The sequence below is a fragment of the Pseudomonas sp. 2957 genome, assembly GCF_031456345.1.
Classification (GTDB): domain Bacteria; phylum Pseudomonadota; class Gammaproteobacteria; order Pseudomonadales; family Pseudomonadaceae; genus Aquipseudomonas; species Aquipseudomonas siliginis.
In genome coordinates this window covers 1-915088 of the sequence record NZ_JAVDUL010000003.1, presented here as the reverse complement: position 1 = coordinate 915088, position 915088 = coordinate 1, and the positions used below count along the sequence as shown (strand labels likewise).

Genomic DNA, 915088 nt, shown 5'->3' with positions numbered 1-915088 from the left:
TTTGATCTGGGCGGACTTCAGGTTGAGCTTGAAGACCTGCTGGGTGTTGCGGTCGAGGTGCTGACCCCCGGCGACCTGCCAGTGAAATTTCGTCAGCAGGTGCTTGATCAGGCGCGACCCGTCTAAAGCAGCGATCAAACCAAGTTTTGAGAGCACCTGCCCTTGAGCAGGTGCGTTTTTATCGACTTACGGCATCACCGGCGGCGTATACGCCAATGTCGTCCCCAGCGCCCACAACAGCAGCAGCACCAGCGGCGTGTGCACCAGCAGTTGCACAAACGAGAAGCCTATCAAATCCCGCGCCTTCAACCCGAGCACGCCCAGCAGCGGCAGCATATAGAACGGATTGATCAGGTTCGGCAGGGCTTCGGCGGCGTTGTAGATCTGCACCGCCCAGCCGAGGTGGTACTGCAGGTCATTGGCGACTTGCATCACGTAGGGCGCTTCGATGATCCATTTGCCGCCGCCGGACGGGATGAAGAAACCGAGAATCGCCGAATACACGCCCATCAGCAGCGCATAGGTGTCGTGGGAGGCGATGCTGACAAAGAAAGTCGAGATGTGATGCGCGAGGGTTTGCGCATCGGCGCCTTTGACCGTGGTCATCAGCGCGGCGATCGAGCCGTACAACGGAAACTGGATCAACACGCCAGTGGTGGTCGGCACCGCACGGGCCACCGCATCGAGGAAGCTGCGCGGGCGCCAGTGCAACAGCGCGCCGAGCATGATGAACAGGAAGTTATAGGTGTTCAGGCCGGAAATCGCGGTAATCGCCGGCTTGGTCGAGAACTCGTGGAATAGCCAGCCCGCTGCCAGCAGCACCAGCACAATGATCAGCAACGGGCTGTGTTCCAGCCATTCACCGGGGCGAGTGCGCGGTTGCAGCGGCGGCAGGTTGAACGCCGGGTCGATGCCGCAGGCCTTGGCGTCGCGTGCCGAGTTCGGCCCGGGCGCGGTGGCGTAGGCGATGATGATCGAGATCACGATCAGCGCCAGCAGCATGACCCCGGATTGCCAGAGAAAAATGGTTTCGGTGAACGGGATTACGCCAGTGATCGACAGGATCGACGGCGGCAGGCTGCCCGGGTTGGCCTGCAACTGTGCGGCCGACGATGACAAGCCCAGCGCCCACACCGCGCCGAGGCCCAGGTAAGCAGCGGCACCGGCGGCGCGGTAATCCATCTTCAGATCGGTGCGGCGGGCGAGGGCGCGTACCAGCAGCCCGCCAAATACCAGCGACAGACCCCAATTGAGCAGGGAAGCGACCATCGAAATCAACGCTACCCAGGCCACGGCGGAGCGGCCGTTTTTCGGGATGCGTGCCAGTTTGTCGATCAGTTTGACTGCGGGCGGAGAGCTGGCGACGACGTAGCCGCCGATCACCACGAAGGCCATCTGCATGGTGAACGGGATCAGGCTCCAGAAGCCGTCGCCGAAGGCCATCGCTGCAGCGGTGGGTTTGGCGCCCATGGCCAGAGTGGCCAGCGCAACGATGATCACGGCCAACGCGGCGAATACCCAGGAATCGGGAAACCAGCGTTCGGCAAAACTGGAACAGCACAGGGCAAAGCGCGCGGAGCGGCTATCTTCGATATCAACGGCCACGGGAAGTACCTCGGATTTTTTATGGTTATTTTGATCCGTGGGAGCAGTCGCCCGGCTCGACAGCCACAGAGAACCCTGTGGGAGCGAGCCTGCTCGCGAAGACGTCGGCACATTCAGCATCAGGTTGTCTGAACTGACGCTTTCGCGAGCAGGCTCGCTCCCACATGGGCGGCTGGTCGGTGTTGGCGTGGTCCCTTGGACAGGCGCTAACAGTAAATCAAGCGCCGCCCTTTTGTTGAGCAGGTTTTCGCAAACCGAGACTATGGTCTGACGGGTTGTCGATCCGTGCTTTTGCGTAGACCATGGGCGCCTTGGTTTTTGCCGATGCCTGAGTTCTTTGTCATGACTGCCAACTCCCCAGCCCGACCGGCGCCGTTCAGCCGCTCCGACTACAAGACCCTCGGCCTTGCGGCGCTTGGCGGGGCGCTGGAAATCTACGATTTCATTATCTTCGTATTCTTCGCGCTGACCCTGAGTCAGTTGTTCTTCCCGCCGGAAATGCCGGAGTGGCTGCGTTTGCTGCAAAGCTTCGGCATCTTCGTCACCGGTTATCTGGCGCGGCCTCTGGGCGGGATTCTGATGGCGCATTTCGCCGACCGTCTGGGCCGCAAAAAGGTGTTCAGCCTGAGCATCCTGATGATGGCGCTGCCGTGTCTGCTGATCGGGATCATGCCGACCTACGCACAGATCGGCTATTTCGCGCCCTTGCTGTTGCTGGCGCTGCGCATCCTGCAAGGCGCAGCGGTGGGGGGGGAGGTGCCGAGTGCCTGGGTGTTCGTCGCCGAGCATGCGCCGACCGGCCATCGCGGTTACGCCTTGGGCTTTCTGCAGGCCGGCCTGACGTTCGGTTACTTGATCGGCGCACTCACTGCGACCTTCCTGGCACAGATTTTCACGCCTGCCGAAATTCTCGATTACGCCTGGCGCTATCCGTTTCTGCTCGGCGGCGTGTTCGGCGTGGTGGGCGTTTACCTGCGCCGCTGGCTCAGCGAAACCCCGGTGTTCATGGCCATGGAAGCGCAGCGCGAGGCGCGGGTCGAACTGCCGTTGCGCACGGTGCTGCGTGAACATCGTCTGGCCATGCTGCCGGCCATGTTGCTCACGTGTGTGCTGACCTCGGCGGTGGTGGTGTTCGTGGTCATCACCCCGACGATGATGCAGAAAACCTTCGGCATGACCGCCAGCCACACCTTCGGCCTCAGTGCCTTGGGCATCGTTTTTCTGAATATCGGCTGCGTGATCGCCGGACTGCTGGTCGACCGCATCGGCGCCTGGCGCACGGTCATGCTCTACAGCTTGTTACTGCCGCTGGGCATTGGCGTGTTGTATGGCTGTCTGATCATGGGCGGGCATTGGATCGGCATGGCCTATGCGGTCGCCGGCCTGGCTTGTGGGGTAGTAGGTGCGGTGCCTTCGGTGATGGTCGGGTTGTTCCCGGCGCGGATTCGCGTGTCGGGCATTTCCTTCACCTACAACATTGCCTACGCCGCCTGGGCAAGTATCACACCGCTGTTGCTGATTGGTCTGATGCCGTGGAGCCCATGGATCTGCGTGATCTTCTGTGCAGTGATGGGCGCGGTGGGGGGTGTGACGGCGGCGTATTTCGGTGCGCGCATGCCACGTACCGGACCGTGTCAGGCGGCCGGCGCTGCCTGATCCGCAAGCGCCGGATTATTTTCGACTGACGGGTCTGGAGCTGGCTTCAGAAAAGCTGCGCAAGGCCGATGGCAAGGTTGTATCCGCTAACTACCCTGCCATCGGTGCTTTCCCATGTTCAATAAACGCTTGAAGCAAGAGCTGGCCGCTCTGCGCGAAGAACTCTCCAGCCTTGTACAAGTGAAGGAAAGCCTGGAAAGCGAAATGCTCGCGCTGACCCTTGAGCCCGACGGGCGGATTCGTTCGGTCAACCAGAATTTTCTCGATGAAATGTTCTACAAGAGCCAGGACCTGATCGGCCGGGCAATCGAAGACATCGTGCCGGCCCACGTCAAAACCGACGAATTCCATCAGCGCTTCAAAAACTCGATGAGCCGTGGCGAGCACTTCGCCGGCGCCGTGCGCCTGTTGCGTGGCAATGGCGACGAGGCGTGGCTGCGTTCAATCGTGCAACCGGTGCGCTCGTCTGATGGGCGGATCAGACACATCTCCTTCTACGCCAGTGACCTGACCCGCACCATCGAAGCCTCCCGCGAGCATGAGAACCTGATCGGTGCGCTGGTGCGTTCCACCGCCGTGATTGAATTCGACCTCAACGGCAATGTGCTCAGCGCCAATGATCGCTTCCTCAACGGCATGGGTTACAGCCTGGCGCAGATCAAGGGTAAACATCACCGCACGTTTTGCGCCCCGGAAGAGTACAACAGTGCCGAGTACCAGAACTTCTGGCGGCGCTTGAACAGTGGCGAATTCGTCGCAGGCCGCTTCAAGCGTATCGACAGCCATGGTCGTACGGTGTGGCTGGAAGCGTCCTACAACCCGGTGGTCGATGCCAACGACAGACTGTACAAAGTGGTGAAGTTCGCCACGGTGATTACTGATCAGGTCAACCGCGAGCAGGCGGTTGCCGACGCGGCCAGCATCGCTTACAGCACCTCGCAACAAACCGACAGCACCGCGCAACGGGGCACCACGGTCGTCACCGAAGCGGTGAACGTGATGCGTGATTTGTCGTTGCACATGCAAGCCGCTGGCGAAGGTATCGAGGCGCTCAACGAGCAGTCGCTGGTGATCGGCACGATCGTCAAAACCATCAGCGGCATTGCCGAACAGACCAACCTGCTGGCGCTCAACGCCGCGATCGAAGCCGCCCGGGCCGGCGAGCAGGGCCGTGGTTTTGCCGTGGTCGCGGACGAGGTCCGGCAACTGGCCTCGCGCACCAGCCAGGCGACGGACGAAATCGTCGGCGTGGTACGGCAGAACCAGGAAATGGCCCGCAATGCCGTGGCTCTGATGACCGACGGCAAGCTTCAGGCCGAACAGGGCCTGGCGCTGGCGGCGGAGGCGGGCACGGTGATTGTCGAGATTCAGGACGGTGCGCAGAAAGTGGTGGATGCGGTGGGGCAGTTTGCCAATCAGCTCTCTCACTGATACCGCACTGATCGTTCCCACGCTCTGCGTGGGAATGCCGCCCGGGACGCTCCGCGTTCCTTCGCTGGCGTGACGCAGAGCGTCACAGGATGCATTCCCGCGCAGAGCGTGGGAACGATCACCGAGGGGCAGCGCCGCATCTGCTCGCTCCCACAGGTTCTGTGTTTCGCCAGTGACAGCGCTACAATCGGCTCCTTTTCCCCCGGAGCAGATCCCCATGAGCGACTCCCAACGCCGTCCGGTACCCCTGAACAAAGCCTATCGCCTGCTCAATCACGGGCCGACCGTTCTCGTCAGTGCCGCTCACGACGGGCAGCGCAACATCATGGCCGCCGCCTGGGCCATGCCGCTGGATTTCGAACCGCCGAAAGTCGCCGTCGTCCTCGACAAATCCACCTGGACCCGCCAGTTGCTCGAAGCCTCCGGCACCTTTGTGCTGAACGTGCCTTGCGTCAATCAGGCCGATATCGTGCAAACCGTCGGCAATACGTCCGGCCTGGAAATCACCCGTAACCAGGGGCACGACAAATTTCAGGCGTACGGCCTGCACACCTTTGCCGGCGAACAGGTTGAAGCGCCGCTGCTCGAGGGTTGTGTTGCCTGGCTCGAATGCCGCCTGCTGCCAGAGCCGCGCAATCACGAGCAATACGACCTGTTCCTCGCCGAAGTCATCGCCGCCCAGGCCGATGAGCGTGTGTTCAGCGATGGGCGCTGGCATTTCGAAGGGCAGGATGGATTGCGCACGCTGCATCACGTTGCGGGCGGGCATTTCCTGAAGATTGGGGATGGGGTGGATGGCAAGACGTTGGCGGTCTGATTTATTCCTGGGAGAAGGCCTGCTGCTCGACAGGCCTTTTATCAATGCAGTGTTTCAGTCCCCCAACGCTTCTCCCTCACGCCGAGGATCGGCACCCCCCGTCAAGGTCGCTTTGCCCTGCGCATCCTTCACCCGCACGATCGCTTGGGTGCCGCTGGTCATGTCGATTTCGCTGAGCGTGTGGCCCTTGTCCTTGAGTGCCTGGATCAGCGCCGGGCTGAACTGTCCCTGTTCCAGTTCGGTGGGGCCATTGCGGCTGCCGAAGTTGGGCAGGTTGATCGCACTTTGTGCATCGAGGTTCCAGTCGAGCAGGCCGATGGTGGTTTTGGCTACGTATTCGATGATTTGCGAACCGCCGGGCGAGCCGACCGTGGCGACGAATTCACCAGTGTTGCGATCAAAGATCAGTGTCGGCGCCATCGACGAACGTGGGCGTTTTCCGGGTTCGACGCGGTTGGCGACTTTCTGCCCGTTCTCTTCGGGGATGAACGAGAAGTCGGTCATCTGGTTGTTCAGCAGAAAACCCTGAACCATCAGGTGCGAGCCGAACGCGGCTTCGATGGTGGTGGTCATCGATACTGCGCCGCCGAGATCATCCACCGCCACCACTTGCGAGGTCGAGATGCGCAACGGCGAGCGGTCCGGTGCGTAGGCAACCTGCACGCCCGGCGGTGTGCCCGGTTTGGCGCTGCCCATGCTGCGCTCGCCGATCAGGCTGGCGCGGCTGGCCAGGTAGGCCGGATCGAGCAGACCTTTGACCGGTACCGGGACGAAGTCGGTGTCGGCCACGTATTGCGCACGATCGGCATAGGCCAGACGTTCAGCCTCGGCGATCAGGTGCACTGCTTGCGGCACCGGTTCGATGCCGGCCGGCTTATCGGTTTTCGTTGGTTTGAGCGGGGTCAGCGACAGGCGTGGGGCGCGAGTCTCCAGCGCCTGCAACGTGCCGAGAATCTGCGCCACGGCGATCCCGCCCGACGACGGTGGCGGCATGCCGCAGACCTGCCAACGCTTGTAGTCGGTACACAGCGGCGCGCGCTCCTTGGCCTGATAACGCTGCAAATCGTTCAGCGACAGGCTGCCGGGGTTGGCGTGCTGTTGAACCCTGGCGACGATCTCTTCGGCGATCGGACCTTTGTACAGCGCATCGGCACCTTCGCTGGCGATACGTTTGAACACGGCAGCCAATTTCGGGTTTTGCAGGCGTGTGCCGACAGCTTTGACGCTGCCATCGTCATTGAGGAAGTACGCGGCCATGTCTGGCGACTGGCGTATCAGTGGATCGGCAGTCAGCAGCGAATGCAGGCGCGGGGAAATCGCAAAGCCTTGCTCGGCCAGTTTGATCGCTGGCTCAAACAGCTTCGCCCAAGGCAAGCGACCGTGTTGTCGATGCGCCAGCTCCAGCGCCCGCAATACCCCGGGCGTACCGACCGAGCGCCCGCCGATCTGCGCTTGCGTAAAGGCCATCGGTTTACCGTCAGCCTTCAGGAACAGCTTCTCGGTGGCCCCGGCCGGCGCCGTTTCGCGGCCGTCATAGGTGCGCACCTGCTTGCCATCCCACAACACAATCATCGCCCCGCCACCGATCCCGGAAGACTGCGGCTCAACCAGCGTCAACACCGCCTGCATCGCAATCGCCGCATCAATCGCCGAACCACCCTGACGCAACATCTCCCGCCCGGCTTCGGCCGCGAGTGGATTGGCAGCAGCGGCCATGTGTTTATTGGCATGACGGGTTTGCAGATCAGTGCGGTAACCGGAAGCGGCTTCCGGTGCCAGCGGCAACGAAGAAGAGGGCGGGGCGTTGCATGCGGTGAGGGTCAGAGCGCTGACAAGCAGTGTCAGGGCTGGCAGGTGAAAGCGCTTCAAGGGCTGGGCTGGAAACACGCGGGCTCTCCGTCCGTGGGGTAGAAGTCTTCGGGGACTTTATCGAGTGGGCCGGCGGGGTGCAAACTGCGTGGGGATTACAGCCCTCCCGCTCAGCGGCCGCGCCAATCGATCGGCCGAAAACGATGCCCTTGTGGGAGCGAGCCTGCTCGCGAAAGCGGTAGCTCGGGTGGTGCGATCTTCTTGAGAGTGATGCAGGGTTAGTGAGTCAGAAACTCATTGCTTGAAGCCCGGCAGACCATGGGTAGATCGCCACTTTTTCACGATTTCGGTAATGCTCTCGGCTGTTTGTTGTTTCATATCCTCGGGCCAATAGATAAGGTCAGTGCCCGCTGGGTGCTCACACAGACGTACAAATTCAAACAACAGCGGATCGAGAATCTCGTCTGGGCTTGTGTTGGCTGCAAGAACAGATTGCACAAATTTCAAGAATTCTGCTTCGGTGTAGTCGGATATGTTAGTCATAACGTTCTCAAGTTGAAGTTCCACAGTTCAAATGAAACGGGCGGCAGGATTCATGTCTTGAACCCAGGTAGTCGATTCGCTTCGCGCCATGCCATGACTGTACGAGCTATTCCGGCAGATGTTGTATCTGCTCCGGGCTCGGGGTAGTAGATCAGATCCATCCCGCTCGGATGTCCTACTATCTTGTTGAAGTGCATAATCAATGCATCTGCACGGAGATCTGTCGGCGCTATATCCTCCTTTCTTATTTCATCTATGAGATCAATGAAATCCTGCTCGGTATAGTCGGAAAAGCTGCTTTTGATGAATGGGTCGCTCATGCTATGCCCTTATTTACGGTGTACGTCGACATGGTTTTTGGGTGTGTAGACCCTTAGGTTATCTACGTTGTAGATATCACCACCTTCGGATATCGGTTCCACATGATGAATCTCATGAGAGATCCTTTTCCCTGCTGCATCACCTAAGCGGGCGCGGGGCGCATTTCCGTTGCGCATACGTCGTAGATTATCTTCGCTGACCTGTTGTGCCACTGCGCTGTCTTTTGAGGCAACGGCCCAAAAAGCCCGCCTAAACGAATCAAAACTAGAATATTCGCTCCCTCTGAGTTTATCCGCGATGCTGGTCGGAATAGGGGCGCCACCCTGAGCTTGAGCATGGTCAAGCCAAATACCGCCCACATCCTCACCCACCCCCGTAACGATCCCAGGCGTCTGCCTCGCCGGCCTTGAATAAACCACATACAACGACTTCAGCCCGGTGTCCGCCGGGAACACCAGAATACAATCCTCGGCCGTTACATCCTCGCCCGGCAGTCCCTCAATCTGGCTATCGGTGTTGTCCGGGATCGGGTGGACGAGGATCGGGTCGAGTGCCTCACCGTGGTCGGGATAAACCAGCGGAGGCATCGATCCCAACGGCCCGCGTTGCGGCGTCCAGAGAATGGTGATGCCGTTGAGCTTGGCCTCCATGGCGGTCTTGTCGGCGTTCCACTTGACGTTCACCGTGCGTACGGCGTCGTCGCCAGAGGCGCCGGAGTGGATGCCGTAGACCCGCAGAACACCTTCGGCATCACGACGAAACTGGAAACGCACGCGCGTGGTGGCGCGGCTCATGCGGCGTAGTTCTTCGTCGGTGTGAAGCGTGCCGTCGGCCATTTTGCTCGGCAGCATTCCCAGCACAAACACGCTGGCCGGCCCGCCGGCGCCACGGATGGCCCAGTTCAGGCGCTGTTGCAAAATCCCGCCGCCGGCCAGACGCCCCAAAGCCAGGTCGGCACCTATCGCCGTCGCTACAGCGGTACTGGCGGAGGGCATGAGCATGGCGCCGGCGACCATGATCTTGCCGAAGTTGCTGGCTGGCTCCTTGGCAGTGCCAGCGTCCGTGCGACACCAGTTGTCCGGCGTGCAGGACTTGGCAAAGACCCTGTCTTCGCGTGGCTTGGGCGCAGGCCACTCATCCTTCTCGATGTACACCGGCTCCGGTGCTTTCGGTGGAAGCAAAGTAAACCAGGCCCTGCCACCGCTATACGGATTTAATAACCAGTCATCGTCGAGAAGGTATTTGTATTGAGGCATGCCAACTCCCTGTATGGCGCTGAGTCGAGCCAGGGGAGCTTGTCGGTATAGGAGCGATTCGGGGAGAGAGCGACAGGTGGCTGATGCTACGAAAGATCCGTTTCGTACCAGAGATCTACTTTTTTCTTACGGAGGCATCTGAATTGCATGCAGGGAGCGGGAGGAAAAGGACTTTTCTCGAGGCATAAAAAAACGGCCTACCTTTTGGTAAGCCGTTTTTAGTACTTGGTGGCTACACAGGGACTTGAACCCCGGACCCCAGCATTATGAATGCTATGCTCTAACCAACTGAGCTATGTAGCCAAGTGGCGCGCATTATTCCCCTGAAATGGCAAAGCGTCAAGCGTAAATCGAAAATATTTCTTCCTGTTTTCAACTGCTTATCCTCCAGCCCCGAAAATCGGGGCCGGGGAGGGCGTCAGCGCAGTTGGAATCTGGCGGTATTGGCGCTCAGGGCCTCGCTACCCTGGCTCAAGGTGTCCGCCGCTAGGTTTACGGCGCGTGCGCCTTCGAGCAAACGCACCGCCGCTTGATCGACCTGCTGGATATTGCCGCTGACTTCGTCGGCAGTGCTGGCCTGTTCTTCAACCGCTGTGGCGATTTGCGCCAGGGTGTCGGTGACACTCTGTACGGCGCTGGCGATTTCTCCCAGGCGTTCGCCGAGTCCGGTGACCGCTTCGGCATCCGATTGCGCCTGACCACAGGCGGCTTCCATCAGGCTCACCGCTTCGTTGACCGTGGCGCGCAGGCTGTCGACGGTGCCGGCGATCTGCGCGGTGGACGATTGCGTGCGTTGCGAGAGGCTGCGCACCTCGTCGGCGACCACGGCAAAGCCGCGACCCTGTTCGCCGGCGCGGGCGGCCTCGATGGCGGCGTTGAGCGCGAGCAGGTTGGTCTGCTCGGCGACGCCGCGAATGGTGTCCACGACCAGTTGAATCTGCTGGCCTTGCTCGCTGACCCGGCCGAGCGCGGCGGCGGTGTCGTTCAGGCGCTGATTGAGCTGCTGAATGCTCGCCGTGGTGCGCTGGCTGTCGCGGCTGCTGTCGGCGGCGATGCGCCGGGTTTGCTGGGCGCTGCCGGAGGCCTGTTCGCAACTCTGCGCGACGCCTTGCGAGGTGGCGGCCAATTGCGTGGCGGCAGCGGCGATCTGGCTGATCTGCAATTGCTGCGCTTCGACTTCGCTCAGGGCGCCGCTGGAGTGTTGGTTGAGGCTGCGCACCGCGTTGCTCAACTGCGAGGTCTCGTGGTCGACGCCGAGCATGCTGCTGCGCAATTGCACCACAGCGACGTTGAGCGCGGTGCTGATCGCTGCCAGCTCATCGCGCCCCACCACCGGCACTTGCAGGCTCAGGTTACCGTCGCGCAAGGCTTCGGCTAGCAAGGTGATGCCGCTGGCGCTACGGCGGATCGAGGCTTGCAGGCAAACGAACAGGTATAACGCGGCCAACAGCAGGCAACCGAAGATTGCGGCGACAACAATGAACTGGCGAATCGCCGAGCTGTAATACGCATCGAGCCGCTGATCCAGCGCGACCAGGGATTGCTGGCGCAGGGAAGCGAGGTCGGTGAGCAGCGCGTCGAGGCTGCGTTCGAAGTCCTCTGGCTTGAGGTTGATGCTGCCGCCAAACACACCGTCGTCGAGGACTTTCAGGCCGCTGTCGAGGTGTTTCAGGCTGTCGTGATACTGGCCGGCCCAGGCTTGCAGCTCGGCTGGCAGACGCGCCTCCAGCAGGCCGGCGGTTTTCACCAGTTGCTCGCGGGCGTCCCCGATGCGGCTGCGCAGGTCGCGCAACTGCAGGCGGCTCTGCAGGGTGAACTGCCCGGAGACCACCGAAGCCTGGCCGACCGCGGCGAGACGGCCGACCCGCTCGATCAGGTCCGGTGCGTGTTGCGTGGAAATCTGCGTCAGCAGGTAGGTTTCCAGCCACGGCGCGAGGGTCAGGCGATTGTCCATGACGATCTGCTCGCGCAAGGCTTGCAGCGCGCCCAGGGCATTGGTGAAGCGGTCATAACCGTCCGGCCACCAGCCGACACTGCTGAGGCTTTTCGAATCAAGGCCATTGAGTGCGGTTTGCAGCGCCTGAAAGCGTTCGAGGATTGCGCCGTCGGCGCCTTGCTGGTTCAGGGCATTGCCCAGCTCTGTGGTGGCTTGCAGCACTGCCGGTTGCACGCCGTCGAAGGCGGCCATGGCGGCGAGGGTGGCCGGTGTAGGCTGACGATTGGTCTCGGTGGCGCGCCAGCGGGCGGCGCGGTCGCGTTGAGCGGCGAGCAGGTTGTCCAGCGCATCCAGCGCGAGCAGCTGACGCACGCCGGCACGTTCGCCCGAGATCAGATTGAGCTTCTCGCGATAGTCATGGCCGATCATCAACAGGCTGCCGGCCAGCGGCAGAATGAACAGCAGAAACAACAATTGGAATTTACCTGCGAAGCCAAACCGCCCCAGCAATTTGATCCCCGGTGAAAGGAAAGCCTGCATGCCTCATGACTCCTCTGGACACCACGCACCATTGGCGTGCATCGCGAGCTGTTGGCTCACGACCCGTGCCCTCTAAAAGGCCTCGAAAGTTCACCCTCGCCCGCTCTGTAGGCCGGCTCTGTAGCGAAACTTCCCATTGTCGAGCGCCTTTGTAAGGCGATCGTGTTCAAGGGCAGAAGCAAGGCAAGATTCAGACCATGGCGTTGAGCTATCACCTTCGCCACCAGCGATCCCCTGTAGGAGCTGCCGAAGGCTGCGATCTTTTGACTTTGATGCTTAAAAGCAAGATCAAAAGATCGCAGCCTTCGGCAGCTCCTACGCGAGATAGGAATGTTGGTTAGTTAGCTGGCTAAGGGGATAGCGCGAGCGCACCGAAAAATGGCACATTGACGCACCTGCCTGCGGGCACCCATCTGCTGTCCGGAATTTTCCATGGCTATCAGCAACGTCCAGACCGCCGCTGCCTCGGCGACCGCTGCTCCGCAAAGCAGCCCCTTGGTGATGCGCATCATCGGCGCGGTGGCGCTGGCGCATCTGATCAATGACCTGATCCAGTCGGTGCTGCCGTCGATCTACCCGATGCTCAAGGCCAACTATGGCCTGACCTTCACCCAGGTCGGCCTGATCACCTTGACCTTCCAGTTGACCGCATCGCTGTTGCAGCCGTGGGTCGGTTACCACACTGATCGCCACCCCAAACCGTGGCTTTTGCCGGCGGGCACCGTGTGTACCTTGATCGGCATTCTGATGATGTCGGTGGTCGGCAGCTTCCCATTGATTCTGCTGGCGGCGGCGCTGATTGGTATCGGCTCGTCGACCTTTCACCCGGAAGCCTCGCGTGTTGCGCGGCTGGCCTCGGGCGGCCGGTTTGGTCTGGCGCAATCGACCTTTCAGGTCGGCGGCAATGCCGGCTCCGCGTTCGGCCCATTGCTGGCGGCGGCGATCATCATTCCCTTCGGCCAGGGCAATGTGGCGTGGTTCGGTCTGTTCGCGGTGTTTGCGCTGTTCGTGCTGTACCGCATCAGCCGCTGGTACGCCAATCACCTGAACCTGTTCAAGCTCAAGGCCGGCCAAGCCGCGACGCACGGCTTATCGAAGGGCAGGGTGACCAGTGCGCTGGTGGTGCTCGGGCTGCTGGTGTTCTCCAAGTATTTTTACATGGCCAGTTTCACCAGTTATTTCACCTTCTACCTGATCGAGAAGTTCGACCTGTCGGTGGCGAGTTCACAATTGCACTTGTTCCTGTTTTTGGGCGCAGTGGCGGCGGGGACGTTCTTCGGCGGGCCTATCGGCGACAAGATCGGGCGCAAGGCAGTGATCTGGTTTTCCATCCTGGGGGTGGCGCCATTCACCCTGATCCTGCCGCATGTCGATCTGTTCTGGACCAGCATTCTCAGCGTGGTGATCGGCTTCATTCTGGCGTCGGCATTCTCGGCGATCGTGGTGTACGCGCAGGAACTGGTGCCGGGTAATGTCGGGATGATTGCCGGGATTTTCTTCGGCCTGATGTTCGGTTTCGGCGGGATTGGCGCGGCGCTGCTCGGGCATCTGGCGGATGTGCACGGGATTGAGTACGTGTATTTCCTTTGCTCATTCCTGCCGTTGTTTGGTGTGTTGGCGATCTTTCTCCCGCGTACTAAAAAAGCTTGAGATCAAAAGATCGCAGCCTTCGGCAGCTCCTACAGGGGATAGATGTACATCTGTAGGAGCTGCCGAAGGCTGCGATCTTTTAACAATCTTTCGGGCACAAAAAAGCCGCGTATCAAACGCGGCTTTTTCTTGTGCGGCTGTTGGTTAGACGTTGAAGCGGAAGTGCATCACGTCGCCGTCCTTGACGATGTAATCCTTGCCTTCCAGGCGCCACTTGCCGGCTTCTTTGGCGCCGGCTTCGCCCTTGTACTGGATGAAGTCGTTGTAGGCGATGACTTCGGCACGGATGAAGCCTTTTTCGAAGTCGGTGTGGATCACGCCGGCGGCCTGTGGTGCGGTGGCACCGACCTTGACGGTCCAGGCGCGGACTTCTTCGACACCGGCGGTGAAGTAGGTCTGCAGGTGCAGCATTTCGTAACCGGCGCGGATCACGCGGTTCAGGCCAGGCTCTTCCAGGCCCAGCGCTTCGAGGAACATGTCCTTCTCTTCGCCGTCGTCGAGCTCGGCGATTTCCGCTTCGATCTTGTTGCACACCGGAACCACCATGGCGCCTTCTTCTTCGGCAATGGCCTTGACCACGTCCAGGTGCGGGTTGTTCTCGAAACCGTCTTCGGCAACGTTGGCGATGTACATGACCGGCTTGGTGGTCAGCAGGTGGAAGCCCTTGATCACGGCTTTCTCGTCCGCGCTCATGTTCTTCATCAGGCTGCGTGCCGGTTTGGCTTCGGTGAAGTGCGCGATCAGTTGCTCGAGCAGAGCCTTCTGAACCACGGCGTCCTTGTCACCGCCCTTGGCGTTGCGCGCGACTTTCTGCAGTTGTTTCTCGCAGCTGTCGAGGTCGGCGAAGATCAGTTCAAGGTCGATGATTTCGATGTCGCGTTTCGGGTCGACGCTGTTGGACACGTGGATCACGTTGTCGTCTTCGAAGCAGCGCACCACGTGAGCGATAGCGTCGGTTTCGCGGATGTTGGCCAGGAACTTGTTGCCCAGGCCTTCACCTTTCGAGGCACCGGCGACGAGGCCGGCGATGTCGACGAATTCCATGGTGGTCGGCAGGATGCGCTTGGGATTGACGATGGCCGCCAGCGCTTCCAGGCGTGGATCAGGCATCGGCACGATGCCGCTGTTCGGCTCGATGGTGCAGAAGGGGAAGTTCTCGGCCGCGATACCGGATTTGGTCAGGGCGTTGAACAGGGTGGACTTGCCGACGTTAGGCAGGCCGACGATGCCGCAATTGAATCCCATGGTGTTTCCCCTCGGGTAAAAGTCAGGCCTTCTGGCTGTGCAGGTTTTTCATCGCGCGGTTCCATTCCCCGGCGAGGATATCCGGCAGCACGCCGAGGGCAAAGTCGATGCTGGCATCGAGTTTTTCCTGTTCGGCGCGTGGCGCACGACCCAGGACGAAATTTGAAACCATACTGGCAACGCCCGGGTGGCCGATGCCAAGCCGCAGGCGGTAGAACGTATTCTGATTGCCCAGTTGCGCAATGATGTCGCGCAACCCGTTGTGACCGCCATGGCCGCCGCCCTGCTTGAGCTTGGCAACGCCCGGAGGCAAGTCGAGTTCGTCATGCGCCACGAGGATTTCTTCAGGCTTGATGCGGAAGAAACCGGCGAGTGCCGCCACGGCCTGGCCGCTGCGGTTCATGTAGGTGGTGGGAATCAGCAGACGAACATCCTGACCCTGATGCGAGTAGCGCCCGGTCAGGCCGAAATATTTGCGATCGGCCACGAGATTCACATTCTGTGCGTGGGCGATGCGCTCAACAAAAAGGGCCCCTGCGTTATGCCGGGTCTGTTCGTATTCAGCGCCTGGATTTCCCAGGCCAACGATCAGTTTGATGGCAGTCACGATAGGGGCCCTTCCTTGGAGTGGTGGATAACATCGCCGCGATCGGGGAAAGCGGCGAAAGTGGACGAAAAATGCTCATTTACCATGGATGTAAACTCCGCGTTCTCGCCCGCTTTCTCGCTACGTTCCAGTCCGCGATGTTACTTGCTCACTCCCCGGCATGACAGAGTGAATTACTCTGCTTCGCCTTCTTCGGCAGGTTCTGCAGCAACACGTGGAGCGTGGACGTTGGCAACAGCCTTGTCATCGCCGTGTGCCAGAGCAACGAACTCAACACCTTTAGGAGCTTTGAGGTCCGACAGGTGAATGATGGTGCCGATTTCTGCTTTCGACAGATCGACTTCGATGAACTCAGGCAGATCTTTTGGCAGGCAGGTCACTTCGATTTCAGCAACAACGTGCGAAACTTCGCCGCCTTTCTTCACTGGAGCTTCTTCGCCAACAAAGTGTACAGGCACGATGGCGGTCAGTTTCTGGCCGGCAACAACGCGTACGAAGTCAGCGTGCATCACGTGGCCTTTGGCCGGGTGACGCTGCAGCGCCTTGATGATGACGTTCTGCTTGGTGCCACCAACGTTCAGCTCGATGATGTGGCTGTAAGCCGCTTCGTTTTCGAGCAGTTTGGCAACTTCTTTGGCCAGCATGCTGATGGATTCAGGGGCTTTGTCGCCACCGTAAACAACAGCTGGAACCAGAGCGGCGAGACGACGCAGGCGGCGGCTCGCACCTTTCCCCAGGTCGGAACGCACTTCAGCATTCAGAGTAAAATCGTTCATTTTGTATCTCCAAAATAGCCATGACCGAGTGGCGTTTGCGACCAGCGCCGAACACGGTATGGGCAAAAAAGCCCCGCCCCGACAGGAATGCCGGGGCGGGGCGCTTTTCGTCAACGAGACATTTCGCGAAGGGCAGGGCCCTTAACGGAACATCGCGCTGATCGATTCTTCATTGCTGATGCGGCGAACCGCTTCGGCAACAACCGGTGCGATATCCAGTTGACGGATACGTGCACAGGCTTGTGCTGCAGCGGACAGCGGGATGGTGTTAGTGACCACCAGCTCGTCCAGCACGGAATTTTCGATATTCTCGATGGCCCGGCCCGACAGCACAGGGTGTGTGCAGTAGGCAAAGACCTTGGCTGCGCCATGCTCTTTCAGGGCCTTGGCCGCGTGGCACAGGGTGCCGGCGGTATCGACCATGTCATCGACCAGAATACAGGTACGCCCTTCGACATCACCGATGATATGCATCACTTCAGAGTGATTGGCTTTCTCACGGCGTTTGTCGATGATCCCGAGATCGACGCCCAGCGACTTGGCAACAGCCCGTGCACGCACGACGCCACCAATGTCCGGAGACACGATCATCAGGTTTTCGAAGCGCTGATCTTCGATGTCATCCACCAGAACCGGGGAGCCGTAGATGTTATCTACCGGAATATCGAAGAAGCCCTGAATCTGGTCAGCATGCAGATCAACCGTGAGAACACGGTCGATGCCGACTACGGTAAGCATGTCAGCAACGACTTTCGCGCTGATAGCCACACGTGCGGAACGCGGACGGCGATCCTGACGGGCATAACCAAAATAAGGAATAACAGCAGTGATACGAGTAGCTGAGGAGCGGCGGAAGGCATCAGCCATCACTACCAGTTCCATCAGGTTATCGTTGGTCGGAGCGCAGGTCGGCTGAATAATGAAGACGTCTTTACCGCGAACGTTTTCATTGATCTCGGCTGTGATTTCGCCGTCGGAAAACTTGCCGACAGAGATGTCACCGAGAGGGATATGCAGCTGACGTACGACACGCCGAGCCAGATCGGGGTTGGCATTCCCCGTAAAGACCATCATCTTGGACACGCGCAGTACCTAGAGGCTGAGGGTAACCTGGATGAGTAGAGAAAATGGCAGGGGCGGCTGGATTCGAACCAACGCATGGCAGGATCAAAACCTGCTGCCTTACCGCTTGGCGACGCCCCTGTATCTGTTGCTTTCAAGTGCCGGGCACTTGATTCCTTTAGAGCAGACTTTGCAGCTTGCGATGCAACATCGAAACGTTGCTTCCTTTCGCTACAAACCCTGTAAGGGTCTCTGTCAGAAGGGCCGAGACTTTATCAGCTTCAGCTTTGCTTGGGAAGCCCCCAAACACACAACTTCCAGTTCCGGTGAGCTTTGCTTCGGTAAATTTACCTAACAAATCCAATGCGTTACGTACCTCTGGATAACGCCTTGCGACCACCGGCAAGCAGTCATTTCGACTGTTTCCCTCGGGAACGGGGCGCACTTTAATGGGCGGTGTGTTACGTGTCAACAAAGGATCGGAAAAAATTTCTGCCGTACTAACAGCGACTTGCGGCACGAGCACCAGATACCACGGTTCTTCGGGGTCGACCGGGGTCAGTTTCTCGCCGACGCCCTCGGCAAATGCCGCATGGCCACGGACGAACACTGGTACGTCGGCACCGAGTGACAGGCCCAGTTCCGCCAGACGATCTTCATCCCAGCCCAACTGCCAGAGATGGTTGAGGCCGAGCAAAGTCGTCGCCGCATTCGAACTGCCGCCACCGATGCCGCCGCCCATGGGCAGCACCTTGTCGATCCAGATGTCGATACCGAGCGCGCAGGCGGACTGTTGCTGCAACATCTTCGCCGCGCGCACGATCAGGTTGCTGTCGTGGGGCACGCCGGCGAACTCGGTGTGCAGCTGAATCACGCCGTCATCGCGCACGGCGAAAGTGATTTCATCGCCATAATCGAGGAACTGAAACAGCGTCTGCAATTCGTGATAACCGTCTTCACGGCGACCGAGAATGTGCAGCATCAAGTTGAGTTTGGCCGGCGAGGGCAGGGTCAGGCGTGCAGCGGTCATGCTTTATTGCCCCAACTTGCGCGGTTGCCAGGTTTTGATCACCAGCGTCACGTCAAGGTCGGTGCCGTGCAGCTTGATGCGCTCGGGCAGCCAATAACCATTCTGTTCGGTGTAGGCGGTGTATTCGACTTTCCAGCCGTCCTGCTCAAGGCTGGCCAGACGGCTGTCGGCGTCCAGATTCAAGCGACTCTTGCTTTCCGGGGCTGGCAGGCCGCGAACCCACCAGGCCAGATTCGACACCGGCAGTTTCCAGCCCAGCTGTTCTTCGAGCAGGGCTTCAGGAGATTGCGATTCGTAGCGGCCCTGGTTGGCGACTTCCAGTGATACTTTGCCCGGACGCCCGGTCAGGCGTGCCGCACCACGACCCAGCGGGCCGGACAGGCGAATGTCGTAGTAGTCCTGACGCTGCAGCCAGAACAGCGTGCCGCTGCCGGAATCTTTCGGCGCGCGGATGCCGATCTTGCCGTCGATCTGCCAGCCATCGAGGCCGGTCAGTTGCTGTTTATTCGCCGCCCACTGGGCCGGGCTGCCGTGGCCCTCGACCGATTCGCGAGTGCCGAAACCCGAACAGCCGGCGAGCAGGGCGATGAAGCTGAAAACAATAACGTGGCGCAAAAGCATGGTTTAAAGATTCTCGGATCCGGTCAGGCGCTTGATGGTGCTGCGCAGAATGGTGCTGTCGGGCTGATCCTTGAGGAACTTGCCCCACACTTGTTTGGCTTCGCGCTGATTGCCCTTGGCCCAGAGGACTTCGCCCAGGTGCGCGGCGACTTCGTGGTCAGGGAAACGCTCGAGCGCCTGGCGCAGGTATTTCTCCGCGTCGTCCAGATTGCCCAGGCGATAGTTCACCCAGCCGAGGCTGTCGAGTACCGCCGGGTCTTCCGGATTGATCTGGTGCGCCTGCTCGATCAGCGTTTTTGCTTCAGCGTAGCGGGTGGTGCGATCGGACAAGGTGTAGCCCAGCGCATTCAGCGCCATGGCGTTGTCCGGGTCGCGCTTGATGATCAGGCGCAGGTCTTTCTCCATTTGCGCCAGATCATTGCGTTTTTCCGCGAGCATGGCGCGGGTGTAGAGCAGATTGAGATCGTCCGGGTATTTCTGCAGCGCTTGTTGCAGAACTTTCCAGGCCTTGTCGTCCTGTTTATTGGCCGACAGGGTTTCCGACTCGATCAGATACAGCTGGATCGCGTAATCCGGTTGCTCGTCACGCTCGGCCGCCAGCTTGCTCTGCGCTTCGACGGTTTTGCCGTTGCTCATCAGGATATCGGCCTGACGCAGCTGTGCCGGCAGATAGTCATTGCCCGGGCCGACCTGGGCGTATTCGATGAGCGCGCCTTGCGGGTCATTGCGTTCTTCGGCAATCCGGCCGAGATTCAGATGCGCTGAATCGACGTGGCTTTCGCGAGCGATCAGGTCTTCCAGATAGCCCTTGGCCTCATCCCACGCCTTGGCTTCCAGGCACACCAGTGCCAGCGAGTAACGCAGTTCATCGTCTTCCGGGTATTGCTGAACGAGCGTGGAGAATTCTGCCTTGGCGTCGTCCATGCGGTCCTGTTCAACCAGCATGCGCGCGTAGGTCAGGCGCAGGCGCTTGTCTTCCGGGTATTTTCTGATGCTTTTTTGCAACAGCGGCAGCGCTTCGTCGCCACGGTTGAGCAATTGAAGCAGGCGCGCACGCAGCAGGATCGGTGCGATCTCGCCATCTTCCGGAGGATTGTCTTCAAGCAGAGTCAGCGCACCTTGATTGTCGCCGTCTTGCTGGAGCAGCAGAGCCTTGCCGAAAATCAGCTGATTGTTGTTCGGGTGGCGCTCAAGCAAACGGTCGAAGCTTTTCATCAGGCCGTTGCGGGTTTCCTGATCGGTGTCGGCGGCCGACAGCGCGAGGAAATCGAAATGGGTGTCGCCCTTGCCCTGCAGGACTTTCTCCATGTAGACCATGGAGTCGTCGTAACGCCCGGCGCGGGCCAGTTGCACGGCGGCGGCGCGTTGCGCTTCGAGATCGTCCGGGGCATTGCGGGCCCAGATCAGCGCGGTGTCGAGGGCCGGTTGATCGGCGCCCAGATATTCGGCGATGCGGAACGCACGCTCGGAAACGCCCGGATCCTGGGTGTTGATGGCCTGGGTCACGTAATTGTCCAGGGCAATGTCGAAACGATTGCGCTGGCCAGCGAGTTCGGCGCTCAGCAGACTGAACACGGTTTCCTCGCTGAACGAGCCGTAAACCTTGGGCTTTTCAGGCGCGGGCGTGGTGTCTTCGACCGGCGGGGTGCCGTCCGGCGCAACGGGCGCCATGGCCTGGCAGCCGCTGAGGAAGACAAAAGCGAGGAGCAACGCGGAGGATCTATTCATATAGGAAGAGGACGACTAACCTGCGGTCGGATCATCATGACACAAGCCTTCGGCCAAACATAACCGAGACTCAATTGTGGCCATTATAGGGGCTGACGATTGGGACAATAGTCAGCGGTAGTTGTTCTGAATCTTTCGAAGTAGGACAATTGCCGGCTTCACGTCACCACCAGCGACCTTGAATGGCCTTCCTTGCACTCGGTATTAACCACAAGACTGCTTCAGTAGACGTCCGCGAGCGCGTGGCCTTTACCCCTGAGCAGCTGGTGGAGGCCTTGCAGCAGCTCTGCCGACTGACCGACAGCCGCGAAGCCGCGATCCTCTCCACCTGCAATCGCAGTGAGCTTTATATAGAACAGGATCAGCTGTCGGCCGATGTCGTGCTGCGCTGGCTGGCCGATTATCACCATCTGAGTCTCGACGAGCTGCGCGCCAGTGCTTACGTGCATGAAGACGATGCGGCTGTTCGTCACATGATGCGCGTCGCCTCCGGGCTCGACTCGCTGGTGCTGGGCGAACCGCAGATTCTCGGTCAGATGAAATCGGCCTACGCCGTGGCCCGCGAGGCCGGCACCATCGGTCCGCTGCTGGGGCGGTTGTTTCAGGCGACGTTCAATGCCGCCAAGCAGGTGCGTACCGATACTGCGATTGGCGAGAACCCGGTGTCGGTGGCGTTTGCTGCGGTGAGCCTGGCGAAACAGATTTTCAGCGATCTGCAACGCAGCCAGGCGCTGCTGATCGGTGCCGGCGAGACGATTACGCTGGTCGCGCGCCATTTGCATGAGCTGGGGGTCAAGCGCATCGTCGTCGCCAACCGCACGCTCGAGCGCGCCAGTCAGTTGGCCGAGCAGTTCGGCGCTCACGCGGTGCTGCTCTCGGACATCCCGGCGGAGCTGGTGCGCAGCGACATCGTCATCAGTTCGACCGCCAGCCAGTTGCCGATCCTCGGCAAGGGTGCGGTGGAAAGTGCGCTGAAGCTGCGCAAGCACAAGCCGATCTTCATGGTCGACATCGCGGTACCACGAGATATCGAGCCAGAAGTCGGCGAGTTGGACGACGTTTACCTGTACAGCGTCGACGATCTCCACGAAGTGGTCGCCGAGAACCTCAAGAGCCGTCAGGGCGCTGCGCAAGCGGCGGAGGAGATGGTCTCGGTCGGCGCCGACGATTTCATGGTGCGCCTGCGCGAACTGGCGGCAGTCGATGTGCTCAAGGCCTATCGTCAACAGAGCGAGCGCTTGCGTGACGAGGAATTGCAAAAAGCCCTGCGTCTGCTGGCCAACGGCGGCAACGCCGAAGACGTGCTCGGGCAACTGGCCCGTGGCCTGACCAACAAACTCTTGCATGCGCCCAGCGTGCAATTGAAAAAGCTGTCTGCCGAAGGCCGCCTCGATGCGCTGGCCATGGCCCAGGAACTCTTTGCCCTTGAGGGCTCACCGGATAGTTTTTCGGATAAAAAACCGCAATGAAAGCGTCACTGCTCAACAAGCTGGACATTCTCCAGGACCGTTTCGAGGAACTGACCGCGCTGCTCGGCGACGGTGAAGTCATTGCCGATCAGGCCAAATTCCGCGCCTATTCCAAGGAGTACGCCGAACTCGAGCCGGTAGTGGCCGCCTATAAAAAGCTGCTCGGCGTACAAAGCGATCTTGAAGGCGCGCAGGCGCTGCTCAAGGACAACGACCCGGACATGCGCGAAATGGCCGTGGAAGAAGTTCGCGAAGCCAAGGAGTTGCTGGTCACGCTGGAATCCGATCTGCAGCGCATGTTGCTGCCTAAAGATCCGAATGACGGGCGCAACGTCTTCCTCGAAATCCGCGCCGGCACCGGTGGCGACGAGGCGGCGATCTTCTCCGGCGACCTGTTCCGCATGTACTCGCGTTATGCCGAGCGGCGTGGCTGGCGCGTCGAGATCCTCTCGGAAAACGAAGGCGAACACGGTGGCTATAAAGAAGTCATCGCGCGCATTGAAGGCGACAACGTTTACGGCAAGCTGAAATTCGAGTCCGGCGCGCACCGCGTTCAGCGCGTACCCGCCACCGAATCCCAGGGTCGGATCCACACCTCGGCGTGCACCGTGGCAGTGTTGCCGGAGCCGGACGAGCGCGAAGCGATCGAGATCAACCCGGCGGATCTGCGTGTCGATACTTACCGTTCCTCTGGCGCTGGTGGTCAGCACGTCAACACCACCGATTCGGCGATCCGCATCACCCACATCCCGACCGGCACCGTCGTCGAGTGTCAGGAAGAACGTTCCCAGCACAAGAACCGTGCCCGGGCGATGGCGTGGCTGTCGGCGAAACTCAACGATCAGCAGAACGCAGCGGCGGCCAACGCGATTGCCAGTGAGCGCAAGTTGCTGGTCGGCTCCGGTGATCGTTCCGAGCGCATCCGCACCTACAACTACGCTCAGGGCCGGGTCACCGACCATCGCGTCAACCTGACCCTGTATTCCCTGGATGAAATTCTCGCCGGTGGCGTTGAAGCCGTGATCGAGCCATTGCTGGCTGAATATCAGGCTGACCAACTCGCAGCGATAGGTGAATAAATGACCATCATCGCCAGCCTGTTGCGCGCTGCCGAGTTGCCGGACTCGCCCACAGCGCGTCTGGACGCTGAATTGCTTCTCGCCGCCGCACTGGGCAAGTCGCGCAGCTTCCTGCATACCTGGCCCGAGCGCATCGTGCCGAGCGAGGCTGCGCTGACCTTTGCCGAGTATTTGCAACGGCGGCGTAGCGGTGAACCGGTGGCCTACATTCTCGGCCAGCAGGGCTTTTGGAAGCTGGATCTGGAAGTCGCGCCGCACACGCTGATCCCGCGTCCTGACACCGAATTGCTGGTGGAGGCAGCCCTTGAGCTGCTGCCGGCAACTCCGGCCAAGGTTCTTGATCTGGGCACCGGCAGTGGCGCGATTGCTTTGGCCTTGGCCAGCGAACGGCCGGCGTGGAAAGTCACCGCCGTGGATCGTGTGCTTGAAGCTGTGGCCCTGGCCGAACGCAATCGCCAGCGTCTGCACCTGAACAACGCTACGGTGCTGAACAGCCATTGGTTCAGCGCACTTGCAGGCCAGCGCTTTCAACTGATCATCAGCAACCCGCCGTACATTGCCGCCGCCGATCCGCATCTGGTCGAAGGCGATGTACGCTTCGAACCGGCCAGTGCGCTGGTCGCCGGTGAAGATGGTCTCGATGATCTGCGCCTGATTGTTGCGCAGGCGCCGGATCATCTTGAAACCGGGGGCTGGCTGATGCTCGAACACGGCTATGATCAGGCCGAAGCCGTGCGTGATCTGCTGCTCACTCGTGGCTTTGAAGAAGTCCACAGCCGCACCGATCTGGGCGGCCATCAACGCATCAGTCTGGGGCGCCTGCCGTGCTGAATGATCAGGAATTGCTGCGCTACAGCCGGCAGATTCTGCTGCAACACATCGACATCGGCGGGCAGCTGAAGCTCAAGGCCAGCCGCGTGCTGATCGTCGGCCTTGGCGGCCTCGGCGCGCCGGTGGCGTTGTATCTGGCGGCAGCGGGCGTCGGCGAGTTGCATCTGGCGGATTTCGACACGGTCGATCTGACCAATCTGCAACGGCAGATCATTCACGACACCGACAGTGTCGGCATGTCCAAGGTCGACTCGGCGCTCAAGCGCCTGGGCGCGATCAATCCCGAGATTCAACTGGTCGCCCATCGCCAGGCGCTGGACGAGGATTCTCTCGGTGCAGCGGTGGCGGCGGTGGATCTGGTGCTCGATTGTTCGGACAACTTTTCCACGCGCGAGTCGGTTAACGCCGCTTGTGTTGCCGCGCGCAAGCCACTGGTCAGTGGCGCGGCGATTCGTCTGGAAGGGCAGTTGTCGGTGTTCGATCCACGGCGTGCCGACAGCCCTTGCTATCACTGCCTGTACGGTCACGGCAGCGAAGCCGAACTGACCTGCAGCGAGGCCGGCGTGGTCGGGCCACTGGTCGGTCTGGTTGGCAGCTTGCAGGCGCTGGAAGCGTTGAAGGTGCTGGTCGGCTTTGGTGAACCCTTGGTGGGGCGACTGTTGTTGATCGATGCCTTGGGCTCGCGCTTCCGTGAATTACGGGTCAAGCGTGATCCGGGTTGCAGCGTCTGTGGCCCGCGCCATGCGTGAAGCGCCGATCGGCGTGTTCGATTCCGGGGTCGGCGGCTTGTCGGTCCTCGGCGAAATCCAGCGCTTGCTGCCCAACGAATCGCTGCTTTATGTCGCCGATTGCGGGAACATTCCTTACGGCGAGAAAACCCCGGAATTCATCCGCGAGCGTTGCAGCGTGATGGCTGGGTTTTTTCGCGAGCAGGGGGCCAAAGCTTTGGTGCTGGCGTGCAATACCGCGACCGTAGCGGGGGTTGCCGATCTGCGTCGCGATTTCCCCGACTGGCCGATTGTCGGCATGGAACCGGCGGTCAAACCGGCCGCAGCGGCCACACGAAGCGGCGTGGTTGGCGTCCTGGCCACGACCGGCACGTTGCAGAGCGCGAAGTTTGCCGCGTTGCTGGATCGTTTCGCGGCTGACATAAAAGTCATCACCCAGCCCTGTCCGGGACTGGTCGAACTGATCGAAACGGGTGATTTGCACAGCGCCGAATTACGCACTTTATTGCAAGGTTACGTCGCTCCATTGCTGGCGCAAAACTGCGACACAATCATTCTTGGCTGCACCCATTATCCCTTCCTCAAGCCGTTACTCAGGTCGATGATCGCCGACGATGTCAGCCTGATCGATACCGGAGCTGCCGTGGCCCGGCAGTTGCAGCGCTTGCTCGCCGAGCGTGATCTGCTGGCGCAACGTCCGAGCCAGCCGGTGAAGTTCTGGACCAGCGGCGATCCGCAATCTCTCAGAAAAATCCTACCGTTGCTGGGCCAAACTGCGTCGAATGTGCAAAACTTCGACTTGTAAAAAAAATGTGAAATAACTAAAAAAACGCTGAACTTCTGACCAAGCGCGGATTTCTATAGCGACAGCAGCAACTAAAAACCAAACGATCGTTCCGGAAAAGGAAGTTTCAAAGTGAAGCGACTATTCTGCTTGGCCGCGATTGCGGCCGCACTGATGGGGCAAAGCATTACTGCACAAGCCGCTGGCGTTGAATTCGCCGTCGGCGGTACCAGCGATTCGACAATGACGTATCGCTTAGGCATGAATTTCGACTGGGACAAGAGCTGGCTGCAGAGCGACGTGGGTCGCCTGACCGGCTACTGGAGCGGTGCCTACACGTACTGGGAAGGTGACAAGACTTCCAGCAACAACAGCCTGTCGTTCTCGCCTGTATTCGTTTACGAGTTTGCCGGTCAGTCGGTCAAGCCATACGTGGAAGCGGGTATCGGCGTGGCGTTCTTCTCCAACACCGAATACGAAAGCAACAACCTGGGCGGCTCCTTCCAGTTTGAAGACCGCATCGGTGTCGGCCTGCGTTTCAACGGCGGCCACGAAGTCGGCATCCGCGCCACGCACTACTCCAACGCCGGCCTGTCCAGCGACAACGATGGTGTAGAAAGCTACGCGCTGCATTACACAATGCCGCTGTAATCCGCCTACGCGGAACCAACGTGGGAGCGAGCCTGCTCGCGAAAGCAGAGTGTCAGTCAATTCAAATGGTGGCTGACACACCGCCTTCGCGAGCAGGCTCGCTCCCACAGTTGTTTCTGCGCCGTCAAAGAAATCAGCGGTAGGCTGTAGCAATTCCCCGGCGCTCTTCGATGCACTCCGGCGCGCCCATTTCAAACTCGCGGCAAATCAGCGGGCGTCGTTCATAGATCGTGCACATCATGCTGTCGCGATCCAGCGCCGCGCACCAGCCGTCGTCCAGACGCAGCATCACTTCGCCGCCCCATTCATCGGTATCGATAAAGCGATCAGGCACGCCGGTGTCGGTGATCAGCATCACTTCGAGCTGGCAGCAGCACGCCGCACAGGTCGAGCAGGTGACCGCCGGTTCGGCGATTTGTGTGTGTGGGATGGTTTTCATCGGGGCAGTGTAAGGCAGTGATCGCGGTGGGTGTGAAAGCGCTGACGGACGCTCACGGCGCCAGACGCCGTGCCATCAAGTGCAACAGCGGGAACAGCCCTGCCCAGAGCAGTCCGATGACGATCAGCGTCGACACTTCGCCGTAAGGGAAATGCACGCCGGCCAAGCGTCCGCCACCGTAGTACGACAATGCCCCGCCCACCGCGCCAAGTCCGCTGGCCAGCCACCATGGCCGCGCGCTCCAGGCCAGGCAGTGGCGCAACGTGGTGGCGAGCAGTGCCCATAGCAGCATCAGCCACAGCGGAATCAGCGGCGAGGCGTCTGCAAAGCGGAACACGCCGAGATAACGCAGAACACTGTCCACCGCCGTGCCGACAATCACCACGCACAGTATCAAACGACCTTCCGCCGCCCAACTGCTGATCCAGCGCAGATGAATCACCAGCGCCGCCAGTGCCAGCAACAGCCATAAACTGTTGCCGCCGAGCACGCAGGCCAGCCAGCCGAGCTGAAACAGCACGGCATTGGCGATTCGCTCACGCATCGAAGCGTCCGAGCAGCGGCGCGGTCATCGCCGCCGGTTTGGCCAGCAGCAATTGCGCGGTGCCGATGGTGCGTTCGAGGAACCCGCCCTCGCAATAGCACAGGTAAAACTCCCACAAACGCAGGAAATAATCGTCGTAGCCCAGCTCGCTCAGGCGACCATGGGCGAGGCGAAAGTTCTCGTGCCACAGGCGCAGTGTCTTGGCGTAATGCAGGCCGAAATCTTCCATGTGCAGCAGGTTCATGTCGGTTTCGCGGCCGACCACATCGAGCATCTTGTGCACCGAGGGCAGGGCGCCGCCGGGGAAGATGTAGCGCTGGATGAAGTCTACGCTGCGCTTGGCCTGTTCGTAGCGTTGTTCGCGAATGGTGATCGCCTGGAGCAGCATCAGGCCGTTGCTTTTGAGCAACTGCGCGCATTGCTTGAAGTAGGTCGGCAGGAACCGATGGCCGACCGCCTCGATCATCTCGATCGACACCAGTTTGTCGTACTCGCCGCTGAGGTCGCGGTAGTCCTTGAGCAGCAGGGTGACGCGATCCTGCAAGCCGAGTTGTTCGATGCGCTTGGCAGTGAACGCGAACTGCTCTTTCGACAGCGTCGTGGTGGTCACGCGGCAACCGTAATGCTGTGCTGCGTAAAGGGCCATGCTGCCCCAACCGGTGCCGATTTCCAGCAGGTGGTCGCTGGGTTTGAGCGCGAGTTTCTGGCAGATGCGCTCGAGTTTGTTCAGTTGCGCCTGTTCCAGGGTGTCGCTCGGCGAAAGGAACTGGGCGGCGGAATACATCATGGTCGGGTCGAGAAACTGTTCGAACAGTTCATTGCCGAGGTCGTAGTGCGCGGCGATGTTTTTCTGCGAACCCTTGCGCGTGTTGCGATTGAGCCAGTGCAGCCCTTGTACGAAGGGCCGGCCCAGACGCGCCAGGCCACCTTCCATGGCGTCGAGTACATCGAGATTGCTGACGAACACGCGCACCACAGCAGTCAGGTCCGGCGAACTCCAATAGCCGTGGATGAATGCTTCGCCGGCGCCGATCGAGCCGCTACTGGCGACCATGCCCCACAGGGCCGGGTCGAGTACATGGACTTCGCCGAGCAGGGCGCTGCCCGGAGTGCCGAAAAGCATTTGTTCGCCATCCTCGACGACCATCAATTGTCCGTGTTTGAGCTGGGCCAATTGGCGCAACACGCCACGGCGCAGCAGCGAGCCGGTCAAACCGTTGGTGCTGAAGCGACCGAGCGGCAGGCTAGAGGATTTCATGGTGCGGCTCCTTCGGAGGCACAGTGGCGGTTTTAAAGCTGCCGTCGGCAGCCTGGTGAGGGAAGATCGGCGCGCGCTTGAGCAGCAGTCGCAGTGCTTGCCAATAAATCGCCAAAGCGGTTTTTGCGGTCATCCACGGGAAGCGCCGCAGATAGCGATGCAGGCTGCGACGATCGAGCGGTTCGCGGCGCAGATTCAGTGTGGCGTCGAACAGTTTCTCGTTGCCCTGCCAATCGGCCATGTGCACGCCAAGGCTTTGCGCAGCCGGGCTGAAGCTCATGCGGTATTCGAGGTCGCGGGGCAGAAACGGTGAAACGTGAAACGCCTTGGCTACAGCAAAATGTTGGTGGAAATCCACCAGACTGGTCGGCGTCTGCGCCGGCAACACGTAATGAAAACGCTCGCGCCATGGCGTATTGGTGACTTCACAAACGATCGCCGCCAGTTGTCCGTCGGCTTCATGGCAGTAGAAGAAGCTCACCGGATTGAACGACAGGCCCCAACTGCGCGGCTGAGTCAGCAGGCATACCGCGCCTTGTGGTTCATGACCGATGGCTGCACCGACCTGCTGACGCACGGCGTCGATCAGGCGCATGCCCTTGCCGGTGAAGGCTTTGAGGTAATCGGTTTCGCGAAACGAGAAGGGCGCGAAACGACTGCGCCCCGCCAGCGGCGACAAGGCCAGCACGGCGTCCTGTTCGCTCAGGTCGAGATAGAGCAGGCCAATGCGGTAGCGGAATTCGTGGCGGCGCGGCGAAAAACGTCGGTGGCCAATCATGCCGCTATACAGTGCGCTGTTCACAGGGTTTCACCGAACGCGGCGGCCACGCGCAAGCCGCTGACCACGCCATCTTCATGAAAGCCGTTGGCCCAGTAGGCGCCGCAATAATGCGTGTGCTGCTCGCCATCGAGTTCGCCCCAACGGTTTTGCGCGGCCGCTGCGGCGAGGGTGTATTGCGGGTGGGCGTAGGTATAGCGGGCCAGCACTTTATCCGGGCTGATGCCGGCAGTCTGGTTGAGGCTGACGCAGAACGTGGTGTCGCTTTCGATGCCCTGCAGGATGTTCATGTTGTAGGTGACCGCCGCGCGGGTATGGCCGGCGCCGCCGAGGCGATAGTTCCAGCTGGCCCAGGCCAGTTTGCGCGTCGGCAGCAGGCGCGTGTCGGTGTGCAGCACGACGTCGTTGTCGGCGTAGAGCAGGGCACCGAGAATCGAACGCTCGGCGTCGCTCGGGTTGGCCAACAGCCTCAGAGCCTGATCGCTGTGACAGGCGAACACCACCTTGTCGAAATGTTCGAGGCCGGCCGGGCTGTGGATAACCACACCATGCTGATTGCGCTCGACGCGGCTGACCGGGCAGGTCAGGCGAATCCTGTCGCTGAACGAAGCGGTCAGCGGCGCGACGTAGGCACTGGAACCGCCTTCGATGACCTGCCACTGCGGCCGATCACTGACCGACAACAGGCCATGATTCTTGAAAAAACGCAGGAAGAATTGCAGCGGGAAATTGAGCATTTCCGCCATTGGCATCGACCAGATCGCCGCGCCCATCGGCACGATGTAGTGCAGGATGAAGCGCTCGCCGTAGCCGCCGGCCTTGAGGTAATCATCGAGCGTGGTATCGGCGGCGATGCGCAGTTCCACCAGGTCGCGCTGCGCTTCTTTGTTGAAGCGCAGAATGTCGCGCAGCATGCCCCAGAACCCCGGCGACAACAGATTGCTGCGCTGGGCGAACAGGCTGTTGAGGTTGTTGCCGTTGTACTCCACGCCAGTGTCCGGGTCGGTTACCGAAAAGCTCATTTCGGTCGGCTTGAACGCCACGCCGAGCTGGTTGAGCAAGCGAATGAAGTTCGGGTAGGTCCAGTCGTTGAACACGATGAAACCGGTGTCGATGGCGAACGATTCCCCGGCCACGCTGACCGGTACGGTGTGGGTATGCCCGCCGACCCAGTCACTCGCTTCGAACACGGTGATGTCGTGGCGGCGGTTCAGCAGGTAGGCGCAGGTGAGCCCGGCGATACCACTGCCAATTACGGCGATTTTCATATCGGGTCCCGCTGCGGTGGGTTCTTGCGCACCATGCGTTTGCCGATCGCCAGCTGCGCGCGAGCGGGCAGCTTGGACAGCGGCCACAGCGCGGCCATGAACAGCCCCGGGAAGGCAATTTCCAGCGGACGGTCCTTGAGTTTGGCGAAGATGTGCCGCGCCGCTTTATCCGCAGGCCAGCTCAGCGGCATCGGGAAATCGTTCCTTTCGGTCAGCGGCGTTTCGACAAAACCCGGGCTGATGATGGTGACTTCAATGCCTTCATCCGCCAGATCGATGCGCAGCGATTCGAACAGGTAACGCAGCCCGGCCTTCGATGCGCCATAGGCTTCAGCCCGTGGCAGCGGCAGGTAAGTCACCGAGCTGGCCATGCCGACCAGATGCGGCGCGGTGCCTTTGCGCAGCAGCGGCAGGGCGGCTTCGATGCAGTAGCTGCTGGCGAGCAGATTGGTGCGCACCACATGCTCGATGATCGACGAATCGAACTGGCGTGCGTCGACATATTCACAGGTGCCAGCGTTGAGAATCACGCTGTCCAGCGATCCCCAGGCGTCGGCGATCTGCTCACCGATTTCGCGCACGGTCTGACTGTTGGTCAGATCGCCGGGCACCACCAGCACCTGGCCCGGGTAGCGCTGGGACAAAACCTTGAGCGGCGCGGCCGAGCGCGAGCTGACCGCCAGGTGTGCGCCGCTTTTCAGAATGTCCTCACACAAGGCTGCACCGATGCCACTGCTGGCGCCGGTCAACCAATACCGCCGTGGAGGTGTACGACTCATCCCATTCTCCTTTTCAGCCAGGCAATCACCCGGCCCAATATTGGCAAGTGTTCATACAGCAGCGCCCCGGCATCGAAATAATCCCGATGGCGATAAACCTTGTCGCGCCAGAGCAGGTGCGAGCAGCCACCGACCCTGATTTCCCGACCGTTGGCCAGGCGCGGATGGCGATAACTCATGACCCAGCGCAGGTAACCCTCACCTTCGCGGATCTGGTCGAAACCATGAAAATCGAAACGCAGATCGCTGACGTTGGCGTACAGCTCACTGAAGTAATCCCGCAGTTGTGCCAGGCCCTGAACTTCGTGCAGCGGATCGGTGAAATGAATGTCGTCGCTGTACAGCTCGCCGAGGCGATGCAGGTTGTCTTTGTTCAACCCGCAAAACTCGCGGGCGAAGCTGCGCAGGAATTCACTCATCGCTGCCGCCCACAGGCTGGCGCGACGGCAGGTTCTTGAACGCCGTCAGCGCACGCTCGCGTGAAGTGCTGAGATTAACGATCGGCGCCGGATAACCGGACACGCCGAACAGTCCTCCGGCTGCCGCCGGATTGTGCACTTCCTTCTTGTTGAGCCCGGCCAGTTCCGGCAACCAGTGCTTGATGAACACGCCTTCGGCATCGAATTTTTCCGACTGGCTCAACGGGTTGAAGATACGGAAGTACGGCGCCGAGTCGGTGCCGGTCGATGAGCTCCACTGCCAGCCACCGTTGTTGGCCGCCAGGTCGCCGTCGATCAGGTGGCGCATGAAAAAGCGTTCGCCCTCGCGCCAGTCGATCAGCAGGTTTTTGGTCAGGAACATCGCTACGACCATGCGCAGGCGATTGTGCATCCAGCCGGTTTCCAGCAGTTGACGCATCGCCGCGTCGATGATCGGCAGCCCAGTGCGTGCCTCTTGCCAGGCCTTGAGTTCTTCCGGCGCATCGCGCCAGGCCAGCGCTTCGGTTTCCGGGCGAAAGGCGCGATGCCGGGAGACACGTGGGTAGCCGACCAGAATATGTTTATAGAACTCGCGCCACAGCAGCTCGTTGATCCAGGTCACTGCGCCGACCTTGCCGCTTTCGAACTCGCCCTGATTGCTTTGCAGTGCAGCGTGCAGGCACTGGCGTGGCGAGATCACGCCGGCGGCAAGATACGCCGACAATTGGCTGGTGCCAGGTTTGGCCGGGAAATCGCGTTCACTGCGGTAGTAGTCGATCTGCGCGTCGGTGAAGGTATCGAGGCGGCGTCGCGCCTCTTGCTCGCCGGCCGGCCACAGGGCGCGCAGGGATTCGCTCGGTGTGGCGAAACCTTTTACCGCCTCCGGAATTGCATCGCTGGCGATATCCAGCGCGGCCTGCTTGCCGGGTGCCTTGACCAGTGCCGGCATCGAGCGATGCAGGCGTTCGTAGCAGACTTTGCGAAACTGACTGAACACCTGGAAGTAGGTGCCGGTCTTGGTCAGCACTGTGCCGGGTTTTAACAGCAACTGATCCAGGTAACTGTGGAATTCGATGCCTTCGGCTCGCAACGTTTCGGCCACGGTTTCATCACGGCGGCTTTCGTGAACGCCGTATTCCTCGTTGGCGTGCACCGCCTCGACCTTCAAATGCCGGCAGAGTTTGAGCAGCTCCGCCGGTGCCTGATCCCAGTGCGGTGCGCTGCGAATCAACAACGGGATGTTCAGCGCGCCGAGGCTCTGACTCAGTTCGCGCAGGTTGCGCAGCCAGAAATCCACTTTGCACGGCGCATCGTCGTGCTCCAGCCATTGCTGCGGACTCAACAGATACACCGCCACGGTCGGGCCGCGCGCTGCGGCGGCCGCGAGGGCTGTGTTGTCATGTAGGCGCAAGTCGCTGCGCAGCCAGATCAGTTGCATGTGATTAAACCCATCATCAAATCAATCCGCGCTCGAGCAGCGCCTGGTGTGCGGCAAGCGGATCTTCAGCCAGGAACAGATCGGCAGTCTGGGCGGTGCGTGCGGACAACTCGGTGTGGTGGATGTGCACCGTGGGGCCAGCAATCAAGGTCGGGCAATTGACGTTTGCCAACAGCTTGGGCAACTGCGCCAGTTGCATGGCTTTGCTCGAATACAGCAGCACGCCACGGGCTTGCAGATGCTCGACGGTCAGCGCCAGTTCACCGGCCGGCAGTGGCCAGTCGAACACTTGCACCGGGCAATCGGCACTGCTGATCAGCCATGCGCACAGCCACAGATGCGGCTCCAGCGGCAGGTCGGAATGATTGATCAACAGCAGCGGCGCCGAATGCAGCTGACGGTTGTTATGGTAGATGCGTGCGCCGAATTTGCTGCGCAACCAGGAAAAGAAAAACGTCCGTTCCATCTGCGCGCCGAACTGGCCCTGCCAGCGCTGTTCGAGCTCGGCCAGCAGCGGCATCAGCAATTGCTCGCACAACGTCCGTGGCGGATACAAGGCGATGGCCTGATTGACGCTGTCATCCAGCGCGCGCTCATTGAGTGAGGTGACCGCCGACAGCAACGTCTGATGCAGACGCTGCCAATCGTTTTCCACGGTTTCCGTGAAGGCCTGCGGCGCGTCGAGGAGAGGCTTGACCTGACTGACCGCAACGCCACGGTTGAGCCAGGTAAGGATGGCCATGATCCGCTGCACATGTTCAGCGCTATACAGTCGATGGCCCTTGGGCGTGCGCTGGGGCACCACCAACCCATAGCGACGTTCCCACGCGCGCAGGGTGATGGCGTTGACGCCCGTCTGCCGCGCGACTTCGCGAATCGGCAACCAGCCCTCGTCGAGGGCTTTCTTGAAGTCGGCGCCGAGGTCTTCCCGGGCGCTGCTGTCGGTTTTATCGTTCATTAGATCGCGTTTCGCAGACTGAGGTTTTCCGGATGCGGCTGCAGGTAAACCTGCTGCGCGATGTACGGGTCCGGATGGAGTCGAAAGTGATGTTTGAGCAGCGTCAACGGCACCACGAGCGGCACGATGCCCTGGCGGTACTGGCCGATGATCTGCTGCATTTCCTGTTTGTCTTCGGCGCTCAGCGATTGTTTCAAATAACCGCTGAGGTGCAGCAGCACGTTGCAATGGGTGCCGCGAGTGGCGCATTTCTTCAGCGCGGCCATCAGCTCGCTGAAATAGCGCGGGCCGAGTTCGGCGGGATCGCTGTCGGCCATGTTGCCGAGCATCTTGCCGAGGTTTTTGTATTGCAGCGGGTTGTGCGCCATCAGCAGGTACTTGTAGCGCGAATGGAACTCGGTAAGGGCGCGGCGGCTCAGACCCTCGGCGAGCACTTGCTGCCAGGCGCTGTAGGCCAGCACGCGGGTGATGAAGTTTTCCCGCAGCACCGGATCGTTGAGGCGTCCGGCTTCTTCCACCGGCAGATCCGGATGCTGTGCACAGAATGCCTGCGCATAGATCCCGCGTCCGCCACCATTCACTGGCGCGCCGTTGTCGTGATAGACCTTGACCCGTTCCAGCCCGCAGGAGGGCGACTGCTGCATGAAGATGTAGCCGGAAAGGTCCCGCAGCTCGGCGGCCATTTTCTCGCCGTACTCGGCCAGCGGCCTGGTTACGTTGATGGTCCGGTCAACGGTGCCGACTGCCTCGGGTTGTTCAGGGTCGCCGACCAGCCGAATCGGCTCACGGGGAATGCCCATGCCGATAGCAACTTCCGGGCACAGCGGGACGAAATCGAAATATTCGGTAAGGGTGCGGCTGCACAGCCGCGATTCCTTGTGCCCACCGTTGTAGCGCACTTCTTCGCCCAACAGGCAGGCGCTGATGGCGATCTTCGGCTTGGACAGGGAAGCAGTAGACATGAGCACCTCGAATCTATACCTGTACAGAGAGTTATTGCTGTACAACTTTTCCTCAGCATAGATCGATGGATGTACAAGTCAAATGATTTGTATAAGATTTTTGTGCGGCGTTGATCTGTGGGAGCGAGCCTGCTCGCGAAAGCGGTGGGTCAGCAAAGGAATTTGTATCTGATACAGCGCTTTCGCGAGCAGGCTCGCCACCACAAGGGAAATCTATTTCCAGCCGAGTAACCAGAGCTTGCTGTCTTTGAGCACCTGCCAATCCAGCCGCTCGCTACGCTGGGTCAGCACAGCCTGCAATTCAACTTCCAGCACCGTACCTTCCTCGTCGCGGATCAGTTCGGTGACCAGAAAATGTTTTTCGCGATTTTGCGGATGGGCTGCTGTCCACTTCGACAGCAGCAATTTGCGCGGGTTGATGCGATTCATTGCAGGTGTTCGTGCAAGCGACGTGCAGCCTCCTGACCACTGAGCCAGGCGCCTTCAACGCGGCCCGACAGGCACCAGTCGCCACAGGCGTACAGGCCCAGATCAACATCGGCAAGTGTGGTCCATTCATGGCCGGTAGCGGGGCGGGCGTAGAGCCAGCGGTGGGCGAGGCTGAAGGTCGGCGCAGGCATGGCGCTGTGCAGCAGTTCGGCGAACGCACCGTGCAAATGCTCGATCACGGCTTCCTTGGAGAGGTCGATGTGTTGCCGGCTCCAGGCGCTGGTTGCATGCAGCACCCACGTGTCGAGAGTGCTGTCGCGCCCGGGTTTGCTGCGGTTGCGCGCCAGCCAGTCGAGTGGGCTGTCCTGTACGAAGCAGCCTTCGATTGGCGTATCCAGCGGGGTTTCGAAGGCGAGAGCGACGGCCCAGGTCGGCTCCATTTTCACCCCGGCAGCGACGCCGGCAAGTTTCGGCGCGGCGGCGAGCAACGCGGTGGCTTGCGGTGCCGGTGTGGCGATCACCACATGGCTGAAGGGGCCGTGGGTGCAGCCATCGGCGTCCTGCAGATGCCAGTGTTCTTCACCGCGATAGACCTCGGTGATGCGGCAGGCAAACCGCACGTCCAGGCCATCGAGCAGGCCGCGGGTGATGGCGCTCATGCGCGGCGTGCCGACCCAGCGGGTCTGCTCGTCCGGCGACATGTTCAGTTGGCCGCCCTGGAAGGTGTACAGCTGCGGCGCCCACTCGGCGGCCCAGCCCCGGCTCTGCCAGCGCTGCACTTCGGTAACGAAGCGCCGGTCACGCGCGGTGAAATATTGAGCGCCCAAGTCCAGCGAGCCGGCGTCGCTGCGCTTGCTCGACATGCGCCCGCCGCTGCCGCGGCTTTTATCGAACAGTTGAACGGTATGCCCGGTCTCTGTCAGAGCCTGGGCGGCGGAGAGCCCGGCGATGCCGGTGCCGATGATTGCGATAGGTACAGTCATAGGGGCCTCGTTTACCTTTCTGTACAGACTACGCCGTCGATCAAACCTGTACAATTCTGTTTTTTGGTATAACTTCTAGCGTTCTCGTTCTGACAGCTTGGCCTATTGTTAAACCATAGAGCCTGCCCGATCGAAAAGATCCCTGCCTATAAAAATAGACTAGTGATCCGGGTTAAACGCCACGCGAGGAAGATGTCATGCACATATTGCTGACCGGCGGTACTGGTTTGATCGGACGTCAGCTCTGCCGGCACTGGCTGGAGCAGGGCCATCGGCTGACGGTGTGGAGTCGCCGCGCGGAAAAAGTCGCGCAGATCTGCGGCGCGCAAGTGCGCGGGATTGCCCGTCTGGAGGACCTCGGCGAAGAGCCGCTGGATGCGATCGTCAATCTCGCCGGCGCGCCGATTGCAGACCGCCCCTGGACCCATCGTCGCAAGGCGTTGCTGTGGAGCAGCCGCATCACGCTGACGGAAACGCTGCTGGCGTGGCTGGAAACTCGCGCGCAGAAACCGTCGCTGCTGATTTCCGGCTCGGCGATCGGCTGGTACGGCGACGGTGGCGAACGCGAGTTGACTGAAGAATCACCGCCGGGCATCGACGACTTCGCCAGTCAGTTGTGCATCGCCTGGGAAGAAACCGCCCTGCGCGCCGAAAACCTCGGCATCCGCGTGGTACTGGTGCGAACCGGTCTGGTGCTGTCGGCTGAGGGCGGCTTTTTGTCGCGGCTGTTGCTGCCGTTCAAGCTCGGGCTGGGCGGGCCTTTGGGCAATGGTCGGCAGTGGATGCCGTGGATTCACATCGACGATCAAATCGCCCTGATTGATTTTCTTCTGCACCGGAATCAGGCGAGCGGTCCTTATAATGCCTGCGCGCCGAAACCTGTGCGCAACCGCGAATTTGCCAAGACCCTGGGCAGTGTGTTGCACCGCCCGGCGTTCATGCCGATGCCGACCCTGGCGCTGAAAGTCATGCTCGGCGAGCTGTCACTGTTATTGCTCGGCGGCCAGCGTGCGACGCCGGCACGCCTGGTGGAAGCGGGGTTCAGCTTCCGCTTTACGGATTTACGCGCGGCTCTGGATGATCTCTCCAGCCGCCTCTGAAATAGGACGTTGCATGACCGATCACGCTTTGCTTCTGGTCAACCTGGGCTCTCCGGCCTCCACCTCGGTGGCCGATGTGCGCAGCTATCTCAATCAATTTCTGATGGACCCCTACGTGATCGACCTGCCATGGCCGCTGCGGCGGCTGCTGGTGTCGCTGATCCTGATCAAGCGTCCCGAGCAATCGGCACACGCCTATGCCTCGATCTGGTGGGAAGAGGGTTCGCCGCTGGTGGTGCTCAGCCGCCGCTTGCAGGAGCAGATGACCCGGACGTGGAAACACGGCCCGGTGGATCTGGCGATGCGCTATGGCGAGCCGTCGATCGAAACCTGTCTGCTGCGTCTGGTCAAAGCGGGACATAAGAAGATCACTTTGGCGCCGCTGTACCCACAGTTCGCCGACAGCACCACGACCACCGTGATCGAAGAAGCCCGGCGCGTGTTGCGCGAGAGGAAGCTCGACGTGCAGTTGTCGATCCTGCAACCGTTCTACGATCAGCCTGAATACATCGAGGCACTGGCCGCCAGCGCGCGTCCGCATCTGCAGCAGGACTACGATCATCTGCTGCTGAGCTTTCACGGCTTGCCTGAGCGCCATCTGAGCAAACTCGACCCGACGGGCAATCACTGCCTCAAGGGCGCCGATTGCTGCCAGACCGCCTCGCCGGAGGTATTGGCGACCTGTTATCGCGCGCAGTGTTTCCGTACCGCCGCCGCCTTCGCCAAAAGCATGGGGCTGGCTGACGGCAAATGGTCGGTGTCGTTTCAGTCGCGCCTGGGCCGGGCGAAATGGATCGAGCCGTACACCGAAGCGCGGCTGGATGAACTGGCCAAAAGCGGGGTGAAAAAGATTCTGGTGATGTGCCCGGCGTTCGTCGCCGATTGCATCGAGACGCTGGAAGAGATCGGCGATCGCGGCAAGGAACAGTTCCGCGAAGCGGGGGGCGAAGAGTTGGTGCTGGTGCCGTGCCTGAACGACGACCCGCAATGGGCCAAGGCGTTGGCGACCCTCTGCGAACGAGCGCCGCTGGCCCTTTAAAAACTTCGCGAGCAGGCTCGCTCCCACAGGGGAAATACATTCCAACCTGTGGGAGCGAGCCTGCTCGCGAATGCTATCTGTCAGGCGATGAAGATCTGAAAGCCTTAGATCAGCGGCTCATCCGCCTTCTTCTGCTTCCAGCCATCATTGCCCGGCAGGATCAGGTTCAGCGCAATCGCCACCACCGCGCACAGCGCGATGCCTTTGAGGCCGAAGTCATCAGGACCGGTGCCGGTGCCAACCAGCACGCCGCCGATACCGAACACCAGCGTCACCGAAACAATCACCAGGTTGCGCGCTTCGCCCAGGTCGATCTTGTGGCGGATCAGGGTGTTCATGCCCACTGCCGCGATCGAACCGAACAGCAAGCACAGAATCCCGCCCATTACCGGCACCGGAATGCTTTGCAGCAGCGCGCCGAACTTGCCGATGAACGCCAGGGTGATGGCGAAGATCGCCGCCCAGGTCATGATTTTCGGGTTGTAGTTCTTGGTCAGCATCACCGCGCCGGTCACTTCGGCGTAAGTGGTGTTGGGCGGGCCACCGAACAGGCCGGCGGCCGTGGTGGCGATGCCGTCACCGAGCAGGGTGCGATGCAGGCCTGGCTTCTTCAGGTAATCGCGGCCGGTCACGCTACCGACGGCAATCACGCCGCCGATGTGTTCGATCGCCGGGGCCAGCGCTACCGGAACAATGAACAGAATCGCCTGCCAATTGAACTCGGGCGCGGTGAAGTGCGGCAGAGCGAACCATGGCGCTGCAGCAATTTTCGCCGTATCGACCACGCCGAAATAGAACGACATGGCAAAGCCCACCAGCACGCCGGAAATGATCGGCACCAGACGGAAGATGCCCTTGCCGAAGACCGCCACGATCAGCGTGGTCAGCAGCGCCGGCATGGAAATCATCATCGCCGTCTGATAGTGGATCAGCTCGCTGCCGTCGCCGGCCTTGCCCATCGCCATGTTCGCGGCAATCGGCGCCATGGCCAGGCCGATGGAGATGATCACCGGACCGATCACTACCGGCGGCAGCAAACGGTCAATGAAGCCGGTGCCTTTGATCTTCACGGCGAGGCCGAGGAAGGTGTAGACGAAACCGGCCGCCATCACGCCGCCCATGGTCGCGGCGAGGCCGAACTGGCCCTTGGCGAGGATGATCGGCGTGATGAAGGCGAAGCTCGACGCGAGGAACACCGGCACCTGACGCCCGGTGACGATCTGGAACAGGATCGTCCCCAGACCCGCGGTGAACAGTGCCACGTTGGGGTCGAGGCCGGTGATCAGCGGCATCAGCACCAAGGCGCCGAAAGCCACGAACAGCATCTGCGCGCCGGACAGCACCGTGCGCCAGAGCGGATCGTTGAACTCTTGCTGCATGGTCACGCGTCCTTCTGCTTGGTGCCGAAGATCTTGTCACCGGCGTCGCCAAGCCCAGGAATGATGTAGCCGTGCTCGTTCAAGCGTTCATCGATGGACGCGGTGTAGATGGTGACGTCCGGGTGCGCCTGTTCGACGGCAGCAATGCCTTCCGGCGCGGCCACCAGGACCATGGCGCGGATGTCGCGGCAACCGGCCTTTTTCAGCAGGTCGATGGTGGCAACCATGGAGCTGCCGGTGGCGAGCATCGGGTCGATGATCATCGCGAGGCGCTCGTCGATTTCCGGTACCAGTTTTTCCAGATAGGTGTGCGCTTGCAGGGTCTCTTCGTTGCGGGCAACGCCCACAGCGGAGACCTTGGCGCCCGGGATCAGGCTGAGCACGCCTTCGAGCATGCCGATACCGGCACGCAGGATCGGCACGACGGTGATCTTCTTGCCGGCGATTTTCTCCACCGACACGGTGCCGCACCAACCGGCAATGTCGTAGGATTCGAGCGGCAGATCTTTTGTAGCTTCATAGGTCAACAGGGCGCCGACTTCCTGAGCGAGCTCGCGGAAATTCTTGGTGCTGATGTCTGCGCGGCGCATCAGGCCGAGTTTATGACGGATCAGCGGATGGCGGATCTCGAGGATGGGCATGGGAAAGGCTCCGGCGGCGGGCAAAAAAACCGGCCTAGATTAATCTATCCGAGGGTGATGTCCTATAGGACATTCTGTACGTTAGTCCATAAGAGCTTGATTCGACCTCGCGGGATGCGTACCTTTGCCCGCTTTTCCAATTCCGCCAACCCCTGGAGAGCGCCATGTCCGCTGATCTCGAGCATATCCGTCAAATCATGCGAGAGGCTGACTGCCTGTACACCGAGTCTGAAGTCGAGGCGGCCATCGCTCGCGTCGGTGCACAAATCAACGAACAACTGGCTGACAGCAATCCGGTGGTGTTCTGCGTGATGAACGGCGGCCTGATCTTCTCCGGCAAACTGCTGACGCATCTGCAATTCCCGCTGGAAGCGTCCTACCTGCACGCGACCCGTTATCGCAACGAAACCAGCGGCGGCGACCTGTTCTGGAAAGCCAAACCGGAAGTCTCGTTCATCGACCGCGATGTGCTGATCATCGACGACATCCTCGACGAAGGTCATACCCTGGGCGCGATCATCGACTTCTGCAAACACGCCGGCGCACGCAAAGTGCACACCGCCGTGCTGATCGACAAGGACCACGACCGCAAGGCACGTCCTGACCTGAAAGCCGATTTCGTCGGCCTGCCGTGCATCGACCGCTACATCTTCGGTTATGGCATGGACTACAAAGGCTACTGGCGCAACGCCAACGGGATTTACGCCGTTAAAGGCATGTAAGAACCTGCATTGCCCCCTGTGGGAGCGAGCCTGCTCGCGAATGCGATGTGTCAGTGACATTAATGTTGACTGACACGACGCTTTCGCGAGCAGGCTCGCTCCCACAGTTGTTTTTGTGTGTGCTGATCCCTGCGCGACAGCCATGCTAGAGTGCTCGGCCCCGCCCCCCGGAGCCTGTCATGCGCCTCTTGATCCGCAGTCTCGCCGCCCTGTTGCTGTCCCTCAGCCTGCCGCTGTCCGCTGCGCCGATGCACAGCCAGTTCCTGCCGCCGGACGATCTGACCCTGCGCGACGCTGAACCCGAGCAGCAGCAACTGCTGCAGGTCAGCGAGTATTCGGTGGTGGTCGGTGCGCAGCGCCAGTCCAATCAGCAGCCGATTCCGGTCACCTCATCCTTGTTGATCCGCCTCAAGGGCAAGTCTCTGAACAAAGGCGCGAACATCAACCAGGTGCTGGTGAGTTTCGACGGCGAAAGCAAAAGCCTGAAAAAACCGGCCTACGACGACAAAAGCAAAACCCTGACGCTGTTCTATCCGCTCGCTCAGTACCGCGTGGTGATGGATCTGCTGCGCAACGACACGGTGTATGTGCAGTTCCTCAGTTATGCCAATGGCCATATCTGGGCCGATCTTCATACCGGGGCGATTCGTCCGCGTTGAGCCGGGCGGTCGGGCAGGGGTAAACTGCCCGCCCCGTGTCATGTCTACGAGCTGGAGTCGGCAATGCGTAAAGATAAGAAACAAGTGATTGGTGACGAGATCGGCGATGAGCAGATCAAGCTGTTCCTCGATTTTGAGCCGGTCGACGCCACTTCGCCGTCGCTGCACAAACTGATCAAGGCCTATCGCGGTTTGCGCATCGATGATTTCGAGCGCTTTCTGGGCTTCTTCGTTGCGGCGGGTTATGACGTTGATGGCAAGGATGAGCAGGGCAAGACCTTTGTTGACCTGATCGCCGATCAGCGCAACGCCCCGGACTACATCGAGCTGATCGAAAAGTCCCGCTCTTAAGATCAAAAGATCGCAGCCTGCGGCAGCTCCTTGTATCTCGACTAACGCTCCGTCAGGAGCGATAGTTCTCGACTGATCATCGAGGGAGGGACTTGGAAGCCGCGCAGCTCCTTAGGCTTTTTGCCTGTGACGTAGATCGTGCTCCAGCCCTCCACACTCACTCGTACAGTTCGCACGGTATCTTGGGCCCGCCTGCGGCGAGAGCCCGCATTCGCAAGGTTGGACAGAGTGACGTGATGATCGCAACAGGGAACAAGTGGAGAATCAATCATGTCCGGTTTCGTTGGCGTCGACATCGCAAAGAACACCTTTGATATCGCTACACACCAGCCCAACGGCAAGCACAAAACCAAGGCCAAGCTGGCCAACGATCCAAAGGGCTTTAAAGAGTTTGAGGCGTGGCTAGAAAAAAACGCCGAGCGTTCGGCCCTGATCGTGATGGAAGCCACCAGCGTCTACCATTTGGAGCTCGCGGAATTCGTTTACAACAAAGGCTTCCGGGTCTGCGTCGTGAACCCGGCTACGACCAAAGCGTACGCTGACAGCGAACTGCGCCGCATCAAGACTGATAAAAGCGATGCCAAACTGATCGCCGACTTTGCCCGGGAAAAGGATCAAAAACTTCACCCATGGGCGCCTGAGCCGCTGAAATACCGCCAGTTAAAAGCAATGGTGCGCCGCCTGGATGACCTTCAGGAAATGGAACAAATGGAGCTCAATCGTCTGGACGTTTCCGACGAAAAGGTCAAAGACTCGATCAACTCCGTTCTGCGCCATATCGAAAAAGAGATCGTAGAAACGCATAAGGCGATCAAAAAACACATCGATGACGACCCGGATATGCGTCAGATGCGGGATCTCATCGTAACCATCGACGGCATCGGACAAAAAACGCTTGAACGATTGCTTGCCGAACTGGGTGACTTGCGCAAATACAGTGATCCTCGCCAACTGGTCGCTGCTGCAGGGCTCAATCCAAAGCTGCAGGAATCAGGAAAGCTCAAAGGTCACACCCTGATCTCAAGAGTAGGGTCAGCACGGCTGCGTGCAGGCCTTTACATGCCTGGCATGGTGGCGCTGAAACACAATAAAGCGATCAAGGCGATGAAAGAACGCTTGGAAGCCAATGGCAAGGCTCCCAAGCAGATCATCTGCGCAGCAATGCGCAAGCTGCTGCACTTCGTTTACGGAGTGCTCAAGTCAGGACTGCCATATGACCCGAAACTTGCGCTTGCCCGGTGAGGCTCAAGACGGTATCTACAGGGTGTAAATCAATCCCGTGTAGGAGCTGCCGAAGGCTGCGATCTTTTGCTTTTCAAGGCCATGAAAAAACGCCCCGATCGGGGCGTTTTTTCATGCCGCAAGATCAAGCGAAGCTTGGCGTCTCGCTGCTTTCTTCAACCAGTTCCAGGGCGATGTTGTTCTGCGTGTTGATCTTGCGATACAGCGCAGCATCGGTTTCCAGAACCTTTTCACGGGCCGGGAAGATTTCCGCGAGTTTGCTTGCCCACTCGCCTGACGCCTTGGCCGGGAAGCACTTCTCGATCAGTTCGAGCATGATCGAAACGGTCACCGACGCGCCTGGCGATGCGCCGAGCAGCGCGGCGAGGGAGCCGTCTTTCGCCGCGACCAGTTCGGTACCGAACTGCAGGATGCCGCCCTTTTTCGGGTCCTTCTTGATGATCTGCACCCGTTGCCCGGCCACTTCCAGGCGCCAGTCTTCGGCTTTCGCCTGCGGGTAGAAACGCCGCAGCGATTCCAGGCGCTGTTCCATCGATTGCATCACTTCGCTGACCAGGTACTTGGTCAGGTCCATGTTGTTTTTCGCCACCGCCAGCATCGGCCCGATGTTGCCGGCGCGCACCGACATCGGCAGGTCCATGAAGGAGCCATGCTTGAGGAACTTGGTGGTGAAACCGGCGTATGGCCCGAACAGCAGGGATTTCTTGCCGTCGACGACGCGAGTGTCGAGGTGCGGCACCGACATCGGTGGCGAACCCACGGCCGCCTGGCTGTAGACCTTGGCCTGGTGGTGCTTGACCACTTCCGGGTTATCGCAACGCAGCCACTGGCCACTGATCGGGAAGCCGCCGAAGCCTTTGCTTTCTTCGATGCCCGAAGCCTGCAGCAACGGCAGGGCCGCGCCACCGGCACCGAGGAAGACAAACTTTGCGTCGACTTCGCGGGTGTTGCCGTTGTTGACGTCCTTGATGCTGACGGTCCAGCCGGCGCCGTTACGCTTGAGGCCGGTCACGCGCTTGCAGTATTTGACCTGGGTGTCCGGGGCACTGCTCAGGTGCTTGAGCAACTGATTGGTCAGGGCGCCGAAGTTGACGTCGGTGCCGTTCATCACACGGGTGGCGGCGAGGACTTCGTCGGGCGAGCGCCCCGGCATCATCAGCGGCATCCACTCGGCCATCTTGCCCTTGTCTTCGGTGTATTCCATGTCGGCAAACGCGTGGTGCTTGCTCAGGACATTGAAGCGTTCCTTGAGGAACGACACACCGCTCTCGCCCTGAACGAAACTCAGGTGCGGTACCGGGCTGATGAAGGATTTGCACGAGCCGAACGTGCCCTTCTTGGTCAGGTACGACCAGAACTGCTTCGACACCTCGAACTGGGTGTTGATGTGCACGGCTTTCTTGATGTCGACGCTGCCATCGGCAGCCTGCGGGGTGTAGTTCAGCTCGCACAGGCCGGCGTGACCGGTACCGGCGTTGTTCCACGGATTGGAACTCTCGGCGGCGCCGGAATCCATCAACTCGACGACTTCCAGCTTGATCGCGGGGTCGAGCTCTTTGAGCAGTACGGCCAGGGTGGCACTCATGATGCCGGCCCCTACCAGAACTACGTCGACTGCTTCGTTATGCGCCATTTAACGCGTCTCCCAAATCTGCAGCACCAAATTGTCGGCATGGCTGCCAGGCGTTCCAGGGCAGGTCAGTGGGCCCGGGCTATCCGTGGTCAGGTGGGCCATGTCCGAATCTTCGCAATTTTTCGCAACTTCGACGGATGCGTGCGGCCTGGTTTCAAGCGTTCCATGAACGCATTTTCGCGCAGGGCTGGCAATTCGACTTATGGTCGAGTCATCCGTTTTCGTGCAACCAAATCCGTAGCGGACAGGCTTCAGGCTCCGATGTTCGAGGTATACCCGGTCCTGTGTCGTTGGGCTGTTTCAGACGCTAATGGTGCATGTTCAGACGCAAAACTATTCATTTGCTCGCCACACTCTTGTGAAGTTGTGAAAACCCGTTTTTTTCACGCTCTTTTGAAGACGTGAACCTCAAAAAAGGGCTGCCTTGGCCTGGCACCTGCCCGCTAGGGCAAAACAACGCGGTGGCCGAGCGAATGACAGCTCTGCAGATTCGCGAAAAGCGGGTTTTTGCCGGAAGAACAGGCAAGCGCGCCAACTTCACTCGATCTGTGTGGGCGGCTCTCTGTGGGCGATTTTGATGTCGATGCATGCGCATTGACGGTGTTGCGGGGCCCGATCAGGAGACGTCCTTATAATCGGGGGGAGATTGTAGCGAAGAAATGCGCGCAGTTGCTCGTGTTTAATGACTTTTATTAGGCATCCGGTCAGATGCTCAACTGCACCTGACCCCGTGCGCGCATTTGTCGCGGTACGACCCGGGCGCTGGCGGGCAGCGGCTGGTTCAGCCAGGTCAGGCGGATTTCTTCGATTTCCACCCAGCCGTCGCCCATCGGTTGCAGGCTGCACTGCTTGAAGGCCTGGCAATGACCGTTGCGGTCGAGCAGGGCAAAGCTGCGATGCAGCGGGCGTGGGGCGAACAGCGAGATCAGATAACGCATGGCAGAGTTCCTTGAAGGAGGACTGCTGTGAAGCTTGCCGGTGGGCCGTGACGTCGCGGTGTATGGACGGTGAAGAATGTGTGACAGGAACCGCTTTCGGCGGGGTTTGTCAGACATTTCAGTATTCACTGTGCGACGCTGGTTACGCGCAGTGGCCCACCGCTATACTGCCGGCCTGTTTGTGCCTGATTCTGGAGAGAAGAGCATGTTGCAACGCCTGTTGTTCGGTTTGATTACTGTCGCCGGTTTGACCCTCGCCGGCTGCGCCCACAGCCCGCAACAACTGAATCCGGAGCCGAAGCTGACCACGCAATTGCCAGCGGTCGGTCGCGGCCAGCCTGTCATCGTGCGTGTGGTCGACGGTCGTCCGTCGCCGACCCTCGGTACCCGTGGCGGTCTGTATCCGGAAACCAGCGCCATCACCGTGCAGCGCGAGCAGATCCTGCCGAAGCTGCAGGCCCAGGCCGAAGCTGCCGTACGTCTGCTCGGCTTCACCCCGACCACCAGCGCACCTAACGCGCCGCAGCTGACCGTGACCTTGGCCGAGCTGAAATACCAGTCGCCGAAAGAAGGCATGTACGTGACCGAAGCCACCATCGGCGCGACCTTCCGCTCCGACGTGCAGAACGCCAACCGCCGTTACAGCGGCCGTTACGGTGCGTCCCTGGACCAGCGCTTCGGCATGGCGCCGAATCAGGAGACCAATACCAAACTGGTCAGCGATGTATTGAGTGACGCACTGACGCGTCTGTTCAAGGACCCGACCGTGGGTCAGGTTCTGGCTGAGTAAGTTTTCCGTAGATGTGAAAAAGCCCGGGGCCAGTGATGGTTCCGGGCTTTTTTGTGGATCTGGGATTTGTGTCGTATGGGAAATCGATTCCCCTCACCCCAGCCCTCTCCCGAGGGAGAGGGAGCCGATCGCGTGTGCTTCAAAACCTGAATTCGGCGCGGTATCTCAAGTCGGCGTATCTACCGCAAACACCTCGGTCAGTCCCCTCTCCCCAAGGAGAGGGAGCCGATCGCGTGTGCTTCAAAACCTGAATTCGGCGCGGTATCTCAAGTCGGCGTATCTACCGCAAACACCTCGGTCAGTCCCCTCTCCCTCTGGGAGAGGGCTAGGGTGAGGGTGCTTTTGACGTTCAGGCAGCCTGAGAATAAAAATCGAGCACGCTCACTCCGGTCAGCAAATCCGTCTCGGGCAAGTCCGCATGCTGATGCCCGCCCAGCGCGCAATACACCAGCCAGTGCCGATCCTGCACGTTGAAGGCAAGGCTGCCGATCAGGCTTTGCTGGTCGTCGTAAGGAGTGATGAGGTACAGGCGATCCTGGTTTTCCGCGTGCAGCATGTCGCATTCCATTCGAGTTTCGAGGCGCGCAGGGTGAAGCATCCACGTGACGATGCCATGACACAGGACAGCCATCGGTCGATTGTCAGGTTATTTGTCGCAAAGGCTGGGGCAGGGCGTCAGGGTTTGGGTAGAATTCGCGCCGCGGTCGTCGGTCTGGCGTCTGCCACACCGGTTAAGTTCGAGGTCTGTGATGTCGCTGCACTTGATGACGCTGTTTACCGCCCATCCCGCCAAGTTGATCAACCTGCTGGCCTTGCTGCTGGCCTTTCCGGGCAGCTGGCTGCTGCACGCGACCCGCCGCCGTGAGCAACGCGCCCAGGCCAGTCTCGCCGCCCAGCGCCAGGCGCAGCCCAATGCCGAGCCGATGCTCGATTGGGCGACGTTGCGCATGAACCGGTTTTTCTATCGCTTTGGATTTGCTTGCCTGGGCCTGGCTTTGATCGTCTCCTGGATCAGCACCCGCTTTTAAAAGCAAAAGATCGCAGCCTTCGGCAGCTCCTACAGGATGTACATCATTCCCATGTAGGAGCTGCCGAAGGCTGCGATCTTTTGATCTTGCTATTGCTTTACAGCGGCAATCCAGCCTTGACCCGATACTGATTACGCACCGGCGTCGCATATTGCAGCACCAGGTACGGCCGATGCTCAGCGGGGCAGGCATCCAGTCGGCTTTGCCACTCATCCTGCGCCTTGGCCAGTTCGTCAGCCGGGAACACCTCGGCCGCCGTCGGCACATTCAGTTGCGGATCGGCATCCGCCCACTGCGCGTACGCCAGATAATGCACCGGGAACAGCCGGTAGCCGCCGAGAATCTGCTTGTCCATCTCGATCGCCAATTGCTTGGTGTCCTCGAACACCTCAGTGATCGGCGCGGCAAAGTTCACGTGGACCCGGCCCTTGTAGCCGGTGATGCCCTTGGCAATGCTCACGTCATCCTCGCCCGGCGCCTTGGCGTAGGTGCCGGTGGTGGCGCGGATGTAGAGTTCGCGGGCCTTGGCCTGGTCGCAGGGGTCGTACTCATAGCTGATCGACACCGGCGTCACGTTGAGCGAGCGGATCACTTCGCCGAACGGCTCGTCCTTGCGGCTCATGTGGAACATCTTGAGGATCGCCGACTCGGTGCGGTCGTCGCCGTCCTTCGCCCGACCTTCAGCCTGAGCAATCCAGATCGACGCGCAGTCGTTGCGGATCGAGTGGTTGATGTACGCCGACAGCAACTGATAAGCAGCCATCTTCTCGCGGCGGCCGGTGATCGAGCGGTGGACGATAAAGCTCTTGTTCAAGCGCATCAGGTCACTGACAAACGGCTTTTGCAGCAGGTTGTCGCCAATCGCGATGCGCGGCGTCGGCAGGCCGGCGTGGTACACGGCGTAGTTGACGAAGGCCGGGTCCATGACGATATCCCGGTGGTTGGCGATGAACAGGTAGGCGCTGCCGGACTTGAACTGCTCGACACCGGTATAGGTCACGCCGTCGGTGGCGCGCTCGATGGTGTGGTCGACGTAGAACTCGACTTTGTCCTGTAAGGTAGCCACGGAATTCACGTCGGCAAACTCACGACGCAGCCGATGGGCTATAAGAGGTTTGAGCATCCAGCCGAAGGCACCGGCAAAACGCGGGAAGCGGAAGTGGGTGAGGATATCTAGAAACGCCTTGTCGCCGAGCAGCCTTGCCAGTACCGCAGGTACTTCGCTGTCGTCGTAAGGTCGGATGGCATCGAATTCGCCCATCATGCTCTCTTGTTGGAAACGGCTAGGGTAAGTAAAGGGTTTGATCGAAAACCCGCAGGGCACGGTCTGAAAAGTAGTCAGACAAAAATAGCCCTGCAAATAGACCGGCGATTATACGCACAAGTCACTTGGGAGACCGCGATGCTGGAAGATGCACGGTATGAATGTCCGTATTGCGGTGAGGAAGTCGAGACCACGCTGGATTTGTCCGGCGGCGATCAAACGTATATCGAAGACTGCCAGGTGTGCTGTCGTCCGATCACCTTTGTCCTGCAAGTCCATGAAGACGAGTGGCATCTGGAAGTCTTCAGCGAAAACGAGTGAGGGCCGCGTATGCAGCGCATCTACGAACCGGCGAACCTGATGGAGGGCGAAATGCTCAAGGGCATGCTCGCCACCGAGGGGATCGAGGCGCATCTGATTGGCCGTGATCTGGTGGGCGGTGCGGGTGAATTGCCGATCTTCGGCCTGCTCTGGCTGTCGGTGGATAACGATCATGCCGAATACGCCCGCGAGCTGATCACCGCGTACAATGCCGCGCTGCCGTTGCCTGGCGACGAACCGGAAAGCTTTCCCGGCACGCTGGTCTGTTAGGCTGGCCTTCGTTTTATTCAGAGTCGTGTTGCCCCATGTGTGGACGTTATGCCCTGTTTCGCTGGAACCGCGACTTCGCGGCCCTGCCAGGTTTTCCCGCCGATCAACAGGCGCAGTGGAACATTTCCCCCAATGATTCGGTGTTGATGCTGCGTGCCGACGAAGACGGCCAGCGCACGTTGGCCCGTGCGCGCTGGGGCCTGACACCGCCGTGGCTGACCGATCTGTCGAAGACCCCGGCCCATGCTCGCGCCGAAACCGTGGCCGAGCAGCCGATGTTTCGTGAGGCGCTGCGTCTGCGGCGTTGCCTGCTGCCGGCCAACGGTTTCTACGAATGGCGCGGCACTCAGCGCAAGCGGCCGTACTGGTTGACGCCGGGGGAGGGCTCGTCGTTGTTTTTCGCCGCGATCTGGGAAGCGTATCCGGTGCAGGAACAGGTCTGGCTGAGCACGGCAGTGATCACTCAATCGGCGGCGAGTCAGCGGCGACCGTTGATTCTCGATGAAGCGGGGCAGGCTGCCTGGCTTGATCCCGAAACGCCGCTGCATGTGTTGCAGGGTTTGCTCGCCAGTGAACCGGCGGCGCTGCGTGAGCGGGTGTTGGCGAATCTGGTGAATGATCCGAAGTTGAATGGGCCGGAGTGTTTGACCCCGGCTTGATTTGCGTGGATCAAAAGCCCCTCACCCCAGCCCTCTCCCGGAGGGAGAGGGAGCCGAATGGGGGATGCTTGAGAGGTACACCGACCTGAACGATCTGTTGTGAATCCATAATCGACTGTTTTTTTCAGGTCGATGTATAGCGCAAGACATCGCGGTCGGTCTCCTCTCCCTCCGGGAGAGGGCTAGGGTGAGGGGCTCTTGATCTTTCAGACCTTGAATTGATTGATCAACCGCCGCTGCTGTTCCGCCAGTTTGGTCAACCCGGCGCTCGCCGAGCTCGATTCATCCGCACCGCCGGCCACTTCATTCGCCACCTGACCGATATTGATCACATTGCGGTTGATGTCGTCGGCCACTGCACTTTGCTCTTCCGCCGCACTGGCGATCTGCGTGTTCATGTCGTTGATCACCGACACCGCTTGAGTGATCGTTTCCAGCGCTTCGGCCGCTTTCGCCGCGTGTTGCACGCTTTCGTCGGTGCGGTTCTGGCTGTCTTCCATGACGCGCACCACATCGCGGGTGCCCTGTTGCAACTGCTGGATCATGCTCTGGATTTCTTCGGTGGCCTTCTGGGTTTTCTGCGCCAGATTGCGCACCTCGTCGGCGACCACGGCAAAACCGCGACCCTGCTCGCCGGCGCGCGCGGCTTCGATTGCCGCGTTCAGTGCCAGCAGATTGGTCTGTTCAGCGATGCCGCGAATGGCAGTGAGAATGGCGTTGATGTTTTCGCTGTCCTTGGCCAGCGTCTGCACCACCTCGACAGCCTTGCCGATTTCCACCGCCAGTACGCCAATCGAATTCGAGGTGTCGCGGACGATCTGCATGCCCTGGCTGGCGGCCTGATCGGCGTGGCTTGCCGCTTGTGCTGCCTGGGTGGCGTTGCGCGCCACGTCCTGGGCGGTAGCGGTCATTTCCTGCACCGCTGTCGCCACTTGATCGATTTCGGCCATTTGTTTCTGCACGCCGATGTTGGTGCGGATGGCGATGTCGGCGGTGTGTTCCGAGGAATCGCTGACGCTCTGCACCGAGGTCACCACCTGGGTGATCATCGCCTGCAACTTGCCGAGGAAGGTGTTGAAGCCTTTGGCAATCGAGCCCAGTTCATCGCTGCGGTCGCTGCTCAAGCGCCGGGTCAGATCGCCTTCGCCCTGAGCGATGTCATCGAGCATGGCGACCATTTGTTTGAGTGGCCGCGCAATGCCGTGGCCCACCAGCCAGATCACCAGCAGGCCGATGCCGGCGATGATCAGGCCGACCATGGCCATGCCGAAGGTGTCGGATTTGCGCTGGGCATCAAGATCAGCCTGGAGGTTTTGCAGATCGGCCATGACCGCGTTGAGCGGCAATTGCAGCATCAGTGTCCAGCGTGCGTCGGTCTGGCCGATGCCGAACGGCAGGTACAGTTCGATGCGGCCCTTGGCCTGATTCACCGAATAGGTGACCTCGTCGCGCTTGAGGTTGGCGAGATTGCTGGCCTGTTCGGCGTCGAGGATGTCGCTGACTTTTTCACCGAATTTGCTCGAGTCCTTGGTGTAGGCAACGATCCGCCCGTTGCCGCCGACCAGCGCCATTTCACCGGCGCCGCTGTAAAGCTTATGGTTGGCGGCGAGGAGCATGTCCTGAATGAAGTTCACCGAGAGGTCGGCGCCGACGATGCCCTGGAACGCGCCGTTGACCATGATCGGTTCAATGAACGAGGCGAGCATGACGATCTTGTCGCCGACCTTGTACGGTGCCGGGTCGATCACGCAGGCTTTCTTCGTCTCTTTCGAGCACAGGTAGTACTCGCTGGCGCGCACCCCGGTGGACAAGGTTTTCTGATCGTCGACATCGGCCAGTTTGTCCACGCCCAGACTGCCGTCGGTATTGCGGAACCACCACGGCAGGAAGCGCCCGCTGGCCGGATCGATGCCGACCACGGCGCTGCCGATGTAGGCCGCGTCATTGTGGTCCAGTGCGTTTTTTTCCCAACCGATGTAGGTGCCGAGAACCTTCGGGTTCTTTTCGACGTTTTCCTTGATCAGGCTGATCAGTTGCTCGCGGCTGACGCTCAGGCGCGGCTGGCCATCGGCGGCGGTTGTGCCGAGCAGGGCGTTGACCCGTACCAGACCGCCGGCAATCAGCAGCGGCGCTTCGAGTTCGCGCTGGATCTGGCTGACCTGGGTCTGCGCCAGCGAGGTCAGGCGCTGTTCGATGACTTGCTCGAACTGCGCCTGGGTGCGCTGTTGCACCATTTCTTGAGTGCGAGCGCCGGAGAACAGCGCGTACAGCACCAGCGCCGCGACCACGCTGAGGACGATGGCGCCGGCCAGAGCGGCGACGGAAAACTGGATCGACTTGAACTTCATGGGAGCTCCGCACGCAAGAGGACAATCTGCGAGGGATTTATCGGCGGGGTGTGCGGGGCCATGAGAGACGTTGGTCGGAATCGCCGCGCGATGTCGCTGATGGATCGGTGCACGGCGGATTCAATGCGCGTCGAGGAATTTCCAGCCAGTCTTGCGGCCTTAGGTGGATGTACGCGCAATGCGTCCGTTGTATCTGGCGCCAATACAATTAGCCGCCTAGGATACGCCTCAGGTTTTCAGGGAGCTTTTGAATGAACAAGACATTAGTGGTAAGTGCTTTGAGCGCAGCGCTGTTGCTGGCCGGTTGTCAGTCGGTCAACACCACCAGCGGCGGCGCCGTGGGCGTGGAGCGCAAGCAGTACATGTTCAGCATGCTGTCCTCGCAAGAGGTCGACCAGATGTACGCGCAGTCGTATCAGAAAACTGTCGGCGAGGCGTCGAGCAAAGGTGTGCTGGACAAGACCAGCCCGGAAGCCAAACGCGTGCAGACCATCGCCAACCGTTTGATCGCCCAGGCGCCAACCTTCCGCCCGGACGCGGCGCAGTGGCAATGGGAAGTCAATCTGATCAAGAGCGATGAGCTCAACGCCAACTGCGGTCCCGGCGGCAAGATCATTTTCTACACCGGGCTGATCGACAGCCTGAAACTCACCGACGATGAAATCGCTGCGGTCATGGGCCATGAAATCGCCCACGCCCTGCGCGAGCACGGCCGTGAGGCGATGTCCAAAGCCTATGGCATGGAAATGGCCAAGCAGGGCGCCGGCGCTTTGTTCGGTCTGGGTCAGGACAGCCTGGCGCTGGCCGACACCGTGGCCAACTACGGCATGACCTTGCCCAACAGTCGCGCCAACGAAAACGAAGCCGACCTGATCGGCCTGGAACTGGCCGCCCGCGCCGGTTACAACCCGAACGCGGCGATCACCCTGTGGGACAAGATGAGCAAGGCTTCCGAAGGCGCGCCACCGGAATTCATGAGCACTCACCCGGCATCGAGCAGCCGCATTGCTGCGTTGCAGGCAGCGATTCCGAAGGTGATGCCGTTGTACGAAAAAGCCCCGAAGTCCTGAGCCAATGATCGTTCCCACGCTCTGCGTGGGAATGCAGCCCGGGACGCTCTGCGTCCCATTGGAACGCGGAGCGTCCCTTGAGGCATTCCCACGCAGAGCGTGGGAACGATCCTTCAAATCCCCTCACCACAGGTTTTGGGTAGTTCAGTAGACGGGGTTAAACCCAGCCACTGCTCTGCATCGCTTTATAAACCGCAACAATCGCCAGAATCATGAACGCCGAAGCCGCGAGGCGGCGGATCAGGGTCAGCGGCAGTTTCTCTGCGGCAAAGTTACCCGCCAGTACCACCGGCACGTTGGCAATCAGCATGCCCACGGTGGTGCCGATAATCACCAGCCAAAGTTCCGGATATTGCGCGGCGAGCATCACCGTGGCGATCTGGGTCTTGTCGCCGATTTCCGCCAGGAAGAATGCGATCAGCGTGGTCAGGAACGGCCCGAACTTGCGCGCCGTGCTGGCTTCGTCGTCATCCATTTTGTCCGGGACCAGCGTCCACAGTGCCGTGGCGGCGAAGCTGGCGGCGAGGATCCAGTGCAGAACGGCGTCGGAGAAGAAACTGCCGACCCAGGCACCTACCGCACCGGCTGCTGCGTGGTTGGCCAAAGTCGCGGCGACAATCCCGGCGATGATCGGCCAGGGTTTGCGGAAGCGAGCGGCGAGAATCAGCGCGAGCAGTTGCGTCTTGTCGCCGATTTCGGCCAAGGCAACGATAGCGGTGGGAACGAGTAGCGAGTCCAGCATCAGGGATTTCCTAAGGGGCGGGTCGACACGGCTATGACACGTACAGCCTTCCCGCCCCGGGTAAGGTGTGCGTGTCATAGGTCTTGTCAAACCCTGCGATCCGTCTGGTGCGGACGCTTGGGTCGCATACGCCATGATCTGAGGATCAAGTATGTTGACGTATGCCGGACGAGCATGGCGCTCGTGGGAGACTACTCCCCTAGGACGGAGCGGATTCTGCCTAGGCAAATCCGATTGGGCAAGAACAAATTTTCAGCCGCGCTTGGCCCGGTAGATCCGGAAACCATTGCCTTCAGCCTTGATCGCACACACGCCCAGGTGCTCCTCGATCAACGGCTGATACTTGAGAAAGCTGTTCGCCACAAGGCGCAGTTCGCCACCGTTTTTCAGATGTTTGGCCGCTTTTCGCAGCAGGTTCTCCGTAGCGAAATAATCGGTGTGCACGCCGACATGGAACGGCGGATTGCTCAGAATCGCGCTCAAACCCATTGGCGCGGCATCGATGCCGTCGCCGGTCAGCACTTCCGCCTCCAGGCCGTTGGCGGCCAGGGTCAGACGGCTGCTGGCGGCGGCGAACGCGTCGACATCCAGCAACGTCACCTGATTGTGCGGATAGCGACGTTTCACCGCAGCCCCGAGCACGCCGGCGCCGCAACCGAAATCGAGCAGATGGCCGCTCGGCAGTTTGTCCAGATGCTCCAGCAGCAGGGCGCTGCCGCGATCCAGTCGACCGTGGCTGAACACGCCCGGCAAACTGATGACTTTCAACGGCCCTTCGGCCAGCGGCAGTTCGTAAGTCTGCGCCAGGCTTTCCAGCGGTTTCGCTTCAGGCGCATTGGCCACGGTGACTTGCCAGAGCTGGCAGTGGCGGGCGCTGTCGAGTTTGCGCGGCTTGCCGAACGGATTGAGCTGTTTGGACGCGCCTTCGATGCCGCTGCGTTTTTCCCCGACCAGAAACACTTCACGCCCGGCCAGACGCGACGCCACGGCGTTAAGAATGTAATCGGTGAGGTCCTTGGATTTGGGCAGGAACACCACCGCGCTATCGAACTCACGCTCGGGCACGTTTACGCCGAACTGGCTGCGGCCCTCGAAACGCGCGTCCAGTGCGGCTTGATCGCCAGCGTGCCAGCACCAGCCGAACGCATTGGGCAGACGCCCGAGCAGATCGTCGGCGGGCAGGCCGGCCAACAGCAGCGAACCCTGGAATAACTCGGCCTGACGAAGCAGTACTTCACTGCGCGGATCCATAACTGCTCCTTGAAAAAAAGTGCCGCAGTTTATCAACTGACGACCCGCAGCGCCTCACCGCTGAAGAACGCCTGGGCGTTTTCGCTCAGTTGGCCGACGATACGCTGGCGTGCCTCGCGGCTGCCCCAGGCGTTGTGCGGGGTGACGATCAGGCGCGGGATATCGGCGGCGAGCAGCGGATTGCCCTGGGTCGGTGGCTCGACACTCAACACATCGGTCGCCGCACCGCCGAGGTGACCGCTGCGCAAAGCGTCGGCCAGCGCCTGCTCATCGATCAGGCCGCCGCGTGCGGTATTGACCACAAATGCGCCAGGCTTCATCGCGGCCAGTTGGCGGGCACCGATGAAATGCCGGGTGTGCTCGTTGAGCGGGCAGTGCAGGGTCAGGGCGTCGATCTGCGGCAGCAGTTCTTCCAGCGGCAAGCGATCCGGTCGAGCAGGGCGCCCCGGAATCTGCCCGAGCAACACACGCATGCCGAACGCTTCGGCCAATCGCGCCACGGCGCCACCGAGCTCGCCATGGCCGAGCAGGCCGAGGGTTTTGCCTTGCAGTTCGACGATCGGGTAGTCGAGCAGGCAGAACTGTTTCGCCTGTTGCCAGCGGCCTGCGCTCACAGCTTTCTGATAGTCGGCCAGGCGCGTGGCGAGGTTGAGCAACAGCATGATCGTGTGTTGCGCCACCGACGGCGTGCCGTAAGCCTGGCAATTGCACACGGTGATGCCGTGGGTGCGGGCGGCAGTGAGGTCGACATTGTTGGTGCCGGTGGCGCTGATCAGGATCAGTTTCAGTTGCGGGTTGGCAGCCATGGCAGCAGCGTCGATCACGACCTTGTTGGTGATCGCCACTCCGGCGCCTTGCAGGCGTTCGCTGACCTGTTCCGGCAGTGTCTGGGCGAACAGCTGCAAGTCGCTGAAGCATTCGCGCAACGGACCGAGGTCCAGATCGCCGAGATCCAGCGAAGGGTGATCAAGGAATACCGCGCGGCGCGTGTTCGTCATCAACTGTACCTTTTGTGCTGTGAGCGGAGGGCGTACTCTGCCGAGCCTACCAGATGAAACAATTGGTTACTCGACACCGAGATGCCTTGAACTCTTGTGGGAGCGAGCCTGCTCGCGAAAGCTCTGGCCCAGTCAACATCTCTGTTGGCTTACCCAGCGCTTTCGCGAGCAGGCTCGCTCCCACAGGGAAAGCATTCGGCAATGAGCCCAGTGTGAACATTCGAATCCTGAGGAGCCCCCATGTACTGGACCGAGTTCTTGACCGTTGCCCTGATCCACTTGCTTGCCGTGGCCAGCCCCGGCCCGGATTTTGCCGTGGTCGTGCGCGAGAGCGTGACCCATGGTCGCCGCGCCGGTACCTGGACCGCGCTGGGCGTGGGCTCGGCGATTTTCCTGCATGTCGGCTATTCGTTGCTCGGCATCGGACTGATCGTGTCGCAATCGATCGTGCTGTTCAACGCGCTGAAGTGGGCCGCCGCCGCGTATCTGCTTTACATCGGCTTCAAGGCCTTGCGCGCGCAACCGGCGAAAACCGTCACCGATGACTTGCACCGGGAAACCGGCGTACGCACCGCGCGGGGCGCGTTTACCTCGGGCTTCGTCACCAACGGCCTGAACCCGAAAGCCACGCTGTTTTTCCTCTCGCTGTTCACCGTGGTGATCAATCCGCACACGCCGCTGGCCGTGCAGGCCGGTTACGGCGTTTACCTGGCGGTGGCGACGGCGATCTGGTTCTGCCTGGTGGCGATGCTGTTCAGCCAACACCGCGTGCGCGCCGGCTTCGCGCGCATGGGCCACTGGTTCGACCGCACCATGGGCGCGGTGCTGATCGCTCTCGGCGTGAAAATCGCGTTCACCGAGATGCATTGAGAACTGGAACACATCAATCCCTGTGGGAGCGAGCCTGCTCGCGAAGCGCCAGTCCAGTCACCAAAAATGTCGACTGACCCGACGCCTTCGCGAGCAGGCTCGCTCCCACCGGTCGTGTTTTCTTCAACTTCGGCCCGAAATGCTGGCGCAAAGCTAGCATTTGTACAGCTCTGCAAATCATTCCTTTGGCTGATTTGACTGTCATGCTGGCGCGCTAGAGTACGAATCTCTCCGCCAACACCGTGCAGTCAGAAAAGGGATTCTTATGTTGCAGACTCGGGTCATTCCGCCGGCCGATGGGGCCTACCAGTATCCATTGCTGATCAAACGGCTGCTGATGTCCGGCGCCCGTTACGAGAAAACCCGCGAAATCATCTACCGCGACCAGTTGCGCTACAGCTATCCGACCCTGATCGAGCGGGTTGCGCGGCTGGCCAACGTGCTGACGGCTGCCGGCGTCAAGGCCGGTGACACCGTGGCGGTGATGGACTGGGACAGCCACCGTTACCTGGAATGCATGTTCGCCATTCCGATGATCGGCGCGGTGATCCACACCATCAACGTGCGCCTGTCGCCGGAGCAGATCCTCTACACCATGAACCACGCCGAGGACCGCTTCGTGCTGGTCAACAGCGAGTTCGTCGGGCTGTATCAGGCCATCGCGCCGCAGCTGACCACGGTGGAGAAAACCCTGCTGCTGACCGATCTCCCGGAGAAAACCGCAGAGCTGCCCAACCTCGTCGGCGAATACGAGCAACTGCTGGCCGCTGCGAGTGCGCAATACGATTTCCAGGACTTCGACGAAAACTCGGTCGCCACCACGTTCTACACCACCGGCACCACGGGCAATCCGAAAGGCGTGTATTTCACCCATCGGCAACTGGTGCTGCACACCATCGGCGTGGCGACGATCATGGGTTCGATCGACAGCGTACGGCTGCTCGGCACCAGCGATGTGTACATGCCGATCACGCCGATGTTCCACGTCCACGCCTGGGGTTTGCCGTACGTGGCGACCATGCTCGGGCTCAAGCAGGTTTATCCGGGGCGCTACGATCCGGAGTATCTGGTGGAGTTGTGGCGCAAGGAGAAGGTCACCTTTTCCCATTGCGTGCCGACCATCCTGCAGATGCTGCTCAACGCCAAAGCCGCGCAGGGTGCCGACTTCGGCGGCTGGAAGATCGTCATCGGCGGCAGCGCACTCAATCGCAGTCTTTATGAAAACGCCAAGGCCCGTGGCATTCAGCTGACGGCCGCATACGGCATGTCGGAAACCGGGCCGCTGGTGTCTTGCGCGCACCTCAACGACGAACTGATGGCCGGCAGCGAAGACGAGCGCACCACTTACCGGATCAAGGCCGGTGTACCGGGGCCGTTGGTCGAAGCGGCGATTGTCGACAGCGACGGCAACTTCCTTCCGGCCGACGGCGAAACCCAGGGCGAACTGGTGCTGCGCGCGCCGTGGCTGACCGAAGGCTATTTCAATGAACCGCAGAAGGGCGCCGAGCTCTGGGCCGGTGGCTGGTTGCACACCGGTGACGTCGCCACGCTCGACAGCATGGGCGTGATCGATATTCGTGATCGCATCAAGGACGTGATCAAGACCGGCGGCGAGTGGATCTCCTCCCTCGACCTCGAAGACCTCATCAGCCGGCATGCGGCGGTACGCGAAGTAGCAGTGGTGGGCATCGCCGATCCGCAGTGGGGCGAGCGCCCGTTTGCCTTGCTGGTGGTCCGCGAAGGGCAGGTGATCGGTGCACGGGAACTGAAGGAACACCTCAAGCCGTTCGTCGAGCTGGGACACTTGAGCAAGTGGGCGATCCCCAGTCAGATCGCCCTTGTTACCGAAATTCCCAAGACCAGCGTCGGCAAGCTCGACAAGAAGCGCATTCGCCTCGACATCACCGAGTGGCAAGCCAACAACAGCACCTTCCTTTCCACACTTTGAGTGCCTGCTGGCGCGCCGAAACCGGCGCGCCAGACCCACCAAGCAAGCGCTTGGCTTGTGAAATCGAAAAAATCAGCCATCCTTGCCCTGCCGACGTGTGTCGGACTGGCGAAAGGACTGTTCCAGAGTGGTTGGCGGCTGCAAATCACACTTTAGAGGGATCAAGCACTACCACCCGCTGGATATAGTCCGCTCAAGGACTTTTTAGAAACGGAGCACACGCACTGATCGGGGCGAGCAACTCTGGAGCGATTTCGGGCAGCCTTGGCGCCCGGTCCTCCACAGCGTTTTTAAAAGTACTCACTGCCATAACAATAATGCACATGGAGTAGCGTCGATGACCTCAGTAAACCAGTTCTGGCGCCGGGCGAAACTGCCTCTGGCGGTCAGTCTTGCCTCCTCGCTCGCCGGGCCTGCATTCGGCGTCAGTTTCAACGTCGGTGAAATCGAAGGCCAGTTCGACTCGTCCCTGTCGATCGGTGCCAGTTGGTCTACTCAGAGCCCGAACAAGAACCTTATCGGCGTCAACAACGGCGGCCGTGGCCTGTCGCAGACTTCCGATGACGGGCACGCCAACTTCAAGAGCGGCGAAACCTTTTCGAAGATCTTCAAGGGCATCCATGACCTTGAATTGAAATACGGCGACACCGGCGTGTTCGTCCGTGGCAAATACTGGTACGACTTCGAACTGAAGGACGAGAGCCGCGAATTCAAGGACATCAGCGACAGCAACCGCAAAGAGGGCGCCAAGTCCTCCGGCGGGCAGATCCTCGACGCCTTCGTCTACCACAACTACGCGATTGCCGATCAGCCGGGCTCCGTGCGTCTGGGCAAGCAGGTAGTGAGCTGGGGTGAAAGTACCTTCATCGGCGGCGGCATCAACTCGATCAACCCGATCGACGTCTCCGCGTTCCGTCGTCCGGGCGCCGAGATCAAGGAAGGCCTGATTCCGGTCAACATGTTCTACGTGTCGCAGAGCCTCACCGATAACCTCTCGGCCGAAGCGTTCTACCAACTGGAATGGGACCAGACCGTCGTCGACAACTGCGGCACCTTCTTCTCCCAGCCGGACATCGTTGCTGACGGTTGCGACAGCAATCTGCGCGTACTGAACAAGCGTTCGCAGATTCCGGCGATCGCTTTGGGGCCGTTGGCCGCCAACGGTGTGAACGTCGACCAAGAAGGCGTGCTGGTGCGCCGTGGGCCGGACCGTGACGCGCGCGACAGCGGGCAGTGGGGCGCGTCCCTCAAATACATGTTCGAGCCACTCGACACCGAGTTCGGCGCCTACTTCATGAACTACCACAGCCGTGCGCCGATCTTCAGTGCAACCGGCGCACCGCAGTCGGTCTACAACACTGCCGCCGCGCTGCCGGGGCCGTTCGCCGCACTCGCACCGCTGCTGGTCGCGGGCAATTCGAATTACTTCATCGAATACCCGGAAGACATTCGTCTCTACGGCCTGAGTTTCTCCACCACCCTGCCTACCGGTACGGCGTGGAGCGGTGAGATCAGCTACCGTCCGAACGCGCCGGTACAACTGAACTCCACCGACATCCTGTTTGCCGGCGTGCGTCCACTGGGCGGCGCGCTGACCAACGCTTCGCTGCTCACTGGCGTGCCGGGTCAGGATCTGCATGGTTACGAGCGCAAGGAAATCACCCAGATCCAGACAACGTTCACGCACTTCTTCGATCAGGTCATGGGCGCCAGCCGTCTGACCCTCGTCGGTGAAGTCGGCGCGACCTACGTAGGTGGCCTGGAAAGCCGTTCCGACAAGCGTTATGGCCGCGATCCGGTCTACGGTCCGGGTGAGTTGCCGGCTACTGGCACAGTCGATACCTGCGCCAACATCCTCAACAACAGCACCATCAACGGCGCAGGCCCGGGTTCGCCGCAGAACAACCGCAGCCGCAATTGCGAAAACGACGGCTTCACCACGTCGATGTCGTGGGGCTACCGTGGTCGGGCGATCTGGGAATACAACGACGTGTTTGCCGGTGTGAACCTGAAGCCGAACGTGGCCTGGTCCCACGACGTGAGCGGTTACTCGCCAGGCCCTGGCGGCAACTTCGAGGAAGGTCGCAAAGCGGTCAGCCTGGGCGTCGACGCCGAGTACCAGAACACCTACACCGCGAGCCTGGCCTACACCAATTTCTTCGACGGCAAGTACACCACCGTGGATGACCGCGACTTCGTGGCGCTCAGCTTCGGCGTGAACTTCTAAGCACTGCATTTCAGGACGAACGAATTTATGAAAATAACAAAGAGTCTGTTCCACGCCGGTGTTCTGGGCCTGTCGCTGCTGGCGACCAGTGTCATGGCGGCGGTGCCTGCTGCCGAAGCGGATAAACTGGGCAAGAGCCTGACGCCGATGGGCGCGGAAATGGCCGGTAATGCCGACGGTTCGATCCCGGCCTGGAAACCGCTGCCGAAAAATGCCGGCAGCGTCGACAGCAAGGGCTTCCTGTCCAACCCTTACGCCAGTGAGCAGCCGCTGTTCACCATCACCGCCAAGGATGTCGACAAGTACAAAGACAAGCTTGCCCCGGGCCAGTACGCGATGTTCAAGCGCTACCCGGAAACCTTCAAGATGCCGGTCTATCCGTCCCATCGCGGCGCCACCGTGCCGGATGACGTGTTCGCCGCGATCAAGAAGAACGCCACCAGCACCAACCTGGTGTCCGGCGGCAACGGTCTGGAAAACTTCGATACCGCCGTGCCGTTCCCGATCCCGAAAACCGGTGTGGAAGTGATCTGGAACCACATCACCCGTTATCGCGGCGGCAGCGTGACCCGTCTGGTGACCCAGGCCACGCCGCAACCGAACGGCTCGTACAGCCTGGTGTACTTCCAGGATCAGTTCGTGTTCCGCGACAAGATGAAGGATTACGATCCGGCGAACCCGGGCAACATCCTGTTCTACTTCAAGCAGAAAGTGACCGCGCCGGCGCGTCTGGCCGGTGGCGTACTGCTGGTGCACGAGACTCTCGATCAGGTCAAGGAGCCGCGTTCGGCGTGGGTCTACAACGCCGGGCAGCGTCGTGTGCGCCGTGCACCGCAAGTGTCGTATGACGGCCCGGGTACTGCCGCCGACGGCCTGCGTACCTCGGACAACCTCGACATGTACAACGGTGCGCCGGATCGTTACGACTGGAAGCTCGAAGGCAAGAAAGAGATGTACATCGCCTCCGACAGCTACAAACTCGACGATCCGAAACTGAAGTACTCGGACATCATCAAGGCCGGTCACATCAACCAGGACCTGGCACGCTACGAGCTGCGCCGCGTCTGGCACGTGGTCGCGACCCTGAAGGAAGGCCAGCGCCACATCTACGCCAAACGTGACTTCTACATCGACGAGGACACCTGGCAGGCAGCGGTCATCGACCACTATGACGGTCGTGGCCAACTGTGGCGTGTAGCCGAGGCACATGCCGAGAACTACTACGACAAGCAAGTGCCGTGGTACGCCCTCGAAACCCTCTACGACCTGCAGTCCGGCCGTTATCTGGCACTGGGCATGAAGAACGAAGAGAAGCAGGCGTATGACTTCGGCTTCACCGCCACCACCAGCGACTTCACCCCGGCCGCTCTGCGTCAGGATGGTGTTCGCTAAACCTGCGTAAACCCGAGGCCGCATCCTCGTGAAAACGCCCCGACCGGTTCGGGGCGTTTTTGTGTCTGTAGCCTTTTTGTAGCCATTTGTAGCAGCGACCTTCATTACCTCTTCGTTTAAGGCTAGGCTGCGGACATCTGCAACGCCGCCAATCGCCTTCGAACAAGAGCCGGCCATGACTGATCTGTCCCCACTTCCGGGTCCCGCAAGCATCACCGTCGCAGCACTGGACGGGCGTTTTTTTCGCCCGCCGCTGCCTGATGGCTATGTCTTGCGGCCGCGCCTTTGCCAGCGTCTGCAGGCCGGGCTCGGAGGTCGGTTGCTGCTGGTCAGCGCCCCGGCCGGGTTCGGCAAAAGCTCGCTGGCAGTGGAGTTCTGTCAGAGCCTGCCGGCGCATTGGCAAAGTCTCTGGCTGGGCTTGAGTCCGCGTGACAATGATCCCGGACGTTTTCTCGAGCGCTTGCTCGAAGGTCTGCAGGACTACTTTCCGGCCTTGGGCGCTGGCGCTCTTGGTCTGCTGAAAATGCGTCAGCGTCATCAGCCATTCGCTTTTGAAGAATGGCTCGACGGTCTGCTCGATGAGCTGGCGCTGCATCTCGATCCTGCCGCGCCGTTGCTGCTGGTCCTCGACGACTACCACCTCGCCCAAGGGCCGGTGCTGGATCGTTGCCTGCAATTCTTCCTCAATCATCTGCCCGATGGCTTGCTGGTGATGGTCACCAGCCGTCAGCGCCCGGACTGGCATCTAGCGCGTCTGCGCCTGTCGCGGCAGTTGCTCGAGCTGCACGAACAGGACTTGCGCCTGACCCACGACGAAGCCCTGACCTTGCTCGACCGCCACAGCAGCTCACTGCGCGGCGAAGCACTGGAAAGCCTGATCCAGCGCAGCGAAGGCTGGGTCGCCGGCCTGCGCTTCTGGCTGCTGGCGGTGGCTGAGGCGGGCAACGATGCCGCGCTGCCGCAAGCGCTGAACGGCGGCGAAGGGCTGATTCGCGACTATCTGCTCGAAGAAGTCATCGATTGCCTGCCCGCCGAAGTGCAATCCTTCCTCTACGAAACCGCTCCGCAGGAACGCTTTTGCAGCGAGCTGTGCGACGCCGTCCGCGAAGCCCATGACAGCGCGGAGATCCTGCGCTTTCTGCTCGCTCACCAAGTGTTTCTGGTGCCGCTGGACGAGCACGGTCACTGGTATCGCTATCACCATTTGTTTTCTGACTTGTTGCGCAGCCGGCCGATCGCCCAGGCGATGGTGCCCAACGCCACCCTGCATTTGCGCGCCTGCCGCTGGTTCAATGCGCAAGGCCTGCTCGACGAAGCGGTGGAGCAGGCCTTGCGTGCCGGGCATCTCGATGTCGCGGCGAATCTGGTACAGAACCTGTCCGAAGAACAACTGCTCGCCGAGCAGAACGTCGGCATGCTGCTGCGCTGGAAAATGGACTTGCCCGACAGCCTGCTGATCAGCACGCCACGGCTGATCGTGCTCTACAGCTGGGCGCTGGGGCTGGCCTGTCAGCTCGACGCCGCTGAAGAGCTGGCCAGCCATTTGAGCCGTTTCCTGCCGGCGCCTTCGGCCACTGCGCAGAAATCCATGCTGGCGCAATGGCTGGCGCTGAGCGGGATCATCGCTCGCGGACGCGGCCATCGCGAACTGACCCTGCGCTATTGCAGCGAGGCGCTGGAAAGCCTGCCGGCCAAGCGTTATGGTCAGCGGCTGATGTGCCTGTCGACCTTGTCCAATCTGGCGATCGCCGACGGCGATCTGTGGCGCGCCCGTGGCCTGAACCGTGAATCCCTCGAGCTGGCGCAACGGGTCGGCAATCCATTATTCGAAGCGTTGGCTCACTACGACAGAGCTCGAGTCTTGCAATCGAGGGGCGAGATTCTGCGTGCGCTCGATGAAGTGCATCAGGGCCTGGAGCGGCTGCGCGGTCTGTCGCCGCAACGCCTGTACGCCGTACGCGCGCGGCTGACGTTGTACGAAGGTTTCCTGCTGGCGATGCGTTTGCAGCCGCAGGCTGCACGCGTACGCCTACTCGCCGGCATCGGCGAAGCGCGGGCCTGTCGCGACATCAGCGTGCTGATCGGCCACTGCGTGATTGCCCGCCTCGACGGCGCCAGCGGCGAGTTCGCCAAGGCCTTCGCCGAACTCGCCGAGGCCGAACGCCTGATGCACATCTGGGACGTGCCGCCGATCTACTACCTGGCGATGATCACCCTGGTCAAATGCGAGCTGTGGCTGGCCCAGGGCCGCATTGATCTTGCCGAGGCGTGGCTTGCACGATTGGGCCAGACCTACACCGGCGAACACGCTGCGGCACCACCGGAATTCCATCCGCAACTGCCACTGCATGTGGAGCTGCAACAGGCGCTGCTCGATGTGATTCAGGGGCAACCGATGCTCGCCGAAGGGCGGTTGAACGTGTTGCATGAAAACGGCCAGCGGACCGGGCGGCAGTTGCTCAGTGTGATGGCGTTGACGCAGAAGGTGGCTCTGTTGCTGTCGAGTGGGCGCGAACCGGAAGCACGCAAAACGTTGAGCCAAGCTCTGGAAGCCGCTGCCGGCGGCGTCTTCCAGCCCTTCGATGCGCTGCTGAAAATTCATGCCGACTGGATGCGCGGGCAATTGCAGGCGCTTTCCTGCAACGCCGTCAGCCAGCAATTGCTTACGCATTTTCCAACAGCCGCGCCGCGCCCGAGCGTAGAAAACTCAACTACCGAACAACTCAGTAGCCGCGAACTGGCGGTGCTGCGCCTGATCGCTCAAGGCTGTTCCAATCAGGAAATCAGCGAGCAGTTGTTCATTTCCCTGCACACGGTGAAAACCCACGCCAGCCATATCAACAGCAAGCTGGGGGTCGAGCGGCGTACGCAGGCAGTGGCGCGGGCGAAGGCGTTGGGGTTATTGCTCTAGCGACGGTAAAATTCGCCATCGGCCGTTGCCAACGGCGTTGACCCTGTCCAGGATTTTTCCATGACCACGCCCAGCCCTGCACTTATCCGCGAAACCTTCCCCGTCGGCCCATTGCAGTGCAACTGCACCATCATCGGCGACCCGATCACGAAAAAGGCCATCGTCGTCGACCCGGGCGGCAACCCTGACCTGATCATGGCGCGCCTCGATGCCCATGGCCTCAAAGTCGTCAGCATCATCCACACCCACGCGCATCTCGATCACTTTCTCGCTTCAGGGCAGATGAAGGAGAAAACCGGTGCGACCCTGCATCTGCACAAGGAAGACCAGTTCCTCTGGGACAACCTTGAAATGCAATGCCAGATGTTTGGCGTGCCTTACACCCCGGTGCCGTCGCCGGATCGCTGGTTGAGCGATGACGAAGAACTAGCCTGCGGTTGCGGTGTGGCACTGCACACGCCGGGACATACACCCGGGTCCATGAGCTTTTGGTTTTCCGAGGCTAAGCTGTTGATAGCCGGCGACACGCTGTTTCGTCGCGGGGTAGGGCGTACGGATTTGTGGGGTGGCGATCAGGCGACCATCGTGCGTTCGATCAAGCAGCGGCTGTATACGCTGGACGAGGACGCAACGGTTGTCACCGGGCACGGCCCGGACACGCGTCTGGGTGATGAGATGCGCGAGAACCCGTTTGTGCGTGCCTGAATTTTTTGTCACGGGCAGCGGGCGGAATTTTTAGGCATTGTCATGATCCAACGCCCGCGCAGGTCCATTGATTGATCAGTGGCCGCTGCACCACAGAATGCAGAAAACCAGGAGCTCTCCATGTTCACCACGCGTCGTTTGATTATTGTCGCTACTGCCGTGGCCGTGCTGTCCGGCTGCGCCTCGCCTAATCCGTATGACAATCAGGGTCAGGCCGACGGTGGCTCGCAAGGCATGAGCAAAACCGCCAAATACGGTGGCCTTGGTGCACTGGCCGGCGCACTCGCCGGTGCCGCCATCGGTCACGACAACCGTGGCAAGGGCGCCTTGATCGGCGCTGCTGTCGTCGGTGCCTCCGCAGCAGGCTACGGCTACTACGCCGACCAGCAGGAAAAGAAACTGCGCGCGAGCATGGCCAACACTGGCGTTGAAGTGCAGCGGCAGGGCGATCAGATCAAGCTGATCATGCCGGGCAACATCACCTTCGCCACCGATTCGGCGAACATTGCCCCGAGTTTCTACCAGCCGTTGAACAACCTGGCCAACTCGCTGAAGGAGTTCAACCAGAACCAGATCGAAATCGTCGGTTACACCGACAGCACCGGCAGCCGCCAGCACAACATGGACCTGTCACAACGTCGTGCGCAGAGCGTGGCGACCTACCTGACCTCGCAAGGTGTCAGCGGTGCCAACCTGTCGGCCCGTGGCGCCGGCCCGGATAACCCGATTGCCAGCAACGGCGACGTCAACGGCCGCGCGCAGAACCGCCGCGTTGAAGTCAACCTGAAGGCGATTCCGGGCCAGCAGTATGGTGGTCAGCAGCAACAGCCGGGCACGGTGCAGCAGTATCCATAAGCGATTGCCTGAATGAAGAAATGCCCGATCCTGTGATCGGGTATTTTTTTGTTTCATCGGTGCCGCCCCTTTCGCGAGCAGGCTCGCTCCCGCATTTGAAATGCATTCCCCCTGTGGGAGCGAGCCTGCTCGCGAAGAGGCCGACGAGCGCAGCGAAGATTGCAGATACAAAAAAGCCCCCAGACACATCACTGTCCGGGGGCTTTTTGTTCGCAGCGAAGACTGCTTACTTCTTCAGACCATAATGCTCATCGAGCATGCCCGGCGAGTTTGGATTCTTCGGTGCATAGTCACGCGGTGGTTCCTGATCGCGCGGTGGCGTCAGGCGTTCGCGTGGTGCCTGCGCTGCGTCGGCGTGCAGGGCGGCGATCAGGCGCTGGCGGGTCTGCTCGTCCAGGGCCAGACGATTGGCGCCCTCGGCGAGGTGGTCCTGCACTTCCTGATAGCTCTGGGTCAGTTTCTTGACCAGCATCGCGGTGCTGTTGAAGTGGGTGACCACTTCGTTCTGATAACTGTCGAAACGCTCCTGGATATCATCCAGTTGACGCTGCGTGCGGCTCGGTGCGGCGTTCGGCGCAACGCGCGCGATCAGGAATCCAATGGCGACACCCACAACCAGGGCAAGAGTCGGTAACAACCAAACTAAGAGCGAGTGTTCCACGAGTCCTTCCTCTATAAACGGCTTTGCTTTACGTTAACGGCTCGAACCTGCGCTGTATACCGCGATTCACTCGCAATAGATTGGCACAGACAATTTGCTAGACGAGTCGACCCGATTCGAGGTCACGGAGTTCCTCCCTTGCTGATGCGTGAAACCCCTGTAGTGATTGACGGCCCTGTCGGCCAAATTGAGGCTTTGTATCTGGATAACGAGCAGCCGCGCGGCATCGCGCTGATCTGCCATCCGAACCCGGTGCAGGGCGGCACCATGCTCAACAAGGTCGTCTCGACCCTGCAGCGCACCGCGCGCGATGCAGGCCTGATCACCTTGCGTTTCAACTATCGCGGCGTCGGCGCCAGCCAGGGCACGCACGACATGGGCACCGGTGAAGTCGACGACGCCCAGGCCGCCGCCACATGGCTGCGGGAAAAACACCCGGATCTGCCGCTGACCCTGTTCGGTTTCTCCTTCGGCGGATTTGTTGCAGCAAGTCTCGGCGGCCGTCTCGAAGCCCAGGGCGTGCAGCTTGAGCACCTGTTCATGGTTGCCCCGGCGGTGATGCGTCTGGGTGAACAGGATCAACTGCCGCAGCACGGCGGGTTGACCGTGATCCAGCCGGAAACCGATGAAGTCATCGATCCGCAACTGGTCTACCAGTGGTCGGAACAACTCCAGCGCCCCCATGAGCTGCTGAAAGTGGCAGAATGCGGACACTTTTTTCACGGCAAGCTGACCGATCTCAAGGATCTGCTGCTGCCGCGTCTCTCGAATTGATTGCAGTCTGACAAGCGATTACCCATGACCAACCGTACCCGCATTCTCACCGGCATCACCACCACCGGCACGCCGCACTTGGGCAACTACGCTGGGGCCATTCGCCCGGCAATCCTCGCCAGCCGCGACAGCCAGGCCGATTCGTTCTATTTCCTGGCCGACTACCACGCCCTGATCAAATGCGATGACCCGCTGCGCATCCAGCGCTCGCGTCTGGAAATCGCCGCGACCTGGCTGGCCGGTGGCCTCGATGTCGACCGCGTGACGTTCTACCGCCAGTCCGACATCCCGGAAATCCCCGAGCTGACCTGGCTGCTGACTTGCGTCGCCGCCAAGGGCCTGCTCAACCGTGCGCACGCTTACAAGGCGTCGGTGGACAAGAACCTCGAAACCGGTGAAGACCCGGATGCCGGCATCACCATGGGCCTCTACAGCTACCCGGTGCTGATGGCAGCGGACATCCTGATGTTCAACGCGCACAAGGTGCCGGTCGGACGCGATCAGATTCAGCACGTGGAAATGGCCCGCGATATCGGTCAGCGTTTCAACCATCTGTTCGGCCAGGGCAAAGAGTTCTTCACCATGCCCGAAGCGCTGATCGAAGAAAGCGTGGCGACCTTGCCAGGCCTCGACGGTCGCAAGATGTCGAAGAGCTACGACAACACCATTCCGCTGTTCAGCAGCGCGAAAGAAATGAAGGACGCGATCTCGCGGATCGTCACCGACTCCAAGGCCCCGGGCGAAGCGAAAGATCCGGACAACTCGCACCTGTTCACTCTGTTCCAGGCCTTCGCCACTCCGGCGCAGGCTGACGAGTTCCGCAGCGAACTGCTCGGTGGTTTGGGCTGGGGTGAGGCGAAGAATCGCCTGTTCCAGTTGCTCGACAATGAGCTGGGCGAGGCGCGCGAGAAGTATCACCAGTTGATCGAGCGTCCTGCGGATCTGGAAGACATTCTGCAGATTGGTGCGAAGAAGGCCCGCGCCGTGGCCACGCCGTTCCTCAATGAATTGCGTGAAGCCGTTGGCCTGCGTTCTTTCGTCAATCAGGTTCAGGTCGCCGCGACCACCAAGAAGAAAGCCGCGAAAGCCGCACGTTTCGTCAGCTTCCGCGAGGACGACGGCAGCTTCCGTTTCCGTCTGCTGGCGGCCGATGGCGAGCAATTGCTGTTGTCGCGCAACTTCGCCGACGGCAAGACTGCCGGCCAGGTGACCAAACAGTTGCAGTCCGGCGAGTCGCTGGATGTGCGTACTGATGACCTGAGCTTCAGCGTCTGGCTGGCCGGTGAGTGCGTGGGCGACAGCCCGGCCTTCGCCGACGCTGCCGCGCGAGACGCCGCCATCGAGGCGTTGCGCGTCGCGCTGACTCCAGCTCAAGACTGATAGGCGGCACGACCCGACCAAGGGCCGATTGCCATTCCCACAGGCCGTCGCTACAGTGACGGCCCGTTTTTGTTGCCTTGCTAACGAATTATGACGCCCCTAGAACGATATCAAGCTGATCTGAAACGCCCGGACTTCTTCCATGACGCCGCGCAGGAAACTGCTGTGCGTCACTTGCAGCGTCTGTACGACGACTTGATCGCCGCTGACCAGAACAAGCCGGGTTTGCTCGGCAAGCTGTTTGGCAAAAAGGATCAGGCACCGGTCAAGGGCCTGTATTTCTGGGGCGGCGTCGGTCGCGGCAAGACTTACCTGGTCGACACCTTCTTCGAAGCGTTGCCGTTCAAGGAAAAGACCCGCACGCACTTCCACCGCTTCATGAAGCGTGTGCACGAAGAAATGAAGACCCTGGGCGGCGAGAAAAACCCGCTGACCATCATCGCCAAGCGCTTCGCGGCCGAGTCGCGGGTGATCTGCTTCGATGAATTCTTCGTCTCCGACATCACCGACGCGATGATCCTCGGCACGCTGATGGAAGAGTTGTTCAAGAACGGCGTGACCCTGGTCGCGACGTCGAACATCGTGCCGGACGGCCTGTACAAGGATGGCCTGCAGCGCGCGCGCTTCCTCCCGGCCATCGCGTTGATCAAGCAGAACACCGAGATCGTCAACGTCGACAGCGGTGTTGACTATCGTCTGCGTCACCTCGAGCAAGCCGAGCTGTTCCACTATCCGCTCGACGAAGCCGCGCACGAAAGCCTGCGCAAGAGCTTCAAGGCACTGACGCCGGAGTGCACGGCAGCGGTGGAAAACGATGTGCTGATCATCGAGAACCGCGAAATCCGCGCTCTGCGCACCTGCGACGACGTGGCCTGGTTCGACTTCCGCGAACTGTGCGACGGCCCGCGCAGCCAGAACGACTACATCGAACTGGGCAAGATCTTCCACGCCGTGCTGCTCAGCGGCGTCGAGCAGATGAGCGTCACCACCGACGACATCGCCCGGCGCTTCATCAACATGGTCGACGAGTTCTACGATCGCAACGTCAAGCTGATCATTTCTGCTGAAGTCGAGTTGAAGGATCTGTACACCGGCGGACGCCTGACCTTCGAGTTTCAGCGCACGCTGAGCCGACTGCTGGAGATGCAATCCCACGAGTTTCTGTCGCGGGCGCACAAGCCTTAAGCGGAGTCTCGGCGACAAAAAAGGGCCTGCGATTGCAGGCCTTTTTTTATGGGGCCAGTTCAGCGAGGCAGGTTGCCAACGTTGATTGCTGTTGGCAGCCAACCAGAAGCCAGAGCAGAATTCTTGCTTTGCGCGGGCATAGGAACCCAGCCATCACGGCACCTTTACGCGTCATATCGATTTCACTGCCGACGAAGCCATAGGTCACTTGCGCCGTCGCGCCACAACCGGTGCGGGTGGCGATGATCACCGGAATATGTCGGGCAATGCCTTCGATGACGTTGGCCCAGTCCGCTGAAACATGGCCGGCACCGAAGCCAGCGATCACTAGGCCGGCGTAACCTAGCTCCACAACCTTCTCTAGCAGCAGACTGTCTGCACCGAGCGAAGCTTCCAGCAAAGCAATATTCTGGCGGGTGTCTCGGGGCATCGGCAAAACATGGCGCGCAACCGGCGCATGGAAGTAGCGCGGAGCGCCTTCCACTATCAAGCCAGCAGGGCCGGTCAAGGGCGAGGCGAAGGCGTGCATGGCCATTGAATCGACTTTGCGCACGCTACTGGCGCGGTGAATCTCGCCGTTGATAACCACCTGTGCTCCGCGCCCATGACTGCATGCCGCCAACGCAACGCGACCGGCATCCAGCAGGTTTGCCGGGCCATCAGCCCCCGCTTGCATGGCAGAGCGCATGGCGCCAGTCAGCACCAGTGGCTCGTCGTGCGCCCACAGGTAATCGAAGAAAGTGGCGGATTCCTCCAAGGTGTCCGTGCCCTGAATGATGATGACTGCGGCCACGCCTTGGCTGATCTGCGCGTTGGCCCAGTTCAATACGTCCAAGAGGTATTCGAAATCCAGCGAAGCGCTGGGTAACAGACCGAAAGTCTCGACGGTTGCTCGTGCGAGCATATTCAACTCCGGCACGGTGTTCAGCAACGCTTCGCCGGACACCGCCGGAACGACGCCTTGGCCGTTTTGCGTCGATTGCATGCTGACAGTACCGCCGAGCGCGGCAATGGCCAGTTTTGGCAGTTCCATGTGATACCTCGCGAAGAAAGACCGACTGTACCGGGGACTATCCAGATGCCAGCCGGGGCAGGGGAAAGATCAGTGGCTGGCCAGCCATCCGACGATTGGCAGGATCAATAGCGTACTGAGAGCCATCGACAACACGTTACCGATAAAGCCATGCATGAAGCCTGGCAGCCGCTGCGCGAGGGCGCAGGCCAGTGGCGGGGCGATCAGGGCGCCGAGCAGCGCACTGGAGATGATCACTTGCCAAGCGCCGCCGAAGGTAAGGATCGCAGCCGGAACAACGGACACCAGCGGCACATAAGTCGGATACCAACCGCGCTCCATCCACTGCCTGCGCCAGATCACCACGCCCAGTGCCGAGGTCAGCGCCTGACCGACCAGCAATTGCGGCAGCAGACCAGTGCCGTAGACCGGGCTCATCGGGTTGAGTGTAAATGCGAGCAACGCACCGACAATCAGTCCCAGACTGGCCCACTCATTGCCGAAGAAAGGTGCCTCGGAGAAATCCGCCAAGACCCGGCGCATGCTCCATACCACGCCATAATCCGGCGCCTTGCCGGACACGGTCATGCTGACTTCCTCGGCAGCCGGCTCGGGCTCCGCTGGTCTCACCAGGCTTGGCACGTAGCGACAAAGCACGAAGGCGCCGATGCTGGCGATGGCCATGCCCGAAACATTGCCAATCACCACGGGCAGACCGAGTGGGTTGCATACGTAATTGACCATCAGCAGACACAGAGGTGTCACGAACAGGGCGCCCATGATGGCTCCGTTGATCGCGACCTTCCAGCCTGCACCGAACATCAATACCATTGCGGCAGGCAACGACACGAATGCCGCGAAGGTGGGCTGCCAACTGGTCGCGGTGACGGTCCAGCCCCACAGCAAATTGCTCAGCACCAGACCCAGTAGTGAGCTTGTCACCAGCCACGGCCAGAGCCCGCTGCCGTAACAGATCGTGAAGCCTTGCCAGGCTTTTCCCGTTCGATTAGCCCAATAGCCCAGATATGCACCGGCCAGAAGGCCAATCGAGGCAAACTCGTGTTTATAAAACGCCACCTCGCTGATATCTCCAAGCACCCAACGCAGCCAGGCAGCAGCGTCGGGAAAACTCGAAACCATATGGCTGTAGTCCGGCCAGCGCGCCGACCACAACGAATGATGGGTGAGCGATAGCCAGCCAATCAAAACCGTCGCACCCAGAATCAGGCCGATAATGGTGCTGTCCATCGCGGTTCTGGCCACGATTGTTTTGCGTTGCTTTGCGTGAATGTCCATAGCCCGGCCTCCGGTTAACGCGGCAGGCACGGATGCTGGGTGTAACCGAGCATTCGATCGTAGACATCACAGCGCCGATCACGGTGCAAATCGTTCAGGTCGTTCCAGATTGGCGCACTGCGCGAGCTGGTCAGGTCGATATCGGCGTAGAGGATTTCCTGCTGGTCGGCGGACGCCACGCGGCCAATCGGCCAGCCGTTAGTGCCAGCAATCAAAGAGCATCCAAGGTAACGAGCGCCACGCTCTTCGCCGATTCGGCTGGCCGCCGCAATGAACACATTGTTGACGTGCGCCGCGGTCATGGTCAGGTACGAAGCCATGCACTTGCCGGCGTCATCGAACAAGGGAGGTGGTGTCCAGACCCAGTTGTTCAGGCTGCAGATAATGTCCGCGCCCTGCTGGCTGAGGATTCTCGGGACCTCGGGAAACCAGATGTCCCAGCAGATCAGCAGACCGATACGACCGATCGGCGTTTCGAACACCGGGAAACCGCTATCGCCTGCGGTGAACCAGAGCTTCTCCAGATTCCACAGGTGCGCCTTGCGGTATTTGCCGATGAAACCGTCAGGTCCCAACAACACGGCTGTGTTGTACAACCGTGCCCCTTCGCGCTCGGTCAGCCCTGCTACCAGATACACCTGATGCTGGCGGGCAAAATCCTCCCATCGGCTCACGCTCGGCCCATCCGGAACCGATTCGGCGTGATCGAACGCATCCTGTCGAGTGCGAAAGAAATAACCGGTGTTTGTCAGCTCGGGCAAAACGATGAGGTTGGCACCGCCATTGACCGCCTGCAGTGCCAACTCCAGGCTATTACTCAGATTCGCTGCACGATTTTGCGTACCGACCTGCGGATCACATTGCACAACCGCAACACGAACAGGGCTTGTTGACTCACTCATTTTTCATGATCCCTTATTGTTGTTTTCACGCCATCGGGTGGCGGGGAACATAAGAGTCGAGTCAGCACTGGAAGGTAAGTCGGCGCTTTCCGGTTAAGTTGTAGTACGCCTCCTAGGACGATTAAACACATATCGACGATGCACGTTCAGGACGCTGAATTGCGTGACTGAAAACTTCATGGTCCGGCCTGGTAGTGTGGATAGTCGGTTATCTGGAAGCCGCCATTGAACTGCGCCGAGGTTTTTTCGCAAATATGAATCACCGCATCGATGGCACCGCGAAAGCAGGGCTCGGTCCAGCCGGCATCCACTGAAAACGACTCGCCAGAAAGATACAGCCCGGAAACACTGGAATAGTCGCGGTTGTATTTCATCAGGCTTACAGCGTCGTAGTAGGCGCCGGGGCGGTAAAGTTTGGCGCACCCCAGTGAGTTCTTATCGGTGATCCAGCGCTGTACGACGGCCTGATTCAGGCCAATGAAAGGCGAGATGCGCTGCCCGATATTGCTGCAGTTCATCAGGATTCGATCAAGTTCTTCGGCACATTTGGCGACCAGCTCCTTGTCGCTGAAACAGCAGAGTTTGGTAGCGTCATCTTCCCAGGTGTAACTGAGAAGAATGCAGTCGTAGCTGTAGTGATCGTTATAGCGGTAGGTATAAACATCGTGGATAAAACTGTCCGTGACGATCGCTTGGGGGATGGCGGTATTGCCGGACAGGAAGGATTTCTTCAGCGGCGCGAACACTTTGCAGCTGGTTTCCCAATGTGCAGTCTTGTACGCATTGATCGTTTCGAACGGCAGCATTTGTGCCGTGAAGTTTTCAAGCCTGATTCGTGTTTCGATCAACCACGAAGGCAGCGTCATGATCACGGAGTCATAATCGCTGAAATGTTCCTGGGCCTGATGGGGGCGACTTTGCTTCCAGTTGTAGTAGACACGGGTTTTACCGCTGTCGAGCTTTTTCAGCCGAGTGACGGCGCTATCAGTCAGCAAACCTTCGCGGTATTGCAGGCTGTGTTCGTGGAAAGACTTCGCTGTTTCATCAGGTTTGATGAACATAAGGCTTTCACTCAGCGCCGCGAGACCGAGGTAGCGCGGGCCTTCGAACTGCAGCCCGGTTGAATCGAAAACCGCATTGCTGCGGATATGCGGTGAGTCAGGCAGAGGATCGCCTTTTTCATCTACCCGACCCAGCACCAGTTGCAAGTGACTGCTGAACCCGAATATGGCAGTGCGCAGCGGGTACAGTGCACAGACATCATAAAATGCGCCCCAGCTGCCGTCACCGATGCCGATGGCATAAAAAATGGCCGATTCCTCTGGCGACATTCCCATCCCGCCAAAATCGCCCGGCGCGTCTTTTTCCCAGCGTTGCAGCACCGGCATGCTCACCAGATCACGGAAGGAAATGGCGTGATACCTGGCGACAATAGCTGCCCACACGGACTCCCATTCCTCGCTCGCATAACTGTCGCAAACGTGCCGGGTCATGCGGTCGGCGAACGCTCTCCATTTTGCATACACCGCTTGCAGCTTCTCGCCGGGAGGACGGGTCTGACCGTCGGCGTTTTTCCAGATAAGCATTTGCGGCGTAGCCTGCTCTGACAGGCTGCCCTCGCGCAGATAGATGCCGGTTGATTTGACCCATTGGCTGCCGGGATTGGCAAAGTCTGAAAGGGCCAGGTCGAATATCGTCGCGTAGTAGGCCATCATCGAACGACCGTCCTTCGGCGATTCTCCTTCGCGATTGAACAAAGGCATACGCATCGCACCCATTTCGAACGGGGTATGGCTGGCCTTGGATTGAGGACTGCCGGGAACGGTCAGGTGCCTGCCGCCGATTCGCGAGGACTGTTCGATCAGCGTGATCTGGGTGAAGCCGCAGCGCAGCAATTCTCTCGCTGCCGTCAGGCCTGTGATGCCTGCGCCGATGATGCAGATTCGATGGCTCGAATCAGTCGCTCGGGCGATTCCGCCTGGCTGCTCCAGTAACGCGCGGTAGTCAAAACACAGGTCCGGCGGATTGGGGAAACGGGCTTTCCAGTTGTCCTGTGGCGAACGTTTTTTGCGTTTTTCAAGGCCAGGAGCCTGTGAGGGATAGTTGTAGCTGGAGCCGATGGTCACTGTTGATCTTCCCTGATGCGATGTGCTTGGGAAGTAGTCTGGTCGGCGCAGGCACGTCCGAACAGTCGTAAAACACAGCCAGACGCTGTTCTGTTTTCGTTCATTTGTGTCGGACGAATCACAACTTACAAGCCGGTCCCCGTGGAAGGACTACACCCACAGGGACGTCAGTCTGGCGGAAGTTTACGCAGCCTGCTGAAACTGTTGACGATACTGGTTAGGCGACAGTTCGGTGTGCTGGCGGAACAGTCGCGCGAAGAAGCTCGCATCGTCGTAACCGACCTCATAACTGATGGTCTTGATGCTCTTGCGCGTGCCCGAAAGCAGGCCCTTGGCCGTCTCGATGCGCAGGCGCTGCAAGTAGTGCAGCGGTTTGTCGCCGGTGGCGGTCTGGAAGCGGCGCATGAAGTTGCGGATGCTCATGCCGTGCTCGCGGGCGACGTCTTCGAAGCGGAATTTGTCGGCGAAATGTTCTTCGAGCCATTGCTGGATCTGCAGGATGATCACGTCCTGATGCAGCTTCTGCCCACCAAAACCGATACGTCCCGGCGAATAGCTGCGCTGCACTTCGTAGAGAATGTCGCGGGCCACGGCTTGCGCCACGTTCGCGCCGCAGAAGCGTTCGATCAGATAGATATAGAGATCGCATGCCGAGGTAGTACCGCCGGCGCAGTAGAGATTGTCGGCGTCGGTCAGGTGCTTGTCCTGATTCAGATAGACCTTGGGGAAGCGCTCGGCGAAGGCATTGAAGAAGCGCCAGTAGGTGGTCGCTTCCTTGCCGTTGAGCAGCCCGGCTTCGGCGAGCCAGAACACCCCGGTAGCTTCGCCGCACAACACCGCACCGCGCGCATGCTGTTCGCGCAGCCACGGCAGGATTTGCGGGTAACGGCCGCACAGCGTATCGAAGTCGTCCCAGAACGCCGGGAGGATGATCACATCGGCGTTTTCCAAGCCACCGTCGACTGGCATGACCACGTCGCTGAAGCTTTTTACCGGTTTGCCATCGGGGCTGACCAGACGCGTTTCGAACGCCGGTGTCAGGCCGTGGCCCAGTTGTTTGCCGTAACGCAGGCTGGCCACGTGGAAAAAATCCTTGGCTTGCATGAGGGTGTAAGCGAAAACCCGGTCGATGGCCAGGATGCTGACGCGCCGCAAGGGCGGGGAGACGTGCTTAGACATAATTCAACTTTTGTTTTGTTTTTATAAGGGAAAGTGGTCACCAGACGGCTGGATCGTCTTATTTTTTGTCGGATGTGTCCAGTGTCCCGTAGCGGAAGCGGGGCTTAGTCTCTGAGAGCCGAATCCCTCCAACAACAAAGAAAGGTGCCGCATGATCCCTAGAACCCTGTTCAGCCCCGAACACGAATTGTTCCGCGACAGCGTGCGAACTTTCCTCGAGAAAGAGGCCGTGCCGTATCACGCGCAGTGGGAGAAGCAGGGGCACATCGATCGCGCGCTGTGGAACAAGGCGGGGGAGGCGGGGATGCTTTGTTCGCACCTGCCGGAAGAGTACGGCGGGCTGGGCGCGGATTTCCTCTACAGCACCGTGGTCATTGAGGAAGTCGGGCGCCTGGGACTCACCGGCATCGGCTTTTCCCTGCACTCGGATATCGTCGCGCCGTACATCCTGCATTACGGCAGCGAGGCGCTGAAACACAAATACCTGCCGAAACTGGTCTCGGGCGAAATGGTTACGGCGATTGCCATGACCGAGCCTGGCGCCGGTTCCGACCTGCAAGGGGTGAAAACCACGGCGGTGCTGGACGGTGACGAATATGTGATCAACGGCTCGAAAACCTTTATCACCAACGGCTTTCTGGCTGACCTGGTCATCGTGGTGGCCAAGACCGACCCGAAGGCCGGGGCCAAGGGCACCAGCCTGTTTCTGGTGGAGGCGAATACGCCGGGCTTCGAGAAGGGCAAGCGCTTGGAGAAGGTCGGCATGAAGGCGCAGGACACCTCGGAACTGTTCTTCCAAGACGTGCGCGTGCCGAAGGAGAACCTTCTCGGCCAGGCGGGGGCCGGGTTTGCCTATCTGATGCAGGAGTTACCGCAAGAGCGCCTGACCGTGGCGATTGGCGGCCTGGCTTCGGCTGAAGCGGCGTTGCAATGGACGCTGGATTACACCCGTGATCGCAAGGCGTTCGGCAAGTCGATTGCCGATTTCCAGAACACCCGCTTCAAACTGGCCGAAATGGCTACAGAGATCCAGATCGGCCGGGTTTTTGTCGACCGCTGCCTGGAGCTGCATCTGCAAGGCAAACTCGATGTGCCGACGGCGGCGATGGCCAAATATTGGGGCACCGACCTGCAATGCAAAGTGCTCGACGAATGCGTGCAACTGCATGGCGGCTACGGCTTCATGTGGGAATACCCGGTGGCCCGGGCGTGGGCGGATGCGCGGGTGCAGCGGATTTATGCCGGCACCAATGAAATCATGAAAGAGATTATTGCGCGGTCGCTTTGATGATCGTTCCTACGCTCTGCGTGGGAATGCCGCCGGGGACGCTCCGCGTTCCGCTGTTGAGGTAATCCGACTGGCCTCTTCGCGAGCAGGCTCGCTCCCACAGGGGATCACCGTACCTGTGGGAGCGAGCCTGTTCGCGAAGCTTTTGGCGGTCAGTTATGGCGCGGGATTCGGATGATCCTTGTGAATCGCCTCGATCCCGGCCAACACTTCATCGGACAGTTTCAGATCAAAACTGGCAATGTTGCTGTCCAGTTGCTCAAGCGTCGTCGCGCCAATGATGTTGCTGGTGACGAACGGTTGCTGGGTCACGAAGGCCAGTGCCATTTGCGCCGGGTCCAGACCGTGTTCACGGGCCAGGGCTACGTAACGGCTGCACGCCGCTTCGGATTGCGGGTTGAAATAGCGGCTGAAGCGGCTGTAGAGGCTCAGGCGTCCTTTCGCTGGACGGGCGCCACCCTCGTACTTGCCGGAGAGGAAACCGAACGCCAGCGGCGAATAGGCGAGCAGGCCGCACTGTTCGCGGATGGCGATCTCGGCCAAGCCGACTTCGAAGCTGCGGTTGAGCAGGTTGTACGGGTTCTGGATCGACACTGCACGCGGCCAGCCACGAGCTTCGGCCAGAGCCAGAAAGCGCATGGTGCCCCACGGCGTCTCGTTGGACAGGCCGATGTGGCGGATCTTGCCGGCCTTCACCTGCTCGTCGAGGGCTTCGAGGGTGTCTTCCAGTGGCGTCAGGTTCGCTTCGATCTTGTGCTTGTAGCCCAGCTGTCCGAAAAAGTTGGTGCTGCGTTCCGGCCAGTGCAATTGATACAGATCGATGTAATCGGTCTGCAGACGCTTGAGGCTGCCGTCCAGTGCTTCGGTGATGTGCTGGCGGTTGTGGCGCAGGTTCTTGTCGCGGATGTAGTCGATGGTGTTGCCGGGGCCGGCGATCTTGCTGGCGAGGATCCAGTCGGCACGGTCACCGCGACTCTTGAAGTAATTGCCGATGTAGCGCTCGGTGGTGGCGTAGGTTTCGGCTTTGGGCGGCACCGGATACATTTCAGCGGTGTCGAGGAAATTGATCCCCGCCTCTTTGGCCCGTTCAATCTGGGCGAAGGCTTCAGCTTCAGTGTTTTGCTCGCCCCAGGTCATGGTGCCGAGGCAGATTGCACTCACGTTCAGGTCGGTACGGCCTAGCTGGCGATAGTCCATCGGGTGCTCCTTGGGCAAAACAATCATAAAAGCAGGTTGAAAAATTTTTCGCAATCTGCATAATTGCCGACCTCTTTCTGCAGTGGAAGTGATGCGCCGCCGCCGAAGAATCTTGCCGTTGAACGGACGCGCCGACCCGAGCCCCCGAAAGCGTCTGTATCCGGCTGCCTTTGACTTGTCAAAGTACGCACTATTCAGTAAGATCCGCCGTCTTATTTACAGGCGGCCCCTGAGGCTATAAAGAATGAAAACTTTTACTGCTAAACCGGAAACAGTAAAGCGCGACTGGTTTGTCGTCGACGCTGCTGGTCAGACCCTGGGTCGTCTGGCCACCGAAATCGCGAGCCGTCTGCGTGGCAAGCACAAGCCTGAGTACACTCCTCACGTTGACACCGGCGACTACATCGTCGTCATCAACGCCGAGCAGATCCGTGTTACCGGCGCTAAAACCACTGACAAAATGTACTACTCCCACTCCGGTTTCCCGGGCGGCATCAAGTCGATCAACTTTGAAAAGCTGATCGCCAAAGCCCCTGAGCGCGTGATCGAGACCGCGGTTAAAGGCATGCTGCCTAAAAACCCACTGGGTCGCGACATGTACCGTAAGCTGAAAGTCTATGCGGGCGCTGCACACCCTCATACTGCTCAGCAGCCCCAAGAACTGAAGATTTAACGGAATAGTTCATTATGTCGGCGACTCAAAATTACGGCACTGGCCGTCGCAAGACCGCAACCGCACGCGTTTTCCTGCGTCCGGGTACTGGTAACATCTCCATCAACAACCGTTCGCTGGATAACTTCTTCGGCCGCGAAACTGCCCGCATGGTAGTTCGTCAGCCGCTGGAGCTGACCGAGACTGTCGAGAAGTTCGACATCTACGTCACCGTGATCGGCGGTGGTGTAAGTGGTCAGGCTGGCGCAATCCGCCACGGCATCACCCGCGCTCTGATGGACTACGACGAAACCCTGCGTAGCGCTCTGCGCAAAGCTGGCTTCGTTACCCGCGACGCCCGTGAAGTTGAACGTAAGAAAGTTGGTCTGCGTAAAGCGCGTAAGCGTCCGCAGTACTCGAAGCGTTAATTCCGCTTCCACGTTCAAAAAAGAACGCCCGCCTCCTCACGGAAGCGGGCGTTTTTTTATGCGTGCGATTTATCAAAGAATTGCGTTGTGACAACTTGCCACAGCCGTAGACCCCCTATACTCCAAGGCTTGAGGGGTTGATCCCCGGGGAATTAACCTTGTCAGAATTGGGGGTTTTCATTACCATTCGGGCAAAATTTTTATAAGTAACATTTGATTTATTTAGTAGACGCCTGATTTAACAGGCCAAAAAAGCTGATGGGAGAGGACTGAATGAGCAATGACGGCGTGAATGCAGGCCGGCGTCGCTTCCTGGTGGCAGCCACATCCGTGGTGGGTGCTGCAGGAGCGGTGGGGGCTGCGGTCCCGTTCGTGGGGTCATGGTTTCCCAGTGCCAAGGCGAAAGCCGCCGGTGCACCGGTGAAAGTGAATGTCAGCAAAATCGAGCCAGGCCAGCAGATGATTGCTGAATGGCGCGGCCAGCCGGTGTTCATTGTCCGCCGTACCGAGGAAATCCTGGGGAATCTCAAGAAGATCGAGGGTCAGCTCTCCGATCCGACCTCCAAAAACTCCACGCAACCCACTTATGTCGACCCGGAAGTACGTTCGATCAAGCCGGAAATTCTCCTGCTGATCGGGATCTGTACGCACCTGGGTTGCTCACCGACCTTCCGTCCCGAAGTGGCACCTGCGGATCTGGGCAAGGACTGGGTAGGCGGCTATTTCTGCCCGTGCCACGGCTCCCACTACGATCTGGCTGGCCGCGTCTACAAGTCGCAACCTGCGCCTTTGAACCTGCCAGTTCCCCCGCATTCCTATGAGACCGATGACCTGATTGTCATTGGCGTCGATACGGAGAAAGCGTGATGAGCAAGTTCATGGATTGGGTTGATGCGCGCTTTCCCGCGACCAAAATGTGGGAAGACCATCTCAGCAAATATTACGCACCAAAAAACTTCAACTTCTTCTATTTCTTCGGCTCGCTGGCACTGCTGGTGCTGGTCAATCAGATCGTCACCGGTGTCTGGCTGACGATGAGCTACACGCCGTCGGCAGAAGAGGCCTTCGCTTCCGTCGAATACATCATGCGCGACGTCGAGTACGGTTCGATCCTGCGTCTGCTGCACTCGACCGGCGCTTCGGCGTTTTTCATCGTCGTCTATCTGCACATGTTCCGCGGCCTGCTCTACGGCTCGTACCAGAAACCGCGCGAGCTGGTCTGGGTGTTCGGCATGCTGATCTACCTGGCACTGATGGCTGAAGCGTTCATGGGTTACCTGCTGCCTTGGGGCCAGATGTCGTACTGGGGCGCCCAGGTGATCATCTCGCTGTTCGGTGCGATTCCGCTGATCGGCGATGACCTGACCCAGTGGATTCGTGGTGACTACCTGATCTCCGGAATCACCCTGAACCGCTTCTTCGCCTTGCACGTTGTCGCGCTGCCGATCGTGATTCTCGGTCTGGTGGTGCTGCACATCCTGGCGCTGCACGAAGTGGGCTCGAACAACCCTGACGGCGTCGATATCAAGAAGCACAAAGACGAAAACGGCATCCCACTGGACGGCATCGCCTTCCACCCGTACTACACGGTGAAGGACATTGTCGGCGTTGTGGTGTTCCTGTTTATCTTCTGCTTCATTGTGTTCTTCTTCCCGGAAATGGGCGGCTACTTCCTCGAAAAACCAAACTTCGAGCCGGCTAACCCGTTCAAGACGCCTGAGCACATTGCCCCGGTCTGGTACTTCACTCCGTTTTACGCAATCCTGCGTGCGGTGCCGGACAAGCTCATGGGCGTTATCGCCATGGGCGCGGCGATTGCGGTGCTGTTCGTGCTGCCATGGCTGGATCGCAGTCCGGTGAGATCGATGCGCTACAAGGGCTGGATGAGCAAAATCTGGCTGGTGGTGTTCTGCATTTCTTTCGTGATTCTCGGCATCCTCGGCGTTCTTGCGCCGACGCCGGGGCGCACATTGCTGTCGCAGGTCTGCACCTTCCTGTATTTCGCCTACTTCATTCTGATGCCGTTCTACACCCGGCTCGAGAAGACCAAACCGGTTCCGGAAAGGGTGACTGGCTGATGAAAAAGTTATTTCTTGCTCTGATTTTTACTGCGCTGCCTTCCCTGGCTTTTGCTGCCGGGGGCCATGGTCCGGAACTGGAAAGTGTCGATATCGACGTCTCCGACAAAGCCGCCCTGCAGGATGGTGCACGGACCTTTGCCAACTATTGCATGGGGTGCCACAGCGCCAAGTTCCAGCGTTACGAGCGCGTTGCCGATGACCTCGGCATTCCGCACGAGTTGATGCTGGAGAAGCTGGTATTCACCGGTGCCAAGATTGGCGACCACATGAACATCGGCATGCAGCCGGCCGACGCCAAGACCTGGTTCGGCGCAGCGCCGCCGGACCTGACGCTGGTGGCACGGGTACGCGGCACCGACTGGCTCTACGGTTACTTGAAGTCGTTCTACGAAGATCCGGCGCGTCCATGGGGCGTGAACAACAAGGTCTTCCCGAACGTCGGCATGCCTAACGTGCTGGTCGGCCTGCAAGGTCGGCAGGTCGTCGGCTGCAAGCAGGTGCAGATCGTCGAGGACGGCAAGAAGCAATACGATCCGCTGACCGGCACGCCGCTGACTCATGAAGCGTGCGATCAGTTGACCATCGTGCCGAAGTCCGGTGCTCTGAACGAAGAGCAGTTCGATGAGAAGGTCAAGAATCTGGTAACCTTCCTGGCTTACTCGGCTAACCCGGTTAAGCTGCAACATCAGCGCATCGGTACTTATGTCTTGCTGTACCTGGCGTTCTTCTTTGTGTTCGCCTACCTGCTCAAGCGTGAATACTGGAAAGACGTGCACTGATACGCTTCAAGCATTGCTGTTAATCGCGCGCGCCCAAGGGCGCCTCCGCTAAAGCAGGGTCTGCTCAGTCAGACCCTGCGGGAGGTGCCCTCTGGGCGCGCGCGTTTTTCCGGTTCCGACAAATTCAACAAGCGAGGAGGATCGCCATGGGCGTGACCAATCGGTTGGCCTGTTACTCCGACCCCGCCGACCACTATTCCCACCGAGTGCGCATCGTGCTTGCAGAGAAGGGTGTCAGCGCCGAAATCATCTACGTGGAAGCGGGCCGCCAGCCGCCTAAACTGATTGAGGTGAACCCTTACGGCAGTCTGCCGACGCTGGTCGATCGTGACCTGGCGTTGTGGGAGTCGACCGTGGTGATGGAGTATCTGGATGAGCGTTACCCGCACCCGCCGCTGATGCCGGTTTATCCGGTGGCGCGGGCCAACAGTCGTCTGCTGATCCACAGGATTCAGCGTGACTGGTGCGGGCTGGTGGATCTGATTCTGGATCCCAAGAGCAAAGAGGCTGCACGGGTCGTGGCGCGCAAGGAATTGCGCGAAAGCCTGACCGGCGTTTCGCCGCTGTTCGCCGACAAGCCGTTCTTCCTCAGTGAGGAACAAAGTCTGGTGGATTGCTGCCTATTACCCATACTCTGGCGTTTGCCGATTCTGGGTATTGAACTGCCGCGGCCGGCCAAGCCGCTGCTTGATTATATGGAGCGTCAGTTTGCGCGTGAGGCTTTCCAGGCAAGTCTGTCTGGTGTCGAACGCGATATGCGCTAAGGCTTAAGGAGCCGCTATGAACTCCAGTCGACCTTATCTGGTCCGCGCGCTCTACGAGTGGATTGTGGATAACGATTGCACCCCGCACATGCTGGTCAACTCCGAGTACCCGGCGGTGCAGGTGCCACAGGGTTTTGCCAGTGACGGCCAGATCGTCCTGAACATCTCGCCCAGTGCCGTGCGTCATCTGCACATGGATAACGACGTGGTGACGTTCGAAGGCCGCTTCGGCGGTGTTCCGCACAGTCTCTACGTGCCGATCAGCGCGATCCTGGGCATCTACGCCCGGGAGAACGGCCAGGGCATGGTGTTTGACCTCGAGTTGCCGATGGACGACGAGGAAGACATTGATCCGGATGACGACTCGCCGCCACCGGGCAGCGAGCCGCCACGTCCGAGTGGCCGGCCAAGCTTGAAGGTTGTGAAATAAAAAAAGGCGATCCGGATGGATCGCCTTTTTTGTGTCTGCATTGGTCGTGTAGGAGCTGCCGGAGGCTGCGATCTTTTGATTTTTAAAAGCAAGATCAAAAGATCGCAGCCTCGTTGCACTCGTCAGCTCCTGCACAACTCCTGCGTAATCAGATCAGTCGATGTATTCGAACAGCTTCACGATCTTCTGCACACCGGACACACCCTGAACCAGATTGGTTGCCTGAGTGGCTTCCTGTTTGGTCAGCAGGCCCAGCAGATAGACGATGCCGTTCTCGGTCACGACTTTGATGCGCGAGCCAGGAATGCTGGCGTCGGTGAGCATCTGGGTCTTGATCTTGGTGGTCAGCCACGCGTCGTTCTGGCGCGCGAGCAGGGAGGACGGTTGCAGCACTTGCAGTTCGTTATGCACCTTCTTCACGCGCTGGACATTGGCGGCGGCCTGTTCGGCTTTGGCCTTGAGGTCTTCGCGTGGCGTCTGGCCGGCGAGCAGGACCACGCCGTTGAAACTGGTGATGACGATGTGCGAGTCGTTGTCCAGTGCCGGATCGGCCTTGGCGATGTTCACGCCTGCTTTGGTTTCGATCAGCGAGTCGTCGATCTTGCTGCCGAAGGTGCGCGTGCCACGGTCGTCTTCGATCGGCGCTTCACGGCTGGCATTTACCACCGAGGTGCAGCCGCTGATGCCGAGGCACAGGGTCAAGGCCAGAAGGCCAAGGCGATTAGGGGTCATTCTTCACTCCCGAACAGTTGGCTGTCGATCAGATCGCAAAGGCAATGGATCGCCAGCAAGTGGACTTCCTGAATACGTGCAGTGACGTTGGCCGGTACGCGAATCTCGACGTCCTCGGGCAACAGCAGCGACGCCATGCCGCCGCCATCGCGTCCGGTCAAAGCTACGACAATCATTTCGCGATCATGTGCGGCCTGGATCGCTTGAATAATGTTCGCCGAGTTGCCGCTGGTCGAAATCGCCAGCAGTACATCGCCCGGCTGGCCGAGGGCGCGGATCTGCTTGGAGAACACTTCGTTGTAGCTGTAATCGTTGGCGATCGAAGTGATCGTCGAAGTGTCGGTGGTCAGTGCTATTGCCGGCAGGCTCGGACGCTCGCGCTCGAAGCGGTTGAGCAGCTCCGAAGAAAAATGCTGGGCATCGCCGGCCGAACCACCGTTGCCGCACGAGAGCATTTTGCCTTCGTTGAGCAGGGCGTTGACCATGATCTGGCTGGCTTGCTCGATGTGCGGTGCAAGTACGTCCATCGCCTGTTGCTTGGTGTCGATACTGGCCTGAAAAAGCTGGCGAATTCGGGATTGCATGTCCATCTGTGTGACCTTAAGTGGCGCGGCTGTTCGGCACGTGAATGTGCAGCCGGCAAAGCAAAGAGCAAAATGTGTCGGACGAAAACAGGGCAGGGTGCAGGCGATCAACTGTCGAAAGCATTCTGCAACCAGTTCAGCTGATTCGGGTGGCTGTCGATCGCCACCACATCGAAGCGGCAGGGGGAATTGGCCCAACGCGACTCGCGCTGAAGAAAATACTGTGCTGCAAAGATCAGTTTCTGCTGCTTGCGCTCGTCGATACTGGCGAGCGCGCCACCCCATTGAGTGTTTTTTCTGTAGCGAACTTCAACGAATACTACTGTATCGCCATCAAGCATGACCAGATCAAGCTCGCCGCGTTTGCATAACCAGTTCTGCGCCAACAGGCGCAGACCTTGTTGTTGCAGATGTTCGAGCGCCTGGCGCTCGGCATCCTTGCCGCTTTGCGAGCGTGACCTGTCGGGCATCAGCGCGGGGTGTCCGGCAGGCGCTGCACCTGACCGCTGACGAACTGTGCCCACGGCAACTGGCGCACAACGCGCTGGGTCTGGGTCATGCCGAGGCTGCCCGACTGACCTTCGATGCGGCTGTCCGGCAGGGCCTTGAGTTGACCCAGGCGTGGTGCCAGGCGATAGGCATCGGCGCCCATGGCGTACAGGCGGCCGAGGCTGCCATTGGCTTGCGGCCACTGCGCGGCCACTTGCTGGCGCAGCGGATCGCTGGTTTCCAGCAGCCATGGGGTTTCGCAGAAGCGAATGCCGTTCATGTCGTTGTACTGATTGACGTCGCCGCTGGCGCTGTAGACGTGGGAGGTCGCGTAGACCGGCACGTCACCGGCGTACTGGAAGTTCAGGGTCGGCTTGATCTGCTGGGCCTGTTGCGGCGTGGCGGCCAAGAAGATGAATTCGATGTCCTGACGACGCGAAGGCTGCGCGGCGACATTGGTGCCGGCAACATTCTGCAGGCTCTTGGCGCGGGCTTCGCTCTGGCGCAGCTGGAACATGTCGGCAATCTGCTGGGCCAGTTGCACCGGCTGATCGACACGCTCGGTGGCAACGATGCTGCCGCCATTGGCTTGCCAGTCCTGGCTGAAGGCACGCAGGACGCGATCGCCCCATTCGCCCTTCGGTACCATGATAGCGGCGCGATGCAGGCCGTCGGCACGAGCGCGACGGGAAACTTCGCGAGCTTCGTCTTCAGCCGCCAGGCCGAACTGGAACAACTGCGCCGGGCCTTGCTCGCCTTCGCTGTAGTTCAGCGCCAGGGTGGTGATTGGCAGTTGCGGGCGAGTGCTCAGTTGCTTGACCAGTGGTTTTTCCAGCGGGCCGACTACCAGTTGCACGCCGTCAGCCTGAGCCTTGCGATAGAACTCGTCCATCGAAGTCAGCTTCGAGCTGTCGTAGAACTCGATGGCAGGTGGGTTCTGGCCGGCCTGTTGCGCCTGATAATGCGCGGCCATGAAGCCTTCACGCAGCGCTTTGCCGACCGACGCCAACTGGCCGTCCTGTGGCAGCAGCAGGGCGATTTTGCTCAGTGGCTGGCTGGCCAGTTCCTTGAGCTTGGTCAGCGGCAGCGGCAGGTTGATCGCCGCCGGGTGCTTTGGATTCTGCGCACGCCAGTTGTCGATCGCGGCTTGTTGCTGTTCCAGCGTGCCTGCGGTTTTCACCGCTTGCGCCAGTGCCATCCAGCCGCCGAGATCGTCGGTGTTGTTCGGTTGCAATTGATCGGTTGGCAGCGAAGCGATCAGGGTCCAGATCGCTTCGTGGTTCTTGCTCGCCGCTTCGCCTTCCAGCATCGGTGCAATGAACACACGCTCACGGGCAGCGGCCAGCGTCTGGCCATCGGCTTCAAGGGCGCGGGCGTGAACAGTGCCAGTGCGCACTTGCTGCTCTTCCGGCATTTCCCCGAGCTTCTGGAAGCTCGGATGGCTCAGGGCGGTCAGCGCAGCTTTCGGCTGATTGCGCGTCATGGCCAGTTCGGCGGACAGCGTATTGGCGAAAATCTGCTGGCCTGGCTTGAGTTGCTCCACTGGCACTTGTTGCAGGATTTGCGCGGACTGGCCGGCATTGCCTTGGCGGTAGGCCTGGTCCGCCGCGCTCAGGCGCAGCAGGGCGGCTTGTTCCGGGGTTTTAGCCTGCGCAGCCTGTTCGAGTAGTTGCTCGATGCTGGCGTCCGGAGTCCGTGGAAGTTCGCCAAGGCTGGAGGAAGGGGAGCTGGCACACGCGGCCAACAAGGCAGCGAGGCAGAGGGCAGTGAACAGCCGCAGGCAAGCGATCATGTAAGTGTTCCTGATACTCGATCAAATTAGCGTGGAATTGTACCCAAGCACTGGCCGGGGCGCGATGTTACTGGCGTGAATCGGTCAATTTAGCTGGAGTAAATGTTGCGGCAGCGCACAACCGGGCGAAAAACCGCACTCGGCCGGAGCGCATCGCAAGCCTCATGACGCGCTACAATGGCCGCTTTTACCGATCACGAGGTGTGCGCTTTGACTGCTCCAGGTCCTTTGAATTCCGCTGCTGGCTCGCTTTATGTGGTGGCGACGCCCATCGGCAACCTGGACGACATCAGCGCCCGGGCCTTGAAAATCCTCCGTGAAGTGGCCCTGATTGCAGCGGAAGACACCCGGCATTCGGCGCGCCTGATGCAGCACTTCGGCATCGGCACGCCCTTGGCCGCATGTCACGAACACAACGAACGGGATGAGGGTAGCCGCTTTATTACGCGGTTGTTGGCGGGCGACAACGTCGCGCTGATCTCCGATGCCGGCACGCCGCTGATTTCCGATCCGGGTTATCACCTGGTGCGTCAGGCCCGTGCGGCCGGGATCAACGTGGTGCCGGTGCCGGGTGCCTGTGCGTTGATCGCAGCGCTGTCGGCGGCGGGCTTGCCGTCCGACCGTTTTATCTTCGAAGGCTTTCTGCCGGCCAAGTCGGTCGGACGCAAGGCGCGTCTGGAAGCGGTTAAAGAAGAGCCGCGCACATTGATTTTCTATGAAGCGCCGCATCGCATTCTCGAATGCCTGCAGGATATGGAAGCAGTGTTTGGCGGCGAGCGTCAGGCTCTGCTGGCGCGGGAAATCACCAAAACCTTCGAAACCCTTAAAGGCCTGCCGCTCAGCGAGCTGCGCGCGTTCGTCGAGTCCGACAGCAATCAGCAGCGCGGCGAGTGCGTGGTTCTGGTGGCCGGCTGGACGGCGCCGGAGTCGGAGGACGCGGTCAGCAGCGAAGCCATGCGCATCCTCGATTTGCTGCTTGAGGAAATGCCGCTCAAGCGCGCCGCCGCACTGGCAGCGCAAATCACTGGCGAGCGCAAAAACGTGTTGTATCAGGTGGCGCTGGATAAACAGAAAGGCGTGTAAGCCGTCGCCCATGGCGTTCCTGAGGGTTTTAGCGCTTGTTCTTCCGGCGCTCTGCCGTTAACCTTCGCGGCGGAGAGTCGATCGGACAGTCGCTGCCCTCTATGAAAATTAGGGGGGGGAGGAAAGTCCGGGCTCCATAGGGCGAAGTGCCAGGTAATGCCTGGGAGGCGTGAGCCTACGGAAAGTGCCACAGAAAATAACCGCCTAAGCGCGCAAGCGCCGGTAAGGGTGAAAAGGTGCGGTAAGAGCGCACCGCACGGCTGGCAACAGTTCGTGGCTAGGTAAACCCCACTTGGAGCAAGACCAAATAGGGTCCCAAGGCGTGGCCCGCGCTGGGACCGGGTAGGTTGCTAAAGATGTCCAGTGATGGCCATCGTAGACGAATGACTGTTCAAGACAGAACCCGGCTTACAGATCGACTCTCCACCTTTTTCTTTCCCTGCTTGAAACAAAGAAGACGCGGCTGTGTAATATCAGCCGGCCTGGTCTGAAATTCCGGCAGCGGCAAACGCGGTAATAGCCTTTTCCCACCCTGCTTCAATCAACAGCCGAAGCGCCTTTGTAATACCGAAAAAATCTTACTCTTAACAAACTACTTTAACTTTCGAGCGCAGCTTTCAGTGCTGCATCAAGTTATTGACCAAAACTTCACGTCAGATTCTCGTTAAGCCTCCTTTTACGTCGCTAAATCTCCGTTCTGTAAGGCTTTTCCTTTAATCCGCGCCTTGACGGTGTGGTGGGCGCATTCCTATAGTGTGCGCAAGTGGCGGAAAGTGGCATGAAGTGGGTTTTTTGAGCTCAAAACGATAAAAATTGGAGAAACGCTGACGTGTTTCGCGGAGCTAACGCTATCAGTCTCGATGCAAAGGGCCGTCTCGCCATGCCGAGCCGGTACCGTGACGAGCTCGATTCGCGCAGTTCCGGCCAATTGATCGTGACCATTGATGCCGTTGATCCGTGCCTGTGTGTCTATCCGCTCGATGAGTGGGAAATTATTGAAACCAAGTTGCGCGCACTCCCTTCGCTTCGCGAAGAGAACCGTCGCCTGCAACGTTTATTGATTGGTAATGCCGTCGACCTCGAACTCGATGGCAGTGGTCGTTTCCTGGTTCCGCCGCGTTTGCGCGAATACGCCAAGCTCGATAAGCGCGCGATGCTGGTCGGCCAACTGAACAAGTTCCAATTGTGGGACGAGGATGCATGGAATGCGGTATCTGCCGCTGACCTTGCTGCTATTCAACAACCGGGCGCGATGCCTGATGAACTGCGTGATTTGATCCTGTGACTATTGATAGCGGCTTTAACCACATCACCGTACTGCTTGACGAAGCCGTCGAGGCTCTCGCCGTACGTCCTGATGGCTGCTATCTGGACGGCACGTTCGGGCGCGGCGGGCACAGTCGGCTGATCCTCAGCCAGCTCGGGCCGGACGGTCGACTCATCGGATTCGACAAGGATCCTCAAGCGATTGCCACCGGGCAAACGCTAGCGGCCGAAGACGGCCGCTTTGTCGTTGTGCAGCGCAGCTTTGCCGAGCTCGGTTCGGTGGTTGCCGAGCAAGGCCTGACCGGCAAGGTCAGCGGCATTCTGCTCGACCTCGGCGTGTCGTCGCCGCAGCTCGATGATGCCGAGCGCGGCTTCAGTTTCCTCAATGACGGTCCACTTGACATGCGCATGGACCCGTCCCGTGGCATCAGCGCTGCCGAATTCGTCAACACCGCGCCGGTGGAAGAAATCGCCCGGGTGTTCAAGGAATACGGCGAAGAACGTTTCTCCGGGCGTATGGCCCGTGCCGTCGCCGAGCGCCGTGACATCAAGCCGTTCGAGCGCACCGCCGATCTGGCCGAAGTGCTGAAAGTCGCCAACCCGGCGTGGGAAAAGGGCAAGAACCCAGCTACCCGCGCGTTCCAGGGTTTGCGCATTCACGTCAATAACGAACTCGGCGATCTGGAAGCCGGCCTCGACGCCGCGCTGGAAGCGCTGGAAGTTGGCGGCCGTCTGGTGGTCATCAGCTTCCACTCGCTGGAAGACCGCATCGTCAAACTGTTCATGCGCAAGCTGGTGAAAGGCGAGGCCGACAACCTGCCGCGCAACCTGCCGGTTCGCCACGTCGCCTTCGAACCGAAAATCAAAATCCACGGCAAAGCGCAGACGGCCTCCGACGCCGAACTCAAAGCCAACCCACGTTCCCGTAGCGCCGTCATGCGTGTCGCGGAGAAGTTGCGGTGAGCAAGCTTTTCGCCAAACCACTGCCCGGCGGCAGCTTTCTGATGCTGCTGCTGTTTATCGGCGTGCTGTTTTCGGCCATTGCCGTGTCGTACAGCGCGCACTGGAACCGGCAGTTGCTCAACACCCTTTATAACGAACTGAGCGTGCGCGACAAGGCGCAGGCCGAGTGGGGCCGCTTGATTCTCGAGCAGAGCACCTGGACTGCGCACAGCCGCATCGAAGTGCTGGCCACCGAACAACTGAAGATGCACATACCTGGCGCGGCTGACGTGAAGATGGTGGCGCCATGATGAAACTCGAAGGCGCGCTGTTCCCATGGCGCTTCCGCCTGATGGTGGCGCTGCTCGGTCTGATGGTCGCAGCGATCTGCTGGCGCATCATCGACCTGCAAGTGGTCGACCGTGACTTCCTCAAAGGGCAGGGCGATGCGCGCAGCCTGCGGCATATTCCGATTCCGGCGCACCGTGGCCTGATCACCGACCGTAACGGCGAGCCTCTGGCTGTCAGTACCCCAGTGACCACGCTGTGGGCCAACGCCAAGGAAATGCAGTCGGCCAAAGAGAAGTGGCCGGCACTCGCCGCCGCGCTGGGCCAGAACCCGAAAGCGCTGAGCGAACGCCTCGAAGCCCAGGCCAACAAAGAATTCATTTATCTGGTGCGCGGGCTGACCCCCGAGCAGGGTCAGGCTGTGCTCGATCTGAAAGTGCCGGGCGTCTACGGCATCGAAGAATTCCGCCGCTTCTACCCGGCCGGTGAAGTCACCGCGCACATGGTCGGCTTTACCGACATCGACGATCACGGTCGCGAAGGCGTCGAGCTGGCCTATGACGAATGGCTGGCCGGGGTGCCGGGCAAACGACAAGTCATCAAGGATCGCCGTGGCCGGTTGATCAAGGATGTTCAAGTCACCAAGAACGCCAAGGCCGGCAAGCCCTTGGCGTTGTCGATTGACCTGCGTCTGCAATACCTGGCCAACCGCGAGCTGCGCAACGCGATCATCGAAAACGGCGCCAAGGCCGGCAGTCTGGTGATCATGGACGTAAAGACCGGCGAGATCCTGGCCATGGTCAACCAGCCGACCTACAACCCGAACAACCGTCGCAACCTGCAACCGGCGATGATGCGCAACCGCGCCATGATCGACGTGTTCGAGCCGGGTTCGACCATGAAAGCCATTTCCATGAGCGCGGCAATCGAAACCGGCCGCTGGAAACCGAGCGACACCGTCGAGGTGTATCCGGGCTCGTTGCAGATCGGCAAATACACCATTAAAGACGTGTCGAAGACCGAAGGGCCAGTGCTCGATCTGACCGGCATCCTGATCAATTCCAGTAACGTCGGCATGAGTAAAGTCGCCTTCGATATCGGCGGCGAAACCATTTTCCGTCTCGCGCAGAAAGTCGGCCTCGGTCAGGACACCGGCCTGGGCTTCCCCGGCGAACGCGTCGGCAATCTGCCCAACTACCGCGAATGGCGCAAGGCTGAAACTGCAACCTTGTCTTACGGCTATGGTATTTCCGTGACCGCGATCCAGTTGGTGCACGCGTTCTCGGCACTGGCCAACAACGGTCGTCTCGCGCCGCTGACGCTGATCAAAACCGACAAGATGCCGCAGACCACCCAAGTGCTGCCGGAAGCCGTGGCGAAAACCATGCAGGGCATGTTGCAGCAGGTAATCGAAGCGCCGCGCGGCGTGTTCCGTGCGCAGGTGCCGGCTTATCACGTCGGCGGCAAGTCGGGTACCGCGCGCAAGACTTCGGTCGGCACCAAGGGCTACGCAGAAAACTCCTACCGTTCGCTGTTCGCCGGCTTCGGCCCGATGAGCGATCCGCGTTACGCCATTGTTGTGGTGATTGATGAGCCAACCAAGGCCGGTTACTTCGGTGGTCTGGTGTCGGCGCCAGTGTTCAGCCGTGTGATGTCCGGCACCCTGCGCCTGATGAACGTGACCCCGGACAACCTGCCGACCACCCAACAGGCCAACGCCACCCCGGTCGTTCCGCTGAAAGCCAATGGAGGGCGCGGCTGATGTCATTAAGTCTGAACAAGATATTTCCCCACGCCGGCCACGATCTGTTGATCCGTGAACTGGCGCTGGACAGCCGCAACGTGCGCGCCGGCGACTTGTTTCTTGCCGTGCCCGGCGGCCGTTTCGATGGCCGTGCGCATATCGCCGATGCCTTGCAACGCGGCGCGGCTGCCGTGGCTTATGAAGTCGAAGGCGCCACCGTGCTGCCGATCACTGACGTGCCGCTGATTCCGGTCAAGGGTCTGGCGGCGCAACTTTCGGACATTGCCGGGCGTTTTTACGGTGAGCCGAGTCATCACCTGAACCTGATCGGTGTCACCGGCACCAATGGCAAGACCAGCGTGACCCAATTGGTCGCGCAGGCGCTGGATCTGCTCGGCCAGCATTGCGGCATCGTCGGTACGCTGGGTTCCGGTTTCTACGGCGCGCTGGAAAGCGGCCTGCACACCACGCCGAATCCGATTGCCGTGCAAGCGACCCTGGGCGACCTGAAAAAGGCCGGCGCGAAAGCCGTGGCCATGGAAGTGTCGTCCCACGGTCTGGATCAGGGCCGGGTCACCGCGCTGGCCTTCGACGTGGCGGTGATGACCAACCTGTCCCGCGATCACCTGGATTATCACGGCACCATGCAGGCGTACGCCGAGGCCAAGGCCCGGCTGTTCGCCTGGAATGACCTGAAGTGCCGCGTGGTCAACCTCGACGACGATTTCGGCCGGCAACTGGCGGCGGAAAAACGCGTGTCGCGTTTGATCACCTACAGCCTGCTGGATAGCAGCGCCTACCTGTTTTGCCGCGAAGCGCAGTTCGACGATCATGGCGTGCGCGCCACGCTGGTCACGCCGCAGGGCGAGCATCACCTGCGCAGTACGCTGCTTGGTCGTTTCAACCTGAGTAACGTACTGGCCGCAGTCGGCGCCTTGCTTGGCCTGGATTACGCCCTCGACGAAATTCTCAAAGTGCTGCCGAAGCTCGAAGGCCCGGCCGGGCGCATGCAGCGTCTGGGTGGCGGCACGCAGCCGCTGGTGGTGGTCGATTACGCCCACACGCCCGATGCGCTGGAAAAGGTTCTCACTGCGCTGCGCCCGCACGTCAAAGGCCAACTGCTGTGCCTGTTCGGCTGCGGCGGTGATCGCGATCGCGGCAAACGTCCGTTGATGGCCGAAGTGGTCGAGCGTCTGGCTGACCAGGTGTTGGTCACCGACGACAACCCGCGCACCGAAGATCCTGCGGTGATTTTCGACGACATCCGCGCCGGTTTCACCGCTGTGGATAAAGTCACTTTCGTCGCCGGTCGCGGCCAGGCCATCGCGCAACTTATCGCTGGCGCGACCGCTGACGACGTGATTGTTCTCGCCGGCAAAGGTCACGAGGACTATCAGGAAATCAACGGCGTGCGCCATGCCTTTTCCGATCTGGTCGAGGCCGATCATGCCCTGACCGCGTGGGAGGTGGCCCATGCTTAAGGCCCTGAGCCTCAGCGAACTGACCAATGTACTCGAGGCCCGCCTGATTGGCGCTGATGCCAGTTTCGACGGCGTCAGTATCGACAGTCGTGCAATCCAGCCCGGCCAGTTGTTCATCGCCCTGACCGGCCCGCGTTTCGACGGTCATGACTACCTGAACGACGTTGCCGGCAAAGGCGCCGTGGCGGCACTGGTCGAGCGCGAAGTCGCCGACAGCGCGTTGCCGCAATTGCTGGTCAAGGACACCCGTCAGGCGCTGGGCCAACTCGGCGCGTTGAACCGTGCTGCGTTCACCCAGCCAGTGGCGGCGGTGACCGGTTCCAGTGGCAAGACCACGGTCAAGGAAATGCTCGCGAGCATCCTGCGCACGCGCGGTCCGGTGCTGGCGACCCGTGGCAATCTGAACAACGACCTTGGCGTGCCGCTGACCCTGATCGAACTGGCGCCGGAACACACCTCGGCTGTCATCGAACTGGGAGCTTCACGTCTGGGCGAGATCGCTTACACCGTCGGCCTGACCAAGCCGCACGTAGCGATCCTGAACAACGCCGGCACCGCTCACGTCGGTGAGTTCGGCGGTCCGGAAAAAATCGTCGAAGCCAAAGGTGAAATCATCGAAGGCCTGGCCGCCGATGGCATCGCCGTGCTCAACCTCGATGACAAGGCTTTCGGTATCTGGAAGACCCGCGCGGCCGGCCGTCAGGTGCTGACCTTCGCCCTGAGCAACAGCGAGGCGAATTTCCACGCCAGCGATCTGGCCACTGATGCCCGCGGTTGCCCGGCGTTCAATCTGCACACGCCTGAAGGTAGCGAGCGCGTGCAACTGAACCTGCTCGGTACTCATAACGTCGCCAATGCCCTGGCTGCCGCCGCTGCTGCTCACGCCTTGGGCGTGTCGCTGTTCGGCATCGCCACCGGCCTCGGTGCGGTGCAACCGGTCAAGGGGCGCACCGTCGCGCAACTGGCAAAAAACGGCATGCGCGTGATCGATGACACCTACAACGCAAACCCCACCTCGATGTGCGCGGCCGTTGATATACTCGCCGGCTTTTCCGGCCGCACCGTCCTGGTGCTCGGCGATATCGGCGAGTTGGGCGACTGGGCGGAGCAGGGGCACCGCGACGTGGGCGAGTACGCCCGAGGCAAGGTTTCTGCGCTTTACGCGGTCGGGCCGAACATGGTCCACGCGGTAAACGCTTTCGGTGAGCAGGCGCAGCACTTCGGCACCCAGGCCGAGCTGATCCAGGCCCTCGCCGCCGAGCAGGACACAAACACCACCATTTTGATCAAGGGTTCGCGCAGCGCAGCGATGGAAAACATCGTTGCGGCTCTGTGCGGGTCCAGTCTGGAGAAACATTAATGCTGCTGCTGCTAGCGGAGTATCTGCAACAGTTCTACAAAGGCTTCGCGGTCTTCCAGTACCTGACCCTGCGCGGGATTCTCGGTGTGCTGACCGCGCTGGTCTTGTCGCTGTGCTATGGCCCGTGGATGATCCGTACTCTGCAGAACCGTCAGATCGGCCAATCGGTGCGTAACGACGGTCCGCAATCGCACCTGTCCAAATCCGGTACGCCGACCATGGGTGGCGCGCTGATTCTGTCTTCGATCGGCGTCAGCACCTTGCTCTGGGCTGACCTGAGCAACCGCTACGTCTGGGTGGTGCTGCTGGTGACCCTGCTGTTCGGCGCCATCGGCTGGGTCGACGATTACCGCAAAGTCATCGAGAAGAACTCCCGTGGCCTGCCGAGCCGCTGGAAGTATTTCTGGCAGTCGGTGTTCGGCCTCGGCGCTGCGATCTTCCTTTATATGACTGCCGCGACGCCGGTGGAAACCACGCTGATTCTGCCGATGCTCAAGGACTACAGCATCCCGCTGGGCGCCGGTTTCATCGTGCTGACCTACTTCGTCATTGTCGGTTCGAGCAACGCGGTCAACCTGACTGACGGCCTCGACGGCCTGGCGATCATGCCGACGGTGATGGTCGGCGGCGGCCTGGGGATTTTCTGCTACCTGTCGGGCAACGTGAAGTTCGCCGAATACCTGCTGATTCCTTACGTGCCGGGCGCAGGCGAATTGATCGTGTTCTGCGGTGCACTGATCGGTGCCGGCCTCGGTTTCCTCTGGTTCAACACCTATCCAGCGCAGGTGTTCATGGGCGACGTCGGTGCCCTGGCACTCGGCGCGGCACTGGGCACCATCGCGGTGATCGTCCGTCAGGAAATCGTCCTGTTCATCATGGGCGGCGTGTTCGTGATGGAAACCCTGTCAGTGGTCATTCAGGTTGCCTCCTTTAAGCTGACCGGTCGCCGCGTGTTCCGCATGGCGCCGATTCACCACCACTTTGAACTCAAGGGCTGGCCCGAGCCGCGCGTGATCGTCCGTTTCTGGATCATCACCGTGATTCTCGTCCTGGTCGGCCTTGCCACCCTGAAGCTGAGGTAGAACGAGTGTCTCTGATCGCTTCTGACCACTTCCGCATCGTTGTCGGCCTCGGCAAGAGCGGCATGTCCCTGGTTCGCTTCCTGGCGAACCGGGGCACGTCGTTTGCTGTGGCCGACACGCGGGAAAATCCACCGGAACTGGCCACGCTCAAGCGTGACTATCCGCACGTGGAAGTGCGTTGTGGCGAGCTGGACGTCGAATTCCTCTGCCGTGCCGACGAGCTCTACGTAAGCCCCGGCTTGGCGCTGGCGACTCCGGCCCTGCAAGCCGCCGCTGCCCGTGGCGTGAAAATGTCTGGCGACATCGAGTTGTTCGCGCGTTACGCGCGGGCGCCGATCGTCGCGATCACCGGCTCCAACGCGAAAAGCACCGTGACCACGCTGGTCGGTGAGATGGCGGCTGCGGCCGGCAAGCGCGTCGCCGTTGGCGGCAACCTCGGCACGCCAGCGCTGGACCTGCTCAGCGATGACGTCGAGCTGTACGTCATGGAGTTGTCGAGTTTCCAGCTGGAAACCACCGACCAGCTCAACGCCGAAGTCGCCACCGTACTGAACATCAGCGAAGACCACATGGATCGCTACAGCGGTCTGCCGGCCTATCACCTGGCCAAGCACCGGATCTTCCGGGGCGCGAAGCAGTTTGTGGTCAACCGTCAGGATGCCCTGAGCCGTCCATTGATCGGTGAAGGTCAGCCATGCTGGACCTTTGGCCTGAGCAAACCGGATTTCAAAGCGTTCGGCATTCGCGAAGAAGACGGCGAGAAGTACCTCTCCTTCGAATTCCAGAACCTGATGCCCGTGCGTGAACTGAAGATTCGCGGTGCGCATAACCAGTCCAACGCGCTCGCCGCATTGGCACTGGGTCACGCTGTGGGTCTGCCGTTCGACGCCATGCTCGCGGCGCTGCGCACGTTTGCCGGGCTCGAACACCGCTGCCAGTGGGTGCGCGATCTCGATGGCGTGGCCTATTACAACGATTCCAAAGCCACCAACGTTGGCGCCGCTCTGGCGGCCATCGAAGGCCTCGGTGCGGACATCGACGGCAAGGTCATTCTGATCGCCGGCGGTGACGGCAAAGGCGCCGAATTCAACGATCTGCGCGATCCGGTGGCGGCCAACTGCCGCGCCGTGGTGCTGATGGGGCGTGACTCCGACAAGATCGGCGAGGCCATTGGCGATGCCGTGCCGCTGATCCGCGCGACCTCGCTGGTCGACGCCGTCGCGCAATGCCGCGCAGCTGCCCAGCCGGGTGACGTGGTGCTGCTGTCTCCGGCCTGCGCCAGTTTCGACATGTTCAAGAATTACGAAGACCGTGGTCACCAGTTCGTCCGCGCTGTGGAGGAACTGGCATGAACTTGAGAAACATCATCAAGCCGTACCCGTCGCCGCTGATCACCGGGCGTGGCATCGACCTCGACTTCCCGATGCTCGCCGGTTGCCTGGCGCTGCTCGGCCTGGGCCTGATCATGATCGCTTCGGCGTCCACCGAAGTGGCGGCGGCGCAGTCGGGCAGTCCGCTGTATTACATGATTCGCCACCTTATCTATGTGGTGCTGGGTCTGGGCGCGTGCATTGTCACCATGATGATCCCGATCGCCACTTGGCAGCGCCTCGGCTGGATGATGCTGATCGGTGCGTTCGGCCTGTTGGTGATGGTGATCATCCCCGGCATCGGCCGCGAAGTGAACGGTTCGATGCGCTGGATCGGTTTCAGCTTCTTCAACGTGCAGCCGTCGGAAATCGCCAAGGTGTTCGTGGTGATCTACCTCGCCGGTTATCTGGTGCGCCGGCAGAAAGAAGTGCGCGAGAGCTGGATGGGCTTCTTCAAGCCGTTCATCGTCCTGCTGCCGATGGCGGGTCTGTTGCTGATGGAACCGGACTTCGGTGCCACCGTAGTCATGATGGGCGCGGCGGCGGCGATGCTGTTCCTTGGCGGGGTCGGGCTGTTCCGCTTCTCGCTGATGGTGGTGCTGGCGGTTGGCGCGGTGGTTCTGCTGATTCAGATGCAGCCGTATCGAATGGCGCGTCTGACCAACTTCGCCGACCCGTGGGCCGACCAGTTCGGTGCCGGCTATCAGTTGTCGCAGGCCTTGATCGCTTTCGGTCGCGGCGAGTGGCTGGGCGTCGGCCTGGGCAACAGCGTGCAGAAACAGTTTTATCTGCCGGAAGCGCACACCGACTTCGTGTTCTCGGTACTTGCCGAAGAACTGGGCGCCGTGGGTTCGTTGTGCACCGTCGCGCTGTTCGTGTTCGTGTGTATTCGCGGCATGTACATCGGCCTGTGGGCGGAGAAGGCCAAGCAGTTCTTTGCCGCTTACGTGGCTTACGGCTTGTCGTTCCTGTGGATTGGTCAGTTCCTGATCAACATCGGTGTGAACGTCGGCCTGCTGCCAACCAAGGGTCTGACCTTGCCGTTCCTCAGTTACGGCGGCAGCTCGCTGGTGATCTGCTGCGCCTGTCTGGGCCTGTTGCTGCGCATCGAGTGGGAGAGTCGAACCCACCTGGGCAGCGAAGAGATGGAATTCCAGGAGAGCGACTTCGCCGAGGAGCCGACTCATGGGCGCTAACGTATTGATCATGGCCGGCGGTACCGGCGGCCACGTGTTCCCGGCGCTGGCCTGTGCCCGCGAGTTTCAGGCGCGCGGCTACACCGTGCACTGGCTCGGCACGCCACGGGGGATCGAAAACGAACTGGTCCCGGCGGCAGGGCTTGAACTGCACCGGATCAACGCCAGCGGTCTGCGTGGCAAGGGCAAGCTGTCGCTGCTCAAGGCGCCGCTGATGCTGCTGAAATCGGTGTGGCAGGCGCGGGCGATCATGCGCCGTCTGAAGCCGGTGTGCGTGGTTGGCTTCGGCGGTTATGTGACCGGCCCTGGTGGTCTTGCCGCGAAACTGGCTGGCGTGCCGGTGATCGTTCACGAGCAGAACGCTGTCGCCGGCACCGCCAATCGGTTGCTGGTGCCGTTCGCCGCCCGAGTGTGTGAAGCGTTCCCCGACACCTTTACTCTGTCGGACAGCCGCCGTACCACCGGTAATCCGGTGCGCAGCGAGCTGTTCCTCGACACATCGCGACCGGCGCTGGCCGGGCGCAAAGCGCGTTTGCTGATCCTTGGCGGCAGCCTGGGCGCAGAACCGTTGAACAAATTGCTGCCTGAAGCCCTGGCCCAAGTCGCTGCCGACCTGCGCCCGGAAGTGTTTCATCAGGCCGGCAAAAACCACGATGAAGTGACTGCCGAGCGTTACCGCGCCGTGGGTGTGGAAGCGCAGGTGCAGCCGTTCATCAAAGACATGGCCCAGGCCTATGGCTGGGCTGACCTGGTGGTGTGCCGCGCTGGCGCGTTGACCATCAGTGAGCTGGCGGCCGCCGGTCTGCCCTCGATGCTGGTGCCTTTGCCCCACGCGATCGACGATCACCAGACCCGCAACGCCGATTATTTGGCCCGCGAAGGCGCTGCCTTCCTGATGCCGCAAAGAACGACTGGTGCCGCGGATCTTGCCGCGCGCCTGACAGAGGTCTTGATGCAACCGCAACGACTCGAAGCAATGGCCCAAGCGGCCCGCCGACTGGCCAAACCCGATGCCACCCGTAGCGTGGTCGATACCTGTCTGGAGGTGGCCCATGGTTGAGAATCAGAAAGCCATGCCACAACCGGAAATGCGCCGCATCCGTCGCATCCACTTCGTCGGCATCGGCGGCGTGGGCATGTGCGGCATCGCTGAAGTGTTGTTGAACCTGGGCTATCAAGTCTCCGGTTCCGACCTGAAAGCCTCGCCGGTCACCGAGCGCCTGGAAACCTTCGGCGCGCAGATCTTCATCGGTCACCGTGCCGAGAACGCCGCTACCGCCGACGTGCTGGTGGTGTCGAGCGCAGTGAACACGTCCAACCCGGAAGTGGCGACTGCCCTTGAGCGCCGCATTCCAGTGGTGCCGCGTGCAGAAATGCTCGCCGAGCTGATGCGCTATCGCCACGGCATCGCCGTCGCCGGTACCCATGGCAAAACCACCACCACCAGCCTGATCGCTTCGGTGTTCGCGGCCGGTGGTCTGGACCCGACATTCGTGATCGGTGGTCGTCTGAACGCGGCGGGCACCAACGCCCAGCTCGGCACCAGCCGTTACCTGATCGCCGAAGCGGACGAAAGCGATGCGAGCTTCCTGCATCTGCAGCCGCTGGTGGCCGTGGTCACCAACATAGACGCCGACCACATGGCGACCTACGACGGTGACTTCAACAAACTGAAGAAAACCTTCGTCGAATTCCTGCACAACCTGCCGTTCTACGGTTTGGCGGTGATGTGCCTGGACGATCCGGTGGTGCGCGAAATCCTGCCGCTGGTCAAGCGTCCGACCGTTACCTACGGCTTCAGCGAAGACGCCGATGTGCGCGCGATCAATGTCCGTCAGCAGGGCATGCAGACCTTCTTCACCGTCCTGCGCCCGGATCGCGAGCCGCTGGACGTGTCGGTGAACATGCCCGGCAACCATAACGTGCTCAACTCGCTGGCGACCATCTGCATCGCCACCGACGAAGGCGTCAGCGATGAAGCCATCGTTCAGGGCCTGTCAGGCTTCCAGGGCGTCGGTCGACGCTTTCAGGTCTACGGCGAGCTGCCGGTGGACGGCGGCAACGTGATGCTGGTCGACGACTACGGTCACCACCCGACCGAAGTTGCTGCCGTGATCAAAGCCGTGCGCGGTGGCTGGCCGGAGCGTCGTCTGGTGATGGTCTACCAGCCGCACCGCTACAGCCGCACCCGTGATCTGTACGACGACTTCGTCAATGTACTGGCCGACGCCAACGTGCTGCTGCTGATGGAAGTCTATCCGGCCGGCGAAGAGCCGATCCCTGGCGCCGACAGCCGCAAGCTGTGCAACAGCATCCGTCAGCGCGGTCAGCTCGACCCGATCTACATCGAGCGTGGCGTTGACTTGGCGCCGTTGGTCAAGCCGCTGCTGCGCGCCGGCGACATTCTGTTGTGCCAGGGCGCTGGTGACATCGGCGGTCTCGCGCCGAAGCTGTTGAAAAGTGAATTGTTCGCCGGCGCCGTGGCGGCGCCGGTCGAGGGGAAGTTGAAATGACTGCTGCCTACGCCAAGCTGTTCTCCACCATCGCGCCGAAAGACTTCGGCCGCGTCGCCGTGCTCTTCGGCGGCCTGAGTGCCGAGCGTGAGGTTTCGCTGAAATCCGGCAACGCCGTGCTCGAGGCGCTGCAAAGCGCTGGCGTCGATGCGTTCGGCATCGATGTCGGTGAAGACTTCCTGCAGCGTCTGCTCAGCGAAAAGATCGACCGCGCGTTCATCATTCTCCACGGTCGCGGCGGTGAAGACGGCAGCATGCAGGGCCTGCTCGAGTGCGCGGGCATCCCGTACACCGGCAGCGGCATCCTCGCCTCGGCACTGGCGATGGACAAGCTGCGTACCAAGCAGGTCTGGCACAGCCTCGGGATTCCGACGCCGCGTCACGCCGTGCTGTGCAGCGAAGCCGATTGTATTTCCGCAGCGACGGAACTGGGCCTGCCTTTGATCGTCAAACCGGCGCATGAAGGTTCAAGTATCGGGATGGCCAAAGTGAATTCTGCGTCCGAGTTGATCGACGCATGGAAAGCGGCCAGTACCTACGATTCGCAAGTGTTGGTCGAGCAATGGATTCAAGGTCCGGAGTTCACCATCGCCACCCTGCGTGACCAGGTGTTGCCTCCAATCGCCCTGGGTACACCGCACACATTTTACGACTACGACGCCAAGTACATCGCCAACGATACCCAGTACCGCATTCCGTGCGGGCTGGACGCGGCCAAGGAACAGGAACTCATGGAACTCACGGCCAAGGCCTGTGAGGCGCTGGGTATCGCCGGTTGGGGTCGGGCGGACGTGATGCAGGACGCCGACGGGCAGTTCTGGTTCCTCGAAGTCAATACCGCACCGGGCATGACCGATCACAGCCTGGTGCCGATGGCGGCGCGGGCTGCCGGTCTGGATTTCCAGCAACTGGTTCTGGCCATTCTGGCCGCCAGCGTTGAAGACGCAGGCGCAACAGAGGCGCGAGGTTAAGACCATGCAAGGCGCTCATCTCAGACATCAGCCACCCGCACCCGGCCGCAAGCCGGTGCCGCGGGGTGCCAGCCGAATGGTGGCGAAAGAGCCGATGTCCGCGCGCCTGCCGAAAGCCAATTTCAGCTTTCTGAAAAGTCTGTTCTGGCCGGTGCTGCTGGTGGCGCTGGGCTTTGGTACGTACGAAGGCGCGCAGCGTTTGCTGCCGTACGCCGACCGGCCGATCAGCAAGATCGCGGTGCAGGGCGACCTCAGCTACATCAGCCAGCAGGCGGTGCAGCAGCGGATCGCGCCGTTCGTGGCGTCGAGCTTCTTCACCATCGACCTCGCCGGTATGCGTACCGAGCTTGAGCAGATGCCCTGGATCGCCCACGCCGAAGTGCGTCGGGTGTGGCCGGATCAGGTGGTGATCCGCCTCGAAGAGCAATTGCCGGTGGCGCGTTGGGGCGACGAGTCGTTGCTCAACAACCAGGGCCAGGCGTTCACGCCCAAGGAACTGGCGAACTACGAACACCTGCCGCAGCTGTTCGGCCCACAACGGGCTCAGCAGCAGGTGATGCAGCAGTATCAGGTGCTGAGCCAGATGTTGCGCCCGCTGGGTTTTTCGATTGCACGCCTGGAATTGCGTGAACGCGGCAGCTGGTTCCTGACCACCGGTGCCGGCAGTTCCGGCCCCGGCATAGAGTTGCTGCTGGGACGCGGCAACCTGGTGGAAAAGATGCGCCGCTTTATCGCCATCTATGACAAGACGCTGAAAGAGCAGATTACGAACATTGCGCGCATCGATCTGCGCTACGCCAACGGCCTCGCTGTTGGCTGGCGGGAACCCGTAGCGCCGACGACAGCCCAACCCGCTGTCGCAAAGAATTAAGAAGAGGCAGGACCCATGGCAAACGTGCAAAGCGGCAAAATGATCGTCGGTCTGGATATCGGCACCTCCAAAGTGGTGGCGCTGGTAGGCGAGGTCGCGGACGACGGCCAGCTGGAAATCGTCGGGATCGGTACGCATCCGTCCCGCGGCCTGAAGAAGGGCGTGGTGGTCAACATCGAATCCACCGTGCAGTCGATCCAGCGCGCGATCGAAGAAGCCCAACTGATGGCCGGCTGCCGCATTCACTCGGCGTTCGTCGGCGTTGCGGGCAATCACATCCGCAGCCTGAACTCCCACGGCATCGTCGCGATCCGTGATCGCGAAGTCAGCTCGGCTGACCTTGAGCGTGTGCTCGACGCCGCCCAGGCCGTGGCGATCCCGGCTGACCAGCGCGTGCTGCACACCCTGCCGCAGGATTACGTGATCGATAACCAGGAAGGCGTGCGCGAGCCACTGGGCATGTCCGGCGTGCGTCTGGAAGCCAAGGTTCACGTGGTCACCTGCGCCGTCAACGCTGCACAGAACATTGAAAAATGCGTACGCCGCTGCGGTCTGGAAATCGACGACATCATTCTCGAGCAACTGGCCTCGGCCTACTCGGTGCTGACCGACGACGAGAAAGAACTGGGCGTGTGCCTGGTCGACATCGGCGGCGGCACCACCGACATCGCGATCTTCACCGAAGGCGCGATCCGTCACACCGCCGTGATCCCGATTGCCGGTGATCAAGTGACCAACGACATCGCCATGGCGTTGCGCACCCCGACCCAGTACGCCGAAGAGATCAAGATCCGTTACGCCTGCGCCCTGGCCAAACTGGCCGGTGCCGGTGAAACCATCAAGGTGCCGAGCGTTGGCGACCGTCCACCGCGTGAGCTGTCGCGTCAGGCCTTGGCCGAAGTGGTCGAGCCGCGTTACGACGAACTGTTCACCTTGATCCAGGCCGAGCTGCGTCGCAGCGGCTACGAAGACCTGATCCCGGCGGGCATCGTGCTCACCGGCGGTACTTCGAAAATGGAAGGCGCCACCGAACTGGCCGAAGAAATCTTCCACATGCCGGTGCGCCTCGGGGTACCGCATGGCGTGAAAGGTCTGGATGACGTAGTGCGCAACCCGATTTATTCCACTGGCGTCGGTTTGTTGATGTACGGCCTGCAAAAGCAGTCCGACGGAGTTTCGTTCTCCGGCATCGGCAGCCGCGACAGCTACAGCAGCGAAGAGCCTCAGGCGCCGCTGCTGGACCGACTGAAAAAGTGGGTTCAGGGCAATTTTTAAAAGCTTTACCGCAACACCGCTACAAACAGCAGTAGGCGAAAAAACTAGAGAATGTAAGGAGAGGGAAAATGTTCGAACTCGTAGACAACATCCCCGCAAGCCCGGTAATCAAAGTTATCGGTGTCGGCGGTGGCGGCGGCAACGCTGTCAATCACATGGTCAAGAGCAACATCGAAGGCGTTGAGTTCATCTGCGCCAACACCGATGCTCAAGCGCTGAAAAACATCGGCGCGCGGACCATCCTGCAACTGGGCACCGGCGTGACCAAGGGCCTGGGTGCCGGCGCCAATCCTGAAGTCGGCCGTCAAGCCGCTCTGGAAGACCGTGAGCGCATCGCTGAAGTGCTAGCCGGCACCAACATGGTGTTCATCACCACCGGCATGGGCGGCGGTACCGGTACCGGTGCAGCGCCGATCATCGCCGAAGTGGCCAAGGAAATGGGCATCCTGACCGTTGCGGTCGTGACCCGTCCGTTCCCGTTCGAAGGCCGCAAGCGTATGCAGATCGCCGACGAAGGCATCCGCATGCTTTCGGAAAGCGTCGACTCGCTGATCACCATTCCGAACGAAAAACTGCTGACCATCCTCGGCAAAGACGCAAGCCTCTTGTCGGCTTTCGCCAAGGCTGACGATGTACTGGCCGGTGCCGTTCGCGGTATCTCCGACATCATCAAGCGTCCGGGCATGATCAACGTCGACTTCGCCGACGTGCGCACCGTGATGAGCGAAATGGGCATGGCGATGATGGGCACTGGCTGCGCCAGCGGTCCGAACCGTGCACGTGAAGCTACCGAAGCGGCAATCCGCAACCCGTTGCTGGAAGACGTCAACCTGCAAGGCGCGCGCGGCATTCTGGTTAACATCACCGCCGGTCCTGACCTGTCCCTGGGTGAGTACTCCGACGTGGGTTCGATCATCGAAGCCTTTGCTTCCGAGCACGCGATGGTCAAAGTCGGTACCGTTATCGATCCGGACATGCGCGACGAGCTGCACGTGACTGTGGTTGCCACCGGTCTGGGCGCGAAAATCGAGAAGCCTGTGAAGGTCATCGACAACACCGTTCACACCTCCATGGCCTCGGCGCAGGTGCAACAACCGGCTCCGGCCCGTCAGGAGCAGCCAGCGGTTAACTACCGTGATCTGGACCGTCCGACCGTCATGCGCAACCAGGCTCAGGCCGGTGCTGCGGCTGCCGCGAAGATGAATCCGCAGGATGACCTGGACTATCTGGACATTCCGGCATTCCTGCGTCGTCAGGCCGATTGATGGAATGTATCAGGGCTATGAAGGTGATTGGTGTTCAGCAAAGGCATGGTCTGCTATCATCGCCAGCCTTTGTTGATACCAGTTCGCAATTTGCGCTGAAGCGGCCCAAGCCATGATTAAACAACGCACACTGAAAAATATTATCCGTGCCACAGGTGTAGGCCTGCATTCCGGCGAGAAGGTCTATCTGACCCTCAAGCCTGCGCCTGTCGACACTGGCATTGTGTTTTGTCGCGCTGACCTCGACCCTGTGGTGCAGATTCCTGCCCGCGCGGAAAACGTCGGTGAAACCACTATGTCGACGACGCTGATCAATGGCGACGTCAAAGTGGACACGGTAGAGCACTTGCTCTCGGCCATGGCTGGCCTGGGCATCGATAACGCCTACGTCGAGCTCTCCGCGTCCGAAGTCCCGATCATGGATGGCAGCGCTGGACCCTTCGTATTCCTGATTCAATCGGCAGGCCTGGAAGAACAGGACGCCGCCAAGAAATTCATCCGCATCCTGCGTGAAGTGACAGTGGAAGACGGCGACAAGCGCGCCACTTTCGTCCCTTTCGAAGGCTTCAAGGTGAGCTTCGAGATCGATTTCGATCACCCGGTATTCCGGGACCGCACCCAGAGTGCAAGCGTGGATTTTTCCAGCACTTCGTTCGTAAAAGAAGTCAGCCGCGCCCGTACCTTTGGTTTCATGAGTGACATCGAGTACCTGCGCAAGCACAACCTCGCACTCGGCGGCAGCGTGGAAAACGCGATCGTGGTCGACGCTGATGGCGTGTTGAACGAAGACGGCCTTCGCTATGAAGACGAATTCGTCAAACACAAGATCCTCGACGCGATTGGCGACCTGTACCTGCTGGGCAACAGCCTGATTGGTGAGTTCAAAGGCTTCAAGTCCGGTCATGCACTGAACAACCAGCTGCTGCGCAAATTGATTGAGCAGACAGACGCTTGGGAAGTGGTGACGTTCGAAGACGCCAGCACCGCACCGATCTCTTACATGCGCCCGGTTGCTGCGGTGTAAGTAAAAAACCTCTCTAGTTTTTTGAAGGCCATCCTCGGATGGCCTTTTTTTATGCCCTTTAAAAGATCAAAAGATCGCAGCCTTCGGCAGCTCCTACAGGGATACCGCATTGCAGATGTAGGAGCTGCCGAAGGCTGCGATCTTTTGACTTTAAATTGACACTACAACGCGATTGCGCCCGCCTTCCTTGGCCTGATACAGCGCCTTGTCCGCTGCAAACAGCAGCTGCTCAAGTGTCATCTCGCTCGCCGATGTCCAGGTGGCGATGCCGATACTCACCGTCATCGCCCGCTCAGCGCCTTCAACCCATGGCAAGTTTTCCACAGCCCGGCGAATCTGCTCGGCGATCTGCTGCGCCCCGGCGCTGTCGGTCTCGGCGAGAATCACCGAAAACTCTTCACCGCCATACCTCGCGACCAGATCCGCCGGGCGCCGCACGTTCGCGGTGATTACCTTGGCCAGTTCGCGCAACACCTGATCCCCGGCCTGATGGCCATGGCGATCATTGAAGGCCTTGAAGTGGTCAGCATCGATCATCATCACCGACAGCGGCTGGCCGGAGCGCTGGGCGCGGAACCATTCGTGGCGCAGGGTCTGGTCGAGCAGGCGTCGGTTGGCAACGCCGGTCAGATCATCGGTGGCAGCCAGTTGCGCCAGTTCGCGTTCGGCGCGATGGCGCAAACGCAGTTCCCGGGCGAGCAGCCAGGTCAGCCACAACAGCCCCAGGCACAACACGCCGGTGGCGCCGCTGATCAGAATCGCTGTGCGGCGCCAGGTGCCGAACACCTCCTCGCTGGACAGCGCGACCATCACCGTCAACGGCAGATTGCCCACCCGCGAGTAGGTATAGAGCCGGCGTTGTTTATCCATGCTCGAGGTACTGGTGAAACTGCCGCTGCCATCGCGATCGTTGAGAATCCGCACGACGTTGGGGCGGTTGCCGAAACTCTTGCCGACCGAATCGCTTTGCAAATAGGGCTTCTGCGCGAGCAGCACGCCATCGCTGTTGATGATGTTCAGTGTGCTGTCGGTGCCGATGTCGAGGCTTTTGAACAGGTCGTCGAAGTAGTCGAGTTTCAGCGACGCCACTGCTACGCCGAGGAATTCGCCGGTCTGCGAGGAGATGCGCCGGCTGAAGCTGATGCGCCACTGATCGGCTTCTTCACAATCGCAACGGGTCTTGAACGGGCGGCTGATGAACATGCCCATGTCACGGTTGAACGCATGGGCGAGGAAATAATCGCGGTCGGCGAAATTGCCCGGTTTCGGTTCGATGCGCGAGGAGTCGGCGATCACCTCGCCATGCTTGTCGAGCAGGAGGATGTCGCCCTTGAAACGCGCGGTGGCAGAGCGATCGAACAGTGCCAGATGACGGATCTGCGGCGAGACGTTCTGCAGGTCGTCACGCTGAGCGGCGGCGATCAGGCCTTGCAGCGTCAGGTCGTACAGCTCGACGGTGCGCAGCACATCGGCGTCGATCAATTGCGCGATGGTCGTGGCGCGGCGCGTGGCGACTTCCTGCGCACTGGCGTACTCGCGGATCAGCAGGAAGGTGACGATGCACACCATCGCAATCACGGTCAACAGGCTGCCAAGGATCAGCAGGCGCTCGGGGCGACCGGTAAGGCCTGTGACGGAAGGCGTGCGGCTGGTGATCATGATGGGCTGTCGGTAGGAGTGGTTTCGTAAGCTTAGTAGGGCTGACGCCGGACAAACTTGTGGGAGCGAGCCTGCTCGCGAAAGCGGTGTGCCATTCAACATCAATGTTGATGGATCAACCGCGTTCGCGAGCAGGCTCGCTCCCACAGGGTAGATCACAGGATCTGAAAAACGCAGCGCCGATCTTAGAAGACGTTGACCGGGTAGTCGATGATCACGCGGTATTCATCTGTATCCGAATCAATCGCGCCGTAGCCGTTGCCGCCACGGTTGGTCGCCCATTGCAGGCGTACCGCGAGATCCTTGGCCTGGCCGCTTTGCACGACGTACTGCAAATCGATGTCGCGTTCCCAATGCTTGGCGTTATGGCCGTCGGCGCTGTACCAGCTGGAATAGCCTGCGCTGTTCGGGTCGGCTTTGGTCAGGTCCACCGTGCCGCGTGAATAGGACAGCGCCGAGGTCAATCCGGGCATGCCGAGGCCAGTGAAGTCGTAAGCGTACTTGAGCTTCCAGGAGCGTTCGTTCGGACCGTTGAAGTCCGAATACTGCTGCGAGTTGTCGAGGTAAACGCTGTCGCCCTGGCTGATGTAGTCGAACGGCGTGTTGCCGTTGACCCGCTGATAGGCGGCAGTGACGCTGTGGCTGCCGATGCCGACGGTGAGATGCGCGCTCCAGGTGTTGTTGTCGATATCGCCGAGCAGCGCATCACCGGTGTCTTGCGTGTGATAGAAGTGCACGCCCGGGTTGAGGCTTATCACATCGTTCAAGTGCCAGGTGTAGTCGAGGTCGTAGTAGTACTGGTTCCAGATGTCCTTGAGCTCGGACGCGTAAAGGCTGCTCGTCAGGCCTTCAACGCCGCTCCAGGCCACTCCGGCCCAGTTCAAGTGTTGGCTGTCATCGCCATCGGCGAGCGTGCCGTAGGACGTGCCGATTCGGGTATGACCGCTCTGGTTATACGGCTTGGTGAAACTGGCCTGGCCACCTTCGATCAGCCAGCCGTCGAAGCTGCGGTTACTCAGGCTGATGCCACGAAAGGTCTGCGGCAGCATCCGCGTGTCGCCGCCGGCAATCACCGGGTTGGTGAGGAACAGGTCACCGGCCTTCAGTTCGGTATCGAATGCTCGCAGCTTCAGGGTCCCGCCGGCGGTTGAAAACGAGCCCGGCGCTTTGCCGTTGCCGTCGCTGATCGGCAGGATGCTCGAACCGTCGGTACCGCCTCCGCCATCGAGTTTCAAGCCGAGCATGGCATGAGCATCGACGCCGAAGCCGACCGTGCCTTCGGTATAACCCGATTCGAAAACCCCGAGAAAACCTTGCCCCCATTCAATGTTGTCGTCCGCTTTCTGCAAGCGGTTGCGATTCATGTAGTAGTTGCGGGCATTGAGGCTGAGGCTTGAGCCTTCGACGAAACCTTGTTCAGCGAGCTCGTCGGCGTGGACAGCGGGGGCAATCGTTGCGGCAATTGCAATGAACAGCGGGGTGAGGCAGGCAGGGTAAAACACGTGCGGTGGGGCTCCTTGGGTCAGCGGGCGGCTCTGTTTCTTGAGCGGCTTGATGTTTCTTGTTGTTACAGACGCAGCAGACGGCTTTCAGACCACAACGAAAAAAGGCCGCTGAATGGCAGCGGCCTGGAGTGACGACGGTTGAACGGGAAGAGCCAAACAACCGCGTCGAGGGAAACCTTTCGCGGTGCGACTCAGCTGTCTTTCTCGAGCGCTTGAGCCTGGGAAGTGGCGGCCTGCGGGGATTGCGTCGCGTCTTGAGCCTTGGCCATCACTTCGGCCTGATGCTGATCGAATGCCTGTGCGCGCGCGACGTTGTGCGCCACGAACGCTTGCGATTCTTCAGCCATCGCCATCGGCGACAGGATCAATGAGGACAAAACGAATGCGCTGGCAATACCCATACTGTTGGACATCTTGAAAACCTTCTCGCTTGGCGAGTGCTGTTTGGTGCGGGCAAAGATAAGGTTGCCGAGGGTTGGGAAACAGCGCGATTTTCATAAATGACTGTTACAGCAAAAGCAAAGATCGGCACGGGTAACAACCCGGTCTGTGCGTGATGGTGGCCTGTGGCGAGGGGATTTATCCCCGTTGGGCTGCGAAGCGGCCCCAAGAATTCCAGCCTCAAAGATTCTTAGAGCTTGTGCACAGGATTTGCGACTGCTGCGCAGCCGAGCGGGGATAAATCCCCTCGCCACAGGGCTTGGCTGAGCATTCAGACCGGGAGATGGATGCCAAAGGTGTTCATGCCCCGATCACTGCGCACAAACACATCCCCGCCATGCATCAGCGCAATCGCCTTGACGATGGCCAGCCCCAGCCCGTGGTTATTGCCGCTGTTGCTGCGCGAAGCATCGACCCGATAAAACCGTTCGAACAACCTCGGCAGATGCTCGCTGGCAATCGGAGTCCCGGGATTGGCCACGCCAATGCTCACCTGGTGTTCTTCAACCTCGATGCGCACCTCGATCACCTGGCCCGGTTCGGTATGCTGCACAGCGTTGCTCAGCAAATTGATCAGCGCCCGGCGCAGATGCGCGACCTCGATTTGCACTTGCGCATCGCCGCTGACCTGCACTTCAACCTGCGCGTCCTCAAGAATGAAATCCAGATAGTCCAGTGTCGTCGCCACCTCATCAGCCAGTGACGTCGAGGTCAGTTTGGTCGCCTTGTTGCCCTGATCGGCGCTGGCCAGAAACAGCATGTCGTTGATGATCGAGCGCAGTCGCTCAAGCTCTTCGAGATTGGATTGCAGCACTTCGAAATAGTGTTCGGCGGAGCGCCCGCGAGTCAGTGCGACCTGGGTCTGGCCGATCAGGTTGGTCAGCGGCGAACGCAGTTCATGGGCGACGTCGGCGTTGAACGATTCCAGCCGCGAATAGGCCAGTTCAACCCGTTCCAGAGTTGAGTTGAACGATTCGACAAACTGCTCCAGTTCCGGCGGCAGCGGCGACAGACGCAAGCGCCCGGCGCGCAGTGGTGGTGCCAGACGCTGGGCTTCCTGCGACAGTTTGATCAACGGCTTCAGACCGATTCTTGCGACCCAATAGCCCAATGCCGAGGCCAGCAGCACCCCGACAATCGCCAGACTGATCAGGGCGATGAGCAAGTGATGCTGGGTCTGATGCAGCGTCTCGGTGTCGATGCCGATCATGAAACGCAACGGCGGGCGCTGATCCTTGGCGGGGAACTGACTGACCAGCACTTTCAGTGGGTAGGGTTGATCGGGCAGTTGCAGATCGTGCATGCCCAACGGGCCATTGATGGCGGCACGAATCTGCGGGGTGAGATTGCCGTATTCGTAGCGCGGATCACCGCTGCTGATCCAGAAACTGATGCGCTTGTCTTCCTCACCGAGCAGTTTGAGCTTGTTGTTGATCTTCACCCAATGCTCCGGCGTGCCGTAACGGCCAACGGTGGATTCGAGCACGCTGTACCGCGCATCCAGCTCGGCTTCGGGCAACAATCCCAAGCCCTTGTCGACCTGTTGATACAGCGCGCCGCCAATCAACAGAAACACCACCAGCGCCACCAGCGTGAACATGCCGCTGAGGCGCAAGGCAATCGAGTTACTGGACACCACGGCTCTCCAGCACATAACCCATGCCGCGAATGGTGTGCAGCAGTTTTTCGTTGAACGGCCCGTCAAGCTTGGCCCGCAGGCGTTTGATCGCGACTTCGACGACGTTGGCGTCACTGTCGAAATTGATGTCCCAGACCATTTCCGCGATGGCGGTTTTCGAGAGAATTTCGCCCTGGCGCCGGGCGAGCACGCTGAGCAGGGAGAACTCTTTCGCCGTCAGGTCCAGGCGCGTGCCGGCGCGGGTGGCCTTGCGGCTGATCAGGTCGATCCACAGGTCGGCGATGGTCACTTGTACCGGTTCGTGGCCGCCACTACGGCGAGTCAGCGCTTGCAGGCGGGCGACCAATTCGAGAAAGGAAAACGGTTTGCCGAGGTAATCGTCGGCGCCGTCGCGCAGGCCCTTGATGCGATCTTCGACGCGCTCGCGGGCGGTGAGCATGATCACCGGGGTTTGCTTGCGCGCACGTAATGCGCGCAGTACGCCGAAGCCATCGAGCCCCGGCAGCATGACGTCGAGCACGATCACGGCGTAGTCGCATTCCAGTGCCAGATGCAGGCCTTCGACGCCGTCGCGGGCAAGGTCCACGGTGTAGCCCTGTTCGGTCAGGCCACGGTGCAGATAGTCCGCGGTTTTTTCTTCGTCTTCGATAATCAGAACGCGCATGACCGCCTCAGTCTGTGGTCGCCAGTGCCGTTGCGGGCGTTGGGGCTGGTGGGTGTGAGTGCCGGTGAAACAGCCGCTCGAGCCATAAGTATATGACCGGCGTGGTGAACAGCGTCAGCATCTGGCTGACCAGCAAACCACCGACCACGGCAATGCCCAACGGCTGGCGCAGTTCGGCGCCGGTGCCGTAACCGAGCATCAGCGGCAATGCGCCGAGCAGGGCGGCGAGGGTGGTCATGATGATTGGCCGGAACCGGGTGATGCACGCTTCGAAAATCGCCTCCTGCGGCGCCAGGCCGCGCTGGCGCTGCGCCTCGAGCGCAAAGTCGATCATCAGGATGCCGTTCTTTTTGACGATGCCGATCAGCAGCACCAGACCGATCAACGCCATGATCGAAAAGTCCTGGCCGCAGATCCACAGCATGATCACCGCGCCGAGGCCTGCTGCCGGCAGGGTCGAAATGATCGTCAGCGGATGCACGAAGCTTTCATAAAGCACGCCGAGAATGATGTATACCGCCACCAGCGCCGCCAGAATCAGCCATGGCTGGCTGGCCAGCGAACTCTGGAACGCCTGCGCCGCACCCTGGAAATTGCCGCTGATCGCGGTGGGCATGCCGATCTCGGCCTTGGCCTGATTGAGCTGAATCACCGCATCGCCCAATGCCACGCCGGGGGCGAGGTTGAATGACATGTTGGCGGCGGGGAACATGCCGTCATGGGCAATCGACAGCGGGCCGATGGTCGGCGCGTCGAATCGGGCCAGCGCCGACAGCGGCACCATTTCCCCACTGAGCGGCGAGCGCAGATAGAAATAGTTGAGGCTTTCGGCCTTGCCGCGTTGTTTGGTATCCAGTTCCAGAATCACGTTGTACTGATTGACCTGAGTCTGGAATTCATTGATCTGCCGTTGGCCGAACGCATCGTACAGCGCCTCGTCGACATCGCTTGCCGTCAGGCCGAAACGCGCCGCTGCGCTGCGATCGATGCTGATGTGGGTGATGCTGCCGCCCAGTTGCAGATCGTTGGAAATGTCGCGAAACGCCGGGTTGCTGCGCAGTTTCTCGGTCAGGCGCTGGGTCCAGGTGGCGAGGGTCGCGCCGTCGTTGCTCTTGAGTACGTATTGGTACTGCGCACGGCTAGGGCCGGAGCTGAGGTTGATGTCCTGCCCGGCGCGCAAATAAAGGACGATGCCGGGCACTTTCATCAGTTGCGGGCGGATGCGATCGATGAACTGGCTGGCGCTGACATCGCGATCGCCACGTTTTTTCAGGGCGATCCAGAAGCGCCCGTTGGCGATTGTCTGGTTGCTGCCTGAAACACCCACCGAGTGCGAGAACGCCTGCACCGCCGGATCGGCTGCAACGATTTCGGCCATCGCCAAGTGTTTTTTCACCATGTCGCCGTAGGAAATATCCGCAGCGGCTTCGGTGGTGCCGAGGACAAAACCGGTGTCCTGCACCGGGAAAAATCCCTTGGGAATGAAAATGTAACCGGCAACAGCCAGCGCCAGCGAGAGACCGAACACACCAATCATCAGTTTCTGATGATCGAGGGCGCGGCGCAGGCCTTTTTCGTACCAGCCGAGCAAGCGCTCGCTGAAACCCGGTTTGGCGCTGGCGTGATGCACCGGTTTGCGCATGTACAGCGCAGCAAGGGTTGGCGCCAGCGTCAGCGACACCACCACGGAAATCATGATGGTGGACGTCGCGGTCAGGGCGAATTCCTTGAACAGGCGCCCGACCACACCGCCCATGAACAGCAGCGGAATGAATGCCGCCACCAGCGAGAAACTGATCGAAACGACGGTGAAGCCAATCTCGCCGGCTCCCTTGATCGCCGCCTCGCGCATATCGTCACCGGCCTCGAGATGGCGATGAATGTTTTCCACCACCACGATCGCATCGTCCACAACGAAGCCGACCGCGACGACGATCGCCACCAGCGTCAGGTTGTTCAGGCTGAAGCCGAGGACGTACATCAGGGCGAAACTGGCGATCAGCGAGACACCGAGCACCGCCGAGACAATCAGCGTCGCCGATAACTGCCGCAGGAACAGCGCCATGACCGCGACCACCAGCAGGATCGCGATCAGCAAAGTGATTTCCACTTCATGCAGCGAGGCGCGGATGGTCTGCGTGCGGTCGATCAGGGTTTTCACCTGCACCGAGGCCGGCAGCATCGCTTCGAGGCCGGGCAGGGCGGCCTGGATGCGGTCAACGGTTTCAACAATGTTGGCGCCGGGCTGGCGGAAAATCACCAGATTTACGCCGGGGCGATCTCCGGCCCAGGCCTGCACGTAGGCATTTTCCGCACCGTTGACGACTTTGGCGACATCGCGCAGGTGAACCGGGGCGCCATCCTTGTAGGAAACGATGAGCTCGCTGTAGTCCTCGGGGTGGAACAACTGGTCGTTGGTCGACAGCGTGGAAATGCTCGATTCGCCGTACAACGCACCTTTGGCCAGGTTGAGGCTGGTCTGCTGAATCGCCAGCCGAATGTCGGCCAGCGTCAGGCCAATCGCCGCGAGTTTGTCCGCCGAGGCTTGCACTCGGATCGCGGGGCGTTGCTGACCGGTGATGTTGATCTGGCCGACGCCGTCGATCTGGCTGATCTGACGCGAGAGCAGGGTTTCCACCAGGTCGCTGAGTTCGGTGCCGGGCATTTGCGTCGAGCTGACGCTGAGGATCAGCACCGGGCTATCGGCCGGGTTGACCTTTTTCCATGTGGGCAGCGTCGGCATGTCTTTGGGCAACTTGCCGGCGGCGGTATTGATCGCCGCCTGCACTTCCTGGGCGGCGGTGTCGATGCTTTTGTCGAGAGTGAACTGCAAGGTCAGCAGGGTTGAGCCCAGCGCGCTGCTCGAGGTCATCTGGGTCATGCCGGGGATGGCGCTGAATTGCACCTCCAGCGGCGTCGCCACCGAGGAAGCCATGGTGTCGGGGCTGGCGCCGGGCAACTGTGCAGAGACCTGGATCGTAGGAAATTCCGCTTCCGGCAGTGGCGCAATCGGCAAACGCGGAAAGGCAATTACGCCGACCAGTACCAGAGCGAACGTCAGCAAAATCGTCGCTACCGGGTGATCGATGCACCAGGTCGAGATGCCCTTGTGCGAGTTCATGGCTTGGGCTCCCCCTGCACCACTTGCGGCGGCTCGCTCATGATTTGCACGCTCGCCCCGGGCTTGAGCCGCGACTGGCCGTCGGTCACCAGTACGTCACCAGCGTTGACGCCTTTGATGATGTCCTGACCGCTGCCCTGATAAACCATTTGCACCGGCACTGCCTCGACCTTGTCGTCCTTCACGCGGTAAACGAAGTGTTGTTCGAGGCCACGCTGTACGACGGTGGGCGGAACGACCAGCGCATCTTTATCCACAGCCGTCTGGATTTTTACCGTCACCAGCAAACCCGGCCAGAGCTTCTGGCTGGCATTGGCGAACTCGGCCTTGGCGCGGATGGTGCCGGTGTTGGCGTTGATCTGGTTGTCGATCAGGGTCAGCTGACCTTCGCCGAGCAAATTGCCGGTTTCGCCATCGGTGTCGGCGCCGATGTAAGCCTTGACCGGGGCGCGTTGCGGGTCGCTGATCAGGCTTTGCAGGGTCGGCAGCATCTGCTGCGGCAGGGAGAACTCGACGGCGATCGGGTCGATCTGCGTGACGGTGAACAGGCCCTGGGTGTCGGTCATGCGCAGGAAGTTGCCTTCATCGACCGTACGAATACCGACGCGCCCAGTAACCGGAGAGCGAATCTGCGTGTAGGACAGTTGCACCTGCGCCGCATCGATCGAGGCCTGATTGCCTTGCGCAGTGGCTTTGAGCTGATTGACCAAGGCCTGTTGCTGGTCGAAGGTCTGTTTCGATACGCCGTCGTCGACGCTGAGCAGTTTGTAGCGCTTGAGATTGACCAGCGCGACCTGCAACTGCGCCTGACTCTCGCCCAACTGCGCCCGGGCCTGGTCGAGGCTGGCGCGGATCGAGCGGTCGTCAATGGTCGCGAGCAGGTCGCCTGCTTTGACCCGTTGGCCTTCCTTGACCAGAATTTTCGTCAGAATGCCGTCGATCTGCGAACGCACCACCACGCTGTGCAGCGAAAGCACCGAGCCGATGCCGCTGGTGTAGCGCGGCACGTCTTTGGCGCTGACCGTTACGACGCGTACCGGGATGGCGGTCGGTGTAGCCAGTTTGGCCGGCGCCGGTTTCAGCGCGAACCACAGGCCGGCGGCTGCCAGCAGAATCAGGAGAGTGGCCAGCAGGATTTTGTTTTTCTGGATGGACATGCGCGGCGCCGAAGTCTGGAGTTTGGGCAGATTGACCAGTTATAAACCGGTCAGGCGGTCGGCAGGGTGACGGCTGGCTGTCAGGATTGTCAGTTTCGTTTGTATAGATGGGGAGTAGCAGTGTGCGGCGATGGTCTTGTGTTGGATTCGCCCCTCACCCCAGCCCTCTCCCCAAGGAGAGGGAGCCGATTTGTGGGCTTTTCGAACCTGAGTTCGACTCGGTATCCCATGTCGGCGGACCTCGAGTAAACACCTCGGTCTGTCCCCTCCCCAGGGCGAGGGTTACGGTGAGGGGAAACCATTCAGCGCACCGTGCAAATCTTCAGATGCCGAGCCACAGCGCACAGGTATACTGCGCGCCTTTGCGGCTCACTGATCGGGCCGACTTTATGTTCCCGGAGCTTTTATGACTTCCCCGACCCAACCGCCGGTTGACGACGCTGTGAGCGACGTCCCGGCTGAAGTGGCTGACGCCAGCGAAACCAAGGCCGAGATCCCGGCGTTCAAGTTCCCGTTCAAGCCGGGCGAGCTTGCCTCGGCGAAAGGCTCGAATCAGCCGTGGTACAAGAATGGCGCGAAGAATGGCCACACCAAAACCCCGGGCATGGCGCCGCCGGGGACGCGTCGGTCGATGGGTAAGCGCTGACATCGGAAAGTGATGGTGCTTGTGCTGGCCTCTTCGCGAGCAGGCTCGCTCCCACAGGTTTTGTGTTTGGCGCAGATCCAATGTGGGAGCGAGCCTGCTCGCGAATGCGACAGCCGCTACAGCACAAATGTCAGATCAAGCCGCGCGCAATGAAATAAACGCATAAGTCTGCGCCGGTTCGGTCACCACCTGCCCACCCGCAGCCAGTACCTGTCCGGCCACGTCATCGCCGGACAAATGAAACAGCCATTCACTGGTTCGCGCCGCCAGCGGTTGCGCGCTCACTTGGTCAATCACTGCCGCAAAGGCATCCATGTTCGGCAAGTACGCGGTGAACCCGTCGCCCTTGAGCGCCGTGGTGCGAATTCCCAGGGTTGCGCAGATCGCATCCTTGAGTCTGATGTCATCCCGATCCGCCTGACGTGAACGCTGAATCAACTCAACCAGTTCCCGATCAACCAACTCGCCCCCCACAATCAGCTCCGGTCCCTGTTCCCAGGACTGCGGTGGGCAATCCTTGGCAGCAGGATTGAGCGGGATGTGCGGATTGATTTCCGCCGGGTAAATCCGGCACACCAGCGGGCGACGCTCGTAGATCCGGCAGCGCTTTTCGTCGTCAAGATTCCGGCAGGGGCCGACGTTGTAGGCGGCAAAGGTGATCGCCACGTGAGCATCAGTAGTGCCGCTGCGAACCACCGCCGAACGGCGCTCGGCATGTTCGCGCTGTTGCGCTGGCAGCCCCAGGCCATTGCCGAGAAACGCCTCGACCAGCACGATCACCTGACCGCCATCCGCCGCCCACATGCGGGCTTCGGCGAGCGTCAGTGGGACATGGTGATCGGTGCAGCATTTGCCGCAACCTACACAGGAAAACGTCGTATTCATTGAGCGATCTGTCTTCAATCAGGGTGTGAAACGGTGGCGGAAAACCACCGCACAGGGCCGGGTCGAAGCAAGTTGTGCGCCATTCACTGAGGTTTGGCGGTCGGGCGAATCGAATCCCACTCGGTGACGTACGCGGTTTTCGACTGTTTGTTGTACAGGCACAGCTCGCTGCCTTGCTGGCCTTTCATGTGTTTCTGCGGGTATTGGCCTTGCAGCAGAACGGCGGTGTAACCGACGCGGTCGTCGAATTGCGCCGGTGTGCCGACCGGTTTGACGTTTTTCAGACCGCTGGCCTTGGTGCAGCTGGCGAGGACGGTCTTGTCATAGGCAGCCCAGGCGTCGGGGCTGGAGGCATGGGCCTGGGAGGCGAGGGCGGTGAGGCTGAGCAGCGCCAGGGTGATGGCTTTCATGGTTGGGGCATCCTTGGTTATGGCCAAGGTTGGAGTCTGTCGGATAGCGGAAGTTGCCAGTGCTGCCCTTCGCGAGCAGGCTCGCTCCCACAGTTTGAAATGCAATCCACCTGTGGGAGCGAGCCTGCTCGCGAAAGCGGTAGATCAGTCGGGCACAGGCTCGCGCCGAACCACAACCATCCCGGCATTTTCATACAACCGCCGCGCCCGCAGGTTGTCCTCCAGAACCCGCAAATCGACAAATCCCTCGCGCCGCTGTTGAAAGACGCTGAAGGCATGCAGCAACAACGCGCGTCCAAGCCCCCGGCCCTGCATTCGCGGGTGCACCACCAGATTCTTGATATACGCACTGGTCCAGCACTGCGCCACGCCCACCACACCCTCGGCATCGCAGGCGACGAAACACAGCGCTGGATCGTATTCAGGGTCGCTGGCAAAGCGCCGCTGCCAATCGTCCAGTGACGGCACTCGACCGCCACCTTCCAGATGTCCGAGGTACATCAACTGATGCACCGCCGGCGCCAGTTCCTCGCGGTAGACGGACAGCTCAATCCCGTCCGGCCGCTGAGCATCCGGCAGAGGTCCACTCAAGTCGCGGCGCAGCAGAAAGCAAAACGTCTCGGCCAAGACTCAGTGCCCGTTGGCCGCGACGTGCTTGGCGGCTTCGATCAGACGTTGGGTCAGCTCCGGCGAGGAGAACTTGGTCAGCACCGCGTTGGCACCGGCCAGGCGAGCTTTTTCACTGTTCATCGCGCTGTCGAGCGAGGTGTGCAGCAAGACGTACAAGTGAGCGAAGTCCGGGGTTTCACGCAGGGTGCGGGTAAAGGCATAGCCGTCCATTTCCGACATTTCGATGTCAGAGACGATCAGATTGATCTGCTGCGCGGTGCCTTGCAGGTCGAGCAGGCAGTCGATGGCTTCCTTGGCACTGCGCGCGGTGTGGCATTGCAGGCCGAGGTTGCGCAGGGTGTGCACCGATTGCTGCAGCGCCACCTGGCTGTCGTCGACCACCAGAATGCGCGCGTTGCCGAGCACTTCGGCGTCTTCCATGGTCAGGTCGGTCGGCGCCATTTCGATCTGCGCCGGGGCGATGCTGTGGATGACTTTTTCGATATCCAGCACCTGCACCAGCGTGCCGTCCACCGAGGTCACGCCGGTGATGTAGGCGCGCGAGCCGCCGGAGCCGAAAGGTGGTGGCTTGATGTCGGTGGTCAGGCAATGGACGATCTTGCTCACCGCCTGCACATGCAGACCCTGCTTGGAACGGCTGACATCGGTGACGATCAGGCAGCCACCGTTGGGATCCTCCAGCGGCCGTTCGCCGATCGCGCGGCTGAGGTCGATCACCGACAAAGAGGCACCGCGCAGGGAGGCGATGCCTTTGACGTGCGGGTGCGACTCCGGCAGCTTGGTCAGCGGCGGGCAGGGGATGATTTCACTGACTTTCAGCAGGTTGATCGCCATCAGCTTGCCGCTGCGCAAGGTAAACAGCAGAAGCGAAAGTGAATCTGCGCGGGCTTTGGTGGAGGACATAAGAACCTTCTGTGGGGCGAGAGTGGAAATCGCCAGAAACCTTTGATGCCGTGTTATCGGCGTTAAAGGGGTGGGCTTTAGGTTAGTTGTCGGCTAGTCGGCTTGAGTTGATCGCTGTTCTCTCTATCACTGCCCCTCACCCCCAGCCCTCTCCCAGAGGTAGAGGGGGCCGACGGAGGTGTCTGGCGTTTTACACCGACCTGAACGACCGAGTCGATTATGGATTCGGAAGAAATCTTTCACGTCAGTGGAATTCTTCAATATCCCCCGATCAGTCCCCTCTCCCAGAGGTAGAGGGGGCCGACGGAGGTGTCTGGCGTTTTACACCGACCTGAACGACCGAGTCGATTATGGATTCGGAAGAAATCTTTCACGTCAGTGGAGTTCTTCAATATCCCCCAATCAGTCCCCTCTCCCTCTGGGAGAGGGCTAGGGTGAGGGTGTGCTTTTAGCTCTTCATGCCTAGTCGTTTGGCCATGCGCCCAAGATTCGCCCGATCCACCCCCAACTCCCGGGCCGCACTTGCCCAGTTATCCTGATGACGCTCCAGCGCTGTACCGATCAACCGCCGCTGAAACTCATCGGTGGCACTGCGCAAATCACCACCGATCATCGGCATCACACTGGCCAAGTCTGCATTGGCAGGCGCAACCACGTTATCCACAACCTCACGGGGCAAATCCAGATCCGCCGCGCTCAGACTCAAAATCTTCGGCCGCACTTTGCAGTTACCCAGCGCCTTCAGCGCACTGCGCCCGATCAAATGCTCCAGCTCCCGGACATTCCCCGGCCAGGTGTAGGCGAGCAGCGCTTCCTGAGCATCACTGTTCAAGCGCAGGCTATTGAGGCCCATGCGCGAGCGGTTCTGTTCCAGAAAGAAGCCACTGAGTAGCAACACATCACGCCCACGATCGCGCAGCGCCGGCACTCGCAGCGGATACACGCTCAAACGGTGATAGAAGTCGGCGCGGTAGCGACCGCTGCGCACTTCTTCGGCCAGATCGCGATTGGTCGCGGCAATCAGACGCACGTCGACCTGGTGCTCCTTGTCCGAGCCCAAGCGCTGCAATTGACCGCTCTGCAATACGCGCAGCAACTTGGCCTGGACTGTCAGCGACAGCTCGCCGACTTCATCAAGAAACAGCGTGCCGCCATTGGCCAGTTCGAACTTGCCACGCCGATCGCTGGTGGCGCCGGTGAAGGCGCCGCGCACGTGGCCGAACAGTTCGCTTTCCACCAGCGTGTCGGGCAGGGCGGCGCAGTTGAGGCTGATGATCGGTTTGTCGGCGCGCGCGGAGGCGGCGTGAATCGCTTGGGCTACCAGCTCTTTGCCGACGCCGGTTTCGCCGGTGATCAGAACAGTCAGATCACTGCCGCCGACCAGATTGATTTCTTCCACCAAGCGTTTGTGCGCTTTGCTCTGGCCGATCATTTCGCGGTGCTGCTGACCGCTGGCCTGACGATAGACCTCGGCGCGCTGATGCTCGTCTTCGGCGCGGGTGGCCAGCCGCTCGATGCGTTCGGCCGCATTGACCGTGGCCGAGGCGAGGCTGGCAAAGGCTTGCAGGGCGTCGAGTTCGATCGGCTCGAAACGCTCCGGGTCCAGCGCGTCGAGGGTGATCAGGCCCCAGAGTTTTTCATCGACGAATAAAGGACAGCCGAGGCAGTCGTGAACTTCAAGATGATCGTCGAGGCCATCGACCAAACCGTCATAAGGATCGGGCAAGTCGCTGTCGGCGGCAAAACGCGTCGGCCCGGCGCCGGCCAGCAGGATTTCAAAACGCGGATGCTCGCTGACCTTGAAGCGGCGGCCGAGGGTATCCGTACTCAAACCATCCACCGCCAGCGGCACCAATGATTCGCCATCCAGACGCAACAACGCGGCGGCATCGCAAGGCAGCAAAGCGCGCATGGCTTCGAGCAGGCGCCGGTAGCGCTCGCCCTCGGGCAGTTCGCGGGAGAGGTCGGCGACCAGAGGCAGCAGGGCGGTAAGCAGGGATTTAGCGGTCATGGTTATGTAGTCAAAGAGACAAGGTGTAGTCGCGATGACTATACGTTCATTTGTGTCGAAATGACTATGAAGGTTTCAAGCTATTGAATTTAAAAGATTAATTAGTTGGCATGAAAGCTGATATCCCTAAAGCAATCTTTCCAGAAAGCCCAGGAGTCACCTTATGCTTAGCGTCCAGGATCGTGCCATCGTCAAATCCACCGTGCCTCTGCTGGAAAGCGGCGGCGAGGCGTTGATCACGCATTTCTACCGCATGATGCTCTCCGAGTACCCGCAGGTGCGCCCGCTGTTCAACCAGGCGCATCAGGCCAGTGGCGATCAGCCGCGTGCCTTGGCGAACGGCGTGCTGATGTACGCGCGGCACATCGATCAGCTCGACCAGTTGGGCGATCTGGTGGCGAAGATCATCAATAAACACGTCGCCCTGCAGATTCTGCCGGAGCATTACCCGATCGTCGGCAGCTGCCTGCTGCGCGCCATTTCCGAAGTGCTCGGCGAAGAGATCGCCACGCCTGAGGTGATGAGTGCCTGGGGCGCTGCGTACGGGCAACTGGCCGACATCCTGATCGGCGCCGAAGCCGCGATCTACGACCAGAAGGAACACGCCGTCGGCGGCTGGCGCGGTGCGCGGGAATTCATCGTTGCGGCAAAAGTGCAAGAGAGCGCGGAAATCACCTCGTTCTACTTCGAACCGGTGGACAAAGGGCCGATTCTTGCGGCCGAACCGGGTCAGTACATCGGCATGAAGCTGATGCTCGACGGCGAAGAAATCCGTCGCAACTATTCGCTGTCGGCACTGGCCAATAACGGTCAGTACCGCATCAGCGTCAAGCGGGAACCGAATGGTCGCGCGTCCAACTATCTGCATGATCAACTGCACGTCGGCTCAAGCATTCAGCTGTTCCCGCCGTCGGGCGAATTCACCCTGGCGGCCAGCGACAAGCCGCTGGTGCTGATCAGCGGCGGCGTCGGCATCACCCCGACGCTGGCGATGCTGGAAGCAGCGCTGGCAACCGAGCGTCCGGTGCACTTTATCCACTGCGCGCGCAACGGCAGCGTCCACGCGTTCCGCGACTGGGTCGATGGGCTGGCGGCGCGTCATCCGCAACTCAAGCGCTTCTATTGCTACGCCGAAGAAGATGGCGTCAGCCCGGCGGCGGACAAGGTTGGCCTGCTCAACGAAGAACTGCTCGGCCAGTGGCTGCCGGTACAGCGCGATGTCGATGCGTACTTCCTCGGACCGAAAGGCTTCATGGGCGCGATCAAACGGCATCTGAAAGCGTTGGGGGTGCCGGAGAAGCAGAGCCGTTACGAGTTCTTCGGGCCGGCTGCTGCTCTGGAGTGATCCGAGACCGAGTTGTCTCGTTCGCGAGCAGGCTCGCTCCCACAGGATTGGTGTCCGACGCAGATCCATTGTGGGAGCGAGCCTGCTCGCGAATCTTCTGCGCGCCGCAAAGCCATGTTGGTTAATCATTCCTTAACCGCTCTATCGTTTATTGCCCCGGTGTAGACTTGCGACAATTTCAGCCGCCGGCCGGCTGAACCATGGACTTACAAAGGAAAGGCAATGAGCGAGGAAACGATGCGGTTGGGGCGTGAGCGGCGCTATCTGGTGTTGCTGGGGATCATCTGCCTGGCGTTGATCGGCGGCGCACTTTACATGCAGGTCGTGCTCGGCGAAGCACCTTGCCCACTGTGCATTCTGCAGCGCTATGCACTGTTGCTGATTGCAGTGTTCGCCTTCATCGGTGCGGGCATGCGCAGCCGTCGCAGCATCACCGTGTTCGAGACGCTGGTAGTGATCTGTGCGATCGCCGGGGCTGGTGTGGCCGGGCATCACGTCTATACGCAGTTCTATCCGGCGGTGAGCTGTGGCGTCGATGTGCTGCAGCCGATTGTCGATGATCTGCCGCTGGCAAAGATCTTCCCGCTGGGCTTCCAGGTCGACGGTTTCTGCTCGACGCCGTATCCGCCGATCCTCGGCCTGTCGCTGGCACAGTGGGCGCTGGTGGCGTTCGTGCTGGTGGTGATTCTGGTGCCGTTGCTAACCTCGCGTAATCGAAAAGCGCTGCGCTGAGTCAACTTCTCGGCAGAGCTGCCGATAAACAAAACGCCCCGATTTTCGTTGATGAAAATCGGGGCGTTTTGCATTTCAGAGCGTTTGTGAAAACACCGTGACGAACGGCAATGAAGCGTGCGGCAAATGTGCGACATGTTGTCACACAGGGGCTGTCGCAGGGACTCGGGATGCGGCGGATTGGCCGCCTGTTACATAAAAACATTGGCCAGTTTTAGTGTTTTCGGGCTTGAGCACGGACGTACCAGAGCAGGCAGTTTTAACAGGCGCCGGCAGATGGACGAAGCCCTTGGAACATCGGGCTTTGCGCCGCTCCAGCGTTTGTAGATCGGGTGCAGAGCTGTCTGATTTGAGGCGGTTACGCTGGCAGATTTTGCCGCTTTTATTGAGAAACGCTTTCGATAACTTGCGCAACTTTTGCAAAAATGGCGATGGATTGTTGCTCTGAGTGATAAAAATTATTTCGGGATAAGACATGGTGTATAGGGCGCTACCTATCTACAATCGCCCGCACTGAATTCCCGACGCTGTTCAGCCTTTATCAAGGAACTGATCAGGAGGTCGGGTGTCGAGCGAGCCGCGAGGCTTTCGAGACACCCTGGTGTCGGTGCCTTTCCAATTTTCCGCACCAAATGGAATTGGTCTGTAACAAGGCCTTTGACCACGAATTCGAATAAGAACTGAACGCTGTCCCAAGGTTTTGTCGAGCGTCAGACGCGCGACGGGCGGCCCTTATTCAATCCAAAGAAAATGCCAACCCTTGGCAGGGTGAAGTGTTGGCGATCAAAACCCAACTGCATTGCGCAAGCTGCTTTAGAGGTCGTGAGATGAGTAAAAACAGGTACCCCAGATTACTAGGCCTAGTGCCGCTGCTCGGCACGTTGTTGCTGGGAGGCTGCAACATGACCTTGCTCAATCCAACGGGCCAGGTCGGCCTGGAACAGCGCAACCTGATCATCACCGCCACGCTGCTGATGCTGTTGGTCGTCGTGCCGGTCATCGTCATGACCTTCCTGTTTGCCTGGAAGTACCGCGCTTCGAACAAGAACGCCGTCTACACGCCGAAGTGGTCGCACTCGACCAAGATCGAAGTGGCCGTCTGGACCATCCCGGTGCTGATCATCATCGCCCTGGGCTACATCACTTACATCTCGACTCACGAGCTGGACCCGTATCGTCCGATCGAGTCTGACGTCAAGCCTGTGACCATCGAAGTCGTCGCGCTGGACTGGAAGTGGCTGTTCATCTACCCGGAACAAGGCATTGCCACGGTCAACAAGATCGTGTTCCCGGCGCACACGCCAATCAACTTCAAGATCACCTCCGACGCCGTGATGAACTCGTTCTTCATCCCGGGCCTGGGCGGCCAGATCTACGCGATGGCGGGCATGCAGACCAAGCTGCACCTGATCGCTGACCGCAACGCTGAAATGGACGGTATCTCCGCCAACTACAGCGGTGCCGGTTTCACCGGTATGAAATTCAAGGCTATCTCCACCACTCAGGAAGATTTCGACGCCTGGGTAAGTGAAGTCAAGAAGTCGCCTAAACAGCTTGATCAGGCTGAATACGCGGCCCTGGCCAAACCGAGCCAGAACAACCCAGTCGAACTCTACTCGTCGGTCACGCCGAACCAGTTCCAGATCATCGTCGACAAGTACGAAGGTATGAAGCCGGGCAAGCCGCTGAAGCACGAGAAGAAAGAGAAAGAAGTGGCGGCCACGGATATTGACGCGGGTTCGCATTCAGCTGCCGGGGCAGAGGAGTAAACGATGTTTGGTAAATTAAGTTGGGAAGCAGTCCCATTCCACGAGCCGATCGTGATGGTGACCATCGCCATGATCGCCCTCGGTGGTCTGGCGCTGTTCGCTGCGATCACTTACTTCAAGAAGTGGACGTACCTGTGGACCGAGTGGCTGACTTCGGTCGACCACAAGAAAATCGGCGTGATGTACATCATCGTCGCCATGGTCATGCTGCTGCGCGGCTTTGCCGACGCGATCATGATGCGTACCCAGCTGGCCATGGCCACCGAGGGTTCGCCTGGCTACCTGCCACCTGAACACTATGACCAGATCTTCACCGCTCACGGTGTGATCATGATCATCTTCATGGCGATGCCATTCTTCACCGGCCTGATGAACCTTGCAGTGCCGCTGCAGATCGGCGCGCGTGACGTTGCGTTCCCGTTCCTGAACTCCCTGAGCTTCTGGCTGCTGGTGTCCGGCGTTGTGCTGATCAACCTGTCCCTGGGCGTCGGCGAGTTCGCCAAGACCGGTTGGGTTGCGTATCCGCCACTGTCGGGTCTGCAATACAGTCCTGGCGTGGGTATGGATTACTACATCTGGGCGCTACAGCTATCCGGATTGGGTACGACGTTAACCGGGGTCAACTTCCTCGCGACCGTACTGAAAATGCGTACCCCTGGCATGAAACTGATGGACATGCCGATCTTCACCTGGACCTGCACCTGGGCAAACGTTCTGATCGTGGCTTCGTTCCCGATCCTGACCGCTACCCTGGCACTGCTGACCCTTGACCGTTACATGGATTTCCACATTTTCACCAATGAACTTGGTGGCAATCCAATGATGTACGTCAACCTGTTCTGGGCCTGGGGCCACCCTGAGGTTTACATCCTGATCCTGCCGGCATTCGGCATCTTCTCGGAAGTGATCTCGGCGTTCACCGGCAAGAAACTGTTCGGCCACCACTCGATGATCTACGCCTCGGGCGCGATCTCGGTACTGGGCTTCATGGTCTGGCTGCACCACTTCTTCACCATGGGTTCGGGTGCGAGCGTCAACGCCTTCTTCGGTCTGGCGACGATGCTGATTTCCATCCCGACGGGTGTGAAGCTGTTCAACTGGCTGTTCACCATCTACCAGGGCCGTCTGCGCTTCACCAGCCAGGTAATGTGGACACTGGGCTTCATGGTGACCTTCGCCATCGGCGGCATGACCGGCGTACTGCTGGCCATCCCGGGTGCTGACTTCGTGCTGCACAACAGCCTGTTCGTGATCGCGCACTTCCACAACGTGATCATTGGCGGTGCGGTATTCGGTTACATCGCTGGCTTCGCGTTCTACTTCCCGAAAGCGTTCGGCTTCAAGCTGCACGAAGGCTGGGGTAAAGCAGCGTTCTGGTTCTGGATCTCGGGCTTCTTCGTCGCGTTCATGCCGCTCTATGCACTGGGCTTCATGGGCATGACCCGTCGTCTGAACGCCACCACCAACCCTGAGTGGGTACCGTACCTGTACGTTGCCATGTTCGGTGCGGTGATGATTGCTGTGGGTATCGCCTGCCAACTGATCCAGCTGTACGTCAGTGTGCGCGACCGCAACAAGCCAGAGAACGTTTGCGATCACGGTGACCCGTGGAATGCACACACCCTGGAATGGTCGACCTCGTCGCCACCACCGTTCTACAACTTCGCTGTGCTGCCTAAGGCTGACTGCATCGACCCGTTCACCGAAGCCAAGGAAAACGGTACTGCGTACCAGCGTCCGGCCAAGTACGAGCCGATCCACATGCCGAACAACACCGCCACTGGCGTGGTGATGGGCGCGCTGTTGACCGTCTTCGGTTTCGCGATGATCTGGCACATCTGGTGGCTGGCGATCGCGAGTCTGGTGGGCACCGTCGTTTACTTCGTGATCCACGCTGCACGTGACGACCAGGGCTATATGGTTCCGGTTGAAACGATCGAGCGTATCGAAGCCGAGCAGCACAAGCGTCTGGTCGCGGCAGGGAAAATCCCGGCCAATGCCACCCGTGTTGAAACCTCGTTGGAACAGGCTTAAACCATGTCGAACTTAGTGACCAATGTTGGACACGCCCATGGTGACCATGGGCACGATGACCATCACCACGACTCGGGCGAGATGACCGTATACGGTTTCTGGCTCTACCTGATGACCGACTGCATTCTGTTTGCGTCGATCTTCGCGGTGTACGCAGTACTGGTAAACAACGTTGCCGGTGGCCCGTCGGGCCACGAGATCTTCGAACTGCCTTACGTGCTGGGCGAAACCGCTCTGCTGTTGTTCAGTTCGATCACCTACGGCTTCGCCATGCTGGCGTTGTACAAGGGCAAGAAGCAGGCGGTCCTGGGCTGGTTGTTCATGACCTTCCTGCTCGGCGCGGGCTTCATCGCCATGGAGATCAACGAGTTCCACCTGCTGATCTCCGAGGGCTTCGGTCCTAGCCGTTCGGGCTTCCTGTCGGCGTTCTTCACCCTGGTCGGTACCCACGGTCTGCACGTTTCGGCCGGTCTGATCTGGATGGGCATCATGATGTATCAGGTCAACAAGCATGGCCTGACGTCGACCAACAAGACCCGTCTGAGCTGCCTGAGCCTGTTCTGGCACTTCCTGGACGTGGTCTGGATCTGCGTCTTCACCGTTGTTTACCTGATGGGGACTCTGTAATGGCTAATGCACACTCCCATGACAGCCACGATGCTGGCCACGGCAGCGTCAAGTCGTACGCCATCGGCTTCATCCTGTCGGTAATCCTGACCGTCATTCCGTTCGGTCTGGTGATGTACCCGACCCTGCCGAAGTCGACGACGCTGGCAATCGTTCTGCTGTTCGCAGTGATCCAGGTGATCGTTCACCTGTATTACTTCCTGCACCTGGACCGTTCCATTGCACAGCGTAACAACGTGATCGCGTTCGTCTTCACGGCGATTGTGATCGTGCTGCTGGTTGGCCTGTCGCTGTGGATCATGTTCAGCATCCACACGTACATGATGGCGAAGTGAGGTAGACCCGATGTCGCTCAAGCACTTTATCCAAATCACCAAACCGGGGATCATTTTCGGTAACGTGCTTTCTGTGGCAGGCGGGTTCTTCCTGGCCTCGAAAGGGCATGTCGATCTGGCGGTGTTTCTGGCCGCCATGATCGGTACTTCCCTGGTCGTGGCCTCCGGTTGCGTGTTCAACAACTGCATCGACCGCGACATCGACCTGAAGATGGAACGCACCAAGAACCGTGTGCTGGTCCAGGGCCTCATCTCCCTGAAACTGGCCCTGGTTTACGCGACCATTCTGGGTGTTCTCGGCGTTGCCTTGTTGTACAAGGTAGCCAACCCGTTGGCTGCCTTGTTCGCAGTAATCGGCTTCATCATCTACGTTGGCTTCTACAGCCTGTACCTCAAGCGCAAGTCGGTTCACGGCACGCTGGTGGGCAGTCTGTCGGGCGCCATGCCGCCAGTGATCGGTTACGTTGCCGTGACCAACAGCTTCGACATGGCCGCACTGACCCTGCTGGTGATGTTCAGCCTGTGGCAGATGCCGCATTCCTACGCCATCGCGATTTTCCGTTTCAATGATTACCTGGCCGCATCGATTCCGGTGCTGCCAGTGAAACGCGGCATTCAAGTGGCGAAGAAGCACATCCTGCTCTACATCCTGGCGTTCCTCGTGGCGACCTTGATGCTGACCTTCAGCGGCTACGCCGGCATGAGCTACCTCGCCGTCGCCGCCGCCATGGGCATGTACTGGCTGTACATGGCCTGGACCGGCTACAAGGCAGTCGATGACACCGTCTGGGCACGCAAGCTGTTCGTGTTCTCGATCTTCACCATCACTGCGTTGAGCGTCATGATGTCCCTGGACTTCAAGGTGCCGACAGAGCTGTTGCTGACGTACGCGCCGTAAGGTCTGCAAGCTTCAGGAAAAACCCCGCACGTTGAGAGATGTGCGGGGTTTTTTGTTTATTCGAGCAGCGATTTGTTGATAGGCTGTCTATAGTCAAGCTGCTTATAGTTTGGCTATGCGAACAATCTTTTTTGAAACAACGATATTTACCAAAAGCGTTGGCCGCTATCTGACGGACGACGAATATCGAACATTGCAGAACTACCTTCAGAGCAATCCGCTTGCGGGCGATGTAATGCCTCGAACGGGTGGCTTCCGTAAGCTGCGCTGGGCTGATTCTCGCCGTGGCAAGGGAAGACGAGGCGGCTTGCGGGTTCTCTACTATTGGCTTATGAATGATGGTCAGTTCTGGATGTTCGCCATTTACGACAAAGATGAGCTTGAGAAGCTGACTGCCGAGCAAGAGAGGGCACTCAGGACAGCCATTGATAAAGAGTTGAAAAAACGAGGTACCCCATGAAAAAACGCGACCTGTTTGCAGAGTTAATGCAGGGCGTTGATGAGATGGCGGCTCAACGCGAGGGCAAGATCACACTGCGCAATACAGTGCTTGAGGACAAGCCTGTACCTGAAGTGGGCGCACAGGAAATTGTTGCTCTTCGAGAAAAACTGCATATGTCTCAAGCTGTTTTTGCCAGTCGAATCAGGACAAGTCCAAACACCCTTCGAAATTGGGAGCAGGAAAAGTCGAAGCCCAATGCTCAAGCAGCCTTATTGATACGACTGGTTGAAAAATTTCCAGATATGGTTGAGCGCTTGAACACTGTTTGAGCGCCGCTGAAGACCAGCTTGTGGTCCGGGGCATCCGAAAGGTTTAGGGCCTATTGTTCCATCTACGCTGGTTGCACAACTTAGGCAAACGCCATAGATTTGGATCCAACCCCGACAGTAGTAGCTCCAAGCCATCCTTCGGTGCTCGACTGTCCTAACCCGTGCATTGATCAAAAGGCTGGGCGCAATGACCGAACGGATGACCTGCGATGAGCGCTTTATCGCCCTGGCCGAAGAACTCAACTATGACATCTATGGCGAGAACACCGCCGGTGGCAATTACGCGCCGCTGATCCGTCATCACGACGAGCTCTACATCAGCGGCATGGTGCCGCGGGTCAATGGCAAGATTCTCTATCCCGGTCGCGTGGGGCTGGAATTGAACCTCAAGGATGCGCAAGCCGCGGCGAGCATCAGCGCCATGCGTTGCCTGGCGCTGATTGTCGATGCGGTGGGTTCGCTGGACAAGATTCGTGCGTTGTTGCGTGTCACGGTGTATGTGAAGTCGACTGCTGACTTTGTGGACCTGAGCGAAGTGGCCAACGGCGCTTCGGATGTGTTCAGCCATGTGCTGGGCGATGCCGGACGGCATACGCGCACGACCATCGGCGTGTATCAGTTGCCGAAGAATGCGGCGATTGAAGTGGACATGATTGCGGCGTTGCATCCTTCGGCTTGAGGGGGGGGGTAGCGGTTTGCCCTCACCCTAACCCTCTCCCGGAGGGAGAGGGGACTGACTGAGGGGCTTTCAAGATATACGCCGACCTGAAATACCGAGCCGAACTCAGGTTTGAAAATCACACAAGTCGGCTCCCTCTCCCTCGGGAGAAGGGACTGACTGAGGGGCTTTCAAGATATACGCCGACCTGAAATACCGAGCCGAACTCAGGTTTGAAAATTACACAAGTCGGCTCCCTCTCCCTCGGGAGAGGGCTGGGGTGAGGGGCGACGATTTTCGCCTCCTCACGAATCACAAGCCGGACAACAAAAAGCCCCGCCTGAATCTCAGTGCGGGGCTTTTTCGTACAGCGGCTGCGCTATTACTGCGCCGCGATGCTGTACCCGTCAAACGCCGTCTGCTGCTGCAGCGCGGTGATGATGTTCTTGCGGTTCACCGCCTGTTCGGTACCGGCGTTATCGACGAAGGTTTCGCTTTCCAGCTCGGCTTCATCGCCTTCACCCACGAAGGTGAAACCGAGGAATTCCAGTGCCTCACGATCTACGTTCAGACGCGAACGCGGGGTGCGCATCGGCAGGGTCACGCTGGCGCCGTCCTTGCTGATGGTGAAGATTTCCACTTCTTTTTTCTTCGCAGCTTTGCTCTTGCCGCCGCTCGGATTGCTGATCGCCTGATGGGTCTGATTCAGCACCTTCAGCGCCAGGCCATAGACGATTTCCTGGAATGCCGGATCGTCCTTGAAGCTGGACAGAATGCGTCCGATCGAGAACTTGCTGCTCAGGTCTTCCAGCGCGGCAATGTCGGCTGCCTCGGCGTCTTTCAGGCGCTTGAGTTCGCCCATCAGCTCGTACGCCTTGTCGTCATCAAAACTGTCATGAGCCTGACGGATCGCCGCACGCAATTCGCGGATCTGGTCGCTCTCGCGGGTCGACTGGAACGCGTCCAGGACCATCTCGCTGATGATTTTGGCTTGAGGCAGGTGTTGTGAAAGATTGATGGAGTTTTCGTATTCCGCTTTGGACGACTGGGTGACTACGGATTCAGCGGTGTTGAAATCGGACATTGAAATTTCACTACTTTTTAACTTGAGTTGAGGCGAGAAAGCACGAGGTCTTTTTCAGGCCGACTAATTTAGGGGAGCGGGGCGGCGTTGTCACGGAGCAACGGTCTGGTGGTCGGGATTTTTCCCAGCGTGCGTTATTTTCCGAGCATGGCGTCAGCGGGTTTCCCCCAAGTACGCATCGCAAACTCAACAAACCGTCTCAGCTTCGGCAGTCGATAGCGATCCTGCGCATACAGCAGATGCATCGGCCTGCTCGGCGGTTGGTAGTCCGTCATTACCCTGACCAGTTTGCCGTCGCGCAGATCCTGCTCCACCAGCGCGTCGGGCAGCATCATGATGCCCATGCCGTTGCGCGCTGCCTGGTGCAAACCGGCGGAGCTGTTGATCAACATCGGCCCGCTGACGTCGACGAGGACTTCGCCTTCCGGGCCACTGAGACGCCAGCGTTTTTCCACCGATTGCCAGTCATCCCCAGCCGGGTAGGCGAAGGACAGGCAATCGTGTTGCTGCAAATCCTGTGGCGTATGCGGCATGCCGCGCCGCGCGATGTAATCAGGGGAGGCGCAGACCGTCAGGGTGTAGTCGATCAAGGGCCGGGCGATCAGGTTGGATTGGTCGAAATTGCCCAAACGGAACGCGACATCGAGGCCGTTTTCCAGCAGATCCGGACGGCTGTTGGTCAGCACCACGTCGAGTTTCACTTGCGGATACAGCAAGGAATATTCGCTGAGAGCCGGGGTCAGTCGTTCGACGCCGAAGGTCAGCGGCGCGGTGATACGCAGCAAACCGCGCGGCTCGTCCGACGCTTGTTCGGCAAGGCGTTCTGAGTCGGCCACCAGGCCAAGCACTTCCAGGCAGCGTTGATAATAGACGCTGCCGAATTCGGTCAGGCGCTGGCGGCGCGTGGTGCGTTGCAGCAGTTGCACGCCGAGCCGTTGCTCCAGCGCGCGCAGATGATTGCCCACCATCGTCGTCGACATTTCGCACTTCGCCGCGGCGGCCGTCATGCTCCCGGTTTCGACCACTTTGACGTACACGCCCATCGACTGAAACAAATCCATTATCAAGCTCGGCTTTTAAATGATTGAAGTTTTTCCGGGTTTATCCAGCTCAGGTGGCTAACCATACTGCAAAAACACCGACCTGCAATGGAGTTTCACGTCATGACCGCCGCCCTGATGAACACCTACCAACCACTGGCCCTGAGTTTCACCAAGGGCCTGGGCACGCGCCTGTGGGATCAGGCGGGGCGCGAGTATCTGGATGCCGTTGCCGGTGTGGCAGTGACCAACGTCGGCCACTCGCATCCGCGTATCGTCTCGGCGATCAGCGAGCAAGCGGGGCTGCTGCTGCACACCTCAAACCTGTACAGCATCGACTGGCAGCAACAACTGGCCAAACGGCTGACGGTGTTGTCGGGCATGCAGCGCGCGTTCTTCAACAACTCCGGCGCCGAAGCGAACGAAACGGCGCTGAAACTGGCGCGTCTGTACGGCTGGCGTAAAGGCATCGAAGAGCCGCTGGTGGTGGTCATGGCGAACGCTTTCCATGGCCGCACCCTCGGCACGCTGTCCGCCAGCGATGGCCCGGCGGTGCGGCTTGGCTTCAACGAACTGCCGGGGGACTTCGTCAAAGTGCCGTTCGGCGATCTCGCCGCGCTGGAGCAAATACAGCGCAAACACGGCGCGCGCATCGTGGCGATTCTGGTCGAGCCGATTCAGGGCGAAAGCGGCGTACAAGTCGCACCGCCGGGTTATCTCAAGGCCCTGCGCGACCTGTGCAATCGCCACGCGTGGCTGCTGATGCTCGATGAAATCCAGACCGGCATTGGCCGTACTGGGCAGTGGTTTGCATTTCAGCACGAAGGCATCGTGCCCGATGTCATGACCCTCGCCAAAGGCTTGGGCAATGGCGTGCCGATCGGCGCCTGCCTGGCCCGTGGCCGCGCGGCCGACCTGTTCACCCCGGGCAGCCATGGCAGCACTTTCGGCGGCAATCCACTGGCCTGCCGGGTCGGCTGCACGGTGCTGGACATCATCGAAGAACAAGGCCTGCTGGCGAATGCGCGGGTGCAGGGCGCACGGCTGCTGGAACGCTTGCGCGCCGAATTGGCAGACAACCCGAACGTGCTGGCAATCCGGGGGCAGGGCCTCATGATCGGTATCGAACTGAAACAACCGGTGCGCGACCTGACGCTGATCGCTGCGCGGGATCACGGCTTGTTGATCAACGTGACTCGTGGCAAGACCATCAGGTTGCTCCCGCCGCTGACGATTGATGAGCGCGAGGTGGGGATGATTGTCAGAGGGGTTGGGCGGGCTCTGGCCGCACATTGATTGGTCTGCGCAAAACCCTGTGGGAGCGAGCCTGCTCGCGAAAGCGGTCGACTATTCACAGTAGATGTCGACTGAAATTGCGCCTTCGCGAGCAGGCTCGCTCCCACAGATCAGCGCATGGCTTTAGTCCGGCACATCTTTAAACTCCGGCGCCAGCATCCTCGTCTTCTCCGCCCCATTCGAGTTGTGCTGAACAATCTCGCTCGGCTGCCCCTGTTCATTGAAAAACACCTGTCCGATCCCCGCCGAATTCCACAACCGTTCCCCGGCCTCGGCATGTTCCGGCGTATACGGGACGATGCGCATCAGGCGGCGTTTGGTGAACCAGTTCAATGGCGAGCGCGGTGAGTAGAGCCAGCGGTTGAGGCGGTCGAACCATTCCAGCAGCGTTGGCGGGAATTCGTTCTTGATGCCGCTGCTGGTGATCTGCCAGATCCGTGGGCCGGCCTTGCGGTGGCGGATCAGGACTTCGTAGACGAAGGAATAATGCACATCGCCGGACAGCACCACGTAGTTTCCGGGTGTGCGCGAGTGTCGGAAAATGTTCAGGATCACCTGCGCCGCGCCGCGATGGGCCATCCAGTTTTCCGCGTCGACCAGCAGCGGATAACCGCACCAGCTGAACACTTTCTGCACGGTTTCAATCAGCTTCACGCCAAAGATCGGCGCCGGCGACACGATGATTGCCGAAGGGTGATCGAGCAGTTCCTGTTGCAGTTCGCTCAAGGCTTCCCAGTCGAGCAGGCCCGACGGTTGCTTGAGGGCCATCTCGCTGCGCCAGCGCCGGGTGCGCGTATCTATCACCACCAGTGCCGGACTGCTCGGCAACACAAAATGCCACTGCTGAAAACGCAGCAACTGATCAATCAGATCGTCCTGCACCGGCATGTCCAGATAGCCGTCGTCACCGCTGGCGCTCAGTCGTGCGGTCTGCTCCAGCACGTCCTTGAAGGCATCAGGATTGTTGCCCCAGCCCTGACACAACAGATAAGCAATCAGCGCGTTGCCGATGATGCGTTTGGAGAACGGATGGCCGTAGGCGGTTTCCTCCCACTGCGCAGAAAGATTCCAGTCATCGGTGATGTCGTGGTCATCGAAAATCATCAGGCTCGGCAGATGCGCCAGCACCCGCGCGACGTTGCCCAGGCCCGTCTTGAAGGCATCGATGCGCGTCTGCTCGAGGTGGTAGCGCTTGCGGCGTTCCGGCGTCAGCGTCGGCGCGTTCGGATTGATCAGCGACCACGGCGTCGGCGACCACACCAGCATGTACATGGCCATGACTTCGGCGAACGTCACCAGATGGTTGTCGGCACTGCTGCTGGTGAAAATCGGCTTACGCGCGCCACCGAAAAATCGCTCGCGCAAGGTCTCGTTGCTCTCTAGCGCCGGTAACAAATCCGCACGGTGGTAGTAGCTGGCCGGGTGTTGGTAGAGCTTGGCGCTGTCGCTGACCACGGCACCGTCAAGGTGCTCATCGAACAGACCCAGACGCTCGATCAAGCCATGAATCGCCCGCAGCATCGGCCCGGCAACATCGTCGGCATAGACCTGATCACCGCTCATCATCAGCAGCGCCGGGCGCCGTTGCGCATCGGTTTCGTCGGCCAGCAATTGATCGACGCAGAGCAAACCGTCGGTTGCCGGATGATGTGGCTTGCGGCAGGAACCGTGGAGCAATTGATCGATCCGCGAACGCACGACGAGGTTCGCGCAGCTGGCACCAGGGTAAAGCAGATGAGGCGCCCACTCAGCCATACCGATGGCGTCGTCGATCAGCAGGTCGTAAGCGATAAACGTGTCGCAGGGCAGGGCGCTTTCAAGTTGAACGTCTATCAGATGCACGAACGCATGACGGCCTACGGCAATGACCGTGCATTTCTCTGAGTCGAGCGGAATATCTCCTACACCTTGCAGGTGCAAGGTCAGCGACAGTTCACGCGAGCCCACCAGCCACAGCACCACGCGCGTCGGCTCCAGCCGCCGCAGCAGCGGGCCGGCTAGTACAGGAGGCAGCGAGGTGAGGTCATCAGGTGTTGAAAACATCGAGGGCAAGGTTCAAGGCGCACAGGCCGGCGATGATAGCGCAGCCGGCGCCTTGATCCCTTAAATGAGTCTTAAGAGTCGGCTTTTTGCAGTTTCAGCGCCAGCAAACGCCATTCCCCAGCCGTCGCATCAACCCGTGGCAATTCCTGCACGGAGCAATCGAAACGGTAGGTGATATCGTCGCCATTCATGTTGCGCGCAGTGACGCTGTTGCTGAAGCTGTAGACCTGATCCTTGTAGCGATGACTGACCAGCGCTTTGCTGTCAGCAAAACGCGCCGAAGCGGGATAACGCAGGGTGCTGGTGACAAACGGGCTGCACATGACATACGCGATCATCGACTTGTCGGCCTGTGCGTCGCCGCGCAACTTCTTGTTCAGCGCGGCGAGGGCCATGCGACCCTCGTAGTCGCTTTGATTCAGCACCGTCTGTACCGCCATTGATTTCGGTGCCCGGCTGACGTTATTCGGCAACAGTGCGGAGTCCGGGGGGGAAGGCTTGTCATCCGCTTCGATGGCAGCAAAAACCGGCGCATCTTTCAGTTCGGTGGCGGGCGTGACTGCCTCGGCTTCAGGCAGTACAGAGGTCGACTCGACGACTGGCGTGTTTTGCGCCTGCGCCTCGTGATCGAACGACGAAGGAAACAGCGAAAAGGTGATCGACAACATCACCAGCCCGACAATGAACCCACCCGCCGCGCCAACGATGTTGCCGTAGAAAATGTTCCAGCTGCCGCGGTTCTTCACCACCCAGCGCCACATGAAACCCCAGACAGCGACGAACGCCAGAAAACGCAGAAACTCCATTTGATCCTTTCCTTACCTTTCAACAATCCAAGCGCGGCGCGAGACGATCAGCGAGCACCGACGATGCGCGGCAAGATAGCAAAATAGACGCGCCGTCCGGCTACGGTTGCGGAAAATAATTCGCCGCCAGAAAAATCAACGTGACCATGCCGGCGGCAACGCCACAGGCGCCCGCGAGCAGTTGACGTGCAACCGGATGCGCCGGCTGTCGACGCTTGGCGATCCACAACCACACACCCGCCAGAACGCCCGCGCTGGTCATGAACACCACCAGGCTGTTATGCAGTCCCGGCGCTGCCATGGTGGTGCCGAACAGCCCGTCATAAAGCAGTGTGAAGACAATGCCCGCTACCACAGCGCTGCCCGCTCCGGCGAGGTTTGCCAACCATAGATTCCAGTGCCCACGCTGGCGCACCACCCAGAACCACATTGCCGCCATGACCACTAAACACAACACAGCATCCATCGGATTTCTTTCCTTGCCACGAGACAGAGGCGACAACTTGGTCGCCCGTTGAGAGTGGACGGAACGATAGCAAAATAGTAGCGTCGCGCCATGCCTTCTCTGTAATGGACTACCCATGTTTTCCACAACCCGTTTGCTGCAACTGCTCGGCGCTCTCACCCTTGCCGTCTCCATTACCCCAGCCTTCTGCTTCGCGAAAGAACACCCGCAAGCCAGCTGGGATTACTACCTCGCCAATTGCCAGCGGATGCAGGAAACAATCGCCGACGTCCAGAGCGGTCGCGTCTCCGCTGCCTATGCACTAACGTCCGGCCTGCAAGACAGCCTCGCCTCCATGAACGAGCGCCGCCTTAACCTGCTACCGCAACACCTCGACTCCAGCGAGTATGCCCACTGCGAAAACGTCGCGGCCCATGCCGAGGCAACCCTGGCCCAAGGCAAAGCCGAGTTCGCCGCGCAAATGCAACGGGGTGTGGAGGAGGGCCGTATTGCGCACCAGAACTCCCCCGCCTACCAACGCGCCCGTTCCCTCGGCTACAGCGACGTCGGCGACATCTCCTTCCTGAAACTGCACGAAGACACTGACGGCGAAGCCCGTCTGAAAACCATGCTCATCACCGTCGACGAAATCTGCGGCCAATACTTCCGCGCCACGCAATACGTGAAGCCGTATGTGATCTACACAGTGCGACCGTCGGATGGCGGCTGTGGCGAAGTGAAGCGTGTTGCGATAGTTGGCGGAGGGCAGCCAGAGAAGGGCGACTACATTGATCCCAATGGCGAATTTCAATACATGGGCTGGAAAAAACTGGTGGGCGCTGACGGCTTCCCAACGGATATTCGAGTGCTGAAAGCACGTCGCTGACAGGAGAGATACCGGCATGGTTGTAGCGCGGCACTCAAAGAATGTCGCGCAGATACCCTTTCAGCGCGAGCAGCGGCTGACCCAGCTGCTCCACCGACCGCGCCTGAGCCAACTCCGCCGACAACTTGCGCAACTCCCGCCCCAACGGCTTCTCGACCCCACCCAAGGCATCCAGCGCCAGGTTCAGGCATTCGTTCATCTTGAACTGAATGGCCTCGACATCGCCGCGTTTCACCAGTAACTCGAAAACGTCTTTCTGATAATCGCCCATGACCATGTCATCGCGCAGGATCGGGCTCAGGCCTTCTTCTTCGTAGGCGAGTTTGAGGGAGAAAAGGGCGACGGTTTCCAGTGAGGTTTCCATGGGGATGTCTGTCAGTGAAGTGAAGGGCTTGAGCCCGATGCGCGAAGTACCAGCGGAAGTCTATTTTGCGGGCGCGATTATACGGGCGGTCATCGCATGCGAGGCAACCAGCAATCGGCCATCTAAACTCTCAAGCTCGCGCAGCATTGACATCCACTTTGATACGACGCTTTGATTACAAAAACTGAACATCAGCGGAGTGACCATCATGGAATACGACATGAAACTGATCGACGACGCCGTCCTTGCTCTCCTGGCTGCCTATAGCTCCGACGACGGCAATGCGTGGAAGGGCTATGACTTCGAAATCATGAACCGCTTGCACGAACAGGGTTTGATCAGTAATCCGGTGAACAGGAACAAGTCGATATGGTTGACGAAGGAAGGGATGGAGCGGGGGCGGGAGATTGCTGGGCGGATGTTTGGGGCTAAGGAATAGGTTGGGCAAGCGTCCGATTCTGGACTTGAGCTGTTGCTCGGCAAAATGACGTCAGTTTTGGCCATGGCTCGCCATAGCGATATGCATACGATTGTCGTCGGTGCGGTTACACGCAGATCTGCAGACGAAACGGTAGCGAGTTACTGGATAAGGAATCGGAGGATTTTTGCATTGGGACATCATCTGAATGAACCACAACTGACTAGGGTCAGAGATGCCTTATCGGAGCCTTTCAATCATTTCCCCACTGATTACGACTACGTCGTTCGTCAGCTCAAGGGCGTTGATCCAGCGGTGCTCTACAAGATTTTTTATTCAGAAGTAGCACCAGTGTGTTTCACAAACATTGCTGCAGTTCTGCCCACTGTATGGACTGGGTTCGACCCTGATTGGCTCAGATCCGAGATAGAGGAGAGGCTCGCGGCGCGACGGCGCAATTGGTTTCGCAGGCAGTACGACAGATTATTGGTGCGTTGGTTGGAGTACAACTATGACTACATGTGGAAAGAGATAGCGTCCAGGCTATGAGGCCGGTCACGTGTTAAGTAGGTACGTTTGGTGTCGCGTGATTGGGGGGAACAGCACCTTAGGTGTCTGCGATGCAGCGATTCCGACTGTTTCAACTGCTCCCCAGTCAGTACGAGGCTTGAATGATCAGCATTGCACCAACCACTTTTCTCCAGAGGAAAAAAAGGCCCTGCTTTCGCAAGGCCGTTTTCTCTGTGTTGGAGCCCGAGGGAGACCGTAGTAGTCCAGCACACTCGTGGTCTCCAGAGAGGTTTGAAAAGCGTCGGCAAAGGGGGATGCTATGGCGATTAGTATGTCCGCGATCTTCACTCCGGATTTGGAGTATTGATTCGATTCCTTAGATAGAAGGATGAGCCTGCTATGATCAGTGCGCTCACGGAGATCAGCGTAGCTAAAAAATATTTATTCATCCCGACCTGTTGCCCATGTGTCATAAGCAACTTTAGTCCGGTCAGAGTCGCCAGATATAGGGTGGCGGAAATGCAGCCATATACGGCTTTGCCCAGATACTTGTCAGTAGCAATGGCTTGCGCTGCATTTATCAAAGTGCCCAGGAGAGAAGCGATAGAGCCAAGAATTATAATTGATAGGGGTATAGAGAATATTTGTTTTTCCATTGTTCTTCCGAAATCAACGGATGATACATATTTCACGTAAACACCATTCCGCTCGACCTGTTTTACTTCAGTAACCTCAGAAATCCCAGAAACCCTTGCTGTCACGTCTAGTATTTTCAGTGGGGCAATCGAAAATATCTGGAGTAAGAAACCTTCTCCGGGGTTTAAAAGTAGCTTGTCGACCCCTAGGCCTTCCTTAACCGTGCTAACGGTGACGCCAAGATTCGCCGGTGAACTGTCAAGCACCTTGTATGAGATTATTGAGGAAGCATCCAATACATGGATGATTATCGAGCTATCGAAATCAACACGTTGTATCGGAACCTTACCTGTGTTAGAGATTTCGAGTGTCAGAACTGACCCTTTGCTAACATCTTTCCCTTCGTAGGAAATAGCGATGCCTGGCCATTGTTCCGATATCTTCTCATCAGCTGAAATATCGCGTTTCAGAAGCGTTTGATAGCTAAGCTCTTTTTTGTCCGTAAAAAAAGCTCCCCACCATGGGCTGGCAGTAAACAGGATCAAAGGAAACAATACTGAGAGAAACAGCCAACTGTATTTTTTATGCATTTCCATATCACCACGAGACTTTGACTGTCTAGATTCCGTCTTCTTGCCGTCTTCTTGCCGTCTTCTGCGAAAAGCGGGTTACGCCGCCTTTACGCCAAGCAAAAAAAAGGCCTTGCTAAGCAAGACCTTTCTTAATGTTGGTGCCCCGAGGGAGACTCGAACTCCCACTCCTTTCGAAAACGGATTTTGAATCCGCCGCGTCTACCAATTCCGCCATCAGGGCTCAATGGCGGCGAAGTATAGAGAGGTGATTACCGTTGGTCAATCACGTTTCATGGTCAATTTTTGATATTTCCGCTAGACTTTCCGGCCCTGCTAGACGAACCCCATCATGCGCGTTGCTGACTTTACTTTCGAGCTTCCTGATTCGCTGATCGCCCGCCATCCGTTGGCCGAGCGTCGCGGTAGTCGCCTGCTGACCCTTGATGGGCCGAGCGGCGCCCTGGCACACCGTCAATTCACTGATTTGCTTGAGCATTTGCGCCCGGGCGATTTGATGGTGTTCAACAATACCCGGGTGATTCCGGCGCGGCTGTTCGGGCAGAAAACGTCCGGCGGCAAGCTGGAAATTCTCATCGAGCGCGTGCTCGATACGCACCGCGTGCTGGCCCATGTGCGCTCCAGCAAGTCGCCGAAGCCGGGTTCGAAGATCCTTATCGACGGCGGTGGCGAAGCCGAGATGCTCGCGCGTCATGATGCGTTGTTCGAGCTGGGTTTTGCCGAGGAAGTCTTGCCGCTGCTCGATCGCGTCGGGCACATGCCGTTGCCTCCTTATATAGACCGCCCGGATGAAGGCTCGGATCGCGAGCGTTATCAGACCGTGTATGCCCAGCGTTTGGGCGCGGTGGCGGCGCCGACGGCGGGGCTGCATTTCGATGAGCTGTTGATGCAGGCGATTGCTGCCAAGGGCGTCGAGACTGCGTTCGTGACGTTGCACGTCGGCGCGGGGACGTTCCAGCCGGTGCGCGTCGAGAAGATCGAAGATCACCACATGCACAGCGAGTGGCTGGAAGTCGGCCAGGATGTGGTCGATGCGGTCGCTGCGTGCCGTGCGCGGGGCGGTCGGGTGATTGCGGTTGGCACCACCAGCGTGCGTTCGCTGGAAAGTGCGGCGCGCGATGGTGTGCTCAAGCCGTTCAGTGGCGACACCGACATCTTTATCTATCCGGGCCGGCCGTTTCATGTGGTCGATGCCCTTGTGACCAATTTCCATTTGCCGGAATCCACGCTGTTGATGCTGGTTTCGGCGTTTGCCGGTTATCCCGAAACCATGGCCGCCTACAAGGCCGCCGTGGAAAACGGCTACCGCTTTTTCAGTTACGGGGATGCGATGTTCATCACCCGCAATCCCGCTCCAACTGCCCCTGAACAGACAGGCCCAGAGGAAACAGAATGAGTCGCGAATGTCGAATGTCCTTTGAGCTGCTGGCCACCGATGGCAAGGCTCGTCGTGGTCGCCTGACCTTCCCCCGTGGCACCGTCGAGACCCCGGCGTTCATGCCGGTCGGCACCTACGGCACGGTCAAGGGCATGCTGCCGCGCGACATCGTCGCCACTGGCGCGGAAATCATTTTGGGCAACACCTTTCACCTGTGGTTGCGTCCCGGCACTCAAGTGATCAAGGAGCACGGCGACCTACACGATTTCATGCAGTGGAAAGGCCCGATCCTCACCGACTCCGGCGGCTTCCAGGTGTTCAGCCTCGGCGCGATGCGCAAGATCAAGGAGGAGGGCGTGACCTTCGCTTCTCCGGTCGACGGCGCCAAAGTGTTCATGGGCCCGGAAGAGTCGATGCAGGTGCAGCGCGATCTCGGTTCCGACATTGTGATGATCTTCGACGAATGCACGCCGTATCCGGCTGACGAAGACGTCGCGCGGGTATCGATGGAATTGTCGCTGCGCTGGGCGCAGCGTTCGAAGAATGCCCACGGCGACAACACCGCGGCGCTGTTCGGTATCGTCCAGGGCGGCATGCATGAAAACCTGCGCATGCGCTCGCTCGAAGGCCTCGACAAGATCGGCTTCGACGGCCTCGCCATCGGCGGTCTGTCGGTGGGCGAACCGAAGCACGAAATGATCAAGGTGCTGGATTATCTGCCGGGCCAGATGCCCGCTGACAAACCTCGTTACCTTATGGGCGTTGGCAAACCGGAAGATCTGGTTGAGGGTGTGCGCCGCGGGGTGGACATGTTCGATTGCGTGATGCCAACCCGTAATGCCCGCAATGGGCATCTGTTCATCGATACCGGTGTGCTGAAGATCCGTAACGCGTTCCATCGCCATGATGAATCGCCGCTGGATCCGACCTGCGATTGCTACACCTGCCAGAACTTCTCGCGCGCTTATCTGCATCACCTGGACAAGTGCGGCGAAATGCTCGGCAGCATGCTCAATACCATCCATAACTTGCGCCATTATCAGGTGCTGATGGCTGGTTTGCGCGAGGCTATTCAACAGGGTACATTGGCCGCCTTTGTCGATGCCTTCTACGCCAAACGCGGACTTCCCGTTCCGCCTTTGGACTGAGTTTTCTGACCCCAAGATTCAACATTTGCAACTGGAGTGCTAAATGAGCTTTTTTATCTCTAACGCCATGGCTGACGCAGCTGCACCGGCTGCTGCAAGCCCAATGGGCGGCGGCTTCGAGTGGATTTTCCTGGTCGGCTTCCTGGTCATCTTCTACCTGATGATCTGGCGTCCACAGGCCAAGCGCGCCAAAGAGCAGAAGAACCTGCTGAGCAGCCTGCAGAAGGGCGACGAAGTCGTGACCACTGGCGGCATCGCCGGCAAGATCACCAAGGTTGCCGATGATTTCGTGGTTCTGGAAGTTTCCGACACCGTGGAAATGAAGTTCCAGAAAGGCGCCATCGCCGCCACGCTGCCAAAAGGCACGCTGAAAGCGATCTAAGAGCAACAACTTCTACTCAATCGACGGGGCGCGCAAGGCGCCCCGCGTTCATAACGGGCGGCGTGATGCTGAACAAATACCCTCTGTGGAAATACATTCTGATCCTGGCGGTGCTGGCGATCGGTCTGATTTATTCCGCTCCCAATCTTTACCCCGATGACCCGGCGATTCAGATCAGCGGCGCCAGCACGGCTCTGCAGGTCAATGACGCCGATCTGGCTCGCGTCAGCACAGCGCTGAAAGAGTCCGGCATCAACGTCAAGGCGGCAACGCTGACGGCGGGCGGCAAGGGCGGTCTGATCCGTCTGAGCAAGGCTGAAGACCAGCTGCCGGCCAAGGACGTAGTACGCAAGGCATTGGGTGATGACTACGTCGTCGCGCTGAACCTGGCACAGACCACTCCGCAATGGCTGCGCAACCTCGGTGCGCACCCGATGAAGCTGGGTCTGGACTTGTCCGGTGGTGTGCACTTCCTGCTCGAAGTGGACATGGACAAAGCCCTCGATGCGCGCCTGAAAGTCTACGAAGGCGACGTCAAGAGCCTGCTGCGCAAAGAGAAGCTGCGCTATCGCAGCCTGCCGCAACTGGGCGGTGCCATTCAGTTGGGCTTCAGCGATGAAGATTCCCGCGAACAGGCCCGTGCGCTGATCCGCAAGAACTTCAACGATTTCGACATTGTTCCGGCCGACCTCAACGGTCAACCGGTGCTGCGTCTGGCGATGACCCCGGCCAAGCTGGCGGAAATCCGTGAATACTCCATCAAGCAGAACCTGACCACGGTACGTAACCGCGTCAACGAGCTGGGTGTTGCCGAACCGATCGTGCAGCGTCAGGGCGCCAACCGCATCGTGGTTGAGCTGCCGGGCGTGCAGGACACTGCCGAAGCCAAGCGTATCCTCGGCAAGACGGCCAACCTTGAGTTCCGTCTGGCCGCCGAGCCGGGCGCTTCGAAAGCCACTTCCGAGTCGTTCGAATTCCGCGAAGGCAACCGTCCGCCAGCGCAGATCGAGCGTGGTCTGATCATCACTGGTGACCAGGTCACCGACGCCAAGGCCGGTTTCGGCGAGCACGGCACGCCTGAAGTGAACATCCGTCTGGATGGCCACGGTGGCGAGCTGATGAGCCGCGCGACCCGCTCCAACGTCGGCCGCAGCATGGCGGTGATCTTCATCGAACAGCGTCCGGTCACCACTTACACCAAGCAAGTGGTTGATGGCGTCGAGAAAGACGTTGCGGTGCAGACGTTCAAGGAAGAGAAGAAGATCATCAGCCTGGCGACCATTCAGTCGCCGCTGGGTGCGCAATTCCGCATCACTGGCCTGAACGGTCAGGGCGAGTCGTCCGAGCTGGCGCTGCTGCTGCGTGCCGGTGGTCTGGCTGCACCGATGTACTTCGCTGAAGAGCGCACAATCGGTCCGAGCCTGGGTGCTGACAACATCACCAAAGGTATCGATGCTTCCCTGTGGGGCATGCTGTTCGTGTCGCTGTTCATCATCGCCATCTACCGCTTCTTCGGCGTCATCGCCACCGTCGCGCTGGCGGTGAACATGGTGCTGCTGCTGGCATTGATGTCGTTGCTGGGCGCCACGCTGACCCTGCCGGGTATCGCCGGTATCGTCCTGACCATGGGTATGGCGGTCGACGCCAACGTACTGATCTTCTCGCGGATTCGTGAAGAGATCGCCGCCGGCATGACTGTGCAGCGGGCAATCAACGAAGGCTTCGGCCGGGCATTTACTGCGATTCTCGACGCCAACCTGACCACCTTGCTGGTCGGCGGTATTCTCTTCGCCATGGGCACCGGCCCGGTGAAGGGTTTCGCAGTGACCATGTCCCTCGGGATCTTTACCTCGATGTTCACGGCCATCATGGTGACCCGCGCAATGGTCAACCTGATCTTTGGCGGACGTGACTTCAAGAAGTTGTGGATTTAAGGGGCTGCCATGTTACGTACAATCAACTTCATGGGCGTTCGCAACTTCGCGTTCGGCGTCACCGTGTTGCTTACCGTCATTGCCTTGTTCAGTGTCGCCACCAAGGGCATGAACTGGGGTCTGGACTTCACCGGCGGTACGCTCATCGAGCTGACCTACGAGCGTCCGGCCGATGTCACCAAGGTGCGCGAGCAACTGGCGACTTCCGGTTATCACGAAGCTGTGGTGCAGAACTTCGGCGCCACTACTGACTTGCTGGTGCGCATGCCGGGTGAAGACCCGCAGCTGGGCCATCAGGTCGCAGACGCATTGCAGAAGGTCGGCGGCGACAACCCGGCGACGGTCAAGCGCGTCGAGTTCGTCGGCCCGCAGGTCGGTGAAGAACTGCGCGACCAGGGCGGCCTCGGCATGCTGCTGGCGCTCGGCGGCATCCTGATCTACCTGGCGTTCCGCTTTCAGTGGAAGTTTGCGGTCGGCGCCATTGTGTCGCTGATCCACGACGTGATCGTGACCGTGGGTATCCTCTCGTACTTCCAGATCACCTTCGATCTGACGGTGCTGGCGGCGGTGCTGGCGATCATCGGTTATTCGCTGAACGACACCATCGTGGTTTTCGACCGGGTACGTGAGAACTTCCGTGTGCTGCGCAAGGCGACGCTGATCGAGAACATCAACATCTCGACCACCCAGACCCTGCTGCGCACCATGGCGACGTCGATCTCCACGCTGCTGGCCATCGCGGCACTGTTGTTCTTCGGCGGCGACAACCTGTTCGGCTTCTCCATCGCGCTGTTCATCGGTGTACTGGCGGGCACCTACTCGTCGATCTACATCGCCAACGTGGTGCTGATCTGGCTGAACCTGACCACCGAGGATCTGATTCCTCCGGCCAACACCGAGAAGGAAGTCGACGACCGTCCATAACGGCCAGCGATTTCCCGGCTGTCAGCCAACAAAAGGCGCGAGTTGAACTCGCGCCTTTTTTTGTGCTCCAAGGCTGGGAGAAGCGCGGGCGCGTCCCGCATGTGATGGTCAGGAGGTTCATGTGAACAAGTCGTTGCTGGTTGGTGCGGTATTGGGTGCTGTCGGTGTCACAGCCGGGGGTGCTGTTGCCACCTACAGCCTGGTTAAAAGCGGCCCTGAGTATGCGCAAGTATTAGCCGTTGAGCCGGTCAAGACACAGATCAAGACTCCACGTGAAGTATGCAAGGATGTAACCGTGACCCGGCAGGCGCCGGTCAAGGATCAACACCAGATTCTCGGCACGGCGATCGGTGCCGTAGCCGGTGGTTTGTTGGGTAATCAGGTGGGCGGCGGTACCGGCAAGAAGATTGCCACCGTGGCCGGTGCAGTTGGCGGCGGTTATGCCGGTAACAAGGTGCAGGAAGGTATGCAGAACCGCGACACCTACACCACCACGCAAACCCGTTGCAACACGGTCAATGACATCAGCGACAAGGTCGTCGGCTACGACGTGCGTTACTCGCTCGATGGCAAGGAAGGCAAGGTACGGATGGATCGTGATCCGGGTAACCAGATTCCGGTCGACAAGGAAGGCAAGCTGATCCTGTCGCAGAATGAGCCGGGACAGTAAGGCTCCACAGTTGTGAAAAGAAGCACCCTGCGGGGTGCTTTTTTTGTGCTCGCGATTCAGGGCAGCGCGCGATTCTCACCTGTGGGAGCGAGCCTGCTCGCGAATACGGTCTAACAGTGGATATTTTCTTTGCTGACACGCCCCATTCGCGAGCAGGCTCGCTCCCACAGGGAATTGTGCTGTTTGGAATTGCAGACATAAAAAAAGCACCCCGGAGGGTGCTTTTTGGTTTCGCGGAAAGCTTAGCGCTTCAGCGAGGCCGGCAGGTGCGGCTGGATCGCCGTCAGCACTGCCTTGAAGCATTTGGTGTTGCCGGCAACGATGTGGCCTTTCTCAAGGAAGTCGTGACCACCGGTGAAGTCGCTCACCAGACCGCCGGCTTCTTGAATCAGCAGGGCGCCTGCAGCCATGTCCCACTCGGACAGGCCCGATTCCCAGAACGCATCGAAACGACCGGCAGCTACGTAAGCCAGGTCCAGGCTCGCCGAACCGGCGCGGCGGATGCCGGCAGTCTGGCCAACCAGGGCGCGGAACATGCCCAGGTAGTTGTCGAGGTTGTCCATCTGATCGTCACGGAACGGGAAGCCAGTGCCGAGCAGGGCGCCGTCGAGGCTGGTGCGACCACTGACGCGCAGACGACGACCGTTCAGTTGAGCGCCGCGACCACGGCTGGCGGTGAATTCTTCCTGGCGAACCGGGTCCAGAACCACTGCGTGCTCCAGGCGGCCACGATATTTGCAGGCAATGCTCACTGCAAAGTGCGGAATGCCACGGAGAAAGTTGGTGGTGCCGTCCAGCGGATCGATGATCCACAGGTACTCTTCGCCTTCGATGCCGGTGCCAGCGTGCAGGCCGGTTTCTTCACCCTGAATCGAGTGATTCGGGTAAGCCTTGCGCAGGGCATCGATGATTTTCTGTTCAGCGGCGCGATCGACCTCGGATACGTAATCCTTGGCGTCTTTTTCGTCGACCTTGATGGTATCCAGGCGCTCGATGGAGCGGAAGATCAGTTCACTGGCGCTGCGGGCGGCGCGCAGCGCGATATTCAGCATGGGCTGCATGGATGTGTCACCTAAGGTTGTTAAAGAAAGCCGCGCATTCTATCAGAACTTTTCTTCAGGTGAAGGACGCTGTTCGCTTTCATAGCTTAACGGTAGGCTGTTCTGTAAGATTTGCCCCCCCCTTTCCTGTGTCCGAGAGCGCCTCCCTTGCTGCAGAACATTCGTGTCGTCCTGGTCAACACCAGCCACCCCGGCAACATCGGCGGGGCCGCGCGCGCCATGAAAAACATGGGTCTGTCGCGACTGGTGCTGGTCGATCCGCGGGTCTTCCCGCACCACGAGGCCGATGCCCGCGCCTCTGGTGCCGGTGACATCCTTGAAAACGCGCAAGTCGTCGCCACCTTGGAAGATGCTCTGGTCGGCTGCAATCTGGTGCTCGGCACCAGCGCCCGCGACCGGCGTATTCCCTGGCCGCTGCTGGATCCGCGCGAATGCGGCAACAAGGTGGTCGAGGAAGCCGGGCAGGGCGCCGAGATTGCTTTGGTGTTCGGTCGTGAAGATTCCGGCCTGACCAATGAAGAGCTGCAGCGATGTCATTTTCACGTGCACATCCCTTCCGACCCGACGTTCAGTTCGCTGAATCTCGGGGCGGCGGTGCAGGTGTTGAGTTATGAAGTGCGCATGGCCTGGCTGGCCGCACAGGGTCAGCCAAGCAAGGTCGAGAAAGAAGAAGTGGCCTCGGTGAAAAGCGCCGAGCTGGCGACCATGGATGAGCTGGAGCGATTCTATGAGCACCTGGAGCAGACGCTGGTCGCCATCGAATTCCTCGATCCGGAAAAGCCACGGCACTTGATGGCGCGCCTGCGCCGGTTGTACGGACGCAGCTCGGTCAGCCGGGCGGAAATGAATATTTTGCGTGGCATCCTCACGGAAACCCAGAAAGCGGCCCGTGGCGAGCTTCTAAAGCGGAAGGATTGAATGATGTTTGAGCGTTTGCGTGAAGATATCCAGAGCGTATTCCATCGAGACCCGGCGGCGCGTAACGCTTTTGAAGTCCTGACCTGCTACCCCGGCATGCATGCAATCTGGATTCATCGTCTGGCCGGCATGCTCTGGCGCAACGAGCTGAAATGGCTGGCGCGGCTGGTGTCGAACTTTGGTCGCTGGCTGACCGGGATCGAGATTCATCCGGGCGCCAAGGTCGGTCGGCGTTTCTTCATCGACCACGGCATGGGCATCGTCATTGGTGAAACCGCCGAGATCGGCGACGACGTGACTATCTATCAGGGTGTGACCCTCGGCGGCACCAGTTGGAACAAAGGCAAGCGTCACCCTACGCTGGGTGATGGCGTGGTGGTCGGCGCTGGCGCCAAGGTGCTTGGCCCGTTCACGGTGGGTGCCGGTGCCAAAGTCGGTTCCAATGCTGTGGTCACCAAAGAAGTGCCACCGGGCGCCACGGTGGTGGGGATTCCGGGGCGGATCATCGTCAAGACCGATGAAGAGCAGGACGCCAAGCGCAAAGCCATGGCGGAAAAGATCGGTTTCGACGCCTACGGTGTCAGCGAAGACATGCCTGACCCGGTGGCTCGCGCCATCGGCCAGTTGCTCGATCATCTGCAAGCAGTGGACGGGCGCCTGGAAGGCATGTGCGGCGCACTGAAGGATCTGGGCAGCAATTACTGTGCGAAAGATCTGCCTGAACTGCGCGAAGAAGACTTCGCTTGCGTCAAGGGCAAGGACGAATCGAAAGCCGGCTGAACCGCGGCGCTGCTTTTCGCGAGCAGGCTCGCTCCCACAAGAGCAATGCATTCCAATGTGGGAGCGAGCCTGCTCGCGAAGAACGATCACGCGGTTCCGCTGGCTGTCCGCAGCCCGTCTTTGCTATAGTGCGCGCGCTCTTTTGCGGGTAAACCCGACTAAAGCACTAGGTCTTATAGTTGACTTAAATGCTCGGGAATTGCATACTCCCGCCCATTCCGAACTCCGTGGTAACTGTCCATGCGACTGACTACAAAAGGCCGATACGCCGTGACCGCCATGCTTGACCTGGCGTTGCACGCGCAGCACGGGCCGGTGTCTCTGGCCGATATCTCCGAGCGCCAAGGCATCTCCCTGTCCTACCTCGAGCAGCTGTTTGCCAAGCTGCGCCGCAGCAACCTGGTTTCCAGCGTTCGCGGTCCGGGTGGTGGCTACCAGTTGTCCCGCGACATGCAGGGCATCCAGGTCGCCCAGGTGATCGATGCGGTGAACGAATCGGTCGATGCCACCAAGTGCCAGGGCCAGGGCGATTGCCATTCCGGCGATACCTGCCTGACCCATCATCTGTGGTGCGATTTGAGCCTGCAGATTCACGAATTTCTGAGCGGTATCAGCTTGGCCGACCTTGTGACTCGCCGTGAGGTACAAGAAGTGGCCCAGCGTCAGGACCAGCGCCGTTGCAGCAGCAAGGCGCCACGCCTGGACAAGATTGAAGCGTCCGCCGTCGAATGACAGCCGAAGAGCTACCCGCGGCACGCCAGCCCTGATTTAGGAGATAGTCCATGAAATTGCCGATTTACCTTGATTACTCTGCAACCACCCCGGTTGATCCGCGCGTTGCGCAGAAAATGAGTGAATGCCTGCTGGTCGACGGAAACTTCGGTAACCCGGCGTCCCGTTCCCACGTGTTCGGCTGGAAGGCTGAAGAGTCCGTCGAAAACGCTCGTCGTCAGGTGGCCGATCTGGTCAATGCCGACCCGCGCGAAATCGTCTGGACCTCCGGTGCCACCGAATCCGACAACCTGGCGATCAAGGGCGCGGCACATTTCTACGCCTCCAAGGGCAAGCACCTGATCACCAGCAAGATCGAGCACAAGGCAGTCCTCGACACCATGCGCCAGCTGGAGCGTGAAGGCTTCGAAGTGACCTACCTCGAGCCGACCGAAGACGGTCTGATCACCCCGGCAATGATTGACGCCGCACTGCGCGAAGACACCATTCTGGTGTCGGTGATGCACGTCAACAACGAAATCGGCACCATCAACGACATCGCTGCCATCGGCGAGATGCTGCGCGCCAAAGGCGTGCTGTTCCATGTCGACGCGGCTCAGTCCACCGGCAAGGTCGAAATCGATCTGCAGAAGCTGAAAGTCGACATGATGTCGTTCTCCGCCCACAAGACTTATGGCCCTAAAGGCATCGGCGCGCTGTACGTCAGCCGCAAGCCGCGTGTGCGCATCGAAGCGACCATGCACGGCGGCGGTCACGAGCGCGGCATGCGTTCCGGCACCCTGGCGACCCACCAGATCGTCGGCATGGGCGAAGCGTTCCGCGTAGCCAAGGAAGACATGGCCGCTGAAAACGTGCGCATCAAAGCCTTGAGCGATCGCTTCTACAAGCAGGTCGAGCACCTGGAAGAGCTGTACGTCAACGGCAGCCTGACCGCCCGCGTTCCGCACAACCTGAACCTGAGCTTCAACTACGTTGAAGGCGAGTCGCTGATCATGGCGCTCAAGGATCTGGCGGTATCGTCCGGTTCGGCCTGCACCTCGGCGTCGCTGGAGCCTTCGTACGTACTGCGCGCCCTGGGCCGCAACGACGAACTGGCACACAGCTCGATCCGCTTTACCTTCGGCCGTTTCACCACCGAAGAAGAAATCGACTACGCCGCGCAGAAAGTCTGCGAGGCCGTTACCAAGCTGCGCGCTCTGTCGCCGCTGTGGGACATGTACAAAGACGGCGTCGATATCTCGAAAATCGAGTGGGCGGCACACTAACTATAGAAGCCGCCGGATACAGATCCTGTAGCGACGCGGCGTTAACGCAGCGCAGTTGCAGGGTCTCAAGAGCGGCCCTGATGAGTGAGGATTGAGAATCATGGCTTACAGCGAAAAGGTCATCGACCACTACGAAAACCCGCGCAACGTCGGCAAGATGAACGCGGAAGATCCTGATGTCGGCACCGGCATGGTCGGCGCTCCGGCGTGCGGCGACGTGATGCGTCTGCAGATCAAGGTCAACGATCAGGGCGTTATCGAAGACGCCAAGTTCAAGACCTACGGTTGCGGTTCGGCAATCGCCTCCAGCTCCCTCGCCACCGAGTGGATGAAGGGCAAGACCCTGGACGAAGCCGAAACCATCAAGAACACTCAGCTGGCCGAAGAACTGGCTTTGCCGCCAGTGAAAATCCACTGCTCCGTGCTCGCTGAAGACGCTATCAAAGCGGCTGTTCGCGACTACAAGCAGAAGAAAGGCTTGATCTGAATTTCAAGATTCGGCGACGAGTAAGGAGTCAACGATGGCTATCAGCATGACAGAAGCGGCTGCTCGACACGTGCGGCGCTCCCTCGATGGGCGCGGCAAAGGTGAAGGGATTCGTCTGGGTGTTCGCACCACAGGCTGTTCCGGCCTTGCCTACGTGCTGGAGTTTGTCGACGAGGTGGTGGCGGAAGATCAGGTGTTCGAGAGTCACGGCGAAAAAGTGATCATCGACCCGAAAAGCCTGGCCTACCTGGACGGCACCGAGCTCGACTTCGTCAAGGAAGGGTTGAACGAAGGCTTCAAGTTCAACAACCCCAACGTGCGCGGTGAATGTGGCTGCGGCGAAAGCTTCAACATCTGAGGCTGGTCGTGGGTATTCCTTGTCATTTCGCTTTATTCGAGCTGCAACCGAGCTTCCGCCTGGATCTCGAGCAGTTGGCCACGCGCTACCGTGAGTTGGCGCGCGGCGTCCATCCTGACCGTTTTGCCGATGCATCCGAACGCGAGCAGCGCTCGGCGCTCGAGCAATCGGCGCGGCTCAACGACGCCTACCAGACGCTCAAGAGCCCGGCCCAGCGCGCACGCTACCTGCTGAAAATCAGCGGGCATGAAGTGCCGATGGAAGTCACCGTCCACGATCCCGAGTTTCTTCTGCAGCAGATGCAATGGCGCGAAGAGCTCGAAGATCTGCAGGACAGCGCCGACCTCGACGGTGTCGCGGTATTCAAGCGTCGTTTGAAGACGGCTCAGGAACAGCTCAACGAAAGCTTCGCAGCCTGTTGGGATGATGCAGTGCAACGTGAACAGGCCGAACGCCTGATGCGGCGCATGCAGTTCCTCGACAAGCTCACCTACGAAGTGCGCCAGCTGGAAGAGCGCCTCGACGATTAACCCAGTGCTGCCCTGATTGCACGCTGACAGACAGACAAGACCTGATCACCATGGCTCTACTGCAGATCGCCGAACCCGGCCAAAGTCCTCAACCGCACCAGCGCCGTCTGGCTGTGGGCATCGACTTGGGTACTACCAATTCGCTGGTCGCTGCGCTGCGCAGTGGTCTTTCCGAACCGCTGGCCGACGCCAACGGGCAGGTCATCCTGCCGTCCGCTGTGCGTTATTACGCCGACCGCGTTGAAGTCGGTGAGTCCGCCAAGCTGGCGGCAGCCTCCGATCCTCTGAACACCGTGCTCTCGGTCAAGCGCTTGATGGGCCGTGGTCTGTCCGACGTCAAGCAATTGGGCGAGCAACTGCCGTACCGCTTTGTCGGCGGCGAATCGCACATGCCGTTTATCGATACCGTGCAAGGCCCGAAAAGCCCGGTTGAAGTCTCCGCGGATATCCTCAAGGTCCTGCGTCAGCGCGCTGAAGCGACCTTGGGTGGCGAACTGGTTGGCGCGGTAATCACCGTTCCTGCCTACTTCGACGATGCGCAGCGTCAGGCCACCAAAGATGCGGCCAAACTCGCCGGTCTGAACGTGTTGCGTCTGCTCAATGAGCCGACCGCTGCTGCTGTGGCGTATGGTCTGGATCAACATGCTGAAGGCCTGGTTGCAATTTATGACCTTGGCGGCGGTACCTTCGATATTTCGATTCTGCGTCTGACTGGCGGCGTCTTTGAAGTTCTGGCCACTGGCGGCGACAGCGCGCTGGGCGGCGATGACTTCGATCATGCGATTGCCGGCTGGATCATCGAGAGCGCTGGCCTGTCCGCCGATCTCGATCCGGGCGCACAGCGCAATCTGCTGCAAACTGCCTGTGCGGCCAAAGAAGCTTTGACCGACGCCGCCAGCGTTGAGGTGGCTTACGGCGACTGGAAAGCCCAGTTGACCCGTGAAGTCTTCGATGCGCTGATCGAACCGATGGTCGCGCGCAGCCTGAAAGCCTGCCGCCGCGCCGTTCGCGATTCCGGTATTGAACTGGAAGACGTCCACGCTGTGGTCATGGTCGGCGGTTCGACCCGCGTGCCACGCGTTCGTGAAGCCGTTGCCGAAGCCTTCGGTCGTCAGCCATTGACGGAAATCGACCCGGATCAAGTGGTGGCCATTGGGGCCGCGATCCAGGCCGACACCCTGGCTGGCAACAAGCGCGATGGCGGCGAACTGCTGCTGCTCGACGTGATTCCGCTGTCCCTGGGGCTGGAAACCATGGGCGGGCTGATGGAGAAGGTGATTCCGCGCAACACCACCATCCCCGTCGCGCGCGCTCAGGATTTCACCACGTATAAAGACGGCCAGTCGGCCATGGCGATCCACGTCTTGCAGGGCGAGCGCGAGCTGATCAGCGATTGCCGCTCTCTGGCACGGTTCGAATTGCGCGGCATTCCGGCGATGGTGGCCGGTGCGGCGAAAATTCGCGTGACCTTCCAGGTCGACGCCGACGGTCTGCTCAGCGTGTCTGCCCGTGAGTTGGGCTCGGGCGTTGAGGCGAGCATTCAGGTCAAACCTTCCTATGGTCTGACCGATGGCGAAATCGCCAAGATGCTCAAGGATTCGTTCCAGCACGCCAATGACGACAAGGTCGCCCGCGTTCTGCGTGAGCAGCAAGTCGATGCCCAGCGCCTGCTCGAAGCGGTGCAGGGCGCGCTGGAGGCCGATGGCGAGCGATTGCTCGACGCCGAAGAGCGCATGGTCATCGAACTGCAAATGCAGGAACTGGCCGAACTGATGAAAGGTACCGATGGCTACGCCATCGAGCAGCAGACCAAGCGTCTGTCGCAAGTGACCGATGCTTTTGCTGCCCGCCGCATGGATCTGACGGTGAAAGCCGCTCTGTCGGGGCGCAACCTGAATGAAATCGAGGATATCTGATGCCGCAGGTCATTTTTCTGCCCCACGAGAAGTTCTGCCCTGAAGGCATGGTGGTCGAGGCTGCGCCCGGCACATCGATTCTCGAACTGGCCCACGAACACCATATCGAGATGGAAAGCGCGTGCGGCGGCGTCTGCGCCTGCACCACGTGCCACTGCATCATCCGCGAGGGTTTCGACTCGCTGGAAGAGGCCGATGAGCTGGAAGAGGACTTCCTCGATCGCGCCTGGGGCTTGGAAGCGCAATCGCGTCTGGCTTGCCAGGCCATCGTCGGTGAGGAAGACCTCACCGTCGAGATTCCGAAATATTCGCTTAACCATGCGGCCGAAGCGCCGCACTGACTGGTAAGACTGTCATGAGCTACGGTTGGAATGATGTTCAACGCATTGCAGAAGAGCTGGCCGAGGCCCACCCGGGTACCGATCCGTATTCTGTTGGTTTCGTCAAACTGCAGCAGATGATCAAGTCACTCCCCGATTTTGACGACACCTCTGGTCGCGTTGGCGAGAAGGTGTTGGAAGCGGTCCAGACCCTTTGGGCCGCAGAATTGGACTGATCGTCTCGCAGGTTAGGCAATACCCAAGAACCCGCGTATAATTCGCGGGTTTAATTTTTCGCAAATTACCGTTTCTGGAGTTACACCATGGCTGTTCAACGTACTTTCTCCATCATCAAGCCTGACGCCGTTGCTAAAAACGTGATCGGCAAGATCACCACTCGCTTCGAAGACGCTGGCCTGCGCGTTGTAGCTTCGAAACTGAAGCAACTGTCCAAAGCCGAAGCCGAAGGCTTCTACGCTGAGCACAGCGAGCGCGGTTTCTTCGGTGACCTGGTTGCTTTCATGACTTCCGGTCCGGTTGTCGTTCAGGTTCTGGAAGGTGAAAACGCTATCGCTCGCAACCGTGAGCTGATGGGCGCTACCAACCCTAAAGAAGCTGCTGCCGGCACCATCCGTGCTGACTTCGCTGAATCGATCGACGCCAACGCCGTTCACGGTTCGGACTCCGAAGCTGCTGCCGCTCGCGAAATCGCTTACTTCTTCGCAGCTACTGAAGTAACCACTCGCTAAGCATTGCTTGCAGAGTGAAGGTGAATCCATGACTACATCGACTGTTAAAACAAACCTGCTGGGTCTGACCCAGCCGGAAATGGAAAAATTCTTCGACTCAATCGGGGAGAAGCGTTTCCGTGCCGGTCAGGTAATGAAATGGATTCACCACTTTGGCGTCGATGATTTCGACGCCATGACGAACGTCAGCAAAGCCTTGCGCGACAAGCTCAAGGCCATTGCTGAAGTGCGTGGTCCGGAAGTGGTCAGCGAGGACATCTCCAGCGACGGCACCCGTAAATGGGTGGTGCGCGTGGCGTCCGGCAGCTGCGTCGAGACCGTGTACATTCCCCAGGGCAAGCGCGGCACTCTGTGCGTTTCGTCCCAGGCAGGCTGTGCCCTGGATTGCAGTTTCTGCTCCACCGGCAAGCAAGGCTTCAACAGCAACCTCACCGCCGCCGAAGTCATCGGTCAGGTGTGGATTGCCAACAAATCTTTCGGCAGCGTCCCGGCCACCGTCGACCGCGCCATCACCAACGTGGTGATGATGGGCATGGGCGAGCCGTTGCTGAACTTCGACAACGTCGTCGCCGCCATGCATCTGATGATGGATGACCTCGGCTACGGGATCTCCAAGCGCCGCGTGACCCTGTCCACCTCGGGTGTGGTGCCGATGATCGATGAGCTGGCCAAGCACATCGACGTATCCCTGGCGTTGTCCCTGCATGCACCGAATGACGCATTGCGTAACCAATTGGTGCCGATCAACAAGAAATATCCGCTTAAGATGCTGCTCGAGTCGTGCCAGCGCTACATGTCCGCCCTTGGCGAGAAACGTGTGCTGACCATCGAGTACACCTTGCTCAAGGACGTCAACGACAAGCTTGAGCACGCAGTGGAAATGATCGAGCTGCTTAAAGACATCCCGTGCAAGATCAACCTGATCCCATTCAACCCGTTCCCGCACTCCGGGTACGAGCGGCCGAGCAACAATGCCATCCGCCGCTTCCAGGATCAGTTGCATCAGGCCGGTTTCAACGTCACCGTGCGCACCACCCGTGGTGAAGACATCGACGCCGCATGTGGTCAATTGGTAGGGCAGGTGCTGGATCGCACCCGTCGCAGCGAACGTTACATCGCCGTGCGCGAGTTGAGCGCCGACAGCGATCTGGCACAGAACGCCGCGAACACTAACTAAGAGAGGATCTCTATGTCCCTGCGCTTTGCGCTGCTGTTGCTGTTGGCCAGCCTGTGCGCTGGCTGTGTCCTGTCGGGTGACTACAACCCGATGAAGACCAGCAAGGGCCGCGATGAAGCGCGGGCTGCCTACGTTCAGCTGGGGCTGGGCTACCTGCAGCAGGGCATGACCGAGCGCGCCAAGGTGCCATTGAAGAAAGCGCTGGAACTGGACGGTTCCGACCCCGACGCCAATGCGGCCCTCGGTCTGGTGTTTCAGGCCGAGATGGAGCCGGCACTGGCCGACGAGCACTTTCGCAAGGCCTTGTCCTCACGTCCTGCCGATGCCCGCATCCTCAACAACTACGGCAGTTTTCTCTACGAAGAACAGCGCTACGAGGAAGCCTACGAGCGTTTTGAACAAGCGGCCGCCGATACCCTGTATCCTGAGCGCTCGCGGGTCTTCGAAAACCTCGGCATGACCGCCGCTAAGCTTGGCCAGCGTGATCTGGCCCAGCAACAGCTGGAAAAGGCGCTGCGCCTGAATCGCCAACAACCGCGCGCATTGCTGGAAATGGCTGAGTTGTCCTTCGAAGACAGGCATTATGTGCCCGCGCGTGACTATTACGACCGTTTCAGCCAGCTCACCGAACAAAATGCACGTAGTCTATTGCTCGGCGTTCGGCTGGCAAAAGTGTTTGAAGATCGCGACAAGGCAGCCAGTTACGGTCTGCAATTAAAACGACTCTATCCCGGTACGCCGGAATATCAGCAATACCTGTCGGAGCAATGATGAAAGCGGCGCATCCCGAAGTTGTAGCAGCGAATCGCGTAAATCCCGGTGAGACCCTGCGCCAGGCCCGCGAAAGCAATGGCTGGTCGCTGGCCGAAGTGGCCCTCAAGCTCAACCTCACCGTGACGTCCCTGAGCAATCTTGAAGCCGGCGCTTTCGACAAGCTGCCGGGGCATACCTTCGCTCGCGGTTACATTCGCGCCTATGCCAAATTGCTCGGCATGGACCAGACCGTTCTGGTTCAGCAGTTCGACCAGTCCACCGGCACCGACTCCCAGGGCAGCAACGTTCACGCCCTCGGTCGTATCGAAGAGCCGGTGCGGGTTTCCCACACCATTTTGCGTATCGTCAGCCTGTTGCTGCTGATCGCGGTCATCGGCGGCGGTTTCGTCTGGTGGCAGGATCAGACCTCGCAGCGCACCCGCGATCTGACCAGCCTGGCGCCGGAACACGTCGAAGTCGAAGGCGCGGACGGCACCACGCAGATCCACCCGATCGACGAGCCGGAAGACCAGGCTGTCGCCGAAAATCAGGCTGACAATTCGACATCGCTGGCCTTGCCGCAGTCGGAAACCAGTGCTGAATCGACCGGCGCCGAATCTGCTGCGCCAGCGACCGAGCCAGCTGCCCCGGCAGTTGCGCCAAGCGCACCGGCACAGACGCCTGCGCCAGTGGTGGCGGCTCCGGCCACTCCAGCGCCGAGTGTCCCAGCGACACCTGCCCCGACCGCGCCGGTTGCTCAAGCGCCAAGCGCTGAAGCAGCTGCGCCGGTTGCCGGCGAAGGCCAGGTGCAGTTGCAGTTCACCGGCGATTGCTGGGCACAGGTGACCGATGGCCGTGGCAAAGTGATTTTCAGCGGCCTGAAGCATAAAGGCGACAGCGTGAGTGTTTCCGGCAAGCCGCCGCTCGCCGTACGTCTGGGCGTTGCCCGCGCGGCACAGGTCAGCTACAACGGCCAACCGGTCGATATCGCTCCGTTCACCAGTGGCGAGACTGCTCGCCTGAAGTTGGGTCAATAAGTCATGCACGGCGAATCTCCAATCAAACGTCGCGAATCGCGCAAGATCTGGGTCGGCAACGTACCGGTGGGCGGCGACGCGCCGATCGCTGTGCAGAGCATGACCAACAGCGACACCAATGACGTCGCCGCGACCGTGGCGCAGATCAATCGTCTGGAAGCCGCCGGCGTCGACATCGTTCGCGTCTCGGTGCCGGACATGGACGCCGCCGAGGCGTTCGGCAAGATCAAGCAACTGGTCAAAGTGCCGTTGGTGGCTGACATCCACTTCGACTACAAAATCGCCTTGCGCGTGGCCGAACTGGGTGTGGACTGTCTGCGCATCAATCCGGGCAACATCGGTCGCGAAGACCGCGTGCGTGCCGTGGTCGATGCGGCGCGTGATCGCGGCATTCCGATCCGCATCGGCGTCAACGCCGGTTCCCTGGAAAAAGACCTGCAAAAGAAATACGGCGAGCCGACCCCAGCCGCATTGGTCGAATCCGCGCTGCGCCACGTTGAACACCTCGAACGCCTGAATTTCCAGGACTTCAAGGTCAGCGTGAAAGCCTCCGACGTGTTCATGGCCGTCGAAGCCTACCGTTTGCTGGCGAAAGAAATCGTCCAGCCGCTGCACCTCGGCATCACTGAAGCCGGCGGTTTGCGATCGGGCACGGTGAAATCCGCCGTGGGCCTAGGTATGCTGCTCGCCGAAGGGATTGGCGATACTATCCGCATCTCGCTGGCGGCCGACCCGGTCGAGGAAGTGAAGGTCGGTTACGACATTCTCAAGTCTTTGCATCTGCGTTCCCGTGGCATCAACTTCATCGCCTGCCCGAGCTGCTCGCGGCAGAACTTCGATGTGGTGAAAACCATGAACGAGCTGGAAGGGCGCCTTGAAGACCTGCTGGTGCCGCTGGATGTCGCGGTCATCGGTTGCGTGGTCAACGGCCCCGGCGAAGCCAAGGAAGCCCATATCGGCTTGACCGGCGGCACGCCAAACCTGATTTACATCGACGGCAAGCCGTCGCAGAAGCTGACGAATGACAATCTGGTGGACGAGCTGGAAAAGCTGATCCGCCAGAAAGCGGCCGAAAAGGTCGAAGCTGACGCTGCCGTTATCGCGCGCGGCTGATCGAACGAATTAAGGAAATTTTGTGAGCAAGTCTCTGCAAGCCATTCGTGGCATGAACGACATCCTGCCCGAACAGACCCCGCTGTGGCGTTATTTCGAAGGCACTGTGGCGCGTCTGCTGGATAACTACGGTTACAAGCAGATCCGCATGCCGATCGTCGAGTTCACCGAGCTGTTCAAGCGCTCGATCGGCGAAGTCACCGATATCGTCGAAAAAGAGATGTACACCTTCGAAGACCGCAACGGTGATTCCCTGACCCTGCGTCCGGAAGGCACTGCGGCCTGCGTGCGCGCCGTGCTTGAGCACGGCATCACCGGCGGTGGTCAGGTGCAGAAACTCTGGTACATCGGCCCGATGTTCCGCCACGAGCGTCCGCAGAAAGGCCGTTATCGTCAGTTTCACCAGATCGGTCTGGAGGTGTTCAACCTCGACGGTCCGGACATCGACGCCGAGCTGATCATCATGACCTGGCGCCTGTGGGGCGAGCTGGGCATTCGTGATGCGGTCAAGCTCGAACTCAACAGCCTCGGCACCAGCGAATCCCGTGGTCGCTATCGTGAAGCCCTGGTCGAGTACCTCTCGGCGCACCACGACAAGCTCGACGAAGACAGCCAGCGTCGCCTGAAAACCAACCCGCTGCGCGTGCTCGACACGAAAAATGCCGACACCCAGGCCGTGCTGGTCGATGCGCCGAAAATGGCCGATTACCTCGACGACGAGTCCCGCGCTCACTTTGAAGGCCTGAAGGCGCGTCTGGATGCCGTCGGCATTCCTTACGTGCTCAACCCGAAACTGGTGCGTGGCCTCGATTACTACAGCAAAACCGTTTTCGAATGGGTCACCGACAAGCTCGGCGCCCAGGGCACCGTGTGCGCGGGCGGCCGTTACGACGGCCTGGTCGAGCAGATGGGCGGCAAGCCAACCCCAGGCGTCGGTTTCGCCATGGGCATCGAGCGTCTGGTGTTGATGCTCGAAACCCTTGAGCAGATTCCGGAAGAAATTTCCCGTCAGGTCGACGTCTACCTCTGCGCCTTCGGTGAAGAGGCCGAGCGGGCCGGTCTGGCCCTGGCCGAACGGGTTCGCGATCAACTTCCAAACCTGCGCCTGCAAGTCAATGCCGGCGCCGGCAGCTTCAAAAGCCAGTTCAAGAAGGCCGACAAGAGCGGTGCGCTGTACGCATTGATCCTCGGTGACGACGAAATGGCCCAGCAAGTGGTAGGTTTCAAACCCCTGCGTGGCCAGGGCGAACAACAAAGCATTGCCTGGGATGCGCTTGCCGCTCACCTGGCCACCTGCGTCGTGCAGGGTTGAAGCTGTCTTAACAGCCGATTTAGCGATTAAGGAGTATTGGGGTGTCGAGTACCGAAGACGAACAGTTGGCGGATTTGAAGGACTGGTGGACACGCAACGGCAAACCTCTGGTCACCGGCGGCCTGTTGGCGCTGGTCATCGTGTTCGGCTGGCAGGCCTGGCACAAGTACCAGAGCAACCAGTCGCAAGGCGCCTCGGTGCTCTATCAGCAATTGCTGGAAACCACGCTGACGCCTGACGGCAAGCCTGATGCCGCCCGCGTTGCGGATCTGGCCGGCAAGCTCAACAGCGAGTACGGCGGTTCTGCCTATGCGCAATACGGCAGCCTGTTCGTCGCCAAAGTGGCGGTCGACAGCGGCAAGCTGGACGACGCGGCAACCGAACTCAAAGCCATCGTCGACAAACCGGCCAACCCGGCGCTGGGCGAAATCGCCCGTCAGCGTCTGGCGCAGGTGCTCGGCGCGCAGGACAAGGCCGAAGACGCCCTGAAACTGCTCGACGGCGATGCCGACAAAGCGTTCCTGGCCACTCGCGAAGAACTCAAGGGCGACCTGCTGGTGCGCTTGGGCCGTACCGATGACGCGAACAAGGCGTATCAAAAAGCCAAGGCGGCACTGTCGGATGAAGCGGCGGTCGGTGGCCTTCAAATCAAGCTCGACGACCTGGCCAAAGGGGATGCGTGACGTGATCCGTTGGAAGCATGCAGCATTGCTGGCTCTGGCCCTTCTGGCCGCGGGTTGCAGCAGCAACAGCAAGAAAGAATTGCCACCGGCCGAACTGACCGACTTCAAAGAAGAAGTCGTTCTGCAGAAGCAGTGGAGCCGCTCGATCGGTGACGGTCAGGGCGAAACCTACAACATGCTGGTGCCGGCGATCGACGGTGACACCATCTACGCCGCCGATGTGACTGGTGTGGTGATGGCGCTGGATCGCAGCAACGGCGACGTGAAGTGGGACCAGGATCTGGAACTGCCTGTCTCCGGCGCCGTCGGCGTGGGTTACGGTCTGGTACTGATCGGTACGCTGCGTGGCGAAGTCGTCGCTCTGGACACCAGCAACGGTGAAGAGAAGTGGCGTGCCCGCGTCAACAGTGAAGTGCTCGCGCCGCCGGCCAACAATGGCGACGTGGTCGTCGTGCAGACCCAGGACGATCGTTTGATCGGTCTGGACGCTGCCACCGGCAACCAGCGCTGGGTGTATGACAGCACCCCGGCGGTCCTGACCCTGCGTGGCACCAGTGCTCCGCTGGTCACCAACCGCCTGGCCGTAGCTGGCCTGTCGACCGGTAAAGTGGTCGCGCTGGACATCTCCAACGGCGTGCCGGTGTGGGAACAACGCATCGCCATTCCACAAGGTCGTTCGGAGCTGGAGCGCGTCGTCGACATCGACGGCGGTCTGCTGCTGTCGGGCGGCACGCTGTACGTGGCCAGCTATCAGGGTCGCGTTGCGGCACTGGACCTGGAAAGCGGTCGTCAACTGTGGCAGCGCGATGCGTCGAGCTACGCGGGTATCGCTCAGGGTTTCGGCAGCGTCTACGTGAGCCTGTCCTCGGGCACCGTTGAAGGCGTCGACGAGCGTTCGACCACCGCACTGTGGAGCAACGATTCGCTGGCTCGCCGTCAACTGTCGGCACCGGAAGTGTTCTCCAGCTACGTAGCTGTGGGTGACCTGGAAGGTTATCTGCATCTGCTGAGTCAGGTCGACGGTCGTTTCGTCGGCCGTGAGCGCATCGACAGCGACGGCCTGCGTGCTCGTCCGCTGGTGGTGGGCGACACGATTTATGTGTATGGCAACAGCGGCAAACTGGAAGCCCTGACCATCAAGTAACAACTATGCTTGGGGTTCATCCCCAAGCGGCCCTGCATCAGCAGGGTTTGCAGCGCCCCCGGGTGTTGCCCCGAGCACCAGCCGCTGCCTCGCAGCGGCTTTTGTATTTTCTGAAATAACGAAGTGGAGAGCCGCATGGTTCCCGTAATCGCCCTGGTGGGCCGACCGAACGTCGGCAAGTCCACCTTGTTCAACCGCCTGACCAGGACTCGTGACGCCATCGTCGGCGACCTGTCCGGTCTGACCCGTGATCGCCAGTACGGTGAGGCCAAGTGGCAAGGGCGTTCCTACATTCTGATCGACACCGGCGGTATCTCCGGTGACGAACATGGTATGGACGAAAAAATGGCCGAGCAGTCGCTGCTGGCCATCGAAGAAGCCGATGTGGTGCTGTTTCTGGTAGATGCCAAGGCCGGTTTTACCGCTGCCGACCAGATGATCGCCGAGCATTTGCGCAAACGTAACAAGCGTTCCCACGTGGTTGCCAACAAGGTCGACAACATCGACCCGGAAATGGCCCGCGCCGAATTCGCCCCGCTGGGCATGGGCCACGCGATCCCGATCGCCGGCGCCCATGGCCGTGGCATCACGCAATTGCTGGAAGCCGCTCTGAGCGAATTCCCGCGCGATGATGACGAGCCGGCTGAAGGCGAAGAGGAAGAAGTCGTTGCCGAAGGCGAGGAAGCCAAGCGTATTCCTGGCCCGAGCGAGAAAGACGGGATCAAGATCGCCATCATCGGCCGTCCGAACGTCGGCAAGTCGACCCTGGTCAACCGCATGCTTGGTGAAGACCGGGTCATCGTGTACGACCAGCCGGGCACCACCCGCGACAGCATCTACATTCCGTTCGAGCGCAATGAAGAGAAGTACACGCTGATCGACACCGCCGGTGTGCGCAAGCGCGGCAAGATCCACGAAGAAGTCGAAAAATTCTCCGTGGTCAAAACCCTGCAGGCGATCAAAGACGCCAACGTGGTGATCTTCGTGATGGACGCCCGCGAGGGTGTGGTCGATCACGACCTGAACCTGCTGGGCTTCGCGATCGAATCCGGTCGTGCGCTGGTCATCGCGATCAACAAGTGGGATGGCATGACGCCGAGCGAGCGCGACTTCGTGAAAGTCGAGCTGCAACGCCGGCTGTTCTTCGTCGACTACGCCGACATTCACTTCATCTCGGCGTTGCACGGCACGGGCGTGGGCAACCTCTACGCTTCGGTGCAGAACTCGTTCAAGTCCGCTGTTACCCGCTGGCCGACCAACCGCCTCACCCAGATTCTCGAAGATGCGGTGGGCGAGCACGCGCCGCCGATGGTCAACAACCGCCGGATCAAGCTGCGTTACGCTCACCTCGGTGGTGCGAACCCGCCGATCATCGTGATCCACGGTAACCAGATCGAGAAAGTGCCGAAGTCGTACGTGCGCTATCTGGAGAACACTTACCGTCGTGTACTCAAGCTGGTCGGTACGCCGATCCGCATCGAGTTCAAGGGCGGCGAGAACCCGTACGAAGGCAACAAGAACACGCTGACCGACCGCCAGGTCAACAAGAAGCGTCGCTTGATGTCGCACAACAAGAAAGCCAGCAAGAAGCGCCGCGACAAGAAGTGATCCGAGGCCCTGCACAATTTTGTGTGGGGCTTTTGTGGCGAGGGGATTTATCCCCGATGGGCTGCGCAGCAGCCCCAAAACCTGTGTCCGCGGTGTATCAGTCAAACCGCATTCAACGGGTTTGCGACTGCTTCGCAGCCGGAACGGGGATAAATCCCCTCGCCACAGGATTGGGTTTGTTCAATGAGAGAAGGGCGCCGTTTGGCGCCCTTTTTTTATGGGCGCCGGATGGGCTATCCTCGGGCTCTCCCGCGCCGTCGTCAGAGCCGGGTGTTGAGCAGAGAACCCCCGATGATCACCAGCAAGCTGCCGAATGTCGGCATCACTATTTTCACGCAGATGTCTCAGCTCGCGGCGCAGACCGGCGCGATCAACCTGTCCCAGGGTTTCCCGGATTTCGACGGCCCGCAGTCGTTGCGTGATGCGGTCGGGCGGCATATCGCCAGTGGCCATAACCAGTATTCGCCGATGACCGGTTTGCCGGCGTTGCGTCAGCAGATCGCGGCCAAGATCGCGCGCAGCTATGGCGTGACAGTCGATGCCGATCATGAAGTGACGGTAACGCCCGGTGCGACTCAGGCAATCTTCTGCGCGATTCAGGCAGTGATTCACAGCGGCGATGAAGTCATCGTCTTCGATCCGTGCTACGACAGCTACGCACCGGCGACGGAATTGGCGGGTGGTCGTTGCGTACATGTGCAACTGAATCCGGACGATTTCTCCATCGATTTCGATCAACTCGCAGCGGCCCTCAGTCCGCGGACGAAAATGATCGTCATCAACACCCCGCACAACCCCAGCGGCGCATTGATCAGCCGCGACGAGCTCGATCAACTGGCGGCGTTGATCCGTGATCGCGACATCTATCTGATCAGCGACGAAGTCTACGAACACCTGGTCTTCGACGGCGTGCCGCATGTCAGCGTGCTGGCCCATGAAGAGCTGTATCAGCGCGCGTTCGTGATCAGTTCGTTCGGCAAGACGTACCACGTCACCGGCTGGAAAACCGGCTATGTCGTCGCTCCGCCGGCCCTGACAGCCGAACTGCGCAAGGTGCATCAGTACGTGAGCTTCTGTGGCGTCACGCCGCTGCAATACGCGCTGGCCGATTACATGGCCGAGCACCCGGAACACGTTGAAGAGCTGCCGGGTTTCTATCAGGCCAAGCGCGATCTGTTCTGCGATCTGCTTGCGCCATCGCGCTTCAGCTTTACCCGAGTCACCGGCACCTATTTCCAGTTGGTCGATTATTCGCAGATTCGTCCGGATCTGAACGATGTCGACATGGCCATGTGGATGACTCGCGAGCACGGTGTCGCGAGCATTCCGGTGTCGGTGTTCTACCAGAATCCACCGCAAGGCCAGCGCCTGATACGCCTGTGCTTTGCCAAACGCGAGGAGACGCTGCGTGAAGCGGCGGCAAAACTATGCGTGATCTGAGTGCATTGCCAGACCTGACCCTGGCGCTGATCCAGACCAGCCTGGCCTGGCACGACCGCCGGGCCAATCTCGAGCATTTCGAGTTGTTGCTGGAACAGGCCCGGGGCGCCGATCTGATTATCCTGCCGGAGATGTTCACCACCGGTTTTTCCATGGAGTCGGAAACCCTCGCCGAAGCGGAAAACGGCCCGACCAGCAAATGGCTGCGGGCGCAGGCGGCCAAGTTCGATGCGGTCATCACTGGCAGCGTGATCATCCAGGCGGCTGACGGCAGCCATCGCAACCGCCTGCTCTGGGCGCGGCCGGACGGCGAAGTGCTGCATTACGACAAGCGTCACCTGTTTCGTATGGCCGGCGAGCACAACCATTACACGCCGGGCGAGCGTCAGGTGCAGTTCGAGCTCAAGGGCTGGCGGATTCGTCCGCTGATCTGCTACGACCTGCGTTTCCCGGTGTGGAGCCGCGACGCGCAGGACACCGATCTGCTGCTGTACACCGCCAACTGGCCGGGCGCACGGCGTCTGCACTGGAACCGCCTGCTGCCGGCACGAGCGATTGAAAATCTCTGCTACGTGGCAGCGGTAAATCGGGTGGGCAGCGATGGCAAAGGCTTCGCGTATACCGGCGACAGTCAGGTGCTGGATTTCCAGGGCGAGACGTTGCTGGCGGCGGGGGAGGCGGATGGCGTGTTCAAGGTGATTCTGGAAGCGGCGCCGTTGGCTGCATATCGCGAGCGCTTTCCGGCGAACCTGGATGCCGACACTTTCGAGTTCACCTGATACTCCCAGCGCCTGTCAGGACGCCTTCGCGAGCAGGTTCGCTCCCACAGGGAAATGCATTCCAAATGTGGGAGCGAGCCTGCTCGCGAAGGGGCCATAAAAGTCAGCCAGAAACCTGAAGGCAAAAAAAGGCCCCGGAGCTCACACTCCGGGGCCTTTCGCATTTCAGCAGTCGGATTACGCCGCTTTCGCCTCTGGCTGGCTCAGCGAGCGGTTCAGCGCGCTGAACAATGCCTTGAAACTCGCCGTGGTGATGTTTTCATCGATACCCACGCCGTGCACTGCACGTTCACCGTTCACCCGCAATTCGATATAGGCCGCCGCTTTGGCATTGGTGCCTGCGCCGATCGCGTGTTCGTTGTAGTCCATGATTTCCACCGGAATCGGCAGGCCGGCGACCAGGGCTTCCAGCGCGCCGTTGCCCTTGCCGCGCCAGTGCAGGTTGGTTTCGCCCTGACCTTTGCTGGCCACTTCCACTTCGACGGCGCTGTTGCCGTTTTCTTCCTGCAGACGATGGCTGACCAGCGCGTACGGGGTGTTGGCCTGCAGGTATTCGCTGATCAACAGCGAGTGAATCTGCTTGGCCGTCATCTCCAGGCCCAAACGGTCGGTCTCACGCTGCACGACCTGGCTGAACTCGATCTGCATGCGCCGTGGCAGGCTGATGCCGTATTCCTGCTCCAGCAAGTAAGCGATGCCGCCCTTGCCCGACTGGCTGTTGACGCGGATCACCGCCTCGTAGCTACGACCGATGTCGGCCGGGTCGATCGGCAGGTACGGCACTTCCCACAGGGTGTCCGGTTTCTGCTGGGCGAAGCCCTTGCGGATTGCGTCCTGGTGCGAGCCGGAGAATGCGGTGTGCACCAGGTCGCCAACATACGGGTGGCGCGGGTGGACCTGGATCTGGTTGCACTCTTCGACGACCTTGCGCACGCCGTCGATGTCGGAGAAGTCCAGCTCAGGGTCGACGCCCTGGGTGTACATGTTCAGCGCGACGGTGACGAGGTCGACGTTGCCGGTGCGCTCGCCGTTGCCGAACAGGCAGCCTTCGACGCGATCGGCGCCGGCCATCAGGCCCAGCTCGGTGGCCGCGACGCCGGTGCCCCGGTCGTTGTGGGTGTGCAGGCTGATGATCACGCTGTCACGACGGTTGATGTTGCGACCAAACCATTCGATCTGGTCGGCGTAGACGTTCGGCGTCGCGCATTCAACCGTGGCCGGCAGGTTGAGAATCATCTTGTGCTCAGGCGTCGGGTTCCACACCTCGATCACGGCGTCGCAGACTTCCTTGGCGAATTCCAGCTCGGTAGCGCTGAAGGTTTCCGGCGAGTATTCGAAGGTCCACTCGGTTTCCGGCTGCATGGCTGCGTATTTGACGAACAGCTTGGCAGCGTTGACGGCGATGGCCTTGATACCGTCCTTGTCCTGGTTGAAGACGATGCGACGGAAAGAAGGCGAGGTGGCGTTGTACAGGTGAACGATGGCTTTCTTCGCCCCGCGCAGGGATTCGAAGGTGCGCTCGATCAGGTCTTCACGGCCCTGGGTCAGTACCTGAATGGTGGTGTCGTCCGGGATGTGGCCTTCTTCGATCAGCGTGCGCACGAAGTCGAAGTCGGTTTGCGACGCGGCCGGGAACGACGCTTCGATCTCCTTCACGCCCACCTGCACCAGGGTTTTCCAGAAGCGCAGCTTCTTCGCCGCGTCCATTGGCTCGATCAGCGACTGGTTGCCGTCACGCAGGTCGGAGCTGCACCAGATCGGCGCGGCGTCGATGGTCTTCGACGGCCAGGTACGATCCGGCAGGTTGATGACGGGAAACGCGCGGTATTTCGAAGACGGGTCTTTGAGCATGCTCATCGGGAAATTCCTTGTTGTCTGGGCCGAAAAGAGGCGGCCTGCCGGTTGAACGAATGTTCTTGGAAAAGCGTGGGACGAGGCGCAGCGATTCAGCCTGGCAGTCGTGCGCTGACGAGGCACAGGCTGCGGTGCTGGCGAAGCTGAATGAGGGTGTGAGAGGTTTTCATGGCTTCAACCCTAACCGCGAGGGGAAAGGATGGCAAGCAGTCGGAAAAAATTGAGAGGAATACCCGAAAAGCGGGGTTTTGCAGGAATTTATTGCGCTTTAGGCGGTGGAAGTTGTTGATGTTTGCGTAAGGCTAGATTGGGGCGCAATTGAGTTTTAGGAGATTCATTGAGTATGGCGGTGTTTTATAGGCCGCCTTCGCGAGCAGGCCGGTCGCCTCAACCCATATTCAAGGTTGGAAAGCCCCAATGAAAATCGCCGGATCCACCCGCGCGTCATTCAGGCTGACGTTCCAGTGCATATGCGGCCCGGTCGCGCGGCCGGTCGCGCCGACCTTGCCCACCACCGCGCCACGGGCCAGTTGCTGGCCGTTTTTCACGTCGATCTTCGACATGTGGCAGAACATGCTGATAAAGCCTTGGCCGTGGTCAACGAACACCGTGTTGCCGTTGAAGAAGTAATTGCCGATCAGAATCACCTTGCCCGCCGCCGGGGTCTTGATTGGCGTGCCCGCCGGCACTGCGAAATCGAGGCCGGCGTGAGGATTGCGCTCTTCGCCGTTGAAGAAACGACGCACACCGAACTTGCTCGACAGCGGCCCGTTGACCGGTTTGTCCAGCAGCAGATTGCTCGGCGTGTTCGGGCTGAAACTGCGATAAGCCGCGATCTGTTCCGCCAGTTCGCCTTCAATGCGCTTGAGGTTGTCGGCGTTCGGATTGACCTGCTGTTTGTTCTTCAGGGTGATGTGCTGTTCCGGGTATTTCTTGCTGCCCACGGTAAACGGCAGGTTACGCCCGCCACTGCTGATCTGCTGCGCGCCAGGCTTGACCGTCAGCGGCACGCCGACGATCGCCAGCCAATTGTTCTGCTCTTTGACCACCAGCACCGGTTTGCCTTGATAGGTGGCTTTCGGCGCCTGCGCGGCGGTGCCCAGATCCACCACGGCGACGCCGCCCGGCACCGGTTTGTTCAGCAGCCGAGTGATGTAACTGTCGGCGTGGGCGTTGAAGGTCAGGCAGAGCAACAGCAGCGGAGCGAGAAAACGCGGCATGGATCAGTCCAGTAAAGAGAGGGTGACGGGCGTCAGGTGATTGTCCTCGACGCGCACTTGCAGTTCGCCTTCGCCGAGCTTGGCTTTCAGGCGCTGGCCGGTGTGGGTCTGCGCAGCGTTGCGGATCGCGTGGCCACGCTCGTCGAGCAGGATGCTGTAACCGCGACCGAGGGTCGCCAATGGACTGACCACGTGCAGGGTCTGCATCTGACTGTGCAATTGCTGCCGACGCTGTTTCAGAGCATCGCGCATGGCCCGGGGCAGACGTTCAGCGAGGCTGTCGAGGCGCTGGCGAAGCATCGCCAATTGGCGTCCCGGATGTTGCCCGGCGAGGCGGGTTTCCAGACGGATCAGGCGTTCGCGGCGGGTATTGAGATGGCGTTCGAAGGCCCGGCGCATGCGCATGTCCAGATCATCCAGACGCTGAGCCTGCTGGCGCAGACGTTCGCCGGGATGCCGCAACCGTCGGGCCATGCCTTCCAGACGCAGGCGATCACGCATCAAGCGGTCACGCATGCGCATCACCAGACGCCGGTGCAGGCTCTCGACCTGACGGATCAGATGGCTGGAATCCGGGGCGAGCAGTTCGGCGGCGGCCGAGGGCGTGGGGGCGCGGACGTCGGCGACAAAATCGCTGATCGAAACATCGGTTTCATGGCCGACGGCGCTGACGATCGGCGTGACACAGGCATCGACCGCGCGCGCCACCGCTTCTTCGTTGAAGCACCAGAGGTCTTCCAGCGAGCCGCCGCCACGGGCGAGGATCAGCGCGTCGAAGCCACGGGCATCGGCCATTTTCAGCGCGCGGACAATCTGCGCGGTGGCCTCGCGGCCCTGCACAGCGGTTGGAATCAGGGTCAGTTGCACCTGCGGCGCACGGCGGCGGAATACGCTGATGATGTCGCGAATCACCGCGCCGGTCGGCGAGCTGATGATGCCGATGCGCTGTGGATGGGCGGGCAGCGGCACTTTGCGTTCGGCACTGAACAGGCCTTCGGCGCTGAGCTTTTCCTTCAGCCCATCGAAGGCCAGACGCAGCGCGCCGTCACCGGCCGGCTCCACGGTGTCGAGGATCAGCTGATAGTCGCCACGGCCTTCGAACAGCGAAACCTTGCCGCGCACCTTGACCGCCAGACCATCCTTCAACGCCTGACGTACGCGCGCGGCGTTCTGCCGGAACAGCGCGCAACGCACCTGCGCGCCGCTGTCCTTGAGGGTGAAATAGACGTGGCCGGACGCCGGGCGCGCGAGGTTGGAGATTTCGCCCTCGACCCAGATGTTGCTGAACACGTCTTCAAGCAACACCCGCGCGCGGCCGTTGAGCTGGCTGACGGTCAGGACTTCACGGTCCAGGCCAAGTCTTGCAAAGGGATCTTTAATCATGGGGCGCAGTTTAAAGGCATTTGCCCGCCAATCACCATGACGCCGCACAAAACCCTGTGGGAGCGAGCCTGCTCGCGAAAGCATTGTGTCAGCGGACAACAACGGGAATGACACTCCGCCTTCGCGAGCAGGCTCGCTCCCACATGGGATCAATTTGATATCTGGTCGTGCTGCCCGCTACTGGCTACAGTCAGCGCGGTCTTATAAAGGATGCGGACGATGAGCGTGATGGAGCTGTTGGGGGCGTGGTCGTGGGGCGCTGGCGGTTGGGCGGTCATCGGGTTGGCCATTGCCCTGGCCTACATCGTCTTCGGCATCGCCGGTTTCGGCACGGCGCTGGTCGCGGGGCCGATGCTGATTCTGTTCATGCCGCTATCGAAAATCGTGCCGCTGCTGGTGCTGCTGGATTTCGTCGCGGCATTCGGCAATCTGCTGCCCTCGCGGCGCGACGTCGCCAAGCCGGAATTGCTCAGGCTGCTGCCGTGCATGGCGATCGGCTGCACGTTGGGGGTGATCTTCCTGCTGAATCTGAAATCCGATCTGTTGCTGTTGTTGATGGGGCTGTTCATCAGCGCCTATGCGGTTTACAGCCTGTGGGTCAAAGCGCGGCCGGCACAGTTGTCAGCGGCGTGGGCGGTGCCGATGGGCACGGTGGGTGGGTTGTTCGGCGCGTTGTTTGGCAGTGGCGGCTTTCTTTACGCGATCTATCTGAACAGCCGCCTGCCCAAGGAAGCGGCGCGGGCCACGCAAAGTGCGTTGATCAGTTGCAGCACCGTGGTGCGCTTGAGTCTGTTTGTCATCGCCGGTGTGTATGCCGAGCTACCCTTGTTGATGCTGGCGCTGTGTCTGTTGCCGGCCATGGCGCTGGGCTTGTGGATCGGCCGGCGGCTTACCATGAGATTGTCGCGCGAAGCGTTTGTGCGGCTGGTGACGTGGCTGGTGCTGGCCAGCGGGATCGCGTTGATGGTGCGCTATTTCAGCACTTGACCGGATTTCTTCAGGGATTAAGCTGCCGGCCGCAGTTCCTTGTGGGAGCGAGCCTGCTCGCGAATGCGGTGGGTCAGCAACAAAAATGCAGCCTGACACTGCGCTTTCGCGAGCAGGCTCGCTCCCACATTGGAAATCTTAAATACTGGCAGCAGGCTCCACCATGAACTCGCAAAGCATTATCGTCCCGAAAATCTCCACCCTGCCGGTGCACGAGCCCCGGGCGCGGGCGATCGTGCGCTGGCTGGTGCGCAAGAATATCATCGAAGAACAGCTGACTACCTGCGGCCGCACCGGCAACCGTATGGCCCACGCCATCGCTGATGGGGCTCGCGCCGTGGTGCTGCACCCGCAAGCGCTGCCGTTCGGCGAGCCGGTCAATGGCCTGGAGATCGTCACCAAACGCTGCATCTACACCCCGGCCAAGGGCTTTCTCGAAGAGGCGGGTTGCGCCGAATGTCGCCGCGAAGTGGGTGAGGCGCTGTTCGAGAGTCTTGAAGACTGGTTTCCAGGCCGCACCGACAATTTCACCTGCCCCGAATGCGGGCATGAGGACGACATCAACGGCTTTCTGTTTTTGCAGGAATGCGCGTTTTCCAACCTCGGCTTCATTTTCAACAATTGGCTGGAGGCGGGGTTCAAGCAGAGCTTTATCGACGAGTTCGCCGATTGGCTCGATCAACCTGTCTCTTGGGTCAAGGTGGAGCTGTAGGGCCGGGCTTTTCCATCTATCAATTAGGCTGAGTTTTACATTGAACAGCAGGGGGTGTCTGACTATAATGGCGCGCTTCCATTTTCCCGCTCGGGAGCCCCCGCGATGCTGCGTATCAGCCAAGAAGCTCTGACATTCGACGACATTCTCCTAGTGCCCGGTTATTCCGAGGTACTTCCCAACGAAGTCAGTCTCAAGACCCGTCTTACCCGTGGCATCGAACTGAATATTCCTCTGGTTTCTGCCGCCATGGACACCGTTACTGAAGCCCGTCTGGCAATCGCCATGGCTCAGGAAGGTGGCATCGGCATTATCCACAAGAACATGACCATCGAGCAGCAAGCTGCCGAAGTGCGCAAGGTCAAGAAGTTCGAAGCCGGTGTGGTCAAGGATCCCATCACCATCGAGGCCGATGCCACGGTGCGTGATCTGTTCGAACTGACCCGTCTGCACAATATCTCCGGCGTTCCGGTCCTGCACGATGGCGACCTGGTCGGCATCGTCACCTCCCGCGACGTACGTTTCGAAAACCGTCTGGAAGCCACTGTCCGCGAAGTGATGACGCCTAAAGAGCGTCTGGTCACGGTCAAGGAAGGCGCCGACAAGAACGACGTACGCGAACTGCTGCACAAGCACCGCATCGAGCGCGTGCTGATCGTCGACGACAAATTCGCCCTCAAAGGCATGATGACCGTCAACGACATCGAAAAAGCCAAAGCCTACCCGCTGGCCAGCAAGGACGATCAAGGTCGTCTGCGCGTTGGCGCTGCGGTCGGCACCGGTAAAGACACCGGTGATCGCGTGACTGCACTGGTCAATGCCGGCGTGGACGTGGTGGTGGTCGACACCGCACACGGTCACTCCAAAGGCGTGATCGACCGCGTACGCTGGGTCAAAGAGAACTTCCCTGAAGTGCAGGTGATCGGCGGCAACATCGCCACCGGCGCTGCCGCCAAGGCCCTGGCCGAAGCCGGCGCCGACGCAGTCAAGGTCGGTATCGGCCCTGGCTCGATCTGCACCACCCGTATCGTCGCCGGTGTCGGCGTACCGCAAATCAGTGCCATCGCCAACGTCGCCGCTGCCCTTGAAGGCACTGGCGTACCGTTGATCGCCGACGGCGGTATCCGTTTCTCCGGTGACCTGTCCAAGGCCATCGTGGCCGGTGCGTCCTGCGTGATGATGGGCTCGATGTTCGCCGGTACCGAAGAGGCCCCGGGCGAGATCGAACTGTTCCAGGGCCGTTCGTACAAGGCTTATCGCGGCATGGGTTCGCTGGGCGCCATGTCCCAGGCTCAAGGTTCGTCCGACCGTTACTTCCAGGACTCCTCGGCAGGCGCCGAGAAACTGGTTCCGGAAGGCATCGAAGGCCGTGTGCCGTACAAAGGCACCCTGAGCGCGATCATTCACCAGTTGATGGGCGGTCTGCGTTCCTCGATGGGTTACACCGGCAGCGCCAACATCGAAGAAATGCGTACCAAACCCGAGTTCGTGCGGATCACCGGTGCCGGCATGGCCGAGTCCCACGTTCACGACGTGCAGATCACCAAGGAAGCGCCAAACTACCGCGTAGGTTGAGGCTTCCAGCAAAACGTTAAATCACCGGGGCTGTTCATTCAGCCCCGAGTTGTTTCTGATTCACTACATGAGAATGAGTCATGGCCCTCGACATTCACGCTCACCGCATCCTGATCCTCGACTTCGGTTCGCAATACACCCAGCTGATTGCCCGCCGCGTGCGCGAGATCGGCGTGTACTGCGAACTGCACCCGTTCGACATGGACGAAGATGCGATCCGCGAATTCGCCCCTAAAGGCGTCATCCTCGCCGGCGGCCCCGAGTCCGTGCACGAAGCCAACAGCCCTCGCTGCCCGCAGGCGGTGTTCGACCTCGGCGTTCCGGTGTTCGGCATCTGCTACGGCATGCAGACCATGGCCGAGCAACTGGGCGGCAAGGTTGAAGGTTCCGAACTGCGTGAGTTCGGTTACGCCCGCGTTGACGTGGTCGGCAAGAGCCGCCTGCTCGACGGCATCGAAGACCACATCGACGCCGACGGCCTGTTCGGCCTCGACGTGTGGATGAGCCACGGTGACAAAGTCACGAAGATGCCGGAAGACTTCCACATCCTCGCCAGCACCCCGAGCTGCCCGATCGCCGGTATGTTCAACGACGACCGCGCTTACTATGGCGTGCAGTTCCACCCGGAAGTGACCCACACCAAGCAGGGCGGGCGCATCCTCTCGCGCTTCGTGCTCGACATCTGCGGCTGTGAAGCCCTGTGGACGCCGTCGAAGATCGCTGAAGACGCCATCGCCAACATCCGCGCTCAGGTCGGTACCGACAACGTGCTGCTGGGTCTGTCCGGCGGCGTTGACTCCTCGGTGGTTGCCGCGCTGTTGCACAAGGCCATCGGCGATCAGCTGACCTGCGTCTTCGTCGACAACGGCCTGTTGCGTCTGCACGAAGGCGAGCAAGTGATGGCCATGTTCGCCGAGAACATGGGCGTCAAGGTGATCCGCGCCAACGCTGAGGAGCAGTTCCTCAACAACCTGGCCGGCGAAGCCGACCCGGAAAAGAAGCGCAAGATCATCGGCCGTACCTTCATCGACGTGTTCGATGCCGAATCCTGCAAGCTGGACAACATCAAGTACCTGGCTCAGGGCACCATCTACCCGGACGTGATCGAGTCGGCTGGCGCGAAAAGCGGCAAGGCCCACGTGATCAAGTCGCACCACAACGTGGGCGGCCTGCCGGAAGAGATGAACCTGAAACTGGTCGAGCCACTGCGCGAACTGTTCAAGGATGAAGTGCGTCGTCTGGGTCTGGAACTGGGCCTGCCGTACGACATGGTCTACCGTCACCCGTTCCCGGGCCCGGGCCTGGGTGTGCGCATCCTCGGTGAAGTGAAAAAGGAATACGCCGACCTGCTGCGTCGCGCCGACCACATCTTCATCGAAGAACTGCGCAAGGCCGATTGGTATCACAAGGTCAGCCAGGCGTTCGTAGTGTTCCAGCCTGTCAAATCGGTCGGCGTGGTCGGCGACGGCCGTCGTTACGCCTGGGTCGTGGCCCTGCGTGCCGTGGAAACCATCGACTTCATGACCGCGCGTTGGGCACACCTGCCTTACGAACTGCTGGAAACCGTTTCCGGCCGCATCATCAACGAAATCGAAGGCATCTCCCGCGTCACTTACGACGTGTCGAGCAAGCCGCCGGCGACGATTGAGTGGGAATGATCCTGCTGCGGTTCGAATAACGAAAAACCCTTGGCGTGAAGCCAAGGGTTTTTTCGTTTCAGGGCCCTGAAAACAGGTCAGGCGGGTAAACGACTTTGCAGGGTCATGCCGAGCTCGATCAGGCGCTCGGCTACTGCGGCGATGTCGCGGAAGACCATGCCGGTGATGCGACGCATCGACTGGTCCCAGATATAAAACCGGCCATCTGCGGTGCAATGCACCCTTGTTTGCACGATGTTGCTGGCGCTGTTGCGCCGCACGAGTGTGTATGTGCTTGGTTCTGTTTTCCGTATCACGAACATGCCATTGCGAGGCAGAAGCTTTTCCAGCGTTGCATCATTCCATGGCGGCACGGGGGCCTTGACCTGCAATCGCAGGTCAGCGAACAGAGGATCGAAGGCGCTGTTTGTCGTCGCCCCGTTGTAAAACGGGCCGCGAGCGACTTCCACTCCCGGGTCGATCCTGAGGTCGGCCACCTCGTCGGGCCAGACTTCTTCGATGCGCAAACCGATGCCGCCCCGGAGTTCGCTTATGCCTGCCAGATCTCTGAAGGTATTGGTATTCGTGGCATCGACCAGAGCCACCCACTTGCCGGGTCTGTTGAGGAGCTTGTCACGCTCCATGATCTGCGTTGCGAGGCGCGCCTTGATCATCTGCTCTTCGATCGACGTGAGCGGGACTTTCAGCGTGCAGGTTTCTGCTGCATCCAGTCCATGAACCCGGACGCCATTGGCTTGGGCAGCCCGGATCAATTCGAGCATGTTGAACCGGTTCTCAGGGTCGGTACCCAGGCTGGACAAATAGGTACTGAGGTCCTCTGACATGTCTCCCGACAGGTAGAAATGGTTGAGGTCATCCTGGGCGAAATCACTCAGCAACCCACGCACGTAGAGCGTTTTGATATGCCGCGCGAACTTGGGCATGTTCTCGATCATGAAACGCGTGCTGGCGATGCGATCGAGGGTTTCACCGACGGCCAGTCCATCGGTACTGGCAAAGATGAGATCAATCAACTCATTGATCTCCATCTGCGGACTGACGGGCGGAATGACCGGGCGCTGGGGCAGGTTGATCCATTTCAACTCCCGATAGAATGCTTCGGCGTCGTTCAGCAGAGCCGTGCGTTGTTCTCCGAAATGGGCCACGTAGCGGTCGGTCGCCAGCAGATAGCGGCGCCCGGCGCTTGTGGTCTCGGCGGAGGCGTTGGGCAAGTTCATTGCCCATCTTCTCATTCCGGGTATTTCCGTCTCTGAGATACCCTTGAGCTTCGTAACCGGGCGTAGCGGACACGGAACGCCTGGAAGCGGTTCGACGCGTGGCAGGTCCACCGACGGTGTTGCCTCGGTTGAGCTCACATCAGTCTCCGGCAAACATGCCTTGCCCACGCATTGACCGCCTCCGCGCAGCCGCAGCGCTGGCATGCGCTCCCACTTGCCGGCGCTTCCCAGGCGGACCGGCAACGAATAAGCGAACTGATTGGGGCGCTCGGGATTGATGATTGCCCAGTTGCCACTGTCCTGCGAGTCGGCGAAGTAGCGCACGTAATAGGCGGCGCCATCCATTTCGATGGCATGACCCGGTTCTTTGTCGAGGCGGTAGATGCCTTCGTATTTCCCCGGCGTCGCCTCTACAGCGTGTTGCGCAAGTAACTCGTTGCATCGATAGCTGGCAGGTACTTGCGCAAAAGTCGAACCTTGCCGCGGAGCAGGCGTAATCAATGGCTCAGTGACGTCGACGAATGTCGATTCGCCGGGGATTTCGTTTGCCAATTCGCTGGCAGTTTCGTTGGACGACCTGACGGGCGGGGGATCCAGAGGCGGCAATAACCGTGAGTCAGCCGAAGTAAGTTCGATCAGCCCGCGCATCTCTTCAGCCTCGGCATACTCGACCTGTGGCCCAACTTCCAACTGCGCGCCAGTGCCAATCAGGAACGGAATATTGAATACGGTTTCGATCGCGCTGAGCACCGCACCGATAACCCCGGCTCTACGCTCGGTCGCCGTAATGCCGTTGATCGCCTGATCGATGTTCAGCCCCGTGTTGACGACGCCCGCCCCAATCAACGGCAAAGCTGCAGGCCAGCCCACGGCCGCCATCGGGCCGAACACTTTCAGCCCGGCGCTCAGATAGCCGGTCCAGAGTTTCTTGCGCAGGTCACTGTTGGACGTGAGCACCAGATGCGCCTCGGCAACCATGCCCGTGCGGGTCGACTCGCTTAACCACGTGAAGGCGTCACCGCTGATCGCAACGTTGCTGCGGTTGATCATTCGATGATCGCTGTGGCCCCAGGTGCTCACCAAACGGTTCATCAGATCAGTGAGGTTCTCGGTGATGTGATTGCTGTCAGCCAGCGAGAAGTGCTTGAGAAACAAAGAGCGTTTCTGCTCTGAATTCATCTGCTCAAGCATCCACCAGTGCAGATCCGCGGCAGTGTCCATCAGCCGAAAGGCCTGGGCCTGTCCCGGCAGGTAAAGGGTCTGCCGGCCACTGTCTTCGACCAGACGCAGCACGTTGGTGGCGACGTGACCGTCCAGATCCAGCGTGCGCACTTGCGCGCCGACCGGGTACGTCGATCGGAGCATTTGCAGGGTTACCGGCCAGCTTACGGGGCCGATCAGCGAGGTGACGATGCGTTGAAAATCATTGCCGTCAACGTCCCCCTGTTGCAGCGCCTGCACCGCCTGACTGAGGAAGTTGCACTTGGCCAGGGCGCGGAAATCGTCCGACGAGGTTTGCCAGAATTTGGTCAATTGACCGCTGTAACGCGTGCTGAAATCAACGGCCCAGAATGCCTTCAGCACATCGCTGCCAAGCAGTCGCACTTCGTTGCTCTGATTGAAATTCTCCGCGCCCGGGCCATCCGAGTAGAAGCCGCAGTAAAGGCCCAGCAAATCTGCGTTGTCTTGGTCGGTGGCGCGAAATCGATGGACGACCAGTTGCGTGAGGGTGAGCGTTTCATAAGGCTTTTCCAGCAAGTGCTCCCAACCGGTAAAGGTCAGCGTGCTGCTTTGCGCCGTTTTGAAACGATGGAAATAAACCTGGTCGGGATCAAGGCCAGATAGGCCCTTGGCGGCCAGCAGTTCGATCGCGACTAGCCGAGCCTCATTCAGCAGGCTTGGGCAGTTCTGCACAATGGTAGTGGCGATGGCTTTGAGGGCGGTTTTGTCCGCTGCGTTTGGCAGCAGACGACGTTCGGCAGTGGTCATTCGGGTGTTCATCCTTGAGACACAAAGGCAGAAGATGGCCCATGCGCTCAAGGGGAGGGTGTTAGCCGGTTATCGCGTGTTGTCCTTTTGAAAGTGAGCCAATGCCTTCGCAGATATCAAAGATATTCAGACCGAATAAGATCCGTATCGAACGGAGTCAGCCCTTGTTCAGGTGCGAACACCCTCTGCGCCTGCTCTGCAGAGGCCACTCGTTCGCCTCGTGCTCGCACGTGTAAATCGAAAAGCGTGTGCAGGTCCGGCCTTGGTGTATGCACCAGGGCGCGCAGCATCAACGAAACTCCGCTGAGGTTGTTGTCGACGTTGTTCCAGCGGGGCGATGAAGTCAGCCCCAGATCGGCCCAGATCATGCGACGTTCCACCAGGTCCATCACGAATGGCAGGCAGATACTCGTGTCGGAGGCGATATCGATGCGGTCGACTACGGTGCGCGGCTCGAACACTTCGCCAGATGCCGTATCGGCGCGGGCCATCCAGCCCGCGAAGCATTCAGGAAGGTCACAATATGGCTGCCAGGTAAATGAGTTGAGGGACGTGACGACATAGCGGACGCCCTTTTTGACGAGAGCATCAAGGTCGAGGTCGATGAACTCGGAAGCGCCATTAGGCGCGTCGACGATGTCGCCGCTGTGGTAACCGCCATAACCTTTCAGGTTGTAATAGGCGACCGCTTCCTTGAAGACGAAGTCGCTGTCGAAGAAGGCGGCGGACAAGTCGATGTCCGTGCGGTCACGACCGTTCTTCCACCACAGGAATAGGCGAATGAATCGCGTATCGGGCATTGGCAAGCGACTGCCGCGTACAAGTGTTCGCAGTGACTTCGCTGCGGCGCGCTGTGCCAATGGCACCCGGTATTCGCGCAATGCCGGATCGACAAAGCAGCGGCCCAGCGGTGGCAGCGACGCGAAACGTGCGATCAGGGCGTTCTCGCAAATCTGTGCGGCACGTGCCAATACCTGCGGTGCGATCGACTCTCGACGATCAGCAGTGCCGAAGACTTTCGCCAGCGCTCCTTTAGGTGTGAACGCTCGCAAGGGCAGGGGGCGCGGGGCATTTACCTGGGCCAGTAATTGCAGCAGCACAGGTGAGGACACTTGCGCCGCGACAGCCGCAAAGGCGTCGAGCACCGCGTCCGGTTCTGTGGCACGCCGTAACATCACGTCCAGACGGCGCGCGAATTCTCCGGGACGATCCTGCAGCACCGACGTAAGCGCGGCGATCTGGCGTTGGGCAAGCATGGTTTCGACACGCGACCCGAACGAGGCCGGCGGATCATTGCGTCGCGCTGCGGTGATGGCCGCAAATGCTCGCGGATACTTCTCAGCGTAATCGCCTGGATGCAGGACTTCGGCCAGACGTTTCCAGCGTTCGGCCTGGCGCATCACATCCTCGGTAGCGTTGGGCATGCGGTCGAGCAGGCGCAACAGCTTGCGACGCATCGAACGTTTCATTTTGCTAAAGCGCGTCAACGCTGTCGCCAGCGACACGTCTCCACCATGCAGTGCGATCGCCACGCGCAGCACGTCCGTCGCCGTTTCGACATTTTGCTCAAGGAAAGCCTCAACCTGTGCATCGTCGCCGATATGCAGGATTAGCGCGCCGCCAACGAGCGCGCGAATCTCGCGAAACGGAACGGTCTCGGGCAGTAGACGGAACACACCGCTTTTGTACGTTCGGATAAACCAGCTGACATCCGCAGCTTCCTCTTCGGACAGCGAGGTGCGCGATGAGACCAGCGGCTCGAGCAATGCCTCGAACTCGCTGACACTTCCCGGTTCGATGACCCAATGGATGAAGTTGCCTTCAAGCATGGCTGGCCGAACCTGTTCGCTGGGTGGCAGGCGCCGAAGTGTGTGGTAGTGAATGACGGCGTTGAGATACAACTCCGCCTCTGTCGCTTCGAGGACTTGATTGGGGAAGTCAGGATAAAACGGTCGGTGATGTACATGAGCACCGCTGAGACGGCGCAGGACTCGAATGACTTCACGCAGCCAGTTCTTGAGTTCTACCGCAGAGAGCATGCCGATTCGCTCGATCAGCGGTTCAGAGAGTACATATCGAAACGCCGCGACTTCTTTGACCGCTGATGCGACCTGCGCGCGCGTGGCTCCGCCAGAGCCGGCAGGGACGTGAAGTTTTGTACGGCGCCGCAGGAACAGCTCCTGATTGATCATGATTTCTTCCTTGGTCGCCGTTTCCAGTGAGCTGATGCTCACCTGTGCAATCGATACGAAAACGCCTGCAATAAGCAGGCGCGGTGTGGAGAGCGGAACCCCTAGTTCATGGAGGATAGAAGGAAGGTGTTCCATAGCCACGGCGGCATACTATCGGAGGTCATCGCGGCTTGTCAGCCAATCACATATTTTGAAATGGGCTCGCCTGTTGGCGAACGTCAGCGCCGCGCCACATCGGAAAAATAGAACTTGTCCAGCGTATGCCGCGATTCGGTGTACTCGAACTGGCGGCCGTCCTGCAGGAAGGTCTGGTTGCTGACCACGATGACATGGCTCTGGCCGTCGAGGTCCAGATGGTGGTGGTCGTCCTTGCTGCACGGCATGGCTTCGATGGTGCGCTGGGCGTAGGCGATCTGCAGTTGCAGGGTCTGTTCGATGTGGGCGTAGATCGAATGTTCGGCGATGTCTGCAGACAGGTCGGGAATCACCTCGCTGACGAAGTGGTTGATGTCGAGGATGACGCGTTTGCCGTCGATGCGCCGCACCCGTTTGATCCGGGTGATCGGGCTGCCGGGCTCGGCATTGATGTGTTCGAGCAGCGCACCTTCCAGCGGCACCTGACACATCTCGACCACTTCGGTGCTGACGTCGTTGCCCAGTCGCGGGTGGGTCTCCTGGAAACTGACGATGCCGCCGAGCTGGAATTCGATCGGGTTGGTCGCCAGCACGAACGCGCCTTTGCCGTGAATCTTCTGAGCGAAACCGCGTTCCTGCAACTGGTCGATGGCCTTGCGTACCGTGCCACGGCTGGCCTGATAGGTGTCCATCAGCTCGGTTTCGGAAGGCAGCCGGGCGCCGCGCTCCAGGCGCTGCGTGGTGATGCTGGCAAGCAAATCGCTGTAGATCTGGTTGTATTTGCTCATGGCTGGACTCTGTGCCGACGGTGCTCAAAACCCCGAACCTTAAGGGCAGGGTAGGGGTTTGTCCATGCGGACGAAGGAAAACATCTTAGGTCAGAGTAGGAAGAATCCGCATTTTTCTGATGTTCATCCACGGACGCAAACTCGTACAGACGAGTTGTTGCATTAACTCGTACAGACGAGTATTTTTCCTCTCGGCGTGCTGCCAATAACAACAATCCACGACGGAAGAACAAGCATGAGCCATGACTACCCGAACATCGCCAAGGAGCTGCTGGAAAGCCTCGGTGGCCGCGACAACATCGAGCAGGCGGCGCATTGCGTGACGCGTTTGCGCCTGGCGCTGAAGAACCCCGCGCTGGTGAATGTGGCCGCGCTCAATGGCGTCGATCTGGTCAAGGGTTCGTTCTTCACCGGCGGCTTGTATCAAGTGGTCATCGGCCCGGGTGATGTTGAAAAGGTTTATGCCGAACTGCGCCAGCAGACGGGCCTGGCGGCGTCGACCATCGCCGACGTTAAACAGAAAAGCGCCGAGAAGATAAACGCCATGCAGCGGCTGGTGCGGGTGTTTTCCGATGTGTTCATGCCGATCCTGCCGGCGCTGATCATTGCCGGCCTGTTGATGGGCATCAACAACCTGCTTGGCGCCAAGGGCATGTTCATCGAGGGCCAGACCCTGCTGGATGCCTATCCCAACCTCGACGGGTTGTGGAGCCTGATCAATCTGATGGCCAACACCTCGTTCGTGTTCCTGCCGGCGCTGGTCGGCTGGTCGGCGGCCAAGCGTTTCGGCGGCAGCGAAATCCTCGGCATTGTCCTCGGTCTGATGCTGGTACACCCGGACCTGCTCAATGCCTGGAATTACGGCAAGGCCGTGGCCGGGCTGGACGGGCAGCAACTGCCGTACTTCGACATCCTCGGCCTGTTCCAGGTGGAAAAGGTCGGCTACCAGGGGCAGATCTTGCCGATCCTGCTGGCGGCGTACGTGATGAGCGTCATCGAAAAATGGCTGCGCGCGCGAGTGCCCAACGCCGTGCAATTGCTTGTGGTGCCGATCACCACCATCGTTGTCACTGGTGTGCTGGCGCTGGCGATCATTGGCCCGGTGACCCGGCATATCGGCATCTACATCACCGAAGGGCTGGTGATGCTGTTCGATCTGGCGCCGTTGGTGGGCGGTCTGATTTTCGGTTTGCTGTATGCGCCGCTGGTAATCACCGGCATGCACCACATGTTCCTCGCCGTGGATCTGCAATTGATCTCGAGCCAGGGCGGCACCTTCATCTGGCCGATGATCGTCATGTCCAATTTGGCGCAGGGCAGTGCGGCCCTGGCGGTGTTCTGGATGACGCGCAATGCGCGGGACAAGAGCATGGCCTCGACCTCGGCGATTTCTGCGTATTTCGGCATCACCGAGCCGGCGATGTTCGGTGTCAACCTGCGCTACAAGTTTCCGTTTTACGCCGCGCTGGCCGGTTCGGCGCTGGGCTGCATGTTCCTCTCGCTGAACAAGATCCAGGCCTCGGCCATCGGCGTCGGTGGCCTGCCCGGTTTCATCTCGATCATTCCGCAGTTCATCCCGATGTTCGTCATCGGGATGCTGATTGCCATGCTCGTGCCGTTTGCCCTTACCTGCGTGCTGAGCATGAAGATCGTCCGCCCGGGTTACCGGGTTGCCTGAAATTGAACTGTAGGAGCTGCCGGAGGCTGCGATCTTTTGATCTTGCCTTTCAAAATCGAAAGATCGCAGCCTCCGGCAGCTCCTACAGAGATCGTAAAATTCAAGAGGGAAATCCGCCATGCAAGACTGGCAACGTTCGGTGATCTACCAGATCTACCCGAAGAGCTTTCACAGCCATGCCGGCAACGCCACCGGCGATCTGCTCGGCATCGTCGCCAAGCTCGATTACCTGCAATGGCTGGGGGTCGATTACCTGTGGATCACGCCGTTCCTGCGCTCGCCGCAGCGCGACAACGGCTACGACATCAGCGACTACTACGCGGTCGATCCGAGCTACGGCAGCATGGCCGACTGTGAACTGCTGATCGCCGAAGCGGGCAAACGCGGGATCAAGTTGATGCTCGACATCGTGGTCAACCACACCTCGATCGAGCATGTGTGGTTCCAGCAGGCGCGCAGCAGCCTCGACAACCCTTACCGCGACTTCTATATCTGGCGCGACCAGCCGAACAACTGGGAATCCAAATTCGGCGGCTCGGCCTGGGAGTACGAAGCGCAGACCGGCCAGTATTATCTGCACCTGTTCGACCACACCCAGGCGGATCTCAATTGGGACAACCCCAAGGTCCGCGACGAAGTGTTCAAGATGATGCGCTTCTGGCGCGACAAGGGTGTGGGTGGTTTTCGTCTGGACGTGATCAACCTGATCTCCAAACCGGCGGACTTTCCCGAAGACGACAGCGATGGTCGGCGCTTCTACACCGACGGGCCGAACGTGCACACCTACTTGCAGCAGATGCACCGCGAAGTCTTCGAAGGGCATGAGCTGATCAACGTCGGCGAGATGTCTTCGACACGTCTGGAACACTGCATTCGTTACTCCAATCCGCAGTCGAAAGAACTGTCGATGACCTTCAACTTTCATCACCTGAAGGTCGATTACCCGAATCTGCAGAAATGGGTGCGCGCCGATTTCGATTTCCTCCAGCTCAAGCAGATTCTCTCCGACTGGCAGACCGGCATGCAGGCGGGTGGCGGCTGGAATGCGCTGTTCTGGTGTAACCACGATCAGCCACGCGTGGTCTCGCGGTTCGGCAATGACGGCGAATACCGCGAGCTGTCGGCGAAGATGCTTGGTACCGCGCTGCACTTTCTGCAGGGCACGCCTTTCGTCTATCAGGGCGAAGAACTGGGCATGACCAATCCGGGGTTCGAGAGCATCGAGCAATACCGTGACGTCGAGACCCTGAATATCTTTCGCCTCAAGCGTGAAGCCGGGGCAAGCGACCTCGACAACATGGCGGCGATCATGCAGAAGTCCCGCGATAACGGGCGCACGCCGATGCACTGGCACGCCGGGCACAACGCCGGCTTCACTCGCAGCGAACCATGGATCGGTGTGCCGGCCAATGCCGCACAGATCAACGTCGCGCATCAACTGCACGACCCGGAATCGGTGCTGCATCACTATCGGCGCCTGATCGCTTTGCGCCGCACTGAAGCGTTGATCTCCGACGGCGTCTATCGCCAACTACTGCCGGAGCATCCACAGGTCTGGGCGTACCTGCGCGAGGGGACGGGAGAACGCTTGTTAGTGGTGAACAATTTCTATGGCACTGCCTGTGAGGTCGAGCTACCGGCGCTGATCGACGAAGCCCAGGAGCAGCGCCTGCTGATCAGCAACTACCCGGACTGCCCGCAACGCACGAGTTTGCTGCAGTTGGGACCTTACGAATCCTTCGTGCTGCACCTGACCGACCCCTGATTTTTTAACTGAATAACAACCTTTGAAAAAACACGCAGAACGCTGCGCGGGGGATTTGTGCGCGCTGAATTCCTGCAACCACACAATAAAAACAACGGGTGGCATATATGAGAGCAACCATAAATTACAGCCTGGCAGTCGCGGGGATTTGTCTGGCAATGCCCGCGTCCTCACAGGCGCTGGAGTTCGGCGGCTATCTGCGCAGCGGTGTCGGTACTTCGGTCAACAGCAGCAGCCAGTCGTGTTTCCAGTTGCCCGGCGCGCAGACCAAATATCGCCTCGGTAACGAGTGCGAGCAGTACGGTGAGCTCGAGCTGCGCCAGGATCTGTACACCCTCGACGACGGCTCGGTGCTGAGCGTCGACGGCATGGCATCGCTGTACAACCGTTACGACCGCAGCCTGACGTTCAAGGAAGACAACGGCTCGATTCGTTTGCCGCAGGCTTACGCGCAATGGTCGGCGATGCCCGCGCTCAACGGCGGCTCGCTGTGGGCCGGTCGGCGCTACTACAAACGTAACGACATCCATATTTCCGATTTCTATTACTGGAACCAGAGCGCCACCGGTGCAGGCATTGAAGACGTGTTGCTCGGTGGCCTGAAATACAGCTACGCCTTTTCGCGCAAGGACAACCTTTACCAAAAGGATTACATCAACCGCCACGACTTCAACGTCGGCGGTTTCAACAGCAACCGCGGCGGAGAACTGGAGTTCGGCCTCAGCTACATCGACAAGCCCGACAGCCGCGACGCCCACCGTGGCTGGGCGATTACCACTCAGCACGTGCAGCAGGACTTTCTCGGCGGCAAGAACAAACTGGCGCTGCAATACGGCGAAGGGCCGGGCACCGGATTGGGCTATACCGGTAACGTCAGGCTTGATGACCGCAACAAGAGTTATCGGATCGTCGAGTTCTTCGACTGGCAACTGACGCCACGTTTTGGCGGACAATTCCAGGCGGTGTATCAGAAAGATATTCGTCAGGGCGGCGCCGATCAGAACTGGCTGTCACTCGGTGTGCGCCCGGCCTATGCGCTGAGCGAGCAGTTCAAACTGGTGACCGAACTGGGGCACGATCAGGTCGAGGCGGCAGACGGCACGCGCAAGCTGAGCAAGTTCACCTTTGCACCGACCTGGTCACCGAAAGGCCCGGAATTCTGGGCGCGGCCCGAGGTGCGTCTGTATTACACCTATGCCAGCTGGAACCAGGCAGCCAAGCGTGCCGCCAACCTGTTGGCCAAAGGTTCGGCGCTGTCCGACACCGGCGTCTTCGGCAACGCACGGCACGGGGCCAATGTCGGGCTGCAGGTTGAATACTGGTGGAAATAAGCAAAGCGGCTGCGACCGCTCATTCAATCAATACACGCTCAGGTGATGTCATGGCCACACCCCAACAATTGCAGCTGCTGGCTCCTTTATCCGGCGTGCTGATGGCGCTGGACCAGGTGCCCGACCCGGTGTTTGCCGGGCGGATCATCGGCGACGGTTTGTGCATCGACCCGACTTCGTCAACGCTCTGCGCACCGCTTGCAGGTGTGGTCAGCGACGTGCAGGCCAGCGGGCATGCGCTCACCATCACCAGTGATGCGGGTGTTCAGGTGTTGATGCATATCGGCCTGGACACGGTGAATCTCGCCGGCGAAGGATTCACCCGCCGCGTTGAAGCGGGGCAGCGGGTCGAAGCGGGGCAGGCGCTGATCGACTTCGATGCTGACTACATTGCCCTGCACGCGCGCAGTTTGTTGACCTTGATGCTGGTGGTCAGCGGTGAGCCGTTCGATTCACTCGTTGGCTCAACCGGGTTGGTCGAGGTGGGCCAGCCAGTGCTGGACGTCGTGGTCGGCGCAGCCGCCGGCGAACATCCTGCGCCGGTGCCGGGCGACGCGGTGTTCTCGCAGCCGATCCATCTGCCCAATCCCAATGGCCTGCACGCGCGCCCGGCAGCAGTATTCGCCCAAGCGGCCAAAGCATTTTCAGCGACCATCCATCTGCACAAGCTGCAAGCTCAAGCCAACGGCAAATCCCTGGTGGCGATCATGGCGTTGCAAACGGCTCATGGCGACAGTGTGCAGGTCAGCGCCGAAGGCGAAGATGCCGTAGCCGCCGTCGATGCGCTGACACGCTTGCTGAGCGAAGGCTGCGGCGAAGCGGTGACAGCGCCCGCACCGGTCGAAGCCGACGCAGCAGAAATGCCGAACATCCTGCGCGGTGTCTGCGCCTCGCCCGGTTCGGCGTTGGGACAAATCATGCAGATCGTCGAAGCGTCGCTCATTGTCAACGAGTTCGGCGCCGAGCCGCCAGTTGAACTGGAGGCGTTGAGCCAAGCCCTGATCGAAGCCGACATGGCCCTGCAACATCTGCGCGACACCGCCAGCGGCCAGGCGCAGGCGGAGATCTTCAAGGCGCATCAGGAACTGCTCGCCGACCCGAGCCTGCTGGATCAGGCCCGGGCGCTGATCGACGCGGGCAACAGCGCGGCGTTTGCCTGGAAGACCAGCACCGACGCAACGGCGGCGATGTTTCGCTCGCTGGGCAATGCCTTGCTGGCCGAGCGCGCGGCGGATCTGGATGATGTCGGCCAGCGCGTGCTGAAGCTGATCCTCGGTGTTCACGAGCAAGCGCTGGAGTTGCCGGACGACACCATTCTGATCGCCGATCAGTTGACCCCGTCCCAGACCGCCGGGCTCGATACGCGCAAAGTGCTCGGGTTTGCCACCGTCGGCGGTGGCGCCACCAGCCATGTCGCGATCCTCGCGCGAGCCTGCGGTTTACCGGCGATCTGCGGCATGCCGGCGCAAATGCTCGGGCTCGGCAACGGCACGCGGGTGCTGCTCGATGCCGACAAAGGCGAATTGCAGTTGCACCCGGACGCCGAGTCCATTGATCAATTGCGCACGCGGCATGAGCGCCAGCGCCAGCGTCATCAGCAGGAACTGGCGCAGGCCAGCGAGGCGGCCTGCACCCGTGACGGTCAGCACATCGAAGTCACCGCCAACGTTGCCTCGCAGCAAGAAACCGCCCAGGCCATGGAGCTGGGCGCGAATGGCGTGGGGCTGTTGCGTTCGGAATTTCTCTACCTGGGCCGTCAGCAGGCGCCGAGCCATGACGAACAGGTGGCCACTTACAGCGCCATCGCGCGCACCATCGGGCCGGCACACAATCTGGTGGTGCGCACCCTCGATGTCGGTGGCGACAAACCGCTGGCTTATGTGCCGATGGACAGCGAAACCAATCCTTTCCTTGGTTTGCGCGGCATTCGCCTGTGCCTTGAGCGACCGCAACTGTTGCGCGAGCAGTTCCGTGCAATCCTCGCCTGCTGTGAACTGACGCGTCTGCACATCATGTTGCCGATGGTCACGAATTTGGCCGAACTGCGTCTGGCGCGGCAGATTCTCGAGCAAGAAGCGCGGGTGCTGGGCCTGGCGCACCTGCCAAAGCTGGGAATCATGATCGAAGTGCCTGCCGCTGCGCTGATGGCCGATGTGCTGGCGCCGCACGTGGATTTTTTCTCCATCGGTACCAACGACCTCACCCAATACACCCTGGCCATGGACCGCGATCATCCGCGTCTGGCCAGTCAGGCGGACAGCTTTCACCCTTCGGTGCTGCGCCTGATTGCCATGACGGTGAAGGCTGCGCATGCCCACGGCAAATGGGTCGGCGTCTGCGGTGCGATGGCGTCTGAACGCCTTGCCGTGCCGCTGCTGCTGGGGCTGGGAGTGGATGAGCTGTCGGTGAGCGTGCCGTTGATTCCGGCGATCAAGTCGGCGGTCCGCGAAGTGGATCTGGCCGACTGTCGAATCATCGCCGAACAGGTTTCGAACCTGGAAAGCGCCGCCGACGTGCGCGCAGCCTTGCAGCAGTTTCATGGGGCGAAAGTCGATGCCTCGCCGGTTATGGAGAATTGAACATGTTCGACAAATTGCAGCAGGCATTCTGGAAAGCGCTGACGCCGGATCTAGTCCCGGATGAGGTGAAAGCCGTCGCCGAACCGATTGCCGGCCTGAGCGCCGAGATTGTTGCGGCGCTGGGCGGTGTGGATAACCTCAAGTCGCAGCAACCGGTGGCGCTGACTCGGGTGCGCGTGGCGCTGCACGACGCGGCCTGTGTCGACCGTCAGGCGTTGAGTCTGGCCGGTGTGGCGGGCGTCATGCCGCTTGAGGGCGGCGTGCTGTACCTGATTACCGGGCTGCGCGTATAAGGCCGACAAGACGTGCGGCCGCAGGTCGCCCTTACTGTTTCTCAACTGCGGGTGTATCGTATTCGCCTTTTGCGGATCCCTCGGGGTCTGTCGCTGATACGTGAGGTAGTTGAGTTCATGTCCTTTACCCGTCGCCAAATCCTCGGTGGCCTGGCCGGTCTTGTTGTCGTTGGCGTGGGCGCGGGAGGCGCGTCGCGTTACTGGCTGGGCAAGATGGCCGACGCCGAGGCCGGCCACGACTATGAACTGATCGCCGCGCCGCTCGATGTCGAGCTGGTGCCGGGCCACAAGACCGAAGCCTGGGCGTTCGGCCCGTCGGCGCCGGGCACCGAGTTGCGTGTGCGTCAGGGTGAATGGCTGCGGGTGCGTTTCATCAATCACTTGCCGGTGGCGACTACCATTCACTGGCACGGTATCCGCCTGCCGCTGGAAATGGACGGCGTGCCTTACGTGTCGCAACTGCCGGTGCTGCCGGGCGAATACTTCGACTACAAATTCCGTGTGCCGGACGCCGGCAGCTACTGGTATCACCCGCATGTCAGCAGCAGCGAAGAACTCGGACGCGGGCTGGTCGGGCCGCTGATCATCGAGGAACGCGAGCCGACCGGTTTCAAGTACGAGAAAACCCTGAGCCTGAAGAACTGGCATGTCGACGAGCAAGGTCAGTTCGTCGAATTCAGCATCCCCCGCGAAGCGGCCCGTGGCGGTACCGCCGGGCGCTTGTCGACGATCAATGGTGTGCCGCTGCCGGTGATTGATCTGCCGGCCGGGCAGGTCACTCGGGTACGTCTGCTTAACCTCGACAACACCCTGACCTATCGCATCAACATTCCCGGTGTCGACGCGAAGATCTACGCGCTGGATGGCAACCCGGTCGAGCCGCGCCCGTTGGGCAAGGAATACTGGCTCGGCCCCGGCATGCGCATTTGCCTGGCGATCAAGGCGCCGGCGGCCGGTGAAGAGTTGTCGCTGCGCAACGGCCCGGTGCGCCTTGGCACGCTACGTTCGGTCGCCAACACCGACGCGCCGACGGACTGGCCGAAGGCCCTGCCGGCCAACCCGGTGGCCGAGCCGGATCTGGCCAATGCCGAGAAACTCAACTTCAATTTCGAATGGGTCGGCTCGGTCTCGGTGAACACCGAAAACGGCAAGCCGCCGAGCCTGTGGCAGATCAACGGCAAGGCCTGGGACATCACCGACAAGACCTGTGCTGACCGACCGATTGCCAGCCTGAAACTGGGCCAGAGCTATATTTTCGAATTGAAGAACATGACCCAGTACCAGCACCCGATCCACCTGCACGGCATGAGCTTCAAGGTGATCGCGTCGAACCGGCACAAAGTCGTGCCGTATTTCACCGACACCTATCTGCTGGGCAAGAACGAGCGTGCGCAAGTGGCGCTGGTGGCGGATAACCCGGGGGTGTGGATGTTCCACTGCCATGTCATCGACCACATGGAAACCGGCCTGATGGCCGCGATCGAGGTGAAGTGATGCGCCAGATCCGCCCGGCGGCGATCATCGACCGCAGCCGCGACCGCGACTTCATGCGCGAAGCCCTGACCCTCGCCGCACAGGGCGCCGCCCTCGGTGAGGTGCCGGTGGGCGCGGTGCTGGTGCAGGATGGCGTGATCATCGGTCGCGGCTTCAATTGCCCGATCAGCACCAGCGACCCGAGTGCCCACGCCGAAATGGTCGCGATCCGCGCCGCCGCGCAGGCAGTGGATAACTATCGCCTGCCGGGCAGCACGCTGTATGTGACGCTGGAGCCTTGCAGCATGTGCGCCGGGCTGATCGTGCATTCGCGGGTGGCGCGGGTGGTGTACGGCGCGCTGGAACCCAAGGCCGGGATTGTGCAGAGTCAGGGACAGTTTTTTACCCAGGGCTTTTTGAATCACCGGGTGTTGTATGAGGGCGGGGTGTTGGCTGAAGAATGTGGTGCGGTGCTGACCGAGTTTTTCCGCGCCAGACGCACTAAAAACCCCTCACCCTAACCCTCTCCCAGAGGGAGAGGGGACCGACCGAGTTGGATGGACCAAATCCGCCGACCTGAAATACCGAGTCGGACTCAAGTTTTGAAAAGCTCAACAATTAGCTCCCTCTCCCATGGGAGAGGGCTGGGGTGAGGGGTAGGCCCACCGCGGTCATGGGAAAATACGCTTACTTCCTGGCGACGATAACTGCCCGCATCGGCGCCGGCAGCCCTTCAATGGTTTTGCTGTGGTCCTCGGGATCCAGAAAATCACTCAGCGACTGATACTTCATCCACTCGGTCCCGCGTTGTTCTTCCACCGTCGTGGTACTGACATCCACACAACGAATATCGGTGAACCCGGCGCGCCGCAGCCACAATTCCAGCGCCGGCACCGACGGCAGAAACCACACGTTGCGCATCTGCGCGTAGCGATCTTCCGGCACCAGCACCTGATGCTTGTCGCCTTCGACCACGAGGGTTTCCAGCACCAGTTCGCCGCCCTTGACCAGGCAATCCTTCAGCGCCAGCAAATGCTCGATCGGCGAGCGACGGTGGTAGAACACGCCCATGGAAAACACCGTGTCGAAGCCTTCCAGATTTTGCGGCAGGTCTTCAAACGGGAACGGCAGGTGCCAGGCATTCGGCTCGGACAAGTAACGCTGCACCGCCTGGAACTGGCAGAAGAACAACCAGTTCGGGTCGACACCGATGACGCTGTCGGCGCCGGCGCCGAGCATGCGCCACATGTAGTAGCCGTTGCCGCAACCGACATCAAGGATGCGTTTGCCCTTCAGGTCGAGGTGCGGGGAGACCCGCGACCACTTCCAGTCCGAGCGCCATTCGGTGTCCACATGCACACCGAACAGATCGAACGGCCCTTTGCGCCACGGCGACAGACCCATCAGCGCGGTGCGCATCTGCGCGCGAGTGTCGTCGTCGCAATCGGTGTCGAGTTTCAGGCCGTTGAGCAGGTCGACTTCGCTTGGCTGGATCTTCGGCAAGGCGTCCAGCGCACTTTGCCAGCGCTCCAGATCGCCGTGGCCTTTGTCCATTTTCTTGTCGAGTTGCGCTTGCAGCGTGTTGGCCCATTCGGCCAGCGGAGTACCGGCCAGACGGCGGGCGAGGGGGGACAGGTCAATCATGGCAAGGCAATCAACGAGGCAAAGTTAAGACACTGGAACCACGGCACGACTTTCGAGAACCCGGCGGCCAGCAGGCGTTCGCGGTGTTCTTCGAGGCTGTCGGGCTTCATGACGTTTTCGATGGCGCTGCGCTTCTGGGCGATTTCCAGTTCGCTGTAGCCGTTGGCGCGTTTGAACGCCACGTGCAGGTCGGTGAGAAGGGCGTGTTCTTCGGCATCGTTGAAGCGCAGCTTTTCCGAGAGAATCAGCGCGCCGCCGGGCAACAACGATTGGCGAATCCGCGAGAGCAACGCGGTGCGCTGGTCCGGGGCGATGAATTGCAGGGTGAAGTTCAGCGCCACCACCGACGCGGGTTGAAACTCCAGCGCGAGGATATCGCCCTCGATGACTTCGACCGGCAGCAGTTCCTGAAACATCGAATCCTGACCATTGAGATACTCGCGGCAACGCTCGACCATCGCCGCCGAGTTATCCACAGCGATGACCCGGCAACCGTCGGTGCGCACATGGCGGCGCAGGGCTTGAGTCACTGCGCCGAGCGACGAGCCGAGGTCGTAGAGCACGCTGTTCGGCTGGGCGAACTGCGCCGCGAGCACGCCGAGGTTTTCGACGATGGTCGGGTAACCCGGCACCGAGCGCTTGATCATGTCCGGGAACACCCGCACCACGTCTTCATTGAAGGCGAAGTCAGGCACCTGGGCCAAAGGCTGGGCGAATAGGCGATCGGGTTCTTTGCTCACGGCGGCGTCCGGCGGTGTCGGTGGAAAAGGCCGGCATTTTAGCCAAAGTGGCGCGGGGATGCTTGGGTTGTCTGATAAAGCACCGAACCGGGTGTAATTCTCGCCGTCTGGGATATGGCTTTCGCGAGCAGGCTCGCTCCCACAGGGGGGGCGCGGTGATCTGTCGGAGCGAGCCTGCTCGCGAAGAAGCTGCAGTCAGTTCACCGAAATGGCGCAGTCGAAGGTCTCAACAGGCAGCACTTCCGGAGCCCACGGTTGTTGCGAGGTCAGGCGCAAACGCCCGGTGCCTGCTGCGAAGGCCTGGAAGCGCCAGGTCGAAACCCCCGCTGCGCCAACCACGCCGGCATCTTCCGGATTGCTGTAAACCTCGGGGCTGAGGGCGCGCAACACGCCGCCAGCTGAATCCTGAATCGCCCAGCGGTAGCCGGTGGTCGGGTTGCTTGGCAGGCTGATGATCAGGTTTTGCCCGACGTTGAGCCGCACGGGACATTCGCTTTGTTTTTCCACAGTCACGTTGTGTTTCGGTTGCGTGGCGCAGGCCGCCAGCAAGGAAAGGGCGAGGGGGAGAAACAGGCGAATGGGGGACATGAGGTCAGCAGCTCCGGCGGTTACGACGAACGGCGAGCATAACTGAAGATGGGACAAAGTGTGACGGTCAGGGAGTTCCGTGTTGGCAGCACTGAAGCCATCGCTGGCAAGCCAGCACCCACAGGTTTCTCGGTTGACCACAAGATTTGTGGGCACATTGAACATTGTGGGAGCTGGCTTGCCAGCGATAGCGGTACATCAGGCACTAGATGATTGTCAGAAGAGCACCTTCGCCACGTCCGCAAACCGCTTGGCAAAGTGCACGGTAATCCCTTCCTTCAGATAATCCGGCAGTTCCTCAAAGTTACCCCGGTTCGGTTCCGGCAGAATCAATTCGAAAATCTTCTGCCGGCGCGCTGCGATTACCTTCTCGCGCACGCCGCCGATCGGCAATACATGCCCGGTCAGGGTCAGTTCGCCGGTCATCGCCACGCCTTTTTTCGGCGGTTGATTGCGTGCAAGCGAGAGCAGGGCGCTGGCCATGGTCACGCCGGCGCTCGGGCCGTCCTTCGGTGTTGCGCCTTCCGGTACGTGCAGGTGGACGAAGGCTTCGTCGAAGAACTTCGCATCACCACCAAATTGCTTGAGGTGCGAACTGACGTAGCTGTAGGCGATCTCCGCCGACTCTTTCATCACATCGCCCAGTTGCCCGGTGAGCTTGAAGCCCCGGTTAAGCGTATGAATCCGCGTGGCTTCGATCGGCAATGTCGCGCCGCCCATGCTGGTCCAGGCCAGACCGGTAATCACGCCGGTGCCAGACAGCACTTGTTCGTTGCGGAACACCGGATGGCCCAGCGAGGCTTCGAGGTCTTTCGGCCCGAGTTTGATCACCGCTTTCGGATCGTCGATCAGCTTCATCACCGCTTTGCGCACCAGTTTGCCCATCTGCTTTTCCAGCTGCCGCACGCCGGCTTCGCGGGCATAGCCATCGATCAGTGCTTTGAGCACGCTGTCGCTGATGCTCAGGCTGCCTTTCGATACGCCGGCCTTTTCCAGCAGTTTCGGCCACAGGTGACGCTTGGCGATGGCGACTTTTTCTTCGGTGATGTAGCCGGACAGGCGAATCACTTCCATCCGGTCCAGCAGTGGGCCGGGAATTGAATCCAGGGTATTGGCGGTGCAGACGAACAGGACTTTCGACAAGTCCATGCGCAGGTCGAGGTAGTGGTCGAGAAATTCGACGTTCTGCTCCGGGTCGAGAGTTTCCAGCAGCGCCGAGGCCGGGTCGCCCTGGTAGCTCTGGCCCATCTTGTCGATTTCGTCGAGCATGATCACCGGGTTCATCACTTCGACGTCTTTCAACGCCTGCACCAGTTTGCCCGGTTGGGCGCCGATGTAGGTGCGGCGGTGGCCCTTGATTTCGGCTTCATCGCGCATGCCGCCGACGCTGAAGCGATAGAACGGCCGCCCGAGGGATTCGGCGATGGATTTGCCGACGCTGGTTTTACCCACGCCCGGTGGGCCGACCAGCAGCACGATCGAGCCGCTGATCTCGCCTTTGTACGCACCGACGGCGAGGAATTCGAGGATGCGATCCTTGATGTCGTCCAGACCCGCATGGTGCTTGTCGAGGATTTTGCGTGCGTGCTTGAGGTCGAGTTTGTCCTCGCCGTACACGCCCCACGGCACCGATGTTGCCCAGTCCAGATAATTGCGCGTGACGGCGTATTCCGGCGAGCCGGTTTCGAGGATCGACAGTTTGTGGGTTTCTTCCTCGAGGCGTTTCTGCACCTGGGCCGGCAGGGTTTTGCCTTCGAGGCGCTGCTGGAACTGTTCGAGGTCGGCGCTGCGGTCGTCCTTGGTCAGGCCGAGTTCCTGCTGGATGACCTTGAGTTGCTCCTTGAGGAAGAACTCACGCTGATGCTCGCCGATCTTGCGGTTGACTTCGGCGGAAATTTCTTTCTGCAGGCGCGCGACTTCGACTTCCTTGCGCAGCATCGGCAGGACTTTTTCCATGCGCTTGAGCATCGGCACGCAGTCGAGCACTTCTTGCAGCTCGGGGCCGGTGGCGGAGGTCAGCGCGGCGGCGAAGTCGGTCAGCGGCGACGGGTCGTTGGGGCTGAAGCGGTTGAGGTAGTTCTTCAGCTCTTCGCTGTACAGCGGGTTGAGCGGCAACAATTCCTTGATCGCATTGATCAGCGCCATGCCGTAGGCCTTGACCTCGTCGGTCGGCTCGGTCGGCTGGTGCGGATATTCGACTTCGACCAGGTAAGGCGGGCGATGGTGCTTGAGCCAGGTCTTGATGCGCACGCGGCTCAGGCCCTGGGCGACGAATTGCAGTTTGCCGTTTTCGCGGCTGGCGTGGTGCACCTTGACCAGCGTGCCGTATTCGGGGAGGGCGCCGGTGTCGAAGTGGCGCGGGTCTTCCTGGGGCGTGTCCATGAAGAACAGGGCCAGGGAGTGGTGTTCGGATTTGCTGACCAGTTCGAGGGTTTCGGCCCACGGTTCTTCGTTGACAATGACCGGCAGGACCTGGGCCGGGAAGAACGGACGGTTGTGGATCGGAATGATGTAGACCTTGTCCGGCAGGTTTTGCCCGGGCAGCGCCAGGCCGGTGCCGGAGGAGGTGTGTTCGATGTGGTCGGTTTCGTAATCGTCGTGGTTGTCCGGGCGATCTTGCTGGTCGGTCATGGGGCACCTGCGCAATGGGGTATGGGGTGTTAGATGGGGCAGGGGTGGGGTGGTTTCAATGGGGCGGGTGTGTTTCTGCGTGTGTGTTCAGGTTTGCAAAGTTTTTGACCTTGTTAACCTTGGCGGCCGTTGGGCCGGTGGCAAGATCCTTCAGGTCGGCACGGATGCCTAGTGGAATCTAACAATGTCTGTGCATAACTAGCGAAAAACGCGAGTGTTGGTTAGCTTTAACTATTAAATGGAGTTTTGATGGATTCCGTTCGGCTTATTTCGAACTGGCCTTGAGTCCCTGTAATTTCTGACAGTAGACAACTGACTCAATCGGCCGAAGATTGCGGTTCAATCTCGAACGACAGAGAGGTGTTCGAGAATTTACCAACGTCAAGGAATCGAACCATGAGTCATACCGATACGAAATACAGGGATTTCATCATTCGCGAATATTCTTCCGACACGCCGGGTTTGCGTTTCCAGGTGATCTACAGCGAAACGGAAAAAAGTTTGTTGCTGGAAACCCGCAAGCATGCCGAGCAACTGATCATCGATCGATTGCAACGGATGGCAAATGGAGGAAAAGCCTTTTGATTCTGTCGGGTCACGCTGACGACAAGCGTTCGAAGGTTGCGATCTTTTGATTTTTTCTTGAAAGCACCGAATTGCCCAAGGCGAAGTGGACAGACTTCATTGATGCCATACACCTTGGTGCGAATGGAGCATGTTGGGCACGCCTCCATGCAAAAAGGCGCCACCCCTCACAGGGTGGCGCCTTCTTTTTTTACCGCCGCTACCGCTTATTCCGGCAGTTTGTACGCAATGATGTAGTCACCCATCTTGGTGCCCAGCGAGCCGTGACCGCCAACAACGAGCAGCACGTATTGCTTGCCGTCCTTGCCGGTGTAGGTCATCGGAGTCGCTTGGCCGCCTGCTGGCAGGCGCGATTTCCACAGTTCTTTACCGGTATTCACGTCATAGGCGCGCAGGTACTGGTCGAGGGTGCCGCTGAGGAAGCCGACGCCGCTGGCAGTGACCATCGAACCGCCCATGCTCGGTACGCCGAGGGTGAAGCCGATCGGGATTGGCGAGCTGTCGCGGCTGGTGCCGTTCTTGCGTTTCCACACGACTTTGCCGGTGGTCAGGTCGATACCGGCGACGTAGCCCCAAGCCGGGGCCTGGCACGGTACGCCCAGTGGCGACATGAACGGGTGCATGATCACCGCGTATGGCGCGCCAGTGTTTGGCTGCACGCCCGAGGTTTCGCTCTCGCGCTTGCTGCCGGCTTCGACTTGCTCGCGTGGCACCATTTTCGAGACGAAGGCCATGTAGTTCGGGCTGGTGAACAGCAGTTGGCGAACCGGGTCGACCGAGACGCCGCCCCAGTTGAACACGCCGACGTTACCCGGATAGATCAGGCTGCCCTGTTCCGATGGCGGGGTGTACTGACCTTCGTAACGCAGTTCCTTGAACTGGATGCGGCACAGCATCTGGTCGAACGGGCTGGCGCCCCACATGGCTTTTTCGGTCAGTTCCGGGGCCAGCAGGTTGAGGTCCGAACGGGCCTGGGTCGGTGCGGTGTGGTCGCCTTTCACGGCGCCCTGCGGAACCGGGATTTCCTTGATCGGAATGATCGGCGTGCCGTCACGACGGTCGAGGACGTACAGGCTGCCCTGTTTGGTCGGGGCGATCAGCGCAGGTTTCACGCCGTCGGCGGTTTTCATGTCGAGCAGGGTTGGCTGGCTGCCCACGTCCATGTCCCACAGGTCGTGGTGGGTGAACTGGTAGTTCCAGCGCACTTTACCGGTAGCCAGGTCCAACGCGACGAGGCCGGCGCTGAATTTCTCGGCGCCGGGGGTGCGATTGCCGCCCCATTGGTCAGGGGTCTGGTTGCCCAGTGGCAGGTAGACCATGCCGAGTTTTTCATCGACGCTGGCCAGCGACCACATGTTCGCCGAGTTGCGGCTGTAGGTTTCGCCCGGGGCCAATGGCTCGGTGGCGTCCGGCTTGTCGCTGTCCCAGTTCCATACCAGGTGCCCATCGCGCACGTCGAAGGCGCGGATCACGCCCGATGGCTCGTTGGTCGACTCGTTGTCGGTGACGTGACCGCCCATGATCACCAGATCACGGGTAATCGCTGCTGGCGAGGTGGAGTAGTAGCCGCCGGCGGTGAACGGGCCGATGCCTTGGGTCAGGTCGACCACGCCGTTGGTGCCGAAGCCTTCGCAGATCTTGCCGGTGTCGGCGTTCAGTGCGATCAGGCGGGCATCGGCGGTTGGCAGGTACAGGCGACGCGGGCAGGCCTGAGCAACGGCCTGGCCGGCTTCGGAGATAACAGCGGAACCGGCGTTTTCAGACTTGGCATAGGCGGCTTCGTCGTAGTACGACACGCCACGGCAGGTCATGTGGGCGAAGCCCTTGAAGCCGACCGGGCTCTTGATCTGTGGATCGAAGCGCCAGATTTCCTTGCCGGTGTCCGGGTCCAGTGCCAGCACTTTGCTGTGCGCGGTGCAGGCGTAGACCATGCCGTTGGCTTTGAGCGGGGTGTTTTCGTTGGTCAGCTCGACCGGGTCATCCGCAGTTGGCAGGTCGCCGGTCTGGATGCGCCAGGCTTCTTGCAGCTTGCCGACGTTTTCCGGGGTGATCTGCTTGAGCGGCGAGTAGCGGTCACCGAACTCGGTGCGACCGTACGCTTGCCAGTCGCCATCCGGCATGGCCGGTGCGGTGCTGGTCATGTCGGCGGTGTCGCGGCCCAGTTCACCGAAGGTTTCGCCCGGGTGGGTGAAGAGGCTGGCCAGAGCGGTAACGCCGGCCAGGATCACAGCGACGGTCAGGCCGCCAGTGCCGATTTTCGCCGGGCCGTTGAGCAGCAGCGGACGACGGAACCACGGCAGCAGCATCACGAAACCGAGGACAAACCACAGCGCCAGACGCGGCACCAGTTGCCACCAGTCCAGACCGACTTCCCACAATGCCCAGACAGTGCTGGCAAACAGCACGATGGCGTACAGGCCCAGTGCCGCGCGGCGGCGCATCAGCAGCAGAATGCCGCTCAGCGCGATGCCGATACCGGCCAGCAGATAGTAAAGCGAGCCGCCGAGCATGCTCAGCTTGACTCCCCCGGCCAGCATGGCCAGGCCCATCAGTAGAAGCAGGATGCCGAGCAGGCCCGGTAGCAGACGGCCCCGACTCGAAGCACTTTCGGTGCTCATAGTGTGATTCTCCGTGACGTTTATGTAGTCCCGCGCTGTAGTCACTTTAGATGACGATCTGGCGCAGGCATGGTTCAGATAAAAACTTGTTCGGCTAACGAAATGCATTCCTGTGGGAGCGAGCCTGCTCGCGAAAGCGGTGTATCAGGCAACACTGCAGCGACTGACATGCCGCCTTCGCGAGCAGGCTCGCTCCCACAGGGGTTAGCTGTGATCTTTAGAACGACGACTGGATCTTGATCCCGCCGATCAGGGCGTCGTCGACGTCGTTCACGCCACCTGGGTGGCGGATGTATTGCAGGTTCGGGCGCACGGTCAGCCAGTTGGTCACGTGCACGCCGTAATACAGCTCGGCGCTGTATTCGGTGTCCTGCGGTGGCAGGAACGCCGGATTGTCGTAGTCGTAGACGGCGTTGGCGCGGTTGCTCGCCTCGGCGTTCTTGCGATAGGCCGGGTTGACGTGCACACGAGCGAGGGCAAAACCGATGTCGTCCTTGGCGCGGGCGTCGAACGGGCCTTTGTAGGTCAGGCCGGCCTGCACGTAGTTGTCGATGGCATTGGTTTTCTTGTCATGCATCGTCGCGTTGGCGAACAGGCTCAAGCCGCGCGAGTGGTCGCTGGCGATGCTGGTGACCTGCTGCTGAATGCCCAGCCATACGCCGTGCTTGCTCGAGGCACTGCGATAGGCTTCGCCGCTCAGCGCTGCCGGTTGGTCATTGCGGTCTTTATAGACGTCAGAGGCCTTGGCATTGCTGTAGTAATAACCGGCGCGGTATTCGCCCGGCAGGCCGTTGAGCTTCGGCGTCCACACCAGTTCGACCGGCAGGATCGCGCCCTGGGTGCCGCTGCCGCTGAGTTTGAAACCGTTGCCGCGATCGAGGTTCGACGGGTTCTGCTCGTAGGCGCCGACCTGCGCATACAGCTCGGGCGTCAGGTGATATTTGACCCGCAGCGCCCATTGGCTGACCGGCCAGTTGTACCAGATGCCGCCGACCCAGTTGCCGACCTGCGAGCCGCAGAAGGCCAGGTTCTGGAAGTCGCAAGGGAAGCTGTTGAAGTCTTCGCCTTCGCCGAAACGGCCGACCTTGATATCGAGCTTCTGATCGAAGAATTTCTGCTGATACCACATCTGCGTCAGGCGAGTGGTCTGGCCACGACCCCAGACTTCCTGGGCGGAAGTGAAGCCGCCAACGCGCGGGTCGTTGATGCGGTCGTTGCTGATGTTGTTGCCGCTGCGCTTGGTGATGGTCAGCTGAAATTCAGCGTCGTTCCAACCGAGGATCTTCTGCAGATCCAGATGCGTGCCGAGGCCGAACTGGTCGCTGTAGCGCGCAGTGCGGCCGTGGTCATAGCCGCCATGCAGGTTGCTGCCCATTTCGCCGGTGTAATCGAGTTTGAAGTCGTAGCCTTTTTCCGCAAGTTCCGTGCGCGTGCCGTTCCAGTCACCGAGCATGTACGGTGATTCACTGTCGAAGGCCGGCGCCGCGTGGGCGCAAGTGGCAAGGCCGAGGGCGGTGCAGCCGCCAAGGGTGCGCAGGGCAGAGATAGCGCTGTCTCGGGAGAAGGAAAAGTCAGGCATGAAGAAGTCTTTTTTTGATGTTTTCAGGTGCAGGCCGAGCGCTTCAGATTGTCGCAGGCAGTGAAGCGTTTCAGCGGAAGGGCGGCAGGATAATGATCTGTAACAAATTGAGAAAGCGCTTTTGCAGACATGCAGCGTTTCGGATTCGGTAACAGTGCGGCAAACGGGCGCATTGTGAGTCGGGCCACAGCCTGCGATCTTCCCGGGTTGGCCTACATTTGCAGGAAGGCCTTCCACCTGCTCTGCCCCTCGGCTAAGGTGCGCGGCTTCTGCATATCACTTCGCCCAAAGGCCCGGCATGAACGAACAATCCCCCGATCCGCTGCACGGCGTGACCCTCGAACAGATCCTCAATGCACTGGTGACTCACTACGAGTGGTCGGGGCTGGCCGAGCGTATCGACATCCGTTGCTTCAAGAGCGATCCGAGCATCAAGTCGAGCCTGACCTTCCTGCGTAAAACCCCGTGGGCGCGGGAAAAGGTCGAGCGCCTGTACGTTAAGCTGATGCGCACCAAGCGACCGCTCTGAGATGGACAGCGCGAGGCGCCGACGCCTGATCACCGGCCTGGCCGTGTTGGGCTGGGCCGGATTGACGATTCAGCTGTACCTCATCTTCTTCGCACGATTGAGCATCGGCGCCAGCCTGCTGGGCGGGCTGGTGAGTTTTTTCAGCTACTTCACCATATTGACCAACACACTGGTGGCGGCGGTGTTGACCTGCGCGGTCACCGAGCGCGAATCCGCCGCACGGCGCTGGTTTCTGCAACCGTGGGTCAGCAGTGGAATCGCGGTGAGTATCGCCGTCGTCGGTCTGGCCTACAGCATCCTGTTGCGACACTTGTGGCACCCCGAAGGCTGGCAGTTTGTTGCCGATGAGTTGCTCCACGACGTCATGCCATTGCTGTTTCTCGGCTATTGGTGGCGCTGCGTCCCCAAAGGCACGTTGCGCCTGTGGCATCTGCCGCTGTGGCTGATCTATCCGCTGGTGTACTTCATCTATGCCTTGCTGCGCGGGCATCTGCTCGGCGCCTATGCGTACCCGTTCATTGATGTAGCGGTGTTGGGTTATCCACAGGTGCTGGCGAATGCCGGGGGGATATTGGTGGGGTTTGTGTTGGTGGGGTTGCTGATTATCGGCCTCGACCGCAAATTGTCCGCACGAAGTTGAGATCCAGTGTGGGAGCGAGCCTGCTCGCGAATGCGGTGCGTCAGCCAGCAAATCTTTCGACTGTGCCGATGCCTTCGCGAGCAGGCTCGCTCCCACAAGGGTGATATGGGTCAGGAAGAGATCACTCTTCCTCAGAGCCCTCGGCGCGCCAGTAGCCGACCGCCTTGATGAACTGTTCATCGAGCCCATGCTCATCGATCAGTACCCGGCGGATCTGCCGTGAGACCTTGGTTTCGGTCGCCACCCATGCGTACAGATTGCCCTTGGGCACCTGCAATTGCTTGACGGTAGCCAGCAGGTTGTCCTTGCCGCCTTCGCGCAGGACCCAGATCACATTGAACGGCGCTGCGCTTTCCAGCACTTGCTGCTCAGCGCCGTTTTCCACTTCGATCACCACCAGCGCCTTGCGATTCGCCGCGAGGTGTTCGAGGCGGCGGGCGATGGCGGGGAGGGCGGTTTCGTCGCCGATCAGCAGATAGCTGTCAAAGATGTCCGGCACGATCATCGACCCGCGTGGCCCGCCGATGTGCAGGAACTGCCCCGGTTGTGCCTGCTCGGCCCAGGTCGAGGCAGGGCCGTCGCCGTGCAGGACGAAATCGATGTCCAGCTCCATTTTTTCCAGATCGTAACGACGCGGCGTGTAGTCGCGCATCTCGGGCATCGGCCCGTTGTCCTTGCCGGCGCCCAGTTGCATCGTCTCCAGCGCCGCCGCTTGTTCGGCGTTCTGCGGGAACAGCAGTTTGACGTGATCGTCCGTGCCCAGGCTGATGAACCCGGCCAGTTCCGGCCCGCCGAGGGTGATGCGGCGCATGCGTGGGGTCAGGTCGGTGACGCGCAGCACTTCAAGCTTGCGCCGTTTGATTTCGTGCATCACGCGGTGAATGGTTTGAGTATCGACTGCAGTCATTCGGCTTTCTCCGGGGCAGGTTGAACGGCAGGGCCGTCGACGATGGCTTTGGCGGTGTCGTTGAGCAGGTCGCGCACGCGCAGGATTTCCTCGGCGCTCCAGCGCCCGTGGTGCAGCTGCAAGGCATGGCGCAGGTTGTGCACCGCTTCGTGGATTTCCGGCGGACGATCATGGCCGCGCAGCGAGCGCTTGCTGACGTCAATGCGCATGCGTACGCCGTCGAGCGCCACCGCTTGTTCACTTAAAGACAAACGACCAGCGTCGGTGACGCTGTAACGCTTTTTGCCGGCCTCGGCATCACCGGCAATCAAATCGCTCTCTTCCAGAAAGGTCAGGGTCGGGTAGATCACCCCGGGGCTCGGGCTGTAAGCGCCATCGAACATGCCTTCGATCTGGCGGATCAGGTCGTAGCCGTGGCAGGGCTGCTCGGCGATCAGCGCCAGCAACAGCAATTTCAAGTCGCCGGGGGCAAAAACTCGCGGGCCGCGACCGCCGCGTTCGCGACCGGGGCGTTTCTCGAAGCCGTCGCGGCCATCGCCGTGCTCGCGATGGGGGGAATGATGGTCTCTCATTTCGCTTCTCTCTCGTCGTATTTAGATACAACTTAAGATATATCTTAAGCGTTACGCAAGACGTTTTTGGCCTTGTCCTGAGCTTGACGGACGAGCGGTCAAAGCGAAAAAGAGCCGGAAAAAGTTTTTTGATCAATAAATCAAAGCGGTGACCGTAAAGTTAAAGTTATCGCTCTAGTTGTACTTGAGTATATGTTCTAATTCCTCGCAAGTTGCCGCGTTAAAGCGGCCAAGTTGCTGTATGGTTTTTTGCCTGTAACTGTGTGTAGGGCGCAACTTACAGCGAATGTTGCAAGTATCTGTTTTTTGTTCTTTTTTCTGGCGGGGTGTGAGGTTGTTTAACTACGAGTTTGTCGGAAGTTGCCTGCTTACATTCCAGAGGCAACAGCCGATGATGCCCGCCATTGAAAGTTCAAGTTGCTCTGGCGGTCGATGAGCAAATGGTTTGTGAACTTTCAATGACACCCCCTATATAAAGCAAACAGGTACTGAACGATGTTCAAGAAAATCGCAATCGCTGCTCCACTGGCTCTTCTGGCAATGTCCTCCACTGCCTTCGCTGCGGGCGAAGCGTCGCACTCCATCAGCCTGATCGCTCATGTGCCAACCAACGGTTTCTATGTGGTGCCGACTGATCCGGATCTGGTCAACAAAGACCAGGACATGAGCTATCAGCCGACCACCGGCAAGATGGCCGACGTCAACGGTTTCTTCGATGTGCGCAATAACAACGGTTCGGTTCACGCCAGCCTGGAAAGCCTGCCGAAACTGGTTGCCGGCAATACCTCGATCGACCTGCAGGTCATGCTCAACAACAAGGAACTGACCCTGACCCCGCAAATGGTCGTCGGTGAATCCGAGTCGGATGTGAACTACCGCGCCCCGCTGAAAATCTCCGCCAAAGGCAGCAACTTCCAGCCGGGTGACTACACCGGTTCCGTGGCGATGATCTTCGACGCCGTGCCACCGGTTGGCGGCAACTGATCGACTGATCAGGTCCAAAACGCTCGCTTTTCAGCAGTGGCGTCAACCGACGGGGCAGGCAGTGATGTTTGCCCCGACGGACTTTCATTGTCAGTCAATCAGAGTACGAGTTCATGTTCCCGATGACACCCATCGCGGCTGCGCTTGCGCTGTTGTTTTGTGCCAGCGCAGCCGTCGCATCCAACACCGCCGGTACGACGCCACGCAGTTTGCTGGCGCAGGCCAAAGGCTTGCCAGCGGATTTCGAGGAGCATTTCTTTGATGTGCCTCTGGCGGTGCGGGTCGAAGTCGACCAACAGCCGTTGGGTGAGGCCATGGTGGTGTTGTCCCGCGATGATCGCATCACCCTTCTCGAATTCACCGACACCAGCGAAAACCGCTTCGGCCCCGCTGAACGGGAAAAATGGGCAAGCTACCTCAAACCCGGCGTGCCATTAGGTGCGTGCAGCGGTTCCTGCCCCGACCAGTTTCTCGCGGTGCATTACAACCTGGAAAGTTCGCTGGTATCGATCGTCACCGAAAACGCCGAACGCGACCTTCAAGCCAAGCGTTATTACGAGCAACCGAGCGGTGGTAGCAGCGGCCTGATGGTGCGCAACCAGCTCAACCTGAACGGTGGCCAGGATCAGGACCTCGGCGGACGCTTCGGCCTGGAAGCCAGTTCAAGCCTGGGCAACTGGAGCCAGACGCTGAATCTGCAATTGGCCCGGCTCGGCGGCCCCGACGACAAGCTCTACCACGCCGTGCACGAGCTGCACACCCAGCGCGAACTGCAAGGCAGTTTCTTGCGCCTGGGTTATTTCACCCCCAATTCCGAAGGGCTGACGCGCCAGCCGCGCACGTTTGGCACCAGCCCCGATACGGCGGTCGGCCTCATGTACGGCAGCTCCGACAGCCTCGCGATCAACAGCCCGATGCCCAGCGTTTACCCGATCTACGTGACAGCCAACCGGCAGGGTTCGGTGGAGATCTGGCGCGACGGTCTGTTGATCAATACTCAATCGGTGCCGGCCGGTTTGCAGACCCTCGACACCCGGCCGCTGCCCGGTGGTATTTATGAAGTGGAAGTGCGCCTGATCGAAGACGGCCAGATCACCTCCACCACCCAGGAGTTGGTGTACAAGCCCAGCAACTGGCGCAACCTGGACGAACGCTGGCGCTACAACGTGTTTGCCGGTGAAGAAAGCAAACTGCTGAGCAACTGGGACACGCAATCGAGCGGCAGTCCCACCGCCGGTGCTGCGCTGAACTACCTGCTGCACCCACGGGTGATTGTCGGCGCTTCGGCGCGGCAGATCCGCGAAAAACTGCAATACGGTACTTCCATCGACTGGACCCTGGCCAACCACGTCAGCCTGTATGCCAATGTCTACAAGACCGAGGATTACGGCACCGGTCTGGACCTGCAAAGCCTCTACAACTATGGCGCGGGCAGTCTGGTGATCAGCCACAACCGCAGCTGGCTCGACACCACCAACACCTACGACACGCTGCCGGACGGCACGCGCGTTCGTCCACGTAACGTGTTTGTCGGCCAGACCAGCAATTCGTCGCTGGCGCTCAACCATCGGCTGAGCAGCAAGAGTTCGGTCAATGCCCGGGTCTCGCATAGCGAAGGCAATGTCGAAGGCGTGGGCGTGGATCTGGGCTGGACCCAGCGCGCCGTATTGCTGGGCAGTGATGCCAGTTGGCGCCTGTCGGTCTTTGATCGGCCGGGCAGTTTCAGCAGTGGCGATGCGCGCAATCGCGGCGTCGATCTGAGCATCAACCTGGCGTTGGGCGCTCCCGGTCAGCAGCTCACCGGCAGCATCGGTTCACGCACGGCCCGCGACGGCAAACGCGACAACAATGCTTCGCTCGGCTGGCGCAAGGATTTCAAGGATCACGTGCTGCAAAGCGTCTCGGTGACGGCGCTTACCGACACTTACGGCCTGGGCATGTCGAGCCTGACCAATTTCCGCACCGACGCGGTAAACGGCGACGCCTTCGTCCAGCGCTCTTCCTACAACGGCAACTTCACTGGCGGGCTCAACCTCGACAGCACACTGGTGGTCGGCGGCGAAAAGATGCTCCTGACCAGCCAGAGCGACGTGCGCGGTGCGGGAATGATCGTCGACGTCGAGTCGGATATCGACGACATCGTCCTGCGCGCCGACGACTACAGCGGCGGCGGTGCCGCGCTGAAGCCGGGGCGCAATTTCATTCCGATCACCGCTTATCAGAACAGCTCGGTGAGCTTCGACTTCGAAGGCAACACCGTACCGGCCGCCACCATCGAACCGGCGCGAACCCGCTATCACCTGAACAAGGGCGGCATCGAGTATCGCAAGGTTCGCGTGATGAAAACCCTCACCGTGCTCGGTCGCCTGGTCGATGCAAGCGGGCGGCCGCTCAAGGGCCACCACGTGATCAACCACGCCAGCCGTGGCGTGACCGAAGTCGACGGTTTCTTCTCGATGGAAATGAACGCCGGTTCACCCACCCTGGAAGTGCGCCAGGGCAACCAGTTGTTGTGCCAGTTCCGCTTGAACGAGGCCGACCACCGCAGCGAAAACGACGTGTTGATGATCGGCGATCTGCGTTGCACCCCAGACACCCTCGCCGACGTCACTACCACCGAAATGAAGGCAGGCTGAGCATATGAAAATCTTCCAGGCAGGCTGCGCGCTGACGCTGGCGTTGGCCATGTCCACCGCCCATGGGTTCAATCAGGAAATCCGTGCGACGTTTCAGCCTGACCCGACGCAGCCAGGCAAGAATCTGTTCGTGAACAAAACCCCCAACACCGGCTACTGCGCAAGCTACCCGGCGCAATGCGCCGACCACAACATTTTCAGCATCGAGATGCCTGTACGGTTCGACTCCACACGCTTCATCTCACGTGGTGAACCGATGCTGGTGAAAGCCCCGGCCGACTGGCGACAATTGACAGTTACCAATATGCAAACGCAGGAAACCGAAACCGTCGAAGTGCGCATCATCGGTATCGGCTCCACGTACATTCTGGGCGATACCGCGACCAACATCACCGGCGTGTCAGACGACGCTCAAGCGCATGACAAATTATGGGACTCCAGCGGTTGGGTGTATGTGCCGGAACCCTGCCGTTACAGCGGTGTGGCGTCCTATGGTCCTGACAGTTATCGCTTCTTCTGGAAGACCCCGGTACAAGCTGGCTGCTCCAAAAACGCCGCTTACCGTCTCCCGTCAATAGCTTTCGACAAGATGGATTTTGCTTATGAATTAAGGACTCCCAATCCGTTGGGCATGTCTACCGGGCAATATACCGGCTCGGTTACTTACACCTTGGGAGGCGGCCGCGATTTTGTTCTGGGCGGCCTCTTGCTGCAGCCCGACGACCCCACGCTGACCCTGGATTTCGTCCTCGACGTGCAACACACCCTCAAGGTCGACCTGCCCCCCGGCGGCACTCGGGTCACGCTTGAGCCCGTAGGTGGCTGGGAGCCATGGATCAACAGCGGCCGCAAACCCACGCGGATATTTGCCGACCAGGTCTTCTACATTTCGGCCTCGTCGCGTTTCAAGGTCATGATGTTGTGCAATTCCTACGGCGGAAACGTCTGCAACCTGGGTAGCCCGAAGGGCGATACGGCCCCGGTTCAGGTCTCGATGAGTTTGCCGTCGGGCATCAGCGGCCCCGGCGGCGGTCCGGTTAACCGGATTTCCCTGAATTTCAATCGCTGGTCAGCGCCGTTTCAGCCTGGAGTGTATGTCGAGCGCAAGCCTGGCTATCTGCATTTTGATATGGCATCGAAAGACATCGACTTCCTGCTCAGGCCGGGCAAGAACGACCGTTTGCGCGGCAACGTCACCATTATCTGGGATTCGGAAGTATGAGCGTCCTGGTCCGCTTTCACTCAACGTTCATGGAGTTCAACACGATGAACCGTGGTCTTTTGCTGGGCCTGCTCAGCGTTTTTTGCCTGACGGCGCAGGCCGGGCCGCAGATCAATGTCGGCACCGTTTACGACTATCTGGAAGCCGACAAGAGCACCTATCTCAAACGGGTTTTCAACAGCGGCGACGCCACCGCATTCGTCAAGATCAATGTGCTCGAAATCGTTTACGACGACGCCGGCACGCCCAAGGAAATTGCTGTCGAGAACGCCGCCGATGGCGCCTCGCGCAACGGCCTGATGGCCAGCCCGGCGCGGCTGATCGTCCCGGCGCAAGGCATGCAGGGCACACGCTTGCTGTACATGGGCGAACGGGATCGAGAACGCTATTTCCGCGTGCGCTTCGTGCCCGTGGTGCCGGAAAAGGAAGACGATTTTGTCGTCACCGGTGAAGAGCGGGAGGATTACAAAAAGTCGTTGTCGGCCGGCGTCAACGTCATGACCGGGTTTGGCACGATCTTCTTTGTCCGCCCCAGGGAAGCGCGTTACGCCACGGCGATCAACGAAACCGAGAGTCGCTACGAACTGCGCAACAACGGCAATACCGTGGTGATCGTCGATGAGTTCAAGAGCTGTTCGCTGAGCAAGGAAAGCGATTGCGGGGCGACCACCAAACACCATGTGCTGGCGGGCAAGTCCTTTGCCTTCAACAAGGAAAAGGGCCGTGAGTACCGCTTCTTTCTGATCGAAGGCAGCGACAAGAAAACCATGAAAGTCGCCAGCCGCTAGGCCGGTTTTCCATTCACGCATCAGGTAGCCAACATGATCAAGCAATGCACCGCCGCCCTGCTGGCGGTCGCCGCCGCGTTGACCGCGGCAGTGACGTGGGCCGCCCGGGAGGAGCACACCTTCGAAGTGTCGCTGACCATTCCCAGTCGGCCCTTCTACATCATTCCGGCACAACCGGACTGGATTCACCGTCCGCAGGTGCTGGCCTGGCAACACGCCACGGACAGCCTGGGCAATCTGGAAAAATCTTTCGACATGCGGCATGACAGCAGCGCCATCGAGGCGCGTCTGGCCACCGAGCCATTCCTTGATACCGGCACAACGGGTGAAGTGATTGAGCTGCGGGTGACGTTCAATGACGTCGTGCTGAGTTCGATCATTCCGCAACAAGTGCTTTCGGAAGAAGAGGCGGCTGTCGGTAAACGTGTGCTGCTGAAAATCGAACCCATCAAACCGCCGGGTGGCTACCGCCCCGGTCATTACAGCGGCAACGTCGTGCTGTTGTTCAGCGCCAGCGCGCCAAACGGCAATGACGCTGATGCCTGAATGTCTTACGCGGTGGGTATCGCAAGCACGACCAGGGTCCGTCGGCAGATTCGGCCAGCCTGAAACGCTCGCCGAATGCCGTGTGATGGTTTCAGAGTCCGGCCCTGTCGAGGGCTTCGCGACTCAAGGCGCGGGATAGCTCGTTGCGCTCGTAGCTGATTTTGTCGACCAGCTTCCTGTACTCCCGGTCGCTGCTGAACACCTGGCTGTCGAGCTGACGGAATTTTTCTTCGTACAGGCGCAGGTTCTCCTGATAACGGTCAGGATAGGTATTGCGCAGGTAATCCTCCCAGAAAGGATCGGTATAGAGATCGATCATGCCGTTGACCAGGCCATCCCCCTGTTCGCGCTGGATGATTCTCTGGTAAGCCGCGTTGAGCTTTTCCTCGCTTACCCCGGCCCGAGGCTGCACAGGCATGCCCTCCGCTTGCCAGGGCAAATCCAGACGCTCGCCCAGGCCCGCTTCGAACGCCCGATGAATCTGGATTTCGTCCGGCGCCGGCAGGCGCGGATCGATCAGGTGTTGCTGCTGCTGACGACTGACCTCCATGGCGGCCTCATCGCTGACCCGATCAAGGCGAGCCGCGCTGCGCGCCAGACGCACGAGTCTGTCTTCCAGCTGCGAGGCCGATGCCGTTTCGTTGTAGGCCTTGGATACCAGGACTTTGAGCCCCAGTGAATTGAACAGCTGCTGGCCCAGATCAGCGCAGTCCTGTGCAGACACGTTCTGCTCGAAGAGCTTTTTGCGCAGATGTTCGTCGAGCGCCGCCGCATCGACCATGTCCCAGACCCGTGCGGTCAAATTCCGCCGCCCCGCGTCAGTCCCGTAATCGGCGGATTCGCGTTGCTTGCGGATCACGCTGAAAAAGCCGGCGGAATCAGGCTCGGCCATCAGGTCATGCCAGGACTGCTCGCGGTATCGGCTGAAGGCTGCCGAAGGGTGGGACGGATCCGCATTGGCGGGCATCAACTTCCAGTAATCAAGCTCATCGGCGGCGGCGGATGAATAACCGGGCACGACGCTCAACCCTACCGACTGGCGATACTCGCCAAGACGCCGCAACTGGTCACTGTCGAATTTGGCAACACTGATCCGTGCGCGAGCCAGCAGGCGCGCCTGATCGCTACCGGGTTCGACCCGGGGCAGGGTGTCCAGCGGATTGTCTCGCATGTCCAGGTAGAAGCCTTTCGGGCGCTGCCGTATCTGTCCATCGACTTCAAGCCATCCTGCCGGCCAATCGCGAATGCGCGTATTGACCAGGTTCAGTTCGACCAGTTGCTCCATGCGCCCGATATCCGGCGGCACACGCAGGTTGTTGCCATTGAGATTCAGGCTGTGCAAGCGGGTGAGATTGCTCAGGCGCGTGCTTGAGTCATAGGTCAGTTCAATGCTGTTGTGCGACAGATCCAGCGTCTGCAACTGATGCATTTTCCCGAGGGCAGCCGGCACCTCCTTGAAACCGCAGCGTTGGGCGCTCAATTGCCGCAGATTCGGGAAACTCGCCAGCAGGCTGTCCGGTGTGGTTGAAAGCGCAATGTTGGTGATGTTCAGTCCGGTAATCCGCTCGAAGTATTGCTGCATCCCGGGACGCCGTCGCAAGTCGCGCCACCATGACTCAAGGTTCGGTAGCGGCAGTTCGGCTGAAAGGTCCAGCGTATAGCCGTGTTCCGGATGGGGATTGCGTGCGCCGGGCCGTTCGTTCTCGCGTTTGAAGCACTTCCTCAACTGCTGCTCGATGTACAAGCCGCCCTCGCGGACGAAATCCGTTGGCAGCGCGATCAGTTCCCCGTTGTCTTCAATGACGGGGGTGTAACTGCTGCGCCAGCTGTCGAGGGCGTTGTCGAGCACTTCGCGTTCGCGCTCAAGGTCGGCGATGGCGCGTTCGCTGTTGCCCTTTTTTTCCAGCGCCGCCAGGAAACCCGCGACCTCTCTGTCGTTGAGTTTCGGGTACAACTGTCTGAGCCGCTGTTCCGGGGTCTTTGCCGCCCAGGGCCAGCCGCGTAGAAGAATCTCCGTCTCGCGGGGGGCGACCGTTCGGATCGGCGGTTGCGCCAGAGCAATACGGCGTTCGGCTGGCGGGGCGCTTTGTTCCATGATCCACAGTTTCAAGGCGCGGCCCTGACCGCGCTGATAACCGGTACTCGCCAGCGTTTCGAGCGGTACGGCGCGCAGGATGGCTTCGTGGAAATCGCTACTGTCATGCAGCACCTGACCCTTGGCGTCGCGCACTTCATAACGGCCTTCGCCACGCCTGAGCAGTTGCCTTACGGTGCTGGCGTCCTGCGGCCCGACACTGCAGCGCAACGGACCGTGCGGGCTGCCGTCGAACACTTCGATGCGCAGGTCGGCAAAGGTGTCGGTGTGGATTTTCAGCGTATTGAGCGCCAGGCGTTCGGTTTGTTCGGTCATCAGATCGTCCCGATAAAAACCGTCGTACGCGCGACTGGCCGACGCCTCGAAATCCAGCTCTCGGGCCTGATTCTTCAGGCGTAGCGGCAAATGCTGTTCGTCGCTGATGCGTTGCCGTTCGGCGACGCGAGCCTGGCTCAGAACCGTCTCGGCCAAGGGCAACGGCAGATCCGGAAACGACTGTCTGATCACCGCTATGTCGGCGTCGCCGCTGCGCTGCCCGGCCTGGTACAGATGGCGGGCGACGGCGCTGCGCTGCTGATTGAGTGCGTCGGCCAGTTGACCGCGCAGGACCTCGACCCGTTGCTCGGCAGTGACCATCGGGCCGAGCAGATGATTGAACTCGTCGTCGCGCAGGAACCCGGCGACCCGCTCGGGCAAATGTCCGGCGTTGAGATCAGCCTGGCTGATGCGCAACGTGTCGGCTTCGGACGCCAGCGCGTTGCCGTATTTATGCGAGTAGCCGGTCAGGTCCTGACGCGCGAAAACCTCCAGCGCGCGTCGCGGCGGCCAGCCCGGCAGGCTGGTCAGCATCGGCTCCAGCCATACCGCATCGGCATCGATCGGTTTGCCGTTACGCAGGTTCTGCGCAGCCTCGATGACATCCTCGTATGCACTGACGCGCCTGACCGTGTCGGCCAGCAGCGGCGGTGGCGGGCTGTTGTCGCTGTGCATGCGACGCAGTTCATCGTGGCTGGTGCCGCTGCTGCGCCGGATGTCCTCCAGTTGCACAGGCGTAAAGCGCTCGACGCTGTGGCCCAGGCGAGGCATCAGCCGGGCGTCGGGCCAGTCGCCTGGCGATTCTGCTTCATGCAGCCAGGCGCCGTGACCGTTGTGTTCGATCCTTGGCTGGTAGGCATTTTCTCGATTCGGATGTTTGATCCGGTGGGTTTTGCTGGTGGCATCGGCGGAGGCTTTTTCCACCACATAGAGCTTGCCTTCCAGCGGCAGGACGCTGGCGCTGGCATGTTGATGCAGGCCGTGACGATTGGGCTTCGATTGCGCTGCCAGGCTCAGCTCGTCGCGTGCATAAGGGCTTAGGTCGCGATGCCACAGGCTTGGTTTGCCGTCGGGCAATTTGACCTGTTGCATGGCATCGACCTGCGGTGAGAGTTTTATCCGCAACGTTTCGCCAATCTGCGCGCCGGCGCCGAACGCCGCCAGTTGAATGACATCGGTCACCACACTGATGACATGTCCGGCAGCTTCCTCCCAGACGGCTTCGGCCAGATCGACGATGCCTTCAATCACATCGCTGGTCAGTTGATAGGCGGTATAGGCCATCATCACCTCGCCGAGACCAGGCACAAAGGGCGTGGCAATCAGCAGGGCGACGTTGAAAATGTCCGAGACGATCCGCTTGAAGTTGTCCCACCATGCCCAGCGTGCGTTGCTGTCGGCATCGGCGGTCGAGACAGCGATTTGCCGCGCATCGTTGATGATCTTGTTGAGTTTCTGCTGATAGACGTGCCGCCAGTAATCGCCCTGCAACGGCAAGCGGGTGAATTGCAGCCTGGGCTTTTCCACCGGGTCCTTGCGCCACACCGGGCGCTGGTCGGTGCTCTGCTCGCGTTCGTGATGGCGGACGACGAACAATCGCTGTTCGAGTTCGGCAAAAAAATGCCCACGTTGCTGCTGATCGACAAACTGGCTGAAGAATTGCCGGTACGTATGCCCGGTCGAGGCGCTCAGGCGGTCCTCGCGCAACTGGCGGGTCAGTTCTTCACGAAACGCAGCCAGCGACTCGTACTCCTTGAGTGGATGATCCGGATCGTGCGGCACGTAGACGATCAGGCGTCGAACGCCACGACTGTCGGGGTGGCCATGCATCAGCAACAGAATGCCGGTCAGGCGGGTACCGAGCATGGACAGGTCATTGCAGCGAATCGAACGGTTGTTGAGACGCAAGCGCGGGTTTTCCTCTGTGCTGAAGCTGAGCACCATCCTGAAGGTGTCGTACTGGATCTCTGCCTTGAGCAAGGCGATGTGCGCCGCGACGGCGAGGGCATCTTTGAGGCTGGCGCCGACCTTGTATTGCAAAAGGCTCTCGGCCAGCGCTTCGCCGGGCAGCAAGTAGCCCTGCAAGTGCCTGGCATATTGCCCGCCCAGGTCGAGGTCGCGGCACAGTGTCTGGAACTGGCTGATGGGCATTTGGTTTTTGAGCGGCAAGACGTCGAAGTGGCCGCGCGCATCAGGCTGGCTGATGTAGTCCGAGCCTGCGCCGACTGTCTCGTTGGCGGCAAAGTTGTGCAGAGCGGCATCGAGCAGTGAGACCGTACGGGTCGTCGAACCGTCGACCACGTCGATTGCATACCAGGGACTGCTGGCGGGGATATACAGGCGCAGCCAGGTCTTCCTGACGTCCGGCTCGATGCCATGGCATTGCTTGATCCTTGCTTTGAGCAGCGGCTCGGCGAAGGCGTACAGGTCGGTCCTGGCCAGCAGATGATCGACCTTGTTCTGCGAGTCCCAGGCCTTGAGATTGGCGGCGGCGAGTCGGCTCGCATACGTACCGGGTGCGCTGTACCAGGGTTCGCGCTTCAGTGGCGTGGCGGCGAGTGCCAGGCTGCGGCTGAGCGTTGCAGTTTTGAACGGCGCGCTGACAGCCGATTCGATGAACGCGTAATGCCGCCCTTTGTCGGCGGCTGCGGCAGGCTGAGGGGAGTCAGACATGGCCAATCATCCTTGATTGTTTGAGGAATGATCAGCGTACCGGCGGCAGGGCAAAACAAAAGTTCAAAGATCGGGAGACAATCGTGTGATCGCCTCAGCGATGCGACAAGAATTCGAATCGGAACAATGCACGAATACCACCTTTTGCGCCGATGGCCTTCGGCGCGACGTGCAGACCACGTTCGGTCAGTGCAGCGCCGATGCCACCACGGGCGCCTGTGGCGGTTGGCACTGTGAGTCGCTGCCCGGTTGCAGATACGGCGTGAGAATCGGCGCCATGCCTTTGAGTACCTGCGTGGGCAGAGCCGAGGTGAACTTGAAGTTCTCCGCCGAGCGCCCCGGGACGAACGCGGTGAGGGTGCCGAAATGGTGGTCGCCGATGTAGAACACAAAGGTCGCCGTGCGGTTGATCGACTTCGAACTGATGATCCGCCCGCCAGACCCGATCGCCGCAATGCGGTTGTCGCCGGTGCCGGTCTTGCCGCCCATGGCCAGCGGTGTGCCATCGGGCAGTTTGAAACTGCCGGACAGCCGTTTGGCGGTACCGGCGTCGACCACTTGCGACAGCGCCTCGCGCATGGCTCGGGCCACTTCCACCGGCATCACGCGTTTGCCCACGTGCGGGTCGTTGATCAGCCTGGTTTCATACGGCGTATCGGCAGCAAAGTGCAGGCTGTCGATGCGCAGCGTCGGCATGCGCACGCCGTCATTGAGAATGGTGCCGATCAGCTCGGCGAGCGCGGCGGGACGGTCGCCGGAACTGCCAATGGCCGTGGCCAGTGACGGCACCAGGTGATCGAACGGGTAGCCGACTTTCTGCCAGCGCTGATGAATGTCGAGGAACGCTTCGATCTCGAGCATGGTGCGAATACGACTGTCTCGCGCACCCTTGTGCCGGCTCTTGAACAGCCAGCTGTAGACTTCCTGGCGCTCGAAATGGCTGGCCTTGACGATCTCGCTGAAGGTCGCTTCCGGGTGATGCAGCAGATAACCCATCATCCACAGGTCCAGCGGATGCACCTTGGCGATGAAGCCTTGGTCAGGCAAATCGTAACTGCCGGGGCCATAGGAATCGTAGAGGCGGATCAGACGGTCGTCGGTGAGATTTTCGTTGAGCTTGGTGCCCTTGAGGTGCGAGCGCACGAAACGGTTGAAGTCTTCCTGACTGGCCTCCGGCAGCAGATAGCGATGCACCGCCGCCATGCGGATCGGCGTCGGGCGGATGCTGTCGAGGAAGGTTTCCAGGCGCGCCTGGGTGTCCTTGTTCTTGTACTTTTTCCAGAACTTGAGCAGGAACGAGGTGCCTTCGCGGTCGGCGAAACTGGCCAGGTATTCCTGACGGCGCGGATCGCGATCATCCTTGAGCAATTCGCCGTTGGGGCCTGAGTAGGTGGTGTAGCGGACGATGTCGCGCATCAGGCGAATGAACGGCAGGTTGATCGACTCGCGCAGCGAATCGCGCAGGGTCGGCAGGCGACCGTTGTCCTCTTTGCGGAAGTTGTTGAATCTGTGCAGCCCACCGCCGGTAAAAAACGCCTCGCCGGGGCTGGCCGAGTATTTGCGATCCAGCGCGGCGCCGAGCAGCTTCGACAGGTCGTGATCCTTGTTCTGGATCAGGTAGTCGATGACCCAGCGGCTGAGGCGGTCCTGATCGGGCACTTCGACTTTTTTCAATTCTGCCACGCCCATCGCGCCGTATTTGTCGTGCAGCTCGGCGACGATTTGCAGGTACGTGGTCAGCACACGCATTTTCGCCGTCGAGCCGAGTTCAAGCTTGCTGCCTTCGTTGATGTCGAACGGCTGATCAGTGCTGTCGGTCTGCACGCGCACCCGCGAGCCGTCCGGGGTCAGTTCAAACAGGGTGAAGCTGTAACGCACTTGCGTGGTGCTGGTCGGCGTCAGCAAGCGTTCGCCGAGCAGACCGATTTCCGCGGCATAGGCCGGGTCGGCAAGTTTCTTCAGATAAGCCGTGGCCTGCGTTTGCAGGTCGCCCTGCAGGGTGCTGGTGGCCGACAGGTCGAGGCGATCGAGGTCGTACAGCGGGCGATTGAGCATGCTCGCCAAGCGGCTGCGGGCAACACTGATGCCCTTGTTGGTTTCAATCGGCTGCATCGTTGGCTGGGTCTGCCAGTCGCGATACGACACGGTGCTCGCCAGCGCAGCGTCAGCGAGGGCGCTGTCGATCACGCCGTTCTGCTTGAGCAGGCGCAGGTGGCTGTCGGTGAGGCTGGCCAATTCGTCGCGACCCTTGGTCAGGTAATGCGAAGGGCGGCGCTGGGCGATCATCAGCGAGAGCATTTCACGCAAGGCCAGGCCTTTGGCGGCCATGGACTGCGGATCGGTCGCCGGGCTGTTCAATTGCTCGTTGGCCTTGTTGAAATCGCTGCCGTACCAGACCCGCAAACCTTCGGCCATGCCGTGCACTTCACCGTGGCCGGGCACCGCCGAGAGCGGCACGCTGTTGAGGTAGTCGCGCACGATGTTCTGCCGCGAACCGAGGGTCTGCGGGCCATCCTGATAGGCGCGCACGCTGGCGGAAATCATCTGGCGGATCTTCTCCGCGCCCGACACGGTGAGGCCGTCGGGCGAGTGGCGATACTTCTCCAGTTGCGTTGCCAGGGTGCTGCCGCCGGCCGATTGCCCGGGCAGGTGCAGCAACTTCGCCACTTGCGACCACGCGGCCATGCCGAAACGCGGCCAGTCCACCGCCGGGTTGGCCAGCGGCTGTTTCGGGTCGAGGAGAAAGCGGTTTTCGATGAACAGCAGGCTGCTGACCACCACCGGCGGAATCGCCGCGAAGTCGGCATACAGTTGCTGCGGATAGTTGTATCGATACAGCGGCGCGCCTCGGCAGTCGGTGATCGACAACCCCGCCTGGATCTTTTCCGAATACGGCACGAACAGGCCTTTGTCGGTGTAACCGAGCAGGGCGGGGGAGAAGCGCGTCTGCTCGGTGATCACGTAATTGCGCTTGAGCAGGCGCGGGAGGAATTCGTCCAGAGAGCTGTAACCCAGGCGCAGATCGAAAGGGCCGTTGCCCGGATAACGAATCGCTTCGCTGGGACCGGGTTCCAGTTTGTAGGTCAGCGAAGCGGCGTACTGGCTCAGCTCCCGCGCCTGAAAGCGCGAAGTGCGCATTTCCTTGGACGCGGCGAGTCCCACCACCACCGCAATGATCAAAAACAGCAACCAGAAAGCCTTCCACCCGTGCCGCTGACGACGGGGTTTTTCAGGGACAGGCGCTTCATTCACACGTTCAGTCTGAACCACGGTTTTACTCGAATCGGTTTGCCACAAAGCGCCCATAGTCGACTGATCCATTCACGCAGATTGATCGGACTTGTCTGAAGCTTAGACGGTGGTTGGAGCCGGTGAAGAAAATGTGCAGAGCGGAGGAGACGGCTTGTCTGAATAACTGGAACACACACTGTGGCGAGGGGATTTATCCCCGCTAGGCTGCAAAGCAGCCCCAAAACCTGCCAGCACGGTTTCTACAGGCCCACCGCGTCTGAGGAAGTTGCGCCTGCTGCGCAGCCGAACGGGGATAAATCCCCTCGCCACAAGGATGCACTTATTCCAGAGAGCTGTTGCGCTCAGAGCCAGCAGGTATCCCAAAGCGGGTAATCACCGAGGTTATCGACCAGCCCGGCTCGCAAGGGATTATTGATGATATAGCGGGCGATGGGCTCCAGGTCCTCGCCGTCACGGATCGCTCGGTCATGGTAGCCGGTTTGCCACAGCGGTCCGTGACGTCCGGTTTTTCTGTTAACCGCATGCGTACAGCGAGCCTTTACACCGCCAATGACTTCACCAAGTGAGCCGCGTTGCAATTGCATCAGCCAATGAAAGTGGTCAGGCATGACAACCCAGGCGATGGATTGCGCGACTCCTTGCTCATGAGCCCGGCGCAGTTCTGCAACCAGTAATCGGCCTGTCTGCCAATCTGCAAATACAGGCTGGCGTTCGTGGATGACAGAGGTGATGAAGTAGGCACGACCGTTTTCCGAGAAACGACCTTGGCGCAGGCGGTGGGAATTGGGGCGGACTGGCATGTGAGCTTCCTTGCATGTGCTCCTGGCTTTTTCAAAGGTTAGTGGTTGGCCGCTCCGGTCGGCGCTGCAACTGTTGAGCGAAATTTCCGAATCCGCCGGGCGATTTATCCGTGATCAAGCGCGAGGGGAGGCATCGCGCAGTGAATCAAATGCACCGGGGGCTGGAACATGACGCTGCACCATGTCTGTGCAATACTTCGCGGCTTTTTCAGTGGCGACTTTTCCTACGTAATGCAGGTAATGCCTCTCCGCAGAACCCACTATTGCCGAGAGTTGTCGCTGAATGTTGTGACTTTTAGAGTGAAAATTCCTGCCCTGAGCTTTTTATACTGCACGCCCCGCTGATCTTTCAGGCCTGCCCTGCAAGACGCGTCTGCCCACGAAGCCGACGCGGTTTCCTGCCCAGCCAAGGCCTATCGGCCGATGCTTCGAAACCCGGTGGTCATATCCAATAACAAGACGAGGTTGTACCCCTATGCCAGTTGGCAATCCTCTGCCGCACGGCGACACCGCTTCGGGCGGTCCGCTCAAACGTGAACTCGGCGAACGGCATATCCGCCTGATGGCGCTCGGTGCCTGTATCGGCGTCGGTCTGTTTCTCGGTTCGGCCAAAGCCATCCAGATGGCCGGGCCGGCGATCATGCTCTCTTACATCCTTGGCGGTCTGGCGATCCTGGTGATCATGCGCGCCCTCGGTGAAATGGCCGTGCATAACCCGGTGGCCGGTTCGTTCAGCCGCTACGCGCAGGATTATCTCGGTCCGCTGGCCGGCTTTCTCACCGGCTGGAACTACTGGTTTCTGTGGCTGGTGACCTGCGTCGCGGAAATCACCGCCGTGGCCGTGTACATGGGCATCTGGTTCCCCGATGTGCCGCGCTGGATCTGGGCCTTGGCAGCGCTGATCAGCATGGGCTCGATCAACCTGATCGCAGTCAAAGCCTTCGGCGAATTCGAATTCTGGTTCGCCCTGATCAAGATCGTCACCATCATCGCCATGGTCATCGGCGGCGTCGGCATCATCGCCTTCGGTTTCGGTAACGATGGCGTGGCGTTGGGCATTTCCAATCTATGGGCGCACGGCGGTTTTATGCCCAACGGCGTGACCGGTGTGCTGATGTCACTGCAAATGGTCATGTTCGCCTACCTCGGTGTCGAGATGATCGGCCTGACTGCCGGTGAGGCGAAGAACCCACAGAAGACCATTCCTGACGCAATCGGCTCGGTGTTCTGGCGGATCCTGCTGTTCTACGTCGGCGCGCTGTTCGTCATCCTGTCGATCTACCCGTGGAATGAAATCGGCACCCAGGGCAGCCCCTTCGTGATGACCTTCGAGCGTCTGGGCATCAAGACCGCTGCGGGCATCATCAACTTCGTGGTGATTACTGCGGCGCTGTCGTCGTGCAACGGTGGCATCTTCAGCACCGGGCGCATGCTCTACAGTCTGGCGCAGAACGGCCAGGCCCCGGCGGGCTTCGCCAAGACCTCGAACAACGGTGTGCCACGCCGGGCACTGCTGCTGTCGATCGCGGTGTTGCTGCTGGGCGTAATGCTCAACTATCTGGTACCGGAAAAAGTCTTTGTCTGGGTCACCTCGATCGCCACCTTCGGTGCGATCTGGACCTGGGTGATGATCCTCCTCGCCCAGCTGAAATTCCGCAAAGGCCTGAGCGCCAGCGAACGTGCCGGGCTCAAGTACAAGATGTGGCTGTACCCGGTCAGCTCGTACTTCGCGCTGGCGTTTCTGGTACTGGTGGTCGGCCTGATGGCGTACTTCCCGGACACCCGCGTGGCGCTGTATGTGGGACCGGCGTTTCTTGTGCTGCTGACGGTGTTGTTTTACGTGTTCAAGTTGCAGCCGACGCAAGTGACGCAAGGTTCGGTGCGTTCGGTTTCTTGAACCTTAAGTGCGTAAACAACGAAGCCCTGATCGAGAGATCGGGGCTTTTGGGTTTTATGGGCAAGGCGATTAACGGTCAACGCCTTAAAATCGCACGGGAAGAGCTATTGACACGTGAGTACGACAAGATGACCGCTGGTCGGATAAAGCCCTCGACCTGTAATTTCTGACAGTAGACCGTCTTCAAGCTCTGGCCTAGTTTGGAGGTCCGTCCTCTGGCAGCGGCTGGCCCTCACCATGAAAGGATTCTCTGCAACCACCGCCATCGGAGTGGCCGATGCGCTCATCCATTGGCAGATATTTTTCGTGCTCTGTCAGGCGGCCGCCCTGAGTCAGGCGGCCAGCAACTTTGCGGCGTTCTGCGTAGCTGCTGCGCTCTCTTTCTATCTGAACATGCTTTATATCTTTGAAAGGGAAACGCCGGTATTTCCCTATCTGATGTTCATCGGCCTGATGGGCGGCGTGAGTTTTGGCGTGGGTGTCATTGGGGATGTCTGGCGCTTGTCGGGGCTTGTGACGGTCGCTTCGTTTTCGCTGGTGAATATTGTTTTAGGGTACTGCGTTTTCCGCTTTGTCCTTTTTCCAGGGCGACGGGCATGAACGTCTCTCCGCCTGACGTACTGCCGATGTCAGCGTCCTGCGCTGCTTCAATGCCCTTCGTAGTTGATCTGGACGGTACCCTCGTCAAATCTGATCTGCTGTTCGAATGCGTGATGTCCTTTGTCCGCAGCAAACCATTGCACTGCCTGAAACTCTTTCCCTGGCTCTGGCACGGCAAGGCGTATCTGAAAGATCGACTGGCAATGACATCGGACGTCGATCTCGCGACTTTGCCCTATGATCCCGACGTACTCCGGATGATCGAGGAACAGCGCAACGCCGGTCGGAAAATTGTTCTCGCCACAGCCAGTCATTACACATTGGCAGTGCGGATCGCCGAGCATCTGCAGGTGTTTGATGACGTTCTGGGTTCAACCCTCGAGCAGAACCTTTCGGGAACGAACAAACGTGATGCGCTGGTGGCGTTATATGGGGAGAAAAGTTTCGATTACATCGGCAATTCGCTGGACGATCTGCCGATCTGGCGGTCGGCCAGGCAAGCTTATATCGTCAATCCGCTAGCGGGCGTCCAACGTGCCGCCCGGCATCTGGATAACGTAGCCCAGGTGGTTCACTCTCGCGTTACGTATTTCAGAAGTTTGTACAAAGCCTTGCGCATTCATCAATGGATGAAGAATGTGCTGATTTTCGTTCCCCTGCTTGCAGCGCATCAAGTGGCCAACCCGCTGCTATTGGGTCGCGGCTTGCTGGCCTTCATGCTTTTCGGCTTGTGTGCATCCAGCGTCTATCTTCTGAACGACTTGCTCGACCTGAACGATGATCGCAGGCACCCGAGTAAACGCAATCGACCCTTCGCCAATGGTTCGTTATCCATCCAGTCCGGTCTGCTGATTTTCCCCCTGCTGTTGTCAGTGTCGTTCATCGGCGCGTGGTTGTGGCTGCCTCACCCATTCATTGCCGTGCTGGCCTGCTATTACGGCCTGACGCTGGTGTATTCGCTGGTGCTCAAGAGGTTGATGGCGCTGGATGTCATCGCTTTGGCGCTGCTTTACACCTTGCGCATCATTGCCGGTGGCGCCGCTTTCGGGCTCGACCTGACGGGGTGGATGCCCGCTTTTTCCATGTTCATGTTTTTGAGCCTCGCGCTGGTCAAGCGCTATGCCGAGCTGTTGCTGGCGCTGCACGGCGGCATCACCGGTAAGACCGGCGGCCGCGACTACTTTCCTGCGGACCTGGCAATGCTCTCCTCTTTGGGGGCCGCATCCGGTTATCTCGCTGTCCTGGTGCTGGCGCTTTACATCCATGACAGCGCAACTACCGAGTTGTATGCATATCCCCGATGGCTCTGGTTTGCCTGCCCATTGATGCTGTTCTGGATCACTCGTATCTGGCTGCTGACGCATCGCGGCCGCATGAATGAGGATCCGGTGGTTTTCGCACTGCGTGATCGCTTGAGTCTGGTGATGGGAACAGTGTTCTGTCTGATTTTCTGGGTGGCGGCATGATGGCCTCGCTGGCTTCCTGGGGAAACTATCCCTATGCCCCGCAGAGTGGTCGTCCCTGCCACTGGCAAGCGGATATCGGACCGCAGTGGCAGCAGTTGATCGAATCACACGGGACAACTTTGCCGTTTGGCAATGGGCGCAGCTATGGCGATAGCTGCATGGCCGCAAGCGATCATGTGCTGCAATTACGTCCCCTGAACCGCTTCATCGAAGCCGACTGGGAAAAGGGTGAGATCTGCGCTGAGGCCGGCGTGACACTGGGCGAGATTTTACAACTCGCCATTCCCCGTGGCTGGTTTTTGCCCGTCACACCCGGTACGCGGCATGTAACGCTGGGTGGGGCGGTGGCCAATGACGTCCACGGGAAAAATCACCATCGCTGCGGCACGTTTGCCCATTCGCTGGTGTGTTTCGGGCTGCACCGTTCCATGCAATCGCCGATGGTGTGCTCGGCGACGCTAAACCCACAGTGGTTTGCCGCCACCATCGGCGGGCTCGGCCTGACGGGCGTGATTACCTGGGTGCGCATTCGTCTGCGCAAGATCCAGTCCAGCCTGATCGACAGCACACGGGTGCGTTTTGACTGTCTGGATGACTTTTTTGCCCTGTCGGCCGACATGGATGCGCGGCATGAATACAGCGTCGCGTGGATCGATTGCCTGGCCAAGGGCAATGCGCTAGGGCGCGGATGCTACACGGCTGGGGATCATTGCGAGGCGGGGCCCCTTGAGGTCGCTGCACCACGTTCTCTGTCTGTCCCGATCCGCCCTCCGGTATCGCTAATCAATTCGCTCACCTTGAAACTGTTCAACTATCACTACTGGAAACGGCAGCCAACGAACGGACAACATCAAAAGGTTGCCTACAGCTCGTTCTTCTATCCGTTGGACCGTATCGAAAACTGGAATCGCATCTACGGACGCAGAGGTTTCCAGCAATTTCAGTGCGTATTGCCGGCCTCGGTTGCAGCCGTGGCACTGGCCGAATTACTCAAGTCGATTGCGCGTAGCGGCAGTGGCTCCTTCCTCGCGGTGCTCAAGCGTTGTGGCGACATTCCTTCGCCGGGATGGCTTTCCTTTCCTATGCCCGGTACTTCATTGGCGCTGGACTTTCCACACGACATAGATCTGCCGAAAAAACTTCTGCCGCGTCTCGACGCCATCGTGCGGGAAGCAGGCGGTCGTTTGTATCCAGCCAAGGACGCTCACATGAGCGGCAGCGATTTTCGCCAGGCCTATCCCGCCTGGGAGCAGTTGGAAGCGATGCGCGATCCGACCCTGATGTCCCGTTTCTGGCAGCGAGTCACTCGATGAAAAAAATACTGATTGTGGGCGCCACCTCGGCGATTGCCTGCGCTTGCGCACGATTGTGGGCGGCTGATCGCAGCGAATTGTTCCTGGTCGGCAGGGATGCGCAAAAACTCCAGCAAACCAGCGTCGATCTTCAGGTTCGAGGTGCCAGAGCCGTGACCACGTACGTCATGGACGCCAGTGATATCGCGGCACATCCGGTCATGTACGAGAAATGCCTGGCGACGTTGCAGACGGTGGATATCTGTCTGATTGCCTATGGCTCGCTGCCAGATCAGTACGCGTGCGAACAACACGTTGAACAGGCTATGGAGCAGTTCGCCAATAACGGCAGTTCAATGATCGCGCTGTTGACGCTGTTGGCAAATCGCATGGTTGTCCAGCAGCACGGCACGCTGGCGGTCATTTCCTCGGTTGCCGGGGATCGAGGACGACCTTCCAATTACCTGTACGGCGCGGCAAAGGCGGCCGTTTCCACGTTCTGCGAAGGCTTGCGGGTACGCTTGTTCAAAGCGGGTGTGCATGTGATCACGATAAAGCCTGGGTTAGTCGACACGCCCATGACGCGAGGGTTGGCGCTGCCCTCCGTGCTTGTAGCGCAACCGGATACGGTTGCCCGGCGAATAGTCAGAGGGATCAATCGACAGGTGGCGGTGCTGTATGTGCCCGGCTTTTGGGCGGTGATCATGTGGCTGATTCGGGTGATGCCGCAGCCGCTGTTCAAGAGGCTGAACCTGTGAATCAGACACTGATGTTATCCGGGTGGCGTTACCGCGTTTTGATTGGCTCGGTGATCTGCTCCGCCCTCGCTTATCTCGCTGTTTCCCTGTGGGGTGGGTGGTCGGCGGTGAGCGCGGCGGTCAGTCGAGTGGGTTGGTGGCAGTGCGGGCAAATCGTCTGCGTGGTTTTGCTTGGATACGGTCTGCGTTTTTTGCGTTGGCAGGGTTATCTGTCTGCCCTGGGCCACCGGTTGCCCTGGCGGGCGAGCTTGAACATCTACCTGGCCGGATTCGCCCTGACGACTACTCCCGGCAAGGCCGGGGAGGCGTTGCGCGGTGTTTTGCTCAAACGTTTGGAGGTGCCTTACGCACAGAGCTTTGCCGCGCTGTTCAGTGAGCGGCTTGCGGACCTGCTGGCGATGACGGGCCTGGCGTTGTTCGGCTTGAGCGCGCATCCGCAATGGTTGTCGATGGTCGTTGCCAGTCTCGTCCTCCTGGCATGCGGTGCATCGATGATGTTTTCGCCAAGCCTTGCCAGCGCGATTGATCGTCGCACTGAGCAACGGCACGACAGATTCTCGCGGTTGCTGGGGCATGCCGTTCAGGTATTGCGTCAGTCGCGCCGCTGTCACTCCCCTCGTCGCGTCATGGGCGCAACGCTATTGAGCCTGCTGGCCTGGGGGCTTGAAGCATTGGCGTTTTACTGGATTTTGCAGGCGATGGGCGCGGACGTGAGCCTGACGTTAGCGATCTTTATTTATGCGGTGGCCATGTTGGCGGGGGCTCTGAGTTTCATGCCGGGCGGTTTGGGCAGTGCCGAAGCAGCGATGCTAGCGCTGCTGGTTTCAGGCGGAGTCGGGTTGGCAGATGCGATCGCGGCGACGGTTTTGTTACGGCTGGTAACGTTGTGGTTGGCGGTCGGGGTGGGAATGCTTGCACTTTTATGGAAGAGGTCGGTAGCCGGTTTTGATCATGGCTGAGTAACTACTGAGGAGATGACAATGGACACTGCGTCGCGAAAGTACAAATTGGCAATGTACCTGTGTCTGATTGGCGCAATTGGATTTGGCCTGTATGTAAGGTTGCGCAACATCGATGCTACTGGCCTGTGGCTGGATGAGGCCTTCAGTGTATCGGTAAGCGATCCGCAAAATGGATTCTTTGACGTGTATCGAACTACATTGAGTGACGTTCATCCTCCCTTTTATCAGATTTTACTGTGGACTTATTATCAGGCTGTCGGGTTTGGCGAACACACAGGGCGGTATCTCTCTGCGGTAATCGGCGTGCTGTTGATTCCCTCTGTATTCCTCCTCGGGCGCAAATTGTTTGATGAACAAGTAGGGCTCATCGTTGCGTGGTTGGCAGCGGTCAATAGTTTCTTGGTTCAGTATTCGCAAGAGACTCGCTCTTATGCGCTTCTGTCGTTGCTTACCGTTTTGTCTTTTGTGATCTTCTTGCGCTGCTTAAGTCGAGGCAGAGGGCAGGATTTTTTTTGCTATTGGCTGACTTCCGCCGCGCTGATAAATACTCATTACTTCGGTTATCTGCCGGTCTTTGCTCAAGTGCTTGTGTTGCTTCACATGATCTTGCGCAGCGAGGTCCACAGCCAAGTTATATACAGGTTCATTTGCGCCGGATTTTTTGCCGCATTAACCGTAATTCCTGGTTTATCGTACGCTGAGAGTAGCTTTTTACGGGATTTCTGGATTCAACCACCCGAAACTGTTTTTTTCTTCAAGGTTTTCCTGTTGTATTTCGGAGATACGTTTCTGGCCGCTTTGCTCGCTGTAATTTTAATTTCAGGGCTGGCGTCGATGGCTCAAAATCCTGAAAGCGCAATTGCTTGCAGGCTGATTGTGTTCTGGGGGGTAGTAGGAATTGTGGTGCCCTATGTCTGTTCTGTTTACTTACGCCCGGTGACAACTCAACGCAATTTTATTTTTCTTCTGCCCGCCGTATTGCTGGTGGCTGCGTACGCAGTTGGCAATATAAGAGATGTGCCAGTAAAAGTGTTAATGCTGGTGGTATTGATGACATTTTCTGCTACGCCTTTATTCAGGGATATCAGTTATCTGAGGGATCCTGAAAATCCGTACTCACGCGAGACGCACATGAGAGATATCGTCATCTCTGTAATGAATAAGTCAAACGCGTTGCCAATCTATTCGCTTGATGCGATTCAGTTTGGTGTCTATTTCAAGTTGCTGGGATCTCCGCTGCTTGTTAGTAATTTAGAGAAGCTGAAAACTGATTTGTCGTTGCCCAGTCACCCGAAAGAATTTTATGTTCTGGAGACGAACTATGGTCCTGGTTTTGCTCAGGGAATCAAAAATCTAGAAAGGTACGAAGCAAAAATTATCGATAAGGAAGAAATAGGTCATGTGCGATTATTCAAGATCCGTACATTTGAACCATGATCGGTAGCGGTGGGCATTCCGAATGGAAATGCACACCTTTGAGCAGTTACGCAGCGACGACCTCGCTCGGCTCAAAACTATCCGCCCGCGCCATCTGCCACATCCGCGAATAGAACTCGCCATTCACTTCACCGGTGAGCAATTCCCCCGGTTTCAAAAACACGTGCAACTGCGAGAACAGTTTGATCTCGGTCGCCGACATGCGTCGTACCAGATGCTTGGCCGACAGTTGCGAGGGATGCTCAAGGCCTGCTGCAGCGAGCATTTCCGCCAGTGCTTTGAGCGTGCTGCGATGGAAGTTGTAGACGCGCTGGGCTTTGTCCGGTACCACCAGAGCGCGTTGGCGCAAGGCGTCCTGGGTGGCAACGCCGGTCGGGCATTTGTTGGTGTGGCACGACTGCGACTGGATGCAGCCGATGGCGAACATGAAGCCGCGCGCGGAGTTGGCCCAGTCAGCGCCGATGGCCAACACGCTGGCGATGTCGAAGGCGCTGACGATCTTGCCGCTGGCGCCGAGTTTGATCTTGTCGCGCAGGTTCAGGCCGACCAGCGTGTTGTGCACGAACAGCAGACCTTCGCGCATCGGCACGCCGATGTGGTCGGTGAACTCGACAGGGGCGGCGCCAGTGCCGCCTTCCTTGCCATCGACGACGATGAAATCGGGAAGGATGCCGGTTTCCAGCATGGCCTTGGCAATGCCCATGAACTCCCACGGATGGCCGAGGCAGAATTTGAAGCCCACCGGTTTGCCACCGGACAATTCGCGCAGTTGCTGGATGAACTGCATCATCTCGATCGGCGTTGAAAACGCACTGTGGCGCGACGGCGAGACGCAGTCCTCGCCCATCAGGATGCCGCGTGTTTCCGCAATCTCCCTGGTGACCTTATGCTTGGGCAAGATCCCGCCATGGCCGGGTTTGGCGCCCTGGCTCATCTTGATTTCGATCATGCGCACTTGCGGATTCTGCGCCTGCACGGCGAAGCGCTCCGGGTCGAAACGGCCGTCGCTGGTGCGGCAGCCGAAGTAGCCGCTGCCCAGCTCCCAGGTCAGATCGCCGCCGTGTTCGCGGTGATACGGGCTGATGCTGCCTTCGCCTGTGTCGTGGGCGAAGTTGCCGAGTTTGGCGCCTTGGTTCAAGGCGCGGATGGCGTTGGCACTGAGCGAGCCGAAGCTCATCGCCGAAATATTGAAGATCGACGCCGAGTACGGCTGCGTGCACTGCGGACCACCGACAGTGACGCGGAAACCGTTCGGGTCACTCAACGGCGCCGGGCGCATCGAGTGGCCGATGAATTCGAAGCCGGACTGGTAAACGTCGATCAGCGTGCCGAACGGTTTGTCGGCAGTTTCGTTTTTCGCTCGCGAGTACACCAGCGAACGCTGCGCGCGGGAGAAGGGCAGGGCATCGCTGTCGGACTCGAGCAGGTACTGGCGAATCTCCGGGCGGATGCCTTCGACCAGATAACGGATGTTGCCCAGAATCGGATAATTGCGGCGCACTGCATGGCGCGTCTGCAACAGGTCGAACACGCCGAGCAGGCTCAGCACAGCGGTGGCGGCGGTGATCGGCCACAGCCAGTCATGTTCGAGAAAGGGCAGGCTGGCGAGGGTGAAAATCACGCAGACGGCAAAGAAGGCGTAGCGGCTCAGCAGCGACAGGCTCATACGGTTTCCTTGGTTCGGATTGTTTGTGGCTGGCAGGCATATTGCGCCAACGACGGAACCGTGAACAGGCAGATTTCCCTCTCCTCGCCTACATCGGAGCCGTCTCGCTTACGATGCCAGTTGACTTGGCTGTTGAACGCGAGAAGCAGCCATGCAGCAATACTGGTGGGCAAACTTGTGGCATTGACGAACGCCTTCGCGAGCAAGCTCGCACAAGGAATTGCAGTGAAAGGTGGAAGCGAACTTGCACGCGAAATCGACGATTACCTTTTTGTTTATGCCGCGACTGATTCCTGAGGGCGTTTGCCGTTTCTGGTCATGTTTGTGCTTGGCCCTGGCCATATCGTTGATGCAGTAATTGATGTGATAGAAGGTGAACAGGACTGAATACAAGCGGTTCATTCGTGGTTCGAAGTTGTGTTTGGTCAGCGTGTAGGCGCGCAAGGCTCTGCGAACTCGAAAGCACCAAGCAATGGCGATGAGCTGGGCAATGACCGTCATCGCATACCCCGTGGCTATGAACCGCGGATCAGATACGGTGAAAAAGATCCCTCCGATACCACAGAGCGCCAGATAAACGACCAGACCGGTCTGGCTCAGTGTCTTGATTTGAGTGACCTCCTCAACCACGGTTGTTGTTTTGTGCAGCCATACAACCGAGTAGAGACCCATGGTGACTACGGTCAGGAGAATGAAATGGAGCGTCTTGAGATTGTTCTTTTCCTTGAGCGTCGAAATGTCAGACATGCAGCGTTTTCCCTCTTAGGCGATGTGGCGAATGGCTGCCGGGCAGCGATGAATAACGCTACCAAATTCGCGAGTGGGAAATTTCCGAGCCTTTTGGCGGACTTGTCGTCAGAGTCAGGCTGATCACGGATGCTTCTTGTAGGGATCTTCTGATGACGCAGGCGCGTCGGGCGTGGGATCCTGCGATCTTTTCGCACAAGGCATTTTTCGACTCATGACGCCGACATCCGCCGTTTCGCCCTGCATCATCCATATCGCCGCCGCCCTGTTGCTCAACGCCCAAGGCCAGACCCTGCTGGTGCGCAAGCGCGGCACCACGGCCTTCATGCAACCGGGTGGCAAGATCGAAGCCCACGAGTTGCCAGTACACGCATTGGCCCGTGAGCTGGAAGAAGAGCTCGGGTTGCAGATCGACCCGGCGCAGGCGATTTTCCTCAACAGTTTTTCCGCCCCCGCAGCCAACGAGCCGGGCTTCATCGTGCACGCGGAGATCTTCCAATTGACCATCGATACTGACGTGTGTCCGGCGGCGGAAATCGAGGAAGTCATCTGGGTCGATCCGGCCACTGATCCGGCGCTCGAGCTGGCGCCATTGACACGCGAACACATCCTGCCGTTTTATCGCCGTTCACTGACTGCACTCGCCTGATCATTCCCGCAAAGGACGTTGCCATGATCCCGTTGCAAGACCTGCTGATCTTCGCCGCCGCCGCGTTGCTGATGGTGCTGACACCGGGGCCGAACATGATCTATCTGATCTCGCGTTCGATCTGTCAGGGACGCCGCGCGGGGGTGACGTCGCTGCTCGGCGTGGTCGGCGGGTTCTTCGTGCATATGTTCGCTGCGGCGGTCGGTTTGACGGCAGTGTTTCTTGCCGTGCCGATGGCTTATGAAGTGTTGAAATGGGCCGGTGCGCTGTACCTGCTGTGGCTGGCCTGGCAAGCGCTGAAACCCGGCGCGCGTTCACCGTTCGAAGCGCAGCAATTGCCGCCGGACTCGTCGCGCAAGCTGATCACCATGGGCTTTCTCACCAGCGCGCTGAACCCGAAGATCGCCGTGTTCTATCTGTCGGTGTTTCCGCAATTCATCAGCCCTGAGCACGGCTCGGTGTTCGCCCAAAGCATCGTCCTCGGCCTCACGCAGATCAGCGTCAGCTTCAGCGTCAATCTGTTGATCGCGCTGTTCGCCGCAGGCATCGCTTCGTGGTTCGTGCGCAACCCGACGTGGCTGGCGATGCAGCGCTATTTCATGGGCATGGTCCTCGGTGGCCTTGCCGTACGGCTGATGCTCGAACAACGGCGGACTGCCTGACATGTGGATCGAACGGCTGGACGCCAGCCATGCCCTGGCTTACCGCGAACTGATGCTGCAAGCCTACGACCGGCATCCGCAGGCGTTCACCTCCAGCGTGCGCGAACGCGCGGTGATGCCATTGAGTTGGTGGGAAGGGCGCCTGACCAGCAAGCTCGATGTGGTGCTGGGGGCATTCGATGCCGGGACGTTGGCCGGGATTGTCGGCCTGGCCTTTGAACCGCGCGAGAAGGCACGACACAAGGCCACGCTGTTCGGCATGTATGTCTCGGCGGATTTTCGTCGCAAGGGGCTGGGCTTTGATCTGGTGCAGGCGGCACTGGTCGAAGCGCAAAAGCATCCGGCGCTGAAATTGCTGCAGCTCACCGTGACTGCCGGCAATGACGCGGCTTTTCAGTTGTACCAGCGTTGCGGCTTCATTCAGTACGGCCTCGAACCACTCGCCGTGCGGGTGGGCGAAGACTACTTCGACAAGATCCACATGTGGCGCCAGCTCTGACCCACCACGACAATCCTTGTGGGAGCGAGCCTGCTCGCGAAGGCGTCCGTCCAGCCGACATCATCGCTGAATCATCCACCGCTTTCGCGAGCAGGCTCGCTCCCACAGGGGGAACTCTTGCTCGGAAAAATCAGCGTACGGCACTGACCCCATCGAGGGTCGAGAACGAGGTGTCCTTGGCGGTCAGCAGGAAATCGCGCATGTACGGCGCGTCGAGCATGTCCGTGCGAATCGCCGCGTACAGCGTCGCGAACAAGCCTTTCTCACCCAACCGTTTGCCCTTCACATAGCCGCGCGAGCTGTATTCATGCAGCGCCCAGTGCGGCATCCCGCAGACGCCACGGCCGCTGGCGACCAGTTGCATCATCATCACCGTCAGTTCCGAAGTGCGCACCAGCGCAGGTTCGATGTCGGCCGGTTCGAGGAAGCGGGTGAAGATGTCCAGACGATCACGCTCGACCGGGTAGGTGATCAGCGTTTCGGTCAACAAATCTTCGGGAACGATGTACGGCTTGCTCGCCAGCGCATGCTGATTGGCCACCGCGAGCATGGCTTCGTAAGTGAACAGCGGCACGTAAGTGATGCCGGCAATTTCCAGCGGATCGGAGGTCACCACCAGATCCAGATCGCCGCGCGCCAGTGCCGGCAGTGGGGCGAAAGCGAAACCCGAAGCCAGGTCCAGCTCGACCTCCGGCCAGGCATCGCGGAACTGGTCGATGGTCGGCATCAGCCACTGGAAGCAGCTGTGGCATTCGATCGCCATGTGCAGACGCCCGGCGGTGCCACCGGCCAGCCGACCGATGTCCCGTTCAGCGGCGCGCAACAGCGGCAGGGTGGCGTCGGCCAGTTGCAGCAGGCGCAAACCGGCGCTGGTGAAGCGCACCGGTTTGGTCTTGCGCACGAACAACTGCATGCCCATGCGCTCTTCCAGCTCTTTGAATTGATGCGATAGAGCGGATTGCGTCAGATGCAGGCGATCAGCGGCATCCACCAGGCTGTCGGCTTCGCGCAGGGCGTGCAGGGTTTTCAGATGTCGGATTTCAAGCACCGGCGGGCTCCATGAAGAAAACTTGTGACGAATGCGTGGAAGGTGAGTTTGTCTCATGAAGCACGCTTTGTCGATCTGCCGGCCAGGATCCGGCGATGCATTCGACAGACGACCGCTCGGCACTCTTCATCAAACTGTCATGCAACTGTGGCAGCGCGCTCGCACGAACTTCATCAGACTCGCGCTCTACTGGGGTGCTGCGTTTTGGTATTTTTCATGTTCAAGAGAGTTTTTTCAGTCGCGGCCGCGTTGGCCGCGCTTTTGTTCGGGGCCGGCTCGTTTGCAGCCGGACGCTGTGATGTCAACGTGCCGACCGAGCACGCCGAGCTGGCGCAGGTCAGTCTTGCCTATCAAAGTATCGGCCGCGCATCGGACCCGGCGCTGTTGCTGGTCATGGGCCTGGGTGGGCAGTTAATCCACTGGCCGGACGAAGTCGTGGTCGCGCTGTGTCAGCAGGGTTTCCGGGTGATCCGCTATGACAACCGCGACGTCGGATTGTCGACCTGGCGGCAAGCGCCGATCGAGGCCAACCTGACCTTCGAAGTGCTGCGTTACAAACTCGGTTTGCCGGTTTCGGCGCCCTACAGCCTGACTGACATGGCCGACGATGCGCTGGGTTTGATGACGGCGCTGAAGGTTGAGCAATTCCACGTGCTCGGCGCGAGCATGGGCGGGATGATCGCTCAGCACATGGCGGCGATGGCGCCGCAGCGGGTGGAAAGCCTGACGCTGATCATGACCACTTCCGGCGCTGAAGGCCTGCCGGCACCAAGTGCGGCGCTGGTGCAGTTGCTCTCGCGCCGAGGTGCGCCGAACCGCGAAGTGGCGTTGGAGCAACAGGCCGATCTGCTTGCGGCACTCGGTAGCCCGGCGGTGACGGATGATCGCCAAGCGCTGTTGCAACAGGCGGCGGCGTCCTACGACCGCGCGTTCAACCCCGAAGGCGTCAAGCGCCAGATCATGGCAATCCTTGCCGAACCGAGCCGGGTGGCATTGCTCAATCAGCTGCGCGTACCGACCCTGGTGGTGCACGGCACGGCAGATCCGCTGCTGCCGGTGATGCACGGCGTGCATCTGGCGGCGCACATTCAGGGCAGTCAGTTGAAACTGATTCCGGGACTGGCGCATCGCTTTCAGGAGGCGTTCAAGGAGCCGTTGCTGGCGGCGGTGCTGCCGTATTTGCAGGCGCATCGCGAGGACACTTCGCATTGGGCTCGGGTCGATCCGCCGGCGCCGAACAATCTGCTGTAAGAGTGCGCCAGCATCCTGTCGCCAAAAAAATATCAATGTGCCACTATTGTTTGCCGCGTTGTTGCCGATAAGGCGCAGGAACGTTTTCAGACATAGGGACTTGATCCATGATTTTTCGCGCTACACGTCAATGGGCCGCGCTGGCTCTGCTCGCCGTACTGACTCTCACCGGCTGCGCCCATGTGCAACCGCCCGTGGCCCTGGACAAACAGTTCTGGGATGCCAAAGAGCCGACCATCGGTGTGGCCATTACCGTCGTACCGTCGCCGGTGCTGGCGCTGACCGGCAATCAGGGCATCCTCGATTACGCCATCAATGCCGGCGTCAACAGCAAGCTCAGCGCCAATGTCGAGACCTGGCAGGTGCGCGACCTGGAAACCCTGCCCGACGCCATCGTCGCCAAGCTGCAAGCCAAGGGCTACAAGGCCAAGCGCATTGATGAAAAGGTCGATCTGAAGACCTTCAAGGAAGTCGATTTCCGCGAGGGCTACATGACCAAGGACCTGTCGCCGATGAAAGCTGCCCACGGCATCGACCGTCTGTTGCTGGTGTCGATTTATGCCACCGGTGCCACCCGCAGCTACTACAGCATCGTGCCCACCAGCGTGCCGATGGCCCAGGTCGGCGGCCAGGGCATGGTGATCGATCTGTCGGACAACAGACTCTTGTGGTACCAGCCATTCGCCGCTGTACAAGCCGCGCAAGGTGAGTGGGACGAGCCGTCTTACACCAACCTGTCCAACGCGTTTTATCAAGCGATGGATAACAGCCGTCAGCAAATGATCGCCCCGTTCGCGCAATGAAACGTCTGGCGCTGACCCTCGCGGCGATCTCGCTGCTGGCGTTGCCTGGCTGTGCGCAGAAACCGGCACCCGAGGCCGGTTTCAAGGATCAGGCGGCCATGAGCTATGTGCAGGCACACGGACTGAAGGTCGACGTGCAACTGCCGGCGGAGTTTGTCGGCGCCAGCACGGTCATCGACAGCAAGGCGGCAGTGAACGCGGCGAATTCCAGTTACACGCTGGTGTCGAGCTCCGGTGCGGGCGCCGGGCTGGCGGGCATTCTGGTGGCCAGTCTGATCAATACGCAAATGGGTTCCGGTACGTTACAGCGCGATGCCGAAAAAGCCGCGCTGAACGAATCGCGGCCGCTGGCCGACCTGCTCGCCGGCGTGCCGTTGCAGGAGCGCTTGCAACAGCGTTTTCAGGCGGCGTCGCAAGTCTCCGGATTCAAGCAGGGGGCAGGTGCGGTCACGGCACGGTTGCTGATCGAACCGAAGCTGATGCTGACGCCCGATCGCGGCAGTTTCGTGCTGGTCAATCAGGTGCAATTACAGGATATCGCCGGCTCGCCGCTGTACCGCATGCGCATCGAAGTGGCCAGTCAGCCGATTCGTCGTTGCGGCAAGCAATGTATCGATGACGGCGCCCTTGACCTGGCCAAGGTCACCGCCGTGCTGGATGAATGCATTGACGAATCCATGCGCGTGTTGAGCGCCGATCTGATGCAACCGACGCCACCGCCCGCCGCGCAGGAAACCCTGCGTTACGTGCTCGACGGCCAGCGTGTGGTCGAGCGCGGTTATCAACTGGCGCAGAACGGCAACTACTGGCGCTACCGCAATCTTTACGGTGCGGTGAAGTCAGTGCCAGTGCCGTTCGAGGATGCTCTGTCGTCCGCGCAACTGGCCAGAGTCTACGATCGCTAGTGGCTGATGCGCGTGGGTTCAGGCATGCAGCCGGACCCACACGCTCACCAATACCGTCGCCGCCATCAGCCACGCCACCGCCGCCACGGCCAGCGACGCTTCCAGGCGCATGCGGTCGACCATCACGTACAGCGTCGCCAGATAGATAAAGTAGGGAATGATCGACCACATCCCAAACACGATCGTGGTTTTCAGATCGTCGACCGAGCGGCCCTTGCCGACGATGTAGTGCGCAATCAGGGCAAAGGTCGGGAACAGCGGCACCAGACCGGCGATGTAGTAGTTTCTGGTCTTCGACAGCGCAGCGAGGATCAGCACGACTGCGGCGCCGATAGCGGCTTTGAGAATCAGATCCATCAGTGGCTCAGCCCGTACTTTTTGACTTTATCGAACAGCGTGGTCTTGGCCATGCCCAATTCCTGGCTGGCCTGGGTCAGGTTGCCGCCGCTGCGTTGCAAGGCGTCGACCAGCAGATTGCGCTCGAACGCTTCCACCGCTTCGGCAAACGCCAGACCCTGGCCGGCGCTGGCCCCGGATTTCTTGAAAGCCGGCAGGCCGAGGGCGAAGCGTTCGGCGACGTTGCGCAGTTCGCGCACGTTGCCCGGCCAGTCGTGGCTCATCAGGTTCGACAGGGTCTGGTTGTCCAGCTCCGGCAGCGCGCGGTCGAAGCGCAGCGCCGACTGCTGGGTGAAATGCTCGAACAGTTGCAGGATGTCTTCGCGGCGTTCGCGCAGCGGTGGCAATTCCAGGGTCACGACGTTGAGGCGGTAGTACAGGTCGCTGCGAAATTCCCCGGCCTTGCTCGACTCATCAAGGTCGGATTTGGTCGCCGCAATCACCCGGCAATCCACGGCCACGCTCTGGTTCGAGCCGAGGCGTTCAAGGGTGCGTTCCTGCAGTACGCGCAGCAACTTGATCTGCAACGGCAGCGGCATGCTTTCCACTTCATCGAGGAACAGCGTGCCGCCGTCGGCGTGCTCGATCTTGCCGATGCGCCGTTTGCCGGCGCCGGTGAAGGCGTTGGCTTCGTGGCCGAAGATTTCGCTTTCAAAAAGGTTTTCCGGCAGGCCGCCGCAGTTCAGCGCGACGAACTGTTTGCTGTGGCGCCGACTGAAATCGTGCAGGCAACGGGCGACCAGTTCCTTGCCGGTGCCGGTCTCGCCTTCGATCAAGACGTTGGCCGAGGTGTCGGCGACGTTGGCGATCAGCTCGCGCAGGTTCTGCATCGCTGGTGAGCGGCCGATAATCCGCCCTTCCAGCGAATCGCGTTCGGCCAGTTGCCGACGTAGCGATGACACTTCACGGGCGAGGCTGCGTTGCTCCAGCGCCCGCCGCGCGACATCGACCAGGCGTTCCGGCGAGAACGGTTTTTCCATGAAGTCGTAGGCGCCTTTCTGCATCGCGCCGACGGCCATGGAAATGTCGCCGTGGCCGGTGATCAGCACCACCGGCAGGCTGCGATCACGCTGCTTGAGGCGGGTGAGCAATTCCAGGCCATCGATGCCCGGCAGGCGGATGTCGCTGATGACGATGCCGGCAAAGTTGTCGCCGACCTGCGCCAGTGCTTCTTCGGCACTGCCGACGCCGATGCACGGGATGTCCTCGAGGGTCAGCGCCTGTTGGCAGCCGAGCAGCACATGGGGGTCGTCTTCGACAATCAGCACACTGAGTTCAGGGTTCATATTGGCTCGGCAGAAAGAGGGCTTACCAACGGTAAACTGAGGACGAAAGTGGTGCCACCGCCGGCCGGGTGTTCGACACCCAGGTGCCCGCCGGTGGCGGCGGCGAGGCTGGCGGACAGGGTCAGGCCCAGTCCCAGGCCTTGCTCGCCGGGTTTGGTGGTGAAGAACGGTTCGAACAGATGCTTGCGCGCTTCGGCGTCGATGCCGTGGCCGTTGTCGCGCACCCGCAAGCGATACTTGCCGTTGAATTCTTCACCCTCCAGCCACAGCTGCGGCTGCGGTTGCGCGTGCATGGCGTCGAGGGCGTTGCCGATCAGGTTGACGAGGATCTGTTCGAGACGGGTCTGATCGATCAGCAACTGCACATCGGCAAACTGCCGGTGAATCTGCAGCGCGGTGTTTTCCACGCGCGCGCCGAGCACTTGCAACGCGGCGTCGACGGCTTTGCCGAGACTGGCCTGACCCTTGTTGTCGCCGCGCCGGGCGAACGAACGCAGGCTGGCGGTGATCCGGCCCATGCGGTCGATCAGGTCGTTGATGGTCTTGAGGTTGGTGCTGGCGACGTCGAGCTGGCCGCGCTCGAGAAAGCGCACGGTGTTGCCCGACAGCGTGCGCATGGCCGCCAGGGGCTGGTTCAATTCATGGGCAATGCTGGTCGACATCTGTCCGATAGCCGCGAGTTTGCCGGCCTGAACCAGTTCATCCTGGGCGCGGCGCAACGTCTCCTCGGCCTGACGGCGCTCGCGGATCTGACTCTTCAGCCGTTCGTTGCTGGCGCGCAGATCGGCGGTGCGTTCGGTAATCCGACGCTCCAGTTGGCTGTTGGCTTCCTGCAGCGCTTCGCGGGCGGCGAGGCGGGTGGCGAGGACTTTGCGCCGCTCGTTCCAGGCAATCAGCAGGAAGGCGAACAGGGCAAACGCCACCGCCACCAGAATGCCTTGGTTGATGGCTTCGCGGCGCAGGTCCTGCAATGGCGTGAGCAGGGTGAAATTCCACGGCGTGTCGCTCAGCAGTCGGGTTTGCGCCAGATAACTGATGTCGTCTTCGTCGGGCTGCAATTCGCTGTTGGCCGGGAAAGTCAGTTTCTCCACGCCTTCGGCCAGCGTCTCGCGGGCCAGTGGTTGCAGTTCGTTGAGCGGGAACCAGTAATACTGCAGGCTGCGAGCGAGTTTTTCCTTGACCTCATCGCTGAGCGGGATCACCGATTTCAGCCGCCTGGCAGGATCGCTGGACAGAATGATGATGCCGTTCTCATCGCTGACGAACGCTTCCAGACGCGCCCGTTGCCAGCGCTCTTCCATGGCTTCCAGACGCACCTTGACCACCGCGACACCGATGATCTTGCCGTGCTCTTCGAGGCCGTGGGCGAGGTAGTAACCGGGTTCGCCATTGGTGCTGCCGATGCCGTAGAAGCGCCCGGGCTGGCCGCGCACGGCGTCTTTGAAATAGGCGCGGAAGGACAAGTCTTCACCCAGATAACTGTCGACATCGCGCCAGTTGCTGGTGGCCATGACCCGGCCGGTGGTGTCCATCACGTAGATGGCGCGGCTGCGGCTGCGGCGGTTCAGGCCTTCGAGGTAATCGTTGACCGTCTGCCGGTGCTCCGGGGTCGGATCGGCCAGCAACTGCGGCACACTGGTTTCGAGTTCCAGCAGGCTGGGCAGGTAGGTGTATTTGCTGATCTCGCTTTCGACCGCGCGGGCGTGCAGTTCCAACTGACGCTGACCGTTCTCGCCGAGGCTGCGGATGCCGAAGTGTTCACTGGTCCAGAAGCCGATAAAACCCAGTCCGACCATCAGGGCGATGATCAGCGGCGGCAGGAACAGATGACGGATCAGACGGGGCTTCACGGCAAGTGATGGCTCTGCAGCGCGATAAAGAGTGGGGTCGCATTTCATCACAGATGCCTTGGGTCAACCACAACACTTGTTTGTGCCTGTGGCGAGGGGATTTATCCCCGTTGGGCCGCGAAGCGGCCCCAAAACCATCACTGCGGTTTAACTGAAAGACCGCATGCACAGGTTTTACGACTGCTGCGCAGCCGGACGGGGATAAATCCCCTCGCCACAGGGGATCTCATTGTCAGGCTGCCCGCACCCCACAGACAGGGTGCGGGTGTGTTGCTTTTAGTGCTGCAGGATTTTCTCGAGGAAGTGCTGCGCGCGTTCGGAGCGGGCGCTGATGTCGCCGAAGAATTCCTCTTTCGGGCAGTCCTCGATGATCTTGCCTTGATCCATGAAGATCACCCGGTCGGCCACTTTACGGGCGAAGCCCATTTCGTGGGTCACGCACATCATGGTCATGCCTTCGTGGGCCAGTTGCACCATCACGTCGAGCACTTCGTTGACCATTTCCGGATCGAGCGCCGAGGTCGGTTCGTCGAACAGCATGACGATCGGGTCCATCGCCAGCGCACGGGCAATCGCCACACGCTGTTGCTGACCACCGGACAGTTGCCCCGGATGCTTGTGGGCGTGCGCCGACAGGCCGACGCGCTCAAGCAACTGCAGACCTTTTTTGGTCGCCTCTTCCTTGCTGCGGCCGAGCACCTTGATCTGCGCGATGGTCAGGTTTTCGGTGATGGTCAGGTGCGGGAAAAGCTCGAAATGCTGGAACACCATGCCCACGCGCGAACGCAGTTTCGGCAGGTTGGTTTTCGGGTCGGCGATCGACGTGCCGTCAACCACGACATCACCTTTCTGGAACGGCTCCAGGGCGTTGACGCATTTGATCAGCGTCGACTTGCCGGAACCCGACGGGCCGCAGACCACGATCACTTCGCCTTTCTTGACCTCGGTGCTGCAATCAGTCAGCACCTGGAAGTCCCCATACCACTTGTTGATGTTTTTGATAGAGATCATACGGCGAACCTTTTTTGCAGACGCTTGACCAACCGCGAGGCGGCGAAGCTGATGATGAAGTACACGAGACCGGCGAAGATCAGGAACTCATTGGAGCGGCCGATGATGTCGCCGCTGGCACGCGAGGCGTTGAGGAAGTCAACCAGGCCCACGGTGTAGACCAGCGAGGTGTCCTGGAACAGGATGATGCTCTGCTGCAGCAACAGCGGGGTCATCTTGCGGAACGCCTGCGGCAGGATGATCAGGCGCATCATTTGCCCGTAGTTCATGCCCAGTGCCTGAGCAGCACCCATCTGGCCCTTGGAAATCGACTGCACACCGGCCCGGACGATTTCGCAGAAGTACGCCGCTTCGAACATCATGAACGCCACGACGCACGAGGTGAACGCGCCGATCGGCGTGTCTTCGCCGGTGATCCAGCGCAGCACGAATGGCACCGCCAGGTAGAACCAGGTGATCACCAGCAGCAGCGGAATCGAGCGGAAATAGTTGACGTAGGCGCCGGCTATGCTCGACAGCAGCTTGTTGTGCGACAGACGGCACAGCGCGAGGATCGTGCCGAGAATCATCCCGCCGATCACGCCCATGGCCATCAGCTTGAGGGTCATCACCATGCCGTTCCACAAACCGGGAATGGCCGGGACGATGCCACTGAAATCGAATTCCATTATTTACCCCCCACGGAGATCAGGCCGGGCACCGCGACTTTCTTCTCGACCAGGCGCATCAGCAGCATCAGGCTCATGTTGAGGGTGAAATAGATCAGGGTCGCCAGGGTGAACGCTTCGAACAGGTTGGCCGAGAACTCGGCGGTCTGTTTGGTCTGCGCCAGCAATTCCATCAAACCGATCAGGGACGCCACGGAGGAGTTCTTGAACACGTTGAGGAATTCCGAGGTGAGCGGCGGAATGATGATCCGGTAGGCCTGGGGCAGCAGCACGTTCCAGTAGATCTGCGGCAGCTTGAAACCCATCGCGCGGGCGGCGGATTCCTGACCCCGAGGCAGTGCCTGGATACCGGTGCGCACTTGCTCGCAGACACGGGCGGCGGTGAACAGACCGAGGCAGACGACAACGCTCAGGTAGGCCGAGGTGGTCGGATTGAGGTCCTGCTTGTACCACTCCTGCAGATCCGGCGGCAGCAGATCGGGTACCAGGAAGTACCAGATGAACAGCTGCACCAGCAGCGGCACGTTACGGAACAGCTCGACGTAGCAGGTCGCGATGCCCGATACGATGCGGTTCGGCACAGTGCGCATGATGCCCAGCAGCGAGCCGAGCAGCAGGGCGATGATCCACGCCACGACGGCGATGGCGATGGTCCAGCCCAGACCGGAGATGAACCAGTCGAGATAGGTCTCGCTGCCCACACCGGTGGACTTGAAGAACACGCCCCAGTCCCAGTTGTAATTCATTAGGGTCTCCCCTCGATTCGATCGATGTACAAGTGCCCGCCTGGGGAACTCCGTTCCCTCCCCAGTCTTTTTTCAAAGACCGGGCACACGCGATCGGCTCGACAGCCACCGGTTCGAGTGTTTCCAGAAAAATGCCAGCAGGGAGTGACCATCCCCTGAAAAGGCAGGCGCCTCCTCAGGGGATAAGGTTAGTCAGAAAATCAGGACTTCTTGTCGTCAGCCGCTTTGTCGGTCGGATTGGCGATCAGGGTCTTGAGCTCGTCGCTCATCGGGAAGTTCAGGTTCAGGCCTTTTGGCGGAATCGGCTGCATGAACCACTTCTCGTAGATCTTGTTGATTTCGCCCGAAGCGTAAGTGGCCTTGATCGCGTCATCCACAGCCTTTTTGAACGGCTCGTCGCCTTTGCGCATCATGCAGCCGTAGATTTCGTACGACTGTGGCGTGCCGGTCACTTCCCAATCGGCGGCTTTCTTGGCCTTGGCGGCTTCGCCGGCCAGCAGTGCGTCATCCATCATGAAGGCAACGGCACGGCCCGATTCCAGCATCTGGAAGGACTCGCCGTGGTCTTTGGCGGAGATGACGTTCATGCCCATCTGCTTGTCGGCGTTCATCGCCTTGAGGATGCGCTCGGAGGTGGTGCCGGCGGTGGTCACGACGTTCTTGCCTTTCAGATCGTCGAAATCCTTGTACTTGGAGTCTTTCTTGGACAGCAGACGGGTACCGATTTCGAAGATGCCGACGGAGAAGTCGACCTGCTGCTGACGCTCGACGTTGTTGGTGGTCGAACCGCACTCGACGTCCACGGTGCCGTTCTGCACCAGCGGGATACGGGTCTGCGAGGTGACGAGGTTGTATTTGACTTGCAGGTTCGGCAAATCGAGGTCTTTCTTGATCGCTTCGACGATCTTCAGCTGGATATCGTGCGAGTAGCCGACCGGCTTGCCGGACGCATCAGCGATGTAGGAGAACGGAATGGAGGCGTCACGGTGGCCCAGGGTGATGACACCGGACTCTTTGATCTTCTTCAGGGTGCCGGTGAGTTCGGCGGCGAAAACTGGCGTGCTGATCAGAGCGGCAGCAATGGCTGCGCCCAGGATATGGGGAACGATGCGCATCAAATTTTCCTCGACATTGTTTTTTTTATGGAGCCAGTTTGTCGGCCCTTTTTGTGCTTCGAATGCCTGACGGCTCCTGAAGTGCTGGCACAGCAGGCATTCGTCGAGAGAGTGTAGAGCATGACTCGTGCCAGAGCAGTCGAACTCAGTTAAGCGGTTGTTTTATAACGTTATTAAAGTTTTATGGCGGTAATGTTATGAACGCATGATCCGGTTAACCGAATCGACTGTGGAGTCGCGTTCGGAAAACCGAATATCTTGTGGCCTGGTCTCAGACTTGCCGGCTCAGTGGCGTTTCATGCAAATACACCCACTTCACCCCTTCAGGTTGTCCGCTCAGGATCGCCACTGCGACCCGCGAGTGTTGAGCGCCGTCCAAGCGTTGGGTTTCGACGTAGCTCACAGCCAGCATGTCGTCCTCCTGCCACACCGTGTGCAAATCGCTGATCTCGATATCGAGTCCCGCCTTGGCGCCTACGGCTCCTTTGAACAGTTGTTCTACTTCGACGCGGGTCAATGCGTCCCCCGAAATACCAACCATGCTGAAATCCTCAGCAAATGCCTGCATCAACGGCTCGATGCTCGCGGCGCCAGCGCCGTCGGCATCAGTGAATACCCGAAGGATCAGCTCGTGGACGTGGTGGATACTGTGTTCGGCTTGTTCGATCAGATCGTATGTCATGGGCGTTCCTTCGCAGGGGGCAGTTGATTCATCTGCAGCAACGGCAGCAGCCCGACCAGCGCGGCAATTGCGAAGGTCGCGTGATAGGCCGGCGTGGTGCCGAGCGTCGGGAGCAGCACGTTGAAGATCATCAGAAACAGTGCGGCGCCGAGGCTGAAAGACATCTGCCGATTGATGTTCCAGATGACACTGGCCTTGTGCGTATCGCCGCCGGTGAAGTCCATCAGTGAGGTAGTTTGCGCGGTATTGGCACCGATGCCACCGCCAATGCCCATCAGGCTGTAGGCGATCATGATGAGCCAAAGATCAGTTGGCGCATTGACCAGCACCAGGGTGGCGATGCCGGCGCTGTGCAACAGCACGCCGAGGGTGAACAGGCGTCTGGCGCCGATCCGGTTGTAGACGCGACCGCAAAGGATCATTGCGATGAACGCACCGATGGCATAGAGGATCATGAACATTCCGGTCAGCCGGGCGCTGAAGTGCAGGGTGTTCTGCAAAAAGAAAATACTCATCAGGTTGACACCGGTGAACACCCCCGGAATTGCGTAATAGATGAAGATCGAGGTGCTGAGTTTTCTGCTCCTGAGCAGGCTCAAGTCGATGATCGCGTTACTGCAGCGGCGGTAATGCAGCAGATACAGCGCGATGAATGTCAGGCCCGCGATGACAAAACCCAGCGCTGCCAGCGGTGGGTAATCGCCGCCGTACAGCGACATACCCATCAGCAAACTGGCGAGCACCGCGCTGACCAGCAACAGGCCTTTGATGTCCGGACGCTGAAGCTCGGCGGGTTTGCCTTCCCTGATCCACCACCACGACAGCCCGGCGGCAAGCAGCGAAAACGGGAGGGTGCTGTAGAACACCCAGCGCCAGGAGCTGATGTCGACAATGAGGCCGCCGACGGTGGGTGACATCGCCGGGGCAATCAGGGCGACGGCCATGATCAGCATGGATATTTTCGCGCGTTGCTCGCCATGAAAAAGATTGAACGTCAGTGCCTGTCCGACCGGGATCAACAAGCCGCCGCCGATGCCCTGAACGAAGCGCCAGATCACCAGTTCATGGAAGCTGTCGGCCTGGCCGCACAGCCACACCGAGCCACTGAATACCAGCATTGAAGCGGTGAGGATTTCACGACTGCCAAAACGCGCGGCCAGCCAGGTGCTCAGCGCAATGATCAACGTCAGTCCGAGGATGTACGCGTTGGCGACCCACGCCACCGAAGCGCTGCTGACCTGCAAGGTAGCTGACAGACTGGGCAGCGCCACCGCCGACATGAAGATGTTGATGCAATCGATAAAGAAGCCGAGCAGGAAAATCGACGCGACTTTATAGCGGTAACTCATGGTGTTTCCCCTTTGTCGTCGAGCATAGGGGCGATAGACTCCGATCGTCGATGCAATGGAGCTGAACACAATGTTTGAAGGGATTGAACCGTGACTCAGGGCGCTCTGCACACGCACTTGAACCGGGTGCAGACGTTTCTGGCGATTGCCGAACTGGGTTCTTTTACCAAGGCTGCCAGCCATCTGAATCTCAGCCGGGCCATGGTCAGTCTGCACATCAAGGCCCTGGAGGCAGCGTTGTCGACCAGCCTGTTGCTGCGCAACAGTCGTGCCGTGACCCTGACCGAGGCCGGGCAAAGCTTTTACAACGAATTCAAAACCATCGTTGCCGATATCGACACAGCGTTTGACAGGGTACTGCACCGCACAAACCGCGTTTCGGGAACGCTGCGGATCAGTTCCACCAGTGAATACGGCGAGCGATTCATCCTGCCGCTGATTCCGCTGTTCGCCGAGCGTTATCCCGACATCCGCCTGTGCTACGACTTCAACTCCTCGCTCAATGATCTGCTTGCCGACCGGCTCGATCTGGTGGTTCGCCTGGGCAACCTGGCGGACTCGGCTTTCAAGAGCCGGAAACTGGCCGACTATGAAATTGTGCTGGTGGCTACTGAAGGTTTTCTGCTCCGCTACCCGGTAAAAACACCGCAGGATCTCAATGCCGTGCCGTGGATTGCCAACAGCAATCTGTTGGCGCCGACGCAGTGGGTTTTACGCGATGGTGTGGGGGAAGCAGTCGAAATCAATGGTAGCCGTCATTTCCAATCGAATTCATCGACTGCGATTCGTTCGATGACCTTGTCGTCGCTGGGCGTGTCGGTGCTGCCGGCGTGGATGGTTGAAGACGATAGGGACCGTGGGCATCTGGTACGTGTGCTGCCGGAATACTCGCTGCCCTCACAGCCGATCAGCCTGGTGTTTGCGGACACGCCGCACCTGCCGCCCAAGTCGCGGGTGTTTATCGATTTTCTTTTGGCACATTTAGGGTCGTGAGGGAGTGGAGCCGGGCCTTGCGGGCTTAGCAAAAAGCCCCTGAATCTTGCGATTCAGGGGCTTTCGTTTGAACGGTGAGATCAAGCCGCCTCGATCTTCCGGCTCTGCTCAACCTTGCCCAGATACGTCGACAGCGTCTGCTGTTCCTCCGGTGTGGTGAACAAGCCTAGCTTGGTGCGGCGCCACAGGATGTCGTGCGCCGTAGTGGCCCACTCTTCGCTGCACAGGTAATCGACTTCGCGGGTGTAGAGCCCGCCGCCGATGTGCTCACCCATGTCGGCCAGGCTTTCCACGCCTTCAAGCATGCGCCAGGTGCGGCTGCCGTAGGTGACGGCCCAGCGCCGGGCGATTTCGGTCGGGACGAAATCGAACTTGTCGCGAATCCGCGCGCTCAGGGCCTCTGGCGTGGTCATGTCTTCGCCGCCGGGCAGGGTGGCGGTCGCGGTCCAGCTCGGGCGCATCTGGGTGAAGAACGGCATCAACTGCGCCATCGCCGACTCGGCGAGCTTGCGGTAAGTGGTCAGCTTGCCGCCGAACACCGACAGTAGCGGTGCTTCTTCGGCGTTGCCCGACAGCGCCAGAGTGTAATCGCGGGTGACCGCAGACGGGTTGTCGGATTCGTCGTTGCACAGCGGCCGAACGCCCGAGTAGCTGTGCAGGATGTCTTCGCGGCTGAGCTGCTTCTTGAAGTGGGCGTTGACCACTTTCAGCACGTAATCGGTTTCGCCTTCGGTGATCGCTACTTTCGCCGGGTCGCCGGTGTATTCGCGGTCGGTAGTGCCGATCAGAGTGAAGTGGTTCAGGTACGGAATAGTGAAAACGATGCGCTGATCTTCGTTTTGCAGAATATGCGCATGTTCGCCTTCGTACAGTTTCGGCACGATGATGTGGCTGCCCTGGATCAGACGGATGCCATACGGCGATTCCATCTTCAGGTCGTCACGGATGAACTTGGCCACCCATGGGCCGGCGGCGTTGACCAGTGCTTTGGCGGTGATCGAAAACAAACTGCCGTCGGCGCGCTCCAGATGCAGATGCCACAAACCTTTGGTGCGGCGGGCACTGACACAGCGGGTCTGGGTATGCACATGCGCGCCTTTTTCACGGGCGGCCATGGCGTTCAGGACCACGAGGCGGGCGTCATCGACCCAGCAATCGGAGTATTCGAAGCCTTTCTTGATTTCGCTTTTCAGCGCGCTGTCGGCGCCGAACTTCAGGCTTTTCGAACCTGGCAGCTTTTCACGTTTGCCGAGGTTGTCGTAGAGGAACAGGCCGGCACGAATCATCCACGCCGGACGCAGGTGCGGGCGGTGTGGCAGTACGAAACGCATCGGTTTGACGATATGCGGCGCCTTGGCCAGCAACACTTCACGCTCGGCGAGCGCTTCACGCACCAGACGGAATTCGTAATGTTCCAGATAGCGCAGGCCACCGTGGATCAGCTTGCTGCTGGCGGACGAGGTGTGGCTGGCCAGGTCGTCTTTTTCGCAAAGGAACACCGAAAGACCGCGACCGGCGGCATCCGCTGCGATCCCGACGCCGTTGATCCCGCCGCCAATCACGGCAACGTCATAGATCTCGGAGAGAGGGGGCGTACGCAAGGTAGAGGTGGACATCGGCTGGCCTCGGTTCTTTTGATTTAGTCTTGGAAATCGAACATAAATGTTCATTTGCGAAAATGGTAGCCCATAAACACGCGCGCAGCCAGTCGCGTTCGATTGAAAAAACTCATCGAAGGGCGATTAAAAGAAAATTTTCGAACATGAACGCGCGCAGGGGCGCAGAAGATGTGTTGTTTGATCGATTGTTTTCGCGAGCAGGCTCGCTCCCACATTTTGCAATGCATTCCAAGAGTGGGAGCGAGCCTGCTCGCGAAAGCGTCGGTTCGGTCAGCGAGGGAGAGGAATCAGACGACTTCCAGACGAATCTTGTGCTGACTCAGCAATTGCGCCAGCGCCGGTACCGGCTGCTGATCGGTGACAAGGCAATCGATCAGGCTGATCGGCCCCAGTCGAATCATCGCATTACGCCCGAACTTGCTCGAATCCGCTGCCAGAATCACCTGTCGCGCGTTGGCGATGATCGCCTGGCTGACCCGGACTTCCTGATAATCGAAGTCGAGCAGGCTGCCGTCCTCATCGATCCCGCTGATGCCGACCAAGGCGAAATCGACCTTGAACTGATTGATGAAGTCCACGCTCGCCTGACCGACCACACCGCCGTCGCGGCGCACGTTGCCGCCGGTCAGCAGCACATCGAAATCATCCTTGGCGCTGAGCATCGAGGCGACGTGCAGGTTGTTGGTGATGATTTTCAGGTGGCTGTGATTGAGCAGGGCGCGAGCGATCGATTCGGTGGTGGTACCGATATTGATGAACAGCGAGGCGTGATCGGGGATCTGCGCGGCAATGGCTTCACCGATGCGTTGCTTTTCATCACGCATCTGATCGGCACGCATGGCATACGCGGTGTTTTCAACACTGGAATCGTAAGCGGCGCCACCGTGGTAGCGACGCAGCAGATTGGCTTCCGCGAGCTGGTTGATGTCGCGGCGGATTGTTTGCGGGGTGACAACGAACAGCGTGGCCATTTCCTCGATGCTCACATAGCCGCGTTCGCGGACCAGCTCGAGGATTTGCTGCTGACGGGGAGGCAGATTCATGGGGCTTCCTTTGGGCTGCCGTGCAAAATTTGCCCATGATGCCGCAGGAATCCGCTCCCGACCAGTTAGATGCCTATGTGTATCTCAAGGCTGGCTTATTCAGCGTCCTCGCGCGCCCAGTCACGGGTGCGGCTGACGGCTTTTTTCCAGCCTTTGTAGAGTTTCTCTTTCTCGGTTTCGTCAAGGCTCGGTTCGAACTCGCGCTCGATCACTGCCTTGCCGCGCAATTCTTCCAGGCTGCCCCAGAAACCGCAGGCCAGGCCGGCCAGATAAGCCGCGCCGAGTGCGGTGGTTTCGCGCATTTGCGGGCGTTCGACCTGGGTGCCGAGGATGTCGGCCTGGAACTGCATGAGGAAGTTGTTCGCCACCGCACCGCCGTCCACGCGCAGAGCTTTGAGGCGTTCGCCGGAATCCTGTTGCATGGCGTCGAGTACGTCGCGGGTCTGGTAGGCGATCGACTCCAGCGCGGCGCGGATGATGTGATCCACACGTACGCCGCGCGTCAGGCCGAACAGTGCGCCACGGGCATACGGGTCCCAGTACGGCGCGCCGAGACCGGTGAACGCCGGCACCAGATACACGCCGTTGCTGTCCTTGACCTTGTTGGCAAAGTATTCGGTGTCGTGGGCGTCGTTGACGATTTTCAGTTCATCACGCAGCCACTGCACGGTCGAACCGCCGTTGAACACGGCACCCTCCAGTGCGTAGGCAACTTCGCCGCGCGGGCCGCAGGCGATGGTGGTGAGCATGCCGTGCTGGGATTTCACCGCTTTGTCGCCGGTGTTCATCAGCAGGAAGCAACCGGTGCCGTAGGTGTTTTTCGCCTGGCCCGGCTCGACGCACATCTGCCCGAACAGTGCTGCCTGCTGGTCGCCGGCGATACCGCCGATGGCGATGCCGCTCTTGGTGCGGCCGTATATTTCCGAGGACGCTTTGACTTCCGGGAGCATCTCGCGGGGGATGTCGAGGATCTCCAGCATCTTCGAGTCCCACTCCAGCGAATGGATATTGAAGAGCATGGTGCGCGAGGCGTTGGTGTAATCGGTGACGTGCACCTTGCCGCCGGTGAATTTCCAGATCAGCCAGCTATCGACGGTGCCGAACAGCAGCTCGCCGTTGCGCGCACGCTCGCGGCTGCCTTCGACGTTATCGAGGATCCACTTCAGTTTGGTGCCGGAGAAGTACGGGTCGGTGACCAGGCCGGTGGTGTCACGGATGTAGTCTTCGTGGCCATCGCGCTTGAGCTGCTGGCAGATCTCGGTGCTGCGGCGGCACTGCCAGACGATCGCGTTATACACGGGGCGGCCGGTGGTCTTGTCCCAGACCACGGTGGTTTCACGCTGGTTGGTGATACCGATCGCGGCAACCTGGTCATGGTGCAGGCCGGCTTGCGCCAGCGCTTCAACCATCACCGCGCTCTGGGTGGCGAAAATTTCCATCGGGTCGTGCTCGACCCAACCGGCCTGCGGGTAATGCTGAACGAATTCGCGCTGCGCGGTGCAGACTACGTTCGCGTCGCGGTCGAAGATGATCGCGCGCGAACTGGTCGTACCCTGATCAAGGGCAATGATGTAGTTCTTGTTCTGAATGTCGGTCATGTCGATTGCCTTGGACGAAAAAAACGAGAGTGGGCCGTGGCGCCGGCTCGGATGGGCAGGAGCCGGCGCCGACTGTTTCAAGAAGTTCTTGGTTTGCCGTCAATGGCCGGTTCTGCATCCTTTGTAGCAGGTGTGGCGCCGGTCAGGTGACGGGCGATGAGCCCGCGATACCCGGCAGCGCCGAGGCAGGCACCGACAATCGGTGCAAAAATCGGAATCAGGAAATACGGAATATCACGACCACCGGTGAAGGAAATTTCACCCCAACCGGTAAAGAAAGTCATCAGTTTCGGACCGAAGTCACGCGCAGGGTTCATCGCGAAACCGGTCAGCGGACCCATCGCACTGCCGATCACGGCAATCAGCAAACCGATCAGCAGCGGCGCCATCGGGCCGCGTGGCAGGCCGTTGTTGTCATCGGTCAGGGCCATGATCACGCCCATCAGGATCGCGGTGATGATCATCTCGACCAGAAATGCCTGGGCCGTCGACAGCACCGGGTTCGGGTAGGTGGAGAACACCGACGCCAATTCAAGGCTGGCGGCCGAGCCACGAATCATCTGGTGGGTTTGTTCGTAATCGAAGAACAGATTGCTGTAGAGCGTGTAGACCAGCAATGCGCCGCAGAAGGCGCCGGCAATCTGCGAAAGGATGTAGAACGGCAGTTTGCGCTTTTCGAAGTCAGCGAAGATTGCCAGAGCAATGCTCACTGCCGGGTTCAGGTGCGCGCCGGAAACCCCGGCGGTGAGGTAGATCGCCATGCTCACGCCGACGCCCCAGATGATGCTGATCTCCCACAGGCCGAAGCTGGCACCTGCGACTTTGAGCGCGGCGACACAACCGGTGCCGAAGAAGATCAGAAGGGCGGTGCCCAGAAACTCGGCCATGCATTGGCCGGAAAGCGATGGTTGCGGTAAAGCAGCTGTCATTGAAAACCTCGGTTCTTTTTCTTGTGTGGCGCCTTGCCAACGGAGCAGGGCGCGATCTTCACCGGGTCGGAATCCCCATTCGGTTCCCGGGTTACTGCTGGGTACTGCGTTGAGCATGATTCTTACATTATTCAGATTCGAAAAAATATAGACAAGAAACAAACCTGTCAAAGGTCGAAAGTGAACTGTCGGTCACAATAAAACTATTCGCCATGTGAATGATCAGCGCGGCGATCAGCTTGAATGCAGCGCGAAGCTACGGGATTCGCGGCTTGGAATAGAGCCTTTTGCCCAACGATGACCTAGAATCCGCCGCAGGTTTTTTCAAAGATTGCCGAACCCGGAGCTGCCATGACCCCAGCGTTGGACTTGTTGAAAAAAGTTCGTGCCGAACATCGCGTGCACAGTTACGAACATGATCCGAAGGCCGCGTCCTATGGGCTGGAGGCGGCGGAGAAGCTCGGGCTCGCACCGGCGCAAGTGTTCAAAACCTTGCTGGCCGCCAGTGAAAAAGGCGAACTGCTGGTGGCTGTGGTGCCGGTCGTCGGAACGCTTGATCTCAAAGGGCTGGCCCATGCCGCGGGAGTGAAGAAAGCCGAAATGGCTGATCCCGCTGCCGCGCAACGCTCCACCGGCTACCTGTTGGGCGGCATCAGCCCGCTCGGGCAGAAGAAACGCCTGCGCACCTTCATCGACAGTTCCGCTCAGAGGTTCGCGACTATTTATGTGAGTGCCGGGCGGCGAGGACTGGAAGTGGAATTGGCGCCGGCAGTATTGGCTGAGCACACCCAGGCGCAGTTCGCCGATATCGGCCGGGCTTAAAATGCGCGCCAGCTGTATGAAGAAAAAATTGCGCTTCTGTCACTGGCACTGATCCGGGCCGCCGTTGCATGCTCGGTCGACCAATTCAGGGAGAAAATCATGCAGCTTGCGTTTCATCAGGTCGACGCGTTCAGTGATCGGCCGTTCAGTGGCAACCCTGCGATGGTCTATCGGCTCGACAGCTGGCTGGCCGATGACTTGATGCAGAAGATCGCCGCCGAACACAACTTGGCGGAGACTGCGTTTCTGGTGCGCGAAGGTCAGGCCTGGCATATCCGCTGGTTCACTCCGACTACTGAAGTGCCGCTGTGCGGGCATGCGACCCTGGCCAGCGCGTTTGTACTGTTCGAAATCCATAAGGAAAGTGCCGAGCGCATCGACTTCATCTGCAAGTCCGGGCCGCTGAGTGTCAGCCGCGAAGGCGACCGCTTGTGGCTGGATTTCCCGACCATCGTGCCTTCGGAAATCGGCGTGACGCTGGATGTCGAGCGGGCGCTGGGTGTCGAGGCTGTTGATGTGCTCGGCTCCAACGAACTGTTCGTGGTGCTGGAATCGGAGCAGGCCGTGCTCGACTGCAGACCGGACATGGCGGCACTGGCGAAACTGCCATGGCTGGGTGCAATCGTCACCGCGCGTGGCAATCAGCACGACTTCGTCTCGCGCTATTTCGCCCCGGCCATCGGTATCAATGAAGACCCGGTGACCGGCTCGACCCATTGCAGCCTGATTCCGTACTGGGCCAAACGTCTGGGCAAATCGAACCTGACCGCGTGCCAGCGCTCGGCGCGGGGCGGGGAGTTGTTCTGTCGGCTGGAAGGTGAGCGGGTGAAGATTGGCGGCAATGCGACGCTTGTGGCCAGCGGTACCCTGTTTTTAGGCTGAGGCAATACCAACTGTGGGAGCGAGCCTGCTCGCGAAAGCGCTCTTCAGTCAACATCTTCGGCGACTGAAACACCGCATTCGCGAGCAGGCTCGCTCCCACAATTTTTATCCAGTGCGGATCAAAGGCTGGTGCTGAACCGACGGACGCCGTTTTCCACCGCCGGAATCTGCGCCGCCGTGCTGCCGGATGCCTGGAACAGCACCAGGTGATCCGCCGCTACGCGAATCCCGACCTGCGCGCCAACCAGATGATCGGCGTGGCTGGGGAAGATCGATTCCAGCTGCGCGCCGGTCGGCAGTTGCAGGCGATACAAGGTCGCCGCGCCGAGGAATGTCTTGCCGACAATCTGCGCCTTCAATGGGCTGTCCGGTGCATAAACAATGTCATCCGGACGCAACAGCACATCCACTGCACCGCCAATCGGCCAGGTGTAAGCGCGGTTGCCGCGCAGTTCACCCAGCTCGGTCTGCACCGATTCCGGGGTGACGAGCTGGCCGCGAATGAAATAGCCCTGACCGATGAAACTGGCGACATACGGCGTCGCCGGTTCGTGATAGAGGTTGTAGGGCGTATCCCACTGTTCCAGCCGACCTTCCTTGAACACGCCAACATGATCGCTGACGGCAAAGGCTTCTTCCTGATCGTGGGTGACCAGAATCGCGCTGGTACCACGGGCCTTGAGGATGTCGCGCACCTCATGGCTGAGCTTGCGGCGCAGTTCGCCATCGAGATTGGAGAACGGCTCGTCGAGCAGCAGCAACTGCGGCTCCGGCGCCAGGGCGCGGGCGAGGGCGACGCGCTGTTGCTGACCGCCGGACAATTCGTGGGGGAAGCGCTTGCCGAGGTTTTTCAGGTTGACCAGTTCCAGCAGCTCTTCGACCACGCGCGCCTTGTTCGGGTGCTTACGAATGCCGAAAGCGATGTTGTCGGCCACGCTCAGGTGCGGGAACAGCGCGTAGTCCTGAAACACCATGCCGATCCGGCGTTTCTCCGGCGCCAGGGTGAAACCGGCACTGGACAGGGTTTCGCCACCGAGGGTGATTTCGCCTTCATGCACCGGTTCGAAACCGGCGATTGCGCGCAGGGTGGTGGTCTTGCCGCAGCCGGACGAGCCGAGCAGGCAGCCGATGTCGCCGGCGTTGAGGTGCAGATTGAGGTTCTGCACCACGCGTTGATCTTGGTAGCCGCAAGCGAGGTTGCGCAGGTTCAGCAGTAATTCATGGCTCATGCGTGGTGATATGCCGGTTCGACGAGGAACTCGAGCAGGGCCTTCTGTGCGTGGAGACGGTTTTCTGCCTGATCCCAGGCGACGGAGCGCGGGTCATCGAGCAGGTCGAGACTGATTTCTTCGCCACGGTGCGCCGGCAGGCAGTGCATGAACAGCACGTCCTCGGCAGCGAGGTCGAGCAAGGCACGGTTGACCTGAAACGGCGCGAACAGCTTGAGGCGCTTGGCAGTTTCCTCTTCCTGACCCATCGAAGTCCAGACATCGGTGCTGACCAGATGCGCGCCACGCACGGCGTCCTGCGGATCGCGGACGATGGTCACGCGATCACCAGCCTGGGCGACGAATTCCGGGTTCGGCTCGTAGCCTTCCGGGCAGGCAACGCGCAACTGGAAGTCGAACTGGATCGCCGCTTCTATATAGCTGTTGCACATGTTGTTGCCGTCACCGATCCAGGCCACGGTCTTGCCCTGGATCGAGCCACGGTGTTCGAGGAAGGTCTGCATGTCGGCGAGCAACTGGCACGGGTGCAGATCATCGGACAGGCCGTTGATCACCGGCACGCGCGAGTTGGCGGCGAATTCGGTGAGGGTGCTGTGGGCGAAGGTGCGGATCATCACCGCATCGAGCATGCTCGACATGACGATGGCGCAATCGCTGATCGGCTCGCCACGGCCCAGTTGGGTGTCGCGCGGGGACAGGAAGATTGCCTGGCCGCCGAGCTGGATCATGCCGGCCTCGAAGGAGATCCGGGTACGGGTCGAGGATTTTTCGAAGATCATCCCCAGCACGCGGTTTTTCAGAGGCTCGAACAGTACGCCGCGGTTACGCAGGTCTTTGAGCTCAACGCCTCGACGGATCACGCTGACCAGCTCTTCGGGCGTGCAATCCATCAGGGAGAGAAAGTGCCTTGCGCTCATCATTGACTACCTTTTTGCTACAGACCGCAGATGCTCAAAGCCTTGTTTAACGGAACAACGGGCGAGACCTGCGGCGTAAGCCGCACGGGGCGACGAAATAGGGGAAGGCGCGATATTGACACTAAATGTCGCGTTTTTCCAATAGGGTACTTTTGTCAGCGGGATTCGGAGCGCGGACCGAGCATTTCGATCACGCATATTGAAGCCGGATTCAGTACAGCGGTGAGCCTCTTTGTACACTGGCGCCGCCGCGCTTGGCAATGCGCCGCGACGGCAACGCAGCGGTCCTGGTCGGTTTGCGAACGCTGCGCCACCGATTCGCTTGGTCGGATGTTCAGACTGAAACATTTGCTAAAGCAAAGTGCTGGGTTATAAATAAGTTTCGAGCGACGCAGGAAGCCTCCGCATGGAATCGAAAGAACAACTGTTAATGGAGCTGCTGGGCCACACGGCTCGCTCTCTGACCCATCTCACCGCGTCAGTCACCTCGATGTCTTTCGAGTTGCTGCGCAGTGACGACGAAGTGGTCAAATCCGCCGGCCGACACATGATCGATCGCATGGCCACCATCAGCGCCGGGCTTGATGAGCACTGGCGGTTGATCGGCGAGCTCACCGGCGTGCACGTCGCCCACGAGCAGATCGAAACCATCCAGGAAATCCAGCTGGCCGCACCGCCGCAGTTGCCTTCGAACTGATCGCGACGGTTTATCGGCTGCCCTGATAACCGTCGATTCACGAGACGAACGTCGCTGGCGCCTGCTCCGCGCACGGGCCATAGTTTTGTTCCCGCGGGCGTGATTGCCTGCCCCCGAACAAGACAGAGACTGGCCATGACCAAGACTCTTCACCACCGTGCGTGCCACCTGTGCGAAGCCATTTGCGGGCTGACCATCGAAACTACGGAAACCGATGGCGATGTCGCGATCACCTCGATCAAGGGTGATGCCCTCGACACCTTCAGCCGCGGCCATATCTGCCCGAAAGCCGTGGCCCTGCAAGATATTCAGAACGATCCCGATCGCCTGCGTCAGCCGATGCGCCGCGTCGGCAGCGAATGGCTGCCGATCAAGTGGGACGAGGCGTTTGCCTTGGTGGCCGAGAAACTCGCGGCGATTCAGGAACGTCACGGCCAGAACGCCGTTGCGGTGTATCAGGGCAATCCGAGCGTGCACAACTACGGCCTGATGACCCACAGCAATTACTTCCTGGGGTTGCTGAAAACCCGCAATCGCTATTCGGCAACGTCGGTCGATCAACTGCCGCACCACCTCAGCAGCTATCTGATGTACGGCCACGGCTTGCTGTTGCCGATTCCGGACATCGATCACACCGATTTCATGCTGATCCTCGGCGGTAATCCGCTGGCGTCCAACGGCAGCATCATGACCGTGCCGGACGTCGAGAAGCGCCTGAAGGCGATTCAGGCGCGCGGTGGCAAAGTGGTGGTAGTCGATCCGCGCCGCAGCGAAACCGCAGCGATGGCCGATCAGCACGTGTTCGTCCGCCCGGGCGGCGATGCGGCGTTGCTGTTCGGCATGCTCAATACGCTGTTCAGCGAAGGCCTGACCCGCGACAGCCATTTGCCGGTCGATGGCCTCGACGAAGTGCGAAACGCCGTGGCTGAATTCAGCGCCGAAGCGATGAGCCCGCTCTGCGCGGTGCCTGCCGAACAGATTCGCCAACTGGCGCGCGACTTCGCTGCCGCACCGAGTGCCGTCTGCTATGGGCGCATGGGCGTCTCGACCCAGGCCTTCGGCACTCTCTGTCATTGGGTGGTGCAGTTGATCAACCTGGTCACCGGCAACCTCGACCGCGTTGGTGGTGCACTGTGCACCGAACCCGCTGTGGATCTGGTGGCGTCGACCTCGGGCGGGCATTTCAACAAATGGCAGAGCCGCGTTTCCGGTCGTCCTGAATACGGCGGCGAGTTGCCGGTCTCGGCGCTGGCCGAAGAAATGCTCACCGAGGGCGAGGGGCAGATCCGCGCGCTGATCACCGTCGCCGGCAACCCGGTGTTGTCGACACCCAACGGCCGGCAACTGGAACAGGCGCTGGACGGCCTCGACTTCATGCTCAGCATCGACCTGTACATCAACGAAACCACGCGCTATGCCGATCTGATCCTGCCGTCGACCTCGGCGCTGGAAAACGATCACTACGACACCACTTTCAACCTGTTTGCGGTGCGTAACGTGACCCGCTTCAATCGCGCGATCCTCGCCAAGCCCGAGGGTGCGCTGCACGACTGGGAGATCTTCGTCGGTTTGGCCAAGGCCTTCGCCGAGAAAACCGGCAAGGAGCTGAAACCGACGATGCCGCCGGCGAAGATGATCGACATGGGCCTGCGCATGGGCCGCTACGGCGATGCGTCCGAGCACAAGTTGTCGTTGGCGACGCTGTTCGATCATCCGCATGGCGTGGATCTGGGTGCGCTGAAGCCGAATCTGGCATCACGTCTGAAAACGCCGAATCAGCGTATCCAGGCCGCACCGCCGGAAATTCTCGCTGATCTCGCACGCTTTGCCGCGTTGCAGGCGCCGGCTGCCGATGAGTTGTTGATGATCGGCCGCCGCCATGTGCGCAGCAACAATTCGTGGATGCACAACTTCCATCGACTGGTGAAGGGCAAGCCGCGGCATCAGTTGCTGATGCACCCGGATGATCTGGCCAGCCGTGGCCTGGCCGACGGGCAACGGGTTCGGGTGAGTTCGCGGGTCGGGCAGATCGAGGTGGAAGTGCTCGCCAGTCTCGACATGATGAAAGGCGTGGTCAGCCTGCCGCACGGCTGGGGCCATGCGCGCCCGGGCGTGCAGATGGCGATCGCCAGCGGCCAGCCGGGGTCGAGCGCCAACGACCTGACCGACGAGTGTCAGCTTGACGAACTGTCGGGCAACGCGGCGTTGAACGGTGTGCCGGTGACAGTGGCGGCGGCTTGAGCGGGTCTGTCGGGGAGACCGAGCATGGCGCTCGGGATTCCGTTACAATGCGCCACCGTGCCGACCTCTGAGTCGGAAAGTTCAGCCGAGGTGCTCCATGGATATCATCGAAACGATTAAAGAGCAGATTGCCAACAACACCATTCTGCTTTACATGAAAGGCTCGCCGAATGCCCCGCAGTGCGGCTTCTCCGCAAAAGCTGCGCAAGCCGTGATGGCCTGTGGTGAAAAGTTCGCGTACGTGGACATCCTGCAGAACCCGGAAATCCGCGCCAACCTGCCAAAGTACGCCAACTGGCCGACTTTCCCGCAACTGTGGGTCGGCGGTGAGCTGGTCGGCGGCAGCGACATCATGACCGAGATGGCTGCAGACGGTTCGCTGCAAAGCACCATCAAGGCGGCTGTCGAAGCGGCAGCGGCGAACAAGTCCGAAGCCTGATTCTACGTTCATAGAGTTTCGCTCGACGACGCGTCTCCCGTAGGAGCTGTCGAGTGAAACGAGGCTGCGATCTTTTGATCTTCGGCCAACAAAAAGCCCCGCACCTCGAAAGAGGGCGGGGCTTTTTGTTGGTTATATGAGTTGACTGAGTATCAAGGCTGAAATCGATAAAGATCGCCGCCTCGTTTCACTCGACAGCTCCTACTCTTCGCCCATCTGCGACTGCAGATAGTTTTCCAGGCCGATCTTGTCGATCAGGCCGAGCTGGGTTTCCAGCCAGTCGATGTGTTCTTCTTCCGACTCGAGAATGTCTTCGAGCAGTTCACGGCTGCCGAAGTCGCCAACGGTTTCGCAATGGGCGATGGCGGCTTTCAGGTCAGCGTGGCCGGTCTTTTCGATGCGCAGGTCGCATTCGAGCATTTCGCGGGTGTGTTCGCCGATGTGCAGCTTGCCCAGGTCCTGAACGTTCGGCAGGCCTTCAAGGAACAGGATGCGCTTGATCAGCTTGTCCGCGTGTTTCATCTCGTCGATGGATTCGTGATATTCGTGCTTGCCGAGCTTGTTCAGACCCCAATCTTCATACATGCGCGCATGCAGGAAGTACTGATTGATCGCGACCAGCTCATTGGCAAGGATCTTGTTGAGATGCTGGATGACTGTAATGTCGCCTTTCATGATCGGAGTCCTGCCCTGTATTAACTGTATATAAGGCGGAGTTTGAGCTTGGTGTTTATAAGTGTCAAACCTAAGTTATTGAATAATAAATGAAAATTAATCGGAATAAGAATGTTTGTGTTCCGCGTCTGGACGCTAAGCAATTGATTTTCAGGCATAAAAAAACCGGACGCGAAGTCCGGTTCTTTGAAATGGGGGCATTTACGCAGCAGTAAATTCTACAGGGTAAGGGATCGCGGCCTGGGCGGTTTGCAGCTTGGTCAGGGTTTCGCGGACCACTTCCTTGGCAAGGCAGGCGCATTTGCCGCACTGGCTGGCGACGCCGGTGGCCTGGCGAACTTCTTTGTAGCTGCAGCAACCTTCATAGATCGCTTCGCGGATCTGTCCGTCGGTGACGCCAGTGCAGAGGCAAACATACATAAGTAAGAACCGTCGCTGGTTGTGACTCAATTGCGATGGATCTTAATGTTAACGAGAATGATTGTCAAAGTGCTTTCGGAACGCTTCGCAGCCAATTTCCCAGCGACTGACGAACGGTATTTTCCAAATGCGCGTCTGACCCCATGAATACGCAGTGGATAACCGAACAGGGAAAATCCGTTACGGACAGGCCAAACACGCAGTGTATGATGGTCGTCCCTTGCGAAGAGGGTTCGTGTCACAGGGCTGTCGCCTGAGGGTGACAGGCTGGCCCGGACCCTGAACTTCAAGTTTCTACACCAGGAGATATCAATGAGCGTACTCGTAGGCAAACAAGCCCCAGACTTCACCGTCCCGGCCGTACTCGGCAATGGCGAGATCGTTGACAGCTTCACCCTGTCCTCGGCCATCAAAGGCAAATACGGCCTGGTGTTCTTCTACCCGCTGGACTTCACCTTCGTCTGCCCGTCCGAGCTGATCGCTCTGGACAACCGCATGGCTGACTTCAAGGCGCGCAACGTTGAAGTGATCGCTGTGTCGATCGACTCGCACTTCACCCACAACGCCTGGCGCAACACTCCAGTGAACAATGGCGGCATCGGCCAGGTGAAATACACCATGGCTGCCGACATGAAGCACGACATCGCCAAGGCTTACGACGTTGAATCCGAAGGCGGCGTGGCTTTCCGCGGCGCGTTCCTGATCGACGACAAAGGCGTGGTTCGCTCGCAGATCATCAACGACCTGCCGCTGGGCCGTAACATGGAAGAGCTGATCCGTCTGGTCGACGCGCTGCAATTCCACGAAGAGCACGGCGAAGTCTGCCCGGCCAACTGGAAGAAAGGCGACAAAGGCATGAACGCTTCGCCAGAAGGCGTTGCGGCTTACCTGACCGAAAACGCTGCTGCCCTGTAAGGCGCAACGTCGAGGTAGAAAAAAACCGGCCCATGTGGCCGGTTTTTTTATGCGCGGGATTTGTTCGCCGAGGATCAGTCGTCGAAGTCTTCCCAGCCGCCCATCTGTTTCCAGCGATTGACGATGCCGCAGAACAGCTCAGCGGTCTTTTCGGTGTCGTAGCGCGCCGAGTGCGCCTCACGACCGTCGAAATCGATGCCGGCGGCCTGACAGGCTTTCGCCAGCACTGTCTGACCGTACGCCAGACCCGCCAGAGTCGCCGTGTCGAAACTGGAGAACGGGTGGAACGGGTTGCGCTTCATGTCCAGGCGCGCAACTGCTGCGTTGAGAAAGCCCAGATCGAAGCTGCTGTTGTGCCCGACCAGAATCGCCCGCTTGCAGCCGTTGGCTTTCAGGGCCTTGCGGATGCCACGGAAAATATCGGTCAGCGCGGTTTCTTCACTGACGGCCATGCGCAGCGGGTGATCGAGCTTGATCCCGGTGAACTCCAGCGCTGCCGCTTCAACGTTCGCACCTTCGAATGGCTCGACGCGGAAGAAGTAGGTGTGATCCGGGTAGACGAAGCCCTTTTCATCCATGGCGATGGTGGTCGCGGCAATCTCCAGCAGGGCATCGGTGGCTGCGTTGAAGCCACCGGTTTCTACGTCGACGACAACCGGCAGGTAGCCGCGAAAACGCGCTGCCATCGGGTGACGGGAACCGCCGCCACCACTTTGACCGTCCAGCTCATCGTCGAAATGCTCTTCACTCACGCGTGTTCCTCCAGCAGGCGCCAGCGCAGTTTTTCACCGGCGCGCAGCGGGATAACGGTCAGCTCGCCAAATGGCAGGCTGGTTGGGGCGGTCCATTCTTCGCGAACCAGGGTGATGCGATCGGTGTTTGCCGGCAGGCCGTAGAAACGCGGGCCGTTGAGGCTGGCGAAGGTTTCGAGCTTGTCCAGCGCATTACGCTGTTCAAACGCTTCGGCATACATCTCGATGGCGGCGTAGGCGGTGTAGCAACCGGCGCAACCGCAGGCGGCTTCCTTGGCGTGCTGGGCGTGGGGCGCCGAGTCGGTGCCGAGGAAGAACTTGGCGCTGCCGCTGGTGGCGGCATCGAGCAAGGCTTCCTGATGGGTGTTGCGCTTGAGAATCGGCAAGCAGTAGAAGTGCGGCCGAATCCCGCCGACCAGCATGTGGTTACGGTTGTACAACAGGTGGTGCGCGGTGATGGTCGCGCCGACGTTGGCCGATGCCTCGTTGACGAATTGCACGGCGTCACCGGTGGTGATGTGCTCGAACACCACTTTCAGCGTCGGGAAGCGCTCGACCACGCGGCGCATGTGCTCATCGATGAAGATTTTTTCGCGGTCGAACACATCGACGTCGCCACGGGTGACTTCACCGTGGATCAACAGCGGCATGCCGACTTCGGCCATGGCTTCGAGCGCCGGGAAGATCTTGTCGATGCTGGTCACGCCGGAATCGGAATTGGTGGTCGCGCCGGCCGGGTAAAGCTTGGCGGCGTAGACGAAACCGCTGGCCTTGGCCTGACGAATTTCTTCCGGTTGGGTGCGGTCGGTGAGGTACAGCACCATCAACGGCTCGAACTGACTGCCGGCCGGGCGGGCAGCGAGAATGCGCTGACGATAGCCGTCGGCTTCAGCGGCGTTGCGCACCGGCGGTACCAGGTTCGGCATGATGATCGCGCGCCCGAAGGTGCGGGCCACATCGGCAACGGTATTGGTCAACACGGCACCATCGCGAAGATGAATGTGCCAGTCGTCGGGACGCAGCAGGGTCAGGCGGTCGGACATGAGGGGATTCCAGGCGGGTCAAACTGAGGCGAATGCTACCGGAAAAGACTCTTGCAGGCACCCGCTATCAAGTTTTGCCACAAGCGTCCGATATCCCGAAGGTATGCCGTAAACATTGTGTGAATCGGTGTTTGTGTTTCACAAGCCAATGGAGCCTCCCGTGCGCCAGCGTTATTTAGCCCTGCTCAGTGTGTTTGCCAGCCTTCCCGCGATGGCGCTGACTTACCAGACCCGTCTGGAGAACATTGAGTGGACGGTCGCCGGCGACCAGTTCGAATGCCGCCTGACGCAACCGATCACTGATTTCGGCTCGGGCGAGTTCGTGCGCAAGGCCGGTGAGCAGGCGATCTTTCGCCTGAACGCCTACAACGCCATGCTTGGTGGCGGCTCGGCGACGTTGCTCGCTGCCGCTGCACCGTGGCAGCCGGGGCGAGGCGATATCAATCTGGGCTCGGTACGGCTGGGCAGTGGCAATGTGTTGTTCAACAGCTCGCAATCCCAGGCCGGTGGGCTGATCAGCGGTCTGCTGGACGGCCGTAGCCCGGTAGTTCGCCGTGCGTCTGGCGATGGCCGGGTGTCGGAAGTGCGTTTGTTGCCGGTGAAATTCAGCAAGGCGTTCAACGACTATCAAGGCTGCGTGGCGAAATTGCTGCCGCAGAATTTCGACCAGATCAAGCAGTCGCAGATCGGCTTTCCCGGCGAGGGCGTCGAGCTGGACCCGGCTGCCAAGGCCAAGCTGCAAGTGATGCTCGAATACATGAAGGCCGACCCGACGGTGAACCACATTGACCTCGACGGCCATTCCGACAACAGCGGCAATCGTCTGACCAACCGCGAATTGTCGCGCCGCCGCGCGCTGGCGGTAGTCGATTTCTTCAAGGCCAACGGCATTCAGGAATCGCAGATCACCGTGCGTTTCCACGGCGAGCAGTATCCGATCGTGCCGAACACCAGCAAAGCCAATCGTGCGAAGAATCGCCGGGTCAACGTGAAACTGTCGCGTGTGGCTCCAACCACAGCTCCTGCGCCAGCGCCGCAAGCGAGTACGCCAGCCACCGCCGCAACGACTTCCTGACTCGCCGGTCATCGTCGCGCTCTCGACAGATTCTGTCGCTTTGTCGTCTTAAGCTGTCGCGCCTCTGTAAATTATCGCGTTTGAGCGGTAGACTCCCCGGCTTTCCGTAGAACCCCGTGGAGTGATGGCATGGCGGACGTAAACAAGGTCGTTCTGGCGTATTCCGGCGGCCTGGACACTTCGGTGATCCTCAAGTGGCTGCAGGATACTTATAACTGTGAAGTGGTGACTTTCACCGCCGATCTCGGTCAAGGCGAAGAGGTCGAGCCGGCCCGCGCCAAGGCTCAGGCCATGGGCGTCAAAGAAATCTACATCGACGATCTGCGCGAAGAGTTCGTGCGTGATTTCGTGTTCCCGATGTTCCGCGCCAACACCGTTTACGAAGGCGAGTACCTGCTGGGTACTTCCATCGCCCGTCCGCTGATCGCCAAGCGCCTGATCGAAATCGCCAACGAAACCGGCGCCGACGCCATTTCCCATGGCGCCACCGGCAAGGGCAACGACCAGGTGCGCTTCGAACTGGGCGCCTACGCGCTCAAGCCAGGCGTGAAAGTCATCGCCCCTTGGCGCGAGTGGGACCTGCTGTCGCGCGAGAAGCTGATGGACTACGCCGAGAAGCACGCGATCCCGATCGAACGCCACGGCAAGAAAAAATCTCCGTACTCGATGGACGCCAACTTGCTGCACATCTCCTATGAAGGCGGCGTGCTGGAAGACACCTGGACCGAGCACGAAGAAGACATGTGGCGCTGGACCGTCTCCCCGGAGAAGGCTCCCGACACCCCGCAATACCTGGAACTGACTTACCGCAACGGCGACATCGTCGCGCTGGACGGCGTCGAAATGACCCCGGCCACCGTACTGGCGACGCTGAACAAGATCGGCGGCGAGCACGGCATCGGTCGTCTCGACATCGTCGAAAACCGTTACGTCGGCATGAAGTCCCGTGGCTGCTACGAGACCCCGGGTGGCACCATCATGCTGCGCGCTCACCGCGCCATCGAATCGATCACTCTGGACCGCGAAGTCGCTCACCTCAAAGACGAGCTGATGCCCAAGTACGCCAGCCTGATCTACACCGGCTACTGGTGGAGCCCTGAGCGTCTGATGCTGCAACAGATGATCGACGCTTCGCAGGTCAACGTGAACGGCGTAGTGCGCCTGAAGCTGTACAAGGGCAACGTCATCGTCACCGGCCGCAAGTCCGACGATTCGCTGTTCGACGCCAACATCGCCACCTTCGAAGAAGATGGCGGCGCTTACAACCAAGCCGATGCGGCGGGCTTCATCAAGCTCAACGCGCTGCGCATGCGCATTGCTGCCAACAAGGGCCGCAAGTTGTTCTGAGTGGCTCAGACCGACGCGCAATAAAAAAGGCGGCCTGTTGAGGGCCGCCTTTTTTTATCTTTTTTTTCTGGTTCATCAGGCTCCCTCGTGTATCTGCGCGCAGTCTTGACCCGGTTCAACTGGTTCGTCCCAGTAATGTCACCGTCTGCGAACACAGGTTATATACGATGCACAGTGTGGCTCCTGAGCCTTTCTTGGCCTGCCTGATCTGTTGCAATGCGGAGTGGGCAAGCGCGTCCGACGCATGATTACAAAGAAATACGAGAACCCGCGCGTGCTTTTTATCGACGCCTTTTAGCGTTTCGAAGATGGCATCGAATTCCTTCGCTGCATCAACTTCTCTTGCGTCAATGATGTTCAGTTCACTTACCCAGGGTGACAGCTTGATATTCTGCATAACCGGATGGGATGGGTCGCGTGGACCGAGCGGTGGGTCCGGCGCGTTGTGAACTCTGCAGGGAATCGGCACTCGGCCTGGCCCGGTTTTACCCGACACGATGCAACTGGTCAGCTCAAAAGCACAACGCTCGCCTGCTTCGCGAAAGGATTCGTCCCTCTGGTTATTTTGAGTGGTTTTCAAAAAGCTTTTGTCTTTGCCGAAGTCTGAAGGCGAGTAAAGCGAGCGATGATTGAAGTTGAGAGTGATAAAGAACAGGAATAACAAGTAAAAGGGGAAACTGATCAGAAACCAGACGTAAATTTCCCGGTCCTTGTTATCGAGAAATGGTAACGATACCGCCGCCGAGGTTTCCGAAAGAATTGCAAATATGGCGATGACTGTCATGGGGTTGGTGATTTTGTTTTTTATCTTTAGCATTGTTTTGCTTCTACATGGTTTGTCTAGTTTAAGTTGGTTGTTTCAGCGATAGTAAAGGCGCTTGTGTAAGTGCGCGGCTGTTAACTAAAGTTTTATAGAATCAACGATGTTGTGTCGAACAGGTGGTTGTGTCGGTTCGTTACGTCGTATGTCCCAGTGCTTGCCCAAGGCCAATTTGACAGGTAAATCATCGTGTATGAAGGTTCGTAATTGCGCCTGTTGAAGTTTTCCAACGACCCACCATGGCGTAGGACTCGACTGCATGAAGATCAAACTCCGCCGGTGTATGAAAGATCGGAAGGCGGTTGCAATGGGGCAAGGGCAGCGAATTTGTGGGAATTATCCTCAATGCCTGTAGGGAATGTCTCTGGATGCAAATGCGTGTAAAAGTTGCCATGCCTTGAAGCAAGTGACTGGGATATCGTGCGTGTTCTAAAAATTCGAACAGCGAAAACTGGACTTGCCCATGAATAAAGTGCTGATCGTGGATGACCACCCCGTCATTCGACTTGCGGTACGTATGCTGATGGAACGGCATGGCTACGAAGTCATTGCAGAAACGGATAATGGCGTTGATGCACTACAAATTGCTCGTGAACAAATACCCGATCTTGTCATCCTGGATATTGGAATACCCAAACTCGACGGGCTGGAAGTTATTGCGCGCCTGACCTCCACTGCCATGCCGGTGAAAGTGCTGGTGCTGACTTCCCAGGCTCCCGGCCATTTTTCAATGCGTTGCATGCAATCGGGCGCAGCGGGTTACGTGTGCAAACAGCAGGATCTGACCGAATTGCTCAGTGCGATCAAGGCAGTACTGTCCGGCTACAGTTATTTTCCCAATCAGGCGCTGCACACTGTGCGCACCAGTCTGGGCAATGCGAGTGAAGCGGACATGGTTGATCGTCTGTCCGGGCGGGAAATGATGGTGTTGCAGCAGTTGGCGCGCGGCAAGACCAACAAGGAAATCGCCGATGGCATGTTTTTAAGCAACAAGACTGTGAGTACCTACAAGACTCGCCTGTTGCTGAAACTCAATGCGCGCTCTCTGGTTGATCTGATCGAGCTGGCGCAGCGCAACGGCCTGGTTTGAACGATTCGACAGCTGAGAACGTCATGGGCCGATCAAGCTCGGTTGTCGCAGAAAATGAAAAGCCTCCGTCTAGGGAGGCCTTCAGATATCACAGATCATAATCGTAGTCGGCCAATTGCCTTTGCAGTCGGCGCTCCTCAAGCAGGTTGTCGATTGTGCGACGCTTGCTAAGGTTGGTCTTGGCCACTTCAACCACCGGTTCGACCTCATCGGCGTCGGTGGCAATAAGATCCTCTTCTACATCCAGTTGCTCTGTGTCGGTACTCATGAAGTCAACTCCCGGCTAAGACTGCCTTTGGCGCTCCTTATATCGACATTACTGCGGCGGGTAAAAAAGATTTTTTCAATCGATGGATGCGAAAAACCGATGACCGCTCAATCGTCAGAAGTTTTATGTTTGTATTCGCATAGATCTTCGATGCGGCAGCTGCCGCAGCGCGGTTTACGCGCCAGGCAAACATAACGACCGTGCAAAATCAGCCAGTGATGAGAGTCGAGCAGGAATTCTTTCGGTACAAACTTCATCAACTTCATTTCTACTTCCACCACATTTTTCCCCGGCGCGATGCCGGTGCGATTGCTGACGCGAAAAATGTGCGTGTCGACCGCCATGGTCAATTGGCGGAAAGCGGTGTTGAGCACCACGTTGGCGGTCTTGCGCCCGACGCCCGGCAAGGCTTCCAGTTCTTCCCGGGTTTGCGGGACTTCACCGCCATGACGCTCAACCAGCAAACGGCAGGTTTCAATGACGTTTTTCGCCTTGCTGTTGTAGAGGCCAATGGTCTTGATGTACTCGGACAGCCCCTCGACACCCAGCGCATGAATCGCGGCGGGTGTATTGGCGACGGGAAAGAGTTTGGCAGTCGCCTTGTTGACGCCGACATCGGTGGACTGCGCCGAAAGAATCACCGCAATCAGCAGCTCGAACGGCGAAGAGTAGGCCAGTTCGGTTTTCGGCTCGGGATTGTCTTCGTGCAGTCGGCGAAATATCTCAAGACGTTTTGCAGCATTCATGGGCGATGCGTTTCCTTGATGACAGAATTGCGGCGTGTCCACGCCTGACGGGCGGCGAGAAGCAGGCCCAGTAAAACCAAAGCGCCGGGAACCAGCGTAATCAGACGCAGCCCTTCGGGGAACAAAACCAGACCTGGCCAATGCCCCGAAAGGCCTCGGCCAAGGCTGCCATAACCGATAATCTCGCGCAGCCCGCCGACTACCAGCATGAGCGAGCCGAACATTGCGCAGCGTTTGAAGCTGACAGCGACGGGCTCGCGGAAGGCACCGTGGTATTCAAACACGACGCAGTGCAAGGCGATCAGCCCTATGTAGAGCTCAGACGTCTGCTGCCATGGCAAAAACCAGCGTTGCGCCACAATATCCGCGCAACTGGTCAACGTCGCGGCGATTATCAGGCTGGCGAGCAATGCACGGGTGCCCGTGAGGCGCTCGCGCAGCGGCGACATGCAGACGGCAAATACACCGAGTACCGCGCTGAGCATCAAGGTTATCCCCAGTGCAGCGCTGAATGTTGGTGTGGCGCCCAGTAGGGGCACCAGCATCAATAAATTCACCGTGCGCTTCATGGGCCAGTCCCCAAGAGCAGCGCCCGATGCTCATCGAAATAACGCAGTGCGTCATGAATTGCGTCAATGGCGGCACGGGAGGTAATGGTCGCGCCAGCGATCTGATCGAACTCCCCCTGATCCTTTTTCAGCGCCCAGCCGGCGTCTGTGGGCTCAGTACGGGATTTGCCGATGAAGGCCTGAAGCCAGGCATTCGGCCATGCACCGATGTGACCACCCAATCCTGGCGTTTCGCGCTGCTCAAGGGTTTTCACGCCTAAAAGTTTGCCATTAGCATCAATGGCAATCAGCAGTTCCAGAGTACCTGCGTAACCTTCGCTGCGACTGCGCAACAGCACCGCGACTGTCTGACCGGAGCGGGTCGCTCGATAGCCGCCCGACAGCGTGCTATGGCGCAAAGCAGGCTCGGCGAGCGTCAGCGGTTGCTCCAGCGGCTGATTGTCGTAGAGCGCGGCAGGCATGACATCAAGCAATTTGCGGCTGTCGAGCAAGCGCTGCTCGCTGGCAATCTGCGGTGCACTGCTGCGCTGCAACACGTATGTCGCACTCATGCCAACGAGTGCCAGCAGCACCACCGTCGCGACACTCGCTGAGCGGTTCACGCGTTCACCTTCGACTGGCGGCTGAGGGCGAAGCGTTCGAGTGCCGGCACCAGAAGATTCATCAGCAATACCGCAAACGCGACGCCGTCCGGGTAACCACCCCACGTGCGAATCAGATAAGTTAGCAGGCCGACGCCAACACCGAACAGCAGGCGGGCAAGGGCGCTTTTCGCGCCGGACACCGGCTCGGTCACAATAAAAAATGCACCGAGCATGGTCGCGCCGCTGAGCAGGTGAAACAGCGGCGAACCATGGGAATCCGACCCCGAGCCGTTCCAGCACAACAGGCTGATGACGAACAGACTGGCGAGCATCCCCAGCGGTGCGTGCCAGGAAAAGATCCGCCGCTGCAACAGCCACAGGCCGCCGAGCAGAAACGCCAGATTCACCCATTCCACACCGCGCCCGCCGAAACGGCCGAAGGCCGGGTTGCTGGCGAACAGCTCCTGCATGGTCAGGCTTTTATTGATGCGCAGACTGTCCAGTGCCGTGGCTTGCACCCAAGCGTCCGGCGCCTGCGCTGGACTGAAAACCTGTTGCAGCGCCGCAAGAGAATCCAGGCCATGAGCGGGCCAATGGGTCATCGCTTGCGGGAACAGCACCATGCTCAGGACAAAGCCAAGCATCGCCGGGTTGAACGGGTTTTTGCCGACGCCGCCATACAGATGTTTGCCGAACAACAGACCTGAAGCGGTCGCAATGACCGTCAGCCACCAAGGGCAATAAGCCGGCAGCGCGGCGGTCAGCAACATCGCACTGACCAGCGCGCTGCCATCAAGCATTGCCGCTTGCACCGCTTGCACCGCTTGCCGACGCAGACAGGCGACGCCCGCTTCGACGAGCAAAGCACTGACAACCGCCAGGGAAAGGTTGATCAACACGCCCCAGCCATACAGCCAGAATAAAGCGAGCAGACCCGGCACAGCTGCCAGCAGCACGGTGTTCATCGCCTGTTGCAGGCGATCGTCCACTGGCTCAAGGGGCGGCATGGTCTTGCACCCGGCGCTCGGCGTCACTCACGGCTTGCTCCAGTGCTGCGATCTGCTCCGGCGCAGCCTCCGCTGCCTGAGCCTTTTTCAACTCGGCGCGGCGCATGGCCAACTGGATCTTGGCTCGCTTCAGTTCGGCGTCGTTGGTAGTTGCGGGAACGGCGGGAATTGCCGGTTGGCTGCTTTCCAGGTTCGCCAGCGCTTGCTCGGCGGCTTCGAATTGTTGCTGCAGGACGATCAATTGCGACTGCTGCTCGAACGTCGGCGGGTGACCGAAGGCTTTCAGCGATTTGTGCAGTTGCGCTCGACTCATCGCCACATCGACCTTGGCCTTCTTCAGCGCCGCATCAGCGTTCGCGGCTTTTTGTGCACGCACCCGCTCCAGCGCAGCCTGCACCGGGTCGGCGGTCGATACTTGCGGTTGTGCCGCACGCGCGGCTCGCGCTTCACGTTCAACCTGCTTTTGCTGTTCTTCATGCAGCAAGCGCTGGTTGCGTCGCTCGAAACGCTGGCGCGCATGGTCACGCTTTTCAGCGCGGGCGCGCTGTTCTTCGAGATCGAATGCGAGACCGCCAACCACTGGTATCGTGTTCGCAGGCAAAGGATGCATTTCGATGCAGTCGACAGGGCACGGCGCAACGCACAGATCACAACCGGTGCACTCGTCGATCAGCACCGTGTGCATGAGTTTTGCCGCGCCGACGATGGCGTCGACCGGGCAGGCCTGAATGCATTTGGTGCAGCCGATGCATTCGGCCTCGCGGATGAAGGCGATTTGCGGCGGTGCCGGGCCACGGCTGATGTCCAGTTCCAGGACCGGTATTTTCAACAGCTCGGCCAGGGCGGCGATAGTCTCCTCGCCGCCCGGCGGGCACTTGTTGATCGGCTCACCGTCAACAATGCCTTGCGCATAGGGTTTGCATCCGGGATGGCCGCACTTGCCGCATTGGGTCTGCGGCAGCAGGGCATCGATGCGTTGAATCAGACTCATGTTTTGATCAATCCACTGAATCCGAGAAAAATCACTGCGACCAGTCCGGCGCTGATCAGATCGATCGGCAGGCCGCGAAAGGGCAGGGGAATATCGTTGTCGACCGTGCGCTCGCGCAGGTCGCAGAACACACTCAGCACCAGCCAGAAACCCAGCCCTGCACCCAGACTCAAAGCTGTCGCGTGCAGCAGGCCATGATCGTTTTGCGCATTGATCAAGGCCAGCCCGAATACCCCGGCATTGCCCAGCAGCAGCGGCCACAATCCAGCGAACGGCCAATCGGGCAGGCCGCGCGCCAGCAGTTTCAGCAGCGGCGCGATCAACAACACACTCAATGGCAGAAACACGAACAGGCGCAGCGCTTCAAGCTGCAACGGCACCAATATCCACTGCCAGATCGCCTGACCGATAACGCCGACCACCACCATCAGGCACAACGTCGCCAACCCCAGCGCATGGACCTGGCGTCGGCTGCCCGCCAGCAGCGGAGCGACGCCCAGCGGCCAGTGCAACACGAAGTTGTTGAGCAGCGCAGCACTGATCAGCGTTAACACGAGTTCGGTCATGGTTCTGCCAGCGAAACGGGCGGGTGTCTCTTAAGGGTAGGCACTATCGGGCCAGATATGAAAAATCCCACCGGCATGCAGAGCACGTCGGTGGGATCGTTTTGCGGCAACGTCTTACTTGATGCGCTGACCCGGCTTGGCGCCGCTGTCCGGGCTCAGCAGGTAAATCTCTTCACCACCAGGGCCCGCCGCCATCACCATGCCTTCGGAAATACCGAACTTCATTTTCCGTGGCTTGAGGTTGGCGATCATCATGGTCAGGCGACCGTCGAGCTTGGACGGGTCCGGGTAGGCGCTCTTGATCCCGGAGAACACGTTGCGTTGCTCGTCACCGATGTCGAGGGTCAGGCGCAGCAGCTTGTCGGCGCCTTCGACGTGTTCGGCCTTGACGATCAAAGCGACGCGCAAATCGATGGCGGCAAAGGCGTCGAAATCGATTTCCGGCGACAGCGGATCCTTGGCCAGTTCGCCGTTGCCCGCAGGCTTGGCTTCGCCAGTGTCGGTCTGGCTGGCGGTCAGGTCTTCTTTCGATGCGTCGGTCATGGCTTGCACTTTTACCGGGTCGATGCGGGTCATCAACGGCTTGAATTCGTTGAGCTGGTGATTAGCCAGCAGGGTGGTGTGGTCATTCCAGGTCAGCGGCGCGACGTTGAGGAACGCCTCGGCATCTGCGGCCAGCAGCGGCAGTACCGGTTTGAGGAAGATCACCAACTGGCGGAAAAGGTTGATGCCGGTGGCGCAGATCGCCTGGACTTCATCCTGCTTGCCTTCCTGCTTGTTCAGCGACCACGGCGCCTTGTCGGCGATCCACGCATTGGCACGGTCAGCCAGGGCCATGGTTTCTCGCATGGCGCGGGCGAAGTCGCGGGCCTCGTAGGCGTCGGCAATGCTCGGCGCGGCGGCGAGGAAAGCCTCGGTCAGCTCCGGCGCGGCATTGTTGCCGACCAGCAGGCCGCCGTTGCCCTTGTGGATAAACCCGGCGCAACGGCTGGCGATGTTGACCACTTTGCCGACCAGGTCGGAGTTGACCTTCTGCACGAAGTCTTCGAGGTTCAGGTCGAGGTCGTCGACTCCACGGCCAAGCTTGGCCGCGTAGTAGTAGCGCAGGTATTCCGGCGACAGATGATCCAGATAAGTGCGGGCCTTGATGAAGGTGCCGCGCGACTTGGACATTTTCTGGCCGTTGACGGTCAGGTAGCCGTGCACGTTGATGCCGGTCGGCTTGCGGTAGCCGGCGCCTTCGAGCATGGCTGGCCAGAACAGCGCGTGGAAATTGACGATGTCCTTGCCGATGAAATGATACAGTTCGGCGGTCGAGTCCTTGCCCCAGAACGCGTCGAAGTCCAGCTCCGGCGTACGGTTGCAGAGGTTCTTGAAGCTGGCCATGTAACCGATCGGCGCATCCAGCCAGACGTAGAAATACTTGCCCGGCTCGCCCGGGATCTCGAAGCCGAAGTACGGCGCATCGCGCGAGATGTCCCACTGCTGCAGGCCGGCATCCAGCCATTCGGCGATCTTGTTGGCCACGGCGTCCTGCAGGGTGCCGCTGCGGGTCCAGGCCTGAAGCATTTCCTGGAAATCCGGCAGCTTGAAGAAGAAGTGCTGGGAATCCTTGAGCACCGGGGTGGCGCCGGAGATGGCCGACTTCGGATCCTTCAGATCGGTCGGCGCGTAGGTCGCACCGCATTTTTCGCAGTTGTCACCGTACTGGTCTTCAGTGCCGCATTTCGGGCAGGTGCCCTTGATGAAGCGGTCGGCCAGGAACATTTTCTTTTCCGGGTCGAAATACTGGGTGATCGAGCGCTGGGCGATGTGCCCGGCGTCACGCAGCTTGAGGTAGATCTGGCTCGACAGCTCACGGTTTTCTTCGGCGTGAGTGGAGTGAAAATTGTCGAAATCGACAAGGAAGTCGGCAAAGTCGGCGCTGTGTTCAGCCTGCACGTTGGCGATCAGTTGTTCCGGGGTGATGCCTTCCTTTTCCGCGCGCAGCATGATCGCCGAACCGTGGGCGTCGTCGGCGCAGACATAAATGCATTGGTTGCCGCGATGCTTCTGGAAGCGCACCCACATATCGGTCTGGATGTATTCCAGCATGTGGCCAAGGTGAATCGAACCATTGGCGTAGGGCAGGGCGCTGGTGACGAGGATCTTGCGTGGCTCGGACATGGGGCTTCGCTACTTGATGAAACGGAGGTCGGCCACTATAAAGCGCCGGCGCATATTTTTCACCCCTGCGCCACTGGGTACTTTGAGAGCTCTTGTGGCGAGGGGATTTATCCCCGCTGGGTGGCGAAGCCGCCCCAAAACCGCAAACTTCGATGTATCAGATAGTCCGAGTGCAATGGCTTTACGACTGCTGCGCAGCCGAACGGGGATAAATCCCCTCACCACGGTGGCTTTTCAGCGCAAGTAATCTGTTCGCCTCAAATCGGTGTCCAGCGTACGATAGCCGCCATTCTTTCCAGTCTTGTTATCGGAGTTGCCCATGAGCGCCGTCACTCGCGCAGCGGTGGAAGCCGTCCTCAGCCAATACACCGACCCTTACCTCAACCAGGACCCGGTCAGCGCCGGTTGCGTGAAAAACATCGAGATCATCGGTGACCGCGTCAATGTGCAGCTGGAAATCGGCTACGCCGCCGGACTGTTCAAGAGCGGTTGGGCGCAATTGCTGCAACTGGCCATCGAAAACCTCGACGGCGTGGTCATCGCCCGTGTCGAGGTCACCAGCGTGATCGCCGCGCACAAGGCCCAGGCTCAGATTCCGGGGCTGGCCAACGTCAAGAACGTCGTCGCCGTCGCTTCCGGCAAGGGCGGCGTGGGCAAATCCACCACCGCTGCCAATCTCGCGCTGGCGCTGGCCCGGGAAGGTGCCAAGGTCGGCATCCTCGACGCCGATATCTACGGCCCGAGCCAAGGCATCATGTTCGGCATTCCCGAGCGCACCCGTCCTGAGGTCAAGGATCAGAAGTGGTTCGTGCCGCTCAAGGCCCACGGCGTGGAAGTCATGTCGATGGCCTTCCTGACCGACGACAACACGCCGATGGTCTGGCGCGGGCCGATGGTTTCCGGGGCGCTGCTGCAACTGGTTACGCAAACCGCGTGGGGCGATCTGGATTATCTGGTCATCGACATGCCACCAGGCACCGGCGACATTCAACTGACTCTGGCGCAGAAAGTCCCGGTGGCCGGTGCGGTGATCGTCACCACGCCGCAGGATCTGGCGCTGCTTGACGCGCGCAAAGGCGTGGAAATGTTCCGCAAGGTCAACATTCCGGTGCTGGGCGTGGTGGAAAACATGGCCGTGCACATCTGCTCGAACTGCGGGCATGCCGAGCATCTGTTCGGTGAAGGGGGTGGCGAGAAACTGGCGACCCAGTACGGCGTCGAATTGCTGGCCTCGCTGCCGCTGTCGATGCTGATCCGCGAACAGGCCGATGGCGGCAAGCCAACCGTAATCGCCGAGCCGGACAGCCAGATCGCCATGGTCTATCAGGAACTGGCCCGCCACGTCGGCGCGCGCATTGTCTTGCAGGAAGCGGCCACGCCGGCGATGCCGAATATCACCATCAGCGACGATTGATCCATCGGCAGCGCTGAAAAACCTGTGGGAGCGAGCCTGCTCGCGAAAGCGGTGTGTCATCCAACTCATCAGTTGCCTGATACGACGCCTTCGCGAGCAGGCTCGCTCCCACATTGGCTTGTGTAATGGGACTTAGATACGCAACCCGCCATCCATCTCCAGAATCCGCCCGGTGTAGTAGTCGTTCTCGAAGATATACGCCGCCGAATGGGCGATCTCCTCAGGCTTGCCCATGCGCTTGAGCGGAATGCCCGACGTCATCTTCTCCAGCGCTTCCGGCTTCATGCCCAAAGTCATTTCGGTTTCGATGAAGCCCGGTGCGATGCCCGCCACGCGAATGCCGTAACGCGCCAGCTCCTTCGCCCAGGTCACGGTCGCCGCTGCGACGCCGGCCTTGGCTGCGGAATAGTTGGTCTGGCCGACATTGCCTGCGCGGGAGATCGACGAAATATTGATGATCGCGCCGCTGTTCTTCAGCTCGACCATCTTCGCTGCGACTTCACGGGTGCAGAGAAACACGCCGGTCAGGTTGACGTCGATCACCGCCTGCCACTGCGCCAGGCTCATCTTGGTCATCTCGCCGTCCTTGACCTTCAACAGCAGACCATCGCGCAGAATCCCGGCGTTGTTGATCAGGCCGTGGATGGCGCCGAAGTCTGCGGCCACTTGCGCGACCATGTGCTCGACCTGTTCTTCATTGGCGACGTTGCACAGGTAGCTGCGCGCTTCGACACCTTTGGCTTTGCAGGCGGCCACGGCGTCGTCGAGTTTTTCCTGATTCAGATCGACCAAGGCCAGCTTCGCGCCCTTGCCGGCGAAATACTCGGCCATGGAACGGCCCAAACCCTGGCAACCGCCGGTGATAATGATTACTTTGTCGTTGAGTTGCATTCGCATGTCCCGCTGGCAGGTCTGAGTTGTTTTTGTTGTCGGCAACGCTCGATCGGCACCGGTCAGGCCTGGTTGCACACGAACATTTGCCCGATGCGCGCCGGTTACTTTTCGCTGCGCGCCTGTCCGTTTTCTAGACGGAACCCATTTAAGGAGTCACAAATTGAGCGCTGAAGTGGCGAAGAATGCCCGAGAATTGCTTCTCAAGGAATACCGTGGAGTGCTGTCGACCCACTCCAAATCGATGCCGGGTTTTCCCTTTGGCTCGGTTGTGCCGTATTGCCTGGACGAGCAGGGTCGGCCGCTGATCCTGATCAGCCGCATCGCCCAGCACACGCATAACCTGCAGAAAGATCCGAAGTGTTCGATGCTGGTGGGCGAGCGCGAGGCCGACGATGTGCAGGCGGTCGGGCGGCTGACTTATCTGGCCGAAGCGCAGAAGCTCGCAGAACCGGCAGCGATTGAGGCTGCCGCCGAACGCTACTACCGCTATTTCCCCGACTCGCAGAATTATCACCAGGCCCACGACTTCGACTTCTGGGTGCTCGATCCGGTGCGCCATCGCTACATCGGCGGCTTTGGTGCGATCCACTGGATCGACGATCTGACCTTGGCCAACCCGTTCGCCGGCAAGGCTGAAATCAGCATGGTCGAGCACATGAACAGCGATCATGCCAAGGCCATCGCCCATTACGTCGAGCTGGCCGGGCTGCCGAACAGTGTGCCGGCGCAACTGGCCGGCATCGACAGCGAGGGCATGCACCTGCGCATCGGTCAGGCCGTCTACTGGTTGCCCTTCGCGGCGCCATGTAATACGCCGACACAAGTGCGCGAGGCCTTGGTTTCTCTGGCTCACGCCCAGTCCTGGCCGAAAAAAGCGCAAAGTTAAGCTTGAATTCACGCAAGGGCGACGTCATCTAGGGCTTACTGCAAGGCATTTCTTGCGTTGAGGAAACTTTGATGCGCCCTTTTCTGTTGCTCTTTCTGCTGTTTCCAGTGCTGGAGCTGTTCGTATTCGTCAAAGTGGCAGGCTCTATCGGGTTCTTCCCGGCCCTGCTGCTGATCATTCTCGGCTCGATGTTCGGTGTGTTCGTGCTGCGCGTCGCCGGTCTGGCCACCGCATTGCGTGCCCGGGAAAGCCTGAATCGCGGCGAGTTGCCCGCGCAGACCATGCTCGAAGGCCTGATGCTGGCACTGGCCGGTGGCCTGTTGATCATTCCCGGCTTCATCAGTGACGTCGTCGGTCTGGTGATGCTGTTGCCGGTCACCCGTCGTCTGCTGGCGAACAAGATGCGCCAGCGCGCCGAAGATCAGGCCATGCGTCAGCGCGCCTTCGCCGACGACCTGCAACCCCGCGGCGGCCCGGCCCCGCGCGAGCCGCTCGGTCGAGAGCCGAATGTGATCGAAGGCGAGTTCGAACACCGCGACAACAAGTGATATCAGCATCGACACGGCACCCTCGGGTGCCGTGCTCGTTTATGGCGCTTTTTTACTGGGTGGCGATGAAAATTTTTTTCCGCCAGCCCTTGTAATCGGCTTGTACGCCCCTATGTATCGGTCACCGAAAGGTTTCCGGTATTCAAACCGGACAGACTTGCGCGGTTCGCTCGACGGACCGCAACCGGCGCAGGCCGGATTCGTTAAACCCGCCGGGACTACACCGGCCGATGAAAACCACAATTAGGAGAGATCGACAATGAAGCTTCGTCCTCTGCATGACCGCGTCGTCATCCGTCGCAGCGAAGAAGAAAAGAAAACCGCTGGCGGTATCGTCCTGCCAGGTTCGGCTGCTGAAAAAGCCAACCACGGTGTGATTCTCGCTGTAGGCCCGGGCAAAGCTCTGGAAAACGGTGAAGTGCGTGCACTGTCCGTGAAGGAAGGCGACAAGGTTGTGTTCGGTCCTTACTCCGGCAGCAATACTGTGAAAGTCGATGGCGAAGACCTGCTGGTAATGAGCGAGAACGAAATTCTCGCGGTTATCGAAGGCTGATACTCCCGTTCATTTTCCCGTTACTACAAAGTATTTAAGGAATATCGATCATGGCTGCTAAAGAAGTTAAGTTCGGCGATGCCGCCCGCACCAAGATGCTCAAAGGCGTCAACGTTCTGGCTGACGCGGTAAAAGCGACCCTGGGCCCGAAAGGCCGTAACGTGGTTATCGAGAAGAGCTTCGGCGCTCCGACCATCACCAAGGACGGCGTTTCCGTTGCCAAAGAAATCGAACTGGATGACCGCTTCGAAAACATGGGCGCGCAGCTGGTCAAAGACGTTGCCTCCCGTGCCAACGATGACGCTGGTGACGGTACTACCACCGCTACCGTTCTGGCTCAGTCGATCGTCAACGAAGGCCTGAAAGCCGTCGCTGCCGGCATGAACCCGATGGACCTCAAGCGCGGCATCGACAAGGCGACCATCGCCATTGTCAAAGAACTCAAAGCCCTGTCCAAGCCATGCGCTGACTTCAAAGCCATCGCTCAGGTAGGCACCATCTCGGCCAACTCCGACAACTCCATCGGCGACATCATTGCCGAAGCCATGGAAAAAGTCGGTAAAGAAGGCGTGATCACCGTTGAAGAAGGCTCGGGCCTGGAAAACGAACTGTCGGTTGTAGAAGGCATGCAGTTCGACCGTGGCTACCTGTCGCCATACTTCGTCAACAAGCCGGACACCATGGTTGCCGAGCTCGACGGCCCGCTGATCCTGCTGGTCGACAAGAAGATCTCGAACATCCGCGAAATGCTGCCAGTGCTGGAAGCCGTTGCCAAAGCCGGCCGTCCGCTGCTGATCGTGGCCGAAGACGTTGAAGGCGAAGCCCTGGCGACTCTGGTTGTGAACAACATGCGTGGCATCGTCAAAGTCGCTGCCGTCAAGGCACCGGGCTTCGGCGACCGTCGCAAGGCCATGCTGCAGGACATCGCTGTTCTGACCGGCGGTACCGTTATCTCCGAAGAGATCGGTCTGAGCCTGGAAAGCACCACCCTGGAGCACCTGGGTAACGCCAAGCGCGTAACCCTGTCCAAGGAAAACACCATCATCGTTGACGGTGCTGGCGTGCAGGCAGACATCGAAGGCCGTATCGCCCAGATCCGCGCCCAGGTTGCCGAAACATCCTCGGACTACGACCGTGAAAAACTGCAAGAGCGTCTGGCCAAGCTGTCCGGCGGCGTTGCAGTGATCAAGGTTGGCGCTGGTTCCGAAGTTGAAATGAAAGAGAAGAAAGCCCGCGTTGAAGACGCCCTGCACGCAACCCGCGCAGCCGTTGAAGAAGGCGTGGTACCTGGCGGTGGCGTGGCGCTGATCCGTGCTCTGGAAGCACTGACCGAGCTGACCGGCGACAACGCTGACCAGAACGTCGGTATCGCTGTGCTGCGTCGCGCTGTTGAAGCGCCGCTGCGTCAGATCGCTGCCAACTCCGGTGACGAGCCAAGCGTAGTCGTCAACGAAGTGAAGAACGGCAAAGGTAACTTCGGTTACAACGCTGCTTCCGGCGAATACGGCGACATGATCGAAATGGGCATCCTGGACCCAACCAAGGTAACCCGTTCGGCTCTGCAAGCTGCAGCCTCGATCGGCGGTCTGATCCTGACCACCGAAGCAGCGGTTGCCGACGCACCGAAGAAAGAAGGTGCAGCTGGCGGCGGTATGCCAGACATGGGCGGCATGGGTGGCATGGGCGGCATGATGTAAGCCAGCCCTGGCCCTGTAATGCAAAACCCCGCTGGCGAAAGTCAGCGGGGTTTTTTATTACCCGGATTTCGAAGCTCACTGGTAGCCCCTGTGGGAGCGAGCCTGCTCGCGAAAGCGGTCTGTCATCCGACATGCAATCCAGTTGAGCCGACAATTCGCGAGCAGGCTCGCTCCCACAGGTGCTTTATTTCAGGCATTGATCGGCTGTGTGTTCATCGCCGTCGAAGTCTTGCCAGCCGGGCGATACAGCACCCAGTAATAAGCCCCCAGGCAAATCAGCCAGCAGAAAATCGCCGTCCACACGTTGTGCGAGAAGAAGTGCGCGCCCTGCATCATGCGGCTGATCGAGAACACCGAGCCCAGTGCAAAGGCGAACACAAACGCCTGCCGCGCCAGTCGCGGGCGGCGGTCGCGCAGCACGAAGAACAGTGCAAACAGGGTGAACCCGGTCGCCGCATGGCCACCCGGCCAGCAACGTCCCGGCTTGTCCGTGGCGGGGCGATGTTCCATGAGTTTGCTGTAGGTCTCGTGGCCGCCGAATTGCTCCAGGCTCCATGGGCACTGCACAGCGGTGACGGCTTTGACCGGAGTGACAAATGAAGTCGCCAGCCCCAGCGACAGCACCAGGCAGCCCAGTTCGCGCTTGAACGGTTTCAGCCTCGAAATAAAAAACGCGCCGATGAAACCCAGAATGGCAAACACCGAGAAGCCGATCACCAGCTGTTTTGCCCGGTCATGCAGGATGTCTTCAAGCACATAGCTGTGCCGCCCGATGAAATCCCCCGCGACCGGGTCGTAGAACATTTGCGCCAGAACCATGTCCAGATCGGTCAGTTCGAGCAACAGCAGAATGATCGCCGCCGCTGCGGGAATGCCCAGACACAACCACCAGTTCAGCGGTCTTGAAGCGGGAAGGGCAGAGGTCGACACCATGGCAGGTTCCTTGGTCGATGAACGGAGGAGAGAGCGTAATCGCGCGGAGTCTGCGCGCGCTGGCGTCGGCGATTTGTTAACCGAAAGTGAAAAAAACGTCGCAGCGCGCAGCGCAGGTTTATCAAAAAACGCCCCTAGCCCTGAGCCACACTTGGCCGTAAGCTGCGCGGGCCAAGACGGCCGTTACCACGTTCGGAGGAGATGTCCATGCGAATTCTGCTGGTCGAAGACAACCGTGACATCCTGGCCAATCTGGCCGATTACCTGGGCATGAAAGGCTATACCGTCGATTGCGCCCAGGATGGTCTGTCCGGTCTGCATCTGGCGGCGACCGAGCATTACGATCTGATCGTGCTCGACATCATGCTGCCCGGCATCGACGGCTACACCTTGTGCAAACGCCTGCGCGAAGACGCCCGGCGTGACACGCCGGTGATCATGCTGACCGCCCGTGATCAACTCGACGACCGTCTGCAGGGCTTCAAGTCCGGCGCCGACGATTACCTGATCAAACCGTTCGCCCTGTCCGAGCTGGCCGCCCGCGTCGAAGCGGTCATGCGCCGTGCTCAGGGCGGCGGTCGCCGGGCGTTGCAGGTCGGTGACCTGAGCTACGACCTCGACACCCTGGAAGTGACCCGCGAAGGCAAGCTGCTCAAACTCAACCCGGTGGGTCTCAAGCTGCTCGCGGTGTTGATGCAGAAGAGCCCGCACGTGCTGCGTCGGGAGATTCTCGAAGAAGCGCTTTGGGGCGATGACTGCCCGGACAGCGACAGCCTGCGCAGCCATGTTCACCAATTGCGCCAGGTGATCGACAAGCCATTCGCCAAGCCACTGCTGCACACCGTGCACGGTGTCGGTTATCGCTTGGCCGAGGGGCGAGATGGAGTTTAAGCAGAGTCTTTCCCAGCGGATCATCATCGCCTTTGCGCTGATGAGCGCACTGGTCGCCGGCGCTTTCGCCATGGGCATCGTTGCGACGGTGCACCTGGTGGAAGAGAAACTGATTTCGGCGGGATTGGGCGGCGACCTGCAACGTTTGCTGCTGATGGACAATGTCTCCGACTGGAGCCATCGGCCCGAGCCGGATCAGTTGTTCTACTTCAGTGGCGGGCCGGGTGATTTCGACCTGCCCAAGGATCTGCGTCACCTCGATGCCGGTTTCCATGAGGTCTTTCGCGAGCAGCTGTCCTATCACGCCATGGTCGAAGTGGTGGATGGTCGGCGTTATGTCTTGCTTCAGGACCAGAGCGATTTCGAAGAGCGCGAGCGCGTGCTGTTTGCGGTGGTCCTGGTGGGCTTCGTGCTCAGCCTGGCCTTGGCGGTATTTCTCGGCTGGGTGCTCGCGCGCAAGGTGATGGCGCCGGTGGTGCGCCTGGCGCGGCAGGTCCGGCATCGCGACCAGCTGCTCGGGCTGGCGCCACCCTTGGCGCCGGACTACGCGGCGGATGAAGTCGGTGAACTGGCGGTGGCGTTCGATGCCACCCTGGGGCGCTTGCGTCAGGCACTGACCCGCGAACGTCTGTTCACCAGCGACGTCAGCCATGAATTGCGCACGCCGCTGATGGTCCTGGCCAGTTCCTGCGAACTGCTGCTGGAAAACCCCGGAATCGATCAGCGCGGTCGCGCCCAGGTCGAGCGCATTGCCCGGGCCAGCGAGGAGATGCGCGAACTGGTACAGACCTTCCTGATGCTGGCGCGCACGCAGAACGAAGAGGCCGCAGCGGCGCCCCAGCAGAACCTCACACAAGTGGCCGAGAGCCTGCTGTGCCTGTGGCGTGAGCCGATCGAGCGCAAGGGGCTGACACTGATATTCGAGCCGGGCACACCAGCGGATACTCGCTACAACGCGACCTTGCTGAACGCGGTGATGGGTAACCTTCTGCGTAACGCACTGCATTACACCGAACAGGGTTTCATTCGCCTGACGCTCACCGCCAACGGTTTCGTCGTTGAGGATTCGGGCGTGGGCATTCCCGAGGAAAAACGCGAGGCGATGTTCGAGCCCTTTGTGCGCGGCAGCGAGAAGCGTGGCGAAGGGCTGGGCCTGGGTTTGTCGCTGGTGCAGCGTATCTGCGAAAACCAGGGCTGGACGGTCAGCTTGAGCACGATGGACCCCAATGGCTGCCGATTCGAGGTAGATCTTGGCGTGAATGCCGGCAAATAGTGGCTCGAGGCTACTCCCGTACAGCTGTCTGAATCCTGTATAACGTTGTAATAATTTACGGATTTACCTGACAGATTTTTCACAATTGGATGACCTGACGCTGACACGCCGCTGTTTAAGGTGGCGTCATCAGAACAGGAGTCCAGATGATGGCCGGCCCGATCAAGCTCGATTTTTCCGAAAAGTACGACGACCAACACGCACAACGATATCTGCGCAAGCACCAGCAAAGCCTCGGTCGCCGCCTGTCGCACTTGCGCGATGAGCAAGTCGGTCGCAAGGCCTTGGCGCTGGCGGGAGATCCCGGGCTGGTGCTGGATCTGCCCTGCGGTGCCGGGCGTTTCTGGCCAATGCTCGCGGAGAAGCCCAACCGGGTGATCATCGGCGCGGACAATTCCGAGTCGATGATCAAGACCGCGATGCAGGGACAACCGGCCGAGGTGGTCAAGCGTGTACAACCGCTGCACACCTCGGCATTCGATATCGCTCTGCCGGATAACTCGGTCGACAGCATCTTTTGCATGCGTCTGTTGCACCACATCGGCGAGGCCGAGCACCGTCGGGTGATCCTGCGCGAGTTCGAGCGGGTGACCCGCGACAGCGTGATTGTTTCGTTGTGGGTCGACGGCAATTTCAAGGCCTGGAAGCGCAAGCGTGCCGAGCGGGATCGGCCAAGTCATGATTACCAGAATCGGTTTCTGATTCCGGCGGCGACGATCGAGAAAGAATTTGAACAGGCGGGTTTCCGCATTCAGGAACAACTGGACTTCATACCGCTCTATGCGATGTGGCGAGTTTACGTATTACGCAAGAGGTAGAGGATGGCAGTGCAAGCAGCGGTTGAAGCGGATGTCGCTCCCCAGGATCGTTTCGATTATTACTGGAACCAGCGCGGCGAATGGGTTGAAGAGCCCAATGTGCGCCGTGGTGGCGAAAGCGGGGTGCAGCGCATCGTCGACCGTGACGGGCAGCTTTTGTACGCCAAGCGCCAGACCGGGCACATCTATCGCAGTTGGTTGCACCCCTTCGGTCGCCCGACCGTATTGCGCGAACTCGACGCCCTGACTGGCGTTAGCAAACTCGGCGTGCGCGTACCGCAGATCGTCTTTTGCGGCGCTCAGCCTGATCCACAACACAAGTGGCGCGCACTTCTTGTCACCAAATCCCTCGACGGTTTTCAGGAACTGGAACACTGGCTGGCCGCTGCCGGTGGTCGCGATCAGTGTGGCGACGTGGTTTACGAAAAAGTCCTCAAGGACCTTGCCGAAAATCTGGCGCGCATGCACAAAGGTCGCTGGCAGCACAGCTGCATTTACATCAAGCACGTTTTCGTTCGCGTCACCGGCGAGGGCGAAGCAGCGCAGGTTGAAGTGGCGTTGATCGATCTGGAGAAGTGCCGCCAGCGTCTGACCCCCTATCGCGCCGCGCAGCATGACATGAAGCAACTGCGTCGCCATTCGTCGTTCCGCGATGCCGACTGGAAGAAACTCGTCTACTTTTATGAGACGGCGTTTGGCAGCGCTATCAAAGGTTTATAGCGATGAAACTCGAAATTGCACGAGGTTTGTTCCTGATCGGGGCCTTGGCAGTTGCTTCACTGGCGGTGGCTGCCTGGGAGCAGCCGCGCATGCAGGTCATAGGGGCGTCCGGGAACGACGCTCATTGTTCGGTTCCACGGGTGGCGAAAGCCTCTGTGGCAACCCAGCCCGATCATGATCTGCTGTTGTTCATGTTCGGACTGTCCCAAGGGATGAGGCCAGCCAGTTGACACGATTCAAGCCCAAATAAAAGGCCTCGCAATTGCGAGGCCTTTTTTATTCCACAACTTTCAAGATACATATCGTCCTCTGTGGGAGCGAGCCTGCTCGCGAAGGTGTGTCAGTCGACATCAATGCAACTGAAATACCGCATTCGCGAGCAGGCTCGCTCCCACAGGGAAATGTGCTTATCTGGCATCTGGCTTAGCAAGGAAGGTATAAACACACGGCAGCACGAACAGCGTAAACAACGTGCCAATCGACATCCCCGTGGCAATCACCATGCCGATATCAAAGCGGCTCACGGCGCCCGCGCCGGTTGCCAGAATCAGCGGCACCATGCCGAACACCATTGCCGCCGTCGTCATCAGCACCGGGCGCAAGCGAATTGCTGCCGCTTCCTCCACCGCGTCACGGGCGCTCAGGCCCTTGTCCTTACGCAACTGGTTGGCGAATTCGACGATCAGGATGCCGTGCTTGCTGATCAGGCCGATCAGCGTCACCAGCCCCACCTGGGTGTAGATGTTCATGCTCGACCAGCCGAGGAACAACGGGATCAGCGCGCCGCAGATCGACAGCGGTACGGTGACCAGAATCACCAACGGATCGCGGAAGCTTTCGAACTGTGCGGCCAGCACCAGAAAGATGATCGCCAGCGCCAGAGCGAATGTGACCCACAATGCGCTGCCTTCCTGCACGTACTGGCGCGAGGCACCACCGTAATCGAAGGCAAACCCGGCCGGTGCTTCTTCGCGGGCAATCTGCAGCACGGTATCGATGGCTTCGCCCATGCTCACCAGCGGGAAACCGGAAATCTTCGCCGCGTTGAGCTGCTGGAACTGATTGAGCTGGCGCGGCCTTGCGCGGTCGCTGACCTTGATCAGCGTCGACAGCGGCAGCAATTCGCCCTGGGTGTTTTTCACGTAGTAATTGTTCAGCCAGTCCGGGTTGTCGCGGTAGGCCCGTTCGACCTGGGCGATGACCTTGTAGCTGCGCCCGTCGATGGTGAAGCGGTTGATCTCCGCCTCGCCCAGCAAGGTCGCCAGCGTGCTGCCGAGGTCTAGCATCGACACGCCCATCTGCGCAGCCTTGTCGCGGTCGATATCGACCACTACTTCCGGCTTGTCGAACGCCAGATCGAGGTCGACGAAGGCGAACTTGCCTGACTCCATGGCGCGTTTCTCGATGCGCTCGGCGACTTGCAGCAGCAGTTCATAGTCATTGGCGGTGTTGACCACGAATTCGAAGGGCAGGCCTTCACCGGTGCCGGGCAGGGAGGGCAGGTTGAAACCGAAGATCTGCAGGCCGGGAATGCTCTCCAGTTTGCTCTGCACCTCGGGAAGGATTTCCATCTGCGTGCGGCTACGCTCATTCCATGGCTTGAGCAGGAAGCCGCCGATACCGGCCTGCACGCCGTTGTAGCCGTTGATCTGGAACGAGGAGTAGTACTCGGGAAACTCCTTGAAGATGGTGATGAATTCGTCGGTGTAGGTGCTCAGGTAGTCGAGGTTGGTCGGCTGCGGCGCGCTGGCCATCATGAAAATGATGCCCTGGTCTTCGTCCGGGGCCAGTTCCGACTTGGTGAACTTGAGAAACACCGGAATCAGGCACAGCACGATCACCGCAAACACCAGCACCACCGGCCGAGTATTCAGCGTGCCATGCAGCATGCTTTGATAACGGCGCTTGAGGCCTTCAAAGACTCGGTCGAGACGATGGGCCAGGCCGCCGGGATTCTCTTCGTGGCGCAGCAGAAACGCGCACATCATCGGCGACAGCGTCAGGGCGACGACGCCGGAGATCACCACCGCGCCGGCCAGGGTCAGGGCGAACTCCTTGAACAGCGCTCCGGTCAGCCCGGTGAGAAAACCGATCGGCGCATACACCGCCGCCAGGGTGATGGTCATCGACACCACCGGCATCGCAATTTCCCGGGCGCCTTCCAGGGCTGCGTCGAACGGCGTCTTGCCTTCCTCGATGTGCCGGTGGATGTTTTCCACCACGACGATCGCGTCGTCCACCACCAGACCGATGGCCAGCACCATCGCCAGCAGCGTCAGCAGGTTCATCGAGTAACCCATCATCTGCATGAAGAACATCACGCCGATCATCGACAGCGGAATGGTCACCACCGGGATCACCACCGAGCGCAACGCGCCGAGGAACAGGAACACCACGACGATGACGATCAGTACCGCTTCGAACAAGGTCTTCACCACCTCGTCGATCGAGGCCTGAATGAACAGCGTGGCGTCGTAGGCGATCTCGCTTTTCAGATTCGGCGGCAGCTGCGCTTCCAGCTCGGGCATCAGCTTGCGCACTTCCTTGATCACGTCCAGCGGGTTGGCGCCGGGGGTGGCCTTGATGCCGATATACACCGACGGCGTGCCGCCGAACGAGCTGATCGAATCGTAGTTTTCCGCGCCCATTTCCACCCGCGCCACATCACGCAGTAACACGCGGCTGTCGCCATCGACCTTGAGCGGAATCGCCGAAAAGGCCTCGGCGGATTTCAGTTCGGTGTTGGCGTTGATGCTGGTGACGGTGTACTCGCCTTTCACTTCGCCCGCCGCCGAGAGAAAGTTGTACTGGCGCACTGCAGCGGTCACGTCGGCGGCACTGAGACCGAAGCCGGCGAGTTTCACCGGGTCGAGCCACAGGCGCATGGCGAACACCTGATTGCCGAGAATCTCCGCTTCGGCCATGCCCGGCAGCGTCGCCAGTTTTGGCTGGATGACCCGCGACAGATAGTCGGTAATCTGCGGGTTGCTCAGGTCCTTGCTGAAGAAACTGATGTACATCAGCGCCGAAGCGTCGGCGGATTCCTTGCTCAGCACCGGGTCTTCGGCGTCCTGCGGCAGCTTGTTCTTCACCTCGTTGGCCTTGGCCAGCAGTTCGGTGAACAAGCGGTCGGTGTTGGCACCGATGCGCGCGTAAATCGAAATCACCGAGAAGTTCTGCCGGCTGACCGAGGTCATGTAATCGATGCCTTCGGCGCTGGCCAGGCTCTGTTGCATCGGCTGGGTGATGTAGCCCTGAATGGTTTCGGCGTTGGCCCCGGGATAAGCGGTGGTCACCGTGATCAGGGCGTTTTCCATTTGCGGGTACTGGCGCAGCGGCAGCTTGCTCCAGGCCTGAAAGCCCAGCAGCACAATCAGCAGGCTGACCACGGTGGCGAGCACCGGGCGGCGGATGAACGGATCGGTAAAAGCCATGGGGATTCCTTGATCAGTCGGCGCGAGGCGGACTGTTCTGCTCGCCGAGGGTCTTGTCGTCGCTGATGGCGATAGGGGCACCGTTGTCCAGTTTGATCTGGCCAGCCGTCACCACTTGTTCGCCGCTCTGCACGCCCTTGTTGATCATCACCAGGCCATCGCGGCGTTCGCCGGTCTCGACGAAGCGTCGCTCGGCAATCAGCAGCGGTTGGCCGTTGTCATCCTTGGCGACGCTGCCGTCCTCGGCTTTCTTTTTCCCGACCACGTAAACCGAGTTGCCGTACAGGGTGTAGGTGATCGCGCTTTCCGGCACGACGATGTGCTTCTGCGGATTTGGCAGCAGCACTTCAAGGCTGGCGAACATCCCCGGCAGCAGCTTGCCGTCGGGGTTGGCGAGGGTGGCGCGGACCAGAATATTACGCGTGGTGCTTTCGACGATCGGGTTGATCGCGCTGATCTTGCCGGCAAAGTTCTGTCCCGGATACGCGGCGACAGTGAACTGCACGGGCTGGCCGATAGCGAGTTTCGGCACCGCTTGTTCGGGCACGTAGAAGTCGGCGTAGAGGCTGCTCAAGTCCTGCAACGTGGCGATTTTGGTGCCACTGGCGAGGTAGTCGCCGACGTCGACCTGGCGGATGCCGATGGTGCCGCTGAACGGCGCGAGGATGCGCTTTTTCGCCAGCGATGCGTTGAGCTGATTGACCGTGGCCTTGTTCTTTTGCAGCACGGCGGAGAGGCGGTCGTACTCGCCTTTGGAGATCGCGCGGCTGTCGACCAGTTGCGCGCCACGGCCGAAATCAAGCTGCGCTAGACCGAGGTCGGCGCGGGCAGTTTCCAGCAGAGCGGTCTCGACGGCGCTGTCGAGCTGCAGCAGCGGTTGGCCGGCCTTGACCTTCTGCCCGGATTCGAATTTGAGTTCAGTGACGGTGCCGGCGACTTCCAGACTCAAGTCGACACCTTGCAGGGCCTTGAGCGTGCCGACGGTGGGCAGGCGCATCTGCCACGGCTGTTCGCCGGCAGTGGCCACGGCGACGCTGATCGGCGGCTTGGGCTTGGAAAAGCCCTGGATCATCGTGTAGATCGAAAAGGCTTTGTATCCGCCCAGTACCAGGACGATCAGCAAAACAACACCCAACATGATCAGCATGCGGCGACGCAGCATATTTCCATTTCCTTGGATAAATCATGAGACAGGCGGGCACATTACTCCGAGTCAGGTGGGGATTCCAACTGGCAGTTATTACGTGAAGGCCGGATATGAACCCTGTGGCGAGGGGATTTATCCCCGCTGGGCTGCGAAGCGGCCCCCTGAATCCTTCAGTCATACCGCAATTGCAGTTTTAAGGGCGGCTGCGCCACCCAACGGGGATAAATCCCCTCGCCACAGGATGGGGGGCCATCTCAAAAATGGGGGGTATCAGGCCATCAGATGAAGATGGTTGTCCCAGAGCCCCGCCGGCAATTCCAGCGGCTTGGCCAGCAGTTGTTCCTGGCGGCAATCGTAGTAACGGCAACGGCCCTGCCCCGAGGTCACGACAAAGCCATCCTTTACCGCACCAACGCCGGCGCAATCAGGCAAAGGCGCATCGAGGCGCAGTTCGCCGCTGTCCAGATCCCAGATAAAGAAGCGATTGCCGCGCGGCGCCGTCAATGCGACCAGACGCAGATCGCTGTGCACCGCGACGCTGGCGGTGTAGTGCCCCATCGCCTGCAACTGCTGCTCGGCCACCGGGAACGCCACGAACGCTTGTCCCGGTCGCTTGATCGCCAACAGCTCCGAGCGCTCGTGGGACGGCCCCATGAATTGCTGACCGGCGACGATGGTGCCGTCACTGGCGATGCCCAGGTGGCGGACGCTGTTCATCTGCTGGGCGAGGGTTTCCTTGCTCAGCAACGTGCCGTCGCGCTGCATCAACACCAGGCTCGGTTCCATGGCGTTAAGGTTCATGTCGACGCGGCTTTCCGCCTCGGTGCGAATCCCACCGTTGGCCACCACCAGCGTCTCGCCGTCGGGCATCCACGACACCTGATGCGGGCCGAGACCGTGAGTGGAAATCTCGCCCGTGTGCACCAGCCGTTCGCCTTCGAACTTGTACACACCGAGCAGGCCACGGCCGGGATCGCTCGTGTCATTCTCGGTGGCGTACAGGTATTCGCCGTCCTTGTGCACCACGGCGTGGCCGTAGAAGTGCCGGTCCGGCTGCGAGGTCACGGTCTGCAGCAGCTTGCCGTCGCGCAGGTCGATCAGGTAACTCTCGGTTCCCGGACGCCGCGCGACGAACAGCGCCAGCGGCTGCGTCGGATGATTGATGATGTCGTGACAACGCTGGCCGACGTGGGTGGCGAACACCCGCGTACCGTCGAGCCGATAGCCGACGGCGTAATGCTTGCCGTCAGTATCGTCGCGCGCCGACAGCAACAGCGGGCTCTGATCCTTGCGTTTGAACAGCGTCCAGCCGCCCAGCGTCACTGCTCCCAGCAGTGCACTACCTAAAGTCAGAACCTGACGTCGCAGCATGGCACTCGCCCTCATCAGTCACCGTCGTTGGCGTTGAAGCCCAGTTGGATGCCCAGCGCCTTGGCCAGCTCGCCTTCATGCAGGCGATGGACGACGTTGAGGCTGTCGTAGATATCGTTGAGTTGCTGGCGCCCGGCGTCGTCTTCGAGCATTTCGCCGAGCGAAAGCTGGGTGCTGTCGAACAGCTTCAGCGAGGCGGCGTAAGCAGCATCGATCTTGTCCGCCAAGGGTTTCTGCTCGGCCGGCAGCAGACCGCGCAGTCCTTTGTTGTCGACGCCTTCCCAGACGGTTTTGGCTGCGGCAAGGCTGGCTTCCAACGCCGACAGCGACGACTGGCTGCGCCACGCATCCGCCTGGAACGGCTGCGGCACGCCCTTGCTCTGCCGGCCCATCGGCGTGCCGAGTTTTTTCTTCAGGGTATCCAGTGCAGTCACTTGTACGCGCAGCAGATCGGCGATCGCTTCGTGGGAGTCGGCGTAGCGCTGGTTAGGGAACTTGCTCATCTGCGCGAGCATGCCGTCAGTGTTGTTCCAGCCCTGCAGGATTTCTTCGGCCAGTTGCTTCTGGCGTTCGCCGATGGCGATCAGCAGCGGGCAGTACTTGGCTTTCTGCGCATCGTTGGCGACGTCAGGCTTGGCGTCGAAGAGGATGTATTCGTAAGCCGACAGGCCCTGCACCACGACGCTGGATTTGGCCAGCGCGGCGGCGTCGATCTGCGGCTGGGCGACTACCAGTTGCTCGACCTGACGGCCGACGAGGTTTTTCTTGTCCGGCCAGAACTGCACTTGCCACGAACGATTGCCTTCGGCCAGCGGACCGATCAGCAGCGGTTGCAACTCGGCCCAGGCTTTCTGCGCGTGAAGGAAGTCGGCACGGGCGGTTTCCAGGGTCTCTTTGCCCTGGCAGTAGGCGAGGGCGCTGACCGCCAGTTGCCGGTCGGCTTCGACCCAGCGAGTGTAGGTCGGCAGGATCACCGATTTGGCGATCGCCGCCGAAGTGACCGCTTGCGGGTCCTGCGGCGAGCAGGCGCCGAGGGCGAGCGCGGCAAGGCTGGTGAACAGTAACTTGGGACGGAACATGTCGGGCTCCCGATGCTTTTACAGTATTTAAAGTGAGTTCAGAAAAGCCAGCAACGCAGCGCGCTGCTCGGCATTGAAAGACAAAACCTGTTGCTGCGCCGCCGTCGCCTCGCCGCCATGCCAGAGCACCGCTTCGAGCAGGTTGCGTGCGCGACCGTCATGCAAAAACTGGGTGTGACCGCTGACCGCTTGCGTCAGACCAATCCCCCACAACGGCGGCGTGCGCCAGTCGCGGCCGGAGGCCTGAAATTCGGTGCGGTTGTCCGCCAGGCCTTCGCCCATGTCATGCAGCAGCAAGTCGCTGTATGGACGAATCACCTGATTGGCCAATTCCGGTTCGGCGGCATCGGCGGCAGTGGTGTATTTCGGCGTGTGGCACGACTGGCAACCGGCCTGGAAAAACAGATTCTTGCCGGCCAGCACCTGTGGATCGTTGACGCCACGGCGCGCCGGCACTGCGAGATTGCGGCTGTAGAACAGCACCAGCCGCAGGATGTTGTCGCTCACCTCCGGTTCACCGTCCGGGCCATTGCCGTTCGGCGCCTGTTTGCAGGCAGTCTGCGCCTCGGTGCAATCGTCGAACGGCCGCAGGCTGGTGGTCAGGCCCATGTCCCCCGAGAACGCATGAACATTCTGTTGATTGAGATTCGGTTGCCCGGCTTTCCAGCCGAACCGGCCGATGACGGTTTTCTGCAACTGGTCATCCCAGACCTGGTTGGGTCGGCCATTGATGCCGTTGCTCTCTTTCGCCTGGGCGGCGGCGTTGGCGAGGATCGCCTCTTCGGGGATCGCTTCGAGCAGGCCCAGACCAATCATCGGCGGCGCCACCCGCGCGGAAAAACGCGTGTCCGGGTGCATCGGCCCGTAACCGAGTTGAGTGATCTGCAAGGTCGGTTTGCGCAGCTCGACTTCAGTGCCGTCCTTGAAGCGTACGGGCACCGGCGTGTAGTCCACCCGCACCTTGCCTTCCGGGGCAACGCCGGGCACGGCCATATCCTGGAACTGCCCGCCATATACCGGCTCCGGCACCACGCCGAGCTGTTCGATGACTTTGGCGTATTGCGGCGCGTCGGGAATCGACAGGCGCACCAGCATCGACACTGCATTGGATGCATCAGGTGTCGGCGGATGGCCGCGACCGTCCTTGATGTGGCAATTCTGGCAGGCGTTGGTATTGAACAACGGGCCGAGACCGTCGCGGGCCGTGGTGGTCGACGGCGCGATCACCCACGGGCTGCGAAAGAAACTGTTGCCGACACTGAAGTCCACCCGCCGCGAGGGCGGCAGGTTGGCCGATGGCAGGGAAAAGGCGTTCTGATCGCTCTTGCGCACAGTCGCAGCACCGCCTGAACGCGCTTCCCCCGGCTCGGCCTTGGTGAAACGCGGGGCGTCATCGCAGGCACTCAGGCCCAGGGCCAGCAACAGTGCGGACAAGCGAAGAGGCAGCGAGGGCATCAGACATCCTGCGGACGGGCAAAAATGAAGGCGCAAAGTCTAACAGGGCGGGGGAGTTTGAATAAGAGGAATTATCGTTTGCTTGATACAGCGCAAATCTGCAGAGCGATGCAAACCCCCTGTAGGAGCTGCCGAAGGCTGCGATCTTTTGATTTTGATCTTCAAAAATCAAGATCAACAGATCGCAGCCTTCGGCAGCTCCTACAGGGGACTGTGAACATGGGGTATGAAAAAGGCGACCCGAAGGTCGCCTCTTTTTGACGCGGACGCTGCGATCAGAATTCGTGATCGGCGCTGTCCGGGTTCAGGTCGCTGATGCCCAGTTTGCCCGCAGCGGCTTCGATCGAGCCGGTCTGCTTGACCAGCGCGGCGATGGCGTCGCGAACGACCTGGTTGCCAGCGGTGTTGCCGGCAGCGATCAACTGGTCGTAGTGCTCACCCTTGTTGGCGTGATCGACCATGACCTGGATCTTCGCTTCGGTCGCGGCCAGATCGGCTTTCAGCGCGGTGTCGGCAGCCGGATCGGCCTTGGCCACCAGCGACGACAGGCTGGCGCCGGTCATCTTGGTGCCGTCAACACGGGTGTACTCGCCCAGGTAAACATTACGAATGCCTTTGGCGTCGTAGAAGTGCGAGTAGTGGGTGTTGTCGCTGAAGCAATCCTGCTCGTCTTCAGGGGAGTTGGCTTCCAGGGAAACCTTCATGCGCTCGCCCGCCAGTTCACCCAGGGACAGGCTGCCCATGCCGAAGAGCATTTTGCGCAGGCCGGTTTCGCCTGGCTCGGCTTCCAGGGTGGCGCGGTAGTTGTCGGCCACGTTCGGCTTCCAGTTGGCGACCATTTCTTCCAGATCGCTGACCAGCAGTTGGGTCACGGCTTTCAGGTAGGCGCGACGACGCTCGTTGTGACCACCGGTGGCGCCGGCGCCTTCCAGGTAGTCCGAGGCCGGACGGTTGCCAGCGCCAGGGCCGGTGCCGTTCAGATCCTGGCCCCAGAGCAGGAATTCGATCGCGTGGTAGCCGGTGGCGACGTTGGCTTCGGAACCGCCCAGCTCGTTGAGGCTGGCGAGTTTTTCCGGGGTGATTTCTTTCACGTCGACTTTGTCTTCGCCGACCTGCACTTCGGTGTTGGCAATGATATTGGCGCTGGCGCCCGGGTTACCCAGTGCGTGCTCGTAGGATTTGTCGACGTAGTCGATCAGGCCTTCGTCCAGCGGCCAGGCGTTAACCTGACCTTCCCAATCGTCAATGATGGTGTTGCCGAAGCGGAACACTTCGCTCTGCAGGTACGGCACGCGCGCGGCGACCCAGGCAGCCTTGGCTGCTTTGAGGGTGTCGGCATTCGGCTTGGCGAGGAACGCGTCGACCGCAGTTTGCAGGGTTTTCGCAGTGGATTCGGCATCGCTGTAAACGGCGAAGACCATGTCGGCATAGTGCGCGACCACGGCCTTGGCGGCAGCATCGTCAACTTTACCGGCAGCAGGAGCCGGTGCAGCGGCAGGGGCTGGAGCAGCGCTGCTGGAAGCCGGAGTCATTTCGGAGGCTTTTTCTTTGTCCTTGCCTTCGCCGCAACCGGCGAGGGAAATAGCGATGGCCAGCAGACTGGCGGTAGCCAGAGGCATACGAATCATGGCGAACATCCTGCTTCGGTAGTTGAATGGACTGGCGCCGGGGGCGCGCAAAACTGCGACATAATGCAAATCTTTCGCATTATGTGTAAAGGCGTGCTTGGAAATATTTCTTATTTGCGCATGAAGATCAAAAGATCGCAGCCTCGTTGCACTCGTCAGCTCCTACAGGAGGAACGCATTTCAAATGTAGGAGCTGCCGAAGGCTGCGATCTTATAAAATAGCCGCGTTGCTGCGTTGCGCCTGCTTGAGGTAAATACCCAGCTCCCGCGCCGGCAGCGGTTTGCTGTAGTGGTAGCCCTGACCTTCGTGGCAACCCTCTGAAATGATGTAGGTTTCCTGCTCGGCGGTTTCCACGCCCTCGGCAATCACCTGCATGCCAAGGCTCTTGCCCAGCTGGATGATCGCCCGAACGATGGTCGCGTCATCGTCGTCATCGAGCAGGTCCTGCACGAAGCTCTTGTCGATCTTGATCTTGTCCAGCGGCAGGCTTTTCAGATAGCTGAGGGACGAGTAGCCGGTGCCGAAGTCGTCGATCGCGATCAGCGCACCGGAGCGGCGCAGGCTGAGCAGATGCTGGGCGGCGGTGGTGATGTCTTCCATCAGGCCGGTTTCGGTGACTTCCAGTTCCAGACTGCGCGGCGGCAGGCGGTACATCTGCAACAGGTTGTTGACCACCCGTGGCAGCTCGGCGTGGTGCAGTTGCACGGTGGACAGATTGACCGCCATGCGCAGATCGACGAAACCCTGATCGTGCCACTCGCGCAATTGCTTGCAGGCCTGATCGAGCACCCACTCGCCGATGGCGATGATCGTGCCGTTCTGTTCGGCCAGCGGGATGAACAGGTCCGGCGGCACCAGACCGTGTTCCGGATGTTGCCAGCGAATCAATGCTTCGACGCCGACCACGCGGTGATCGCGATAACTGATCTGCGGTTGGTAGACGAGGTAGAACTGGTCGCGGATCAGCGCATCGCGCAGGTCTTTTTCCAGTTCGCGACGACGGCGCATCTCGCTGTCGACGCTGGCGATGTAGAACTGATAGCGATTGCGCGAGCGGGTCTTGGCCAGGGTCATGGTCTGCTCGGCTTTCTGCAACAGCTTCTCGGTGCTGTCGCCGTCCTCCGGAAACAGGGTGATGCCGATGGTCGCGCGCAGGCGGATTTCCTGATCGTCGAGGGCGAAGGGTGCCTCGAGGTCATCGAGAATGCTCTGCGCCAGTTCTGCTGCTTCGTAAGGCTGTTCAATGTCGGCCTGCACCAGCGCGAACTGATCGCCGCCCAGGCGGGCGAGGGCGCCGAGACGACCGCTGTGGGCACGTAAACGATCGGCCAGGGCCAGCAGCAATTGGTCGCCGGTCTGGTAGCTGAATTGCTCGTTGATGCCCTTGAAGTCATCCAGGCCGACGCACAACACCGCGACGCGGCGCTGCAATTTGCCGGCATCGACGAGAATCTTGTCCAGTTGCTGCTGCAATTGCTGGCGATTCGGCAGACCGGTGAGGAAGTCGTACTGGGCCATGCGCAGCAGGCTGTTTTCCGCTTCGTGGCGCAGGTGGGTGTTGCGTTCGATGGACTCGAGCAACTGGTTGGCAGTGTTGATCCACAGGCCCAGTTCGTTTTTTTCGTGGCCCTTGATCTGCGGAATCTTGTGCTCGCTGGGACGATCCGGGTTGATTTCGGTGAGGTGCTCGATGATTCGCGACAGCGGTTTGGTCAGCAGCCAGTGATAGACCAGATACAGCACCAGCCCCAACGCCAGTGCGCGCAACACCCCGGAAATGAAAATGATCACTGAGCTGACGATAAACCCTTCGCCATAGGTGGCGGTGTCGAGGGTGATGCTCAGGTCGCCGTAGTATTCGCTGTAGGGGCCGCGGCCGACCAGTTGCGTGGTGAAGGTGCGTTCCTGACCGAGAATCAGGTCGGTCAGCCAACGGCTATTGGAATGCTGCAGTTCGCGGGATTTCTGCGCGAGCATGGCTTCGTTGGGGTGGCCGATGGAGGCCTGACGCACGGCGTCGTCCTGGAACAGCCCTTCGATCACCTGCATGCCCATTTCCCGGTCCAGGCTGTACACGGCCTGGGTCGATGGATCGCGGAACATGTCGAGGATGCGCTCGGCGTCGCCGGCAACCGCCTGACGGGTCTTGTAGGCATCGAAGACAATCTGCGCGCAGCTCAAGACTACGCCTACGATCAATGCCGACAGGAGCACGACCCGGAGCAACTTCACCGACAAGCTGTTCTTGAGTTCCAGCTTCAAAGGGTTATTCCTTGTTCCGTGCGGGTAGCGTCAAGTTGCCATGAGTATTGGCAATCCCGGGTTGGCAGTCAAAGGGACAATCGGGCACGGGAAAAGTCGCCGTGATCCTGGCCGCAATGTCGTCATTTGAGTAATAGCTCTGAATTAACTGTGTCGGTTGCAATTGCCTTCAACTTGAGCACTGGGCCAAAGATTTTTTCCTGTCTGTGATGGTAGACCGCTGGGGGCTGGCGGCAAACGGCGCGAAGCTGCTTTTACCGTGCGAGAAACGCCATGCGCCAGGCATAAAAAAACCCGGCCGAAGCCGGGTTTTTCATCTGGCGCGCAGCTTAAGCGGTGAAGGTTTTGCCTTCGAACTGCTCGGCCACGAACTTCCAGTTGACCAGGTTCCAGAACGCTTCAACGTACTTCGGACGCAGGTTGCGGTAGTCGATGTAGTAAGCGTGTTCCCAGACGTCGCAGGTCAGCAGCGGGGTGTCGCCGCTGGTCAGCGGGTTGCCGGCGCCGATGGTGCTGGCCAGGGCCAGGGAACCGTCAGCTTTTTTCACCAGCCAGCCCCAGCCGGAACCGAAGGTGCCGATCGAGGTTTTGCTGAATTCTTCCTTGAACTTGTCGAACGAACCGAACGCTGCGTTGATGGCATCTGCCAGGGCGCCGGTTGGTTGACCGCCGGCGTTTGGCGCCAGGCAGTTCCAGTAGAAGGTGTGGTTCCAGACCTGAGCGGCGTTGTTGAAGATGCCGCCCGAAGAAGTCTTGACGATTTCTTCCAGGGTCTTGCCTTCAAACTCGGTGCCTGGCACCAGGTTGTTCAGGTTCACGACGTAGGTGTTGTGGTGCTTGTCGTGGTGGAACTCCAGGGTTTCCTTGGAGATGTGCGGCTGCAGGGCATCGTGTGCGTAAGGCAGCGGCGGCAATTCGAAAGCCATGATGATTCTCCTAATCAGGTCTGTTGCGGTGAGCGCAAGGCCGATCACGGGCGGCCGGAAATGCACCGGCGAGTTTTTACTCTTTGCGGCGCAGGGTTCGGATCATAGCACCGGGGTCGCGCCTTAACCACGCAACAACTGTGTGGGATAGAGGTTCCAGAGCCTTTGGCAATTATTCATCCGGCGATGATCAACTGCGCGGCGACGGTGAACATCATTAACGCCACCACCAGATCGAGAATGCGCCACGTGCTCGGGCGGGCCAGCCACGGTGCCAGCCACGCCGCGCCTAGGGCCAGGGTGAAAAACCACAACAGCGAGGCACTCGCGGCGCCGACCACATAAGCGCCCGGCACCGATTGCTGCGCGCCCAGCGAGCCGATCAGCAAAACCGTATCGAGATAAACGTGGGGGTTGAGCAAGGTCACCGCCAGCGCGCTGAGCATCACTGCGCGCAGCGAACGCACGGTCTGGTTTTCGCCTTGCTCAAGGCTCTGTTTCGAGCAGGCCCGGCGCAGCGCCTGGCTGCCGTACCAGATCAGAAACGTCGCACCGCCCCAACGGGCGATCGCCAGCAGGGTCGGGTTCTGCGCGAGGATCGTCGCCAGGCCGAACACCCCGGCCGCGACCAGAATTGCGTCACACACCACGCACAATGCCGCCACCGGCAAATGGTGTTCACGGCGCAGGCTTTGCGCCAAGACAAAAGCGTTCTGCGTGCCGATCGCCATGATCAGGCCGAACGCCACCAACAGGCCGTTTACGTAGCTTTGCCACATGGGAGAGATCCTTGAAAGAGAGTGCTTGCTGGCTATTCTCCGGTGTGACGCTGTATAAGAAAAACCAATAGTGCTGATCGCCCATTAGGAAAACTGATGTTCGACTATAAATTGCTTTCCGCGCTCGCCGCTGTGGTCGAGCAGGCCGGATTCGATCGCGCCGCACAGGTGCTCGGCCTGTCGCAGTCGGCGATTTCCCAGCGCATCAAATTGCTTGAAGCGCGGGTCGGCCAGCCAGTGCTGGTGCGCGAAACACCGCCATCGCCGACCGAGATCGGCCGACGCTTGCTCAACCATGTGCAGCAGGTGCGTCTGCTGGAGCGCGACTTGCAATCAGTGGTGCCGGCGCTGGACGAAGAAGGCCTGCCCGATCGCCTGCGCATCGCCCTCAACGCCGACAGCCTCGCCACTTGGTGGGCCGAGGCCGTCGGCGATTTCTGCGCCGAGCAGCATTTGTTGCTCGACCTGATCGTCGAAGACCAGACCGTTGGCCTCAAGCGCATGCGTGCCGGTGAAGTGGCCGCATGCCTGTGTGCCAGCGAGCGGCCGGTGGCCGGCGCACGCAGCGTATTGCTCGGCGCCATGCGTTATCGGGCGCTGGCCAGTCCAGCCTTCCTCGCTCGGCATTTTCCCGAAGGCGTGCGCGCCGAACAGCTGCCGCGCACCCCGGCGCTGGTGTTCGGCCCGGACGATTTCCTTCAGCATCGCTATCTGGCGCTGTTGGGCGTCGACGGCGCGTTCGAGCACCATTTATGCCCGTCCTCCGAAGGCTTCATTCGCCTGACCGAAGCCGGTCTGGGTTGGGGGCTGGTGCCGGAACTGCAAGTGCGCGAACAGTTGCAACGCGGGGTGCTGCGCGAATTGCTGCCAGATAAACCGATCGACGTGCCGCTGTACTGGCATCATTGGCGCAATGGCGGCCAGTTGCTCAATCTACTGACCGAGCAACTGCTGCGCTCGTCAAAGCAATGGCTAGTGGCTTGAACGCAGCATCAAGCGTCAAGCTGCAAGCGGCAAGAACACGCACCGTTTCAACTTGCAGCTGAAAGCTTGAAGCTTGCAGCTGCTTCCCTGGAGTTTTTGATGAAGATTTTGGTTACCGGCGCCAGTGGCTTTATTGGCGGGCGCTTTGCGCGTTTCGCCCTGGAGCAGGGCCTTGAAGTGCGGGTCAACGGTCGCCGGGCCGAGAGCGTCGAACATCTGGTGCGCCGGGGCGCGGAGTTCGTACCGGGCGATCTGAGCGACGCCGATCTGGTGCGGGATCTGTGCAGCGATGTCGAGGCCGTGGTGCATTGCGCTGGTGCTGTCGGTGTGTGGGGGCGTTATCAGGACTTTCATCAGGGCAACGTCGAAGTCACCGAAAACGTCGTCGAAGCGTGCCTCAAGCAGCGGGTGCGGCGGCTGGTGCATCTGTCGTCGCCGTCGATCTATTTCGATGGCCGCGACCATGTCGGCCTGACCGAAGAGCAAGTGCCCAAACGCTTCAAGCATCCCTACGCCGCGACCAAGTATCTGGCCGAGCAGAAAGTCTTCGGTGCCCAGGAATTCGGTCTGGAAACCATCGCCCTGCGCCCGCGTTTCGTCACCGGTGCCGGCGACATGAGCATCTTTCCGCGCCTGCTGAAGATGCAACGCAAGGGCCGGCTGGCGATCATCGGCGACGGCTTGAACAAGGTCGATTTCACCAGCGTGCAGAACCTCAACGAAGCCATGCTCAGCAGCCTGTTGGCGCAAGGTTCTGCGCTCGGCAAGGCTTACAACATCAGCAACGGTACGCCGGTGCCGCTGTGGGACGTGGTCAATTACGTGATGCGGCGGATGGACGTCGATCAGGTGCGCAAATATCGCTCCTACGGTCTCGCGTACAGCGTCGCGGCGCTCAACGAAGGCGCGTGCATGCTCTGGCCGGGACGCCCGGAGCCGACCCTGTCGCGCCTGGGCATGCAGGTCATGAAAAAAAATTTCACCCTCGACATCAGCCGCGCCCGGCATTATCTCGACTACGATCCGAAAGTCAGCCTCTGGGCTGCCCTCGATGAATTCTGTGCGTGGTGGAAAGCCCAGGACATCCGTTGAAACGATTCGGCCGGGCGGCAATGAACCGCCTTGCGGGTTGAGGGTCAATGCCTGCGGCTGCGGCGGTTATACTTCGCAGCATTTAGCCATCACCGCGTTTGCCAAAGGTTGCCTCAATGTCCATGCGAAACGATGCCCACGACGACGATTTCGATAACGTGCCAAGCCTGCGCGCTGACCCGTTCGACGACGATGACATCGCGCCCGGCCCCCGCACTTCCGTGCATTCGCGCACGGCGCCAGTGGTCAAGGTCAGGGCCGCCAGCACCGGGCCGCTGTGGGCGCTGGTCGGTGCGTTGTTTTTCGCCTTCATCGGTCTGGCCTGGTGGAGCTTCCAGCAGATCTCGCTGATGGAACAGCAACTGGTCGCCACCCAGGAAAGCTTCGCCCGCATCAGCGAAGAAGCGGCGGGGCGCCTGCAGGATATTTCCGGCAAGGTCGTCGCCAGCCAGAGCAACGTCAACAGTGACAGCGAAGCGCTGAAGCTGCAGATCAAACAACTCGAAGGCAAGCTGCTCGACCAGAGCAAGCAGCAGCAAGGCGTGGCCGGGCAGACCAGCGAGCTGGACAAGCGGCTGGCGCAAATGACCGCGCAGACCACCGAACAGCAGAACGCCAATACGCAGTTGCAGGCTCAGGTCAAAGCCTTGAGCGCCGAGCTGGCGACCATCAAAAGCACCCCGGCCGATACCAGCAAGGTCGATGCGCAGTTGAAAGCCTTCGACGCCCAGTTCAAAAGCCTCGGTGCCGATATCGCCGCGCTGAAGAAACAGGGCAACCCGAGCGCGGCGATCGATCGTCTGGAGCAGGACATCGTCGTGCTGAAAAGTCAGCAGGACAATCGCCCGGCAGTGCCGCAGGGTGGCGGCAATACCGCCGAGTTCGATGCGTTCCGCGCGCAGATGACCCGCAACCTCAACACTTTGCAGGCGCAGATCCAGAACCTGCAGCAGCAGATCAATTCCCGCCCGTAGCGACTGATCTGTTGTCCGGAGGGCTTTGTCCCTACACCACAGGGGTCTGTAATCCCCTGCATCATTCTGAATACTCGTACATCAGCCCAAGCCGTCTACGCTCTTGAGACACCAAAAAGAACGAGGGATGCGCTATGGGGTTTTTGCATAAAGTGGCCTGGCTCGGCCTGATTCTGCTGGCCGGTTTCGGCCAGGCCAGCGCCGCCACCGCCGCCAAGGATGACAGTCAGGCGGCCATCGCCCTGCTGGAAAAAGCCTTGGCCTACTACCACGACAATGGCGACAAGGCCTTCGCCGCCTTCAGCCGCCAAGGTGAGTTCGTCGACAAGGATCGCTACGTGTTCGTCCTCGACACCAAAGGCGTCATGCTTGCCAGTGGCGGGCCGTCATCGGCGCTGATCGGCCGTGATGTCAGCGAAGTCCTCGGGCCGGATCTGCAGAAGGCGTTCAAGGATGCGCTGAAAGTGCCGGAAGGCAACGGCATCCAGCAGGCCGAATACCGCTGGCAGAACTGGGCCGACGGCAAGGTCGAGCGCAAGCATGTGTTTTATCAGCGCGTCGGGCAGCGGATTCTCGCGGTGGGTTACTACTTGCCACGGGCGTCGGCTGAGCAGGCCAAGGCCTTGCTGGACAAAGCCGCGACGGATCTGGGCAAGGACGAGAAGGGCACGCTGGTTGCGATCAACTCGCTCAAGGGCGGATACCTGCAGGATGACCTGTATGTCTTCGTGGTCGATCTGAACAACCAGCGTTATGTCGCCCACGGCACCAATCTGCGCTTGATCAACACTGATTTTGGCAAGGTCAAGGACCCGGAAGGCAAGCCAGTGGGCGAGCCGATTCTGGCGCTGATCGGCAAGCAGGATGAAGGCGAATACGAATACCGCTGGAAAAACCCGGTGACCGGCAAGATCGAGGACAAGCATGCGTACCTGAAAAAGGTCGGGCACTTCCTCGTCGCGGTGGGTTATTACAGCCCTTGAGCGAACACCGTTCCCTTGTGGGAGCGAGCCTGCTCGCGAAGCGGTGTGTCATTCAGCTATGTGTCGGCTGACACCGCGCATTCGCGAGCAGGCTCGCTCCCACAGTGGTATTTGTTGCGGCAATTATTTCGCGCCGTGCTCCCGTCCGCGCAGCAGGTTGTTCGGCATGGCAATCGCCGCTGCCAGCCCCAGCAACGACACTGCCGTGCTGACCCAGAGCAAGTGGCGGAAGGTCACCAGCAGCTCCGCGCGCAAAGCGTTCTGCGCTTCACCGGGTGCGGCGTTCAGGCCATCGAGCAGGACGTTGCCCGAATGCCCTTCGCTGATCAGCGAACTGTTCGCCAGGTGGGCGAAACTGGAATCGTGCAGCAACGCCAGCAGCAGCGCCGACATCAACGCCACGCCCACCGCGCCGCCCAGTGAGCGGAACAGGTTGGTGGTGCTGGTGGCGACGCCGATGTCGCGTTGTTCCACCGAGTTTTGCGTGCCGACCAGCGAGGTCGGGAACTGCATGCCGCCGGCGATGCCGCTGAGCAGCATGAACAGACCGCTGAGCAGCGTTGCTTGTGGCGGACTGAAGGCCATGCCGAGAATCGAGATCGGCATGAGGATCGCCCCGGTGAGAATCTGCGGTTTGTAGCGTCCGGTAATCGAGGTGCGGCGGCCGGCGAAATAGGCACCGATCGGCAAGCCCATCGCCAATGGCAGCAAGTGCAGCGCTGCGCTGTCGGCGCCAGCGCCGGTGACGCTTTGGAAACGCAATGGCATCAGCACGATCAGCGAGATGGCCTGGAAACTGGTGAAGAAGATCGTGCACCAGCACAGCAGCGCGCTGCGATTGGTGAACAAGTGCATCGGCAGCAATGGCTCACGTGCACGGCGTTCATGCCAGACGAACAGCGCCAGCACCACCACGGCGCAGGCGAACAGGCCGAGCACTTCGCCGCTGCGCCATGAATGACCCTGGCCGACTTCGGTGATGCCGAGCAGCAACGCCGTGAGACCAATGATCATCAGCACCGTGCCGAGGTAATCGATCACCGGTTTGCGCTGCGGAATCGGCAAGCCGCGCAGGTTGCGCCGTGCCACCCACCACGCGCCAAGCCCCAGCGGCAGGTTGATCAGAAACACCCAGCGCCACGACAGGTATTCGGTCATGTAGCCGCCGAGCACCGGGCCGGCGACGCTGGCCACGGCGTACATGCTGCTGAAGTAACCCTGATAGCGCCCGCGTTCACGTGGCGGGACGATGTCGCCGATGATCGCCTGACTCACCGAGATCATGCCGCCGGCGCCGATGCCCTGAAGGATCCGCGCCAGCACCAGTTGCTCCATGCTCTGCGCCATGCCGCAGAACAGCGAGGCGAGGGTGAACAGGCCCATGCCGAACAACATCAGTTTGCGCCGCCCGTACAGGTCGCCGAGTTTGCCGTAGATCGGCACCGCCACGGTCATCGCCACCATGTAACCGGAAATCACCCAGGCCAGCAGGCTGACGTCCTTGAATTGCGCGGAGATCGCCGGCATCGACACGGCGACGATGGTCTGGTCCAGCGCACCGAGGAAGATCGCCATCATCAAGGCGACCAGCACGCTGCGAATGGCCGGTTTGGGCGTTTCAGGTTGATTGAGAGTGGTCACGGGCGAGCCTGCGGGCATTGATGGACCCGCGCGGCCATCGCGCGCGGGTGGATGCTCGCAGTGTAAGTCGGTAGGAAGCTATTCGATAGCCTCGTACGGAAGCCCGACGTAATTTTCTGCAATGGTTTTTTGCCCGGCTTGCGAGCTGACAAAATAGTCCAGTTCCGAAGCGCAGATGCGCTGGCTGAATTCATCGTGCTCGTCGAAGCGATGCAGCATCGACGTCATCCACCAGGAAAACCGTTCGGCTTTCCACACCCGGCGCAGGCAGATTTCCGAGTATTTTTCCAGCAGATCAGTGCGGCCTTCGCGATAGACCTTCAGCAGAATATTGAACAACGTGCTGACATCGCTGGCCGCCAGGTTCAAGCCCTTGGCGCCAGTCGGCGGTACGATATGTGCGGCGTCGCCGACGAGAAACATGCGCCCGTACTGCATCGGCTCGACGACAAAGCTGCGCAACGGCGCGATGCTTTTTTCGATCGAAGGGCCGGTCACCAGTTTTTCCGCAAGAGCAACCGGCAGGCGTTTCTTCAGTTCATCCCAGAAACGCTGATCGCTCCAGTCATCGACGTTTTCATCCGCCGGGACTTGCAGGTAATAGCGGGTACGGGTGGCCGAACGCATGCTGCACAAAGCGAAGCCGCGCTCATGGCGGGCGTAGACCAATTCGTCGTGGACCGGCGGTGTGTCGGCGAGAATGCCCAGCCAGCCGAACGGGTAGACCCGCTCGAAGATCTTCAGGCAATCGGCCGGAATCGACTGCCGCGCGACGCCGTGGAAACCATCGCAACCGGCGATGTAATCGCAATCGACGCGCCAGCTTTCACCGTCCTTTTCGAAGGTGACGAAAGCTTCGTCGCTTTTCATGCCGTGGGGAACGACATTGCTTGCCTGATAAATTGTCGGCGCCCCCGCATCCCGACGAGCGGCCATCAGGTCGCGGGTGACCTCGGTCTGACCGTAGACCATTACTGTTTTGCCGCCGGTCAGAGCGTGCAGATCGATGTGCACCTGACGCCCTTCCAGCGCCAGATCGAAGCCGCCATGAACCAGACCTTCGGCATCCATTCGCTGACCGACGCCGGCCTCACGCAGCAGCTCTACCATGCCTTGTTCAAGCACACCGGCACGGATGCGCCCAAGAATGTAATCAGGCGTCTGGCGTTCGAGGATCAGGTTTTCGATGCCAGCGTTGTGCAGCAACTGGCCGAGGAGCAGTCCGGAAGGACCGGCGCCGATAATGGCGACTTGGGTTTTCAGGGTTTTCATTGTTTTTATGGCTCGCAAGCTTCACGCAGCAACAGCCGGTGAATGATTTTATGGATCGAGTGCTTGCATTTTTCCCTTGCGGGTCTGTCAATTGAAGGTGAAAACTGAGCCGATACCTGTACATTCTGCCAATCGGTGCGATTATCGCCCAAAAACCAGAGGCCTGGATTGAAGTATGAACAAGCCTGCCCTGCCTTCTATTCCGGTGTTCAAGCTCTACGGTGAAAGCCTGGACTGGCCGACCCCGGACTTGCTGCACTGTGAAACCATTTCCTCGCGCAGTCGCGAACATCAATGGGAAATCAAACCTCACCGCCACGCGGATCTGTGCCAGCTGCTGTTCGTTTTCAAAGGTCAGGCAGAGCTTGAAATCGAAGGCCAGCGCACGCAACTCGAGACGCCAGCGATTCAGGTGCTGCCACCGTTATCGGTGCACGGGTTTCGTTTTTCCGAGGATGTTGAAGGCTTCATCGTCACCTTGGCCACGCCGCTGATCAATCATTTGCAGGCGCAATTGGGTGATTCGGTACACGCCTTGGCTCGGGCGGAAAACTACCCGGCTGGGAAGGATGGCGATTATCTCAACAGCCTGTTTTCAGCCTTGCAGGCCGAGTACAACGGCCATCAACCGGCGCGGGAAATGCTCATGCATTCGCTGGTCAGCGTGATCATGGTCTGGGTCAGCCGCCAGGCGATCGTTCGGCACAAGGCCAGCCAACGGCCGCAACGCCAGCGCGAATACCTCAACGGTTTCATTCAGTTGGTGGAAGAGACTTACCGCCAGCACGTCAAGGTCGAAGACCTCGCCCATCGCCTGGGCATCTCCGTGTCGCATCTCAATGGCACCTGCCGTGAACTGGCCGGGCAACCGGCGTTGCAGATCATGCACGAGCGTCAGTTGCTGGAAGCCAAGCGCCTGCTGACCTACACCAGCATGACGATTTACGAGATGTCGGAGTTGCTGGGGTTTTCCGACCCGACCAACTTCACGCGCCTGTTCCGCCGCCGCGTGGGGATTTCACCAAAGGCATTCCGCGACCGCTTGAAGGCCGAGCAACAATCCTGATGCGCTGATGAGCCCTGTGGGAGCGAGCCTGCTCGCGAATACGCTCTTTCATTCAGCAACTAGGCTGGCTGACACAGCGCATTCGCGAGCAGGCTCGCTCCCACAGCAGTTGCATTCCAGCGCAGGTCTATCAGCGCAATGCGTTCAGCGTGGCATTGTGCGGAATACACCGCTCGTAGTTGCAGCTCGCATACTCGCGCGGCAGCTGGCGCAACTGCTCGACCCGCCAGGCAGCGGTGCCGTACAGCGCCAGCGTGGCGGCGCAGGTGATGAAGATGGCGGCGTATCTTTTTGTTTTGATGTTCATGGTGTTCGACCTCTGAACGTCTACCTTGCGGTATTACTTTGAGCATAGGTCAGCGGCGCGTACTTGCCAGCGAGTGCGCTTGAGGATTTAGCCGGCCATTCAGCGAATTGATGCCTATGTGGGAGCGAGCCTGCTCGCGAAGGCGGTGGTCCAAGCGACATCAATGTTGAATGTACTGGCCTCTTCGCGAGCAGGCTCGCTCCCACAAGGGATCGGGTTTACAGGCCGGCATCCCAGGCCGGGGCCTCGGGAAAACGCTGCACAAGAAAGTCGAGCATGCTGCGCAGTGCCGCCGGCATGTGTTTGCGTGAGGCGTACACCGCGTAGATATTCATCTGGCGCGGTTCTGCGTGTGGCAGCAAACGCAGCAGTTCGCCGCTGTGAATATGCACGCCAGCCTGGTAGGTCGGCAGCATCGCCACGCCCGCGCCGGCCAGGGTTGCGCGCAGGAGGGTGCTGGCCTCGTTGGCGCTGATATTGCCCTGCACCGGCACCGAAACCGGTTCGCCATCCTCCTCGAAATGCCACAGGCTCTTGCCGAAATAGGAATGGGTCAGGCAGTTGTGTCGGCTCAGTTCCTCCACCCGCAACGGCGCCGGATGCTCAAGCAGATACGCCGGTGCTGCGCAGACCACCGAACGGCACACGGTCAAGCGTCTGGCGATCAGATTCGGATCAAGATCATTGCTGGTGCGAATCGCCAGATCGATGCGTTCATCGACCAGATTCACCGTGCGGTCGAGCATTTGCAGATCGATGCTCACGCCGGGGTAAAGCCTGACGTACGCCGCGACCGCATCGGCCAGTTGCGCTTGGCCAAACGAGGTGCTGACGCTGATCCGCAGCAATCCGCGCGGCGCGTCATGGGGTTCGCTGACGGCGGCCTTCATGTCGTGCGACAGGTCGATCATCTGCCGGCAGCGCGGGAGGATTTCACTGCCGGCGGCGGTCAGGCTCAATTTGCGCGTGGTGCGGTGCATCAGTCGCGCACCGACCCAGTCTTCCAGCTCCGCCAGATAGCGCGACACCACCGGCCGCGACAGGTCGAGGTGGTCGGCCGCCGCCGACTGGCTGCCAAGGTCCACTACCGTGACGAATACCCGCATTGCTTGAAGCCGATCCATGATTTGCCCGCTTTCAGAAACAAACTATGTCCAAGCATCGCATTTTTTGTACTGAGTCTGGCAACTAAGCTCTGTTGCATCGCCAGACTGGCATTCGCAATCCGGAGCAACACATGATCGGCTTTACCCCCTTCAAACGCGTTCTGCTCGCCGCAGCATTTTTCGGCTTTGCCGCCCATGCATCCGCCGCCGAGCTGAGCCTCGATGTCTACAACCCGGGCACCCAGGCGATTTTCCCGGTCAGCTCGGTGCTGGTCAGCGGTGAGAAAGAAGCGATTCTGGTCGACGCGCAATTCGGCAAATCCCAGGCTGAGCAGGTCGTGGAAAAGATCCGCGCCAGCGGCAAGCAATTGACCACCATCTACATCAGCCATGGCGACCCGGATTACTACTTTGGCCTCGACACCCTGACCAAGGCATTCCCGCAGGCGAAAGTGCTGGCTTCGCAGCCGACTGTCGATCACATCAAGCACACCGTCGACGGCAAACTGGCCTACTGGGGGCCGAAAATGGGCGCCGACGTGCCGGCGAAAACCATCGTCCCGGACGTGCTCAAGGGCGACAGCCTGACCCTCGAAGGCAAGCAATTGCAGGTGATCGGCCTCGACGGCAAGCAACCGGATCGCAGCTTCGTATGGATCCCGTCGCTCAAAGCAGTGGTCGGTGGCGTAGTGGTCGCCGAGAACATTCATGTGTGGATGGCCGACACCCAGACCGCGCAATCCCACGCCGACTGGCTGCACACCCTGCACACCATCGAAAGCCTGAAACCGCAAACCGTGGTGCCCGGTCATTACCTGGGTGACAGCAGCCGCTCGCTTGCCAGCGTGAAATTCACCGCTGATTACATCAAGGCCTTCGATGCCGAAACCGCCAAGGCCAAAGACTCTGCTGCACTGATCGCTGCGATGAAAAAACGCTACCCGCAACTCGGCGAGGAAAGCTCGCTGGAACTCAGCGCAAAAGTCGCCAAGGGCGAGATGCAGTGGTAAGCCGAACCTGAACACGCAGCATTTTCAAGCCAACTGGAGAATGTCATGAGCAAGATCGCAATCATTGGTGCCACCGGCCGTGCCGGTAGCCAATTGCTGGAAGAAGCCCTGCGTCGCGGCCACAGCGTCACCGCCATTGCCCGCGATACCTCGAAGATCGGCAGCCGTGCCGGTGTCGTCAGCAAGAGCCTCGACGTACTGGATTCGGCAGCGTTGCAAGCGGCGGTGGCCGGTCACGACGCAGTGATCAGCGCAGCGCATTTCGCCTCCGTCCCGGCCTCGGCGATTGTCGGACCGGTGAAGCAGGCGGGCGTGAAGCGCTTGCTGGTGGTCGGCGGCGCCGGTTCGCTGTTGCTGCCGGATGACACGCGGGTGATCGACAGTGCCGGTTTCCCGGCCGAATACAAAGCCGAGGCGAGCGCAGGTGCTGAGTTTCTTGATGCGTTGCGTCAGGAGCAGGAACTGGACTGGACCTTTTTGTCGCCGTCGGCGGAGTTCGTCGAGGGTGAGCGCAGTGGCACATTCCGCGTCGGCAAGGATCATCTATTGGTCAGTGCCGAAGGACGCAGCTGGATCACATTTGCCGATTACGCGATTGCACTGATCGACGAAGTGGAAACGCCGAAGCATTTGCGCCAGCGTTATACCGTCGGGTATTGAGTCAACCCTTTTCCCCTCACCCCAGCCCTCTCCCGGGGGAGAGGGAGCCGACCGAGTTGTCTTGCGTCACACATTGACCTGAACGACCGTGTCGATTATGGATTCGGCGTGGCTGTGTCAGGTCGATGAATTTCTTGAGTATCCCCAATCAGTTCCCTCTCCTTGGGGAGAGGGAGCCGACCGAGTTGTCTTGCGTCACACATTGACCTGAACGACCGTGTCGATTATGGATCGGCGTGGCTGTGTCAGGTCGATGAATTTCTTGAGTATCCCCAATCAGTTCCCTCTCCCTGGGGAGAGGGCTAGGGTGAGGGGAGAGGCCTCAGCGCAAATGAGCCTGCTCAACCAGCCAGAGCATCAGTTCCTCAAGTTGCGGCGAGGGTTCGGCTCCAGCAGGCACCACCACGTAATACGCCAACCCCGTCTTCACCTTCAACGCAAACGGCATCACCAGTCGTCCAGCGTTCAGATCATCACCAATCAGCGACCAGTCCCCGATGGCCACCCCCGTGCCGTGCGAGGCCATCGACATCGCCTGATCCAGCGTTTCGAAATGCTGCCCGCTGCCAAGGTTGCCCAGTCGCAATCCCGCCGCGTCGAGCCACACCGACCAGTCCTGAATGTCGTGGGTCGGGTGCAATAACAAGTGTTCCTGCAGGTCCTTTGGTGAATTCAGCGCCGGCGAGCCTTTGAGCAGTTGCGGCGAGCAGACCGGTGTCAGTTGCTCGTCGAACAGATGCAGTGCGCCTGGCGAATTGTCCGGCGGCGGACCGTAGATCACCGCGGCGTCGAATTGCTCGCGCTGGAAATCCACACCGTGTTGCAGCGAGGCCGTCAATTTCACCGGCACGTCCGGGCGTTCCTTCTGCCATTGCAGCAGACGCGGCAGCAGCCAACGCATCACGCAGCTTGGGGCCTTGAGTTGCAACGTCTGGTGTTTGAGCCCGATCTGCTCGGTCGCTTCACTGATCAGCCCGAAAACCTTCTCCACTTGTGGCAGCCATTCGCGGCCTTCGGCCGTCAGCGCCAGACCTCGGGCCAGACGGATGAACAGCGGATAACCGAGCTGTTCTTCCAGCCCGGCGATCTGCCGGCTCACCGCGCCCTGAGTGATGTGTAACTGCTCGGCGGCGCGAGTGAAATTGCAGCATTGCGCGGTGATCCAGAACGTATGCAGAGCGGGCAGGGGTGGCAGGCGTTTCATGGCGATCCGAGGTATGACGTGGCGACATGGCTAGTATGACTTTTAATCGATTGTTGCTGCCAGTTGCGCACCGTTCCAATGGGCACTCCACGGACCCTGTGGGAGCGAGCCTGCTCGCGAAGACGGTTCAAGGTTCGACACGGATGTTGGCTGGACCGCTTATTCGCGAGCAGGCTCGCTCCCACAGGGAGTGTTCAGTGAATGAAAGGGCAATCAACATGGCAACGTGCGGCGAAGTATTGGTCAGGCTGTTGGAAAATTACGGGGTCGAGCAGGTGTTCGGCATTCCCGGTGTGCATACCGTTGAGCTGTACCGAGGCCTTGCCCGCTCAAGCATCAACCACGTCACGCCTCGTCATGAACAGGGCGCCGGGTTCATGGCTGACGGCTACGCGCGTACCAGCGGCAAACCCGGTGTGTGTTTCATCATCACCGGCCCAGGCATGACCAATATCACCACGGCCATGGGCCAGGCTTACGCCGATTCGATTCCGATGCTGGTGATCTCCAGCGTGCAGTCGCGCAGTCAGTTGGGCGGTGGGCGCGGCAAGTTGCATGAGCTGCCGAACCAGAGCGCACTGGTCGGCGGCGTCGCAGCGTTCTCGCACACGCTGATGTCGGCTGCCGAATTGCCGGTGGTGCTTGCTCGCGCTTTCGCGCTGTTCCAGGCCGGGCGACCGCGTCCGGTGCACATCGAAATTCCGTTGGACGTGCTGGTGGAAGAGGCCGATGAATTGCTCGCCAGCCTGCCGGTGAATATCGATCGCGCCGGCGCCGCACCGGCTGCCGTGCACCGCATGAGCGAAATGCTCGCCAGCGCGCAACGTCCACTGATTCTCGCTGGCGGCGGTGCTATCGACGCGGCGCCGGAGCTGACCCGACTCGCCGAATTGCTCGACGCTCCCGTGGCGCTGACCATCAACGCCAAAGGCATGCTGCCGACCAGCCATCCGTTGTTGATCGGTTCGACGCAAAGCCTGGTCGCCACGCGCGCACTGGTCGCTGAAGCCGACGTGGTGCTGGCGATCGGCACGGAGCTGGCCGAGACCGATTACGACGTGACCTTCGCCGGCGGCTTCGAGATTCCCGGCAAGCTGCTGCGCATCGACATCGATGCCGATCAGACCGTGCGCAACTACCCGCCGCACGTCGCACTGGTCGCTGATTCGCGCAATGCCGCGCAAGCATTGCTCAGCGCCTTGTCGCACCAACCTCTGGCCGAGCGCCGCAATGATTGGGGCCAGGTTCGCGCCGCGCGTCTGCGTGATGAATTGGCGGCGAGCTGGGATGCGCCGACGCTGGCGCAGACGCGTTTCCTCGAAACCGTGCTGCACGAGCTGCCTGACGCGGTGTTCGTCGGCGACTCCACGCAACCGGTGTACACCGGCAACCTCACTTTCAACCCCGAGCGTCCACGTCGCTGGTTCAACGCATCCACCGGTTACGGCACCCTCGGCTATGCGTTGCCGGCGGCGATCGGTGCGTGGCTCGGTGGACAACTCGATAACGGCGCGCGCCCGCCGGTGGTGTGCCTGATCGGTGACGGCGGCTTGCAATTCACCCTGCCGGAACTGGCCAGCGCCGTTGAAGCACGGGTGCCGGTGATCGTGCTGCTGTGGAATAACCAGGGTTACGAGGAGATCAAAAAGTACATGGTCAACCGCGCCATCGAACCGGTTGGCGTGGACATCTACACCCCGGACTTCGTCGCCGTGGCCAAGGGCCTCGGTTGCGCCGCGCAAGCCATCAGCAATATCGACGAATTGCGCGCAGCGCTGCGTAAAGCGACGGACCGGCAAGGCCCGACGCTGATTGAAATCGACCAGAACCAGTGGATGCAGGCGGTGGCCCAATGATCAGCTTTCCAACCACACTCGACGGGCTCTACATCAACGGTCAATGGTCGTCGGGCCGCGAACATCTGCGGGTGATCAACCCCGCTACCGAAGCGCTGCTGACCACCGTCAATGGCGGCGACGAACAGGCCGTCGACCAGGCGATCAGCGCGGCGACCGAGGCGTTCAAACACTGGTCGACAACCACCGGCGCCGAACGCGCTGCGATCCTGCGCAACATTGCCAACGGCGTGCGCAACGGTCGCGATCACTTGATGAACCTGCAGTCGAGTAATAACGGTAAACCGCAGTTCGAAGCGGCCATCGATGTCGATGACGTGATCGCCACTTTTGACTATTACGCCGAACTCGCCGAAGGCCTCGACGCCGGGCAGGACAGCAACGTGCCGCTGCCCAGCGATGACTTCAGCGCACGCCTGCGTCGTGAGCCATGCGGTGTGGTCGGGCTGATCGTGCCGTGGAATTTCCCCATGGTCACCACCGCTTGGAAGCTCGCCCCGGCGCTCGCCGCCGGTTGCTGCGTGGTGCTGAAACCTTCTGAAGTGACGCCGTTGCCGGAGCTGGAACTGGCCGCGATCATCGCTGCATCCGGTTTGCCCGACGGCGTGTTCAATCTGGTCTGCGGCACTGGTCTGGCGGTGGGCGCGCCGTTGTCGGCGGATCCACGCATCGCCAAGATTTCCTTCACTGGCAGCAATGCGGTTGGCGTGCAGGTAATGCAACGCGCTGCTGAAACCGTGAAGGGTGTGAGCCTGGAGCTGGGTGGCAAATCGTCGTTGCTGGTGCTGGCGGATGCTGATCTGCAGCTGGCGGTGGAACTGGCTTGTGGCGGGGCGTTCTTCAACGCCGGGCAGATGTGCTCGGCCACCAGTCGGGTGCTGGTTGCCGAGGAATTGATGGATGAGTTTCTTCAGCGTCTGCAAAAGCGCGCAGAGGCGATTCGAGTGGCCGATCCGTTCGATCCGGACGTGGAGATGGGCGCGCTGGTCAATCAGGCGCAGTACCAGCGGGTGCTTGGGCATATTGATCGCGGTTTGAGCGCCGGGGCGAGGTTGGTGTGCGGCGGTAATCGTCCGGCGCATTTGCCGCGCGGTTATTTCCTGCAACCGACGGTGTTCACCGACGTGCCGCTGGACAGCGCGTTATGGCGTGAAGAGATTTTCGGCCCGGTGGTGTGTGTGCGCGGTTTCGCCAGTGAGAACGAGGCGATTGCGCTGGCCAACGACACGCAGTTCGGCCTGGTCGCGAGCGTAGTGACACGCGATGCCACAGCGGCGGATCGTGTGGCCAATGCCTTGCAGGCAGGGCTGGTGTGGATCAATGCACCGCAGGTGATTTTCCCGCAGACGGCTTGGGGCGGTTACAAGCAGAGCAGTGTCGGCCGCGAACTGGGGCCTTGGGGGTTGGCGGCGTTTTTGGAGATCAAGCACGTCGTGCGAGCGGTGTAGAAGCCTGCCCTCACCCCAGCCCTCTCCCGGGGGGAGAGGGAGCTGACCGAGGTGTCTTGCGTTCTCCGTCGACCTGAAAAACCGAGTCGATTATGGATTTGAAGGTCATCAACCCAACGCCGGGTTGGCCTGGCTTGGCTGATTCCGGATTCAGCACCGATATCGCAAGTCGATGAACCTCTCCAATATCCCACAATCGGTTCCCTCTCCCTCTGGGGAGAGGGAGCTGACCGAGGCGTCTTGCGTTCTCCGTCGACCTGAAAAACCGAGTCGATTATGGATTTGAAGGTCATCAACCCAACGCCGGGTTGGCCTGGCTTGGCTGATTCCGGATTCAGCACCGATATCGCAAGTCGCTGAACCTCTCCAATATCCCCCAATCGGTTCCCTCTCCCTCTGGGAGAGGGCTAGGGTGAGGGGCTTCTATGGAGTTACACCGACAGCCGCAACCGCGCCAGGTCCCGCAACGGTGGCGCACCAAACAGTCGGCTGTACTCACGGCTGAACTGCGACGGACTTTCATAGCCCACCCGATACCCCGCCGCCGACGCTTCCAGCCCTTCGGTCAACATCAGCCGACGCGCCTCTTGCAGGCGCAACTGTTTTTGATACTGCAACGGACTCATCGCAGTCATCGCCTTGAAGCGATGATGCAACGTCGACACGCTGAGGTTCACTTCCCGCGCCAGATCATCGATGCGCAGTGGTTGCTCGAAATTGCCGTTGAGCCATTTGATGGCCTGGCTGATGCGATGGCTCTGACTGTTGGCAATCGCAATCTCATACAGACGATGGCCCTGTGGGCTGCGCAGCAGGCGATAGAGAATCTCCCGGCGAATCAGTGGCGCGAGCATGGCGATGTCTTTCGGCGCGTCGAGCAGCCGCGCCAGCCGCAGCACCGCGTCGAGCATGGCGCTGTCGATTTTTTCCACGTACAGACCGCGTCCGGTCGGCCGCGTCGGTACGCCCATCGGGCCGGCGTCGGCGATCAGCGCGGTGATTTCGGTCGGATCAATGTCGAGGCGCACGGCGAGGATCGGTTCTTCCGGCGAGACATTGACCACGCGCCCGCTGAGCGGCATCGAGACCGACACCACCAGATAATTCAGCGGGTCGTAGTTGAAGAACTCGTCGGCCAGGCGCACCTCTTTGCGCCCCTGCGCCATGATGCACAGCGCCGGCTGCGCGAGCACCGGGGCAAAGTCATGGGACTGGGTGTGGCGCGACATCACCAGCGAACCGATCGCGGTCTGGTAGCTGCCATCGTCGCTGGTGTTGCGGCGGATGATCGCGGCCAGCTCCGCGCGCTGCTTTTCCATGTCGGCGCTGGGTTCGGCTTGAAAACGATCGAATGACGTCATGCACGGCATCCTCGGCAAGTGAGGGGGAATGCAGCAGAGCATATGTTTGTGCAAGCGGCGGCGGTAGACACATTCTGCCAAATGCTTGCCTGATTCTGCCCGCAGGTGCGCACAGGTCTCCCGCCATACGATTCTGTAGGAGCTGCCGAAGGCTGCGATCCGTTGATCTTCAAGGCAAAAGCAAAAGATCGCAGCCTTCGGCAGCTCCTACACAAAACGCGTATGACAGACGTGTTGCGCGGGTTTACAGGTTGTTACAGGTCGTCTGCGCAGTCTCGCAGGATTGTGCAACGCGAAGGCAGGAATCGACTAACGGCGCAGCCGCCCCGGCCCTTAACCTTTGCTTCAGTCGCAGCCCGTCCCCCGGCTGCCACGCGATTTCATGGAGGGTTGATCATGTCCAAGCAAATGCCTGTCAGTCATATGGCCTTCGTTCGTGCCCAGGCCGGGCGCTCGGCGGAACTCGGTGTGCGCCTGAGCGCTTTGATCGAGGTCTCGCGCGCGGCGCCCGGCTGCCTGAGTTTTTCCTTGCAACAATCGCAGTGCGACGCCGACCTGTGGCTGGTCAGCGGCTACTGGAGCAGTCAGCAAATGATGACGGCGTATTTCAACAGTCCGTCGATGGAAGTCTTCGCCGAGCTGGTCCAGGACCTGGTGGTCAACAGCCTCGACTTCCACACCTTCAGGGACGTTTCCGCCGCGCAGGCCCTCGGTCAATGCGCGGCGCCGATACACAAACTCGCCGGTTGAGGGTTTAATGTCCGGCTTATTTGATTGAGCCAGGATCCGCGACATGGCACGTAAAGAGTTTGAACGCTTCGAAGCAGTCTCCGCAGTCGTCCCCGTCGAGCTGGGCGGCAACAAGGGTTATTACGCGGCGATCGCGGTCAAAGCCCTGGTCGATGGCGGCGCCCCACGCTTTCACAAATTGCTCAATGAGCAGGTGTTTCCTGGCGCCATTGCTGCCGATGATGCGGCCATCAACGAACTGGACAAACTCAAGGGCGTCACTGACGACGCCGAGCTGATCTGGTAATTACTTCTGCGCCCCCGGGCGCCACATCTTGAACAGAGCCTCAGGCCCCAGCTGGAAATAATCCGCCGGCCCGCCGCCGCGCAGAATCGGTTGTGCGGCGGCGGTGTCATAGATGCCGTCCTTCAGCAGCCATTTGGCGATGTGCACCGCGACCACCTCGCCGAGGATCAGCCAGCTCGGCACGGTTTCGCCATCGGCGCGTTGCAGCTGGATGATCTGCGTGACCTTGCACTCGAAGGACACTGGACTCTCGGCGACCCGGGGGACCGAAATCACCTTTGACGCCACGGTCGTCAGCCCCGCCAGTTCAAACTCGTTGACCTCAGGCGCGACCATCGCGCAGCTCTGGTTCATCTGCTCGGCCAACGGGCGGGTGGCGAGGTTCCAGACGAACTCACCGGTCTGCTCGATGTTGTTCAGACTGTCTTTGCGCCCGACACTGGAAAAACCAATGATCGGCGGCACGTAGTTGAAGGCGTTGAAGAAACTGTACGGCGCGAGATTGAGTCGGCCTTCGGCATCCTGCGAGGAAATCCAGCCGATGGGGCGCGGGCCGACGATGGCGTTGAACGGATCGTGAGGCAGGCCGTGGCCGTTGGCGGGTTCGTAGAAGTGGATGTCATCGGGCATGGGGAGCGGATTCCTGAGCTGCATTCGGATGCAGCCATAGTGCAAGGACCCAGCGCATATTTCCAGCCAGACGCGAGACCCCGTAGGGTTCGTGGCAGGACACAGATTTTGTGGCCTGCCAGCGATGCGGTGCGATCAGTCAGTGACGATCCGCGAATGCTTCTGGGTATCTTTCATGGTGATGTACACCAGCAGCGACACGGCAATGCACGCGGTGACGTACCAGTAGTAACCGGTTTCCATGCCGATGCTCTTGAACCACAGCGCGATGTATTCGGCGGTGCCGCCGAAGATCGACACGGTCAGTGCGTACGGCAGGCCAACGCCCAGGGCGCGGATTTCGGTCGGGAACAATTCGGCTTTGACCACCGCGTTGATCGAGGTGTAGCCGCTGACGATGATCAGCGCCGCCATGATCAGGAAGAACGCGCCCCACCAGGTCTGGATGGTGTGCAGGGTCATCAGGATCGGCACGGTGAAGATCGTACCGAGCACACCGAAGGCGATCAGGATCGGGCGACGACCGATCTTGTCCGACAGGCCACCGATGATCGGTTGCAGGCACATGAACAGGAACAGCGTGGCGGCGGAAATGGTGGTCGAGTCGGAGATGCTCATGCCGACCGTGTTCACCAGGTATTTCTGCATGTAGGTGGTGTAGGTGTAGAACGCCAGGGTGCCGCCCATGGTCAGGCCGACCACGGTCAACAGCTCTTTCGGGTGGCGCATCAAGGTGCGCATGGCGCTTTCCTTGGATTTCTCTTTTTTGGTGAACGACTCGGTTTCTTCCATGCCGCGACGCAGGTACAGCGCCACGACCGCACACAGCGCACCGATGGCGAACGGGATACGCCAGCCCCACGCGTAGAGCTGTTCGGTGGTCAGCATGTTTTGCAGCACGATCAAGACGCCGAGGGCGATGAGCTGCCCGGAGATCAGGGTCACGTACTGGAAGCTGGAGAAGAAGCCGCGACGTTCCTTGGTCGCCATCTCGGACAGATAAGTCGCCGAGGTGCCGTACTCGCCGCCGACCGACAGGCCTTGCAGCAGGCGGGCGAACACCAGCAGGATCGGCGCGCCGATGCCGATGGTTTCATAATTCGGGCTCAGGGCGATCAGCAGCGAGCCGAAGCACATCAGGTACACCGAGGCCATCAGCGCTTTCTTGCGCCCGACCTTGTCGGCGTACATGCCCATCAGCCAGCCACCGATCGGACGCATCAGGAAACCCACGGCGAAGATCGCTGCGGTGTTCATCAGTTGCGCAGTGGTGGAGCCGGCGGGGAAAAAGGTTTTCGCGAAGTACAGGGAGAAGGCGGCATACACATACCAGTCGTACCACTCGACCATGTTGCCGACAGAGCCGCTGAAGATCGATTTGATCCGGCTGGCGGTGGTTCTCGGTTTGGCCGGCACGGCAGCCGACCCAAGGGGCAGGGCGTTGGAGTTATCCATTGAAGGATCCTTCGTTTAATTGTTTTTGTGGAGCGCGTCGGAACGCAGCCTGCCAGGGCTATAGCAGGAGGTGTGCCAAGGGGTGAGGGGCCGGTTTAGAGGGGGTAGCGGGGAGGAGTGAGCGGATTTGTGCCGACTGATTGGGCTGAGTGAGCGGATTTCCGCTTACCGCGTGAAGATCAAAAGCCCCTCACCCTAGCCCTCTCCCAGAGGGAGAGGGGACTGACCGAGGTGTTCTCGTGGGTTACATCGACCTGCAATATCGAGTCGAATACAGATTCGGGAAAGCATGGAGATCGGCTCCCTCCCCCCTCGCCCCCTTGGGGGAGAGGGCTGGGGTGAGGGGGATGGATTGCAGCTACACCACAAATCTCTGCCTCACTCCGCCAGAAACATCTCCCGACTCAACCCATGCCGCTGCATCTTTTCATTGAACGTGCGGCGCGGCAGTTGCAGTTCTTCGAGCACGGCTTTGACATCACCTTTGTGCCGGGTCAACGCCGCGCGCAGACATTGCGCTTCGAAGGCTTCCTGCTGCGCCGCCAGTGATTGTCCCGGATCGATTCCGGCGACCGGTTCATCCAGCCCCAATACCTGACGTTCCGCGACGTTGGCCAGTTCGCGCACATTGCCCGGCCAGTCATGGCTGAGCAGGTGACTGAGCTGCGCACCGGTCAACGGCGGAAAGGTCCGGCCCAGACGCTGAGCGGCATTCTGCGCGAAGGTCTCGAACAGCAACGGAATGTCTTCGCGGCGATCGCGCAGCGGCGGCAGGCGCAGTTCGGCGACGTTCAGGCGATACGCCAGGTCCTCACGAAAACGTCCGGCGCGGGCTTCGTCGAGCAGGTCCGGTTTGGTCGCCGCGACGATACGCAAATCAACGCGAATGCTCTGGTTCGACCCCAGCCGCTCAAGCTTTTGCTCCTGCAAGACCCGCAGCAACTTCACCTGCTGGGCCAGCGGCATGCTTTCGATCTCATCGAGAAACAGCGTGCCGCCATCGGCATATTCCAGCTTGCCGATGCGTTTGCCCGAGGCGCCGGTAAACGCGCCGCTCTCATGGCCGAACAGCTCGGCCTCGAACAGTTGCTCCGGGATCGCCGCGCAGTTCAGCGCCACGAAAGGTTTGCCGGCGCGCGGGCCGAAATCATGCAGGCAACGCGCGACCAGTTCCTTGCCGCTGCCGGTTTCGCCACGGATCAGCACGTTGACCGGCAACGTCGCCAGATCCAGCACTTGCCGACGCAATGTCTGCAAGCCGCGGGACACGCCAAGCAGCGTCGCATCGAGCTTTGCGCGGTTGTCGGCCAGTTCGTGCAGGGCGCGGTTTTCCAGGACCAGGCGGCGTTTGTCCAGCGCCCGGCGCAGGCTGCCGAGCAGGGTTTCCGGGCTGAACGGTTTTTCCAGAAAGTCGTAGGCGCCATCGCGCATGGCTTCGACCGCCATCGGCACATCGCCATGGCCGGTGAGCAGAATCACCGGCAGATCGCTGTCGCGCTTTTGCACTTCGGCGAGCAATTGCAAACCGTCCATGCCGGGCATGCGCACGTCGCTGAGGATCACCCCGGCAAAATGTTCCGGGAGCGCGGCGAGGCATTCTTCGGCACGGCTGAACAATTGCACCTGAAACCCCGACAGGCTCAGCCACTGTTCAACGGCGTCGCGAATGCTGCTTTCGTCGTCGACCACCATCACCGAATTGAGCATCAGATATGTGCCTCCAGATCGATTGGCAGGGTCAGGCTGAACACCGCGCCGTGGTCGCCATTCTCGACGCTCAGGCGTCCGCCGGATTCATGCACGATGGCGAAGGATACTGCCAGCCCCAGGCCCAGACCGTCACCCACCGGTTTGGTGGTAAAGAACGGATCGAACACCTGGCCGAGATGTTCCTCGGCAATGCCGCCGCCGTTGTCGCTGACGCTCAGCCGCCACAATTGTTCATCAGCCTCCAGACGGATTTCCAGACGCTTGCAGGCTTTGCCGTGCATCGCATCCAGCGCATTGCGCAGCAGGTTGATCAGCACCTGTTCCAGACGAATCGCATCACCGCGTACCCACGCCGGGCGGGTCAGATGCAGCACCAGACTGACCTGTTCGTCACGCAGTCGCGCATCGAGAAGTTGCAGCGATTGATCGACCACCGTCGCCAGATCCAGACGTTCGCGCAAGCCGCTCGGGCTTTTGCGGGCGAAGGTCTTGAGGTGGCCGGTAAGGGCGGCCATGCGCGTGAGCATGTCGTCCACCGGTTTCAGCGCCTTGTAGGCGTCATCGACGCGGCCATGTTCGAGCAGCAGGCGCAGGGTTGCCAGTTGCATGCGCTGGGCGGTCAGCGGTTGATTGATTTCGTGAGCCAGCGCCGCAGACATCTGCCCCAGCGCGGCGAGTTTGGCCGACTGCACCAGACCTTCCTGCGCGGTACGCAAGTCGCGGGTGCGCTCCTCGACCAGGCGCTCGAGTTCTTCACGATTGCGCTGACGGACCTTGGCCAGCCGCCAGCGCTGATTGAGGAACAACAACAGGAACACCAGCGCCAGCCACACGCCAGCGGCGGCCAGCGCGGCGTTGCGCAAATCCTCGAAGGCCACTTGCGGACGGCGCAGCAGGTGCAGGGTCCAGCCTTCGGTCGCCAGCGGCAGTGATTCCCACAGATAGTCCGCCGTGCCTTGTGGACCTTCGACCCGGCGCAGATCGCTGTTGTCATCGAAGCGCCGCAGCGGCAAATGGGTCAGCGGAACCAGCGATTGCTTGTCGTACTGGCGGGTGGTTTTGATCTCGGCCAGATCATCAGCGCTCAATGCTCGCAAGGCGCGATAACGCCAGCCCGGCTGATTGGCGATAAAGATGATCCCGCGTGCATCGCCGACCAGCAGCGTGTCGCTGCCCTGGCTCCATTCGCGCTCCAGTTCGGGAAACTCCAGCTTGACCACCATCGCGCCGAGAAACTCGTCGTTGTCGCCAAGTACGGCGCTGGAAAGGAAATACCCGGGAATGCCGCTGGTCACGCCTACCGCGTAAAAACGCCCGGTGCCTTGGGTGCGGGTCTGGCTGAAATAGGGGCGGAAGCCGTAATTGTGGCCAACGTAACTGCTGGGCAAGCGCCAGTTGCTGGCGGCCACGGCCAGGCCGGTGCGATCGAGCAGTTCAAGGGTCGAGGATTGCGCGGCGCCATTGATCTTTTCCAGCTTCACATTCAATGCCGCTTGCTGCGCAGCATCGACCGGGCCGGCCAGGGCCGAACGCAATTGCGGATCCAGCGCCAGTACGGCGGGCAGGGCGCGATAGCGGTCGATCAGGGTGTGCAAGGAGTTGGCGTACAACCCCAGTTGCTGATTGGCGCGGGCGGCGTCTTCTTCCAGCGCCTGACGTTCCGCGTGGCGCATCGCGAGCGTCGCGGCAATGACCGTGCCGGCGATGATCAGCAGGGAATACAACGACAGACGCAGGGTACGGGAAGTCGGCAGCATGCTGGATGAAAGGTCGGCAGGACGGGCGGGCACGATAGCATGGGCCGAGGTGGCCGGGCGCGCTGTTCGCGCCGGCCGTGTCTGCTAGACAGCTGTCTCCTGTACCTGACGTCGATGCACAAGATTCAACCTCGGCTTCGGCACCGGTCTTGCCTTAGGTTCGGCAGCGAGCGAGCGCTCCAGTTGCTGCAGGCGTTCTGTCACGCCTTGCGCCTCGCTTGGCGCTTCGATAGTCGCCTGGGCGGTTTGCATGACCTTGTCGATGGCTTCGAACGGGTCTACACCATTCCTGGACAGCTTCATGACCTGACGCTGTTTTTCTGCATCCAGTGCGTCCAGTTGGGCGTAGAACATCTTCTGGATGTGCTCGGAGTAGCTGTTGAGGTTATCCGTGAAAGTCTTGATGCTGTCGATAAGCGCAGCACCTCCATCGAGAAGAGCCCTCGCGCCGTCTACGGCTTTTGCAGCGCCGTCGCCCAGCGTTTTCAGCCCGTCCTTGAGCTCTTGGGTGTGCAGTGTCTGCGCTGCTTTCAAACCCTTCTTGAAAAAGTGGTAACGCAATACCGGAAACACTATTGCCCCCGCGATTGCCCCTGCGCCGGAACCGATGGCGTTGCCGATTCCGGGTACCACGGTGCCGATGACACTGCCGATGGCGATGCCTTTGCCGATACCGTAAAAGACCGATTTGATGCCGGCCCGTGAGGTGATGAATTTGCCGAACGTCATGCTTTTGCGCACCTCCTCGATGTTCTGGCCTTCAGGAATCAGGCCATCGAACTCGGTAGTCAGGTTGTGCAATTGCTCCGCCGCAGTTTGCGCTTGATCAAAGATACCCACCGCTTTTCTGATCAGGTCAAACACCACTTTGAAGGCACCGGTCTGGTCGACATGGACGATCGGGGTGTTACCGACAAAACCATACAGATTCAAACCGTCCACATCCCCCGCCGGATCCGCACTGACCCAGCGCTGCAACCACGGCGCGTAATAACGGGCGCCGTAGTAGTACAAACCGCTGACATCCATTTCCTTGCCGGAATAACGGATAAAGCGGTATTCGATTTCCGATTCCGGCGCCATCCATGCGGTTTCGCCGAACGGGTAATAGCCTTCTGCGCTGGTGACCACAGCGTCTTCATTGAGCTCCATCACGCAAGAGCCTAGGTGGTCTTCGAGGGTGTAGCGCATCTGGTCGTCTATCGGCGCTGAACGTTGCGCCCAATGCAGGCAGCGCGCGTTACCGAGGCTGATGATGTGCAGCTCTTCGCCGTTGTCCTTGCTGCGAATTTCCAGCCCTGGCAGGTAACGCACCTGGTGGAAGTGGCGGACCTTGTCGGTGAACCATTCATGACATTTGAGGACCCGCTGGCCCGCGCTGTACTGGTAATACTCGGCATCGTTATCGCTGTCCTGACGGATAACCAGATCCACGCGCTCCAGCTCGTCACGGCTGTTCCAGTGCAATGACGGACCGTGGCGCAGCTTGCGTTGATTGCCGTGCGGGTCGAACCAGATGTCGAAGTCCGGCGGCTCGTCATCTGTTAGCCAACGCACCCCGCGATTGCTTTTGTCGTCGATGCGCATCGTGCGGGTGCGACTGTTGCCGTCGCGCTGATGACGCAACTCGGTCAGATTGCCGCCATCGTCGTAGCTATACGTCTGGGTGTAATTGAGGCGGTTTCGCTTGTCGGGCGGTCGCGGCAGGCCGGGAATGTCCGGGGGCAGGGCGTCGTCATGACCGGTCGCACGAATCAGGCGATACAGGGAGTCGTAGTCGAATTCACGGTGGCCGTCGACCCGTTGATTGGCGAACCAGGTTGGCTCGAAGGCGTGGTCTTCGATGCGGATGATATTGCCGACGCGATCGTAGAAATATTGCAGATCCTGCAATCTGGGGTGAGCGGTTTTCTGACTGGTGCGCGTATGCAGGCGTCCATCGGCCGGGTCATACGTCCACTGACTCAGGACACCGTTACCGGCCAGTTGCGAGATGATCTGATTGTTGGCGTTGTACTGCGCATCCAGCAAGACCTGCGTGACTTTCGTCTCGACTTGCAGCTCCATTTGCCTGAGTTGCCCGGCCAGCCCATAGCGCGATGCTCTGCGATGGCCGCCGGCATCGGTTTGCTCCAGCACCGTGCCCAGCGGGCTGAACACCTGATGGCTGGTGAAAGCCTGTGTGTCCTGGAAAGTTCGGGTTTCCTGCATCGGCTGGCCGGCGAGGGAATAGCTGGATATCGCCAGAACACCAGACGCATCGGTTTGCTTGATCAACCGTCCGCGCAGGTTGTGGTTGGTGGTGTCGGCGCCACCGGCGTAGAGGAAGGTTTCGACCTCTTCCTCTTCCTCCTCATCCTTTCTGGTGACCTGGAGTCTGACGACACGCAGCTGGTCGTCAAAGGTCGATCGCCAGACATGGCCGCGCTCGTCCCAACGTTGCCGAGGCTCACCGGCCAGTCCCGGCAGTACCAAACGCCAGCCGGCATCGACGCTGTCGATTTTCAACACGGTGCCGTTGAGCGAGTAGTGAGTAGTGAGGTTGGGTGCAGATAAGCGCGGATCCCGTTTTTCTAGCAGGCGCCCGGCAGGGTTGTGAGTCTGGCAGGTGATCAGGGGCTTGATTTCTCCATGCGTCGTTGCACACAGATAGGCAATATGCCTGACAACCAAAGCCCGAGGATCCTTGACCTGCACGCTTGGCGTATGGATATGCGTTGATCTATTCAAGGGCCAGGTGCTCATGATTTATCCAGGCGCAGAACCACGGCAAAACTGCCTGAAGGTAGGCGAACTTGTTTACGCCGTCTTTTGACCGCTGTATTGGCGATATCTGCCAATCAACTCAATACCGCGCCTTGCTTCAGCCATGCGCACGGAAATTTCTTTCTTGATCCGATCCCGGCTGATTGAGCTGGAGTTCTGGGTTCCGACGCTACCTTTTGCAAGGTCCAGCGCAAAACCGAATGAGCCCACCAGGCCTTGGTCATAAAATTCGTTGACTCCGATTTCACTGAAAGCCGCATTGATGTCGCTTTGGTCCTGTTCAAGCATGTCGATAATCAAACCCAACGCTGTCTCGAGGTCATCAATTTCGATATCCCTTAAACCGGCCAGCGCTGTGGCTGTGTCCTTCCCCGCGTAAGCAATGGCCATCATGTCACTCGCAGCGGGTACCTGCGCAAACTTGCTGAGCGTTTTCTCGGCTACTGTTCCGATCAGCTTATTTGCTCCCTCGGAAGTCCGAGGATCATAAGATCTGGCTATTTTTTTTGCGTATCTCAGAGGGGTTAAAATGCTTGTTGTGGCATTGCTGTGAATGCTCTCGGGGTTCAGTTTTTTGGCATCGGGCAGGACGGGAGTGGAAACAGTTGTAATTTCGCCGAGTTTGTCGATTGCCGCGCCGGAGATTTTTGAGGCGACGATCCCTCCGATAAATGTCCCGACTCCGGGCAATATCAGCGTCCCAAGTGCTTCGCCGCCTTTCCCTGCTGTCGTGGTGGCAACTCCCTTGCCAATGTTGAAGCCGGTGTTTATGGCCATGCGTTTGGAAATGTCCGTAGCGCTGAACAGTCCGTTCAATTGCCGATTGTACGTTTGCAGCTCATTGCCCAGGTTATCCAGGACTTTTGCGTAGGTCGCGATGTCCTGCCTGACGTCAGACGGCAAGTCTTTTTTGTTACCGTCGTTATCGATGAACAGAATCGGGTTGTTACCGACAAAACCATACAGGTTCAACCCATCCACATCCCCCGCCGGATCCGCACTGACCCAGCGCTGCAACCACGGCGCGTAATAACGGGCGCCGTAATAGTACAAACCGCTGACATCCATTTCCTTGCCGGAATAACGGATAAAGCGGTATTCGATTTCCGATTCCGGCGCCATCCACGCGGTTTCGCCGAACGGGTAATAGCCTTCTGCGCTGGTGACCACAGCGTCTTCATTGAGTTCCATCACGCAAGAGCCTAGGTGGTCTTCGAGGGTGTAGCGCATCTGGTCGTCTATCGGCGCTGAACGTTGCGCCCAATGCAGGCAACGCGCGTTACCGAGGCTGATGATGTGCAGCTCTTCGCCGTTGTCCTTGCTGCGAATTTCCAGCCCCGGCAGGTAACGCACCTGCTGGAAGTGGCGGACCTTGTCGGTGAACCATTCATGACATTTGAGGACCCGCTGGCCCGCGCTGTACTGGTAATACTCGGCATCGTTATCGCTGTCCTGACGGATAACCAGATCCACGCGCTCCAGCTCGTCACGGCTGTTCCAGTGCAATGACGGACCGTGGCGCAGCTTGCGTTGATTGCCGTGCGGGTCGAACCAGATGTCGAAGTCCGGCGGCTCGTCACCTGTTTGCCAACGCACCCCGCGATTGCTTTTCTGGTCGATGCGCATCGTGCGGGTGCGACTGTTGCCGTCGCGCTGATGACGCAACTCGGTCAGATTGCCGCCATCGTCGTAGCTATACGTCTGGGTGTAATTGAGGCGGTTTCGCTCGTCGGGCGGTCGCGGCAGACCGGGAATGTCCGGGGGCAGGGCGTCGTCATGACCGGTCGCGCGGATCAGGCGATACAGGGAGTCGTAGCTGAATTCACGGTGGCCGTCGACCCGTTGATTGGCGAACCAGGTGGGCTCGAAGGCGTGGTCTTCGATGCGGATGATATTGCCGACGCGATCGTAGAAATATTGCAGATCCTGCAATGCGGGTTGACCGGGCTTATGACTGATCCGCGTGCGCAAGCGTCCGTCGGCTGGATCGTAGGTCCATTCGCTGAGCACACCGTTGCCGTCCTCTTGCTCGATGAGCTGGCCATTGGCGTTGTAGTGCGCATCCTCCAGGACTTGCGTGATGTTTGCCTTCACTTGCAAGTGCATTTGCCTGAGTTGCCCGGCAAGACCATAGCGCGAGGTTCTGCGATGGCCGCCGGCGTCGGTCTGTTCAAGCACGGCGCCAAGCGGACTGAACACCTGATGGCTGGTGAACGCTTGGTGATCATCAAATGTGCGCTTTTCCACCAGTGCCTGTCCGGTGAGGGCATAGCTGGTGATATCCAGCGAGCCTGACGGATCTGTCTGCTGGATCAACCGGCCGCGCAGGTTGGAGTCTGCTCCGGCGGAGCCGGGGGCGTAAGTGAAGGTATCGAGCTGATTTTCGCCGTTTCCCGACACTTCGAGCTGCACCACGCGCAATTGCCCGTCAAAGGTCGATTGCCAGACATGGCCGCGCGCGTCCCATTGCTGCCGAGGCTCCCCGGCCGGCCCCGGCAGCAGCAAACGCCAGCCGCTATCGACACTGTCGGTGAACACCGCATCGCCATTGATGGAATAAACAGTGGTGGTGTTTGCAATGGGCAGGCGCGGATCCTGTTGCGCGACCGGACGTCCGGCCACATCGTGTTCCTGAAACGTCACAACAGCGCTGACTGCGTCCTCTGCCACGGTACGCAAATAAGCGACCTGACGGACTGGCAGGCCACGTCCGTCGCTGACGGTCAGCGAAGGCGTGCGCCAATGTGTGGAGGCGCTCATGCGCCTGACCCACGCGTAGACACCACCTCTTCAGCGGTGTCGTTGAAGTCTTCGCTGGTGTGATACCAGGGATGATACGTCTCGCGGGAAAAGTCGCCCTTGGCGTTGATCAGCTTGATCGGACGCCCCGTTGCGTCATAGAACAGCTGATCGAAGAGCCCGAGTTGGCGCAGCGATTGATCATTGACGTAGCGGTGCGTGTTGGCGAAAAACGGCCGGTATTGGCGCTGCGGCAGACCTTTGTTGTTGTATTCGACGCGTTCACTGATGCGCCAGCGTGTCTGCGTCGGTTGCTCACCTTCTTCGATCAGCAATTGACCATCCTCACCCACCACATAAGCCAGCCCGGGGTCGACCTTCTGCTGGGTTTGCAGTACCCGACCAAAGCCATCGACGCAGGTTTTGACAATCTGGATCTGTGCCTTGACGGTGTCGTAGGGATAGCGGTCGGCGCTGAGCACCACGGTGTGTACCGGCTCCCGGTACGCCAGTTCAATGGCCTCGAGCAATTGCTGGTCTTCAGGCGTCAGATTGAGGCTTTGCGCGAGCCGGCGACGTGCGCTGGCGCGGATCTGCCCGCCGGGCAACAGATCGCCCTGCTTGATAGACAGGGTTTGAAGCGTGGAGGCGGGTATCAGGCCCATCCAGCTGAACAGGTTTTTGTGCAGGGTGCTGGCTGCGTTTTTTACAGTGTCCTCCGGATACTGGATGGCCTGTTCCGGACTGGGGGCCGGCAAGGTCCAGTCATCGGTCAGCTTGTCGAATCCGGCAGGTTGGCCATTCTCGGTACCGTGAAAGCTGATGACCAGCGGCTGGCCGGAAGGCTCATGGATGACTTCTTCAGTGTTGTCGTTGGCGTCGGTGATTCGCTTGGGTTTCAGGGCGTGGTAATCGAATTCCGCGACCTGCACGGCACAACCGTCGGGCAACTCCATGCGCATGACCGTCAGCCAGTGTTGATCGTATTCGGCTTTGGTCACGCCATGGCTTGGCGTTTCGTTGAAATCGAGCACTTTATAGAACGCTTGCAAGTCGCCGTACCGAGCCAGATTGAACCGCGATGACCAAAGGTTTTGTTCTTCGCTCGGCGGCGTTTCGAACAGCCGCGGCATGGGTGAGTAACCAATTGCCTCGAGGGCTTCGCGAATGTTCAGATCCGGCACAATGCTGTAAGCGTCCAGCGCGTTCTTGTCCAGCAAGGCAAGCTCCAGAGAATGCGACAGGGCTTCGAATCCGGCGACGCCGTCCTCCAGTTCAATACCCTCTACGTCCACATAACGCTGTATGGATTGGGAAGTCAGTACCCGTTCGATGGCCCATTCTTGCGAATCCTGCAGCGTTCTCAAGGATTCAAAAGACACCTGTGCCGGGTTCAGCTCGCCGGGTAGCGTACCTTTGGCCAATTTCAGCGCATCGCCCCGTTCCTGATAGGGCAAGCCCAGTCGCCATTGCTGCGGCTCTGGCAGATTGATCAGACGCGCACGGGTCTCACTGATGTAAAAGTATTGCTGCGCCTCGTCGTGAGCGTCGGACCACCATTGATTCAGGTGGTCCTCGGTGAAGGGTGGCGGGCTCTGGGCGGTCAACCTGCGTGCATAGCTCACCGTCAGCGCATGGGTCGCGGCGCCATAAGCGTCCCAGCGCAGGCTGACATCGTGGCGGCACAGCGGGTCATTGATAAAGCCGTCGTACTGATAACTGATTGCTTCAGCCTGAAGGGGCAGCAGAACGGCTGCGGCATATGGCCCCTGGGGCCGCACCTCGCGCACCAGATAACGCTTTTCCTCTACCGAGTACAGCATGGCAGCGCCAGGTACCTGCGAATCTTCCTGGTAGGCAAGCGTCTCCGTTCGGGCGACCGAGCCGACCAGTGCCTGCGCAATCCGATAGCGACTGTCGGCATCTTCCGGGGTCACAGGCTCATCGATTTCACCCTTGGGGTGATAACGACTGAACAGGGTTTCGCCCAACGGGCAGGCGTCCACGTCCGCGTTGAAATAATCCTCGCGGGAACGATTCATTTCCTGCCCGTTGTGAAACCAGGTGCATGTTTGCACCGGCTCGTTGAAGCCAGGCTCTGAAGGATCGGCTCCAATCGCGCAGTCAAGTTGCTGCAAATAGCCGAACCCGCGAAACTCCCGTTCCCTGCCGTCGTAGAACCCTTCGCGCCAGGTGAATGACTGGGTCAACCGGTTGTCGGTGATCTCGTCGTGTTGCTCCTGTTTCTTCACCACGGGCAGCGGAAACGGCAGATGACATACCGGTGCACGCGCAAGTGCCAGCAGCCGCTCCTTTTCATCCAGCCATTCCTGAGCCGAACTGCGATAAGTCACGCTGCTGGAGTAACCCATGTTGTTGTTGCTGTTGACCAGCAGATAGGGCTTGGCTGCAACAAAATCGTAGCGCCAATGCCGAGGCTGGATATGCGGCACCGTCAGAATCAGGCTGGCGCAACCGAGGCCTTGCAGGTCGGCGAAACTGACCTGGCACAAGCGGTCATAGTGCACCTTTTCGGGCCACGGCACGCTGACGGGAATCTGCTCCAGACCGTTGCCGCCCCGGTTCAGGTAGATGTCGAACCCTTCGGATCGCAGATAGATCAGCGCGGGTGCGCCGGAGCCATCGAGGTCGGCCAGACGCACTCGTGCGGCGTCGAATTCGTCGTAGGTGAAGGGCAGGGCACTGATCTTGCGACCTTGACCGAATTTGCCATGACCAAGATTCGGCCAACAGCGGACTTCGTCATGGCGGATGCGACACAGCTCGGGCATGTCGCTGCCGAGCAGATTGCCCAGAAGCACCAGTTCGGTTCGCGAGTTGCTGAATACCGGCAGACGGTCGTCTTCGTATGCATGGGGGATTTCCTGTGCGGCGGCAAAGCCTTTTTCGCGCAGGCTGGCATAGAGCCTCACACGATCGTGGCTGATGCTGGCCGCTGACATCAGGCCGTCGCCGCTGAAATCCCCCATGGTCAAAGTCAGATCCTGGTGTTCCCGGGGAAACGTGTCGAACGCGCTGAACAGTTCGAATTGGCGCTGCGCATTCAGCGCATGGAAACCGCAGTAACCCAAGCGGGCGATGATCAGGTCCAGGCGCCCATCGCCGGTCAGATCCAGCAGTTGCGCCACGGCGCGGTTACGATCTGCCACCGGGATCTTGTCCAGCAGAGCCCATGGGCCGTAACCGATCAGTTCGGTACCAGGCGCCGCGCGCAGCGGCTCGCGGTAGTACCAGGCGTTGTCATAGCGGCAGAGAAAACCCGGCACGCCCTCGCCATACAGATCGACACATTGGTAGAACCCGCCGTCTTCGATGCCCGGTTGAGTTTCGTTTTCCAACAGGCGTGCAGGTGTCTTGTTGATCTCGAAGGGCGAGTATTCGAACTCTAGCGGCGGTGAATGCTCGACATTGCCTTGCGCATCGAAGGCCTGATAGTGCGCCGCGCTGATCTGGCTGTAGGCCCACGGCGTAGAGTTCTGGATAGGTCGATATTCCAGCAGCAGGCGACGGGCAAGTTTCGCCTCTGTCGCCAGGCCCTCGGGGAAGTGATGAAACATCAACACCTGCTGGCACAGCCTGCGGGTGCTCAGCTCAAAACCCTGGCCATAGGTGGAAAACGGATCCGGTCGCAGCCGCCAGCGGTTCACTTCTTCGTAGCTCGGGGTCTCCGTCAGCGAACTGCTGCGTTCGCCGTAATCGAACACCAGTTGAAAATGCCAAGGCAAATCCGTCGGCCGGTCGGTGTCCCAGCTATAGAGACGGTCGCTCGCCGTGGCATTGCCATAACACACCCGGCGCAGATAACGCTGGGCGCGGTAGTCGTGAATCGGGTCGTGCTCGTCAGGCTGATCGTCGGGCTTGTACTCGTAGCAGATGTGTTCGCCATGGGCGTTCATGCTTTCACACAGCAGCCAGCTACTGATGCGCGATTCGTCGTCGGGGTCGGCACGGCGTGAGGCGCTGGTTTTGCCGTAGACATGCAACGTGCCGTCGGCACCGTGGACCAGCCAGAAGGGGGCTCCACCGTCAGCCGGATGCCAGCATTCGCGCAGGGAAAAAATCGCTTTCGATCCGCGTCCAGTAAGACACGACGTTGTGTTCGGGAATGGGGCGGTCTCTGTAGCTGTGTTCCGTGCGTGACTTCAAGTCTCCGGCATCATCGAGCTCCGGCATCCACACCTCGCCGTCATGCCCGATGATTTCATCGTGCTCGGTATAACGTGGAACACCTTTGTTGGTGCGGCGACTGATCTGGCTCAGGCCCAGGTGGCAACCAAGGCCAAACGGACCGTTACCGCTCTGGCTGTTGATTGCCAAGGGTATTTGCGGGTCGTAGCCACGACCGCTCGATAGCGGGATCAGCAATTCGCATCCAGCCGAGGCGGTCGGCCCGACGGCGCTCCAGCTTTTGCCGATGGTGGCGATCGATGAGCTCTTGGCGATGGAAGGAGCTGTGATGCTGAGGTCTTGATCGGCCATGGTCGAATCCGTTCGCGCTACATAGGGCGTATGGACAGACGCTAACAGGAGTGGGCCAGAGATGGACCTGTCAGATCTGACAGGTGCGCAAGATCATTTTCTGTGCATGGGAAATTCTGTTATCGCGATTGGTTTGAACAAGCAAAAACGGCCGGGGCATCTTTGCGGATGCGCCGGCCGTTTTCATACGCCTGAGGCTTACTGCACTTCTACCGCCAGGCTTTCGCTGATCTTCTGTTGCCAGATCGCCGGGCCAGTGATGTGTACCGACTCACCTTTGCTGTCCACCGCTACGGTGACCGGCATGTCCTTGACCTCGAACTCGTAGATCGCTTCCATGCCCAGCTCGGCAAATGCCAGCACCTTGGACTTCTTGATCGCTTGCGCAACCAGGTACGCAGCGCCGCCGACTGCCATCAGGTACACGGCTTTGTTGTCCTTGATCGCGTCGATCGCAGTCGGGCCGCGCTCGGACTTGCCGATCATGCCCAGCAGGCCGGTCTGCTCGAGGATCTGGCGGGTGAACTTGTCCATCCGCGTTGCGGTGGTAGGACCCGCCGGGCCAACCACTTCGTCACCGACCGGATCAACCGGGCCGACGTAATAGATGAAGCGACCCTTGAGGTCGACCGGCAGGGTTTCACCCTTGTTGAGCATCTCGACCATGCGCTTGTGCGCGGCGTCGCGACCGGTGAGCATCTTGCCGTTGAGCAGCACGGTTTCGCCCGGCTTCCAGCTCTGCACGTCTTCCGGGGTCAGGGTGTCGAGGTTGACACGACGCGCCGACGGGCCGGCTTCCCAGACGATTTCCGGGTAGGCGTCCAGCGGTGGCGCTTCCAGCGAGGCCGGGCCGGAACCGTCGAGCACAAAGTGTGCGTGACGGGTGGCGGCGCAGTTGGGGATCATGCACACCGGCAAGGATGCGGCGTGGGTCGGGTAGTCCATGATCTTCACGTCGAGCACGGTGGTCAGGCCGCCGAGGCCCTGGGCGCCGATACCCAACTGGTTGACCTTCTCGAACAGCTCCAGACGCATTTCTTCGATGCGGTTCTGCGGGCCACGGGCCTTGAGCTCGTGAATGTCGATGGATTCCATCAACACTTCCTTGGCCATCACCGCGGCTTTCTCGGCGGTGCCGCCGATGCCGATGCCGAGCATGCCCGGCGGACACCAGCCGGCGCCCATGGTTGGCACGGTTTTCAATACCCAGTCGACGATCGAGTCGGACGGGTTGAGCATGGCCATTTTCGACTTGTTCTCGGAACCGCCGCCCTTGGCCGCCACGTCCACTTCCACGGTGTTACCCGGGACGATGGAGTAGTGGATCACCGCCGGGGTGTTGTCCTTGGTGTTCTTGCGAGCGCCTGCCGGGTCGGCAAGGATCGAGGCACGCAGGACGTTTTCCGGCAGGTTGTAGGCGCGACGCACGCCTTCGTTGATCATGTCGTCCAGGCCCATGGTGGCGCCATCCCAGCGCACGTCCATGCCGACACGGACGAACACGGTGACGATACCGGTGTCCTGGCAGATCGGGCGATGGCCGGTGGCGCACATGCGCGAGTTGATCAGGATCTGCGCCATCGAATCACGGGCCGCTGGCGATTCTTCGCGCAGGTAGGCTTCGTGCATCGCCTGGATGAAATCCACGGGGTGGTAATAGGAAATGAACTGCAGGGCGTCGGCAACGCTCTGAATCAGGTCATCTTGCTTGATCACGGTCATGAGTCGCGCTCCTCTGAAACACGGGAACATTCTATGGGGCAGCTTGAGGCTTTCGGCTCACAGCTGATCCTCTGGCACGCCGGGGCTGCTGGCGCGACGCTAAAAAGGCGCGGCAGTATACCGCGCCTCGGTGGGGCGTACACGCGCCGGCAGTCATTCGTTGGTCGCATGGGTGGGCGAATATCGGACAGCGGGTTTGCACTTCAGGATCGCCCCCCTCACCCCAGCCCTCTCCCCCAGATGGGGCGAGGGGGAAAGGGAGCCGATCTTCATCTTGTTCAAAAACTAAGTCCGGCTCAGGAAAATGAAGCTGTTTTGTGCCGTTTCCAGACTCGAGTTCGGCGCGATGTTTGAAGTCGGTGTAACTCGGATAAACAACCCGGTCAGTCCCCTCTCCCTCTGGGAGAGGGCTAGGGTGAGGGGCTTTTGGCGGTGTCAGTAGGCCACACTTTTGACGTCAATTTTCGAGCCCGAAAATCGGTGGTCATTTAGCGACCGGCCCTCTAAAGTGGCATCCGGTCTGTAGAGTAGGACACTCGGTCAGCCTCCTATCGCACGGTGAGTCAACGATTGACCCATAACGCCATTCAACGCCTTTTGCTCAAACGCTTCGCCCTCGCTGCGGCCACCTACGGATTGGCTCTGCTGCTGCTGTGGCTGGCGTTTTTCACCGGGCATTACCAGCAATCGCTCAGTGGCGTGGCCATCGGCAGCGCGCTGGTAGTGATCAGTCAGGCGAGCCTTTTCGCCATGTTCTGGAGCGGGCGCAACCAGCGCTTCGCCGACCCGAGCCTGACCGAAGCGCAAGTGCTGATGGGCCTGGGCTGGCAAACGTGGCTGATCGCCCATGTCGACGAAGCGCGCGGCGCGTTTCTGGTGTTTTACGTGCTGATCCTGCTGTTCGGCCTGTTCCATCTCACCCGACGGGTGTTCATCCGCTGTGCGCTGTTGGTGTTCTTCAGTTTTTCCGCGATTACCCTGTGGGACGCCTACCACTTCCGCTTGGCCGAGCCTGCGCTCGCAGCGTTGCAGGTGTGCATTCTGGCGATGGTCTTGGCGTGGCTGGTGCTTTACGCACGTTTTGTCCAGGTTTCCCGGCAACGTCAGCGCCAGCGTCGGTTTGCCTTGCAGGCGCATCAGGACACCCTGCGCGGGATGATGCGCCAGCTTGAAGATCTGGTCGCCACCGACGAACTGACCGGGCTGTTCAATCGCCGGCATTTCCTGCGCATCGCCTCGCGCGAGCTGAACGCGCTGGACAGCGACGTGATGCACGGGCTGGCGCTGATCGATCTGGACCACTTCAAGCGCATCAACGACCTGCATGGCCACGCCGCCGGCGATCAGGTATTGCAGGCGTTTGCCGGGGTGGCCCAAGCCTGTCTGCGCGACGGTGACGTGCTGGCGCGTTATGGTGGCGAGGAATTCGTCGTGCTGGTGCCCGACTGCGATGCCGAACGCCTGACCGCGTGTTGCGAGCGTTTGCGCATCGCCTTCAGTGAGGTGGAATTAATGGGCCTGCAAGTGCGCAACCTGAGCCTATCGGCGGGCATGACCCTGCTGTCCGTTGGCGATGATCTGGATGAGGCGTTGCAGCGTGCCGATCAGGCGCTGTATCGGGCCAAGCGTGACGGGCGCAATCGTTGTGCCGCCGCGTGGGAGAACGTCGATGCCTGAATTGCGTGTCGGTGATCGGCAGTGGACGGTTGAAGCGGGCAGCAACCTGCTCGACAGTCTCAATCAGAACGGCGTTGCCGTGCCCTACAGCTGCCGCGCCGGCAGTTGCCATGCCTGTCTGGTGAAATGCATCCGAGGTGTGCCCACCGACAATCGTCCGGATGCCTTGAGTGCCGAGCAACGTCAGGACGGTTGGCGCCTGGCTTGTCAGTGTCAGGTGGTCGAAGACTTGCAGGTACACACCTTCGACCCGATCAGCGACGGCCGCCCGGCCGTGGTCGAAGCGCTGGACTGGCTCAGCGACAGCGTCCTGCGCCTGCGCCTGACCCCGCAGCGGCCATTGCGCTACAGCGCCGGCCAGCATCTGGTGTTGTGGATCGGCCACATCGCCCGACCGTACTCGCTGGCGAGCCTGCCGCAAGAAGACCGCTTCCTCGAGTTTCACCTCGATTGCCGCCAGCCCGGCGAATTCATCGATGCCGCACGCCAGCTGCAGATCGGCGACTCGATCCGCCTTGGCGAACTGCGCGGCGGTGCCTTGCATTACGATCCGGACTGGCACGCCCGGCCGCTGTGGCTGCTGGCTGCCGGCACTGGTTTGGGGCCGTTGTTCGGGGTGCTGCGTGAGGCCTTGCGTGAGGATCACCAAGGCGCCATCCGCGTCATTCACCTGGCCCATGACGAACGCGAACACTATCTGGCCAAGCCCCTTGCCGCACTGGCCGCGCAGCGCGAGAACCTCAGTGTCGAGCTGTGGGCAGCGGCCGACTCGGCCGCCGCTTTGGCACAACTGCGCCTTGTTTCCCGGCAGACCCTGGTCTTAGTCTGCGGCTCGACGACCAGTGTCGACGCATTCGCCAAGCGTCTGTATCTGGCCGGATTGCCGCGCAACCAACTGCTGGCCGATGTGTTTGTGAGCCGTGGTTGAGCGCTGATTTTCAGACGCGAGACTCGCCATGACCGAAGCCATCCTGCTGGAACGCGAGCGCGGTTTGCTGACCCTGCGCCTCAACCGCCCGGACAAGAAAAACGCCCTGACCCGCGCCATGTACAGCCGCCTCGCCGAAGCACTTAAACAGGCCGACAGCGACCCCGGAATCAACGCCGTGCTGATCAGCGGCAGCGCCAAATGTTTTACCGCCGGCAACGACATCGCCGACTTCCTCGAACAACCGCCGAGCGACCTGGACAGCCCGGTGTTTCACTTCATGCTCAATCTGCTCGAATGCCGCAAACCGGTGATCGCCGCCGTGGCCGGTGCCGCGGTGGGTATCGGCACGACCCTGCTGCTGCATTGCGATCTGGTCTATGTCAGCCGCGACGCCCGGCTGCGCATGCCGTTCGTCAACCTCGGGTTGTGCCCCGAATTCGGTTCAAGCCTGATCCTGCCGCGTTTGCTCGGGCAAGCGAAAGCGGCTGAGTTGTTATTGCTCGGCGAAGGCTTTAGCGGCGCACAGGCTGCGCAATGGGGAATTGCCACAGACGCGCTGGACAGTGGCGCGGCTGCGTTGAGCAAGGCCCGGGAAATGGCGCTGCGGTTTGATGAGCTGCCGGCCGAAGCGGTGCACATCAGCAAGCAACTGATGCGAGCGCCCGATCGCGAGCTGCTGCGCAAAGTGATCGAGGAGGAGGGCGCATTGTTTACCCAGCGGCTGCGTTCGCCAGAGGCGGTGGCGGCGTTGAGCGGGTTCTTTCGCTGAGTGTCAAGACGCCTTCGCGAGCAGGCTCGCTCCCACAGGAGATTGCATTTCAAGTGTGGGAGCGAGCTTGCTCGCAAAAGGGCCTTACCAGACAAAATATCTGTTGAATCATAAGCAAAAAAGCCCCGCCATTCACATGGCGGGGCTTTTGCGTTTCAGCTGCCGGTCACTCAGACCTGCGGATCACCGACATGCAGGATCTTCATGCCATTGGTGCCGCCAGTGGTGTGGTAGCTGTCGCCCTTGGTCAGGATGACCCAGTCGCCTTTTTCCACGACGCCGCGCTTGGTCAGCTCGTCGATGGCTTTCTGGCTGACTTCGTGCGGTTCCAGCGAGGCCGGGTCGAACGGGATGGTGTAGACGCCACGGAACATTGCTGCGCGGGCCTGGGCTTCGCGGTGCGGGGTGAACGCGTAGATCGGCACCGAGGAGCGGATCCGCGACATGATCAGCGGGGTGAAGCCGCTTTCAGTCAACGCGATGATCGCTTTGACGCCCGGGAAGTGGTTGGCGGTGTACATGGTCGCCAGCGCGATGCTCTCGTCGCAGCGGCTGAATTCCTTGCCGATGCGGTGGCTGGAGGTCTTGCCGGTCGGGTGTTTCTCGGCGCCGACGCAGATGCGCGCCATCGCCTGCACGGCTTCCAGCGGGTAGAGACCAGCGGCGGATTCGGCCGAGAGCATCACGGCGTCGGTGTAGTCGAGCACGGCGTTGGCCACGTCGGATACTTCGGCGCGGGTCGGCATCGGGTTCTGGATCATCGACTCCATCATCTGCGTCGCGACGATCACGGCCTTGTTGTGGCGACGTGCGTGCAGAATGATTTTCTTCTGAATGCCCACCAGTTCGGCATCGCCGATTTCCACACCGAGGTCGCCACGGGCAACCATCACCGCGTCGGAGGCCTTGATCAGGCCGTCGAGGGTTTCGTCGTCGGCCACGGCTTCGGCGCGTTCGATCTTCGCCACCAGCCAGGCAGTGCCGCCGGCCTCGTCACGCAGTTGACGGGCGTATTCCATGTCGGCGGCGTCGCGCGGGAAGGATACGGCGAGGTAGTCGACTTCCATTTCGGCGGCGAGCTTGATGTCGGCCTTGTCTTTTTCAGTCAGGGCCGGCGCGGTCAGACCGCCACCGCGACGGTTGATGCCTTTGTGGTCGGACAGCGGGCCACCGATGGTCACCACGCAATGCAGTTCAGTGGCGGTGGCGGTTTCAACGCGCATCACCACACGGCCGTCGTCGAGCAGCAGCTCGTCGCCCACGCCGCAGTCCTTGACCAGATCCGGGTAGTCGATGCCGACCACCTGCTGGTTGCCTTCGGTCAACGGATGGCTGGTGGAGAAGGTGAACTTGTCACCGATCTTCAGCTCGATCTTTTTGTTGGCGAATTTGGCGATACGGATTTTCGGGCCTTGCAGGTCACCGAGCAGGGCGACAAAGCGGCCGTGCTTGGCAGCGAGGTCACGCACCAACTTCGCGCGAGCCTTGTGCTCGTCGGGGGTGCCGTGGGAGAAGTTCAGACGGGCGACGTCCAGACCAGCCAGAATCAGCTGTTCGAGAACTTCCGGCGAGTTACTGGCCGGGCCAAGGGTAGCGACGATTTTGGTACGACGGACGGACATGCAAAGACTCCTGAGTTCAAGCGCAGGCAGAGGCTACTATGCTCGAAGGGTGTAGTCATTGTTCGAATGCACTACTTATCGTTTTCTTTATTGAACGCGGCAACTTTGCGACCAGCGCGTCTGAAGTTTTCCGACCTGGGGTCGATACAGAGCACAAGACAGGAGAACCCCCATGCGATTGTTGCCCATTGCCGCCCTTGCCCTCAGCGCCCTCGCCGCGACGGGCTGCACCCGTTGGTCGATGAACCACCATTTGAACAACGCCTACAGCGCCTATGAACGCGGCAATTGCGAGCAGGTCATGCTCGAACTGTCCAAGGTCGAACGCGCCAGCCGCGCCCGCCCGTACGTGTGGCCGGAAGTGTCGATGATGCGCGGTCAGTGCCTGGAACGACAGAAGCTCTACATCGACGCGGTGCAGACCTACCAGTTCATCATCGCTTCGTACCCCAACAGTGAATACGCCTACCGCGCCCGCGCGCGTCTGGAAACGTTGCAGAGCCTGGGCCATTACCCGACACGCAGCGCCGCTGCGGTGGTTCGGCCGACGCGCTTCTGACGCGGTTTTCGTACAAAATCTGGCCGTCTGTACAAGCTCCGCTATAGTCAAGGAAACCGTTTCGAGCCGTGTCTCGATAACGGCGCAACACCTGCGACTGGCAGTTACAAGGTGACGGCGATTGTCGCGACCGTCACACCGGAAGCGGGGAGAGCGGGCCTGTCGCACAGGTTCGTTCCGAAGCACAGGTGCGGCTCCGTGACGGAGCCCTGCATGGCGAACAGCACATCATGTTTACCGACCGCCGGATCGAACGGCATCAATTGCCGTATTACCTCAGAGTGTTCAACAGCGTCACCGACAAACCCGTCGGCTTTCTCGGCAATGTGTCTACGGACGGGCTGATGCTGATCAGCCAGTTGCCGATGATGATCGGGGTGGATTTTCAGTTACGCCTCAAGGTCCCCGCCCGCGATGGCAGCCAGCAAGTCATCGATTTCAGCGCCTGTTGCGTGTGGTGCCATGAAGACGCCACGCCGCTGCATTACGACGCCGGTTTCATCCTGCGCCGCGCTCCCCCGGAGTTCGGCCAACTGGTGCTGGCGCTGAAGCAGTATTTCAGTTTTCAGCCGTTGCCCGCTTCTGCCTGAACAGCAAAAGATCGCAGCCTTCGGCAGCTCCTACAGGGGGAGCGCATTCCAAATGTAGGAGCTGCCGAAGGCTGCGATCTTTTGATTTTTACGTCACGCCACCGCGATCGCCCGCTCCTGATCCAGCGCCTTTTCCGCCAGCAATAGGCCCATCTCGCTCAACTGATAGATCGCCATCGCCAGATGTCGCGGCTTGTCCTCGAGGCTGTCCGCCAGGTCGAGCAGCAGAATGCTGACCGAAGAAAAGGTTTCGTAGGTTTGAATGGCCATCGCTTCGGGGTTGATGTCGGGCGCGACCATGAACATCTGCATGCCGCGATCGACGGAATTGCACGACGGCGCAGCGGCGGGTTTTTTCAGGTAGTGATCGAGGGCTTTTTCAGCGGCCTCGTGGAGTCTGGTGGAATCGGGGGAAGCGTAGGGGGAGGTCGAGTCTTCGATTTCGGGGGGATTGGGTGTTGGTTTGATCATGGTGATAACCCTTGGTTGGGGCCTTCACCCCTCGCGACTAAACGAAAGGGTGGCGGCTGGACGCAGGTTAGTCGACCGGGGGTATCACCAAAAACCGGCGCGCCGAAGCGCCCTGCGTACAGCCACCATCGAGTGCGGGGATAGGGATTACCCGACTGGATGACGCTTATACACCTTGATGACAAACCCCCGGGCGACTAAACCCGACCACTGATTGGCAGCGGCACGGATCACGTTACGGGGCAGCTTCAAAGCGCACAAGCCGGCGGATTCTGAGTGATGTGTAGGCAACGGCGCAAGCCGATGTAGCCGCGTGTTAATGACTGAAGGACGTCTGCATGTTGCAGCGTGGGAATAGTTACCGCTGATCGGGACTGTCAGGTTTTACAGGTGTCATTTCGTGCTTACGGTTCTTCAATGAGGCACCCAGGTACCGACGGTATAAGGAAGCTCGATCATGTCCGACCATGAGAACCCAGGCTCCAATCCTCCAGAAGATGGCCCGTTTCCTGAGGACCATCGCCCTTCCCAAAAATCCGATGATCCGATTTCCGAAGAGCCGGGAATCCTGGTCGCGGATTTGGAGTATGAGGCCGGCTCCGAGTCACTGTTAGTAGATACCACGATGGACTTCAAGTTTCGTATACCGGTAAACGATGGCCGTTATCACAACGTTCATCTGGATTTTCACGGAGCCGATAATTACTACCGACGTATCACTGAAAGTGCATGGTTGGGGGGCGTCTGGCACAGTATTCGAGTCGAAGACCTTCCCGAGAGTGACCTGCAAGTCAGAGTTGATGGAAGATGGGATTACATTGATCAATGGTCAAGGTGGACACCGCGGACTTTGCTGGTCAGAAAGGCTGCTCGCATTGCCAGCAATCGTACTGTGACTACAACGGTTCCAGGCCTCGCCGGTAAAGGCAGCAAAATCACGCTTGTGCGTCCCAATTCAGGCACTGTACTGAGCACAACGGCCATTACCAATGGCTACGGAAATTGGACTGTCACGCTCCTTGATAATGTCCCCCAGGGTTTACAGGATTTCATCATCCGTGAGGAGTATGGAAATACGCAGGGGCGCTACGCGGGGAAAGCGTCACTGACCGTACTCAAGCCTGTAACGCTCAGGCCGTTGCCGCAGGTTATAAGTACACAAACGCCGCAATTTGCGGGTACAGGCGGTCTGCACCAAGAGTTGACAAGAGTGGATGTTTACATCAAAGACACATCGATCAAAGTATTGGCCTACGCAAAGATCGAAATTGATGGGTCATGGGGTGGTACCAGCACTTATAAGTTTGCGTTCGGCAAAAATTATTCTCTAGTCGCCAGTCAAAGATACGATGGCGCAACATCTGTGCCGTCAGTCCAACGAAATTTTTATGTCATTGACCCCCCCCGAATAACGTCTCCTGGATTGACGCAGACGGTGGACATGACATCGACGTTCACAGGCACTGTCGTCGCCGGGATCTCCAGTGCTGTAGCTGTGCGTTCGGAAAACACCCAAGCTCAAATCAGCACCCCAACCGATGCCGCCACAGGCGCATGGTCTGCATCTTTCACGCTGACACCTGGTCCGCATTCAATTGTCGGCACGCATACCTATTTGGGAACGACATCACTGACCAGCCAACCCTTCGGCATACGGGTACGCACGGGCAAGCCGACGGTCACATACACGCAAGCCAATGAAACGATCACATTTTCCGGCACCGGACATTTCGACGAGAAGCTCAGAACCGAAATCGAGTTCACTATCCTCGAAAGTCCAGCCGACCCAATGCCGGTCGCGCCTCCAAATGCACAAGTACAGCGCAACGGCACTTGGAGCACCACCGTAACGGGCTGGAAATTTGGCACCTATAAAATCAACGCCGTCCAGAAGATCAGAGACAACGCCAGCGGCTGGATCGACTCGCTGCCGCTGACCTTCGAAGTAAAAAATATCCTCCCCGATGTCAGTGATGTGCAATTCACCAACGACTACCAACCGACCTTCAGCGGCAAAGGCTTCAACAGAGCCTTGGTTCAGCCACGCAGGCCCAATAGCCCATATCTTGAAGCGCCTGAAGTGGAGGTCGTCGGCGGGCGGTGGTCCACCCAGGCTTCGAGCGTTTGGGGACCCTCGTTCGAACGTGAAGTACACATAAAGCAATTTCTCGACGGGCACCAGTCGCCAAACTGGTTTGTCCTCAAAGTCACCATCCCGCCGCAGGCACCTGGCCTGAACGAGCCTGAGGATGACGGACTTTCACCCAGGTTCAGCGGCACGTGCTGGCCGGGTGCAACCGTGAACATTGAGTACAGCGACGAAACCGGCATTGTGCACAAGGGCATCGTCAGTGCTGACACGTGGCAGTTCAGGCGCGACAAAGAGTTTGCCATGGATATCACACATACCGTCACGGTAACCCAAGTCGCCGCGCAGCAAACTTCGCAGCCGACGTCCACGACCTTCATAGTCAGGAGAGCGATGGTCACGCCAGTGATTACCCAGCCGCCGGACGGCTCGGAAGTCGGTCGTGCTGTAACGGTCGAGGGCACGATGGGGATGGTGGGCGCCACTTTGCAACTGCGCGACAAGCAGTTTGATCGTCCCTTGGGCGATCCGAAAATATTGAGCCAGGATGGCGACTGGTCGATTGACCTGAGCCTCGAGCAATTCAGGCTCTACACCTTTGACGCCCAGCAGACACTGGACGGTCGACCGTCGCTACACAGTGACGAGCATGAATTGACGGTGGTGCTGCTACCGCCAGAATTTCTCCAGCCGATACAACACGGCAAGTTGCCACGAACCGCGTTGCTCAAGGGTACGGGCATGAGGGGCGGGGTTGTCGACGTCTGTCTGCAAGGGCTTGCCGAACCTCTGCTCAGTGATGTCATTGTGGATTGGGCGGGCAATTGGCAAGCCGAAGTGACGTTGCCGGTGGGCAGCAAAACGATCTGGGCCCGGCAAAGTTTCATGGATGAAAGCGGCAAACTACAAGAGTCGAAAGACAGCGAGCCGCTGCACTTTGACATTGTGCCAGCGGCACCCTTCATTGAAACCCCGATCGAGGGCGATGCCATCGGGCAGCAGGTGGTGGTGTGCGGTTTTGGCGTGCCGGGCGATACGGTTACGGTGACCCTGGTCGGTGCCGCGCGTTCCGAGCCGGCAAGCGCCGTCGTGCAGGAAAATCGCACCTGGTCAGTGATGCTCGATGCAAGTCTGCTCGGCGGGGGGCTTTACCGGCTCGAGGCAGTCGCATCTCTGGACGGGTTCGAATCATTTGAAACCCTGCGCTCGGTCATTCTGGGTACTTTCCGACCTGTGCTCGACGGGCCTGCAGCCGGACGCTGGGTCAGTCATCCAGTGCAGTTCAGCGGCAAGGGCCGTCCGGGCGTGGGCGCCATCGCGAGTTGGTACAACCCGGATGTTCAGTGGCTGGCTCAGGTACCCGTGGTCGATGAGCACTGGCGCGGGGCGGCGACAAGGGCACTGCCTCTGGCGGGCAACTGGTACCGATTCCGGCAGACGCTGACTGACGCGGCGGATGACGCAACGATATCCGATTGGGCCGACAGTGCGCGTTTTGAAGTCGAAGCTGCGCGCTTGCCCCACGCCGACTCCTGAAGTCCGGCTTCCGACGAACGGCTATCAAAACTGTCAGAAATGACAGTGGACTTGACGGCGTTCGAAGCGCTCAATCGTACTCACTGAATGTGCAGCCTGACGAAGGACGTCAGGTTGCGCGGGCCAGTTGTCGCCTAAAGGAATCTGATCATGGTTGATTCGCGCCGTCCCGCCCTGCAACTGTTCGATGAGTTGTTCAGCGAGGAACAACGAGCACAGAACGTCGGACTGCAGAACCTCGAGACATACCTGCAAAACGGTGGATCAATTTATCCACTGGTTGAAAGGGGTGTTCAATGCATGGTCCAAGAGCATCAGCTCAGCGTTGAGCAAGCGCAACAATATTGGCGCGGCGCCAATAGCATAGCCACGTCTCAGCGGCGCCAATTTATCGAGCAGACGCTGCGGGGCACCAGGCCCGCGCCAAAGCGCAGCTCCAGCGGTTTGTTATCAATCGTGGACGGTCCCAATTATCACGCTCTGATCGGTACCGATTTTTCCGCGTTGTGCCCGCCAGATGCACTGGAGTCCATCTGGTCGCCAGTGGCGTATCTGATCGACTTGTTGCGCTGGGTTCGTGACCGTCTGGAGGGTATCAGAGAGGAAGACGATTTCTCGCTGCATAACCGGCGCACAGATCTCTTGGCACTGAACGTCGACTTCAATGCGGTTTATCAATCGATCTCTTCTGTGGACATCATCGTTGAGGTGCTGGAGAAATTCATCGCGGCGCAAACGGATATCGAATCCATCGAAGACGCGCTGATCGCAGCCCGCTACCCCAATGGTCTGCCTTATTACCAGCATTGGGTCACAATTGATGGTATCGCGCAGTTTCATGGCCTGTCGGTGGGCGACTTCGAGCACCGGGTCGACCTGGCTTATCCCTATTTTCTGCAAGCCAATGCTCGAGGTGCCAATACTGCACAGGGTTTCGCCCATGCCTCGCGGCTTGGCCCTTATCAGCGCCAGTTGCTGACCGAACCGCGTGCGGATTTCGCCCTTCGCGAAGATTTTTTTGCGCACAACTTTGGTACCTATACCGAGATGTATTCGAATCTCAATCAGGTGGAGTTTTTCGGTCAGCGCACCAAGCTCGACAGCCGACAGATCGAGGCGCTTCTGTCGATCGGCGACTTTGCTCCTGTGCGCTCGGCCAATGTGACCTACCCGGATGAAACGCCCAAGCAGCCTGAAAGCGAGCGCTCGGGTTCGGTTTACATCAATGACGGTACTGCGCCGGCGGTGGGTTTCGATCCTGCAACCAAGCCTCGCATTCGAATGACGGCAAACCCCGACGAACTCATCGGGTTCAACCGCTATACCCGGATGAATCAGATGGTGCGTCTGGCCAACTGGACAGGATTGCCGTTCGAACAGCTGGACGCAGTGTTGACATCGGTCATCCGGGCAACAGGGCGCGGCAATTCAACGAAAGGTCACAGCAACGAGATGGACATCTCCAGTGGCGCGGTTCATGCGCTTGGGTTGTTCCAGACGTTGCGCGAGCGCTACGAATGCACCGCCGCGGACTTTGCTGTGTTTGTGGGTGAGCTGTCGGTTTATGGCCGCGGTGAAGCGCTCTCGCAATTCGATCAGGTGTTCAATTTTCAAACCGGTTATCGCGAGCCTTTCAAGCTCGACAACGATGAGTTTGCGGTGGCGCCGATACCGGGCGTGGTGGATCTGACGATCAGCCAGCTCTGCAGTGGTCTGGCGATTGATCCGCAGACTTATTACGTGCTGGCGAACGCTGTGGCCAAGGCTCATGGCTTGACCGACAAATTGAAGCGCAACGCAGCGATCATCTCGAGCTTCTACCGTTTGGTGAGGCTGGCCCGGCTGTTGAACATCACTCCGGTTGAAGGCGTGCTGATGCTATCGATCCTGGGCGGCGATGACTGGGTCAATGGCTTGGCCGGTACTCCTGTCATCCACGATGTACCGGACGGTTCACCGGATGCGCTGGAACTGATCGAGGCTATGCAAAGTTGCGTGCAGTGGTGCGCGCAAAACAATCTGCCGGTGTTGTGGGTGTTGCAGCATGCGGTCGCTGCGCCAGCGGCTCAGGATCCATCCGAACAGGATGAGCAGTTTTTCGAGCAGGTTCGCAATTTGCTGCCGACTGCACAGTTGTCCAATAGTACGTTTCTCATGGCAGGCGTTCCGGCAGCCGGGGCCGCGGACTGGATCGAATTTCTCGCGACATCCGCCGACAGCCTGGGGCCGATAACCGACGGGCATGGTTTGATCCTGCCTCCGGAGGGAAGCGCTGAGATGTATCTGGCCTCCGTCCATAAAAAAATCACCTGGGCGGTCGACAGCGCCTTGGGTGAGATCGAGCCAGCGTTGCGGCAGAGCATCATCGACAGCATGGTCAGCGCGTTTTTACAGATGCGCGATGCGCAGACTTCGCTGGTCAAGGAGACGCTGGCGGCATACGCCGGCGTTGGCGTGGATCAGGCATTGCCGGTCCTGAACTGGGCAGACGTCACGGTGCATCAGTTACTGCTGCATGTGCTGGAGCAAGCGGATGCGGGGAGCGAAGGGGGCGGCCGAATTCGCCCCCGAGTTGCCGACACATCATTCGATCTACTGGCTGAAGTTCGCCGGCGCAGTGAGGTGGTGTCGACCCTGGGGTTAAGCGCGGCGCTGTTGCAGGATTATCTGGATAGCGGCTACAAGGACTGGCTGGTTCAGGACGACAAACATGCGTTGACGGTGCGCACTCTTTATTACCTGACCACGCTCACTCGCGCTTTTGCCATCGCCTCAGCCTCGAGCGGCCAAGCGCCAGAGAAGCTGTTGGACTACCTGCGTCAGGTCAACGCATTGCCGGATGTCACCGGAGATGCGAGATGGCTGGCACAACAGGCGGCTGCCATCAAACTGGCCGACTTTTTTGGCTGGAGCGTTCAGGAAGTGCGCGAATGTGTCAGCCGCATCGATCCCGACCTGAAGGTGTTGAAAAACCTTGCCCAGCTCGATTTGTTGATGCGCGTTCTGGCGCTGTCCACCGAGACCGGCATGGATGCGTTAACGATTTTTCTCATTGGCAATCTGCCCGAAACCGTCGACAAAAAATCCTATGCCGATGCCGCCGAACATGCCCTGCTCGGCGAGTCCGATACTCGTGCCCCGATCGTGCATGTTCCAGGCGACGTCAACGGGCTGGTCACAATCACGTGCGAAGTGGTGGGTGACAGCACCGTCGTGGCTAACAAGCCAGACGAAAAAGTCATTTATAAAGTGACCCTCAAAGACGCCAATGGAAAGTCGCTGAGTGGCGTCAATGTTTATTGGCGCGCGACATTGGGCACCATTGAATACAAGGCGACGGGAACGGACGGAACACTTTTGGCCGAGTTTATCCCCGGCAAGGTCATGGGCCGCGACACGCCACTGCTTTGGTTGGATTTGTTCGAGCCGCAATACGCCCCTCCCATAGAAGTCACCGCCGACTTCAGTACGTTGTCGTTCCCTATTGCAGAACTTTCACCTACGCCTTTGGAAACAGTGAAACACGGTCATGAAGTAGAACTGTATGCGGTGCTGGAGGACAACTACGGAAACCGCGGACAAAACTCGCTCGTGGAGTGGTTCGGCAAGAACGTTCCGCCCGCGAAGATGGATGCCGTCACCATTCGGCCGGCGCAGGGGTTCACAGATCAGCAGGGGCTTACCCGGGTTTTTGTCTCAAGCAAGACGGGCGGCACATTCGTGTTCAGCGTTCGCTCTCAGTCTGGGGAAAACGAAAGAATATTCCCCCATGCCATTACCTTTGCCAGGGAGTAGCGGCAGGGCGTTGCGTACTGCCTGGCGAACGTTTTTCCCCGGGCCATATTCCAAGGAGCAAGATCATGGCACTGAGTAATATTGGCGGGCTGCTGGAAAAACGTCGCTCGGCACTTCTTGAGTACTGCATCGGTCAAGTGGCCAATGATAAATACCCTTTTCTGAAAACACCTGAAGACTTGTTTGAATTGCTGCGCATGGATCCTCTGGATACTTATCAGGTCAAGAGTTCCAGAGTTGCCGAAGCGATAAGTTGTGTGCAGCAGTACATCCATGCGGTGTATCGAAAGCTGGAACCAGGATTCCGGGATCACGAGTTCGACAAGCGTCATCTGCGCGAATGGGAGATTTTCTCCAATTATCCCGACTGGACCGTGATCCACCAGATTTCATGCTATCCGGAAAACTTCGTCGTTCCATCGGTGCGATTGCGCAAAACCAATCTGTTCAAGAATCTGGAAAACAACCTGAACCAGGCCCGTCTGGACAAAGATACCGTGCAGGCGGCACTGCAGGATTATTTGCAGGCATTCGAACAAGTCTGCGATCTCGATGTGATCAGCTGTTTCATGGACGGCGTGACACCGGCCAAAGCTGATTACTACTTTCTGGGGCGGCAGCGGGTGCAGCCGTTTCAGTATTTCTGGCGTAAGGCCGAGATCGAACTGGGCGCAACCAGCGTTTCAGTCAATCCGGCGGTCTGGAGTGAATGGCAAGCCTTGGAAATCCCGACCGCCGATCAGGTGCTGGATATCCGCCCGGTGTTCTGGAATGGCCGGTTGTGTGTGGTCTGGGCCGAATGGCGGGACGCGGTAGTCGCTAGCGCAGCGGAGTCGCTCAGCCCGAGCAAACTGGTGATCAATCTGGCATTCATGAAGCAGAACGGGCAGTGGTCTGCGCCGTTGTGTGTGCACAGTTCAGAACACAAGGACGAGGGTTTGGCGAGCTCCAGACTGATTGCGACGGTGCAGGTCGATTATCTGAATCCGAAGGGCAAGTTGGGGATTTTACTGACGGGCAACCTATCTTCGCCATCCGGCAGTCTGCGGGTGCATGGTGTCTACGACGTTCTGATGCGCCCCCTTCTGGACGGTGGCGCATGGCTGGATCTGGCGCTTGAGGAGCGATTCGTCAGCAACGATACGGTTCAGCACCCACTGAACAGTCAGGTGACTGTTGTCACTCGCATAAAGACCCATGGTTCCCTGACGCCCTATCTCGACCTGCACGTTATGGCAACGCGCGCGGATGACAAAGATGTGCTGACGGTGCAGGGTTTTTGCAGCCCCACGGGCCTGGACAGCGCTCGGTTGAAAATGGAGCTGCAAATTGCAGGTCTGCCTTCTGATAGTGACCCGCCACCGATCCTCGAAGAACAGGATGCAGGCGGGGGCTGGGTAACTCAGTCGTGGACTTCCTCGCGGACGAAAGGCACCTGGCCCACGCCAGTCACGTTTTCATTCGCCTCTCCCACTTCCCCGACAGGACAGAAAGAGTTCGACCTGACGATTGTCGATCTCATGGATTTCGTCCCGCCAACTCTGCACAAGAACAGTACCGACGGGGCACAGTTTCTTTCATTCAACCAAGCTGGACTGGCGTTGAAATTCATTCGGCTCAATTCCTTGTTTGGCTCGGAACTGGTGAGATGCTCGAATATTTCCGTGGACGCCGTGCTGGACTGGTCCAACCAGTTCATTCGCGAACCGTCGCCGACCGGCGCAGAGTTCGTTGAACCACCCAATGGTGCCTTCGACGGTGCCAATGGTCTGAACTTCTGGGAGCTGTTTTTTCACCTGCCGCATTTGATCGCCACCCGGTTGCGCGACGAAGAACGCTTTCAGGAAGCGCAGAGCTGGCTGCATTACGCATTCGATCCACAGGCCACCGCAGATCCGGCCAATCCCCCGGTTCCGATCGCGAACCCGAAACCGGCGTATTGGCGTTGCCGGCCTCTGGATATCGCAACAGCACCGGGCAATCCAGGGTGGGAAATCCAGAATCCCCTTGATCCGGATGCCATTGGCTATGCCGCACCCGCACATTTTCAGATCCTGATGTTCACCGACTACGTAGAAAACCTGATGGCGTGGGGCGATTGGTATTACCGACAATTGACCCGTGACAGTCTGGTGGCCGCCAAGCTTTGCTATGTCCAGGCCGGGTTTTTGATGGGCAAGGCGCCCACTGCTGACACAGCGACTCGTTGGCAGACCGACACCGTTGAAAAACTCTTGGACAAGTGCGAATCGCGCCCCCTGCTTGAAGCGCTTGAAAAAACGCTGGATTTCAACCTGGCGGATTACCCGATCGCTTCCGATACCCCGCCGATCCTGGGTTTGTTGGCCTGCGGACCTTTTGAAGTTCCGATCAACCAATCGCTGCTCGACCTGTTTGCAAAGCCGCAGCAACGCCTTGATAACCTGCGCAACAATCTCACGATCGATGGCAAACCGCTGGACGTGTTGCTGTTCAGCCCGATGACGGATCCCAGGCAATTGCTCCGCGATCTGGCCGCTGGTAGCGCGGCCGGGCCCAGACCGATGGGGGGGCGGCTGGTGGTCAATGCGTATCGCTGGCGGGTCACGTTCGAAGTCGCGTTGCGCGGGGTACAGAGCCTGCGGGATTTCGGCAGTCTGGTGCTGCGTCTGCTTGAGCAACGCGACCGTGCCGAGCAGGAAGAATCGCAGCAGAACCATTTGCTCGAGCTGGGTCGCTATGCCGAAACGGTGCAGGAACAATCCATCGCTCAATTGGAGGCGAATGTCACAGCGTTGAAGCAGAGTCGGGCAATGGCGCAGGACCGGGCCGACGCCTATGCAATGCGTTACAGCGAAAACGTTTCGCCGATCGAATATCAGGTCATGGCCAGTCTGCAGCAGTCGAAGACATCAGCACTGCAGGCCAAAGTTGTCAGGGTGGCAGGGGGCGTCATCGCGGCGTTGCCAAAAATCTATGGTACTTCCAACGGTGGCTTCAAACCCGAACACACTTTCGATGCGGTGGCTTTCGGCCTGGAGGTTTCTTCGTCATTGCTGCAAATCGACGCCGACCGACAGGCCACCACTGAAGGTTATCGCCGTCGCCGCAGTGAGTGGGCGCTGCAACGCGATCAGGCGCTGGCGGAGGTGGGCGCAATCGATGCGCAGATCGAAGCGCAAAGCCATGCGATCAACGCGGCGAGATCCAGCCTTGAACAGACGCTCAGGGCCAACAGCCAAGCGTTGACCATGTACAACTTCCTTAAAAAACGCGCGAGCAATGCCGAGCTGTTCGGCTGGATGCTTGGCCAGCTCAAGGCTCTGCACTATCAGGCGTACGACGCAGTCGTCAGCCTGTGCCTTAGTGCTCAGGCTTCACTGGCTGCCGAAACCGGGGATTATGATGCCCCCGTCCCTTTGCCTCAGGCCTGGCTCGATCACCGTTATGGTCTGGGCTCGGGTGAACAACTGCATATGTACCTGCTGGACCAGGAGCGCAGGCGCTTGCAAAGCTACGAGCGGCGGCCGGAACTGATCAAAACCATTTCCTTGCGGCAGTTGTTCGACGACAGAATCGAGCCTCAAGAGGGCATAACCAGCTGGGCAGATGCACACGCGCAATTGATGGCAACAGGTGTGTTGGAGTTCAGACTGACCCAGTTGTTGTTCGACCGTGATCATCCTGGCCATTTCTGCCGGCAGATCAGTTCGGTGGAAGTCGATCTGCCTGTGCTGGCCGGTCCCTACGAGGATGTGCGGGCAACGTTGCTGCAGATCAGTAGCGTGACCGCGACCCGACCGACCACACAGTCTGTGCAGTATTTGCATAAGCCCACCGCAGTCGCACCTGGCGATTTGCTTTTCAATCTGCGCAGCGGTCAGCAGATCGTTTTGTCGGGCGGGCTTGCCGATAATGGCCAGACCCACCATAAACCCGACGAAGGATTGCTCAACCCGTTTGAATACACGGGTGCAGTTTCCCATTGGCGGCTGAGTTTTCCTCGCCCCCTTAATCAGCCGCAAGCTGCAATGCTCAAATCCTTGACCAATATCATTCTTCGCGTGCGGTACTCCATCAAGGCCGGCGAGCCGACGTACGTCCAAAAGGTCACAGACCTGGTGACCGAGGCTGAAAACACCTACCTGGCGCGCCAACGTAACGGAGCCAGCGATCATGAATGAGCCCGTCGTGCAAAAAAATGAAAGCCTGCTGCTCAATGGTGACTTCAATGATCGGCTCAAAGAGTGGCGTACCAGCGGTAGGGTTGGCCTGGCGAGCGAGTTTTATGATGGCGAGTTAGTCAATTTCATGGAGGTCGGTGTCGGGGCTTCGGCCACACAGGAAGTCAAAGCTCCCAAAACCCCCGGTGCACAAGCCGGTTACGAACTGACGTTTTTATGTGAACTGCGGCCCGGCGTTTCATGGTCGGGCGAATCGGGCTGGTTGCACATCCGCAAGCGCGGTGAAGTGTTGATGAGCATCGAGCTCACGGCGCAAGAAGGTCGGAATCCGGAGCTCGAAAACGCCCGACGGCTGGCGGGACAGCCGCTTGAATTCAAGCCGCGCGCGTATCAACGGTCGCTGGATCAATTGGAATTCGTGAGCGATGACGCATTGAGCTTCGAGGTCAGCGGTGTCCCTGACAACACGGGTGACAATCGTTCGGCAATCTGCATCACTCGAATCGACCTGCAACTGAAGCTTGAACCGCTGCAACTGCAGACGGTGCGACTGGATAGCGAAGATCTGCCACCAGGCCAGACGTTATACCTTTGCCTGGGCGCTTCCCTTGGCGATGACCCGAATGACTCTCTGTTCATTCCCCACGGCCTGTCTTTTATTCCGGCAGACGGCAGCGCCTGGCTGGATACGAATATCGCATTGATCATTCACGGCAACCCGATGGAGTCAGTCAAGGCGACCCCCGACTGGGGCGCCTATCAACCGCTATTGTCGCAGTGGTCGCTCGATTGCCCGGATATGCAGGAGGAAAAGGCTCATGACTTCACGATAAGTCTGGTGAACCAGTACAACGCCGAGCCTTACACGATTGACGTGTCGTTGGGGCATCACCGATTAGCGCTTCGCGAAGTACAGAGCGCGGCTTATTACCCTGTCCTGGATTGTGCGCAAAGCGTCCGTTTGGGTGTGCAGGTTCTCTCGTACTACACCGGCCAGGCGATTGATGGCAGAGAAGTCAGGTGGACGACTGCCGGGCAAGGTGTGCTGGGCACCGGCACTACCGATGAACAAGGCTTGGTCTACTTCGATTTCGTTCCTGAGCAAGCAGGCGATTTCATTCTCACAGCTTCGGTCGACAGTCCTTATTACCCAAGTGGCGAGGTGACTCTCGAGTTTTCGGTCACGGTGCTGGCGACCGATCCCTGGATGGACTTGCGTTGCGTTGTCGAAGGGCAGGTAACCCAGTGGAGCGCGACCGGTTATCCCAATCGCGGCACTGATTACCCCTTCATTGTGCGCTGCCCGCCGACAGCCCTTTGCTGGCGACTGATCTATCGCTGCACTGGAGCGGCGTCGGGCATGAAGAGCTGAAGGTCACGGTCAACCCGCCACTCCAGCAACCGGTCGCTTTCGATGGGGACGATAGTCTCTGGACGCTGGCCTGCGAGGACTGGCTGGACGGTCGCTTCGAACTGTCATTGGTCTGCTCGAAGCTGTTACTGCCATCGCCGCGTAAACCCATGTCGCTGGCGCGCAACAAGGTCAGGATCGCTGACACGCGCGGCCCGAATATTTCACCGGTTGTCGAGGACTCCGAAAAGACGTTGATGCGGGTGCAGGTGGTGCATGTCACTGACAAAGGTGCCGGTGAGCCAGTGATTGATGCGATCGTCGACTGGCAAACCCCCGAGGGCATTGTCGAGTCTCGTACCGGCAGTGGGGGCTGGGCCAGCCTGTATTACCGACCGTTGACGGCTTTGAGCAACGAGACGATTACCGCCAGTGTGAGTGCCTACGAAGGCGGGCCGGCAGATGAACACTCATTTTCGGTCACGGCGTTTGCACGAGACGAATGGAAGGACAAGGTCAGCATCACGTTTGATGCCGTTCCGATTGCCCATGACGGAATCGCATGCAAGCGCGGCCAGAGGCATATCCTGACGGTCCGGGCATTAGCGGGCAGCCCGTTGATTGGCGAGGCAATTACGCTCGGATGGCGGAACGAAAATCCAGAGAACGGTCTGGCGGTGAGCGACCTTGACGTACCGAGAATATTGCGCGAAGGGGAAGATCTGAGTTGGTTGTTCAGCTCTGATCGTATCGAAAGTACCAGCAGTATTTTCGAGGTGAGTTTGCGCACCGACACTCTCACGAACAAGGATTTTTCTTGCCGACTGTTATCACCTGACCTCCATGAAGAAATGACCGTGGTCCTGGATCAGATGACCGATCTCAGGGGCCAGCCACTCTTTCCGTGTATCGGCGCTGTACATCGCTATATCTTCCGCACCAATGCGCTAAGCCCTTTAGTGGGTATTGCCATGGATCTGGTATGGAGTGGAAGCCCGGGGGCAGAGCTCGGAATCGAATTGAGTCCACCCCGCGGAAGCGAAAATTTTGTGGATGACAGCGGGTTTATCTGGACGCTGGACTGTTCAAAAAGTACCAAACCCGGTGTCTTCGCACTTCGGTTCGTTATCGATACCCATGGTTTCAGCGACATCAATACGATGACCTTGGGCCACAATAAAATCACTATCGAAGACGTCCGTGCATCTGCGGTGGATCCGGTCATTGGGCAGGATCCTGCGTGGATGTGGCTGAAGGTACGCTCCCCTTATCGTCCCGACCTCGCTCTGGATCAAGTGCCTGTTCAATGGACAGGCGACGGCAGCACCGAAGAGCACAGGACGGCTGCCGACGGCTGGAGTGGTTTTCCCTTTGCGCCAGCCACTGCAGGTGAACATGTGGTGACAGCGGCGGTTATCAGCCCTTATGACCGTTTTGAAGAGCGCCGAACCATGAAGGTTCTAGCCCTGGAAGGGGATCCCTGGGCCGGATTTGAATACAGTTTCGACTCCCAACCGTTTCAGCCACTGGGTCAAAGCGCTGAGTTCCCTCGGCGCAAGGGGCAGCACCAATTGCGCGTGAGTGCCCCGGCGGGCAGCGCGTTGTTTGACCAGCACCTGACGCTGGGCATGACCGGCACCGGGCCGACGGAATTGGGCATGCGCTTCGAGGAGCCACGTCTGGGTGACCCCAGGCTTTTCTCGAGCGCTGGAATGACCTATCGGTTCAACGCGGGCGACCTCAAGGACGGGCGTTTCGGCCTGCGCTTTTCCTCGGCGCGGTTGGCCAGGCTTTCTCCGGTTATTGCAATGTCGCTGGGGCAAGGCGCGCAGGTGGTAAAAATTGCGGATCGTTCACGCAGCAGTCAGACGCTGTTTTGGGGCGAGGCTGTATCTGAGCAGATCACCATTGTGTCGGGCATCAGTGGCAGACCGATGGTGGGGATGAAGGTTGTCTGGAGCAGTCCGGATCTTGGTGAGGTGACCACCACTACCAACTTCTACGGTGAAGCGCGGATACGGTTTGTGCCGACAACACCGGGTGCGGCGCAACTGACCGCCACGGTGGGCGATGCGCTGTATTCGGAGTCGATTTCTTTACCGTTTGTTCTGCACGAGCCCCGGGAGATCAAGGAACTGATCAGCGCTGATCCGAGCGGGTATCCGGGGCAGGTGATGACCGCGCAAGTCCTGGTCGTTTCAGCCAGTACCGCGCAACCCTTGGCCAATGTCGAAGTGATGTGGGAGTACGACCGCACCTCGCTGCCGACAACCCTGACGGATGCCGAAGGCAAGGCAACGGCGCGCATTGTCTTGGGAGGAGCAGGCGAGGCTGCATTGCGGGCGTCGGTAAAGGGTGGTTTGGCTGGCTGGGTGGTAAAAACGCTCTGGTTGACCGTCACTGAGTGTCCAGCAGCGGTGGAATCCGTTGTTGCGTCGCCTAATCCGGTTCCCTTGCAGAACTACGTCTCCATGACCGCGCTGATTGTGGCCAAGGAGGGGCGAGAGCCCATGCCCAGACGGAAAATCCTTGTTTCCACTAATGGAGCACCGTTCACTGAGTCGTTTACCGATCACAAAGGGCGATACCAGGCTCACTGGCGGCCGATGAACCTTACGGAGCAGATTTCGCTGGTCGTCAAAGTAGAAAACAGCGACGGCACTTCGGACAGCGGCGCTGTGTATGTTGCAGTCACCAACTGATCGAAGCTGTCAGATCGCAGCGGTCTTTTTCCAGCTCATGTAATTTGTCACCAGTCCGGCCCCCAACTCGGCGGGCCGAACATCCATCACTGCAACGCCATGAGCAGTCAGCCGCTCATGGAGTTGCGAGCGGGCATTGAGAAAATCGATGGTGCCGCAGTAGGCGAGTGCCTCGGGCAACGTTTGCACCGTGGTCTGGCGCAATGTATCCAACGCCTGTTCACGCAGGCTCGCCACCAGCACCCGATGTTGTGCGCTCAGGCGTTTGACTGCGGCCAGCAGTTGCTCGTCTTCATCGCGCAAATTGGTTACCAGCACTACCAGCGCCCGGCGCTTTTGGCGGGCCAATAGCTGGTTGGCGGCAGCCTGATAATCGGCGGGGCGCTGAGTGCTCTCGAGGTCATAAACAGCGTTGAGCAGGACATTCAGTTGGCCGCTGCCTTTAACCGGCGCGACATGGCGCGGCTTATCACCGGCAAAGGTACTCATGCCCACCGCATCCCCTTGGCGCAACGCCACATAACTGAGTAACAGGCAGGCATTGAGCGCGTGATCGAAGTGCGACAGCTCACCGTCCTGGCTGCGCATCTGCCGGCCGCAGTCGAGCATGAAAATGATCTGCTGATCTCTTTCGTCTTCGTACTCGCGGGCAATCGGTGTGCGCTGGCGGGCGGTGGCTTTCCAGTCGATCTGGCGCAGGCTGTCGCCCTCGCGAAATTCGCGCAACTTATGGAATTCCTGACCCTGACCGCGACGTTGTCGCTGGCGCACGCCGAGCTGGCTGAGCCAGTTGTCGACGGCGCGCAACTCGCCGCCGTAAAGCCGGGCGAAGTCCGGGAAGACGCGGGTCTCGTCGCGGACGCTGAGCAGGCGTTTGCCGGACCATAATCCCAAAGGGCTGGGCAGGTTGACTTCGCACTGTTCGAAGCTGAAATGCCCGCGTTCGAGAGGACGCAGACGGTAGCTGATCTGGCTGACATGGCCGGGTTGAAGCTCGACAAGCATCGGCAGATGTTCAAACGCCAGGCCGTCGGGAACGTGGTCGAAGAGTCCAATGGCCAGTGGCTCGGCAAATTCATGGGCCACCTCCAGCTTCACCTCCGCCCAGCGCCCCAATGCCAGGCTGCCGGGCATCTGTCGCTTGATGCGCGGCGAGGGCAGGCTTCTGAGGCGCAGCGCGTCAATAACTGCCAAGGCCAGCAGCGCCAGGAGCAAACCCCAGTTGATCGAAATCAGGCTGGACGGGAGGTCGATCTGCAACGCCTGCAACGCGCCGAGCACGATACTGACAACCACCAGCAGGGCCAGCCAGATCAGCAGCAGCCGAGACGGTTTCACAGGCGCGGCGCCGGCACTTGATCGAGCAATTGCGTGAGCACCTGATCGACCTGCAGGCCTTCGATATCCAGCTCCGGCGCGATGCGCACGCGATGACGCAACACCGCCAGCGCGCAGCCTTTGATGTCATCCGGGATTACAAACTCGCCGCCGCGCAACAACGCCCGGGCACGGGCACAGCGAACCAATGCAATCGAGGCGCGTGGCCCGGCGCCGAGAGTCAGCCCCGGCCAGGTGCGCGTGCTGCGCGCCAGGCGCACGGCGTAATCGAGGACCTGATCGTCCAGCGGCAAGTCACTGGCGATGCGCTGCAAGGCTTGAACATCCTTGGCTTGCAACACCGTGCGCAGCGGTTGCACATCGAGCATGTCGGCGCGGGTCGAACGACAGACCTGACGGACCATGTTCAGCTCCTGATCGGCGTCGGGGTAATCCATGCGCACCTTGAGCATGAAACGGTCAAGCTCGGCTTCCGGCAGTGGATAGGTGCCTTCCTGTTCGATCGGATTCTGCGTCGCCAGCACCATGAACGGTTGCGCGATGGGCAGGGCGCGACCTTCGAGCGTCACCTGGCGCTCCTGCATGGCTTCGAGCAGCGCTGCCTGGGTTTTCGCCGGCGCGCGGTTGATCTCGTCGGCCAGCAGCAGGTTGGTGAACAGCGGGCCTTTGCGCAACTTGAACTGCTCGGTCTGCAAGTCATACACGGCGTGACCGGTGACGTCGCTGGGCATCAGATCAGGGGTGAACTGGATGCGCGCGAACTCGCCGCCGAAGCATCGCGCCAGTGCCCGCACCAGCAAGGTCTTGCCCAGGCCGGGCACGCCTTCAAGCAGCACGTGGCCGCCGGCAATCAGCGCGGTCAGGACAGCGTCGACCACCGCATCCTGGCCAATCAGCGCCTTGTTCAATTCGTTGCGCACCGCTTGCGCCAACTGGCTGGCACGCTGGCGCTGCTGGGCGGCGTGCGTCGCGCTGCCGGGCTCGATCTGTTCAGTCATAACGCGTTCCTCAAGGTTTGCAGATGAGCGACCTGACGGCTGAATTCGGCGCTGGACAAACGCTGCTTCGGTCGTGGGCTCAGGGCCTGGCTGATGGCGCGGGTGGGTTGCCGGGTCAGACGCGATAACGCCAGCCATTGTTCGGCGACATTCAATTGATCGAAACCGGGATGGCGGCGGCGCGCGCGGCGCAGGATGTCTTGTTGCAAGGCTTGGAGCAGCGCCTGCTGGCCGTTGTGGCGCAGGAGGAAATCGGCACTGGCACGCAGATGCTCCAGCAGTTGGCGGCGACCCGCTGGCGCCGGCATTTGCACCGGGCCGTGACGCACGCCGGCCTGCCACAACCACAGGCCGATCAAGGCGAGCAGGGCGACGATGGCCTGCGCAAAGTAGCGCCAGAGCAACGTCCACAGACCATCGTGTGCAGTGTTGTAAACCAGCGTGACGTCGGTGTCGGCGCTCAGATACCAGAGCAGCCAGGCGTTGTCGTATTTGCCGATAGCCGGGGTTTTCCACAGCTCGGCATCGGTGACCACGGTGATCGTGCCGAGGCCGTACACCCGTTGCATCATGTGCGTGGCTTTGGCGCTGTTGGCCCAGGCTTGCGCGACATTGTTCGGGTCGTCGAGGTGGAAGTCGGTGTCGAAACCGGCGTAGGCCGGCGCGTCTTCATCTTCCAGATACAGTTTGGTCAGTTTCGGGAAGCGGTCCTTTTCCCCGTCCTCGGGAGGATCTTTCAATTCCTTGCTCAGCGATTGGTGCAGTTGCACCTTATCGAGCAGCAGATCATTACTTTGCCCGGTTTGCGCATCCCACAACGATTCGGCGACGAACACCAGACGTCCTCCGGCGCGAGTCCAGTTCAGCACCTGATCGACTTCACGCGGCGTCATCCGGGCGCGCTCGCCGAACAGCAACAAGGTGTGGCTGTGCGGATCAATCTGCGGCAGCACCGTCAAGGTCTCGGCGTGGCTGACCGCGAGGCCGCGCTCGCGCAGGAACATTTCCGCCGCCAGATAAGGATTGGCTTGCGCGGCAGGCGAGGGGCCGTGATCGATGACTTCCTGATAAGGACGGGCTTTGAGGTAGAGGAACAGACTCAAGCCGCCAAGCAGCAAAAACGCCAGCGCAGCCAACGACCCGCCAATGCGCCGGTTCAATGCCCGGACCCTTTGCTGAACAATTCACGCCAGCCGTTACACAGCTCTGCTTGCAGGTGCGCGGCTGGAAGTCGGTGCCCGTAGGCCATGTTCTGCCAGTGAACAGTGAGGTTGCGGCTGTAGGCGAGCAGGTCCGGGCGTTGCAATTGCTCGATGCGGTTGAGGATCTGGCTCTCGGTGTCGGCGGCTTTGAGCGTCAGGTTGAAATCATGCAGCAGATGGCTGAGCAGGCCGCGATAGAGCAGGCCCAGCGCGGCGCGAGGTTCGCTCAGCCACAATTGTTCGGCACTGGCGGCGATGTCATCGGGAAGGGTTTCACGGTTCAGATCCAGCCCGAAGACGTGTGGCGGCGCCGGTGGTTTGCTGCGCGAGGGCAGGTTCGGGCGACGACTGACGAAGGCCCGGAGAAATTCGCGATAACGCCAGACCAGCCAGCCCAGCGCGGCAATCAGCGCGCCCCACAACAGCACTTCAATCACGTTCGCCAAGGCATCAAGGTGTCGACCGTCGAGCCAACCGAGAAGGGTTTTCAGCCACTGCGGAGCCTCACCCGGTTGCGCGTCCTTGGCCGGGCTTGCCGGGTCGTCTCCGAAGCGATAGCGGGTGACGCTTTCCTTGTTCTTGAACGGCGGTTGTTCGAGCAGCGACTGGATGCTGTCGCGCGATGCCTGACTGGTCAGCGGCTGATTGAGCAACCGTGGAGCATCCGGCGTATCGCTGGCCCATACCGGTTGCAGGTTCGGCAGCAGCAGACACGCCGCCAGCAACACACCGAGCACGCTGCTGTTCAAACGCTGGCGCAAACGGCGGAAAACCAGCTCGATGTCCCAGGCTTCCAGTTGCGTGCGACGGTTCAGGTACAGGCTGAAGCCGCAGGCGACATACACCGGTCCCCAGGCCACCAGGATCAGCGCATAAAAAACGTTGGTCAGGTGCTCCAGCCAGCGCCAGTCCTGATCGGCGGCGAGCAGCAGCGACTGCCAGTCCCAGTCGGTCTCGATCTGCTGCGGCAAGAGCATGTAGAACAGCAGCATCAAGCCGATCCACAGTGCGGTTTCCAGATGCACGCCGATAATCGTCAGCCATTGCGCGGCGCCACCGTTGCGTTGCAGCAGCACCTGCAGACGTTGTTGTCTGGCCTCGCCGTCGAGCCCTTCGAGTTGGGTCACTGGCAGCACAAAGCTGCGACTCAGGCTCAGCCGTCGCCAGGTCAGACTGGCCAGCAGTTGCGGCTTGAGCAGGCGCGGCCACTCGCGCAAGGCTTGTCTGAGGGTTGGCGTTTCACCGAACAGCGCTTTGGAGAGGATGTACAGCGGCAGGCGTTCGTAGGCCGGTTTCAGCCACCAGAAAATGAACACCGCCAGTGATGGCCAATCCCACAGCAACAGGCTGAGCAGGGCGAACAGCGGCAGGGTGACGATCGCCCAACTGGTCATCAACAACCGGCGATGCTGCTGGCTCATCAACACGCCCAGGTCCATGGCTTCCCAGGTCGTGCGCGGGCGGATCACTACGCTGGCGTCACTCAGGCGCATGACGAATCCTTCCGGCCAACGACAGATAAACCGCGACGGCCAACCATAGCGCGGCGCCGACTGCGTATTTGGTCAGCGGCGTGACACTGGTTTTCGACGACCAATAAGCCTCGATGAATGCTGCGATCAACAGGAACAACATCGCCCCACACACCAGCAACACGCTTTTGCGTGCGGCCAGACGCAGCGCCTCGCCCCATGTCAGACGTCCGGGGGCGATCAGTGCCCAGCCCAGCTTCAGGCCCGCCGCGCCGGCGAGGGCTATGGCGGTCAGTTCGAACGCACCGTGACCGATCACGAACGACCAGAAGGTCTGGCCGAAACCGATCTCGCTGAGATGCCCGGCCACCGCGCCGATGATCATGCCGTTGTAAAGCAGGAAAAAACCGCTGCCCACACCCATCAGCAAACCGCTGGCGAATGTCTGAAAGGCGATGCCCGTGTTGTGCATCACGTAATAGCCGAACATTACCCAGTCTTCGCTGGCCGCCCGTTCCGCCGAGCGGCCGAGGTGGCCGGCAACGGGGTCGTACATGCCTTGCATCTCGCGCACCTGTTCGGCCGGGATCAGGTTGTAGATCAGTTCCGGGAACAGATAAACCAGCACGCCAAAACCGATCAGGCTGCCGAAAAACAACAGGCTGGCGGCCGCAACGAAGCGCCATTGTTCGCGCACCAGTCGCGGGAAGTCGGCGAGGATAAAGCTGATGATTTGCGCCCCGAGCCGACTGCGATGCCGATAGAGCTGTTGATGGCCGCGCAGCACTTGTTGTTGCAATGAATCGATCAGAAAACTGCTGTAGCCGCGCGCCTGGGCCAGAGCCAGATGTTGGCAGAGACGCCGATAGGCCTTGGGGAAATCGCTGACTTGCGGCGTCTCCTTGCCTTGTTCGAGGCGTTCGAGCGCCACGGCGAAGCGCTCCCATTCGGCCTTGTGGCGACTTTCGAACAGGCTCTGCTTCATGGGGTCGGCCCCAACAGGCCGCGCGCGATGCCGTTGAGTTCAGACACGGCTTTGGGCGCAGAGATGTGCAGCGGCTGCGCCAGCAATGCCGCCAGCTCGTTGATCCGTGCGGGAGAGAGCTCGGCCTGACGCTCGGCGAAACCGAGTACCGCGCGTTGTTCACTCAAGGTCAGTGGAACGGGGCAGCGGCGAGGTTCAGCGTCAGGCAGTTGCGGGCGGCTCAGCGGGCGTTCGCTGTAAACCACCAAGGTGCCGGCGGCAATGTCGCCGAGGCGTTTGAAGGTTGGGTGTTGCAGGCAACTGAGCGCACCGAGGAAATAGCCGAAGGGCAGTAGATCGACAAAGCGCAGCAGGTTGCGCAATAGCGAGGCCGACCAGCCGATCGGCGTGCCGTCATCGTGCACCACGCGCAAACCCAGCCATTGCTTGCCCGGCGAACGGCCCTGACGCAGCACCTCGAACAGCACCATGTACCACCAGCTGATGGCAAACAGCAGCAAGGAACCGAGGCCCATGCCGAGCTTGCCGAGAAATGCCAGCGCGATAAACAGCACGCCGAGGATCAAGCCGCGAATGCCTAGATCGATGGCAAACGCCACGGCGCGCACCATCAACCCGGCGGGGCGCAGTGGCAGGTCGATGCCTTCCGGCGTTTCGACCTGATGCCGGGTATCCAGCGGTGCTTTCCTTCGCGGTGCTGTGGGCTCGAGCATGGGCTACCTGATGTTCGCCTGTTCGGGATGCAAGTGCGCCTGATGCTAGCAGCCTCTCGGGTGTGGGAGCGAGCCTGCTCGCGAATGTGGTGGATCAGTCAGCCTATGTGCACCTGACGGAAAGCCTTCGCGAGCAGGCTCGCTCCCACAAGGGCAATGCATTCCAGTTGTAGGAATCTGGAGAAATTGCTGTTCGAGGGCGACCAGGCTGGCCGTGGCAACCCTGAAACGCCTAGACTTCGCCGATCTTCTGTTCAGGATTCGCCCGTGACTTCAATCTTCTGGTACGACTACGAAACCACTGGCATCAATCCGCGCAACGACCGTCCGCTGCAGGTGGCCGGGATTCGCACTGACCACGCGCTCAACGAAATCGACGAGCCGGTCAATCTCTATTGCCAGCCCAGCGAGGACATCCTGCCGCACCCGGCGGCGTGCGCGATCACCGGCATCACCCCGGGCCAGCTCGCTGAAAAAGGCTTGAGCGAAGCCGATTTCATGACCCGCGTGCATGCGCAACTGGCCGCTCCGGGGACCTGTGGCGCCGGTTACAACACCTTGCGTTTCGACGACGAAATGACCCGCTACAGCCTGTATCGCAATTTCTTCGACCCCTATGCCCGTGAATGGCAGGGTGGCAACAGTCGCTGGGATCTGATTGATGTGGTGCGCGCCGCTTACGCATTGCGCCCCGATGGTCTGGTCTGGCCGACCGATGATGAAGGCCGCGTGACCCTCAAGCTCGAACGTCTCACGGCGGCCAACAATATCGATCACGGCCATGCCCACGAGGCGCTGTCGGATGTGCGCGCCACCATCGCGTTGGCGCGGCTGATTCGCGAGAAACAACCCAAGCTCTACGAGTGGCTGTTCCAGTTGCGCAGCAAACAGAAGGTGATGGATCAGATCCGCCTGTTGCAGCCACTGGTGCATGTGTCCGGGCGTTTCTCGGCGGCGCGCAGTTATGTCGGCGTGGTGTTGCCGCTGGCCTGGCACCCGAAAAATCGCAACGCCTTGATCGTCTGTGATCTGCATCTTGATCCGCAGGGGTTGCTGGACCTCGATGCGCAAGCCTTGCGTCAGCGTCTTTATACCCGTCGCGATGAGTTGGCCGAAGGTGAGTTGCCGGTGCCGCTCAAACTGATTCATATCAATCGCTGCCCGGTTGTAGCGCCGCTGGCGGTATTGCGCGCACAAGACCAGCAGCGCCTTGGGCTGGACATGGCGCTTTATCATGAGCGGGCAGTGCGACTAACTGACGCACAACAAGTCTGGAAAGATAAAGTCGCGGCGATTTATGCCAGCGAAGATTTCACGCCCAACGAAGATCCCGAGCAGCAGTTGTACGATGGATTTATCGGTGATCGAGATCGTCGTTTATGCGAACAAGTTCGAACGGCGGATCCTGCGCAGTTGGCGCAAGAGCAGTGGCCTTTCGATGATGAACGTTTGCCTGAATTACTTTTTCGATATCGAGCACGCAACTTTCCGGACACCCTGGACGTGGCCGAGCAAGAGCGCTGGAAATTATTTTGTCAGCAACGCCTGACGCAACCTGAGGCCGGTGCGCCGAATACCGTGCAGTCATTTATCGAGGCGGCAGAGCAATGGTCGCTTAGTGCGTCACCGATGCAGCGAGAGGTACTCAATGACTGGCAGAATTATGTACAGGCATTACGCAAACGTTTGAATCTGTGAAATCGAACATACCCGTAATTAATCTGCGGGCATAAAAAAACGCCAGCGCTAGCTGGCGTTCTTTTGTTCGCGGATCGCTCTGCGAAGGTGTTGCGGCTTAGCCCAGCAGGGTAGCCCAGCCTTCAACCACGTCGCCGCCCCACTTGGCTTTCCACTCTTTCAGAGTCTTGTGGTTGCCACCTTTGGTTTCGATGACTTCACCGTTGTGCGGGTTTTTGTATTGCTTAACTTTGCGTGCACGCTTGGTGCCGGTAGTTTTCACTGCGCCGCCGCGTGGAGCCTTGGATTTGGCTTCCGGATCCAGCAGCGCGATGATGTCACGCAGGGACTTGGAGTATTCACCCATCAGCGTGCGCAGTTTGCCTTCGAATTCCAGTTCGGCTTGCAGTTTGTCGTCTTCGGACAGGTTCTTCAGACGGGCTTGCAGCTCTTTGATGGCTTCTTCGGTGGCGCGATATTCGTTGATCAAGGACATGAGTACTACCTTTTGTAGAATGCTGAATGACAGGGGACAGTGCCGCAATAATAGTCAGGCTGTTTCATCAAGTAAACATTTAGATCGGCTTTTTATTTAAATGAGTTACAGGAATTAGCCGCGCTTTGAATGTTCCGTTAAATAATGTGATGCAGTCAGCACAGATATTTACAGTTGTCTGACAAAAGCCCCGCTAAAGCGTCACTGTCTTGACGTAAGACCTGCGCCAGAAAGCCGTTTGACCATGCTTTGTCCCACCCGGCGCGTATGCGTACTGCAGTTTTCCTGCGCAGTCGCTAGAATGGCGGCCTTTGTGAAGTTCTGGAGTTTCCCCCTCATGCGCACTTTTCGGCTGGTGATCTCTTGCCCGGACCGCGTTGGCATCGTTGCCAAAGTCAGTAATTTTCTGGCCTCTCATAATGGCTGGATCACCGAAGCGAGCCACCACTCTGACAATCAAGTGGGCTGGTTCTTCATGCGTCACGAAATCCGTGCCGATTCCCTGCCGTTCGGTATTGAAGAGTTGCGCGAGAAGTTCGCGCCGATCGCCGAAGAGTTCTCGATGGACTGGCGCATCACCGACACCGAGCAGAAAAAACGCGTGGTGCTGATGGCCAGCCGCGAATCCCACTGCCTGGCCGACCTGCTGCACCGCTGGCACAGCGATGAACTGGATTGCGAAATCGCCTGCGTGATCTCCAACCATGACGACCTGCGCAGCATGGTCGAGTGGCACGGCATCCCTTACTACCACGTGCCGGTCAATCCGCAGGACAAGCAGCCAGCATTCGACGAAGTATCGAGGCTGGTCAAACAGCACGACGCCGAAGTGGTGGTGCTGGCGCGCTACATGCAGATCCTGCCGCCGGACATGTGCCGCGAATACGCGCACAAAGTCATCAATATTCACCACAGCTTCCTGCCATCGTTCGTCGGCGCCAAGCCGTATCATCAGGCGTCGCTGCGTGGTGTGAAGCTGATCGGCGCGACCTGCCACTATGTCACTGAAGAGCTGGACGCCGGCCCGATCATCGAGCAGGACGTGGTGCGTGTCAGCCACAGCGACAGCATCGAAGACATGGTGCGTTTCGGCCGTGACGTCGAGAAGATGGTGCTGGCCCGTGGTCTGCGTTATCACCTGGAAGACCGCGTGCTGGTGCACGGCAACAAGACGGTTGTGTTCTGATCGAGCACGACACGCTTGAAAAACCAGGGGCCTGGGCGTTGAATCGCTCAGGCCCTTGTCATTTGAGCCCGAGGAAAAGTCATGAGCGATCCGCTGGACAAAGCCACTTCCAAAGCGCCCGCCACTCTCGGCGAGGGTTGCCTGAGTCGTTACGACCCGGATGACATGAGCCCGGACGACGGCACCGAATTCCCCGGTGCCGCCGAGCTTTGGGAGCAGCTCCAGCAAGAGCAGGACGAACCTAAGAAGCCTGCCTGACGTTCATCAACTTCTTCAGCAACGGCTTGCCCAGCATCAACACGAACACCGGGCCGCCAACCAGCAGATAGAAGTAATACGTCACCACGCGCCAGATCAGGATCGCCGCCGCTGCGGTGGATTTGCCCACCATCGGCGCGAGCAGCGCAGCCGAGGTCAGCTCTGCCGCACCGGCACCGCCGGGTAACAGACTGAACTGGCCGGCGCCCAGCGAGAGCATCTGCACCAGAAAGCTCCACGCCCACTGCAAATCCGCGCCGAGCCCGCGCAGGGCCAGATACAGCACGCTGTAGCGCAGCAGCCAGTGCACGCAGGTCAGGGCGAACACCTGAACCAGCGTCTGCCAGGGCAACTTCAAGGTATCGGTAAACGCTGCGAGAAAGTGCAGCAACTTGCGCGCCCAGCGTCGACGAGTGCGTGCCGTCACGTTCATTCCTGCCAACAGCCGCCCGCTCAGGCGAATCAACGCTCGGTGATAACGCGCGATCAACACGCAACTGAACAACCCCCCAAACAACGAAACGGCGCTGACGGTCAGCAGCCACTCGAGGCGATCGCTCAGGTGCTGGAACAGCGCATAGATCAGAATCCCGCTGAGTGCGCAGAGAAAGAACAGCAGATCGCTGAGCTGATCCATGGCAAACACCGCGCTGCCCCGCGCCGGACGCACGCCGCACCGGGCGAGCAATGCCATGATCGTCAGCGGTCCGCCACTACCGCCGGGCGTGGCGCAGTACGCGAACTCGGCCGCCATCACCACGCCGAGGCTTTTCAAGGGCGCGACTTTTTCTCGCTGGTCGGCGAGCAACAAACGCAAGCGCAGCGTATTGATCCCCCAGCAGAGCAGAATCATGCCGAACATGATCAACAGCCAGTTCAGCGGAAAACTGCGCAGGCGCGACCAGGTCTCGCCGCCGCCGAGCAGTACCGGAATCAGTACCGCCGCCAGCAGGCCGATCAGCAACAACAGGCTGCGCTTCATGCTGCGCGTTCCAGCTGACCGCGCTGTCGGGCCAGCCAGTCGATCTTGGTCAGCGGCACGCGTCCCTCCGCCAGCAGGCGTTGCAGCGTGTGCAACCAGTAATCGCGAGAAAAGCGGTGACGCATGTCCACCGGATGCAGGCCCAGACGAATCACCGATGCCTCGCGCCAGCGCTGTTCACGCTGGTCGCTGACGATTTTCGACAAGCCACGACGCCAGGCACTGCGCGCACTCCACACCAGCCCCGGTGCATCTATGGCGCTGAAGTCGGGCAAGCGATAAAGATGCTGCGGATCGCTGGTGTAACTGAGCGGTAATTCGCGCAAGGCCTGGCGGGTGCCGTCGCTCATCAGCCAGGCCGGGGCGACGAAACCCTGCACCGGCCAGTCGAAGCGCTGAAACATGTCCAGACCTGCGTGCAGGCGGGCAAGGGCAGCTTCGCGGGACAGGCGGTAAAACTCGCCTTCGTGGGTGTAGACCCGGCGCATGAACCAGTCGCGCGGGGTGTTTGGCATGGGTTCCTGATCGTCGTGGTAGTAGCCGTGCAGCGCCAGTTCATCGCCTCGGGTGACCCTGGCATCGAGCACTCGGCGAAACGCCGGGTTGGCGTCAAGGGCATCGTGGCGATGGAAATCCGGCACCACCAGCCACGTCATCGGCACATCACCCAAGGCATCGACAGCCTCGACGAAGGGCTGGTAATCCGCCCACGTCGAGGGCGCCACATCATGCAACACCAGGCAAACAGCTTTCATTTCTTCAACCATTGGCCACCCGTGGCAGCGTATGGCCGAGCACGGCGTGATAGTGGCTGAGCAGGCTGTCGACCACGGTGTCCCAGGCATAATGCCGTTCGACGTGCTGGCGCGCCTGTTGACCGAGGCGGGCGCAGCCGCGACTGAACAGCTCGCGCACGGCATTGGCCATGGCCTGCGGATTATTCGGTGCGCAGAGCAGGCCGCAGGAATCTTCGACGATCTCTTCAAACGCCCCGGCCGCCACCGCCACCACGGGAATGCCGCAGGCCATGGCCTCAAGGATGACCAGGCCGAAGGTTTCCTGGTCGCCGGCATGCAGCAGCGCATCGGCGCTGGCCATCAGCCGCGCGACTTTCGGCGCCGGGCAGAATTCGTCGATGACGCTGACGTTGTCCGGCACCGCCGCAGGCATCGACGAGCCGACCAACAACAAGTGATAACGCGGACCAAGGCGCTGCATGCACTTGAGCAGCACCGGCAGGTTTTTCTCCTTGGAACCGCGCCCGGCAAAGATCAGCAGGCGCGTGTCTTCGGCAATGCCCAGCTCGGCCCGCAGCCCGGGGTCGCGGGCGTCGGGATGGAAGGTGTGCAGATCCACGCCCAGCGGTTGCACATGGACATTGCGTACACCAAGCCCGATGAGCTTGTCGGCCATGACCTGGCTCGGCGCGAGAACGCGGTCGAAATTGCCGTACAGACGAGTCACGTAAGCCTCGACATTCGGTGTGACCCAATGGCCCATGCGATTGCCCGCCAGCAGCGGCAGATCCGAGTGATAAAAGCCGATCACCGGAACGTCCAGCTGCCGCCGCGCATCCAGCGCTGCCCATGCGGTGAGGTAGGGATCGCCGACTTCGATCAGATCCGGCTGCAGATCCTGCAGGACGTTTCGCCATGGCGCCAGCCGCAGCGGGAAGCGATAGCCTTTGCCAAAGGGCAGGGCGGGCGCTGGAACCGTATAAATGCCGTCATGTTCACCCAGTCTCGCGCCGGGGATCAGCAGGCTGTGGCGAATGGCGTTGCGCTCGCCAAGGCGACGGTGTTTGGCATCCAGATAAGTCCGCACGCCACCGCTGGCCGGGGCGTAGAACATGGTGATGTCGGCGATATGCACGGTGAGCAACCCTCCGCTGTGTTGTTCTCCCTTGATTGACCTTTATCCAGAATAGATGTTCGGTCGGGATTGCGCGGTGGGGTGTCACTCGGGTTTTGTTGGAAGGTAGATATTCGCGAGCAGGCTCGCTCCCACAATGGAATGCATTTTCCCTGTAGGAGCGAGCCTGCTCGCGAAGTGGCCAGTCGCCGCAGCTTAAATCCTGAAGCTGCCCACCAATTGCTTGAGACGCGAAGCCTGCTGCTCCAGATCCGAACAAGCGCGCAACGTCGCTTGCAGGTTCTCCACGCCTTCCTGGTTCAGCGTGTTGATCTCGGTGATATCGACATTGATCGACTCGACCACAGCGGTTTGTTCCTCGGTCGCCGTCGCCACCGACTGGTTCATCCCGTCAATCTCGCCAATGCGCAGGGTCACGCTGTTCAGGCGTTCGCCGGCGAGGTTGGCGATCTCGACGCTGTCCTGGCTGTGGCGCTGGCTGTCGCTCATGGTGCTCACCGATTCTCGAGCGCCGACTTGCAGCTCCTCGATCATGGTCTGCACCTGTTGGGCCGATTCCTGAGTGCGGTGCGCGAGGTTGCGCACTTCGTCGGCCACCACGGCAAAACCACGACCGGCCTCACCGGCGCGCGCCGCTTCGATCGCCGCGTTCAGCGCCAACAGGTTGGTCTGCTGGGAAATGCTGGTGATCACTTCGAGAATCTGGCCGATGTTGACGGTCTTGCTGTTCAGCGACTCGATGTTGGTGCTCGACGCACTGAGCATGCTCGACAGCTGGTTCATCGCTTTGATGCTGCGCTCCACCACTTGCTGGCCATCTTCGGCCAGACCCCTGGCATCGCTGGCCTGATTCGACGCTTGCGCGGCGTTGCGGGCGATTTCCTGGGCGGCGGCACCGAGCTGATTGATCGCGGCAGCAACGCTGCTGGTGCGCGAGGCTTGCTGGTCGGAGTTGTACATCGACGAATTCGACGCAGCGACCACGCGCAGCGCGACTTCGTTGACCTGGCCGGTGGCCGAGGACACTTCGCGGATCGAACCGTGAATACGCTCGACGAAGCGGTTGAATGCGGTGCCGAGGATGCCGAATTCATCGTTATTGACGATGTTCAGGCGTTTGGTCAGGTCGCCTTCGCCGTCGGCGATGTCTTCCATGGCGCGGGTCATCACGTGCAGCGGCTGGATCAGCAGGCGGATGAGCATGCCGAGCAGGGCAATGATGATTACCACGGCAATGATGGTTGCGATCACCGCTGAGGTGCGGAATTCGCTGAGCATCGCGTAGGCCTGGTCTTTATCGATCGACAGACCGATGTACCAGTTCACCGACGGCAGGCCTTTGATCGGAGCGAAGGTGACGATGCGGGTTTTGCCATCAACTGTCACTTCGCTGAAATCGCTGCTGATGCGCGGCGTGTCTTGTGGGTAGGCTTCTTTGAGCGACTTCATTACCAGGGCCTTGTCCGGGTGGACGAGGATCTTGCCGTCAGCGCTGATCAGAAACGCATAGCCCATGCCGTCGAAATCCCGCGCGGCGAGGGTGTCGATCAGCGATTGCAGGCTGAGGTCGCCGCCGACCACGCCGACGCTCTGCCCGGCCTTTTTCGACGCGGTGGCGATGGAAATGATCAACTGGCCGGTGGCCGCATCGATGTAGGGTTCGGTCAGGGTCGAGGTGCTGCTGCTTTCGGCACCTTTATACCAAGGGCGTACGCGCGGATCGAAACCGTCCGGCATCTTCACGTCCGGGCGGATGGTGAAATGCCCGGTGGCATCGCCCAGGTAGGTGGCCATGAACGTCGAGGTCAGGCTTTTCTGTTCCAGCAGGCTGGCGACCGTGGCAGGTTCCGGGTTGATGGCGATGTTTTGCGCGGCGTTCTCGATCAGCAGAATGCGCCCGCTGAGCCAGGTCTGGATGTTGCCGGCGGTGACCTCGCCCATTTCATTGAGGTAGTTGTTCAGATCATCGCGGATCGCATTGCGCTGCAGCCAGTCGTTGTACAACGTGAACGAGGCAAAAGCGGCAATGACGATGAGAGCGGCGGCAAGCAAAATCTTATGGCTGAAGCGCAGGTTTTTGTTCATGGCTTGGGGTTCCGCTAAGGTCTTAATGTCCTGGGCGTGCTTTGATAGAGACGCGCACTATGGGCAAGGTTGAAAAATTGATATTTCCGGCTCTCCTTAGGGAAATGTCCGACCCGGTTTTCTGGCGGGTCTGTCCAATTTATGTATCGGCCATGTGTCATCAAAGATTAACCATTGGGTGAGAAAATGCCTGACTCCTCGCAACTCGTTATCGGCGCTGATCCGGCCGCGCAACCCATCGCTCAGGCCATGCGCCTGGCCAACCGCCACGGCCTGATCGCCGGCGCCACCGGCACCGGTAAAACCGTGACGTTGCAGCGCCTGGCCGAAGCCTTCAGCGACGCCGGTGTGGCAGTGTTCGCTGCCGACATCAAGGGCGACCTGTGCGGCCTCGGTGCTGCCGGCAACCCGCAGGGCAAGGTGGCCGAGCGCATCGCCGGCATGCCCTGGCTTGGTCACACGCCGCAGGCTTATCCCGTCACGCTGTGGGACATCCACGGTGAATCCGGTCATCCGCTGCGCACCACCCTGAGCGAAATGGGTCCGCTACTGATCGGCAGCCTGCTCGAGCTGACCGACAGTCAGCAGTCGGCGCTGTACGCGGCCTTCAAGGTGGCGGATCGCGAAGGGCTGTTGCTGCTGGATCTCAAGGATCTGAAAGCGCTGCTCAATCACCTCAAGGACAATCCACAGTTGCTCGGCGAAGACGCCGCGCTGATGACCACCGGTTCCAGCCAGGCGCTGCTGCGCCGGTTGGCGACGCTGGAACAGCAGGGCGCCGAAGCCCTGTTCGGCGAGCCGGCGCTGCAACTCGAAGACATTCTGCAACCGGGCGCCGATGGCCGTGGACGTATCCATCTGCTCGATGCCAGTCGGCTGGTGCACGAGGCGCCGAAGGTTTACGCAACGTTCCTGCTGTGGCTGCTGGCCGAGTTGTTCGAGCAACTGCCCGAGCGCGGCGACGCCGACAAACCGCTGCTGGCGCTGTTTTTCGACGAGGCGCACTTACTGTTCGGCGACACGCCCAAAGCTCTGCAGGAACGGCTTGAGCAAGTGGTGCGCTTGATTCGTTCCAAAGGCGTTGGCGTGTATTTCGTCACCCAGTCGCCAGCGGACTTGCCGGATGACGTGCTGGCGCAGTTGGGCTTGCGCATTCAACACGGTCTGCGTGCGTTCACCGCCAAAGAGCAGAAATCTCTGCGCGCCGTGGCGGATGGCTTTCGGCCGAATCCGGCGTTCGACAGTCTGTCGGTACTGACTGAACTGGGGATTGGCGAGGCGTTGGTGGGCACCTTGACCGAGAAGGGCACGCCGGAAATGGTCCAGCGTGTGTTGGTGGCGCCGCCGCAATCGCGGATCGGCCCGCTGACTGAAACCGAGCGCACCGTGCTGATCGCCGGCTCGCCGTTCAAGGGCCGTTATGACAAGCCGATCGATCGCGAATCGGCCTATGAAATCCTGATGGGACGCAAAGGGCTGGCGCCCGAGGCTGAAACACCAGCGGGCAAAGCTGCGGCCGAAGAGCCGAGCCTGGCTGACCGCGCTGGCGAATTCCTCGGCACGGCGGCAGGGCAGGCGTTGAAGTCGGCAATGCGCCAGGCGGCCAATAATCTCGGCAAGCAGTTGGTGCGGGGGTTGATGGGTTCTTTATTGGGTGGCAGCAAGCGCCGCTGATCTCAGGCGAATCGAAGATCAAAACTGTGGGAGCGAGCCTGTTCGCGAAAGCGCTGTGTCATTCAACATCAATGTCGTCTGACACGGCCTCTTCGCGAGCAGGCTCGCTCCCACACGGAATGGTGTGCGCGGTCAGGTCTTGCTTTTGGCATGCGCCGCCAGCCGCTCCAGCGCCGCGCGCAATCCCGGATCGCTGATCCCGTCGGCCGTCGACTGAATCGTCTCTGCCGCACTGCTCGACAGATCCATGGTGTGCCCAACCGCCCGATGCTGCACGATCGGCGGGCGTACGCTGAATTTGATCCGCGTCAGGTTGGCGAACTCTTCGAACAGTTGCAGTTGCCGTTGCAGGCGTTTCTGCTGATAGCGCAGGCGCGTCGCCCAATGGCCGTCAGTGACCACCAGTGACAGCTCGCCTTCGCGCCACTTGGCCACGCGGCAATGCTCGCGGGCGGCCGGTTGCAGCTGGCTTTCGAGCAGGCGCTGCAAATGCTCCAGGCGCTGGGCATGGCCGAGGATGGCTTTCAGCGGTTTGGCTTCACGTAACAGAACGGCGGGTGCTCTGGCCGTGAGAGGGCGAAACGCCATGATCGAACACCTGAAGGAACAGAGGCGCCATGGTAGCAGAAAGCTGCGGAACCTCTGGGCCATTGCTTTTGTCCCTGATTTGCTCATTAAATCAACGCCTGACTTCTTTCCCTCGACGGGTTGAAGTTGAGCAAAACGCCCCTATTTTAAGTGAGCCCCGTCAAAGCGCAGTGCCAGCATCGTGGAACATCGCCACTTTCCTCACCACCGTTTCCGGGTAGAATGCTCGTTCGCATGCGGCCATGAGGGCTGCACGGGCGACTCACGGGGCCGCCCTCCATCCCTTTAGTGTGGAAGATCCTGCCGATATGTTTGCGCCTTTGTTAAAGAAACTTTTTGGAAGCAAGAACGAGCGTGAAGTCAAACGCATGCTCAAGACGGTGCAGCTCGTCAATGCCTTCGAAGAGCAAATGGTGGCCCTTTCGGACGATCAATTGCGCGCCAAGACCGCCGAGTTCAAGGCCCGTATCGCCAAAGGGGAAACCCTCGACAAGCTGTTGCCTGAAGCCTTCGCCGTAGCCCGCGAGGCCGGCAAGCGTGTGATGGGCATGCGCCACTTCGACGTGCAACTCGTCGGCGGCATGACTCTGCACGAAGGCAAGATTGCCGAAATGCGCACCGGTGAGGGCAAGACCCTCGTGGCCACCCTGGGTGTTTACCTCAACGCACTGTCCGGCAAGGGCGTGCACGTTGTGACCGTGAACGATTACCTGGCCCGCCGTGACGCCAACTGGATGCGTCCGCTGTATGAATTCCTCGGCCTGACTGTCGGCGTCGTGACGCCGTTCCAGCCGCCGGAAGAAAAGCGTGCCGCCTACGCTGCCGACATCACCTACGGCACCAACAACGAATTCGGTTTCGACTACCTGCGCGACAACATGGCGTTCAGCATGGATGAAAAATTCCAGCGCGAACTCAATTTTGCCGTGATCGACGAAGTCGACTCCATCCTCATCGACGAAGCGCGTACCCCGCTGATCATTTCCGGTCAGGCCGAGGACAGCTCCAAGCTGTACATGGAGATCAACAAACTGATCCCGCAGCTGGAACTGCATGTCGAGGAAGTCGAAGGCCAGGTCACCAAGGCCGGTCACTACACCGTTGACGAAAAGACCCGTCAGGTCGAACTCAACGAAGCCGGTCACCAGTTCATCGAAGAAATGCTCACCCGCGTCGGCCTGCTGGCCGAAGGCGAAAGCCTGTACTCGGCGCATAATCTCGGTCTGCTGACCCACGTCTATGCCGGTCTGCGTGCGCACAAGCTGTTCAATCGCAACATTGAATACATCGTGCAGGACGGTCAGGTCGTACTGGTCGACGAACACACCGGTCGTACCATGCCGGGTCGTCGTCTGTCCGAAGGCCTGCACCAGGCTATCGAAGCCAAGGAAGGTCTGAACATCCAGGCCGAGAGCCAGACCCTCGCCTCGACCACTTTCCAGAACTACTTCCGTTTGTACACCAAGCTGTCCGGCATGACCGGTACCGCCGACACCGAAGCGTTCGAATTCCACCAGATCTATGGTCTGGAAGTCATGGTCATTCCGCCGAACAAACCGTTGGCGCGTAAAGACTACAACGACCTGGTGTTCCTCACCGCCGAAGAGAAATACGCTGCGATCGTCGCGGACATCAAGGAAAGCATGGCCGCCGGTCGTCCGGTGCTGGTGGGTACCGCGACCATCGAGACGTCCGAGCACATGTCCGAATTGCTCGTCAAAGAAGGCATCGAACACAAGGTTCTCAACGCCAAGTTCCACGAAAAAGAAGCTGAGATCATCGCTCAGGCCGGTCGTCCGGGTGCGCTGACCATCGCCACCAACATGGCCGGTCGTGGTACCGACATCCTGTTGGGCGGCAACTGGGAAGTGGAAGTCGCTTCGCTGGAGAACCCGACTCCTGAGCAGATCGCGCAGATCAAGGCCGACTGGCAGAAGCGTCACCAGCAAGTGCTGGAGTCCGGCGGCTTGCAGGTAATTGCTTCCGAGCGTCACGAATCGCGCCGTATCGACAACCAGCTGCGTGGCCGTGCCGGCCGTCAGGGCGATGCCGGTTCGAGCCGCTTCTACCTGTCGCTGGAAGACAGCCTGATGCGCATCTTCGCCTCCGACCGCGTGAAGAACTTCATGAAAGCCCTGGGCATGCAGCCGGGCGAAGCGATCGAGCACCGTATGGTGACCAACGCGATCGAGAAGGCGCAGCGCAAGGTTGAAGGCCGCAACTTCGACATCCGTAAGCAACTGCTCGAGTTCGACGACGTCAACAACGAACAGCGTAAAGTGATCTATCACATGCGTAACACGTTGCTGGCCGCTGACAACATCGGTGAGACCATCGCCGACTTCCGTCAGGACGTGCTCAACGCTACCGTCAGCGCGCACATTCCGCCGCAATCGCTGCCAGAGCAGTGGGACGTGGCCGGTCTGGAAGCGTCGATCGAAAGCGATTTCGGCGTGAAACTGCCGATCCAGCAATGGCTCGACGAAGACGATCACCTGTACGAAGAAACCCTGCGCGAGAAGCTCATGACCGAGCTGATGGCGGCTTACAACGAGAAAGAAGATCAGGCCGGTGCCGAGGCGCTGCGCTCGTTCGAGAAGCAGATCGTCCTGCGCGTACTCGACGACCTGTGGAAAGATCACCTGTCGACCATGGATCACCTGCGTCACGGCATTCACTTGCGTGGCTATGCGCAGAAGAACCCGAAGCAGGAATACAAGCGCGAGTCGTTCACACTGTTCTCCGAGCTGCTGGATTCGATCAAGCGCGACTCGATCCGCGTGCTCTCGCATGTTCAGGTTCGTCGCGAAGATCCGGAAGCCGAAGAGCAACGTCTGCGTCAGGAGGCCGAAGCACTGGCGGCGCGCATGCAGTTCGAACACGCCGAAGCGCCTGGCCTGGATCAGCCGGAAGCGTTGGGTGAAGAGGTCGATGTGGCTCTCGCCACTGCCGCTGCCCCGGTTCGCAACGAGCAGAAGCTGGGCCGCAACGAACTGTGCTACTGCGGTTCGGGCAAGAAATACAAGCATTGCCACGGGCAGATCCAGTAAAACCCGTTTCAATCGCTGAACACCCCGCGCCGCGACCGGCTCCTGCCGTCGCGGCGTTTTGCCATTTATCCCACCGTCCTTTCCCGTGGCGGTGCTGACATCATTGAGTAAGGAGCGCATTCATGGCTGTTGGTCTTGGTCCTTTGCCAACGTTGCACCCGGTTGCCGGTTTTGAACTCGGTATCGCCTCGGCCGGCATCAAGCGCCCGGGGCGCAAGGATGTAGTGGTGATGCGCTGTGCTGAAGGTTCCACCGTGGCTGGCGTGTTCACCCTGAACGCGTTCTGCGCCGCACCAGTGATCCTGGCGAAAAAGCGCGTGCACAATGCCGTGCGTTACTTGCTGACCAATACCGGCAATGCCAACGCCGGTACCGGCGAGCCTGGCTTGGCGGCTGCCGAGCGCACCACCGCTAAGTTGGCCGAGCTGACCGGCGTCGATGCCAGCCAGATTCTGCCGTACTCCACTGGCGTGATCGGCGAGCCGCTGCCGGTCGAGAAGATCGAAGGCGCACTGCAAGCCGCGCTGGATGATCTGTCGGAGAACAACTGGGAAGCCGCGGCCACCGGGATCATGACCACCGACACCCTGCCCAAGGGCGCCAGCCGCCAGTTCGAGCATGACGGCGTGACCATCACTGTCACCGGCATCAGCAAAGGCGCCGGCATGATTCGCCCGAACATGGCGACCATGCTGGGTTACATCGCCACCGACGCCAAAGTCTCCCGCGAGGTGCTGCACAACCTGATGCTCGACGGCGCCAACAAGTCGTTCAACCGCATCACCATCGACGGCGACACCTCGACCAACGACTGCTGCATGCTGATCGCTACAGGCAAGGCCGCGCTGCCCGAGATCACTCGCGCTGAAGGCGAGCTGTTCGCCAAGCTGAAACAAGCGGTGTTCGAAGTGTGCATGGACGTCGCCCAGGCCATCGTGCGTGACGGCGAAGGCGCGACCAAATTCGTTACCGTTGAAGTGAATGGCGGCGGCAATCATCAGGAATGCCTGGACGTCGGTTACACCGTGGCCCACTCGCCGCTGATCAAGACCGCGCTGTTCGCCTCTGACCCGAACTGGGGCCGTATCCTCGCTGCCGTGGGTCGTGCCGGCGTGCCGGATCTGGACGTGAGCAAGATCGACGTGTTCCTCGGTGACGTGTGCATCGCCAGCCGTGGCGCTCGCGCAGCGACCTACACTGAAGCCCAGGGCTCGGCGGTGATGCAGCAGGAAGAAATCACCATTCGCATCGAACTGGGTCGCGGCGATTGCAGCGAAACCATCTGGACCACCGACCTGTCGCATGAGTACGTGAAGATCAACGCTGAATACCGTACTTGATTCAAGGTGTGGGAGTGGGCTGCCGGCCTCTTCGCGGGCAAGCCCGCTCCCACAGTGATTGCGGTCGTTCACAAATGCCGTGTACACCACCAAAACCTGTGGGAGCGGGCTTGCCCGCGATGACGGACGACCAGACGCCAGACATTCTGGATTGTTTCCCTGACGAAAAGGCGCCACACCATGTCCCTGCACCTGATCATCGGCGACAAACTGCTTTCCTCCTGGTCCCTGCGTGCGGCACTGGCGCTGGACCTGACCGGCGCACCCTACAGCGAAGAGCTGATCAAGCTCGGCAAGCCCGACACCCGCGAGCGCCTGCTCAAGCACTCGCCGACCGGCAAGGTGCCGCTGCTGCAAACCACCCGTGGCACCATCGCCGATTCGCTGGCCATTGCTGAGTACCTCGCTGAGCAGTTTCCGTCCGAGCAACTCTGGCCGAGCGATACCTTTGCCCGCGCGCAGGCCCGCTCGGCCTGCGCACAAATGCACAGCGGCTTCTTCGCCATGCGTAACCACATGCCGTTCAACCTGAGCCAGGACGCACCGCTGAATCCTGTGCCGCCAGAAGTGAAGGTCGATATCGAACGCATGCTCGCACTGTGGGCCGAATGCCGCGCGGCAGCGACGGAAGAGGGGCCGTACCTGTTCGGTCGTGTCAGCCTTGCCGATGCCTTTTTCGCGCCGATCGCCGTGCGCTTGCGCACCTATCAGGTGAAGCTGCCGGCGGTCGACGAAGCCTATGTTGAAACCATCTACCAATGGCCCGCCTTCAAAGCGTGGCAAAAGGCTGGACTGGAGGAATTGAACCCGTGAAACGCGTCCACGTCGCCGCTGCCGTCATTCGTGACGGCGCCGGCAAAATCCTTATCGCCCGCCGTGCCGACACCCAGCATCAAGGCGGCTTGTGGGAATTTCCCGGTGGCAAGGTCGAGGCTGACGAATCGGTCGAATCGGCGCTGGCTCGCGAGCTGCACGAAGAGCTGGGCATCGTCGTTGATGCTGCCCGGCCGCTGATCAAGGTTCGCCACGATTACCCGGACAAACAGGTCTTGCTGGATGTCTGGGAAGTCTCGGCGTTCAGTGGCGAACCCCACGGCGCTGAAGGCCAGCCACTGGCCTGGGTCACTGCCAGGGAATTGATCAACTACGAGTTCCCGGCGGCCAATCAGCCGATCGTCGCGGCGGCGCGCTTGCCTGCCGAATACTTGATCACTCCCGAAGATCTGGAAGGCCCGGCCTTGTTGCGCGGCATCCAGAAAGCGATTGCCGGCGGAATCAAATTGATCCAGCTGCGCGCACCCAACGGCTACGACCCGAAATACCGTGATCTGGCGGTCGACGCGGTGGGCCTGTGCGCCGGCAAGGCGCAGTTGATGATCAAAGGGCCGTTCGAATGGCTGGGCGATTTCCCGTCTGCCGGATGGCACATCACCGCTGCCCAACTGCGTAAATACGCAGCGGCAGGACGTCCGTTGCCGGCTGAGCGCTGGCTCGCGGCGTCCTGTCATGACGCTGAAGAGCTGGCGCTGGCCGAGCAGATGGGCGTTGATTTCGTCACTCTGTCGCCGGTGCAGCCGACGTTGACGCACCCGGATGCGCAGCCGTTGGGGTGGGAGCGAGCACAGGCGTTGATTGACGGTTTCAGTAAACCGGTGTTTCTGCTCGGTGGAGTAGGGCCGGCGGAACGCGAGAAAGCCTGGAGTGCTGGGGCTCAGGGTGTGGCGGGGATTCGGGCGTTCTGGCCTGATCCAGTGTAAGGGCTACCGACCTCTTCGCGAGCAGGCTCGCTCCCACAGTGGATTGCATTTCTCCAGTCAGAATGCAGTCAAATGTGGGAGCGAGCCTGCTCGCGAAGGCGCCCTGACAGGCGCTACTTTCCTCCAGGTTTCGCAGCCGGCTGCCACAAAATCTCCGCCACCCCTTGCCGCCGCGCAATCAACCGCGCCACAACAAACAGCAAATCCGACAACCGATTGATATACGCCAGGCCAACCCCGGCCAATGGCTCAATCGAGTTCAAATGCTGACACCGCCGCTCGGCACTGCGCGCCAGACTGCGGCAGACATGTGCCTGCGCAATCAACATCGAACCACCCGGCAAGATGAAATTCTCCAGCGGCCCCAGCTCTTCATTCCACACATCGATGGCCGCTTCCAGCCGCTCTATTTCGGCCTCGTTCAACGCCTGATATTCCGGCATCGCCAATTCGCCACCGAGGTCGAACAGGCGGTGCTGACACGGCGCCAACACGTCGATGATTTCATTCAGCGCCGGATGCACTTCGCGCTCGGCGAGCAAACCGGCGAGCAACACGCCGACCTGACTGTTCAGCGTATCGACCTCGCCGATCGCCTCGATGCGCGGGTGATCCTTGGGGACGCGACGGCCGTCACCGAGGCCGGTTTCGCCTTTGTCGCCGGTGCGGGTGTAGATCTTCGACAAGCGAAAGCCCATGGGTTACCTCGGTAGTGAATTGGTTTCGGTGGTCAACGGCGCAGGCTGCACCAGCGGCAGACGCAGAGTGAAGCAAGTGCCCTGGCCGGGCGCCGACTGCACTTCCATCTGGCCTTTGTGATTGTTGGTGATGATGAAGTACGACACCGACAGACCAAGCCCCGTGCCCTGGCCGATTTCCTTGGTGGTAAAGAACGGCTCGAAAGTGCGCTTGCGCACGTTCTCGCTCATGCCGATGCCGTTGTCCTCGACCTGAATCTCGGCCCACGGCGGATTGAGTCTGGTACGCAAAATGATCCGGCCCGGCTCGCTGTCGTCTTCGCGCTGATGAATCGCCTGCGCGGCATTTTTCAACAGATTGAGCAGCACCTGTTCCAGTTCGTTGGCGGTGCCCGGCACCGGACCCAGGGCCGGGTCGAACTGGCGGATGATCGCCTGGCCCTTGAAGTCGAAACCGATGGCCAGATCGAAGTCGTTACCGGCGATTTCCACGGCTTGATCGATCAGCGCCGGCAGATCGCACGGCGCCATTTGCCGGGTGCTGCGGCGGCTGAAGCTGAGCATGTGCGTGACGATTTTCGCCGCGCGGGCGCCGGCCTGTTGAATGCCGTCGAGCAGTTGCGGGACTTCGCGGCCTTGCAGGTAGCGGTTTACAGTGTCCAGTTCGATGCCCAGTTGTTCGGCAGTCTCGATGTTCTTCGGCAGATCCGCCGACAGACGCCGGCGAATGTTCTGCACGTTGTGCAGGATCGCGCCGAGCGGGTTGTTGATTTCGTGGGCCATGCCGGCCGCGAGGCCACCGACCGAGAGCATCTTCTCCGACTGCACCATCATTTCTTCCAGCGACAGACGCTGAGTGATGTCATCGATACGGATCACCACGCCGCGCCCGGCACCGCCCATCAGCGGATAAAACGTCAGCGCATAATGCTTGGGTTCATCGTCCTTGAACCAGGTTACCCGGTCGACTTTGGCCACGGTGTGCTGTTCGACGGTGGCCTTGAGCTGCGGCAAAAACGGCTTGAGCGGTTCGAAGGCGAGGAAGATCGGCTGGTTCAAAGCCTCATCCAGGCGTGTACCGGAGAGCGCGCTGGCCTCTTGATTCCATTGAGTGACGTAGAGCTGCTCGTCGAGGGCGATCAGCGCCGAGGGCATCGAGTCGATGATGCTGTTGAGGTAATTCTGGAAGCCGGTGAGCTTCTTCTCGATCTTGCTGCGCACCTGGACTTCGAGTTCCAGTTTGCGGTTGGTGTGGCGGGTTTCCTCGGCCAGCCCCTGCGCCTGATCGTAGGCGGCCTGCGAGTCGTCGCGGGCGCGTTTCAATTGCTGCTCGCGGGCTTCGATGCGCGAAAGCATGGTGTTGAACGCCTCGGCCAGACTGCCGATTTCGTCGTGGTTGCCGCGCGCGGCGCGCAGGGCGTAGTTCTCTTCGCGGGTGACCTGCCGGGACAATTCCTCCAGCTGATGAATCGGCCGGGTAATCAGGCGCTTGATCTGCCGGGCGATGACCAGCCACAGCAAGACGCTGAAGATCAGGATGCCGAGGCTGGCGGTCAGGGTGCCGGTGTAGAACGCCATCGGCAGTTCGCTGCTGGCCACCAGCAACAGATGCCCAGGTGCGGCGCCGGGGCGGGGCAGGGTGATCAGTTGATTGCTGCGAAACTCGGTGAGTTGCCAGGCTTCGACATGGCGGTAGCGCTCGGGGAGGCTGAGTTTTTCGCCGCGCTGCACTTGCGCCAGGCGTTCACCCTTGCCGTCATACAGGGCGGCGGCGCGCAGCGGTGAATAACTGTCGAGTTCCTTGAGCAGGCGCTCGGCGCTGCGCGGCGACTCCAGCGCATCGCTGACCAGACTCGGATTGGCGATCAGCCGGCCGATGGTCTGCAGGGCTTGTGGCGCCATGCTTTCCTGAGAAATGTAGTAGGCGGCGCTGATAAAGGTCAGGTTGGCGACGAGCAGAACCGTGGTCAACAACACCAGCAGGGCGGCCAGCAGTTTCTGGCCGACCGGCAGGTTTTCAAGGCGCTGGCGCAATGGCATCAGGTTTATCGCAGCAGGGGAACAAGTCGTCAGCCTAGCGGCTGCTCAGTCGCTGGGCAATCCACGCTTGTGCAGATGAGCGATCAGGCGTTGCTGCAACTGCTGCAGATGCGGCAGGTTCAACTGATGGCGCTCGGCAACTTTGCAGGCGTGGCCCAACAGATAGCTGATCTCGGTGCGGCGCTGGTTGGCGACGTCCTGATACATCGAAGAGTAATTGGCGGCGGTGGCGTGGATCACTCGTTCGACTTCCGCTTGCAGATTGTCCGCCGCAGCGGGTTGGCCGCAGCGTTCGAGCAGTTCGGTCAATTCGGCACAGAGTGTGGCAACTTCGCAGTGATGCTCGCTCAGCCCGCCGTTGCGGCAATCGTGGAGCACGGTCAGCGGGTTGATCGCGCAGTTCAGCGCCAGTTTGCGCCACAGTCGGGTGAGGATGTCAGCGCTCCATTCATGGGGAATGTTCGCCGCTTGCAGATCGTCCAGCCAGACCGGCGCCAGCGGATTTGCCGCATCGCCCAGCCAGTTGAAACCGTGACCGGCAAACACCACGCGCCAATCGCCATCGCGGAACGCGCCCTCGGTGCTGGACGCGCTGATGCAGCGCGCTTGCGGTACCCGCGCGGCCACGGCGTCCTGACTGCCAAGGCCGTTTTGCAGGAGGATCAGTTCGGCGTCCGGAGCGAGGCGTGAAGCGAGGCGGGCGACGGCCTCTTCGGCGTCATAGGCCTTGCACGCGACCAGTAAACGGCGAATTGGCTCGGGGCTGTCCGGGGTTTCGCCGGGAACTGCATAGGTATGAGCTTGTCCGTTTTCTACCAGGGTCAAGCCGCCCACTGCCTCGTAGCTGTGCAAGCGCGCGGCATCGCGCAGGATCAGTTGCACAGGCAAGCCGGCCCGGGCCAGACGTGTCGCCCAGAGTGTGCCGAGGCTGCCGGCGCCGAGTACATGCCAGGTGGTCGACATCAGTTTTTTGCTCGATTGCTTGCAGGCATGTGAGGCTCGCCGTATCGGTAGGAAAAGACCCGTTATAATGAGCCCGATTTTAACCGCAAGCCAAGCGCGCTCCATCCACATCGAGCGCGCCTTTTATTGGAGAGATTACATGCCGTCGTTCGACGTGGTATCCGAACTGGACAAACACGAACTCACCAACGCGGTCGAGAACGCCGTGAAGGAACTCGATCGTCGTTATGACCTGAAAGGCAAGGGCAGCTTCGAGTTCAAGGAAAAAGACCTGACCGTCAGCCTCACCGCCGAAGCTGCTTTCCAGCTCGAAGCGATGATCGAAATCCTCAAGCTGGCGCTGACCAAGCGCAAGATCGACGTGCAGTGCCTTGAGGTCAAGGATGCTTACGCTTCGGGCAAACTGATGAAGCAGGACGCCATCCTCAAGGAAGGCATCGACAAAGAGCTGGCAAAGAAAATCGTCGGCCACATCAAGGAAGCCAAGCTCAAGGTCCAGGCCGCCATTCAGGGCGAGCAGGTGCGTGTCACTGGCAAGAAGCGCGACGATTTGCAGGAAGCCATCGCGGCCCTGCGTGCCAGGGAATTCGGCATGCCGCTGCAGTTCAACAACTTCCGCGACTAAGCTTGGTCTGAAGGCTATGTGGGAGCGAGCCTGCTCGCGAATGCGGTGTTTCATTCAGCGAAAAGTTGACTGACACGCCGCATTCGCGAGCAGGCTCGCTCCCACAGTTGTTTTGAATACCCCGGGAAGCCGGAAATCAGGAGATAGAACATGGATTTGAATGCGGAAGTGGACCACCTGGTCAAGGCGTCCCAGGCGTGGATCCCGATGATCATGGAATACGGCAGCCGCGTACTGCTGGCAGTGATTACCCTGGCCATCGGCTGGTGGCTGATCAACAAGGTCACGCAAAAACTCGGCGGTCTGCTCGCTCTGCGCAATGCCGATCTGGCACTGCAAGGCTTTATCAGCAGCCTGGCCAACATCATTCTCAAGGTGCTGCTGATTGTCAGCGTCGCGTCGATGATCGGCGTCGAAACCACCTCGTTCGTCGCGGCCATCGGTGCTGCCGGTCTGGCGATTGGCTTGGCCTTGCAGGGCAGCCTGGCCAACTTCGCTGGCGGCGTGCTGATTCTGTTGTTCCGCCCGTTCCGTATCGGTGACTGGATCGAAGCCCAAGGTGTAGCGGGTACTGTCGACAGCATCCAGATTTTCCACACCGTGCTGCGTACCGGTGACAACAAGACCATCATCCTGCCCAACGGCAACCTGTCGAACGGCATCATCACCAACACCAACCGCCAGCCAACCCGCAAAGTCGTGTTCGACGTGGGCGTGGATTACGAAGCGGATCTGCAGAAGGCCCGTCAAGTACTGCTGGATCTGGCCAAGGATCCCCGCGTCATGCAGGACCCGGAGCCACAGGCAGTGATTTCGACATTGGGTGACAGCTCGATCACTGTTTCCCTGCGCGTATGGGTTAAAACTGCGGACTATTGGGATGTGATGTTCATGTTTAATGAACAGGCGCGAGATCGTTTGAAGGCTGCGGGCATTGATATTCCATTTCCGCAGCGGGTTATACGTGTGGTGCAGGAATCTGCCACGCAGTAAGCGTCTTGGAAGTTGGCTTGGCAGTCAGCAACTAATATAAAACCCGAGCAGTGTGTGCACTCTCGGGTTTTTTATCGGCGCGATGAAACTATGCTGGCTAATAAGTAGCTAGCTAATGTTTGTCTGTTTGATCAGTTATTCATCCATAAAAAAACCGCCCACCTGATACAGGCGGGCGGTTTTGTTAGACCAGAGCTCTACAGTACGTCAGCTTCGCATCCTTATTAGAGGATGTTCAGTGGGTACTCGATGATCAGACGGGTGTCGTTGTTATCAGACGAGTAACCGCTGTAGGCACCGTTGGAGCGGTACATGGCGTAACGCAGACGGAACGACAGGTCTTTGGCCGGACCTTCCTGAACCACGTACTTGGACTCGGCGTTCCACTCGTTCTCTTTACCTTCACCCAGACCGTTGGTCTTGATGTTGTCACCCATCACATAACGGGTCATGAAGCTCAGGCCAGGTACGCCGTAAGTCTTCATGTTCAGGTCATAGCGAGCCTGCCACGATTTTTCTTCGCGGCCCACGAAGTCGGAAATCTGGATGGAGTTGGCCACGAAAATTGTACTGTTGCCGTCAACGCCATAGTAGTAAGCGTTGTCGCCGCTCGACTGCTGGTAAGCAACGGTGAACTTGTGGGCGCCCAAGCTGTAAGCTGCTGCCAAGGACCACAGGTTGTTGTCTACGCCACGGGTATCGTTGTCGTCGGTCTCGTCGCCAATTGCACTGACCAAGTCGCCGCGTTTGTCGCCTTTGGTGTGGTAACCGTTGAAGTCGAAGTTCAGCGACTGCTCGTCGTTGATCGGCAAGGTGTAGTTGAGGTTGACGTAGTACTTCTTGAAGTAGTCTTCAGCGTCGGAAGCAGCCAATGCACCGGTGAAATTGTCTGTGAAGGCGTAGCTGGCACCGAAGATGTTGATGCTGGTCAGGCCTTTGCCGCCATTGCCATCTTCATCCGGCAGACCGGCGATGCTGTCGCGGCCCATGCCGGTCTGCTTGCTCAGCGCTGTGAAGCGACCTGCGCTAAGTTCCAGACCTTTGATCTCTTTGGAAGTGATCAGGGTACCGGTGGCGACTTCTGGCAGCAGACGGCTGTCGTCAGTGGCGAAAACCGGGCTGGCAACGAATTGCTGACCGTATTTCAGAACGGTGTCGGATACACGGAATTTGACTGCGCCGCCGACCTTGCCCTGGGATTTCTCAGGGTTGCCATCGCTGTCGTTGGCGAACAAGCCGTTACCCCGACGACCCGAACCGCCGTCCAGTTTTACCGAACCCATGGCCATGGCGTCGAGACCGAAGCCTACGGTGCCTTGAGTGAAGCCCGACTCGTAAGTCAGCAGTTGGCTGAGACCGCTATCCTGGCGATAGCCACTTTTGAAAGTGCCGTCACCGTTGGAAACGTTGCCCGCGCCATTTTTGTAGTCGCGGTTCATGTATTCGAAACGAGTCTTCAGTTTCAGGCTCTGATCTTCCAGGAAACCTTTGGCTTCATCCTGAGAAGACGCCATTGCGAACTGCGAGGTGCCTGCTGCAACAGCCAGGGCGATCATGCTCCACTTCATCACGCGCATCGTGATTTGCTCCTTTGGTTTTTAGAAGAGTACTGCCGTCCCACCTGTTTTATTATCTGGGCGGCTCTTTCTTTTTGTGTCGGCGCAAACTTATATCACGCCGACATTGTTGGCGATACTTGCGAAATCAACCTTTCAGCTTCTTTACGGCGTTGTCGCAAAAGGAGCGCTGGATGTCGCAAATTCACAGTACCGATGCAGCCGGACTGACAACTTTATCGCTGTTTCCGGGCCTTTTTTGCATCGCTAAAAAAGAGTCCCTGGCAAAACACTTGAATCTCCATCGGGCAACCCTGCCACTGTTTTTATTGGCTTCAAGCGACCACTTCCAGCGGTGCGCTTATAGTCCATACGGTTACTAATGCAACAAGCGTGCACAAACCGCGAAAACGCTGCGGTTATTTTTCTGTGGGCCGCTCGCAGATGTGAAAACCGTGTGAAAACGGGGCTCCGGAGCCTTTTTTTCTGCGGGCTTGACGAGGTTCTCCCAATGGTGTTGCAGCGCACCCAAGGTGCGCAGGACAGCAAAAAACGTTACCGGTTCACCCCGTACTGAGTATTTAGCGGATGCCCGACCCAGTGAGCGTAGTCGTGTTGTGCAGTTTTGGTGCAAAAAAATCATGAATCCAGCCTTGGCCAATCTGGCGGCGATTGACCTGAGGTACGGCAGATCAAGGATTTTCGTGCAGCTCTTCACGTCAAGGCTCATGTCGGGGCCTGTGTTGGTGCGCGGCCGGGATAAATGTTTCATGTCGGAGCGCCTGGCGATTTACTGCCGGCAGCGGCGTGAAGCTCGCTGCATTCGCAGGTATGCTGCCGTTCTGTCGCTTGGCGCGCTGCTTCGAATGGGCCGCCGCTAAGCTGAGTTAGAGGATCAGCGGGAGTGCTCACAGTGTTTGCTTTGGATTCACGACTTCAACAGGACGCCCTGGTCATCGGCGACTTTCCGTTGTGCCGGCTGTTGCTGTCCAACGACAGCAATTACCCTTGGTTCATCCTGGTACCTCGTCGCGAGGATATAAGCGAGTTGTTTCAGTTGGATGTCGCCGATCAGCAGCAACTGTGGCAGGAAACCACCACCCTTGCCGAGTTACTCAAGGATTCGTTCGACGCGGACAAGCTGAACGTGGCAACCCTGGGTAACGTTGTCAGCCAGTTACATATGCATGTGATCGTGCGTAAGCGTGACGATGTCGCCTGGCCGGCTCCGGTCTGGGGCAGGCACCCGGCCAAGCCGTACAGCGCGGAACAGGTAGCAGCCATTCGCGAGCGCTTGCGTCTGGTGCTGACCGATGAATTCACTTTTTTGGAGGGCTGAGTCATGAGCCTTGAAGGACGCGTTACCGATCTGGAAAGCCGTCTGGCCTTTCAGGATGACACCATTCAGGCATTGAACGATGTGCTGGTGGCGCAGCAGAAGGTCATCGAGCGCTTGCAATTGCAGATGGAAGCGCTGATCAAGCGTCACGAAGAGATGGTCGGGCAGTTCGGTGCTTTTGAGGAAGATGCACCGCCGCCGCATTATTGAGCCATTCGGCAGGCATAAAAAAACCGCGAACAGACAGGCTGTTCGCGGTTTTTTTTTGCTTTGGATCAGCGACGCGGCAGAGCGGCGATCACGTCCTCGGCTTGCAGGCCTTTGTCGCGGTTCATCACCGAGAACTCGACGCGCTGGCCTTCGACCAGAACACGGTGGCCTTCGCCACGAATGGCGCGAAAGTGCACGAAAATATCATCGCCGGAGTCCCGGGAGATAAACCCGAAACCCTTGGAAGTGTTGAACCACTTCACGGTGCCGGTATCGCGATTGCTCATGTCATAGGTGGTCGGCGCAGCGGCCGGTGACGATTTGTAAAAGCTCACGGCCAAATGCAGCAGCACGGCAACCAGGGCGATCACCAGACTGAACAACACCGCCGGTTGGCCAGCGATGACCGGCATTGGTGCGATCAGCGTCAGGGTTTGCAGGACGACAGTCAGCACCAGCAGGGCGCTGACCAGATTTTGCAGATGCTGGCGCGGGCCTTTGTTCCAGTACGGAATCACTGGAGCGATGACCAGGTTCAGCAGGCCGAAAAAGGCCAGGTAAAGTGCATCGGGCTGTTGCAGGTAAGGAACGGCTTCGGCTTTCAGGCTGGGTATGAACGACAGCAGCAAGGCTGCTGCGCCCATTAGCAGGTGGACGATTTTCAACATTTTGATTGGCTCACGTTATGACGGCTCACAAGGAAGAGCTGAAGGCGCACGGTTCGCTTCAGGACAAAATAAGAGGCGGTGGACACGTACACGGCATCAGCCTATGCGCAACACCCCGGAAAATAGGGCATGGCGACACACTGCCTATTTAACAGCAAAGCCTGCGGCTACTCAAATCAGCCCGGCCAGCGGCAGAAAAACGGTCGATTTGTCGCAGTCTGACCACGGATTCATAGCTGCGAGCCGGCTCTTGCCTTGCTACAGTGGGACCGAACCTGCTGGATGAATTCAATCACTGTTAGGGGGCAAGCATGGCAATTGATATCGGTATCAGTGAAGAAGACCGCAAATCCATCGTCGAAGGGCTGTCGCGACTGCTGTCGGACACCTACGTGCTGTATCTGAAAACCCATAACTTCCACTGGAACGTCACTGGCCCGATGTTTCGCACGTTGCACCTGATGTTCGAAGAGCAATACAACGAGCTGGCGCTGGCCGTCGATTTGATCGCCGAGCGTATCCGTGCGTTGGGCTTCCCGGCGCCGGGTGCCTACGCGACCTACGCGCGTCTTTCTTCTATTAAAGAAGAAGTCGGTGTGCCGAGCGCCGAAGACATGATCAAGCAACTGGTCGAAGGCCAGGAAGCGGTGACCCGTACCGCGCGCGGCATTTTCCCGCTGCTGGACAAGGTCAGCGATGAGCCGACCGCTGACCTGCTGACCCAGCGCATGCAAGTGCACGAGAAAACTGCGTGGATGCTGCGCGCGCTGCTCGAGGAATGACCCGGCCGCTGCGGACGGCGTGAGGTCGTCCGCATGCTCTCCAGACTCTTACCGTTGTCGTTGGCTTATCCTACGAGGCTGGTCAACAAGTCGTATGGCGCGAACTTTGTTACTGGGTTTTTATGAAGGCGCAGGATGTTGCCTTATAAATCAGCAGTCATGGCAAAGGAGTGTCAACGCTATGGTAGAAGGAGACAGGCGAAGCGACAGGATGTCGGCTTCGCGGCATGTAATAAAGGTCGATCCGTTTGTCAGCGAGTTCGACATGAACCTGATCCGGCCGCTGTCGCGGTCGATTCGCCTCAATGGTTTTGCGACCTGCCTGCGACTCGAGCAGGTCTACTGGAACATACTCGGCGGCATGGCCGAGGACAATCATTGCTCGATCAGCACACTGCTATCCCACGTTGATCGTGAGGTGCATCTGCGTTACGGCGGAGTGAAGAATTTCAGTGCGCTGGTGCGGGTGGTTTGCGTCATGAACGGGATCAAAGATCTCGCACCCGCAGTTTCGCGCTGAAACGGCGGTTGCAACGAGGTTGCGGGCTGTGCAGCGTTACGGCTGCACAGCCCGCATTTAATCGATATAATCCCGCGCTTTCGCCGCAAAGCCCTGCGCGCGGCAGCAATCTGATCGCCGAGACACCTCCATGCCAATGTACGATTACCTATGTGCTTCCTGTGGTCATCAGTTGGAAGCCATTCAGAAGATCAGCGACGCACCGTTGGTCGATTGCCCTGCCTGCCAGGCGCCCGAACTGAAGAAGCAGCTGTCCATGCCGGGTTTTCGCCTCAGCGGCAACGGTTGGTACGAGACCGACTTCAAGACCGGAGCCAAGAAAAATCTGGCCGGTGGCGACAAAGCTGACTAGGGTTCCAACCCTGAACGAACGACACGCGTGAGTTTCCGCCCTGCTTGATCGCGGCCGGATCTCCACCGAATTTCGAATTACGAGAAGCGAACCACACCATGATGCGCAGCCACTATTGCGGCCAACTGAACGAAAGCCTGGAAGGCCAGGAAATTACCCTTTGCGGATGGGTTCACCGTCGCCGCGACCACGGCGGGGTGATTTTCCTCGATATCCGTGATCGTGATGGTCTGGCTCAGGTGGTGTTCGATCCGGATCGCGCCGAGAGCTTCGCCGCCGCCGACCGCGTGCGCAGCGAATACGTCGTGAAGATCACCGGCAAGGTGCGTCTGCGTCCGGCCGGCGCGACCAACGCCAACATGGCCTCGGGCATGATCGAAGTGCTGGGTTATGAACTGGAAGTGCTGAACGAGTCGGAAACCCCGCCGTTCCCGCTCAACGAGTTCTCCGACGTCGGCGAAGAAACCCGCCTGCGCTATCGCTTCCTCGACCTGCGTCGTCCGGAAATGGCCGAGAAGCTGCGCCTGCGTTCGCGCATGACCACCAGCATCCGTCGCTTCCTCGACGAGAACGGCTTCCTCGACGTCGAAACGCCGATCCTGACCCGGGCCACTCCGGAAGGTGCGCGTGACTATCTGGTGCCGAGCCGTACCCACGCCGGTTCGTTCTTCGCCCTCCCGCAATCGCCGCAGCTGTTCAAGCAACTGCTGATGGTGGCCGGCTTCGACCGTTACTACCAGATCGCCAAGTGCTTCCGTGACGAAGACCTGCGTGCCGACCGTCAGCCGGAATTCACCCAGATCGACATCGAGACCAGCTTCCTCGATGAAAAAGAGATCATGGGCCTGACCGAGCAGATGATCCGCAACCTGTTCAAGGAAGTGCTGAACCTGGAGTTCGGCGAATTCCCGCACATGACCTTCGAAGAAGCCATGCGCCGCTACGGTTCGGACAAGCCGGACCTGCGTATTCCGCTGGAACTGGTTGACGTTGCCGACCAGTTGAAAGAGGTCGACTTCAAGGTGTTCAGCGGCCCGGCCAACGATCCGAAGTGCCGCATCGCCGCACTGCGTGTTCCAGGCGGGGCGAGCATGCCGCGCAAGCAGATCGACGACTACACCAAGTTCGTCGGCATCTACGGTGCCAAGGGCCTGGCGTACATCAAGGTCAACGAGCGTGCCGCCGGTGTTGAAGGTCTGCAATCGCCGATCGTGAAGAACATCCCGGAAGACAAGCTCAACGTGATCCTCGATCGCGTTGGCGCAGTCGATGGCGATATCGTGTTCTTCGGTGCCGACAAGGCCAAGATCGTCAGCGAAGCCCTGGGCGCGCTGCGTATCAAACTCGGTCACGACCTGAAGCTGCTGACCTGCGAGTGGGCGCCAATGTGGGTCGTCGACTTCCCGATGTTCGAAGAGAACGACGACGGCAGCTTCTCGGCGCTGCACCACCCGTTCACTGCACCGAAGTGCACCCCGCAGGAGCTCGAAGCCAACCCGGCCGGCGCACTGTCCCGTGCGTACGACATGGTCTTGAACGGCACCGAGCTGGGCGGCGGTTCGATCCGTATCCATCGCAAGGAAATGCAGCAAGCGGTATTCCGCCTGCTGGGCATCAACGAAGCGGAACAGGAAGAGAAGTTCGGCTTCCTGCTCGACGCGCTGAAGTACGGCGCACCGCCGCACGGTGGTCTGGCCTTCGGTCTGGACCGTCTGGTGATGCTGATGACCGGCGCCCAGTCGATCCGTGAAGTGATCGCCTTCCCGAAAACCCAGAGTGCTGCCGACGTGATGACGCAGGCTCCGGGCGTAGTGGATGCCAAGGCATTGCGCGAGCTGCACATTCGCCTGCGCGAAACGCCAAAGGCTGAGTAAGACGGGCCTGAAGGCGCATCTTCGGATGCGCCTTTTTTCTTTCTCAGGTCGAATTTTTCAATTGCCGGCCGCTGCCTCGGCGGGGCGGGCAAGGTTTCAAAGAGCATTCGGAGCAAGTTATGGCAGGTCATTCCAAGTGGGCAAACATCAAGCACCGCAAAGAACGTCAGGATGCCAAGAGGGGCAAGATCTTCACCAAGTGGATCCGTGAACTGACCGTTGCGGCCCGTCAGGGTGGCGGTGATCCGGGTTCCAACCCGCGTCTGCGTCTGGCTCTGGACAAGGCGTTGAGCGCGAACATGAGTCGCGACATCATCGACCGTGCCGTCGCGCGCGGTGCCGGCGCCACTGAAGCGGACAACGTTGAAGAACTGACCTACGAAGGTTACGGCCCGGGCGGTGTGGCGGTGATGGTCGAGTGCATGACCGACAACCGCAACCGCACTGCGGCGGCTGTGCGTCACGCGTTCAGCAAGTGTGGCGGCAACCTCGGCACCGATGGTTCGGTGGCGTATCTGTTCGAGCGCAAGGGCCAGATCAGCTTCGCTCCGGGCGTCGATGAAGACGCACTGACCGAAGCGGCGCTGGAAGCCGATGCCGATGACGTGGTCACCCACGAAGACGGTTCGATCGACGTGTTCACCTCGTTCACCGGTTTCTATGCGGTGCGCAACGCGCTGGAAGCGGCCGGGATCAAGGGTGACGATGCGGAAATCGTCATGCAGCCGACCACCAGCGCCGAGCTGGATCTGGAAGGCGCGGAGAAGGTGCTCAAGCTGATCGACATGCTTGAGGACCTGGATGACGTGCAGAACGTCTACTCCAACGCGGACATCCCGGAAGACGTCGCCGCTCAGCTTGGCTGATAAGCGACTAGTCTTCCTTGTGGGAGCGAGCCTGCTCGCGAAAGCGGTGTGTCATTCAGCACCTGTATCTGCTGACATACCGCCTTCGCGAGCAGGCTCGCTCCCACATTTGCTATTGGCTGTCAGGTAAATCGTTTTATGAATCTGCAGGCGTTATGACTTTAATCCTTGGTATCGACCCCGGTTCGCGCATCACCGGTTACGGGATCGTTCGCGATACCGGGCGGGGTGGCTGCATCTATGTGGCCTCGGGCTGCATTCGCACCGGCTCCGGCGAGCTGCATGAGCGTCTGCAGATCGTCTATCGCGGCGTGCGCGAAATCATCAAGACCTACGGCCCGGTGACCATGGGCATCGAAAAGGTGTTCATGGCGAAAAACGCCGACTCGGCGCTGAAGCTCGGGCAGGCGCGCGGCGCTGCGATTGTCGCCGGCGCCGAAGAGTGTCTGGAAATCGCCGAGTACACCGCCACGCAAGTCAAACAGGCGGTGGTCGGCACCGGTGCGGCCAATAAGGAGCAGGTGCAGATGATGGTCATGCACATGCTCAAGTTGACCAGCAAGCCGCAGATCGACGCCTCCGACGCCCTCGCGATTGCCATTTGCCATGCGCACACGCGCTCAAGCCTGCTGCCGCACGGGCTGGGAACCGCACGCAGTCGTGGCGGGCGCCTGCGTCTCTGATAGCATCAGCATCAATTTTCTCGAAAGTGACTTCGCGGTGCCTGTGTTGTCGGCGCGCAAGCCACCTTCAATCGTCGCCAGCCCACGGCTGGCCAGCGCTCAAGGATTCAAAACGTGATTGGACGCTTGCGCGGCACCCTGGCTGAGAAACAGCCGCCGCACCTGATTCTCGATGTGAACGGCCTTGGCTATGAGGTGGAAGTGCCCATGACCACCCTTTATCGTCTGCCGTCGGTCGGCGAACCGCTGACCCTGCACACCCATTTGGTTGTACGCGAAGATGCGCAATTGCTCTATGGTTTTGCCGGCAAGCGTGAGCGAGACTTCTTTCGCGAGCTGATCCGTCTCAATGGCGTCGGACCGAAACTGGCGCTGGCGTTGATGTCGAGCCTGGAAGTCGACGAGCTGGTGCGCTGCGTGCAGTCTCAGGACACTTCGGCGCTGACCAAGGTGCCGGGGGTTGGCAAGAAAACCGCCGAGCGTTTGCTGGTGGAATTGAAAGATCGCTTCAAGGCCTGGGAAACTTCGCCGGCGATGTTCGCGCTGGTGCCGAATCAGCCGGACGGCCCGGCGCCGGTCAACAGTGCCGAGACCGATGCGGTCAGCGCGTTGATCTCCCTGGGCTACAAGCCGCAGGAAGCGAGCAAGGCGATTTCCGCGATCAAAGACAAGAACCTGAGCAGCGAAGACCTGATCCGCCGCGCTCTGAAGGGAATGATTTAAGTGATTGAAGCTGATCGTCTGATCGCCGCCGCGCACAGCCCGCGCGAGCGCGAAGAAGTCCAGGATCGGGCCATCCGCCCGGTCAGCCTGGCCGACTACATTGGCCAGCCGACCGTGCGCGAGCAGATGGAGCTGTTTATCCAGGCCGCCCGTGGCCGCAGCGAATCCCTCGATCACACCCTGATCTTCGGCCCGCCGGGGCTGGGCAAGACCACGCTGGCGAACATCATTGCCCAGGAAATGGGCGTGTCGATCAAGAGCACCTCCGGGCCAGTGCTGGAACGCCCGGGTGATCTGGCCGCGTTGCTGACCAATCTTGAGCCGCACGATGTGTTGTTCATCGACGAAATCCATCGTCTGTCGCCGATCGTTGAAGAAGTGCTGTACCCGGCGATGGAAGATTTTCAGCTCGACATCATGATTGGCGAGGGGCCGGCGGCGCGTTCGATCAAACTCGATCTGCCGCCTTTCACTCTGGTCGGCGCCACCACCCGCGCCGGCATGCTGACCAATCCGTTGCGTGATCGCTTCGGTATCGTCCAGCGCCTGGAGTTCTACAGCACGGCGGATCTGGCAACGATCGTCAGTCGTTCGGCGGCCATTCTCGGTCTGCCGCTGGATCCGGAAGGTTCGTTCGAGATCGCCCGTCGCGCTCGTGGCACGCCGCGAATTGCCAACCGTCTGCTGCGGCGGGTGCGCGATTTCGCTGAAGTACGCGCCAAGGGCCACATCACCAAAGCGGTGGCGGATCTGGCGCTGAACCTGCTGGACGTCGATGAACACGGTTTCGATCACCAGGACCGGCGTCTGCTGCTGACCATGATCGAGAAGTTCGACGGCGGTCCGGTTGGTATCGACAGTCTGGCGGCGGCGATCAGTGAAGAACGCCACACCATTGAAGACGTGCTCGAACCGTATCTGATTCAGCAGGGCTATATCATGCGCACGCCACGGGGCAGGGTGGTGACGCGGCATGCCTATTTGCATTTCGGTTTGAATGTTCCGTCACGCATGGGCGAGATGCCCGTGGCAGACGAGTTTCTCGACGCCGTCGACGATTGATACACATTTGCTGGTGATTTATTCAGGGTTTGTACTGTCAGACGACGGTACTTTTGCGTTAAAGCTTTGAAACCACGAAAAACAGTTGTCTGGCCGGATTGGCAACCTGAGGAGTAAGCACTAGAGTATGCGCGCGCAAAACGGGCTTGAGCCGTTCGCACATCGTTGTCGCGTTTATTACGAGGACACCGATGCGGGCGGCATCGTGTATTACGTTAATTACCTCAAGTTTATGGAACGGGCTCGAACCGAGCGGCTACGGGAACTGGGTTTTGCCCAATCTGTGCTTGCCGGAGAGGACCTGTTGTTCGTCGTGCATTCCAGCGAAGCGCGCTACTACGCGCCGGCGCGACTGGATGACGAACTGCTGGTAAGCGCTGATGTAATCGAATTGAACCGTGCCAGCCTGCGCTTCAAACAGCAGGTCAGGCGGGCCACGGATAATGTGCTGCTCTGCGAAGGGCAGTTTTTGGTGGCCTGCGTGCGCACCGACAGTTTGAAACCCCGGGCCCTTCCCGAAGACCTGCGTGCGGCCTTCGCCGACGCGGTCGGCCCGGGTACACACTCAAAGCAGGAGATAAAGCGTGGAAGCTAACGTCGTCGACCATTCCTCCATGTGGAGCCTGGTCAGCAATGCCAGCATCGTGGTGCAGTTGGTAATGTTGACCCTGGTGGCCGCATCGGTGACCTCATGGATCATGATCTTTCAGCGCAGCAACTTGCTGCGTGCCGGTCGACGTGCCCTGGAGAGCTTCGAAGAGCGCTTCTGGTCGGGCATCGACCTGTCCAAACTGTACCGTCAGGCTGGCAGCAACCCTGATCCGGATTCGGGCGTGGAGCAGATCTTCCGTGCCGGCTTCAAGGAATTCTCCCGTCTGCGTCAGCAGCCAGGTGTCGATCCTGAAGCCGTGATGGAAGGTGTCGCTCGTGCGATGCGCGTGGCCATCTCGCGCGAAGAAGAGAAACTCGAGCAGAGCTTGCCGTTCCTCGCCACCGTCGGTTCGGTCAGCCCTTATATCGGTCTGTTCGGCACCGTGTGGGGGATCATGAACTCCTTCCGCGGTCTGGCCAGCGCCCAGCAAGCGACCCTGGCCACCGTTGCCCCGGGTATCGCCGAAGCCCTGATCGCCACCGCGATCGGCCTGTTCGCTGCGATCCCGGCGGTCATCGCTTACAACCGTTTTGCTGCGCGCAGCGAAACCTTGCTGGGCCGCTACTACACCTTCGCCGATGAATTCCAGGCGATCCTGCACCGCAAAGTGCACACCAGCGAAGAATAAGCAGGTATTTCCCGATGGCTTTAATCGCTCGAGCTCGCAAAAAGCGCAAGCCGGTCGCCGAGATGAACGTGGTGCCCTACATCGACGTGATGTTGGTGCTGCTGGTCATCTTCATGGTGACCGCGCCGATGCTCAATCAGGGCGTGAAAGTTGATCTGCCCAAGGTTTCCAGCGAAGCCTTGCCGCAGGACAACAACACTCAGGTCCTGACCATTTCGATCAAGGCTGACAAGACCTACTACTGGAACCTTGGCAGCGAAGTCGACACCGAGAAGCAACAGGACAGGGCCATGACCCTGCCACAGATGACTGACGCGGTGACCAAGATCATCCGCGCCGGCACCGAGGGCGGCAAACGCACCCAGGTGTTCATTCGTGGTGACAAGACTGTCGACTACGGCGCCGTCATGGGTGCCATGGGCGGGTTGCAGAAAGCCGGGGTCGGTAACGTTGGTCTGATTACCGAGGCCCCCTGATGCAGCAACAGCGAGAGCCGTCCGCCTCGGAAAGCTACTTCTGGCCTAGTGTTCTGGCAATCGTCCTGCACGTGCTGGTGTTCGGCATGCTGTTCGTCAGTTTTGCCTTCACGCCCGAACTGCCGCCGGCCAAGCCGATCGTCCAGGCGACTCTGTACCAGCTGAAATCGAAAAGTCAGGCGACCACCCAGACCAATCAGAAGATTGCGGGTGAGGCGAAGAAATCCGCCGCGCGCCAGACCGAAGTCGAACAGATGGAACAGAAAAAGATCGAGCAGGAAGCGGTGAAGGCGGCGGAACAAAAGAAAGAGGAAGCGGCTCAAAAGGCCGAGGAAGCCAAGAAGGCCGACGAGGCGAAAAAAGCCGACGAGGCGAAAAAGGCTGATGAAGCCAAGAAAGCCGACGACGCGAAGAAAGCCGAAGCGAAAAAGGCCGAAGAGAAGCAATTGGCTGATATAGCCAAGAAGAAGGCCGAAGACGAAGCGAAGAAGGCTGCTGAGGAAGAGGCGAAGAAGGCCGCTGCCGAAGAAGCCAAGAAGAAGATCGTCGAAGACGCGAAGAAGAAAGCCGCCGAAGACGCCAAGAAGAAAGCTGAAGCTGAAGAGGCGAAGAAGAAAGTCGCCGAAGACGCGAAGAAGAAAGCTGCTGCCGATGCTGCGAAGAAGAAAGCGCAGGAAGCGGCACGCAAATCCGCCGAAGACAAAAAGGCCCAGGCCCTGGCAGATCTGCTTTCCGACACGCCGCAGCGTCAGCAGGCCCTGGCAGATGAGCAGGGTGACGAAGTTGCCGGCAGTTTCGATGACCTGATTCGCGCTCGTGCAGCGGAAGGCTGGGCTCGTCCTCCTTCGGCGCGCAAAGGCATGACGGTCGTGCTGCAAATCGGCATGTTGCCGGACGGTACAGTGACCTCGGTCAGCGTGGCCAAGTCCAGCGGTGACGGTCCGTTCGATGCTTCGGCGGTCGCGGCAGTGAAGAATATTGGACGTTTGACAGAAATGCAGGGAATGAAGCCGAGCGATTTCGCTCCGTATCGTTCATTCAAGATGACATTCACACCTGAGGATCTAGCCTTGTGAGAAACCTTCTTCGAGGAATGCTGGTCGTGATCTGCTGCATGGCAGGGATCGCGACGGCAGATGAAAAGAACATTCTGGTCACCAGCGGCAGCGATCGGGCCACTCCGATCGCCGTCGTACCGTTCGGCATGCAGGGCGGCGCCGTGTTGCCTGACGACATGGCTGAAATCATTGGCAACGATTTGCGCAACTCGGGCTATTACTCGCCGATTCCGAAAGCCAACATGATCAGCCAGCCAAGCCAGCCGAGCGAAATCATCTTCCGTGACTGGAAGGCGGTGGGTGCTCAGTACATGATGGTCGGCAGCATCGCTCCAGCGGGCGGTCGTCTGCAGGTGCAGTGGGCGCTGTTCAACGTCGCCACCGAGCAGAAAGTGGCGGACGGCAGTGTTTCCGGTACGACCGACCAGATCCGTGACATGGCGCACTTCATCTCCGATCAGTCGTTCCAGAAGCTGACCGGCATTGAAGGTGCCTTCTCGACGCGCCTGCTGTACGTGACGGCCGAGCGTTTTTCCGAGAAGAACACGCGCTACACCCTGCAGCGCTCCGACTATGACGGTGCCCGCGCAGTGACTCTGCTGCAATCGCGCGAGCCGATCCTGTCGCCGCGTTTTGCACCGGACGGCAAGCGTATCGCCTACGTGTCGTTTGAGCAGAAGCGTCCGCGTATCTTCATGCAGAACATCGACACCGGTCGCCGTGAGCAGATCACCAACTTCGAGGGCCTCAACGGCGCGCCAGCCTGGTCGCCGGATGGCAATCGCCTGGCGTTCGTTCTGTCGAAAGACGGTAACCCGGACATCTACGTGATGAACCTCGGTTCGCGTCAGATCAGCCGCGTAACCAATGGTCAGGGCATCAATACCGAACCGTTCTGGGGCAAGGATGGCTCGACCATCTACTTCACCTCCGACCGTGGCGGCAAGCCGCAAATCTATAAAACCAGCGTCGGTGGCGGTGGTGCCGAGCGTGTGACGTTCGTGGGCAACTACAACGCCAACCCGAAACTTTCGGCTGATGAAAAGACTTTGGTGATGATTCATCGTCAGGATGGCTTCACCAATTTCAAGGTGGCAGCTCAGGATCTGCAGCGAGGTAGTGTAAAGATCCTCACTGATAGCACTCTGGACGAGTCACCTACTGTTGCGCCCAACGGCACCATGGTAATCTACGCCACCCGCCAACAGGGCCGGGGAGTCTTGATGCTCGTGTCCATTAATGGACGCGTGAGGCTCCCGCTTCCTACCGCTCAAGGCGAAGTCAGAGAACCGTCCTGGTCCCCTTACCTGAAGTGAGCGGGCGCTACACGTTTTACTTAACACACTGGGGTTCATTAGGAGTTTCACGATGGAAATGCTGAAGTTTGGTAAATTTGCTGCGCTGGCTCTGGCCATGGCTGTAGCTGTAGGTTGCTCGTCCAAAGGCGGCGACAACGCCGGTGAAGGCGCTGTTGATCCAAACGCTGGTTACGGCGCAAACACCGGTGCCGTTGACGGTTCCCTGAGCGAAGAAGCTGCTCTGCGCGCAATCACCACCTTCTACTTCGAATACGACAGCTCGGACCTGAAGCCAGAAGCCATGCGCGCTCTGGACGTTCACGCCAAAGACCTGAAAGCAAACGGCGCTCGCGTTGTTCTGGAAGGCAACACCGACGAACGTGGTACTCGTGAGTACAACATGGCACTGGGCGAGCGTCGTGCGAAAGCCGTTCAGCGCTACCTGGTACTGCAAGGTGTTTCCCCAGCTCAGCTGGAACTGGTTTCCTACGGCGAAGAGCGTCCAGTTGCTACCGGCAACGACGAGCAGTCCTGGGCCCAGAACCGTCGCGTCGAACTGCGTAAGTAATTCGATATGCGAACGTGCCGTCGTGCTGTAACTGTTCTGGCTCTCAGCCTTGCGCCGCTTGCGGCGTGGGCTGCGGTTCCTGTGGTCGATGACAACTCCGGTTATAACAATAGCGGGAGCAGTTATCCGCCTGCGGGTTACGGTACGAACGGCGCCTATGCCGGGGGAGCGGCTTCGGCCCCTGCCTCGGCACAAGGCATGCTGTTCAACCAATTGCAACAGATGCAGGACCAGATCTCGCGCCAACAGGGCGTGATCGAAGAACTGCAGAATCAGGTTTCGCGCATGAAGCAGGAATCCCTGGAGCGATACCAGGATCTTGATCGGCGCATAGGATCCGGCGTTGCACCAGCCGCGACTCCCGAGAATTCTTCTGCCGGTGGCGATGCAAGTGCTGCTGCCGGTGCTGCCGCAGGCGCGGGTGCTGCTGCGGCAGCCCAGGCCCCTGCTGCGGGTAGCGAACCGGCTGATCCGGCCAAGGAAAAGCTGTATTACGATGCCGCTTTCGACCTGATCAAAGCCAAGGATTTCGACAAGGCCAGCCAGGCCTTCGCCGCTTTCCTGCGCAAATACCCCAACAGCCAGTACGCGGGCAACGCTCAATACTGGTTGGGCGAAGTGAACCTGGCCAAGGGTGATCTGCAAGGTGCAGGTCAGGCCTTTGCCAAGGTTTCGCAGCTGTATCCCAAGCACAACAAAGTGCCGGATTCGCTGTACAAGCTGGCTGACGTAGAACGCCGCCTCGGTCATACCGACAAGGTCAAAGGCATTCTGCAGCAGGTGGTGTCCCAATATCCGGGCACTTCCGCCGCGCAGCTGGCCCAGCGTGATTTGCAGCGCATGTAAGCCTGTTCATCCGTGTTTTGAAGAAACCCGCGCTTGTCGCGGGTTTTTTCGTTAGAATTCACGCCCTTTTTCTGAAACACGCTTCTTGTGGTCTACGCGTTGGCGGGATTGCCTGAAGTGCCTGACGGAGGCGGACAGCCTGTTTAGCTGTTACGCCCGTGGCGACTATGCAAGACACATTGAGAATCACCGAAGTTTTCTACTCGTTGCAGGGGGAAACTCGGACTGCCGGGCTGCCCACGGTTTTCGTGCGCCTGACCGGTTGCCCGTTGCGTTGCCAATACTGCGACAGCGCTTATGCGTTCAGCGGCGGCACCGTCCGTACCCTCGACGACATCCTTGAGCAAGTGGCCGGATATCGTCCGCGCTACGTCTGTGTCACCGGCGGTGAGCCGTTGGCTCAGCCGAACGCCATTCCTTTGCTTGAACGGTTGTGTGATGCCGGTTACGAGGTGTCGCTGGAAACCAGCGGCGCCCTCGACGTGTCCGCCGTCGATCCGCGTGTCAGTCGCGTCGTCGACCTGAAAACGCCGGGCTCGAAAGAAGCCCATCGCAACCGTTACGAGAACATCGAACTGCTGACCCGCAACGATCAGGTGAAATTTGTCATCTGCTCGCGGGAAGACTATGACTGGGCGGTATCGAAACTGATCCAGTACGGGCTTGATAGACGTGCGGGTGAAGTGCTTTTCTCCCCAAGTCATCATGACCTCAATGCCAGGGATCTGGCGGATTGGGTGGTGGCAGATAACCTGCCAGTGCGGCTGCAACTGCAGTTGCATAAATATCTATGGAATGATGAGCCGGGGCGCTGAGATGATTGAACAACTGAACACTACCGAAAAACGTGCCGTTATCCTGCTTTCGGGCGGCCTCGACTCGGCCACCGTCGTGGCGATGGCACGCGCCGAAGGCTACGCCTGCTACACCATGAGCTTCGATTACGGCCAGCGCTCCCATGCTGAATTGCATGCCGCCGCCCGCGTTGCTCGCGATCTGGGAGTGGTCGAGCACAAGGTCATCGGATTGAACCTCAATGGCATGGGCGGCTCGGCGCTGACTGACACCAGCATCGATATTCCGGAAGAGCTGGGCGAAGGCATTCCGGTGACTTATGTGCCGGCGCGCAACACCGTGTTTCTGTCGTTGGCGCTGGGCTGGGCCGAAGTGCTCGGCGCGCGCGACATCTTCATCGGCGTCAATGCAGTGGATTATTCCGGCTACCCGGACTGCCGTCCCGAGTTCATCGAGTCGTTCGAGCGCATGGCCAATCTGGCGACCAAGGCTGGCGTGGAAGGCAATGGCTTCCGCATTCAGGCGCCACTGCAAAACCTGAGCAAGGCGCAGATCGTCCAGGCTGGCGTGAAGCTGGGCGTGGATTATGGCCTGACGGTTTCCTGCTATCAGGCAGACGATGACGGCCGCGCCTGCGGCAAATGTGACAGCTGCCGCCTGCGTGCTGAAGGCTTCGCGGCGGCGGGTGTGAGCGATCCAACTCCTTATTTTTAATCTTTTTCAAAAAAAGGTGTTGAATAGTCCTTAAAAATCAGTATTATACGCGCCACCACACAGCGGGTCGTTAGCTCAGTTGGTAGAGCAGTTGGCTTTTAACCAATTGGTCGTAGGTTCGAATCCCACACGACCCACCATATTTGGCGGTTTAGAAAATCCGGAAGGCCCACGAAAGTGAGGATTTCCGGGTTTTTTTTTGCCTGCAATTCGGGCGTTCGATGTTTCAGTGCGACCCGACCTGATACAGGTCAGAATCATCTTTTGTCTCAACGGGATATTCTGTAGCCTTGCGCAGCTTCAACGCTGTCCCGTGCCTGATGATACTCACTCTCCCGGCGGTACCCTCTAGCGGTCCGGAGCCGGGTGTATACTCGACTTTCGCGCGAATGCGCCTGCAGGTCTTGCGAACATGACGCAGATTTCCGAACGCCTTCTGGTTCAAGCCCACCTCGACGCCAAACAGCCCAAACCGCTGACGGCAGAAGAGGAGGCTTATTACCGTTCCGCCATCGCCGCCGAGCTCAAGGCTCAGGACGCGGTGCTGGTTGCCCACTTTTATTGCGATCCGGTGATTCAGGCCCTGGCCGAAGAGACCGGCGGCTGTGTATCCGATTCCCTGGAAATGGCCCGCTTCGGCAATGCCCATCCGGCCAAGACCGTGGTGGTCGCCGGCGTGAAGTTCATGGGCGAGACTGCAAAGATTCTCAACCCGGAAAAACGCGTGCTGATGCCGACCCTGGAGGCGACGTGCTCGCTGGACCTGGGATGCCCGGTCGATGAGTTCTCGGCGTTCTGCGACCAGCACCCGGAACGCACCGTGGTGGTTTATGCCAATACTTCCGCCGCCGTGAAGGCGCGGGCTGACTGGGTGGTGACTTCGAGCTGCGCACTGGAAATCGTCGAAAGCCTGATGGACAACGGCGAGACGATCATCTGGGGCCCGGACAAGCATCTGGGCACCTACATTCAGCGCAAGACCGGCGCCGACATGCTGCTGTGGGACGGTGCTTGCATCGTCCATGAAGAATTCAAGTCCAAGCAGCTCGAAGACATGAAGGCGCTGTACCCGGACGCGGCGATTCTGGTGCATCCCGAGTCGCCGACTTCGGTGATTGAGCTGGCGGATGCCGTCGGTTCCACCAGTCAGTTGATCGCGGCCGCGCAAAGCCTGCCGAACAAGACCCTGATCGTCGCTACCGACCGTGGCATCTTCTACAAGATGCAGCAGCTGTGCCCGGACAAGGTCTTTATCGAGGCGCCTACCGCCGGTAACGGCGCCGCGTGCCGCAGTTGTGCACATTGCCCGTGGATGGCCATGAACACCCTTGAGCGCACGCTCAAGAGCTTGAAAGAAGGCACCAACGAGATCTTTGTCGATCCGGCGCTGATTCCCCAAGCGATCCGCCCGTTGAAGCGCATGCTCGACTTCACCCAGGCAGCGCGGATGAAATTGGCCGGTAACGCCTGAGTGAACCCCTTGTATGAGTGAGCCCTGTGGTGAGGGGATTTATCCCCGTTGGGTGGCGAAGCCGCCCTAAATCAAACACCGCGGCGTATCAGGGATACCGCGTGGGCTCCTTTACGACTACTACGCAGCCGGACGGGGATAAATCCCCTCACCACAGGCCGACTCTTGAGCATGGAAATTATTTGCTCTTCTTCGGGATCCGCACCACACGCGTATCCGAATAGATGTCGTGCCAGGTGCGTTTCTGCTTGTCGAACAGCGACCAGAAGAACCCCAGCCCGATACACAACCACGACGCGATCGACACCATAAAGCGCAGCAGCGCCTGCCACAGGCTGATCGCTGTGCCGTTGGCGTTCTGCACGCGGATCCCCCACACCTGCATACCGAGCGTCTGCCCGCCATGGGTCCAGAACTTGGCGAAGAAGCCGAACAACACCAACAGCAGCACCGTGGAGTAGAGTGGATCGCCATCGAGCTGGCCGGCATCGGTCATCACTCGCAGACGCTCTTCGCCAATGATCGCCGCCTGGATCAACTTGTAGATGAATCCGGTGACAATCAGCAGGGCGGTGCACAGCAGGAAGTCGTAGAACATTGCCGCCAGACGACGACCGAGAGCAACGGGAGGAAAGTCCCCTTGCGGCGTGAGCAGGTGTTTCGACATGGCAGCCTCGGGACGCGAATGGAAGCGCCATTTTACGGATTAGCGCGTACAAAAAAGCCCCTGATATCAATATCAGGGGCTTTTTCGTATCAGAAGATCAGGCTTCTGCTTGTACTTCGTCAGCCTGCATGCCTTTCTGGCCTTGCACGGCAACGAAAGTCACCTTCTGGCCTTCTTTCAGGCTCTTGAAGCCGTTGCCCTGAATGGCGCGGAAATGTACGAACAGATCCGGACCGCTTTCTGGAGTGATAAAACCAAAACCTTTCTCGTCGTTAAACCACTTGACGGTACCGCTCTGACGTGTGGACATTTCTTATTTCCTTTGACGCATAAATTGATGACAGCCCCTTTCACATGAAAGAGTACTGGAGCTGGTTGCAAGGAGTAAGAAGACGTCGAGCGGGATGTAGCTAACTTGTAGGCTACTGCCCAGGTCACGATTCCAAGCTGACCCATGCAAACACAGTGGACAAACTCTACGCCAACTACGGGAGAAAAAACAAGCCCTGCGAAGGCCCCGGTTTTACTGCTCTTCATGGCAGTTCGTCAGTTAACTAGTTGAGTCTTAGACGATTGCCTGGTTGTATTTTCAGCAAACGTTATAAGCGACGTTCATATCCGAAAAAGATGTTAAAAAACGCACTGTTTTATGGCGATTGCGTTACACATTAGTGCACGCATAACGCAATCGCGTTACTTATAGAAACAGTCGATCAACCGCGATAGTAGCGTTGTGGAACAAATGGCATTTTGCTTACAAGCATTTGCACCTTTTTCCCACGGACGATGGCCCATACGGGCGTATCGAGCGTGACGTAGGCGCTGTCGAGGTAACCCATCGCCAATGGCCCGCCCAAGGTTGGACCAAAGCCGCCGCTGCAGACGCTGCCGATGATCTCGCCGGCCTCGTTGACGATCTCTGCGCCTTCACGCACCGGGGTACGCTCCTGTGGCAGCAGGCCGACGCGTTTGCGTGCGACGCCGTTCTGTTGCTGCGCGAATATCTGCTCGGCGCCCGGGAAACCGCCGGCCCGCGCGCCATCGGCGCGGCGGGGCTTGGAGATCGCCCAAAGCAGGCTGGCTTCGATCGGCGTGGTTTCGGTGTTCATGTCATGGCCGTACAGGCACAGGCCGGCTTCCAGACGCAGCGAGTCGCGGGCGCCAAGACCGATGGCCTGAACCTCTGGTTCGGCGAGCAGGGCGCGGGCGAGTTTCTCCGCTTCAGCGGCCGGTACAGAGATTTCGAAACCGTCTTCACCGGTGTAGCCCGAACGGCTGACAAAGCAGTCCACGCCCAGCAACGACACACGGTTGAACTGCATGAAGGTCATCTTCGTCACGTCCGGCGCAAGACGCGCCAGCACCGTGACGGCTGCCGGACCTTGCAGGGCGAGCAGGGCGCGCTCTTCGAACAGCGCCGTAATGGTGCACTGATCGCCGATGTGTTTTTGCAGATGCGCGAGATCCTGATCCTTGCACGCGGCGTTGACCACCAGGAACAACTCGTCATTGCCCAGATTGGCAACCATCAGGTCGTCGAGGATGCCGCCGCTTTCGTTGGTGAACATCGCATAACGCTGCATGCCCACCGGCAGGTCGATGATGTCCACCGGCACCAGGGTTTCCAGGGCTTTGGCCGCATTGGCACCGGTCAGACGAATCTGGCCCATGTGCGAGACGTCGAACAGCCCCGCCTGTTCGCGGGTGTGCTGGTGTTCTTTCATCACCCCGAGCGGATATTGCACGGGCATGTCGTAGCCGGCGAACGGCACCATGCGCGCGCCGAGTTCGAGGTGCAGTGCGTGCAGCGGGGTTTTCGAGAGTTGTTCGGTGGACATGCGTGGCTCCTTTGAATTTGGGTTGCGGGTGAGAGGCAAGATCAAGAGCCCCTCACCCCAGCCCTCTCCCGGAGGGAGAGGGAGCTAGTTACGTTTGGCTGAGTTGGTAATCAGCATTCGATAATGTTGACCGCCAGGCCGCCGCGGGCGGTTTCCTTGTATTTGCTTTTCATGTCGGCGCCGGTCTGGCGCATGGTGCGAATGACTTTGTCGAGGGAGACGAAATGCTGGCCGTCGCCACGCATGGCCATGCGCACGGCATTGATGGCTTTCACCGAACCCATCGCATTGCGCTCGATGCACGGGACTTGTACCAGGCCGCCGATCGGGTCGCAGGTCAGGCCGAGGTTGTGTTCCATGCCGATTTCCGCGGCGTTCTCGACTTGTTGCACGCTGCCGCCGAGCACTTCGCACAGAGCGCCGGCCGCCATTGAACAGGCCACACCGACTTCACCCTGACAACCGACTTCGGCGCCGGAGATCGAAGCGTTTTCCTTGTAAAGAATGCCGATTGCGGCAGCGGTCAGCAGAAAACGCACGACACCGTCGTCATTCGCCCCGGGGATAAAACGCATGTAGTAATGCAGCACCGCCGGAATGATCCCCGCCGCGCCATTGGTGGGCGCAGTGACCACGCGTCCGCCATTGGCGTTTTCTTCGTTGACCGCCAGTGCATAAAGATTGACCCAGTCGAGCACCGACAACGGATCGCGCAGGGCCGATTCCGGGTTCTTGCACAATTGCCGATGCAGCGCCGCCGCCCGGCGTTTGACCTTCAAACCGCCCGGCAAGATACCTTCGTTACGACAGCCAGCAGCGACGCAGTCCTGCATCACCTGCCAGATTTTCAGCAGGCCGGCACGGGTTTCGGCTTCCGGGCGCCAGGCGCTTTCATTGGTCAGCATCACCTGGCTGATCGACAGCCCGTACGTAGCGCAATGAACGAGCAAGTCCTTGGCGCTTTTGAAAGGGAAGGTCAGTGGCGTGGCGTCTTCGACGATGCGATCGGCACCGGCCGCATCTTCATCGACGACAAAACCACCGCCAACCGAGTAGTACTCGCGACTGCGAATCTGAATCCCCGCCGCATCGAAGGCGCGAAAGATCATGCCGTTGGGGTGATAGGCCAACGGCTTGCGGATCATCGCCAGATGTTCTTTCTCGTTGAACGCAATGCAGTGTTCGCCGAGCAGGTTCAAGCGGCCGTTGCCGCGAATTTCCTGCAGGCGCGCGGCGACGGTTTCGGTGTCGACTGTGTCCGGGTGCTCGCCTTCAAGGCCGAGCAGCACGGCTTTATCGCTGCCGTGACCTTTGCCGGTAGCACCGAGCGAACCGTACAGCTCGACACGCACGCTGGCGGTGCTGGTCAGCAGGTTTTCACGGCGTAAGCCCTCGGCAAAGCGCGCAGCCGCGCGCATCGGGCCGACGGTGTGAGAACTGGAAGGACCGATGCCAATCTTGAACAGGTCGAACACGCTTAACGACATGAGTGGTTCTCCGGTTTCTTGTTATAGGGATTGGCGCAGTTTTTGAGATCGGTGCAGATCCCTTGTGGGAGCGAGCCTGCTCGCGAAAGCGTCGGATCAGCCACCATTTACGTTGACTGAAATGGCGCCTTCGCGAGCAGGCTCGCTCCCACAGGGGGATCTAGGGTATTGCTGAAATCGGGGCCGATATTCAGCCCCTCATTCCATTAAGCGTAGCTTTCGATCGACGGGCAGGCGCAGACCAGGTTGCGATCGCCGAAGACGTTGTCGACACGGCCGACCGGCGGCCAGTATTTGCCTTCGATCAGCGACGCGACCGGGTAAACGGCTTGCTCACGGCTGTACGGGTGGGTCCATTCGCCGACCAGTTCCGCTGCGGTGTGCGGGGCGTTTTTCAGCGGGTTGTCTTCCTTGTCCAGCGTGCCGTTTTCCACTGCGCGTATTTCCTCGCGGATGCGGATCATGGCGTCGCAGAAGCGGTCCAGTTCTTCCTTGGATTCGCTTTCGGTCGGCTCGATCATCAATGTGCCGGCGACCGGGAACGACATGGTCGGCGCATGGAAGCCGAAGTCGATCAGGCGCTTGGCGACGTCATCGACGCTGATGCCGCTGCTGTCTTTGAGTGGACGCAGATCGAGGATGCACTCGTGCGCCACCAGGCCGTTGCTGCCGGTGTACAGCACTGGGTAATGCTCTTCGAGGCGGCGGGAAATGTAGTTGGCATTGAGGATCGCCAGCTGCGAAGCGCGTTTGAGACCGGCGCCACCCATCATGCGGATGTACATCCAGGTGATCGGCAAAATACTTGCGCTGCCGAACGGTGCCGCGCAGACCGCGCCTTCCTTGCGTTCCATCTGGCCGTGGCCCGGCAGGAACGGGGTCAGGTGCGACTTGACGCCGATCGGGCCAACGCCCGGGCCGCCACCGCCGTGCGGGATGCAGAAGGTTTTGTGCAGGTTCAGGTGCGAAACGTCGCCGCCGAACTTGCCCGGTGCGCAGAGGCCGACCATGGCGTTCATGTTGGCGCCGTCGATATACACCTGGCCGCCGTTGTCGTGAATGATCGCGCAGATTTCGCGGATGCCTTCTTCGAACACGCCATGGGTCGACGGGTAGGTGATCATCAGCGCGGCGAGGTGTTCGCGGTGCTCGATGGCTTTGGCGCGCAGGTCTTCGATGTCGACGTTGCCACGGGCATCGCACGCGGTGACGACCACACGCATACCAGCCATTTGCGCGGTGGCCGGGTTGGTGCCGTGGGCCGACGACGGGATCAGGCAGATGTCGCGGCGCTCATCGCCACGGCTCTGGTGGTAGGCGCGGATCGCCAGGAGACCTGCGTATTCACCTTGCGAACCGGCGTTCGGTTGCAGCGAGATCGAGTCGTAACCGGTGGCGGCGCAGAGCATCGCTTCCAGCTCATCGGTCAGTTGCTGGTAACCGGCGCTTTGTGCGGCCGGGGCGAACGGGTGCAGTGCACCGAATTCGGGCCAGGTCACCGGGATCATTTCACTGGCGGCGTTGAGTTTCATGGTGCACGAGCCTAGCGGAATCATGGTGCGATCCAGCGCCAGGTCTTTGTCCGCCAGTTTGCGCAGGTAGCGCATCAGCTCGGTTTCCGAGTGATAACGGTTGAACACCGGGTGGCTGAGAATCGGCGACTGGCGCACCAGCGCAGCAGGGATGGTGCTCTGCACCGAGGCGGCCAGCGCAGCGAAGTCCGGCAGGGCCTTGCCGTCAGCGAACAGGCCCCACAGGGTTTCGATATCAGCCTGAGTGGTGGTTTCGTCGACCGACAGGCCCAGACGTTCGGCGTCGATCACGCGCAAATTGATCTGCTCAGCATGCGCCTTGTCGTGCAGCGCGGCGGTGTGCGCGCCGGTGGCAACGGTCAGGGTGTCGAAGAAGTTTGCCTGCTCGACTTGAGCGCCCAGCGCGGTCAGGCCCTTGGCCAGAATCGCGGTCAGGTGATGCACGCGGTTGGCGATCTGCGTCAGGCCTTTCGGGCCGTGATAGACGGCGTACATGCTGGCGATGTTGGCCAGCAGCACTTGAGCGGTGCAGATGTTCGAGGTGGCCTTTTCGCGGCGGATGTGTTGCTCGCGGGTCTGCATCGCCAGACGCAGGGCCGGCTTGCCGAAACGGTCAACCGAAACACCGACCAGACGCCCCGGCATGTCGCGCTTGAACGCATCTTTGGTGGAGAAGTAAGCGGCGTGCGGGCCACCGAAGCCCAGCGGCACGCCGAAGCGTTGCGCCGAACCGATGGCGACGTCGGCACCGAATTCGCCCGGTGCGGTGAGCAGGGTCAGGGCGAGCAGGTCAGCGGCCACGGCCACCAGAGCGTTGGCGGCGTGGAAGCGCTCGGTCAGTTCGCGGTAGTCGAACACATCACCGTTGCTCGCCGGGTATTGCAGCAGCGCGCCGAAGAACGGCGTGACGTCAGTCAGTTCGCGCTCATCGCCCACGACCACGTCAATGCCGAGCGGCTCGGCACGGGTGCGCAGCACGTCGAGGGTCTGTGGATGGCTGTGGATCGAGGCGAAGAACTGGTGGCTGCCCTTGTTCTTGCTCAGGCGTTTGCAGAAGGTCATGGCTTCGGCAGCGGCGGTGGCTTCGTCGAGCAGCGAGGCGTTGGCGATCGGCAGGCCGGTGAGGTCGCTGATCATGGTCTGGAAGTTCAGCAGCGCTTCGAGACGGCCCTGGGAAATTTCTGGCTGGTATGGGGTGTAAGCGGTGTACCAGGCCGGGTTTTCCAGCAGGTTGCGCAGGATCGGCGACGGCGTGTGGCAGTTGTAGTAGCCCTGGCCGATGTAGGTTTTGAACAGTTGGTTTTTGCCAGCGATGGATTTGATCATCGCCAGGGCGTCGGCCTCGCTGAGGCCGTCGTCCATGCCCAGCACGCTGGTGCCCTTGATGCTTTCCGGGATGACGCTGGCGCTCAGCGCTTCGAGGGAATCGAAGCCGAGGCTGTTGAGCATGGCTTGCTCGTCACCGGCGCGCGGGCCGATGTGACGGGCGATGAATTCGTTGGCGGTGCCGAGATTGATGGCGGTCATGGGGTAATTCCTCAGGCTTCGGCTTGGGCTTTGATCAGGCGGTCATAGGCGTCCTGATCGAGCAGTTCGCCGACAGCGGCGGCGTCGCTTGGCTGGAAGCGGAAGAACCAGCCTTCGCCCAGCGGATCTTCGTTGACCAGTTCCGGGGCGTTTTCCAGCGCCGGGTTGACTTCCAGCACGTCGCCATCGAGCGGCATGTACACGCCGCTGGCGGCTTTCACCGATTCCACGGTGGCGGCTTCAGCGCCTTTTTCGTAAGCCTGCAGCTCAGGCAGTTGCACGAACACCACGTCGCCCAAGGCGTTCTGCGCGAATGCGGTGATGCCGACAGTGACACTGCCGTCGGCTTCGGTGCGCAGCCATTCGTGATCTTCAGTAAAACGCAACTCGCTCATGGAAACTCCTCAGGGGCCAGACTCGTCTGGTGGACGCGGTGGAAAGCTTGGGGCGGGGAAGCCCTTAATACATGAGGAGGCAGGTAGCAAGAATGCGGCCAAGGTTGATTTATCTATATAAATCAATGGCTTGGAGTTTTTAGGTGGGTGTCGGCAGGTTGCGCCTGTAGCGAAATCGCTACAGCTTGGGGCGAGGAGAAAAGCTTAATCGGATCAAAGCGTTGCGCAGCGCTGGTCACAGGCGGGTGTAGCGATATCGTTCCGCTGTAGCGCTTTCGGTACAGATAGAGGTCGTTTTTGAACGGATTTTGAATCCGCCATAAAACCTTGTGGGAGCGAGCCTGCTCGCGAAGACGGTGTGTCAGGCGCCAGCTATTTCGCTGATAGACCGCTTTCGCGAGCAGGCTCGCTCCCACATGGGGAATTTCCTGCAATAGGGATGCGCGGTGAGTCAGGGTTTATTGGGAATGCCGTATTTGCGCAGGCGATGGGCGATGGCGGTGTGCGAGGTTTGCAAGCGGCTCGCCAGTTGCCGGGTCGAGGGATAGCTGACGTAAAGCTTTTCCAGCAGCGCCCTTTCGAACGATTCGACCGCTTGTTCGAGACTTTCCACCTCAGTGTCGGTCTGGCGCGCGACGGAGGTGCCGGCGATGTCGAGGTCGCCGATATCGACCAGGCTGCTCTCGCAAATCGCCGCCGCACGGAAAATCACGTTCTGCAGTTGCCGCACGTTGCCCGGCCAGCGATTGCCGAGCAGCGCCGGATAAGTGCCGGGCGCCAGGCGGCAGACCGGGCGCTGGATCTGCGCACAGGCCTGCTGCATGAAGTAGCGCGCCAGCAGCAAAATGTCCTGGCCGCGTTCACGCAGCGGCGGCACTTCGACGTTGAGCACGTTGAGGCGATAGAACAGGTCCTCGCGGAACAGGCCTTCGCTGACCATTTTTTCCAGATCGCGGTGGGTCGCGCTGAGGATGCGCACGTTGACCTTCACTTCACGATCACCACCGACGCGGCGGAAGCTGCCGTCGTTGAGAAAACGCAGGAGTTTGGCCTGCAAGTACGGCGACATCTCGCCGATTTCATCGAGGAACACCGTGCCCTGGTTGGCCAGTTCCATCAGCCCTGGCTTACCGCCACGCGCCGCACCGGTGAAGGCGCCGGGGGCGTAGCCGAACAGTTCGCTTTCGGCGAGGTTCTCCGGCAGCGCCGCGCAGTTGAGGGCGAGAAACGGAGCGCTGTGCCGTGCACTGATGGCATGGCAAGCGCGGGCGACGAGTTCTTTACCGGTACCGGTTTCGCCTTGAATCAACAACGGTGCATCAAGGGCGGCGACGCGTTGCGCGCGGGCCTTGAGTGTGCGGATCGCCGGAGACTCGCCGAGCAGCGCGTCGAAGCCTTCGGCGTGATCGTGGTGCAGTGCCGAGAGTTGTTCGCCGATGCGGTTCGGTTGATACAGGGTCAGCAGGGCGCCGGCGTCGGTGATCGGCGTGGCGTCGAGCAGCAGGGTCTGGCCGTTGACGGTGATTTCGCGCAGCGGCAGGCGAAAACCGTTTTCCAGCAGGGTATCGAGCAGGCCGGGATCATTGAACAGCGCCGAGACGCTTTCACCGGCCGGTTCGCGACCGTACAGGGCAATCAACGCCGGGTTGGCCAGCAGCACCTTGCCGGCGCTGTCGAGGGCCAGCACCGGGTCGGTCATCGCCGCGAGCAGGGCATCTAGCTGCAAGTGCCGGCGCTGGCCGGGGAGGATATCGACCACGGTCACCGCTTCCACGCCGAGCACGCGAAACAGCGCATCTTTCAGTTCTTCGAGCACTTGCGGGCTGAGGGTCGGCGCGTCGATGTAGACGTTCGGCGGGATCATCTCCACCGCATCCAGATTGAGATTGCGCCCACCGAGGATAGCCAGGACTTCCTGGGTGATGCCGACGCGGTCGATGAAGCTGACGTGGATACGCATGGGGGCGGTTCAGTGATCTGTAGTGCGGAGGGGGGCAAGTATGCCTTAAATCAAAAGCCCCCTCACCCCAGCCCTCTCCCGGAGGGAGAGGGAGCCGACCGAGGTGTCTGGGGTTATGCATCGACCTGAAAGTACCGGGCGATTATGGATTCAGTGATGCAGGATCAGGCCGACGCAATGCTGCAGCATCCCCCAATCAGTCCCCTCTCCCTCCGGGAGAGGGCTAGGGTGAGGGGCTTTTGATTTTTATTCGAAATGCTCGAGGTTCACCGGATCCCCCGACTGCATATTCAACTTCTGCCGAATGTCTTCAAACATCAGATCGTAATGCTTGTGCACCGAGCCGATCTGGCTGTGGGTCTTGGGTATGCCGTACTTCTCGGCGATCCGCGTGACATCGCGGGCGAAGTTGTAGGCCTCTTCCTTGGGCAGGAAAAACGCCTCCTTCATGTCCTTGCCCTGCATGCTGCCGTGCAGGGTGAACTGAATCCCCTTGCCTTTCTGCGGGTCGGTGAACACTTCATAGTCCAGATGCACGTTGTAATTGACGTCATCGTCGGTCAACGCGTGCCGCTCGATGTGCAGATGACCAGGTTCGAACTGGGCCATTGAGCTACTCCTTTCAAGGCATGGAAGCGGAGCAGGCCTTGAGCCTGCCCCGGCGTTTATTGTTATCGGTAGCTGATCCCCGGCTTCGCCGTGCTGACCCGCGTACCGGCGGTGCCCTGGACGATGGCTTCGATATCGGCCAGCGAACCGATCACCGCGACCTTGCCAGTATGGCGCGCGAATTCGCAGGCTGCCTGCACCTTCGGTCCCATGGAGCCGGCGGCGAAACCAAGGCGTTCGAGTTCGTCCGGGTGGGCTTCGGCGATGGCTTTCTGCGTCGGCTTGCCGTAATCGATGAACGCTGCGTTGACGTCAGTGGCGATCACCAGCAGATCGGCTTCCAGTTGCTCGGCGAGCAACGACGAGCACAGGTCCTTGTCGATCACCGCCTCGATACCCTTGAGGTTACGGTTTTCGTCATACATGGTCGGAATGCCGCCGCCACCAGCGCAAATGACGATGCTGCCCTTGTCCAGCAGCCACTTGATCGGGCGGATTTCGAAGATGCGTTTCGGCCGTGGACTGGCGACGACGCGGCGGAATTTGTCGCCATCCGGGGCAATCGCCCAGCCTTTTTCGGCGGCGAGTTTTTCCGCTTCGGCTTTCTCGTAGACCGGGCCGATCGGCTTGCTCGGCTTCTTGAAAGCCGGGTCGTTGGCATCGACTTCAACCTGAGTCAGCAGGGTGGCGAACGGCACTTCGAAGTCGAGCAGATTGCCCAGTTCCTGTTCGATGATGTAGCCGATCATGCCTTCGGTTTCGGCACCGAGCACGTCCAGCGGGTATGGGGTGACAGAGGTGTAGGCCGCCGCTTGCAGCGACAGCAGGCCGACTTGCGGGCCATTGCCGTGGGCGATGACCAGTTGGTTGCCGGGATGGATCTTGGCGATTTGCTCGGTGGCGATGCGGATGTTGGCGCGCTGGTTGTCAGCGGTCATCGGCTCACCACGGCGGAGCAGGGCGTTACCGCCCAGGGCTACGACGATACGCATGGTGCAATCCTTCTAAGCAGAGGAATGACAAACGATTCGATCTCCCTGCTGGAACCGATATCCCTGTGGGAGCGAGCCTGCTCGCGAACGCGTCAGATCAGTCGACATCGCTGTTGAATGACCCACCGCTTTCGCGAGCAGGCTCGCTCCCACATTGGGTTTCCGGTTCCTTCAGTGGGAGCGCTGTGGCGTCAGAGATCAGCCAGGGTCGAGACCAGAATCGCCTTGATCGTGTGCATGCGGTTTTCCGCTTGCTCGAAAGCGATGCAGGCCGGCGACTCGAACACGTCGTCGGTCACTTCAATACCGTTTTTCAGGTGCGGATATTGTTCGGCGATCTGTTTGCCGACCTTGGTGTCGCTGTTGTGGAACGCCGGCAGGCAGTGCATGAACTTGGTACGCGGGTTGCCGGTGGCCTTCATCAGCTCGGCGTTGACCTGATACGGCAGCAGTTGCTGAATGCGCTCGGCCCAGGCTTCCACCGGTTCACCCATCGATACCCAGACATCGGTGTGAATGAAGTCCACGCCCTTGACCGCTTCTTTCGGATCTTCGGTGAGGGTGATGCGTGCGCCACTTTCCTCGCCGTATTTTTTGCAGCGCGCGACCAGATCGTCCAACGGCCACAGCGCTTTCGGCGCGCAGATGCGCACGTCCATGCCCAGTTTGGCGCCGATCAGCAGCAGCGAGTTACCCATGTTGTTGCGCGCGTCGCCCAGGTAGGCGTAGCTGATTTCATGGATCGGCTTGTCGGCGTGCTCACGCATGGTCAGCACGTCGGCGATCATCTGGGTCGGGTGATATTCATCGGTCAGGCCGTTGAACACCGGCACGCCGGCGAACTTGGCCAGCTCCTCAACGATTTCCTGCTTGAAGCCACGGTACTCGATGGCGTCGTACATGCGCCCGAGCACGCGGGCGGTGTCCTTCATGCTTTCCTTGTGGCCGATCTGCGAGGAGTTCGGGTCGATGTAAGTGACGTTGGCGCCTTGGTCATAGGCCGCCACTTCGAAGGCGCAACGGGTGCGGGTCGAAGTTTTCTCGAAAATCAGGGCGATGTTGTTGCCCTTCAGGTGTTGTTGCTCGGTGCCGGTGTATTTCGCGCGTTTCAGATCGCGGGACAGATCGAGCAGGTAACGCAGCTCACGTGGGGTGTGGTGTTCCAGGCTGAGCAGGTTACGGTTGTGAATGTTAAAAGCCATGATGGATCTCCTTGGGTTTCGGTTATCCCCTTGGCCGCGCTCGATAAGTCGCGGCGAAGGCTCAAAGATTAGTAATCGATCGGGTCGCGGATGATCGGGCAGGTCATGCAGTGACCGCCGCCACGGCCCCGGCCGAGTTCGCCGGCGCTGATGGTGATGACCTCCACGCCAGCCTTGCGCAGCAGGGTGTTGGTGTAGGTGTTGCGGTCGTAGCCGATGACCACGCCCGGTTCCATCGCCACCACGTTGTTGCCGTCGTCCCATTGCTCGCGTTCGGCGGCGAAGCTGTTGCCGCCGGTTTCCACCACGCGCAGTTTCGGCAGGTTGAGCGCCGCAGCGACGGTGTCGAGGAAGCTGCCTTCTTCGCGGCGGATGTCGATGCCACCCTGTTTGCTTTCGTCAGGGCGCAGGGTGAAGGCGACGATCTGGTTGACCACTTCCGGGAAGATCGTCACCAGGTCGCGGTCGCAGAAGCTGAACACGGTGTCCAGGTGCATTGCTGCGCGGGACTTCGGCAGGCCGGCGACGATGACTTTTTCCACCGCTTTGTTGTTGAACAGGTTCAGCGCCAGTTGGCCGATGGCCTGCCGCGATGAACGCTCGCCCATGCCGATCAGCACCACGCCGTTGCCGATCGGCATGACGTCGCCGCCCTCAAGGGTGGAGTTGCCGTGGTCCTTGTCCGGGTCGCCGTACCAGATCTCGAATTCGGCGTTGGTGAATTGCGGATGGAATTTGTAGATGGCGGTGGTCAGCAGGGTTTCCTGACGGCGCGCCGGCCAGTACATCGGGTTCAGCGTCACGCCACCGTAGATCCAGCAGGTGGTATCGCGGGTGAACTGGGTGTTGGGCAGCGGCGGCAGGATGAAGCTGGAGTGGCCGAGGAAGTCGCGGAACATCTGGATGGTCTTGCCACCGAAGCTGTCCGGCAGATCATCGGCCGAGACGCCGCCAATCAGGAATTCGGCGATGTGGCGTGGCTCGAGGCTTTTCAGCCAGGATTTCACTTCGCTGATCAGGCCCAGGCCCACCGAGTCGGCAGTGACTTTGCGCTCAAGAATCCAGTCCAGCGCTTCGGGGATGGCAACGATGTCGGTCAGTAGGTTATGCATTTCCACCACGTCGATGCCGCGCTCGCGCATCTTGGTGACGAAGTCGAAATGATCGCGCTTGGCCTGCGCCACCCACAGCACGTCATCGAACAGCAGTTCATCGCAGTTGTTCGGGGTCAGCCGCTGATGGGCCAGACCTGGGGAGCAAACCATGACTTTACGCAGTTTCCCGGCTTCGGAGTGGACGCCGTACTTCACTTTTTCCGTGGTCATTTCTGTGTTCCTCCAGATGACAATTCAATCAGGGGTTACAGCGTCAGGAAGCCATCGTAGAGACCATAGGCCGCCACCACGGCACCCACGACCACTGCGGCGAAAATCAGCTTCTCGACGTTGGTGAAAACCGGTTGTTTGAGTTCCAGCTTGGCCTTGGCGAACAGGATCGCGCCGGGCGCGTAGAGCAGGGCCGACAGCAGCAGGTACTTGACCCCGCCGGCATACAACAACCACACCGCGTAGATCAGGGCGATACCGCCGATGATCAGATCCTTGCGCCGCTCGGCGGCGAAGCCTTCGTAGCTCTCGCCGCGCACCGCCAGCAGCAGGGCATAGGCCGCTGACCACAGGTACGGCACCAGAATCATCGAGGTGGCGAGGTAGATCAGCGACAGGTAAGTGCTGGCCGAGAACAGGGTGATGATCAGGAACACCTGCACCATCGCGTTGGTCAGCCACAGGGCGTTGACCGGCACATGGTTGGCGTTTTCCTTGCGCAGAAACTCCGGCATGGTGTGGTCTTTGGCGGCGGCGAACATGATCTCCGCACACAGCAGCACCCACGACAGCAGCGCACCGAGCAGCGAGATGATCAAGCCGACGCTGATCAGCACCGCCCCCCAGTGACCGACCACATGCTCAAGCACGGCGGCCATCGACGGGTTCTGCAGTTTCGCCAGTTCCGGCTGGGTCATGATGCCCAGCGACAGCACGTTCACCAGCACCAGAAACAGCAGCACGGTGATGAAGCCGATCACGGTGGCCTTGCCGACGTCCGAACGTTTCTCGGCGCGGGCAGAGAAGATGCTCGCGCCTTCGATGCCGATGAACACCCAGACGGTGACCAGCATCATGTTGCGCACCTGGTTCATCACACTGCCCAGATCGGGGTTTTTCACGCCCCAGATGTCGGCGGTGAAGATGTCCAGTTTGAACGCGAAGACCGCAATCAGCACAAACAGCAGCAGCGGTACGACCTTGGCGACGGTGGTCACCAGGTTGATGAACGCCGCTTCCTTGATCCCGCGCAACACCAGGAAATGCACGCCCCACAGCAGCAAGGACGCGCCGATCACCGCCGCCGGCGTGTTGCCTTCGCCGAAGATCGGAAAGAAGTAGCCGAGGGTGCTGAACAGCAGAACGAAGTAGCCGACGTTGCCCAGCCAGGCGCTGATCCAGTAACCCCAGGCGGATGAGAAACCCATGTAGTCGCCGAATCCGGCCTTGGCGTAGGCGTAGACCCCGCCGTCCAGGTCAGGCTTGCGATTGGCGAGGGTTTGAAAGACAAATGCGAGGGTGAGCATGCCGACTGCGGTGATGGCCCAGCCGATCAGCACTGCACCGACGTCGGCGCTGGCGGCCATGTTTTGTGGCAACGAAAATATCCCGCCACCGATCATTGAACCGACTACCAGTGCAACCAGTGCACCGAGTCTTAGTTTTCCGGGCGCTTCAGACATTTGCATGACTCCATTGCAGGAAAGGAGAGCTCACAGCCTAGTACCGTTGTCTGTTCGAATAGCTGACTTGGATCAGTGCATGGCCACATTCCATTGTTAATGAATGACTTATCCACCCGTTGCGGGCATAGCACTGTGCTCTGGAAGGCCCGTCCCAGAGCCGTTTCGCTTACGCAATTGGGAATAGCAATTAATGCTTTCGAACTATGACGCTAGTTGCTTTTCCGCGTTTGGCAAATGTCCGTCATCTGTTTTCAGTACAGAATTGAATAATCAAGATTGGCGCACAAAACTGACTTAACGTGCTAAGCGTTATCGTGGTCGGCTATATATAACGGTGCGAAATTGGCCATTACCTGATAAACGTCATCTACCCTTAGGCTTTTAGTCGGCTGTTGTTACAAATAAACAACAACGGCTCTTTCAAGGAGATCTGCATGTCGCAACCGACGCAAAAGCTGCGCCTTGGTGCGTTGATCGCGCTGGTGGTGGGGTCGATGATCGGCGGGGGGATTTTCTCGTTGCCGCAAAACATGGCGGCGCGCGCCGATGCCGGGGCGATCCTGATCGGCTGGGGCATCACCGCAATCGGCATGCTGACGCTGGCCTTCGTCTTTCAGACCCTGGCCAATCGCAAACCGGAGCTGGACTCGGGCGTCTACGCCTACGCCAAGGCCGGGTTCGGCGACTACATGGGCTTTTCGTCGGCGTGGGGTTACTGGATCAGCGCCTGGCTGGGCAACGTCGGCTATTTTGTGTTGCTGTTCAGCACCCTCGGTTATTTCTTTCCGGTATTCGGTCAGGGCAACACGCCGATCGCCATCGGCTGCGCTTCGCTGCTGTTGTGGGCGGTGCATTTTCTGGTGATGCGCGGGATCAAGGAGGCGGCGCTGATCAACCAACTGACCACCGTGGCCAAGGTCGTGCCGCTGATCATGTTCATCGTCATCGCTGCCGTGGCATTCAAGGCTGACATCTTCACCCGCGACATCTGGGGCCGCAGCAACCCGAACTTCGGCGGGGTGATGGACCAGGTGCGCAATATGATGCTGGTCACCGTGTTCGTGTTCATCGGCATCGAAGGCGCCAGCGTCTATTCGGCTCGCGCAGAAAAACGCAGCGACGTCGGCCGTGCCACGGTCATCGGTTTTCTCGGCGTGCTGGCGCTGCTGGTGCTGGTCAACGTGCTGTCGCTGGGCATCATGAGCCAGCCTGAACTGGCCAATCTGCAGAACCCTTCGCTGGCAGCGGTGCTCGAGCACATCGTCGGGCCGTGGGGTGCGTTGCTGATCAGCGTCGGGCTGGCGATTTCGCTGTTGGGCGCGTTGTTGTCATGGGCCTTGCTGTGCGCGGAAATCCTCTTCGCCACGGCCAAAGACAAAACCATGCCGGCGTTCCTGAAGAAGGAAAACAAGAACCACGTGCCGGTCAACGCGCTGTGGCTGACCAATGTGATGATCCAGATTTTCCTGCTGATCACATTGTTCTCGGCGGGCACTTACACCAGTCTGATTTACTTGGCGTCGTCGATGATTCTGGTGCCGTATTTGTGGTCGGCGGCCTATGCGGTGCTGCTCAGCGGGCGCGGCGAAACCTACGAACACGCCTCGGCGGAACGTACCAAGGATCTGCTGATCGGCGGCATCGCCCTGGTTTACGCGGTATGGCTGTTGTATGCCGGGGGAGTGAAGTATCTGCTGCTGTCGGCGCTGCTGTATGCGCCGGGGGTGATCCTGTTTGCCAAGGCCAAGCGTGAACAGGGGCAACCGGTTTTCACTACGGTGGAAAAGGGGATTTTTGCTTGCGTGGTGATCGGGGCGGGGCTGGCGGCGTATGGGTTGTATAGCGGGGTGTTGTCGTTGTGATCTGAAAAGCAGCCCCTCACCCTAGCCCTCTCCCAGAGGGAGAGGGGACCGACCGAGGTGTCTGGCGCTATACGTCGACCTGAGCGATCGAGTCGATTATGGATTCGACGAAAATCTTTCACGTCGGCGTAACTCTCCAATATCCCCCAATCAGTCCCCTCTCCCTCTGGGAGAGGGGACCGACCGAGGTGTCTGGCGCTATACATCGACCTGAGCGATCGAGTCGATTATGGATTCGACGAAAATCTTGCACGTCGGCGTAACTCTCCAATATCCCCCAATCAGTCCCCTCTCCCTCTGGGAGAGGGCTAGGGTGAGGGGCTTCTCATGGCCAACACGGAGGATGCGAGCCCAACTCCGTCGCCGGCCAATTCCACCGCATCGCCGTCCCGCTGATCTGCAGCGGCACGCGCAACCTCCGCGCCGGTCCCCACGCGGTGTGTTCAATCGCCGGATCCTGATCCAGTGCGTCTTCAGCCCGCAGCGGGTCAAGCATCCCCGGCCCATGCTCAAGCAACAGCTTCGCCGTCCGTGCCAGCGACAACCGCGCCGAACCCCCGCGACCGCTGGCCAGTCGTTCAGTCAGCAGCCTTATTGCACTCGCCGCCATCAGATACCCGGTCGCATGATCCAGCGCCTGCACCGGCAGTGGCGTCGGTTTATCGCTGTGCCTCCAATGCTGCCCGGCCTCGGCGATGCCGCTGCTCATCTGCACCAGGCTGTCGAAGCCCCGGCGGTTCTGCCAGGGGCCGCTCCAGCCGTAGGCATTGAGGCAGACGTCGATCAGCCCCGGTGCCAGTTGCCTTCGGCGTTCAATACCAAACCCCAGATGTTCCAGCGCATCGGCGCGATAGCCGTGGAGCAAGATGTCGGCGTCTTGCAATAAACCTTCGAACACTGCGCGATCCGCTGGCACTTGCAGATCCAGCCGCGCGCAGCGTTTGCCGACGGTCATTTCCGGTACCACGCCGGGTTCGTTCCAGCTCGGTGGATCGATGCGCAGCACGTTTGCGCCTAGCCCTGCGAGAAAGCGGCTGGCGCTGGGACCGGCGAGCACGCGGGTCAGGTCGAGCACCTTGATCCCGGCCAGCGGTCGTGCGATCGAGCCTTGCCAGGCGGTGCGTTTCTCGTCCGTCTGCTCGATGAACTGCACCAGCGCTTCGGCATTCACCGCCAGCCCTTGCGGGTGTTGCTGCCACTGCGCCCAACTGCGCATCTCGGCGGCGCAGCCGTTGGCGTCGACCACTGCTTGTTCCAGATCCGCACTGTCCCATTGCGCGACTTTTGCCGCCATTGCGGCGCGGTCGGCGCAGGCACCGAGCACGCGTTCAGCGGCGGCGCGGTGATGCGGAGCGTTGGTGTGCAGACGGATCCAGCCGTCCCGGGTCGCATAGTCGCCGGCGATCGCGTCCCATAACGGCGGCACCTGCCAGCCGATCGGGCGAAGCGAGGTGGAGAACCAGAAGGAGGCAAGGCGCCGGTCGACTGCAACTGCTGACAAGTGCCCGATTTGCGGGTGGAGCAATTCGCTGAGCGCTTGGCCGGCAGCGGCGATGCTGGCGCAGGCCAGCTCGGTCACGGCGAACGCCGAGGGCAACGCGCCGTCACCGTTGAAGGGGATGGGCGTGCGAGGCAGGTCGAGTGCGGTTTGGATGGACGTGAGCAGATCAGTCATCGAAGGCCCTCCGGAACGAGAGGGCGATGATAGTGCAAAAGAATCGCGGTTTAGATGAAACCAGGATGTGAACCCGTTTCCCCAGTGGGAGCGAGCCTGCTCGCGAAGGCGTCGTGTCAGTCAACACGGATGTTGGATATGACGACCGCTTCGCGAGCAGGCTCGCTCCCACAGGGATTTATGCTGGATTGTTACACGCGGAACTGATCCATCAATTTCATCTGCTGGCTAGCCAGGCTGTTGAGCTGGCTGCTGATCGCTGCCGACTCGGTGGCCTGTTCGGTCAGGGTTTCGGTCACGGTGCGAATCGCCGAGACGTTGCGGTTGACCTCTTCGGCCACGGCGCTTTGCTCTTCGGCGGCACTGGCGATCTGCAGGTTCATGTCGCTGATCACCGTCACCGCGTCGCTGATCTTGCCCAGCGCATCAACGGCCTGACGAATCTGCCCGGCGTTGTTGTGCGCCTGGGTCTGGCTCGAATGCATGGTCGCGACCACGCCACGGGTGCCGGTCTGAATGCGCTCGATAACGATGCGGATTTCTTCCACCGAATCCTGCGTGCGCTTGGCCAGGTTGCGCACCTCATCGGCGACCACGGCAAAACCGCGACCGCTTTCGCCGGCGCGGGCGGCTTCGATAGCAGCGTTGAGGGCCAGCAGATTGGTCTGTTCGGCGATGCTGCGAATCACTTCCAGCACCGAGCCGATCTGCTCGCTGTTCACTGCCAGCGCTTCGACCTCGGTCACTGCTTTGCTGACCTCATCGGCCAGTTGATTGATGTCGCGGGTGCTGCGCTCGATGATCGCCATACCGTCCTTCGCCGACTGATCGGCACCCTTGGCGGCGTTGGCCGCGTTCGAGGCACTGTTGGCGACGTCGTGGGCGGTGGCGCTCATTTCGTTGGAGGCGGTGGCGACCTGATCGATTTCGCGGAACTGCACCTGCATGCCTTCGCTGGTCTGGCGGGCAATTTCCGACGACTGATCGGCCGTGCCACGTGCTTCGGTGATGCTCTGTTTGATCTGCGCGATGGTCGGCTGAAGCTTGTCGAGGAAGCGGTTGAACCAGTTCACCAGTTCGCCCAGTTCATCTTTCTTGCTGTAGTTCAGGCGCTGGGTCAGATCGCCTTCGCCGCTGGCGATGTTCTTCAGCATCTCGGCGACGCTGTTGATCGGACGGGTGACGCCGGAGGCGGTGAGCCAGATCAGCAGGAGGCCGACCAGACCGGCCACGCCCGCTACCAGCAGGGCAGTGATGACGCCGGTTTGTTGCGCGTCATCCAGCACCGCTTGAAGTTTCACCGAGTCGGCCAGCAGCACGTGCTCGGGCAGGTCGATGACCACGCCCCAGGCGCGCGAATTGCCGATCGGGTCGACCGGGTAAACCGCGCGAATCAGGTCGCCCTGTTCGAGGATTTTCGCCGTACCGCTGCCGACCAGTTGCAATACATCCTTGCCATCGGCGCCGAGGGTGTCGCCGATTTTTTTGCCGACCCGCGTCGCGTCAGCACTGTCGGCCGCCAGCACACCGCTGCCGGAGACGATCAGCATATGACCGGCGTTGTTGAACAGGCTGCGCTGCGAGTCGACGGCGGCGGCTTGCAGGGCGTCGAGCGCGATGTCGACACCGACCACACCGATCGCTTTGCCATCCACCAGCAGCGGTACGGAAATGGTCGTCATGAGCATTTCCTTGCCACCGACCGTGTCGGCATACGGGTCAAGCAGGCAGGTGCGTTTGTTATCGCGAGGGCAGGTGTACCAACTGTTGTACGGCGTGCCGCTGACGCTGAGAGTGGTCTTGGTCAGGTCGTTCTCGACCATGATCGTATTCAGCGCGGCGCCGGCGGCACGGCTCCAGTACGAGGCGAAGCGCCCGGCTTCGTTGGACTGCCGCGCGGCATCGTTGGCGAATTCGCTGTCCTTGCCGTCGAGGCCGTTGGGTTCGAAGGCCAGCCAGATGCCGAGGACTTTATCGTTGCGCTCGAAAGCGGTTTTCAGGCTCTGGTTCAACTCTTCACGAACAGCGCCGGCTTCGAGCGAACGCTTGGCCGCCATCGTCCGCAGATCCTTGATCTGGTCGGCGAGGGCGGTGACCACGAGCAGGCTTTCACCAAAGGTTTTCTGCACCCGCACCGCTTGCTCGGCGGCCTTGGCCTGCAGCAGGTTCTGCACGCTGGCGGTCAGTAACTGGTTGCTGGATTGACTGACCAGCGCGTCGTTCTGGTTGGTCTGGTAGATGTTCATGCTGACAATCAGCACCACCACTCCGAGCAGGCAAAGGCCGGAGAGCAGGACGATTTTCAGGCGAATGGACAGAGAGTCGAACATGGGGCGATCTCGCGAATGGAATAAACAGGTGGCTGGGCCTGAAGCCCGGTTTGCCAAATCCATTCAGCGCCATTCAATCCTCATCGGCGTTAAGCGAAACGGCATGAGGCGCTTGCCGACGGACGGTCGCTGCTAAACGTTTGCGCAGGGGAAAGTGCTGAAAAGGCTTTAATTGCAGGGATGTTTCACTACCGCGACGGGCGTCTCCGGGCGCGACCAGATCCACAGGTTGCCCAGGCCCATGCCGGCAATCGCCAGATAGATCGGCCAGCCGTGATCGAGCATCACCAGCATCAACGTCGCACACAGCAGCATGCTGACGGTGGCACTGACTTTGGCCTTGCGCGCGATGATCCTGCCGTTGCGCCAGTTACTGAGGATCGGCCCGAACAGGCGGTGATTTTCCAGCCAGGCACTCAGGCGCGGCGAACTGCGGGTCGCGGCCCACGCGGCAAGGAGGATGAACTCGGTGGTCGGCAGACCGGGCACGACGATGGCGACAAGGCCAATGCCGAGGCTGACATAGGCCAGCAGGCCGAACAGCAGACGGGCGAGTTTTGATGGGGCGGGTGCGGGCATGGGCTCAGCGGCGGCTTCTGAAGCGGAACGGGGATCTTACAGATTTGTGGTGAGCTCTGTGGGAGCGAGCCTGCTCGCGAAAGCGGTTGATCAGGCACATTGATGTTGAATGTGCTGCCGTCTTCGCGAGCAGGCTCGCTCCCACAAGTGATAAGAGTTGCTTCAGGCCACTTCGGCTTCTATGGCATAAGCCCGTTCCAGCAGCACGGTGAAGCGGTTGAATGCATCCAGCGCACCTTGCTCAACTTCCGCCTCTTCCTCTGCCGTGAACGGCAACGCATCGAGGGTGCGTACGAAGCTTTTCCAGCCCTCGGCGCGGCCACCTTGCGGTTCAGCCAAATGCCGGGCACCAAAGGTCTCGCTCAGATCGAGCGCCACCGCGCGCTTGATCAGGAACGCCGCGCCGAGCTTGGAACCCTCCGACACGAAGATCCAGCCCAGCGCCCGCGCCTTGCTCGGGTTTTTCAGCGCGCCGGCCACCGGCGCCGGGACTTCGGTGTCGAGGTCGGCGAGGTCAGCCTTGGCCGCTTCGGCGCGGCAACGGGCCGGTAGATCCGGGACGATCGCGATCAGTTCGGCATCGTTGTACAGCTCGACCAGTTCCGCCTGGAACAGGTATTGCGCAACGACGAAACGGGCGAAGCTGGCGCGGGTTTCGAATGGTGCGTGGGCTTTGACCAGGGCATCGAGTTTGCTGTGCGGCTCATGGGTGATCTGGTTAAGGCGTTGCGAACGCAGGGTTTTTTCCGGGGTAGTCATGGGGTGTCCTTGATAGATGAGGCGCTTGATAACAAGACGTACGGGCGGGCGCCGGACAGTAAAAAAAACCTCACTGCGCGGCGAGAACACGCGCAGTGAGGCCGGCCGGATCAGATGTCCCAGATCAGGTTGATCGCGAAGTTGCGTCCCGGCTGGGTCAGCCGATCGAGGTTGGCCGGTTGCGTCACCGAGGCTTCGCCGACGCTGTCGTAACCGCGCACGTCATCCCATAGCCAGTATTTCTTGTCGGTCAGGTTGTAGACGCCGCCGCTGACGGTGACGTCGTCGGTCACCTTGTAATAGCCGGCCAGATCGAGAATGCCGAAGCCCGGGGTCTTGAACTGACTGCTGACGCCGTCCGGCGACTTGAAGTTGCTGTCGTCGACGCGGTCCTTTTTCTTCACCACGGTCCAGCTCAGCAGACCGCCATAGGTGCCCTGGTCGTAACCGAGGCCGAACACGCCGGTGAGCGGATTGACGCTGTTGATCGGCTCGCCGCTGTCGTTGTTGCGCCCGTAGGCGTAGGCGATCGAGCCTTGGGTATACAGGCCTTGCGGCGCGCCGAACGCATCCAGATTCAAGCGACCTTTGACTTCCGCACCCTTGATGGTGGCGCGCTTGATGTTGTTGCTCTGGAAGGTCAACTCATCGTCGCCCGGCTTGACCGCGTCCTCATTGATGAAGTCGCGGTACTTGTTATAGAACACCGCGACGTCGAACGAACCCTGTTCGAAATTCCCGCGCAGGCCGGTTTCGAAACCTTTGCTTTTTTCCGGTTCAAGGTCGGAGTTGGGCGCCACGGTGTAGCCGGTGGTGTTGTTCTCGAAACGCCCGTACAGCGATTTTGCCGTGGGCGTGCGGAAGCCTTCGGCGTACTGGCCGTACCAGGTGTAGTTGTCCGTCAGTGCATAGGTCAGGCCGAATTTCGGCGACACCTTGTGCCAGGTCTTGTTCTTGTCGCTGACCGTGCCCTGGCCGTCGGCATTCACGGTGTTGAGGAATTCCTCGGTGATGTGCGGCTTGAGCTGGGTGTAGTCGTAGCGCAGGCCCGGCAGGAAGGTCCAGTCGTTCCAACTGATCTGATCCTGAGCAAACAGGCTGTAGGTGTTGATGGTCGGATCGGGGAAATCAGTGGCCTTGGCCAGCACATCTGCCGGACTCGTCGCGCCAATCGCCGTGCAGCCGCGACCGACGGCCACACACGTGCCGTCGCCGCTGCGCGAGCCGGTGACTTTCTGCTGTTTGATCGTGGTGCCGTAAGTCAGCAGGTGATCGGTGTCACCGATGGCGAAAGCCTTGTCGAGTTGCGCGTCGAACACCCACTGTTTTTCTTCGTAGAGCGTGTCGCGGGTACGCAGCACTTTACGAGTGATCGGGTAGTACAACTCTTCGGTGCTCTGGTCGGTCTTGGCGATCTGGTGATTGAGGCTCCACTTGACGTTATCGACCAGCAGGCTGTCGAGGGCGAACGCGTGTTCGATGCCGAAACGCTCGCGGGTGATGGTGTCGTTACCGGTGCGCCACTGGTACATGCCGCCGGGCAGGACGCTGCTCGGAATGGTCGGCGCGCCATTGAAGTACGGGCCGCCGTAGGCACTTTTCTGGTCGGTGTCGCGATCGTCCTTGTACTTTTCGTAGGTCAGGCCCAGACGCGAATCGTCGTTGTAATTCCAGCCGAGCTTGGCCAGGACGTTGGTTGCGCGCACGTCTTCCGGGTTGGCGGCGGTGCGCGCAAGGCCGGTGCCGTTATTGCCGCCGAAGGACTCGGTTTCGTGTCCGTCGCGCTGGCTGTAATGCAGCAAGCCGTCGAACTCAGCGCTGCGGCCAGCGACGGTGGCGGACTTCAGCCAGCTGTCATCGGCGGAGCTGTAACCGCTTTTCAGACGCGCGCCGACGTCCTTGCCCGGTTTGATGATGTCGTCGGCGTCCAGCGTGTAGTAGCTGACCGCGCCGCCGATAGCGTTGCTGCCGTACAGCACCGAGGCCGGGCCACGCAGAATTTCCACGCGTTTGACGATTTCCGGGTCGACGTAGTTGCGCTGGCTCTTGGCATACGGGCCGTTGAAGAAGCCGTTGGGGATTTCCACGCCATCGACTTGAGTCAGGATGCGGTCGCCGTCGATACCGCGAATGTTGTAGCCGCTGATGCCGCCGCGCTGGCCGGCACCGCCAACGGAAACGCCCGGTTCGTAGCGCACCAGATCCTTGATGGTGTTGACGTTGTTGCGGTCAAGCGCTTGGCGATCATGCACGCTGACCGTCGAAGGCACGCTGTTGACCGACTGTTCCTGGCGAGTGGCGCTGATGGTCACCTGATCGAGATTGAGCGTGCCGCTGCCGCTGCGTTTTTCCAGCACGACATTGTTGTTGCTCAGTTTGCGAAAGCTCAGGTTGGTCCCCACCAACAGGCGCTCGAGGGCTTTCTCCGGCGGCAGCGAACCGCGCACGCCCGGCGACGAGACGTTCTGCCCCAACTCGGCCGGCAAGCCGACCTGCCAACCGGTCACGGCGGTAAAGGCATTCAATGCCGAAACCAGTGGTTGCTGGCCGATGGCGAAGGCGTAATCGCCCATGTTGCGTGTCGGTTGCTCGGCGGCGGCGAGCAGCGGCGCGGTGCCGGCCATGAGAATGGCCGCAGTCAGCAGCGACAGCACGCGGGAAGGGGAGGAAGTCTGGCGGGTAAGGCGTGAGGACATCGATAGCGCTCCGTGTCGCACGAATCTTTATAGGTGCTGATCGGCATGGTTAGATGCGAATCAATTGCATTGGCTATAACGAGACGTACTGTCGCTGGCTATCGAGTAAAAATAATTCTCATTCAGTTAAGGATCACCAGCGCCGGGAATTCCTGCAGGCGCGCCGAGGTGATGTGGGCGAGGGAGCGGACCACGTCGAGCGGCTGGTCGAGACGGTAATTGCCGGTGACGGCGACGTCGGCCAGTTGCTCGTTGTTGTTGATGATCCAGCCCGGGTAGTAGCGGCGCAGCTCGGCCAGCACCTGATTCAGCGGGCAGTTCTCGAACACCAGGCGGCCTTCAACCCAGGCCAGATCGGCATTGGCGTCGAGCTTGGCCGGGCGATCAAAACCGTTGGGGCCGATGCGAATGCTCTCCCCGGCGCGCAGGCGCACCCTGGCATCGTTGTGGGTGGCGCGCAGATCGACATCGCCACGCTGCACATTCACTTGCGCGACCCCGTCGAGGTAGCGCACGGCGAATGCGGTGTCGTGGACGCTGGCCGTTACCGGACCTGCGTCGATCTCCAGCGGCTGATTGCGCCCGCTGGCGATCTCGAAAAACGCCTCGCCCTGAAACAGCCGGGCCACGCGTTGCTGATCGTTGATGGTGCTGGAAAACGCCGAATTGGTATTGAGCAGAACCTTCGAGCCGTCCTCCAGTTGCAGACGCTGACGCTCGCCGACCACGGTCAGGTGATCCGCTTGAATGCGCATCGGCAAGTTACTGAAACTGAACAGCCCAAGGATCAGCACCGCAGCGGTGGCCAGCGGTTTCCAGTGCGGGCGCAAGCGTTTGAGGAAGGTGATTTTTACCGGTTTTGTCGCCAGAGCCTCGGCGCACAGTGCGACTTGCGGGCCGTCCCAGATGGCCTGGGCCTTGGCGAATGCCTCGGCATTTAACGGATCAGCCGCCAGCCAGGCATGAAATTGCCGGGTCTGTTCCTCATCCGGGCTGCCGAGCACGATGAGCCAGTCCAGCGCCTGGTCCATTGCAGCTGCAGCGTCCCGCGCCGAATCGGGCGAAGGCGAGCGGTGTGTGTCCGTCACGGTGGTTCCTCAGGGCTTCTGGCGAAGCAGTTTCTAGCTTCAAGCTGCAAGCTGCAAGCCGGATGCGTTACCGCTTTTTGTTTTTACTTGTAGCTTGCAGCTCAAAGCTTGCCGCTGCCGTTATGTCGTTCGGCAACACCGATGCAGATCGACATGATCAGTTTCAGTTCTTTCTGCACGGTGCTCAGCGAAACATTAAGTTCATCAGCGATTTCCTGATAACTGTGCCCGTGCAGGCGGCTGAGGATGAAGATCTGTTGCTGGCGCGGGCTAAGTTGGCTGAGGCTCACGTTCAAACGCTCCAGCAGTTGTTCGGCGTGGGCGGCGTCTTCAGCGCTGCTGGCGGGCGCGGCGATGCTCTGCACGACATCTTGCGGCACGTCGTCGACCATGGTCCGCGCATGAATCTTGCGCGCACGCAAATGATCCAGCGCCAGATTGCGCGCGGTCTGGAAGACAAAGGGTTCAAGGTGATCGATGGCCCGTTCGCTCAACGCCCGGGTCACGCGCAGGTAGGTCTCCTGCAACAGGTCTTCAGCGGTGCTGTGATTGTTGACCATCCGTTCCAGCGTGCGCAGCAGGGAAGTGCGCTGGGCGAGGAAGACATGGTTGAAGCGCGATTGACTCACGGGAGGACCTGATCCATTTCGAGCGAATGATAATGCTTATCATCCAGCTAAATGGTCAAGCGCTGATTTCAAATTGAAATCGGATCTCCTGTGGGAGCGAGCCTGCTCGCGAAGGCGTTGTGTCAGTCAGCTCCATATTGACTGACATATAGCTTTCGCGAGCAGGCTCGCTCCCACAGGGATTGGGGACCGGCCGGGATTATTCGGCGTTACACAACGCCAGGCAGTTATCCAGCATGCGGTTGGAGAAGCCCCATTCGTTGTCGTACCAGGCCAGCACTTTCAGCAACTTGCCGCTGACCTTGGTGTGGTTGGCGTCGAAGATCGACGACAGCGGGTTGTGGTTGAAGTCGCTGGAAACCAGCGGCAAGGTGTTGTAACCGAGAATCTTCGAATGCTGGCTCGCCGCTTTCAGCAGGGCGTTGACTTCGTCGGCGCTGGCTTCTTTCTTCAGTTGCACGGTGAGGTCGACCAGCGACACGTTGATCACCGGTACGCGCACAGCCATGCCGGTCAATTTGCCCGCCAGTTCCGGCAGCACCAGGCCTACCGCTTCGGCTGCGCCGGTCTTGCTCGGGATCATGTTCTGCGTGGCGGAACGGGCGCGGTACGGGTCGCTGTGATAGACGTCGGTGAGGTTCTGGTCGTTGGTATAGGCGTGGATGGTGGTCATCAAACCGCTTTCGATGCCCAGCTCACGATGCAGCACCTGCGCCACTGGCGCGAGGCAGTTGGTGGTGCACGAAGCGTTGGAAATGATCTGGTGCGACTGACGCAGAATGTCGTGGTTGACGCCATAAACGACGGTGGCGTCCGCGCCTTTGGCCGGGGCAGAAATGATCACCTTGCGGGCGCCGGCGCTGATATGCGCGGCGGCTTTGGCACGGTCGGTGAACAGACCGGTGCATTCGAACACTACGTCGATTTTTTCTGCGGCCCAGGGCAGGTCGGCCGGGTTGCGAATGGCGCTGACCGCGATGCGGTCGCCATTGACCGTCAGGCTTTCGTTATCGTGCGCCACTTCGGCGTCGAAAGTGCCGTGGACGGTGTCGTATTTGAGCAGATGGGCATTGATCGAACTGTCACCCAGATCGTTGATCGCGACGATCTGCAGGTCTTGACGATAGCCTTGGGTATACAGTGCGCGCAGGACATTACGGCCGATGCGGCCAAAACCATTGATTGCGATTCGAAGAGTCATGGAACAGCGCCGCCGTCGTTTTGTTGTTGGAATTACAAGATTATTCGCATAAAAATAGAAAACAAGCCTTTTTAGTGGCAATATTTTGTTTTATCTACAACGAGTGACCTGAATCAACTGGTCCGAATGGTCAAAAAAGCCGTCTGTCATTCCAACAACAACGGCGTTTGATCAGCATAGACAATCAGGTCGCCACATCCGTTAGCCTGGAGTTCTACACATGCATCCCCGCGTTCTTGAGGTCACCGAACGGCTTATCGCCCGCAGCCGCGCCACGCGTCAGGCTTACCTTGCATTGATTCGCGGCGCCGCCACCGATGGCCCGATGCGCGGCAAGCTGCAATGCGCCAACTTCGCCCACGGCGTGGCCGGTTGCGGCACTGAAGACAAGCACAGCCTGCGGATGATGAACTCGGCGAACATCGCCATTGTGTCTTCGTATAACGACATGCTCTCGGCGCACCAGCCGTACGAAGTTTTCCCGCAACAGATCAAGAACGCCCTGCGCGAAATCGGCTCGGTCGGCCAGTTCGCCGGCGGCACTCCGGCCATGTGCGACGGTGTGACCCAAGGCGAGCCGGGCATGGAACTGAGCCTGCCGAGCCGCGAAGTGATCGCGATGTCCACCGCCGTGGCGCTGTCGCACAACATGTTTGACGGTGCGCTGATGCTCGGCATCTGCGACAAGATCGTTCCGGGCCTGATGATGGGTTCGCTGCGTTTCGGTCATCTGCCGACCATTTTCGTACCGGGCGGGCCAATGGTGTCGGGGATTTCCAACAAGGAAAAAGCCGACGTCCGCCAGAAGTACGCCGAAGGCAAGGCGACCCGCGAAGAGCTGCTGGAATCGGAGATGAAGTCCTACCACAGCCCGGGCACCTGCACCTTCTACGGCACCGCCAACACCAACCAGTTGCTGATGGAAGTCATGGGCCTGCATTTGCCGGGCGCGTCTTTCGTCAACCCGAACACGCCGCTGCGCGACGCGCTCACCCGCGAAGCCGCGCATCAGGTCACGCGCCTGACCAAGCAGAACGGCAACTTCATGCCGATCGGCGAAATCGTCGACGAAAAGGCGCTGGTCAACTCCATCGTTGCCCTGCACGCCACCGGCGGCTCGACCAACCACACCCTGCACATGCCGGCCATCGCCATGGCCGCTGGCATTCAACTGACCTGGCAGGACATGGCCGACCTTTCCGAAGTCGTCCCGACCCTGAGCCACGTCTACCCGAACGGCAAAGCCGACATCAACCACTTCCAGGCAGCGGGCGGCATGTCGTTCCTGATTCGCGAACTGCTCGGCGCCGGCCTGCTGCATGAAGACGTCAACACCGTGCTCGGCCATGGCCTGAGCCAGTACACCAAAGAGCCGTTCCTCGATAACGGTGAGCTGGTCTGGCGTGAAGGCCCGACCGACAGCCTCGACGAAAACATTCTGCGTCCGGTATCCCGTGCGTTCTCGCAAGAGGGCGGCTTGCGGGTGATGGAAGGCAATCTCGGTCGCGGCGTGATGAAGGTTTCCGCCGTTGCGCTGGAGAACCAGATCGTCGAAGCACCGGCGATGGTCTTCCAGGATCAACAGGATCTGGCGGACGCATTCAAGGCCGGTCTGCTGGAGAAGGATTTTGTCGCCGTGATGCGCTTCCAAGGGCCGCGCTCCAACGGCATGCCGGAGCTGCACAAGATGACGCCGTTCCTCGGCGTACTGCAGGATCGCGGCTTCAAAGTCGCGCTGGTGACTGACGGGCGCATGTCCGGCGCGTCGGGGAAAATCCCCGCAGCGATTCACGTCAGCCCGGAAGCTTATGTCGGTGGCGCTTTGGCGCGCGTGCAAGAGGGCGATATCATCCGCGTCGATGGCGTCAAAGGCACCTTGGAACTGAAGGTCGACGCCGCCGAATTTGCAGCGCGCGAACCTGCCAAGGGCCTGTTGGGCAACAACATTGGCAGCGGCCGCGAGCTGTTTGGCTTCATGCGCATGGCCTTCAGCTCGGCGGAGCAGGGCGCCAGCGCCTTCACTTCTGCCCTGGAGACGCTTAATTGAAACTGGCTTTGGTCGGCGACATCGGAGGCACCAACGCGCGGTTCGCGTTGTGGCAAAACCAGCAACTGCAATCGGTTCAGGTGCTGGCCACGGCCGACTTCGCCAGCCCGGAAGAGGCAATCGCTCTGTACCTGAGCGGGCTCGGCCTGGCGCCGGGTTCGATCGGTTCAGTGTGCCTGTCGGTGGCAGGTCCGGTGAGTGGCGATGAATTCAAGTTCACCAACAACCACTGGCGGCTCAGCCGCAGCGCGTTTTGCAAGACCTTGCAGGTCGAGCAGTTGTTGCTGACCAACGACTTCTCGGCGATGGCGCTGGGCATGACCCGCTTGCAGCCTGGCGAGTTCAGCGTGGTTTGCGAAGGCACGCCGGAGCCGTTGCGCCCGGCGGTGGTGATCGGCCCCGGCACTGGCCTGGGTGTCGGCACCTTGCTCGATCTCGGCGAAGGGCGCTTTGCCGCGTTGCCGGGCGAGGGCGGCCACGTCGACCTGCCGCTGAGCAGTCCACGCGAAACGCAACTGTGGCAACACATCTACAACGAAATCGGCCATGTCAGCGCGGAAACCGCGTTGAGCGGCGGCGGCCTGCCTCGACTGTACCGGGCGATCTGCGCGGTGGATGGTCATGAGCCTACGCTTGAAACGCCGGAAGCGATCACCGCCGCTGGCCTTGCCGGTGACCCGATCGCTTTGGAAGTGCTCGAGCAATTCTGCTGCTGGCTCGGCCGCGTTGCCGGCAACAACGTGCTCACCACCGGCGCGCGCGGCGGGGTGTTTATCGTTGGCGGGGTGATTCCACGCTTCGCCGATTTCTTCCTCGCCAGCGGCTTCGCCCGCTGCTTCGCCGACAAAGGCTGCATGAGCGATTACTTCAAAGGCATCCCGGTGTGGCTGGTGACCGCGCCGTATTCCGGCCTCGTTGGTGCCGGTGTGGCCCTGGACCAATCAATCCCGACCTGAAATGCAATCCAATTGTGGGAGCGAGCCTGCTCGCGAAAGCGGTGTGTCAGTCAACAGATCTGTTGAATGTTAAAACCGATTCGCGAGCAGGCTCGCTCCCACAAGGGTTTCTGTAGTGTTTGTTAGTTTGATGCTTAAGGCATAATCCGCCCAACTCCAACAACAAGGATGCCTTCGAAGTGAGCTCAGTCAACAAGTCGATATTGTTGGTCGATGACGACCAGGAAATACGCGAGTTGCTGGAAACCTACCTGACCCGCGCCGGGTTCCAGGTGCGGGCCACCGCCGATGGTGCCGGTTTTCGTCAGGCGCTCAACGAGGCGCCGAGCGATCTGGTGATCCTCGATGTCATGCTGCCCGACGAAGACGGCTTCAGCCTGTGCCGTTGGGTACGCCAGCACCCGCGTCAGGCACAGGTGCCAATCATCATGCTGACTGCCAGTTCCGACGAAGCCGACCGCGTGATCGGTCTGGAACTCGGCGCCGACGACTACCTTGGCAAACCGTTCAGCCCGCGCGAACTGCAAGCGCGGATCAAGGCCCTGCTGCGCCGCGCACAGTTCGCCCACGAACGCAGCGGCAGCGAAGTGCTGGTCTTCGACGACTGGCGCCTGGACACGGTCAGCCATCGGCTGTTCCACACTGACGGCGAGGAAGTGATCCTTTCCGGCGCCGATTTCGCTCTGCTGAAACTGTTCCTCGATCATCCGCAGCAAATCCTCGACCGCGACACCATCGGCAACGCCACCCGTGGCCGCGATCTGATGCCGCTCGATCGCATCGTCGACATGGCCGTCAGCCGTTTGCGTCAACGCTTGCGCGACACCGAAAAACCGCCACGGTTGATCCGCACCGTGCGCGGCAGCGGCTATCAGTTGGCAGCCAATGTGGTTGCCGGCAATGCTCACTGAGTCGCTGCGCAAATTCGCCAGTCGCATACCGGTGCCGCGCTCACTGCTCGGGCGGATGCTGCTGCTGACTCTGCTGGCGGTGCTGTTCGCGCAGACGCTGTCGAGCGTGATCTGGGTCTCGCAGTTGCGCGCTACCCAGCTCGAAGGCCTCGTCACCAGTGCCCGCAGCCTGGCGCATTCGATGACCGCCAGCGTCAGCTATTTCCGTTCCTTGCCAGTGGCCTATCGGCCGCTGGTGCTCGATCAATTGCGCAGCATGGGCGGCACCCGGTTTGTCGTGACGCTGAACGACAAGCCGCTGGGCATGGACGTGCTGCCGGTGACGCCGCGCAAGGCTGCGGTGATGCAAGCGGTGGACGAAGTGCTGCGCCAGTCTCTGGGCCATGACACGGATATTTCGGTGACCTTCGTCAGCCCCGAAGACCTGCGCATTTTCAACGCAGGGCTGAAACTTGATGAATTGCCGCGCTCCTGGGCGCACTACGCGTTGACGCTTGAACCGGTGAATCCGCCGGTGCTGGTCACGCAGATTCAAATGGCCCCGGGCGAGTGGCTGTACATCGCCTCGTTGCTGCCGGAGCCGTACACCAGTCTCGAAGAGCAAGGCCTGCCGGCGCAGCAGGTATGGTTTATCGTCCTCACCAGCGGCTTTCTGTTGTTGTTCATCGGCCTGCTGGTGCACTGGCAGAGCCGGCCGCTCAAGCGTCTGGCGCGGGCGGCGCGGGATCTGTCGCTGGGCGCCGACGTCGAGCCGGTGGCGGAGGGCGGTGGCAGTGAAGTGGTCGAAGTTGGCCGCGCGTTCAACACCATGCGCGAACGCATCAGCCGTTACCTGACCGAACGCAGCCAGTTGTTCAGCGCGATTTCCCACGACCTGCGCACGCCGATCACCCGCCTGCGTTTGCGCGTCGAGCTGCTCGAGGACGAACAGCTGCAAGCCAAGTTCGGCCGCGATCTGGATGAGCTGGAGCTGCTGGTCAAAGGCGCGTTGCAATGCGTGAAAGACACCGACATCCACGAGAACATCGAGCCGGTGGATCTCAATCATGTCCTCGATTGCCTGGTCGAGCCGTATCTGGCGCCGAACGGCAATGGCCGCGTCACTCAGCATGGCCGCGCGCTGTCGGCCTATCCGGGCAAACCGCTGGCGCTCAAGCGCTGCATCGGCAACCTGATCGACAACGCCTTGAAGTACGGGCAGAACGCGCACCTGCACATCGATGACGATGACAGCGCGTTCGTTTTGCACGTCGACGACGAAGGGCCGGGTGTGCCGCAGCAGCGGCTGGAGCAAGTGTTCGAACCGCACTTCCGTTTGGCGGGACAGCAGCAGGGCTACGGATTGGGACTGGGCATTGCGCGCAACATCGCCCATAGCCATGGCGGCGAGGTGACGTTGCAGAACCTGCGTGAGGGTGGGTTGCGGGTGACGTTGCAGTTGCCTCGGTCTGTGGATTAGCCCCGAAAAGCCCCTCACCCTAGCCCTCTCCCAGAGGGAGAGGGGACCGATTGGGGGATGCTGCTGAGGTGCGCTGACCTGTAAATGCGGTGGTGAATCCATAATCGCCAATATTTTTCAGGTCGACGGAGGACGCAAGACACCTCGGTCGGCCCCCTCTCCCTCCGGGAGAGGGTTGGGGTGAGGGTGCTTTTGCTCTTCTCTTTTGTCACAAGCCAGTGACAATCCCCGTCCCCTTCGTTACAAGCCCGCCCCGGCCCGTTGTTTAGACTGCCCGCAGTCCTAACAACAAAAAAGGGTCACTCCATGGACACCTTTCACCCAGACTTCAGCAGTTGGCTGAATGCCCCTGTCCACCAGCAATGGCTTGCCGCCGAAGGCCTGCGTCTGCTGGATTTCGCCAAGGCATCACGACTGTCCGAAGGCTTCGGCAACCTCGACGAACGCGGCCGTTTGCCTGCGCACGCACAAGCCGAGACCATGAACACCGCGCGCATGACCCACAGCTTCGCCATGGCGCACATTCAGGGCCTGCCGGGATTTGCCGAGCTGGTCGACCACGGTATCGCCGCGTTGCGCGGGCCGCTGCGTGACGCGCTGCACGGTGGCTGGTTTGCAGTTGCCGAACACCGCGACGACAACACCGGCAAGAACGCCTATCTGCACGCCTTTGTCGCACTCGCCGCCAGCTCCGCCGCGGTCGCGCAACGGCCCGGCGCCCAAGCCTTGCTCGATGACGCAATCGACATCATCGACACTTATTTCTGGAGCGAAGAAGAGGGCGCCATGCGCGAATTCTTCAACCGCGACTGGAGCGAAGAAGAAGCCTATCGCGGCGCCAACAGCAACATGCACGCGACCGAAGCATTCCTCGCGCTGGCCGATGTCACTGAAGATCCGCGCTGGCTGGTGCGCGCCCAGCGCATCGTCGAGCGGGTGATCCATGGCCACGCTGCGGCCAACGGTTACATGGTCATCGAACACTTCGATCGCGACTGGCAACCGCTGCGCGAATACAACCACGACAACCCCGCCGACGGTTTCCGTCCTTACGGCACCACGCCGGGCCACGGTTTCGAATGGGCGCGCTTGCTCCTGCATCTTGAAGCCGCGCGAGTGCAGGCCGGCATGCTCACGCCGGGCTGGCTGGCCCTCGATGCGCAAAAACTCTTCGAAAACAATTGCCGCCACGGCTGGAATGTCGATGGCGCGCCGGGCATCGTCTACACCCTCGACTGGGATAACCAGGCCGTGGTTCGCCATCGCCTGCACTGGACGCACGCCGAAGCCAGCGCCGCCGCCAGCGCCTTGCTCAAACGCACCGGCGATGCGCAATACGAAACCTGGTACCGACTGTTCTGGGAATTCTGTGAGACGAATTTCATCGATCGTTGCAACGGCAGTTGGCACCACGAACTCAATCCGCAGAATTTGCCGAGTGCCGATATCTGGCCGGGCAAGCCCGATCTGTATCACGCCTGGCAGGCTGTGCTGATTCCACGATTGCCGCTGGCGCCAAGCATGGCCACGGCTTTGGCGCAGTCGTCCCGGCCTGTTGCTGTGTAACCATGTCGTGACATTTACGCGTCCCTTCGTTACCTGCGAAGCGAAACGCTCTGTTTAAACTCCGTGCAGCGCAAGCACCAGACTTGCAATGCATAACAACAAGAAAGGTACATCTCGAATGAATGCGATTTCTCGCCTCGCTACTGTCATTTCTGTCGCCTCCCTGTTCCCGCTCGCAATCCTGCCGCTCAGTGTCTCCGCCGCCGATTCCAAAGGTTCGGTCGAAGTCGTGCACTGGTGGACTTCCGGTGGCGAGAAAGCCGCTGTCGATGTGCTCAAGGCCCAAGTCGAAAAAGACGGTTTCACCTGGAAGGACGGCGCTGTCGCCGGTGGTGGCGGTGCGACTGCCATGACCGTGCTGAAAAGCCGTGCCGTTGCCGGCAACCCGCCAGGCGTAGCGCAGATCAAAGGCCCGGACATCCAGGAATGGGCGTCGACCGGCCTGCTCGACACCGACGTTTTGAAAGACGTCGCCAAGTCGGAAAAGTGGGACAGCCTGCTCGACAAGAAAGTCTCCGATACCGTGAAGTACGACGGTGATTACGTGGCCGTGCCGGTGAACATTCACCGCGTGAACTGGCTGTGGATCAACCCGGAAGTCTTCAAGAAAGCCGGCATCACCAAGAATCCAACCACCCTCGAAGAGTTCTACGCGGCCGGCGACAAGCTGAAAGCGGCGGGCTTCATTCCGCTCGCTCACGGCGGTCAGCCTTGGCAGGACAGCACCGTGTTCGAAGCCGTGGTGCTCTCGGTCATGGGCGTGGATGGCTACAAGAAAGCCCTGGTCGATCTCGACAACAAAGCGCTGACCGGCCCGGAAATGGTCAAGGCGCTCACTGAGCTCAAGAAAGTCGCGACCTACATGGACGCGGACGGCAAAGGCCAGGACTGGAACCTCGAAGCGGCCAAGGTCATCAACGGCAAGGCCGGCATGCAGATCATGGGTGACTGGGCCAAGTCCGAATGGACCGCCGCCAAGAAAGTCGCCGGCAAGGACTACGAGTGCGTAGCGTTCCCGGGCACCGACAAGGCGTTCACCTACAACATCGACTCGCTGGCCGTGTTCAAGCAGAAGGACGCAGGCACTGCGGCCGGTCAGCAGGACATCGCCAAAGTCGTGCTGGGTGAGAACTTCCAGAAAGTCTTCAGCATCAACAAAGGCTCGATCCCGGTGCGCAACGACATGTTGAACAACATGGACAAGCTCGGCTTCGATTCCTGCGCGCAGACCGCTGCCAAGGACTTCCTCGCGGACGCCAAGTCCGGCGGCCTGCAACCAAGCATGGCGCACAACATGGCGACCACGCTGGCGGTGCAGGGCGCGTTCTTTGACGTAGTCACCAACTACATCAACGACCCGAAAGCCGACCCGGCCGATGCGGCGAAGAAACTCGGCGCGGCAGTTCAGTCGGCCAAGTAATGCTTGGCCCCTGTAGGAGTGAGCCTTTGTGGTGAGGGGATTCATCCCCGATGGGTTGCGAAGCGACCCCGGAAAGTTGCAGCGGTGCAGTGTCTGAAATACCGCATGTAATGATTTCGCGACTGCTGCGCAGTCGATCGGGGATAAATCCCCTCGCCACAGGGCTCACTCCTGCAAGGGAATGCTTTCGTAAACCCTTATTGTGGATTTCCCCATGAGTTCTGTTGCTGTGTTCAGCAAGGCCTCGCCGTTCGATGCATTGCAGCGCTGGCTACCGAAACTGGTGCTGGCGCCGAGCATGTTCATCGTGCTGGTGGGCTTCTATGGCTACATCCTGTGGACGTTCATTCTGTCGTTCACCACCTCGACCTTCCTGCCCAACTACAAGTGGGCCGGTCTGGCGCAATACGCGCGGTTGTTCGACAACGATCGCTGGTGGGTGGCGAGCAAGAACCTCGCCGTGTTCGGCGGCATGTTCATCGGCATTACCCTGGTGATCGGTGTGTTGCTGGCGGTGTTCCTCGATCAGCGCATCCGTCGCGAAGGCTTTATCCGCACCATTTACCTGTACCCGATGGCGCTCTCGATGATCGTCACCGGTACCGCATGGAAATGGCTGCTCAACCCGGGCATGGGCCTGGACAAATTGTTGCGTGACTGGGGCTGGGAAGGCTTCCGTCTGGACTGGCTGATCGACCCCGATCGCGTGGTCTACTGCCTGGTGATCGCCGCTGTGTGGCAAGCCTCGGGCTTCATCATGGCGATGTTCCTCGCCGGCCTGCGTGGCGTCGATCAATCGATCATCCGTGCGGCGCAGATCGACGGCGCGAGCATGCCGCGCATCTACTGGAAAGTCGTGCTGCCAAGCCTGCGTCCGGTGTTCTTCAGTGCGGTGATGATCCTCGCGCACATCGCGATCAAGAGCTTCGACCTGGTTGCGGCAATGACCGCCGGCGGTCCGGGTTATTCCTCCGACCTGCCAGCGATGTTCATGTATTCCTTCACCTTCAGTCGCGGCCAGATGGGCATGGGCTCGGCCAGTGCGATTCTGATGCTCGGTGCGATCCTCGCGATCATCGTGCCTTACCTGTATTCCGAGCTGAGGACCAAGCGTCATGACTAGTCTCGCTGCCAAACCTGCGATCAGCTTCAGTCGCATCGCGATCTATGCGGTGCTGATCCTCGCGGTGTTTCTGTATCTGGTGCCGCTGGTGGTGATGTTGCTGACCAGCTTCAAGACCCCGGAAGACATCAGCACCGGCAACCTGCTGAGCTGGCCGACCGTGGTCAGCGGCATTGGCTGGGTCAAGGCCTGGGCCACGGTTGACGGCTACTTCTGGAACTCGATCAAGATCACCGTACCGGCCGTCATCATCTCCACCGCGATCGGTGCGTTGAACGGTTACGTGCTGTCGATGTGGCGCTTCCGTGGTTCGCAGTTGTTCTTCGGTCTGCTGCTGTTCGGCTGCTTCCTGCCGTTCCAAACTGTGCTGCTGCCGGCCTCGTTCACCCTCGGCAAGATGGGCCTGGCGAGCACCACCACCGGCCTGGTGTTCGTGCACGTGGTTTACGGTCTGGCGTTCACCACACTGTTCTTCCGCAACTACTACGTGAGCATTCCCGATGCGCTGGTCAAGGCTGCGCGTCTGGATGGCGCGGGTTTCTTCACGATTTTCCGCCGCATCATTCTGCCGATGTCGACGCCGATCATCATGGTCTGCCTGATCTGGCAGTTCACCCAGATCTGGAACGACTTCCTGTTCGGTGTGGTGTTCTCCAGCGGTGATTCGCAACCGATCACCGTGGCGCTCAATAACCTGGTCAACACCAGCACCGGCGCCAAGGAATACAACGTGGATATGGCAGCGGCGATGATCGCCGGCCTGCCGACCCTGCTGGTCTATGTGGTCGCAGGCAAGTATTTCGTGCGCGGGCTGACGGCCGGCGCGGTCAAGGGGTAATCATGGCTACGCTTGAACTTCGCAACGTAAACAAGACCTACGGGGCCGGCCTGCCGGACACCCTGAAGAACATCGAACTGTCGATCAAGGACGGTGAATTCCTGATCCTCGTCGGCCCGTCGGGCTGCGGCAAATCGACCTTGATGAACTGCATCGCCGGTCTGGAAACCATCACCGGCGGCGCGATCATGATCGGTGATCAGGACGTCAGCGGCATGAGCCCCAAGGATCGCGACATCGCCATGGTGTTTCAGTCCTACGCGCTGTACCCGACCATGAGCGTGCGCGAGAACATCGAGTTCGGCCTGAAGATCCGCAAGATGCCGCAGGCGGCGATCGACGAAGAAGTCGCCCGCGTGGCCAAGCTGTTGCAGATCGAACACCTGCTCAATCGCAAACCGGGCCAGCTCTCCGGTGGTCAGCAACAGCGCGTGGCGATGGGCCGTGCACTGGCGCGGCGGCCGAAGATCTACCTGTTCGACGAACCGCTGTCGAACCTCGACGCCAAGCTGCGCGTCGAGATGCGTACCGAAATGAAACTGATGCACCAGCGTCTGAAAACCACCACGGTCTACGTGACCCACGACCAGATCGAAGCGATGACCCTGGGCGACAAGGTGGCGGTGATGAAGGACGGCATCATTCAGCAGTTCGGCACGCCGAAAGACATCTACAACGACCCGGCCAACCTGTTCGTCGCAAGCTTCATCGGTTCGCCGCCGATGAACTTCATCCCCCTGCGCTTGCAGCGCAAGGACGGTCGCCTGCTGGCGCTGCTCGACAGCGGTCAGGCGCGTTGCGAATTGCCGATGAGCATGCAGGACGCCGGCCTCGAAGATCGCGAAGTAATCCTCGGCCTGCGCCCGGAGCAGATCGTACTGGCGAATGGCGAGGGCAATGGTCTGCCGAGCATCCGTGCCGAAGTGCAGGTCACTGAACCGACCGGTCCGGACACGCTGGTGTTCGTCAATCTGAATGACACCAAGGTCTGCTGCCGACTGGCGCCGGACGTGGCACCGCAGGTGGGCGAAAGCCTGACGCTGCAGTTCGATCCATCGAAAGTGTTGTTGTTCGACGCCAATACCGGCGAGCGCCTCGGCACTGCCGGCCAACCGCAGACCGATGCGCGGTCTGCGAACGTCGCCCAGTTCAAGGGGCGCTGAGGAACAAATGTGGGAGCGAGCCTGCTCGCGAAAGCGGTCTGACATCCAGCATTGATGTCGCCTGTTCCACCGCATTCGCGAGCAGGCTCGCTCCCACAAAGGAGCACGCGGTGTCCGGCCTGTCGAGCACCGCACTTTATGTAAACCGCGTTAGATAAAAACAGTTAATAACAATAAAGACGAGGAAGTAGGGATGAAAAAGAAACACGTCAATGCCCGGTTGATCTGCCAGGTTTCAGCGGCAGCTGCACTGGTGCTGGCCGGTAATGCGATGGCGGCGGATGCGTTCAGCTCCGACTCCAAGTGGATGACCGGCGACTGGGGCGGTGAGCGCACCAAGCTGATCGAGCAGGGTATCGACATCAAGGCCGACTACGTTGGCGAGATGGGCGCCAACCTGAACGGCGGCTACAACGACGACAAGACCGCGCGTTACGCCGACCAGTTCGGTCTGGGCGTGGCCCTCGACCTGCAGAAACTGTGGGGCTGGGACAACACCCAAGCGAAGATCCAGCTGACCAACCGTAACGGCTACAACATCTCCAACGACCGCGTTGGCGATCCGCGTGCCGGCACCCTCAGCTCCTCGCAGGAAGTCTACGGCCGTGGCCACATGGTGCGTCTGACCCAACTGTGGATTCAGCACCAGTTCTTCGACAACAAGCTCGACGTCAAGGCCGGTTACTTCGGCGAAGGCGAAGACTTCAACACCTTCCCGTGCGACTTCCAGAACCTGGCGTTCTGCGGTTCGCAAGTGGGTAACTGGGCGACCAACATCTGGTACAACTGGCCCGTCAGCCAGGCCGCGATCCGTGTGAAGTACAACATCAACGACGAGCTCTACGCGCAAATCGGTGCGTACAACCAGAACCCGTCGCAACTGGAACACGGCAACGGCTTCAAGCTCAGCGGCAGCGGCACCAAAGGTACCGTGCTGCCGGTTGAATTGGTCTGGTCGCCGAAGGTCAACAGCCTGCCGGGCGAATACCGCGTCGGTTACTACAAGAGCACGGCCGATGCCGACGACGTTCGCGAAGACGTCAACGGTCTCGATGCGGCAACCACCGGTGATGACTACAAGTCGCACAACAGCAAAAGCGGTTACTGGTTCGTTGCGCAACAGCAACTCACCAGCCACAACGGTGATGCGACTCGCGGTCTGAACATCGCCGCCAACGCGACCTTCCACGACAAGGACACCAACTTCATCGACAACTACCAGTCGGTGATGTTTGTCTACAAAGGCCCGTTCGACGCGCGTCCGAAGGATGACATCGGTATCGGCGCGGCGCGTATCCACGTCAACAAGGACGTCAAGCGCAACGCTGAACTGCTGAACGCTGCCAACGGTGTGTCCGACTACGACAACGCCGCGTTCTCGCCGATTCGTGAGACCGAGTACAACTACGAGCTCAACTACGGCATCCACGTCACTAACTGGCTGACCGTGCGTCCCAACCTGCAATACATCACCCATCCGGGCGGTGTGGATGAAGTCGATAACGCTTTGGTCGCTGGCCTGAAAATTCAGTCAACGTTCTAACGCGTCTGCGATAAGCTCCTCTCTATGTGCGCATTTTGCGGACAGCCCAGGCTGTCCGCTTTTTTTTGTGACACAGGTCAGATGTGTTGCTTGATGATTTTTTGTGGCTGGAGAGCTTTTTGTGGCGAGGGGATTTAGCGAAACGTCGCACCGCCCCGCTGGGCTGCGAAGCGGCTCCAAAACCATCCACTGAGGTGTATCAGCGAGAGGCCGTTTTCCAGGTTTGCGACTGCTTCGCAGTCGAACGGGGATAAATCCCCTCGCCACAGTATTCAAGGGTCACAAAGGTAATTGTACCCCCATGATTTTCAGGACCGTAGCCAATGCATGAGCATCCGCTGCAACGCTTCTTCAAATCCCTGCGTGAACGACCGGTGTTCGCCTGGGAGCGCTATCAGATGCGCGATGTGCTGGTGATCGATCATCCGTTGTGTCAGGCGGTGTTCAGTCGGCAGGGTGCGCAGTTGCTGCACTTTCAGCCGCGTGGGCAGAAGCCGTGGTTGTGGTGCGCGGCGAAGTGGCCGCATGTCGGCGCGATTCGCGGTGGCGTGCCGGTGTGCTGGCCGTGGTATGGCCGTCATCCGAGCGAAAACGCCTGGCCGTCCCATGGTTGGGCGCGACTGCTCGACTGGAAACTGCTCAACAGCAGCAGCGCCGAAGACGGCGTGCGCCTGCACTGGCAACTGCAGCTGTGCGATTGGCAGGTCGACCTGCACGCGCACCTGGGCGAACGCATGGAATTACGCCTGAGCACCGAGCATCAGGACGACATGCCGTGCCAGTTGAGCCAGGCTTTGCACGCTTACTGGCGTATTGGTGATGTCGGTGAGATAGCGCTGTCTGGGCTCGAAGGCGCGCAGGGTTATGACCAGTTGAATCGCCAGGTTTGCCAGCAGGAAGGCGAGTTGCGGGTCGATGGCGGCTGTCAGCGGGTGTTCCAGCATGACGGCGAATTGCAGCTCAAGGATCACGCCTGGCAGCGCGAGTTGTGCATCGATACCGGTGACAGCGGCGACACCGTCGTCTGGCATCCCGGCGCGCGGCCGTTGCTGGGGGTAAGTTGGGACGAGATTTCCGAATTCGTCTGCGTGGAAGCAGCGGCGGGCGGCACGGACAGCCTGCACTTGGCGCCGGGGGAGAAGGCGCATTTGAGTTTGCAGGCGTGGGCGACGGCTTAGTGCGTCAAGTACACCGATACCCTCACCCTAGCCCTCTCCCAGAGGGAGAGGGGACCGAATGGGGGATGCTCGAGAATTACGCCGACGTGAAAGTGCAGTTCTGAATCCATAATCGACTGGATATTTCAGGTCGATGTACCGCGCAAGACACCTCGGTCGGCTCCCTCTCCCTCCGGGAGAGGGCTGGGGTGAGGGGGCTTTTGATCTTTAGTTGAATTCATCCCCAACCGGATACCGGCTGGCATTCAAGCTCTCTTTGATCTTGCGCAGATGCGGCTGGAAATCCACGCCACGGCGCAAGGTCATTCCCGTTGCCAGCACATCCAGCACGGTCAACTGAATGATCCGCGAGGTCATCGGCATATAAATGTCGGTGTCTTCCGGCAGCGGAATGTTCAGGCTCAAAGTACTGGCCTTGGCCAGCGGTGAATTCTCCGCTGTCAGGCCCAAAACCGAAGCGCCGTTCTCCCGGGCGATTCGCGCCACTTCCACCAGTTCGCGGGTACGCCCGGTGTAGGAAATGATCACGAACAGCTCGCCGGTGTGCGCCACCGAGGCAATCATCCGCTGCATCAGCACATCGGCGTGAGCAGTGACAGCGAGGTTGAAGCGGAAGAACTTGTGCTGCGCATCCAGCGCCACCGGGGCCGAAGCGCCGAGGCCGAAGAAGTGGATCTGCCGGGCCTGGATCAACAGGTCGACGGCGCGGCTGATCAGGTTCGGGTCGAGCGCCTGGCAAGCACTGTCCAGGGAAGCGATGGCGCTGCCGAAGATCTTCTGGGTGTACGCCTCGGGATTGTCGTCGGCCTCGACCGCGCGGCTGACATACGCCGCACCACTGGCCAGGCTCTGCGCCAATTGCAGCTTGAGTTCGGGGTAGCCGCTGACACCGAACGAGCGGCAGAAACGGTTGACCGTCGGTTCGCTCACCGAGGCGGCCTGGGCGAGGGCGGCGATGCTGAAGCGGGTGGCCTGCTGCGGATTGAGCAGGATCACCTCGGCGACCTTACGTTCGGCCTTGTTCAGCTCTTCAAGGCGACTCTGGATCTGTTCCAGTAAATTTCGCACGCGGTCCATATGGAATTCCTGATTCACCGACGCAGAGTTGCGTCGGGCTATGCAAATTGGGCCTTTGATATGGCCCGTGACGGTGGCCTATCCTACTGATGCGTCCGGGCGACCACCACTCGGATTGAGTATTCTGCGAAAATGTTGTGGTTATTACTACATTTTCCCTTGAGTGATGCCTTGAAAAAAGGTATTTGTAGCTTAACTTGATAAAAGAACAAACATCATGCCTTCCATTACGGTTGAACCGTGCACCTTTGCCTTGTTCGGCGCGCTTGGCGATCTGGCCCTGCGCAAGCTGTTTCCTGCCCTGTATCACCTTGACGGTGCCGACCTGCTGCACGAGGACACGCGCATCATTGCGCTGGCCCGTGAGCCCGGCAGCGAGCAGCAGCACATGGCGTTCATCGCCGCCGAATTGCGCCGTTATGTCGGCAAAGAGCTGAACGAAACCGTGGCCGAGCGCTTCCTCGCGCGCCTGACCTATCTGCACGTCGACTTCCTCAAGGCTGAGGATTACGTGGCGCTGGCGGAACTGGCCGGCAGCAGCCAGCGCATGATTGCCTACTTCGCCACCCCGGCGGCGGTGTACGGCGCTATCTGCGAGAACCTCGAGAAAGTCGGTCTGGCCGAAAACACCCGAGTGGTGCTGGAAAAACCGATCGGCTCTGACCTGGAGTCCTCGCGCAAGGTCAACGACGCCGTCGCGCAGTTCTTCCCGGAAGACCGCACCTACCGCATCGACCACTATCTGGGCAAAGAGACCGTTCAGAACCTGATCGCCCTGCGTTTCGCCAACAGCCTGTTCGAAACCCAGTGGAACCAGAATTACATCTCCCACGTGGAAATCACCGTGGCCGAGAAGGTCGGCATCGAAGGCCGCTGGGGCTATTTCGACAAGGCCGGCCAGCTGCGCGACATGATCCAGAATCACCTGTTGCAGCTGCTCTGCCTGATTGCCATGGACCCACCGGCCGACCTGTCCGCCGACAGCATCCGTGACGAAAAGGTAAAAGTGCTCAAGGCGCTGGCGCCGATCAGTCCGGAAGGCCTGACCACACAAGTGGTGCGCGGCCAGTACATCGCCGGCCACAGCGAAGGCAAATCCGTACCGGGTTACCTCGAAGAACCGAATTCCAATACCCAGAGTGACACCGAAACCTTCGTCGCCCTGCGTGCCGACATCCGCAACTGGCGCTGGGCCGGCGTGCCGTTCTACCTGCGTACCGGCAAGCGCATGCCGCAAAAGCTGTCGCAGATCGTCATCCACTTCAAGGAACCCTCGCACTACATCTTCGCCCCGGAGCAGCGCCTGCAGATCAGCAACAAACTGATCATCCGCCTGCAACCGGACGAAGGCATTTCCTTGCGCGTGATGACCAAAGAGCAGGGCCTGGACAAGGGCATGCAACTGCGCAGCGGCCCGCTGCAACTGAATTTCTCCGACACCTGGCGTAGCGCGCGGATCCCCGATGCCTACGAGCGGTTGTTGCTGGAAGTGATGAACGGCAATCAGAACCTGTTTGTCCGTAAAGATGAAATCGAAGCCGCGTGGAAGTGGTGTGACCAGCTGATCGCCGGGTGGAAGAAATCCGGCGACGCGCCCAAGCCTTATGCGGCCGGGTCGTGGGGGCCGATGAGCTCCATTGCTTTGATCACGCGGGACGGGAGGTCGTGGTATGGCGATATCTGATGTGCAACTGCCGACGGGTGTGACTGCCCGCGAATTCAACAGCCCGGTGCTGCTGGCTGAAGGCCTGGCGCTGAACGTTGCCAGTCAACTGAGCGAGGCCATTGCCGCGCGCGGCAACGCGGTGCTGGTGGTGTCCGGCGGGCGCAGCCCGGTAGCGTTTTTCCAGCACCTGGCCAAGCAGGAGCTGGACTGGTCGAAGGTCGTTGTGACCCTGGCCGACGAACGCTGGGTACCGGTCGAACATGCCGACAGCAATGCCGGCCTGCTCAAGCAGTATCTGCTTAAAGGCCCGGCAGCCAAGGCGCAGTTCCTCAGCCTCTACAGCGCGGCGGCCAACGTCGAGCAGGCTGCTGAACAGGCCGATCGTCTGCTCGGCGAACTGCCGCCGATCGACGTGCTGGTGCTGGGCATGGGCGATGACGGCCACACCGCATCGCTGTTCCCCGACAGCCCGCACCTCGCCGAAGCCCTGCAAGCCGATGGCACACGCCGTTGCTGGCCGATGCTGGCGCCCAGCGTGCCGCGTCAGCGCCTGACCATGAGCCGCGCGCTGCTGGCCTCGGCCCGGCACAAGATTCTGTCGATTTCCGGTCAATCGAAACTGACCACCCTGAATGCCGCGCTGGCATCCGATGACGTCGCGGCCATGCCGGTGCGCGCGTTTCTGCAACCTACGTTAGAGATTTACTGGTGCCCATGAGCCAAGGAACAGCCGCTATGACAACCCCATCCCCGACCGTTTCCATGGCGGACAAAGTTGCCCTGATCGACAGTCTCTGCGCCAAGGCGCGGATCCTGCCAGTGATCACCATCGCCCGCGAACAGGACGTGCTGCCGCTGGCCGACGCCCTCGCCGCCGGTGGCCTGACTGCGCTGGAAGTGACCCTGCGCTCGCAGTTCGGCCTCAAGGCCATTCAGATCCTGCGCGAACAGCGCCCCGAGCTGATGACCGGTGCCGGCACCGTGCTTGACCGCAACATGCTAGCGGCGGCTGAAGCGGCAGGCTCGCAGTTCATTGTTACCCCGGGCATCACCCGCGACCTGCTCGAAGCCAGCGTCGACAGCCCGATTCCGCTGTTGCCGGGCATCAGCAACGCCTCGGGGATCATGGAAGGCTACGGTCTGGGCTATCGCCGCTTCAAGCTGTTCCCGGCGGAAGTCAGCGGTGGCGTGGCGGCAATCAAGGCCCTCGGCGGCCCGTTCGGCGAGGTGAAATTCTGCCCGACTGGCGGCGTCGGCCCGGCCAATATCAAGAGCTACATGGCGCTGAAAAACGTCATGTGCGTGGGCGGTAGCTGGATGCTTGATCCGGAGTGGATCAAGAACGGCGACTGGGCCCGCATTCAGGAATGCACCGCCGAGGCCCTGGCGCTGCTGGACTGATTGTTACCCGACACTTCGTTGTGTGCTTTACGGCTTTATGGTGCGCTTGGTCGGCGCACCTTTTTTTTGCGCTGAAAAAACTGCCGATACATGCGGCGATACATAGTTACTGCACGCTGAATTTTTCACGGGGTTAATCTGCGTCCATCTTATGGAAGAGAGAACGCCTCATGGACGACCGTCAGTCTCTGACCCTTACGCCACAATCCCGTTATCAACCGAAGCAACTTCCCCTCGGCCGCCCCGCAGCTGAATCTCAAGTGCGCAATATCAGCCAAGGTGTCCAAGGCTTGCCGCTGGTCCTGCGTCTGTCGCTGGTCGATGCGATGACCAGCGAGCCGGTCATCGGCGCGCTGGTGCGCATTCAACAGCGTGTCGATGGCGACACCAGCCTGGGCGGCAGTCAATCGACCGACAGCCATGGCATCGTCCGTTTCACCAGTGTCTATCCGGACCGACTGGCGCACGGCGCTGCTTGCCTGAAGCTGAACGTATTCATTCCCGGCGACGAAGCAGGAGCGCAAGCTCACCACGAGGCCTGGGCCGGCACCTTGCACGTCCCAGGCCGCTGCGGCTGTGAAGGTGCCGCCGAGGACGCCTTGCGGTTGGTGTTGCAGCCGATCGCCGGCGCGGATCTTGAAGACGGTGCTTTCGCCTGCCAGACCCTCGGCATCGACACCTTTGCCGTGTCGTCGCAGCTTGGCCTGGAAGGCTACGAAAAAAACTCCGGAGCGCCGTTCTAGCGCAGTTGGTCCAGCGCCCGAACCAGCTGCTCCATCTCGCCAGCCGTGGTGGTCAGCCCCGGGGTGATGCGAATGCACGGCCCGCACACGGCGCCGGTGCGCACCACGGTGAACAGGTTGAATTCGCTGAGCAGACGCTCGGCCATGGCCTGCTGATCGGCATGCCGGGTGAAGCGCAGCGCGGTGATCCCGCAATACAGTTGCGGGTCGTCCGGCGTCAGCACCTCGATGCCCGGCAGGTGCCGGACCCGGCTGACCCACAGGTTGCGCAGGTAACTCAGGCGTGGGCTTTTGGCGGCGGCGCCGCCGAGCGCGTCGTGCTCTTCGAACACCAGCGGCAAGGTCATCAGCGCCGGGATGTTCGGCGTGCTGTACGAGGTCCGCGCGCGAATATCGCTGACCGGGTAATGCATCTCGCCCATGTCCGGATCGATATCAGCCAGACGCTGCGGGGCGATATAGATGAAGCCAAGGGTCAGCGGCGCGCCGATCCATTTGTGCAGGTTGTAACCGGCGAAAGCGATGCCCAACGCTTGCAGGTCGAATTCAATCTGGCCGAGGGCGTGGGCACCGTCGAGGATGATGTCGACGCCATGCTCTTTGGCCAGCGCGGCGATGGCTTGCACGGGCATAACCAGACCGGTGCGATGGGTGACGTGGGTCAGGGCCATCAGTTTGAGTTTTGGATGGCGGACGAACGCCTCGCGGTAGGTTTCGAGCAGGCTGTCGAAACTGGCGGGATGGTGGTGGGCAATCTCGATGACCTCAACGCCACGCAGCTTCGCCAGCCAGCGCATGGCGCCCTTGACCGTGTCGTACTCGAGGTCGCAGATCAGTACCTGATCACCTGGTTGCAGACGATTGTAATTGCGGATCAGCGATTGCAGGCCTTCGGTGGCATTGCGCGTCAGCGCCACGCTTTGCGCGCGCACGCCAATCAGTTCGGCCAGTTGCGCGCGGATCTCAAGGTTGTCGTGCTGTTCAAAGCGCTGGCGTGCATAAATCGAGTTGCTGGCGTTGATCAGCTCGATGTTGCGCTGGTACTCCTCGATCACTGTGCGCGACATGCGCCCGAAGTAACCGTTTTCCAGATTGACCGGGCCGGGCTGCACATCGTATCGGTCGGCAAAGGTTTGCCAGAAGGCTTCGTCACGGGCGCGGCGGGTGTTGTCAGGCATGGTCGGCAAGGCTCAAGAGGGAAGGGCGCGTCAGTGGCGCGGGGCGGGTTTGCCGTGTTTGGCGCGCAGCGGCTCGAGCAGGTCGGACAGGCCGTTATGGTCAATCTCCTGCATCAGCGCCAGCAGGCCACCGAGTTCACCGTGGGGAAAGCCTTCACGGGCGAACCAGTTCAGATAGGGGCCGGGCAGGTCGGCAATGATTCGGCCTTTGTACTTGCCGAAGGGCATTTCGCGGGTAATCAGCAGTTCGAGTTTTTCCGGATTCATCAGCACGCTTCATCGATTCACATCACAGCCTGGAAAATACAGGCATTCTGCATGCAGGCCAAATGACAGATCATGCAAAAAACCAGCATACAGATGGTTCAATCTTTCGTAATTTGTTGAAAATAAAGGATTTTTATCCGATCAAAAAGCTGGCACGCACACTGCAATATCCCTTGCATCTTCAACCCATCGCAAGGAATTGAAAAATGACCGACATGAAAAAAGAAGCCATTTCTGTACTCAATGACCTGATTGAAACCTGCAAGGACGGTCAGGAAGGGTTCAAGACTTGCGCTGAAGACATCAAGCACCCAGAACTGAAAACCCTGTTCGTGACTCGCTCCGCTGATTGCGCCACCGCAGCAGCCGAGCTGCAGGCTCAGGTACGTTCGCTGGGCGGCGATCCGGAAACCTCGACCAGCGTCAGCGGTGATCTGCACCGTCGCTGGGTCGATGTCAAGGCCATGTTCACCGGTAAAGACGAAGAGGCTGTGCTGAACGAAGCAGAGCGCGGTGAAGACCACGCACTGAAGGCCTACAAAGAAGCCCTCGAGAAAATCACCAAGCACAACCTGGTGGGTATTCGTGATCTGGTTGAACGCCAATATCACGGCGTACAACGCAACCACGACCAGGTGAAAGCCCTGCGCAACCAGGCTCGTGCGAGCTCGTAAGAGTTAGTCGGCTGAAAAAAAACGCCAGCTTGTCTGGCGTTTTTTTGTGCCTGGCGAAAAGCCCCTCACCCTAGCCCTCCCGAAACGTCGGACCGCCCGGAGGGAGAGGGGACTGACCGAGGTGTTCTTGAAAGTTACAGCGATGTGAAATATCCAGTCGAACTCAGGATTTGGAAAGCCAGGAAATCGGCTCCCTTTCCCCCTCGCCCCCTTGGGGGAGAGGGCTGGGGTGAGGGGGCAGCAATCTACCTGACACCCTACAATCCATCAGCCGATACTGATCGCCGGCAATGTCGGCAACGTCACCGTCTGCTGTTTGCGCGGCGCGAGAATCTCCGCTTCACCATCCACCACCAACTCATCACGTTGATTGAATACGCGAGTGGCAATGCGCACGCGGAATTTCGGCAGTTTCTCCAGAATCTCCAGGCGCACTGTCAGCGTGTCGCCGATCTTCACCGGCTTCTGAAAGCTCATCTGCTGACCGATATAAATGGTGCCCGGCCCAGGCAATTCACAGGCCACCGCTGCACTGATCAGCGCACCGCTGAACATGCCGTGGGCGATGCGCTCCTTGAACATGCTGGCGGCGGCAAACTCGGCGTCCAGGTGCACCGGGTTGTGGTCGCCTGACATCGCGGCGAACAGCTGAATGTCGCGCTCTTCGACAGTCTTGCTGTAGCTGGCGGTCTGGCCGACTTCGAGGGCTTCGTAAGGGATGTTGGTAACCTGGGTCATCGGTTTCGATTCCTGTGACGGATTTCAGTCAATCCACAAAAAATTATTCGCTGCGCTGCGGGCGCCGGTGGCTCAGGGCCTGGTCGATCCAGGCGAGCACATCGGCGGTCACTTCGTCGCGATTACTTTCATTGAACAATTCGTGCCGGGCCTGCGGGTAGATCTTCAGTTGCAGATGCTGGCTGCCGGCCCTGCGCAAGGCATTGGCCAGATCTGTCAGACGCTTGCCCTCGCTCACCGGATCACATTCGCCGCCAATCACCAGCAGCGGCAGGCCCGGGTCGATCTGCGCGAGATTGGACGCTTTGCTGATTTGCTGCAAGCCGCCGAGCAGGTCGATCCACAGCTGATTGGTGCAGCGAAAGCCGCATAACGGGTCGGCGGCGTACTTGTCGACTTCGGCCGGATCACGGCTCAGCCAGTCGAAACGGGTGCGCACCGGTTTGAATTTATTGTTGAACGAGCCGAACGACAGCCACTCGATCAACGCGCTGCGGCCCTTGCCGCCCTGGCGCAGTTTTTCCAGCCGGGCAATCTGTCGAGCCATGCGATAGAGGGTCACTGGCTGATAATTCGAGCCGCTGAGAATCGCCCCGTGCAGACTGGCACTGTGGTGCAGCAGATACGCCTGCGCCAGATAGCTGCCCATGCTGTGGCCGAGGAGGATGATCGGCACGCCGGGATGTTGCTGGCCGATGTGCTGGTTGAGGCTGGCCAGATCGCCAACCACCTTGCACCAGCCATCGTCATCGGCGAAATGGCCAAGGGTGCCGTTGTCAGCGGTGCGACCATGGCCGCGCAGATCCGGGGCGTACACGCCATAGTCTTTGTCGCAAAACGTGTCGGCGAGCCGCGCGTAGCGAGCGCTGTGTTCGGCCATGCCATGGGCCAGCAGAATCACCGCTTTCAATGGCGTGGCCGGTAGCCAGCGGTTGACGTACAGGCGGCTGCGGTCACTCGCGTCCAGCCAGAAGGTGTCGTGGGTCATGGCGATTCCTTTGCTCAGCATCGCCACAGTGTATAGCGCGTCTGATCAGCTCACGCCACGGCTGGAAGATTCACGGGATCAATGAGGGCCTGCGTCATATTTGCCTCAATGGCCATAGCTGCTAGTGTCCGTGAAGCTCCGCTTTGTGCTTTTCGCCTTCCATGGACGAAGCAGAAACGACAGAAAGCGGCTCCCGGATCGGCTCAGGTAAAGAGGACAAGAACAATGCAACCTGATTTCTGGAATGACAAACGCCCGGCCGGCGTACCGCTGGACATCGACATGGGCGAGTTCAAGTCGGTCATCGAAGTGTTTGAGCGTTCCTGCAAGAAGTTCGCTGACCGCCCGGCGTTCAGCAGCATGGGCATCACCCTGACCTACGCCGAACTCGAACGCCAGAGTGCGGCGTTCGCCGGTTACCTGCAGGCCCATACCGATCTGGTGCCGGGGGATCGCATTGCGGTGCAGATGCCCAACGTCCTGCATTATCCGATTGCCGTGTTCGGCGCGCTGCGCGCCGGGCTGATCGTGGTCAACACCAACCCGCTCTATACGCCGCGCGAGATGCGCCACCAGTTCAAGGATTCCGGCGCACGCGCGCTGGTCTACCTGAATCTGTTCGGGCAGAAAGTCCAGGAAGTGCTGCCCGACACCGACATCCAATATTTGATCGAAGCGAAGATGGGCGACCTGATGCCCACCGCCAAAGGCTGGCTGGTCAACACCGTGGTCAGCAAAGTGAAGAAACTGGTTCCCGAGTATTCGCTGCCGCAAGCGACCTCGTTCAAAAGCGCGCTGCGCATGGGGCGTGGTCTGGGCATCAAGCCGCTGAACGTCGGCCTCGATGACATCGCCGTGCTGCAATACACCGGCGGCACCACCGGCCTGGCCAAGGGCGCGATGCTCACCCACGGCAATCTGGTGGCGAACATGCAGCAGGTGCGCGCCTGTCTGGCTCAGCTCGGCCCGGACGGTCAACCGCTGTTGCGCGAAGGCCAGGAGGTGATGATTGCGCCGCTGCCGCTGTACCACATCTATGCCTTCACTGCGAATTGCATGTGCATGATGGTGTCCGGCAACCACAACGTGTTGATCTCCAATCCGCGCGACATCGCCGGCTTCATCAAGGAACTGAAGAACTGGCGTTTCTCGGCGCTGCTGGGTTTGAACACCTTGTTCGTTGCGCTGATGGATCATCCCGATTTCAAGACCCTGGACTTCTCCAGCCTGAAGCTGACCAACTCCGGCGGCACCGCGCTGGTCAAGGCCACCGCCGAGCGCTGGGAGCAGATGACCGGTTGCCGTATCACCGAAGGCTACGGCCTGACCGAAACCTCGCCGGTGGCCTGCACTAACCCTTACGGCGACCAATCGCGCTTGGGCACGGTGGGCCTGCCGGTGCCGGGTACGCTGGTGAAAATCATCAATGATGACGGCGTCGAGCAGCCGCTGGGCGAGCGCGGTGAGCTGTGCATCAAAGGCCCGCAGATCATGAAGGGCTACTGGAACAAACCCGAAGCCACCGCCGAAGTGCTGGACGCCGAGGGCTGGTTCAAGTCCGGCGATATCGCCGTGATCGACCCGGACGGTTTTGTGCGCATCGTCGATCGCAAGAAGGACATGATCATCGTCTCCGGCTTCAACGTTTATCCCAACGAAATCGAAGACGTGGTCATGGCCCACCCGAAAGTCGCTAACTGCGCGGTCATCGGCGTGCCGGACGAACGTTCGGGGGAGGCGGTGAAGCTGTTTGTGGTGGCGCGGGAAACCGGGGTCAGCCTGGAAGAGCTGAAGGCGTACTGCAAAGAGAATTTCACCGCCTACAAGGTGCCGAAACACATCGTGTTGCGTGAGTCGTTGCCGATGACGCCTGTAGGGAAAATTCTGCGGCGCGAGTTGCGGGATATCGCATAAAGGTTACGAGCGAAAAGATCGCAGCCTTCGGCAGCTCCTACAGGAAACGCATTCCTAATGCAGGAGCTGCCGAAGGCTGCGATCTTTGCTTTTACACCCCATGACTACGGGGCTTTCACGGCTTGATAGGATTTTTGCTCTAAAATGACCGCTGGCAAGTCTTGAGTCATCAATATGACTGTAGGGGCCTCTTTTGGCTCTGGTCGACCCTTGGCAAAGCTGCTACTCTCGGCGCGCTTTGTGACTTCTCGGCCTGTAAACCGCCGGATTCACCAATACAAAACACACACCAATAATAATCGCATCAAATGCGGTGAAGAATTCGCGTTGCTGAGGAGTGGGCTTCCATGATCGAAGACTTTTGGAAGGATAAGTACCCGGCTGGAATCGCAGCCGAGATCAATCCAGACGAGTATCCGAACATTCAGGCAGTGTTGAAGCAATCCTGCCAACGCTTCGCCAACAAACCGGCTTTCAGCAACCTCGGCAAGACAATCACCTACGGTGAGCTGTACGAGCTGTCCGGTGCCTTTGCCGCGTATCTGCAACAGCATACCGACTTGCAGCCCGGCGATCGAATCGCCGTGCAACTGCCCAACGTCCTGCAATACCCTGTCGCGGTCTTCGGTGCCATTCGCGCCGGGCTGATCGTGGTCAACACCAACCCGCTGTACACCGCGCGGGAAATGGAACACCAATTCAATGACTCAGGCGCCAAAGCGCTGGTGTGCCTGGCGAACATGGCGCATCTGGCCGAAGCCGTGGTGCCGAAAACCGGCGTCAAGCACGTCATCGTCACCGAAGTCGCCGACTTGCTGCCGCCGATCAAGCGCCTGCTGATCAACAGCGTCATCAAGTACGTGAAGAAAATGGTCCCGGCCTATCACTTGCCCAAAGCCATCAAGTTCAACGACGTCCTGAGCAAGGGCCACGGCCAGCCAGTGGCCGAAGCGAACCCGGACAGCGGCGATGTCGCGGTGCTGCAATACACCGGCGGCACCACCGGCGTGGCCAAGGGCGCGATGCTCACGCACCGCAACCTGGTCGCCAACATGCTGCAATGCAAGGCGCTGATGGGCTCCAACCTCAACGAAGGCTGCGAGATCCTGATCACGCCGCTGCCGCTGTATCACATCTATGCGTTCACCTTTCATTGCATGGCGATGATGCTGATCGGCAACCACAACATCCTGATCAGCAACCCACGCGACCTGCCGGCGATGGTCAAGGAACTGTCGAAGTGGAAGTTCAGCGGTTTCGTCGGTCTGAACACGCTGTTCGTGGCGCTGTGCAACAACGAAGGTTTCCGCAAGCTGGATTTCTCCGCGCTGAAAGTTACCCTGTCCGGCGGCATGGCCCTGCAACTGGCGGCGGCCGAGCGCTGGAAAGCCGTGACCGGTTGCGCCATCTGCGAAGGCTACGGCATGACCGAAACCAGCCCGGTGGCCACGGTCAACCCGATTCAGCACATCCAGATCGGCACCATCGGCATTCCGGTGCCGTCGACCCTGTGCAAAGTCATCGACGATGCCGGTGTCGAGCAGCCGCTGGGCGAAATCGGCGAGCTGTGCGTCAAAGGCCCGCAAGTGATGAAGGGCTACTGGCAGCGTCAGGAAGCCACCGATGAAATGCTCGACAGCGACGGTTGGCTGAAAACCGGTGACATCGCGCTGATCCAGCCGGACGGCTACATGCGCATCGTCGATCGCAAGAAAGACATGATTCTGGTGTCTGGCTTCAACGTCTATCCGAACGAACTGGAAGACGTGCTGGCGACTTTGCCGGGCGTGTTGCAGTGCGCGGCGATCGGTGTGCCGGACGAGAAATCGGGTGAGGCGATCAAGATTTTCATCGTCGCCAAACCGGGCGTGACCCTGACCAAAGAGCAGGTCATGGACCACATGCGCGCCAACGTTACAGGCTACAAAGTGCCGCGCTCGGTGGAATTCCGCGATGCGCTGCCGACCACCAACGTCGGCAAGATCCTGCGCCGCGAGTTGCGGGATGAAGAGCTGAAGAAGATCAAGGCCAAGTCTGCCGCGTAAATAAAAAGCCCCGCAGATGCGGGGCTTTTTGTTGGGAAAGATTGGTGATTTGCAGCGTCTGGTAAATCCTACCCCCTCACCCCAACCCTCTCCCCCAAGGGGGCGAGGGGGAAGGGAGCCGATCTTCAAACTTTTCAGAACCTGAGTTCGGCTCGATATTTCAGGTCGGCGTATTCCGTAAGAACAACCCGGTCGGTCCCCTCTCCCTCTGGGAGAGGGCTAGGGTGAGGGGAAGGGCTGACGCCACAAATCCTACTGACGAAACGGCGCAAAATTCACGTTGGTCCCCGCCGGTCGCATGTCCTGCAGATAAGAATCCTTGTCCGCACTCAATTCCAGGCTCAGCGCCGCCTTGCGCTTGCCTTCGTTGCGAATCACCAGCCCTTCGAGCTTTTCGCGCAGGAATACCGTTGGCACTTTCAGGTGCAGCAACTCATCGGTGGCCGGGGTGTGCAGCAGCAAGTGAATCCACTCGTACTGACCGATGGCCAAGCGCGACACCGGCAGGTCGAACCACCAGATATTGCGGTTACGGTTCAGTTCGGCGAAGTGACAGTTGTTGGTGCCGAGCACGGCGCCGCCCAGTTCCTGGTTGCGACGGGCGATGGCCTGGGTTTTATTGAGCTTCATGACATTCCTGCGAATCGGTGTGCCGGGCGCGACGCCCGTAGGCTGAGCATTCTCGGGGCAACGCCGGCAAACATAAAGCGCAACCTGCGCGCCACGACGAAATGCCGGCAAAATAAATGAAACTCGGCGCAAAGCGCACCGGTCAATCGTTACGTAATGACTTTTCTTCCCTATATGCATCACGGAGAAACACCATGAGTAGCACAGGCGATAAAGTAAAAGGCATGGCCAACGAAGCCGTCGGTAACGTCAAGCAAGGCGTCGGCAAGGTCACTGACAACGACAAGCTGCGCGCCGAAGGCAAGGTTCAAGAGAAAAAAGGCGAAGCCCAGCAAGCGGTTGGCAACGCCAAGGACGCTGTGAAAAAAGGCGTCGACAAGGCGTAAGCGAGCCTTGAACGAATCACACGAGCGGCCATCCAAGGATGGCCGTTTTTGTATCAGAACCCTGCGGTCATCCGCCGAAGGATCGCTAAGTAGGCTACCTTGAGGTAAAAAACGGCCCCTGAGTCGCCACGACTTCAACCTTTTGCGGCGCAAGGAGACGCGAATGATATTTCCGGACATGAAAGGTCTGCCCCTGCACCGGGTGATGGTGCGCACGGTCACTGAGTTCGTCGATGACGAAATGTCGACCTACGCCTCGGCGCTGGCCTACCAGATGCTGTTCTCGCTCTTCCCGTTCATTCTTTTCCTGATTGCCCTGATCGGTTTCCTGCATCTGCCGGACTTCTTTTCCTGGCTGCGTCTGCAATCTGAACTGGTGCTGCCACCGCAGGCACTGGAGCAGGTCAACCCGGTGATCGACCAGTTGCAGCAATCCAAGGGTGGCCTGCTGTCCATCGGTATCGTGATCGCGCTGTACACCGCGTCCGCCGGCGTGCGCCTGATGATGAGCGCAATGAATGCCGCCTACGACGTGGTCGAAGGCCGGCCGATCTGGAAGCGCTTCCCGTTGTCGATCGTCTACACCGTCGGCATCGCCGGCATGCTGCTGATCGCTGCTGCGCTGATGGTGCTCGGGCCGCAGGTGATGGGCTGGATTGCCGCACAAGTGGGACTGGAATACTTCATCGTCACGGTGTGGACGATCGCCCGCTGGCCGGTGATCGTGATTCTGATGATGGTCGCGGTGGCGCTGATCTATTACGTGATGCCCGACGTCAAACAGGAATTCCGTTTTATCACCCCAGGTTCGGTGCTGGCTGTGGTGGTGTGGATCCTCGCCTCGCTGGGTTTTGCCTTCTACGTGAAAACCTTCGCCAACTACAACGCGATGTATGGCAGCATCGGGGCGATCATCGTGCTCTTGCTGTATTTCTACATTTCCTCCGCAGTCCTGTTGCTCGGCGCGGAGATGAATGCAGTGATCGAGCACATGTCCGCCGAAGGCAAGGAAAAGGGCGAAAAAGCCCCTGGCGAGCCTGACGAATCCCCCAAACAACACGTCTCGGGCCTGGGCCGCGATCATTCGCTCAAGCCGGACACTGATGAAGCCCGAACATGATTCGTGAAATTCTGAAAATGGGTGACGAGCGCCTGCTGCGCATCGCCGCGCCGGTACCACCGGAAATGTTCAACAGCGCCGAGCTCTGGCAACTGATCGATGACATGTTCCAGACCATGGAAAGCGTCGGCGGCGTTGGCCTCGCGGCGCCGCAGATCGGAGTCGACCTGCAACTGGTGATCTTCGGCTTCGAACACAGCGAGCGTTACCCGGACGCCGAAGCAGTGCCGCAGACGATCCTGATCAATCCGCTGATCACACCGTTGAATCCGTTGATGGAAGAGGGCTTTGAGGGTTGTCTGTCGGTGCTGGGCCTGCGCGGCGCGGTGGAGCGCTATCAGCAGATTCGCTACGAAGGCTTTGATCCGAAGGGCGAGCCGATCGTGCGAGTGGCCTCGGGGTTTCATGCACGGGTGGTGCAGCATGAATGCGATCACCTGATCGGCCGGCTGTATCCGTCGCGGATTACCGATTTCAGCAAGTTCGGCTTTACCGAAGTGCTGTTTCCGGATCTTGATCCGAACGCTGACGACTGATTGTCAGAACACCATCAACCCCTGTGGGAGCGAGCCTGCTCGCGAACGCGGAGTATCAGAACCAAATTCGGCGCTGACACACCGCATTCGCGAGCAGGCTCGCTCCCACAGGGTTTCAGCGTAAATCTGCGGGATTGAGCCCCATCGCAATCATCGGCTTGCTCCGCGCGTACCGGCTCAACCGCTCGGCCATCGCCTGCGGCAGTGGCGGATCGAAGCTGAACCCACGCCGCTCATAAAACCCGCGCAAATCCGGATGGCAAAACAGCCACACCGGCTCGTCCACCTGGGCAACCGCCGCTGCGATCAACTGCGCAGCGACACCTTGTTCCCGATACTGCGGATCAACAAACAACCCCGTCAGCCAGTGTCCGCCCGAGACTGGCCGCAGACACAGCGCCGCAACGATCTCGCCGCGCCTTGCCACCCACAGCTGCGCCTCGCGCACGGCTTTCATAGACGACTGGTGGCTGCGGTAGAACTTGTTCATCAGCGGCCACAACGATTCGTCGAGCTGGCTGTAGTGGATGTCGGACATGATTCGGGCTGTCGCTGCGAAAAGCGCCGATTATAAAAGAACGCGCGCTTCGGGATAGGTGTATACCTGAACTCACACCCCTGTGAGTGGAGTACCGATCATGTCCAAAGGTATGGATTCAAAGAAAGCCGCGAAGAAAAAGCCGGCCAAGACCGCGATTGAAAAACGCGCGGAGAAGAAAGCCAAGAAGGTCGATATTTTCGGCCATTGATCAAACCATGCGGAAGCCCGGTTCACGGGCTCCCGCCTCGCTGGCGAAAACGTCCGTTTTCACCGCACTGTTTCCCTGCGCTGAACCGTTTCTTGTGCAAAAAGTGCCAGATACTGGCCGACTAGTGGCCTTGCGCCCGGCGTCCCGGTGGCTATGCTTGCAGGTAACTAACCATGTCGACCGTCATGCCACCAGGCCGACGGCACAGGTTGGTCCGTGATTCATGCTGCCAGAGTGCGCAATTCAAGGCACCAACACTGAACCAACAAGGAGCGTCACTTAAATGGAAGTTCTTCTACGCGTTAGGGCTGGCCCGCATGCGGGCTATCAAGAAAAGGATGTCTTGATCAGAGCGTCGCTGCACGGCGCATCCGATTGATCATCATTTATCACCTGACAACTTCCTCCCGTGGGGGAAGACGTGTGCCTGTTCTGTGGAACGTAGTGATGGATCTTGCAAGACCTGAACTTTCATCAAATCAAAAGAACGCGCGGAAGGTGATACAACCATGTTCAACCTACATCACAAGGCTGACCTGCGGGAAATCGAGCGCTTCAGCTGTGCGCTGACCGAGGCCAACGCGAAAATCGAAGCGATCAGCCGCTCGATGGCGATGATCGAGTTCACTCCGGACGGCATCGTTCTCGACGCCAACGAGAACTTCTGCAAGACCATGGGCTACAGCGCCGATGAAGTGCGCGGCAAACACCATCGGATCTTTTGCGAAGAAAGCTTTTATCGCAGCGAGGACTACGCGAAGTTGTGGCGCGACCTGGCCCGTGGTGAACCGCTCAGCGGTACTTTCCTGCGTCTGAACAAGAGTGGCCGGGAAATCTGGCTTGAAGCCAGTTACATGCCGGTATTCGGTCCCGACAAACAGGTCAGAAGTGTCATCAAGGTTGCGGCGGACATCACCGCACGCATCAACAAAGAACATGAAGAAGAAGCCATGCTCGCGGCGATCGGCCGTTCCATGGCGGTGATCGAGTTCACCCCCGAAGGCAATGTCATCCGCGCCAACGACAACTTTTTGCAGACCATGCAGTACGCGCACCCAGAAATTGTCGGCCAGCACCACAGCCTGTTCTGTCACCGCGCCGAAGCCGAATCCGCGCAATACAAAGCGTTCTGGGCTTCGCTCAATCGCGGCGAATATCACTCGCACCGTTTCGAGCGCAAGAACAAGTCCGGGCAGATGGTTTATCTGGAGGCTTCGTATAACCCGCTGTTCGACGCCAAGGGCCGCTTGTACAAAGTGGTCAAGTTCGCCAGCGACATCACTCGGCAAATGACCACTCTGCAGAACGCTGCGGAATCGGCCCACAGTACCTCGGTGCAAAACGACGCCTGCGCGCAGAAAGGCTCACAGGTGGTGCAGCAGACCGTGCAGATCATTCAGGACATTTCCCGCGATCTGAACGAAGCGGCGGTGAGCATTGATGCGGTCAGCAAACAGTCGGACATCATCGGCACCATCGTTCAGACCATTCGCGGCATTGCCGATCAGACCAACCTGCTGGCGCTCAACGCCGCGATCGAAGCGGCGCGCGCCGGTGAACATGGACGCGGTTTCGCGGTTGTCGCCGATGAGGTGCGCAGCCTCGCCGCGCGGACCAGTCAGGCCACTCTGGAAATTGTCGACGTGGTGCGCAAGAACCACGACCTGTCGCTGAGCGCAGTGTCGAGCATGCAGTCGAGTCTGAGCCGCACCGGGTTGGGCGTGGAACTGGCGAACGAGGCGGGCGAGGTGATCCTCGAGATTCAGCAAGGCTCGCGGCATGTGGTGGATGCGATCAGTCAGTTCAATGAAACCCTGCAATTGAACTGAGCTGTTTCAACGTCACCAATAACCAATGTGGGAGCGAGCCTGCTCGCGAAAACGTTATGTCAGCCAGCACATGCCTTTCTGACACGACGCCTTCGCGAGCAGACTCGCTCCCACGGGTGAGTCCTGTGGTGGCCGTCAGCGATGCGCAATGTTCTCCAGCGCCAGATTACGCGTACGCGGGCCGAACCAGCCGATGGTCAGCATCACGATCAGCATGCTGCTGACGATGAACGCCAGTACCCCCGGCGTGCCGAAATTATCCAGGAACATGCCGATCAGCAGACTGCTGAACACCGTCGACAAGCGACTGAACGAATAGCAGAACCCGACCGCGCGGGCGCGGATGTTGGTCGGGAACAGCTCGCTTTGATAGGAGTGATAACTGAAGCTCAGCCAGGCGTTGCAGAAGGTGATCATTACGCCGCAGAAAATCAGCCCGAAGGCGCTGGTCTGCAGGGCGAACAGGGTGCCGAAGGTCATCGCGCCGAGCGCCGAGCCGACGATTTGCCATTTGTTCTCGAAACGGTTGGCGAACTTCACAAACAGCAACGGCCCGAGCGGGTAGGCGAGGGTGATGATGAAGGCGTACATCAAACTGTGGGTGATGCTCACGCCTTGGCCCGAAAGCAGCGCCGGCAACCAGTTGCCGAAACCGAAGAAACCGATCGCCTGAAAGATATGAAAAACGATCAGCATCAACGCGCGGCGGCGATAGGGCGGCTGCCAGATATCGGCGAAACGGCCCTTGCCTTCGACATCGACCGGCACCGGTTCCGGCGCATCCAGCGCTTTGCCGTAATCCTTGGCGCAGCGCGCTTCGAGGTTATCGAGGATGCGGTTGGCCTCGTCAAAACGGCCATGCTGCGCCAGCCAGCGCGGCGATTCCGGCAGACGCTTGCGCAGCCACCAGATAAACAGCGCAAACACCGCGCTGGCCAGCACCACCCAACGCCAGCCGGACACCCCGAACGGCGCTTGCGGCACCAGCCACCACGACATCAAGGCCACCGCCGGCACCGAGAGGAACTGCACGAAAAACGCAAAGGCGAACGCCGAGCTGCGCATGCGTTTAGGGACCAGTTCCGAGAGGTAGGCATCGATCGTCACCAATTCGATACCCAAGCCGATGCCGACCAGAAAACGCATGCCGATGATGCCCAGCGCCGAGGTCTGAATCCCCATCAGCACTGTCGCCACCGTGTACCAGATCAGCGCGAAGGTGAAAATCGCCCGGCGACCGAACCGATCCGCCAGCGGACTGAGCAGGCTGGCGCCGAGGAACAGGCCGAGGAACGTCGCCGAGGCAAACGCCGCCTGATCGGAGAAACCGAACACGCCTTGCTTACCCGTGGCGAACAGGCCGTCGCGAATCAGCCCGGGGCTGATGTAGGCGGTCTGGAACAGATCGTAGAGTTCGAAAAATCCACCGATCGACAGCAGCGCCACCAGGCGCCAGATGGTGGCGACGGCGGGCAGACGGTCGATGCGGGCGGAAATCTCGGCGGCGCGTACCGGGTCGATGCCGTCACTGTGCGCGGCGGCGGAAGCGTGAGCAGTCATAAGCTGATCCATTTTTTATTGATGGAAAAGCTTAGCCTGCTATCGGAATTGATGGATTGTGAATATCAGCGGTTTACCCGGTCAAACCGCTGATTTCTCGCAATATCTGCTTACGAATTAGCGATTTATGCCGCAGCGGCAGAATCCGGCAGCGCCGACGCCGGCAAACCGAAGATCCGGTCAAACAGCCAGTTGAACACGAACGTGTAGCACGGGATGAAAATGATCAGTGCCAGATCCAGCAGGAACGCTTGCACCAGACTGATGTTCATCCACCACGCGATCAACGGGATCAGAAACACGATCAGCGTCAGTTGAAAGCCGACCGCGTGGGCGATGCGCCGTTTGACCGTGCGGGTGCGCGAGACCTGGCGACTTTCCCAGCGCTCGAACAACGAGGTGTAAATGAAATTCCAGGTCACGGCGATGCTGGTGATGATCACCGCCAGCGGCCCGGTGCTGCCCGGAGATGTGCCCGAGAGCAACGCCAGACCGAGGGCCGAGAAGGTCATCCCAATCACTTCGTAGAGCGACACGTAGACCAGTTTGCGTTTCACGCCTTGCATGCAGATTTGCCTCTTTCTTGCCAAATGTTGGCCAGCAGGGCTGGCGAAGGCGAGCAAAGATAGCTTCAATGCACCTGACAGAAAAAGTCGGTAGCTTTCAGCTTTATTGATAGGTGAGGCATTTGAATTTCAGCAGCGACAGCATCGAATTGTTTCTCGCGGTGATCGAGCGCGGCTCGTTTTCCGCTGCCGCGCGGCAGTTGGGCAAGGTGCCCTCCGCGGTGAGCATGGGCATTGCCAATCTTGAAGCGGAACTCGGTTACCCGCTGTTCGACCGCAGCCACCGCGAGCCGCAACCGACGGCGATGGCGCAGTCGTTGGTGCCCCACGCGCGACTGATCGCCGAGCAGCTCAAGCAGCTGCAGGTGCACGCGGTGGAGCTGTCGCTGGGGCTGGAAAGCAGGTTGTCGATTGGCGTGGTTGCGGACATGGATCGGCGCCGCTTGCTGGCAGCGATCAAGGTGATTGCCGAGCGGCATCCGTTGCTCGATATCGAAGTGCTGACTGCGCCACAGGATGATGTGCTGGCGATGTTGCACACTGGCCGGGTCAGCGTGTGTCTGGCGTTTGCCGGGTTAAGCGTCAATGCGCTGGAGCGGTTTCAGTTCGTCGGCAGCGAACGCATGATCGCCACGCTGGCGGCGGACAGCCCGTTGTTGCAAGGGCGGGATGTGTTTCTCGAAGATCTGGTGCAGGTGCGGCAGATCATCGTCGCCAGCCGCGACTTGCCGATCAGCGAGACGCGGCCATTGGTGGCTGAATCCTACTGGCGTACGGACAATCTCGAGACGGCGATGGAAATGGTTGAAGCGGGATTGGGCTGGGGGAATTTTCCGCTGTCGGTGGTGCAGCCGTGGCTGGACGCGGGACGCTTGAAGCGGCTGAATTTTCGCAACATCGAAAATGGCCTGGTGCTGCCGGTGCATGCGGTGTGGCTCAAGAGCCAGCCCTTGCAGAAGGGCGCCCAGGCGTTGGTCGACCTGCTCAGCCATTGAGTTTGGTAGAGATCCCCTGTGGGAGCGGGCCTGCTCGCGAAGGCGTCGTGTCAGCTGTATCAATGCTGACTGACCCACCGCTTTCGCGAGCAGGCTCGCTCCCACAAGGGTTGTGTTTCAATTCAGCATTTGTGAAGGGTCAGGTACTCTCGCGCACCTTCAGCTCAAACCCCATATCCTCCACCGGCCGCGCCACTTTGTTGCCCGCCATTAACGTGAGCATCTGCTCCGCCGCGCGCCGGCCGATCGCCTCGCGCGGGGTGTTGATGCTGCTCAGGCGCGGCACCATGTGTTCGGACATCGGCAAATCATTGAAACCGAGGATCGCCACCTGCTCGGGAATCTTGATGCCGTTACGCAACGCTTCCAGCATCGCACCCTGGGCCAGGTCATCGTTGCCGAAGAAAATCGCATCAACATCCGGATGCGCCGCCAGCAATTGCAGGAACAGCTCGCCGCCCAAGCCCACCGACGAAGCACGTGGCGTCAGCACTTCCAGATCCGGGTCGTAACGGCCTGCCTTCTGCAATGCTTTGCGGAAACCCTCACCGCGCAGCAGGGTGCGCTGGTCCAGCTGCGCGCCGATGTACGCCAGACGCTTGCGTCCGCGAGACAGAAGGTGTTCGGCGGCAGTTTCCCCGGCGCTCAACTGCGAGAAACCCACGCAATTGACTCCGGCAGCACTGTCCAGCTCCATCATGTACACGCAGGGAATGTTGCTGGCCTCGATCATCCGCCGCGAACTTTCCGTGCGATCAAAACCGGTCAGCAGAAACCCGCGCGGCTGATAAGCCATGTAATTGCGCAGCAGGTTTTCTTCTTCATCGCGCGAATAGTGGAAGTTGCCGATCAGCACTTCGAAGCCTTTGGGCGTCAGCACCCGATGAATGGCTTCCAGCGTGTCGATGAACAGCAGGTTGGACAGTGACGGCACCAGCACCACCACCGAATGGCTCTGCGCCGAGGCCAGTGCGCGGGCGGCGGGGTTGACTACATAGTTGAGTTCAAGCGCAGCTTTCTGCACTTTTTCCACCAGTTCGGTGGCCACCGTGCTCACCCCGCGCAAGGCGCGCGAGGCAGTGATCGGGCTGACGCCGGCCAGGCGGGCTACTTCGTTGAGGGTCGGACGGCCGGTGGTGCGGGTATTTTTATCGTTCTTGGGGGAGGTCATCGGGCGGCTTGCCAAACAAAAATCAAGGCACTAAGGTAGCGCTGTCCTGATGCAGCTGCAAATGCGTGAGCGCGGTCCTGCCTGATCTGTGCTCTTTGGCGTCGGGAACAAACCTGCTGCAACCCAAAAAAACGACAAGAAGGCGTCGGCAACTTCTGCCTGTGCACTAGAGTCATAGCTAGCAAAGGTAGCGCTGTCTGCGCGCTGAGGTGTTATATGAGTCATCCCATCACCGCCCTGGTCATCATGGGCGTTGCCGGTTGCGGCAAGACGTGCGTCAGCCAGGCCCTGTGCCAATTGAGCGGCGCCACTGCCATTGAAGGCGATACTTTCCATCCGGCCGCGAACATCGAAAAGATGAGCGCGGGGATCCCCCTGAACGACGAAGACCGCGCCGGCTGGCTCGACAGCCTGTGCGATGAACTGCGTCGCGTCGATGCCCAAGGCCAGCGCCCGGTGTTGACCTGCTCGGCCCTTAAACACAGTTATCGCGAACGTCTGCGCAGTGCCTTGCCGGGCCTGGGCTTCGTGTTTCTTGAATTGACTCCTGAAGTCGCCGCCGAGCGTGTATCGCACCGCCCGGGCCACTTCATGCCGGCGACGTTGATCGAAAGCCAGTTCGCCACCCTCGAATCGCCCAAGGGCGAGCCGCTGACTCTGCCGCTCAATGCCTCGATTCACAGCGTCGAAGAGCTGGCCCTGCAGGCTCACGTCTGGTGGCAGGCCAACGGCCTGAAACAGGCGATATGAGCATGTTGAAAAAGACAGCGCTGTCCTCCCGACTTCTGTTCAACCCGCTTTAATAACAACAACAATCCAGGAGACACCCCCCATGTTTGGCATGTCCCACGAGACGTTCCTGCTGCTCGATGCGGTGGTCACGGTAATCGGCCTGATTATCCTGATCACCAAATTCAAGATTCACCCTTTTATCGCCCTGACCATCGCCGCCGCCTTCCTCGGCCTGACTTCCGGCATGCCGATCAATACCATCATCAAGGCGTTCCAGGACGGCTTCGGTGGCGTGCTCGGTTTTGTCGGCATCATCCTCGCCCTCGGCACCATGCTCGGCAAAATGATGGCCGAATCCGGCGGCGCCGATCAGATCGCCCAGACCCTGATCCGCGCCTTCGGCAAGGACAAGGTGCAGTGGGCGATGATGTTCGCCGCGTTTCTGGTGGGCATTCCGCTGTTCTTCGAAATCGGCTTCGTGCTGCTGATTCCGCTGGTGTTCATCGTCGCCCGTCGCACTGGCGTATCGATCATCAAGATCGGTATCCCGCTGCTCGCCGGCCTCTCTGCGGTGCACGGTCTGGTACCGCCGCACCCAGGCCCGCTGCTGGCCATCGGCGTGTTCGGCGCTGACATCGGCAAGACCATTCTTTACGGTCTGATCGTCGCGCTGCCGACCGCCATCATTGCCGGTCCGATCTTCGGTACCTTCATCGCCAAGCACATTCCTGGCCACCCGAATCAGGAGCTGGTCGATCAACTGGCCCGCGAAAACGATTCGGCCAACCTGCCGAGCTTCAGCATCACTCTGGTCACCGTGTTGCTGCCGGTGTTCCTGATGCTGCTGAAAACCTTCGCTGACGTAGCGCTGCCGGACGGCAACTTCTTCCGTATCTGGATGGACATGATCGGCCACCCGATCTCCGCACTGCTGCTGGCGTTGCTGCTGTCGCTGTACACCTTTGGCTACAAGCAGGGCATCGGTTCCAACCAGATGCTCAAGTGGCTCGACGCGAGCCTGGCGCCAACCGCCGCGATCATTCTGATCATTGGTGCGGGCGGTGGCTTCAAGCAGATGCTGGTGACCAGTGGCGTGGGTGATGTGATCGGCCACATGGCGGTCAGCGCACAGATCTCGCCGATCCTGCTGGCCTGGCTGGTGGCGGCGGTGATCCGTATCGCAACCGGTTCGGCGACCGTGGCGACCATCACTGGCGCCGGCATTGTGGTGCCGGTTGTCGGCATGATTCCGGGCGTCAACCGTGAGCTGCTGGTGCTGGCCACCGGCGCCGGTTCGCTGATCCTGTCCCACGTCAACGACGCTGGTTTCTGGCTGGTCAAGCAGTACTTCAACATGACCGTGGCCGAAACCTTCAAGACCTGGACCGCGATGGAGACCATTCTGTCGGTAGTGGGCCTGGGCTTTATCCTGCTGTTGTCGCTGTTCGTTTAAGCGGCAGTTTGCAGGCACAAAAAAACCGCAGTGATGCGGTTTTTTTGTGGGTGGATTTCGTGGTTCACCCAAAACCAATGTGGGAGCGAGCCTGCTCGCGAAGGGGCCAGGTCAGCCAGCCAATATGCTGACTGACCCACCGCTTTCGCGAGCAGGCTCGCTCCCACAGGGGGCAGGTGTCAGGCAGGAGATTTCGGATTGAAGCCATCCGCGCGGAACATCCCGCGAATCCCGCGCACGGCCTGACGAATGCGGTCCTGATTTTCGATCAGGGCGAAGCGCACGTGATCATCGCCGTACTCGCCAAAACCCACGCCCGGCGAAACGCAGACCTTGGCCTCGGCCAGCAGTTTCTTGGCGAACTCCAGCGAACCCAGATGCGCATACGCCTCGGGAATCTTCGCCCAGACATACATCGACGCTTTCGGATTCTCGACCATCCAGCCCAGCTCATGCAGGCCTTTGACCAGCACGTTGCGCCGCTGACGATACTGCTCGGCGATGTCGCGCACGCACTGTTGATCGCCTTCCAGCGCGGCAATCGCCGCCACTTGCAGCGGGGTGAAGGTGCCGTAGTCGTGGTAGCTCTTGATCCGCGCCAGGGCGCTGACCAGTTCCGGGTTGCCGACCATGAAACCAATGCGCCAGCCGGCCATGTTGTAGCTCTTGGACAGGGTGAAAAACTCCACCGCAATGTCCTTGGCCCCTGGCACCTGCATGATCGACGGGGCTTTCCAGCCGTCGTAGACGATGTCGGCGTAAGCCAGATCGTGGATGACCAAAACGTCGTACTGCTTGGCGAGCGCGATCACCCGTTCGAAGAAATCCAGCTCCACGCACTGCGCGGTCGGATTGGACGGGAAACCGAGGATCATCATTTTCGGCTTGGGGATCGAGCCGCGAATGGCCCGCTCCAGCTCATCGAAGAAGTCCACCCCCGGCACCAGCGGCACCGAACGCACCTGAGCGCCGGCAATCACTGCGCCGTAAATGTGGATCGGATAGCTCGGGTTCGGCACCAGCACGGTGTCGCCCTGGTCCAGGGTCGCCAGCATCAAATGCGCCAGGCCTTCCTTGGAACCGATGGTGACAATGGCTTCGCTTTCCGGGTCGATATCGACTTCGTAGCGCTGCTTGTACCAGTTGGAAATCGCCCGGCGCAGGCGCGGAATGCCCTTGGACGTCGAGTAACCGTGGGTGTCTTCACGCTGGGCGACCTGCACGAGTTTTTCGACAATGTGCGGCGGCGTGGCGCCGTCGGGATTACCCATGCTCAGGTCGATGATGTCTTCACCACGGCGGCGAGCGGCCATCTTCAGCTCGGCGGTGATGTTGAAAACGTAAGGGGGGAGTCGATCTATGCGCGCAAAGCGGCGCGGCGAACCTTGTTCGGCCATTGTTGCCTCGGATAACGTAAGCGCCCGGAACCGTCCGAGCGACGCTGGTCACTGCGGTGACCTGTGGCGGAAGATAAGTGCAGTGATGGCATACTGTCCAGCGCGGTTGTAAACATTTTTTTCAAGGAAAATCGGTCAATGGAATTCACCAGCGGCTTCTTGCTGAGCCTTTCGCTGTGCCTGGATATCGGCGTAGCCAACATCGCGATGATCACCCTGGCCATGCAGCGCGGCTACTTTCAGGGCTTCGCTCTGGGCCTGGGCACCTGCGTCGGCGACCTGATTTACGCGGTGCTGGCACTGGCCGGCATGACCGTTTTGCTGCAATACGAAACCGTGCGCTGGGTCCTGTGGATTGGCGGTTCGGCGCTGCTGATCTACTTTGCGGCGAAGATGATTTATTCGGCGATCCACCACGAAGCGCTGCTGGCGGAAACCGCGGAAGTGGGGCAGAACTCCCATCGCAAGGAATTCTTTCGCGGCATCTTTCTCGCGATGTCGTCGCCGAGTGCGATTCTCTGGTTTGCTGCGGTCGGCGGCACGTTGATTGCGCGATCCGGTGGCGGTGGTCCGTTGAGTTCGGCGCTGTTTTTGGGCGGCTTTCTCTGCGCCGGGCTGCTGTGGTCGGCCGGTCTGTGCTTCGCGGCAAGCCACGGCGGCAAGCTGCTGGGCGACAAGCTGCTGCGTTACTCCTACTTGGCATCGGCGGCGATCTTCTGCTATTTCGCGGTCTACGTGATCGTTTCCGGGTACAACGAGTTTGTTGGCTCGGGCGCCGTCGAGCAGTTGCATGCGCTGTAAACGTGCGAAACGGATCGGGCTTTCTATACTCCCAGCCGAACCCACTTTTGCGTTCTGAGGAGTCGCGTCATGGATGAACAACCACGCGTCGAATTGGCTGGGCCGCGCTTCGAACACGGGCAATTTCTGTTGATTGCCGGTTTCGGTGGGCGATTCACTCAGCAAACCACCGAAAACATTCCCGCGTTGTGGGAAAAACTGATCCCGCACTTGGGAAAAATCCCGGCGCAAGTCAATGAAGTGACCTACGGCGTTTGCTGCAACGCGGACGGCGAGGGCGGTTTCGAATACATCGCCGGGGTGCAGATCGACAAGCTCGACGACCTGCCGGAAAAGTACCGCTGGGTTGAAATCCAGCCGCAGAAATATGCGGTGTTCGAGCACAAGGGGTCACTGGCGCAACTCCCTGACACCTTTCAGTACATCTGGAACACCTGGCTGCCGCAGTCCGCTTACGAAGCGGCGGATGCCCCGGAATTCGAGCGCTATAGCGAGGATTTCGATCCGAAGCTCAATACCGGCACCCTGGAAATCTGGCTGCCGATCAAGGCTTGAGCGGTGTAACAATCGAGGCGGAGCATGTCCGCCCCGGTGGTTCTGCTTTATGCTGGCGGGCCTTGTTTCCACAGATTTTTGAGCTGCCATGAACACCGTGATCCGCAACGTCAGCGCCGCCGACCTCGACCGCTGCTACGCCATCGAAACCGACGCCTATGAAGGCGACGAAGCTGCTACCCGCGAAAAGATCGCCACGCGCATCGCCACCTGGCCGGACGGCTTCATCGTCGCCGAGGTGGACGGTGTGGTCGCCGGTTTCATCAATTCCGGCGCGGCGTTCGACGTGCAGATGTCCGACGAGGCCTTCAAGGAGCTGATCGGCCACGACCCGAAAGGGCCGAACGTGGTGATCATGTCGGTGGTGGTGCACCCGGATTACCAAGGGCAGGGCCTGGCCAAGCGCCTGCTCGGCAAATTCATCGAGCGCATGCGTGGGATGGACAAAGCGACAATTCATCTGATGTGCAAAGAGCAACACATTGCGTTGTACGCCGGGTTTGGCTTTGCTTACATCAAACCGTCGGAGTCCGACCACGGCGGCATGGCGTGGCACGAGATGATCCTGACCCTCTGAAGCCAACACCTATCGAAACTGCCTGATCGTTCCCACGCTCCGCGTGGTAATGCAGCCGGGGACGCTCCGCGTCCCAAAACCGTGACGCAGAACGTCACAAAGAGGCGTTCCCACGCGGAGCGTGGGAACGATCAGGGGATACTCAGAAGAACAGCCCCATCCGCCGCTCGTAACCGATCCGGCCCTTGTAAGCCTCGCCGCTGTCGACATAGCCATGCTTGGCGTACAGCGCAATCGCCGCCTCGTTATCAGCGTCCACCGACAATTCCAGTCCTTTGATTTCCGGCCATGCTTCACGGGCGACAGCGGGCAGCGCTTGCAGGCAAGCCTTGCCGTAACCCTTGCCCTGCGCTCGGCGATCGACCTGCAGCGCATGCAACGTGGCGCTGTGTTCGTCGGCCCAGTCGGGCAACACCGGCGGGCGCTTGAGCAGCAGAAACGCTACCGGTACGTCGTCCGCCAGCAGGGCAAAACCCTTTACGCCGGGGCCGGGTTTCGAAAGCAGGGTGTGCAAGGCACCGTGGATGTCGCCGGAGAATTTGATCTGCTCGGGGTGGATTTCAATGGCCTCGACTTGCTGACGCTGTAAAGGGCTGAGGCTGTCGTAAGGCACGAGTTGGGCTGACACGGGAATTTCCTTTTTCCTACAAAGAGTGAGCCTCGGATTCTAGCGAGATTGTCGTCGGCGAAATTTTTTTGTTTGCCCTGTCGATCCGCGCATTGGGCAAACGACTAAGGGTGTCTTCACAACAAAAACCACGGAGAACACCATGAGCGCACAGACTGATATCCAGACTCTGATCAACACCTATCGCGAAGCGGTAATGGCCAAGGACGTCGAGAAAGTCATGGCCCTGTACGCCGACGACATCGTCTCGTTCGATGCGATCAAGGCCCTGCAATTCAAAGGCAAAGCGGCCTACCGCGCGCACTGGGTCGAGTGCATGGAAATGTGCCCCGGCCCGCACATCTTCGAGTTCCACGAAATCGCCATCGAAAGTGCCGACAACATCGCTTTCGCCCATTGGGTAGCCAACTGCGGCGGCACCAATGACAAAGGCGAAACCCAGAGTTGCTGGATGCGTGTCACCGCCTGTTACCGGCAAATCGGCGGGGCGTGGAAGATTGCCCACGAGCACTGGTCGGCACCGTTCGATCCGATGAGCGGCGCGACGCTGTTCGATGTGCAGCCCTGATCTTCAGCCATAGTTGATCCGTTCGAATCAGGAGATCGCCATGAAATACCTATGCCTGGTCTACAGCGATGAACGCCTGCTGCACACCTCGCCCGACAGCCCGGAGGACGCCGAATGCTGGGCCTACGCCGAGTCGATTCAGGGCAGCGGGCGGATGATCGCCGCCGAAGCGCTGGAGTCGGTGCAGACTGCGACTACCGTGAGAATGCGCAACGGCAAGTTGTCGATCACCGATGGGCCTTTCGCTGAAACCAAGGAGCAACTGGCCGGTTTCTACCTGATCGATGCCAAGGATCTCAACGAAGCGATCCAGGTCGCCGGCAATATTCCGGCAGCGCGGGTCGGCAGCGTTGAAGTGCGTCCGGTGCGGCAGTTGAATGTCTGACGTCAGGGCGCGGGTCGAGCAGGTCTACCGTGAGGATTCGCGGCGGATTCTGGCCACGCTGATCCGCCTGCTCGGTGATTTCGACCTCGCCGAAGAAGCCTTGCACGAGGCGTTCTTCGTCGCGGTCGAGCGCTGGCAGCGCGACGGCGTGCCGGACAACCCGCGTACCTGGCTGGTCTCGACCGGACGTTTCAAAGCCATCGATGTGCTGCGCCGGCGCGCCCGGTTCAAGGCGTCGCAACCGTTGCTGCTGGCACAACTCGATGAGCTGGAACAGGCTGACTGGAGTGGCGAAGACGTGGAAGACGATCGCTTGCGGCTGATCTTCACCTGCTGCCACCCGGCACTGGCGGCGGATGCGCAGGTGCCGCTGACCTTGCGCGAAGTCTGCGACCTCACCACCGAGGAAATCGCCCGTGCTTTTCTCTCGGCGCCGGCGGCGATTGCCCAGCGCATCGTCCGCGCCAAAGCCAAGATCCGCGACGCGAAAATCCCTTATCAAGTACCCACGCTGAACGAATTGCCCGAGCGCCTCGACAGCGTGTTGCGGGTGATTTATCTGGTGTTCAACGAGGGTTATTCGGCATCGGTCGGCACTGAGCTGACCCGCGAGGACCTGACGCGCGAAGCGATTCGCCTCGGGCGCCTGTTGATGGAGTTGCTGCCTGAGCCGGAAGTCATGGGGCTGCTGGCGCTGATGCTGCTGCACGAATCACGTCGACCGGCACGAACCTCGCCGAGCGGTGAACTGGTATTGCTCGACGATCAGGATCGCTCGTTGTGGGATGCCGGGTTGATGGCTGAAGGCTGCGCGCTGGTCGAGCGCGCGCTGAGTACGCGTCGCTTCGGGCCATATTGCCTGCAAGCGGCGATTGCAGCGGTGCATGCGGAAGCGCCGTCAGCGGCGCAAACGGACTGGCAGCAGATTGTCGGTCTGTACGACGTGTTGCTGCGCGCGGTGCCGTCGCCGGTGATCGAGCTGAACCGCGCGGTGGCGGTGGCCAAGCGGGATGGGGCGTTGGCCGGGTTGTTGTTGGTTGAAGGGATTTTGGCGCGTGGGGAGTTGCAGGATTACCACTTGGCGCATTCGGCTCGGGCGGAGTTTTGCCGGCAGTTGGGCCGAGTGGAGGAGGCGCGGGCAGCGTATCAGCGGGCGCTGGAGCTGACGCGGCAGGAGCCGGAGCGGCGGTTTATTCGAGGACGGATCATGGCGCTGGAAATGCTCTGACCTTGGCGCTCTGGCGATTGTGGGCAGTCTGTGGATTGCCCTCACCCTAACCCTCTCCCAAAGGGAGAGGGGACTGATCGGGGGATATTGGAGGGATTCACCGACTTGAACGAATTGTCTTGAATCCATAATCGATAAGGTTTTTCAGGTCGATGCATAACGCCAGACACTTCGGTCGGCCCCCTCTCCCTCCGGGAGAGGGCTGGGGTGAGGGGCTTTTGATCTTATTCGAGCATCTTGCTGAGCAACCAACTCCCCGCCGGCCCCGGCGGATACAAGCGCGACCACAAGGCATCGACAAACACCGGTTTCGGCCAGCCGCGCACGTCCAGCTCTATCAGCAAGTCATTGGCATAGCGCTGCACCAGCCACCTCGGCAACGGTGCCCAGCCAAAGTCTTTTTCCGCCATTTCCAGCAGCATCAGATAACTCGGCGCCGACCACACCCGGCCTTTGCCACGGCTGTCGTAGGGATTGACGATGGTCGCCAGCCGCAATTCGCGATGTTGCTCGAGAATCTGCTGATCGACATGCTCAAGCTTCGCCAACGCATGCTCGCGGCTGACGAACAGGGCAATCTCCGTGCGCTCGGCCACAGTGGAGGTCACCAGATCCGGCGGGTAGCTGTCCTGCATTTCCGCGAAGGCCAAATGCGCCCGGCCGCGCTGGACCAGTTCGATCAGGTCTTCGCATTCGGCAATCAGGCATTCCAGCTCAAGCTCCGGATAACGCTGCTCGAAACCCACCAGTGCCGCCTCGAAACGATACGACTGATAAGTGTCGGAAATCGCCACGGTCAGCTTCGGCTCGACGCCCTGCGCCAATTGCCGTGCGCTCATCTCTAGGCGGCTGGTGGCGGCCAGAATCGCCTCGGCTTTTTGCAGCATCACGTGGCCGGCAGGGGTGAGCGTGGGCTTGCGGCTGCTGCGGTCGAACAGCTGCAGATCCAGATCGATCTCCAGGCTTGCCACTGCCGCGCTGATGGTCGACTGACTGCGCCCCAACTTGCGCGCCGCCGCTGAGAACGAGCCTTGCGTCGCCGCTTGGACAAACGCCAACAGCACTTCTTGCGAAGCCATGAACTATCGCCTTGGTCGATGGTTATTGGTTATGAAGTATCGGTATTCAGTTGGATCATGGCAACCATCGTCAAACAAGGAGTCAGGCCATGACTGCCCACAAGTCCATTACCGAACGTGTTTTCCAGGCGGTTGGTTTCGAGTTTCTCGCGATCCTGATCTGCACGCCGCTGCTCGCATGGATCATGCAAAAACCGCTGCTCGACATGGGCGCGGTGACCGTGTTGATCGCGCTGTTGGCGCTGGCGTGGAATGTGGTGTTCAACCGTTTTTTCGACCGTGCTCTGGCGCGGATGAGTCTGGCGCACAACGCCTGGGTCCGTGTAGTGCATGCGCTGTTGTTCGAAGGTGGACTGATCGTGATGGGCGTGCCGCTGATAGCCTGGTGGCTGTCGGTCAGCCTGTGGCAGGCGTTGTTGCTCGACATTGGCGTGCTGCTGTTCTTCCTGCCGTACACCTACGTCTACCACTGGGGTTATGACGTACTGCGCGAGCGCTTCATGGCCCGCCACACATGTGAAAGCTGAGGTAAACCTGTGGTGAGGGGATAAATTCCCTCACCACAAAGGTGAGTCATCGTGCACAAAGTCAGAGAAACATGCCGCCGGATGCCTCGACCCGCTGACCATTGATCCACTGTCCACCCTCCGACAGCAGCAGCGCCAGTGCACCGCCAATATCATCCGGCAGCCCGACCCGACCCAGCGCGGTATTGCTGGCGACCATCGCGTTGACCGCGCTGTTATCGCGCACCGTGCCGCCGCCAAAATCGGTTTCAATCGCGCCCGGCGCCAGAACGTTCACGCCAATCTGCCGCGCACCCAACTCTTTCGCCTGATAACGCGTCAGCACTTCCATCGCACCTTTCATCGCCGCATAGGCGCCGTACCCCGGCAGGCTGAAGCGGGTCAGGCCGCTGGAAATATTGACGATGCGCCCACCGTCGTTGATCAGCGGCAACAGCTGCTGAGTCAGGAAGAACGGTCCTTTCAACTGCACGTTCATCAGCAGATCGAACTGCTCCGGGGTGGTTTCGCTGAACAGCGCATGCACGCCGACCCCGGCGTTGTTGATCAGGAAATCAAAGCGCTGGCGCTGAAAAGTCTGTTCCAGTGCTCGTTCAACCTGCTCGGCAAACGCAGCGAAGTTTTCGCTGTGGCCGACGTCCAGTTGCAGCATCGCCGCTTTCGCGCCGAGTGCCTGCAATTCAATGACCAGCGCCTGGGCCTCGTCGGCGCGGCTGTTGTAGGTGCCGATGATGTCGAAGCCTTGCGCGGCGAGGTGCAGGGCGGCGCTGCGGCCCAGGCCACGACTGGCGCCAGTGATCAGTGCGATTTTGCGGTTCATGCTGACTTCCTCGATTGCGTTGAGTGGGGATGGAAGAAGTTTATTTATCCGCCCTGAGGTGATAAACACGGCAAAAGCGGAATCACTGATCGGCTCAGCCGAACAATCACCGAGGCTCGCCATGAACAAACTGGAACTGCTGCGCACCTTCGTCCGGGTCAGCGAACTGTCGAGTTTCACTCTCGCCGGTGAAAGCCTCGGCCTGCCGCGCTCCACGGTGTCCGAACAGGTGCAGGCGCTCGAAGCCTTGCTCGGCACGCGGCTGTTGCAGCGAACCACGCGCAAAGTGCAGGCCACCCAGGACGGCATGGTGTTGTATGAGCGCAGCAAGGATCTGCTCTCGCACATGGATGAAATCGAGGGGCTGTTTCGTCAGGACGAGGCGTCGCTGACCGGACGCATCCGCGTCGATATGCCGAACATCCTCGCGCGGCGCTTGATCATGCCGCGCCTGCCGGAATTCATGGATCGCCACCCGAATCTGCAGATGGAAATCAGCAGCACCGACCGCCGTGTCGATCTGCTGAGCGAGGGTTTCGACTGCGTGTTACGCATCGGCGCGCAGCCGGATCAGTCGGTGGTCGCCCGGCATCTTGGCGACTTCCCGATGGTCAATTGCGCCAGCCCGGCTTACCTGCAACGTTACGGCGTGCCGCAAACGATCGAGGATCTGGCGCGGCATCGACTGGTGCATTACGTCGGCGTACTGGGCTCGCGTTCGGAAGGGTTTGTCTATGAGGAGGGTGGCGAAGTGCGGCGCGTGGCGATGGCCGGCAGTGTCACGGTCAACAGCACCGACGCCTATGAAGCGGCGTGCCTGGGCGGCTTCGGGCTGACCCAGGTGCCACGTACCGGCATGCAGCCGCATCTGGAAAATGGCGAACTGGTGACAGTGCTCGCGCAATACACCGCACCGCCGATGGCGATTTCCTTGCTGTACGCACGGCAACGGCATTTGCCGCTGCGGGTGCGGGTGTTTATGGATTGGCTCGGCGATGTCGTTCGTTCAACGCTCTGACTTCTCACCTTGGCCAGAACTGTGGGAGCGAGCCTGCTCGCGAAAGCGCCATGTCATTCAACATTGATTTATCTGACACACCGACTTCGCGAGCAGGCTCGCTCCCACAGGGAGGGCTGTGTTGTGTGTGGGATTTGCGCTCAATAATCCCCGCGCTTGCGAAACGCCCAGCGCCCGGCAATCACGGTGAACGTCGCCACCAACGCGACCAGCACCCAAAATCCGTGCGGGTCCTGGGACAGCGGCACACCGCCGACATTCATGCCGAAAAAACCGGCAATGATGTTGATCGGCAAGGCCAGCACTGTCACCACGGTCAGGGTGAACAGCGTGCGGTTGCTTTGTTCGTTGAGGTTGGCGGCGATCTCTTCCTGCAGCAATTTGATCCGCTCGCCGAGGGCGGTGAGGTCGTTGATGATCAGCGCAAACTCCTCGGTGGATTTGCGCAACTCCTTGACGTCCTCCTTCTGCAACCATGGCGGCGGACGGTTGAGCAGGCGCAGCAACGACCCCGGTTCCAACGCCAGCAGCCGTTGCAGTCGCACCAGCACGCGACGGTTGGCGCCAAGTTCGGCGCGGTTGGTCGACAGGCGTGAAGACAGCAATTCGTCTTCGACCTGATCGACACTCAGGCTGGTCTTGCGCACGATCTGCGTCAGCACCTCACCTTGATCGCGCAGCAGATGCACGAGCAATTCCGAGGGCGAGCGAAAGCACTCGCCGGCCTTTACCGACGAGCGCAATTTATCTACCGAATGCAGCGGTTGCAGGCGCGCGCTGACGATCAGTTTGCTGCGCACGCAGACCCACAGCGTCGACACGTCGGAGGAGACCATGCTGCTGAGGTTGAACACCACATCGTTGACCACCGCCAGCAGCGCCGAATCGACATGCTCGATGCGTGTCGAACGCGAACCTTCGTGCAACGCCTCGAAAAATTCCTCGGGCAATTGCAGATGACTTTTCATCCAGCGCTCGCACGCGGCGTGGGCCAGGTTCAGGTGCAGCCAGAGGAATTCGCCACTGTCGCTGTCGTCCTGCAAACAGCGCAAAGCCGTCGCCGAATCGATCTCGCGACCGCGCTCCCCGGGCAGAAAACGAAAGCCGTAGAGCAAGCCAAACAGGTCCGGGTCGCGATGGCTGATATCGAGGCTGTGGTTCATGGCGGCTCGCTGCGAGGAGGGTGTCTGGCGCAGGATTTTCAGGTTCACCGGAGCGGCATCATCGCAAGCTCACATGACCGTTTTGTGACAGCAAAGTGACTGCAAATCAAAGCGTTACCGGCTGTCGGAAGTTTCTCAAGGAAGGCTCTGGCATGCCGATCACAGGTGAGTTAGGTTGCGCGCCATTGGCCTTGGTCATGGTACGTCGACAGGGAAGTCCGGCCATTTTTCACGTCCGTTCGGGCGTGCCTCATCCCTGCTTCGAGTACCTTGCAATGCTGCAAAAATCCCTGAGAGCGCAAATTCTCGCCCTGTTGAGCGGCAGTCTGCTGGCGATGCTGTTGATCGCTCTGGCCTGCTTTCATTTCCTCTCCAACGGCGTGCAAAGCTACAGCCAGTTGATCGCCGGCCCGTTGCACACTTCGCAACTGATCGATGAAGCCAACCTGCAATTCAAGGTGCAGGTGCAAGAGTGGAAAAACGTTCTGCTGCGCGGCAAGCAACCAGCGGATCTGGCGAAATACTGGAGCCAGTTCGAAGAGCGTCAGCGCGACGTGCAGAACATTCTCGGCGAACTGGCCGGCCAGAAAGGCATCGAGGCCAATCTCAAATCCCGCATCGAACGCTTGCGCGACGAGCATCGCCAGTTGGGTACTGCCTACCAGAAAGGCCGCGATGCCTACGTGGCTGCCGGTGGTGATCCGAGCGCCGGCGACGCAGCTGTCAAAGGCGTCGACCGCGCCACCAGCGAGCAGATGAGTGCATTGGTTGCCGAACTGCGCGAGCAGGGCACCGCGCAGTCGGCATTGATCAGTGCCAGCGCTGAGCGCACCGTGTGGCTGGGGCTGTTGGTGATGCTCGCGTCAGGCTTGTTGATCGGTCTGCTGAGCCTGTGGCTGGTCAGCCGCAACCTGATCGAACCGATCCGCAACCTCATCGATTACGTCACCCGCTTGAGCCGTGGCCAGTTGGCTGAACGTGTTGTCAGCGAGCGTCGCGATGAACTGGGCAACCTCGCCGCCGCAGCGAACACTCTGCGCGATTTTCTGGCGGACACCTTCACTCGCTTGCAACGCAGCGCCGGTGATCTGGACAGCGCCAGCGGCGAGTTGAACGCCATTGCCACGACCATGGCCGGCGGCACCAGCGAGCAATTCAACCGCACGGATCAAGTGGCCACGGCGATGAATGAAATGTCCGCCACGGCCCAGGAAGTCGCCCGTCACGCCGCCGATGCCGCACGTGCTGCCGACGATGCCGATCAGTCGGCGCAGCAGGGTGAAAAGGTCATGCAAACCACCATTCACTCGATCACGCAGATGCGCGGCGAGATCGCCAACACTGCCACGGTGATCCGTCGACTGGAAGCCGACAGCGGTCGTATCGGCAAGGTGCTGGAAGTGATTCGTGGCATCGCCGAACAGACCAATCTGCTGGCGCTCAACGCCGCCATCGAAGCGGCGCGGGCGGGTGAGGCCGGCCGTGGTTTTGCCGTCGTCGCCGACGAGGTGCGCAACCTCGCTCAGCGCACGGCGGAGTCGATCATCGAGATCAACCAGATCATTCAGAACGTGCAGACCGGCGCTGTCGATGCCGCGCAGGCTATCGAGAGCGGCCAGGCGCGCAGTGATGAAAGTGTCGAGCAAGTCACCCAGGCCGGCGCGATGCTGGAGCGCATCACCTTGGCAGTGGAGGCGATTCGCGACATGAACCGTCAGATCGCCACAGCGGCAGAAGAGCAGACGTCGGTGGCCGAGGATATCTCGCGCAACCTGACTGAAATCACCGCGATTGCCAGCACCAACCTGGACAACGTGCAGCGCACCGAAAGTGCCAGTCAGAATTTGCATGGGTTGTCGGGGCAGTTGAATGAGGTGACGGCGCGGCTCAGTGCCTGATTTTGGCTGGCGGTTTGTCAGCCCCTCACCCTAACCCTCTCCCAGAGGGAGAGGGGACTGACCGTGTTGATTGTTCGAGATTCGCCGACCTGAAATGCCGAGGCGTACTCAGGCTGGTAGTCGTTTGTGATGGCTTTTTAATTTTGAGGCGAACTCAGGCTCCGAAATTTCCCCGATCTGCTCCCTTTCCCCCTCGCCCCCTTGGGGGAGAGGGCTGGGGTGAGGGGGATCGAGTTCACAGAACACACAAAGTTTGCGCCTCAATCCGCAACCACAAAAAAGCCGCACGATCGTTAAATCGTGCGGCTCTTTAACAGCGGTCTATCAAGTGTCTTGCTTGTCGCTCAGCACTTTACCGGTGGTGGCATCAAAGTCCACGTCGAACTCTTTGCCGTCAGCAGTTTTAAGTTCAACTTCATACTCATAACCATTGAAGTGGTTATCCAGGTCGGTGTCGGTAATCGTTGCGCCCGGGTGCAGTTTCAGTGCTTCGGCGTTCATCGATTCCAGCGACTTGATCTTGCCGTCCTTGACCAGTTGCGGGATCTGGTCGATGCGAACATCAGCCTGAGCCAGGCCAGCGGTGAGGGTCAGGGCAGCGGCGGTAAACAGGGCAGTCAAAGTTTTCATCGGTTCATTCCTTGGCAGTGCGTTGAAGTGGTTGATCTGTGTAAGTGGGTTCAGATTAACCAGCGCAACTTAATTCACCCTTAAATCTCTGCTCCGCGATAAAACTGCTCTTTGCGGGAGCGAGCCTGATCGTGAAGCAGGCGACTCGATTACAAATCAGAAACCGTTCTTCTTCAAAACATCGTCAATGCTGCCAGCCGCCGGACGCTTATAAAACTTCAACAGTTCACTGGCGCGGTTGGTAAAGATGCCGTCGACACCCGCGGCCATGACTTTCTCGTAGTCCACCGGCTCGTCGACCGTATAAACATGCACCAGCATGCCCTGATCATGGGTGTACTGATTCATCCATGGCTGCACCAGGTCGGAGTAACTCTGGTCACCACCATGGGTCAGCTTCGCCGAAGGGCCGGTGCCGATCGCGCCCTGGGCCTTGGCGTAATCGACCCATTGCTTGAATTCCGCTTCTGACTTCGGTTCCTGCTTGCCGTAGAAAACGTTTTTGTCTTTCTCGCCGGACGCGGCAAACGTCACCGCAGATTTAGGCTCGATGCTGCCTTCGCCGACCCACAACAGCAGGATCTTCGGCACTTGCGGCATTTCCTTTTCCAGCAATTGCAGGCTGTTCTTATCGAAGGTCTGCAGGATCACCTTGCCTTTGCCCTGACCGACGCCCAGCGCACTTTTCGCCAGTTTCGAACCGGCCGGACTGAGCCAGCCGCGATCCTGCAGTTTTTCCTTCAGGTCATGTTCTATGCCGGGAAACAGCTGCGGCTCTTTGGTTTCGATGTACAGGCCCGGCTTGTGCTGCGGGTTGGCGCGGGCGATGTCGATGATTTCATCGAGGGTAAGAATTTTCAGCCCGGCGTAGGACGGGCGTGCGCGGTCAGGGTATTTGGTGTTGAACCAGCTGCCGGCATCGAGGGTTTTCAGTTCGGCCATGGTGAACGCGGTGGCCGGGCTGTCCTTGCGCTCGGGGAATTTGCTGGCGACGTCGGTGGTGCGTTGCAGGTTGTCGTCGTGCAGGGCGAAGAGCACGCCGTCCTTGCTGCGCTGCAAATCCATTTCCAGATAATCGGCGCCGAGGTCACGGGCCAGTTTGTAGGCCGCAGCGGTGGATTCCGGGGCATCGAACGACGCGCCACGGTGGGCAATCACCGCCGGATGCGGAATGCCATGGGCGGCAGCGATTGCCTTGGGCTCGGGGTGGCTGGCGGCATGCGCCTGACCGAGGCCGAACAACAGACTCAGCACCAGAGCGCTTCGGGTAAAAGTGGCAGGCATGGTCGAGTTCCTTTCGCAGGTTTTTTTCGAGACGTACCTTTTAACAATTGACGCGCCGCAGGGCTATCGCCAGACCGACATAAAGCGAGCAAAACGGAAATTTCCTGCACTTTTGTGGCGCTGTTTGCAGTACGCTTGCCCACGGCAGACGCCCCGGCAGAGGGCGCACCGCTGCGTTGCCCTGCGTGTAAACCATCATCATCTTTCGTGAGGTTTACCATGCGCATCACCTCCCAACTCATCTGCCAGGCCGCCGACGACCTCAAAGGCTTCGTTGGCCTCAACCGCAAGACCGGCCAATACATCGTGCGCTTCAGCGAAGATTCGTTCGGCATGGACGTGGCCGACGACGGCATCATCCCGGCCAGTGAATTCGTCTGGGCGAGGGCGTCGGAAACCACCATGACGCTCAAGCGCGAGTTGATTCAGTTGCTGCTCGATCAACACATCGACGACCGCATCAACATCACCGAACCCTTACGGGTTTACATGAGCAAGGTTGAAGTGCCGGAGATTGTTGCGGTGCGGAGTCTGGTGCGCGGTTGAAGTTTTGCTGTGTGGTTGCGGGCCTCTTCGCGAGCAGGGATTTCGTGAACGCCACAGATCCAATGTGGGAGCGAGCCTGCTCGCGAAGGCGACCTTAGTTCTGGCACACGTGAGCGTGCAACTCGCTGGTCAGTCCTTCGATGCGCTCGGTGAGGGTTTTCGTCATTTCGGTAAGGCGGGTGTTTTGTTCCAGCAATGCCAGCAATTGCGCGGAATTCTTCGCCGCCTCTGCCTGACGTTCGGTATTGGCCAATGCCAGAGCTTCGCGGTGCTGCGCATCGGCGTCGGCCTGCGCTTTGTCGCGCGCGGCCTGACGGGTTTGAGCAAGCAGGATCAATGGCGCGGCGTAGGCCGCCTGCAGGCTGAAGGCCAGGTTCAGCAGGATGAACGGGTAGACGTCGAATTGAGTCACGCCCCATACGTTGAGGCCGATCCATACCGCAACGATCAAGGTTTGCGCTCCAAGGAACAGCGGCGTGCCGAAGAACCGCGCAAAGGCTTCGGCGCGCAGGGCGAAGGCATCGTTGCCGAAGGTCGTATTCAGGTGGGCGTGGGGGCGGTGGAAGCGCAGGTGATCGATCGGGGCGTTGGATACTTCGGGTTTTTCGTTATTCATGGGGCACTCGGCGGGGCTTGGGACGTGTCGTCACTATAGCTCTGCGTTGTGGCGGCCGACCTTCGCGGGCTGCCCACGAAGGTCGCGACTCGTTCTATCGACCCTGCACAAACCTCAATTTGGCACCCGCTCATTGGCAAACATGCTCACCGCATCCACCGCCTCACTGGCTCCGTCGCGAATCTGCAGAATCACCGTGCCGGCCTGATTGGCCAATTCCACGCCTTCTGCGGCGCGGTCACGGGTGCCTTGCATGCTCTTGATCGCCTGCCGTGTTTCACTCTGGATCAGACTGATCATGTTCGAGATCTCGGCAGTAGAGCCGCTGGTGCGCGCTGCCAGTTGCCGCACTTCATCGGCGACCACGGCAAAGCCGCGACCCTGTTCACCGGCGCGTGCCGCCTCGATGGCCGCGTTGAGGGCGAGCAGATTAGTCTGATCGGCGATCGCGCGGATGGTGTTGACGATGGCGGTGATCTGCTCGGAGCGGTCGCCCAGTTGCGCGATCAGCGTTGAGGACTGGCTGATGTCCTCGGCGATTTCGCGCATTTCGCTGGCAGCCTGTTGAATCACTTGCGTACCTTGCTCGGCGACTTTTCGCGTTGCTACCGAGATGTGGTAAGCGGTGCTGGCACTGCGCGCGTCCTGCTCGTGCTGCTCGACACGAGCGGTGACGTCAGACGCGAACTTCACGACTTTGTATAAGCGCCCCGAAGCGTCGTACACCGGGTTGTAATTGGCCTCCAGCCAGACGATCTGACCGCGCTTATCCACGCGCTCGAACTGTCCGTGGAAGAACTCGCCCTGATTCAGGCGCCGCCAGAAATCCTGATAGGCGCCGCTGTTGACCAGCGCCGGGGTGCAGAACAAGCGGTGATGCTGACCCTTGAGCTCTGCGAGGCTGTAACCCATGCGCGTGAGAAAATTCTGGTTGGCGGTAAGAATATTGCCGTCGAGATCGAATTCGATCACCGCCATCGCGCGATCAATCGCCTGCAGCTTGGCGTTGGCCTCGTTCTCCTGCTGCACCTTGGCGGTGACATCCATCGCGTACTTGACCACTTTGATCACCCGTCCCGACGCATCCTTGATCGGGTTGTAACTGGCCTCCAGCCAGATCGGCTGGCCCTTGCTGTCGACCCGTTCAAAGGTGCCGGACTGGAACTGACCGTTTTTCAGGCGCGACCACAGCTCAGTGTATTGGGCACTGCGCCCGAACTCCGGTGTGCAGAAATGCCGGTGCGGCTGGCCAATCGCCTGGGCAGCCGTGTAACCCATGGTCTTGAGGAAATTGTCATTGGCACGCAACACCACGCCATCAAGATCGAACTCGATCACCGCCATCGAACGGTCGATCGCTTCGAGCATTGCAGCTTGGTCAAAAACGGCGTGTTGCAGTTCAGCGAGGGCGGCTTTCTGGCGATTGAAAAACATGCTTGCGGTACTCGGGAAGTGGGGGAAATCTAAAGGATTCAGTCCCTATTCCTGCGCCGGCAAACCGAAATGCACAGGCGGCATTCGGTGGTGACTGCTCAATGCCAACGTTCCGTTACTGGCAGATGGCTACTTATACAAAACTTAATAAAGTTGTACAAGAAAGGAATTTTTCGCGAGGTTGTATAACTTTTTGCGAAATTAGTTGTACGCGGCTCGACGAGCCGGTGATTCACCGCTGATACAGTGCCAGGAACATCTCCAGCGCCGACTCGGCAACTGCATTCTGCGCGTCTGGATCAAGGGCCGCGCGACCCAGCGAGATCTGCGGCCAGAACGCGAATGCCTTGAGCAAACCTTGCACTTGATGCGCGGCAAATTCCGGATCCACCGCTTTGAGCCGACCGTCGGCTTGCGCCGCGCGTATCCAGACGGTCAAGCCTTCCTCGCGCTCGCCCATGCGCTCGATCATGTTCTGTGCACGTTCGGGGGAATGAATGGTTGCGGCAATCGCTACCCGGGCGAGGGTGAGAAAATTCTCGTCAGCCATCATCTGCACTTTTTCTCGCAGCATCAGGCGCAGCTGCTCATGCAGTGGTTGCTCGCGGTTGTAGCTCACCGATGGCTCGGCAATGATCCGCGCCCACAACTGATTCAGGATCTCGGCGAACAGCTCTTCCTTGCTGGGAAAGTGGTTGTACACCGTACGCTTCGACACGCCGGCCGTAGCGGCGATCTTGTCCATGCTGGTGATTTCGAAACCGTGGGCACGGAATTCGGCGATCGCCGCCTGGATGATGGCTTCGCGTTTACGGTCAGTGAGGCGTTGTGGAGCGGTCATGAGCGGGCTTCGGCAGAGAGGAATGAAATTACACTCGGCAGTTTACTTGGCGTCGGCTTTGATGCAACCTAGAAACTACACCGCTCAGTGTAATGTTGCGTTAATCCTCGCACCTTACAAACCAGAGCGTTTGGCCCTTGCGTGCAGCTTGGCCATTTTCATTTCCCATGGAATACCGTGCAGCACACGGTTTTTCGGAGTCGTTCAGTCATGGCCAATCCAGTCTCTCTCCCGGATAACACTCCCACGCCTGAAGCCTCGCGCCAGGATCAAGGGCTGTTTCGCAATCATGCGCCGGTGCAGCGCGAAGGGCTACGCAAAATGCTGCGGATCATGTGGAGCATGATTTTCCACAAACCGCGCAACACCCGTCCGACCGCCGCCATTCCTGTGCAGCCGCTGACCCGTGAAGATCTGCTCGCAGCGCCCAATCACAGCGTTTACCGCTTGGGGCACTCGACGCTGTTGCTTAAGATGCGCGACAAATTCTGGATCACCGACCCGGTCTTCGCCGAGCGCGCCTCGCCGGTGCAATGGGCGGGTCCGAAACGTTTTCATCAGCCACCGATCAGCATCGACGAACTGCCACCGATCGAAGCGGTGATCCTCTCGCACAACCATTACGACCATCTCGACTACGAAGCGGTACTCAAACTCGCCGCCAAAACCACTTACTTCCTGACTCCGCTGGGCGTGGGCGACACCCTGATCAAATGGGGCATCGACGCCAGCAAGGTGCGCCAGTACGACTGGTGGCAGGGCACCGAAATCGCCGGTGTCCGCTTCATCGCAACCCCATCGCAGCACTTCTCCGGCCGTGGCCTGTTCGACGGTAACAGCACGCTGTGGGCGTCCTGGGTGATGATCGACGCCGACACACGAATCTTCTTCAGCGGCGACAGCGGTTACTTCGATGGCTTCAAACGCATCGGCGAACAATACGGCCCGTTCGACCTGACCCTGATGGAAACCGGCGCCTACAACGTCGAATGGCCCCACGTGCACATGCAACCGGAAGAAACCCTGCAAGCCCACATCGACCTCAAGGGCCGCTGGCTCTTCCCGATCCACAACGGCACCTTCGACCTGGCCATGCACGCCTGGCACGAACCCTTCGACCGCATCCTTGCGCTTGCATGGGAACGCAGTATCGCGATTACCACACCGCGAATGGGGGAGGCGTTCAACATTGCGCATCCACAACGGGGGAGTGCGTGGTGGATGGCGGTGGAGGAGGAGAGTGATGCAGTGGTACAGAACGCGTGATTTGTTCAGTTGGTGAGGGGCATCCCCCTCGCCAGCTTAGTCAGCCATCGCAAAATCCCCACGCCCGACCGATTCCCCTGCCATACCCTGTGCCCTGACACTGCGCCCCGGTGCGAACCCCGGGAAGAACACCAACCCCTGCGCTTCAAACCGATAAGCCAGTGCCAGTCTCGCGGCGTCCGCCACGTCCTGCTGCGCTTCGAACCGCTGGATATCTGCCACCGCCACTTCGGCCTCGCGCGACAGTTGTTCAACGCTCCAGCCCAGCATGGCGCGGGCCTGGACGCAGTGGGTCGGGGTGAACTGGAAAAGGGCAATGCGTTCGAGGACGTGGTTCATCGCAAGAGAGGCCATGGTGTGCTCCGGGCTCAAAAGTGCTGATTGAAAATGTACTGTGTTTTTGTACAGTTGTTTTCGGCCGGGATCAAACGCATTTTTCAAATTTGCCTAGTTCGTCGGCTCCAACCAGACGGACGGTGCCTGTCCCAGCACACGCCGAAACATCGTCGAAAACGCCGCCGGGCTCTCGTAGCCGAAGTCCAGAGCAATCCGCGTCACCGCTTCCCCCGCCGCCAACCGTGCCAACGCCTGCACGACGCACGCCTGCTGGCGCCACTGACGAAAGCTGAGCCCGGTCTGCTGCCGAAACAATCTGTTAAAGGTACGCAAGCTTATGTGTAACTGGTCGGCCCAATCCTGCGGCGATTGATGGGTATTGGGCATGTTCAGAAAGGTCTGACACAGACTGAGGAGCTTTCCTCCGGCGGGCATGGGAATGTGTAGGGCAAGGGGCGCGCTGCGTGCCAGTTCATGCAACAGCAAGTTGATCAGCACACCGTCGCGTCCGGCCTGGTCGTACATCAGTGGCACGTCCACCGCTTCCATCAGTAGATGCCGCAGCAGCGGCGACACGTTGAGCACTTGGCAGTCCGGCCCAAATTCCACGTTTCCCGGCTCGATATACACGCTGCGCGTGCTCACCCCGAGCATCAATACCTCATGGGCCACGCCCGGCGGAATCCACACCGCGCGCTGCGGCGGCACCACCCAGTTACCGTTCCGGGTGCTGACCTGCATCACGCCCGTGGCGCCGTAGAGCAATTGCCCACGGCGATGCGTATGAAACGGGAGTAGGTGGCCGTGGGAATAATCGGTACCGATGGCCACGACCGGGCGAGGCGTGTCATCGAGCTGATTGATCGAAATATTGCGCATCGGGCGTGTTCCAGCGATTGGCGTAAACGCGAACATTATTGGCCCAACTACTGAAGCCGGCCAGTGCATCACGCTCTAATGTCCTGGGCTCCCCCGATCCTGGACGCCCACCATGTTCTACCTCCTGCTTACGCTGTTCGGTTGCCTCGCCGGCATCAGCGCCGTGCTCTTCGGTTTCGGCGGCGGCTTCGTCATCGTGCCGCTGCTCTATCGCATGCTCACCGCCAGCCACGCAGCTGACGACCCAATTGCACAATCGGCCATGCATATCGCCGTGGCCACCTCGACCTGCGTGATGATCGTCAACGCCCTGATCGCCACACGCAAACACCAACGCGCCCGCAATCTGCTCCGGGACTACCTCTGGCCATTGGGCGGGTTTATCGGCGTAGGCGCGGTCGTCGGCGCCATCGCTGCGATGTGGGTCAGCGGTCAAGTGATCCGCTACGCCTTCATCGCCTACCTAGGCGTGACCATCGTCGATTGCCTGCTGCGCCGCGGATTTCTCACCCAGTCCCAAACCACATTCCCACGGCGACTGACCTCAACAGAAACATCCGCCGGCGGCGTAGGCATCGGCGCCATCGCGACGTTTCTCGGTGTAGGAGGAAGCGTCATGACCGTGCCGCTGCTACGCCGTTGCGGGCTGAGCATGTCGCAAGCGACCTCCATGGCCAACCCGCTCAGCTTGCCGGTAGCGCTGGCCGGCACACTGACGTACATGGCGCTGGCCGGGTTCACTGAGTCTGATCTGGGCGTTTGGTATATCGGGTATGTCGATGTGCTGGCGTTTGCGCTGCTGACGGTTGGTTCGTTGCTGGGGATCAGATTGGCTGCGCGGTGGATTGGGCGGATACCGGATCGGCTGCATGCCTGGATCTATATTGGTTTGCTCATCGTGGTGCTGCTGAGCATGTCGCTCAAATGAATCGTTGATTGACGCAGGTGAAAGAAATCAGAATCGGCGGCAGAGCGTTGCCCTCCAGTCTTCAGCAGAGAACCAGGATGTTGATCTTCAATTGCACCGAAGCCGCCAGTAAGTTCTTCAGCCGTGTTCATAAAGGCCAAACGATCACGCCGGTGGACACCAAACCGCCGTCATCAGTTATTGAGGATGATGAGCTGAACGGCGCGGACGAACAGTGGTTGGTTCATGCGATCACTGTGCAGCGCAAACATGTGTTGTTGGTCCTGCACATCAAAACCCGCTATTGCGTGATCCTGGCCGATGCCAAAAAGGCCGACGCCGGAGGGTTTGTAGCGTGGTTTAACGAGCGTTGGCGCGAAGGTCTGATCCGCGATGCAATCAATCATGACCTCATGCAATGGGTTGATGCGGGGACAATGACCGATCGTCTCGAGCTGAGTCGCGAGTATCGTTTTTATCGCCGTGGCCATCGCAGCGCACAAAAGCACATCGAACAAATCGCCTGGTTTTTCGAGGATTGCGCGGCAGAGTGGGGCTGTTTGCCCCAAGGCGAACGTGCAGCTATCGGTTTCGATGCGCGGATGAATTCGCAAATTCGAAACACCAAGGACCGAAAAGATTACTTTCGCCCTGATGAAGAAATGCTCGCTCATTGGCTGCGCCAGTATTGCGGAGTGGAAGATCTGGGCGTTCAGGCTGCACTTGAGCGACGCAGGGAGGCGGAGCGGGAGATTCGAGCGTTTGAAGAAGGGACACGCATCAACTGAGCGTCACTCCAACCCCGGCGCTTCACGAATAATGAAGTGATCCAGGTTCTCGATATTGGCATTGAAGACCTCGAAAGGTTTTTCGGGGTTCTTCTTGCCGGGCACCTGCTTCAACTCCGGCGTCACCCCATAGAAGAAACAGAACAACGCCTTGTCGCTATCCGCCGCGTGCTTGATCTCCTCCAGAAAGGCCTTGCGCTTGCGGTAGTTGTCGATCAGCTTCTTGTTCAGATAAACGCTGACCGGATACGGCTTCTTCTTACTGTCCTCGGGCTTCTTGAACCAGACCTTGTCCTCGAAGTCGATCCGAAAACTGGCACTGTGGAAGTCCTCGATCTTCTTGATCCGCCCCCAGTAAATCAGCCCTTTGTTGTCCGTCAGATACTCGATCTTCTTGAAGAACGAACTGTACGGCGCCGAATGCTCGCCGACCTTCAACGGCATGCGCTTGAGCAACTCCTTGTCGGCGAAGTTGGAAACAAAACACTCCACCGGATGCGCAAACACACTGGTCTTATCCGGCGCCGACTCACGACTCGCCGACTCTTTACCACTGCCCACCGCCACCCGCACCGGATCATCGCGCAACACATCCGCCGCCCCCGCTGGCGCGACAGGCTTGCGCACATACTCACGCCGGGTCAGCAACAACTCTGACGGGAAGTGTTCCTCACGCCCGTCATCCACCTCGCCATCCGCCGTCTCAACGCCAGAAGCCGACGCCTTCAAACTCACATACGGACAACCCGCCACATGCTGCGTGGTGGGCAGATTCTTGAAGTGCGGCGTGCGCACGTAATTCACATTCTTGGCGTTGAACGTACCCAACTCATTGGAAGCCTCGAACGCCGAACGACAAGCATCGCTGGGGCACTGGAAGTGTTCCTTCGCCGAGTCAAACGCCACCGTCTCATCGAAATTGAGATCGCGAACGTCATAGATCGACAACTTGTCGTCGAGGCTGAGGCAGTAGGCGAGATCGAATTTCATGGTGGGGCTCGGATCCTTGAGTGGGGGAGGGGTATTAATAGCGGGAGGTGCGTGGTAGTGCACCTACTAATTCTTTTTTTGCTGCAGTGAAGTGGGCATTTTCTAGGCTTCGCTAAAGCATTCTAGAGAGAGATGTGGAACACATGTCTCACCGAACGGCTGAAGCGTTGGCTTGAGTCAGTCGTGAGAGTCTTCCGTAAGTCGTGTAGGACTTTTCTCTGGATTTGGTAATCTCTAGCCTCTGATAAGAGGATGAGTGGATGCCAGCCGTAATTGCCGAGAATGATTTGTCAAAATGGGCCGATCAAACTGGGGTCCTCTACCACTTCCCGAAGCGGTACAAGGAAATCCTTATCCAGGGAACAGAGGTTATTTACTACAAAGGGAAACTGAAAAATAAGGCTTTCTCGGCGTTACGTCTGAGTTCTGCGCCTCACTATTTTGGCTTAGCCCGCATAGGAAGGGTGTATGCAGACAGGAACAGTAAGCGAGGAGACCTGTTTGCTTCTATTGAGGATTTTCGTCAGTTTGAGTCGGCAATCCCGATAAAGCTTGAGGGGGAGTACCTTGAGCAAATTCCCTCAAATCTAAAGAACAATTACTGGCGTAACGGTGTTCGGTCCATTGACCAAACTGTGTTCGACCGGATCTCATCCAATGCTTTGCTGGCGCCATCGCAGGCAGATGACTTCAGCCAGGTTGACGGTACGGAGGATTTTGAAACTGTAATCGTTGGTACTGAAGGTAAAAAATCCACTTATTACGGTGTGAGATACGAGCGCTGTCCCAAGCTTAGACGTCAGGCTATCGCTATTCATGGCCTTCTATGTAAAGCATGTGATTTTGACTTTGAGAAAGCCTATGGGGCGCACGCGAAGGGCTTTATTCATGTACATCACGTGAAGCCCATTTCAGAATTTGAAGAGGAACAAGTTGTCGATCCACTGACTGACCTTATTCCTCTCTGTGCAAATTGCCACGCAATTGTTCATAGAAAACCTCAGCAATTACTGAGTGTTGAGCAATTGAAAGGGCTTCTCAACGGTCGCTGGGTTTTCGATGATTTGACCTAAATGAATGCGTAGATAACTGCAACGTATTTACGACCCGCCGCCACCAAGGATTAGCTTCGATCGTTCGTCGTCGTGGCTGATCATTTAATAGGTGCGGCATATCCCGCAGCCGAATCCAGCCCTCATCCTGCCAATGCAGCAAACTCAACGACATCTCCGGCCAATCCAACAAGCTCAACATTGGCCGATTTGAATCTCCCGAATCCGCAGCGTCACGCAAGGTCGGCACGACCTCGTTGGTGAGCCATTCACGCAATAACCGATTTCCCGGAACGTAGTGATAGACCAACAGCGCATAAACCCCAGACTCACTGAGCATCAGATGCTGTTCAGGTTCTCGAAAGTACTCAATCCACATAACGCGGCGCTGGTCGCTATCTAGCTTGTTGACCACCCGATCATTCAGATGGAAACCCATCAAGCGGCCGACATCGCGGGCGGAGAACCATGGCTGGTTCTCTAATAGAAGGGCATGCAGAAAAAGATTGTGGCGAGAGAAAACAGTTACCGAGCATGGATCCGACATATCTATGACCTCTACGTTATGGATTTTGGGCGGGCCTGACCCCAACGTAGAGCGGACTTAAGAAATCCCAACGAGCAGAGCAGTTGTGTCACCGGCGAATTACGCGTCTGTGTCACTGACCAAGCTTTCTACGTTGGGCGTTTCTTAGGCACCTGCGCTAGAGCTTAGTAGTGCTCGTATTAGGCTTCAATGGGAAGCGGCTGTAAGTGCTGTAGGAGATTTAGAGCGCTGATGTAGGGATGTAATTATTTTCAGGAACTTTAAAAGCCCTGATCAGATCAGGGCTTTTTTCTTTTACTTATTGAAACGTCAGAGCTCCGCGAAAATGTGAGTCATGTGGCTATCCCCCCGACGATAACCTGGTCGAGGAGTATGGAACGTAGCGCCAGATGTTTTCAGGTCTGATATTTTATTGAGCTCGCACAGATCCCATTCGTGGCCTGGAGTTACATGGCCGCCATGGGTTTGAAAGCAACGGATTACTTCTTTTCCAGTGCGAGAAAGACCAACGGCATGTGGTTCAACTACCCGTGGAATACCGCTGTATGTGAACGTTAAAACTTGATAGTTGCTGATTGCATCAATAATTGTCTGCTTCATAGGAATTACTCTGTACGTGATTATAGAACGGGACAGTTGCCTGTCCCGCACGGTTAGGCTTTCACAAAAAAACAGAAAGGACGCCCGTCTTTGCGAAAGACGTCTTTTCCGCTACGCCAGTGCTTGAAACTCATACAGAAAACAGCTCTGTATCCTGGCGGTGCCACCGGATAATCGTTCATGACGAATTCTCCGACGTGAGGCCGTTGTAACCGTCCGAAAGATGTCTATAATCACGTCGCGCATTTTCCCAATGCATCGTGATCTGAGTTCTTCCAGTCACGGCCCGCACCCTCGGGCTTCTGTTCAATGGTGCGGTCAAGACCCGCAGCAATCGTTGGCGCGATTGCTGCGGGTTTCTTGTTTCTGCCTTCTGAATAACAGCCTTTTGATATTTTTATGGCCCTGCTGCAATTGGAGCAGCAGGGCCATATCAATCAATCCCAGCTCAACGCCCCACCAGTTTGGTATTCGATCACGCGCGTCTCAAAGAAATTCTTCTCTTTCTTCAAGTCCATAATCTCGCTCATCCAAGGGAACGGGTTAGTCGTGCCTGGATATTCCTCTTTCAAACCAATCTGCGACAAACGACGGTTAGCGATGAACTTCAGGTAGTCCTCCATCATCGCCGCGTTCATGCCCAGTACGCCGCGAGGCATGGTGTCGCGGGCGTATTCGATCTCCAGCTGGGTGCCCTGCAGGATCATCTGGGTCGCTTCTTCCTTCATTTCGGCATCCCACAGGTGTGGGTTTTCGATTTTGATCTGGTTGATCACGTCGATGCCGAAGTTCAGGTGCATGGATTCGTCGCGCAGGATGTATTGGAACTGCTCGGCGACGCCAGTCATTTTGTTGCGGCGGCCCATGGAGAGGATTTGGGTGAAGCCGCAGTAGAAGAAGATGCCTTCCAGAACGCAGTAGTAGGCGATCAGGTTGCGCAGCAACTCTTTGTCGGTTTCCGGGGTGCCGGTTTCGAACTTCGGATCGGAGATCGAGCGGGTGTACTTCAGGCCCCAGGCTGCTTTCTTCGCGACCGATGGGATCTCGTGGTACATGTTGAAGATTTCGCCTTCATCCATGGCCAGCGATTCGATGCAGTACTGGTAGGCGTGGGTGTGGATCGCTTCTTCGAAAGCCTGGCGCAGGATGTACTGGCGGCATTCCGGGTTGGTGATCAGGCGGTACACGGCCAGGACCAGGTTGTTGGCAACCAGGGAGTCGGCGGTGGAGAAGAAGCCGAGGTTGCGCATGACGATGCGGCGCTCGTCGTCGGTCAGGCCTTCCGGGTTTTTCCAGAGGGCGATGTCGGCGGTCATGTTGACTTCTTGCGGCATCCAGTGGTTCGCGCAACCGTCCAGATACTTTTGCCAAGCCCAGTCGTACTTGAATGGCACGAGTTGGTTGAGGTCGGCGCGGCAGTTGATCATGCGCTTTTCGTCAACAGCGACACGGGCGGAGGCGCCTTCGAGTTCGGCGAGGCCTTCGGCGACGTCGAGGGAGTTCAGTGCAGCCTTGGCGCGGGCCACGGCGGCCGAGTCGTCGGCGGTGACGGCGCGGGCTTCCAGCGCTGCGGCACCGCCGGCGTTGTCGAGGCGGTCCATGTTGGCTTCGCTTGCGTGGCCGGCGTTGGCGCCTTTCACGGTTGCGACTTCACTGTCTTCTTTATCGAATTCGTCCCAGCTCAGCATGACGTGTCGTCTCCTGCGTGAGGGCTTGTGCCCGTGTGAAACCTGAAGGGTTGGTTTTTCACACGGCCAAACAAGCCGCGTTGGATGTCGTTTTTTGCAGCGCTGCACGCAGGCAAATAAACAGAAATTTTGACGGGTTCCGAGAGCCTCTGATGGGCGCAATCAGCGTCTGGCACTGTTGCGGGGCTTCAGAATGGCTTTTGCTCCCTGTAAGGGAATATTGCTGACCCGTATGGGGCGGCATTATAGGGAAATTTTTACCGGCGTGGTGCGGCGAATCGGCTCATGGCGCGGCCGAGGAGGGGGTGGATTTCGGTCCGACCGAGGGATTACAGGGCTTTGCGCGGAATCGACCCGAGCAGATTTTTTTTCGTTAATTTTTTGGCAGGTGGTTTTTTGTTTAAAAAATAGCCAGAAAAGTGGGTTTTTCACTATATCTAGTGTTTTGCAAGCCTTTTTCGCGGCTCCAGACACAACTGAGCCCGACCGAAGCCGGGCTGGAATCGACCCTCAATGTGGCGTTGAGCGATCCGATTCGGTGCAGTCTGATTCAGTTCGTGCAGCCGTTGCCCATGATGCTGTAGCGCAGGATGTGGCGTTGGCCTTTGGAGTCGTCGTATTCCATTTTTGCCGGTACTACTTCGCAGACATTTGGCACTTCGCTCATCGATACAACTTTGGCGATGTCCAGATGTGTGGAGTAAGTGTATTCCTCGATTACCGGTTGTTGCTGTGCGACATCAGTCGGGACCTCGTCTGCCATGGCGGTTGCGCACAGACTGCTGAGGGCCAGAACCAATAAAGCTTTCATTTCTAATTCACCTTTTTGAGGTCGAGTGGGGTCACGCAACCTTTTTAGGGTTGCGTGTGGAGCTTGAGTATTTGATGCGTTACTTGGAGCGCTGGATTAACGGCCTTCGTGGGGGCTGTAACGTTGTTAATCGCGGTTGCCTTGTTGGCGAGGTGAATTTTAGGGCGGTGGGATGCAAGTAAACAGGGGCGGTTTTGATAAACACTTTTGATAGATTTGGTAACAATCGATTGAGGTCTTGGTGTCTGGCCGGATGGGATTTGCCTGACGGACTGCGTTGACTGCATCGCTGGCAAGCCAGCTCCCACATGGAATGCGGACATTTTGTAGGGGCTTGTTACTACCATCGTCGAATGGTTCTATGGGCCCCACCCGGCTACAACAGGGTCATACAAAAACAACTATTACACCGAGGTAGGAAAGATGAGTGCGGCTTCTCTGTATCCCGTTCGTCCCGAGGTTCTGGCTAACACGCTGACTGACGAGGCGACCTACAAAGCCATGTACCAGCAGTCGGTCGTCAACCCTGACGGCTTCTGGCGCGAGCAAGCCAAGCGTCTGGACTGGATCAAGCCCTTCACCACGGTGAAACAGACCTCGTTCGACGATCACCATGTCGACATCAAGTGGTTTGCCGACGGCACCCTGAACGTTTCCTACAACTGCCTCGACCGCCATTTGGCCGAGCGCGGCGATCAAGTCGCGATCATCTGGGAAGGCGACGATCCTTCCGAGAGCCGAAACATCACCTACCGCGAACTGCATGAGCAAGTGTGCAAACTGGCCAACGCCCTGCGTGGTCAGGACGTGCACCGTGGCGACGTGGTGACCATTTACATGCCGATGATTCCCGAAGCCGTGGTCGCCATGCTGGCCTGCACCCGGATCGGTGCGATTCACTCGGTGGTGTTCGGCGGTTTCTCGCCGGAAGCCTTGGCCGGTCGCATCATCGATTGCCGTTCGAAAGTGGTGATCACCGCTGACGAGGGTATTCGCGCCGGCAAGAAGATTTCCCTCAAGGCCAACGTCGACGACGCGCTGACCAACCCGGAAACCAGCAGCATCCAGAAGGTCATCGTGTGCAAGCGCACCGGTGGCGACATCAAGTGGAACCAGCATCGCGACATCTGGTACGAAGACCTGATGAAGGTCGCGGGCACCGTTTGCGCGCCGAAAGAGATGGGCGCCGAAGAAGCGTTGTTCATCCTTTATACCTCCGGCTCCACCGGCAAGCCGAAGGGCGTGCAGCACACCACCGGCGGTTATCTGCTGTATGCGGCCATGACCCACGAGCGCGTGTTCGACTACCGGCCGGGCGAAATCTACTGGTGCACCGCCGACGTCGGTTGGGTCACCGGCCACAGTTACATCGTCTATGGCCCGCTGGCCAATGGCGCGACCACCGTGCTGTTCGAAGGTGTGCCGAACTACCCGGATATCACCCGGGTGGCGAAGATCATCGACAAGCACAAGGTCAACATCCTCTACACCGCGCCGACCGCGATCCGCGCGATGATGGCTTCGGGTCAGGCGGCGGTTGAAGGCGCCGATGGCAGCAGCCTGCGTCTGCTCGGTTCGGTGGGCGAGCCGATCAACCCGGAAGCCTGGGACTGGTACTACAAGAATGTCGGCAAGTCGCGTTGCCCGATCGTCGATACCTGGTGGCAGACCGAAACCGGCGGCAACATGATGAGCCCGCTGCCGGGTGCTCACGCGCTGAAGCCGGGTTCGGCGGCGCGTCCGTTCTTCGGTGTGGTGCCGGCGCTGGTCGACAACCTCGGCAACATCATCGAGGGCGAGGCTGAAGGCAACCTGGTGATTCTCGATTCGTGGCCAGGCCAGGCGCGTACGCTGTACGGCGATCATGATCGTTTCGTCGATACCTACTTCAAGACCTTCCGTGGCATGTACTTCACCGGTGACGGCGCGCGTCGCGATGCCGATGGTTACTACTGGATCACCGGGCGTGTGGACGACGTGCTCAACGTTTCCGGCCACCGCATGGGTACCGCCGAGATCGAAAGCGCGATGGTCGCGCATCCGAAGGTTGCCGAAGCTGCGGTGGTGGGTGTGCCGCATGACATCAAGGGGCAGGGCATCTATGTCTATGTGACCTTGAAGAACGGCGAGGAGCCGACCGAGCAGTTGCGCCTGGAGCTGAAGAACTGGGTGCGCAAGGAGATCGGCCCGATCGCTTCGCCGGACGTGATCCAGTGGGCGCCGGGGCTGCCGAAGACCCGTTCGGGCAAGATCATGCGCCGCATCCTGCGCAAGATCGCCACGGCGGAATACGACGGGCTGGGCGACATCTCGACCCTGGCGGATCCGGGTGTGGTGCAGCATTTGATTGATACGCACAAGACCATGAATGTTGCTTAAGCGTTAGAAGCATAGGAGCCCTGTCCGGTGATGCCGGATGGGGCTTTTTTGTGCCTAGTGGATTTGTGTTGATCGGGCTGGCCTCTTCGCGAGCAGGCTCGCTCCCACAAGGAAACGGGCGCATTTCAAATGTGGGAGCGAGCCTGCTCGCGAAGGCGATCTGTCAGACACCGCAGTAGTCAGCTGTAGGAAACCGCAACACCCCAACCAATAATTATCGATCTCCCCCGTCAGACCTTTCCCGCTGTTACCCGCCACAACCCAATGTGTAACCGCCCGCGCCAAACCGGGGCGAAGAGAAACGCGGTGCGCCGTTTTTGAGCCGCCAATGCCCCGCTGAAAAATAAGACATAACGCTGCGCTTGCCGGATTAGAAGGGTTTGCGAATAATGGGCCCGCAACTTGCAATATGTATCGGTTCACTGTCTTTCGCTCTTGCATGAAATTGCAGGGCTGTCAATGAGCTCAAACCGCTTTCTCGGTGCATCTGTAATTAGTTGTCGCATTGAAGAAATATCGGCTTCGGGCCTGTCGTTAGAATGCCGATCACTCGCTCATCGTGGCTGACGTTGAAATCGCCTGCGGTTTCAACGGGAAATTTCCGCCGATGCGCAACCGATTTCCGATTCACCCATTCGCATATTGGGCTGTCGCTCACTCTGCCGTTTTTGCCCTTTACCGATGGAGTCCCAAGATGAAGAAACTTGTGCTGCTTGGCGCCCTGGCACTGTCCGTGCTGTCGATGAATGCCTTCGCTGACGAAAAACCGCTGAAGATCGGCATCGAAGCGGCTTACCCTCCATTCGCTTCGAAAGCACCGGACGGCAGCATCGTCGGTTTCGACTACGACATCGGCAACGCGCTGTGCGAAGAAATGAAGGTCAAGTGCGTGTGGGTCGAGCAAGAGTTCGACGGCCTGATCCCGGCTCTCAAAGTGCGCAAGATCGACGCGATCCTGTCGTCGATGTCGATCACCGAAGATCGCAAGAAGTCGGTCGACTTCACCAACAAGTACTACAACACCCCGGCGCGTCTGGTCATGAAGGCCGGCACTCAGGTCAGCGAAGGTCTGGCTGAACTGAAGGGCAAGAACATCGGCGTACAGCGTGGCTCGATCCACGAGCGTTTCGCCCGCGAAGTTCTGGCTCCATTGGGCGCCGAGATCAAGCCGTACGGCTCGCAGAACGAAATCTACCTCGACGTGGCTGCCGGTCGCCTCGACGGTACCGTGGCTGACGCTACCCTGCTCGACGACGGCTTCCTGAAAACCGACGCCGGCAAAGGCTTCGCGTTCGTCGGCCCGGCCTTCACCGACGTCAAATACTTCGGCGACGGCGTAGGTATCGCGGTGCGCAAGGGCGACGCCCTGAAAGACAAGATCAACACTGCCATCGCGGCCATCCGCGAGAACGGCAAATACAAGGCAATCCAGGACAAGTACTTCGCCTTCGATATCTACGGCAAGTAACACGTCTCTGCGACAAGTCCGAAATGGCGCAAGCAACAGAATCTCTGCGGTTTGCGCCATTTTTTCATCCCAACTTTCGAGGACCTGAATCATGTTGAAAGGCTACGGGGCTGTCATCCTCGATGGCGCATGGCTGACGCTTCAGCTCGCCTTGTCGTCCATGGCTCTGGCCATCGTTCTCGGGCTGATCGGTGTCGCGTTGCGCCTGTCGCCGGTGCGCTGGCTGGCGTGGCTGGGCGACCTGTATTCGACGGTGATCCGCGGCATTCCCGACCTGGTGCTGATCCTGCTGATCTTCTACGGCGGTCAGGACTTGCTCAACCGCGTTGCGCCGATGCTCGGCTATGACGACTACATCGATCTGAACCCGCTGGCCGCCGGTATCGGCACCCTCGGTTTCATCTTCGGTGCGTACCTCTCGGAAACCTTCCGTGGTGCGTTCATGGCGATCCCCAAGGGCCAGGCCGAAGCGGGCATGGCGTACGGCATGAGCAGTTTTCAGGTGTTCTTCCGGGTGATGGTGCCGCAGATGATTCGTCTGGCGATTCCCGGCTTCACCAACAACTGGCTGGTACTGACCAAGGCCACCGCGCTGATTTCCGTGGTCGGTCTGCAAGACATGATGTTCAAGGCCAAGCAGGCGGCGGATGCCACGCGCGAGCCTTTCACCTTCTTCCTCGCAGTGGCGGCGATGTACCTGGTGATCACCAGTGTTTCGTTGCTGGCATTGCGTCACCTTGAGAAGCGCTACTCGGTAGGCGTAAGGGCGGCTGATCTATGATCTTCGACTACAACGTCATCTGGGAGGCACTGCCGCTGTACTTCAGCGGCCTGCTGACCACCCTCAAACTGCTCGCGCTGTCGCTGTTCTTCGGTTTGCTCGCGGCGTTGCCGCTGGGGCTGATGCGCGTCTCGAAAAACCCGTTCGTCAATGGCGCCGCGTGGCTGTACACCTACGTGATTCGTGGCACGCCGATGCTGGTTCAGCTGTTCCTGATCTACTACGGTCTGGCCCAGTTCGAAGCGGTGCGCGAAAGCTTCCTGTGGCCGTGGCTGTCCAGCGCAACGTTCTGCGCCTGCCTGGCTTTTGCCGTGAACACCAGCGCCTACACCGCAGAAATCATTGCCGGCAGCCTCAAGGCCACGCCGAACGGTGAGATCGAAGCGGCCAAGGCCATGGGCATGTCGCGCTTCAAACTGTACAAGCGCATCCTGCTGCCGTCGGCCCTGCGCCGCGCGCTGCCGCAGTACAGCAACGAAGTGATCATGATGCTGCAGACCACCAGTCTGGCGTCGATCGTGACCCTGATCGACATCACTGGCGCGGCACGTACCGTCAACGCGCAGTTCTACCTGCCGTTCGAGGCGTACATCACCGCTGGCGTGTTCTACCTGTGCCTGACCTTCATTCTGGTCAAGCTGTTCAAACTGGCCGAGCGTCGCTGGTTGAGCTACCTCGCGCCACGGAAGCACTGATATGCAACGCATCGACCACGTATTGCCGTGGAGCCACCTGGGCAGCGAGCGCAAGGTTTCGGTTTTCCGTTTTGGTAGCGGCGAGCGCAAGGCCTACATCCAGGCCAGCCTGCACGCCGATGAACTGCCGGGCATGCGCACCGCCTGGGAGCTGAAAAAGCGCCTCGGCGAACTCGAAGCCCAAGGCTTGCTCAACGGCGTGATCGAGCTGGTGCCGGTGGCCAATCCGATCGGCCTCGGGCAATTGCTGCAAGGCAATTTCCAGGGCCGTTTCGAGGCGGGCAGCGGCAAGAATTTCAATCGTGATTTCGTCGAGCTCAGCGCGCCGGTCGCGGCGGCACTGGGCGACAAGCTCGGTGATGATCCCCATGCCAACGTGCGCCTGATCCGCCAGGCAATGGCCGACCACCTGGCCGGATTGCCTGAAGCGAGCAGCCAGTTGCAGGGCATGCAGCGTGTGCTGCTCAGCCACGCCTGCACCGCCGATGTGGTGCTGGACCTGCACTGCGATGCCGAAGCCGCGCTGCACATGTATGCGCTGCCGCAGCACTGGCCGCAGTGGCGTTCGCTGTCGGCACACCTGAACGTCAAGGTAGGTTTGCTCGCGGAAGATTCCGGCGGCAGCTCCTTCGATGAAGCCTGCTCGTTGCCATGGCTGCGCCTGTCGCGGCAGTTCCCCGAGGCGCAGATTCCGCTGGCGTGTCTGGCGACGACGATCGAGCTGGGCGGGCAGGCCGACACCGGCCGCGTCGAAGCCGAGGCTTATGCTGAAGGCATTCTGGCGTTCCTTGCCGAGCAAGGTCTGATCACCGGCGAGTGGCCGGACCCGGCCTTCGAACCGTGCGAAGGCATGCCCTTCGAAGGCACCGAATTGTTGTTCGCACCGCACCCCGGTGTGGTGAGTTTTTCCCGCAGGCCTGGCGAATGGGTCGAGGCGGGCGATGAGATTTTTCAAGTGATCGACCCTGTGTCCGATCGGGTCAGCACGGTATGTGCTGGTACGTCCGGGGTGCTGTTTGCCATTGAACGGCTGCGCTATGCCCAACCCGGTTTCTGGCTGGCCAAGGTGGCGGGGCGCGAAGCGCTGCGTCACGGGCGCTTGCTCAACGACTGACTGACTGTTTTTGTGAGAACCGACCGCATGTACAAACTTGAAGTCCAAGACCTGCATAAACGCTATGGCAGTCACGAAGTGCTCAAGGGCGTGTCCCTGAAAGCCGCCGCCGGCGATGTGATCAGCATCATCGGCTCCAGTGGCTCCGGCAAAAGTACTTTCCTGCGTTGCATCAACCTGCTCGAGCAGCCGCACGCCGGCAAGATCCTGCTCAACAACGAAGAGCTGAAACTGGTGGCGAACAAGGATGGCGCGCTGAAAGCCGCTGATCCAAAACAGCTGCAGCGCATGCGTTCGCGCCTGTCGATGGTGTTCCAGCATTTCAATCTGTGGTCGCACATGACCGCGATTGAAAACATCATGGAAGCGCCGGTGCACGTGCTCGGCGTACCCAAGTACGAAGCGCGCGAAAAAGCCGAGTACTACCTGAACAAGGTTGGCGTGGCCCATCGCAAAGACGCGTTCCCGGGGCACATGTCCGGCGGCGAACAGCAGCGTGTGGCTATTGCCCGTGCGTTGGCGATGGAGCCGGAGGTGATGCTGTTCGACGAACCGACCTCGGCCCTTGACCCGGAACTGGTCGGCGACGTGCTGAAAGTCATGCAGGCGCTGGCGCAGGAAGGCCGCACCATGGTCGTGGTGACCCACGAAATGGGCTTCGCCCGTGAAGTGTCGAACCAGCTGGTGTTCCTGCACAAAGGCGTCGTCGAAGAAAGCGGCAACCCGCGCGAAGTGCTGGTCAACCCGCAGTCGGAGCGCTTGCAGCAGTTCCTGTCGGGCAGCCTGAAATAAATCAGGGCTGCCGTTGTGCACCAGATTAGGTCATGCTTCGCGATCTTCTGGCTGGCTCAGATCCCTGTGGGAGCGAGCCTGCTCGCGAAAGCGGTACAACAGCCAGCAATTATGTTGACTGGTACACCGCCTTCGCGAGCAGGCTCGCTCCCACATTCTGATCTTCACCGGTTTCAGGATTTGTGTTCATTTCCGGGCTAGCATTGGCCCATGCCTTCATCACCGTTGTTCGTTTCGGATTGCCCGCCCATGACTGCCCATCGAATTGGTTTCCTGATTTGGCCCAGCACTAAAGCGTTGACGCTGGCGCTGGCGGAGGAGGCCTTGCGTGTTGCGCAGCGGGTGCACCCGGACGTGGTTTACGAACTGTCGTTCTTGCAGGCCGAGCCGCAGACCGAAGGGGCCTGGCAATTGCCCGGCGAACCCTGGGCCGGCAAGCTCGAGAATTTCCAGAAACTGTTCCTGCTCGCCGACGAGCCGCCGACCACCCTGGCGCCGGCGCTGAGCAGTGCGCTCAAGCAACTGGTGCGTGCCGGTTGCGTGATCGGTGGTCTGTCGGCCGGTGTCTATCCGCTGGCGCAGCTCGGTTTGCTCGACGGTTATCGCGCCGCCGTGCACTGGCGCTGGCAGGACGATTTCGCTGAGCGCTTCCCGAAAGTCATCGCCACCAGTCATCTGTTCGACTGGGATCGCGATCGTCTGACCGCCTGCGGTGGCATGTCGGTGCTCGACCTGCTGCTGGCGGTGCTGGCCCGCGATCACGGCGCGGAACTGGCCGGTGCGGTGTCGGAAGAACTCGTGGTCGAGCGCATCCGCGAGGGCGGTGAGCGTCAGCGCATCCCGTTGCAGAATCGCCTCGGCTCCAGTCATCCGAAGCTCACCCAAGCGGTGTTGCTGATGGAAGCCAACATCGAAGAGCCGCTGACCACCGACGAAATCGCCCAGCACGTGTGCGTATCCCGTCGGCAGCTGGAACGGATCTTCAAGCAATACCTCAACCGCGTGCCGAGCCAGTACTACCTGGAATTGCGCCTGAACAAGGCCCGGCAGATGTTGATGCAGACCAGCAAGTCGATCATCCAGATCGGCCTCTCGTGCGGCTTCTCCTCGGGGCCGCATTTCTCCAGCGCCTATCGCAATTTCTTCGGTGCCACGCCGCGCGAAGATCGCAACCAGCGGCGCAGCAGCAGCCCGTTCGAATTGTCGTCAGTGCCGCCGGAGCGTGGCTGAGCGCGGATCGACCCTCAATCGATTTCCATGCCGCCGGAGAAATCATGGAAATCCTCAATCGTCTGATACGCGGTGTCGTTGCTCGACTGCTGCTCCAGCAGGCGCAATTGATACGCCGCCTCATACCGCTGCAGGCGCTGCAAACTTTCGGCAGTCAGCGGGTTGTCGCTGAAGTCGTATTCGGTCAGCACGTCGCCGGGCTGTAGGGGAAACTCGCCCGGCAACTCGGTGATCGCGTTTCCGGACAAGTCGGCGTACATCAATCGAGGCAGTCCGAACAGGCCGTCAGGCACCTTGCTCAAGGCACAGTTGCCCAGACGCACATCGGTCATCTGCGGGAAATGACTCAGATCCGGAGCGATGTTGAGCGGATTGTCGCTCAGGTCCACGGAACTCAGGTTTCTCAGCGTTGCGAATGCTTCTGCGGTCTGCGCAGTCAACGTGATCTCACAGCCCGGCAGATACAGGCTGCGCAGCCTTTCCATGGCGAAAATCGGGACGGGAATCTCGCCCAGCGGATAATTGCGGATGTCGATGCCTTTGAGCTTCGGGAACAGCTCCAGCAGACGATCGATCCGAGGCGCAGCGGACGCTGTGGTGGTCAGCTTCAATTGTTCGATGTGGTCGAAACGCGCGGTCAGCGGCGGCAGCTCACCGGTAAACGACAACTCGCAGCTGACCCTTGGCCCTGTCAGGAACGAGGGCGCACGGCGCAGGTCGTCTTCGAGGCTTTGCCTGAAGTGCTGGCGGTTGAGTCTTTCCCTGGCTGCCGCTTCGGTCGCAAGCGGCATCTGCGTGTGAGTATCGTTGGGAGTCTCGTTGGCCCAGCTATCCAGGCGTTCGAGCAGGCTGGTGAGCTCGGTTTTGCGGCGCATCAGCTCAACACGTCCATCGGCCAGCGTGCCCGCAAGCTTGTAGACCAGATCGTTGGCATCGAAGCCGAACAGCGATGGATAAAGGCTTTGCGCCAGATCGATGTCTTGTTGTTGGACCCAGACACCGAAGTTGTCAGCCTTGGCCTGGAATGCGGCCTTGATCCGTTCTCTGGAAGCAACCGACAAAGGGTTGCCGCCCAGTTCAATACCGCGATCGGAATACTGCGTCAGTTGCGCCGGCAATTCGCTGATGTTGTTGTCGCTCAGCAACGCGACTTCCAGGTGCGGCAGCTGTTCCAGCCCGGCGGGAACACTATCGATGCCGGTGTTGATCAGGTCGATGAACGTCAGGTTCTGCAGGGTCGATAGATCGGGCGTCACCTGCAGAGGGTTGCTATACAAGTCCAGAGATTTCAATCGGGTCATCGTGGACAGGATCGCCTGTCCGGCAGGATCCAGAGTGATCTGGCACTTGCTCAGCATCAACCTCTCAAGCAACGGCAGGCTTGGCAGCGATTGGGGTATCCGGCCCAAGGCGAAATCCTGCAGTTCCAGTCCGCGCAGGCCACTGAAGCTTCGGAAAAAACCATCGGGAATGTTCAGCCCCGGATTGCCCTGAAGGTTGAGATGCGTGATGTGGCTGAAGTCAGCGGTCAGTTCCGGCAATTCGCCGGTGAATGTCGCATCGGCTTCGAAAGTATTGAACCGCAGGGCTGAGTTTTCGTTTTGCCGGCCGCGCCAGAGTTTCTCAAGGTCGCTGCTGAATCTTTGTCTGGCGGCGAGTTCTGCAAATCTTTCCGGCGCAGTCCAGGGCAGCTCTGTCGAAGGGTTGTTGACCGGCAAGCGCGCGCTCCATGTGTTGAGATCACTGGTCATGCGGGCGATTTCCGCCTCCCATCTGATCAGTTGCGCCGTGCCGGTCTGTAATGTCCCGGGCAGGCGATAAATCATGTTGATCGCAGCGTTTTCGCCCAGTCGCGGGAACAGTCTCTGCGCCATGGCAATGTCAGCCGATGCCGGCTTGATCCGGAAGTTGCGCCCTTGTGCGGCGTAGTAGCGCTTGACGCGCTCGCGGGCATTCATGGACAGAGGATTGTCGTTCAGATAGACGCTGTCGGCCCGCTCGGGATGCAAACTGAAAACAGCGTCGGGCAGCACGGTTATCTGGTTGTTATTGAGATGGAGCTCTCGCAGCAGCGGATGCTCGGCGATGCCCTTCGGCACGCTCGTCAGTTCGCTATGGCCGAGCGAGAAGTTCGTCACCTTGGGCAGGATTGTCAGGTCTGGCGCGTTTGTCAGTGGGTTATGGCTCAGATCGAGCAACCGCAACTCGGGCAGCGCGCCAAGTACCTGCTGCCCGGCAGGGGTAAGCGTCAGCGCGCAGTCATTGAGTTTGAGCTCTTTGAGATAGTGCAGACGGCTGACGAATAGAGGGATGTCATAGAGTGTGAAAGCTTTCAGTTCCAGCATCTGAAGATTCGGGAACAAGGCAGCGAACGGCTCCAGTCCCGCGATCGTCACGTTGCCCGCCAGCTTGAGGCTGGTAACGTGATCGAAGTTGACCGTCAGGCGCGGCATTTCGCCGAGGAACTTGAGGTCTGCCGCGAAAGAAGTCGTGCGCCTGCCGGTACCCATCGATCTTTCGCCCCAGAAATCCTTTATCAATTGCTTGAAGTCCGAGCGTGCGGATCGTAGCGCCAAACGCTCGCTTGCGCTCAAGGCCTGACCGGTAACCGGGTGCGCAGACGGCGTTGCCAAGGCCCAGCGGGTCAGGTCATCGCGCATCTGTTGCTGTTCTGCTTGCCAGCGAAGCAGCTGTTGGCGACCGTCGGCCAGGTCGCCGGGCAAGTCGTAAATCATCTCGCTGGCCTCTTGCTTGTTCAGACCGGGAAACAACTGCCGGGCGAGGCTCACGTCCGGCTCGGCCGCCAGTACGTCGAAGTCGTTGCGATGGAGGCGGTAGTAGTTTTTGATCTGGTTGCGGGTGGCGGCCGATAGCGGGTTGTCGGCAAGGTCAATGCCGTCACTGCGCTCGGCGGGGAGGTCGAACAGCGCCTCGGGCAGTTGCGTGATGCGGTTGCCTGCGAGCACTGCGGTTCGCAACCCCGGATGGCTGGCCAGTCCTTCGGGAACGACGGTCAGCCCGCAGTTGGACAGATCGAGATAGATCAATTCGGGCAACAAATTCAGGTCGGGGAACGTACCCAACGGATTGTCGCTCAGGTCCAGCGAGTCGAGGCTGCCAAGTGACAGCAGCGCAGCCTGATTTTCCGGGGTCATGACCACGCCACAATTTTTCAGCTCCAGATCGCTCAGTTGAGGCAGTTTTGCTTCGCCCAGCGCAAGCGGTCCCAGTTCGAAACCGCTCATTTTCAGCTTGGCAAGGTTGGGGAAGCACTCCACGAAGCGCAGGGCGGCGGTGCTAATGGCGGTGCCGGTGAGGTTCAGCTGCGTCGCGCGCTCGAGACCGGCGCTGAGTATCGGCATATCCCCACTGAACGTCGCCGTTGCCCTGAGTTCTTCAAGGCGCGGGTACAGGGGCGGGCTGCGCCAGAATTGCTCGATCTGTTGCGCAAAGGATCGCCGGGCCTCCAGTTCGCGGGCCTGTGCCTCGAGGGGAAGACGTTCCCCCGACTCAGAGGCGGTCACGGTGGCCTGGTTGATCCATTGACTGAGTTCGAGATTCAGCACGCCGAGTTCGTTTTCCCAGCGGGACAACTGTGCGCCGCACTCCGCCAATGGCCCGGGCAATCGGTACAACACCTGTGTTGCGCCTTCCGTGTCGAGGGATGGAAACAAGGCGATGGTGCGTTGCAGATCCTCCTGCACGGGCCGGACGCCGAAGTGCCTTCCGGTGTGCTCGTAGAACACTTTTACCCGCTCGCGAGAAGCCGCCGTCAACGGATTGTCGGCGAAGGTATAACCATCGCTGAGGGAGCTTGCCAGGTTGAAAAAACTGTCCGGTATCCGCGTGATGCGGTTGCGATCGAATTGCGCCGAAATCAGGCGCGGATGATCCAGCAGATCGTCGGGCACCGTGTGAATGCCGGTATCCGACAGGTTCACGTAGCGCAACGAAGGCAGTGTATGCAGGTCCGGAGGCAGGCCCAGCGCATTGCCTTGCAGATCGAGCAGGGTGAGCTGCGGCATGGCTGCGAGCACCGACTCTGTGACCGTCGTCAGACTGATCCGACAATTGCGTAAGCGCAATTCGCGCAGCGAGCGCATCGAAGTCAGTGCTTGCGGCAGGCTCGATAGATTGAGGTTGCGCGCATCGATATTCTGCAACTGGCTGAAGGACTGCAGAAAGCTGTCGACGGAGGTGGTCATCGGGCTGCCATCAATGGCGAGCGAGGTGATATGGCTGAAGTCTGCTGACAACACGGGCAAGTCGCCCATCACCGCAGGTGTAAGGCGCAAGGCGTATCCGGCGGCAAAGCCTTGGTGATTGATACCCGTGACGTGCCCCCGTCTCCAGGCTTTGAGCAATTGCTCCCTGAGCAGCCTGCGATTCTGGATTTCGGCGCGCTTCTCCAGCGAGGTGAGCGCCGTGCCGGTTTCCGGATGCACGGCGGGCGGATTGTTGGCCCAGACATGCAGTTCGTTCTGCAATTGCAGGTAGTCATTTTGCAAACGAAGCATTTCGGCGCGCGGGCCTGCGGGACTGCTTCGCATGCTTTCGGCGAGGAAGCGCACTTCATGGTTCGACATGCGTGGATAGAGCACCCGGATGTCTTCTTCGAGGGTGTGCGGCTGGTAAGCGGGGCGTGGCGGACGCGGAGCATGGGCGTAACCGTCGGTACCGAGCAGGCGCAGGGTGTCGACAGCCGGCGCTCGGGACGGCGTATCGGCAATCACCTGACGCCACTCGTTGCGCTCGAGCGTGCGTTCACGAATGGCCGCCTTCAGCGCCTGACCCTGGCCGATCCGCATGTCCAGGCTCTGGCGCTCGCTGTCGGGCAATGCGTACAACAGGCTGGAATAGAAATCAGCGAACGAATGCAGCTGCTGCCCACGATCGTCATAAGGTTGGTATTGGCCATCGTCGCGGCGAACCAGCACCTTGTATTCGGGCGCATCGTCACGGCCGATCGTGTCCAGTAACCGGCCCTCGTAGCGCCCGTCACGGATTTCGATGCGTACATCGCCGCTCCAGCCCTGCAACAATTTGAGGCTGTGCAGCGCCAGAGAATCAGAGTCGTGATTGCTCACCGAGGCCAGCTCAAGGCCTTCATACGCGCGGGTAAGGCGCACCTCGTCACTGGCCATCTGCATGAGTGCCTGCTGGCGCGGGGGCAATCGTCCTTCGCTGATCTGCAACAGTTCGCTGCCGGTCGCGGTATCGAGCAGTTCGCGGGTAATGCTGGCCGGCAATTGCGGAGGGTGAATCTTGAGTCGAGCGGCCAGCGGGTCGTCGAGGTGCTGGAGGGCTTGATAGCGCGACTCGAACAGCGCGCTGGTGTTGCGTCTGGCGAGGTCGGCCAGTTGTTTGCGCAGGTTGTGGCTGCGGACCTCGATGGACGGCGTCGGTCCCGCGAAGGGCTCGTCCAGCAAGGTTTTGATCTGCGTCTCGTCGAGGGCTTGGAGCAGGGTTTTGAGCACGTCGCCACCGGCCAGCGTGTCGTGGCGTAGTTCGATTACCGGCAGGCTTGTGTCGGCAGACGATTGCCACAGTTGCTCGCCTTGGCGATCGAGCAGACGCAGGCACTGGTCGCCTGGCCAGCGGCCGTATTCGCTGAGCACCTGCAGCTGCATGACCGGGTCGGCGCGCAAAAAAACTTCAGCGTCAGCGCTGTCGAGCTGGTCGATGAAGCGTTGCAACTGCTGATCAATCTTGAAGCGCTGGATGCTGTCGGCCAGCAGAGGCGGGACCTTTTCCTGCTCGACATGCATTTTGCGCAACGCGTCTTCGCTGGTTCCGCTGATCTGCAGCACGGTTTCGCGCTCGCTCGCGGACAAGCTCTCGACCGCAGGGCCGATACGGCGCAGCGCGGTTGCGACATCCCATTCCAGCGGTTGCTCCAGTTCAGTGTGCCAGGCGCCTTCGCCATTGTGGCGCAGCACCGGTTGGTAAGCGTCGGGGCGACTCGGATGTTCGATGCGGTACTGCCCCGGCACCTGACTTTTCGTGACCGCAAAGTGCGCGTCCTCCAAGGGCAGCAGAAGCTTGTCCTCATGCGCATGCAAACCCAGGGCATCGGGTTGCGAATCGGCACTCGGGCGCTGCGGATGTTTGTAGCGTTCGAGATCCGGTTGCCAGTAGCGGGTGTCACCATTGGCCAGTTGTACCGGTTTGAAGCGGTCGATGAACGCCACGATTTCCTTGGGCAATATCTTGCGGAACTCGGCCGCGCCAATCGCACCGCCGACGGCGAACATGCCCAACTGGATCATCGATTCCACGGTTCCCATCAGGTGTTCGACCGCCTCGGTCGTGCGCCCCTGCGCCCACTCGACAATGCCTTCGAATACTTCATTGAGCATCTGATAGGCCATGTACGCCATCATCGCTTCACCGAGCACCGGCACGAACGGCGCGACGATCATTGCGGCGGTCTGGGCGATGGAAGAGAGGATGTTGACCAGCGAATCCCAGAACGCCCAGCGCGCCCTTTGATCAACCAGGGCAGTCGGTACGGCAATGGTTCGGGCGTCATTGAAAATCTTGTTCAGTTTTGCCTGGTACAGGTGTTGCCACACATCGTCGTAAAACGGCGTCAGCGCAGTCTGCAGATCGGGCCGCTCCACTGCGGCTTCGCGCCATGCCGGCCGAGGGTCGCCGGGTTCGTGCGGGTGCCAGCGGATTTCACTCAGCCGGCTGTTGAGGGTGCTGAAGAAGAAACCGCGCTGGTCGTGGTTGACGAAGCGGCTGAAGAATTGCTGATAGTCCCTGGCGCGCAACTGGCGCGTCAGCTCCACGACCATTTCCAATGGCGAGGCGTACTCCTTGAACGGATGTTCGGGGTCATCCGGGACGTAGGCGACGACGCGCGCTGCATTGCGTGTCATGTACAGGTCCGGGGCGAATACCACGATGCCGGTGAGCGGTGCGCAAAGCATCGTCATGTCATGACACAGCAGCGGGGCGCCGTGCACATGCAGGCCTTTCACACCGTCGAGCATGGCTTCGATCAGGCGTACCGCGTTTTCCGACACGTCGCGGTTCATCCGCGCCCATTGCAGGGCCGATTTCATCGCGGCCTTCTGGCTGGCGTCGATCTTGCCGCGCAAGACCGACGCGACCATCGGATCGGAGTAGCCCAGATTGTCTTCCAGACTGGCTTTGTATTTCGCGCCGATATCCAGTCGACGGCACAGTTTTGTGAATGCGGGAATGCTCAGTTTCGCCTTGATGTCGGGCAGGGTTTCAAACTGTCCTGTAGCCGAAGGTGCGCTAGTAAATGTCGACTCGGCTTCGAAGGCGTCGTCTTCGGTTTCCCTTTCTTCGAAGTTATGCAGTGCCGCCTCAAGCAGTGACACGGACCAGGCGCGGGCGCCGGTGCGGATCGGAAACCATGGGGTGGTGGCAGGAATGTACAGGCGCACGTAGGTGTTTCTGACATCCAGTTCCAGATCGAAGCAGCTTTTCAGCTCGGCCTTGAGCAGGGGCTCGGCGAAGGCGGCAGCGTCCTGCAAGTGCTCAAGGCTCTTGTCGACCCGGCTCTGCGCGGTGATATGCGCCGCCCCAAGGCTTTTCATCAACGCGTGCTGTTCGGCTGGCGCGACCTTGAGCGCGGCCGGCTGTTGCGGGACGCTGTTCTTCAGCGCTTCGCGCCGCGTGGCTGAGGTGTCGCCCAGCCAGGCCGGAATCGCGTTTTTCAGTGGTTGGTAATGCTCGTCCGCATGTTGCGCGTCATGTACGGCGTCCGGGGTTGTCGATGGGGGTGCTTCAGACAAATGCATGGCCATTCCTTGGCGTTGGGAAGAACCCTCAGCAAATCAGCGGCAAGCGACCACCGTGCGGTAGATATTTATGTCTCTGCCGTGGGGGCTGACTTGGTATCCTGCGCGACCTGCCGCAAATCGGCCGCGCCCGGTAAACTGCGCCTTTGCGACGCTATATGTCGCATTGCCGTAAACCCGGGAAAATCCGGGGTTTGCGCTATAAGAAGTTGTCGCTTGGCGACAAGGCCGGGCACCCAACTGTCCTTACAATCCCCTCATCGCTCGCCAGTTCCAGGCGGGTGTTCCTCTTCAGGAGACTCCGATGTCCGTTGAGCACGCTGCGGTACAACGCGCCGATTTCGACCAGGTAATGGTTCCCAACTACGCGCCTGCCGCTTTCATTCCGGTGCGTGGCGCCGGTTCCCGGGTCTGGGATCAGGCCGGCCGCGAGCTGATCGACTTCGCCGGCGGGATTGCCGTCAACGTATTGGGCCATGCGCATCCGGCGCTGGTCGGCGCGTTGACCGAACAGGCGAACAAGCTGTGGCACGTGTCCAACGTGTTTACCAACGAACCGGCCCTGCGTCTGGCGCACAAGCTGATCGACGCCACGTTCGCCGAGCGCGTGTTCTTCTGCAACTCCGGCGCCGAAGCCAACGAGGCCGCATTCAAGCTGGCCCGTCGCGTCGCATTCGACCGTTTCGGCACCGAGAAATACGAAATCATCGCCGCGCTGAACAGCTTCCACGGCCGTACCCTGTTCACCGTCAACGTCGGTGGCCAGTCGAAGTACTCCGACGGTTTCGGCCCGAAAATCACTGGCATCACCCACGTTCCCTACAACGATCTGGCCGCGCTGAAAGCCGCGGTGTCCGAGAAGACCTGCGCGGTCGTGCTGGAACCGATCCAGGGCGAGGGCGGCGTACTGCCGGCCGAACTGGCTTACCTGCAAGGCGCCCGCGAACTGTGCGACGCGAACAACGCGCTGCTGGTGTTCGACGAAGTGCAGACCGGCATGGGCCGCAGCGGCAAGCTGTTCGCCTACCAGCATTACGGCGTGACCCCGGACATCCTCACCAGCGCCAAGAGCCTGGGCGGTGGTTTCCCGATCGCGGCAATGATGACCACTGAAGCGCTGGCCAAACATCTGGTCGTCGGCACCCACGGCACCACCTACGGCGGCAACCCGCTGGCCTGCGCCGTCGCCGAAGCGGTGATCGACGTGGTCAACACCCCTGAGGTGCTGAACGGCGTGAACGCCAAGCACGACAAGTTCAAGACCCGCCTGCAACAGATCGGCGAGAAATACGGCCTGTTCACTCAGGTGCGTGGTCTCGGTCTGCTGATCGGTTGCGTGCTGAGCGAAGCGTGGAAAGGCAAGGCCAAGGACATCTTCAACGCCGCCGAACAGGAAGGCCTGATGATTCTCCAGGCTGGCCCCGACGTGATCCGTTTCGCCCCGAGCCTGGTGGTGGAAGACGCCGATATCGACGCCGGTCTCGACCGCTTCGAACGTGCTGCGGCGAAGTTGACGCAAGCCTGATGGACCTTTCGGCGCCTGGAGTTTTTCCGGCGCCGAACCAATTTTTGATACCGGGCACATTCACCTGTTGGATTGAACCTGTGGTGAGGGGATTTGTCCCCGATGGGCTGCGCAGCGGCCCCAGATTTTTGGGGGTGCTTCGCCCCCCAGCGGGGATAAATCCCCTCGCCACAAGTCCCATTCCTGCATCGATCTTTATGTGGGCCCGGTTTTTTCTGTGAATATTGAAGAGAAAGGAGTGACACCATGCTGGTGATGCGCCCCGCGCAAATGGCTGATCTGGGCGAGGTACAGCGTCTGGCTGCGGACAGCCCGATTGGTGTCACTTCCTTGCCGGATGACGTGGAACGTCTGAGCGACAAGATCGCCGCGAGCGAAGCTTCGTTCGCCGCCGAAGTGAGCTTCAACGGTGAAGAGAGTTACTTCTTTGTCCTCGAAGACTCGAGCACCGGCAAACTGGTCGGCTGCTCGGCCATTGTCGCTTCCGCCGGTTATTCGGAGCCGTTCTACAGCTTCCGTAACGAGACCTTCGTCCACGCCTCCCGCGAGCTGAAGATCCACAACAAGATCCACGTGCTCTCGCAGTGCCACGACCTGACCGGCAACAGCTTGCTGACCAGTTTCTATGTGCAGCGCGAGCTGGTCGGATCGCCGTGGGCCGAGCTCAATTCCCGTGGCCGTCTGCTGTTCGTCGCCAGCCACCCGGAGCGTTTTGCCGACTCGGTGGTGACCGAGATCGTCGGTTACAGCGACGAGAATGGCGACTCGCCGTTCTGGGATGCGATCGGACGTAATTTCTTCGACCTCAACTACGCCGAGGCCGAGCGCCTGTGCGGGCTGAAAAGCCGCACCTTCCTCGCCGAGCTGATGCCGCATTACCCGATCTACGTGCCGCTGCTGCCGGATTCCGCCCAAGAGGCGATGGGCCAGGTGCACCCGCGTGCGCAGATCACTTTCGACATCCTGATGCGCGAAGGCTTCGAAACCGATCACTACATCGACATCTTCGACGGCGGCCCGACCCTGCATGCGCGGGTTTCCGGGATCCGTTCGATCGCCCAGAGCCGCGTGGTGCCGGTGAAAATCGGCGAGCCGGTCAAAGGTGCCGGGCGCCAGTACCTGGTGGCCAACGCGCAGTTGCAGGATTACCGCGCGGTGTTGCTTGAGCTGGATTACGCGCCGGGCAAACCGGTGACGCTGGATATGGAAGCGGCCGAAGCCCTGGGCGTCGGTGAAGGTGCCAGCGTGCGCCTGGTGGCGGTTTAACGCCTTAGCGAGTTTCACGGGTGGCGCGAGCGGCCCGTTTGAGGAGATAGCATGATTGTTCGTCCCGTACGCAGCAGCGATTTATCCGCGCTGATCGACCTGGCCCGCAGCACCGGCACCGGCCTGACTACCTTGCCGGCCAACGAAGAGCGCCTGACCCACCGGGTCGGCTGGGCCGAGAAGACCTTTCGCGGCGAAGCCGGGCGTGGCGATGCCGACTATCTGTTCGTGCTCGAAGACGATGACGGCCGCGTGGTGGGGATTTCCGCCATCGCCGGTGCGGTTGGTCTGCGCGAGCCCTGGTACAACTTCCGCGTCGGTCTGACGGTCAGCGCTTCGCAAGAGCTGAACATTTACCGCGAAATCCCGACGCTGTTTCTGGCCAACGACCTGACCGGCAATTCCGAGCTGTGCTCGCTGTTCCTGCACGCTGATTACCGCAACGGCCTCAACGGCCGGATGCTGTCCAAGGCGCGGATGCTGTTCATCGCTGAGTTCCCGGAGCTGTTCGGTAACAAGATCATCGCCGAAATGCGTGGCGTGTCCGATGACGCCGGGCGCTCGCCGTTCTGGGAAAGCCTCGGCCGCCATTTCTTCAAGATGGAATTCAGCCAGGCCGATTACCTGACCGGCGTCGGCAACAAGGCGTTCATCGCCGAACTGATGCCGAAATTCCCGCTGTACACCTGCTTCCTTTCGCCGGACGCGCGCAACGTCATCGGCCAGGTGCACCCGGACACCGAGCCGGCGCTGGCCATGCTCAAGAGCGAAGGCTTCAGCTACCAGGGTTACGTCGACATCTTCGACGCCGGCCCGGCCATCGAATGCGAAACCAGCAAGATCCGCGCGGTGCGTGACAGCGAAGCGCTGGTGCTGGCCGTCGGCACGCCGGGCGATGACGCCACGCCGTTCATCATCCACAACCGCAAGCGCGAGGATTGCCGCATCACGGCTGCACCAGCGCGACTGGCTGCGGGCACCCTGGTGGTCGATCCGCAAACCGCGAAACGTCTTCAACTCAGCGCCGGCGATCAGGTTCGCGCCGTGGCGTTGTCCGCTGCACGGGAGTCGAAATAATGAATTCGCTATACATCGCAGGTGAGTGGCTAGCCGGTCAGGGCGAGGCCTTTCAATCGCTGAACCCGGTGACCCAGCAAGTGCTGTGGGCTGGCGAGGGCGCCACTGCTGCGCAGGTCGAATCGGCGGTTCAGGCTGCTCGCCAGGCATTTCCTCAGTGGGCACGTCGCACCCTCGAGGAGCGCATCAGCGTCCTCGAAGCTTTCGCCGCTGCGTTGAAAAACCACGCTGACGAACTGGCTCGCACCATCGGCGAAGAAACCGGCAAACCGCTGTGGGAAGCTGCGACCGAAGTCACCAGCATGGTCAACAAGATCGCGATTTCGGTGCAGAGCTACCGCGAGCGCACCGGCGAGAAGAGCGGCCCATTGGGCGACGCCACCGCCGTATTGCGCCACAAGCCCCACGGCGTGGTTGCGGTGTTTGGTCCTTACAACTTCCCCGGTCACTTGCCTAACGGTCATATCGTCCCGGCGCTGCTGGCCGGTAACAGCGTGCTGTTCAAGCCCAGCGAACTGACACCGAAAGTCGCCGAGCTGACGGTGAAGTGCTGGATCGAAGCCGGCCTGCCGGCAGGCGTGTTGAACCTGCTGCAAGGCGCGCGGGAAACCGGTATCGCTCTGGCGGCGAATCCGGGCATCGACGGTCTGTTCTTCACCGGTTCGAGCCGCACCGGCAATCATCTGCACCAGCAATTCGCCGGGCGTCCGGACAAGATTCTTGCGCTGGAGATGGGCGGTAACAACCCGCTGGTGGTCGATCAGGTCGCTGATCTGGACGCGGCGGTGTACACCATCATTCAGTCGGCATTCATTTCCGCCGGCCAGCGCTGCACCTGCGCCCGGCGTCTGCTGGTGCCGCAAGGCGCGTGGGGCGACAGCCTGCTCAAGCGTCTGGTTGAAGTCAGTTCGACCATTGAAGTCGGTGCCTTCGATCAGCAACCGGCGCCGTTCATGGGCTCGGTGATTTCCCTCGGCGCGGCGAAAGCGCTGATGGATGCGCAAGAGCAATTGCTGGCCAACGGCGCGGTGGCGCTGCTGGAAATGACTCAGCCACAGGCGCAGTCGGCCTTGCTGACTCCGGGCATTGTCGATGTGACGGCCGTGGCTGAGCGTCCGGACGAAGAACTGTTCGGGCCGCTGCTGCAAGTGATCCGCTATACCGATTTCGGCGCGGCGATCACTGAAGCCAACAACACTGCTTATGGGCTGGCCGCCGGCTTGCTCTCCGATTCCGAAGCGCGTTACCAGCAGTTCTGGCTGGAAAGCCGCGCCGGCATCGTCAACTGGAACAAACAGCTGACCGGCGCCGCGAGCAGCGCGCCGTTCGGCGGTGTCGGCGCCTCGGGCAACCACCGCGCCAGCGCCTATTACGCAGCGGATTATTGCGCGTACCCGGTGGCGTCGCTGGAAACCCCGAGCCTGGTGTTGCCATCGGCTCTGACGCCTGGCGTGAAAATGGCGTAGCGCCCATTCGCGAGCAGGCTCGCTCCCACAGGTTCAGTGGTGTTCACACATTTTGTGTCCAACCTAAATCCTGTGGGAGCGAGCCTGCTCGCGAAGGCCGCGCCTCGGTCGCAAAGAATAGTTACTGAAGCCTATAACAACAGATTCTCGTGGAGCCTCGCTGATGAAATCCTATGAAGTCAATTTTGACGGTCTAGTGGGGCCGACCCATAACTACGGTGGTCTGTCCTACGGCAACGTCGCCTCGCAGAGCAACAGTCAGCAATCCTCGAACCCGAAGGAAGCGGCGCTGCAAGGTCTGGCAAAAATGAAAGCGCTGATGGACATGGGCTTTCAGCAAGGCGTGCTGGCTCCGCAGGAACGTCCCGACGTGGCCGCGCTGCGTCGTCTGGGCTTCAGCGGCACTGACGCGCAGGTGATCGAGCGCGCCGCCAAGGAAGCGATGCCGCTGCTGGTCGCCAGTTGCTCGGCGTCGAGCATGTGGGTGGCCAACGCCGCCACGGTCAGCCCAAGTGCCGACACCGCTGACGGCCGTGTGCACTTCACCGCCGCCAATCTCAATTGCAAATATCACCGCAGCATCGAACACCCGACCACCAGTCGCGTGCTCGGCGCGATGTTCGCCAATCAACAGCACTTCGCCCATCACGCCGCATTGCCGGCGGTGGCGCAGTTCGGCGACGAAGGCGCGGCCAACCACACGCGTTTCTGCCGTGAGTACGGCGAGGCGGGCGTCGAGTTTTTCGTGTTCGGCCGCAGTGCGTTCGACAACCGTTTCCCGGCGCCGCAGAAATACCCTGCACGCCAGACCCTCGAAGCCTCGCAAGCCGTCGCGCGTCTGCACGGTCTGCGTGACGAAGGCGTGGTCTACGCGCAACAGAATCCCAACGTCATCGATCAGGGCGTGTTCCACAACGACGTGATCGCTGTGGGCAACGGTGAAGTGCTGTTCTATCACGAGGACGCGTTCCTCGAGACCGACAAGATGCTCGCCGAACTGCAAGGCAAACTGGCCAAGGTCGGTGGTAACTTCCAGTCCGTTTGCGTGCCGCGTTCGGCAGTCACCGTGGATGACGCGGTGCGTTCCTACCTGTTCAACAGCCAGTTGCTCTCGCGTCCTGACGGTTCGATGCTGCTGATCGTGCCGCAGGAATGCCAGGCCAACGAACGCGTCTGGGCTTATCTGCAAAGCCTGACCAGCTCCGGCGGAATGATCCGCGAAGTTAAAGTCTTCGATCTCAAGCAAAGCATGCAGAACGGCGGTGGCCCGGCGTGCCTGCGTCTGCGCGTGGCGCTGAATGAAACCGAACTGGCGGCGGTCAACCCAGGCGTTATCATGACGGCCCCGTTGTACGGTTCGTTGACCGCATGGGTTGAAAAGCACTACCGCGACCGCCTGAGCGAAACCGATCTGGCGGACCCGCAATTGTTGCTTGAATGCCGGACGGCACTGGATGAACTGACGCAAATCCTTAAACTGGGCGCGGTTTATCCCTTCCAGATCAATTGATCGCCAGCGCGCTGCCTGAACGTGGCGCGCGGCGTGTCACCCCAAGAGAGTAAAAACATGAGCGATTCCCTGCAGCTGATCCTTGAAGACACCGACGGCACGCAATTGCAAACCTCGTGCACCCGCGTTGCGGTCATGTGGCAAGGCAAAGAGCTGTGGATCCAGCAGGACGGCCGTGGCCAGCTGCTGATCGGCGTGGACGTCGAGGAAGGTGACGAAGAGTACGCCAACCTGCTGCTGCGCCCATTGGCGACTAATCTGGTAAGTCTGCAACTGGAAATGGAACCGGCTGACCTCGGCGCTGACGAGGATCACGTACACGGCCCGGATTGCAACCACGACCACTAAGGAAACCGCTCTATGCTCGCCCTCGGCAAACTGCTTGAACTGACCCTCGCCGGCCGCGAACCGGCGGAGAAGACTCAACTGACTGTCGAAGGCGTGCGCATGCGCTGGTTGAGCGAAGGGGCGCTGGAAGTGCGGCCCCCGGAAGCGCGCGACAATGGCCTGGACCTGCTGCTGTCGGCAGGCATCCATGGCAATGAAACGGCACCGATCGAGTTGCTCGATCGGCTGCTGCACGACATCGCGCGCGGCGATCTGAAGCCGCGCGCACGCATTCTGTTCCTGTTCGGCAACCCGGAAGCGATTCGCAAGGGTGAGCGTTTCGTCGAGCAGGACGTCAATCGACTGTTCAACGGTCGCCACGAACAAAGCAGCGGCTCGGAAGCGTTGCGCGCCTGTGAGCTGGAACGGCTGGCGGCGAGTTTCTTCAGCAAACCCGAGCGCGAGCGTCTGCACTACGACCTGCACACGGCGATTCGCGGTTCGAAGATCGAACAGTTCGCCTTGTACCCGTGGAAGGAAGGGCGCCAGCATTCCCGTCGCGAACTGGCGCGCCTGCGCTCGGCCGGCATGGAGGCGGTACTGCTGCAGAACAAACCGTCGATCGTGTTCAGTTCGTACACCTACGACAAACTCGACGCCGAGGCTTTTACTCTGGAACTGGGCAAGGCGCGGCCGTTCGGGCAGAACGACGGCGTTAACGTTTCGCTGCTGGAAACCCGCCTGAAGCAGATCATCGAAGGCGCTGAGCCGGAGACAGAAGAAGGGCTGGATGGCTTGCAGCTGTTCAGCGTGGCGCGGGAAATCATCAAGCACAGCGATGCGTTCCGCCTGAATCTGCCGGCGGATATCGAGAACTTTTCCGAGCTGGAGCCGGGTTATGTGTTGGCCGAGGATCTGGCCAATACCCGCTGGGTGATCGAAGAGCAGGGCGCGCGGATCATCTTCCCCAACCCCAAGGTCAAGAACGGCCTGCGCGCCGGCATTCTGATCGTCCCGACCACCGACGAAAACCTCGCCTGACGTTCCGATTAACGCGAAGCACTGTGGGAGCGAGCCTGCTCGCGAATGCTGACTGTCTGCCAACTTCTTTGGTGGCTGACACGGCGCCTTCGCGAGCAGGCTCGCTCCCACATTTGAATTCGGGTGGGGCTTAAGTCCCCACCCGGCCTGGTGCAGTCAGACCGCTACAGCGCGCGGCTCCGTGCGACGCAACGCGCGAATCTTCTGCAACGTATCCGCGCAAGTCCGCGCCGCTTCCTGACCCTTGTGCACAAAGTGCTCGAAGAAGAACTTCTGATGCTCTTCGCCCGAATGGAAGTGATGCGGGGTCAGCGACACCGAGAACACCGGCACTTCGGTTTCCAACTGCACCTGCATCAGGCCGCTGACCACCGATTGCGCGACGAATTCGTGGCGATAAATGCCGCCGTCCACCACCAAAGCGGCGGCGACAATACCAGCGTAACGGCCGGACTTGGCCAGCAGCTTGGCGTGCAGCGGCATTTCAAAGGCGCCGCCGACTTCAAAAAAGTCGATGTCCGCTTCCTGATAACCCTGCACCAGCATTTCAGCGACGAAGCCTTTACGGCTCTGGTCGACGATTTCCTTGTGCCAGCAGGCCTGGATGAACGCGACGCGCTCGCCCTGGGGGTGTTTGCTTTTGCTGTCGATAGCGGTGGGTTGCATGTTCTGACTCCTGTTTGTGTGAAAAACAGGGCGTTATGAATCGAAAGGGATGCAAGGGTGCGAACGCAGGCACGGATGCACGCGGACGGCCCTTTGGCGTCGATCCCGTTCTCTCTTCATCCGGACTATGACCGTCGGCCCCGGAATCACACCGGGTCTGCTGACCTTGCCGACGCACCCGACTCAAGTCGTGTGCAGCGCCAAGCGCTCGCGGGCTATGCGCATTGCGCGCAATTACCGCCGGTGGGGAATTGCACCCCGCCCTGAGAACGTTTCGCCGCCCATAGGCGGGCGGCGGCAAGTTTGTAACACATATTTCCCGGCCATGCACATGACACTGCGGGAGCGAGCCCGCTCGCGAAAGCGGCTTCACATTCAACGAAGATGCTGACTGTTACTCCGCTTTCGCGAGCAGGCTCGCTGCCACATGGGCTTTGTCTTCTCGAGGAAGAATGGGATTTTTCCTCGTTCTAGGGTTGATTAATCTGTGCGATGACCGCAGTAATCCCACTTCACAAAGGGATTTCCCATCTGACCAGAGGCCAGGTTCATGAGCGTTATCGATCTTCGCAGCGACACCGTCACCCAACCGACTCCCGCCATGCTCGACGCGATGACCGCAGCGGACACCGGCGACGATGTGTACGGCGAAGATCCGACGGTCAATCGCCTCGAGGCCGAACTGGCCAAACGCTTGGGTTTTGCCGCCGCGCTATTCGTGCCGACCGGGACCATGAGCAACCTGCTCGGCCTGATGGCGCACTGCGAGCGTGGCGACGAATACATCGTCGGTCAGCAGGCGCACACCTACAAGTACGAAGGTGGCGGGGCGGCGGTGCTCGGCTCGATTCAGCCGCAGCCGCTGGAGGTGCAGGCCGACGGTTCGCTGGATCTGGATCAGGTTGCGGCCGCGATCAAACCGGACGATTTCCATTTCGCCCGCACGCGTTTGCTGGCGCTGGAAAACACCATGCAGGGTAAAGTGCTGCCGTTGGAATATCTGGCGCGCGCCCGACGCTTTACGCAGGAGCATGGCCTGCAATTGCACCTCGACGGCGCGCGGCTGTACAACGCGGTGGTCAAGCTCGGGGTTGATGCGCGGGAAATCACTCAGTACTTTGATTCGGTATCGGTGTGCCTGTCCAAAGGTCTTGGCGCGCCGGTGGGTTCGGTGTTGTGCGGTTCGGCCGAGTTGATCGGCAAGGCTCGGCGTTTGCGCAAAATGGTCGGTGGCGGCATGCGTCAGGCCGGGTTGCTCGCGGCGGCTGGCTTGTACGCGCTGGATCATCACGTCGAACGGCTCGCGGATGACCATGCCAACGCGCAGTTGCTCGCCGAGGGGCTGCGTGAAGCCGGTTTCGTCGTCGAGCCCGTGCAAACCAACATGGTTTATGTGCAAATGGGCGACAAGGCCGCAGCACTCAAGGACTTTGCCGGCGAACGCGGGATCAGGCTCAGCGCCGCTGCGCGCTTGCGCATGGTCACGCACATGGACGTCAGCCGCGCGCAAATCGAGCAAGTGATCGCGACATTCGTCGAGTTTTCACGCAAGTGACAGCGTCAGCCGTCCAATTGACCGTTTCTATCGTATAAACACGCTGTACCCCGCGCGCAGGGCCGATATAATGCGGCCCTTTGCCGTCGCTTCGTCTCATGACGTTTCGAACAGGCCTTTGGCCGCAGCCTCCGTGGAAGAACCTAATGAAAAGCGCAGAAATCCGTGAAGCCTTCCTTCGCTTCTTCGAAGAGCAAGGCCACACCCGTGTAGCCTCCAGCTCTTTGATTCCGGGCAACGACCCAACCCTGCTGTTCACCAACGCGGGGATGAACCAGTTCAAGGACTGCTTCCTGGGCCAGGAAAAACGTGCGTACACCCGTGCCACCAGCAGCCAGAAATGCGTGCGCGCCGGCGGCAAGAACAGTGACCTGGAAAACGTCGGTTATACCGCGCGTCACCACACGTTCTTCGAAATGCTCGGCAACTTCAGCTTCGGCGACTACTTCAAGCACGACGCGATCACCTTCGCCTGGACCTTCCTCACCGGCGTGCTCAAGCTGCCGAAGGAAAAGCTCTGGGTCACCGTCTACGCCACCGACGACGAAGCGTATGACATCTGGACACAGAAAATCGGTGTGCCAGCCGAGCGCATGATCCGCATCGGCGACAACAAGGGTGCGCCGTACGCTTCCGATAACTTCTGGACCATGGGCGATACCGGCCCGTGCGGCCCGTGCACCGAGATTTTCTACGATCACGGCGAGCACATCTGGGGCGGCCCGCCGGGCTCGCCGGAAGAAGATGGCGACCGCTACATCGAGATCTGGAACAACGTGTTCATGCAGTTCAACCGCACCGCCGATGGCGTATTGCATCCGCTGCCAGCGCCGTCGGTGGACACCGGCATGGGCCTGGAGCGGATCAGTGCGGTGATGCAGCACGTCAACTCCAACTACGACATCGACCTGTTCAAGAACCTGCTCAAGGCTTCGGCTGAAGCGATCGGCTGCGAAAACGGCGATCAGTCGTCGCTCAAAGTCGTTTCCGACCACATCCGTTCCTGCGGTTTCCTGATCGCCGACGGCGTGCTGCCGTCCAACGAAGGTCGCGGTTATGTGCTGCGCCGGATCATCCGTCGGGCCTGCCGTCACGGTAACAAGCTGGGCGCCACCGGCAGCTTCTTCTACAAAATTGTTGCCGCACTGGTTGCCGAAATGGGCGAGGCCTTCCCGGAACTGAAGAAGCAACAGAGCAACATCGAGCGCGTGCTCAAGGCTGAAGAAGAGCAATTCTCCAAGACCCTGGAACACGGCCTGAAAATCCTCGAGCAGGATCTGGCCGAACTCAAAGGCACCGTGGTGCCGGGCGACGTGGTGTTCAAACTCTACGACACCTACGGCTTCCCGATGGACCTGACCGCCGACATCGCCCGCGAACGCGGCTTGACCGTTGACGAAGCCGGCTTCGAGCGCGAGATGGAAGCGCAGCGTGTTCGCGCGCGTTCGGCCAGCTCGTTCGGTCTGGACTACAACACCCTGGTCAAGGTCGACGTGGCCACCGAGTTCACCGGTTACGCCGCCACCAGCGGCTCGGCGAAAATCGTTGCCATCTATAAGGATGGTCAGTCGGTCGACGTGCTGAGCGAAGGTCAGGAAGGCGTGATCGTGCTCAACCAGACGCCGTTCTACGCCGAATCCGGTGGCCAGATCGGCGACTGCGGTTTCATTCAGGCCGGCAGCAGCCGCTTCGACGTGCGCGATACCACCAAGACCGGCGGCGCATTCCTGCACCACGGTGTGCTGGCCTCGGGCAGCCTGACCATCGGCGCGCCGGTGGAAACCCACGTCGACGCCGAAGTGCGTCACGCCACCGCGCTGAACCACTCGGCTACGCACTTGCTGCACGCCGCGCTGCGTCAGGTGCTCGGTGAGCACGTACAGCAGAAAGGTTCGCTGGTCGACAGTCAGCGTCTGCGTTTCGACTTCAGCCACTTTGAAGCAATCAAACCAGAGCAGATCAAGCAGCTGGAAGACATCGTCAACGCCGAGATTCGCAAGAACTCCGCCGTTGAAACCGAAGAAACCGACATCGAAACCGCGAAGAACAAAGGCGCCATGGCGCTGTTCGGCGAGAAGTATGGCGACAGCGTGCGCGTGCTGAGCATGGGCGACTTCTCGGTCGAACTGTGCGGCGGTATCCACGCCAACCGTACCGGCGACATCGGCCTGCTGAAAATCATCAGCGAAGGCGGTGTGGCATCGGGCGTGCGTCGTATCGAGGCAGTCACTGGCGCTGCGGCGCTGGCCTACTTGAACGCGGCGGAAGAACAACTCAAGGAAGCGGCCAGCCTGGTCAAGGGCAGCCGCGACAACCTGATCGACAAGCTCTCGGCGGTACTGGAGCGCAACCGTCTGCTGGAGAAACAACTCGAGCAGTTGCAGGCCAAGGCAGCCAGCGCGGCGGGCGACGATCTGTCGGCCTCGGCGGTGGACGTCAAGGATGTGAAGGTTTTGGCCGCCCGTCTGGACGGTCAGGATGGCAAGGCGCTGCTGGCGCTGGTCGATCAGCTGAAAAACAAACTCGGCCGCGCAGTGATCCTGCTCGGCGGTGTCCATGAGGAAAAGGTCGTACTGGTTGCAGGCGTAACCAAGGACCTGACTGGCCAACTCAAAGCCGGTGATTTGATGAAACAGGCTGCTGCGGCAGTGGGCGGGAAGGGCGGTGGTCGTCCGGACATGGCGCAGGGCGGTGGTGTCGATGCCGCTGCGCTGGATGGCGCACTGGCGCTGACCGTTCCATTCGTCGAGCAGGCTTTATAAGACGGCTCGCCAGGCCCGCAGTCTAGTGGCGGGCCTGGCGACTGTTCGAAAGATTATTGGGCGCCCTTCATGGGCAGAGGCGGCTTTGAAATGGCTTTGATCGTACAGAAATTTGGAGGCACCTCGGTCGGCACTGTCGAGAGAATCGAGCAGGTCGCCGACAAGGTTAAGAAATTCCGCGATGCCGGCGATGACCTGGTGGTTGTGCTGTCTGCAATGAGCGGCGAAACCAACCGTCTGATCGATCTGGCCAAGCAAATCAGTGGCGAGGCGCAACCGGTTCCGCGCGAGCTGGACGTGATCGTCTCCACCGGTGAGCAGGTGACGATTGCCCTGTTGGCCATGGCGCTGATCAAGCGCGGTGTGCCGGCGGTGTCGTACACCGGTAATCAGGTACGGATCCTGACCGACAGTGCGCACAATAAAGCGCGTATCTTGCAGATTGATGACCAGAAGATTCGCGGTGATCTGAAGGCTGGTCGCGTGGTGGTTGTCGCCGGTTTCCAGGGTGTCGACGAGCACGGCAACATCACCACTCTCGGTCGCGGCGGTTCCGATACCACGGGCGTGGCACTGGCGGCGGCCTTGAAGGCGGATGAATGCCAGATCTACACCGACGTCGACGGTGTCTACACCACCGACCCGCGTGTGGTGCCGGTCGCTCAGCGTCTGGACAAGATCACCTTCGAAGAGATGCTGGAAATGGCCAGCCTCGGTTCCAAGGTCCTGCAGATCCGTGCGGTGGAATTCGCCGGCAAGTACAACGTTCCGCTGCGCGTACTGCACAGCTTCAAGGAGGGTCCGGGCACCCTCATTACTATTGATGAAGAGGAAACCATGGAACAGCCGATCATTTCCGGCATCGCTTTCAACCGCGATGAAGCCAAGCTGACCATCCGTGGCGTGCCAGACACCCCGGGCGTGGCGTTCAAGATTCTCGGCCCGATCAGTGCCGCGAACATCGAAGTCGACATGATCGTGCAGAACGTCGCGCACGATAACACCACCGACTTCACCTTCACCGTGCACCGCAACGACTACCAGGCTGCACAGACCGTGCTGGAAAACACCGCTCGCGAAATCGGTGCCCGTGAAGTGGTTGGCGACACCAAGATCGCCAAGGTCTCGATCGTCGGCGTCGGCATGCGTTCCCACGCAGGCGTGGCCAGCCGCATGTTCGAATCCCTGGCGAAAGAAAGCATCAACATCCAGATGATCTCGACTTCGGAAATCAAGGTTTCCGTGGTGATCGAAGAGAAGTACCTGGAACTGGCCGTGCGCGCGCTGCACACGGCTTTCGAACTGGATGCTCCGGCCCGTCAGGGCGAGTAATCCGATTCTGTGAAGGGCGCGGTCTGACCGCGCCCTTTATTTTTGAATGGCGCGAGCCCCGGAACTGTTCTTTTGCTCGCGCTGGTCAATACTCAGGCATGTAGGGCTACGATCGCTGCGGTTGTAGGTCGGGTGCCTTTTTTTTGCAGACTGTTGTCCCTGAAATGAATGGCGTAAGGAGAAAGGTATGCTGATTCTGACTCGTCGGTGCGCGGAAAGCCTGATTATCGGTGACGGCGAAATCACCGTGACCGTGCTCGGCGTCAAAGGAAACCAGGTGCGTATCGGCGTCAACGCTCCGAAAGAGGTTGCGGTGCACCGTGAGGAAATTTACCTGCGTATAAAGAAAGAGAAGGACGAAGAACCAAGCCATTAATTTTTATCGATTTTTATGTTTGCAAACGGGGAAGAAGCTGGTTAATATACGCCCCGTGTTGCGGAGAGCTGGCCGAGTGGCCGAAGGCGCTCCCCTGCTAAGGGAGTACACCTCAAAAGGGTGTCGGGGGTTCGAATCCCCCGTTCTCCGCCATTATTTGCTTAGTACGTCGTAATCTGGCTTCTTCTGTAAGTTGTTGAAATTACTAGAAAAAGTGTTTGACATAGAGATTAGACGGCCTATAATGCGCGGCAACAAATGCACTCGTAGCTCAGCTGGATAGAGTACTCGGCTACGAACCGAGCGGTCACAGGTTCGAATCCTGTCGAGTGCACCATTTAAGAGTTATTTGCTGTAAGGTGAGTAACTCGGTTTCAGCCAGTTGTGGTCTGGTTTAAAAACACAAAATGCACTCGTAGCTCAGCTGGATAGAGTACTCGGCTACGAACCGAGCGGTCACAGGTTCGAATCCTGTCGAGTGCACCATATACCAAGAAGCCCGCGTTTAACGCGGGCTTTTTGCTGTCCGGGATTTGGCTTTTCCCTTCACGCAGCCTCTTTCATCAAAATCAATTTGAGCACTGCGGCCTCGCTTGAGGTCGTAACGATAGCTCGTGGTCGATGTGCGGGTGTTGATCTTGTCGGGCTTGCCCAGTGCGCTTTCGACGTCCCGCTGACTCATGCCGGCAATCACTCGGCGGTTGATGATCGCTTCGCGCCGCTGTCTGTTGTCGATCAGGTTTCCACATTTATGTTCAGTGCCGCCGACGATGCCCGGTTCGCGTCCGCTGTCTTTCATGCCGGTCACAGCTTCGTGATTGAACTCCGGCATGATTGCGACCCAGCCGGGTGAATACGGGTGGACCTCCTGAATTGAGAGTTGCTCGCCAGTTGCGCAGCTCATCGACGTAAACGTGACGCTGCCGTCAGCAGCCTGGCAGCGATGAAGTGTGGTGGCGTTGGCAGGCGTGATGTGGAGCAGGGCGGTCAGTAGAAAAAGCGCTGGTTTTGCTGGCATTCGATGTCCTCCGTGACGATCTACGCTCAAGGTTAGTCGCTGCTTTTTGCATTGCCGGTGTGTTTTCTTTTCAAGATGAGTCGTCGCATTTGCACGGGTCAGGCAGGCGCTCAGGTTTGTTTCGCAAGCGCTTGTTTCAGCCGTGATTTTTTCAACGTTTTAAACCGTCAGGCGTGTATCATTGCGCCCGTCAGCCCCGCCGGGGCTTATGGAAAACCTCCATGGACTTACCCAGTAGTTGTTCAGTAAACCGTTTCACCAATCATGAATTGACTGATTGATCCTTCCGGCGTGCCCCGCTGCTGGGAGTGGAGTTCGCCTATGTCCGAAATCGAAGTAAAGAAAACACAGGAAAGCCTGCAGGACCGCCTGGCTCAGGTCGTCGAATTGCTGCAGCGCCAGCGTGTCGTTGAAGACCTGACTCATCGCCAGGAAGGTCCGCACCACGACCGCGTGGAAAACCTGGTTCACCGGCAAAACCTCGTCGAGCTGCAACGCAAGCTCGATGATCTGCACTCCGCCGACGTCGCCTACATTCTCGAAGCCTTGCCGCTGGACGATCGTCTGACGCTCTGGCAACTGGTCAAGGCCGACCGCGACGGCGACATTCTTCTCGAAGTATCCGATTCCGTCCGTGAAACGCTGATCGCCGACATGGACGATCACGAGCTCCTGGCTGCCGCCAAGGACATGGACGCCGACGAACTCGCTGACCTGGCCTCCGAGCTGCCGCGAGACGTTGTCCATGAGTTGATGGAGAGTCTGGATAACCAGCAGCGCGAACGCGTGCGCTCGGCGCTGTCCTATGACGAGGATCAGGTCGGTGCGCTGATGGACTTCGAGATGGTGACGATCCGTGAGGACGTCAGTCTTGAAGTGGTTCTGCGCTATCTGCGTCGCCTCAAAGAGCTTCCCGGTCATACCGATAAATTGTTCGTGGTCGATTACGACGGCGTGCTCAAGGGCGTGCTGCCTATCAAACGTCTGCTGGTCAACGATCCGGAGAAGCAGGTCGCGGAAGTGATGGCCAGCGATCCGGTGAGCTTCCACCCGGACGAAGATGCCTACGACGCTGCTCAGGCGTTCGAGCGTTACGACTTGATCTCCGCGCCGGTGGTCGACAAGAACGGCAAGCTGATCGGCCGTCTGACCATCGATGAAATGGTCGACCTGATCCGTGAGGAAAGCGAAAGCGAAGTCCTCAACATGGCCGGTCTGCGCGAAGAGGAAGATATCTTCGCCTCCGTGTGGAAATCCCTGCGTAACCGTTGGGCGTGGCTGGCGGTGAACCTGATCACTGCATTTGTGGCATCGCGGGTGATCGGTCTGTTCGAAGGTTCGATCGAGAAATTGGTGGCACTGGCGGCGCTCATGCCGATCGTGGCGGGTATCGGTGGCAACTCCGGTAACCAGACCATCACCATGATCGTGCGCGCCATGGCGCTGGATCAGGTCAGCACCGGCAACACTTCGCGCTTGATGCGCAAAGAGCTGGCGGTCGGTTTGATCAATGGTCTGGTCTGGGGCGGGGTGATCGGTGTGGTCGCGTACATGCTCTACGGCAGTTGGTCACTCGGCGTGGTAATGACGGCGGCGATGACACTCAACCTGTTGCTGGCGGCGTTGATGGGGGTGTTGATTCCGATGACGCTGGCGAAGATGGGCCGCGATCCGGCGATGGGTGCCAGTGTGATGATCACCGCAATGACCGACAGCGGTGGCTTCTTCATCTTCCTCGGCCTGGCGACGATCTTCCTGCTCTGATCAGTTGCAATGAAAAGCCCGTCAAATTGACGGGCTTTTTTGTACCTGAGAAAACTCGAAATCGAGACAAAAAAAGCCAGCAATCATGCTGGCTTCAATATGTTCGGTATAACTCAGGACGCGTCTGCGGCCATTTCAGCGTCGTGGGCGATCAGCGACACCAGGGCGTTCTGCTGACGGTGCGACAGCTGACGGAAGCGCTGCAACAGCTCGCGCTCGTGCAGCGACAGCTCCGGGCTGTCCAGGCGCATGCTCAGCTCTTCGCCCAGTGCGCCTTCCTGAATAAGACTCTGCTCAAGGCGCGCAATGATTTCGGAGTTCATGCTGCGATGATGATTGCGAGCCACCTCGGCAATGCGTTCACGCATTCCGTCTGGCAGACGTACGACAAACTTGTCAGCCGTACGGCTGGAATAAATTGCCTGTTTCAATGGGCGCATATATTTAACCGGTTAGTTCAGGGGAGCGGTTCTCGGGATTGGCCGCAGGATGTGTGGTAGGACAAGCATCCGGACCAATTGGTTCAACCTGAATTGTTAAGAGGCCGGCATCATGCCTCAAAATTGCCAGATCATTGGCGTCAATTCTGTGACAAATATTGAGCCGGGTAAAGGCGTAATGCCAGCACCAGTTGTCAGAAATGCGGACTGGTTGGAAAACTTTCCATCCTTCCGTATCGCTGCCCGCTTTCGCATGCACATCTGTTGATGTCCGAAGACCTTAGAACGTGCATGCTATGCGGCTCGCTATTCTTGATCCCTATGTGTACAGGATAGTGGCAATTTGCCGATTTACTAGAGGCAGGACCCGTCGGAGGGCGTTTTCGGGATGGATGGCAAGCTTTTTTACCTGATGGGGCCGTCCGGTTCGGGCAAGGACAGCCTAATCGAAGCAGCGCGTGAGCCACTGCGTGAGTTGAACTGTGAAGTGATGCGCCGGGTGATTACCCGATCGGCGGAGTCAGTCGGCGAAGATGCAATCGGCGTGACGCCTGAAGAGTTCGACCGGCGACAGCACGCTGGCGCTTTTTCCTTAGCCTGGCAAGCCAACGGCCTCTCTTACGGCATCCCAAGGGAAATGGATGAATGGTTGCAAGCGGGCCGGCACGTATTGGTTAACGGGTCGAGAGCGAACCTGCGTCAAGCAATGGAGAAATATCCAACGCTGGTGCCGGTTCTGCTGACAGTCAACGATGAGGTCCTGCGTAAGCGCCTGCTCAAGCGTGGCCGGGAAACCCCTGAGCAAATCGACGCAAGACTCGCGCGCAACGCACTGTTCAAAGACCGCAGATCCAGCGACAGCCCCGTTCATCAGATCGAAAATTCTGTTGATCTTGCTGAAGCTGTCTCTGCATTACTTGAGCTGATCCGGCTCAACGCAGAACCGGATCAAACTTGATCTTGCGCCCTGCAATCAGCGCCAGCACAAACAGCACCGCAAACACGCCACAGCCAACCAGAGGCAAGGTGACTTCCGTCTCCTCGAACAGCGCCAGATGGGTAACGCCACTCAGTAAAGCGAGGATCAGAAATCCCGTCGCTGATTTGGACATGTTGTACTCCTGAAGATATTTCAAAAAACCAGACGTTCGGTGGTCGGCGCCGAGGCTAGCTCAGGCTCGCTGACCATTTGCGTAGAGGCATCGCTCCGATCACTCAGCACCGCCCACTGCGGCGCTTTCTGCACCTGCAAGTAATGCGGCATGCGCTGCGCCACTGGCTGCTCGATGTCCGCCTTGGGAAAAAAATGCGATCCGAGCAAGAAGGCCAATGCCGCTGCGTTTGCAAGCAAGAGGGTGCTGTTCATGGCACGACGCTCCAAATTGTTCTTTTTGATAGAACAGCCATAGCAGTCGCCGTGCCAACAGTGTAACGGCTGATAAGTCCTTTAAAAACAAGGGTTTGGTAAGGTTTTTCGGGCGGCACTGATTGCAAACTGCAATGACCGCTTTTTCGCGTAGTGCAAATTGCCCGGTAAAAGTTCCCGCAATCTTGCACGGCGCCTGCCTACACTTAAAAAGCCCTACGGACGACATGACAAAACAGGGGCCGGCCGTTAACATGCACGCCGTCTGTCGCCCCGCGTACAGCGCGCTTCAATCAGTGTCTCAGTAGCTCAATTGGATAGAGCATCCCCCTCCTAAGGGGAAGGTTGCAGGTTCGAACCCCGCCTGGGACACCACTTCTTGAAAACGAAAAGCCCCGTCGCATTTATCCATTGCGACGGGGCTTTTTGGTTTGGTCGACGAACAGGCGTTCTGCACTGTTACAAACTCCGGGGTTCCACCTCTGCGGTTGCAGCGGATCATCCTGCGCCGGTGCTGACTGACGATCAGTCGCCGTTCAGTTCGACTTTGCCGAGAGTGCTGCTGACGTCGGTGACATGCCGACGGCCGTGGACTTCGTAAGTAGTCCCGCTCGCCTCGACGCCCGGCTTGCGCACGGCCAGTTGAGCGAATAACCCCGTCTTTTCGCTGTAACTTCCGAACCAGTCAATCAGCGCCCCGATGTAGCATTCGCCGCCGATCATTACCGGCAAATCGGCGATCTTTTCGATGGTGTAGTGCCCTGGACCGTAGCTGTAGTAATCGTCGTCTCCGGCACCCGTGGGAGGAATTGGGCAAAGGGGCGCGTCAGGGTTTGAGTCCGATGCGATTTTCATTGCCTGAGTGATGGCTTGGTTGAGTGCCTCGTGCAGATCCGCGTCAAGCTCGTAGGTGCTGGTGCCGTCCTCTTTATGTTGAGTCGTGGGCACCTGCAGGGCGTAACTGTAACGCACGGACACCGTCGGCACCTGACGATTGACCTTCAGCGGATTGAGCAGATACAGGTTGTCGACACCGTAGGCGCCGTTTCGGTAGGCGGCATAGATTCTGTCGTGAAGCTTGATCCAGCTGATTGCCTGATTGGCGCCACGGTCGTTGGTGTAGAACAGCGAGCTTTCCGGCTCGACCGATCTTTTGACGAACCGCTCGCCCGTGCGGCGCCAGGTTTCCACGTAGGTGAACAAGCCGGTGCCGCCTGCGTATGTGTCGACGATAAGGTCGCGCTGGCCATCATGGTCCAGATCCAGCAGTGCGTAGGAAGACCGTCCGGTCTCGGCGGCACCTTCGATGCTTGAGGCGTTCAATGCTTTCCATTCGTCCTCGCTCACGCCTTTGGGGCGCGACTTGGGGAAGCTGGTTTGCTCGCCGTAGCTGTCGACTGGATCGCCCGCGAACGATGTCTGCGAAGACTCGAAAGCCCGTGCGGCCAAGGCATGTTCCAGCGCAAATTCCGGGTGGCCTTTGCTCTCGGCACGAATGCTCTCCTGCAGATCGTTCATCGCCTGAACATCCACGGTGTCCGGCTGCCACGCCACGGCTTGTGTCCACTGTGCCTTTAATATTTGCAGTCGCTGGCGGTAGCTGCCATCCAGGCAAGCGACATCGTCCGCGCAGGCGTTGCGGGTTTTCAGCCAGGCGCGCTGGGTGCGCTTGAGCTCAGGTTGCGTCGCTGTGGCAGCTGACATCAGTTGGCGATACAGCGTGCCCATCTGCGCGTCTAGCTCATACAGCGATTTATTCGCGCAAATCATGTTTTCCACGTCGTTCGCCGCTTTTTTGCAATCCATCGCCGCCGCTGTCGCTTGCTGGATAAAGACAAGCAAACACGCTGACAGGATGTAGCGTCCCTTGATGTACACGATTCAGTCCTTATGCAAATCCTTGAGCAGGCGCGCAGAGTAATACTCCAGGCAACATTCTTGAAGCTCCACCCTCAGGCCCCGGCACTTTTGGCCGATAACCCGAACGGTGAGTTCAGACTCCAGCGAAATCGCTTGATGGCGCATGGCCTCCAGCTATCATCTGCGCGCCTGAAATCGCCTCGGTTCGTTTTCTTCAATTGCCTGGAAATCTTCGATGTCGTCGTATCACCAAAAAAGCTTTCTGATCGTCGATGATTTTTCCGATTTCCGCAGTTCCGTGCGTTCGATGTTGCGTGAGCTCGGCGTCAAGGATGTCGATACTGCCGACACTGGCGAGCAGGCGCTGAAGATGTGTTCGCAGAAGTCCTACGATTTCATTCTTCAGGACTTCCACCTCGGCGACGGCAAGAAGAACGGCCAGCAGGTGCTCGAAGACCTGATGTCGGAAAAGCTCATCAGTCACGAAGCCGTTTTCGTCATGGTCACCGCTGAGACCAGTCAGGCGATGGTGCTCAGCGCGCTGGAGCACGAGCCGGATGCGTACCTGACCAAGCCGTTCAACCGTTCCGGGCTGGCCCAGCGCCTTGAGCGTCTGGAGCAACGTAAGACTTTGCTCAAACCGATTCTTCAGGCCCTTGATCGCGGTAAGCCGGTCGAGGTGCTCAATGCCTGTATTGCCTTGTGCAAGCAGGACATCCGCTATTCGCCGCTGTGCCTGCGCTACCGCGCCGACGCCCTGCGTGACATGAACCAGAACGAAGCGCTGGAGCGGCTCTACGACGGCATCATTGCCGACCGTCCATTGCCGTGGGCCTTCGCTGGATTGGGCAAGTTGCTGTTCAAGCGCGGGCAGGTCTCGCAGGCCAAAGAGGTCTATGAAAAGGCCTTGAAAGTGTTCCCGATGATGCCGGCGCTTTATGACGGCATGGCCGATGTGCTGGTGGCCGAAGGCGACAGCAAAGGCGCGCAGCGGGTGCTCGAAGAAGCGATTCGCCTGTCGCCGCTGGCGGTGCGCCGTCAGGCGCTGCTTGGCAAACTGGCGATGGCCAACGAAGATTTCGAAACCGCCTCGCGGGCTTATCGTCAGGCCGTGGCGCAGGGCGCGCAGTCGCGTTTCAAGGACCCGGAAAGCAATCTCGGCCTGGCGCACGCGCTGATCAGCAAGGGTAGCGATCGCGGGCTCGACACGCGTACGCGACTGGAGATCAACACCACCCTCAGCGCTGTGGCCAAAGAAAACCCGAGCGACCCCGGTCTGCAGATTCGTGCGCGTTTGATGAAAGCCACCAGCCTGTTGCTCAACGACGCCGAAACCGCCGACAAGCTCACCGAACAGGCGCTGATGCGCCTCGATGGCATGGAGCAATTCATGAGTCCCGAGGCGGCGTTGCTGGTGGCCAAGCAGTTGCAGATGCTCGGTCAGGCCGAGGCGGGCACTTCGATGCTCAAGAGTTGCGCGGAGATCTACGGTGATGACCCGGCGGTGATGAAAGACATCGCCAAGCTCACCGACGATCCGACGATTCTCAGTTCGAGCAACGCTGCGGCCGATCTCAACCGTCAGGGCGTGCGGGTGTACAAGACCGGCAATCTGGTCGAGGCCCGCGAAGTGTTCCGCAAGGCGCTCAAGCTGCAACCGAAAAACATCAGTATCGCGCTGAACCTGGCCCAGTCGCTGCTGCACGGCACCGACACCAGTGTGCCGTCGGCGGAGCTGGAAGAATGTCGGGCCTGCCTGAAACTGGTGGGCCTGATGCCCGACACCGACGCGCGGTTTGCGCGTTATCAGAAGCTGAAAAGCAAGGCGTTTGGCGAATGAACCCAATAGATCCGGCGCTGGATTTTTCCACGGTGATTGCCTCCACCGTTCACGACATGAAGAACTCCCTGGCCATGCTGATGCAGGCGCACAGCCAATGGCTGGCGCGTCTGCCGAAAGAGCTGCGCGACGGCTCGGAGCAGGGCGTGATCGACTTCGAGTTCGCCCACCTCAACGGCATGCTCGTGCAGTTGCTGGGGCTGTACAAACTTGGCGTGAATCAGTTGCCGCTGCAGCCGGCGTATCACGAACTCGACGATTTCATCGAGGCGCAACTGGCCGCGCATCAGGAAGTGTTTGCCAGTCGCGGCATCATCGCCACTTATGAAGTCGACCCGTTGAGCCCGCTGGGTTTCTTTGATCGCGAGCTGATCGCCTCGGTGCTCGGCAACTGCATCAACAATGCGATCCGTTACGCCCGCGAGTCGCTGCTGATCACCGTCAGCGACGAAGCCGGGCAATTGGTGCTGAGCATCAACGACGACGGCGACGGCTATCCAGCAGAGATGCTCGAGCGTCAGGCCGATTATGTGCAGGGCATCAATCACAGCAGCGGCAGCACTGGCCTCGGTCTGTATTTCGCCAATCGCATCGCGGCGCTGCATCAGCGCAACGGCGTGGAAGGGCGCACCGAAATCAGCAATGGCGGGCCGTTGGGCGGAGGAGTGTTCAGCCTCTACTTGCCCTGAGGTCTGGTGTAGGAGCTGCCGAAGGCTGCGATCTTTTGATTTTAAAAAGCAAGATCAAAAGATCGCAGTCTCGTTGCACTCGTCAGCTCCTACGGCTCCTGCACAAGATGGGGATTTTTGTGGGCGCTGCTTGATATTCCGAACAGCCGCAGCCTATTTTGTCCGGGTCGCCGTTCGCGGCTCGCACAACAACAAGGATTGCGTCATGACAACCGATGGCCAGGGTTCACTCGCGCAGCGATTGACCGGCATTGATGAGATTGAATGTGTCACCCCGGATCTGAACGGTGTGCCACGGGGCAAGGTGATGACCGCCGAGGGTTTCCTCGAGGGGCGGCGTTTGCAGTTGGCGCGGGGTGTGCTGCTGCAATGCATCATGGGCGGCTATCCGCCGGCGCGGTTCTACGGCAGCGATGACGGCGATCTGGCGCTGGTTGCCGATCCTGCGCAGATTCACCGTTTGCCCTGGAGCGACGAGCCGCGCGCCATTGCGATTTGCGACGCCGACGAACTGAGCGGGGGGAGCTCAAGTCTCTCGACCCGTGGTCAGCTCAAAGCGGTCATCGCCCGTTACGCCGCGCACGGTCTGGCGCCGGTGGTGGCGACCGAGCTGGAGTTTTTTGTCTTCGCACCGAACACCGATCCGACTCAGCCGTTCCGTCCGCCGGTGGGCCTCGACGGCCGCCGCGAGGATGGCCAGTCGGCGTTCAGCGTCAGTTCCAACAACGGCCTGCGGCCGTTCTTCAGCGAAGTGTATAAATGCATGGCCGCCCTCGGCCTGCCGCGCGACACCTTCATGCATGAAATGGGCGTCAGCCAGTTCGAGATCAATCTGCTGCACGGCGATCCGCTGCTGCTGGCCGATCAGACGTTCCTGTTCAAGCATCTGCTCAAGGAGGTCGCGCTCAAGCATGGCCTGAGCGTGGTGTGCATGGCCAAACCGCTGGCGCACACGCCGGGCAGTTCGATGCATATTCACCAGAGCATCGTTGAGATCGGCAGCGGCAAGAATGTCTTCACTGACTCGAACGGCGAGCCGACGTCGATGTTCCGCCACTTCATCGGCGGGCAACAGGCAGGCCTCGCCGATTTCACCGCACTGTTTGCGCCCAACGTGAATTCCTATCAGCGCCTGTGTCATCCGTACGCGTCGCCGAACAATGCCTGCTGGTCCCATGACAATCGCGCCGCCGGCTTGCGTATTCCCGCCAGCTCGCCGGCCGCACGTCGGGTCGAAAACCGCTTGCCGGGCGCCGACGCCAATCCGTATCTGGCGATCGCCGCCAGTCTGGCCGCGGGTTTGCACGGCATCGAACAGGAGCTGGAGCCGAGCGCGGCAATCCAGGGGGAGTTCGCCGTGCCGGATAATCTGGCCTTGCCATGTACCTTGCACGCCGCGCTGGAGCGTCTGAAACGTAGCCAGTTGGCGAGGGAACTGTTCGGGTCGGAGTTCATCGAAGGCTACATCGCTTCGAAGACCATGGAGTTGACCAGCTTCTTTGATGAAATCACTCCCTGGGAGCGCCGTGTACTGGCCGCCCAGGCCTGACGTATCGCTGCTGCCGGGCTGTCGTTCTGACCGCCCGGTATTTACTGCAAGGAGCCGCTCGGAACGCCGATGCGCCAAATCTGGAAATCCTTTCGAGCGCTGTATTTCGCCTCGCTGATGATGTTGATCGGCTCAGGCCTTCTTTCTACTTATCTGGCTTTGCGTCTGGCCGCCGACAATGTCGACGGGCTGTGGGTCGGTGCGCTGATGGCGGCCAACTATTTCGGTCTGGTGCTGGGCGGCAAGATCGGCCATCGCCTGATTGCCCGGGTCGGGCATATCCGTGCCTACTCGGCGTGTGCCGGGATCGTCGGCGCGGCGGTGCTCGGCCATGGTCTGGTGGACTGGCTGCCGGCGTGGCTGGTGCTGCGGACGATCGTCGGTCTGGGCATGATGTGTCAGTACATGGTCATCGAGAGCTGGCTCAACGAGCAGGCCGACGCCAATCAGCGTGGGCTGGTGTTCAGCGGTTATATGATCGCCTCTTATCTGGGCCTGGTGCTGGGCCAGCTGATTCTGGTCATGCACCCCGGCCTCGGTCTGGAACTGCTGATGCTGGTGGCGCTGTGCTTTGCCCTGTGCCTGGTGCCGGTGACGCTGACCCGACGGATTCACCCGGCGCCTCTGCACCCCGCGCCGATGGAGCCGCGCTTCTTTATCAAACGTGTGCCGCAATCGCTGAGCACGGTGCTCGGCGCCGGTTTGATCATCGGTTCGTTCTACGGTCTGGCGCCGCTGTATGCCTCGCAACAGGGGCTGACGACCGAGCAGGTCGGTCTGTTCATGGGTAGCTGCATTTTTGCCGGTCTGCTGGTGCAGTGGCCGTTGGGCTGGTTGTCCGACCGTTATGACCGCGCGCTGCTGATACGCTGCTTTGCCGGGTTTCTGGCGGTGGCGGCGCTGCCGTTGGCGATCATGCCGCAGGTGCCGCTGGAGGTGCTGTTCGTCGTCGGTTTCTTCTGTTCGCTGGTGCAATTCTGCCTGTATCCGCTGGCGGTGGCGTTTTCCAACGACCACGTCGAAGGCGATCGCCGCGTGTCGCTGACCGCCATGCTGCTGGTGACTTATGGTGTTGGCGCGAGCATCGGGCCGCTGCTGGCGGGTGTGCTGATGAAGTTTCTCGGCAGTCAGAGCCTGTATGCGTTCTTCAGTTTCTTCGCGTTGGTGCTGGTCTGGCGGATTCGTCCGAAAGCAGTGACCAACCTGCACCAGGTCGACGACGCACCGCTGCATCACGTGGCAATGCCGGACAGCATGTCGAGCTCGCCGCTGGTGGCGGCGCTCGATCCGCGTGTTGATGAGCAGGTGGTGCAGGAGCAGATGGTGCAGGATCCGGCGCCGGTCACTCCTGAGCCTGAGCCCGAAGTGCAGCCGGATGCAGTCGTTGAAACCGAGCAGGACAGCGGCGATGACGACAAGCCTGCGCCGGATATCAGTGGTGGCAGGCCTTGAGTCGTACGTAAACACCGGCGCATAAAAAAGGGCAGTCCCGCACAGGACTGCCCTTTTTATTGGTCGCTGCGACTCAGAGATCGTCTTTGTCGAAACGCCGTGCTTCACGCTGCAACTGGTAAACAAAACGCTCGACGTTGCGCGCAGCCTGGCCACTGATGTTGTGGAAGCGCAGACCGGCGAAGGTGATGTTGAGTTTTTCTTCGAAGTGCAGGTAGCGCAGCTCGACCGATGTTGGCTGATTGCCGAACAGCGGCGGGGCGATCAGGCGATCGTAGACCTGGCCCAGTTGCAGGCGGTCAGTGATGTCGCCTTCGAAGCGGAATTTGCAGCCAGTGGCGGAGATATCCAGCAGCTTGCCGTGCAGAGGAACCTTGAGCTTTTCGCCGCCCAGTTCAACGCTGACCAGGTCGGTGAGTTTCAACGCAGCGCGGAAGGCGTTGCGGCGCTGGTGGTAGACCACTTCGCTCGGCAGGTCGCCGGTGTAAAAACGGTCACCGTCGGATTCTTCGATGTTCAGCGTGCCGTTGCATTCCCAGGCGATGCGCACGCCGTCATGAAAGCCTTCGACCTTGAACGGTTCGCCCGCTTGCAGGAAGCGCTCGCCATCGCGCGGGATCATTTCGTCCAGGGCGATCGTCGCGGTTTCGCGGTCGACCTTGATCAGGTAGCTCTGAAAGCGCTGGCTGCGTTCATGGAAGGTGATGATCAGCGGATCGTGGCTGTCTTGCAGCTGGCGCAGGTTGCTGGAGATTTCCAGTGGCGTGGTGAGCACCTTCGGAGGCTGCGGAGCATCATCCGCGCTTAGGGTGTTGGACACGGTTCTTCAATCTCCAGACAAAATAAGACGACTGGCCAGTATTTTGCCAGCATGTTGCGCAGGTGGATAGTGCAGGGTCAGCGAATGGCTCATGCCTGGCTGAGCGTTCGCGGCTTGACCGGTTTGGCAAAGGTCCCGCTGGCGTCGTAAAGCGCTGGCGGCTCACCGCCGGTGAGGATCTTCAGTTGATTGGCCGTGGTCGCCTGCTGGATCTGGATCGACTGGCCATTCTTGACGTTGGCAGCCTGGCACTGGGCGATCAGCGCGGTCAGGGCATCGCCCTGGGTCAGCAACTGGTCGCCAATGCTCGACTGGCTGGCCAGTTGCTCAAGACCTGTGCGATCGGTCGGCAGGTTGAGGCTGGCGAGGATTTCGCTGCGCTTGCGGCCATGCTGCTCGAGCAGAATGATCAACGCTTGCTTGGTCGCCAGAATTTCTTCCAGCAACGGCATGTCACGACCATGCAAAGCGAGGGATTCGGTTTGCAATAACTCCAGCAATTGTTGCGCTGGAGCAAAGTCGTCGTTGATCAGTTGCAATAAGTTAGTGTCGTGCATGGCTGGCCTTGGGGTTTAAGCGTCCAAAAGCCTGGCGCCGGCAAAAGCCTAGCGCTGGGCTTCGAAGTTGAGCAGTTTGCTGGCTACACGGTTGCTGTCGACTTTATAGCTGCCATCGGCAATCGCGGCTTTCAACTCGGCCACACGGGCTTTGTCGACAGCAGGCTGATCGCGCAGCTTGTCAGTGACCTTCTGCAACTGTTGAGCCTCATTGCTGAGGTGTACCGACTCCCCGCTTTTGGCGACATTGGCCTGTTCGGCCTGGGTATTCAGCGGCGCGGAGGGGCTGTTTTCAGCGCTTTCCTTGGCGTTGCTGGTACGTGTGCTGCCGGTTAGTGACGAGGAACTGTTCAATCGGTTGAAATCGATAACCATGATAAAAAACCTCTGGGAATTTGGACGCTTGCCATGTTTTCGGCTATCCCCTGAAAAACTTTAGGCCCAATCAACCATAAGCTTGCATGCGCCGTTGCGAGACCTGCTGCGGCACAGTTTAGGGAAGCGACGGGATCGGCGCCAGTTTTCTCCACGAGGCTTTTACATGGCCACTTCGACCTGTCCCGGCGCAATCACCTGCGCCTTGATAACTCTTTGAGAATTAAGGTTTTTTACTCGAATCTGTTCTTTCATGCCGCCATTGGAGAGCGCTTCCCCCGGCATGCGTACGGCAAGGGTGCCGCTGCGCGCAGTGATCACCACCTGATCACCCTTGCGGACCACTTCGGCCTGTTCCAGATGCACCAGTGTGATGACCTGATCGGCGACCGTTGGTCGGGTAAGTTTCTGCCCGATCGCTTCGTCGACCGAGGTCAGGAAACCCTGGTTGATCGTGCTGACGTCGCGCTCGCGCAAGGTCACGTCCTGCGGCTCGATAATGCCGGCGCGTTTCAGCGGACGAGTGGTCGTCACGATATCGCGAAACAGGCGGACTTGAGCGGGTACGAACACCGTCCAGGGCGAGCTGCCTTCGCAGCGAACCTTCACCGTGACGCGGCCCAGCGGGCGTGCCGGGCTCTCCAGAGTCGCTGTCAATTCCTTGTCGCACATGGGCATGCGCATGCGCGGGTCGAGCTGATTGACTTCGATTTCGTAGCGGCCTTCGGTTTGACTGGAAGCCAAATAGTCTTCTACGGTGAATTCAAGAAAGCCCTGAGTCACGCCGATAAGCATATCAGGCAAGGTAACCGCATCTGCATGGGCAGGACTGCCAGCAAGCAAGCAGCAAACGGCGGACACCGCGCAAAGCCCTTTGCGAAGGGAAGATGTCAGGCGTCGGGAAAATGTCGTTTGAGCGTTCATACGAGTTAAAAAGCAAGCGCCGTGCCGTTTAGCAATGAATGTGCGTCGCAACAACACTTGGCGTTGATGTAGGAGTCTGGGCATGGCTGGTGTAATGGATTCGGTGAACCAGCGCACGCAACTGGTAGGGCAGAATCGCCTCGAGCTGCTGTTGTTCCGTCTCGACGGGCCGCAGCTCTATGGGATCAACGTGTTCAAGGTACGGGAAGTGTTGCAATGCCCGTCGCTGACGTTGATGCCCAAATCCAGTCCTGTCGTGTGCGGGGTAGCGAATATACGGGGAGCGACCATTCCGATCCTGGATCTGGCAATGGCAACGGGCTCCGGTGCGTTGAAAGACAAGAACAGTCCGTTCGTGATCATCACGGAGTACAACACCAAGACCCAGGGTTTCCTGGTCCGCTCGGTGGAGCGCATCGTCAACATGAACTGGGAAGAGATCCATCCGCCACCCAAGGGCACCGGTCGCGATCACTACCTGACCGCTGTGACGCGGGTCGACAATCAGTTGGTCGAAATCATCGACGTCGAGAAGGTGCTGGCCGAGGTGGCGCCGACGCCGGAAGCGATTTCGGTGGGCGTGGTCGATGTCGAGACGCAGACCAAGGCGTTGTCGCTGCGGGTACTGACGGTCGATGACTCGTCGGTGGCGCGCAAGCAGGTCACGCGTTGCCTGCAGACCATCGGTGTCGAAGTGGTGGCGCTGAACGACGGCAAGCAGGCGCTGGATTACCTGCGCAAGCTGGTCGACGAGGGCAAGAAGCCGGAAGAAGAGTTCCTGATGATGATTTCCGACATCGAGATGCCGGAGATGGACGGGTACACCCTGACGGCGGAAATCCGCGGCGACGCACGCATGCAAAAGCTCCATATCATCCTGCATACTTCGTTGTCGGGGGTATTCAATCAGGCGATGGTGAAGAAAGTCGGTGCTGATGACTTCCTGGCCAAATTCCGTCCTGATGACCTCGCATCCCGGGTAGTCGACCGGATCAAAGCAGCAGATATCAGCTAGGGGCCTTCTGCCCCTGGCGGTCAACACGATTTAAGAGGCGGCATCATTGTCTACGGGTAATTTGGATTTCGAACAGTTCCGGGTCTTCCTGGAAAAAGCCTGTGGCATTCTGCTCGGTGAAAACAAGCAGTATCTGGTCTCGAGCCGTCTCAACAAACTGATGGAGCAGCAAGGCATCAAGTCCCTGGGTGAGCTGGTACAGCGCATCCAGACCCAGCCGCGCAGCGGTTTGCGCGAGCAGGTGGTCGATGCCATGACGACCAACGAAACCCTGTGGTTTCGCGACACCTATCCGTTTGAAGTCTTGAAGAACAAGGTACTGCCGGAAGCGATCAAGGCCAGCCCCAACCAGCGTCTGCGGATCTGGTCGGCGGCCTGCTCGTCGGGACAGGAACCGTACTCGCTGTCGATGTCGATCGACGAGTTCGAGCGTAGCAACCTGGGTCAGTTGAAGATGGGCGTGCAGATCGTTGCCACTGATCTGTCGGGCCTGATGCTCAACAACTGCAAGACCGGCGAGTACGACAGCCTGGCGATCGGTCGCGGTCTGTCGCCGGAACGCCTGCAACGCTACTTCGACCCGAAAGGGCCGGGGCGCTGGGTGGTCAAGGCGCCGATCAAGAGCCGGGTGGAATTCCGCTCGTTCAACCTGCTCGACAGCTACGCGGCGCTGGGCAAGTTCGACATCGTGTTCTGCCGCAACGTACTGATCTACTTCTCTGCCGAAGTGAAGAAGGACATCCTGTTGCGCATTCACAGCACGTTGAAGCCGGGCGGGTATCTGTTCCTTGGCGCTTCGGAAGCGCTGAACGGATTGCCGGATCATTACCAGATGGTTCAGTGCAGCCCGGGGATTATCTACAAGGCGAAATAAGCGGTTTGCGCTGATACAAAAACGGGAGGCCCGCAAAGGCCTCCTTTTTTTATGCCCGAATTATTTTCCACGAATCCCCTGTGGGAGCGAGCCTGCTCGCGAAAGCGGTCTGTCCATAAGACAGTTGGCGCCTGACACGCCGCCTTCGCGAGCAGGCTCGCTCCCACAGGGATCTGCGCTGACCTGGCAACGACGGCAAGCGGCAGAAAAGCGGCATCCGGCGGTAACCGGTTGCCGCTTTTCTGGCATTGCCGCTTTGCCTGTCAGGCGCAAAGCCCCGGAATACGGGGCTTTGATCATTTGGCACGGCGCTTGCTAAAGCTCAGATACGAAAAACCGGTCACCTGAAGGTTCCCGACATGAGCATCAGCTTCGACAAAGCGCTGGGCATTCACGAAAAGGCATTGGGCTTCCGCGCCCAGCGTGCCGAAGTGCTGGCCAACAACATCGCCAACGCCGACACCCCGAACTACAAAGCGCGGGATCTGGATTTCTCCAAAGTGCTCGAAGCACAGACCGAGAAGACCAAGACCGGCGGCCACTTTGCCCTGAACATGACCAACAGCCGGCACATCGAGGCTGAAGGGCTGGGCAACGGCGACGAGTCGCTGATGTATCGCACGCCGATGCAGCCTTCGATCGACCAGAACACCGTTGACGCTCAACTGGAGCAGTCGAACTACGCGGAAAACGCCGTCGGCTTCCAGGCCAGCTTCACCTTGCTCAACAGCAAATTCAAAGGGCTGGTGTCAGCCCTGCGCGGAGAATAATCCATGTCCCTGTCCAGCGTTTTCAACATTGCCGGCAGCGGCATGAGCGCGCAGACCACGCGTCTGAACACCGTGGCCTCGAACATCGCCAACGCCGAAACCGTTTCGTCGAGCATCGACCAGACCTACCGCGCCCGTCATCCGGTGTTCGCCACCATGTTCCAGGGCGGCCAGGCCGGCGGCAGCAATTCGCTCTTCCAGAACCAGGACGCGGCCGGGCAGGGCGTGCAGGTGCTTGGCGTTGTCGAAGACCAGAGCAACCTCGAAGCGCGCTACGAGCCGAACCATCCGGCTGCCGACGCCAAGGGCTACGTCTACTACCCGAACGTCAACGTGGTGGAAGAAATGGCTGACATGATTTCCGCGAGCCGCTCGTTCCAGACCAACGCGGAAATGATGAACACCGCCAAAACCATGATGCAGAAGGTACTGACCCTCGGTCAGTAATAAGGGGCGACTGCCATGAGCGTTACGGATACCACCAGCAGCCTGAGCATGAACGACATCCTGGCCAACTCGTCGAAGAAGGCCAGCAGCACGACGTCGGGCGGCATCGCTTCGGCGACCAACAGTGCCACAGGCGGCCAGGCGCTGGGCAAGGATGCATTCCTGCAATTGCTGGTCACCCAGCTGAAAAACCAGAACCCGCTCGACCCGCAGGACAACAGCGCCTTCGTCGCGCAGTTGGCGCAGTTCAGCAGCCTTGAAGGCATCACCACGCTGAACTCCACTGTCAGTGGCCTTGCCGGCAACTACAACTCGTCGCAGGCGTTGCAAGCGTCGTCGCTGGTCGGTCGCAACGTGATCGTGCAGACCAACACCGCCCAGCTCGATGACCCGAGCAAAGGCCTGACCGGTTCGGTCACCGTGCCTTCGTCGATTGCCGGCGGCACCGTGACCATCACCGACAAGGACGGCAAAACCGTGCGCACCATCGACCTGGGCAGCCGCGCTGCCGGCGATGCCAGCTTCACTTGGGACGGCAAGGACACCGCCGGCACCGTGGTTCCGGTCGGCACTTACACGTTCAAGGCCAACGCACCGATCAACGGCACCGCGACCGACCTGGCGACCTACCTGCCGGCGACCGTCAACAGCGTGACGATCAGCCAGACCGGTGGCGAGCTGATGCTCAACCTGGCCGGCAAGGGCACCGTTGCCCTGTCCAAAGTACAAACCATTGGTATATAGAGCCGACTAACCCGGCACGAAGGAGTGGAACATGTCTTTTAACATCGGCCTTAGCGGTCTCTATGCCGCCAACAAACAACTCGACGTCACCGGCAACAACATCGCCAACGTCGCCACCGCCGGTTTCAAATCCTCGCGCGCAGAATTCGAAGACGTCTATTCGTCGACTCGTCTGGGCAGCGGCAGCAAAGTGATCGGCAACGGCGTGCGCCTGGCCAACGTTTCCCAGCAGTTCACCCAGGGTGACATCAACAACACTGGCAACGTGCTGGACATGGGCATCAACGGTTCCGGTTTCTTCACCATGAGCAACAACGGCTCGATTTCGTACACCCGTGCCGGTACGTTCAAGGTCGACAACGCCGGTTACATCACCAACACCGACTACACCTCGCGTCTGCAGGGTTACGGTGTGGATGCCAACGGCAAGATCATCAACGGCGTGTTGACTGACCTTAAGATCGACACCTCGAACCTGGCGCCGAAGTCGTCTTCTGCGGTGACCTCGAGCATCAACCTCAATTCGTCTTCGCCAGTGATCGTTGATACCGGCGCCAGCGCCGTCAAGTTTGATCCGTCGAAGCCTGAGACTTACACCAAGTCCTTCAGCACACCGATCTATGACACCCAGGGCAACGCCCACGTCATGGACCAGTACATGGTCAAGACTGGCGGGAACACCTGGAAGGTTTACACCCTGGTCGATGGCCGTAACCCGGACGCTACCGGCAGCAACCCTGTGACCACTGCGCCGGTTGCCTCGACATTGTCGTTCGACAGCTCCGGCAAGCTGGTTCAGGTGAGCACGCCTAACCCGGCGGATCCAGCCAACCCGATCATCAGCAGCGATCTGAAGATGACCGGCTGGGTGCCGGGCACTGTGACCAATGGCGTGTTTACGCCTAACGGCGCGGCAGCGAACCCGAATGGTGTGACCATCTCGATGGCCAACACCACTCAGTACAACGCTGATACCTCGCGTACGATCCCGACTCAGGATGGTTACGCCACAGGCCAGATCACTAACCTGACCATCGACGGCACCGGTACGCTGTTTGCCAACTTCAGCAACAACCAGAGCAAGGCGATTGGTCAGGTTGCACTGGCCAGCTTCACCAACGAACAGGGCTTGCAGGCTGTCGGTGGCACCAGCTGGAAAGAGACTTTCGCTTCGGGTATTCCGGGCTACGACGCGCCGAAGACCGGTACGTTGGGTGAGGTGGTGTCCAACTCGCTGGAAGAGTCGAACGTTAACCTGACCAATGAGCTGGTTGATCTGATCAAGGGTCAGAGCAACTATCAGGCGAACGCCAAGACTATTTCGACTCAGAGCACGATTATGCAGACCATTATTCAGATGACCTGATTCGGGTTTCTGACTGGTTTTTTTGGGCCCCTCGGTTTTGAGGGGCTTTTTTTTTGGTCGTGGCGGCCTTTGGGCCGACCAGGCTGTTGGGTTTTGGGTGAATATCCGTTGCTTCGGTAGCGGCTGCTGGCGGTTTCGCCTGACGGCGACTTACTTTTTTACAAGCGCCTAAAAAAGTAAGCAAAAAACGCTAGCTCCTGCGTTCGGCCCTCGCAGGCTCGGGTTCCTTCGCTGCGGGATCGATCCGGTCGCAGCGGCTCCGGTTTGCTTCGCTGCACCTCCTTCCGCTGTGTCTGGCTGCGCCAGACGGTCGCTGCGCTCCCACGCCCGGATCAATCCCTCCGCTCAGCCTTCCGACGTCGCCGGTGGATCAAGATCAAGAGCACTCGAGCTTGCGCTCATTGTTGAGTGGGGCGGCTTCGCCGCGGGCAGCTGCGCTGCTTTTGCCTTTTTGTGGGAGCGAGCTTGCTCGCGAAGGCGGCCTGTCAGCCGACCTGTTCTTGAAGTGGTACCCAATCCAACTGTAGGAGCTGCCGAAGGCTGCGATCTTTTGATCTGGCTTTTGCTTTTGCTTTTGCTTTTGCTCTGGCTTTTGATCCGGCTTTTGATCTTTTGCCCCTTCGGCAGGCTTCGTTACGGGATCGATCCGGGGGTGGGAGCGCAGCGACCGTACGACGCAGTCGTACACAGCGAGTGTAGGTGCAGCGAAGCCAACCGGAGCCGCTGCGCCCGGATCGGTCCCGTAACGAAGGTACCCCGAGCCCCAGCGAGCGGGCCGTACGCCGGGGCAAAGCCTTTTGGGTTACCTTTTTGGCGTCTGAAAAAGGTGACTCGCTGTAAGAGCGAAACCATAAGAAGCCGTTACCGCAGCAACGGATATTCACCCAAACCCAAACCCAAACCCCAAAAAACAAAACCCCCGACAAACCAGAAGTCTGTCGGGGGTTTCTTTTGCCTGAAGATCCCAGGCGTCTCGCAACGCCTGATCTCAGCTCAGCTTATTGGCAAGCTTCGCAATCCGGCTCGTCGATCGCGCAGGCCTTTGGCACTGGCGCCGGACCTGCCGGAGCGGCCAGAACCGAATCGTCGCCGTGGTTGCCGCCGCTGGAAACAGCGTTCAGCTTACCGGTGTTGATGGTCGACTTCTCGGTGCTGGTCGCGGCCAAGGCACGGAGGTAGTAAGTGGTTTTCAGACCACGGTACCAGGCCATGCGGTAGGTCACGTCGAGCTTCTTGCCCGATGCGCCGGCGATGTACAGGTTCAGCGACTGGGCCTGGTCGATCCACTTCTGACGACGGCTGGCGGCGTCAACGATCCACTTGGTGTCCACTTCGAACGCGGTCGCATAGAGCTCTTTGAGTTCTTGCGGAATGCGCTCGATCTGCTGCACCGAACCGTCGTAGTACTTCAGGTCGTTGATCATCACCGAGTCCCACAGACCGCGAGCCTTCAGGTCGCGAACCAGGTACGGGTTGATCACGGTGAATTCGCCCGACAGGTTCGATTTCACGTACAGGTTCTGGTAGGTCGGTTCGATCGACTGCGAAACGCCAGTGATGTTGGCGATGGTCGCGGTCGGTGCGATGGCCATGATGTTCGAGTTACGGATGCCTTTCTGTACACGGGCGCGAACCGGTGCCCAGTCAAGGGTTTCCTTCAGGTCGACATCAATGTACTTCTCGCCGCGCTGTTCGATCAGGATCTGTTGCGAATCCAGCGGCAGGATGCCCTTGGACCACAGCGAACCGTTGAACGTCTCGTAGGCGCCGCGCTCGTCGGCCAGGTCGCAGGAAGCCTGGATCGCGTAGTAGCTGACCGCTTCCATCGACTTGTCGGCGAACTCGACGGCAGCGTCGGAGCCGTAGGCGATGTGCTGCAGGTACAGAGCGTCCTGGAAGCCCATGATGCCCAGACCGACCGGGCGGTGGCGGAAGTTGGAGTTCTTCGCTTGCGGCACCGAGTAGTAGTTGATGTCGATCACGTTATCGAGCATGCGCACGGCGGTGTTCACGGTGCGTTGCAGCTTGGCGGTATCGAGCTTGCCGTCGACGATGTGGTTCGGCAGGTTGATCGAGCCCAGGTTGCAAACGGCGATCTCGTCCTTGTTGGTGTTCAAGGTGATCTCGGTGCACAGGTTCGAGCTGTGGACCACGCCGACGTGCTGCTGCGGGCTGCGCAGGTTGCACGGGTCCTTGAAAGTCAGCCATGGGTGGCCGGTTTCGAACAGCATGGACAGCATCTTGCGCCACAGGTCTTTGGCCTGGATGGTCTTGAACAGCTTGACCTTGCCCGGGTACTCGGTCAGCGCTTCGTAATACTCGTAGCGCTCTTCGAAGGCTTTACCGGTCAGGTCGTGCAGGTCCGGTACTTCGGATGGCGAGAACAGGGTCCACTTGCCGTCATCGAAGACACGCTTCATGAACAGGTCAGGGATCCAGTTGGCGGTGTTCATGTCGTGGGTACGACGACGATCGTCACCGGTGTTCTTGCGCAGCTCGATGAACTCTTCGATGTCCATGTGCCAGGTTTCCAGGTAGGCACACACAGCGCCTTTGCGCTTGCCACCCTGGTTCACGGCCACAGCGGTGTCGTTCACTACTTTGAGGAACGGGACAACGCCTTGCGACTTGCCGTTGGTGCCCTTGATGTACGAACCCAGCGCACGCACCGGCGTCCAGTCGTTGCCCAGACCGCCGGCAAATTTCGACAGCATGGCGTTGTCGTGGATCGCGTGATAGATGCCCGACAGGTCATCCGGCACGGTGGTCAGGTAGCAGCTCGACAGCTGTGGACGCAGGGTACCGGCGTTGAACAGGGTCGGGGTCGAAGCCATGTAGTCGAACGAGGACAGCAGGTTGTAGAACTCGATCGCACGGTCTTCTTTCTGCTTCTCTTCGATCGCAAGGCCCATGGCCACGCGCATGAAGAAGATCTGCGGCAGTTCGAAACGCACGCCATCCTTGTGGATGAAGTAACGGTCGTACAGGGTTTGCAGGCCCAGGTAGGTGAATTGCTGATCGCGCTCGTGGTTGATCGCCTTGCCCAGTTTTTCCAGGTCGAAGGTGGCCAGCACAGGGTTCAGCAGTTCGAACTCGATACCTTTGGCGATGTAGGCCGGCAGTGCCTTGGCGTACAGGTCGGCCATTTCGTGATGGGTGGCGCTTTCGGCGACTTCGAGGAAGTTCAGGCCTTCGGCACGCAGGGTGTCCATCAGCAGGCGGGCGGTGACGAACGAGTAGTTCGGCTCGCGCTCGACCAGGGTACGGGCGGTCATCACCAGCGCGGTGTTGACGTCGGTCAGGGCCACGCCGTCGTACAGGTTCTTCAGGGTTTCGCGCTGGATCAGGTCGCCGTCGACTTCTTCCAGGCCTTCGCAGGCTTCGGTAACGATGGTGTTCAGGCGGCCCATGTCCAGCGGCGCGAGGCTGCCGTCGGCGCGGGTGATGCGGATCGACGGGTGAGCGTTGACCGCAGCTTCGGCCGGAGCGTGGGCAGCGCGTTCTTTCGAACGGCCGTCACGGTAGATCACGTAGTCGCGAGCGACTTTCTGCTCGCCGGCACGCATCAGGGCCAGTTCGACCTGGTCCTGGATTTCTTCGATGTGGATGGTGCCGCCCGATGGCATGCGACGCTTGAAGGTCGCAGTGACCTGTTCGGTCAGGCGCGCAACGGTGTCGTGGATTCGCGACGAAGCGGCAGCGGTGCCGCCTTCAACTGCGAGGAACGCTTTGGTGATAGCGACGGTGATCTTGTCATCGGTGTAAGGAACGACAGTGCCATTACGCTTGATCACGCGCAGCTGGCCAGGCGCGGTGGCTGCCAGATCCGAAGTCGAATCGGCGGCCTGCGGCAAGGTGCCCTGCGGGTTCTCGCGAGTTGTGTCGGTTTGCATGGGGGGTGGTCTCCACATTCTCTATGTTTGTTTGGCACCGTCATGGTGCTCACCGTTCTGTACCGAAGCACTGCAACCGACGGGCGTCGGCATTACAAACTTCGGAACAGTAGGAAAAAGGCTGCAACGCCGCATCCTTGCCGAAGTTTTGGTTACGAGCCGAAGCTCGCCACCGGATTCCTTCGCGGGTGGCAGTCATGACTGCAACACCCATACCGTTTTGTCCGTTTCGGACCAAATAAAACGGTGCCATCCGCCAGTGCGGTTTGGGCTTGAAAAAACTCGCTTGTTCTACCGGAAACCGGCCATAAAGCACTTGAGTTTCAGGTCTGAAATGTGGTTGGGCGTTTTAGGTGAAAACCCTATATGTAGGGTCTCCGTTTTCGCCGTGCTACAAGATAATGCGTTTCAGGGGGGGATTGCAACGTACTACCTGTGGATAAGCCTGTGCGTAATTTGTGTAAGAAACAGGGAAAACGCGTGTAGGCCGCGAACCTGCTGAGCCAGACCGTTTGTCACTGTTTTTTTGCCTGGAAAAACGCTTCAGCGGTTTTTTAAGGGCGCGAACCCTATCACAGAATTCCGCCTTGTCCGAACGCATTTACCGACTTGTTTTCCGGGTGGCCGGCGTTTATACAATCGCTGAGTGCACGAGCATTTTTATCCTCCTGAAACATGACAGATGATCGGGAGATACACGCAGGATTGTGGGAGCGAGCCTGCTCGCGAATCGGTTGACCACTGAGCATTCAGGTTGAAGCAACAGACGCTTTCGCGAGCAGGCTCGCTCCCACAGGTTTTGTCCGTGTCAGGCGATTGTCTTTCTTCTTTTAATAAAAACAGCAAGCAGAGGTCACCGGTGGAGCAACAAACCTGGCAGGTATTGATCGTCGAGGATGACCAGCGACTGGCCGAGCTCACCCGCGATTACCTGCAAGCCAATGGCCTGCGCGTGGAGATCGAAGGCAACGGTGCGCTGGCGGCGGCGCGGATCATCAAGGAGCAGCCGGATCTGGTGATCCTCGATCTGATGCTGCCCGGCGAAGATGGCCTGAGCATCTGCCGCAAGGTGCGCAGCCAGTACGACGGGCCGATCCTGATGCTCACCGCGCGCACCGATGACGCTGATCAGATCCACGGCCTCGACCTCGGTGCCGACGACTATGTGTGCAAACCGGTGCGCCCGCGCTTGTTGCTGGCGCGCATCCAGGCGTTGCTGCGACGCAGTGACACACCGGAGCCGGTCGCGGAAAAATCCCGGCGGTTGCAATTCGGTCCACTGGTGGTCGACAACGCATTGCGCGAAGCCTGGCTGAGCGACAACGGCATCGAGCTGACCAGCGCCGAGTTCGACCTGCTCTGGCTGCTGGTGTCCAATGCCGGGCGGATTCTTTCCCGGGAAGAAATCTTCACTGCATTACGCGGCATCGGCTATGACGGCCAGGACCGCTCGATCGACGTGCGCATCTCGCGCATCCGCCCGAAAATCGGCGACGACCCCGATCATCCGCGCCTGATCAAGACCATTCGCAGCAAAGGCTACCTGTTCGTCCCTGAGGCCTGCGCAGACCTGGCGCTGTGAATTCGATCTTCCTGCGCATCTACGGCGGCATGTGCGCCGCGCTGATTCTGGTGGCGGTGCTCGGCGTGCTGGCGCTGAACCTGCTCAATCAGGTGCGCAGCGAGCAATATCGCGAACGCCTGGCCCACGGCACCTTCTCGCTGATGGCCGACAACCTGCAGCCGATGAACCAGACCGAACGCCATCGCGCGTTGCTGGTGTGGGAGCGGCTGCTCGGTATTCCGCTGACACTGAAGAAATTCGCCGAAACCGACCTCGATCTGGCCCAGCGCACCCGTGTCCTGCGCGGTCAGGCGCTGGTCGAGCAGACCGGGCCACACGCAGCCAAGGTCTATCGGCTGATCAGCGAAAAAGAGCAGCTTGTATTGGTAGGAGAGGTGCAGCAGATCAGCGAGCAACTGGCTAGGGCGACTATTTACCTGCTGGCCGATGAACTGGTGCGGGTGCCGGTGGGTGAGCAGCCCAAACGTCTGGCGCAGATAAAGCAGGAAAAGGGCTTCGGCTTCGATCTGCGTCTGGTCACGGTAAATGACGCCGACATGGACGAAGACCAGAGTCGTCGCGTGGCCGAGGGCGACACGGTGATGGCGCTGGGCAAGGGCGGCGATTCGATCCGCGTGTTTGCCGGCATGGTCGGCACGCCGTGGGTGCTGGAAATCGGCCCGCTGTATCAGATGAATCCTTACCCGCCGGAATGGCTGGTATTGATTGCCGCGCTCGGTCTGACGCTGATCGGTCTCATCGTTTATCTGCTGGTGCGTCAGCTTGAGCGGCGTTTGCGCGGTCTCGAAGCAGCGGCCACGCGCATTGCCAAGGGCAGCCTGGAAACCCGTGTGCCGGCGCGCGGCGCTGACTCTGTCGGGCGGCTTGCGTCGGCGTTCAATGGCATGGCTGAGCACTTGCAACAGTTGCTGGCGATCCAACGTGAACTGGTGCGCGCGGTGTCTCATGAACTGCGTACCCCAGTGGCACGGCTGCGTTTCGGGCTGGAAATGATCGGCACGGCTACCACCCCGCAGGCACTGGAGAAATACCGCGAAGGCATGGATCACGACATAGAAGACCTCGATAAACTGGTCGATGAAATGCTCACCTATGCGCGGTTGGAGCAGGGTTCGCCGGCGCTGACCTTCCAGCGCATCGATCTGGATGCGCTGGTCAATCAGGTGATCGCAGAATTGGCGCCGCTGCGCGCCGAGGTCACGGTGCAGCGCGGTTTGTGTCTTTCATCTGCCGACAATGACGGCGCCTGGGTCGAGGCCGAACCGCGTTATCTGCACCGAGCGCTGCAGAATCTGGTGGGCAACGCGATGCGCCATGCGCATTCGCAGGTGACGGTGAGTTATCAGGTCGGCCAGTTGCGCTGCCGGATCGACGTCGAGGACGACGGGCCGGGCGTGCCGGAAGTGGCTTGGGAGCGGATCTTCACGCCGTTTTTGCGCCTCGACGATAGCCGCACGCGCGCCTCGGGCGGGCATGGTCTGGGGTTGTCGATTGTGCGGCGGATCATTCACTGGCACGACGGCCGGGCGATCATTGGCAAGAGCAAGAGTCTGGGTGGGGCCTGTTTCAGTCTGAGCTGGCCGAGGAATCAGGAGCGCCGCTGAGATTCGGGATACCGCCTTCGCGAGCAGGCTCGCTCCCACATTTGAAATGCAATCCCCTGTGGGAGCGAGCCTGCTCGCGAAGGCGCCATAACAGGCAATGCAAAACTTCAGGCAGGAATGCTGACCAGACTCAACAACTGCCCATCCTGCACTGCAAACTGCGCCTCCAGCTCCGATCCGTTGCGCCATTCGCTCGACAGATCCGTCAACAACCGCAGCCTGACCTGACCCGCAGCAGTCCATTCCAGCACTTCGGCATGCTCGAAATAAAAGCGCTGCTGCACGATCGGGTACAGCGCTTTGAATAAACTCTCTTTCACCGAAAACGTCAGGGTCACCCGCAGCGCCAGTTGCTCCTGCGAGCCTGCCGCCATGCGTTGCAGTTCCGCTGGCGTGAGGATTTCCCCGGCCAAGCGTTCGGCGCGCTCATGGCTCAACAGGTTTTCCAGATCCATGCCCAAGCCGCGCCAGTGTTGCTTGTTGGCGACAATCGCCGCCGCACGGCCAGTGCTGTGGGTGATCGAACCGCAGATGTGCGCCGGCCAAACCGGCGCGCGGTCTTCGCCGATCGGCGGGACGACGTTCAGGCCTTCGAGTTGTTGCAGCGCGGCACGGGCGCAGATGCGTCCAGCGAGAAACTCGGCCTGGCGCTTGGCCACCGAGCGCTGAATGCTCGGTGGCGCCAGCACAGCGCTGCGCTGGAAGTCATCGCCAAGCAGTCGGGCCGGGTCGAAGTGGGTACTGAGCAGCACGGTATCGGCCAGGACCGTCGGCAACGGCCAATGGCTGTCTAGCGCAGTGCAGCAGGCGGGCAGGGCGGGGGTGGTATGCATGGCGGGCATTTTGCCGGTTAGTCGAGGCAAGGTCGAGAACGGCGGTGAAGCCTTCGCGAGCAGGCTCGCTCCCACAGGGGATCTTCTGCGCGACAGATATCCAGTGTGGGAGCGAGCCTGCTCGCGAAAGCCGCGCCTCGGCGTTACTGACTCAACCGAAAATCTTCTTGAAGAACGCCTGCATATCCGCCCACGACTTCTCGTCCGCCGCCTTGTTGTAACCAATGTCCGGCCCGCCATGCTCGCCATGGCTCAAACGATCGGCATCCGGATTGCTGAAGCCATGCTTGGCGCCATCCAGACTGACGAACTGGTAGTCCGCCCCGGCCTTGTCCATCTCTGACTTGAAGGCGGTGACGTGGTCCTGAGTGACCATGCTGTCCAGCGCACCGTGCTCGACGAGGATTTTCGCCTTCACACTGCCCGGAGTCGCCGGGGTCTTGGTTGCCAGCGCGCCATGGAAACTCACCACACCGGCCAGCGGCACACCCTGACGCGCCGCATTCAGCACCACGGCGCCACCGAAGCAATAGCCGACGGCGGCGATTTTGTTCGGGTCGGTCTGCTTTTGCTTCTTCAACAGATCGAGCCCGGCGGCGAAGCGTTTACTGGCGGCATCGGCATCCTTGGTCGCCGCCTGCATGAAGGCCATGGCGTCTTTCGGGTGCTCGGTGTTCTTGCCTTCGCCATACATGTCGATGGCCAGCGCGCTGTAGCCGAGTTCGGCGAGATCCCGCGCGCGGCGCTTGGCGTAATCGTTCAGCCCCCACCATTCGTGGACCACGACAACGCCGGGGCGTGGGCCTTTGATCGCGTCGTCGTAGGCGTAGTAGCCGATCAGTTTGCTGCCGTCGGCGCTTTGGTAGGGGATTTCTTCAGTCTTGATCGCAGCCTGGGTGAGGCTGCTGACCGCCAGCAAAGTGAGGGCGAGGAACAGGCGCATGGTCGGGTGTCCTTATTGAAAGTGGTCAGAACAGCCTAGTCGATCTGGTTCAGGTCAGGTTCAGAGACGGTTCAGGGGCCGTACAGGGGCGGCTCAGTAACCTTGCGCCATACCCAAACAGCACTGTGAAAGAGGAAATACCCATGACTCGTTTAAACAAATTGCTGCTGGCTTTTACCCTGTTAGGCTCCAGCATCGCGGCGAATGCCGACGACACCAGCAACTTCGCCGGCCTGACATTCGGCCAGACCAGCGACAAGATCGACAAGTCCCACGCGCTCAACAACAACCTCGGCAACCCCAACGTCACTGGGGCCATCGACGGCAACAACACCTACGGAATGCGCCTCGGTCAGCAAAACAGCCAGGGCCGCTACTACGCCACCTATGACAACGTTTCCGGCTCGCACAATGGCGTTAAACTGCGCCAGGAAAATCTGCTCGGCAGCTATGACCTGTTCTATCCAGTAGGCGGCAGCACCAAATTGTTCGGTGGCGCCACGGCCGGTCTGACCAAACTGACGCAGGATTCGCCCGGCTTCAGCCGTGACAGCGACATCGGTTACGCCATTGGTGGCCAGGTCGGTGTGTTGCAGCAAGTTTCGCAGAACACCTCGGTAGAACTCGGTTACCGTTACCTGCGCAGCAACGCCAGCACCGAAATGAAAGAAAGCGGCGGCAGCAAACAGGGCTCGCTGGACTTGACCAGCAGCGCGCAGACCTACCTGTCGGCCAACTACTATTTCTAAGCCGTTGTCGCAGTTTGAAGTGTGGGAGCGAGCCTGCTCGCGAAAGGGGTGTATCGGCCGACACTTGCTTGGCTGATCCACCGTATTCGCGAGCAGGCTCGCTCCCACAGGTAGTTGCCTGGAGAGTTCAAGTGATAGGGAGAAAGGCATGAAACTGTTGGTCGTCGAAGACGAGGCGCTGTTGCGTCATCACCTGCAAACTCGCCTGACGGAAAGCGGTCACGTGGTCGAGTCCGTGGCCAATGCCGAGGAGGCGCTGTACCAGACCGGCCAGTACAACTTCGATCTGGCGGTGATCGATCTCGGCCTGCCGGGCATGGGCGGGCTCGACCTGATCCGCCAGTTGCGCTCGGGCGGCAAGACCTTCCCGATCCTGATCCTCACCGCGCGCGGCAACTGGCAGGACAAGGTCGAAGGGCTTGCCGCCGGTGCCGACGATTACGTGGTCAAGCCGTTCCAGTTCGAAGAACTCGACGCACGCCTGAACGCATTGCTGCGCCGCTCCAGCGGCTTCACCCAGTCGACCATCGTTGCCGGACCGTTGCTGCTCGACCTCAATCGCAAACAGGCCAGCCTCGATGAGCAACCGCTGGCGCTGACTGCTTACGAATACCGCATCCTCGAATACCTCATGCGCCATCATCAGCAAGTGGTGCCCAAGGATCGCTTGATGGAGCAGCTCTATCCGGACGATGACGAGCGCGATCCGAATGTCATCGAAGTGCTGGTCGGCCGTTTGCGCCGCAAGCTCGAAGGCCCGGCCGGGTTCAAGCCGATCGACACCGTGCGCGGCCTCGGTTACCTGTTCAATGAGCGCTGCACTTGATCCGTTCCCTTCGCGTTCGCTTGATGCTCGCCGCCACCACGTTGGCGGTGTTGTTCATGCTTGCCTTGCTGCCGGCGATGCAGGGCGCCTTCAGCCTTGCCTTGCAGGACTCGATCGAGCAACGTCTGGCCTCCGATGTCACCACATTGATCTCCGCCGCCCGGGTGGAAAACGGTCGGCTGGTGATGCCGTCGCAATTGCCGGACGAACGCTTCAACCTCACCGATTTCCGTTTGCTCGGCTATATCTACGACCGCGACGGCAAACTGGTGTGGCGCTCGAAAGCCACCCAGGAAGAGCAGATCAACTACAAACCGCGCTACGACGGTCTCGGCAATGAGTTCGCGCGGATTCGTGAAGCCAGCGGTCAGGAATTCTTCGTCTACGACGTCGAAGTCAAACTGCTCGGCGGCAAAAGCGCAGCGTTCAGCATCGTCGCTCTGCAACCGGTGCGTGAATACGAAACCACCCTCGAAGGCCTGCGCGAAAATCTCTATCTGGGCTTCGGCGCGGCATTGCTGGTCTTACTGGCACTGCTATGGATCGGCCTGACCTGGGGCCTCAAGGCCTTGCGCCGCTTGAGCCAGGAACTCGACGAAATCGAAGGCGGTACCCGCGAAAGCTTGACGGAAAAACACCCGCGTGAACTGCTGCGCCTGACCGGCTCGCTCAACCGCTTGCTGCTCAGCGAACGTCAGCAACGCAGCCGCTACCGCGACTCCCTCGACGACCTCGCCCACAGCCTGAAAACCCCATTGGCGGTGCTGCAAGGCGTCAGCGAAGACATGGCCCAGCGCCCCGAAGACCGCGACCAGGCCTGGGTTCTGCAAAGTCAGATCGAACGCATGAGCCAGCAGATCAGCTACCAACTGCAACGGGCCAGCCTGCGCAAAAGCGGCCTGGTCCGCCATCAGGTGCGCCTGCGACCGGTGCTCAAAAGCCTGTGCGATACGCTGGACAAGGTCTACCGCGACAAACACGTGCGCGTGACCTTTGATCTGCCCGAGCACTGTTACGTGCCGATCGAGCAGGGCGCCTTGCTGGAAATGCTCGGCAACCTGCTGGAAAACGCCTATCGCCTGTGCCTCGGCGAAGTGCGGGTCAGCGTGCGCGAATCACTGGCCGGGATCGAGTTGTGTGTCGAGGATGATGGCCCGGGTGTTCCACTCGATCAGCGTGCGCGGATTCTCGAACGCGGCGAACGCCTGGATGCCCAACATCCGGGGCAGGGCATCGGGCTGGCGGTGGTCAAAGACATCATCGAAAGCTACAACGCGCGTTTGGCTTTGGGTGATTCACCGATGGGAGGGGCGGCGTTCAGGATTGATTTTCCTGCGGTGTGATTGCGAGCTGCCCTCACCCTAACCCTCTCCCAGAGGTAGAGGGGACTGACCGAAGTGTCTTTGGAAAATTATCGACCTGAGCGATTTGCAGCGAATATGGATTCAATAGAGAGCTTGCAGGTCGGCGTATTTCTCAAGCATCCCCCAATCAGTCCCATCTCCCTCCGGGAGAGGGTTAGGGTGAGGGGCTTTTGATTTAGCGCCTCATTGCTCCTGCGCCCGATAAGCCCCCGGTGTCAGCCCCGTCCATTTCTTGAACGCCCGATGAAACGCCGAAGGCTCAGAGAACCCGAGCTGCTCGGCAATCTGTTGCAACGACAGCTCCGCCCGGCCCAGATGATAGATGGCGATATCCCGCCGCAGCTGATCCTTGAGTTCCTGAAAACTGGTGCCTTCCTCGCGCAAATGCCGGCGCAAGGTTTGCGGGCTGATATGCAGATGCGCGGCGACGGCTTCCAGATCCGGCCAACTCGCAGCGTCGCGACTGAGCAAGCGGCGCAGGCGGCTGCTCAGGCTGTCGCCGTCGTCCGGGCGCGAGAGCAGGTCGGCGGGGGAGCGTTCGAGAAAATGCTTGAGCGTGCGTTCGTCCTGCAACAGCGGCATGGCCAGATAGCGACTGTGAAACAGCAGGCTGCTTTGCTCGGCATCAAAGGTCAGCGGGCAGGGGAACAGCAGGTCATATTCGCTGCCGTGCTCGGGGCGCGGATAGCTGAAGGTTGCCTGCTCCAGGCGTATCCGCTGGCCGATCAGCCAACTGCCGAGGCGGTGCCAGATCACCAACAAACTCTCGCTGAGAAAATGATCCGGGTCCCACCACTGCGCGTCGTCCAGGCTCAAACGCACCCATTCGTCTTCGCGACGCAGGGTCAGGCGTGGGGCGTCGGGGAACAGGCTGTAAAACAACAAGCCACGTTGCAGAGCCTTCTCCAGGTTGCGGCAGTGAATCGAGGCGTGGCACATCATGGCGAAGCTGCCGGGCTTGCTCGGGGCGTTACCGAAACCCAGGTATTCGTCGTCCAGCGCCAGCCACAGCCCTTGAATCAGCCGGGTGAACTGCTCAGGGGCAATCCGCGCGCGGGGCTCGTCGAGCAACTCCGGGCTGATTCCCAGTTGCTGTAACAGGCCTGAATAATCCAGGCCGCGCCGGCGCGCACCGCCAAGGGCGGCGCGGGCGAAATGGCTGGCGATGGTGCGTTCGCGCATAAGCGGCAATCCTTGTTCAGGCACCGATCGTAATGGCGGGCCGGCAACGCCACAAGGCGGATTTCCGCCAAATTGCAGGACGCTGAACGCTCAGTTGGCGGAAATCCGCCATGCCTCAAGTCGCTGATTGGTGACAGGGAACTCCCGCAGGCCCTGATATCAAAAGGCTTGCTGCCATTCGCACCAATCTGGCACGACGTTTGCGATACAAGCGACAGAAGCGTGCACTTCTTCCGCCCGGGAGGATGCCGTTCCAACAACAAATCCCTCCAGTGCAGGAGGGTTCGCAATTAAGGTTCGGCGCACGACAGATGGATGTTGCCGCTGGACGCTTGAGGAAACCTGCAATGACGACTCGTCAGCCACTGTACAAATCCCTGTATTTCCAGGTGATCGTTGCCATCGCCATCGGCATCCTGCTCGGTCACTTCTATCCGCAGACCGGTGTGGCCCTCAAGCCACTGGGTGACGGCTTCATCAAGCTGATCAAAATGGTCATCGCCCCGATCATCTTCTGTACTGTTGTCAGCGGCATCGCCGGCATGCAGAACATGAAGTCGGTAGGCAAGACCGGCGGCTACGCGCTGCTGTACTTCGAAATCGTTTCGACCATTGCCCTGCTGATCGGTCTGGTCGTGGTCAACGTTGTGCAACCGGGCGCCGGCATGCACATCGATGTCACCACCCTCGACGCCTCGAAAATCGCCACCTACGTGACGGCCAGTAAAGACCAGAGCATTGTCGGTTTCCTTCTCAATGTGATCCCGAACACCATCGTCGGCGCGTTCGCCACCGGTGACATCCTGCAAGTGCTGATGTTCTCGGTGATCTTCGGCTACGCCCTGCATCGCCTCGGCTCGTATGGCCGTCCGCTGCTGGACATGATCGATCGCTTCGCCCACGTGATGTTCAACATCATCAACATGATCATGAAACTGGCGCCACTGGGTGCGTTCGGTGCCATGGCGTTCACCATCGGTGCCTACGGTGTCGGCTCGCTGGTGCAACTGGGCCAGTTGATGATCTGCTTCTACATCACCTGCGTCCTGTTCGTCGTGCTGGTGCTGGGTGCGATCTGCCGGGCTCACGGTTTCAGCGTGTTCAAACTGGTGCGCTACATCCGTGAAGAGCTGTTGATCGTACTGGGTACGTCCTCGTCGGAATCGGCACTGCCACGCATGCTGATCAAGATGGAGCGTCTGGGCGCGAAGAAATCCGTCGTGGGTCTGGTGATCCCGACCGGTTACTCGTTCAACCTCGACGGTACTTCGATCTACCTGACCATGGCCGCCGTGTTCATCGCTCAGGCGACTGATACGCACATGGACATCACCCACCAGATCACTCTGCTGCTGGTGCTGCTGCTGTCCTCCAAAGGCGCGGCAGGTGTGACCGGTTCGGGCTTCATCGTTCTGGCCGCGACGCTGTCGGCCGTAGGTCACCTGCCGGTTGCCGGTCTGGCGCTGATCCTCGGTATCGACCGTTTCATGTCTGAAGCCCGCGCGCTGACCAATCTGGTCGGTAACGCTGTAGCGACCATCGTCGTGGCCAAGTGGGTCAAGGAGCTGGACACCGATCAACTGCAGACCGAGCTGGCTTCCGGCGGTCGCGGTATCTCCGATGAGCGTGAAGAAGACGACCTGGGTGTGGCTGAAGGCCCAACCCCGAGTAATGTGAAGTAAGCATCGCTTGCACAGAAAAACCCGCTTCGGCGGGTTTTTTCTTGCCCGGAATTTGAGCGCAACGGTCACACCTGCTGACATTTGCGGTGATTGCCGCATCGCCGATGGCTGCCTAGGCTGAGTACATCGCCCAAGGAGTTCGCCCATGTCTGCACCGCTGGCCTCACTGAAGATTCTCGATTTCTCGACCTTGCTGCCGGGGCCGTTCGCCTCGCTGCTGCTGGCGGACATGGGCGCCGAGGTGCTGCGCATCGAATCGCCGACGCGAATGGATCTGCTGCGGGTGCTGCCGCCGCATGATGGCGGGGTCTCAGCCAGCCACGCTTATCTGAACCGCAACAAGCGCAGTCTGGCGCTGGACCTGAAACAGCCCGAAGCGCTGCAGATCATCAAGCAACTGCTGGGCGAGTACGACATCGTCCTCGAGCAGTTTCGCCCCGGGGTGATGGAGCGTCTGGGCCTGGGTTATGAAGCGTTGAAAGCGATCAATCCAAAGCTGATTTATGTGTCGATCAGCGGTTACGGCCAGAGCGGGCCGTACAAGGAGCGCGCCGGGCATGACATCAACTATCTGGCGCTGGCGGGACTTGCCAGTTACACCGGACGCGTCGACAGCGGGCCGTTGCCGTTGGGCATGCAGGTGGCGGACGTGGCGGGCGGCTCGCTACACGGCGTGATCGGCTTGCTGGCAGCGGTGATTGCCCGTCAGCAAACCGGGCAGGGCACCCATCTGGATGTGAGCATGACCGACTGCGCGTTCAGCCTGAACGCCATGGCCGGCGCTGGCTATCTGGCCTGCGGCGCGGAACCGGGCCGCGAAGATCAGATGCTCAACGGCGGCAGTTTCTATGACTATTACCGCACCCGGGATGGGCGCTGGATGTCGGTGGGCAGTCTGGAGCCGGCCTTCATGCAGCAATTGTGCACGGCGCTGGGCCGGCCGGAGCTGGCGGCGCAAGGGTTGTCGCCCAGGCCTGAGCAACAACAAGCCTTGAAAGAGGCGTTGCGCATCGAATTCGAGCGGCACGATTTTGCAGAACTGTGTGAATTGTTCGCCGGGGTCGATGCCTGTGTCGAGCCGGTACTGAGTCTGGGCGAGGCGTTGCGCCATCCGCAGTTGCAGGCGCGGGAGATGGTGGCCCAGGTGCCGCGCGGCGATGGCACGACGCAGGCGCAGATGGCGTGTCCGTTGAAATTTTCTGAGGCGTTGCCGGAGCCAAGGCATGTTGGCGCGGGGTTGGGGCAGCATACGGACGAGGTGTTGGGGGAGTTAGGGTTGAGTGCTGAGCGGATCGCCGAGTTGCGTTCGGCCAGGGTGATTCTGTAGCGCTCATGCCGCCGCCTTCGCGAGCAGGCTCGCTCCCACATTGAAATGCATTCCCCTGTGGGAGCGAGCCTGCTCGCGAAGGGGCCCGCCGATACTCTACAAAACTGTCATTCCACCCGCATTTCACCACTGAACACCAGCGTACTGCGGCAGCGCCGGCATAAATACCGCCGCCCTTGCCGCACCAGGCCATGACGCTGGGCGGTAAACGGGAAATCACTGTCGGGGCACGGGCATTTGTAGATATAGCGGGTCACGCTGCGCCGCTTGATTTCATAGGTGTGGCAGCGATCCGGCGGCAGTTCGTAGACGCCGCGCATGATCAGTTGCCACTCCTCGCCATGGGGCTGGATGCGGTCGCCGAACAGTTGATGAGCGATCAGGTGGGCGACTTCGTGGGCCACGGTCTGCTTGAGGAAGTGTTCGGTGTTTTCCCGGTACAGCTGCGGGTTGAAGCGCAGCAGGTTCTCGTGCAGATGCGCGACACCGGCTTTCTGCCCGCGCAGCTTGAGACTGACCACGGGGCGTTTGAAGGAACGTTTGAAAAAGGATTCAGCGAGTTGGTAACAATCTTCGACGCGGGTATTGAGTTGCTCGGGCATGCTTGATGGATCTCCAGAGACGCCGAGTATGCCGCAACCCCGGCGACTTGCGAATCGCCGACCTGCCGAATGGTCGTCGCCCCAACGAGAAGGCCGCCTTGCGGCGGCCTGTATTGGCAGATGTTGTTTTTCTCAGGGAGGAAACAGGTCAGTTGGTATAGACCGGGCCGACACCCAGGCCCCAGACAATCACGGTGAACGCCATGATCGCCACCAGCACCACCAGCCCAACCGCGAGCACCGAGCTGGAAAACAGAAAGCCTTCATCCGAAGGGATGTTCATGAACGTCGGCAAGCCGACATACAAAAGATAGACCGTGTAGCAGATGGCCGCCGTACCGACGATCATCCCCAGCCACATGTGCGGATACAGCGCCGCCAGGCCGCCGACGAACAACGGTGTCGCCGTGTAAGTGGCGAATGCCACGCAACGGGCCAGGCTTGGATTGGCGTCATAGGTGCGCGCCATCCAGTGCACGAAGGCGCCCATCACCGCGACCCCGCCGAGCATCGCCAGGTACGACATGATGGTCATCCACAGAGCGCTTTCAAACGTGAGCATTACCGGCGCGCGGTTGCCGATCACCCAGCCGACCTGGGTCGTGCCGATGAACGCCGAGACAGCGGGGATCGCCGCCAGAATCAGCGTATGCGTCAGGTACATGTGGCTGATGCTTTCCTCTTGGTCGCCACGGATCTCCTTCCATTCCTGATCGGGGTGGGTAAACAGTCCCACTACGTGATGGATCATGCCATTCACTCCTCTTGTCATTGCCATCGCCCCCCAACGGAGCGCCTACGGGCCAAGATGGCCGAGCAAATACAGGTCTTCAGATGTGTGCGACCTTATGTCGCAGTATAGAAAGGACTCCAACGCACCGGTATGCCGGGCTTAGAGCAAATCGCGCTGTAAACGGGATGGATAATCGCCTCGGGGTCTTGCGCGGGAAGGCATTTTTGGGGTTGAAACACTTTTTGTGGCGAGGGGATTTATCCCCGTTCGGCTGCGCAGCAGTCGCCAGCCCATTCAGCGCGCAGTGTCAGGCATTACGAGTTCCCAGGTTTTGGGGCTGCTTCGCAACCCAGCGGGGATAATTCCCCTCGCCACAGATGCTTCGCGCTACCAGGGTTTTTGCGTAAAATGCCGGCCTTTCGTCACACCTCACGGATTTCGCGTCATGGGCACTCTTACGGTCAACCAGAACAAACTGCAAAAGCGCCTGCGCCGCCTGGCCGGCGAAGCGGTCGCCGATTTCAACATGATCGAAGATGGCGACAAGGTCATGGTCTGCCTGTCCGGGGGCAAGGACAGCTACACCATGCTCGACGTGCTGATGCACCTGCAGAAGGTTGCACCGATCAAGTTCGACATCGTCGCGGTGAACATGGACCAGAAACAGCCGGGCTTTCCCGAGCACGTGCTGCCGGCCTACCTGAAAGAACTGGGCATCGAGTACCACATCGTCGAGAAGGACACTTACTCGGTGGTCAAGGAACTGGTGCCGGAAGGCAAGACCACCTGCTCGCTGTGCTCGCGTTTGCGTCGCGGCACCCTGTACACCTTTGCTGACGAAATCGGCGCGACGAAAATGGCCCTCGGTCATCACCGCGACGACATCGTCGAAACGTTCTTCCTCAACATGTTCTTCAACGGCACCCTCAAAGCGATGCCGCCGAAGCTGCGCGCCGACGATGGCCGCAACGTGGTGATTCGCCCGCTGGCTTACTGCAACGAGAAGGACATTCAGGCCTACTCGGACTTGAAGCAATTCCCGATCATCCCGTGCAACCTTTGCGGCTCGCAGGAAAACCTGCAGCGCCAGGTGGTCAAGGAAATGCTTCAGGACTGGGATCGCAAGACCCCGGGCCGTACCGAATCGATTTTCCGCAGCCTGCAGAACGTGGTGCCGTCGCAACTGGCCGACCGCAACCTGTTCGACTTCACCAGCCTGAAGATCGACGAAACCGCGGCTTCGCGTTTCGTCAATGTCGTCAATCTGTAAACACAACCTGTAGAAGCAGGCCCTGTGGTTGAGGGGACAGCTTCTGCATGGGTTATTCATTTCCAAACCTCAGGAGAGGGCATGCGCGATTACAAGTGGCTGCACGAATACTGTCTGAACCGTTTCGGTTCGGCGGCTGAACTGGAAGCCCATCTGCCCGTTCCCAAGACCCCCGCACAACTGCGCAAGATCCGCGACGACCGCTACCTCTCGACCATGGCCCTGCGGGTTTTTCGCGCCGGGCTCAAGCACAGCCTGGTCGACGCCAAGTGGCCGGCGTTCGAAGAGGTGTTCTTCAAGTTCGATCCGGAAAAAGTCGTGCTGATGAGCGCCGAGCACCTTGAGCGGCTGATGCAGGATGCGCGGATCATCCGCCATCTGGGCAAGCTGAAAAGTGTGCCGCGCAATGCGCAGTTCATTCTCGATGTGGAAAAGGACAAGGGCAGCTTCGGCGCATTGATCGCCGACTGGCCGGTGACCGATATCGTCGGCCTGTGGACGTACCTGAAAAAGCACGGCCACCAACTCGGCGGGCTGTCGGCGCCACGCTTTTTGCGCATGGTCGGCAAGGACACGTTCGTGCCGAGCTACGACGTGGTCGCGGCGCTGAATGCGCAGAAGATCGTCGACAAAGTGCCGACCAGCCAGCGCGATCTGGCGACGGTGCAGAACGCGTTCAACCAATGGCACGAACAGAGCGGCGGACGGCCGATGAGCCAGATTTCGATGATGCTCGCCTATACCGTCAACCATTAAAACCGCGTCGCTGCATTCGCGAGCAGGCTCGCTCCCACCTCTGGAATGCATTCCCTGTGGGAGCGAGCCTGCTCGCGAAAGCGGTTGGTCAGGCGACGCTGATCTCGCCTTCGCCAGCCAATTTGCGATTCAACTGATAGCGCCAGCGCACATACAGCAGCGCCGAGCAGAACACCGCCAGGCTTGCGGCCATTTCCAGCAGGCCGAACAACTGCCGGTTGGGGTCGTACGCCGCCAGGGCGCCTTTGATGAAGTACAGGTTCACCACAAAGCACATCCACGAATGGCCACGGGCGCTGCCCATGATCATCGCCGGGGCGAGGACCAGCCACGGGATCAGCTCGACCAGCAGAATCACCCAAGGCCGCGCGCCATGCAGGTCGGCGAACAGCAGGTAATAAGCCGCCAGCAAGCCGGCGAGGGCGAAAAAGCTCAGCAGGCTGAGCACGCGCATCGCCTTCACCCGTGGCTCAAGCCACTCTATCGAGGGCAGGACTTTCGGCTTCTTCGCCATCAGCCCACCAGCTTCTGTGCGGTTTTCGCCAGGCGCAGACCAAGTGCGCGACACAGCGCCACTTCGTGCTGATCAAGACCGTTCTTGCCGTCGGCACCGGCGTGATGGCTGGCCCCGTAAGGCGTGCCGCCACCTTCGGTTTCGAGCAGGGCCGATTCGCTGTAGGGCAGGCCGGTGATCAACATGCCGTGATGCAACAGCGGCAACATCATCGACAGCAGCGTGGTTTCCTGACCGCCGTGCAGGCTGGCGGTGGAGGTGAACACGCCGGCCGGTTTGCCGACCAGCGCGCCGGTCAGCCAGAGGTTGCTGGTGCCGTCGAGGAAGTACTTGAGCGGCGCGGCCATGTTGCCGAAACGCGTCGGACTGCCCAAGGCGAGGCCGGCGCAGTTCTTCAGATCATCGAGGCTGGCGTAGAGCGCGCCTTCAGCGGGAATCTCCGCCGCTACCGCTTCGCATTCGGTGGAAATCGCCGGCACTGTGCGCAGACGCGCTTCCATTCCGGCCTGCTCGATGCCACGGGCGATTTGCCGGGCCATCTCGTTGGTCGAACCGTTGCGGCTGTAATAGAGAACCAGAATGTACGGCGTGCTCATGGCAACAACTCCAGCACGTTTTCCGGTGGGCGACCGATGACGGCTTTGTCGCCTGCTTCAAGAATCGGCCGCTCCATGAGTTTCGGGTGCGTGGCGATGGCGTCGATCAGCTGCTGCTCGCTGAGGCTGGCGTCGGCCAGGTTCAGGGTTTTGTATTCGTCTTCACCGCTGCGCAGCAGCTGTCGCGCGCTGATCCCGAGCTTGCCGAGCAGGGCCTTGATCTGCGCGGCGCTGAGCGGCGTTTCCAGGTAGCGCACGACATTCGGATGCAAGCCGCGGGCTTCGAGCAGTTCCAGCGCGCCGCGGGATTTCGAGCAGCGCGGATTGTGATAAAGCGTCAGATCGGTCATGGCGGGTCGCTTCTGGCGTAAAGTGGCGGCTATTCTAACTGTGCGGCGCGCAATCCAGAACCGTCAGAGGCGATGGGTCGCAGGCGCTTTCGAATTTTCACAAGGAACACGACATGACACGGCGATTGGCAGCGGCATTGACGATAATCGGGGCGTTGATGCTGGGGGGCTGCGGTAATGATTACGGCATCGACCAGAACGGCCAGAAGGTAGCGTCCGAACGTCTGGACAAGCAGTGGGTGGTGCTCAATTACTGGGCCGAATGGTGTGGCCCGTGCCGCACGGAAATTCCCGAGCTGAATCATTTGGCTGATGAGCTCAAGAGCAAGAATGTCGGGGTGTTCGGGGTCAATTTCGACAACGTGCAGGGCGCGGAGCTGAAAGAGGCGAGCGAGAAACTCGGCATCAAGTTCACCGTGCTGGCGCAGGATCCGGCCGAGCTGTTCGACCTGCCGCGCAGTGAGGCGCTGCCGGTGACGTTCATTATTGATGACAAGGGCAAGGTGCGTGAGCAGTTGCTGGGTGAGCAGACGGCGGCGGGGGTGATGGCGAAGCTGGAGGCGTTGCAGGCTACGAAGTAAACCGCCAGAAGCCCCTCACCCCAGCCCTCTCCCGGGGGGAGAGGGGGCCGACCGAGGTGTCTTTCGTCGTACATCGACCTGAGACACCGAGTTGATTATGGTCCCGTCAGACAGAATCCAGTCGATTATGGATTCGGCGAAGAATTACCACGTCGACATAACTCTTCAATATCCCCCAATCAGTCCCCTCTCCCTCTGGGAGAGGGCTAGGGTGAGGGCCTTGGCGATCCAGGGCGGATCAACCCTCTTCCAGCCACCAGCGCAACGGTTTGCCTTCAGCCGGCCAGAAGCGTATCTGCTCGATTGGCGAAATGTCCCAGCGCTCGACTTTTTCCAGCGCCTGCAAGAAGCGTTGTTCCTGCTCCATCAGCGCCGGGGCGCAGAGCTTGCGGGTCTTGCCGATCTTGCCGAAGCTCAGCTTGTCGCCGTCCTGCGTGTACGGCGCGAACCAATGATTACAGCCGCCGTTGCCGTAGGCGCGGCCGTCATCGCCGAGGGTCACGGTCAAATGGCTGTAATCCATCAGTGGCCGCTCGCCGATCCATTCCAGAATGTAGCTGCGGTTGTGCTGCAGTTGTACCGGCTCTGCGGCGCAACCAGCCAGGCCGACACCGATCAGTGCGGTCAGGGCGAGGCGTTTCATCATGCAGGCTCCTGGCATTTCGGGCACAGGTGCTTGTCGCCAGCGGTTTTCCAGCCGAGCTCGGCGATGCGCGCAGTGGCGGCGGGTTTCTCGGCGGTTTTGCCGAGTTTGGCATCCACGGCGAATTCGAAACTCAGCTCTTTCGCGCAGCTGTCGCAGTTGACCTGCCAGGTGTGAATGGCCAGTTCGCCAAACACCGGGCCTGTGGTCATTGCGGTCCATTGGCCTGGCGGATTGATCAAGTGGCGGACCGTGTCGACGGTCAGGCGCATGGACAAATCCTTGCTGCCTTTGAGGGTGACCAACAGGGCATCGCCGATGCGGATCGAGCCACCGTTACCGGTCACCTGATAGCGGCCCGGAACGAGGGCGCGGCATTCGGTGAGGGTGTGTTGCGGGTTCATCAGGGTGTAGCGGAAATCGTGTTCGACCATGGGTCCTCCAAATATGCGCGACATGCTAGCACGGGCTCGATTGCAGAATGATGCACGCGTGCGACCTTCGATCCGGTTCAAATGCGCCGACAGTCATGGCACACTGCCGGCCCCCGAATCTGAAGGAACGGAACATGGCGCTGATCGAATGTTATGAATGCAAGCGGAGCATCAGCTCCGAAGCGCTGGTGTGCATTCACTGCGGCGCGCCGATGGCCGAGCACGCCGCCATGCAGGCGCAATCGACGGCGGCACCGGTGCAAGCCGCGACGATTTCCTTCGGCAGCCTGCCACGCAACAACGCAGTGCCCGAGGCGGTTGTGCCGCCAGTGTCCGAGCCTTTACCCAAAGTGATGCCGGCAGCGGCGGGGCGTCGCCGTCGTCAGCAGGCTGCGGAACAGGCGCGCCAGGAACAACAACCGCTCAACGCCGATGGCAGTCGCCCGGTGGAGGGCTGGCTGAAAATCATGGTGTTTCTGTTGCCAGCGTTTTTCGTCTGGTTCCTGCTGCGCAACGGCCATTCGAGCAAGCAGCGCCTGCTCGGGTTCGGCTGGCTGGGCTTGCTGATCCTGGCGTCTTCGCTGTCCAAGTAAGCGCTTCAACCCTCGACCTGGTTCTGCGGCGCACCTGCCGCCCAGATCGCGATGTTGTGCAGGGTGGTCGCGGCAATCGCGCCCAATGCTTCGCGGGTCAGAAACGCCTGATGCGCGGTGATGATCACGTTGGGAAACGTCAGCAGACGCGCCAGCACATCGTCCTGCAACGGCAGGTCGGAGCGATCCTCGAAAAACAGCTGCGCCTCTTCCTCGTAAACATCCAGCCCCAGATACCCGAGTTGACCGTCCTTCAGCGCGTCGATCAGCGCCGGCGTGTCCACCAGCCCGCCACGCCCGGTGTTGATCAGCATCGCCCCCGCCTGCATGTGCGCCAGTGAGTCGCGATTGATCAGGTGCTTGCTCTGCTCGTTGAGCGGGCAATGCAGGCTGATGATCCGCGACTGCGCGAGCAACTCCGGCAGGCTCAGATAACGTGCGCCCAAGGCCAGCACCTCGGGATTGGGATACGGATCGTAGGCCAGCAATTCACAGCCGAAGCCGTGCATGATTTTCGCGAAGGTCGCACCAATTTGCCCGGTGCCGACGATGCCGACGGTTTTGCCGACCAGATCGAAACCGGTCAGGCCATGCAGGCTGAAATCGCCTTCGCGGGTGCGGTTGTAGGCACGGTGCAAGCGACGATTGAGGGCGAGGATCAGCGCCACCGCATGTTCGGCCACGGCATGCGGCGAGTAGGCCGGCACACGCACGACGGCCAGGCCGAGGCGTTTCGCCGCCGGCAGGTCGACATGGTTGTAACCGGCCGAACGCAGGGCAATCAGCCGCGTACCGCCAGCAGCGAGGCGTTCGAGCACCGGGGCGCTGAGGTCGTCATTGATGAACGCGCAGACCACCTCGTGCTGCTCGGCCAACGCCGCCGTATCGAGGCTCAGTCGCGCCGCTTGAAAATACAATTCGAGCCCGGCCGGGCAGTCGGCGCCGAGAAAGCTGTCGCGATCGTAGGTCTGACTGCTGAAAAAGATTGTGCGCATGAATCCTCCTGGAACATCGACGCGGGCCGCAATGGCCCGCGACAACTGTAGCGCTTTGCGCGTGCAGCGCCTTGCCGTGGATCAGGCGCTGATGCGCGCCTGCGCCGCGAGTCGATTGATCGAGCGCTCCAGTTCATCCAGCGCGGCGGCGGCTTTCGGATCGTCCTGCTTGAGCAGGGTTTCGCTGCGCTGGCAGGCGGCGCGCAGTTGTGGCACGCCGCAATAACGGGTGGCGCCATGCAAGCGGTGCACGCGTTCGAGCAGGGCATTCTGGTCGTGGCTGTCACGCGCGGCGCGTATCGCTTCGCGGTCGGCTTCCAGCGAGGCCAGCAGCATGGCGAGCATGTCCGCCGCCAGATCCGCCTTACCGGCCGCCAGACGCAAGCCTTCTTCGTGATCGAGCACTGGCAGTTCCTGCTGACTCGCCGTGCTGTCGCCGCTGCGATCCGGTGCCTGATTGCGCAGGGCCAGTCCGGTCCACTTCAACACCACCTGCGCCAGTTGCCGCTCGCTGATCGGTTTGGTCAGGTAGTCGTCCATGCCGCTTTGCAGCAGCGCGCGTTTTTCATTGGCCATGGCGTGGGCAGTGAGGGCGACGATCGGCAGCGGCGTGCAATGCCGCTCGCTTTCCCACTGGCGAATGGTTTCGGTGGTCTGGCGACCGTCCATGCCCGGCATCTGCACGTCCATCAGCACCAGATCGAAAGATTCGCTCTGCACGGCTTTGACGGCCGCGTAACCGCTTTCGACCGCGAGCACCCGGGCGCCCATGTCTTCGAGCAGGGTCTGCACCAGCAACAGATTGGCCGGGTTGTCGTCGACACACAGCACGCGCGGCGCACGGCTGGACAGCGGCTCGCCCGGTTCGCTGCGGGTCTGGCGCGGATTGACCAGATCGGACAACGCCCGGCGCAGCTTGCGCGTACACGCCGGTTTGGCTTGCAGCTGGCTGTGCGGGTTGGGCACCGACAGATGAAACAGCGTCTGTTCGGTGGTCGGGCACAGCACCAAAACTTTGCAGCCCAGGTGTTCGAGGTCCCAGATGTGCTGGTTCAAGCGTTCCGGGAGCATGTCGTTGCTGGTGATGCCGATCACCGCCAGATCGATCGCCTGATCGGTCTGATGCGCGCCGGTAACGCCATTGCTCAGGCTCTCCAAAGTATTGAACGGCGTAACTTGCAGTCCGCAGTCTTCCAGCTGATGTTGCAAGGCCTGACGCGCCAGTTCGTGATTTTCCAGTACCGCCACGCGGCGTCCGAGTAATGGCGCAGCGGGCAGGTCTTCGGCGTCGTCGCGAGTCTTGGGCAGGCTCAGGCTGATCCAGAATTCCGAACCTTCGCCCGGCGTGCTGTCGACGCCGATCTCGCCGCCCATCTGCTCGATCAGGCGCTTGGAAATCACCAGCCCCAGGCCGGTGCCGCCGGGTTGGCGCGACAGCGAATTGTCGGCCTGACTGAAAGCCTGAAACAGCGCGCGCACATCCTGATTCGACAGGCCGATGCCGGTGTCCTGAATGCTGATGCGCAGTTGCACGCTGTCTTCGTGTTCGTCTTCGAGCATCGCCCGGGCGACGATGGTGCCTTCGCGGGTGAACTTGATCGCGTTGCTGACCAGATTGGTGAGGATCTGCTTCAGGCGCAGCGGATCGCCGACCAGCGACAGCGGCGTGTCGCGATAGACCAGACTGACCAGCTCAAGCTGCTTGGCGTGCGCGGCCGGGGCGAGAATGGTCAGGGTGTCTTGCAGCAGGTCGCGCAGGTTGAACGGAATGTGATCGAGCACCAGTTTGCCGGCCTCGATCTTCGAGAAATCGAGAATCTCGTTGATGATCCCCAGCAGACTGTCGGCAGACTTTTCGATGGTGCCGAGATAGTCGAGCTGGCGCGGGGTCAGTTCGCTTTTCTGCAACAAGTGAGTGAAGCCCAGAATGCCGTTGAGCGGGGTGCGGATCTCGTGGCTCATGTTGGCAAGGAATTCGGATTTGATCCGGCTGGCTTCCAGCGCCTCTTTGCGCGCCAGGTCCAGTTCGATGTTCTGGATCTCGATGGTTTCCAGATTCTGCCGCACGTCTTCGGTGGCCTGATCGACGCTGTGCTGCAACTCTTCGCGGGCGTTCTGCAGGGTGCCGGCCATGCGGTTGATACCCGAGGCCAATTCGTCCAGTTCCTGACTGCCGAGGGGCGGCAAGCGGGTTTCCAGATGACCGTCCTTGAGTTGGGCGACCGCCTGTTTGATCTGGCTCAGCGGACGGTTGATGGTGCGGCCCATGCGCAACGCGAGGAGGGCGGCGCCGGCAAGTCCGGCGGCGATCAGCAGCAGGCTGGCGAACAGGCTGCGATAACCGCGCAACAGCATGCCGTTGTGCGACAGCTCCAGCTCGACCCAGCCGAGCAGGCGTTCGGATTCTTCGGGAATGATTTCACCGGCGAGGTTGCGGTGCTTGCCGAACACCGGCATCAGGTAGCGCGTCGCGTCATTGCCGCTGCGTCGTTGCAACAGCGCGCTGTCGCCGCTTGGTGCCTGATTGAGCATGGTCGGGCCGGCGTGGGCCAGTGGCGAGCGGTCCGCCGCGAGGAAGGTCACCGCGCGCACGTCGGGTTGTTCAAGGGACTGGGTGGCGATGCGTTCGAGCAGATCGGCGTCGCCGTGACCCATCGCCGGCGCCACCAGCGGCGCCAGTTGCTCGGCGATCATTTCGCCGCGCTGCATCAATTGGCTGTGCAGGTCGGTCTGCTGCGTCCAGGTGAAATAGCCACCCAGCACCAGCGCCATCAGGCTGGTCGGCAACAAGGTCAGCAACAGCACGCGACCTTTGATTCCCAGTTTCTTGAGCACGCCTATCTCCCGCATCCCGCTGATCTGTTGACACATGCGTGCATCCGGCACGCGACATGGGCGCAGTGTAGCGATTTGCAGGCGGGCAATCTTGCGGAAAATGCAGCGCCGCCCACGCACTCGTTCGTCCGACAGGCCAAGCTTGTGTTGCCCGCTGTCGGACAATCTTGAATAATCCGCCAACTGAGAATTACTTGCAGATACTCATGACTCCTGTTTCCGTTGGCCAGCCACGCATCCTTTCCATTGAAGACGACCCGGTCCTCGGCGCGTATGTGCACGAGCATCTGGGCCGCAGCGGTTTTCAGGTGACCTGGTGCCAGAACGGCCAGGAAGGTCTGAACATCGCCCAGTGCCAGCCTTTCGACGTGGTGCTGATGGATATTCTGCTGCCGGGGCTCGATGGTCTGCAGTTGTTGACGCAATTGCGGCAGAGCCATTCGACGCCGGTGTTACTGATGTCGGCGCTGGGTGCCGAGGCCGACCGCATCAGCGGTTTCCGCCTCGGTGCCGATGACTATCTGCCCAAGCCGTTCAGCATGGCCGAGTTGCATGTGCGCATCGAAGCGATCCTGCGTCGGGTGGCGCTGGATCGGCGCCCGCCTGCGGTTACCGCTGCGGTGGTCAGCGGCACCCTGCGTTTCGATGACGAACACTGCGACGTGTTCTTCGGCGAGCAAGCGGCCGGGTTGACCCGCAGCGAATTCCGTCTGCTGGAAACCCTGCACCGCAACAACGAGGAGGTGCTGAGCAAAGCCTTCCTTTATCAGCATGTCCTGCAACGCGGCTTTGCGGCGCATGACCGCAGCCTCGACATGCACATCAGCCAGATCCGTCGCAAACTCAAAGCCATCGGTTACACCGAGCGTGAAGTGCGCACGGTGTGGGGCAAGGGCTATGTCTTGAGTGGCGCCGATGAAACTGTCTGAGCTGCCGGGGCGGCATTCGCTGTTCTGGAAACTGGCGTGCCTGCTGGTGGCGTTCTGTCTGCTGATGATCTGGTTGAGCTGGTCGTGGGGCCGCTACATGGAGGAGCGCAATCAGTTCCTCTCCAGTGACGCGCGCAACACCCTCGGCCGTTATGCCGCGCAAGCCGAACAGGCGTGGCAGCGCGGCGGGCGCAATGGCGTCGATGACTGGTTGCAGAGCATGGAATTGCGCGAGGCCAGTTGGGTCGGGGTGATCGGCGCTGATTTGCAGTCGCTGAGCAGCCAGCCGTTGAACGCCGCGGAGGTGCAGCACCTTACCTTTTTGCGCGGCCTCGACTGGCCGATCCACAAGAAGGGCCGACCTTGGCTGCGGGTACCGTTCCCGCAGGATCCGGCCGCCGGCATTCTGGTCATCGAGTTGCCCGAGCGCTTTGTTCCGGGCAAGTACCGGGTGTTCTGGCGGGTGATCACCAACGGCGTGATTCCCGGGCTGTTCACCCTGTTGCTCTGTGTCGGCCTGTATCGCCTGCTGGTGGTGCCGCTGAACAACCTGCGCGAACAGGCCAACGCCTGGCGCGCCGATCAGTTGAACGTGCGCCTGTCGAGCGGCATCACCCAGCGCCCGGATGAACTCGGTGAGCTGGCGCGGGCCTTCGATTCCATGTCCGAGCGCCTGCAAAGCACAGTCGCCTTGCAGCAGCAGTTATTGCGCGACTTGTCCCACGAACTGCGCACGCCGCTGAGCCGTCTGCGTGTGGCCAGCGAAAGCGAACAAGGTCTGCCGCAGGTACGCGAGCGCATCGGCCGCGAGGTCGACGGCATGCAGCGGCTGGTCGAAGACACCCTGCAACTGGCCTGGCTCGACACCGACCGCTCGCCGTTACCAAATGAAGCGATCCAGATTCAGGCACTGTGGGAAATGCTCACCGACAACGCCTGTTATGAAAGCGGCTGGCCGAGCCTGCAATTGCAATGCTCGGTCGAAGCTTCGTGTTGGGTGCGCGGCAACCTCAATACCCTCGCGCAAGCGCTGGAAAACATCCTGCGCAACGCCATTCGTCACTCGCCCGAGGGCGGCATTGTGCGGCTCGATGGACGGCGCGATGGCGAGTATTGGCATTTGTGGCTGGAGGATGAGGGCGGCGGCGTGGCTGACGAAGATCTGCAGCGGATCTTTTCGCCGTTCATTCGATTGGACGGATCGAGACCCGGGGATGGTGGCTTTGGCCTGGGCTTGAGCATTGCGCGTAATGCGGTGCAGCGCCAGGGCGGGTTGCTCTGGGCGGAAAATACCGGGGCTGGGCTGCGGTTGAATTTGCGCTTGTTGGCGGATGATGGTGTCGCCCATGCGGACGCCTTCGCGAGCAGGCTCGCTCCCACAATGGCTGTGCATTCACCGCAGATCGCATAAGCAAAATTCATCCCCTGTGGGAGCGAGCCTGCTCGCGAATTCAAGCATCACCACAAGAACTGAGTGTTACTCAAATAAAAGTCGCACCACTGGCGCGACTTTTATTTGCTTATTCCCATAAACCATAAGCACCGCACTTTGCGTGATATGGCCTGCGCGGGTTTGCCGGTATGATAGGCGCCCCCGCACGTCTGGATTGCGAATACGCCATGACCCTGCAGTACCCAACCATCGCCGATTGCGTCGGCAACACGCCGCTGGTGCGTTTGCAGCGCCTGCCCGGCGCCACCAGCAACACCCTTTTGCTCAAGCTCGAAGGGAACAACCCGGCGGGTTCGGTCAAGGACCGCCCGGCGTTGTCGATGATCACTCGCGCCGAGTTGCGCGGGCAGATCAATCCCGGCGATACGCTGATCGAGGCGACCTCCGGCAACACCGGCATCGCGCTGGCGATGGCCGCTGCGATCAAGGGTTACAAGATGATCCTGATCATGCCGGACAACTCCAGCGCCGAGCGCAAAGCGGCGATGACCGCTTACGGTGCCGAGCTTATCCTGGTGACTCAGGAAGAGGGTATGGAAGGCGCCCGCGATCTGGCCCAGCGTATGGAAGCCGAAGGCCGTGGCAAGGTGCTCGACCAGTTCGCCAATGGCGACAACCCGGAAGCGCACTACACCACCACCGGTCCGGAAATCTGGCGTCAGACCCAGGGCAGCATCACCCATTTCGTCAGTTCGATGGGCACCACCGGGACCATCATGGGCGTGTCGCGCTACCTCAAAGAACAGAGCGACAGCGTACAGATCGTCGGCCTGCAACCGATGGAAGGCTCGGCCATTCCCGGCATCCGCCGCTGGCCGCAGGAATACCTGCCGAAGATTTACCAGGCTGACCGCGTCGATCGCATCGTCGATATGGCGCAAAGCGAAGCCGAAGACGTGACCCGGCGCCTGGCCCGCGAAGAAGGCATCTTCTGCGGCGTGTCCTCGGGCGGTGCGGTGGCAGCGATGCTGCGCCTGTCCAGAGAAGTTGAAAACGCGGTGATCGTTGCGATCATCTGCGACCGTGGCGACCGTTATCTGTCGACCGGCATTTTCGACGCGCCGAACTGATGGCCAAGCACGAACGAGGCCTGCGCTTCCAGCCCACCGGCGGCAGCAAGGCGCCACAGATCCCGACCGGTAAAAAGCAGCGCTTGAGTATCGAGCGCCTGGCCAATGACGGTCGCGGCATCGCGTTTTTCGAAGGCAAAACCTGGTTCGTCCTCGGCGCCCTTGCCGGTGAAGAGGTCGAAGCACGGGTGCTCGGCGCCCACGGCAAAGTGGTCGAGGCGCGTACCGAGCGCGTGTTCACGGCCAGCGAAGTGCGGCGCCCGGCAGCATGCCCACACTTCGGCCGCTGTGGCGGTTGCAGCGTTCAGCACTTGCCCCACGACGAACAGCTCGCCCTGAAACAGCGCATGCTCGCCGAGCAATTGTCGCGGGTGGCCGGTGTCGAACCTGAAGAGTGGGCGGCGCCGCTGAGCGGCCCGGAATTCGGCTACCGTCGGCGCGCGCGCATCGCCGTGCGCTGGGACATGAAGGCAAAAAAACTCGAAGTGGGTTTCCGCGCTGCCGGCAGTCAGGACATCGTCGCGATCAGCGAATGCCCGGTGCTGGTACAGCCCTTGCAACCGATCATGACCCGCTTGCCAGAGATGCTGCGGCGCTTGAGCAAACCGCAGGCGCTGGGCCATGTCGAGTTGTTCAGCGGCTCATCTCTGGCGCTATTGCTGCGGCACATGGCGCCGTTGTCCGAAGCGGATCTGACCATTCTCAAGGATTTCTGCCAGTTCCATGAAGCGCAGTTGTGGCTGCATGGCGAAGGTGAACCGCAACCGGTCGAAGCCGGTCAGAGCCTCGGCTATCGCCTGGAACAGTGGGATCTCGAGCTGGCTTATCGGCCGGGCGACTTCGTTCAGGTCAACGCCGGGGTCAACGAAGCGATGATCGCTCAGGCGCTGGACTGGCTTAAACCGACGGCTGAAGAACGCGTGCTCGACCTGTTTTGCGGTCTGGGAAATTTTGCGCTACCGCTGGCCAAAAGCGTCCGTGAAGTGGTGGCGGTGGAGGGTGTGCAGACCATGGTCGAGCGTGCCGCTGCGAATGCCATCAGTAACAATTTGCATAACACAAAGTTTTTTCAAGCCGATTTATCCCAGCCTTTGAGCGATGCCCAATGGATCGGAAATGGCTTTTCTGCGGTACTCTTGGACCCACCGCGTGACGGTGCTTTCGAGGTGGTGCGCAAGCTCGCGACCCTGGGTGCCAAACGGTTGGTATATGTGTCGTGCAATCCGGCCACGCTGGCGCGCGACACGCAGGAATTGATCAAGCAGGGCTACCGGTTAAAACGTGCCGGGATTCTCGATATGTTTCCTCAGACGGCACATGTCGAGGCCATGGCGTTATTTGAAGCGAGCCAGGACGGCTCGTCTGAATCCGTCTGATCTGTCCGCGCAGCGCTCGCCTGAGCCCCGCGAGCGCGAACGGACACTGAGGATCAGCGATTTGACGCATTGAATCTGCGTCGTAGGGAAGGTAAAGCAGCATGGTACAGGTGAGAGCACACCAGCCGATCAACACCGACGGCAGTATCAATCTCGAGGCCTGGCTCGATCACGCGGTCAGTGTCGATCTGGCACTGGATCGCGAGGCCTTGAAAGAAGCCTGCGAGTTCGCTCGCGAGGCCGAACAGCAGTCCAATGCGAAGAAGAATCTGTGGGCCGAAGGCTCCGGCAGTTTCAGCACTGGCCTTGAGATCGCCGAGATCCTCGCCGACCTCAAGCTCGACCAGGATTCGCTGGTCGCAGCCGTTTTGTATCGCGGCGTGCGCGAAGGCCAGATCGAGCTGGCGGCCATCGGCCAGCGCTTCGGTCCGGTGGTGGCCAAGCTGATCGACGGCGTGCAGCGCATGGCGGCCATCAGCGCCAGTCTCAGCCCACGGCAATCGATGGTCATGGGCACCCAAGGGCAGGTCGAAAACCTGCGCAAGATGCTCGTGGCGATGGTCGATGACGTGCGCGTTGCGCTGATCAAACTGGCCGAACGCACCTGCGCCATCCGTGCGGTGAAAACCGCCGACGATGAAAAGCGCAACCGCGTCGCTCGCGAAGTCTTCGACATCTATGCGCCACTGGCGCATCGCCTCGGCATCGGTCACATCAAATGGGAACTGGAGGACTTGTCCTTCCGTTATCTGGAACCCGATCAATACAAACAGATCGCCAAGTTGCTCCACGAGCGGCGGCTGGACCGCGAGCGCTTCATCAGCGATGTGATGACCCAGCTCAAGGACGAACTGCAGGCCACTGGTGTCGATGCCGACATCAGCGGCCGGGCGAAACACATCTACTCGATCTGGCGCAAAATGCAGCGCAAGGGTCTGGAATTCAGCCAGATCTACGACGTTCGCGCCGTGCGCGTGCTGGTGCCGGAAATGCGCGACTGCTACACCGCGCTCGGTATCGTCCACACCCTGTGGCGGCACATCCCGAAAGAATTCGACGACTACATCGCCAACCCGAAAGAGAACGGCTACCGCTCGCTCCACACGGCGGTGATCGGCCCGGAAGGCAAGGTCCTCGAGGTGCAGATCCGCACCCACTCCATGCACGAAGAAGCCGAACTTGGCGTCTGCGCGCACTGGCGCTACAAGGGCACCGACGTCAAATCCGGCTCGAACCATTACGAAGAGAAAATCTCCTGGCTGCGTCAGGTGCTCGAATGGCACGAAGAATTGGGTGACATCGGCGGTCTGGCCGAGCAGCTGCGCGTCGATATCGAGCCCGATCGGGTGTACATCTTCACTCCAGACGGGCACGCCATCGACTTGCCGAAAGGCGCAACGCCGCTGGATTTCGCCTATCGCGTGCACACCGAAATCGGCCACAACTGCCGGGGCGCGAAGATCAACGGCCGTATCGTGCCGCTGAACTACAGCCTGCAGACCGGCGAGCAGGTCGAGATCATCACCAGCAAGCACGGCACGCCAAGCCGCGACTGGCTGAACCCGAACCTCGGTTACGTCACCACCTCGCGCGCGCGGGCGAAGATCGTTCACTGGTTCAAATTGCAGGCTCGCGATCAGAACGTTGCGGCCGGTAAAACCCTGATCGAGCGCGAACTCAATCGCCTCGGCCTGCCGGCGGTGGATTTCGACAAGCTGGCCGAAAAGGCCAACATGAAAACCGCCGAAGACATGTTCGCCGCCCTCGGTGCCGGTGACCTGCGTCAGGCGCATCTGGTCAACCTCGCGCAGCAACTGGTCGAACCGGAGCGCGGCAACGAACAGTTGGAACTGATCCCGCGCAAGGCGACCGGTTACAAGCCGGGCAAGCGCGGCGATATCCAGATCCAGGGCGTCGGCAACCTGATGACGCAAATGGCCGGTTGCTGCCAGCCACTGCCGGGCGATGCGATTGTCGGTTACATCACCCAGGGCCGTGGTGTGAGCATTCACCGCCAGGACTGCGCCTCGGTGCTGCAGCTGGGCGGGCGCGAGCCGGAGCGGATCATCCAGGTCAGCTGGGGGCCGGTGCCGGTGCTCACCTATCCGGTGGACATCATCATCCGCGCCTACGACCGTTCCGGGCTGCTGCGTGACGTCTCGCAGGTGCTGCTCAACGAGCGCATCAACGTGCTGGCGGTCAACACCCGCTCGAACAAGGAAGACAACACCGCGCTGATGTCGCTGACCATCGAGATCCCCGGTCTGGATGCGCTGGGGCGGCTGCTGGGGCGGATTTCGCAATTGCCGAACATCATCGAAACGCGGCGTAACCGTACCCCGTGATGCAATTGATTGTTCCCTGTGGGAGCGAGCCTGCTCGCGAAGAGGGCGTGTCAGTCGACATCTTTGTTGCAGACACAGCGCTTTCGCGAGCAGGCTCGCTCCCACAATGGTTTTGTGGTGAGACAGAAAAATGATGTACAGCCTCGAAGACCTGCTCCACTTGATGAGCCGTCTGCGCGATCCGCAGTTCGGTTGTCCGTGGGACATCAAGCAAACCTACGCGACCATCGTCCCGCACACCCTCGAAGAAGCCTATGAAGTGGCCGATGCCATCGAGCGTGGCGATCTCGATCACTTGCAGGGCGAGTTGGGCGATCTGTTGTTTCAGGTGGTGTATTACAGCCAGTTGGCCAAGGAAGAAGGGCGGTTCGAATTCGCCGGGGTGATCGACAGCATCACGCGTAAACTGATCCGTCGTCATCCGCATGTGTTCCCGACGGGCGATCTGTACGCGCCGCTCGACGTGCCGCGCTTGAGCGAAGAACAGGTCAAGCAGCGCTGGGAAGAGATCAAGGCCGAAGAGCGTGCCGAGAAAGCCTCGGCGCCCGAGCAGTTGTCCTTGCTCGACGACGTGCCGGCCACCTTGCCGGCACTGTCGCGCTCAGCCAAGTTGCAAAAACGCGCCGGGCAGGTCGGTTTCGACTGGCCGGACGCTTTGCCGGTGCTCGACAAGGTTCGCGAAGAGCTCGATGAAGTGCTCGAAGCCATGTCCGAAAACGATCCGGTGGCGGTGGCCGACGAGATCGGCGATCTGCTGTTTTCCGTGGTCAATCTGGCCCGGCATCTGAAGGTCGATCCGGAAACCGCCTTGCGCGGCGCCAACGGCAAGTTTGAAAGACGTTTCCGTTTTATCGAACAGGCATTGCGCGACACCCACCGTCCCATGGAAGATTGCACCCTCGAAGAGTTGGACGCCCTGTGGGGCGAAGCCAAACGCCAGGAAAAGAATGAGCCCAGCTGCGGCTGAGCCGTTGCCCAAGTGAGTAAGCATTGATGAGCCTTTCCCTTCGCGACCAGTTGCTCAAAGCAGGCCTGGTCAACCAAAAGCAGGCCAAGCAGGTCAGCAAAGACAAGCAGAAGCAACAGCGCCTGGCCCACAAAGGCCAGGCCGAGCTGGACGATTCGCAGCAGCGCGCCGCCCAGGAAGCCATGGCCGAGAAGGTCAAGCGCGACCAGGAACTGAACCGTCAGCAGCAGGAGAAGGCCGAGGCCAAGGCCCGCGCTGCGCAGGTCAAGCAGTTGATCGAAGTCTCGCGTCTGCCCAAGCTGACCACCGAGGACTACTACAACTTCGTCGACGACAAGAAGGTCAAGCGCATATCGGTCAACACGCTGATGCGCAACAAGCTCAGCAGCGGTTCGCTGGCGATCGTGCACCACAACGGCGGCTACGAAGTGATCCCCCGTGAAGCTGCGCTGAAGATCCAGGAGCGCGACCCGCAGCGCATCGTCCAGCTCAACGTGCAGACTGAAGAGGTCAACGCTGAGGACGATCCGTACGCGGCGTACCAGATCCCTGACGATCTGATGTGGTAAATCCACGGCTGTAACAACGACGAACCCCGCTCATGGCGGGGTTTGTCGTTTTCAAATGCTGTGTTGTTTCAGGCGGACTTCAGTTCTCTTTGCTGTTCCTGCACTTCCAGTTCAGCCTTGTAGTTGTGGGCATCGATCTCGTTGTGAAACATACCGACCAGCAAGTCTTGTTGATGCACATCCCAGATACGGATGCCGGCGGCCAGGCCTTCGTGGGACATGTGTGAATCGTCGCGTTCAGTTACTTTTACAGTCATCTGCTAGCTCCAGATCTCAAGTTACTGCACCAAGGCGTGTGCAGGACTCTGTTATAGGATTTGTTAGTCAGCTAAGTAAACTGCCAATTGGCGCAAGGTGTTGTTGCGAATTTCGCAACAAAGCTGCAGGCCGCGTAAACCGCGACATTCGGTCGCAGGGTAGTAAGTTTCATGACAGAAGTTTCATCTCCAGAACACCCTGAAACCCTGTGGGAGCTGGCTTGCCAGCGATGACGTCGGCACAGCAAACATCTCCGTTGCCTGACACTCCGCTATCGCTGGCAAGCCAGCTCCCACAGAGATCAGCGGTGTCCTAGCTAATTTTCAGGCAAAAAAAACGCCCCGAACCAGTCGGGGCGTTTTCAGGTGTGGCTCAGCAGCGGGGAATTACTTGCCTTCCCAGCGCTTCAGTACCAGCGTGGCGTTGGTGCCGCCGAAGCCGAAGCTGTTGCTCATCACGGTGTTGATGGTGGCGTTCTCGCGGGTCTTGGTCAGCACCGGCAGATCGGCCACTTCCGGGTCGAGCTCGTCGATGTTGGCGGAGCCGGCGATGAAGTTGCCTTCCATCATCAGCATGCAGTAGATCGCTTCGTGCACGCCGGCGGCGCCCAGGGAGTGACCGGACAGGCTCTTGGTCGAGCTGATCGCTGGAGCCTTGTCGCCGAACACTTCACGCACACCTTTCATTTCCGCAACGTCGCCGACCGGAGTCGAAGTGCCGTGGGTGTTCAGGTAGTCGATCGGGGTGTCGACGGTGGACAGCGCCTGCTGCATGCAGCGGATCGCGCCTTCGCCGCTTGGGGCAACCATGTCGTAGCCGTCGGACGTTGCGCCGTAGCCAACGATCTCGGCGTAGATCTTCGCGCCACGGGCCAGAGCGTGTTCCAGCTCTTCGACGACAACCATGCCGCCGCCGCCAGCGATGACGAAACCGTCGCGGTCCTTGTCGTAGGCGCGGGAAGCTTGTTCCGGGGTGTCGTTGCGCTTGCTGGACAGGGCGCCCATCGCGTCGAACAGGAACGACTGGCTCCAGTGCTCTTCTTCACCGCCACCGGCGAAGACGATGTCCTGCTTGCCCATCTGGATCTGTTCCATGGCGGTACCGATGCAGTGAGCACTGGTGGCGCAGGCAGAAGCGATGGAGTAGTTCAGGCCCTTGATCTTGAATGGCGTGGCCAGGCAAGCGGAAACGGTGCTGCTCATGGTCCGCGTTACACGGTATGGGCCAACGCGCTTCACGCCTTTCTCGCGGAGGATGTCCAGCGCTTCCATCTGGTTCAGCGTGGAAGCACCACCGGAACCAGCGATCAGGCCGGTGCGCGGGTTGGACACCTGCTCTTCGGTCAGGCCGGAGTCAGTGATGGCGTCTTTCATGGCCAGATAGGCGTAAGCCGCTGCATGACCGACGAAGCGATAGATCTTGCGATCGATCAGCTCTTCAAGGTTGAGGTCGATGGAGCCGGAAACCTGGCTACGCAGACCCATTTCAGCATATTCCGGGTTGAACCGGATGCCAGGGCGGCTTGCACGCAGGTTAGCGGAGACGGTCTCTTTGTCATTGCCCAGGCACGAAACGATGCCCAGACCAGTGATAACGACGCGGCGCATGCGAATAACCCTTAGAAGTTGTCAGTGGAGGTGAACACGCCGACGCGCAGGCCTTCGGCGGTGTAGATTTCGCGTCCGTCGACACTGACCGAACCATCGGCGATGGCCATGTTCAGCTTGCCCTTGAGGACGCGTTTGATATGAATGTTGTAAGTGACTTTCTTGGCGGTCGGCAGCACCTGACCGAAGAATTTCACCTCGCCCGAACCCAGCGCACGGCCGCGGCCCGGCAGGCCTTGCCAGCCCAGGAAAAAGCCGACCAGTTGCCACATGGCATCCAGACCCAGGCAGCCCGGCATTACCGGATCGCCTTCGAAATGGCAGGCGAAGAACCACAGGTCAGGGTTGATATCCAGCTCGGCGACCAATTCACCTTTGCCGTACTTGCCGCCTTCTTCGCTGATATGGGTGATGCGATCCACCATCAGCATGTTCGGGGCGGGCAGTTGCGCGTTACCTGGGCCGAACAGCTCACCGCGACTGCAGCGCAGCAGGTCTTCCCGAGTAAAGGCGTTTTGTTTGGTCATGCGAGCTCCTCAATAATCCCATGCGGCAGGTGGGGCAGATCTTCCCGACCGTTCAAGGCATTCATGCCTCGAACCGGCAGCCTACTCATAGACTATTGCGTTGTGGTGAAAGTCACAGCACCAAGGACATGAATGTACACTTGTGCACTGAAATTTTTAATCAAGCCCCTTTTGGGGCTCGTTCGGGTGCCTAAGACTGCCGCACTTTCGCTTTTCACGCCAGTCGCAGATGGTCGAAAGGCCCACACTACGACACCCAGCGCTGCAAAATCTGCTGCAGGTCATTGCGTTTGAACGGCTTGGCCAGGTAATCGTTCATCCCCGCTGCCAGACAGGTTTCGCGATCGCCCTGCAAGGCGTTGGCGGTCAGCGCGATGATCGGCACATCGCGGCGTCCGGGCAGGTCGCGGATCTGCCGTGTGGCCTCGTAGCCGTCGATGATCGGCAGCCGGCAGTCCATCAAAATCACTTCGAACTCGCTGCCCTCGGCACTGCGCACCGCCTGCGCGCCATCGGTCGCCACACTGACGGCAAAACCCAGACTGCGCAGCATCGCTTCGATCACGGTCTGGTTGACCGGGTTGTCTTCGACCAGCAACACATGGCGTCCTTCGCCCTGACCACTGCCGTTCGGCGCTCGCGGCGCGGCCAGCGCTGGCATTGCCTGCTTATATAGCGCCAATGGAATTTCCAGAGTGAATACCGAACCGCGTCCTTCCTCACTCTGCGCGCGCAACGTACCGCCCATGCGTTCGGCCAGGGTCCGTGCGATCGGCAGACCAAGACCGGTGCCACCGTAACGACGGGAGATCGAACTGTCGGCCTGCTGGAAGGCATTGAACATCAGCTCCAGACTTTCCGAAGAAATGCCGATGCCGCTGTCACGCACCGAGCAGGTGAACCACAGCAGTTCATGATCCAGCGATTGCCATTGCGCCTCTATGCTGACCCGGCCCTGCTCGGTGAACTTCAAGGCATTGCCAACCAGGTTGACCAGAATCTGCCGGATCCGCGTCGGATCGCCCTGCACCTGCAAGCCGCGCATGTCGTCGGGAATGCGCAGATTCAGTGCCAGGCCACGCTGCACCGCGCTGTGCTGGAACGATTGCGCGCAGGCGCCGATCAGCTCGGCGAGATTGAACGGGATGTGCTCCAGCTCCAGCTCCGAACGCTCGATTCGCGAGAAGTCGAGAATGTCATTGATGACCTTGAGCAAGTGCTCGGTCGACTCCGAAGCAAGCGCGGCGTATTCGACCTGCTCCTCGGTCATCTCGGTGGTTTCAAGCAACTGCAACATGCCCAGCACGCCGTTCATGGGCGTGCGCAGTTCATGGCTCATCATCGCCAGAAAATCCGATTTGGCGTTGTTGGCCTTTTCCGCCTCCTCGCGGGTCTGGATCAGTTGCGCCATCGCTTGCTGCTGTTCGCGACTGGCCTGCTCCAGCGCTTGGGCGAGGTTATTGATGTGCTGCGACAGCGCACCCAATTCAGTGTCATCTACAATCGGCAGCGGGGTTTTGTAATCGCCTTCCTGAATCGCCTTGACCGCATCGCCAATGTCACGGATCGGCTGCGACAGACTGCCGGCCAAACGACGGGCGACGACGAAGGTGAAGAGCAGGGCGAACAGCGCGAGAATCCCGGCCTTGAACAGGATCTCCTGCTGGCGCTGACTGAAAGCGTCATTGGACAGCCCGACGATCACTCGCCCGAGATAATCCTCGCCGGCGGCGCTGTTGCTGACCTTGCCGTCCTGGAAAAAATCGTTGTGCAAGGCGATCCGTTGCAGACGCACCGGGGCCTGGAACACTTCGACCTGATGCGGGCGACTGTGGCTGTCGGCCGGTTGTTCGACATACACCAGAATCCGGTTGGCGCTGTCCTGCACTTCGAGAAAGCGCACGTTGGGCGTGGCGAGTGTCGCCTTGAGCAGGCTTTCCAGCACTTCGTTGTTGCCGGAGATCACTCCGTATTCCGTGGCAGGCGCCAGTTGGTTGGCAATCAACTGGCCAGTGTGGTTCAGCTCCTGACGCAAATCCTGAATGCGCACGAAGGTAAAGAAACTGATCAACAGCAACGTCAGCAGCAGCGCCGGGCCGAGGCTGATCAGCTGCGTGCGGGTGTTGATGTCCCAACGGCGGCGGAAATTCATGGGCGGCGCTCTCCTTCGGCCAAGGCACTGGCGACAGATGCTTCATTCAGCGGTTCGATGCCTAAGGAACGAGCCACCTGCGCATTACTTGAGACTTTGAAACGAGCGGGGTAAAGCGTTCGCGGCCATGCGCTGGTGGGCTGATCGAGTAAATGATCGAGAATCGCCAGCCAGTCGCTCTGGTCGCTGTAGGTACTGGCGAGGCTGCCAGCGCGAACGAATGCAATGTTGGGGCCGATCAGCGCAACCTGCCGCGAGTAGCTGCTGAGCAAAAGGTTTTTCGCCGTTTGCGAGTTGTACAGATCGGGGTCATCGAGGCCGAGCAAGACGTCGCTGCTTTTCAGCACCGCTTGCAGCGGACGGCTGTCGTGAATGTTGTCCCAGCGCTGACTGACAATCTCCAGGTTCAATGGCCGCGCAGCCACGCGCAATTCGTCGAGCAGGAACTCGCCGTGTTCATCGAACAGCACACCGACCCGCCGGGCCTGCGGCAAGATCCGCCGGATCAGTTGCAATTGCCGGCTCAGCGGTGGGTCGCTCCAGAGCAGACTCAGGCGCGCCGGTTGGGCATCGGCGAAACGCTGGCGCGCCTGCAAGCGGCTGATGCGCAACACCAGCGTCGATGGGCCTTGTGAGTCTTGCAGGCGCCAGTCGAGGCTGGGCAGGTCGAGCAGAATCAAGCGCAGACTGGCCGGTAATTTGCCCGGTGCCGGCAAACTGGCCAGCGGCTGAAACCGCACATTGTCGGTCGGGCGCAGTTCACTCAGTGCTTGTACGAAAGCCTGCACGCCGGGGCTTTCCTCGGCGCCGGTCAACAAAATATCCGCCGCTTGCACCGCGACCCCGTGCAGCCACGCGGTCAAGAACAGGCAGAGCCCCGCCAGCCAGTGGCCAAGGGTTGGCGTCTTCCGTGACGGGCCGTTGCGCATCCTAGAACTCCAGCTCGGCACTGAAATACATTACCCGGCGTTCATCGTAATTATTGTCGACGAAGGTATTCGGCTGATGATCGAGGCGCTGTTGCAGCACGCCGGCCAATTGCAGCTGAGCTTTGCCAATGGCGATGCGTTTGGCGATGCGCGTGTCGACGCGTTCGAAGCGATAGCCGTTGAGCGCGTTGTCACCGTAATAGAAGAGGGCGCTGTTCCAGCCATGCCCCCAGTTGCGCAGCCAACCGGCGGAACCGCTGTTGCGCGAGGTCAACTGCTGATCCAGCGGATTGCTCGCCTCGGCGTCGACGAAGGCGTAGGTCAAACGCAAACGGTCGGCGCTATTGAGGCGCCAGTCGAGTTGCGTTTCGGTGCCGCGAAAGCGCGAGCTGTTGGCATTGCTGGCGATGTACTGATTGTTGCGCAGCGGCTCGCTGATCATCCCAGTGATTTCGTCGTAGAACAGCTTCACGTCGACCGCCAGTCCGAGTTCAGCGAAGTAGCCGTTGTAGCCCAATTCCCGCGAGCGCATGTGTTCCTGATCGAGATCGCCGGGGCCGCGGGTCTTGACGAAATAACGCGCCGACGACTGGCCATAGGCCGAGGGTCGCAGGTTGCTGACCTGATAGCTCCAGTTGACGTTGTTTTCGAACATGTCCGGCGAACGGATTGCCTCCGAGTACACCGCGCGCAGGCCGTGACGCGGGTTGATCAGGTAGTTGACCGCGAAGCGCGGGGTCAGCGAACTGCCGATCAGTTGCGTGTCTTCGAACATCGCACCGCCCTGCACCAGCCAGTGCTCGGTAGCGCGCCATTCCAGTTGGCCGAAGGCGCGCCAGGTGGTGTCGTCGAGGGTGCCGTTGAAGTAGGTTTCGGAATCGGCGCGGTCGTAGCGGTAATTCAGGCCGCTGACCAGACGCAGGCTGTCTGCCAGGCTGAGGGTGTCCTGCAGTTCGAGGTCGTAACGCGACTCGCGGGCGCTCTGGTCGATATCGCCGCACAAGGTCTGGCTGGCGCCGTTGCGCCATTGCTCGAGCACTTGATTGGCCAGCGCCATTTCCTGCGGCGTGCCGGGCGCAGCGCCGGGGCCGGTGAACTGAGTGATGTTGCGCGCCAGCCGTTCGGTGTAATTCGGGTTGAGCTGCCACAGCTGCGTCAGTTCAGGGCTGAACGACACTTCGGCATCGCAGGCGCGCCAGACCTGCTGGCGATCCCAGTGCTGCGCCGAACCTTGCACATAGAGGCTGTGTTCGGGATTGATGTCGAGGTTCCAGCGCACCGAACCGGCGTAATCCTTGGCCACCACGTCGGAATTGTTCCCGGCGTCGGTAATCCCAGAGAACACCGGGCGGTAGGTATAAGGCCGCTGATTGCTGCCGTCTTTGGCGTTGAGCTGCCAGTCGAGGCTTTGATCTTCATTGAGATCATGGCTGACCGCCAAGCTCAGACGGTTCAAGCGCCGACTGTCGCGATAATCGGCGCCGTTACGGTCGCTGTCGAAACCGTCATCTTCCTGGCCGGACAGCGACAGGCGCAGATCGCCGCCATCCCAACCGGTGCCCTGACTGGCATAAAAGTCGTTGATGCCACGCTGGCCGCGAGTGATCTTCAAACGCGTGCCATGGCTGTCGGCCGGGTGGCGAGTGATGATGTTGATCACTGCCATCAACGCATTGGCGCCGTAGCTGACGGTGTTCGGACCGCGAAACACCTCGATCCGGTCAATGTCTTCCATCGCTACCGGGATATCGCTCCAGTCCACCGTCGCCAGCCCGGCGCGATACACCGAACGGCCATCGATCAACACCTGCATGCGCCGCGCTTCGCTGGCGTTGGTGCCGTGGTAATTCACCGCTGGCTGATTGCCGTTGATGCTGCCAACCATCATCCCCGGTACCAGTCGCAGCAATTCGCTGATGTCGCGGGCGCCGCTGGCGCTGATCAATTCGCTGTCGAGAACGGTCATGCTCCCCGGTACTTCGGCCGGGGTCTGCTTCAGGCGCGTGGCCGTAAGCACCGGCGGCAGCGTCTGGCTGTCGACGAACAGATCGTCCGCCAGCACCAGCGGGCTGAACATCAGCGCGAGTAACAGGGGCGAGCGCGGGGAAGGAGGGCCAGAAAACACGACACAGCCTGCAGAGAGAAGAATTGGCGCGCATGTTAACCGAGGGCTGCGACTTTTCCAGTGACGTTGCAGGCATTTTCCTAGGTTTTATTGGTCTTCTTCCTACAAATGTCGGTAATTGTTGCTGGGGCTGGCCGCCACCGGGTCGCCCCGTATAATGCCCGGCATCGCCACTGGTATGGATTAACGGATTGCATATGACTGAACAGCGCCCGATTGCGGTCCTGGGAGGCGGAAGTTTTGGTACCGCCGTGGCCAATCTGCTGGCCGAGAACGGCCATCAAGTCCTTCAGTGGATGCGTGACCCCGAGCAGGCCGAGGCCATCCGGGTCAACCGCGAAAACCCGCGTTACCTCAAAGGCATCAAGATTCTCCCGGGGGTGACCGCTGTCACCGACCTGCAGGCCACTCTCGATGCCTGCGATCTGTGCTTTGTCGCGCTGCCATCCAGCGCCTTGCGCACGGTACTCGCCGCCCACGCCGAGCGCCTGAGCGGCAAGATGCTGGTCAGCCTGACCAAAGGCATCGAAGCGCAGACCTTCAAGCTGATGAGCCAGATTCTCGAAGAGATCGCCCCGCAGGCGCGGATCGGCGTGTTGTCCGGGCCGAACCTGGCGCGGGAAATCGCCGAGCACGCGCTGACCGCCACGGTGGTCGCCAGCGAAGACGAAGAACTGTGCAAAGCGGTGCAAGCCGCCCTGCACGGGCGCACCTTCCGCGTTTACGCCAGCGCCGACCGTTTCGGTGTCGAGCTGGGCGGTGCGTTGAAAAACGTTTACGCGATCATCGCCGGCATGGCGGTGGCGCTGGAGATGGGCGAGAACACCAAGAGCATGCTGATCACTCGCGCCTTGGCGGAGATGACCCGCTTCGCCGTGAATCAGGGCGCCAACCCGATGACCTTCCTTGGTCTGGCCGGGGTTGGCGATCTGATCGTCACCTGTTCATCGCCCAAGAGCCGCAACTACCAGGTCGGCTTCGCCCTCGGTCAGGGCTTGAGCCTTGACGAAGCGGTGTCGCGTCTCGGCGAGGTCGCCGAAGGGGTCAACACCCTCAAGGTGCTCAAGGCCAAGTCCCAGGAAGTCGGCGTGTACATGCCGCTGGTCGCCGGGCTGCACGCGATCCTGTTCGAAGGACGCACGCTGGAGCAGGTGATCGGTCTACTGATGCGTGCCGAGCCGAAAACCGACGTCGACTTTATTTCCACCAGCGGTTTCAACTGATTCAGCTGTTACACGGACAGGAAGCAAGCCATGAGCGATCCGAAAAGCGAAACCCAGTACGAATCCATCCTCCTGCGGGTGTTGTGGATGATCGTTTATCTGCTGGTCTGGCAAGTCGCGCAATTCATCCTCGGCGCGGTGGTATTGGTGCAACTGATCTACCGCCTGATCTACGGCGCACCGAGCGCCAGCCTGATGAATTTCGGCGACAGCCTCAGCCAGTTCCTCGCGCAGATCGGCCGCTTCGGCACGTTTCACAGTGACCAGAAGCCCTGGCCGTTCGCCGACTGGCCGGCGCCGCGCACCCCGGAAGGTGAAGCGCCGCACACCGTCGCCCCGGCCGCGCATCCGGTGCGCGATGAGGAGCCCAAACTATGAAACTGTGGGTATTGCGTCATGGTGAGGCGGTGCCTCACTCGAAGATCGATTCCGAGCGCGAGTTGACCGAGCATGGTCGTAAAGAAGTCCTGAGCAGCGCCGCGCATCTCATGGGCCAGCCGCTGACGGCGATTTACGCCAGCCCTTATCTGCGCGCGCAGCAAACCGCGCAGATCGTGCGCGACGCATTGGGTTTCGAGCCGGAGATTCGCACGGTCGAGTGGCTGACGCCGGATAGCGATCCGGACAAGGTCGCCGAGCAATTGGTGTCCGTCAGTAATGTTTTGCTGGTCAGCCACAACCCGTTGGTGGGCAACCTGCTCAGCTATCTGCAGCACGGCGCCGGACATCCGCCGGAGCGGGTGAGTACGGCGGGGCTGGCGGAGCTTGAGCACAGCGAGCTGCTGATTGGCTCGATGAAGCTCAACAGCCTCAAGCACCCTTAACGCCATATCCCTGTGGGAGCGAGCCTGCTCGCGAAGGCGGCGTGTCATTCACCCTTTTTGGGGCTGACATACTGCATTCGCGAGCAGGCTCGCTCCCACATTGATTTCTGCCAACCCATGAAATTATTTGTTTGAAAATTCCAACCAAGCACTTGCTTGGTTGACTACGCTTGCTCCAGACCAAAAAAACAGGAGCGAGTCGCATGTCTGCCGCCTTCCGTTTGCCGCTGGACGTGTTCTACGAACGGGAAGCCCGGCACCCGCGCCAGCGCTTTCTTGTGCAGCCCATCGGCGGCGGTCAGGTCGAGACGCTGACGTGGGCCGATGTCGGCCATCAGGCCCGCTGCGCGGCGCACTGGTTACGGGCGCGGGAGTTGCCGCCCGGCAGCCATATCGCCCTGATCTCGAAGAACTGCGCGCACTGGATCATCGCCGACCTGGCGATCTGGATGGCCGGGCATGTGTCCGTGCCGCTGTACCCCAATCTCACCGCCGAGTCCGTGGCGCAGGTGCTGACTCACTCGGAAAGTGCGCTGGCGTTCATCGGCAAACTGGATGACTGGGCGGGCATGTCGCAAGGCGTGCCGGCGGGCCTGCCGACCATCAGCCTGCCGCTGCATCCGCCAGGCGAGTTCGATTACAGCTGGGCGGACCTGCAGAGCTGTTCGCCAATCCAGGACGATCCACGTCCCGCCGCCGAGCAATTGGCGACGATCATTTACACCTCCGGCACCACCGGCCTGCCCAAAGGCGTGATGCACAGTTTCGCCAATCTTGGCTTCGCCACCAGTCGCGGCACGCAGCTGTTCGGGCTCAACGAGAACGATCGGCTGCTGTCATATCTGCCGCTGTGCCACGTTGCCGAGCGCATGTTTGTCGAATTGGCCTCGATCTATACCGGACAGACAGTGTTCTTCGCCGAAAGCCTCGAGACTTTCATCACCGATCTGCAGCGCGCGCGGCCGACGGCAATGTTTGGCGTGCCGCGTATCTGGACCAAATTCCAGATGGGTGTGTACAGCAAGATCCCGGCGCAGCGTCTGGATTTCCTTCTCGGGCTGCCCTTCATTGGCAAGCGGGTCGGCCACAAAGTGCTGGCCGGGCTCGGCCTGGATGCCTTGCGCGTGGCGTTGTCCGGTGCCGCGCCGGTACCGCAGACCTTGCTCGCCTGGTATCAGAAACTCGGCCTCGATGTGCTGGAGGTGTACGGCATGACCGAGGGCTGCGGCTATTCGCATATCTGTCTGCCGGGGCGATACAAACAGGGCTGGATCGGCCAGCCGTGCCCGGAAGTCGAGGTGCGCATCGATGAGTCCGGCGAGGTGCAGGTGCGCAGCCAGGCCAACATGCTCGGCTATTTCAAGGAACCGCAGAAAACCGCCGAGACGCTGACCGCAGACGGCTTTCTGCGTACCGGCGACAAGGGCGAGCAGGACAGCGAAGGGCGCCTGCGCCTGACCGGGCGACTCAAGGAAATCTTCAAGACCAGCAAGGGCAAATACGTCGCGCCGGCGCCGATCGAAAACCGTCTGGCCGTGCATTCACGCATCGAGCAAGTATGCGTGGTGGGCGATGGCCTGAGTGCACCGCTGGGGTTGTGCGTGCTGTCGGCGGTCAATCAGCAAGAGCCTCGTGCCAGCCTGCACGCCAGCCTGGAAAAATTGCTGGAGGAGGTCAACGCCGCCCTCGACAAGCACGAACGCCTGCACCGACTGGTAGTGGTCAAGGACAGTTGGGCGGTGGACAACGGCTTCCTCACGCCGACCCTGAAAATCAAACGCAACGTCATCGAGGACCGCTACGGCGCACGCTTCGAAGAATGGAGCGCGCGCAGCGAGGCGGTGCTGTGGCAGGATTGAGCATCGATTACAACAACAAAGGAAGTCTGCGATGAGCTTGTGGCGTACTACTCCCGACATCGAACAGTTGAACGCAATCCAGAAGAACACCATTGGCGAAGTGCTGGATATTCGCTTCGAAGCCTTCGACGAACAGTCGCTGACCGCGAGCATGGTCATCGACCATCGCACCCACCAGCCTTACGGTCTGCTGCATGGCGGTGCATCGGTGGTGCTGGCGGAAACCGTGGGTTCGATGGCCAGTTATCTGTGCATCGATGCCAGTAAATTCTATTGCGTCGGCCTGGAGATCAACGCCAACCATTTGCGCGGGTTGCGTAGCGGAAGGGTGACGGCGGTGGCGACGCCAATTCATATCGGCCGCACCACGCATGTCTGGGACATCCGTTTGACCAGCGACGAAGGCAAGGCCAGTTGCGTATCGCGCCTGACCATGGCAGTGGTGCCGCTGGGGGAACAGCCGCCGCTGCGTTGACAGGTTGTAGATCAAAAGATCGCAGCCTTCGGTGTTGTGGTCTTTTGCTTGCGAAGCGTCTCCACCACCATTTCTGGCAGTTATGGTCATTGCTGCGGCGCCGGCTCTTGCGGACAATCAACGCCACGTTTCCCGCCCATGGATTTCCCCGCATGTCGCAACCGATCTTTTTCGCCCACGCCAACGGCTTCCCTTCGGGGACCTATGGCAAGTTGTTTGCGGCGCTGGCGCCGGAGTATCGGGTCGCGCATCTGGAGCAGCACGCCCATGACCCGCGTTTTCCGGCGGACGACAACTGGTACAACCTGGTCGATGAACTGATCCATCACCTCGAGCAGCAGGAGCAGCCGGTGTGGGGCGTCGGCCATTCTTTTGGCGGTCTGCTGCATTTGCACGCGGCGTTGCGTTGTCCCGAGCTGTATCGCGGCGTGGTCATGCTCGACTCGCCAGTACTGACCCGCACTGATCAGTGGGTGATTCGCGCGGCCAAGCGCTTTGGTTTCATCGACCGGCTGACACCCGCCGGGCGCACCCTCGGGCGGCGTGAAGAATTCGCCGATCTCGACAGTGCACGCAGTTACTTTTCCGGCAAAACCCTGTTTCGCGGCTTCGATCCGGAATGCTTCGATGCCTACCTGCAACACGGTTTGCATCAGGTCGACGACAAGCTGCGTCTGCGTTTTGACCCGGCCACCGAAATCAGCATTTATCGCGGCGTGCCGCACACCAGTCCCGGGCGCACCCGGCAGTTGCAGGTGCCGCTGGCCATCGTGCGCGGGCACAAGAGCCGGGTGGTCATGCGCCATCACACACGTTTCGTCTCGCGCCTGCCCCAGGGCGAGGCGCTGAGCATGCCCGGCGGGCACATGTTTCCGCTGGAGCGCCCGCAGGACACGGCGCGATTGCTCAAGAGCCTGTTCATGCGTTGGGAACAGCGGCAGAACAAGGATTGCGCATGAGCCCGACCTGCGAAGAAGTGCGCCTGAACCTGCCGCATATCGAGTTGGCCGCTCATCTGTTCGGCCCCGAGGACGGCTTGCCGGTGATCGCGTTGCACGGCTGGCTCGACAACGCCAATAGCTTCGCCCGGCTGGCGCCCAAGCTTGATGGCTTGCGCATCGTCGCGCTGGACATGGCCGGCCACGGTCATTCCGCTCATCGACCAAGCGGCGCCGGTTATGCGCTGTGGGACTACGCCCATGATGTACTGCAAGTCGCCGAGCAGCTGGGCTGGAAGCGTTTCGGCCTGCTCGGGCATTCGATGGGCGCGATTGTCTCGATGGTGCTGGCCGGTTCGCTGCCCGAGCGCATCAGCCATCTCGCGCTGATCGACGGCGTGATTCCTCCGACAGACAAGGGCGAAAACGCTGCCGAGCGCATGGGCATGGCGTTACAGGCGCAACTCGCTCTGCGGGACAAGCGCAAACCGGTCTATACCACCCTCGAGCGTGCCATCGAGGCGCGGATGAAAGGCCTGGTGGCGGTCAGTCGCGAAGCCGCTGAACTGTTGGCCCAGCGCGGTTTGATGCCGGTGCCCGGCGGTTACACCTGGCGCACCGACAATCGCCTGACCCTGCCATCGCCGCTGCGCCTGACGGAAGAACAGGCGATGGCGTTTGCCTCGCGCGTCAGTTGCCCGGCGCATCTGGTGGTCGCGGCGGATGGCATGTTGGCCAGGCATCCTGAGTTGCTGGAGCGTCTACCCTTCAGCCACGAACAGTTGCCGGGCGGGCATCATTTGCACCTGAATGACGAGGCTGGCGCAGGTCTTGTAGCAGACTGTTTCAATCGCTTCTTCGCCATGCCTTGACTTGCAGCGGGCAACTGTCGAGGCTGGGCGGGTTGAAATGGGAGACAAACTCGATGGATTTCTATACCGCTGCGACCCCGACCCGCCCAGCCATGACCGTCCGGTGAGGCTGACTATGCGGTCACTCAGTCTCTTCGCGCTGTGCTGCTTCAGCTCCTTGTCCTTCGCTGCCGATGTGCCGGGCAGCCAGGATCTGCAAATCGTGCCGCGTCTGGCCGATGCTCAGATCGTCGACTATCGCCCGGCGGCCGAGCTGGAGCGCATCTACCCGCTGGGCTCGATCCGCAAGATCAGCGGCCAGTTGCGGTTCGACGGTCAGGTCACCGCCCGCGGCCAGACTACCTCGGTGACCTACGAGTTGCCGCCGGAACATTCCGCCACCGAAGCCTTTACTGCCGCCCGCGAAGCCCTGCAACAGCAGGATGCCGAATTGCTGTTCTGGTGCCAGGCCCGCGATTGCGGCGAAAGCAGCCTGTGGGCCAACGAGGTGTTCGGCAACGCCAAGCTGTATGGCTCTGACGAGCAACAGGCTTATCTGTTGTTGAGGCTGGCGGCGCCAAAGGACAACACGCTGGTGGCGCTTTACAGCATCACTCGCGGCAATCGCAAAGCCTATCTGCATGTCGAGCAATTCGAGGCTGCGGCGCCGTTGGGCGAATTGCTGCCGACCTCGGCGACCCTGCTGCGTCAGTTGAAAAGCACCGGCGAGCTGGATTTTCCGAAACTGGTCGATGAACCGGATGCCACCTGGTTGCGCCTGATTTCCCGTGGTCTGAATCTCGACACGACCTTGCGGGTCACGGTTTCCGGGCCCAAGGCCGAAGCCTGGCGCCAGGCGCTGATCAATCAGGGCGTACGGGCGGCACGTCTGGAAGCCGGCAATCTCGAAGGCTCGGGCCTGCGCATCGACTTGTTGCGATAAGCTGTGCCGGGCGAGCACGCACACAGTGTTCGCCTACTCTTTCGCTGACTGACTTTGCCGGGACTTCCCATGCTCAATAACGATCGCCTGCTGGTGCAGATTCTGCTGCTGGTGTTGTTTGGTGCCAGCCTTTGGGTGATGGCGCCGTTCTGGTCGGCGCTGTTCTGGGGCGCGGTGCTGGCGTTTGCCAGTTGGCCGCTGATGCGTTTGCTCACGCGCTGGCTCAATGGCCGCGAATCGCTGGCCGCGTTGATCCTGACACTGGGCTGGATGTTGCTGGTGGCGGCGCCACTGGTGTGGCTGGGTTTCAACCTCGCCGATCATGTGCGCGATGCCACGGCATTCATCAAGGATGTGCAGGTCGACGGTTTGCCGGAAGCACCGACCTGGCTTGGCAGCGTGCCTTTGATTGGTGAGCGGCTGGTGTCGATGTGGGACAGCATCGATCAACAGGGCGCGGCGTTGATGGTCTCGATCAAGCCGTATCTGGGGCAGGTCGGCAACTGGTTGCTGGCACGCAGCGCGCAGATCGGCGGGGGGATTCTCGAGCTGACGCTGAGTCTGGTGTTCGTGTTCTTTTTCTACCGTGACGGGCCGCGACTGGCGGCGTTTGTGCACAGTCTGCTGCAGCGCTTGATTGGTGATCGTGCTGGCTATTACATCGAACTTGTCGCCGGTACGGTGCAGCGGGTGGTCAACGGTGTGATTGGTACAGCGGCGGCGCAGGCAGTGCTGGCGTTGATCGGCTTTTTCATTGCCGGGGTTCCCGGGGCGCTGGTGCTGGGGATCGTCACGTTTCTGCTGAGTCTGATTCCGATGGGGCCACCGCTGGTGTGGGTGCCGGCCACGGCGTGGTTGGCGTGGAAGGGCGAGTACGGGATGGCGGTGTTTCTCGGGATCTGGGGGACGTTCATCATCAGTGGCGTGGACAACGTGCTCAAGCCGTATCTGATCAGCCGTGGCGGTAATCTGCCGTTGGTGATTGTGTTGCTCGGGGTGTTTGGCGGGTTGATTGCGTTTGGCTTTATCGGGTTGTTTATTGGGCCTACGTTGTTGGCTGTGGCTTATAGTCTTTTGACGGATTGGAGTAAGAGTCAGGCTCGGGTCTAGGGGGGGGCTTGGCGGCCTTTGGGCCGACCATGCTTGGGTTTGTTTGGTGTGAATATCCGAATGTTTCGCTGCGGCGGCTGGCGGTTCCGCCCTTACGGCGGGTCACCTTTTTCAAACGCCAAAAAGGTAACCCAAAAGGCTTGCTCCTGCGTTCGGCCCTCGCAGGCTCGGGTTCCTTCGCTGCGGGATCGATCTGGGCGCAGCGGCTCCGGTTTGCTTCGCTGCACCTACACTCGCTGTGTACGACTGCGTCGTACGGTCGCTGCGCTCCCACGCCCGGATCAATCCCTCCGCTCAGCCTTCCGACGTCGCCGGTGGATCAAGATCAAAAGCAGTACTCGAGCTTGCGCTCATTGTTGAGTGGGGCGGCTTCGCCGCGGGCAGCTGCGCTGCTTTGCTTTTGCTTTTGCTTTTGCTTTTGCTTTTGCTTTTGATTTTGTGGGAGCGAGCCTGCTCGCGAAGGCGGCCTGACAGCCGACCTGTTTCTTGAGGTTGTACCCAGTCCAAGTGTAGGAGTGAGCCTGCTCGCGATGACGTCCTCACTGCCAACCCATCGCCCTCTGAGATCACTCGATCCCCTGTGGGAGCTGGCTTGCCAGCGATAGCGCCCTCACAGCCAACCCATTATCCCGGATGAACACCACTCCAATGTGGGAGCGAGCACCGCGGCAACCGAACAATTGCGGTCAACCCGCCGCCCGGTGTGTCTTCCAGCGTCAATTGCCCACCCAACCGCTGCGCGGCTTCGCGGGCGATGGTCATGCCCAGCCCTACGCCGCCGGAGTTGCGATTACGCGATCCCTCCAGTCGATAGAACGGCTCAAAAACCGCTTCCCGCTGTTCTTCAGCAATACCCGGTCCGTGATCAATCACCCGAATCAGCAGTTCTTCGCGCTGTTCCAGCAGTTCAATCCGTGCCTGTCCGGCGTAGCGCAGGGCGTTGTCCAGCAGGTTGTTGATGCACGAACGCAGCGCCATCGGTTGCACTGGCAAAGGCGCGCAGTGGCCGCTGGCCTGTACATCGGCGCCCTGGTCCTGGGCGTTCTCGCACAGCGATTCGACCAGCGCCTGCACGTCCAGCAACTGCAAGGCTTCGCTGGTGCGTTGTTCGTGCAGATAGGTGAGGGTGGCGTCGAGCATGCCGATCATGTCGTCCAGGTCCTGGCGCATCTGGCTTTGCAGTTTGTCGTCGCTGATGTTTTCCAGACGCAGTTTCAGGCGTGACAGTGGTGTGCGCAGGTCGTGGGAGACGGCGCCGAGCATGCGCGCGCGTTGCTGGACCTGTTCGCGGATGCGCCGTTGCATGAGGTTGAAGGTGTGGGCCGCTTGCCGGGCTTCGCGCGGGCCGGATTCGTCGAGGGGGTCGCTGTCGAGGTCTTCGCTCAGGCGCTCGGCGGCGTCGCTCAGGCGCTGGATCGGCCGGGTGAGCAGTTTGGCGCCGTACCAGGCGGCGATCATCAGCGTGATGAATTGAAAGGTCAGCGGCACCACCGGGCCACCGAACCAGGGGCGCGCTTGTCTCGGTGGATAAGCGGCGTCGTGCATGGGCGGTTGGCCGTCGATGTTCGCTGAGAACTCGGGCGGTGGTGGGGGCGGAGGAGGGCCGTAGAGCCTGAACCAGGCGAAGGCCAGCAGGTGCGCCAGGACAATTGCCGCGAACAGCACCCCGAACAGGCGACCGAACAGGGTGTCGAAGCGCGCCTTCATCAGCCGATGTCCCGCGCGTCGAACAGGTAACCCTCGCCGCGCACGGTCTTGATCAACTGCGGGGCTTTCGGGTCGTCGCCGAGTTTTTGCCGCAAGCGCGAGACCAGCAGGTCGATGCTGCGGTCGAAGGCTTCGATCGAGCGACCGCGAGCGGCGTCAAGCAGTTGTTCGCGGCTGAGCACGCGGCGCGGGCGTTCGATGAAGACCCAGAGCAGGCGGAATTCGGCATTGGACAAGGGCACTACCAGGCCGTTGTCGGCGACCACTTGGCGCAGGACGCTGTTGAGGCGCCAGTTGTCGAAGCGAATGTTGGCGCGCTGGTCAGTGCGGTCGTCGCGCACGCGGCGCAGGATGGTCTGGATGCGGGCGACCAGTTCGCGTGGTTCGAACGGCTTGGCCATGTAATCGTCGGCGCCCAGTTCCAGGCCGATGATGCGGTCGGTGGGTTCGCAGCGGGCGGTGAGCATGAGTATCGGGATGTCCGATTCGGCGCGCAGCCAGCGACACAGCGACAGGCCGTCTTCGCCGGGCAGCATCAGGTCGAGGACGATGACGTCGAAATGTTCGCCCTGCAGCGCCTGGCGCATCGCCGCGCCGTCGGTGACGCCGCTGGCGTGAATGTTGAAACGGGCGAGGTAATCGATCATCAGCTCGCGGATCGGCACGTCATCATCGACGATCAGCGCGCGGATGCTCCAGCGCTTGTCGTCTTTGCTTTCATCCGTCATGGTTGTCGGGGTGTTGTGCATGGGGCTGTTCACTACCAGGGGTGGTTTCAGCATAGGCGTCCGGCCGAGAGGCGGGAAGTGCTGTTGTAAGGGCGTATTGCGCAGGGCGAGGCTAACCCGGGTGGGTGTTGCCGGCGTGTCGGCTGTGTATCGAAGTCGACACAATAGCCGTGCGGGCTAAGCTGATAACCGCCAGCGCGACGATTTACCGATCATCGGGTGCCGCGCCGCCGCCGGTTCCGCTACAATGCGCGCCGTTTTCGACCAGCCTGAGAGCCCATCCATGTCCGCCTGCCAGACTCCTATCATCGTCGCCCTGGATTTCCCCACCCGTGACGCCGCACTGAAGCTGGCCGATCAGTTGGACCCGAAACTGTGCCGGGTCAAAGTGGGCAAGGAACTGTTCACCAGTTGCGCGGCGGAAATCGTCGGCACCCTGCGTGACAAGGGTTTTGAAGTGTTTCTGGATCTCAAATTCCACGACATCCCCAACACCACTGCGATGGCTGTGAAAGCCGCTGCCGAGATGGGTGTGTGGATGGTCAACGTGCACTGCTCCGGCGGTCTGCGCATGATGGCAGCCTGCCGCGAGGAGCTGGACAAGCGCAGTGGTCCGCAACCATTGTTGATTGGTGTGACCGTGCTGACCAGCATGGAGCGCGAGGATCTGGCCGGTATCGGTCTGGATATCGAGCCGCAGGAACAAGTGCTGCGTCTGGCGGCACTGGCCGAGAAGGCCGGGATGGACGGTCTGGTCTGTTCGGCGCTGGAAGCGTCGGCGCTGAAAACCGCGCACCCGTCGCTGCAACTGGTGACCCCGGGAATTCGCCCGGCGGGCAGTGCGCAAGACGATCAACGGCGCATTCTGACCCCGCGTCAGGCGCTGGATGCCGGTTCCGATTATCTGGTGATCGGCCGTCCGATCAGCCAGGCGACAGATCCGGCGCAGGCGTTGGCCGCAGTCGTAGCCGAAATTGCCTAAAGCTTATTGAAGATCCAACTGTGGGAGCGAGCCTGCTCGCGAAGAGGGAGTGTCAGTCGGCATCATTACCGACTGATCCACGCTTCGCGAGCAGGCTCGCTCCCACATTGGTTTCTGAGTGGTTTTAGACTTTCAACACCAACTTGCCAAAGTTCTCGCCGTTGAACAGTTTCATCAGCGTTTCCGGGAACGTCTCGAGTCCTTCAACCACATCTTCCTTGCTCTTGAGCTGCCCGTTGGCCATCCAGCCGGCCATCTCCTGCGCGGCGCTGGCGAACTGCGCGGCGTAGTCCATCACCACAAAACCTTCCATGCGCGCGCGATTGACCAGCAGTGACAGGTAATTGGCCGGGCCTTTGACCGCTTCTTTATTGTTGTACTGGCTGATGGCGCCGCAGATCACCACTCGCGCCTTCATGTTCAAGCGGCTCAGCACCGCGTCGAGAATGTCGCCGCCGACGTTATCGAAATACACGTCCACGCCCTTCGGGCATTCGCGCTTCAGACCGGCCACGACGTCTTCGGCCTTGTAATCAATGGCGCCGTCGAAGCCCAATTCGTCGATGAGGAATTTGCACTTGTCGGCCCCGCCGGCAATGCCAACGACGCGGCAGCCTTTGATTTTGGCGATCTGCCCGGCCACGCTGCCCACCGCACCTGCGGCGCCGGACAGCACCACGGTGTCACCGGCTTTCGGTGCGCCTACGTCGAGCAAGGCGAAGTAGGCGGTCATGCCGGTCATGCCCAGTGCAGACAGATAGCGTGGCAATGGCGCGAGTTTCGGGTCGACCTTGTAGAAACCGCGCGGCTCGCCGAGGAAATAATCCTGCACACCGAGGGCGCCATTGACGTAATCGCCGACGGCGAAGCCAGGATTGTTCGAAGCGATGACTTTTCCCACGCCCAGTGCGCGCATGACCTCACCGAGACCGACCGGCGGGATGTAGGACTTGCCTTCGTTCATCCAGCCGCGCATGGCCGGGTCGAGGGATAGGTATTCGTTTTTCACCAGAATCTGTCCCGCCTGTGGCTCGCCGACCGGTACTTCCTGGTAAGTGAAAGTCTCGCGGGTCGCGGCGCCCACCGGGCGTTTGGCGAGCAGGAACTGGCGATTGGTCTGGTTGGTCATGACAGGCACTCGAATGGAATGAAGCCTTGTTGATAGCTCTTCAACGGCGATGTCGCAAGGTTGGCTGATACGGCGAATGCGAGTCCATCCAGTGCAGTGATGGTTACGGGGCGGGTTTCATCACTGCGGCGCATGCGCCGGTAAACAGCGATTGCATAGTGCTGACGTGCTTTCGCTGCCCTTGGCTATGCTGCGACGCCAACATCTCCCAGTTTTTTTGCATTCGAGGACATCTCCATGAGCATGACGTTTTCCGGTCAGGTGGTTGTAATCACGGGAGCCGCCTACGGCATCGGTCGCGCGACAGCCCTGGCGTTTGCCGCCGAAGGCCTGAAAGTGGTGGTGGCTGACCTCGACGCGGCTGGAGGCGAAGGCACGGTGGCGCTGATTCGTACCGCCGGTGGCGAAGCGTCCTTCGTGCGCTGCGACGTGACGGTGGAAAGCGATGTAAAAAATCTGATGGATGAGGTGATCAATACCTACGGTCGTCTCGACTATGCCTTCAACAACGCCGGGATCGAAATCGAGAAGGGCAAACTGGCCGACGGTACGCTGGACGAGTTCGACGCGATCATGGGCGTCAACGTCAAAGGCGTCTGGCTGTGCATGAAGTATCAATTGCCGTTGCTGTTGGCGCAGGGCGGTGGCGCGATCGTCAACACGGCGTCGGTAGCCGGGCTGGGTGCGGCGCCGAAGATGAGCATCTACGCGGCGTCGAAACATGCGGTGATCGGCCTGACCAAATCGGCGGCGATCGAATACGCGAAGAAGAAAATCCGCGTCAACGCAGTGTGCCCGGCGGTAATCGACACAGACATGTTCCGCCGCGCCTACGAAGCTGACCCGAAGAAAGGCGAATTCGCCAATGCCATGCATCCGGTCGGACGCATCGGCAAGGTCGAGGAAATCGCCAGCGCGGTGCTGTATCTGTGCAGCGATGGCGCAGCGTTCACCACTGGGCACTCATTGGCGGTGGACGGCGGCGTGACAGCGTTCTGAAAGTTGCCGAAATACAAAGAACCCGCCTGCGTGCGGGTTTTTTTGTACCTCGTGGTCGGTCCCTGTGAATACCGTTAAACAATGTGTATCAAACCGTTAGAACTGCCGCATTTGGCGGTGTTGTCGCACAGCCTCGGCGGTGCGGCTGTGATTTACTGCTGCCAGCAAAACTGACAGGAGTTTGCGAGCTCATGGAACTGAGAATTGACCGACAGGCAATGGTGCCGGTCGTGCAGCAGATCGTCGACGGAATGACTGACTGGATTGTGCAAAGCGGCATCCCGCCGGCCACCCGGTTACCCTCCGTACGGCAAATCGCCCGGGGGAATCTGCTCAGCCAGTCGTGCGTTGTCGAAGCCTGCGAGCGCCTGGTCTCGCAAGGCGTATTGACCACGCGCCAGGGCGCGGGATTCATCGTCGCGGCCTCGCCGGCATTGCGCGAAGCGGACTCGGAATGGGCAGCGTGCGAGGGCCGCCCCGCATGGCGTGATGAGGTGGACGCCGCAACGAGTCGCTTGATTTTGGGGCAAGGAGGCTTGCCGCCGAGTTGGCGTGAGCCCGACGACCTCAGCTACGCGCTGCGCGAGGTGGCACGCACCGACATGGCCAGCCTGTTCAACTACAGCTCGCCACTGGGCCTGCCAGCGTTGCGCGAGCAAATTGCCAAGCGTCTGAAACTGCTGAATATCGACGCCTGCAATACCCGGCTGATGAGCACCAGCGGTGCCAGTCATGCGCTGGATCTGATCGTGCGCACCCTGTTCAAGGCTGGCGATTGCGTGGTGGTGGAAACGCCCGGTTATGCACCGTTGTTTGACCTGTTGCGTCTGCACGGCGTACAGATGCTCGAAGTTCGTCGTACGCCGAGCGGGCCGGACATCGACATGCTCGAGTCGGTGCTGCGTCAGTTTCGTCCCGGCGCCCTGTTCATCGGCAGTCATCACCACAATCCCACCGGCAGTTGCCTGACGCCTGCGGTGGCCCAGCGTATCGTGCAGTTGAGCAAGACCTACGACCTGCGCGTGATCGAAGATGACGTCTACGCTGATCTGCACACCGGCAACGGTACGCGGTTGGCGGCGCTGGACCATGGCGGCCGGGTCATTTATGTCGGCAGCTTCTCCAAGACACTGAGCAGCTCGTTGCGGGTCGGTTTTGTCCTGGCGGACAGCGAACTGCTGAAGCGCCTGGCGGAGGTCAAGATGATCAGCGGCCTGGGCTGTTCGAGGCTGGCCGAGGCGGTATTGGCCAGACTGATGGCGACCGGCGCCTATCGCAAACTGGTGCAGCGCCAGCGTCAGCGCTTGAATGCCGATCGCGCGGCGGCCTTGCAGGCACTGGAAGACGCCGAGTGGGAAGTGTTCGGCAAGCCGGTTGGCGGGCTGTTCATCTGGGCGCGGGCACGCTTGCGCGACCAGGCGTCGGTGCGCAGGCAGGCCCAGCACTGCGGGCTGGAGTTGTCAGCAGCGGACGCTTTCAGTCCCAGCGGTGAGTGCGGTGACTGGCAGCGCATCAATGTGGCCTGTGCCTGCGACCCACGGGCGCGGCAGTTTTTTCGCAATACCTGCGCGGATCGACCTCCAGCATTCTGAAAACGACGCGGGCGTAGCTTTTTGCCATTATTCCGACGCCAGAGTCTTGTGCTGGTTCGAGCCCGTTGCGAATCTTCGGCAACAGACTTTGGCAGGGGACTACGCGCAATGATTTCGGCCGTGCAAGGACGTTTTGCCAACCTCGGTATGGCGAAAAAACTGGGTATCGGATTTGTGGTCGTCTTGTTGCTGACTGCGTTGGTGGCGGCGATCGGCGTCTGGTCGCTGCAAACCATCAGTCTGCGTTTCGACGGCTTGAAGCAGATGTCCGCGCTCAACAGCGGCCTGCTCAAGGTGCGCCTGCTCGAGCAGGAATACGCCCTGCGCGGCAATCCGAAAACCGCCGATGCCTTGCGCGAAGGCGTCGATGGGCTGGTTGTTCTAGCCGGCGAGCTCAAGGCACATTCCCCGGCCAATGTGCCGGTGATGAGCGATGTCGAGCAAGCGCTGGGCGCGTATCGCAAGGCCTTCGATGAATTCGTCTCGCTGAGCCAGGCCAAGGACCTCGCGCTGGAGATGGCCAGTTGGTCGGTGTCCAGCGTGGCCAATAACCTCGACGTGTTGCAGAGCGGGCTGGCCGATGATGGCGCCTATACGTTGAAAGACACCGAGGGCAAGGACGGCGCCCAGTTCATCGAACAGGCGAATCAGGTCAGTCAGGTCTCGCGACTGATGCTGCAGGCGATGAACGAGGCGCGGGTGCGGCTGGATCAAAGCCGCAAGGGCGATGCCGACAATGCCGGCCAAGGCAACATCGAGCAGGCCGCGCAAGCGCAGGAGCAGGCCGAGGCGCTGAAAACCACGGTCAAGGACGAGGGATATCTGACGGTGCTCAACGAAGTGTCGGGGCATATCGCCGGATTCAACGAGAAACTGGCTGAATACACCGGTTTGCTGGCGCAAGAAAAAACGGTTTATGACCAACTGCATCAGCGCGCGGCGCAGGTGGTGGACCGGGTCAATCAGGCCTACGTCGCCGAAGACGCTTCGATGCAGGCGGAGCTGAAAAAGAACACGGTGTTGATCATTGGCTCTTCGGCGCTGGCCTTGTTGGTCGGATTGCTCGCCGCGTGGGTGATCACGCGCCTGATCGTGGCGCCGCTGCGCAGTGTGATTCGCGTGGCGCAGCAGATTGCTGCGGGTGATCTGACGGCGAAGGTCGAGGTGACGCGCCGCGATGAAATGGGGCAATTGATGTTGGCCATGCAGCAGATGGCTGCCGGTCTCGGCACGATTGTCAGCGGCTTGCAGACCGGCATCGAGCGCTTGGCCGGTTCCGCGCAATCGCTGTCGGCAGTGACCGAGCAGACCAATCTGGAGGTCAACAGCCAGAAGGAGGAAACCGAGCAGGTCGCCACCGCCATGAACCAGATGACCGCCACCGTGCATGACGTCGCGCGCAATGCTGAAGAGGCAGCTCTCGCGGCGCAGACGGCGGATGACAAGGTCGAGAGCGGCCAGCAGGTGGTGCGTCAAAGCATGGCGCGGATCGAGCAGTTGGCGGATTCAGCGACCTCGGCCAGTTCCAGCATCGAGAGCCTCAGCGCCGAAATTCAGAATATCGGCACGGTGCTGGAGGTGATCAAGAGCGTGGCCGAGCAGACCAATCTGTTGGCGCTGAACGCGGCAATCGAAGCCGCGCGGGCCGGGGAGCAGGGCAGGGGGTTTGCGGTGGTGGCCGATGAGGTTCGTGCGCTGGCACGGCGTACGCAGCAATCGACCGAGGAGATCGAACGCTTGGTCAGTGCCCTGCGCGCGGCGGCGCAGTCGTCGGTGCAGCAGATTCGCAGCAGTGGCGAACTGGTGAAGCTGGCGGTCAGTGATGCGTTGCAGACCGAGAGTGCGCTGGGGAGTATTGCCGCGGCGGTGTCGTTGATTCAGCAGATGAATCAGCAGATCGCGGCGGCGGCGGAGGAGCAGAGCTCGGTGGCGGAGGAGATCAACCGCAGTGTTACGCAGATTCGTGCGAGTGCGGATCACTCTTCCGTGGCGATGCGCGGGAATGCGGCTTCGAGTGTTGAGCTGGCGCAGTTGGGCGGCGAGTTGCGCTCGATGGTTGGGCATTTTCGGCTTTGAGCCTTGGCGGCCCTCGGGCCGGCCAGGCTCTCGGCTTCGCCGCGTGGGGATGGCCCAGTCTTGCTTTTGCTGTTCTGTGGGAGCTGGCTTGCCAGCGACGGCGGCCTGACACCCGACCGATTTTTACCTGAGAACACTGCTTCCCAATGTGGGAGCGAGCCTGCTCGCGAAAGCGGCCTTCAATTCACATTCTCTTTCAAGTCGCCCACAAAAAAGCCACCAATAACGGTGGCTTCTCTTCCAGCATTCCCGCCTCAGTCGTAAATCACTTTTTTCTTCCAGTCCGCATCGGCTTCGACATCCTTCAAACCGGCGGTCAGTTGGTTTTCTTCACCTTCCACCGGGGCAATCTTGTCCATGACCTGGGCGTTCGCTCGGGCGAGGAGTTTTTCCAGGTATTGCAGTTGCTCCGCGTACATCTGCGGGTCCTGCTGTTTGCGCAGATATTGCACGCCGCGTTCGAAGGCGAGGCGGGCCTGGCCGGGTTGGTTTTGTTGCAGGGACTGTTGGCCGAGGTTGTTGAAGAATTCGATGTGCAGCAGCACGAGGATGTGGCGCACTTCGCGGATCCATTGTTTGGCTTCGTTCGGTGGCAGGAAGCCGTCGTGGGCGGCGCGGGTGATCTGGCCGTGCAGGGCTTCGAGGAGGAAGCGCACGTCTTTGGCTTTGGCTTCGGTGAGGATCGGCGCGGGCGGGTTGTTCACCGGGATCGATTCGCCTTGGGCAACGAGGGCGCTCAGTTCGGTAATGCGGGCCTTGGTGGTTGCGCTGGTCTTTTCCAGATTGAGCAGGCGCTGGCAGACGTTGAGTTCCAGGCGGGTCAGCAGCAGCTTGAGCGCCGGGGTCATGAACTGGCCGGGGAAGGTTTCGGTCAGTTCGCCGCAGCGGCGCAGGCGGTCGTTGAGTTCGACTTTGGTGCGGGCCTTCTCCAGTTTGTTGTTTTCCACCACATGGTTCATGTAGCCAATGGCGATCAGAATTGCGATCCCGGCTACGACTAGCAGGGTGATCATGAGTGGTGTCACCGGTAAGACCTCTTTATAGGGTTCGCATGCGAGTTTAGTGGCTGGGCATTTAGGCGCCTAGCGCCGCTCGACGGGTTTGATCGGCTGCTGCAATCTGTATCGGCCGCCAGCGGTATAGATGAATGCTGGCGCTTGATGTGCAGATTGCCATCACTGTTCGGTGGACTATAACGTCTTGGCGAGTGGCGGAATATAGGCGTCAGGTTTCGGACGACGGAAAAGCCTTACGCGGCCCGTAATCCGGGTCGAAGTCATTGATTTAAATAAATTTATATCAGGGGGTTGACGACCCCTCAATCCATCCATAGAATGCGCGCCACTTGCAGCGTAAAGCACACAGCGAAACGCGGCAGGGAGTGAATGTTGTAGTGTGTCCCCTTCGTCTAGTGGCCTAGGACACCGCCCTTTCACGGCGGTAACAGGGGTTCGAGTCCCCTAGGGGACGCCATTTGCGGGAATAGCTCAGTTGGTAGAGCACGACCTTGCCAAGGTCGGGGTCGCGAGTTCGAGTCTCGTTTCCCGCTCCAATTTTAAACAGCAGTGCTTTCGGGCGGTGCTGAGTGAAACCAGAACCAAATCTTTGGATGCGGATCTGGACACCGAAACACACACCATGTGTTCCGGGTAGCGTGTCCCCTTCGTCTAGTGGCCTAGGACACCGCCCTTTCACGGCGGTAACAGGGGTTCGAGTCCCCTAGGGGACGCCATTTGCGGGAATAGCTCAGTTGGTAGAGCACGACCTTGCCAAGGTCGGGGTCGCGAGTTCGAGTCTCGTTTCCCGCTCCAATTTCACAAAAACGCCGATCAGTGATGATCGGCGTTTTTGTTTGTACGCGTTTTGTGGCGGCAATAAAAAAGGACCTTTTCACAGGTCCTTTTTTATTTTGAGCCCGGTCATCAATGATCGGGCTCAGGCCGTGCTTACAGCTTCGGCAACTGCCCGACACGCCCCATCATTTCCGTGACGATCTGCAGATCCAGCAGGAACTGGTCGACGGTCTTGAATTCGCCATCGGTGTGGCCGGTGTATTTGGCTTCCGGTCGCGCCAGGCCGAATTGCACACCGTTCGGCAATTCGTGAACCGAAGTCGCGCCAGCGGAAGTACCGAATTCCGACTTCATGCCGAGGTTTTCGCTGGCCACCGCGAGCAGCGCCTTGACCCACTCACCCTCGGGGTTGCGATACATCGGTTCGGCCACTGAGTAGTCGAACGCCACGGCAACGTGAGTCTTCTTGCTCCAGGCGTCCAGTTTCTCAGCGATCTCAGCCTTGAGCTTTTCCGGGGACTTGCCCTTCGGTACGCGCAGATTCACCGCCAGTTTGAAGGTTTTGTCATCCTCACCGACGTAGGTCAGCGAGGTGGTCAGCGGCCCCATGAACGAGTCGGAGAAGCCCACGCCAAGTTTTTTGCCCAGATAATCCAGGCCCCAGTTGTCATCGGCATAACGTGCGGCATCGGTGAACTGGTTTTGCTTGAGCGCGACTTTGCCGTCCAGGCTGTTGATGAAGCTCAGCATCCGTGCGACCGGGTTGACGCCGGACTCAGGCTCGGAGGAGTGCGCAGAAACCCCCGTCACGGTCAGTTTGACGTCTTTGCCATCAACCTTTGCCGCGACTTCGAAGTCGCCGCCGTTGGCTTTGGCATAGGCATCGCCGGCTTTTTGCAGACTGGCGGCGAGCTCGGCAGGCTTGTCGGTTACCAGCGTGGCCACCGACGCGGACGGAATCTGGTTGGTCGCCTTGCCGCCGGTCATCGAAATGATTTCCGCGCCGTTGCCTTCGCCTTTGCGTTTGGCAAAGTTGGCCATGACGGTGCCGTAACCTTTTTCGGCGATCACTACCGGATAACCGCCGTCTAGCGCCATGTTGTAGTTCGGCGTCGGGTTGCGCTCGAAGTAATAGGGAATGGCGTCGCCGCTGGTTTCTTCGGTGGTGTCGACCAGCAGCTTGAAGTTACGCGCCAGTGGCAGTTTCTCGTCCTTGATCACTTTCATGGCGTACAGCGCCACGACGATCGCGTTCTTGTCATCCTCTGTGCCACGACCGTACATGCGATCGCCAATCAGCGTGACTTTGAACGGGTCGAGTTTGGTGCCATCTTTCAGCACCCAGTTTTCCGGCGTCACCGGCACCACATCGGCGTGGGCATGAATGCCAACGACTTCGTCGCCTTTGCCATCCAGAGAGATTTCGTAGACACGGTTATCGATGTTGCGGAATTTCAAACCGAAGGATTCGGCGAGTTTCTGGATCTCGCCGGCAATCTTGATGAATTCCGGGTTGTCGTGTTGCTCCACGCCGTCCTTGCGGAAGGTCGGGATCTCGACGAGTTGGCGAAGAGTTTCCAGCGCGGCCTTGCCATATTTCACGCGGGTATAAATGCCCAGCAGACGGTGAATTTCATTCTGCTGTTCGGCGTTCAGGGTCTTGTTGTCGAGGAAGGCGCTGATGGACGGGGTGAGATTATCCGTTTTGGCCAGGTCGCTTTTCGCCAGGCTGCCAAGGAAGCTGCGGAAGTCCGTCAAGCTCTTGCCGTCGAAGGATTTCAGGATCGCTGCGCTTTGCTCGGCAGTGATGTTGGCTTGTGCGGCGCTGGTAAACGTGGCGAGGCTGGCCATGACCAGAGTGGCGGCGGCCAGTTTTTTCAGGGAAAAGACCATGGAACAGGCATTCCTTTGCAAAGGATTGGGAAAGTATTTCTGACGCTTGTGACAGAAACATTTTGTAAACCTAACACTGCGAGCGCTGGGAAAGGGAGTCGCAAACTTGATCTGTCGCACAGAAATGCAAAAGAGACGCACAAATGAAAAAGTCCCGGCGGGTGATGGCCGGGACTTTTTTGTGTGGGTTACATCGACAGCATCAGGCGGCCGGCAAATAGAATGAGGATGACGCCCATGCTGCGCTCGAACCAGTGTCCAAGGCGCATGAACAGCAGGCGCACTTTGTTGCTGGAGAAAAACAGCGCGACGATCACAAACCACAGCGCGTTGACGAAGCACATCCACAATCCGTAGAACGCCTGGATCTGCAGCGGTGTGCTGGCGCTGATGATCGTGGTGAAGATCGCCAGGAAGAACAGCGTGGCTTTGGGGTTGGTCGCGTTGGTCAGAAAACCGGTGCTGAATGCCTTGAACAGTGACTGTTCAACCAGCGGCTCATCGGCGGTTTTTTCACCTTCGACGCTGCTCTTCGGTTTGCTGCGGATCAGGCTGACGCCCAGATGGAGGATGTAAGCCCCACCGACCACTTTGGCCACAGTCAGCAGCCACGGCGTGGTGTGCATCAGGGCGCCGACGCCGAGCAGGGTATACAGCACATGCACGGAAATCCCCGCGCCGATGCCCAGCGCGGTGCAGATGCCGACGAGGCGACCGAAGCGCACGCTTTGGCGGATGGTCACGGCGAAGTCCGGACCGGGCGCAACCACGGCGAGAAAGTGGATGGTGGCCAATGCGAGAAACTCGCCCAGGTAATTGGAAAACATGTCAGCTCCAGAAAGTCAGAGGGGAGGCATTGCCGCGATAGCCGACAAAGAACGACAGGCTCAAACGCGGATCCGTGACGCCCGGAGTGACCGAGTGCATGCGCCGCGAATTGAACATGATGAAATCGCCGGGCTGCGGTCGTACTTCGAGGGCGGGCGGCCCCAGCAGCGACGGCTCGATGCCATAACTGTCGCCGCGCATTTCGTCGAATTGATCGGGGGTGATGTGGTCATTCCACATCTGCAAGGCGCCACCCTCGGCGGGCATGTTCAGGTAGACGTTGCAGGCAAATTGCGCCTCGAGACTGCGCGCCTGAAAACTGTCCGGGGCGTCTTTGGCGAAGATGTCGTGATGAGCAAGAAAGCACACGCCGGGTTTGACCACCCGCGACAAGCCGACATACATCTTGCGCCCGTAGAGATTTTCCAGATGCGCGCCGGCGGGCCAGGATTCGTCGAGCATGCAGCGCAACGTGTCGATCGGCGAAGAGTAGGGCGCGCAGCGCTGGCGCAGTTCGTCGATGTTGCGGGTGGCGCGTTCGAAGTAATCCTCGATCAGCAGCGGCTGGTTTTCCGCCTCGTAGAAGGCCATGCCGATGCGGCCGATGCTCGGTGCGTTGATGTAGCCCTCAAAGCCCGGGGCGAGGATCTTGTCGCCAATTTCGATCGCCAGCGGCTCGGGCAGAAAGCGTTTGACGCGGATGGCGAGGACTTCTTCGTTGGCCAGTTTTTTTATGCACGTCTCATCGAGACGCTCGACGTCTAGCATCATTTTTTTTAGGTCCATCTATCGATAGTCAACGGAACCGGCGAGTGCGGTTCCCCGGCGTCGGACGCTGCGCGATGGCAATGTCCGAAATGCTCAATCCACGCTGTAGTGGACGGAAAGCGTGCCCTTCTTCTGCGAAAGGGACGCGATCGTGACTGTGCCTAGATCCTTCAGGCTACGTACGTGGGTGCCACCGCAGCCATAGGCTGGCAGCTCACCGAAACTGATTTCCCGCGCGCCTTCGCGCAGCGAGGTCAGGCGCGGCAGATCATGTTCGATCCACTGCTCGATACCGGTTTGCACGGTTGGCGCATCGATTTCTTCAGCGCTATCGCCCGGCTTGAATTGCACCCGGCCTTCGTCCGGCCAGTGGTGCGCCTTGATCGGCATCCAGCCCATGGCCTGAATGAAATGACCGATCAGGTGCCCGGCCGAGTGCATGCGCGTATTGAAGCGGCGGCGCTCTTCATCGATACGGATGACGGTCATGCCCAGCGGCAGCGGGCGGTCGACGAAATGCACAATGCGCTCCGGTTCCTGCACCACGCGCGACACCCGGCTTTCACCGATCCAGCCGGTATCGCAAGGCTGACCGCCGCCCTGGGGGTGAAACAGGGTGGCGCGCAGCACTACGGCGAATTCGTTCTCGTGGGGTGTGCAGTCGAGGACTTCGACATTCGCCTTGAGGTCGTCACTGTGAAAAAACAGGCGAAGCGTCATATTCCATGCCCTGATCGAAGTTCTGTTTTTATTATATGAATCGTGCAATAACGTGATAATCCATTCGAACATCAAAGGACTTGTGCGTCGTGAGCATCAATCTTCCGCTGCCGCTGCTGGGTGAAATGGCGATTTTCGTCAAGGTTGTCGAGACCGGCAGCTTCTCCGAAGCGGCGCGGCAGATGGGTTCCTCACCCTCGGCGGTCAGTCGCAGTATTTCCCGATTGGAAAAGGCGTTGGCCACGCGCTTGCTGCAACGCACCACGCGCAAACTGCGCTTGAGCGATGGCGGTGAGGAGGTGTTCAAGCGTTGCCAGGAAATGGTCAGCGCGGCCAGGTCGGTGATGGAAATAAGCGGTCAGTTCACCCACGAAGCCGAAGGCCTGGTGCGGGTCAGCGTACCGAAAGCAGTGGGGCGTTTTGTGATTCATCCGCACATGCCGGAGTTTCTGCGCCGCTATCCCAAGGTTGATGTGGAGTTGCTGCTGGAAGATCGTCAGGTCGATCTGATCGATGATCATGTCGATCTGGCAATTCGCATCACTGATCGTCCACCGGCCGGTCTGGTCGGGCGGCAGTTGCTGACCATCGATCATTTGCTTTGCGCCACGCCGCAATACCTGGCCGAACACGGCACGCCGACGCATCCTCACGATTTGCTCAATCACAGTTGTATTTATCTGGGCGAAACGCCGAGCGATGCGCGCTGGAAGTTCAAGAAGGGCAGTAAAGCTGTCACGGTCGGGGTGCGTGGGCGTTATGCCGCCAATCACACGGGCGTGCGGTTGGGGGCGGTGTTGCAGCACATCGGGATTGGCAGTCTGCCGTATTTCACGGCGCGTTATGCGTTGGAGCAGAAATTGATTGTGCAGGTGTTGCCGGACTGGACGTTTCTTGCCTCTTATCATGGTGGGTTGTGGTTGCTGCATTCGCCGACGCGGTATCTGCCGCCGAAGTTGCGGGTGTTTATTGATTATCTGGTGGAGTGTTTGCAGAAGGAGCCGACTTTGGGTAGGCCCGGGAAGTCGGTGGGCGGTGGCAATTTGGCTGTGGCGTATGAGCTGCCGGAGAGTGAGGGGTTGCTTTGAGGTTTTTTTGGGGGGGGCTTGGCGGCCTTTGGGCCGACCATGCTCTGGTGGTTTGAGTGAATATCCGTTTCTGCGGTAACGGCTGCTTAGGGTTTCGCCCTTACGGCGACTTACTTTTTTACAAGCGCCTAAAAAAGTAAGCAAAAAACGCTAGCTCCTACGTTCGGCCCTCGCAGGCTCGGGTTCCTTCGCTGCGGGATCGATCCGGGCGCAGCGGCTACGGTTTGCTTCGCTGCACCTACACTCGCTGTGTACGACTGCGTCGTACGGTCGCTGCGCTCCCACGCCCGGATCAATCCCTCCGCTCAGCCTTCCGACGTCGCCTGTGAATCAAGATCAAAAGCGGTACTCGAGCTTGCGCTCATTGTTTTGAGTGGTGAGGGGCGGGTGGTGTCTGGCTGTTTTTGTGGTGAATTTTCCCCTCACCCCAGCCCTCTCCCGAGGGAGAGGGGGCCGGTTTGTGGGTTGTTCATAATCTGCATTCGACTCGGTAATTCAGGTCGACGTACCTCATCCAAACAGCGCGGTCAGTCCCCTCTCCCTCCGGGAGAGGGCTAGGGTGAGGGGCTTTTGATCTTGAAAAAAGGCCCGCATGGAATCTCCATGCGGGCGTTTTCAGTAGTGTTCGAATATCAGTGCTTGCTGTCCTGCGCCGACATGGCCAGCAGTTGTTTTTCCTGGTTCCAGTCAAACGGTTCGTCGTTCTGTTCGGCTTCGTAGCGGCGTTCTTCGAGGGCCTGGTAGAGGTCGATTTCTTCGTCGGAGAGGTAGTGCAGGCAGTCGCCGGCGAAGAACCACAGCAGGTCGCGCGGTATCAGGTGGGCGATTTGCGGGTAGCGGGTGATGACTTGGGTGAGGATGTCCTGGCCCAGGTATTGGCTTTCGATAGGGTCGATAGGCAGGGAGGCCAGCAGTTCGTCGAAGCGCTCGAGGAACAGGGCATGGCTTTCTTCGGGTACTTGTTCGGCCTCACCTACGGCGACCAGGATACTGCGCAGGAGGTCGAGCAACACGAGATGATCGGCAACGACGTTGGACACGAGATAAGTCCTCAAGAGCAAAACGGGCGCGGGAGTATAAAGCCCTCGCGCCGTTTTTTCACATAAACCGGGTTCAGCGGACTTTGCCCTCTGCCTGGGTCAGTTCTTCTTTGGCGAAATCGTCGACGTCGATCACCTTGCGGCGGGCCGCTTCGGCGTCGCGCAGGCTTTGCGCTTCGACGGCTTGCAGCACGCCGGCTTCCAGCGCGGCATCGATGGCGTGTTCGCCGGCTGCCGGTTTGACCTGGCCGCTCTTCAGTGCGGTGTGCAGTTTCTTGTGGAGCGGTTGCGCGGCATTGAGCAGGTCGCTGGCGTGTTGCAGCGCGCCCACGGCATCGTCCGCCGATTGCGGGCGGTAGCAGCCGGCGAGCAGTTCTTCCAGGGCCGGATCGCCTTTGGCGCGACCGATGACCGCAGCGACTTCGGCGCCGAGTTTGTCCGATGGGCCTTTGTGACGGCGCCCGAACGGGAAGACGATGACCCGCAGCAGGCAGCCGAAGACTTTGTTCGGGAAGTTGCTCAGCAGTTCATCCAGCGCACGCTCCGACTGGCCGAGGCTTTCTTCCATGGCCCAGCGGAACAGCGGCTCCATGTACGCCGGCGAATCCAGGTCGTGATAACGCTTGAGCGCCGCAGAGGCCAGATACAGGTTGCTCAGCACGTCGCCGAGGCGCGCCGACAGGCGTTCGCGGCGTTTCAGTTCGCCGCCCAGGAGCATCATGCTGAAGTCGGCGAGCATGGCGAATGCGGCGGCCTGACGGTTCAGCGCGCGGAAGTAGCCTTGGCTGATCCTGTCGCCCGGCGCATGTTCAAAGTGACCAAGGCCGAGGTTCAGCACCAGTGTGCTGGCGGCATTGCTGACGGCGAAACCGATGTGCTTGAGCAACAGACCGTCGAATTCCTTGAGTGCCTGATCCTTGTCCTCGCGACCGGCCAGGGCCATTTCCTTGAGTACGAACGGATGGCAACGGATCGCGCCCTGACCGAAGATCATCAGGTTGCGCGACAGGATGTTCGCGCCTTCGACGGTGATGAAGATCGGCGCGCCGTTCCAGCTGCGGCCCAGATAGTTGTTCGGCCCCATGATGATTGCTTTGCCGCCGTGCACATCCATGGCGTGGCTGATGCATTCGCGGCCGCGTTCGGTGAGGTGGTATTTGAGGATCGCCGACAGCACCGATGGTTTTTCACCCAGGTCCACCGCGTTGGCGGTGAGCATGCGGGCGGCGTCCATCATCCACGCGTTACCGCCGATGCGCGCCATGGCTTCCTGAATGCCCTCGAAAGCGGACAGCGGTACATTGAACTGCTCGCGAATCTGCGCGTACTGGCCGGTTACCAGACTGGTGAACTTGGCCGCACCGGTACCGACGGCTGGCAGCGAGATCGAACGCCCGACTGACAGGCAGTTCATCAGCATCATCCAGCCTTTGCCGAGCATTTCCTGACCACCGATGAGGTAGTCCAGCGGAATGAACACGTCCTTGCCGGAGTTCGGGCCGTTCATGAACGCGGCGCCCAGCGGCAGGTGACGACGACCGATTTCCACACCTGCGGTATCGGTCGGGATCAGCGCCAGACTGATGCCGAGGTCCTCTTCTTCACCGAGCAGGTGATCCGGGTCATAAGCCTTGAATGCCAGGCCAAGCAGAGTCGCGACCGGGCCGAGGGTGATGTAGCGCTTTTCCCAGTTCAGGCGCAGGCCGATGACTTCCTGTCCTTCCCACTGGCCTTTGCAGATGATCCCGGTGTCGGGCATCGCGCCGGCGTCGGAACCGGCCAGCGGGCCGGTCAATGCGAAGCACGGAATATCGTCGCCACGGGCCAGGCGCGGCAGGTAGTGATTACGTTGTTCGTCGGTGCCGTAATGCAGCAATAGTTCGGCAGGGCCGAGGGAGTTGGGCACCATCACGGTAGAGGCGAGGTCGCCGCTGCGTGTCGCCAGTTTCATTGCCACTTGTGAGTGAGCGTAGGCCGAGAAGCCTTTGCCGCCGTATTCCTTGGGAATGATCAGGGCGAAAAAGCCATGTTCCATGATGTGCGTCCAGGCCTCGGGCGGCAGGTCCATGGACTGGCCGATCTGCCAGTCGCTGACCATCGCGCAGAGTTCTTCGGTCGGGCCGTCGATGAAGGCTTGTTCTTCTTCGCTCAGTTGCACTTTTGGATAGGACAGCAGTTTGTCCCAGTCCGGACGGCCGCTGAACAGCTCGCCGTCCCACCACACGGTGCCGGCATCGATCGCGTCGCGTTCGGTCTGCGACATGGGCGGCAGGGTTTTCTGGAACCAGTTGAACAGCGGCGCGGTGAAGTGCTTGCGGCGCAGGTCAGGCAGCAACAATGGCGCGGCGACCACCGCCAACAAGACCCAGAAGACAAACAGCAGCCAGCCCGGCGCGTGACTGAAAATCCCCATGGCGACCAGATAGGCCGCAACGATGCCCAACGCGGGCAGCGGGGCGATGCGTCGATGGGCGAGATACGCCACGCCGACGATCAAAACCAGTATCCACAACAACAGCATATTCAGTCCTCCGTGAACCAAGGCAAATCGACCCTCCAGAGCTTAGACGGCATCTGCAAATATGGGTGGTCAGAGCATGGTGATTGAAATCGTGGGAAACCCCGGATGGTTTTCGTAGGTTCGGTGGGCAACACGTGTGGGAAATCGTTCGTTGCTGCGCAGCTTTGCTTTCAGGTTTGGCCGAAACGTCGTTATCTCTGTGCTCAGGCTGTCGCTAGACTCGTGACTCATCCAGGAGATTGCCGCCATGCACGAGTATCTGAGCCCCGGCCGCTTCATCGATAGTGACCACCCGGCGGTGGTGGAGTTCGCCGAGCAGCATCGCGGCGCCAGTAACGATCCGCGTGAGCAGGCGATCAGTCTGTATTACGCCGTGCGCGAGGCGGTGCGCTACAACCCCTACACCTTCAGTCGTGATCCGCAAACTTTGTGTGGCAGTTACGCACTGGCGGCGGGGGAGAGTTATTGCGTGCCGAAAGCTACGCTGCTCGCCGGTTGTGCCCGGCATTGCGGGATCCCGGCGCGCATCGGTCTGGCCGATGTGCGCAATCATTTGTCGACGCCGCGTCTGCTCGAGTTGCTGAAAAGCGACGTGTTCGCCATGCATGGCTACACCGAGCTGTTTCTCGACGGCCGCTGGGTCAAGGCGACGCCGGCGTTCAACCAGCAACTGTGCGAGCTGTTCAACGTCGCAGCGCTGGAATTCGACGGGGTCAACGACAGCGTTTTCCACCCGTTCAACCGTGATGGCGCGCAGTTGATGGAATATCTGCTCGATCACGGCCAGTTCACCGATGTGCCGGAAACGTTCTTCTTCGAGCACCTGCAAAAGTGCTATCCGCATCTGTTCAGTGAGCAACTGCCGGTGCTGTTGGGCGACATGCAGACTGATTTGAGTCGCACCTGATCCGGCGTATGCTGGCCGTCCACTCACTTGCAAAGAGGCGGTCATGCTGAAGATCTGGGGACGAAAAAATTCATCGAACGTCAGAAAGCCCTTGTGGGCTGCCGAAGAGTTGGGCCTGGCTTACGAGGCCATCGATGCCGGCGGCGCGTTCGGTGTGGTCGATACGCCCGAGTACCGCGCGATGAACCCCAATGGCCGGGTGCCGGTGATCGAGGATGACGGTTTCGTGCTTTGGGAATCCAACGCCATCGTTCGCTACCTGCTGGCCAAGCACGCCCCAGACAGCGCTTGGTACCCGGCGGATGCGCAAGCCCGCGCCACGGCGGACAAATGGATGGACTGGACCACGTCGAGTTTCGCCGGGCCGTTTCGCACGGTGTTCTGGGGTGTGCTGCGCACGCCTGCCGAGAAGCAGGACTGGAAGGCGATCAACGCCGCGATCAAGGAATGCGATGAACTGCTGAACATGGCCGACCACGCCTTGATCAGCCAGCCTTATCTCTCCGGCAATGACATCGGCATGGGCGACATCCCGTTGGGCAGTTTCATCTATGCCTGGTTCGAAATGCCCATCGAGCGCGCCCCGCAACCACATCTGCAAGCCTGGTATGAACGTTTGAAGCAGCGTGTGGCCTATCAGAAAGCGGTCATGACCGCGTTGACTTGATAATTACTATCGACACACTTGACTGTACTTGTGCGGCGGCGGCAAGCACCATTGCGAACTTGCGCCGCGGTTGTTTCCCTCGCCGCCCGCCCTTATTTACTTCTTTCCTTCCTTCTTGGTGCGTAAATCCGATATGAGTTCCGCTCTGTCCATCCGGCAGCTAACCAAAACCTACGGCAACGGGTTCCAGGCCTTGAGTGGTATCGATCTGGACGTCGCCGAAGGTGACTTTTTCGCCTTGCTCGGCCCCAACGGCGCCGGCAAATCCACAACCATCGGCATCCTCTCGACCCTGGTCAACAAGACCAGCGGCACCGTGAATATTTTCGGCCATGACCTGGACAAGAACCCGGCGGCGCTCAAGCGCTCGATCGGCGTGGTGCCGCAGGAATTCAACTTCAACCAGTTCGAAAAGACCTTCGACATCGTCGTGACCCAGGCCGGCTACTACGGCATTCCGGCGAAAGTCGCCAAGGAACGCGCCGAGCAGTACCTGACCCAGCTGGGGCTGTGGGACAAGCGTGATGTGCCATCGCGTTCGCTGTCCGGCGGCATGAAACGGCGTCTGATGATCGCCCGTGCACTGGTGCACGAACCGCGTCTGCTGATCCTCGATGAGCCGACTGCGGGCGTCGATATCGAACTGCGCCGTTCGATGTGGACCTTCCTCACCGAGCTGAATCAGAAGGGCATCACCATCATTCTGACCACGCATTATCTGGAAGAGGCCGAGCAGCTGTGCCGCAATATCGGCATCATCGACCACGGCACCATCGTCGAAAACACCAGCATGAAACAGTTGCTGGGCCAGTTGCACGTGGAAACCTTTTTGCTCGACCTGAAACACGACTTGCACGTTGCGCCGCAATTGCTCGGCTACCCGGCCCGATTGCTCGACGGCCACACCCTGGAAGTGCAGGTCGATAAATCCATGGGCATCACGGCGTTGTTCACCCAGTTGGCGCAGCAGAACATCGAAGTGCTGAGCCTGCGTAACAAAACCAATCGCCTCGAGGAGTTGTTCGTGTCCCTGGTGGAGAAAAATCTGTCGAAGGTGGCGGTATGAGTTCCGAGTTCGGTCCCAACCTCGTCGCCCTGCAAACCATCGTCTACCGCGAGGTCAAACGCTTCATGCGGATCTGGCCGCAGACGTTGCTGCCGCCGGCGATCACCATGGTTCTGTACTTCGTGATTTTCGGCAACCTGATCGGCCGACAGATCGGCGACATGGGTGGCTTCACCTACATGGAGTACATCGTGCCGGGTTTGATCATGATGTCAGTGATCACCAACTCCTACGGCAACGTGGTCTCAAGTTTCTTCGGCAGCAAGTTCCAGCGCTCGATCGAAGAGCTGATGGTCTCGCCGGTGTCACCGCACACGATCCTGATCGGCTTCACCATTGGTGGGGTATTGCGCGGTCTGGCGGTGGGTCTGATCGTGACGATCCTGTCGCTGTTCTTCACCCATCTGCAGGTGCATCACCTCGGCGTGACCATCCTGGTAGTGGTGCTGACCGCGACGATCTTCTCGCTGCTGGGCTTCATCAACGCGGTGTTTGCGCGCAACTTCGATGATATTTCGATCATTCCGACCTTTGTGCTGACCCCGCTGACTTACCTGGGCGGCGTGTTCTACTCGATCACTTTGCTGCCACCGTTCTGGCAGACCGTGTCGCTGGCCAACCCGGTGCTGCACATGGTCAACGCCTTCCGCTACGGCATCCTTGGCGTCTCGGATATCCGCATCGGCATCGCCATTACCTTCATGCTGGTGGCGACCGTGGTGCTGTATCTCGGCTGTGCGCGGTTGCTGGTGAGCGGGCGCGGGATGCGTACCTGATCCCGACCGCGTCGCTTTCTTCGCGAGCAGGCTCGCTCCCACATTGGAATGATGTTCTCTGTGGGAGCGAGCCTGCTCGCGAATGGGCCAGACCAGACAAAACAAAAAACGGCCTCCCATCGCGGAGGCCGTTTTGCATTCATTTCTGCCGACTTTGCTTGCGCCGCCGCCATTGCCGCGCCACCCACCAGCGCCAGTAAAGCATCACCAGAAAATAGGCGAGGACGCCCAGCACCAGGCCGACAACCACCGAGCCCAATAAAAACGGCTGCCACAATGTCGACAGCTCACCGCTGATCCATTCCCAGGTCAACTCGTCCGGCAGATGCCGCGCCGGCACATCCATCAGGAACGCCCCGGCCTGGTAGGTGCAGAAAAACACCGCCGGCATGGTGATCGGATTGGTCAGCCAGACCAGGCTCACCGCGATTGGCATATTGCCGCGCACCATCACCGCCAATGCCGCCGCTACCAGCATCTGTGCCGGGATCGGCAGGAACGCCGCAAACAGGCCGACCGCCATCGCCCGGGCGACCGAGTGGCGGTTGAGATGCCAGAGGTTCGGGTCATGCAGCAACGTGCCGAGAAAGCGTAAGGATTTGTGTTCCCTGATGCTCGTCGGGTCGGGCATGTAACGTTTGAATAAGCGCCGGGGCATAGGGCTTCTCGGTCGGTTAAGGCGGCAAGTATGTCTGGATTCTACGAACCGCCCATTCAGACTTTGTGACAATTGTTGACGACGGTGGTGCCGCAGACCGGCTATGCCTAGTGGGGGGACTCTCAAGGACGGGCATATGCGCACAGGGATGATGGCGCTGGCAGTCGGTCTGCTGGCCCCGGTTTTTTTGCCGGCCTTGCCGCCGGTCGGTTGGTTGCTGGTGCTGCCAATGGTGGCGCTGATGTTGCTGCCGTTTCGCAGCTTTCCATTGGCGTTTTTGCTGTTTGGCTTTACCTGGGCCTGCGTTGGCGCGCAGTGGGCGCTAAATGACCGCTTGCCACCGAGCCTCGACGGCGAAACCCGTTGGCTCGAAGGGCGCGTGGTCGGTTTGCCGCAACACAGCGATGGCGTGGTGCGTTTCGAGCTGGCTGATGCGCGTTCACGCCACGAAAAGCTGCCGTCGCTGCTGCGCCTGGCCTGGTACGCCGGGCCGCCGGTCAATAGTGGTGAGCGATGGCGTCTGGCGGTGAAGTTGAAGCGCCCGGGTGGCCTGCTCAACCCGCACGCCTTCGACTACGAGGCCTGGCTGCTCGCGCAACGGATCGGCGCAACCGGCACGATCAAGGATGGCCAGCGCCTGGCTGAGGCCCGGCATGCATGGCGCGACGGCGTTCGCCAACGCCTGCTGGCGGTGGATGCGCAAGGACGCGAGGGCGCGCTGGCAGCGCTGGTGCTCGGTGATGGCTCTGGGCTCAGTCGCGAGGATTGGCAGGTACTGCAAGACACCGGCACCGTGCATCTGCTGGTGATCTCCGGCCAGCACATCGGTTTGCTCGCCGCAGTGATGTATCTGCTGGTTGCCGGGCTGGCGCGTTTCGGAATCTGGCCGTTGCGCTGGCCCTGGTTGCCGTGCGCGTGTGGCCTGGCATTCGCGGCGGCGCTGGGTTACGGCTTGCTCGCCGGGTTCGATGTGCCGGTGCAGCGCGCCTGCGTGATGGTGGCGCTGGTATTGTTGTGGCGCCTGCGTTTTCGCCATCTCGGCGCGTGGTGGCCGTTATTGCTGGCGTTCAATGGCGTGCTGCTGCTTGATCCACTGGCCAGTTTGCGTCCCGGCTTCTGGCTGTCCTTCGCGGCGGTGGCAGTGTTGATCTTCACTTTCGGCGGGCGGCTTGGGGCCTGGCGCTGGTGGCAGACCTGGACCCGCGCGCAGTGGCTGATCGCGATCGGCTTGTGTCCGGTGTTGCTGGCGCTGAGCTTGCCCATCAGCGTCAGCGGGCCTGTAGCCAATCTGCTGGCCGTTCCGTGGGTCAGCCTCGTGGTGCTGCCGCCGGCATTGCTCGGCACGCTATTGCTGCCCGTGCCTTATGTTGGCGAAGGACTGTTGTGGCTGGCCGGTGGTTTGATCGACTGGCTGTTTATCGGGCTGGCGCTGATTGCCGGGCAATGGCCGGCGTGGATACCAGCCGCCATTCCACTCTGGGCGTTGATCCTGGGCAGCCTTGGCGCGATTTTATTGCTGTTTCCCCGTGGCGTGCCGATGCGTCCATTGGGCTGGCCGCTGATGTTGCTTTTGATATGGCCGCCTCAAGAGCGAATAGAAGAAAGGCGAGCCGATGTCTGGCAAATCGACGTCGGCCAAGGCTTGGCGATTCTTGTGCGCACGCGACATCATGCACTGCTCTATGACGCCGGCCCGCGCTTCGGCGATTTCGATATCGGCGAACGAGTGGTGTTGCCAGCGTTACGCAAACTCAACGTGCAACAGCTCGACCTGATGCTGCTCAGCCACGCTGACGCCGATCACGCTGGCGGCGCCCGGGCGGTCATGCGTGGATTGAACGTGCACCGCGTGGTCAGCGGCGATCCGCCAAACCTGCCGCCGGAGCTGAACGCCGAAGCCTGCGCAAGTGGCGAACAGTGGCAGTGGGATGGCGTGCAGTTCCAGCTCTGGCAATGGTCGGCGGCCGATGACAGCAACCAGCGCTCCTGTGTATTGCAGATCGAAGCCAACGGTGAACGCCTGCTGCTCACCGGCGACATCGACATTCACGCCGAGCGCGTTCTGCTCGACAGCCCACTGGCCGTGCCGACGCAGTGGCTGCAATCGCCACATCACGGCAGTCGCAGTTCATCGTCGATGGCGCTGTTGAAAGCCTTGCAGCCGGAATCAGTGCTGATCTCCCGTGGCCCCGGCAACTCCTTCGGTCATCCGCATCCCACCGTGCTGGCGCGCTACCGCAAGCAAGGTCTGCGCATCTACGACAGCGCCGAACAAGGTGCCATTCATTTGCAACTGGGCAGCTTCAAGCCGCCGTGGACGATGCGGCAACAGCGGCGTTTCTGGCGCGATCCGCCGGTCCCGGGCCGTTGATCGGTGCCAGCATGGGTGCCACCTCACGGTCGTCGGGGCGGCGGGTCTTAATCGCGGATCGGTATGGTAAAGTGGCGCACTTTTTCGAGGGGACTGTCACTGTGTGGGAATTGGTCAAATCCGGCGGCTGGATGATGTTGCCGATCATTCTGAGTTCCATCGCGGCCATGGCGATCGTCGCCGAGCGCCTGTGGACACTGCGCGCCAGTCGCGTCACCCCCGAGCATCTGCTGGGTCAGGTCTGGGTCTGGATCAAGGACAAGCAGCTCAACAAGGAAAAACTCAAGGAATTGCGCGCCAACTCGCCGCTGGGGGAAATCCTCGCCGCAGGCCTGGCCAATTCCAAGCATGGTCGCGAGATCATGAAAGAGTGCATCGAAGAGGCCGCCGCGCGGGTCATTCATGAACTCGAACGCTACATCAACGCCCTCGGCACCATCGCCGCCATGGCGCCGCTGCTCGGCCTGCTCGGCACCGTGTTGGGCATGATCGATATTTTCAGTGCCTTCACCGGCTCTGGCATGACCACCAATGCCTCGGTACTGGCCGGCGGTATTTCCAAAGCGCTGATCACGACCGCAGCGGGCCTGATGGTCGGTATTCCGGCGGTGTTCTTCCACCGCTTCCTGCAACGTCGTATCGACGAGCTGGTGGTCGGCATGGAGCAGGAAGCGATCAAACTGGTGGAAGTGGTGCAGGGCGACCGTGATGTCGACCTGGCCGAGGGCAAAGCGTGAAATTCCGTCGCAAGCCCCGGGAAACCGTGGACATCAACCTCGCGTCGCTGATCGACGTGGTGTTTATCCTGCTGCTGTTTTTCGTGGTGACTACCACTTTCACTCGGGAAACCCAGCTGCGCGTGGATCTGCCGGAAGCGGTCAGCGGTTCGCCCGCCGAAGATCAGCAGGTCAAACAGCTGGATGTCGCGATCAGTGCCGAAGGCGTGTTCTCGGTGAACAACAAGATTCTGCCGAAGAATGATCTGGCGACGCTGATGGAAGCCATGCAGAAAGAATCCAACGGCGACACCAACATGCCGCTGTCGATCAGTGCCGATGGCAAGGCCCAGCATCAATCGGTGATCACTGCCATGGACGCGGCCGGCAAGCTCGGTTTCAGCCATCTGCGCATGACCACGGTCGAGGCGGCGCCGAAATCCTGATGAGCCTGTCCGATCGCCTGCTCGCCGCGTGGTATCAGGGGCATCCGGCCCTGACGCTGCTGCGGCCGCTGGAAATGCTGTATCGCCGCGTGGTGATCAACAAGCGTCAGCGCTTTCTCGACGGTGACGGAGAGATCTACCAATCGCCCGTGCCGCTGATCGTGGTCGGCAATATCACCGTCGGTGGCACCGGCAAGACGCCGATGATTCTCTGGCTGATTGAGCATTGCCGACGCCGTGGACTGCGCGTTGGCGTGGTCAGTCGCGGTTATGGCGCCAAACCGCCGCACCTGCCGTGGCGGGTCGAGGCCGAGCACAGCGCCGAGGTTGCCGGTGACGAGCCGCTGCTGATCGTCCAGCGCACCGGCGTGCCGCTGATGATCGATCCTGATCGCAGCGCCGCCGTCAAAGCTTTGATTGCCAGTGAGCCGCTGGACCTGATTCTGTCTGACGACGGCATGCAGCATTATCGCCTCGCGCGGGATCTGGAGCTGGTGCTGATCGATGCCGCGCGCGGACTGGGCAATCAGCGCTGTCTGCCGGCCGGGCCGTTGCGTGAGCCGGTCGAGCGCCTGCAAAGTGTCGATGGCGTACTGTTCAACGGTGCCCTTGATGATCGCAACGATGGTTTCGCCTTCCGCCTGCAACCCACGGCCCTGGTCAATCTGCGCAGCGGCGAACGTCAGTCACTGGAGCATTTCCCGCCGGGGCAAGCGCTGCACGCGGTGGCCGGGATCGGCAACCCGCAACGTTTCTTCAATACCCTCGAAGCGCTAGACTGGCGGCCAGTCCCGCATGCGTTTGCCGACCACGCCGAGTACAGCGTGCAGGCGTTGAATTTCACCCCGTCATTGCCGTTGGTGATGACCGAAAAGGACGCGGTGAAGTGCCGTGCCTTTGCTGCTGCCGACTGGTGGTATCTGGCGGTCGACGCCGTGCCGTCGCCGGCCTTCGTGGCCTGGTTCGACACCCAGCTGATGCGCCTGTTGCCGGATCGTCTGCTGCCTTAACTCTTTTATTTCTGGGAATGTTCATGGACACCAAACTGCTCGACATCCTCGCTTGCCCCGTGTGCAAAGGCCCGCTCAAGCTCAGTGCCGACAAGACCGAACTGATCAGCAAGGGCGCCGGTCTGGCGTATCCGATCCGCGACGGCATCCCGGTGATGCTGGAAAGCGAAGCGCGCACCCTGACCACCGACGAGCGCCTGGATAAATGACCACAGCCTTCACCGTTGTCATCCCGTCGCGGTTCGCCTCGACCCGTCTGCCGGGCAAGCCGTTGCTGGATATTGCCGGCAAGCCGATGATCCAGCATGTCTGGGAACAGGCGAGCAAAAGCAGCGCCAGCCGTGTGGTTGTCGCGACTGACGATGCGCGCATCGTCGAGGCGTGCAAAAGCTTTGGCGCCGAAGTGGTGCTGACCCGTGAAGATCACAACTCCGGCACTGATCGTCTGGCCGAGGTCGCAGCGAAACTCGGTCTTGCGCCTGATGCGATCGTGGTCAACGTCCAGGGCGATGAGCCGCTGATTCCGCCAAGCGTGATTGATCAGGTCGCCGCTAACCTGGCCGCTCACACCGAAGCGCGCATGGCCACGCTGGCCGAGCCGATCGAAGACGTGGAAACCCTGTTCAACCCGAACGTTGTGAAGGTTTCCAGCGATATCAACGGTCTGGCCCTGACGTTCAGTCGTGCAACCTTGCCATGGGCACGCGATGCATTTGCCAAGAGCCGCGAGCAGCTGCCGGAAGGCGTGCCCTATCGTCGCCACATCGGTATTTATGCCTATCGCGCCGGGTTCCTCCACGACTTCGTGAACTGGGGGCCGTGCTGGCTGGAAAACACCGAATCCCTTGAGCAACTGCGTGCCTTGTGGCACGGCGTGCGTATCCATGTTGCCGACGCGCTGATCGCGCCGCCGACCGGTGTCGACACCGTCGAAGACCTTGAGCGGGTTCGTCGCCTGCTGGGGGCCTGATGCGCGTTCTGTTTGTGTGTTTGGGCAACATCTGCCGTTCGCCCACCGCCGAAGGCGTGTTGCGCCACAAGTTGCGTGAAGCCGGGCTGGCGGATGTGGTCGAAGTGGCCTCCGCCGGCACCGGTGACTGGCACGTCGGCAACCCGCCGGACAAGCGCAGCCAGGCGGCGGCGAAACTGCGCGGTTATGACCTGTCGACGCAACGCGCGCAGCAGGTCAGTCGGGCCGACTTCGCCAGCTACGACCTGATCCTCGCCATGGACAACAGCAACCTGCGCAACCTCAAGGCTTTGCAGCCATCCACCGGCAGGGCCGAGCTGGATCTGTTCCTGCGTCGTTATGCCGGGCTGGTCGATGAAGTGCCGGACCCGTATTACGACGGCGATCAGGGTTTCGAGCAGGTGCTCGATCTGATCGAAGCGGCCTGCGACCAGTTGCTGATCGAAGTGAAGGGCCGTTTATGAGTTTGCAGGTGCAACCGCAAGTATCGTTGCAGGCCTTCAATACGTTCGGCGTCGATGTGCGCGCGCAGCTGTTTGCCGAAGCCCACAGCGATGACGATGTCCGCGAAGCGCTGGCCTGTGCCGCGTCCCATGACGTGCCGTTGCTGGTGATCGGCGGCGGCAGCAACTTGCTGCTGACGGCGGATATTCCGGCGTTGGTATTGCGCATGGCCACGCGCGGCATCCGCGTGCTCAGCGACGATGGCAGTCGCGTGGTGGTCGAGGCGGAAGCGGGCGAACCGTGGCATCCGTTCGTGCAGCACACGCTGGCCCAGGGTTTGGCCGGGCTGGAAAACCTCAGCCTGATCCCTGGTACCGTCGGCGCCGCGCCGATGCAGAACATCGGTGCCTATGGTATCGAGATCAAGGATGTCTTCGCCGGCCTGACCGCGCTGGACCGCGAGAGCGGCGAACTGCGTGATTTCAGTCTGGAAGACTGCAACTTCGGCTACCGCGACAGCCTGTTCAAGCAGCAGCCGGGACGTTGGCTGATCCTGCGGGTGCGCTTCACGCTTGATCGCGCAGCGCACCTGCATCTGGAATACGGCCCGGTCCGTCAGCGCCTGAGCGAGCAGGGCATCGAGCAGCCGACGCCCACCGATGTCAGCCGCGCCATCTGTAGCATCCGCAGCGAAAAACTGCCGGACCCGGCGGTGCTCGGCAATGCCGGCAGCTTCTTCAAGAATCCGCTGGTGCCTGCCGCTGTGGTCACGCAGATCAAAGCGCAGCACCCGGATCTGGTGGCTTACCCGCAAGCGGACGGGCAGATGAAACTGGCCGCTGGCTGGCTGATCGAACGCGCCGGCTGGAAGGGTTTTCGCGATGGCGACGCCGGCGTGCACAAGTTGCAGGCGCTGGTGCTGGTCAACTACGGCACGGCCACCGGCCTGCAACTGCTCGACCTGGCGCAACGTATCCAGAAAGACATCGCCGAACGGTTTCATGTCGAACTGGAAATGGAGCCCAATCGGTATTGAGGCTACGCTTGCCTGACGCCATCAAAAGCCCTGCACTGATGAAAAAGTGCAGGGCTTTTTTGTTAATGCTGGGTTAACTTAGCGAGCTAACGATACCAACCATTTGCTCCACCCAAAGGCCCGGTGCAGACGTTCCCGTCGGCGCAAGAGAGCCTGATTAGCCTGAGTCGATCTGCGCGAACCCACCGCTGATTTTCCGGCGGCAGATTGCTCGACCCCATAACCACTAAAAAATATGCGGGCGTGCCCATGATTACCCTGAAACTCAACGGTCAAGACCACTCCCTCGATGTCACCGAAGACATGCCGCTGTTGTGGGCGATTCGTGACGTCGCCGGTTACAACGGCACCAAATTCGGTTGCGGCATGGGCCTGTGCGGCGCCTGCACCATCCATATCGACGGCTTGCCGGCACGCAGTTGCATCACGCCGATCGGCTCGGTGATCGGTCAGAACGTCACCACCATCGATAATCTCCACGCCGACCCGGTAGGCAAGGTCGTGCAGCAAGCCTGGCTCGACAGCGCTGTGGCTCAATGCGGTTATTGCCAGGGCGGGCAGATCATGTCGGCCACCGCTCTGCTGAAAACCAATCCGAACCCGAGCGACGAGCAGATCGAAGAAGCCATGGTGGGCAACATCTGCCGCTGCGGCACCTACAACCGGATCAAAACCGCGATCCGCCAGGCCTCCACTCAACTGAAGGAGGTGAAGGCATGAGCCGCGTCCCGAATGATTTCGCCCTGAGCAACCTCAGCCGCCGTGGCTTTCTCAAAGGCGTCGGCGCTACCAGCGCGCTGGTCCTCGCCGCGAGCTGGGGCTGGCAGGATGCGCTGGCCGATGACGCGCCGAAGAAGTTTGGCGCCGATGGCATGCCCAATGGCTGGATCGACGATCCCAAGGTTTACGTGAGCATTGCTGCCGATGGCAGCGTCACCGTGGTGTGCAACCGTTCGGAAATGGGCCAGGGCGTGCGCACCAGCCTGAGCATGGTAGTGGCCGATGAACTCGAGGCCGATTGGGCGCAGGTCAAAGTGCAGCAGGCGCCGGGCGACGAAGTGCGCTTCGGCAACCAGGACACCGATGGTTCGCGCAGCATGCGTCACTGGTACGAGCCGATGCGTCGTTGCGGCGCCGCCGCGCGGACCATGCTCGAACAGGCCGCTGCTGCGCAGTGGAAAGTGCCGGTTGGCGAATGCCATGCGCAACTGCACAAGGTCATTCACAAACCGTCCGGCCGCGAACTGGGCTACGGCGAACTCGCCGCTGCCGCCAGTGCGCTGGCTGTGCCGGCGCGTGACAGCCTGCGACTCAAGCAGCCGTCGGAATTTCGCTACATCGGTAAGGAAGGCACCAAGGCCATCGACGGTGCCGATATCGTCAATGGCCGCGCAGTGTACGGCGCCGACGTGCATTTCGACGGCATGCTCTACGCCACCATCGCTCGCCCGGCGGTTTATGGAGGCAAGGTCAAAAGCCTCGATGACAGCGCCGCACTGAAAGTCCCTGGCGTGCTAAAAGTCATGCAGATCGAAGGCCGGCCATTGCCGTCGGAGTTCCAGCCACTAGGCGGCGTCGCGGTTGTGGCCAGCAATACCTGGGCGGCGATCAAGGGCCGCGAGGCGCTGAAGATCGAGTGGGATGACGGCCCGAATGCCAGTTATGACTCGATTGCCTATCGCAAAGAGCTTGAAGCCGCGTCGCTGAAGGCCGGCAAAGTGGTGCGCAACACCGGTGATATCGACAAGGCCTTGAGCGGCGCTGCCAGCACTCTCGAAGCGTCGTATTACCTGCCGCACCTGGCGCAGGCGCCGATGGAACCGATGGTTGCTATCGCCCGTTACAAGGACGGCGTCTGCGAGGCTTGGGCGCCGAGTCAGGCACCGCAGGTCACCCGTGAGCGCATCGCCGAGCGTCTTGGCGTGCCGTTCGAAAAGGTCACCGTCAACGTGACATTGCTGGGCGGTGGTTTCGGTCGCAAGTCGAAACCGGACTTCGTCGTCGAAGCGGCGATTCTCGCCAAGGAATTTCCGGGCAAGGCTGTACGGGTGCAGTGGACGCGCGAAGACGACATCCACAACTCGTATTTCCACACCGTGTCGGCGGAATATCTGAAGGCGGGCATCGACAAGAACGGCATGCCGTCCGGCTGGCTGCATCGCACCGTGGCGCCGAGCATCACCGCGTTGTTTGCGCCGGACATGAACCATGAGGCGGCGTTCGAGCTGGGCATGGGCTTTACCAACATGGCCTACGCGATTCCCAACGTGCGCCTGGAAAACCCCGAAGCCAAGGTACACACGCGGGTCGGCTGGTATCGCTCGGTGTCGAACATTCCCCACGGCTTCGCGATTCAGAGTTTCGTCGATGAACTGGCGCACAAGGCCGGGGAGGATCCGCTCAAGTACCAGATCAAATTGCTCGGCCCGGACCGGCAGATCGATCCTCGCACCTTGAGCGAAGAGTGGAACTACGGCGAATCGCCCGAGCGTTATCCGATCGACACCGGGCGCATGCGCACCGTGCTGGAAACCGCCGCCAAGGCAGCCGGATGGGGACGCAAACTGCCCAAGGGTCGTGGCCTCGGTCTGGCAGTGCATTACAGCTTCGTCACCTATGTCGCGGCGGTGATCGAAGTCGAGGTCAAGGATGACGGTTCACTGATCGTGCACAAGGCCGACATCGCCGTGGACTGCGGGCCGCAGATCAACCCTGAGCGCATCCGTTCGCAGTTCGAAGGCGCGTGCGTCATGGGCCTGGGCAACGCTGTGCTCGGTGAGATCAGCTTCAAGGACGGCAAGGTCCAGCAGGACAACTTCCATATGTACGAGGTCGCGCGCATGTCGCTGGCGCCCAAGGAAGTCGCGGTGCATCTGGTCACGCCGCCGGGTGACGTGCCGTTGGGTGGCGTTGGTGAGCCGGGCGTGCCGCCGATTGCTCCGGCGCTGTGCAATGCGATCTTCGCCGCCACCGGCAAGCGCATCCGCAATCTGCCGGTGCGGTATCAGTTGCAAGGCTGGCAGAAGGCGGAGGCGTAAATGGACAGCGTCGATCTCAACGTCCTGCGCAGCGTCCTCGAGTGGCGCCGTGCCGGGCAGCGGGTGGTGTTGTTCAGCGTGGTGCAGACCTGGGGCACCGCGCCGCGCTCGCCCGGCGCCATGCTCGCCTTGCGCGAGGACGGCGTGGTGATCGGTTCGGTGTCAGGCGGCTGTGTCGAGGATGACTTGATCGCGCGGCTGCACGACGGCCGCATTGCCACCGATGGTCCGCCAGTGCAGATGATTACCTATGGCGTGACCCGCGAGGAGGCCGCGCGTTTCGGCCTGCCTTGCGGCGGCACCCTGCGCCTGACCGAAGAGCGCGTCGGCGACCCGGCGTGGGTGGCCGAGCTGCTGCAGCGTTGCGAAAACCACGAAATCGTTGCCCGTGAACTCAACATCGAAACCGGCGAGGTGCGGCTGGCTCCGGCGAGCAAGTCCGATTCGCTGGTGTTCCACGGCAAGACTCTGCGAGCGATTTACGGCCCGCGCTGGCGCTTGTTGCTGATCGGTGCCGGGCAGCTGTCGCGCTACGTCGCCGACATGGCGCGGCTGCTGGATTTCGAAGTGCTGATCTGCGATCCGCGCACCGAGTTCGTCTACGGCTGGGAAGAGCAGCATGGCCGTTTCGTCCCCGGCATGCCGGACGAGGCGGTGTTGAACATCCAGACCGACGAGCGCACGGCGATTGTCGCCTTGACTCACGATCCACGTCTGGATGACATGGCTTTGCTCACCGCGCTCGATTCGCCGGCGTTCTACGTCGGCGCGCTCGGTTCGCGGGTCAACAGCCAGAAGCGCCGGGAAAACCTCGCTCAGCTAGGCTTGTCGCAAGCATCGATTGATCGCTTGCACGGGCCGATCGGCCTGCACATCGGTAGTCATTCGCCGGCAGAGATCGCTTTGTCCTTGTTGGCGGAAATTGTTGCGATCAAGAACGGTGTGGAGCTGAAACAGAAAAAACCGCTGGAGGGTGCATGAGCCATTCCATCGCAGTGGTCGTGCTGGCAGCAGGCGAGGGCAAGCGTTTTCGCCAGATCGCCGGTCCCGACAAAGACAAGTTGCTTGCTGATTGCACCGGGCGTGACGGCGCGGTGCGTTCGGTCATCGAGCAGGTGCTGGTGAACCTGCCGGCCAGTCTCGACAAGCGCGTACTTGTCACCACCGAAGCGCGACCCCAGGCGATGCGCATGGCCCAGGCATATGGCTGCGACGTGGTGTCAATCGAGTCGACCGGCATGGGCGACAGCATCGCCGCAGGTGTTGCTGCTTGTCCTGACGCGAATGGCTGGCTGATTGTTCTCGGCGATATGCCGTTTATCTTGCCTTCGAGTATCGAGAGAGTGGTCGCGGCGATGGCTGATGATGCGGTGAGCGTGCCGGTGCTGGGTGGCGAGTTTGGCCATCCGGTGGGGTTTGGCCGCTCGTTTGGCGCGCAGTTGCAGGCGCTGACCGGCGATCGTGGCGCACGGCCGTTGTTTGCGCAGGGTAGGGTGGTGGAAGTAGCGGTGGAAGATCCGGGGGTGTTGTGGGATATCGATGTGCCTGAATCTCTGGTATTTCCTCGGCCCTGAGCCGTGTTGAAATTCCTTGTGGGAGCGAGCCTGCTCGCGAATGCGCTGGTTCAGCTACATGAATATTGTCTGACCTAGCGCTTTCGCGAGCAGGCTCGCTCCCACAAAGGTTGTGGATGATGCTGGTATTTCAGGCAATAAAAAGCCCCGCCAGGCTTTCACCGGGCGGGGCTTTTTAATGGCTTCAGGAATTACACGAGTGGTTTAGGCTCGTGCTCTTTTTCCTGGGCTTCTTCGCGCTGTTCAACCGCGTCCTGAACGGAGCGTGGTGCTTCAGCGATCACCGCTTCAACCGATGCTTCTTCCGCGACCGGGGCAGGGGCTGCCTCGATCACTTCAGCCGCAGCGGCTGGTTCGGCAGCCACTGGCGCTGCAGCGGCAGCCAGTTCGGCTTCCTTCTGCAGGCGCTCGGCTTCACGCTTGCGACGACGCACTTCACGCGGGTCGTTTGGCGCGCGGCCGTTTGGCGTCAGGGCGCTGACCGGAGCCGGAGCTTCAACCAATGGCGCTGGCGCTTCGACTGCGGCTGGTGCTTCTTCAGCCTGAGCTTTTGCAACTGGTGCTTCGACAGCTGGTGCTTCAACCACTGGCTGTGGAGCCGGTTCGGCCGCTACAACTACTGGTTCGGAAACCATGGCCTGCGGTACTTCGGCTTCAGTGACTGGCGCTGGAGCTTCGGTCACAGCTGACTCGGCAACCCAGTTGAACGCAGTCTGCTCTTCGCGAACTTCACGCACGGTTTTGGTCACGTTTTCGCTGACGGTTTCGGTTGCTGGTTCGGATTCAGCAACTGGCGCTTCAACGACAGCTTCCGGTTCGGCAGGCGCTTCAACCTGAGGCTGAGCTTCGCGGACCGGGGCGACTTCGATTTCCGGTGCAGCAGTCACTTCCACTGGAGTGGTGGCTTCGACAACCGGCGCTTCGACTGGAGCGGTTTCCAGTGTGGCGGCAGTGGCGCGTTCAGCCTGCTCGTGAGCTTCGGCTTCTGCCGGAGCGCTGATGGTGCTGCTGGCAACGGCAGCGGTGACGGCCAGGCCAGCGGCCAGATCGGCAGTGCTTGGCTCGCCAGCGTTTTCAGCGGACTCGGATTCTTCCGAACCTTCGATCACATTGCCGTTGGCATCACGTTGACGCTCGCGACGGTTGCTGCGACGACGCTGGCCACGGGAGCGACGACGTGGACGATCGCCTTCGGCGTTGTCCTGACCGTCTTCCGGCAGTTGCTCTTCGTTGTTGCTGTTCACTTCTTCTTCAGCAACGGCAGCAGCGGCCTGCTCGGCACGCGGTTGACGCTCTTCACGCGGTGGACGCGGAGCGCGTTCTTCGCGTGGCTGACGCGCCGGACGCTCTTCAGCGGTCACGGCAGCAACGGCTGCGGCTGCGGCTGGCGCGGCGTCCAGTGGCTCGCGCAATTCACGTACGCGTTCTTCGCGCTCGCCACGCGGCTTGCGATCTTCACGTGGGGCACGCGGTGCACGTTCTTCACGCGGGGCACGTGGTGCGCGCTCTTCGCGGGCTACCGGCGCTTCGCTGCGGGTTTCACGCGGCTCGCGGGCTTCGCGTGGCTGGCGCTCTTCGCGCGGCTCGCGTGGTGCGCGCTCTTCACGTGGAGCACGTTCTTCGCGTGGCTTGCGTTCTTCATCACGACGACCGTTGCGGTTGCGGCTCTGCTGACGACCGTTGCGACGCTCTTCGTTGCGCGCTGGACGCTCGGTGGCAGCCGGTTTCGCAACAGCGACCGGTGCGGCTGGCTCTTCCTTGGTGGCGAACAGGCTGACCAGCGACTTCACGAGGCCCTTGAACAGGCTTGGCTCAGGCGCGGCAGCTGGTGCTGGAGCAGGTGCGGCAGGTGCAACTTCAGTCGGCACCGGTGCGTTGGCACGGGCCGGCGCAGTTTTCACTGCAGCTTCCTGGCGAACCAGAGTGCGGGTCGCAGCGGCTGGCTGGACTTCTTCGACTTCGGCAGCGGCCGCAGCGATTTCGTAGCTGGACTGGTTGGTCGCGGCTTCCGGGCTGTCGTCACGCAGGCGCTGAACTTCGAAGTGCGGCGTCTCGAGGTGATCGTTCGGCAGAATGACGATACGGGCACGGGTGCGCAGTTCGATCTTGGTGATCGAGTTGCGTTTTTCGTTGAGCAGGAACGCAGCGACCGGGATCGGCACTTGCGCGCGAACTTCGGCGGTGCGGTCTTTCAGGGCTTCTTCTTCGATCAGGCGCAAGATGGCCAGCGACAGCGATTCAACGTCACGGATGATGCCGGTGCCGTTGCAACGCGGGCAGACGATGCCGCTGCTTTCGCCCAGCGATGGACGCAGGCGCTGACGGGACATTTCCAGCAGACCGAAACGCGAGATGCGGCCGATCTGCACACGGGCGCGGTCAGCTTCCAGGCATTCGCGGACTTTCTCTTCCACGGCGCGCTGGTTCTTGGCCGGGGTCATGTCGATGAAGTCGATGACGATCAGGCCGCCGATGTCGCGCAGGCGCAACTGACGGGCGATTTCTTCGGCGGCTTCAAGGTTGGTCTGCAGCGCGGTTTCTTCGATATCGCTGCCTTTGGTGGCGCGCGCCGAGTTGATGTCGATGGACACCAGGGCTTCGGTCGGATCGATGACGATGGAGCCGCCGGAAGGCAGTTCGACGACGCGCTGGAACGCGGTCTCGATCTGGCTTTCGATCTGGAAACGGTTGAACAGTGGCACGCTGTCTTCGTACAGCTTGATCTTGCTGGCGTACTGCGGCATCACCTGGCGGATGAAGGTCAGGGCTTCGTCCTGGGCTTCAACGCTGTCGATCAGCACTTCGCCGATGTCCTGGCGCAGGTAATCGCGGATGGCGCGGATGATCACGTTGCTTTCCTGGTAAATCAGGAATGGCGCGGAGCGATCCAGCGAGGCTTCTTTGATGGCGGTCCACAGTTGCAGCAGGTAATCGAGGTCCCACTGCATTTCTTCGCTGCTGCGGCCCAGGCCGGCAGTACGCACGATCAGACCCATGTCGGCCGGAGCAACCAGACCGTTCAGCGCTTCACGCAGTTCGTTGCGTTCTTCGCCTTCGATGCGACGGGAGATGCCGCCGGCACGCGGGTTGTTCGGCATCAGTACGAGGTAACGACCGGCCAGGCTGATGAAGGTGGTCAGGGCGGCGCCCTTGTTCCCACGTTCTTCTTTCTCGACCTGAACGATGACTTCCTGGCCTTCGCTCAGGACGTCCTTGATGTTGACGCGGCCTTCGGGGGCTTTCTTGAAGTATTCGCGGGAGATTTCTTTGAGGGGCAGGAAGCCGTGGCGCTCGGAGCCGAAATCGACAAAGGCAGCCTCAAGGCTTGGTTCGATGCGAGTGATACGGCCTTTATAGATGTTGGCCTTCTTCTGCTCGCGTGCACCGGATTCGATGTCCAGGTCGTAGAGGCGTTGGCCATCTACCAGTGCAACACGCAACTCTTCGGGTTGAGTTGCGTTAATCAGCATTCTTTTCATGTAGTACCGTCGGTTTCCGGGCTGCCGGAAACGGCGTTCGGCACACACGACTTCTCACGGTCGGTGTCAGGTGCGTCGGGAGTGGTTGGCCATTCCCGTGTCCAGCGATGTGCGGCCAATTGGGCCGATACCGCGACGTACGCGTCCTGCTTGCTGTGGCTACTTAAGCACTCAGTCAGGAGGAGGAATCAACCAGCGGCTGTGGACGAGATGAAGCGTCTTGATCAAAGCTTGTTGCTACACAGTCCGGCGGTTGTGCATCTCCACCCTACACGTATCCCTGATAATTCGGGTGCTGCCGCGCGCAGAATCCGCAGCGGGTTGGCATTTACCGTGAGCTCCGAAAGGGGAGGTCACGCATCATGGCTAATTCAGGCGATGTTTCCGAAGCAATCGCTCGGGGTCATTCGCAGTCGACTGCACTTTGTGAACTGGCCTCGAATGTCGCCTGCCTGGCGAGTCAGAACTCTGCCCGGCGGTGTAATTCAGGCCTCATGTCACCTGCGCTCGTTACAACCGCAAACTCCACCGTTACGTAGCGAAAGCCCCGTAGGACGGCCTCGCGCCCTGGTGAATTGCGTTGGTCAGGGCCGGTCTTTGACCGTGGTTCCGCTGTCCAGGCCGCTTTTGGCGGCGTTCGCGACTATAGCAGCAATGATTAAGTGCTTCAATTCCATAAAAATTGTTATCATCCGCGGCATGACAACTACTGCCCCTTCGACTCCAGGCGTTCAACTGCTTGAAGTCTCGCCGGAGTATGCCGGCCAACGAATCGACAACTTTCTCCTCGCCCGGCTCAAAGGCGTGCCCAAGACCTTGATTTACCGCATTTTGCGCAAAGGCGAAGTGCGCGTGAACAAAGGTCGGATCAAGCCCGAATACAAGCTGCAGGCCGGCGATATCGTGCGCGTGCCGCCGGTTCGCGTGCCTGAGCGCGACGAACCGGTACCGCTGGCCCAGGGGCTGTTGCAGCGCCTGGAAGCCTCGATTGTCTTCGAAGACAAGGCCCTGATCGTGATCAACAAGCCCGCCGGCATTGCGGTTCATGGCGGCAGCGGGCTGAATTTCGGCGTGATCGAAGCCTTTCGTCAGTTGCGTCCCGACGCCAAGGAACTGGAGCTGGTTCACCGTCTTGACCGTGACACCTCCGGCCTGCTGATGATCGCCAAGAAGCGCAGCATGTTGCGCCACCTGCACGAGCAGTTGCGCGGCGATGGCGTCGACAAGCGCTACATGGCGCTGGTCCGTGGCAACTGGGCAACCTCGATCAAGCAGGTTCGCGCTCCGCTGCTCAAGAGCAATCTGCGTTCCGGCGAGCGCATGGTCGAAGTCAATGACGAGGGCAAAGAAGCCCTGACGCTGTTCAAGGTGCTGCGCCGCTTCGGTGATTTTGCCACCATGGTCGAAGCTAAACCGGTTACCGGTCGTACCCACCAGATTCGCGTGCACACCTTGCATGCTGGCCATTGCATTGCCGGTGACAGTAAGTATGGCGACGAGGATTTCACCAAGGAAATCCGCGATCTGGGCGGTAAGCGCCTGTTCCTGCACGCTTACATGCTGACCGTGCCGCTACCCGACGGCGGCAAGCTGAATCTGCAAGCGCCCGTCGATGAAATGTGGGCCAAGACCGTGGAGCGATTGAGTGCGCCCATCTGATTACAAGCTGCTGATTTTCGACTGGGACGGCACCCTTGCCGATTCCATCCATCGGATCGTCGAGGCCATGCACTCGGCGTCCGGGCGTTCCGGTTTCGAGCTGCGCGATGACTTCGCTGTCAAAGGCATCATCGGTCTCGGCTTGCCGGAGGCGATTCACACGCTGTACCCCGAAATCAGCGACGCAGAAATGCTCGCGTTTCGTGAGTATTACGCCGATCACTACATCGCTGCCGAAGCCGTGCCGTCGCCGCTGTTCGAGGGCGTGGTCGAGTCGATGGCATCGTTTCGCGAGCAGGGTTATCACCTGGCGGTAGCGACGGGCAAGAACCGTCGCGGACTGGATCGGGTGCTCAAGGCCAATGGCTGGGAAGATTATTTCGATATCACCCGCGCCGCCGATGAAACTGCCAGCAAGCCACACCCTCTGATGCTTGAGCAGATCGTCAGCCACTGCGGCGTACGTCCGGAGCAGGCGTTGATGGTCGGCGATTCGTCGTTCGACCTGCTGATGGCACGCAACGCGGGGATGGATTCGGTGGCGGTCAGTTACGGCGCGCAATCGATCGAGTCCCTGCAACAGTTCGAGCCGCGCCTGTCGATCGACCGTTTTTCTGAATTGCACGCCTGGCTGGGTCAGCAGGCTTAATACGTTTTTGCTGGGGTAGATGGCATGACCGACGAATGGAAAGCACCGGCCAAGGCAAGTGCCGACGACGGTGACGCGAAAAGCTGGAAGCTGTTGGAAAAGACTTTGCTGGCCGGCGTGCAGGAACAACGCCGTTCGCGGCGCTGGGGGATTTTCTTCAAGCTGCTGACGTTTGTTTATCTGTTTGTTGCGCTGCTGCTGTTCACGCCGCTGATGGACATGGAAAAAACCGCCACCCGCGGCCCGAACTACACGGCGTTGATCGAGATCGACGGCGTAATCGCCGACAAGGAGCCGGCCAGCGCCGACAATATCGTTGGCAGCCTGCGTGCGGCGTTCGAAGACAAGAAGGTCAAGGGCGTGGTCCTGCGCATCAATAGCCCGGGTGGCAGTCCGGTGCAGTCTGGCTATGTCTATGACGAGATCAAGCGTCTGCGTGGGTTGCATCCGGAGATCAAGCTCTACGCAGTGATTTCCGATCTTGGTGCTTCGGGCGCCTATTACATCGCCAGCGCGGCGGATCAGATCTATGCCGACAAGGCCAGTCTGGTCGGCTCGATCGGCGTGACGGCGGCGGGTTACGGTTTCGTTGGCACCATGGAAAAACTCGGGGTTGAGCGCCGCACCTATACCTCGGGCGAGCACAAGGCATTCCTGGATCCGTTCCAGCCGCAAAAGCCTGAAGAAACCGCATTCTGGCAAAGCGTGCTGGACACCACGCACAGGCAGTTCATCAACAGCGTCAAGCAGGGCCGTGGCGATCGTCTGAAGGACAAAGAGCATCCGGAGCTGTTTTCCGGGCTGGTCTGGTCGGGTGAGCAGGCGCTGCCGCTAGGCCTGATCGATGGCTTGGGCAATGCCAGTTCGGTGGCGCGTGATGTGATTGGCGAGAAGGAGCTGGTGGACTTCACCGTGCAGGAATCGCCGTTCGATCGCTTCTCGAAAAAGCTCGGCGCCAGCGTGGCCGAGCAGTTGGCGATGTGGATGGGTTTCCACGGGCCTTCGTTGCGGTAATTGTTTCAAGGTCAGAAGATCGCAGGTCAGCGGCAGCTCTTGCACAATCGGTGTCGGAGCTGCCGAAGGCTGCGATCTTTTGCTTTTAAGGGATTTGCACACCCTCGACCAACAACATATCGATCAGGCGAATCAGCGGCAGGCCGATCAGGCTGGTGGCATCCGGGCCTTCGGTCGATTGAAACAGGCTTACGCCGAGTCCCTCGGCCTTGAAGCTGCCGGCGCAGTCGTACGGCTGCTCGATGCGCAGATAGCGCTCGATGCGTGCCTGATCCAGCTGGCGCATGTGCACGGTAAACGGCACGCAGTCGACCTGGCATTGCCCGGTCTGGCTGTTGAGCAGCGCCAGGCCGGTCAGGAAGGTCACGCTCGCGCCGCTCGCCGCCATCAATTGCTCGCGAGCCTTCTCGAAGGTGTGCGGCTTGCCGATGATCTGTTCGCCGAGGACGGCAACCTGATCCGAGCCAATGATCAGATGAGCAGGGTGGCTGTCCGCCAGGGCGCGGGCTTTTTCCTCAGCGAGGCGTTTGACCAGATCGATCGCGGATTCGCCCGGGCGGTGGCTTTCGTCGATGTCCGGCGAGCTGCAGACGAACGGCAGGTGCAGGCGGGCGAGCAATTCACGGCGATAAGTCGAGCTTGAAGCGAGTAATAAAGGCAGCATGGACGTCTCCTGAGGCAGGTGCGGATTCTAGCGGAGGCGCGCAAGTGACGGACAGGGCACAATTTCCTTTGACATGGGTGGGTGCATCCCTATAATGCTGCGCCTATGTTGAATGACCCGATTCCACCTCACGTTGACCCGCGCAAATTGGCTGACCGTGGCACCACCCTTCAAGGTGAACTGCTGCTGGCCGATTTGAAGAGACTCTGCGACCCGCTTTCCGACGATGTCGGTACGGTGCAGGCCAAATTCGTTTTTGAACGAGATGAACGTAAGTCTGTGGTCATCCACAGCTTTATCGACACCGAAGTCAAAATGGTTTGCCAGCGTTGTCTTGAGCTGGTCACCCTGCCGATCCACAGCGAATGCAGTTACGCGGTGGTGAAGGAGGGTGCGAATACCCAGTCGTTGCCGAAAGGTTATGACGTGCTGGAACTGGGCGAAGATCCATTGGATCTGCAGTCACTGATCGAGGAGGAGCTTCTGCTCGCCTTGCCCATTGTGCCTGCTCATCATCCGGAAGAATGCCAGCAGCCGGCGGGAGCAGATGAGCCCGAACCGAGCGAGGACGAGGTAACGCGGTCCAACCCGTTCAGTGTATTGGCGCAGTTAAAGCGTGACCCAAACGTTTAGGAGTTAATCAATTATGGCTGTTCAGCAGAACAAAAAATCCCGCTCTGCCCGTGACATGCGCCGTTCGCACGACGCTCTCGAGGCTAGCACCCTGTCTGTAGAAAAAACCACTGGTGAAGTTCACCTGCGTCACCACGTATCGCCAGAAGGCGTTTACCGTGGCCGTAAAGTGATCGACAAGGGCGCTGACGAGTAATCACTTGTCTGCTCAAGTCATCGCGATTGACGCAATGGGCGGGGACTTCGGTCCCCGCAGCATTGTTCAGGCCAGTCTCGCTTGCCTGTCTGCTACACCCTCGCTGCACCTGACCCTCGTCGGTCAACCCTCCCTTCTTGAAGAACTGATCCACGGCCAGTCGGCTGCCGATCGCGCGCGCCTGACGATTGTCGCGGCGAGCGAAGTCATCACCATGGACGAAAAACCCGCCCAAGCCCTGCGTGGCAAGCCGGATTCGTCGATGCGTGTAGCCCTTGAACTGCTGCGCGATGGCAAGGTGCAGGCCTGTGTCAGTGCCGGCAATACCGGTGCGTTGATGGCCTTGTCGCGTTTCGTGCTGAAGACATTGCCCGGCATTGATCGTCCGGCCATGGTCGCGGCCATTCCGACGCAGACCGGTTATTGCCAGTTGCTCGATCTGGGCGCCAACGTCGATTGCAGTGCCGAGCATCTGTTGCAGTTCGCGGTCATGGGTTCGGTGGCCGCGCAGACTTTGGGCATTGCCCGTCCACGTGTTGCGTTGCTGAACATCGGCACCGAAGACATCAAGGGCAATCAGCAGGTCAAACTGGCCGCCACGTTGTTGCAGGCTGCGCGCGGGATCAACTACATCGGTTTTATCGAGGGCGACGGCTTGTATCGCGGCGAGGCCGATGTGGTGGTGTGTGACGGCTTCGTCGGCAACATCCTGCTCAAGTCCAGCGAAGGTCTGGCGACGATGATTGCTGCGCGGATCGAGGCTTTGTTCAAGAAAAACTTCGCTTCGCGCGCTGTCGGCGTTCTCGCGCTGCCGTTGATGAAGCGTCTGCAGGCCGACCTGGCCCCGGCGCGGCATAATGGCGCAAGCTTTCTCGGCTTGCAGGGCATCGTCGTGAAAAGCCACGGATCGGCCGGGGTACAGGGCTTTCAGAGTGCCATTCAACGGGCGCTGATCGAGATTCAAGAGAACCTCCCCGAGCGTCTCCACGGTCGTCTGGAGGAGCTGTTGTCTTAGGCGTTTTCGTCGGACAATGCTTAAATGTGACCGCCCGGTTCAAAGGGCCATCCAAACTGTCAGTTTCTGGCGTCCCCAACAGGGCGTTATTTTCCGACGACAAGATCATTAGGGGCTTGTTACATGTCTGCTTCCCTCGCATTCGTCTTTCCAGGACAGGGTTCGCAGTCCCTCGGCATGCTGGCCGAGCTGGGCGCGCAACATCCGCTGATCCTCGAAACCTTTCAAGAAGCCTCTGCTGCGCTGGGCTACGACCTGTGGGCACTGACCCAACAGGGTCCGGAAGAGCTGCTCAATCAAACCGACAAAACCCAACCAGTCATTCTGACCGCTTCGATCGCCCTGTGGCGTCTGTGGCTGGCCGAAGGCGGCGCGCGTCCGGCGTTTGTCGCCGGCCACAGCCTGGGTGAATACAGCGCGCTGGTTGCCGCCGGCAGCCTGACCCTGGCTGACGCGGTCAAGCTCGTCGAGCGCCGTGGCCAGTTGATGCAGGAAGCGGTGCCGGCCGGGCAAGGCGGCATGGCCGCGATCCTCGGCCTGGAAGATGCCGACGTGCTGGCTGCCTGCGCCGAAGCGGCGCAAGGCGAAGTCGTCAGCGCAGTGAATTTCAACTCGCCGGGCCAAGTGGTGATCGCCGGTGCCAAGGCGGCCGTCGAGCGCGCCATCGAGGGTTGCAAGGCCCGTGGTGCCAAGCGCGCCATGCCATTGCCGGTGAGCGTGCCGTCGCACTGCGAGCTGATGTGTCCGGCTGCCGAGCGTTTCGCCGAATCCATCGCCGCCATCGACTGGCAGGCGCCGCAGATCCCGGTGGTGCAGAACGTCAGCGCGCAAGTGCCGGCCGATCTGGAAACCCTCAAGCGCGATCTGCTCGAACAGCTCTACAAGCCAGTGCGCTGGGTTGAATCGGTGCAGACGTTGGCCGCCAAGGGCGCGACCAATCTGGTCGAATGCGGCCCGGGCAAAGTCCTCGCTGGCCTGAACAAACGTTGCGCCGAAGGCGTTTCGACTTCCAATCTCAATACCCCAGATGCCTTCGCTGCCGCTCGCGCAGCGCAGGCCTGAATCAGGAGAAACTTGCATGAGTCTGCAAGGTAAAGTTGCACTGGTTACCGGTGCAAGCCGCGGTATCGGCCAGGCCATCGCGCTGGAACTGGGTCGTCAGGGCGCCATCGTTGTCGGCACCGCGACCTCCGCGTTGGGCGCCGAGCGCATTGCCGCGACCCTGAAGGAAAACGGTATTCAGGGCGCCGGTTTCGAACTCAATGTCACCAGCGATGAGTCGGTCAGCGCCGTGCTGGCAGGCATTCAGGAGCAGTTCGGTGCGCCGGTGGCGATTCTGGTCAATAATGCCGGCATCACCCGCGATAATCTGATGATGCGCATGAAAGACGACGAGTGGTACGACGTGATCGATACCAACCTGAACAGTCTGTATCGGCTGTCCAAGGGCGTTTTGCGTGGCATGACCAAGGCGCGCTGGGGTCGAATTATCAGTATTGGCTCGGTGGTGGGTGCCATGGGCAACGCCGGCCAAGTAAACTATGCAGCCGCCAAGGCCGGTCTGGAAGGTTTCAGCCGGGCGATGGCGCGTGAAGTCGGTTCGCGTTCGATTACGGTCAACTCGGTAACCCCAGGGTTCATCGACACCGATATGACCCGCGAGCTGCCTGAAGCACAGCGTGAAGCCTTGCAGACGCAGATTCCGCTGGGTCGTCTGGGGCAAGCTCAAGAGATCGCGTCCGTGGTCGCTTTTCTTGCATCCGACGGTGCGGCATACGTTACCGGGGCTACAATCCCGGTGAACGGTGGGATGTACATGTAAGTAAAATGTGACGGATTGCTTCAAAAAAATGTCATACGAGCTGTCTAAAATCCGTTATAAAGCTGCAATCTATTTATAGGCAGAGGGTCGCAGGGTTTGAGGAGTGAAGCTTTCAGTTGAAAAACTGAAAAGGCTTTCTATACACTTACCCACTGGCCAGCTGCCTGAATTTGTCCATTAGGAGTGAAAACAAGGTATGAGCACCATCGAAGAGCGCGTCAAGAAAATCGTTGCCGAGCAACTGGGTGTTAAAGAAGAAGAAGTGGTCAACACCGCTTCCTTCGTAGAAGACCTGGGTGCCGACTCCCTTGACACCGTTGAGCTGGTGATGGCTCTGGAAGAGGAATTCGAGACCGAAATCCCTGACGAAGAAGCTGAAAAGATCACTACTGTACAAGCTGCAATCGACTACGTTACCAGCCACCAGGCGTAACAGTTTGTAATCGTTGCTTGCTGTCATGGAAAAACCGCACTGCCATCATGGCGTGCGGTTTTTTCTTTAGGCCTGATGCAAAGTCGTCATTTGAAAAAGGAGAGTGCTGTGTCGCGTAGACGCGTCGTAGTCACCGGTATGGGTATGTTGTCGCCACTGGGCACGGATGTGCCGAGCAGTTGGCAGGGCATTCTGGCTGGCCGCAGTGGCATTGGTCTGATCGAACACACCGACCTTTCTGCCTATTCGACCCGCTTCGGTGGTTCGGTCAAAGGCTTCAATGTCGAGGAATACCTGTCGGTCAAGGAAGCGCGCAAGCTCGACCTGTTCATTCAGTACGGCCTCGCCGCAGGCTTTCAAGCCGTGCGCAACGCCGGTCTGGAAGTCACCGATGCCAACCGTGAACGCATTGGCGTGGCCATGGGTTCGGGGATTGGCGGTCTGACCAATATCGAAGAGACCAGCCGCACCCTGCACGAGACCGGTCCGCGACGGATCTCGCCGTTCTTTGTGCCTGGCTCGATCATCAATATGATTTCCGGTTTCCTGTCCATCCATCTGGGCGCACAGGGACCCAACTACGCCATCGCCACCGCGTGCACCACCGGTACGCACTGCATCGGCATGGCCGCGCGCAACATCATGTACGACGAAGCCGACGTGATGATTGCCGGCGGTGCGGAAATGGCCGCTTGCGGTCTGGGCATGGGCGGCTTCGGCGCATCCCGTGCACTGTCGACCCGCAATGATGAGCCGACCCGCGCCAGCCGTCCGTGGGACAAGGGCCGTGACGGCTTCGTCCTGTCCGACGGTGCCGGCGCTCTGGTTCTCGAAGAGCTCGAACACGCCAAGGCCCGTGGCGCTACGATCTACGCCGAGCTGATCGGTTTCGGCACCAGCGGCGATGCGTTCCACATGACCTCGCCACCCGCCGATGGCGCCGGTGCCGCGCGCTGCATCACCAATGCCCTGCGTGACGCGAAGATCAACGTCGATCAAGTGCAGTACATCAACGCCCACGGCACCTCGACCCCGGCCGGCGACCTTGCCGAAGCCAATGCGATCAAGTCTGTGTTCGGCGATCACGCCTACAAGCTGGCCGTCAGCTCGACCAAGTCGATGACTGGCCACCTGTTGGGTGCGGCGGGCGCGGTCGAAGCGATTTTCAGCGTGCTGGCGATCAACAGCCAGGTGGCACCGCCGACCATCAACCTTGATGAACCGGACGAAGGCTGCGATCTCGATTTCGTTGCGCACACCGCGCGTAACATGGACATCGATGTCGTGCTGTCCAACTCCTTCGGTTTTGGCGGCACCAACGGCACTCTGGCGTTTCGCCGGTTCGCCAGCTGATGGACAGCTGGGTCGACGGTCAACCGGCTGACGCGCTGTCGCTGAAAGATCGCGGCCTGGCTTACGGCGATGGTCTGTTCGAGACCATTGCCGTGCGCAGCGGTCAGCCGGTCCTGCTGGATCGGCACCTGGCGCGCCTGGCCGATGGCTGTGCGCGTCTGGCCATTGCGACCGATCTCGAGCTGGTTCGCCATGAGCTGCTCAGCTATGCCGCTGCGATGGGCGAGGGCGTGCTCAAGCTTATCCTCACTCGGGGTGACGGCTTGCGCGGTTATGCGCCCGATCCTGCGGCGCAGGGCCGACGCATCCTGCAAGGCAATCCGCCGGCAGCGTATCCCGCTGCCCATGCCGAGCACGGCATCCGCCTGTTTCCCTGCAACACGCGTTTATCTACGCAGCCGTTGTTAGCCGGGCTCAAACATCTGAATCGACTGGAACAGGTGCTCGCCCGCGCCGAATGGCAGGACAGCGAGCATGCCGAAGGCTTGATGCTCGATCAGGCCGGGCGCGTCGTCGAAGGTGTGTACAGCAATATTTTCCTGGTGCGCGACGGTGGTCTGATTACGCCCGACTTGAAGCGCTGCGGCGTCGCTGGGGTGATGCGCGCGGAAATATTGTTTCAGGCCGAGTCGCTGGCCATCCCCACGCAAATCGCCGATATCAGCCTCGAACAGCTGCAATGGGCTGATGAAGTGTTTGTCTGCAACAGCGTTTATGGCGTCTGGCCGGTACGCGCCTGTGCTGCACTGAGCTGGCCGGTTGGCCCGCTCACCCGTAAACTGCAAACCATTGCCCGCGCGCTACTGGATGCTTGATTCGTGAGACGTAAACTTTTGCTGCTGCTGGAAACCGGACTGGTTCTGGCAGGGCTGCTGTTGGGCGCCAGCGCCTGGAAAATTCATTCGGCGCTGGAACAGCCCCTGAACATCCCGCAGGAACAACTGCTGGATGTGCCGAAAGGCTCTACACCGACCCGTACCTTCCTTGAACTCGAAACCGATGGCGTCATCAAGGACGCGTTCTGGCTGCGCGTCTACTGGCGCTTCAATCTCGCCGGCACACCGATTCACAGCGGCGAATACCGCATGCAGCCGGGCATGACCGTCAACGGTCTGATCGATTCGTGGAAGCGCGGCGACGTGGTTCAGTACAGCCTGACCCTGGTCGAAGGCTGGACTTTCCATCAAGTGCGCGCCGCCCTGGCCAAGGACGACAAGCTCGAGCAGACCCTCACCGGCCTGAGCGACAGCGATGTGATGGCGAAGATCGGCCACAAAGGGTTGTTCCCTGAAGGCCGGTTCTTCCCGGACACCTATCGTTTCGTGCGCGGCATGTCCGATGCCGAGCTGCTGAAAAAGGCCTTTGATCGTCTCGATGAAGTGCTCGCCAAAGAGTGGGCGCAGCGTTCTGCCGATGTGCCTTACAGCGAACCTTATCAAGCGCTGATCATGGCCTCGCTGGTCGAGAAAGAGACCGGTGTTCCGCAGGAGCGTGGGCAGATTGCCGGGGTGTTTGTGCGGCGCATGGCGTTGGGCATGCAGTTGCAGACGGATCCGACGGTGATCTATGGCCTCGGCGATCGCTACACCGGCAAGCTGACCCGCGCGCATCTGAAAGAACCGACACCCTATAACACCTATGTGATTCCCGGTTTGCCACCGACGCCGATTGCGATGGTCGGACGCGAAGCGATTCATGCTGCGCTCAACCCGGTGGAGGGCAGCAGCCTGTATTTCGTCGCCCGTGGCGATGGCAGCCATGTGTTCTCCGATGATCTGGATGCGCACAACAACGCAGTGCGCGAATACCAGCTCAAGCGCCGTGCCGATTACCGTTCCAGCCCGGCACCAGTAACCGCGCCGGCCACCGATGAGGCGATTCCGGCGGCCTCGCCGAACACCGCGCCCGAGGCGCTGCCGCAAGTGCCGCCGCAAGAATCTGCGCCAGCCCCGGAACCGGACGCCGCTGCACCACAGAACGCGCAATGACTTTGATGAAGGACTGCCTGTGACTGGCTTGTTTATTACCCTGGAAGGCCCGGAAGGCGCGGGCAAGAGCACCAATCGCGAATACCTCGCCGAGCGCCTGCGCGCCGCCGGTATCGAAGTGCTGCTCACCCGTGAGCCCGGCGGTACACCGCTGGCCGAACGGATTCGTGATGTCCTGCTCACCCCGGCCGACGAAGTGATGCACCCGGACGCCGAGCTGTTGCTGGTGTTCGCCGCGCGGGCCCAGCATCTGGCAGAGGTGATTCGCCCGGCGCTGGCCCGCGGCGCCGTAGTGCTGTGCGATCGTTTCACCGACTCGACATACGCCTATCAGGGCGGCGGTCGTGGTTTGTCACTCGAGCGCATCGCCACGCTGGAGACTTTCGTGCAGGGCGACTTGCGGCCCGATCTGACCTTGATTTTCGACCTGCCCGTTGAAATTGGCCTGGCCCGCGCCAGTGCCCGTGGTCGACTGGATCGTTTCGAACTCGAAGGCCGGGCGTTTTTCGAGAACGTGCGCAATGCGTTCCTGAAACGCGCCGAAGCCGACCCGTCGCGCTACGTGCGCATCGATGCCGGTCAGCCATTGGCCAAGGTGCAGCAATCGCTGGACACCTTGCTACCGAATTTGCTGGAGCTGGCCCGTGGCTGAAGCCTATCCATGGCAGGACAGCCTCTGGCAGCAACTGGCCGGCCGCAGTCAGCATGCTCACGCGTACCTGCTCCACGGTCCGGCCGGTATCGGCAAGCGTGCGCTCGCCGAACGCTTAATGGCCAGCCTGCTGTGTCAGCGCCCTACGCCTGAGGCGTGCGGCGAGTGCAAATCCTGTCTGCTGCTCAAGGCCGGCAGTCATCCGGACAATTACATCCTGGAGCCGGAAGAGGCGGACAAGGCGATCAAGGTCGATCAGGTTCGTGATCTGGTGAGTTTCGTCGTGCAGACCGCGCAGCTCGGCGGGCGCAAAGTGGTGTTGATCGAGCCGGTCGAGTCGATGAACATCAACGCTGCCAACGCCTTGCTCAAAAGTCTTGAAGAACCGTCCGGCGATACCGTGCTGCTATTGGTCAGCCACCAGCCGAGCCGTTTGTTGCCAACCATCAAGAGCCGTTGCGTGCAGCAGGCCTGCCCGCTGCCGGGCGAGGCGATGAGCCTGCAATGGCTGGCCCAGGCGCTGCCGGATTGCGCGGAGGAAGAGCGCGTCGAACTGCTGACCCTCGCCGCCGGGTCGCCGCTGATGGCGGTCAGCCTGCAATCGCAAGGTGTGCGTGAACAACGTGCACAAGTGGTCGAAGGCGTGAAGAAGCTGCTCAAGGGACAACAATCGCCGACGCAACTGGCGGAGGAGTGGAAAAGCATTCCGATGCTGCGTCTGTTCGACTGGTTCTGCGACTGGTCGAGCCTGATCCTGCGCTATCAACTGACTCAGGACGAAGCCGGCCTTGGCCTGGCCGATATGCGCAAGGTGGTGCAGTACCTGGCGCAGAAGAGCGCGCAGGGCAAAGTGCTGGATATTCAAGACTGGATTCTCGCCCAGCGGCAGAAAGTACTGAGCAAGGCCAACCTCAATCCGGCCCTGTTGCTGGAAGCATTGTTGGTGCAATGGGTGGGATTGCCTGGTCAAAGATAAGAATGTGTACCTAGACTCTGAAGATCAGCAGTGGAGGTGAACATGATTGAACCTGTCAGCCCGGGGCCGCGTAACGGCATCTTGTCCCTGACCATCAAGGACAAGTCGGTGCTCTACGCCGCCTACATGCCGTTCATCAAGAATGGCGGACTGTTCATCCCGACCAACAAAAGCTACCGGTTGGGCGACGAGGTGTTCATGCTGTTGCACCTAATGGATGAAGCGGAAAAAATTCCGGTCGCCGGCAAAGTCGCCTGGATCACCCCCAAAGGCGCACAAGGCAATCGCGCTGCCGGTGTCGGCGTGCAGTTCAACGACGGCGACGACACCGCGCGCAGTCGCATCGAAACTCATCTGGCCGGAGCACTGAAATCCGACCGTCCCACTCATACGATGTAAGTTGCAGTCCTTTTTATGCTCGTAGATTCCCATTGTCACCTTGACCGTCTCGACCTCGCCGCCCATGACGGCTCGCTGGATGCCGCACTCGCTGCGGCCCGCGAGCGTGGGGTTGGACATTTTCTGTGCATCGGCGTCAGCGCTGACAACGCCGCCGACGTCAAAGCCCTCGCCGAGCGTTATGACGACGTCGATTGCTCGGTCGGCGTGCATCCGCTGGATGTGCAGCCGGGCGCCGCACCGGCGCTGGACTGGCTGCTGCACGAACTCGATCACCCGAAAGTGGTGGCGATCGGCGAAACCGGTCTCGACTATCACTACGAGCCGGAAGCTGCCGAGTTGCAGCAGGAGTCGTTTCGCCTGCATCTGCAAGCGGCGCAGCAGACCGGCAAGCCGGTGATCATCCACACTCGCGGCGCCCGTGCCGACACCCTCCAACTGCTGCGCGAAGCGGCGCTGCCCCAGGCCGGTGTGTTGCATTGCTTCACCGAGGACTGGGAAATGGCCAAAGCGGCGCTGGACATGGGTTATTACATTTCCCTGTCGGGCATTGTTACGTTCCGCAATGCCGACGCCTTGCGTGACGTGGCGAGCAAAGTGCCGGCCGATCGCCTGCTGGTGGAAACCGATTCGCCGTATCTGGCGCCGATTCCGTATCGCGGCAAGCCGAACCTGCCGCAGTACGTGCGCGAAGTGGCGGAGTTTCTGGCGATGCTGCGTGGTGAGAACTACGAGCGCTTTGCCGAGCAGACCACGGAAAACTTCAAGCGCTTGTTCCCGCTGGCGAGTGTTAAATCTGCCGTATGACCGCAGGCCAAATCGCAGGCAAAAAAAACCCGGGTTCTGGGGGGTGAATCCGGGTTAAGACCATTAGGAGTAAAACAAAGGCACGCGGTCCGTTGGTACCTTTACCGGCACGACACTTGGGGGAGATGTCGCCCGACAGTTCAAGTATTGATCAGTCTGGCGTGCAGTCCAGTGAGCGGGTCGGGGTTTTTAAACAAATTTGGAATACGTTTGCTTCAGTTGAGTTCTCATTGCACCCGATTCGTTCTCGAAATGAACAAGAAACACAGATTTGGTCGATGAACCGTGCTTTTTTGCGCAAGTTAGGCATAATACGCGGCTTCGAATTTTGACCCTTCAGACCTTTTTCTTATGCATAAAGAACCTCGTAAGGTCCGTGAATTTCGTCGCCGCGAGCAGGAAATTCTCGATACCGCGCTCAAGCTGTTCCTCGACCAGGGTGAAGACAGTGTCACCGTCGAGATGATTGCTGATGCCGTGGGTATCGGCAAAGGCACGATCTACAAGCACTTCAAATCCAAGGCCGAGATCTACTTGCGCCTGATGCTCGATTACGAGCGCGATCTGAACGAGCTGCTGCATTCGGCCGATGTCGACAAGGACAAGGAAGCGCTGTCCCGCGCCTACTTCGAATTCCGCATGCGCGACCCGCAGCGCTATCGCCTGTTCGACCGTCTCGAAGAGAAAGTGGTCAAGGGCAATCAGGTGCCGGAGATGGTCGAGGAACTGCACAAGATCCGTGCCTCGAACTTCGAACGCCTGACCCTGCTGATCAAGGGTCGCATCAGCGAAGGCAAGCTCGAAGACGTGCCGCCGTACTTCCACTACTGCGCATCCTGGGCGTTGGTACACGGCGCGGTGGCGCTGTATCACTCGCCGTTCTGGAGCAACGTGCTGGAAGATCAGGAAGGCTTCTTCCAGTTCCTGATGGACATCGGCGTGCGCATGGGCAACAAGCGCAAGCGCGACCCGGAAACGCCGAGCACATAAGTCATTCAGCGGGCTGATTGCGCCGTGTTTTCACAACATGGCGCAATAGCACAGGAATATACTCAGGCATAGGGCTTGCTAAAACCTGATTTCTCAGTCAAGTTTTGCTCGCTCGATTTTCTTTCGCCGGAGTGTTTCATGATCGTTGACCGTCAAGGCAGGCGTTTTCGCAATCTGCGCATCAGCCTGACCTCTGCCTGCAATTACGCCTGTACCTACTGCGTGCCCAACGGCAAGCGGTTGGTCGCTGCGCAGGATGAGCTGTCGGCCGAAGCCATGGCACGCGGCGTCGAATACCTGATCGAAGCGGCCGGCATCGAGCGCCTGCGCATCACTGGCGGCGAGCCACTGGTCAGCCCCAAACTCGAATCGTTCATGACTGCCGTCGGCCAGATGGGCCTCGACGACATCAGCCTGACCACCAATGGTCAACTCCTCGCGAAAAAACTGCCGCTGCTGGTCGATGCCGGTCTGCGCCGGATCAACGTTTCCCTCGATACCCTTGATGCCGCTGCTTTTCGCAGCATCGCTCGTGGCGGCGATCTGGCCAGCGTGCTCGATGGCATGGATCAGGCTGCCGCCGCCGGGATGAAGATCAAGGTCAACATGGTGCCGTTGCGCGGGCAGAACCTCGATCAGGTCATGCCGCTGCTCGACTACTGTCTGGAGCGCGGCTTCGAACTGCGTTTCATCGAGCTGATGCGCATGGGCCATCTGGCCAAGGATTCCAATGCCTTCCTGCAGCAGTTCGTCAGCCTTGAGCAGTTGCTCGGCCTGATCGGCGAACGTTATGAATACGCCCAGACCGACGCACCGGTGGACGCCACGGCTGTGCGCTATGCGATTCCCGGTCGCGGCACTTTCGGGGTGATCGCCAACGAAAGTGTGCCGTTCTGCCGCACTTGTTCGCGCTTGCGCCTGTCATCGACCGGTTGGCTGCATGGCTGTTTATCGTCGAGCAACCGCCACTATGTCGGCGATCTGCTCGACAAGCCGCGCCACCAGGCGTTGCCGGCGCTGCAACGTTTGCTGGTCAAGGCGTTGGGTGACAAACAGGAGGTGGCGTTCTCTGGCGGCGCTACTGTCATGAAGATTATTGGCGGTTGAACAACGGCTTTCGCGAGCAGGCTCGCTCCCACATTTGGAATGCATTTCAATTGTGGGAGCGAGCCTGCTCGCGAATGCCTCTCTCACTGAATTTGTCGAGCTGGCGCAAAAGCTGCATTCAACGGCCATTCGCCGGTTTTCCGACACCGGCTTCTGGAGGAATAGGATGCGTAGCCTGGTTTTGCTGCTGGCCGTTTTGGCGCTTGGCGGCTGCATGAATGTCAGCGATATGGCCGAAGGCACTCGCTATCACATGAGCGATGCGGGGCTTCTGGACCACAGTGACAGCCGCCGGGTGAACAATCTCCGCATTCAGCCGGACTCGTTCATCTTCATCGCCCAGGGCGCGTTCGCGCCACCGGGTGGTTCCTATCCACGGCCAAACGTGGTCGCCGAAGAAGCCTTCAAGGGCTTTGTCGAATACTTCCCGATGGTCCGCCGCGCCCGTGCGCCGGAAGGCCTCGATCAAGCCATGGGCGAAGCCCGTGATGCCGGGGCGCATTACCTGCTCTACACACGTTTCGCCAAGGCTGATGACCGCATCGGCAACTCCGATGAGTGGCTGGACCAGGAAGCCGTGGATCGCCTCGGTATCGATGGCGGCGTGATTCAGATCATGTTGATCGAGACCAGCACCCAGTATTTGATTGATACTGCACGGATCAAGAGTCGTGGCGGTTTACTGACGTTCCATGATTCCAAACCCGAAGACCTCATCGGTCCGCCGCTGGCGCAATACGCACGCAGCCTGCTGGGGATCGGCGACCAGTAATCAAGGAGTACGCCATGAGTGACCCGCAAACAGCCAATGACCTGCTGGGGCAGATCCCCAAGACCAAAGGCCTGCCACCGGTGCATTTGTGGAACCCGGATTTCTGCGGCGACATCGACATGCGCATTGCCCGTGACGGCACCTGGTACTACCTGGGTACGCCGATCGGGCGCAAGCCGATGGTCAAACTGTTCTCCACCATCATCCGCCGCGACGGCGATGATTATTTCCTGATCACCCCGGTCGAGAAGGTCGGGATCAAGGTCGATGACGCGCCGTTCGTGGCGGTTGCCGTTGACGTGCAAGGCGAGGGCGAGGCGCAGGTTTTGCGCTTTACCACCAACGTCGAGGAAACCACCGAAGCGGGGACTGAGCATCCGCTGCGTGTCGAGATCGATCCTGAGACCCAGGAGCCTGCGCCCTATGTGCATGTGCGCAGCAACCTTGAAGCGCTGATTCACCGCAATGTGTTTTACCAGTTGGTGGAACTGGCGGTGAGCCGCGAGATCGATGGTCAGCGCTGGTTGGGCGTGTGGAGCGGCGGCGAGTTCTTTCGCATCGGCCTGGAACCCTGACACAACATTAAAATGTGGGAGCGAGCCTGCTCGCGAACGCGGTGTATCAGTCGCCAGCAATGTTGACTGACACGACGCTTTCGCGAGCAGGCTCGCTCCCACATTGGTTTGCGCAAGCTGAAAAAATCCGATTGACTGTTATTCGTATGATGATTAGCGTAGGCACCCATCGCGATTCGCCTTGAGGTGTACATGTCCAGCAGCTTTCATGCGTCGACCGTTGACTGGCTGGGCAGCTGGATTGCGGCCGGTCAGGTCAAGCCGGGGCAGACCATCAAGGTCGAGGCGGATCTGGGCGAGCAGCTTGGCGTCAGCCGCACAGTGATTCGCGAAGCCATCAAAACCCTCGTCGCCAAAGGCATGCTCGAAGTCGGTCCGAAAGTCGGCACGCGGGTGTTGCCAGTACGGCGCTGGAATCTGTTCGATCCGCAGGTGGTCGGTTGGCTATCGCGCAATGGGTTGCCGGAAAACTTCGTCGATGACCTGCTGGATTTGCGCCGCACCATTGAGCCGATGGCGGTGCGCTGGGCCTGTGAGCGGGCGACACCGGAGCAGATCGAAGCGGTACAACTGGCTTTCAATGCGCTGGAACGTGCAGTCGACAGCGGCGTTGATTACAACCGTGCCGACCAGGCTTTCCACGAATGCATCCTGGCCGCCAGCCATAATCAGTTCATCGAACAAATGGTCCCGGCCCTCGGCGCGTTGCTGGCGGTGTCGTTCGAAGTCTCCGCCGCCGACCCCGATGAACTGCGCCGCACCTTGCCGATCCATAAAGACATGGCCGATGCCATCGCCGCGCGCGATTCGACCCGTGGCGTGTGGGCGTGCATGACCTTGATCGACAATGCCGATCTGGCGATAAAACGCTTTTACCCGAAAGTCATGGCGGACCGCAAAGCCAGCTAAGACCGAAAATTCCCTGTGGGAGCGAGCCTGCTCGCGAATGCGTCAGGTCAGATACATCATCATTGACTGACACGCCGCCTTCGCGAGCAGGCTCGCTCCCACATTGGAAACAACAAGAACATGAAGGATTCCAGATGACCTGCACCGCCCTGACCCAACACCGCGCGCAACTCGGCGAAGGCCCGTTCTGGGATGCGCCGACCCAGGCGTTGTACTGGGTCGATATCGCTGGCAAACAAGCGTTGCGCCTGATCGGTCAGAACGTGCAGATCTGGCAGATGCCCGAGCACATCTCCGCCTTCATTCCCTGCGCCAGCGGCGATGCGTTGGTCACGCTCAGCAGCGGTGTCTATCGGCTGGATCTCGATTCGCCCGGCCTCGAGCCACGCTTGACGCTGTTCTGCGTCGCCGACCCGCAACCGGGCAACCGTCCCAACGAAGCCCGTTGCGATGCCTTGGGCCGGTTGTGGTTGGGCACCATGCAGAACAACATCGGCGAGCACGGTGAGGATCTGCCGCTGGTGCGCCGTTCCGGAGGCCTGTTCCGTATCGATCCCGATCAGCGCGTGACACCGCTGCTGCTCGGTCTGGGCATTCCCAATACCTTGTTGTGGAGTGACGACGGCACCACGCTGTTGTTTGGTGAAAGCCTCGACAGCACGCTCAATCGATATTTCATCCGCACTGACGGCAGTCTCGATGCTCCGCAGGTGTTTTACTCGTCTGATCAACACGGTGGTCCCGATGGCTCGGCGATGGACGCCGAAGGCTACGTGTGGAATGCACGCTGGGACGGCAGTTGCCTGCTGCGCCTGACGCCGGACGGGCAGGTGGATCGCAAAATCGATCTGCCGGTCAGTCGCCCGACCAGTTGCGTGTTCGGTGGCGAAGACTTGAAAACCTTATTCATCACCAGCGCCAAGAGTCCGCTGAACCATTCATTGGATGGTGCGGTGCTGAGCATGCGCGTCGACGTTGCAGGAAAACTCTGTACGCGTTTTGCTGGCTAGATCCCAAAATATGGGATGCAAAATTATATATTGAGATTATTTGGCGGTCGGGTTTATAGTCGGCTCCAGCAGTAACACGCACTCACACTTAAAAAGAACAAAACAGGTGAAGTGATGCAGCGAATTCTTGTCGCCCGCGCAAGCGGATCCGCCTTTCGCCACGGCTCAATGCCGTTGACGACGCTTGCCTGTCTGTTTTCCCCAGCCGTCAAAACCGGACATCGACCGATGGCCGGTTTTTTTGCGCCTGCGTGCAGGAGGCCTGAGCCATGGCTGAAGCGCTGACATTGCCGCAAGTGTCGGCCCCGCCGAAAGGCGAGCGCCTGAAAAACAAGGTCGTGCTGTTGACCGGGGCCGCTCAGGGCATCGGCGAAGCTATCGTCGCCGCCTTCGCCTCGCAGCAAGCCAGATTACTCATCAGCGACATCCAGGCCGACAAGGTCGAGCAGGTCGCCGCTCACTGGCGCGATCAGGGCCATGACGTGCAGGCGCTCAAGGTCGACGTATCGAATCAGCAGGATCTGCATGCCCTGGCCCGACGCGCCGTGGAATTGCATGGCCGCATCGATGTGTTGGTCAACTGTGCCGGGGTCAATGTGTTCCGCGATCCTTTGCAGATGACCGAAGAGGACTGGCACCGCTGCTTCGCCATCGATCTGGATGGCGCCTGGTATGGCTGCAAAGCGGTGCTGCCGCAGATGCTCGAGCAGGGCGTGGGCAGCATCATCAACATCGCCTCGACCCATTCCAGCCACATCATTCCCGGCTGCTTCCCGTACCCGGTGGCCAAGCACGGCTTGCTCGGCCTGACCCGCGCACTCGGCATCGAATACGCGGCCAAAGGCATTCGCGTCAACGCCATCGCGCCGGGCTACATCGAAACGCAGCTGAACGTCGATTACTGGAATGGCTTTGCCGATCCGCACGCCGAGCGGCAGCGCGCCTTTGACCTGCACCCGCCCAAGCGCATCGGCCAGCCGATCGAAGTGGCGATGACGGCGGTGTTTCTGGCCAGCGATGAGGCACCGTTTATCAATGCTTCGTGCATCACTATCGATGGTGGCCGCTCGGTGATGTACCACGACTGAATAAAACGGATCTCCAGCGCTGAACTACGCTTGAAATCCAATCATCATACGATATGACTATTTTCAACCAGCTTCACTGAGAACACGCATCAACGCTTTTCAAACCTTGCTCAAAAAAAATAACAAGGAGTCATCTGATGAAACGTCGTTTCGGGATTCGTACCCTGTGCAGCACTGCCCTGGCGGTCACTGCGTTCAGCCTGAGCAGTGCGCTGCTCGCCGCCGACGCGGTGAAGATCGGTTTTCTGGTCAAGCAGGCCGAAGAACCGTGGTTCCAGACCGAATGGGCTTTTGCCGAAAAAGCCGCCAAGGACAAAGGCTTTGAACTGATCAAGATCGCGGTACCGGATGGCGAGAAGACCCTCTCGGCCATCGACAGCCTGGCCGCCAACGGCGCCAAGGGCTTCGTGATCTGCCCGCCGGACGTGTCCCTCGGCCCGGCGATCATGGCCAAAGCCAAGATCAACGATCTGAAAGTGATTGCGGTCGATGACCGTTTCGTCGACGCCAACGGCAAATTCATGGAAGACGTGCCGTACCTGGGCATGGCCGCGTTTGAAGTGGGCCAGAAGCAGGGCGCCGCCATGGCCGCCGAAGCGAAAAAGCGTAACTGGGACTGGAAAGACACCTACGCGGTGGTCAACACCTATAACGAACTCGACACCGGCAAGAAGCGCACCGACGGTTCGGTCGATGCCCTGAAGAAGGCCGGCATGCCGGAGGACCACATCCTCTTCGCCGCGCTGAAAACCCTCGACGTACCGGGCAGCATGGACGCCACCAACTCGGCGCTGGTGAAACTGCCGAGCGCGGCGAAAAACCTGATCATCGGCGGCATGAACGACAACACCGTGCTCGGCGGCGTGCGCGCCACCGAAGCGGCCGGGTTTGCCGCGAGCAACGTGATCGGCATCGGCATCAACGGCACCGACGCCATCGGCGAGTTGAAAAAGCCTAACAGCGGCTTCTTCGGTTCGATGCTGCCAAGCCCGCACATCGAAGGCTACAAGACCGCCGAGATGATGTACGAGTGGATCACCGCCGGCAAAGAGCCGCCGAAGTACACCGCCATGGATGACGTCACCCTGATCACCCGCGAAAACTTCAAGCAAGAGCTGGAAAAAATCGGCTTGTGGAACTGAGGCAGCGACGGCCCGGGCAGCCGGGCCGTTTTTCGGTGTGAAGAGGTGGCTTTATGCACGCGCAAGTACAGACACAAGAACAACACGGCGCCAACGGCAGCCTGCGCTTCAACGGGATCGGCAAGACCTTTCCCGGCGTGAAAGCGCTCGACGGCATCAGCTTCGTCGCCCACCCCGGCCAGGTTCATGCCCTGATGGGCGAGAACGGCGCGGGCAAATCGACCCTGCTGAAGATTCTCGGTGGTGCTTACATTCCGAGCAGCGGCGAGCTGCAGATCGGCGAGCAGGCGATGGCGTTCAAGTCCACCGCTGACAGCATCGGCAGCGGCGTCGCGGTGATTCACCAGGAACTGCATCTGGTCCCGGAAATGACCGTGGCCGAAAACCTGTTTCTTGGCCATCTGCCGGCCAGTTTCGGCCTGATCAATCGCAGTGAGCTGCGCCAGAAAGCCTTGAATTGCCTGAAGGGGCTGGCGGACGAAATCGATCCGCAAACCAAGGTCGGACGCTTGTCGCTGGGTCAGCGGCAACTGGTGGAAATCGCCAAAGCGCTGTCGCGCGGCGCTCACGTCATCGCTTTCGACGAACCGACCAGCAGCCTCTCGGCGCGCGAGATCGATCGCTTGATGGCGATCATCGGGCGCCTGCGCGACGAAGGCAAAGTGGTGCTCTACGTTTCCCATCGCATGGAAGAAGTCTTCCGCATTTGCGACGCCGTCACCGTGTTCAAGGACGGCCGCTACGTTCGTACATTCGACGACATGAGCCAGTTGACCCACGATCAACTGGTGACCTGCATGGTCGGTCGCGACATTCAGGATATCTACGATTACCGCCATCGCCCGCGCGGTGCCGTGGCGTTGAAGGTCGATGGTTTGCTCGGCCCGGGCCTGCGTGAGCCGATCAGTTTCGAAGCGCACAAGGGCGAAATCCTTGGCCTGTTCGGGCTGGTCGGGGCAGGGCGCACCGAGCTGTTTCGCCTGCTCAGCGGCCTGGAGCGCAACACCGCTGGCCGTCTCGAACTGCGCGGCCATGAGCTGAAACTGCGCTCGCCGCGTGACGCGATCGCCGCCGGCATTTTGCTCTGCCCGGAAGACCGCAAGAAGGAAGGCATCATCCCGTTGGCCAGCGTTGCCGAGAACATCAACATCAGTGCCCGCGGTGCGCATTCCGGGCTCGGCTGCCTGATTCGCGGCCTGTGGGAAAAGGGCAACGCCGACAAGCAGATCAAGGCCCTGAAAGTGAAAACCCCGCACGCCGGCCAGCAGATCAAGTTCCTTTCCGGCGGCAATCAGCAGAAGGCCATTCTCGGCCGCTGGCTATCGATGCCGATGAAAGTCCTGCTGCTCGACGAACCGACCCGTGGCATCGATATCGGCGCCAAGGCCGAGATCTACCAGATCATTCATAACCTCGCCGCCGACGGTATTTCGGTGATCGTGGTGTCCAGCGATCTGATGGAAGTGATGGGCATTTCCGACCGCATCCTGGTGCTGTGCGAAGGCGCCCTGCGCGGCGAAGTCAGCCGCGACCAGGCCAATGAATCCAACCTGCTGCAACTGGCTTTGCCACGCCACCGCGCTGACGGCGTGGCGAACTGAGAGGTGACTATGATGACTACGCAAAACGAAACCCTGCCGACCGAGCGCAAACCGCTGGACATGCGGCGCTTCCTCGATGACTGGGTCATGCTGCTGGCGGCGATCGGCATCTTTGTCGCCTGCACACTGCTGATCGACAACTTCCTCTCGCCGCTGAACATGCGTGGCCTGGGTCTGGCGATTTCCACCACCGGCATCGCCGCGTGCACCATGCTTTATTGCCTGGCATCCGGGCACTTCGACCTCTCGGTCGGCTCAGTGATCGCCTGTGCCGGCGTGGTCGCGGCAGTGGTAATGCGTGACACCAACAGTGTATTTCTCGGGGTCAGCGCGGCGTTGGCGATGGGCCTGATCGTCGGGCTGATCAACGGCATCGTGATCGCCAAGTTGCGCGTCAATGCCTTGATTACAACGCTGGCGACCATGCAGATTGTGCGCGGCCTGGCCTATATCTTTGCCAACGGCAAGGCAGTCGGCGTTTCGCAGGAATCGTTCTTTGTTTTCGGCAATGGCCAGCTGTTCGGTGTGCCGGTGCCGATCCTGATCACTATTGTCTGCTTCCTGTTTTTCGGCTGGCTGCTGAACTACACCACCTATGGGCGCAACACCATGGCCATCGGTGGCAACCAGGAAGCGGCGCTGCTGGCGGGCGTCAACGTCGACCGCACCAAGATCATCATCTTCGCCGTGCACGGTGTGATCGGCGCGCTGGCGGGTGTGATTCTGGCCTCGCGGATGACTTCCGGGCAGCCAATGATTGGTCAGGGTTTTGAATTGACAGTGATTTCCGCGTGCGTATTGGGCGGGGTTTCGCTGAGTGGCGGCATCGGCATGATTCGTCATGTGATTGCCGGGGTGTTGATTCTGGCGATCATCGAGAATGCGATGAACCTGAAGAACATCGATACGTTTTATCAGTATGTGATTCGTGGTTCGATTCTGTTGCTGGCCGTGGTCATTGACCGCTTGAAACAACGGTAACGTCAAAAGCTACCCCTCACCCCAGCCCTCTCCCAAAGGGAGAGGGGGCCGACCGAGGTGTCTTGCGTTGTACATCGACCTGAAATATCGGGTCGATTGTGGATTCGCTAAAGCAACATCAGTTCGGCGCATTTCCTGAGCACTCCCCAATCAGTTCCCTCTCCCTCCGGGAGAGGGCTAGGGTGAGGGGCTCTTGATTTTGCTCTCTCCACCGGTCACCTCCCTCAAATTTTTGTTGCCCGCCACGCCCCGTTTCGGTTATCAATTTGTACATGATTAGACAGGTACGATTCGACAAGAAACAACGGGTGGTCGACGAGCTCGTCCGACGCATCGAAAGCGGCCTCATGGAGGACGGCTTTCTGTTGCCCGGCGAACATCAGTTGGCTCAAGAATTCCAGGTCAGCCGTGGCACCTTGCGTGAGGCGCTGGCCGAACTGAAGCGGCGTAATTACATCGCCACGCAAAGCGGTGTCGGCTCCATCGTCACTTTCGACGGTGTCGCGCTGGATCAGCGCAGCGGCTGGGCGCAGGCGCTGGCCGACAGCGGGGCGCTGATCAATACCGAAGTGTTGCGCCTCGAAGCCGTGACTCGCCCGGATCTGCTGGTGCGTTTCGGCACCGATCAATTCATCACCCTCGACCGTCGCCGGCGCGCCACCGACGGTACGCTGGTGTCTCTCGAACGATCCTTGATGCCGGCCAACGGCGGCCTGGAAAGCCTGCCCCGCGTCGGCCTGATCGACAATTCCCTGACCATCACCCTGGCCGCCTACGGCTATATCGGCGAGCGCGGCGATCAGTGGATCGGCGCCGAGCCGCTGAATGCCGAAGACGCTGAGCTGCTTGGTCGCCCGGTCGGCACGGTGTTTCTCAAAGCCCTGCGCACCACCTACGACCGGCAGAACCGTTTCATGGAGCAGGTCGAAAGCCTGCTCGACCCGGTGCACTTTCGTCTGCACCTGCAATTCGGAGAATCGAAATGACCGCGCTCAACCGTGCGCTTGGCGCTTTCTATGGTCTGGCCCTGGGTGACGCGCTGGGCATGCCGACACAGTCGCTCGATCGTGAAACGATCAAGGCGCGCTTCGGCCAGATCACTGATTTGCAGGACGCAGGCCCCTTGCAACCGATCGCCGCGAACATGCCCAAAGGCTCGATCACCGATGACACCGAGCAGGCGATCCTGGTCGGCGAATTATTGGTCGAAGGTCACGGCCGTATCGAGCCGGCGGTTCTCGCCCAGCGCTTGATCGAATGGGAAGCCGAGATGCAGGCCAAAGGCTCGCAGGACTTGCTCGGCCCCTCGACCAAACGCGCCATTGAAATGATCCTCGCCGGGCATTCCCCGGAAGAAGCCGGGCGCTACGGCACCACCAATGGCGCGGCGATGCGCATCACCCCGGTGGGCATTGCCGCGAATGTGGCCGACCCGCAGCGCTTCATTGCGGCGGTCGTGCAGGCTTGCCAGGTGACGCATAACACCACGCTGGGGATTTCCAGTGCAGCGGCGGTGGCGGCGGTGGTCTCCGCTGGCATCAATGACGTCGATCTCGGCGAGGCGCTGAACCTCGGCCAGCAGATCGCCCAGCAGGCCGAAGCCCACGGGCATTGGGTTGCTGGCGGGCGCATGGCCTCGCGCATCAGTTGGGCGCGCAGTATCAGCGTCGACAGTGACAAAGCACTGCTCGCCGATCTGCTCTACGACGTGATCGGCACATCGGTGGCGTCGCAGGAGTCGGTGGTGGTTTCATTCGCCCTGGCCCAGCAAGTGGCCATCGGCGAGATGACGGCATTCGAGGCGTTGTGCATGGCTGCCAGCCTGGGCGGCGACACGGATACCATCGCGGCGATTCTCGGCGCCATGCTCGGCGCTTGCCTGGGTCTTGAGTGCTGGCCGCAGCCGATGATCGAGACGGTGAAAGTCGTTAATCAACTTGAGCTGGAACCGTTAGTGCAGGGGCTGTTGGCCTTGCGTTGACTGGCTGGCCTCTTCGCGAGCAGGCTCGCTCCCACAATTGGAATGCATTTCCATGTGGGAGCGAGCCTGCTCGCGAAAGGGGCGGCGCATTTCTAAAGAATTCACACAGCAATGGATCGCACAGACAGGCCTCGGAAGGCCGGTTGTCTTGTCGTTTTGCATCATTGCCACAACCACAAAAAAGGCAAACAGGAGCATCTTCATGAGTTCATCAACCGCCGGGCAAGGCGTCGGGCAACTGGAAACCCGGGGCATCGAGCCGGTGCCGGAAGCCGAGTGCAACGGCCATCCGCTGCAACTGTTCTGGGTCTGGTTCGCCGCGAACATTTCCATCCTCGGCCTGCCGCTGGGTGCCACGCTGGTGGCGTTTCGCGGGCTGGCGATCTGGCAGGCGATCATCGTCGCGATTCTTGGTGCCGCCGGTTCGTTTGCTGTGGTCGGGATCATTTCGATTGCCGGTCGTCGTGGCCGCGCACCGAGCCTGACCCTGTCACGGGCAATCTTTGGCGTACGCGGCAACATCGGCCCGACGCTGGTTTCGCTGATGTCACGTCTGGGTTGGGAAACCGTCAACACCACCACCGCCGCGTTCGTGCTGTTGTCGCTATGCTCGATCCTCTTCGGCTCGCCGGTCGAGGCGAAAAGTGCGCCGGTCCTGACGCTGATCTTTATCGCCATCTTCGTCCTGCTGACCTTGTCAGTGTCCGGACTCGGCCACGCGACCCTGCTGGTGATCCAGAAGTGGGCGACGTACGTGTTCGGTGCGCTGAACATTCTCGTCGGTGGCTTTCTCTGCGCGACCATCGACTGGAGCGCGGTGTTCAACGCCACGCCAGCACCGCTGAGCGCAATGATCATCGGCATCGGTACCATGGCCGCCGGCACCGGTATCGGTTGGGCCAACGCTGGCGCTGACATGTCGCGCTATCAGCATCGCAGCGTCAAGGCTGTGCGCCTGGTGGCATCGGCGGCGTTCGGCGCGGGCATTCCGCTGGTGCTGCTGATTACCCTCGGCGGCTTGTTGTCGGTGGGCAACAATGATCTGGCTTCGGCGACTGATCCCATCGTGGCGATCCGCGACATGCTGCCGACCTGGATGGCCGTGCCGTACCTGATCACCGCGTTCGGCGGTCTGCTGCTGTCGAACAACCTGTCGGTGTACTCCGCCGGCCTGACCACGCTGACTCTGGGCCTCAAGGTAAAACGGGTCTACGCGGTGGTGGTCGACATTGTCGCGATCTTCGCCGGTTCGATCTACTTCATGCTGATCGCCGACAGTTTCTACGGCCCGTTCATCACCTTCATTTCCCTGCTCGCAGTGCCGATCACTGCCTGGGTCGGGATCTTCGTGGTCGACCTGATTCACCGCCACTACTACAGCCCCAAAGACCTGCTCGACGTCAGCCCGAGCAGCGCCTACTGGTATCGCGGCGGCATCGAGTGGCGCGCATTTGGCGCGTGGGCGATCGCCATCGTGCTTGGCTTCAGCTTCACCACCATCGGCACCACGGCAGAAAACGTCTGGTTCAAGGGCTTTCTGTCCGACTCCTGGCTGGGCCACAACGGCCTCGGCTGGATCGTGACCTTCGTCGTCGCCGGTGGCATTTACCTGGTACTTGGCGGTGCGAAAGATCGCCGCGCCGCGCAACCCGAGAATGCTCATGCCTAAGATGTTGCACACCGGCCAGGTCATCATCGACCTGGTCATGGCCGTGGATAAACTGCCGCAGATAGGCGGCGACGTGCTGGCGCAGTCGGCGGGTTTCGAAGCCGGCGGCGGTTTCAACGTGATGGCGGCGGCAGCGCGCAACGGTCTGCCGGTGGTCTATCTCGGTCGTCATGGCACGGGACGTTTCGGTGATCTGGCGCGCCAGGCGATGCAGGCGGAAGGTATCTGCATCGGCATCCGCGAACCGGCCGAGCGCGACACTGGTTTGTGCGTGGCGCTGACCGATGCCTCGGCGGAACGCAGTTTCATTTCCTACATCGGCGCCGAAGGTGAGGTGACCGAGGAGGACCTGAGCAGCGTGGCTGCCGAGCCCGGCGATTACGTTTATCTCAGCGGTTACAGTCTGCTGCACGAGGGCAAGGCGCAGGCGTTGCTCGACTGGACGCTGGCGCTGCCGGCGTCGGTCAATGTGGTGTTCGACCCGGGGCCGCTGGTGGAGTCACCTGACGCGCCGATGATGCAGGCGTTGCTGCCGCGCATCGATGTGTGGACCAGCAACAGTGTCGAAGCGCTGCGGTTTACCGGAGCCGATGAGATTGGTATCGCGATGGATTGCCTCGCGGAACTGCTGCCGGAAAGTATGCTGATGGTGGTGCGCGACGGGCCGCAGGGTTGCTGGATTCAACAGCGCGGCGAGCGCCGTCAGGTGCCGGGATTTGCTGTGAAAGCGGTGGACAGTAATGGCGCCGGCGATGCACATGCCGGGGTGTTTGTGGCCGGATTGGCGCAGGGGTTGGATGCACTGGAAGCGGCGCGGCGGGCCAATGCGGCAGCGGCTCTGGCGGTGACTCGCTGGGGGCCGGCGACTTCACCTGGGGCGACTGAGGTGGATGCGTTTATCTATCAGTCCTGCGGCGATTGAGCCGAAGCCTTCGCGAGCAGGCTCGCTCCCACATTGGATCTACGTCGTACACAAATCTTCTGTAGGAGCTGCCGAAGGCTGCGATCTTTTGATCTTGAAAAGCAAAAGATCGCAGCCTTCGGCAGCTCCTCCAGTGGGCGTCGTTCTAGCTCGCCTTGCGCAACGCCTCAATCAACTCCTGCTTGCGCATCGACGAGCGTCCCGGAATATTCTTCGCTCGGGCTTCCTTCATCAGGCTATCGACGGTCTGCGCATTCTTCGAGGTCTCGCTATCGCGTGAATGGCCCTTGCGGCTAGCCACCGCACGGCGCGATGACTCTTTGCGCTCTTCCGACTTGGCACTTGCAGGCTTCTTGCGCCCTGAGCCGCCGGACTTTTCGCCCCCGCCGGATTGTTTGTTCACTGTCGCCCAGGCACGCGCCTCAGCTTCATCTTTCGACACGCCCTTTTTCTCGTAGCTGTCTTCGATGTGCTCGGCTTTGCGCTTCTGTTCGCTGGTGTATTTGTCTTTGCTTCCACGAGGCATGGGATTTCTCCTTGCGTCAGGATGTGCTGCGTTACGCCGAAGGCTGCGAATCACTCGAGGCGAATCACCCGTTCGAAGTCGAAGATCCGCAGCCCCAACCAGCGTCAGCTATCGAGTTTCTTCGCCGCTTCAACGCCGGCTGAACTGAGCTTGATCGGCAGGTTCAGCGAGTGCTCACCGGCTTCGCTGCAGGTCACATGACCATGGTGAATCAGCCCGCGATCCTGCAGGGCGGCGAGGGCGCTGGCCACGACTTTCTCGCCCCGGTAATTGTCCAGCACCTCCTTGCCCAAGCCGTTGGGATGCGCGTGCAGCAGGCGGGTGAGAACTTCTTTTTCCAGGTCTTTGTCGACGTTCATGGTTACCTCTTCATGGGAGTGAATAGGGCGCTCGCGTCGGCGAACTACTGACCGGCACCTTCGGAACCGGAGCCACCGGTGGTGGTTTTCGAGCCGACACCGGGGCCGGCATTGTCAGGCGGAGTGGCAGGAGAGTCAGGCGTGTTCATGCCACCCTGACGGCCCGGATCGCTGCCTTGTGTGCGCGGATCGGTGCCGGTGGCGGGTGGCTGATTGATCAGCGGCACGCCGGAACCATCGGTATTCATACCGGGAGCACTGTTGATGGCGGGCGCGCGTGGCGGGGTCGGATCGGTAGGGCCAGTGCCCGCTGCCGTGGACGAGGCGGCGAACACCGCAGGGCAGAGCAGGGCGCTGAAGACTAAAGCGGTCAACCTTGACGAGATCATAGGGCTTCTCCAGTGATTGGAATCCTTACACTGGGTTGGTCAGCCCTGATGACGGATTGGTGCCTGATGATCGACGAACGGTCTTCTCCGGGGTCGCGTGTCTGCTGTTCAGACGATGCCGATCTTTAGTGTTCCCATCGGTGCAAAACAGTTAACGGTCATAAGCATCCTTTCAGAACGTGCGCTATCAACTGTGGGAGCGAGCCTGCTCGCGAAGGCATTCTGTCAGTTGACTCGAGGCTGACTGGAAGGACGCATTCGCGAGCAGGCTCGCTCCCACAGGGGCAACGGCGTTCGCCCGATCGGGCAGGTCAGTATGTTTGCCATGTGACGAGCGCCGCTGCGCGCCTTAGTATGGCGCTTTAATTTGCAGACAAGGCCCGTCCATGACGATCGAAATCCGCCCGGCGACCCCCAGCGATGCGCCGCAAATCCTCGCCTTCATCACCGAACTGGCAGATTTCGAAAAGGCCCGTCACGAAGTCATCGCCAGCGTCGCCGACATCGAACGCAGCCTGTTCGGCGAAGGCGCCACCGCCCATGGCCTGATCTGCCTGCGCGACGGCTTGCCGATCGGCTTCGCGGTGTTCTTCTTCAGTTATTCAACGTGGCTGGGCAGCAATTGCCTGTACCTCGAAGACCTCTACATCACCCCCGAACAACGTGGCGGCGGCGCCGGCAAAACCCTGCTGCGCCACCTGGCGAAAATCGCCTGCGCCAACGACTGCGGCCGCTTCGAATGGAGCGTGCTGGAATGGAACACCCCAGCCATCGAATTCTACAAATCTCTCGGCGCACAACCGCAGGAGGAATGGGTGCGGTATCGCATGGATGGCAAGGTGTTGCGAGAGTTTGCCGAGGGCTGAGCACAATGATGGCAATCTACTGCTGATTCAGTTGTCGCCACCGCTCTGGTCCGGCATTCTGTGCGCCATTTTTGCGCGCTCACGGACGACACCTGCAATGCAACTGGCAAAATTTCTCCGCGCCTGTGGAGCCCTCGCTGCGTCAATGAGTGACCAGCTATGAGCGGACTGCAGGCGTCTATGCGTCTGTATGGTCTGGTGAAAACTACCGGCTCTTCTGACGACCCGAATCGACAGGCTGTCGAAATTCTCTGCATGGCCCAGCGCACCGGCGGCCTGGCTATTCGGGCTTTCGTGTCGCGGCTCGACGCCGAGTTGATGTCGCGCAGCGCCGGCCTCGGCGAATACCGTGTGGTAGCGCTGAGAACCTTTGATCCAACTGCGATTATCGACGCTCATCAAGGCTGGCTGATGCTGCACATCTGTTGCAGCTTCGTCGCTCTCGCCGGCCATTCTCTGTTGAAAAACGGTGCGTTGATCCCGATGGGCTGGCACGTCTACTCCGAAGTGGGGCGCTGGACCTCCAGGCATCATCTGGACCTTGGCGTGGAAATGGTCGAGTTGCTGCAATCGACTTTCGAGCGCAATCACCTGCGCAACTACAACGCCTGGCTCAACGAACTTGATGATGCAACGCCTGCCGAGTTGAGTTGGCAAGCCAACGAAGCCTGGCGTGCCATACAAACCGCGACATCACCTGAAAGCCGTGAGCATTGTCATGCTCTGTTCGACCCGGTCGATAATCGCTGGCGCTTTGCCGCGACCGACATCGACATCTATCAGCCATCCCCGGCACCCCTTAAGCAAGGAGCTTTGAATTGAGTGGTAAACCCGCAGCTCGCGTCACCGACCCAACCGCCTGCCCACTGCCAGGTCACGGCACCAACCCGATTGTCTCCGGCTCGCCGGACGTATTCTTCGACGGCCTCGCTGCTGCACGCATGACCGATAAATCAGCGTGTGGCAGCCCTATCACCGGAGCGGTCTCCGGCACTGTTTTCATTAACGGCCTGAATGCCGCGATGCTCGATAGCACTGGTGGGCATGGCAATGTCGTGATCGGTGGCTCGGGCACGGTGATCATCGGCCAAAGTGGGGGAGGGGCCGCATTTAGTGGGCTGTTGCCGATGCCGGTGCATTTCACTGACAGGTTGCAAGTGACGAATGAAGCGACTGGACAGCCAGTGCCTTATCACGCCTACACCATTCAACGAGGCGACGGAAGTGAGGAACACGGTGTTACTGATGCGAACGGATTCACTCATATGGTCAGTTCGCACGTGGCAGAAACCATCAAACTATTCGTGGAATGATTGCTTATGTCCGAAGTCAATGCACCTACTGAAGTACCTCATGCGAAAAGGGAAGTCAAAGCACATACACTTACATGCAAGACCGATCAGACCAATAAGCAGGTGGCCATATCTCTGCGGAATTTTGTGGTTTTTTTTATTGGTGGTGCTGGAGACCAGGAAAGTTATTACTTCAGTGGGCCAAATAATAATGTCGACGCGGTGCGCGAAATCTTTATCAGAGATGCCAAGGCGTTGAAATTTCCTGTGGGAAAATTTGAGTCGTGGCCTCTTGGCTATAATGATTTCATTAGCGATAAAGACCTATCTGAAAAGGTACTGGCGAAGATCCCTGACTGCTCAACCGCTGTGTACATTGTGGGTCATAGTCTGGGAGGCTGGAATGGCGCCCACCTTTCAGCCACTCTCACGGAGAAGGGCTATACAGTGAGAATGTTACTGACCATCGATCCGGTTGGCGAAGGTGTATTGGTCTGGGGTATTTCCAATATCTACCGGTTGCCACCCAAGCCCAAGGCTCAGTACTGGGTTAATATTCGCGCTGCGCCGAAGATAACGAACGTATCAGATACGGTTGCTAGTTTTGGTGAACAATGGGAGGTTTCTACCGGGCCTAATGTAATGGGGCGCGTAGATGTGAATCATGCGGATGCAAATATTATGTATTTGCGGCCGTTGGATAACGGCATGACTGCTCGTCAGATTTTTAACGAGTCGGTCTTGAGTTTTTTCAAGGAATGAACATCGTGTCTCGATTTTTTTTGATGGGTTTATTGGTCATATGTTCTGGGTGTTCAATGAATCACGAAAAGCCGGCTGCGAAGCTGTTTTATTCCGGTGTTGATGAGTTGGAAGACACCGGAATCTATCAGGTTCACTTTCTCTCCGATGTGGAATTACTCGAGTTGTTCACATCACATATAAGCCAAGGGTTGGTATGTACTGTGGATGATGATGTGGACTTTTCTGTTGGGCACCAGATAAAACGCTCCGGTTTTGGCCTTGTTGAGCGCGATGAGAGTGGCGCTGCAAACGAGTACAAAGCCGACGTGATTTTCAGAGAGTCGACTGGCGAAAAGGGCGCGGAAATCTTTCCGGAGGGGCCGGTGCTCAATCGTTGGTTTACGAACAGACGTTTTATTTCCTGCGTGTTCCGCGTTCATACGACTCCTTACAAAACGTATTTTTCCCAAATCATGCGTGTGCCAACTGCCGACCTGGCGCGAGCTATCAACAGGGAGTGAATCCTTCATTCATCCAGGCTCCTTTTCTGGCGGGAGGGAGCCTGATCTCGATTGCTCCTCTGCCGCCTTTCAATGTCCGCTGAGCAGATGCATGCAGCGCCTTTCGCAGAAAATCTTTAATACCTTGGCTTTTTCTCCGTTGATCCTTACGAAGCACGATTTGTACCCGCGACAAGACAAGCTCGCCACTTGCGCGAATCCCAAAATATGGGATTGATATTTATATATTGAGATTTTAGCCCGCCCGGGTTTATAGTCCGTCGCACTCACTGCCAAAAACAAAACAGGTGAAGCGATGCAGGCGCAATTGATCGCGCTCGATTGGGGGACGACCTCATTACGTGCTTACAAACTCGCGGCGGACGGTGTGGTGCTGGAGCAGCGTGCGCTGTCGTCCGGGATCATGCAGTTGCCCAAGACCCCGCGAATCATCCACGGCCGTGAATGCGCCGATGGTTTTGAACTGGCCTTCGACGAGGCCTGCGGTGACTGGCTCGATGCGCAGCCGGATCTGCCGGTGATCGCTTGCGGCATGGTCGGCAGTGCGCAGGGCTGGCGCGAAGCGCCTTACTGCGAAACGCCAGCCGACGTCGCCCATCTCGGAAATTCCCTACAAACCGTTGTCAGTCTGCGCGGTACGCCGGTGCATATCGTCCCGGGCGTGATCCAGCGTTCGCGTCTGCCGAATGTAATGCGCGGCGAAGAAACCCAAGTCCTCGGCGTGCTGCAAAGTCTGCCGGTCGAGGCGGGTAATGATCTGCTGATCGGCCTGCCTGGCAGCCACTCGAAGTGGGTGGAGGTGGTCGATGGCCGCATCACCCATTTCGACACGTTCATGACCGGCGAAGTGTTTGCCGTGCTCAGCGAGCACAGCATTCTCGGCCGTACCCAACAACCGAGCGCGACCTTCGATGCGCAGGCGTTCGATCGCGGCGTGCAAATCGCGCTGTCGACAGATGCCGAGCTCGGTGTGCTGTCGACCTTGTTCAGCGCCCGCACCCTCGGCCTGACCGGTGAATTGAGCCCGACTGCTCAGGCGGACTATCTGTCCGGCCTGATGATCGGCCATGAGCTGGCCGCGCTCGCCAATGTGCAGCGGCGCCGGCGCAATCAAGCGAATCTTCCAGCGATCGTGCTCATCGGCAATGCGCTTCTGTGCGCACGCTATCAACGCGCGCTCGACGCCTGCGGCTTTGCTCGGGTAACGCTGGCCGAGCAGGCGACCGAGCGTGGCCTGTGGCAACTGGCGCGCGCCGCCGGACTGATCGATTCCTCATCCCGTTAACCCTGACTGGAGGCCTGACATGCTCAAGCAAGCACTGGCACAAAACGGTCTGATCGCGATTCTGCGTGGCCTGCAACCGCAGGAAGCGGCGGCTGTCGGAGAAGTCCTGTATTCCGCCGGATTTCGCGTCATCGAAGTACCGCTCAATTCCCCATCGCCATACGAAAGTATCCGCATCCTGCGTGATGCGCTGCCCGCCGATTGCCTGATCGGTGCTGGCACGGTGCTCAGCCCCGAGCAGGTCGAGCAGGTCAAAGCTGCTGGCGGCCAAGTGATCGTAATGCCGCACAGCGATGCCAAGGTGTTGCGCGCGGCGAAAGCGGCGGGGCTGTACCTGTCGCCTGGCGTGGCTACGCCGACCGAAGCCTTCGCCGCACTGGCTGAGGGCGCGGACATTCTCAAGCTGTTTCCGGCCGAACAAATGAACCCGGCGGTCGTCAAGGCCTGGCTGGCGGTGTTGCCAGCCGGCACGGTGCTGGCGCCGGTCGGCGGGATCACACCGGACAACATGCAGGCCTTTATCGATGCCGGTGTAAAAGGTTTCGGCCTCGGTTCCGGTCTGTTCAAACCGGGCATGACGCCCGAGCAGGTGGCGGTCAATGCCAAGGCCTACGTGGCTGCCTGGAAAGCCCTGCGTTAAGAATTTTTGGGCGCTGTGTGCGCTGCATCTAATAAAAGCTGCATTTACCAAAGAGAGCAGAGATGAAAATCACCAAACTCACGACCTTCATCGTTCCGCCGCGCTGGTGCTTCCTCAAGGTCGAAACCGACGAGGGCGTGACCGGTTGGGGCGAGCCTGTGGTCGAAGGGCGCGCGCATACCGTAGCTGCTGCGGTGGAAGAATTGTCCGACTACCTGATCGGCAAAGACCCACGCAATATCGAAGACATCTGGACCGTGCTCTATCGCGGTGGCTTCTACCGTGGCGGCGCGATTCACATGAGCGCGCTGGCCGGTATCGACCAAGCGCTGTGGGACATCAAGGGCAAGGCCCTCGGCGTGTCGGTCAGCGATCTGCTCGGTGGCCAGGTGCGCGACAAGATTCGTGTGTATTCGTGGATCGGCGGCGACCGTCCGGCCGACACCGCGCGTGCGGCGAAAGAAGCCGTGAGCCGTGGTTTCACTGCGGTGAAAATGAACGGCACCGAAGAACTGCAGTTCCTCGACACTTTCGAGAAAGTCGACCTCGCCCTGGCCAACGTTGCCGCCGTGCGTGATGCGGTCGGGCCGAACGTCGGTATCGGCGTCGACTTCCACGGCCGCGTGCACAAGCCGATGGCCAAAGTGCTGATGAAGGAACTCGACCCGTACAAACTGATGTTCATCGAAGAACCGGTGCTCAGCGAAAACTACGAAGCGCTGAAAGAACTGGCGCCGCTGACCAGCACGCCGATTGCCCTCGGCGAGCGGTTGTTCTCGCGCTGGGACTTTAAACGGGTGTTGAGCGAAGGCTACGTCGACATTATCCAGCCGGATGCCTCCCACGCTGGCGGCATCACCGAAACCCGCAAGATCGCCAACATGGCCGAAGCCTACGACGTCGCGCTGGCGCTGCATTGCCCGCTGGGACCGATCGCCCTGGCTGCCTGTTTGCAACTCGACGCGGCTTGTTACAACGCGTTTATCCAAGAGCAGAGCCTGGGCATCCATTACAACGAGAGCAACGACTTGCTCGACTATGTGAAGGATCCGCGCGTGTTCGATTACGACCAAGGCTTCGTCAAGATCCCGAACGGCCCGGGGCTGGGCATCGAGATCAACGAGGAATACGTGATCGAACGCGCCGCCGTCGGCCACCGCTGGCGCAACCCGATCTGGCGCCATGCCGATGGCAGCTTTGCCGAGTGGTGATCTCCTGATTCAGCACTGATCCCTGTGGGAGCGAGCCTGCTCGCGAATGCAATGTCACATCCGCCATCCATGCGACTGACCCGACGCTTTCGCGAGCAGGCTCGCTCCCACAGTTTGATCTCCAGGGAGAGGAGATCTGCGTCATGACCTCAACAAACATAAAAAGAGGCATCTCTCATGCAAACGCATACCCTCTCCGGGCAGGCGTCTTTAGTCACGCCTAGCCGCAAGCGATTTTTCATCATGGTGTTGCTGTTCATCACCGTGGTCATCAACTACCTCGACCGCAGCAACCTGTCGATTGCCGCGCCGGCGCTGACCAGTGAGCTGGGCATCGATCCGGTTCATGTCGGTCTGATCTTCTCTGCGTTCGGCTGGACCTACGCTGCCATGCAGATCCCCGGCGGCTGGCTGGTCGATCGCGTGCCGCCGCGCATCCTTTACAGCGTCGCGCTGCTGCTGTGGTCGCTGGCCACGGTGATGCTCGGTTTCGTCAGCAGCTTCATCGCCCTGTTCGTGCTGCGCATGGCCGTCGGTGCGCTGGAAGCGCCGGCCTATCCGATCAACAGCCGCGTGGTCACCACCTGGTTCCCTGAGCGCGAACGCGCCACGGCGATCGGTTTCTACACTTCCGGACAGTTTGTCGGTCTGGCTTTCCTGACCCCGGTGCTGGCGTGGCTGCAACATGAATTCGGCTGGCACATGGTGTTCGTCGCCACCGGCGCGGTGGGCATTCTCTGGGCGCTGATCTGGTACGCGGTTTATCGCGAGCCGCGCGATTTCAAAGGCACTAACCAGGCGGAAATCGACCTGATCCGCGAAGGCGGCGGGCTGGTCGATATCCAGGCCGAGGCGGCCAAGGTCAAAGCCAAATTCAGCTGGACCGATCTGGGCATCGTCCTCAGCAAACGCAAGTTGTGGGGTATCTACCTCGGCCAGTTCTGTCTGAACTCGACGCTGTGGTTCTTCCTCACCTGGTTCCCGACCTATCTGGTGAAATACCGCGGCATGGACTTCATCAAGTCCGGCCTGCTCGCATCGCTGCCATTTCTTGCCGCTTTCGTCGGTGTGTTGTGCTCGGGATTCTTTTCCGACTTCCTGATCCGGCGCGGCTACACCGTGGGCTTCGCACGCAAGTTGCCGATCATTGGCGGTCTGTTGATTTCGACCTCGATCATCGGCGCCAACTTTGTCGAGTCGACGCCGCTGGTGATTGCCTTCCTCGCCTTGGCATTTTTCGGCAACGGGCTGGCGTCGATCACCTGGTCGCTGGTGTCGACGCTGGCGCCGGCGCGTTTGCTCGGCCTGACCGGTGGCGTGTTCAACTTCATCGGCAATCTTTCGGCGATTGCTACGCCGATCGTGATCGGCTTCCTCGCCAGCGGCGATTCGTTCGCGCCGGCGATCACCTACATCGCCGTGCTCGCGCTGGTCGGTGCCTTGTCCTACGTGCTGCTGGTGGGCAAGGTCGAGCGTATCGAGTTGTAGTGCTCTGCGTCGGGCGACCATAATGCCGCCCGTTCCTTCGCTCAACGGTAAAAAGGCTGGATATGCAGGAAGACGCCCCGGAAAAAACCAAGGACGCCGCGCCCACCGGCACCCAGACGCTGCTGCGCGGCCTCGGTGTGGTGCAGGCGGTGGCCAGTGGCGCGCGTGATCTCAAGGAGATCGCCCGGCTGATCGGCACCACGCGCAGCACTACCCATCGTCTGGCCAGTTGTCTGGTCGACGAGCGTTATCTGCGCGTAGTGCCGCAAATCGGTTATCTGCTCGGGCCGAAGCTGATCGAACTGGGCTTTCAGGCCCGCGAAGAGTTGCCGCTGGTGACGTTGGCCGGACCGTATCTGGATGAGTTGTCGGCGCTGACCGGCGATACCGTGCACCTCGGAATCCGCGAAGGCGACGAAGTGCTGTACCTATTGAAGAACCCCGGGCGCAACGGGCCGGAAATGCGCTCGCGGGTTGGCCATCGCATGCCGCTGGTACGCACCGGGATCGGCAAGGCCTTGATGCTCGACGATTCGCCGCAGGACTGGCGGCGGCTGTACGACATCAGCCTGCCGGCGGGTGGCAAAAGTCAGTTCTGGCCGCAGCATCCACAGCAGTCGTGGGAACAGCTTGAGCAGCGCATGGGCGAATACGTTGCCGGTGGCTACGCGTTCGATCTGGAAGACAACGAACCGTCGATCCGCTGTGTGGCGGCGCCAATTCGTGATGCGAGCAAGGGCATAGTCGCGGCGATCAGTATCGCCAGCACCGTGCCGTACATGCCGCTGGAAAAAATGGCCGAGTTGATCCCCCTGCTCAAAGGGGTCACAACCCGGCTGTCGGCGGAGCTTGGTTTGAAGGTATAGCCCTAAGGTTTAGGCCTTCAGCGTCGCCATGTCGATGACGAAGCGGTACTTCACATCACCGGCAATCATCCGCGCATAGGCTTCATTGATGTTGCGGATGTCGAGCATTTCGATGTCGCAGGTGATGTTGTGCTCGGCGCAGAAATCCAGCACTTCCTGGGTCTCGGCGATACCGCCGATCAAGGAACCGGCCAGCACGCGGCGGCTCATCACCAGTTTTCCGGCGTGGACGGGCGGGTTCACCGGCTCGATCAGGCCGACCAGAATGTGCACGCCGTCGAAACGCAAGGTATCGAGGTACGGGTTCAAGTCGTGTTGCACCGGAATGGTATCGAGCAGGAAGTCGAAGTAGCCGGCCGCGGCCTTCATCTGCTCGGCATCGGTGGAGACGATGACGTGATCAGCGCCCTGACGGCGACCTTCTTCAGCCTTGCTCGCCGAACGGGTGAACAGTGTCACTTCCGCGCCCATGGCCTTGGCGAACTTGATACCCATGTGGCCGAGGCCACCCATGCCGAGAATGCCGACCTTGTCACCGGCCTTGACGCCGTAGTGCTTGAGCGGCGAGTAAGTGGTGATGCCGGCGCAGAGAATCGGTGCGGCGCTGGCCAGTGCCAGTTTCTCAGGGATGCGCACAACGAAGTGTTCGCTGACCACGATGCTGTCCGAATAACCGCCCATGGTGTTGCTGCCATCAACCCGATCCGGGGTGGCGTAGGTCATGGTCGGGCCTTCGAGGCAATATTGCTCGAGGTTCGCCTGACAGGCTTCGCAGCTGCGGCAGGAATCGACCATGCAGCCTACGCCAACCAGATCGCCTATCTTGTGACGGGTGACATTCGCACCGACTGCGGTGACTTTTCCGACGATCTCATGGCCAGGCATCAGCGGATAAACGGCGATGCCCCATTCGTTGCGTGCCTGATGGATGTCGGAATGGCAGACGCCGCAGTAGAGAATTTCGATCGCCACGTCGTCGGCGCGCGGGCTGCGGCGTTCGAATTTCATCGGGGCGAGGGGAGTGGTGGCCGATTGGGCGGCATAGCCGATGGCGGTGTACATGAAGGACCTCGCAAAAACAGTGACAAGTGAGGCGGTGAATTCTGGCCGTCAGACGCGGGTGCGGCCATGACGATTTCTCCGGGTCTCATGCCTAATCCTCCGGCATGCGGGTTTCGGCGATCGCATTGGTCAGCGGATCTGCGATGATGTTTTCATCCACTTTTCCGTGAATTTTACGAAGACCTATTCGATGCAGTTGACCCGTCATCTTGATGCCAATGCCCGGCTGGTTTCGTTGATCGAACCGCTGGCGCTGCGCGATGGCTACAGCCAGACCGGCCTGCCCGGTGTGCAGATCCTGCGCGCCAGTTGCGACGTCGCCCGTGGCCCGCACATTTACGAGCCGAGCCTGATGATCATCGCCCAGGGCAGCAAACTGGCGTTCCTCGGCCCACGAACCATGGAATACGGCGCCGGGCATTACCTGATCCAGGCGCTGCCGGTGCCGTTCGAATGTGAAACCTTTGCCTTGCCCGACGCGCCATTGCTCGGTGTGTCGGTGGCGATCGATCGCGTCCTGCTCGGCGAACTGGTGCTGGCCATGGGGCTGGCGCCGGGGCGGCATATTCCGGCGCAGACGCCGGAGTCGATGACCTCGGTGGTGCTCGACGATGGCATGCGCGGTTGTGTCGAACGGCTGCTCAGCTGTCTGCACGATCCGCTGGAATGCCAGATTCTCGGCCCGGCGCGGGTCCGCGAGTTGTTGTTCGTTGCGTTGCGCGGGCCGCAGGCGGATGTATTGCGTGCGTTGGTCGAGCAACAAGGGCAATTCGCCCGGGTGGCGGCGTCGATCAGCCATCTGCATGCGCATTACACCGAGCCGCTGAATGTCGAGACACTGGCCGGTTGCGCGAACATGAGCGTGTCGACGTTTCATGAGCATTTCAAGCGCAGCACGTTGTTGTCGCCGGTGCAGTATCTCAAGCGTTTGCGCTTGTTGAAGGCGCAGACGCTGCTGGTGGCGGAGGGGCTGGGCGTGGCGCAGGTGGCGCATCGGGTGGGGTATCAGAGCACGTCGCAGTTCAGCCGCGAGTACAAGCGCTACTTCGAACGCAGTCCGGGGGATGAGCGCGCTGCCTGATCCGCCGTTATTCCCTGTGGGAGCGAGCCTGCTCGCGAAGGCGCTGGATCAGTCGACATCATCTTCATATGACACACCGCTTTCGCAAGCAGGCTCGCTCCCACAGTTGTTTTGTGGTGTCAGGGGAATTTTGGGCAACAAAAAGGCCCCCATTTCGGGAGCCTTGTTGTTCAGCGTTTCGTCTTACATGTTCGGGTAAGTCGGGCCGCCGGCACCTTCCGGCGCCACCCAGGTGATGTTCTGCGCAGGGTCCTTGATGTCACAGGTCTTGCAGTGCACGCAGTTCTGGGCGTTGATCTGGAAGCGCTTCTCGCCATCTTCCTTGGTAATCACCTCGTATACGCCGGCCGGGCAGTAACGCTGCGCCGGTTCGTCGTACAACGGCAGGTTTTTGCTGATCGGGATGCTCGGATCGGTCAGCTTCAAGTGGCACGGCTGCTCTTCTTCGTGGTTGGTACCAGAGATGAACACCGAGCTGAGTTTGTCGAAACTCAGTTTGCCGTCAGGTTTCGGGTAATCGATCTTCTTGCAGTCGGCCGCGAGCTTGAGGCAGGCGTAATCCGGCTTGGTGTCGCGCAGGGTGAACGGCAGTTTGCCGCCGAAGATGTTCTGGTCCAGCCAGTTGAAACCACCGCCGATGATCGCGCCGTACTTGTGGATCGCCGGGCCGAAGTTACGGCTGGCGAACAGTTCTTCATGCAGCCAGCTATTCTTGAATGCGTCGACGTAAGTGGTCAGTTCGACGGTGCAATCCTGCTCGGCGAACAGCGCATCTGCCACCGATTCCGCCGCGAGCATGCCGGACTTCATCGCGGTGTGGCTGCCTTTGATCTTGGCGAAGTTCAGGGTGCCGAGATCGCAACCGATCAGCGCGCCGCCCTTGAAGACCATTTTCGGCAGCGAGTTCAGGCCGCCCTTGGCGATGGCGCGAGCGCCGTAGCTGACGCGCTTGCCGCCTTCCAGATATTGCTTGAGCACCGGGTGATGCTTGAGGCGCTGGAACTCATCGAACGGCGACAGGTAAGTGTTGCTGTAGGACAGGTCGACGATCAGACCGACCACCACCTGATTGTTTTCCAGGTGATAGAGGAACGAGCCGCCGGTGTTCTCGGTGCCCATGATGTCCAGCGGCCAGCCGGCGGTGTGCACCACCAGGCCTGGCTGATGCTTGGCCGGGTCGATTTCCCAGATTTCTTTCAGACCAATGCCGTAGTGCTGAACGTCGGCATCGCTGTCGAGGTTGTAGCGCTTGATCAGTTGCTTGCCGATGTGGCCACGGCAGCCTTCGGCGAACAGCGTGTATTTGCCACGCAGTTCCATGCCAGGGGTGTACAGGCCTTCTTTCGGGTTGCCTTCACGGTCGACGCCCAGATCACCGGTGATGATCCCGCGTACCACGCCGTTTTCATCGATCAGCGCTTCCTGAGCGGCGAAGCCCGGGTAGATTTCCACACCCAGGTTCTCGGCCTGCTGAGCCAGCCAGCGGCACAGATTGCCCAGGGAGATGATGTAGTTGCCTTCGTTGTGCATGGTCTTGGGCACAAAGAAGTCAGGAATCTTCTGCGCGCTGTCGGCGTTTTTCAGTACGAAAATGTCATCGCGCGTGACTGGCGTGTTCAGCGGTGCGCCGAGTTCTTTCCAGTCCGGGAACAGTTCGTTCAGGGCGCGGGGTTCGAACACCGCACCGGAGAGGATGTGTGCGCCGACTTCGGAGCCTTTTTCGACCACGCAGACGCTGATTTCCTTACCGGCGTCAGCGGCCTTCTGCTTCAAGCGGCAGGCGGCGGACAGACCAGCGGGGCCGGCACCGACGATGACGACGTCGAATTCCATGTATTCGCGTTCCACAGGCTATCTCCTACTCAAGGCTCAACAGTTTTTTTTCTAATATGGAGGTTTGATCTCGCATCCGTATTGCCTTTACGTTAACGTCAAAGGGAATATTGGCGAATCCACCTTTCTCTCTAGGCGGCGCATTATATCTACACCACTCCTAGCGTCCAATACAAACGTTTGTTTGAATCGCCTCCAGCCCTGATAAATCAAAGAAGCGCGGCTTATGACAGGGCATTTTGGCGTATTGACCAGAATGGGCGTTCCGGTCAAGATACGGGCGGTTTTGCGCTCGCCGTAGGCAGACTGGCGGTTTCAAGAGCACCTCTAAAGACAGGGCACAGGCAGTAGACGGTGATGCGCAGCGCAAGTCCGGCGCGCAGTTTACACAGCGTGAGAATGAATGACCCGACAGTCACCCCTGACGAACGGTCACCGCTCTTCGCGAAGTGAATCACCTCACATTCAAGCCGGCGTTTTTAGAGGTGCCCTTGTCGCCCGATGAGCATCATCCGCCAGGTTCGCCTAGGCGACTTTCTTTTCACCGGAGAGTAACGAGGAATCCATGAAGGTTCTTGTAGCTGTCAAACGCGTTGTGGATTACAACGTCAAGGTCCGCGTCAAGGCGGACAATTCCGGCGTCGACCTCGCCAACGTCAAGATGTCGATGAACCCGTTCTGCGAAATCGCCGTGGAAGAAGCCGTACGCCTGAAAGAGAAGGGCGTTGCGACTGAAATCGTCGTCGTCTCGATCGGCCCGACCACCGCTCAGGAGCAGCTGCGTACCGCACTGGCTCTGGGTGCCGACCGCGCCATCCTCGTCGAATCCGCTGAAGACCTGACCTCGCTGGCCGTGGCCAAGCTGCTCAAGGCCGTTGTCGACAAGGAGCAGCCTCAGCTGGTGATCCTTGGCAAACAGGCGATCGACAGCGACAACAACCAGACCGGCCAGATGCTCGCGGCACTGAGCGGCTACGGTCAGGGCACCTTCGCTTCGAAAGTCGAAGTCTCCGGCGACAGCGTTGCCGTGACTCGCGAAATCGACGGCGGCGCGCAGACCGTTTCGCTGAAACTGCCGGCCATCGTCACCACCGACCTGCGTTTGAACGAGCCGCGCTATGCGTCCCTGCCAAACATCATGAAAGCCAAGAAGAAGCCTCTCGAAGTGCTGACTCCGGACGCTTTGGGCGTTTCCACCGCCTCCACCAACAAGACCCTGAAAGTCGAAGCGCCAGCTGCACGCAGCGCAGGCATCAAGGTCAAGTCGGTGGCTGAACTGGTCGAGAAACTGAAAAACGAAGCGAAGGTAATCTAATCATGACTATCTTGGTAATCGCTGAACACGACAACAAAGTGCTGGCCCCGGCCACACTGAACACCGTGGCTGCTGCGGCAAAAATCGGTGGCGACATCCACGTTCTGGTAGCAGGTCAGGGCGCAGGCCCGGTGGCCGAAGCCGCAGCGAAAATCGCTGGCGTGAGCAAAGTCCTGAATGCTGACAACGCCGCTTACGCGCATCAGCTGCCAGAGAACGTAGCTCCGCTGGTTGCAGAGTTGGGCGCTGGCTACAGCCACATCCTGGCTGCCGCGACCTCCAACGGCAAAAACATCCTGCCGCGCGTTGCTGCTGCGCTGGACGTTGACCAGATCTCCGAGATCATCTCGGTAGAAAGCGCTGACACTTTCAAGCGTCCGATCTACGCCGGTAACGCCATCGCCACCGTGCAATCGACCGCCGCGATCAAAGTGATCACCGTGCGTGCCACCGGTTTCGATCCGGTTGCTGCTGAAGGTGGTTCGGCTGCCGTTGAAGCCGTTGGCGCTGCCCACGACGCCGGTACTTCGAGCTTCGTCAGCGAAGAGCTGGCCAAGTCCGACCGTCCTGAGCTGACCGCTGCCAAGATCGTCGTCTCTGGCGGCCGCGGCATGCAGAACGGTGACAACTTCAAACACCTGTACGCGCTGGCCGACAAGCTCGGCGCTGCTGTTGGCGCTTCGCGCGCTGCGGTCGACGCAGGTTTCGTACCGAACGACATGCAGGTCGGTCAGACCGGCAAGATCGTTGCGCCACAGCTGTACATCGCCGTCGGTATCTCCGGCGCGATCCAGCATCTGGCCGGTATGAAAGACTCCAAAGTGATCGTTGCGATCAACAAGGACGAAGAAGCGCCGATCTTCCAGGTGGCCGATTACGGTCTCGTGGCGGATCTGTTCGAAGCAGTACCTGAGCTGGAGAAGCTGGTCTAATCCGGCGTCTTCACTTATAAAGAGCCCGGCCTGTTGGTCGGGCTTTTTTTTGTCTCGAATTTCAAGCGGGAGCGTTTTGCCATGGATCTGCGCTGCGGATGGTTGTTGGGATGGGTGCTGTTGCCAGGTCTGGCCACGGCCGCTGGCAAGTGCGAGCGCCTGGTTGTCACCGGCAGCCCGGATGCGCCGCCCTATCTGTGGCAGGACCCGCAAAACCCCAAGCGCCTGATCGGCGCCAGTGCCGATCTGTTGCAGCAAGTGGCCAAGGATCTGGGCATCAAAGTTGACCTGCTCTACGCCGGCAAACGCTCGCAGGCCCTCGATGAAGTGCGCAGCGGGCGCATGGACATGCTGGCCGACGCGCCGTTGACCGTGAATGAGCTGGAAAACTTCGACTTCATTCATCCGCCACTGCTGGAAAACGACTACCTGGTGTGGACGCGCAAAGGCTCGACGCTGACCTATGCCGAGGCCAGCGACCTTAAAGGCCATGCCGGGGCGGTGTCGGAAAAGTCGCGGATGACCCAGGCATTCGGCACTTTCGCCGAACAGAATCTGACCCTGACCCGCACAGCAAACCTTACCGAGGCATTACAGAAACTGCTGTTGGGCGAGGTGGAATATGTCCTCGCCGGACGTTACTCAGGCCTGGCCGCCGCGCAGACATTAGGCATGACCAGCGATCTGTTGGCGTTCGAACAACCCATCGACCGGCCGGGTCTGTTCCTCGCGGTTTCGCATAACTCGGCCTGCAACGATCCGTGGTTGCGCGGACAGCTCGCCAAAAAGATGACAGAATTGCCCGCGTCCGGACTGACGGAAGCCGCGCTGCAACGCAACATCGAGCGCTGGAAGGCGCAACAGCAACAGTCGCCACAACCTGTCAGTGCCCCAAAACAGTAGGGATTCTTAGTGAGTATTCGACCTCTTTTCGCGGCTGTGGCCGTTCTGGCCCTGGCCGGGTGCGCATCCGATCCGGCACCCAGTGAACAAATGCGTTTGACCGAACAAGCCATCGTGCAGGCCAAGGCAGTCGGCGCTACCGCCGACGAAGTGCCGGAAATGCAACTGGCCGAAACCAAATACAACCGCGCCAAAGGCAGCATGGCCGACGAGTCCTATCGCAACGCGCGCATGCGTGCCGAGCAGGCGGAACTGGATGCACGTCTGGCCGAGGCCAAGGTGCTGACGAAAAAAAGTGAAGAACAGCTGAATGTGCTCAATACCCGCATTGTCCGCCTGCGCAAGCAGCTGCAACTGGGGGAAGCACAATGAGCCTCAAGTCCAACGCTTTCGGCATCCTGCTTCTTGCCGGTTGCGCCAGCCTGTACGGCTGCGCCGGCCAGCACAGCGAGGCGGCGCTGCAACAGGCCGGCGCTGATTTCCAGAAGGTCAAGGAAGATTCCAACGTCCTGCGCATTGCGCCGAAAGACGTGATCCGCGCCGGCGAATCCCTGGCCCGTGCCGATCGGCTGTCGACCTATTGGGGCAGCGGTGCGGACGTGGTGCATTACGCCTACTTGAGCCAGCGCTACAGCGAAATCGCCCGCGAGCACACCAACCAGGCGCTCAACGAGGAACGCGCAGCCAAGCTCGAGCTTGAGCGTCAGCGTCTGCAACTGGCTCTGCGCGAGTCGAAGCTGCTCAGTGTGCAGCAGCAGGGCAAGTGGCTGGAGGAACAGATCGAGGCGCTGGCCACCACACAGACCGATCGGGGGCTGGTCATGACCCTCGGCGACGTGTTGTTCGACACCGGCCAGGCGGAACTGAAAAACTCGGCCAACCGTGTCGTGCTGAAGATCGTGCAGTTTCTGCAACTCAACCCCAAGCGCGTGGTGCGCATCGAGGGTTACACCGACAGCACCGGTGGCAAACAGGAAAACCTCAAACTGTCCCGCGATCGTGCGCAGTCGGTGGCTGACGTGCTGGTCGATCTGGGCATCGATGAAAAACGCATTCAGGTCGAAGGTTATGGCGACCAGTTTCCGGTTGACGCCAACGCCTCCGAGCGCGGCAGGGCGCAGAACCGCCGGGTGGAAATCGTGTTCTCCGACGAAAAAGGCCAGCTCGGCGCCGCCCGCTGAGGGCTGCGTCTCTGGAAAGCCCGGACTGTCATGCAGTGCCGGGCTTTTTTATGTCTGTCGATTGCTGCGCAAAACCGTACAGATGGGGCAGACACCCCACTGTACGGTCGAGTAATCTGGCAACTGTCCCAGTACACTTCTAAACTGTTCCGGTATTGTTTCACACAAGAATAAAACGCCCGTGAAATCGAGTGCTGCGTCATGACCAATCTCTTGCTCTACCAACGTATTGCTCAGCAACTGGCCGAAGACATCCGCCGTGGTGTCTATCAACCGGGGGAGCGCGTGCCTTCGGTGCGCAAGATGAGTTCGCAGCTCAACGTCAGTCATGCGACGGTGTTGCAGGCTTACGCCAACCTTGAAGATCAGGGCCTGATCCGCGCCCGACCGCAGTCGGGTTACTACGTGCACCAGACCCCAGCGCTGACCGCGCCGACGCCGGATATTGCCCGGGTCGAACGGCCGGGGCTGGTGACGCGCAGCAGCATCATTCAGCAGGTATTGGTCGAATCCCGCCGCGAAGGCGTGTTTCCGCTGGGCGCTGCGGTGCCGAGCGTCGATTATCTGCCGGTGCGCGCGCTGCATCAGCAACTGGCCAAGGTCACCCGGTTTCACAGTCCACGGGCGTTCAGCTACATGTTCAGCCCCGGCTTCGAACCGCTGCGTCGGCAAGTCGCGATCCGCATGCGTGACGCCGGCGTGGTGGTCGATCCGTCGGAAGTGGTGATTACCCACGGCTGTGTCGACGCCTTGCAGATGTCATTGCGTGTGCTGACCCGGCCGGGGGATCTGATCGCTGCCGAATCACCGACCTATTACGGCCTGCTGCAACTGGCCGATCTGCTTGGCCTGAAGGTCATCGAAATCCCCAGCGACCCCGCCACCGGCATGAGCCTGGAAGCCTTGCAACTGGCCGCCAACCAGTGGTCGATCAAGGCGCTGGTGCTGACCACGCGCCTGAGCAATCCCCTCGGCGGAACCATGCCGGAAGAGCGGCAGAAACAGTTGCTGCGGCTGGCCTCGGATTTCGACATTCAGATTGTCGAAGACGATATCTACGGCGAACTGATGTTCGAGCAGGGCCGTACCAAGGCGCTGAAGGCTTACGACAGGCTGGATCGGGTGATCTACTGCTCGAGCTTCTCCAAAACCTTGTCGCCAGGTGTGCGTATCGGCTGGATGATCGCCGGCAAATACCAACAGGAAATCCAGCGCCTGCAAACCTTCAGCACCCATTCGGCGTGCAGCGTCACGCAGATGGCGATTGCCGCGTATCTGGAAAACGGCGGTTATGACCGGCATTTACGCTACATCCGCCAGGAGTACCGGAAAAACCTCAGCGCGTTCCAGCTGGCGGTTCAACAGCATTTCCCTGAAGGCACGCAGATGTCCCGGCCAACGGGCGGTTTCATCCTTTGGGTGAGCTTGCCGGGGCGGGTCAACACCCAGGAATTACATGTCCGCGCACTGCAACAAGGCATCAGCATCGCGCCGGGGCTGATCTTCAGCAACACCGAGCAGTTCAACCACTGTATCCGGCTCAATTGCGGCATTCCGTGGAACCGCGAGGCGGAGCGCGCGCTGATGACGTTGGGTCTGTTGGCCACCCAACTGTGTCAGGAAATGGCTGGCGGATTCTGAACGGGGAGGGCGCTGAGGCTTGTCATGTGACGCACAACAAGCGAGCATGTGGCCCTCTGCCGTTAGTTCGTTGGGTCCATGAAAGCCATTGTTCCTGCCGCGTGGGTATTGCTGGGTTTGTTGATGATCGGTCAGGCACCGGGTGTCATGGCGGCCGCAGCCCAGGAAAAACCGGCAGCGACCAGTACGACGAAGAAAGCCGTCAAAACCGTGGCTCCGGCAAAAAAAGCCCAGGCCAAAACAAACGCCACGGTGAAGAAGCGCCGCCCGGTTGCCTCGAAGTCGAAATCCGCCAGCGAAGTGGCCAAGACCAAATTGCCGCCGGCAAAACTCGATCTCAGCCTGCCCAAGGATATGGTTGAAGACCTGAAGCCACAGGGCACCGTAGAACTGCCCAAACGCGAGGCGATCCTGCCGCAGATGTTTGGCGAAAAAGATAACGGCTTCCAGCTCAACGGCCGCTTGCTCAGCAATGAAATGGAGTTGCAATTGCGCAACGAAGCGCGACGCGATGTGGAAGGCGCGGCGCTGGATTTCGAATTCAAGCAATAGATGCAGGCCTCTGCGACGCGCAGAGCAGACGCTTCGTCGGAGACTGCCCGGTCACTTTTACTTATCGTGAAAAGCCGCTTGTAGCAATTTGAAACAGCTGTTTTAGCGGTTACTCTGTTCCCCGTCTCTTTACACATCGCCCGTCGCGAGGATCTGTTCGTCATGAAATGCCGTGAAGGCTGTGGCGCTTGCTGCATTGCCCCCTCCATCAGTTCGCCGATCCCCGGCATGCCCGATGGCAAACCCGCCGGCGAACGTTGCGTGCAACTGTCGGTCGATAACCTGTGCAGCATTTTCGGCCGTCCGGAACGTCCGGCTGTGTGCTCGGGTTTCGCTGCGGATGTCGAGGTTTGCGGCAGCAGTTCAGAAGAAGCGATCAGATTGATCGGCTGGTGGGAGCAGATGACGGCGGCATGATGTGTTCACGAACGGAACTTCAACAATAAGGAATAACACTATGGGTTCGCTGCACCGTATCGCTGTGTTGTGTGGTCTGACTGCCGTACTTGCCACTTCGGTCGTCCACGCGGAAGACTGGAAAGTTGCCAAGAACGAAGACGGCATCAAGGTTTCCCTGAGCGAAATACCCGGTTCGGATTACAAGTCCTACCAAGGCGTTGCGCTGATGAAAACCACCGTTGCCAAACTGCGCGCCTTGCAGGAAGACGTCTCCGGCGCCTGCGCGTGGATTCACGAATGCAAGAGCCAGAAACTGCTCAAGCACGAAGGCGATCTGAGCTGGACCTATTCGCAATTCAATACGCCATGGCCGGTGACCCCGCGTGATTCGGTGTTGAAGATCACCACTGTTGAGGGCGCCGATGGCAGCCTGACCCGTAATCTTGAGGGCGTGCCGACCTATCTGCCGGAAGAAAAAGGCTTCGTGCGGGTCCAGCAAGTCAAAGGCTTCTGGAAGTTCGTGCCTAAAGGCGATCAGGTTGAAGTGACTTACCAGGTGCACACCGAGCCGGGCGGTAGCGTGCCGGCCATGGTCGCCAACAAGTTTGTGGTGGATGCGCCATTCAATACCCTGAAAGCGCTGAAAGAACGCGCCGAGAAATAATCAATTGGCTGTAAGCAAAACGCCCCGATCGCTTCGGGGCGTTTTGTTTTGTCTCTAAATTGTATTTCCAGATATGCGTTGCACGAAATTTTCACAAAGTCTCCAAGACAATTCGCCCGCACTTGTTGACTGCCATTGCGTTGCCAGCCTTCGAATGAAAGTCTCGAAGGGCTGGGCAGTAATCAATGGCAATGGTGTGAACGATCGTGCAACATTTGCGCACCGCGCACGCCCCGGGGTCTGGATTGACCAATAGAGGGCATGGCGCCGCTGTATTTTTGCAACTTCAACTTCCAATGGGTCCTAAAACGACATGGCAAACCCGGACGCCCTGAGTCAGCAGCGATCTTCTGCTCGTCTGCTGCAACCGACCGTCAAATCGCATCTGGCCTACACGCTGCTGTGCGCGCTGGTCATGATGGTGATGTTTTCCGCGCTGCGCCTCGCGCTGCTGGTCTACAACCGCGAGATGATCCTCGACACCCCGGCCGCGACCTTCCTTGAAGCGTTCGTCAACGGTCTGCGTTTCGACCTGCGCCTGGTGGTCTACCTGTGCATTCCGCTGGTGCTGGCGCTGTTCAGTGCCCGGGCCATGGCCGCGCGCGGTTTCTTCCGTCTGTGGCTGACCGTCGCCTCGAGCATCGCGCTGTTCCTCGGCCTGATGGAAATGGACTTCTACCGCGAGTTTCACCAGCGCCTCAATGGTCTGGTGTTCCAGTACGTGAAGGAAGACCCGAAAACCGTAATGAGCATGCTCTGGTACGGTTTCCCGGTGGTGCGCTACGTGCTGGCGTGGGTAATCGGCACGGTCATTCTGACCCTGGCGTTCAAAGGTGCCGACCGCGCCACCCGCCCGCGCGGACCGTTCAGCGGCGGCAGCGTCAGCTCCCGTCAGGTTGCGCCGTGGTACACCCGCCTGGCGGTATTCGTGGTCTGCCTGCTGATCTGCGTGGTCGCCGCTCGCGGCACCCTGCGTCAGGGCCCGCCGATGCGCTGGGGTGACGTCTACACCACCGATTCCAACTTCGCCAACCAGCTCGGCCTCAATGGCACGCTGTCGCTGGTCGCCGCAGCCAAGGCGCGCATGGGCGAAGACCGCGACAATATCTGGAAAGCCACGCTGCCTCAGGAACAGGCGCAGCAAGTGGTGCGCGACATGCTGCTGATGCCGGACGACAAACTGGTCGATGCCGACATCGCCGCTGTTCGCCGCGACTACATGCCGCCGGCCGACAAGACCCTGCCGATCAAGAACGTCGTGGTGATCCTGATGGAAAGCATGGCCGGTCACTCGGTCGGTGCTTTGGGCGCGCCGGGCAATATCACCCCGTACCTGGACAAGCTGTCGAAGGAAGGCCTGCTGTTCGACCGTTTCTTCTCCAACGGCACCCACACCCATCAGGGCATGTTCGCGACCATGGCCTGCTTCCCCAACCTGCCAGGTTTCGAATACCTGATGCAGACCCCGGAAGGCAGCCACAAACTGTCCGGCCTGCCGCAGCTGCTCAGCGCCCGCAACTATGACGACGTCTACGTCTACAACGGCGACTTCGCCTGGGACAACCAGTCGGGCTTCTTCAGCAACCAGGGCATGACCAACTTCGTTGGCCGCAATGACTTCGTCAATCCGGTGTTCTCCGATCCGACCTGGGGCGTGTCCGACCAGGACATGTTCGATCGTGGCCTGCAGGAACTGAAGGCGCGGGAAAACGGCAAGCCGTTCTACGCGCTGCTGCAAACCCTGTCCAACCACACGCCGTACGCCTTGCCGACGCCATTGCCGGTCGAGCGCGTGACTGACCGTGGCAGCCTCAACGAACACCTGACCGCCATGCGCTACTCCGATTGGGCGCTCGGTCAGTTCTTCGAGAAGGCGCGCAAAGAGAAGTACTTCAACGAAACCCTGTTCGTCATCGTCGGCGACCACGGCTTCGGCAACGAGCGCCAGATCACCGAAATGGACCTGGGTCGCTTCAACGTGCCGATGCTGATGATTGCCCCGGGCATTCAGCAGAAGTTCGGTACCCGCGACCACACCGTGGGCACGCAGATCGACATCGTACCGACCATCATGGGCCGTCTCGGTGGCGAAGTGCGTCACCAGTGCTGGGGCCGTGACCTGCTCAACCTGCCGCAGGGCGATACCGGTTTCGGTGTGATCAAGCCTTCGGGCAGCGAACAGACCACCGCCATTGTCACCGCCGACCAGATTCTGGTGCTGCCGCGTGACAAGGACATGGGCCCGAAAATCTGGCAATACCAGCTCGGCGCCAACCCGCACGCCGAAGTAGTGCCGGACGCGCCGCGCACTGCCGAACTCAAACTCAAACTTGAGGCGTTCCTGCAAACCGCGACCAAGAGCCTGCTCGATAACACCGCCGGTGTTATTCATGGCAAGCCGGACTGATCACTTCTTAAAGTCCACGCAATAAAAAAGAGGCCCTTGAACAAGGGCCTCTTTTTTTACCGCGTCAAATCGTCATATCTTGCCGAGTAACAACAGCACCAGCAGCACGACCAACACCACGCCGATAATGCCCGACGGGCCATAACCCCAACTTCTTGAGTGCGGGAAGACCGGCAGACCACCGATCAGCAACAGGATCAGGATGATGATTAGAATTGTGCCCATGGGTGATTTCCTTGTTCAGAGTCTGGAAGAGTCTTGATGCTCAGTGGGCAGCTGGAGAGCAACTAAATTCCAGCCGGCTTACATGTTCCGACTTGCGCCGATGAAAAAAAATTCAATGTTTTTTTAATGTATTTGGATTGCTCGGTTATTTCCTTTCCAGCAAAAAGATCGCAGCCTCGTTGCACTCGTCTGCTCCTACATGAGACCAACCGGAAAACAATGACGGCTGGAATCTTTTGATCCTCCATTCAGCAACTGGATGGAGCGTGGGTGAACGAAGTTCCTTCGCTACACTCGGCGCATCTCTCCCGGAACAACAAGGCTGTCCGCTATGCAAAATCGCATGATGATCACTGGTGCAGGCTCAGGCCTGGGTCGCGAAATCGCGCTGCGCTGGGCCCGTGAAGGCTGGCGGCTGGCCTTGTCCGATGTCAGTGAACCCGGCCTGCAGGAAACCCTGAAACTGGTGCGCGAGGCGGGCGGTGACGGTTTCATCCAGCGCTGCGACGTGCGCGATTACAGTCAGCTCACCGCCTTTGCCCAGGCCTGCGAGGAGAAGCTCGGCGGCATCGACATCATCGTCAACAATGCCGGCGTCGCCTCGGGCGGGTTTTTCAGCGAATTGTCGCTGGAAGACTGGGACTGGCAGATCGCGATCAACCTGATGGGCGTGGTCAAAGGCTGCAAGGCGTTCCTGCCGCTGCTGGAACAGAGCAAGGGCAAGATCATCAACATCGCCTCCATGGCCGCGTTGATGCAAGGCCCGGCAATGAGTAACTACAACGTGGCCAAGGCCGGCGTAGTAGCGTTGTCGGAGAGTCTGCTGATCGAACTGGCGCAGCAGGAAGTGGCGGTGCATGTGGTTTGCCCGTCGTTCTTCCAGACCAACTTGCTCGATTCTTTCCGTGGCCCGACCCCGGCCATGAAAGCCCAGGTCGGCAAGTTGCTGGAAAGTTCGCCGATCAGCGCAGCCGACATCGCTGACTACATCTATCAGCAAGTCGCCGCCGGCGAATTCTTGATTCTGCCCCACGAACAAGGGCGCATGGCCTGGGCAATCAAGCAAAAGAATCCGCAACTGCTCTACAACGAAATGACTTCCATGGCCGAGAAAATGCGCGCCAAGGCCAAACAAAACAACGCTTGATCTTGTTCGATTCCCGCCGCGTCGTTAGGGTGGCCGCCACGGTCACCCTGTCGAGACGCCTCCATGCTCAATTACTTGTGGTTCTTCCTTGCGGCGCTGTTTGAAATCGCCGGCTGTTTTGCCTTCTACATGTGGCTGCGCCAGGGCAAGAGCGCGTTGTGGGTGATTCCCGCGTTGCTCAGCCTGACCCTGTTCGCGCTGTTGCTGACCCGTGTTGAAGCGGCCTACGCCGGGCGCGCCTATGCCGCGTATGGCGGGATCTACATCGTTGCTTCGATTGGCTGGCTGGCTGTGGTCGAGCGGGTGCGTCCGCTGGGCTCGGACTGGATTGGCATGGCCCTGTGCGTGGTCGGTGCCAGCATCATTCTGTTCGGGCCGCGCTTTTCCGCTGCCTGAGGCTTTTGTGCGAAGTGTCTGACAGCTGCGGGCGTGGGCGCCTGTAGGGCAAGACTGATTTGCTCGTCGTGGATTGTGAAGACGCTGTAAGCCGCGCATCTTCAGGGTTTGCCAGTCCTGAAGGATGAATCCCATGCTTGTACTCAGCCGTGTGGTCGGTGAGTTGATTTCAATCGGAGACGACATCACCCTGCGTGTTCTGTCGGTCAACGGCTCCAGCGTGCGCTTCGGCGTCGAGGCGCCGAAAAAGGTCCATGTACACCGCGCCGAGGTCTATGACCGGATCAAGCGCAAGGAGGCTGCGGCGAAGGCTGGCTGACGGCTTCAGTCGAACAGATGCTTGGGTACGTCGTGCTTGAGCATCAGCTGGCACTGCTCGCTTTCCGGATCGAACACGATCAATGCCTGGCCTTTGGTCAGTGCCTGGCGCACGCGCAGGACGCGGGTTTCCAGCGGGGTGTCATCGCCGTTGTCGGTACCGTCGCGGGTGACGAAATCCTCGATCAGGCGGGTGAGGGTGTCGACTTCAAGCGCGTCGTGGGGAATGAGCATGGGCACCTCGGTCAAATCAATGTCGGGATGCTACGTGGATTGGGTTTTGCGTGCCAGTTTTGTATCGGTCTTGCCTGCCAATTCGCGAGCAGGCTCGCTCACACCTTTGAAATGCGATCCCTGTGGGAGCGCGCCTGCTCGCGAAAGCGGTTATCTGTTCACCGAAGGTTCAACTGTCAGAACGCTGCCCCACCAGACTGTCCACCGGCGGCACCCGGGTTTCGCTTTCCATCTGCGTGTCATGCTCGATCTGATGGCTGAAGCGATCCAGTGACGCATTGGCCGGCGCCGCATCGCTGGCAAAGACCGGCGGACTCAGAATGTACGCGCCAAGCAGTCGGCTGAGCGCCGCCAGGCTGTCGATGTGCGTACGCTCGTAGCCGTGGGTGGCATCGCAGCCGAAAGCGAGCAGGGCAGTACGAATGTCGTGGCCGGCGGTGACCGCCGAGTGCGCATCGCTGAAGTAATAGCGGAACATGTCACGGCGCACCGGCAATTCGTGTTCATCGGCCAGACGCAACAGATGCCGCGACAGGTGATAGTCATACGGCCCGCCCGAATCCTGCATCGCCACGCTCACCGCGTGTTCGCTGGAGTGTTGGCCGGGGGCGACGGGTGCGATGTCGATGCCGACAAATTCGCTGACGTCCCACGGCAATGCCGCCGCTGCACCGCTGCCGGTTTCCTCGGTGATGGTGAACAGTGGATGGCAATCGATGTTCAGTTCCTGGCCACTGTCGACAATCGCCTTGAGCGCGGCGAGCAGTGCGGCAACGCCGGCCTTGTCGTCGAGGTGGCGGGCGCTGATATGACCGCTTTCGGTGAACTCCGGCAGCGGGTCGAAGGCCACCACGTCGCCGACATGAATGCCCAGCGACTCGCAATCGGCCTTGGTCGTGCAGTAGGCGTCCAGACGCAGCTCGACATGGTCCCAACTGATCGGCATTTCATCGACCTGGGTGTTGAAGGCGTGCCCGGACGCCATCAGCGGCAACACGCTGCCGCGAATCACGCCGGTGTCAGTAAACAGGCTGACCCGGCTGCCCTCGGCAAAACGGCTCGACCAGCAACCGACCGGGGCGAGGGTCAGGCGACCGTTGTCTTTCACCGCACGCACAGCAGCGCCGATGGTGTCCAGGTGCGCAGACACCGCGCGGTCAGGGCTGCTCTTTTTGCCCTTCAACGTCGCGCGGATGGTCCCGCGCCGGGTCATTTCGAACGGAATGCCCAGCTCTTCGAGACGCTCGGCGACATAGCGCACGATGGTGTCGGTGAAACCGGTAGGGCTGGGAATGGCGAGCATTTCCAGCAGGACTTTTTGCAGGTAAGCCAGATCCGGTTCAGGGATTTGTGTGGTCATGGTCATGGAAACTCCTGATGGGTTGAGCACATCGATGGTTTCGATGAGGAAAATTGGTGGTGACGTTCAGGGCCTCTTCGCGAGCAGGCTCGCTCCCACATTTGGAATGCATTCCCCTGTGGGAGCGAGCCTGCTCGCGAAGGCGTCAGCCGGAACAACGATGGTTCAAGAGACAGCCGGCTGACTATGCGGAAACAACAGATCGACAAAGCGTTCCGCCGTCGGCTGCGGTTCGTGGTTGGCCAGGCCGGCGCGTTCGTTGGCTTCGATGAACACGTACTCGGGCTGATCCGCCGCCGGCACCATCAGATCGAGCCCGACCATCGGAATGTCCAGCGCCCGCGCCGCGCGCACTGCCGCGTCGACCAGGGTCGGATGAAGAATGTCGGTCACGTCTTCCAGCGTACCGCCGGTGTGCAGATTGGCCGTGCGCCGCACGAACAGATGCTCGCCGGCCGGCAGGATGCTGCTGTAGTCATAGCCGGCAGCGTGTAGCGTGCGTTGGGTTTCGTGGTCGAGCGGGATCTTGCTTTCGCCACTGGTAGCGGCTTGCCGGCGGCGGCTCTGCGCTTCGATCAGCGCACCGATCGAATGCTGACCATCGCCAACCACTTCCGCCGGACGGCGAATCGCCGCCGCAACCACTTCAAAGCCGATCACCACGATGCGCAGATCAAGGCCTTCGTGGAAGCTTTCCAGCAGCACGCGACTGTCAAACTGCTTGGCGGTTTCGATGGCCTTCTGCACTTCTTCGATGGTGCGCAGATCCACCGCGACGCCGTGGCCCTGTTCGCCATCGAGAGGTTTGACCACCACCCGTTGGTGTTCATCGAGGAAGGCCAGATTGTCGTCGGCATTGCCCGCCAGTTGCTGCGCGGGCAGTTTCAGGCCTGCGGCCTTGAGCACCTTGTGGGTCAGACTTTTGTCCTGGCACAGGGTCATGCTGATCGCACTGGTCAGGTCGCTGAGCGACTCGCGGCAGCGCACGCGACGGCCGCCATGGCTGAGGGTGAACAGCCCGGCGTCGGCGTCATCCACTTGCACGTCGATACCGCGCCGATGGGCTTCTTCGACGATGATCCGCGCGTAAGGATTGAAATTCGCCTCCGGACCCGGGCCGAGAAACAGCGGCTGGTTGATGCCGTTTTTGCGCTTGATGGCAAACGTCGGCAGGTTGCGGAAACCCAGTTTGGCGTAGAGGTTTTTCGCCTGACGGTTGTCGTGCAGCACCGACAGATCCAGATAAGCCAGACCACGACTCATGAAGTGCTCGACCAGATGCCGCACCAGCACTTCGCCGACGCCGGGGCGTGAGCAATGCGGGTCGACCGCCAGGCACCACAGGCTGCTGCCGTGTTCCGGGTCGTTGAAGGCTTTTTCATGATTGAGACCCATGACACTGCCGATCACCGCGCCGCTGTCCTCGTCTTCCGCCAGCCAGTACACCGGGCCGCCCTGATGATGTGGGGTGAGCAGCTCCTGATCGATCGGCAACATGCCGCGCGCCTGGTACAAACGGTTGATGCCCTGCCAGTCGGTTTCGCTTTGCGCACGACGAATGCGGAAGCCGCGAAACACCCGCGTGGCCTGCCGGTAATCGCTGAACCATAAACGCAGGGTGTCGGATGGATCGAGAAACAGCTGCGTCGGCTCGAGGCCGAGAATCTGCTGCGGTGCGGCGACGTACAGGGCGATGTCGCGCTCGCCGGGCTGCTCGTTGAGCAGCTCCTGCGCCAGTGACGCCGGGTCGGGAAAGGTATGGCCGATCAGCAGCCGGCCCCAGCCGCAATGCACGGCAATCGGGGCGGTGGCAGGCTCGCTGCCGTCTTCGGCCAGGCGCGCCTGCAAACGTTCATACGAGGGGGCCTGACCACGCAACAGGCGTTGGTTGATGGACGTGGCATGGGGTTTCATCAATCAGATTCCTTGTTCACTGAGCCACAGGTTCAGGGCCGCCAGTTGCCACAGTTTCGAACCGCGCAACGGGGTCAGTTGGCCTTGCGGATCAGTCAGAAGCTTGTCGAGCATGGTCGGGTTGAACAGGCCGCGATCCTGGCTCGGATCCAACAGCAGTTCGCGCACCCAGTTGAGCGTGTCGCCCTGCAAGTGCTTGAGACCCGGCACCGGGAAATAGCCTTTCTTGCGATCGATCACTTCGCTTGGAATGACCCGGCGCGCAGCTTCTTTCAGCACTTGCTTGCCGCCATCGGGCAGCTTGAATTGGCCTGGTACACGAGCCGACAGCTCGACCAGTCGATAGTCGAGGAACGGCGTGCGCGCTTCCAGACCCCAGGCCATGGTCATGTTGTCGACACGTTTGACCGGGTCATCGACCAGCATCACCGTGCTGTCCAGGCGCAGCGCCTTGTCCACGGCAGCCTCGGCGCCGGGCTGGGCAAAGTGCTGTTTGACGAAGTCGCCCGCCGCATCGTGGTCGACCAGCCATTTCGGCTGCACAGTCGCTGCGTAGTCGTCGTAGCTGCGATCGAAGAACGCATCGCGGTAGGCCGCGTATGGGTCCGCCGCGCCGTCGACTTGCGGGTACCAGTGGTAACCGGCAAACAGCTCGTCCGCACCTTGGCCGCTTTGCACCACTTTGCAGTGCTTGGCCACTTCACGGGACAACAGATAAAAAGCGATGCAGTCGTGGCTGACCATCGGCTCGCTCATCGCCCGGAAGGCGGCGGGCAGTTGCTCGATGATTTCTTTCTCGTCGATGCGCAACTGATGGTGGCGCGTGCCGTAGTGCTTGGCGATCAGGTCGGAATACTGGAATTCGTCGCCGCGCTCGCCGCCGGCATCCTGGAAGCCGATTGAGAAGGTCGACAGATTCTCTACACCAACTTCGCGCAACAGGCCGACGAGCATGCTCGAGTCGACACCGCCGGACAGCAACACACCGACATCCACCGCCGCACGCTGACGAATCGCCACCGCTTCGCGGGTGCTGTCGAGGACGCGATCGACCCAGTCTTCCAGATTGAGGTTTTTCTCGTCTTCATTCGGGCCGTAGGGCAGGGTCCACCAGGTTTTCTGCTCGGTGCGGCCATCGGCTTCAACGCGCATCCAGGTGGCGGGCGGCAGTTTTTCGATACCGGCCAGCAAGGTGCGCGGCGCGGGTACGACCGCGTGGAAATTCAGATAGTGATTGAGCGCCACCGGATCGAGGATCGGGTTGATGTCGCCGCCCTTGAGCAGCGCCGGCAGTGCTGAGGCAAAACGCAAGCGTTGGCCAGTGCGCGACAGGTACAACGGCTTTACGCCGAGACGGTCACGAGCGATGAACAGGCGCTGGGCATCACGCTCCCAGATAGCGAAAGCAAACATGCCATTGAGCTTCGGCAGCAGCGCCTCGCCCCAGGCGTGATAACCCTTGAGCAGCACTTCGGTGTCGCCACCCGAATAGAAGGCATAACCCAGCGCTTCAAGCTCTGCGCGCAATTCCGGGAAGTTGTAGATCGCACCGTTGAACGCCAGGGACAGGCCCAGTTGGCTGTCGATCATCGGCTGCGCCGAGCCGTCCGACAGGTCCATGATTTTCAGGCGTCGATGGCCCAGGGCAATCGGCCCCTGGGCATGGAAGCCCCACGCGTCAGGGCCGCGAGGGGCCAGGTGATGGGTGATTCTTTCGATCGCTGCAAGGTCTGCAGGTTGTTGATCAAAACGTAACTCGCCAGCTAATCCGCACATAAAGTCCTTACCGGTTTTTCCGTTGGGGAAGGTCAAGCCGTACCGCGCGAAAAGTGCGGGTACTCAGAAACTGACCTGTCTCGGTAGGTGGAGTTTTAGATCGATAAGTTATAAGGCGGCCACGCTGGCTCCGGCCGTAACGCTATCGGTGCGGATCGAGTCTCGGGATGTACCCCTGCGCCGTTACGCTTTTTTTGCATAAGCCCACACGTGCACGGACGTCCCGGGTGGGGTGGTGCAGGGCTGTTTTTTCCATACAAAAAAGCGTTTGATCTGCGTGGATTTTGTCCAGCATTTTGAACTGTTATCGGCTGCTCGGCAGCGCTAGGGTCAAGGCTTCAAATCGCAATAAAGGACTATTGCCATGCCCACCCAAGACAAGACAAATCCACAGATTCAGGCCTCGGTCCTGAGCACCTTGTACGCCGCGACCGGTGACCTCGATACCGCTGAAAGCCTGGAAAAAAGCCTGCCGGCGCATCTGCTCACGGCTTCTGCGGCCACGCTGAACAAGCTGGACGAAATCAATCGTGAACTGCACACCCTGCAAGTCAAAGTCGACAAGGATCTGACCCGGCTCAAACCATTGCACAGCTTCTGCATCAGCGAACTCAACGCGGCGCTGAGCGAGAAATGGCCAGCGGTCTATGACGTGAGCGAGGATCTGCTCAGCCTGCCCGGCGTCGATTGTAGCTGCGATGTGAAGGCGACGGATCAGGCCGAGATCGGCTTGGTCAGACACGCGACGCAAAGCCTGTTGCAGGCAGCCATGCAAAACTTCACCGCAGACGAGGAGCAGGCCGACGGTTTCCCCGCCGGCAGCCTGGTGCGCGTCAAGAGTGTGCCCGCTGGCGTGAAGGATCTGACGCCGGCAGCGTTCGCAGCGTTGTGCCGCAAGCTGGATCTGGGCAAGAAATACCAGGAGCATCTGCAGCAAGTGTTCGGTCTGCGTGAGGACTGCGGCAAAGTCGTGGCGACCAGTGCCATGACCCGCAATATCGCCGCATTGAAGCAATCGCTGCTGGAGCTGGACGCTCATCTTGCGGAGCTCAAGGGCGATATCACCGCAGCTGGTTTGCGCATGCTGCAGGATCTGATGCTGGCCGAAGGCGTCGCTTCGGCGCAGCACCTGCGCTACGGCAAAGACCCGATGATCATGCAGGGCATCAGAATCCTCGACAGCTGCGTTTGGGGCGTCGTGGTATTTTCCAAACGCTCCGTGGAACAACACCCTGAGGACGGATGCATGGTGTATATGCCCGGCGAGCCCGAGCGCGCCGTGTATGAGTACCCGAGTTTCAATGCGTTCAAGCGCTACCTCGCGCAACAACTCAAGAGCACGGAATATCAGGGGTATTTCGCCGGCAGCCTTGATGAAGATGACAAGGCTGACTTCTTCAAGGCGTTGGCTGAGAAACCCGATCTGGGCGTCGTCGAACAATGGCCGATCAATGTGCCGCTTTTTGATTTCATGGTGCAAAGCCATGTCGGCAAGTTGCAGATCGACGCGCGCAAACTGGCGGTGCCAAGCGCTGATATCGATGAAGAGATCCGACAGAAACGCCTGTTGGATTTCGTTCAGCGCGGGGTGACCGTGGCATCGGTGGCGGGGCTGTTCGTGCCGGTCCTGGGGCAATTGATGATGGGCGTCGCGGTCGGGCAGTTGCTCGGTGAGGTGTATGACGGCGTCGCGGACTGGCGTCGCGGTGATCATCAGGAAGCACTGTCACATCTGCTCAGTGTGGTAGAGAACATCGCATTGATGGGCGTTTTCGCCGGCGGTCAGAAGGTGCTGGGAACTGTGGGCAAAAAACTGCTGCGCACGCATCCGGAGTTCTTCGCGCAGTTCACCGCGATACTCGATCGGGCCGGCAAGCCACGCCTGTGGAAGTCCGATTTGAGCCCGTACGAGCATGCTTTGCCGGCCGGATTCACCATCGGTGCCGGTTCAAAGGAGTTCTACCAGATCGGCAACAAGACCATCGCCCGGTTCGAGCACCGCCTGTTGGCGGGCAACTTTGATATCGACACTCAGCACTGGCGCCTGGAACACCCCGCACGCGCACAAGCCTATGCTCCGGAATTGATCCGCCACGTCGAGGGCGGCTGGCGGTTCCCCGCTGAACAGCCCGAAGAATGGGGCAGCAGCGCCTACACGCTCAAGCGCATCGATCCGCAGTTGAGCGAATTTGCCGACAGCGACCTGGACATCCTTCGCCGGCTGAGCAACACCTCGCAGCAGACCTTGCTGGAGACCTTCAACGACAATCTGAGCCTGCCGGTACGCCTGCGCGATACCGTCGAGCGCGTGCGCATCGAGCGCCAGCTGCGTGAGTTGACCACGGAACTGGAAAACGGCGAGATCCACTCCGAGCAACCTCTGGAAGAACAGATGCACGCCTTGACGCAACTGCCGGGCTGGCCGACTGACCGATACCTTGAGGTCATCGGTCATGAAGGAGACGTCGAAACCACTTATCCTGCAAACAGCACGCTCGACGAAACCCTGGGAGTGCCGGTCACCCAAGGCCAGTTGGCACTCGGGCGCTTGCTGCAAACCGTCATCGATGGCCTCTACGAGCATGAAGTCGAGGCCTTGCTCGGCGGCAAAGTCGCGAAAAGCACGCAAGCCACCGGGCTGGCAAGAAAACTGGGTGCTGCGCTCAAATCCGATTACCGCGCGGCGTTCGAGCGGATGTACAAGCGCTATGACCACAGTGACGCGCAGGATCTGGGCAAATTACGCCAGGTCTTCGCCGACATTTCGGCGCGCCATGGTCAAAGGCTGATCGACCGCGCTTCGACTGTCGAGCGCCTGCACTTGCGCTCGACCGGGAGCGCGCCCTTGCGGTTGGGACAGCGGGCTCGGGCCGGCATTGCCGAGGTCCGGCTTGACCGGGCTTTGAGCGGGTTGCACTGGTCGTGGCTGGCCAATGCCGACACCGACAGGCTGGCCATGAAATTACTGCCGCGCCTGAGCGGCTGGAACGCGCAGCTGCGTCTGCAAGTCCGCGACAAGGCCTTGACCGGACCGATACTCGAAGACATCGGCGATGGGTCGGCGACCTCGGAAAATACCGGCTATCTGGTGAAGTCCACGCAGGGCTATGAGGCGTTTGGCGGCGACAAAAAATCCTTGGGCAAGGTGGCATCCGGCCCCGACGCTTTGTACATGGCCATCCTCAAGGCATTGCCGCCACGTCAGCGGACCGCACTCGGGTTTGCCGATACCGGACAGGTCAGTACGCAACAGTTACGCAAAAAGCTGCTCAACGTTGCCCTCGACGAACGCGAGGGCACTGCGCGGGCATTGCGCGGCGGCAGTACGGAATCACTTCCCGTCGAGCCGGCCTGTGTGCAAGGCGATCAGGTCCCCGCGACAGCTCATTCACGCACACTGCTGCGCAAAGCGCGCAGGCTTTATCCGCGTCTGAGCGAGCCGCAGCTCAATCAATTGCTCAACGAACTGGGCGATGATCCGTTGAGCCGTGCGACCCGGATCAAAGCCCTGCGTCAGGATCTGCAAACCCTGCGTGACGCGCTGTTTGTCTGGAGTGAAGATGGCGCCGCGCTGCAAGCCATGGGGGGCGATCTGGCTGAAGCGCGGCACAGTCGGAAAATGGCCGCCGAGCTGATCGAAGAAGCGTTTCGACGCTTTCATTGGGCCACCAACGAAGAGGGAAAGAATCTCTGTACCCTCGACCTTGACGGCATGCGCATCGGTAAGGTGCCGACGTTACCGTCGTCGGTGAGCTTCGACCATGTCGAGCAATTGTCGATGCGGAACATGGCGCTGGGTGATGATGTTGCGTACTTCCTCAAGACCTTCAAACAGCTCGATTCGCTGGAACTGGGCAGCAACGCGATCACCCGGCTGCCTGAAATGTTGTCGCACATGCCGCGTCTGCAACGGCTGAGCCTGGCAAACAATCAGCTCAAGCTCACCGAGCAGACCCTGGCGAAGCTGAACAGGTTGAGCACTCTGCGCTACCTGAATCTGGACAAGAATCCGTTGGGCGCCACCCCGGATTTCAGCCGAATGTCGCAACTGCGTCGCTTGTCGCTGAACGATACCGGCATCACCGAACTGCCAGGAGGCCTTGATCATTCTGCGCACATTGAACTGATGGATCTGAGCGCCAACAAAATCACAGAACTGCCTGAGTGGTTGTTCGAGAAATCACGCCGTTTCACCGGCGCACTCAAGTTGGGACTCAATCCCTTTTCCGAAACGACCAAAACGCATCTGGAGAATTATCGCGATAATTTCGGCATCGGTATGGACTATGTCGCCGATGACATCGCACGGATGAACGAGCAAACGGCGCGCTCGCTCTGGTTGACCAAGGTCAGTGGCGAAGAGTGGGCAGAGCAGTCGCGCATCTGGGCGGCATTGCGTAGCGATCAGACGGCCGATGGCTTGTTCACTTTGCTGGCGCAACTGGGCGATACGGCGGACGGCAAACTGGGCAGCGCTGACATGCAGCGACGTGTCTGGGCGGTACTGAAGGCGGCGGAAGCTGACGAGCCGCTGGGTCGTCAACTGCTCGACATCGCGGCCGATCCGCTTCACTGCACCGATAACGCGGCGCTGGTTTTCAGTCGCCTTGAAGTCGCAGTGGAAGTCGAGCGGGTGAGCCGCGCCGCAAGCGGCCGAAGGGTTACTGCCAAGGCGCTGTTGGAACTGGGCCGCAGCCTGTTCCGGCTGGACAAGCTGGAAGACATCGCCCGGGAGCATTCGCTCCGGGTGCCAAAGGTCGATGCGCTGGAAATGAACCTGGCTTACCGCATCGGCCTCACCGATGCGCTGGGGCTGCGCGGTCAACCGAAAGATATGCTGTTCAGTGCCCAGAGTGGCGTGACGGCCGCGGATCTTGAGGTGGCAAAAAATCGCGTCATGAGCGCCGAACTTTCCCCGCAATGGCTGGAATACATGCAGGGGCGCACGTTCTGGCGTGACTATCTGCGACGCACATTTGTCCGCAAGTTTGCGCTGATCGATGACCTGTACGACCCACAGATGAGCGCACTGTTCGACAAGAAGGACACGCTGCCCTCTGGCGATTATTTGAGTCAGAACCAGGCACTCAAGCTGGAAAAGGACCAGGCTGAAGACGTGCTGTTCAAGAGCCTGACGGAAGACGCGATACGGCTGATGGATCTGGGCATTTGTGCAATGCCCGATACGTGAAATTCACTTGCCGCGAATCAACTGCCGTAAGGCGAAACGATTGGGATGGCAGGCTTCGGCCACACTGCGTGGTAACGGCAGCGGCTCGTTGTCCAGCCATGCGGCAAGCAGTTCGCCGGACAGTGGCGCGGTGATCAGCCCGCGAGAACCGTGGCCGCTGTTGACGTACAGGCCATCGAGCCACGGGCAGGCGATGTCCGGGACTTGCCGGGCGTCCTTGCTCAACGCCGCGTAAGTCTGGACAAAGGCTGCGCGGTCGGCGAGCGGGCCGACAATCGGCAGGTAATCGGGGCTGGTGCAGCGGAAAGCTGCCCGGCCCTCAAGGTTCTCAAGCGGCTGCTCGCTGATTTTCAGGCGGGTCAGCAGGTCGCTGGAAATTTCTTCGAGCATCGCCAGATTGCCTTGGTGCTCGGCAGTCGTGGGCGTCAGGTCGTCGCTGTTGAAGTCGAAACTCGCGCCCAGGGTGTGCTCGCCCAGACGCGCCGGGGCGACGTAGCCTTCGGCGCACACCACGGTGGCCAGCGCATGACTTTCTGCGGTTTCAGGCAGACGCGTGATCTGCCCGCGAATGCGCTTGAGCGGCAATTCGGCGCTCTGGGCAAAGCGATTGATTTCCGCGGCACCGGCGAGGATCACCACTGGCGCACTGGCGAGCAGACGCTCGCCGTCGAAGGCTTGCCACTGGTCAGCGACTTTGCGCAGTTCCAAAGCTTCGTGATGGCTGAGCAATTCAATGTTGGCGTGCATCGCCTGGGCCTGACACAGTGCCGGCGGATGCACCCAGCCACCCTCGGGGTAGAACAAACCGCCATGGGCCACGCCGACACCGGCGCGAGCCTGCGCTTGCGGCTGTTCCAGCCACTGCAAGAGATCTTCAGGAAACGCCGCCGCCAGTTGCCCGTGGCGCTCGGCTTCCTTGGCATTGAACGCCAGTTGCAGCACGCCGCAGTCATCCCAGTCGCTGCCGCGTTGCAGGCTTTCCAGCAGGCGCCGGGTGTAGCCGAAGCCGCTGACGATCAACTGCGACAACGCGGTGCCATGGGCGGACAACTTGAGATAGAGCACGCCTTGCGGATTCCCCGAAGCTTCCTGCGCCACCGCCGCGTGGCGCTCGAGCAGACTCACCTGCCAGCCGCGCGCCGCCAGGCTCGACGCTGTCGCGCAGCCAGCCAGGCCGGCGCCGATCACCAGCGCCCGGCGTTCACCGCGCAACGGAGCAGGGCGGGCGAACCAGGGTTTCGCCGGTAGCGGCGCCGCCACCTCGGCGGGCCAGCCGAGAAACTCGCCACGCAGGATTTCCCATTTGTGGCCGATGCCCGGCGTGCGCTTCATCTTGAACCCGGCAGCATTGAGCAGACGGCGGACCCAACCGGTGCTGGTGAAAGTGCTGATGGTCGAGCCCGGCGCAGCCAGCCGCGCCAGTTCGACGAACAGTTCAGCAGTCCACATGTCCGGATTTTTCGCCGGGGCGAAACCGTCGAGAAACCACGCGTCGATCTGTGCATCGAGTTGCGGCAGTTGCTCCAGCGCATCGCCGATCAGCAAGGTCAGCGTCACGCGGCCGTTGGCCAGAGTGATGCGTTGAAAGCCTTGATGAATCGCCACGTAATGCCTGAGCAACTGATCCGCCAACGGCATGAGTTCTGGCCACAGTGCCAAGGCTCGGCGCAGATCCGCAGGCGCCAGCGGGTACTTCTCGACGCTGACAAAATGCAAGCGCGCGCCGGCCACCGCGTGCTGTTCGAACAACTGCCAGGCACAGAGAAAATTCAACCCGGTGCCGAAACCGGTTTCGCCAATGACCAGACGTCCATCCGCCGGCAGCGCAGCGAAACGCTCGGCCAGACGGTTCTGTTCGAGAAACACGTAACGGGTTTCCTCCAGCCCCGACTGGTCGGAAAAATACACGTCATCGAACACCCGTGAACGTGGGCGTCCCTGGTCGTCCCAGTCGAGTTGGGCGTGGGGCATTTCGGCTTTCATGGCAGGCTCGGCAAACACAAGGCGGCCATTCTAGCCGATCGCGCGCGAGCTGCCTGATCCAGCACAAGACGGGATTTGGGCGTGTCAGGGAAAATTTCAAAAGATCGCAGCCTTCGGTAACTCCTACAGGGAAACGCATTGCAAATGTAGCTGCCGAAGGCTGCGATCTGTTCAGGTGCTGCAATCATCCGCTAGTCTTGCTGAACCCTGGAAGGAGCCGTCCAATGTTTGAATCCGCTGAAATCGGTCACGCCATCGACAAAGACACTTACGAGGCGGCCGTCCCTGCGCTGCGTGAAGCCTTGCTGGAAGCGCAGTTCGAGTTGCAGCAGCAGAAGCGCTTTCCGGTGATCATCCTGATCAACGGCATCGAAGGGGCGGGCAAGGGCGAGACGGTCAAACTACTCAATGAATGGATGGATCCGCGCCTGATCGAAGTGCGCACCTTCGACCAGCAAACCGATGAAGAACTGGCGCGGCCACCGGCCTGGCGCTACTGGCGGATGCTGCCGGCCAAGGGGCGGATGGGCGTGTTCTTCGGCAACTGGTACAGCCAGATGCTCCAGGGGCGGGTGCATGGGTTGTTCAAGGATCCGCGTCTGGACCAGGCCATCGCCGGCGCAGAGCGTCTGGAAAAGATGCTCTGCGATGAAGGCGCGTTGATCTTCAAGTTCTGGTTTCACCTGTCCAAGAAGCAGATGAAAGCGCGGCTCAAATCACTGGCCGACGACCCGTTGCACAGTTGGCGCATCAGTCCGCTGGACTGGCAGCAATCACAGACTTACGACAAATTCGTCAAATATGGCGAGCGGGTGTTGCGCCGCACCAGCCGCGATTACGCGCCGTGGCATGTCATCGAAGGTGCCGATGCCAATTACCGCAGCCTGGCGGTGGGCAAGATTCTCCTCGAAGGTCTGCAAAACGCGCTCAAGCGTGCCGACGTCAATCCACACGAAGTCAGTGCCGCGCCGCTGGGTACGCCGGTCGATCAGTTGAACCTGCTCGACAGCCTCGACCTGACGCAGCGTCTGGACAAGAAAGACTATGAAGAGCAACTGATCACCGAGCAGGCGCGCCTGTCCGGGCTGATGCGCGACAAACGCATGCGTCGCCATGCGCTGATCGCGGTGTTCGAGGGTAACGACGCGGCGGGCAAGGGCGGGGCGATTCGCCGCGTGGCAGCGGCGCTCGATCCGCGTCAGTACAGCATCGTCCCGATTGCCGCACCGACCGAAGAAGAGCGCGCACAACCGTATCTGTGGCGGTTCTGGCGACACCTCCCGGCGCGGGGCAAATTCACCGTGTTCGACCGCTCCTGGTACGGACGGGTGCTGGTCGAGCGGATCGAGGGCTTCTGCACCCCGGCCGACTGGCTGCGCGCCTACGGCGAAATCAATGACTTCGAAGAGCAACTGGCCGATGCCGGCGTCATCGTGGTCAAGTTCTGGCTGGCGATCGACAAGGACACGCAGATGGAGCGCTTTCAGGAGCGCGAGGAGATTTCCTTCAAGCGTTTCAAGATCACCGAGGACGACTGGCGCAATCGGGAAAAGTGGGACGACTATCGCCGGGCGGTCGGCGACATGGTCGATCGCACCAGCACCGAGATCGCGCCATGGACGCTGATCGAAGCCAACGATAAACGCTGGGCACGGGTGAAAGTATTGCGCACGATCAACCGCGCGCTGGAAGACGCGTTCGAGAAATCCGACAAGAAGGCCAAAAAGCACAAGGACTGAAGCGATGGCCGCGCATACGCCGGGTGAATGATCCTCGCGGTCGGCAAGAAGGTGGACTTATGCTCAAGTCCACTTTCAACCGACAACAACAATGAGGTATGCCATGCGTGAAGTGGTGATCGTCGACAGCGTGCGGACCGGCCTGGCCAAATCCTTTCGCGGCAAGTTCAACCAGACCCGCCCCGATGACATGGCGGCCCACTGCGTCAATGCGCTGCTGACCCGCAACGATATCGACCCGGCCAGCGTCGAGGACTGCATCGTCGGCGCCGGCTCCAACGAGGGCGCGCAGGGCTACAACATCGGCCGCAACGTCGCGGTACTGTCGCGCCTGGGCACCGGCACTGCCGGCATGACCCTCAACCGTTTCTGCTCGTCGGGTTTGCAGGCGATCGCGATTGCCGCCAACCAGATCGCCTCCGGTTGCAGCGACATCATCGTCGCCGGCGGCGTCGAGTCGATCAGCCTGACCCTGAAGAGCGTCAACACCGATCACCTGATCAACCCGCTGCTCAAGCAACAGACTCCCGGCATCTACTACACCATGGGCCAGACCGCCGAAGTGGTGGCGCGCCGTTACGATGTCAGTCGCGAGGCGCAGGATCGCTATGCGCTGCAAAGCCAGATCCGTACCGCTCAGGCCCAGGCTGCCGGTCTGTTCGACGATGAAATCGTGCCGATGGCGGTGAAATATCGGGTCGAGGACAAGAACAGCGGTGAAGTGCAGATTGTCGACGGCGTCGTCGAGCGCGACGACTGCAACCGCCCGGACACCACCTACGAAAGCCTTGCCGGACTGAAACCGGTGTTCGCCGACGACGGTTCGGTGACGGCGGGCAATTCCTCGCAGCTGTCCGACGGTGCCTCGATGACACTGGTGATGAGTCTGGACAAAGCGCTGGAGCTGGGGCTCAAGCCGAAGGCGTTTTTCCGTGGCTTTACCGTCGCCGGTTGCGAGCCGGACGAAATGGGCATCGGCCCGGTGTTCTCGGTGCCGAAACTGCTCAAGGCGAAGGGCTTGCAGGTAGCGGATATCGACCTGTGGGAATTGAACGAGGCGTTTGCTTCGCAGTGCCTGTACAGCCGCGACCGGCTGGAGATCGACAACGACAAATACAACGTCAATGGCGGCTCGATTTCCATCGGCCACCCGTTCGGCATGACCGGCTCGCGCCAGGTAGGGCATCTGATCCGGGAATTGCAGCGGCGCAATCTGCGCTACGGCATCGTCACCATGTGCGTGGGTGGCGGGATGGGGGCGAGTGGGTTGTTTGAGGCGGTGCGCTAAAGGATTGGTTGCCCGTTCAGGCCCCTTCGCGAGCAGGCTCGCTCCCACAGGTGATCGCATTCCCCTGTGGGAGCGAGCCTGCTCGCGAAGGCAGCGCCACGGTTCAGCGGCTGGAATCCCGCCGCTGCATCCGCGCTATATAAGCCTGAATCTCCCGCTCGATCACCTGACCGTCAAACGGCCCCTCAAGGGTATTTTCCCGGGTGCTGAAATACAGCTCGCCATTGACCCGGCACACGCGGTCGCTGCGAAAACGGGTGGCGGGGGCGCTGTCCTCGGCGCGCATGGCGTACATGTCGGTCTCCCTGATCAATGCGTTGAAAAGTCTGCAATCAGCTTATGCCTGAAGCACTTGGCGCGCCTGCCCGGCCGATCAACGGCGGCGCGCCGGTTTACTGCTGCGACCTGCACAGTTTCATTCGCGGCCTGGCGGCAACTGTCCCTGTGTTGCACGGGACAGGGCGCCTAGAATGCAGGCTCTTGTCAGCAGGCTTTTGGGGTTCGCATGCACATTTCATCGGGGCGCTGGGTGTACGGATTGTTCCTGGCGCTGCTGACCGCGTTTCTGTGGGGCATCCTGCCGATCAAGCTCAAACAGGTATTGCAGGTGATGGACCCGGTCACGGTGACCTGGTTTCGTCTGATGGTTTCCGGCGGCTGCCTGTTCATTTATCTGGCTTCGGTCAAGCGCCTGCCAAGTCGCAAGGTGCTCGGGCCGAAGGGCGGCTGGCTGGTGCTGATGGCGGTACTGGGGCTGGTCGGCAATTACGTGCTGTACCTGATGGGCCTCAACCTGCTCAGCCCCGGCACCGCGCAACTGGTGGTGCAAATGGGTCCGATCATGCTGCTGATCGCCAGCCTGTTCGTGTTCAAGGAGCGCTTCAGCATCGGCCAGGGCCTCGGCTTGCTGGTGCTGTTGATCGGCTTTGGCCTGTTCTTCAATCAGCGCCTGGCCGAGCTGCTGACTTCGCTCTCTGATTACACCGCCGGCGTGCTGTTGGTGCTGCTGGCGTCGACGGTCTGGACCTTCTACGCGCTGGGCCAGAAGCAATTGCTGACTGTGTGGAATTCGTTGCAGGTGATGATGGTGATCTACCTGTTCTGCGGGCTCTTGCTGACGCCGTGGGTACATCCACTTGAAGCGCTCAATCTGAGCCCGTTGCAGGGCTGGCTGTTGCTGGCGTGCTGCATGAACACCTTGATCGCCTACGGCGCATTCGCCGAAGCGCTGGCGCACTGGGAAGCCTCGCGAGTCAGCGCGACGCTGGCGATCACGCCGTTGGTGACATTCGTTGCGGTGGCGATTGCGGCGCGGATCTGGCCCGAGTATGTGCATGCCGAGGAGATCAACGCCCTGGGCTATGGCGGGGCGGTGCTGGTGGTGCTGGGTTCGGCGCTGGTGGCGTTGGGGCCATCGTTGATTGCCGGGCTCAGGGCGCGGCGGGCCAGGGTTGTGCCAGGCTGACGATCGGCGGCGCCTGTATTCGCGAGCAGGCTCGCTCCCACTTTGCAATGCAATTTTCCTGTGGGAGCGAGCCTGCTCGCGAAGACGGACTTTCAGGCGCTACATGACTCAGCCCTTGGCCCCGGCCTCGATCATGTTCTCCGGGCGCACCCAGGCATCGAACTCTTCATCAGTCAGATAACCCAGCTGCAACGCCGCCTCACGCAAAGTCAGCCCTTCGCTGTAAGCCTTCTTGGCGATCTCCGCCGACTTGTCATAACCGATGTGCGGGTTCAGCGCGGTCACCAGCATCAGCCCACGTTCCAGATGCCTGGCCATGACCTCCGCATCCGGCTCGAGCCCGGCGATGCAGTGCTGCTGGAAGTTGCTGCAACCGTCGCCGAGCAGACGGATCGATTGCAGCAGATTGTGAATGATCACCGGTTTGAACACGTTCAACTGCAAGTGCCCCTGACTGGCGGCAAAACCGATCGCCACGTCATTGCCGAGCACCTGGCAGGCGAGCATCGACAGCGCTTCGCACTGGGTCGGGTTGACCTTGCCGGGCATGATCGAACTGCCCGGTTCGTTGGCCGGCAGCTTCACTTCAGCAAAACCTGCGCGAGGACCTGAGCCCAGCAGACGCAAGTCGTTGGCGATTTTCATCAAGGCCACGGCGAGGGTTTTCAGTGCGCCGGACAGGGTCACCAGCGGCTCATGGCCGGCCAGTGCAGCGAACTTGTTCGGCGCGGTGACGAACGGCAGACCGGACAGTGCTGCGAGTTCAGCGGCAATCGCCTCACCGAAGCCGTGCGGCGAATTCAGCCCGGTGCCGACCGCAGTGCCGCCCTGCGCCAGTTCGCAGACCGCCGGCAGCGCGGCGCGGATGGCGCGCTCGGCATAATCCAGTTGCGCGATGAAGCCGGACAATTCCTGACCGAAGGTGATCGGCGTCGCGTCCATCATGTGCGTGCGCCCGGTCTTCACCAGTTTCATGTGCCGTGCCGCCAGTTCAGCGAGGCCGCCGGACAGCTCGGCAATCGCCGGCAGCAGTTGTTCCTGCACCGCTTTGGCGGTGGCGATGCTCATGGCGGTGGGGAAGCAGTCGTTGGAACTTTGCGAGCGATTGACGTGATCGTTCGGGTGCACCGGCGACTTGCCGCCGCGCGGGTTGCCGGCCAGTTCGTTGGCGCGACCGGCGATCACTTCGTTGACGTTCATGTTGCTCTGGGTACCGCTGCCGGTCTGCCAGACCACCAGCGGGAACTGCTCGTCATGCTCGCCGGCGAGCACTTCATCGGCGGCCTGTTCGATCAGGCGAGCGATGTCGGCGGGCAGGTCGCCGTTGCGGTCGTTGACCCGTGCGGCGGCTTTCTTGATCAGCGCCAGGGCGTGCAGCACCGGTAGCGGCATGCGTTCCTGACCGATTGCGAAGTTGATCAGCGAGCGTTGCGTCTGAGCACCCCAGTAAGCGTCGTCCGGGACCTCGATCTGGCCCAGGCTGTCGGTTTCGATACGGCTCATCGTGCACACTCCTGTTGGTCTGTTGGCGCAATTTAGGCCGGCATCGGCCCGGGTGGTTCCATCGGCTCGATTGTTGACCGCAAAACCCCGCCAATCAAGCGCGGCAAGGGCCGGGGGTTGAGCCATAGCGATTGTTAGGCGCAGAATGGTCGCCCTTGGGGTTCGACCTCGCTTTGCTTAAAGGAAACTCGATGACTCGTCTTCGCGCCATCTGTACCGCGGTTGCACTGGTTTGCGCCAGCGGCCAGGTGCTTGCCGATACCGCCAGCCACAACGCCAGTGCCGAAGCTTTCCTGACGCTGGCTCACGCTGACAAGCTGGGTACCCCGGTGTACATGCAAGTGCAGCAAATGTTCGCCCAGCGCTTTGAACAGACCAAAGCCCCTGAGTCGAAGAAAGCCGTGCTCGAAACCTACCAGGCCAAGGCCAACGCCGCGCTGGACCAGGCCATCGGCTGGAACAAGCTCAAGCCCGACATGGTCAAGCTCTACACCAGCAACTTCAGCGAATCCGAGCTGAAAGATCTGGTTGCCTTCTACCAGTCGCCACTGGGCAAGAAAGTCCTGGAAAAAATGCCGCAGCTGACCCAGCAGTCGGCGCAGATGACCCAGGGCAAACTGGAAAGCGCGGTGCCAGTGGTCAACAAGCTGCTCGACGACATGACCAAAGAGCTGACCCCGGCCGCGGCGCCAGCCAAGAAGAAGTAAGCGGAGTTCGTGATGACCATGCAACAACGCATCGAATCGACGCTGGCTCTGTTACAGCCTGAGCACCTGCAAGTGCTGGACGAAAGCCACATGCACAGTCGCGGGTCACAGACCCACTACAAGGCGGTGGTGGTCAGCGCGCAGTTCGAAGGCCTGAACCGGGTCAAGCGCCACCAGAAAGTCTACGGCACGCTCGGCGAGCTGATGGGCGAGTTCCATGCGTTGGCGCTGCACACCTACACCCCGCAGGAATGGGCAGAGATCGACGGCGCTCCGGCGTCGCCGACCTGTGCCGGCGGTAGCAAACATTAAGATCAAAAGATCGCAGCCTTCGGCAGCTCCTACAGGGCACAGCCGCAGGCGGTGATGTTTTTTGCTAGAATCCGCAACGCGCCGCTTAGCCGGCGCGTTTTTTATTGAATCCGGTTCACCCTTTGCGAGGGTAGCCACCTGGAGAAATACCCATGACACAACCGATTGTCGTGGCGGCACTGTATAAGTTCGTCACCCTCGAAGATTACGTTGACCTGCGCGAGCCACTGCTGCAAGCGATGGTCGACAACGGCATCAAAGGCACTCTGCTGATCGCCGAAGAAGGCATCAACGGCACGGTTTCCGGCAGCCGCGAAGGCATTGACGGTCTGCTCGCCTGGCTCAAGAACGATCCGCGCATGGTCGACATTGACCACAAGGAATCGTACTGCGACGAACAGCCGTTCTATCGCACCAAGGTCAAGCTGAAGAAAGAGATCGTCACCCTCGGCGTTGAAGGCGTTGACCCGAACAAGAAGGTCGGCACCTACGTCGAGCCGCAGGACTGGAACGCACTGATCAGCGACCCGGAAGTGCTGCTGATCGACACGCGCAACGATTACGAAGTGTCGATCGGCACCTTCGAAGGCGCCATCGATCCGAAAACCACCAGTTTTCGCGAATTTCCCGACTACATCAAAGAACACTTCGACCCGGCCGTGCACAAGAAGGTCGCGATGTTCTGCACCGGCGGCATTCGCTGCGAGAAAGCCTCGAGCTACATGCTCGGCGAGGGCTTCGAAGAGGTTTACCACCTCAAGGGCGGCATCCTGAAGTACCTCGAAGAGGTGCCGCAGGAAGAAACCAAATGGCGCGGCGACTGCTTCGTCTTCGACAACCGCGTCACCGTGCGTCACGACCTGACGGAAGGCGACTACGATCAATGTCATGCCTGCCGCACGCCGGTCAGCGTTGAAGATCGCGCCTCCGAGCACTACGTCGCCGGCATCAGTTGCCCGCATTGCTGGGACAAGCTCAGCGAGAAAACCCGGCGCAGCGCCATCGATCGGCAAAAGCAGATCGAACTGGCCAAGGCGCGCAACCAGCCGCACCCGATCGGCTACAACTATAAGCAAGCATCCACCGAGGCTTAACCATGTCTGCGCGCCTGCTCTACGTGATGGATCCGATGTGTTCATGGTGCTGGGGTTTTGGTCCGGTGGCCAAGGCACTGGTCGAGCAGGCGCAGGCAGCCGGAGTGGAGCTGCATCTGGTGGTCGGCGGGTTGCGCACCGGCAGCGGTTCGGCGCTGGAGCCGACCACGCGGCGCTACATTCTCGAGCACTGGCAAGCGGTCACCGAGGCCACCGGCCAGCCGTTCAAGTTCGACGGCGCGTTGCCTGACGGTTTTGTCTACGACACCGAGCCTGCCTGTCGCGCTATTGTCACCGCGCGCAGTCTGGCGCCGGATTGCGCGTGGACACTGGTCGGGCTGATCCAGCAGGCGTTTTACGCCGAAGGTCGCGATGTCACCCAGGCCAGCGTGCTGGTCGAACTGGCGGAGCAGGCCGGTGTGCCGCGTATCGAATTCGCGGCGTTGTTCGATCATGCCGATCAGCACAAGGCGACCCAGGCCGATTTCACCTGGGTGCAGGACTTGGGCATCGCTGGTTTTCCGACCCTGCTGGCCGAGCGCAACGGGCAACTGGCGCTGCTCACCAACGGTTATCAACCGCTCAGCGAGCTGTCGCCGTTGCTCGGCCGCTGGCTGGAGCGCGCGGCCTGTGTCTGACCGCGCCGATGACACGCCAGCCGTAGAGCGTGTCGACCGGCTGAGCTGGGCTGAAGTCCGGCGTCTGGCACTGCATCACAAGAAATCCCTGTGGATCGCCAACGGCGTGGCCGTGCTGGCGACGCTGTGCAGCGTGCCGATCCCGTTGCTGCTGCCGTTGCTGGTCGACGAAGTGCTGCTCGGCCACGGCGATGCCGCGCTGAAAGTCATGAACCATTTCCTGCCGAGCATGTGGCAGCAGGCGGCGGGTTATATCGGCCTGATGCTGGTGGTGACCCTGACCTTGCGTTGCAGCGCCCTGTGTTTTGGCGTGTTGCAGTCGCGGTTGTTCGCGCGCCTGGCCAAGGACATCGTCTACCGCATTCGCGTGCGCCTGATCGAGCGGCTCAAGCGCATTTCCCTCGGCGAATACGAAAGCCTCGGCAGCGGCACAGTGACAACGCACCTGGTCACCGATCTGGATACCCTCGACAAATTCGTCGGCGAAACCCTCAGCCGCTTCCTCGTCGCGATGCTGACCCTGGTCGGCACCGCCAGCATCCTCATGTGGATGCACTGGAAGCTGGCGCTGCTGATTCTGCTGTTCAACCCGTTGGTGATCTATGCCACGGTGCAGCTCGGCAAACGCGTCAAACACCTGAAAAAACTCGAGAACGACAGCACCTCGCGCTTCACCCAGGCACTGAGCGAAACCCTCGATGCGATTCAGGAAGTGCGCGCCGGCAACCGCCAGGGCTATTTCCTCGGGCGCCTCGGTTTGCGCGCGCAGGAGGTGCGCAACTACGCAGTCAACTCGCAGTGGAAAACCGACGCCTCGAACCGCGCCAGTGGTTTGCTGTTCCAGTTCGGCATCGACATCTTCCGCGCAGCGGCGATGCTCACCGTGCTGTTTTCCGACCTGTCGATCGGGCAGATGCTCGCGGTGTTCAGTTACCTGTGGTTCATGATCGGCCCGGTCGAACAGCTGCTCAATCTGCAATACGCCTATTACGCGGCGGGCGGTGCGCTGACGCGGATCAATGAATTGCTGGCGCGCGCCGACGAGCCGCAGTATCCCGGCGGCGTCGATCCGTTCAAGGGACGCGACACCGTCGGCATCGAGGTGCAAGGCCTGAGCTTCGGTTACGGCGACGAGTTGGTGCTGGATCAGATGAACCTGTCGATCCTGCCCGGCGAAAAAGTCGCGATCGTCGGCGCCAGCGGCGGCGGCAAAAGTACCTTGGTGCAGTTGCTGCTGGGCCTGTACACGCCAGCGGCCGGGACCATCCGCTTTGGCGGGTCGACCCAGCAGGAGATCGGTCTGGAGACGGTGCGCGAGAACGTCGCGGTGGTGCTGCAGCATCCGGCGCTGTTCAACGACAGCGTGCGCGCCAACCTGACCATGGGCCGCATGCGCAGCGACGAAGCCTGCTGGCAGGCGCTGGAAATTGCGCAGATGGCCGCGACCATCCGTGCGCTGCCCGCTGGCCTCGACAGCATCGTTGGTCGCTCCGGCGTGCGTTTGTCCGGCGGTCAGCGCCAGCGTCTGGCGATTGCGCGGATGATTCTCGCCGAGCCGAAAGTGGTGATTCTCGACGAGGCCACTTCGGCCCTCGATGCCGCCACCGAGTACAACCTGCACCAGGCGATGGCGAAATTTCTCCATGGCCGCACCACGCTGATCATTGCCCATCGCCTGTCGGCGGTGAAACAGGCGGACCGCGTGCTGGTATTCGACGGCGGGCAGATCGCCGAGGACGGCGACCATCGCCAACTGATCGCCGACGGCGGTCTGTACGCCAAGCTCTACGGCAACTTGCAACAGCACTGATCGAAACCCTTGCCGACCTGTCAGAGGTTCTGCGCGCGGTGTAACGCCGCGCCTTGCCTTGAACGAGAACCCCACCTAGTCTCGTCATAGCGAATTCGCCCGGAAGGCGAGCGGGCAGTGCTCATGCAAGGAATCTCATGAAGCAAAAGCAGACTCTGGGAACACCACGGTTGTTGGGTATCGTCTGGCCCTTTATTGCTGTCGTGGTGTTCCAGGCATTACTGGGGGGCGTGAGCCTTTACGTGCTTTCGGCCGTGCGAGGCTACGTCGCTGGCGAAAGCCTGTGGTCCAAGGGCCAGAAAGACGCCATCTATTACCTGAACCTCTACGCCGACAGCCGCGACGAGGCGATCTACCGCAAATATCTGACGGCGATTGCCGTGCCCCAGGGCGGGCACCAATTGCGCCTGGCACTGGATCGTCAGCCGCCTGATCTGCAAGCGGCGCGCGAGGGCATTCTCAAGGGCGGTAATCATCCGGACGATGTCTCCAGCGTCATCTGGCTGTACCTCAATTTCCGCCACTACAGTTATCTGGAAACCGCGATCGATCGCTGGACGATTGGCGATGCCTATCTCGACCGATTGCACGAAGTCGCGCAGGAGATGCACCAGGGCATTGCGCAGAACCAGGCCAGCCCGGGCGATGTGCAGCGCTGGAAGTTACAGATCTTCGCCATCAACGATGCAGTCACCCCAGCGGCCAGGGCTTTCAGCGATGCCTTGGGCGAAGGCTCGCGGGTGATCATGCGCCTGCTGTTGTTCACCAACCTGGCCACCGCGCTGGGTCTGATCGCGCTGGCGCTGTGGCGCACGCACAAACTGCTCAGGCAACGGCATGAATTTGCCCAGGCGCTGCAACTGGAGAAGGATCGCGCGCACATCACCTTGCAATCGATTGGCGATGGCGTGATCACCACCGACGTCAACGGCGCGATCGATTACATGAACCCCGCCGCCGAGGCCATGACGCACTGGAAGGCCGAGCAGGCGGCGGGGCTGCCGTTGTCGGCGCTGTTCAACCTGCTCGACGATAACGCCCAGACCGAAGGGCTGACGTTGATCGAGCACATTCTCAGTGGTCAGCTCAGCGGCGGCAGCGAACATTCCAAGCTGATCCAGCGGCTGGACGGCAGCACCCTGTCGGTGACCCTGGTCGGAGCGCCGATCCGCAATGCCGGCAACGTCAGCGGCACAGTGCTGGTGCTGCACGACATGACTCAGGAGCGGCAATACATCGCCAACCTGTCCTGGCAGGCGACCCACGATGCGCTGACCGGGCTGGCCAACCGCCGCGAATTCGAATATCGCCTCGAACAGGCCTTGCACAACCTGACACGCCAGCCCGGCCGGCATGCACTGATGTTCCTCGATCTGGACCAGTTCAAACTGGTCAACGACACCTGCGGGCACGCGGCGGGCGATGAACTGCTGCGGCATATCTGCACGCTGTTGCAATCAGACTTGCGCGAGGGCGATACCCTGGCGCGACTGGGCGGCGATGAATTCGGGATTTTGCTTGAGAACTGCCCGCCGGACATCGCGGAGAAGATTGCCGAAAGCCTGCGTCAGACCGTGCAGAATCTGCATTTTGTCTGGAAAGGACGGCCGTTCCTGACCACCGTCAGTATTGGCCTGGTACATGTCGCACAGAATCCGACCACCCTGGAAGCCTCCCTGCGTGCGGCGGACATGGCTTGCTACATGGCCAAGGAAAAGGGCCGCAACCGCGTGCAGGTCTATCATGCGGACGACTCCGAACTGTCCATGCGCTTCGGTGAAATGGCTTGGGTGCAACGGCTGCACATGGCGCTGGAAGAAAACCGCTTTTGCCTTTATGCCCAGCAGATCGCGCCGCTCAAGCCGCAACCCGGCCAGGCCGGACACATCGAAATTCTCCTGCGCCTGCATGATGAATCCGGACGAATGATTTTGCCTGACAGCTTTATTCCGGCGGCGGAGCGTTATGGTTTGATGACCCAGTTAGATCGCTGGGTAGTTCAAAACGTTTTCAAGGTTATTGCCCAGTGTATTGAACAGGAACATGAACTTCCTTTGGCAATGTGTGCGATTAATCTGTCAGGCATTACTATAGGAGATGACGCGTTTTTGCACTTCCTGCGGGAACAGTTTGTTAACTACGCTATACCGCCTGAAATGATTTGTTTTGAAATTACCGAAACCAGTGCAATTGCAAATCTTGGCAGTGCAATTCGTTTTATCAATGAACTCAAAGGCTTAGGTTGTCACTTTTCTCTGGATGACTTTTGTGCCGGAATGTCTTCATTCGCTTACTTGAAACATTTGCCTGTAGACTTCCTGAAGATCGACGGGAGTTTCGTAAAGGATATGCTGGACGACCCGATTAATCGGGCAATGGTCGAAGTGATCAATCACATCGGTCATGTTATGGGTAAGCAGACAATTGCCGAGTTTGTTGAAACTAACCAGATCGAACAGGCGTTGCTTGAAATAGGTGTGGATTACGCTCAGGGGTATGTCATCGAGCGTCCGCAGTTGTTTACCTGTGACAGTTTGCAAAGTCGTCCTGCCAGACCGCAGCCGTTGTTGTTCAAAGCGCCTGGCACGTTCCGTTGAAGTCTCTCGCCGATCCTTGCCATCACAACTCAAAAGGAGCCGAACAGTGATCGACACATTCAACCGAACCGGACCCCTCATGGAAGCTGCAAGTTATCCTGCCTGGGCGCAACAGCTCATCAAGGATTGCAGCGAGAGCAAGCGCCGGGTTGTCGAACATGAACTTTATCAGCGCATGCGCGACAACAGACTCAGCGCGAAAACCATGCGCCAGTACCTGATCGGTGGCTGGCCGGTGGTCGAGCAGTTTGCCTTGTACATGGCGCAGAACCTCACCAAGACCCGCTTTGCCCGCCATCCCGGCGAAGACATGGCGCGGCGCTGGCTGATGCGCAACATCCGCGTCGAACTCAATCACGCCGACTACTGGATGCACTGGAGTCGCGCCCATGGCGTCAGTCTCGAAGATCTCCAGGCCCAGCAAGTGCCGCCGGAGCTGCATGCTCTGAGTCACTGGTGCTGGCACACCAGCTCGGCGGATTCGCTGATCGTGGCGATTGCCGCGACCAATTATGCGATCGAGGGGGCGACCGGGGAGTGGTCAGCGGTGGTCTGCTCGACCGGGGTCTACGCCGCGGCGTTTCCGGAAGAAGATCGCAAGCGCGCGATGAAGTGGTTGAAGATGCATGCCCAGTACGACGATGCCCATCCGTGGGAAGCGCTGGAAATCATCTGCACCCTGGCCGGCATGAACCCGAGCAAGGCGTTGCAGGCCGAGCTGCGGCAGGCGATCTGCAAGAGTTATGACTACATGTACCTGTTTCTGGAGCGGTGCATGCAGCTTGAAACTTCGGAACGCTTGCTGGTCAACCGCGAGCGCCGGACCGTAGCCGAAAGCTGATCGAACTGTGGGAGCGAGCCTGCTCGCGATAGCGGTGGGTCATGCAACGAATCGTTGTCTGACACTCCCTCTTCGCGAGCAGGCTCGCTCCGACAATGATTTTTAGCCGGCCATCGCCAGCCGGTTCCGCCCCTCGCGCTTTGCGACATATAACGCGCTGTCGGCGCGGCGCAATAAGCTGTCTGCAGACTCGCCCGGCAACAACGTCGAGCAACCCAGGCTCACGGTGATCTCGATCAACTGGCCATCGGCAAAATATTCCTCTGACTGCGTCGCCTGGCGCAAACGCTCGCCGACCATCGCCGCTGCTTCGCGACCGGTGTTGGACAGCAGGATCAGAAACTCTTCGCCGCCATAACGGAACACCATGTCGACGTTGCGCAGTTGCGCCTTGATCGACGCGGCAATGGCTCTGAGCACGTCATCACCGGCGCCATGCCCGTGGTCATCATTGACCCGTTTGAAGTGGTCGATATCGAGCATCAGTACCGACAGCGGCTGCGCATGGCGGCGCGACATGTCGATCTCGCGCTGCAAGGTCTGCTCCATGGCTACCCGGTTACCAGCACCGGTCAACGGGTCGCGCAAGGCGCTCTGGGTCGCGGCGCGATAGAGCAGGGCGTTGCGCATCGGGTACAGCAGACAGGACAGTAGCGACTCGAGGTCGCCCTGTTCCTTGTCGTTGAAACGCTGATTGCGGCGGAAGACCAGTTCGCCCATGTGCTCGCCTTCGTGGCTCAGGGTGTAGCTGACCGAGTGGTGGCCGCGCGCGCCGAACTCCAGGCGCAAGTCGCTGGCCTGATGCACATAGCTCAGCGCGTCCAGTGGCACCAGGCGTTGGATTTCGCGGAAGAACAGGCCAAGGATGCGCTGTGGCTCAAGGCTGGTTTGCAGTTGCAGGCTCATTTGCTGACGCAATTGCGCCAGGCTGGTCGGGCGCTCGATCAGCGCCGGTAGTTGACCGAAGCCCAGGCGCTGCAATTTGGCACTGTCAAAGTCAATTGCATGGGTCTGGGAAGGAGATTTCATATGGCGTGAGCCCCTAAGCAGTAAGTCTGTCTTACAGGCTGGGTGAGAGCGGCTATGGGCTGCGCGTCGTACTGATCCATCAGTCCCGTAGGACGTTTGGCGTAAGTTTAGTCTGCCGCAAGACGATCAGTCAGCTATCGAAATCGGCGTTTGCCCCATGGCCATCACACGGCATGTTTTGAGGGAATTTAGAGCGAAAGGCGTGCCATTCGGTTCGATTTTATTTAAAGCTTTTCGAATCAATGACTTGCTGGCGAATGCCAAGCAGCCGCGCTGGGTTTTTGGCGGCTGTGTGACGGTTATGAGCGGCAATGGCTTGCCGCGACAGCATTCTGCCGCGGCAACAAATGCGACGTATGGCGTTATTGGGCGTTGAACGCCTGGCCATTAACGCCTGCGCTGTCGGGGCCCATCAGGTACAGATACACAGGCATGATCTCTTCCGGTGTCGGGTTGTTCAGCGGATTTTCCCCCGGATACGCCTGCGCGCGCATGCTGGTGCGCGTGCCGCCCGGGTTGATGCTGTTGGAGCGTACCGGCGCAACGCCTTCCACTTCATCGGCCAGGGTTTGCATCAGGCCCTCGGTGGCAAATTTCGACACACCGTAGGCGCCCCAGTATGCGCGACCCTTGCGCCCGACGCTGCTGGAGGTGAACACCACCGAAGCATCCTGGGACAGCTTGAGCAACGGCAGCAGGGTGCTGGTCAGCATGAACATCGCGTTGACGTTGACCTGCATGACGCGCATGAAGTTTTCGCCGGACAGTTGCTCGATCGGCGTGCGCGGGCCGATGATCGAAGCGTTGTGCAGCAGGCCGTCGAGGTGGCCGAACTCGGTTTCGATCATCGCCGCCAGCTCATCGTACTGATGGGGCAGGGCGGTCTCGAGGTTGAACGGGATCACCGCTGGTTGCGGATGACCGGCAGCCTCGATTTCGTCGTAGACCTCGGTCAGATTGGCTTCGGTCTTGCCCAGCAGCAGCACAGTGGCGCCGTGTGCGGCATAGGTCTTCGCCGCAGCCGCGCCGATGCCACGGCCGGCACCGGTGACCAGAATGACCCGATCCTTGAGCAATTCAGGGCGAGCGGTGTAATCAAACATAAAAACCTCATAGTCCATTTCATGAAGACCTGCTTCACCCAGTGGCGAGGGGATTTATCCCCGTTCGGCGGCGAAGCCGTCGCGAAACCTGTGTGTCACATCGCCTGGATAAAAGCGGGGGCCGCTTCGCAGCCCAGCGGGGATAAATCCCCTCGCCACACAGGGAATTTGCAACAGTCAGGTCAGCAGCTGCACAGCGCGCTGTCGAGCACCTTGCGCAACTCCAGCGGGTGATCTACCACAACGTCCGCGCCCCAGTGCCGTGGGTTGTCGTCCGGGTGGATATAGCCGTAAGTCACCGCAGCGGTCTTGGTCCCGGCATCGCGGCCCGATTCGATATCGCGCAGATCATCGCCGATAAACAGCACGGTCGACGGATCCAGATCAAGCATTTTGCAGGCGAGGATCAGCGGCTCCGGATCCGGCTTGCTGTTCTTCACATGATCCGGGCAGATCAGCAGCGCCGAACGCTCGGCCAGCCCCAGACGCTGCATGATCGGCTCGGCGAAACGCAACGGTTTGTTGGTGACCACGCCCCAGATCAGGTTGGCCTTTTCGATGTCAGCGAGCAGTTCGCCCATGCCGTCGAACAGCTTGCTGTGCACTGCGCAGCCGACCAGATAGCGCTCGAGAAACTCCAGACGCAGCTCCTCAAAGCCCGGCGATTCCGGATCCATCGAGAACGTCACCGCGACCATGGCCTTGGCGCCGCCGGAAATCTCGTCGCGGATATGCTTGTCGTTGATCGGCGGCAGACCGCGATCGACGCGCATCGCCTGGCAGATGGCGATGAAGTCCGGCGCGGTGTCGAGCAGGGTGCCGTCCATGTCGAAAAGTACCGCTCTGATGGCCATCGGCTTATTCCTCGCGCAGGGTCTGGATCATGTAGTTGACGTCAACGTCGTTGGCCAGCTTGTAGTGCTTGGTCAGCGGGTTGTAGGTCAGGCCGATGATGTCCTTGACGGTCAGGCCAGCCATGCGGCTCCACGCGCCGAGCTCGGAGGGGCGGATGAATTTCTTGAAGTCGTGGGTGCCGCGCGGCAGCAGCTTCATGATGTATTCGGCGCCGATGATCGCGAACAGATACGCCTTCGGGTTGCGGTTGATGGTCGAGAAGAACACCTGGCCGCCCGGCTTGACCATGCGGAAACAGGCGCGGATTACCGACGATGGATCCGGCACGTGCTCGAGCATTTCCAGGCAGGTGACCACGTCGAACTGCTCGGGCATTTCGTCGGCGAGGGCTTCGGCGGTGATCTGCCGGTACTCGACGCTGACCCCGGATTCCAGCTGATGCAGTTGTGCGACCGCCAGTGGCGCTTCGCCCATGTCGATGCCCATTACGGTGGCGCCGCGCTGGGCCATGGCTTCGCTGAGGATGCCGCCGCCGCAACCGACGTCGAGGACTTTCTTGCCGGCCAGATTGACTCGTTCGTCGATCCAGTTGACCCGCAGCGGGTTGATGTCGTGCAGCGGCTTGAATTCGCTTTCACGGTCCCACCAGCGATGGGCAAGGGCCTCGAATTTGGCGATTTCGGCGTGGTCGACGTTGCTCATGTTAAATCCTCTAAAACTTGAAAAAGGCTGTAGCCGCGGATAATGCGCCGCGGTGTTTACGATTCGGTGTGGCCGCTGATGCGCTGGCCCCAGTGGCGGGCGGTCTCGCCCAGCTGTTGTTCGTCCATGCGGGTCAGGCGCCGGTCGTCGAGCAGTTGCTTGCCGGCAACCCACAGGTGTTTCACGCAATCACGCCCGGTCGCATAGATCAGCTGCGACACCGGGTCATACACCGGTTGCTGCGCCAGGCCGGACAGGTCGAAAGCGACGATGTCTGCGGCTTTGCCGATCTCCAGCGAGCCGACCTGCGCCTCGATCCCCAGCGCACGGGCGCCATTGAGGGTGGCCATGCGCAAGGCGCGATGAGCGTCCAGCGCGGTGGCAGAGCCGGCGACGGCTTTGGCCAGCAGGGCGGCGGTGCGGGTTTCGCCGAGCAGGTCCAGATCATTGTTGCTCGCCGCGCCATCGGTGCCGACGGCAACGTTCACCCCAGCCTGCCACAAACGTTCGACCGGGCAGAAGCCGCTGGCCAGTTTGAGGTTGGATTCCGGGCAGTGGATCACGCTGCTGTTGCTTTCTACCAGCAGCGCGAGGTCTTCATCGCTGATCTGGGTCATGTGCACCGCCTGGAAACGCGGGCCGAGCAGGCCAAGGCGACCCAGGCGCGCCAGTGGCCGTTCGCCGGTCTGCTCGACGGCCTGCTGCACTTCGAATGCGGTTTCATGCACATGCATATGGATCGAAGCGTCCAGCTCCTCGGCGATCACCCTGATTTTCTCCAGGTTCTCATCACCGACGGTGTAGGGTGCGTGAGGGCCGAAAGTAATCTTGATGCGTTCGTGATGCTTGAGATCCCCGAACAATTCGACGCCCTGACGAATGGCTTCGTCGGCACTGCTGGCGCCGGGGATCGGGAAATCGAGGATCGGAATGGCGATCTGCGCGCGGATACCGCTGTTGTGTACGCGCTCGCTGGCGACCTTCGGGAAGAAATACATGTCAGAGAAGCAGGTGATGCCGCCCTTGATCTGCTCGGCGATGGCCAGATCGGTGCCGTCGCGGACGAAATCCTCATCGACCCATTTGCCTTCGGCCGGCCAGATGTGGTTTTCCAGCCAGGTCATCAGCGGCAGATCGTCAGCCAGGCCACGGAACAGTGTCATCGCCGCGTGGCCGTGGGCATTGATCAGTCCCGGCGCCAACAGAACATCCGGCAGTTCACGGATTTCTGTCGCGTTACACTTCAACGCTTCGGCGCGCGGGCCGATAAACACGATGCAACCGTCACGGATGCCCAGGCCGTGCTCCTTGAGCACCACGCCTGCAGGTTCGACGGGGACCAGCCAGGTCGGCAGCAATAACAGGTCGAGCGCAATGGCAGGTTTCGGCATCGAGGGTCGGTTCCAGTGCTTTTGTAAAGGATGGCGAAGTATACCCGAGCGTCTTCGCGGGGGGATCGCTATAATCGGCGGCTTTTGTTCATGAGTGCGGGGTGTGGGATGCGCGATCGACTGTTGGCTGCGGAGAAAGTGAAGGCCATCGATTGGCGTGATGGCGCGCTGCACCTGCTGGATCAGCGTATTTTGCCGTTCGAGGAAACCTGGATCGCCTACACCAGCGCCGCCGGCGTGGCCGAGGCGATTCGCTCGATGGTCGTGCGTGGCGCGCCGGCTATTGGCATCAGTGCGGCCTATGGCATCGTCCTCGCGGCGCGGGCGCGGATTGCCGAGGGCGGCGACTGGTACGCGGCGCTGGAAGAGGATTTCGCGCTGTTGGCAGATTCGCGTCCGACCGCGGTCAATCTGTTCTGGGCGCTGGGCCGCATGCACGATCGCCTGGATCGCCTGAAAAGCAACGCCGATCCGCTGGCGGCGCTGGAAGCCGAAGCTATCGCCATTCATGAAAGCGACCGCGAGGCCAACCTGACCATGGCGCAGCTTGGTGTCGATCTGATTCGCAAGCATCAGGGCAACGCTCAAGCCATCCTGACCCACTGCAACACCGGCGCGCTGGCCACCGGCGGGTTCGGTACTGCGCTGGGGGTGATCCGCGCTGCTTATATAGAAGGCATGGTCGAGCGTGTTTACGCCGACGAAACCCGGCCGTGGCTGCAAGGCTCGCGCCTGACCGCGTGGGAACTGGCCAACGAAGGCATCCCGGTGACCCTGAACGCCGACTCCGCCGCCGCGCACATCATGAAAACCAAAGGCGTGACCTGGGTGATCGTCGGCGCCGACCGCATCACCGCCAATGGCGACGTGGCGAACAAGATCGGCACCTATCAACTGGCGGTCAACGCCATGCACCACGGCGTGCGCTTCATGGTGGTGGCGCCGAGTTCGACCATCGACATGAACCTCGCCAGCGGCGATGACATCCCGATCGAAGAGCGTGATGGCGCCGAACTGCTCGAAGTTGGCGGTAAACGCGTCGGTGCCGATGTTGAAGCGTTCAACCCGGTGTTTGATGTCACTCCGGCGGATCTGATCGATGCGATCGTCACCGAGAAAGGCATCGTCGAGCGCCCGGACACCGCGAAAATGGCCCTGCTGATGTGTCGCAAGCGCCTGCATTGACAGGCTTTGGTGTTGTGTTGAGCCATTCGCGAGCAGGCTCGCTCCCACAGGTTTTGTGAACGCCACTGGCCTGTGTGGGAGCGAGCCTGCTCGCGAAGAGGTCGGTAATGTCAATAAACATCGCTAATTCAGACCCCGATTTCACATTCAACCAAGCTCTGAGCCTCTCTCGTCCCCCTCAAGCCTGTCATCGGTCAACTAACTATGCTCCATGCGCATCTGGGGGATAGGTGCGTGGCGGCCTTTGTGATAACATCCGGCGTTTTCCGAGGCGGCTCCACGGAGCTGTCTTTACTGCGCAAATCCGCGATCCAATGTTGATTTGTCGTAAGTCGGCGCATGGCACTCGGCCGGCCCCGACGAGCTTCGTTGCTCCCACATGGATATGACGAAGTTTCACCAGAAAAAGGAATCAGGCTTCTCATGGGCGAACTGGCCAAAGAAATCCTCCCGGTCAATATCGAAGACGAGCTGAAACAGTCCTACCTCGACTACGCAATGAGCGTGATCGTCGGCCGTGCACTGCCGGATGCGCGCGATGGCCTCAAGCCCGTGCACCGTCGCGTACTGTTCGCGATGAGCGAGCTGGGCAACGACTACAACAAGCCGTACAAGAAATCTGCCCGTGTCGTCGGCGACGTGATCGGTAAGTATCACCCGCACGGTGACACTGCCGTATACGACACCATCGTTCGTATGGCCCAGCCTTTCTCCCTGCGCTACCTGCTGGTCGACGGCCAGGGCAACTTCGGGTCGGTCGACGGCGACAACGCTGCGGCCATGCGATACACCGAAGTGCGCATGACCAAGCTGGCGCACGAGCTGCTGGCTGACCTGCACAAGGAAACCGTAGACTGGGTGCCGAACTACGACGGCACCGAACTGATCCCGGCGGTCATGCCGACCCGCGTACCGAACCTGCTGGTCAACGGTTCCAGCGGTATCGCCGTGGGCATGGCGACCAACATTCCGCCGCACAACCTCGGTGAAGTCATCGACGGTTGCCTGGCCCTCATCGACAATCCCGAGCTGACCGTCGATGAGCTGATGCAATACATTCCCGGTCCGGACTTCCCGACGGCCGCGATCATCAACGGTCGTGCCGGCATCATCGAAGCCTACCGCACCGGTCGCGGGCGCATTTACATGCGTGCCCGCTCGATCATCGAAGACATCGACAAGGTCGGTGGCCGTCAGCAGATCGTCATCACCGAGCTGCCTTACCAGCTGAACAAGGCGCGTCTTATCGAGAAGATCGCCGAGCTGGTCAAAGAGAAGAAGCTCGAGGGCATCACCGAGCTGCGCGACGAGTCCGACAAGGACGGTATGCGTGTCGTGATCGAACTGCGTCGCGGCGAAGTGCCTGAGGTGATCCTCAACAACCTCTACGCCCAGACCCAGCTGCAATCGGTGTTCGGTATCAACATCGTCGCGCTGATCGACGGCCGCCCACGCATCCTCAACCTCAAGGATCTGCTGGAAGCCTTCGTCCGTCACCGTCGCGAAGTGGTCACCCGTCGTACCGTGTTCGAACTGCGCAAGGCGCGCGAGCGTGGGCACATTCTCGAAGGTCAGGCTGTTGCGCTGTCGAACATCGATCCGGTAATCGCCCTGATCAAGGCTTCGCCAACGCCGTCGGAAGCCAAGGAAGCGCTGATCAGCACGCCTTGGGAATCCTCGGCTGTGGTGGCGATGGTTGAACGTGCCGGTGCCGATTCGTGCCGTCCGGAAAATCTCGATCCGCAATACGGTCTGCGCGAAGGCAAGTACTTCCTCTCGCCAGAACAGGCGCAAGCCATTCTCGAACTGCGCCTGCACCGTCTGACCGGTCTGGAGCATGAGAAGCTGCTGGCCGAGTATCAAGAGATTCTCAATCAGATCGGCGAGCTGATCCGCATCCTCAACAGTGCCGTGCGCCTGATGGAAGTGATCCGCGAAGAGCTGGAAGTGATCCGCGCCGAATACGGCGACGTGCGTCGCACCGAAATTCTCGATGCCCGTCTCGACCTGACCCTGGGTGACATGATCCCGGAAGAAGAGCGCGTCGTGACCATTTCCCACGGTGGCTACGCCAAGACCCAGCCGCTGGCTGCGTACCAGGCTCAGCGTCGTGGCGGCAAAGGCAAATCGGCTACGGGTGTCAAGGACGAGGACTACATCGCTCACCTGCTGGTTGCCAACAGCCACACCACGCTGCTGCTGTTCTCCAGCAAGGGCAAGGTGTACTGGCTCAAGACCTACGAGATTCCGGAAGCATCCCGCGCGGCCCGTGGTCGTCCGCTGGTCAACCTGTTGCCGCTGGATGACGGTGAATACATCACCACCATGCTGCCGGTCGAGGAATACACCGAAGGTCACTACATCTTCATGGCCACCGCCAACGGCACCGTGAAGAAGACCCCGCTGGAATCCTTCAGCCGTCAGCGCAGCGTCGGTCTGATCGCGCTGGAGCTGGACGAAGGCGACGTGCTGATCTCTGCAGCTATCACCGATGGCGAGCGCGAAGTGATGCTGTTCTCCGACGGCGGCAAGGTCACCCGTTTCAAAGAGTCCGACGTGCGTGCCATGGGCCGCACCGCTCGCGGCGTACGCGGCATGCGTCTGCCGGAAGGGCAGAAGCTGATTTCCATGCTGATCCCAGAAGAAGGCAGCCAGATCCTCACCGCTTCCGAGCGTGGTTATGGCAAGCGCACCGCGATCACCGAGTTCCCTGAGTACAAGCGTGGCGGTCAGGGCGTGATCGCCATGGTCAGCAACGAGCGTAACGGCCGTCTGGTCGGCGCGGTACAGGTGCTCGACGGCGAAGAAATCATGCTGATCTCCGATCAGGGCACCCTGGTGCGTACCCGTGTCGGCGAAGTGTCGAGCCTGGGCCGTAATACTCAGGGCGTGACGCTGATCAAGCTGGCCAAGGATGAAACCCTGGTCGGCCTGGAACGGGTTCAGGAGCCTTCGGAAATCGAAGGCGAAGAGCTCGAAGGTGAAGAGGGCGAGGAAATCGCAGGCACCGTCGGTATCGACGAGGCCGCAGACGACCAGCAACTCGACGCCGCAGCAGACGAAGAACCGCAGGAATAAGCGGACAAACGAGGGGGCGGATGAGAATTCGCCCCCTTGTTATTTGTCCGGTATGAATTTTCGACATCATGGAGATCCCCTGTGGGAGCGAGCCTGCTCGCGAAAGCAGGCGCTGCGGTACCTCTGAAGCACCGCGGTGATGCATTCGCGAGCAGGCTCGCTCCCACAGGGCCATGTTGATCGGTAGTGTGATTTATTGCGTGATACCACCAAATCAGAGCGAGATTGGATGTGAGCAAGCGAGCCTATAACTTCTGCGCCGGTCCGGCGGCGCTGCCTGAAGCTGTCCTGCAGCGCGCCCAGGGTGAACTCCTTGATTGGCACGGCAAGGGTCTGTCGGTCATGGAAATGAGCCATCGCAGCGATGAGTTCGTGTCCATTGCCACCCAGGCTGAGCAGGATCTGCGTGACCTGCTGAATATCCCGTCGAACTACAAAGTGCTGTTTCTGCAGGGCGGCGCCAGCCAGCAGTTCGCGCAGATCCCGCTGAACCTGTTGCCTGAAGGCGGCTCGGCCGACTACATCGACACCGGTATCTGGTCGCAGAAAGCCATCGAAGAAGCCTCGCGCTATGGCCACGTCAACGTTGCTGCCACTGCCAAGCCTTACGACTATTTCGCCATCCCCGGCCAGAACGAGTGGAACCTGTCGAAAGACGCCGCTTACGTTCACTACGCGCCGAACGAAACCATCGGCGGCCTGGAATTCCAGTGGATCCCGCAAACCGGTGACGTGCCGCTGGTCGCCGACATGTCTTCCGACATCCTCTCGCGCCCGGTCGATATTTCGCGATTCGGCATGATCTACGCCGGCGCGCAGAAGAACATCGGCCCGAGCGGCATCGTCGTCAACATCATTCGCGAAGACTTGCTCGGCAAGGCCCGCTCGCTGTGCCCGACTATGCTCAACTACAAGGTCGCGGCCGATAACGGCTCGATGTACAACACCCCGCCGACCCTAGCCTGGTACTTGTCCGGCCTGGTATTCCAGTGGCTGAAAGAGCAGGGCGGCGTCGAAGCGATCGCCAAACTCAACGACGTCAAGCAGCGCACGCTGTACGACTTCATCGATGCCAGCGGCCTCTACAGCAACCCGATCAACAAGTCGGATCGCTCGTGGATGAACGTGCCGTTCCGTCTGGCTGACGATCGTCTGGACAAGCCGTTCCTCGCTGGTGCCGACGAGCGCGGCCTGCTCAATCTCAAGGGCCACCGCTCGGTGGGTGGCATGCGCGCCTCCATCTACAACGCCGTCGACATCACCGCGGTCAACGCGCTGGTAGCGTACATGGCGGAATTCGAGAAGGAACACGGCTGATGTCCGAGCAAGAACTCAAGGCACTGCGCGTTCGCATCGACGCTCTGGACACCAAAGTTCTGGAGCTGATCAGTGAGCGTGCGCGTTGCGCCCAGGAAGTCGCCCGCGTGAAGATGGCCTCGCTGGCCGAAGGCGAAGTGCCGGTGTTCTATCGTCCTGAGCGCGAAGCTCAGGTGCTCAAACGGGTGATGGAGCGCAACCAGGGGCCGCTGGGCAACGAAGAGATGGCGCGGTTGTTCCGCGAAATCATGTCGTCGTGCCTGGCGCTGGAGCAGCCACTGAAAGTGGCGTATCTCGGCCCTGAAGGTACGTTCACCCAAGCGGCAGCGATGAAACACTTCGGCCACGCTGTGATCAGCAAGCCGATGGCGGCAATCGACGAAGTGTTCCGCGAAGTCGCCGCCGGTGCGGTGAATTTCGGCGTGGTGCCGGTGGAAAACTCCACCGAAGGCGCGGTCAACCATACGCTGGACAGCTTCCTCGAGCACGACATGGTGATCTGTGGCGAAGTCGAGCTGCGCATCCACCATCATCTGCTGGTCGGCGAAAACACCAAGACCGACAGCATCAGTCGCATCTATTCCCACGCGCAGTCGCTGGCCCAGTGCCGCAAGTGGCTGGACGCGCATTACCCGAATGTCGAACGCGTCGCGGTGTCGAGCAACGCCGAAGCGGCCAAACGGGTCAAGGGTGAGTGGAATTCGGCAGCGATCGCTGGCGACATGGCGGCAGGGCTGTATGGCCTGACGCGTCTGGCCGAGAAGATCGAAGATCGCCCGGACAACTCGACCCGCTTCCTGATGATCGGTAACCAGGAAGTGCCGCCGACCGGCGACGACAAGACCTCGATCATCGTGTCGATGAGCAACAAGCCCGGCGCGCTCCATGAGCTGCTGGTGCCGTTCCACGACAATGGCATCGACCTGACCCGCATCGAAACCCGTCCGTCGCGCAGCGGCAAATGGACCTACGTGTTCTTCATTGACTTTGTCGGCCACCACCGTGATCCGTTGATCAAAGGTGTGCTGGAAAAGATCAGTCAGGAAGCAGTAGCACTCAAAGTGCTGGGTTCCTACCCGAAAGCAGTTCTCTAAGGGGCGGTAGCAAATGAGTGGCAACTTCCTCGCTCTGGCACAGCCGGGCGTGCAACAACTTTCGCCGTACGTTCCGGGCAAGCCTGTGGACGAACTGGCGCGCGAGCTGGATCTGGATCCGGCAAAAATCGTCAAACTGGCGAGCAACGAAAACCCATTGGGCGCCAGCCCGAAGGCATTGGCGGCGATCCGCGAAGAGCTGGCCGAGCTGACCCGCTACCCGGACGGCAATGGTTTCGCCCTGAAGTCTCTGCTTGCCGAGCAGTGCCGTGTCGAGCTGAATCAGGTCACGCTGGGCAACGGCTCCAACGACATTCTTGAGCTGGTCGCCCGTGCCTATCTGGCGCCGGGCCTGAACGCGGTATTCAGCGAACATGCATTCGCTGTGTATCCGATTGCTACCCAAGCTGTCGGTGCGCAGGCCAAAGTCGTTCCAGCCAAAGACTGGGGCCATGACCTGCCGGCGATGCTTGCGGCCATCGATGCCAACACCCGCGTGGTGTTCATCGCCAACCCGAACAACCCGACCGGTACCTGGTTCGGCGCCGAAGCGCTGGACGAATTCCTGCAGGACGTTCCCGAGCATGTGCTGGTAGTCCTCGACGAGGCTTACATCGAGTACGCCGAAGGCAGCGATTTGCCGGACGGTCTCGACTTCCTCGCGGCGTACCCGAACCTGCTGGTGTCGCGCACCTTCTCCAAGGCCTATGGTCTGGCCGCGCTGCGCGTCGGTTATGGCTTGTCGACGCCTGTGGTGGCAGACGTGCTGAACCGCGTTCGCCAGCCGTTCAATGTCAACAGCCTCGCCTTGGCGGCGGCGTGTGCGGCGCTGAAAGACGAGGAATATCTGGCGCAAAGCCGTCAGCTCAACGAAGCCGGCATGCAGCAGTTGCAGGCGGGTTTCCGTGAGCTGGGACTGAGCTGGATCGAGTCCAAAGGCAACTTCATCTGTGTCGATCTCGGCCAGGTCGCGGCGCCGATTTTCCAGGGCTTGCTGCGCGAAGGCGTGATCGTGCGTCCGGTGGCCAATTACGGCATGCCGGACCACCTGCGGGTGACCATTGGTCTGCCGGCGGAAAACAGCCGTTTCCTCGAGGCGCTGCGCAAGGTTCTGGCTCGTGGTTGATGTCACTGCGCTGCAACCTGTTGCACCTATGATCGGTCGCCTTGTGGTGGTCGGTCTGGGGTTGATCGGTGGTTCGTTTGCCAAGGGTTTGCGTGAAAGCGGCCTGTGCCGTGAGGTGGTCGGTGTTGATCTCGACCCGCAATCGCGCAAGCTCGCGGTCGAATTGGGTGTGGTTGATCGCTGCGAAGACGATTTGGCGGCGGCTTGCGTCGGTGCCGATGTGATTCAGCTGGCGGTGCCGATTCTGGCCATGGAAAAGCTGCTCGCGCGTCTGGCTGTCATGGATCTGGGGCAGGCGATTCTTACGGATGTCGGCAGCGCCAAAGGCAACGTGGTGCGCGCGGCGACCGAGGCGTTCGGCGGCATGCCGGCGCGCTTCGTCCCGGGGCACCCGATTGCCGGTTCCGAGCAGAGCGGGGTGGAAGCCTCGAATGCCGAGCTGTTCCGCCGGCACAAGGTAATCCTGACGCCGCTCGAGCGGACCGATCCTGCCGCACTGGCGCTGGTCGATCGCCTCTGGCGTGAACTGGGTGCCGATGTCGAGCACATGCAGGTCGAGCGTCACGACGAAGTGCTGGCCGCGACCAGCCATCTGCCGCACCTGCTGGCCTTCGGTCTGGTCGATTCGTTGGCCAAGCGCAATGAAAATCTGGAGATCTTCCGTTACGCTGCCGGTGGTTTTCGCGATTTCACAAGAATCGCCGGAAGCGACCCGGTGATGTGGCACGACATCTTCCTCGCCAACCGCGAGGCTGTCCTGCGCACACTCGATACATTTCGCAGCGACCTCGACGCCTTGCGCGACGCGGTCGATGCAGGGGATGGGCACCAATTGTTGGGCGTTTTCACGCGCGCCCGGGTTGCCCGCGAGCATTTCAGTAAAATCCTGGCCCGCAGGGCCTATGTGGACGCTATGAATTCCAACGATCTGATCTTCCTGGCTCAACCTGGTGGCCGCCTGTCCGGTCGGATTCGCGTACCGGGTGACAAATCGATTTCCCACCGTTCGATCATGCTCGGCTCGCTGGCCGAAGGCGTCACCGAAGTCGAAGGCTTCCTTGAGGGCGAAGACGCCCTGGCGACCTTGCAGGCATTCCGCGACATGGGCGTGGTCATCGAAGGCCCGCACCACGGCCGCGTTACCATCCACGGTGTCGGCCTGCACGGCCTGAAACCTGCGCCGGGCCCGATCTATCTGGGCAACTCTGGCACCTCGATGCGTCTGCTCTCTGGCCTGCTGGCGGCGCAGAACTTCGACAGCACCTTGACCGGCGACGCTTCGCTGTCCAAGCGTCCGATGAATCGCGTGGCTAATCCTTTGCGAGAAATGGGCGCCGTGATCGAAACCGCTGCCGAAGGTCGTCCACCGATGACCATTCGCGGTGGCCATAAGCTCAAGGGCCTGACCTACACCATGCCGATGGCGAGTGCCCAGGTGAAATCCTGCCTGCTGCTTGCCGGTCTCTATGCTGAAGGCAAGACCACGGTGACCGAGCCAGCACCGACCCGCGATCACACCGAACGCATGCTGCGTGGCTTCGGCTACCCGGTCAGCGTCGACGGCGCCACGGCTTCGGTCGAGTCCGGCGGCAAGCTCACCGCGACTCACATCGAAGTGCCGGGCGATATCTCTTCGTCGGCGTTCTTCCTGGTCGCGGCCTCGATCGCCGAGGGCTCCGAGCTGGTGCTCGAGCACGTCGGCATCAACCCGACCCGTACTGGTGTGATCGATATCCTGCGTCTGATGGGTGCCGATATCACTCTGGAAAACCAGCGTGAAGTGGGCGGCGAGCCAGTGGCTGACTTGCGCGTGCGGGCAGCTAAACTCAAAGGTATCGAGATTCCGGAGGAACTGGTGCCGCTGGCCATCGACGAATTCCCGGTCCTGTTCATCGCTGCTGCATGCGCCGAAGGGCGGACCGTGCTGACCGGCGCCGAAGAGCTGCGAGTCAAGGAATCCGACCGGATTCAGGTCATGGCGGACGGCTTGCTGGCGCTGGGCGTCAAGTGCGAACCGACCCCGGACGGCATCATCATCGACGGCGGCCAGATCGGCGGCGGTGAAGTGCACGGTCACGGCGACCACCGTATCGCCATGGCCTTCAGCGTTGCCTCGTTGCGCGCTACCGCACCGATCCGCATCCATGATTGCGCCAACGTCGCGACCTCGTTCCCCAACTTCCTCGCGCTGTGCGGGCAAGTCGGCATTCGTGTGGCACAAGAGGCACAGTCGTGAAAAACATTGCACCGGTCATCACCATCGATGGGCCAAGCGGCTCCGGCAAAGGCACGGTCGCCGGGATTCTGGCCAAGCGTCTGGGCTGGAACCTGCTGGATTCCGGTGCGCTTTATCGCTTGCTCGCGTTTGCTGCGCATAACCATGGCGTCGACCTGACCAATGAAGAGCTGCTGAAGACATTGGCCGCTCATCTGGATGTGCAGTTCATCGCCGCGACCGAAGGTCAGCTGCAGCGGATCATTCTCGAAGGCGACGAAGTCAGCGATGTCATTCGCACCGAAAGCGTCGGTTCCGGGGCCTCGCAAGTGGCTGCGCTGCCCGCCGTACGCGAGGCGCTGCTGCAGCGCCAGCGTGCGTTTCAGGAAGCGCCGGGTCTGGTGGCGGACGGTCGCGACATGGGCACGGTGGTATTTCCGGATGCACCGCTGAAGATTTTCCTCACCGCCAGTGCCGAGGAGCGGGCGCGCCGTCGATATTTGCAGTTGAAGGGCAAAGTCGAGGGTGTTAGTCTGTCGAGTCTGCTAGATGAGATCCGTGCACGCGATGAGCGTGACACCCAGCGCGCAGTAGCCCCGCTCAAGCCGGCGGCCGACGCGATTCAGCTGGATTCAACGGAGCTTTCCATCGATCAGGTGCTTGAACGCATCATGAGCGAGATCGCCATTCGCGATATCGCCGGGTGACCAAGAAGGCCGCAGGGGACCAGTCATAGTCCTGCGGTGCTTCTTTTAAATGAAACTAACCCACACCGTCTGGGGTGTGGAGATGGGCGTTTACTTCGCCCTCATCTACAGGAATTAAAATGAGCGAAAGCTTTGCGGAACTCTTTGAAGAAAGCCTGAAAACCCTGAACCTTCAGGCAGGCTCCATCATCACCGGTGTTATCGTTGATATCGATTACCAGGCTCGCTGGGTAACCGTTCACGCTGGTCTGAAGTCTGAAGCACTCATCCCGCTTGAGCAGTTCTACAACGATGCTGGCGAACTGAACATCAACGTTGGTGATGAAGTTCACGTTGCTCTGGATTCGGTTGAAGACGGCTTTGGCGAAACCAAGCTGTCCCGTGAAAAAGCCAAGCGCGCTGAATGCTGGATCGTTCTGGAAGCAGCCTTCGCAGCCGAGGAAGTGGTCAAGGGCGTTATCAACGGTAAGGTTAAAGGCGGCTTCACTGTCGACGTTAACGGCATCCGTGCGTTCCTGCCAGGTTCCCTGGTTGACGTCCGTCCAGTGCGCGACACCACGCACCTGGAAGGCAAAGAGCTGGAATTCAAGGTCATCAAGCTGGACCAGAAGCGCAACAACGTTGTCGTTTCCCGTCGCAGCGTCCTCGAAGCCGAGAACTCCGCCGAGCGTGAAGCTCTGCTGGAATCCCTGCAGGAAGGCCAGCAAGTCAAAGGTATCGTCAAAAACCTCACCGATTACGGCGCATTCGTCGATCTGGGTGGCGTGGACGGCCTGCTGCACATCACCGACATGGCCTGGAAGCGCATCAAGCATCCTTCCGAGATCGTCAACGTTGGTGACGAAATCGACGTCAAGGTTCTGAAATACGATCGCGAACGCAACCGTGTTTCCCTGGGCCTGAAGCAACTGGGCGAAGATCCATGGGTTGCTATCAAAGCCCGTTACCCAGAAGGCACTCGCGTTACCGCTCGTGTAACCAACCTGACCGACTACGGCTGCTTCGCTGAGCTGGAAGAAGGCGTTGAAGGTCTGGTACACGTTTCGGAAATGGACTGGACCAACAAGAACATCCACCCTTCGAAAGTCGTACAAGTCGGCGACGAAGTGGAAGTCATGGTTCTGGACATCGACGAAGAGCGTCGTCGTATCTCCCTGGGCATCAAGCAGTGCAAGTCGAACCCATGGGAAGACTTCTCTGGCCAGTTCAACAAGGGCGACAAGATCTCCGGCACCATCAAGTCGATCACCGATTTCGGTATCTTCATTGGTCTGGACGGCGGCATCGACGGTCTGGTTCACCTGTCCGACATCTCCTGGAACGAAGTGGGCGAAGAAGCCGTACGTCGTTTCAAGAAGGGCGACGAGCTGGACACCGTCATCCTGTCGGTTGACCCAGAGCGCGAGCGCATCTCCCTGGGCATCAAGCAACTGGAAAGCGATCCGTTCTCCGAGTACGTCTCGGTTAACGACAAGGGCGCTATCGTGACCGGTACCGTGAAAGAAGTTGACGCCAAAGGCGCCATCATCGTTCTGGCCGACGACATCGAAGCTACCCTGAAAGCCTCCGAAATCAGCCGTGACCGCGTTGAAGACGCGCGCAACGTTCTGAAAGAAGGCCAGGAAGTTGAAGCCAAGATCATCAGCGTTGATCGCAAGAGCCGCGTAATCCAGCTCTCGATCAAGTCGAAAGACGACGCTGAAGAGAAAGAAGCCATCCAGAGCCTGAAAGCAGCTCCGGAAGGCGAAGCAGCTGACACCACTATGGCGGCACTGCTGCGTCAAGCAATGGCCAAACAGAACTGAGTTCTGCTTGATCATTAAAAAGGGCGACTTCGGTCGCCCTTTTTTGTGCCTGCAATTTGGTCTTTGTACGTGCGTGCATGAAACCATTGGCTTCCCCTGCGGGTCTGTTTCTTTAATCGGATCAATCGCCTATTCGCGACTAAGCTTGATCTTGAGTATTAGTCGTCAGGCTTGCCTGGCATAAGGAAGTGGATGAACAAGTTATTTGTTGTTGCGGTGGTCTTGGCGCTGGCAGGTTGCACCACCAGCGCGAAAACCCATGCGGTGCGCGGCGTCAGTGGTATCGAGGTCGATTGCTCAGGGTTGGGTTCCGGTTGGGAAAGGTGCCAGAAGCGTGCAGCGAAGGAGTGCAAAGGTAAGGGCTACAAGGTCATCACCCGCTCTGATGATGCGAAAGATGAGGATGAATACCCGTTTGGCTTCAATCCCGCAGGCTTTGTAACCCGGACCATGCTGGTGATGTGTCGTTAGGTGAGCAGCGATCCGACTCGCCACTGGAGTGCCCTGAAAATGGGCGTTTTGACCCCGGGAAAGATATGTCAATCCCTGGGCTGTTCAAATTCTTCCGGGCATGCTAAAACCTTTCAAGCGCTGATCTAGCTGCTTGAAAAAGAAGGGAAAAATATGACGAAGTCGGAGTTGATCGAACGAATTGTCACCCATCAAGGGCTACTCTCATCCAAGGATGTGGAGCTGGCCATCAAGACCATGCTTGAACAAATGTCTCAGTGCCTCGCCACCGGTGATCGTATCGAGATCCGTGGATTTGGCAGCTTCTCCCTGCACTATCGCGCACCGCGCGTCGGCCGCAACCCGAAAACCGGCCAGTCGGTAAGTCTGGACGGTAAATTCGTTCCGCATTTCAAGCCGGGCAAGGAATTGCGTGACCGCGTGAACGAAGAAGAGGAGGAGGGGGTTTGACAGTGATGACCTTTCAAGGAGCTAGTCATGCGTAACCTCAAGCGCATACTTCTTGGCGTTTTTCTTCTTTTGCTGGTGTTGGTGATTCTTGCGTTTGTTCTCGAGAACCAACAATCGGTGTCGTTATTGTTTTTAGGTTTGTCCGGGCCTCAATTGCCGGTCTCACTGCTAGTGGTTTTGGCGTTGCTCATCGGCATGTTGATTGGGCCGATACTTGGCTGGTTTCTGGGGCGCTCGTCCAGAGCAGGGCGCAAACGTCTTGTCTAAAAAAGACAGGTGCAGGGCATCTGTCGAAATTGCCTCTTTGCCTGTCTTTATCCATTAGTAAAACGTTCGTTAAGCTGTAAAATATAGCCCTTGTTCGACAGTGCCTTGGTTGCGCGTTCGATTCAGACTGACTCTGACGGAAGCCTCGGATTTGATGGGTTCTGCATTCATGGATTAGACGGTGCTCGTTGATCGCGCCGTCCGCAGCTCAAGGGTATGGTTTCGCGTGAAAATCCTAGTTACCGGCGGCGCCGGGTTTATCGGCTCGGCAGTCATCCGTCACATCATCTCCAATACCACCGACTCTGTCGTCAACGTCGATAAGCTGACTTATGCCGGTAATCTGGAATCGTTGGCGCAAGTCAGTCAGGACTCCCGTTATGTGTTTGAGCGCGTTGACATTTGCGATCGTGATCAGATCGATCGTGTTCTGCGTGAACACCAACCGGATGCGATCATGCATCTGGCCGCAGAGTCCCACGTTGATCGATCGATCTCGGGTCCGTCCGAGTTCATCCAGACCAATATCATAGGGACGTACACACTGTTGGAATCCGCGCGCCACTATTGGGCGGCGCTGGATGATGCGCGTAAAGCAAACTTCCGTTTCCATCATATTTCGACCGACGAAGTTTATGGTGATCTGGAAGGTCCTGAAGATCTTTTCACCGAAACCACGCCTTATCAGCCAAGCTCGCCATACTCGGCTAGCAAGGCCAGCTCCGATCACCTGGTTCGTGCCTGGGCCCGCACTTATGGCCTCCCGACACTGGTTACTAACTGTTCGAATAACTACGGGCCTTGCCATTTTCCTGAGAAATTGATCCCGCTGATCATTCTCAATGCGCTGGAAGGCAAGGCATTGCCGGTCTACGGCAAGGGCAATCAGGTTCGCGATTGGCTCTATGTCGAAGATCATGCCCGTGCATTGTACAAAGTCGTGACCGAAGGCGTGATCGGCGAGACTTACAACATTGGTGGTCATAACGAAAAACAAAACATCGAAGTCATCCACACCCTGTGTGCACTGCTTGATGAATTGCGACCGGATTCCGGTCACTGCCCTCACGCAAGTTTGATCACCCATGTGCAGGATCGCCCGGGGCACGATCAGCGCTACGCCATTGATGCGAGCAAGATTCAACGTGAATTGGGCTGGACACCGGAAGAGACATTTGAAACCGGCATCCGCAAGACGGTCGAATGGTATCTCACCAATACTGAATGGGTTGCTCATGTGAAGAGCGGCAGTTATCAGCAGTGGATTGACCAGAACTACAGCGCTCGTTCGGACAAGGCATGAAGATTCTCCTGCTGGGAAAAAATGGCCAGGTCGGCTGGGAGCTGCAGCGCTCCCTCGCACCGCTTGGAGAGTTGGTCGCGCTTGACCGGCATTCGGTCGATGGTTTGAGTGGTGATCTATCCGACCTTGATGCATTGCGCGCGACGATCCGGCGGGTATCTCCCGACGTCATCGTCAACGCCGCAGCCTACACTGCTGTCGATAAAGCGGAGTCAGATAAAGAACTGGCCGATCGTGTGAATGGTGAGGCCAGTCGGGTCATGGCAGAGGAAGCGGCATCCCTGGATGCCTGGCTGATCCACTATTCGACCGACTACGTGTTCAGTGGCGAAGGCTCGACGCCTTGGATAGAAAGCGACGCAGTTGCTCCCGTGAACCACTACGGCGCCAGCAAGCTGGCTGGAGAGCAGGCAATTGTCGACTCGGGTTGCAAGCATCTGATCTTCCGAACTAGCTGGGTCTACGGCGCTCGCGGCAACAACTTTGCCAAGATCATGTTGCGGCTGGCGAAGGAGCGCGAATCGCTAGGGGTGATTGCCGACCAGATCGGCGTCCCGACCGGTGCGGACCTGATTGCGGACGTGACCGCTCTGGCGATACAGCAGGCAATGCATAGCCCCTCCACGCTGTCGGGGCTCTATCATCTGGCGGCTGCCGGTGAAGTGTCCTGGTATGGCTACGCCAGTTTGGTGATCGGTTTTGCCAAGGCCCACGGTGAAGAGCTCGCTGTCACCGCCATCAATCCGATTGATACCAAAGCCTATCCAACACCGGCGCGCCGCCCGTTGAACTCACGTTTGAATACGCAGAAGCTGCGCGATAATTTTTCTCTACACTTGCCGGATTGGCAAAGTGGTGTAACTCGAATGCTTATGGAAGTTCTCAATAAATGACCACGACAAACCGTAAAGGCATCATCCTCGCTGGTGGTTCGGGCACTCGGTTACATCCTTTGACGCTTGGTGTTTCCAAGCAGATGCTGCCGATCTATGATAAACCTATGATCTTTTATCCTCTGTCGGTGCTGATGCTTGCGGGAATGCGAGAAATCCTGATCATCTCCACTCCGGAGGATTTGCCTTGTTTTCGGAAACTTCTGGGTGATGGAGGCCTGTATGGCATCAAGCTTACCTACGCCGAACAGCCTAATCCGGATGGTTTGGCGCAAGCCTTCATAATCGGTGAAGAATTCATCGGCGATGATCCTTGCTGTCTGATCCTTGGTGACAATATCTTCTATGGTCAGCACTTCTCGGACAACCTGCGTTCTGCCAACGATCAAGAGCAAGGTGCAACTGTATTCGGCTACCACGTCTCCGATCCTGAGCGCTTCGGCGTTGTTGAGTTCGACAAAGCCGGTCGTGCACTGAGCATTGAAGAGAAACCGCTGAAGCCGAAATCCAACTACGTGGTAACGGGCCTTTACTTCTACGACAACAAGGTCGTTGAGATTGCCAAGAGCATCAAGCCGTCCGAACGCGGCGAGTTGGAAATTACTGATGTCAACCGCGCCTATCTTGAGCAGAATGCTCTGAGCGTCGAAATTTTTGGTCGCGGTTTCGCCTGGCTCGACACCGGTACTCATGAGTCTTTACTTGAAGCCAGTCACTTCGTGCGCACTATCGAGCAGCGTCAGGGCCTGAAAGTGGCTTGCCTGGAAGAGATCGCTTACAACAATGGCTGGATCACCCCGGAGCAATTGGGTGCACAGGCAGAGCGTCTCAAGAAGACTGGCTATGGTCAGTACCTGCAGAGGTTGTTGGTTAGTGTTTCCACTGACCTGTGAGCGTCCTCCTTTCGATTTAAAGTGTTAAACCAATGCAAGCAGGATTGGCATGCCAGTAAAATACCCACAGGTAGCAGTTCTGCTGGCTGCGTACAACGGGATGCGGTGGATCGAAGAGCAGATTGCCTCGATCCTGAGTCAGTCAGCGGTAGATGTTACCGTCTATATAAGTGTTGACCCTTCGACAGACGGCACCGAAGCCTGGTGCGCTAGCTTCTTTGCTGAACGCAGCGATGTGGTTTTGCTTCCGGCTGTCGGCAATTTCGGTGGTGCAGCACGCAATTTCTTCCGTCTCATCCGTGATGTAGATTTCGAGGGTTATGACTTCATCGCGTTCTCGGATCAGGATGACATTTGGCACTCAGACAAACTCGAGCGGGCTACCCGGACTTTGCTGACGCGTGAATTTGATGCGTATTCAAGTAATGTAACGGCTTTCTGGCCGGACGGTAAAACACATTTGTTGGACAAGGCGCAACCGCAAGTTGCCTGGGATTTTTTGTTTGAGGCTGCTGGGCCGGGTTGTACTTACGTGCTTAGCAAGAAATTGGCGGATTCGCTGAAGGACTCCGTGCTTGCCAATTGGCAGCGATTACAGGAAGTCAGTTTGCACGACTGGTACTGTTACGCCTTCGCCCGAAGTCACCAATTCAAATGGTTCATCGACCCGGTGCCATCCATGCTGTATCGCCAACATGATAGTAATCAAGTAGGGGCTAATACTGGATTGGCTCCTTTGATTTCCCGATATAAAACGATTCATGATGGTAGGTGGTTTACTCAGGTTCGATTGATTGCTTCATTGGTGGGCCAGAGCAGAGAACCTTTTGTTGATACCTGGCTGGAATTAGGGCGCAGGCAGCTATTGACGCTTTCCTTTAACGCTTGGATATGTCGGCGACGGTTTCGCGATAAGGTATTCTTCTTTTTTATCTGTTGTACCACTGCAGTTGTTGGAAAGAGGACTAAATGAAAGGCCCACAAGTTTTGGTGACGGGGGCGAGCGGATTCGTTGGTGAGGCTTTGGTCTTCAGGCTTTTACTCGATAAAAAATTCACCCCGGTTGCCGCCGTGCGCGGTGTTACACGATTGCTTGGTTTGTGTCGGGTAGTCCCATTCGACCTTACGGACACAACTGCATCGCCGGCCTTGAATGACGTTCAGGTAGTGATCCATGCTGCGGCTCGAGTGCATGTGATGAACGAAACCTCAATGGACTCTCTTTCGGATTTTCGCAAAATCAATGTGGACGGAACCGTTAGGCTCGCCCGAAAGGCTGCCGAGTCAGGGGTAAAACGATTTATTTTTATCAGTTCAATCAAGGTTAATGGCGAAAGCACCGCACCACGGAGTTCTTTTAAGGCTGACGATCCTCCAGCACCAGTAGATCCGTACGGAGTCTCGAAACAAGAAGCTGAAGATGCTTTGAAGCAGATTGGCCTGAGCACGGGAATGGAAGTTGTTATTATCAGACCACCACTTGTGTATGGCCCGGGGGTGAAGGCCAATTTTTTAAGCATGATGAGTTGGCTTCATAGAAACATACCTTTGCCGTTGGGGGCTATTAATAATCAACGCAGTCTGGTGGCGCTTGATAATCTTGTGGATCTCATCGTGACCTGTATCGATCATCCTGCGGCAGCAAATAATATATTTCTGGTTAGTGATGGTGAGGATCTATCTACAACTTTGTTGCTTCGGCGTATGGCGCGAGCCTTAGGCACGAAAGCATGGTTGCTGCCGATACCTGATTTTGTGTTGAGTTTAAGTGCTTCACTCCTGGGTAAAAAAGCAGTTGTTCAACGTTTGTGTAGTTCGTTGCAGGTTGATATTAGCAAAACATGTGATGTTTTAAATTGGCGTCCCTCGGTAAGTGTGGATAAAGCTTTACGCAAAACCGCCGACTATTATCTGGATAAGTTAACAAAATGACTTTTTGGTTGTTACTATCTGCTGTGCTCGCAAGTTCGTGGTTGCTGACCTATGTCTTGCGTCGTTATGCCTTGGCCAAGAGTTTAATGGACATACCAAACGAGCGTAGTTCCCATACTGTGCCTACGCCTCGCGGAGGCGGGGTGGCTATTGTGGTGGCATTTGCAGGGGCGCTGCCAATGTTGGCTGCTTTGGGGTTGCTTGGTATGCCTTTGCTTACAGGATTACTGGGCTCGGGAATTTTGGTGGCGCTTATAGGCTTCGCCGATGATCATGGTCATATTGCTGCTAGATGGCGGCTGCTGGGGCATTTCATTGCAGCTGGCTGGGCGCTGTACTGGCTTAATGGTCTCGCATCCATTTCATTTTTTGGTACGGCGATTGACTTGGGTTGGTTCGGCAATGTGCTCGCGCTGATTTACCTTGTGTGGATGCTGAACCTCTACAATTTCATGGACGGGATTGATGGTTTGGCCAGCGCGGAGGCCATATGCGTATGTCTGGGGGCATGTGCGTTGTATTGGCTGGGTGGTTACGCCAACCTGATATGGGTTCCGTTCGTTTTAGCTGGAGCGGTGGCTGGGTTTCTATGCTGGAATTTTCCTCCCGCGCGCATCTTTATGGGAGATGCGGGCAGTGGATTTCTAGGCTTCACTCTCGGTGGTTTAGCGCTCCAAGCGGCTTGGACAGCGCCGGAATTGCTTTGGAGTTGGTTGATTTTGCTCGGGGTTTTCATTGTTGATGCTACCTGGACGTTGCTGCGACGTTTGATGCGTGGAGACAACGTTTCTCAGGCGCATCGCAGCCACGCCTATCAGTATGCATCCCGTCGTTTCAAGAGTCATCGAGTAGTAACGCTTGGGGTTGTTGTCATTAATCTTGTCTGGCTGGTGCCGATTTCGATTCTTGTAGGCTTGGGATTTCTGAATGAAATGCTCGGAATATTATTTGCATACACTCCGCTCATCTTTATAGCCTGTTTGTTTAATGCAGGAGCGTTGGAGGAAAAGGCTGATTCTTGAGTAGTAGCAAGGCCCTCCATTTGCCACGTTAAGAAATATAATTCGTCATCACGCCATAAGCCTCACCTGTCTTGGGGGAGGTTGAGTTCGTGGGGCGGATTTGCTCCCCTGACAATGCGCTGGGCGGACGGCAGTATCTCCTTCTTCCAGCACCAGGTCATCGATGCAGGAGAAGGAGTATGAATAGGCGGCTTTTCAGCAGGGTGTCATTGCTTGGGCGTTAGATGCTACACATCAGGTGTCGATTTGAGAGCATATCGGTCTTTTGCTCGTGTCGTGATTGTTGAGGTGATGCACTGCAAAAATATTACTACTGCTAAAAGCATCAGCATCCACGATGGGTAGTAGTAGCGAAATTCCACACGTTGCATATTCAAAAGGAAGCCGGCGTAGTAAAGGATGGAAGTGCTGGCGAGCAAGCGTATCGCTGTAGCGGAAGGGGATGGTAATGCTAGAGAACTTACGATTAGTGCAAGGCATATAGCCAGTCCGAGGAGTGGCTTCTCTTCCAGTGCGGGGAATCGAATGTTTGTTGCAAGTTCTGCCGCCTGGTTGCGTAAGGGGCCTACTTGGCAGTTGCACGCGGCTTCGGTTCTGGTTATTTCTGAAATTACGCCGGTCCAGTTGGTTGTCATTGGCGTGACGGTAGTTGCAGTTGGACTGTTCCCGAGATAAAGCCAGTAAGCTTTAATTGTTTTCATTTTAATAAATTCAAATGGCGCACTTGTCACTGAGTCCCACCAAAGCTTACGAATTTTTGGGGCGTTTTCAATCAGTGCAACTTTATAGGGGGTGATGCCTCCGTCTTTCCCCCAAAGCATGTAGCCGGCATCTTCGTGTCTGTAATTTTGTCGTGCGGATTCGGTGTTGCCGATAAAGTCGAGACAGTTATCGCATGTAGCACCATTAGTCATTTTGGATAAACCTACTATCTCGGCGGCCATGCTGACAACTGAAACATCCTGGCTGTTTACATTTAGTAGTTTGTCCCAAGTGTGAAGCAGTGAAATGGACATGGCAAGAAGTGCTATGGCGAGTAATAAACGATAGGGTGAACGAGTAACGGCAAAAAATGCGATGATTGGGGCGCATATAGCAAAATTGGGTCTGATCCATGCTGTTGTTATAAATAATATGCTGACAATAATAAGGAATGGGTAGATTTCATATTTTAGGATAAGCTTTTCTTTATGGAGTAGCGTCCCAATTAGTATGAGAGCGAATGCAGTCATTAATGGCTCGGGCATGTGGATGGCCGAATAAATAATATTGGTGGGTATGAGGAGTAAAATTGAAGTCAGTGCTAGAGCTGTATAAGCTGGGGTGACCCTGCGCAGCACTACGTAGGCGCCAAGTGAGAGTAATGCTGATTGCATTGCGGGGAATAAAAAAATGCCTCCACTTATTTTTAAAGTGACTGCCATTAAAACTATTGGGAAAGTTGGATGCCAGTTAGTGAAAGATAGCTCGTTATAGGGGTAGCCAAGGCCATGCTGGGAAATGGATTTTGCGAGTTCCCATTTTACGAATGAGTCACCCCACAACAAATAGCCGGGGGCCTGAAGGTAAGCAGAGAGCGCTGCAAGTATAAGCAGTGCTCCACAGGCGATATAGTCCTTGGTTGATGACGTTGCTGGCGACATTTTACTGGTCCGATTTTTCAATCTTGAATCTTATCATTTGTTGAAAGTCAGCTGCCAGATAGGAGGTGAAGAGGCCTTTCTGGAATCACTAGGCGAGTTTTTGACATCAGTCGGCTTCGGCATATGTTCTTGGTTCGCGTGAGTGGCAGGTGGTGTGGGCCCGAAGATGGGGTAGAATCAATATTTTAATTCTTGGCGGTATCACAAAGCCCTCTCCGGTGATCGCTTGATTTTTGTTTAAGGGGAATTGTGAATGGCCTTCTTTCCGTGCTTTTTGTCTGTGGTTTTTATCGTTCGCAATCAGTCGCAAGGAATCGAAAAAGTACTGGCAGACGCGGCTTCTGCTGTTGCCCTGATCGTCAGCGATTACGAGCTGATCGTTGTCGATAACGCCTCCGACGACGAGAGTATTTTGGTCCTCAGGCGACTGACGGGCGAAAATGGGCTTGCCAACTTGCAGGTCTACGCGCTGACCAAAGAGGTCGATACTGATACCGCGTCGTGGGTTGGTCTGGAAAACGCGCTGGGTGACTTCGTGGCCGTGATCGATCCGCTGTCCGATGACATTGGCTTTATCCCTGAAATGCTTGAGCAGGCGGTTCGCGGTGCAGATGTGGTGTTTGCGAACAACCAGCAGAAACCCGCGCAAAGCAGGGCCTATCGTAGCGCTTACGCGGTGTTCCATTGTCTCTATAACTGGTTCAATGGCGTTCACCTTGCCAAGGAAGCGCCGCAGTACCGCATTATCAGCAAGCGAGTCATCAACTTTATCCTTCAGCATCCTCAGCCAGCCATGACCTACCGGCACCTTCCGGCAACGGGCGGCTTTGCCCGTGCTTACCTTAGCTACAGCGCAAAACCGAAGGCCTGTGGCCCGAAGCGACTGGGGGACAGCATCGACCGTGGCATGCGACTGCTGGTATCGACCACCCGTGCCCCCATGCGGTTGGTGACTTCGCTGTCGTTGTTCGGTGCCGTAGCCAATCTGCTATACAGCGTCTACGTGCTTGCGATCGGTTTGTTCAAAACGGATGTAGCCCCAGGCTGGGTCAGTTTTTCGCTGCAACAATCGGGTATGTTCTTCCTGATCTCTCTGGTTCTCCTGGTACTAGGGGAGTACATCTTGAACATGGCGAGCTTGTCGAACGAAGGACCGCAGTATCATGTCGGTCAGGAGTTCACCAGTGCCCGCATGACTCGCCATGAAAAGCTCAACATCGAAGAGGTCCGTTCGCCTACGGTTGATAGCGACACGTTGCCACGCGAGCAAGACGTCTGATGTTGGGCGTCACCACAGATTTTGATGCCGTTGTGATTGGTGGTGGGTTTTATGGCGCCGCCATTTCGATCTATCTCGCCAGACAGCGTGGGCTCAAACGTGTCCTGTTGCTTGAGAGTGAGCCTGCGCTGTTGAGGCGTGCTTCTTATAGCAATCAGGCACGGGTACATAACGGCTATCACTATCCGCGCAGTTTCACGACGGCTTATCGCAGCAGGGTAAACCTGCCGAAGTTCGTGCGAGACTGGCCTGATGCGGTCAAGCAAGACTTTACCAAGCTCTATGCCATTGCCCGACGCAACTCCAAGGTCACGGCCAGGCAGTTTGAGCGTTTCTGCCGGGATATAGGCGCGGCTTTCCAGCCGGCAGATGCGTCGTTGCGAGCGCTCTTTGAGCCGAGGCTGATCGAAGAAGTGTTTCTGGTTGAAGAGTACGCGTTTGACTCGACGAAACTAGCGGGCTGGGCAGAGCGGGAGTTGAAAGAGAGCCGGGTCCAGGTTCGTTGTTCAACCCAGGCGAGCGGTATTTCCAGAGGGCCGGACTCTACACTGCACGTCGCAGTAAAAACGCCAAATGGCCAGTTGGAACAGGTCGTGTGTCGTTACGTATTCAATTGTACTTACAGTGGTCTCAATCAGTTCTCTGGCGAGTTTCCCGGGGTGAAGGCTGAGCTCAAGCAAGAAATTACTGAAATGGCCCTGATGCAGATGCCCCCATCCCTTGTCGGGCTGGGCGTTACGGTGATGGACGGGCCATTTTTCTCGATGATGCCTTTCCCTGCCCGTGACCTGCATACCCTGTCCCATGTGCGATATACCCCGCACTTGCATTGGACTGATCGGCAAGGGGTTGACCCCTATGAGAAACTTCGCCATTACCCGCGGGACTCACGCGTTAATCGAATGGTGAGGGATGTAGGGCGCTATATCCCCGCCGTTCTTGAGGCCAGGCATATTGACTCGTTGTTCGAGGTCAAAACCGTTCTGGTGAAGAACGAAGGCGACGATGGCCGGCCGATTCTGTTTGAAAAACACGCAGAGCTCCCCGGTTGTTACTCGGTGCTCGGCGGCAAAATTGACAATATTTATGATGTTCTTGAGAAACTCGATACAGAACAGTTTTCGTGTATCGATAGTCAGGAAACCATCAAGTCTGGAGTTGTGAATGGCTAATGCACTTATCGGGTTTTCAGGGTTTGTTGGCAGTACGCTGCTGAAGCAGAAAACCTTCACGTCGCTGTATCGTTCAACCAACATCGGCGATATCGACGGTCAGGTGTTCGATACCGTTGTGTGTGCTGGTGCGCCGGCACAAAAGTGGATCGCCAACCGTGACCCTGAGGCTGATCGGGAAAAAATCGACGGTCTGATTGCACATCTCAAGACCCTCAGGTGCACAACCTTCATTCTGATCAGCACAGTCGATGTTTTCAGCAATTCCATGGGGGTTGATGAAGAGACGCCGGTGGATGTGTCGGGTCTGCATGCCTATGGTCTGCACCGCCGATTGCTGGAGGAATTTGTTGAAAGCCATTTCGCCAACTACCTGATCGTGCGTCTCCCGGGGTTGGTGGGGCCTGGTCTGCGTAAAAACGTTATTTTCGACTTTTTGAATCAAAACAACCTTCAATCGATTGATAGTCGTGGCGTCTTCCAGTTCTATCCGATGGTCAATCTCTGGCACGACATCCAGCTGGCGCTCGATGCCGGTTTGAGATTGGTTCACCTGACGGCACAGCCCGTCAGTGTGGCCGATATTTCGCAGAAGGGTTTCGGCACACCTTTCACCAACGCCCTTGCGAATCCTGCTGCAACCTATGACATGCAGACCCTGCATGCGCAGGTGTTCGGTGGGGCAGGGCGTTATCAATACAGCGCTCGGGAGACACTTCTCGCGGTTCGTGTCTATGCCCAGTCAGAACCGCTAGTTGTGAAAACCGATCCAGGAGTAAATTCATGAGGCTGGCGATTTCCAACATCGCGTGGGATATCGCGGAAGACGAAGGCGTCGCCGATTTGCTTCGACTTCATGGTGTTGATGCAATCGATGTGGCACCCGGAAAGTACTTTCCCGAGCCCGCCAAGGCTTTGGACGATGACATCAGCCTGGTGAAAGAATGGTGGGCGATGCGAGGCGTCGAAATCACCGGGATGCAGGCGCTGTTGTTCGGTACAACCGGTTTGAATGTCTTCGGTTCGCAGCAATCTCAAGAGGATTTGTTAACGCACTTGAGCGCTGTTTGCCGTATTGGCGCTGGCCTAGGTGCTTCCAGAGTGGTCTTCGGATCACCGAAGAATCGTGATCGCAGCGGTTTGAGCGATGAGCAAGCGTTCGCGGTGGCTGTGCCTTTTTTCAGGCAGTTGGGGGACATCGCTCATTCCAATGGGGTGACGATCTGTCTTGAACCCAATCCAACCTGTTATGGCGCTAACTTCATGACCACCAGTGCAGAGACTGCAGCAGTGGTCAGAGCAATTGATCATCCTGCCATCCGCATGCAGCTGGATACCGGTGCGCTGGCGATTAACGGCGAAGATCCTCAACAGGTGCTGAACGAGTGTGCCGATCTGATCGGGCATGTCCATGCCAGCGAGCCGGACTTGCTGCCTCTCGGGGATGGCGGCACCGATCATGCGCAGATGGCGTTGGCTTTGAAGCATTATTTGCCTGGTCATGTTGTATCGATCGAGATGGTTGCCACCAAGGACGAGTCACATCTGCACTCTATTGAGCGTGCCTTGGGTGTAGCGTTGAAGTCTTACTGTGCAGGCGATGTGGGGGTAAGGATATGAAATGGATCATTCTTTTTCTGGGCATCCTTTCCAATGCATCTGCCAGCGTACTGGTGAAGATGGCAATGATGCCGCCTCGTAAGTTTCCGTCCCTCAGTGATCCACTGACGGCACTTACCAATTGGCCGTTCTGGCTGGGACTTGGGCTGTATGGCATGGCGTTCCTGCTTTATGCCGCTGCGCTGGCTCGTCTTCCACTCAATGTGGCGCATCCGGTGTTGACTGCGGGGGCGGTGGCGACTGTCGCCTTGTCTTCGATATTGATTTTTCGTGAGCCCTTTCACTGGACGACAGCGGCAGGGATTGTGTTGGTAATTGCTGGCGTCGGGCTGATCACAGCTCGCGTAGTTTGATGGTAGAAATAATGACCGCTTCTGATATTGATTCAGCTGTGCGCAGCACCTGGCAGGTTCCTTCTTTTGATACTCCACTGTGGCTTGGGCGTAAACATCCCTGGTGCGTGGTTATTCCCGTCATTAACGAAGGCGATCGCATCAGGAACCTGATTGCCAAGATGGCAGAGGCAAAAATTTCTGACATTGCCGATATCATCATTGTCGACGGTGGTAGCACGGATGGTTCTCTTGAGTTGCAGGCTCTACAGGATAAGGGCGTCAGCGGTCTTCTGGTGAAAACTGGCCCGGGCAAGTTGAGCTCGCAGTTGCGTTGCGCCTATGCATTTGCCCTGGATCAGGGTTATGAAGGCATTGTCAGCATCGACGGTAATGATAAGGATGATCCGGTTGCCATCCCGCGCTTTATTGACGCCTTGAAACAAGGAGTCGATTTTGTGCAGGCTTCTCGTTTCTTGCCGGGAGGTGTGGCAGTGAACACGCCAAAGTCGCGCGACCTGGCCATTCGATTGATCCACGCTCCGGCATTGTCGTTCAGCTCAGGTTTTCCATGGACAGATACGACCCAGGGTTTTCGGGCGTATAGCCGTAAAATGCTGCTGGATCCGGCAATCAGCCCGTTCCGCGATGCTTTCCGAGAATACGAGTTGTTGGCTTACCTCTCGCATCGAGTACCGCAAATGGGGTATCGATGCCTGGAGTTGTCCACTAGTCGTATCTATCCCGAAGGTGAGGTTCCGACCAAAATCAGCGCCGTTCGAGGGAATCTGAAAGTTCTGAAAACCTTGTTGTTCTCATGCATGGGGGCTTACAACGTACCCGGTACTGAAAGGAAGCTCTTGCCCAGTGCTTGGCCAATAGCTCTTGTATGCTTTATTGGTTTTCTGTTTAGTGTGCTGGCGTTTTTTCCTGGTTGGATGAGCCCGGACTCCGTGGCTCAGTATGGCCATGCAAAAAATGACGTTTATCACGATTGGCATCCGGTATTAATGGCTTGGTGGTGGCGCCATCTTGATTCTCTATACTCGGGGCCTGCGTTGTTTCTGATACAAAATCTTGCTCTGTACTGGGGGGCTTGGTGTCTTCTTGCTATTGCCAGTCGGCGTTGGGTCGGACGTTTTTCTTACCTTTTGCCCCTAATAGGTTTTTGGCCGGGCTTGCTTTTTCCACTCGGCCAGTTATGGAAAGATGTTGTTTTCGCCTGCGCAATATTTTTTGCATGGGCAATAGTTATCAATGTCTACGTTCAATCAAGAAAGTGTTCGTGGGTTGAGCGCGCTGGAATTTTGATTCTGGGAGTATTTGCATTTGGTGTGAAAACAAATGCGTTGGTTGTAATGCCTTTCCTGTTTGGGTTTTGGGTATATGCAGAAGGCTGGAAAAATACAAACCGGGTAACTCAAGGGGGGCTTGCTTTGGTTATTACGCTTGTCAGTGCGACTGGAGCGCTGCTTATAGTTCCAAAAGAGCGCATCATAAAAGAGCACCCGTTTCAATATTCTCAGACCTATGATTTGCTGGGGATCTCTGTAAAAGTTGGAAAGAACCTAATGCCTCGTTACATTTCGGAGCGTGTGGGCGATACGCAGAGTCAGTTGAAGCTTTTGTACAAGCCTGGAGGAAATAATGCGCTGTTTTATGACGCATTTGGAAGCATGCTCACCACTGATGCGGCTAAGTTATCTGAGTTGAATCAACGTTGGATTGACGCTGTATCTGAGTATCCAAGCGTTTATCTGGTTCATCGGTTGGAAAATTTTTCAGCCCTGCTCCGTTGGGGGGAATCGACTACTGCAGTTGTTGCGAGCCCCACCACAGTCGATAACCCTTATGGCCTCAGTTTTCAAGGTAACAAATTCTCAGCTTGGCTTGCGTCTCAAACAGGTACTAATCCCTGGATATTTTTTCCATGGATTTATCTGGTCGTTCTGATGGCAGCTATGGGGGTCCTGGTTTGTCTCAAGTGGAACAGAGTGCTGGTTTTCAGCCTGGGAGGGTCCGCGATAGCCTTTGTATTACCTCACGTACTCATTGCCCCTTCTGCTGATTATCGATATCTGTATTACGCCTATTTCTGTGCGTTGATATTGGCGTTCTTTGCAATTGCCGAGATTTCTCGACGCGTTGCTGTCAGGGCGATGAGGGCGGGTTGATACAGCGCGACTGGTTCTGATCATAGCCTCTGCCTTGCCAAGGTAAAGCCCGCGCACTCAGGCGCTCCCAGTTCAATCGGCTTCACTGGCTCCGGCGTTTAGAGGCAATAAACGCGACGATATGCAGTGAACCGATGGTTTGGTAGCGTCCCATCCTGTGTTGAACTCAGGCACAAAAACGCTGGCAACTGGGCGGGTGTTCGGGAGGGACGGCAGCAGATGTTGCAATGTGATAGGCGTTGGTTTTCTCCAGCGAAAATATTAGTGGTCCAGTGCTATCATGTGCGCTGACAAAAAAACATAACGGATTGGTCACCTATCGTGCAAAAACACGTTCCTGTCGGAGAGCGCAGCTTGTGGGCACTCTTTCTATCGCTGCCTATTGCCTACCTGCTGACCTCAAAATTATTACCGTTTATTGTGGTGGCTCTATTCGGAGTCCAAACCTCCGTAATCGAATTACAGGCAACAGGAACGAAATCTGCCGACTCAAAGGGGGCAGAGGTGTGGATTGAAAGGCCTCAGTACATGGATGGCGCAGTGCCTTCCGGATGGGAGGCCCGTGAAAACAGGTTGGTTTCCTACATTCCTCCATATGGCCCTCTTACTTTGGAAGTGCCTTCTACCAGTCCAGGCCTAGAGTTTGTCAAAACCGATTGGTCGGGCCATGCATCAATAAAAATCGGCGCATCGAAAAGTAAAGTCGATCTTTATAGTAAATCTGAATCGAGGGTATCAATCTCTGGTCATGAACTGCTGCTAAAGTCCAAGGGTATATTCGTTCCTTTCGTGGTGGTTGTTTTTTTTACACTGCTGGCTTGTATGATGCTTATCATTCATCGCGTTCTCCGCGTTGATGGCGCTCTCTTGACAGTGGTGGATCGGCCTGTCGGCTCTAAGAACCTAAAGTATGACTCCCGCCTTGACCATCTCCGTTTTTTGGCCGCCGCAATGGTGATTTTTTATCACTGTTTTACCGATAACTTTGGTCTTGGTCATAGCACCTATAATCCACTATTAGGGCTCGTCGAACAGGGGCATATGGGTGTTGGGCTGTTCATGGTTCTTAGCGGTTATCTGCTTACGAAAATTGCTTCAGGCAAAGAAATAAATTATTTTGACTTTATAAAAAATAGAGTTATACGAATCTATCCGCTGTATATACTGTGCGTCTTGATAATGCTGTGTGGGTGGAGTCTGAACTATTCTTTTGCGCAGGCGCTCAGTTTATTTTTTCCATTTGTGAATGCTCTACAAGACGTAAAGCTTCCCATGTTTGCCCACCTATGGACAATTGCGGTAGAGTTTCAATTTTACTTAATTTTCCCATTTCTTGTCTTGTTTCTAGATAAAATTGGTCCGAGGTACATCGTAGGGCTTCTGGTACTCACAATATTCTTCAAATATCTTATGTGGACGAAGATGGGTTCAGTGACCAATGTGGCTTACATGACCCTGCTAGGACGCATTGATCAGTTTATTATCGGTATGGTTGCGGCCTTTTTGACCAAGCAATATTTGGCCGATAGTAGGATAACAACTGCATGGCTTGTTGCTGCAGTCGCAAGTGCGGCCGTTGTAATGAGTATTTTCTGCGGACAAAAAGGTCTAATCGGAATTGATCAGTCCTGGGTGATGGCGTTTTGGCCATCCATCGAGGCGGTGATGTGGGCTACCCTGATCGTCAGCTACTCGCATGCACGAATTCGGATCCCTGAAGCTATCAATGTAAGCCTAGCGCGCTTAGGTCAGCTTAGCTTCTCTATGTATTGCATGCACTACGTCGTGATTCCATTCACTAATTCCCATTTCGTTCGCATTGGGCAGGCACCCGGTGGGTTGGCTGATGTCCTTGCACAGACTGCCTTTCTAACGGTTCCCGCCATCGTGATCTTCTCAATGCTGACTTACGGAATTATTGAGAAGCCATTCTTTAATCTCAAGAAAAAGTACGCCATGCCCTCCCCGGCGGAGCTATCTTTGCTCCAACAGAACGAACGGGAAAGCGTCAAGTGATTGGACGTTCTGGACAGATTACCTCTTTCGGAAACCTGTCTGCGTATTTCGCTTATCTTGACCGGTCAACCAAGACGATGAATTGATGACTCCAACTTATCATTATTGTTTCATCGAGTATTTACAAAAAGCGCGGATGATGGCGAACTGGCTCCTGAGGGGATCGGGAGCACAGTATTTAGTTGGAACCTGATTTTGCGCTCCCGATTTTCATCAGGAGCCAGCATCGTGCGAATCGACGCCAAAGTCGGAGGCAAGCTACTGCCTGCGAGATTTCATCCGATAACGTTTGACTGCGTTGGCCACCGTGAAGAGTGCAATAAGCACGGTCTTGTGCACGGGACCAATTCCATTGAGATGCTTGATTCCGGAGGTCCATTGAACTCGACGGATGTAGTCCATCACCTGTCGACGCGAAGTGCTACTGAATGGGGAAAGAAAGATCGTTGATAGTGCCGGAGCCTGATTCTTCTGGAAGATATCACCGAAGCCAAAAACGTCGTGTTGAGGTGTATGGATGAAGATCTTTGCCAAGTCAGCATCCGGATTGACACTGAGTTTTTTCCAGACATGCACAGCCGACGCACGCAGTTCTGCGGAGCCCACCACGTAACGCTCCAGGTAGGGTCCCCATATTTGGGCAGCCAGTGCGACGCCCTCTTGGAAGTGAACCGAAAATTCACTGTGGGAACTGTTTTCCTCAGCTGAGACGTTGCGATACGCAGTAACCTTGCCTTGCGACCTTACGTACTTCTCGGTGCTGCCCATGTTTGATGTGCACAGCATTTCGAGTACAGCAAACGCTTCAAACAGCTTGCCTGTATCAGCATCAGCCTGCTCATCAGCACCGTAGGCACGCTTTGAAACATTCGACGCTTGGGGATTTAGCATCTTTCGCAGACCGAGATACATTCCGTGAAAGTGTGTCGCGGGCTTTATCCGCGCAAGATTGTCCTGGATTGTCCCGCGCCAGCCAATATCAACCAGGCCGACTTTGTCGTTCTGGGAAATACCTTTTTCTGTAAGGTATTCGTTCAATAGCTCACGTTGTTCCAGTGTCTTTTTGTTTACGGCAGCCGTGAATGCCGGCGCCCGGATCAGCTTGCTTAATAACTCGTTTTCATCAGGGCGCTCAATAACGTCCGAGGCCTCTAACCCAACCTCAGATAAAAGGTCAGCAAAGTCCGCGTGTTCCAGACCCAGCGAGGAAAACAGCCCGGAAACCTTTTGCGAGCGGTTCAGGCGCCAAATACGATTGAACTCGTCATTCGAGACTTCTTCCATTGAAGCGACGAACGTAGAAAGTCGACTGACCTCAAGCTCCGCATATGCTGGCAATTGATGCCCAAAAAGCGTCTGATCTGGAAAGACAATTTCGTATATACGGCGAAAAAATTCGCCTTCTCGGGTAAGAAAAAAGACTCGATCCAGACGCTCAGCGACCGCCTGCTCGGCAATCCACAAGACAAAGCCCAAGAACAGTGGAGCGGCCTCTGCTCCGAAACGAAACGCTGCCGCTTCGGTCTTTTGCCGCGCGGGTATTGACGACTCCACTGCTTGGATACTGAGCTGTCGAAGATGCTGGAACAGCGCCTCACGCGAAGCAAACAGGCTCTCTCGCTCTTCCCTGGCCGCGTGAGAATCCGGCACGAATGAAATGCCGGTAACGCCCAGCTGCGCCGGGGACTCTACATCCGACCAAGGATGATCGCCTACATGCACATGTTCGTGAGGAGTGATCCCATAGACCTCGTGCACATGCTTGAACAGCGTTCCTGAACGCTTATTCAAGCCCACGTCACACGAACTCAAGCCATCCTCAAAGAGATGACTGAGCCCCTTCTGCTCGAGCAAGTGTTTGAGCATGTCAGAGGTCATGTAGAAATCAGACAGGAATATCGTTCTTTCGGCAGAGTGCTGCTTGAGAAATTCTTCGATATCCGGATCCTGGAAAGTACGGCGCACTTCTACTGAAAGCTCATAGTCGGCAAAACGCTGGGGCAGACTCTCATCGAAGGGAGAGAGCAGAATTGTCTCCAGCCATTCCTTGAATACGTGAACGATTTCGTACTCTTCGTCCTTGTTTGCTTCTCGAGCTGTCCGCGCAAGACGGGCTTCTGTATCCACCCGTGCCTGATAGATATCCCAGTAGCCCGTGTACAGCGGTTTGAAGTGACCAAACAGCTCGAAAAATACATGAGCAGCAGTCGCCAGCTTGATGCATTCAGGGTGGCAATCTCTTCTAAGCAAGGTGTCCCAGACATCAACCGTCTTGATTTTGTAGATCATCGTACTTCTCGCCCACCAAAAATCACTTCACCCACTGCTTCCAGCTGTTTGATCCGAAGCTTGAGCCATGCGGGGAGTTTGGCGGCAAGTCCACTGAGTTTATGACGGCGAACGACCCAGCGATTTGAATTGAGACGCTGCTTTTCCTGAACGGAGTACTCGTTGAACGCTTTTACAGTCAGCTCTGTAAAAATAGATTTTTCCATGAGCGGACCTTCCAAACTCTTCTCTACCCATTCGCAGAAAAGAGCCGAAGATTCATGCCAGGAAGGCCAAATGTCGGCCGTCTGGCGCGCCCCTTCCTGAAGCCGAGAAAGCTCCGTACGGTCGCATATGAGTTTTTTTAGGGCTTTGACGACGCCGTCAGTGTCGCCAGTGGAGACAACGACCGCATTTTTTCCATTAACGATATATTCGTCATGTCCGGAAACATCAAAAACTACGGCGGTGCCGCCACAGTGAAACAGCTCAAGCGGCGGACCAAACATTCCTTCAACCGTACTGAGCTTGATCAAAATATCGCAAGAGCGATAAATTTCGGCAGTCTTGACCATGGGCACCCGGGAAAACACCCGCGAGACCCCGGGAAGCCACTTGATGGGGGAGCCCGTCAGTACCCAGATGTCTTTCGCACCGGCCTCTCTGGCTAATCGAACACCCAAGGCCGTATTTTTGAATGAGACACCAAAATGTCCCTCTACCAGAATTCTGGGTTGCGCATCAGTAGGGCGAGGAGCGCTTGCGACACCCTTTTGTGAGTACACATCCTTGCGAACACCGTTGCGTACCAGAGTGGTATCCCGATTGAAATCGTCTTTCAAGTAATGCTGGATCCACGTAGCTTCAGTCACGTATTCGATTGGAAAGTGGTAGGTAGCGTCAACCAAAGCACGCAATGGCCCTTCCGATTCAGGATAAAACCTGGACTCGATCGACTGTACGAAATACGCATACCTTCTGGCGTCGAAATTGCCAAGTTCAAAAGCAGTTTTCCACCATGTGGCGATAACCAGGTCGAAAGACTCTTGCTTGGCTTCTTCTATGGGCAGGCAACGGAGCTTCGGCGCTTCGTCGTGCCAGGAAAGCGTCGCCGCCGAAAAAGGTTCCTGAACCGCCAGCGTTACGTCATATCCATGATTACGCAGGTAGCTGGCATGTTGAATGATGACGTATGTGCCACCGCTAATAGCCATCGAGCCTACGAGAAAACAAATTCTTCTATCGTTCAATTTATGATTACTTCTGAAAATAGCGGATTAATCCATATAAGTTGGCTATTGGGCGGCCAACCCGCTCATCGAGCTTCTTCCATGGCCAGAACCCAAGCAATCCTCGTCCGTTGCGCCTCAGGACGGTGAGCATGAACTTCAACCTATCAGAAAAGCTCGGGACCTTGTGCGCACCGGTAAAGAAAGAGCGCTCAAACACACCGTAGTTTTCAACATGAAATACTGAAGAAAACCAGTCGATCTCGGACTGTGAAGGTTGGAAAACCAAGCGCGCGTGTCTGCGAGCGATTTGCTCAAGACGTAGCGACTGCGTACCGGCTTGCAGTGTCATGGCTTCCAGCAACTGGTTGTAACGAGCGAAGATATGACGCTGAACAGGAAACACCAGAGCTTCCAGCATCTCTTGCTCATGGAACGTGTCATGGACAGCACTAGCCCTACCATTAGTGTCTATTTGGTAGCTGGCCGCTGAACCATGATCTGCTGCCAAAAGAATTTCGAACAGGGCGCGATTTTCATTAAAGACATGAAATCGCGATGTACGGCCTGCAATGGAGGAAAATAGAAGGCCGTGTTTGGCGTTCGCAGAACCTGCCGCCCCTGGCGCAATAAGCCCGATGTAGTATCCCGTAACTGATTTGACTGGCGATGCCGCTCCCTTGCACAACAGTGCGTAAAGGTTGTCCTGAATCGTGCCCTTCCAGCCGACATCCACGACCACAAGGTTTTCGGGAACATCACCTTCCGAGAGGGTCGAAAGATACTGCCCAAATGCCTTTCGACGACTCAGCCGTTGCTCGTCATATACCGCAATGAATCGCGGCAACGCCTTAAGTTGGGAGAAGAGGTCGCTTTCGGGAAAGTCCTCCTGTCTTTGATTCGACTGTTCAGTCGTCAGGCCCAGCAAGGTCGACAACTCTGTACAGAACTCATCCAGCCCAAGGCTCGAGAGAAACTGCAGCAGCGACATTCGCCGATATTGCCTGAAAAGCGTTTCGAACCGCTCTTCGCTCAACGCATTCAGAGAAGGCAGCAGCGTTGATCTGCGAGAAACCTCCAGATAACGGCTCTGAATCGGGACACCCACGCGAACGCAGTAGCAGTCGAACATTTGCTTGAGCGGTTGTCCCTCTCTGGAGAGAAAGAAAACCTGCTTGACGCCGTTCTCGATGAGTTTGCGATGCAGTTCGCTCACCCAATACAGGAGCGTGTCTGCCATTTCTCCGAAAAGTTCGAACGAATCAGATTTTCCTTCAAAGCTAGCTCCTCTGATGTCACTCGTCGCCGATGGAGGTTTTTTCACTGCATATATTCCGTGTAGTGGGATCGATGTCGATTAGCGTTTTGAGGGGTGTGATAGCGGATAAGGCAGGTTCATCCGGTAGACTGCGGTACTGGAATGACTGCGCCAACCTACGCTCAAACCGTTTTGCATGCCGCAGGCTGATTCGAGCCTGCGGCATCCCCGCTTTCAAGTACGGCTGTCGATCTCCGTAAGGCTTTCAAAGTACTGACCAAACTTCGCAGCCTTTATAGACCAGTCCCACTCTTTGATTCTTTCAATGTTTTCTGTTGAAAGCCGAGTCAGCAACGCAGGCTCTTCGACGAGCTTGCGGATACTGTCCTTGAGCGCTTCAACCGTTCTCTCAGGCAAGATAAAGGCTTTCTGCAACTCACCGAAAGCCTGCGGCACGATGCCGACATCAGTACTGATAACCGGTACCCCGCAGGCCATCGATTCCAGAACCGGGTTAGGCGTACCTTCTATCTTCGACGTACATACATAGACGTCGATCTTTGAGTAGTAGTTAGGCATCTGGTCATGGGGAATGAATTGATCCTGTCGGTCAGCGAACAGGCTTTTTACAGAAAAACCTTCTTGTTGAAGTTGCTCAATTGCTGGCTTGAGGATCGAATTCACGCCTTTGAAGTCTTCGAGCTCTGCCGCCCACTTACTGTTTCCAACCCAGCCAATGACCAGCTCACGCTGACCGACTTCTCGAAGGCGTTCAATATTCATGGGCATGAATTTTGTCAGGTCGACACCATCCTCGATTACTCGGGTGGGTTCGGGATAGCCGCTTACTTCGGAATAAATGCTGTTTAACTTTTCAGAGCCTACGGTGTAGCCTGCGACTATCTCGGTAAAAAGATGGGCGCGGCCACTGAGTTCGTCTTCTTCCAGAAGCAGGTGGTCGTAAACACTTGTGCTGAGCTTTTTAGTGGCAATAAAGCGCTCATGGAACAGCTCATATGGCATGCCAAGGCTTTCAACATAACTTCTGTAATACGGCGTGCCAATGAGTGTTAAATGTTCTCTCCAGAAGAAGTGCACAATGTCACAGTCTTCGGTCATCATGAATATTTTGTCGATGTTATCGATGATATCCATCGGTATCACAACGAAATCAAACTGCTCACTCAAATAGCGTTCCAGTTGCCGGGCGATATTTCCAAACGCCCAGTTATCCGTATCGATGATCAGTGCGATTTTCGTCTTTTCATGCTCTGCCGATACCACCTTTACGGGAGCGGAAATGTGATCGGCTTCATTGTTGAGCCCCAGTTCATCGTGCCGTGACTGGACCCAGTGGTCTACTGCATCACCCCAGATCTTGAAACCGTGTTTTGCCTCAAGATGCATCGCAGACTTGTGAAGAACACCGCGAGAAAAACGTTCTTTTTCATAGTTGCGATCAGCGTCTGAATCAGGCATCGGGTGGTCATGCACCAAAGCGCATACCGATGCGCAACCGACTTTGTAGCCCTGCTGGAACAGGCGTACCGAAAAATCGATATCCTCGAAGCCAACAAACATACCCTCGTCATAACTACCGACACGAGCGAACGTGTCCTTGTTAACGACGCAAGCACCACCAAACAGGAAAGTCCCGAGGAACGGCTGACTGATAACGTCCTGTATTTTTGTCTGCAGGGATGCGCTTCCTGCACCGATATGAAGTTCGCCCTCCTCATAGGACACATAAACGTGACCGCCCCTGGCGAAGATTGTTTGACCATCTGGGTCCAGCAAGGGAAGGCTCATGAAATGACAGCCAAGAACTGCTAGATCATTCTGAATCTGCTTTAGCGGATTCATCGTGAAGTAGATATCGTTGTCCAGACACATCAGCCATTCCGTCGTGACGTGTGGAATGGTTCTATTACGGCCGCCTGAAACACCGAAATTTTGCCCAAGCTCAACAATACGGGTGCGGAAAGATAGCGTTTTGCACGCCTCGCGCATCCGCTCGATTTCTTCTGCCGAAGAGCCGTTATCGATGATCAGCACTTCACCGGCGAAATGCGGCAAGAACTCTTCAATGGACTTGAGCAGCTTGATCGATAGCGACGAGCGGTTCATCGAAAGGAAAGAGATCGTTAGGTTCTCGCCACTACTGCCGATGTTCGGCCCCGTCTCCCGCCAGGCATCAGACGCCAGAAGCGCGTGCGCATTGTCATAAACGTAGAGCCCGCGCGAAAGCCCCGGGATGATATCCAGCCCTAGAACTTTCATTAGTTAGGGTTCCCGCGAACAATTCTGAAGGCCTTTTTTATCAGCGATCGAGCATGGCGAGGAACCAGTCCACCCAAACGGAGATAACGGTCATAACCGACTCGCATTTGATCACGTTCTGCGGTCACTCTTGCCACTTCGGCCTGAAGCGCAAGCTGAGTGGAATTGAACACATGTAATCTTTCTTTTACCAGTTCGTTTTCCGCCAGCGTTGCCTGATAGTTAAGACGTGTTTTTCTCAAGTCCGCCTTAAGCGTATCAGCTTCCATTTGAAGGGCTGTCAAACCCTGATGGAGAGTGTCCACCTTCAATCGTTCGTCCACAAGCAATGTGCCATCCATTGCATGAACCATGCGCGCATACGCGTCCATACTAATCGGGAAAATAGCAGCACCATTAGTGATTTCAGGTGCATTCCAGATGCCGAAATAATAGCTGCAGTTCTCAGTATTAAATTCCGGTTTTTCACCACCATTTACAAGGTATGCACCTTGGACTGAGTTGTATTTCATCCAGCTATCAGGGACAGTTTCATAGTCTCGCTCGATATCTAGCGACGTTGAGCCGAATCCAAAGACCGCGGTGCCTATGCTCCAGTTAACGTTGTCTCCCAGTACGCTGCTGGCGAGATGTTGAAACTCTTCGAATCGGTATTTGCGCAAGTGGTACGGGTTGCGCTGATGTTCTTCCGGGAAATACCAATAGTCATTTGGGCAACTAATGATAATGATCGCGTCTTTCTTTGCGACGCGTTTCAGTGATTGTAAATAGGCTGCCGGATCTTCAATGTGCTCAATTGTTTCACACGAAACGATTACGTCAAAATATTCGGGCGGAAACTTGTCTTCGATGGTTGTCGCGTCAGCCGCAGTAAACTCGATCCCAGTACCACCAAACGAACGAGTAGCGCGATTCACTGCATCGACGAACACATCTACGCCGACGACCTCTTCGGCTCCAGCCTGCTTTAAGAGGTAACTGCCATAACCCTCGCCACAGGCGATATCCAGGACTCGCTTGTTTTTAACAAAGGGCGTGGCAACCGAGTATCTTGCGAAATGGATTGACGCTTCTATGTTCGCTCTCTCTGGAGCAGAGTTGATATCTAACCGTTCCATTTGTGGCCTATTCAAATACTGTTGAGATCGTTTGGTTGAAAATTCCACTGCCGCGGAAGGCTCAGCATGCCAACCGCCTTGAAGTTATCTTCAACACGGAATGAACACGCATTTTTTGCTTCTGCGTAAGTAATGAATCCAACATTGTCGTTAATCGCTACCCGCCACTTGTACTGACCGCTCAGCAGAGGCAGATCTGCAAAGTCAATCGATACAGTTCCTGCGCTCGAAGAGCGGTAGGCCGGGATTTTGTCCATCAGTGTGGTAGCACCACAGAGATACAGTTCATCATGTCTGTAGAGATTGAAGACGAAACTGATCTCTTCCGGCGGTGTGTCAACCAGTGCGACGAAATCGAAACACACACTTACAGATTGCCCGGTTGTCACGGTTTCCAGTGCCGTGCCCTCAGTATCCGTCAGGCGTACATCCGTAATTTTAAACAGCTGATCCGCAGATTCGTTATCACTTGGAGTCGCTTTAAGGGCGACACTTTTTTGTTTGTCGGCATCTGAGTCGCAGGTTTGGTGACTTTCATCGATGGCCGCTGCTGCGAGTGTGGCTGCAAATGCTGCAGTGGTACTTTGAGCAACCTGGGCCTCCATTTCGATCATGTATTGATCAATGACTCTAGGTGCAGGCCCGAACATGACTTGTCGGCCTTCTTTCAGGTACAGCGCTCGTTCGCACACCGATTTAACTTGATACTGGTCGTGGGATACAAAAAGGATAGTACAACCCCGATCACGTATTTCGTAAAATTTCGACAGGCAACGTCGCTGGAATGCCGCATCACCGACTGCAAGAATTTCATCGACGATCAATATTTCGGGTTCAACGTGAACAGATACCGAGAATGCAAGCCTGGCAAACATACCGCTCGAGTAGTGTTTTACAGGGCTGTCGATAAACTGCCCGATGTCAGCAAAGCCGGCAATTTTATCAAATCGATTATCAATTTCTTCTTTTGATAATCCAAGAATCGACGCGCTCAGATAAACGTTTTCACGCCCTGTAAACTCCGGGTTGAAACCAGAGCCGAGTTCAAGCAAAGCTGACAAACGACCTTGCCGCTCTACGTGACCGTGCGAAGGAGTAAGCGTCCCGCAGATGATCTGCAACAGTGTGGATTTCCCAGAGCCGTTGCGCCCCACAATACCGACCGTTTCCCCTTTCTTGACATCAAAGTTGATATCCCGCAGCGCCCAGAACTCATCGCTGGGATTGGTAGCGCCTTTCCAGAGTATTTGCTTCAGTCGGTCTTGTGGTTTTTCATAAAGATGATAAATCTTTGATACGCCCGCAACCGAAATTGCCAAGTCATTAGAGGACATCAGCAAACCCCTTTCTTGTCTTCTGGAACCAGATATAGCCTAGCCATGCAATGCTGACTGCGCAGAGTGTGTAAACCGCCAAGCCCTGAAAGTTTGGGAGTCTCCCCCATATCATCACTTCCCGTGCTTGCTCAATAATGAAGGTGAGCGGGTTAATCATCAACCATGGACGTACGGCCTCAGGCAATGATGTGGCAGGGTAGAAAACTGGGGAAAGAAACATGAGCACGGTAGTGAAAAGACCAATGGTTTGAGCCACGTCGCGTAAATACACGCCCAGTGAAGCGAGAAACCAGGCCGCCCCTAGCGAGAGTATGATGAGTGGCAATATTACCAATGGTATAAATACAGCGGTCCATTGAATAAAACCGTTGAAAATCAAGAAGGCGATCAGTAGAACAGCAAGGCTTACTGTCGCATGGAAAAGTGCTACGCCAATACTGATAGCCGGAAGTATTTCAATAGGGAATACAACTTTTTTGACGTAATTCGCATTGTCCAGGATCACTCTTGGAGATCGATTCAAGATTTCTGAAAATAAACCGTGAACGATCATGCCTACGAATAATATAACGGCGAAATCAGTCTTGCTATCAGTCCCGCCCGTGCCCCAGCGCGATTTGAACACCACTGCGAAAAAGAAGGTGTATACCAACAACATCAGTACCGGGTTAAAAAAAGACCATGCCAAACCCAGCATCGACCCTCGGTACCGTCCGATTACCTCTCTCTTTGTCATTTGCAGAATGAGTCGACGATTGCGCCACAAACACGAAATCAAGGTGACCGGAGAAACTGAATGCTTGCTATGTGGGTTGACCGGTGTTGCCTTTTGCATCGATACACTCACTTTTTGAATCCTTTGGGGGGGTGCTCTGCCTGCGTCAATAATCTGCGTGCATAGTTTCAGTGCAGAGTTCAGCACACCAATCTGATTGTTTGCTTGCAAATGCCAGGTCGACATCGCGAGCCACCTTGCCATCCCAGCGCGGCTTAGTATAAGCGAATCACAGAGCCAATTTTTTTTTCAAGGATTGGTCGCCGAGAGGGCATGACGCTTTGCTGCGGAAAATGTTGTAGGTCTCCATAAGCACTCGCTGAGGAACTGGGTCCCCCTGTTTTACGCAACAAGCGCTAAAATCTCGCGATTGAAGGGGCGTGGGTAGCAAATGATTTGAGTGGATCCACCAGAAAGCTCTTGCCAGTGTCGGTGCAGAGAGTGATTGGCGCCTTGGATAGGGTTTGCTTTCTCTGAAAAGATCCTGCCGGAGGCTGCATTCGCCCCTTGGAGGCGACAGAATCCAAACGTATGGACGCAAGTGTAACACCCTCGAATTAAGTCGTATAACCCCTAAATTATTCGTAACCGTCCATGATCCGCCACATTCAAAACGAGGCCTGATCTTCGATGCGGGCACCCGATTTTCTGTAGGGAAGCAGCGCCTCGCCACGCGGCCTGGGCCACAGTGAAACGGTTTGTTTCTACCTCAAGCCAGTCGGCTTCCGAAAATCCATCGACGGTCTCGTCGCCCTGGCTGAGCTGGAAACTTGAAGCAGCCGTGTTCAACCTGGCATTTTTCGTTTTTTTCAATAGCCCTCGCACTGAGCGTAAGGTCGCTGATCTCGAAGAGCAGAATACGCTGTTACGTCAGCACTTGTTCGGCTGTAGATGGGGGGCACCGATGAATTGGTAACACCCCAAATGGCGCTCTTTAGCGAGGTCGAAGCATCGCTGATACCTGTTGCTGAACAGGCCGATGAGGAGGTCGTCACGTCGGCTGGGCACGGCAAGCGCAGGCCGTTTCGGTAGGCGTGCTGTTTATCAAGGCCATCCGCGAATGCCCCGAGCGTGAGCTGATCTGCTATTGCGGGTGTCGCAAACATGTTGTCGGCGAAGCTCCTCATATAGACGTGCAAGTGGTTTTGTGATCCTCTGCCTGAGTCAGCTTGGCGAAGGATTAATTTTGCTAGCGGCCTTAGTTGTTGAGTGTCCCGCAGGCATGCATACGTATGGTGTGCGATCATTGATCTTTGGACAGTCTCTATCGTCAGTTTTAAGGTGATGAGGGGAGGTGTTTATGTACAATGACGTATCAGAACCAGTGATAAGGGACAGGCTTGGCAGGTCAAATACTTATGGACAAATTTAGATTTTTTTTACTGGGTCTGCCTCGTAGGCAAAAAAGATTGTTACAGGTGGCCACTGATACGGTGCTGGTTTGGTTTGCGCTATGGCTTGCCTTCATCGTTCGTCTGGGCATCGACGACATGTACAATCCCCTAAAGGTCCATTTCTGGCTCTTCGTGTGCGCGCCAGTGGTGGCCGTCCCTCTCTTTGTCCGCTTCGGTATGTACCGAGCGGTTATGCGTTACTTTGGTAATGACGCGTTGATTGCAATCATCAAGGCCGTCAGCCTCTCATCACTGCTCCTCGCGGTCGTTGTCTATTGGTACAGCAATCACGAAGCCGTGGTGCCACGTTCCATTATTTTCAACTACTGGTGGTTGAGCCTCGTCATAATTGGCGGGCTGCGTCTTTGTATGCGCCAATATTTTATGGGTGACTGGTTCACCGCCGCCCAGCATGTCCCGTTCACCAATCGTGACAATGGGCTGACCAAGGTGGCCATCTATGGAGCCGGTGTTGCGGGCAATCAACTTGTTGCTGCTCTGCGTATGGGCCGGGTTATGCGGCCTGTCGCTTTCATTGACGATGATACAAGCATTACGGATCGTTCGATTGCTGGCTTACAGGTTTACAAGCCCAAGCATATTCAGCAAATGATTGATGTGACGGGGGCGGAGGAGATTCTTCTAGCCCTGCCGTCTTCTACTCGAGCGCGACGTCGGGAGATTCTCGATCTTCTGGAAGGCTTTCCGCTTCACGTTCGCAGTGTGCCGAACTTTACCGATCTGGCGAGTGGCCGGGTGACGGTCGATGACATCCAGGAGGTTGATATCGCCGATTTGCTGGGGCGCGATTCGATTCCGGCGCAACCTGATCTGCTGGCGCGCTGTATCAAGGGTAAGACGGTGATGGTTACAGGAGCCGGTGGGTCGATTGGTTCGGAATTGTGCCGGCAGATTTTTTCCATTGGTCCGACCACGCTTTTGTTGTTCGAGCATAGTGAGTTCAATCTTTACAGTATCTTGTTCGAGCTTGAGCAGCGTATTGCCCGTGAATCACTGTCTGTCCGGTTATTGCCTATCTTGGGTTCCATTCGTAATCCCAATAAGCTCTTTGATGTAATGAAGACTTGGAATGTGGACACGGTCTATCACGCAGCAGCGTACAAACACGTTCCCATGGTTGAACACAATATCGCCGAAGGCGTGCTGAATAATGTTATTGGGACCCTCAATACCGCTCAGGCTGCATTGCAGGCAAGTGTTGCGAACTTTGTACTGATTTCCACAGACAAGGCGGTGCGCCCCACCAATGTAATGGGTAGCACCAAGCGGCTGGCCGAATTGATCCTTCAGGCTCTGAGTCGGGAGATTGCGCCGGTATTTTTCGGCGATAAGGTTAACGTATCGCGGGTAAATAAAACCCGATTCACTATGGTCCGGTTTGGCAATGTGCTGGGTTCTTCCGGCTCAGTGATTCCTCTGTTCCATAAGCAGATCAAATCGGGTGGGCCGTTGACGGTCACCCATCCGAAAATCACCCGTTATTTCATGACCATCCCCGAGGCGGCGCAGCTGGTAATTCAGGCAGGATCGATGGGGCAGGGCGGTGACGTGTTTGTGCTCGATATGGGCGAGCCGGTTAAGATTGTCGAGCTGGCGGAGAAGATGATTCACCTTTCGGGTTTGAGCGTTCGCTCTGAAAAAAATCTTCACGGTGATATCTCAATCGAATTCACCGGCCTGCGCCCAGGCGAAAAGCTTTACGAAGAGTTGCTGATTGGTGACAACGTGGCAGCAACCCCGCATCCAATGATCATGAGTGCCAATGAAGATCATCTGCCTTGGGATGTACTCAAGGCTAGGCTGACTGAGCTGCTTGTTGCCGTTGAGCTGGATGACTATTCCCGGGTTCGTCAGTTGCTGCGCGAGACAGTCAGTGGCTACACACCAGATGGCGATATCGTCGACTGGATTTACCAGCAGCGTCGCCTCGAACCCTGACCCCAAATATACGGCGTGCCTTGAGGGCGGCGGGCTTTTTACGTCGATGGATGGGTTGCTAAGCCTCAAGGGGGGGGCGTGACAAAGTTGACGTCGGTCAAGTAACTAAAGTTGTTATTTGAACTCAGTGAGCGCGGATCTTATGGGCGCCCTGCAACAGTCATGATTAAAGAAAATACACAGTATCGAATTGTGTAGGGTATTTTCGTCATTGTCTGAGTGCAAGGCGACTCTATTCAACCAAATCACTCTTTTTTATATCTTCCACTTCTGAATATCAGCTTATTTGCATGCGCGATGCAGGGTGTCCACGCTCCTTATCGTCACCGTGCAAATATGAAGAGGTGGAGCCGTTGCCTTGAAAAGCATCAGGAGCTAAGTTACTACGTGATCTGGTGTCAGTATTCTTTAAGAGTTCAGCTAGTCTCTGTGCCCAACAGTCGGGCTAATCCAACCTTCATTGGTGTCTGCTCGGGGAGCTGAAATCTTTCAAGTAGTCGTTGGTTATTTGCCCGTGAGTGGCGAATATCTCCGGAGCGCGCTGAACCATAGCTCACTGGTGGCAGTTCTCCGACTACTTCGGCCAATGTTTCCAACATCTGATTGAGTGTGGTGGCTTGATTCATTCCGACGTTGATTGCGCCCACTTCGACCTGCGGCGCTTCGATGGCTTGCACCAACACCTTTACTAAATCTTCCACATAAACAAAGTCTCGGGTTTGTTCGCCGTCGCCGAAGACTGTAATGGGTAGACCTTTATGTGCCCGCTCGCTGAAAATACTAATCACCCCCGAGTACGGTGACGAAGGGTCTTGGCGTGGGCCAAAGATATTGAAAAAACGGAACACCACCGGCTCAAGAGCATGCTGGCGTCGGTAGAAGTCGAAGTAATACTCGCTCGCCAGTTTGTCCGAGGCATAGGGTGTTAACGGCGCCTTAGGTGTCTCCTCGTCGATAGCCTGTCCTTCTCCATTGTTGCCGTAAACCGCTGCACTGGAGGCAAATACCACGCGTTTGACTTCCGCTTGGCGCATAGCTTCGCAGACGTTCAAGCTACCTATGAAGTTACTCTGGTGGGTGCGTACAGGATCGTCTACTGAGGCTTGGACCGAAGCCACTGCCGCTAAGTGCACAACTGCCCGACAACCAATCATGACCCGAGCAACCAGGGCGGCATTGGCTACATCGCCCTCGACAAATTCGACGTATGGGTTTTCTTGCGGCAGGTTGCTGCGTTTTCCGGTGGACAAGTCGTCGAGAATTCGCACTGCGTAGCCTTTGGCGAGCAAAGCATCGGTCAGATGGGAGCCAATAAAACCGGCGCCGCCGGTGATTAAAATAGGGGCGTTAGCCATGATGGTAAACCTATTGAATGATGTCGGGGGTGTTGTGCTGTGAACACAATTTGTGCCCTGAAATACGCAGTTTTTGCGAGCGGAGCCAGATGCAGTGGATCTTGGGTGGTGTAAGGCTGTACGGTTTCCTGATGCTCGGCGAGAGTAAGTGTCCCATAACGACGCTACGCAATCGAGTTGTGTTTGTGCTCAACAGTCCGTTTGCGTTCGTTTTCTCCGGTTTAGAAGGATTGATGTCAGTGCGGTGTTGACGCGCTGGTAGAGCAGCGTCTTACTCACTCTATGCCTTTCAAAACGCTCGATGTAGTGGGATAGGTTTTGGTATTTCGACATGTGCGACGGTGCTAAGGCCTCTGCCAGCGTCGAGATCAGGATGATAGTGTTTTGGTCGGCGCTGTCCGAGGCTTTTCGCCCAGGAAAAAACTCTATGAAGAGTTGCTGATCGGTGTCGACGTGGCAGCCATCCAACATCCGATGATCATGAGCGCCGATGAAGACTATCTGCCTTGGGATGTACTCAAAGTTCGCTTGAGAGAGTTGCTGTTCGCTGTCGATCAAGATGATTACACCCGCGTCCGCCAACTCCTGCGCGAAACCGTCTCCGGCTACACCCCCGATGGCGAAATCGTCGACTGGATCTACCAGCAACGCCGCCTCGAACCTTGATTATTTCACATCCTGTAACGCTCGCATTTTTGACTTCCCTCCATCATGACCTACGTTTGGAGAGCAGCTTGGGAAAAGCTGCTTTCTCAAACGATGATGGAGCGTCACTTATGCGTACCAGTTATTTCTACTCGCTGATTTTTGCTTTCCTCACCAGCGCCTCGATTGCTGCGATTGCTGCGCCTGTAGCGCCGACCGAGTCAACAAAAGCGCCGTTGCTGATGGATGCGGCTGCGCCCTCGGCAAGCGCGAAGGTCGATCTCAACGGCGCGGATGCGGCGACGTTGCAGAAGGAGTTGGCGGGTGTGGGTGAGGCGAAGGCTCAGGCGATTGTTGCGTATCGCGATACTAATGGGCCGTTCGCGTCGGTGGATGAGTTGCTGGAAGTGAAGGGGATTGGTAAGGCGATTCTGGATCGCAATCGTGAAAAGCTGGAAGTGAACTAAGCTGACAGTTCAACGCCGAGAGGCCGGTCATTGACCGGCCTTTTTATTGGGTGCCGATCTGGTGGATGTCTGAATGCTAAAAATTACGGGTATCATATTGTGTCTTGATTATGCCTATAATAATTTCGCTCGGGTCTGATTCAGCAGCCGAATCGCAGCACACCGATGCACGTCGAATTTTGAATTGATAAGGGGTAACCACGATATGAACCAACGTCGAGTCGTCGTCACGGGCATGGGCCTGGTTTCACCCTTGGGCAGTGATGTTGAAATCGTCTGGCAGCGTTTGCTGGCCGGTCGTTCCGGGTTGCGCAACTTGCCAGATGCAGTCGTGGCTGATCTGCCGACCCGGGTCGGCGGCAGTGTGCCGACGGTGGAGGAGGATGCCGAGGCCGGGTTTGATCCGGATCGTGCGACGCCGCCCAAGGAACAGAAGAAGATGGATCGCTTCATCATGTTTGCCATGGAAGCGGCGCGGCAGGCGCTGGAGCAGGCCGGCTGGCATCCGGCGGACGCTGAAAGCCAGGAGCGCACTGCAACAATCATCGGCTCGGGTGTCGGTGGTTTCGGTGCGATTGCCGATGCGGTGCGTACCACTGACAGCCGTGGTCCTCGGCGTTTGTCGCCGTTCACCATTCCATCGTTTCTGGTCAATCTCGCGGCGGGTCATGTCTCGATCCAGCATGGCCTCAAAGGGCCGTTGGGCGCTCCGGTTACCGCATGTGCCGCCGGGGTTCAGGCGATCGGCGATGCAGCGCGGTTGATCAGGGCGGGGGAGGCGGACATCGCTGTATGTGGCGGTGCGGAGGCGTCGATCGATCGCGTCAGTCTCGCCGGTTTCGCGGCGGCGCGGGCGTTGTCCAGCGGCTACAACGACACCCCGGAAAAAGCTTCGCGTCCCTTCGACAGTGGGCGTGATGGTTTCGTGATGGGCGAGGGCGCTGGTTTGTTGGTGATCGAATCGCTCGAGCATGCGCTGGCACGCGGTGCGACGCCGTTGGCCGAACTGGTCGGCTATGGCACCACGGCCGATGCCTACCACCTGACCGCCGGACCTGAGGACGGCAGTGGCGCTCGCCGGGCGATGCAATTGGCACTGGCTCAGGGCGGTGTAACGCCGGAGCAGGTGCAGCATCTCAACGCACATGCGACGTCGACGCCGGTCGGTGATCTGGGCGAGTTGGCGGCGATCAAGGCGTTGTTTGGCACGCAGAACAAGATCGCCGTGACTTCGACCAAATCTGCTACCGGTCATTTGCTCGGCGCGGCGGGTGGGCTGGAGGCGATTTTCACGCTGCTGGCGATTCGTGATCAGGTGGTGCCACCAACGCTCAACTTCGAAAACCCGGATCCGGCGAGCGAAGGGGTAGACATCGTGCATGGCGAGGCGCGTTCCATTTCAATCGAATATGCCTTGTCCAACGGCTTTGGTTTTGGCGGGGTCAATGCGAGCGTGTTGTTCAAACGCTGGGAAGGTTAATCGCTCGATTGCTTGAGATGTTCGCGGGTGACGTCGAGGATGCGCTGAGCGAAGTCGGCATCCGCGACGCTGCGTGACAGCAGCAATGCGCCAGCCAGGGTGGCCATGATGACAATGCTGCGATCGGCGCTGTTCTCGCCTTCGAGCGTGCCTTGAATTTGTTCGAGGCGAGCATTGAGGACTTCGTCGCTGGTGGGGCTTGGTTGGCCGCGCAGGCCCAGCTCCGAGGAAATGGTCAGCAGCGGGCAGCCTTCGTCGGGCGAGGTCTGATGCCACTCTGACAGGTAGGTGTCGATGAACACTTGCAGAGGGTTTTCCTGCGCGAAGATTTCTTCGCACAGGCCCGCGACTTGCTCGCCGGCCTCTTGCAGGGCTTTTTCGACCAGCTCTTCCTTGGATTTGAAGTGCGAGTAGAAACCGCCATGGGTCAAGCCCAGGGCTTTCATCAAAGGCTGCAGGCCGGTGCCGCCGATACCGTCCTTGCGAAATCGGGCGGAAGCCTCCTTGATGATGCGTTGATGGGTCTGGGCTTTGTGATCTGGCGAGTAACGCATGTGGAGCTCTCCGCGACGATGCTGCCATCTTAACCACGGAAGATTAAATGGTGACTGTACTTCTAAAATCTAAACAGCCTGCGGGTAAGTCCGATTGTGCTGAAAAAACTAACCCCGCCATTGCGGCGGGGCTCGTATCAGCGGTCTTGCGCATCCTTGGCATCCGCTTCGGCATTGCGCTGTGCGACGCGCTTGCGTTCTTCATCGGTCAGTTCGACCTTGTTGGCGGTGTCGCGCAACATCATCAATCCGCCGACAATCGAGCCGATCGCAACGACCAGAATCAACCAGGCATACCAGGGCATAACGGCTCTCCTTAATGGCAGCTCGACGGGCGAGGACTTCGCCGTGCGATGCTGCATACCACCTTTGAGCGAAACGACTTCGCAGTGGTTCCATTCTAGGCCGCTTGCACCCGGTGCATCCGAAATTCCTGTAGGAGCTGCCGAAGGCTGCGATCTTTTGATCTTGAAAAGCAAAGATCGCAGCCTCGTTTCACTCGTCAGCTCCTACAGGGGACGAGTCGTTACAGGCCTGTGAGCATGGCATCCGCCGGCGCATCGGCGCGCAGTTGCCCGGTGAGCATGAAGTAGCAGAACCCCACCGCCATGAAACCGAGGAAAATCAGCCCGATCAGTGTGTTGAACCACGCCATCGCCACCAGGCAAACCACCGCCAGCACCAGCGCGATCAGCGGAACCAGCGGATAGCACGGCGCGCGGAAAGTACGCTCCAGATTCGGTTCCGATTTACGCAGTTTGAACAGGCTGAGCATGCTCATGATGTACATCACGATGGCGCCGAACACGGCCATGGTGATCATCGCGGCGGTGAGTGTCATGCCGCCGAGGTTGATCAGACCGTCGCTGTAGATCGCCGCGATGCCGATAAGGCCGCCAGCGATGATTGCGCGGTGCGGGGTCTGGAAGCGCGACAGTTTTGCCAATGAGGCGGGCAGGTAACCGGCGCGGGCGAGGGCGAAGAATTGCCGCGAATAACCAAGGATGATGCCGTGGAAACTGGCGACCAGGCCGAACAGGCCGATCCAGACCAGCATGTGCAGCCAGCCGGAGTTGTCGCCGACCACGGTTTTCATCGCCTGCGGCAGTGGGTCGTTGATGTTGGACAAGGTGCGCCAGTCGCCGACGCCGCCAGCGAAGAACATCACGCCCATTGCCAGCAGCACCAGCGTCAGGATGCCGCTTATGTAGGCTTTTGGGATCGTGCGTTTCGGGTCCTTGGCTTCCTCGGCGGCCATGGCGGCGCCTTCGATGGCGAGGAAGAACCAGATTGCAAATGGAATTGCCGCGAACATCCCGGCAATTGCCGGCGCGCCGAAGACGTCGGAACCGGCCCAACCATTCAGCGCGAAGTTGCTGAAGCTGAACGCCGGCGCGACCACGCCCATGAACACCAGCAACTCAGCCACCGCCAGCACGCAGACGATCAGCTCGAACGTCGCGGCCAGTTTCACCCCGAGAATGTTCAGGCCCATGAACACGATGTACGCCCCGACCGCCGCGTGTTTCGGGTCGAGTGCCGGAAATTGCACATTGAGATACGCGCCAATCGCCAAGGCAATCGCTGGCGGGGCGAAGACGAATTCGATCAGTGTGGCCAGTCCGGCGATCAATCCGCCTTTTTCGCCAAACGCGCGGCGGCTGTAGGCAAACGGCCCGCCGGCATGGGGAATCGCGGTGGTCAGTTCGGTAAAGCTGAAGATAAAGCAGGTGTACATGGTCGCGACCATGAATGAGGTCACCAGAAAACCCAGCGTACCGGCCACGCCCCAGCCGTAACTCCAGCCGAAATATTCCCCGGAAATCACCAGCCCCACGGCAATACCCCACAGGTGCAACGTGCCCAGCGTGGGTTTGAGTTGTGTGTTCATGCGCTTGCTCCCGCAATGGTTGGAAAGCTCAGGGGAGGGCGTGTGCAGTGGGCGTGCCATTACGCTGAAACAAGTCGTAATGAGTTCAAAGCTGTCGCAGGGGGGATGTTCGGGTGGGGATAGCTGCTTTTTGTGCGCCAGTTGGGTGCGATGTTGTCGGTGATGCCGTCTTCGCGAGCAGGCTCGCTCCCACATTTTGAAATGCGTTGCCCCGGTGGGAGCGAGCCTGCTCGCGAAGGCGCAGCCCAAACACCACGAAACTCAGCCGTAAAGCCCGCATAAACCCACTCTTTACGCTTTCTTTATGACCCACGCCGCGCCTCGCTCTCGTTCCTTTACAGCCTCCTTCCCGACAATCGCTGCACACGCGGCAATACGCCGTTACACGGAGATCTTCCATGAGCGTTCTGGACGGGGTGTCACTGCTGTTGGCAGTGGGGCTGTTCATTTATCTGTTGGTTGCGCTGTTGCGCGCGGACCGGAACTAGGAGCGGCTATGCACAGTTATGACTATTGGCTGATCCTCGGGTTTTTTGCGCTGGTCCTGCTGCCGGCGCCGTTCCTTGGGCGCTTCTATTACAAGGTGATGGAGGGCCAGCGCACCTGGCTGACGCCGATTCTCGGCCCGGTCGAGCGCGGTTGCTATCGTCTTGCCGGGGTCGATGCGCAGGCGGAGCAGAGCTGGCAGAAGTACACGCTGGCGCTGCTGGCGTTCAACCTTGCAGGTTTCCTGTTGCTGTTTGCGATTCTGCTGTTCCAGGATCACCTGCCGCTGAACCCGCAAAACCTGCCGGGCCAGGAATGGACCCAGGCGTTCAACACCGCGGTCAGTTTCATGACCAATACCAACTGGCAGTCCTACAGCGGCGAAGCGACCCTCAGCTACCTGAGCCAGATGGTCGGTCTCACCGTGCAGAACTTCGTCAGCGCCGCCACCGGCCTCGCCGTACTTGTCGCGCTGTGCCGTGGGATCGGCCGTAAGTCGGCGCAGACCCTCGGCAACTTCTGGGTCGACATGACCCGCGCCACCCTCTATGGCCTGCTGCCGCTGTGCCTGCTGCTGGCGCTGTACCTGGTCTGGCAGGGCGTGCCGCAAACCTTCGCCCAGTATGTAAATGCCGTGACTTTGCAAGGCGTCGATCAGGTGATCCCGCTCGGCCCGGCCGCCAGCCAGATTGCGATCAAGCAACTGGGCACCAACGGTGGCGGTTTCTTCGGGGTCAACTCCGCGCACCCGTTCGAGAACCCGACCGCGTGGAGCAACCTGTTCGAAGTCGCCTCGATCATTCTGATCCCGGTGGCGCTGGTGTTCACCTTCGGCCACTACGTCAAGGATCTGCGCCAGAGCCGCGCGATCATCGCCTGCATGCTGGCGCTGTTCCTGATCGGCGGTGCGACGTCGTTGTGGGCCGAGTATCAGCCGAATCCGACCCTGAACAACGCTGCCGTCGAGCAGACCGCGCCGCTGGAAGGCAAGGAAGCGCGCTTCGGTACCACCGCGACGGTGCTGTGGTCGGTGACCACCACGGCGGCGTCGAACGGCTCGGTCAACGGCATGCACGACAGCCTCAACCCGCTCAGCGGCATGGTCGCGCTGGTCAACATGATGGTCGGCGAAGTGATCTTCGGCGGTGTCGGCGCCGGGCTCTACGGCATGTTGCTCAACGTGCTGATCGCGGTGTTCCTCGCCGGTCTGATGATCGGTCGGACACCGGAATACCTCGGCAAGAAGCTTCAAGCGCGTGAGGTGCAATTGTTGGTGGTGACGCTGCTGGTGATGCCCGTCGGCGTGCTGGTGCTCGGCGCGATTGCCGCCACGGTTCCCAGCGCTGCGGCAACCATCAGCAACCCCGGCGCGCATGGCTTCAGTCAGTTGCTCTACGCCTACACCTCGGCCAGCGCCAACAACGGCTCGGCGTTCGGTGGCCTGGGCGCGAACACGCCGTTCCACAACCTGATGCTCGGCCTGGGCATGTTGATCGGCCGCTTCGGCTACATCCTGCCGGTGCTGGCACTGGCCGGTAGTTTGGCGATGAAGAAAAGCGCACCGATCGGCCAGAACAGCTTCCCGACTCACGGCCCGCTGTTCGTGACCCTGTTGACCGTGACCATTTTGCTGGTGGGCGGCCTGACGTTCTTGCCGACGCTGGCGCTCGGTCCTATCGCCGAACATTTAAGTATGGGCTTCTAAGGAATCCATCATGAATATGCCTGCAATCAAACCCGCCGCCGTCAAGGCGCCGGAACAAGCCAAAACCGCGATCTCGGCCCTGTGGCGTCCGGCGCTGGTGCAAGCCTTCGTCAAGCTCGACCCTCGGCAACTGGCGCGTTCGCCAGTGATGCTGGTGGTCGAACTGACGGCGATTTTCACCACCGTGCTGTGCTTCATTCCGGACGCTGATGTGCCGACCTTCGTCGCCGCACAAATCGCTCTGTGGCTGTGGTTCACCGTGCTGTTCGCCAACTTCGCCGAAGCCTTGGCCGAAGGTCGTGGCAAGGCTCGCGCCGACAGCCTCAAGGCCGGCAGCGAAGGCCTCAGCGCCCGCTGCCGCCAAGCCGATGGCAGCTTCAAGATCGTGCCGGCTGCCAATCTGCGCAAGGGCGACGTGGTGCGAGTCGAAGCCGGGGAGATGATCCCCGGTGACGGCGAAGTCATCGAAGGTATTGCGGCGGTCAACGAAGCGGCGATCACTGGCGAATCGGCGCCGGTGATCCGCGAGTCCGGCGGCGACCGTTCCGCCGTCACCGGCAACACGCGGTTGGTGTCCGACTGGCTGCTGGTGAAGATCACCACCAACCCTGGTGAATCGACCCTCGACCGCATGATCGCCCTGGTCGAAGGCGCCAAGCGTCAGAAGACCCCGAACGAAGTCGCGCTGGATATCCTGCTGATCGGCCTGACCCTGATCTTTCTGCTGGTGGTCGTCACCCTGCAACCGTTCGCGCACTTTGCCAATGGCAGCCTGCCGCTGGTGTTCCTCGTGGCGTTATTGGTCACGCTGATTCCGACCACCATCGGCGGTCTGCTGTCGGCCATCGGTATCGCCGGGATGGATCGGCTGGTGCGCCTGAATGTGATCGCCAAATCCGGCCGCGCTGTGGAAGCGGCGGGTGACGTGCACGTGCTGTTGCTCGACAAGACCGGCACCATCACCTTCGGCAACCGTCGTTGCAGCGCGGTGTATGCCGCGCCGGGTGTGAGCGGCCGTGAGCTGGCCGAAGGCGCGCTGTTCGCCTCGCTGGCCGACGAAACCGCTGAGGGCAAGTCGATCGTCGAGTTCCTCCGTGGCCTGCATCCACAACCGGAGCCGGCCCCGGAAGCCCTGACCGCCGTGCCGTTCAGTGCGGAAACCCGCTTGTCTGGCGTCGATTATCAGGGCCGCGTGTATCGCAAAGGGGCGGTGGATTCGCTGCTGGCGTTTCTCGGTCAACAACGTAGTGATCTGGCCCCGGCGCTGGCGCGGGAAATCGACAAGATCGCCCAAAGTGGCGGCACGCCGTTGCTGGTCTGCGCTGACGGCAAATTGCTTGGCGCGATCCATCTCAAGGACGTGGTCAAGCCAGGCATCCGTGAGCGTTTTGCCGAGTTGCGCAAACTGGGAATTCGCACGGTGATGGTCACCGGCGACAACCCGCTGACCGCAGCAGCGATCGCCGCTGAAGCGGGCGTCGATGATGTGCTCGCCGAAGCCACGCCGGAGAAGAAACTCGCGCGCATTCGTCACGAGCAGAACGACGGTCGCCTGGTCGCCATGTGCGGCGACGGCGCCAACGACGCCCCGGCGCTGGCCCAGGCAGACGTCGGCATGGCCATGAACGACGGCACGCAAGCGGCACGCGAAGCGGCGAACATGGTCGATCTCGATAGCGACCCGACCAAGCTGCTCGACGTGGTGCAGATCGGCAAGGAATTGCTGGTGACCCGTGGCGCGCTGACGACCTTTTCCATCGCCAACGACATCGCCAAGTACTTCGCGATTCTGCCGGCGCTGTTCGCCTCGATTTACCCGCAGCTGGGCGTGCTGAACATCATGCATCTGAGCAGTCCGCAGAGCGCGATTCTCTCGGCCATCGTGTTCAACGCTTTGATCATCGTTGTGCTGATTCCATTGGCATTGCGCGGTGTGCGCGTGCAAGCAGCGAGTGCGGCGGCGTTGCTGCGGCGCAATCTGCTGATCTATGGCGTCGGCGGGATTGTCGTGCCGTTCGTGGGGATCAAGGTGATCGACATGCTGCTTACGGCGTTGCATCTGGTGTAAGGCTGAAAAGAGCCCCTCACCCTAACCCTCTCCCGGGGGGAGAGGGGACTGACCGAGGTGTTTGTGCGAGGTTCGCCGACCTGAAATTCCGAGCCTAACTCAGGTTTTGAACAGCAAAAGGATCGGCTCCCTTTCCCCCTCGCCCCCTTGGGGGAGAGGGCTGGGGTGAGGGGGAAAAATCTCCCTGATACCCTGCAAAAGTTTGCCCAACGAATTCGAGGATTTTGAAATGTCCACAATGATACGCCCGGCCCTGACCCTGTTGGCGCTGATGACCCTGATCACCGGCGTCGCCTATCCACTCGCGGTCACCGGCATCGCCCAGGTCGCCTTTTCCGACCAAGCCAACGGCAGCCTGATCCACGACGCCGACGGCAAAGTCCGCGGCTCGGCGCTGATCGCCCAGGATTTCAGCGGCGACAACTGGTTCCACCCACGCCCGTCCGCCGGGGCTTTTGCCACGGTCGCCAGCGGCGCCAGCAACCTCGCGCCGAGCAATCCGGCCCTGGCGACCCGCGTAATCGAAGACGCGCAAAAACAACAAGTCGCTGGGCAGGGGCCGGTGCCATTGGCCTTGCTGACCACCTCCGCCAGCGGCCTCGATCCGCACTTGCCACCGGCGGCAATTGCCTATCAACTGGCGCGTGTCGCAGCAGCGCGTAACTTGCCGGTGTCGACCTTGCAGCAATTGCTCGATAAGCACATCGAACAGCCGCTGGTTGGGCCGCCGGTGGTGAATGTGCTGGAGCTGAATCTGGCACTGCAAAACCTGTAATCGGCGGCGCGGCCATTCGCGAGCAGGCTCGCTCCCACCTTTGGAATGCATATCCATGTGGGAGCGAGCCTGCTCGCGAAGGCGCCCTGACAATCACCGCATAAACATCAGAAGAAAGAGAGCATCCCCAGCATGAGCGACTCCGGCCGCGCCGACGCACTGTTAGCAGACCTGCCCCGCGATGGCCGTGGCCGGCTCAAGGTTTTTCTCGGCGCGGCGCCCGGGGTCGGCAAGACCTACGCCATGCTCCAGGCTGCCCACACGCAACTGCGCCAGGGCGTAAAGGTCCTGGCCGGCGTGGTCGAAACCCATGGCCGCGCCGAAACCGAAGCCTTGCTCGGCGGCCTGCCGCAGCAGCCGTTGGTGCGCAGCGAATACCGTGGCGTGCTGCTTGAGGAAATGGACCTCGACGGCATTCTCGCGGCCAGGCCGAAGCTTGTGCTGGTCGATGAACTGGCCCACAGCAACGCCCCCGGCAGCCGTCACGCCAAGCGCTGGCAAGACATTCAGGAACTGCTCGCCGCCGGCATCGACGTGTTCACCACGGTCAACGTCCAGCACCTGGAAAGCCTCAACGATCAGGTGCGCGGCATCACCGGCGTACAGGTGCGCGAAACCCTGCCGGACTGGGTCCTGCAGGAAGCCTTCGAGCTGCTGCTGATCGACCTGCCGCCGCGTGAATTGCTCGAGCGTCTGCGCGAAGGCAAGGTCTACGTGCCGGAACAGGCCCGCGCTGCGATCGACGCTTTTTTCACCCAGACCAACCTTACCGCCCTGCGTGAACTGGCGATGCAGACCGCCGCCGCGCAGGTCGACAACGACCTCGCCCAAGGCTATCGCCAACTCGGCCAGGCCGCGCCGGCGGTGCGTGGGCGTTTGCTGGTCGGCATCGATGGCGATGCGCAGGCCGAACGGCTGGTGCGTCACGCCAGCCGCGTCGCCCAGCGCCGGCATCTTCCGTGGAGTCTGGTGCATGTCGACAACGGCAGTGCCCGTGACGAGCAATCGCGTTTGCGTTTGCAAAGCGCCCAGCAACTGGCCGAACGCCTCGGTGGCGAAGTGGTGCTGTTGCGGGCCGGCGAAGTGGCGAAAACCCTGATTCAACACGCCGCCGAACGCCGCGCCAGTCTGTTGCTGGTCGGCCAGTCGCGGCCGCGTCTGCGCCGTCGACTGTTCGGCGGTGGCCTGGCGGCGCGCCTGCTGCGTCAGGCGCACGGTCTGGAAATCAACGTGCTCGACAGTGACCACGAGCAGCGCCAACCGCGCCCGCGCAATTCAGTCACGCTGGTGTGGTTCGACTACGCGCTGGCGCTGGTCGCGACGTTGTTGGCCACGGCCCTGGCCTGGGCGGTGTCGAGTGTGTTGCCGCTGCCGAACATCTCGCTGGTTTTTCTCGCGGCGGTGTTGCTGGTGGCGGTGCGCAGCAGCCTCGGCCCGGCGCTGGCCTGTGCGGCGCTGTCGTTTCTCACCTACGATTTTCTATTCATCCCACCGAATTTCTCCTTCAGCATTCAGCGCGAAGAAGACGTGCTGACGCTGCTGTTCTTCCTGTTGATGGCGGCGCTCACCGGCAACCTTGCGGCGCGTCAGCGGCGGCAGTTGCAGGCCTTGCGTGATACGCAGGAAGAGACCAGCGAGCTGCTCGACCTGTCGCGCAAACTCACCGCCGCGACGGATCGCCAAGCCGTGATCAGCGCTGCCGCGCAACACCTCGAAGGCTGGAGCGATGTGCAATTGTGCTTGCTCAACCGCGACGGGCAGGGCGGCTGGAAAGTCGAAACCGGCGGGCCACTGCAATTCACCGAGGCCGAACGCGCCGCCGCCGATTGGGCCTGGCAACACGATCAACCGGCGGGCAAGGGCACCGGCACCTTGCCGCTGGGGCGTTGGTGGTGGTGGCCGTTGTCGGTCGAGGACGGGCCGCTGGCGCTGCTTGGTGTTTGCGCCAAGGAAGGCCAGAGCTTGAGCGGTCAGCGCCGGCGTTTGCTCACTGCGCTGAGCCAGCCGCTGGCGCAAGCCCTGGCCCGCGCGCAATTGGCCGATGACCTCGAAGCGGCGCGTCTGCACGGCGAAACCGAACAATTGCGCAGCGCCTTGCTGGCCTCGGTGTCCCACGATTTGCGCACGCCGCTGACGGCCATGCGCGGCAGCATCGACAGCCTGTTGGCCCTTGGCGAAGCGATTCCGCTGGAGGATCGCCGCGAGCTGCTCGAAGGCACCCGCGACGAAGCCGAACGCCTCGACCGCTACATCCAGAACCTGCTCGACATGACTCGGCTCGGCCACGGCGCCTTAAAGCTGGCGCGCGACTGGGTATCGCCGGCCGATATCGTCGGCAGTTCGCTCAATCGCCTGCGCGCCGTGCTGGCGCCGCTGCAGGTCAGCACCGAAGTGCCGGCCGAGTTGCCGTTGCTCTATGTGCACGCGGCGTTGATCGAACAGGCGCTGGTTAACGTGCTGGAAAACGCCGCGCGATTTTCGCCCAGCCACGGTCGCCTGCAACTGCGCGCGGGTGCCGATGAGCAGGAGATTTTCTTTTCGGTCAGCGATGAAGGCCCGGGGATCCCTGAAGAGGACCGAGCGAAGATTTTCGACATGTTCTACACCGCCGCGCGCGGTGATCGCGGCGGGCAGGGCACGGGGTTGGGGCTGGCGATCTGTCAGGGCATGGTCGGCGCCCACGGCGGGCGTATTTCCGTGGCTGACGGCATCGACGGGCGCGGCACCTGCATCACCTTGCACCTGCCTTTGCAGGCGCAACCGGGGATGGACGGTGAAGCTTGAAGTCGACTGCGCTACTCTCTTGCCAATCTATTGTGTTGATGTGAATTCATGAGCCAGACCGCGACCATTTTGGTCATCGACGACGAACCGCAGATCCGCAAATTCCTGCGCATCAGCCTCGCTTCACAAGGCTACAAAGTACTCGAAGCCGGCACTGGCGCTGAAGGCCTGGCACAAGCCGCGCTGAGCAAACCGGACCTGGTGGTGCTCGACCTCGGCCTGCCGGACATGGACGGTCAGCAGGTCCTGCGCGAGTTGCGCGAGTGGGCGACCACGCCAGTGCTGGTGCTGTCGGTGCGTGCCAGTGAAGGGCAGAAGGTCGAAGCGCTGGATGGCGGCGCGAACGACTACGTGACCAAACCGTTCGGCATACAGGAATTTCTCGCCCGGGTTCGCGCGTTGTTGCGCCAGGCACCGGCGGGGGAGGCGCAGCCAGCGGCGCTGAGTTTCGGCCCTCTGACCGTGGATCTGGCCTATCGGCGCGTGCTGCTCGACGGCGCCGAAGTCGCCCTGACCCGCAAGGAATATGCGGTGCTCGCGCAACTGGCGCGGCATCCGGGGCGGGTGATCACCCAGCAGCAATTGCTCAAGGATATCTGGGGGCCGACGCACACCGAGGACAGTCATTATCTGCGCATCGTGGTCGGGCACCTGCGGCAGAAACTGGCGGATGACCCGACCCGGCCGCGGTTTATCGTGACTGAGGCGGGGGTGGGGTATCGGTTGTTGAGTGAAGTTGGCTGATCTGACGCCTTCGCGAGCAGGCTCGCTCCCACAGGGGAATGCATTTCAAATGTGGGAGCGAGCCTGCTCGCGAAGAGGCCATCAAATACTCCGAAAAATCCGGATCAGTTCAACCCTGCTCCTGCTCATACCGATCCAGCGTATCACTGGCAATCTCCCGCCCCAGCGCGATCAATTCCGGCGCCTTGTAGAACTCGAAAAACCGGCACACCCGCTTCGGCACGTTGATCAGGATATCCGGCGGATACCCGGCAATCTTGTACTGCGCCAGTGAGGTCTGCATCACCTCGAAACTCTGGTTGATCAGATCCAGCAGCGACGCCGGCCCGACGTTATCGATGATGAACGAGCCGGTGGCGGATTTCGGCGCGCCTTCGCGTTCCGGGGCGGAGGCCGGTTGCTGGCTTTCCGGCTCGACGCCCTCAAGCCACGGATTGATCTCCGCCGCCTCGGCGCGCAAGGCTTCCTGTTCCAGCTTCAACAATTGTTCGGCCTGTTTACGGCGGAACGGCAACTTCGAACCCATGGATTTGATCAGACTGTCGAAGCGCGAACGGAACGCCGCCGGCCGCTCGATCACCGGCAACTTGTACTGGCGCTGATTGGTGGCGTTGAGGTTGACCGCGATGATCAGATCGCAATGGCTCGACACCACCGGAACGATCGGCAACGGATTGAGAATGCCGCCGTCGACCAGCATGCGGTTGCCCTGCATCACCGGGGTAAACAGGCTGGGAATCGCCGCCGAGGCGCGCATGGCCTGATGCAGGCAGCCTTCCTGAAACCAGATTTCCTGCTGATTGGTCAGGTCGGCGGCGACGGCGGTGTAGGGAATGCGCAGGTCTTCGATGTTGATCTCGCCGACGATCTTGCGAATCTGCCCGAAGACCTTTTCGCCGCGAATCGCGCCGAGACGGAAACTCACATCGACCAGACGCAGCACGTCGAGGTAATCAAGGCTTTCGATCCAGCGCCGGTACTCATCCAGTTTGCCGGCGGCATAGATCCCGCCGACCACCGCGCCCATCGAACAACCGGCAATGCAGGCGATGTCGTAGCCGCGTCTTTCAATTTCTTCGATAACGCCGATATGGGCATAGCCCCGGGCGCCACCGGAGCCCAGTACCAGTGCGACACGCTTTTTCATCAAACTTCCTCCGGACAAGCCTGCACAATGCACGCATCGGCCAAGCGGCTCAATCGCCAAGGTCGTTGCGCGAAGCGGTGACGTCGTTTTTCGTTCGCGGCGCACGCTTGCGCGCTATGCTCTGCGCCACGTGGTTTGACCGGTCAGCGAGGCACTTTTTCACCGCTTGACCGTCTTACCTGCACGACTGTTGACCTACCTTGAGGTGTGAGTGATGAAAGCCTGGATCTGTGTACCGTTGATGGCTCTGGTTCTGGCCGGTTGCGCCGGCAAAACCGCGTACCGCGACAGCTGCGGCAGCCAACTCGACGCGGCCTGGCACGAACTGGACCTGGCCAAGGCTGAAGGCTTCGCCGGCACCGTCAGCTATTCCAAAGCGCTGTCGCTGCTGACCGCCGCCAAGACCCAGCAACAATTCGAAGGCTTCGAAGGCTGCAGCAAGAAAGCCGAGAAAGCCCGCTTCTACATTCGCGAATCCCGCGCAGGACGTTAACAGCAGCTGCAAGTTTCTAGCTGCAAGCCGCAAGCTTTGAAGCAATCACATTCAGCTTGAAGCTTGTAGCTAGAAGCTTGTAGCTGTCTACGGAGTAGACCCCATGATCGATCGCTTGGTGGCTCATGTGTTGAGCCTGGATGTGCGGCTACTGGCATGTCAGGCGCGCCTGACTGCGCGCACTGATCCCGAGGCGTTGCATGATTTGCGCACCACGGTGCGGCGCTTGCGCAGTCTGTTGCGGCCGTTGCGCGGCTTGCCGGGTGTCGAGCAACTGGAGGCGGCGGCGTCTGCGGTGGGCGAGTTGACCACACCGTGGCGTGATCGCGAAGTGCTCGCGGCGTATCTGCTCGAGCATGATCAGCCCGAGGCTGCGCAGCGGCGTCTGGCGCAAATGGCCGAAGCGTATCCGGCGCTGGCGGCGAGTGCGGAATTGGCTTCGTTGCTGATGATTCTCGACGCCTTTCCACGATTTTTGCGCGCGTCCCAGCGTCAGGGGCTGCTCAAGGATCTGGATAAACGCATCGAAAAACGCCTGGGCAAACAATGGCAGAAACTCGACGAAGCGCTGCACGATCCCGCCCATGACCGCCATCGCCTGCGCCTGCTGATCAAACGCGTGCGCTATGGTATCGAAGCCTACCCCGAACTGGATCGCTTGCCGAAACCGGCCTACAAACGCCTGAAATCCGCGCAAGGCGCACTGGGCGACTGGCACGACTGCTGGCAATGGCTGGCGCGTGCCGAGCAGGAGGCTGATCTGCAACCGTGCGTGGCCACCTGGCAGGCCGGGTTGATCAAGGCAGAGCTGAAGGCCGATCAAGTGCTGGAAAAGCTCAGCGCTACGTGTTTCAAATCCTGAAGCTTGCGCATCCCCTGTAGGAGCTGCCGAAGGCTGCGATCTTTTGATTTTGATTTGCAAACAGATCAAAAGATCGCAGCCTCGTTTCACTCGACAGCTCCTACAAGGGTTTTGCGGCGAAATCGAAAAGTGCCAAGGCCTATCTGTCAGCCCATTTGACCGGAATAGACGCTGCGCCGCCGCCCGGGGCTGGGTAAGATCCGCGCATTCCTTTCTCGTTTTCCGAGGTTGCCATGCGCTTTTGCGATCTGCTCGATGCTGTCCGCCAACAACCTGAAGTAATCATCCCCGCCGAATGGGGGCAGGGCCGTGCCAGTTTTGGCGGGCTGGTGGCCGCGCTGCAATTTGAAGCCATGCGCGCCAGGGTGCCGACGGAGCGCCCGGTGCGTTCGCTGGCGATTACCTTTGTCGGCCCGGTCGAGCCGGAAGTGCCGGTGAGTTTCGAAGTCGATGTGCTGCGTGAAGGCAAAGCCGTCAGCCAGGTGTTGGGCCGCGCCATGCAGAATGGTCAGGTGGTGACGATCATTCAGGGCAGCTTCGGTGCCTCGCGGCCCTCGGAAGTCGCTGTCGAAGCCTACCCGGCGCCGACCATGAAACACTGGGACGAATGCCAGGAGCTGCCCTACATCAAAGGCGTGACCCCTGAATTCATGCGCCATCTGGCGATGCGCTGGAGCGTCGGCGGTATTCCGTTTTCCGGCACGGCATCGCGCTTGATGGGCGGCTGGGTGCGGTTGCGTGGGGATGTCAAAGAGGAGCCGGTCAACGAGGCGCATCTGCTGGCGCTGGTGGATGCCTGGCCGCCGGCGCTGTTGCCGTATCTGAAGAAACCGGCGCCGGGTAGCACGCTGACCTGGACCATCGAATTCGTGCAGCCGTTACACGACTTGAGCACGCTGGACTGGTGCCAATACCTGGCCGATATCGAATACGCGGCCGACGGTTACGGCCATGTCGCCGCGAAGTTGTGGAGCGCGAAAGGGGAGTTGATTGCCATGAGTCGGCAGACCGTGACGATCTTCGCCTGACTCAATGCCGACGGTGGCGCTCACGCCAGGCGCGCCACCAGCCACCGCTGAGAAAGAACCGGGGGAAGGTCAGAAACTGCTCGACCAGCAAACGTGACACGGCATCTTTGCGATCACTGAACGGCTCGGAGGCCTGCGCCTCCAGGCCGTGGCCGTGGCGCTGCAGACCCAGCGCCGCGATGATACCGATCACGCCGATGGCGACGCTGGCCAGGCTCAGACTGAACACCCCCGACACGATCAACAGAAACGCCACGATGAACAGCGGCACGGCAATCAGGTGCAGGACCAGATTGGTCGGATGCTGATGATTGCCCGGGTAGGCGCGCCATTGCCACGCGGGAAGGTTGGGGTGACGTTTGCCCATGTTTGCTACTCCTCGATCCATGTTGAACTTCATGGTTGAAGAATAGGCCCGGGCGCGGAGGGCGGCGAATCAAGGTTGGCTATTGAAGTGATAGCCGTCATCGCAGGATTCGATGTAGGTGCCTCTGACGCCTTCGCGAGCAGGCTCGCTCCCACATTGATTCTATGGCGCATGTGGGAGCGAGCCTGCTCGCGAAAGCGGATTCACAATTTCAACTGGCCTATCGCCTTGTTAAGCGCCCCGGCCAGCGCCGCCAGCTCATTACTGGTCGTCGCCGAATCCACCGTCTGCTGCACGGTGTTCTCGGTCACGTCACGAATACTCACCACCGCGCGATTCATCTCCTCGGCAACCTGACTCTGCTGTTCCGCCGCCACGGCAATCTGCGTGTTGCTTTCGCGCATCTGCGCCACCGCTCCGGTGATTTCCGCCAGCGCCGCGCCAGCCTCCTGCGCCTGCTGCACGCAGTCGTCGGCTTTGTACGAACTCTCCTGCATGAAATCCACCGCATCGCGGGTGCCGGCCTGCAACGCGGCGATCATGCCGGTGATCTCGTCGGTGGAAGCCTGCACGCGCTTGGCGAGATTGCGCACTTCATCGGCGACCACGGCAAAGCCGCGACCCATCTCCCCGGCGCGGGCCGCTTCGATCGCCGCATTCAGCGCGAGCAGATTGGTCTGTTCGGCAATGCTGTGAATCACGCTGACCACGCCGTTGATCTTCTGGCTGTCCTCGGCCAGGCGTTGAATCATTTCTGCCGTCTGCTGCACGCCGTTGGACAACCCGGCAATCGATTGCTGCACCCGCGCCACCACCTGCTGACCGCTGCCGGCGAGGCCATCGGCGGTTTTCGACAGATCGCGGGTGGCGCCGGCGTGTTGCGCGATGTGATAAACGGTGGCGGTCATTTCGTTGATCGCGGTGGCAGCCTGGTCGGTTTCGCTTTGTTGGCCGAGCATGCCGTGGCGCACGTCGTTCATGCTCGAGGCCAGCCGCGCTGCACCGTCATCCAGTTGTCGCGCGGTGCTGGCAACGGTGGTCACGACGCGTTGATAACCGGCCTGCATGGCGTTGAAGGCATTGGCCATCTGCCCGACCTCGTCCTTGCCCACCAGCGGCACGCGAGCGGAGAGGTCGCCGGTTTTTTCAACGTGCAGCATCACGTCTTTCAACGTGTTGAGCTGGCTGAGCAGAAAGCGGATCAGCAGTTGCGAAGCACCGAGCATCGCCAGCATCAGGACGAAGACCGCCAGCGCATAGTTGGCGAAACGCTCGCTGAACACCTGGCTCAGGCTCGGGGCATAGGCGATGACCGCCACTTGCTCGCCGTCGGCACGGCTGAACACTTCGGCGCCGATCAACGGATTCTCGCCAAACAGCGGCATTTCATTGATGGCGTTCCAGCCGTTGCTGCCGCTGATTTCCAGTAGCGGTTGATCGTTGAGACGCGGCACTTCACCGCGCTTGAAGGTCAGCACCTGAGCGGACTTGGGCAACGGTTGCCCGAGCGGCCAGGCCTTGAGCAACTGCGCCTGCGCTTGCGCGGATGCCTGCGCGGCGTGGCTGCGGGCCTGCTGTTCGAGATGTACGGCGTACAGTACGAGCAGCAGGGTGGTGACAAAGGCGACCGCGTTGACCGCCCAGAATTTGTATTTCAGCGAGATGTTGCTAAGCCAGGCACCCATGGAGGTCTTCTCTGATAGCGGAAACAGTTTTGGCAAGGTGCCATTATTGTGCCGCTATGCAGATTCGGGAGTTTTGATATGAATCAACAGATGCCGAGATCTATTGTGGGAGCGAGCCTGCTCGCGAAAGCGCTGCGTCCTTCAGCCCATTTGTAGCTGATCCACCGCCTTCGCGAGCAGGCTCGCTCCCACAGGGGAAGTGTGCAGTCAGGTGAGAATGGGAAGATTAAAAAACGCCCGGGCACACGCGGTGGTATGTGCGGCCAGCGCTTCCTCAGTCTCGCCGCGATGCAACGCCACCTCGCGCAGCACTTCGCTCAGATACGCCGGTTCGTTGCGGCCGTTTTTCGGCTTTGGCCGCAACGTGCGTGGCAGCAGATACGGCGCGTCGCTTTCCAGCATCAGCCGTCCCGCTTTGATCTCTTTGACCAGAGGATGCAGATGCGTGCCCCGGCGTTCGTCGCAGATCCAGCCGGTGATGCCGATGTGCAGATCCAGATCGAGGTAGCTGAACAAGGCCTTTTGCTCGCCAGTGAAGCAGTGCACCACCGCCGCTGGCAGTTGATCGCGGAAGTCCTTGAGGATTTCCAGCAGGCGCTGGCTGGCATCGCGCTCGTGCAGGAACACCGGCAATTGCAGCTCGACGGCCAGCGCCAGATGTTCTTCCAGGACCTTTTCCTGCTGCGGGCGCGGGGAGAAGTCGCGGTTGAAATCCAGCCCGCATTCGCCCACCGCGACGACGCTGGATTCGTTCAACAGACTGCGCAGACGACGGGCGCTGTCAGCGTTCCAGTCGCTGGCCGAATGCGGGTGAATACCGGCGGTGGCGAACAGCCGTTGGCCACTTTCATCCAGTTGCTGGCACAGTTCCAGCGCCTGCTCGCTACCCTCGACGCTAGTGCCAGTCAGCACCAGTTGGCAGACGCCTGCGGCATAGGCGCGGTCGAGCACGGCCTGGTGTTTGTCGGCGAAACTGGGGTTGGTCAGGTTGACGCCGATATCGATGAGTTGCATGGTGCTACCTCGGGCCGAAGGCCGGAAAGCATATCAGAGCTATAGATTTATAAGAAAAGCCAAGAACTACAACGACTTATGGCTGTCTGTTGAGGCCGCGAAGGACTCCGGGGTGGCGACGATGCCATCACTGTGCCAGTCTCTCGCACTTTATCAGCGCGCAAAGCGCTCTGTTTTCGTCGGTGATGTCGTCTTTTTTGCGACGAATCGCCCCGTATTCTTTTCGGAGAGTGGATGCATCGTCCCTCGGTTCTGCTGCTGTTGTGTGCTGCGTTGCTGCTGCCGATGACGGCGGTCGCGCGCCTGCCCGGGCCGCTGCAAGCCGTGCCGGCGAGCAAGGTTCGCGACCTCTCCGAAATTCGCAGCAGCCGCGTGTTGCGGGTGTTAGTCAATCAGAGCCGCAACAGCTCCGGCGAAGTCCAGGGTCAGGCCATCGGTGTCGAGTACCACCGACTGCGCGCGTTCGAGCAATACCTCAACGGCCACGCTCGCGACGGCCAGGAAGTCACCCTCAAAATCATTCCCAAAGCCAAGGATCAATTGCTCGGCGCCTTGCAGCGCGGCGAAGGCGATATGGTCGCGCCCGGTGAATTGCTCGATCTGCCTTCTGGCTACGCGGTCGCCAGCAGTGAGCCGATTGCCAGCAACGTGCCGCTGGTGCTGGTCGGGATCAAGGGCCAACGCCGTTACACCAAGGTCGAGCAACTGTCCGGCAAGACCCTGGCCTTGCCCACCGGTAGTGCGGCGGGGGAGGTGGTCAGTCAGCTCAACCAGAAACTGGCGCTGCACAAACTCGCGCCGATCAATATCGAGTGGGTCGATCCGACGCTGGCGGTCGAAGATGTGCTGGAGATGGTCCAGGGCGGGATTTTCCACCTGACCATTGTCGAGCAACCGATTGCCGAGCGTTGGGGCAAGATCCTGCCGAAGCTGCGTCTCGATCGGCAGCTGAGCCTCGGCGAGCCGGGCGAAGAACATTGGTTCGTGCGTCGCGATGCGTCGATGTTGCGCGCGAGCATCGATCGCTTCCTCACCGGTTACAAGAGACCGTCGGACGAAGACGCGGCGTTCCTGCGCATCTATCGACGCTTGTACCAGGTGCACAACCCGCTGGCCAAAGCCGATCGCCAGCGTCTGGAAAAACTCCGTCCGACCCTGCAGAAGCACGCCGATGCGCAGAACATGGACTGGCTTAACCTGGCGGCGCTGGCGTTCAAGGAATCGCGTCTGCAGCCCAACGCTCGCAGCGGCAGCGGCCCGACCGGGCTGATGCAGATCACCCCGTCCGCCGCGCAGCGGGTCGGCGTGAGCAATATCCAGAATCTCGATGCGAATGTGCAGGCCGGCGCCAAGTACCTGGCGATGATCCGCCGCAAGTTCTTCAGCAGCCCGAAACTCAACGAGCGTGAGCGCATGGCCTTCACCCTCGCCGCTTACAACATCGGCCCCGAGCGCGTGCAGGGCATGCGCGCGGAAGCCCGCCGCCGTGGCCTCAATCCCAACCAGTGGTTCTTCCAGGTCGAGCGCATTGCCATGGAGCAGGTGGGGATGGGCGCCGTCAGCTATGTTAATAGCGTGAACAAGTATTACCTGGCATTCGACCGGGAGCGAGAGTCGCTCGAGCCCCGGCAGCAGAAAGTGGTCACACGGAAATAATCTAACAATTCGATTGTTATGGCGAAATTTTTGCGCTTTAAACATGAAATAAACTGATTAATATAGCGACCAACCCAAACACACAAACACTTCTGCACAACAAGGAATGCACCATGAGCTCTCTGATCAACAAGGTTCTGTTCACCCGCGCCGGTTACGGCCTGACTGTCCTGCGCATTGCTGTCGGCGTGATCTTCGCCGCCCACGGTTCGCAGAAACTCTTTGGTCTGTTCGGTGGTTACGGCTTGGCCGGCACCGCACAATGGATGGAAAGCATTGGCCTGACCCCGGGCTATCTGATGGCCTCGCTGGCCGGCGGTACCGAGTTCTTCGCCGGTCTGGCGCTGATCATCGGCTTGCTGGTACGCCCGGCGGCACTGGGTCTGGCGTTCCTCTCGCTGGTGGCGATCTTCTCGGTGCACATCGGCAACGGTCTGTTCATGGCCAACAACGGTTACGAGTTCGCTCTGGCTTTGTTGGCCGGCAGCATTGCGGTCCTCATCGAAGGCGCCGGCAAGCTCTCGGCGGATCGCGCCATCGCCGGTTGAAGGCTCTGGCTCAAGGCAAAGGCCCGCATTGCGCGGGCCTTTTTTGTTGCTGGCGATTCTTGACACTGATCGGTCACGTTCTCTAGGATGTTGCCCATGCGCCGATTTAAACAGCTACTTGCGGGGCGCCAGGTGACTTCTACAGTTACCGTCAGAAGCCGGAACAGGGCTTCGAAATACCGCTAAAGCGCTGGTTCGGTGTTGCCTCTCACCTGCCATGCAGACTTTTGAGGCAGAGACACGACACGATGAACGCACTACGCCCTCCAGCACGTCCCGCGCCTATCACGGCACATGTCACCCAGCGCAACCCGAAAATCCTTCTTGGCGGCAAACACCAGCCGACGCTGTTGCGTTATCTCGATGGCTGGCCACGTCGCAGCGGCGGTCCTGCCGCGTTCCTGATCCAGTTTGTCGATGACGGCGAGTCGCTGGCGCGTTTCGCTACGGACAGCTTCGATCTGGCGGTGATTCAAGCGCCGAGCGCAGAAGATGCGCCGGACATGATCAAGCAACTGACCCGCGTAGCGCGGCAGGGCCTGATCACTCGGCGCTGATCAGTCTTACGGGTATTCAATCGCAACGATGTAAACGAACTGCTCGCCGGTCGGCGTTTGCACCCGCACTTCCGCGTCGAGTGCCTTGCCGATCAACGCGCGGGCCAGCGGCGAGTCGATGCTGATCAAGCCGAGTTTGAGGTCCAGTTCATCGGGGCCGACGATGCGGTAGCGCGACTGCTTGCCGTCCTCGTCTTCGATGGTCACCCAGGCGCCGAAATAGACTTTGTTCGGGTCGCTGGGTTTTTCGCTGACCACCTTGAGCGCTTCCAGGCGTTTGGTGAGAAAACGCACGCGACTGTCGATTTCCCGCAGCATCTTCTTGCCGTAGGTGTACTCGGCGTTTTCCGAACGATCACCCTGCGCCGCCGCTTCACTCACCGCCTGGGTGACCTGCGGGCGACGCACATGCCACAACTCATGGAATTCGGCGCGCATCCGCGCTTCACCCTCGGGGGTGATCAGCGCGGTGCCGGCGGTGCGGGGAGGGCGATAACGACTCATGGCGACTTCTTGTGATTAAGACCGTTTGAGTCTATCAACCCTCGCGCAACACTGTCAGTGGGCTGGCATTCAGAGCGCGACGCGTGCCGAACACACCGGCGCCCCCAATCAGCGCGGCGCCAATCAGCGGCAGCACCAGCAGCCATGGATGCGGATGCCATGGCAGATCAAAAGCGAAGCGGTACAGCACCAGACTGACCACCTCCGAACCGATCGCCGCGAGCAGACCGCTGACCGCACCCAACAAACCGAATTCGATACGCCGCGCCTTGATCAGCAATTGCCGCTCGGCACCCAGCGCGCGTAACAGCGCACCCTGGCGGATGCGTTCATCCAGCGTCGCTTGCAGGCCGGAGAACAGCACCGCCATCCCCGCAGCCAGAACAAACAACAATACATATTCCACCGCCAGAGTGACCTGAGCGAGGATGCTACGCAGCTGTTCGAGCAACGCTTCGACCTGCAGGATGGTCACCGCCGGGAAGGTCCGCGACAACTCGACAATCTGCTGATCATGCCCCGGAGCCAGATAGAAACTGGTCAGGTAGGTCGCCGGCAGATCCTTCAGGGTGCCAGGCTGGAAGATCATGAAGAAGTTCGGCTGGAAGTTGTCCCAGTTGATCTCGCGCAGGCTGGTGACCTTCGCTTCGCGATTGACCCCGCCGACACTGAACACCATGTGATCGCCGAGTTTGAGTTTCAGGCTTTCGGCAACCTTGCCTTCCACCGAAACCCCCGGCACATCATCGGACGGCTGGCCGCTCCACCACGAGCCGGCGGTGAGCTTGTTGCCGGCCGGCAGATCCGCCGCCCAGGTCAGGCTCAGGTCACGCTGAATGGCGCGGTCACCGGCCGAGTCCTTGCTGACGATCTGTTGTACCGCTTCGCCATTGATGCTGATCAACCGACCCGGTACCACCGGATACAACGGCGCCGCTTGCGCGGACACCTTGATCAGGTGATCGGCGAAAGCCTGTTTGTCCGCCGGGAGGATATTCAGCGCGAAATAGTTCGGCGCATTTTTCGGTAGCTGGTTCTGCCAGGTGTCGAGCAATTCCCCGCGCAGCAGTGCGATCAGCGCCATCGACAACAGGATCAGACCGAACGCCAGCGACTGCCCGGCCGCCGCCAATGGATGCCGCAACAACTGGCCAAGGCCCAGACGCCAAGGCAACGAGGCGCGGGCCAGCATGCGGCGCAGGCTTTGCAGCAGCAACAACAGCAGGCCGCCCAGCACCAGCGCGGCGACTACGCCACCGCCAAGCAGGGCGAAGGTCAGCAGCAGATCCAGACTCAGACGCCACATGATCAGGCCCAGCGCACCCAACGCCGCGCCGTACACTATCCATGTGCTCGAGGGGATCGGCAGCATGTCGCGGCGCAACACCCGCAGCGGCGGCACGCGACCCAGTGCAGCCAAAGGCGGCAAGGCAAAACCGGCCAGCGCCACCAGCCCGGTGCCAATCCCGGCCATCGCCGGAAACAGGCCGCCCGGCGGTACGTCACTTGGCAGCAAATCATGCAGCAACGCGAACAGACCCAGTTGTGCCAGCCAGCCGAGCAGGGCGCCGCTTATGGCGGCAATCAGGCCGAGCACGGTCAGTTGCAGGCTGAACAGCACCATGGTTTCCCGGCGTGACAAGCCGAGGCAGCGCAGCAAGGCACTGGCGTCGAAACGGCGACTGGCGAAACGATTGGCCGACAGCGCCACGGCCACGCCAGCCAACAACACCGCGACCAGACTGGCCATGTTCAGATAGCGCTCGGCCTTGCCCAGCGCACCGCCAATCTGCCGGTTACCGTCACGGGCATCCTGGATTCGCTGGTTTGCAGCGAGGCCCGGTTTGATCAGCTCGCGATAAGTTTCCAGCGCCTGCGGTTCGCCGCGCCACAGTTCGCGATAACTCACCCGGCTGCCCGGTTGCACCACGCCGGTGGCGGCTAGGTCCTCAAGATTGATCAGCACCCGTGGCGTCAGGCTGTAGAAGTTGCCGGCGCGATCCGGCTCGTAGGTCAGCACGCGGGTCAGCTTGAGCGTCTTCATGCCGACGTCGATGCTGTCGCCTATCTTCAGATCCAGCGCGGTCAACAGACGTGCCTCGACCCAGGCTTCACCGGGTTGCGGTTCGCCGCCGACTTCTTCATTGGCAAATGGCGCGGGCGCGCTTTTCAGCTCGCCGCGCAGAGGATACGCGCGGTCGACGGCTTTGATGCTGGATAACTGAATGCCGTTGTCGGTGGCAATGACGCTGGAAAACTCCACTACTTGCGCATGATTCAGGCGCAGTTCGGTGCCGCTGCGGATTTGCTCCTCGCGGGCCGGCGAGCTGCCTTCAAGGACCAGATCGGCACCGAGAAACTCGGTAGCCCGCAGCATCATCGCGCCATTGAGGCGGGCGCCGAAATAGCCGATCGCGGTGCTCGCCGCGACGGCCACCACCAGCGCAAAGAACAACACGCGCAACTCACCGGCGCGGGCATCGCGCATGAGCTGGCGCAGGGCAAGGCTGAACAGACGCAACAGCGGCAGACGTGCCATCAAGGCTCCAGAGGGGCGACCAGCAGCCCGGCTTCAAGACGGATCAGGCGCCGGCAGCGATGGGCCAGGCGTTCGTCGTGAGTCACCAGCACCAGGGTGGTGCCGCGTTCCTTGTTCAATTCGAACAGCAAGTCGCTGATGCGCTCGCCGGTGTGGCTGTCGAGGTTGCCGGTCGGCTCGTCAGCGAACAGCACGTCCGGTTCGGCAGCGAAGGCGCGGGCGATGGCCACGCGTTGCTGTTCACCACCGGAGAGCTGGCGCGGCGAGTGGGTCAGGCGCTGGCCGAGGCCGACGCGCTGAAGCAATTGCGTGGCGCGCTCGCGGGCATCTTTGCGGCCGTCGAGTTCAAGCGGCAGCATGACGTTTTCCAGCGCATTGAGGCTGTCGAGCAACTGGAACGACTGGAAGACAAAACCGACGTGCTCGGCGCGGATTCGCGCGCGTTGGTCTTCGTCGAGATTGCTCAGGCCCTGGCCGGCGAGGGTGACTTCGCCGCTGCTCGGCAGGTCGAGGCCGGCAAGCAGGCCGAGGAGGGTGGATTTGCCGGAACCGGACGCGCCGACGATGGCCAGGCTGTCGCCCTTGTTCAGTTCCAGGCTGAGTTCGTGCAGGATAGTCAGTTCACCTTCCGCGCTAGGGACCACTTTGCTGAGGTTCTTCGCGGTGAGAATGCTTGCGCCCATGGAGAATCCGATGCGTGTATGGTTTTTGAGTGCTGGCCTGGCCTTGATGTGCATGGCCCAGAACGCAGCGGCGGGTACTGTCCTGATCGTTGGCGATAGTATCAGCGCCGGTTTCGGCCTGGATACCCGTCTAGGGTGGGTCTCGCTGCTCGAGCAGCGGCTCAAACAGGAGGGTTTCGACGATAAAGTGGTCAACGCCTCGATCAGTGGCGACACCAGTGCCGGAGGCCAGGCGCGGCTGCCGGCGCTGCTTGCAGAGCATAAGCCTGAGCTGGTAATCCTCGAGTTGGGTGGCAACGACGGCCTGCGCGGGATGCCGCCAGCGCAATTGCAACAAAATCTTGCTTCGATGATCGACAGCTCGCGGCAGAGCGGCGCGAAAGTGCTGCTGCTCGGCATGCAGTTGCCACCCAATTATGGCAAGCGCTACACCGATTCGTTCGCCGAGGTTTACGGCAAGCTCGCCGATGAGAAAAACATCCCGTTGGTGCCGTTTTTTCTCGAAGGTGTCGGTGGTCATCCGGACCTGATGCAAGCCGACGGTCTACACCCGGCGGCGGGGGCTCAGGGCAAGTTGCTGGAAAATGTCTGGCCGACGCTAAAACCGCTGTTATGAGGCTTTTCTAGAGGCAGGCTTTCGGCTAATGTGGCGCCCCCTAATTTGGAGCCCCCGATGCCGCGTCCTGCCTGGTCCCTGTTTGCCTACCAACTGATCGAGCCTGACGAGCAGCTGGATCTGTTCGCCTGCCAGGAAGTGCGGGTGCATCTGGTGACGCGTCAGCTGGAACTCGGTGGCTCGGCTGATCGCACGCTGTGCGGCACTCTGCTGCCGGCGCAACCGCGCTGGTCGAATGTTGATCGCCGGGTGTTCCAGGATCAGCGTCTGTGCTCGCTGTGCCGGGCGATTCTCGAATCGCAGAAGCGCGGTACGTCGCCGATCTGGCCCGAGCTTCGATTCGAACTTTAAGATCAAAAGATCGCAGCCTCGTTGCACTCGTCAGCTCCTACAGGGAATGCGTTGCAAATGTAGGAGCTGACGAGTGCAACGAGGCTGCGATCTTTCAGGCCGCGACACGGTCTATCGGCGTGTCTCCCGAATCCCCAAGCCGCGGTGTACAATCGCGCCCTTATACCCTTGATGATCATGCGAAGGATTTTCCGGATGTTGCCGCGCTTTCCTGCCGTCACCCGCTGCCTGTCACTTGCCGCCCTGTGTGTGGCCGGTCCCGTTGCTGCATTGGAGCTTCCCCTGCCACCACCCGGCGAAGACATCGTCGGTCAGGTGCAGGTGATCAAAGCCAAGTACGAAGACACCTTCGCCGACCTGGGCACCACCTACGATCTGGGCTATTCGGAAATGGTTGCGGCCAACCCGGGCATCGATGCCTGGCTGCCGGGGGCCGGTACCGAGATCGTCCTGCCGACGCGCTTCATCCTGCCGCCTGGCCCGCGTGAAGGCATCGTCATCAACCTCGCCGAATACCGTCTCTATTACTATCCGAAAGGCCGCGACGTGGTGTACACCTTCCCGCTGGGTATCGGCCGTGAAGGCTGGGGCTCGCCGATCGCGCACACCTCGATCATCGCCAAGACACCGAACCCGACGTGGACGCCTCCGGCTTCGATCAAGGCCGAGCACGCCGCTGACGGTGATCCGCTGCCCAATGTGGTGCCGGCCGGTCCTGATAACCCGCTAGGCCCGTTCAAGTTCACCCTCGGCACGCCGGGCTATCTGATCCATGGTTCGAACAAGAAGTTCGGCATCGGCATGCGTACCAGCCACGGCTGCTTCCGCATGTTCAACAACAACGTGCTGGAAATGGCCGGCATGGTCCCGGTCGGCACCTCGGTACGCATCATCAACGACCCGTACAAGTTCGGTCGCAGTGGCGGCAAGGTCTATCTGGAAGCGCACACGCCGCTCGACGACAAGGGCAACCCGTCGGTGGTCGACAAGCACACGGCGGTAATCAACGCGATGCTCAAGCGTGAAGACATCACCAGCAACCTGCGCATGAACTGGGATGTGGTGCGTGATGTGGTTGCGGCCGAAGACGGCCTGCCGGTAGAGATCGCCGTGCCGAATACCTCGGCGCCAATGGTGAGCAGTGCACCGATCGACCTGCAGCAATAAGCGCTGATTGAAAACCCGCCGATGCGAGCAGCGTCGGCGGGTTTTTTATTGCCCGGAGAAAAGCACCGGGTACAAAAAAGCCGACCCGGAAAACCGGATCGGCTCGATAACAATCCCGAGGGATTATTACTTGCGGCTAGCTTTTTCCAGCATGCGCAGAGCACGCTCGTTAGCTTCGTCAGCAGTCTGTTGTGCTTTTTGAGCAGCAGCCAGAGCTTCATCAGCTTTACGGTAAGCTTCGTCTGCACGAGCCTGGGAGCGAGCAGCTGCGTCTTCAGTAGCGGTCAGACGTGCTTCGGTTTCTTTCGATGCGCTGCTGCAACCGGTAGCCAGAACTGCGGCCAGAGCCAGAGCAGAGAATTTCAGAACGTTGTTCATCGTGTTCCCCTTCAAGGACTTTCAAATTAAGTGGCTGTCTCCTCACGATTGAGGAAATAGCCGGCGTACATACTACCCATTACTTGTAGTAAGTAAACTGACGTAGCGCAAGAAGCAAAAAAAATTGTAGGCGTTGATTCTTTTTCGAGCAACTTTTAACTGCGCTGTATAAAAAATATCCAGCTGCAAGCCCCGGCGTGAGCGACTCAAACGGGAAAAGTTCCCGCGCTCGCGCGCTGTTTTTGCGACTTCGGCTAAAGTCTTTCTAAATGAATTCGTCCACACTTTTGTTCAGGTTCTGCGAAGCGCTTCGCGTATCTTTGTTGATGTACAGGTGACTTTAAAAAAGGTCGCACGTCTTAAGTCTCAACATTCCGGCAATGTTCAGGCAAACGGCACGCAAAGATTGTCTTGCGGCCGAACCTGCGACCATCGATGCCAATGCACGCAAACCATCCGATGACGAGCGTACCTTGAGCATTTTCGCCAATGGTGCCTACTATTCAGCAGGTGTCAGATTGCGCGAGATCGGTGTGGCTCTTCTCAGTGTCCATCAGGCACGGGGTGGCGTAGATGTTCCTTCGCCGGAAAAACATCGGTAAGGTAGGGGTCACAATTCAAGACCCGCGAGGAGTAGTGATGAGCGAGGCGTTGTCCATCCACCATGACCAGGCTGGTCATCAATTCGAGACCACTGTGGACGGTCATCGTGCTTACCTGACCTACATGGATCTGGGCAAGCAGACCCTGGATATCTACCGCACCTTCGTGCCCAATGCCCTGCGCGGCCGTGGCATTGCCGCAGCGCTGACCGAACGCGCGCTGCAATACGCCGAAGAAATGGGCTACACGGTGATCCCGTCATGCTCCTACGTCGAGCGCTACATGGAACGCCATCAGCGCCGCGCCGCGAAGATCTGAATCGCACACACAAAAACGCCGGACAATGTCCGGCGTTTTTTTATGCCCGTAAAACGCAGCTTACGTGCGCTGACGCTTCGGCAATACGTCCTTGAGCTTGGCGTGCATGCTGCGCAAGGTGTTTTCGGTAGCAGACCAATCGATGCAGGCATCGGTGATCGACACGCCGTATTGCAGGTCGGCGAGGTCTTTCGGGATTGCCTGGCAGCCCCAGTTCAAATGGCTCTCAACCATCAGACCGATGATCGACTGGTTGCCTTCGAGGATCTGGTTGGCGACGTTTTCCATCACCAGCGGTTGCAGGGCCGGGTCCTTGTTGGAGTTGGCGTGGCTGCAATCGACCATGATGTTCGGCTTGATCTTCGCCTTGTTCAGCGCCTGCTCGCACAGGGCCACGCTGACCGAATCATAGTTCGGCTTGCCATTACCGCCGCGCAGCACCACGTGACCGTAGGCGTTGCCTTTGGTGGTGACGATCGACACGCCACCTTCCTGGTTGATGCCGAGGAAACGGTGCGGGCTGGACACCGACTGCAAGGCGTTGATCGCCACGGTCAGGCCGCCGTCGGTGCCGTTCTTGAAGCCGACCGCCGAGGACAGGCCGGAAGCCATTTCGCGGTGAGTCTGCGATTCGGTGGTACGCGCGCCGATGGCCGACCAGCTGATCAGATCCTGCAGATACTGCGGGGAGATCGGGTCGAGGGCTTCGGTCGCGGTCGGCAGGCCTTTCTCGGCCAGGTCGAGCAGCAACTGACGACCGATGTGCAGGCCGTCCTGGATCTTGAACGAGTCGTCCAGATACGGATCGTTGATCAGACCTTTCCAGCCGACGGTGGTACGCGGCTTCTCGAAATACACACGCATGACCAGATACAGGGTGTCGGAGACTTCCTCGGCGAGCACCTTGAGGCGATCGGCGTATTCGTGGGCAGCCTTGATGTCGTGAATCGAGCACGGGCCGATCACGACGAACAGACGGTGGTCGGTGCCATCGAGAATGTTGCGAATGACTTCGCGGCCCTTGGTGACGGTGCGCAGGGCGGCGTCGCTCAGGGGGATATCACGCTTGAGCTGATCGGGAGTGATCAGGGTCTCGTTAGAGGCGACGTTTAGGTCGTTGATCGGTAAATCAGCCATCGTTTACTCGTCAGGTCACGGGTGCCGGCCGCCAGCGATCCCCGCGCGGCGGAGCACAGCAGATTTAGCGCGTCGGGGGAGCCGAACCTTAGCGCGTCAGAGGCGGCTCGACAATGGGCAAACCGTGCTTTAGTCCAGCGCTGGCTGCGCAAAAGCCTTGCGCAGGTTGTCGTGGGAGAACTCTTCGGCGTGCTCCTCGACCCACTGCAGGGCCAGCGCCTGACTATCCTGCAGATCGTCGTGGCTGTCCTGCATGCGCGAATAGCGTTCGATCTGACACACCTGCTCACCCATTCGCGCGCTGAACAGGGTCTGTTCGTCAGTGAAGGCGATGCCCACCAGATAGCCTTTTTTACGGCGCAGACACCAGGCCACATAGCCCGGATAACAGAAGTCGGCATTCAGCGTCGGCATGCGCACTTGCAGCGCAGTGCCGTGGCGCCAGGCGCGGTGGTAATTGCAAGCGATGCCGCCGAGGCTGATAGTGTGCAGCTGTTGTCTGGAAATGCATTCAGGCTTGAGTAACGTCAATTCAACCGGCACTTCGTCCGGATGAGGAATGAAACGTCCCATGAGCACAGACTCCCTGTGTCGGCCATCTGACATTGTTTCCCCCAGTATAGTGGTCGAATCCGAGCTGACCGACTTCGACGCCGACCAGCGGCTGCTGGCGATGCGCGGCGTTTCTCTGGTGATCTTCACCAGCGTCGGCTGCACCAGTTGTCGTTATGCCCGCGAGGTGTTGCCGGGCATGCCACTGGCGATCGATCGGCTGTGCTGGATCGACGCCGGCAACAACGGCGGCCTGGTCGAGCGTTATCAGGTGTTTCATTTGCCGGCGCTGTTTGTGGTGCGCGACGGCGAGTTCTTTGGCGCAGTGCACACACGTCTGACGGTTGATCAACTCAACCAGGCGGTGGCGCAATCGCTGAGTCGAATTGCAGAGGAGTTGCCATGAGCGAGACAGTCAGCAAGCCGGTGGTGGGGATTATCGGCACCGGTGCAATCGGCGGGTTCTACGGGGTGATGCTGGCGCGTGCCGGTTTCGACGTGCACTTTTTGTTGCGCAGCGAATTCTCGGCGGTGGCTGAGCGCGGTTTGCAGATCAACAGTGCGGTGCACGGGCCATTGACGCTGAATCCGGCCAATGCCTATTCCGCTGCCGAAGACATGCCGCCCTGTGACTGGCTGCTGGTCGGCACCAAGACCACCAGCAACGCCGGTCTGGCCCCGGCGATCATTCAGGCCGCCAAGCCTGACGCCAAGGTGCTGTTGCTGCAGAACGGTCTGGATGTCGAAGACAGCCTGCGGCCACTGTTGCCGGATTCACTGCATCTGCTCGGTGGTCTGTGCCTGATCTGCGTGCACCGCGAAGGGCCGGGGCAGATTACCCATCAGGCCCTTGGCGCGGTGAATGTCGGTTATCACAGCGGCTCGGCCATTGATGAAGTAGCGCGCATGGCGATCGTCGAAGAGGGAGCCGGACTGTTCCGTGCCGCCGGCATCGACTCGCAGGCGATGGCCAACCTGCATCAGGCGCGCTGGCAGAAACTGGTGTGGAATATTCCCTATAACGGACTTTCGGTGTTGCTCGGCGCGGGAACCGAAGCGCTGATGGCTGATGCTGACAGCCGCCTGTCGATTCAGGCGTTGATGGCCGAAGTGGTGCAGGGCGCCCGGGCCTGTGGATACGAGATCCCGCCCGGCTATGCCGAGTACCTGTTCACCATGACCGAGAAAATGCCCGATTACTGGCCGAGCATGTACCACGACTTTGCACACAAACGCCCGCTGGAGCTGGAGGCGATTTACGCCCGGCCACTGGCGGCGGCGAAAGCGGCGGGCTGCGAGTTGCCGCGCATCGAGGCGCTGTATCGCCATTTGGGTTTTATCGACCGACGCAATACCTGAGTCGGTTGTTCTGGGGGAAGGCATGGCCAATAACATCGATGACAAACTGGTGCTGGCGATTTCCTCGCGCGCCTTGTTCGACCTGAGCGAAAGCCACAAGGTCTACCTGTCGAGCGGCGTCGAAGCCTATCGGCAATATCAGATCGAGCACGAGGACGAAATCCTCGCGCCGGGCGATGCGTTCCCGCTGGTGGAAAAACTCCTGAGCCTGAACAGCCGCCTCGGCCGCGCGCGGGTCGAGGTGATTCTGGTTTCCCGTAACAGCGCCGACACCGGGCTGCGCGTGTTCAATTCGATTCATCATTACGGCTTGGCGATTTCTCGTGCGGCGTTCGTCGGTGGGCGCAGTCCGTACCCTTATCTGAAAGCGTTTGGCTGCGACCTGTTTCTCTCGACCCACGCTGAAGACGTGCGTGCCGCGCTGGACGCCGGGTTCGCCGCCGCCACGATTCTGTCCGGTGGCGCCAGCCGCGCGGCCAGCGATGAATTGCGTATCGCCTTCGACGGTGACGCGGTGATCTTCTCGGACGAGTCCGAGCGCGTTTATCAGTCCGGCGGCCTGGAAGCGTTTCAGGCCAAGGAACGCGAATCGGCACGCGAGCCTTTGCGCGGTGGGCCGTTCAAGGGCTTTCTGGCAGCGCTCAATCTGTTGCAGCGCGAGTTTCCCGATGACGATTGCCCGATCCGCACGGCGCTGGTGACCGCGCGTTCGGCGCCGGCCCATGAGCGGGTGATTCGCACCTTGCGGGAATGGGATATCCGTCTCGATGAGTCGCTGTTTCTCGGTGGCCTGACCAAATCGGCGTTCCTCGAAGCCTTCGCCGCTGACGTGTTCTTCGATGACCAGACCGGTCATTGCGAGCTGGCTCGCGAAGTGGTCGCCACCGGCCACGTGCCCCATGGCGTCAGCAACGAACAGTCGATCTAGAGCCTTTTCATTCAGGACGTTGCGTCGCACGTCGTACTCGCCAAGGCACTGCTAAGCTGAATCAATCTCCGCCATCGTTGGCTCGCGAGGAGGTCCCATGATTCGCTCAATGCTGTATGCCACCGACCTCGGTCTGTACGCACCGTTCGTGATGCAGCATGCCCTGGCCTTGGCGCGCACCTTCAATGCCGATCTTTATGTAGTACACGCGGTGGAACCCATGGGCCTGTTTGCCGAGTCGGTGCTGCAAAGCTATCTCGACGAACAGGCATTGAACGAATTCCATAGTCAGGGTCTGAAAACAGTCATCGCCAATATCGAACAACGGGTGCTCGACAGCTTTCGTGAAGAACTGGGGGACGACGGCGAACAGGATCTGCAGCGCATTCGCGCGGTGCGCGTGCTCCAGGGTGATCCGTCGCAGGTGATTCTCGACCAGGTGCACAAGCTCTCGGTCGATCTGCTGATCGTCGGCAGTCACAGCCATGGCGTCGGCGCGGAAACGCCGTTGGGGCGCACGGCGGCGCGGGTCCTGCAGCTGGCCAAGGTGCCGGTCTATCTGGTGCCGCTGATGGAGCGCCGGCGGCGGGAGGATCGTTGAAGCAGGAATAATGGCGTTTTGATAAAAAAGTTCTAGATTTATTCTTCGAACCATTAATATAGTTATATACCGTCGCTGATGCCCGTGGCGTCTACCTGCTTTGAGGGATTGATATGAAGCTTCAACAACTGCGCTACATCTGGGAAGTGGCGCACCACGACCTCAACGTTTCCGCTACCGCTCAAAGCCTGTACACCTCGCAACCGGGCATCAGTAAGCAGATCCGCCTGCTGGAAGACGAGCTGGGCGTCGAAGTCTTCGCCCGCAGTGGCAAGCACCTGACTCGCGTCACCCCGGCCGGCGAGCGCATCATCACCACCGCCGGCGAGATTCTGCGCAAAGTCGAAAGCATCAAGCAGATTGCCCAGGAATTCTCCAACGAGAAAAAGGGCACGCTATCGATCGCCACCACCCACACCCAGGCGCGTTATGCGCTGCCGCCGGTGATCAGCAATTTCATCAAGCAATATCCCGACGTGGCCCTGCACATGCATCAGGGGTCGCCGATGCAGATCGCCGAAATGGCCGCTGACGGCACCGTCGATTTCGCCATTGCCACTGAAGCGCTGGAGCTGTTCGGTGATCTGGTGATGATGCCGTGCTACCGCTGGAACCGCTGCGTGGTCGTACCCCATGGCCATCCGCTGACCAAGCTGCCGAAGCTGACCCTCGAAGCGCTGGCCGAATATCCGATTGTTACTTACGTGTTCGGTTTCACCGGCCGTTCCAAGCTCGACGAAGCCTTCAGCCATCGTGGCCTGACGCCAAAAGTGGTGTTCACCGCTGCTGACGCCGACGTGATCAAAACCTACGTGCGTCTGGGGCTGGGCGTGGGCATCGTGGCTAAAATGGCCGTCGATACCAAACTCGATAACGACCTGGTGGTGCTGGATGCCAGCGAGCTGTTCGAGTCGAGCATCACCAAGATCGGTTTCCGTCGTGGCACTTTCCTGCGTGGCTTCATGTGCGACTTCATCGAGAAATTCGCTCCGCACCTGACCCGCGAAGTCATGGCCAAGGCCATTCAGTGCCACAACAAGCAAGAGCTGGAAGAACTGTTCGATGGCGTCGAACTGCCCGTTCACTAAGCACCCGCTTCAGAGCACCTCGGTGACAGCAAATTGTTGCCGGGTGCCCGCCACCAGAATCTCCACCTCATCGCCCGCGAACTTGCCCAGCAGACTTTTGCCCAGCGGCGAGTGTGGGGTGATGACGGTGATCGGCTGACCCACCACGTCGACTTTCAACCCCGCCGCATCCGGCGCCAGAAACAGCCATTGCTCGCGACCCTTTTCGTCCTCCAGGCCGAGCAGGGCGCCGACTTCAATGCCGCGATTTTCATCGTAGGCACGCAACGTCAGGTTCTGACATAGCGCCAGTGACTGGCGGATTTCCTCAACCCGCTTCGCCTGACCCGCCGCCAGATACGACGCCTCCAGCCCCAGCGTGTCGTACTTGTTTTCGGCGATGTTTTCTTCGTGGGTCGCGGTTTCGTAAGCGGTTTGCGCGGCGCGTTCGGCGATGTCGAGGTCGATGCGCAGCTTGTCGAGAATCAACTGGTGGACGCTGTGTTTGTTCATGATCAATCGCAGAATTGCAAAACGTTGGCGCGGCTCTTTTCGGTCGGCGCGGTCTGGTCCTGCTGCAGCCAGAACTGGCATTTCGGGTTCGACGCATTGCGCGAATTGGCGCGCGCCTGATCCAGTCGGGCCTGCTGTTCATTCTTGCGCAGGTTTTCTTCGTACTGTTGGAACAGCGGCGTTGGCGGCGGTGCGACGTCCGGCTGTGGCTCGACTGCAACTGGCGGATTGGCCAATTGCTGCACCGCTTGAGCCACCGGGGCCAATTGCTCGGGAAAGATGAAGCGCGATAGCAGCCAGCAGGTCAGCGCAATCGCCAGGAACCCCAGCCACAGGCCTAGCGCGATGCTGCCGGTCAGATGCAGCGCGCTAAGCTGAACAGGCAAGGGACGACGCGGATTCGGACGGTAGGGCATGGCGGCCTCCTGGCGGATGGTTGCGGGCAAGTGGCGATTGTCGCACGAAGATTAATCGCCGTCGGCTCTTCTGCGCGAGCGCATTTATGCGGACAATCGAGGTCTTTTGCCAACGGGAGAACGGCATGCCTGAAGCGAAACCCCGCTGGGACATTTTCTGCACCGTGGTCGATAACTTCGGTGACATCGGCGTGACCTGGCGCCTGGCCCGGCAACTGGTGGCCGAACATGCCTTGCCGGTGCGCCTGTGGGTGGATGATCTACGCGCGTTCGAGCGCCTCTGTCCTGAGATCGATGTCGATGTTGTGCAGCAATGGCAGCAGGGCGTCGAGGTGCGTCAGTGGCCGAGCGAATGGCCGCACGCCGAGGCGGCCGACGTAGTCATCGCCGCCTTCGCCTGTCAGTTGCCCACTGATTACATGGACAGCATGGCTGCGCGGGAAACGCGGCCGCTGTGGCTCAACCTCGATTATCTCAGCGCCGAAGACTGGGTCACCGGCTGCCATGGCTTGCCGTCGGTGAAATACAAATCGGTGCAGAAGTTCTTCTTCTTTCCGGGCTTCAAGCCGGGCACCGGTGGCCTGCTGCGCGAATGCGGACTGCTCGAACAGCGTCGGCAGTTTCAGCAGGATTGGCCGGCTCAGCGACATTTCCTGCAAGCCTTGGGTATCGATCCTGCTCCGGACGCGCAACTGATCTCGCTGTTTGCTTATGAAAACGCCGGGTTGGCCAGTTGGCTGGATGTGCTGGCGGCCGATGCACGGCCGACTCACCTGCTGGTGCCGGAAGGGCGGATTCTCGGCGATGTGGCGCGCTGGCTGGAGGTAGAAACCCTGACGGTCGGCGCGATTCACGTGCGCGAGTCCCTGACCGTGCAAGTGCTGCCGTTCGTCCGTCAGGATCAATACGACCATCTGCTGTGGTGCTGCGATTTCAACGCGGTGCGCGGTGAAGACTCATTCGTGCGCGCGCAATGGGCGGGGCGGCCGATGCTCTGGCACATCTATCAGCAGGACGATGACATCCATCTGGACAAGCTCGACGCTTTCCTCGCGCTCTACACTCACGGCCTTTCCCCCGCTGCGGCGCAGGCGATGAACGGTCTGTGGCGAGCGTGGAGCGCCGGGCAACCGATCGGCGAGCACTGGCTGGCGGTGCGAAATCATTGGCCGGAACTCGAGGAAAATGCCGAGGCATGGTGTCTGGAACAGGCCTTGCAGGCGGATCTTGCCACGGCGCTGGTACAGTTTTATGTAAATTGGATATGATACGCGGCCTAGATTTTTGTAAATCCCATCCAAATTCGGATATTCGCAATGAAAACTGGTAAAGAACTCAAACCCGGTACCGTGATCCGTATCGACAACGATCCTTGGCTGGTTCAGAAAGCTGAATTCACCAAGTCGGGCCGTAACAGCGCGATCATGAAGACCAAGCTGAAGAACCTGCTGACCGGTTACAAGACCGAAACCGTTTACGGTGCGGACGACAAACTGGACGACGTGATCCTGGATCGTAAAGAAGCCACCCTGTCGTTCATCAGCGGTGACACCTACACGTTCATGGACACCACTGACTACACCATGTACGAGCTGAACGCCGAAGACATCGAAAGCGTTCTGCCTTTCGTTGAAGAAGGCATGACCGACGTTTGCGAAGCCGTGTTCTTCGAAGAGCGTCTGGTTTCCGTAGAGCTGCCGACCACCATCGTGCGTCAGGTTGACTACACCGAAGGCTCCGCTCGCGGTGACACTTCCGGCAAGGTGATGAAGCCTGCCAAACTGAAGAACGGTACCGAGCTGTCGGTTGCCGACTTCATCGAAATCGGCGACATGATCGAGATCGATACCCGCGAAGGCGGTTCCTACAAAGGCCGTGCGAAATAAGCACTGCTTTTTGCGGAAAGAAAAAACCCGACCATTGAGTCGGGTTTTTTTGTGCCTGCGCTTTGAGTTTCACACCTGTCCCATGTGGGAGCGAGCCTGCTCGCGAATGCGGTGTGTCATTCAATGAAGCGCTGTCTGACGGGACGCTTTCGCGAGCAGGCTCGCTCCCACAATGGGACTGTGGTTATTTCAAGTGTTGCTTCAGTTCTTCAGACGCCTGCAACATCGCCGACCGCACCGCCGGTACCTGGCTGACCACGTTGAGCAAACCGTAATCGTGAATCATGCCGTTGTAGCGCACCGACGTAACCGGTACTCCGGCTTCATCGAGTTTGCGTGCGTAAGCTTCACCTTCATCACGCAGCACGTCGGCGCTGGCAGTCTGCACCAGTGCAGGTGGCAGACCTTTGAGTTGCGCGGTGGTGGCGCGCAGCGGTGAAGCGTAGATCTCGTTACGCTGTTTGGCGTCGGTGGTGTAGTTGTCCCAGAACCACTTCATCATGTTGCGGGTGAGGAAGTGCCCTTCGGCGTACTGGTTGTACGAACCGGTGTCGAAGTTGGCATCGGTCACCGGCCACAGCAGTACCTGGAATTTGATCGCCGGGGTGCCCTTGTCCTTGGCCATCAGTGCAACCACTGCGGCCATGTTGCCGCCGACGCTGTTGCCGGCCACGGCCAGGCGCTTGCCATCGACGTTGATCTCTTTGCCGTGTTCCGCCACCCATTTGGTCGCAGCGTAGGCCTGGTTGATCGCCACCGGGTAATGCGCTTCCGGCGAAGGGGTGTAGTTGACGAAAACCGCCGCCGCCCCCGAACCGACCACCAGATCGCGCACCAGACGTTCGTGAGTCGGGAAGTCCCCCAGCACCCAGCCGCCGCCGTGGAAGAACATGAACACCGGCAGCTCACCCTTGACCCCGGCCGGCCGGACGATGGTCAGGCTCAGCGGTTGACCATCGACCTGCACCGTTTTCTCGCTGACATCGGCTTTGGGCAGCGTCAACTTGACCCCGGACTGCGCGCCGACCAGCACGGCGCGGGCATCCTTGGGCGACAGCTGCTCGATCGGCTTGCCGCTGCCTGAGTTCAGCGCATCGAGAAATGCCTGGGTGTTGTGTTCGACATCACCGGCGAAAGCGCTGTGTACCGACAGGGCGAGAAGGGTGCCGGTCAAGACTTTGCTGAAAGTGTTCATGTTCAATTTCCTTGTTCGGGCCGGAGACTTGAGTGATTACACGGTTACGTGCAGACGCACATCGACGTTGCCACGGGTGGCGTTGGAGTACGGGCAGACCTGGTGAGCGGCGTCGACCAGCGACTGCGCATCGGCTTGTTCCAGGCCTGGCAGACTGATGTGCAAATCGATGTCCAGACCGAAACCGCCAGGGATCTGGCCGATGCCGACGTGCGCGGTAATCGACGCGTCGTCAGGAATCTTGCGCTTGGTCTGGCTGGCGACGAACTTCAGCGCGCCGATGAAGCAGGCCGAGTAACCGGCAGCGAACAGTTGCTCAGGGTTGGTCGCCGCGCCGCCAGCACCGCCGAGTTCTTTCGGGGTGGCCAGTTTGACGTCCAGTACGTTGTCGCTGGAGATCGCACGACCGTCACGGCCGCCAGTGGAAGTTGCGATTGCGGTGTAGAGAGTTTGCATGGTGTGAGCCTCATTGGTTGTGGTTTTGCGCGCTAATTGTTTGCGCGCTAAGTAGGTGTGAAGAGAATGTATAGCGCTAATGTTTAGCGCGCAAGATAAATTTTTAATAAAAATCGCGTTTTGCTCAAGGGCATAGCGTGGAAGGGGCGGGTAAGGCCTGATTTAGAGCGCTTGACGAGGGAATTCAGGCGGGACAAATATTTTTGTTGGCGCTGAAATCACTGTGGGAGCGAGCCTGCTCGCGAAGGCGGTGGAACATTCAACGACTCGCTGTCTGATCGGACGCTTTCGCGAGCAGGCTCGCTCCCACAGGGGGATGTAGCGGGGCTTAATTCAGGCTGTCTTGCAGATGTCCGCGCAGCGCTTGCAGCTCGGCCTGCAACTTCTGCAGACGTTCCAGGGTGAAGCCACTGGCGCCAAGAATGCACTGCGGCACGGTCTGCGCCTTGTCGCGCAAGGCGCGGCCTGCTGCGGTCAGTTCGACAATCACCACCCGCTCATCTTCACGACTGCGGGTGCGGCTGAGCAGGCCTTCGGCTTCCAGACGCTTGAGCAATGGCGTCAGCGATCCCGGATCGGTCAGCAGGCGTGCGCTGATTTCTCCGACAGTCAGACCGTCCTTCTCCCACAACACCATCATCGCCAGATACTGCGGATAGGTCAGGCCCAGCGCCTGCAACAGCGGCTTGTAGACCTTGGTCATCATCAGCGAGGTCGAGTGCAGGGCGAAGCACGCCTGATTGTCGAGCAGAAGGTCGTCGCAGTTGTCGCGTTCGGAGGTCATGTCAAAGCCTTGATCGTTGATCGTTTTTTAATCTAGCGCTCGAATCTTTAAGGCGCCAGATAAATATGTCCGGCCTCAGTGCCGGGCGAATTGCCGTTGCAACGCCAGATCCCACGGCGGCACCGGACTGAAGCGGGTTTTCAGATATTCCAGCAATAACCGACTGCGCGAATGGACCTGCTGTTCCATGCGCAGCGCGTAAATGCCGGTGGACTCCGGCGGAGGCAGGCCATTTTCGCAGAACAGTGGCACCAGTTCGCCACGCAGCAGGTATTCGCTGGCCAGCCAGGTCGGCAAGTGTGCGACGCCCAGACCCGCCGCCGCGCCACACGCCAGAGCTTCGGCATTGTTGGCGCTCAGACGTACGCGCGATGGCCGGTGCAATTGCATTTGCCCGTCCACTTCGAATTTCCAGGCAAACGGCGGCGCAAGGCCTTCCCAGTCGAGCCCGTCGTGTTCACTCAACTGCGCCGGATGCTCGGGCACACCACGCTGCTTGAGATAGTCAGGGCTGGCACAGGCGACGCGGACCATGCTCGCCAATGGCGTGGCGACCAGGCGCGAGTCAGCCAACTGGCCGGTACGCAGCACCAGATCGACCTTGCCCAGGCTGCTGCCGGCCATGTCGCTGAAGCTGTCGATCAGGTGCATCTGCACATCGAGTCCCGGATACAGCAGGAGAAAATCGGCAATTACCGGCGCCAGATGTCGCCGCCCGAAAGCTGCTGGCGCATCGATGCGGATCAGGCCTTCCGGTGCGCTGCTCAACGACACCGCTTCGGCACGTGCCAGTTGCAACTCGGCGATGATCCGTCGCGCCCGTTCGGCGAAGGCCAGACCGGCCGAAGTCGGCAGCACGGCATGGGTGCTGCGTACGAACAGCTGACTGCCGACGGCACTTTCCAGGCTGTCGATGCGCCGGGCTACGGCGGAAGGTGTCAGCGGATGGCGGCGCGAAGCGGCAGAAAAGCTGCCACTCTCCAGCACATCGAGAAACAGGCCGAGTTGATCGGTCAATTGGTTGGGATTCATGGAAACCACGCTTGTGCAAAATCGGCATAGCCATTGTGCGTTGCTATGCGTTTCCCCGCTAGGCGCGAGTGCGTAGCATTGGCCGCCTGTCGTTAGAGGATTACCGTTGTGATGGATTTTCTGTTGTACCTGCTGTTCGGCGCCGCCCTGGGCACATTGGGGGGGATCTTTGGCATTGGCGGTGGCTTGATTGCGATTCCGTTGCTTGGCGTGTGGTTTGGGCTTGATCAGCAGATCGCCCAGGGCACGGCACTGGTGATGGTGGTACCGAACGTGATGCTGGCGCTGTGGCGTTATCACCAACGCAATCGCATCGAGTTGCGCCATGCGCTGCCGCTGGCGGTGATGGGTTTCTGCTTTGCCTGGCTCGGCTCGATTTGGGCGGTGGGCATCGACGCGCAGACCATGCGCATCGGCTTTGTTGCCTTTCTGGTGGCGCTGTCGGCCTACAATCTATTGAAAATGTTCGGCCCACGACCAGCGCCGACTGCCGAGATGCGCTATTCGTGGCCGTGGCTGGGCGTGCTCGGCGCCGCCTCGGGGACCATGGGCGGCTTGTTCGGCGTCGGCGGCGCGGTGGTGGCCACACCAGTGTTGACCAGCCTGTTCGGCACCAGCCAAGTGGTTGCTCAGGGCTTGTCGCTGGCGCTGGCCCTGCCGAGCACTGGTGTAACCCTGGTGACCTACGCCGTGCACCATGAAGTCGACTGGATGATCGGTCTGCCTCTGGCGGTCGGTGGTCTGCTCAGCATCAGTTGGGGCGTGAAAGTTGCCCACGCCATGCCGGAAAAAATTCTGCGCGGGCTGTTTTGCGGCTTCCTCGTGCTGTGTGCGGTGATGCTCGCGTTTAAAGTTTGAAGCCCTCGACAATGTGCTCGGCCAGGCACTCGGTGATCGGCGACGGGTTGTTCAGGTTTCGGATCAGCATGATGCTTGCCTCGGGCAGCAGCGGCAGGTCTTCGGCGGCGCCAAGGATGCGCATGTCCGGGGTGATCAGACTCTCCAGTTGCGCGGTGATCGCCAGCCCTGCGCTGACCACAGCCATCAGCGCCGACAGGCTGCTGCTGTTGTAGGCGATGCGGTAATCGCGGCCCATCGCGTCCAGCGCATTGCACGCCCACAAGCGGCAGAAACAATCACTGTTGAACATCGCCAGGGGCAGCGGCGTCTGTTCGTGGGCGCTGAAGTTCTGCGCCTCGGCCCAGACAAAGCGCTCCTTGCGCAGCAACTGGCCGATCTCGTTGCCCGGCTCACGGGTGACGATCGACAAGTCCAGATCAGTGCGCTGCAACAGTTGTTTGGTCGATTCGCAATGCACTTCGATCTGGATCAGCGGATAGAACTGCGCAAACCGCGACAGGATTCCCGGCAGAAAACGCATCACATAATCATCCGGCGTACCGATGCGCACGGTGCCGACCATGTGCGGCTCGCGCAGGGTGTTGAACACCTCACTGTGCAGTTTGAGGATGCGCCGTGCATAACCGAGCAGCACCTGGCCTTCGGCCGTCAAGCGCACCTGGCGTCCATCGCGCTCGAACAGCTGGCGCTGCAACACGTCTTCTTCCAGGCGTTTCATCTGCATGCTCACCGCCGACTGGGTGCGGTTGACCATCTCGCCGGCACGGGTGAAACCGCCCTGATCGGCAATGGCGACGAAGGTGCGCAGGACATCGGTATCGATACTGGGGTAGGCGGACAATTGATGAATCTCCGTGATGCATGCCATCAGAAACATTCGTTGGATTGATCTTAGCGCTGGCGCGAGACTTGAGCCATCCACAGAAGGAGGCAAGACGATGAAAGGTCAAAGAGAGTATGCAAGCCAAGAACAGCTGTCCGGCCATGGCCATATCGTGTCCGATCTGCTGCACAAATTCAGCCGTTGGTATGAGCTGCATCGCGAACGGGAAATGCTCGCCGGTCTGAGCGATGAGGCACTGAAGGACATCGGCATCAGCCGCGCCGATGTCGAGCATGAAACCGTGCGGCCGTTCTGGGACGACCCGATGCATAAATGATGAGGCTATCGCTACACAAACCCCTTTCAGGTGAGGTAGGTTGCGAGCAGACATGGAGGAATAAATGCCCGCGACAGTGTCCTTTTCCCTCAAACAGGCACGACGTCTGGCGCTGGCTGCCCAAGGGTTCAACGGGCGCCAGCCGCCGAACGTCAATGCCAGTCATCTGAACCGGCTGATCGAACGGCTGGGCCTGCTGCAAATCGATTCCGTCAATGCCGTGGTGCGCTCGCACTACCTGCCGCTGTTTTCCCGTCTCGGTTGCTATCCATCTGACTTGCTCAACCAGGCTGCCTGGAGTTCGGGCCGTCGGCGCACGCTGTTCGAATACTGGGGCCATGAAGCGTCGCTGTTGCCGATGTCGATGTACCCGTTGCTGGGCTGGCGCATGCAACGGGCCAAGCGTGGCGAAGACATCTACCAGCAATTGGCAAAGTTCGGTCGCGAACAACAGGACACCATTCGCCGCGTGCTGACTGCGGTTGAGGAGCGGGGTGCGCTTGGCGCCGGCAGTCTGTCGACCCGCGAAGACAAGGCCGGGCCATGGTGGGACTGGAGTGCCGAGAAACATGCGCTGGAATGGTTGTTCGCCGCCGGTGAGGTCACAGTGGCGGGGCGACGCGGTTTCGAGCGCTTGTACGATTTGCCCGAGCGGGTGATTCCTGCTGCGATCCTGCAACAGCCCACGCCGGACGAGGCCGAGGCGCAACGCGGTTTGCTCTTGCATGCGGCGCAAGCATTGGGCGTTGGTACGGAAAAAGACCTGCGTGATTACTTTCGCCTGAACCCTGCGGATGCGCGGCGGCGTCTGGCGGAGTTGGTTGAAGCTGGTCAATTGCAGATGTGTGAAGTCGCCGACTGGCGGCAGATCGCCTATTGCCTGCCGGAGCCCAAAGTGCCGCGCAAGGTCATGACCAGTGCGCTGCTGTCGCCGTTCGATTCGCTGATCTGGGAGCGCAGCCGCACCGAGCGTTTGTTCGATTTCCGCTATCGCCTGGAAATCTACACACCGCAGCCCAAGCGCGTGTATGGCTATTACGTGCTGCCGTTTTTGCACAACGAGCGGATCGCCGCGCGGGTTGATCTGCGCGCCGAACGGGCGGCAGGGCAGTTGGCAGTGCATGCGGTGCATGAGGAAGAATCGGGACTGGACGAGGAGGGGATGCTGGCGCTGGCGCTGAATTTGCGGCGGATGGCCGGTTGGTTGGGTTTGGCGCGGGTGCAGTTGAATTGTCAGCGCGAGAGTGCGGGGCGGTTGCGGGTGGCATTGGCGCGGATTGAGGTTGCCTGAGCCGGCCCTTTCGCGAGCAGGCTCGCTCCCACAGGGAAACGCATTGCAAATGTGGGAGCGAGCCTGCTCGCGAATTGGGGCTACTCGGTCTAGCGGCGGACTTGCTTCAGGGTCTCGGCAATCAAAAACGCCAATTCCAGCGACTGGTCAGCATTCATCCGTGGATCGCAGTGGGTGTGATAACGGTCGGACAAGCCATCCTCGGTAATCGGCCGCGCGCCGCCGATGCACTCGGTGACATTCTGTCCGGTCATCTCGATGTGAATGCCGCCGGCATAACTGCCTTCCGCTTCGTGCACCTGGAAAAACTGCTTCACCTCGCCAAGGATCTGCGCGAAGTCACGGGTCTTGTAGCCGCTGCTGGCCTTGATGGTGTTGCCGTGCATCGGGTCGGAGCTCCACAGCACTTGCTTGCCTTCGCGCTGGACCGCGCGGATCAGTGCCGGTAGATGATCGCCGACCTTGTTCGCACCCATCCGCGCGATCAGGTTCAAACGCCCCGGATCGTTGTCCGGGTTGAGCACGTCGATCAGGCGGATAAGATCATCGGGGTCCATGCTCGGGCCGACCTTGACGCCGATCGGGTTGTTCACCCCGCGCAGGAATTCAACGTGCGCGCCGTCGAGCTGACGCGTGCGGTCGCCGATCCACAGCATGTGCGCCGAGCAATCGTAGTAATCGTTGGTCAGGCTGTCGCGGCGCACGAAGGCTTCTTCGTAGTTCAGCAGCAGCGCTTCGTGGGCAGTGAAGAAACTGGTTTCGCGCAGTTGCGGCGAGCTGTCCATGCCGCAGGCGCGCATGAACGCGAGGGTTTCATCGATGCGGTCGGCGAGGTGGCTGTACTTCTCGGCCAGCGCCGAGTTGGCGATGAAATCCAGGTTCCACTTGTGCACTTGGTGCAGGTCGGCAAAACCACCCTGGGCGAAAGCGCGCAACAGATTCAGAGTCGCCGTTGACTGATGATAGGACTGCAGCAAACGCTCTGGATCCGGCACGCGGCTCTTTTCGTCGAAGCCGATGCCGTTGACGATGTCGCCGCGATAGGCCGGCAGGGTCACGCCGCCGATGGTTTCGTCGTTGGCCGAACGCGGCTTGGCGAACTGACCCGCCATGCGCCCGACCTTGACCACTGGGCAACCGGCAGCGAAGGTCATGACGATCGCCATCTGCAGCAACACTTTAAAGGTGTCGCGAATCTTCGCTGCGGAGAATTCAGCGAAGCTTTCCGCGCAATCGCCGCCCTGCAACAGAAACGCGCGACCCTGGGTAACTTCGGCGAACTGGCGGCGCAGCTCGCGCGCTTCGCCGGCGAACACCAGCGGCGGATAGCTGGCCAGGGTTTGCTCGACCTGGCGCAGGTGCGCGGCGTCGGGGTATTGCGGTTGTTGCTGGATCGGCAGGGCGCGCCAGCTGTCAGGGCTCCACGGTTGGCTCATCACGGTCTCGAAGTTCGTACGCAGGGAAGCGCCATGTTAGCAGCAATTAGTGCGTGACCTGCTCCCGCCCCATCGCCGACAATCGCCGCTTTGCCACGGCGCCACAGCGGTGCCATCGCGTCACCGCGCCCGGTGACCATCAGGAGACGAAATGACTGAGGAGCGCGTCGAGCATCTGCTCGCCGAAGTACAGGATGAGTTCGGCGTGATTCGCGTGCTGGAAGTGGCCGATTACCGCTTTCTCGAGTTCGGCGATGCGATCGAGCAGAGCTGCGTGTTCACTGCCGACCCGAGCTGGCTGGAGTACGACTACACCCGCGCCATGCTGATCGGTGCGCTGTGCCACGAGCAGCCGGAGAGCGCGCTGTTTCTCGGTTTGGGTGCGGGCACACTGACCCAGGCTTGCCTGAAGTTTCTGCCGCTCGAAGACGTCGAGGCCATCGAACTGCGCCCGGACGTGCCGCGCCTGGCCATTGAATACCTCGGTCTGGATGATGATCCGCGTTTGTACATCCGCGTCGGCGATGCGCTGGAATTGCTGCCGACTGCCGAGCCGGCGGATCTGATTTTCGTCGACCTCTATACCGATGTCGGTCCCGGTGTCGGGCATCTGGCCTGGAGTTTTCTCGGCGATTGTCAGAAGCGCCTGAATCCGGGCGGCTGGCTGGTGATCAACCAGTGGGCCACCGACGATGGCAAGCCACTGGGCGCGGCATTGTTGCGCGGGCTCTATCATCGGCATTACTGGGAATTGCCGGTGAAGGAGGGCAACGTGATTCTGATTATCCCGGCGGATCTCGATCAGGCGCTGGACATGCAGGCGCTGACCCAGCGGGCCGAAGCGCTGGCGCCGCAGTTGGGGTACTCGTTGCAGTCGTTGATCAACGCGATTCGCCCGGCGACCTGAGCCGGCAGTACCGCCCCCTTCGCGAGCAGGCTCGCTCCCACATTTGAAATGCGTTCGACCTGTGGGAGCGAGCCTGCTCGCGAAAAGGCCCTGACAGGCAGCAGATTCTTCACACCCCTTTGAAAATCCCTGGCCGCCGCTCCACCAGCGATCTCACCCCCTCCCGGGCATCTTCAGTGGCGAGCAACTTCTTCACCAGCGCCGGTAACGCCTGCGCCGCCGCTGTCTCACCCTCATAACGCGCCTGTCGCGCTGACATCAAGGTCGCCTGCACGCCCAGCGGCGCCTGCCGGGCAATCCGTTCGGCCAGCTCGATCGCGCGGGGCAGCAAGTCTTCACTGGCCATCACTTCCTGGACCAAGCCCAGATGCAACGCATCGTGTGCATCAAACTCGTCGCCGGTGAGCAACCAGCGCATCGCATTGCCCCAGCCGGCAATCTGCTGGAAACGCAAAGTCGCCCCGCCAAACGGAAAGATCCCACGCTGCACTTCCATCTGCGCGAAGCGGGTATTGCTCGCGCACAGATTGATGTCCGCCGCCAGCATCAGCTCGATGCCGATAGTCAGGCAGTAACCCTGCGCGGCGACGATTACCGGCTTGCTCACCCGTGGCCCGACGAAAACGCCCCAGGGATCGCACCCGCCTGTCGGAACCTGCCAGCCTTCGGCCAGAGCCGCGCTGGCATTGACCAGATCAAGCCCGGCGGTGAAGTGCTCGCCGTGGCCGAACACCACGGCGACCCGCGCTTCGCGGTCGGCTTCGAACTCGCCGTAGGCCAGGCTCAGGTCGTTGAGCAGGTCGATATCGAAAGCGTTGCGCTTGGCCGCCCGATCGAGGCCGATCAAGTGCACATGACCACGACGTTCTCGGCTGACGCGGCCGGCGCAGGGCTGATTCATGGCTAAATCCTCAAGCGGGAAGGGCGGATGCGCGGCGCTTTGCCGCAGGTCGGTGAACCGTTTAAGCGTCATCGCCCGCAGGGCCGGGCCTTTGCAAAATAGACCGTTGCGCGATTATCCGCAAAACCCCGTTACACGGCGGTGACACACGGATAAGGGCCACAAAAAAAGCTCCCTTTTCGGGCGAAATCCGGTATAGTGCGCGCCGGCCTTTAACCGGGCCGCGTTTAGGTAGCGCATTTCCCGAAGTCAGCTTCGGCTGCACGTCCGCATTGCGGGCTCTTCCTTGACGATTCATCTTCATTCATTCGTTTTCGCAAATCCCCGCCGACAAAGCTGCCAGGGCGACTCTTGAGTCTCAACACGGCATGCGCAGCTTTGGAGCATGGGTCTTTGCGGATGCACTTAGAGGCAGACCCATGACCCAGGAAACCGGCGGATTCGCCGCTTTTAATCTCAACCCGAATATTCTTGCAGCCGTCGCAGCGACTGGCTACGAAGAGCCTTCGGCGATTCAGCAGCAATCGATCCCGATCATCATGGCCGGCCAGGACATGATTGGCCAGGCGCAAACCGGTACCGGTAAAACCGCCGCGTTCGCACTGCCTATTCTGCACCGCATCGATCCTGCCAAGCGCGAACCGCAAGCCCTGATCCTGGCGCCAACCCGAGAGTTGGCGCTGCAAGTAGCAACCGCTTTTGAAACCTACGCCAAGCAAATGCCTGGCGTCACCGTCGTGGCTGTCTACGGCGGCGCGCCGATGGGCCCGCAACTCAAGGCAATCCGTAATGGCGCACAGATTGTTGTCGCTACTCCGGGTCGTCTGTGCGACCACCTGCGTCGCGACGAGAAAGTCCTGTCGACCGTGAACCATTTGGTTCTCGACGAAGCTGACGAAATGTTGAAGCTGGGCTTCATGGATGACCTGGAAGTCATCTTCAAGGCTCTGCCATCGACCCGCCAGACCGTGCTGTTCTCGGCGACCCTGCCGCAGTCGATCCGCGCCATTGCCGAACGCCATCTGCGCGATCCGCAACACGTCAAGATCCAGACCAAGACCCAGACCGTTACCGCGATCGAACAGGCTCACCTGTTGGTTCACGCTGACCAGAAAACCTCGGCCGTGCTCAGCCTGCTGGAAGTCGAAGACTTCGACGCCCTGATCATGTTCGTGCGCACCAAGCAAGCCACTCTGGACCTGGCCAGCGCCCTCGACGCCAAAGGCTACAAAGCCGCCGCGTTGAACGGTGACATCGCCCAGAACCAGCGTGAGCGCGTCATCGACTCGCTGAAAGATGGCCGTCTGGACATCGTTGTCGCCACCGACGTTGCTGCCCGTGGTCTGGACGTTCCGCGCATCACTCACGTGTTCAACGTTGACATGCCGTACGACCCGGAATCCTACGTGCACCGTATCGGCCGTACCGGCCGTGCCGGTCGCGAAGGTCGCGCCCTGCTGCTGGTGACTCCACGTGAGCGCCGCATGCTGCAAGTGATCGAGCGCGTAACCGGTCAGAAAGTTGCCGAAGTGCGTCTGCCGGACGCTCAAGCCGTTCTCGATGCTCGCATCAAGAAACTGACCAACAGCCTTTCGCCGCTGGTTGCTGATGCCGAATCGACTCACGGTGAGCTGCTCGACCGCCTGACCGCCGACATCGGTTGCACCCCGCGTGCACTGGCCGCTGCGCTGCTGCGCAAGGCTACCAACGGTCAAGCGCTGAACCTGGCCGCGATCGAGAAGGAACGTCCACTGGTGCCGAACAACGCACCGCGTGGCGACCGTCCTGAGCGTTCCGGTGATCGTCCTGATCGTGGTGACCGCGAGCGTCGCGCGCCAATGCCTTTGGGCGAAGGCCGTGCTCGTTGCCGTACCGCGCTGGGTGCGCGTGACGGTATCGCTGCGAAAAACCTGCTGGGCGCCATCCTCAACGAAGGCGGTCTGGCCCGTGAAGCGATCGGTCGCATCCAGGTGCGTGACAGCTTCAGCCTCGTCGAGCTGCCGGAAGAAGGTCTGGAAAAACTCCTGACCAAACTGAAGGACACTCGCGTGGCCGGTAAGCAGCTCAAGCTGCGTCGCTACCGCGAAGATTGATCCGCCCTTGGGCTGATTGATCGAACATAAAAAAATCCCCGACTGGTTCGGGGATTTTTTTTGCCTGCTCATCGGGCGACACAACACCTTGTGGGAGCTGGCTTGCCAGCGATGACGTCAGCCGAAGCGATAAATATCCATACCCAGCGCCCCCATCGTGAAACCCTGATGCGCCACGCTGAAAACCCCGCCAGCACCGCGAGCAAAGTACAGCGGCAACAAATGTTCATCACTCGGGTGACTGCGCACGGCATTCGGCGCCTCCTGGCGATAATCATGCAGCGCCGTTTCATCGTCGGCCGCCAGCTTGTCGATCATCCAGTCACGGAAATCCCGCGCCCACGGTTCAACGCTTTCCGGGCCGGCATGCCAATCCAGCTCCCGGAGGTTGTGGGTGATGCTGCCGGAGCCGATCAACAGAATGCCGTGTTCGCGCAGGCTCGCCAGTGTACGGCCAACTCGCGTCTGCAATGCCGGTCCGCCGCGACTCGGCAACGAGACTTGCACCACCGGAATATCGGCCTGCGGATACATCAAAGACAGCGGCACCCAAACACCATGATCGAACGGTCGTTGCGGATCGAGCCGCGCCGGCAGGTCATTGGCGTGCAGCAGTTGAGCCACCTCGGCGGCCAGCTGCGGATTGCCCGGGGCCGGGTACTGAACTTCAAACAGCGCACGGGGGAAACCGCCGAAGTCGTGCCAGGTTTCCGGGTGCGGGTGGCTGCTGACCAGCAGTTCCTGGCTTTCCCAGTGCGCCGAGACGATGACAGTGGCGTTGGGGCGCGGCAGTTGAGCGGCCAGTCGCGCCAGTGCCGGGCCGCTGGCACCGGGCTCCAGCGCCAGCATCGGTGAACCGTGGGAGATAAACAGGCTGGGCAACATGGACGGGCTCCTGAGCGCTAAGATGAACCATCTTCAGTCAGATCATCGATCTGAATCCAATATAAGTTTCTGCGGTTTTTCATCGGTTTTTCGGGAGTGATCCATGCAGCCTGAGTTTTGGTACAAGAAATGGGATTCGAACCAGATCGGCTTTCATCAGCCCGAGGCCAACCCGTATTTGCAGCGCTACTGGCCGGAGCTGGCGATTGCACCGTCGGCGCGTGTGCTGGTGCCGCTGTGCGGGAAGAGTCTGGATCTGCTCTGGCTTGCCGGGCAGGGACACCAGGTGATTGGGGTTGAGCTAGCGGAAAAGGCTGTCGAGGAGTTTTTCAGCGAACATCAGTTGCAACCGCAGATCAGCGAGCAGGGCGCATTCAAGGTTTATCGCAGTGTTGCGTTCGAATTGTGGTGCGGTGATTTTTTTGCGCTGACGGCCGAGGACGTCGCAGATTGTACTGCGCTGTATGACCGCGCCGCGCTGATTGCCTTGCCGGACGCGATGCGCCAGCGCTACGCGGCGCATTTGCAGCACTTGCTGGCGCCGGAGATGAAAGGGCTGGTGATTACCCTGGATTACGATCAGACGCAGATCCCGGGACCGCCGTTTGCGGTGGATGATGATGAGGCGCAGCGGCTGCTGGGCCAGGGTTGGCAGCTGGAGAAACTGGAAGAGCGAGATATTCTGGCTGAGAGCCCCAAGTTTCTACAGGGCGGGGTTGAGTGGTTGGTGGAGCGGGTTTATCGGGTTTCTTCCAGATAGTTTTTTATTAGCAGCTCCGGCGTCTTCGCGAGCAGGCTCGCTCCCACAGGGGAATGCGTTTCAAAGGTGGGAGCGAGCCTGCTCGCGAATGGGACTTTGCTGACAACGCATGATCTGAAGATACAAAAAAAGGCCCGCATCACTGCGGGCCTTCTTTTTTATTGCGATCAAATCAACCGCGACGACGCAGTGCGTCAATACGCTCTTCCAGCGGCGGGTGGCTCATGAACATGCGGGCGAAGCCCTGTTTGATGCCACCGTTGATGCCGAAGGCGTTCAGGGTGTCGGGCATATGCACCGGCAGGCCCTGTTCGGCGCGCAGACGTTGCAGAGCACCAATCATCGCGCTGGTACCGGCCAGGCGGGCGCCGGCTTCGTCGGCACGGAATTCGCGCTTGCGCGAGAACCACATGACGATTGCGCTGGCGAGGATGCCCAGCACCAGTTCGGCGAAGATGGTCGCCACGTAATAGGCGATGCCCTGGCCTTCTTCGTTCTTGAAGATGACCTTGTCGACGAAGTTGCCGATGATCCGCGCGAAGAACATCACGAAGGTGTTCACCACGCCCTGGATCAGAGCCAGCGTGACCATGTCGCCGTTGGCGACGTGACCGATTTCGTGGGCCAGTACGGCTTTCACTTCATCGGGCGAGAATCGCTCGAGCAGGCCCTGGCTGACCGCGACCAGCGCGTCGTTCTTGTTCCAGCCGGTAGCGAAAGCATTCGCTTCGTAGGCCGGGAAAATCCCGACTTCAGGCATCTTGATCCCGGCTTCGCGGGACAATTGCTCGACCGTTTGCAGCAGCCATTGCTCATGACGAGTGCGTGGCTGGCTGATGATTTGCGTACCGGTGCTCATCTTCGCCATCCACTTGGAGATGAACAGCGAGAACAGCGAGCCGGCGAAACCAAAGACCGCACAGAAGACCAGCAGCTGACTGAGGTCGAGGTCGACCCCGTTGGCCGCCATGAACCCGTTGAAGCCGAACAGGCTCAGGGTGATGCTGGCTATCAGCACGACCGCCAGGTTAGTGGCCAAAAACAGCAGGATGCGCATCATGGTTGTAGAACTCTCCTCAAGCTAAAGATGTAGCGTACTGCGGGGTATATAAGGTGCGGCACCGGGCTATTCAACCGAGTGACTATTTCAAACTGTGTCCTACAGCGGTTTCTTGAGGAAAAAGAAAATTCCCACCCTCGATTCCGACACGGATGACACAGCCTTTCGCCCCGCCGCCATTAGGTCAGACACGTCTGTACGGCTCGCATCGCAAGTGTAGAAGGGCTGCAAAGGCGCGGAACAAAGATGTGTTGCTGAATCAGACAGTGCGCAACAGTCAATCCGTTGCGCACTGCTGGCCATTACTGGCGGTAGGACTTGAGGAAGTTGCCGATGCGGCCGATGGCCATTTCCAGATCATCGACGCGGGGCAGGGTGACCACGCGGAAGTGATCCGGCCACGGCCAGTTGAATGCCGTGCCCTGCACCACCAGCAGCTTCTCGGAAAGCAGCAGATCAAGCACGAACTTCTCGTCGTTGTGGATCGGGCAGACCTTCGGGTCGATTTTCGGGAACGCGTACAACGCGCCCATCGGCTTCACGCAGCTGACGCCGGGAATATCGTTGAGCAACTCCCAAGTGCGATTGCGCTGCTCCAGCAGGCGACCCTGCGGCAGCACCAGATCCTTGATGCTCTGGTAGCCGCCCAGCGCGGTCTGGATTGCGTGCTGGCTCGGCACGTTGGCGCACAGGCGCATGTTGGCCAGCATGTCGATGCCTTCGATGTAGCTCTGCGCGTTGTGTTTCGGCCCGGAGATGGCGATCCAGCCGGAGCGGAAACCGGCCACGCGGTAGGATTTCGACAGGCCGTTGAACGTCAGGCAGAGCAGATCCGGCGCCAGCGAGGCAGTGCAGATATGCACGGCGTCGTCATAAAGAATCTTGTCGTAGATCTCGTCCGAGAACACCACCAGGTTGTGCGCGCGGGCGATTTCCAGCATGCCCAGCAACACTTCCTTCGAGTACACCGCACCGGTCGGGTTGTTCGGGTTGATGATCACCATGGCCTTGGTGTTCGGGGTGATCTTGGCCTTGATGTCGGCCAGATCCGGAAACCAGTCGGCGCCTTCGTCGCACAGATAATGCACGGCGTTACCGCCAGCGAGGCTGACGGCAGCGGTCCACAGCGGATAGTCCGGGGCTGGCACCAGCACTTCGTCGCCATTATTGAGCAGCGCCTGCAGCGACATCACGATCAGCTCGGAAACGCCGTTGCCCAAGTAGATGTCTTCGATGCCGACACCTTCAACCTGCTTCTGCTGGTAGTACTGCATCACCGCCTTGCGCGCGCTGAACAGGCCTTTGGAGTCGCTGTAACCTTGCGCGGTCGGCAGGTTGCGGATCACGTCCTGGAGGATTTCGTCCGGCGCTTCGAAACCAAACGGCGCCGGGTTGCCGATGTTCAGCTTGAGGATGCGCTGGCCTTCCTCTTCCAGTCGTTTGGCGTGCTTGAGCACCGGGCCGCGAATGTCATAGCAGACGTTGGCGAGCTTGTTCGATTTGCTGAACTGCATGGCGATGTGATCCCGAAAATGAACGATCCAGGCGGCAAATGGACAACCGTACTGGGATTGCTGCGTCTTCGCACAGGCGGAGGTCTGGCGCTTTAGCGCTCAGAATCCGTTTGAATGCGCCCGGTCTGGCTGCCAGACTGGCGCGTGACGAGGCGCAATCATACGTGCCGCCCGATCCGTGGAAAAGGTACAGATCGGGCTTTTTCAGCCGCTGAGGTGTGATGATGGAAAAGTTGCAGAAAACCCTGGAAGAATGGCGTGCCATGCTCGACCCCGAGCAGTACAACGTCTGCCGTCTGAGTGCCACCGAGCGTCCGTTTTCGGGCAAATACAACAACACCAAAACCGACGGTGTCTACCACTGTGTCTGCTGCAACGAGCCGCTGTTCGACTCCAAGACCAAATTCGACTCCGGCTGCGGCTGGCCGAGCTTTTACGCGCCGATCGGCGATAGCGCGATGACTGAGATCCGCGACACCAGCCACGGCATGATCCGCACCGAAGTGAAATGCGCGCGCTGTGATGCGCACTTGGGCCACGTGTTCCCGGATGGCCCACCACCGACCGGCCTGCGTTATTGCATCAACTCGGTGTGCCTGAATCTCGAGCCCCGGGAATAACCGAAACAGGCGACATCGCGTCGCCTTTTTATCGGTCAATTAGATTGCACACAATTCAATTGCTCGTTATGTTTGCGCCTTCCTGACCATTGCGGAGCCGACCCATGAGCGACAACCTGCTGAATATCCCGTGCACTACCATCAAGGGCGAGCAAAAGACCTTGGCCGATTTCGCCGGCAAAGCCGTGCTGGTGGTCAATACCGCGAGCAAGTGTGGCTTCACTCCGCAATACAAGGGTCTTGAAGAACTCTGGCAGACCTATAAGGACCAGGGGTTGGTGGTATTGGGTTTCCCCTGCAACCAGTTCGGCAAACAGGAGCCGGGCAATGAGGGCGCCATCAGCGAATTCTGCGAACTGAATTTCGGCGTCAGCTTCCCGCTGTTCAAGAAGATCGACGTCAACGGCGCCGATGCCCATCCGCTGTTCGTGCAGTTGAAGAAGCGCGCCCCGGGCGTGCTCGGCTCGCAGGGCATCAAGTGGAACTTCACCAAGTTCCTGATCGGCAAGGATGGCCAGTTGGTCAAGCGTTTCGCCCCGACGACCAAGCCGCAGGACCTGAGCGGCGAGATCGAAGCTCTGCTGAAATGAGCCTGGCGGTTGATTCGCTGAAGCTCGACAGCCAGTTGTGCTTCAAGCTGTACGCGGCCTCGCGGGCGGTGATTCGCGCCTACAAGCCGATGCTCGATCAGTTGGGCCTGACCTACCCGCAGTACCTGGCGATGCTGGTGCTGTGGGAATGGCAGGATGCTGCGCCGGAGCAACCGACGGTCAAGGCCTTGGGCGAACGCCTGGCCCTGGACTCGGGGACGTTGACGCCTTTGCTCAAACGTCTGGAGCAGAGCGATCTGGTCCAGCGTCGGCGCTCGGCGCGGGATGAACGCGAGATGCACCTGAGCCTGACGCCTGCCGGAACAGCACTGCGCGAGCAGGTCGGGCCACTCAAGGCGCGCCTGCTCTGCGACAGTGGCGTAGATCTCGACCGGCTCAATGATTTGCGCGCCGGCCTCGATCATTTACTCGGGCAGATCAAAGGGCTTTAGTAGTCGGCATCCACTGATCAAGCAACGCGGCGAGTTCTTCGCGGCGAAACGGTTTGGCCAGATAGTCGCTCATGCCCGCCGCGCGGCAGCGTTCGCGTTCCTCGGACATGGCATTGGCGGTCAGCGCGACAATCGGCAGATTCGGCCAGCGCCCGCTCTGGCGAATCTGCCGACTGGCTTCATAGCCATCCATCACCGGCATGTTGCAGTCCATCAGCACCAGATCGAAATCGGCAAACTCCAGCTGATCCAGCGCCTCGGCACCATGGCCCGCCACCACTACATCGCAGCCAAGCTTGCCGAGCATGCCTTTGGCGACCAGTTGATTGACCGGGTTGTCCTCGACCAGCAGCACCTTGCCCCGGCGCGCGGACGGCAAGGCATCCGCTTGTGCTTCGTTGAGGGTGGCGGCGTCCGGTTGCAGAATCCGTCGCAGATGCTGGTACAGCGCGTTGCGCGCCAGCGGCCGGGCTTGCTGCTGCAAGGGGGCGAGGGCGGCGGCTTCTTCGCTGGGCAGAAAACTGCCGTAAGCAGTCACCAGCAGAATCGGCGCGGTGATGCTAGGGCGCAGACCGAACAGGCATTCCGGGCAATCGGTGATCAGCACATCCGGACTCAGGCCCAGCAGCGAATCATCAATAGTGCGCTGCGTGTATTCCAGGCCCCACACCGGCAACAGGCTTTTCAGCAATTCCGCCAGGCCACTGCTGGCAGCGGTGATGGCGAGAACCTTGCCGCGTAACGGTATCGGCGGCAGCGCGCGGGTGTGAGAGGGCAGTGGCAGTTCGGCGCAGAACTGGCTGCCGAAGCCGCTTTCGGAGCTGATGGTCAGCCGACCCTGCATCGCCTCGCACAGGTTGTACGTCAGCGCGAGCCCCAGCCCGGTGCCGCCGTACTGACGGGTGATACCGGCGCCGGCCTGGGTGAACGGCTGGAAGATTTTCACCTGCGCTTCCTGGGCGATGCCTATGCCGGTGTCGCAGACTTCGATGCGCACGCCACCCTTGTACGCCGACAGACGCACATCGACCCGACCGAAACGGGTGAATTTCAACGCGTTGGACAGCAGGTTGCTGACGATCTGCCGCACCCGGGTCGGGTCGCCCAGCACCAGCGCCGGGAAGTGCGGCTCGATCAGACAGGTCAGCTCGACGCTTGGCGCGGCGTTCTGCGAGAGCAGGTTGGCGGTGTCTTCGATCAGCGAACCGAGGTCGAAGGGGATGTTTTCCAGCTCCAGTTGCCCGGCGTCGAATTTCGACAGGTCGAGAATATCGTTGAGCAGTTCCACCAGCACCTTGCCCGAGTCGTGGGCGATTGACAGTTGTTGCTGCTGCTCGGCGTTGAGCGGGCCATCCAGCGACAGCGCGATCATCCCCAGCAAACCGTTGAGTGGCGTGCGGATCTCATGGCTCATATTGGCCAGAAACGCCGAACGCGCTTCGGCCATGTCCAGCGCAGTGCGGCGGGCCACTTCCAGCTCTTCGTTGGATTGACTGAGGCGGGCGTTGATTGCCTTGAGTTCGGCGGTGCGCGCAGAGACGATGTCTTCCAGTTGCGCGAGGTATTCGGTCAGGCGGTTTTCCGCGGTGCGCCGTTGCTGGATTTCGGTGGCGATGTTCTCGAACTGCTGATTGGCGACCTTGACCAGCACGCCGATTTCATCGTTGCCGTGGCCGGCCGGGCACTCGAGCGTGGTCGGCTCGGCGCTGCGCGGGTCGCGACCGCTGAGCTCACGGATGACCCGCACCAACGGCTTGGTCAGCATCACGTAGAACAGCGCCAGGAGGATCCCGGTCAGCAGCAGGCTGCGGGCAAAACCGTTGAGCAGGGTGACTTCCGCGCGGCGCAGGAAGCGGCTGCCGAAGGCATAAGTGTCGACTTCAAGCTTGAGGACGCCGAGGGATTCGTTGGGCAAGTGGTCGAGGTACAGACGATCTTCGAAATGACGCTTGGCGCCGAACAGGAAGTCGCTGATCAGCCGATAGCTGCTCTGCAGTTCCGGGCGTTTGACGCTGGCCAGCACGGTCTCGTTGTTGTCGATCAGTTGCGCGGCGATGATCGCCGGCGAGCGCAGCAGGCCGAGGGTGAGCTCCTGCGCGAGCTCGGCGTCGATGTTATAGGCGATGCGCGAGGCCGGATTGTGGCTGATTTCCAGCAGCGCGAGGATTTCACGGTTGATGGAAGCGTCTTCGCTGGCATAATCGATGCCGATCTGCAGCAGACTGAGCAGGGTGCCCAGAATGAACCCGACCAGCACGGTAAGCCTGGCTTGCTTGTAAGACAGCCGGTGGGTGAATTTGATATCCATGGGTTGTTGAACCACTTCCGTTTCCCTTCGCTGCTCAAGCATAGTCGATCATGCAGGGATACCGAGGTTCCCGAATCGCCTTGTAACAAGGCTTGCTGAGGCGATTTTATCTGTGTGTCGTCGCTGGATCGTCATCATCACTGTGAAAGTGCCCGAGGAGAAGACGTGGATTCCCGATTGAATGCTTTTCTTGAACGCGCCGAGTCGGTTCTGGCGCGAATCGAACCACTGTTGCCGGCACCGCGCCCCGTCATTGACTGGAACACATGCCTGGCAGCGCGCTGGCAGCGTGACGGTCGCAGCGGTTACCTGTTGCCGCTGGAAGTCAGCCTCGACATGCGTCTGTCCGACCTGATCGGCGTCGACCGGCAGTTGGAGCAGTTGGGGCGCAACACACAACAATTTCTTGATGGCATGCCGGCCAACCACGCCTTGCTCTGGGGTTCACGCGGTACCGGCAAGTCTTCGCTGGTGCGTGCGTTGCTGGCCGAGCACGCCGGTGCCGGCCTGCGTCTGATCGAGATCGAACGCGATCACTTGGCTGACCTGCCACGCGTGGTCGAGCAAGTCGCCAAATTGCCGCAACGATTCGTGCTGTTCTGCGATGACCTGTCGTTCGAATCCGGCGAAGGCGACTACCGCGTGCTGAAAAGCGTGCTCGACGGTTCGCTCGAGCAGGCCCCCGACAATGTCTTGTTGTACGCCACTTCCAACCGCCGCCACCTGGTGCCGGAAAAGGAAAGCGACAACGAAAACTGGAAGCGCGTCGACGGCGAACTGCACCCGAGCGAAGCGGTGGAAGACAAGATCGCCCTGTCCGACCGTTTCGGCCTGTGGCTGTCGTTCTACCCGTTTACCCAAGAACATTTTCTCGACGTCGTCGAGCACTGGATCGGCCAGTTGGCCGCCAAGGCCGGCCTGAGCTGGCAGCGCGACGAAGCACTGGACATCCTCGCCGTGCGCTGGGCCACCGGCCGCGGTAATCGCAACGGACGTTGCGCGTATCAATTCGCCCGCTACTGGGTGGGACTGAAATTGCTGGAGCACAAGGCATGATTGATTTGCAACAAAGCGGCCAGGGCCTCGAAGGCTACGGTATGTTGGCCGCACAACTGGAATCGCTACTGGCGGACGAACGCGACTTCATCGCCAATGCCGCGCAGTTTTCCGCATTCCTGTTCAACCAGCTCGATGATCTGAACTGGGCCGGTTTCTACCTCAATCGCAACGAAGAGCTGGTACTCGGCCCGTTTCAGGGCCAGATCGCTTGCGTGCGCATCCCGTTCGGGCGCGGTGTTTGCGGCGCTGCTGCTGCCAGCCTGCAAACCCAGCGCGTCGAGGATGTGCATGCTTTCCCCGGTCACATCGCCTGCGACAGCGCGTCCAACAGCGAACTGGTAGTGCCCTTGGTCAAGGACGGTCGCCTGATCGGCGTGCTCGACCTCGACAGCCCGAAGCTGGCGCGTTTCGGCGCCGAAGATCAGGCCGGCATCGAACAACTGGCGGCGATTTTCCTGCGCCTGACCGACTGCTGATCAACCCCCGAGGCCAGCCTTGTGCAACAGGCTGGCCGTATCCACGCTGTCGATTTGCGCGGGATCAAGAAACCGCGTCGCGTACTGCATGTACACACCCTCATTGATGAACAGGCCGAACAGCGGCGCATCGATGTGCGCTTCACGGCACATGGTCGCCATGATCCCCAGCGCCTCGCTCAACGACTTGGCTTTCTTGTAAGGGCGATCGGCGGCGGTCAGCGCTTCGAAAATATCGGCAATCGCCATCATCCTCGCCGGCAGGCTCATCTCCTCGCGTTTCAGCCGTTTCGGATACCCGGTGCCGTCCATTTTTTCATGATGACCGCCGGCGATCTCGGCAATGCTGTCCAGGTGGCCGGGGAAGGGCAGGTGGCTGAGCATCATGATCGTCTGCACCATGTGATGGTTGATGATGTAGCGCTCTTCGCGAGTCAGCGTGCCGCGGCCGATCTTCAGGTTGTACAACTCGCCGCGGTTGTACTTGTGCGCGGGCACATCGAGTTTGAAGCCCCAGGGGTTGTCCTCGGGGATCAGTTCGCTCTTGTCGCGTTCGATCAGATGCTCGGGTTTGTCGGCCAGCAGACTTTCACTGACGGGCAGCAGCGGCGCAGGGGTTTTCGCCTGGCGGCGGTTTTCTTCCCAGGACACACCGACGCGATCATCAAGTGTGCGCAGCCATCTGCGTTGCGCCACTCGCTCGAGGCGTTGCAGATCAGCCTCGGCCATGGCCTCGCCACCGAGATTGCAGCGGGCGACAAAGGCGAAGTCGTCGTCGAGCATCAGCAACTCACTATCACGGGCGCGGGCCAGCGCCGCTTCGTCTGCACCGCTTGCCAGGGTCTGCCAGTAGTTGATCCACACGTCACGCTTGAGCACTTCGAAGCGGGTGCGGATTTCATGGATGCGGTCGTTGATGGTCTCGAGCTTGGTGGCTTTGTCGACCACGTATTCCGGCGTCGTGACCTTGCCGCAATCGTGCAGCCACGCGGCGATGTGCAACGCCTCCCATTCATCCTCGCTCGGTTGGTAAGCGCTGAACGCCGGGTCCTGGCTTGCCGCAGCAGCCTGGGCGAGCATCAACGTCAGTTCCGGCACCCGCTGGCAATGGCCGCCGGTGTAGGGGCTCTTGGCGTCGATCGCGCTGGCCAGCAGTTGGATGAAGGCGTCGAGCAGTTGTTTCTGCCGCGCTTGCAGACGCTGACTTTCGATGCTCACCGCCGCCGCGCCGGACACCGCCTGCAAGAAGGCAATTCGGTCAGGCCGCAGCTTTTCCAGATCACTCGGCTCACCACTGTCATTGACCAGCAGAATCAGCAGGCCGATGGTTTCATCGTGCTGGTTGTGCAGGCGGATGCCGATCAGGTGAATGCGCGGTGATTCCATGGCGAGGAGGATTTTCTGCAAGTCGCCGGCCTGATCGAAGCCCAGATGGCTGACGGTATTGTTGGCGCTGGCCAGTTGCTCGAACCACGCCGGGCCGGTGTTCTTATGCAGCTCGCGTCCCTCAATGTCGAACGCCTCCAGCTTCTGCGGCACGCCATCGATGACCAATCCATAAGGCTCCATGCGCGCGCCGTCAGCTTCGCGCAGGTAGATCAGACCGGCCTGCGCCTGAGCAATCTGTACGGTTTCGAACAGCACACGTTCGAGCAGCGGGGCAAAACGGGTTTCGGCGCACAGGCTGTCGGTGATGCGGAAGAAACTGCCCAGGGTTTCTTTCATCCGCGCCATCGACAGGCTTAATTGATCGACTTCCAGTACGGGCGAGCGGCGCGCCAGCGGAGAACTGAAGTCGAAGCTGCGGATCGCGTCGGCTTCCTTGACCAAGGCATGCAGCGGCTTGACCAGAATCCGCGAAATCACCCAGCCCAATGGCAGGCACAGCAACAGGATGGCCAGGGTGATCAGCGCGCCTTGCCAGCGCATCCGGAACGCATCCACCAGTAATTCGTCTTCCGGCACCAGCAGCGCCAGTTGCAGACCTTTCGGCCCGCCTTCCTCGATGCCGGTGCGTGCGACGATCCATTGCCGGTCGTTTACTTGCAGACGCTTGCCGATATTGTCGGAGCTGAGCAGCGCGTTCAGCTCAGGGCTGAGATCGGCCGCTCTGGCCAGCCGCGCAGTGCGGTCATCGACGATCAGGCGATGGCTGTCGGGGTAAGCCACGGCGTTGCCGTCGGTGTCGTACAGCGCGATCTCTGTCGAAGGCGTGACCTGGTGCTTGCCCAGGGCGGTCGACAGCGAAGCGAGGGTCAGGTCGGCGCCGATCACCGCGTTCTCGCCGCTGCGCCGGGCCAGCGTGGTGCCGACATTGTGGGTCGAGAAAAATACATAGGGCTCGGTGGTGATTTGCCCGGCCTGTTGCAGGGCGTCGCTGAACCAGGTCCGGCTGCGCGGATCGTACGGCTCTTGGGGATGCTCGCGGCGGTTGATCGGTGTCAGGGCCTGATCAAAGAACAATGATTGCGAGCGTATGGCGCCTTGTGGAGCATGCTCGATGCTCCAGACTTGATAGGCCGCCGCTTCCGGCGCCTGAAGCTGCGCCTTCAGAGCCGGAGTACGCAGCGCGCGCACCATGAAGAAATCGCCATTGGCGTAACCCAGATACAGCGACGCCAGCGCCGGGTTGTCGGTGAGCGACTGGCTGAAGGGTTTGAGCAAGGGCAGGCGTTGTTCCAGATCACTAGCCTGGGCTGCCGGGGTATCCGCCAGCAGGCTCAACAGGTTGCGGATCGGCTGATAGGTTGCCTGCAGATCGAGGCGTACATCCTGCTCGATGCGGTCAAACAGCTTTTCGCTGCTCGACAGGATGATCTGCGTGGTCTGGTGGTAATTGAACAGGCCCAGCACCACTCCGGTGAGCAATAAAAGAAAGGTGAACATGACGCTGATGTGCACGTGCAGCGGCAACCGGCGTTGCTCGGGGCGCAGTGGGCTGTGCATTGCAGGCTCTCCATGAATGTTTAACTCACTGCTCAGCGTCCAAGCATAGTTAAGACTCGCTCACTGTGCCTTGATCGGCCAGGGTCAATTGCTGTTGCAGGGCCTGCGCCAGTTCGAGCATCGCTTGGCTGGTTGCCGCCCAGCGACGGGCAATCTCCTGTGACGCGAGCGCTTGCTGGCAGGCGTCCTCGAGCTCATCGCAACATTCGATCAACCGCGAGGCCTGCGCGATGCGTGCTGCGCCCTTGATCTTGTGCGCAACCACTGCCAGCGCTTCGCGATCATCCTCGGGCGACAGCCTCAGCAGTTCTTCGCGGTCGAGACGGCTGCTCTTGAGCAGTTCCACCAGCATGCGCCGGGTTTGCCCGGGGTTGTTGCCGGTCAGCAGGCTCAGACTTTGCAGGTCGAAGACCGAGGCCGGTGATGCCGGCGTGATGCCGTCGATCCATTGTCCGAGCAAGGTCAGACTCAACGGTTTGAACAGGCAGTCGTCCATGCCGGCGAGCTTGCAGCGCTGGACTTCTTCGGGCTGGGCATTGGCGGTGAAACCCAGCACGGTGCACGGCGGGCGGTGGTTTTGCAGTTCAAGCTGGCGAATCCCACGGGTCATGTCATAGCCGTTCATCAAGGGCATGTTGCAGTCGACGATCACCAGATCGAAATGATCGGCCTTCCACCGCTCGAGGCCGCTGCAGCCATCTTCGGCAATGCTGAAGCGATGACCGAGAAACTCCAGTTGCTGACACATGAGCAAACGGTTGGCCGGATGGTCGTCGACAACCAGGACATGTAACGGCGTTGTCGCAGGCTTGATCAACGGTTCGCTTTTCGGCGGATTCACCTTTGCCGGCAGGCTGTCCAGCGGCAGCGATATGCAAACCTGAGTGCCGATGCCGGGCTGGCTGCTCAACTGCAGTTGTCCGCCCATCATTTCGCACAGGTTGCGACTGATGACCAGCCCGAGTCCGGCGCCGTTTTTTGCCTGCCTACTGCCGTTATCCGCCTGCGAGAAAGGTTCGAACAAGCGCTGTTGATCTTCGGCGCTGATGCCTGAGCCGCTGTCCTGCACGGTCAGCTGCATCAATGTTCGCCCAGCAGCGTCTGCCGGGATCAGGTCGAGGGTGATCCGCACGTGGCCGCTTTCGGTGAACTTTATAGCGTTGCTGACCAGGTTGGACAGCACCTGCTTGAAGCGCAGCGGATCCAGGTGCACATCCACAGCCGGGTGCGGCGGGTTGAAGACGACTTGCAAGGCAAGATTTTTCTGCCGCGCTAGGCCGTCGAAGATGCGCGCAACGGAGGTCACCGTGTCGACCAGATTGATCCACTCCGGAGACAGGCTCAGACGGCCGGACTCAATGCGGGCGATGTCGAGGATATCGCCGATCAGCCCGAGCAGATCCTTGGCCGAATGGTAGGCCGTGTCGATCGAAGCGCGATCGGGGTGCTGCGGATCGATGCGTCGCAGGGTCAGTTCGAGCATGCCGATCACGGCGTTCATCGGTGTACGGATCTCGTGGCTCATGGTTGCCAGGAAGGTACTTTTGGCCCGGTTCGCCTCGTCTGCCTGTTCTTTGGCCGCACGCAGTTTTTCAAACAATTGGCGGCGTTCACTGATATCGATCCAGCCGCCAATGATGCCCTGGACGGCACCGCTGGAGTCGCGGTAGGGAAGTATCCAGTGGTAAATCGTCAGGCGGCGGCTGCCGATGTGCAGAGGCCGGTCGAGTATCAAGGGAATGCCTTCGGCAATGACTCTCTGGTAATCGGCCTGGAATGCCTCGGCCTCGAACGCGTTGCTCAGGGTGCCTTGCACGACGCCTTTGCCGATGATGTCCTCGCGTCTGGCGTTGAAGGCTTCGAGATAACTGTCGTTGCAACTTTGCAGCAGACCCTGGCGATCTCGCACGTAAATCGGGTGTGGTGTGCCGTTAACCAGCGAGCGCATGAACTCCAGTTGATCGTTCAGCGCGCGTTCGGCAGCCTGACGTTGCTTGATCTGGTGGCGCATGTAGGCGTTCCAGGTCAACAACAGCAGCAGGATCAGGCCGGCGGCTGCGACTACTTGGTAGAACAGGCGCTGGTAGTTTTGCCAGATGTTCTGTGATGCCGTGGAGTAACCGCGCCAGCGGCCGTTGATCACGCCGAGCTCCTCGGGAGCGATGCTCAGCAGCGCCTTGTTGATGATCGAGGCCAGTTCGGTGTTGTCACGGGCGGTCGCCAGCGAGAAGGCGGCCTGACTGGTGCCGATGGTGGTGGTGATTTGCAGTGGCCGGTCAAAGATGCGCGAGGAGATGAAATAGTTGGCGATCACCAGCGAGTTCACCGCGCCGTCGACGTGATTGTCGGCCAGCATCGATACGGCGCTGAACGTGTCGGGCGTTTCGATCAGTTCGATACCCGGAAAATTCTCATGCAAGTAGGCGACCAGCGGGTTGCCCTGGGCGATCGCCAGCCGCTTGCCTTTGAGTTGGGCCAGGTTGGTCGGGCTGTCGGCGCTTTTGCGGGTCAGCAGCACGTAGGAATTTTCCAGATAGGGACGACTGAAACTCAGGTTTTTTTCACGTTCGGCGCTGGGCAGCAGGGCGGCAATCAGATCGGCCTTGTGATTGTCGATCTGCCTGATCATTTCCGCATCGTTACGGCTGCGCTGGATTTCGAAACGCAGGCCGGTACGCAAGCGGATCAGCTCGAGCAGGTCGGCACTGATGCCGCGGAAATTGCCGGCGCTGTCGAAGAAGGTCAACGGTGCGTACGCCTCATTGACCACTACGCTGACGACGGGATGCTGCTTGAGCCAGTTCTCCTCACGATCCGTCAGCTGGAGTTTACTGTCGGTGAGCAGCAGGTCGCTGCCGGCGCTCCAGCGTTTGGCGATGTCATCGCGCTGGCTGCGCGGGATCGCTGCTAGCACGGTGTCGATGATGCCCAGCAACTGCGGATTGCTGCGCCGCACGGCGAAGCTGAAGCCATGGGCTTCCTGCTTGCCGAAGTTGGCCATGCGGACGTTATTGAGATAGCCCTTGTTGATCATGTAATGGGTGGAGAGGGTGTCGCCGAGAAACACATCGGCCTGGTCGAAGGCCACCGCGTTGATTGCGTTCTGATAGGACGGATAGCAGGTGATCAGCGCTTTGGGATACAGCGCCTTGATCTCCGGCAGCGGCAAATAGTGATACACCATGCTCAGGCGCAGGCCGGCGAGGCCTTCGGTTAGCGAGCGGGTTTCATCTTCGCGGGTCACCAGTACCGGCTGATCGACCGCGTAAGGTGTGGAGAGCGCGAGGTTGGCATTGCCTGCTTCGTAGCCGTTGGCTGTGCCAAGCAGGTCGATCTGGCCATCGATCAAGGCGCGAATGGCAGCCTCGCGCGAGGGAAAGCGTTGCACGCGAATCGGCAAACCGGTGGCTTGACCGAGAATCCCTGCGTAATCGGCGGTCAGTCCCTCGTAGTCCTGGCCACTGACGGTCATGTCGAATGGCGGGTAATCAGGTGCGGAGGTACCCAGTTTCAGTTCGCTGCGAGTCTGTAGCCATTGCCGTTGTGACGATTGCAGGACAATCCCGACAGCCTCGGTTGCCGAGCGGCTGAGCAACGCATAGTCGGGTGAGGGGCTTGGCGAGGCGAAGGCATTGGCGCTCAGATACAGAACGGCGCTCAAGGTGATCAGGTAGTCCTTCAGACGGCTGGGCATGTGGGGTCTCACACGAGTGCGTTGCGTTTGGCCATCTCGATAAGTTCTACAAGGGATCTGGCTTTGAGTTTTTGCATCAGACGCTTTTTATAAGTGCTGACGGTCTTGTTGCTCAGAAACATGCCCTTGGCAATTTCCTTGTTGGTGCGTCCTTGTGCAAATAACTGCAATACCATCAGCTCGCGATCATTAACGGATTTGAATAGTTCAAGTTCTGCATATCGAGTGTCATCGCTGCGCACCGGATTAAGTGCCTGACTGGGGAAGTAGTTGTAACCGGAAAGTACCGCTTTGATTGCGCTGACCAATTCGCTCAAGTCTTCCTGCTTGCAGACATATCCCGATGCACCGGATTGCATGCAGCGGATACCGAACAGCGTAGGACACTGCGCCGTCAGAATCAGAATCTTGAAATTGGAACCCATGGTGTTGAAGCGGGCCAGTACTTCGAGGCCGTCCAGCTTGGGAATGCTGATATCGAGAATGACCAGGTCGGGCATGCATTCACGGACCATCTGCATGGCATCGACACCGTTATCGGTCTCACCGACGACCTTGTAGCCTTCATGTTCCAGGAGCATTCGCACGGCGAGGCGGATGACCGGATGATCGTCCACAATAAAAACGGAGTTCATAAATAGAGTCCCATGCAAGCATGAATAAAGCGCGCACCTTAGCTCAGATGCATGAGCACTCGCATGGACTGGTAGTGTCGCGACTACGTTATCGGATTAATCCTACGCGTAATGAAGAAATGGACTACGTTGAAATTAGGATTGGCGTAAGGAAGCACGAGAGTTCAATTCGCCGAAGATGGAAATTATCCGAGAGCCAATATTGATCTCCAATTATTTACTGGTGTTTAAAGTTGTGTTTAACAAGTGCGGTTCGTTTTGTTTGGTTGCCTGGGTCAGCGCGATCCAGTCTTACCAGTTTAAAGAACGCGTATAACGTTCGTGGCGATAACTCACCGGGCATCAGCCGGCCAGACCAATGGCCGGCTGATGGGGGACGATCAATGACTTGAGCGGCCGGTCATTTCCAGTGCCATGTCACTGGCGTAACTGTCGGTCATGCCGGCGATGAAATCGATCATGCGCAGAAACGAACTGTGCAGCGAACCTTGAGGGTCCGGCGCATTGTTGCCGAGCAAATCGAGAATACGCCGGCTCTTGAACGACGGCGTGCGGCCGTTGTGCTGCTCCAGCGCGGCACCGCAGAACGAATTGAGCAGAATCTCCAGCGTGGTATACGCGCCGATCTCATGCAGCGTCTTGCGCTTGTCCTGGAAGATCTTCTTGCGCGCGATGTCCTTGGCGTTCAACACGCAGCGCTTTGCCGGCCCGTGCATGTGTTCGACCAGATCGCCGTGCAGTGTGCCGGCGAGCAGGGCATCCTGCTGTTCGACAAATGCCCGCGCCGCCGCGTTGGTCAGGTGCTCGATGGCCTTGCCGCGCAGGATCGCCAGTTTACGCCGCCGGGAATCCTGCGGGCCGAGCTGGCGATAGGTTTCCGGCAAATCGTCGCCGACCAGACCGAGCAGCAGTGACTCGACTTCGGCGTATTCGAGCAGCTCCATTTCCAGACCGTCTTCGAGATCGATCAGCGCGTAGCAGATGTCATCGGCAGCCTCCATCAAGTACACCAATGGATGGCGTGCCCAGCGCTGGTCTTCGATTTGCGGCAGACCGAGTTTGTGCGCGATCTGTTCGAGCAATGGCAGCTCGCTTTGGTAGCAGCCGAATTTGTGTTTCTTGTAGCCGAGGGAGTCGGCGTGGCGCGCGGTCCACGGGTACTTCAGATAGGTGCCCAGCGTCGCGTAAGTCAGGCGCGTGCCGCCATCGAACTGGTGATATTCAAGCTGCGTCAGCACGCGAAAGCCTTGAGCATTGCCCTCGAAATTGAGGAAGTCACCACGCTCGGCTTCGCTCATGCCATCGAGCCAGCCGCGCCCGGCGGCTTGTTGAAACCAGTGGCGAATCGCGTCTTCGCCGGAATGGCCGAATGGCGGATTGCCGATGTCATGGGCCAGGCAGGCCGACTGCACGACCATGCCGAGGTCGGCCGGGTCGCACCAGTCTGGCAGCGCGCTGCGCAAGGTTTCACCGACACGCATGCCCAGCGAACGGCCGACACAACTGACTTCCAGCGAATGGGTCAGGCGCGTGTGAATGTGATCGTTGCTGGTGACCGGATGCACTTGGGTCTTGCGCCCGAGGCGGCGGAAGGCCCCGGAGAAAATGATGCGGTCATGGTCTTTGTGAAAAGGGCTGCGGCCGAGTTCTTGCGGGCTGTGCAGCGGCTTGCCGAGGCGTTCGCGGTTGAGCAGGGTTGGCCAATCCAAGGCTGAATCTCTCCGTCTGGTGACTGATCGCCCTAGCTTCCCGGTTCGGCCCCGCGCCTGCAAGCGGAACTACAGACCCGCCGCATCGATATCGATCAGCAGCAGCCGTTCACCGTTATCGAAGAACTGTCCGGCAGTCAGGCAATACTGGTTGCTGGTGGCGTCGCGATAGGTGTTGGACAGGGTCAGGCGGCGTTCTTCCCAGCCTTCGGCCAGCAGATGATAGAAGTACGGTCGCCACGACCAGTTGTGCCCCAGATAGCGATCATCGGCGAACCAGCCGTTATGGCGCCATTCCAGGTTGGGGGTCAGCTGCGTGCCGTGGCGGTCGCACTGATAAAAGCGCAGCAGCCAGGGAAACGCCTGCAATTGCGGCAACGCACTGAGCGGGGCGCGGGCCTGCGCCCATTGCTGCAGAATCGCCATCAGTTCGCTGAGCTGCTGACGCATTTGCATCAGCCGCCCGCGCTCGCTGAGTTTCTGCTTCACGTAGCGTTGCCGCAATTGCGCGAAATGCGCGACGAAGGCATCGGTAGCGAAGAATTCTTCTTGTGCCCGGGCGAAGAGAAATCCCTGCACATAGCGCGAGCCGCACTCCAGCGCGAAATTCAGCTGCGCTTCGGTTTCGACGCCTTCGGCGATGATCCAGCAGCCGGTTTTCTCGGCCATCTGGGCGAGAGCCTTTACCACATCGCTGCTCGGTCCGCCGAGGGCTGCAGCCTGAAACAGGCGCATATCGAGCTTGAGAATGTCCGGTTGCAGGGCCAGCACCCGATCCAGCTGCGAATAGCCTGCGCCGAAATCATCAATGGCGATTCTCGCCCCTGCGTCACGGTAGCGCCCGACCACGTGGGCCAGGCGTTCGCTGTTACCACCCAGTTCGGTGATCTCGAAAACGATGCGCTGCGGATCAACCTCGTGTCGCGCCAGTTGTTTGAGACTTGGCAGCGCTTGATCGGCGCGCAGGCGGCTGATCCAGCGTGGCGACATGTTCAGACTGAGAAACCACTCGGCCGGCGCTTCATGCAGGCGGCTGAGGGCGTGATCACGGATTTGCCGGTCGAGACGGCGCAAGGCAGTGGCCGGCGTGCTCGGATCGGCGAACAACGGTCCTACCGAGGTCAGTTGACCATCGCTCTGACGCAGGCGACCCAATGCTTCGACGCCTGCAATGCGGCCGGTGGCGGTATCGATGAAAGGCTGAAAACAGGCGAGCGGTTGCCCGTCGATCACGGCAAGTCCTTAATCTTGTTTTTGGTTTGGCCGCGCTTGCCGGATAGGCACGCGGGATGGAATCTCCCGATAAGGAGATTCATCCCGGCGCTACTGCAAGAATGTAGCCAGAAGGGCGATTCAGCGTTTGCCCGAGCTGTGCATGACCAGTCTGATCAGCGGCCCAAGCGTCGTGCCCAGACGCAGCAGTCGCGTCAAACCGCCACCACTGCTGCGTTTCGAGCCTTTGCCGGTGAGGAAACCCAGCAGCGTCACCGCCGCCACGCCCCACAACGGCGCGTGCTTGATGCCGAAACCATCCTGCACGTTCTGCTTCATGCCACGCATGCGCTGCAACGGTTGCAGCACTTGCGCGGTTTCGTGGCGGATTTCCTGACGGTGCATTTCCATGCGCAGGCGGATCAGCGCCTTGCGCATTTCCCGGCGGGAGCTGTTGTGCGGAAGTTCAGGCAGGCTCATGGCAGCAGACGCTCCCGGTCGTTGGCCAGCTCTTCGAGCGTGCCGTGGAAAGGCGAGGACTCATCGAAAATCGCCGCTTTGAGGCGCAGACCGCAGAAGATCGACGCCAGCGTGTAAAACACGCACAGGCCGATGATCGCCGCCAGGCGGTAGGTGTCCCAGAAGATGATCATCACCAGCGTCGACAGACCTACCAGCAACAGCAGGGCAAAAACCAGCGCCAGGCCTGCGAACAGCAGCAGGCTGACAGTGCGTGATTTCTGCTCCTGCAGCTCGATGCCGAACAGTTCGACATGACTGTGCAGCAGGCCCAGAACGGCAGCGCCGAGGCGACGCGTAGAGGAGGCGGTGCCCGCAGTCGGGCCGGATTCACCGATCGACATGATCAGCGCCGAGTTGCCAGCAGGCCGATCAGAAAGCCGACGCCGGCAGCGATGCCCACCGACTGCCATGGGTTGGCCGACACATAGTCTTCAGTAGCGGTTACGGCCGCCTGACCGCGCTCACGCAGGGTGTCTTCGGTCACCTTCAGGGTTTCCCGGGCACGCAGCAGGCTGTCATGAATCTGGGCACGCAGCTCATCGGCCTGATCACCCGCGAGGGTCTTGGTGTGTTCGAGCAAGCGTTCGGTGTCGGCGACCAGAGTCTGGAAGTCGTTCATCAGGATTTCTTGAGCAGTCTTTGCCTTGATGCTGGCCATGGGTGGATCTCCGTAGGTGGCTTTGAAGCGTTCGAGTATGAGCCTTGCGCGAAGGTTCAGTGCAAATGCCTGGTACAACTTTTGCTGTGTCGTGGTGCGTCGCTCGGTATATGTGCGCTGTTGCCGGGCGTCCCAGCAGAAAAACTCTAATTAATTTACTAGCAGTTCGTGATCGGACATCGATAAATGCGCCAAATCAGTTCATCAACCCCTCCCGTTGCATGACTGGTGAGTCTTGATTTGGTGCATGAAATGCCCGCATGAACCGCTTTGGTGCCTTTCAGCCTTGGGTCTGCCTCCTCATGGAAAATCTGCAAAGCGCTGTGGACACGCTGGTTCACAGCTCCAACACGTTGTTCATTCTGATCGGTGCGGTGATGGTACTGGCGATGCACGCCGGTTTCGCCTTTCTGGAGGTCGGCACGGTCCGGCAGAAGAACCAGGTCAACGCGCTGGCGAAAATCCTCAGCGACTTCGCCGTCTCGACCCAGGCCTATTTCTTTATAGGCTATTGGATCTCCTATGGCGTCACCTTCATGCAACCGGCGGCGGTGCTCACGGCTGACCATGGCTATGGACTGGTGAAGTTTTTCTTTCTGCTGACCTTCGCTGCCGCGATCCCGGCGATCATTTCCGGCGGCATTGCCGAACGCGCGCGGTTTGTCCCGCAGTTGTGCGCGACGGCGCTGATCGTGGCGTTTATCTATCCGTTCTTCGAAGGGCTGATCTGGAACGGCAACTTCGGTTTGCAAAGCTGGCTGGCGGCGCAGTTTGGCGCGGCATTCCATGATTTCGCCGGCTCGGTGGTGGTGCATGCCGTGGGCGGTTGGCTGGCGTTGGCCGCTGTTCTGCTGCTCGGGCCGCGCAATGGTCGCTATCGCGATGGACGCCTGGTCGCGTTCGCGCCGTCGAGCATTCCGTTTCTCGCACTGGGCTCGTGGATCCTGATTGTCGGCTGGTTCGGCTTCAACGTGATGAGCGCGCAGACGCTGCAAGGCGTCAGTGGCCTGGTCGCGGTCAACTCGCTGATGGCCATGGTCGGCGGTACCGTCGCGGCGTTGATCGTTGGGCGCAATGACCCGGGCTTTCTGCACAACGGCCCGCTGGCCGGGCTGGTGGCGATTTGCGCCGGCTCCGACCTGATGCATCCGGTCGGAGCGCTGGTGACCGGCGCGATCGCCGGAGCCTTGTTTGTCTGGTGCTTTACCGCTGCGCAAGTCAAATGGCGCATCGATGATGTCTTGGGTGTCTGGCCGTTGCATGGTTTGTGTGGCGTGTGGGGCGGGATTGCCTGCGGCATCTTCGGTCAGTCTGCGCTGGGTGGCCTGGGCGGCGTCAGCCTGATCAGCCAGTTGATCGGCACTGCGCTTGGCGTCGCGGTGGCGCTGGTCGGCGGCTTCGTCGTCTACGGCGCGATCAAGGCATTGCATGGGCTGCGCCTGAGTCAGGAACAAGAGTATTACGGCGCCGACCTGTCGCTGCACAAGATCGGCGCGGTGAGTCAGGACTAGATTTCCTCATCATTGGCTCCGGGATAGAAACCGTGGAGCAGGCGATAGCGATCGATACGCACTTGATCGACCTTCTCCTGCACTTTGTGCGCGGGCAGGCCAAGCATGATCAGCGCGTGTGAAGCGAGCATCAGGCTCGACTCCAGAAGCTCCGGCACCACCTCGGTGGCGCCGGCGGCTCTGAGCTCCGCCGATTGGCTGTCGTCACGGGTGCGTACCAGAATCGGCACCTGTCGGTTGAGTCGCCGGGCTTCGCGCAGAATGCGCAACGCCACGTCACTTTGATCCACGGCAATCACCAGCAGCCTGGCGCGCAACAGGCCAACCGCAGTAAGCAGATCGCCACGCGACGAGTCGCCGTAATGCACGTCGCTTTCCGCGGATGCGGCTTCCTGCACCCGCACCGGATCGTTGTCCAGCGCAACATAGGCTTGCCCCGCATTGCCCATGAAGCGGCCGATGGACTGGCCGACGCGACCGTAGCCGCAGATCACCACGTGCTGGTCGAGGTCGGCGTTGAGCGCGCTGATCTGTTCGATCTGCGCCTCCTGATTGGGCTTGCGGTGCAGCACGGCCGCAATGCGCGGCGCCGCACGCAACAGCAGTGGCGTGAGCAGCATCGAACAGAACGTCGCCGCGAGCAGCAGCGCCCCCGGCTCGGCCGGCAACAGACTGTTCTGCTGCATCTGCGCCATCAAGGCAAAACAGAACTCCCCGCCCTGGGCCAGGGCCAGACCGCTGCGCCACGCGGTTTCGCTGTCACTGCCGCGCCACTTCACCAGCAGCGCGACCACGGTGCCCTTGATCAGCATCAGGCCAAGCGTAAGGCCGATGATCAACAGGCTGTGACTGACGAACAGTTGCAGGTCGATGAGCATGCCGATGCTGACGAAGAACACGCCGAGCAGAATGTCGCGAAAGGGCCGGATGTCAGCTTCGATCTGGTGCCGGTAATGGCTTTCCCCGAGCAACATGCCGGCAAGGAAAGCGCCGAGTGCAGGCGACAGCCCCAGCAAGTGCGTGAGCCAGGCAGTCAGCAGCACGATCACCAGCGCCAGCAGGACGAACAGCTCCGCCGAACGCGAGGCCGCCACTTCATGAAACAGCCGTGGCAATAACCAGCGACTGGCGAGCAGCAGGCCGAAGAACAGCACCAAGGTTTTGCCCAGGGTCAACGGCAAGGCCCAATACCAGGCCTGCTCGCTGGTGCCGGCGAAGACCGGAACCAGTGTCAGCAGCAATACCGCGACAACGTCCTGAAACAGCAACACGCCGACCGCGTTCTGGCCGTGGCTGCTGAACACTTCACCAAGACTGCCCAGCTCCTTGGTCACGATCGCCGTGGATGACAGCGATAATCCGGCACCGAGCAACAGCGCCGGCATCAGCGGCATGCCCAGGCCCATCAACAGGGTGCCGAGCAGCGCTGCGCTGATCAGCACTTGCTGACTGCCGAGGCGAAACACCACCTGGCGCAGCGCAATCATCTTCGACAGGGAGAACTCCAGGCCTAGCGAAAACAGCAGAAACACCACGCCCAGCTCGGCGACATCCGGCAGATGTTCGCTCTCGTTGACCCAGTCGAATGCGTTCGGCCCGACCAGTAATCCCACGCACAGGTAACCCAGTACCGGCGGCAGTCGCAGGCGCCGGAACAGGGCAATCACCACCAGGGATGAGGCGAGGATGATCAACAGATTTGCAAACACGGGACACTCCGCTGTCAGGGCGTTGGCCTCTGAAGCGTAGAGGCAAAAAGTCCGCGAGGATGACGCATTTGCAATTTGCGCTGAATGATTTGCGTCAGGATTTTGCGCCGGGAGCGCTGGGTCCTTTGAGCGGCGCTGGGTCGACGAGGGTTTAGTGGCGTCCTAGAATGGGCTCACTTGTTTTCCGGTAATGCCGTCATGCCTCCTGAATGTCAGCTGTTCGGCACCCTCGGGTGTCACCTGTGTGAAGTCGCCGAAGCCGAGCTGATGCCCTTCGTCGAGCATGGTCTGCTGGTTGAACTGGTGGACATTGCCGAAGACGAATCGTGGTTCGAAAAATACAGCTTGCGCATCCCGGTACTGCGGCGCGTTGACACTGGCGCGGAGCTGGATTGGCCGTTCAGTGGCGATGAAATCGCGGCGTTTTTACGATGATGGGGTTTACTACCGTTCTTCCGCTGGTCGCAGCGATACATCCTTGCGTTGGCGCTCGCTGACTTCTTCGGTTACTGTATGTCCATACAGCAATCGAGTCAGAGGGATGAACCGTGGTCAATGTCGAACAGTTGAAGAGCAGCGTTAACCGGATGTCGGTCGACGTGGTGCGCGAGGCCGTCCTCGAATTGCGCCTGGACGGGCTGGTCACGGAAGGCAAGACGCCGTTCAACAAGCTGCATTTCAACACCTGCTTTGCCGAGATCGAAGCCCTGTTCCAGCGCGCCGGTTATCACAAGCAGCTGGATGTGGTCGGTTATCAGGGCCTGCTGTATGCCTTGTACGATCCGGGTCGCTGGGAGGCGGTCGATGTCTTGCGCTGGCTGAAGGAGTTCACCGAAGCGGCGGCCCTCAAGTCGATTCCGGCCTGATGAAACTGCGCTAGGTGGCTTTGCCTCACTGTTGGATAATGCCGGCCTGCATTGAGGATTTCTGTTTCGTATGACCAGCCCCGTATTTTCCGCTGCGCACAATCAGGCCAGCACCTTGTATTTGCCGCCCGGTCCTTGGCTGACAGTGCTCGATTGCCTGTGCGAGCACTTCAGCGCTATCGGCCGCGAACAATGGCTCGACCGGATTGCTCGCGGGCGGGTGCTGGATGCGCAGGGCCAGCCGATTGCGCTGGACTTGCCGTACAAGGAAGGTCTGCGCATTCACTACTTTCGCGAAGTGCCGGACGAGAAGCCGATCCCGGTGCTCGAGTCGATTCTCTACGCTGACGAACATCTGGTAGTGGCCGACAAACCTCATTTTCTGCCAGTCACCCCGGCCGGGGAATATGTCGAACAAACCCTGCTGCGCCGGCTGATCCGTCGGCTGGACAATCCGCATCTGGTGCCGCTGCACCGCATCGACCGGCACACGGCAGGTTTGGTGATCTTCTCGGCCAACCCGCAAACCCGCTCGGCCTATCAGTCGTTGTTCCCGACGCGGCAGATCGACAAGCGCTATGAAGCGATCGCCCCGGCGCTGCCCGAGCTGAATTTCCCGTTGGTGCACAAGAGCCGTTTGGTCGATGGCGAGCCGTTCTTCCGCATGCAAGAAGGGCCTGGCGTCAGCAACACCGAAACGGCGGTCGAGGTGCGTGAGAAAAATGGTGATCTGTGGCGCTATGGCCTCTATCCCGTGACGGGCAAGAAGCATCAGTTGCGGGTGCACATGACGGCGCTGGGAGCGAGTATTTGCAACGACCCGTTTTATCCGACGGTGTTGAAAGATGTCGAGGACGACTACGCCAACCCGTTGAAGCTGCTTGCGCAAGGCCTGCGCTTCATTGACCCGGTGACCGGGGAATTGCGGGAGTTCGAGAGTCGAATCACCTTGCAGTGGTAATGCTGAAACTGCTTTCCGAGCGCCCATGAAAAAGCCCGCATGACAATGCGGGCTTTTCTGTATCCGGTAACGACGCGGAGCCTTACAGCTCTTTAACGGTACGAACCTGATCCTTGTTGATGCGGGTCTCTTTGCCGTCCAGCTGCTGGAACTCGTAGAAGCCCGAATCATCATCGTATTTCGGGGTGTCGACGGCCTGGATTTCGCGACCGTCATTCAAGGTGATCACTGTCGGCGAGGAGCAACCGGCGAGGGTTGCCAGGCCCAGTGCGAGCATGAAAGTGGCGAGGGTCCGTTGAGTCATGAGTGTGTCTCCGAATGGGAAATCTTCTGGTTACTGAGCTTGAGACGTAAACAAGGCGTGAGAGTTCCTTGGATAGTGTCAGTCTGACACAGTGTTGTGCAGATGTAACAATTCGGGGGTGTTGAGGTTGGCCAGTCGCGGGTCGTTGTCAGGGCATTGCAATGCGACGGCGCCGAGACTGCGCATCACCCTGCCCGGGCTGCGCTCGCCTGCATTCCAGGCTGCTTCGAACGCTGGCAACAGCGCCACCGGAATCACGCACAACAGCGGTTCCCAGTGCTCGCCGTGGCGCAGCATTAAAGGTTTTTCACGTTGCAGATCGGCAGTGGTCAGCATGGCTTCCAGCAACGCCGTGTCGATTCGCGGCACATCGCATGGCAACACCAGCAAATGCGCATGGCGCGCCGCTTTCAGTCCAGCACGAATACCGGCCAGCGGCCCGGGGAAATCGCCTTCATCATCCATTACCAACTGATCGGCAAACCCGGCATAACGCTCGCGATTGCGGTTGCACGAGATGATCAGATCGTCGGTCAGCGGCCGTACCTTGCGCTGGAGATGCGCGATCAACGGCTCGCCCAGCCACTCGATGAGGCCCTTGTCCTGACCGCCCATGCGTTGACCGCGTCCACCGGCCAGAAGCAGGACGGAGCAGGGTGGCAACGGCTTGTTCGAGGGCATGACGACTCTCCAGAGGGGCGGCGGAAAAATGAGCCGCTGTGATATAACACCGGGCTGTTTCCCCTACAACTGGAAGAGCCTATGAAAGCCAAGGCTGATGTACCTTTCGTGCCGCTCAATATTGCGGTGCTGACTGTCAGCGACACCCGAACCCTGGAAACCGATACCTCCGGCCAGGTCTTCGTCGATCGCTTGATCGCGGCCGGTCACGCGCTGGCCGAGCGTGTTTTGCTTAAAGATGATCTCTACAAAATTCGCGCGCAAGTCGCCAATTGGATTGCCGACGATGTGGTTCAGGTCGTGCTGATTACCGGCGGCACCGGCTTCACCGGGCGTGACAGCACACCGGAAGCGGTGGCGTGCCTGCTCGACAAGCAGGTCGACGGATTCGGCGAACTGTTCCGCCAGATCTCCGTGGCCGACATCGGCACTTCGACCGTGCAGTCCCGGGCCTTGGCGGGTCTGGCCAACGGCACGCTGGTGTGCTGCCTGCCGGGTTCGACCAATGCGGTGCGCACTGGCTGGGATGGCATTCTTGCTGAGCAACTGGACGCCCGTCATCGTCCGTGCAACTTCGTCACCCATCTGAAGCAGGCGGCGCCTTGTGAATCCCGTGGGTAAGCCGGGCAAGACCGGCAGTCTGCTGCCTGTCGAAACGGCGCTCGAGCGTTTGCTGGCCATGGCCGATGCGTCGCGCATTGTCGAGTGCGAGCACTTGCCGCTGGCTCAGGTCGAAGGGCGGGTGCTGGCTGAAGATCTGATCTCGACGCTGGATCTGCCGCCGTGGCCGAACAGCGCCATGGACGGCTACGCCTTGAACCTGGCGGATTGGCAGGGCGAGCCGCTGCCAGTCAGCCAAAAAGTTTTTGCCGGGCAATCTCCGCAGCCGTTGGAACCAGGCAGCTGCGCACGCATCTTTACCGGGGCACCGCTGCCGCCGGGCGCTGACTGTGTCGAGATGCAGGAAAATGCCGAAGTTCAGGCCGACGGCCGAGTGCGCTTTCTTGAGCCTTTGAAGGCCGGGCAGAACATTCGTCCGCAAGGGCAGGAAACCACGGTCGGCGAATTGGTACTGCAAGCTGGAACCCGGCTCGGACCGATTGAGCAAGGCCTGGCTGCTTCGCTTGGCTGTGCCGGGGTTAACGTCGTGCGCAAGCCGCGGGTGGCGGTTCTGTCCACTGGGGACGAGCTGGTTGAACCCGGTCAGGCATTGGGTCCGGGCCAGATCTACAACAGCAATCGCGTACTTCTGTGCAGCTGGTTGCAGCGTCTGGGCTGCGAAGTGATCGATGGCGGAATTCTTCTGGACGATCTGCCCGCGACGCGGGCGCGGCTGGGCGAACTGCAAAATGTCGATCTGATTCTGTCTACTGGCGGTGTCTCGGTCGGTGAAGCGGATTTTCTCGGCCTTGCCTTGCGAGAGGAAGGCGAACTGGCCTTGTGGAAGCTGGCCATCAAGCCTGGAAAACCGTTGACGTTCGGCCATTTCCGCAACGTGCCGGTGATTGGCCTGCCCGGCAATCCCGCCTCTACGCTGGTGACGTTCGCCTTGCTGACGCGGCCTTATCTGTTGCGACGCCTGGGTGTGCAAGATGTCGAGCCGCTCAAGTTTGCAGTGCCAGCAGGCTTTGTCTGGCCGGTGGCCGGCAACCGTCGTGAATATCTGCGCGGGCGCTTGGAGCAGGGGCGGGCGATCATTTACCGCAACCAGAGTTCGGGTGTGCTGCGTAGCGCGGCGTGGGCCGACGGATTGGTGGAAGTCCGAGAAGGCCGCACGCTGAGCGAGGGTGATGCAGTGAGCTTCATTCCCCTCAGTGACCTTCTGGGGTAGAGCATCTCGCCCATGCACGCGTCGGCTGATACGCACGGCGCGTGCAACGAATGATTCGGTCAGTTGCTGATCAATGTCACCAACTGGTCGAATCGGCTGTTGGCCACCCAGCCCAGCAGTCCGAGGATGACAGCGGTGGCACCCGCCGAATACGCCAGGCGGTGTTTGATCGTCCGGACATCATTGAGCACTTCGTCCATATCGCGGCGCATGTATTTGAAGTGAGTCTCCAGCTCGCTGACTCGGGGTTCCATATCAAACTCTCCAGGGGTCTTGGCGCTGTTACAGAAGTCTGGTTTCTTGCTGGCACGACTTTCGGCGAGAGCGGCGACCGGGCTCACCGGTGCCTTGGTTTCATGGTTGTGCATGGAAGTTCTCGCCGATCGTATCAACTGCACGCTTGCTGGTTTTGCCATTGCTCGATTCATGGAAATAAATCGGGGGGTATCCGTTCATTACCGGCACATCCTTGTGTTAATGGGTTGAAGGTTGATGCTGCTGGCACACGGTGACCCAATGGTCGGACGGGGTCAATTAAGCCGATTCCTCTTGTTTCGTAAGAAAAAATACCGCTGTGTAGGACGCCAGCAGTTGGACGAAGAATTAATTGCCAGCTCGGTGGCTTTTTTAAGGCGCACAGTGGTCAAGATGTTTCAATCGATTTCAATTCTTGGAGTGACGTTATGAGTGAACGCCGGGCACTGCTGATCTTGCATGGCAAACAGGCACTCAACGAGGATGTCCGCGCTGCCGTCGAAGCCAAGCGTGAGCAAGGCTGGGAACTGGCTGTGCGAGTGACCTGGGAGGCCGGCGACGCCCAGCGTCTGGTCGAGGAAGCGTTGGCGGCCGGCTACAGCAAAATCATCGCCGGTGGCGGTGATGGCACGTTGCGCGATATTGCCGAGGCGCTGGCTCAGCATCCGCAAAAAGCCAGTCTTGTGTTGCTGCCGCTGGGAACCGCCAACGATTTCTCCCGCGCCGCCGGTATTTCCCTGGAGCCTGCCGAAGCCCTTGAGCTACTGGATGTTCAGCCCTCGGATATCGATCTGGGCGAAGTGGGCGGGCAGATTTTCCTCAACATGGCGACCGGCGGATTCGGCAGCCAGGTGACCGCCAATACTTCGGAAGATCTGAAGAAGGTCTTGGGCGGCGCCGCGTATCTGTTTACCGGCCTGACCCGGTTCAGCGAACTGCATGCCGCTTACGGCGAGTTGCAAGGCCCGGATTTCCATTGGCAGGGTGAGCTGCTGGCGCTGGGTATCGGTAACGGTCGGCAGGCGGGTGGCGGCCATGTGCTGTGCCCCGAGGCACAGGTCGATGATGGTTTGCTGGACATCAGTATCCTGCCGGCACCGCAAGAACTGGTCGGCACGCTGAAGAATCTGCTGAGCGAGGGCTTCGGCCTCGACAACATGTTCGTGCGGGCGCGATTGCCGTGGGTCGAGATCAAGGTCGCCGAAGGGCTGAGCATCAATCTCGACGGCGAGCCGCTGGAAGGCGACAGTCTGCGTTTTGTTGCGAAACCCGCAGCGTTGCAGGTGCACTTGCCGAAAGACTCGCCGTTATTGGGCCAACAACCGTCAATCAGTCATCAAGGCTGATGATCTGCTCGCGCACGGCGAACAGCACCAGGCCCGCCACGTCATAGATCTGCAGGCGCTTCATGATCTGTGCGCGGTGGGTTTCCACGGTCTTGACGCTCAAGCCCAGGCCGTTGGCGATTTCCCGGGTCGATTTGCCGCGCACGATCAGGCGAAGGATTTCCAGCTGGCGCGCGGTCAGATTGTGCGAATCGGCGATGTCCGGCTGGCTTTTCTGGTTGCGGGTCAGTGCCTGATTGATCACGGTGTGAGCGATGGCCGGGCTGAGATAGCGTTCGTTGTTGCGCAGGGCTTCCAGCGCGTGCTCGAGCTCGGTGGCCGTGGTGTCCTTGAGCAGGTAGCCATGGGCACCGGACTCCAGCGCTTGCATGATCAGCGCCGGGTCGGTGTGCATCGACAGAATCAGCACTTTGCTCTGCGGCCGCACACGCTTGAGGCGTTGCAGCGCTTCCAGGCCACCGGTTTCCCGCATCGAGATGTCCAGCAATACGATGTCGGGGCTCAGTTGCTCGACCATTTCGAGCAATTGCGAACCATCACTGGCTTCGCCGACTACCGCGTAACCGGGAATATCCAGAACCAGAGCACGCACGCCGGCTCTGATCAGCGAGTGGTCATCCACCAGAAGTAAGTTACAAGTCAACGCATAACCTTATTCGTACTGGCCCGTTCGAGTGCCCGAGGCGCCCACGGGAATAGTGCTTCGATTCGAGTGCCTTTGCCCGGCTCGCTGATAACGCTCAATGTGCCGCCCAACTGTTCGATACGCTCGGCCATTCCGGCCATGCCGCGTTGACCTTCTCTGGCCGGGTCGGCCGCCGGGGCAAAACCCAGGCCGTCATCACTGATCAACAGCGTCAGACCTTGCGGCAATCGCTGTACCCGAATCAACAGGTTTTTTGCCTGTGCGTGGCGCAGGATGTTGGTCACGGCTTCCTGGGCAATGCGAAACGCGGCGACGGCCATTTCCTCGGGGATGCCGTTGAGCCGCTGCTGGCAATCGAGACTCCAGTTGACCGGCGTGTTGGCCAGTGTCTTGAGCAAGTGCGCACGCAGGCTGGCTTCGAGGCCCAGACTGGTCAATTGACGTGGATTGAGAATCGCCGAGACGTCACGCACCTTGGTCAGGGTTTCATCCAGTGTGTCGCAGAGCACCTTGCATTGTTCCTGCAGATCCTCCGGCAGGCGGCGTTTGAGCCAGTCACTTTGCAGCTTGGCGGCAGTGAGCAACTGGCCGATATCGTCGTGCAATTCACGGCTGAGGCGATGACGCTCGTTTTCCTGGACTTGCAGAAGTCGATCAGCCAGCTCTTGTGGTTGAAACTTGATCGATTTGCGTGACAAGCGATATTGCACCCAGACGCACGCGGTGGCGGCGATGTCGAGCGCCAGCAATCCCAAAGGAAGGCGTGCGGAAACAACATACGCCAGCAGACTGCCCAAGGTCGCCAGAACACACAGAACAAGTGTGAAGCGCCGGGCGTTTTCCCGAGAAGGTGGCCATGTAATGAGTGACTTGAGACTGGCGTACATAACGGATGGAGCCAATGGATGTTCGCTGCGGGCAGACCGACCGGTGACTGGCGGATCTCTGTGTGGAAATACTGTCATTTATGTTATTGATTCAAACCGCATTCATTAAGCGATCATTGACCGGCAATAACATCGAAAAGGTAACACTGAAGTCAGTATGCCATTAACCGGCAGGTAACTAACCGGCGGCATAATACCACTTAACATACCGTTGGTCGCGGTTGCTATATATGTCTATTCAGTCAGGAAATATCGGATCGTGGACGCAAGTTCCATATTGGAAAAAGCTGGAGTTGTTGTATTTGGGCCACTTCGATTTGCCTGGAAGTGTCGCTGGTTGCACACAGGGAAAACCCTGATGGCGGCACCTGGAAATTAACCGTTGGTCGGGCTGATTATTTGCCCCGGATTGTCGCTTTCAGGCACGAAGTATTCATTTACGACAATATCGCGACTTACCGGCTCAAGCCTGGCGCGCGGTAAAGGATGAAGAGAGCAAACGTTTGCTCACCATCTTGGGCTCGAACGAGGTTTGGCCCATTTGTGCCGCGAAGGCCTCGAGCAGATCAGTCTGTTCGCTTTTATCCAGGGTCAGCTGCCCGGTCCTGGGATCGACCAGCTCGAGCTGCCACGCCATCAAGGTCAGGCAGTCACGTAACGCATCGAGGGCCTGCTCGTGCAGATCTACGTGATCCTGCTGCAAATTGAGCAGGCTGTAGATGTGCAGGGAAAACTCGGAGATCGCTTCCAGCGCCAGTGCTTCGGCCCGGCCGGCCAGCTTCAGCAGAGTGCCGAGCATGCAGTCGATGGCATCCTTGTCATTGCTGATCAGTTGCAGATGGCTCAGGCATTCTTCGGACTTGGCGAGAAGCGTTTCGGCCTCGACCAGAAATTCGGGGAAGCGTTGCGCCCAGTCTTTACGGTCGATTGGCATGTTCATCTCCACCACGTCGTGTTGGTTGACGGATGGCCGTGTGTGGCGACGATCGTGAATCGTCGGCAGATCGCGCCCGGCGGTGCAGGTGCACGGACCGAAGGGTTCCAGAGGGTGGGTTGCCACTGAATTGCGATCGCACACAATAGCCTGACTCCGTTCATGCAATGAGAATGGCGTCACAGTAATGGCTATTGGAAATGGCGAATATCAGGTTGGGCCTGATTGATCCTAGGGGAATCCCTTAGGCGCGGGAACCTAACGTGCAAACCGAGGTCGCGCCGCAATGAATCTAGCAGATGAAATCACGATTGCCAGTAAAGCATGATGTCAGTGTGACATCAATGGCCATTTATGGCATTTTTAGCGGCGCGCTTTACAGCAATCAAGATTAGCTGAATGCAGCCGATAAACCCCCATAGTGAATTCATCAGAACAAGCCCAGGAGTCATTGATGGCCGGCATTCTCGACACGGTAGACCAACGCACGCAACTGGTGGGTGAGAATCGCCTGGAAATCCTCATGTTTCGCCTGGCCGGACGCCAGCTGTTCGCGATCAACGTGTTCAAGGTTCAGGAAGTGCTGCAACTGCCCAAGCTGACCCTGATGCCGCAGCGTCATCCCTTCGTCTGCGGCGTGGTCAATCTGCGTGGGCAGACATTGCCGGTGATCGACCTGTCGCAGGCAATCGGTATGCGCCCACTGGTGCCGGGCCCGAACAGCACGATCATCGTCACCGAATACAACCGTTCGGTGCAGGCCTTCCTCGTCGGCGGTGTCGACCGCATCGTCAACATGAACTGGGAAGCCATTCTGCCGCCGCCGACCAGTGCCGGCCGCCAGCATTATCTGACCGCGATCAGCAAGGTCGACGATCAACTGGTGGAGATCATCGACGTCGAGAAAGTCCTCGCTGAAATCGTCCCGTACAACGCCAAGGTCTCGCGGGAGAAACTCGACGATCCGGTACTCGAGCGCGCCCGTGGCCGCGAAGTGTTGCTGGTGGATGATTCCAACGTAGCGCTTTCGCAATTGCGCGACACCCTCGGCCAGCTCGGGGTGAAAATGCACATCGCCAGCGACGGTTTGAAAGCCTTGAACATGCTCAAGGCCTGGGCCGATACCGGCGTGCACATGACCGATAAACTGCTGATGATCTTCACCGATGCGGAAATGCCGGAAATGGACGGCTATCGCCTGACCACGGAGATCCGCAACGACCCTCGCCTGCGTGGCTTGTACGTTGTGTTGCACACCTCGCTGTCCGGCAGTTTCAACGACTCGATGGTGAAGAAGGTCGGTTGCGACAACTTCCTCTCCAAATTCCAGCCGGACAAATTGGTTGATGTGGTGCGCCAGCGTCTGATGCTCGACGCCGTGCCGGCCTGAAACACGCACATCTTGCTTCCTGTGGGAGCGAGCCTGCTCGCGAAAGCGCAGGGTCGGACACATTGATGGTGAATGTGCCGGCCTCTTCGCGAGCAGGCTCGCTCCCACAGAAGTGTATTTACATTAATGACGGCTTTGATTCGGTATTGAAGCTCGTATAGGGTGGCGTTTTTCCATCAGGAAGCTGGCCATGCTGCGTCTGAGCGCGCTTTATCGTTACCCGTTGAAATCCGGCAAGGGCGAAATCCTGCAAAGCATTGAGCTGGACAAGCTCGGGCTGGCGGGCGACCGACGCTGGATGCTGGTGGACGAGGCCAGCGGGCGCTTTCTGACCCAGCGTGCCGAAGCGAAGATGAGTCAGCTGTCGGCGTTATGGAATGCCGGCGGCGGTCTGACCCTCAGCGCTCCCGAGCAGGGTGCTATCGAAGTCGCGCTGCCCGCTGCCGACGCCGAGCTGCGCGGTGTGACGATCTGGCGTGACACCCTGCGTGTGCCGGACGCCGGTGATCAAGCCGCGCGTTTTGTCAGTGACTTCCTCGGCAAGCCGACACGTCTGGTGCAGATGCCACTCGAGCGGGCGCGCACCACGCAGTCGGGTTTCGGCAAGGATGACGATCAAGTGGCGTTCGCCGACGGTTATCCATTGCTGCTCATTGGCGAAGCCTCGCGGCTGGCACTCTCGGAAACGGTAGGGCGAGAGCTGGAGATGCTGCGCTTTCGCCCGAATCTGGTCATCGAAGGCAGCGCGCCTTACGCCGAGGACAACTGGAGACGTATTCGCATCGGCGATATCGAATTCCGCGTGGTCAAGCCGTGCGCGCGTTGCATCATGACCACTGTCGACCCGCAAACCGGTGAGCGTAGCGCCGATCGCGAGCCGTTCGCGACGTTACAGAAACATCGCTCAACCGCCGATGGCGCGATGTTCGGGCAGAATCTGGTCAACGACGGCAACGGCCGCTTGGAAGTCGGCATGCCGGTGGAAATCCTCGAATAGGTTGTCGCTGAAACGAAAAATGCCCGGGTCTTTTGGACGCGGGCATTTTATTGCGCAGTGAAACCGGCGGGATCAGCCGCGGTATTCGCACAGGTAAGCGGTATCAACGGCGACTTTCAGTTGGAACTTGCTGTTGGCCGGGACGTTGAACTGGCTGCCGGCGGCGAAGGTTTCCCAGTCGCTGCTGTCTGGCAGTTTTACGCTCAGCGCGCCGGAAACCACATGCATGATCTCGCGCTGGCTGGTGCCGAATTCGTATTCGCCCGGGGCCATGACGCCAATGGTCGCCGGACCTTCAGCGGTGCCAAAGGCGATCGACTTGACGGTGCCGTCGAAGTACTCGTTGACTTTAAACATGGGCGGATTCCTCGAAAAGGGCTTAAAAGGGGGCGGCCAGTATGCACAAGGCTTTTCGCGCCGTCACGCGTCTAAAGCGGCAGGACCAGCGGCAATAACCGTGCAGTATTGCGGGCATCTTCCAGCGCGCGATGTTGTTGGCCGTTGAACTGCATGCCCGCCAGTTGCAACGCGCCGTTGAGCCCCAGCGGTCGTTCCAGGCGCCGGGCCTTGGCGAAGCGCTGTTTGAGGTTCATGTGCGGGACTTTGCTCAGGCCGCTGTCGATGTGCAGGCGCTGCCACTCCTGGAGCAACTGCTGGCGATCGTAACCGCCCCAGCTGGCCCAGCCTTCAAGGCGAGCCTGATGCTGTGCCAGCCAGCGCTCAAAGGCTGGCCAGACCTCGTTCAGCGGCTGCGCCGAATCGATGTTTGCCTGGGTGATATGCGTCAGCTCCCGACAGAACGACGTCAGCAATGGCCGGCGGGTCGGTTTGACGAAGCGCTGGAAGTGATCCTGCTCGCGCCCGGCGCGGTCGACCAGGGTCGCACCGATCTCGATTATTTCCATCTCCGTGACCGGCCAGCCACCCTCGTCTGTGGTGGCTTCCAGATCTATGACCAGCCAATGGGGCATCGCAGGGTTCCTGATTTCCGCGTTCTGATTTATCAGAGCGTAGTCAAACCCCGCGCTTGTGCCCGGGCGACTACTCGACCTGCAACAGAACCTGACGATTTTTTACCTGATCGCCGACCTTCACTTGCACCCGTTTGAGCACGCCATCGATGCCGGCCTTCAACGGATGCTCCATTTTCATTGCCTCCAGCACCACCAGCAATTGACCCTTGCTGACCGTACTGCCCTCGCTGACCAGCACATCGACAATGGCACCGTCCATCGGGGCTTTGAGGGTGCCGGAGGCGACGCTGGTCTGACTGTCGATCGGCGCATGAGTTCGATCCTCCAGGCGCAGGCTGCCTGGATGGGTGAACAGCCACAGGTGCCGATCGTGCAGACGGTAGGCATGACGCTGGCGCAGGCCGTCGATTTCCATGGTTACCGATTGCGCGGTGTGCTTGATGATTTTCAACTCCAGCGTGCGTTCGCCCAGCTGCACGACACATTCGCCGGATTTGCGCGCCAGCACCGACAGCGTCCAGTCCTGCTCGTCACTGCCGAGTCGATAGTGCAACGGCACGCTCGCGTTGTTGCGCCAGCCGTTCAGCGGGGCGCGATGGGGCAGGGCGCTGGCCTGATAGAACAACACCACAGCAATCGCCAGTTGCTCCGTCGTCGGCACATAAGTGTTGAGGCTGGCATGGCTGGAAAAATGGTGCTGGATGAAGGCGGTGCTGAAATCGCCGCTGATGAACTGCGGATGTTGCAGCAGGCCCTCGAGCAAACGTTGATTGCTTTGCACACCGAGCAGCACGGTGTCCTGCACCGCACGCAGCAGCTTGCGCCGCGCCTCTTCGCGGGTTGCACCGTGGGCGATCAGTTTGCCCAGCATCGGGTCGTAGAACGGGCTGACCGACTGGCCTTCAAGCAGACCGTGATCGATCCGTGCACCGTGGCCCGACGCCGGTTGCCATGCGGCAATTCGGCCGGTTTGCGGGAGAAAATCCGCAGCGGGATCTTCAGCGTAGAGGCGCACTTCCATGGCGTGACCGTCGAGACGGATCTGCTCCTGCGTCAGCGGCAGCGGCTGACCCTCGGCAACCAGCAACTGCCACGCGACCAGATCGAGGCCGGTGATCAATTCCGTCACTGGATGTTCGACCTGCAGACGGGTGTTCATTTCCAGAAAGTAGAATTGCCCGCGCGCGTCGAGCAGGAACTCCACGGTGCCGGCGCCGACGTAATCCACCGCGCGCCCGGCCTTGAGTGCTGCTTCGCCCATGGCCTGGCGCAGCTCGGCGGTCATCACCGGGCACGGCGCTTCTTCGATGACTTTCTGATGGCGGCGCTGGATCGAGCAATCGCGTTCGCCGAGATAGACCAGATGCCCGTGCTGGTCGCCGAACAGTTGCACTTCGACGTGGCGCGGGTCGATCAAGGCCTGCTCGAGAATCAACTCGTCGCTACCGAAACCGTTCATTGCTTCGGACCGCGCGGTACGCAGTTGCGCCGCCAGTTCGCTGGCCTCGTGCACCAGACGCATGCCGCGTCCGCCGCCACCGGCGCTGGCCTTGATCATCAGCGGATAACCGATCCGCGCGGCTTCGGCCAATAGGGTCGCGTCGTCCTGCGCTGCGCCTTGATAGCCGGCAATGCATGGAACCCCGGCCTCAAGCATGGCAATTTTCGACAGGCGTTTGCTGCCCATCAGTTCGATGGCTTTGACGCTGGGGCCGATGAAAATCAGCCCGGCTTCGGCGCAGGCGCGGGCGAAATCGGCGTTTTCCGAGAGGAAGCCGTAGCCGGGGTGAATTGCATCGGCGCCGCTGCGTCGGGCGGCGTCGATGATCGCCGCAATGTTGAGGTACGACTGCTGCACCGGCGCCGGGCCGATGTGCACGGCCTGATCGGCCATTTGCACGTGTAGCGCATCGGCGTCGGCGTCACTGAACACGGCGACGGTGCGATAGCCCAGCGCCTGGGCCGTGCGCTGGATGCGGCAGGCGATTTCACCGCGGTTGGCGATCAGGATTTTGTGGAGGGTAGGCATGGTGGGGTTCCTGAAATGATAGCGGTGAATGGGATGGCCTCTTCGCGAGCAGGCTCGCTCCCACATTTGGAACGCATTTCAACCGCGAATTCGGGCGCTCCTGAGTTTTGGGCGGCGAAGGTGCGGGCCTCTTCGCGAGCAGGCTCGCTCCCACATTTGGAGCGCATTTCAACTGCGAACTCGGGGGCTCCTGAGTTTTGGGCGGCGAAGGTGCGGGCCTCTTCGCGAGCAGGCTCGCTCCCACATTTGGAATGCATTTCGACCTGTGGGAGCGAGCCTGCTCGCGAAGCTTTTAGCTGACCCACCGAGGGTTACGTTTCTGCATAAATGCCATGGTCCCCTCGATTCCCTCGTCTCCAGTCACCGCCGCGCTGAACCACTGCGCCGCCTCATCGAGCAATTCACTCGAAGGCTGTCCGGCACTCGCCAGCAACAATTTTTTCGTCATCGCATTCGCTTCCGGTGCGCAGCGCAGCACCTGTTGCAACACCTCATCCAGTCGCTCGGCCAACGCTTGCGCATCCTGTTCAACGAAATGCACCAGCCCCAAACGATGCGCCTCGTGGCCATCGAAACGCGCCGCCGTCAGCGCGAGTCGGCGGGTTTCGGTCAGGCCTATCCGTTGCACCACAAACGGTGCGATTTGCGCCGGGATCAGGCCAAGGCTGGTTTCCGGCAAGCCGAACTGCGCCTTGTGACCGCTAATCGCAATATCGCTGACGCAAGCCAGGCCGAAGCCGCCGCCGAGCACGGCGCCTTGCAGCACAGTGATCAGCACTTGCGGCGCATGTTGGGCTTGTTCCAGCAGCGCGCCAAACGCCCGGTTCAACTCGCGGTAAGCGTCCGCGCCCTGAGCCCGGGCATTGGCCATGTCCTTGATGTCGCCACCGGCGCAGAAGTGCCCGCCGGCACCGCTGAGCACCAAGGCCCGCACTGTGCGGTCATCACACACCGCCGCCAGCACCGCGCGCAGTTCGGCGACCATCTGCAGGCTCATCGCGTTGCGGCTGTCCGGGCGGTTGAGGGTGATGTGCAGTACGCCACCATGCAGTTCCAGCAACAGCGCCTGGCAATCGGGCAGGTTGCTCATTTCTTTTTCCCCGGCAGGATGCCCATCAGTTTGCAGATGATCCCCAGCATGATTTCGTCGGCGCCGCCGCCAATCGAGACCAGGCGCACATCGCGATAGGCGCGGGCCACCGGGTTGTCCCACATGAAGCCCATGCCGCCCCAATATTGCAGGCAGCTGTCGCTGACTTCACGGCCGAGGCGTCCGGCCTTGAGCTTGGCCATCGATGCCAGGCGCGTGACGTCCTGGCCTTTGATGTATTGCTCGGTGGCCTGATAGACCAGGGCGCGCAGGCATTCGATTTCGGTCTGCAATTCGGCGAGGCGGAAGTGGATCACCTGGTTATCGATCAGCGCGTTGCCGAAGGTCTTGCGCTCCTTGCAGTACTCGATGGTGCTGTCGATGCAATATTCCAGGCCCTTGATCATGTTCGCCGCGCCGAACAGACGTTCTTCCTGAAACTGCAGCATCTGCATCATGAACCCCGCGCCTTCATGGCCGATGCGGTTGCGCTGGGGCACGCGCACGTTGTCGAAGAACACCTGCGCGGTTACCGAGCTGCGCATGCCGAGCTTGTCCAGGTGCGAACTGAGGCTGATTCCCGGGGTGTTCATCGGCACCATGATCAGCGACTTGTTGATGTGCGGCTTGTCGTCCGAGGTGTTGGCCAGCAGGCAGATGAAATCGGCGCTCGGCGAGTTGGTGATCCACATCTTGCTGCCGTTGATCACGTAGTCATCGCCGTCCTTGCGTGCCGTGGTTTTCAGCCCGGCGACATCGGAGCCGGCGCCGACTTCGGAAACGCCGATGCAACCAACCTGTTCGCCGGTGATGGCCGGGCGGAGGAACTCTTCGCGCAGTTCATCGGAGCCGAAGCGGGCGAGGGCGGGTGTGCACATATCGGTCTGCACGCCGATCGACATCGGAATCCCGCCGCAATGAATGGTGCCGAACTCTTCGGCGGCGACGATCGAATAGCTGTAATCGAGGCCCATGCCGCCGAATTTTTCCGGCTTGGAAATGCCCAGCAGGCCCAGCTCACCGGCCTTGCGGAAAATTTCGTGGATGGGAAAGCGCCCGGCCTTTTCCCATTCTTCGACGTGCGGGTTGATCTCGTTCGTGACGAACTGGCGGACGGTGCGGCGCAGGGCTTCGTGTTCCGGGGTGAAGATCATTGTTGTTGTTCTCCGTAGGATCCGTGGCGGTCAGAAGCGGCTGACGCCGAAGCTGTTGGGTTGCAGCGTGCGCCTGTCGGCTTCGTGGCAAATATCCAGCAAGTAGCCAAGCAGGGTGCGGGTGTCGCGCGGGTCGATCAGGCCGTCGTCCCACAGGTTGGCGCTGCCGTACAGTGCGGTGGACTGGCTGTCGAGTTTCTGCGCTGTCATCTGTTCGAGCATGTCGAGCATTTTCGGATCGGGCTCGATGCCGTCCTTGAGCTGTTTGGCTTCGGTAACGATGCGCAAGACCTTGCCGGCCTGTGCGCCGCCCATCACTGCCGTGCGGCTGTTGGGCCAGGCGAAGATGAAGCGCGGATCGAGCCCGCGCCCGCACATGGCGTAGTTGCCGGCGCCGTAGGAACCGCCGACGACGATGGTCAGTTTAGGCACCCGTGCGTTGGCCACCGCCTGGATCAGTTTCGAGCCGTGCTTGATCACCCCTTGCTGTTCCGATTCGGTGCCGACCATGAAACCCGTGGTGTTATGAAAAAACAGCAGTGGTGTCTGGCTCTGGTCGCACAACTGGATGAACTGCGCCGCCTTGCTCGCACCTTGCGGGGTGATCGGGCCGTTGTTGCCGATGAAGCCGCAGGCGCGGCCCTGGATTTTCAGTTGGCCGCAAAGGGTTTGCTGATCGAACTCGCCTTTGAATTCGAGGAAGTCCGACTCGTCAGCAATCCGCGCGATGATTTCGCGCACGTCGTAGGGCTTTTTTGCATCGTCGGGGATCAGCCCGAGCAGTTCGTCGATGGGGTAGAGCGGTTCTTTGAATTGCGGCTCCGGCAGCCACGGCAACTGCTCGTTCCATGGCAGCATGCGCATGATGTCGCGGACCTGGCGTATGCCGTCAGCGTCGTTTTCAGCGAGATATTCGGCAGTGCCGGCGACTTGCGCGTGCATTTCGGCGCCTCCGAGTTCTTCATCGGTGGCCACTTCGCCGGTCGCCGCTTTGAGCAATGGCGGGCCGGCGAGAAACAGCTTGGCCTTGCCGCGCACAACCACCACGTAATCCGACAACCCCGGTTGATAGGCGCCGCCTGCGGTGGCCGAGCCGTGCACCACGGTGATCTGTGGCAAACCCATCGCGGACATGCGCGCCTGATTGGCGAAACTGCGCGCGCCTTCGACAAAAATCTCCGCCGCGTAGTTGAGATTGGCACCGCCGCTTTCGGCGAGGGTGATCATCGGCAGTTTGTTTTCCCGAGCGATCTGTTGCAGGCGCAGGGATTTTTTCAGGCCGCTCGGCGAGATCGTGCCACCCTTGATCGCGCTGTTGTTGGCGACCACCATCGCGCGGATGCCGCAGACATAACCGATGCCGGCAATCAGCCCGCCACCGGCCGAACTGCCGTCCTTGTCGTCGTGCAACTTGTAGCCGGCGAGGCTGGCCAGTTCGAGGAACGGCGCGCCGGGGTCGAGCAAAAGGTTCAAGCGCTCGCGGGGCAACAGTTGCCCGCGTTTGCTGAATTTTTCTTTGGCTTCGGCGGCCTTGTTCAGCAGGTTCTGTTCGAGCTGCTGCACCTGCTCGATGGCGGCGAGCATGGCCGCGCGGTTGCGCGCGAACGTTTCGCTGTGCGGATCGAGTTGCGACTGAATCTGCGCCATGGCTTATTCCTTGTCCTTGAGCACGTCGGGACGCAACACTTCTGGTAAGTACGCGCGGTGGAAACCATTGAACGATTCGCTGTGGCTGGCCTTGTGCAGCGGCCAGGCACGACTGCCAAGGCTGGCGGCGCCGTCGATTTTCACTGTGGTGCCACTGATGAATGCCGCCGCCGGGCTGAGCAGAAACACGATCGCCGCACTGACTTCCGATTCGGTGCCGATACGCTTGAGCGGCACATGCTCGCGCAGGGTCGGAATCACCGCTTTGAATGCGCCTTCGTAAGTGTCCATGCCGCTGGACGCAATCCAGCCCGGCGCCACCGCGTTGACCCGGACCCCGGCGTAACCCCACTCGAACGCGGCAGTCTTGGTGAAGTTGTCCATGCCCGAACGCGCCGCGCCAGAGTGGCCCATGCCGGGCATGCCGCCCCACATGTCAGCGAGCATGTTGACGATGCTGCCGCCATGTTTGCTCATCGACTGGTTGAACACTTCGCGGGCCATCAGAAAGCCGCCGACCAGATTGGTCCGCAGCACGGTTTCGAAGCCCTTCTGATTGATCGAGGCCAAGGGCGACGGGTATTGGCCGCCGGCGTTGTTGACCAGGCCGTGGATCGGCCCGTGTTCGGCGATCAGCTCTTTGACCAGTTGCTTGACCGCTTCTTCATCGCGGATATCGCAGGCCTTCCAGTGCGCGCGGCCGCCGTCCTCGGTGATTTCGGCGGCGACTTTTTCCAGCTTTTCCGGCTTGCGCCCGACCAGCAGCACATTGGCGCCGAGCGCCGCCAGTTCATGGGCGGTGCAGCGACCGATGCCGCTGCCGCCACCGGTGACAATCAGGTTCTGGCCGCTGAACAGATCGGCGCGGAAAATCGACGCGTAAGCCATGCACACCATCCTTTAGTCGAGCTGTTCGGCGATGCTCTGCGGCACCGGGATCTGGATTTCCAATAGTTGCTGGGCGAAGGCTTTGCCTTGCGGGTCGATGCGCAGACTGGCGACACCGCCACCGCCGAGGGCGTTTTCCAAAAGAAAGTTGAGGCTGTGGGTGCCGGGCAGATACCAGCGTTCGACACGCCCGAGAAGCGGATCGAGGACGTGCCGCATCCAGTCGACCACCACCGAGGTGGTCAGCGCTTCGGCGATCCACGGCAGGTAATCGGGATGGCGCGGCATCACGCCGATATTGCTGTGGTTGCCCTTGTCGCCGGAGCGCGCCACCGCCAGTTTCACCAACGGCACACTGGCATCGGCGCGGCCCTGGGGTCGGGGTGGCTGATGGGCGATCGGCAAATTTGCACTGTCCAGAGCCACCGGGTCGGGCAGGGCGCACGGATGGCGCTCACCAGCGATGTCGACTTGCAGGGTGCAGGCGCTTTTATCGATGAGGAAAGAGAACAGACGGATGAGGGGGTATACGGTCGGACGACCGCCGACGATGCCGGTCAAGCCCGGCGCCATGCCGGTCGCGGCCTGGGCGATCTCTCTGGAAAACAGTACCAGTGCGCGTTTGTCGGGATGGCGCACAGCGATTTTGATCACCACTTCACGGCTGTCGCGGCGCTGGCCGTGGGGGCCGTAGGTGGCTTCGCTGCCGAGCAGTTCGACATGGGTTTCGCTGTACGGCGCCCAGCCGCGCAGGCTGAACATCTCGGCGGTCTTGTCGATGATTGCCTGACTGACCCGCCGTGCCTTGTCCACTGCGTCGATGCCGGCCATCAGGCAACTGGCGGTGCAGCGAAAACCGTCCGGGTACGTGGCGCTGACCTTGTATTTATCGGTAGGCGGCAGGCCTTTGGCACCGTGCACGTGCACGACGTTTTTGCCTTGTTGCTGGAGTTTGACCTGGCTGAAATCGCAGATCCCGTCGGGTAACAGATAGGCCTGCGGATCGCCGATTTCGTAGAGCATCTGCTCGCCGACCGTCAATGGCGTGACCAGTCCGCCGGAGCCTTCGGGTTTGCTGACGAGGAACTGGCCATCGGCGCTGACCTCGACGATCGGAAAACCGATGTGCTCGTAATCCGGCACCTCGCGCCAGTCGGTGAAATTACCGCCGGTGCACTGCGCGCCGCATTCGATGATGTGCCCGGCCAGCGCGGCCTGGGCGAGTTTGTCGTAGTCATGCCACGACCAGCCGAATTCGTGAACCAGCGCCGCACTGACCACGGCGCTGTCGACCACCCGGCCGGTGATGACAATGTCGGCACCCAGGCGCAACGCTTCGACAATCCCCGGCGCGCCGAGGTAGGCGTTGGTCGACACGCACATGCGCGGAAGCGGCGCGCCGCTGAACATTTCGCGGATATCGGCGGGGTTTTTGAGCTGTCCTTGCAAGTCGTCGCCGAGCAACACGGCAATCTTCAGCTGGACCCCAGCCTGGTCGCAGGCCGCTTGCAGGGCCGCCGCGCAAGCCTGCGGATTGACCCCGCCGGCATTGCTGATCACGCGGATCTTCTGTTCGGACAGCTGCGTCAGCAGCGGCGCCAGCACTTCAACGAAGTCACCCGCGAACCCGGCCTGCGGGTCTTTAAGACGCGCACCAGCCATGAGCGACATGGTGATCTCGGCCAGATAATCGAACACCAGATAATCCAGGTTTCCGCTGGAGACAAGCTGGGCGGCAGCAGTGGAAGTGTCGCCCCAAAAAGCACTGGCGCAGCCGATTCGCACGGTGGTTGGCATTTTTATCTCCGACTCAGGGACCTGCGACAGAAGTGTCTGGAGGCTACCAAGCAAGCGCTTGGTTTGTAAACAGGCGAAACATTCTTCTGCCCAAGCGCTTGCTTGGTGCCCGCGCGCGGCTTAAATTGCGCGCAACCCTGCGGTTACAGGGGGCAACACACTGATCGACTGTAGGAGAGAACGGGTGGACGAGCAAAAAGCCCTGCGGGTCATGCGCGAACTGGTCGACCAAGGCCAGTTGACCGACCCGGACAGCGCCCGTGGCAAATTGCTGCAAGTGGCGGCTCACCTGTTTCGCAACAAAGGCTATGAGCGCACCACAGTGCGTGATCTGGCCAGTGCTGTGGGCATTCAGTCGGGAAGCATTTTTCATCACTTCAAAAGCAAGGATGAAATTCTCCGCGCGGTGATGGAGGAAACCATCCGCTACAACACCGCGTTGATGCGCGCAGCCTTGGCCGAGGCGAGCGATGTGCGCGAAAGGGTGCTGGCACTGATTCGTTGCGAGTTGCAGTCGATCATGGGCGGCAGTGGCGAGGCGATGGCCGTGCTGGTGTACGAATGGCGCTCATTGTCCGAGGACGGTCAGGCTAAAGTCCTCGCTTTGCGTGATGTTTATGAAGACCTCTGGCTGCAGGTTCTGGGCGAGGCCAAGGACGCCGGCTATATTCGCGGCGACGTTTTTATTACCCGACGTTTCCTTACCGGCGCACTGTCCTGGACCACCACCTGGTTCCGTGCTGGCGGCAGTTTGAGCCTCGATCAACTCGCCGATGAAGCGTTGATTCTGGTCCTCGAAGCGCGTTGAACGGTTGTCGGACGGGCCGGGAAACTGGCTAAGTCGGCGAAACCGCCTAGCTTGAATGCATTGATCGCTATTTTTTTCGGGGAGTGGGGTGTTTTGAAGTCTTCGCCAATTCGGACAGCCGCCGGGCTGCTGCTCGCTGCGCTGGCTGCGTTATGGGTATTGCCCGCTCAGTCAGCGCAATTGGTCCGGGTCGGCGCCGCGCATTTCCCGCCTTATACGATTCGCCCGGAAAACGGCGCCGACACCGGCCTGTTGCCGCAATTGGTCGAGGCGCTGAACCGCTCGCAGAGCGACTATCAATTTGTCCTGGTGCCGACGTCGATCCCGCGCCGCTTCGGTGATTTCAAGCAAGGCCGCATCGATATGGCGATCTTCGAGAACCCCGAGTGGGGCTGGAAAGACATTCCCCACGACGACGTCGACATGGGCCTGGAAGACGCCGAGATTTTCGTCGCGCAACGCGAAGACGGCCGCCAGCAAAACTACTTCTCGAGCCTGTCGGGCAAACGTCTGGCACTGTTCAGCGGTTATCACTACGAATTCGCCGACTTCAACGCCGACCCGAAATATCTCGCGAAAAACTACAACGCGACGCTGACCTATTCCCACGACAGCAACCTGCTGATGGTCCTGCGCGGGCGCGCCGACATTGCCCTGGTCACCCGTTCCTATCTGTTCGATTACCTGCTGCGCAACGAGAAGGTCCGCGATGAGCTGTTGGCGTCGCAGCGTACCGATCAGATCTATCACCATTACGCGATTCTGCGGCCAAGCGCTCCTATCACCGGCGAAGCCTTCGGCAACCTGTTGCAGCGTTTGCGCGACAACGGCGAATTGCTGAGGATTTTCGAGCCCTACAGGATTGCCGTGATGCCGGCGCCTCATCACTGAAGCGCTAATTGCCTCTCGCACTTAAATTTCCCCTCCCGTCTCACGTCACTTCGTTGAACTGTCGACGATTACGTGAGCCCGACCCATGTCCAATCTGAATGACCTGACTGCCCTGGCGTTGCCCTCGGGCAGTCGATTGATCGCTGATGCTACCGAGAGCCGGCTGAGCCTGAGCCTGGACGGGCAACCGCTGATTCGGCTGCGCCTGGACCGCGAGGCCAATGGCCCGATCCAGCTTGATGAGCGTTTTGCTCTGCCGCCCGGCCACGCCTTGTGGGCGGCCTGTTATTGGCTGTTCGCCCGTGACCCGGCGTGTCAGCAGTTGATCTGGCAACTCGATCAGCCACCTACCGAAGCCTTGCGCAGTGGTTTGCTGATCAATACCGAAGTCGCCGGCGAGTATCGCTGCGAGCGCACGCTGTTCTGGCAACTGCCGCAGCCGTGGCTGGGCACGTCACTGACCGGCAGCTATCCGCAGCAAATGGTCATCAGCCAGGGCAAGCGCCATCCGCTGCGACCGGTGAAACCGCGCGGTGAAGTCTACCGGCGTTTCGATGCACGTCTCGGCGCGTGGATTTCCTTGCGTACGCTGGAAATCGAAGAAGATCTGTCGCGCTTCAATCGCTGGCAGAACAGCCCGCGCGTGGCGAGTTTCTGGCAGGAGGAGGGCAGCCTTGAGCAGCATCGCGAATACCTCGGCAAGCTCGATGCCGATCCGCACACGCTGACGCTGATCGGCTGTTTCGATGACCAGCCGTTCGCTTATTTCGAAGCCTACTGGGCCAAGGAAGATCGCATCGCGCCGTTCTACGATGCCGACGATTACGACCGTGGCATTCACATGCTGGTCGGCGAGGAAAGTCATCGCGGTCCGCACAAAGTGGCGAGCTGGTTATCGGCGCTGGTCCATTACCTGTTTCTCGATGATCCACGGACCCAGCGCGTGGTCGCTGAGCCACGTGCCGACAACGCGAAGATGATCGGACATATGCACAACCAATGCTTTCACTGCGAGAAGGAATTCGATTTTCCGCACAAGCGCGCGGCGCTGATGATTCTGGGGCGGGAGCGGTTTTTTGATCGGTGCAGCCTGGCCTGATGCGTTCGGCCTCGGCTTTCGTTTGAAGCTGAGGCCGCTTTCGCGAGCAGGCTTGACGCAGAATCCGGATCCTAACGACGACCCGCAATCACCGCATCCCGCCGACTGCCCGAGACCTTGCGGCAGTGCACCAAAGCATCACGAATCATGAAGTTGACCAGGGTGGGCGATACGCCCAGTTCCTTGGCGATGTCTTTCTGCGGCACGCCGTGCAGACGGTACATCTCGAAGGCATAGCGGGTGCGGCTGGGCAGTTCGGTCAGCGCATCGGCGATGTGTTCCAGAGTCGAGAAGTTGATGTGCGAAGTTTCCGGCGAAGCGCCCTGAATCACCACGTTCAAGCCTTCCTCTTCCGGGCCTGAGTATTTCTGTTCGAGCGCCTGCTTGCGGTAGTGATCGATGGCGAGGTTGCGCACGATCTGGAACAGGTAGCTCAGCTGAGCCTTGATCGACGACGTGATCGGCGGCGCCGATTGCAGTCGGAAAAACGCATCCTGAACCACGTCTTCGGCACGAGACCTGCAACCGGTAATACGGGCTGCAATCTTGACCAGAATCAGTCGATTGTCGACGAATGCCTGAAGTAGCGGTGAATCGCACCTGCTTGTGGATACTTGTTCCGTCATGGAAATCACCTTGCTGCCAATAGGTTAGTGGGAGGGCCTCGGGGGACGGCGCCGTCCTACACATCGAGCGACAAATTATGTTGAATGATAATGATTGTCAAATGAGAAAGAGAAGTAGTGCTGTAAGTCGATGTGTTTTGCCAACTGCGACACGCCGCCGCACCTTGGCCCCGCTGGACGTCGCCTCTGCCGACTAATTATTTCCACACTCCATCCGTTCTCATTGGTGAATGGCCCGGGTGCAGATCCCCGGCCTCAGCGCATTCCGATGCCTTGCGCGGTCGGCACAGACCGCGCACCGCACGCCTCTCGACAGGTGTGACGCAGCCACCCGATTCCACTTGCAAGCCGAATTCAGGCAGGAAACCTCATGACCGACGCGTTCGAACTCCCCAGCACCCTGGTCCATGCCCTCAAGCGTCGCGCAGTCCTGACGCCGGACCGACTGGCCTTGCGTTTTCTCGCCGAAAACCCGGAGCAGACCGTGGTGCTCAGCTATCGCGAACTGGATCAACGCGCGCGCACCATCGCCGCTGCGTTGCAGGCTCAGGCTGGATTCGGTGAGCGTGCGGTACTGCTGTTTCCCAGCGGCGCGGACTATGTCGCGGCGTTTTTCGGCTGCCTGTATGCCGGTGTGATTGCGGTACCGGCCTATCCGCCGGAATCCGCCCGTCGTCACCATCAGGAGCGGTTGCTGTCGATCATCGCCGACGCCGAGCCCAGGCTGTTGCTGACCAGCGCCGATCTACGCGACGCCTTGCAGCAAATAGACGGCGCGCCGCCGCTGTTGTGCGTCGACACTCTGGACAGCGCACTGGCCGAACAGTGGGTTGAGCCGCCACTGCCGCCCGAGCACATCGCCTTCCTGCAATACACTTCCGGCTCCACCGCGCTGCCCAAGGGCGTGCAAGTCAGCCATGGCAATCTGGTCGCCAATGAACTGCTTATCCGTCACGGCTTCGGGATCGACGTCAACCCGGACGACGTCATCGTCAGCTGGTTGCCGCTGTATCACGACATGGGTCTGATCGGCGGTCTGCTGCAACCGATTTTCAGCGGCGTACCGTGCATTCTGATGTCGCCGGCGTATTTCCTCGGCCGGCCGTTGCGCTGGCTGGAAGCGATTGCCGAATACGGCGGCACCATCAGCGGCGGCCCGGATTTCGCCTACCGTTTGTGCAGTGAGCGGGTCAGCGAGTCGGCCCTTGAGCGCCTCGATCTCAGTCGATGGCGCGTGGCCTATTCTGGCTCCGAGCCGATTCGCCTCGACACCCTTGAACGCTTCGCGGAAAAGTTCGCTGCTTGCGGTTTCAGCGAAAACAGCTTCATGGCTTCGTACGGTCTGGCCGAGGCCACCCTGTTTGTCGCTGGCACACCGCGCGGCACCGGCATCCCGGCGCTGCGCGTGGACGATCAGGCGCTGGCGCAAAACCGCGCCGAGCCGGGCGACGGCAGCGCGATCATGAGCTGCGGCATCAGTCAGCCTGAGCACGCGGTGCTGATTGTCGATCCCAACACGCTCGAGGAACTGACCGACAATGCCGTCGGTGAAGTCTGGGCCGCCGGCCCGAGCATCGCCCACGGTTACTGGCGCAACCCCGAAGCCAGCGCCAAGACTTTTGTCCAGCACGTCGGGCGCACCTGGTTGCGCACCGGCGACCTGGGTTTTATCCGTGACGGCGAACTGTTCGTGACCGGGCGCCTGAAAGACATGCTCATCGTCCGTGGCCATAACCTGTATCCGCAGGACATCGAGCAGACTGTCGAGCGCGAAGTCGAAGTGGTGCGCAAGGGGCGTGTGGCGGCGTTTGCGGTCACTCACAACGGCGAAGAGGGCATCGGCGTCGCTGCGGAAATCAGCCGCAGCGTGCAGAAAATCCTTGCGCCAGATGCGCTGATCAAAGCCATTCGCCAAGCCGTGGCCGAGGCCTGTCAGGAGGCGCCAAGCGTGGTGGTGCTGCTCAATCCGGGCGCGTTGCCGAAAACCTCCAGTGGCAAACTGCAGCGCTCGGCGTGCCGCAATCGTCTGGCTGATGGCAGTCTCGACAGTTACGCGCTGTTCCCTTCGATTACAGCGGCAACGGAAAACGCGACCAGCAGCACTTCGGACCTTGAAGCGTTGATCGGGCAAATCTGGGCCGAGCAACTCAACGTCAAGCAGGTCAGTGGCGACGACCATTTCTTTCTGCTCGGCGGCAACTCGATCGCCGCCACGCAAGTGGTTGCGCGGGTTCGCGAAGCACTCGATGTGGAGCTGAGCCTGCGCCTGCTGTTCGAAGCGCCAACCTTGTCCACCTTCGCTGCCGCTGTGGCGCAGCTAAAACAGGACGGCGGGAGCGCTCCAGGTCCGATCAGCACGTTGCCGCGCAGCGAACCGATGCCGCAATCGCTGGCACAAAACCGTCTGTGGATCACCTGGCAACTCGATCCACAGAGCAGCGCCTACAACATTCCCGGTGGTCTGCGCCTGCGTGGCGAGCTGGACGTAAACGCCGTGCGCAACAGCTTCCAGCAACTGATCGAACGCCACGAATCCTTGCGCACACGTTTCTTCGAGCGCGACGGCGTGGCATTGCAGCAAGTGCTCGCTGATGCCGAATTCAACCTGCAACTGATCGACATCAGCGACCTGCCAATGTCCGAGCGTGAAGCCCGTGCCGAGCAGATTCGCGAAGACGAGGCGCGCACCCGGTTCGATCTGGAAAAAGGCCCGTTGCTGGCGGTGACACTGGTGCGTCTCGATGACGAAGAACATCAACTGCTGGTGACCCTGCACCACATCATCGCTGACGGCTGGTCGCTGAATATCCTGCTCGACGAATTCTCGCGTCTCTACGCGGCGGCAACCCAAGGGACGCCGGCGACACTGGCAGCGCTGCCCACGCAATACGCCGATTACGGCAACTGGCAGCGGCAATGGCTGGCGCAAGGCGAGGGCGAGCGGCAACTGGCGTACTGGCAAGCGCAACTGGGCGAAGAACATCCGCCACTGGAACTGGCCACCGATCACCCGCGCTCGGCCAGACACAACCACAGCGCCGCGCGCCACAGCGTGCGCTTGAGTACCGAACTCAGCGAGGCGATCCGCCAGACCGCGCAGGCTCACGAAACCACGCCGTTCATGCTTCTGCTCGCTGCGTTGCAAAGTTTGCTGCACCGCTACAGTGGTCAGCGCGACATTCGCATCGGCGTGCCCAACGCCAACCGTCCGCGCCTGGAAACCCAAAGCCTGATCGGCTTCTTCATCAATACGCAGGTGTTGCGTGCGCAAATCGATTCACGCCTGACATTTGCCGAGTTGCTGAACCAGACCCGCCAAGCCGCACTCGGCGCCCAGGCCCATCAGGATCTGCCGTTCGAACAACTGCTCGAAGCGTTCCCGCAGGCCCGCGAACAGGGACTGTTCCAGGTCATGTTCAACCATCAGCAGCGCGACCTCAGTGCACTCAAGCGCCTGCCCGGTCTGCTCGCCGAAGAACTGCCGTGGCACAGCCGCGAGGCCAAGTTCGATCTGCAATTGCACAGCGAAGAGGATCGCAACGGTCGTTTGAGCCTGTCGTTCGACTACGCCAGCGAACTGTTCGACGCCGCGACCATCGAGCGCCTGGCCGAGCATCTCCACAATCTGCTCAGCGAGGTCTGCGAACGGCCTCAGCAGGCCATTGGCGATCTGCGCTTGCTGACCGCCAGCGAGCAGAATCAGCAGAAGGACTGGAGCGTCGCTCCGTGCACCCCGGCGCAACACTGGCTGCCGGAACTGCTCGAGCAACAATTGCGCAACGCCCCGCAACGCACCGCGCTGGTGTGGGACGGCGGTCGTCTGGATTTTGCCGAGCTGCACGCGCAAGCCAACCGGCTCGCCCATTACCTGCGCGACAAGGGCGTCGGCCCTGACGTGTGCGTGGCCATCGCCGCCGAGCGTTCGCCGCAACTGCTGATCGGTCTGCTGGCGATCATCAAGGCTGGCGGCGCCTATGTGCCGCTTGATCCGGATTATCCGGCCGAACGACTTGCATACATGCTCCGCGACAGCGGCGTCGAACTGCTCCTGACCCAGACGCAATTGCTCGAGCGTCTGCCGGCCAGCGATGGCGTCAGCGTGATCGCCATGGATGCGCTGCACCTGGATAAATGGCCGAGCCAGGCACCGGGACTGCGAGTGCACGGCGACAACCTCGCCTACGTGATTTACACCTCGGGTTCCACCGGGCAACCGAAAGGCGTCGGTAACACCCACGCCGCGCTGGCCGAGCGCCTGCAATGGATGCAGGACACGTACCGCCTCGACGAAACCGACGTGCTGATGCAAAAAGCGCCGATCAGTTTCGACGTCTCGGTGTGGGAATGCTTCTGGCCGCTGATCACCGGCGCGCGGCTGTTGCTTGCCGCGCCCGGTGAGCACCGTGACCCGTATCGCATCGCGCAACGGGTCCAGCAATACGGCGTGACCACGCTGCACTTCGTCCCGCCGCTGCTGGCGCTGTTCATCGATGAGCCGCTGAGTGCCGAATGCACCAGCCTGCGCCGGGTGTTTTCCGGCGGTGAAGCCTTGCCCGCCGAGCTGCGCAATCGGGTACTGGCGCAATTGCCGGCGGTGCAATTGCACAACCGTTACGGGCCGACTGAAACCGCGATCAACGTCACCCATTGGCACTGCACAACTGCCGATGGCGAGCGCTCGCCGATTGGCCGGCCGCTGGGCAATGTGATCTGCCGCATTCTCGATGCCGATCTCAATCCAGTGCCGGCAGGCGTGCCGGGCGAGCTGTGCATCAGCGGTATTGGTCTGGCTCGCGGTTACCTGGGTCGTCCGGCGTTGACCGCCGAGCGTTTTGTCGTCGATCCACTGGGCGAGCAGGGCGCCCGTTTGTACCGCACCGGCGACCGTGCGCGCTGGTCCTCGGATGGCGTGATCGAATACCTCGGTCGCCTCGATCAGCAGGTCAAGCTGCGCGGCTTTCGCGTCGAACCTGAAGAAATCCAGGCGCGACTGCTGGCGCAAAATGGCGTCGCCCAGGCCGTGGTCCTGGTGCGGGAAACCGCTGCCGGTGCGCAACTGATCGGCTACTTCACGGCGAGCGATGCGCATGAGAATGCCGATGAGCAAATCATTCGGCTGAAAGCTGCCCTCGCTGCCGAGCTGCCGGAATACATGGTGCCCGCACAATTGCTGCGCCTTGATACGATGCCGCTGAGTCCCAGCGGCAAACTCGACCGCCGCGCCTTGCCCGAGCCGCAATGGCAGGTGCGTGAACACGTCGAACCGGTCAGCGAACTGGAGCAACAAATCGCCGCGATCTGGCGCGAAGTGCTGGGTCTGAAGCGGGTTGGCCTGCGTGATGATTTCTTCGCCCTCGGCGGTCACTCGCTACTGGCCACGCAAATCATTTCGCGCACACGTCAGGCCTGTGACGTCGAACTGCCGCTGCGCACCTTGTTCGAGCACAGTGAACTGGGCGATTACGCCGAGCAGATTCGCCTGATCCAGGCCAGCGGCCGCACCAATCAACAGTTGCCGATCGCAAAAATCGACCGCAGCCAAGCGGTGCCGCTGTCCTATTCGCAGCAGCGCATGTGGTTCCTCTGGCAGATGGAGCCGGACAGCCCGGCGTACAACGTCGGGGGCATGGCGCGCTTGCGCGGCGTGCTGCACGTCGAGCATTTCGAGGCGGCGTTGCAGGCGCTGATCCTGCGCCACGAAACCCTGCGCACAACGTTCCCAAGTGTCGACGGTGTCGCCCGCCAGCAAGTGCATCCCGAGACCGGCGTGCGCATGGGCTGGAAAGATTTCTCCAGCCTGCCGGCAGAAGTCCGGGAGCTACAAGTCCAGCAACTGGCCGATGCAGAAGCGCACCAGCCGTTCGATCTGGAAACCGGTCCGCTGCTGCGCGCCTGTCTGGTCAAGACCGCCGAGCACGAGCATTACTTCGTCCTGACCTTGCACCACATCGTCACCGAAGGCTGGGCGATGGACATCTTTGCCCGTGAACTCAGCGCGCTGTATGAAGCGTTCGTCGATGAGCGCGCCTCGCCGCTTGAGCCGCTGCCGGTGCAATACCTCGACTACAGCGTCTGGCAGCGCCAGTGGCTGGAATCCGGCGAGCGTCAGCGCCAACTCGACTATTGGACTGCACAACTGGGTCGCGAACATCCGCTGCTGGAATTGCCCGGCGACCGTCCGCGTCCACCGGTACAGAGCCATCAGGGCGAGCTGTTCCGTTTCGATCTGAGCGACGATCTCGCCGCGCGGGTGCGGGCGTTCAACGCGCAAAACGGTCTGACCCTGTTCATGACCATGACCGCCGCGCTCGCCACGTTGCTGTACCGCTATAGCGGCCAGACCGACCTGCGCATCGGTGCGCCGGTGGCCAACCGCATTCGCCCGGAAAGCGAAGGGCTGATCGGGGCGTTTCTCAACACCCAGGTGCTGCGTTGCCGGCTCGACGGGCAGATGTCGGTCGGCGAACTGTTCGAGCAGGTGCGCCACACCGTGATCGAAGGCCAGTCCTATCAGGATCTGCCGTTCGATCATCTGGTCGAAGCCTTGCAGCCGCCACGCAGCGCGGCTTACAACCCGCTGTTCCAGGTGATGTGCAACGTGCAGCGCTGGGAATTCCAGCAGAGCCGCACGCTCGCTGGGATGACTGTCGAGTACCTGGCCAACGATGCGCGGGCGACCAAGTTCGATCTCAATCTGGAAGTCACCGACCTCGACCATCGCCTCGGCTGCTGCCTGACTTACAGCACCGATCTGTTCGACGAACCGACCATCGCGCGCATGGCCAGGCATTGGCGCAACCTGCTTGAAGCGTTGATCGCTGATCCGCAGCAACGCCTCAGTGAACTGCCGCTGCTCGACAACACCGAGCAACAGCACCTGCTCGACAGCCTCGGCATCGAGCCGGGCGAGCATCGTCTCGATCAGTGCATTCATCATCTGTTCGCCGAACAGGCACTGGCGCGCAAAGACGCACCAGCACTGACTTTCGCTGGGCAGACCCTGAGCTACGCCGAACTCGATGCCCGGGCCAATCGTCTGGCCTGGGCGCTGCGGGAACGCGGGGTCGGCCCGCAAGTGCGGGTCGGTCTGGCGCTGGAGCGTTCGCTGGAAATGGTCATCGGCCTGCTGGCGATTCTCAAGGCGGGCGGCGCCTATGTGCCGCTGGATCCGGAATACCCGCTCGACCGCCTGCATTACATGATCGAAGACAGTCGCGTCGGCCTGCTGCTCAGCGATCGGGCGATGTTCGAAGCCCTCGGTGAGTTGCCGCCAAGCGTGGCGCGCTGGTGTCTGGAAGATGACAGCGCCGGGTTGGCCGACTACCCGGCCAGCGAGTTGCCGTTTATCAGCCTGCCGCAACATCAGGCTTATCTGATTTACACCTCCGGCTCGACCGGCAAACCGAAAGGCGTGGTGGTCTCCCACGGTGAAATCGCCATGCACTGCCAGGCCGTGATCGAGCGCTTCGGCATGCGCCCGGACGACTGTGAACTGCATTTCTATTCGATCAACTTCGACGCTGCCACCGAACGTCTACTGGTGCCGCTGCTCAGCGGTGCGCAGGTGGTACTGCGGGCGCAAGGGCAGTGGGACGCGGAAGAAATCTGCGGCTTGATTCGCACGCATCGGATCAACGTCCTCGGTTTCACGCCGAGCTACGGCAGCCAGTTGGCGCAGTTCCTCGCGACCCAAAATGAAGTCCTGCCGGTGCGCATGATCATCACCGGCGGTGAGGCGCTGACCGGCGAGCATCTACAGCGCATCCGCGCGGCGTTCCAGCCAGCGCTGTTCTTCAACGCCTACGGCCCGACTGAAACCGTGGTCATGCCGCTGGCCAGTCTGGCGCCGCAGGTACTGGAAGAGGGCGCCGGCAGTGTGCCGATCGGCAGCGTGATCGGTGCGCGGGTCGCGTACATTCTTGATGCCGATCTGGCCTTGGTGCCGCAAGGTGCGACCGGTGAATTGTTTGTCGGTGGCGCCGGTCTGGCCCAGGCCTATCACGACCGTCCGGGCATCAGCGCCGAGCGTTTTGTCGCTGACCCGTTTGCCGCTGATGGCGGACGCATGTACCGCACCGGCGACCTGGTGCGCCAGCGTGCCGATGGTCTGGTCGAGTATCTGGGGCGGATCGACCATCAAGTGAAAATCCGGGGCTTCCGCATCGAACTGGGCGAAATCGAAACGCGCCTGCTCGATCATTCTTCGATCCGCGAAGCCGTGGTGCTGGCGCTGGATGCGCCGAGTGGCAAGCAGTTGGTGGGTTACCTCGTTACGGAGGTCGCCGGGCAAGGCGAAGCGCAACAGGCTGAACTGCGCGAAGCGCTCAAGTCGCACCTCAAGGCGCAACTGCCGGACTACATGGTGCCGACCCACCTGATGCTGCTGGCAAGCATGCCGCTGACCGCCAACGGCAAACTCGACCGCCGCGCCTTGCCGGCGCCGGACCCGCAGCTCAATCGTCAGGACTATGTCGCGCCAAGCAACGAGCTTGAGCAGACCCTGGCGCAGATCTGGTGCGACGTGCTCAACGTCAGGCAGGTCGGCCTCAACGACAACTTCTTCGAACTCGGCGGCGACTCGATTCTGTCGATTCAAGTGGTCAGCCGCGCGCGTCAGCAGGGCATTCATTTCAGTCCGCGCGACCTGTTCCAGCATCAGACTGTGCAGACCCTCGCCGCCGTTGCCAGTCGCACCGAGCAGGTGACGGCCGAGCAAGGACTGGTGGTCGGCGAATCGCGCCTGACGCCGATTCAGCACTGGTTCTTTGATGCGGACATTCCCCAGCGTCAGCACTGGAATCAGGCGCTGTTGCTGGAACCGACTGCGCGCCTTGAGCCGCAACGATTGCAGCAAGCTTTGCAGGCGGTGATCGAACAGCACGATGCGCTGCGTCTGCGTTTCACTGAAACCGATGATGCATGGCAAGCGACGCATCAAGTGCTGTCGAGTGATGATCTGCTCTGGCAGTTCAGCGTCGAGTCGCTGGACCGGTGCGAAGCCCTGTTCGCCGACGCGCAACGCAGTCTGCATCTGCACAACGGCCCGTTACTGCGCGCGGTGCTGGTCGATGTTGCGGATGTTCAGCAACGCCTGTTCATCGCCATCCACCACTTGGTGGTCGACGGTGTTTCCTGGCGCGTGCTGCTGGATGATCTGCAAACCGCGTATCGCCAGCTCGACGCTGCGCAGCCGCTGAAACTGCCGGCGAAAACCAGCGCCTTCAAGGACTGGGCCGCGCGATTGCAGGCCTACGCCGGCAGCGAATCCCTGCGTGAAGAACTCGGTTGGTGGCAAGCGCAACTGGCCGGGCCGAGCGCTGATCTGCCTTGCGAAAAGCCGCAGGGCGGCAGGCAGAATCGCCATGCGCAAACCGTCAGCGTGCGCCTCGATGCCGAGCGCACCCGACAGTTGCTGCAACAGGCACCGAGCGCTTACCGCACCCAGGTCAACGACCTGCTGCTGACCGCGCTGGCCCGTGTGCTGTGCCGCTGGAGCGGCCAGCCCTCGGCACTGATTCAACTGGAAGGACACGGTCGCGAAACCCTGTTCGACGAGATCGATCTGACCCGCACCGTCGGTTGGTTCACCAGCGCTTATCCGCTGCGCCTGACTCCGCACAATGTCGAAGAGGCCGCCGGGCAGGGCGCTTCGATCAAGGCGATCAAAGAACAATTGCGCGCCGTGCCGCACAAAGGTCTCGGTTATGGCGTGCTGCGTTATCTGGCCGATGACGGCTGCCGCCAGAGCATGGCCGCGCTGCCACAGGCGCCGATCACCTTTAACTACCTCGGCCAGTTCGACCAGAGCTTCGGCGCCGATGCGCTGTTCCGTCCGCTGGATGAAGCGGTCGGTGCCGCCCACGATCCGCAGGCGCCGTTGCCCAACGAGCTGAGTGTCGACAGTCAGGTTTACGGTGGTGAACTGCTGCTGCGCTGGACTTTCAGTGCCGAGCGTTACGAGACGCAAACCATTAACGATCTGGCCGCCGCCTACCTCGGTGAGTTGCAAAGCCTGATCGCCCACTGTCTGCAAGACGAGGCCGGCGGCCTGACACCGTCGGACTTCCCGCTGGCGAAACTGACTCAGGCACAACTCGATGCCTTGCCGGTGCCGGCCGCGCACATCGAAGATGTCTACCCGCTGACGCCGATGCAGGAAGGCATGTTGCTGCACACCTTGCTCGAGCCGGGCACCGGTCTGTACTACATGCAGGATCGTTATCGCATCAACAGCGAGCTCGATCCCGAACGTTTCGCCCAGGCCTGGCAAGCGGTGGTCGCCCGTCATGAAGCACTGCGCGCGTCGTTCTGCTGGAACGTTGGCGAAGACATGCTGCAAGTGATTCACACGCCGGGACGTACGCCGATCGAGTATCTGGACTGGAGCGCCGTCGCCGAACCCGAGCAGGAACCGAAACTGCAAGCGCTGCTGAAAAGCGAGCGCGAAGCCGGCTTCGATCTGCTCAATCAGGCGCCGTTTCACCTGCGCCTGATCAAGGTCGGCGCGGCGCGTTACTGGTTCATGATGAGTAACCACCACATTCTCATCGACGCCTGGTGCCGTTCGCTGCTGATGAACGACTTTTTCGAGATCTACAGCGCCCTCGGTGAAGGTCGTGAAGCGCAGTTGAGCGTGCCGCCGCGTTATCGCGATTACATCGGCTGGCTGCAACGCCAGAGCCTGGCCGAGGCGCGGCAGTGGTGGCGGCAGAATCTGCAAGGCTTCGAGCGCACCACGCCGATCCCGAGCGACCGGCCGTTTTTGCGCGAGCATGCCGGTGAAAGCGGCGGCATGATCGTCGGCGACCGCTACACCCGCCTGAATGTCGAGGACGGTGCACGGCTGCGGGAACTGGCGCAGGCACATCAACTGACCGTCAACACCTTCGCCCAGGCTGCATGGGCTCTGGTTTTGCGGCGTCTGAGCGGTGATCGCGATGTGCTCTTCGGCGTCACCGTGGCCGGGCGGCCGGTGGACATGCCGGAAATGCAGCGCACCGTCGGCCTTTTCATCAACAGCATCGCCCTGCGGGTGAAGATGCCTGCGGACGATCAGCGCAGCAGCGTGCGCCAGTGGCTCAGCGCTTTGCTCGACAGCAACATGCAACTGCGCGAGTACGAATACCTGCCGCTGGTGAATATCCAGGAGCAGAGCGAATTGCCCAAAGGCCAGCCGCTGTTCGACAGCCTCTTCGTCTTCGAAAACGCCCCGGTGGAAGTCTCGGTGCTTGATCGTGCACAGAGCCTGAATGCGACCTCGGATTCCGGTCGCACCCATACCAACTTCCCGCTGACCGCGGTGTGCTACCCGGGCGATGACCTTGGCTTGCACCTGTCCTATGACCAGCGTTACTTCGACGAGTCGACCGTCGAGCGCATGCTCAGTGAGTTCAAGCGCCTGCTGCTGGCGCTGGTCGACGGCTTCCATGGCGACATGGCCGATTTGCCGCTGCTGGGCGACGAAGAGCGCGATTTCCTGCTGCACGGTTGCAACCAGAGCGGCCACGACTATCCGCTGGAGCAAAGCTACGTGGCGTTGTTCGAAGCGCACGTCGCGGCGCATCCGCAGCGCATCGCCGCCAGTTGCCTCGATCAGCATTTGAGCTATGCCGAACTGAATCACAACGCCAACCGCCTCGGCCATGCCCTGGTCGCTGCCGGTGTGCGCATGGATCAACCGGTGGCGCTGCTCGCCGAGCGTAATCTCGACCTGCTCGGCATGATCATCGGCAGCTTCAAGGCCGGCGCTGGTTATCTGCCGCTGGATCCGGGCCTGCCGAGCCAGCGTCTGAGCCGCATCATCGAGCTGAGCCGCACGCCGTTGCTGGTGTGCAGCGCCGCTTGCCGTGAACAGGCGCAGACCTTGCTCGAGGAGTTTGGCTGTTCGAATCGTCCGCGCCTGCTGGTGTGGGAAGAGGTGCAGGCGTCGGCGGCAGCGGCGCACAATCCGGGCATCCACAGTGGCCCGGATAATCTCGCCTATGTGATTTACACCTCGGGTTCGACCGGGCTGCCTAAAGGCGTGATGGTCGAGCAGCGCGGCATGCTCAACAACCAGTTGAGCAAACGTCCATACCTCGACTTGAGCGAGGCCGATGTGATCGCGCAGACCGCCTCGCAAAGCTTCGACATTTCCGTCTGGCAGTTCCTAGCCGCGCCATTGTTCGGCGCGCGGGTCGACATCGTGCCGAACGCGATTGCCCACGATCCGCAAGGTCTGCTGGCGCATGTGCAGGCGCAGGGCATCACTGTGCTGGAGAGTGTGCCGTCGCTGATTCAGGGCATGCTCGGCTCCGAGCGTCTGAGCCTCGACGGCTTGCGCTGGATGCTGCCGACCGGTGAAGCGATGCCGCCGGAACTGGCCCATCAATGGCTGCTGCGTTACCCGGATATTGGTCTGGTCAATGCTTACGGCCCGGCGGAATGCTCGGATGACGTGGCGTTCTTCCGCATCGACATGGCCTCGACGCGCGGCAGTTACTTGCCGATCGGCACGCCGACCGACAATAACTTGCTGTACCTGGTCGATGGCGCGCTGGATCTGGTGCCTTTGGGCGCGGTGGGTGAGTTATGTGTTGCCGGCACTGGTGTCGGTCGCGGTTACGTCAGCGATCCGCTGCGCACCGCGCCGGTGTTTGTGCCGAACCCGTTCGGCGCGCCGGGCGAGCGCTTGTACCGCACCGGTGACCTGGCGCGGCGCCGCGCGGACGGCGTGCTGGAATACGTCGGCCGCGTCGATCATCAAGTGAAGATTCGCGGTTACCGCATCGAACTCGGTGAAATCGAAGCGCGCCTGCATGAACAACCGGAAGTGCGTGACGCTGCGGTTGGTGTGCAGGAGGGCGTCAACGGCAAGCATCTGGTCGGTTATCTGGTCGCGGCCGACGCAGCGCTCAATCCGGGTGAACGCCTGGAGCGGATCAAGCAGCGCCTGCGCGCCGAACTCCCCGAATACATGGTGCCGCTGCACTGGCTATGGCTGGAGCAGATGCCGCTCAATGCCAACGGCAAACTCGACCGCAAAGCCTTGCCGGCCTTGGAGATCGGTCAGTTGCAGAGCGAGGATTATCTGTCCCCGCGCAACGAGCTGGAGCAGACCCTGGCTGATATCTGGGCTGAGGTGCTGAAAGTGGAAAAGGTCGGAGTGCGCGATAACTTCTTCGAACTGGGCGGGCATTCGTTGCTGGCTACGCAGATCGCTTCGCGGGTACAGAAAGCCCTGCAACGCAACGTGCCGCTGCGCGCGATGTTCGAATGCAGCACGGTGGAGGAACTGGCCGAGTACATCGATGGGCTGGCGGCCAGCGACATTACGGAGGAGAAGGTTGATCGGTTGAATGATCTGATGGCGGAGCTGGAGGGGTTGTAGTTCTCTAGTGTCTGTACTGGCCCCATCGCGAGCAGGCTCGCTCCCACACAGGATCTGTGGTGTTTACAAAACCCCTGTGGGAGCGAGTCTGCTCGCGAATGGCGTCTGTACATTGCCGTACATTTCCATCCTTGACGATCACCAACCGGCAGCTCAGTCTGCCGGTTCTGTTTTTTCTCGCGGAGGTGGTCGATGCCCTTTTTCACGGTTGACGGACAAGCACTGCACTACATTGATCAAGGCACCGGCCCCGCCGTGTTGCTGGCCGGCAGTTACCTTTGGGACCAAGCGATGTGGGCGCCGCAGATCGCCGCGCTGACCCCGCATTATCGCGTCATCGCCCTGGATCTGTGGGGCCATGGCGATTCCGGCAAGTTACCTAAAGGCACCACATCGCTGGACGACATCGCCCGACAGGCGCAGGCCTTGCTCGATCACCTGGACATCGACCGCGTCACCCTCGTCGGGCTTTCGGTCGGCGGCATGTGGGGCGCGCGTTTGGCACTGTCCGCACCGCAACGCCTCAACGGTCTGGTGCTGATGGACACCTACGTCGGTGTCGAGCCGGAACCGACGCGCCAGTATTACTTCTCGTTGTTCAAGCAGATCGAAGACAGCGGCACCATCTCCGAACAATTGCTCGACATCGTTGTGCCAATCTTCTTCCGCCCGGGCATCGACCCGCAGTCGGCGCTGTATCAGGACTTTCGCGCGAAATTGAAGGGCTATTCGCCCGAGCGTCTGCGCGAAAGCATCGTGCCGATGGGGCGCATCACGTTTGGCCGCAACGACCTGTTGCCACGGCTGGGCGAGCTGAACCCGGCGACGACGCTGGTGCTGTGCGGTGATCAGGACAAACCACGGCCACCCTCGGAAGCCCGGGAAATGGCTGAGTTGATTGGTTGCCCGTGTGTGCTGGTGCCGGAGGCGGGGCATATCTCCAATCTGGAGAATCCCGGGTTTGTCACTGAGGCGCTGCTGGCGTTTCTCCGCGAGCGCAACTGACACACCGAGTGAGCTTCATTCGCGAGCAGGCTCGCTCCCACAATTAATCGCATTCTTGCTGAGGGAATGCAGTCAACTGTGGGAGCGAGCCTGCTCGCGAAGGGGCCTCTCAGGTCACCATGCAATCACGAGTGTGAAACTCATCTATAAAAGCATTTGATAAGGGAATGACGTGCAACAGTTCTGGTGGCGTGACCTCAGGGATCTTGAGGACAAGTGGGTCGGGTTGAGTATTGAGGTCAACCGACCGAAATCAAGCAAACCGCCGCTTCATCTGCAAAGTGGCAACAACGGGCGGATGAAGTTGATGCTCAATGAAAGCCCACTCTTCTGGGCGACCATTGCCACCTCATATTACGGTGCTTGGCTGGTTCGCAATCCGCGGCCCGTTCAACTGGAATCGCCATCCGTGCCACCCATCGGTTCGGCTGACGTTCAGGAGCACTTTGAATTACCCGTCCAAGAGCGCTTCCCGCGCTGGTGTCGCTATTTCATCAACCAGTTGATGAACAATCAGGCTGACTTTATCTATCCCGGCCACTGGGTGGCGCGCCCTTTATTGCCAGCAGTTAGCCGATACAAACCCGTCGCAGGTCGGGATGGCTGGTATTTTTCCACCCCGGCCGATGCGTCCAGTCATCTGCCAAACTGGTACGCGCGCGGCGAGGGCATTCTCGACAACGTGCAACCGCACACCGTGCATTGGCTTGATTGGGATCTGGGGCACTTGATCGGGCTGCACACGGTGGACCCTTTGGCAGGTCGCCTCAAATGGTGGCGCAAAAAAGCCAGGGAGGGCAGCTTGCCGCCGATCCTGCTCTGGTATGTGGGCGGACTGTGTTCTTACGTGGTCATCGATGGACATTACCGATTGCAGGCCGCGCTCGATGAAGGTGTCAAACCTGATTTCATTGTCCTGAGCTCGACCAAAGCCCAGCAAATCAAACCATGCGAAGTAACGCAACAACGCGTGTTCAGTTCGTTGATGTTGCAAAACGCGAGAAACCCCAAGTTCAACGTTCACACATTCAATCAGGCGCTGATCAATACGTTTGACGACCGTCCCTGGCATTGGGCAGGGACGCACGCTTGGGCCGGTATTCCTTCAGACCAAGCGTGGTGCGCTGAGGTGACAAGCTTTCTCACGGAACAGGGAAACACCGAGCACTTGCAGGACATTATCGAGCGGTGTGAGTACTGATAGACCCGCACCGGTCAGTGGTTGTGAAGACTATTTCGGCCCGAGAATCTTCACCAGCTTGTCCGGCGATGGCGCGCCTTGCTGCTGTTGCAGTTCACCTTTGTCATCCATATAGAAAATCGCCGGGGTGGCTTGCAGTTCGAGCTCTTCCATCAACTGCATGTTGGCCGCGAGTTTGGTTTGCACGGCGACCGGAATGTCTTTCAAACCCTTGAGGGCGCTGCTCTTACCGGCGCTCTCATGATCTTGCAGGGCCTTGGCCGGGTCTTTCGCCGCCAGCAGCGCGGCTGATTTGCCCGGGCTGTCTTCGCGAATGATGCCGACCATGATGTGGCGCAGCTGCACTTTGCCGGCCTTGACCCATGGTCGCGCCTGTTCCCAGAACATGTTGCAGTACGGGCAGTTCGGATCGCTGAACAGGTACACCGTGCGCGGTGCATCCTTGTTGCCGTCCTGAATCCAGTTGCTCGCCTCGAACTTGGCCCAGACTTCCTTGGACATCGGTGCGTAGACCAGTTTCTGCAGCGGCTCGCTGCTCAGGTCCTTGCCGTCGGCGTCGTACAGATTACCCACCACGACGTGTTTGCCGTCCGGGGTCAGGTACAGCGCCATGCCGCGATTCTGGTATTGCGCGGCGTACCCGCGCAGGCCATCAGGGGCGTCGAACTGGCCGACGATTTTCGCGCCCTTGGCTTCGATTTTTTTGATCGCTGCGGGTAGTTCTTCAGCGGCCTGCACCGACGGCAAGTGCAGCAGGGCAGTGCCCAGAGTCAGCGTCAGCAGGTGGCGGAGGCGGGGCATGGCAGTTTCCTTGCAGAGTTGGCCGGGGCAACGGCCTGATTCGGGCTTGAGGGCGAAGTGTCGAAGGTTTCCAGAGCGCGTGCCAGGCTGGCGTTCGACAGTTCACCGAGATGGCTGGTCAGCAGGCGACCGTCCGGGCTATAGAACAGCGTAGTCGGCAGCGCCATGGAGCCCACGGCCTGACCGAGACGGCCGCTGCGGTCGAACAGGACGTTGTTCAGGCTCAGGCCCTGGGTTTCCAGGAACGTGGCCACACTTTGCATGCTTTCGGCTTGATTGACGAACAGAAACGTCAGATCCGGGCGCTGTTGCTGGGCATTCTCCAGTACTGGCATTTCTCGCCGGCATGGCGGGCACCAGGTCGCCCACAGGTTGATCACCAGCGGGCCGCCCTGATAGTCGCTGAGCTTGATCTTTTCCCCGGCGGCGTTGCGCAGGGCAATATCCGGCAACCGGGTGCCCTGTTCGTAGATATTCAGCGACAGGGTGGCAAGCAGCCAGAACGCCACGCCACTGACCACGCCGAAGCCCAGCGGGCGGCGCAAAGCGGGCCGGCGCCAGCCGCGATACAACGCCGCCAGCAACAGAACGATTACTCCGGGCCAGGCGAGGAAACCGCCGTCGCGCAGATCGATGATCTGCCACGGGTCATTGCGATAGTGCGACCAATAGAGCGCGACAAACGCAATGCGCGCCGCAAGCATGCCCAGCAAAAACAGGCTGAACAGCGCTGACTCGGGGTTCTCGCCGCCGCGCTTGGCCACTCGCCAGCCGACAAACGTCGCCAGTGCCAGAGCACTGATCAGCAGCAGGTGATTGAGCGCGATGGCGAAAGTGCCGAGGGTGAACGTCAGCATCAGTTGGCGTCTCTGGTGGTGGACCAGCGTTGCAGGAAGGTCTCGGCATCGACCTCGCCGGTGATGCGCTGGCTGCGGCGTTCTTCACCGTCGGCGCCGATCCAGATGAACGTCGGCGGCCCCGGCACTTTGTAGCGACTGAGCAGCTCGCGGCTGGCGGCGTTGTCGGTGGTCACATCCAGACGCAGCAGGCGCACATCGCTCAGGGCCTGCATGACTTTGGCTTCACCAAACACCTTCTTCTCCATCACTTTGCACGACACACACCAGTCGGCGTAGTAATCGAGCAACACCCACTGGCCCTGAGCCTTGGCCGCGTCGAGTTCGCGTTGCAGTGCCGCCGGTTCCTTGATTGTGCTAAAGGCATCGTGACCCGTCGGCGCCGCGCTGGCGACAGGGCCGGCGCTGTAGACCTGCAATGGCTGATACGGATCATCACTGCCGCCCGCCGCACCGATCACCAACAAGCTGCCCCACAAACCGAGCAACAAGGACAGCGCGCCAAACATCTGTGCGACGCGGCCAAAACCTTCGGATTGTTTCCAGGCGCTGTAAGCGGCGATCAACAGCAGAGCGCCACCCAGGCCCAGCCACAACGACGGATCCAGTACCGGGCGCAGCATCAACAATGCAGTGGCAAGAAAGAGGAAGCCAAATATGCCCTTGAGCAGATTCATCCACGCGCCGGGTTTCGGCAGGAAACGGTTGCCCACAGTGACCAGCAGCAACAGCGGCACACCGATGCCGATGCCCAGCGCAAACAGAATCAGACCGCCGTGCAAAGCGTTACCGCTCTGCGCGATGTACAGCAGCGCGCCGGCCAGTGGCGCGGTCATGCACGGCCCGACCAACAGACCGGACAATGCGCCCAGCACGCCGGCGCCGATCAGGCTGCCGCCGCTGCGGCTGCGCGACGCATGTTCAAGGCGATCACGCAGGGCCACCGGCAGTTGCAGCTCGAAGAAGCCGAACATCGGCAATGCCAGCACCACGAAAATGGCGGCAAATGCTCCGAGTAACCAAGGATTCTGCAACCACGCCTGCAGGTTCGCACCGAGCAGCGCAGCAATCACGCCCATTGCCGCATAAACCAGCGCCATGCAGATCACGTAGCTGCTGGCCAAGGCAAAGCCACGCCGTGGTGTGGCTCCACTGCCGACAATCATCCCGGCGAGAATCGGCAGCATCGGCAACGAACACGGGGTAAACGCCAACAGCAGGCCAAGTCCGAAAAACACCAGCAGACTCCAGCCCAGCGCCCGTTGTTGCAGGCTGCTGGCCAAAGCCTGATCCGGCGCTTCACCGCCCGTTATTGCTGCGGCTTTGCCACCCAGATCAATCACCCGGGTTTGCGGTGGATAGCACAGACCGGCATCGGCGCAACCTTGATAGCTGACTTTGATCTGACCGCTGGCCGCCGCCGGGATTTTTACTTCCAGCCCTTGGCGGTACACCGGCTGCTCGCCGAAGAACTCATCGCTGTGGGATTCGCCTTCAGGCAACACCGGCTGCTGATCGGCGGCCAGTCCATCGAATTTCAGGCGTTTCTGATACAGGTAGTAGCCGTCGGTGATCTGCCAGAACAGCTGGGTTTCGCCTGAATCCAGACGCTCGGAAGTCAACACGAACGCTTGGTCGACCGGCAAGAAGTCCGGTTTCGTATCGAAAGGATTGTTTCCAGCCTGGGCCAGGCCCGAGATCAGTAACGCAAACAAAACAAAAAAATGACGCATGGAGAAGCCTTGTCCCTGTGCAAGTGAGGTGCACAATGGGCAGCGGCGATTAACCGATGATTAACCGCCATGCCCTTGTCGCAGTGACGTTGGGCGCCATAATGTCAGCTTAATCGGCCAACTGCCTAATCCGCTTTTTTCCTGTGGGATTCACCATGCACGTACTGGTTTGCGAAGACGACGAGCTGATTGCCAGCGGCATCGTTGCCGGGCTCACGGCTCAGGGTCTGACCGTCGAGCACGTCAACACCGCGTCCAAGGCGCGGGCGATGCTCAAGGTCGCCGAATTCGATGTGATGGTGCTCGATCTCGGCCTGCCGGACGAAGATGGCCTCAAGTTGCTGCAACAGTTGCGGCAGAGCGGCCTGGAAATTCCGGTTCTCATCCTAACTGCCCGTGACTCGGTGACCGATCGTGTCGATGGTCTGCAGGCCGGCGCCGACGACTATCTGCTCAAGCCTTTCGACCTGCGCGAACTGTTCGCTCGCCTGCAAACCCTGTTGCGCCGCGTGGCCGGGCGCAGTGTCAATCTGATTGAGCACGGCGCGCTGACCTACGACCCGAGCAGCCGCGAAACCCGTCTGGCCGGGCAACCGGTGGACCTCTCGCGCCGTGAGCAGTCGCTGTTGCAGGCGCTGCTGCACAATCGCGGCCGGGTGCTGTCCACCGAGCAACTGAAGGACAGCGTCTACGGCTTTAACGACGAACTGGAAAGCAACGCGCTGAACGTGCATATCCATCATCTGCGCAGCAAGCTTGGCAAAGGCATCGTTGAAACCGTGCGCGGTCTGGGCTATCGCCTCGGGCCTGCCGATGGCGCAGAGCAAGGCAAATGATGAGTCTGCGACTGCGCCTGAGCCTGACGCTTGGCGCGGCGTTCGCGCTGATCTGGGCGTTGGCGGCGGCGTGGATGCTCAGCGATCTGCGCAATCAGATGATGTTTTCCCTCGACCAGCGTCTGGTTGCCTCAGCGCGCATGGTCGCCGGTTTGCTCGAGCAATTGCCGACGCTGCCAAGCAAGGGCGAGGGCACCCACTTCAGTGCTGAACAGTTGAACATTCCCGGCGGCATGGCCTGTCAGGTCAGCTCATTGCGCGGCGAGATACTCGCGCGAAGCCATAACAACCCCGAGCAAGCGCTGGAAGCCGAGAAAATGGGCTTCCACGATCAGATGATCGACGGCGCACCGTGGCGCAGCTTCACCCTGGCCCGCGGCGATGTGCGCATCACTACGGCGGATCGGCAGATCGAGCGCGAAGCTTTGAACATGTCGATTCTGCTCGCTGCTTCGGTGCCGGTCGGTGTGGCCTTGCTGGGTTGCCTGTGCCTGCTGTGGCTGGGCATCGGTCAGGGCCTGGCGCCGCTCAATCGTCTGCGCGAGGCGCTGATGCGGCGCAATGCCGACTCTCTTGAACCATTGCAGTTGCAGGCGTTTCCCAGCGAATTGAAGCCGTTGCTGGAAACTCAGAATCAGTTGTTTCAACGCATCGGCAAGACCATCGAACGTGAACGTCGTCTGACCGGCGACGCCGCGCATGAACTGCGCAGTCCGCTGACGGCGATCAAGACCCACCTGCAAGTGGCGCGCATGACCGACGGCAGCGCCCGCGATCAGTCGCTCGCGCGCGCCGAGGAGGGCGCCGATCGCTTGCATCGCACCCTTGAGCAATTGCTGTTACTGGCGCGGGTCGAAGGCAGTCTGTCGTTTGATGACGGCTCGCAATGCAGCGCCGAGCAAGTGGCCAGACTGGCGATCCAGGACTCCACTGGCGGTGAACGGCTGCGGATCAAACTGCACGTGCCTGACGATCTGTCCGCCGCGCCTCTGCAAATGCCTGCCGTGCTGGCGATTGCTGCATTGCGCAACCTGCTCGACAACGCCCTGCGCCACACGTCAGAAGATTGTGCGGTCGAGGTTAGCCTGGAGAGCATCGGCAATCGTGTGCGTTTTGTCGTGCGCGACCATGGTCCGGGCATTGCGCCGGATGACTTGCAACATCTGACCCAGCGCTTCTGGCGCAACGGGCAGAGCACCGGTTGCGGGCTGGGGCTGGCGATTGTCCAGGCGATTGTTCAGCGCTGTGATTGTGCGCTGCATTTCGACAGCCGCCCGGACGGCTTGCGGGTCGAACTGACCATGCCGTTGCAAGCCCTCTGATCTCACCTCAGATCCCCTGTGAGAGCGAGCCTGCTCGCGAATGCGGTAAGTCATTCAACATCGACGTTGACTGGCCTGACGCTTTCGCGAGCAGGCTCGCTCCCACAAATGATCACTTTCTTCCACATCAAATGTAACTTCTCGGCGTTCGCAATCCGTCAGGGTTGGGGCTAAGGTCAACCCAGCTTTGACTCAAAGGATTGAGGGAACTGCGCCATGGAAGCACCCGTCTGCGTTCGTTCGGCCACTCTGGCCGACACCGGCATCATCAACCGTATTGTCGAGCGCTCGATCCGTATCGGATGTGCACTCGATCACCGCAACCATCCACTTCTGGTCAGCGACTGGCTCAACCACTCCTCCGCCGATTTCATCAGTAGCCGGCTCGCCGACCCACACTTTTATCTCTGTATCGCTTCGTTCGAAGACAAACCGGTCGGTGTCGGCATGGCCCGGGTCAGTGGCGAAATCCTGCTGTGTTACGTCCAGCCTGAATCCTTTCGTCGCGGCGTCGGCCGGGCGCTGATGCACAATCTCGAGGGCTGGTTGCGCATTCGTGGTGTGCAGCATGTGCACCTCAACAGCACCCGCACCGCCGAGGCGTTCTATCGGCATCTGGGTTACGAACAGGCAGCGCCACCCGGCCTCTCCACCGGCTTGCAAACCGTGCCGCTGCACAAACCTTTGTCCTCACCGGCCTGACAACTCGATCAAGGGTGTAAATCCGCACCGCGCTGAAGCGTTTCCAGAACAGGAAAACCTGCAAGTGCGCCCCGCGACCGGAACGCGCACCTGTCGGTGTGCTGTTCTGGTCACTATCCATAGCGAATTGAGGGGTCGAGAGATGTCAGTCGCCACCAGTCTTATCGAAGCGTCGTCGGCCCGGGTCGCCTCGGCGCCGGCAGAAACGTTATACGAATTCAACGAATCACCGTTACTGGCGCGCCAGAGTCGTCAGGAGTCCAACGCGCGCAGCTATCCTCGGCGTATTCCGCTGGCGCTCAAGCGTGCCAAGGGCCTGTATGTCGAGGATGTCGAAGGGCGTATCTTCATCGACTGCCTGGCTGGGGCCGGCACGTTGGCGCTGGGGCATAACCATCCGGTGGTAATCGAGGCGATCCAGCAAGTGCTCGCCGATGAGTTGCCGCTGCACACCCTCGACCTGACCACGCCGGTCAAGGATCAATTCGTCCAGGACCTGTTCGGACTGCTGCCGACGGAGCTGGCGGCGCAGGCGAAAATCCAGTTCTGCGGCCCGACCGGCACCGACGCCGTGGAAGCCGCGCTGAAACTGGTGCGCACCGCAACCGGGCGCAGCACCGTGCTGTCATTTTCCGGCGGTTATCACGGCATGAGTCAGGGTGCGTTGAGCCTGATGGGCAGCCTGGGGCCGAAAAAACCACTGGGTGCCTTGCTCAGCAATGGCGTGCAGTTCATGCCGTTCCCCTACGACTACCGTTGCCCGTTCGGCCTCGGCGGCGCGGCGGGCGTCAACGCCAATCTGAGCTACCTGGAAAACCTGCTCAACGATCCCGAGGCTGGCGTGCAATTGCCGGCGGCGGTGATCGTCGAAGCGGTGCAGGGCGAGGGCGGCGTGATTCCGGCCGATATCGAGTGGTTGCGTGGCTTGCGCCGAATTACCGAAAGGGCCGGGGTGGCGCTGATCGTTGATGAGATCCAGAGCGGGTTCGCCCGCACCGGCAAGATGTTTGCCTTTGAACATGCGGGCATCGTTCCGGATGTGGTTGTACTGTCCAAAGCCATCGGCGGCAGCCTGCCGCTGGCGGTGGTGGTGTACCGCGACTGGCTCGACACTTGGCAACCGGGCGCCCACGCCGGCACGTTCCGTGGCAATCAGATGGCCATGGCCGCCGGTTCAGCGGTGATGCGTTACCTGGTCGAGCACAAAGTCTGCGAGCACGCCGCTGCCATGGGTGATCGGCTCAGCGAGCATCTGCACATTCTGCAGCGCGACTTCCCGCAACTGGGCGATATCCGTGGGCGTGGCCTGATGCTCGGCGTCGAACTGGTGGACCCGAACGGCGCGCCCGATGCGCTCGGTCATCCGCCGGCATTCGCGCGTCTGGCGCCGCTGGTCCAGCGTGAATGCCTCAAGCGTGGCCTGATTCTGGAACTGGGCGGCCGCCATGGCGCGGTCGTGCGCTTCCTGCCGCCGCTGGTGATCAGCGCAGCGGAAATCGATCGGGTGGCCGAGATCTTCGGACGCGCATTGGCCGCTGCCGCCGCCACGCTGTAAATTTTTCCGCGCGGCGAACGTTCTTTCTACATACCCCGGCTGCATCCGTTGTGCGGCCGACCTTACAACGATGGAGAACCAGCATGACGTCAGTATTCGACCGCGAGGACATCCTCTTTCAGGTCGTGGTCAACCACGAAGAGCAATATTCGATCTGGCCCGATTACAAAGCTGTGCCGGAAGGCTGGCGCACCGTGGGCAAGAGCGGCCTGAAAAAGGAATGCCTGGCCTACATCGAAGAAGTCTGGACCGACATGCGTCCGTTGAGCCTGCGTCAGAAGATGGATGCGCAAGTCGCGGCGCAATAAGCGACCGGGCATAAAAAACCCGCTGGACCAGTGATGGTCAGCGGGTTTTTTCATGTCTGGAGAGTGACGTTGTGGGTGCGGGCCTCTTCGCGAGCAGGCTCGCTCCCACAGGGGATCGCATTTCAACTGTGGGAGCGAGCCTGCTCGCGAAGAACGATTACGCGGACTTACTGAAACTACGCTCCGCTCAACCCCTTGAGCAACAAATCCACATTCCCCTCCAGCTCCGCCAGCGGATCCGCCGCATCGGTACTCAACACCACCAGGCGGCTGCCGGATTCGGCAATCGCCGCTTTCACCGGCTCCGCTGGCTGGCGATGGTGCAGCACCACCGCCACGTCATTGTCCTTGAGCGTCGCTGTCAGCTTCTTTAATTCATCTGGCGTCCACTCGGCATCAGGCCGTGCGTCCTGTCCAGCCAGTTCAAGGTTGAGGCTGCCAATCAGATAGCCGAAGTGATCGCTCAGGCTCATCACACTCAGGTTGTCCGCCTCGGCCAGGCGCGCTTCGGTGTCTGCGCTGAGTTTCAGCAGACGCTGTTTCAACGCCGCCAGGTTGGCTTCGATCGCAGGCTTGGCGCTCGGCGCCAGGCGCACGAGGTCCGCGGCCATCACATCGGCCATGCGCCCCATATTGTTGCTCGCCAGCCATGGCTGACTGTTCAGGCCATCAACCAGCAGGCCCGGTTGCACGGCAATGCCGGGCAGCGCGCCGTCGACCGGGCGCGCAGCGTCGACTTCGACGATACGAATATTGCTGCGCCGCGCGATCGGGTACAGCGGATCATCGGCCCACAGTGAGCGCAGACCAATCACCGCGTCCGCGTCAGTGGCCAGTTTGCTCAGCGTCGGAGCGCCACGGCCGGTGAAATACGCAGTCTGACGGCTACCCGGAAGGTTGGCCGGCGCCGCGCGTTCGAGTTTGACGTCGGTACCCTTGAGCAATGCTTCGCCCAATCCATAGGTGATCGGCAACGAGGCCAGGACGCGCAAGGGTTTCGCGCTTTCAGCCGCCAGCAGCGGGGTGCAGACCATGCCACACAGGGCCATGGCCAGAGTCAGGTTACGCAGTGAAAAAGCCATTTATCCAAGATTCCCTTTCAGGCTGGGGACGACGCCGCGCGCGATGGCGGCGAGGGCAAAAGCGATGCCGGCGACCAGAATGATCGCGGCGCCGGACGGGATCGGCAGGTCGAAGACGATCGGCGCGAGAATCCCGCACAGCGTACTGACGGTAGCGATCAGCACCGAACACCAGAAAAAACCTTTGAGCGACTGGCTAAGCAAGCGCGCCGCTGCCGCCGGAATCACCAGCAAGGCACCGACCAGAATCGCGCCAATCACCTTCACGGCGGCGACGGTGATCAGGGTCACCAGAATCACGAACAGGTAATCCAGGGTCTTGACCGCTACGCCACGCACCGCCGCCAGTTGCGGATTGAAACTGGCGAGCATGATGCGGTTGTACAGCGGCAGGGCGAGGGCCATGACCAGCGAACCGACGATCGCCAGCACCGCCAGATCATTGCCGTTGACGGTCAATACCGAACCGAACAACACGTTTTCCAGAATGTGCACGTTGATCTTGCCGGCGAGAATCAGCAGCAGGCTCGCGCCCAGTGCCAGCGACACCGAGAGAAACACGCCGATCAGCGTATCCGGCGCCAGCCCGGTGCGGTTGCGCAGGTAATTGAGCAGGATGCCGAACAGCAGGCAGTAGCCGAACAGGCTGCCGTACGGGCCGGTGTAGGGTTCGCCGAGCAGAATGCCGATGGCGACACCGGTCAACGCGGCATGGCCGACTGCTTCGGAAAAGAATGCAAAGCGCTTGACCACCACCAGCGTGCCGAGCCCGCCCAGCACCGGGCCGATCAGCAGGCCGGCGAGCAGGGCGTTGACGACAAAACCGTAGGCCAGCGCTTCCGGCAGATAACCGGAAGACGCCCAGCCTTGGACCATCAAACGAAAGGCTTCGTAACTCATCAGACCGCGCTCCGTGGATGGGTGGAAAACAGCGTCAGCAGACGCTCCGGAGTCAGTGCCTGTTGCGGTGTGGCATCGAACAGCACGCGGCGGTTGAGACCGGTGACCCGATCGGCCAGCCGACCCACCGCTTCCAGATCATGTTCGATCCACAACACGGTGATGCCCGCCGCGCGCCAGTCAGTCAGCAGACGTTCGAACACCTGAATCCCGGCCTCATCAAGGGCCGACATCGGCTCGTCGAGCACCAGCAGTTGCGGCGCCGGGATCAAGCCCTGCGCGAGCAGTACCCGCTGCCGCTCACCACCGGACAGCGCGCCCATGCGCCGCTTGCGCTTGTCCTGCATGCCGACCCGTGCCAGCGCCTCGCCGATGGCGCCGGCATAGTGTTTGCTCAAGCCGAGAAAGGCCGGACGGCGCTGACACATGGCGGCCATGAAATCGTCGACGGTCATCGGCAAGCCGCGATCGAACTCCAGCGCCTGCGGGACGTAACCAATGATGCCGGGCTCGCCGGGCCAGTGCAGGCTGAGCTGGCCCTGATGCGGCATCTGCCCGAGCAGGGTCTTGATCAGCGAACTTTTACCACCGCCATTGGGGCCGACCAGCGCATGCACGCTGCCGGGCTGCACCTGGAAGCTGACCTTGTCGAGAATCGTCGTGCGGCCCAAGGTCAGGCTGATATCCGCAAACTCCAGCGTCGGCCCGGTTATCCCCTGTGGGAGCGAGCCTGCTCGCGAATGCGGTGTGTCATTCAACGAAGATGTTGCCTGATCCGGCGCCTTCGCGAGCAGGCTCGCTCCCACCGGGTTATTGGTGTTGTCAGGGATCAGGGTTTCTTTCGACGTCATGCCCCTGACTCCTGAATCGCCCGAACCACGGTGTTGAGGTTGCCGGTCATTTCCTTTTCGTACTTGTCGGCGGTGTATTCGCCGTAGGAAATGTGCGACAGCGGGTACAGCTTCACCCCGGATTCGCGCTGGATGGTGTCGACGTAGCTGGATGGGAAATCCATCTCCGAGAAGATCACTTTGACGTCGAGTTCACGCAACTGGTCGATGGTCTTTTTCAGCTGACTCGGGCTTGGCTCGATGCCGTGGGCGGGCTCGACCACGGCCGTCACTTCCAGACCGAATTCACGCAACAGATAGTCGTAAGCCGCGTGCACCGTGGCCACGCGCAGTTCGGCGTTGGGTGCCTGGGTCAGTTTGGCCAAAGCGTCAGCGCGCATCTGCCGCAGGCGTTTGCCATAGGCACGCGCGTTCTGGGTGTAGGTCTTGGCGTTGTCCGGATCGATCTTGCCCAGCTCGCGGGCGATATTGTTGACCTGGGCGATGGAGGCGCTGATCGACAGGAACGTGTGCGGATTGACCACTTTGCCGGCGCCGCGCGCAGCGACACCGGTGGCCGCCAGCAGCGGCACGTTCTCGTTGGCTTCGATGGTTTTGACATTGGGTGTTTCACTGGCGGCGATCATCCGGTCGGCGAAGTCGTCATGGCCGACGCCATTGAGCACGATCACGTCCAGCCCGCTGATGCGCTTGATGTCTTCAGCTCGAGGCTCGTAGGCGTGCGGATTGAAGCCGGCGGGAATCAGCGGCACTACTTCGGCCTTGTCGCCGACGATGTTGGCGACGTAGCTGTAATACGGATGCAGAGTGATGCCGATACGCAGGCGTTTGCCTTGCTCGGCGCTGGCCAACGGGCTCAACAGGCAGGCGCACAGGCCAAGCAGAAACAGGCGTAACAATGGACGGCGAGGAGATGAAATGGACATGGGCAAGCAGTCTTCTCTCGGATAAAGGCGAGGAATCAATGGCGATGTTCGCGGGTAACCCCGGCATCGAATTGCGCGACGATCTGTTTCCAGCCAGCGGCGGACAGCGCCGCGTCGGACAGATCCTCCGCAGGCGCGAGGTCGGCGCTGCGGTTCAGCCAGATGTCCGGCGCCGCGTTGGCGTCAGTGCCGACACGCATCAAAAACGAACCGGCGACATCAGGCGTCGCACTCCGACCGAAATAGGCACGATCGGCGAACATCTGCCATGCGTGACCGCCACGGCTGACCGAACTGGCATCCTGCGCGAACGGCGCGAAACCTTCTTCGGCCAGCACCTGTGGCGTCGGCAGGGCTTGTTGCTCTTCGCGCAGTAGACGGATTTCGTCGAGGGTCACGCGCAGGTCGGCATAGATGCCTTGCTCAGCGGCGCTGAGATCGCGGCGGGCGTCGTACTGGTTGCTGGCGACCGGCTCCGGTTCATGGGAAACCCCGCGCCACGCCACCACCGAGCCGGCGACCGCGAGGATCAGCAGGCACAACAGCAGCACATTGAGGGTTTCATGACCGGCACCGGCCGGACGTACCACTTGCGTCGTCGGGCTACTCATGGGGCTTCGATATCCGCCTGGTCGATTTCCACCACGTGGCCTGGTCCGGCGTCGAACAGCACATAGAACTCGCTGCCGGGCTTCTTGAACGTCAGCGTCGAGTCATCACCCAATTTGCCCGGCACCAGAATGGTTTCGTCATAGCCGATCACATCGAGGGTCACCCCCGGCGCGCCGCTGCCGTCGGAGAAACCGCCGGTGCATTTGATCTGTTCGGCATCGATGGCTTTGCATTCGCACATCGGGTTGTGCGCCAGGGCGCTGGCGCTGAAACCGGCGCTCAGCAGCAGCGCGGCGCTGGCGATCAAACGGGTATGAAGGGGTGAGCGAGTCATGGTTTGGCTCCTTGTTTGTTCAGCCACGCAACCGTGGCGGGGGAGGCTTGGCTCAGGGGAATCGCGGCTTGGTGCATGCTGCCGTCCCAGCCTTCCATGGTGATCCACAGCTCGGCGTCAGGTTTGGTCTTTGCCGGGATCGGCATCTGCGTGCCCATGCGGTAAGGGGTACCGAAGAAGATCGTGCCGGCGGCACGCAGGCTGCGCGGCTTGCCGATGCGCAGGTAAGTGGCCTTGACCTGTTCGACACAGCTGTCGCAGACGGCGGCAGTGAAATCCTTCATGTAGCCGGCCGGGCCGCTCAGGTGCGGCGCCTCTTCGCGTAACTCGGCCAGACGCAGGCTCCACGGGCCAACCTGAACGGTGCCTATTTCACGCTGGCCCAGGCCGCTGTCGCCGCGAAACAGCGAAGCATCGGCAAAGTATTTCGGCATGAAGCCCAGCGGGATCAGCAACAGCAGAACGTTGATATGGAAGCGCCACTTGTGCCAGAAACGCGACAGGCGCGACGGCGGTGTGATCGAGATGGCTTTGTTCACAGGCTGGCCTCCGAAGGTTCACGGCGCAGCGCCGGTTGGGCGGTGACGCGGTTTTTCTTGTCCTCGCGTTTCAGCGCATTGGCGGTGGCCAACGCGGTGCGCTTGGTCCAGATCAGCAGGCCGCTGAGGATCATCATGCTCAGCAACAGACCGAAGAAGAACCAGATCAACTTGATCCAGATTCCACCGAAGTCACCGGTGTGCAGCGGGCGCATGGATTCGGTGACGAATTCCAGCGAGGACCGATCGGACAGCAAGCGTGAGGAAGCCATTTCGCCGTTGTACGGGTTGAGAGTCGCGGTCTGATACATCAGCGGATACCAGCCACGGCCGCTGACGCTCATGTGCGAGTAGGCATTGCCCGGCAGGTTGACGTAACTGGCCTCCAGCCCCGGAATCTTCTGCTGGGCGATTTCTATTGCGCGATCCAGGCTGATGCGCGGCGGCGGGGTGCCGGCTGCCGAGATCGGCACACTTTCGCGGGACATCGCCGGGATGATCGGCTCGCTGGAAATGGAAATCTGGTTATCGAACAGGATCGCTTTGATCAGGAACCAGATGCCGGTGATGGAAATCACCGCGATGAACCAGATCGACCAGATGCCGCACAGGCGATGGAAGTCGCCCCAGAAGATCCGCGCACCATGGCGTACACGCAGGGTCGGGCGCAAAAAACCTTTCCAGAAGCGCTTGTAGACCACCAGCCCGGTAATCAGCGACACCAGCATCGGCACGCCGAGCAATGACACCAGATACCAGCCCCAGCTGTAGCCGTTGGTGAACGGCACCAGCCACCAGCCGTGCAGGGCGCGGGTGAACGCCTTGAAATCGAAGGCCGGCGCGGTGCCCTGAATGACTCCGGTGTACGGATTGACATAGACCGTCAACGAGCGCCCGTCGGGGTAGCTGACTTCGACGTCGAGGGCAAAGTGCGACTCGTCCGGACGATTGATGCTCTGCACCAGGGTTTGCGGCTCGGCCTGTTTGATCGCGGCGAGGATCTGGTCGTAGCTCAGTCGCGGCGCGTCGTCCGACGGCTGACTGGCGCGCATTTGCGGGTTGGCCAGCCAGACAATCTCCTGGCTGACCACCGCCAGCGTGCCGGTGACACAGACGATCAGCACAAAGAACCAGATCGGCAACGCCAGCCAGCTATGCACCAGGAACCACAGTTTGGAACGGGATTTCTTCGACATGATTGCGCGTCTTGATTGCGGTGGAAGGGGCCGGGCTACGGGCTTCGCAGCACGGAACTCCCCCGGGAGACCGTTCGTGGCTTTTGCCTACGCGAACGGCCTGCATTCCTATAAGACGGATGAGCGAAGAAAATCCCGAAAGCGGATATGAAAGTAAATGTTTCGCAATTACATCGGCAGTGTATTTCTGCCGGTTGATCCGAGGTAAAAAACCTCAACCTTGGTTAAACATCTCCATCGCCCGCTGGCGAATCTGCTCTTCGCTCAGATCCTCTTTATGCGTGGCGAGAAACCACAGATGGCCGAACGGATCTCTGAGCGTGCCGCTGCGATCACCATAAAACTGGTCTTTGACCTCGGAGACGCTTTGCGCCCCGGCATCCAGCGCTTGTTGAAAGGACTGGTCGACATCGGTGACATACAGGTGCAAGCCGATCGACACCGCCTGCTGCGGATTGCTCAACGGCCCCTGATCACAAGGGGTGCCAAGCATGATCGCGCTGTCGCCGATGCGCAGTTCGGCGTGGCCGATATTGCCGTCGGGCATGGTCAGGCGCATGACTTCGCTGGCGTTGAAGGCTTTTTTGTAGAACTCGATGGCCTCGGCAGCCTGTTGGATGCCGAGATACGGGGTAATGCTGTGATACCCCTCGGGAATGGGTTTGACGCTCATGACGTTCTCCCTGTTTTTGTTTTCAACAGATGTGGTTACACCGGACTTACCCGGAGCAATCACTATAGAACCGTCCTTACTGCACAGATTTTCCGCCGACGAGCAGCAATCATCATTCATCGCGAAAGTGCGGGCCTGGGCCTCGGTCACCGAGCATGTCGCCTTTATTGCGTAACGGACACGCTTCCATGGATAGACAGCCGCAGCCGATGCACCCGGTGAGCTGATCGCGCATCAGCGTCAATTGCCTGATTCGTTCGTCGAGCTCGCGCTGCCATTGTTCAGACAGCATTTTCCAGTCCGCCGCCGATGGCGCGCGATCCTGCGGCAGGATCTTCAGCGCTTCGCCGATTTCCGCCAGCGGTATTCCCAGCCGTTGCGCGACTTTGATCAACGCCACCCGGCGCAGGACGGCGCGCGGATAGCGGCGCTGATTGCCGGCATTGCGCTCACTCTTGATCAAACCTTTGGCTTCATAAAAGTGCAGCGCCGTGACCGCGACGCCACTGCGCGCCGAGACCTCCCCAACGGTGAGAGGCTTGTGCACCTGGTCTTTGCTGATCATGCTGAAAATACCCTTGACCTTGACTTAACTAGAGGTTTTACCCTGCAGCTCTTCGGGTCGCAAGGCTCGCTTCAAGATGAGTGGGGGCTTTCCATGAGCAATCGCAGCTTTACCCAATTGATCGAATTCGAAATCGAACCCCGCCAGCAAGCGGCGCTGGTCTCGGCACTGGCGGCGCAGACCGAGGGCCTGGCTCAGCGTCACGACGGGTTTCTCAGCGCCAGCGTGCAAGCCAGCGACGACGGCCGTCGCGTGTTGAGCTTTTTGCAGTGGCAAAGTCGCGAAGCGGGCGAGGCGGCATTTCGCAGTTTCGAACGCGGCGAAGAGGATTTCTGGCAGTTGATCCGTACGCATCGGGCGAAAACCGTGACCTTCAACTCGTTCCAGGTGCACAGCAGCATTGCCCGCAGCCACGACGACGCGCTGCACTGCCGTCTGCCGGTCAGCCAGTATTAGTGCCAACCTGATAGCCACTATTGAGAGCGTTGATTTCTGCGCGAGCGTGCCCGGGCGTAGCCTTTCTCCATCGACCCCACATTGCTCGCCAGGACGCTCCCATGAACCGTTTACTGACTGTTTCGCTGATGCTCGCTGTTTCCGTACTCGCCGGCTGTGCCAGCCACGTTTCGCCAGAGCTGCGCCCCTATACCGCTGAAGAATCCCGCGAGCTGGCGCTGGAAGCGCTGAACCGCAGCGGTTTGTCGTTCGACGAATACCACGCGAAAAAAGCCCAATTGCTCGGCCAGCCGCAGAAAACTTTCGGCTTCGATCAACAGGGTGAGATGAGCGCCGAACGTGCCATACAGCTGCACGGTCGTCCAAGCTGAAAGCAAACTGTACTGCTTGAAGTTTTCCCTAACTGTCCGTGGGTTTGCCGGGCCGTGTGGGATAGGGTCAATAGCTGAATGACCCTGGATGGACTGCCTCGATGAACCTCTCGCTTGATCTGCTGTTGGCCTTTGCCCTGTTTGCCCTTGTCACCTCGATCACACCGGGGCCGAACAACACCATGTTGCTGGCGTCCGGAGTGAATTTCGGTTTCAACCGCACCATTCCACACATGCTCGGCATCAGCTGCGGCTTCTTTCTATTGGTGGTAGCGGTGGGCTTCGGCCTTGGTGCGGTGTTTCAGGCCTACCCGATTCTGTATACGGTGCTGCGGTATGTCGGCGCGGCGTATTTGTTGTATCTGGCGTGGAAGATCGCCCACTCCGGCCCGGTCGGCGACAGTGTCGACGGCGAGGCGAAACCGATCAGTTATCTGGGCGCCGCGGCGTTCCAGTGGGTCAATCCCAAGGCATGGATCATGGCAATCGGTGCCATCAGCACGTACACGCCGATGCAGGGTTATTTCTATAACGTCGTGATCATCGCGGCGGTGTTCGCCATCATCAATCTGCCCAGTGTCGGCCTGTGGGCGGCGTGCGGCACGCTGTTGCGCAATGTGCTGAAAGATCCGCGCTGGTTGCGCGTGTTCAATTGGGGCATGGCGGCGCTGTTGGTGATCTCGCTGTATCCGTTACTTCTGGAAAGCTTTCACTGACGCATTGCTTCAATCGCCGGCCCGATGCCTGTTAAGCTCGGTTTCAGGAGCGTTCCTACGCACTTTTAAATGAAGCCCTACTTCTTTAACGGCATCCGATCAGGTATTGATGACGCTCTCGAACCCATGCACAGCTCACGAGGCTGTGCATTGTCGTTTGCAGATACGAGCCTCCTGATCCCGGAACACGCTCTGCGAGTCCTTTATGAACACACGTCCGTTGTATTTCGATTACGCCGCCACCACCCCGGTGGACGAGCGGGTCATCCAGGTGATGATCGAGTGTCTGGGTTTTCACGGTAACTTTGGTAACCCGGCGTCCAGCTCCCACGCTTTCGGCCAGCAGGCCCGGCAGACGGTCGAGCAGGCGCGTCGGCAAGTAGCCGATCTGGTCGGCGCGCAGCCTGAGCAGATTGTCTGGACCTCCGGTGCCACCGAGTCCAACAACCTCGCCCTCAAAGGCGTCTCCCAGGGCCGTGGCATTTCCGGCGGGCACATCATTACCAGTCAGATCGAACACAAGGCCATTCTCGACACCGCGCGGCAATTGCAGGACTCAGGCATTGCCGTGACCTATCTGGTGCCGGACGCCCAAGGCTTGATCACGCCGCAAGCGGTCAGCAAAGCGATGCGTGATGACACCTTTCTGGTCTCGCTGATGCTGGTCAACAACGAGTTGGGCACGGTCAACGATGTCGAGGCGATTGGCGAGGTGGTGCGCGGTCGGCAGGCGTTGTTTCATGTCGATGCTGCGCAGGGCGCCGGCAAGGTCGCGATCGATCTGAGCCGCTGGCCGGTGGATCTGATGTCGTTTTCCGCACATAAACTCTACGGGCCCAAGGGCATCGGCGCCTTGTATGTCGGCCCGCAGGCGCAGCAACGTTTGCAGGCGCAGATTCACGGTGGTGGTCATGAAGGTGGCCTGCGCTCCGGAACCCTGGCGACTCATCAGATTGCCGGTATGGGCGCCGCATTCGCGCTGGCCGCCGACGCATTCGAGGAAGAGAAAAAATCCATCATCGCTTTGCGCGAACGCTTGCTCGAACGTTTGATGACTCTACCTGGCGTGCGCCTCAATGGCAGTGCCTCGCAACGTATTCCGCACACCCTGAGCCTGACCTTCAGCGAGGGCGAGTTCAACAGCGCCGCATTGAGCCATTCGATCGCGTTTTCCGCGACGTCGGCGTGTAATTCCGCGAGCAACACACCGTCCCACGTGCTGCTCGCGCTCGGACACGATGCGCGGCTGGCGGGGCGCACCATTCGCTTGAGCCTCGGGCGGTTTACCACCGTCGAGGATGTCGACAAGGCCGTCGAACTGATCACTACCGCCTGCGCCAGTGCCCCGGCATTCTGGGCGACAGGGCTTTAAACAGCCGACGCTTTCCATGGCCGCGAAGGCTACGAACAATAACGATGACGCGATTAGCAGGAGACATGATGAGTTCCCACACCTTGACCGAAGGATCGGTGCCTCAGCGCTTGGCGCATACCCGTGAACTGATGCGCCGCGAAGGCATCCATGCGCTGCTGGTGCCGTCCGCCGACCCGCATCTTTCGGAATACCTGCCGGGTTACTGGCAGGGCCGGCAATGGCTGTCGGGTTTCCACGGTTCGGTCGGTACGCTGATCGTCACTGCGGATTTCGCCGGTGTGTGGGCCGACAGTCGTTACTGGGAACAGGCGACGAAAGAGCTCAACGGCAGCGGCATCGAACTGGTCAAGCTGCAACCGGGGCAACCGAGCCCGCTGGACTGGCTGGCGGAGCAAACCCCCGAGGGCGGCGTGGTTGCGGTCGACGGCGCGGTAATGGCGGTGGCTTCGGCGCGCACACTGAGCAGCAAGCTCGAGGCACGCGGCGCTCGCCTGCGCACCGATATCGACCTGTTGCAGGAAGTCTGGCGTGATCGCCCGAGCCTGCCGAACGCGCCGATCTATCAGCATCTGCCGCCGCAAGCGACCGTCAGCCGTGGCGAGAAACTGGCGAAATTGCGCGAAACCTTGCAAGAACGTGGTGCCGACTGGCACTTCATCGCCACCCTGGATGACATCGCCTGGCTGTTCAACCTGCGTGGCGGTGATGTTTCGTTCAATCCGGTGTTTGTTTCGTTCGCCTTGATCAATCAGCAACAGGCCACGCTGTTCGTGGCGCTGAGCAAGGTCGATGCCGATCTGCGCGCGGTACTGGAGCAGGATGGCGTGACGCTGCGTGACTACAGCGAAGTGGCCGATGCGTTGCGGTCTGTGCCGAGTGGCGCGAGCCTTCTGGTCGATCCGGCGCGAGTGACCACGGGGTTGCTGGATAACCTCGACAGTGGTGTGAAACTGGTCGAGGGCCTCAACCCGACTACGTTGGCCAAATCGCAGAAAAGCGAAGCCGACGCTCAACACATCCGTAAAGCGATGGAGCAGGATGGCGCGGCGTTGTGCGAATTCTTTGCCTGGCTGGAATCGGCGTGGGGGCGCGAGCGCATCACCGAACTGACCATCGACGAGAAACTTACCGCTGCCCGTGAACGTCGTCCCGATTACGTTTCGCTGAGCTTCAACACGATTGCCGCGTTCAACGCCAATGGCGCGATGCCGCACTATCACGCTACCGAAGAGGAGCATGCGCTGATCGAGGGTGACGGTCTGTTGCTCATCGATTCCGGTGGCCAATACCTCGGCGGTACCACTGACATCACGCGGATGGTCCCGGTGGGCACGCCGACGCAAGAGCAGAAACAGGATTGCACGCGCGTGTTGAAAGGCGTGATTGCCTTGTCGCGGGCACGTTTCCCGAAAGGCATTCTGTCGCCGCTGCTCGACGCCATCGCTCGTGCGCCGATCTGGGCTGACAACGTCGACTACGGTCACGGCACCGGTCATGGCGTGGGCTATTTCCTCAACGTTCACGAAGGTCCGCAAGTGATCGCTTATCAGGCGGCACCGGCGCCACAAACGGCAATGCAGCCGGGGATGATCACCTCGATCGAACCCGGCACTTATCGCCCGGGCCGCTGGGGTGTGCGCATCGAAAACCTGGCGATGAACCGTGAGGCCGGCAGCAGCGAATTCGGCGACTTCCTCAAGTTCGAAACCCTGACGCTGTGCCCGATCGATACCCGCTGCCTGATTGCTGACCTGCTGACCCACGAAGAAAAACAGTGGCTGAACGACTACCACCGCGAAGTGCGTGAGCGACTCAGTCCATTGCTGGATGGCGGGGCGTTGAGCTGGTTGAACGAGCGCACTGTGGCCATTTGATCGATTTACCCAAGGCGCCGCTCGCGGTGCCTTGGGGCTCGGCTTCAATCCTGGCGCAATGCCTCTTCCACGAAGTCGAGTCGATCCTGACCGAAGAACAACTGATCGCCGATAAACATGCTGGGGGCACCGAAAACGCCGCGCTTGATCGCGGCTTCGGTGTTTTCCTTGAGTGCGGCTTTTACTGATTCATCGTTGGTCAGCGCGATTATCTCTTGGGGGTCGAAGCCGTTTTCAGTCAGCACGGCGGCAACGGTTTGCGGATCGTTCAGGTTACGGCCTTCTACCCAAAGCGCCCTGAACAGGCAATCGACGAACTCCGCGAAACGCTGCGGCTGGTTTAACTGCATGCCATTGGCGGCACGCATCAACGTCAGCGTGTTGATTGGAAAGTGCGGATTGAATCTGAGCTGTACGCCGTAGCGTTTGGCGAAGCGATCGAGGTCCTGAAACATGTAGCGGCCCTTGGCCGGAATCATTGCCGGCGAAGCGTTGCCGGTGGCTTTGAACACGCCACCCAACAGCATCGGGATGTAGATCAGTTCGCTCTGGGTATCGGCGCAGATTTTCGCTAGCTGAGTGTGCGCCAGATAGGTGGCGGGGCTGCCGAGGTCGAAATAGAATTCCACGGTTTTCGTCATGATCAAATTGCGCTCTTATTGTTGTAATGAGGGAGGAGGGCTTACCAGCGTTCGTTCCAAGGACGCAGGTCCAGCTCAAAAGTCCAGGCATCCCGTGGCTGACTGTGCAGATACCAATAGTTTTCAGCGATGTGCTCTGGATCGAGAATGCCGTCCTGATCCTTGGTCGCGTATTTCTCGGGAAAGCTGTTGCGGATGAAGTCGGTATCAATCGCACCATCAACCACGACGTGGGCGACATGAATGTTCATCGGCCCCAACTCTCTCGCCATGCTTTGCGCCAGTGCGCGGATGCCATGTTTGGCTCCAGCGAAAGCGGCAAATCCAGAAGCGCCGCGCAGCCCGGCCGTGGCACCAGTGAACAGAATCGTACCGCGCTGCCGAGTGACCATGCGCTTGGCCACTTCACGGGCATTGAGAAAACCGGAGAAGCAGGCCATCTCCCAGATCTTGAAATATTTGCGCGCGGTTTCTTCGAGAATGCTGCAGGGCACGTTGGCGCCGATGTTGAAAACAAAGGCTTCGATCGGGCCGACGCGGGTTTCGATGTCTTCGATCAAGGCGATGACGTCTTCTTCCTTGCGCGCATCGCAGGCAAAACCATGAGCCTCACCGCCCTCAGCGATGATTGCGTCAACCAGTGGCTGCAGCTTGTCGGCGCTGCGACGGGTTACGCAGGCAATGAACCCTTCACTGGCAAAGCGCTTGGCGATGGCCCCACCCGTGGCATCGCCGGCACCGACAACCAACACGACCTTGTTGTTATTCATGGATGAATCCCTTTTGGTTAACGATCGTTTAGTTAACGAACGTTATGCTAGGATCCGGGCAGCGTCAAGGCGATCTATTTTCAGGAGAGGACATGCGTTATTCGGCCGGACACAAATCGGAAACCCGCGAACGATTGCTGCAAAGCAGCGCGCTGTCGGCGAAGAAATCGGGGTTTTCCACGGTGGGCGTGGATGGCCTGATGAAAGCCATCGGTTTGAGTGGCGCCGCGTTCTACAGCCACTTTTCATCCAAGGATGCGTTGTTCGCTGCCATCGTCGAGCGAGAGTTGAGTGAAAGTCTTGAGCGCCTTGGTGGCCAGGGCGGTGCAGATCGGCAGCGGCTGGAGCGTTGTCTGAAGAAGTACCTGAGCATGGCCCACGTCGAGCAACCAGAGTCCGGTTGCGCGCTGCCGACATTGGGCGCAGAGGTTGCCCGTGCCGATATGCAGGTGCGTGAGCAGGCTGAACAGTGGATCTGCCGTCTTCAGCAGGGCTGGGCTGAGATACTGGAAAGCGAGAGTCTGGCCTGGTCGGTGCTGTCGCAATGTGTGGGTGCATTGGTGGTCGCGCGAATGCTGGCAACACCGGACGTGCAGCGAACGGTGTTGCGCTCGAGTCATGAGCAAATCACTCGTCAGCTCGCTTTGCCACGAGCCGAGTAGTTATTTGCAGATGACGATCATGCTGCGGCTGGTATAACCGGCGGGGTTCAGGCCGAACGGATAATCGCCAGGTTCCTCGACGGCATCCCCGGATTTGGCGATCACCTTGTAACCCTTGGGAGCGCAGGAGTTGGCTGCGCTGCTGTAGCACTTGTCCCATGAGGATGAAAGACCGGAACAGTTGATGTGCAGTCCCTTCTTGCCGCGTTTGACCTGGGTTTCCGAGGTCGCTGCGCAACTCGCGATCGCCAGTAGGGCGATCATTAGCAAAATTCGTTTCATTACCATCCTTAATAGCGGCCGCGAGTCTGGTGCTCGGGTCTGCCTGTATTCGCTCGCGTTTGCAGCGTGGTGCCGTCCTTTGCGAAAAAATCCATGCCTGGCGATGGGTTACGCAGCTAAACATGGCCTAAATGAGCGCCAATTACCAGAGCCACTTTCGCTACGCTTCAGTCAGCCGCGACAGCAGGCTTTGCTCCGCTACCCATGGTCATGGTTGCGCCCACTGAAGCCAGAATAATGCACAGGATGGCCAGCCATTGTGACAATGAAAGGTATTCCTGGAGAAAAAGCAGACCTGACAGCGCGCCGAAGGCCGGCTCGATACTCATGAGCGTGCCGAAGGTGCGCGCGGGCATACGCGTCAGCGCGACCATCTCCAGGGTATAGGGCAGGGCGGTCGACAGAATGGCAACGCCGATAGCGACTGGAATCAACGATGGTGTAAGCAGCGCAGCACCGGCATGAACGATTCCGATCGGTGCCACGAACAGCGCGGCGATCATTACGCCGAGGGCTGCCGTCGTCACCCCGTTGTCGGCGCCGGCCTTTTGCCCGAACAAAATGTACAGCGCCCAGCAGACCCCGGCGCCCAGCGCATAGCCCGCTCCGACGAGGTCAATGCCAGCAGTGGTTGCCCCAGTAGGTATTAATAGGAGCAAACCGACTGCAGCGAGCGCGATCCAGACAAAATCGATGGCGCGGCGGGAGGCATATATAGCTACCGCCAATGGGCCGGTGAATTCCAGCGCAACGGCGATGCCCAGCGGCACTGTGCGCAGCGACATATAAAAGAGGAAGTTCATTCCTCCCAGTGCCATCCCATAGACGATGACGGTACGAAGGGATTTGGCGGTCAACTTTGCGCGCCATGGGCGGAGCAACAGCAGCATGATGACGCTGGCAAAGATCAGGCGCAGCGTGGTTGTTCCTTGTGCGCCGATAATGGGGAACATGCTTTTGGCCAGAGAAGCGCCCGACTGGATGGACGCCATGGCTATCATGAGCAGGCAAACCGGAAACAATGTGGAAGCAAGGGAGCGAGGTTGATCATTCATTGCGCGGCAGCATCCAAGGCAAAAACACAGTATTGTTGTGGTAGTGGGCAATATACTGCGCATTGGATGGGGTCGCGTCTATATATAGAAAGCGTTTTTGCTGATTTGAAAGAAAAGCGAAATTAACGGTTGACGGCAGATTCCAGAGGTCTATAATTCGCCCCACTTCCGGCGCAGTCGAAACGGAAAACTCCTTGAGATTCAAAGAGTTACGCGGTTTTCGACAGCGGCTTGCTTCAGATTATCGAAGCCTGGAAGGAGTTGAAAGAGCGGTGATGTGTAGCTCTTTTAACGGTTCGATCTTCTCGGTCGAAAGCGGAGAAAAAGAGGTGTTGACAGCAGCGATTAACGCTGTAGAATTCGCCTCCC

General features: G+C 59.9%; 816 protein-coding genes, 12 tRNA genes, 1 other RNA gene, 7 pseudogenes and 2 riboswitches (1 of these 838 cut by a window edge). Of the genes and pseudogenes, 488 read left to right on the top strand and 348 right to left on the bottom strand.

Annotated features, from left to right (window positions below; all coding sequences use genetic code 11):
* On the top strand, positions 1–126 hold the final stretch of the coding sequence (locus J2Y39_RS14605; RefSeq protein ID WP_042609686.1) for a nucleotidyltransferase family protein. The gene continues 165 nt to the left of window position 1, outside the view; only the last 126 of its 291 coding nucleotides appear in the window; its start codon lies off the left edge, out of view; it ends in the stop codon at positions 124–126.
* Positions 127–186: 60 nt separating this feature from the next.
* On the opposite strand, the gene J2Y39_RS14600 is transcribed toward J2Y39_RS14605, so the two are convergent.
* Positions 187–1605: a TIGR00366 family protein gene (locus tag J2Y39_RS14600; RefSeq protein WP_310218382.1), complete on the bottom strand. Its 1419-nt coding sequence runs from the start codon at positions 1603–1605 to the stop codon at positions 187–189.
* Between the two features lie 342 nt (positions 1606–1947).
* On the opposite strand from J2Y39_RS14600, the gene J2Y39_RS14595 reads away from it, so the two are divergent.
* The 4 genes and pseudogenes from J2Y39_RS14595 (at position 1948) to J2Y39_RS14585 (ending at position 5509) form a co-directional block, all read left to right on the top strand.
* Positions 1948–3261, top strand: coding sequence for an MFS transporter (locus J2Y39_RS14595; protein ID WP_310218380.1), 1314 nt, complete (start codon positions 1948–1950; stop codon positions 3259–3261).
* A 114-nt stretch (positions 3262–3375) separates the two neighbouring features.
* A pseudogene (locus J2Y39_RS26545) lies at positions 3376–4152 on the top strand (PAS domain-containing protein); the annotation flags it as partial.
* Positions 4132–4692, top strand: a complete 561-nt coding sequence (locus J2Y39_RS26540; RefSeq protein ID WP_371915156.1) for a methyl-accepting chemotaxis protein — start codon at positions 4132–4134, stop codon at positions 4690–4692. The pseudogene J2Y39_RS26545 and the gene J2Y39_RS26540, both read left to right, overlap by 21 nt.
* A gap of 217 nt (positions 4693–4909) precedes the next feature.
* Positions 4910–5509, top strand: coding sequence for a flavin reductase family protein (locus J2Y39_RS14585; RefSeq protein ID WP_236168893.1), 600 nt, complete (start codon positions 4910–4912; stop codon positions 5507–5509).
* Between the two features lie 54 nt (positions 5510–5563).
* On the opposite strand, the gene ggt is transcribed toward J2Y39_RS14585, so the two are convergent.
* The 6 genes from ggt to J2Y39_RS14555 form a co-directional block, all read right to left on the bottom strand.
* On the bottom strand, positions 5564–7396 hold the full coding sequence (gene ggt / locus J2Y39_RS14580; RefSeq protein WP_310218375.1) for a gamma-glutamyltransferase: 1833 nt from the start codon (positions 7394–7396) through the stop codon (positions 5564–5566).
* 216 nt (positions 7397–7612) lie between these two features.
* The gene (locus tag J2Y39_RS14575) at positions 7613–7861 is read right to left on the bottom strand and encodes a bacteriocin immunity protein (protein WP_150638764.1); all 249 of its coding nucleotides are present in this window, start codon (positions 7859–7861) and stop codon (positions 7613–7615) included.
* A gap of 50 nt (positions 7862–7911) precedes the next feature.
* Positions 7912–8181 (bottom strand): bacteriocin immunity protein, encoded by a 270-nt coding sequence (locus J2Y39_RS14570; protein ID WP_095181649.1) that lies wholly within the window; start codon positions 8179–8181, stop codon positions 7912–7914.
* A 9-nt stretch (positions 8182–8190) separates the two neighbouring features.
* Positions 8191–9438: an S-type pyocin domain-containing protein gene (locus J2Y39_RS14565; protein WP_095181650.1), complete on the bottom strand. Its 1248-nt coding sequence runs from the start codon at positions 9436–9438 to the stop codon at positions 8191–8193.
* A gap of 226 nt (positions 9439–9664) precedes the next feature.
* Positions 9665–9741, bottom strand: a tRNA-Met gene (locus J2Y39_RS14560).
* 115 nt (positions 9742–9856) lie between these two features.
* A complete protein-coding gene (locus tag J2Y39_RS14555) occupies positions 9857–11914 on the bottom strand; it encodes a methyl-accepting chemotaxis protein (RefSeq protein WP_095181651.1) in 2058 nt (685 codons plus the stop codon).
* A gap of 432 nt (positions 11915–12346) precedes the next feature.
* Here J2Y39_RS14555 and J2Y39_RS14550 point away from each other — a divergent pair, with 432 nt between their 5' ends.
* Positions 12347–13564, top strand: a complete 1218-nt coding sequence (locus J2Y39_RS14550) for an MFS transporter (RefSeq protein WP_039761258.1) — start codon at positions 12347–12349, stop codon at positions 13562–13564.
* 144 nt (positions 13565–13708) lie between these two features.
* Here J2Y39_RS14550 and ychF read toward each other — a convergent pair whose 3' ends face one another.
* The 8 genes from ychF to J2Y39_RS14510 form a co-directional block, all read right to left on the bottom strand.
* On the bottom strand, positions 13709–14809 hold the full coding sequence (gene ychF, locus J2Y39_RS14545) for a redox-regulated ATPase YchF (RefSeq protein WP_016773202.1): 1101 nt from the start codon (positions 14807–14809) through the stop codon (positions 13709–13711).
* A 22-nt stretch (positions 14810–14831) separates the two neighbouring features.
* Complete coding sequence (pth, locus tag J2Y39_RS14540) at positions 14832–15416, bottom strand: aminoacyl-tRNA hydrolase (RefSeq protein ID WP_016773203.1); 585 nt, start codon at positions 15414–15416, stop codon at positions 14832–14834.
* A 173-nt stretch (positions 15417–15589) separates the two neighbouring features.
* Entirely contained in the window at positions 15590–16192 is a 603-nt protein-coding gene (locus J2Y39_RS14535; RefSeq protein ID WP_056790308.1) for a 50S ribosomal protein L25/general stress protein Ctc, read from the bottom strand.
* A gap of 141 nt (positions 16193–16333) precedes the next feature.
* The gene (locus J2Y39_RS14530; protein ID WP_003171603.1) at positions 16334–17275 is read right to left on the bottom strand and encodes a ribose-phosphate pyrophosphokinase; all 942 of its coding nucleotides are present in this window, start codon (positions 17273–17275) and stop codon (positions 16334–16336) included.
* Positions 17276–17320: 45 nt separating this feature from the next.
* A tRNA-Gln gene (locus J2Y39_RS14525) sits at positions 17321–17395 on the bottom strand.
* Between the two features lie 37 nt (positions 17396–17432).
* Positions 17433–18284: a 4-(cytidine 5'-diphospho)-2-C-methyl-D-erythritol kinase gene (gene ispE / locus J2Y39_RS14520; protein ID WP_136492711.1), complete on the bottom strand. Its 852-nt coding sequence runs from the start codon at positions 18282–18284 to the stop codon at positions 17433–17435.
* Positions 18285–18287: 3 nt separating this feature from the next.
* On the bottom strand, positions 18288–18905 hold the full coding sequence (gene lolB / locus J2Y39_RS14515; protein WP_016773207.1) for a lipoprotein insertase outer membrane protein LolB: 618 nt from the start codon (positions 18903–18905) through the stop codon (positions 18288–18290).
* Positions 18906–18908: 3 nt separating this feature from the next.
* A complete protein-coding gene (locus J2Y39_RS14510; protein WP_310218367.1) occupies positions 18909–20633 on the bottom strand; it encodes a tetratricopeptide repeat protein in 1725 nt (574 codons plus the stop codon).
* A 182-nt stretch (positions 20634–20815) separates the two neighbouring features.
* On the opposite strand from J2Y39_RS14510, the gene hemA reads away from it, so the two are divergent.
* From hemA to J2Y39_RS14480, 6 genes are all read left to right on the top strand, one after another.
* Positions 20816–22102, top strand: coding sequence for a glutamyl-tRNA reductase (gene hemA / locus J2Y39_RS14505; protein ID WP_016773209.1), 1287 nt, complete (start codon positions 20816–20818; stop codon positions 22100–22102).
* On the top strand, positions 22099–23181 hold the full coding sequence (gene prfA, locus J2Y39_RS14500; RefSeq protein WP_016773210.1) for a peptide chain release factor 1: 1083 nt from the start codon (positions 22099–22101) through the stop codon (positions 23179–23181). The genes hemA and prfA overlap by 4 nt, the downstream gene beginning before the upstream one ends.
* Positions 23182–24012 carry a peptide chain release factor N(5)-glutamine methyltransferase gene (gene prmC, locus J2Y39_RS14495; protein WP_041480004.1) on the top strand — a complete coding sequence of 277 codons (831 nt, stop codon included), beginning with the start codon at positions 23182–23184 and terminating at the stop codon, positions 24010–24012. It begins immediately after the preceding gene.
* Positions 24006–24761 carry a molybdopterin-synthase adenylyltransferase MoeB gene (locus tag J2Y39_RS14490; RefSeq protein WP_252868283.1) on the top strand — a complete coding sequence of 252 codons (756 nt, stop codon included), beginning with the start codon at positions 24006–24008 and terminating at the stop codon, positions 24759–24761. The genes prmC and J2Y39_RS14490 overlap by 7 nt, the downstream gene beginning before the upstream one ends.
* On the top strand, positions 24754–25545 hold the full coding sequence (gene murI, locus J2Y39_RS14485; protein ID WP_150638776.1) for a glutamate racemase: 792 nt from the start codon (positions 24754–24756) through the stop codon (positions 25543–25545). The genes J2Y39_RS14490 and murI overlap by 8 nt, the downstream gene beginning before the upstream one ends.
* A gap of 111 nt (positions 25546–25656) precedes the next feature.
* Positions 25657–26175 (top strand): acyloxyacyl hydrolase, encoded by a 519-nt coding sequence (locus tag J2Y39_RS14480; protein ID WP_041480001.1) that lies wholly within the window; start codon positions 25657–25659, stop codon positions 26173–26175.
* Positions 26176–26308: 133 nt separating this feature from the next.
* Here J2Y39_RS14480 and J2Y39_RS14475 read toward each other — a convergent pair whose 3' ends face one another.
* The 12 genes from J2Y39_RS14475 to J2Y39_RS14420 all read right to left on the bottom strand — a co-directional run bounded on the left by J2Y39_RS14475 (position 26309) and on the right by J2Y39_RS14420 (position 36430).
* The gene (locus tag J2Y39_RS14475) at positions 26309–26614 is read right to left on the bottom strand and encodes a YkgJ family cysteine cluster protein (RefSeq protein ID WP_024014290.1); all 306 of its coding nucleotides are present in this window, start codon (positions 26612–26614) and stop codon (positions 26309–26311) included.
* A gap of 52 nt (positions 26615–26666) precedes the next feature.
* On the bottom strand, positions 26667–27158 hold the full coding sequence (locus J2Y39_RS14470; RefSeq protein ID WP_041480000.1) for a DUF2878 domain-containing protein: 492 nt from the start codon (positions 27156–27158) through the stop codon (positions 26667–26669).
* Positions 27151–28416: a cyclopropane-fatty-acyl-phospholipid synthase family protein gene (locus J2Y39_RS14465; RefSeq protein WP_236168897.1), complete on the bottom strand. Its 1266-nt coding sequence runs from the start codon at positions 28414–28416 to the stop codon at positions 27151–27153. Before J2Y39_RS14465 ends, J2Y39_RS14470 begins: the two co-directional genes overlap by 8 nt.
* Positions 28403–29218, bottom strand: coding sequence for a DUF1365 domain-containing protein (locus J2Y39_RS14460; RefSeq protein ID WP_310218357.1), 816 nt, complete (start codon positions 29216–29218; stop codon positions 28403–28405). The genes J2Y39_RS14465 and J2Y39_RS14460 overlap by 14 nt, the downstream gene beginning before the upstream one ends.
* Positions 29215–30462: an NAD(P)/FAD-dependent oxidoreductase gene (locus J2Y39_RS14455; RefSeq protein WP_305381525.1), complete on the bottom strand. Its 1248-nt coding sequence runs from the start codon at positions 30460–30462 to the stop codon at positions 29215–29217. The genes J2Y39_RS14460 and J2Y39_RS14455 overlap by 4 nt, the downstream gene beginning before the upstream one ends.
* Entirely contained in the window at positions 30459–31241 is a 783-nt protein-coding gene (locus J2Y39_RS14450) for an SDR family oxidoreductase (protein WP_056790280.1), read from the bottom strand. Before J2Y39_RS14450 ends, J2Y39_RS14455 begins: the two co-directional genes overlap by 4 nt.
* Positions 31238–31660 (bottom strand): nuclear transport factor 2 family protein, encoded by a 423-nt coding sequence (locus tag J2Y39_RS14445; RefSeq protein ID WP_071173575.1) that lies wholly within the window; start codon positions 31658–31660, stop codon positions 31238–31240. The genes J2Y39_RS14450 and J2Y39_RS14445 overlap by 4 nt, the downstream gene beginning before the upstream one ends.
* On the bottom strand, positions 31653–33098 hold the full coding sequence (gene phrB / locus J2Y39_RS14440) for a deoxyribodipyrimidine photo-lyase (RefSeq protein ID WP_310218352.1): 1446 nt from the start codon (positions 33096–33098) through the stop codon (positions 31653–31655). The genes J2Y39_RS14445 and phrB overlap by 8 nt, the downstream gene beginning before the upstream one ends.
* A 16-nt stretch (positions 33099–33114) precedes the next feature.
* Positions 33115–34056 carry a MerR family transcriptional regulator gene (locus tag J2Y39_RS14435; protein ID WP_016773222.1) on the bottom strand — a complete coding sequence of 314 codons (942 nt, stop codon included), beginning with the start codon at positions 34054–34056 and terminating at the stop codon, positions 33115–33117.
* Positions 34056–35018, bottom strand: coding sequence for a DUF523 and DUF1722 domain-containing protein (locus tag J2Y39_RS14430; RefSeq protein WP_310218349.1), 963 nt, complete (start codon positions 35016–35018; stop codon positions 34056–34058). Before J2Y39_RS14430 ends, J2Y39_RS14435 begins: the two co-directional genes overlap by 1 nt.
* Before the next feature lie 213 nt (positions 35019–35231).
* Positions 35232–35447: a TIGR02450 family Trp-rich protein gene (locus J2Y39_RS14425; protein ID WP_016773224.1), complete on the bottom strand. Its 216-nt coding sequence runs from the start codon at positions 35445–35447 to the stop codon at positions 35232–35234.
* Positions 35444–36430: an NAD(P)/FAD-dependent oxidoreductase gene (locus J2Y39_RS14420; RefSeq protein WP_310218346.1), complete on the bottom strand. Its 987-nt coding sequence runs from the start codon at positions 36428–36430 to the stop codon at positions 35444–35446. Before J2Y39_RS14420 ends, J2Y39_RS14425 begins: the two co-directional genes overlap by 4 nt.
* A 197-nt stretch (positions 36431–36627) precedes the next feature.
* Between J2Y39_RS14420 and J2Y39_RS14415 the strand changes: the two genes are divergently transcribed.
* The gene (locus tag J2Y39_RS14415) at positions 36628–37530 is read left to right on the top strand and encodes a TIGR01777 family oxidoreductase (RefSeq protein WP_236168901.1); all 903 of its coding nucleotides are present in this window, start codon (positions 36628–36630) and stop codon (positions 37528–37530) included.
* A gap of 13 nt (positions 37531–37543) precedes the next feature.
* Positions 37544–38569, top strand: a complete 1026-nt coding sequence (gene hemH, locus J2Y39_RS14410) for a ferrochelatase (protein WP_150741827.1) — start codon at positions 37544–37546, stop codon at positions 38567–38569.
* Between the two features lie 104 nt (positions 38570–38673).
* Here hemH and J2Y39_RS14405 read toward each other — a convergent pair whose 3' ends face one another.
* Both J2Y39_RS14405 and upp read right to left on the bottom strand, forming a co-directional pair.
* Positions 38674–39948 (bottom strand): uracil-xanthine permease family protein, encoded by a 1275-nt coding sequence (locus J2Y39_RS14405; RefSeq protein ID WP_071173568.1) that lies wholly within the window; start codon positions 39946–39948, stop codon positions 38674–38676.
* Positions 39949–39950: 2 nt separating this feature from the next.
* The gene (gene upp / locus J2Y39_RS14400) at positions 39951–40589 is read right to left on the bottom strand and encodes a uracil phosphoribosyltransferase (protein ID WP_024014279.1); all 639 of its coding nucleotides are present in this window, start codon (positions 40587–40589) and stop codon (positions 39951–39953) included.
* A 164-nt stretch (positions 40590–40753) separates the two neighbouring features.
* Here upp and J2Y39_RS14395 point away from each other — a divergent pair, with 164 nt between their 5' ends.
* From J2Y39_RS14395 to J2Y39_RS14380, 4 genes are all read left to right on the top strand, one after another.
* Entirely contained in the window at positions 40754–41311 is a 558-nt protein-coding gene (locus J2Y39_RS14395) for a hypoxanthine-guanine phosphoribosyltransferase (protein ID WP_016773231.1), read from the top strand.
* 179 nt (positions 41312–41490) lie between these two features.
* Positions 41491–41970 carry a hypothetical protein gene (locus tag J2Y39_RS14390; protein WP_056790257.1) on the top strand — a complete coding sequence of 160 codons (480 nt, stop codon included), beginning with the start codon at positions 41491–41493 and terminating at the stop codon, positions 41968–41970.
* A 63-nt stretch (positions 41971–42033) separates the two neighbouring features.
* The gene (locus J2Y39_RS14385) at positions 42034–42321 is read left to right on the top strand and encodes a PA4642 family protein (protein ID WP_041479985.1); all 288 of its coding nucleotides are present in this window, start codon (positions 42034–42036) and stop codon (positions 42319–42321) included.
* A 270-nt stretch (positions 42322–42591) separates the two neighbouring features.
* Positions 42592–43563: an IS110 family transposase gene (locus J2Y39_RS14380; RefSeq protein WP_056786210.1), complete on the top strand. Its 972-nt coding sequence runs from the start codon at positions 42592–42594 to the stop codon at positions 43561–43563.
* 124 nt (positions 43564–43687) lie between these two features.
* On the opposite strand, the gene mqo is transcribed toward J2Y39_RS14380, so the two are convergent.
* Together mqo and J2Y39_RS14370 are read right to left on the bottom strand one after the other, a co-directional pair.
* Positions 43688–45196 carry a malate dehydrogenase (quinone) gene (gene mqo, locus J2Y39_RS14375; RefSeq protein WP_024014277.1) on the bottom strand — a complete coding sequence of 503 codons (1509 nt, stop codon included), beginning with the start codon at positions 45194–45196 and terminating at the stop codon, positions 43688–43690.
* A 704-nt stretch (positions 45197–45900) separates the two neighbouring features.
* Positions 45901–46134 carry a hypothetical protein gene (locus tag J2Y39_RS14370; protein WP_039761314.1) on the bottom strand — a complete coding sequence of 78 codons (234 nt, stop codon included), beginning with the start codon at positions 46132–46134 and terminating at the stop codon, positions 45901–45903.
* A gap of 205 nt (positions 46135–46339) precedes the next feature.
* Here J2Y39_RS14370 and J2Y39_RS14365 point away from each other — a divergent pair, with 205 nt between their 5' ends.
* Positions 46340–46924: a YajG family lipoprotein gene (locus tag J2Y39_RS14365; protein ID WP_039761315.1), complete on the top strand. Its 585-nt coding sequence runs from the start codon at positions 46340–46342 to the stop codon at positions 46922–46924.
* A 349-nt stretch (positions 46925–47273) separates the two neighbouring features.
* On the opposite strand, the gene J2Y39_RS14360 is transcribed toward J2Y39_RS14365, so the two are convergent.
* Positions 47274–47480: a hypothetical protein gene (locus J2Y39_RS14360; protein WP_095181665.1), complete on the bottom strand. Its 207-nt coding sequence runs from the start codon at positions 47478–47480 to the stop codon at positions 47274–47276.
* A gap of 193 nt (positions 47481–47673) precedes the next feature.
* Here J2Y39_RS14360 and J2Y39_RS14355 point away from each other — a divergent pair, with 193 nt between their 5' ends.
* Positions 47674–47952, top strand: a complete 279-nt coding sequence (locus J2Y39_RS14355; RefSeq protein ID WP_016770663.1) for a hypothetical protein — start codon at positions 47674–47676, stop codon at positions 47950–47952.
* A gap of 97 nt (positions 47953–48049) precedes the next feature.
* On the opposite strand, the gene J2Y39_RS14350 is transcribed toward J2Y39_RS14355, so the two are convergent.
* Entirely contained in the window at positions 48050–49216 is a 1167-nt protein-coding gene (locus tag J2Y39_RS14350) for a 1-acyl-sn-glycerol-3-phosphate acyltransferase (protein WP_041479984.1), read from the bottom strand.
* A gap of 138 nt (positions 49217–49354) precedes the next feature.
* Between J2Y39_RS14350 and J2Y39_RS14345 the strand changes: the two genes are divergently transcribed.
* The 3 genes from J2Y39_RS14345 to J2Y39_RS14335 are packed head-to-tail and all read left to right on the top strand — an operon-like array spanning position 49355 to position 50466.
* Complete coding sequence (locus J2Y39_RS14345; protein ID WP_041479983.1) at positions 49355–49537, top strand: CPXCG motif-containing cysteine-rich protein; 183 nt, start codon at positions 49355–49357, stop codon at positions 49535–49537.
* A gap of 9 nt (positions 49538–49546) precedes the next feature.
* Positions 49547–49807, top strand: coding sequence for a putative signal transducing protein (locus J2Y39_RS14340; RefSeq protein WP_150638796.1), 261 nt, complete (start codon positions 49547–49549; stop codon positions 49805–49807).
* 35 nt (positions 49808–49842) lie between these two features.
* Positions 49843–50466 (top strand): SOS response-associated peptidase, encoded by a 624-nt coding sequence (locus J2Y39_RS14335; protein WP_039761324.1) that lies wholly within the window; start codon positions 49843–49845, stop codon positions 50464–50466.
* Between the two features lie 206 nt (positions 50467–50672).
* Here J2Y39_RS14335 and J2Y39_RS26535 read toward each other — a convergent pair whose 3' ends face one another.
* Both J2Y39_RS26535 and J2Y39_RS26530 read right to left on the bottom strand, forming a co-directional pair.
* Entirely contained in the window at positions 50673–51416 is a 744-nt protein-coding gene (locus J2Y39_RS26535) for a methyl-accepting chemotaxis protein (protein WP_371915155.1), read from the bottom strand.
* Between the two features lie 111 nt (positions 51417–51527).
* Positions 51528–51725: pseudogene (locus J2Y39_RS26530) on the bottom strand (HAMP domain-containing protein); the annotation flags it as partial.
* A 1340-nt stretch (positions 51726–53065) separates the two neighbouring features.
* Here J2Y39_RS26530 and J2Y39_RS14325 point away from each other — a divergent pair.
* Entirely contained in the window at positions 53066–53884 is an 819-nt protein-coding gene (locus J2Y39_RS14325; RefSeq protein ID WP_016773242.1) for a M48 family metallopeptidase, read from the top strand.
* A gap of 157 nt (positions 53885–54041) precedes the next feature.
* On the opposite strand, the gene J2Y39_RS14320 is transcribed toward J2Y39_RS14325, so the two are convergent.
* The 3 genes from J2Y39_RS14320 to J2Y39_RS14310 all read right to left on the bottom strand — a co-directional run bounded on the left by J2Y39_RS14320 (position 54042) and on the right by J2Y39_RS14310 (position 56875).
* Positions 54042–54626: a TMEM165/GDT1 family protein gene (locus J2Y39_RS14320; RefSeq protein ID WP_041479980.1), complete on the bottom strand. Its 585-nt coding sequence runs from the start codon at positions 54624–54626 to the stop codon at positions 54042–54044.
* Between the two features lie 89 nt (positions 54627–54715).
* Positions 54716–54838: riboswitch (yybP-ykoY riboswitch) on the bottom strand.
* Between the two features lie 40 nt (positions 54839–54878).
* Positions 54879–55877 (bottom strand): class I SAM-dependent methyltransferase, encoded by a 999-nt coding sequence (locus tag J2Y39_RS14315; RefSeq protein ID WP_016773244.1) that lies wholly within the window; start codon positions 55875–55877, stop codon positions 54879–54881.
* A gap of 32 nt (positions 55878–55909) precedes the next feature.
* Positions 55910–56875 (bottom strand): 2-hydroxyacid dehydrogenase, encoded by a 966-nt coding sequence (locus J2Y39_RS14310; protein ID WP_310218315.1) that lies wholly within the window; start codon positions 56873–56875, stop codon positions 55910–55912.
* 240 nt (positions 56876–57115) lie between these two features.
* Between J2Y39_RS14310 and J2Y39_RS14305 the strand changes: the two genes are divergently transcribed.
* The 7 genes from J2Y39_RS14305 to J2Y39_RS14275 all read left to right on the top strand — a co-directional run bounded on the left by J2Y39_RS14305 (position 57116) and on the right by J2Y39_RS14275 (position 67783).
* Positions 57116–57745, top strand: coding sequence for a LysE family translocator (locus J2Y39_RS14305; RefSeq protein WP_056790244.1), 630 nt, complete (start codon positions 57116–57118; stop codon positions 57743–57745).
* Between the two features lie 265 nt (positions 57746–58010).
* Entirely contained in the window at positions 58011–59693 is a 1683-nt protein-coding gene (locus tag J2Y39_RS14300) for a fatty acid--CoA ligase (protein WP_310218312.1), read from the top strand.
* A 337-nt stretch (positions 59694–60030) separates the two neighbouring features.
* On the top strand, positions 60031–61920 hold the full coding sequence (locus J2Y39_RS14295) for a DUF1302 domain-containing protein (protein ID WP_056790239.1): 1890 nt from the start codon (positions 60031–60033) through the stop codon (positions 61918–61920).
* Positions 61921–61947: 27 nt separating this feature from the next.
* Positions 61948–63312, top strand: coding sequence for a DUF1329 domain-containing protein (locus J2Y39_RS14290; RefSeq protein ID WP_024014265.1), 1365 nt, complete (start codon positions 61948–61950; stop codon positions 63310–63312).
* Between the two features lie 175 nt (positions 63313–63487).
* The gene (locus J2Y39_RS14285; RefSeq protein ID WP_310218309.1) at positions 63488–66223 is read left to right on the top strand and encodes a LuxR C-terminal-related transcriptional regulator; all 2736 of its coding nucleotides are present in this window, start codon (positions 63488–63490) and stop codon (positions 66221–66223) included.
* 60 nt (positions 66224–66283) lie between these two features.
* The gene (locus J2Y39_RS14280) at positions 66284–66928 is read left to right on the top strand and encodes an MBL fold metallo-hydrolase (protein ID WP_024014263.1); all 645 of its coding nucleotides are present in this window, start codon (positions 66284–66286) and stop codon (positions 66926–66928) included.
* 120 nt (positions 66929–67048) lie between these two features.
* The gene (locus J2Y39_RS14275; RefSeq protein ID WP_041479972.1) at positions 67049–67783 is read left to right on the top strand and encodes an OmpA family protein; all 735 of its coding nucleotides are present in this window, start codon (positions 67049–67051) and stop codon (positions 67781–67783) included.
* Between the two features lie 226 nt (positions 67784–68009).
* Here J2Y39_RS14275 and J2Y39_RS14270 read toward each other — a convergent pair whose 3' ends face one another.
* Positions 68010–68444, bottom strand: a complete 435-nt coding sequence (locus tag J2Y39_RS14270; protein ID WP_042609742.1) for a YhcB family protein — start codon at positions 68442–68444, stop codon at positions 68010–68012.
* 144 nt (positions 68445–68588) lie between these two features.
* Here J2Y39_RS14270 and J2Y39_RS14265 point away from each other — a divergent pair, with 144 nt between their 5' ends.
* The 3 genes from J2Y39_RS14265 (at position 68589) to zapE (ending at position 71783) form a co-directional block, all read left to right on the top strand.
* Positions 68589–69218, top strand: a complete 630-nt coding sequence (locus J2Y39_RS14265) for an alpha/beta hydrolase (RefSeq protein WP_160768466.1) — start codon at positions 68589–68591, stop codon at positions 69216–69218.
* A 24-nt stretch (positions 69219–69242) separates the two neighbouring features.
* The gene (locus tag J2Y39_RS14260) at positions 69243–70598 is read left to right on the top strand and encodes a tryptophan--tRNA ligase (protein WP_310218304.1); all 1356 of its coding nucleotides are present in this window, start codon (positions 69243–69245) and stop codon (positions 70596–70598) included.
* Positions 70599–70688: 90 nt separating this feature from the next.
* Positions 70689–71783, top strand: coding sequence for a cell division protein ZapE (zapE, locus tag J2Y39_RS14255; protein ID WP_016773254.1), 1095 nt, complete (start codon positions 70689–70691; stop codon positions 71781–71783).
* Between the two features lie 46 nt (positions 71784–71829).
* On the opposite strand, the gene J2Y39_RS14250 is transcribed toward zapE, so the two are convergent.
* The 5 genes from J2Y39_RS14250 to J2Y39_RS14230 all read right to left on the bottom strand — a co-directional run bounded on the left by J2Y39_RS14250 (position 71830) and on the right by J2Y39_RS14230 (position 78199).
* The gene (locus tag J2Y39_RS14250) at positions 71830–72816 is read right to left on the bottom strand and encodes an asparaginase (protein ID WP_150741837.1); all 987 of its coding nucleotides are present in this window, start codon (positions 72814–72816) and stop codon (positions 71830–71832) included.
* Positions 72817–72885: 69 nt separating this feature from the next.
* Positions 72886–74091 (bottom strand): hypothetical protein, encoded by a 1206-nt coding sequence (locus J2Y39_RS14245; RefSeq protein WP_256809616.1) that lies wholly within the window; start codon positions 74089–74091, stop codon positions 72886–72888.
* A gap of 14 nt (positions 74092–74105) precedes the next feature.
* Complete coding sequence (locus J2Y39_RS14240) at positions 74106–74993, bottom strand: nitrilase family protein (RefSeq protein WP_038860996.1); 888 nt, start codon at positions 74991–74993, stop codon at positions 74106–74108.
* Between the two features lie 176 nt (positions 74994–75169).
* Positions 75170–77119, bottom strand: a complete 1950-nt coding sequence (locus J2Y39_RS14235; RefSeq protein WP_252882667.1) for an FAD-dependent oxidoreductase — start codon at positions 77117–77119, stop codon at positions 75170–75172.
* A gap of 183 nt (positions 77120–77302) precedes the next feature.
* Entirely contained in the window at positions 77303–78199 is an 897-nt protein-coding gene (locus tag J2Y39_RS14230; RefSeq protein WP_163012735.1) for a GlxA family transcriptional regulator, read from the bottom strand.
* Between the two features lie 250 nt (positions 78200–78449).
* Here J2Y39_RS14230 and J2Y39_RS14225 point away from each other — a divergent pair, with 250 nt between their 5' ends.
* Complete coding sequence (locus tag J2Y39_RS14225) at positions 78450–79586, top strand: acyl-CoA dehydrogenase family protein (protein WP_041479969.1); 1137 nt, start codon at positions 78450–78452, stop codon at positions 79584–79586.
* Between the two features lie 156 nt (positions 79587–79742).
* On the opposite strand, the gene J2Y39_RS14220 is transcribed toward J2Y39_RS14225, so the two are convergent.
* Positions 79743–80783 (bottom strand): NADP(H)-dependent aldo-keto reductase, encoded by a 1041-nt coding sequence (locus J2Y39_RS14220; protein WP_056790225.1) that lies wholly within the window; start codon positions 80781–80783, stop codon positions 79743–79745.
* Between the two features lie 244 nt (positions 80784–81027).
* Between J2Y39_RS14220 and rplM the strand changes: the two genes are divergently transcribed.
* From rplM to J2Y39_RS14185, 7 genes are all read left to right on the top strand, one after another.
* Positions 81028–81456: a 50S ribosomal protein L13 gene (gene rplM, locus J2Y39_RS14215; RefSeq protein WP_003228062.1), complete on the top strand. Its 429-nt coding sequence runs from the start codon at positions 81028–81030 to the stop codon at positions 81454–81456.
* A 14-nt stretch (positions 81457–81470) separates the two neighbouring features.
* Positions 81471–81863: a 30S ribosomal protein S9 gene (gene rpsI / locus J2Y39_RS14210; RefSeq protein WP_003228056.1), complete on the top strand. Its 393-nt coding sequence runs from the start codon at positions 81471–81473 to the stop codon at positions 81861–81863.
* A 273-nt stretch (positions 81864–82136) separates the two neighbouring features.
* The gene (gene petA, locus J2Y39_RS14205; protein WP_007917031.1) at positions 82137–82730 is read left to right on the top strand and encodes a ubiquinol-cytochrome c reductase iron-sulfur subunit; all 594 of its coding nucleotides are present in this window, start codon (positions 82137–82139) and stop codon (positions 82728–82730) included.
* Positions 82730–83941: a cytochrome bc complex cytochrome b subunit gene (locus J2Y39_RS14200; protein WP_016773261.1), complete on the top strand. Its 1212-nt coding sequence runs from the start codon at positions 82730–82732 to the stop codon at positions 83939–83941. Before petA ends, J2Y39_RS14200 begins: the two co-directional genes overlap by 1 nt.
* On the top strand, positions 83941–84723 hold the full coding sequence (locus J2Y39_RS14195) for a cytochrome c1 (protein WP_016773262.1): 783 nt from the start codon (positions 83941–83943) through the stop codon (positions 84721–84723). The genes J2Y39_RS14200 and J2Y39_RS14195 overlap by 1 nt, the downstream gene beginning before the upstream one ends.
* 146 nt (positions 84724–84869) lie before the next feature.
* On the top strand, positions 84870–85487 hold the full coding sequence (locus J2Y39_RS14190) for a glutathione S-transferase N-terminal domain-containing protein (RefSeq protein WP_007961620.1): 618 nt from the start codon (positions 84870–84872) through the stop codon (positions 85485–85487).
* Between the two features lie 16 nt (positions 85488–85503).
* Entirely contained in the window at positions 85504–85917 is a 414-nt protein-coding gene (locus tag J2Y39_RS14185; protein ID WP_016773263.1) for a ClpXP protease specificity-enhancing factor, read from the top strand.
* Between the two features lie 153 nt (positions 85918–86070).
* Here the strand turns inward: J2Y39_RS14185 and J2Y39_RS14180 are convergent, their stop codons facing one another.
* The 4 genes from J2Y39_RS14180 to J2Y39_RS14165 form a co-directional block, all read right to left on the bottom strand.
* Positions 86071–86649, bottom strand: a complete 579-nt coding sequence (locus tag J2Y39_RS14180) for a BON domain-containing protein (RefSeq protein WP_024014250.1) — start codon at positions 86647–86649, stop codon at positions 86071–86073.
* Positions 86646–87239 carry a phosphoheptose isomerase gene (locus J2Y39_RS14175; protein WP_008082788.1) on the bottom strand — a complete coding sequence of 198 codons (594 nt, stop codon included), beginning with the start codon at positions 87237–87239 and terminating at the stop codon, positions 86646–86648. Before J2Y39_RS14175 ends, J2Y39_RS14180 begins: the two co-directional genes overlap by 4 nt.
* A 101-nt stretch (positions 87240–87340) precedes the next feature.
* Positions 87341–87703 carry a YraN family protein gene (locus J2Y39_RS14170; protein ID WP_016773265.1) on the bottom strand — a complete coding sequence of 121 codons (363 nt, stop codon included), beginning with the start codon at positions 87701–87703 and terminating at the stop codon, positions 87341–87343.
* On the bottom strand, positions 87703–89514 hold the full coding sequence (locus J2Y39_RS14165; RefSeq protein WP_073473468.1) for a penicillin-binding protein activator: 1812 nt from the start codon (positions 89512–89514) through the stop codon (positions 87703–87705). Before J2Y39_RS14165 ends, J2Y39_RS14170 begins: the two co-directional genes overlap by 1 nt.
* A 177-nt stretch (positions 89515–89691) precedes the next feature.
* Here J2Y39_RS14165 and rsmI point away from each other — a divergent pair, with 177 nt between their 5' ends.
* The 18 genes from rsmI to lpxC all read left to right on the top strand — a co-directional run bounded on the left by rsmI (position 89692) and on the right by lpxC (position 109245).
* Positions 89692–90597 carry a 16S rRNA (cytidine(1402)-2'-O)-methyltransferase gene (gene rsmI, locus J2Y39_RS14160; protein WP_016773267.1) on the top strand — a complete coding sequence of 302 codons (906 nt, stop codon included), beginning with the start codon at positions 89692–89694 and terminating at the stop codon, positions 90595–90597.
* A gap of 73 nt (positions 90598–90670) precedes the next feature.
* Positions 90671–91024, top strand: an RNA gene (gene rnpB / locus J2Y39_RS14155) — RNase P RNA component class A.
* A 402-nt stretch (positions 91025–91426) separates the two neighbouring features.
* On the top strand, positions 91427–91882 hold the full coding sequence (gene mraZ, locus J2Y39_RS14150; RefSeq protein ID WP_007917012.1) for a division/cell wall cluster transcriptional repressor MraZ: 456 nt from the start codon (positions 91427–91429) through the stop codon (positions 91880–91882).
* Positions 91879–92826 (top strand): 16S rRNA (cytosine(1402)-N(4))-methyltransferase RsmH, encoded by a 948-nt coding sequence (gene rsmH, locus J2Y39_RS14145; protein ID WP_024014247.1) that lies wholly within the window; start codon positions 91879–91881, stop codon positions 92824–92826. The genes mraZ and rsmH overlap by 4 nt, the downstream gene beginning before the upstream one ends.
* Entirely contained in the window at positions 92823–93116 is a 294-nt protein-coding gene (gene ftsL, locus J2Y39_RS14140) for a cell division protein FtsL (protein WP_016773269.1), read from the top strand. Before rsmH ends, ftsL begins: the two co-directional genes overlap by 4 nt.
* Positions 93116–94855, top strand: a complete 1740-nt coding sequence (locus tag J2Y39_RS14135) for a penicillin-binding protein 2 (RefSeq protein ID WP_174823877.1) — start codon at positions 93116–93118, stop codon at positions 94853–94855. The genes ftsL and J2Y39_RS14135 overlap by 1 nt, the downstream gene beginning before the upstream one ends.
* Positions 94855–96318, top strand: a complete 1464-nt coding sequence (locus J2Y39_RS14130; RefSeq protein WP_236168911.1) for a UDP-N-acetylmuramoyl-L-alanyl-D-glutamate--2,6-diaminopimelate ligase — start codon at positions 94855–94857, stop codon at positions 96316–96318. Before J2Y39_RS14135 ends, J2Y39_RS14130 begins: the two co-directional genes overlap by 1 nt.
* Positions 96311–97678, top strand: coding sequence for a UDP-N-acetylmuramoyl-tripeptide--D-alanyl-D-alanine ligase (gene murF / locus J2Y39_RS14125; RefSeq protein ID WP_217851473.1), 1368 nt, complete (start codon positions 96311–96313; stop codon positions 97676–97678). Before J2Y39_RS14130 ends, murF begins: the two co-directional genes overlap by 8 nt.
* Positions 97678–98760 carry a phospho-N-acetylmuramoyl-pentapeptide-transferase gene (mraY, locus tag J2Y39_RS14120; protein ID WP_016773275.1) on the top strand — a complete coding sequence of 361 codons (1083 nt, stop codon included), beginning with the start codon at positions 97678–97680 and terminating at the stop codon, positions 98758–98760. The genes murF and mraY overlap by 1 nt, the downstream gene beginning before the upstream one ends.
* Positions 98761–98765: 5 nt before the next feature.
* Positions 98766–100112 (top strand): UDP-N-acetylmuramoyl-L-alanine--D-glutamate ligase, encoded by a 1347-nt coding sequence (gene murD, locus J2Y39_RS14115; RefSeq protein WP_236168913.1) that lies wholly within the window; start codon positions 98766–98768, stop codon positions 100110–100112.
* Positions 100109–101326 (top strand): putative lipid II flippase FtsW, encoded by a 1218-nt coding sequence (gene ftsW, locus J2Y39_RS14110; protein ID WP_016773276.1) that lies wholly within the window; start codon positions 100109–100111, stop codon positions 101324–101326. The genes murD and ftsW overlap by 4 nt, the downstream gene beginning before the upstream one ends.
* Entirely contained in the window at positions 101316–102386 is a 1071-nt protein-coding gene (murG, locus tag J2Y39_RS14105; RefSeq protein ID WP_016773277.1) for an undecaprenyldiphospho-muramoylpentapeptide beta-N-acetylglucosaminyltransferase, read from the top strand. The genes ftsW and murG overlap by 11 nt, the downstream gene beginning before the upstream one ends.
* Complete coding sequence (gene murC / locus J2Y39_RS14100; RefSeq protein WP_024014243.1) at positions 102379–103839, top strand: UDP-N-acetylmuramate--L-alanine ligase; 1461 nt, start codon at positions 102379–102381, stop codon at positions 103837–103839. Before murG ends, murC begins: the two co-directional genes overlap by 8 nt.
* Entirely contained in the window at positions 103836–104810 is a 975-nt protein-coding gene (locus J2Y39_RS14095) for a D-alanine--D-alanine ligase (protein ID WP_016773280.1), read from the top strand. The genes murC and J2Y39_RS14095 overlap by 4 nt, the downstream gene beginning before the upstream one ends.
* 4 nt (positions 104811–104814) lie before the next feature.
* Positions 104815–105681 (top strand): cell division protein FtsQ/DivIB, encoded by an 867-nt coding sequence (locus J2Y39_RS14090; RefSeq protein WP_039761388.1) that lies wholly within the window; start codon positions 104815–104817, stop codon positions 105679–105681.
* Between the two features lie 15 nt (positions 105682–105696).
* On the top strand, positions 105697–106956 hold the full coding sequence (ftsA, locus tag J2Y39_RS14085; RefSeq protein WP_016773282.1) for a cell division protein FtsA: 1260 nt from the start codon (positions 105697–105699) through the stop codon (positions 106954–106956).
* Positions 106957–107024: 68 nt separating this feature from the next.
* The gene (gene ftsZ, locus J2Y39_RS14080) at positions 107025–108221 is read left to right on the top strand and encodes a cell division protein FtsZ (RefSeq protein WP_016773283.1); all 1197 of its coding nucleotides are present in this window, start codon (positions 107025–107027) and stop codon (positions 108219–108221) included.
* Between the two features lie 112 nt (positions 108222–108333).
* A complete protein-coding gene (gene lpxC / locus J2Y39_RS14075) occupies positions 108334–109245 on the top strand; it encodes a UDP-3-O-acyl-N-acetylglucosamine deacetylase (RefSeq protein WP_007916984.1) in 912 nt (303 codons plus the stop codon).
* A gap of 150 nt (positions 109246–109395) precedes the next feature.
* On the opposite strand, the gene J2Y39_RS14070 is transcribed toward lpxC, so the two are convergent.
* The 7 genes from J2Y39_RS14070 to J2Y39_RS14040 form a co-directional block, all read right to left on the bottom strand.
* Positions 109396–110904, bottom strand: a complete 1509-nt coding sequence (locus tag J2Y39_RS14070) for a sensor domain-containing diguanylate cyclase (RefSeq protein ID WP_310218283.1) — start codon at positions 110902–110904, stop codon at positions 109396–109398.
* Positions 110905–111089: 185 nt separating this feature from the next.
* Entirely contained in the window at positions 111090–112406 is a 1317-nt protein-coding gene (locus J2Y39_RS14065) for an OprD family porin (RefSeq protein ID WP_310218280.1), read from the bottom strand.
* A gap of 194 nt (positions 112407–112600) precedes the next feature.
* Positions 112601–112822: a hypothetical protein gene (locus tag J2Y39_RS14060; protein WP_016773285.1), complete on the bottom strand. Its 222-nt coding sequence runs from the start codon at positions 112820–112822 to the stop codon at positions 112601–112603.
* Positions 112823–113121: 299 nt separating this feature from the next.
* A complete protein-coding gene (locus J2Y39_RS14055; protein ID WP_110603077.1) occupies positions 113122–114486 on the bottom strand; it encodes a heavy metal sensor histidine kinase in 1365 nt (454 codons plus the stop codon).
* Complete coding sequence (locus tag J2Y39_RS14050) at positions 114476–115153, bottom strand: heavy metal response regulator transcription factor (RefSeq protein WP_016773287.1); 678 nt, start codon at positions 115151–115153, stop codon at positions 114476–114478. Before J2Y39_RS14050 ends, J2Y39_RS14055 begins: the two co-directional genes overlap by 11 nt.
* 7 nt (positions 115154–115160) lie before the next feature.
* Entirely contained in the window at positions 115161–118274 is a 3114-nt protein-coding gene (locus J2Y39_RS14045) for a multidrug efflux RND transporter permease subunit (RefSeq protein WP_310218275.1), read from the bottom strand.
* On the bottom strand, positions 118271–119431 hold the full coding sequence (locus tag J2Y39_RS14040) for an efflux RND transporter periplasmic adaptor subunit (RefSeq protein ID WP_310218273.1): 1161 nt from the start codon (positions 119429–119431) through the stop codon (positions 118271–118273). The genes J2Y39_RS14045 and J2Y39_RS14040 overlap by 4 nt, the downstream gene beginning before the upstream one ends.
* A gap of 406 nt (positions 119432–119837) precedes the next feature.
* On the opposite strand from J2Y39_RS14040, the gene J2Y39_RS14035 reads away from it, so the two are divergent.
* A complete protein-coding gene (locus J2Y39_RS14035) occupies positions 119838–120077 on the top strand; it encodes a hypothetical protein (RefSeq protein ID WP_016773292.1) in 240 nt (79 codons plus the stop codon).
* 135 nt (positions 120078–120212) lie between these two features.
* Here J2Y39_RS14035 and J2Y39_RS14030 read toward each other — a convergent pair whose 3' ends face one another.
* The 5 genes from J2Y39_RS14030 to norR all read right to left on the bottom strand — a co-directional run bounded on the left by J2Y39_RS14030 (position 120213) and on the right by norR (position 124916).
* A complete protein-coding gene (locus J2Y39_RS14030; protein WP_310218270.1) occupies positions 120213–120962 on the bottom strand; it encodes a YkgJ family cysteine cluster protein in 750 nt (249 codons plus the stop codon).
* A gap of 83 nt (positions 120963–121045) precedes the next feature.
* Positions 121046–121372 carry a hypothetical protein gene (locus J2Y39_RS14025; RefSeq protein WP_041479953.1) on the bottom strand — a complete coding sequence of 109 codons (327 nt, stop codon included), beginning with the start codon at positions 121370–121372 and terminating at the stop codon, positions 121046–121048.
* Between the two features lie 144 nt (positions 121373–121516).
* Positions 121517–121999 (bottom strand): GNAT family N-acetyltransferase, encoded by a 483-nt coding sequence (locus J2Y39_RS14020; protein WP_056790189.1) that lies wholly within the window; start codon positions 121997–121999, stop codon positions 121517–121519.
* Between the two features lie 3 nt (positions 122000–122002).
* On the bottom strand, positions 122003–122905 hold the full coding sequence (locus tag J2Y39_RS14015; protein WP_016773296.1) for a chemotaxis protein CheV: 903 nt from the start codon (positions 122903–122905) through the stop codon (positions 122003–122005).
* Between the two features lie 448 nt (positions 122906–123353).
* Positions 123354–124916, bottom strand: a complete 1563-nt coding sequence (gene norR, locus J2Y39_RS14010) for a nitric oxide reductase transcriptional regulator NorR (RefSeq protein WP_310218267.1) — start codon at positions 124914–124916, stop codon at positions 123354–123356.
* Positions 124917–125079: 163 nt separating this feature from the next.
* Here norR and hmpA point away from each other — a divergent pair, with 163 nt between their 5' ends.
* From hmpA to J2Y39_RS13960, 10 genes are all read left to right on the top strand, one after another.
* The gene (gene hmpA / locus J2Y39_RS14005) at positions 125080–126261 is read left to right on the top strand and encodes an NO-inducible flavohemoprotein (protein WP_310218264.1); all 1182 of its coding nucleotides are present in this window, start codon (positions 125080–125082) and stop codon (positions 126259–126261) included.
* A 222-nt stretch (positions 126262–126483) separates the two neighbouring features.
* Complete coding sequence (locus tag J2Y39_RS14000) at positions 126484–126993, top strand: disulfide bond formation protein B (RefSeq protein WP_041479949.1); 510 nt, start codon at positions 126484–126486, stop codon at positions 126991–126993.
* An 827-nt stretch (positions 126994–127820) separates the two neighbouring features.
* Positions 127821–128762: a ubiquinol oxidase subunit II gene (gene cyoA / locus J2Y39_RS13995; protein ID WP_024014231.1), complete on the top strand. Its 942-nt coding sequence runs from the start codon at positions 127821–127823 to the stop codon at positions 128760–128762.
* Positions 128763–128765: 3 nt separating this feature from the next.
* Positions 128766–130796, top strand: a complete 2031-nt coding sequence (cyoB, locus tag J2Y39_RS13990; protein WP_041479948.1) for a cytochrome o ubiquinol oxidase subunit I — start codon at positions 128766–128768, stop codon at positions 130794–130796.
* A gap of 3 nt (positions 130797–130799) precedes the next feature.
* The gene (gene cyoC, locus J2Y39_RS13985) at positions 130800–131423 is read left to right on the top strand and encodes a cytochrome o ubiquinol oxidase subunit III (RefSeq protein ID WP_024014230.1); all 624 of its coding nucleotides are present in this window, start codon (positions 130800–130802) and stop codon (positions 131421–131423) included.
* The gene (cyoD, locus tag J2Y39_RS13980) at positions 131423–131758 is read left to right on the top strand and encodes a cytochrome o ubiquinol oxidase subunit IV (RefSeq protein ID WP_011335842.1); all 336 of its coding nucleotides are present in this window, start codon (positions 131423–131425) and stop codon (positions 131756–131758) included. The genes cyoC and cyoD overlap by 1 nt, the downstream gene beginning before the upstream one ends.
* Positions 131759–131768: 10 nt before the next feature.
* Positions 131769–132656, top strand: a complete 888-nt coding sequence (cyoE, locus tag J2Y39_RS13975; protein WP_016773305.1) for a heme o synthase — start codon at positions 131769–131771, stop codon at positions 132654–132656.
* Between the two features lie 115 nt (positions 132657–132771).
* Positions 132772–133116, top strand: a complete 345-nt coding sequence (locus tag J2Y39_RS13970) for a hypothetical protein (protein ID WP_041479945.1) — start codon at positions 132772–132774, stop codon at positions 133114–133116.
* The gene (locus J2Y39_RS13965) at positions 133113–133427 is read left to right on the top strand and encodes a DNA-binding transcriptional regulator (RefSeq protein ID WP_041479944.1); all 315 of its coding nucleotides are present in this window, start codon (positions 133113–133115) and stop codon (positions 133425–133427) included. Before J2Y39_RS13970 ends, J2Y39_RS13965 begins: the two co-directional genes overlap by 4 nt.
* Positions 133428–133614: 187 nt before the next feature.
* Positions 133615–134106, top strand: a complete 492-nt coding sequence (locus J2Y39_RS13960; RefSeq protein ID WP_016773306.1) for a RidA family protein — start codon at positions 133615–133617, stop codon at positions 134104–134106.
* A gap of 361 nt (positions 134107–134467) precedes the next feature.
* Here the strand turns inward: J2Y39_RS13960 and J2Y39_RS13955 are convergent, their stop codons facing one another.
* Complete coding sequence (locus J2Y39_RS13955) at positions 134468–135169, bottom strand: hypothetical protein (protein WP_016773307.1); 702 nt, start codon at positions 135167–135169, stop codon at positions 134468–134470.
* Between the two features lie 134 nt (positions 135170–135303).
* Positions 135304–136230: a LysR family transcriptional regulator gene (locus tag J2Y39_RS13950; protein WP_016773308.1), complete on the bottom strand. Its 927-nt coding sequence runs from the start codon at positions 136228–136230 to the stop codon at positions 135304–135306.
* A gap of 102 nt (positions 136231–136332) precedes the next feature.
* Between J2Y39_RS13950 and J2Y39_RS13945 the strand changes: the two genes are divergently transcribed.
* A complete protein-coding gene (locus tag J2Y39_RS13945; RefSeq protein WP_310218258.1) occupies positions 136333–137505 on the top strand; it encodes an aspartate aminotransferase family protein in 1173 nt (390 codons plus the stop codon).
* A 123-nt stretch (positions 137506–137628) separates the two neighbouring features.
* On the opposite strand, the gene J2Y39_RS13940 is transcribed toward J2Y39_RS13945, so the two are convergent.
* The 3 genes from J2Y39_RS13940 to J2Y39_RS13930 all read right to left on the bottom strand — a co-directional run bounded on the left by J2Y39_RS13940 (position 137629) and on the right by J2Y39_RS13930 (position 140820).
* Positions 137629–139548, bottom strand: a complete 1920-nt coding sequence (locus J2Y39_RS13940) for an alkaline phosphatase D family protein (protein ID WP_310218256.1) — start codon at positions 139546–139548, stop codon at positions 137629–137631.
* Positions 139549–139619: 71 nt separating this feature from the next.
* Positions 139620–140354, bottom strand: a complete 735-nt coding sequence (locus J2Y39_RS13935) for a hypothetical protein (protein WP_305381500.1) — start codon at positions 140352–140354, stop codon at positions 139620–139622.
* 100 nt (positions 140355–140454) lie between these two features.
* On the bottom strand, positions 140455–140820 hold the full coding sequence (locus tag J2Y39_RS13930; RefSeq protein WP_095181699.1) for a hypothetical protein: 366 nt from the start codon (positions 140818–140820) through the stop codon (positions 140455–140457).
* 115 nt (positions 140821–140935) lie between these two features.
* On the opposite strand from J2Y39_RS13930, the gene J2Y39_RS13925 reads away from it, so the two are divergent.
* Positions 140936–141685, top strand: a complete 750-nt coding sequence (locus J2Y39_RS13925; protein ID WP_056790170.1) for a hypothetical protein — start codon at positions 140936–140938, stop codon at positions 141683–141685.
* 34 nt (positions 141686–141719) lie between these two features.
* Here the strand turns inward: J2Y39_RS13925 and J2Y39_RS13920 are convergent, their stop codons facing one another.
* Positions 141720–142049 carry a hypothetical protein gene (locus J2Y39_RS13920; RefSeq protein WP_016773313.1) on the bottom strand — a complete coding sequence of 110 codons (330 nt, stop codon included), beginning with the start codon at positions 142047–142049 and terminating at the stop codon, positions 141720–141722.
* A gap of 220 nt (positions 142050–142269) precedes the next feature.
* On the opposite strand from J2Y39_RS13920, the gene J2Y39_RS13915 reads away from it, so the two are divergent.
* Both J2Y39_RS13915 and J2Y39_RS13910 read left to right on the top strand, forming a co-directional pair.
* On the top strand, positions 142270–142488 hold the full coding sequence (locus J2Y39_RS13915) for a DUF6429 family protein (protein WP_224787299.1): 219 nt from the start codon (positions 142270–142272) through the stop codon (positions 142486–142488).
* 171 nt (positions 142489–142659) lie between these two features.
* Positions 142660–143016 (top strand): hypothetical protein, encoded by a 357-nt coding sequence (locus J2Y39_RS13910; protein ID WP_095181806.1) that lies wholly within the window; start codon positions 142660–142662, stop codon positions 143014–143016.
* Between the two features lie 305 nt (positions 143017–143321).
* Here J2Y39_RS13910 and J2Y39_RS13905 read toward each other — a convergent pair whose 3' ends face one another.
* Together J2Y39_RS13905 and J2Y39_RS13900 are read right to left on the bottom strand one after the other, a co-directional pair.
* Entirely contained in the window at positions 143322–144203 is an 882-nt protein-coding gene (locus J2Y39_RS13905; protein WP_310218249.1) for a hypothetical protein, read from the bottom strand.
* A gap of 138 nt (positions 144204–144341) precedes the next feature.
* Positions 144342–144426: transfer RNA gene (locus tag J2Y39_RS13900), tRNA-Leu, on the bottom strand.
* 108 nt (positions 144427–144534) lie between these two features.
* Here J2Y39_RS13900 and queA point away from each other — a divergent pair.
* From queA to J2Y39_RS13870, 6 genes are all read left to right on the top strand, one after another.
* Positions 144535–145599 carry a tRNA preQ1(34) S-adenosylmethionine ribosyltransferase-isomerase QueA gene (gene queA / locus J2Y39_RS13895; protein ID WP_310218246.1) on the top strand — a complete coding sequence of 355 codons (1065 nt, stop codon included), beginning with the start codon at positions 144535–144537 and terminating at the stop codon, positions 145597–145599.
* A gap of 14 nt (positions 145600–145613) precedes the next feature.
* The gene (tgt, locus tag J2Y39_RS13890; RefSeq protein WP_160768392.1) at positions 145614–146729 is read left to right on the top strand and encodes a tRNA guanosine(34) transglycosylase Tgt; all 1116 of its coding nucleotides are present in this window, start codon (positions 145614–145616) and stop codon (positions 146727–146729) included.
* Between the two features lie 43 nt (positions 146730–146772).
* Positions 146773–147111, top strand: a complete 339-nt coding sequence (yajC, locus tag J2Y39_RS13885) for a preprotein translocase subunit YajC (protein WP_016773317.1) — start codon at positions 146773–146775, stop codon at positions 147109–147111.
* A 65-nt stretch (positions 147112–147176) separates the two neighbouring features.
* Positions 147177–149045: a protein translocase subunit SecD gene (secD, locus tag J2Y39_RS13880; RefSeq protein WP_016773318.1), complete on the top strand. Its 1869-nt coding sequence runs from the start codon at positions 147177–147179 to the stop codon at positions 149043–149045.
* A 9-nt stretch (positions 149046–149054) separates the two neighbouring features.
* Complete coding sequence (gene secF, locus J2Y39_RS13875) at positions 149055–149969, top strand: protein translocase subunit SecF (RefSeq protein WP_252868239.1); 915 nt, start codon at positions 149055–149057, stop codon at positions 149967–149969.
* Positions 149970–150090: 121 nt separating this feature from the next.
* Complete coding sequence (locus tag J2Y39_RS13870; RefSeq protein WP_039761427.1) at positions 150091–150639, top strand: glycine zipper 2TM domain-containing protein; 549 nt, start codon at positions 150091–150093, stop codon at positions 150637–150639.
* 242 nt (positions 150640–150881) lie between these two features.
* On the opposite strand, the gene suhB is transcribed toward J2Y39_RS13870, so the two are convergent.
* Entirely contained in the window at positions 150882–151700 is an 819-nt protein-coding gene (gene suhB, locus J2Y39_RS13865) for an inositol-phosphate phosphatase (protein WP_016773320.1), read from the bottom strand.
* Between the two features lie 147 nt (positions 151701–151847).
* Between suhB and trmJ the strand changes: the two genes are divergently transcribed.
* From trmJ to J2Y39_RS13760, 21 genes are all read left to right on the top strand, one after another.
* Positions 151848–152618 carry a tRNA (cytosine(32)/uridine(32)-2'-O)-methyltransferase TrmJ gene (trmJ, locus tag J2Y39_RS13860; RefSeq protein WP_041479930.1) on the top strand — a complete coding sequence of 257 codons (771 nt, stop codon included), beginning with the start codon at positions 151848–151850 and terminating at the stop codon, positions 152616–152618.
* A 3-nt stretch (positions 152619–152621) separates the two neighbouring features.
* Positions 152622–153398, top strand: coding sequence for a serine O-acetyltransferase (gene cysE / locus J2Y39_RS13855; RefSeq protein WP_024014221.1), 777 nt, complete (start codon positions 152622–152624; stop codon positions 153396–153398).
* A gap of 240 nt (positions 153399–153638) precedes the next feature.
* Positions 153639–154130: a Fe-S cluster assembly transcriptional regulator IscR gene (gene iscR / locus J2Y39_RS13850; protein ID WP_016773323.1), complete on the top strand. Its 492-nt coding sequence runs from the start codon at positions 153639–153641 to the stop codon at positions 154128–154130.
* Positions 154131–154180: 50 nt separating this feature from the next.
* On the top strand, positions 154181–155395 hold the full coding sequence (locus J2Y39_RS13845) for an IscS subfamily cysteine desulfurase (RefSeq protein ID WP_016773324.1): 1215 nt from the start codon (positions 154181–154183) through the stop codon (positions 155393–155395).
* 100 nt (positions 155396–155495) lie between these two features.
* A complete protein-coding gene (gene iscU / locus J2Y39_RS13840; RefSeq protein WP_003227907.1) occupies positions 155496–155882 on the top strand; it encodes a Fe-S cluster assembly scaffold IscU in 387 nt (128 codons plus the stop codon).
* A gap of 34 nt (positions 155883–155916) precedes the next feature.
* Positions 155917–156240 (top strand): iron-sulfur cluster assembly protein IscA, encoded by a 324-nt coding sequence (gene iscA / locus J2Y39_RS13835; RefSeq protein ID WP_003227904.1) that lies wholly within the window; start codon positions 155917–155919, stop codon positions 156238–156240.
* An 8-nt stretch (positions 156241–156248) separates the two neighbouring features.
* Positions 156249–156770 carry a co-chaperone HscB gene (hscB, locus tag J2Y39_RS13830; protein WP_310218239.1) on the top strand — a complete coding sequence of 174 codons (522 nt, stop codon included), beginning with the start codon at positions 156249–156251 and terminating at the stop codon, positions 156768–156770.
* A gap of 50 nt (positions 156771–156820) precedes the next feature.
* The gene (gene hscA / locus J2Y39_RS13825; RefSeq protein WP_310218236.1) at positions 156821–158686 is read left to right on the top strand and encodes a Fe-S protein assembly chaperone HscA; all 1866 of its coding nucleotides are present in this window, start codon (positions 156821–156823) and stop codon (positions 158684–158686) included.
* A complete protein-coding gene (gene fdx / locus J2Y39_RS13820; protein ID WP_016773327.1) occupies positions 158686–159027 on the top strand; it encodes an ISC system 2Fe-2S type ferredoxin in 342 nt (113 codons plus the stop codon). The genes hscA and fdx overlap by 1 nt, the downstream gene beginning before the upstream one ends.
* A 14-nt stretch (positions 159028–159041) precedes the next feature.
* Positions 159042–159242: a Fe-S cluster assembly protein IscX gene (gene iscX / locus J2Y39_RS13815; RefSeq protein WP_122507802.1), complete on the top strand. Its 201-nt coding sequence runs from the start codon at positions 159042–159044 to the stop codon at positions 159240–159242.
* Positions 159243–159329: 87 nt separating this feature from the next.
* Positions 159330–159755 (top strand): nucleoside-diphosphate kinase, encoded by a 426-nt coding sequence (ndk, locus tag J2Y39_RS13810; protein WP_024014216.1) that lies wholly within the window; start codon positions 159330–159332, stop codon positions 159753–159755.
* Positions 159756–159783: 28 nt separating this feature from the next.
* Positions 159784–160932, top strand: a complete 1149-nt coding sequence (rlmN, locus tag J2Y39_RS13805; protein WP_024014215.1) for a 23S rRNA (adenine(2503)-C(2))-methyltransferase RlmN — start codon at positions 159784–159786, stop codon at positions 160930–160932.
* 12 nt (positions 160933–160944) lie between these two features.
* Positions 160945–161703 (top strand): type IV pilus biogenesis/stability protein PilW, encoded by a 759-nt coding sequence (pilW, locus tag J2Y39_RS13800; protein ID WP_236168944.1) that lies wholly within the window; start codon positions 160945–160947, stop codon positions 161701–161703.
* Entirely contained in the window at positions 161703–162722 is a 1020-nt protein-coding gene (locus tag J2Y39_RS13795; protein ID WP_310218231.1) for a helix-turn-helix domain-containing protein, read from the top strand. The genes pilW and J2Y39_RS13795 overlap by 1 nt, the downstream gene beginning before the upstream one ends.
* Before the next feature lie 3 nt (positions 162723–162725).
* On the top strand, positions 162726–163835 hold the full coding sequence (gene ispG / locus J2Y39_RS13790; protein WP_016773332.1) for a flavodoxin-dependent (E)-4-hydroxy-3-methylbut-2-enyl-diphosphate synthase: 1110 nt from the start codon (positions 162726–162728) through the stop codon (positions 163833–163835).
* Positions 163836–163857: 22 nt separating this feature from the next.
* Entirely contained in the window at positions 163858–165147 is a 1290-nt protein-coding gene (hisS, locus tag J2Y39_RS13785; RefSeq protein WP_310218227.1) for a histidine--tRNA ligase, read from the top strand.
* Between the two features lie 41 nt (positions 165148–165188).
* On the top strand, positions 165189–165830 hold the full coding sequence (locus J2Y39_RS13780; protein ID WP_056790153.1) for a tetratricopeptide repeat protein: 642 nt from the start codon (positions 165189–165191) through the stop codon (positions 165828–165830).
* Complete coding sequence (bamB, locus tag J2Y39_RS13775) at positions 165823–166974, top strand: outer membrane protein assembly factor BamB (protein WP_016773335.1); 1152 nt, start codon at positions 165823–165825, stop codon at positions 166972–166974. Before J2Y39_RS13780 ends, bamB begins: the two co-directional genes overlap by 8 nt.
* A 135-nt stretch (positions 166975–167109) precedes the next feature.
* Complete coding sequence (gene der / locus J2Y39_RS13770) at positions 167110–168582, top strand: ribosome biogenesis GTPase Der (protein ID WP_024014210.1); 1473 nt, start codon at positions 167110–167112, stop codon at positions 168580–168582.
* A 291-nt stretch (positions 168583–168873) separates the two neighbouring features.
* Complete coding sequence (locus tag J2Y39_RS13765; protein ID WP_041479927.1) at positions 168874–170022, top strand: pyridoxal phosphate-dependent aminotransferase; 1149 nt, start codon at positions 168874–168876, stop codon at positions 170020–170022.
* The gene (locus J2Y39_RS13760) at positions 170010–170801 is read left to right on the top strand and encodes an amidohydrolase (RefSeq protein ID WP_041479926.1); all 792 of its coding nucleotides are present in this window, start codon (positions 170010–170012) and stop codon (positions 170799–170801) included. Before J2Y39_RS13765 ends, J2Y39_RS13760 begins: the two co-directional genes overlap by 13 nt.
* Positions 170802–170978: 177 nt before the next feature.
* Here the strand turns inward: J2Y39_RS13760 and leuA are convergent, their stop codons facing one another.
* From leuA to xseA, 3 genes are all read right to left on the bottom strand, one after another.
* The gene (gene leuA / locus J2Y39_RS13755) at positions 170979–172658 is read right to left on the bottom strand and encodes a 2-isopropylmalate synthase (RefSeq protein ID WP_016773339.1); all 1680 of its coding nucleotides are present in this window, start codon (positions 172656–172658) and stop codon (positions 170979–170981) included.
* Between the two features lie 395 nt (positions 172659–173053).
* Entirely contained in the window at positions 173054–173875 is an 822-nt protein-coding gene (locus tag J2Y39_RS13750) for a peptidoglycan DD-metalloendopeptidase family protein (protein WP_083353522.1), read from the bottom strand.
* Positions 173876–173878: 3 nt separating this feature from the next.
* The gene (xseA, locus tag J2Y39_RS13745) at positions 173879–175258 is read right to left on the bottom strand and encodes an exodeoxyribonuclease VII large subunit (RefSeq protein WP_310218221.1); all 1380 of its coding nucleotides are present in this window, start codon (positions 175256–175258) and stop codon (positions 173879–173881) included.
* A 219-nt stretch (positions 175259–175477) separates the two neighbouring features.
* Between xseA and J2Y39_RS13740 the strand changes: the two genes are divergently transcribed.
* The 4 genes from J2Y39_RS13740 (at position 175478) to guaA (ending at position 180190) form a co-directional block, all read left to right on the top strand.
* Entirely contained in the window at positions 175478–176245 is a 768-nt protein-coding gene (locus J2Y39_RS13740) for a sulfite exporter TauE/SafE family protein (RefSeq protein ID WP_095181712.1), read from the top strand.
* 163 nt (positions 176246–176408) lie between these two features.
* Positions 176409–176957: a sugar ABC transporter ATPase gene (locus J2Y39_RS13735; RefSeq protein WP_041479923.1), complete on the top strand. Its 549-nt coding sequence runs from the start codon at positions 176409–176411 to the stop codon at positions 176955–176957.
* Positions 176958–177062: 105 nt separating this feature from the next.
* Positions 177063–178532 (top strand): IMP dehydrogenase, encoded by a 1470-nt coding sequence (guaB, locus tag J2Y39_RS13730; RefSeq protein WP_016773343.1) that lies wholly within the window; start codon positions 177063–177065, stop codon positions 178530–178532.
* A gap of 80 nt (positions 178533–178612) precedes the next feature.
* Positions 178613–180190: a glutamine-hydrolyzing GMP synthase gene (guaA, locus tag J2Y39_RS13725; RefSeq protein WP_016773344.1), complete on the top strand. Its 1578-nt coding sequence runs from the start codon at positions 178613–178615 to the stop codon at positions 180188–180190.
* Positions 180191–180267: 77 nt separating this feature from the next.
* Here the strand turns inward: guaA and J2Y39_RS13720 are convergent, their stop codons facing one another.
* The 3 genes from J2Y39_RS13720 to treR all read right to left on the bottom strand — a co-directional run bounded on the left by J2Y39_RS13720 (position 180268) and on the right by treR (position 186511).
* Positions 180268–183396, bottom strand: coding sequence for a membrane-targeted effector domain-containing toxin (locus J2Y39_RS13720; RefSeq protein ID WP_310218217.1), 3129 nt, complete (start codon positions 183394–183396; stop codon positions 180268–180270).
* Positions 183397–183512: 116 nt separating this feature from the next.
* Positions 183513–185723 carry a TerD family protein gene (locus tag J2Y39_RS13715; RefSeq protein WP_310218427.1) on the bottom strand — a complete coding sequence of 737 codons (2211 nt, stop codon included), beginning with the start codon at positions 185721–185723 and terminating at the stop codon, positions 183513–183515.
* Positions 185724–185806: 83 nt separating this feature from the next.
* The gene (treR, locus tag J2Y39_RS13710) at positions 185807–186511 is read right to left on the bottom strand and encodes a trehalose operon repressor (protein ID WP_310218213.1); all 705 of its coding nucleotides are present in this window, start codon (positions 186509–186511) and stop codon (positions 185807–185809) included.
* A 235-nt stretch (positions 186512–186746) separates the two neighbouring features.
* On the opposite strand from treR, the gene treP reads away from it, so the two are divergent.
* The 7 genes from treP to tadA all read left to right on the top strand — a co-directional run bounded on the left by treP (position 186747) and on the right by tadA (position 196151).
* On the top strand, positions 186747–188189 hold the full coding sequence (gene treP, locus J2Y39_RS13705; RefSeq protein WP_041479919.1) for a PTS system trehalose-specific EIIBC component: 1443 nt from the start codon (positions 186747–186749) through the stop codon (positions 188187–188189).
* Between the two features lie 118 nt (positions 188190–188307).
* Positions 188308–189954, top strand: a complete 1647-nt coding sequence (gene treC, locus J2Y39_RS13700) for an alpha,alpha-phosphotrehalase (protein WP_310218208.1) — start codon at positions 188308–188310, stop codon at positions 189952–189954.
* Between the two features lie 107 nt (positions 189955–190061).
* Positions 190062–191285 (top strand): carbohydrate porin, encoded by a 1224-nt coding sequence (locus tag J2Y39_RS13695; RefSeq protein WP_310218205.1) that lies wholly within the window; start codon positions 190062–190064, stop codon positions 191283–191285.
* Positions 191286–191335: 50 nt separating this feature from the next.
* The gene (gene ptsP / locus J2Y39_RS13690) at positions 191336–193864 is read left to right on the top strand and encodes a phosphoenolpyruvate--protein phosphotransferase (protein WP_310218203.1); all 2529 of its coding nucleotides are present in this window, start codon (positions 191336–191338) and stop codon (positions 193862–193864) included.
* 2 nt (positions 193865–193866) lie between these two features.
* Positions 193867–194157, top strand: coding sequence for a PTS transporter subunit EIIB (locus tag J2Y39_RS13685; RefSeq protein WP_310218200.1), 291 nt, complete (start codon positions 193867–193869; stop codon positions 194155–194157).
* A 117-nt stretch (positions 194158–194274) separates the two neighbouring features.
* The gene (locus J2Y39_RS13680) at positions 194275–195651 is read left to right on the top strand and encodes a multicopper oxidase family protein (protein ID WP_252868226.1); all 1377 of its coding nucleotides are present in this window, start codon (positions 194275–194277) and stop codon (positions 195649–195651) included.
* On the top strand, positions 195651–196151 hold the full coding sequence (gene tadA, locus J2Y39_RS13675) for a tRNA adenosine(34) deaminase TadA (protein ID WP_056790123.1): 501 nt from the start codon (positions 195651–195653) through the stop codon (positions 196149–196151). The genes J2Y39_RS13680 and tadA overlap by 1 nt, the downstream gene beginning before the upstream one ends.
* A gap of 166 nt (positions 196152–196317) precedes the next feature.
* Here the strand turns inward: tadA and cmoB are convergent, their stop codons facing one another.
* The 4 genes from cmoB to lon all read right to left on the bottom strand — a co-directional run bounded on the left by cmoB (position 196318) and on the right by lon (position 201233).
* Positions 196318–197274 (bottom strand): tRNA 5-methoxyuridine(34)/uridine 5-oxyacetic acid(34) synthase CmoB, encoded by a 957-nt coding sequence (gene cmoB / locus J2Y39_RS13670; protein ID WP_310218196.1) that lies wholly within the window; start codon positions 197272–197274, stop codon positions 196318–196320.
* Positions 197271–198014, bottom strand: coding sequence for a carboxy-S-adenosyl-L-methionine synthase CmoA (cmoA, locus tag J2Y39_RS13665; RefSeq protein WP_016773355.1), 744 nt, complete (start codon positions 198012–198014; stop codon positions 197271–197273). Before cmoA ends, cmoB begins: the two co-directional genes overlap by 4 nt.
* A gap of 195 nt (positions 198015–198209) precedes the next feature.
* On the bottom strand, positions 198210–198602 hold the full coding sequence (locus J2Y39_RS13660) for a protease inhibitor I42 family protein (RefSeq protein ID WP_056790115.1): 393 nt from the start codon (positions 198600–198602) through the stop codon (positions 198210–198212).
* A gap of 216 nt (positions 198603–198818) precedes the next feature.
* A complete protein-coding gene (gene lon / locus J2Y39_RS13655; protein ID WP_310218192.1) occupies positions 198819–201233 on the bottom strand; it encodes an endopeptidase La in 2415 nt (804 codons plus the stop codon).
* 396 nt (positions 201234–201629) lie between these two features.
* Here lon and J2Y39_RS13650 point away from each other — a divergent pair, with 396 nt between their 5' ends.
* A complete protein-coding gene (locus J2Y39_RS13650) occupies positions 201630–201818 on the top strand; it encodes a hypothetical protein (protein ID WP_150638598.1) in 189 nt (62 codons plus the stop codon).
* Positions 201819–202024: 206 nt separating this feature from the next.
* Here J2Y39_RS13650 and J2Y39_RS13645 read toward each other — a convergent pair whose 3' ends face one another.
* Positions 202025–204436, bottom strand: a complete 2412-nt coding sequence (locus J2Y39_RS13645) for a glucose/quinate/shikimate family membrane-bound PQQ-dependent dehydrogenase (protein ID WP_310218189.1) — start codon at positions 204434–204436, stop codon at positions 202025–202027.
* Between the two features lie 217 nt (positions 204437–204653).
* Positions 204654–206015, bottom strand: coding sequence for a carbohydrate porin (locus J2Y39_RS13640; protein WP_310218187.1), 1362 nt, complete (start codon positions 206013–206015; stop codon positions 204654–204656).
* Positions 206016–206313: 298 nt separating this feature from the next.
* Here J2Y39_RS13640 and J2Y39_RS13635 point away from each other — a divergent pair, with 298 nt between their 5' ends.
* Entirely contained in the window at positions 206314–206544 is a 231-nt protein-coding gene (locus J2Y39_RS13635) for a VF530 family DNA-binding protein (protein WP_016773359.1), read from the top strand.
* A gap of 1 nt (position 206545) precedes the next feature.
* Positions 206546–207184 (top strand): Pr6Pr family membrane protein, encoded by a 639-nt coding sequence (locus J2Y39_RS13630; protein ID WP_310218183.1) that lies wholly within the window; start codon positions 206546–206548, stop codon positions 207182–207184.
* A gap of 121 nt (positions 207185–207305) precedes the next feature.
* On the opposite strand, the gene J2Y39_RS13625 is transcribed toward J2Y39_RS13630, so the two are convergent.
* Together J2Y39_RS13625 and J2Y39_RS13620 are read right to left on the bottom strand one after the other, a co-directional pair.
* Complete coding sequence (locus tag J2Y39_RS13625) at positions 207306–208091, bottom strand: siderophore-interacting protein (protein WP_056790103.1); 786 nt, start codon at positions 208089–208091, stop codon at positions 207306–207308.
* Positions 208088–208663 carry a PadR family transcriptional regulator gene (locus J2Y39_RS13620; RefSeq protein WP_252878837.1) on the bottom strand — a complete coding sequence of 192 codons (576 nt, stop codon included), beginning with the start codon at positions 208661–208663 and terminating at the stop codon, positions 208088–208090. The genes J2Y39_RS13625 and J2Y39_RS13620 overlap by 4 nt, the downstream gene beginning before the upstream one ends.
* Before the next feature lie 495 nt (positions 208664–209158).
* Between J2Y39_RS13620 and J2Y39_RS13615 the strand changes: the two genes are divergently transcribed.
* From J2Y39_RS13615 to J2Y39_RS13595, 5 genes are all read left to right on the top strand, one after another.
* Positions 209159–209647, top strand: a complete 489-nt coding sequence (locus J2Y39_RS13615; protein ID WP_041479903.1) for a CS1 type fimbrial major subunit — start codon at positions 209159–209161, stop codon at positions 209645–209647.
* A gap of 113 nt (positions 209648–209760) precedes the next feature.
* Positions 209761–212283: a TcfC E-set like domain-containing protein gene (locus J2Y39_RS13610; protein ID WP_252882617.1), complete on the top strand. Its 2523-nt coding sequence runs from the start codon at positions 209761–209763 to the stop codon at positions 212281–212283.
* A 4-nt stretch (positions 212284–212287) separates the two neighbouring features.
* On the top strand, positions 212288–213505 hold the full coding sequence (locus J2Y39_RS13605; protein WP_305381476.1) for a hypothetical protein: 1218 nt from the start codon (positions 212288–212290) through the stop codon (positions 213503–213505).
* A 44-nt stretch (positions 213506–213549) separates the two neighbouring features.
* Positions 213550–214293, top strand: a complete 744-nt coding sequence (locus J2Y39_RS13600; RefSeq protein ID WP_041479900.1) for a pilus assembly protein — start codon at positions 213550–213552, stop codon at positions 214291–214293.
* Between the two features lie 33 nt (positions 214294–214326).
* Entirely contained in the window at positions 214327–214839 is a 513-nt protein-coding gene (locus J2Y39_RS13595; protein ID WP_310218174.1) for a CS1 type fimbrial major subunit, read from the top strand.
* Positions 214840–214930: 91 nt separating this feature from the next.
* On the opposite strand, the gene J2Y39_RS13590 is transcribed toward J2Y39_RS13595, so the two are convergent.
* The 3 genes from J2Y39_RS13590 to J2Y39_RS13580 all read right to left on the bottom strand — a co-directional run bounded on the left by J2Y39_RS13590 (position 214931) and on the right by J2Y39_RS13580 (position 223974).
* A complete protein-coding gene (locus J2Y39_RS13590; RefSeq protein WP_310218171.1) occupies positions 214931–219922 on the bottom strand; it encodes a dermonecrotic toxin domain-containing protein in 4992 nt (1663 codons plus the stop codon).
* A 186-nt stretch (positions 219923–220108) separates the two neighbouring features.
* Entirely contained in the window at positions 220109–223228 is a 3120-nt protein-coding gene (locus J2Y39_RS13585) for a transglycosylase domain-containing protein (protein ID WP_310218168.1), read from the bottom strand.
* Positions 223229–223515: 287 nt separating this feature from the next.
* On the bottom strand, positions 223516–223974 hold the full coding sequence (locus J2Y39_RS13580) for an REP-associated tyrosine transposase (RefSeq protein WP_150638609.1): 459 nt from the start codon (positions 223972–223974) through the stop codon (positions 223516–223518).
* 475 nt (positions 223975–224449) lie between these two features.
* On the opposite strand from J2Y39_RS13580, the gene J2Y39_RS13575 reads away from it, so the two are divergent.
* The 7 genes from J2Y39_RS13575 (at position 224450) to J2Y39_RS13545 (ending at position 232386) form a co-directional block, all read left to right on the top strand.
* Complete coding sequence (locus tag J2Y39_RS13575) at positions 224450–225871, top strand: amino acid permease (RefSeq protein ID WP_095181733.1); 1422 nt, start codon at positions 224450–224452, stop codon at positions 225869–225871.
* A gap of 237 nt (positions 225872–226108) precedes the next feature.
* On the top strand, positions 226109–226471 hold the full coding sequence (locus J2Y39_RS13570; protein WP_095181734.1) for a GtrA family protein: 363 nt from the start codon (positions 226109–226111) through the stop codon (positions 226469–226471).
* Entirely contained in the window at positions 226468–227937 is a 1470-nt protein-coding gene (locus J2Y39_RS13565; protein WP_310218160.1) for a UbiA family prenyltransferase, read from the top strand. The genes J2Y39_RS13570 and J2Y39_RS13565 overlap by 4 nt, the downstream gene beginning before the upstream one ends.
* Positions 227934–229250 carry an FAD-binding oxidoreductase gene (locus J2Y39_RS13560; RefSeq protein WP_310218158.1) on the top strand — a complete coding sequence of 439 codons (1317 nt, stop codon included), beginning with the start codon at positions 227934–227936 and terminating at the stop codon, positions 229248–229250. Before J2Y39_RS13565 ends, J2Y39_RS13560 begins: the two co-directional genes overlap by 4 nt.
* Positions 229247–229987, top strand: a complete 741-nt coding sequence (locus J2Y39_RS13555) for an SDR family oxidoreductase (RefSeq protein WP_041479891.1) — start codon at positions 229247–229249, stop codon at positions 229985–229987. Before J2Y39_RS13560 ends, J2Y39_RS13555 begins: the two co-directional genes overlap by 4 nt.
* Positions 229984–230946, top strand: a complete 963-nt coding sequence (locus J2Y39_RS13550) for a lysylphosphatidylglycerol synthase transmembrane domain-containing protein (protein ID WP_310218157.1) — start codon at positions 229984–229986, stop codon at positions 230944–230946. Before J2Y39_RS13555 ends, J2Y39_RS13550 begins: the two co-directional genes overlap by 4 nt.
* Before the next feature lie 21 nt (positions 230947–230967).
* Positions 230968–232386: a glycosyltransferase family 39 protein gene (locus tag J2Y39_RS13545; RefSeq protein ID WP_310218154.1), complete on the top strand. Its 1419-nt coding sequence runs from the start codon at positions 230968–230970 to the stop codon at positions 232384–232386.
* Between the two features lie 46 nt (positions 232387–232432).
* Here J2Y39_RS13545 and J2Y39_RS13540 read toward each other — a convergent pair whose 3' ends face one another.
* Complete coding sequence (locus J2Y39_RS13540) at positions 232433–234052, bottom strand: FMN-binding glutamate synthase family protein (RefSeq protein ID WP_056790072.1); 1620 nt, start codon at positions 234050–234052, stop codon at positions 232433–232435.
* A gap of 108 nt (positions 234053–234160) precedes the next feature.
* Positions 234161–234799 (bottom strand): DUF4234 domain-containing protein, encoded by a 639-nt coding sequence (locus J2Y39_RS13535; protein ID WP_310218152.1) that lies wholly within the window; start codon positions 234797–234799, stop codon positions 234161–234163.
* 214 nt (positions 234800–235013) lie between these two features.
* Here J2Y39_RS13535 and J2Y39_RS13530 point away from each other — a divergent pair, with 214 nt between their 5' ends.
* The 3 genes from J2Y39_RS13530 to J2Y39_RS13520 are packed head-to-tail and all read left to right on the top strand — an operon-like array spanning position 235014 to position 236609.
* Entirely contained in the window at positions 235014–235448 is a 435-nt protein-coding gene (locus J2Y39_RS13530) for an NUDIX domain-containing protein (RefSeq protein WP_095181775.1), read from the top strand.
* 23 nt (positions 235449–235471) lie between these two features.
* Positions 235472–236110, top strand: a complete 639-nt coding sequence (locus J2Y39_RS13525) for a LysE family translocator (RefSeq protein WP_310218150.1) — start codon at positions 235472–235474, stop codon at positions 236108–236110.
* A 1-nt stretch (position 236111) separates the two neighbouring features.
* Positions 236112–236609 carry a GNAT family N-acetyltransferase gene (locus J2Y39_RS13520; RefSeq protein ID WP_310218148.1) on the top strand — a complete coding sequence of 166 codons (498 nt, stop codon included), beginning with the start codon at positions 236112–236114 and terminating at the stop codon, positions 236607–236609.
* 130 nt (positions 236610–236739) lie between these two features.
* Here J2Y39_RS13520 and metR read toward each other — a convergent pair whose 3' ends face one another.
* Positions 236740–237657: a transcriptional regulator MetR gene (gene metR, locus J2Y39_RS13510; protein WP_310218145.1), complete on the bottom strand. Its 918-nt coding sequence runs from the start codon at positions 237655–237657 to the stop codon at positions 236740–236742.
* A gap of 216 nt (positions 237658–237873) precedes the next feature.
* Between metR and J2Y39_RS13505 the strand changes: the two genes are divergently transcribed.
* The 3 genes from J2Y39_RS13505 (at position 237874) to J2Y39_RS13495 (ending at position 240616) form a co-directional block, all read left to right on the top strand.
* On the top strand, positions 237874–238908 hold the full coding sequence (locus J2Y39_RS13505) for an alpha/beta fold hydrolase (RefSeq protein ID WP_056790057.1): 1035 nt from the start codon (positions 237874–237876) through the stop codon (positions 238906–238908).
* A 107-nt stretch (positions 238909–239015) separates the two neighbouring features.
* Entirely contained in the window at positions 239016–239711 is a 696-nt protein-coding gene (locus tag J2Y39_RS13500; protein WP_095181777.1) for a hypothetical protein, read from the top strand.
* Positions 239708–240616, top strand: a complete 909-nt coding sequence (locus tag J2Y39_RS13495) for a hypothetical protein (protein WP_041479882.1) — start codon at positions 239708–239710, stop codon at positions 240614–240616. The genes J2Y39_RS13500 and J2Y39_RS13495 overlap by 4 nt, the downstream gene beginning before the upstream one ends.
* 18 nt (positions 240617–240634) lie before the next feature.
* On the opposite strand, the gene J2Y39_RS13490 is transcribed toward J2Y39_RS13495, so the two are convergent.
* From J2Y39_RS13490 to J2Y39_RS13450, 9 genes are all read right to left on the bottom strand, one after another.
* Positions 240635–240964: a GlpM family protein gene (locus tag J2Y39_RS13490; protein ID WP_177327026.1), complete on the bottom strand. Its 330-nt coding sequence runs from the start codon at positions 240962–240964 to the stop codon at positions 240635–240637.
* A gap of 8 nt (positions 240965–240972) precedes the next feature.
* Entirely contained in the window at positions 240973–242298 is a 1326-nt protein-coding gene (locus J2Y39_RS13485) for a sigma-54 dependent transcriptional regulator (RefSeq protein ID WP_024014166.1), read from the bottom strand.
* On the bottom strand, positions 242295–244196 hold the full coding sequence (locus J2Y39_RS13480; RefSeq protein ID WP_056790048.1) for an ATP-binding protein: 1902 nt from the start codon (positions 244194–244196) through the stop codon (positions 242295–242297). The genes J2Y39_RS13485 and J2Y39_RS13480 overlap by 4 nt, the downstream gene beginning before the upstream one ends.
* Before the next feature lie 228 nt (positions 244197–244424).
* Positions 244425–245159 (bottom strand): amino acid ABC transporter ATP-binding protein, encoded by a 735-nt coding sequence (locus J2Y39_RS13475; RefSeq protein WP_016773390.1) that lies wholly within the window; start codon positions 245157–245159, stop codon positions 244425–244427.
* On the bottom strand, positions 245156–245827 hold the full coding sequence (locus tag J2Y39_RS13470; RefSeq protein WP_016773391.1) for an amino acid ABC transporter permease: 672 nt from the start codon (positions 245825–245827) through the stop codon (positions 245156–245158). Before J2Y39_RS13470 ends, J2Y39_RS13475 begins: the two co-directional genes overlap by 4 nt.
* Positions 245827–246573: an amino acid ABC transporter permease gene (locus J2Y39_RS13465; protein WP_056790046.1), complete on the bottom strand. Its 747-nt coding sequence runs from the start codon at positions 246571–246573 to the stop codon at positions 245827–245829. Before J2Y39_RS13465 ends, J2Y39_RS13470 begins: the two co-directional genes overlap by 1 nt.
* Before the next feature lie 200 nt (positions 246574–246773).
* Positions 246774–247688 (bottom strand): glutamate/aspartate ABC transporter substrate-binding protein, encoded by a 915-nt coding sequence (locus J2Y39_RS13460; RefSeq protein WP_095181779.1) that lies wholly within the window; start codon positions 247686–247688, stop codon positions 246774–246776.
* Positions 247689–247959: 271 nt separating this feature from the next.
* Positions 247960–248370: a hypothetical protein gene (locus J2Y39_RS13455; protein ID WP_056790039.1), complete on the bottom strand. Its 411-nt coding sequence runs from the start codon at positions 248368–248370 to the stop codon at positions 247960–247962.
* The gene (locus J2Y39_RS13450; protein WP_310218140.1) at positions 248367–249719 is read right to left on the bottom strand and encodes an MFS transporter; all 1353 of its coding nucleotides are present in this window, start codon (positions 249717–249719) and stop codon (positions 248367–248369) included. The genes J2Y39_RS13455 and J2Y39_RS13450 overlap by 4 nt, the downstream gene beginning before the upstream one ends.
* 105 nt (positions 249720–249824) lie before the next feature.
* Between J2Y39_RS13450 and J2Y39_RS13445 the strand changes: the two genes are divergently transcribed.
* Positions 249825–250712, top strand: coding sequence for a LysR family transcriptional regulator (locus tag J2Y39_RS13445; RefSeq protein ID WP_056790359.1), 888 nt, complete (start codon positions 249825–249827; stop codon positions 250710–250712).
* A gap of 80 nt (positions 250713–250792) precedes the next feature.
* Here the strand turns inward: J2Y39_RS13445 and glpD are convergent, their stop codons facing one another.
* From glpD to J2Y39_RS13425, 4 genes are all read right to left on the bottom strand, one after another.
* The gene (glpD, locus tag J2Y39_RS13440; protein ID WP_056790032.1) at positions 250793–252328 is read right to left on the bottom strand and encodes a glycerol-3-phosphate dehydrogenase; all 1536 of its coding nucleotides are present in this window, start codon (positions 252326–252328) and stop codon (positions 250793–250795) included.
* A gap of 290 nt (positions 252329–252618) precedes the next feature.
* Positions 252619–253374, bottom strand: a complete 756-nt coding sequence (locus J2Y39_RS13435) for a DeoR/GlpR family transcriptional regulator (RefSeq protein WP_007953179.1) — start codon at positions 253372–253374, stop codon at positions 252619–252621.
* A gap of 95 nt (positions 253375–253469) precedes the next feature.
* The gene (gene glpK / locus J2Y39_RS13430) at positions 253470–254972 is read right to left on the bottom strand and encodes a glycerol kinase GlpK (protein ID WP_024014162.1); all 1503 of its coding nucleotides are present in this window, start codon (positions 254970–254972) and stop codon (positions 253470–253472) included.
* 77 nt (positions 254973–255049) lie between these two features.
* Complete coding sequence (locus J2Y39_RS13425) at positions 255050–255901, bottom strand: MIP/aquaporin family protein (RefSeq protein ID WP_041479875.1); 852 nt, start codon at positions 255899–255901, stop codon at positions 255050–255052.
* 351 nt (positions 255902–256252) lie between these two features.
* On the opposite strand from J2Y39_RS13425, the gene ybaK reads away from it, so the two are divergent.
* Together ybaK and J2Y39_RS13415 are read left to right on the top strand one after the other, a co-directional pair.
* On the top strand, positions 256253–256723 hold the full coding sequence (gene ybaK, locus J2Y39_RS13420) for a Cys-tRNA(Pro) deacylase (RefSeq protein WP_310218138.1): 471 nt from the start codon (positions 256253–256255) through the stop codon (positions 256721–256723).
* Positions 256724–256822: 99 nt separating this feature from the next.
* Entirely contained in the window at positions 256823–257605 is a 783-nt protein-coding gene (locus tag J2Y39_RS13415) for a PhzF family phenazine biosynthesis protein (RefSeq protein WP_310218135.1), read from the top strand.
* 119 nt (positions 257606–257724) lie between these two features.
* Here the strand turns inward: J2Y39_RS13415 and J2Y39_RS13410 are convergent, their stop codons facing one another.
* Together J2Y39_RS13410 and argF are read right to left on the bottom strand one after the other, a co-directional pair.
* Positions 257725–258834 carry an ABC transporter ATP-binding protein gene (locus J2Y39_RS13410; protein WP_095181785.1) on the bottom strand — a complete coding sequence of 370 codons (1110 nt, stop codon included), beginning with the start codon at positions 258832–258834 and terminating at the stop codon, positions 257725–257727.
* A complete protein-coding gene (gene argF, locus J2Y39_RS13405; RefSeq protein WP_024014160.1) occupies positions 258831–259751 on the bottom strand; it encodes an ornithine carbamoyltransferase in 921 nt (306 codons plus the stop codon). The genes J2Y39_RS13410 and argF overlap by 4 nt, the downstream gene beginning before the upstream one ends.
* A gap of 406 nt (positions 259752–260157) precedes the next feature.
* Here argF and J2Y39_RS13400 point away from each other — a divergent pair, with 406 nt between their 5' ends.
* The 3 genes from J2Y39_RS13400 (at position 260158) to grxD (ending at position 263128) form a co-directional block, all read left to right on the top strand.
* Positions 260158–260448: a hypothetical protein gene (locus J2Y39_RS13400; protein ID WP_041479870.1), complete on the top strand. Its 291-nt coding sequence runs from the start codon at positions 260158–260160 to the stop codon at positions 260446–260448.
* Between the two features lie 135 nt (positions 260449–260583).
* Positions 260584–262689: a molybdopterin oxidoreductase family protein gene (locus tag J2Y39_RS13395; protein ID WP_310218132.1), complete on the top strand. Its 2106-nt coding sequence runs from the start codon at positions 260584–260586 to the stop codon at positions 262687–262689.
* A gap of 97 nt (positions 262690–262786) precedes the next feature.
* Positions 262787–263128 carry a Grx4 family monothiol glutaredoxin gene (gene grxD, locus J2Y39_RS13390; RefSeq protein WP_016773402.1) on the top strand — a complete coding sequence of 114 codons (342 nt, stop codon included), beginning with the start codon at positions 262787–262789 and terminating at the stop codon, positions 263126–263128.
* 201 nt (positions 263129–263329) lie between these two features.
* On the opposite strand, the gene bfr is transcribed toward grxD, so the two are convergent.
* Together bfr and J2Y39_RS13380 are read right to left on the bottom strand one after the other, a co-directional pair.
* Positions 263330–263803: a bacterioferritin gene (gene bfr, locus J2Y39_RS13385; protein WP_016773403.1), complete on the bottom strand. Its 474-nt coding sequence runs from the start codon at positions 263801–263803 to the stop codon at positions 263330–263332.
* A gap of 201 nt (positions 263804–264004) precedes the next feature.
* Positions 264005–264223 (bottom strand): bacterioferritin-associated ferredoxin, encoded by a 219-nt coding sequence (locus J2Y39_RS13380; protein WP_003227725.1) that lies wholly within the window; start codon positions 264221–264223, stop codon positions 264005–264007.
* A gap of 312 nt (positions 264224–264535) precedes the next feature.
* On the opposite strand from J2Y39_RS13380, the gene J2Y39_RS13375 reads away from it, so the two are divergent.
* Positions 264536–265138 (top strand): peroxiredoxin, encoded by a 603-nt coding sequence (locus J2Y39_RS13375; protein WP_003227723.1) that lies wholly within the window; start codon positions 264536–264538, stop codon positions 265136–265138.
* A gap of 74 nt (positions 265139–265212) precedes the next feature.
* Here the strand turns inward: J2Y39_RS13375 and rnt are convergent, their stop codons facing one another.
* Both rnt and pyrC read right to left on the bottom strand, forming a co-directional pair.
* Entirely contained in the window at positions 265213–265890 is a 678-nt protein-coding gene (gene rnt, locus J2Y39_RS13370) for a ribonuclease T (RefSeq protein ID WP_041479868.1), read from the bottom strand.
* Positions 265887–266933 carry a dihydroorotase gene (gene pyrC, locus J2Y39_RS13365; RefSeq protein WP_310218129.1) on the bottom strand — a complete coding sequence of 349 codons (1047 nt, stop codon included), beginning with the start codon at positions 266931–266933 and terminating at the stop codon, positions 265887–265889. Before pyrC ends, rnt begins: the two co-directional genes overlap by 4 nt.
* A gap of 160 nt (positions 266934–267093) precedes the next feature.
* Here pyrC and J2Y39_RS13360 point away from each other — a divergent pair, with 160 nt between their 5' ends.
* On the top strand, positions 267094–268008 hold the full coding sequence (locus J2Y39_RS13360) for an OmpA family protein (RefSeq protein WP_016773406.1): 915 nt from the start codon (positions 267094–267096) through the stop codon (positions 268006–268008).
* 129 nt (positions 268009–268137) lie between these two features.
* Positions 268138–269355, top strand: coding sequence for an argininosuccinate synthase (locus J2Y39_RS13355; protein WP_007953201.1), 1218 nt, complete (start codon positions 268138–268140; stop codon positions 269353–269355).
* Positions 269356–269470: 115 nt separating this feature from the next.
* Here the strand turns inward: J2Y39_RS13355 and J2Y39_RS13350 are convergent, their stop codons facing one another.
* Positions 269471–270172, bottom strand: a complete 702-nt coding sequence (locus J2Y39_RS13350; RefSeq protein WP_095181788.1) for a hypothetical protein — start codon at positions 270170–270172, stop codon at positions 269471–269473.
* 466 nt (positions 270173–270638) lie between these two features.
* On the opposite strand from J2Y39_RS13350, the gene J2Y39_RS13345 reads away from it, so the two are divergent.
* Positions 270639–271265 carry a response regulator transcription factor gene (locus J2Y39_RS13345; RefSeq protein ID WP_016773408.1) on the top strand — a complete coding sequence of 209 codons (627 nt, stop codon included), beginning with the start codon at positions 270639–270641 and terminating at the stop codon, positions 271263–271265.
* Between the two features lie 88 nt (positions 271266–271353).
* Here the strand turns inward: J2Y39_RS13345 and J2Y39_RS13340 are convergent, their stop codons facing one another.
* From J2Y39_RS13340 to metG, 8 genes are all read right to left on the bottom strand, one after another.
* The gene (locus tag J2Y39_RS13340; RefSeq protein WP_041479865.1) at positions 271354–271533 is read right to left on the bottom strand and encodes a PA3496 family putative envelope integrity protein; all 180 of its coding nucleotides are present in this window, start codon (positions 271531–271533) and stop codon (positions 271354–271356) included.
* A 107-nt stretch (positions 271534–271640) separates the two neighbouring features.
* Positions 271641–272279: an endonuclease III gene (gene nth / locus J2Y39_RS13335; RefSeq protein WP_016773410.1), complete on the bottom strand. Its 639-nt coding sequence runs from the start codon at positions 272277–272279 to the stop codon at positions 271641–271643.
* Positions 272276–272848 carry an Rnf-Nqr domain containing protein gene (locus J2Y39_RS13330; protein ID WP_252868207.1) on the bottom strand — a complete coding sequence of 191 codons (573 nt, stop codon included), beginning with the start codon at positions 272846–272848 and terminating at the stop codon, positions 272276–272278. Before J2Y39_RS13330 ends, nth begins: the two co-directional genes overlap by 4 nt.
* Positions 272845–273450: an RnfABCDGE type electron transport complex subunit G gene (locus J2Y39_RS13325; RefSeq protein ID WP_252868206.1), complete on the bottom strand. Its 606-nt coding sequence runs from the start codon at positions 273448–273450 to the stop codon at positions 272845–272847. The genes J2Y39_RS13330 and J2Y39_RS13325 overlap by 4 nt, the downstream gene beginning before the upstream one ends.
* Positions 273447–274439, bottom strand: coding sequence for an RnfABCDGE type electron transport complex subunit D (locus tag J2Y39_RS13320; RefSeq protein WP_310218124.1), 993 nt, complete (start codon positions 274437–274439; stop codon positions 273447–273449). Before J2Y39_RS13320 ends, J2Y39_RS13325 begins: the two co-directional genes overlap by 4 nt.
* Positions 274426–275430 (bottom strand): electron transport complex subunit RsxB, encoded by a 1005-nt coding sequence (rsxB, locus tag J2Y39_RS13315; RefSeq protein WP_310218122.1) that lies wholly within the window; start codon positions 275428–275430, stop codon positions 274426–274428. The genes J2Y39_RS13320 and rsxB overlap by 14 nt, the downstream gene beginning before the upstream one ends.
* Positions 275427–275996, bottom strand: coding sequence for an Rnf-Nqr domain containing protein (locus J2Y39_RS13310; protein WP_310218119.1), 570 nt, complete (start codon positions 275994–275996; stop codon positions 275427–275429). The genes rsxB and J2Y39_RS13310 overlap by 4 nt, the downstream gene beginning before the upstream one ends.
* Positions 275997–276110: 114 nt before the next feature.
* On the bottom strand, positions 276111–278162 hold the full coding sequence (gene metG / locus J2Y39_RS13305; protein ID WP_310218117.1) for a methionine--tRNA ligase: 2052 nt from the start codon (positions 278160–278162) through the stop codon (positions 276111–276113).
* A 319-nt stretch (positions 278163–278481) separates the two neighbouring features.
* On the opposite strand from metG, the gene apbC reads away from it, so the two are divergent.
* Positions 278482–279576 carry an iron-sulfur cluster carrier protein ApbC gene (gene apbC, locus J2Y39_RS13300; protein WP_024014150.1) on the top strand — a complete coding sequence of 365 codons (1095 nt, stop codon included), beginning with the start codon at positions 278482–278484 and terminating at the stop codon, positions 279574–279576.
* Positions 279577–279708: 132 nt separating this feature from the next.
* Here the strand turns inward: apbC and J2Y39_RS13295 are convergent, their stop codons facing one another.
* Complete coding sequence (locus J2Y39_RS13295; RefSeq protein WP_053123391.1) at positions 279709–280467, bottom strand: SDR family oxidoreductase; 759 nt, start codon at positions 280465–280467, stop codon at positions 279709–279711.
* A gap of 163 nt (positions 280468–280630) precedes the next feature.
* Here J2Y39_RS13295 and J2Y39_RS13290 point away from each other — a divergent pair, with 163 nt between their 5' ends.
* The 4 genes from J2Y39_RS13290 to groL all read left to right on the top strand — a co-directional run bounded on the left by J2Y39_RS13290 (position 280631) and on the right by groL (position 284154).
* The gene (locus J2Y39_RS13290; RefSeq protein ID WP_122880719.1) at positions 280631–281356 is read left to right on the top strand and encodes a HugZ family protein; all 726 of its coding nucleotides are present in this window, start codon (positions 280631–280633) and stop codon (positions 281354–281356) included.
* Positions 281357–281427: 71 nt separating this feature from the next.
* On the top strand, positions 281428–281904 hold the full coding sequence (locus J2Y39_RS13285; RefSeq protein ID WP_016773418.1) for an FxsA family protein: 477 nt from the start codon (positions 281428–281430) through the stop codon (positions 281902–281904).
* A 259-nt stretch (positions 281905–282163) separates the two neighbouring features.
* On the top strand, positions 282164–282457 hold the full coding sequence (locus tag J2Y39_RS13280; RefSeq protein ID WP_007916610.1) for a co-chaperone GroES: 294 nt from the start codon (positions 282164–282166) through the stop codon (positions 282455–282457).
* Between the two features lie 50 nt (positions 282458–282507).
* Positions 282508–284154, top strand: coding sequence for a chaperonin GroEL (gene groL, locus J2Y39_RS13275; RefSeq protein WP_016773419.1), 1647 nt, complete (start codon positions 282508–282510; stop codon positions 284152–284154).
* Positions 284155–284343: 189 nt separating this feature from the next.
* On the opposite strand, the gene J2Y39_RS13270 is transcribed toward groL, so the two are convergent.
* Complete coding sequence (locus J2Y39_RS13270) at positions 284344–285087, bottom strand: phosphatase PAP2 family protein (RefSeq protein ID WP_236168285.1); 744 nt, start codon at positions 285085–285087, stop codon at positions 284344–284346.
* A 207-nt stretch (positions 285088–285294) separates the two neighbouring features.
* On the opposite strand from J2Y39_RS13270, the gene colR reads away from it, so the two are divergent.
* The 5 genes from colR to J2Y39_RS13245 all read left to right on the top strand — a co-directional run bounded on the left by colR (position 285295) and on the right by J2Y39_RS13245 (position 289019).
* Positions 285295–285978 carry a two-component system response regulator ColR gene (colR, locus tag J2Y39_RS13265; protein ID WP_016773421.1) on the top strand — a complete coding sequence of 228 codons (684 nt, stop codon included), beginning with the start codon at positions 285295–285297 and terminating at the stop codon, positions 285976–285978.
* Positions 285968–287251 carry a HAMP domain-containing sensor histidine kinase gene (locus J2Y39_RS13260; protein ID WP_186567578.1) on the top strand — a complete coding sequence of 428 codons (1284 nt, stop codon included), beginning with the start codon at positions 285968–285970 and terminating at the stop codon, positions 287249–287251. Before colR ends, J2Y39_RS13260 begins: the two co-directional genes overlap by 11 nt.
* A 149-nt stretch (positions 287252–287400) precedes the next feature.
* Complete coding sequence (locus J2Y39_RS13255) at positions 287401–288069, top strand: class I SAM-dependent methyltransferase (RefSeq protein ID WP_041480029.1); 669 nt, start codon at positions 287401–287403, stop codon at positions 288067–288069.
* 3 nt (positions 288070–288072) lie between these two features.
* A complete protein-coding gene (locus J2Y39_RS13250) occupies positions 288073–288789 on the top strand; it encodes a lipopolysaccharide kinase InaA family protein (RefSeq protein ID WP_024014147.1) in 717 nt (238 codons plus the stop codon).
* 2 nt (positions 288790–288791) lie between these two features.
* The gene (locus J2Y39_RS13245) at positions 288792–289019 is read left to right on the top strand and encodes a hypothetical protein (RefSeq protein WP_041479852.1); all 228 of its coding nucleotides are present in this window, start codon (positions 288792–288794) and stop codon (positions 289017–289019) included.
* Positions 289020–289196: 177 nt separating this feature from the next.
* Here the strand turns inward: J2Y39_RS13245 and J2Y39_RS13240 are convergent, their stop codons facing one another.
* From J2Y39_RS13240 to J2Y39_RS13200, 9 genes are all read right to left on the bottom strand, one after another.
* Positions 289197–292223, bottom strand: coding sequence for a multidrug efflux RND transporter permease subunit (locus J2Y39_RS13240; protein WP_310218111.1), 3027 nt, complete (start codon positions 292221–292223; stop codon positions 289197–289199).
* Positions 292224–292236: 13 nt separating this feature from the next.
* Positions 292237–293385 carry an efflux RND transporter periplasmic adaptor subunit gene (locus tag J2Y39_RS13235; RefSeq protein WP_252868199.1) on the bottom strand — a complete coding sequence of 383 codons (1149 nt, stop codon included), beginning with the start codon at positions 293383–293385 and terminating at the stop codon, positions 292237–292239.
* Positions 293386–293640: 255 nt separating this feature from the next.
* Positions 293641–294741, bottom strand: a complete 1101-nt coding sequence (locus tag J2Y39_RS13230) for a DUF1513 domain-containing protein (RefSeq protein ID WP_056789981.1) — start codon at positions 294739–294741, stop codon at positions 293641–293643.
* A 14-nt stretch (positions 294742–294755) separates the two neighbouring features.
* Positions 294756–295820: an imelysin family protein gene (locus J2Y39_RS13225; protein WP_252878808.1), complete on the bottom strand. Its 1065-nt coding sequence runs from the start codon at positions 295818–295820 to the stop codon at positions 294756–294758.
* A 27-nt stretch (positions 295821–295847) separates the two neighbouring features.
* Positions 295848–297275 carry a di-heme oxidoredictase family protein gene (locus J2Y39_RS13220; protein WP_310218106.1) on the bottom strand — a complete coding sequence of 476 codons (1428 nt, stop codon included), beginning with the start codon at positions 297273–297275 and terminating at the stop codon, positions 295848–295850.
* Positions 297276–297550: 275 nt separating this feature from the next.
* Entirely contained in the window at positions 297551–298903 is a 1353-nt protein-coding gene (locus tag J2Y39_RS13215) for an imelysin family protein (protein ID WP_076563990.1), read from the bottom strand.
* Positions 298904–299114: 211 nt separating this feature from the next.
* Positions 299115–301166 (bottom strand): bifunctional diguanylate cyclase/phosphodiesterase, encoded by a 2052-nt coding sequence (locus J2Y39_RS13210; protein WP_016773430.1) that lies wholly within the window; start codon positions 301164–301166, stop codon positions 299115–299117.
* 329 nt (positions 301167–301495) lie between these two features.
* Positions 301496–302092, bottom strand: coding sequence for a superoxide dismutase (locus J2Y39_RS13205; RefSeq protein WP_016773431.1), 597 nt, complete (start codon positions 302090–302092; stop codon positions 301496–301498).
* Positions 302093–302268: 176 nt separating this feature from the next.
* On the bottom strand, positions 302269–302871 hold the full coding sequence (locus tag J2Y39_RS13200) for a LysE/ArgO family amino acid transporter (protein ID WP_310218105.1): 603 nt from the start codon (positions 302869–302871) through the stop codon (positions 302269–302271).
* 96 nt (positions 302872–302967) lie between these two features.
* Between J2Y39_RS13200 and J2Y39_RS13195 the strand changes: the two genes are divergently transcribed.
* The 4 genes from J2Y39_RS13195 (at position 302968) to J2Y39_RS13180 (ending at position 306904) form a co-directional block, all read left to right on the top strand.
* Positions 302968–303855, top strand: a complete 888-nt coding sequence (locus J2Y39_RS13195; RefSeq protein ID WP_041479845.1) for a LysR family transcriptional regulator ArgP — start codon at positions 302968–302970, stop codon at positions 303853–303855.
* 99 nt (positions 303856–303954) lie between these two features.
* Positions 303955–304947 carry an NAD-dependent epimerase/dehydratase family protein gene (locus J2Y39_RS13190; RefSeq protein ID WP_310218102.1) on the top strand — a complete coding sequence of 331 codons (993 nt, stop codon included), beginning with the start codon at positions 303955–303957 and terminating at the stop codon, positions 304945–304947.
* 116 nt (positions 304948–305063) lie between these two features.
* Positions 305064–305921, top strand: a complete 858-nt coding sequence (locus J2Y39_RS13185) for an ATPase (RefSeq protein ID WP_310218099.1) — start codon at positions 305064–305066, stop codon at positions 305919–305921.
* Between the two features lie 134 nt (positions 305922–306055).
* Complete coding sequence (locus J2Y39_RS13180; protein ID WP_095181439.1) at positions 306056–306904, top strand: cache domain-containing protein; 849 nt, start codon at positions 306056–306058, stop codon at positions 306902–306904.
* Positions 306905–307027: 123 nt separating this feature from the next.
* Here the strand turns inward: J2Y39_RS13180 and J2Y39_RS13175 are convergent, their stop codons facing one another.
* Both J2Y39_RS13175 and pobA read right to left on the bottom strand, forming a co-directional pair.
* Positions 307028–308545 carry an MDR family MFS transporter gene (locus J2Y39_RS13175; protein ID WP_252876818.1) on the bottom strand — a complete coding sequence of 506 codons (1518 nt, stop codon included), beginning with the start codon at positions 308543–308545 and terminating at the stop codon, positions 307028–307030.
* 78 nt (positions 308546–308623) lie between these two features.
* Positions 308624–309817 (bottom strand): 4-hydroxybenzoate 3-monooxygenase, encoded by a 1194-nt coding sequence (pobA, locus tag J2Y39_RS13170; RefSeq protein ID WP_310218090.1) that lies wholly within the window; start codon positions 309815–309817, stop codon positions 308624–308626.
* Between the two features lie 175 nt (positions 309818–309992).
* Here pobA and J2Y39_RS13165 point away from each other — a divergent pair, with 175 nt between their 5' ends.
* Positions 309993–310883 (top strand): helix-turn-helix domain-containing protein, encoded by an 891-nt coding sequence (locus J2Y39_RS13165; RefSeq protein WP_024014136.1) that lies wholly within the window; start codon positions 309993–309995, stop codon positions 310881–310883.
* A 130-nt stretch (positions 310884–311013) separates the two neighbouring features.
* On the opposite strand, the gene J2Y39_RS13160 is transcribed toward J2Y39_RS13165, so the two are convergent.
* The gene (locus J2Y39_RS13160) at positions 311014–311190 is read right to left on the bottom strand and encodes a hypothetical protein (RefSeq protein ID WP_016773438.1); all 177 of its coding nucleotides are present in this window, start codon (positions 311188–311190) and stop codon (positions 311014–311016) included.
* 218 nt (positions 311191–311408) lie between these two features.
* The gene (locus J2Y39_RS13155) at positions 311409–312314 is read right to left on the bottom strand and encodes a LysR family transcriptional regulator (RefSeq protein ID WP_310218087.1); all 906 of its coding nucleotides are present in this window, start codon (positions 312312–312314) and stop codon (positions 311409–311411) included.
* A gap of 113 nt (positions 312315–312427) precedes the next feature.
* Here J2Y39_RS13155 and J2Y39_RS13150 point away from each other — a divergent pair, with 113 nt between their 5' ends.
* Both J2Y39_RS13150 and J2Y39_RS13145 read left to right on the top strand, forming a co-directional pair.
* Positions 312428–313306, top strand: a complete 879-nt coding sequence (locus tag J2Y39_RS13150; RefSeq protein WP_056789950.1) for an MBL fold metallo-hydrolase — start codon at positions 312428–312430, stop codon at positions 313304–313306.
* 45 nt (positions 313307–313351) lie between these two features.
* Positions 313352–313966 (top strand): NAD(P)-dependent oxidoreductase, encoded by a 615-nt coding sequence (locus J2Y39_RS13145; protein WP_310218084.1) that lies wholly within the window; start codon positions 313352–313354, stop codon positions 313964–313966.
* A gap of 322 nt (positions 313967–314288) precedes the next feature.
* On the opposite strand, the gene J2Y39_RS13140 is transcribed toward J2Y39_RS13145, so the two are convergent.
* On the bottom strand, positions 314289–315170 hold the full coding sequence (locus J2Y39_RS13140) for a LysR substrate-binding domain-containing protein (protein ID WP_056789943.1): 882 nt from the start codon (positions 315168–315170) through the stop codon (positions 314289–314291).
* Between the two features lie 218 nt (positions 315171–315388).
* Between J2Y39_RS13140 and J2Y39_RS13135 the strand changes: the two genes are divergently transcribed.
* Positions 315389–317026 carry a 5-guanidino-2-oxopentanoate decarboxylase gene (locus J2Y39_RS13135; RefSeq protein WP_310218081.1) on the top strand — a complete coding sequence of 546 codons (1638 nt, stop codon included), beginning with the start codon at positions 315389–315391 and terminating at the stop codon, positions 317024–317026.
* Entirely contained in the window at positions 317023–318474 is a 1452-nt protein-coding gene (locus tag J2Y39_RS13130; protein WP_310218080.1) for an aldehyde dehydrogenase family protein, read from the top strand. Before J2Y39_RS13135 ends, J2Y39_RS13130 begins: the two co-directional genes overlap by 4 nt.
* Positions 318475–318905: 431 nt before the next feature.
* On the opposite strand, the gene J2Y39_RS13125 is transcribed toward J2Y39_RS13130, so the two are convergent.
* A complete protein-coding gene (locus tag J2Y39_RS13125; protein ID WP_016773445.1) occupies positions 318906–319835 on the bottom strand; it encodes an AraC family transcriptional regulator in 930 nt (309 codons plus the stop codon).
* Positions 319836–320231: 396 nt separating this feature from the next.
* Here J2Y39_RS13125 and J2Y39_RS13120 point away from each other — a divergent pair, with 396 nt between their 5' ends.
* Together J2Y39_RS13120 and J2Y39_RS13115 are read left to right on the top strand one after the other, a co-directional pair.
* The gene (locus tag J2Y39_RS13120; RefSeq protein ID WP_056789930.1) at positions 320232–320585 is read left to right on the top strand and encodes a putative quinol monooxygenase; all 354 of its coding nucleotides are present in this window, start codon (positions 320232–320234) and stop codon (positions 320583–320585) included.
* A 43-nt stretch (positions 320586–320628) separates the two neighbouring features.
* A complete protein-coding gene (locus J2Y39_RS13115; protein WP_041479831.1) occupies positions 320629–320871 on the top strand; it encodes a hypothetical protein in 243 nt (80 codons plus the stop codon).
* Here the strand turns inward: J2Y39_RS13115 and J2Y39_RS13110 are convergent, their stop codons facing one another.
* From J2Y39_RS13110 to J2Y39_RS13070, 9 genes are all read right to left on the bottom strand, one after another.
* On the bottom strand, positions 320872–321501 hold the full coding sequence (locus tag J2Y39_RS13110) for a flavin reductase family protein (RefSeq protein WP_071173402.1): 630 nt from the start codon (positions 321499–321501) through the stop codon (positions 320872–320874).
* Positions 321502–321636: 135 nt separating this feature from the next.
* Positions 321637–322956 (bottom strand): MFS transporter, encoded by a 1320-nt coding sequence (locus tag J2Y39_RS13105; protein ID WP_024014128.1) that lies wholly within the window; start codon positions 322954–322956, stop codon positions 321637–321639.
* 378 nt (positions 322957–323334) lie between these two features.
* Complete coding sequence (locus J2Y39_RS13100) at positions 323335–324663, bottom strand: sigma-54 dependent transcriptional regulator (RefSeq protein WP_016773449.1); 1329 nt, start codon at positions 324661–324663, stop codon at positions 323335–323337.
* A complete protein-coding gene (locus J2Y39_RS13095) occupies positions 324663–326423 on the bottom strand; it encodes an ATP-binding protein (RefSeq protein ID WP_310218072.1) in 1761 nt (586 codons plus the stop codon). Before J2Y39_RS13095 ends, J2Y39_RS13100 begins: the two co-directional genes overlap by 1 nt.
* Before the next feature lie 84 nt (positions 326424–326507).
* Positions 326508–329168 (bottom strand): RHS repeat-associated core domain-containing protein, encoded by a 2661-nt coding sequence (locus tag J2Y39_RS13090; protein ID WP_310218069.1) that lies wholly within the window; start codon positions 329166–329168, stop codon positions 326508–326510.
* A 54-nt stretch (positions 329169–329222) separates the two neighbouring features.
* Entirely contained in the window at positions 329223–331811 is a 2589-nt protein-coding gene (locus J2Y39_RS13085) for an RHS repeat-associated core domain-containing protein (RefSeq protein ID WP_310218065.1), read from the bottom strand.
* Positions 331812–331945: 134 nt separating this feature from the next.
* A complete protein-coding gene (locus tag J2Y39_RS13080; protein WP_310218419.1) occupies positions 331946–335956 on the bottom strand; it encodes a SpvB/TcaC N-terminal domain-containing protein in 4011 nt (1336 codons plus the stop codon).
* Positions 335957–335975: 19 nt separating this feature from the next.
* Positions 335976–336428 carry a SpvB/TcaC N-terminal domain-containing protein gene (locus tag J2Y39_RS13075; protein ID WP_310218063.1) on the bottom strand — a complete coding sequence of 151 codons (453 nt, stop codon included), beginning with the start codon at positions 336426–336428 and terminating at the stop codon, positions 335976–335978.
* A gap of 198 nt (positions 336429–336626) precedes the next feature.
* Positions 336627–338150, bottom strand: coding sequence for a fumarate hydratase (locus J2Y39_RS13070; protein WP_016773454.1), 1524 nt, complete (start codon positions 338148–338150; stop codon positions 336627–336629).
* Positions 338151–338720: 570 nt separating this feature from the next.
* On the opposite strand from J2Y39_RS13070, the gene J2Y39_RS13065 reads away from it, so the two are divergent.
* The 3 genes from J2Y39_RS13065 to J2Y39_RS13055 are packed head-to-tail and all read left to right on the top strand — an operon-like array spanning position 338721 to position 341527.
* Positions 338721–339827 (top strand): diguanylate cyclase, encoded by a 1107-nt coding sequence (locus J2Y39_RS13065; RefSeq protein WP_073471934.1) that lies wholly within the window; start codon positions 338721–338723, stop codon positions 339825–339827.
* A complete protein-coding gene (locus J2Y39_RS13060; RefSeq protein ID WP_310218059.1) occupies positions 339820–340755 on the top strand; it encodes an iron-sulfur-binding ferredoxin reductase in 936 nt (311 codons plus the stop codon). The genes J2Y39_RS13065 and J2Y39_RS13060 overlap by 8 nt, the downstream gene beginning before the upstream one ends.
* 28 nt (positions 340756–340783) lie before the next feature.
* Complete coding sequence (locus J2Y39_RS13055) at positions 340784–341527, top strand: enoyl-CoA hydratase-related protein (protein ID WP_310218056.1); 744 nt, start codon at positions 340784–340786, stop codon at positions 341525–341527.
* Positions 341528–341697: 170 nt separating this feature from the next.
* Here J2Y39_RS13055 and pyk read toward each other — a convergent pair whose 3' ends face one another.
* The gene (gene pyk / locus J2Y39_RS13050; protein WP_024014116.1) at positions 341698–343149 is read right to left on the bottom strand and encodes a pyruvate kinase; all 1452 of its coding nucleotides are present in this window, start codon (positions 343147–343149) and stop codon (positions 341698–341700) included.
* 172 nt (positions 343150–343321) lie between these two features.
* Between pyk and J2Y39_RS13045 the strand changes: the two genes are divergently transcribed.
* Both J2Y39_RS13045 and J2Y39_RS13040 read left to right on the top strand, forming a co-directional pair.
* Complete coding sequence (locus tag J2Y39_RS13045) at positions 343322–343708, top strand: tol-pal system YbgF family protein (protein ID WP_095181453.1); 387 nt, start codon at positions 343322–343324, stop codon at positions 343706–343708.
* Between the two features lie 230 nt (positions 343709–343938).
* Entirely contained in the window at positions 343939–344298 is a 360-nt protein-coding gene (locus tag J2Y39_RS13040; protein WP_041479819.1) for a PilZ domain-containing protein, read from the top strand.
* Positions 344299–344391: 93 nt separating this feature from the next.
* On the opposite strand, the gene J2Y39_RS13035 is transcribed toward J2Y39_RS13040, so the two are convergent.
* Complete coding sequence (locus J2Y39_RS13035; protein WP_095181454.1) at positions 344392–344769, bottom strand: DUF6124 family protein; 378 nt, start codon at positions 344767–344769, stop codon at positions 344392–344394.
* A 457-nt stretch (positions 344770–345226) separates the two neighbouring features.
* On the opposite strand from J2Y39_RS13035, the gene J2Y39_RS13030 reads away from it, so the two are divergent.
* The 5 genes from J2Y39_RS13030 (at position 345227) to J2Y39_RS13010 (ending at position 360405) form a co-directional block, all read left to right on the top strand.
* Positions 345227–348394 (top strand): hypothetical protein, encoded by a 3168-nt coding sequence (locus J2Y39_RS13030; RefSeq protein ID WP_310218049.1) that lies wholly within the window; start codon positions 345227–345229, stop codon positions 348392–348394.
* A 150-nt stretch (positions 348395–348544) separates the two neighbouring features.
* Positions 348545–352189, top strand: coding sequence for a Tc toxin subunit A (locus J2Y39_RS13025; protein WP_310218046.1), 3645 nt, complete (start codon positions 348545–348547; stop codon positions 352187–352189).
* 65 nt (positions 352190–352254) lie between these two features.
* Positions 352255–356352: a neuraminidase-like domain-containing protein gene (locus J2Y39_RS13020; protein ID WP_310218043.1), complete on the top strand. Its 4098-nt coding sequence runs from the start codon at positions 352255–352257 to the stop codon at positions 356350–356352.
* Complete coding sequence (locus tag J2Y39_RS13015; protein WP_310218040.1) at positions 356345–357724, top strand: hypothetical protein; 1380 nt, start codon at positions 356345–356347, stop codon at positions 357722–357724. Before J2Y39_RS13020 ends, J2Y39_RS13015 begins: the two co-directional genes overlap by 8 nt.
* Positions 357670–360405, top strand: coding sequence for a hypothetical protein (locus tag J2Y39_RS13010; RefSeq protein WP_310218037.1), 2736 nt, complete (start codon positions 357670–357672; stop codon positions 360403–360405). The genes J2Y39_RS13015 and J2Y39_RS13010 overlap by 55 nt, the downstream gene beginning before the upstream one ends.
* 9 nt (positions 360406–360414) lie before the next feature.
* Here J2Y39_RS13010 and J2Y39_RS13005 read toward each other — a convergent pair whose 3' ends face one another.
* From J2Y39_RS13005 to J2Y39_RS12980, 6 genes are read right to left on the bottom strand one after another with little or no spacing between them, the layout of a single operon-like run.
* Complete coding sequence (locus J2Y39_RS13005; RefSeq protein ID WP_310218034.1) at positions 360415–361743, bottom strand: DUF58 domain-containing protein; 1329 nt, start codon at positions 361741–361743, stop codon at positions 360415–360417.
* On the bottom strand, positions 361740–362741 hold the full coding sequence (locus J2Y39_RS13000; RefSeq protein ID WP_041479813.1) for a MoxR family ATPase: 1002 nt from the start codon (positions 362739–362741) through the stop codon (positions 361740–361742). The genes J2Y39_RS13005 and J2Y39_RS13000 overlap by 4 nt, the downstream gene beginning before the upstream one ends.
* A complete protein-coding gene (locus J2Y39_RS12995) occupies positions 362738–363901 on the bottom strand; it encodes a DUF4350 domain-containing protein (RefSeq protein ID WP_310218031.1) in 1164 nt (387 codons plus the stop codon). The genes J2Y39_RS13000 and J2Y39_RS12995 overlap by 4 nt, the downstream gene beginning before the upstream one ends.
* Positions 363898–365436 (bottom strand): DUF4129 domain-containing protein, encoded by a 1539-nt coding sequence (locus tag J2Y39_RS12990; protein WP_310218028.1) that lies wholly within the window; start codon positions 365434–365436, stop codon positions 363898–363900. Before J2Y39_RS12990 ends, J2Y39_RS12995 begins: the two co-directional genes overlap by 4 nt.
* Complete coding sequence (locus J2Y39_RS12985; RefSeq protein WP_310218025.1) at positions 365423–366400, bottom strand: stage II sporulation protein M; 978 nt, start codon at positions 366398–366400, stop codon at positions 365423–365425. Before J2Y39_RS12985 ends, J2Y39_RS12990 begins: the two co-directional genes overlap by 14 nt.
* Entirely contained in the window at positions 366397–367113 is a 717-nt protein-coding gene (locus J2Y39_RS12980; protein WP_150741936.1) for an RDD family protein, read from the bottom strand. The genes J2Y39_RS12985 and J2Y39_RS12980 overlap by 4 nt, the downstream gene beginning before the upstream one ends.
* 267 nt (positions 367114–367380) lie before the next feature.
* On the opposite strand from J2Y39_RS12980, the gene sbcB reads away from it, so the two are divergent.
* On the top strand, positions 367381–368811 hold the full coding sequence (gene sbcB / locus J2Y39_RS12975; RefSeq protein WP_150637447.1) for an exodeoxyribonuclease I: 1431 nt from the start codon (positions 367381–367383) through the stop codon (positions 368809–368811).
* 97 nt (positions 368812–368908) lie between these two features.
* Here the strand turns inward: sbcB and mvaT are convergent, their stop codons facing one another.
* The gene (mvaT, locus tag J2Y39_RS12970) at positions 368909–369286 is read right to left on the bottom strand and encodes a histone-like nucleoid-structuring protein MvaT (RefSeq protein ID WP_016773476.1); all 378 of its coding nucleotides are present in this window, start codon (positions 369284–369286) and stop codon (positions 368909–368911) included.
* 337 nt (positions 369287–369623) lie between these two features.
* Here mvaT and purU point away from each other — a divergent pair, with 337 nt between their 5' ends.
* Both purU and J2Y39_RS12960 read left to right on the top strand, forming a co-directional pair.
* Complete coding sequence (purU, locus tag J2Y39_RS12965) at positions 369624–370472, top strand: formyltetrahydrofolate deformylase (protein WP_041479808.1); 849 nt, start codon at positions 369624–369626, stop codon at positions 370470–370472.
* An 81-nt stretch (positions 370473–370553) separates the two neighbouring features.
* The gene (locus tag J2Y39_RS12960) at positions 370554–370730 is read left to right on the top strand and encodes a hypothetical protein (RefSeq protein ID WP_016773478.1); all 177 of its coding nucleotides are present in this window, start codon (positions 370554–370556) and stop codon (positions 370728–370730) included.
* On the opposite strand, the gene J2Y39_RS12955 is transcribed toward J2Y39_RS12960, so the two are convergent.
* The 4 genes from J2Y39_RS12955 to J2Y39_RS12940 all read right to left on the bottom strand — a co-directional run bounded on the left by J2Y39_RS12955 (position 370714) and on the right by J2Y39_RS12940 (position 375669).
* Positions 370714–371712: a lysylphosphatidylglycerol synthase transmembrane domain-containing protein gene (locus J2Y39_RS12955; RefSeq protein WP_310218017.1), complete on the bottom strand. Its 999-nt coding sequence runs from the start codon at positions 371710–371712 to the stop codon at positions 370714–370716. The two genes, J2Y39_RS12960 and J2Y39_RS12955, sit on opposite strands and share 17 nt — an antisense overlap.
* On the bottom strand, positions 371709–372479 hold the full coding sequence (locus J2Y39_RS12950) for a DUF2334 domain-containing protein (protein WP_056787874.1): 771 nt from the start codon (positions 372477–372479) through the stop codon (positions 371709–371711). Before J2Y39_RS12950 ends, J2Y39_RS12955 begins: the two co-directional genes overlap by 4 nt.
* Entirely contained in the window at positions 372472–373563 is a 1092-nt protein-coding gene (locus J2Y39_RS12945; protein ID WP_310218416.1) for a glycosyltransferase family 1 protein, read from the bottom strand. Before J2Y39_RS12945 ends, J2Y39_RS12950 begins: the two co-directional genes overlap by 8 nt.
* Positions 373564–373779: 216 nt before the next feature.
* Positions 373780–375669, bottom strand: coding sequence for a methyl-accepting chemotaxis protein (locus J2Y39_RS12940; RefSeq protein WP_095181463.1), 1890 nt, complete (start codon positions 375667–375669; stop codon positions 373780–373782).
* Between the two features lie 186 nt (positions 375670–375855).
* Here J2Y39_RS12940 and J2Y39_RS12935 point away from each other — a divergent pair, with 186 nt between their 5' ends.
* Complete coding sequence (locus J2Y39_RS12935; RefSeq protein ID WP_041480025.1) at positions 375856–377343, top strand: helicase HerA-like domain-containing protein; 1488 nt, start codon at positions 375856–375858, stop codon at positions 377341–377343.
* 132 nt (positions 377344–377475) lie between these two features.
* On the opposite strand, the gene J2Y39_RS12930 is transcribed toward J2Y39_RS12935, so the two are convergent.
* The gene (locus J2Y39_RS12930) at positions 377476–377931 is read right to left on the bottom strand and encodes a DUF721 domain-containing protein (protein ID WP_041479804.1); all 456 of its coding nucleotides are present in this window, start codon (positions 377929–377931) and stop codon (positions 377476–377478) included.
* A gap of 308 nt (positions 377932–378239) precedes the next feature.
* Here J2Y39_RS12930 and secA point away from each other — a divergent pair, with 308 nt between their 5' ends.
* The 4 genes from secA (at position 378240) to J2Y39_RS12910 (ending at position 384078) form a co-directional block, all read left to right on the top strand.
* Positions 378240–380981, top strand: coding sequence for a preprotein translocase subunit SecA (gene secA / locus J2Y39_RS12925; RefSeq protein WP_038861039.1), 2742 nt, complete (start codon positions 378240–378242; stop codon positions 380979–380981).
* Positions 380982–381103: 122 nt separating this feature from the next.
* Positions 381104–382321: a bifunctional glutamate N-acetyltransferase/amino-acid acetyltransferase ArgJ gene (gene argJ / locus J2Y39_RS12920; protein ID WP_041479803.1), complete on the top strand. Its 1218-nt coding sequence runs from the start codon at positions 381104–381106 to the stop codon at positions 382319–382321.
* Positions 382322–382501: 180 nt separating this feature from the next.
* Complete coding sequence (locus tag J2Y39_RS12915) at positions 382502–383134, top strand: glutathione S-transferase family protein (RefSeq protein ID WP_024014096.1); 633 nt, start codon at positions 382502–382504, stop codon at positions 383132–383134.
* Positions 383131–384078: a Nudix family hydrolase gene (locus J2Y39_RS12910; protein WP_310218008.1), complete on the top strand. Its 948-nt coding sequence runs from the start codon at positions 383131–383133 to the stop codon at positions 384076–384078. The genes J2Y39_RS12915 and J2Y39_RS12910 overlap by 4 nt, the downstream gene beginning before the upstream one ends.
* A 113-nt stretch (positions 384079–384191) precedes the next feature.
* Here J2Y39_RS12910 and J2Y39_RS12905 read toward each other — a convergent pair whose 3' ends face one another.
* The 3 genes from J2Y39_RS12905 to J2Y39_RS12895 are packed head-to-tail and all read right to left on the bottom strand — an operon-like array spanning position 384192 to position 387779.
* Positions 384192–384776: a cob(I)yrinic acid a,c-diamide adenosyltransferase gene (locus J2Y39_RS12905; RefSeq protein ID WP_310218005.1), complete on the bottom strand. Its 585-nt coding sequence runs from the start codon at positions 384774–384776 to the stop codon at positions 384192–384194.
* 3 nt (positions 384777–384779) lie between these two features.
* On the bottom strand, positions 384780–386816 hold the full coding sequence (locus J2Y39_RS12900; protein ID WP_076563949.1) for a HAMP domain-containing sensor histidine kinase: 2037 nt from the start codon (positions 386814–386816) through the stop codon (positions 384780–384782).
* 45 nt (positions 386817–386861) lie between these two features.
* Entirely contained in the window at positions 386862–387779 is a 918-nt protein-coding gene (locus J2Y39_RS12895) for a putative 2-dehydropantoate 2-reductase (RefSeq protein WP_056787896.1), read from the bottom strand.
* Between the two features lie 139 nt (positions 387780–387918).
* Between J2Y39_RS12895 and J2Y39_RS12890 the strand changes: the two genes are divergently transcribed.
* Positions 387919–388404, top strand: coding sequence for a YajQ family cyclic di-GMP-binding protein (locus J2Y39_RS12890; protein WP_056787899.1), 486 nt, complete (start codon positions 387919–387921; stop codon positions 388402–388404).
* A 150-nt stretch (positions 388405–388554) separates the two neighbouring features.
* Positions 388555–389397: a mechanosensitive ion channel family protein gene (locus J2Y39_RS12885; RefSeq protein ID WP_016773492.1), complete on the top strand. Its 843-nt coding sequence runs from the start codon at positions 388555–388557 to the stop codon at positions 389395–389397.
* A gap of 224 nt (positions 389398–389621) precedes the next feature.
* Here the strand turns inward: J2Y39_RS12885 and J2Y39_RS12880 are convergent, their stop codons facing one another.
* Positions 389622–390974, bottom strand: a complete 1353-nt coding sequence (locus J2Y39_RS12880) for an OprD family porin (protein ID WP_056787902.1) — start codon at positions 390972–390974, stop codon at positions 389622–389624.
* 892 nt (positions 390975–391866) lie between these two features.
* Between J2Y39_RS12880 and J2Y39_RS12875 the strand changes: the two genes are divergently transcribed.
* Together J2Y39_RS12875 and J2Y39_RS12870 are read left to right on the top strand one after the other, a co-directional pair.
* The gene (locus tag J2Y39_RS12875; RefSeq protein WP_056787907.1) at positions 391867–392292 is read left to right on the top strand and encodes an HIT domain-containing protein; all 426 of its coding nucleotides are present in this window, start codon (positions 391867–391869) and stop codon (positions 392290–392292) included.
* A gap of 3 nt (positions 392293–392295) precedes the next feature.
* The gene (locus J2Y39_RS12870; RefSeq protein ID WP_041479795.1) at positions 392296–392502 is read left to right on the top strand and encodes a SlyX family protein; all 207 of its coding nucleotides are present in this window, start codon (positions 392296–392298) and stop codon (positions 392500–392502) included.
* 65 nt (positions 392503–392567) lie between these two features.
* Here J2Y39_RS12870 and J2Y39_RS12865 read toward each other — a convergent pair whose 3' ends face one another.
* Positions 392568–393170, bottom strand: coding sequence for a cold-shock protein (locus J2Y39_RS12865; protein ID WP_016773496.1), 603 nt, complete (start codon positions 393168–393170; stop codon positions 392568–392570).
* A 311-nt stretch (positions 393171–393481) separates the two neighbouring features.
* Here J2Y39_RS12865 and J2Y39_RS12860 point away from each other — a divergent pair, with 311 nt between their 5' ends.
* The 19 genes from J2Y39_RS12860 to nadA all read left to right on the top strand — a co-directional run bounded on the left by J2Y39_RS12860 (position 393482) and on the right by nadA (position 408538).
* The gene (locus tag J2Y39_RS12860; RefSeq protein ID WP_041479794.1) at positions 393482–393952 is read left to right on the top strand and encodes a Dps family protein; all 471 of its coding nucleotides are present in this window, start codon (positions 393482–393484) and stop codon (positions 393950–393952) included.
* Positions 393953–394133: 181 nt separating this feature from the next.
* Entirely contained in the window at positions 394134–394472 is a 339-nt protein-coding gene (locus J2Y39_RS12855) for a ribbon-helix-helix domain-containing protein (protein ID WP_024014091.1), read from the top strand.
* A 130-nt stretch (positions 394473–394602) separates the two neighbouring features.
* Entirely contained in the window at positions 394603–394824 is a 222-nt protein-coding gene (locus J2Y39_RS12850; RefSeq protein WP_056787910.1) for an FmdB family zinc ribbon protein, read from the top strand.
* 98 nt (positions 394825–394922) lie between these two features.
* Positions 394923–396698, top strand: coding sequence for an aspartate--tRNA ligase (gene aspS, locus J2Y39_RS12845; RefSeq protein WP_041479793.1), 1776 nt, complete (start codon positions 394923–394925; stop codon positions 396696–396698).
* 119 nt (positions 396699–396817) lie between these two features.
* Positions 396818–397564: a YebC/PmpR family DNA-binding transcriptional regulator gene (locus tag J2Y39_RS12840; protein WP_310217994.1), complete on the top strand. Its 747-nt coding sequence runs from the start codon at positions 396818–396820 to the stop codon at positions 397562–397564.
* Between the two features lie 155 nt (positions 397565–397719).
* The gene (ruvC, locus tag J2Y39_RS12835) at positions 397720–398247 is read left to right on the top strand and encodes a crossover junction endodeoxyribonuclease RuvC (protein ID WP_016773501.1); all 528 of its coding nucleotides are present in this window, start codon (positions 397720–397722) and stop codon (positions 398245–398247) included.
* Between the two features lie 114 nt (positions 398248–398361).
* Entirely contained in the window at positions 398362–398970 is a 609-nt protein-coding gene (ruvA, locus tag J2Y39_RS12830; protein WP_024014088.1) for a Holliday junction branch migration protein RuvA, read from the top strand.
* Complete coding sequence (gene ruvB / locus J2Y39_RS12825) at positions 398971–400032, top strand: Holliday junction branch migration DNA helicase RuvB (protein WP_024014087.1); 1062 nt, start codon at positions 398971–398973, stop codon at positions 400030–400032.
* A 127-nt stretch (positions 400033–400159) separates the two neighbouring features.
* On the top strand, positions 400160–400627 hold the full coding sequence (gene ybgC / locus J2Y39_RS12820; protein WP_150637475.1) for a tol-pal system-associated acyl-CoA thioesterase: 468 nt from the start codon (positions 400160–400162) through the stop codon (positions 400625–400627).
* Positions 400617–401312, top strand: a complete 696-nt coding sequence (gene tolQ, locus J2Y39_RS12815) for a protein TolQ (RefSeq protein ID WP_008080223.1) — start codon at positions 400617–400619, stop codon at positions 401310–401312. The genes ybgC and tolQ overlap by 11 nt, the downstream gene beginning before the upstream one ends.
* 23 nt (positions 401313–401335) lie before the next feature.
* Complete coding sequence (gene tolR / locus J2Y39_RS12810) at positions 401336–401788, top strand: protein TolR (RefSeq protein ID WP_160767866.1); 453 nt, start codon at positions 401336–401338, stop codon at positions 401786–401788.
* Positions 401788–402864, top strand: coding sequence for a cell envelope integrity protein TolA (gene tolA / locus J2Y39_RS12805; protein ID WP_016773505.1), 1077 nt, complete (start codon positions 401788–401790; stop codon positions 402862–402864). The genes tolR and tolA overlap by 1 nt, the downstream gene beginning before the upstream one ends.
* Positions 402865–402881: 17 nt before the next feature.
* Positions 402882–404162 carry a Tol-Pal system beta propeller repeat protein TolB gene (gene tolB / locus J2Y39_RS12800; protein WP_164488347.1) on the top strand — a complete coding sequence of 427 codons (1281 nt, stop codon included), beginning with the start codon at positions 402882–402884 and terminating at the stop codon, positions 404160–404162.
* 52 nt (positions 404163–404214) lie between these two features.
* Complete coding sequence (gene pal / locus J2Y39_RS12795; protein WP_003178634.1) at positions 404215–404712, top strand: peptidoglycan-associated lipoprotein Pal; 498 nt, start codon at positions 404215–404217, stop codon at positions 404710–404712.
* A gap of 6 nt (positions 404713–404718) precedes the next feature.
* Positions 404719–405558, top strand: coding sequence for a tol-pal system protein YbgF (gene ybgF / locus J2Y39_RS12790; protein ID WP_024014085.1), 840 nt, complete (start codon positions 404719–404721; stop codon positions 405556–405558).
* A 167-nt stretch (positions 405559–405725) separates the two neighbouring features.
* Positions 405726–406373, top strand: a complete 648-nt coding sequence (gene queE, locus J2Y39_RS12785) for a 7-carboxy-7-deazaguanine synthase QueE (protein WP_041479789.1) — start codon at positions 405726–405728, stop codon at positions 406371–406373.
* Between the two features lies 1 nt (position 406374).
* Positions 406375–407067 carry a 7-cyano-7-deazaguanine synthase QueC gene (gene queC, locus J2Y39_RS12780; protein ID WP_041479788.1) on the top strand — a complete coding sequence of 231 codons (693 nt, stop codon included), beginning with the start codon at positions 406375–406377 and terminating at the stop codon, positions 407065–407067.
* A gap of 64 nt (positions 407068–407131) precedes the next feature.
* Positions 407132–407207 (top strand) — tRNA-Lys (locus J2Y39_RS12775).
* 272 nt (positions 407208–407479) lie between these two features.
* Positions 407480–408538 (top strand): quinolinate synthase NadA, encoded by a 1059-nt coding sequence (nadA, locus tag J2Y39_RS12770; protein WP_016773509.1) that lies wholly within the window; start codon positions 407480–407482, stop codon positions 408536–408538.
* 178 nt (positions 408539–408716) lie between these two features.
* Here nadA and J2Y39_RS12765 read toward each other — a convergent pair whose 3' ends face one another.
* The 12 genes from J2Y39_RS12765 to arcD (J2Y39_RS12710) form a co-directional block, all read right to left on the bottom strand.
* Positions 408717–409205, bottom strand: a complete 489-nt coding sequence (locus J2Y39_RS12765; protein ID WP_016773510.1) for an RDD family protein — start codon at positions 409203–409205, stop codon at positions 408717–408719.
* 97 nt (positions 409206–409302) lie between these two features.
* Positions 409303–409515, bottom strand: a complete 213-nt coding sequence (locus J2Y39_RS12760) for a cold-shock protein (protein ID WP_003227496.1) — start codon at positions 409513–409515, stop codon at positions 409303–409305.
* A gap of 403 nt (positions 409516–409918) precedes the next feature.
* Positions 409919–411043, bottom strand: coding sequence for a glycine cleavage system aminomethyltransferase GcvT (gene gcvT, locus J2Y39_RS12755; RefSeq protein WP_150741945.1), 1125 nt, complete (start codon positions 411041–411043; stop codon positions 409919–409921).
* Positions 411044–411153: 110 nt separating this feature from the next.
* On the bottom strand, positions 411154–412530 hold the full coding sequence (locus J2Y39_RS12750; protein WP_056787927.1) for an L-serine ammonia-lyase: 1377 nt from the start codon (positions 412528–412530) through the stop codon (positions 411154–411156).
* Between the two features lie 206 nt (positions 412531–412736).
* Positions 412737–415589 carry an aminomethyl-transferring glycine dehydrogenase gene (gcvP, locus tag J2Y39_RS12745; RefSeq protein WP_310217982.1) on the bottom strand — a complete coding sequence of 951 codons (2853 nt, stop codon included), beginning with the start codon at positions 415587–415589 and terminating at the stop codon, positions 412737–412739.
* Positions 415590–415600: 11 nt separating this feature from the next.
* Entirely contained in the window at positions 415601–415984 is a 384-nt protein-coding gene (gcvH, locus tag J2Y39_RS12740; RefSeq protein ID WP_150741947.1) for a glycine cleavage system protein GcvH, read from the bottom strand.
* A gap of 451 nt (positions 415985–416435) precedes the next feature.
* Positions 416436–417944 (bottom strand): sigma-54-dependent transcriptional regulator, encoded by a 1509-nt coding sequence (locus tag J2Y39_RS12735; protein WP_095181474.1) that lies wholly within the window; start codon positions 417942–417944, stop codon positions 416436–416438.
* A gap of 246 nt (positions 417945–418190) precedes the next feature.
* Positions 418191–418553, bottom strand: coding sequence for a DUF5064 family protein (locus tag J2Y39_RS12730; protein WP_041479784.1), 363 nt, complete (start codon positions 418551–418553; stop codon positions 418191–418193).
* Positions 418554–418615: 62 nt separating this feature from the next.
* Positions 418616–419545: a carbamate kinase gene (gene arcC, locus J2Y39_RS12725; protein ID WP_056787936.1), complete on the bottom strand. Its 930-nt coding sequence runs from the start codon at positions 419543–419545 to the stop codon at positions 418616–418618.
* A 191-nt stretch (positions 419546–419736) separates the two neighbouring features.
* Entirely contained in the window at positions 419737–420747 is a 1011-nt protein-coding gene (locus tag J2Y39_RS12720; RefSeq protein WP_041479782.1) for an ornithine carbamoyltransferase, read from the bottom strand.
* Positions 420748–420815: 68 nt separating this feature from the next.
* Entirely contained in the window at positions 420816–422072 is a 1257-nt protein-coding gene (gene arcA / locus J2Y39_RS12715) for an arginine deiminase (protein WP_016773516.1), read from the bottom strand.
* 35 nt (positions 422073–422107) lie between these two features.
* Positions 422108–423535, bottom strand: coding sequence for an arginine-ornithine antiporter (gene arcD / locus J2Y39_RS12710; protein ID WP_041479781.1), 1428 nt, complete (start codon positions 423533–423535; stop codon positions 422108–422110).
* Positions 423536–423972: 437 nt separating this feature from the next.
* On the opposite strand from arcD (J2Y39_RS12710), the gene arcD (J2Y39_RS12705) reads away from it, so the two are divergent.
* Positions 423973–425400 (top strand): arginine-ornithine antiporter, encoded by a 1428-nt coding sequence (gene arcD / locus J2Y39_RS12705; RefSeq protein ID WP_310217972.1) that lies wholly within the window; start codon positions 423973–423975, stop codon positions 425398–425400.
* 325 nt (positions 425401–425725) lie between these two features.
* On the opposite strand, the gene J2Y39_RS12700 is transcribed toward arcD (J2Y39_RS12705), so the two are convergent.
* The 9 genes and pseudogenes from J2Y39_RS12700 to gap all read right to left on the bottom strand — a co-directional run bounded on the left by J2Y39_RS12700 (position 425726) and on the right by gap (position 436357).
* The gene (locus J2Y39_RS12700; RefSeq protein ID WP_310217968.1) at positions 425726–427075 is read right to left on the bottom strand and encodes a CoA transferase; all 1350 of its coding nucleotides are present in this window, start codon (positions 427073–427075) and stop codon (positions 425726–425728) included.
* A gap of 191 nt (positions 427076–427266) precedes the next feature.
* A pseudogene (locus J2Y39_RS26525) lies at positions 427267–427794 on the bottom strand (methyl-accepting chemotaxis protein); the annotation flags it as partial.
* Positions 427795–428172: 378 nt separating this feature from the next.
* Positions 428173–429132, bottom strand: a pseudogene (locus tag J2Y39_RS26520) (chemotaxis protein); the annotation flags it as partial.
* Between the two features lie 441 nt (positions 429133–429573).
* Positions 429574–429984 (bottom strand): YbaN family protein, encoded by a 411-nt coding sequence (locus J2Y39_RS12690; protein ID WP_110602508.1) that lies wholly within the window; start codon positions 429982–429984, stop codon positions 429574–429576.
* Between the two features lie 162 nt (positions 429985–430146).
* Positions 430147–430743, bottom strand: a complete 597-nt coding sequence (locus tag J2Y39_RS12685; protein WP_310217961.1) for a biliverdin-producing heme oxygenase — start codon at positions 430741–430743, stop codon at positions 430147–430149.
* Between the two features lie 110 nt (positions 430744–430853).
* On the bottom strand, positions 430854–433439 hold the full coding sequence (locus J2Y39_RS12680; RefSeq protein WP_310217959.1) for a TonB-dependent receptor: 2586 nt from the start codon (positions 433437–433439) through the stop codon (positions 430854–430856).
* A 122-nt stretch (positions 433440–433561) separates the two neighbouring features.
* The gene (locus J2Y39_RS12675) at positions 433562–434527 is read right to left on the bottom strand and encodes a FecR domain-containing protein (protein WP_150637495.1); all 966 of its coding nucleotides are present in this window, start codon (positions 434525–434527) and stop codon (positions 433562–433564) included.
* 101 nt (positions 434528–434628) lie between these two features.
* A complete protein-coding gene (locus J2Y39_RS12670) occupies positions 434629–435156 on the bottom strand; it encodes an RNA polymerase sigma factor (protein ID WP_095181483.1) in 528 nt (175 codons plus the stop codon).
* 199 nt (positions 435157–435355) lie between these two features.
* Positions 435356–436357, bottom strand: coding sequence for a type I glyceraldehyde-3-phosphate dehydrogenase (gap, locus tag J2Y39_RS12665; RefSeq protein WP_016773526.1), 1002 nt, complete (start codon positions 436355–436357; stop codon positions 435356–435358).
* Positions 436358–436577: 220 nt separating this feature from the next.
* On the opposite strand from gap, the gene edd reads away from it, so the two are divergent.
* The 11 genes from edd to J2Y39_RS12610 all read left to right on the top strand — a co-directional run bounded on the left by edd (position 436578) and on the right by J2Y39_RS12610 (position 450561).
* Positions 436578–438404 (top strand): phosphogluconate dehydratase, encoded by a 1827-nt coding sequence (gene edd / locus J2Y39_RS12660; protein ID WP_016773527.1) that lies wholly within the window; start codon positions 436578–436580, stop codon positions 438402–438404.
* Positions 438401–439360, top strand: a complete 960-nt coding sequence (locus J2Y39_RS12655) for a glucokinase (protein ID WP_310217952.1) — start codon at positions 438401–438403, stop codon at positions 439358–439360. Before edd ends, J2Y39_RS12655 begins: the two co-directional genes overlap by 4 nt.
* Before the next feature lie 179 nt (positions 439361–439539).
* The gene (locus J2Y39_RS12650) at positions 439540–440271 is read left to right on the top strand and encodes a response regulator (RefSeq protein ID WP_016773529.1); all 732 of its coding nucleotides are present in this window, start codon (positions 439540–439542) and stop codon (positions 440269–440271) included.
* Complete coding sequence (locus J2Y39_RS12645) at positions 440261–441730, top strand: ATP-binding protein (RefSeq protein WP_056787959.1); 1470 nt, start codon at positions 440261–440263, stop codon at positions 441728–441730. The genes J2Y39_RS12650 and J2Y39_RS12645 overlap by 11 nt, the downstream gene beginning before the upstream one ends.
* Before the next feature lie 306 nt (positions 441731–442036).
* Positions 442037–443296: an AGE family epimerase/isomerase gene (locus J2Y39_RS12640; protein WP_310217950.1), complete on the top strand. Its 1260-nt coding sequence runs from the start codon at positions 442037–442039 to the stop codon at positions 443294–443296.
* A 118-nt stretch (positions 443297–443414) separates the two neighbouring features.
* On the top strand, positions 443415–444716 hold the full coding sequence (locus J2Y39_RS12635) for an ABC transporter substrate-binding protein (protein ID WP_024014061.1): 1302 nt from the start codon (positions 443415–443417) through the stop codon (positions 444714–444716).
* Positions 444717–444930: 214 nt separating this feature from the next.
* A complete protein-coding gene (locus J2Y39_RS12630) occupies positions 444931–445839 on the top strand; it encodes a carbohydrate ABC transporter permease (RefSeq protein ID WP_016773533.1) in 909 nt (302 codons plus the stop codon).
* Positions 445832–446677 (top strand): carbohydrate ABC transporter permease, encoded by an 846-nt coding sequence (locus J2Y39_RS12625; protein ID WP_016773534.1) that lies wholly within the window; start codon positions 445832–445834, stop codon positions 446675–446677. Before J2Y39_RS12630 ends, J2Y39_RS12625 begins: the two co-directional genes overlap by 8 nt.
* A 2-nt stretch (positions 446678–446679) precedes the next feature.
* Positions 446680–447840 carry an ABC transporter ATP-binding protein gene (locus tag J2Y39_RS12620; protein ID WP_064364972.1) on the top strand — a complete coding sequence of 387 codons (1161 nt, stop codon included), beginning with the start codon at positions 446680–446682 and terminating at the stop codon, positions 447838–447840.
* A gap of 193 nt (positions 447841–448033) precedes the next feature.
* On the top strand, positions 448034–449383 hold the full coding sequence (locus J2Y39_RS12615; RefSeq protein WP_016773536.1) for a carbohydrate porin: 1350 nt from the start codon (positions 448034–448036) through the stop codon (positions 449381–449383).
* Positions 449384–449706: 323 nt separating this feature from the next.
* Entirely contained in the window at positions 449707–450561 is an 855-nt protein-coding gene (locus J2Y39_RS12610; RefSeq protein ID WP_310217944.1) for a D-hexose-6-phosphate mutarotase, read from the top strand.
* Between the two features lie 207 nt (positions 450562–450768).
* Here the strand turns inward: J2Y39_RS12610 and J2Y39_RS12605 are convergent, their stop codons facing one another.
* Positions 450769–451629, bottom strand: a complete 861-nt coding sequence (locus J2Y39_RS12605) for a MurR/RpiR family transcriptional regulator (RefSeq protein WP_169842436.1) — start codon at positions 451627–451629, stop codon at positions 450769–450771.
* A gap of 226 nt (positions 451630–451855) precedes the next feature.
* Between J2Y39_RS12605 and zwf the strand changes: the two genes are divergently transcribed.
* From zwf to J2Y39_RS12585, 4 genes are all read left to right on the top strand, one after another.
* The gene (zwf, locus tag J2Y39_RS12600) at positions 451856–453322 is read left to right on the top strand and encodes a glucose-6-phosphate dehydrogenase (protein ID WP_016773537.1); all 1467 of its coding nucleotides are present in this window, start codon (positions 451856–451858) and stop codon (positions 453320–453322) included.
* Positions 453309–454022 (top strand): 6-phosphogluconolactonase, encoded by a 714-nt coding sequence (pgl, locus tag J2Y39_RS12595; protein ID WP_310217938.1) that lies wholly within the window; start codon positions 453309–453311, stop codon positions 454020–454022. Before zwf ends, pgl begins: the two co-directional genes overlap by 14 nt.
* Positions 454023–454039: 17 nt before the next feature.
* On the top strand, positions 454040–454705 hold the full coding sequence (locus J2Y39_RS12590) for a bifunctional 4-hydroxy-2-oxoglutarate aldolase/2-dehydro-3-deoxy-phosphogluconate aldolase (protein ID WP_016773539.1): 666 nt from the start codon (positions 454040–454042) through the stop codon (positions 454703–454705).
* Positions 454706–454875: 170 nt separating this feature from the next.
* Complete coding sequence (locus tag J2Y39_RS12585; protein ID WP_217853017.1) at positions 454876–455448, top strand: hypothetical protein; 573 nt, start codon at positions 454876–454878, stop codon at positions 455446–455448.
* On the opposite strand, the gene J2Y39_RS12580 is transcribed toward J2Y39_RS12585, so the two are convergent.
* Together J2Y39_RS12580 and J2Y39_RS12575 are read right to left on the bottom strand one after the other, a co-directional pair.
* On the bottom strand, positions 455445–456626 hold the full coding sequence (locus tag J2Y39_RS12580; RefSeq protein WP_310217930.1) for an aminotransferase class V-fold PLP-dependent enzyme: 1182 nt from the start codon (positions 456624–456626) through the stop codon (positions 455445–455447). The two genes, J2Y39_RS12585 and J2Y39_RS12580, sit on opposite strands and share 4 nt — an antisense overlap.
* A gap of 30 nt (positions 456627–456656) precedes the next feature.
* Positions 456657–456893: a DUF3820 family protein gene (locus J2Y39_RS12575; protein ID WP_003227425.1), complete on the bottom strand. Its 237-nt coding sequence runs from the start codon at positions 456891–456893 to the stop codon at positions 456657–456659.
* 206 nt (positions 456894–457099) lie between these two features.
* Here J2Y39_RS12575 and J2Y39_RS12570 point away from each other — a divergent pair, with 206 nt between their 5' ends.
* Positions 457100–457567, top strand: a complete 468-nt coding sequence (locus tag J2Y39_RS12570; RefSeq protein WP_252868142.1) for a PA2169 family four-helix-bundle protein — start codon at positions 457100–457102, stop codon at positions 457565–457567.
* Between the two features lie 267 nt (positions 457568–457834).
* Here J2Y39_RS12570 and J2Y39_RS12565 read toward each other — a convergent pair whose 3' ends face one another.
* Both J2Y39_RS12565 and J2Y39_RS12560 read right to left on the bottom strand, forming a co-directional pair.
* Positions 457835–458305, bottom strand: coding sequence for a MaoC family dehydratase (locus tag J2Y39_RS12565; RefSeq protein WP_003227420.1), 471 nt, complete (start codon positions 458303–458305; stop codon positions 457835–457837).
* Between the two features lie 43 nt (positions 458306–458348).
* Positions 458349–459293, bottom strand: coding sequence for an alpha/beta hydrolase (locus J2Y39_RS12560; protein WP_310217926.1), 945 nt, complete (start codon positions 459291–459293; stop codon positions 458349–458351).
* Between the two features lie 225 nt (positions 459294–459518).
* Here J2Y39_RS12560 and fadD2 point away from each other — a divergent pair, with 225 nt between their 5' ends.
* Together fadD2 and fadD1 are read left to right on the top strand one after the other, a co-directional pair.
* The gene (gene fadD2, locus J2Y39_RS12555; RefSeq protein ID WP_039758096.1) at positions 459519–461207 is read left to right on the top strand and encodes a long-chain-fatty-acid--CoA ligase FadD2; all 1689 of its coding nucleotides are present in this window, start codon (positions 459519–459521) and stop codon (positions 461205–461207) included.
* Positions 461208–461554: 347 nt separating this feature from the next.
* Positions 461555–463252: a long-chain-fatty-acid--CoA ligase FadD1 gene (gene fadD1, locus J2Y39_RS12550; protein ID WP_024014053.1), complete on the top strand. Its 1698-nt coding sequence runs from the start codon at positions 461555–461557 to the stop codon at positions 463250–463252.
* Positions 463253–463504: 252 nt separating this feature from the next.
* On the opposite strand, the gene J2Y39_RS12545 is transcribed toward fadD1, so the two are convergent.
* Positions 463505–463882, bottom strand: coding sequence for a hypothetical protein (locus tag J2Y39_RS12545; protein ID WP_016775519.1), 378 nt, complete (start codon positions 463880–463882; stop codon positions 463505–463507).
* Positions 463883–464076: 194 nt separating this feature from the next.
* Here J2Y39_RS12545 and J2Y39_RS12540 point away from each other — a divergent pair, with 194 nt between their 5' ends.
* The 3 genes from J2Y39_RS12540 to def all read left to right on the top strand — a co-directional run bounded on the left by J2Y39_RS12540 (position 464077) and on the right by def (position 465924).
* The gene (locus J2Y39_RS12540; protein ID WP_041479186.1) at positions 464077–464268 is read left to right on the top strand and encodes a CsbD family protein; all 192 of its coding nucleotides are present in this window, start codon (positions 464077–464079) and stop codon (positions 464266–464268) included.
* A 163-nt stretch (positions 464269–464431) separates the two neighbouring features.
* Positions 464432–465388 carry a YihY/virulence factor BrkB family protein gene (locus J2Y39_RS12535; RefSeq protein ID WP_150637508.1) on the top strand — a complete coding sequence of 319 codons (957 nt, stop codon included), beginning with the start codon at positions 464432–464434 and terminating at the stop codon, positions 465386–465388.
* Positions 465385–465924: a peptide deformylase gene (gene def, locus J2Y39_RS12530; protein WP_310217915.1), complete on the top strand. Its 540-nt coding sequence runs from the start codon at positions 465385–465387 to the stop codon at positions 465922–465924. Before J2Y39_RS12535 ends, def begins: the two co-directional genes overlap by 4 nt.
* Positions 465925–466039: 115 nt before the next feature.
* On the opposite strand, the gene J2Y39_RS12525 is transcribed toward def, so the two are convergent.
* Positions 466040–466462, bottom strand: coding sequence for a GNAT family N-acetyltransferase (locus J2Y39_RS12525; RefSeq protein WP_310217912.1), 423 nt, complete (start codon positions 466460–466462; stop codon positions 466040–466042).
* A gap of 720 nt (positions 466463–467182) precedes the next feature.
* Here J2Y39_RS12525 and J2Y39_RS26515 point away from each other — a divergent pair.
* Both J2Y39_RS26515 and J2Y39_RS26510 read left to right on the top strand, forming a co-directional pair.
* A pseudogene (locus J2Y39_RS26515) lies at positions 467183–467956 on the top strand (PAS domain-containing protein); the annotation flags it as partial.
* A 6-nt stretch (positions 467957–467962) separates the two neighbouring features.
* Complete coding sequence (locus J2Y39_RS26510) at positions 467963–468502, top strand: methyl-accepting chemotaxis protein (protein ID WP_223259141.1); 540 nt, start codon at positions 467963–467965, stop codon at positions 468500–468502.
* A gap of 135 nt (positions 468503–468637) precedes the next feature.
* Here the strand turns inward: J2Y39_RS26510 and J2Y39_RS12515 are convergent, their stop codons facing one another.
* Complete coding sequence (locus J2Y39_RS12515; protein ID WP_310217908.1) at positions 468638–470062, bottom strand: MFS transporter; 1425 nt, start codon at positions 470060–470062, stop codon at positions 468638–468640.
* Positions 470063–470187: 125 nt separating this feature from the next.
* On the bottom strand, positions 470188–470628 hold the full coding sequence (locus J2Y39_RS12510) for a PACE efflux transporter (RefSeq protein WP_252878756.1): 441 nt from the start codon (positions 470626–470628) through the stop codon (positions 470188–470190).
* Positions 470629–470750: 122 nt separating this feature from the next.
* Between J2Y39_RS12510 and J2Y39_RS12505 the strand changes: the two genes are divergently transcribed.
* Positions 470751–471623, top strand: a complete 873-nt coding sequence (locus J2Y39_RS12505) for a LysR family transcriptional regulator (RefSeq protein ID WP_150637513.1) — start codon at positions 470751–470753, stop codon at positions 471621–471623.
* A 139-nt stretch (positions 471624–471762) separates the two neighbouring features.
* Here J2Y39_RS12505 and J2Y39_RS12500 read toward each other — a convergent pair whose 3' ends face one another.
* Positions 471763–472794 carry a LacI family DNA-binding transcriptional regulator gene (locus J2Y39_RS12500; RefSeq protein ID WP_252876771.1) on the bottom strand — a complete coding sequence of 344 codons (1032 nt, stop codon included), beginning with the start codon at positions 472792–472794 and terminating at the stop codon, positions 471763–471765.
* A gap of 216 nt (positions 472795–473010) precedes the next feature.
* On the opposite strand from J2Y39_RS12500, the gene J2Y39_RS12495 reads away from it, so the two are divergent.
* Together J2Y39_RS12495 and J2Y39_RS12490 are read left to right on the top strand one after the other, a co-directional pair.
* Positions 473011–473544, top strand: coding sequence for a gluconokinase (locus tag J2Y39_RS12495; protein WP_071173330.1), 534 nt, complete (start codon positions 473011–473013; stop codon positions 473542–473544).
* Positions 473545–473626: 82 nt separating this feature from the next.
* Positions 473627–474979: a GntP family permease gene (locus J2Y39_RS12490; protein ID WP_016773551.1), complete on the top strand. Its 1353-nt coding sequence runs from the start codon at positions 473627–473629 to the stop codon at positions 474977–474979.
* A gap of 179 nt (positions 474980–475158) precedes the next feature.
* Here J2Y39_RS12490 and alaC read toward each other — a convergent pair whose 3' ends face one another.
* Entirely contained in the window at positions 475159–476376 is a 1218-nt protein-coding gene (gene alaC, locus J2Y39_RS12485) for an alanine transaminase (protein ID WP_056787993.1), read from the bottom strand.
* 138 nt (positions 476377–476514) lie between these two features.
* On the opposite strand from alaC, the gene J2Y39_RS12480 reads away from it, so the two are divergent.
* The 3 genes from J2Y39_RS12480 to J2Y39_RS12470 all read left to right on the top strand — a co-directional run bounded on the left by J2Y39_RS12480 (position 476515) and on the right by J2Y39_RS12470 (position 478309).
* On the top strand, positions 476515–477177 hold the full coding sequence (locus J2Y39_RS12480; RefSeq protein WP_041479200.1) for a LysE family translocator: 663 nt from the start codon (positions 476515–476517) through the stop codon (positions 477175–477177).
* A gap of 69 nt (positions 477178–477246) precedes the next feature.
* Positions 477247–477732 carry a GyrI-like domain-containing protein gene (locus J2Y39_RS12475; RefSeq protein WP_310217898.1) on the top strand — a complete coding sequence of 162 codons (486 nt, stop codon included), beginning with the start codon at positions 477247–477249 and terminating at the stop codon, positions 477730–477732.
* Positions 477733–477820: 88 nt separating this feature from the next.
* A complete protein-coding gene (locus J2Y39_RS12470) occupies positions 477821–478309 on the top strand; it encodes a GNAT family N-acetyltransferase (RefSeq protein WP_310217895.1) in 489 nt (162 codons plus the stop codon).
* A 142-nt stretch (positions 478310–478451) separates the two neighbouring features.
* Here J2Y39_RS12470 and J2Y39_RS12465 read toward each other — a convergent pair whose 3' ends face one another.
* Positions 478452–478937, bottom strand: a complete 486-nt coding sequence (locus J2Y39_RS12465) for an N-acetyltransferase (protein WP_150637515.1) — start codon at positions 478935–478937, stop codon at positions 478452–478454.
* 142 nt (positions 478938–479079) lie between these two features.
* Here J2Y39_RS12465 and J2Y39_RS12460 point away from each other — a divergent pair, with 142 nt between their 5' ends.
* The 3 genes from J2Y39_RS12460 to J2Y39_RS12450 are packed head-to-tail and all read left to right on the top strand — an operon-like array spanning position 479080 to position 481118.
* The gene (locus tag J2Y39_RS12460; protein WP_041479207.1) at positions 479080–479505 is read left to right on the top strand and encodes a nuclear transport factor 2 family protein; all 426 of its coding nucleotides are present in this window, start codon (positions 479080–479082) and stop codon (positions 479503–479505) included.
* A 40-nt stretch (positions 479506–479545) separates the two neighbouring features.
* Entirely contained in the window at positions 479546–479890 is a 345-nt protein-coding gene (locus J2Y39_RS12455) for a YciI family protein (protein ID WP_095181502.1), read from the top strand.
* Positions 479883–481118 carry an RNA polymerase sigma factor gene (locus J2Y39_RS12450; RefSeq protein WP_310217884.1) on the top strand — a complete coding sequence of 412 codons (1236 nt, stop codon included), beginning with the start codon at positions 479883–479885 and terminating at the stop codon, positions 481116–481118. The genes J2Y39_RS12455 and J2Y39_RS12450 overlap by 8 nt, the downstream gene beginning before the upstream one ends.
* A gap of 224 nt (positions 481119–481342) precedes the next feature.
* Here the strand turns inward: J2Y39_RS12450 and J2Y39_RS12445 are convergent, their stop codons facing one another.
* Complete coding sequence (locus J2Y39_RS12445; protein WP_310217881.1) at positions 481343–482197, bottom strand: LysR family transcriptional regulator; 855 nt, start codon at positions 482195–482197, stop codon at positions 481343–481345.
* An 89-nt stretch (positions 482198–482286) separates the two neighbouring features.
* Between J2Y39_RS12445 and J2Y39_RS12440 the strand changes: the two genes are divergently transcribed.
* Entirely contained in the window at positions 482287–482724 is a 438-nt protein-coding gene (locus J2Y39_RS12440) for a multidrug/biocide efflux PACE transporter (protein WP_310217878.1), read from the top strand.
* A 61-nt stretch (positions 482725–482785) separates the two neighbouring features.
* Here J2Y39_RS12440 and J2Y39_RS12435 read toward each other — a convergent pair whose 3' ends face one another.
* Entirely contained in the window at positions 482786–483544 is a 759-nt protein-coding gene (locus J2Y39_RS12435) for an SDR family NAD(P)-dependent oxidoreductase (protein ID WP_056788016.1), read from the bottom strand.
* A gap of 121 nt (positions 483545–483665) precedes the next feature.
* Here J2Y39_RS12435 and J2Y39_RS12430 point away from each other — a divergent pair, with 121 nt between their 5' ends.
* Entirely contained in the window at positions 483666–484562 is an 897-nt protein-coding gene (locus J2Y39_RS12430) for a LysR family transcriptional regulator (protein WP_310217875.1), read from the top strand.
* A gap of 140 nt (positions 484563–484702) precedes the next feature.
* Here J2Y39_RS12430 and J2Y39_RS12425 read toward each other — a convergent pair whose 3' ends face one another.
* Positions 484703–485725, bottom strand: a complete 1023-nt coding sequence (locus tag J2Y39_RS12425) for a transporter (RefSeq protein ID WP_039758494.1) — start codon at positions 485723–485725, stop codon at positions 484703–484705.
* Between the two features lie 275 nt (positions 485726–486000).
* Between J2Y39_RS12425 and J2Y39_RS12420 the strand changes: the two genes are divergently transcribed.
* The gene (locus J2Y39_RS12420) at positions 486001–487623 is read left to right on the top strand and encodes a methyl-accepting chemotaxis protein (protein WP_252868131.1); all 1623 of its coding nucleotides are present in this window, start codon (positions 486001–486003) and stop codon (positions 487621–487623) included.
* Positions 487624–487947: 324 nt separating this feature from the next.
* Here J2Y39_RS12420 and J2Y39_RS12415 read toward each other — a convergent pair whose 3' ends face one another.
* Positions 487948–488253: a PepSY domain-containing protein gene (locus tag J2Y39_RS12415; RefSeq protein ID WP_016773566.1), complete on the bottom strand. Its 306-nt coding sequence runs from the start codon at positions 488251–488253 to the stop codon at positions 487948–487950.
* A gap of 156 nt (positions 488254–488409) precedes the next feature.
* Positions 488410–489537: a glycerophosphodiester phosphodiesterase gene (locus J2Y39_RS12410; RefSeq protein WP_041479218.1), complete on the bottom strand. Its 1128-nt coding sequence runs from the start codon at positions 489535–489537 to the stop codon at positions 488410–488412.
* 219 nt (positions 489538–489756) lie between these two features.
* Here J2Y39_RS12410 and J2Y39_RS12405 point away from each other — a divergent pair, with 219 nt between their 5' ends.
* Positions 489757–490083 (top strand): DUF2025 family protein, encoded by a 327-nt coding sequence (locus J2Y39_RS12405; protein WP_056788026.1) that lies wholly within the window; start codon positions 489757–489759, stop codon positions 490081–490083.
* Positions 490084–490177: 94 nt separating this feature from the next.
* Here the strand turns inward: J2Y39_RS12405 and J2Y39_RS12400 are convergent, their stop codons facing one another.
* The 3 genes from J2Y39_RS12400 to J2Y39_RS12390 form a co-directional block, all read right to left on the bottom strand.
* On the bottom strand, positions 490178–490699 hold the full coding sequence (locus tag J2Y39_RS12400) for a DUF1003 domain-containing protein (protein WP_041479221.1): 522 nt from the start codon (positions 490697–490699) through the stop codon (positions 490178–490180).
* Between the two features lie 114 nt (positions 490700–490813).
* Complete coding sequence (locus tag J2Y39_RS12395; protein WP_310217862.1) at positions 490814–492133, bottom strand: PAS domain-containing methyl-accepting chemotaxis protein; 1320 nt, start codon at positions 492131–492133, stop codon at positions 490814–490816.
* Between the two features lie 232 nt (positions 492134–492365).
* The gene (locus J2Y39_RS12390) at positions 492366–492974 is read right to left on the bottom strand and encodes a TetR/AcrR family transcriptional regulator (RefSeq protein ID WP_310217859.1); all 609 of its coding nucleotides are present in this window, start codon (positions 492972–492974) and stop codon (positions 492366–492368) included.
* A gap of 210 nt (positions 492975–493184) precedes the next feature.
* Between J2Y39_RS12390 and J2Y39_RS12385 the strand changes: the two genes are divergently transcribed.
* Positions 493185–494240, top strand: a complete 1056-nt coding sequence (locus J2Y39_RS12385) for an MBL fold metallo-hydrolase (protein WP_310217856.1) — start codon at positions 493185–493187, stop codon at positions 494238–494240.
* Positions 494241–494276: 36 nt separating this feature from the next.
* Here J2Y39_RS12385 and J2Y39_RS12380 read toward each other — a convergent pair whose 3' ends face one another.
* The gene (locus J2Y39_RS12380) at positions 494277–494594 is read right to left on the bottom strand and encodes a hypothetical protein (RefSeq protein WP_056788034.1); all 318 of its coding nucleotides are present in this window, start codon (positions 494592–494594) and stop codon (positions 494277–494279) included.
* A gap of 93 nt (positions 494595–494687) precedes the next feature.
* The gene (locus tag J2Y39_RS12375; RefSeq protein WP_310217851.1) at positions 494688–495455 is read right to left on the bottom strand and encodes a helix-turn-helix transcriptional regulator; all 768 of its coding nucleotides are present in this window, start codon (positions 495453–495455) and stop codon (positions 494688–494690) included.
* A gap of 112 nt (positions 495456–495567) precedes the next feature.
* On the opposite strand from J2Y39_RS12375, the gene J2Y39_RS12370 reads away from it, so the two are divergent.
* Positions 495568–496383 (top strand): sulfite exporter TauE/SafE family protein, encoded by an 816-nt coding sequence (locus J2Y39_RS12370; RefSeq protein ID WP_310217848.1) that lies wholly within the window; start codon positions 495568–495570, stop codon positions 496381–496383.
* Between the two features lie 77 nt (positions 496384–496460).
* Positions 496461–497150, top strand: coding sequence for a DUF6933 domain-containing protein (locus J2Y39_RS12365; protein ID WP_310217847.1), 690 nt, complete (start codon positions 496461–496463; stop codon positions 497148–497150).
* Between the two features lie 3 nt (positions 497151–497153).
* Here the strand turns inward: J2Y39_RS12365 and J2Y39_RS12360 are convergent, their stop codons facing one another.
* Complete coding sequence (locus J2Y39_RS12360) at positions 497154–498140, bottom strand: hypothetical protein (RefSeq protein WP_310217844.1); 987 nt, start codon at positions 498138–498140, stop codon at positions 497154–497156.
* Between the two features lie 260 nt (positions 498141–498400).
* On the opposite strand from J2Y39_RS12360, the gene J2Y39_RS12355 reads away from it, so the two are divergent.
* On the top strand, positions 498401–499213 hold the full coding sequence (locus J2Y39_RS12355) for an HNH endonuclease (protein WP_310217841.1): 813 nt from the start codon (positions 498401–498403) through the stop codon (positions 499211–499213).
* Here J2Y39_RS12355 and J2Y39_RS12350 read toward each other — a convergent pair.
* The 4 genes from J2Y39_RS12350 to J2Y39_RS12335 form a co-directional block, all read right to left on the bottom strand.
* Positions 499179–499739 carry a Bro-N domain-containing protein gene (locus tag J2Y39_RS12350; protein ID WP_310217839.1) on the bottom strand — a complete coding sequence of 187 codons (561 nt, stop codon included), beginning with the start codon at positions 499737–499739 and terminating at the stop codon, positions 499179–499181. The two genes, J2Y39_RS12355 and J2Y39_RS12350, sit on opposite strands and share 35 nt — an antisense overlap.
* Positions 499740–500048: 309 nt before the next feature.
* Positions 500049–500339, bottom strand: a complete 291-nt coding sequence (locus J2Y39_RS12345) for a hypothetical protein (protein ID WP_082530304.1) — start codon at positions 500337–500339, stop codon at positions 500049–500051.
* A 437-nt stretch (positions 500340–500776) separates the two neighbouring features.
* On the bottom strand, positions 500777–502027 hold the full coding sequence (locus J2Y39_RS12340; RefSeq protein ID WP_016773579.1) for a ribonucleotide-diphosphate reductase subunit beta: 1251 nt from the start codon (positions 502025–502027) through the stop codon (positions 500777–500779).
* A gap of 550 nt (positions 502028–502577) precedes the next feature.
* Positions 502578–502838 carry a DUF2790 domain-containing protein gene (locus J2Y39_RS12335; protein WP_007912695.1) on the bottom strand — a complete coding sequence of 87 codons (261 nt, stop codon included), beginning with the start codon at positions 502836–502838 and terminating at the stop codon, positions 502578–502580.
* Between the two features lie 423 nt (positions 502839–503261).
* On the opposite strand from J2Y39_RS12335, the gene acs reads away from it, so the two are divergent.
* The 7 genes from acs to argR all read left to right on the top strand — a co-directional run bounded on the left by acs (position 503262) and on the right by argR (position 511297).
* On the top strand, positions 503262–505217 hold the full coding sequence (gene acs, locus J2Y39_RS12330; protein ID WP_016773581.1) for an acetate--CoA ligase: 1956 nt from the start codon (positions 503262–503264) through the stop codon (positions 505215–505217).
* Between the two features lie 694 nt (positions 505218–505911).
* Positions 505912–506685 carry an ABC transporter substrate-binding protein gene (locus tag J2Y39_RS12325; RefSeq protein WP_041479236.1) on the top strand — a complete coding sequence of 258 codons (774 nt, stop codon included), beginning with the start codon at positions 505912–505914 and terminating at the stop codon, positions 506683–506685.
* A 91-nt stretch (positions 506686–506776) separates the two neighbouring features.
* Positions 506777–507466, top strand: coding sequence for an ABC transporter permease (locus J2Y39_RS12320; protein ID WP_016773583.1), 690 nt, complete (start codon positions 506777–506779; stop codon positions 507464–507466).
* The gene (locus J2Y39_RS12315) at positions 507463–508161 is read left to right on the top strand and encodes an ABC transporter permease (protein WP_024014019.1); all 699 of its coding nucleotides are present in this window, start codon (positions 507463–507465) and stop codon (positions 508159–508161) included. Before J2Y39_RS12320 ends, J2Y39_RS12315 begins: the two co-directional genes overlap by 4 nt.
* Position 508162: 1 nt before the next feature.
* Positions 508163–509275 carry a succinylglutamate desuccinylase/aspartoacylase family protein gene (locus J2Y39_RS12310; RefSeq protein WP_217852952.1) on the top strand — a complete coding sequence of 371 codons (1113 nt, stop codon included), beginning with the start codon at positions 508163–508165 and terminating at the stop codon, positions 509273–509275.
* A 27-nt stretch (positions 509276–509302) separates the two neighbouring features.
* Positions 509303–510067 (top strand): ABC transporter ATP-binding protein, encoded by a 765-nt coding sequence (locus J2Y39_RS12305; protein ID WP_007912705.1) that lies wholly within the window; start codon positions 509303–509305, stop codon positions 510065–510067.
* Positions 510068–510316: 249 nt separating this feature from the next.
* On the top strand, positions 510317–511297 hold the full coding sequence (gene argR, locus J2Y39_RS12300; RefSeq protein WP_041479242.1) for a transcriptional regulator ArgR: 981 nt from the start codon (positions 510317–510319) through the stop codon (positions 511295–511297).
* A 14-nt stretch (positions 511298–511311) separates the two neighbouring features.
* On the opposite strand, the gene J2Y39_RS12295 is transcribed toward argR, so the two are convergent.
* The gene (locus J2Y39_RS12295) at positions 511312–519075 is read right to left on the bottom strand and encodes a dermonecrotic toxin domain-containing protein (RefSeq protein WP_310217825.1); all 7764 of its coding nucleotides are present in this window, start codon (positions 519073–519075) and stop codon (positions 511312–511314) included.
* Positions 519076–519379: 304 nt separating this feature from the next.
* Here J2Y39_RS12295 and J2Y39_RS12290 point away from each other — a divergent pair, with 304 nt between their 5' ends.
* The 7 genes from J2Y39_RS12290 to astE all read left to right on the top strand — a co-directional run bounded on the left by J2Y39_RS12290 (position 519380) and on the right by astE (position 527287).
* Complete coding sequence (locus tag J2Y39_RS12290) at positions 519380–520600, top strand: aspartate aminotransferase family protein (protein WP_016773586.1); 1221 nt, start codon at positions 519380–519382, stop codon at positions 520598–520600.
* Between the two features lie 246 nt (positions 520601–520846).
* Positions 520847–521866 (top strand): arginine/ornithine succinyltransferase subunit alpha, encoded by a 1020-nt coding sequence (gene aruF / locus J2Y39_RS12285; RefSeq protein ID WP_024014015.1) that lies wholly within the window; start codon positions 520847–520849, stop codon positions 521864–521866.
* Between the two features lie 51 nt (positions 521867–521917).
* Positions 521918–522943, top strand: a complete 1026-nt coding sequence (gene astA, locus J2Y39_RS12280) for an arginine N-succinyltransferase (protein ID WP_024014014.1) — start codon at positions 521918–521920, stop codon at positions 522941–522943.
* Entirely contained in the window at positions 522940–524409 is a 1470-nt protein-coding gene (gene astD / locus J2Y39_RS12275; RefSeq protein ID WP_310218411.1) for a succinylglutamate-semialdehyde dehydrogenase, read from the top strand. Before astA ends, astD begins: the two co-directional genes overlap by 4 nt.
* Positions 524410–524572: 163 nt before the next feature.
* Complete coding sequence (gene astB, locus J2Y39_RS12270) at positions 524573–525919, top strand: N-succinylarginine dihydrolase (protein ID WP_095181525.1); 1347 nt, start codon at positions 524573–524575, stop codon at positions 525917–525919.
* A gap of 57 nt (positions 525920–525976) precedes the next feature.
* On the top strand, positions 525977–526267 hold the full coding sequence (locus J2Y39_RS12265) for a hypothetical protein (RefSeq protein WP_016773591.1): 291 nt from the start codon (positions 525977–525979) through the stop codon (positions 526265–526267).
* 12 nt (positions 526268–526279) lie between these two features.
* Positions 526280–527287, top strand: a complete 1008-nt coding sequence (gene astE / locus J2Y39_RS12260; protein WP_310217819.1) for a succinylglutamate desuccinylase — start codon at positions 526280–526282, stop codon at positions 527285–527287.
* Positions 527288–527443: 156 nt separating this feature from the next.
* Here astE and J2Y39_RS12255 read toward each other — a convergent pair whose 3' ends face one another.
* Positions 527444–527953, bottom strand: a complete 510-nt coding sequence (locus J2Y39_RS12255) for a 6,7-dimethyl-8-ribityllumazine synthase (protein ID WP_024014011.1) — start codon at positions 527951–527953, stop codon at positions 527444–527446.
* A 103-nt stretch (positions 527954–528056) separates the two neighbouring features.
* A riboswitch (FMN riboswitch) is annotated at positions 528057–528228 on the bottom strand.
* A 275-nt stretch (positions 528229–528503) separates the two neighbouring features.
* On the opposite strand from J2Y39_RS12255, the gene ltaE reads away from it, so the two are divergent.
* The 7 genes from ltaE (at position 528504) to J2Y39_RS12220 (ending at position 534464) form a co-directional block, all read left to right on the top strand.
* Complete coding sequence (gene ltaE, locus J2Y39_RS12250; RefSeq protein WP_310217814.1) at positions 528504–529508, top strand: low-specificity L-threonine aldolase; 1005 nt, start codon at positions 528504–528506, stop codon at positions 529506–529508.
* Positions 529509–529654: 146 nt separating this feature from the next.
* Entirely contained in the window at positions 529655–532270 is a 2616-nt protein-coding gene (gene alaS / locus J2Y39_RS12245) for an alanine--tRNA ligase (RefSeq protein WP_056788068.1), read from the top strand.
* Between the two features lie 90 nt (positions 532271–532360).
* Positions 532361–533602, top strand: a complete 1242-nt coding sequence (locus tag J2Y39_RS12240) for an aspartate kinase (RefSeq protein WP_016773595.1) — start codon at positions 532361–532363, stop codon at positions 533600–533602.
* 187 nt (positions 533603–533789) lie between these two features.
* Positions 533790–533978 carry a carbon storage regulator CsrA gene (csrA, locus tag J2Y39_RS12235; protein ID WP_002554426.1) on the top strand — a complete coding sequence of 63 codons (189 nt, stop codon included), beginning with the start codon at positions 533790–533792 and terminating at the stop codon, positions 533976–533978.
* Positions 533979–534040: 62 nt separating this feature from the next.
* Positions 534041–534131: transfer RNA gene (locus tag J2Y39_RS12230), tRNA-Ser, on the top strand.
* Positions 534132–534238: 107 nt separating this feature from the next.
* Positions 534239–534315 (top strand) — tRNA-Arg (locus J2Y39_RS12225).
* A gap of 72 nt (positions 534316–534387) precedes the next feature.
* A tRNA-Arg gene (locus J2Y39_RS12220) sits at positions 534388–534464 on the top strand.
* A 19-nt stretch (positions 534465–534483) separates the two neighbouring features.
* On the opposite strand, the gene J2Y39_RS12215 is transcribed toward J2Y39_RS12220, so the two are convergent.
* Positions 534484–534996 (bottom strand): cell envelope protein SmpA, encoded by a 513-nt coding sequence (locus J2Y39_RS12215; RefSeq protein ID WP_252868118.1) that lies wholly within the window; start codon positions 534994–534996, stop codon positions 534484–534486.
* Between the two features lie 321 nt (positions 534997–535317).
* Here J2Y39_RS12215 and mgtE point away from each other — a divergent pair, with 321 nt between their 5' ends.
* Positions 535318–536760 (top strand): magnesium transporter, encoded by a 1443-nt coding sequence (gene mgtE, locus J2Y39_RS12210; protein WP_016773597.1) that lies wholly within the window; start codon positions 535318–535320, stop codon positions 536758–536760.
* 113 nt (positions 536761–536873) lie between these two features.
* Here the strand turns inward: mgtE and J2Y39_RS12205 are convergent, their stop codons facing one another.
* Positions 536874–537200: an Arc family DNA-binding protein gene (locus J2Y39_RS12205; protein WP_003178899.1), complete on the bottom strand. Its 327-nt coding sequence runs from the start codon at positions 537198–537200 to the stop codon at positions 536874–536876.
* A 388-nt stretch (positions 537201–537588) separates the two neighbouring features.
* Between J2Y39_RS12205 and phnN the strand changes: the two genes are divergently transcribed.
* The gene (phnN, locus tag J2Y39_RS12200; protein WP_056788074.1) at positions 537589–538158 is read left to right on the top strand and encodes a phosphonate metabolism protein/1,5-bisphosphokinase (PRPP-forming) PhnN; all 570 of its coding nucleotides are present in this window, start codon (positions 537589–537591) and stop codon (positions 538156–538158) included.
* Here phnN and J2Y39_RS12195 read toward each other — a convergent pair.
* Both J2Y39_RS12195 and J2Y39_RS12190 read right to left on the bottom strand, forming a co-directional pair.
* Positions 538133–538312, bottom strand: coding sequence for a PA3371 family protein (locus J2Y39_RS12195; RefSeq protein ID WP_016773599.1), 180 nt, complete (start codon positions 538310–538312; stop codon positions 538133–538135). The genes phnN and J2Y39_RS12195 overlap by 26 nt on opposite strands.
* A 20-nt stretch (positions 538313–538332) precedes the next feature.
* Positions 538333–538566 (bottom strand): hypothetical protein, encoded by a 234-nt coding sequence (locus J2Y39_RS12190; RefSeq protein ID WP_056788077.1) that lies wholly within the window; start codon positions 538564–538566, stop codon positions 538333–538335.
* A 298-nt stretch (positions 538567–538864) separates the two neighbouring features.
* On the opposite strand from J2Y39_RS12190, the gene J2Y39_RS12185 reads away from it, so the two are divergent.
* Positions 538865–538941 (top strand) — tRNA-Arg (locus tag J2Y39_RS12185).
* Positions 538942–539091: 150 nt separating this feature from the next.
* Here the strand turns inward: J2Y39_RS12185 and J2Y39_RS12180 are convergent.
* A complete protein-coding gene (locus J2Y39_RS12180) occupies positions 539092–540444 on the bottom strand; it encodes a lysozyme inhibitor LprI family protein (RefSeq protein ID WP_310217810.1) in 1353 nt (450 codons plus the stop codon).
* Between the two features lie 217 nt (positions 540445–540661).
* Between J2Y39_RS12180 and J2Y39_RS12175 the strand changes: the two genes are divergently transcribed.
* The 4 genes from J2Y39_RS12175 (at position 540662) to J2Y39_RS12160 (ending at position 545956) form a co-directional block, all read left to right on the top strand.
* A complete protein-coding gene (locus tag J2Y39_RS12175) occupies positions 540662–542266 on the top strand; it encodes a tetratricopeptide repeat-containing response regulator (protein ID WP_016773603.1) in 1605 nt (534 codons plus the stop codon).
* On the top strand, positions 542263–542955 hold the full coding sequence (locus J2Y39_RS12170; RefSeq protein ID WP_016773604.1) for a sensor histidine kinase KdpD: 693 nt from the start codon (positions 542263–542265) through the stop codon (positions 542953–542955). The genes J2Y39_RS12175 and J2Y39_RS12170 overlap by 4 nt, the downstream gene beginning before the upstream one ends.
* A gap of 307 nt (positions 542956–543262) precedes the next feature.
* The gene (locus tag J2Y39_RS12165) at positions 543263–544504 is read left to right on the top strand and encodes a glutamine synthetase family protein (RefSeq protein WP_256809042.1); all 1242 of its coding nucleotides are present in this window, start codon (positions 543263–543265) and stop codon (positions 544502–544504) included.
* A 69-nt stretch (positions 544505–544573) separates the two neighbouring features.
* A complete protein-coding gene (locus J2Y39_RS12160; RefSeq protein WP_252878729.1) occupies positions 544574–545956 on the top strand; it encodes an MFS transporter in 1383 nt (460 codons plus the stop codon).
* A 73-nt stretch (positions 545957–546029) separates the two neighbouring features.
* Here J2Y39_RS12160 and J2Y39_RS12155 read toward each other — a convergent pair whose 3' ends face one another.
* The 4 genes from J2Y39_RS12155 to flgA all read right to left on the bottom strand — a co-directional run bounded on the left by J2Y39_RS12155 (position 546030) and on the right by flgA (position 548632).
* Entirely contained in the window at positions 546030–546776 is a 747-nt protein-coding gene (locus J2Y39_RS12155; protein ID WP_041479276.1) for a flagellar brake protein, read from the bottom strand.
* A gap of 89 nt (positions 546777–546865) precedes the next feature.
* Complete coding sequence (locus tag J2Y39_RS12150) at positions 546866–547333, bottom strand: flagella synthesis protein FlgN (RefSeq protein WP_041479278.1); 468 nt, start codon at positions 547331–547333, stop codon at positions 546866–546868.
* Between the two features lie 48 nt (positions 547334–547381).
* A complete protein-coding gene (gene flgM / locus J2Y39_RS12145) occupies positions 547382–547708 on the bottom strand; it encodes a flagellar biosynthesis anti-sigma factor FlgM (protein ID WP_016773609.1) in 327 nt (108 codons plus the stop codon).
* A 162-nt stretch (positions 547709–547870) separates the two neighbouring features.
* Positions 547871–548632 (bottom strand): flagellar basal body P-ring formation chaperone FlgA, encoded by a 762-nt coding sequence (gene flgA, locus J2Y39_RS12140; RefSeq protein ID WP_150637562.1) that lies wholly within the window; start codon positions 548630–548632, stop codon positions 547871–547873.
* Positions 548633–548714: 82 nt separating this feature from the next.
* Between flgA and J2Y39_RS12135 the strand changes: the two genes are divergently transcribed.
* The 6 genes from J2Y39_RS12135 (at position 548715) to flgE (ending at position 553848) form a co-directional block, all read left to right on the top strand.
* Positions 548715–549647, top strand: coding sequence for a chemotaxis protein CheV (locus J2Y39_RS12135; protein WP_016773611.1), 933 nt, complete (start codon positions 548715–548717; stop codon positions 549645–549647).
* Between the two features lie 46 nt (positions 549648–549693).
* The gene (gene cheR / locus J2Y39_RS12130; protein WP_016773612.1) at positions 549694–550521 is read left to right on the top strand and encodes a protein-glutamate O-methyltransferase CheR; all 828 of its coding nucleotides are present in this window, start codon (positions 549694–549696) and stop codon (positions 550519–550521) included.
* A 359-nt stretch (positions 550522–550880) separates the two neighbouring features.
* A complete protein-coding gene (gene flgB, locus J2Y39_RS12125) occupies positions 550881–551291 on the top strand; it encodes a flagellar basal body rod protein FlgB (RefSeq protein WP_016773613.1) in 411 nt (136 codons plus the stop codon).
* Between the two features lie 3 nt (positions 551292–551294).
* Positions 551295–551738 (top strand): flagellar basal body rod protein FlgC, encoded by a 444-nt coding sequence (gene flgC, locus J2Y39_RS12120; RefSeq protein WP_016773614.1) that lies wholly within the window; start codon positions 551295–551297, stop codon positions 551736–551738.
* A 15-nt stretch (positions 551739–551753) separates the two neighbouring features.
* Positions 551754–552482, top strand: a complete 729-nt coding sequence (flgD, locus tag J2Y39_RS12115; protein ID WP_016773615.1) for a flagellar hook assembly protein FlgD — start codon at positions 551754–551756, stop codon at positions 552480–552482.
* 31 nt (positions 552483–552513) lie between these two features.
* On the top strand, positions 552514–553848 hold the full coding sequence (flgE, locus tag J2Y39_RS12110; RefSeq protein ID WP_041479563.1) for a flagellar hook protein FlgE: 1335 nt from the start codon (positions 552514–552516) through the stop codon (positions 553846–553848).
* 998 nt (positions 553849–554846) lie between these two features.
* Here the strand turns inward: flgE and J2Y39_RS12105 are convergent.
* Positions 554847–557741, bottom strand: a complete 2895-nt coding sequence (locus J2Y39_RS12105; RefSeq protein ID WP_024013986.1) for a ribonucleoside-diphosphate reductase subunit alpha — start codon at positions 557739–557741, stop codon at positions 554847–554849.
* A gap of 859 nt (positions 557742–558600) precedes the next feature.
* On the opposite strand from J2Y39_RS12105, the gene J2Y39_RS12100 reads away from it, so the two are divergent.
* Entirely contained in the window at positions 558601–559323 is a 723-nt protein-coding gene (locus tag J2Y39_RS12100) for a response regulator (RefSeq protein ID WP_056788095.1), read from the top strand.
* The gene (locus J2Y39_RS12095) at positions 559320–560930 is read left to right on the top strand and encodes an ATP-binding protein (RefSeq protein ID WP_252884701.1); all 1611 of its coding nucleotides are present in this window, start codon (positions 559320–559322) and stop codon (positions 560928–560930) included. The genes J2Y39_RS12100 and J2Y39_RS12095 overlap by 4 nt, the downstream gene beginning before the upstream one ends.
* A 107-nt stretch (positions 560931–561037) precedes the next feature.
* Here the strand turns inward: J2Y39_RS12095 and J2Y39_RS12090 are convergent, their stop codons facing one another.
* The gene (locus tag J2Y39_RS12090) at positions 561038–561763 is read right to left on the bottom strand and encodes a 4'-phosphopantetheinyl transferase superfamily protein (protein WP_310217798.1); all 726 of its coding nucleotides are present in this window, start codon (positions 561761–561763) and stop codon (positions 561038–561040) included.
* Between the two features lie 151 nt (positions 561764–561914).
* On the bottom strand, positions 561915–562706 hold the full coding sequence (locus J2Y39_RS12085) for a dienelactone hydrolase family protein (RefSeq protein WP_310217795.1): 792 nt from the start codon (positions 562704–562706) through the stop codon (positions 561915–561917).
* A gap of 143 nt (positions 562707–562849) precedes the next feature.
* Between J2Y39_RS12085 and J2Y39_RS12080 the strand changes: the two genes are divergently transcribed.
* From J2Y39_RS12080 to J2Y39_RS12070, 3 genes are all read left to right on the top strand, one after another.
* On the top strand, positions 562850–563455 hold the full coding sequence (locus J2Y39_RS12080; protein ID WP_041479569.1) for a membrane protein: 606 nt from the start codon (positions 562850–562852) through the stop codon (positions 563453–563455).
* Between the two features lie 148 nt (positions 563456–563603).
* Entirely contained in the window at positions 563604–564281 is a 678-nt protein-coding gene (locus J2Y39_RS12075; RefSeq protein ID WP_016773623.1) for a response regulator transcription factor, read from the top strand.
* On the top strand, positions 564278–565624 hold the full coding sequence (locus J2Y39_RS12070) for an ATP-binding protein (RefSeq protein WP_150637571.1): 1347 nt from the start codon (positions 564278–564280) through the stop codon (positions 565622–565624). Before J2Y39_RS12075 ends, J2Y39_RS12070 begins: the two co-directional genes overlap by 4 nt.
* A 204-nt stretch (positions 565625–565828) precedes the next feature.
* On the opposite strand, the gene J2Y39_RS12065 is transcribed toward J2Y39_RS12070, so the two are convergent.
* Positions 565829–566827, bottom strand: a complete 999-nt coding sequence (locus J2Y39_RS12065; RefSeq protein ID WP_310217793.1) for an AraC family transcriptional regulator — start codon at positions 566825–566827, stop codon at positions 565829–565831.
* A gap of 347 nt (positions 566828–567174) precedes the next feature.
* On the opposite strand from J2Y39_RS12065, the gene J2Y39_RS12060 reads away from it, so the two are divergent.
* Both J2Y39_RS12060 and J2Y39_RS12055 read left to right on the top strand, forming a co-directional pair.
* Complete coding sequence (locus J2Y39_RS12060) at positions 567175–568509, top strand: dicarboxylate/amino acid:cation symporter (protein ID WP_024013978.1); 1335 nt, start codon at positions 567175–567177, stop codon at positions 568507–568509.
* Between the two features lie 145 nt (positions 568510–568654).
* Positions 568655–569836 carry a CaiB/BaiF CoA-transferase family protein gene (locus tag J2Y39_RS12055; protein ID WP_310217789.1) on the top strand — a complete coding sequence of 394 codons (1182 nt, stop codon included), beginning with the start codon at positions 568655–568657 and terminating at the stop codon, positions 569834–569836.
* A gap of 107 nt (positions 569837–569943) precedes the next feature.
* Here J2Y39_RS12055 and J2Y39_RS12050 read toward each other — a convergent pair whose 3' ends face one another.
* Positions 569944–570438 (bottom strand): SprT family zinc-dependent metalloprotease, encoded by a 495-nt coding sequence (locus tag J2Y39_RS12050; protein ID WP_024013976.1) that lies wholly within the window; start codon positions 570436–570438, stop codon positions 569944–569946.
* Between the two features lie 148 nt (positions 570439–570586).
* Positions 570587–571189 (bottom strand): Yip1 family protein, encoded by a 603-nt coding sequence (locus J2Y39_RS12045; RefSeq protein ID WP_016773629.1) that lies wholly within the window; start codon positions 571187–571189, stop codon positions 570587–570589.
* A 427-nt stretch (positions 571190–571616) separates the two neighbouring features.
* Here J2Y39_RS12045 and ttcA point away from each other — a divergent pair, with 427 nt between their 5' ends.
* Entirely contained in the window at positions 571617–572441 is an 825-nt protein-coding gene (gene ttcA, locus J2Y39_RS12040; protein ID WP_024013975.1) for a tRNA 2-thiocytidine(32) synthetase TtcA, read from the top strand.
* An 81-nt stretch (positions 572442–572522) separates the two neighbouring features.
* Complete coding sequence (locus J2Y39_RS12035; RefSeq protein ID WP_016773632.1) at positions 572523–573197, top strand: DNA-3-methyladenine glycosylase I; 675 nt, start codon at positions 572523–572525, stop codon at positions 573195–573197.
* A gap of 88 nt (positions 573198–573285) precedes the next feature.
* On the opposite strand, the gene J2Y39_RS12030 is transcribed toward J2Y39_RS12035, so the two are convergent.
* The 3 genes from J2Y39_RS12030 to arsC are packed head-to-tail and all read right to left on the bottom strand — an operon-like array spanning position 573286 to position 574657.
* The gene (locus J2Y39_RS12030; protein ID WP_073472188.1) at positions 573286–573711 is read right to left on the bottom strand and encodes a DUF2069 domain-containing protein; all 426 of its coding nucleotides are present in this window, start codon (positions 573709–573711) and stop codon (positions 573286–573288) included.
* Entirely contained in the window at positions 573711–574307 is a 597-nt protein-coding gene (gene wrbA, locus J2Y39_RS12025; protein WP_041479575.1) for an NAD(P)H:quinone oxidoreductase, read from the bottom strand. Before wrbA ends, J2Y39_RS12030 begins: the two co-directional genes overlap by 1 nt.
* Positions 574304–574657, bottom strand: coding sequence for an arsenate reductase (glutaredoxin) (arsC, locus tag J2Y39_RS12020; RefSeq protein ID WP_056788121.1), 354 nt, complete (start codon positions 574655–574657; stop codon positions 574304–574306). The genes wrbA and arsC overlap by 4 nt, the downstream gene beginning before the upstream one ends.
* Positions 574658–574770: 113 nt before the next feature.
* Between arsC and J2Y39_RS12015 the strand changes: the two genes are divergently transcribed.
* Positions 574771–575238, top strand: coding sequence for a TlpA disulfide reductase family protein (locus J2Y39_RS12015; protein ID WP_056788124.1), 468 nt, complete (start codon positions 574771–574773; stop codon positions 575236–575238).
* A 238-nt stretch (positions 575239–575476) separates the two neighbouring features.
* On the opposite strand, the gene J2Y39_RS12010 is transcribed toward J2Y39_RS12015, so the two are convergent.
* Positions 575477–575881 (bottom strand): META domain-containing protein, encoded by a 405-nt coding sequence (locus J2Y39_RS12010; RefSeq protein WP_041479578.1) that lies wholly within the window; start codon positions 575879–575881, stop codon positions 575477–575479.
* Positions 575881–576315, bottom strand: coding sequence for a hypothetical protein (locus J2Y39_RS12005; protein ID WP_095181583.1), 435 nt, complete (start codon positions 576313–576315; stop codon positions 575881–575883). The genes J2Y39_RS12010 and J2Y39_RS12005 overlap by 1 nt, the downstream gene beginning before the upstream one ends.
* A 134-nt stretch (positions 576316–576449) precedes the next feature.
* Here J2Y39_RS12005 and J2Y39_RS12000 point away from each other — a divergent pair, with 134 nt between their 5' ends.
* Complete coding sequence (locus J2Y39_RS12000; protein ID WP_310217775.1) at positions 576450–576908, top strand: hypothetical protein; 459 nt, start codon at positions 576450–576452, stop codon at positions 576906–576908.
* Positions 576909–576913: 5 nt separating this feature from the next.
* On the opposite strand, the gene J2Y39_RS11995 is transcribed toward J2Y39_RS12000, so the two are convergent.
* Together J2Y39_RS11995 and J2Y39_RS11990 are read right to left on the bottom strand one after the other, a co-directional pair.
* On the bottom strand, positions 576914–577903 hold the full coding sequence (locus J2Y39_RS11995) for a 2-hydroxyacid dehydrogenase (RefSeq protein WP_310217772.1): 990 nt from the start codon (positions 577901–577903) through the stop codon (positions 576914–576916).
* 81 nt (positions 577904–577984) lie between these two features.
* Positions 577985–580738: a response regulator gene (locus tag J2Y39_RS11990; RefSeq protein WP_071173267.1), complete on the bottom strand. Its 2754-nt coding sequence runs from the start codon at positions 580736–580738 to the stop codon at positions 577985–577987.
* Positions 580739–580944: 206 nt separating this feature from the next.
* Here J2Y39_RS11990 and J2Y39_RS11985 point away from each other — a divergent pair, with 206 nt between their 5' ends.
* From J2Y39_RS11985 to J2Y39_RS11955, 7 genes are all read left to right on the top strand, one after another.
* On the top strand, positions 580945–581667 hold the full coding sequence (locus J2Y39_RS11985; RefSeq protein ID WP_256811475.1) for a response regulator transcription factor: 723 nt from the start codon (positions 580945–580947) through the stop codon (positions 581665–581667).
* Positions 581654–583078, top strand: a complete 1425-nt coding sequence (locus tag J2Y39_RS11980) for a sensor histidine kinase (RefSeq protein ID WP_310217768.1) — start codon at positions 581654–581656, stop codon at positions 583076–583078. The genes J2Y39_RS11985 and J2Y39_RS11980 overlap by 14 nt, the downstream gene beginning before the upstream one ends.
* 209 nt (positions 583079–583287) lie before the next feature.
* Positions 583288–584190 (top strand): cysteine synthase CysM, encoded by a 903-nt coding sequence (gene cysM / locus J2Y39_RS11975; protein ID WP_041479583.1) that lies wholly within the window; start codon positions 583288–583290, stop codon positions 584188–584190.
* Positions 584190–585566 carry a 23S rRNA (uracil(1939)-C(5))-methyltransferase RlmD gene (gene rlmD, locus J2Y39_RS11970; RefSeq protein ID WP_310217766.1) on the top strand — a complete coding sequence of 459 codons (1377 nt, stop codon included), beginning with the start codon at positions 584190–584192 and terminating at the stop codon, positions 585564–585566. The genes cysM and rlmD overlap by 1 nt, the downstream gene beginning before the upstream one ends.
* Positions 585567–585667: 101 nt before the next feature.
* Positions 585668–587911 carry a GTP diphosphokinase gene (gene relA, locus J2Y39_RS11965; protein WP_041479585.1) on the top strand — a complete coding sequence of 748 codons (2244 nt, stop codon included), beginning with the start codon at positions 585668–585670 and terminating at the stop codon, positions 587909–587911.
* 133 nt (positions 587912–588044) lie between these two features.
* Entirely contained in the window at positions 588045–588878 is an 834-nt protein-coding gene (gene mazG, locus J2Y39_RS11960) for a nucleoside triphosphate pyrophosphohydrolase (protein WP_024013963.1), read from the top strand.
* A 26-nt stretch (positions 588879–588904) separates the two neighbouring features.
* Positions 588905–589447 (top strand): DUF2058 domain-containing protein, encoded by a 543-nt coding sequence (locus J2Y39_RS11955; protein WP_016773645.1) that lies wholly within the window; start codon positions 588905–588907, stop codon positions 589445–589447.
* A 68-nt stretch (positions 589448–589515) separates the two neighbouring features.
* Here J2Y39_RS11955 and J2Y39_RS11950 read toward each other — a convergent pair whose 3' ends face one another.
* From J2Y39_RS11950 to J2Y39_RS11925, 6 genes are all read right to left on the bottom strand, one after another.
* Positions 589516–589704: a hypothetical protein gene (locus tag J2Y39_RS11950; RefSeq protein ID WP_016773646.1), complete on the bottom strand. Its 189-nt coding sequence runs from the start codon at positions 589702–589704 to the stop codon at positions 589516–589518.
* Positions 589705–590091: 387 nt separating this feature from the next.
* Positions 590092–591312 (bottom strand): beta-ketoacyl-ACP synthase I, encoded by a 1221-nt coding sequence (gene fabB, locus J2Y39_RS11945; protein ID WP_016773647.1) that lies wholly within the window; start codon positions 591310–591312, stop codon positions 590092–590094.
* Between the two features lie 11 nt (positions 591313–591323).
* Positions 591324–591839, bottom strand: coding sequence for a 3-hydroxyacyl-[acyl-carrier-protein] dehydratase FabA (gene fabA / locus J2Y39_RS11940; protein ID WP_024013962.1), 516 nt, complete (start codon positions 591837–591839; stop codon positions 591324–591326).
* A 247-nt stretch (positions 591840–592086) separates the two neighbouring features.
* A complete protein-coding gene (locus J2Y39_RS11935; RefSeq protein ID WP_056788141.1) occupies positions 592087–593991 on the bottom strand; it encodes an ATP-binding protein in 1905 nt (634 codons plus the stop codon).
* Complete coding sequence (locus J2Y39_RS11930; RefSeq protein WP_056788143.1) at positions 593988–594920, bottom strand: hypothetical protein; 933 nt, start codon at positions 594918–594920, stop codon at positions 593988–593990. Before J2Y39_RS11930 ends, J2Y39_RS11935 begins: the two co-directional genes overlap by 4 nt.
* A gap of 1 nt (position 594921) precedes the next feature.
* On the bottom strand, positions 594922–596997 hold the full coding sequence (locus J2Y39_RS11925) for a TonB-dependent siderophore receptor (protein WP_052392192.1): 2076 nt from the start codon (positions 596995–596997) through the stop codon (positions 594922–594924).
* Positions 596998–597242: 245 nt separating this feature from the next.
* Here J2Y39_RS11925 and J2Y39_RS11920 point away from each other — a divergent pair, with 245 nt between their 5' ends.
* The 9 genes from J2Y39_RS11920 (at position 597243) to J2Y39_RS11880 (ending at position 605268) form a co-directional block, all read left to right on the top strand.
* Positions 597243–598268, top strand: coding sequence for an NAD(P)H-dependent glycerol-3-phosphate dehydrogenase (locus J2Y39_RS11920; protein ID WP_024013958.1), 1026 nt, complete (start codon positions 597243–597245; stop codon positions 598266–598268).
* 30 nt (positions 598269–598298) lie between these two features.
* Positions 598299–598646, top strand: coding sequence for a DUF4389 domain-containing protein (locus J2Y39_RS11915; protein WP_041479590.1), 348 nt, complete (start codon positions 598299–598301; stop codon positions 598644–598646).
* On the top strand, positions 598643–599092 hold the full coding sequence (gene sixA / locus J2Y39_RS11910) for a phosphohistidine phosphatase SixA (RefSeq protein WP_150637596.1): 450 nt from the start codon (positions 598643–598645) through the stop codon (positions 599090–599092). The genes J2Y39_RS11915 and sixA overlap by 4 nt, the downstream gene beginning before the upstream one ends.
* Before the next feature lie 203 nt (positions 599093–599295).
* A complete protein-coding gene (locus J2Y39_RS11905) occupies positions 599296–600951 on the top strand; it encodes an AMP-binding protein (protein WP_252882508.1) in 1656 nt (551 codons plus the stop codon).
* 31 nt (positions 600952–600982) lie between these two features.
* The gene (locus J2Y39_RS11900) at positions 600983–601426 is read left to right on the top strand and encodes a hotdog fold thioesterase (protein WP_016773655.1); all 444 of its coding nucleotides are present in this window, start codon (positions 600983–600985) and stop codon (positions 601424–601426) included.
* Between the two features lie 152 nt (positions 601427–601578).
* On the top strand, positions 601579–602385 hold the full coding sequence (locus J2Y39_RS11895) for an alpha/beta fold hydrolase (protein WP_056788154.1): 807 nt from the start codon (positions 601579–601581) through the stop codon (positions 602383–602385).
* Positions 602382–603236: an alpha/beta hydrolase gene (locus J2Y39_RS11890; protein WP_056788155.1), complete on the top strand. Its 855-nt coding sequence runs from the start codon at positions 602382–602384 to the stop codon at positions 603234–603236. The genes J2Y39_RS11895 and J2Y39_RS11890 overlap by 4 nt, the downstream gene beginning before the upstream one ends.
* Positions 603237–603351: 115 nt before the next feature.
* A complete protein-coding gene (locus J2Y39_RS11885; protein WP_056788158.1) occupies positions 603352–604158 on the top strand; it encodes a DUF4892 domain-containing protein in 807 nt (268 codons plus the stop codon).
* Between the two features lie 69 nt (positions 604159–604227).
* On the top strand, positions 604228–605268 hold the full coding sequence (locus tag J2Y39_RS11880; protein WP_056788161.1) for an AI-2E family transporter: 1041 nt from the start codon (positions 604228–604230) through the stop codon (positions 605266–605268).
* Positions 605269–605892: 624 nt separating this feature from the next.
* Here the strand turns inward: J2Y39_RS11880 and J2Y39_RS11875 are convergent.
* Both J2Y39_RS11875 and J2Y39_RS11870 read right to left on the bottom strand, forming a co-directional pair.
* The gene (locus tag J2Y39_RS11875; RefSeq protein WP_310217754.1) at positions 605893–606975 is read right to left on the bottom strand and encodes an ATP-binding protein; all 1083 of its coding nucleotides are present in this window, start codon (positions 606973–606975) and stop codon (positions 605893–605895) included.
* Positions 606975–607724 carry a response regulator gene (locus J2Y39_RS11870; RefSeq protein WP_252887980.1) on the bottom strand — a complete coding sequence of 250 codons (750 nt, stop codon included), beginning with the start codon at positions 607722–607724 and terminating at the stop codon, positions 606975–606977. The genes J2Y39_RS11875 and J2Y39_RS11870 overlap by 1 nt, the downstream gene beginning before the upstream one ends.
* A gap of 262 nt (positions 607725–607986) precedes the next feature.
* On the opposite strand from J2Y39_RS11870, the gene pyrF reads away from it, so the two are divergent.
* Positions 607987–608685 carry an orotidine-5'-phosphate decarboxylase gene (gene pyrF / locus J2Y39_RS11865; protein ID WP_122746841.1) on the top strand — a complete coding sequence of 233 codons (699 nt, stop codon included), beginning with the start codon at positions 607987–607989 and terminating at the stop codon, positions 608683–608685.
* Positions 608686–608809: 124 nt separating this feature from the next.
* On the opposite strand, the gene J2Y39_RS11860 is transcribed toward pyrF, so the two are convergent.
* Entirely contained in the window at positions 608810–609814 is a 1005-nt protein-coding gene (locus tag J2Y39_RS11860; protein ID WP_016773662.1) for an NADP-dependent oxidoreductase, read from the bottom strand.
* A gap of 237 nt (positions 609815–610051) precedes the next feature.
* Between J2Y39_RS11860 and J2Y39_RS11855 the strand changes: the two genes are divergently transcribed.
* From J2Y39_RS11855 to J2Y39_RS26500, 4 genes and pseudogenes are all read left to right on the top strand, one after another.
* On the top strand, positions 610052–610813 hold the full coding sequence (locus J2Y39_RS11855) for an SDR family oxidoreductase (RefSeq protein ID WP_016773663.1): 762 nt from the start codon (positions 610052–610054) through the stop codon (positions 610811–610813).
* A 191-nt stretch (positions 610814–611004) separates the two neighbouring features.
* Complete coding sequence (locus tag J2Y39_RS11850) at positions 611005–612405, top strand: PLP-dependent aminotransferase family protein (RefSeq protein ID WP_076563828.1); 1401 nt, start codon at positions 611005–611007, stop codon at positions 612403–612405.
* 108 nt (positions 612406–612513) lie between these two features.
* Positions 612514–613620: pseudogene (locus J2Y39_RS26505) on the top strand (HAMP domain-containing protein); the annotation flags it as partial.
* Positions 613600–614481, top strand: coding sequence for a methyl-accepting chemotaxis protein (locus J2Y39_RS26500; RefSeq protein WP_409037431.1), 882 nt, complete (start codon positions 613600–613602; stop codon positions 614479–614481). The pseudogene J2Y39_RS26505 and the gene J2Y39_RS26500, both read left to right, overlap by 21 nt.
* Before the next feature lie 254 nt (positions 614482–614735).
* Here J2Y39_RS26500 and J2Y39_RS11840 read toward each other — a convergent pair whose 3' ends face one another.
* Positions 614736–615494, bottom strand: coding sequence for a hypothetical protein (locus J2Y39_RS11840; protein WP_039764159.1), 759 nt, complete (start codon positions 615492–615494; stop codon positions 614736–614738).
* A gap of 384 nt (positions 615495–615878) precedes the next feature.
* Between J2Y39_RS11840 and J2Y39_RS11835 the strand changes: the two genes are divergently transcribed.
* The 4 genes from J2Y39_RS11835 (at position 615879) to J2Y39_RS11820 (ending at position 616292) form a co-directional block, all read left to right on the top strand.
* Positions 615879–615954, top strand: a tRNA-Glu gene (locus J2Y39_RS11835).
* A gap of 3 nt (positions 615955–615957) precedes the next feature.
* Positions 615958–616033, top strand: a tRNA-Gly gene (locus tag J2Y39_RS11830).
* A gap of 104 nt (positions 616034–616137) precedes the next feature.
* Positions 616138–616213, top strand: a tRNA-Glu gene (locus J2Y39_RS11825).
* A gap of 3 nt (positions 616214–616216) precedes the next feature.
* Positions 616217–616292: transfer RNA gene (locus J2Y39_RS11820), tRNA-Gly, on the top strand.
* 135 nt (positions 616293–616427) lie between these two features.
* On the opposite strand, the gene J2Y39_RS11815 is transcribed toward J2Y39_RS11820, so the two are convergent.
* From J2Y39_RS11815 to J2Y39_RS11800, 4 genes are all read right to left on the bottom strand, one after another.
* Positions 616428–618167, bottom strand: coding sequence for a dipeptidase (locus J2Y39_RS11815; RefSeq protein ID WP_236168389.1), 1740 nt, complete (start codon positions 618165–618167; stop codon positions 616428–616430).
* A gap of 188 nt (positions 618168–618355) precedes the next feature.
* Complete coding sequence (locus tag J2Y39_RS11810) at positions 618356–618994, bottom strand: LysE family translocator (protein WP_236168390.1); 639 nt, start codon at positions 618992–618994, stop codon at positions 618356–618358.
* Position 618995: 1 nt separating this feature from the next.
* A complete protein-coding gene (locus J2Y39_RS11805) occupies positions 618996–619766 on the bottom strand; it encodes a 2OG-Fe(II) oxygenase (protein ID WP_150637613.1) in 771 nt (256 codons plus the stop codon).
* A 90-nt stretch (positions 619767–619856) separates the two neighbouring features.
* On the bottom strand, positions 619857–620483 hold the full coding sequence (locus J2Y39_RS11800) for a hypothetical protein (protein ID WP_056788187.1): 627 nt from the start codon (positions 620481–620483) through the stop codon (positions 619857–619859).
* A gap of 89 nt (positions 620484–620572) precedes the next feature.
* Here J2Y39_RS11800 and J2Y39_RS11795 point away from each other — a divergent pair, with 89 nt between their 5' ends.
* The gene (locus J2Y39_RS11795; protein WP_039764152.1) at positions 620573–621571 is read left to right on the top strand and encodes a LysR family transcriptional regulator; all 999 of its coding nucleotides are present in this window, start codon (positions 620573–620575) and stop codon (positions 621569–621571) included.
* 632 nt (positions 621572–622203) lie between these two features.
* Here J2Y39_RS11795 and J2Y39_RS11790 read toward each other — a convergent pair.
* On the bottom strand, positions 622204–622611 hold the full coding sequence (locus J2Y39_RS11790; RefSeq protein ID WP_252882497.1) for a PA2817 family protein: 408 nt from the start codon (positions 622609–622611) through the stop codon (positions 622204–622206).
* Between the two features lie 73 nt (positions 622612–622684).
* Positions 622685–625132: an acyl-CoA dehydrogenase gene (locus J2Y39_RS11785; protein ID WP_310217735.1), complete on the bottom strand. Its 2448-nt coding sequence runs from the start codon at positions 625130–625132 to the stop codon at positions 622685–622687.
* Positions 625133–625379: 247 nt separating this feature from the next.
* Here J2Y39_RS11785 and J2Y39_RS11780 point away from each other — a divergent pair, with 247 nt between their 5' ends.
* The 4 genes from J2Y39_RS11780 to J2Y39_RS11765 all read left to right on the top strand — a co-directional run bounded on the left by J2Y39_RS11780 (position 625380) and on the right by J2Y39_RS11765 (position 628548).
* Positions 625380–626039, top strand: a complete 660-nt coding sequence (locus J2Y39_RS11780; protein ID WP_122507604.1) for a transglutaminase family protein — start codon at positions 625380–625382, stop codon at positions 626037–626039.
* A gap of 43 nt (positions 626040–626082) precedes the next feature.
* Entirely contained in the window at positions 626083–626706 is a 624-nt protein-coding gene (locus J2Y39_RS11775; protein ID WP_305381319.1) for a glutathione S-transferase family protein, read from the top strand.
* 133 nt (positions 626707–626839) lie between these two features.
* Entirely contained in the window at positions 626840–627772 is a 933-nt protein-coding gene (locus J2Y39_RS11770; RefSeq protein WP_076563818.1) for an ABC transporter ATP-binding protein, read from the top strand.
* Positions 627769–628548: an ABC transporter permease gene (locus tag J2Y39_RS11765; RefSeq protein WP_056788203.1), complete on the top strand. Its 780-nt coding sequence runs from the start codon at positions 627769–627771 to the stop codon at positions 628546–628548. Before J2Y39_RS11770 ends, J2Y39_RS11765 begins: the two co-directional genes overlap by 4 nt.
* A 139-nt stretch (positions 628549–628687) precedes the next feature.
* On the opposite strand, the gene J2Y39_RS11760 is transcribed toward J2Y39_RS11765, so the two are convergent.
* Positions 628688–629206 carry a DUF2062 domain-containing protein gene (locus J2Y39_RS11760; protein ID WP_039760200.1) on the bottom strand — a complete coding sequence of 173 codons (519 nt, stop codon included), beginning with the start codon at positions 629204–629206 and terminating at the stop codon, positions 628688–628690.
* A gap of 136 nt (positions 629207–629342) precedes the next feature.
* On the opposite strand from J2Y39_RS11760, the gene J2Y39_RS11755 reads away from it, so the two are divergent.
* The 12 genes from J2Y39_RS11755 (at position 629343) to J2Y39_RS11700 (ending at position 640811) form a co-directional block, all read left to right on the top strand.
* Positions 629343–631577 carry a DNA internalization-related competence protein ComEC/Rec2 gene (locus J2Y39_RS11755; protein ID WP_310217726.1) on the top strand — a complete coding sequence of 745 codons (2235 nt, stop codon included), beginning with the start codon at positions 629343–629345 and terminating at the stop codon, positions 631575–631577.
* Positions 631578–631678: 101 nt separating this feature from the next.
* Positions 631679–632314, top strand: a complete 636-nt coding sequence (locus J2Y39_RS11750) for a MotA/TolQ/ExbB proton channel family protein (protein ID WP_016771007.1) — start codon at positions 631679–631681, stop codon at positions 632312–632314.
* Positions 632311–632739, top strand: a complete 429-nt coding sequence (locus tag J2Y39_RS11745; RefSeq protein ID WP_016771006.1) for a biopolymer transporter ExbD — start codon at positions 632311–632313, stop codon at positions 632737–632739. Before J2Y39_RS11750 ends, J2Y39_RS11745 begins: the two co-directional genes overlap by 4 nt.
* Positions 632739–633749, top strand: a complete 1011-nt coding sequence (gene lpxK / locus J2Y39_RS11740) for a tetraacyldisaccharide 4'-kinase (RefSeq protein ID WP_310217723.1) — start codon at positions 632739–632741, stop codon at positions 633747–633749. Before J2Y39_RS11745 ends, lpxK begins: the two co-directional genes overlap by 1 nt.
* Positions 633750–633772: 23 nt before the next feature.
* Positions 633773–633958, top strand: coding sequence for a Trm112 family protein (locus J2Y39_RS11735; protein ID WP_003179363.1), 186 nt, complete (start codon positions 633773–633775; stop codon positions 633956–633958).
* On the top strand, positions 633955–634719 hold the full coding sequence (gene kdsB, locus J2Y39_RS11730) for a 3-deoxy-manno-octulosonate cytidylyltransferase (RefSeq protein ID WP_310217720.1): 765 nt from the start codon (positions 633955–633957) through the stop codon (positions 634717–634719). The genes J2Y39_RS11735 and kdsB overlap by 4 nt, the downstream gene beginning before the upstream one ends.
* The gene (locus J2Y39_RS11725) at positions 634719–635183 is read left to right on the top strand and encodes a low molecular weight protein-tyrosine-phosphatase (RefSeq protein WP_076563814.1); all 465 of its coding nucleotides are present in this window, start codon (positions 634719–634721) and stop codon (positions 635181–635183) included. Before kdsB ends, J2Y39_RS11725 begins: the two co-directional genes overlap by 1 nt.
* Positions 635180–636199 carry a UDP-N-acetylmuramate dehydrogenase gene (gene murB, locus J2Y39_RS11720; RefSeq protein ID WP_310217716.1) on the top strand — a complete coding sequence of 340 codons (1020 nt, stop codon included), beginning with the start codon at positions 635180–635182 and terminating at the stop codon, positions 636197–636199. The genes J2Y39_RS11725 and murB overlap by 4 nt, the downstream gene beginning before the upstream one ends.
* A 249-nt stretch (positions 636200–636448) precedes the next feature.
* Positions 636449–636919: a (2Fe-2S)-binding protein gene (locus tag J2Y39_RS11715; RefSeq protein ID WP_041479453.1), complete on the top strand. Its 471-nt coding sequence runs from the start codon at positions 636449–636451 to the stop codon at positions 636917–636919.
* Entirely contained in the window at positions 636916–639237 is a 2322-nt protein-coding gene (locus J2Y39_RS11710; protein WP_310217713.1) for a xanthine dehydrogenase family protein molybdopterin-binding subunit, read from the top strand. The genes J2Y39_RS11715 and J2Y39_RS11710 overlap by 4 nt, the downstream gene beginning before the upstream one ends.
* Positions 639238–640218, top strand: coding sequence for an XdhC family protein (locus J2Y39_RS11705; protein ID WP_310217710.1), 981 nt, complete (start codon positions 639238–639240; stop codon positions 640216–640218).
* Positions 640215–640811, top strand: a complete 597-nt coding sequence (locus tag J2Y39_RS11700) for a nucleotidyltransferase family protein (protein ID WP_310217707.1) — start codon at positions 640215–640217, stop codon at positions 640809–640811. The genes J2Y39_RS11705 and J2Y39_RS11700 overlap by 4 nt, the downstream gene beginning before the upstream one ends.
* A gap of 191 nt (positions 640812–641002) precedes the next feature.
* Here J2Y39_RS11700 and rne read toward each other — a convergent pair whose 3' ends face one another.
* Positions 641003–644290 (bottom strand): ribonuclease E, encoded by a 3288-nt coding sequence (gene rne, locus J2Y39_RS11695; protein WP_310217704.1) that lies wholly within the window; start codon positions 644288–644290, stop codon positions 641003–641005.
* 699 nt (positions 644291–644989) lie between these two features.
* Between rne and rluC the strand changes: the two genes are divergently transcribed.
* Genes rluC through sppA form a run of 3 tightly spaced genes read left to right on the top strand, consistent with a single transcriptional unit; the run spans position 644990 to position 647612 of the window.
* On the top strand, positions 644990–645949 hold the full coding sequence (gene rluC / locus J2Y39_RS11690) for a 23S rRNA pseudouridine(955/2504/2580) synthase RluC (RefSeq protein WP_016770994.1): 960 nt from the start codon (positions 644990–644992) through the stop codon (positions 645947–645949).
* Positions 645936–646598, top strand: coding sequence for an HAD-IA family hydrolase (locus tag J2Y39_RS11685; protein ID WP_310217700.1), 663 nt, complete (start codon positions 645936–645938; stop codon positions 646596–646598). The genes rluC and J2Y39_RS11685 overlap by 14 nt, the downstream gene beginning before the upstream one ends.
* Before the next feature lie 24 nt (positions 646599–646622).
* Positions 646623–647612 carry a signal peptide peptidase SppA gene (gene sppA, locus J2Y39_RS11680; protein WP_310217697.1) on the top strand — a complete coding sequence of 330 codons (990 nt, stop codon included), beginning with the start codon at positions 646623–646625 and terminating at the stop codon, positions 647610–647612.
* An 85-nt stretch (positions 647613–647697) separates the two neighbouring features.
* On the opposite strand, the gene J2Y39_RS11675 is transcribed toward sppA, so the two are convergent.
* On the bottom strand, positions 647698–648276 hold the full coding sequence (locus J2Y39_RS11675) for a nucleoside triphosphate pyrophosphatase (protein ID WP_071173215.1): 579 nt from the start codon (positions 648274–648276) through the stop codon (positions 647698–647700).
* 105 nt (positions 648277–648381) lie between these two features.
* On the opposite strand from J2Y39_RS11675, the gene J2Y39_RS11670 reads away from it, so the two are divergent.
* The 27 genes from J2Y39_RS11670 (at position 648382) to J2Y39_RS11540 (ending at position 673297) form a co-directional block, all read left to right on the top strand.
* The gene (locus J2Y39_RS11670) at positions 648382–648909 is read left to right on the top strand and encodes a YceD family protein (protein WP_003204262.1); all 528 of its coding nucleotides are present in this window, start codon (positions 648382–648384) and stop codon (positions 648907–648909) included.
* Between the two features lie 13 nt (positions 648910–648922).
* Complete coding sequence (rpmF, locus tag J2Y39_RS11665; protein ID WP_003179396.1) at positions 648923–649105, top strand: 50S ribosomal protein L32; 183 nt, start codon at positions 648923–648925, stop codon at positions 649103–649105.
* Between the two features lie 4 nt (positions 649106–649109).
* A complete protein-coding gene (gene plsX, locus J2Y39_RS11660; RefSeq protein WP_082530305.1) occupies positions 649110–650120 on the top strand; it encodes a phosphate acyltransferase PlsX in 1011 nt (336 codons plus the stop codon).
* 123 nt (positions 650121–650243) lie between these two features.
* Complete coding sequence (fabD, locus tag J2Y39_RS11655; protein ID WP_310217693.1) at positions 650244–651182, top strand: ACP S-malonyltransferase; 939 nt, start codon at positions 650244–650246, stop codon at positions 651180–651182.
* A gap of 16 nt (positions 651183–651198) precedes the next feature.
* Positions 651199–651942 carry a 3-oxoacyl-ACP reductase FabG gene (fabG, locus tag J2Y39_RS11650; RefSeq protein WP_310217691.1) on the top strand — a complete coding sequence of 248 codons (744 nt, stop codon included), beginning with the start codon at positions 651199–651201 and terminating at the stop codon, positions 651940–651942.
* A gap of 196 nt (positions 651943–652138) precedes the next feature.
* On the top strand, positions 652139–652375 hold the full coding sequence (gene acpP / locus J2Y39_RS11645; RefSeq protein ID WP_003175607.1) for an acyl carrier protein: 237 nt from the start codon (positions 652139–652141) through the stop codon (positions 652373–652375).
* A 108-nt stretch (positions 652376–652483) separates the two neighbouring features.
* Positions 652484–653728 (top strand): beta-ketoacyl-ACP synthase II, encoded by a 1245-nt coding sequence (gene fabF, locus J2Y39_RS11640; RefSeq protein WP_252868088.1) that lies wholly within the window; start codon positions 652484–652486, stop codon positions 653726–653728.
* Positions 653728–654543 carry an aminodeoxychorismate lyase gene (gene pabC, locus J2Y39_RS11635; RefSeq protein ID WP_252868087.1) on the top strand — a complete coding sequence of 272 codons (816 nt, stop codon included), beginning with the start codon at positions 653728–653730 and terminating at the stop codon, positions 654541–654543. Before fabF (J2Y39_RS11640) ends, pabC begins: the two co-directional genes overlap by 1 nt.
* Before the next feature lie 3 nt (positions 654544–654546).
* The gene (mltG, locus tag J2Y39_RS11630; protein ID WP_310217687.1) at positions 654547–655716 is read left to right on the top strand and encodes an endolytic transglycosylase MltG; all 1170 of its coding nucleotides are present in this window, start codon (positions 654547–654549) and stop codon (positions 655714–655716) included.
* A 19-nt stretch (positions 655717–655735) separates the two neighbouring features.
* Complete coding sequence (gene tmk, locus J2Y39_RS11625; protein ID WP_016770985.1) at positions 655736–656368, top strand: dTMP kinase; 633 nt, start codon at positions 655736–655738, stop codon at positions 656366–656368.
* On the top strand, positions 656361–657344 hold the full coding sequence (locus J2Y39_RS11620; protein WP_256809747.1) for a DNA polymerase III subunit delta': 984 nt from the start codon (positions 656361–656363) through the stop codon (positions 657342–657344). The genes tmk and J2Y39_RS11620 overlap by 8 nt, the downstream gene beginning before the upstream one ends.
* A 42-nt stretch (positions 657345–657386) precedes the next feature.
* Positions 657387–657743 (top strand): PilZ domain-containing protein, encoded by a 357-nt coding sequence (locus tag J2Y39_RS11615; protein WP_016770983.1) that lies wholly within the window; start codon positions 657387–657389, stop codon positions 657741–657743.
* A 15-nt stretch (positions 657744–657758) separates the two neighbouring features.
* Complete coding sequence (locus J2Y39_RS11610; protein WP_258707061.1) at positions 657759–658550, top strand: TatD family hydrolase; 792 nt, start codon at positions 657759–657761, stop codon at positions 658548–658550.
* 351 nt (positions 658551–658901) lie between these two features.
* Entirely contained in the window at positions 658902–659540 is a 639-nt protein-coding gene (locus tag J2Y39_RS11605) for a TetR/AcrR family transcriptional regulator (RefSeq protein WP_016770981.1), read from the top strand.
* A 138-nt stretch (positions 659541–659678) separates the two neighbouring features.
* On the top strand, positions 659679–660647 hold the full coding sequence (locus J2Y39_RS11600) for a GTP 3',8-cyclase MoaA (protein ID WP_041479439.1): 969 nt from the start codon (positions 659679–659681) through the stop codon (positions 660645–660647).
* 166 nt (positions 660648–660813) lie between these two features.
* Positions 660814–661419, top strand: a complete 606-nt coding sequence (locus J2Y39_RS11595) for a DUF4823 domain-containing protein (protein ID WP_016770979.1) — start codon at positions 660814–660816, stop codon at positions 661417–661419.
* 14 nt (positions 661420–661433) lie between these two features.
* Positions 661434–661994 carry a DUF1285 domain-containing protein gene (locus J2Y39_RS11590; RefSeq protein ID WP_041479438.1) on the top strand — a complete coding sequence of 187 codons (561 nt, stop codon included), beginning with the start codon at positions 661434–661436 and terminating at the stop codon, positions 661992–661994.
* 192 nt (positions 661995–662186) lie between these two features.
* Entirely contained in the window at positions 662187–662903 is a 717-nt protein-coding gene (locus J2Y39_RS11585) for a FadR/GntR family transcriptional regulator (RefSeq protein WP_041479437.1), read from the top strand.
* A gap of 134 nt (positions 662904–663037) precedes the next feature.
* On the top strand, positions 663038–663913 hold the full coding sequence (locus tag J2Y39_RS11580; protein WP_310217679.1) for an SMP-30/gluconolactonase/LRE family protein: 876 nt from the start codon (positions 663038–663040) through the stop codon (positions 663911–663913).
* A 269-nt stretch (positions 663914–664182) separates the two neighbouring features.
* Positions 664183–665001, top strand: a complete 819-nt coding sequence (locus tag J2Y39_RS11575) for an SDR family oxidoreductase (protein ID WP_252884664.1) — start codon at positions 664183–664185, stop codon at positions 664999–665001.
* Positions 665002–665138: 137 nt separating this feature from the next.
* Complete coding sequence (locus J2Y39_RS11570) at positions 665139–666143, top strand: substrate-binding domain-containing protein (protein ID WP_016770973.1); 1005 nt, start codon at positions 665139–665141, stop codon at positions 666141–666143.
* 53 nt (positions 666144–666196) lie between these two features.
* Entirely contained in the window at positions 666197–667744 is a 1548-nt protein-coding gene (gene araG / locus J2Y39_RS11565) for an L-arabinose ABC transporter ATP-binding protein AraG (RefSeq protein ID WP_310217675.1), read from the top strand.
* A gap of 12 nt (positions 667745–667756) precedes the next feature.
* The gene (gene araH, locus J2Y39_RS11560; protein ID WP_056788625.1) at positions 667757–668725 is read left to right on the top strand and encodes an L-arabinose ABC transporter permease AraH; all 969 of its coding nucleotides are present in this window, start codon (positions 667757–667759) and stop codon (positions 668723–668725) included.
* A gap of 272 nt (positions 668726–668997) precedes the next feature.
* Positions 668998–669711, top strand: coding sequence for a GntR family transcriptional regulator (locus tag J2Y39_RS11555; protein ID WP_016770970.1), 714 nt, complete (start codon positions 668998–669000; stop codon positions 669709–669711).
* Complete coding sequence (locus J2Y39_RS11550; RefSeq protein ID WP_310217672.1) at positions 669708–670706, top strand: ADP-ribosylglycohydrolase family protein; 999 nt, start codon at positions 669708–669710, stop codon at positions 670704–670706. The genes J2Y39_RS11555 and J2Y39_RS11550 overlap by 4 nt, the downstream gene beginning before the upstream one ends.
* Positions 670707–670908: 202 nt before the next feature.
* Positions 670909–672375 (top strand): cytosine permease, encoded by a 1467-nt coding sequence (locus J2Y39_RS11545; protein WP_310217670.1) that lies wholly within the window; start codon positions 670909–670911, stop codon positions 672373–672375.
* Entirely contained in the window at positions 672368–673297 is a 930-nt protein-coding gene (locus J2Y39_RS11540) for a PfkB family carbohydrate kinase (RefSeq protein WP_310217668.1), read from the top strand. Before J2Y39_RS11545 ends, J2Y39_RS11540 begins: the two co-directional genes overlap by 8 nt.
* A gap of 145 nt (positions 673298–673442) precedes the next feature.
* On the opposite strand, the gene J2Y39_RS11535 is transcribed toward J2Y39_RS11540, so the two are convergent.
* The 3 genes from J2Y39_RS11535 to J2Y39_RS11525 all read right to left on the bottom strand — a co-directional run bounded on the left by J2Y39_RS11535 (position 673443) and on the right by J2Y39_RS11525 (position 674571).
* Entirely contained in the window at positions 673443–673823 is a 381-nt protein-coding gene (locus J2Y39_RS11535; RefSeq protein ID WP_150637659.1) for a Rho termination factor N-terminal domain-containing protein, read from the bottom strand.
* 104 nt (positions 673824–673927) lie between these two features.
* Positions 673928–674182, bottom strand: coding sequence for a hypothetical protein (locus tag J2Y39_RS11530; protein ID WP_041479421.1), 255 nt, complete (start codon positions 674180–674182; stop codon positions 673928–673930).
* Positions 674183–674226: 44 nt separating this feature from the next.
* The gene (locus J2Y39_RS11525) at positions 674227–674571 is read right to left on the bottom strand and encodes a hypothetical protein (RefSeq protein ID WP_041479419.1); all 345 of its coding nucleotides are present in this window, start codon (positions 674569–674571) and stop codon (positions 674227–674229) included.
* Between the two features lie 386 nt (positions 674572–674957).
* Here J2Y39_RS11525 and J2Y39_RS11520 point away from each other — a divergent pair, with 386 nt between their 5' ends.
* The 10 genes from J2Y39_RS11520 (at position 674958) to J2Y39_RS11475 (ending at position 683484) form a co-directional block, all read left to right on the top strand.
* Complete coding sequence (locus tag J2Y39_RS11520) at positions 674958–675437, top strand: GNAT family N-acetyltransferase (protein WP_041479417.1); 480 nt, start codon at positions 674958–674960, stop codon at positions 675435–675437.
* A 159-nt stretch (positions 675438–675596) separates the two neighbouring features.
* Entirely contained in the window at positions 675597–676259 is a 663-nt protein-coding gene (locus tag J2Y39_RS11515) for a hypothetical protein (RefSeq protein ID WP_310217662.1), read from the top strand.
* A complete protein-coding gene (locus J2Y39_RS11510; protein WP_041479413.1) occupies positions 676256–676750 on the top strand; it encodes a PAAR domain-containing protein in 495 nt (164 codons plus the stop codon). Before J2Y39_RS11515 ends, J2Y39_RS11510 begins: the two co-directional genes overlap by 4 nt.
* A gap of 6 nt (positions 676751–676756) precedes the next feature.
* The gene (locus J2Y39_RS11505) at positions 676757–677491 is read left to right on the top strand and encodes an alpha/beta hydrolase (RefSeq protein WP_310217658.1); all 735 of its coding nucleotides are present in this window, start codon (positions 676757–676759) and stop codon (positions 677489–677491) included.
* Positions 677492–677547: 56 nt separating this feature from the next.
* Positions 677548–677994 (top strand): hypothetical protein, encoded by a 447-nt coding sequence (locus J2Y39_RS11500; RefSeq protein ID WP_310217654.1) that lies wholly within the window; start codon positions 677548–677550, stop codon positions 677992–677994.
* Positions 677995–678289: 295 nt separating this feature from the next.
* A complete protein-coding gene (locus J2Y39_RS11495) occupies positions 678290–679279 on the top strand; it encodes a 2-dehydro-3-deoxygalactonokinase (RefSeq protein ID WP_041479409.1) in 990 nt (329 codons plus the stop codon).
* 19 nt (positions 679280–679298) lie between these two features.
* Complete coding sequence (locus J2Y39_RS11490) at positions 679299–679919, top strand: 2-dehydro-3-deoxy-6-phosphogalactonate aldolase (protein WP_071173195.1); 621 nt, start codon at positions 679299–679301, stop codon at positions 679917–679919.
* Between the two features lie 62 nt (positions 679920–679981).
* Entirely contained in the window at positions 679982–681130 is a 1149-nt protein-coding gene (gene dgoD / locus J2Y39_RS11485; RefSeq protein ID WP_016770960.1) for a galactonate dehydratase, read from the top strand.
* Positions 681131–681307: 177 nt separating this feature from the next.
* Positions 681308–682618, top strand: coding sequence for an MFS transporter (locus J2Y39_RS11480; RefSeq protein WP_056788291.1), 1311 nt, complete (start codon positions 681308–681310; stop codon positions 682616–682618).
* A 62-nt stretch (positions 682619–682680) separates the two neighbouring features.
* On the top strand, positions 682681–683484 hold the full coding sequence (locus J2Y39_RS11475; RefSeq protein ID WP_016770958.1) for an IclR family transcriptional regulator: 804 nt from the start codon (positions 682681–682683) through the stop codon (positions 683482–683484).
* Between the two features lie 9 nt (positions 683485–683493).
* On the opposite strand, the gene J2Y39_RS11470 is transcribed toward J2Y39_RS11475, so the two are convergent.
* On the bottom strand, positions 683494–684546 hold the full coding sequence (locus J2Y39_RS11470; RefSeq protein ID WP_041479403.1) for an NAD(P)-dependent alcohol dehydrogenase: 1053 nt from the start codon (positions 684544–684546) through the stop codon (positions 683494–683496).
* 190 nt (positions 684547–684736) lie between these two features.
* On the opposite strand from J2Y39_RS11470, the gene J2Y39_RS11465 reads away from it, so the two are divergent.
* On the top strand, positions 684737–685627 hold the full coding sequence (locus J2Y39_RS11465; protein WP_016770956.1) for an AraC family transcriptional regulator: 891 nt from the start codon (positions 684737–684739) through the stop codon (positions 685625–685627).
* A gap of 183 nt (positions 685628–685810) precedes the next feature.
* Here J2Y39_RS11465 and J2Y39_RS11455 read toward each other — a convergent pair whose 3' ends face one another.
* Positions 685811–687475, bottom strand: coding sequence for an electron transfer flavoprotein-ubiquinone oxidoreductase (locus tag J2Y39_RS11455; RefSeq protein ID WP_016770955.1), 1665 nt, complete (start codon positions 687473–687475; stop codon positions 685811–685813).
* 550 nt (positions 687476–688025) lie between these two features.
* Between J2Y39_RS11455 and J2Y39_RS11450 the strand changes: the two genes are divergently transcribed.
* The 10 genes from J2Y39_RS11450 (at position 688026) to J2Y39_RS11405 (ending at position 697454) form a co-directional block, all read left to right on the top strand.
* Positions 688026–688775, top strand: a complete 750-nt coding sequence (locus tag J2Y39_RS11450; protein ID WP_007908338.1) for an electron transfer flavoprotein subunit beta/FixA family protein — start codon at positions 688026–688028, stop codon at positions 688773–688775.
* A gap of 2 nt (positions 688776–688777) precedes the next feature.
* The gene (locus J2Y39_RS11445) at positions 688778–689707 is read left to right on the top strand and encodes an electron transfer flavoprotein subunit alpha/FixB family protein (RefSeq protein ID WP_016770954.1); all 930 of its coding nucleotides are present in this window, start codon (positions 688778–688780) and stop codon (positions 689705–689707) included.
* Positions 689708–689788: 81 nt separating this feature from the next.
* A complete protein-coding gene (locus J2Y39_RS11440) occupies positions 689789–690610 on the top strand; it encodes an ABC transporter substrate-binding protein (RefSeq protein ID WP_236168416.1) in 822 nt (273 codons plus the stop codon).
* Between the two features lie 9 nt (positions 690611–690619).
* A complete protein-coding gene (locus J2Y39_RS11435) occupies positions 690620–690982 on the top strand; it encodes a DUF4398 domain-containing protein (protein ID WP_038860459.1) in 363 nt (120 codons plus the stop codon).
* Entirely contained in the window at positions 690979–691791 is an 813-nt protein-coding gene (locus tag J2Y39_RS11430; RefSeq protein WP_041478241.1) for an OmpA family protein, read from the top strand. Before J2Y39_RS11435 ends, J2Y39_RS11430 begins: the two co-directional genes overlap by 4 nt.
* A 201-nt stretch (positions 691792–691992) precedes the next feature.
* Positions 691993–693432, top strand: a complete 1440-nt coding sequence (locus J2Y39_RS11425) for a PLP-dependent aminotransferase family protein (protein WP_041478242.1) — start codon at positions 691993–691995, stop codon at positions 693430–693432.
* 78 nt (positions 693433–693510) lie between these two features.
* On the top strand, positions 693511–693984 hold the full coding sequence (locus J2Y39_RS11420) for a translation initiation factor 2 (RefSeq protein WP_076563781.1): 474 nt from the start codon (positions 693511–693513) through the stop codon (positions 693982–693984).
* A gap of 162 nt (positions 693985–694146) precedes the next feature.
* Positions 694147–694401, top strand: coding sequence for a YkgJ family cysteine cluster protein (locus J2Y39_RS11415; RefSeq protein WP_016770949.1), 255 nt, complete (start codon positions 694147–694149; stop codon positions 694399–694401).
* Positions 694402–694441: 40 nt separating this feature from the next.
* Complete coding sequence (locus tag J2Y39_RS11410; protein ID WP_071173184.1) at positions 694442–695047, top strand: START domain-containing protein; 606 nt, start codon at positions 694442–694444, stop codon at positions 695045–695047.
* 313 nt (positions 695048–695360) lie between these two features.
* Positions 695361–697454 carry an LTA synthase family protein gene (locus J2Y39_RS11405; protein ID WP_310217633.1) on the top strand — a complete coding sequence of 698 codons (2094 nt, stop codon included), beginning with the start codon at positions 695361–695363 and terminating at the stop codon, positions 697452–697454.
* 72 nt (positions 697455–697526) lie between these two features.
* On the opposite strand, the gene J2Y39_RS11400 is transcribed toward J2Y39_RS11405, so the two are convergent.
* Entirely contained in the window at positions 697527–697679 is a 153-nt protein-coding gene (locus J2Y39_RS11400) for a DUF3309 family protein (RefSeq protein ID WP_003183939.1), read from the bottom strand.
* A gap of 331 nt (positions 697680–698010) precedes the next feature.
* Between J2Y39_RS11400 and J2Y39_RS11395 the strand changes: the two genes are divergently transcribed.
* From J2Y39_RS11395 to csrA (J2Y39_RS11385), 3 genes are all read left to right on the top strand, one after another.
* On the top strand, positions 698011–698826 hold the full coding sequence (locus J2Y39_RS11395) for an SDR family oxidoreductase (protein ID WP_016770947.1): 816 nt from the start codon (positions 698011–698013) through the stop codon (positions 698824–698826).
* A 63-nt stretch (positions 698827–698889) separates the two neighbouring features.
* The gene (locus J2Y39_RS11390; protein WP_016770946.1) at positions 698890–699222 is read left to right on the top strand and encodes a YnfA family protein; all 333 of its coding nucleotides are present in this window, start codon (positions 698890–698892) and stop codon (positions 699220–699222) included.
* Between the two features lie 133 nt (positions 699223–699355).
* The gene (gene csrA, locus J2Y39_RS11385) at positions 699356–699541 is read left to right on the top strand and encodes a carbon storage regulator CsrA (protein ID WP_024013891.1); all 186 of its coding nucleotides are present in this window, start codon (positions 699356–699358) and stop codon (positions 699539–699541) included.
* Positions 699542–699546: 5 nt separating this feature from the next.
* Here the strand turns inward: csrA (J2Y39_RS11385) and J2Y39_RS11380 are convergent, their stop codons facing one another.
* The 4 genes from J2Y39_RS11380 to J2Y39_RS11365 form a co-directional block, all read right to left on the bottom strand.
* Complete coding sequence (locus tag J2Y39_RS11380; protein WP_003172962.1) at positions 699547–699774, bottom strand: YheU family protein; 228 nt, start codon at positions 699772–699774, stop codon at positions 699547–699549.
* A gap of 169 nt (positions 699775–699943) precedes the next feature.
* Positions 699944–701134 carry an osmoprotectant NAGGN system M42 family peptidase gene (locus J2Y39_RS11375; RefSeq protein ID WP_024013890.1) on the bottom strand — a complete coding sequence of 397 codons (1191 nt, stop codon included), beginning with the start codon at positions 701132–701134 and terminating at the stop codon, positions 699944–699946.
* A 165-nt stretch (positions 701135–701299) separates the two neighbouring features.
* The gene (gene ngg, locus J2Y39_RS11370) at positions 701300–703048 is read right to left on the bottom strand and encodes an N-acetylglutaminylglutamine synthetase (protein ID WP_310217627.1); all 1749 of its coding nucleotides are present in this window, start codon (positions 703046–703048) and stop codon (positions 701300–701302) included.
* A 3-nt stretch (positions 703049–703051) separates the two neighbouring features.
* On the bottom strand, positions 703052–704824 hold the full coding sequence (locus tag J2Y39_RS11365) for an N-acetylglutaminylglutamine amidotransferase (protein WP_150637682.1): 1773 nt from the start codon (positions 704822–704824) through the stop codon (positions 703052–703054).
* Between the two features lie 364 nt (positions 704825–705188).
* On the opposite strand from J2Y39_RS11365, the gene J2Y39_RS11360 reads away from it, so the two are divergent.
* Complete coding sequence (locus J2Y39_RS11360) at positions 705189–710015, top strand: NEL-type E3 ubiquitin ligase domain-containing protein (RefSeq protein ID WP_310217624.1); 4827 nt, start codon at positions 705189–705191, stop codon at positions 710013–710015.
* A 3-nt stretch (positions 710016–710018) separates the two neighbouring features.
* Here the strand turns inward: J2Y39_RS11360 and mnmC are convergent, their stop codons facing one another.
* The gene (mnmC, locus tag J2Y39_RS11355; RefSeq protein ID WP_310217621.1) at positions 710019–711998 is read right to left on the bottom strand and encodes a bifunctional tRNA (5-methylaminomethyl-2-thiouridine)(34)-methyltransferase MnmD/FAD-dependent 5-carboxymethylaminomethyl-2-thiouridine(34) oxidoreductase MnmC; all 1980 of its coding nucleotides are present in this window, start codon (positions 711996–711998) and stop codon (positions 710019–710021) included.
* Between the two features lie 224 nt (positions 711999–712222).
* Between mnmC and pap the strand changes: the two genes are divergently transcribed.
* Complete coding sequence (pap, locus tag J2Y39_RS11350) at positions 712223–713737, top strand: polyphosphate:AMP phosphotransferase (protein WP_310217619.1); 1515 nt, start codon at positions 712223–712225, stop codon at positions 713735–713737.
* Positions 713738–713840: 103 nt separating this feature from the next.
* Positions 713841–715025, top strand: coding sequence for a thiolase family protein (locus J2Y39_RS11345; protein WP_310217616.1), 1185 nt, complete (start codon positions 713841–713843; stop codon positions 715023–715025).
* Positions 715026–715128: 103 nt separating this feature from the next.
* Here J2Y39_RS11345 and J2Y39_RS11340 read toward each other — a convergent pair whose 3' ends face one another.
* Complete coding sequence (locus J2Y39_RS11340) at positions 715129–715320, bottom strand: DUF6316 family protein (protein ID WP_130902159.1); 192 nt, start codon at positions 715318–715320, stop codon at positions 715129–715131.
* Between the two features lie 210 nt (positions 715321–715530).
* Here J2Y39_RS11340 and J2Y39_RS11335 point away from each other — a divergent pair, with 210 nt between their 5' ends.
* Positions 715531–716490, top strand: coding sequence for a DMT family transporter (locus J2Y39_RS11335; RefSeq protein ID WP_310217611.1), 960 nt, complete (start codon positions 715531–715533; stop codon positions 716488–716490).
* A gap of 108 nt (positions 716491–716598) precedes the next feature.
* Here J2Y39_RS11335 and J2Y39_RS11330 read toward each other — a convergent pair whose 3' ends face one another.
* Positions 716599–717993, bottom strand: a complete 1395-nt coding sequence (locus J2Y39_RS11330) for a class II fumarate hydratase (RefSeq protein ID WP_056788329.1) — start codon at positions 717991–717993, stop codon at positions 716599–716601.
* Positions 717994–718184: 191 nt separating this feature from the next.
* Here J2Y39_RS11330 and J2Y39_RS11325 point away from each other — a divergent pair, with 191 nt between their 5' ends.
* The 7 genes from J2Y39_RS11325 to J2Y39_RS11295 all read left to right on the top strand — a co-directional run bounded on the left by J2Y39_RS11325 (position 718185) and on the right by J2Y39_RS11295 (position 725992).
* Positions 718185–718700, top strand: a complete 516-nt coding sequence (locus J2Y39_RS11325) for a DUF2059 domain-containing protein (RefSeq protein WP_016770936.1) — start codon at positions 718185–718187, stop codon at positions 718698–718700.
* Between the two features lie 12 nt (positions 718701–718712).
* A complete protein-coding gene (locus J2Y39_RS11320; protein WP_016770935.1) occupies positions 718713–719012 on the top strand; it encodes a BolA family transcriptional regulator in 300 nt (99 codons plus the stop codon).
* Between the two features lie 152 nt (positions 719013–719164).
* The gene (locus tag J2Y39_RS11315; protein WP_016770934.1) at positions 719165–720106 is read left to right on the top strand and encodes a rhodanese-related sulfurtransferase; all 942 of its coding nucleotides are present in this window, start codon (positions 719165–719167) and stop codon (positions 720104–720106) included.
* 35 nt (positions 720107–720141) lie between these two features.
* Positions 720142–720744, top strand: a complete 603-nt coding sequence (locus J2Y39_RS11310; protein WP_310218405.1) for a DsbA family protein — start codon at positions 720142–720144, stop codon at positions 720742–720744.
* On the top strand, positions 720737–722554 hold the full coding sequence (locus J2Y39_RS11305) for an ABC transporter ATP-binding protein (RefSeq protein ID WP_076563770.1): 1818 nt from the start codon (positions 720737–720739) through the stop codon (positions 722552–722554). The genes J2Y39_RS11310 and J2Y39_RS11305 overlap by 8 nt, the downstream gene beginning before the upstream one ends.
* A 137-nt stretch (positions 722555–722691) precedes the next feature.
* On the top strand, positions 722692–725151 hold the full coding sequence (locus J2Y39_RS11300) for an EAL domain-containing protein (protein ID WP_041478266.1): 2460 nt from the start codon (positions 722692–722694) through the stop codon (positions 725149–725151).
* 79 nt (positions 725152–725230) lie between these two features.
* Positions 725231–725992, top strand: a complete 762-nt coding sequence (locus tag J2Y39_RS11295; RefSeq protein ID WP_406226932.1) for a TenA family transcriptional regulator — start codon at positions 725231–725233, stop codon at positions 725990–725992.
* A gap of 102 nt (positions 725993–726094) precedes the next feature.
* Here the strand turns inward: J2Y39_RS11295 and J2Y39_RS11290 are convergent, their stop codons facing one another.
* The gene (locus J2Y39_RS11290) at positions 726095–727021 is read right to left on the bottom strand and encodes a GGDEF domain-containing protein (RefSeq protein WP_310217601.1); all 927 of its coding nucleotides are present in this window, start codon (positions 727019–727021) and stop codon (positions 726095–726097) included.
* A 157-nt stretch (positions 727022–727178) separates the two neighbouring features.
* Between J2Y39_RS11290 and J2Y39_RS11285 the strand changes: the two genes are divergently transcribed.
* The gene (locus tag J2Y39_RS11285) at positions 727179–727397 is read left to right on the top strand and encodes a hypothetical protein (protein ID WP_156388199.1); all 219 of its coding nucleotides are present in this window, start codon (positions 727179–727181) and stop codon (positions 727395–727397) included.
* On the opposite strand, the gene J2Y39_RS11280 is transcribed toward J2Y39_RS11285, so the two are convergent.
* The 4 genes from J2Y39_RS11280 to J2Y39_RS11265 all read right to left on the bottom strand — a co-directional run bounded on the left by J2Y39_RS11280 (position 727384) and on the right by J2Y39_RS11265 (position 731072).
* Positions 727384–728124 (bottom strand): YciK family oxidoreductase, encoded by a 741-nt coding sequence (locus J2Y39_RS11280; protein ID WP_024013876.1) that lies wholly within the window; start codon positions 728122–728124, stop codon positions 727384–727386. The two genes, J2Y39_RS11285 and J2Y39_RS11280, sit on opposite strands and share 14 nt — an antisense overlap.
* A 182-nt stretch (positions 728125–728306) precedes the next feature.
* A complete protein-coding gene (mupP, locus tag J2Y39_RS11275) occupies positions 728307–728978 on the bottom strand; it encodes an N-acetylmuramic acid 6-phosphate phosphatase MupP (RefSeq protein ID WP_056788340.1) in 672 nt (223 codons plus the stop codon).
* Between the two features lie 4 nt (positions 728979–728982).
* Entirely contained in the window at positions 728983–729681 is a 699-nt protein-coding gene (ubiG, locus tag J2Y39_RS11270) for a bifunctional 2-polyprenyl-6-hydroxyphenol methylase/3-demethylubiquinol 3-O-methyltransferase UbiG (protein ID WP_024013875.1), read from the bottom strand.
* Positions 729682–729737: 56 nt separating this feature from the next.
* A complete protein-coding gene (locus J2Y39_RS11265; protein WP_252884653.1) occupies positions 729738–731072 on the bottom strand; it encodes a TRZ/ATZ family hydrolase in 1335 nt (444 codons plus the stop codon).
* Between the two features lie 108 nt (positions 731073–731180).
* On the opposite strand from J2Y39_RS11265, the gene mtnA reads away from it, so the two are divergent.
* The 17 genes from mtnA (at position 731181) to J2Y39_RS11180 (ending at position 750830) form a co-directional block, all read left to right on the top strand.
* Positions 731181–732257 (top strand): S-methyl-5-thioribose-1-phosphate isomerase, encoded by a 1077-nt coding sequence (gene mtnA, locus J2Y39_RS11260; protein ID WP_056788343.1) that lies wholly within the window; start codon positions 731181–731183, stop codon positions 732255–732257.
* Between the two features lie 423 nt (positions 732258–732680).
* Entirely contained in the window at positions 732681–735335 is a 2655-nt protein-coding gene (gyrA, locus tag J2Y39_RS11255) for a DNA gyrase subunit A (RefSeq protein ID WP_095182243.1), read from the top strand.
* A 231-nt stretch (positions 735336–735566) separates the two neighbouring features.
* Positions 735567–736652 carry a 3-phosphoserine/phosphohydroxythreonine transaminase gene (gene serC / locus J2Y39_RS11250; protein ID WP_038860448.1) on the top strand — a complete coding sequence of 362 codons (1086 nt, stop codon included), beginning with the start codon at positions 735567–735569 and terminating at the stop codon, positions 736650–736652.
* Positions 736652–737746 carry a prephenate dehydratase gene (pheA, locus tag J2Y39_RS11245; RefSeq protein ID WP_016770924.1) on the top strand — a complete coding sequence of 365 codons (1095 nt, stop codon included), beginning with the start codon at positions 736652–736654 and terminating at the stop codon, positions 737744–737746. Before serC ends, pheA begins: the two co-directional genes overlap by 1 nt.
* A 13-nt stretch (positions 737747–737759) precedes the next feature.
* Complete coding sequence (gene hisC / locus J2Y39_RS11240) at positions 737760–738872, top strand: histidinol-phosphate transaminase (protein WP_310217594.1); 1113 nt, start codon at positions 737760–737762, stop codon at positions 738870–738872.
* Positions 738873–738900: 28 nt separating this feature from the next.
* Positions 738901–741108 (top strand): bifunctional prephenate dehydrogenase/3-phosphoshikimate 1-carboxyvinyltransferase, encoded by a 2208-nt coding sequence (locus J2Y39_RS11235; protein WP_310217591.1) that lies wholly within the window; start codon positions 738901–738903, stop codon positions 741106–741108.
* On the top strand, positions 741105–741794 hold the full coding sequence (cmk, locus tag J2Y39_RS11230; protein WP_024013869.1) for a (d)CMP kinase: 690 nt from the start codon (positions 741105–741107) through the stop codon (positions 741792–741794). Before J2Y39_RS11235 ends, cmk begins: the two co-directional genes overlap by 4 nt.
* A gap of 119 nt (positions 741795–741913) precedes the next feature.
* Positions 741914–743599, top strand: a complete 1686-nt coding sequence (gene rpsA / locus J2Y39_RS11225) for a 30S ribosomal protein S1 (RefSeq protein WP_016770920.1) — start codon at positions 741914–741916, stop codon at positions 743597–743599.
* Positions 743600–743791: 192 nt separating this feature from the next.
* Positions 743792–744070 (top strand): hypothetical protein, encoded by a 279-nt coding sequence (locus tag J2Y39_RS11220; protein ID WP_236168429.1) that lies wholly within the window; start codon positions 743792–743794, stop codon positions 744068–744070.
* A gap of 153 nt (positions 744071–744223) precedes the next feature.
* On the top strand, positions 744224–744520 hold the full coding sequence (gene ihfB / locus J2Y39_RS11215; protein WP_003189779.1) for an integration host factor subunit beta: 297 nt from the start codon (positions 744224–744226) through the stop codon (positions 744518–744520).
* A gap of 27 nt (positions 744521–744547) precedes the next feature.
* Positions 744548–744787 (top strand): lipopolysaccharide assembly protein LapA domain-containing protein, encoded by a 240-nt coding sequence (locus tag J2Y39_RS11210; RefSeq protein ID WP_236168430.1) that lies wholly within the window; start codon positions 744548–744550, stop codon positions 744785–744787.
* Between the two features lie 226 nt (positions 744788–745013).
* Positions 745014–746090 (top strand): dTDP-glucose 4,6-dehydratase, encoded by a 1077-nt coding sequence (gene rfbB / locus J2Y39_RS11205; RefSeq protein ID WP_236168543.1) that lies wholly within the window; start codon positions 745014–745016, stop codon positions 746088–746090.
* On the top strand, positions 746087–746983 hold the full coding sequence (rfbD, locus tag J2Y39_RS11200; protein WP_236168431.1) for a dTDP-4-dehydrorhamnose reductase: 897 nt from the start codon (positions 746087–746089) through the stop codon (positions 746981–746983). Before rfbB ends, rfbD begins: the two co-directional genes overlap by 4 nt.
* A complete protein-coding gene (gene rfbA, locus J2Y39_RS11195; RefSeq protein ID WP_236168432.1) occupies positions 746980–747876 on the top strand; it encodes a glucose-1-phosphate thymidylyltransferase RfbA in 897 nt (298 codons plus the stop codon). The genes rfbD and rfbA overlap by 4 nt, the downstream gene beginning before the upstream one ends.
* Before the next feature lie 49 nt (positions 747877–747925).
* Positions 747926–748849: a glycosyltransferase gene (locus J2Y39_RS11190; protein ID WP_236168433.1), complete on the top strand. Its 924-nt coding sequence runs from the start codon at positions 747926–747928 to the stop codon at positions 748847–748849.
* On the top strand, positions 748846–749808 hold the full coding sequence (locus tag J2Y39_RS11185; RefSeq protein ID WP_310217580.1) for an SDR family oxidoreductase: 963 nt from the start codon (positions 748846–748848) through the stop codon (positions 749806–749808). Before J2Y39_RS11190 ends, J2Y39_RS11185 begins: the two co-directional genes overlap by 4 nt.
* Positions 749805–750830 carry a glycosyltransferase family 4 protein gene (locus J2Y39_RS11180; protein WP_310217578.1) on the top strand — a complete coding sequence of 342 codons (1026 nt, stop codon included), beginning with the start codon at positions 749805–749807 and terminating at the stop codon, positions 750828–750830. The genes J2Y39_RS11185 and J2Y39_RS11180 overlap by 4 nt, the downstream gene beginning before the upstream one ends.
* A gap of 227 nt (positions 750831–751057) precedes the next feature.
* On the opposite strand, the gene J2Y39_RS11175 is transcribed toward J2Y39_RS11180, so the two are convergent.
* Positions 751058–752473, bottom strand: coding sequence for a hypothetical protein (locus J2Y39_RS11175; RefSeq protein WP_236168436.1), 1416 nt, complete (start codon positions 752471–752473; stop codon positions 751058–751060).
* A 253-nt stretch (positions 752474–752726) separates the two neighbouring features.
* On the opposite strand from J2Y39_RS11175, the gene J2Y39_RS11170 reads away from it, so the two are divergent.
* The 7 genes from J2Y39_RS11170 (at position 752727) to J2Y39_RS11140 (ending at position 761066) form a co-directional block, all read left to right on the top strand.
* Positions 752727–753752, top strand: a complete 1026-nt coding sequence (locus J2Y39_RS11170) for a glycosyltransferase (protein WP_310217574.1) — start codon at positions 752727–752729, stop codon at positions 753750–753752.
* Positions 753752–754924, top strand: coding sequence for an FAD-dependent oxidoreductase (locus J2Y39_RS11165; protein WP_236168438.1), 1173 nt, complete (start codon positions 753752–753754; stop codon positions 754922–754924). The genes J2Y39_RS11170 and J2Y39_RS11165 overlap by 1 nt, the downstream gene beginning before the upstream one ends.
* Positions 754917–755711, top strand: coding sequence for a pyridine nucleotide transhydrogenase (locus tag J2Y39_RS11160; protein ID WP_236168439.1), 795 nt, complete (start codon positions 754917–754919; stop codon positions 755709–755711). Before J2Y39_RS11165 ends, J2Y39_RS11160 begins: the two co-directional genes overlap by 8 nt.
* A complete protein-coding gene (locus tag J2Y39_RS11155) occupies positions 755708–756544 on the top strand; it encodes a sugar phosphate isomerase/epimerase (RefSeq protein ID WP_236168440.1) in 837 nt (278 codons plus the stop codon). The genes J2Y39_RS11160 and J2Y39_RS11155 overlap by 4 nt, the downstream gene beginning before the upstream one ends.
* Positions 756541–756897 carry an SMR family transporter gene (locus J2Y39_RS11150; protein ID WP_236168441.1) on the top strand — a complete coding sequence of 119 codons (357 nt, stop codon included), beginning with the start codon at positions 756541–756543 and terminating at the stop codon, positions 756895–756897. Before J2Y39_RS11155 ends, J2Y39_RS11150 begins: the two co-directional genes overlap by 4 nt.
* 11 nt (positions 756898–756908) lie before the next feature.
* Positions 756909–759050 (top strand): glycosyltransferase family 2 protein, encoded by a 2142-nt coding sequence (locus tag J2Y39_RS11145; protein ID WP_236168442.1) that lies wholly within the window; start codon positions 756909–756911, stop codon positions 759048–759050.
* A gap of 321 nt (positions 759051–759371) precedes the next feature.
* Positions 759372–761066, top strand: coding sequence for an acyltransferase (locus J2Y39_RS11140; RefSeq protein ID WP_236168443.1), 1695 nt, complete (start codon positions 759372–759374; stop codon positions 761064–761066).
* Between the two features lie 258 nt (positions 761067–761324).
* Here J2Y39_RS11140 and J2Y39_RS11135 read toward each other — a convergent pair whose 3' ends face one another.
* From J2Y39_RS11135 to J2Y39_RS11105, 7 genes are all read right to left on the bottom strand, one after another.
* On the bottom strand, positions 761325–763355 hold the full coding sequence (locus tag J2Y39_RS11135; protein WP_310217562.1) for an HAD family hydrolase: 2031 nt from the start codon (positions 763353–763355) through the stop codon (positions 761325–761327).
* Positions 763352–764548, bottom strand: coding sequence for a glycosyltransferase (locus J2Y39_RS11130; RefSeq protein WP_236168445.1), 1197 nt, complete (start codon positions 764546–764548; stop codon positions 763352–763354). The genes J2Y39_RS11135 and J2Y39_RS11130 overlap by 4 nt, the downstream gene beginning before the upstream one ends.
* Before the next feature lie 43 nt (positions 764549–764591).
* A complete protein-coding gene (locus tag J2Y39_RS11125; RefSeq protein WP_310217557.1) occupies positions 764592–765887 on the bottom strand; it encodes a hypothetical protein in 1296 nt (431 codons plus the stop codon).
* Positions 765888–766055: 168 nt separating this feature from the next.
* Positions 766056–768101: a glycosyltransferase gene (locus J2Y39_RS11120; protein WP_236168447.1), complete on the bottom strand. Its 2046-nt coding sequence runs from the start codon at positions 768099–768101 to the stop codon at positions 766056–766058.
* Complete coding sequence (locus J2Y39_RS11115; protein ID WP_100847745.1) at positions 768101–769219, bottom strand: bifunctional 2-polyprenyl-6-hydroxyphenol methylase/3-demethylubiquinol 3-O-methyltransferase UbiG; 1119 nt, start codon at positions 769217–769219, stop codon at positions 768101–768103. The genes J2Y39_RS11120 and J2Y39_RS11115 overlap by 1 nt, the downstream gene beginning before the upstream one ends.
* Positions 769220–769230: 11 nt before the next feature.
* A complete protein-coding gene (locus J2Y39_RS11110; protein WP_100847746.1) occupies positions 769231–770553 on the bottom strand; it encodes an ABC transporter ATP-binding protein in 1323 nt (440 codons plus the stop codon).
* The gene (locus J2Y39_RS11105; RefSeq protein WP_236168544.1) at positions 770543–771391 is read right to left on the bottom strand and encodes an ABC transporter permease; all 849 of its coding nucleotides are present in this window, start codon (positions 771389–771391) and stop codon (positions 770543–770545) included. The genes J2Y39_RS11110 and J2Y39_RS11105 overlap by 11 nt, the downstream gene beginning before the upstream one ends.
* A gap of 1298 nt (positions 771392–772689) precedes the next feature.
* Between J2Y39_RS11105 and J2Y39_RS11100 the strand changes: the two genes are divergently transcribed.
* Entirely contained in the window at positions 772690–774684 is a 1995-nt protein-coding gene (locus J2Y39_RS11100) for a nucleoside-diphosphate sugar epimerase/dehydratase (protein ID WP_236168448.1), read from the top strand.
* Between the two features lie 416 nt (positions 774685–775100).
* Here the strand turns inward: J2Y39_RS11100 and J2Y39_RS11095 are convergent, their stop codons facing one another.
* Positions 775101–776039, bottom strand: coding sequence for an NAD-dependent epimerase/dehydratase family protein (locus J2Y39_RS11095; RefSeq protein ID WP_100847748.1), 939 nt, complete (start codon positions 776037–776039; stop codon positions 775101–775103).
* A 402-nt stretch (positions 776040–776441) separates the two neighbouring features.
* Here J2Y39_RS11095 and J2Y39_RS11090 point away from each other — a divergent pair.
* The 3 genes and pseudogenes from J2Y39_RS11090 to fabF (J2Y39_RS11080) form a co-directional block, all read left to right on the top strand.
* Positions 776442–776705, top strand: a pseudogene (locus J2Y39_RS11090) (polysaccharide biosynthesis protein); the annotation flags it as partial.
* Between the two features lie 110 nt (positions 776706–776815).
* Positions 776816–777151: a helix-hairpin-helix domain-containing protein gene (locus J2Y39_RS11085; protein ID WP_150637814.1), complete on the top strand. Its 336-nt coding sequence runs from the start codon at positions 776816–776818 to the stop codon at positions 777149–777151.
* Between the two features lie 205 nt (positions 777152–777356).
* Positions 777357–778631, top strand: a complete 1275-nt coding sequence (gene fabF, locus J2Y39_RS11080; RefSeq protein WP_310217543.1) for a beta-ketoacyl-ACP synthase II — start codon at positions 777357–777359, stop codon at positions 778629–778631.
* On the opposite strand, the gene J2Y39_RS11075 is transcribed toward fabF (J2Y39_RS11080), so the two are convergent.
* From J2Y39_RS11075 to eat, 3 genes are all read right to left on the bottom strand, one after another.
* The gene (locus J2Y39_RS11075; protein ID WP_041478311.1) at positions 778628–779185 is read right to left on the bottom strand and encodes a TetR/AcrR family transcriptional regulator; all 558 of its coding nucleotides are present in this window, start codon (positions 779183–779185) and stop codon (positions 778628–778630) included. The two genes, fabF (J2Y39_RS11080) and J2Y39_RS11075, sit on opposite strands and share 4 nt — an antisense overlap.
* A gap of 137 nt (positions 779186–779322) precedes the next feature.
* Complete coding sequence (locus J2Y39_RS11070; RefSeq protein WP_016770901.1) at positions 779323–779490, bottom strand: DUF2897 family protein; 168 nt, start codon at positions 779488–779490, stop codon at positions 779323–779325.
* Positions 779491–779711: 221 nt separating this feature from the next.
* Positions 779712–781076: an ethanolamine permease gene (eat, locus tag J2Y39_RS11065; protein ID WP_016770900.1), complete on the bottom strand. Its 1365-nt coding sequence runs from the start codon at positions 781074–781076 to the stop codon at positions 779712–779714.
* Between the two features lie 398 nt (positions 781077–781474).
* On the opposite strand from eat, the gene kdpF reads away from it, so the two are divergent.
* The 6 genes from kdpF to J2Y39_RS11035 all read left to right on the top strand — a co-directional run bounded on the left by kdpF (position 781475) and on the right by J2Y39_RS11035 (position 789638).
* Positions 781475–781564 (top strand): K(+)-transporting ATPase subunit F, encoded by a 90-nt coding sequence (kdpF, locus tag J2Y39_RS11060; protein WP_007899818.1) that lies wholly within the window; start codon positions 781475–781477, stop codon positions 781562–781564.
* A gap of 8 nt (positions 781565–781572) precedes the next feature.
* Complete coding sequence (kdpA, locus tag J2Y39_RS11055; RefSeq protein ID WP_252884650.1) at positions 781573–783267, top strand: potassium-transporting ATPase subunit KdpA; 1695 nt, start codon at positions 781573–781575, stop codon at positions 783265–783267.
* Positions 783268–783277: 10 nt separating this feature from the next.
* Complete coding sequence (kdpB, locus tag J2Y39_RS11050) at positions 783278–785335, top strand: potassium-transporting ATPase subunit KdpB (RefSeq protein ID WP_310217539.1); 2058 nt, start codon at positions 783278–783280, stop codon at positions 785333–785335.
* 229 nt (positions 785336–785564) lie between these two features.
* Positions 785565–786110, top strand: a complete 546-nt coding sequence (kdpC, locus tag J2Y39_RS11045) for a potassium-transporting ATPase subunit KdpC (protein WP_310217536.1) — start codon at positions 785565–785567, stop codon at positions 786108–786110.
* 132 nt (positions 786111–786242) lie between these two features.
* Complete coding sequence (locus tag J2Y39_RS11040; RefSeq protein ID WP_310217534.1) at positions 786243–788894, top strand: sensor histidine kinase KdpD; 2652 nt, start codon at positions 786243–786245, stop codon at positions 788892–788894.
* Between the two features lie 48 nt (positions 788895–788942).
* Positions 788943–789638 (top strand): response regulator, encoded by a 696-nt coding sequence (locus J2Y39_RS11035; protein ID WP_236168452.1) that lies wholly within the window; start codon positions 788943–788945, stop codon positions 789636–789638.
* A gap of 109 nt (positions 789639–789747) precedes the next feature.
* Here J2Y39_RS11035 and J2Y39_RS11030 read toward each other — a convergent pair whose 3' ends face one another.
* Positions 789748–790785: a patatin-like phospholipase family protein gene (locus tag J2Y39_RS11030; RefSeq protein ID WP_110601565.1), complete on the bottom strand. Its 1038-nt coding sequence runs from the start codon at positions 790783–790785 to the stop codon at positions 789748–789750.
* A gap of 214 nt (positions 790786–790999) precedes the next feature.
* Between J2Y39_RS11030 and J2Y39_RS11025 the strand changes: the two genes are divergently transcribed.
* The 3 genes from J2Y39_RS11025 (at position 791000) to J2Y39_RS11015 (ending at position 793168) form a co-directional block, all read left to right on the top strand.
* Positions 791000–791278: a hypothetical protein gene (locus tag J2Y39_RS11025; RefSeq protein WP_016770894.1), complete on the top strand. Its 279-nt coding sequence runs from the start codon at positions 791000–791002 to the stop codon at positions 791276–791278.
* A gap of 103 nt (positions 791279–791381) precedes the next feature.
* On the top strand, positions 791382–792140 hold the full coding sequence (locus J2Y39_RS11020) for a CHAD domain-containing protein (RefSeq protein ID WP_310217523.1): 759 nt from the start codon (positions 791382–791384) through the stop codon (positions 792138–792140).
* Between the two features lie 233 nt (positions 792141–792373).
* Complete coding sequence (locus tag J2Y39_RS11015) at positions 792374–793168, top strand: acyl-CoA thioesterase II (RefSeq protein WP_041478384.1); 795 nt, start codon at positions 792374–792376, stop codon at positions 793166–793168.
* A gap of 1 nt (position 793169) precedes the next feature.
* On the opposite strand, the gene J2Y39_RS11010 is transcribed toward J2Y39_RS11015, so the two are convergent.
* From J2Y39_RS11010 to J2Y39_RS11000, 3 genes are all read right to left on the bottom strand, one after another.
* A complete protein-coding gene (locus J2Y39_RS11010) occupies positions 793170–793535 on the bottom strand; it encodes an Mpo1-like protein (RefSeq protein WP_016770891.1) in 366 nt (121 codons plus the stop codon).
* 203 nt (positions 793536–793738) lie between these two features.
* A complete protein-coding gene (locus J2Y39_RS11005) occupies positions 793739–795220 on the bottom strand; it encodes a methyl-accepting chemotaxis protein (protein WP_150637744.1) in 1482 nt (493 codons plus the stop codon).
* A 207-nt stretch (positions 795221–795427) separates the two neighbouring features.
* Positions 795428–796234: a TatD family hydrolase gene (locus J2Y39_RS11000; protein ID WP_310217515.1), complete on the bottom strand. Its 807-nt coding sequence runs from the start codon at positions 796232–796234 to the stop codon at positions 795428–795430.
* Positions 796235–796468: 234 nt separating this feature from the next.
* On the opposite strand from J2Y39_RS11000, the gene J2Y39_RS10995 reads away from it, so the two are divergent.
* From J2Y39_RS10995 to J2Y39_RS10985, 3 genes are all read left to right on the top strand, one after another.
* Positions 796469–797890 carry a transglycosylase SLT domain-containing protein gene (locus tag J2Y39_RS10995; protein ID WP_122507529.1) on the top strand — a complete coding sequence of 474 codons (1422 nt, stop codon included), beginning with the start codon at positions 796469–796471 and terminating at the stop codon, positions 797888–797890.
* 113 nt (positions 797891–798003) lie between these two features.
* Positions 798004–798438, top strand: coding sequence for a DoxX family protein (locus tag J2Y39_RS10990; RefSeq protein WP_039759946.1), 435 nt, complete (start codon positions 798004–798006; stop codon positions 798436–798438).
* 248 nt (positions 798439–798686) lie between these two features.
* Positions 798687–798995 (top strand): hypothetical protein, encoded by a 309-nt coding sequence (locus tag J2Y39_RS10985; RefSeq protein ID WP_095182213.1) that lies wholly within the window; start codon positions 798687–798689, stop codon positions 798993–798995.
* A gap of 6 nt (positions 798996–799001) precedes the next feature.
* On the opposite strand, the gene greB is transcribed toward J2Y39_RS10985, so the two are convergent.
* Genes greB through J2Y39_RS10970 form a run of 3 tightly spaced genes read right to left on the bottom strand, consistent with a single transcriptional unit; the run spans position 799002 to position 802721 of the window.
* Entirely contained in the window at positions 799002–799499 is a 498-nt protein-coding gene (gene greB, locus J2Y39_RS10980) for a transcription elongation factor GreB (RefSeq protein WP_016770885.1), read from the bottom strand.
* A gap of 34 nt (positions 799500–799533) precedes the next feature.
* Complete coding sequence (locus J2Y39_RS10975; RefSeq protein WP_310217510.1) at positions 799534–802038, bottom strand: ABC transporter permease; 2505 nt, start codon at positions 802036–802038, stop codon at positions 799534–799536.
* Positions 802038–802721 (bottom strand): ABC transporter ATP-binding protein, encoded by a 684-nt coding sequence (locus J2Y39_RS10970; protein WP_016770883.1) that lies wholly within the window; start codon positions 802719–802721, stop codon positions 802038–802040. The genes J2Y39_RS10975 and J2Y39_RS10970 overlap by 1 nt, the downstream gene beginning before the upstream one ends.
* A gap of 10 nt (positions 802722–802731) precedes the next feature.
* Here J2Y39_RS10970 and J2Y39_RS10965 point away from each other — a divergent pair, with 10 nt between their 5' ends.
* From J2Y39_RS10965 to J2Y39_RS10955, 3 genes are all read left to right on the top strand, one after another.
* The gene (locus tag J2Y39_RS10965; RefSeq protein WP_310217507.1) at positions 802732–803337 is read left to right on the top strand and encodes an arylesterase; all 606 of its coding nucleotides are present in this window, start codon (positions 802732–802734) and stop codon (positions 803335–803337) included.
* Positions 803338–803394: 57 nt separating this feature from the next.
* Complete coding sequence (locus J2Y39_RS10960) at positions 803395–803688, top strand: hypothetical protein (protein WP_016770881.1); 294 nt, start codon at positions 803395–803397, stop codon at positions 803686–803688.
* Between the two features lie 195 nt (positions 803689–803883).
* Positions 803884–804855, top strand: a complete 972-nt coding sequence (locus tag J2Y39_RS10955) for a L,D-transpeptidase family protein (protein ID WP_024013783.1) — start codon at positions 803884–803886, stop codon at positions 804853–804855.
* A 126-nt stretch (positions 804856–804981) separates the two neighbouring features.
* On the opposite strand, the gene oprI is transcribed toward J2Y39_RS10955, so the two are convergent.
* The gene (gene oprI / locus J2Y39_RS10950; RefSeq protein WP_003183784.1) at positions 804982–805233 is read right to left on the bottom strand and encodes an outer membrane lipoprotei OprI; all 252 of its coding nucleotides are present in this window, start codon (positions 805231–805233) and stop codon (positions 804982–804984) included.
* Positions 805234–805872: 639 nt separating this feature from the next.
* On the opposite strand from oprI, the gene J2Y39_RS10945 reads away from it, so the two are divergent.
* Positions 805873–806154, top strand: coding sequence for a GNAT family N-acetyltransferase (locus J2Y39_RS10945; RefSeq protein WP_016770879.1), 282 nt, complete (start codon positions 805873–805875; stop codon positions 806152–806154).
* 60 nt (positions 806155–806214) lie between these two features.
* On the opposite strand, the gene J2Y39_RS10940 is transcribed toward J2Y39_RS10945, so the two are convergent.
* The gene (locus J2Y39_RS10940) at positions 806215–807291 is read right to left on the bottom strand and encodes a 3-deoxy-7-phosphoheptulonate synthase (protein ID WP_016770878.1); all 1077 of its coding nucleotides are present in this window, start codon (positions 807289–807291) and stop codon (positions 806215–806217) included.
* Between the two features lie 129 nt (positions 807292–807420).
* Complete coding sequence (locus J2Y39_RS10935; RefSeq protein ID WP_024013780.1) at positions 807421–807864, bottom strand: PilZ domain-containing protein; 444 nt, start codon at positions 807862–807864, stop codon at positions 807421–807423.
* Here J2Y39_RS10935 and J2Y39_RS10930 point away from each other — a divergent pair.
* From J2Y39_RS10930 to cysB, 5 genes are all read left to right on the top strand, one after another.
* Positions 807863–808249, top strand: a complete 387-nt coding sequence (locus J2Y39_RS10930; RefSeq protein WP_310217500.1) for a thioredoxin family protein — start codon at positions 807863–807865, stop codon at positions 808247–808249. The two genes, J2Y39_RS10935 and J2Y39_RS10930, sit on opposite strands and share 2 nt — an antisense overlap.
* The gene (locus J2Y39_RS10925; protein ID WP_122601967.1) at positions 808246–809202 is read left to right on the top strand and encodes a putative 2-dehydropantoate 2-reductase; all 957 of its coding nucleotides are present in this window, start codon (positions 808246–808248) and stop codon (positions 809200–809202) included. The genes J2Y39_RS10930 and J2Y39_RS10925 overlap by 4 nt, the downstream gene beginning before the upstream one ends.
* Before the next feature lie 22 nt (positions 809203–809224).
* Positions 809225–810130, top strand: a complete 906-nt coding sequence (locus J2Y39_RS10920) for a 5'-nucleotidase (protein ID WP_310217495.1) — start codon at positions 809225–809227, stop codon at positions 810128–810130.
* 97 nt (positions 810131–810227) lie between these two features.
* A complete protein-coding gene (locus J2Y39_RS10915; protein WP_016770874.1) occupies positions 810228–810731 on the top strand; it encodes a universal stress protein in 504 nt (167 codons plus the stop codon).
* A gap of 113 nt (positions 810732–810844) precedes the next feature.
* Positions 810845–811819 (top strand): HTH-type transcriptional regulator CysB, encoded by a 975-nt coding sequence (gene cysB / locus J2Y39_RS10910; protein WP_016770873.1) that lies wholly within the window; start codon positions 810845–810847, stop codon positions 811817–811819.
* A gap of 9 nt (positions 811820–811828) precedes the next feature.
* Here the strand turns inward: cysB and J2Y39_RS10905 are convergent, their stop codons facing one another.
* Positions 811829–812311: a transcription elongation factor GreAB gene (locus tag J2Y39_RS10905; protein WP_310217492.1), complete on the bottom strand. Its 483-nt coding sequence runs from the start codon at positions 812309–812311 to the stop codon at positions 811829–811831.
* 2 nt (positions 812312–812313) lie between these two features.
* Complete coding sequence (locus J2Y39_RS10900) at positions 812314–812727, bottom strand: hypothetical protein (RefSeq protein ID WP_041478413.1); 414 nt, start codon at positions 812725–812727, stop codon at positions 812314–812316.
* 125 nt (positions 812728–812852) lie between these two features.
* Here J2Y39_RS10900 and earP point away from each other — a divergent pair, with 125 nt between their 5' ends.
* Both earP and J2Y39_RS10890 read left to right on the top strand, forming a co-directional pair.
* A complete protein-coding gene (gene earP / locus J2Y39_RS10895; protein WP_310217487.1) occupies positions 812853–813995 on the top strand; it encodes an elongation factor P maturation arginine rhamnosyltransferase EarP in 1143 nt (380 codons plus the stop codon).
* 48 nt (positions 813996–814043) lie between these two features.
* On the top strand, positions 814044–814613 hold the full coding sequence (locus tag J2Y39_RS10890; protein ID WP_003226785.1) for an elongation factor P: 570 nt from the start codon (positions 814044–814046) through the stop codon (positions 814611–814613).
* 184 nt (positions 814614–814797) lie between these two features.
* Here J2Y39_RS10890 and J2Y39_RS10885 read toward each other — a convergent pair whose 3' ends face one another.
* The 4 genes from J2Y39_RS10885 to J2Y39_RS10870 all read right to left on the bottom strand — a co-directional run bounded on the left by J2Y39_RS10885 (position 814798) and on the right by J2Y39_RS10870 (position 818080).
* A complete protein-coding gene (locus tag J2Y39_RS10885; protein ID WP_056788483.1) occupies positions 814798–815808 on the bottom strand; it encodes an alpha/beta hydrolase in 1011 nt (336 codons plus the stop codon).
* Positions 815809–815844: 36 nt separating this feature from the next.
* Positions 815845–816264 (bottom strand): organic hydroperoxide resistance protein, encoded by a 420-nt coding sequence (locus J2Y39_RS10880; protein ID WP_007940002.1) that lies wholly within the window; start codon positions 816262–816264, stop codon positions 815845–815847.
* Between the two features lie 328 nt (positions 816265–816592).
* On the bottom strand, positions 816593–817048 hold the full coding sequence (locus J2Y39_RS10875) for a MarR family winged helix-turn-helix transcriptional regulator (RefSeq protein ID WP_042607887.1): 456 nt from the start codon (positions 817046–817048) through the stop codon (positions 816593–816595).
* Positions 817049–817123: 75 nt separating this feature from the next.
* Positions 817124–818080 (bottom strand): LysR substrate-binding domain-containing protein, encoded by a 957-nt coding sequence (locus tag J2Y39_RS10870; protein WP_016770867.1) that lies wholly within the window; start codon positions 818078–818080, stop codon positions 817124–817126.
* Positions 818081–818191: 111 nt separating this feature from the next.
* Between J2Y39_RS10870 and J2Y39_RS10865 the strand changes: the two genes are divergently transcribed.
* On the top strand, positions 818192–818938 hold the full coding sequence (locus J2Y39_RS10865) for a sulfite exporter TauE/SafE family protein (RefSeq protein ID WP_221264894.1): 747 nt from the start codon (positions 818192–818194) through the stop codon (positions 818936–818938).
* On the opposite strand, the gene J2Y39_RS10860 is transcribed toward J2Y39_RS10865, so the two are convergent.
* Positions 818928–819782, bottom strand: coding sequence for a LysR substrate-binding domain-containing protein (locus J2Y39_RS10860; protein WP_174823892.1), 855 nt, complete (start codon positions 819780–819782; stop codon positions 818928–818930). The genes J2Y39_RS10865 and J2Y39_RS10860 overlap by 11 nt on opposite strands.
* 97 nt (positions 819783–819879) lie before the next feature.
* Between J2Y39_RS10860 and J2Y39_RS10855 the strand changes: the two genes are divergently transcribed.
* Both J2Y39_RS10855 and J2Y39_RS10850 read left to right on the top strand, forming a co-directional pair.
* A complete protein-coding gene (locus J2Y39_RS10855; RefSeq protein ID WP_016770864.1) occupies positions 819880–820101 on the top strand; it encodes a DUF1127 domain-containing protein in 222 nt (73 codons plus the stop codon).
* A 64-nt stretch (positions 820102–820165) separates the two neighbouring features.
* Positions 820166–821392, top strand: a complete 1227-nt coding sequence (locus J2Y39_RS10850) for a winged helix-turn-helix domain-containing protein (RefSeq protein ID WP_310217478.1) — start codon at positions 820166–820168, stop codon at positions 821390–821392.
* An 89-nt stretch (positions 821393–821481) separates the two neighbouring features.
* On the opposite strand, the gene J2Y39_RS10845 is transcribed toward J2Y39_RS10850, so the two are convergent.
* Positions 821482–822828: a class II 3-deoxy-7-phosphoheptulonate synthase gene (locus tag J2Y39_RS10845; protein ID WP_095182202.1), complete on the bottom strand. Its 1347-nt coding sequence runs from the start codon at positions 822826–822828 to the stop codon at positions 821482–821484.
* Positions 822829–822979: 151 nt separating this feature from the next.
* Here J2Y39_RS10845 and J2Y39_RS10840 point away from each other — a divergent pair, with 151 nt between their 5' ends.
* Positions 822980–823735 (top strand): spermidine synthase, encoded by a 756-nt coding sequence (locus J2Y39_RS10840; RefSeq protein WP_056788491.1) that lies wholly within the window; start codon positions 822980–822982, stop codon positions 823733–823735.
* Between the two features lie 109 nt (positions 823736–823844).
* Here the strand turns inward: J2Y39_RS10840 and J2Y39_RS10835 are convergent, their stop codons facing one another.
* Entirely contained in the window at positions 823845–824636 is a 792-nt protein-coding gene (locus J2Y39_RS10835; RefSeq protein ID WP_056788494.1) for a crotonase/enoyl-CoA hydratase family protein, read from the bottom strand.
* Positions 824637–825055: 419 nt separating this feature from the next.
* On the opposite strand from J2Y39_RS10835, the gene J2Y39_RS10830 reads away from it, so the two are divergent.
* Positions 825056–826729: a DEAD/DEAH box helicase gene (locus J2Y39_RS10830; RefSeq protein ID WP_016770859.1), complete on the top strand. Its 1674-nt coding sequence runs from the start codon at positions 825056–825058 to the stop codon at positions 826727–826729.
* Between the two features lie 117 nt (positions 826730–826846).
* On the opposite strand, the gene J2Y39_RS10825 is transcribed toward J2Y39_RS10830, so the two are convergent.
* Positions 826847–827614, bottom strand: a complete 768-nt coding sequence (locus J2Y39_RS10825) for a class III extradiol ring-cleavage dioxygenase (RefSeq protein ID WP_310217475.1) — start codon at positions 827612–827614, stop codon at positions 826847–826849.
* Positions 827615–827717: 103 nt separating this feature from the next.
* Between J2Y39_RS10825 and J2Y39_RS10820 the strand changes: the two genes are divergently transcribed.
* The gene (locus tag J2Y39_RS10820; RefSeq protein ID WP_310217473.1) at positions 827718–828374 is read left to right on the top strand and encodes a thiopurine S-methyltransferase; all 657 of its coding nucleotides are present in this window, start codon (positions 827718–827720) and stop codon (positions 828372–828374) included.
* 172 nt (positions 828375–828546) lie between these two features.
* Here the strand turns inward: J2Y39_RS10820 and htpX are convergent, their stop codons facing one another.
* Both htpX and J2Y39_RS10810 read right to left on the bottom strand, forming a co-directional pair.
* Complete coding sequence (htpX, locus tag J2Y39_RS10815; RefSeq protein ID WP_007908619.1) at positions 828547–829434, bottom strand: protease HtpX; 888 nt, start codon at positions 829432–829434, stop codon at positions 828547–828549.
* A 302-nt stretch (positions 829435–829736) separates the two neighbouring features.
* Complete coding sequence (locus J2Y39_RS10810; protein WP_310217470.1) at positions 829737–830948, bottom strand: pyridoxal phosphate-dependent aminotransferase; 1212 nt, start codon at positions 830946–830948, stop codon at positions 829737–829739.
* 224 nt (positions 830949–831172) lie between these two features.
* Between J2Y39_RS10810 and msrB the strand changes: the two genes are divergently transcribed.
* The 3 genes from msrB to J2Y39_RS10795 all read left to right on the top strand — a co-directional run bounded on the left by msrB (position 831173) and on the right by J2Y39_RS10795 (position 832610).
* Positions 831173–831568 (top strand): peptide-methionine (R)-S-oxide reductase MsrB, encoded by a 396-nt coding sequence (gene msrB / locus J2Y39_RS10805; RefSeq protein WP_041478500.1) that lies wholly within the window; start codon positions 831173–831175, stop codon positions 831566–831568.
* A gap of 104 nt (positions 831569–831672) precedes the next feature.
* Positions 831673–832158: a glutathione peroxidase gene (locus J2Y39_RS10800; protein WP_133339387.1), complete on the top strand. Its 486-nt coding sequence runs from the start codon at positions 831673–831675 to the stop codon at positions 832156–832158.
* Entirely contained in the window at positions 832155–832610 is a 456-nt protein-coding gene (locus tag J2Y39_RS10795; protein WP_056788501.1) for a MarR family winged helix-turn-helix transcriptional regulator, read from the top strand. Before J2Y39_RS10800 ends, J2Y39_RS10795 begins: the two co-directional genes overlap by 4 nt.
* Here the strand turns inward: J2Y39_RS10795 and J2Y39_RS10790 are convergent.
* Positions 832597–834918 carry a response regulator gene (locus J2Y39_RS10790; protein ID WP_305381229.1) on the bottom strand — a complete coding sequence of 774 codons (2322 nt, stop codon included), beginning with the start codon at positions 834916–834918 and terminating at the stop codon, positions 832597–832599. The genes J2Y39_RS10795 and J2Y39_RS10790 overlap by 14 nt on opposite strands.
* 165 nt (positions 834919–835083) lie before the next feature.
* On the opposite strand from J2Y39_RS10790, the gene J2Y39_RS10785 reads away from it, so the two are divergent.
* Positions 835084–835974 carry an ATP-binding protein gene (locus J2Y39_RS10785; protein WP_095182195.1) on the top strand — a complete coding sequence of 297 codons (891 nt, stop codon included), beginning with the start codon at positions 835084–835086 and terminating at the stop codon, positions 835972–835974.
* Complete coding sequence (locus J2Y39_RS10780) at positions 835971–836453, top strand: GAF domain-containing protein (protein ID WP_016770850.1); 483 nt, start codon at positions 835971–835973, stop codon at positions 836451–836453. The genes J2Y39_RS10785 and J2Y39_RS10780 overlap by 4 nt, the downstream gene beginning before the upstream one ends.
* Here J2Y39_RS10780 and J2Y39_RS10775 read toward each other — a convergent pair whose 3' ends face one another.
* The 8 genes from J2Y39_RS10775 to J2Y39_RS10740 form a co-directional block, all read right to left on the bottom strand.
* Positions 836454–839399 carry an HD domain-containing phosphohydrolase gene (locus J2Y39_RS10775; protein WP_310217462.1) on the bottom strand — a complete coding sequence of 982 codons (2946 nt, stop codon included), beginning with the start codon at positions 839397–839399 and terminating at the stop codon, positions 836454–836456.
* Between the two features lie 49 nt (positions 839400–839448).
* Positions 839449–843093 carry a transporter substrate-binding domain-containing protein gene (locus J2Y39_RS10770; protein ID WP_310217460.1) on the bottom strand — a complete coding sequence of 1215 codons (3645 nt, stop codon included), beginning with the start codon at positions 843091–843093 and terminating at the stop codon, positions 839449–839451.
* Between the two features lie 8 nt (positions 843094–843101).
* Complete coding sequence (locus tag J2Y39_RS10765; RefSeq protein ID WP_041478434.1) at positions 843102–843728, bottom strand: response regulator transcription factor; 627 nt, start codon at positions 843726–843728, stop codon at positions 843102–843104.
* A gap of 380 nt (positions 843729–844108) precedes the next feature.
* On the bottom strand, positions 844109–845437 hold the full coding sequence (locus J2Y39_RS10760; protein ID WP_016770846.1) for a deoxyguanosinetriphosphate triphosphohydrolase: 1329 nt from the start codon (positions 845435–845437) through the stop codon (positions 844109–844111).
* A 69-nt stretch (positions 845438–845506) separates the two neighbouring features.
* A complete protein-coding gene (locus J2Y39_RS10755) occupies positions 845507–846670 on the bottom strand; it encodes an EAL domain-containing protein (RefSeq protein WP_310217455.1) in 1164 nt (387 codons plus the stop codon).
* Positions 846671–846790: 120 nt separating this feature from the next.
* Positions 846791–847129, bottom strand: coding sequence for a hypothetical protein (locus J2Y39_RS10750; protein WP_016770844.1), 339 nt, complete (start codon positions 847127–847129; stop codon positions 846791–846793).
* Positions 847126–847512, bottom strand: coding sequence for a phage holin family protein (locus J2Y39_RS10745; RefSeq protein ID WP_008079909.1), 387 nt, complete (start codon positions 847510–847512; stop codon positions 847126–847128). The genes J2Y39_RS10750 and J2Y39_RS10745 overlap by 4 nt, the downstream gene beginning before the upstream one ends.
* A gap of 2 nt (positions 847513–847514) precedes the next feature.
* Positions 847515–847829 carry a YqjD family protein gene (locus J2Y39_RS10740; protein WP_016770842.1) on the bottom strand — a complete coding sequence of 105 codons (315 nt, stop codon included), beginning with the start codon at positions 847827–847829 and terminating at the stop codon, positions 847515–847517.
* 302 nt (positions 847830–848131) lie between these two features.
* Between J2Y39_RS10740 and J2Y39_RS10735 the strand changes: the two genes are divergently transcribed.
* The gene (locus J2Y39_RS10735; RefSeq protein WP_310217452.1) at positions 848132–849340 is read left to right on the top strand and encodes an ammonium transporter; all 1209 of its coding nucleotides are present in this window, start codon (positions 848132–848134) and stop codon (positions 849338–849340) included.
* On the opposite strand, the gene J2Y39_RS10730 is transcribed toward J2Y39_RS10735, so the two are convergent.
* A complete protein-coding gene (locus J2Y39_RS10730) occupies positions 849337–851049 on the bottom strand; it encodes a monovalent cation:proton antiporter-2 (CPA2) family protein (protein WP_095182190.1) in 1713 nt (570 codons plus the stop codon). The two genes, J2Y39_RS10735 and J2Y39_RS10730, sit on opposite strands and share 4 nt — an antisense overlap.
* Positions 851050–851247: 198 nt before the next feature.
* Between J2Y39_RS10730 and J2Y39_RS10725 the strand changes: the two genes are divergently transcribed.
* The 3 genes from J2Y39_RS10725 to J2Y39_RS10715 all read left to right on the top strand — a co-directional run bounded on the left by J2Y39_RS10725 (position 851248) and on the right by J2Y39_RS10715 (position 852876).
* Positions 851248–851484: a glutaredoxin family protein gene (locus tag J2Y39_RS10725; protein WP_016770838.1), complete on the top strand. Its 237-nt coding sequence runs from the start codon at positions 851248–851250 to the stop codon at positions 851482–851484.
* A 113-nt stretch (positions 851485–851597) separates the two neighbouring features.
* The gene (locus J2Y39_RS10720) at positions 851598–851915 is read left to right on the top strand and encodes a hypothetical protein (RefSeq protein WP_016770837.1); all 318 of its coding nucleotides are present in this window, start codon (positions 851598–851600) and stop codon (positions 851913–851915) included.
* 70 nt (positions 851916–851985) lie between these two features.
* Entirely contained in the window at positions 851986–852876 is an 891-nt protein-coding gene (locus tag J2Y39_RS10715; protein WP_310217448.1) for a pseudouridine synthase, read from the top strand.
* Between the two features lie 82 nt (positions 852877–852958).
* On the opposite strand, the gene J2Y39_RS10710 is transcribed toward J2Y39_RS10715, so the two are convergent.
* Positions 852959–853180, bottom strand: coding sequence for a YgdI/YgdR family lipoprotein (locus J2Y39_RS10710; RefSeq protein WP_016770600.1), 222 nt, complete (start codon positions 853178–853180; stop codon positions 852959–852961).
* Positions 853181–853258: 78 nt separating this feature from the next.
* A complete protein-coding gene (mobA, locus tag J2Y39_RS10705) occupies positions 853259–853861 on the bottom strand; it encodes a molybdenum cofactor guanylyltransferase MobA (protein ID WP_056788518.1) in 603 nt (200 codons plus the stop codon).
* 81 nt (positions 853862–853942) lie between these two features.
* Here mobA and moaB point away from each other — a divergent pair, with 81 nt between their 5' ends.
* A complete protein-coding gene (gene moaB / locus J2Y39_RS10700) occupies positions 853943–854482 on the top strand; it encodes a molybdenum cofactor biosynthesis protein B (protein ID WP_016770598.1) in 540 nt (179 codons plus the stop codon).
* Positions 854466–855692: a gephyrin-like molybdotransferase Glp gene (gene glp / locus J2Y39_RS10695; protein ID WP_310217444.1), complete on the top strand. Its 1227-nt coding sequence runs from the start codon at positions 854466–854468 to the stop codon at positions 855690–855692. The genes moaB and glp overlap by 17 nt, the downstream gene beginning before the upstream one ends.
* 59 nt (positions 855693–855751) lie before the next feature.
* On the opposite strand, the gene J2Y39_RS10690 is transcribed toward glp, so the two are convergent.
* Complete coding sequence (locus J2Y39_RS10690; RefSeq protein ID WP_172834003.1) at positions 855752–856060, bottom strand: hypothetical protein; 309 nt, start codon at positions 856058–856060, stop codon at positions 855752–855754.
* 315 nt (positions 856061–856375) lie between these two features.
* On the opposite strand from J2Y39_RS10690, the gene yegS reads away from it, so the two are divergent.
* A complete protein-coding gene (gene yegS / locus J2Y39_RS10685) occupies positions 856376–857293 on the top strand; it encodes a lipid kinase YegS (protein ID WP_217851645.1) in 918 nt (305 codons plus the stop codon).
* Here yegS and J2Y39_RS10680 read toward each other — a convergent pair.
* The 3 genes from J2Y39_RS10680 to J2Y39_RS10670 all read right to left on the bottom strand — a co-directional run bounded on the left by J2Y39_RS10680 (position 857277) and on the right by J2Y39_RS10670 (position 859760).
* Complete coding sequence (locus J2Y39_RS10680; protein WP_056788523.1) at positions 857277–857936, bottom strand: response regulator transcription factor; 660 nt, start codon at positions 857934–857936, stop codon at positions 857277–857279. The two genes, yegS and J2Y39_RS10680, sit on opposite strands and share 17 nt — an antisense overlap.
* A complete protein-coding gene (locus tag J2Y39_RS10675) occupies positions 857933–858826 on the bottom strand; it encodes a sensor histidine kinase (RefSeq protein ID WP_024013690.1) in 894 nt (297 codons plus the stop codon). Before J2Y39_RS10675 ends, J2Y39_RS10680 begins: the two co-directional genes overlap by 4 nt.
* Positions 858827–859289: 463 nt before the next feature.
* Positions 859290–859760: a hypothetical protein gene (locus tag J2Y39_RS10670; protein ID WP_056788632.1), complete on the bottom strand. Its 471-nt coding sequence runs from the start codon at positions 859758–859760 to the stop codon at positions 859290–859292.
* Positions 859761–860214: 454 nt separating this feature from the next.
* On the opposite strand from J2Y39_RS10670, the gene J2Y39_RS10665 reads away from it, so the two are divergent.
* Both J2Y39_RS10665 and J2Y39_RS10660 read left to right on the top strand, forming a co-directional pair.
* A complete protein-coding gene (locus J2Y39_RS10665) occupies positions 860215–861150 on the top strand; it encodes a chemotaxis protein CheV (protein WP_016770829.1) in 936 nt (311 codons plus the stop codon).
* Positions 861151–861340: 190 nt separating this feature from the next.
* A complete protein-coding gene (locus J2Y39_RS10660; RefSeq protein ID WP_310217441.1) occupies positions 861341–862147 on the top strand; it encodes an MOSC domain-containing protein in 807 nt (268 codons plus the stop codon).
* 72 nt (positions 862148–862219) lie between these two features.
* On the opposite strand, the gene J2Y39_RS10655 is transcribed toward J2Y39_RS10660, so the two are convergent.
* From J2Y39_RS10655 to J2Y39_RS10620, 8 genes are all read right to left on the bottom strand, one after another.
* Complete coding sequence (locus J2Y39_RS10655; RefSeq protein WP_039759849.1) at positions 862220–862504, bottom strand: pyrimidine/purine nucleoside phosphorylase; 285 nt, start codon at positions 862502–862504, stop codon at positions 862220–862222.
* Between the two features lie 71 nt (positions 862505–862575).
* Positions 862576–863118 (bottom strand): exonuclease domain-containing protein, encoded by a 543-nt coding sequence (locus tag J2Y39_RS10650; protein WP_310217439.1) that lies wholly within the window; start codon positions 863116–863118, stop codon positions 862576–862578.
* A 70-nt stretch (positions 863119–863188) separates the two neighbouring features.
* Positions 863189–865150 (bottom strand): acetyl/propionyl/methylcrotonyl-CoA carboxylase subunit alpha, encoded by a 1962-nt coding sequence (locus J2Y39_RS10645; protein WP_310217436.1) that lies wholly within the window; start codon positions 865148–865150, stop codon positions 863189–863191.
* A 292-nt stretch (positions 865151–865442) separates the two neighbouring features.
* A complete protein-coding gene (locus J2Y39_RS10640; RefSeq protein WP_310217433.1) occupies positions 865443–866240 on the bottom strand; it encodes an enoyl-CoA hydratase-related protein in 798 nt (265 codons plus the stop codon).
* On the bottom strand, positions 866237–867394 hold the full coding sequence (gene atuD, locus J2Y39_RS10635; RefSeq protein ID WP_310217430.1) for a citronellyl-CoA dehydrogenase: 1158 nt from the start codon (positions 867392–867394) through the stop codon (positions 866237–866239). The genes J2Y39_RS10640 and atuD overlap by 4 nt, the downstream gene beginning before the upstream one ends.
* A gap of 30 nt (positions 867395–867424) precedes the next feature.
* Positions 867425–869041 (bottom strand): geranyl-CoA carboxylase subunit beta, encoded by a 1617-nt coding sequence (gene atuC / locus J2Y39_RS10630; protein ID WP_310217428.1) that lies wholly within the window; start codon positions 869039–869041, stop codon positions 867425–867427.
* Positions 869042–869044: 3 nt separating this feature from the next.
* Positions 869045–869929 carry an SDR family oxidoreductase gene (locus J2Y39_RS10625; protein ID WP_073472477.1) on the bottom strand — a complete coding sequence of 295 codons (885 nt, stop codon included), beginning with the start codon at positions 869927–869929 and terminating at the stop codon, positions 869045–869047.
* Positions 869930–869941: 12 nt separating this feature from the next.
* The gene (locus J2Y39_RS10620; protein WP_310217424.1) at positions 869942–871726 is read right to left on the bottom strand and encodes an acyclic terpene utilization AtuA family protein; all 1785 of its coding nucleotides are present in this window, start codon (positions 871724–871726) and stop codon (positions 869942–869944) included.
* A 184-nt stretch (positions 871727–871910) separates the two neighbouring features.
* Between J2Y39_RS10620 and J2Y39_RS10615 the strand changes: the two genes are divergently transcribed.
* The 3 genes from J2Y39_RS10615 to J2Y39_RS10605 all read left to right on the top strand — a co-directional run bounded on the left by J2Y39_RS10615 (position 871911) and on the right by J2Y39_RS10605 (position 874524).
* Positions 871911–872534, top strand: coding sequence for a TetR/AcrR family transcriptional regulator (locus tag J2Y39_RS10615; RefSeq protein WP_310217421.1), 624 nt, complete (start codon positions 871911–871913; stop codon positions 872532–872534).
* 93 nt (positions 872535–872627) lie between these two features.
* Positions 872628–873425 carry an ABC transporter substrate-binding protein gene (locus J2Y39_RS10610; RefSeq protein WP_041478456.1) on the top strand — a complete coding sequence of 266 codons (798 nt, stop codon included), beginning with the start codon at positions 872628–872630 and terminating at the stop codon, positions 873423–873425.
* 85 nt (positions 873426–873510) lie between these two features.
* Positions 873511–874524, top strand: coding sequence for a GNAT family N-acetyltransferase (locus J2Y39_RS10605; RefSeq protein WP_310217415.1), 1014 nt, complete (start codon positions 873511–873513; stop codon positions 874522–874524).
* 71 nt (positions 874525–874595) lie between these two features.
* Here J2Y39_RS10605 and J2Y39_RS10600 read toward each other — a convergent pair whose 3' ends face one another.
* Positions 874596–875150, bottom strand: coding sequence for an RNA polymerase factor sigma-70 (locus tag J2Y39_RS10600; RefSeq protein ID WP_008088195.1), 555 nt, complete (start codon positions 875148–875150; stop codon positions 874596–874598).
* 370 nt (positions 875151–875520) lie between these two features.
* On the opposite strand from J2Y39_RS10600, the gene J2Y39_RS10595 reads away from it, so the two are divergent.
* From J2Y39_RS10595 to J2Y39_RS10585, 3 genes are all read left to right on the top strand, one after another.
* Positions 875521–888519, top strand: a complete 12999-nt coding sequence (locus tag J2Y39_RS10595; RefSeq protein ID WP_310217411.1) for a non-ribosomal peptide synthetase — start codon at positions 875521–875523, stop codon at positions 888517–888519.
* A 192-nt stretch (positions 888520–888711) separates the two neighbouring features.
* Positions 888712–889524, top strand: a complete 813-nt coding sequence (locus J2Y39_RS10590) for an alpha/beta fold hydrolase (protein ID WP_310217408.1) — start codon at positions 888712–888714, stop codon at positions 889522–889524.
* A gap of 172 nt (positions 889525–889696) precedes the next feature.
* Positions 889697–890725: a ParB/Srx family N-terminal domain-containing protein gene (locus J2Y39_RS10585; RefSeq protein WP_310217405.1), complete on the top strand. Its 1029-nt coding sequence runs from the start codon at positions 889697–889699 to the stop codon at positions 890723–890725.
* A gap of 30 nt (positions 890726–890755) precedes the next feature.
* On the opposite strand, the gene dsbG is transcribed toward J2Y39_RS10585, so the two are convergent.
* Genes dsbG through dsbD form a run of 3 tightly spaced genes read right to left on the bottom strand, consistent with a single transcriptional unit; the run spans position 890756 to position 894116 of the window.
* On the bottom strand, positions 890756–891526 hold the full coding sequence (gene dsbG, locus J2Y39_RS10580; protein WP_310217402.1) for a thiol:disulfide interchange protein DsbG: 771 nt from the start codon (positions 891524–891526) through the stop codon (positions 890756–890758).
* Complete coding sequence (locus J2Y39_RS10575) at positions 891502–892383, bottom strand: TlpA disulfide reductase family protein (RefSeq protein WP_150742489.1); 882 nt, start codon at positions 892381–892383, stop codon at positions 891502–891504. The genes dsbG and J2Y39_RS10575 overlap by 25 nt, the downstream gene beginning before the upstream one ends.
* Positions 892383–894116: a protein-disulfide reductase DsbD gene (gene dsbD / locus J2Y39_RS10570; protein ID WP_310217399.1), complete on the bottom strand. Its 1734-nt coding sequence runs from the start codon at positions 894114–894116 to the stop codon at positions 892383–892385. The genes J2Y39_RS10575 and dsbD overlap by 1 nt, the downstream gene beginning before the upstream one ends.
* Before the next feature lie 155 nt (positions 894117–894271).
* Between dsbD and J2Y39_RS10565 the strand changes: the two genes are divergently transcribed.
* From J2Y39_RS10565 to J2Y39_RS10540, 5 genes are all read left to right on the top strand, one after another.
* Positions 894272–894952, top strand: a complete 681-nt coding sequence (locus J2Y39_RS10565; RefSeq protein WP_039759813.1) for a response regulator — start codon at positions 894272–894274, stop codon at positions 894950–894952.
* Positions 894949–896274, top strand: coding sequence for an ATP-binding protein (locus tag J2Y39_RS10560; RefSeq protein ID WP_310217395.1), 1326 nt, complete (start codon positions 894949–894951; stop codon positions 896272–896274). The genes J2Y39_RS10565 and J2Y39_RS10560 overlap by 4 nt, the downstream gene beginning before the upstream one ends.
* Positions 896275–896490: 216 nt before the next feature.
* Positions 896491–896976: a GNAT family N-acetyltransferase gene (locus J2Y39_RS10550; protein WP_310217392.1), complete on the top strand. Its 486-nt coding sequence runs from the start codon at positions 896491–896493 to the stop codon at positions 896974–896976.
* A 142-nt stretch (positions 896977–897118) separates the two neighbouring features.
* A complete protein-coding gene (locus tag J2Y39_RS10545) occupies positions 897119–898531 on the top strand; it encodes an aspartate aminotransferase family protein (RefSeq protein WP_310217387.1) in 1413 nt (470 codons plus the stop codon).
* Between the two features lie 83 nt (positions 898532–898614).
* Positions 898615–898839 (top strand): MbtH family protein, encoded by a 225-nt coding sequence (locus J2Y39_RS10540; RefSeq protein WP_041478467.1) that lies wholly within the window; start codon positions 898615–898617, stop codon positions 898837–898839.
* A 176-nt stretch (positions 898840–899015) separates the two neighbouring features.
* On the opposite strand, the gene J2Y39_RS10535 is transcribed toward J2Y39_RS10540, so the two are convergent.
* The 10 genes from J2Y39_RS10535 to soxR all read right to left on the bottom strand — a co-directional run bounded on the left by J2Y39_RS10535 (position 899016) and on the right by soxR (position 906517).
* Complete coding sequence (locus J2Y39_RS10535) at positions 899016–899921, bottom strand: metal ABC transporter solute-binding protein, Zn/Mn family (protein WP_310217385.1); 906 nt, start codon at positions 899919–899921, stop codon at positions 899016–899018.
* Complete coding sequence (locus tag J2Y39_RS10530) at positions 899922–900821, bottom strand: metal ABC transporter permease (protein ID WP_007917717.1); 900 nt, start codon at positions 900819–900821, stop codon at positions 899922–899924.
* Entirely contained in the window at positions 900821–901672 is an 852-nt protein-coding gene (locus J2Y39_RS10525; protein WP_310217383.1) for a metal ABC transporter ATP-binding protein, read from the bottom strand. Before J2Y39_RS10525 ends, J2Y39_RS10530 begins: the two co-directional genes overlap by 1 nt.
* Positions 901669–902598: a metal ABC transporter substrate-binding protein gene (locus J2Y39_RS10520; protein ID WP_056788579.1), complete on the bottom strand. Its 930-nt coding sequence runs from the start codon at positions 902596–902598 to the stop codon at positions 901669–901671. The genes J2Y39_RS10525 and J2Y39_RS10520 overlap by 4 nt, the downstream gene beginning before the upstream one ends.
* Positions 902599–902633: 35 nt before the next feature.
* The gene (locus tag J2Y39_RS10515; protein WP_217851603.1) at positions 902634–903209 is read right to left on the bottom strand and encodes a DUF6162 family protein; all 576 of its coding nucleotides are present in this window, start codon (positions 903207–903209) and stop codon (positions 902634–902636) included.
* Positions 903206–903544, bottom strand: coding sequence for a hypothetical protein (locus tag J2Y39_RS10510; protein ID WP_252868021.1), 339 nt, complete (start codon positions 903542–903544; stop codon positions 903206–903208). The genes J2Y39_RS10515 and J2Y39_RS10510 overlap by 4 nt, the downstream gene beginning before the upstream one ends.
* Positions 903541–904083 (bottom strand): thiamine pyrophosphate-binding protein, encoded by a 543-nt coding sequence (locus J2Y39_RS10505; protein ID WP_252868020.1) that lies wholly within the window; start codon positions 904081–904083, stop codon positions 903541–903543. Before J2Y39_RS10505 ends, J2Y39_RS10510 begins: the two co-directional genes overlap by 4 nt.
* Positions 904080–905279 (bottom strand): PepSY domain-containing protein, encoded by a 1200-nt coding sequence (locus tag J2Y39_RS10500; protein WP_016770800.1) that lies wholly within the window; start codon positions 905277–905279, stop codon positions 904080–904082. The genes J2Y39_RS10505 and J2Y39_RS10500 overlap by 4 nt, the downstream gene beginning before the upstream one ends.
* A gap of 214 nt (positions 905280–905493) precedes the next feature.
* Entirely contained in the window at positions 905494–905952 is a 459-nt protein-coding gene (locus J2Y39_RS10495) for a VOC family protein (RefSeq protein ID WP_056788589.1), read from the bottom strand.
* Between the two features lie 112 nt (positions 905953–906064).
* Positions 906065–906517: a redox-sensitive transcriptional activator SoxR gene (gene soxR, locus J2Y39_RS10490; RefSeq protein WP_150638863.1), complete on the bottom strand. Its 453-nt coding sequence runs from the start codon at positions 906515–906517 to the stop codon at positions 906065–906067.
* Positions 906518–906610: 93 nt separating this feature from the next.
* Here soxR and J2Y39_RS10485 point away from each other — a divergent pair, with 93 nt between their 5' ends.
* The 5 genes from J2Y39_RS10485 to J2Y39_RS10465 all read left to right on the top strand — a co-directional run bounded on the left by J2Y39_RS10485 (position 906611) and on the right by J2Y39_RS10465 (position 911309).
* Positions 906611–906973, top strand: coding sequence for an antibiotic biosynthesis monooxygenase (locus J2Y39_RS10485; protein WP_252882423.1), 363 nt, complete (start codon positions 906611–906613; stop codon positions 906971–906973).
* Between the two features lie 101 nt (positions 906974–907074).
* Positions 907075–907344, top strand: coding sequence for a hypothetical protein (locus tag J2Y39_RS10480; protein WP_056788593.1), 270 nt, complete (start codon positions 907075–907077; stop codon positions 907342–907344).
* Between the two features lie 101 nt (positions 907345–907445).
* Positions 907446–908060 carry a LysE family translocator gene (locus J2Y39_RS10475; RefSeq protein ID WP_041478477.1) on the top strand — a complete coding sequence of 205 codons (615 nt, stop codon included), beginning with the start codon at positions 907446–907448 and terminating at the stop codon, positions 908058–908060.
* A gap of 205 nt (positions 908061–908265) precedes the next feature.
* A complete protein-coding gene (locus J2Y39_RS10470; protein WP_310217376.1) occupies positions 908266–909432 on the top strand; it encodes an aminotransferase class V-fold PLP-dependent enzyme in 1167 nt (388 codons plus the stop codon).
* Between the two features lie 68 nt (positions 909433–909500).
* Complete coding sequence (locus tag J2Y39_RS10465; protein WP_310217372.1) at positions 909501–911309, top strand: aminopeptidase P family protein; 1809 nt, start codon at positions 909501–909503, stop codon at positions 911307–911309.
* A 44-nt stretch (positions 911310–911353) separates the two neighbouring features.
* Here the strand turns inward: J2Y39_RS10465 and J2Y39_RS10460 are convergent, their stop codons facing one another.
* Positions 911354–911950, bottom strand: coding sequence for a 2-hydroxychromene-2-carboxylate isomerase (locus J2Y39_RS10460; RefSeq protein WP_310217369.1), 597 nt, complete (start codon positions 911948–911950; stop codon positions 911354–911356).
* A 41-nt stretch (positions 911951–911991) separates the two neighbouring features.
* Positions 911992–912720, bottom strand: coding sequence for an SDR family oxidoreductase (locus J2Y39_RS10455; protein ID WP_252884603.1), 729 nt, complete (start codon positions 912718–912720; stop codon positions 911992–911994).
* Positions 912721–912812: 92 nt separating this feature from the next.
* On the opposite strand from J2Y39_RS10455, the gene J2Y39_RS10450 reads away from it, so the two are divergent.
* Positions 912813–913382 (top strand): TetR/AcrR family transcriptional regulator, encoded by a 570-nt coding sequence (locus J2Y39_RS10450; protein ID WP_310217366.1) that lies wholly within the window; start codon positions 912813–912815, stop codon positions 913380–913382.
* Here J2Y39_RS10450 and J2Y39_RS10445 read toward each other — a convergent pair whose 3' ends face one another.
* A complete protein-coding gene (locus J2Y39_RS10445) occupies positions 913383–913664 on the bottom strand; it encodes a hypothetical protein (protein WP_056788609.1) in 282 nt (93 codons plus the stop codon).
* Positions 913665–913831: 167 nt separating this feature from the next.
* Complete coding sequence (rhtA, locus tag J2Y39_RS10440) at positions 913832–914719, bottom strand: threonine/homoserine exporter RhtA (protein ID WP_252882417.1); 888 nt, start codon at positions 914717–914719, stop codon at positions 913832–913834.
* Positions 914720–915088 lie beyond the last annotated feature (369 nt).

What these genes read in the sequence shown, in the direction of transcription:
- iscR (WP_016773323.1), top strand. Translation starts at nt 153,639, where the DNA reads ATGCGACTGACTACAAAAGGCCGATACGCCGTGACCGCCATGCTTGAC.
- murG (WP_016773277.1), top strand. Translation starts at nt 101,316, where the DNA reads ATGGGCGCTAACGTATTGATCATGGCCGGCGGTACCGGCGGCCACGTG.
- J2Y39_RS14225 (WP_041479969.1), top strand. Translation starts at nt 78,450, where the DNA reads ATGATCCCTAGAACCCTGTTCAGCCCCGAACACGAATTGTTCCGCGAC.
- J2Y39_RS11860 (WP_016773662.1), bottom strand. Translation starts at nt 609,814, where the DNA reads ATGACCAACCAGACCAATCGCCAGTTCCTGCTCGCCAAACGCCCGGTG.
- murI (WP_150638776.1), top strand. Translation starts at nt 24,754, where the DNA reads ATGCGTGAAGCGCCGATCGGCGTGTTCGATTCCGGGGTCGGCGGCTTG.
- J2Y39_RS11590 (WP_041479438.1), top strand. Translation starts at nt 661,434, where the DNA reads ATGAGTGACCCGCAAACAGCCAATGACCTGCTGGGGCAGATCCCCAAG.
- argR (WP_041479242.1), top strand. Translation starts at nt 510,317, where the DNA reads ATGACTGCCCATCGAATTGGTTTCCTGATTTGGCCCAGCACTAAAGCG.
- tolA (WP_016773505.1), top strand. Translation starts at nt 401,788, where the DNA reads ATGCAGCAACAGCGAGAGCCGTCCGCCTCGGAAAGCTACTTCTGGCCT.
- rlmN (WP_024014215.1), top strand. Translation starts at nt 159,784, where the DNA reads ATGACTACATCGACTGTTAAAACAAACCTGCTGGGTCTGACCCAGCCG.
- acpP (WP_003175607.1), top strand. Translation starts at nt 652,139, where the DNA reads ATGAGCACCATCGAAGAGCGCGTCAAGAAAATCGTTGCCGAGCAACTG.
- J2Y39_RS12065 (WP_310217793.1), bottom strand. Translation starts at nt 566,827, where the DNA reads ATGCGCGAACGCACCATCGCCAGCCATTTCGCCCGCGCCGCCCTTGGC.
- J2Y39_RS12590 (WP_016773539.1), top strand. Translation starts at nt 454,040, where the DNA reads ATGACAACCCCATCCCCGACCGTTTCCATGGCGGACAAAGTTGCCCTG.
- J2Y39_RS13240 (WP_310218111.1), bottom strand. Translation starts at nt 292,223, where the DNA reads ATGGCTTTTACCGATCCGTTCATCCGCCGCCCGGTGCTCGCCACCGTG.
- J2Y39_RS14395 (WP_016773231.1), top strand. Translation starts at nt 40,754, where the DNA reads ATGTCCGCTGATCTCGAGCATATCCGTCAAATCATGCGAGAGGCTGAC.
- J2Y39_RS12765 (WP_016773510.1), bottom strand. Translation starts at nt 409,205, where the DNA reads ATGTCGAAACACCTGCTCACGCCGCAAGGGGACTTTCCTCCCGTTGCT.
- J2Y39_RS12730 (WP_041479784.1), bottom strand. Translation starts at nt 418,553, where the DNA reads ATGGCCCAGTTCGAACCTGGTCATCTGCACATCGAGCGGCACGCGTTG.
- J2Y39_RS14550 (WP_039761258.1), top strand. Translation starts at nt 12,347, where the DNA reads ATGGCTATCAGCAACGTCCAGACCGCCGCTGCCTCGGCGACCGCTGCT.
- J2Y39_RS13740 (WP_095181712.1), top strand. Translation starts at nt 175,478, where the DNA reads ATGAGCGTGATGGAGCTGTTGGGGGCGTGGTCGTGGGGCGCTGGCGGT.
- J2Y39_RS12750 (WP_056787927.1), bottom strand. Translation starts at nt 412,530, where the DNA reads ATGTCGTTAAGCGTGTTCGACCTGTTCAAGATTGGCATCGGTCCTTCC.
- ispE (WP_136492711.1), bottom strand. Translation starts at nt 18,284, where the DNA reads ATGACCGCTGCACGCCTGACCCTGCCCTCGCCGGCCAAACTCAACTTG.
- fabF (WP_310217543.1), top strand. Translation starts at nt 777,357, where the DNA reads ATGAACCAACGTCGAGTCGTCGTCACGGGCATGGGCCTGGTTTCACCC.
- J2Y39_RS13640 (WP_310218187.1), bottom strand. Translation starts at nt 206,015, where the DNA reads ATGCCTGACTTTTCCTTCTCCCGAGACAGCGCTATCTCTGCCCTGCGC.
- J2Y39_RS13845 (WP_016773324.1), top strand. Translation starts at nt 154,181, where the DNA reads ATGAAATTGCCGATTTACCTTGATTACTCTGCAACCACCCCGGTTGAT.
- grxD (WP_016773402.1), top strand. Translation starts at nt 262,787, where the DNA reads ATGGATATCATCGAAACGATTAAAGAGCAGATTGCCAACAACACCATT.
- J2Y39_RS14435 (WP_016773222.1), bottom strand. Translation starts at nt 34,056, where the DNA reads ATGAACGATAAAACCGACAGCAGCGCCCGGGAAGACCTCGGCGCCGAC.
- J2Y39_RS12575 (WP_003227425.1), bottom strand. Translation starts at nt 456,893, where the DNA reads ATGAATCCGGAAAAACTCGAACTGCTGATTACCCGCGAAATGCCCTTC.
- J2Y39_RS12500 (WP_252876771.1), bottom strand. Translation starts at nt 472,794, where the DNA reads ATGACCTCCCCCAAGAACGATAAAAATACCCGCACCACCGGCCGTCCG.
- J2Y39_RS12425 (WP_039758494.1), bottom strand. Translation starts at nt 485,725, where the DNA reads ATGAACCACAGCCTCGATATCAGCCATCGCGACCCGGACCTGTTTGGC.
- J2Y39_RS13645 (WP_310218189.1), bottom strand. Translation starts at nt 204,436, where the DNA reads ATGAGCACCGAAAGTGCTTCGAGTCGGGGCCGTCTGCTACCGGGCCTG.
- J2Y39_RS11925 (WP_052392192.1), bottom strand. Translation starts at nt 596,997, where the DNA reads ATGTTCAGCCCGCTGGTGCTGGCGGACGATCTGTTCGTCGACAGCCAG.
- J2Y39_RS12030 (WP_073472188.1), bottom strand. Translation starts at nt 573,711, where the DNA reads ATGGCGAAGAAGCCGAAAGTCCTGCCCTCGATAGAGTGGCTTGAGCCA.
- fabD (WP_310217693.1), top strand. Translation starts at nt 650,244, where the DNA reads ATGTCTGCTTCCCTCGCATTCGTCTTTCCAGGACAGGGTTCGCAGTCC.
- J2Y39_RS11430 (WP_041478241.1), top strand. Translation starts at nt 690,979, where the DNA reads ATGAGCCTCAAGTCCAACGCTTTCGGCATCCTGCTTCTTGCCGGTTGC.
- J2Y39_RS11815 (WP_236168389.1), bottom strand. Translation starts at nt 618,167, where the DNA reads ATGGTCTTTTCCCTGAAAAAACTGGCCGCCGCCACTCTGGTCATGGCC.
- J2Y39_RS11015 (WP_041478384.1), top strand. Translation starts at nt 792,374, where the DNA reads ATGCGCTTTTGCGATCTGCTCGATGCTGTCCGCCAACAACCTGAAGTA.
- J2Y39_RS12150 (WP_041479278.1), bottom strand. Translation starts at nt 547,333, where the DNA reads ATGCACGACACTAACTTATTGCAACTGATCAACGACGACTTTGCTCCA.
- J2Y39_RS12390 (WP_310217859.1), bottom strand. Translation starts at nt 492,974, where the DNA reads ATGACCGCTCCACAACGCCTCACTGACCGTAAACGCGAAGCCATCATC.
- J2Y39_RS11765 (WP_056788203.1), top strand. Translation starts at nt 627,769, where the DNA reads ATGAGTTCCGAGTTCGGTCCCAACCTCGTCGCCCTGCAAACCATCGTC.
- gap (WP_016773526.1), bottom strand. Translation starts at nt 436,357, where the DNA reads ATGACTCTTCGAATCGCAATCAATGGTTTTGGCCGCATCGGCCGTAAT.
- J2Y39_RS14295 (WP_056790239.1), top strand. Translation starts at nt 60,031, where the DNA reads ATGACCTCAGTAAACCAGTTCTGGCGCCGGGCGAAACTGCCTCTGGCG.
- J2Y39_RS12610 (WP_310217944.1), top strand. Translation starts at nt 449,707, where the DNA reads ATGCATGAGCATCCGCTGCAACGCTTCTTCAAATCCCTGCGTGAACGA.
- murB (WP_310217716.1), top strand. Translation starts at nt 635,180, where the DNA reads ATGAGTTTGCAGGTGCAACCGCAAGTATCGTTGCAGGCCTTCAATACG.
- wrbA (WP_041479575.1), bottom strand. Translation starts at nt 574,307, where the DNA reads ATGAGCACGCCGTACATTCTGGTTCTCTATTACAGCCGCAACGGTTCG.
- ttcA (WP_024013975.1), top strand. Translation starts at nt 571,617, where the DNA reads ATGGGCACTCTTACGGTCAACCAGAACAAACTGCAAAAGCGCCTGCGC.
- guaA (WP_016773344.1), top strand. Translation starts at nt 178,613, where the DNA reads ATGGCCCTCGACATTCACGCTCACCGCATCCTGATCCTCGACTTCGGT.
- J2Y39_RS12085 (WP_310217795.1), bottom strand. Translation starts at nt 562,706, where the DNA reads ATGCGCCTGTTCCTCGCCCTCACTTTGCTGGCGGTCAGCAGCCTCACC.
- J2Y39_RS13580 (WP_150638609.1), bottom strand. Translation starts at nt 223,974, where the DNA reads ATGCCAGTCCGCCCCAATTCCCACCGCCTGCGCCAAGGTCGTTTCTCG.
- J2Y39_RS14415 (WP_236168901.1), top strand. Translation starts at nt 36,628, where the DNA reads ATGCACATATTGCTGACCGGCGGTACTGGTTTGATCGGACGTCAGCTC.
- leuA (WP_016773339.1), bottom strand. Translation starts at nt 172,658, where the DNA reads ATGAGCATGCTCAAAGACCCGTCTTCGAAATACCGCGCGTTTCCCGTC.
- J2Y39_RS14325 (WP_016773242.1), top strand. Translation starts at nt 53,066, where the DNA reads ATGAACAAGACATTAGTGGTAAGTGCTTTGAGCGCAGCGCTGTTGCTG.
- J2Y39_RS26510 (WP_223259141.1), top strand. Translation starts at nt 467,963, where the DNA reads ATGACCACTCTGCAGAACGCTGCGGAATCGGCCCACAGTACCTCGGTG.
- J2Y39_RS12000 (WP_310217775.1), top strand. Translation starts at nt 576,450, where the DNA reads ATGGCGCTGATCGAATGTTATGAATGCAAGCGGAGCATCAGCTCCGAA.
- J2Y39_RS14095 (WP_016773280.1), top strand. Translation starts at nt 103,836, where the DNA reads ATGACTGCTGCCTACGCCAAGCTGTTCTCCACCATCGCGCCGAAAGAC.
- tolB (WP_164488347.1), top strand. Translation starts at nt 402,882, where the DNA reads ATGCTGGTCGTGATCTGCTGCATGGCAGGGATCGCGACGGCAGATGAA.
- cyoD (WP_011335842.1), top strand. Translation starts at nt 131,423, where the DNA reads ATGGCTAATGCACACTCCCATGACAGCCACGATGCTGGCCACGGCAGC.
- J2Y39_RS11935 (WP_056788141.1), bottom strand. Translation starts at nt 593,991, where the DNA reads ATGAATTTCCGCCGCCGTTGGGACATCAACACCCGCACGCAGCTGATC.
- hscA (WP_310218236.1), top strand. Translation starts at nt 156,821, where the DNA reads ATGGCTCTACTGCAGATCGCCGAACCCGGCCAAAGTCCTCAACCGCAC.
- J2Y39_RS11330 (WP_056788329.1), bottom strand. Translation starts at nt 717,993, where the DNA reads ATGAGCCGTATCGAAACCGACAGCCTGGGCCAGATCGAGGTCCCGGAC.
- treR (WP_310218213.1), bottom strand. Translation starts at nt 186,511, where the DNA reads ATGAGCAAATACAACCAGATCTACAGCGATTTGCTTGCCAGCATCACC.
- J2Y39_RS12005 (WP_095181583.1), bottom strand. Translation starts at nt 576,315, where the DNA reads ATGGTCGAACACGATTTCCGCTACACCCTGATGAACCCGCAACACACC.
- secF (WP_252868239.1), top strand. Translation starts at nt 149,055, where the DNA reads ATGTTACGTACAATCAACTTCATGGGCGTTCGCAACTTCGCGTTCGGC.
- relA (WP_041479585.1), top strand. Translation starts at nt 585,668, where the DNA reads ATGGTACAGGTGAGAGCACACCAGCCGATCAACACCGACGGCAGTATC.
- J2Y39_RS13635 (WP_016773359.1), top strand. Translation starts at nt 206,314, where the DNA reads ATGAACGAACAATCCCCCGATCCGCTGCACGGCGTGACCCTCGAACAG.
- J2Y39_RS10510 (WP_252868021.1), bottom strand. Translation starts at nt 903,544, where the DNA reads ATGACTCGCTCACCCCTTCATACCCGTTTGATCGCCAGCGCCGCGCTG.
- astE (WP_310217819.1), top strand. Translation starts at nt 526,280, where the DNA reads ATGCTCGCCCTCGGCAAACTGCTTGAACTGACCCTCGCCGGCCGCGAA.
- J2Y39_RS13025 (WP_310218046.1), top strand. Translation starts at nt 348,545, where the DNA reads ATGGTTGATTCGCGCCGTCCCGCCCTGCAACTGTTCGATGAGTTGTTC.
- J2Y39_RS11550 (WP_310217672.1), top strand. Translation starts at nt 669,708, where the DNA reads ATGACCGCGCTCAACCGTGCGCTTGGCGCTTTCTATGGTCTGGCCCTG.
- J2Y39_RS11575 (WP_252884664.1), top strand. Translation starts at nt 664,183, where the DNA reads ATGGCTGAAGCGCTGACATTGCCGCAAGTGTCGGCCCCGCCGAAAGGC.
- J2Y39_RS10485 (WP_252882423.1), top strand. Translation starts at nt 906,611, where the DNA reads ATGAGCAATCGCAGCTTTACCCAATTGATCGAATTCGAAATCGAACCC.
- J2Y39_RS12395 (WP_310217862.1), bottom strand. Translation starts at nt 492,133, where the DNA reads ATGTTTTTCAATCGCCAGAAAGCCGCCCTCGCTGAACTGCAACACGCC.
- J2Y39_RS11615 (WP_016770983.1), top strand. Translation starts at nt 657,387, where the DNA reads ATGATTGAACCTGTCAGCCCGGGGCCGCGTAACGGCATCTTGTCCCTG.
- rlmD (WP_310217766.1), top strand. Translation starts at nt 584,190, where the DNA reads ATGGCCAAGCACGAACGAGGCCTGCGCTTCCAGCCCACCGGCGGCAGC.
- J2Y39_RS13380 (WP_003227725.1), bottom strand. Translation starts at nt 264,223, where the DNA reads ATGTATGTTTGCCTCTGCACTGGCGTCACCGACGGACAGATCCGCGAA.
- soxR (WP_150638863.1), bottom strand. Translation starts at nt 906,517, where the DNA reads ATGATCAGCAAAGACCAGGTGCACAAGCCTCTCACCGTTGGGGAGGTC.
- xseA (WP_310218221.1), bottom strand. Translation starts at nt 175,258, where the DNA reads ATGATTAAAGATCCCTTTGCAAGACTTGGCCTGGACCGTGAAGTCCTG.
- J2Y39_RS13935 (WP_305381500.1), bottom strand. Translation starts at nt 140,354, where the DNA reads ATGGAGTTTCTGCGTTTTCTGGCGTTCGTCGCTGTCTGGGGTTTCATG.
- J2Y39_RS10945 (WP_016770879.1), top strand. Translation starts at nt 805,873, where the DNA reads ATGAGCGAGGCGTTGTCCATCCACCATGACCAGGCTGGTCATCAATTC.
- J2Y39_RS12295 (WP_310217825.1), bottom strand. Translation starts at nt 519,075, where the DNA reads ATGCATTTGTCTGAAGCACCCCCATCGACAACCCCGGACGCCGTACAT.
- tadA (WP_056790123.1), top strand. Translation starts at nt 195,651, where the DNA reads ATGCGCCAGATCCGCCCGGCGGCGATCATCGACCGCAGCCGCGACCGC.
- J2Y39_RS10560 (WP_310217395.1), top strand. Translation starts at nt 894,949, where the DNA reads ATGATGAGTCTGCGACTGCGCCTGAGCCTGACGCTTGGCGCGGCGTTC.
- J2Y39_RS10925 (WP_122601967.1), top strand. Translation starts at nt 808,246, where the DNA reads ATGAGCGAGACAGTCAGCAAGCCGGTGGTGGGGATTATCGGCACCGGT.
- J2Y39_RS10935 (WP_024013780.1), bottom strand. Translation starts at nt 807,864, where the DNA reads ATGGGACGTTTCATTCCTCATCCGGACGAAGTGCCGGTTGAATTGACG.
- J2Y39_RS14585 (WP_236168893.1), top strand. Translation starts at nt 4,910, where the DNA reads ATGAGCGACTCCCAACGCCGTCCGGTACCCCTGAACAAAGCCTATCGC.
- J2Y39_RS13030 (WP_310218049.1), top strand. Translation starts at nt 345,227, where the DNA reads ATGTCCGACCATGAGAACCCAGGCTCCAATCCTCCAGAAGATGGCCCG.
- J2Y39_RS11475 (WP_016770958.1), top strand. Translation starts at nt 682,681, where the DNA reads ATGCAGGAAGACGCCCCGGAAAAAACCAAGGACGCCGCGCCCACCGGC.
- ychF (WP_016773202.1), bottom strand. Translation starts at nt 14,809, where the DNA reads ATGGGATTCAATTGCGGCATCGTCGGCCTGCCTAACGTCGGCAAGTCC.
- J2Y39_RS14260 (WP_310218304.1), top strand. Translation starts at nt 69,243, where the DNA reads ATGACCAACCGTACCCGCATTCTCACCGGCATCACCACCACCGGCACG.
- J2Y39_RS13410 (WP_095181785.1), bottom strand. Translation starts at nt 258,834, where the DNA reads ATGAGCCATGAATTACTGCTGAACCTGCGCAACCTCGCTTGCGGCTAC.
- J2Y39_RS14200 (WP_016773261.1), top strand. Translation starts at nt 82,730, where the DNA reads ATGAGCAAGTTCATGGATTGGGTTGATGCGCGCTTTCCCGCGACCAAA.
- lolB (WP_016773207.1), bottom strand. Translation starts at nt 18,905, where the DNA reads ATGCTTTTGCGCCACGTTATTGTTTTCAGCTTCATCGCCCTGCTCGCC.
- fabB (WP_016773647.1), bottom strand. Translation starts at nt 591,312, where the DNA reads ATGCGCCGCGTCGTTATCACTGGTCTGGGCATCGTTTCGTGCCTGGGC.
- J2Y39_RS11480 (WP_056788291.1), top strand. Translation starts at nt 681,308, where the DNA reads ATGCAAACGCATACCCTCTCCGGGCAGGCGTCTTTAGTCACGCCTAGC.
- J2Y39_RS12625 (WP_016773534.1), top strand. Translation starts at nt 445,832, where the DNA reads ATGACTAGTCTCGCTGCCAAACCTGCGATCAGCTTCAGTCGCATCGCG.
- phrB (WP_310218352.1), bottom strand. Translation starts at nt 33,098, where the DNA reads ATGCAACTGATCTGGCTGCGCAGCGACTTGCGCCTACATGACAACACA.
- J2Y39_RS13720 (WP_310218217.1), bottom strand. Translation starts at nt 183,396, where the DNA reads ATGACCACTGCCGAACGTCGTCTGCTGCCAAACGCAGCGGACAAAACC.
- J2Y39_RS14430 (WP_310218349.1), bottom strand. Translation starts at nt 35,018, where the DNA reads ATGTCTACTGCTTCCCTGTCCAAGCCGAAGATCGCCATCAGCGCCTGC.
- J2Y39_RS11505 (WP_310217658.1), top strand. Translation starts at nt 676,757, where the DNA reads ATGTCCGAAGTCAATGCACCTACTGAAGTACCTCATGCGAAAAGGGAA.
- gcvH (WP_150741947.1), bottom strand. Translation starts at nt 415,984, where the DNA reads ATGAGCGAGTTGCGTTTTACTGAAGATCACGAATGGCTGCGCACCGAA.
- J2Y39_RS12985 (WP_310218025.1), bottom strand. Translation starts at nt 366,400, where the DNA reads ATGAAGCAGAGCCTGTTCGAAAGTCGCCACAAGGCCGAATGGGAGCGC.
- J2Y39_RS14455 (WP_305381525.1), bottom strand. Translation starts at nt 30,462, where the DNA reads ATGAAAATCGCCGTAATTGGCAGTGGTATCGCCGGGCTCACCTGCGCC.
- J2Y39_RS13685 (WP_310218200.1), top strand. Translation starts at nt 193,867, where the DNA reads ATGTTCGACAAATTGCAGCAGGCATTCTGGAAAGCGCTGACGCCGGAT.
- J2Y39_RS14130 (WP_236168911.1), top strand. Translation starts at nt 94,855, where the DNA reads ATGTCATTAAGTCTGAACAAGATATTTCCCCACGCCGGCCACGATCTG.
- J2Y39_RS12310 (WP_217852952.1), top strand. Translation starts at nt 508,163, where the DNA reads ATGCAACGCATCGACCACGTATTGCCGTGGAGCCACCTGGGCAGCGAG.
- J2Y39_RS11345 (WP_310217616.1), top strand. Translation starts at nt 713,841, where the DNA reads ATGCGTGAAGTGGTGATCGTCGACAGCGTGCGGACCGGCCTGGCCAAA.
- J2Y39_RS14050 (WP_016773287.1), bottom strand. Translation starts at nt 115,153, where the DNA reads ATGCGCGTTCTGATTATCGAAGACGAAGAAAAAACCGCGGACTATCTG.
- J2Y39_RS12175 (WP_016773603.1), top strand. Translation starts at nt 540,662, where the DNA reads ATGTCGTCGTATCACCAAAAAAGCTTTCTGATCGTCGATGATTTTTCC.
- J2Y39_RS11930 (WP_056788143.1), bottom strand. Translation starts at nt 594,920, where the DNA reads ATGCGCAACGGCCCGTCACGGAAGACGCCAACCCTTGGCCACTGGCTG.
- J2Y39_RS13520 (WP_310218148.1), top strand. Translation starts at nt 236,112, where the DNA reads ATGTGGATCGAACGGCTGGACGCCAGCCATGCCCTGGCTTACCGCGAA.
- rsxB (WP_310218122.1), bottom strand. Translation starts at nt 275,430, where the DNA reads ATGAGTCTGATTCAACGCATCGATGCCCTGCTGCCGCAGACCCAATGC.
- J2Y39_RS14345 (WP_041479983.1), top strand. Translation starts at nt 49,355, where the DNA reads ATGCTGGAAGATGCACGGTATGAATGTCCGTATTGCGGTGAGGAAGTC.
- secA (WP_038861039.1), top strand. Translation starts at nt 378,240, where the DNA reads ATGTTTGCGCCTTTGTTAAAGAAACTTTTTGGAAGCAAGAACGAGCGT.
- J2Y39_RS12075 (WP_016773623.1), top strand. Translation starts at nt 563,604, where the DNA reads ATGAAACTGTTGGTCGTCGAAGACGAGGCGCTGTTGCGTCATCACCTG.
- J2Y39_RS12370 (WP_310217848.1), top strand. Translation starts at nt 495,568, where the DNA reads ATGTTCTACCTCCTGCTTACGCTGTTCGGTTGCCTCGCCGGCATCAGC.
- J2Y39_RS10500 (WP_016770800.1), bottom strand. Translation starts at nt 905,279, where the DNA reads ATGTCGAAGAAATCCCGTTCCAAACTGTGGTTCCTGGTGCATAGCTGG.
- J2Y39_RS14475 (WP_024014290.1), bottom strand. Translation starts at nt 26,614, where the DNA reads ATGAAAACCATCCCACACACACAAATCGCCGAACCGGCGGTCACCTGC.
- J2Y39_RS11100 (WP_236168448.1), top strand. Translation starts at nt 772,690, where the DNA reads ATGGACAAATTTAGATTTTTTTTACTGGGTCTGCCTCGTAGGCAAAAA.
- J2Y39_RS13750 (WP_083353522.1), bottom strand. Translation starts at nt 173,875, where the DNA reads ATGCCGCGTTTTCTCGCTCCGCTGCTGTTGCTCTGCCTGACCTTCAAC.
- J2Y39_RS12335 (WP_007912695.1), bottom strand. Translation starts at nt 502,838, where the DNA reads ATGAAAGCTTTATTGGTTCTGGCCCTCAGCAGTCTGTGCGCAACCGCC.
- queE (WP_041479789.1), top strand. Translation starts at nt 405,726, where the DNA reads ATGCAAGACACATTGAGAATCACCGAAGTTTTCTACTCGTTGCAGGGG.
- J2Y39_RS12865 (WP_016773496.1), bottom strand. Translation starts at nt 393,170, where the DNA reads ATGTTGAAAATCGTCCACCTGCTAATGGGCGCAGCAGCCTTGCTGCTG.
- flgM (WP_016773609.1), bottom strand. Translation starts at nt 547,708, where the DNA reads ATGGTTATCGATTTCAACCGATTGAACAGTTCCTCGTCACTAACCGGC.
- J2Y39_RS14165 (WP_073473468.1), bottom strand. Translation starts at nt 89,514, where the DNA reads ATGATCGCTTGCCTGCGGCTGTTCACTGCCCTCTGCCTCGCTGCCTTG.
- J2Y39_RS11170 (WP_310217574.1), top strand. Translation starts at nt 752,727, where the DNA reads ATGGCCTTCTTTCCGTGCTTTTTGTCTGTGGTTTTTATCGTTCGCAAT.
- J2Y39_RS13570 (WP_095181734.1), top strand. Translation starts at nt 226,109, where the DNA reads ATGAAAGGATTCTCTGCAACCACCGCCATCGGAGTGGCCGATGCGCTC.
- J2Y39_RS11380 (WP_003172962.1), bottom strand. Translation starts at nt 699,774, where the DNA reads ATGCTCATTCCCCACGACGCGCTTGAAGTCGACACCCTCACCCGCCTG.
- J2Y39_RS10455 (WP_252884603.1), bottom strand. Translation starts at nt 912,720, where the DNA reads ATGAATAACAACAAGGTCGTGTTGGTTGTCGGTGCCGGCGATGCCACG.
- J2Y39_RS11010 (WP_016770891.1), bottom strand. Translation starts at nt 793,535, where the DNA reads ATGGGCAAACGTCACCCCAACCTTCCCGCGTGGCAATGGCGCGCCTAC.
- J2Y39_RS13045 (WP_095181453.1), top strand. Translation starts at nt 343,322, where the DNA reads ATGCGATTGTTGCCCATTGCCGCCCTTGCCCTCAGCGCCCTCGCCGCG.
- J2Y39_RS12255 (WP_024014011.1), bottom strand. Translation starts at nt 527,953, where the DNA reads ATGCAACCCACCGCTATCGACAGCAAAAGCAAACACCCCCAGGGCGAG.
- mupP (WP_056788340.1), bottom strand. Translation starts at nt 728,978, where the DNA reads ATGGCCATCAGAGCGGTACTTTTCGACATGGACGGCACCCTGCTCGAC.
- J2Y39_RS12545 (WP_016775519.1), bottom strand. Translation starts at nt 463,882, where the DNA reads ATGAAGCTCAATAAAACCCAGGCCATCGCCCGTCGCAACCAGGAACTG.
- J2Y39_RS10675 (WP_024013690.1), bottom strand. Translation starts at nt 858,826, where the DNA reads ATGTACGCCAGTCTCAAGTCACTCATTACATGGCCACCTTCTCGGGAA.
- J2Y39_RS12945 (WP_310218416.1), bottom strand. Translation starts at nt 373,563, where the DNA reads ATGTTCTACGCCCCGGCCAGCGGTGGCGTGCGGACTTATCTGGATGCC.
- J2Y39_RS12290 (WP_016773586.1), top strand. Translation starts at nt 519,380, where the DNA reads ATGTCCGTTGAGCACGCTGCGGTACAACGCGCCGATTTCGACCAGGTA.
- J2Y39_RS11595 (WP_016770979.1), top strand. Translation starts at nt 660,814, where the DNA reads ATGCGTAGCCTGGTTTTGCTGCTGGCCGTTTTGGCGCTTGGCGGCTGC.
- J2Y39_RS13545 (WP_310218154.1), top strand. Translation starts at nt 230,968, where the DNA reads ATGGACACTGCGTCGCGAAAGTACAAATTGGCAATGTACCTGTGTCTG.
- J2Y39_RS12640 (WP_310217950.1), top strand. Translation starts at nt 442,037, where the DNA reads ATGGACACCTTTCACCCAGACTTCAGCAGTTGGCTGAATGCCCCTGTC.
- J2Y39_RS13150 (WP_056789950.1), top strand. Translation starts at nt 312,428, where the DNA reads ATGATCGGCTTTACCCCCTTCAAACGCGTTCTGCTCGCCGCAGCATTT.
- J2Y39_RS14365 (WP_039761315.1), top strand. Translation starts at nt 46,340, where the DNA reads ATGTTGCAACGCCTGTTGTTCGGTTTGATTACTGTCGCCGGTTTGACC.
- flgB (WP_016773613.1), top strand. Translation starts at nt 550,881, where the DNA reads ATGAGCATCAGCTTCGACAAAGCGCTGGGCATTCACGAAAAGGCATTG.
- queC (WP_041479788.1), top strand. Translation starts at nt 406,375, where the DNA reads ATGATTGAACAACTGAACACTACCGAAAAACGTGCCGTTATCCTGCTT.
- J2Y39_RS13465 (WP_056790046.1), bottom strand. Translation starts at nt 246,573, where the DNA reads ATGAATTACAACTGGGACTGGGGCGTGTTCTTCAAGTCCACCGGTGTG.
- J2Y39_RS11755 (WP_310217726.1), top strand. Translation starts at nt 629,343, where the DNA reads ATGCGCACAGGGATGATGGCGCTGGCAGTCGGTCTGCTGGCCCCGGTT.
- J2Y39_RS10900 (WP_041478413.1), bottom strand. Translation starts at nt 812,727, where the DNA reads ATGCCCTACCGTCCGAATCCGCGTCGTCCCTTGCCTGTTCAGCTTAGC.
- J2Y39_RS13040 (WP_041479819.1), top strand. Translation starts at nt 343,939, where the DNA reads ATGTTTACCGACCGCCGGATCGAACGGCATCAATTGCCGTATTACCTC.
- phnN (WP_056788074.1), top strand. Translation starts at nt 537,589, where the DNA reads ATGGATGGCAAGCTTTTTTACCTGATGGGGCCGTCCGGTTCGGGCAAG.
- J2Y39_RS12895 (WP_056787896.1), bottom strand. Translation starts at nt 387,779, where the DNA reads ATGTCGACCACCTGGCATGTACTCGGCGCCGGCAGCCTCGGCACACTC.
- aruF (WP_024014015.1), top strand. Translation starts at nt 520,847, where the DNA reads ATGCTGGTGATGCGCCCCGCGCAAATGGCTGATCTGGGCGAGGTACAG.
- J2Y39_RS13220 (WP_310218106.1), bottom strand. Translation starts at nt 297,275, where the DNA reads ATGCCCTCGCTGCCTCTTCGCTTGTCCGCACTGTTGCTGGCCCTGGGC.
- argF (WP_024014160.1), bottom strand. Translation starts at nt 259,751, where the DNA reads ATGAGCGCAAGGCACTTTCTCTCCCTGATGGATTGCACGCCCGAAGAG.
- J2Y39_RS12955 (WP_310218017.1), bottom strand. Translation starts at nt 371,712, where the DNA reads ATGAAGCGCAGCCTGTTGTTGCTGATCGGCCTGCTGGCGGCGGTACTG.
- J2Y39_RS11165 (WP_236168438.1), top strand. Translation starts at nt 753,752, where the DNA reads ATGTTGGGCGTCACCACAGATTTTGATGCCGTTGTGATTGGTGGTGGG.
- prfA (WP_016773210.1), top strand. Translation starts at nt 22,099, where the DNA reads ATGAAAGCGTCACTGCTCAACAAGCTGGACATTCTCCAGGACCGTTTC.
- J2Y39_RS10955 (WP_024013783.1), top strand. Translation starts at nt 803,884, where the DNA reads ATGTTGCCGCGCTTTCCTGCCGTCACCCGCTGCCTGTCACTTGCCGCC.
- J2Y39_RS13125 (WP_016773445.1), bottom strand. Translation starts at nt 319,835, where the DNA reads ATGACGTCATTCGATCGTTTTCAAGCCGAACCCAGCGCCGACATGGAA.
- J2Y39_RS13340 (WP_041479865.1), bottom strand. Translation starts at nt 271,533, where the DNA reads ATGAGTACCGACACAGAGCAACTGGATGTAGAAGAGGATCTTATTGCC.
- araG (WP_310217675.1), top strand. Translation starts at nt 666,197, where the DNA reads ATGCACGCGCAAGTACAGACACAAGAACAACACGGCGCCAACGGCAGC.
- csrA (WP_024013891.1), top strand. Translation starts at nt 699,356, where the DNA reads ATGCTTGTACTCAGCCGTGTGGTCGGTGAGTTGATTTCAATCGGAGAC.
- flgE (WP_041479563.1), top strand. Translation starts at nt 552,514, where the DNA reads ATGTCTTTTAACATCGGCCTTAGCGGTCTCTATGCCGCCAACAAACAA.
- J2Y39_RS10475 (WP_041478477.1), top strand. Translation starts at nt 907,446, where the DNA reads ATGAACCTCTCGCTTGATCTGCTGTTGGCCTTTGCCCTGTTTGCCCTT.
- J2Y39_RS13905 (WP_310218249.1), bottom strand. Translation starts at nt 144,203, where the DNA reads ATGCATAAAAAATACAGTTGGCTGTTTCTCTCAGTATTGTTTCCTTTG.
- J2Y39_RS11980 (WP_310217768.1), top strand. Translation starts at nt 581,654, where the DNA reads ATGAAACTGTCTGAGCTGCCGGGGCGGCATTCGCTGTTCTGGAAACTG.
- J2Y39_RS14185 (WP_016773263.1), top strand. Translation starts at nt 85,504, where the DNA reads ATGAACTCCAGTCGACCTTATCTGGTCCGCGCGCTCTACGAGTGGATT.
- J2Y39_RS11785 (WP_310217735.1), bottom strand. Translation starts at nt 625,132, where the DNA reads ATGCTGTTGTTGTGGATACTGGTTTTGATCGTCGGCGTGGCGTATCTC.
- J2Y39_RS12160 (WP_252878729.1), top strand. Translation starts at nt 544,574, where the DNA reads ATGCGCCAAATCTGGAAATCCTTTCGAGCGCTGTATTTCGCCTCGCTG.
- yajC (WP_016773317.1), top strand. Translation starts at nt 146,773, where the DNA reads ATGAGCTTTTTTATCTCTAACGCCATGGCTGACGCAGCTGCACCGGCT.
- J2Y39_RS11800 (WP_056788187.1), bottom strand. Translation starts at nt 620,483, where the DNA reads ATGACGCTTCGCCTGTTTTTTCACAGTGACGACCTCAAGGCGAATGTC.
- J2Y39_RS13155 (WP_310218087.1), bottom strand. Translation starts at nt 312,314, where the DNA reads ATGGATCGGCTTCAAGCAATGCGGGTATTCGTCACGGTAGTGGACCTT.
- J2Y39_RS10840 (WP_056788491.1), top strand. Translation starts at nt 822,980, where the DNA reads ATGACTGAGGAGCGCGTCGAGCATCTGCTCGCCGAAGTACAGGATGAG.
- J2Y39_RS12560 (WP_310217926.1), bottom strand. Translation starts at nt 459,293, where the DNA reads ATGACCCACGACACCTTCTGGCTGGACGCGAGTGACCGCAGCCGCCTG.
- J2Y39_RS10875 (WP_042607887.1), bottom strand. Translation starts at nt 817,048, where the DNA reads ATGACCTCCGAACGCGACAACTGCGACGACCTTCTGCTCGACAATCAG.
- J2Y39_RS11320 (WP_016770935.1), top strand. Translation starts at nt 718,713, where the DNA reads ATGACCATGCAACAACGCATCGAATCGACGCTGGCTCTGTTACAGCCT.
- zapE (WP_016773254.1), top strand. Translation starts at nt 70,689, where the DNA reads ATGACGCCCCTAGAACGATATCAAGCTGATCTGAAACGCCCGGACTTC.
- J2Y39_RS13310 (WP_310218119.1), bottom strand. Translation starts at nt 275,996, where the DNA reads ATGACCGAACTCGTGTTAACGCTGATCAGTGCTGCGCTGCTCAACAAC.
- J2Y39_RS26535 (WP_371915155.1), bottom strand. Translation starts at nt 51,416, where the DNA reads ATGGCCGAAATCGATCAAGTGGCGACAGCGGTGCAGGAAATGACCGCT.
- J2Y39_RS12930 (WP_041479804.1), bottom strand. Translation starts at nt 377,931, where the DNA reads ATGGCGTTTCGCCCTCTCACGGCCAGAGCACCCGCCGTTCTGTTACGT.
- J2Y39_RS10605 (WP_310217415.1), top strand. Translation starts at nt 873,511, where the DNA reads ATGTCCAATCTGAATGACCTGACTGCCCTGGCGTTGCCCTCGGGCAGT.
- hisC (WP_310217594.1), top strand. Translation starts at nt 737,760, where the DNA reads ATGAGTGGCAACTTCCTCGCTCTGGCACAGCCGGGCGTGCAACAACTT.
- J2Y39_RS10990 (WP_039759946.1), top strand. Translation starts at nt 798,004, where the DNA reads ATGAGCTCTCTGATCAACAAGGTTCTGTTCACCCGCGCCGGTTACGGC.
- J2Y39_RS14450 (WP_056790280.1), bottom strand. Translation starts at nt 31,241, where the DNA reads ATGAGTCGTACACCTCCACGGCGGTATTGGTTGACCGGCGCCAGCAGT.
- J2Y39_RS10530 (WP_007917717.1), bottom strand. Translation starts at nt 900,821, where the DNA reads ATGAGTTACGAAGCCTTTCGTTTGATGGTCCAAGGCTGGGCGTCTTCC.
- msrB (WP_041478500.1), top strand. Translation starts at nt 831,173, where the DNA reads ATGGAAAAGTTGCAGAAAACCCTGGAAGAATGGCGTGCCATGCTCGAC.
- J2Y39_RS10660 (WP_310217441.1), top strand. Translation starts at nt 861,341, where the DNA reads ATGCTGCGTCTGAGCGCGCTTTATCGTTACCCGTTGAAATCCGGCAAG.
- kdpC (WP_310217536.1), top strand. Translation starts at nt 785,565, where the DNA reads ATGTCCACAATGATACGCCCGGCCCTGACCCTGTTGGCGCTGATGACC.
- pap (WP_310217619.1), top strand. Translation starts at nt 712,223, where the DNA reads ATGTTTGAATCCGCTGAAATCGGTCACGCCATCGACAAAGACACTTAC.
- J2Y39_RS11410 (WP_071173184.1), top strand. Translation starts at nt 694,442, where the DNA reads ATGGGTTCGCTGCACCGTATCGCTGTGTTGTGTGGTCTGACTGCCGTA.
- J2Y39_RS13460 (WP_095181779.1), bottom strand. Translation starts at nt 247,688, where the DNA reads ATGCGCATCGTTCCCCATATCCTGGGCGCAGCCATTGCTGCCGCTCTG.
- J2Y39_RS11000 (WP_310217515.1), bottom strand. Translation starts at nt 796,234, where the DNA reads ATGCAACTCATCGATATCGGCGTCAACCTGACCAACCCCAGTTTCGCC.
- J2Y39_RS13920 (WP_016773313.1), bottom strand. Translation starts at nt 142,049, where the DNA reads ATGGAAACCTCACTGGAAACCGTCGCCCTTTTCTCCCTCAAACTCGCC.
- fabG (WP_310217691.1), top strand. Translation starts at nt 651,199, where the DNA reads ATGAGTCTGCAAGGTAAAGTTGCACTGGTTACCGGTGCAAGCCGCGGT.
- arcC (WP_056787936.1), bottom strand. Translation starts at nt 419,545, where the DNA reads ATGCGTATCGTCGTAGCCCTGGGCGGTAACGCCCTGCTCCGCCGTGGT.
- J2Y39_RS11955 (WP_016773645.1), top strand. Translation starts at nt 588,905, where the DNA reads ATGAGCCTTTCCCTTCGCGACCAGTTGCTCAAAGCAGGCCTGGTCAAC.
- J2Y39_RS12475 (WP_310217898.1), top strand. Translation starts at nt 477,247, where the DNA reads ATGGATGAACAACCACGCGTCGAATTGGCTGGGCCGCGCTTCGAACAC.
- J2Y39_RS10850 (WP_310217478.1), top strand. Translation starts at nt 820,166, where the DNA reads ATGCCCGCGACAGTGTCCTTTTCCCTCAAACAGGCACGACGTCTGGCG.
- J2Y39_RS14570 (WP_095181649.1), bottom strand. Translation starts at nt 8,181, where the DNA reads ATGAGCGACCCATTCATCAAAAGCAGCTTTTCCGACTATACCGAGCAG.
- J2Y39_RS11450 (WP_007908338.1), top strand. Translation starts at nt 688,026, where the DNA reads ATGAAGGTTCTTGTAGCTGTCAAACGCGTTGTGGATTACAACGTCAAG.
- J2Y39_RS14445 (WP_071173575.1), bottom strand. Translation starts at nt 31,660, where the DNA reads ATGAGTGAATTCCTGCGCAGCTTCGCCCGCGAGTTTTGCGGGTTGAAC.
- J2Y39_RS13475 (WP_016773390.1), bottom strand. Translation starts at nt 245,159, where the DNA reads ATGATCTCTATCAAAAACATCAACAAGTGGTATGGGGACTTCCAGGTG.
- prmC (WP_041480004.1), top strand. Translation starts at nt 23,182, where the DNA reads ATGACCATCATCGCCAGCCTGTTGCGCGCTGCCGAGTTGCCGGACTCG.
- J2Y39_RS10690 (WP_172834003.1), bottom strand. Translation starts at nt 856,060, where the DNA reads ATGCACAACCATGAAACCAAGGCACCGGTGAGCCCGGTCGCCGCTCTC.
- sppA (WP_310217697.1), top strand. Translation starts at nt 646,623, where the DNA reads ATGACCGACGAATGGAAAGCACCGGCCAAGGCAAGTGCCGACGACGGT.
- J2Y39_RS13250 (WP_024014147.1), top strand. Translation starts at nt 288,073, where the DNA reads ATGGCAGTGCAAGCAGCGGTTGAAGCGGATGTCGCTCCCCAGGATCGT.
- J2Y39_RS14310 (WP_310218315.1), bottom strand. Translation starts at nt 56,875, where the DNA reads ATGACGAACACGCGCCGCGCGGTATTCCTTGATCACCCTTCGCTGGAT.
- J2Y39_RS10465 (WP_310217372.1), top strand. Translation starts at nt 909,501, where the DNA reads ATGAGTTCCCACACCTTGACCGAAGGATCGGTGCCTCAGCGCTTGGCG.
- J2Y39_RS10920 (WP_310217495.1), top strand. Translation starts at nt 809,225, where the DNA reads ATGGCCAATAACATCGATGACAAACTGGTGCTGGCGATTTCCTCGCGC.
- J2Y39_RS10905 (WP_310217492.1), bottom strand. Translation starts at nt 812,311, where the DNA reads ATGAACAAACACAGCGTCCACCAGTTGATTCTCGACAAGCTGCGCATC.
- J2Y39_RS11110 (WP_100847746.1), bottom strand. Translation starts at nt 770,553, where the DNA reads ATGTCCTCTAATGACTTGGCAATTTCGGTTGCGGGCGTATCAAAGATT.
- J2Y39_RS13355 (WP_007953201.1), top strand. Translation starts at nt 268,138, where the DNA reads ATGGCGGACGTAAACAAGGTCGTTCTGGCGTATTCCGGCGGCCTGGAC.
- secD (WP_016773318.1), top strand. Translation starts at nt 147,177, where the DNA reads ATGCTGAACAAATACCCTCTGTGGAAATACATTCTGATCCTGGCGGTG.
- cyoC (WP_024014230.1), top strand. Translation starts at nt 130,800, where the DNA reads ATGTCGAACTTAGTGACCAATGTTGGACACGCCCATGGTGACCATGGG.
- J2Y39_RS13535 (WP_310218152.1), bottom strand. Translation starts at nt 234,799, where the DNA reads ATGTCTGACATTTCGACGCTCAAGGAAAAGAACAATCTCAAGACGCTC.
- J2Y39_RS14510 (WP_310218367.1), bottom strand. Translation starts at nt 20,633, where the DNA reads ATGAATAGATCCTCCGCGTTGCTCCTCGCTTTTGTCTTCCTCAGCGGC.
- J2Y39_RS12050 (WP_024013976.1), bottom strand. Translation starts at nt 570,438, where the DNA reads ATGCCCGAGCAACTCAATACCCGCGTCGAAGATTGTTACCAACTCGCT.
- J2Y39_RS11390 (WP_016770946.1), top strand. Translation starts at nt 698,890, where the DNA reads ATGCTCAATTACTTGTGGTTCTTCCTTGCGGCGCTGTTTGAAATCGCC.
- J2Y39_RS12400 (WP_041479221.1), bottom strand. Translation starts at nt 490,699, where the DNA reads ATGAATAACGAAAAACCCGAAGTATCCAACGCCCCGATCGATCACCTG.
- J2Y39_RS12440 (WP_310217878.1), top strand. Translation starts at nt 482,287, where the DNA reads ATGACTGCCCACAAGTCCATTACCGAACGTGTTTTCCAGGCGGTTGGT.
- J2Y39_RS12340 (WP_016773579.1), bottom strand. Translation starts at nt 502,027, where the DNA reads ATGCTGAGCTGGGACGAATTCGATAAAGAAGACAGTGAAGTCGCAACC.
- J2Y39_RS13095 (WP_310218072.1), bottom strand. Translation starts at nt 326,423, where the DNA reads ATGCTGCCGACTTCCCGTACCCTGCGTCTGTCGTTGTATTCCCTGCTG.
- J2Y39_RS14250 (WP_150741837.1), bottom strand. Translation starts at nt 72,816, where the DNA reads ATGGAACTGCCAAAACTGGCCATTGCCGCGCTCGGCGGTACTGTCAGC.
- J2Y39_RS10855 (WP_016770864.1), top strand. Translation starts at nt 819,880, where the DNA reads ATGAAAGGTCAAAGAGAGTATGCAAGCCAAGAACAGCTGTCCGGCCAT.
- J2Y39_RS10810 (WP_310217470.1), bottom strand. Translation starts at nt 830,948, where the DNA reads ATGCAGTTCAGCAAATCGAACAAGCTCGCCAACGTCTGCTATGACATT.
- J2Y39_RS12405 (WP_056788026.1), top strand. Translation starts at nt 489,757, where the DNA reads ATGCGCATCACCTCCCAACTCATCTGCCAGGCCGCCGACGACCTCAAA.
- J2Y39_RS11470 (WP_041479403.1), bottom strand. Translation starts at nt 684,546, where the DNA reads ATGTACACCGCCATCGGCTATGCCGCCCAATCGGCCACCACTCCCCTC.
- bamB (WP_016773335.1), top strand. Translation starts at nt 165,823, where the DNA reads ATGCGTGACGTGATCCGTTGGAAGCATGCAGCATTGCTGGCTCTGGCC.
- J2Y39_RS10985 (WP_095182213.1), top strand. Translation starts at nt 798,687, where the DNA reads ATGAACGCACTACGCCCTCCAGCACGTCCCGCGCCTATCACGGCACAT.
- J2Y39_RS12760 (WP_003227496.1), bottom strand. Translation starts at nt 409,515, where the DNA reads ATGTCCACACGTCAGAGCGGTACCGTCAAGTGGTTTAACGACGAGAAA.
- J2Y39_RS11530 (WP_041479421.1), bottom strand. Translation starts at nt 674,182, where the DNA reads ATGAACGTCGACAAAGACCTGGAAAAAGAAGTTCTCACCCGCCTGCTG.
- J2Y39_RS13130 (WP_310218080.1), top strand. Translation starts at nt 317,023, where the DNA reads ATGATCAGCTTTCCAACCACACTCGACGGGCTCTACATCAACGGTCAA.
- J2Y39_RS12135 (WP_016773611.1), top strand. Translation starts at nt 548,715, where the DNA reads ATGGCTGGTGTAATGGATTCGGTGAACCAGCGCACGCAACTGGTAGGG.
- J2Y39_RS12720 (WP_041479782.1), bottom strand. Translation starts at nt 420,747, where the DNA reads ATGGCTTTTAACATTCACAACCGTAACCTGCTCAGCCTGGAACACCAC.
- J2Y39_RS11570 (WP_016770973.1), top strand. Translation starts at nt 665,139, where the DNA reads ATGAAACGTCGTTTCGGGATTCGTACCCTGTGCAGCACTGCCCTGGCG.
- J2Y39_RS11850 (WP_076563828.1), top strand. Translation starts at nt 611,005, where the DNA reads ATGGAACTGAGAATTGACCGACAGGCAATGGTGCCGGTCGTGCAGCAG.
- rhtA (WP_252882417.1), bottom strand. Translation starts at nt 914,719, where the DNA reads ATGAATGATCAACCTCGCTCCCTTGCTTCCACATTGTTTCCGGTTTGC.
- greB (WP_016770885.1), bottom strand. Translation starts at nt 799,499, where the DNA reads ATGAGTCGTTATCGCCCTCCCCGCACCGCCGGCACCGCGCTGATCACC.
- J2Y39_RS12735 (WP_095181474.1), bottom strand. Translation starts at nt 417,944, where the DNA reads ATGCGTATCCACGTCAGCTTCATCGACCGCGTCGGCATCACCCAGGAA.
- J2Y39_RS10845 (WP_095182202.1), bottom strand. Translation starts at nt 822,828, where the DNA reads ATGAGCCAACCGTGGAGCCCTGACAGCTGGCGCGCCCTGCCGATCCAG.
- J2Y39_RS12365 (WP_310217847.1), top strand. Translation starts at nt 496,461, where the DNA reads ATGTTGATCTTCAATTGCACCGAAGCCGCCAGTAAGTTCTTCAGCCGT.
- J2Y39_RS13225 (WP_252878808.1), bottom strand. Translation starts at nt 295,820, where the DNA reads ATGTTCCGTCCCAAGTTACTGTTCACCAGCCTTGCCGCGCTCGCCCTC.
- cmoB (WP_310218196.1), bottom strand. Translation starts at nt 197,274, where the DNA reads ATGATTGACCTGTCCCCCCTCGCCCGCCGTCTGGCCGGTACTCCGCTG.
- mobA (WP_056788518.1), bottom strand. Translation starts at nt 853,861, where the DNA reads ATGCCCTCGAACAAGCCGTTGCCACCCTGCTCCGTCCTGCTTCTGGCC.
- J2Y39_RS11870 (WP_252887980.1), bottom strand. Translation starts at nt 607,724, where the DNA reads ATGCACAACACCCCGACAACCATGACGGATGAAAGCAAAGACGACAAG.
- J2Y39_RS11375 (WP_024013890.1), bottom strand. Translation starts at nt 701,134, where the DNA reads ATGACCACACAAATCCCTGAACCGGATCTGGCTTACCTGCAAAAAGTC.
- J2Y39_RS13395 (WP_310218132.1), top strand. Translation starts at nt 260,584, where the DNA reads ATGACCAAGACTCTTCACCACCGTGCGTGCCACCTGTGCGAAGCCATT.
- J2Y39_RS10735 (WP_310217452.1), top strand. Translation starts at nt 848,132, where the DNA reads ATGGAAAATCTGCAAAGCGCTGTGGACACGCTGGTTCACAGCTCCAAC.
- fdx (WP_016773327.1), top strand. Translation starts at nt 158,686, where the DNA reads ATGCCGCAGGTCATTTTTCTGCCCCACGAGAAGTTCTGCCCTGAAGGC.
- J2Y39_RS12935 (WP_041480025.1), top strand. Translation starts at nt 375,856, where the DNA reads ATGCCTGACTCCTCGCAACTCGTTATCGGCGCTGATCCGGCCGCGCAA.
- J2Y39_RS12495 (WP_071173330.1), top strand. Translation starts at nt 473,011, where the DNA reads ATGAGTCATCCCATCACCGCCCTGGTCATCATGGGCGTTGCCGGTTGC.
- lpxC (WP_007916984.1), top strand. Translation starts at nt 108,334, where the DNA reads ATGATTAAACAACGCACACTGAAAAATATTATCCGTGCCACAGGTGTA.
- J2Y39_RS10650 (WP_310217439.1), bottom strand. Translation starts at nt 863,118, where the DNA reads ATGCCCCATTGGCTGGTCATAGATCTGGAAGCCACCACAGACGAGGGT.
- cysB (WP_016770873.1), top strand. Translation starts at nt 810,845, where the DNA reads ATGAAGCTTCAACAACTGCGCTACATCTGGGAAGTGGCGCACCACGAC.
- J2Y39_RS14030 (WP_310218270.1), bottom strand. Translation starts at nt 120,962, where the DNA reads ATGAATACGACGTTTTCCTGTGTAGGTTGCGGCAAATGCTGCACCGAT.
- J2Y39_RS11585 (WP_041479437.1), top strand. Translation starts at nt 662,187, where the DNA reads ATGTCCAGCAGCTTTCATGCGTCGACCGTTGACTGGCTGGGCAGCTGG.
- hemH (WP_150741827.1), top strand. Translation starts at nt 37,544, where the DNA reads ATGACCGATCACGCTTTGCTTCTGGTCAACCTGGGCTCTCCGGCCTCC.
- J2Y39_RS12480 (WP_041479200.1), top strand. Translation starts at nt 476,515, where the DNA reads ATGGAATTCACCAGCGGCTTCTTGCTGAGCCTTTCGCTGTGCCTGGAT.
- J2Y39_RS14060 (WP_016773285.1), bottom strand. Translation starts at nt 112,822, where the DNA reads ATGTCCAACAGTATGGGTATTGCCAGCGCATTCGTTTTGTCCTCATTG.
- J2Y39_RS13185 (WP_310218099.1), top strand. Translation starts at nt 305,064, where the DNA reads ATGTCCATGCGAAACGATGCCCACGACGACGATTTCGATAACGTGCCA.
- groL (WP_016773419.1), top strand. Translation starts at nt 282,508, where the DNA reads ATGGCTGCTAAAGAAGTTAAGTTCGGCGATGCCGCCCGCACCAAGATG.
- J2Y39_RS11670 (WP_003204262.1), top strand. Translation starts at nt 648,382, where the DNA reads ATGTTGAATGACCCGATTCCACCTCACGTTGACCCGCGCAAATTGGCT.
- J2Y39_RS13070 (WP_016773454.1), bottom strand. Translation starts at nt 338,150, where the DNA reads ATGACCGTGATCAAGCAAGATGACCTGATTCAGAGCGTTGCCGACGCC.
- colR (WP_016773421.1), top strand. Translation starts at nt 285,295, where the DNA reads ATGCGAATTCTGCTGGTCGAAGACAACCGTGACATCCTGGCCAATCTG.
- flgD (WP_016773615.1), top strand. Translation starts at nt 551,754, where the DNA reads ATGAGCGTTACGGATACCACCAGCAGCCTGAGCATGAACGACATCCTG.
- J2Y39_RS11580 (WP_310217679.1), top strand. Translation starts at nt 663,038, where the DNA reads ATGACCTGCACCGCCCTGACCCAACACCGCGCGCAACTCGGCGAAGGC.
- J2Y39_RS11265 (WP_252884653.1), bottom strand. Translation starts at nt 731,072, where the DNA reads ATGCCGAAACCTGCCATTGCGCTCGACCTGTTATTGCTGCCGACCTGG.
- J2Y39_RS12035 (WP_016773632.1), top strand. Translation starts at nt 572,523, where the DNA reads ATGCGCGATTACAAGTGGCTGCACGAATACTGTCTGAACCGTTTCGGT.
- J2Y39_RS13425 (WP_041479875.1), bottom strand. Translation starts at nt 255,901, where the DNA reads ATGACAGCTGCTTTACCGCAACCATCGCTTTCCGGCCAATGCATGGCC.
- J2Y39_RS13215 (WP_076563990.1), bottom strand. Translation starts at nt 298,903, where the DNA reads ATGATTCGTATGCCTCTGGCTACCGCCAGTCTGCTGGCCATCGCTATT.
- J2Y39_RS11025 (WP_016770894.1), top strand. Translation starts at nt 791,000, where the DNA reads ATGAAAGCCTGGATCTGTGTACCGTTGATGGCTCTGGTTCTGGCCGGT.
- J2Y39_RS11310 (WP_310218405.1), top strand. Translation starts at nt 720,142, where the DNA reads ATGTGTTCATGGTGCTGGGGTTTTGGTCCGGTGGCCAAGGCACTGGTC.
- J2Y39_RS12885 (WP_016773492.1), top strand. Translation starts at nt 388,555, where the DNA reads ATGGATTTGAATGCGGAAGTGGACCACCTGGTCAAGGCGTCCCAGGCG.
- pyrC (WP_310218129.1), bottom strand. Translation starts at nt 266,933, where the DNA reads ATGTCCGACCGCCTGACCCTGCTGCGTCCCGACGACTGGCACATTCAT.
- J2Y39_RS14595 (WP_310218380.1), top strand. Translation starts at nt 1,948, where the DNA reads ATGACTGCCAACTCCCCAGCCCGACCGGCGCCGTTCAGCCGCTCCGAC.
- murF (WP_217851473.1), top strand. Translation starts at nt 96,311, where the DNA reads ATGCTTAAGGCCCTGAGCCTCAGCGAACTGACCAATGTACTCGAGGCC.
- rpsA (WP_016770920.1), top strand. Translation starts at nt 741,914, where the DNA reads ATGAGCGAAAGCTTTGCGGAACTCTTTGAAGAAAGCCTGAAAACCCTG.
- J2Y39_RS14015 (WP_016773296.1), bottom strand. Translation starts at nt 122,905, where the DNA reads ATGTCCTCCACCAAAGCCCGCGCAGATTCACTTTCGCTTCTGCTGTTT.
- pgl (WP_310217938.1), top strand. Translation starts at nt 453,309, where the DNA reads ATGGCGATATCTGATGTGCAACTGCCGACGGGTGTGACTGCCCGCGAA.
- J2Y39_RS11340 (WP_130902159.1), bottom strand. Translation starts at nt 715,320, where the DNA reads ATGTACGCCATGCGCGCCGAGGACAGCGCCCCCGCCACCCGTTTTCGC.
- J2Y39_RS10515 (WP_217851603.1), bottom strand. Translation starts at nt 903,209, where the DNA reads ATGAGTAGCCCGACGACGCAAGTGGTACGTCCGGCCGGTGCCGGTCAT.
- J2Y39_RS14350 (WP_041479984.1), bottom strand. Translation starts at nt 49,216, where the DNA reads ATGATGGGCGAATTCGATGCCATCCGACCTTACGACGACAGCGAAGTA.
- J2Y39_RS11285 (WP_156388199.1), top strand. Translation starts at nt 727,179, where the DNA reads ATGGCCATCACACGGCATGTTTTGAGGGAATTTAGAGCGAAAGGCGTG.
- glpK (WP_024014162.1), bottom strand. Translation starts at nt 254,972, where the DNA reads ATGACCGACATTCAGAACAAGAACTACATCATTGCCCTTGATCAGGGT.
- mnmC (WP_310217621.1), bottom strand. Translation starts at nt 711,998, where the DNA reads ATGAAAGCCGAAATGCCCCACGCCCAACTCGACTGGGACGACCAGGGA.
- J2Y39_RS14360 (WP_095181665.1), bottom strand. Translation starts at nt 47,480, where the DNA reads ATGCTGCACGCGGAAAACCAGGATCGCCTGTACCTCATCACTCCTTAC.
- csrA (WP_002554426.1), top strand. Translation starts at nt 533,790, where the DNA reads ATGCTGATTCTGACTCGTCGGTGCGCGGAAAGCCTGATTATCGGTGAC.
- J2Y39_RS11875 (WP_310217754.1), bottom strand. Translation starts at nt 606,975, where the DNA reads ATGAAGGCGCGCTTCGACACCCTGTTCGGTCGCCTGTTCGGGGTGCTG.
- J2Y39_RS11605 (WP_016770981.1), top strand. Translation starts at nt 658,902, where the DNA reads ATGCATAAAGAACCTCGTAAGGTCCGTGAATTTCGTCGCCGCGAGCAG.
- J2Y39_RS12060 (WP_024013978.1), top strand. Translation starts at nt 567,175, where the DNA reads ATGACGACTCGTCAGCCACTGTACAAATCCCTGTATTTCCAGGTGATC.
- J2Y39_RS11425 (WP_041478242.1), top strand. Translation starts at nt 691,993, where the DNA reads ATGACCAATCTCTTGCTCTACCAACGTATTGCTCAGCAACTGGCCGAA.
- J2Y39_RS11120 (WP_236168447.1), bottom strand. Translation starts at nt 768,101, where the DNA reads ATGAAAGTTCTAGGGCTGGATATCATCCCGGGGCTTTCGCGCGGGCTC.
- J2Y39_RS12360 (WP_310217844.1), bottom strand. Translation starts at nt 498,140, where the DNA reads ATGAAATTCGATCTCGCCTACTGCCTCAGCCTCGACGACAAGTTGTCG.
- J2Y39_RS11495 (WP_041479409.1), top strand. Translation starts at nt 678,290, where the DNA reads ATGCAGGCGCAATTGATCGCGCTCGATTGGGGGACGACCTCATTACGT.
- cysE (WP_024014221.1), top strand. Translation starts at nt 152,622, where the DNA reads ATGTTTGAGCGTTTGCGTGAAGATATCCAGAGCGTATTCCATCGAGAC.
- J2Y39_RS13495 (WP_041479882.1), top strand. Translation starts at nt 239,708, where the DNA reads ATGAAACGTCTGGCGCTGACCCTCGCGGCGATCTCGCTGCTGGCGTTG.
- J2Y39_RS14170 (WP_016773265.1), bottom strand. Translation starts at nt 87,703, where the DNA reads ATGCCCGACAGGTCACGCTCGCAAAGCGGCAAGGATGCCGAGCGCCAG.
- J2Y39_RS12540 (WP_041479186.1), top strand. Translation starts at nt 464,077, where the DNA reads ATGAGTAGCACAGGCGATAAAGTAAAAGGCATGGCCAACGAAGCCGTC.
- J2Y39_RS11905 (WP_252882508.1), top strand. Translation starts at nt 599,296, where the DNA reads ATGTCTGCCGCCTTCCGTTTGCCGCTGGACGTGTTCTACGAACGGGAA.
- J2Y39_RS13230 (WP_056789981.1), bottom strand. Translation starts at nt 294,741, where the DNA reads ATGCTGCGACGTCAGGTTCTGACTTTAGGTAGTGCACTGCTGGGAGCA.
- J2Y39_RS13600 (WP_041479900.1), top strand. Translation starts at nt 213,550, where the DNA reads ATGAACCGTGGTCTTTTGCTGGGCCTGCTCAGCGTTTTTTGCCTGACG.
- J2Y39_RS10885 (WP_056788483.1), bottom strand. Translation starts at nt 815,808, where the DNA reads ATGAACACTTTCAGCAAAGTCTTGACCGGCACCCTTCTCGCCCTGTCG.
- J2Y39_RS12685 (WP_310217961.1), bottom strand. Translation starts at nt 430,743, where the DNA reads ATGACTACCCCGGAAAAAACCCTGCGTTCGCAACGCCTTAACCAGATC.
- J2Y39_RS13715 (WP_310218427.1), bottom strand. Translation starts at nt 185,723, where the DNA reads ATGGAACACCTTCCTTCTATCCTCCATGAACTAGGGGTTCCGCTCTCC.
- J2Y39_RS12195 (WP_016773599.1), bottom strand. Translation starts at nt 538,312, where the DNA reads ATGTCCAAATCAGCGACGGGATTTCTGATCCTCGCTTTACTGAGTGGC.
- J2Y39_RS10800 (WP_133339387.1), top strand. Translation starts at nt 831,673, where the DNA reads ATGAGCGACAACCTGCTGAATATCCCGTGCACTACCATCAAGGGCGAG.
- atuC (WP_310217428.1), bottom strand. Translation starts at nt 869,041, where the DNA reads ATGGCGCAGATTCAGTCGCAACTCGATCCGCACAGCGAAACGTTCGCG.
- J2Y39_RS14470 (WP_041480000.1), bottom strand. Translation starts at nt 27,158, where the DNA reads ATGCGTGAGCGAATCGCCAATGCCGTGCTGTTTCAGCTCGGCTGGCTG.
- J2Y39_RS10725 (WP_016770838.1), top strand. Translation starts at nt 851,248, where the DNA reads ATGCCTCCTGAATGTCAGCTGTTCGGCACCCTCGGGTGTCACCTGTGT.
- J2Y39_RS13115 (WP_041479831.1), top strand. Translation starts at nt 320,629, where the DNA reads ATGGCACGTAAAGAGTTTGAACGCTTCGAAGCAGTCTCCGCAGTCGTC.
- cysM (WP_041479583.1), top strand. Translation starts at nt 583,288, where the DNA reads ATGACCCTGCAGTACCCAACCATCGCCGATTGCGTCGGCAACACGCCG.
- J2Y39_RS10550 (WP_310217392.1), top strand. Translation starts at nt 896,491, where the DNA reads ATGGAAGCACCCGTCTGCGTTCGTTCGGCCACTCTGGCCGACACCGGC.
- J2Y39_RS12565 (WP_003227420.1), bottom strand. Translation starts at nt 458,305, where the DNA reads ATGACCCAGGTTACCAACATCCCTTACGAAGCCCTCGAAGTCGGCCAG.
- J2Y39_RS14275 (WP_041479972.1), top strand. Translation starts at nt 67,049, where the DNA reads ATGTTCACCACGCGTCGTTTGATTATTGTCGCTACTGCCGTGGCCGTG.
- J2Y39_RS11715 (WP_041479453.1), top strand. Translation starts at nt 636,449, where the DNA reads ATGATTACCCTGAAACTCAACGGTCAAGACCACTCCCTCGATGTCACC.
- J2Y39_RS14070 (WP_310218283.1), bottom strand. Translation starts at nt 110,904, where the DNA reads ATGATCACCAGCCGCACGCCTTCCGTCACAGGCCTTACCGGTCGCCCC.
- J2Y39_RS12635 (WP_024014061.1), top strand. Translation starts at nt 443,415, where the DNA reads ATGAATGCGATTTCTCGCCTCGCTACTGTCATTTCTGTCGCCTCCCTG.
- J2Y39_RS13200 (WP_310218105.1), bottom strand. Translation starts at nt 302,871, where the DNA reads ATGTGGCAAAGCTACGTAAACGGCCTGTTGGTGGCGTTCGGCCTGATC.
- J2Y39_RS12645 (WP_056787959.1), top strand. Translation starts at nt 440,261, where the DNA reads ATGCTCACTGAGTCGCTGCGCAAATTCGCCAGTCGCATACCGGTGCCG.
- J2Y39_RS10620 (WP_310217424.1), bottom strand. Translation starts at nt 871,726, where the DNA reads ATGCCAACCACCGTGCGAATCGGCTGCGCCAGTGCTTTTTGGGGCGAC.
- htpX (WP_007908619.1), bottom strand. Translation starts at nt 829,434, where the DNA reads ATGATGCGCATCCTGCTGTTTTTGGCCACTAACCTGGCGGTCGTGCTG.
- mvaT (WP_016773476.1), bottom strand. Translation starts at nt 369,286, where the DNA reads ATGTCCTTGATCAACGAATATCGCGCCACCGAAGAAGCCATCAAAGAG.
- J2Y39_RS12915 (WP_024014096.1), top strand. Translation starts at nt 382,502, where the DNA reads ATGTCCCTGCACCTGATCATCGGCGACAAACTGCTTTCCTCCTGGTCC.
- ybgC (WP_150637475.1), top strand. Translation starts at nt 400,160, where the DNA reads ATGCGCGCGCAAAACGGGCTTGAGCCGTTCGCACATCGTTGTCGCGTT.
- J2Y39_RS11915 (WP_041479590.1), top strand. Translation starts at nt 598,299, where the DNA reads ATGAGCGATCCGAAAAGCGAAACCCAGTACGAATCCATCCTCCTGCGG.
- nadA (WP_016773509.1), top strand. Translation starts at nt 407,480, where the DNA reads ATGACGCAGATTTCCGAACGCCTTCTGGTTCAAGCCCACCTCGACGCC.
- J2Y39_RS11095 (WP_100847748.1), bottom strand. Translation starts at nt 776,039, where the DNA reads ATGGCTAACGCCCCTATTTTAATCACCGGCGGCGCCGGTTTTATTGGC.
- J2Y39_RS13375 (WP_003227723.1), top strand. Translation starts at nt 264,536, where the DNA reads ATGAGCGTACTCGTAGGCAAACAAGCCCCAGACTTCACCGTCCCGGCC.
- J2Y39_RS13760 (WP_041479926.1), top strand. Translation starts at nt 170,010, where the DNA reads ATGCGTGATCTGAGTGCATTGCCAGACCTGACCCTGGCGCTGATCCAG.
- J2Y39_RS11150 (WP_236168441.1), top strand. Translation starts at nt 756,541, where the DNA reads ATGAAATGGATCATTCTTTTTCTGGGCATCCTTTCCAATGCATCTGCC.
- J2Y39_RS11160 (WP_236168439.1), top strand. Translation starts at nt 754,917, where the DNA reads ATGGCTAATGCACTTATCGGGTTTTCAGGGTTTGTTGGCAGTACGCTG.
- lon (WP_310218192.1), bottom strand. Translation starts at nt 201,233, where the DNA reads ATGACCGACCAGCAAGATCGCCCGGACAACCACGACGATTACGAAACC.
- astA (WP_024014014.1), top strand. Translation starts at nt 521,918, where the DNA reads ATGATTGTTCGTCCCGTACGCAGCAGCGATTTATCCGCGCTGATCGAC.
- J2Y39_RS11440 (WP_236168416.1), top strand. Translation starts at nt 689,789, where the DNA reads ATGGATCTGCGCTGCGGATGGTTGTTGGGATGGGTGCTGTTGCCAGGT.
- J2Y39_RS10710 (WP_016770600.1), bottom strand. Translation starts at nt 853,180, where the DNA reads ATGACTCAACGGACCCTCGCCACTTTCATGCTCGCACTGGGCCTGGCA.
- J2Y39_RS13160 (WP_016773438.1), bottom strand. Translation starts at nt 311,190, where the DNA reads ATGAACATCAAAACAAAAAGATACGCCGCCATCTTCATCACCTGCGCC.
- J2Y39_RS11770 (WP_076563818.1), top strand. Translation starts at nt 626,840, where the DNA reads ATGAGTTCCGCTCTGTCCATCCGGCAGCTAACCAAAACCTACGGCAAC.
- J2Y39_RS12620 (WP_064364972.1), top strand. Translation starts at nt 446,680, where the DNA reads ATGGCTACGCTTGAACTTCGCAACGTAAACAAGACCTACGGGGCCGGC.
- J2Y39_RS14175 (WP_008082788.1), bottom strand. Translation starts at nt 87,239, where the DNA reads ATGGACATGCAATCCCGAATTCGCCAGCTTTTTCAGGCCAGTATCGAC.
- rne (WP_310217704.1), bottom strand. Translation starts at nt 644,290, where the DNA reads ATGAAAAGAATGCTGATTAACGCAACTCAACCCGAAGAGTTGCGTGTT.
- J2Y39_RS11465 (WP_016770956.1), top strand. Translation starts at nt 684,737, where the DNA reads ATGCAGTTGACCCGTCATCTTGATGCCAATGCCCGGCTGGTTTCGTTG.
- J2Y39_RS12525 (WP_310217912.1), bottom strand. Translation starts at nt 466,462, where the DNA reads ATGTCCGACATCCACTACAGCCAGCTCGACGAATCGTTGTGGCCGCTG.
- J2Y39_RS12315 (WP_024014019.1), top strand. Translation starts at nt 507,463, where the DNA reads ATGATCTTCGACTACAACGTCATCTGGGAGGCACTGCCGCTGTACTTC.
- ftsA (WP_016773282.1), top strand. Translation starts at nt 105,697, where the DNA reads ATGGCAAACGTGCAAAGCGGCAAAATGATCGTCGGTCTGGATATCGGC.
- J2Y39_RS11155 (WP_236168440.1), top strand. Translation starts at nt 755,708, where the DNA reads ATGAGGCTGGCGATTTCCAACATCGCGTGGGATATCGCGGAAGACGAA.
- J2Y39_RS13110 (WP_071173402.1), bottom strand. Translation starts at nt 321,501, where the DNA reads ATGCCCGATGACATCCACTTCTACGAACCCGCCAACGGCCACGGCCTG.
- J2Y39_RS11315 (WP_016770934.1), top strand. Translation starts at nt 719,165, where the DNA reads ATGACACAACCGATTGTCGTGGCGGCACTGTATAAGTTCGTCACCCTC.
- J2Y39_RS14285 (WP_310218309.1), top strand. Translation starts at nt 63,488, where the DNA reads ATGACTGATCTGTCCCCACTTCCGGGTCCCGCAAGCATCACCGTCGCA.
- J2Y39_RS11300 (WP_041478266.1), top strand. Translation starts at nt 722,692, where the DNA reads ATGAAGCAAAAGCAGACTCTGGGAACACCACGGTTGTTGGGTATCGTC.
- J2Y39_RS13940 (WP_310218256.1), bottom strand. Translation starts at nt 139,548, where the DNA reads ATGTTTTCAACACCTGATGACCTCACCTCGCTGCCTCCTGTACTAGCC.
- J2Y39_RS11520 (WP_041479417.1), top strand. Translation starts at nt 674,958, where the DNA reads ATGACGATCGAAATCCGCCCGGCGACCCCCAGCGATGCGCCGCAAATC.
- J2Y39_RS11105 (WP_236168544.1), bottom strand. Translation starts at nt 771,391, where the DNA reads ATGCAAAAGGCAACACCGGTCAACCCACATAGCAAGCATTCAGTTTCT.
- J2Y39_RS11220 (WP_236168429.1), top strand. Translation starts at nt 743,792, where the DNA reads ATGAACAAGTTATTTGTTGTTGCGGTGGTCTTGGCGCTGGCAGGTTGC.
- J2Y39_RS13735 (WP_041479923.1), top strand. Translation starts at nt 176,409, where the DNA reads ATGAACTCGCAAAGCATTATCGTCCCGAAAATCTCCACCCTGCCGGTG.
- J2Y39_RS11190 (WP_236168433.1), top strand. Translation starts at nt 747,926, where the DNA reads ATGCCAGTAAAATACCCACAGGTAGCAGTTCTGCTGGCTGCGTACAAC.
- norR (WP_310218267.1), bottom strand. Translation starts at nt 124,916, where the DNA reads ATGACCGCTAAATCCCTGCTTACCGCCCTGCTGCCTCTGGTCGCCGAC.
- J2Y39_RS12265 (WP_016773591.1), top strand. Translation starts at nt 525,977, where the DNA reads ATGAGCGATTCCCTGCAGCTGATCCTTGAAGACACCGACGGCACGCAA.
- J2Y39_RS12455 (WP_095181502.1), top strand. Translation starts at nt 479,546, where the DNA reads ATGAAATACCTATGCCTGGTCTACAGCGATGAACGCCTGCTGCACACC.
- J2Y39_RS12980 (WP_150741936.1), bottom strand. Translation starts at nt 367,113, where the DNA reads ATGCTCGAGCCCACAGCACCGCGAAGGAAAGCACCGCTGGATACCCGG.
- J2Y39_RS13270 (WP_236168285.1), bottom strand. Translation starts at nt 285,087, where the DNA reads ATGGTGTCGACCTCTGCCCTTCCCGCTTCAAGACCGCTGAACTGGTGG.
- gcvP (WP_310217982.1), bottom strand. Translation starts at nt 415,589, where the DNA reads ATGACCGCCATCAATCTCGGCACCGCCAACGAATTCATCGCCCGTCAC.
- moaB (WP_016770598.1), top strand. Translation starts at nt 853,943, where the DNA reads ATGAAAGCCAAGGCTGATGTACCTTTCGTGCCGCTCAATATTGCGGTG.
- J2Y39_RS14565 (WP_095181650.1), bottom strand. Translation starts at nt 9,438, where the DNA reads ATGCCTCAATACAAATACCTTCTCGACGATGACTGGTTATTAAATCCG.
- der (WP_024014210.1), top strand. Translation starts at nt 167,110, where the DNA reads ATGGTTCCCGTAATCGCCCTGGTGGGCCGACCGAACGTCGGCAAGTCC.
- J2Y39_RS10480 (WP_056788593.1), top strand. Translation starts at nt 907,075, where the DNA reads ATGAACCGTTTACTGACTGTTTCGCTGATGCTCGCTGTTTCCGTACTC.
- J2Y39_RS11280 (WP_024013876.1), bottom strand. Translation starts at nt 728,124, where the DNA reads ATGTTTGATTACACCGCTCGCCCTGAATTGCTCAAGGATCGGGTCATT.
- J2Y39_RS12510 (WP_252878756.1), bottom strand. Translation starts at nt 470,628, where the DNA reads ATGCAAGGCGTGAAACGCAAACTGGTCTACGTGTCGCTCTACGAAGTG.
- J2Y39_RS13345 (WP_016773408.1), top strand. Translation starts at nt 270,639, where the DNA reads ATGAATAAAGTGCTGATCGTGGATGACCACCCCGTCATTCGACTTGCG.
- J2Y39_RS11700 (WP_310217707.1), top strand. Translation starts at nt 640,215, where the DNA reads ATGAGCCATTCCATCGCAGTGGTCGTGCTGGCAGCAGGCGAGGGCAAG.
- cyoB (WP_041479948.1), top strand. Translation starts at nt 128,766, where the DNA reads ATGTTTGGTAAATTAAGTTGGGAAGCAGTCCCATTCCACGAGCCGATC.
- J2Y39_RS10715 (WP_310217448.1), top strand. Translation starts at nt 851,986, where the DNA reads ATGACCAGCCCCGTATTTTCCGCTGCGCACAATCAGGCCAGCACCTTG.
- J2Y39_RS12585 (WP_217853017.1), top strand. Translation starts at nt 454,876, where the DNA reads ATGGACGACCGTCAGTCTCTGACCCTTACGCCACAATCCCGTTATCAA.
- J2Y39_RS12350 (WP_310217839.1), bottom strand. Translation starts at nt 499,739, where the DNA reads ATGTCGGATCCATGCTCGGTAACTGTTTTCTCTCGCCACAATCTTTTT.
- J2Y39_RS12375 (WP_310217851.1), bottom strand. Translation starts at nt 495,455, where the DNA reads ATGCGCAATATTTCGATCAATCAGCTCGATGACACGCCTCGCCCGGTC.
- J2Y39_RS14335 (WP_039761324.1), top strand. Translation starts at nt 49,843, where the DNA reads ATGTGTGGACGTTATGCCCTGTTTCGCTGGAACCGCGACTTCGCGGCC.
- J2Y39_RS11420 (WP_076563781.1), top strand. Translation starts at nt 693,511, where the DNA reads ATGAAAGCCATTGTTCCTGCCGCGTGGGTATTGCTGGGTTTGTTGATG.
- J2Y39_RS12010 (WP_041479578.1), bottom strand. Translation starts at nt 575,881, where the DNA reads ATGAAACGCCTCGCCCTGACCGCACTGATCGGTGTCGGCCTGGCTGGT.
- J2Y39_RS10740 (WP_016770842.1), bottom strand. Translation starts at nt 847,829, where the DNA reads ATGGCCAGCATCAAGGCAAAGACTGCTCAAGAAATCCTGATGAACGAC.
- J2Y39_RS11525 (WP_041479419.1), bottom strand. Translation starts at nt 674,571, where the DNA reads ATGATCTCGTCAAGGTTGACCGCTTTAGTCTTCAGCGCCCTGCTCTGC.
- J2Y39_RS10745 (WP_008079909.1), bottom strand. Translation starts at nt 847,512, where the DNA reads ATGTCGATCGGTGAATCCGGCCCGACTGCGGGCACCGCCTCCTCTACG.
- J2Y39_RS12460 (WP_041479207.1), top strand. Translation starts at nt 479,080, where the DNA reads ATGAGCGCACAGACTGATATCCAGACTCTGATCAACACCTATCGCGAA.
- J2Y39_RS11775 (WP_305381319.1), top strand. Translation starts at nt 626,083, where the DNA reads ATGCTGAAGATCTGGGGACGAAAAAATTCATCGAACGTCAGAAAGCCC.
- J2Y39_RS10670 (WP_056788632.1), bottom strand. Translation starts at nt 859,760, where the DNA reads ATGCCAATCGACCGTAAAGACTGGGCGCAACGCTTCCCCGAATTTCTG.
- J2Y39_RS13680 (WP_252868226.1), top strand. Translation starts at nt 194,275, where the DNA reads ATGTCCTTTACCCGTCGCCAAATCCTCGGTGGCCTGGCCGGTCTTGTT.
- J2Y39_RS12840 (WP_310217994.1), top strand. Translation starts at nt 396,818, where the DNA reads ATGGCAGGTCATTCCAAGTGGGCAAACATCAAGCACCGCAAAGAACGT.
- pyk (WP_024014116.1), bottom strand. Translation starts at nt 343,149, where the DNA reads ATGTCCGTCCGTCGTACCAAAATCGTCGCTACCCTTGGCCCGGCCAGT.
- J2Y39_RS13090 (WP_310218069.1), bottom strand. Translation starts at nt 329,168, where the DNA reads ATGAGCACCTGGCCCTTGAATAGATCAACGCATATCCATACGCCAAGC.
- J2Y39_RS11360 (WP_310217624.1), top strand. Translation starts at nt 705,189, where the DNA reads ATGCCCACCCAAGACAAGACAAATCCACAGATTCAGGCCTCGGTCCTG.
- lpxK (WP_310217723.1), top strand. Translation starts at nt 632,739, where the DNA reads ATGAGCCTGTCCGATCGCCTGCTCGCCGCGTGGTATCAGGGGCATCCG.
- J2Y39_RS10965 (WP_310217507.1), top strand. Translation starts at nt 802,732, where the DNA reads ATGCGTGTATGGTTTTTGAGTGCTGGCCTGGCCTTGATGTGCATGGCC.
- J2Y39_RS13165 (WP_024014136.1), top strand. Translation starts at nt 309,993, where the DNA reads ATGAACAAGCCTGCCCTGCCTTCTATTCCGGTGTTCAAGCTCTACGGT.
- J2Y39_RS14300 (WP_310218312.1), top strand. Translation starts at nt 58,011, where the DNA reads ATGTTGCAGACTCGGGTCATTCCGCCGGCCGATGGGGCCTACCAGTAT.
- J2Y39_RS14135 (WP_174823877.1), top strand. Translation starts at nt 93,116, where the DNA reads ATGAAACTCGAAGGCGCGCTGTTCCCATGGCGCTTCCGCCTGATGGTG.
- J2Y39_RS12380 (WP_056788034.1), bottom strand. Translation starts at nt 494,594, where the DNA reads ATGGCCTCTCTTGCGATGAACCACGTCCTCGAACGCATTGCCCTTTTC.
- yegS (WP_217851645.1), top strand. Translation starts at nt 856,376, where the DNA reads ATGAGTGAACGCCGGGCACTGCTGATCTTGCATGGCAAACAGGCACTC.
- J2Y39_RS10545 (WP_310217387.1), top strand. Translation starts at nt 897,119, where the DNA reads ATGTCAGTCGCCACCAGTCTTATCGAAGCGTCGTCGGCCCGGGTCGCC.
- J2Y39_RS11115 (WP_100847745.1), bottom strand. Translation starts at nt 769,219, where the DNA reads ATGGAACGGTTAGATATCAACTCTGCTCCAGAGAGAGCGAACATAGAA.
- iscA (WP_003227904.1), top strand. Translation starts at nt 155,917, where the DNA reads ATGGCTATCAGCATGACAGAAGCGGCTGCTCGACACGTGCGGCGCTCC.
- J2Y39_RS12680 (WP_310217959.1), bottom strand. Translation starts at nt 433,439, where the DNA reads ATGTCCTCACGCCTTACCCGCCAGACTTCCTCCCCTTCCCGCGTGCTG.
- J2Y39_RS12080 (WP_041479569.1), top strand. Translation starts at nt 562,850, where the DNA reads ATGACTCGTTTAAACAAATTGCTGCTGGCTTTTACCCTGTTAGGCTCC.
- J2Y39_RS12900 (WP_076563949.1), bottom strand. Translation starts at nt 386,816, where the DNA reads ATGCCATTGCGCCAGCGCCTTGAAAACCTGCCGGTCGGCCAGAAACTG.
- oprI (WP_003183784.1), bottom strand. Translation starts at nt 805,233, where the DNA reads ATGAACAACGTTCTGAAATTCTCTGCTCTGGCTCTGGCCGCAGTTCTG.
- J2Y39_RS13260 (WP_186567578.1), top strand. Translation starts at nt 285,968, where the DNA reads ATGGAGTTTAAGCAGAGTCTTTCCCAGCGGATCATCATCGCCTTTGCG.
- ihfB (WP_003189779.1), top strand. Translation starts at nt 744,224, where the DNA reads ATGACGAAGTCGGAGTTGATCGAACGAATTGTCACCCATCAAGGGCTA.
- J2Y39_RS11030 (WP_110601565.1), bottom strand. Translation starts at nt 790,785, where the DNA reads ATGAAAAAGCGTGTCGCACTGGTACTGGGCTCCGGTGGCGCCCGGGGC.
- J2Y39_RS14190 (WP_007961620.1), top strand. Translation starts at nt 84,870, where the DNA reads ATGGGCGTGACCAATCGGTTGGCCTGTTACTCCGACCCCGCCGACCAC.
- J2Y39_RS13255 (WP_041480029.1), top strand. Translation starts at nt 287,401, where the DNA reads ATGGCCGGCCCGATCAAGCTCGATTTTTCCGAAAAGTACGACGACCAA.
- J2Y39_RS10595 (WP_310217411.1), top strand. Translation starts at nt 875,521, where the DNA reads ATGACCGACGCGTTCGAACTCCCCAGCACCCTGGTCCATGCCCTCAAG.
- J2Y39_RS13015 (WP_310218040.1), top strand. Translation starts at nt 356,345, where the DNA reads ATGAATGAGCCCGTCGTGCAAAAAAATGAAAGCCTGCTGCTCAATGGT.
- J2Y39_RS14025 (WP_041479953.1), bottom strand. Translation starts at nt 121,372, where the DNA reads ATGAAAGCCATCACCCTGGCGCTGCTCAGCCTCACCGCCCTCGCCTCC.
- J2Y39_RS13400 (WP_041479870.1), top strand. Translation starts at nt 260,158, where the DNA reads ATGGAATCGAAAGAACAACTGTTAATGGAGCTGCTGGGCCACACGGCT.
- J2Y39_RS12015 (WP_056788124.1), top strand. Translation starts at nt 574,771, where the DNA reads ATGACACGGCGATTGGCAGCGGCATTGACGATAATCGGGGCGTTGATG.
- J2Y39_RS14040 (WP_310218273.1), bottom strand. Translation starts at nt 119,431, where the DNA reads ATGTCCATCCAGAAAAACAAAATCCTGCTGGCCACTCTCCTGATTCTG.
- argJ (WP_041479803.1), top strand. Translation starts at nt 381,104, where the DNA reads ATGGCTGTTGGTCTTGGTCCTTTGCCAACGTTGCACCCGGTTGCCGGT.
- J2Y39_RS10575 (WP_150742489.1), bottom strand. Translation starts at nt 892,383, where the DNA reads ATGCTGACGTTCACCCTCGGCACTTTCGCCATCGCGCTCAATCACCTG.
- J2Y39_RS12700 (WP_310217968.1), bottom strand. Translation starts at nt 427,075, where the DNA reads ATGACTGATCTGCTCACGTCCATCCAAACCGCACTCGACCTGCCTCGC.
- murC (WP_024014243.1), top strand. Translation starts at nt 102,379, where the DNA reads ATGGTTGAGAATCAGAAAGCCATGCCACAACCGGAAATGCGCCGCATC.
- J2Y39_RS11890 (WP_056788155.1), top strand. Translation starts at nt 602,382, where the DNA reads ATGAGCCCGACCTGCGAAGAAGTGCGCCTGAACCTGCCGCATATCGAG.
- J2Y39_RS11135 (WP_310217562.1), bottom strand. Translation starts at nt 763,355, where the DNA reads ATGATCTACAAAATCAAGACGGTTGATGTCTGGGACACCTTGCTTAGA.
- J2Y39_RS12890 (WP_056787899.1), top strand. Translation starts at nt 387,919, where the DNA reads ATGCCGTCGTTCGACGTGGTATCCGAACTGGACAAACACGAACTCACC.
- hmpA (WP_310218264.1), top strand. Translation starts at nt 125,080, where the DNA reads ATGCTTAGCGTCCAGGATCGTGCCATCGTCAAATCCACCGTGCCTCTG.
- pilW (WP_236168944.1), top strand. Translation starts at nt 160,945, where the DNA reads ATGTCCCTGCGCTTTGCGCTGCTGTTGCTGTTGGCCAGCCTGTGCGCT.
- J2Y39_RS12410 (WP_041479218.1), bottom strand. Translation starts at nt 489,537, where the DNA reads ATGCCTGCCACTTTTACCCGAAGCGCTCTGGTGCTGAGTCTGTTGTTC.
- J2Y39_RS10600 (WP_008088195.1), bottom strand. Translation starts at nt 875,150, where the DNA reads ATGACGGAACAAGTATCCACAAGCAGGTGCGATTCACCGCTACTTCAG.
- J2Y39_RS13135 (WP_310218081.1), top strand. Translation starts at nt 315,389, where the DNA reads ATGGCAACGTGCGGCGAAGTATTGGTCAGGCTGTTGGAAAATTACGGG.
- J2Y39_RS10870 (WP_016770867.1), bottom strand. Translation starts at nt 818,080, where the DNA reads ATGAATCCCAACCAATTGACCGATCAACTCGGCCTGTTTCTCGATGTG.
- zwf (WP_016773537.1), top strand. Translation starts at nt 451,856, where the DNA reads ATGCCTTCCATTACGGTTGAACCGTGCACCTTTGCCTTGTTCGGCGCG.
- J2Y39_RS11710 (WP_310217713.1), top strand. Translation starts at nt 636,916, where the DNA reads ATGAGCCGCGTCCCGAATGATTTCGCCCTGAGCAACCTCAGCCGCCGT.
- J2Y39_RS11400 (WP_003183939.1), bottom strand. Translation starts at nt 697,679, where the DNA reads ATGGGCACAATTCTAATCATCATCCTGATCCTGTTGCTGATCGGTGGT.
- J2Y39_RS11855 (WP_016773663.1), top strand. Translation starts at nt 610,052, where the DNA reads ATGAGCATGACGTTTTCCGGTCAGGTGGTTGTAATCACGGGAGCCGCC.
- J2Y39_RS10535 (WP_310217385.1), bottom strand. Translation starts at nt 899,921, where the DNA reads ATGGCTTTTTCACTGCGTAACCTGACTCTGGCCATGGCCCTGTGTGGC.
- J2Y39_RS10625 (WP_073472477.1), bottom strand. Translation starts at nt 869,929, where the DNA reads ATGGCTTACGCGTCGATTTTCCGCGCCGATCTGTTCAGCGGCCAGAAC.
- J2Y39_RS14340 (WP_150638796.1), top strand. Translation starts at nt 49,547, where the DNA reads ATGCAGCGCATCTACGAACCGGCGAACCTGATGGAGGGCGAAATGCTC.
- J2Y39_RS11210 (WP_236168430.1), top strand. Translation starts at nt 744,548, where the DNA reads ATGCGTAACCTCAAGCGCATACTTCTTGGCGTTTTTCTTCTTTTGCTG.
- kdpA (WP_252884650.1), top strand. Translation starts at nt 781,573, where the DNA reads ATGCACAGTTATGACTATTGGCTGATCCTCGGGTTTTTTGCGCTGGTC.
- glpD (WP_056790032.1), bottom strand. Translation starts at nt 252,328, where the DNA reads ATGTCCACCTCTACCTTGCGTACGCCCCCTCTCTCCGAGATCTATGAC.
- J2Y39_RS10665 (WP_016770829.1), top strand. Translation starts at nt 860,215, where the DNA reads ATGGCCGGCATTCTCGACACGGTAGACCAACGCACGCAACTGGTGGGT.
- J2Y39_RS13075 (WP_310218063.1), bottom strand. Translation starts at nt 336,428, where the DNA reads ATGGCCGATCAAGACCTCAGCATCACAGCTCCTTCCATCGCCAAGAGC.
- J2Y39_RS13060 (WP_310218059.1), top strand. Translation starts at nt 339,820, where the DNA reads ATGCCTGAATTGCGTGTCGGTGATCGGCAGTGGACGGTTGAAGCGGGC.
- J2Y39_RS14555 (WP_095181651.1), bottom strand. Translation starts at nt 11,914, where the DNA reads ATGCAGGCTTTCCTTTCACCGGGGATCAAATTGCTGGGGCGGTTTGGC.
- J2Y39_RS10770 (WP_310217460.1), bottom strand. Translation starts at nt 843,093, where the DNA reads ATGCCCAGCCGTCTGAAGGACTACCTGATCACCTTGAGCGCCGTTCTG.
- J2Y39_RS13435 (WP_007953179.1), bottom strand. Translation starts at nt 253,374, where the DNA reads ATGAATCTGCCTCCCCGTCAGCAGCAAATCCTCGAGCTGGTCCGCGAA.
- J2Y39_RS11920 (WP_024013958.1), top strand. Translation starts at nt 597,243, where the DNA reads ATGACTGAACAGCGCCCGATTGCGGTCCTGGGAGGCGGAAGTTTTGGT.
- J2Y39_RS11535 (WP_150637659.1), bottom strand. Translation starts at nt 673,823, where the DNA reads ATGCCTCGTGGAAGCAAAGACAAATACACCAGCGAACAGAAGCGCAAA.
- J2Y39_RS11235 (WP_310217591.1), top strand. Translation starts at nt 738,901, where the DNA reads ATGATCGGTCGCCTTGTGGTGGTCGGTCTGGGGTTGATCGGTGGTTCG.
- J2Y39_RS11725 (WP_076563814.1), top strand. Translation starts at nt 634,719, where the DNA reads ATGCGCGTTCTGTTTGTGTGTTTGGGCAACATCTGCCGTTCGCCCACC.
- J2Y39_RS13145 (WP_310218084.1), top strand. Translation starts at nt 313,352, where the DNA reads ATGAGCAAGATCGCAATCATTGGTGCCACCGGCCGTGCCGGTAGCCAA.
- J2Y39_RS11885 (WP_056788158.1), top strand. Translation starts at nt 603,352, where the DNA reads ATGCGGTCACTCAGTCTCTTCGCGCTGTGCTGCTTCAGCTCCTTGTCC.
- J2Y39_RS13970 (WP_041479945.1), top strand. Translation starts at nt 132,772, where the DNA reads ATGCGAACAATCTTTTTTGAAACAACGATATTTACCAAAAGCGTTGGC.
- J2Y39_RS14535 (WP_056790308.1), bottom strand. Translation starts at nt 16,192, where the DNA reads ATGAACGATTTTACTCTGAATGCTGAAGTGCGTTCCGACCTGGGGAAA.
- upp (WP_024014279.1), bottom strand. Translation starts at nt 40,589, where the DNA reads ATGCCCATCCTCGAGATCCGCCATCCGCTGATCCGTCATAAACTCGGC.
- ndk (WP_024014216.1), top strand. Translation starts at nt 159,330, where the DNA reads ATGGCTGTTCAACGTACTTTCTCCATCATCAAGCCTGACGCCGTTGCT.
- guaB (WP_016773343.1), top strand. Translation starts at nt 177,063, where the DNA reads ATGCTGCGTATCAGCCAAGAAGCTCTGACATTCGACGACATTCTCCTA.
- J2Y39_RS12055 (WP_310217789.1), top strand. Translation starts at nt 568,655, where the DNA reads ATGTCTGCACCGCTGGCCTCACTGAAGATTCTCGATTTCTCGACCTTG.
- J2Y39_RS13500 (WP_095181777.1), top strand. Translation starts at nt 239,016, where the DNA reads ATGATTTTTCGCGCTACACGTCAATGGGCCGCGCTGGCTCTGCTCGCC.
- J2Y39_RS13470 (WP_016773391.1), bottom strand. Translation starts at nt 245,827, where the DNA reads ATGGAATTCGATTTCAGTGGCATCGTCCCGGCCATTCCCGGTTTGTGG.
- J2Y39_RS12870 (WP_041479795.1), top strand. Translation starts at nt 392,296, where the DNA reads ATGAGCCTTGAAGGACGCGTTACCGATCTGGAAAGCCGTCTGGCCTTT.
- J2Y39_RS14465 (WP_236168897.1), bottom strand. Translation starts at nt 28,416, where the DNA reads ATGAAATCCTCTAGCCTGCCGCTCGGTCGCTTCAGCACCAACGGTTTG.
- J2Y39_RS13660 (WP_056790115.1), bottom strand. Translation starts at nt 198,602, where the DNA reads ATGTCCCCCATTCGCCTGTTTCTCCCCCTCGCCCTTTCCTTGCTGGCG.
- J2Y39_RS11405 (WP_310217633.1), top strand. Translation starts at nt 695,361, where the DNA reads ATGGCAAACCCGGACGCCCTGAGTCAGCAGCGATCTTCTGCTCGTCTG.
- J2Y39_RS13530 (WP_095181775.1), top strand. Translation starts at nt 235,014, where the DNA reads ATGACGCCGACATCCGCCGTTTCGCCCTGCATCATCCATATCGCCGCC.
- treP (WP_041479919.1), top strand. Translation starts at nt 186,747, where the DNA reads ATGAGCCATGACTACCCGAACATCGCCAAGGAGCTGCTGGAAAGCCTC.
- ngg (WP_310217627.1), bottom strand. Translation starts at nt 703,048, where the DNA reads ATGAAACCCCATGCCACGTCCATCAACCAACGCCTGTTGCGTGGTCAG.
- J2Y39_RS13915 (WP_224787299.1), top strand. Translation starts at nt 142,270, where the DNA reads ATGAAACTGATCGACGACGCCGTCCTTGCTCTCCTGGCTGCCTATAGC.
- pabC (WP_252868087.1), top strand. Translation starts at nt 653,728, where the DNA reads ATGGACAGCTGGGTCGACGGTCAACCGGCTGACGCGCTGTCGCTGAAA.
- aspS (WP_041479793.1), top strand. Translation starts at nt 394,923, where the DNA reads ATGATGCGCAGCCACTATTGCGGCCAACTGAACGAAAGCCTGGAAGGC.
- fabA (WP_024013962.1), bottom strand. Translation starts at nt 591,839, where the DNA reads ATGACCAAACAAAACGCCTTTACTCGGGAAGACCTGCTGCGCTGCAGT.
- J2Y39_RS13505 (WP_056790057.1), top strand. Translation starts at nt 237,874, where the DNA reads ATGTTCAAGAGAGTTTTTTCAGTCGCGGCCGCGTTGGCCGCGCTTTTG.
- J2Y39_RS11540 (WP_310217668.1), top strand. Translation starts at nt 672,368, where the DNA reads ATGCCTAAGATGTTGCACACCGGCCAGGTCATCATCGACCTGGTCATG.
- J2Y39_RS11880 (WP_056788161.1), top strand. Translation starts at nt 604,228, where the DNA reads ATGCTCAATAACGATCGCCTGCTGGTGCAGATTCTGCTGCTGGTGTTG.
- flgC (WP_016773614.1), top strand. Translation starts at nt 551,295, where the DNA reads ATGTCCCTGTCCAGCGTTTTCAACATTGCCGGCAGCGGCATGAGCGCG.
- mazG (WP_024013963.1), top strand. Translation starts at nt 588,045, where the DNA reads ATGTACAGCCTCGAAGACCTGCTCCACTTGATGAGCCGTCTGCGCGAT.
- J2Y39_RS10460 (WP_310217369.1), bottom strand. Translation starts at nt 911,950, where the DNA reads ATGACGAAAACCGTGGAATTCTATTTCGACCTCGGCAGCCCCGCCACC.
- J2Y39_RS11335 (WP_310217611.1), top strand. Translation starts at nt 715,531, where the DNA reads ATGCACATTTCATCGGGGCGCTGGGTGTACGGATTGTTCCTGGCGCTG.
- J2Y39_RS12385 (WP_310217856.1), top strand. Translation starts at nt 493,185, where the DNA reads ATGGCCAATCCAGTCTCTCTCCCGGATAACACTCCCACGCCTGAAGCC.
- kdpF (WP_007899818.1), top strand. Translation starts at nt 781,475, where the DNA reads ATGAGCGTTCTGGACGGGGTGTCACTGCTGTTGGCAGTGGGGCTGTTC.
- J2Y39_RS12535 (WP_150637508.1), top strand. Translation starts at nt 464,432, where the DNA reads ATGATATTTCCGGACATGAAAGGTCTGCCCCTGCACCGGGTGATGGTG.
- dgoD (WP_016770960.1), top strand. Translation starts at nt 679,982, where the DNA reads ATGAAAATCACCAAACTCACGACCTTCATCGTTCCGCCGCGCTGGTGC.
- J2Y39_RS12490 (WP_016773551.1), top strand. Translation starts at nt 473,627, where the DNA reads ATGTTTGGCATGTCCCACGAGACGTTCCTGCTGCTCGATGCGGTGGTC.
- arcA (WP_016773516.1), bottom strand. Translation starts at nt 422,072, where the DNA reads ATGACCACGGAAAAAGTGAAGTACGGCGTCCACTCCGAAGCCGGGAAA.
- J2Y39_RS10450 (WP_310217366.1), top strand. Translation starts at nt 912,813, where the DNA reads ATGCGTTATTCGGCCGGACACAAATCGGAAACCCGCGAACGATTGCTG.
- treC (WP_310218208.1), top strand. Translation starts at nt 188,308, where the DNA reads ATGCAAGACTGGCAACGTTCGGTGATCTACCAGATCTACCCGAAGAGC.
- J2Y39_RS11180 (WP_310217578.1), top strand. Translation starts at nt 749,805, where the DNA reads ATGACTTTTTGGTTGTTACTATCTGCTGTGCTCGCAAGTTCGTGGTTG.
- rpmF (WP_003179396.1), top strand. Translation starts at nt 648,923, where the DNA reads ATGGCTGTTCAGCAGAACAAAAAATCCCGCTCTGCCCGTGACATGCGC.
- ftsZ (WP_016773283.1), top strand. Translation starts at nt 107,025, where the DNA reads ATGTTCGAACTCGTAGACAACATCCCCGCAAGCCCGGTAATCAAAGTT.
- J2Y39_RS14320 (WP_041479980.1), bottom strand. Translation starts at nt 54,626, where the DNA reads ATGCTGGACTCGCTACTCGTTCCCACCGCTATCGTTGCCTTGGCCGAA.
- J2Y39_RS11500 (WP_310217654.1), top strand. Translation starts at nt 677,548, where the DNA reads ATGAATCACGAAAAGCCGGCTGCGAAGCTGTTTTATTCCGGTGTTGAT.
- J2Y39_RS10960 (WP_016770881.1), top strand. Translation starts at nt 803,395, where the DNA reads ATGCCGCGTCCTGCCTGGTCCCTGTTTGCCTACCAACTGATCGAGCCT.
- J2Y39_RS13950 (WP_016773308.1), bottom strand. Translation starts at nt 136,230, where the DNA reads ATGGATTTGTTTCAGTCGATGGGCGTGTACGTCAAAGTGGTCGAAACC.
- J2Y39_RS11705 (WP_310217710.1), top strand. Translation starts at nt 639,238, where the DNA reads ATGGACAGCGTCGATCTCAACGTCCTGCGCAGCGTCCTCGAGTGGCGC.
- J2Y39_RS13245 (WP_041479852.1), top strand. Translation starts at nt 288,792, where the DNA reads ATGAAACTCGAAATTGCACGAGGTTTGTTCCTGATCGGGGCCTTGGCA.
- J2Y39_RS12850 (WP_056787910.1), top strand. Translation starts at nt 394,603, where the DNA reads ATGCCAATGTACGATTACCTATGTGCTTCCTGTGGTCATCAGTTGGAA.
- J2Y39_RS11295 (WP_406226932.1), top strand. Translation starts at nt 725,231, where the DNA reads ATGGAAGCTGCAAGTTATCCTGCCTGGGCGCAACAGCTCATCAAGGAT.
- J2Y39_RS12950 (WP_056787874.1), bottom strand. Translation starts at nt 372,479, where the DNA reads ATGGTTGAAGAAATGAAAGCTGTTTGCCTGGTGTTGCATGATGTGGCG.
- J2Y39_RS11840 (WP_039764159.1), bottom strand. Translation starts at nt 615,494, where the DNA reads ATGATCACCCTGCTAGTCGTAGCCGGGATCGCAATTCTGATCGCCATT.
- J2Y39_RS13960 (WP_016773306.1), top strand. Translation starts at nt 133,615, where the DNA reads ATGACCGAACGGATGACCTGCGATGAGCGCTTTATCGCCCTGGCCGAA.
- eat (WP_016770900.1), bottom strand. Translation starts at nt 781,076, where the DNA reads ATGAACACACAACTCAAACCCACGCTGGGCACGTTGCACCTGTGGGGT.
- J2Y39_RS13415 (WP_310218135.1), top strand. Translation starts at nt 256,823, where the DNA reads ATGCAGCTTGCGTTTCATCAGGTCGACGCGTTCAGTGATCGGCCGTTC.
- pyrF (WP_122746841.1), top strand. Translation starts at nt 607,987, where the DNA reads ATGTCCGCCTGCCAGACTCCTATCATCGTCGCCCTGGATTTCCCCACC.
- J2Y39_RS13480 (WP_056790048.1), bottom strand. Translation starts at nt 244,196, where the DNA reads ATGAAATGCGACCCCACTCTTTATCGCGCTGCAGAGCCATCACTTGCC.
- J2Y39_RS14000 (WP_041479949.1), top strand. Translation starts at nt 126,484, where the DNA reads ATGAGCGAGGAAACGATGCGGTTGGGGCGTGAGCGGCGCTATCTGGTG.
- mtnA (WP_056788343.1), top strand. Translation starts at nt 731,181, where the DNA reads ATGCGCGATCGACTGTTGGCTGCGGAGAAAGTGAAGGCCATCGATTGG.
- J2Y39_RS11085 (WP_150637814.1), top strand. Translation starts at nt 776,816, where the DNA reads ATGCGTACCAGTTATTTCTACTCGCTGATTTTTGCTTTCCTCACCAGC.
- ftsW (WP_016773276.1), top strand. Translation starts at nt 100,109, where the DNA reads ATGAACTTGAGAAACATCATCAAGCCGTACCCGTCGCCGCTGATCACC.
- J2Y39_RS12090 (WP_310217798.1), bottom strand. Translation starts at nt 561,763, where the DNA reads ATGCATACCACCCCCGCCCTGCCCGCCTGCTGCACTGCGCTAGACAGC.
- J2Y39_RS10765 (WP_041478434.1), bottom strand. Translation starts at nt 843,728, where the DNA reads ATGAACTCCGTTTTTATTGTGGACGATCATCCGGTCATCCGCCTCGCC.
- J2Y39_RS10995 (WP_122507529.1), top strand. Translation starts at nt 796,469, where the DNA reads ATGCATCGTCCCTCGGTTCTGCTGCTGTTGTGTGCTGCGTTGCTGCTG.
- astB (WP_095181525.1), top strand. Translation starts at nt 524,573, where the DNA reads ATGAAATCCTATGAAGTCAATTTTGACGGTCTAGTGGGGCCGACCCAT.
- J2Y39_RS12045 (WP_016773629.1), bottom strand. Translation starts at nt 571,189, where the DNA reads ATGATCCATCACGTAGTGGGACTGTTTACCCACCCCGATCAGGAATGG.
- mqo (WP_024014277.1), bottom strand. Translation starts at nt 45,196, where the DNA reads ATGGCGCATAACGAAGCAGTCGACGTAGTTCTGGTAGGGGCCGGCATC.
- J2Y39_RS13055 (WP_310218056.1), top strand. Translation starts at nt 340,784, where the DNA reads ATGACCGAAGCCATCCTGCTGGAACGCGAGCGCGGTTTGCTGACCCTG.
- J2Y39_RS14420 (WP_310218346.1), bottom strand. Translation starts at nt 36,430, where the DNA reads ATGACTGTACCTATCGCAATCATCGGCACCGGCATCGCCGGGCTCTCC.
- J2Y39_RS11805 (WP_150637613.1), bottom strand. Translation starts at nt 619,766, where the DNA reads ATGATGCTAGACGTCGAGCGTCTCGATGAGACGTGCATAAAAAAACTG.
- J2Y39_RS14245 (WP_256809616.1), bottom strand. Translation starts at nt 74,091, where the DNA reads ATGGACATTCACGCAAAGCAACGCAAAACAATCGTGGCCAGAACCGCG.
- suhB (WP_016773320.1), bottom strand. Translation starts at nt 151,700, where the DNA reads ATGCAGCCCATGCTGAATATCGCGCTGCGCGCCGCCCGCAGCGCCAGT.
- J2Y39_RS14035 (WP_016773292.1), top strand. Translation starts at nt 119,838, where the DNA reads ATGACTTCCCCGACCCAACCGCCGGTTGACGACGCTGTGAGCGACGTC.
- J2Y39_RS13455 (WP_056790039.1), bottom strand. Translation starts at nt 248,370, where the DNA reads ATGACATACGATCTGATCGAACAAGCCGAACACAGTATCCACCACGTC.
- J2Y39_RS13285 (WP_016773418.1), top strand. Translation starts at nt 281,428, where the DNA reads ATGCGCCCTTTTCTGTTGCTCTTTCTGCTGTTTCCAGTGCTGGAGCTG.
- J2Y39_RS12940 (WP_095181463.1), bottom strand. Translation starts at nt 375,669, where the DNA reads ATGAACAAAAACCTGCGCTTCAGCCATAAGATTTTGCTTGCCGCCGCT.
- araH (WP_056788625.1), top strand. Translation starts at nt 667,757, where the DNA reads ATGACTACGCAAAACGAAACCCTGCCGACCGAGCGCAAACCGCTGGAC.
- J2Y39_RS11395 (WP_016770947.1), top strand. Translation starts at nt 698,011, where the DNA reads ATGCAAAATCGCATGATGATCACTGGTGCAGGCTCAGGCCTGGGTCGC.
- J2Y39_RS12905 (WP_310218005.1), bottom strand. Translation starts at nt 384,776, where the DNA reads ATGGGCTTTCGCTTGTCGAAGATCTACACCCGCACCGGCGACAAAGGC.
- ltaE (WP_310217814.1), top strand. Translation starts at nt 528,504, where the DNA reads ATGAGCGTTATCGATCTTCGCAGCGACACCGTCACCCAACCGACTCCC.
- J2Y39_RS13575 (WP_095181733.1), top strand. Translation starts at nt 224,450, where the DNA reads ATGCCAGTTGGCAATCCTCTGCCGCACGGCGACACCGCTTCGGGCGGT.
- J2Y39_RS13585 (WP_310218168.1), bottom strand. Translation starts at nt 223,228, where the DNA reads ATGGGCGCTTTGTGGCAAACCGATTCGAGTAAAACCGTGGTTCAGACT.
- J2Y39_RS12165 (WP_256809042.1), top strand. Translation starts at nt 543,263, where the DNA reads ATGACCGCCGAGGGTTTCCTCGAGGGGCGGCGTTTGCAGTTGGCGCGG.
- J2Y39_RS14380 (WP_056786210.1), top strand. Translation starts at nt 42,592, where the DNA reads ATGTCCGGTTTCGTTGGCGTCGACATCGCAAAGAACACCTTTGATATC.
- J2Y39_RS10890 (WP_003226785.1), top strand. Translation starts at nt 814,044, where the DNA reads ATGAAAACTGGTAAAGAACTCAAACCCGGTACCGTGATCCGTATCGAC.
- gyrA (WP_095182243.1), top strand. Translation starts at nt 732,681, where the DNA reads ATGGGCGAACTGGCCAAAGAAATCCTCCCGGTCAATATCGAAGACGAG.
- J2Y39_RS12470 (WP_310217895.1), top strand. Translation starts at nt 477,821, where the DNA reads ATGAACACCGTGATCCGCAACGTCAGCGCCGCCGACCTCGACCGCTGC.
- J2Y39_RS10880 (WP_007940002.1), bottom strand. Translation starts at nt 816,264, where the DNA reads ATGCAAACTCTCTACACCGCAATCGCAACTTCCACTGGCGGCCGTGAC.
- J2Y39_RS11175 (WP_236168436.1), bottom strand. Translation starts at nt 752,473, where the DNA reads ATGTCGCCAGCAACGTCATCAACCAAGGACTATATCGCCTGTGGAGCA.
- J2Y39_RS11780 (WP_122507604.1), top strand. Translation starts at nt 625,380, where the DNA reads ATGCACGAGTATCTGAGCCCCGGCCGCTTCATCGATAGTGACCACCCG.
- kdsB (WP_310217720.1), top strand. Translation starts at nt 633,955, where the DNA reads ATGACCACAGCCTTCACCGTTGTCATCCCGTCGCGGTTCGCCTCGACC.
- J2Y39_RS11365 (WP_150637682.1), bottom strand. Translation starts at nt 704,824, where the DNA reads ATGTGCGGATTAGCTGGCGAGTTACGTTTTGATCAACAACCTGCAGAC.
- J2Y39_RS11490 (WP_071173195.1), top strand. Translation starts at nt 679,299, where the DNA reads ATGCTCAAGCAAGCACTGGCACAAAACGGTCTGATCGCGATTCTGCGT.
- pobA (WP_310218090.1), bottom strand. Translation starts at nt 309,817, where the DNA reads ATGAAAACCCTGAAAACCCAAGTCGCCATTATCGGCGCCGGTCCTTCC.
- rsmI (WP_016773267.1), top strand. Translation starts at nt 89,692, where the DNA reads ATGGCCGCTTTTACCGATCACGAGGTGTGCGCTTTGACTGCTCCAGGT.
- dsbD (WP_310217399.1), bottom strand. Translation starts at nt 894,116, where the DNA reads ATGCGTCATTTTTTTGTTTTGTTTGCGTTACTGATCTCGGGCCTGGCC.
- J2Y39_RS13195 (WP_041479845.1), top strand. Translation starts at nt 302,968, where the DNA reads ATGTTCGACTATAAATTGCTTTCCGCGCTCGCCGCTGTGGTCGAGCAG.
- J2Y39_RS11995 (WP_310217772.1), bottom strand. Translation starts at nt 577,903, where the DNA reads ATGCGCACAATCTTTTTCAGCAGTCAGACCTACGATCGCGACAGCTTT.
- J2Y39_RS14195 (WP_016773262.1), top strand. Translation starts at nt 83,941, where the DNA reads ATGAAAAAGTTATTTCTTGCTCTGATTTTTACTGCGCTGCCTTCCCTG.
- ybgF (WP_024014085.1), top strand. Translation starts at nt 404,719, where the DNA reads ATGCGAACGTGCCGTCGTGCTGTAACTGTTCTGGCTCTCAGCCTTGCG.
- J2Y39_RS11040 (WP_310217534.1), top strand. Translation starts at nt 786,243, where the DNA reads ATGAGCGACTCCGGCCGCGCCGACGCACTGTTAGCAGACCTGCCCCGC.
- nth (WP_016773410.1), bottom strand. Translation starts at nt 272,279, where the DNA reads ATGAATGCTGCAAAACGTCTTGAGATATTTCGCCGACTGCACGAAGAC.
- J2Y39_RS13605 (WP_305381476.1), top strand. Translation starts at nt 212,288, where the DNA reads ATGAAAATCTTCCAGGCAGGCTGCGCGCTGACGCTGGCGTTGGCCATG.
- J2Y39_RS10750 (WP_016770844.1), bottom strand. Translation starts at nt 847,129, where the DNA reads ATGAGCCTGCCTGAACTTCCGCACAACAGCTCCCGCCGGGAAATGCGC.
- purU (WP_041479808.1), top strand. Translation starts at nt 369,624, where the DNA reads ATGCGCACTTTTCGGCTGGTGATCTCTTGCCCGGACCGCGTTGGCATC.
- J2Y39_RS12435 (WP_056788016.1), bottom strand. Translation starts at nt 483,544, where the DNA reads ATGAACCGCAAAATCGCACTGATCACTGGCGCCAGTCGTGGCCTGGGC.
- J2Y39_RS11145 (WP_236168442.1), top strand. Translation starts at nt 756,909, where the DNA reads ATGACCGCTTCTGATATTGATTCAGCTGTGCGCAGCACCTGGCAGGTT.
- ptsP (WP_310218203.1), top strand. Translation starts at nt 191,336, where the DNA reads ATGGCCACACCCCAACAATTGCAGCTGCTGGCTCCTTTATCCGGCGTG.
- J2Y39_RS12205 (WP_003178899.1), bottom strand. Translation starts at nt 537,200, where the DNA reads ATGCGCCCATTGAAACAGGCAATTTATTCCAGCCGTACGGCTGACAAG.
- J2Y39_RS14425 (WP_016773224.1), bottom strand. Translation starts at nt 35,447, where the DNA reads ATGAATCGCATCAACCCGCGCAAATTGCTGCTGTCGAAGTGGACAGCA.
- J2Y39_RS14045 (WP_310218275.1), bottom strand. Translation starts at nt 118,274, where the DNA reads ATGAACTCGCACAAGGGCATCTCGACCTGGTGCATCGATCACCCGGTA.
- ubiG (WP_024013875.1), bottom strand. Translation starts at nt 729,681, where the DNA reads ATGAGCAACGTCGACCACGCCGAAATCGCCAAATTCGAGGCCCTTGCC.
- J2Y39_RS12880 (WP_056787902.1), bottom strand. Translation starts at nt 390,974, where the DNA reads ATGCGCGTGATGAAGTGGAGCATGATCGCCCTGGCTGTTGCAGCAGGC.
- sixA (WP_150637596.1), top strand. Translation starts at nt 598,643, where the DNA reads ATGAAACTGTGGGTATTGCGTCATGGTGAGGCGGTGCCTCACTCGAAG.
- J2Y39_RS13795 (WP_310218231.1), top strand. Translation starts at nt 161,703, where the DNA reads ATGAAAGCGGCGCATCCCGAAGTTGTAGCAGCGAATCGCGTAAATCCC.
- J2Y39_RS10940 (WP_016770878.1), bottom strand. Translation starts at nt 807,291, where the DNA reads ATGGCTGATTTACCGATCAACGACCTAAACGTCGCCTCTAACGAGACC.
- J2Y39_RS11290 (WP_310217601.1), bottom strand. Translation starts at nt 727,021, where the DNA reads ATGAAATCTCCTTCCCAGACCCATGCAATTGACTTTGACAGTGCCAAA.
- arcD (WP_041479781.1), bottom strand. Translation starts at nt 423,535, where the DNA reads ATGTCTGAAGCGCCCGGAAAACTAAGACTCGGTGCACTGGTTGCACTG.
- J2Y39_RS10835 (WP_056788494.1), bottom strand. Translation starts at nt 824,636, where the DNA reads ATGAATCAGCCCTGCGCCGGCCGCGTCAGCCGAGAACGTCGTGGTCAT.
- J2Y39_RS11020 (WP_310217523.1), top strand. Translation starts at nt 791,382, where the DNA reads ATGATCGATCGCTTGGTGGCTCATGTGTTGAGCCTGGATGTGCGGCTA.
- J2Y39_RS11185 (WP_310217580.1), top strand. Translation starts at nt 748,846, where the DNA reads ATGAAAGGCCCACAAGTTTTGGTGACGGGGGCGAGCGGATTCGTTGGT.
- J2Y39_RS13000 (WP_041479813.1), bottom strand. Translation starts at nt 362,741, where the DNA reads ATGACTGAACAGATCGAGCCCGGCAGCGCGACGCACGCCGCCCAGCAG.
- J2Y39_RS13190 (WP_310218102.1), top strand. Translation starts at nt 303,955, where the DNA reads ATGAAGATTTTGGTTACCGGCGCCAGTGGCTTTATTGGCGGGCGCTTT.
- fadD1 (WP_024014053.1), top strand. Translation starts at nt 461,555, where the DNA reads ATGATCGAAGACTTTTGGAAGGATAAGTACCCGGCTGGAATCGCAGCC.
- J2Y39_RS12690 (WP_110602508.1), bottom strand. Translation starts at nt 429,984, where the DNA reads ATGCCCGCACCCGCCCCATCAAAACTCGCCCGTCTGCTGTTCGGCCTG.
- J2Y39_RS10825 (WP_310217475.1), bottom strand. Translation starts at nt 827,614, where the DNA reads ATGTTGCCCAGCCTGTTTATCTCCCACGGTTCACCGATGCTGGCGCTG.
- J2Y39_RS13945 (WP_310218258.1), top strand. Translation starts at nt 136,333, where the DNA reads ATGACCGCCGCCCTGATGAACACCTACCAACCACTGGCCCTGAGTTTC.
- J2Y39_RS10780 (WP_016770850.1), top strand. Translation starts at nt 835,971, where the DNA reads ATGATTGATTTGCAACAAAGCGGCCAGGGCCTCGAAGGCTACGGTATG.
- J2Y39_RS12580 (WP_310217930.1), bottom strand. Translation starts at nt 456,626, where the DNA reads ATGCCTGACAACACCCGCCGCGCCCGTGACGAAGCCTTCTGGCAAACC.
- J2Y39_RS11985 (WP_256811475.1), top strand. Translation starts at nt 580,945, where the DNA reads ATGACTCCTGTTTCCGTTGGCCAGCCACGCATCCTTTCCATTGAAGAC.
- J2Y39_RS10930 (WP_310217500.1), top strand. Translation starts at nt 807,863, where the DNA reads ATGAGCACAGACTCCCTGTGTCGGCCATCTGACATTGTTTCCCCCAGT.
- J2Y39_RS10655 (WP_039759849.1), bottom strand. Translation starts at nt 862,504, where the DNA reads ATGTTTAAAGTCAACGAGTACTTCGACGGCACCGTCAAGTCGATCGCC.
- J2Y39_RS14305 (WP_056790244.1), top strand. Translation starts at nt 57,116, where the DNA reads ATGTACTGGACCGAGTTCTTGACCGTTGCCCTGATCCACTTGCTTGCC.
- J2Y39_RS13020 (WP_310218043.1), top strand. Translation starts at nt 352,255, where the DNA reads ATGGCACTGAGTAATATTGGCGGGCTGCTGGAAAAACGTCGCTCGGCA.
- J2Y39_RS11950 (WP_016773646.1), bottom strand. Translation starts at nt 589,704, where the DNA reads ATGACTGTAAAAGTAACTGAACGCGACGATTCACACATGTCCCACGAA.
- J2Y39_RS13485 (WP_024014166.1), bottom strand. Translation starts at nt 242,298, where the DNA reads ATGAACCCTGAACTCAGTGTGCTGATTGTCGAAGACGACCCCCATGTG.
- J2Y39_RS13595 (WP_310218174.1), top strand. Translation starts at nt 214,327, where the DNA reads ATGATCAAGCAATGCACCGCCGCCCTGCTGGCGGTCGCCGCCGCGTTG.
- J2Y39_RS12345 (WP_082530304.1), bottom strand. Translation starts at nt 500,339, where the DNA reads ATGAAGCAGACAATTATTGATGCAATCAGCAACTATCAAGTTTTAACG.
- J2Y39_RS10865 (WP_221264894.1), top strand. Translation starts at nt 818,192, where the DNA reads ATGGATTTTCTGTTGTACCTGCTGTTCGGCGCCGCCCTGGGCACATTG.
- J2Y39_RS10795 (WP_056788501.1), top strand. Translation starts at nt 832,155, where the DNA reads ATGAGCCTGGCGGTTGATTCGCTGAAGCTCGACAGCCAGTTGTGCTTC.
- J2Y39_RS11445 (WP_016770954.1), top strand. Translation starts at nt 688,778, where the DNA reads ATGACTATCTTGGTAATCGCTGAACACGACAACAAAGTGCTGGCCCCG.
- cyoE (WP_016773305.1), top strand. Translation starts at nt 131,769, where the DNA reads ATGTCGCTCAAGCACTTTATCCAAATCACCAAACCGGGGATCATTTTC.
- J2Y39_RS10470 (WP_310217376.1), top strand. Translation starts at nt 908,266, where the DNA reads ATGAACACACGTCCGTTGTATTTCGATTACGCCGCCACCACCCCGGTG.
- J2Y39_RS13280 (WP_007916610.1), top strand. Translation starts at nt 282,164, where the DNA reads ATGAAGCTTCGTCCTCTGCATGACCGCGTCGTCATCCGTCGCAGCGAA.
- J2Y39_RS13930 (WP_095181699.1), bottom strand. Translation starts at nt 140,820, where the DNA reads ATGGATGCTGTGTTGTGTTTAGTGGTCATGGCGGCAATGTGGTTCTGG.
- J2Y39_RS12305 (WP_007912705.1), top strand. Translation starts at nt 509,303, where the DNA reads ATGTACAAACTTGAAGTCCAAGACCTGCATAAACGCTATGGCAGTCAC.
- J2Y39_RS13610 (WP_252882617.1), top strand. Translation starts at nt 209,761, where the DNA reads ATGTTCCCGATGACACCCATCGCGGCTGCGCTTGCGCTGTTGTTTTGT.
- J2Y39_RS13120 (WP_056789930.1), top strand. Translation starts at nt 320,232, where the DNA reads ATGTCCAAGCAAATGCCTGTCAGTCATATGGCCTTCGTTCGTGCCCAG.
- J2Y39_RS10520 (WP_056788579.1), bottom strand. Translation starts at nt 902,598, where the DNA reads ATGTCCATTTCATCTCCTCGCCGTCCATTGTTACGCCTGTTTCTGCTT.
- J2Y39_RS11675 (WP_071173215.1), bottom strand. Translation starts at nt 648,276, where the DNA reads ATGCTGCCTTTATTACTCGCTTCAAGCTCGACTTATCGCCGTGAATTG.
- J2Y39_RS12190 (WP_056788077.1), bottom strand. Translation starts at nt 538,566, where the DNA reads ATGAACAGCACCCTCTTGCTTGCAAACGCAGCGGCATTGGCCTTCTTG.
- J2Y39_RS11900 (WP_016773655.1), top strand. Translation starts at nt 600,983, where the DNA reads ATGAGCTTGTGGCGTACTACTCCCGACATCGAACAGTTGAACGCAATC.
- J2Y39_RS13955 (WP_016773307.1), bottom strand. Translation starts at nt 135,169, where the DNA reads ATGTCCGATTTCAACACCGCTGAATCCGTAGTCACCCAGTCGTCCAAA.
- J2Y39_RS12450 (WP_310217884.1), top strand. Translation starts at nt 479,883, where the DNA reads ATGTCTGACGTCAGGGCGCGGGTCGAGCAGGTCTACCGTGAGGATTCG.
- J2Y39_RS13615 (WP_041479903.1), top strand. Translation starts at nt 209,159, where the DNA reads ATGTTCAAGAAAATCGCAATCGCTGCTCCACTGGCTCTTCTGGCAATG.
- J2Y39_RS10540 (WP_041478467.1), top strand. Translation starts at nt 898,615, where the DNA reads ATGACGTCAGTATTCGACCGCGAGGACATCCTCTTTCAGGTCGTGGTC.
- edd (WP_016773527.1), top strand. Translation starts at nt 436,578, where the DNA reads ATGCATCCCCGCGTTCTTGAGGTCACCGAACGGCTTATCGCCCGCAGC.
- J2Y39_RS12990 (WP_310218028.1), bottom strand. Translation starts at nt 365,436, where the DNA reads ATGCGCCTGAGTGACGCCAGCGTAGTGATCCGCCCGCGCACGACCTGG.
- J2Y39_RS11545 (WP_310217670.1), top strand. Translation starts at nt 670,909, where the DNA reads ATGAGTTCATCAACCGCCGGGCAAGGCGTCGGGCAACTGGAAACCCGG.
- atuD (WP_310217430.1), bottom strand. Translation starts at nt 867,394, where the DNA reads ATGATCTTCACCCCGGAACACGAAGCCCTGCGCCGCACCGTCCGCCAG.
- J2Y39_RS14220 (WP_056790225.1), bottom strand. Translation starts at nt 80,783, where the DNA reads ATGGACTATCGCCAGCTAGGCCGTACCGACCTGAACGTGAGTGCAATC.
- rplM (WP_003228062.1), top strand. Translation starts at nt 81,028, where the DNA reads ATGAAAACTTTTACTGCTAAACCGGAAACAGTAAAGCGCGACTGGTTT.
- J2Y39_RS13320 (WP_310218124.1), bottom strand. Translation starts at nt 274,439, where the DNA reads ATGCCGCCCCTTGAGCCAGTGGACGATCGCCTGCAACAGGCGATGAAC.
- J2Y39_RS14280 (WP_024014263.1), top strand. Translation starts at nt 66,284, where the DNA reads ATGACCACGCCCAGCCCTGCACTTATCCGCGAAACCTTCCCCGTCGGC.
- dsbG (WP_310217402.1), bottom strand. Translation starts at nt 891,526, where the DNA reads ATGCCCCGCCTCCGCCACCTGCTGACGCTGACTCTGGGCACTGCCCTG.
- J2Y39_RS13925 (WP_056790170.1), top strand. Translation starts at nt 140,936, where the DNA reads ATGTTTTCCACAACCCGTTTGCTGCAACTGCTCGGCGCTCTCACCCTT.
- flgA (WP_150637562.1), bottom strand. Translation starts at nt 548,632, where the DNA reads ATGAACGCTCAAACGACATTTTCCCGACGCCTGACATCTTCCCTTCGC.
- J2Y39_RS13695 (WP_310218205.1), top strand. Translation starts at nt 190,062, where the DNA reads ATGAGAGCAACCATAAATTACAGCCTGGCAGTCGCGGGGATTTGTCTG.
- J2Y39_RS11555 (WP_016770970.1), top strand. Translation starts at nt 668,998, where the DNA reads ATGATTAGACAGGTACGATTCGACAAGAAACAACGGGTGGTCGACGAG.
- J2Y39_RS11895 (WP_056788154.1), top strand. Translation starts at nt 601,579, where the DNA reads ATGTCGCAACCGATCTTTTTCGCCCACGCCAACGGCTTCCCTTCGGGG.
- J2Y39_RS13105 (WP_024014128.1), bottom strand. Translation starts at nt 322,956, where the DNA reads ATGGATAACTCCAACGCCCTGCCCCTTGGGTCGGCTGCCGTGCCGGCC.
- arcD (WP_310217972.1), top strand. Translation starts at nt 423,973, where the DNA reads ATGTCGCAACCGACGCAAAAGCTGCGCCTTGGTGCGTTGATCGCGCTG.
- J2Y39_RS12860 (WP_041479794.1), top strand. Translation starts at nt 393,482, where the DNA reads ATGGCAATTGATATCGGTATCAGTGAAGAAGACCGCAAATCCATCGTC.
- alaS (WP_056788068.1), top strand. Translation starts at nt 529,655, where the DNA reads ATGAAAAGCGCAGAAATCCGTGAAGCCTTCCTTCGCTTCTTCGAAGAG.
- J2Y39_RS12570 (WP_252868142.1), top strand. Translation starts at nt 457,100, where the DNA reads ATGACCGACATGAAAAAAGAAGCCATTTCTGTACTCAATGACCTGATT.
- J2Y39_RS12325 (WP_041479236.1), top strand. Translation starts at nt 505,912, where the DNA reads ATGAAGAAACTTGTGCTGCTTGGCGCCCTGGCACTGTCCGTGCTGTCG.
- J2Y39_RS10645 (WP_310217436.1), bottom strand. Translation starts at nt 865,150, where the DNA reads ATGCCTACCCTCCACAAAATCCTGATCGCCAACCGCGGTGAAATCGCC.
- J2Y39_RS12630 (WP_016773533.1), top strand. Translation starts at nt 444,931, where the DNA reads ATGAGTTCTGTTGCTGTGTTCAGCAAGGCCTCGCCGTTCGATGCATTG.
- J2Y39_RS13590 (WP_310218171.1), bottom strand. Translation starts at nt 219,922, where the DNA reads ATGTCTGACTCCCCTCAGCCTGCCGCAGCCGCCGACAAAGGGCGGCAT.
- J2Y39_RS12855 (WP_024014091.1), top strand. Translation starts at nt 394,134, where the DNA reads ATGGTAGAAGGAGACAGGCGAAGCGACAGGATGTCGGCTTCGCGGCAT.
- J2Y39_RS13140 (WP_056789943.1), bottom strand. Translation starts at nt 315,170, where the DNA reads ATGAAACGCCTGCCACCCCTGCCCGCTCTGCATACGTTCTGGATCACC.
- J2Y39_RS13540 (WP_056790072.1), bottom strand. Translation starts at nt 234,052, where the DNA reads ATGAGCCTGTCGCTGCTGAGCCGCTACGCCTTCTTTGCCGTCTGCGTG.
- J2Y39_RS14405 (WP_071173568.1), bottom strand. Translation starts at nt 39,948, where the DNA reads ATGCAGCAAGAGTTCAACGATCCGCTCTGGCGCACGGTGCTGTCCGGC.
- J2Y39_RS13235 (WP_252868199.1), bottom strand. Translation starts at nt 293,385, where the DNA reads ATGCTGCGTCGCCGCATGCTGATCATGTTGGGTGTTGTTTTGCTGATC.
- rfbD (WP_236168431.1), top strand. Translation starts at nt 746,087, where the DNA reads ATGAAGATTCTCCTGCTGGGAAAAAATGGCCAGGTCGGCTGGGAGCTG.
- gcvT (WP_150741945.1), bottom strand. Translation starts at nt 411,043, where the DNA reads ATGTCCACCGAACAACTCTCGAAAACCCCGCTGCACGCACTGCACCTC.
- J2Y39_RS14370 (WP_039761314.1), bottom strand. Translation starts at nt 46,134, where the DNA reads ATGCGTTATCTGATCTCGCTGTTCGCCCCACGCCCGCTGCATCGCAGC.
- J2Y39_RS12415 (WP_016773566.1), bottom strand. Translation starts at nt 488,253, where the DNA reads ATGAAAACTTTGACTGCCCTGTTTACCGCCGCTGCCCTGACCCTCACC.
- petA (WP_007917031.1), top strand. Translation starts at nt 82,137, where the DNA reads ATGAGCAATGACGGCGTGAATGCAGGCCGGCGTCGCTTCCTGGTGGCA.
- J2Y39_RS26500 (WP_409037431.1), top strand. Translation starts at nt 613,600, where the DNA reads ATGTTGGCCATGCAGCAGATGGCTGCCGGTCTCGGCACGATTGTCAGC.
- J2Y39_RS14090 (WP_039761388.1), top strand. Translation starts at nt 104,815, where the DNA reads ATGCAAGGCGCTCATCTCAGACATCAGCCACCCGCACCCGGCCGCAAG.
- J2Y39_RS12430 (WP_310217875.1), top strand. Translation starts at nt 483,666, where the DNA reads ATGAACAAACTGGAACTGCTGCGCACCTTCGTCCGGGTCAGCGAACTG.
- J2Y39_RS10445 (WP_056788609.1), bottom strand. Translation starts at nt 913,664, where the DNA reads ATGAAACGAATTTTGCTAATGATCGCCCTACTGGCGATCGCGAGTTGC.
- J2Y39_RS10915 (WP_016770874.1), top strand. Translation starts at nt 810,228, where the DNA reads ATGATTCGCTCAATGCTGTATGCCACCGACCTCGGTCTGTACGCACCG.
- J2Y39_RS13295 (WP_053123391.1), bottom strand. Translation starts at nt 280,467, where the DNA reads ATGCAACTCAACGACAAAGTAATCATTATCACCGGCGGTTGCCAGGGT.
- J2Y39_RS11130 (WP_236168445.1), bottom strand. Translation starts at nt 764,548, where the DNA reads ATGGCTATTAGCGGTGGCACATACGTCATCATTCAACATGCCAGCTAC.
- J2Y39_RS13450 (WP_310218140.1), bottom strand. Translation starts at nt 249,719, where the DNA reads ATGAGTTACCGCTATAAAGTCGCGTCGATTTTCCTGCTCGGCTTCTTT.
- iscU (WP_003227907.1), top strand. Translation starts at nt 155,496, where the DNA reads ATGGCTTACAGCGAAAAGGTCATCGACCACTACGAAAACCCGCGCAAC.
- rluC (WP_016770994.1), top strand. Translation starts at nt 644,990, where the DNA reads ATGACAACTACTGCCCCTTCGACTCCAGGCGTTCAACTGCTTGAAGTC.
- ruvC (WP_016773501.1), top strand. Translation starts at nt 397,720, where the DNA reads ATGACTTTAATCCTTGGTATCGACCCCGGTTCGCGCATCACCGGTTAC.
- J2Y39_RS14390 (WP_056790257.1), top strand. Translation starts at nt 41,491, where the DNA reads ATGCGCCTCTTGATCCGCAGTCTCGCCGCCCTGTTGCTGTCCCTCAGC.
- earP (WP_310217487.1), top strand. Translation starts at nt 812,853, where the DNA reads ATGCCTGAAGCGAAACCCCGCTGGGACATTTTCTGCACCGTGGTCGAT.
- J2Y39_RS11415 (WP_016770949.1), top strand. Translation starts at nt 694,147, where the DNA reads ATGAAATGCCGTGAAGGCTGTGGCGCTTGCTGCATTGCCCCCTCCATC.
- J2Y39_RS14265 (WP_160768466.1), top strand. Translation starts at nt 68,589, where the DNA reads ATGCGTGAAACCCCTGTAGTGATTGACGGCCCTGTCGGCCAAATTGAG.
- def (WP_310217915.1), top strand. Translation starts at nt 465,385, where the DNA reads ATGATTCGTGAAATTCTGAAAATGGGTGACGAGCGCCTGCTGCGCATC.
- J2Y39_RS11070 (WP_016770901.1), bottom strand. Translation starts at nt 779,490, where the DNA reads ATGCCCTGGTATGCCTGGTTGATTCTGGTCGTTGCGATCGGCTCGATT.
- J2Y39_RS13350 (WP_095181788.1), bottom strand. Translation starts at nt 270,172, where the DNA reads ATGCTAAAGATAAAAAACAAAATCACCAACCCCATGACAGTCATCGCC.
- J2Y39_RS10525 (WP_310217383.1), bottom strand. Translation starts at nt 901,672, where the DNA reads ATGACGTCGAAAGAAACCCTGATCCCTGACAACACCAATAACCCGGTG.
- J2Y39_RS10970 (WP_016770883.1), bottom strand. Translation starts at nt 802,721, where the DNA reads ATGGGCGCAAGCATTCTCACCGCGAAGAACCTCAGCAAAGTGGTCCCT.
- kdpB (WP_310217539.1), top strand. Translation starts at nt 783,278, where the DNA reads ATGAATATGCCTGCAATCAAACCCGCCGCCGTCAAGGCGCCGGAACAA.
- J2Y39_RS14240 (WP_038860996.1), bottom strand. Translation starts at nt 74,993, where the DNA reads ATGAGTGAGTCAACAAGCCCTGTTCGTGTTGCGGTTGTGCAATGTGAT.
- J2Y39_RS14290 (WP_024014265.1), top strand. Translation starts at nt 61,948, where the DNA reads ATGAAAATAACAAAGAGTCTGTTCCACGCCGGTGTTCTGGGCCTGTCG.
- mgtE (WP_016773597.1), top strand. Translation starts at nt 535,318, where the DNA reads ATGTCCGAAATCGAAGTAAAGAAAACACAGGAAAGCCTGCAGGACCGC.
- J2Y39_RS11810 (WP_236168390.1), bottom strand. Translation starts at nt 618,994, where the DNA reads ATGTTTTCCAATTACCTGGGCGAGTTTCTCGCATTGGCCACCATCCAC.
- pal (WP_003178634.1), top strand. Translation starts at nt 404,215, where the DNA reads ATGGAAATGCTGAAGTTTGGTAAATTTGCTGCGCTGGCTCTGGCCATG.
- queA (WP_310218246.1), top strand. Translation starts at nt 144,535, where the DNA reads ATGCGCGTTGCTGACTTTACTTTCGAGCTTCCTGATTCGCTGATCGCC.
- J2Y39_RS13100 (WP_016773449.1), bottom strand. Translation starts at nt 324,663, where the DNA reads ATGCTCAATTCGGTGATGGTGGTCGACGACGAAAGCAGCATTCGCGAC.
- J2Y39_RS11760 (WP_039760200.1), bottom strand. Translation starts at nt 629,206, where the DNA reads ATGCCCCGGCGCTTATTCAAACGTTACATGCCCGACCCGACGAGCATC.
- J2Y39_RS12515 (WP_310217908.1), bottom strand. Translation starts at nt 470,062, where the DNA reads ATGACTGCTCACGCTTCCGCCGCCGCGCACAGTGACGGCATCGACCCG.
- J2Y39_RS10790 (WP_305381229.1), bottom strand. Translation starts at nt 834,918, where the DNA reads ATGGATATCAAATTCACCCACCGGCTGTCTTACAAGCAAGCCAGGCTT.
- J2Y39_RS14355 (WP_016770663.1), top strand. Translation starts at nt 47,674, where the DNA reads ATGTCGCTGCACTTGATGACGCTGTTTACCGCCCATCCCGCCAAGTTG.
- alaC (WP_056787993.1), bottom strand. Translation starts at nt 476,376, where the DNA reads ATGGCCGAACAAGGTTCGCCGCGCCGCTTTGCGCGCATAGATCGACTC.
- J2Y39_RS10830 (WP_016770859.1), top strand. Translation starts at nt 825,056, where the DNA reads ATGACCCAGGAAACCGGCGGATTCGCCGCTTTTAATCTCAACCCGAAT.
- metG (WP_310218117.1), bottom strand. Translation starts at nt 278,162, where the DNA reads ATGTCCGAGCCACGCAAGATCCTCGTCACCAGCGCCCTGCCCTACGCC.
- acs (WP_016773581.1), top strand. Translation starts at nt 503,262, where the DNA reads ATGAGTGCGGCTTCTCTGTATCCCGTTCGTCCCGAGGTTCTGGCTAAC.
- mraY (WP_016773275.1), top strand. Translation starts at nt 97,678, where the DNA reads ATGCTGCTGCTGCTAGCGGAGTATCTGCAACAGTTCTACAAAGGCTTC.
- J2Y39_RS12420 (WP_252868131.1), top strand. Translation starts at nt 486,001, where the DNA reads ATGCTGCAAAAATCCCTGAGAGCGCAAATTCTCGCCCTGTTGAGCGGC.
- iscX (WP_122507802.1), top strand. Translation starts at nt 159,042, where the DNA reads ATGAGCTACGGTTGGAATGATGTTCAACGCATTGCAGAAGAGCTGGCC.
- J2Y39_RS12170 (WP_016773604.1), top strand. Translation starts at nt 542,263, where the DNA reads ATGAACCCAATAGATCCGGCGCTGGATTTTTCCACGGTGATTGCCTCC.
- J2Y39_RS10775 (WP_310217462.1), bottom strand. Translation starts at nt 839,399, where the DNA reads ATGCACAGCCCACTGCGCCCCGAGCAACGCCGGTTGCCGCTGCACGTG.
- J2Y39_RS14180 (WP_024014250.1), bottom strand. Translation starts at nt 86,649, where the DNA reads ATGACCCCTAATCGCCTTGGCCTTCTGGCCTTGACCCTGTGCCTCGGC.
- J2Y39_RS11735 (WP_003179363.1), top strand. Translation starts at nt 633,773, where the DNA reads ATGGACACCAAACTGCTCGACATCCTCGCTTGCCCCGTGTGCAAAGGC.
- J2Y39_RS13620 (WP_252878837.1), bottom strand. Translation starts at nt 208,663, where the DNA reads ATGAGAGACCATCATTCCCCCCATCGCGAGCACGGCGATGGCCGCGAC.
- J2Y39_RS13625 (WP_056790103.1), bottom strand. Translation starts at nt 208,091, where the DNA reads ATGACTGCAGTCGATACTCAAACCATTCACCGCGTGATGCACGAAATC.
- J2Y39_RS12615 (WP_016773536.1), top strand. Translation starts at nt 448,034, where the DNA reads ATGAAAAAGAAACACGTCAATGCCCGGTTGATCTGCCAGGTTTCAGCG.
- J2Y39_RS13035 (WP_095181454.1), bottom strand. Translation starts at nt 344,769, where the DNA reads ATGATCAAACCAACACCCAATCCCCCCGAAATCGAAGACTCGACCTCC.
- J2Y39_RS13630 (WP_310218183.1), top strand. Translation starts at nt 206,546, where the DNA reads ATGGACAGCGCGAGGCGCCGACGCCTGATCACCGGCCTGGCCGTGTTG.
- J2Y39_RS13560 (WP_310218158.1), top strand. Translation starts at nt 227,934, where the DNA reads ATGATGGCCTCGCTGGCTTCCTGGGGAAACTATCCCTATGCCCCGCAG.
- J2Y39_RS14315 (WP_016773244.1), bottom strand. Translation starts at nt 55,877, where the DNA reads ATGGATCCGCGCAGTGAAGTACTGCTTCGTCAGGCCGAGTTATTCCAG.
- J2Y39_RS13555 (WP_041479891.1), top strand. Translation starts at nt 229,247, where the DNA reads ATGAAAAAAATACTGATTGTGGGCGCCACCTCGGCGATTGCCTGCGCT.
- J2Y39_RS13525 (WP_310218150.1), top strand. Translation starts at nt 235,472, where the DNA reads ATGATCCCGTTGCAAGACCTGCTGATCTTCGCCGCCGCCGCGTTGCTG.
- J2Y39_RS12215 (WP_252868118.1), bottom strand. Translation starts at nt 534,996, where the DNA reads ATGCCAGCAAAACCAGCGCTTTTTCTACTGACCGCCCTGCTCCACATC.
- apbC (WP_024014150.1), top strand. Translation starts at nt 278,482, where the DNA reads ATGAGCGCCGTCACTCGCGCAGCGGTGGAAGCCGTCCTCAGCCAATAC.
- J2Y39_RS12355 (WP_310217841.1), top strand. Translation starts at nt 498,401, where the DNA reads ATGCCAGCCGTAATTGCCGAGAATGATTTGTCAAAATGGGCCGATCAA.
- ybaK (WP_310218138.1), top strand. Translation starts at nt 256,253, where the DNA reads ATGACCCCAGCGTTGGACTTGTTGAAAAAAGTTCGTGCCGAACATCGC.
- J2Y39_RS13965 (WP_041479944.1), top strand. Translation starts at nt 133,113, where the DNA reads ATGAAAAAACGCGACCTGTTTGCAGAGTTAATGCAGGGCGTTGATGAG.
- J2Y39_RS12240 (WP_016773595.1), top strand. Translation starts at nt 532,361, where the DNA reads ATGGCTTTGATCGTACAGAAATTTGGAGGCACCTCGGTCGGCACTGTC.
- rpsI (WP_003228056.1), top strand. Translation starts at nt 81,471, where the DNA reads ATGTCGGCGACTCAAAATTACGGCACTGGCCGTCGCAAGACCGCAACC.
- J2Y39_RS11075 (WP_041478311.1), bottom strand. Translation starts at nt 779,185, where the DNA reads ATGCGTTACTCGCCAGATCACAAAGCCCAGACCCATCAACGCATCATC.
- J2Y39_RS10820 (WP_310217473.1), top strand. Translation starts at nt 827,718, where the DNA reads ATGCAGCCTGAGTTTTGGTACAAGAAATGGGATTCGAACCAGATCGGC.
- J2Y39_RS10590 (WP_310217408.1), top strand. Translation starts at nt 888,712, where the DNA reads ATGCCCTTTTTCACGGTTGACGGACAAGCACTGCACTACATTGATCAA.
- fadD2 (WP_039758096.1), top strand. Translation starts at nt 459,519, where the DNA reads ATGCAACCTGATTTCTGGAATGACAAACGCCCGGCCGGCGTACCGCTG.
- J2Y39_RS14385 (WP_041479985.1), top strand. Translation starts at nt 42,034, where the DNA reads ATGCGTAAAGATAAGAAACAAGTGATTGGTGACGAGATCGGCGATGAG.
- J2Y39_RS11325 (WP_016770936.1), top strand. Translation starts at nt 718,185, where the DNA reads ATGACTCGTCTTCGCGCCATCTGTACCGCGGTTGCACTGGTTTGCGCC.
- cyoA (WP_024014231.1), top strand. Translation starts at nt 127,821, where the DNA reads ATGAGTAAAAACAGGTACCCCAGATTACTAGGCCTAGTGCCGCTGCTC.
- J2Y39_RS10640 (WP_310217433.1), bottom strand. Translation starts at nt 866,240, where the DNA reads ATGAGCAACCTGCCCGATTGCCAGGCGCTGTTGCTGGAACTGCATGGT.
- J2Y39_RS13330 (WP_252868207.1), bottom strand. Translation starts at nt 272,848, where the DNA reads ATGAAGCGCACGGTGAATTTATTGATGCTGGTGCCCCTACTGGGCGCC.
- J2Y39_RS12445 (WP_310217881.1), bottom strand. Translation starts at nt 482,197, where the DNA reads ATGGCTTCGCAAGAAGTGCTGTTGGCGTTTGTCCAAGCGGCGACGCAA.
- J2Y39_RS13205 (WP_016773431.1), bottom strand. Translation starts at nt 302,092, where the DNA reads ATGGCTTTCGAATTGCCGCCGCTGCCTTACGCACACGATGCCCTGCAG.
- J2Y39_RS13565 (WP_310218160.1), top strand. Translation starts at nt 226,468, where the DNA reads ATGAACGTCTCTCCGCCTGACGTACTGCCGATGTCAGCGTCCTGCGCT.
- J2Y39_RS12320 (WP_016773583.1), top strand. Translation starts at nt 506,777, where the DNA reads ATGTTGAAAGGCTACGGGGCTGTCATCCTCGATGGCGCATGGCTGACG.
- J2Y39_RS12960 (WP_016773478.1), top strand. Translation starts at nt 370,554, where the DNA reads ATGAGCGATCCGCTGGACAAAGCCACTTCCAAAGCGCCCGCCACTCTC.
- J2Y39_RS10495 (WP_056788589.1), bottom strand. Translation starts at nt 905,952, where the DNA reads ATGAGCGTCAAACCCATTCCCGAGGGGTATCACAGCATTACCCCGTAT.
- J2Y39_RS12105 (WP_024013986.1), bottom strand. Translation starts at nt 557,741, where the DNA reads ATGCAAACCGACACAACTCGCGAGAACCCGCAGGGCACCTTGCCGCAG.
- hemA (WP_016773209.1), top strand. Translation starts at nt 20,816, where the DNA reads ATGGCCTTCCTTGCACTCGGTATTAACCACAAGACTGCTTCAGTAGAC.
- J2Y39_RS11005 (WP_150637744.1), bottom strand. Translation starts at nt 795,220, where the DNA reads ATGGGTGCCTGGCTTAGCAACATCTCGCTGAAATACAAATTCTGGGCG.
- ispG (WP_016773332.1), top strand. Translation starts at nt 162,726, where the DNA reads ATGCACGGCGAATCTCCAATCAAACGTCGCGAATCGCGCAAGATCTGG.
- J2Y39_RS11035 (WP_236168452.1), top strand. Translation starts at nt 788,943, where the DNA reads ATGAGCCAGACCGCGACCATTTTGGTCATCGACGACGAACCGCAGATC.
- rfbA (WP_236168432.1), top strand. Translation starts at nt 746,980, where the DNA reads ATGACCACGACAAACCGTAAAGGCATCATCCTCGCTGGTGGTTCGGGC.
- J2Y39_RS11600 (WP_041479439.1), top strand. Translation starts at nt 659,679, where the DNA reads ATGATCGTTGACCGTCAAGGCAGGCGTTTTCGCAATCTGCGCATCAGC.
- J2Y39_RS13650 (WP_150638598.1), top strand. Translation starts at nt 201,630, where the DNA reads ATGAGTCATACCGATACGAAATACAGGGATTTCATCATTCGCGAATAT.
- arsC (WP_056788121.1), bottom strand. Translation starts at nt 574,657, where the DNA reads ATGACCGATCTGACGCTTTATCACAATCCGCGCTGCTCGAAATCCCGC.
- pheA (WP_016770924.1), top strand. Translation starts at nt 736,652, where the DNA reads ATGTCCGAGCAAGAACTCAAGGCACTGCGCGTTCGCATCGACGCTCTG.
- J2Y39_RS13180 (WP_095181439.1), top strand. Translation starts at nt 306,056, where the DNA reads ATGGGGTTTTTGCATAAAGTGGCCTGGCTCGGCCTGATTCTGCTGGCC.
- J2Y39_RS14575 (WP_150638764.1), bottom strand. Translation starts at nt 7,861, where the DNA reads ATGACTAACATATCCGACTACACCGAAGCAGAATTCTTGAAATTTGTG.
- bfr (WP_016773403.1), bottom strand. Translation starts at nt 263,803, where the DNA reads ATGAAAGGCGACATTACAGTCATCCAGCATCTCAACAAGATCCTTGCC.
- J2Y39_RS11610 (WP_258707061.1), top strand. Translation starts at nt 657,759, where the DNA reads ATGCTCGTAGATTCCCATTGTCACCTTGACCGTCTCGACCTCGCCGCC.
- J2Y39_RS10565 (WP_039759813.1), top strand. Translation starts at nt 894,272, where the DNA reads ATGCACGTACTGGTTTGCGAAGACGACGAGCTGATTGCCAGCGGCATC.
- J2Y39_RS11515 (WP_310217662.1), top strand. Translation starts at nt 675,597, where the DNA reads ATGAGCGGACTGCAGGCGTCTATGCGTCTGTATGGTCTGGTGAAAACT.
- tgt (WP_160768392.1), top strand. Translation starts at nt 145,614, where the DNA reads ATGTCCTTTGAGCTGCTGGCCACCGATGGCAAGGCTCGTCGTGGTCGC.
- J2Y39_RS13765 (WP_041479927.1), top strand. Translation starts at nt 168,874, where the DNA reads ATGATCACCAGCAAGCTGCCGAATGTCGGCATCACTATTTTCACGCAG.
- J2Y39_RS10975 (WP_310217510.1), bottom strand. Translation starts at nt 802,038, where the DNA reads ATGGCACGTCTGCCGCTGTTGCGTCTGTTCAGCCTTGCCCTGCGCCAG.